Consider the following 922,746-nt stretch of genomic DNA (forward strand, 5'->3'; position numbering starts at 1 on the left):
ATCAAGCTTGGCGCTGGCGGAATTCGTGAAATCGAATTTATTATCCAGTCATTTCAGCTGATTCGCGGAGGCCGTGAACCCACGCTTCGTCGCCGGGGATTAGCCGAAACTTTGGATGCGATTGAATCTCTTGGTTTACTCAGTTCTCATGAAGCAGAACATTTAAGGAATGCGTATCAGTTTCTCCGCCGGCTGGAAAATTTACTTCAGGCAATTGCAGATAAACAAACACAGACACTGCCCGACGACCTGCTTTCACAAATTCGTTTGGTGACAGCAATGAACCTTGATTCATGGGAAGATTTGCTACAAAAAACAGAGCAGCATATGTCGCGTGTGAATCAGGTTTTCATTCATCTTATTGGCGAAGATGAACATGCTCCGGATTGCCCGGTTGCCGGTGTTTATTGTGAGTTGTGGAATATGGCTGGCCGCCCTGAAGTGATTGATGAAATTGTTGCTCAGGAGTTTGATGGTGCTGAACAAGCTGAAATCAAAGAGACTATTTGTGGATTTAAATCGGATCTGGCCAGAAAAACATTAGGTCCCAGAGGCAGGGAAGTACTGACTCACCTGATGCCCAAAGTATTTCAGGCGATTTTTTCTCATCCTGATTCACGATTTGGGTTACCCCGGGTTTTATCGTTTTTACAAAAAATCGTTACCCGGACAACGTATCTTGAACTCCTTGATGAGTATCCGGGGGCTCTGATGCAACTGGTGAAATTATGTACCGCCAGCCCGATGATTTCACAGCAGCTTAGCCGTTATCCGGTCCTGCTGGATGAGTTGCTTGATCCGCAACATTTGTATAATCCGGTTCCTCTGGCGCATTACAGGCATGAGTTACGCGATTTTCTGGCCCGTATTCCTGAAGATGATATGGAACAGCAAATGGAAGCGTTGCGACAGTTTAAGCAAATCTGTTTGCTCCGGATTGCGGCCGCTGATATTGCGGGTGTCCTTCCCGTCATGAAAGTAAGTGATCACTTAACTTATCTGGCTGAAGCGATTGTTGAAGCGGTCGTTCAGCAGGCATGGAAGCAACTGACAGAAAAATATGGTGAACCCACTCATCTGCGTCAGCGTGAGGGAAATGGGTTTGCGGTGATTGGTTATGGCAAAGTCGGTGGATGGGAATTGGGGTACAACTCTGATCTTGACCTTGTTTTCATGCATGATTGTCCTTCCGACGTATATACTGACGGGCAAAAGGAAATCGATGGACGCCAGTTTTATTTGCGTCTTGCTCAGAGAATTATTCACATATTTTCTGTCCGGACTGCTTCCGGAATTCTATATGAGGTAGACACCCGTCTCCGGCCATCCGGAGCTTCTGGTCTGTTGGTCACCACAGTCGATGCATTCAGAGAATATCAGAATCAGGAGGCCTGGACCTGGGAGCATCAGGCTCTGGTCCGTACCCGGGTGATTTATGGTGATTCAGAACTGAAAGCTGCTTTCTCTGGAGTACGCCATCAGGTATTGAGTATGACGAGAGATGAATCTGAGCTGAAAAAAGAAGTGGTCAATATGAGAGATAAAATGCGACAGCATTTATCTGCTAAAAAATCCGGGCGCTTTATGATTAAACAAGATCCGGGCGGAATTACTGATATTGAATTTCTGGCTCAGTATCTTGTATTGCGCTATAGCGCGGAGTATCCCTCACTGACAGACTGGTCGGATAATGTCCGGATTTTTGAGTCACTGATGACGGTGAATCTTATAGATCAGACACAGGCTCAGAGGTTGACTGAAGCCTACACCACTTTACGGGATCAAATTCACCGGCGTAATTTGTTAAATCTCGATGCGGATGTCAAAGAAGATAAACTGCTGCCGGAAAGAGAGTCTGTGATTCATGCATGGAAACAGTGGTTTGAAGAACCCAGGTCAACAACCCCTGACGATAGCCTGGATAATTGACGTATATCAGATGTTAAACTAATTGAATTACAAAGATTTTTAACTGAAAGTTCAGAACGACAGACTGTAGTGACACAGTTTAGCCGGGAATCCGGCTGTGATAGACTGTGCAACATAGATGACAATGGAGAGAATTGATGAAGCCCATTCTACCTGATTACAGCCAGGCCGGAGTATTAATTGTTGGTGATGTGATGTTGGATCGCTATTGGTATGGGCCAACCGGGCGGATTTCACCAGAGGCACCGGTGCCGGTTGTGAAAGTAGAGAATAATGAAGAGCGTCCCGGTGGTGCTGCGAATGTTGCGATGAATATCGCATCTCTGGGTGGACATGCGAACATTATCGGATTAACCGGCGATGATGAACCCGCATCTGTGTTAAGTGAAAAGCTGACATCACTCAATGTGAATTGTGATTTTGTGGCTTTAAAAGATTACCCGACAATCACTAAATTACGGGTTTTAAGCCGCGGACAGCAACTCATCCGGCTTGATTTTGAAGATAAGTTCCAAAATACCGATCCTGAACTGATTCTTTCCCGGATGGAGAAAAAACTGCCAGATGTCAAATCGGTCGTTTTGTCTGATTATGCGAAAGGGGCATTAGAACATGTGCAGCACTTCATTCAAAAAGCCCGTCAGGCCGGTGTGCCGGTATTTATCGATCCCAAAGGGGCTGATTTTGAACGATATCGTGGCGCAACACTTTTAACGCCCAATATGACAGAGTTTGAACTGGTTGTTGGTAAAGTCGCCTCTGAGGAAGAGTTGGTTGAAAAGGGCCTTGAGCTGATCAAAACCTATGATTTTGAAGCATTGCTGGTCACCCGCAGTGAACATGGGATGACACTGTTGAGACGTGATGAAGCCCCTTTTCATTTGCCGACGCAGGCGAAGGAAGTCTACGATGTAACAGGTGCCGGAGATACAGTTATCTCTGTTCTGGCTGCATCTGTCGCTGCCGGAAAACCACTCGATGAGGCATGTGCTCTGGCAAATGCAGCGGCTGGTGTTGTGGTTGGAAAACTGGGAACCTCAACGGTTTCTACCATTGAACTCGCTGAGGCTGTTAACGGCAGTCAGGATACTGATTTTGGTGTGATTAATGAGAAATCACTGATTGAGGTCGTGAAAAAAGCTCAGGCCTGTGGTGAAACCGTTGTGATGACCAATGGTTGTTTTGATATTCTTCACGCCGGACATGTCTCTTACCTGAATCATGCTGCCAGCCTGGGTGATCGTTTGATTGTCGCCGTCAATACGGATGACTCCGTAAAACGTTTGAAAGGTCCGGGACGTCCGGTGAACACGACTGAACGCCGCATGGCTGTGCTGGCAGGTTTAGGTGCGGTCGACTGGGTTGTTCCATTCAGTGAAGATACACCACAGCGGTTGATTGCATCAGTACTGCCGGATTTATTAGTGAAAGGTGGCGATTATCGTCCTGAAGAAATAGCAGGCGGAAAAGAAGTGATTCAGGCGGGGGGAGAAGTCCGGGTACTTAATTTTGAAGATGGATGTTCAACGACTGAGATTATCAATGCCATCAAAGGTGAGGTCAGTTAGTCGCCGTTTTACCTGAAACAAGTTTGTTGTGCTTCAGCACTTGCTGTGCAGTTTGTTTGCTCCACCAGACACATCCAGATGATCCGTTTATTTTCCAGATTGGTATAAGCGGAATTAGTATCAATTGTTTTCTGTTTTCGTCAATAAAAAGCCAGTCTTTCGACTGGCTTTTTAGTTTAAAATCAGGAAAGTTATTTATTTCTTCAGTCCTGCATTGATATCAACGATATCCTGTTCGTTCAGTGTACCGACAGACTGTCTCAGTTGTAATACACTGATAATATAATCATAACGTGCATCAGAAAGGTTTTTCTTCGCATTATAAAGTCTGCGGGTTGAATCCAGAACATCAACGATAGTCCGGGTTCCCACTTCAAACCCTGCTTCGGTTGCCTGCAAAGCTGATTTTGCAGATATCAGTGCCTGGTTATAAGCACGTATTGCGCCAATCGATGCATTAATATTGTTATAATTTGCCCTGACACTTTTCACAACACTCCGGTAAGTCGCTTCAAGTTGTTCACTTGCCTGAACCAAACCGTATTCTGCCTGTTTAGTCTCTGATGTAATTCTTCCACCTGTATACAAAGGCACAGATAAATCTAATCCCAGACTTAAATTATTAGCAGGATCATAAACATCATAATAAGTGTTTTTATCGTTGTACTCTTTCAGCAAATTGTAGTTTGCATTAAGTGACAACGTTGGCAGATTACCGGAATCAGCCAGTTTTATTTTATCCCGTGCAATATCCTGGCTGATACGTGCAGTCAGCAACGATAAATTTTTCGTTTGTGCATCTTTGAGCAGTTTTTCGACGGTTTCACTAATTTTTTTGGCTGAGAAGCGGTTTGTATCAAGAGAGCTTAAATCTTTGTGCTCTTCGCCGGTAATTTCCCGTATAGCTTCGTAGCTGTTGATCAGACTGTTTTCAGCCAGTACTTCATCTGCTAATACACTATCAAATTGTGCCTGAGCATCGTGAACATCTGTAATGGCGGATAAACCCACCTCAAAACGCTGTTTGGTCTGCTCCAGCTGTCTGGATACTGCGGCTTTTTCTGCCCGGACAAATGCAAGGTTATCTTTGGCTCTTAAAACTTCGAAGTATGCATTCGCGACCCGTAAAATCAGGTTTTGTTGTGTCGATGCATATTGAGAATCAACCTGTCTGGCATTCTTTTCTGCGGTATCAAGGTTGATCCAGCTCGAACGGTTATAGAGCGTTTGGGATAGTGCGACGCTTCCGGTAAACCGGGAACTGTCACCGGCGGTGATATTACTGTTAGTGATGTTGTAACCGGCAGACAGATTAATTTGAGGGAGCAGGTCTCCACGGGTTGACTGAATAGCCTCGTAGGCAGCGTCTCTTTCTGCAGCAGCGCGAAGCACTTGTGTATCATTGTGTTTCGCTAATTCATAAATATCAGCAAGAGTATCTGCCCAAACAGAGGTCACTATACTACTCAGGGCAATACCGATGCATAGATGGAGCCGTTTCTTCATTGTTCATTCCTATTTTTACAATAGTATCTGAGGTTGCGTACGACAGTTTAACTTAAATTAAAAAAAATTAGTTCGTTAGTTTGCTATTTTTCCAGTTAATTATCCAGCTGTATAGTAAATGATTTATTTTATTTTAAAAAAAATTATAAAAATTATACAAAAAGTTGAGCTGTATCCTTGGTTTGGTGTGGTATATGGTTAAACTAATGCACTTCGTCGGAGAAAATGGCATATGCAATCACCTAAAAATATTCCTGGGCAGTTTTCTGCTAAAGATTTGGATGTGGTCAAAAAAGAGACACTCTTTCACGGCTTTTTCAAAATGGTGAAGTATTATTTCAAATATAGAAAGTTTGAGGGTGGATGGAGCAGGGTTGTCGAGCGGGAATTGTTTCTGAGAAAAAGAGCGGCAGCAGTTCTTCCCTATGATCCCCGGACCGATCAGGTTGTATTAATCGAACAAATCCGGGTAGGGGCTTTAGAGCACGATCATCCATGGCAGCTTGAGATTGTTGCCGGTATTGTTGAAGAGAATGAGTCGCCGGAAGCATTAGTCAGACGTGAGGCTGTTGAAGAAGCAGGAATGGATATTCAGCGCCTCGAGAAAATAACGTCTTATTATCCGTCATCCGGAGGTTGCAACGAAATACTGGATGTCTTCATCGGCGAAATTGATGCCTCTTTGGCAAATGGTATTCACGGGCTTGATGATGAAGATGAGGATATTCAGGTCCATGTGGTCAGCCGGGAAGAGGCTTACGACTGGGTTAGAAATGGCAGAATTGAAAACGGGGCTTCGATTATTGCCCTGCAATGGCTGGAATTAAACCGGAGAGAGATCAGGGAGCAATGGCAGGAATAGTCACACAAAGAGCTTATCATGTTGATTTGCCTGAGTTGATGCGGGTCTATGAAACAAACTATGCAAAGCTGAATGCATTGTTACTATCAGATCCTGAAGTTGATGACATCCGTTGTTATCAGGCTCAATGTGTCAGGTATCAACTTGAAGTGATAGAAATCACAAAATTCACGACTCTGGTTAAAATTTGTCAAAGTGATGAAGTGACAGTATTTCCATTGCCCACAATGTCTGTCAGGCTGTACCACGATGCCCGTGTTGCAGAAGTGTGCCAGACTGAGCAGATGTATCAGTTTAAATCCCGTTATGATTACCCAAACAAGAACATGGCTCAGAAAGATGAAAAAGCCCAGATCAATCGTTTTTTAGGGGACTGGCTGACATTTTGTCTTAAATTTGGAATAAGCCGGGCACCCATCACATTGGGAAACAGCCGGTCTTAAATGAAGGCCGTCTTAAACGAAGTCCGTTTAAATAAAGATAGAAACAGGTGCGTAGATTTGGATATATCGCTTTATTCTGAACCAGGTGAAACTGTCAAGCTCATTCAGATTACCGACACTCATCTTTTTTCGTCAGATGAAGGGTGCTTATTGAGTGTCAACACAGCGGATAGCTTCAAAACTGTTGTCGAAGAAATTATCGGCAGAAATGTTGAGTTTCAGGCAATTCTCGCAACTGGTGATATTTCTCAGGATCATACGGATGCTTCGTATCAGCGTTTTGCTGATGGGATTAAAGACCTGAAGAAGCCTTGCTTATGGCTTCCGGGTAACCATGACGAAAAATCTTTAATGAGTCATGTTCTGCCCAGTCCGCAAATTTTCCAGCCTCAGCATGTTGAAATTGGTGCGCACTGGCAAATCGTACTACTTGATTCGCAGGTGACAGGCGTCCCTCACGGGCGTGTTTCCGATGAACAACTGGCTTATCTGGATGAGGTGTTATCCCGGACCTCTGACAAACATACTTTGGTTCTGTTACATCATCATCCTCTGCTGGTCGGGAGTGCATGGCTTGACCAGCATTCTTTGAAAGACCGGGATAAATTCTGGCAAATCATTCATCGCTACCCTCACGTCAAAGCGATTTTGTGCGGTCATGTTCATCAGGTCATGGAACGCGATTATTATGGGGTCAAAGTCATGTCAACCCCTTCGACATGTGTCCAGTTCAAACCTGGTTCTGATGAATTTTCTTTAGATCCTGTGTCTCCTGGCTGGCGTGAGCTTGAGTTACATCCTGACGGCCAGCTGACGACTTGTGTCAGCCGTCTGGAAAACGGGTTGTTTTTACCAGATTTCAGTGCGAACGGTTATTAATATCGATGAAGCAAAAATCTTCAATGCTGTTGTATATTCATGGCTTCAACAGTTCTCCCAAATCTCAGAAAGCAACGATACTGACGCAATATTGCCGGACACACTACCCACACATTAAAGTGGTGACGCCAAAGTTACCGGTTTTTCCTCTTGAAGCCGTCAACTATCTTTCTGCTTTGATCGGGCAATATCAGCATGAGTATCATATTGGTTTGGTTGGCAGCTCGTTAGGTGGATATATGTCCATTTGGCTTAACTCTCTGTTTCAGCTGAAAACTGTTTTGGTCAACCCTGCGGTTCGTCCCTATGAGTTGCTGGTGGACTATCTTGGAGAACAGGTCAATCCATATACTCATGAACATTATTTTCTGGCCCCCCATCATATTGACGAGTTACGCTCGCTTGATGTGAGTGATATTCAGTCTCCTGACCAGTTTTTATTGCTGCAGCAAACCGGTGATGAGGTATTGGACTATCGGCAGGCTGTCGCAAAAATGTCTCACTCAAAACAAATTGTGGAAGAGGGCGGAGACCATAGTTTTGTTGGTTTTGAACGTCATTGCGGCACTATTTTGCAATTTCTGGCGCTGTAGCTTTTAATTTTGTTTTTGCATGAGGGGTGCTTTTTGAGCCGAAGCACATTTCAGTTTACATTCACCATAAACATGAGGGAAATGTCATAAATTGTTACAGGAGTTAACCTCACTCCTTGACAGATGGTATTCTCTTCCAGACTATGCTTGTGTTTTTCTCCGGCTGTTTCGGTGGTCCGGAAAAAGATTCATTGGGATATTTGACCTGAAAAGGTATATCCTGACAGCAAAATTTTAAATCATTGAGTATAAGCATTCCGAAATATGACTGAACAATATAATGCTGGGGCCATTGAAGTTCTTAATGGTTTAGAGCCAGTACGTCGTCGGCCGGGCATGTATACGGATACGGTACGACCCAATCACTTAGGCCAGGAAGTCATCGATAACAGTGTCGATGAAGCGTTAGGCGGATTCGCGACTAAAGTCCAGGTGATCCTTCATGCAGATCAGTCTCTGGAAGTGATTGATGACGGGCGGGGTATGCCTGTTGATATTCACCCGGAAGAGAAGGTGTCCGGCGTTGAGCTGATCCTGTGTAAATTACATGCCGGCGGAAAATTCTCGAATAAGAATTACCAGTTTTCCGGTGGGCTGCATGGTGTTGGTATTTCGGTCGTTAACGCTTTATCCAAACGCGTTGAAGTCAGTGTGAAGCGGGATGGTCAAGTCTACGAAATTGCTTTTGAACACGGTGATAAAGTGTCTGACCTGACGGTAACCGGAACATGTGGTCGCCGGGCCAGAGGAACCCGGGTGCATTTCTGGCCGGATGCAACTTATTTTGATTCTGCGAATTTTTCAGTGACCCGTCTGGTCAATAATTTGCGGGCAAAAGCCGTGTTATGTCCGGGGCTTGAGATTACTTTTGAAGATAAAGTGAATCAGGAGAGCTACCGCTGGTTTTACGAAGATGGTTTGAAAGATTACCTTGCTGATGGTGTCAAAGGGTATCCATTATTGCCTGAAGATCCTTTTACCGGAGAGTTTTCCGGAGACTCAGAAACCGCAACCTGGGCGGTGATCTGGCAGCCTGAAGGCGGTGAATTGATCACGGAAAGCTATGTCAACCTGATTCCGACCCCTTCCGGCGGAACCCACGTGAATGGTTTACGTCAGGGATTGCTGGATGCCATGCGTGAGTTTTGTGAATACCGGAATTTGCTACCCCGTGGTGTCAAACTGACGGGGGATGATATCTTCGAGCGTTGTTCTTATGTGCTCTCCGTGAAAATGCAGGATCCTCAATTTGCCGGACAAACAAAAGAAAGATTGTCGTCACGGCAGTCAGCTGCATTTGTTTCTGGCGTGGTGAAAGATGCGTTTAGTTTGTGGCTGAATGAGAAGCCTCAGGTTGCTGAGTTACTTGCTGAGTCCTGTATTGCCAACGCACACCGCAGAATGCGTGCCAGCAAAAAAGTAGTCCGGAAAAAAGTTGCTTCCGGACCAGCTTTACCCGGCAAACTGACGGATTGTACGGTACAGGATCTCAGCAGAACAGAACTCTTCCTGGTGGAAGGGGACTCTGCGGGCGGAAGTGCCAAACAGGCTCGGGATCGTGAGTTTCAGGCGATTATGCCGCTTCGTGGAAAAATTCTGAATACGTGGGAAGTTTCTGTTGACCAGGTGCTTGCCTCGCAGGAAGTACATGATATTTCTGTTGCGCTTGGAATTGACCCGGATAGTGATGATCTTGAAAAGCTACGGTACGGAAAAATCTGTATTCTGGCTGATGCAGATTCCGATGGACTGCATATCGCCACGCTCTTGTGTGCGTTATTTACCCGCCATTTCAGCGCATTGGTGCGTGAAGGTCATGTTTATGTGGCAATGCCGCCACTCTACCGGATTGATTGTGGCAAAGAAGTTTTTTATGCACTGGATGACCAGGAAAAAGATGGCATTCTTGAGCGTTTAAGCAAGAAAAAAGCAAAAATAAATGTACAGCGCTTTAAAGGTCTGGGCGAAATGAATCCGCTTCAGTTGCGTGAGACAACGATGGATCCGAATACCCGGCGTCTGGTCCAGCTGACTATTGATGATTCAGAAGCAACCAATGAAATGATGGATATGCTGCTGGGTAAAAAGCGGGCTGATGATCGTCGCTCATGGTTACAAAATAATGGCGATCTGGCTGAGGTATAGAAATTATGGCGACAGAAATCAGTTATGACGGCGTAGAGCAGCTGCCGTTACGAAAGTTTACCGAAGATGCTTACCTTAATTATTCTATGTATGTCATCATGGATCGGGCTTTGCCATACATTGGCGATGGTCTTAAGCCGGTTCAGCGGCGAATCATTTATGCGATGTCGGAGCTGGGTTTATCCGCTTCGTCAAAGTATAAAAAATCTGCCCGTACTGTGGGTGATGTTTTAGGTAAATATCACCCACACGGTGATTCTGCATGTTATGAAGCCATGGTTCTGATGGCTCAGCCGTTCTCGTATCGTTATCCGTTGGTTGATGGTCAGGGAAACTGGGGGGCACCGGATGATCCGAAATCATTCGCAGCCATGCGTTATACCGAAGCCAAATTATCTAAGTTTGCTGAACTGTTGCTGGGTGAACTTGGACAGGGAACGGTTGAATGGCAGCCTAACTTTGATGGCACCATGCGTGAACCTCAGATGCTACCGGCACGACTGCCCCACATTCTCTTGAATGGGGTCACCGGTATTGCGGTCGGGATGGCGACAGATATTCCTCCGCACAATGTCAGGGAAATCGCAGATGCGACCATTCATCTGATTGATCAGCCGAAAGCTGAACTGCCGGATATCATGCAGTTTGTGCAGGGGCCTGATTATCCGACTGAAGCAGAGATCATCACGCCACAGAATGATATTGAAAAAATTTACCGCACGGGCCGGGGCAGTATCAAAATGCGGGCCGTCTGGCATAAAGAAGGCGGTGATATTGTGATTACATCGCTGCCACATCAGGTTTCCGGCGCTAAATTGCTGGAGCAGATTGCCAACCTGATGCGGGCAAAAAAATTACCAATGGTTGAAGATCTGCGTGATGAATCGGATCATGAAAACCCGACCAGGATTGTTATCGTACCGGCGAAAAAACGGGAAAACTGTGATGTTTTGATGGATCATCTGTTTGTTTCTACAGATCTGGAGAAAAGCTTTCGGGTGAATCTCAACATGATTGGTCTGGATAAGCGCCCGCAGGTAAAAGGGTTGGTTCAGATTTTATCTGAATGGATTGAATACCGCCGGACGACTGTCAGAAAACGTTTGCAACATCGTCTCGATAATGTGCTGAAGAGACTGCATATTCTCGAAGGTTTACTGGTTGCTTACCTGAATCTGGATGAGGTGATTGAGATCATCCGGACTGAAGATGAACCAAAAGCCGTTCTGATGTCCCGTTTTGGTATCACAGAGATTCAGGCTGATGCTATTCTGGATACCCGCTTACGCCATCTGGCGAAGCTGGAAGAGATGAAGATTCGCGGTGAGCAGGATGAACTGGAAAAAGAGCGGCAAAAACTGGAACAGTTGCTCGGTTCTGAAAGACGCCTGAATACGTTGTTGAAGAAAGAAATCAAAGCGGATGCTGAGAAATATGGCGATGATCGTCGTTCTCCGCTGGTTGAGCGTTCTGAAGCGAAGGCGCTGACAGAAAGAGATCTGGTCCCGAGTGAGCCGGTAACCGTGGTGCTTTCTGATAAAGGTTGGATCAGACATGCAAAAGGTCATGATGTCGATTGTGAAGGACTGAATTATAAATCAGGTGACAGCTATCTGGCACATGCGTGTGGTAAAAGTAACCAGCAAGCGGTCTTCTTTGGCAGTGACGGCCGGTCTTATTCGCTGGAAGCTCATACTTTGCCTTCAGCCCGATCACAGGGCGAGCCAATTACCGGGCGGTTAAATATCGCTCAGGGGACGACGATCCGGCAGGTCATCATGGGTGAGGATGATCAATTATGGCTTGTTGGTTCCGATGCAGGGTATGGATTTGTGTGTAAAGGTTCAGACTTGTTGTCGAAAAACCGCAGTGGAAAGGCCTTGGTCAATTTACCTGCGAATGCAGAAGTCATGACACCCCATGTAGTTGAATCCCTTGATACAGATGAAATTGTAGCGATTACCAATCAGGGCCGGATGTTGATTTTCCCGATTAAAGACTTACCGCAATTGAGTAAAGGAAAAGGGAATAAGATCATCAATATTCCGGCGGCGAAAGCGAAAGAGCGGGAAGAGTTTGTCTCTCACCTGATTGCTTTGCCGCAAGGTGCCTCGATGACGATGTATGCCGGAAAACGTAAACTGGGTCTGAAACCGGAAGATCTGGACAATTTCCGTGGAGAACGAGGCCGGCGTGGTGCTCTGTTGCCAAGGGGATTACAGCGGGTAAGCCGGATCGATGTTGAGCCGGTGGACACAGCGTCTGAATAATCCGGAGTAAAACATATAAAGCCGTGCTTCGTTTTACGTCGCACGGCTTTTTTGTTGGTTATACTGGTATCAGGTATCAGGTATCAGGTATCAGGGGATTCTGCGCGAAGGAAATAAATAATCCAGCGCAAATTGTCCGCCTCCCCGAATCATCAGGATTAAGCTGAGGGCAAGCCATGTTGCGTGAGTTGCATACGCATCCGGGTAGACAAATATCTGAATGACCAGCGTCATCACGAAAATACCCAGCGCTGCAAATTGTGTCATCAATCCCATCAGTAATAATACCGGAAGTACATGCTCGGCAAGAGTCGCCATTTGCGCCGCCAGTGTGAAAGGGATAAACGGCAGATTATATTCATGCTCGAACAAATATAAGGTACTGTCTTTTAAAACCGGCCAGCCAAGCTGGATATTTCCGGGGATCATCAGATTCAGGGAAAATCCGTCAACTTTGGTTTGGCCTGAAAGCCAGAATACTGAAGCGAGTGCAAATCGCCCGGTAAACAGCGCTACTGACTCTATCCATTGCGAGCTCAGAATGGTTCTGAATGGATTGATTAGCATGGTAAATCTCCCTGAAGGTAATGGATCGCCTTGATGATCGGCTTTTGAATGATGTTGGCGAACATGCCGGATAAGCTTTCCTCATCGAGATGAGCACATGCTTGCGAAAATGAACGCCCAAGCAGGAACTGTGACAGCATATGCCACTCTTCTGCAGAAACCTGATAGAAATGGCCATATAAATTATTTTTTGTCAGTAATAAATATTCAGGTTCCTGCCAGTGAATGGTTGCTAAACTTTTGTCGGTTTCTGAATTATGGGCGTGATAAATTTCACCTACAGCATAAGTTGTTTTCCACAGGAGAATATTAGTTGTCAGTTCCCATTGCGTCTGAGTCGGATCATTGAAGCTCATGATCTTTTGCTGAATATCTTCCGGTGACATGGTTTTGTCTTCAGCGGCATGGGTGAATTGCAGCAGTTGATATTCCAGCCGGGCAAGCTCATTCAGATAAGGTACTGTGGCTAATTCAGAAAATTGCGAGATAAAATTTGCAAACCCTTCTCCATATTGACTTAATACCGGACTGGATGGTGGATTCTTTTGAATATATTGATAGGCCAGTGCATCAAAACATTGTGAACCAACCAGCATTTTACAAACCGGATATATCTCTCCCAGTGCTTCTGTCAGCGAACTGAAAACATTATTACGATAGATGGATAAACGAATCTTTTTTTCACGGCTCGAATGCGCTTCCATGTACTTCAGCATATCGTCCTGATTAAGGAGAATTGACTGACTAAAGTGATGTTGCATGGTGACCTCCGTGTTGTTTGATCTGGATATCCCGGCGGATTTGATCTGCCTGACATGCCTGAAGTCGCAGTGTTTCAAACTCAGGCAGCTGCCCATCCCACTCTATCAGTGTGGGCCGATCTCCGGATAATTCCAGGGTGTATTGATAGAGTTGCCAGACATCGTCGGATACCTCACGATCATGGGCATCAATTTTGAGCGGCACCGCTTCATTCTGGTCTAATGCGTAACCTGCCAGATGAATTTGAGAGACATCCCGGAGTGGAAAATGACGGATATAGTCATAAGGGTCCTGTCTGTGATTAAAGCACGACACTTCAACATTATTGACGTCGAGTAAAAGCTGGCAGCCAGTTCGCTGAACGATTTGATGAATAAATGTATTTTCATCCATGGTGCACTCAGTGAACCTGAAATAGGTGGAAGGGTTTTCAAGTAGTATGGCCCGCTGCAGTCGTTCCTGAATCTGATCAATATGATCACAAACCTGTTGTAGTGTTTCTTGTGTATAAGGCACCGGAAGTAAGTCATTCAGGAAATGGTCCGAGTGAGTCGACCAGGCCAGGTGTTCTGAAAAAACCACAGGATTAATCCATTCCACAAGCTTTGCCACCCGCTCTAAATGTGCTTGATCTAACGGAGCTTTCCCGCCGATTGATAGCCCGACACCATGAACCGTGATTGGGTAGTGTTCCCGGATTTTTTCAAGGTAATGAATTGCAGGTCCGCCCGGAGACAGATAGTTCTCTGCATGTATTTCGAAAAAACCGACCTGAGGCCGGTTTTCCAGAATGGTCTGAAAATAGCAGGGTTTCAGACTCACGCCGGATCGTGCCGGGAACACCGGAGACACTGTTCTGCCTCCGGCGTTGATGAAAACAGGCTGACTCATAGGTCACCTTAAAATGCTTTGAGCTGACCGTGACCAGTCGGAGAGGTCGGGGATTTCATGTCCATGCAGGTTCCTTCAGGAACCAGCTTCCATGCATTGCCCTGATAATCTGTTTTTGAAGTCCCCGCGCAAGATGTACCCGGACCGGCTGCACAATCATTTTGTCCTGCAAGCGCAACGCCATAACATTTTTCTTTGCCGCCTGCATGTGCAGGTAATGTTGCAGCAGAAAGGGAAACCGCAGTTGTTAAAGCAAGTGCCAGAGATGCTGTAGATTTATTCATGGTGTATTCCTCACTAGATTGTTTGTTTATTCCATTATTCGACGGGCGACTCTATGAAAGTATTACACCTGAAACCAAATTTTTTTATTTTTCTGAGTTATTATTTTTTTCTTTTACATAACTTATTGAAATATTTCTGAGATCTTTCATTTGTCTGCCAAAGCGGTTGCAACCCGCACACATTGCAGTATGGACCCGAAGTGCAATTTTTTCTCTGGCTGATAACGAGCGTTCCATTTGTTCAGAAAGCAGTCGGGTTGCTTGTTTACAGTTCATGATGATTTCTCCTGCAGGTACCAGTTATTTTCCAGACACTCTCTGAGTCTCAGGCGTGCCCGGTATAAAGTAACGTTCAGATGATTGGCCGAAATGGTTTCATTATGACAAATCTCTGATGACTCAAGTTCGAGAAATTCCCGCATCATAAACAGACGGCTGTAGCGTTCCGGAAGTGCGTTCAGGCAGGTTTCAAATACCCGCCAGAAATGTTCGCTTTCGATACCGGAATCGGGTTGCTGCCATTTCACCGGACGTTCATGCTTATGCCAGTGGCCGTTTTTAGTAAAGAGTTGCTCCATGAGATCTTCTTCGTGGCCACAATAGCCATCAGAACAATGACCGGACTCAAGCTGGCTGGCTGCTGTCGTGCGTTTTTCCTTTCTCAGTAAATCAATTAATTTGTTTTTCAATATGGCAAAAATCCATGTTTTTAAGGCAGCCTGACGTTCAAATTTATCGATGTGTTGGTAAGCGGCGATGATGGCTTCCTGAACTGCATCTTCGGCCAGATGCTCATCCTGGATTTGTAAAATGGCAAATTTCACCATTTGCCTTCTCAGGGATTCAATAAAACCGGCATCATGAAAAATAGCTTTCCCTGATATATCTGATGACTGAATACTTGCATTAATTTGTGTCATGACTCATCTCTTAGGGCGTGACATGTATTGGGTAAGTGTATAGTAAGTCACCGTAATAAACGAAGCTCAGGTCGATTATAATATGCGCAAACTACAACAAGTGCAGGACGCAGAGCCGTCGTATTGTGATGATTTTTTGAGTTTGAATGTTCAGACGAAAGAAGTGGATAAATTATTACAGTTCGAAAGAAAAAAATCAGGTGAATGACAGAGAATCAACAACCCCAAGTGACCTGTTGCATGATGGGAGATCATTTGGGGCTATTGCAGGGATCATTTATACGGACGTATGGTCCTCTGTCCAGCCGTCCACATCTGACATATCCGGCGCGCCGGGAATCGAGTTTTCTTCATTAGCCCATGTGCCAAAATCGATCATTTGGCATTTCTTACTGCAAAAAGGACGAAAGGGGCTTGCCTCACTCCATTCTACAGCTTTGCTACAGTGAGGACATTTTACAAGGGTGACTTTTTTACTCATAAACTTTAATGGTTCCGTTAACTACAAACAGCCAGTTCAAAATGAACATCCCGGGTGCAGGCCTGAGTGGATTCGAATTCGATAAATTTTATCGCAAAACGATTTTTATGTCCCGATATCATTGGATAGACACCGTATTCAAGGGGAATATTCAGCCGGAGTATATTGGCCTCTTCAGCATCACTTTGGAAGAAGCCTTCATAAGCGGTATGGGCATTAAAATGCCCGGTTTCTCTTGCCAGTTTCAGCCAGAGATGTAATGCAGCCGCGAGTGGGTGCAATGATTTCATCCAGACTTGTGCATCCCTCTGTTTATCATCCGCTGGCAGGCGAAGCCAGTAGTGCAATGCAGGTAAGTCAAAGCAGCATGAACCACCGGGTAAATTAAAGCGTTGACGGATTGTGGTCAGGAACCGTTCATCTTTCAGCTCGATGCCAAATCTGTCGGCATTGATCAGATTGGTGTGGATTTCATCAATTTCTGTCAGCAACGTCTGAAGGACTTGCTGATCAACGCCATCCACATTCATCCAGTTACGGTAAATGTTTTTCTGTTTTTCGACATCCTTTGCCAATTCATTGCGTAGCTGAATTTGCTCAAAAATGTCCAGAAGATCAAAAAGTGCCCGGAAAAATAGCTGATGTTGGTATTGATTACTAAATTGAGACGCCGCATGGAGCTGTGCCAGCAAAGCCTCAACTCTCAGATAAATACGAGTTTTCTCGTTTAAAGGATGTTCAAAGTAATGCGTAGTCATTTAGCTAGCCTTAATTACCGATATATCTATTCTCACAAATTTTTACTGATAATTGCCAGATACTTTTGGTGCAATTCTGTGACACGGGACAAAAGTTCATTGTTTTTTGTATCATTTTTAATCACATCATTGGCGATAGCAAGACGTTCAGCGCGTGTTGCCTGTGATGATAAAATATTCAGAGCCTGTTGCCGGCTGACTCCATCGCGTAACATCACCCGATCGATCTGTGTTGATTCACTCACATCAACAACGAGTATTCGTTGCGCCAGATATTGCAGCTGATTTTCAACCAATAACGGAACGACCAGTAATGCATAAGGGGATGAGACCTGACTGAGTGACAACTGCATTTTTTCCCGGATCATGGGGTGAAGTAGTTGATCCAGCCATTGTTTCTCTTCAGGATAAGTAAAGATGATTTCACGGAGTTTTGCCCGGTTCAGTGACCCGTCATCGAGAATTATTTCATGACCAAACCGGTTTTTGATGGCGTCCAGCCCCGGAGTATCTCTGGCAACAACTTCTCTTGCAATGATATCTGCATCGACAATATCTATTCCGAAATTGCGGGAAAACAGTTCCGCAACCGTAGTTTTTCCGCTGGCTATCCCGCCAGTGAGTCCAACAACAAAAGTCATTTATCCTCCGGCTCCGGTGAGAATGACTGAATACCAGCGCAGAATATCTGCACCCCAAATCAGGCCAAGCCAACCGGCAATGGCTAACGAGGGGCCAAAAGGGAATCCCTGACTGATATCATTTTTCTTCATGAGTAAAAAAACTAATCCAAACATAATGCCGATGATCGAGGCAATAAAAATGATAATCGGTAACATTTGCCAGCCCATCCAGGCTCCGAGTGCAGCAAATAGCTTGAAGTCCCCGTATCCCATGCCTTCTTTTCTGGTTAATAGTTTGAATAACCAGTACACAGACCAAAGGGATAAATACCCGGCTATTGCGCCGGTGACTGCTGAGCTCAAAGAAACCGGGGAGATGTCCAGTAGGGCAGACAAAATGCCTCCCCACATCAATGGCATTGTGATGGAATCGGGTAATAACATGGTATCCAGGTCGATCATCGCGGCTGCAATGAGCGAGAAAGTTACCATGAGCAGAGCTGCTGTATATAAAGTCATACCTGAGTGAAGGGCAATCATACAGCTGGCGATGGCTGAAACCAGTTCAATCAGAGGATACCGGACAGAAATTTTTGCCTGACAATCAGCGCATTTTCCCCGCAGCAGCAGCCAGCTTAATACCGGGATATTATGCCATGGCCGGATGGGATGATGGCAGTGAGGACAAAACGAATGAGGCCGGCTCAAACTGACAGGTCTTTCTGAAATCTGAATATCATATTCAGGAAATGTTTCCGCAAAATCCTGTTTCCAGGTCAGAGTCATCATTTGTGGTAAGCGATAGATAACGACATTCAGAAAACTACCAATAATCAGTCCGAATATGGTAACAAACAGAGGAAATAGCCAGGGATAAAAATAGAAAGCGTCCATTAAATGTTCTCAGTATGATGATTTTTTCTTTATTAAGAGCTTCAGTCTCTTCTGTTACACCCAGCCAATAAGCACCTCAGACTGTGTGATACCAAACGAAGTCATTTTCTGATCTGGATATGTCTGGCAGAGCAAACACATCCGGATGATCAGTTAATTTTCCAGATTGGCATGAGTAAATTTCAGGCTAAATCAGGCTGTTTTTAAAACAGTCAGTTCATTTGCCCCAAGTATACTATCCCACGATGGTCATTAAGTTAAATAAAGGTAAATACATCGCGATTATCAATCCGCCAACGATCACACCCAGAAGTATGATGATGAATGGCTCAATGAGCTGACCTAAATGATCGACCATTTGATCGATTCTGCATTCATAATGTTCGGCAACCCGGGAGAGCATATCATCCAGATTGTCAGATTCTTCCCCGACCATCACCATCTGAATCATAAATTCAGGAAAGCACTGGGTTTGCCTGAGTGCCGTATAAAGGGGTGTTCCGCCAGAGACTTGCTGTATGACTCGTGTAAATGCATGCTCATAATACATGAGGCCCGCGACGTGCTGTGCGTTTTGTATACTTTCCAGAATGGGAATTCCACAATGGTAGCAGCTTGCAAGCGTTCGGCAACAGCGAATCAAGGCGGTTTCTGTGAATAATTTTCCAAACACCGGTAAATACACAATGAATTTTTCGGTGATTAACCGGCAGGTGGAAATATGGCGGTAGAGTAGCCTGAGGAGGGTGATTGTCAGCAATGACAGAAAGAGGAACAACAGTGTGTGCCGTTGCATTTGGTGGGATAAAGACAAAACCTGTCGGGTGAACCATGGCAATGATGCATCGAACTGGCGGAACATCAGTTCAAACTTTGGCATGATGGTCGTCAGCATCAGCCAGGCGAGAAGAGTCGCACTGATGATAACGACACAGGGATAAATTGCTGCTTTTACTGTTTTTGCCCGGATGTGTTCTTTTCGCTCCTGATAATGGGCCAGTTGTTCAAATGTTTTATCCAGCTGTCCCGCTGCTTCTCCTGCCCTTATCAGGCTGATATAAACAGGATTGAAAATGGCTGAGGTGTTTTCGAAGCTTTCAGCCACCGACATACCTTGAGCAACCTGACCATGCAGACTTCGCAGCAGCCGCTGCATGACCGGTTTTTGGGATTGTGCAGCAAGTAAACTCAGTGCATCCGGAAGGGGGAACTCAGCGGACAACATGGTCGCAATCTGCCGGGTCAGATAAGTGATATCCTGTGGTGTGATTCTGCTGCGGATCCTTTCCAAAGGATTCATAGGGGCCAGATATAAATGAGTGATGACAAGCTTTTGTTGCTGGATCAGAGAAAATGCCTCTTCCTCTGTGGCAGCCCAGAGGTAGCCCTGGTGTTTGCCGTGTGTTGGATTAAGATTGACCCAGCGCCAGCGTTTCATCGCCGGAGTTTTCGGTTCTGTCATCTCTTATCCTTTTGATATGATTCGGGAGATTCTAAAACCCGGCAGAGCTCTTCCAGAGAAGTCAGCCCCTGTTCAACTTTATGTATACCATCCTGCCATAAGGTGTAGCTGGTTTCCGGGAGTGAAACGGCCTGATTGTTATGATTGGGATATGGGTGATAGCCGGGATATAAGCGATGTCTGGTATTTAAGTTATCCTGGGAATATAAGTTATCCCTGGTATGTGAGTTGTCGCTTTCATGGATATGATTTTCGTGAAAGGGTACGAGCATTTCAAAGATGCCGATACGCCCCTGATATCCACCGATACAGGCATGACATCCTTTCGGATTTGCCTTAAACAGAACGGTGTCTGTGTTGAACTGGCTGGGCATCGCTGGTGGTTCGGTTGCAGGCTGTTTACATAAAGGGCAGAGTCGCCGGACAAGACGTTGTGCCACAATCAGTCTGATTGCAGCGTTGAGCAGATATGATTCAAATCCCATTTGCTGCAGTCTGACAAATGTTGCCTGAGCAGAGTTTGTATGAAGCGTTGAAAAAACCAGATGACCAGTCTGAGCCGCCCGCATCGCAATGGTTGCAGTTTCTTTATCCCGGATTTCACCGACCATCATGATATCAGGATCCTGACGGAGCATTGCTCTGAGCACCTGACTGAAATTCAGCCCGATCTTTTCATTCACTTGTATCTGATTAATACCGGACAGGGATATTTCAACCGGATCTTCTACCGTGGATATATTTTTTTCATCGTTGTTAAGTTCATTAAGTGCTGAATACAGAGTCACTGTTTTGCCACTGCCGGTTGGACCGGTAATGAGGATAATTCCCTGTGGTTGATGAATCGATTGCTGAAAGAGATCGATCTGGTACGGTGTAAAACCCAGCTGTTCAATGTCCAGCATTTGCTCTTTGATATTGAGCAACCGAATCACTATCTTTTCTCCCCAGTGTGCCGGGAGTACCGAGACCCGCAGATCAATGTCGGTTTTATCTTCGGTGGTGAATTTAATCCTTCCATCCTGTGGCAGACGGCGTTCGGCTATATTCAGCTCTGCCAATACTTTGATGCGTGACGCGAGTCGGCGGCTGATGTTGTGTGGTGGCGCATGTGTTGTGATCAGGATGCCGTTAAGCCGCATTCTTATTCTGTAAGTAAATTCATAGGGTTCAAAGTGAATGTCAGAGGCTTTTTGTTGCCAGGCTTCATGCAGAATCTGGTTTAAATACTGGCTGACAGGATGGCTGTCATTTCGGGACAATGATGATTCATAAGTACTTTCTTCTTCACGAATTTGCGATTCAAGCTGTTGTTTTGAGTTGTCTTTCTTCGTGTGTTGGTGGCGTAGTGATCGCAAAGCAATTTGTAATTCGTCTGCATGACACAATACCAGTTCGATATGTAGTCCGGTCGCAAACTGAAAATCTTCTCTGAGCTGCGGGACGGAAGGATCACCGGCAGCAAGTACCAGCCATTCATCTTTGACTTCAACCGGAACCGCCTGATATCTCAGTGCTAAGTTAGTGATATTGAGCTGGCGGCAAAATTTCTCATACGGATGATTTTCCAGCCGGATCCGGCGAACTTTGAGTTGATTGGACAGAAAATCCGCCAGGGTTTCTGCAGAGATAACGCCTGAAGCGATTACCGCTGTATATGCGCTGACTGATTGCGCCTGCACCTGAGTCCCGAGTTCCTCTGCCTGTGCCTGAGATATATATCCGCCAGCGTACAATAATTTTAATAATGGAGCTGTCATCATTTATCCTGCGGTTAGTTCCGGACAATTTTTCACGTTTTCCAGTGCGTTCTGTGCACATGCCCAGCCCGCATCCTGTTTCAGCCACTGGACTTTTTTGCCATCGAGTGAGCTGTTGTGATTGAATTCAAAGATTAAAGTACCCAAGGCTGAATTCTGACTGTCTGGTGTCAGACTCAGGGTGCCGAGAGTGCTCATTGTGGCGGTTGCCCCTAAGTCACTCATGTCTGTATCTGCAGGAAACTGTCCGTTTTCCTGAATAAATAAGTCAATATTGGTCGTCAGGGCACTTGCAGTGCTGATACCAACAGTCAGTTCCGATTTGCGGATATAGTGCTGGTAAGCGGGGATAGCGATAGCAGATAGAATACCGATGATCGCGACGACGATCATCAGCTCAACCAGCGTAAAGCCCTGCCATGGAAGAAAACAGTACTTCTTCATAGTCATTAGTCCTTCGAATTATCGGGAGGAGGAATGACAATAGCGGGCAACGGGGAAAAGCACCAAAGCAGAAGATGAATGATCCGGAAAGAAAAACGAACTGCCATTCATCATTGACAGTTCGTATACAGAAAATCGCGATCAGATTAACGCTTTTAAGCGATTAAAAGGTCTTTATTCCTGAAAGCGCATGGATAAATCGAGCGCCTGAATATGCTTGGTTAATGCGCCGACGGAGATGTAATCAACACCAGTCGATGCAAAATGATAGAGTGTATCCAGCGTCACATTTCCTGATACCTCTAAGGCAGCACGGCCCGCATTAATTTTGACGGCTTCAATCATCATTTCCCGGGTAAAATTATCCAGCATGATGATATCCGCTCCCGCTTCAACCGCAGTGCTCATCTCATCCAGAGATTCAGTTTCTATCTCGACCGGTTTATCCGGATTTAACCGTTTTGCCGTTTCAATCGCCCCGGCAATACCGTGACAGGCAATAATATGATTTTCTTTAATCAGATAGGCATCAAACACGCCGATCCGATGGTTATAGCCACCACCGCAAGCCACCGCATATTTCAGCGCATTGCGCAGGCCAGGAATTGTTTTTCGGGTATCGAGTAATTTACAGCCGGTTTCTTTGATACAGGCGACATAGGTCGCGGTTTGTGTCGCACAACCTGATAACGTCTGAATGAAATTCATCGCATTTCGCTCTCCGGTCAGCAGCAACCTTGCCGGGCCTGTGAGTTGACAGATCTTCTGGTTGGCCTGAACCGGATCACCATCTTGTACAAACCATTCAATTGTCACTTGTCCGCCAAGTTGCCGGAACACTTCTTCAGCCCATGCCTGTCCACAAAAGACACCATCTTCACGGGTGATCAAGATCGCTGTATTTTGTTGCTCCGCAGGAATCAAAGATGCGGTAACGTCGCGGTCCGGATCCAGGATGCCACCGAGATCTTCGAGCAGCGTTTCTCTGACTGAGCGGGCAATATCATCCGGGAGTTGTTTGCGCAGATATTCAAGGCGCGCCTGACTGTTATGACTGTTTTTCATTGCAATAAGTGACTGACTCTGATTTAAACAAAGTGGCATAATACGCTGACTGAATCTGAAATTCAGCTGCTTATTTACTTATTTCTGTATATACCTGACCAGCCTCTTGAGGTTGCATAGCGATAGACTGAAAAAGCTGAATTTTTGCGTAAAAATAACTATTGATCCCGGATAGAAGCCGCAACTGATCCCGGACAGAAGGTGTAACATGATCGATCAAAATGGCTGGTATACACAGGCTAAACATATTCCGTCTCCCTTCTTTGATGCCCGTCAGCCCGGTGATGAGATTTCGCTGTTGGTCATTCATTGCATCAGCCTGCCACCGGGTCAGTTTGGTGGCCCGTATATTGAGCAGTTTTTTACCGGTAAGCTTCATGCGTCTGTGCATCCTTTTTTTCAGGTGATTGAAAATATGCAGGTATCGGCGCATTGTGTCATTCAAAGAGATGGCACGGTAGTTCAGTTTGTTTCATTTCTGGACAGGGCATGGCATGCCGGGGTGTCATCGTTTGCCGGGCGTGAGCGCTGTAATGATTATTCCATTGGTATTGAGCTGGAAGGGACAGAGTTCACCGCTTATACCGACGCACAATATCAGTCTTTGATGTCATTAACCCGCTCACTCCGGCACCACTTTCCGCTGATAACCCGTCAGCGTATTACCGGGCATCAGTTTATTGCTCCCGGCAGAAAAACGGATCCCGGCCTGAGTTTTGACTGGCGGCGTTACCTGAGTTGTTTGTCAGATAGTGATTTTCGGAATTAGATATTTTCCGCAGGACTTTTAAAACCTGAGCAGGAATAATCCTGCTGACAAAATCTGACATCACCGATAGTTAGACTTGACATTTCGGGTCAATATTTTTGAATGAAAGGTCAGAATGCAATGAAAACAACAGGTTATATTCTTCAGGATGGTGGGAAGATTTACTATGAAATGTCAGGGAACCCCGATGGTCAGCCGTTACTGATGATGCATGGTGGGTTAGGGTGTAGTGATGACATGGAAGTGATGATGCCCTGGTTATCTGCCGCATATCTGATGCTCCGGATTGATTTTCGCGGCCATGGACATTCCACGCTGGGGGATGTCCCTTTGAGCTATGCTCAGTATCAGAAAGACGTGGAAGCGGTTCTGGCGCATTTAAATATTCACCAATATGTGGTTTTTGGGTTCAGTGATGGCGGGACCGTCGGTTATCGACTGGCTATTGTACATCCGGAACAGGTTCAGCGCCTGATCACATTGGGGGCACAGTGGCGTCTGGAAAAAGATGACTCATCGATAGAAATGCTGAAAGGCCTGACAGCAGAGATGTGGTTGCAGCGTTATCCGGATGATGTGGACAAATACAATATTTACAATCCTGATCCTGATTTTAAGCGCCTGGTTTCACAGGTGAAAGCTCTATGGCTCGACCGTTCAGCGGCCGGGTATCCTTATCAGTCAGTCGAATATATTCAGTGTCCGACGTTGGTCATGCATGGAGAAAATGATTTTTTGTTTTCACTGGATGAGGCCGTTGAGCTCTATCACCATATTCCGGACTGTCATTTTGCCAATATCCCGCTGACGGCGCATGCTGCACATCAGGAAGCTCCGGGACTTGTTGGCACGATGTTGAATGACTTTCTGTTGGCTGATCTCTCCGGTACAGACAGATTTTGCGATTGATAAAATTGAAACTGCGTTTTAAAAATGAGAAGATCGCAACTCTTTTTCTGATACTATCAACAGGATGACATGATGCTCAACGATCTTTGCAATAAACGGGTGATTATCACCGGTTCCACCGGTGGCATTGGTCTGGCGACCGCTCAATATCTGGCTAAAGCTGGTGCGCACGTCACACTGACTTCTTACCGTCAGCATGATGATATAGAGGCTACATTAGCTGAGCTGAATCGCCTTGATGGCTCTGCAAGTTTCCATCAGGTCGATTTTGCTGATGATGCGGCATGTGAACGCTTTGTGGGTGAGTTTGTTGCGTTGCATGGCGGGATAGATATTTTGATCAACAATGTCGGTGGCTTGGTTGATCGTAAAAATACGGATGAGATTGATGCCGGATTTTTTGATGATGTGGCTTATCTGAATATGCGCTCTGCGCAGACGATGGTCCGGTTAGCGCTCCCTTATCTGAAACAGTCTGCTCTTCAGGAAAACTGGTCAGCATCTGTGATTAATGTTGGTTCAATTGCCGCCGATTCCGGTGGTGGTCCTGGCGCTTCTTTATATGCGGCTTCAAAAGGGTGGTTGCACAGCATTAACCGCGCATGGGCCAAAACTTACGCGAAGGATCATATCCGTTTTAATGTGGTTTCTCCGGGGACGGTCGATACCGCGTTTCATGCTGACAAAGATGAAGCGGCCAAAGCGCGTATCAGCAAAGGTATTCCGATGGGACGGCTGGGCACGGCAGAAGAAATGGCACCTACATTTGCCTATCTTGCCTCACATGAAATGTCCGGTTATATCACAGGTCAGGTCATTCATATTAATGGTGGTCAATACATGGCTTAAACGCTGTGACGGGTCAGGTCAATCAAACTGGCGGTCTTTATCGCTTTTGAAGAACCTGACCTTTTTTCCATGGGGCAACAATTGCGTGATTTGACTGGGTGCACCCTTGTCATCAAGCGTAACCAGACCCACCCCGGCACCATTGAGCAACCGCTCTCCCTTGCTTCTCTTTTCCGGTTTATAAGGTGCAACCCACATGCCGCGCCGTTTGGTCAGCAGGTTTAACGGTGACCATGGGGCATACAGCCAGCGGTTGAACCGATCAAACCAGCTCAGCAACTTGTCCGGAAATTCATTGCGAAAACCACTGCTGGTGATCTGCCAGATATCCGGACTGCTTTTTAAGCCTTTGACTTCGATATGGTAAGCAAAAGAGTAGTGTACATCACCGGAGAGGATAACAAAGTTTGCCGGAGTTTTCGGGTGTTTAAACAGGTTCATCAAAGCATATGCCGAGCCGGGATGCGCCATCCAGTTTTCTGCATCCACCATCAAAGGTTGACCAAACCATGTAAACACCTTTTGCACCGCTTCAATCAGCTTCACGCCAAAAATAGGCGCCGGAGACACCAACAATACACTTTCACGATCAATCAGCTCACGCTGTAATTCGGTTAACGCTTCCCAATCCATCAATCCTGAAGGCTGATGTAAACTGCGTTCTGAACGCCAGCGGCGGGTCCGGGTGTCTAAAACGACCAGCGCCGGATTGGTTTCCCAGACATAGTGCCACTGATCGTAGCGAAACAGCTCATCCAGAAAGTGATCATGAGCGGACTCACCCGGATGCCTGATAGCCTGATTAAACCGGGTTATGAAAGCTGCATCAAACTGCTTCGGGTTGTTGCCCCAGCCCTGAAACAAAAAATAACCCATCAGGGCATTGCCGATAATTCGTTTTGAGATCGGATGTCCATAAGCTGATTTTTCCCATCCGGCGGTCAGGTTCCAGTCATCCGTGACATCATGATCATCGAACATCATGGCACAGGGCAGGTGAGCCATGACTCTTCGGGCCTTTTTCAGATGGGTTTGAAAGCAGACAATGCTTTCCAGTTCATGTTGGTAGGTCTGTTGTTGGTCTGCACTCAGGCCTTCTGGCACCGTGAGATCGACAAATGCCCATAATTCCGGTGACCAGACCAGTAAATACATGGCGGCGATTTCACTGAATGTCATCAAATGATTATGAGCGGTATCACTGGTAAATATTGGTTTTCTTGCACCAGCGAAGAACTGGTCTCTGACCGACTTCGCCAGAGGGGTCCGTGGCAGGATGGTTTCACGGGTGTAATACAGTGGATCTTTGTGATGTAACCTGGAAAAATTATCCGGATGATCCGCCGCGATTGATTCATCCTGTAAACCAAGTAAACGAATGATCTGATGGATCGCATATAGCATCGGACCGGCAACATCATCGGCATAGATTTGATCGCCCGACATGACCAACAGGGCCGGCCATTGTTTCCTCTCTGTGTGAGCTAATAAGTCGTCCGCAACCGCAAGACCATCACCGCAATCCACTGTATCCGGATCAATCTCACTACGGTGATGGGGTTTACGGCAAGATCCATGGATGAGTGAACGTATCCGGGGCTGATAAACAAAGCCCGGCGATGATGCATTGTGATAGCTGACAGAGCGATGCCATTCATCCAGTGGCACAGATTGCCCGTTTGAGTCAGCCAGTGAGAGTGAGTAATCGATGTAATCCCCTTCATGAAGGGAAGATTCAAATTCTATCGTGACCAGGCTGACCCAAAGGTTCGTGCCGATGCTGATTGTTTGGACCTGCTGCGTGGCGGGTAAAATGTCGCCATTGCGTTGACAGTGAATGTGAATCTGAAAATCATCTGAACAAGCCAGCCAGAAACAAGCAGATACAGCATCGGATTTGCGCAGGATAGGACCGGCAACGACTGGTGGTAAGGTATCTGATGTGTTTTTGACATGTCTGCTATGATGATCTTCGGTATCGTTCATCGTCATTTTGCCCCTGACGTTTGTTTTTATTCACCTTTTAAGGCTAACACTGGTCACACCGGAGTGCCAAAGTAAAAAAATTGAAAATAGCAGAATCATATTTATGGAATAAGTATCACAAAGTAAGATTGAATAAAAAACCGATAGCATTTTATATGTCATGATTCGGTTATTTTATATTCACTTCATACATAAGAGATTTTCAATGAATTTCCGGGCTTACTCCTTCATTTCTGTTGGCGCGGTTTTATCCGCCGTTTATACCTGTCATGCATATGCTGCAGACTCCATTCGTCCTTATAAAACAGAGCAACAAAAGGTGGTTTACCAGCGATATAGCAATCACCCTGCAAAGACCTTATCTGGCGCAAAAGCCGAAGATTTTGAACTGCTTTATAAAGGTGACTTTGCCGTCGGTGCTTCTTCGGGGAATTACTACTGTAATGCTGAAAAGCTGCCTTCAGGACTCGATACCCAATCTGCACGCATTCTGGATAATTTTCTCGTTACAAATGTCGGTTCGTTTGCGTCATGTAAGCGAACGGTCGATATTGATCTGGAGAATTTTCAGGCTTTAAATCATCCATTTTTCCGAAATGGCGATACCATTTTGCTGGTCACCGGTGAAGTTTTAAAAGGTGCTGATGGCAAAACCTTTAAAAGTGCTTTCGGTCAGGGATATGATGCAAAACATTATTTTTATGTCGCGAAAGATACGGTCACTATTCCTTATCAGAAGCAGGTTAAACTGTATGATGAGTGTAGTGGCTGGGCCGCCGTCGATAATAAAAGCTACTATTCAGGCGAGGCGCGTGGTGATGTCGATGCAGCCAGTTTTAAATGTCTGACGTTTAATGCTTCAGCGGATAAAAAGGGATTTCTGATTGCAGGAAAACGAAGCCTGAAATTTCCTTCGGATGTGAATATGAAAGCGCTCAAAGTGCTTCAGGATAACTTTATTACCGATGGTCATTATGTCTGGTTTGCCGGCATTTCACCTTATTTCTTCAAGGGGATTCAGGCGAAAACAGCTCAGGTCAAAGGGATGACGATCTCCGATGGGCAGCAGCGCTGGCGCTGTGAAAACTCACAAACGGATGATCAGCCCATGTGTGAAAAACAGTAATCAGGTACGATAAATTCATTTTTTCAGAATCAGGTGGTGATGCACCTGATTCATGCCTCATCGTTTATCATTTCCTGCTTTTCATAATCAGGTTTCTGAAGTCAATTCAACTGCCCCGGTGATTGAATTCAACAACATATCAGGACAATGATAAAAACAGCAATTAAAGCAGTAACCGCGAGGTTCTCCGTTGGATATTGCTCTCGCGGATCGAACAGTTCAGGGAAATAATAAGCGACATATGCGAACATCGGGATGCCCGCAACAAGACCGCCGATTCTGGGACCCGGTGGAATATCTGAAATCCACGTCACCATTACACAATAAGTGAGATATAAAATATTAATCAGAATATCTTTTTGGCAGAAGTGGGAACGGTAGAGAAAAGGAATAATCAGCGGCAAAAAGATTGGATCTATCATATGTTACAGGCGAAATATTTAGTTAATTCAGACAGTAATATATCTGTATACCTAAGTGACCTCAAGATGCATGTTCAGCGGGAATTGATTGGTTTCTGAGCAAGGCACTGATTTGTAGACATAGTCATTCTACGTTGAAAATCAGTATATTGATGACTGAATGGTACATTTTGGGGTTATCTTCAGTGTATGGATTCGGATTTTTGTACGAGAGACACAGAACAAAAATAGATACTTATGAATGATTGAAGGGAGAGCTTTGGCAAATCACGGAATTGAGCTGTCAGTCAATTCCGTGATGACCGTTTCATTGTTAACGATTTGCCTGTGCGTCCTGCTGTTTCAGCACTTTATGGCCATCCTCCGTGACGCCGTTTTTCCAGTAGCTGCTGATATAAATACAGTCTCTTTCAACTTCCCGTTCATTTCTGAAATATTGACGCAGGTTTCGCATCGTCTCAAATTCGCAGGCACACCACACAGATACCCGGCCTTGTGGCCATGGTTTTGCCCGAACCGCCTGAGCCAGTGGTTCTTGCTCGCTGGCAATCACCCAGTCAATTTCAATCTGTGCCGGTGCAGACAAAGACTGGATATCTTCCCGGCTGTTTACTTCCACCACCGCGTAACCAGCTGCATCATCGGGCAGCTGCTTCAGCTTCACGGACATCGCCGGTAATGCTGTCATATCTGCAACAAAGAAGAAAAAATCGCTATCCTGATTCAGGCCGGAAATCTGACCGGGCCCGACGATTGAAATCTGACCGCCAGGTTGTGCGGTTTCCCCCCAATGCGCCCCAAAACCACCGGCACTGCCGTGTGTGTCTGAATTATGGAGCACAAAATCGACTTCGATGGTGTGATGCTCCGGGTCGAATGACCTGATGGTATAGGTTCGCAGCGCTGGTTTTTCATCTGAATCTAATCCGGAAAGATCCGTGTCTCCGGTTTGAGTAAACAGCAGCTTGATATAGCCGCCTTCACAATCCGCAGGATAATTGGTGAACGCTTCACTTTCCAGCACAATCCGGTTCATATTCGGGGAGAGCGGGGTAACGGAATGAACGGTTGCGGTGACAGGCTGAGGTTTTTTCATGAGATACTCACTTTTTGATTCAGATCAATTGTTAAAATATGCCAGCCCGGAATGGTGCCTGTCAATCAACTTGCGCTTTCTGTTTCTTACGCATCAGGGTGTTAATATGTTGTCCTGCCTTTAAATAGAAATTGACAACAACATCTGGCTGTCACTTAATGAGTATAGTGTTGCTATTGACACTGTTGTTTACTCTCAGGGAGAATCATTGTGGCAAAAGTTGTTTCAGTCAGTAAAAGTGAAAAACATACGTTCTCAAAATCAACTGTGAATTCAATTATGCTGATCGAAGGCGAAGGTGTTGAAGGCGATGCGCACAGAGGTAAAACAGTCAAGCATCGTTCCCGGGTGAAGGCGGACCCAACGCAGCCAAATCTCAGGCAGGTTCATCTGATCCATCAGGAGCTATTTGATGAACTCAAAGACAAGGGATTTGAGGTCGGGCCTTCTGAACTGGGTGAAAATATAACCACACGCGGTATCGATTTATTATCACTGCCGAAAGGGACATTGTTACGGTTCCCGCAAGGTGCAGAGATATTGATTACCGGTTTACGCAATCCCTGTCCGCAGATAGAAGCCTTTCAGAAAGGGCTGCTCTCTCAGGTTCTGGACAGAGACAGTTCAGGGAATGTGGTTCGTAAAGCAGGTGTGATGGGGATCATCACGGCAGGTGGTTTGGTGAATCCTGATGATCATATTGAAATCATTTTACCCGATGAACCTTTTGAAAAACTGGAAAGAGTCTGAGCAGACATGAATGTGATTTAAGCCGGTACCATTTATTCAACCGGTATTTTAGCGTCTATAGTTAATTGTATTCAATTTAGTGAGTTTAGTTCGCGTATTCAGTCGTTGCCGTGCTTAACACTTTGACGCAAGTGAAGTGGCACAATGAAAGCATTCATTTTATTTTTTGTCGTATTATTACTCAGTTCTCCTGCTGTCCTGGCTAAAGAAAAGATGTCCGATGCTCAAGTCAGGCAGCAAATCATCCATGAGTCGATTCTTCGTTATCCGGGAAATTGTCCCTGCCCGTATAGCAGGGCTTCAAACGGTTATAAATGTGGGAAGCGAAGCGCATGGAGCAAACCCGGAGGTTATACTCCCATTTGTTATCCCAATGAAATATCAGATAAGGAAGTGAAAGCGTGGCGGCAGTCGCATGCTTTATAGGGTTCTGATTTGAAAGTTGATATCAGATCTCCGGTAAGCTGGTGATGATGGGTATGGATGTGAGCGAGTGACCTGCTCAGTTACTTGTTTAACCGCTTGGATCTTGAATTCTCAGGGTCATGATCGACGTAACAGGAAGAAATACCCAAGCAGTTGTTCATCGTCCGGTTCAAGAGTATATTTCCCGAACCGAACGATATTGCGCTACTCTTCGTCAATACCCCCGTTCAATTGATTCATCATTTTATAGAATAAGCGCAAAATTGATACTTTAAGCAAAGGCACTGAAATGCGGATACGCACATTTAATTCAATAGACACAGAGATTATCTCCTTATTTTGTAAACTCAAATATCACTGTACTATTAAGGTTTTTAATCCAGTATAAAGTGTAATTAGATCAGGGAAATTCATTTTAAATCAATTTGTTATATATATTCGTGGTGATTTTTAGTACATTAAAATGCACTTTCGGTAGCGTGCTTTACCTTTGCCTGAAAAAATAAAAATATCCTGTTTAAAGTGTCTGTCCTTACAGGATGATTCAAATCCGGTGATATCAATCCCAAATGGCAGGGATTCACTCCGCTGGATGGGCAAGCCTATCTCAATAACTTATGGCAGTTAATCCGGGCGAAACTCAGCCGCCTGAATATCCGCTTCTATGGCTTCCGGGTGGCAGAGCCACAGCATGATGGCACACCGCACTGGCATTTATTGCTGTTTGTTGAAAAACATCTTTATCTGCCTATGGTGGAAGTGATGCGTGATTACGCCATGCGCGAAGACAGCGACGAATCCGGGGCAGATAAGCATCGTTTCACGGAAGTCAAAATCGACCCGGCTAAAGGCTCCGCCACTGGCTACATTGCCAAATACATATCCAAGAATATCGACGGCAGTGATTTAGACACCGGAATTTACGGCGAAGACCCGCAGGAAGCCGCCGCCAGAGTGGACGCATGGGCGGCCTGTTGGGGTATTCGTCAGTTTCAGCAGTTAGGCGGATGCTCCGTGACCGTCTGGCGGGAACTGCGACGCTTAAAAGACATCACCGGGTTGTCTGACAAACCGAAAGCAATTATTGAGGCAGCCGATAAAGGCGACTGGAAAACCTTTACCGTGCAGATGGGCGGGGTGTTCTGTGAGCGCAAGGCTCAGGTTTTTAAGCCTTACTATGAATTTTCTGTTGACCAATCCACTGGTGAAATAAAAAGCAGTCTATACTGTGAAAATGAGCTCATAAGAGCGTTAAAAGGTGTGGTGACTGCCGGGCGTGAATTGATTACCCGTATTTTTGAGTGGCGGATTGAGTTACAGCAGGCGACATCTTTTCACTTGGAGTTCTGTGAATAAGTGTATTTTATGACGATAGCGGTAACAAGGATATGCCCCATTGTGTGTTTAAGTTCTTTGTATATAGATAGTTAACTGTGCGCATTTTGACTGGTCCAATAAGGTAAATGCGCATGCGCACTAATAAAATGTTAGCAACTCGGTGGGAAAATGAAGTACAACAAAAGATTGGAGTCGCAAGATGCTGGTGTTGTTGATAATGATCTTTTCCAATTCACGTGGCGTCAGCACTTTCTAACGTATGCAGCAATGAAAAAATTTTGCGGGCAAAATGAAAAAATCTATACTGTGAACAAAGCCAATAATAAGGTCTCATATGCTAAATTAAAAAGATTTGAGCCTGGTGCTGTTTCAGTTAGAGGGTGGACTCAGCATATAGAAAAAGAATTTTCGCATCCAATAGAAAGTAATTATCTTAGTGTAATTAATAAGTTGATTGACTCAAAACCGAGGGCGTTATTTTCAACAGAAAACCTTCCTGTTATTAAATATTTAGCGCTCTGGTCTGCAAGGTTTTCGTTTAAAGATAGTGATAGCTCTATAAATGTTTATGGTAATTTCGAAACTATGGAATTAACCCCTTTTGAAAGACAATGTCTTGAGCAAAGGAATACACAGCAAGCTGGCGTAATACAAAAGCATGAATCGAATTCTCAACAAATAAAATCGTTATATGAGTCAATAGTAAATGACTTGAGCGGTATCCAATTCATCTTGCATAAGGTTCAATGCGATATGAATTTGGTTTTACCCGATAAAACTAACTTACTCTGTTTACCTATCTCAAGTAATTCGATTCTTATACCTGATAGTATTTCATTTGATGGTCAATCTGTTGCGTCAGTATCAAGTTTGAACATGCAGATGCTGAATCAAAGCGATGAATATTATTGGGTAGAGGACATAAATAAAGTAGTACGTTGCTAAGTTGCTAACAAGGCCGTGAAGCGTAGCCTGCAAGCGGGCTGGACCTCGCTACGCTCAGCCGCTTACGGCAAACGTTAACCCATAGAAATTTTAATCCGAAACTGACGAGTTAGAGTTAAGGCTTTAACTCAGAAATGACACAACTGATACATTTTTAATGCTCTGATATTCAAAACCATATACAACAATTGACACCCAATCACACCAAGATTATCCTACCTGCTCACCGGCAAAATCCGGTGACTGGGTTTGGTACCCCAGATTACTACCGTACGACATATAAATGTCAGCTTCGTGCTGATTTTTTTATATGCGGCTTTTTACACCTGAATTTTGTGGTTTTGTCTATGATTCAGACAGAATCATGCCAAATAATGGTGGGCTGGATGAGGCTGACTTCGGTCAGGCCGTTTCCGTACGGGCGGTGTACCAACCTTGTTCAGTTCACCACCCATTCTTGGTACCTCTGAGTGGTGAAATATCTTTTCATCTATCCGTACGGAGGCACTTATGCCTGCAACAATCGCTTACGACCCAAGCCTTTCACAGAAAGCCCGTGAATATTTGATTCAGCTTGAGGATTATCTGAATGAGATGAACCAGAAGAGTCCGGATGTTCGTGAGGTGCTACTTCAGAGCCACTTAGTTTTGTGGCTCTTTTCATCGACGATATCAGGCTCCCCAGCCGCCTTGATCCCAGTTATCATATCCCATCGTACCGGATACATTATGTTTCCATATAATTTCTTTGTAGCTGAATGCAATGACTTCGTGCATTTCAGTGAAATTCTTCTCAACACTGTTGGTTAGAATATTTGGCAGCGTCGAACTTAAACCCGAGATAAGCGCCTTTTTTAATTCGATAGAATAAAACTTTTCGTTATATCCCTGCTCATTCGTCCGGTAAAAATGCAGTGTGCAATCAAGATGTTCCTGCTTAGCAAAAGCAGTCGCAAGCAGAGGACTGCTTTTGTCAATGTATTTGGTGATGTGCAAGGGGCTATGTGTTTTTTTATGCTGACCACCGCTTTTAGAACCATGATGTTCATAAGCAATCACTGAAATCTCATCCCGGTGGGCATCCTGAAATTTTCCACCCATTGAATCAATGCTGTTACATCCTTCAGAAATAACGCCTTGTGTTTCACCTGTAATGGTTATATACGCCATGTAAGCCATAAAATACCTGCTTGAATATTCGTTGAAATCAGAATTTCTTATCCCAAATCGTATTTAAAAATTGTTTTATTCAATAAATAGATCACCAACTGTGATAATAAAATTAATGTGGCAATAGAAATGCCTCTTTCCAGCCAAGTGTCAAAATGAAAGAAACAATATAACGTTCCCCAAACCTGCAAACCTCCCAGAGACCAGATAAGGAATACCAGAAAATGGTAATAAAACTTTTTAGTAGACTTGCTGTTGTTCTCTTCTTTGTATTTCGTCATAAATTATTCTGAGTATTTGGTTGAATGCGGGCTGCCCTTCGTGGTGATAAACATTCAGCGCTTCGACAAACGGAGATAGCGATGCTTCAAGCATAAAATATAATAAATCATAATAGTGTGGATACAATGCATAATAGACCTCCGGGTTTTCATCCCGCAGTTCTCTGGCTTTGTATAAACACCTTTCCGCCATGCCTCCGATCAACAGAACAGCACCTAACCGGCCACCACGAGCACTAAAGAAGGTTTCACCTTGTATTGCCAGCCGTTGGGAAAAGTTTCTAAAGATGAGATGGTTGGTGATAACACGCCCTGATATGGCTCCGACGATATGGCTGGATGTTTGTGTCTGGATTTTTTCCGGGACATATTGATTGAAGATCTCAAAAATAATTTCAACTGTTCTGACGATGTGGCGGGGCTGTAAAATACCATTGGATATGGCTCTGATGATTCTCTCTTTTCCTACACTGCGTTCGTGGTATGAATCCGTATCAAAATAGCCATAAGCCAGATATCCTAAATCCACAGGAACCGATAACATGCCATCCCAGAAACCGGCATCAAGTGAATGATCGAAAAGAACGTCAATCATTCTTTTTGCTATATCCGTGACGTTATATTCCATATCAGGCAAATACCAATAATTAATCAATGGGTAGCATTGTAACTATAATCATATAATTCGGCCAGATTTATGTATGATGTCTGTCAGAAATAACAACAGGAGTCAGAAGAGGATTTATTGTGTATGGATACCATATTATTCCTAATCCAAGCCACTTAGATATGGAATCCGGATATACAATCAAACGGTATCAGAATCCCCAATCCAACCCATATCAAGTGCCATATTGCGAATCGCGATACCCTATGATTCACAATCCAAGCCGTTCAGATATGGAATCCGGATATACAATCAAACGGTATCAGAATCCCCACACTAACCCATATCAAGTGCATTATTGCGAATCGCGATACTCTATGATTCACAATCCGAGCCATTCGGATATGGAATCCGGAGGATAATCAGATTACCCATCTGCTACACAGAAGTGCTTTTGTAGACCCCTCTTCAATGAGCTTATCTGTTTCGGTGGTTTGGATTCATATCAATCTGGAAAATAAACTCATTATCCGGATCAGCAAATGAGCCAGTTTATAAATACAGGTTTTTTGTCATTGAATTGCGGGATAGCGTAGGGGAGCTTTTCAGGATTCTGGCGGGCTGTTGCTATAAATAATTTTGCTATAAATATGCTATAAATAAAAATCCAAAGAAAAAGGAGCTAGGTAAAAACTCACCTAACTCCTTGAAATATATGGTGGGCCTTCCGGGACTTGAACCCAGGACCTGCCGATTATGAGTCGGATGCTCTAACCAACTGAGCTAAAGGCCCCCACAGAGGTGCACGATTATATGGGATTGGCTTTGTGCTGTCTAGCCTCAATGTATGTTAAATCTGCTTGTATTTTATTCACTTAAAACTGTTTTCCTGAAATTTGATTTGTTTTGATGATTTTATGCTCAATATCAGGTGTAACAAGCGCTGCCTGATGTTTATCCGGCCAAAGATTCTGCACTTTTTGTGTATTGGGTGATGATATTTTCCAGAACCGGAATCAGCTGTTCTGCTCTATCTTCCCGCCACTTGAATGGTGGCTTTTCTTCCATATAGTTACATTGTGCCAGCTCGAGCTGAATCGCGTGCCAGTGCTGTTCCGGCTGGCCATACGCACGGGTAATGTATCCCCCTTTAAACCGGCCATTGATAACCCAGCTGAATTTGTCCTGACTCCGGCATACTTTTTCCACAGTCTGCTGCAGGTTTGGTGCGCAGCTTTGTTCTTGATTGGTGCCGATGTTGAGATCGGGGAGCTGTCCTTCAAATAACCGGGGAATATTGGATGCAATCGAGTGAGCATCAAACAACAGCGCATAGCCAAATTTTTCTTTGATGCTGGTCAGCGTGTCCTGAATTTTTTGATGATAAGGCTGCCAGATATTGGTCAGACAAGCTGCTCGTTCATCGTCGGATGGTGATTTTCCGGCGCTAAATACCGGGGTGCCATCAAACAGCGTTTGAGGAAATAATCCGGTTGTCGCGGTTGTATACAGCGGTTGATCATCTGCAGGACGATTGAGATCAATCACAAAACGGGAATAATTTGCGATCAACAGATGTGCTCCGGTTTGACGGGCGAACTCATAGAGCTGTGGAACGTGCCAGTCTGTATCAGGCAGGGATTTTGCTGCTTCAGAAAGCCCGGCCTGAACGACTGGCGTTAATTGGGTGCCTGCATGTGGGATGCTGATGAGCAGTGGGCTGGTTCCCGGATAGTATTGAAATGCTTCCATACTTGATTTCCTCTGTTGCGTTCAGGTTTACGCTGGTTTAATACTGTGGTATGTATATGTATATACAATCTATCAGGGAAGAGTCAACAATGAAACGTTTTTTGTGTACACAGGCCTTATTGCATGATGGCTGGCAGTCTGATGTTTTGATCGAAGTCGACATGCAGGGCGTGATCACGTCAGTTCAACAGGGTGTGCGTGATGTACCAGAGCAGACTGAGCGGCTTTCAGGGCTGGTGATTCCTTCGATGGTTAATCTGCATTCACATGCTTTTCAGCGGGCGATGGCCGGGCTGGCTGAAGTGGCCGGGGACCCGCAGGATAGTTTCTGGACCTGGCGGGAACAGATGTATCATTTGGTGAGTCATCTTTCTCCTGAACAGGTGGGGGTGATCGCAGCATATTTGTATATTGATATGCTCAAAGGCGGGTATACACAGGTCGCTGAGTTTAATTATTTACATCATGATAAAGATGGCAAACCATATCAACAGGATGAGATGGCACTTCAGCTGATCAATGCCGCTGGTGAAGCCGGGATTGGTCAGACACTTTTACCGGTTTTGTATACTTATAGTGGTTTTGGCGGCCAGGCGGCCCAGCCTCTGCAAAAACGGTTTATTCAGGATACAGAGGCTTATCTGTCGCGGTTTGCGGAATTACAAAAGCAAATTAAAGAGAAAGCGTTGCATCATGCGGGGATCTGCTTTCATTCACTGCGGGCGGTGAGTCCGGTTCAAATGAATCAGGTTTTATCGCATGCTCCGGTTGATTTGCCGGTTCATATTCACATTGCGGAGCAGATGAAAGAGGTCAATGACTGCATCGCATGGAGTGGGCAGCGACCGGTAGAATGGCTGTATGATCATGCTGAAGTTGATTCCCGTTGGTGTCTGGTGCATGCAACACATTTGACCGGGCAGGAAGTGACTTCAATTGCTGACAGCCGGGCGGTTGTGGGTATCTGTACCACGACAGAAGCAAACCTTGGTGACGGGATTTTCCCGGCGGCTGATTATATACAGCAGGGAGGACGCTGGGGCGTCGGGTCCGACAGCCATGTCTCTCTCAGTGCTGTGGAAGAGCTGCGTTGGCTTGAGTATGGTCAAAGGCTGCGGGATCAGCGTCGTAACCGGTTGGTGGATCCTGTGACAGGCTCTGTCGGCGATATGCTTTGGCAACAGGCTGCAGCCGGTGGTTCACAGGCGTGTGGTGTGAATCTTGGGACACTGGCAGTAGGGAAACGGGCCGACTGGCTGGTTCTGGAAAACAATGAGTGGCTGGAAAACCTGCCTTCATCACTATGGTTGAACCGCTGGTTGTTTGGCGGGCAAAGCCAGATGATCCGTGACGTGTATGTTGCAGGAAAACGGGTCATTGAACAGGGACATCACCCGCTTGAATTTGCTGTCAGACAGCAATTTTCTCAGGTGATGAAAGCGTTAAAAATTTCATGAAAAACTTATGTTAAAAATTACCGAGCAGCTTATAGCGGGAGCCAGGGTAGAGTAATTTGGCGTAAGTCACTACTTGTTTATCGCTCCATGTCTGGCGGCGAATCAGCAGGCAGGGTTCATAATCGTCAATATCGAGATAATTTCTTTGTCGCGGATCAGCCATGACGGCTTCAACGATATGCTCACCGGAAGTCAATGGCGCAATATTCATCAGATAAGTATATGGTGTTTGATGCTGATAATCCTGATGGAGGTAATCTGGTGCCATTGACGGGTTTACCCAGCGCTCTTCGAGCTGTACCGGCGTGTCATTCTCATAATGGATGATATGAGAGTAGTAGAGTTCATGACCGGTTTTCAGATTGAAGATGGCTGCCTGTTCCGGATCCGCTTTGATACTGGATAAATTGATGATTTTACAGGTATGACTATGGCCGCGCTGGGTGATTTCATCAGCAATATTATGCACTTCCAGCATCGGGGTCGCCCCTTTTTGCTTCGCAACAAATGTACCGACGCCCTGCATCCGGAACAAATAGCCTTCGGTGGTTAATTCCCTGAGTGCCCGGTTGATCGTCATTCTGCTGGCACCTAAGGCTTTCACCAGTTCACTTTCTGATGGCACCCGATCATTTTCCTGCCAGTGACCGGCAGAGATCTGTGCGATGATTGCTTGTTTTACGCGTTGATAGATTGGTGCTGGTGTATCAGGAAGTGCTTGCGAAAGCTTCGATGCTGCAGATTGTTCAACCATCCATTTGATCCTGTGAATTGATAGTATATAAATTGTTAATCCCGGCCAGTGTAGCCGGGATTGAGTTTGTTGTATATATATCCAGCCGGAAGTTTCTCCGGATATCACAGACTGGGAAGCAGGTGCTCCGGCATCAGGCTGTGATGTTTTGCTGAGGCAAGCAATTCATCTGCTGCTGCAATGTCGGGAGCAAAGTAACGGTCCTTGTCATAGAAGGGAACTTTCGCCCGTAACATGGCTTTTGCCTGCTCAAGTTTGTCGGATGTTTTTAGTGGTGTTCTGAAGTCCAGACCCTGAACCGATGCAAGGTATTCAACTGCCAGAATACCACGGGTGTTTTCAGACATATCTTTCAGGCGGCGTGCTGCAAAAGTTGCCATAGAGACATGATCTTCCTGATTGGCAGACGTTGGCAGGCTGTCCACAGAACCGGGATGTGCCAGTGTTTTATTCTCGCTGGCCAGTGCAGCTGAGGTGACCTGAGCAATCATAAAGCCAGAGTTTACGCCGCCGTTATCAACCAGAAACGGTGGCAGCTTGCTCAGGGCGCTGTCAATCAGCAGCGCCATGCGTCTTTCTGATAAGCTGCCGATTTCGGCAATTGCCAGAGCCAGATTGTCTGCGGCCATTGCGACGGGTTCTGCATGGAAGTTACCGCCGGAGATAATGTCATCTTCTGCTGCGAAGACCAGCGGATTATCTGAAACCGCGTTACTTTCGGTCAACAAGGTATCAGCTGAGTTACGGATTTGTTGCAGGCAGGCGCCCATCACCTGTGGCTGGCAGCGAAGCGAGTAAGGATCCTGCACTTTTTCACAGTTCACGTGTGACTGGCTGATATCACTTGAGTCACCCAGAAGATGACGATACGCAGCTGCAGCATCAATTTGCGTCTGGTGGCCGCGAACCTGATGAATCTTCGGATCAAATGGACGACGGCTGCCTAATGCGGCTTCAACTGACAGCGCACCACAGACCGTTGCTGAAGCAAACAAATCTTCCGCATAGAACAGGCCTTCCAGAGCAAGAGCTGTTGAAGCTTGTGTGCCATTCAGCAGAGCCAGCCCTTCTTTGGGAGCCAGTGTGACCGGAGACAAACCAGCGATCGCCAGTGCCTGTTTACCGGAAATAACTTCCCCCTGATGGCGCGCCTGACCTTCACCCAGTAAGACAGTGCTCATGTGTGCCAGCGGTGCGAGATCGCCAGATGCACCAACGGATCCTTTTTCCGGAATACAAGGGTAGATCCCATGGTTAAGCAGCGTGATTAAAGCTTCAATCACCTCAAGCCGGATACCGGAGAATCCACGAGCCAGGCTGTTAATTTTCAGCACCATGATCAGACGAACGGTGTCATCCTGCATAAATTTGCCAATGCCGGCAGCGTGTGACAATACGATACTCCGCTGAAGGGTTTCCAGATCTTCCGGCGCTATTTTGGTGTTAGCAAGCAGACCAAACCCAGTGTTGATACCATAAACTGTGCGTTCTTCAGCAATGATTTTTTCAACGACCTGTGTACTGGCATTAATGGCCTGATGGGCATCTTCAGCCAGTTTTACTTTGATATCAGAGCGGCTGACCAGACGAAGTTCTTTCAACGTCATCCGGCCTGGGTTAATCGTAAGTACATCCATGAAATTTTTCCTTATCTTAGTTTTGCCAGTTCTGCATTCAGCATCGGTAAATCAAGTTTTTGTTCTGCAGCACACTGTTTGGCAATGTCATATCCTGCATCTGCGTGACGCATCACACCTGTGGCCGGATCATTATGCAGCACCCGGTTAATTCTTTCGCTGGCGTCATCGCTACCGTCACAGCAAATCACCATGCCGGAATGTTGAGAGAATCCCATACCCACGCCACCACCGTGGTGAAGTGATACCCAGGTTGCTCCACCTGCGGTATTCAACAGCGCATTCAGTAATGGCCAGTCGGATACTGCGTCAGAGCCATCCTGCATACTTTCTGTTTCGCGGTTCGGACTGGCGACGGAGCCTGAATCGAGATGGTCACGGCCAATGACTACGGGGGCTTTCAGCTCACCATTTTTGACCATTTCATTGAATGCAAGACCAAGGCGTTTACGATCTTTCAGGCCAACCCAGCAGATACGGGAAGGAAGCCCCTGAAAATGAATGCGTTCACGGGCCATGTCCAGCCAGTTATGCAGGTGCGGATCATCCGGGATCAGTTCTTTGACTTTCTGATCGGTTTTATAAATATCTTCCGGATCGCCAGACAGTGCTGCCCAGCGGAAAGGTCCAATGCCTTCGCAGAACAGGGGACGAATATAAGCCGGTACAAATCCGGGGAAGTCGAAAGCATTTTTTACGCCTTCTTCCAAAGCCATCTGACGAATATTATTACCATAATCCAGCGTTGCCGCGCCACGCTCCTGAAGTGTCAGCATTGCCTGAACATGAAGCGCCATCGATGCTTTGGCAGCTTTGACCACCTGCTCTTCATCTTGCTGACGCATATCAGCCGCTTTTTCCATGCTCCAGCCCAAAGGCAGATAACCGTTTAACGGGTCATGGGCTGATGTCTGGTCGGTAACAACATCCGGAGTGATGTTTCGTTTGACCAGTTCAGGGAAAATATCAGCTGCGTTCCCCAGCAGACCAACAGAAATGGGCTGATCGGTTTCCTGAATCATTGCCAGTGCTTCATCGAGTGATGTCGCTTTTTTATCAACATAGCCGGTTCTCAGACGATAGTCGATCCGGGACTCGTCACATTCGACTGCCAGCATTGAAAATCCTGCCATAGTCGCAGCCAGTGGCTGTGCGCCCCCCATACCGCCAAGACCGCCCGTGAGAATCCAGCGACCTTTGGTTTGTCCTTCATAGTGTTTCTTCGCGACAGCAACAAAGGTTTCATAAGTGCCCTGAACGATCCCCTGAGAACCGATATAGATCCATGAGCCAGCAGTCATCTGGCCGTACATCATCAAACCTTTTTTATCCAGCTCGTTAAAGTGTTCCCAGTTGGCCCAGTGAGGCACCAGGTTTGAGTTCGCAATTAATACCCGTGGTGCATTTTTGTGGGTCTGAAAGACACCCACAGGTTTACCGGACTGAACCAGTAAGGTCTGGTCTTCTTCCAGCCGCGTCAATACTTCTACAATTTTATCAAAGCATTCCCAGTTACGGGCTGCGCGGCCAATACCACCGTAGACAACCAGCTCATGAGGATGCTCTGCGACATCAGGGTCAAGATTGTTCATTAACATTCGCAGCGGGGCTTCGGTCAGCCATGATTTGGCTGTCAGCTCTGTACCGTGCGGTGCACGGATCGTTCTTGAAGTGTCGAGGCGGGTTCCCGCTTTAGATGTTTGTGACATGTGTGAACTCCTTGTTTATTTTCCATCACTTGAGGTTGTGCTGAATTTTGATAATGACGGCGATGCATTTCCTGTGGTGAATTTACCATTGACCACCCGGCCGGCAACCCGTGGTATGCCAGCTTCGTAGCTGAGTTCGGCTGGATGAGAGATATTCCACAGTGTGATATCCGCATCCATACCTGTTTGAATCTGTCCTTTTTGGTGTTGCAACCCAAGAGCCTGCGCAGCGTGGCTGGTGACACCACGAAGGGCTTCTTCCGGCGTCAGGCCAAATTGAGTACAGGCCATATTCATCATCAGCGTCAGGTCACTGAAAGGAGATGTACCGGGATTACAGTCTGTGGCGATGGCCATCGATACCTGATGCTCTCTGAGGAGCTCCACCGGAGGATGTTGCGTTTCTTTCAGGAAGTAGAAAGCGCCGGGTAAAAGAGTTGCGACGGTATTTGATTTCGCCATTGCCTGAACACCTGCCTGATCGAGATACTCAATGTGGTCGGCTGAAAGCCCCTGATAGCGGGCAGTGAGCGCCGTTCCCCCAAGATTCGATAGCTGTTCTGTATGCCCTTTGACTGCCAGGCCATGGGTCTGAGCGCACTGAAATACTTTTTCGGTTTGCTCCAGCGAAAAGCCGATAGATTCACAAAATACATCGACGGCTGAGGCGAGCTGCTGTCTGGCAACGGCTGGAATGATGGTCGTACAGATATAGTCGATATAGTCGTCCGGACGATCTTTATATTCCGGTGGTACGGCATGAGCAGCTAACAGGGTGGTTTCGATATGGATTGACCGCTCCTGAGCCAGCATTCTAGCGGCCCGGAGCATTTTCAGTTCGTCGTTCAGCGTCAGTCCGTAGCCGGATTTGATTTCAACAGTGGTTACGCCACTATGGATCAGGCCATCCAGACGGGGCAGCGCCAAACGGACTAATTCTTCTTCAGTCGCTTCGCGGGTTGCATTGACCGTGGATAAAATGCCACCCCCTTGGCGGGCTATTTCCTGATAAGTGGCCCCTTGCTGGCGCATTTCAAACTCATGGCTTCTGTTACCGGCATATATCAGGTGGGTATGACAATCGATCAGTCCTGGAGTCAGTAAAACGCCAGAGCAGTCGATTTCATGCAGCCCAAATGAAACATGCAGTGGGTGATTTGAAATGGCCTCAATTTTCCCGTTTTTGATACCAATAAATTTAGGTTCACTGACCTGATAGCCAGTTTCGCCGGGTACCATCGTGACTATTTTTGCATTTGAAAGGATCAGATCCATAATCCAGTAAAACTTGTGTTAAATATACATGTATATACAAATACGATAAAACGAACGCTTTGACAAGTTTTTTGTATTGCGCAGTCATAAAAAAGGTGAGCACTATGCTCACCTTTTAAAGTTAAATGTGATGAATGTTACGATCAAACATTCAGGAATCGTTCATCAAAACTATTGATTAAAACTATTCACCAAAACTACTCATCAAGGAAACTACTCATCAAGGAAACTACGCAGCGTTTCAGATCGGCTTGGGTGACGTAATTTTCGCAGTGCTTTCGCCTCAATCTGACGAATACGCTCACGGGTAACGTCAAACTGTTTACCGACTTCTTCCAGCGTATGGTCCGTATTCATGTCAATACCAAAACGCATCCGTAAGACTTTTGCTTCACGCGGTGTCAAACCGGCAAGAACATCGCGGGTGGCGACTTTCAGGCTGGTTGATGTTGCGGACTCAATCGGTAGATCCAGCGTTGTATCTTCAATAAAATCACCCAGATGCGAATCTTCATCATCACCAATTGGGGTTTCCATTGAGATGGGCTCTTTAGCGATTTTGAGTACTTTACGGATTTTGTCTTCAGGCATCATCATTCGTTCTGCCAGCTCTTCCGGAAGGGGTTCACGGCCCATTTCCTGTAGCATTTGACGGGAGATACGATTCAGTTTGTTAATCGTTTCAATCATATGTACAGGAATACGGATTGTCCGTGCCTGATCGGCGATAGAACGGGTGATTGCCTGACGAATCCACCATGTTGCATAAGTTGAGAACTTATAACCACGGCGGTATTCAAATTTATCAACAGCTTTCATCAAGCCAATGTTTCCTTCCTGAATCAGATCCAGGAATTGTAATCCGCGATTGGTATATTTCTTCGCAATCGAAATAACCAAACGCAGGTTGGCTTCAACCATTTCTTTCTTCGCACGACGTGCTTTGGCTTCACCAATCGACATTCTGCGGCTGATATCTTTGATTCGGTTGACGGTCAGGGAAGTTTCTTCTTCAATCGCTTTCAGCTTTTGAATTGAGCGACGAATATCTTCTTCGCTATTCCGTATTTTATCCACATAGGGCTTATCAGAAGCCAGTGCTTCATCGAGCCAGGCTTCATTTGATTCATTGCCGGTAAATAATGTGATAAACGTTTTCTTCGGCATTTTGCCGTATTCGACCACATGCTTCATGATCAGCCGTTCCTGTGTACGGACACGATCCATTGAACCACGAAGTGTATCGACCAGATGATCAAATTGTTTGGGTGTCAGACGGAATTCACGGAAGACGTCCAGAACCAACTCAGAGGCATCAGAGGCTTTTTGATTCGCATTACCAAACTCGTTGACAGCCAGTTGGTAATCCTGAAACTTGTTACGCAGCTCGCTGAATTTTTCAAGAGCAAGTTCCGGATCAATACCTGACTCATCCTCTTCTTCTTCATCATCAGATGAGCCTTCGCCTTCTTCATCCTCTTCTTCGTCTTCATCGCTGTCTTTGGCACTGGAATCGATGGGAATGTCTTCATCATCGAGATCTGCACCTGTCAGTTCTGAGCCGATATGTGTAGCGGTAGGAGCCGTAGTTTCATCTGCATCCGGGTCAACAAAGCCTGTGATCAGGTCGGTCAGGCGAAGTTCTTCTGCCTGAACTTTGTCAAATTGTTCCAGGATGTAAGGAATCGTTCCCGGATATTCAGCAACAGCACTTTGAACCTGGTTAATCCCTTCTTCAATGCGCTTTGCAATATCGATTTCCCCTTCACGGGTAAGAAGCTCAACTGTTCCCATTTCCCGCATATACATACGAACAGGATCAGTTGTACGACCAATTTCATTTTCTACACTTGATAAGGCTGCTGCGGCTGCTTCTGCGACATCTTCATCAGTGATATTAGTGTCGTCATTCAGAGCGAGATCATCGGCATCCGGTGCTGTTTCAACAACTTTGATACCCATGTCATTAATCATCTGAATAATGTCTTCTACCTGCTCCGAATCAACGATTTCTGCAGGTAGGTGGTCATTAACTTCAGCGTAGGTCAGATAACCTTGTTCTTTGCCTTTAAGAACAAGTTGTTTAAGCTGTGACTGCGGATTTTGATCCATAAACGGTATCCAACTTCATTTCTGGTGACGGAATTAGTATGCGAAATGCAAACCATGTATTATAACAAATTAATCATTTGTTGGCTAATAAAATAGGGTTACGCTTTTAAATCTAGCATCAGTGCCAGCAGCTCCCTTTTCTCATCGGTTGATAAACCGACACTTCTTTCTTTTGCCTGCAGATTTTCAATTTGTTTTTCAACGCACTGGGTAATGATTTTGTCCAGTGAGTCTAAAAAAATTTCTTCTTGGTTGTCTTCAACGAGAGGTATGTCCCAACTGGCAAGGCGTGAAAACATTGCTTCGTTTTGACTGCCCCGCCAATCTTCGAGTAATTGGCCTGTTGTTATATGAGGATAATTTCGGCATTTTTCAAGTACCTCCACTAATAAACTTAATCCCGGAACATCGAGTGTTTCTATGCTTGAAAGATCTGGTACTCTTTGAGCATAGACCGGATTTTGAAGAAGCAAAGCAATAACTTCCCTCATTGGTGTTCGCTTCATTTCTTTGTGTGGCCTGAGTTGCTGTTTTTGTTCGCTTGAAGACTGTTTATTCAGGTGGCTTTGAATGGCTGCACTGCTGAGTCCTGTACGGAGAGAGAGCTCCTCCCACAGGTATAATTTTAAGGAGTTGTCGCGGACTGAATTAATCAGAGGTTCGGCCATATGTACAACCCGGAAACGTCCTTCCCGGCTACTGTTATCGACAATCCGCTCCATCAGGCCGTGAAACAGAAAGTCAGAAAATGGGGTCGCCTGCTGTAATTGCTGCTCAAAAGAAGCGGTCCCATGCTGGCGAATATATGAGTCTGGATCTTCCTGATCAGGTAAGAACATGAATTTGAGTGTTTTGTTCCCGTTCAGATAAGGAAGAGCATTTTCCAGTGCCCGCCACGCGGCTTGCCGGCCAGCGTTATCACCATCGTAACAGCAGATGACGACATTCGTTTGTCTGAATAATATTTGCAGATGTTCGCCGGTTGTTGAGGTCCCTAAAGATGCGACAGAATAATCGATGCCATATTGTGCCAGTGCCACAACATCCATATAGCCTTCTGCGACCAGTATTTGTGGTGGTTCTCTGTGACTTTGTAAAACTTCGTAGAGTCCGTAGAGTTCTTTACCTTTATGAAATACAGGTGTTTCTGGTGAGTTCAGATATTTAGGTGTGCCATCGCCAATGACCCGGCCGCCAAAGCCGATAACTCGTCCCCGCCGATCTCTGATAGGAAACATAACCCGGCCACGGAAGCGATCATATCGGCGACCATTATCGTTTTCGATGAGCATTCCTGTTTCCGTCAGCATTTTTTCGCTGTCTTGTGACTTTGCAAAATGCTTTCTGACCAGATCCCACTCATCGGCAACATAACCGATACCAAACTTTTGAATGATCTCTTTAGAGAGTCCCCGATCTTTTAAATACTCGATGGCAATTTTGCCTGAACTTTTCTTGAGTTGCTGAAAATAGAAGACCGCGATTTGTTCGAGTAACTCATACTGGCTGCGTTTCTGTTGTTGATTGGCTTGCGGGCGTTGCTGTCCCTGAGATGCTGGCGTTTGCTCTCTGGGAACATCGATCCCCAGTAGTGAGGCAAGCTCTTCTATTGCTTCAACAAACTCAAGCCGCTCGTATTCCATCATAAAGTCGATGGCATTGCCGTGAGCACCACAGCCAAAACAATGGTAGAACTGTTTTTCCTGACTTACGCTGAATGATGGCGTTTTTTCATTGTGGAAAGGACAGCAGGCAGTATAATTTTTTCCCTTTTTTTTGAGTTTGACGCGCGCATCAATCACGTCGACTATATCCAGTCGTGCGAGAAGGTCATTAATAAAATTGCGGGGAATCAATCCAGCCATAGAACCTGGTTAAGTCTGTATGTCTATACAAAAAGCCGTGTATTCTGGGAATAACACGGCTTGAAATCGCAGGAGAGTGGGTTAAGCCAATTGACCTTTGACCAGACCGCTGACTTTACCCATATCTGCACGACCCTGAATCTGTGGTTTCAGAATTGCCATCACTTGACCCATATCCTGCATGCCTGAAGCACCGGATTCGGCAATTGCGTGACTAACAAGCTGAGCCACTTCGTCATCAGTCAGAGGCTGAGGCATAAACTCTTCAAGAACAGTAATCTCGTAGTTCTCTGCATCTGCTAAATCCTGACGACCAGCTGATTCATACTGCGCGGCAGAATCGCGACGTTGTTTAACCATTTTTGTCAGCACAGCAACAATGTCTTCATCACCTAATGTGATATGTTCGTCGACTTCCCGTTGCTTGATTGCTGACAGAGCTAAACGAATTGTGCCAAGGCGCGGTTTGTCCTTGGCTTTCATCGCGAGTTTTTGCTCTTCTTTGAGTTGATCAATCAGAGCCATAACTCATTCCTTCTTAATAAGGAGTGATTAGTACAAACGAACGCGACGTGCGTTTTCACGAGCCAGCTTCTTAGCGTGACGCTTTTGAGCTGCTGCTTTAGCACGTTTGCGAACAGTTGTTGGTTTTTCATAGTGCTCGCGACGACGCACTTCAGAAAGAATACCTGCTTTTTCGCAAGAGCGCTTAAAACGACGCAGAGCTACGTCAAATGGTTCGTTTTCACGTACTTTAACTACTGGCATATGCCTTTCACCTCGGGGGTTATTCGTTAAGGCTGGTGCTTCATTGACCGGAGTATCCCGGCTATTTACCAGCGCGATCAAAAATGGTGCGGAATTTTAATCCGAATGAAGTGAGTTTGTAAAGTACTTTATGGGTGAAAGGATGAACAAAATTTGTCTGTCCGGACAAGGCAAGGTAACATGGCGCCACTTTTGATGTCGGATTATAAAGCGTTCATTCAATTATGCGTGTACTAGGTATAGAAACTTCATGTGATGAGACGGGTGTTGCTATTTACGATGATGAGCAGGGATTACTTGCTCATCAATTGTATAGCCAGATAAAACTTCATGCCGATTATGGTGGCGTCGTGCCTGAACTGGCCTCGCGCGATCATGTAAAAAAAACGATTCCGCTCATTCAAAAGGCGATGTCTGACGCAAACTGCCGCCCGGAAGATTTTGATGGCGTCGCTTACACCGCGGGGCCCGGACTTGTCGGGGCCTTGCTTGTTGGAGCGACGATTGGTCGAAGCCTTGCTTACGCATGGGGGGTGCCGGCAGTCCCTGTTCACCATATGGAGGGGCATCTTTTGGCACCAATGCTTGAAGATACTCCCCCGGCTTTCCCGTTTATTGCTGTTCTTGTTTCGGGGGGGCATACCATGATGGTTGAAGTCCATAGTATCGGTGATTACCGGATTCTGGGTGAATCGATTGATGATGCAGCCGGAGAAGCCTTCGATAAAACAGCGAAACTGATGGGGCTGGATTATCCGGGAGGGCCTTTACTGGCAAAACTGGCTGAAAAAGGAACTCCCGGGCGTTTTCGCTTTCCCAGGCCGATGACAGATCGTCCGGGGCTCGATATGAGCTTCTCCGGGTTAAAGACATTTGCTGCCAATACGATTGCAGCGAATGGTAATGATGAACAGACTCAGGCTGATATTGCGTATGCGTTTCAGGAAGCCGTTTGCGATACTTTGGTGATCAAGTGCAAACGGGCGCTACAGCAAAGCGGTCTGAAAAGAATTGTGATTGCTGGTGGTGTGAGTGCAAATCAGAGATTAAGACAGGATTTGGCTGAGCTTGCCCGTAAGGTCGGTGGCGATGTGTACTATCCCCGGACTGAGTTTTGTACCGATAATGGTGCGATGATTGCGTATGCTGGCATGCAACGTCTTAAAAATAAGGAATTTTCAGATTTGAGTGTTCAGGCGACACCTCGCTGGCCCATTGATCAGTTGAACCCCGTTGGTCTCTGATAAAACATCTGTAAATGAGGTATTTCCCGGAGCTGTCTATTTCAGGATAGCTCTTTTTTTTCACCAACTTTTGGTTCAGTACCACTGAACAAGCGTTTAATGTTGTGTTGGTGACGAAAAATAATCAGGCAGCACAGCATGGCAACCGGTAAGGTGTATTGAGGTTTAAACCACCATGTATACATAGGAGCGAGCAATGCTGCTGTTAATGCGGCCAGAGATGAATATCTGAAGAGAGCAATCGTGACCAGCCAGGTTCCCATAATGCAGCCAGTCAGATCTAATCCGATAGGTGCAATTGCGCCTATGGCTGTTGCAACGCCTTTTCCGCCCTGAAAATGAAAGAATATCGGATAAATGTGTCCGAGACAGGCTGCAATAGCGATCACACCCAGAAAAAAAGGTTCGATACCCAGAAAGTAACTCCCCCAGACAGGAATTGTGCCTTTGAGCATGTCACATAGTAAGACAATACAAGCCGCTTTCTTTCCGCCAATCCTCAGCACATTGGTTGCACCAGGATTATTGGATCCCGAATTTCTTGGATCAGGAATTTGGAATATACGGCATACAAGCACTGCACTCGATATTGAGCCCAGTAAATAAGCCATCATAATAATTAGCAGCGTTATTGGTGTCATATGTCCTTTTAGTCAGTCGAATTCTGATGGATGAAACCATGGGCCTGAAAAGCCAATGCGGTGATGAAGAGAAATTTATATTAATTTCACATTTTAAAACAGATTAAGTATATGATATCTGACCTTGTAACACATGGTACGATGTTTTGTGCCATTTATATATCCAATATGTCAAAAAGGTAGTCAGAAACTAATGGATAAAGTGTTTATCGAGCAGCTGGAAGTTGTAACAACGATTGGTGTTTACGACTGGGAGCAAACCATCAAACAGAAACTGGTTTTCGATATTGAAATGGGACATGACAATATGGTCGCGGGCTTGAGTGATAATGTCCGGGATACGTTGGATTATGCTCAGATCAGTGAATCGGTTATCGATTATGTTGAGCGGGGGAAGTTCCAGTTAGTTGAGCGGGTTGCAGAAGAAGTTGCGGCATTGATTATGTCTCGCTTTGCTGTCCCCTGGATTCGGATTCGTCTTGCAAAACCTGGTGCTGTTCCGGCTGCGAAGAGTGTGGGTGTCGTGATTGAGAGAGGGCATCAATGACCTCAGTTTATGTTGGCATTGGATCTAATATAGATAAGCATAAACATATTGAAGTCGCTGTTGGTGAGCTGTCTGGCCTTGGAGATTTGGTCAGGCAATCTACAATTTATGAATCTCCTTCCCTTGGATTTCAGGGGGCTGAGTTTTTTAATTTAATTGTGGAAATCCAAACATCATTGACACTGGAAGTATTCACAAAATTTCTCAGGGATATTGAGATTCGCTGGGGAAGAGCCGTTGATGCCAAAAAGTATCAGGATCGGACATTAGATCTGGATATTATACTCTTTGGCGACATGATTCGGGACGCTTCTCCTCAGTTACCCAGAAAAGATATTTATCATTATCCATTTGTGATTCAGCCTTTGTACGAACTCTCACCGGAACTGATTATCCCAGGAGATGGGCGTACAGTCAGAGAAATCTGGCTTCAGGCTGAAAATTTGGATGTATTAAGGGCGGTTCGTCCCTGGTTTTCAGTGAGTGAGTAATTTTTGATGAGTTATACAGAATCATTCTGGTTAGCCTTGATTCAGGGGCTAACAGAATTCTTACCAATTTCGAGTTCTGCCCATTTAATACTTCCGTCAGCATTGTTAGGTTGGGCCGATCAGGGGCTGGTTTTTGATGTTGCCGTTCATCTTGGAACATTAGCTGCTGTTGTGATTTATTTCCGTCACGAAGTCAGGCAATTGTTGTCAGCCTTTTTCCGTTCAGTTTTACAAAAGGATCGCAGTAAAGAAGCTAAACTAGCCTGGATGATTTTGATTGCCACCATTCCGGCCTGTTTCTTTGGTTTTTTCATGAAAGATTTTGTTGAGGTGTATTTGAGAAGTACGCTGGTGATCGCAACAACAACACTGGTCTTCGGTGGTCTGCTTTGGATTGTTGATAAGTATGCAACCTTAAAGGACGATGAATATCAGATGACCTGGAAAAAATCATTGTTTGTCGGCCTTGCTCAGGCTCTTGCAATTATCCCGGGAACATCCCGTTCCGGGGCTACGATTACTGCTGCATTGTATCTGGGCTTTTCCCGTGAAGCAGCGGCACGTTTTTCTTTTTTGATGTCGATTCCTATCATATCGCTCGCCGCAGGGTATCTGGGCTGGGGAGTTATCACCGGAAATCACGAGATTCACTTTGAATTTTTAATGACAGGGTTGCTGGTTTCTTTTGTGAGTGCATATTTTTGTATTCATTTTTTTCTTAAACTTATCTCCCGGATGGGAATGACACCGTTTGTCATTTACAGACTATTATTGGGTTGTTTACTGATGGCTCATGTGTATTCAGGATAATCCTGAGTGAAGGCATTCATGTGTGATATCACCAAGTGACCTCAAGATGCGCCCTGAATCCTGCATTTTGAGGTCACTTGAGTATATAAGTGATTATGTATTCCTTATGATACAGTGATATATTCTGAGTCTGATTCATCTGGTTAGAGTGTCATGCGAATTTTTTCTTTAACATTACTTATATTATTGGCTTGGTTGCAGTATGCACTGTGGTCGGGAAAGAACGGAATATTCGATCTGCAGGAAATTTCCGGAGAAATTAAGACACAGGAAGCGGTGAATCAGCGCCTTCAGGTCAGAAATAAGCAGATGTATGCCGAGATTAATGACTTGCGTCAGGGACTGGACGCGATAGAAGAGCGTGCAAGACATGAATTAGGCATGATTAAAGAAGGTGAAACATTTTACCGGATTGTTAATGAGGATACAGAGTAAATGATAGCAGACCTCATTCCGGTTATTATTCCGGCAGCAGGAACCGGACGCCGGATGAAAGCAGATATACCCAAACAATATCTGAAAATTCATGGAAAAACAGTGTTAGAGCACACTGTCAGTCAATTGTTATCTCATCCGGCGACAGGGCAAATCATTGTTGCTGTCAGTGATGATGATCCATATTTTGAGCGCCTTACTGTGGCAGGACATCCTGAAGTTAAACGGGTTTCTGGTGGAAAAGAACGTTCAGATACTGTGCTGAATGCCTTGGCTGCGTTACCAGAAAAATTACAGTCTGGCTGGGTTATGGTTCATGATGCAGCACGGCCTTGTGTCAGGCATGAGGATATATCCAGATTGGTTGACGGGATTTCTGAACAGGATTGTGGCGGCATTCTTGCTGTTCCGGTCCGGGATACAATGAAACGTTCGGTTCAGACCTGTCTTATTGAACATACTGTGGATCGTGTCGGGTTATGGCACGCTTTGACGCCTCAGTTATTTCAGGTTCCGGCTCTATATGAAGCTCTTTCTCTGGCTAAAGCCAATGGCATTGTGGTAACAGATGAATCATCAGCAATGGAATGGAAAGGGTATCACCCTAAATTGATTACCGGACACGCGGATAATATAAAAATTACTCAGCCAGAAGATTTGGCGTTAGCTGCCTTTTATCTCAATCGTGATGAGGAATAAATATGCTAAGAATTGGTCATGGTTTTGATGTTCATAAATTTGGAAGTGATTCACCTCTGATTATAGGTGGCGTTGTTATACCTTATGAGTCAGGATTTATTGCGCATTCAGACGGCGACGTGGCGTTACATGCTTTAAGTGATGCCTTGCTTGGTGCAATTGGTGCCGGAGATATTGGGCGCCATTTCCCTGACACAGATGAGGCCTGGAAAGATATTGATAGCCGCATTTTGCTGAGAGAAGTCTATCAACAGGTGAAATCATCAGGTTACCGGCTTGGTAATGCCGATATTACGATTATTGCACAGGCCCCGAAGATGGCTCCTTATGTCGGGATGATGCAAAAAATCATCGCTGAAGATCTGGAATCGGCAGTCAGTCATATCAATGTAAAAGCAACAACCACTGAGAAACTGGGATTTACCGGAAGAAAAGAAGGTATAGCGTGCGAAGCTGTCGTGTTGTTATATCAAAATTCCTGATTGTACATTTGCAGAGGTGTATTCATGTCAAATGATATTCTGGCTGATTTAGCTTACTTATATGGACAACCAACGGTAAAGGCAAAGTTTAAAGAAAAACCAGAGCACTTTATTGTCAAAGAAAATTTGGGTTTTTCTCCCGATGGAGATGGGGAACATCTTTTTGTTCGTATCCGTAAGACCGGGGAAAATACACGCTTTGTTGCAAATGAATTAGCAAAAGCTTGTGGCGTGAAATCAAAAGATGTCAGCTGGGCTGGTTTGAAAGACCGGCATGCGATTACTGAGCAATGGCTGAGTGTCTGTTTACCCAAACAGGATAACCCTGACTTTTCATCATTTCTTTCCCAATATCCTCAAATTGAGATCCTTGATATAAGCCGTCACCGCAAAAAATTAAGGCCGGGAGAACTCAAAGAGAATCACTTTCAAATTACACTGACATCGGTTTCTGATATGGGTGATGTTTTGCGCCGGCTGGAATATATTCAGCGAGATGGTGTTCCGAATTATTTCGGCACTCAGCGCTTTGGACATGACGGAAATAATGTCCGGGAAGCAAGGCGTTGGGGGCGGGATAATGTACGTACGCGAAATCAGTCTCAGCGAAGTTTATATTTGTCAGCAGCACGTTCCTGGATTTTTAATCACATTGTCTCTGAAAGGATTCAGCAAGGGCTGTTTGATCAGTTAATCTGTGGTGATATCGCTTTAGTTCAGGGAGAGTTTGTTCTGGTGACAGAGGATAATCTTGTGGCACTGAATCAGACATTGTCTGAAGGGCTGTCGCATATTTCCGGCGCGTTGGCTGGTGATAATGAGTTACCAACAGTCGGCAAAGTCTCAGATCTTGAGCAAGGATGTCTGGATGCCGAACCGGATTTGATGAAGCTTATCCGGGGAAATCGTATGCAGCACGATCGCCGGAAATTATCTCTTAAACCTAACCAATTGAATTGGAAGGTGAAAGAGAATGAGGTTATATTAGATTTTTCTCTGGATGCCGGATGTTTTGCAACATCAGTGCTGAGAGAACTGATTGAATTTATTCCTGTGGAGAGAGTTTTCGAATGAAAATCTTGCTGAGTAATGATGACGGTGTATATGCGCGGGGAATTCGTGTTCTGGCTGATGCATTGAAAGATATCGCCGAGATTATTATCGTTGCGCCAGACCGGAACCGTTCCGGAGCTTCTAATTCTCTGACTTTAGAGCATCCTTTACGTGTGAATGAAATTGCTCCAGGCACATTCTCAGTGCAGGGGACGCCAACAGATTGCGTGCATTTTGCTCTGAATGAGCTGTTGAGAGACGATTTACCTGAGTTAGTTTTGAGTGGTATTAATCATGGGGCAAATTTAGGCGATGATGTGCTTTATTCAGGTACTGTTGCTGCCGCGATGGAAGGACATTTTTTAGGTGTTCAGTCAATTGCATTTTCTTTAGTCGGTGAAACACATTTTAATACTGCAGCGCAGATTGCCCGTGAATTAGTTTTACAGCATATTCGATCACCTATCCCGACAAATCGGCTATTAAATGTCAACATTCCTGATGTGCCCTATGAGCATGTTGCCGGTACTTTAGTCACCCGGTTGGGAGCGCGTCATCATGCTGAAACGATGATCAGACAGAAGGATCCCAGAGGACATGATATTTTTTGGTTAGGTCCACCGGGAAAAGAACAGGATGCCGGCGAAGGAACAGATTTTTATACTGTTGATCATGGATATGTTTCTTTGACTCCTCTGCAGGTTGATTTGACTGCTCATGAGTCAATTATTCGTATGACTGATTGGTTAAAAGGATAGGTGCCATGTCAAATCCACTCGCTGATAAGTTGGTTTATTTTCTTGTCAGAAGCGGTATTGATGACAAACGTATATTAGAAGCAATACGTGAATTGCCCAGAGAACATTTTGTTTCTCAGGCTATGATTCATCAGGCTTATGATAATAATGCTTTACCGATAGGTCAGGGGCAGACCATATCTCAGCCTTATATTGTTGCTAAAATGACGCAATTGTTAAATTTATCACCAAATAGTCGCGTACTTGAGGTTGGAACAGGCTCAGGCTATCAGACTGCTGTATTGGCCCGGTTAGTTGAGCATGTTTTTTCAATAGAGAGAATTAAATCGTTACAGTGGGATGCGAAACGTCGGCTGAGAAAGCTTGATATTTATAATGTGTCTATGAAACATGGCGATGGATGGCTTGGATGGGAAGCTAAGGGGCCGTTTGATGCGATTATTGTAACAGCAGCTGCAAAGAGCGTTCCTCTGGCTTTGCTGGAACAACTGGCGGAAGGGGGATGTTTAGTGATTCCTGTTGGAGAGAGTGAACAAACGTTATTGAAAATTATCCGGGAGGGAGAATCCTTTCATTCCGAAGAGATTGAGATGGTTCGCTTTGTACCACTTATTGCTGGCGATTTAGCATAGCTGATTGATTATGGCGAATAAGATCCGGTGTTTAATTATCATGTTTCTATCTGCTTATATGGCAGGTTGTACTTCGCCATTTCCGGCACCGGTTTCCGGACTGGAACGTGACTATGACAGTCTTTCTCGGGGGAGTTACCGGGGAAGTTATTATAAAGTCAGGGAAGGCGATACGCTGTACTTTATATCTTATGTCACGGATAAAGATGTGAATGATATTATTCGTTATAATCATTTGTCTCCGCCATATACTATTTATCCCGGGCAGGAGTTGCTCTTGTGGCGGCCAGTATATACGCCTCCTGTTCATGGAAAATCTTCTGATTCATCGCCATCTGTTATGACTGATACTGTTATTCCATCTGCAGCAAAAACAGTTGCCGTCGCTAAAGCTTCCACAATTCCTGCTGCAGTTACATCAACAAATATTGTTCCGAAAATAAGAATCAAGAAGAAAGTTGTCCCTAAAAAAAGCAGTATTGTAAACAAACAGACAGTGAAACATCCGGTGAATTCATCTCCGCCAGCCCATAAAACCAAAACAAATATAGTAACTAAAAGTAAAGGTGAGACACCGGTCAAGAAAAAAGGTAACGAGGTAACTAATGTCTCACTTAAAAATTCTAAATATGCGCAAAATGCTAACAAAATAAGAAATAAACATACGAAAGTTTCAAAAAAACCAGCAAAAAGTATTGAACGATCTCAGGCAAAAAGGTATGGTGAATCAGAAGGTAAAAAAAATGTTAATAAATCTATAATAAAGTCAAAATCTGGTAATTCGAAAATAGACAAATGGATTTGGCCAACGAAAGGGAGGGTTATCCGCAAGTTTTCAATTGGTGATCAGGGGAACAAAGGCATTGATATTGCCGGAAGGCGTGGACAGCCTGTGGTATCTTCTGCATCCGGAACCGTAGTTTATTCCGGAAATGCACTCAGAGGATACGGTAACCTTGTAATTATTAAACACAATGACAAGTATCTGAGCGCTTACGCGCACAATGATCAGTTGCTAGTGAAGGAAGGACAAAATGTAAAAGCTGGCCAAAAAATAGCGACAATGGGCAGTTCCGGAACTAATAAAGTTCGTTTGCATTTTGAGATTCGCTATCAGGGTAAGCCAGTCAATCCAAAACGCTACTTTATCTTCATGTTCTTTCAGCTCTGGGATGATATAGCGCTCTGCGTTTTTAAGGGTTTGCCTCCGGATATAGTGAGCCGGAACCAGATGGCTTTGACCTCGGCTGACCTGAATATAAAAACCATGAACATTGTTATAGCCAACCTTCAGGGTGTCAATATCGTGACGTTCTCTTTCCTGCTTTTCCAGCTCTTCTAAATAGGCAGTAGCACCACTTGCCAAATCACGCCATTTATCGAGTTCACTATCGTAACCATGCGCGATTACCCCCCCATCCCGGATTACAACTGGCGGATTTTCGACGATAGCGGATTCAAGAAGCTGGGCTACTGAATCCAGCGGTTGACACTCAAATGCCAGTTGCTTTAAGTAAGGATGACGGACATTCTGAATTAATTCTTGTAGTGCCGGTAATTGATACATCGCATGACGCAGTCTCGCAAGATCTCTGGGACGCGCCGAACGGATTGCCAGCCGCGCTAATATTCGTTCAATATCACCAACCTGTTTCAGGACCGGGGAAAGATCCGAAAACAGTCCTGAATCTTTGATCTCGTGAATTGCATCAAGTCTGTTATTCAGTGTTTCTGTATGACGTGTTGGTTGGTGAATCCAGCGTTTGAGCATCCGGCTCCCCATTGGAGTGGCTGAATAATCAAGAATGTCGGCCAGAGTATTATCTGTTCCGCCAGATAAATTCTGAGTCAGCTCCAGATTCCTGCGGGTTGATGCGTCCATCATGACTGATTGATCCTGCCGATCAATCGTCAGTGAGCGAATGTGTGGTAAAGCAGTACGCTGGGTATCTTTTACATACTGGATCAAACAACCTGCCGCACAAAGTCCGGTTTTTGCATCTTCAACACCAAAACCGATCAGATCTTTTGTTCCAAACTGCTGGTTTAACTGTTGTCTGGCTGTCTCCAGTTCAAATTCCCAAATCGGGCGTCTGCGGTTACCTTTTCTGTTTTCAAGCAAATTGAGCGCCTGAAAATCTTCAGGATACAGTAACTCTTTAGGTGTTGTTCGCTGAAGTTCTGCCGCCATAGCTTCCTCTGTATCTGTTTCACAGAGTTGAAAACGGCCGGAAGTGATATCCAGTGTGGCATAACCAAAGTTTTGTTCAGTTTGATAAATTGCTGCAATCAGGTTATCAGTTCTTTCTGGTAAAAGCGCTTCATCTGTCACTGTTCCTGGTGTGACAATCCGGACAATTTTTCGTTCAACCGGCCCTTTACTGGTAGCCGGATCGCCAATTTGTTCACAAATAGCAACCGATTCTCCCATTTGAACCAGTTTAGCAAGATACCCTTCTACAGCATGAAAAGGAACACCAGCCATCGGAATCGGTTCACCTGCAGAGCTGCCTCTTTTAGTCAGGGATATATCCAGTAATTGTGAAGCGCGTTTTGCATCATCATAAAAAAGCTCATAGAAATCTCCCATACGGTAGAACAGCAAGATATCCGGATTCTCTGACTTAAGCCTCAGATACTGCTGCATCATGGGTGTGTGTTTTACTTCATTTGGACTGATTTTACGGGTGCTTTTTGCCATTTTATCTTTTAAAACCGGTGAGTTATATTTTCTTGAGTTTCATTTGTTCTCGGTAAATTTACGCAATGTACATGCTTGAGTATGCCCTGCTTAACATTTAGCAGGAAAGGGCATGGCACTTGATAAGCCATAGAACGAAATCACTAACTGAAACTGGAATTATTTTCAATTCGGTGGTGTCTGAACACGAATTTCTTTAAGCACGAAGAGTAGCAAACCTATAAGCAGTAGAGCAATGGGAGACTGATACAGTCATCCTCGTGTTTTGGCGAAAAACGCAAATCAGGATGATAGTTTTACCGCTATACGGATCTTGGGATACATGATTTGTGGTTACTTTCAGTGAAGCTCTGTATGAACCAGAAGCTATTTTAATCAGGCTTGCCTTATATTATGGTCATTTATCCCAGCAGGTTAAGGGCAGAATTAGGGGCTTGTTTAGCCTGAGCTAATACAGAGGTTGAAACTTGTTGTAAGATCTGTGATTTCGTCATACTGGTCGCATCTTTCGCAAAATCAGTATCTCTGATTTGGCTTTTCGACGCGTGAACATTTTCATTAATATTTTCTAAGTTATTGATTGCATGACTTAACCTGTTTTGAAATGCGCCCAGGTCCGCTCTTTGAGAGTCAACATATTTTAATGCCGCGTCAACCATTGCAATACCCCGCTGGGCGCCGCCGACACTGGTTACATCGAGGTCATTAATGGTTTCCCATCCCTGATAAAAAGGACTTAACTCATCAACAAGAGGTCCTTTCACCTCGATTGAATGATCCATTAAATCAAGACTGGCCATGAAGACCTGTAAGCGTCCTTTTTCATCCACCGATGCTGTGACCAGATCCTGCTGTCCGTTCATACGGGTCGCAATTTCCTCAATATCATCACCTTTCTTGAGATCAAAAGTAATTTCCTGATTATTTTCAGCATCGATGGTGTCGGTGAGTGTGACGGTCATCGATGAGTCCTCTGATAAGTGCCAGTCCGGGTTTTTACCTTCTGTCGTGGTTAAAAAGGTAGATCCGCCTGTCAATAAATTATCTGAGCGCATATCTTTCAGAGACAAAATAATAGCCTCACCGCTGTCGGAACCAATCTGAAATGATTTGGGACCATAGGTTCCATTCAGTAATTTTGTTCCCCCGTAGGCGGTTGTTTCTGCAATTCTGTTGAGCTCGTCATTGAGTGCAGTGACTTCATGCTGAATCGCTGCACGGTCTTCTTTCGTATTTGATCCATTAGCCGATTGAAGTGAAAGGTCCCTGATTCTCTGAAGAATATCTGTTGCTTCTTGCATCGCACCTTCAGCTGTTTGTGCGATGGAAATACCATCATTTGCATTGCGGACTGCGACATCCAGCCCACGGTTTTCAACATGAAGCCGGTTTGATATTTGTAAACCGGCCGCATCATCCTTTGCACTATTGATTTTGAAACCAGATGACAGACGTTCCATTGAGGCACTCAAGTGACCAGATGTTTTGTTTAAGTACCGTTGGGCTGTCATTGCTGCAATGTTGGTTTTCACATTTACTGTCATACTGGCGTTCCAATTTTTGTATCGATATCGCGATAAGTGATTCTGTTGCTAATACATCAAACACTATCGACACCATATAACAAAACTTTAATTCCAGCATACTGATTTGTTATCACAGCAGATATGAATGAAACACTTTCTTCAGACTGAATGGAAGAGGTCAGATTGTTAGTTGGGATTGAGATCCGGTGATTTCATAAAAAAGGATGTCATCTTTTCATTTTTACACCGAACCTGGTTTTATTTTTCACACCATACGACTTTAGTTTTTCTCTATAGCGGCCTAGGATACATCTTTCTCTTTCGGAAAATTAAAGGAGTAGCCGTTGGATTTACATGAATCTTTGAGTCAGAAAGTCGGGGAGAAGCTGAGAGAATCAAGTCATATGCTTGTTACAGCTGAATCATGTACCGGAGGTGCGATTGCTACGTCTGTAACGGCGATCGCAGGTAGTTCATTATGGTTTGACCGCGCTTTTATTACTTATAGCAATGCAGCTAAGATGGAAATGTTGACTGTGAGTGCTGAAATATTGGAAGAATATGGTGCGGTCAGTGAGCCAACAGTTTTAGCGATGGTCGATGGTGCACTCAAGTATTCCAGAGCATCAATTGCTATATCTGTCAGTGGTATCGCGGGGCCCGGGGGTGGAACTGCAGACAAACCTGTAGGTACAGTATGTTTTGCGTGGAAAGATACCCGTGGCTGGCAAAAAGCTGAAACCGTTCACTTTACAGGTGACAGAGAGCAGATCAGAGCCCAGGCGGTTTACCATGCACTTAATGTGTTATACGACTATTTATGTCGGCAAACGATAAATTCGTAGCATTTCAAAGCAATGAAGATTTTTACGATTTATATATAGACACTGTATGAATCTACAGTATAATTAGTTCTATTCGAATTCGGGGAAACCCGCAAGATCATCTGACAGCAAGAATCGTAGTCTGGAGAGAGTAATGGACGAGAATAAGCAAAAAGCATTAGCGGCGGCACTGGGGCAAATTGAGAAACAGTTTGGTAAAGGCTCGATTATGCGGCTTGGCGATAACCGTGCTATGGATGTTGAATCAGTTTCAACCGGTTCATTATCTCTGGATATTGCTTTAGGTGCTGGCGGTCTGCCGATGGGACGTATTGTGGAAATATATGGTCCTGAATCATCAGGTAAAACGACTTTAACACTTGAAGTCATTGCTGCGGCACAGAGAGAAGGGAAAACCTGTGCTTTTATCGATGCTGAACATGCTTTGGACCCGGTTTATGCGAAAAAATTAGGCGTTGACATTGATGCCTTGCTGGTTTCTCAGCCTGATACTGGTGAGCAAGCGCTGGAAATTTGTGATGCACTTGCCCGGTCCGGTGCGATTGATGTCATGGTTGTAGACTCCGTTGCTGCATTAACCCCAAAAGCAGAAATTGAGGGTGAAATGGGCGATAGCCATATGGGCTTACAGGCCCGGATGCTATCTCAGGCAATGCGTAAATTGACCGGTAACCTCAAGCAATCAAACTGTTTGTGTATTTTCATCAACCAAATCCGGATGAAGATTGGTGTGATGTTTGGAAACCCAGAAACAACAACCGGTGGGAATGCCCTGAAATTTTATGCATCTGTCCGTCTGGATATTCGTCGTACAGGCGCAATTAAAGAAGGCGATGAGGTTGTTGGTAACGAAACAAGAATTAAAGTTGTAAAAAATAAAGTTGCAGCGCCATTTAAAGAAGCTAATACACAAATTATGTATGGCCAGGGTTTTAACCGTGAAGGCGAACTGGTTGACTTAGGTGTCAAACATAAAATGATTGAGAAAGCAGGTGCTTGGTATAGCTATAATGGTGATAAGATCGGTCAGGGTAAAGCCAATGCCTGTAAGTTCCTGAGAGAAAATGCAGAAGTAGGTAAAACGATTGAAGCCAAACTGCGTGAATTATTACTGAGTAACGAAACAATTACTGATTCAGAAGAAGAGAGTGTAGCCGAACCGGCTTCTCAGGCTGATAATCAGCAAAGTGAAGTATAATTTTCTGTTTTTGTTATGAGCCCTGCAAATGCAGGGCTTTTTTGTAATGGAGAATGAATTTGAAGCATCAGTCTTCAGGTCACATTTCATGTAAAGATGCTGCTGTTCGTTTGCTTGCCCGCAGGGATTACAGCGAATCAGAATTGTGTACCAAACTTGAGACTAAAGGGTATACAGAGCGAGAAATTTCTGAAACTTGCCGATGGTGTAAACAGGCGGGCTATCTGGATGATTTACGTTATGCAGAACTGCTGGTCAGACAATATTTGAAAAAAGGATATGGCGAGTTAAAAATTCGATATACGATGAAGCAAAAGGTATCAGAAACAATCATTCAAGCGGTCTTAGATGAAGACGATATCGACTGGTATGAGCAGGCAAGACAAACAGCTGAAAAAAAGTATGCCTCGTCCACAGTATCCGGTGAACAAAAAGAATATGCCAGACGGGTTCGTTTCCTTCAATCCCGGGGGTTTAATTTCGAACAGATTCAATATGCGCTGAAAAATATATGTTCACATATGGGTACAAAGGGATGATAGCTTTTTCTGTCAGTCTCTTTTCCTGTATTCCCAGAATATGGTGAGGAAGTTATCACAGAGATGACTTAGATATAACCTTGCTTTACAATAAGCCAAATTTTTCATTGATCCATTTTAATATTTTCAGGAACAGCGCATGTATATGAGCACTGATGAGGTTCGTCAAGCGTTCCTCTCGTTCTTTGAATCCAAAGGACACCAAATTGTTGATAGTTCGTCATTGGTCCCGGTAAATGACCCAACGCTGCTTTTTACAAATGCAGGGATGAACCAGTTTAAAGATTATTTTCTGGGTTTAGAAAAACGTGATTATTCTCGTGCGGTTACTGCACAGCGATGTGTTCGCGCTGGTGGTAAGCATAATGACCTGGAAAATGTAGGTTTTACTGCACGTCATCATACCTTTTTTGAAATGCTGGGTAATTTTAGCTTTGGCGATTATTTCAAGAAAGACGCAATCCAGTATGCATGGGACTTCCTGACACAGGTTCTTCAGCTACCTAAAGAGCGTCTTTTAGTCACTGTATATCAAACTGATGATGAAGCTTTTGATATCTGGAACAAGCAGATAGGTGTTTCTGAAGAGCGGATTATTCGGATTGGTGACAAAAAGGGTGGTAAACCCTATGAATCAGATAATTTCTGGCAAATGGGAGATACCGGACCATGTGGGCCTTGCTCTGAAATATTTTATGATCACGGTGATCATATCTGGGGCGGTCCTCCTGGCTCTCCTGAAGAAGATGGCGACCGGTTTATAGAAATCTGGAACATCGTTTTCATGCAGTTTAACCGTCAGGCTGACGGCAGCATGAATCCGTTACCAAAGCCTTCTGTTGATACTGGCATGGGAATTGAGCGTATTTCTGCCATCATGCAGAATGTTCATTCTAATTATGAAATTGATGTATTCCAGCGATTAATTAAAGAAACAGCAGATGTGATTGGATTTGAAGATCTGTCTAATCAGTCGTTAAGAGTTGTTGCTGACCATATCCGCTCATGTGCATTTTTGATTGTTGATGGTGTTATTCCGTCAAATGAAGGCCGGGGTTATGTTCTGCGGCGTATTATCCGTCGCGCTGTACGCCATGGAAATAAGCTTGGAGCTACCGATTCTTTCTTCCATAAATTAGTTGCGCCACTTATTGAAGTCATGGGAAGTGCTGGCGGAGAGCTTAAGAAACAGCAGGCAATTGTTGAGAAAGTGCTTCGTGCCGAGGAAGAAAATTTTGGCAGAACACTTGAGCGTGGAATGACCATCCTTGATGAAGCATTGAAAAACCTTGATGGTAAAGTGCTCGATGGGGAAACCGTATTTAAGTTATATGATACTTATGGATTTCCGGCAGATTTAACCAATGATGTAGCCCGTGAGCATGGTTTATCAATTGATGAGGCTGGTTTTGAGCAGGCAATGGAAGCTCAGCGTCAGAGAGCTCGTGAGTCTGGTCATTTTGGAACAGATTATAACTCTGCTATCAAAGTTGATTCATCTACAGCATTTTGTGGATACACAGATGTGGAAAAAAATGCACAGATTATTTCTGTTTATGTCGATGGGCAGGCGGTAGATAGTCTCCGGGAGGGAGATAGTGCAATTCTTGTTCTGGATGAAACTCCTTTTTATGCTGAATCTGGTGGTCAGTGTGGAGACTCTGGTGTCATCCGTAGTGCCTCAGGGAATTTTATTGTCAACGACACTCAGAAATCTGGTGATGCAATTCTTCATTATGGCGTTTTAACTTCAGGTCATTTAACAGCAGAAACCGATGTTGAAGCGGTTGTGGATGCCGGGAGACGAAAAGCAATTTCTTTGAATCACTCTGCCACTCACTTACTGCATGCTGCATTGCGTCAGGTGCTTGGCTCTCATGTTGCTCAGAAAGGCTCCTTAGTGAAAGCAGAGAACCTGCGTTTTGACTTCTCTCATCTGGAGGCTGTCACGCCTGAAGAATTGAAAAAAGTTGAACGTTTGGTGAATCAGGAAATTCGTAAGAATCATATTATTGAGACCCAGCTGATGGATCTGGAAGCCGCCAAAGCCAAAGGTGCTATGGCTCTGTTTGGTGAGAAATATGATAGCCAGGTCAGGGTTCTCTCCATGGGTGATTTTTCTACGGAACTCTGTGGTGGCATTCATGCTTCTCATACCGGTGATATTGGTTTATTCAGGATTACTTCTGAAAGTGGTATTGCCGCAGGAATTCGTCGTATTGAAGCTGTGACTGGTGAGGCGGCTCTTGATTCTCTTGAAGAGCAAAAAGACTCTTATGAGACTAAATTATCAGATATCTCAGCCAAAAATAAATTACTGGAAAAAGAAATTCAGCAACTGAAAGACAAACTGGCCTCACAGGCTGGTGCGAACTTAACTCAGCAGGTGAAAGAGATTTCCGGCGTTAAAGTATTAGTTGCGCAGTTGAATGGTGCGGACAATAAGGCTTTAAGAGGCATGGTTGATGAACTCAAAAATCAGCTGGGGAGTGGCGTTATTATGCTGGGCAATGTTTCCGGTGATAAAGTCGGTCTCATTGCCGGAGTAACGAAGGATCTGATATCCAGAGTCAAAGCCGGAGACTTGGTCAATATGGTTGCTCAACAAGTCGGCGGTAAAGGTGGTGGCCGACCTGATATGGCTCAGGCTGGCGGGAGTGATGTGCAAGCGTTGCCACAAGCGTTAAGTTCTGTCGATGAGTGGCTGGAAAGCCGATTGTAAAAAACAGATGACACTATAAAAATATCTATACGTTCATCTGACTGAATAGAAAATTGCCAAGTGGTCGACGGGAAGTTATCTTAGGCCGCTTGGTTTTATTTTCTGGTATAGCTAAGATAAATTTTATACGTTTTTAAATTTTCAAACATAGATTTGTGGTTCTGTCTTAAATCATATTTTACGGTTTTGTTTTACAAACAGAGATTGTTTTCAACCCACATCAACTTTTTCTGTATTGCCAGGTGTGTAAAGTACCTGGAGTGTGATCAAAAGTGCATTATAAAAAGTTTGAGTGTCAAAACAGGGTGTTGGCTCAATATTGATACTAGTGTTTAAAGATAGAATTCGCAGTAATATATTTCGGTAATTAATCTGAACTCATTTGGTATCTGATTAGTCATAATCAGGCATACAATGTTTAAGGATTGACTTTCTGTTCAATTTTAGAGATTGATTTTCATTAGATTGTTTACCTGAAAAGATTTTTTATAAGATAATTATTGAGAAGCAAGGTAAATCAGAGATTACTCAAGGAGCCAAGAATGCTAATTTTGACTCGCCGTGTGGGCGAAACGCTAATGATAGGTGATGAAGTCACGGTAACTGTACTCGGTGTAAAAGGTAACCAGGTGCGGATTGGTGTTAATGCTCCGAAAGAAGTATCAGTCCATCGTGAAGAAATATACATGCGTATACAGTCAGAAAAAGGAAATGGTAACTCAAGTTCACCAACCGGTTACTGAGTTTTACAGGCTAACATCATTGTTAGCCTTTTCCCCGTCAGGTACTCATAAAAATATCTTTTTGTTTCGTTTTGATTAAATAGACAACATTCAGTTTGTTTTTTGCTGATTTTTCCAAGAAAATGTTTGACATATTTTTGGTAAATCGTAATATGTGCCTCCGCAAGACGGTGAGGTGGCCGAGAGGCTGAAGGCGCTCCCCTGCTAAGGGAGTATACGGTTTGTAGCCGTATCGAGGGTTCGAATCCCTCCCTCACCGCCATTGTTATTATGTGTTAGTTCACATGAAAGCGCGCTCGTAGCTCAGCTGGATAGAGTACCTGGCTACGAACCAGGCGGTCGAAGGTTCGAATCCTTCCGAGCGCGCCATTATTGAATAGTACGCGTCCGTAGCTCAGCTGGATAGAGTACCTGGCTACGAACCAGGCGGTCGAAGGTTCGAATCCTTCCGGACGCGCCATTATTGAATAGTACGCGTCCGTAGCTCAGCTGGATAGAGTACCTGGCTACGAACCAGGCGGTCGAAGGTTCGAATCCTTCCGGACGCGCCATTCAATAGATTTCAGATATAAAAATAAAAATGCGCGCTCGTAGCTCAGCTGGATAGAGTACCTGGCTACGAACCAGGCGGTCGAAGGTTCGAATCCTTCCGAGCGCGCCATGTTGGTGAGGTGGCCGAGAGGCTGAAGGCGCTCCCCTGCTAAGGGAGTATACGGTTTGTAGCCGTATCGAGGGTTCGAATCCCTCCCTCACCGCCATATTTTATTTAAAATCAGTTTATTGCGCGCTCGTAGCTCAGCTGGATAGAGTACCTGGCTACGAACCAGGCGGTCGAAGGTTCGAATCCTTCCGAGCGCGCCATCTCTTCTTCTTTTTCATTCCTTCCTGATTCTGTTTGTAAAGCAGGATATTTGGTTTTTACTGCCCATATCTTTGAATCTCTTTCCAGTATGAATTCAAATTATTTTCTTCTATTTGTATTTAACTCATTGTCCGGGTGATTATTTCTATACCTTCCTCTCAGTATTTGTGTGTTTTTTGCTCAATACTATGGTCTGTTCATATTCTGCTGTCAGATATTTTTTGATTGATTTAAGCCAAACAAGACACATACAGAGATTGAATCGATTATTTGTTCGCTGAAGTTTTTAAAGACGGGGAGGAAGTGTGATGAATCACGTAGAAAGTTTACTGATCGAAGCTTCAACCTTAATGGTAACCGGAATGTTAGTTGTTTTTTTATTCCTTACTCTAATGGTTTTAGCCGTAACATTAATGTCCAAAATTCTTCCTGAGGAAACTCCGGATCTGTCACCAGATTCCCTGACTGCAAAAGAGAATTCCTCAATACCATCAGAAAACGGGCCCGGAGCCCCGGTTATTGCTGCTATTTCTGCTGCTGTTCATCAATACCGCTCATCGATAACTCGTTCATAGTTATAATAACAAGGAGTTTTTCATGTCTAACTCATTAGCGTTGACCGACGTGGTCCTCAGAGATGCTCACCAATCATTGTTTGCTACCCGAATGCGTATTGATGATATGCTGCCTATCGCTTCCGCTTTGGATGATGTTGGTTATTGGTCTTTAGAAACTTGGGGGGTGCGACCTTTGATGCATGCATTCGTTTTCTCGGAGAAGATCCCTGGGAGCGATTAAGAATACTGAAGAAAGCGATGCCTAAAACACCCATGCAAATGCTCTTAAGGGGGCAAAACTTATTGGGTTATCGTCATTATGCTGATGATGTTGTCGAAAAGTTTATCGAACGGGCCCATTTGAATGGCATGGATGTGTTTCGTATTTTTGATGCCATGAATGATGTCCGCAACTTCAAACAAGCCGTAAAAAGTGTAATTGATGTTGGTGCACATGCTCAGGGGACACTGTCCTACACTACGAGCCCGGTACACAATATTGATATGTGGGTTGATCTCGCCCGGCGTTTGGAAGATCTGGGGTGTCATTCTATTTGTATTAAAGACATGGCTGGCTTGCTGAAACCTTATGATGCCGAGGTGCTGATCAGACGAATTAAGTCATCCTGTGATGTTCCTTTAGCGCTGCATTGTCATGCGACAACCGGGTTATCGACTGCCACTGCTATTAAAGCCGTTGAAGCTGGTATTGATATTATGGATACAGCAATCTCTTCAATGAGCCAGACCTATGGACACACGCCGACAGAAACCATGATTGCGATGCTCGAAGGGACTGAGCGTGATACGAAACTAAATTTATCTCAGATCGAGCCCATTGCTGCATACTTTCGGGATGTCCGTAAAAAGTACGCTCAGTGGGAAGGACAGTTGAAGGGGGTTGATTCCAGAATATTAATCGCGCAGGTACCCGGAGGAATGCTGACCAATATGGAAGGGCAGCTTAAAGCTCAGGGAGCCGTTGAACGCCTGGATGAAGTGCTTGCAGAAATTCCGGGTGTACGGAAAGATCTCGGCTATATTCCTCTGGTCACACCCACCTCCCAGATTGTCGGCACTCAGGCTGTCATTAACGTGTTGATGGGAGAGCGTTATCAGTCTGTTACCAAGGAAACCGCTGGTATTCTAAGAGGAGAATATGGCGCGACACCTGCAAAAGTGAATCAGGAATTACAATCCAGAGTACTTGCAGGTGAACAACCGATATCATGCCGGCCTGCCGATTTGTTGTCCTCTGAATTAGAAATGCTGAAGCAAGACTTACTTGAAAAAGCGCGGACAGAAAATATCAAGCTTGCAGATGAACAAATCGATGATGTTTTGACATATGCCTTATTCCCACAAGTGGGCCTGAAATTCCTCAAGAACAGAAATAATCCGGATGCCTTTGAACCGGCGCCAGTTGAAGGGAATGAACAGAAACCACAGGCGCAGAATGCTCCATCATCCAGCCATAGAATTGAAACCTACAGCGTAAAAGTCGATGGTAAAATCTATGATGTTGAAGTCGGACCTCAGGGACAGTTAACTCACGTCAAACCTGCGGATGATAGTGCTGTTTCACCTGAGCGCCCGGTGAATATACCCGAAGATGAGCGCTGTACAGAAATTAAGTCACCCCTTTCCGGAACTATCTTCAAGCTGTGCACCGGGGTTGGACAGAGTGTGAATGAGGGGGATGTTTTGATGGTACTGGAAGCCATGAAAATGGAAACAGAAGTCCGGGCTGCTCAAAACTGTACGATTCGTGAAATTTTGGTAAAAGAGGGTGATTCAGTCTCAGCAGGTTCACTTTTACTCACAACAGTGTAAGGGATGATCATGGATGGATTATTGACTTTGTGGGCTGAAACCGGCATTGCAAATTTTGAGATGGGTCAGGTTTGTATGATTCTGGTTGGAGGGCTTTTGTTGTATCTGGCTGTTGCAAAAGGATTCGAACCTTTGCTTCTGATCCCTATTGGATTTGGGGCCATTTTATCTAATATACCGAATGCCGGATTTACAGAGTCTGGCGGAATACTGTATTACATATACCATGTGGGGATTGAGTCCGGCGTATTTCCTTTACTGATTTTCATGGGCGTTGGTGCTCTGACAGATTTTGGTGCGCTTATTGCTAACCCGAAAACTTTATGGCTGGGGGCTGCTGCACAGTTAGGTATTTTTGCTACTCTGTTGGGTGCTGTTTTGTTAAATTTGGTTCCGGGGATGGAATTCTCCATGGCTGATGCATCTTCAATTGCAATCATTGGTGGCGCTGACGGACCAACAGCTATATTTCTTGCCAGCCGTTTATCTCCTGATCTTCTCGGGGCCATTGCCGTTGCTGCATATAGCTATATGGCGCTGGTTCCTATCATTCAGCCGCCGATTATGCGAGCTCTGACGACACCGGCAGAACGTCAGATAAAGATGGCTCAATTACGTTATGTTGGAAAACTGGAAAAGATTTTTTTTCCGATGTTGGTTTTGATCATGACGATTCTCTTTTTACCTTCGGCAACTCCGCTGGTTGGTATGTTTTGCTTCGGGAACCTGATTAGGGAAGTTGGGGTCGTAGAGAGATTGTCAAAAACAGCTCAGAATGAACTGATTAATATTGTGACTATTTTTCTGGGTTTAGGTGTTGGTTCAAAACTTCAGGCTGATAAGTTTTTAAATCTGGAAACATTGGGTATTCTGCTTTTGGGTGCCGTGGCTTTCAGTATCGGCACTGCAGGCGGTGTTCTCATGGCTAAAGCTTTAAACAAATTGTTCAAAGAAGAGATTAACCCTTTAATCGGTGCAGCTGGCGTGTCTGCTGTTCCGATGGCTGCCAGAGTGGTGAATAAGGTCGGTCTGCAAGAAAACCCTCATAATTTTTTGCTGATGCATGCAATGGGGCCGAATGTTGCCGGTGTATTGGGATCGGCAGTTGCTGCTGGCATTTTACTGGCTTTAGTCAGGTAATTTCCTTAGATAAATACGCCCTAAGGTTTCACTGAAAATGATAAAATGATATATATTCAAAGGAATGCTTGTCATTCCTTTTTGACTTTATGACCGACGAAAAAGTAAAGGTACTTTGAAATGGAAAACAAACAAATAGCGATACCTCGCTTTGGTGATGCAGACGTGTTAACCATTCAATCAACTCAGATCCCAGAACCAAAATCGGGTGAAGTGTTAGTAAAAGTGGCCTTTGCCGGAGTGAATCCAATCGATGTAAAAACCCGTTCGGGTTCAGGTTGGGCTGCGGAACAGAATAAAGATAATCTTCCCTGGGTTCCGGGTTATGACATTTCCGGAAAAGTGGTCCGGTGTGGTCCCGGAGCCGGTGAGTTTCAGGATGGAGATTTGGTTGCCGGATTTATTGGCTTTCCTTTGAGAGGTGGTGGATATAGTCAGTATCTTTGTGTTCCTGAAAATGAACTGAGTCTCATTCCCTCTTCAGTAACGCTGGAAGCGGCGGCTGTGCTTCCTCTGGCCGGACAAACTGCTGCACAGGCTTTGAATAAAGCCGGAGTCAAAGAAGGTGACAGAGTATTGATTCTGGCTGGTGCTGGTGGTGTTGGTCATCTTGCTGTACAAATTGCTGTTGCAGCTAAAGCTGAAGTTTATACAACCTGCCGCGGCGACAATCTTGATTATCTGGCTACATTAGGCGCTCATGCCATTAATTATGAATTTGCGCCTGTATCTGAAAGACTTGAAGAAGTGGATGTGCTGATTGATTTGATCGGCGGAGATGTTGCACTTGATGCATTGAAATGTCTGAAAGATGAAGCAACCGTGGTGACTGTTCCTACTGTGACTGCAGAATTGATTTGTGAGAAAGCCAGTTTACTGGGGTTCAATGCGATGGGGATGTTAGTTGATCCTGAACCAGAACAGCTTGAGACCATGTTATATATGGTTGGTGTCGGATTACTGAAAGTTGAAATACAGCATGTTTATCCGATGACTGAAGTGAAAGAAGCGCATCAGCAACTTGAGTCAGGTCATACAAGAGGCAAAGTGTTGCTTGATATGCAATGCTAGATCTTCTTGACAGCGTTGTGTTTGGAAGTTTTTCTTCTTTTTCGGACATGTCTCTCTGGGTATTATTTTTCAGTAGTTTTTTGAGTGCTACACTGCTTCCCGGCAGCTCAGAGGCAGCATTAGTTGCAACCTTATCTTTGCAGCAGTTTTCTCCTGCCATGATCGTTTTTATTGCAACGCTTGGTAATTCGTTAGGAGGGATGACGAATTACTGCCTTGGCGTTTGGGTCCCGAACCGAACTCATATCAATAAGCATGGTCATAAATCTTTAGTCTGGTTAAAAAAATACGGATACTGGACGCTTTTATTGAGTTGGATGCCTGTCATTGGTGATGCTCTTTGTATTGCTGCTGGCTGGCTTCGTATGAAGTTTTTTGAGTCACTGATTTGTATTGTGATCGGAAAAACTGTTCGATATATCATGCTGACTGTTTTGTTTTATGGTTTTTTCTAAGAGGAATTGTGAGATGAGAAAGCTGTGGCTTTGCCTTCTCTGTCTGGTTGTTGTTTCCGGATGTACGCAAATACATCATGGTGCAGGTCATGTAAAACTCCCTGAAGGTGTTCAATGGATTGAAACGAAGTATGAGCAACCGGGGAAAGTCTCGATTCCTTACTCCAAATACCGGCTGAAAAATGGCTTAACCGTTATCCTGTCTCCGGATCATTCTGATCCACTTGTACATGTTGATGTCACATATCATGTTGGTTCTGCCCGTGAAATTCCCGGCAGAACAGGCTTTGCCCATTTTTTTGAGCATATGATGTTTCAGGGTTCGAAACATGTTGGTGATCAAGAGCACTCCAGACTCATCACTGAAGCGGGTGGTTCAATGAATGGTTCGACGAACAGAGATCGGACGAATTATTATGAGACAGTGCCAGCGAATCAACTTGAAAAGGTTCTGTGGCTTGAGTCCGATCGTATGGGTTTTTTACTTGAGGCGATATCACAGCGCAAATTTGAGATACAGCGGGATACCGTGAAAAATGAACGGGCACAAAATTATGATAACCGCCCTTATGGTCTGATATGGGAAAAAATGGGAGAAGCCATGTTTCCTGCTCAGCATCCATATTCATGGCAGACCATTGGTTATGTGAAAGATTTAGATGTTGTCGATGTGAATGATCTCAAAGCGTTTTTTCTGAGATGGTATGGTCCGAATAATGCTGTTTTGACGATTGGCGGCGATCTGAATGAAACGCAAACCCTGGCATGGATTCAAAAATATTTTGGCTCGATTCCATCCGGGCCGGCGGTAAATAAGCCGGAGAAAAAACCAGTGTCACTCCAGAGCGATCGTTTTGTCACGATGGAAGACCGGATACAGCAACCTATGGTTGTGATCGGATGGCCCACTGAATATCCCGGAGCAAAAAGTCAAACCTCTCTGGATGTCCTGGCGCAGGTGCTTGGCGATGGTTCAAACAGTCTGATGTATCAGTCTTTGGTGAAGACTCAAAAGGCAATGAGTGCTGGTGCTTTTCAAAAATGTGGTGAGCTTGCCTGTACGTTTTATATGTATGCGATTCGTGGGAGCGGGAGCGGGAATAGTCTCCGTGAGCTCCGTGATGATATGTTAAGTGTTGTCAGAAAACTGGCTGATGATGGTGTTGTTCCTGAGCGTTTAGATGAAATTAAAGGAATGTCTAAAGCTGATGCGATCTTTGCTCTGCAAAGTGTTGACGGAAAAGTACGTCAACTTGCATCAAATCAAACTTTCTATGGGCAACCCGATCGGATGCAGGAAGAGATTCGAAATATAGAAGCCGTCTCTCCTAAATCTGTTCATCATGTACTTTCCCGGTATATTTTAAACCACCCTAAAGTCACATTAAGCGTTGTTCCCCGTGGGAAGAAAAGCTTAGCTGTTCAGACTGCTAATTTTATTGCGCCGGAACACAAAAGTGCAGTCCACCATAAAATTTCGGATCAGGATCTTCAGTACCGTCAGGTGAAAGATAATTTTGACCGTTCCCTGATGCCTGCAGTTGCGTCTCCGGTTAACCCGAAACTTCCTCAGTTATACAGCAGTTATTTTGATAATGGCATTGAGGTGATGGGAACCGAAACAGAAGAAACCCCGACAGTCCTGATAACTATCAGGTTCCCGGCCGGGAACCGGTATGTCAAAACGGGTAAGGAGGGGCTGGCTGAATTAACTGCTTCTTTAATGGAAGAAGGGACTCTGAATCATTCCTCAGAGTCGATCGAATCAGCATTGGATAAGCTGGGTTCGACGCTTTCTGTTTCAGCAGGAAGTTATACAACGAGCATGACTATTTCTGCCTTATCTAAGAATCTGGAGCCAACACTTGCCATTGTTAATGATGTGCTTTTCCACCCCAAATTTTCAAAAAGTGATTTTAATCGTCTGAAGAACCAGATGATTCAGGGAACAATTTATCAGCACCAAAAGCTGAACTGGCTCGCATCACAGGCAACCCGTCAGGTATTATTTGATCATTCGGTATTCTCCCGGGTTTCTGATGGTACACAAGCTTCTATCTCGGGCTTAACTCTCGAAGATGTTCATAATTTCTATCAACACCATTACACACCTCACGGCGCACAGGTCGTGGTTGTTGGTGATATTTCTGAGCGGGAGGCGATGAAATCTCTTTCATTCTTATCTCACTGGAAAGGTGATGTTGCGCCTTTACTTGATCCTCAGTTTGTTTCGCCTGATGGCGACCAAAAGATTTACCTTGTGGATAAAGCAGGAGCATCACAAAGTATTGTCCGTTTTGTCCGACAAGGGCTACCCTTTCATGCAACAGGAGAACAGTTCCTGACGCAACTAACTAATTTTAATCTTGCAGGAAACTTCAATAGCCGGATGAATCAGAACCTGCGGGAAGATAAGGGTTATACCTACGGCATGAATGGATATGTATCCGGTAACAGGGAGACCGGAGCTATCATCTTCTCTGCACCAGTACGCAGAGACGCAACTGTTGGTGCGATTCAGGAAATCAGAAAAGAATTGGAGCAGTTTTCAAAGTCCGGTCTTTCTGAGGAAGAGATGCAATTTATGCGTCTTGCTGTAGGCCAGCAGGAGGCACTGGCTTATGAGACTCCGTCACAGAAGGCCGGATTGATTGCAGGTATTATGACTTATAGTCTTGATAAAGATTATCTCCAACAGAGAAACCGGATAATTTCTGCTGTGAAGCGAGATGTTTTAAACCAGTTAGCAAAAAAATGGTTTAATCCGGACGATTATCAGATTATTGTGGTTGGTGATATGAAGCAATTGAAGCCGCAGCTGAAAAAACTTAATCTGCCGGTGGAGGAGCTTGAAATCATCCACTAAAGTACACATAAATAGACTACAGCCCGTGAAATAGTCGCATACAAATCTGGTCAATGCCTGTTATATTCCGGTAAATGTGCGGCTTTTATCAAAGAAGTGAATATATTTTGACTAATTTTGCCAAGCGACTTGAGTTAATTGCTCAACAACCAGAAGTACTCAAGCAGTTTAACCGTGGTATTGAACGAGAAACACTTCGATATACACAAGATGGCTATATTGCTTTAACTGCACACCCCAAAGATCTCGGATCAGCGCTGACAAATCCGCTGATCACTACTGATTTTGGTGAGGCACTCCTCGAGTTTATTACGCCTGTCAGTCAGGAACTACCGGAACTTTTTTCTCAGCTGTCTGATATTCATCGGTTTGCGCAGAGTAATATGGGAAATGAGCGTCTTTGGCCAATGTCGATGCCTTGCTATATCGGTAATGAAGAAGATATTCAGATAGCTCAGTATGGCTCTTCAAATGTTGGCAGAATGAAGACGCTTTACCGTCAGGGACTGAAGCGTCGTTACGGTAGTCTGATGCAGGTGATTTCCGGAGTCCATTTTAATTTCTCATTTTCAGAACATTTTTGGGAAGCTCTTTTCGGACAGCAATCGGAAAAAGAAAGATCTGAGTCCAGAACATCGGCTTATATGGGAGTGATCCGGAATTATTATCGCTTTGGGTGGCTTATTCCGTATTTATTTGGCGCGTCTCCGGCGATTAGTTCATGTTTTATCAAAGGCCGGGAGACTCAATTACCTTTTCAGTCTGTTGGTCACACATTGTACTTACCTTATGCCACGTCTCTGCGTTTAAGTGATTTGGGTTATACAAATCATGCTCAAAGCAGTTTGAAAATTGGTTTTAACAGTCTTGAGCAATATTTAACCGGGCTGAATCAGGCAATCAGGACGCCTTCTGAAGATTTCTCCCGGATTGGTGTTAAAGTCGGTGGAAACTACCGGCAATTAAATAGCAATGTTCTACAGATAGAGAATGAACTGTACGCACCTGTGCGCCCCAAACGAGTTGCAAATAGCGGTGAGAAGCCATCGGAGGCGCTGGCCCGGGGTGGGATCGAGTATATCGAGGTTCGTTCACTGGACGTTAATCCATATAGTCCTGTTGGGGTCAGTGAAACTCAGGTTCGGTTTTTGGATTTATTTCTAACCTGGGCGGCTTTGTCAGATTCTGAATTAATGGATGGATGTGAGCTGGAATGTTGGCGGGATAACTGGCGCAAAGTTATCCTTGAGGGTCGCAAACCGGGTTTAGAATTACAAATTGGTTGTCATGGTGAAGTATTGACGCTTCAACAATGGGCTTTACGCGTATTTAAAGAATTAGAGCTGATTGCAGATTTGATGGATTCTCAGCTTGGCGGAAATGAGTATCGCTCTGTATGCCGGGAGTTATCCGGTTGGGTTGAGAATCCTGAACGCACGCTTTCAGGCCAGCTACTCAACCTCATTCAGCAATCTGGTGGGTTAGGTGAAGCTGGGCGTTATTTAGGCGAGAAATATAGCCAGTCACACCTTGAGCATCCTTATACATTTTATACCGAACAACATATGATTGATGAAGCGGTTCGTTCAGTTTTAAATCAAAAGCAGATAGAAAATGAAGACGAGAAAAGCTTTGACGATTATTTAGAAGAATATTTTTCATATTTGAAAACACATGAAATTTCAGTATAGCGTTTTATTGCAATTAGCTGTTCCATTCGTATTATTGGGATGTGCGACGTCTCCCCCTTCTCAGGTGAGTAATCTGTGTGACATTTTCCGTGAAAAACCATCCTGGTATGAAGATGCTGTTGAAATGGAAAAAAAGTGGGGGACGCCTGTTCAGGTTGCTATGGCCTTTATTAAACAGGAAAGCTCCTTCCGCCATAATGCACTTCCTCCTAAGGATTATCTGCTCGGCTTTATACCATTTGGCAGGGTAAGTAGTGCCTATGGCTATGCTCAGGCTCAGGATCCGGCATGGGAGGACTTTCAAACTGCAACACATCATGGAGGCAGCAGAACTGATTTTGCTGATTCTCTTATGTTTATTGGCTGGTATACACGGGAAACAAACAAGCAGTTGGGCTTGTCGATGTGGGATACCTATAATCAGTATCTGGCTTATCATGAAGGTCGTGGTGGGTTTTCAAGAAAGACATACAGAAAAAACCCATCTTTAATTCGTATAGCCCGTCGGGTCGAGAAGCAAGCCAAAGATTATGGCTGGCAATTGAAGCAGTGCCGCCAGGAGCTGGAAAAGAATCGAAGTTGGTTTTTCTAATCAACTATGGAGAAAAGTAATCATGCCATTATTAGATAGTTTTACAGTTGATCATACAAAAATGAACGCGCCGGCTGTCCGTGTCGCAAAGACAATGAAGACTCCCAAAGGTGATACAATTACTGTGTTTGATCTTCGTTTTACGATTCCAAATCAGGATATTTTATCAGAAAAAGGGATTCATACACTGGAGCATCTTTATGCCGGTTTTATGCGGGCTCACCTGAATGGCCCGGATATTGAGATTATTGATATTTCTCCGATGGGATGCCGGACCGGATTTTATATGAGTCTGATTGGCACGCCAGCAGAAGAGCAAATTGCTGAAGCGTGGCTGAGCTCGATGCAAGATGTACTGACTGTAGAGGATCAAAGTAAAATTCCTGAGCTGAATATTTATCAGTGTGGGACAGCAGCGATGCATTCTCTGGATGAAGCCAAAGAAATTGCCCGGAAAATTATTGATGCTGGCATCGCTGTGAACAAGAACGATGCACTTGCCTTACCTGAATCTTTGTTAAAAGATTTGAAAATCAGCTGATATAAAAAAGAGCTTGTGATTACAAGCTCTTTTTTGGTGTCATCATTATTTTTTTTGCTTTCCCGGAAAGACTTTGACAAGTTTTATTCTGTTTTCCTCTGTCTCCATAATTTCCATCGCATGCTGTGCAACCCGAATGCTTAGTTTTGTTTGTGGGATGTCTTCCAGGTGTTCCAGTATCAGGCCATTAAGTGTTCTGGGGCCATCGGTAGGTAATTTCCACTTCAGGCTTTTATTAATATCTCTGATGTTTGCACTGCCCTCGATTAAGAAACTACCATCGTGTTGAGGTGTAATTTCTTCGGCAAGGCTGGGAGAAATTGAGGTTGTAAACTCTCCAACAATTTCTTCTAAAATATCTTCTAAAGTAACCAGACCGTTTATATCGCCATACTCATCCACAATCAGTCCGATTCGTTCTTTATTTCTTTGAAATTTGAGTAACTGTACATTCAGCGGCGTCGACTCCGGAATGAAGTAGACTTCATCAGCAGCTCTGAGAAGCATTTCTTTATTGAATTCATTCTTTTCCAGCATCAGGCGGAACGGGTCACGTAGTTTCAAAATCCCTACAACTTCATCGATATTATCTCTGTAGAGAACGACACGACCATGTGGTGAGTGAGTCAGTTGCCGGACAATGGACTTCCAGTCATCATTAATATTGATCCCTGTGATTTCATTGCGTGGGACCATGATATCGTTCACAGTCACATGTTCTAAATCAAGGATTGAAAGCAGCATATCCTGGTGGCGTTTGGGAATCAGCCCTCCGGCTTCATTCACAACGGTTCTTAATTCCTCGGAACTCAGATGATCGCCACTGCTGTGCTTGGGGGAAACACCAAGCAGCCGGATAAAACCATTGGTGATCAGATTGACGAAAACGACAACTGGCGATAACACTTTCATCAGAATGGTGAGAACGATACTACTCGCATAGGATATTTTTTCAGGATACAGGGCTGCCAGCGTTTTAGGTGTGACTTCCGCGAAAACAAGAATCACGAGAGTTAAGACACCTGTACCAATTGCGACGCCCACATTTCCACCAAGCCGCATACCTAATATTGTTGCGATGGCTGAAGCCAGAATATTGACCAGATTGTTTCCTATGAGGATCAGCCCTATCAAGCGGTCCGGACGATTCAGCAACTTTTCCACTCTCTTCGCGCCGCGGTGTCCGGAATTTGCCAGATGCTTCAGACGATAACGGTTCAGAGCCATCATGCCGGTTTCTGAGCCTGAAAAGTATCCTGAGATAATGATGAGACATGCAAGTAGTGTAAATAAAACACCTGTCGATATGTCGTCCAAAATGTATTGTTTCCTTTTATGCTGCTGATAACTAATTAATGTCTGAAGATTGATATGATGTCAATTTGCAATCTTTCAACTACTTGGGCTAATTTAAGATGACTTCTCTCACAAAGCGACTGCCAAAATAAGCCAGAGTTAACAAAAATGCCCCCGTGATTGTCAGCCATGTCACTTTTCTGCCTCTCCAGCCCCTGTGGTAGTGCCCCCAGAGCAGAACTGAGTAAGTAATCCATGCTACAAACGATAATATACCTTTATGCGCTTTACCCTGAACAAACATTTCCTGCACAAAAGTGAAGCCGGTTATCAGTGTACCGGTCAGTAAAATGTTACCAATGAGAATGATCCTGAATAACTGTCTTTCGATGAGCAACAACGGCGGTAAATTAGGGTTAATTGCCTGTAGTTTTTTATTCTTCAGCTTATGATCGAGCCAGGTAAGCTGCAGCGCATAAAGTGCACCAATCGTTAACGTTGAGTAGGACAGTAAAGCCAGAGAAATATGAATGAGCAAGGGGGGCTTATCTGATAAATGAGTAATAAATGAACCCGGCAGATAAGTTGCCGCTAATATGTTAATGGCAGCAAAACTGTAGATTACAGGCAAAATAAACCACAGTCGTGTTTTACGCATTGTGACGGTCATAACGAAGCAGATGATAAAGCTAATGAGTGACGCTACGTTAAGAATACTCAGGTTTTGCCCATTGCGATGAAGGATTAAATCTACCAGCAACCAGCTGTGGAAAACCAGTGCAACAATCGCGCATAAGATAACTGCTTTTGCTTTGATCCCGGTTTGATTCACTAAACCCGGGATCGTGGTTGCAATAGCGAGAAAATAAAATGATGAGGTAACTATTGCGATTATGTGATCCATATCTTTCATCAGAGTAATTGCTAAGTTGATGAATTATACATAGGTCAATCACATTGAGCCACGATTTGAATACTGCATTTGATGATTTCTTTCATGTGAATGCTGATTAGTCTGCAGAAGTAAGCATGACAATTTTTCTGGCTAAGGTATACTCATTGCCAGCTATTATTATCTGAATTGCATTCAAGCAAAGAGACGCAAAATGTTTGAGAACTTAACGGATCGATTATCTAACACACTTAAAAATATCAGCGGTAAGGGACGCCTGACTGAAGACAACATTAAAGAGACACTCAGAGAAGTCCGGATGGCTCTTTTAGAAGCGGATGTCGCACTCCCTGTTGTCCGGGATTTTGTTGCCCGGGTCAAAGAAGGAGCCGTTGGTGTTGAAGTTTCAAAATCTCTGACGCCCGGTCAGGAGTTTATCAAAATAGTGCAATCCGAACTTGAAGCGGTGATGGGGGAGTCAAATGAAGCGATTGATTTAGCATCTCAACCTCCTGCAGTAATTTTGATGGCTGGTTTGCAAGGGGCCGGTAAAACCACCAGTGTTGGTAAATTATCTAAATTATTAAGTGAAAGAGATAAAAAGAAGGTGCTTGTTGTCTCTGCTGACGTTTATCGTCCCGCAGCAATTAAGCAACTTGAAACTCTTGCTGGTGATGTTGGTGTGGATTTTTTCCCGTCTTCTCCTGATCAAAAACCAGTCCAGATAGCAGAAGCTGCTATCGATCATGCAAAAAGAAAGTTTTATGACGTACTAATTGTTGATACCGCGGGCCGTCTGGCAATTGATGAAGAAATGATGAAAGAAATTCAGAGTCTTCATTCAATTGTAAACCCGGTTGAGACACTATTTGTTGTTGATGCGATGACCGGTCAGGATGCTGCCAATACCGCGAAGGCATTTGGTGATGCGCTGCCATTAACCGGTGTAATTCTGACCAAAGTTGACGGCGATGCCCGTGGCGGTGCTGCGTTATCTGTCCGGCATATTACCGGCAAGCCCATTAAGTTCCTTGGGGTTGGTGAGAAAACTGATGCGCTTGAGCCTTTCCATCCGGATCGGGTTGCATCCCGGATTCTCGGAATGGGCGATGTTCTGTCTCTCATAGAAGATATTCAGCGGAATGTTGATCAGGATAAAGCCCAGAAACTTGCCCGGAAGTTTAAAGAGAAGAAAGGGTTTGACCTGGAAGACTTCAGAGAACAGCTTGGCCAGATGCAAAATATGGGCGGCATGATGGGGATGCTCGATAAATTGCCTGGTATGGCCAATATGAAGGATGATATCAAAGGGAAAGTTGACGATAAAATGTTTAAGCAGATGGAAGCGATTATCAGTTCAATGACCATGAAGGAACGACAAAACCCGGATATTATCAAAGGTTCACGTAAAAAACGTATTGCATCCGGTTCCGGAACGAAAGTTCAGGATGTAAACCGCCTGCTGAAGCAGTTTACTCAAATGCAGAAAATGATGAAGAAAATGCAGAAGGGTGGCATGAAAGGCATGATGCGAAATATGCAAGGCATGATGGGAGGACTTGGTGGCGGTGGTGGCTTTAATCCATTTGGGCGCTGATGCCTGCAATCGTCATTTATGATGGCTAAAAAGTAGCTAAAAACCTTGCAATGTTGCGGAATAAGGGTAAAATTCCGTGGCTTTAAATTGGCACGAGACCCCAAACTATTTCTCGAGTAAATCACTGACAAATAGTACTTGGGGTTAATTTTATTATGTAAGAAAGCAAAGAGGACGATATGGTAACCATTCGTTTGGCACGTCACGGCGCTAAGAAGCGTCCATTCTATCAAATCGTAGTTGCGGACAGCCGTAATGCTGCGACAGGTCGTTTCATTGAAAAAGTAGGTTTCTTTAACCCTACTGCGGCTGGTCAGGAAGAAGGACTTCGTTTAGATCTGGATCGAGTAAACCATTGGGTTTCTCAGGGTGCATCTCTGTCAGATCGCGTCGCTAAGCTTATAAAAGATGCACAAAAAGCTGCTTAATCCATTGATGATGGTAAATAGTAGCGTCTATGAAAGGTAAAAACGTCATGAGCAAACACGAAAATAAGATTGTTATGGGTAAGTTTGGTTCTACTTATGGCATTCGTGGCTGGCTAAAAGTTTTTTCCTATACGGACAACCCTGAAAGTATTTTTGATTACAGCCCTTGGTATATCAACCGAAAAGGGGAATTAGCTGAATATAAAGTTGAGAGCTGGAAACGCCATAACAAAGGGATGGTTGTGAAGCTCGAAGGGTTGGATTTGCGTGAGGATGCTCACCTTCTGACTAACTTTGAAATTTTAGTTAATTCAGATTCACTACCGGAGCTGTCAGAAGATGAGTTCTACTGGCGAGAATTGTTTGGTATGCAAGTTGTAACAACTAAGGGTTATAACTTGGGTGAGGTGACCGATTTAATGGAAACCGGGTCGAACGATGTTTTAGTGGTGAAGGCTAATCTGAAAGATGCTTTTGGACAAAAGGAACGTTTAATCCCGTTTCTTGAAGAGCAAGTGATTCGAAATATCGATCGTGAAGCTCAACGGATCGAAGTTGACTGGGATCCTGGGTTTTAACTCCTGATACAGAGCGGGAAAAATTATGTGGGTTGGCGTGATTAGCCTCTTTCCTGAAATGTTTCGTTCTGTTACAGATTTTGGAGTGACAGGCCAAGCGGTATCTAAAGGGCTTTTATCAGTTGAGGTATGGAATCCAAGAGATTTCACCTGTGATAAGCACCGAACTGTAGACGATAAGCCTTATGGCGGTGGACCTGGAATGCTCATGATGGTTCAGCCATTGCGTGATGCTATCCGGGCAGCTAAAACAGCTGCGCCTGAAAAAGCTAAGGTGATTTACCTCTCTCCTCAAGGCCGTAAGTTAGATCAACGAGGCGTTGAAGAATTAGCCACAAATGAGCATTTAATACTGATTTGTGGTCGTTATGAGGGCGTTGATGAGCGTGTTATAGAATCAGAAGTTGATGAAGAGTGGTCTGTTGGTGATTTTGTTATGACGGGTGGAGAACTACCTGCGATGACACTTATTGACTCTGTCTCTCGTTTTGTTCCCGGAGTTTTAGGGGATTTTGCTTCAGCGGAAGAAGATTCTTTTGTGAATGGTTTACTTGACTGTCCACATTATACTCGGCCAGAAATTTTAGACGGAGCAAGTATCCCGTCCGTATTGAAATCTGGCAATCACCGTAATATTCGTCGATGGCGGTTGAAACAGTCCTTAGGCCGGACCTGGCTGAGAAGACCAGAGCTCCTGGAAAACCTAGCTCTGACTGACGAACAGGAACAGTTACTGGTGGAGTTTATTGAAGAACACCATGCGCAGTAACTTTTATTAATTGAGTATCAGTTTATTCTAGGAAATTTATAATGAGTAATATCATCAAGGCTCTTGAAGAAGAGCAAATGAAACAAGACCTGCCAAAGTTTGGACCAGGTGATACAGTTGTTGTTCAGGTAAAAGTTAAAGAAGGTGAGCGTGAGCGTTTACAGGCCTTTGAAGGCGTTGTAATTGGTGTGCGTAACCGTGGTCTGCATTCTGCTTTTACTGTACGTAAAATTTCTAACGGTGAAGGTGTTGAGCGTACATTCCAAACACATTCTCCAACTGTTGACAGCATTGAAGTGAAACGTCGTGGTGCAGTACGTCGTGCCAAGTTGTACTACCTGCGTGAACGTTCTGGTAAGTCTGCTCGTATTAAAGAGAAGCTTGCTAAGAAGTAATGCTATTCTGGTAAGTATAAAAAGCGGAGCCCTTGGCTCCGCTTTTTTAGTGCATATTTTGGACGAGGATAATTGCGATTACTCTCTTGTGTCTTCTGCAACAGTAACCGGAAGAGAAATACTTTTCCCTTTTCTGATGATTTCAACATTGATCGTTGTGCCTGGACGCAGATCGGTCACTATGTCCATGACACTATCCCGCCCGTTTAACTTATGTCCATCAATCTTAATAATAATGTCCTGAGCTTTGAAGCCGGCCTTATAAGCTGGTCCGTTTGGATCAACCCCCAGCACAATAATACCTCCGACATGTTCACTTCCTAACAAGCGCGATGCGACGGAGCTAACATCTTGTCCATCAATGCCGATATAACCTCTGATAACTCTGCCATCAGCAATGATCTTTTCCATAATTTTTTTGGCTAGCCTATATGGGATAGCAAAAGATATTCCATAGGTCTCCAGATCCGTAGCCTGCTGAAAAGAAGCCGTATTAATTCCTACCAGTTCGCCCTGTGTATTGACTAAAGCGCCCCCGGAGTTCCCCTCGTTGATAGCTGCATCTGTCTGTATAAAGGCTTGCCTTCCGTCTGCACTGATCGAGGATCTGCCCGTCGCGGAGATAATGCCAAAAGTTGTTGTCTGGCCAAGATTGTAAGGATTTCCTATAGCCAGCACTACATCCCCAACCTGTGGTGAGTAATCGGGTGATTGAGGAATGACCGGAAGATTGGTTCCTTCAATACGAAGTACAGCTATATCGGTACGACGATCTTTTCCAACGAGTTGAGCTGCAGCAACACGACCATCCTGCAGGGCAACGATAACCTGATCTGCCTGGGCTATCACGTGGTAGTTTGTGATGATATATCCTTTTTCGCTGACGATAACACCGGACCCTAATCCCTGAGTTGACAATTTTGTCCGGTTATCCTCTGTATATTTACGGCTGTATATATTGACAACTGCCGGAGCGGCTTTGCGAACTGCTTCATTGAATGAAAGCTGTAAGGTACCGATATCAGATGGTTCTGATTCTTGTTGGGATGGAAAGAGATGGACTCTCAGAGAGGGGACAGACAACACGACAACTGCAGCGGTCAGAATGCCGAGTCCGATTGAACGAAGTATATACGCTACCATGCTTTTTCAACTCACTCTCTTTTTAAGGGTCTGAACTTTAGTCTACAAGAAGTTTATGGCTACGATAAGTGAAGCGTTGTATATCTTAGACCGTTCATATAACGTTGATAAAGAAATACAAGTGTGGGTTGGAAGGATAGCATTGTCTGAGTTAATAAGAAACGGACCTTTCGTAATAAAAAGGTCCGTCTCATCAATTAAATATTAATGAATAACCAGATAAATGGTTCTGTCACCCCGCTGAATGTTCAAGGCCAGAATATCTGGATCTTTCTCAAGGATTTTTCTGAGTTGTGCAATGTTTTTGATTCGTTGACGGTTAACACCAATAATGATGTCTCCCTCTTGAAGCTGATAACGTTCAGCCGGAGAGTTTTTTGCAACTTTGGTCACTTTGACACCCTGGATTGGATCACTGTCTATTGTGTTCGACAGATCCGCTCCTGCCAGACCTTCATGCAAGTTTTCTGCTTTTGTTGTCGTTTCGTTTTGCTCGCCGAGTGTCACATCAAAGATTTTTGACTGACCATCCCTTAAAACCCCGATTTTTACTTGTTTTCCTGCTCCTAACGTAGCAACTTTCGCCCGAAGTTCAGAGAATGTATCAATCTTTTTGTCATTAACGGAGGTGATGATATCACCAGCCTTTAATCCGGCTTTGTCAGCGGCGCTATCAGGGACGACTTCGCTGATAAATGCCCCTTTACTGGACTCGTATCCCATTGCTTGCGCAAGTTCAGATGTGACTTCGCCGCCTTGTACACCAAGCATTCCCCGTTTAACTTCACCATATTCGAGAATTTGATCCGTCAGGTTTTTCATCATATTTGATGGGATAGCAAAGCCTATACCGATATTTCCACCGTTTGGTCCAAGGATTGCGGTGTTAATACCAATCAATTCTCCCTTCAGGTTGACCAGAGCGCCACCGGAATTACCGCTGTTAATCGCTGCATCTGTCTGGATAAAGTTTTCAAAGTTCTCAATGTTTAAGCCACTGCGGCCTAAAGCAGAAATGATCCCGGAAGTGACAGTTTGCCCCAGCCCAAACGGGTTTCCTATGGCGACAGAAAAATCACCCACCTTTATTTTGTCGGAGTCAGCAATTTTTATCTCAGTCAGATTTTTTGCTTTATTCAATTTGATTAAAGCGATGTCCGACATCTTGTCTCCGCCAACAAGTTCTGCGTTGTATTCGCGGCCATCATGTAGTTTTACACGGATTTTATCTGCACTGTTGATAACATGGTAATTTGTGACGACATAACCTTTATCTTTGTCAATGATGACACCAGAGCCTAATGCTTTAAAGGGACGTTCTTGTAGTTTTTCAGTAGGAAAATTAGGTCCAAAGAAAAAGCGGAATTGCTCAGGAAGGCGTTGGCGCGAGACCTGAGTACCTTCTACAGCGATACTGACAACTGCCGGTGTTACTTTTTCAAGCATAGGTGCGAGGCTGGGGACCTGTTCCCCGTTTACAGCCAGTGGCAAAGCGGCGCTGGCTGGTAGTGGGGTAATGACAGAGCTAATGCATAATGATAGAGCGGTTAATGCAAGTAAAGGTTTTTTCATCCTAAAACTCCTCTTCATAGAACGCCTTTTATTCACTTCTTGATATATGTTTTCAACAAAAAGTATTAAAGGGATAAGTGAGTTTTAAGACTTAAAAACCTTAACTTAGTTCACAAATTTTTTTTAGTTACTTTGTACGCCGACAATATCTTTTGAGTGAATGATCGGTTTATCTTCTGTACGTAATAACCCTGTTGCTTCTGATGCGTAATCTTTTGGTGGCTGCTCTGGTTGAGGTTGTTTATCTTTTTCTGCCTCTTTTACAGGGCTGTGCTTTGTCATCGTTTTGATGAACGGGTTATCTTGCTCCGGAAGATTTGGAATCAGTTCAGAGGAGGTTTTAGCCAGATGTTGGTATAACTTTGTATAGTCCTTGCCAATCGTATCCAGCATTTCTGCTGTTTGGGCAAAATGATCGATGAGTTCCTGACGTTGCTGTTCAATGGTGAATTTTGCACTGTCTAAGTCTTTTTGCAGGGATTTTTGATTTTTATATTGTGGTGTCGTCAAACGGGTAATGATAACACCGGCAATACATCCTGCCAGTAATCCCACAATTGCGTATATCCAAGGCATAACAGTTCCTTATAGTTATTTATACCCAAATCACCTTGAGAACCATATCCTTAAGTGATTTGGGTATAACATACCTTTTGTTTGCAACAACTCGTACTCTGGATATGGTACTATGAGTTTCATGATGGATAAAGTGAAAGAATGTCACATATCTCTTATAGTTTGTTGTGTTTAAAATAATCCTATGACTCCAAAACAACGTTATCATTATGATTTAGCAAATAATGCATTTCAGATAGACAGCGCACAATCTGATGCGATTGATATGCTCGATGAGCTCCATTTGCGGCTAACTGAGTATCAGGCCCCGCAGGTTGAGACGCGTTCTTTTTTTTCGAAACTCCTGAGAAAGAAACCTGCAGCGCCATCAGCGCCCAAGGGAATTTATTTATGGGGAGGTGTTGGCCGGGGTAAAACTTATCTGATGGATACTTTTTTCGAGTCTGTGCCGTCTGCCAGAAAGATAAGAATGCATTTTCACCGGTTTATGTATCGTGTTCACGATGAATTGAAACAGCTAAAAGATGTGGCTGATCCACTTGATATTGTGGCTCAGCGTTTTAAAGAAGAAACAGATATTATTTGTTTCGATGAATTTTTTGTGTCTGATATTACAGATGCCATGATTTTGGGAACTTTATTTCAGTCACTTTTTGCTCAGGGGATTATTCTTGTTGCGACATCAAATATTCCGCCTCATCTACTGTATCGAAATGGATTGCAGCGGGCCCGTTTTTTGCCGGCGATCGCTTTAATAGAAAAGCACTGTCAGATTATCAATGTTGATAGTGGCGTTGATTATCGTCTCAGAACGCTGGAGCAGGCTGATATTTATCATTTTCCTAATGACGAAAAATCCATGGATAACCTGAACAGGTATTATGATCAGTTGATCCATCAGCAGGAAAATGAGTTTGAAGGTTATATTGAAGTTAATCACCGACGGATGCCAATCATCAAATCCAGCCATGGCGTATTATTGATAACATTTGAGCAATTGTGTGAAACAATGAGAAGTGCCGGAGATTATATTGAAATATCCCGTTTGTACCACACGGTTTTGTTGGCTGATGTAAAACAGATGAATGAAGCCATGGACGATGCTGCCCGGCGGTTTATCGCTCTGGTTGATGAATTTTATGAACGACGTGTAAAACTGATTCTGTCTGCTGAAGTTGCCCTTGAAAAACTGTATGTGGGAAGACAACTTGAATTTGAATTTCAGCGTTGTCAGTCACGCTTAACTGAAATGCAAAGCCGGGAATATCTTGCCAGAGACCATTTGTCCTGATAGTTGTGCCATTTGTTTGTCGCTTTAAAGAAAAATATATGTTTTTAAAGAAAAGAGGTGATTTTTTCTTCTCTCTTCTCTATAATCCTGCGACCCACCGTTACTGCAGACCTTTTTTGGGGCAATTAGGCTCAAAAATATGGTCGAGAGTGCCAACCGCTCGAAGGGGTGATGAATGGGCTCTTAGACAGTGTGGGAGTATGATTTATACTCCTTGATATTTAAACTGAAAGAAACGGGTTATTATTAGCATGAAAACTTTCGTTGCTAAACCAGAAACTGTAAAACGCGACTGGTATGTTGTGGACGCTGAGGGGAAAACTCTGGGTCGTCTGGCAAGTGAAATTGCATCTCGCCTACGTGGCAAGCATAAAGCTGAATACACGCCTCACGTTGATACTGGCGATTACATCATCGTTGTCAATGCTGAGAAAGTTACTGTAACTGGTAACAAAGCGAAAAACAAAATGTATTACCGTCACTCTGAATTTCCAGGCGGTTTGAAATCAATCTCTTTTGACAAGCTGATTGATCGTAAACCGGAAATGGCAATTGAGCTGGCAGTTAAAGGTATGCTACCACGTGGTCCTCTTGGCCGTGCTATGTACCGTAAGCTGAAAGTTTACGCTGGCGCTGAGCATAACCATGTTGCTCAACAACCAAAAGTACTGGACATCTAATTGGGGATTACGAAAATGGCAGAGAATCAATACTACGGCACAGGCCGTCGCAAAAGCTCAGCTGCACGTGTTTTTATTAAACCAGGCAGCGGCAATATCGTCATTAACAAACGTAGCCTAGACGAGTATTTTGGTCGTGAGACAGCTCGCATGGTTGTTCGTCAGCCTTTAGAGCTTGTTGAAATGACTGAGAAGCTTGATCTTTACATCACTGTTAAAGGTGGTGGTATTTCAGGTCAGGCTGGTGCAATTCGTCACGGTATTACTCGTGCATTGATGGAATTCGATGAGTCACTTCGTCCAGCACTTCGTGCTGCGGGTTATGTGACTCGTGATGCTCGTCGTGTTGAACGTAAGAAAGTTGGTCTTCGTAAAGCACGTCGTCGTCCACAGTTCTCAAAACGTTAATATCGGTTTACGATTTTTATATGCAAAAACCCGGCTTTATGCCGGGTTTTTTTATGTGTTATATCTGAGCAATTTGGGGGGCATGATGGAATATCCTGGGGAGCAGTCAGATATAAGATTTTGCTGTCTTGCAAAGAGTATTGGCGTGGTATGCTGAGATTGTGTTATTATACCGTGCTGTTTTTAATCAATACTGAACTATTAATGGAGAGTTTGCTCCATTTATCTTTATATATGCTGGAGGGTCCATGGCTGTTGCTGCCAATAAGCGTTCTGTGATGACGTTATTTTCAAGTGCTTCTGATATTTATAGTCATCAGGTAAGAATTGTTCTGGCTGAAAAAGGTGTAAGTGTTGAAGTTGAGTTAGTTGATGAGTTAAACCTGCCTGCGGAACTGATTGAATTAAATCCGTATAAGTCTGTTCCGACACTTGTTGATCGTGAACTTGCGCTTTATGACTCAAAAATTATTATGGAATATCTGGATGAGCGTTTTCCCCATCCACCTTTGATGCCTGTCTATCCGGTTGCGCGTGGTAACAGCCGTTTGATGATTTATCGCATTGAGAAAAACTGGTATTCGCTGGCTGATAAAATTGAGAATGGCAAACCTGATGAAGCTGATTCAGCGCGGAATAAGTTGCAAAATGATTTGTTAACTCTGGCGCCGGTTTTTGCAGAATTTGAATATTTCATGAGTGAAGAATTTAGTTTAGTTGACTGTTACCTGGCTCCTTTATTGTGGCGTCTTCCTGTTTTGGGTATTGAGTTAACTGGTCCGGGCTCTAAAGAACTGAAAGTTTATATGAATCGTGTGTTTGAACGTGATTCGTTCCTTGCTTCTCTGACAGAAACTGAGCGTGAAATGCGTTTGTCCCGTTAATTGATTCTGGATGTTGAGACAATCATGGATAATATGACGCCGCGTCGACCTTATATGCTTCGTGCATTTTATGACTGGTTGCTGGAAAATGATTTAACCCCACATCTGGTTGTTGATGCTATGCTTCCCGGGGTTCGTGTTCCTGTTGAGTTTATCCGCGATGGGCAGATTATTTTAAATATTGCCCCCCGTGCTGTTGGTCACCTTGAGTTGGGTAATGATGCGATCACTTTTCATGCAAGGTTTGGTGGTTCACCTCATTCAGTGATTGTTCCTCTGTATGCTGTTCAGGCTATTTACGCCCGTGAAAATGGTGCCGGAACAATGTTTGAGCCTGAAGATGCTTATGTGCGTCAAATAGAAAATGCAGATGAGGAAGAGCGGAGTGGTTTAGTGCGTGTCGAGACTGATATTGAAAATGAAGCAACTTCAGTATCCGATGATGATGCCTCTCCTTCCGGTTCATCCCGGCCGAAAGGAAAGCCGAGCCTCAGAGTTATCAAATAAGAAAAAAGCAGCCACTGGGCTGCTTTTTTTGTTGTGATGGGGATTTCGCCACTCATAGATTACCGGCAAAGTAATTTATGTTCCGGATTGAGAATTTTATTCATCGCTTCCTGATAATTTTCTTCTACGTCTTTAGCTGATTGACAGCGAACACCCAGATATTCCAGTTTGCCGTCTTCAATGCCATAAACCACACCATGCAACTGAATTTTTTGTCCTCTTTCCCATGCATTTTGTAATATGGTTGAATTTCCAAGATTATAAACCTGCTCAGCCACGTTGATTTCAGCAAGCTTATCAGAACGTTCTTCAGGAGACATGCTGTCCAGATAATTCCGGTGCTTGAAATATAAGTCTCTGATATGTAGTAACCAGTTGTTAATGAGTCCCAGCTTAGGGTTATCTATTGCAGCATTGACGCCACCACAGTGATAATGTCCGCAGATCATAATATGTTTGACTTTTAATACATCGACTGCATATTGAACGACGGATAAACAGTTTAAATCGGTATGGACGACAAGGTTTGCAACGTTTCTGTGAACGAAGAGTTCCCCGGAGAAAAGGCCGGTGAGACGTTCTGCGGGAACCCGGCTGTCCGAACATCCAATCCACAGAAAATCAGGGTTTTGTCCTTCTGCCATTTTTGAAAAGTACTCAGGATTTTCTTCTTTAATCGACTGGGACCATTTGGCATTATTTTCAAATAAGTTTTTTAACTTAGGCATCTTACGTTCCCTTTGTTCATTTGTCGTAAGTTGATATAGCACAGATACGAATAGCAGGTCTGCCATCATATGGTTCCTTCATATGACGCCCGGTCAATATACACAATATCAGAGAACTCGCCTAAATGTTTCTGTCTCATCTGATGAGTTATTTTTTGCAGAGAAGTAAGCGGGGGAAATTGCCTGATTGATTCTTTGAAAGCGTCTTTTCCCCGTGAAGGGATAAGACAGTATCATGCCAGGGGTTGAAATTTTAATCGTCAGCCAACATATGTGTATCATTTAGCGAAACCCATATCTTTGATGAGGTACCAGCCTTTCATATGAATGCATTAGTAATAGAAAATTTAAGAAAAACCTATTCAGGAGGTTTTGAAGCGTTGAAAGGGATTAGTCTCTCTGTGCAGAAAGGCGACTTTTACGCTTTATTGGGCCCGAATGGTGCGGGTAAATCGACAACAATTGGAATTATTTCGTCTCTGGTTAATAAAACATCAGGGAAAGTTTCGATATTTGGGGATGACCTGGATGAACGTCTTGAGCAGGCGAAACTGAATATTGGTTTGGTACCTCAGGAATTTAATTTCAATCAGTTTGAAACGGTTGAACAAATTGTACTCCAGCAGGCCGGATATTATGGTGTATCGCGTGATGTTGCAAAACAGAGGGCGCAAAAATATTTATCGCAGCTGGATTTGTGGGAAAAGCGTAAAGAGCGGGCCAGAAATCTTTCCGGAGGTATGAAGCGCCGTCTGATGATAGCCAGGGCTCTGATGCATGATCCCCGGTTACTGATTTTAGATGAACCAACAGCTGGTGTTGATATTGAGTTAAGACGCTCAATGTGGGATTTTCTGAAGTTAATCAATGCGCAGGGCGTCACGATCATCTTAACAACGCATTATCTGGAAGAAGCAGAAATGTTGTGCCGGAACATCGGTATCATTCATCGCGGTGAGCTGATAGAAAATACTTCAATGAAATCACTGCTGAGTAAATTGCAGGTGGAGAGCTTCATCCTTGATATTGATAGCCGGCCAGAGCAGGTGCCTGAACTGTCAAATGTATTAAAGCAGAGATTTAATGGTGGTTCTCTCGAAATTGAAGTCGCGAAAGAGCAGGGGTTAAACCATATATTCAAACAGTTATCAGAACATGGTATTCATGTATTTTCTATGCGCAATAAAGCGAACCGCTTAGAAGAGCTGTTTGTCACTATTGTCAGTGAGCAGAAGTGAGAAAATAATGATGTATAAGCTTTACTGGACAGCGTTTTGTAGTTTACTAAGAAAAGAGATCATCCGGTTTGGCCGGATTTGGGTTCAGACTCTGGTGCCACCTGCAATTACCATGATGCTTTATTTTATCATTTTTGGTCAATTGATTGGCTCGCGTATCGGAGAAATGCACGGTTTTCGGTATATGGAATATATTGTGCCGGGGCTGATTATGATGTCGGTGATTACAAATTCATATTCCAATGTGGCCTCTTCGTTTTTCAGTGCCAAAATGCATCGGAATATTGAGGAGTTGTTAGTGGCACCGGTTCCTAACTATGTGATTATCTGGGGCTATGTTATGGGTGGTGTTGCCAGAGGATTATGTGTCGGGACGCTTGTGACCTGTGTTTCTCTGTTCTTTGTTCATCTGCAGGTTCACCATTGGGCCGTCGTCATTACGACCATTTGTCTGACTTCTGTGGTTTTCGCACTTGGTGGTCTGATTAACTCGATCTATGCAAAAACATTTGACGATATTTCGATTATTCCGACATTTGTATTAACGCCACTGACTTATTTAGGTGGTGTGTTTTACTCACTCTCTTTACTTCCGGAATTCTGGCAATATGTGTCAAAAATCAATCCGATTGTCTACATGGTCAACGCATTCCGTTATGGCTTTTTAGGTGTTTCTGATGTCAGTATCTATATGTCCTTCGGCGTGTTATGTGGTTTTGTCGTTATTTTGTACTCATTGGCCCATTATCTGGTTAAAAAGGGTGTTGGCTTAAGAACATAAAGCAAGTGATATTTGCAGGCAGAAAGGCGTCTCATTCGGGCGCCTTTTTATATGGGAAGATAGATTTATTATTTGGGTATATCAAATCTCACCTTATGGCTCACAAAAGTATTAATTTGATATACCAATTCTGATAATGTGGCGTACTATTCGAAGATTTACTGAATGAAACAGCCATGGAGAGAGATGATGCCTGTTATCCCTTTAGATCAAATACAAGCACGGTTTAAGCAAGCCCTTTTAAAGCGGGACATGAGCCCTGAGTCTGCGGAAAAACTTGCCGCTGGTTTTGTTGAGATGGCCAATGAGGGCGTTTACTCTCATGGGATCAACCGCTTTCCGGTATTTATTTCTCAGGTTGATCAGGGACATATTCATCTGAATTCGGTTCCTGAGTGTGTGAACAGCTTTGGTGCACTGGAACAGTGGGATTGCCATCTTGGCCCCGGTATATTAAATGGGCTGACCTGTGCTGACAGAGCTATGGAACTGGCGCGAGATTATGGGGTTGGCATGGTTGCGATGAGAAATTCTAATCACTGGATGCGGGGTGGAACGTATGCGTTGAAAATGGCTCGTGCAGGTTTTGCTGGTATTGCAGCGACCAATTCAATCGCAGTGATGCCAGCCTGGGGAGCCAGAGATTGCCGCATCGGTAATAATCCTTTGATGATGGCGATAGCAGGTGATCCGCCTGTTTTAGTGGATTGCTCAATGAGTCAGTATTCTAACGGACAGCTCCAGAATCATGCTCTGGCAGGGCAATCATTATCTGTCCATGGTGGATTTGATAATGAAGGTAACCCAACAACAGATCCTGAGATTTTGTTGGACAATAAACGCCTGATGCCAATGGGCTTCTGGAAGGGGTCATCGCTATCGATCGTACTGGATATGATGCTGACAGCGATTTCCGGAGGAAATTCAGTCCGGGCTTTAACTGAAGATGTCGGCGCTGAGTTTGGTGTTTCCCAGTTTCTGATTGCGATCGATGTCAGCAAGACGATGGATCAGACACAATTTCAGCAGGAAATGCAGCGGATCCGTGAGTACGTACTTGCATCTGAACCGGCAGAAACAGGACAGATCAGAATTGCCGGTTCAGGTATTCAGTCTTATATCGACAAGCATCAGCAGCAGGGTGGCATTGAAATCCATTCTGAAATTTGGCAGCAAATTCTTTCTCTCTGAGCAACTTTTACTGGTGGGAGGCTGTTGTCTCCTGCTGAATCTATTGATTTTTCATTGTTCCTCTTCTTTTCTCTGACTTCTGATTCTGATCTTCAGCGTTGACGGATTCTGCTGGAGTTATCTCATCATTCTGTGGTCATTTTTGTTTGACCATGGCAATCCAGGTTTTCTCTTTCAACTATTTTGATTGAGGCATAAGCATCTTTTCTCATTTCTTTTTTAAGGTAGCGTCTGATGATGTTTCGCATTGTGGAATAATATTGCCTTAAAATTTCAAATTTAATCAATTAGCTCACAAAGTGAGCTTTTTTATATTTTTGTTTTTGGAATTAGGAGTAGTATTTTTTCGTAATGTGGAATAAATTGGAGATAGACATGCCTCTTATATCTTTAAACGAGTTACAGCACCAGTTTGAAAAAGCCTTATTAAAAAGAGGAATGAAACCAGAGCCGGCAACAAAGCTTGCCGCTGGTTTTGTGGAGATGGCGAATGAAGGAACTTATTCCCATGGCATTAATCGTTTTCCGGTTTTTATTTCTCAGGTTGATCAAGGACATATTGATCTCAATGCAACCCCGGAGTGTGTGAAAAGCTTTGGTGCACTTGAACAGTGGGATTGCCACTTAGGACCCGGAGTCTTGAATGGTTTGATTTGTTCAGAGAGAGCGATCGAACTGGCCAGAGAACACGGTATCGGCATGGTGGCGATGAAAAACTCGAACCACTGGATGCGAGGTGGTGCCTACGTCCTCAAAATGGCCAGAGCTGGTCTGGCTGGTATTGCCTCAACGAATTCAATTGCGGTTATGCCGGCCTGGGGTGGAAAAGACCACCGTGTCGGAAGTAACCCGTTGATTATGGCGATGCCGGGAGATCCACCGGTTCTGGTTGATTGCTCTATGACCCAGTACTCCTACGGACAGCTTCAGAATTATGTGTTGGCAGATAAAGAGCTCCCTGTGATTGGAGGTTTCGATGATGAAGGTCATCTGACCCGTGATCCGCATGTGCTTTGGGAGAATAAGCGATTGCTTCCGATGGGGTTCTGGAAAGGCTCATCAATGGCGATTGTTCTGGATATGCTGATCACGGCGGTCAGTGGCGGACATTCCGTACCGGCTTTGACGGATGATGTGGGTGCAGAGTTTGGGGTTTCACAGTTTTTAATCGCAATCGATGTGAGCCAAACCATGAATACGCATCAACTCAGTGAGGAGATGAAACGGATTAAAGACTATGTGCTGGCTTCTGAGCCTGCAGAGAGTGGTCAGGTCATGATTGCTGGTTCTGAAATTGAACGTTTTATTGAAAAGCATAAACAACAAGGTGGTATCGAAATACACGACGAAATCTGGCAGCAGATTAGTTCTCTCTAGTTTCTGTTTCAATAGCTGGAGGTCAATATGCGTCACATATTGAAATGGATATGGAAAAGCATCGATATCATCATGGCTGCCATTTTGGTGGCGATGTTAATACTGGTCTTTACGAACGTGATTTTAAGATACGGTTTTTCTTCCGGCTTAAGGGAGTCGGTTGAATTGTCCAGAATGGGACTGGTGTGGGTTGTTTTGCTGGGTGCTGTGATTGTGTTGAAGCGCGATGAGCATCTTGCCGTCACTGAATTTACCGAAAACCTGATGCCGCGCTGGGTGCCTTTTCTCCGGCGCATTGGCTGGGCGATTATTTTACTGTCGGTGAGCATGCTGTTTTATGGCTCTTTTAATCAGATGATGGATAACTGGCAGGATATCTCTCCACTCACCGGGCTCCCTTCCGCACTGTTTTATCTGGCTGGTGCGCTTTCAGGAGGTTTAATGGCGATATTAGCTCTGGGGCGGATCATCTCTCCGTCCTGGTTAACCGAAGAAAAGCCGGAGGATAAACAATGACACTTGCTATTTTTCTGGTTGTGTTAATCGTCTCCATTGTTTTGGGCCTGCCGGTTGCGTTTGCGTTACTGCTGTCATCGATTGCACTGATGATGCATATGGAGCTGTTCAGCTCAGATATTCTGGCTCAGGCGCTCGTTAACGGTGTCGACAGCTTTACGTTGCTGGCTATTCCGTTCTTTCTGATCGCCGGAGAAGTGATGTCTGCCGGTGGCTTATCGACCCGGATTGTCCGGCTGGCAACCTGTTATGTCGGTCATATGAAAGGCGGGTTAGGTTATGTCGCCATTATGACATCGGTATTGCTGGCAGGATTATCCGGTTCGGCAGTTGCAGATGCGGCAGCTTTGGTCAGTATTCTTTATCCAATGATGAGAGCGGCTAATTATCCGGAAAGTTCTTCAATGGGCTTACTGGCTGCTGGTGGCATTATTGCACCGGTTATTCCGCCTTCCTTACCTCTGATTCTGGTCGGGGTTGCCGGTGGTATTTCAATTAAAAATCTGTTTCTTGGCGGTATTGTACCCGGTTTATTGATGGGAATGACACTAATGTTTGTCTGGGGCATGGTGGTTCGCTCTGAATCGCTTGAAGTGAATCCAAGAGCGTCGAAAGAAGAAAAACGGGCAGCCCTGAAAGATGGTATATGGGCTCTGTTATTGCCGGTCATCATCATTGGTGGTATCCGCTTCGGGATTTTCACACCAACGGAAGCTGCTGTCGTTGCTGCGGTATATGCCATTTTTGTCTCTTCTGTCATTTATAAAGAAATTAATCTGAAGAATTTTTATCAGATTTTGCTGACGGCCGGCCGGTCGACAGCGATGGTGATGTTCCTCGTTGGGTGCGCGATGGTTGCCGCGTGGCTGATTACAGTCGCACAACTTCCCCAGCAACTGGCCCAGTTACTTGGACCTCTGGTACAAAGCCCCCGTTTATTGATGGCTGTCATCATGCTGATGGTGCTGTGTGTCGGCATGGTCATGGACTTGAGTCCTTCCATTCTGATTCTCGTTCCTTTACTGATGCCAGTGATCAAACAAGCCGGGATTGATCAAACTTATTTCGGACTGATGTTTGTCATTAATTGCTCGATTGGCCTGATTACTCCACCTGTGGGGACTGTGCTGAATGTAGTTTGTGGCGTTTCGAAAGTACCGATGTCAAAAGCAGTCAAAGGCGTCTTTCCGTTTATTCTGGCTTACGTCCTGCTGCTCATTCTGTTTGTCATCTTTCCGGGCATCATAACTATACCAATGAAATTTATTATCGGATAACGGAGAAACAACATGAAATCACTCTTTAAAATTGCAGGTCTGACAGCAACGTTGCTTCTGTCTTCTGCTCCCGGTTATGCGACCACATTAAAGCTCGCACATGCGGCACCTAAATCTGATTTACAGCAGGATATGTCTCTGTTCTTTAAAAAGGAAGTCGAGGCGCGTTCACACGGCAGTATTAAAGTGAATATCTTTCCGCAGGGTCAGCTGGGTAATGATAAACAGATGATTGATGGGACGCGGGCCGGGATCATCGATATTTCAATGGTGGGGTTAAATAACTGGTCCGGACTTTTGCCTGCATCGGCTGCTTTTACACTTCCGTACATATTCCCGGATCGTCAGACTGCTTATAAGGTATTGGATGGCCCGGTTGGTAAAGAAGTACTTACATCAATGGAAAAGTTCGGTATTAAAGGGTTGGGTTATCCGGAAAATGGTTACCGGAATATGACTAATAACCGGGGACCGATCCGTAAACCTGAAGATGTGGCCGGGTTGAGAATGCGTGTCAACAGTTCAAAAGCGCTGAGTGATATGTTTAACCGGCTGGATGCAAACCCGCAGCAAATTCCGGTGGCTGAATTGTATACGGCACTGGAAACGGGTGTGGTCGATGCGCAGGATCACCCGATAGGTGTCACTCTTTCATTTAAATTTTATGAGGTGCAGAAATACCTCAGCATGACTCAACATGCTTATTCACCTTTAGTGCTGACAATGAACTTGCGTAAATTTAAAAAGTTATCGCCATCCGAACAGAAAGTGATTACTGATGTGGCAAAAGATGCTGTTGAGATGCAGCGGCAACTGAGCATCAAAAAAGAAGATGAAATGATCGCTGATCTGGAATCTCATGGTATGAAAGTCAACCGTGATGTGGATGGGGCTGCATTTCAGGCGGTTGTAAAGCCGGTCTGGAACAGTTTTATTAAAGCCAATGGCGATACCATGATTAATAAAATTCTTAGTGCAGAAAAATAATAAATAATGGCGCATACCGATGCGCCATTCCATATTTTTATTATTTTGGGGAGATGCTTATGTATTCCGAAATAAAACAGAAAGTATTCGAAGCTAATTTGAAATTGCCTGAATATGGTTTAGTCACCTTTACCTGGGGAAATGTTTCAGAAATTGATCGGGAAAAGAATATTATTGCAATTAAACCCTCCGGTGTTGAATATAAACAATTGAAAGTGGATGATATCGTCGTGCTGGATTTAGACGGAAATATTGTTGAAGGGAAATTAAATCCATCCAGTGATACTAAAACGCATCTCGAACTATATAAGGCATTTTCTGATATTGGCGGTATTGTGCATACGCATTCACGTCATGCGACCATCTGGGCTCAGGCTGGACTGGATATACCGGCTTTAGGGACCACACATGCCGACTATTTTTACGGGAATATTCCCTGTACCCGGCCTTTGACACCTGCTGAAATTGAACAGGATTACGAAAAAAATACCGGACTGGTGATTGTCGAAGAGTTTGCCCGGCGCGGGGTCGACCCTCAGGCAGTACCCAGCGCGGTGATTTCAGGCCATGCTCCATTTTGCTGGGGTAAAGATGCAAGTGATGCGGTGCATAACGCAGTCGTCCTTGAGGAAGTTGCATTCATGGCTTTGGGGACGAGGTCATTAAATTCAGGGATTGTTATCCAGAAAGAACTTTCAGATAAACATTATTATCGTAAGCACGGCAGCGATGCTTATTATGGCCAGAAATAAATAATACGTTTTTGGAACTATTAAATTTCCATGTTCTTTTTTAACCAGGTCATCTGGATAGGTTATTTATCCTTTGATGATTTTTTATAAAAGCGAATGTTGATTAATTCTTTCTGAATATTTTTCGGAGGCTGTATGAATTATTATCTGGGCATTGATTCAGGCGGAACAATGTTAAAAGCCTGCTTGTTTGATCGTCATGGTCAGCAGGTTGCATTATATCGCGAAAATACCAGCGTCATTTGTCAGCAGCCGGGTTGGGTTGAACGGGATGTTGAAGAATACTTTCACGAAACATGCCGCGCCATCAGAGGGGTAATATTACAAAGCGGGATTAATCCGGTTCAGATTAAAGGCCTGAGTATTTCCGCTCAGGGTAAAGGACTTTATCTGTTGGATGAGCAGGGCCATGCATTGAGAAATGGTATTTTATCATCTGACAGCCGTGCAACCGAGATTGTCCGGCAATGGCAGGCAAAGGGAATTCCGGAAAAAATTTATCCGCTGACGTTACAAACCCTGTGGACCGGCCATCCGGTTTCACTTCTTCGCTGGATTAAGTTACATGAGCCCGGTGTATACCGCCGGATCGGTGCCATCATGATGTCACATGATTACCTGCGTTTCCGGCTGACCGGCCGGATACAGGCAGAAATCACCAATATGTCAGAGAGTAATTTTTTCAATGCAACGGATAAAAAATATGATCCTGAGCTGCTCAAAATTTTTGAGATTGAAGAAGTACAGAATGCTTTGCCAGAGTTGATATATCCAACCGACTTATCAGGAAATATTACCCGTGATATCGCAGAAAAAACCGGATTAGTGGCTGGTACGCCTGTTTACGGCGGTTTATTTGATGTGGTCTCAACTGCCGTTTGTTCGGGAATTAATTCAGATGAAACTTCGCTGAATTTTGTGATGGGAACCTGGTCAGTGACTTCCGGTATTACAAAGTGTTCAGATCCTGAAAGTGATGAGCGATTTGTCTGTGGACAATACGCTATTCCCGGTGAGTACATTGTTCATGAAGCAAGTCCGACGTCCGCCAGTAACTATGAATGGTTTGCACCTTATCTCGGAGCCAACGGACACTTCAATCATGTAGAGAATGAAGCATTGGTCAGGGAATTGTCACCTCTTGAAGCCGATATTCTGTTTGTTCCTTTTCTTTATGGCTCGAACGCAGGTCTTGGTTTGAAAGCCTCACTTTATGGTGTCCAGGCTCACCATACCAAGGGGCATCTGATACAGGCGATCTGGAAAGGTATTCTTTTTTGCCATCTTGTTCATTTACAAAAAATGCTCAGACGTTTTCCCCGGATAAAACGGCTGCGGGTGAGTGGTGGGTCAACACAGTGCATGACCTGGATGCAGATGCTGGCTGATATGACCGGATTAACGCTGGAAATTCCGGTGCTGGAAGAAACCGGTGCAATGGGTGCCGCGCTGGTCTCGATGATCGGTGCGGGTGAATATCCGGATTTCAGCCATGCACTCACGGCATCAGGGACTGAAGTCAAAGTGATTCAGCCAAACCCTGAATTATATGCAGGCTATCAGGCACAGTTTGCCCGTTATCAGCGCTATATCAGCAGTCTTCAGCAATTTGAAACCACGGTTTAAGACAAGGAGAGAGTATGAAAAAGCCTTTATTACAGCTTGCGCTGGATTCATCGGGTTTGGAAACGGCGCTACTGCATGCCAGCCGTGTTGCGGACCATGTTGATGTCATTGAAGCCGGAACGGTACTGGCGTTTGCTCAGGGAATGAACGCAGTTCGGGAGCTGAGAGCCCGCTATCCGTCACACCGGCTGGTTTGCGATATGAAGTTACTGGATGCCGGAGAAGTGCTGGCTGCCGGTGCATTTTCTGCCGGGGCTGACTGGATCACGGTTGGTGCTGCGGCTCATATTGAAACGATCTCAGCGGCACATCGTGTGGCAACACAAATGGGAGGTGAAGTGCAGATCGAGTTATTTGGTCACTGGACTTTAGAAGATGCCCGGCTTTGGATCAGACACGGGATAAATCAGGTGATTTACCATCGTTCGAGAGATGCACAGGCCGCAGGTGTGTGTTGGGGAGAGAAAGACTTGACCCTGATGAAAGCCTTGTCTGATTTGGGAATGCGGGTTTCTGTCACCGGTGGCATTGTTCCTGACGATGTTCATCTGTTCCGGGAAATTGATGTACAGGCTTTTATCGCTGGCAGAGCGTTAACCGGGGATAACGGGGTTCAAATGGCTGAAGCTTTTCATGCAGCCATTGAACGCGACTGGCAGGAGTAAATGATGAGTGAACAGGTGAAATCACTGGTGAAGTCAATGAGGGTGCTGGAATATCTGAGCCGGCATCCGGATGGGGCACCATTGCATGAGATTACCCGGCAAACCGGGATTAATAAAACTTCCGTTTACCGGATGCTGACCACATTTGAATCGCTGGGTTACGTCACTCAGCAGGCTTCGACTAAGAATTACCGGCTGACTCTGAAGTTGTTGCACATTGGCCATTCCGCGCTCAGTTCTGATGTGTTGACGATCATTCGTCCTGAGCTGAACACGCTGATGTCGGAGCTGGATGAAACGGTCAATCTGATTTCCCGTGAAGGGGATAAGATTGTTTTCCGGGATAAGCTTGAGCCCAGATATGCTTCTTTCCGCACCCGGACCTTCGTAGGTATCTACGCTGAGATGTATTGCACCGCAGCCGGAAAAGTTTTTCTGGCATTTTCTACCTGCGAAGATCAGGAAAATTACTGGCAGCGAAATATCCGCCTGTTCCAAAAATTAACCGACAACACGATTACTGAAAAAAAACGTTTCTTTGAAGAATTAAATACCATTCGTTCTCAGGGGTATGCCGTGGATAACGAAGAAAATGAAGCGGGTATTTCCTGCACGGCGGTGCCGGTTTTTGATAATTCGGGGGCGCCAGCTTATTCGGTGAGTGTGTCAACACTGACACCACGGCTGAGAAGTCTCGGGCCGGAGAAGCTCTCTGGCATTATTCAGCGGTCAACATCCCGAATTGAGCAGGAGCTGTTCAGGAAATAGTGGATAGCCACATATAGCCAAACAACCTGAATCAGACTTCTGCAGGTTGTTTGGCTATATGAAGACAGATAAGCATGAAGACAGATAAGCGCGTCATCACAATGATGCTCAGAAGGCAACAATTACCAAAAAGACCACCAAAAGGATCACTATGATGTTTCACTCGCAAAGCAAATCCCGGCTGGGGCTCTATGAAAAAGCGATGCCTGCGAGCCTGAGCTGGGAAGAAAAACTCACCCATGCCCGGTCTCTTGGGTTTGATTTTATCGAAATCTCTGTTGATGAAACGGCAGAGCGGCGTGCCCGTCTGGACTGGGATGAGACCACGATCCGGACATTGCAGCTGCAATGTTCTGATCATCACATGCCGTTACAGAGTCTGTGTCTGAGTGCGCACCGGAAATATCCGTTCGGCTCCGAAGACCCGCAGATCCGTCAGGAAGCACACCAAATCATGGAAAAAGCCATTGCATTGGCATATCGGCTGGGAATCCGCACCATACAGCTGGCAGGATATGATGTTTATTACGAGGCGCAATCTGAGAAAACGCATCAGCGGTTTATTGAGGGAATGCAATGGGCAGCCCGTCTGGCTGAACAGGCTGGTGTGATGCTGGCCGTTGAAATTATGGATACACCCTATCTGAATTCTCTGACAAAGTTTGAAGTGCTGAAGCGTGAAGTTCCGTCCCCGTTTTTTATGGCTTATCCTGATGTCGGTAATATCAGTGGCTGGAATCATGATGTCAGCACGGAGCTTCAGCTTGCGCGGGATCACCTTGTGCAGATTCACCTGAAGGACACATTGAAGGTCAACGATAATTTTCCGGGACAATTCCGCGACTTATTGATTGGGGAAGGGGAGGTTGATTTTTTGTCCGTATTTTCGACTCTGGAGAAAATCAATTACAGCGCGCCAATGGTGATTGAGATGTGGGCTCAGGATGAACATTGGTACCAGAATATTGAAATAGCGAAACAGCGGTTGGCAACCGTGGCCCGTCAGGCTGGTTTTCTCCGTTTTCCTGATATTTGAATCGTTTCCCCCCAGGTTGCTGCCGATCTGTATACATCCGGTTGTCCGGGTGTGTTTTGGCAGCATCCTTTTTTAATCATCATGCTTGTCTTCTGCCGGGTTCAACATGCTTTCTTTTCCTGAACGAGATTTGAATCCACCTGATCACCGAATACCGGGGTGTTCGTTTTAAATGTGACTCACTTCACTCAAATGCCAAAAATTAAACATCTTCTTATCAAATGCAGATCTTGCTCACTTTTTAACCTCGACTCACTTTATATCATTATTTGGAATTAAATAAATATATATTCCATATTATGGAATTAACTCAAAAAAAACAAAGATCTGATTCTGAGTGAGGGATTATGGAATTGATTCATTATTCACAGGAGAGTCTGCTATCAATTGAGCAACTGAGTAAGTCATTTTTTAATTTTGTTGCTCTGGATTCGGTGTCCTTCCATGTCCACAAGGGGCGCTGTGTTGCCCTGCTGGGTGAAAACGGTGCCGGTAAATCGACCTTAATCAAAACACTGGCTGGTATTCATAAGAAAACATCCGGCAGGATTCTGTTCAAAGGTCAGGAAACTGAAGATGCTGCGCATCTGGTTTCTGCCGATAAAACACCGATTGCGTTTATTCATCAGGATTTGGGACTGATTGAATGGATGACCGTGGCTGAAAATATTGGGTTAACGCTGGGGTTTCCTAAAAAATGGGGATTGATTGACTGGAAAGCCACAGAGTCCAAAGCTGAAGAAGTACTGGCGATGGTCGGTCTCGATGTCAAAGCAAATGATCGGATTTTTAATTTGAGTGCAGCAGAAAAGTCCCTGCTGGCCATCGCCAGAGCTTTAGTTGCAGACGCTGAAGTTCTGGTGCTGGATGAGCCAACGGCTTCACTGGTGGCTGATGATGTCGGGCGGATGTTTGAAGTGCTGGAACGTTTAAAGGCGCAGGGCGTGGGGATGATTTATGTTTCTCACCGCTTGGATGAAATTCATGAAATCTGTGACGATGTGGTTGTTTTAAGAGATGGCCGTCTGGTGGGATCCGGAGAAGTTGCTGATTACTCCATCGATGATTTGGTGACTTTGATTGTTGGCGCAGAGCAGAGCATGAATTACCGGACACCCCTGCAACCGGAAAACGAGAATATTCTGATGGTCGATGATCTGCAAATTGGCGATCTGGATCCATTCCACATGACGTTACGGCAGGGAGAGCTGGTCGCCTTGGCCGGACTGCGGAATGCCGGACAGGAAGCGATCGGTCAGGCGCTGTTCGGGTGTCTGAATATTAAATCCGGGACGGTTTCTGTTCAGGGAAAACCAGCGGATATCCGTTCCCCGGAAAAAAGTATTCAAAGCGGCTTTGCCATGGTTGCGGCAGATCGGGTGAAGGCCAGTATTTGTGGCCCGATGTCAGCGCTGGAAAACTTTAATCTCAACCCAACCAATCAGGGAAAAAATAATCTTTCGTACCTTTCCCGTCAGGAAGAGTTTGCAACGGTTTTGACGGCGATGAAGCAATACGATGTCCGCCCCCTGGATCCTGAAATTCCGATTAGCTCATTGAGTGGCGGTAATCAGCAAAAAGTCATTCTGGCCCGCTGGTTTCATCTGAATAAACCCGTGGTGATTCTGGATAACCCAACCGCTGGTGTTGATATTGGCGCCAGAGCTGAAATCTACAAAATTATGCAGGGTTATATTCGTCAGGGGCTGTCCATTATCGTGATTTCCAGTGATTTTGAAGAAGTCGTGAATATCTCAAATCGCGCGCTGGTGTTTAACCGGGGATGTGTGGTGAAAGAATTAACTGAAGAAGAAGTAACTGTGGCGAATTTACTGAAATATGCGTCCGGTTCTAAGGCAGGAGAAGCAGAATATGGCGACATCTAATATTAAATCAACCGCGTTAGAAACAGAGATAACGATGTCTCTGGGGATGGGAAATCTGCTGACTCAGGTCGCAATGCGTTACGGATTACTGCTCCTGACCATTTTTCTGATCATTCTGTTCAGCCTGACCACCGATACCTTTTTCTCTATGTTGACGCTGCAGGCGATTTTAAGTGAAAAGAGCGTGGTAGCCATTCTGGCTCTGGCGGCAATGGTCACCATGATTACCGGTAAAATGAATCTGAATGTTGGCTTTGGTGTGACTTTTTGGCACGTTTTTGTCATTACGCTACAGCAACGCTATGGGTTTTCATGGGAAGCTGCTGCACTGATCGTCGTGTTTTGTGGATGTTTGTATGGCGCGTTCAACGGTATGCTTGTTGCGCTGGCGGATATCGATTCTTTTGTAGCGACACTGGGAACCGGGACGGTGATTTATGCCGTCTCCCTCTGGCATACGGATGGTCACCAGATTGTGGGCGCTTTACCGGAAAGTTTTTATCTGCTGAGTGGATTTGAAGTCGCGGGTATTCCTGTTGTGGTTTTTTATCTGGCGGCCATTTCCGTTTTACTCTGGCTGATCAGTGAATATACAGCACTGGGCAGAAAATTATATGCAGTTGGTGCTAACCCCAATACCGCGGTTCTGAACGGGATTAATACCAAGGCTTGTTACATCGGCTCATACATCGTCTCAGACGGTCTGATAGCCTTTGCCAGTATCCTGCTGGCTTCTCATATCGGTATTGGTTCATCGTCTGTGGGACAAGACTACATGTTGCCTGCTTTGGTTGGCGCTTTTCTTGGGTCAACCACCTTCAGAGCTGGCCGGGTCAATGTCTGGGGGACACTGATTGGTGTGTCACTGGTCAGTGTCGGTATTTCAGGTCTTCAACAGCTGGGAACGCCTTTCTTTGTCGAGCCGTTGTTTAACGGTGCGATTCTTTTAATTTCCATAACTTTGGCCGGTTTCAGCCAAAAACGTAAACAAACAGCAACCAAAAATAACGTGAAGGTGAAATGATGAATTATAAACTCAAAGCATTAACCGTACTGATTTGTGCCGGTTGTTTAACACCACCAGCGATGGCTGACGCTGCATCCGACTATGTTCAACAGGCAAAAGAGATTGTCAAAAACGCTTCATCAGACTCTTTGAGTCAGTTTTCCCTGCCCAAAGGACCGGCAGCAGCAAAAGATAAGACCGTTATCTTTGTGGCTTCTGATCTGAAAAACAGCGGTGTACTCGGCGTGGTGAAAGGTTATCAGGAAGCAGCCAAAGCGATTGGCTGGAAAGTCCGGGTGCTTGATGGTGGCGGAAGTGTTCCGGCTCAGTCATCTGCATTAAAACAGGCGCTGGCCTTGCAGCCAGACGGGATTGTTGTTGGTGGGTTTACACCCAATACCATGATACCGACCTTAAGAAAGGCCAAAAAATATGGCATTCGTATTGTGAGCTGGCATGCGACCCCGGAACCAGGCCCGATTCCAAACTTATATATAGAAGATAATATCACCAGCTCAGCGGATGATGTCGCGAAAGTCTCTGCCATGTATGCGATTGCAAAGTCAGATGGCCATGCTCATGTGGTGATTTTAACCGATGGTCTGTACAGCATTGCTGTCCGTAAAGCGGATGTGATGAAGTCTTATATTGAAAAGTGTGCTGGTTGTTCTGTTTTGACTTATGCAGATACGCCACTGGCCAATACATCAACCCGGATTCCTCAGCTGACTTATTCCATGGTGCAAAAGTATGGTGATAAATACAATTATACGTTAGCGATTAATGACCTGTACTTTGATTATATGGCCCCCGCACTGAAATCTTTAGGCAAGAAAAAAGGTCAGGGACCATTCAATATTTCTGCGGGTGATGGCAGTGAATCAGCCTTTGAACGGATCAGAAATGGTGATTTTCAGGTAGCGACCGTTGCAGAACCACTGAGTTTACATGGCTGGCAGATCATTGATGAGCTGAACCGGCTTTTCCATGATCAACCCATTAGCGGTTATGTGACTCCGGCACACTTAGTGACAGCTGACAACATTCATTCATCGGGTGGCGATCGCAACCTCTATGATCCTGAAAACGGATACCGGGATTACTACAAAGCATCGTGGAAATTGAAATAACAGGTGGTCATGTATGTCTTTTAAACAAGCAATTATTTCAGAATTAGACCGGGTGAGTGATGGTCATATCTGGTGTGAGGGTGCTGCATGGTTGCAGCACTCCCGGCAGCTGCTGTTTTCCGATGTGAAAAAAAATGCGATGTACACCTATGATCCCGAAACCAGGCTGACGACCTTAGTTGTTGAACCTTCGAATTTTGCTAACGGCAATTACGTATTATCAGACGGAAATGTCGTGACATGTGAACACGGCAGAAGGTGTATTTCTTTGCGGAACAAGGATAATTTAGCGTCTGCCCGGATTTTGGTGGAAAAATTTGATGGTAAACGATTGAATTCACCCAATGATGTGGTAGAACGTCAGTCAGATGGTACGATTTGGTTTACCGACCCGCCTTATGGAATTACCAGTGATGAAGAAGGTTATAAATCAGAGAGTCAGGTTATCGGATGTTATGTTTATTGTTATGACCCTGCTGATGATTCACTGGTGATTGCCACGACTGATGTACAACGGCCTAACGGGCTGGTTTTTTCGCCGGATGAAAAGACGCTCATTGTCGCTGATATGTCGGTGGTTGATTTTCCTTCGTGTGGCCTGAAGCATCTTAAACGGTTTGATGTGGAAGAAAAGCAACTGCTAAACGGGCGTTTGGTTTATCAGGTGGAGCAGGGAATTCCTGATGGTATGACGGTCGATCGGTTCGGCACACTTTACTGTAGTTCTGCTGAAGGTATTTTAGTCTTGAACCGGGAAATGAAACTGATTGGGAAAATTCCGGTTCCGGAAACCGTTTCAAATTGTACGTTTAATGAGGATGAAACCGTGCTTTATATCACGGCATCCACGTCCGTTTATTGTATTAAACTTGATTGCCCGATTTTGGCAAAAATGTAAGGACCCCGCATGTTTATTAGTGATTTTAATTCTTCTGATTACCAGGCATTACTTCCGGAGCAGTTTGTCGCTGCAATTAATTATGTGAAAACTCAGGATTTAGTGAACATGGCGCTGGGAAAGTATCCCATTCCGGGAATCGCAGAAGAGGATGCTTTCTTCGTCGTGATGGAATATGACACGAATGTTGAGAGTCCGGTCGGCCCTGAATTTCATAAAACCTACACGGATGTGCAGTTGATTGTGAAAGGTGAAGAACGGTTTGGCTGGGCGGAAGTCACTGATGAGCAGTATGAGCAGCTGGCTAAAGAGTTCAGCTATGACAGCGAAAAAGATATTTGCTTTACTGCGCTGGATGCGGTTGAAATGAGCTATCAGGCAATGAGATATGATGAGTTTTATCTTTTCTCTCCCAAAACAGTTCACATGCCGGGCCTGTCTGTTTCTTCACCGGGCTTAGTGCGTAAAATCGTGATTAAAATTAAGCAACCCTGTTAAATCAGCAAACTCAGTGACAGGATGATACATATTTTTGATGTATCCCTGTTCACTGAGTATTCAGCAGTCTCTCTTCTGACGACAGGGACAACGAAAGAAAATACAATGGTATTGTTGATTAATTATGCAATCTGTAAATAAAACATTTGAAGTGCTGGAACAAATTGCTGGTGCTTCTGAAGGTATTAGCCTGGATTATTTATGTAAGCTAATGGGTTATCCGAAAACAACGATTCACAGAATCTGCAAATGTCTCTGTCAGTGTGGTTATGTCAGGCAGTCGGATAGCGGTAAATATTTGCTGACAACCAAGATGGTGACGCTGGGATATTCAGTCATTAATAACGATGCACTTGTGGGTGTAGCAACCCCATTTATGGCAGAGCTGGCGAATACAACAGGCTTTACCGTGAATTTGCAACGACGTGATTTTGATAAAGTGTTGCTGCTGACGAAAGCAGAGCCAAAAAACTCAGCGTTTCATACCAATGCTCATCCGGGGCTTGCTTCCTCTTTGTTACATTCTGCTTGCGGGAAAGTTGTCCTGTCTTATTTTTCGGCGGATGAACAAAAAAAATACTGGCAAAGTCAGTGCCACAATCTGAACAACTTCAAACATTTTGGTCAACATGCGATTCATGATGAGCAGGATTTTTTCAAAGAGTTAGATCTTATCAGAAGCCGTGGCTATGCGGTTGACGGAGAAGGCAATGAGTCGGGAATTACCTGTATTGCTGTACCGTTGGAAAAAGAACTGAAAGCATCTTATGCGATCAGTGTTTCCGGCCTGACCCCCGAAATTCATCGCTTTGGGCTTGAGTCATTAACCGGACATTTAAGGCGGGTTGCCGATATTCTGGCAGAAAAGCTGCTTTAATACCATATATGGAAAATAAACTGATCATCTGGATGTGTCTGGTGGAGCAAACATACAAGGGCATGGATGCCCTTGTCTAAGCGCCTTTCTTATCAACGAAAGGGATGGCTTGAGCGGTTTGCGGAACCAGATATATCCAGATCAGAAAGTTACTTAGAATGGTATAACTCACAGGTTCATACGATGACAACAGACTCATTCAGATGATCAAGTATTGAATGGGATTGGTAAAGACACGAAAGCCGTCATCTGAATTTTTTCAGAAAACGGCTTCCTGAGCGGGTGAAGGCGGTTGTGCCGGGTTACTCTGATGCCGGTGTGTCAGCCTCTTTTGTTTCGTGGTTGATATCCAGAACCTGGTTGTCAATCAGGCGGACTTTACCAAGAAATGCGGACATCAGAATGACAGCCTGCTTACTTTCTTCAGTGACTGGCTGAAGTGTATGTGCATCACGGATGAATATTTCATCTGGCTGTAAATCCGCAGCTCTGAGCTGGTCGCTGGCATCCTCAATCACTGAATCAAAGTCATCTCTGCCACCGCGGATCGCACTGTTAATCCAGCGCATTGTTCTGGCAAGAACGGGAGCCCGCTGGCGCTCGTCAAGTGTCAGCAGATTATTCCGTGAACTCATTGCCAGTCCGTCAAGTTCTCTGACGGTAGGGACACCAGCAATTTCAATATTGAAAGACAAATCATGAACCATCTGCCGGATCACGGCCAGTTGCTGATAATCTTTTTCACCAAAACAGGCAATATCAGGTTCAACCAGGTGGAACAGTTTTGCCACAATCGTTGCAACGCCCCGAAAATGTCCTGGCCGGGAAGCCCCTTCAAGGATATGTGAAATTCCCGGGACTTCCACATAAGTTTGTTGCTCAGTTCCCCGGGGATAAATGACATCTGCAGATGGGGTAAAAACTAAATCAACACCTTCATTGTCCAGTTTTGATAAATCATCATCTAATGTCCGGGGATAACTGTTCAGATCATCAACACGATCAAACTGCATCGGATTCACAAAAATACTGACAACGACCACGTCAGCCAACTCTTTGGCTTTTCTGACCAGGCTGAGGTGACCTTCATGTAAATTCCCCATAGTCGGAACAAAACTAATCTTTCGTCCGTCAAGCTTGTACTGTTTAATCTGCTCTTTAAAAGCTGAAACTTCAGTATAAGTTTGCATGAATCACTCCTTTAGGCGATGGTATGTGCTTCGTCAGGGAAAATACCACGTTCCACATCTTCCATGTACTTAGCAATGGCTTGGCGTAAGTCGCCTGTTTCTGCTAAAAAATTCTTTGAAAATTTGGGCATATAATTCGCCGAAATACCAAACATATCGTGCATCACCAGAATCTGGCCGTCAGTATCCGGACCGGCTCCAATACCAATGACCGGCACATCCAGTGACCGGGTTATTTTTGCCGCGAGGCTGGCAGGAACACATTCGAGAAGAATAATTTGGGCGCCAGCATTCTGGAGTTCAATTGCATCCTGAAGCATTTGCTCTGCTTGTTTTTCCTGTCGTCCCTGAACTTTGTATCCACCAACAATATGAACAGATTGTGGAGTCAGCCCTAAGTGAGCACAAACAGGTACAGAACGTTCTGTCAGCATTTTTACGGTGTCTGCTAACCAGCTGCCGCCCTCTATTTTTACCATATTAGCGCCTGCCTGCATAATCAGGGCCGCATTTTTACAAGCTTCTTCCGGTGTTGCGTAAGTCATAAAAGGCATATCTGTCATGAGCAGACAATTCGGGCTGCCGTTACGGACACATTTTGTATGATAAATCATGTCATCGAGCGTCACGGGAAGCGTATCCGGCTGACCCTGAAGGACCATTCCCAGCGAGTCACCGACCAGCAGGAGCGGCATGTTCTGGCTCTCAAAAATCTGGGCAAAACTTGCATCATAAGCGGTTGATGTCGGGAATTTTTTCCCTTCCTGTTTCCATTGCATCAGGTCGTTAATTGTTATTTTTTTCATAAGACATCCTTACAAGACAGGCTATCATCCCAGACACTGAGTCCGTTTCTGTCAATTGTTAACAGAAGCTGTTTTAGCTGACTGCCATCGGGCAAAATTAAATCTGGTGCAATTTCAGCCAGCGGATAAAGGACAAACTCCCGCTCTTTCATGCCATAGTGAGGAATGGTCAGCCTTTCTGACTCAATCACTTCATGACCAAAAAGAATGATATCTAAATCAAGTGTTCGTGGCCCCCAGCGCTCTTCTTTACGAACTCTTCCCTGTTCAAGCTCAATGGCTTGTGTTTGATTAAGCAGCTCTGCCGGGGTTAAATCTGTGTTGATTGCAGCAACGGCATTGATGTAGTCAGGCTGATTTTGTGGCCCCATCGGTGTACTGCTGTATAGCGAAGAAACACATATCAGCTCCGACTCCGGAAGCTGTTCCAGACTTTTGACGGCCAGCCTGACTTGTTCAACCGGATTTCCCTGATTACTGCCAATCGCAATATAAGCAGTGATCATGATGGTGGATTGCCTTGTTTCTTTTTCTTGGGAACAGGTTTACGGCTTCGGTAGAGTTTAGCACTCCGGGTGCCGGCTCGACCCAAATTATTGATCATGCCTTGCTGCATTTTTCGTCCGGCTGACTGGAAGGTGTCCCACCATTCTGCCAGTTTCTGAGTTTCTCCGCCCTCAATCTGGCCTCTCATGACCAGAAAATCAAAACCAGCGCGGAATTTATTAATATCCAGCAGGCGGAAGGCTCTTTTTCCATGACGGCGCAGGAAGCGGAGCTGCATTTGCCAGATTTCTCTGATAGTTGTTGTATGTCGTCTTGGAATGGCAATTGTTTTAACCATTTGGTCCAGAACTCGGTTACCTGCTTCCATCACAGCATCGTGATAACAAAGATCCTCCATCTCCATCAGGGAATCGGCAAGATGAACCACCGGGTACCAAAGTATCGCCGCATACATAAATGCCGGGTTAATACGTTTTCCGCTTTCCAGACGCATATCTGTTGAATCCAGTGCCAGATCCAGCATTTGCTCGGTCGGAGAGCTGTAATCTTCAGTAAAATGCGCTGAAATCACAGGGAACATCTGCTGAAACAGATTATATTCACGCATTTGATGGTAGGTTTCCAGACCATAACCGCTTTGCAGCATTTTTAAGGATTCTTCGTAGAGTCTGGCCGCCGGGATGCTCTGAAGTAATGGTGCCAGATTTTCTATCGGTGCGGCTGTTTCTTCTTCGATATCAAAATCCAGCTTGACGGCAAAGCGAACCGCTCTGAGCATCCGGACCGGGTCTTCCCGGTAACGTTTTTCCGGATCACCGATCAGACGAATCAGGCGCTCATCTAAATCTTCGACACCACCGGCATAATCATGAATGCTGTAATCTGAGATATCGTAGTACATCGCATTGATGGTGAAGTCTCTTCTTTCTGCATCCTCATCAATTGAGCCGTAAACATTATCTCTTAAAAGCATGCCTGCTTCAGACTTAACTGAAACCTGTGTATTGCTGTCCTGATGGTGTCCCCTGAATGTGGCGACTTCGATGATATCCCGGCCAAACATCACATGAGCGAGCCGGAAACGACGCCCAATCAGGCGACAGTTTCTGAAAAGCTGACGGATTTGTTCCGGTGTCGCATTTGTTGCAATATCAAAATCTTTTGGTGTTTCACCTAACAATAGATCGCGAACACCGCCACCCACAAGGTAGGCTTCAAACCCGGCTCCCTGTAACCGGTATAGCACTTTCAGTGCATTCTCGCTAATCTGTTTGCGGGATATGCTGTGCTCTTTTCGCGTTAAAATATTTAACGTTAAATCAGGGTATACGCGATGAGTTTCTAATGTAGTTTCGTTTTTATTCATGAGCATCGGAACAAACACAGGTATTTGACTGGGTTTGTTATCTGTTATTGACAGAATCAATTTGTGAGTCAATTCAATTTGCGGCTAATGATAACTCACAGTGTGTCATTTGAGAATCACAGGATTATTTCAAATTTATCGGGAAGTTGTTGAATATGCCAGTTTCGGCACCCCCAGTCTATTATTTCAGACAGTTTAGCTGCTTCTATTTCCTGTGGTAACTGAAATCCCAGAAATTTCATAGCCCGGACTAATGTGGGGACTGGATTTTGAATATCAATTGCCTGTGCGTGATTTTGTTTTGACAGCTTATGTCCCGGACTGTCAACGGCCAGTGGTAAGTGCAGGTAGCTGACAGGAGCATGACCCAGAATATGGTACAAGCTAATTTGTCTTCCTGTGGGTTCAATTAAATCAGCACCGCGAACGACCTGAGTCACATTTTGTTCCATATCATCGATCACAACCGCTAAATTATATGCAAACAAGCCATCTCTGCGTTGGATGATGAAGTCTTCCCGGGCGAGTGGCTCAGAGATAGCAATGGCGCCGTGTTTTTCATCATCAAAAGCGTAAACCGGATGTGTCATGCAAAGCCGGACTGCAAGCCCCGGCCCCGGAGAGAGATTTTTCCCCCGGCATGTCCCTTGGTAATAACCGCCGGATGCTTTGACCTGTTGACGTGTACACCGGCAATAATAAGCCTGACCAGATGAAATCCATTCTGCTATTTGTGCCTGATATATTTCGTGCCTCTGGCTTTGATAGTAAATTTCGCGATCCCAATATAATCCATAATTTTCCAGCGCTTTGAGGATTAAAGCAGCGGCTCCGGGCATTTCCCGGGGCGGATCCAGATCTTCGATTCTGACCAGCCACTCTCCCTGTTGTGCTCTTGCCTGAAAATAACTTCCCAGTGCAGCAACTAAAGAGCCAAAGTGGAGAGGTCCCGAGGGTGATGGGGCAAACCGGCCGATATACTTCTTCCTGTCTGAGTGCATTGCATCACCTGATGAATGAATTGGAAAACCAGACTGAAATCTTATCAACAGGCTGGTTTTGGTGAAATTTGTCTGGTCCTGAGATACAGCGATATAAGAAAAAAGGAAGCCATCGTCATCAATACCGACAACATACAAAAGGGAGCCCATGGCTCCCTTTCTTCAGGGTAAAATAAGTCTCAGGTGCATCAACCCTGCATTTGCTTTTCTTTGATTTCAGCAAGTGTTTTACAGTCAATGCATAAGTCTGCTGTGGGTCGGGCTTCGAGGCGGCGAACGCCTATCTCAACACCACATGATTCACAAAAACCGAAGTCATCATCTTCAATTTTCTTCAGAGTCTTTTCAATTTTTTTGATTAAACGGCGTTCTCTGTCCCTGTTACGCAGTTCCAGGCTGAATTCCTCTTCTTGAGAGGCGCGATCAACCGGATCAGGAAAGTTGGCTGCTTCGTCCTGCATATGGTTCACAGTTCGTTCAACTTCTTCTCTCAGTTGGTTGCGCCACGCTTGTAAGATTTTTGTAAAATGAGCAATCTGTTCTGGTGACATATATTCTTCACCAGGTTTTTCCTGATATGGCTCAAGTCCTGCAATGGCTAGGATGCCTAGCGATTTCTTTTTGGATTCTGTCATACAGCATCTCCCTACGAACACCTAGTCAACTGCGAGTGCAGTTCATATTAAGGCGGCTATCTATAGCAAAAAGAGTTTGGTGTGGCAAACACTCTGGTACAAACTTGTTTATATTGTGCAGACAGTATCAATTTTTTACCAATTACTGGTTCAACTGAACTGCAGAAACGAGTTTTATCTCATGTTTGGAAAGTATAGCCTTGTAGCATATGACTTCCACGCCTTCTTCTCGTGCCTCTTGAAGTAAATCTGAATAATTTGCATCTATATGGTGTGCCGGCGAGACTTTTTCAATCCCTGAATGTAAAACAGCAAAAAGAAGTACGGCCCGGTGTCCATTTCGAGCAACATCGATCAATTCCCTGAGGTGTTTCTGCCCCCGGAGGGTTTTTGCATCAGGAAAAAATCCCTGTCCTGTGCTGCAACCTTCCCGGATATGGTTATCAAGCAGAGTCACGCTCTTGACTTCGACATAACAATCAGGTTGTGATGGCGAAGACAAGAAGATATCAATCCGGCTGTTCTCTTGTCCATATCTAACTTCGGTTTTTAATTGATCATACCCCTGAAGTTCCTCGATCACCCCGGAAAGAATCGCTTCTTTGACTAAAATATTTGCACGTTGTGTATTAACACAGATGAAATGATTATCGGTCGTCTGGGTTAACTCCCAGCTGCAAGGGTATTTTCTTTTTGGGTTGTCGGATGTGGAGTACCACACGGTACTGCCCGGTTCCGCACAACCTGTCATCGCACCGGTATTGGCACAATGTATTGTCATGACATGCCCATCCGGTCGCTGAACATCTGCCAGAAAGCGCTTGTAGCGTTTTAATAACAAGGCTGAATTTAAAGAAGGCTCATACTGCATTTGTTTACTGTTTTTATGTACAATAGTTTCCTTCATTTAAGCATAAGGGATTTATTTTGTCACAGTTGCCGGTTGAAGCCGTGATAGATGAATTATTATCTGCCATTCAAATGTCGCCGCAGGTGATTTTAAAAGCAGCGACCGGAGCGGGAAAATCGACATTTTTTCCTCTGTTTCTGCTCAAATCAGGTCTGATTAGCGGAAAGATCATTTTATTAGAGCCACGTCGGCTGGCTGCAAAGAATATCGCACAGTATGTCTCATCCCAACTGGGAGAAAATGTCGGAAAAAGTGTGGGTTACCGGATTCGTGGGGAGTCCAGAGTTTCTTCACAGACGAAGCTGGAAATCGTGACGGAAGGTGTCTTGACCCGGATGATTCAAAGTGATCCCGAACTGTCAGGTATTTCTTTAATTCTGTTTGATGAATTTCATGAAAGAAACCTTCACGCTGATGTTGCACTGACACTGTGCCTTGAAGTGCAGGATGCACTCCGGGAAGATCTGAAGTTAGTGGTGATGTCTGCAACGCTCGATCCTGATGCTTTAAAGCATGTGTTACCGGATGCCCGTTTTATTGAATCAGCAGGCAGAACATTTCCGGTTGAATACCGGTATGAACCTCCCGGACAAAATGAATTGATGGCTTGCGTTGTTTCCCGGACAATTCAACGTGTGATTCAGCACGAACACGGCTCTGTACTGGTTTTCCTGCCGGGAATACGCATGATAAAACAAGTGATACAACAGCTTGAGAATCTTCCGGAGTCCGTTGAAGTCTGTCCGTTGTATGGACAGCTGGATTTTAGTCAGCAGCAAAAAGCGATTCAACCGCCACCAGAAGGAAGGCGTAAAGTTGTTTTAGCGACCAATATTGCGGAGACCTCGCTAACCATTGAATCGATCCGGATTGTGATTGACAGTGGTTTGGAGCGGATTGCGAGATTCGATCCTGTGATAGGCGTTACCCGGCTGGAGCAGAGCCGGATATCTCAGTCTTCAGCGATTCAGCGTGCAGGCCGTGCCGGACGGGTCAGTGAAGGTATTTGTATCCGTTTGTACAGCGAATCACAATTACAGCAGCAACCTCAGTTAACTGTGCCAGAAATCATGCGAACAGATTTATCTGCGCTGGCAGTCGATTTGGCTTTGTGGGGGGTGAGAAATACACAGATATTAAAATGGATGACCCCGCCGCCACAGGCGATGTTGGCGCAGGGCCGGGGGTTATTACAACAGCTTGGTGTGATGGATGAAACCTTGATGCTGACCGGGATGGGACAGCAGGCATGGCAGTTGGGTGTTGATATCCGGCTTGCTGCGATGTTGCTGAAGGTTCAGGCGTTAAATACCGGGCCATTTTATCCTGAGTACGCTCCCGGTGTGTTTTTAAATACAGCGATCGCTGGTGCCGTATTAGCTGAAGAATCGGTTTCAGGTCCTGTCAGTCTGGAATACTTATGTTATCAATGGCAATCAGGACACCATCCGGCAAAATCCCGTTTGAATGACAGGGCTCAACAGCTGAGTTCTCGTCTCAGGCATTCTTTTTCTCTGTCTGATATCAGAGAGCCGGTTTTGGGCGTCGTACTTGGTTTGGCATTTCCGGACAGAATCGCTCAGCAGCGTCAGGGCAATGAGAATGGTCACTATTTGCTGGCTTCCGGTCACGGCGCTGTTTTACCGGAAGAGGAATCACTTGCAGGCGCAGATTATCTGGTGATGACAGACCTGATGAAATACGCAGCCGGGAACAGCCAGATAAGAAAAGCGGCCCGTTTTGATATCGGTATGTTTGCTGTGTTGTTTCCTGAAATGATATGCCAGGAAGATTATGTTGACTGGGATGATGTTAAAGGTAAGCTCATTGCCCAGTCGCGCTGGTCAGTCGGTAAGCTGATTATCAAAACCGAAGCCCTTCCTGAGCCTGATGCAAAAGAAATGACACAAGCCTTACTCAATTATGTTCGCCGCAAAGGGTTACAGGTATTACAGTGGAATGAGGAAGCCACCGCCTGGTTATCCAGAGTTCGTTGTGCTGCAGCATGGTTACCTGAGGAGGCATGGCCGGATATGGACGATGAATGCCTTTTAAGTGAAGTCCGGGACTGGTTGTCGCCATATTTGAATGGTATCAGTTCTGTGAAAGGATTAAAAAAAGTCCCCTTGCTTGATGCCCTCAAATCCCGTCTTGGTTGGGAATTGACTCAGTCTCTGGACCGATGGTTACCTGTTTACCATCAGTTACCGACCGGGCAACGTAAGAAAATTCGTTATCAGTCAGGCAAGGCGCCGGTTCTGTCGGTCCGAATTCAGGAAATGTATGGTGAGAAAGAGACGCCGGTGATAGCGAAAGGAAAAAAACGACTGGTACTGGAATTATTATCACCGGCGCAACGTCCGGTGCAGATTACTCAGGATTTAGCCGCATTTTGGCAGGGTTCATATGCTGAAGTCAGAAAAGAAATGAAAGGGCGTTATCCGAAGCATATCTGGCCTGAAGACCCTGCCAGTCATATTGCAACCACCAAGACTAAACGACAATTAAATCAATGACAAAGAAAAAAACGACTTCGACTGATAAAAAAAAATCACCGGCATCATCTGGAAAACCGAAGGGGAATAAACAATCCGGATGGATGAAGAAGTTCTGGAAATTCGGATGGAAATTCGGGCTGACTGTTGCGACGGTTGTGATTTTTTATGGCTTCTACCTCAATAGTGTGATTTCTAAACGTTTTGAAAGTCAGCCTTACGATTTACCGACAATTGTATATGCCCGGATTTTGAATTTGTCTCCGGGTGATCAGGTGAGTTTGCAGGATATCCGGCATGAGCTGGATGTGTTGAATTACCGGAAAGTGGCTCGTCCCCGGTTTGCCGGAGAATATTCGGCTTCTTCATCAAAAATTGAAGTGATTCGTCGTCCGTTTGAATTTACTGATGGAGCGGAACCTGAGCGTCATGTGATGTTGTTTTTTAACGGTGATCAGCTGAGCCGGATATATTCAATGGACATGAAGAAAGATTTGGGCTTCTTACGGATAGAGCCCAAAATGTTGGGTATGCTCGAGAAAAACACTCCGGAACAACGGCTGTTTTTGCGCCGTGAGGAATTTCCGGAGGTGATGGTGGATGCATTGTTAGCGACAGAAGACAGACACTTCTATCAGCATGATGGCATTGCACCTTTCGCGATTTTGCGGGCCTTGGTTGCCAATGTAAAAGCCGGAAGAACTGTGCAGGGGGGCAGTACTTTAACCCAACAACTGGTTAAGAACATTTTTCTTACCAATAAGCGGACTTTGTGGCGAAAGCTTCAGGAAGCTTATATGGCGCTGATTATTGATTACCGTTTCAGCAAAGACCGGATCCTGGAAGCTTATCTGAACGAGGTTTATCTGGGGCAAAATGGTGCTGAAGAGGTACATGGATTTGGTTTGGCTTCGCGGTTATATTTTGGTCAGCCTTTGCAGGAGCTGAGAATTGATCAACTGGCCTTACTGGTCGGTATGGTCAAGGGCGCATCTTATTATAATCCGGTTCGTTTTCCCAAACGGGCCCGGACCCGCCGGGATTTAGTTCTGAAGCTGATGATGCAACAAGATATTTTGACGGCGAAACAATACGCACAAGCGGTCGTCCGGCCATTAGATCTTCAGAAATATCCACATATAGCGAGAAGGCAGCCCGCTTATTTTCAGCAGCTATCGATTGAATTGAAACATAAAATTGGTGATTTATATCAGGCTGATAAAGGATTAAAAGTGTTTACGACGCTCGATCCGGTTTCTCAGCAAGAGCTGGAAAATGCAGTCCGGATTTCTCTTGCCCGGCTTGGCAATAAAAAACTGGAATCAGCTGCGATTGCGGTTGATCGTCACAGTGGGGAAATCCGGGCGATGGTTGGCGGTAAAAGAGCGGGTTATGACGGTTTTAACCGGGTTTTGAATGCCAGCCGGCAGATTGGCTCTTTGGTCAAGCCCGCTGTCTATCTGACCGCATTGTCTGATCCTCAGGAATATAATCTGACGACGGCTCTGAAAGATGAGCCCCTTTCACTCAAGTCAGCTAAAGGGGATATCTGGACACCGCAAAATTTCGATAGAAAATTCCGGGGTGAAGTGCCGCTTTACCTGGCTTTGGCAAAGTCGATTAATATTCCGACGGTTCGTTTGGGGATGAAACTGGGTATTCAGTCTGTCAGCCGGACTTTGGTTCATCTGGGCATCGATGAAAATGAAATCCGTCCTTTACCTTCTATGTTTCTGGGGGCTTTTTCCCTGTCACCGATTCAGGTGGCACAAATGTATCAGACCCTCACAAATTCAGGGAAAAAATCACCGCTGTCTGCGTTGCGCTCTGTGATTGACCTGGATGGCAATGTTTTGTATCAATCGATACCGAAAAGTAAGCAAGCCGTCAGTCAGCAAGCCGCATGGCTGACAACTTATGCGATGAAAAAAGGAGTGATGGAAGGGACAGGACGTTATCTGAATTCCAGATTTTCATGGGCTGCTCTGGCAGGGAAAACCGGTACCAGTAATGATTTACGGGATAGCTGGTTTGTCGGTATCGATGGGCGTGAGGTGACGACAGTCTGGGTTGGCCGCGATGATAATAAACCAACAGGCTTGACCGGGGCCAGTGGTGCATTAAGAGTTTATGCGGCGTATCTGGAAAGACGGGGACCAGAGAAGCTGACACTGCCATGGCCAAAGGGAATCACAATGATTGGTTTTGATAAACAACGAGACGGCACTTTAAAACTGGCATGTGAAGAACCTTTGAAGTTTCCTGTCTGGGATGTGGGTAATCGCATAAAAGAGCAGTGTAAGCGAGATAAGCCTTTACATTGGCTCAGGAAAATTTTTGAATGGTAACTGGTTTTCAACTGGCAGCCACCTGAATGAGGGTTGGATGAAGTATTTATTTGTATTCATAGTGGTGTTAACTGGTTTGATTCATCTGTCGTGGGCTGAAACAAATCTTACATCATATCAACGACCTGAAATTGCGTTGGTTCTTGCCGGAGGCGGCGCAAAAGGTGCCGCTCATATCGGGGTACTCAAAGCACTTGAGGAGCTTCAGGTTCCGGTGGATCTTGTTACAGGGACAAGTATGGGAGCCTATGTCGGCGGCCTTTATGCGACAGGCATGTCAGCCAGTCAGGTTAAAGAGATGGTCAATAGTATTAACTGGACCGATGGCTACAAGGACCGGGTTGATCGAAGTTATCGCCGGGTCCGGGACAAAGAATTTGAAGATCGGTATCACATCAATACTGACTTAGGCATTCGCTGGATTGAGGTGCGGGTGCCCAAAGGTATGGTTCAGGGGCAGAATATGCTACGGATTCTCCGGCACTCAGCCGGCGGCATTCCTCAGTTATCATCTTTCGATCAACTTGCGATACCTTACCGATCCGTTGCGACTAATATTGTAACGTTGAAACCCGTTGTACTGGATCACGGATATCTGGTGGATGCCATGATGGCCAGCATGTCGGTTCCTGGTGTGTTACCACCATATAAAATCGGAGATGAATTACTGGTTGATGGGGGAATAACTGATAATTTACCCGTTGATGTCGCCCGTCAAATGGGGGCTGATGTTGTGATCGCAATTGACATCAGTACGGATTATAAAAAAGAGAAAGACTTTACAGATTTTCTGACCGTTGCGGATCAGTTATCAAATTATCTGGTGCGTCAGAGTACCCAAAGGCAGGCGAATCAGTTATCCGGCAAAGACATTTATCTTCGGCCTGATGTTGGTGGCATGGAGACTGGCGAATTTGACCGCATGGATGAAGCTTATCAGAAAGGATATGATGCTGTGATGTCACACCGGGCTGAATTCAGGCATTTATCTTTATCTGAAGCTGACTATCAGCATTATCTGGGGAAAAAAAGGCTGCGAACCAAAGCGCTTAAGCATGAAAAACTATGGATATTTGACCAGATTCGTATAGATAATCAGACCCATTACAGTGATGATGTCCTGAAGGCATTATTGAAAATTGCTCCGGGTCAGGGAATGACAGAAGAATCGATTGAAGACAGAATCAAGAATTTATATGCCTTTGACCGGTTTGAACTGATTCATTATCAGGTTGAGAAACGTCAGGGGAAAACGTTTCTGCTTGTCTCTGTCAGAGAGAAGTCGTGGGGCCCTAACTATGTGCATTTCCATTTTGCGCTGGAAGATGACTTTAATACCAGAAGTCAATATTCGGCAGGCATATCAAGCAATTTTACTGCATTGGATTCTAAAGGGAGTGAACTCAGGCTGGATCTGGAGATGGGGACGGATCGAAAGCTTCTGGCGGAATATTATCTGCCGGTCACGGAGACGCAAAATATATTTTCGACAGTGACACTGGACTATTCAAAGGAAGTCAGAAATGTCCCTTATTTTGGATATGAAAACATTGATCTGACAGCCACGAAAAATTATCTGCCAGTGACATATCTGACTTTAGGTACAGAAGCAGCTGTTGGTTATCGTTACCGGTTGTGGGATGAGTTCAAATTTGGTATCCGGTATAAATACGGCAAAGCCCGGATGTCGACTCTGTCTTTTGCCGGTACAGTCGATTTGAAACGTCTTGGGATTTTTGGCCGCTACAGACTTGATACGCTGGATGATTTTGCGCTGCCCAGCCATGGCTTATTTATCAACTTTGATTATTATCTTAGTAATGACGAGATGGATAATCATGACGGTCCGCTGGCCAGCAGTTATGAAGATGTTGTGTATGAGTATTCATTGCGGGTACTGGGAGCGACAACATCAGGGCGGCATACGCTGGTCGGTAATTTTGAATACGGGAAAGTCCAAAGCCAGAAATCGATTGTCCCTATTGACCCAAAGACTATCGGTGGCTTGCTTCATTTGTCCGGTATTCCTAAAGACAGTCTGATTGGACAGAATAAAGCATTTGCCAGCCTCATTTACCGATATCGCTGGTTTGATAATAACTTTGGGCTGTTTACCGCGCCCGTTTATATCGGCGGCTCTTTTGAATACGGTGGCGTCTGGTCGGATCCATCTCTTGATTATCATAATGCTCCTCTGTATGCAGCTGGCTCTGTATTCGCTGGAATAGATTCTCCATTTGGGCCGGTGATGCTGGGATATGGAAGAACAGAGCATAACTTTGATTCCGTTTATTTTTCGGTAGGTCACTCTTTCTGACTGTATGAAAAAAGAGGCAAATGGAAAAATATTGTTGCAATTAAGTGTATATATTAAGAAAACTTTAGCTGTAAGTTGCTGGTTAGTTCAAATGGTGTACATTCCCATTTATGTGTAAGTTTGCTATGCTTCCTCAATAGTTTGGCCTCTGCGTCTGAGATTTTTTAAGTCTGTATCAGTCGTAGTGCGCCAGGTTTCCAAGGATGTTTACTCATATTTTTATAATAACGTGAGTGAACCGCAATGAGAGGAAAAAGTCGTGCTTGAAGCCTATCGTAAACACGTCGAAGAGCGTGCTGCTGAAGGGGTTGTTGCAAAACCACTGAACGCAGAACAAGTATCTGGTTTGATCGAATTACTGAAGTCACCACCCAAAGGTGAAGAATCTTTCATTCTGGATCTTCTTGAGAATCGTATCCCGCCAGGTGTTGATGAAGCCGCTTATGTCAAAGCCGGTTTTCTGGCCGCAGTTGCTAAAGGAGAAGTTGAATCACCTTTAATTGACCGGGTAAAAGCTGCAGAGCTGCTTGGTACAATGCAAGGTGGATATAATATTGAGCCATTGGTTTCTTTCCTTGATGACGAAGTACTGGCAACAACCGCTGTCAGTGCACTATCGCATACGTTGTTGATGTTTGATGCTTTTTATGACGTAGAAGAAAAAGCTAAAAATGGCAATGAACATGCCCGCAAGGTTTTACAGTCCTGGGCAGATGCCGAGTGGTTTTTATCGAAACCACAACTCGCAGAAAAAATCACACTGACAGTTTTTAAAGTCGTCGGTGAGACAAATACCGATGATTTATCCCCTGCGCCGGATGCTTGGTCTCGTCCTGATATTCCCGTGCACGCGCTTGCGATGCTGAAAAACCAGCGGGAAGGTATTGTACCTGATGAACCGGGTCAGATCGGTCCGATTAAGCAGATTGAAGCGCTTCAGAAAAAAGGGTTTCCGCTGGCTTATGTTGGGGATGTTGTTGGTACAGGCTCTTCCCGTAAATCTGCTACAAACTCAGTATTATGGTTCATGGGAGATGACATTCCTTGCGTGCCGAATAAGCGCGCCGGTGGTTATGTGCTTGGTGGTAAAATTGCGCCAATCTTCTTTAATACCATGGAAGATGCGGGTGCTTTACCCATTGAAGTTGATGTCTCCGGGTTGAATATGGGGGATGTGATTGATGTTTACCCTTATGAAGGTAAAGTGTGTCGTCATGACACTGATGAAGTCCTTGCTGAATTCGGTTTAAAAACGGATGTCTTAATTGATGAAGTTCGTGCCGGAGGGCGAATTCCACTGATTATAGGGCGTGGTTTGACTGATAAAGCCCGTCAATCTCTGGACCTTGAGCCATCAGACGTGTTCCGGCGCCCTGTTCCTGTTGCTGACAGTGATAAAGGTTATTCTCTGGCTCAGAAGATGGTTGGTAAAGCCTGTGGTGTTGAGGGGATTCGTCCCGGCACTTATTGTGAGCCGAAAATGACAACGGTCGGGTCGCAGGATACGACAGGGCCAATGACAAGAGATGAACTCAAAGATTTGGCATGTCTGGGCTTCTCTGCTGATTTGGTCATGCAATCATTCTGCCACACTTCTGCTTATCCAAAACCTGTAGATGTACAGACGCACCACACATTACCAGATTTCATTATGAATCGTGGCGGTGTTTCTCTGCGTCCGGGGGATGGGGTCATTCACTCATGGCTGAACCGGATGTTGTTGCCGGATACAGTCGGAACAGGCGGGGATTCTCATACCCGTTTCCCTCTGGGTATTTCTTTCCCGGCAGGTTCTGGTCTGGTCGCTTTTGCGGCGGCAACGGGGGTGATGCCTCTTGATATGCCTGAATCTGTTCTGGTCCGCTTTAAGGGAGAAATGCAACCCGGTATTACTCTGCGGGATCTGGTCCATGCGATTCCGTATTACGGAATTAAACAAGGGCTGCTGACGGTTGAAAAAGCTGGAAAGATTAATGAATTCTCTGGTCGTATTCTTGAAATTGAGGGTGTCGAACACCTGACAGTGGAGCAGGCTTTTGAATTATCTGATGCGTCTGCTGAGAGAAGTGCTGCCGGTTGTACCGTGAAGTTGTCCCGGGAATCTATAGAAGAGTATCTGAATTCAAACATCGTGATGCTGAAATGGATGCTTTCTGAGGGATATGGTGATCGACGTACCATTGAGCGCAGGATTAAAGCGATGGAAGCATGGTTGTCTGATCCTCAGTTGATGGAAGCTGACAAAGATGCTGAATACGCGCATGTCATTGAAATTGATTTGGCTGAGATTAAAGAGCCGATTTTATGTGCTCCGAATGATCCTGATGATGCCCGTTTACTTTCCGAAGTTCAGGGGACAGCTATTGATGAGGTGTTCATTGGGTCATGTATGACAAATATCGGACACTTCAGAGCTGCGGGTAAACTGCTGGATAAATTTAATGGCCAGCTGAATACACGGCTTTGGATCGCACCGCCAACGAAGATGGATAAGGATCAACTGACGGAAGAAGGGTATTACGGTATTTTCGGTCGTGCCGGAGTCAGAATTGAAACGCCGGGATGTTCGCTGTGTATGGGGAACCAGGCGCGTGTTGCTGATGAATCAACCGTCATGTCAACGTCAACCCGTAACTTCCCGAACCGGTTGGGAACAGGGGCGAACGTTTATCTGGCTTCTGCAGAGCTTTCAGCAGTTGGTGCGATTCTGGGGCGCATTCCTGCGCTGGATGAATATCTGGAGTACGCGAAACAGATTGATGCAACGGCAGCAGATACATACCGGTATCTGAATTTCCACCGCATGGAGCAATATACTCAAAAAGCCGATTCTGTCATTTTTCAGGAACCTGCTTAAATCGTATTTAAATCTGTGAGTCGCTGGTGAATATCAACCACAGCGTTCAGTAAAAATTCCCCCAATCGTTGGACATCAATGGTTGGGGGTTTTTATTTATTGCTCTGTAATTTGAAACAGAGATAATGGCCCGATTGATGTGAGTTTCCGGTACGTAGCAATGGATTATGAATTTAAGAAAAATTCACTGGATGGGCAGTATTACTGTCAGTGTTCTATGGGGCATGAGATTGTCGGGCGCTGGCTGCAAGAAGAAATTGGTGCAGAAAAAATACGGATCATGCAGGTACTTCAGGTGATAGAGCTGGCGAAGAAACACTATGATCGGGAACACTGTTTCACTGGCAAAGAAATCTCAGTCATTATTTGTGGTGATGAAGTGATAGTGCAGGATAATGTTTTGCTTAGTACAGCAGATGCGACCCTCAATGAAGAAGAGTTTCCCCTTTACGAAAGCGAAAGTTGCGGATGCTGTGGTATTGACGATTTCGAACGGCTTATCCGGCAATGGGCAGATTTTACTAATCACTGATTTGCACAAGGGTGGTGAAAACTGTTAAAAAGATGCATTATTTTTGTGAATTAAGCGCACCCATATGGTGCGCTTTGTTTTTTATTACGAATTTTAAATGATCTATATATAGATAAATCAATAAGTTAATAACTTGGCACGTACCTTGGATTTACTAGCACAAGAGTACAGCTCTAGAGGGGATGCCATGAAACTTATTAACGCAATTATTAAACCTTTTAAACTGGATGATGTCCGTGAGGCATTATCTGATGTAGGAATCGAAGGGATGACCGTATCAGAAGTAAAAGGGTTTGGTCGTCAGAAAGGTCATACTGAACTGTATCGCGGTGCGGAGTATCAGGTTGATTTCCTGCCGAAAGTAAAACTGGAAATCGCGACACAGAAAGAAAATGTTGACCGGGTAGTTGAAGCAATTATCAAAGCTGCACATACAGGAAAAATTGGTGACGGTAAAATATTTGTTTATGACCTGAGCCATGCTGTACGTATTCGTACTGGTGAAGCTGATTCTGAAGCACTTTAAAAAGATTCTAAGGATGGAGAAACTATTATGGAATTATCAGTAACAGTAACTGAGTTACGTTACGCGCTTGACACCTTTTTCTTTCTCGTTTCTGGCGCACTTGTTATGTGGATGGCTGCTGGTTTCGCGATGCTGGAATCAGGATTGGTTCGGTCAAAGAATACAACAGAGATACTGACAAAGAACTTTGTACTTTATGCGATTGCCTGCACTATGTATCTGCTTATCGGTTATAACATTATGTATGTTGATAACAGTGAAGGTGGATGGCTTCCTTCTCTGGGCGCTTTAATTGGTACACAGGCGGAAGGTGCTGATCACTCTCTGGAGTCGGATTTCTTCTTCCAGGTCGTATTTGTCGCAACATCGATGTCTGTTGTTTCCGGTGCTGTTGCTGAACGAATGAAATTGTGGGCTTTCCTTGTTTTCTCTGTAATTCTGACTGGCGTGATTTATCCTGTTGAGGGTTATTGGACCTGGGGTGGTGGATTCTTGTCAGCAGCAGGATTCAGTGACTTTGCCGGTTCTGGTATCGTTCATATGGCCGGTGCTGCGGCTGCATTAGCCGGTGTATTACTGCTTGGTGCCCGTAAAGGTAAATATGGAAAGAATGGTGAGATATATCCGATTCCTGGATCAAACATGCCTTTAGCCACTTTAGGGACTTTCATTCTGTGGTTCGGCTGGTTTGGATTCAACGGTGGTTCACAGCTGATGGTATCTGATTTTGAGAATGCCACTGCTGTTGGTAAAATCTTCCTGAATACGAATGCGGCAGCAGCTGCGGGTGCACTTGCAGCACTGATGGTGTGTAAAACGACCTGGGGTAAAGCTGATTTAACGATGGTTCTGAATGGTGCGTTAGCAGGTCTGGTTGCAATCACTGCAGATCCGTTATCACCGTCACCTGTTTATTCAGTCATTATCGGTGCAGTCGCTGGTGTATTAGTGGTCTTCTCAATTATTGCACTGGATAAAATTAAGGTTGATGATCCTGTGGGTGCTATTTCTGTTCACGGTGTTTGTGGATTATTTGGCCTGTTGGTTGTTCCTGTAAGTAATGGTGACGCGTCATTTGGTTCACAGCTGCTCGGTGCCGTTGTTATCTTCGTCTGGGTTTTTGCTACCAGTCTGATCGTATGGGGTATTCTGAAAGCAACTATGGGTATCCGTGTGACAGAAGAAGAAGAGATGGAAGGGATGGACATGCACGATTGTGGTGTTGGTGCTTATCCTGAGTTTGTTACCGTTAAATAAAATTCTCAGTACTTCCGTAATAAAAAAACCTGCGAAATGCAGGTTTTTTTATTTGATGGCGAACAGATTATACCATGCTAAGTCATTTTCTGATCTGGATATATCTGGTTCCGCAAACCGCTCAAGCCATCCCCTTTTTATTGATAAGAAAGGCGCTTAAAAAAGGCATCCCATGCTCTTGTCTATTTGCTCCATCAGACACATCAGATGATCAGTTTATTTTCCATATATGGTATTACTTCTGTTGAGCCTGATAGATAGCAAACCGGGAATTTTTCGCTAATGTTTGACATTGACCGAATGCTTGTTCGATCAATGGCGAATACTTTAAGAAACTATTGGCAACAATGACGAGTTGACCATGCTGATTTAAATATTCAGGAGCCCGGGAAAGAAGCGACTCTGCTGCATGATAGTTCGTCTCCAGACCTGAATGAAACGGTGGGTTGCTGATAATATAATCATATTTCTCATGGATATCAGAATAAACATCTGAGGGAAATACTTCACCATCCAGACCATTTGCTGCCAGCGTTGCTTTTGCAGATTCAATCGCTAATGCACTGACATCACACATAGAAAGACGGATTCCGGAGTTTTGACTGGCGGCCACAACCCCAATGACACCGGCGCCACACCCGAAATCCAGTACTTTTCCCCGAGGTTCTTTCAGCGTCTCCAGAAGTAATTTACTGCCGTCATCCAGACGGCCGTGGCTAAAGACACCAGGAAGGCTTTTGATCGTAACAGGCTGATTACCTACGTTTATCTGGTAAGTCTTGAACCACTTCTGCAGGTCAAATATTTGTGGCGTTTGGCAACATTCTCCCCAATAAAAAGAGCAGCGACGGGCTGAATCATACTTATGAATTCTGCCGTATGGCTCAAACATTTTTTCTATACTTTTTACACCAGAGCGGTTTTCACCCACAACCACAATTTCTGTGCCTGTCCCTAATTTAGACATAAGCATTGCCAGCAGGTAACCGGCTTCCTGTTTTGCTTTAGGCCAGTAAAGCAGTACGATGTCAGCTTTGATATTGTCGTCTAACTCAGCACCATAGTAAGTATTAACTTCTTTATATTTTTCTGACTGAAGGTAATACCCATAATGTGTTGTAAATACTGCGACGGATTTACATACAGATGAAAGGGCAACGGGATAGTTATCTTCGAGTTCTCCGGCGATAAGGACATGCTTATCTTTAAAATAGGCTTGCTGACGCTCAGTTATCTGGCTTGGGGCGCTGTAATTCGACATAGTTTGCTTTTGGTTATCCGTAATGAGGCGTGATTTTCTCACAATCAGCGCCTCGCTTGAAGCTGTGTTTTTACGCGAAAGATAAACAAGCTCTAGCTATTGTCCTGCTGGTCAAGGAAGGACTTGAATTCTTCTTCATAAATGTTGAAAAGAACAATAGTGATGGCAAATATCAGCGGACCATACAAAAGTCCCATCAGTCCGAATAAGTGAATACCTCCCAGCAGCGAGAAAAAGATCATCAGGGTATTCATGCCGGCACTGCCCTGCATCAGGAAAGGCCGGAGTAAATTGTCTATCGAACCGACAACGGCAATACTCCATACAGCCAGAAAAATGGCCCAGTATGTTTGACCCGTTAAAAGTAAATAAATACTTGCCGGAATCCATATCAACGCAGTGCCGACGACAGGGATGAAAGATGTAAAGCCCATCATTGTTCCCCAGAATAACCCGGGAAAACCAGCAAGCCACATACCAATGCCGCCAGCTGTGCCCTGAGCCAGTGCCGTAAGGAATGAGCCCATTACAGCTGACTTAGATACTTTTTCTACTTCGGTGAGTAACTTATCTTCCTGAGTCCGGCTCAGAGGCAGGACATGACGTAATGTTTTGATAATTTTTTCATGATCACGCAACAGAAAAAACAACACAAATAACATCAGAAAGAAATTCATAATAAAGGCGGTCGCATCACCAAGCATCTTGGCACTGATTCCGACAATCTGAGCTCCAAACTGACTGGCTAATTGCGCAATTTTTTGCGCAACCTGTGCCGGTTCAATCTTATCAAACGGCAGGTAGGAATTGACGAACTTCAGTAAACTGAGTACCCATGGATGGTTCAGTATTTCCTGAATGCCACCATGACTTCCCCACTGATAAAGGTTTTGTGAGAACTTGAGTCCCTGATCAATAATCGCGCCAAATACAAATAAAAGCGGAATAACGATAATAAAAGTCAGTGTAATGCATGAAAGTAGTGAGGCGATATTCTTGCTGGAAGTAATTTTTGACTCAATTCTTTCATGCACAGGAAAAACGAGTAAAGAGATAATAAAGGCGAGAATAATAGAGTTTATATAAGGCTCAATTAAAAAATAGCAGGCTGCAGCCGCAACCAGCAAAGCACTAATTATAACCCGGTGACTGGATGATATCTTGGTTTTATCTGACACGTGAGTAAGCTTATTTCAGGTAACTTGTTATATGTATATAATGACTGCTCTTCTTTCAGTTATCAATGGGGGCAGGTATGGGGTGTTGTAATCAGGATAAATGTTGTGATGGTGTTTCCGGAAAAGTTTCTCTGCGTAAGTGGGTTGTTCTGGGGGCATTGGTTTTATTTGCAGCAGTGATTTTTTTCAACTGGCAATAGGGTCAACAGACCCTGGGTCGTATTTTTCTGAAGGATACTCTGGTACAACGGTCAGAGTATCCTTTAGTACAGAAACCTATAGGGATCAGGACTCAGAGGCCATGATGGCAAAACAGCGTTCAACAGCTTCCAGAGTTGCTTCTATTTCTTTAGAGGAATGTGCAAGTGACACGAAGCCAGCTTCATAAGCTGAAGGCGCGAGGTAAACACCATGTTGAAGCATCAGATGGAAAAAGCGCTTGAAGCGTTCAACATCACATTTGACAACATCTTCATAGCAGGCGATTTTATCCTGATCAGTAAAGAAGAAACCAAACATGCCGCCAACCTGATGGACTAAAAGAGGAATGTGATAATCGCTGGCAAGCTGTTTCATTCCGTCAGCAAGTCTTTTGGTTTTTTTAGCCAGGCGTTGTTCATTGCCTTCTTCCATCAGTAATTTAAGGCATGTATAGCCGGCTGCCATCGCAACAGGGTTGCCTGAGAGTGTCCCCGCCTGATAAACCGGCCCTGTTGGAGCAATTGCCTGCATAATCTCTTTTCGGCCACCAAATGCACCAACAGGCATTCCTCCACCAATGATTTTACCCAATGTTGTCAGGTCTGGGGTGACATGATAGTAAGCCTGAGCCCCGCCAAGTGCGACTCTGAAACCTGTCATCACTTCATCAAAAATTAACAGCGCTTTTTCCTGATCACACAGTTCTCTTAAACCGTCAAGGAAGCCATCGACCGGGGGAATACAATTCATATTACCTGCGACAGGTTCAACAATGATACAGGCAACTTCATCTTTATTTGCTTCAAGTAAGGCCCGAACGGAGTCCAGATCGTTGAAGCGGGCTGTCAGTGTATGTTTTGCAAAATCATCAGGAACTCCCGGGGAGCTGGGCTGGCCTAATGTCAGAGCTCCGGAGCCGGCTTTGACCAGCAAACTATCTGCATGTCCGTGATAACAACCTTCAAATTTAATGATTTTGTTACGGCCCGTATACCCACGGGCAAGTCTGATAGCACTCATGGTTGCCTCTGTACCTGAGTTCACCATCCGTAATTGTTCCATCGATGGGACAAGCTGAGAGACGAGCTCTGCTATGGCTATTTCCTGAGCAGTTGGTGCACCAAAGCTGAGACCCCGCTGCACCGCATCAATCACACTTTCACGGATTGCTGCATGATTATGACCTAAAATCATTGGCCCCCATGAACCAACATAATCGATATAAGCTTTACCATCCACATCAAAAACTAAAGGGCCATCAGCCCGATCGATAAAAACGGGCGAGCCGCCAACACCGTTAAAAGCTCTGACAGGAGAGTTCACACCTCCCGGAATTTTAATTTGTGCTCTGTTGTATAAATCGGATGATTTGCTCATGAGGTAACCTTTTTTATCATTCGGCTCAATTTTGTATGCATTGTACTCTTCAATATAAGAAGGAAAACATTTTTTTATCATTTCAAAAAATTTATACATTAATGACGCAAGGATTGATTACATCTGGCAGTCGCAATGTCTTGAACTGGCCTGGTTAGATGATAAATCCGCAGAAAAAACTCAGTCCGGACCATTGACTGCAGCATATTTCTCTAACTGATGAGGAGACCTGCTCAAAGCCTGAGCGTTGCATATGTACTTTAACCCGAGGTTACCAGATAAGAATACTTGAACGCTCAGGTCAGGTATTAGATAATCAGGCCGGAAGCTTTATATCTGAATGAAAATAATTCTGTTGAGACAGAGTTGAATAAAACTGAAGTGAGGTCGTTGTGAGCGAGTTAAACGTGCCCTTGACATTTTCTGATGCTGCTGCAAAGCGAGTTAAGTCACTGATTGCCGAGGAAGAAAATCCTGCATTAATGTTACGTGTTTATATCACCGGGGGGGGATGTAGTGGTTTTCAATATGGTTTTACATTTGATGAGACTGTCAATGAAGGGGATACGACGATTGAAAATGAGGGAGTCACACTGGTCGTTGACCCCATGAGTTTACAATATCTGATTGGGGGAGAAGTTGATTATACTGAAGGACTTGAAGGTTCCCGCTTTTTTGTGAATAACCCCAATGCAACAACAACGTGTGGTTGTGGTGCCTCTTTCAGCGTTTAACCATTTTGGTCACTTCGTTGAGTCAGCCCTCTGAAGCATTGTGCCTCAGAGGCTGAAGGATAATTACCGTTTCGCAAACATTAAGTGACTGAAATGTTCGAGTTTTTGCAATCGTATTTTTGCATTAGCAATAAACGTTCTTTTTGGATTACCACTAAGAGATTTGGATTGAGGAAGTTTAACGGTCCTGGGATTCTTGTGAACTCCGTGGACAAGAAATTCATAATGTAAATGTGGCCCGGTGACACGCCCCGTTCCTCCAAGGTAACCGATGGTTTGCCCCTGTTTGACTCTTTGTCCCGTTTTTACCTTCCGGCGCTTTAAATGAAGATATTTCGTAATATAGGTATTGCTATGTTTGATAAAAACATAGTTCCCATTAAATTTGTTATAGCTGGATTTGATGACAATGCCATCACCAGCAGCCCAGATTGGTGTGCCAACCGGGGCGACATAATCGGTTCCCCGGTGAGGTCTGACTCTGCCTGTCACGGGGTGAAGTCGTCGCGGATTAAAGTTGGATGAAACCCGCCTGAAGTCAAGCGGCGAACGCAGGAATGCTTTTTTCATAGCCCGGCCGCTGGCATCATAATAATTGCCGGATTTATCGTCGAAGATCGCCTTAAAAGTATCTCCCTGATTGGTAAAAGTCGCAGCAATGATGTTTCCATGCCCAATCACCTCACCTTCAACGATTTCATCCTGGTAAAGTAATGCAAAGTGATCTCCTTTACGGATATCTAATGCAAAATCGATATCCCAGCCAAATATACCTGCAAGTTGCATGATTTGATTTGGAGTCAGCCCGGCAGAAATGGCTGCATTCCAGAAGTTTGATGTAATCTGCGCTTCTGCATAGTTGTATTGATAGTGGATTTCTTTTGTATCGAATCCGGACGTAAACCCTTTATCCTTTTTCGTAATCTCAAATGTTTTATAGGCAGTCAATGAACGTTTGAGCCGGATTAACTGATTTTTTTGATCGAAGCCAAAGTGAAGCTTATCTCCGGGTTTGAGATGTGTTAACTGATAGTGAATATCTTTATTACTACTGGTCAGTTGATACAAAAGCTTAGAAGTCAGGCCGATACGTTGAAACAATCTGGCAGCACTTTCCCCTGATTTTACCTGATAGGTTTTCCAGTGAATATGAGGCTGTAGGGAAACTTCAGACAATGAATCCAAAACTTCCGGGTTGATCGGAACCGGATAGTGACGTCCGATTTCCAGCTGATTTTCATTTTTTGTCAATGTTTTTGCATTTGGTAAAAAAACACTGACTAACGTCAGCAGAGCAAAGAATCCAATCAATATTTGATGTACCCGTGGAAGACGGGCAAAAATAGATAACATAGGATTTATTCGTTTCATTCACTAGCGATAAAAAATATAAGAATCGTAGTTTAACTGGTTTCAAAAAGCATCGCTATTCAAGTAATATGTCTGAATATTAATTTTATGCCAAATCTGTGGGAGTAATCGAGAATGGCAAGTATTGACACAGCACTCGCTGAAATTAAGCGGGGCGTTGAGGAGCTGATCCCTGAAGCGGAGCTTATAGAAAAATTAAAAGAAGGCCGTCCTTTACGTATTAAACTGGGCGCAGATCCAACGGCTCCTGATATCCACCTGGGGCATACAGTGATTTTAAATAAATTACGTACATTTCAGGAGCTTGGGCATGAGGTGACATTCCTGGTTGGTGACTTTACCGGTATGGTGGGTGATCCGACAGGTAAAAATACGACACGTCCACCTCTGACACGGGAAGATGTACTGAGAAATGCTGAAACATACAAAGAACAGATCTTTAAAATTTTAGATCCGGAAAAAACAAAAATTCAGTTTAACTCAGAGTGGTTGTCTGAATTAGGTGCTGAGGGCATGATCCGCCTGGCTTCAAGTCAGACCGTGGCCCGTATGCTCGAGCGTGATGACTTTAAGAAGCGCTATTCAAATGGTCAGCCCATTGCAATCCATGAATTCATGTATCCTTTGCTTCAGGGATACGATTCCGTGGCAATGGAAACTGATGTTGAACTGGGCGGTACGGATCAGAAATTTAATCTGCTGATGGGCCGTGAACTTCAGAAGTCTCATGGTCAAAAGCAACAGGTTGTTCTGATGATGCCTCTGCTGGTTGGTTTGGACGGTGAAAAGAAAATGTCTAAGTCAGCACATAATTACATTGGTATCTGTGAAGCTCCAGGTGAAATGTTTGGAAAAATTATGTCAATCTCTGATGATCTGATGTGGTCATACTACGATTTGCTGTCTTTCAGACCGATATCTGAGATAGAGCAATTGAAAGAAGAGGTTGCTGGTGGACGAAATCCAAGAGATGTGAAGATTTTACTGGCCAAAGAGATTATTGCTCGTTTCCATTCGGAAGATGCCGCAAATGCAGCAGAGCAGGAGTTCATTAATCGTTTCCAGAAAGGTGCGCTTCCGGATGAAATGCCAGAATTCTCTTTCGATGCCGGTATTGCTATCGGCAATTTATTGAAAGACTCCGGCCTCGTCAATTCTACTTCTGATGCAATGAGAATGATCCGTCAGGGGGCTGCAAAGGTTGATGGTGATAAGATTGAAGATACAAAATGGGTTCCGGATGCCGGGACATTTGTATTTCAGGTGGGTAAGCGTAAGTTTGCCCGGGTAACCATCAATTAGTTTTTATCTAACGTTAAAAAGGGGTATGATGTATACTTATGCCCCTGTTTTGCCTAGTGCTTACTGCTGACAATTTGGCTTTTCTGGATCACATCGTTATAAAATTGTTTTTCAAAATTTTCCAGAGAGTGATCTTTCTTATCTTGGTCCTGATTCATTTCAGGGAAATAGTCTGAAACAAACTGAACAAATAAAACGGTTGGATTGCCTTGAGCATTTAACCCGTAACCTGCCATATTATAGCTACCGTATATTGAGCCACTTTTTGCTGCAAGGTGCCCTTTAATACTGGAAAGCTGCATACTTCTTCTGTATTTCAGTGTTCCATTTTTTCCGGCAACGGGCAAGGATGATATGAGGTGTAATTCTTTATCATGCTGCCATATATAGCGGAGTACAGATGCCATTTGATTTGCTGTTAAGCGGTTATTTCTTGATAAACCAGAGCCATCAACTAACTGTGCATTCTGGATATCTAACTGTGCTTTGGATAGCAGGATTTGCTTGATAGCTTCAGTCCCGTTTGCAAAACTACCGGGTTGCAAAAAAAATTGATGTCCCAGCATTTTAGTCAGGTTATTCGCAATTAAGTTATCCGATTTTCTTAACATAACCCTGATGAGCTCAGATAAAGGTTTTGAGTCATGATATGCAATTTTACGCCATGAGGTCCGGGGAGATATCGGTTTCCCTAATCGAACCTCACCCTGAATACGAATATTCAGTTGACTAAGTATTTTGTAAACGGTTCTTTTTGTATATAAATCAGTATTTTGTAGTGCAAATTTTAACGGTAACGGCTTTGTTCTTTCCCTGATACAACCAGAAAGCTGATAGTGATTTTCCTGATCTGCATGGAGTTCCAAATCGCACAATTGTTGCCTTTGTTCTTGTGATGAAACCGCTCTGGCCTGAGTTGATATGTGTATCGGATATTGTTCCGGAATATAAACCCGGGTTTTCCCATTTGGCAGAGTGTAGATTGAGCCGGGGACACAGTTTTTATCTAATGTAATGACACTTGAAGGAGCACTATAGCATACGCCGAGAATGTCCCACGGCCACCCAATAGCACGTTCATAACCAGAAAATAAGGAGTTATCCAGCCAGAGGTTACCTTTTATAGTATTGATGCCTTGCACTTTTAGGTTGTGCAGTAACTGTTTTAAATCTGCTGTCATCAGCTGAGGATCCCCGGAAAACCGAAGAATAAAATCATCTTGAGATTGAAGCAGGTTTGTCCTGAAACGAAATTGATCACCTAATTCCAGTTTTGCTGCAAGAGCTGTAAGTAACTTCATCGTACTTGCTGGGGGGGAAAATGTATTACTGCGGATGTCAATAGCACGATTTGTATTGTTCAAAGACTCAACAATCAATGAAGCACGGGAGGTTGGTGGTAAAATGGACGCAGCATTATAGTTAGCAGCGTGAGCGAGAACGGTCTGAAAAGATCCGAAGATAAAAATGAAGAACAGCCGAATCATCTGGGGCATAAGGATATCTGAATAAAAATTATAAGGCCCTGTTAGTATAACCAGATGAAAAAACGTCTGCACGAGGCAGACGTTTAAAAAATATAATAATCAGGTCAGACCAGATTAGAAGTCGTAACGAAGACCCAGTACTGCTTCGTCTTCAGCTGCTGCATCACCAACTTCATCATCGTCCAGCATGTTGAAGTCATATGATACATAGCCACGGAAGTTAGGTTTGAAGAAGTAAGCAACTTCAACAGCTAAGTCATCAGCATCAAAGAATGCGACATGTCCATCATCTAACTCACCTTTGTTGTAAGTTACATAAAAAACAGTTTTGTCCATTGTATAAGATGCTGCTAATTCAAAGCCATCATAATCATTATCTGTGTCGTCAAGATCAGCAGCAGAGTATAATGCAGAAACATACAAGTCATTCCAAGTGTATGAAGCTGTCAACATCCATTGATTTGCTAGGTCGTTTTGGTCTGCATAACCCAAACCAATAGCTAAGCCAGTATCAGCAACTGTGTAGATTCCAGACAGAGAAAATGCATCTGCATCATTGTCATCATAATCATTACCATCAGTTGATATTGTACGATCCGCAAAGCGATAAGCTGCCTTTACGGAAAGATCGTTAAAGTCACCCTTATAAGATAGTAGGTTATCGATACGATCAGCTGACTCAAGTTTTTTAGATGCTTTTGCGCCATGATAATCCATGATATCAGTGAAATCAGTAATCACACCTAAAGCTGCATCATTTTTACCGTAAGTAATTTCACCGAAGTTACCGCCCAGACCAGCATAGGCATAACGATGTTCGATAGATGAGCTCTCGCTATTTGAATTACCGTTAGCATCCAAGTCATTTGTTGTGTACTGAGCTTCGTAGAAACCAACGCCATACAGGTCATCACTGATTTCCTGTTTGCCTGAAACATTCACACGTACACGGCTTACGTCAGAAACATCACCGTCTTTGATAGACATGCGAGCTTCAGCACGGCCACCCAGGGATAAAGTAGTGCCGTCTTGGTTGTATAGTTCACCAGCGTTCACACCAGTTGCCACTGCAGCACCTGCAACCGCAAGAGCAATCAGAGTTCTTTTCATCTTGTTAATCCTAATTTTACTGTCCATAAACGTTGAGGAACAAAAAAGTTGACTGAGATAAAGCCTGTGCATTTCAGAGCAACCCTCGTTCATCACTTATATACAAAAATAAAGCCCAATATTGGATCCTGTGAAACTGAGCCATTGAAGTCACTTCTCAAAATCCTAAAAAATATTGAACTTTTATCGTATTGCGTAACTTAGTTTTACATGCAAACCGTCTAAATTGGTTAGTAAAATGTTGTAAATCTAATGATAGAACGATGTTTTATTTAATGTAAAAAAATATCAATATCATGATTTTAAAGGTTTTTTTTGTTTTTGTTGCGCTGTTTTTTTAGGAGGTGGAAATGGTATGTTTTTATTTTTTTTTACGACTTTTGAATGGATGTTGTTGAGTTTCTGTGTGGCAGAGATCAAAAAAAAATTACATATAAGTGTGTGTGAATATACTTACAGGAAAGATTTATTGCCTGGACTTGAATTTAAGTGATTTAGTCTCCAAGTTTGTTTACACTTGTAAAATCAATTTTGTTTTAACTACCCGACCACTTTAATTCAGTTGGGTGGTTTTATTTTGTTCAAAGATTACTTTGGTTTCGAGGTAAAGAATGGAAAAAGTCCCAATGACAGCTCGCGGCGAAGCGCTGCTGCGAGAAGAGCTTGACAGACTCCTGAAGTTAAGGCCGAAAATTTCACAAGCAATTGCCGAAGCTCGAGAGCTGGGTGATCTTAAAGAAAATGCTGAATATCATGCAGCCCGAGAAGAGCAGGGTATCTGTGAAGCTCAAATTCGAGATATTGAATATAAACTATCAGTGGCTCAGATTATCGATGTTACCAAGCTTGACAATACTGGTAAGATTATTTTTGGATCAACAGTAAGTTTGGTTGATGTTGATACAGAAGAAGAGAAACGTTACCAGATTGTTGGTGATGATGAAGCGGATATTAAAGCTGGAAGGATATCTGTCAGTTCTCCGATTGCCCGGGGGTTAATCGGTAAAATGGAAGGTGATGAAGTCGTCATCACGACGCCTGGTGGAGAGAAAGTTTTTGAAGTCGATTGTGTTGACTACATCTGATTTCTGGCGCTATGCCGGTGTAATTCCCAGTGTATAGAATCGATAAAAGCCGCAAAGCGGCTTTTATTATTTTCTGGGTAATTCAATCTTTCGTTCCTCAGAAACCCGATAAAGTACTAATACTTTGCCTATGGTCTGGACTTGTTCTGCTTTTGTTTCCCGGACGATCGCGTCGATAATTAATTTCTTCGTTTCTCTGTCTTCAGAAGCAATTTTTACTTTGATAAGTTCATGGTGGTTCAAAGCAAGATCAATTTCTGCAAGCACGGCTTCTGTCAGTCCATTCGCACCCATTAAAACAACGGGTTTTAAATGATGTGCAAGGCCTTTAAGATATTGTTTCTGTTTAGTACTTAAATTCATTTTTACGGCCAAATAATTACATTTTAGGGTTGAAAAGCACTATTTTAGCGCCATCTATGGCAGAAGACTACATGTTCTCCCATAGTTTCTTATAATAGAACAAAATTAGTTTGGTAAGAAAATGAGTAAAAAAAAGCATTCGGCAAGTTCTGGCCGGTGGTTAAAAGAACATTTTAATGATAAATATGTGAATGATGCAAAGAAGAAAGGTTATCGTTCCCGTGCTATCTTCAAGTTAGATGAGATACAAAGTAAGGATAATTTGATTCAATCTGGGATGACCATTGTTGATTTAGGCGCAGCTCCAGGTGGATGGTCTCAGTATGCTGCGGGTTTGGTCGGTGAAACTGGTCAGGTGATTGCTTGTGATATTCTGCCGATGGACTCAATTGCTGGCGTTGCATTTTTACAGGGAGATTTTCGTGAAGATGCTGTGTTGAATGCGCTATTGGATAAAATCGGGCCTGCTCTCGTTGATGTTGTTTTGTCTGACATGGCTCCGAATATGGCCGGTAACCTTTCTGTCGACCAGCCAAGAGCAATGTATTTAGTTGAGCTTGCCTTAGATATGTGTCGACAAGTACTCTCTGCTAATGGTAGTTTTATCGTGAAAGTATTTCAGGGGGAAGGCTTTGATCAGTATGTCAAAGAAGTCCGTAGTTTATTCCGGACAGTAAAAGTCAGAAAACCCGACTCATCGAGGGCTCGTTCCCGGGAAGTTTATCTTGTAGCCACTGGTTACAAAGGTTAACTATTTTAACAGGGGAAGTCGTAGTTGACATTGTAGCTACGTGCTAGAATCTGTAGTACCCTACCTTTTAATTACAACTAGTTATCGCGAGGCTTACACCTTGAGTGATATGGCAAAAAATTTAATATTATGGCTTGTTATCGCTGTTGTTTTAATGTCTGTATTCCAAAGTTTCGGACCCGGAGACAATAGTGGCAGAGCGATTGATTACACAACTTTTGTGAAAGAAGTCGGACAAGGTCAGATTCAGGAAGCGCAATTTAAAGATAGTGAAATTACTTTTACCCGCCGTGGAAGTAGTGCGCGTTATGTTACTTACATGCCTGTTTATGATCAGAAACTGCTCGATGACTTGATTAACCAAAACGTGAAAGTACAGGGAACACCGCCTGAAGAACAGAGTTTATTAGGAACTATTTTTATTTCGTGGTTCCCGATGATTTTGCTTATCGGCGTTTGGATCTTCTTTATGAGACAAATGCAAGGTGGTGGTGGTAAAGGCGCAATGTCGTTTGGGAAAAGTAAAGCCCGGATGATGACTGAAGAGCAAATCAAGACGACATTTAGTGATGTTGCTGGTTGCGATGAAGCAAAAGAAGATGTCAAAGAATTAGTTGATTACTTGCGTGATCCGAGTCGCTTTCAAAAACTTGGGGGTAAAATTCCGACGGGTGTTTTGATGGTTGGACCTCCGGGTACAGGTAAGACACTTCTGGCTAAAGCGATTGCTGGCGAAGCAAAGGTACCTTTCTTTACTATCTCAGGTTCGGACTTCGTTGAAATGTTTGTCGGTGTCGGGGCCTCCCGTGTTCGTGATATGTTCGAACAGGCGAAGAAAGCTTCACCCTGTATTATCTTTATTGATGAGATTGATGCTGTAGGTCGTCAGCGTGGTGCTGGTGTTGGTGGTGGTCATGATGAACGTGAGCAAACCCTGAACCAGATGCTGGTTGAAATGGATGGTTTTGAAGGGCATGAGGGAATCATTGTTATTGCTGCAACGAACCGTCCTGATGTGCTCGATCCTGCGCTGTTGCGTCCGGGACGTTTTGACAGACAAGTTGTTGTTGGACTTCCTGATGTTCGGGGCCGGGAGCAGATTCTTAAAGTCCATATGAGAAAAGTACCGGTTGCCGGAGATGTTGATGCTTCTCTGATTGCCAGGGGAACGCCAGGCTTCTCTGGTGCAGATTTGGCTAATTTAGTCAATGAAGCTGCTTTGTTTGCAGCCCGGGGAAATAAACGAAATGTTTCAATGGTCGAATTTGAGCTGGCAAAAGACAAAATTATGATGGGTGCAGAACGCCGCTCCATGGTTATGTCTGAAGAAACTAAAGAGTCAACAGCCTATCATGAAGCTGGTCATGCTATTGTCGGTCGTTTAGTTCCTGAACATGATCCCGTTTACAAAGTATCGATCATTCCCCGTGGGCGGGCCTTAGGTGTGACGATGTATCTTCCTGAACAGGATCGTATTAGTATGTCGCGTCAGCATCTGGAGTCTATGATTTCGAGCCTTTATGGTGGACGTCTCGCTGAAGAGTTGATTTACGGTGTTGATAAAGTATCTACAGGTGCATCTAACGATATTGAACGAGCAACTGATATTGCCCGCAAAATGGTGACACAATGGGGATTTTCAGAGAAGTTAGGTCCTTTACTCTACACTGAGGAAGAAGGTGAAGTTTTCCTTGGCAGAAGTGTCACCAAAACCAAGCACATGTCTGACGATACAGCAAAGTTGATTGATGACGAGATTCGTAAAATTATTGACAGAAATTACGAACGAGCGAAAGCAATACTGGTTGAAAATATGGATATTATGCATTCAATGAAAGATGCATTGATGAAATATGAAACTATAGATGCCGGTCAGATTGATGATTTGATGGAGCGTAAAGACGATATCCGTGAGCCTGCCGGTTGGGTAGAGCAAGATCAAATTTCTCAGGATAAGAATAAATCTGCTGAGAAGTCACAATCGTCTGAAGAGCAAGAATCTGAGCCTGATTCTTCATCTGATGAACATGAGTCAGATAGTCACTCTTCACGAGACGAATAATCAATTTTATTAGTAAAGCCCCGGATGATTCCGGGGCTTTTGTCGTTATGGAAAGCTGAATGAAAATTCAAACATCAAGTGGAATGTTAGATTTGTCATATCCACATGTCATGGGGATTCTAAATACAACACCCGATTCTTTTTCTGATGGCGGTAAATATTATGACTCGACAGAAAAAGCGATGGCGCATGCAGAATCAATGATTAGGGCTGGTGCTTCTATTATTGATGTCGGAGGTGAGTCTACTCGTCCAGGAGCAGCTGATGTTTCTTTAGAGGAAGAACTGAGCCGGGTTGTGCCGGTTGTGAAGGCGCTTAAGGCTAAATATAAAATTTGTGTTTCTGTTGATACCAGCAAAGCCGGAGTGATGAAACAGGCTGTAGAGGCTGGTGCAGACCTTATTAATGATGTCAGGGCCCTGCAAGAGCCTGGAGCTATCGATATAGCTGCAGACGCAAATATTCCAGTCTGTTTGATGCATATGAGAGGTAACCCTAAAAATATGCAGTCAAACACAAGCTATGACAATATTTTTGATGAAGTGTGTATATTTCTGCGGGAACGGATTGAAGTTTGTCTTCAGAAAGGGATCAGGCAAGAGAACATTATTTTAGATCCTGGATTTGGTTTCGGTAAATCTTTAGAGCATAACTATCATTTGTTGGCAAACTTTGAAAAGTTCCACGAACTTGGGTATCCGCTTTTAGCTGGTCTGTCCAGGAAGTCTATGTTTTATAAATATCTGAATAAAGCACCTGAAGCATGTACCATTTCCAGTGTTGTTGGAGCTTCATTAGCTATTCTTAAAGGTGCCCATATCGTGAGGGTACATGATGTCGAGCAGACTGTTGAAGCAATGAAAATAATTCAAATGATTAAATGTAATCAATAATAAGCAAAGGTTTTTTATGTCCGAACAACGACAATATTTTGGAACAGATGGTGTCCGGGGAAAAGTTGGACAGTTCCCTGTTACACCTGATTTTGTAATGAAATTAGGATGGGCTGCAGGGCGGGTTCTTGCAAAACAGGGAAGTAAGAAAGTTATTATTGGTAAAGATACGAGAATATCTGGTTATATGCTTGAATCTGCTTTGGAAGCCGGGCTGGCTGCTGCCGGATTGCAAGCGACTTTTACTGGTCCAATGCCAACACCAGCGGTAGCATATTTAACCCGGACATTCAGAGCGGAAGCCGGTATTGTTATCTCTGCTTCTCACAATCCTTATGATGATAATGGTATTAAATTTTTCTCTTCAGAGGGAAAAAAACTTCCTGACAGCATTGAATTAGAAATCGAACAGGAATTGAGTAAAAATCTCGAATGTGTACCTTCGGCCCAGCTGGGAAAAGCCGCACGTTTAAATGACGCAGCAGGAAGATATATTGAGTTTTGTAAGAGCACTTTTCCCTCTGAATATAGTTTGACCGGGTTGAAAATTGTTGTTGACTGTGCACATGGAGCGACCTATCACATTGCACCGAATGTTTTCCAGGAGCTGGGTGCGGAAGTTATTGCTATTGGTGTTGAGCCTAATGGACTAAATATTAATGATAAAGTTGGAGCTACGGATATCAGACAGCTTCAGGAGCGCGTAGTCAAAGAAAAAGCTCATCTTGGGTTAGCTTTTGATGGCGACGGTGACAGAATTATCATGGTTGATGAATTTGGCTGCAAAGTTGACGGTGATCAGGTTGCCTATATAATTGCTCGTGATCTGAAGAAAAAAGGTCAGCTGCAGGGTGGTGTTGTTGGTACGCTTATGTCCAATTTGGGAATGGAACTGGGTTTAAAGGACTTAGGGGTACCTTTTATCCGGGCTGCAGTTGGCGATCGCTATGTTATGGATAAGTTATTGGAGAATGACTGGAAAATAGGTGCTGAAAATTCCGGGCATGTCATCCTGCTAGATAAAGTCACAACAGGAGATGCGATTGTTGCGTCTCTTCAGGTATTAGCAGCACTTGTTGATAGCCATATGTCTTTACATGAACTATCCGGAGGAATGAAACTATTCCCACAGGTACTCAAAAATATTTCCTTTCATGGTGATAAGAATCCGCTTGATTCATCTGATGTAAAATACATTGTCTCATTGGTAGAAAAAGAATTAGGTGAAAAAGGCAGAGTATTACTGAGAAAATCGGGTACGGAACCTTTACTTCGGGTCATGGTTGAAGGGGAAGACGAGGTGTTAGTTGAATCATCGGCTCAACGCATCGTGGATAGTATACAAAATTGTTTTTCATAGTATTGTGTATACCGACAGGGGGGATGAGTTCTATTTGTTCCCCTGCTCAAATTGATTCGATGGCGTGTATTTTTTAGCCGTTTAGGCCGGGGAACCAAAAAAAAGTGTCATCATCTCTTGCCAGTTGTAAATCCTTCCGTTAGTATTGCGTCCACTTCCAGAGGGGAGTCGCTGGCTTTATTTAATTCAGTTAAGATGCGGGTTTTGCTGGCTCAACAATTTAAAACATAGGTGGATGATATGTTTTCTGCTCTACTTGTGATTTACCTGCTGGCAGCAGTTGCTATTATTGGCTTAGTGTTGATTCAACAAGGTAAAGGCGCAGATATGGGAGCCTCATTCGGTGCTGGTGCCTCAAATACAGTATTTGGGTCCGGTGGCTCTGGTAACTTTTTGACCCGAATGACTGCTTTTTTTGCTGTTGTATTTTTAGTCGTTAGTCTGATTCTTGGGAATTTGTCGACTCATAAGGCAAAATCTCAGTGGGTAAATCCTACATCTGGTGAATCAAGTGAAGTCACTCAGGATTCTCCTAAAGCTGACGATATAAGTGAAATTCCTGCTAGTTCTGATAAATCAGATAACAGCGAAGAAATTCCACAATAATTAAAGATTAATTTGCCGAGATGGTGAAATTGGTAGACACACTAGCATGAGGTGCTAGCGCCTATGGTGTGAGGGTTCGAGTCCCTCTCTCGGCACCATTGTTTACAAACTTGTAAAAGATAAAGTCAAGCGTATAATGCTGTCTTAGTCGGACGCGGGGTGGAGCAGCTTGGTAGCTCGTCGGGCTCATAACCCGAAGGTCGTCGGTTCAAATCCGGCCCCCGCAACCAGTAATTATATAATAATGTTGGTTGCAGGTTTGAGAGTACTTGCTTTTGTAGTGCTCTTGTTGGGTTCATATCCAACATTAGGGTCCAGCATATTAGAAACCCCGGCTTTCGGGGTTTTTTAATATCTGAATTTTTGATTTAATGTATGTTTTATCATGTGTACTTAAATCAAAAAGTTAGATGATGTTTGGAATTGAAATTGGGCTGAAAGCCCTTTTTTTGTTTCTGGAGTTGTTTGAATGACTGGTTTAGAAAGACAATTGACTGAGTTGCTTCAAGCACCAGTCATTGCATCGGGTTATGAGCTGGTAGGATTGGAGTTTATTCGTGCAGGAGCGCACTCAACGCTTCGTATTTATATTGATCATGAAAACGGCATTACTGTCGATGATTGTGCAGAGGTGAGTCGTCAGGTAAGCGCGGTACTTGATGTTGAAGATCCTATTTCAGTGGCTTATAACCTTGAAGTTTCTTCTCCGGGCGTAGACAGACCATTATTTAATGCCGGACACTACGAACAATTTATTGGTCATGAAGTTAATATCGTTTTGAAAATGGCAGTTGAGAATCGCCGTAAATGGAAAGGTATTATCCACTCTGTTGATGGAGAAACCATTGTAATTACGATTGATGGGCATAATGAACAATTTGCACTTAGCAATATTTCAAAAGCTAATCTGATTCCCAAATTTTAAGTCTTAAAGAGGCTGGAAATAATGAGTAAAGAAATTTTAGCGGTCGTTGAAGCTGTTTCAAATGAGAAGGCTGTACCTCGTGAGCGTATATTTGAAGCACTCGAGATTGCATTAGCAACTTCGACCAAAAAGAAATATGAGATTGATATTGATGTTCGGGTTGCCATTGATCGCAAGTCCGGAGAATTTGAAACATTTCGTCGCTGGTTAGTTGTCGAAGATGTTCAAAGTCCAACAAAAGAGATTTCATTTGAAGCTGCCAGTTATGATAATGATTCTATCGAGTTAGGCGACTTCATGGAAGAGCAGATAGAGTCTGTCACTTTTGACAGAATTACGACTCAGACTGCTAAGCAGGTGATTGTACAAAAAGTTCGTGAAGCTGAGCGGGCACAAGTCGTGGAACAGTTTATTGATAATGAAGGTGAATTAGTCACTGGTGTTGTCAAAAAAGTGAGCAGAGATTCGATCATTTTGGATTTGGGAAATAATGCCGAAGCCGTTATCCTTCGGGAAGACCAGCTACCCAGAGAAAATTTCCGTCCGGGAGATCGTGTCAGAGGGCTACTATTTGCAGTAAGACCTGAAGCGCGGGGTTTCCAGCTATTTATAACGCGCTCCAAGCCTGAAATGTTGGCTGAACTATTTCGGGTTGAAGTCCCTGAAATAGGGGAAGAGCTAATCGAATTGAAAGGCGCATCAAGAGATCCGGGTTCAAGAGCAAAAATAGCTGTAAAAACCAATGATAAACGAATTGATCCCGTTGGTGCTTGTGTCGGTATGCGCGGTGCCCGTGTGCAAGCTGTATCCGGTGAGTTAGGTGGCGAGCGTATTGATATCGTTTTATGGGATGATAACCCAGCGCAGTTTGTCATTAATGCAATGGCTCCGGCAGATGTGGCGTCTATTATTGTCGATGAAGATGCGCATGCGATGGATATTGCTGTTGAAGCTGAAAATTTGGCTCAGGCAATTGGCCGTAGCGGACAAAATGTTCGTTTGGCTTCTCAGTTAACTGGCTGGGAACTGAACGTTATGACTGTAGAAGAACTACAGAAAAAGCATCAGGAAGAATCTTCAGAATCCATTGAGATGTTCGTTAAATATCTTGATATCGAAGAGGACTTTGCCGAGTTACTTGTTGAAGAAGGTTTTTCTACGTTAGAAGAAATTGCTTACGTGCCGGTAAATGAGTTACTTGAAATCGACGGACTGGATGAAGATTTAGTTGAAGAACTGAGAGCCCGGGCGAAAGATTCACTAACCACAATCGCATTGGCTCAGGAAGAATCTTTTGATGGAACAGAGCCGGCAGAAGATCTTTTAAGTCTGGAAGGTTTAGAACGTGAGCTGGCATTTAAACTGGCAGCCAAGGGTGTCGTGACACTTGAAGATCTGGCAGAACAAGGGATTGATGATCTTGAAAATATAGAAGGACTAACAGAAGAGCGGGCCGGAGAGTTAATTATGGCTGCACGTAATATCTGTTGGTTTGGCGAAGACGCGTAATTTCAGCAAGGGGAGGAAGCGGCATGACACAACTTACAGTCAAAGCACTGAGTGAAGAAATTGGTACACCTATTGACCGCTTATTAGAGCAACTTGCTGACGCAGGCATGGCCAAAACAAGTTCAGATCATGTGACGGAAGATGAGAAGCAACAACTTCTGACTTTTCTTCGAAAGGAGCATGGAGATGCGTCACCGAAAAATGAACCGACGCGTTTAACACTACAGAGAAAAACTCGTAGCACATTAAGCGTGAATGCCGGTGGTGGTAAGAGTAAGAATGTTCAGGTGGAAGTGCGTAAAAAACGTACGTATGTTAAACGCAGCGCCATCGAAGAAGAAAAGCGTGAAGCTGAAGCTGAAGAGAAAGCAAGGTTAGAAGCTGAGGAAAAAGCGAATCGTGAAGCTGAAGAAAAAGCGAAACGTGAAGCTGAAGAAAAAGTGAAGCGTGAGGCAGAAGAGAAAGCGAAGCGCGAAGCTGAAGAGAAAGCAAAACGTGAAGCGGAAGAAAAAGCGAAACGTGAAGCTGAAGAGAAAGTAAAACGTTCAGCTGAAGATAAAGTGAAGCGTGAACATAGTAATAGTAAGCAGAAAGCAGAGCTTTCTGATGAAGATAAATTGAAGCAAGAGGCAGCGCGAAAAGAAGCCGAAGCACTGAAGCGTCGTCAGGAAGAAGAGTTGAAGCGTAAAGCTGAGGAAGACAGTCAGCGTCAGCTTGAAGAAGCTCGTCAATTGGCTGAAAAAAATCAAGAGCGTTGGTCTGCTGCAGAAGAGAATAAAGGTGATATGGAAGAAGAATATACAGATTACCATGTAACGACTTCGCGCTACGCCCAGGAAGCCGAAGATGAAGCAGACCGCCGTGAAGAAGGACGTCGTCGTTCCAAGGCTAAAAAGAAAGCTTCTGATGAGCAAAACCAGGATAAGAGCAATAATCGTCCACGTGGTAACAGAGCAAAACGCAAAGGCAAGATATCAAAGCCTTCATCTATGCAGCAAGGTTTTGATAAAAATGCAACGGTGGCGAAGCAGGATGTTGTTATTGGTGAAACAATCGTTCTGTCTGAGTTAGCTCAGAAAATGTCAGTGAAAGCAACAGAAGTCATTAAGGTCATGATGAAGATGGGGGCAATGGCAACTATTAATCAGGTGATTGATCAAGAGACTGCCCAATTGGTTGCTGAGGAAATGGGCCATAAGGTTATTTTACGAAAAGAAAATGAACTGGAAGAAGCAGTTCTTTCTGATCGTGATAATGATGCTGAAGCCGTTTCCAGAGCTCCGGTTGTGACAATCATGGGCCACGTGGATCATGGTAAAACGTCAACACTGGATTATATTCGTCGTGCTCATGTTGCATCTGGCGAAGCTGGCGGGATTACTCAGCATATCGGTGCTTATCATGTAGAAACTGATAACGGCATGATCACTTTCCTTGATACACCTGGACACGCTGCTTTTACGGCGATGCGTGCTCGTGGTGCTCAGGCCACTGATATTGTTGTACTTGTTGTTGCTGCAGATGATGGCGTTATGCCACAAACAATTGAAGCGATTCAGCACTCAAAAGCTGCTAATGTCCCTTTGATTGTTGCGGTTAACAAAATTGATAAAGAAGAAGCGAATCCTGATAACGTGAAGAATGAGCTGGCACAGTATGACATTATCCCTGAGGAATGGGGTGGTGATAATATGTTTGTTCATATTTCTGCGAAGCAAGGTACAAATATCGATGCCCTTTTGGAAGCGATTCTTCTTCAGGCTGAGGTGCTTGAACTAAAAGCTGTTGAAGATGGCATGGGCTCTGGTGTTGTTGTTGAATCGCGTCTTGATAAAGGCCGTGGTCCGGTTGCAACGATTCTGGTTCAGGCTGGTACTTTACATAAAGGTGATATTTTACTTTGTGGTCAGGAGTATGGCCGGGTCAGAGCCATGCGTGACGAAATTGGTAATGAAGTACTTCAGGCTGGTCCATCAATCCCGGTTGAGGTATTAGGTCTCTCCGGTGTTCCGGCAGCTGGTGATGAAGCGACTGTTGTGCGTGACGAGCGAAAAGCACGTGAAGTTGCCAATTATCGTCAGGGTAAATTCCGTGAAGTGAAACTGGCCCGTCAGCAAAAAGCGAAGCTGGAAAATATGTTCTCGAACATGGCTGCCGGTGAAGTTGCTGAGTTGAATATTGTACTGAAAGCCGACGTTCAGGGTTCAGTTGAAGCGATCAGCGATGCACTTCTGAAACTGTCGACTGATGAAGTGAAAATTAATATCGTGGGTTCAGGTGTCGGTGGTATTACCGAAACTGATGCAACGTTGGCTGCTGCCTCAGAAGCAATTGTTTTAGGCTTTAATGTTCGTGCCGATGCGTCTGCCCGGAGAACAATTGAAGCTGAGAACCTTGATTTGCGTTATTACTCGATCATCTACCAATTGATTGATGAAGTGAAGCAAGCGATGAGTGGTATGCTTGCGCCTGAATTTAAACAGGAAATCATTGGTCTGGCTGAAGTTCGTGATGTATTCCGCTCACCAAAACTTGGTGCAATTGCCGGATGTATGGTGACTGAAGGGTTGATCAAGAGAAATAATCCAATTCGCGTGTTACGTGAAAATGTGGTTATTTTTGAAGGTGAGCTTGAGTCTTTACGTCGTTTTAAAGATGATGTCCAGGAAGTGAAGAGCGGATATGAATGTGGGATCGGCGTGAAAAACTACAATGATGTACGCGTTGGTGACCAGATTGAAGTATTTGAAACTGTTGAAGTTAAACGTTCAATTGATGATTAATTGAACGTCATGACTGCAAGACAGTAGTGGTTGTTGAATACACCATGGGGGGCTGGTTTTCCATCCCCCCATTCTTTCTGTATGTAAGAGAAGAAAATGTCAAAAGATTTTAGTCGTACGCAGCGCGTTTCTCAGCAGCTGCAAAAAGAATTAGCGATGATTTTACAAAGAGATGTCAGAGATTCCCGATTGGGAATGGTGACAATCTCTGAAGTGAAAGTCTCCCGGGATTTAGCTGTTGCTAAGGTTTACGTAACTTTTTTATGTACTGGTGAACAAACGCCGGAAAGTTGCCTGAAAGCTTTGAAAGAGCATGAAGCCCATGTACGAATGATGCTTGGGAAAAAAATTCGGTTACGTCTGACACCAGAGGTCCGGTTTGTTTATGATGATACGCTTGTCGAAGGGATGCGTATGTCGAACTTGGTGACCCAGGCTGTGAGTGACGATATGCGTAAAAAAGAACAGTCTCAGGGAGATGATGAATAATGGCTCGTCGTCGTAGAGGTCGCCCGGTTGATGGTGTTTTGCTTCTGGATAAACCGGAAGGCATTTCTTCAAATGATGCGTTGCAGAAAGTAAAGCGTATCTATTTTGCTGAAAAGGCAGGTCATACCGGTGCTTTGGACCCTCTTGCCACTGGTATGTTGCCGATATGTTTAGGTGAAGCAACCAAGTTTTCTCAGTTTCTTCTTGATTCAGATAAACGTTATCGTGTTGTGGCTAAGTTGGGTATCAGAACCAATACGTCCGACTCGGATGGTGAGATCATTCAACAGCGTCCGGTTGCGGTGACGCAACAACAACTGGAGCAATCGATTGAACGCTTCAGGGGAGAAACGGATCAGATTCCCTCGATGTTTTCTGCATTAAAGTATCAGGGGAAACCACTTTATGAATATGCAAGAGAAGGAATTGACGTTCCACGCGAATCAAGGAAAATCACTGTCTATGAAGCGAATTTAATTCGTTTTGAGAAAGATGAAATAGAAATGGAAATTCATTGTTCAAAAGGAACTTATATTCGTACGATTGTTGATGACCTAGGTGAGATGCTTGGATGTGGTGCGCATGTGATTCAATTACGCCGGACTGCTGTTGCACAGTATCCTGCGGAGAAAATGATTACGCTTGAGGAACTGGAGTCTTTGCTTGAGTCTGCTCAGGTGAAAGAAGAACCGCCTAAAAACAGACTTGATCCATTACTTTTGCCTGTTGATACTGCGGTACAGTCACTTCCTGAAGTGAATCTGATTCCCGAATTAGCAGAAATGGTTCTGAAGGGGCAGGCTGTTCAGGTTCTGGGAGCTCCGGATAATACTCAACTTCGGCTGACAGTTGGTGATGAAAGAATCTTCATTGGCATTGGTGAGCTAAATGATGATGGTAATATCGCACCCAAACGATTAGTCGTTTTCCGTTCGTAAGACACATATTCACTTATAAAAGGGGCAGGAATTCTTTTATTGCCTGTTCCTTTTATTTTCTCTATAATCCCGGCTTCCCGTGTTGGCTGAGTCAGAGATTGGCTGACACATCTTAAAATCTAAACTCTCAGGAGAAATATATGTCTCTGAATGCTGAAACTAAAGCAGCAATCGTTGCTGAATACGCGCGTGGTGAAGGTGATACTGGTTCACCAGAAGTTCAGGTTGCACTGTTAAGTGCTTCTATTAACCACCTTCAAGGTCACTTTAAAGAGCACAAAGGCGATCACCATAGCCGCCGTGGTCTTCTGCGCATGGTTTCTCGTCGTCGTAAGCTTTTAGATTACCTGAAAAGTAAAGATCTTGAGCGTTACCATGACCTGATCAAGCGTCTTGGTTTGCGTCGCTAAGATATGTTTGTAAAAAAAGGGGCTTAAGCCCCTTTTTTTATGTCTGAATTTAACAAAATTCTACATGAGTAGTTTATACTACCGGGCATTAAAGCTGCCAGAATAGCTTTAAAATGACAAGCTCAGAGTATTGCAGTCACCGAAGTCGGCCAACAGGTCGCGGCTATTCAAAACAGACTCAGGGAATAAGTCTTTTTTGACTAGTCGCGATTTGTAATGCTTTGAGTATTAACAGATATAATCTGGGAAAATCCCAGGGCTAAGGAATTCGAATGTTTGAAAAACCAATTGTAAAAACTTTCCAGTATGGAAATCACACAGTGACTCTTGAGACAGGTGTGATTGCCCGCCAGGCAACTGCCGCAGTCATGGTCACTATGGACGATACTTCAGTTTTTGTTTCTGTTGTTGGAAAAAAAGAAGCTGTCGAGGGGCAGGATTTCTTTCCACTGACCGTCAATTATCAGGAAAGAACCTATGCAGCAGGTAAAATTCCCGGAGGTTTCTTTAAACGTGAAGGTCGCCCTTCTGAAGGTGAAACACTGACAGCGCGTTTGATTGACCGACCAATTCGCCCTCTGTTTCCTGATGGTTTTAAGAATGAAGTTCAGGTGATTGCGACAGTCATGGCTGTGAATCCTGATGTTCAACCAGATATCCCAAGTATGATCGGTACTTCTGCTGCTTTGGCCATTTCTGGTATTCCTTTCAGCGGTCCGATTGCTGCAGCCCGTGTTGGACATATTAACGGACAATTAGTTCTTAACCCAAGTATGACTGAGTTGAATGAGTCACGTTTGGATCTGGTTGTTGCTGGTACAGAAAATGCGGTATTAATGGTTGAATCTGAAGCCGATATTCTGACAGAAGAAGAAATGTTGTCTGCAGTTGTTTTCGGTCACGAGCAACAGCAGGTTGTTATCCGTGCTATTAACGAATTTGCAGCTGAAGTGGCAACACCTGCATGGGAATGGAACGCACCTGAAGTTGATACTGATCTTAAATCAGCAGTTGCAGAACTGGCAGAAAGTCGTCTGGTTGAAGCGTATCAGGTGACCGAAAAACTGGCGCGTTATGAGCAGGTTGGTCAGATTAAAAATGACGTTGTTGAAGTTTTGTTGCAACGTGATGATGAGCTGGATGAAAACGATATCCGCAATATGCTTGGATCTCTTGAGAAGAATGTTGTCCGCAGCCGTATTATTTCCGGAGCACCAAGAATTGATGGCCGTGAAAAAGATATGGTTCGTGCGTTGGATGTCCGCACTGGTGTATTACCTCGCGTACACGGGTCTGCACTCTTTACCCGGGGTGAAACTCAGGCTGTTGTAACAGCAACACTGGGTACTCAGAGAGATGCACAAATCATTGATGAATTGACCGGAGAAAGAAAAGAGCATTTCCTTTTGCATTATAATTTCCCGCCATACTGTGTGGGTGAAACCGGCTTTGTTGGTTCACCAAAGCGTCGTGAAATTGGTCATGGCCGTCTTGCTAAGCGTGGTATTCAGGCGGTGATGCCAACTGCTGAAGAATTCCCGTATACAGTTCGTGTTGTTTCTGAAATTACAGAATCCAACGGTTCATCTTCTATGGCTTCAGTGTGTGGTTCTTCTCTGGCACTTATGGACGCAGGCGTGCCGATTAAAGCTTCTGTTGCCGGTATTGCAATGGGGCTTGTGAAAGAAGGTGAAGACTTTGTTGTTCTCTCAGATATTCTTGGTGATGAAGATCATTTGGGTGATATGGACTTTAAAGTCGCAGGTACTTCAGCGGGTGTGACTGCACTGCAAATGGATATCAAAATCGAAGGTATCACAAAAGAGATCATGCAGATCGCACTAAACCAGGCTAAAGGTGCCCGCCTGCATATTTTATCAGTGATGGATCAGGCGATTGACTCTGCCAGAGATGATATTTCTGAATTCGCTCCCCGTATTCACACCATGAAAATCAGTTCAGATAAGATCAAGGATGTGATTGGTAAAGGTGGTGCTGTTATCCGTGCATTAACGGAAGAGACCGGAACAACCATTGAAATTGAAGATGATGGTACGATTAAAATCGCTGCCACTGAAGGGACAGCGGCCAAAGAAGCAATTCGCCGGATTGAAGAGCTGACTGCTGAAGTTGAAGTGGGCAAGATTTACACAGGTCGTGTTACCCGTATCGTTGACTTCGGTGCATTTGTTGCAGTTCTGGGTGCTAAGGAAGGCCTGGTACATATTTCTCAAATTGCTGAGCAACGTGTTGAGAAGGTCACCGATTACCTGAAAGAAGGTCAGGATGTTCAGGTTAAAGTGCTTGAGATTGACAGACAAAACCGTATTCGTTTGAGTATGAAAGAAGCTGTTGAAAAAACTGAAGCACCAAAGGCAGAAGGTGATACTGAGCAGAAACCTGCTTCAAATGAAGAATAAAGTGACACCATAAGAAATGACGAGCTTTTTTATTTGAAAGCATGATGTTATAAAGGGAGCTTATATGCTCCCTTTTTTAGATCTCTACAGGAGAAGATTTTGTGAAGTGGTTTCTCGCACTGTTAGCTGGTTTTAGTCTGTTAATGACCAGTGGATGCGCAAGCATTGATTCAAAGCAGGTTCAGTGGTACTACCCGCCAATGGCAAGACCATTACAGCCCACTATTCAGCAAGAGGTAAAAATTGTCCGGCTAAGCCAGTTATTGCAGCGGGAGAAGTTATCAGATGAAGTCCGGGCAAAGCTCTTTTATGAAAGGGGCAATGCTTATGACGCGGTGGGCCTGAGAAATCTGGCCCGAATCGATTTCGAACAATCTTTACAGATGAACCCGGCTCAACCCGATGTATTTAATATTCTTGGTGTTTATTATACGGAGATTGGTCAATACGATTCCGCTTATGATGCGTTTGATTCAACGCTGGAGATGGAACCGGATAATCTTTATGCACTGAGAAATCAGGCGGTGGCTTTATATTATGGTCAGCGCCCACATCTGGCACTTGAAGTGGTTGATCAAATGGATCAGGTCGAGGTTAATGATCCTTTTAATGCATTATGGCGCTACTTTATTGAGAGTGAACTGGCACCGGCAGATGCAAAAAAAACACTGTCTGAAACTTATGAGCATCGTACTGAAAAGCAGTGGGGATGGCTGTTGGTTTCAATGGTGCTGGAGAATACACCTGATAAAGAAGTGTTTAAACAAATTCTCGCAGGAACAAAAGATAATACAGTGCTTGCCCGCCGGTTGACAGAAGCTTATTTCTATCTGGGAAAACGTTATCAGCTACAGGGAAAATATGCAGATGCGGTGTCTTTATACAAATTAGCGATTTCGTTTAATGTGTATGAATATGTCGAGCATCGTTATGCTTTTCTTGAACTGGAGAATATCTATTTGATTTTGAAGCAAGATAAGTAAATTAAAGCTTCGCTGATACGGAGTTTGACTGTGTCTTCAGTTTATACTCAGTATTTTCGCTACACAATTCCTACTGTAGCCGCGATGTTGATTAGCGGCTTATATCAGATTGTCGATGCAATTTTTGTTGGCCAGTACCTTGGAGCCGCAGGGCTGGCCGCTATTAATATTGCCTGGCCGGTTGTCGGATTTATGACTGGTGTCGGCTTACTGGTCGGGGTTGGTACGGGTGCCATCACTTCTGTATACAAGGGACAGAATGACATATTCTCGGCTCGTCAGACGATCTTAACCGGTTTTATACTTCTGATGATTCTGGCAGCTTTTCTTTCCCTGCTTATTCTTATATCGATTACACCAGTGCTCAAGTGGCAATCAGACGATCCTGAGGTATTAAATCAGGCACATCAGTATATGTCTGTTGTCATGATGACTTCTGTGTTTTCTCTTGCGGGCATTGCACTTCCTTTTCTTATCCGAAATGATGACAGCCCTGGTGTTGCAACAGTACTTATGATTTTGGGAGCAATACTTAATATATGTTTTGATTATATTTTTATTGTTCTTTTCAATTTATCTTTAGCTGGTGCGGCGATGGCCACGGCCATTTCTCAGGTTGCAGTGACTGTATGTAGTATTCGTTATTTTTATTCATCACATGCAAAGTTGCGCTTAACATGGTCTGATTTTTCGTTTCGTTGGTCAGATAGTTATCAGATTATAACTATAGGTATATCTAGCCTGTTCACCTACATATACTGGGCAGTCATGGTTGCGCTTCATAATAGTCAGTTTGCCCGGTATGGTGGCACTGAAGTATTGGGGGCTTATACCATTCTGGGATATATCGTTACTTTTTACTATCTGGTCTGTGAAGGTATTGCGCATGGCATGCAGCCTTTAGCCAGCTTTTATTATGGAGCCAAATCACCACATCTTGTTCGAAAGCTTTTATATCTCGCTCTGATTTTGGCCGTTACCTTCGGGATTTTGTTAACCACGGTGTTGAACCTTTATCCTCAAAGTATTATTTCACTTTTTAATGATGAGGATTATCAGTTAGCGCAACATGCTGTTCACGGAATCAGGATGCACCTTTTTGCTTTATGTCTGGATGGTATCCTTGTTGTGACGATTGTTTTCTATCAGTCTGTGAATCAGGGGAGGAAGGCAATGTTATTCTCTCTTGGAAACCTGTTTATCCAGATTCCATTTTTATTTTTATTACCTCTGTTCCTGAATATTAATGGTGTATGGTTGGCTTTTCCTTTGTCAAATATCGTATTAACTGTAATTATTTTTGGAATATTGGTCAAAGATCTGATTTATTCGTTTCGGTAATTGACCTTTAAATTAGCTGAATATGATTTGTGTATTTTTTGTGATTTTTATATTTTTTGTTTTACCAGTTATTTTAAGTTAAATATAAAAACTGTTAACTAATGAAATGTATCAGATACTCGTTTGATTATATGGATGATGTATTCCATTTTGATGTGATTAGTGTGAGATGGTGAATTATTTTATTGAGAATGAAGAAAGATTACTTATTATCCTTTGTCTAATGCTCATATGATTAAAATGATGCAAGTGCATGAGGAAAGTTTATGAGTGCAAAAAATAAATTATTATCTTCTATTGGTTTTCTGTTTTTATTGGTTGTGTTTATTATTGTTACTATGAGTTATCTTTCTTTTAAAAATGCATCAGTTAAAAACTATACTGAAAAATTAATGAATAATGCTCACCTGATTTCCTATGCTGTTGAACAGCGTATGGAACGATATTTTGATGTGCTGACTTTGAGTGGAAATGAGATAAATATTGATTCTCGTGGGCACATTGATGAAGAGCAGCTAAGAAAGACACTCCATAACCTGGAAAGTAATCCTCATATTTTGAATGCTTTTTTTGCTTCAACCGATGGGGTCACCTACCGCCCGGGTGGACGCATTGCTGGGTTTAATGCCAAAGATAAACAAAGAGAATGGTTTAAGAAGGCGCTTAACGGTGATCAGTATGTAATCACGGCACCATTTAAAGCGATTACAGGAGAAACCGTGATGTCATTATCTATATTGATAAAAAGACATGGAAATATCGTTGGTGTTTTAGGTGTGAATATTACGCTGGATATGATCACTAAGTTTATTCAATCATTGACCGATAATAATCAGTTGTTTGTTAGTAAAGAAGATGGATATATCGTTGCTGCAAGTGAACATCAGTATATTGGTCAGAATTTGTTTCAGATCCGGCCATCCTATTCCCGTTACAGAGATATGGATGGTGCAAGTCATTTTTATCAGTATAAAGGAAAATCTTATTATTCAGTGAATGCAATTTCTGAAAAGTTAGGGTGGTCAGTTTGGGCTTGGGATAAGAAAGATAATATTGATGCAGCCTCTGAGGCTAATTTAATGACTGATGTTTATATTACGATTATTGCAATTACTTTTTCTTTGATTGTGACTTATTTTCTGGTCGTCAGATTGATGTATATGCCTATCGGTGGTGAGCCCAAAGAAATTGAAGCCATTATCCAAAGAGTTGCTGAAGGCGATCTGACATTTCAGGTCTCTGATATCAGCAGAGAAACCGGTGTCTATGCTGCAATTATGGCAATGGTAAAAAACCTGAAATCAATTATAGAAGGTATTTACGGCGCAATTGATCAACTGAATCACGCGTCTGTTCAAATGCTGGATACGACTTCAGCGGTAAAATCCAGTGCTGAATCTCAGATGGTTCAGCTTGAACAGACAGCTACTGCCATGAATGAAATGACAGTGACAGTTGATGAGGTTGCCAGAAGTGCTTTACAGGCTTCTGGTGCTGCCAGAGAGTCTGGTGAACATTCTTCGCTGGGAATGAGCGTGGTCAGGGAAATGAATCAAAGTATTCAGGATTTGGCGACCGGAATCAAAGCAGTGGTTGATGTTAATACCGGACTTGAGAAAGAGACGCAAGGTATTGGCTCCATTCTTGAAGTGATTGACAGCATTTCTGAACAGACGAACTTGCTGGCTTTGAATGCTGCGATTGAAGCCGCACGAGCTGGTGAATATGGGCGGGGATTTTCTGTGGTGGCTGATGAAGTCCGTCACCTGGCGAACAGAACGAAGCAAAGTACGAATGAAATTCAGGATATGATCGTCAGGCTTCAACGGGAGGCACAGCACTCGGTTCAACTCATGCAAGACAACATGCTTGATGCTCAGACGACAGCAAAAAAATCAGAAATGGCCAATCAGGCACTTCAGGAAATTCAGAATGCCGTCTCTTTGATACAGGATATGAACAGTCAGATTGCTACTGCCGCTGAAGAACAAACCCATGTGGCCGGAGAAATTAATGCCAGTGTTGTTCAAATAAATGAACTGGCCCGGAACACCTTTGATGATGCATCAGGCAATAGCGGCCGGGCAGGTAAACTGGCAGAAGTTGCATCACAGCTTCATGAGTCTGTTAAAATTTTTAAAATCTGAATCCATCGTTTGAGATTCAGGGGTGATCATGGAACTCCGGCAACCAGAGATTTCCGGTCGCCGGGGTATTACGCTGAAGGAAGGACTTTGGATAAACCGGCGATATTGTGCCAGTATCCATTACAGTAATGATCGTCCTGATGCAGACTGGCGGTGCGGTTTGTCTGGCTCATGGCTTTGAACTCATCCAGCCGCGTCAGAGTTTCTGTGCCCAAAGGACTTAGCCGGACAACATCGACTAAACCGGTCATGCCTGCCAGATCATTGATCAGGTTATAGCACTGCCCGGATTGAGTTTGAATACCATTGAGGTTAAAAACGGTCTGTCCTTCCTGACTTTGAGTCTGAATACCTGTCGGATAGGTAATACAACAGGTTTTACACTCGTCTTTGGGACGGTTTTCTGCACGGGCAGTAAAGCATCTGGCAGAGTAGGCCAGTGGCAGATATCCGTAGCTGAATACTTCAGTTTCAAATTGATTGCGTATTTTCAGTTCATCGCATTGGGTGAGCGTGTTTCTTAACCAGTCACGTGAAAGTTCGACGGGCATGCACCATCTTTTCATCCCTTTCTTAAGTAAAAAATGAATCGTGTTTGCATTGTAGCAATTGATTGCGGGACCAGCGGTAAACGGGACACCTGATTCACTGGCCAGTTGCACAGCGGAAACATCATTCGCTTCGACAGTGAACTCACCGTTATCAATGTATTGCTTCATGACCGATAACTCGCTTCTTGATTCAAGTAAGGCCATAGTTGACAACACAATTTCTTTGCCGGATTTCGATAGTTCTCTGGCAATTTCAAGCCAGTGTTGGGGCTTGAGTTCCCGTCGTTTTGAACAGACTGTTTCACCAAGATAAATGATATCAGCCGCTGATTCCTTAGCGGATTGGTAGAATGCTTCAACATCCTGACGCGGCCAGTAATAAAGCACCGGACCAAGAGAATATTTCATAATTGTTCCTCTTTCACTGCCATTTTCTGTGATAAGCACCGAGTGTGGTTTGTGACCCTTCAGATATTTCTGCAAGTGCCTGGTTCCACGATTCTTTCACCTGATAGTTTTCGGGATGTTGAAGATAGTGATCAATGGCTGCACGCCAGGTTTTGGTCACCAGCTCCACATAAGCAGGGCTGCGTTGGCGTCCTTCAATTTTGACTGATGCAACATTAGCAGCGAATAAGTCAGGCAGCAGTGATAGGGTGTTCAGACTGGTCGGTTCTTCCAACGTGTGATAGCACTTGCGTTGCTCATCTATGTCGGCGATGAACCTGCCTTTACATAATGTCGGATAACCTGCATTTTCTCCCGGAAGGTATCGATCGATCAGAATATTATTTAATCTTGACTCCATGCCCTGTGAGGTTTCCTGCCAGCGGACAAACTTTGCAGGAGAACAGGCGCCAACCGTATTCGGAGATTCACCGGTCATATAAGACGAAAGGTAACATCGTCCTTCAGACATGATGCAAAGACTGCCGAAGGCAAATACTTCCAGCTCGACATCAGATAAAGATTGTGAAAGCTGTTTAACCTGATGTACTGAAAGCACGCGCGGCAGCACAACCCGTTTGATATTGAAGTTCTGCCGGTAGAATTCAATCGCGGCAGTGTTTGTTGCTGATGCCTGTACGGAAAGGTGGAGATCCAGGTCCGGGTAATGAACAGATGCATATTCCAGAATCGCAATATCGGCCACAATTAATGTATCCACACCAAGATCGGCCGCCTGATCGACGGCATTCGTCCAGCGATTGAAATGATTTGGATGCGCGAAAGTATTCAGAGCGACATGTATTTTTTTCTTATGATCGTGTACGTATTGAACTGCTTTTTCTATTTTCTTTCCTGAAAAGTTGAGGCCGGCAAAATGGCGTGCATTAGTGTCATCTTTAAATCCGACATAAACAGCATCAGCGCCATAATTAATAGCTGCTTTCAGGGCGGGGAAATTTCCCGCAGGACAGAGAAGTTCCATGTTGAGCAATGAAATAAGTGATTCAGAATCTGTGGTACTTTATGGAAAAATAAGAGTGAATGATTTGATATTGGGCAGGTTTAATGAAATCAGTCAGCGCTATAGCTCTTGTTTTGAATAAATATCTTTTCTACCTCTTGTCTCGGCAGTGGACGATAAAAATGAAACCCCTGAATCGAGTGACATTGAAGGTTTGACAGTAAAATGGCCTGTTGTTGAGTTTCGACGCCTTCTGCGACCACATTGAGCTTCAGGGATTTTCCCAGATTGATGATATTTTCAATCACAGTAATTTGTTTGGGCAGCAGATCAATTTCAGTAATGAATGCCCGGTCAATTTTCAATTCATCGATCGGGAAACGGGCAAGATAAGAGAGTGACGAATAACCCGTACCAAAGTCATCAATGGAGAGAGTAAAGCCCAGTTTTTTTATCGCATTCAGCATCTCAATGGTGTAATCACTGTCACTCATCACTGCACTTTCGGTTAGCTCAAAGGTAATACAGGATGGGTCCAGTTGCGTTGAACGAAGCAGCTTTTCCATGAAGTTAATTAACTGAGGATTACCAAACTGCTCCGGTGACAGATTGATAGCAACCGGCCCTGGAAGAATTCCCTTCTGTTTCCAGCGTTTAACGGTTGAAAACACATCCCGCATGACAACCCGGCCAAGATGTTCGATTAACCCTGCTTTTTCTGCAACGGGGATAAAAGAGCCGGGACTGATATATCCTTCCACCGGGTGCTTCCAGCGAACGAGTGCTTCTGCGCCATTAATACTATAGTTCCGGGCATTGACTTTAGGCTGATACCAGACTTCCAGACTACTCTGCTGCAGTGCTTTTTGTAGTTCAATTTCCAGCCACAACCGGGTTCTTGCTTCTTTATTCATTTGCGAGCTGAAGCGAATCATCCGGTTTCTTCCCCTGGCTTTTGCTTCATACATCGCGGTATCTGCATTTTGCAGTAAGATTCTTGCGTCGCAGCCATCTCCCGGATAGTTCACACTTCCGATCGAGCAGGCAAGCCTTTTGCTGAAATAGTTCAGATCAAATGGCTGATTAATCAGAGATATAATCCGTTCTGACAGCATTTCAGCGGTTCGTGACTTATCAGGCTCCGGAAGAATTAAACCAAATTCATCTGCTCCCAGATGACCCAGAATGGCATCCGGGGGTAAAAGCCGCTTCAGACGAAATGCGACCTCTCTGATGACTTTGTCACCAATGTGGTGTCCAAGAGAGTCATTGATATTTTTAAAGTTATCAATATCAAGATACAGCATCACCAATGGTCTTTTGTCGGCGATTAGCATGTCCAGCCGTTTGGCAAAACCGGAGCGGTTATATAAACCAGTGAGTTGATCGATATGTGCATCGATACTCCCTGAATCAGATTTATTCTCCTCTTGAGGAGACAACATGACAAAAAAAGCCGTATTCCCGAACAGTAATGTTTTCTCAACCCGGAGAGAGAGCTTCGGTGCTAATTCCGGTAGTGACTTTGCTGTGCAGATGACCGAATGGCAACTGGTCCGAAAATTTGTTTCATTGATAGTGAAGGGTTTTTGATTTGATGAATTGATGAACAGATCAGAGATCATTTCACCATATAAGTCAGATGGTGATTTATACCCCAGAAGATTTGCAGCAATTTGATTACATGAAATAATTTCATTGTTTTCGATAAAGAGCACGCCTTCATTCAGAATATTCAGTAACTGAGAGAATTTTGTCTCGGATTCTTCAGCATGATGAACCAAAGCATGGGATTCTGAAATATCAAGCGCCTGAAAAACAACCTGACTGATACCTTGTTCAGAAATAACTGGTGTCAGAGAAATATAAAGTGTTATTTCAGTCGCGGCATGATGAAGAGAAAGCGTGGTTTCAATGACCTCTCCCTTAAAAGCTTTTTGATAGTAGCTCCGGAGTTGCTGATAATAAGATTCACCAAAGACCTGAGTGTCATTCTTACCAATAAGTGCTTCCGGAGAGAGCCTGGCAATCCGGCTGTAACGGTCATTCACCATCACATAGTTGTGCTGTTCATCGAGGACGGCAAAAAAAATGGACTACGTGACGTTAATTCTGTAAACCACTGTTTAAACTTTTGTGAAACCATGCCAATTAATTTTGCTCCAACATGTGGCCTGCTCTGCTCTATATACAGAATGCTCAACTATAACTATGTTTGTCTCATTAGTGAAGCATATACCGTATTTATTGATTCATAACAGCAACCAGGAAGATCTGTTTCGTTATGATTGATTCTATTTCATCAACGTTAACGGATAAAGCTAGTGCTTAACAAGATTCATACATACATTGTGCAAAATGCAGCATCATTTTTGCGATCTCCGATTCATTTAATCCCTAATTTCTTGCAACGTCAGTTACTTTTAGATGGATTGAACATGGTTTTTAAAGAAGCACTGGAAGACGGCGATTTTGAATTTCTGGAAAATAAGTGGCTGAAAGTTGAAGTGAAAGATCTGGATGTTTTCTGGATGATTAGTTTTGATGGCACTCGTTTTGTTGTCTCTGATCAGCCCATCTCTGAGGGAATTGCTGCTGACGCAAACTTCCGGGGAAATCTGAATGACTTTATTTTAATTGCCGGGCGTAAAGAAGACCCGGATACCCTATTTTTTCAGAGAAGACTGGTGATTGAAGGTGATACTGAGTTTGGGCTGGAAGTGAAAAACGTCATTGATGGTGTTGATTTGGATACCCTTCCGGCAATTTTAAAAACTTTATTGGGGCAATTATCTGATTTCGTGTATAAAGGGGTCCGATCAGGTCAACAGCACAGTGAAGGAATTGATCATGTTAATACGTACAGAGGCTCCGGCGGACATCTTACCAATTGATCGTTTGCTGCGTTCATTGCCCGGGAAAGCGCAGGATGCAGATATCGTATCTGCTGCAAGAGAGCAGGGGTTGATTACACTCTCTCTTGTTGCCTGTCAGGATGATGGTGAAATTATAGGTTATGCACTGTTTACCCCGCTTCAGGAGAACGGGCATTATCAGAACTGGCAATATCTGGCTTTACTGGTTGTTCATCCGGAATTTGTTCAGGCTGAAAAAATCCTGATAGAGGATGGTCTGAATATGTTATTAGAGCTGGGTTATCCTGCCTGTACCGCATATGGTGATTCTGAGCTCTACCGTACTTTTGGTTTTGTTCCCGCCTCTCATTTTGATTTAAATACATCCGGTTCGATTGAGCCAGATAATCTGCTGATTTTTGAACTGGCAGAGGGAGTGGCTCAACAGAGTGATGAACTGATCGAGATGCAGAACCCGGTGACATTGCGTCATATTCTGAACTGAGCACTTCTTCTTGTCTGTGAATTTTGTTAGGATTTGCCCTGAATAATGTCAGGAATATCAATATGAGCTTTCGTCAGCAGGATTACCTTCAGGAAATGGGGATCCAGCGGTGGATATTACACCGGCCACAACTTGTTCATGGTGTGTCATCACAGACAGTCGATCTGGAAGATTCATGTCAGTTGCTGATAGTCAGCCCTGTATTACCTGAAGGAAAGTTTGCCACTTTATTTGAGAAAGTATTGAAAAGTTTCTCTGTTGCGGCAGATGAATCTATGTATATCCATCCCGAAAATTTACATCGTCTTGGTAAACATGCTCTGAAATGGGTATGGTTTGCCGGGTGTCAGCCTGTTGAAGGCATCGCGCCCAGACAGTTAGTTTCCCCGTTACTCAGCCTGATTGAAGGGAACCCGCTTCACCGGAGAGAGTTATGGCGTCAGATCTGTGCTTATCAGGAATCCGATGTATGAAGACTCAGATTGTTCCGGTTGAGTCCCGGCACCTTGCTCGTATCATCGCCATTGAATCCCGTGCTCATCAATTTCCCTGGAAAGATGCCATGCTGCAAAACCTTGAAGGCCGCGGAGCCTTTAATTTTGCGCTGTTGGTCAATGATGAGGTGATTGGTTATTTTTATGCGCAGAATATTGTTGGGGAAGTCACATTACTCAATATTGCAGTCGATCCTGATTATCAGGGAAAAAGATACGGCGAGCGTTTGATGCGCTATTTTCTTGACTATTGTGAAGTGCAGAAGGCCGAGAGTGTCTGGCTTGAAGTCCGGGAAAGCAATTTATCTGCTTATGCGCTCTATCTTAAATTTGATTTCCATGAGGTCGATCGACGGGTTGGCTATTATCCGGCCCGTCAGGGCCGGGAAGATGCGCTGATCATGAGTTATTTTTTCTGAAGCACACTCAGTTATCTGAGTGTTCTGATTCTTCCGGAGCACTTCCGGTATTTTTCTTTTTGGTCAATCTTTCTTTTTGAGCAATCAGGGACACGTTTTTTCATCCCCGTCAGGATATAAGTTGTATACCCCATCAACTCTCGCTGAACATGCGTCATGCGATCACCTGGGGATATTAAATATTGTTTCTGAGATGAAAAGGTCTGATGTGAAAAGATCCGGCAGGAAAAAACAAAAACGTTTGCCAATCATTGTTGCCACTCTGTTTTTTATGGTCATTGTTGGCTTGATTATGATTTTGGCAGCTCAAAGTCATGCGCCCCTTCAGCCAGTGAAACCTGGGTATCAGCCGGTGACTGTGTTTGAAGCAACAGCCCGCAGTTATCGTCCCGTGCTGACTTTGTTTGGTACAACTTTTCCCCGCTGGCAGTCTGAGGTGAAAGCTCAGACGACCGGTCAGGTGACATGGCTGGATGTTGATGCTGAACCCGGCGTACTGGTACCTGAATCACAGACTCTCGTCCGGCTTGAGACGACAGCACTGCAAGCTGGTGTTGCCAGTGCCCATAGTGCGGTGAAACAGGCCGAACTGGCTCTGGAGCGTGAGCAACATGAACAGACCGTGGCTGTAAAAATGCTTTCATCAGACAAAGCGCCTGCATATGCCCGGCGGATCCCCCAGCTGGCAGCTGCAAAAGCCGGTTTGTTGCAGGCAGAAAAATTGTACACCAATGCCAGAAAGCAGTTGAATGATGCTGTGATCAAAGCGCCGTTCGATGCCATTATTTTGTCCCGGCAGGTGAATCCGTCTCAGTATGTTGAGCGTGGACAAACTGTGTTTGAAATTGCCGCCAGTCATGTGCTGGATATCAAAGTACCTGTGCCGGAGCGAGACTGGCGGCGGCTGCAACAAGTTTTACCACTGGCGAAAATTGAAATCGCCAGTCAGCATCATCGCTGGCCGGCAAGTTTCCGCTATCTTTCTCCGCAACTGGATCGTGTAACCCGGCAACGGCAACTGATTCTGACTGTATCAAAGCCTTTTGATAAAAGCCCGCAACTTCTGTTGCATCAACAGGTGCGGGTTTATGTTCAACTGGCTGTTTCTCCGGTTGCGATGAGAATTCCGGCGACTGCACTGACCCGTGATGGTCAGGTATGGACAGTCAATACGGATAACCGCCTGGTCCGGGAAGATGTCACATTGCTGGAGGAACAAAAACGCTGGGTTTGGGTTGTCTTTTCCGGTGAGCCACAACGTATCAGGCATGTTGTCGTCTATCCCCTGATTTCTATGTTGCCCGGACAAGAAGTCATGCCTGAAACTTCTCAGGTGGAGGATGTCCAATGAAAACATTGACCCGGTGGTTCATTGATAATCCGGTGGCAGCCAACCTGATCATGGTCGCAGTGATTGCTGCTGGAATATTGTCATTCTATCAGCTCAGGGTGGAATCTTTTCCCCAGATAGCGCCTTCAGGACTCACTATTGAAGTGGTTTATCCCGGCGGAACGGCCAGACAAATCGATCAGGTAGTGACGCAGCGGATTGAAGAAGCCATCAGTGATATCGCGGGTATTAAACGGATTGTCAGTCAGTCGAAGGAAGGGATTTCGCTTGTCAGGGTCAGAAAAACAACCACGACTGATTTAAATCAGCTGATTGAAGAGGTTCGGAACCGGGTGAATGCAATGACAAACCTGCCGTTGATGGCTGAACGTCCGTTGGTCAGCCGGGATGAATTTACCAATCTTGCTGCATTTGTGGTGGTTTCCGGCCCTGAGTCTGATACAGCATTACAACCTGTTGCCCGAAGTATTGAGCAGGCGTTAAAAAAGAATCCCAAAATATCTGAGGTTGAAAACTGGGGCAGACGCCAGCCTCTGCTGGTCATTGAGCCAGATACAGAAAAGCTGCGGGAAACCGGCCTGAGTCCGGGTGAGCTTGCCGGGAAAATACAACGGATGTCACTGGAGTCCCGAAGTGGCTTTTTAAAAAGCAACCGGGGCAAAATGATCCTGAAGGGAGATGGGTATGCCGATGACTTGATCAAACTGAAGCACCTGGTGATTTCGTCTTCTCCTGAAGGACAGCTTACATTGAGTGATGTGGCTTCGGTTAAGCGTGATTATGCGGTGACGGATTCCATTGTCAGAAATAATGGGCAGAATGCGATTGCTTTGCTGGTGAGTACCAGCCAGCGGGATAATCTGCTGGAGGTCAGTCAGGCAATTCATCATACCTTAGCGCTCGAACAGCGGCGGCTGCCTGATCAGGTTCAGGTATCAGTGATGGCAGATATGGCGCCCTATATCCAGGATCAGTTGCATCGGTTAGGGAGTAATGCATTTCAGGGATTACTGATTGTGCTGGTGTTACTTGGACTATTTTTAAATCTGAGAATGGCTTTTTGGGTCGGGGCCGGGATTCCATTTGCGTTATGTGGCACGCTCGCGGCGATGAACTGGCTGGATAACAGTATAAACGATATCACTCTGTTTGGTTTCATTCTTGTACTCGGTATTCTTGTGGATGATGCGGTGGTTGTTGGTGAAGGTATTTATTCTGCCCGGCGGCGTTATTCCAATCCGGCAAAGGCTGCATTACATGGTGTTCATTCTGTTTCTGTTGCCACGATTTTTGGTGTTTTGACGACTATCGCTGCATTTTCTCCGATGTTGTGGATCAAAAATGATCTGGCCCGGCTACTGGCTGGTTTTTCCTCCGTGGTTATTTTTGCACTGTTATTCTCACTCATCGAAAGTAAGTTTATTTTACCTTCCCATCTGGGCAATGAGCGGCATCGGTTGCCGGAGATGAAATGGCTGGTCAGGATACAAAACTATTGTCAGCAAGGTTTGGTGGTTTTTAATCAGAAGATTTACCGCCCGTGTCTGATCAAAGCACTCAAGTATCCGGTGACGACGCTGCTCGGATTATTTGCTCTGGTGGTTCTGGCTTATGGATTGTGGGCAACGAATGTTATTCGCAGTGGCGTATTTCCTGAAATTCCTGGTCGGTATATCTCTGCTAAAGTGGCTTTGCAGGAAGGTGCATCTTTGCCATTACAAAAAAAAGTGATGTCATATCTTGAGCAGACAGCACTGACCCTGAATCAGACGTTGCAGACACAATACTCGCTTGAAGCGAAGCCAATCACCAACCTGCTCGCATGGTCGGATGGAGAGGGATATGTTGAGGTAACAGCTGAACTGACACAAGAAGCTTTGACGACGCTGCCCGCTAACCGTATTTTGGATCAATGGCGGCGCGAATCCGGCCGGATTGAGGGGGCTTATTCAGTGCGTTTCTCTGCTGCTGATGAGCCCGCAGGCGGAACGTCTGTTGCCGTCATATCACAAGATCGGGAACTGGCCATACAGGCAGTACAGGCATTGAAACCTGTATTAGCCGGTTTGCCGGGCGTCTCTGATATCTATGATGATGGCAATGGCGGGCAATTTCAGGCGCGTCTGAAACTGAATGAATCCGGTTATCTGGCAGGGATGACTCAAGCTGATCTGGCTCGTCTGGCCGGGGAGGATTTTGGTCAGAAGGAACTCTACCGCTTATTGGATCATGGTCAGGAAATTAAGGTGGTGATGCATTATCCAGAGCGCCTGAAACAGACCACCAAACAGCTGCTGAGTTCAGCGGTGATTTTACCTGATGGTCAGTCTGTTGCCCTCGGAGATATTGCCACGTTGTCTTTTGAGCGGACGCCGGAAACAATCTACCGGCGTCATCGTGAGCAGGTGGTGAATTTACACTGGAAACAGAACCGGGATATTCAGTCGCCGGAACAAACAATTCAGCAGTTGTCTGTGGTGATCAGGCACACAGAGGAACGTTATCCGGGGGTGACGATTCAGGCTTCTGGTGAGTTTGAAGAAATCGGCGAGGTACAGTCGGGTTTTCGTTCTGCATTGATGATTACAGTGCTGCTTATTTACATACTGCTGGCTGTTCCCCTGAAATCCTACTGGCAGCCGTTACTGATCATGTCTGTGATTCCGTTTGGTTTTGCCGGGGCAATCTTCGGACATTTCCTGATGGATATACAAATCAGTGTGTTATCGATGTTTGGTATGTTGGCTATGGCGGGGATTGTCATCAATGATTCTCTTGTACTGATGACCCGGTTTAATCAGTATTATCGTGCGGGCATGCCGTTGGCCCGCTCGTTGATTGTGACGGGAACCAGCCGTTTCCGGGCGGTATTTCTGACCACAGTTACAACGGTTTGTGGTTTGCTGCCGTTATTCAATGAACAGGCAGAACAGGCTCAGTATCTTAAACCCGCAGCTGTTTCTTTAGTCTTTGGGGAATTGTTTGCTACAGGCGTAACATTGATACTGATTCCTGTGCTTTTAGGCATATTTACCCCCAGGATAAAGTGATTTGCCTGAGCCCGGATTGTCTTTTTAAAAAGGTTGTCCGGGTTAAAGGTGGTGTGTCATTGATTTTATTCAGTCTGGCTTGCATAGTTAACGGATAATCTGAGATCATTTTTCGCTGGTGGGTATGTCTGAGTTCTCTGGTCATCCTTATATTCTGGTCCCTGAATTTGCTTTATTGTCGTCTTTACCGGCGCATCAGGTAAAGCGTTTTGAGACAGCTCTTGCCCTGATGCACAGCGAGTCTGGTCAGCAGCTTTGCTGGGAGCAAATTGCTGAACAGAGCGCGATTTCCCCTTATCATTTTCATCGTCAGTTTACTCAGGTGTTTCACGAAACTCCCGGTCAGTATCTGAGCCGGGTGCGATTGCAGCGTGCGGTGTCTTTGTTATTAAGTTCTCCCGGACAAAAAATTACTGAAGTTGCTTTTGCCACCGGATATTCATCATCTCAGGCTTTGGCGAAAGTCATCAAAAGAGAGTTGGGTTTAACCGCCAGAGCTGTGCGACAACTGGCAAAGACCGGGACACCGGATGAAACGGCAGCGTTATTATCAAGGTTATCTCATCCTGCCGGGTCGGATTCCTCCGAATATCAGATGGCGTACGACTTACCTTGTGAGCGGATCTGGTATCCGGCCAGACATATCAGGAAACAGCACAGACCCGACTTTGACTGGGATGAGATTATACAAAACTGGCAGCCATCCTGTCGGAAACTGTGTTGTGTTACACCCATCGCTGATTTGGAGCGTCCATGGCAGGAAATGCGCTATACCGCCGGAGTGATTCAGGAATCCGGGATTTCTTCTGATATCACTTTGCCTGAAGGCGATTATTTTTGTGCTTTGGTTTGCCTGACTTCAGATGTTGCTTATATTGCCGCGATTGAAAGCTTGTTTGAGCAGGCTGCCTCATATGGATACAAAATCGATGAGGGTGGCTGCTTGATTGAACAGGTTATTGAAGTCGAACCCGGAGAACTGGGTCGCGTGACCTTCATGTTTCAGTGTTTGTTGAAATAGTACATGCTCAGATATTCAGCAGGATGAATCGTCAGATGATTCGGTTTTTTACTTTTGGCAGGAGAAACGACAGACACAGAATCACCGGGCACAATCGATTGTTTCTTGAGTCAAGATCAGCGAGAATAGCGGCCAGTTAAGATGACGGTAACGGATTTGTCAGGCAAAAATCGAGCAGAAGCTTGAAGCTGAGTGTGAATGCATACATACATTCAGCGTAATCCGTCTACCAAAACAATCCGTTCAGCAAAGATAAGATGTTTCAATGGCAGACCAAAATTTCCTCAATGAAGTGAATAAGCGACGTACGTTCGCGATTATTTCCCACCCGGATGCGGGTAAAACAACCATTACTGAAAAAGTGCTTTTATTTGGACAGGCGATTCAGCAGGCCGGTACAGTCAAGGGTCGTGGCTCAAATCAGCATGCTAAATCTGACTGGATGGATATGGAAAAAGAGCGGGGGATTTCAATTACGACGTCCGTGATGCAGTTTCCGTATCATGAATGCCTGGTAAATTTACTGGACACGCCGGGACACGAAGACTTTTCTGAGGATACTTACCGGACATTAACTGCTGTGGACTCTTGTCTGATGGTGATAGATGCCGCCAAAGGGGTAGAAGACCGGACCCGTAAATTAATGGAAGTCACCCGTCTGCGTGATACGCCTATTTTGACGTTCATGAACAAACTTGACCGGGATATCAGAGATCCGATGGAATTACTGGATGAAGTCGAAAGTGAACTGAATATTCTTTGTGCGCCGGTGACCTGGCCGATCGGATGTGGTAAAGAGTTTAAAGGGGTTTATCATCTTCATCGCGATGAAACCATTCTCTACAGCACCGGGCAGGGACATATGATTCAGGATGTCCGGATCATTAAGGGACTTGACAATTCAGAGCTGGATGAAGCTGTAGGTGAATCTCTGGCACTGCAGTTGAGAGAGGAGCTGGAGCTGGTCGTTGGTGCATCCAATGAGTTTGATGAAGAGTTATTTCTGCAAGGCGAACTGACGCCGGTATTCTTCGGCACGGCTTTGGGTAACTTTGGTGTCGATCATATGCTGGATGGTTTAACCGAGTGGGCGCCGTCACCGATGCCACGTCAGGCAAACGAGCGAAACGTTGAAGCGCAGGAAGAGAAATTCTCTGGTTTCGTTTTTAAGATTCAGGCGAATATGGATCCGAAACACCGTGACCGGATTGCCTTTATGCGGGTTGTATCCGGTACTTACAGCCAGGGAATGAAGATGAATCATGTCCGCATTGGCAAACAGGTCAGTATCTCTGATGCCGTGACTTTTATGGCGGGAGATCGTGCCCGTGCCGAGCATGCATATGCCGGGGATATTATCGGGCTGCATAATCACGGTACGATCCAGATTGGCGATACATTTACTCAGGGCGAAACGTTAAAGTTTGCGGGCATTCCGAACTTCGCACCGGAGTTGTTCCGCCGGATACGTCTGAAGGATCCGCTGAAACAAAAGCAATTGCTGAAAGGATTAGTTCAGCTTTCTGAAGAAGGTGCTGTGCAGGTATTCCGTCCACTGCAAAATAACGATCTGATTGTTGGCGCGGTGGGTGTGCTTCAGTTTGATGTTGTCGTGGCCCGGCTGAAATCTGAATATAACGTTGAAGCGATCTATGAAAGTGTCAATGTTGCGACTGCAAGATGGGTTGAATGTGATGATGTGAAGATGTTTGATGAGTTCCAGCGTAAGAATCAGTCACATCTGGCCCTCGATGGCGGGGATAATCTGACCTATATTGCGCCAACCATGGTGAATCTGAATCTGGCTCAGGAACGTTTTCCGGATGTTGATTTCCGGGCAACCAGAGAGCATTAAGTAAAACGGGATTGACCTGTTTCAGTCTGATGAAAAAATCCCACGCAGTGTCGTGGGATTTTTTATGATGACTATTTTTTTCTTTTGGTGCTTTTTTTCCCCGTTTTCTTCGCGGGACTGGCTTTTGTCTTCTTTTTCTTTTTAAACACCGGTTTTTTATGCTGAGGACGTAGTCCGTCGACAAAACGCTCTTTAATCTCTTCTTTTTGATAACGGCAGATCCGGTCCATCATCGGCTGATCGTGAGCTTCAACCAGCGAAATTGCGGTCCCTTTCTTTCCGGCCCGTGCAGTTCTGCCAATTCGGTGAACAAAAACATCAGCCGATCTGGGTAAATCATAATTAATCACATGGCTGATATCCGGGATATCAATACCTCTGGCTGCAACATCTGTTGCCAGCAGGACATTGACACTTCCGTCTCTGAAACGTGTAATGGCATTGTTACGTCTGTCCTGAGGCATTTCACCCTGCAGCCATGCACACTCGATGGATGCTTTTTCCAGCATACCTCTCAGCTCAGCCAGGCGTTCGCGGGTTTTGATAAAGACAATCGCTTTTTGCGATTGTTCAGCAAGGATATGTTTGAGCAGCTCCACTTTATGTGGCAGATCATCCGCTCTGTAATACCATTGAGTAATCTTTTTTCTTTCCCGGCGGGAAGGGTCGCTTTGCACAATCTGTGGATCTTTTAACAACCGGGCTGAAAAGTTTTCTACGCCGTGGCCTTCCAATGTGGCTGAAAAGAGAAGAGATTGCTTTCTCCAGCGACATTCTGCTGAAAGGCGTTCAACAACCGGACCGAATCCCATATCCAGCATTCGGTCAGCCTCATCAAGTATCAGCCATTCAATAGCCCGGCAGTCAAATGTTTCTGACTCGATGTATTCCATCAGTCGCCCGGGAGTAGCAACCACAATATCCTGCGTTGCAGCCAGTAAGTCAGCATGTTCCTGATACTGAACGCCACCTGTGATGCTGAATATTTGTAACCGGGTATATTTTGCCAGTGATTTCACCTGTTCCGTGACCTGCATTGCCAGTTCACGTGTTGGGGTGAGAATCAGAATACGTGCCGGTCCTGGCTTCTTACGGGGAAAATCCAGTAAATACTGAATGGCAGGCAGTGCAAAAGCAGCTGTTTTACCGGTGCCGGTTGGTGCTGATGCCAGTACATCGTTACCATCTAAGGCAACTGGTATTGCAGAAGCCTGTATTTGCGTCGGTTTGGAAAAACCCATTTCTTCAAGAGACTGAAGAAGTACCGGGTCCAGATCTAAATCTGCAAAATCTCTGATCACTGCTATGTCTCCACTGATCGCCATTGGGGCAAAATAAGGGGCGGTATTATACCCAAATTCTGTCAGGATGCGAGTTTGAAAGTTTTTGCCTACTCACTATATATCCGGGGGCATCTGGATATATCAGGTGATTTATTATATCTGAATCTCTTTCATCCCAATATAAACAAACAGGCTCTGGAGATGATAACCTCTTATCCGGGAGTTTCTCTGAGGATTGATGACAGAGTAATACAATCACAGGTAGTCTGAAACGCTACATTTTCAGATAAAAGTCTTTGGTCAGAAGAACAAAATCATCACTGTAGTGCTGATTATCGCGGATGATCAGTGTTGTTTTTTCACATGAGCTGACAGGTGCCGGACTGAATTCCATTAAAAGGCGGTGACAGGGTTTATGAATCGTGGGTTGAACGGCACAATACCGGGACAGAGACCACCCGCAATTCAGCGCAGTTTGAATGAATAATTCCCCTTCATTTACCGGCAGAATAAAACTGGCCTTTCCGGATGAAGTCAGCAGAGTATGGCAGACCTGCAGTAATTGCTGATGAGATAAGTCTATCGTGTGGCGGGCTGTTGCTCTTGAGGAAACCGAAGCCGTTTGCCCGCTGTTAAAGTAAGGTGGATTGCAGATGATGGCATCAAATTTGTGGCTTGTCTGGCAGGTCAGTACATCCTGATGTTTGATCTGAATCCTTGCTTGCCAGGGTGACTGCTGAAAGTTCATCGTGGCAGATTGTATTGCCTCGCTGTCAATATCGATCGCGGTTATTTCTGCCTCAGAAAATCGCTGAGCACACATCAATGCCAGTATGCCCGTCCCTGTTCCTATATCCAGAATTTGTGGCGGAATCGCGGGGTTCAGAGATGAAGGCTTCCGGCTCCATGCGCCAAGAATGACACTATCTGTACTGACCGGCATTCCGCAATTTCCTGTGGTGAGTGAAAATTGTTTGAAAGAGAAAGTCTTCAGTTTGTTTTGTTTATTCATAACAACCATGCCCTGTTCAACCGGGGCAGATTGAACCATATGATCTCGTCAGAGTAAAAGAAAAACAGGTAAAAAAAACGTGTATAAAGTGATAGTTGTGTTTGTTTATTTTTGATCTTATGTTGGTTTTTTGTTCTAGTAAAAATGATTTTACATAATCTTTTTGACTATTTTTGCTTGGTTTATTGATTATTTTATGCTGTTTCTTCATGATCGTCCTCTTCACCGGGAGATTATCTTCCGGGAACAAACACAACATGCAAAATAATGATTAAGGGCGTTCTGTGAAACAGACATTAAAACTATCCGATATTATTGCGGTCGGCTTCATGCTGTTCGCTTTCTTTCTGGGTGCCGGGAATATTATTTTTCCACCTTTGGCCGGACAACTTGCCGGAGAGCATGTTCTTCCGGCGATGGGCGGTTTTCTCCTGACTGCTGTCGGGCTTCCTCTGGTTTCAATTATCGCGGTTGCTTTGGCGGGTGGAACATGGGAACACCTGACAAAAGATTTACCCGCTAAACTGGCAACATTGATGGCGACACTGATCTTTATTGTGATCGGTCCTATGTTTGCAACTCCCAGAACCGGGCTGGTTGCATTCGAGATGGCTGTAAAGCCTTTGTTAGAACAACCGGGGGCATGGTCTCTGGGTTTGTTTTCTGTTTTATTTTTTATTGTTGCTGCACTTTTTTCCTGGTTTCAGGGGCGTTTAATTGACTATATTGGCAAGTTCCTTACCCCTATTTTGTTTCTCGGGTTAATTATTGTGGCAATTGGTGTTTTTGTGAATCCTCAGGGAGAGATTCTTGCAGCAAAAGATGCGTACGTATCTCAGCCAATGATTAAAGGTTTTCTCGAAGGTTACAACACGATGGATACCTTTGCGGCATTAATGTTCGGCATGTTAATGGTCGATGCTTTGAAGGGAAAAGGCATTACAGAAGCCAAAGCCACGACAAGATATTTAATTCTTGCAGCCTGTATTGCAGCGGCTGGTCTGGCATTTGTTTACATTTCGCTTTTTTATCTGGGAGCAACCAGCCTGACTATTGCGGAAAGCGCAAATAATGGTGGTGTTATTCTGAGTCTGTACGTTCAGGCACTGTTTGGTCCTTCAGGTCAGACTGTGCTGTCTGTGATTGTCCTGCTGGCTTGTCTGACCACAGCGATTGGATTAATTTCTTCCTGCTCTGATTATTTCAGCTCACTGACGCGTTTCAGCTACAGGACCTGGGTTGTGATTAATGGTGTGACCTGTGCGGTCATTGCGAATGTCGGGCTGAAACAGCTAATCGCATTATCTATACCTGTTTTATATGCGTTATATCCGGTTGCTATTGCGCTGGTCATGTTGACATTCCTGCGTTCCCGTTTACCTAATACCCGTGTTGCTTTTCGGGTTGTTTTAGCTGTTTCGTTTTTATTTGCTCTGATTGATGCTGTAAAAGCGACGGGTATGGACGTCTCGGCATTTAATATTCTGCCACTTTTTGACATGGGGATGGGATGGTTAGCCCCGACGGGTGCCGCTCTGCTGATGATGTTTTTTCTGCCGAAAACCCGGCAGGAGGTTACTTTGCGTGAGGTGACAGGAAACTCGTGATTTTCTGATTTGCTATAGTCCGGCTCCCTGTTGTTTTATTTTCAGGCAGGGAGCTGATATCAAAGTGAAGTTGTTTCTATTTTTTCCTGTATATTCCTTATCTTTTTCAGTAGAATTCTGCGGTTAAATTCTAAGCGATAAAATTATTGAGCAATCATGTTTGAAATCAATCCTATAAAAAATCGTCTTCAGGATGTGTCTGAGCGCACAGATATCCTGAGGGGGTATCTTTGACTATGATGCTAAGAAAGAGCGTCTTGAAGAAGTCAATGCAGAGTTAGAACAACCTGATGTCTGGAATGAGCCTGAACGCGCTCAGGCATTGGGACGTGAAAGAGCTTCTCTGGAAGCTGTCGTAGAAACAATTCAGCAGCTTGATCAGGGTGTTGATGATGTTGAAGGTTTGCTGGAACTGGCTGTTGAAGCTGAAGATCAGGAAACATTTGACGAGATTTCACCTGAACTGGATGAGCTGGAAGCAAAACTGGAAAAACTTGAGTTCCGGCGAATGTTTTCGGGTGACCATGATGGATCAGACTGCTATATTGATTTGCAGGCAGGCTCCGGAGGAACAGAAGCTCAGGACTGGACTTCAATGCTGCTGCGTATGTATTTACGCTGGGCGGAGTCAAAAGGTTTTAAAACCGAAGTTATTGAAGTTTCTGAAGGTGAAGTCGCAGGCTTAAAGTCCGTGACCGTAAGGGTTTCGGGTGAATATGCATATGGATGGTTGCGTACTGAAACGGGTGTTCACCGCCTTGTCCGTAAATCTCCTTTTGACTCAGGTGGCCGGCGTCATACATCATTTGCATCCGCATTTATTTACCCTGAAGTGGATGAAAATATTGCGATCGATGTCAACCCCGCAGATTTAAGAATCGATGTATACCGGGCGTCCGGAGCTGGTGGCCAGCACGTGAACACAACTGAATCTGCTGTCCGGATTACGCACTTACCTACCAATACAGTTGTTCAGTGTCAGACAGATCGTTCTCAGCATAAGAATAAAGATCAGGCAATGAAACAGCTGCGTGCAAAATTATTTGAGCTTGAACTGCAGAAACAAAATGCAGAAAAGCAAGCGAATGAAGATGCCAAATCTGATATTGGCTGGGGCAGTCAAATCCGTTCCTATGTGCTGGATGACTCTCGAATTAAGGATTTAAGAACCGGAATTGAAAACCGGAATACTCAGGCAGTCCTTGATGGTGATTTGGATAAATTTATAGAAGCTAGTCTGAAATCGGGTCTTTAGCTTTTTACCGAAATATACAGGATTAAACCCACATGACTGATGTGATTCAAAACGACAACATTCAAGAAGAAAATAAGCTTGTTGCGGAACGTCGTAGTAAGCTGGAACATATTCGGAAAAGTTGTAAATCGAACGGACACCCAAATGATTTTCGCCGGGACAGCCTGGCTGGAGATTTGCAGAAAGACTTCGGTGAAAAGACAAAAGAAGAGCTGGAAGAACTCAACCATATTGTTGCTGTTGCTGGCCGGGTAATGGCAAAACGTGGTCCTTTTTTAGTGATTCAGGAAACCTCAGGGCGTATACAGGCGTATGCGACTAAAGATGTCCAAAAAGAGCTGAAAGCCAAATATCAGGGGCTGGATATTGGTGACATCATTGGCGTGAAAGGTGCATTGCACAAATCGGGTAAGGGTGATCTTTACGTTAACATGGAATCGTATGAGTTGTTGACGAAAGCATTACGTCCGCTACCGGAAAAATTCCATGGGTTAACGGATCAGGAACTGCGTTATCGTCAGCGTTATGTTGATCTGATTGTGAACGAAGATTCGCGTCAGGCATTTATTATCCGCTCGAAACTGATTACTGCGATTCGTGGTTTTATGGCTTCCAAAAACTATCTTGAAGTTGAAACCCCAATGATGCAAACCATCCCTGGTGGTGCGGCTGCCCGTCCGTTCATCACCCATCATAACGCTTTAGATATTGATATGTATCTGCGTATTGCACCAGAGTTATATCTGAAACGTTTGGTCGTTGGTGGTTTTGAACGGGTATTTGAAATTAACCGTAACTTCCGCAATGAAGGGTTGTCTTTACGGCATAACCCTGAATTTACGATGATGGAATTTTATCAGGCTTACTCTGACTATCATGATCTGATGGACTTGACTGAGGAAATGTTAAGTCAGGTTGCTCAGGAAGTGATGGGAGCCACGACGGTTCCTTATGGCGATGAGACCGTTGATTTTGGCGGTCGATATGCCCGAATGACCATGTTGGAAGCAATCCAGCACTATAATCCGGATCATCAGGATATTCAGAGTCTGGATAATGATAAAATTCAGGATCGTGAATTGATGATTTCTATTGCTAAGTCTCTTCATATTGAAGTTGAATCATTCTGGACTTGTGGCCAGTTACTGGAAGAGATCTTTGGTGAAACCGCAGAGCCTCAGTTGATTCAGCCAACATTTATAACAGGTTATCCTGCTGATATTTCTCCACTGGCCCGACGCAATGATGATAATCCATTTATTACTGACCGGTTTGAATTCTTTATTGGTGGCCGGGAAGTTGCGAATGGCTTCTCTGAGCTGAATGATGCTGAAGATCAGGAGTCTCGTTTTAAAGCGCAAGTGGCAGCAAAAGATGCCGGTGACGATGAAGCAATGTTTTATGACGGGGATTATATCCGGGCTCTGGAGCACGGACTGCCACCGACAGCAGGGCAGGGTATTGGAATCGATCGTCTGGCGATGTTATTTACCAATGCGCATTCAATACGCGATGTGATTCTTTTCCCGGCGATGAGACCTCAGCAATAATTGATTCTTGTCGACCATATTTGTAAAAAGCCTTTCCTTTCGGGAAAGGCTTTTTTTATGGATGATACTTTATGGGCAAAACTGACAATCAGCAAAGAATGACTTGTGATATTCGGTATATTTGGGATTTAAATGATTTTCCTGATACCAATGCTATCCTCTTTATAGCAATGTATTTGAGGGTCTCATTAATAAGACTATTGCTTTTTAATGAATGATTTAGCTAGCACAACGCTTAATAATCAATAATATAGAAGCAAAATCATTAAATAATGACACGAATTTAGTCAATGATAAGGAATATTCATGGGTAATCAGTTCCGGATGGACTCTGTTCCGGGTTCTCTTATCGTAGTTGGTGGTACTTATGAACCATGGCTATCAGTTTTAGAACAAGTTGGATGGTGCTGCTCTCAGGTCGGTGATTTAAGAAAAGCTGATATGTTATTCAGAGAAACAGGGCCGTGTATTGGTATTGTTGATTTAAGTCATGATGAATTCAGTTTGAATGGCATTGCTAATCTGGTGAGTTCCCATCGCCAGGTTCGCTGGCTGGCATTTATCAGAGAGTCTCAACTGGGCTCTGATACAATTTGCCAGTTTATTGTTAATTTCTGCATTGATTTTTTTACTTCGCCAATACCCGATACTCAGTTGCTTAGTACGATTGGTCATCAGCTGGGTATGTTAAAGCTGGAGAAAAAAGTTTGGCCTCAATACGGTAATTATGGTGATTTAGGATTATCCGGTGAATCTCTGGTAATGAAGCGCCTCAGAGATCAAATAAAGCGTATTGCACCAACAGATGTCAATATATTTATTTGTGGTGAAAGTGGTTCCGGAAAAGAACAGGTAGCCAAAGCTATTCATTATGTCTCCTCCCGTTCTCAAAAACCTTTTATCACAGTGAATTGTAGTGCGATGTCTGAGAAACGGTTTGAAATGGAAGTTTTCGGAATTGGGGTTGAGAAGCCAGAGACCCTGACATTGCTGGAGCAAGCTGAGGGCGGCACTGTTTTTTTAAGGAGATATTATCCATTCCTGAAAGGCAGCAGCTGAATTTATTACGCTTTTTTCAGGAAGGAACGATTGAGACTGTAAAAGGGGTCATTAAGCTTGATATCCGTATTGTGACTTCAAATACGACAGATATAGACAGGGCAACTGCAGAAAATAATTTCAGCGAGGACTTATATCATAATATCAATGTATTAAGAGTAAATGTCCCCAGTCTGAGAGAAAGAAGTACAGATATTCCCTTGATTGCCCGTTATTACTTGCAGCAGTTTTCCAAAGAATATAATGCTCAGGCCAGAGGATTTACCGATGAAGCCCTGGATAAGCTATCCCAGTATCGTTGGCCCGGGAACATTCGTGAATTAATCAATCAGATTAAACGGATGGTATTAATGTCGGATGATGTGATGTTGACCGGGAATGATTTAGATTTGCCTGAATATTGTGATGAAAAGTTAAGCTTGAAGGTAATAAGGGAGCGTTCTGAAAAGGATGCGTTAGTTGCTGCGCTGGATTCTAATCAGGGGCAGATTACGTTGGCAGCAAAAGAACTGGAAATATCAAGAGCGACAATTTATCGTTTATTAAATAAATATCATTTAATTTCTGATGAAGAAGTGAATTCCTGAGCTTGAATAAGCCAGATTTGATGAGTAGAAGTCACTCATCCTGAATGTTCATTCGGGAATGTTGGGCTGCTATTTTTACCAATAAATTTTTTATATGCTTCGATGGAATGATATTTTTCAATGTCTGAAAATATAGATTGAATGTTTTAATGTTGATATAAAAATCAAGATTAGTAAGTATGAAATATTGTTTTTCACAGGAGTTATTGTTTTTAGTTGATTTTTTATCTGTCCTTTATAGAATAACGTCGTGGCTCAGGTCACAATTCTTTTCTAACCCAATTAATAGATCGATTCAGGAGGCGCATAGATGAATAATTTCGTATTTTCAGTGTATGCGTATGCCGGAATGGGACATGGTGTCCCCACTCAGGATAAATCTGTCTTGAATTGATCTGCGTCTGTTTATTAGGCTGCAGAGCATGGCAGCTTAATAAAAAGTGACTTTCTATTCATTCTGATATTAAGTATTGCCATGTTCTCTCTGTTTGAAATTATCAGGAGAAACATATGAGTAATTCTGTCTATCTATCAATCGCTATTTTATTTATCCGTGCTGACTTACGTCGTGAAAAGCGCTTAATCAAGAAGAAGCAACATCAGGTGTTACAGGATATTCCCTGGAATAATACTCACTTATTACGTGATATAGGTATGGACCAGCCTGTGACAGAGTCAGGTAAATCCCGCACTTTTGATGAAATTGTATCATTGCGTATGCGTAGTATTTGCCGGCTTATTGCCTTGAAAATACCGACGTAATCCTGAGGAAGTCAGTGATGTAATATGACTGACTTCCTTATAAAAATCAGGAGTTTTTACTCCTGATTTTTCAGCTTTTCTATTTGTAACGTTTAAATTTTTGCAAAGAAGCAGCTTATGGACATGGGTTTGAGAAAGCTGCTGAAATGGCATCTATCTTATTTAACAATGACTCTGACAATTCAATGTTGATACTATCGATATTTGTTTTTAATTGTTCCATTGTTGTTGCGCCTATAATTGTTGAAGCAACAAAAGGACGCTGATTGACAAAAGCAAGTGCCATTTGCGCGGGATCCAGCCCGTGCTCTCTGGCCAGATCTGTGTAGGCTCTTGTCGCTTTAATCCCCTGAGGCGTAAAGTAACGTTTATTAAATCGTTCAAATATCGTGCATCTTGCATTCTTTGGATGACCATCAAGATACTTGCCACTCAATACACCAAAGGCCATTGGCGAGTACGCCAGCAGCTTAACCCCTTCGTAGTGGGTTATTTCTGAAAGTCCAACTTCAAAACTTCGGTTCAGTAAGCTGTACGGATTTTGGATTGTGACTATTCGGGGAAGATCATGTTTTTCTGCCAGGCGTAAATAAGTCATTAATCCCCATGGTGTTTCATTTGAAACGCCAATATAACGAACCTTTCCTGCTTTAACCAGGTCACTCATTGCTTCCAGTGACTCAATCAAAGTGACCGCTTCTTTTTCATCCGGGTAAGGATAGTTCAGTTTTCCGAAACAATTGGTTTGTCTTTGTGGCCAGTGGAGCTGATAGAGATCGACATAATCGGTTTTCAACCGGCTCAGACTGTCATCAATTGCCTGGTGTATATTCCTGTGATCCAGAGCCATCTTATCCCGGATTTCAGCACCTCGGGGACCTGCAACTTTTGTCGCCAGAATCACTTTTTCTCTTTTTCCTGATTTTTCCAGCCATTGACCGATATAAGACTCAGTCAATCCCTGAGTATCAGGTCTGGGGGGAACCGGGTATACTTCGGCAGTGTCAATAAAATTCACTCCCTGCTCTAAAGCATAATCCAGCTGATTACATGTGTCAGAGAGCGTGTTTTGCTCTCCGAAAGTCATTGTTCCCAGACAAATTTTGCTGATTTCTAATGTCGAGTGAGGCAGTTTTGTATATTGCATGTCACTTCCTTGATGTTGAACAAAGCTGAAAATAATTCATGAATTTGTATTTATACCTAAAACTTCAGATGCTCTGGGTATACAACATGACGGCTTCGAAATTCATAAAAGTTGAAAACGGAATCTTCAAATAACCCGGGCATCATATTTGTGGTTATTTAAAAGATACAAAGAATCTATCTTTAAATGAAAAATAGATCTACATCTGAATGAAATGAAACGAAGTATTTTTTGAACAAGGCGATGAAAGATAAACGCTCTAAGCTAATCAAATAATTAATTTTGCAGATGCAAGAAGTGTCGTTCAAGAATCTGAGCGGTAAATTGTGTACGCAGATAAAAGCCTCTGGGCTTGGTTTTAATCATTTTTCCGCTGGCGCCATAAGCATCAGTTTTTACCCGGCTGTTTGCTGCTTTAGGTCGTAACTGAAGTACCTGACCATGTTTGGCTGTAATCTGTTCAACCTGGCCAAGAACGATTAGCTCCATGAGTTCTTCCCAATCATTTTTTAATAATTGTTCTTCTTTCTGAGAAGGTGTCCAGAGGAGAGGTGTCCCGACTCTTCTGTCACGAAGCGGAATTTCTCTTTCTCCTTCAACCGGAACCCATAAAACACAAGATAGTTTGTGTCTGACATGACTTGTTTCCCAGGATAGCCCATGAACACCAGTAAGAGGAGCAACACATACAAACGTTGTTTCAAGTGGCTGACCAGTATAACTTACGGGAATGCTTTTCAGTTCTATCCCTAAATGTTCAAAATCTTGCTGAGGTTTACTTCCGGAAGTTGCACCTAAGTGCCATTCCAGTAGTTGTCCTACCCAGCCTTTGTCTTTTTTCAGATTTTCAGGCACAGGAACATTTGCTATATCTGCAAGTTCAGCAAAACTCAGCCCGGCGATACGGTGGGCACTTTGCAATAGTTCTTCTTTAGTCTCGGGTTCTGTTCTCACAGGGATTCATCGTTTCTTAAAAAAGACAGTTTATCAAATAAGTCGTATGAATCTTAAGTTTCTTTTCCTCCGTGTCTCTGGAGCGTGTTTATCTTCAATTTACTATCAACTTATACACATCTGCTTGTGAATAAGTCATTATTTCAGTAAGTCTGTACATTTATACAGTTTTTTTATATCTGAATTTGATGGTTTTTTAGCAGATTTAGCGAGGCTTATTCAGAGAAAGGCAAGGCTGATGGATCTTTGTTCGATGAAGATCTTTATTGATCTTCTTTTGTTGTTCAGGCATGTGTTGGTGTGTGTAACTTAATGATTTATATGGATAGATGGTATGGATCAGTAATGTTTATGTTTTATTTTTTATGTCTCGGCTCTGGATTATTGTGAGTAATATATTATTTTTTCACATGGTTATTCACAGAAAAGGTGAATAACCATAGAAATATGAACAATTGTGGGAAAAAATCGTGCTGGTTGTCTGTTTTGGGTTTCAGAGCGGAAATTTGGTGTTTGTTTTGACCTGAAATTTGCTCCTGCTGAAGATCTGTGGAAAAATCAAAGGAATTAAAATTTTATTAGAGGTTTGCCAGTGATCGATGGCGATGGTTACCGGCTTAATGTTGGTATTGTAATTTGTAACAACCATGGTCAGGTATTCTGGGCGAAACGATACGGACAACATTCCTGGCAATTTCCTCAAGGTGGAATTGATGAAGGTGAGACTCCTGAACAGGCAATGTTTCGAGAGCTTTATGAAGAGGTTGGTTTAACAAAAAGAGATGTAAAAATTGTAGCAACCAGCCGGCACTGGTTAAAGTATAAGTTGCCAAAACGGTTGGTACGATGGGACTCTCAACCTGTTTGTATCGGACAAAAACAGAAATGGTTTCTTTTACGTTTGGAATGTCATGAATCAAAGATTAACATGCAACGTGGAGTAACACCTGAGTTTGATGGTTGGCGCTGGGTGAGCTATTGGTATCCTGTAAGGCAAGTCGTTTCATTTAAACGTGACGTGTATCGTCGTGTAATGAAAGAATTTGCATCAGTTGCGATGCCATTCAAAACCCGTAAACCAAAAGGTAAACGAAAACCTAAAAGAGGGTAAATATGCTGTCTCAGCTCAGGGAAATTGTTGAGCAAGTATCCAGAATTGAAGATATTCATCAGGCTCTGAACCATCTGGTGAAAGAAACCTGTAAGGCAATGGATACGGAATGTTGCACGATTTACCTTGCGAATGAGGAAAAGCAGAGCCTTGAGTTAATGGCGACTCAGGGCTTGAAATTTAAACGAAAAAAAATATCTATCGGGTTCGATGAAGGACTTGTCGGACTCGTTAAACGAACGGCAGAACCCATCAATCTGGCTGAGGCTTCCAAGCATCCGGACTTTAAATATTTTAAACAATTGGGAGAGCGGGTCTATCACAGTTTTTTAGGCACACCTATCATTTACCGTAAGCAGGTACTTGGTGTGTTGGTTGTTCAGCAACGTGTCCCGCGTCAGTTCAGTGAAATTGAAGAGTCTTTCATTGTCACGCTTGCCGCCCAACTGGCCATTCTCATCGCACACTCTTTATCTCAGGGGTTATGGTCACTTTCTCATAAGCAGATTTCAGTCATTAAAGGTATTGCTGCATCTCCCGGCGTCGCAATCGGAGAATTCTGGTGTGATAATTCGCAACCTGAGTTGGAAAGTGTTTTACCTGCATCCACACTGGACATAAAAAAAGAACAGGAGATGTTGCTGCAGGCTGTCGAAAATGCTTTGAGCGACTTTCGGCGTATGCGAAAAAAATTTGATGGCGATATCCATAAAGATACATTAGCTATTTTTGATTTATTTACGCATTTGCTGAATGATCCGATGCTGCGAAATGATCTGAAGGATAAGATACAGCAAGGTGATCGTGCTGACTGGGCTTTGCGCCAGGTTGTGGAAAGATATGTCTCCCGGTTTTCTGCAATGACTGACAATTATATGCGCGAAAGAGCTCAGGATATGAAAGAGCTGGGGCAGCGGCTGTTGTTCTTTTTATATAATATGGAAAATGAAGAACTGGAGTTTGAAAAGCCTATCATTCTGGTTGTCCGTGAGCTGACCGCATCACTATTGGCGAGTATTCCAAAAGATAAATTATTGGCAGTTGTTTCTATTGAGGGTGCTGCAAATTCCCATGCTGCAATTTTGTCCCGGGCTCTGGGCATTCCTGCTGTGATGGGGGTGACGCTGAATATGAATCATGTGAATTCAGTGCTTGGAATTGTGGATGGCTATAGTGGTTTTGTGCACATCTCTCCAGACTCTAAAGTGCTTGCCGAGTACCGGGCATTAGTCGAAGAAGAAAGTGAACTTTCTGAAATGGTTAATGAAAGCCTTTCGGCTTTAGCCTTAACTCAGGATGGTCATCAGATCAAAGTGCTGTTGAATACCGGTTTAAATACAGATACGAATCCGGTGGTTAATCAGGGCATTGATGGCGTAGGTTTATATCGGACTGAAGTGTCATTTTTGCTGCAGAATCGTTTTCCTTCTGAAGAAGAGCAAACGCTGCGATATCAGCAGATGCTGGAAATGTACGCAGATAAGACTGTTGTGATGAGAACGCTGGATATCGGTGGCGATAAGCCGTTACCTTATTTGCCCATAGAAGAAGATAATCCTTTTCTCGGATGGCGGGGAATTCGTTTTTCTCTTGATCATCCAGATATCTTCCTGATTCAGCTCAGAGCGATGATGAAAGCCAGTGCCGGGACAAACAATCTGCGTATTTTATTACCAATGGTTTCAGGAATGAAAGAGCTGGATGAGGCTCGCGGATTGATTCAGCGGGCATATGAAGAAGTTTCATCTGACGTTCCATCAATTGTTATGCCACCGGTTGGGGTGATGATTGAAGTACCTTCGATGATTTATCTTTTACCCCTGATTGCTGACCGGATTGACTTTGTTTCCGTTGGTACAAATGATTTAACGCAATACCTGCTGGCAGTTGACCGGAACAATGCCCGTGTGGCTGATGTCTATGAGTCTATGCATCCTTCAGTACTCAGCGCTTTAAAACATATTTATGATACGTGTACACAATTCAAAATCGATGTTTGTATTTGCGGAGAGTTAGCCGGAGACCCGATAGGCGCTTTGTTACTGATAGGAATGGGATATCGTTCATTGAGTATGAACACATCAAACGTTGCAAAAGTAAAATACCTGATTCGTAATGCAAAGGTTAAGACGCTTCAAGATTTAGCCCAAAAAGCATTGATGCAACCATATGGTCACGATATTTATAGTATGATGCAAACCTATTTTGAAGAGTATGGTTTCGCTGGCTTTATACGTGCAGGTAAGTACTGAATATCGTTAGGATGAATAGATTTGAATATTGAGTTTATCTCTGAACTGATGCTTCTTGGTAGCGTCGTAGGTGTTTTAGCAGGTCTGCTGGGAATCGGTGGCGGGCTAATTGTTGTCCCGGCACTGCTTTATCTGTTACCAAATGCCGGAATTCCGGCTGGCCTTGCCATGCAAATTGCATTAGCTACTTCTCTTTCTACTATAGTCCTTACTTCCGGATCCTCAGCACTAAATCATCTCAGGTTTGGTAATATTGATGTTTTTGCTATTAAGTGGTTGATTCCGGGTGTCGTTTGTGGTGGATTTATTGGTGCGACGCTGGCTGAGATGATTCCTGCTGAGTATCTGCCCAGAATTTTTGGCGTGATTGTATTTATACTGGCTGTGCAGATGTTTCGTTCTATCCGGGTTCAGGCTTTTAAACCGATGCCCGGACCGGGCGTAACATCGCTGAGTGGTATATTTATTGGCATCATCGCCAGTCTTGCCGGTATTGGTGGTGGCGCATTATCTGTTCCTTTTCTGAATCGTCATGGTGTCGAAATGCGGAAGGCGGTTGGGTCATCATCTGTATGTGGTTGCGTTATTGCGATTTCCGGAATGCTTGGATTTATCTGGCATGGTGTCACAGTGGATAATCTGCCTGAATATAGTCTGGGGTATGTCTATTTACCTGCACTATTATTTATTTCATGTACATCGATAGTTTTGACTAAGTTTGGTGCCAGGCTGGCGACGGAGTTACCAACTTCAATTCTCAAAAAAATATTTTCTGTATTTTTAATGTTTGTTTCTGTTCATATGCTAATGCGTTAAATATGGCTGTTATTTAAATCAAAAAGAGTAATAACTTATGTCTCATGGGTTCCTCCAGTTTCCTAATATTGATCCTGTGCTATTTTCGATTGGGCCGTTGTCGGTTCGGTGGTATGGCCTTATGTACCTGTTTGGTTTTCTGTTTGCGACATGGCTTGCAAACAGAAGAGCTGAGAGACCTGGAAGTGGCTGGACAAAGGATCAGGTGTCCGATTTGTTATTTGCCGGTTTCATTGGTGTCATTGTTGGCGGGCGTCTTGGATATGTGATTTTTTATGGTTTCGACTTCTGGCTTCAGGACCCGCTCTATTTGTTTAAAGTCTGGACGGGTGGTATGTCTTTCCATGGTGGGTTATTGGGCGTGATGACTGCTATGTTATGGTACGGGAGAAAGAATAACCGTCAGTTCTTCGCAGTAGCCGATTTTATTGCTCCTCTTGTCCCATTTGGGCTGGCTTTAGGCCGTCTTGGGAACTTCATGAATGGTGAATTATGGGGACGAAAAACAGATGTTCCCTGGGGAATGGTCTTCCCCGGAGCCGGCCCCGACCCTCGCCATCCTTCACAGATCTATGAGTTTCTTTTGGAAGGTGTTGTGCTGTTTATTATTCTTAATGTATTCATTCGTAAAAAAAGGCCTGTTGGTTCAGTTGCCGGCCTCTTTTTGATAGGCTACGGTCTGGCCCGGATTTTTGTTGAACATTTCAGAGAGCCGGATGCACAACTGGGGCTGTTTATTGGTGGTATTTCTATGGGACAGATCCTGTCATTGCCTATGCTTTTAGGGGGAGTATTACTGATGGCCTGGGCATATAAGTCTAACCGACAGTCAATTCAATAAGCTTATCGGGGTTAATAAATTGAAGCAGTATCTTGAACTTTGTCAACGAATTATTGATGAGGGTGTGTGGGTTGAAAATCAGAGGACAGGTAAACGTTGTCTGACAGTTATTAATGCAGATCTGACATATGATGCAACAACTCATGAATTTCCGTTAGTGACTACCCGTAAGAGTTTTTGGAAGGCTGCAGTAGCCGAATTGCTTGGTTACATCAGAGGTTATGATAACGCTGCCGACTTTCGTCGCCTGGGAACCAAAACCTGGGATGCCAATGCGAATCAGAATGATGTATGGCTAAACAATCCATATCGTCGGGGTGAAGACGACATGGGACGTGTATATGGTGTTCAGGGAAGAACATGGGCAAAACCCGATGGCGGACATATTGATCAACTGAGAAAAATTGTTGATGACTTGAGCAAAGGCACAGACGATCGGGGAGAAATATTAAATTTCTATAATCCGGGAGAGTTTCATATGGGGTGTTTGAGGCCTTGTATGTACAGCCATCATTTCTCATTATTGGGAGATACTTTGTTTCTCAACAGCACACAACGTTCATGTGATGTTCCGCTTGGGCTGAACTTTAATATGGTTCAGGTTTATGTATTGCTGGTATTAATGGCTCAGATTACCGGGAAGAAGCCCGGTAAGGCTTATCATAAAATTGTTAATGCACATATTTACGACGATCAACTTGAGTTAATGCGTGATGTCCAGTTACGTAGGTCGCCTTTTCCATCACCTCGCCTGAGTGTCAATCCGGATATTCGTTCTCTCGAAGACCTTGAAACCTGGGTAACTCTGGATGATTTTCAGGTTGATGGTTATGAGTGCCACGAACCGATTCAGTACCCTTTCTCTGTCTGACTCGGGTTTTCCATTGCATTATTGTTATAAACAGCATTATTGCTATAAACAATAAGAATAATAGGCTTGAAAAAAGAGGTTTTTTGTTTTGAATCTTAAAGCACTGGAAGAAAATTCGGCAAAAGCTGTCGTCTTACTAAAAGCGATGGCAAATGAAAGGCGGCTTCAGATCTTGTGTTTGTTACTTGAACAGGAGCTATCAGTTAGTGAATTAAGTGAGAATCTTTCCCTGAGTCAATCAGCTTTGTCCCAGCATTTGGCTTGGTTGAGAAGAGATAAACTTGTGTCGACACGAAAAGAAGCGCAAACAGTTTATTACTCGTTAAGTAGCGAGAATGTAAAAGCAGTGATGGAAGTACTCCATCAGCTTTATTGTGCTTAGGGTCAACAAACTTAAGGTATGACCGAACACAACAAATAAAAAAACCGGCTTTCAGCCGGTTTTTTTATTTTCTTAATAAATCAAAACAAATTAAAAATTAAAGTGCTTTGATTGCTGCCGCGAAACGGGACTTATGACGGGCTGCTTTATTCTTATGAATAAGGCCTTTAGTTGCCATACGATCCAGAATCGGTGTTACTGCAGCAAGTGCCGCTGTAGCAGCTTCTTTGTCGCCAGCTTCAATAGCTGCAACAGTTTTTTTCATGTAAGTGCGCATCATTGAACGACGACTAGCATTATGCTGACGACGTTTCTCGGCCTGGATAGCGCGCTTCTTAGCAGATTTACTATTTGCCAAGGGTCTACTCCCAAAAACTTTAATTCGGTGACATTTTAAGGGCCGGAACTATCCCTTATTTATCAATAAATGTCAAATGATTTGTGCAAAAACCAATCTTAGCCAAACATTTTTTGGTATACAACGGTCTTCACGGTTAAGATGGCGGGAATTCTAACAGTATTCTTTTAGCAATACCAGCTCGGGGTTGTTCTGGGTGGTTCTTTCAAATCAAGCTTGAAGTTTACCTTTAATTTTTCTGGTGTTAATCGAGGTTGCAGTGAGTAAACGTCTTCTCAAATCTGGTCTTATTGTCAGTATGATGACTTTGATATCCCGGGTTCTTGGACTGGTCAGGGATATTGTTGTGGCAAATCTGATGGGAGCGGGTGTCAGTGCTGATGTATTCTTCTTTGCCAACAGAATTCCCAATTTCTTAAGGCGTTTATTTGCTGAAGGTGCCTTCTCCCAGGCTTTTGTTCCGGTTTTAACAGAATATCATGCCAAAGATGATATGAATGAAACACGGATGTTGATTGCAAAAGCCTCCGGTACACTTGGGGTACTGGTTACTATTGTTACGCTGGCAGGTGTTCTGGGATCGGGTGTTGTCACCGCAGTGTTTGGTGCAGGATGGTATCTTGACTGGTTAAATGATGGCCCTTCAGCGGCTAAATTTGAGCTGGCAAGTTTATTATTAAAAATCACTTTCCCATACTTATGGTTCATCACATTTGTTGCCCTATCCGGTGCGATATTGAATACGCTGGGGAAATTTGCCGTTTCTTCATTTACTCCGGTTTTCTTAAATATCATGATTATTGGGGCGGCCTTATTTATATCACCTCATATCAGGCAACCAGAGATTGGTTTAGCCATCGGTGTTTTTCTGGGGGGAATGATCCAGTTTTTATTTCAGATTCCTTTTTTAATCAAGGCAGGTGTTTTTGTTCGCCCCCGTTGGGGATGGCGTGATCCTGGCGTTGTGAAAATCAGAACACTCATGATTCCGGCATTGTTTGGGGTCTCGGTCAGTCAAATCAATCTGTTGTTTGATACTTTAATAGCCAGTTTCCTTCAGACTGGGTCAATCAGCTGGTTATATTATTCAGATCGTTTGCTCGAATTTCCTCTGGGGCTGTTTGGTATTGCAATTGCGACGGTCATTTTACCTGCATTATCCCGTAATTATGTAAACGATCAGAATGACGGCTTTGCCAGAACAATGGATTGGGGCGTTCGGATGGTTTGCTTTTTGGGGATGCCAGCAATGCTTGGACTGGCTGCACTGTCAAAACCAATGCTGATGGTTTTATTTATGAGAGGGGAGTTTTCTGTGTCTGATGTTGAGCATGCCTCTTTATCGTTAATGGCATATGCTTCCGGGTTGCTCAGCTTTATGCTGATAAAAATACTGGCCCCAGGATATTATTCTCGTCAGGATACAAAAACTCCCGTCAAATATGGTATCGTTGCGATGATATCTAACATGTTTTTTAATGCAGTTTTTGCATACTTTTTTGGCTACGTTGGCCTTGCCATGGCAACGGCCTTATCCGCGTTGATTAACATGGCTTTGCTATACCGGGGATTACATATTGCGGGTGTATATCAGCTGCATATGAATACAGTTGTTTTCATTATGAAGCTCGCCATATCCGGTATCATGATGAGTGTCTTTTTGTATGTGATGCTGGATGAAATCATATACTGGTTAAACTGGGGAATATGGAGAAGGGGCCTGACTCTGGCTGGTCTGATTGTCTCCGGAGCTTTAGTTTATGTTATTTCCTGCTGGATTTCCGGCATTCGTTTCAGGCATATCATTCCCAGAGAATCAGGTGTTCGGGATGTTGGTGAAATAAAGGATGACAGATGATAAAAGCAGCGACAGACGGATAACGATTAGTATATAATTCTCCGGCTTCATTACCCTGAACAGACTGGAACATATAGGTTTTAAACATTTTCCATGGAATTGATCCGCGGTATCCATAATTTGAGAACACAGCCATATGGCTGTGTTTTGACAATTGGTAATTTTGATGGTGTCCATTTGGGACATCAACATGTGCTTCGTCTGGTGACAGAGAAAGCAAAGTCGCTGAAGATATCTTCTGTTGTCATGACATTTGAGCCTCAGCCATTAGAAGTCTTTGCAAAAGAAAACGCACCCGCCCGTTTAACACGCTTACGGGATAAGTATGTTCAGCTGAGTAAGCTGGCTATTGATCGCTTATTGTGTGTTAATTTTAACGAACAATTCGCACAAATTGAGCCTGAGTCTTTTATTCATGACTTGTTGGTGAAGCGTTTGGGTGTTAAGTTTCTGGTCGTTGGAGATGACTTTTGTTTTGGAAAGGCCCGGCGTGGCGACTTTGACATGCTGAAACAAGCCGGGAAGAAGTTTGGTTTTGATGTGGTCAGCTCGCATAGCTTTTGCCTTGATGAACTACGTGTCAGCAGCACTGCAATTCGCGATGCACTGGCTCAGAACAATCTTCAGGCAGCAAGAGAAATGTTGGGCAGAAACTATAGTATTAGTGGCCGGGTTTCTCATGGAAGAAAATTAGGTCGCACAATTGGCTTCCCTACGGCAAACATACCGCTTAAACGTTGTGTTTCTCCAGTCAGCGGTGTCTATGTTGTACAGGTTAAGGGCGTGTCCGGGAAAGTTGTTTCCGGGATCGCTAATATTGGCCAGCGTCCGACTGTTAATGGTGTCAGACAGCAGCTTGAGGTGCATTTATTTGACTATCAAGGTGATTTATATGGCAAGCAGTTGGAAGTGGCACTTTTACATAAGATTCGTGACGAGTTTAAATTCGCTTCATTTGAAGCGTTAAAGCAACAAATTGAATCAGATGCAGAAGCAGCAAGGGTGTGGCTGCTTCAATATGCAGGTTAACCAGTCTGAACTGGTTAATGTCGTGTCTAACTTTGCCCAGAATAACGGAATTAAGAATCGATGAGTGAATATAAAGATACCCTGAATTTACCTGAAACAGGGTTTCCAATGCGTGGCAATCTGGCTAAACGCGAGCCGGAAATGCTGAAGCGCTGGTACGAAAAAGATTTATACGGTGAGATCCGTAAAGCGAAAAAAGGCAAGAAATCTTTTGTATTACATGATGGTCCTCCATATGCCAATGGAGATATTCATATTGGTCACGCATTAAATAAGATTCTTAAAGACATTATTATTAAATCCAAAACACTTTCTGGGTTTGACGCACCTTATGTCCCCGGATGGGACTGTCACGGGCTTCCTATTGAACTTATGGTTGAAAAAAAAGTAGGCAAACCTGGTCAAAAAGTGACAGCAGCAGAGTTTCGTGAAAAATGTCGCGAATACGCCGCGGGTCAGGTAGAAGGGCAGAAAGAGAGCTTTAAGCGCCTTGGCATTCTTGGTGAATGGGATAAACCTTATCGCACAATGGATTTTGCGACTGAAGCAAACATTATTCGTGCATTGGGAAAAATTGCCGATAAAGGGCACTTACTCAAAGGGTTTAAGCCTGTCCACTGGTGTACCGACTGTGGTTCTGCATTAGCTGAAGCGGAAGTTGAATATAAAGATAAGGTATCTCCCTCTATCGACGTTCGTTTCAAAGCAGCAGATGAAGCGGCGTTGCTGGCTAAGTTTGCCTTGAATGAAGGTCATGAAGGTGAAGGTGAACTTTCCATTGTCATCTGGACTACGACCCCATGGACGTTACCTGCAAACCGGGCAGTATGTTTACGTGATGACCTTGAATATGTGTTGATTCAGGTTGAAGCTAATTCTGAAACAGACCAGATTGCTGAAAGAATCATTGTGGCTTCAGAGCTGGCTAAAGATGTAATGGATCGGGCTGGAATTGCTCATTTCCACAATCTTGGTTTTGCGAAAGGTTCTGATTTGGAGTTAAGCCGCTTCAGGCATCCTTTTTATGATTTTACTGTGCCAGCTATTCTGGGTGAACATGTAACGACTGATTCAGGGACCGGGGTTGTTCATACTGCACCGGGCCATGGTCAGGAAGATTTTGTCGTTGGGCAGAAGTATGACCTTGAAGTTGCAAACCCCGTTGGTTCGAATGGTGTCTTTCTTCCTGATACTGAGTTATTTGCAGGGCAACACGTCTTCAAAGCAAATGATGCGGTTATTTCTGTATTAGAAGAAAAAGGCGCACTTTTACATCATCATGCATATGAACATAGTTATCCTCATTGCTGGCGTCATAAAACACCAATTATTTTCAGAGCCACTCCGCAGTGGTTTGTTTCAATGGATCAGTCTGGATTGAGGAACAAAGCTTTAGGTGCAATTCAGGATGTTCAGTGGATTCCTGACTGGGGACAAAACCGGATCGAAGCGATGATCGAAGGGCGTCCAGAGTGGTGTATTTCCAGACAGCGTACCTGGGGAACGCCGATTGCGTTATTTGTTCATAAAGAAACGGCTGAACTGCATCCCGATACTGTGGCTCTGATTGAAAAAGTGGCGTTGTTAGTTGAAGAAAAAGGGATCCAGGCATGGTGGGATTTGGAACCTGCGACTTTGCTTAGCCCTGAAGATGCAGAACAATATGAAAAAGTACTGGATACACTGGATGTGTGGTTTGATTCCGGTGTGACCCACTATGCGGTTGTTGATAGCCGTGAAGAGTTCAATGGTCAACCCGCAGATATGTATCTCGAAGGTTCGGATCAGCACCGCGGCTGGTTCCAGTCGTCTTTGATTTCATCGATTGCGATGAAAGATAAAGCACCATACAAGCAAGTCTTGACGCATGGTTTTACCGTTGACGGACAAGGGCGGAAAATGTCCAAGTCTATCGGTAACACGGTTGCACCAAAAGATGTTGTGAACAAGCTGGGTGCTGATATTCTGCGCCTTTGGGTTGCATCGACAGATTATACCGGTGAAGTTGCTGTGTCTGATGAGATACTGAAGCGTAGTGCTGATGCATACCGGAGAATCCGTAATACAGCACGTTTCCTGCTGTCTAATCTGAACGGTTTTAACCCTGAAACGGATTTGGTTCCGGTACAGGATATGATTGCATTAGACAAATGGGCTGTGAGCCAGGCATTAGCTGCTCAGGAAGAGATCATTCAATCATATGATACGTATAATACACATGCGGTTGTACAGCGATTGATGCATTTCTGCTCAATTGAAATGGGTTCTTTCTATCTTGATGTCATTAAGGATCGTCAGTATACAGCCAAGCGTGGTGGTCACGCTCAGCGGAGCTGTCAGACGGCACTGTTTTACATTGTTGAAGCTTTAGTTCGCTGGATGGCGCCGGTTATGTCATTTACTGCGGATGAAATCTGGTCTGAGATGCCAGAGAAACAAGCTGATGGTGAATCACGGGATACCTTTGTTTTTACTGCTGAATGGTACAATGGACTGGTTGGTCTTGAAGATGGTGAAGCATTTGATAATGCTTTCTGGTCTGAGATTCAACATGTTCGTGGTGCTGTGAATAAGTTACTTGAGTCTGCGCGTAGTGAAAAAACTATTGGTGGCTCTTTGCAGGCCGAAGTTATCCTGTTCGCGGACGATAAGCTGGCAGAACAACTGGAACAACTTGAGGATGAGCTGCGTTTTGTTCTGTTGACCTCAAAAGCGACAGTGAAGCCACTTGCCGAAAAATCTTCAGGTGCACATGAAACAGAAGTGGATGGGTTATTTGTTGAGGTGATGGCAACTGAATATGAAAAATGTGAGCGTTGCTGGCATCATACGTCAGATGTGGGCTCGGTTGAAGGCCATGAACATATCTGTGGACGTTGTGTATCGAACGTTGAAGGTGATGGCGAAATCAGAAAATTTGCGTAAAAAACTGGCAGATGAAAATGACTGAACTTACATTGAAAAACTCAGGTCTACGCTGGCTGTGGCTGGCAGCCTTGGTTTTTGTACTGGATATTTCTGTAAAATATCTGGTCATGAGCAATATGGGATATGGCCTGACACATCGTGTCGAGGTGCTTCCGTTTTTCAACCTGTTATATGTTCATAACCATGGTGCCGCATTCAGTTTTTTGAGTGATCAATCCGGATGGCAGCGATGGCTCTTTGCCGGGATCGCATTTGGCGTTGTATTCCTTCTGCTTTATTGGATGAGAAAACAACCAGCTTCAGAAAAGTGGAGTAACATAGCATATGCTATGATCATTGGCGGTGCTGTCGGAAATGTTTTTGATCGGATAGTTCATGGATATGTTGTCGACTATCTTGATTTTTATTGGAAAGATTATCATTGGCCAGCATTTAATTTAGCAGATAGCTCGATTTGTATTGGTGCTGCTATGCTGATTTTAGATGGTTTCCGGAAAAAGTAGACTTATTACTCTGCTAAAAACAGGTGAATAAGCATTAAATTTGTTCAATAACCCTAAGCGCTGTCTGTTGATTCGGAGAGCGCTTTTTGTCATAAAGGGGCTGTCCCCCGGAGAAGAAGCGAAGGTCATGACAATTACAATCCAAAAAGATAGTTCGGTAGCGCTGCATTTTACGATTAAGCTGGAGGATGGCTCTGTTGCTGATAGTACATATCAGGCCAATAAACCAGCACGGCTGGTCGTCGGTGACGGAAGTCTGAGTGACAATTTTGAAAAATGTCTGTTGGGATTAAAAGCCGGTGATAAAAAGTCGATTGCTCTTGAAGCTCAGGATGCATTCGGACTTCCAAATCCGGATAATATCCACCACATGGAGCGGAGCCGCTTTGTTGGGCAGGAACTGGAAGTCGGTATCATCATGGCATTCAGTGGACCTGATGGTGCAGAAATTCCGGGAATTATTTCAGAAATAAACGGGGATTCTGTCACTGTTGATTTTAATCACCCTTTATCCGGACAGAATGTTGTGTTTGATGTTGAAATTTTGTCGGTTGATTAAATAGGTATTACTGGTGTCTGTCAAATTATTCTGTGAGCTTTAACATGAAAATATTATTAGCAAACCCACGGGGGTTCTGTGCCGGTGTTGATCGGGCGATTAGTATCGTTGAACGGGCATTATCTATCTATCAGCCACCGATTTATGTTCGCCATGAAGTGGTTCATAATCGGTTTGTTGTTGAAGACCTGAAACAGAGAGGCGCTGTTTTTGTTGAAGAGCTCCATGAAGTGCCTGACAATAATATTGTTATTTTTTCTGCCCACGGAGTTTCTCAGGCTGTCAGAAATGAAGCAAAAAGCCGGGATTTAACGGTTTTCGACGCCACTTGTCCTTTGGTGACTAAGGTTCATATGGAGGTTGCCCGTGCCAGCCGGAAGAGCATGGAAGTTGTTTTGATCGGACATGCAGGTCATCCTGAAGTAGAAGGCACTATGGGACAGTATTCCAGTGAAACTGGCGGTATGTATCTGGTTGAAAATACAGAAGATGTTATGAAACTGAAATCTGTGGTTAAGCAGCCTGATAATCTTCATTATGTCAGTCAGACTACACTATCTGTCGATGAAACGGCTGATGTCATTGAAAAGCTCAGGGAAGTTTTTCCTGAGATACAAGGGCCAAGAAAAGATGATATCTGTTACGCAACGCAAAACCGCCAGGATGCGGTGAGAATGCTTGCCCGACAGGTTGATATTATGATCGTTGTCGGTTCTCGTAATTCATCTAACTCGACCCGGTTGAAAGAACTGGCTGAAAAGCTGGGAACCCAAGGGTATTTAACCGATCGTCCCGAAGATATTGATGCTTCATGGTTCCGGGATGTGAAGACGATAGGTGTGACAGCTGGTGCATCAGCACCTGAAGAACTGGTCAATCAAATTTTAGAGCGGATTCAGTCTTTGGGAGCGACATCAGTTGAAGAAATTTCCGGAAGGGAAGAGAATATGTTTTTTGAAGTTCCCAAAGAACTGCAGGTCAGGCAGGTTATATAATCAGAAAAGAGTTCTTCATTGATGAAGAACTCTTCCGGTTTTTCTCTTATCTATTTCAGGAATGAGCTAAGTGATTCTGGTCAGATTGTCCGTTGCTTTGTCTGAATGACTCAGGTTTTTGTGTTTTCCTGCAACTTTGATCACATATGCCAATACAGCGACAGAGCCGATAAAGCCAAGAATCGTTGATATTTGCATAGGTAGTCCAAACCCTAAAGTCTGACTGCTCAGGATAAAACTGATACAAACTGTCGTCATAAAGAGCGCTGGAATGGATGTAATCCAATGCAATTTTTGATGTCGAATCAGATATGCAGAAGCTGTCCATAGCATAATGACTGCAGTGCTTTGATTCGCAAAACCGAAGTATCTCCAGATAATACCAAAGTCAACTTGAGTGAGTATTCCGCCAATAACAAAGAGTGGCATGGCCATCATCAGGCGGCTCTTCAATGTTTTTTGCTCAAGGTTAAAGTACTCAGCAAGAATAAGGCGGCTTGAACGGAATGCTGTATCTCCTGAAGTAATCGGCAGAATAACGACACCCAGGAAGGCAAGGATACCGCCAAATACCCCTAGCAATCCAAACGATGAGGTATAAACTACGTTTCCCGGACCTCCGTGGCTGACGGCATCGGCGAGCCCATCGACTGAGTCAAAGAACGAAAGAGAAATAGTACACCAGATGAGTGCGATAATCCCTTCACCAATCATGGCACCATAAAAGACAAACCGTCCGTTCTTTTCATTCTCCATACATCTTGCCATCAATGGCGATTGTGTTGCGTGAAAGCCCGAAATTGCACCACATGCAATGGTAATAAACAACGCTGGCCAGAGCGGCATGTCATGAGGGTTCAAATTACTGAACATATCACCAAACTGAAATCCGGGCATGATCGTATGTTCACCGGAGAACGATATGGCGGTCATCAGGCCGACAGACATGAAAATTAACAATGCGCCAAATACCGGATATAGTCTTCCGATAATTTTATCGACCGGAACAATCGTTGCGAGAATGTAGTAGGCAAAAATGATGACAACCATGGCCCCGGTTCCAAGGTGAAGCGAAGTCTGCTCATTGATTAGGTTTGTCAGCATACCCGCAGGTGCAGAAACAAATACGACACCGACCAGAACCAACAGGATAATCGCGAAGACATTCATGAAGTGCCTCGGACTATTCCCCAGATACTTTCCTGTTATGCTGGGTACAGACGCTCCGTTATTTCTGATTGATAGCATGCCTGAGAAGTAATCATGAACAGCGCCGGCAAAGATACTGCCAATGACAATCCACAGTAAGGCGGCAGGACCATATAAGGCACCCATGATGGGGCCAAAAATAGGGCCGACTCCCGCAATGTTAAGAAGTTGAACTAAATAGACTTTTGAGGTTGGAAGTGGAACATAATCAACACCATCCTGCTGTGTATATGCTGGTGTCGCCCGCTTTTCATTAATACCAAAGATTCTTTCAATAAAGGATCCGTAAATGAAATAACCGCCGATTAATGCGGCAAGACATATCAAAAACCACCACATAGTTATCTTCCTTTGGTTACGCATAAAAAGAATGCATGGTTCAGATTAAACGCACAAACAGGTCAGTGCATTTAAAACTCCATTCAATGGTTGTATATGAATTTTAATGGCAGATGTAGCGATTAAGTGGTTGTTGGCGGCAGCTTCAGGTATGGTGCTGTTATGTCTTCGAATCTCAGACATATCTCTGGCCTATAATGTATTGACTTGCACGCTGCCCCGGTGAGACATATATTCAGCTGGTTTCTGTCTCAGTTTCCAGGTTCCGGTATTGCAGGTGTGATTTCGCTGTCATGACAGCCACTTGAGTGACTATCATAATGGTGGCATAGTTATGAAAAAGCATGGAGTTGATATGAAAAACCCAGTTTGGTTCATTGTCATTGTATTGTTTATCTCGGGGTGTTCGGCTTCTGATCCAGATGGAGCACAAGGGAAAAACTGGTATCAGGCTGGATATCGTGATGGTGTTGCCGGCCATCATCAGAGGACTTATAAAGTATTATCTGCTTTGGATGTGACCCAACAATCGGATTACGACAAAGGTTATACAGATGGGGTGAAGGTTTTCTGTAATCCTGATTTTGCATACCAGATTGGACTTTCAGGGCAGTATTATGACGGAATTTGTGACGGGACTGCAAATGGCAACCGCTTCCGGCTCGAATGGCGTCGCGGCTGGCAGCAGTTCACTCAGTAATCAGGCTGGCTTATTCATCAGACGAACGTTGAATTGCTTTTCTCAGGAAACCTTGCGATTGGGATAAAGTTTCAACAGCTTCCTGATAATTCATACTGGTGAGCTGCATCAGTATGGCTATCTTTGCATTGTTCTGACTGATAGCGAGTAGCTTTTCTGCTGTTGATTTATCACAGTCAGTTGCCTGCATTACAATTCTTATTGCTCTGGCTTCCAGCTTTTTGTTGGTGGCCTGTACATCAACCATCAGGTTTTGATAGCTCTTGCCCAGACGAATCATACTGGCGGTCGTGAGCATGTTGAGAACCAGTTTTTGTGCTGTGCCGGATTTTAAGCGGGTTGACCCGGATAATGCTTCCGGTCCGACAACCGGAGATATGGCTATTTCTGCCGTTGCGGCAGCTGGTGAGTCTGGATTACAGGAAATTGCGATTGTATGAGCGCCAGTGTGATTGCCATAATCCAGTGCGCCTAATACATAGGGCGTTCTGCCACTTGCTGCAATTCCAATGAGAATATCTTTCTGATTAAAATTTATTTTTTTCAGATCATTGGCAGCAGCTGCGAATGAATCTTCTGCTCCCTCTTGCGCCTTAAACATCGCTTCTTTTCCACCGGCGATTAATCCAATGACCATATTATCTGATACGCCAAATGTTGGTGGGCACTCGGCTGCATCCAGTACACCCAGACGACCACTTGTACCTGCACCAGTGTAGATAAGCCGGCCTCCTTGTCTGAATGCTTCAGTGATTAAATCCACAGCGGCTGCAATCTGAGGAATTTCTTTTTCAACTGCAAAGGGAACCAGTTTATCCTGTTGATTCAGTCTTTTCAGAATGGCTGATGTAGACAGCAGATCGATATCCATTGTTTCCGGATTACGTTCTTCAGAAATCAGCTGTGAAAGCGCTGAGAGTAATGCATCATTTGTCATAAATATCCTTTCAGGTTGCGCTATAGATGATTCCGAGAGACACTGCCTTTGAGGCTCCGGTTACTTCCGGAATATTACCGGGAAGGCCATGAATCCGCTGTCTGGCCAGCCAGGCAAAAGCAATGGCTTCCATCAAGTCACTACTAATACCATATTCTGTTGTAGTTGTGATATGCCACTGCGTTAATTTCTTTGCTAATTCATCCATGATAAGTGGATTATGGGCTCCGCCGCCACATACATAGACATATGGATTTTCACCGGTTTTGTACTGAGAAATCTGGGAACTGATAGTATTGGCGGTCAATTGGCATAGCGTCCTTTGTACATCTTCGATCTTCAGTCGGCTATGAATCCCTTTTAAATGGCGGTGAACCCAATCCAGATTGAAATACTCCCGGCCTGTACTCTTGGGTGCCGGAGCTGAAAAGTATGGATCACTTTCAAGTATTGCCAGTAATTCAGGTTGAACCTGACCTGAAAATGCCAGACTGGCATCTTGATCAAAAGCCATACCTGTATGGTTATGGCACCAGCTGTCAATTAATACGTTCCCTGGTCCCGTATCATACCCCAATACCGGATGGCCGGCTCTGAGTACAGAAATATTTGCCATGCCGCCTATATTGAGCACAACGACTGTCGAATGGCTCCGGGACTGAAATATTGCCTGGTGAAATGCCGGAACAAGAGGAGCTCCCTGACCACCGAGTGCCATATCTTTTCGGCGGAAATCTGCAACAGTATCTATACCGGTTTCTATCGCAATAATATTCGCATCACCCAACTGAATGGTGAAAGGTGTGCATTGATCCGGATGGTGGTAGACGGTTTGTCCGTGACAGCCAATCGCCCGGATGTCCCCGGCCTGATAAGATGTTTGTGAGAGTAGCTGATTGACTGCCTGCGCAAATAAATGGCCCAGTTGATGATCCAGGATCCCGATAGATTTTAAACTGGTTAATTGCCCGGTGCAGATGTCTAATATCTTCTGACGTATGCCCGCCGGAATAGGATGACAGTAACCGGCATATATCTGAACCTTACCATTTTGAAATCCTGTTAAAACGACATCAATACCGTCCAGACTGGTCCCGGACATCACGCCAATATAAAGTTCTTCAGACTGCATGTTGGTCTCTTCAGGTTTAGGCTATCAAACATTGCCATTGTAATTTAAACTGCATAGTCTCACCAGATAAATGCAATACTGAACAGAATCAGGAGCTTGACATGGGGCCGCTGTGGCTGGACATCAAAACATATGAGCTGGACTCAGAAGAGAAAGAAATGCTGGCACATCCGGCAATTGGTGGTGTGATATTGTTTTCACGCAATTATCATGATCCCCGGCAGCTTGAGGCTTTAAACGACTCTTTGCGTCAGGCTGCAGGCGCACCTGTGCTGATTGGTGTTGACCAGGAAGGGGGACGGGTCCAGCGTTTTAAAGATGGATTTACCCGTTTACCGGCAGCCAGCCAGTACGCGACACAAAAGAACGGGACAGAACTTGCTGCTTTAGGCGGCTGGTTAATGGCTGCGGAATTGATTGCCACAGGTGTTGATCTGAGTTTCGCTCCGGTACTGGATGTCGGGTTCGGTTGTCAGGCAATTCATGACAGAGCATTTGGTGAAGATATTGAGACAGTTCAGCGTTTCAGCCGGGCTTTTTTACAGGGAATGAAAAGCTCAGGAATGGCAACAACGGGAAAGCATTTTCCCGGTCACGGTCATGTGCTTGCTGATTCTCATCTTGAGACACCTTATGATGAACGAAAAACCGTTATATCAGAAGATATGTCGGTTTTTCGTTCGCATATTGAGGAGAATTTGCTGGATGCTGTGATGCCCGCTCATGTCGTTTATCCGCATTATGATGATAAACCGGCCAGTGGTTCTCCGTTTTGGCTGAAAGAAGTGCTTCGTCAAAAGCTCGGGTTTCATGGCATTATTTTTTCTGATGACCTGAGTATGAGCGGGGCATCGGTTATGGGCGATATTGTATCAAGGGCAAATCAGGCCTTAGATGCAGGTTGTGATATGCTCCTTGTTTGTAATGATCGCGCTGCAACCGTCCGGCTGTTGGATAACTTAGTTGTTTCCGGAATTCCTCAGGCAGCCTGTTTACAAAGAAAGCGCCCCCTTTCCCGGAAAGCATTAGTCAATATGCCTGAATGGCGAAAGGCCCGGGAAGCAATACGACCTCTGTGTGATATTGAATGATGTACACGCTCTAAAATCCAAGGCTTTCCTTGAGATTTTTCAGATGTCTTCTGCTGACAGGGACAATATGCCGTGATTGGGTGATGATTTCTGCCAGGCCGTTATCGAGTAGTTTGATTTCCTGAATCGATTTGGGATGAATCAGGTACTGGCGATGGCAGCGTAGTAATGGTGTTTTTTCTTCCAGATGTTTTAAAGTCAGTTGTGTTGTCGCCTGACGTTGGTGTGTTTGGACATGAACGCCGCTGATATCACTGTAAGCCAGCTCAATTTCATTGACTGGGATGATCACGATACGGTTGAGTCCGACGCATGGAATCTGTTCCAGTGATTTCGGTATGATTGAAGAGACATCTTGTTTTCTGGTTATATCGCGCCGGAGCCGCTCAATCGTTTTATGCAGCCTTTTTTCTTCGACCGGTTTCAAAAGATAATCGAACGCATTATTCTCAAAGGCCTGAATCGCGTATTGTTCATAGGCTGTAATAAATACAATTCGCGGAATAGTTTCCGGGTCAAGCATACTCAATAGCTCAATGCCTGAAATCTGAGGCATCTGAATATCCAGAAATACAACATCTGGTTTATGTTGATGCAGTTGTTTAAATCCTTCAATGGCATTGGCGGCTTCACCTAAAATTTCTATCTGCTCCGTTTCTCTGAGTAGCTGAATCAGTTCTGATCGGGCATGGATTTCATCATCAATTATAATCGCCGTGATCATACAGTCCTCTTAATATTCACGTGGCAATAAGAATTGTATTTTGGTAAATACATCTGGTTCAACAGAGGTTTGGAGCTGGGACTGGTGTCCAAAATAATTAATCAGACGTTTATTCACCATTTTGATCCCCAATCCGTCGGAAGAGGCATGATGCTCAAACCGGCCTGCATTATCTTCAACAATGATGAGATCACCGCCTTGTACTGGTTGGTTATAGATGTGAACTTTTCCTCCGGTAAGCAGATTTGAAGTGCCATGCTTAATTGCATTTTCCACCAGCGGTTGCAGAGTGAATGTTGGCAGCTGTTTTTCGAATAATTCACTGTCAATGTTAATCCCGACTTCCAGTCGGTCACTAAACCGGGCTTGTTCAATCATCAGATATGATTTGATGTGAGATAACTCTTCACTGAGTGTGATTGTTTCAACATTCTGTTTCAGATTACTGCGGAAAAACCGGGATAGGTGTTGGATTAATATTCTTGCTTTCTCCGGGTCAGTCCTTGTGATAGCACTAATCGTATTCAGGGCATTGAATAAAAAGTGTGGGTTGATTTGTGCCTGTAACAGTTTCATTTCCAAACGGGAAAGCAGCATTTTCTTTTGCTGATATTCCCCATGTAATATTTGACTTGATAGTAATTGTGCGATGCCTTCTGCCATTGACATATTAATTGAAGAAAACAGCTTACTTTTGCACTCATATAATTTAATCGTGCCAATCACCCTGTCATCAACCCGGAGTGGGATGATTAGTGCCGAGCCCAGTTTACATGTTTTTGAAAGCGAGCATTGATATGGTTTTTCGATGCCATCAAGATAGATGATTTCATTTTTTTCAATCGCTTCTATGGTTTTATCTGAGGAAATCGGTGTATCAGGGCGGTGGTGATCATCGCCAACCCCAATGAAAGCAAGAATCTTATTTCTGTCTGTGATCGAGACTGCGCCAACATTAGTTTCTTCATATATGACCCGCGCTACTTTTTGTGCATGATGGCGGTTGAATTCATGAAACTGTATGCCAACCGACCGTTCAGTAATCCTGAGTGCTTTGCGGGAAAAGGCGGCAGAGTATGATTCATAGATAGATTTTTTGTCCTGCAGGATACTCATAAAAAGCGCAGCACCTACGGAATTGGCAATCATCATTGGCGCGGCAATGGTTCTGACTAATTCAATGGCCTGTGTTTGCGGTTGAGCGACAAAAGCAATAATCAGCATTTGAATAACTTCGGCACAGAAAGTGACACTGAATACAACGGGGGTGCTGAAAAGTAGTTCTTTTTTATAATGTTTCAACAGAAATAAATGCAGTATCCCCCCGATTAAACCTTCGGTTGTTGTTGAGATAGCACAGGCAAGATCGGTAAATCCTCCAAGTGTATACCGATGGATGCCGCCAGTGAGCCCGACAGCGACCCCGACAACCGGGCCACCCAGCAACCCGCCCATCACTGCACCGATTGCCCGTGTATTCGCGATGGCATCATTAATTTGCTGGCCAAAGTACGTTCCCAGAATGCAGAAAAGAGAAAAGAGTACATAAATAGACAATTTATGCTCTAATCTGGATGAGATATTGAGTATGGGCAGAAACAGAGGGGTTTTGCTGAGCATATAAGCCAAAACCAGATAGACACACATCTGTTGTAGCAAAGAGAGGATTAAGTCCATAATTATTAAAGTCTCAATGAGCATCTGTCCTTGTAAGTCTTTATTTTATATGAACCTTTTTCAGTAAGACATCTCTCATTGTTAATTCTGTGAACAAAATGTTGTGTAAAAATAAGTTTACAATAAATGTTTTTTAATTTTTACACTTGAAAACTTTATTGTCGCTGTTAATTTATGGGAATGAGCTGTCGCTGTATATAAAGTGACATTTATTTTTGTATATATTTTTTTACGGTAAGAGATAATGAGCGAATTGAATGATGTAAATATTATTGAACAGCAAGTGCTGATAACACCTGAACAACTCAAAGCTAAGTTACCTTTAAGTTCAGATGCACAAGCATTTATTCACCACTCACGTCAGGCGATCTCTGATATTATCCATAAGCGTGACCATCGCTTGTTAGTGGTTTGCGGGCCTTGTTCTATCCATGATCTGGATGCAGCAAAAGATTATGCCCGTCGTTTTAAGGCTTTGGCTGAAGAGGTGAGTGATCAGCTACTTCTCGTCATGCGTGTTTACTTCGAAAAACCCAGAACGACCGTTGGCTGGAAAGGCTTGATTAATGATCCATATTTAAATGGAACGTTTGATATTGAGCATGGCCTTCATGTGGGTCGACAGCTTTTAGTCGAGCTGGCTGAAATGGGTATTCCACTGGCAACAGAGGCGCTTGATCCTATCAGCCCTCAATACTTATCTGATACATTCAGCTGGGCTGCGATTGGTGCCCGGACAACGGAATCGCAGACGCACAGAGAGATGGCTAGCGGATTATCAATGCCTATAGGCTTCAAAAATGGAACCGATGGCAGCCTGATGACAGCAATTAATGCAATGCAGGCTGCGTCTTCAAGCCACCGGTTTATGGGAATTAACGCTAAGGGACAGGTTGCACTGTTAACGACTCAGGGGAATCCCAATGGTCATGTTATTTTGCGTGGCGGCAAACAGACCAATTATGATTCGGTTTCTGTTGCTGAATGCGAAGAAGAAATGCGTCAGTCAAACCTTGAGCCATCTTTGATGATTGATTGCAGCCATGCTAATTCGAGAAAAGATTTCCGGCGTCAGCCATTAGTTGCGGAAGATGCATTTCGTCAGATTCGGGAAGGAAACCGTTCCATTGTTGGACTGATGATTGAAAGTCATATAAATGAAGGTAATCAATCGGCTGACCTGCCACTTGATCAAATGGAATATGGCGTCTCCATTACGGACGCATGTATTAGCTGGGAGACGACAGAGGTCTTGTTACGTAAGGCTTGTGATGCACTTTCTCCGGTATTAGAAAAAAGACTGAAAGATTAATTGAAAGAGGTTGTTCATGCCCGTTGAACTCAATGAATTACGCGATCAAATCGATGAAGTTGATCAACAAATGATAGACTTACTGGCTCGCCGGCTGGGTTTGGTTGAGAAAGTCGGAGAAGTTAAAAGTCAGTATGGTTTGCCGATTTATGTGCCCGAACGTGAGGCGGCAATGCTGGCTTCCCGGAGAGAAGAAGCGGAGACGAAAGGTGTGCCCGCACAGCTGATAGAAGATATTCTCCGCCGGACAATGCGTGAATCATATACCAGTGAAAAAGATGCCGGATTTAAGTGTTTAAAACCGGATTTAAGAACGGTTGTTATCATTGGTGGCCATGGGCAGCTGGGTAGTTTGTTTACCCGAATGTTTAAACTTTCAGGTTATCAGGTCGAAGTGATTGGGCGTCATGACTGGGATAAAGCTGATGATTTGCTGGCACAGGCCGGTATGGTTGTTGTAACCGTTCCGATTCACCTGACTGTAGAGGTGATTGGCAAGCTGGACCAGTTACCGGAAGATTGTATTTTGTGTGATTTGACCTCGGTTAAAACCAAACCGTTGCAGGCGATGCTCAAGGCACACGAGGGCCCCGTTGTTGGTTTGCATCCTATGTTTGGGCCTGATATTCCCAGTCTGGCGAAGCAGGTCATTGTATATTGTGATGGCCGGGGAAAAGATCAGTATCAGTGGTTGATTGATCAGTTAGGGATCTGGGGGGCCAGTTTGTGTGCAGTTGATGCAGAGTCGCATGACCATGGTATGACTATGATACAGGCGCTTCGTCATTTTACCACTTATGTCTACGGTCTCCATTTATCGAAAGAGAATCCTCAACTGGCGAAGTTGTTGCAGCTGAGTTCACCGATATATCGTCTGGAGTTAATCATGGTTGGCCGGTTGTTTGGCCAGGATCCGAATCTTTACGGGGATATCATTTTTTCCTCTGAAGAAAATACAGAGATGATTAAGCGGTTCTATCAGTGTTTTTCTGATGCTATGCAGGTGATTGAGAATCAGGATAAAAAGCATTTCATCGAGAGTTTTTCCGGGGTCAGTCAATGGTTTGGTGAGTACTCTCAGCAGTTTATGTCTGAGAGTCAGAACCTGTTGAAACATACAAGTGATACTATTCCCCGTCGCTGAGTCGGGCAACTGATAATCTTCTCTGTGAATTAATCTGTCTGGTTTGTTTCATCACCAAGATCAGACAGATATTCCAGCTCCCGGTGCAGTAAGTCGTCGTTTCCGACATTCAGTTCAACTAAGCGCCGAAGATGACTGATACTCTCCAAATCAATATGCTCGATACTTGCCCGGAGTACATAATCATCCATAGAGATGATCTTTGCACTCATTCTGATTGATATTTCGCTATCCGGAATTGGGAATTCGATCTCCACTTCTTTTTGTGGATTAAAACGGGGCTCATCGGTTACGGCCAGCAGGATACCATGCAGCGACAAATCCCTTACTGTGGCTGCAATGCGAATTTGATTTTGAGTTACAAGAGCAGGGGTCCTGTAAACAATTCGTGAAAATCGACGTTTTTCAGCCATAGATATTCCCTTTTGCTGTGTTCAGGTATTGAATCTCTGGTATTAAAAAGGCTGCATTTCCATTATGCAGCCTTTATGAACGAATCGGGTGTCAGAACTTATTTCGAGATACGCTTGTATTTGATTCGATGAGGTTCTGCAGCCTGTGCCCCGAGAGTTTGCTTCAGCCACTCCATATAGTCAGTATAGTTACCTTCGTAGAAGTTGACCTGACCTTCATCACGGTAATCAATAATGTGTGTAGCAATCCGATCAAGGAACCAGCGGTCATGGGAAATCACCATGGCACATCCGGGGAACTCAAGTAAAGCTTCTTCAAGAGCCCGGAGGGTTTCTACATCCAGGTCATTGGTGGGTTCGTCCAGTAGTAAGACATTCCCGCCTGCTTTCAGGAGTTTTGCCAGATGGACCCGGTTGCGTTCACCACCGGAAAGTTCACCAATTACTTTTTGTTGATCAACACCCTTAAAGTTGAACCGGGAACAATAAGCCCGGGCCGGGATCTCAAAGTTATTTATCTTGATAATATCTGCGCCTTCAGAAATTTCCTGGAAGACAGTTTTTTTGTCATCCATGCTATCCCGGAACTGATCAACTGAAGCCAGTTTGACTGTATCTCCAAGTTCAATCGTCCCTGAGTCCGGCTGCTCTGTGCCTGAAAGCATTTTGAAAAGTGTTGACTTACCTGCACCATTCGCACCAATAATGCCAACGATAGCACCTTTAGGCATACTGAAGGATAAATCATCAATCAGTACCCGGCCATCAAAAGATTTCGTCAGGTTTTTTACGTCGATAACTTTGTCACCCAAGCGTTCACCTGGTGGGATAAATAGCTCATTAGTTTCATTGCGTTTTTGATGGTCGCTGCTTTGAAGTTCTTCAAAACGAGCCATACGGGCTTTGGATTTCGCCTGACGTCCTTTAGGATTTTGCCGAACCCATTCAAGCTCTTGCTCAATTGTTTTCTGACGGGCTTTTTCCTGTGAGGCTTCCTGTTTCAGACGGGCATCCTTTTGTTCAAGCCATGACGTATAATTCCCCTGCCATGGAATCCCTTCACCACGGTCAAGTTCCAGAATCCATCCGGCGGCATTATCAAGAAAGTACCGGTCGTGCGTAATCGCAACGACGGTGCCGTTATAGTCACATAAGAATTTTTCCAGCCAGCCGACGGATTCAGCATCAAGGTGGTTGGTTGGTTCGTCAAGCAATAACATGTCCGGCTTTTCAAGCAGCAGACGACAAATGGCGACACGTCGGCGCTCCCCACCAGATAACACTTTGATCTTTGCATCCCATTCCGGAAGCCGAAGTGCATCTGCAGCACGCTCGAGTGCATTATCTAAGTTGTGTCCGTCTTTCGCCTGAATTAATGCTTCTAACTCGCCCTGTTCTTTTGCAAGCGCATCAAAGTCAGCATCCGGAAGGGCATATTCTGCGTAGACTTCATCAAGACGCTTCAGAGCGTTGGCAACATCCGATACAGCTTCTTCAACAACTTTCCGGACTGTTTTATTTTCATCGAGAACAGGTTCCTGTGGAAGGTAACCAACTTTCAGACCCGGTTGAGGGCGGGCTTCACCATCAAAATCCTTATCAATGCCAGCCATGACGCGAAGTAACGTTGATTTACCTGCACCGTTCAGGCCTAAAACACCAATTTTTGCACCCGGGAAAAAACTGAGTGAGATATCTTTGAGAATCTGTCTCTTTGGCGGAACAATTTTGCTCACCCGGGACATTGTATACACGTATTCAGCCATTGCCGATTTGTCCTAATTCATTGCTATAGATCAAAGCGTCTATTTTATACTAAATTACATGAAGTTGTTAACTGAAGTCCTCCATTTATGGTGACCTTATGAAGTGCACCTTTGAGTGTGCATAGAAAAGAGATTTTTAATTTTCTGTTAATCTATGTATTTTCATATGAAATAATTTTAGTTTTGTTAGTAAAATATAACTATGGTTTTCATTGTTTATAGTGACATGATGTCAAATTGGTTAGTGCGTTATCTGGTTGTATTTTATTTTACTTTGGCAGCGGTTTTTCCCGCCATGGCTGGTGAAAAAATGGGCCTGCAAGAGCAAAGGCATTTGTATGATCAGGCTCAGCAATGGCTGGATAACAAGCAGGTAAAGAAATACTATCGCATTAAATCCAGGCTTGAATCGTATCCATTAACACCCTATCTCGACTATCGTTCTATTTTGATCGATATGGCCCAAAAGCCACCCATTGTGATTCGTAATTTTATCAACACCCACGCTGAGTTTCCCTTTTCCAGCCGGATTACAGCACCTTATCTGGATGCGCTTGCCAGAGATAAAAAATGGGCGGTACTGCTTCAGTTTCAGAAGACGGAGCCAAGACAAGAAAAATATCGTTGCTATTACTACACAGCAAAGCTGAAAACGGGAAGCAAACGGGAAGCTTATCTGGGAGCTCAATCCTTATGGTTGTCAGGACAGAGTGTTTCTGATGCGTGTAACGAACTTTTTTCATCCTGGGAGAAATCAGAAGGTATTTCTGAGCCACTGATACTGGAGCGACTATTTCTTGCTTTTGAGCAGAGACAATATCGCTTGATGAAGTTTTTAAAGAAAAAAATCACATCGAAAGAAAACCAACGCATCGCTCATATGCTGTTGACGACCTATCGTCATCCTGAAAATGTTGATCAATTTTTAAGCCATGGTCCTTTAAATGATCAAATGCTCAGGTTGGTTAGTTTCGGTTTAAAGAAACTGGCTTATCAAAAGCCTTCTCAGGCATACCGGTTTGTACAGCAGGGAAAGTTGAAATATCTCGATTCCAAAGCAAGAAACACTTTCTTTGAATATCTTGCCGGGGTTTTGCTCAATGAAGATGATATCAGTCTGACAGAGTCAATGAAGGTATGGCGGGATAAGATCATCGCTTCTAGTCAGAATTACCTGTTGCTTGAACGACGGGTACGTGAAGAAATCAGATATGGTGACTGGCAGGGAATTTATGATTGGGTGAATAAACTGTCACCATCTTTACTGAATACAGCACGATGGCAGTTTTGGCTGGGATTCAGTGAAATCAAATTAGGCCAGAAAAAATCTGGTCTGGATACGCTTGAGCAGTTATCCGGAAAACGAAATTTTTACAGTGTGGCGGCGGCCAGTTATCTGAATCGGTCTTATGTTTATTCAGAGCAGCCGCTGAACTATGATCCTGAATTAATCCAGCGTTACCGGAAAAGTTTAGACCGGATTCACGAATTGATTGACAGGGATAAAATTGAAGCATCAAAAAGTGAATGGCGGTGGTTACTGGGGCGGGCATCTCTTGAAGAGCAAACAATGCTGGCACAATATGCAGCGGATTCCCACTGGTATCACCTGACGGTGTTAGCAACAATTGAAGCCCGGTTATGGGAGCATCTGGAGTTAAGGTTTCCAAAAGCTTATTTACAGTTTTTCGAATTTTTTGCAGAGAAGTACAAGATAGATCCGATCACACTAATTTCTCTGGCAAGGCAGGAAAGTGCAATGGATGTTCGTGCATACTCTCCGGTTGGTGCAAAAGGATTAATGCAGCTTTTACCATCCACAGCCCGGTATATGGCAAAAAAATATCAATTGAGTTACAGAAATTCCCATGACTTATTTAATGCAAAGAAAAATATTGAGTTGGGAAGCCAATATTTAACTGAGTTATTAGAACGATATGATGGCAACCGGGTTCTGGCATTTGCAGCCTATAATGCGGGTCCTTCAAGAGTTGATTTGTGGCTGGAACGTTCATCAGGGAATCTGGATGTGTACCGCTTTATTGAAGCCATTCCGTTCCGGGAAACCCGTGGATATGTACAAAATGTTTTAATGTTTGAAACATATTACCGTTACTTATTTGATATAAAAGGAAGTTTTTTACATCCATCTGAGTTGGAACTGAAATACTGATTCCATTATGTGAAAATATCACTACAATGTCCCTGTGTATCACTAAACGAGTACATATATGTCTACCCAACCACAATTTACGGACTGGCAATCATTTTTGCAATTAGTGAAAGAAGCATCCACACAGGGACAACTGGAAATGTTACTGGCTATGCTGATGACAACTGATGAGAGAGATACACTGGTTTCCAGAATGAACATCGTTTATGAGCTGTTGAATGGGGAGATGTCCCAACGTCAGATTAGCCAAATGCTTGGTGTCGGTGTGGCGACGATTACCCGCGGCTCAAATGGGTTGAAAGAATGTAGCAATGATGAGAAAAATATCCTGTTGTCATTATTGTCCGGTCTAAAATCAGATCCTGATGAATGAAAAATTCAGGAGGATAGGAGAACTATCTTCCTGAATTCCATATTTTGACAGGTGTTAGCTTTTTGTCTCAAAGTGCAGGTTCTGATTTATAAACGGGACCAGAGCCAGAATTAGTGCCTGAGAATAAACAGAGCTTCTGGTTAGTCTTTGGTTAGTGAATAAGCCTATCGCACCACCTTTTTGTTTAATATTGTTCTCATGAAACAGAGAATCCATCACATCACCAAGTTCATGATCGGCTTTCAGTCTCGCTGTCACTTCTTTGGGAAGCATCAGGCTGGATGAACGGGATTCTCCCCGATGCTCTTTTGATTCAATGATCATCCATGCGAACGTCATTTCCTGTTCAATGCCAGCTTCAACACCGACATAATATTGAGCCCCCGGAGATGCCAGCCTGGCATTTTTGACCCGGTTTAGTGCTCCCAGGCGGGTTTCAGCATCCGACATCGGTTGATCTGAGACTTCACTGGCAACACTGACTCCTTTGAATTCAAAAGGTGTCTCCGGAAACACTTCACGGAATGCATCTTTTACTGCATTAATCTTTGCCGGATTTAGTGTTGCAATAACAACATTTACCATATTTACTCAACGCTTGTTGGTTTAATATTTTCAATCGGATAACACCCAAGAACCTTAAGATAGTTCGTTAACTTTTGAAGTTCCTGTAATGCCTGTTGCATAGGCTCTGAGTTCAGATGAACTTCAAGGTCAACGTAGAACATCTCTTCCCATGGGTTCCCCATGATAGGTCTTGATTCCAGCTTGGTTATATTGATACCTAATTTTTGTAATACCAGTAAAGCCGAAACAAGAGAGCCTGCTTTTTGCGGCGTAGACATGATCAGCGTTGTTTTAGCAGGAATCTGGTGTGACACTTCAACCGCTTGCCGTGCAACGATAATGAAACGGGTATAATTCTCCGTTTGATTTGCAATATTACTTTTGATGGACTGGAGCCCGTATAGTTTTCCACTGGATGCATTACCGATAGCAGCGATACTGTCACTGTTCATTTCTGCGACTCTTTGCATTGCATTGGCAGTACTGATGCAAGACTCAAGTGTTACATCCTTCATGTGGCTGATGAATTCGCTACATTGTTTCAGTGGTTGCGGGTGAGAATAAAGGACTTTGATATCTTCAATCGCAATTTCCTGTGTTGACAGCAGGCAGTGCTCGACTGTGAGTGTCAGTTCGCCAACAATGTGAAGTTTTGTATTTTGCAGCAGATCATAAACTTCATTGATTGAACCAGAACTTGTGTTTTCAATGGGCAACACGCCATAATCAGCATGTCCGGATTCAACCGTTTCGGTAATATCTTTGAAATGATCTGAGTTTAACTCGACCAAATTCAGGTTTTTACGGCTGAAATATTCCCGGGTAGCCAGATGCGAATAAGAGCCTTTTGCTCCCAGAAATGCAACACGACATTTAGGGTTTTGATCTGATGGTGGGTTTTCTAAGCTCTGCAGGTAACTTTGCTGAAGCAGGACAGAGTCTTCAATAATGGTATGAAAGATTTTGGTGATATAAGGGGCATCAAGCTGATAATGTTCGTTCCCGTTATGGATTAATTTTGTCAGCAACTGTTGTTCTCTGACTGCATCCCGTACAGGCTTAGATGTTTCAACTTTGTTTTTTACGACTTCAATACTTAACTTTCTGCGTTCTGAAAGGAGCTGTAAAAGCTGATCATCTAATTCATTGAGTCGCAGGCGAATATCTTCTAAAGAATACTTCTGGGCGGCCATTGATACCTTATTCCTCTGTAAGAAACATTTCATACTATCTGTCAGGGACATGTTACGCAGTAGTTTGTCAGACGTTATGCTGATGAGTGATAGTTATGTCATGAATCAATGCTAATACTTATTGGCTACTGGTCCGTGACACAATAAGCAAGGAGGCGTATGGCGTCAAGAAAAATAGCGCCAGCTCTGGCGCTATTAAAAACAGATGGGAAATCATATTATTCTGAAGTTTCTTCAGTACTTATTTTTTCACCCCGCTTTGCTTCAGGTTTGTGTCTTAACTTATTGATTTGTCTTTCTAATTTTTGCTCAACTTCATTGACAGCGGCATATAAATCTTCATGCACGGCGGAGGCAATTAGCTGTCCTTTGGGTATCGAGATAACTGCTTCAAACTTTTTCTTCTTATTCGGTTCTTCCTGAAAACTGGTTTGACATCCAATGATATCAACCTGCCACTTTTCAAGCTTTTTCATTTTCCCTTCAATGTGTTCGCGGATAGCAGAGGTGACTTCAATGTTTTTACCGGTAATGTTTACTTTCATATTGTTTTCCTCTGTGATTTCTCCCTATGGATTAGTTTCAGATTAACGTTTCAGATAGAAATAAATGTGATCTGCTTCACTGAAATTACCGTTCAATTCAGGGAGATATTTAAACGTGATCCTGACCAAAGACTGAGAAAATTAACACCTGAAATAGTTGAGAATATTTTTGATATCGATACTTTAGGGAAAGGTTGGGCTGAAAAATTTGTGTTTTTTAGGGATGTTTTTCGACCAGAAAAAGTAATAGCCGGGTATTGGTGATGATGTTACCAGCGATAACTTTTATGCTCCCTTTAGCGTTTCTCAGGGAGCATCGGTAAAATCAGTGATTAAGCCGGATTTAATCCGATTAAATGACGGGTTCTTTTCTCTGCGTCTTCCAGGCCCAGCTGTTTATATGCCTCTGCCTGAATTTCCAATGACTCTCTCGCCGCTTCTGTGCCGGGAAATTTATTCTGCAATTCCTGACATCGTTTGATGGCTGCTATCCATGCTTCTCTTCTTAAATAAAAATCAGCGGTTGCGAGTTCGTATTTTGCCAGTCTTTTTTTCAGGGAGAACATCCGTTGGCGGGCGTCATTCGCATAAAGGCTGTCCGGATATCGTTTCACCAGTTTTTTGAAGTCACCAAATGCCTCTTCGACAGGTTCAGGATCCCGGTCTGAACGATCTGTATTAAACAGCTCATGCATATAATTGGTGTCTTGCGCAGAATTCGTTAATCCTCTCATATACAGAACCCAATCCATTTTTTTATGTGTTGGGTTGAGTCTGATGAATCGATCTATGGTTGCTAATGCCATCGAAAGATCACCATTTTTATAATAAACATAAATCAGATCGAGCTGTACCTGATTTGAATAAGGACCGAAAGGATATCTGGAATCCATTGCTTCCAGTTTCTCTATTGCCCGGTTCCACTTCCCTTCTTGCAAAGAAGTTTGTGCATCTGAATAAAGTTGCGATGGGGGCATGTCTGGAACAATCGTTTTCTTGCTTGAACAGCCAGTCATAAATAAAGTCAGAGCAAGAAGACTTAATAACGCTTGATGTTTCATGTCCGAAATGGCTTCCTTGATAGTCGAATAGTTCAGAAATACAACAGTACCCAGATTATTGCCAAAATAATAATCTGTTGGCGACTGAGTATTATGGTCACTAAAATGGTTACGTTACTTTCTGTGTGGTAACAGATACAATATAAGTATTATTTTACTCATACCAGAGACTGTTAGTCTCTTAGTTTTTTTAAAAGTTCGATATGGCTCAGCAGATAGAATTAAAGAGTACAGTAAAGGTAACACAGTTGGGGCAACGTTTAGATCAGGCGATTGCTGAATTATTTACTGATTTTTCCCGTTCGCGGCTAAAAGAGTGGCTTTTGGCCGGAAAAGTTGTGGTTGATGATGAAGTCATCATGAAACCACGCCATAAAGTGATGGGGGGTGAGGAAATCACACTTCATGCCGAACTTGAAGATGAAGACCGTTGGGAACCTCAGGATCTGCCTTTGGATATCGTTTATGAAGATGATGATATTCTGGTGATTAATAAGCCAAGAGATTTTGTGGTTCATCCGGGGGCTGGTACACCGGATGGTACGGTACTGAATGCATTATTATTCTATTATCCGGATATCGCAGAAGTGCCAAGGGCAGGGATTGTTCACCGTCTTGATAAAGATACAACAGGACTGATGGTTGTGGCAAAAACAGTACCAGCTCAAACCCGGTTAGTCAGGGCGCTTCAAAAGCGGCAGATTACCCGTGAGTACGAAGCCATTGCAACAGGCACAATGACGGCTGGTGGTTTGGTTGATAAGCCTATTGGCAGGCATTCGACCAAAAGAACTCTGATGGCAGTTTCTCCAATGGGTAAACCGGCGGTTACGCACTACCGGGTTGCTGAACATTTTCGTGAGCATACGCGAATTCGTTTAAGGCTGGAAACCGGCAGAACTCACCAGATTCGTGTTCATATGTCTTCTGTTCAACATCCACTGCTTGGTGATGTTGCCTATGGTGGTCGTGTCCGGATCCCCAAAGGTGCTTCTGAGCATTTAGTTAGTTTACTGCGTTCGTTTGACCGGCAGGCGCTCCATGCGGTGATGCTGAAGTTTGAACATCCTGTAACTGGAGAACCAATGGAATTTCATGCACCGGTACCGGATGATATGGTTGAAATTACCGAAGCACTAAGAGAAGACACCATGTTATATGGCTCAGAAGAGAACAACTAATGATTCTGCCTGAATGGAATGCCCCCGCCAGGGTTCGTGCGCTCTCCTCGGTCAGAGAGGGGGGCGTTTCGACAGGTTGTTATGAGAGCCTTAATCTTGGCATGCATGTCGGAGATTCACCTGAAGATGTGTTGTTTAACCGCCAGATTATCAGAACGAAAGCATCAATGCCCGGTGAACCACTCTGGTTGAATCAAACGCATTCTAACAGAGTGGTTCATGTGGATCGTCACCCTGGTGCAATCATTGATGCGGATGGTGTTTTCACCGAAACGCCCGGGGTTGTATGTGCGGTGATGACTGCAGATTGTCTGCCTGTTTTGATGACGAATGCTGTCGGAAATCAGGTCGCTGCAGTTCATGCAGGTTGGCGCGGATTAGCGGATGGTATTTTGGAAAATAGCTGCCGCTTTTTTTCTGGTGAAATTATAGCGTGGATGGGGCCTGCGATTGGCAAAGATGCTTTCGAAGTCGGGGAAGATGTTGTCGAAGCATTTACTTCGTTTGACGGAGAAGCAATCAAAGCATTTAAGCCACATACTCATCATCAGGGAAAATGGCTGGCAGATTTAGCATTGTTAGCCACACAGCGATTCAACCGTCAGGGGGTTACTGCGGTATTTCATTCGAATCAATGTACTTTTAGTCATTCAGGCAGGTATTTTTCTTACAGAAGAGATGGTGTGACTGGTCGTCAGGCATCTTTTATTTGGTTCATATAACGTTTTTCTTCCAAAGTTCCCGTTTCCCCTCTTGAAAAAAACCAAAGACGTAGCCATTTTTCTAATCAGTAAAAGATTAGATTGCCCAGCGGGAGGTTGGTATGCGTCTTGACCGGTTCACTAGCAAATTTCAGCTTGCTATCTCTGATGCTCAGTCATTGGCATTAGGGCGAGATCATCAATATATAGAGCCTGTTCATTTGATGGTTGCTTTATTAGATCAAACAGGCAGCCCTGTTCGTCCCTTATTTACGATGCTTGATGTGGATGTCATGCAACTTCGCTCTAAGTTAGGAGAGATACTGGATCGTTTGCCCAAAGTCACTGGCATCGGAGGTGATGTGCAGCTTTCCGGCTCTATGGGAACTTTGTTTAACCTGTGCGATAAGATTGCTCAAAAGCGTCAGGATACTTATATATCTTCTGAAATATTTCTGTTAGCTGTTCTTGAAGATAAGGGGCCGCTCGGACAATTGCTGAAAGAGTTAGGCTTAACCGAAAGCAAAGTGTCTAAGGCGATTGAAAAAATCAGAGGCGGGCAGAAAGTCAATGACCCTAACGCAGAAGAATTACGACAGGCCTTAGAAAAATTTACGATTGATCTGACGGAGCGGGCTGAACAAGGAAAGCTGGATCCTGTGATTGGCCGGGATGATGAAATCCGGCGGACGATTCAGGTATTACAGCGCAGAACAAAAAACAATCCGGTAATTATCGGTGAGCCCGGTGTAGGTAAAACAGCGATTGTTGAAGGTTTGGCTCAACGAATCGTCAATAATGAAGTACCGGAAGGATTGCGTAGTCGTCGGGTTCTTTCTTTAGATATGGGGGCTTTAGTCGCCGGCGCAAAATACCGGGGAGAATTTGAAGAAAGACTGAAGTCAGTATTGAATGAGTTAGCCAAAGAAGAAGGCAACATTATCCTCTTTATTGATGAATTGCATACAATGGTTGGAGCCGGCAAAGGAGAAGGCTCTATGGATGCCGGAAATATGCTCAAACCAGCATTAGCAAGAGGTGAATTACATTGTGTTGGTGCGACGACACTTGACGAATACCGTCAATATATTGAGAAAGATGCAGCGCTTGAACGGCGTTTTCAAAAAGTTCTGGTCGATGAGCCGTCTGTCGAAGATACAATTGCTATACTACGTGGTTTGAAAGAACGTTATGAACTTCACCATCATGTAGAAATTACAGACCCTGCGATTGTTTCAGCAGCCAGTTTATCGCATCGTTATGTGTCTGATCGTCAGTTGCCCGACAAAGCAATCGATTTGATTGATGAAGCAGCTTCCAGTATTCGTTTACAAATGGATTCGAAACCTGAAGCCCTGGATAAGCTTGAGCGTAAAATTATACAGTTCAAGATAGAGCAACAGGCTTTGATGAATGAACAGGATGATGCCAGCGAAAAGCGTCTGAATATTCTAAATGCTGAATTGCAGGATAAAGAGAAAGAATATGTAGAGCTGGAAGAAGTATGGAAAGCGGAAAAAGCAGCCTTATCCGGAGCCCAGCATATAAAAACTGAATTAGAACAGGCAAGACTGGATATGGACGTCGCGAGAAGAGCGGGTGATTTAAGCCGGATGTCTGAATTGCAGTATGGGCGCATACCTGAATTAGAAAAACAATTAGATCTGGCGGCTCAGGCTGAGATGCAGGATATGACTTTATTAAAAAATAAAGTCACTGATAGTGAGATCGCTGAAGTGTTGTCCAGACAAACAGGTATTCCTGTCTCAAAAATGCTGGAAGCTGAAAAAGCAAAACTATTAAGAATGGAAGATGTTCTGCACAAACGGGTGGTGGGGCAAACTGAAGCGGTGGAGGTTATCTCGAATGCAATTCGCAGAAGCCGGGCGGGACTATCGGATCCAAATCGTCCGATAGGTTCTTTCTTGTTTTTAGGCCCTACTGGCGTTGGTAAAACTGAATTATGTAAAGCTTTAGCCGGTTTTATGTTTGATAGCGATGATGCGATGGTTCGTATTGACATGTCAGAATTCATGGAGAAACACTCTGTAGCCCGTTTAGTTGGTGCACCTCCCGGTTACGTTGGGTATGAAGAAGGCGGATATCTGACAGAAGCTGTCCGAAGAAAACCTTATTCTGTAATTCTGCTGGATGAAGTAGAAAAGGCACATGCTGATGTATTTAACATCTTGCTGCAGGTATTAGATGATGGAAGGCTGACCGATGGGCAAGGGCGCACGGTTGATTTTCGTAATACAGTCGTAATTATGACATCCAATTTGGGATCGGCTCAGATTCAGGAACATTTCCGGGAACTGGACTATCAGGCAATGAAAGAACAGGTGATGGATGTTGTCAGCCGACATTTCCGGCCTGAGTTCTTAAACAGAGTTGATGAAAGTATTGTGTTCCACCCACTTGGCAAGGCGCACATTAAGTCGATTGCTGCAATTCAGCTGGAGCGTTTGAGTCAGAGAATGCAAGAAAAAGATTATCTGTTAAATGTGAACGATAAGGCATTAGAACTGATTGCCCGGGTCGGATATGACCCGGTTTATGGTGCAAGGCCGCTGAAGCGTGCAATTCAGCAAACAGTTGAGAATCCTTTAGCTAAATCTATTTTGAATGGCAGTATTGAATCAGGAAAGCCCATTTCTCTATCCGTACAGAATGGTGAAATACTGATAACACAATAAGTGCCAAGTATCGTTCGATTTACCAGGGAGGGCAGCACTATGGTGTCTCCCTCTCTTTTTTATACTAAAAAGGTAATATCCAGAGTTAATTGGACAGAAAAGTATCAAAAAATAGCGCTTTCGGTGATGTTTTAGCCTTTTGAATGAAAAAATGAAAATTTCGTGAATTTTCTATTGCCAAGAATTTATTTCTCCCTATAATGCGACCCCACTGAGTCAGGGGATGCCTGATAAAGTAAAACGGTTTATCGTGTTTCTTAAATGCTTAAGAAAATAACAAGAAAAAGTGGTTGACACTGAATCTTATATCGATAAAATAGCCGTCCTCTTGAAGCTAAGGCTGAAAGTTGAATTTTGCTCTTTAACAATATAAACCAATCAATCTGTGTGGGTGCTCGTTAACAGATATCTTATAAAAAGATTTATCAGTGAATGAGTGACCAAATCGATATCTCTGATGAGATATTGGCACAGTCAATTCGATATTACGATGTAATATCACAGTATTCATTGAGCAGAAGCTTAGGCTTCAGAAAAAACTTTAATTGAAGAGTTTGATCATGGCTCAGATTGAACGCTGGCGGCAGGCTTAACACATGCAAGTCGGGCGGAAACGAAAGAAAGCTTGCTTTCTTGGCGTCGAGCGGCGGACGGGTGAGTAATGCCTGGGAAATTGCCCTGATGTGGGGGATAACCATTGGAAACGATGGCTAATACCGCATAACGTCTACGGACCAAAGAGGGGGACCTTCGGGCCTCTCGCGTCGGGATATGCCCAGGTGGGATTAGCTTGTTGGTGAGGTAAGGGCTCACCAAGGCGACGATCCCTAGCTGGTCTGAGAGGATGATCAGCCACACTGGAACTGAGACACGGTCCAGACTCCTACGGGAGGCAGCAGTGGGGAATATTGCACAATGGGCGCAAGCCTGATGCAGCCATGCCGCGTGTATGAAGAAGGCCTTCGGGTTGTAAAGTACTTTCAGCAGTGAGGAAGGTGGTGTATTTAATACGTGCATCATTTGACGTTAGCTGCAGAAGAAGCACCGGCTAACTCCGTGCCAGCAGCCGCGGTAATACGGAGGGTGCGAGCGTTAATCGGAATTACTGGGCGTAAAGCGCATGCAGGTGGATGATTAAGTCAGATGTGAAAGCCCGGGGCTTAACCCCGGAACAGCATTTGAAACTGGTCATCTAGAGTACTGTAGAGGGGGGTAGAATTTCAGGTGTAGCGGTGAAATGCGTAGAGATCTGAAGGAATACCGGTGGCGAAGGCGGCCCCCTGGACAGATACTGACACTCAGATGCGAAAGCGTGGGGAGCAAACAGGATTAGATACCCTGGTAGTCCACGCCGTAAACGATGTCTACTTGGAGGTTGTGGCCTTGAGCCGTGGCTTTCGGAGCTAACGCGTTAAGTAGACCGCCTGGGGAGTACGGTCGCAAGATTAAAACTCAAATGAATTGACGGGGGCCCGCACAAGCGGTGGAGCATGTGGTTTAATTCGATGCAACGCGAAGAACCTTACCTACTCTTGACATCCAGAGAATTTTCCAGAGATGGATTAGTGCCTTCGGGAGCTCTGAGACAGGTGCTGCATGGCTGTCGTCAGCTCGTGTTGTGAAATGTTGGGTTAAGTCCCGCAACGAGCGCAACCCTTATCCTTGATTGCCAGCACTTCGGGTGGGAACTTCAGGGAGACTGCCGGTGATAAACCGGAGGAAGGTGGGGACGACGTCAAGTCATCATGGCCCTTACGAGTAGGGCTACACACGTGCTACAATGGCGGATACAGAGGGCAGCTAACTTGCGAAAGTGTGCGAATCCCAAAAAGTCCGTCGTAGTCCGGATTGGAGTCTGCAACTCGACTCCATGAAGTCGGAATCGCTAGTAATCGTAGATCAGAATGCTACGGTGAATACGTTCCCGGGCCTTGTACACACCGCCCGTCACACCATGGGAGTGGGCTGCAAAAGAAGCAGGTAGTTTAACCTTCGGGAGGACGCTTGCCACTTTGTGGTTCATGACTGGGGTGAAGTCGTAACAAGGTAGCGCTAGGGGAACCTGGCGCTGGATCACCTCCTTAACGATAAAGATACGTTGATGAGTGCTCACACAGATTGATTTGGTTTAAGTTTGTTAAAACACAGAGGGGCTATAGCTCAGCTGGGAGAGCGCTTGCATGGCATGCAAGAGGTCTGCGGTTCGATCCCGCATAGCTCCACCATTTTAAAGCATATTTGGTGAAGTGTGTTTTAAAATGGTTTGTATTAACAAATCAAGCTCTTTAACAATTTGGAAAGCTGACAAAGCAGTTCTTGTTTATTTGAAATAAGAATTGTTTGTAAAAGTTCTCAAAGTATTCATATATGAATACACCAAACACATTCAAGTGTTCTTGGCTTCTGCTTTAAGCAGAAGAAAAAATTTGAGTCCGGCAAAATCAAAGTCTGCATCATGTTTAAATAATTGCAGACACCTTGGTTGTTTGACTGTAAGACCCTTTGGGGTTGTATGGTTAAGTGACTAAGCGTATACGGTGGATGCCTTGGCAGTCAGAGGCGATGAAGGACGTACTAACTTGCGATAAGCCCGGATGAGGGAGTAAGACCCACATGAGTCCGGGATTTCCGAATGGGGAAACCCACCTGCAGCAGCAGGTATCTTTACCTGAATCCATAGGGTAAAGAGGCGAACCGGGGGAACTGAAACATCTAAGTACCCCGAGGAAAAGAAATCAACAGAGATTCCGGCAGTAGCGGCGAGCGACCCCGGATTAGCCCTTAAGTTTTATATGTGTCAGGTGAAGGCTCTGGAAAGTGCCGCGATACAGGGTGACAGCCCCGTAACCGAAGATGCATATAAGGTGAAAACGAGTAGGACGGGACACGTGATATCCTGTCTGAACATGGGGGGACCATCCTCCAAGGCTAAATACTCCTGACTGACCGATAGTGAACCAGTACCGTGAGGGAAAGGCGAAAAGAACCCCTGTGAGGGGAGTGAAACAGAACCTGAAACCGTATACGTACAAGCAGTAGGAGCCTCTTTTATGGGGTGACTGCGTACCTTTTGTATAATGGGTCAGCGACTTATATTCAGTGGCAAGGTTAACCGGATAGGGAAGCCGTAGCGAAAGCGAGTCTTAACTGGGCGTTCAGTCTCTGGATATAGACCCGAAACCGGGTGATCTAGCCATGGGCAGGTTGAAGGTTGAGTAACATCAACTGGAGGACCGAACCGACTAATGTTGAAAAATTAGCGGATGACTTGTGGCTAGGGGTGAAAGGCCAATCAAACCCGGAGATAGCTGGTTCTCCCCGAAAGCTATTTAGGTAGCGCCTCGGACGAATACTACTGGGGGTAGAGCACTGTTAAGGCTAGGGGGTCATCCCGACTTACCAACCCTTTGCAAACTCCGAATACCAGTAAGTACTATCCGGGAGACACACGGCGGGTGCTAACGTCCGTCGTGGAGAGGGAAACAACCCAGACCGCCAGCTAAGGTCCCAAATTATTGCTAAGTGGGAAACGATGTGGGAAGGCTCAGACAGCTAGGATGTTGGCTTAGAAGCAGCCATCATTTAAAGAAAGCGTAATAGCTCACTAGTCGAGTCGGCCTGCGCGGAAGATGTAACGGGGCTAAGCAATAAACCGAAGCTGCGGCAATACGATTTATCGTATTGGGTAGGGGAGCGTTCTGTAAGCGGCTGAAGGTGTGCTGTAAGGCATGCTGGACGTATCAGAAGTGCGAATGCTGACATGAGTAACGATAATGGGGGTGAAAAACCCCCACGCCGGAAGACCAAGGGTTCCTGTCCAACGTTAATCGGGGCAGGGTAAGTCGACCCCTAAGGCGAGGCTGAAAAGCGTAGTCGATGGGAAACGGGTTAATATTCCCGTACTTCTTACAATTGCGATGGGGGGACGGAGAAGGCTAGGTGGGCCAGGCGACGGTTGTCCTGGTTCAAGTGCGTAGGCTGTGGGATTAGGCAAATCCGGTTCCACGATAAGGCTGAGACACGATGTCGGGCTACTAAGGTAGTGAAGTCATTGATGCCATGCTTCCGGGAAAAGCCTCTAAGCTTCAGATTGTAAGGAATCGTACCCCAAACCGACACAGGTGGTCGGGTAGAGAATACCAAGGCGCTTGAGAGAACTCGGGTGAAGGAACTAGGCAAAATGGTACCGTAACTTCGGGAGAAGGTACGCTCTTGACGGTGAAGAGACTTGCTCTTGGAGCTGATGAGAGTCGCAGATACCAGGTGGCTGCAACTGTTTATTAAAAACACAGCACTGTGCAAAATCGTAAGATGACGTATACGGTGTGACGCCTGCCCGGTGCCGGAAGGTTAATTGATGGGGTTAGCTTAGGCGAAGCTCTTGATCGAAGCCCCGGTAAACGGCGGCCGTAACTATAACGGTCCTAAGGTAGCGAAATTCCTTGTCGGGTAAGTTCCGACCTGCACGAATGGCGTAATGATGGCCACGCTGTCTCCACCCGAGACTCAGTGAAATTGAAATCGCTGTGAAGATGCAGTGTACCCGCGGCTAGACGGAAAGACCCCGTGAACCTTTACTACAGCTTGGCACTGAACATTGAGCCTACATGTGTAGGATAGGTGGGAGGCTTTGAAGTGTGTACGCCAGTATGCATGGAGCCATCCTTGAAATACCACCCTTGTATGTTTGATGTTCTAACTTAGTCCCGTTATCCGGGACAAGGACAGTGTCTGGTGGGTAGTTTGACTGGGGCGGTCTCCTCCCAAAGAGTAACGGAGGAGCACGAAGGTGGGCTAATCACGGTTGGACATCGTGAGGTTAGTGCAATGGCATAAGCCCGCTTAACTGCGAGAGTGACGGCTCGAGCAGGTGCGAAAGCAGGTCATAGTGATCCGGTGGTTCTGAATGGAAGGGCCATCGCTCAACGGATAAAAGGTACTCCGGGGATAACAGGCTGATACCGCCCAAGAGTTCATATCGACGGCGGTGTTTGGCACCTCGATGTCGGCTCATCACATCCTGGGGCTGAAGTCGGTCCCAAGGGTATGGCTGTTCGCCATTTAAAGTGGTACGCGAGCTGGGTTTAGAACGTCGTGAGACAGTTCGGTCCCTATCTGCCGTGGGCGTTGGAGAATTGAAGGGGGCTGCTCCTAGTACGAGAGGACCGGAGTGGACGAACCTCTGGTGTTCGGGTTGTGTCGCCAGACGCATTGCCCGGTAGCTAAGTTCGGAATCGATAACCGCTGAAAGCATCTAAGCGGGAAGCGAGCCCTGAGATGAGTTCTCCCTGGCACTTTAAGTGCTCTGAAGGGTTGTCCGAGACCAGGACGTTGATAGGCAGGGTGTGTAAGCGTTGTGAGGCGTTGAGCTAACCTGTACTAATTGCCCGTGAGGCTTAACCATACAACACCCAAGGGGTTTTGTGGACTCAAGATTAAAGACAATTGGATGTGTAGAGAGTCAGTCAGTTTTCCAGAATTTTTGTTTTCACTTTTTTAAAAAGTGGAGATAAGAAACAGAATTTGCCTGGCGGCCATAGCGTTGTGGACCCACCTGAATCCATGCCGAACTCAGAAGTGAAACGCAATTGCGCCGATGGTAGTGTGGGGTTTCCCCATGTGAGAGTAGGTCACTGCCAGGCTTTATTTTCGCTTCTTTTCAGTTGATGAAAAGAAGTCACCATAAAGTTTTCAAAAGAATGAGAATTTTATGTTGACTTTCAGTCAGGAAAGCGTAATATACGCGTCCTGTCAGGTGCTAAGGCACTGAAAGCAAAGCTCTTTAACAATATAAACCAATCAATCTGTGTGGGTACTCGTTAACAGATATCTTATAAAAAGATTTATCAGTGAATGAGTGACCAAATCGATATCTCTGATGAGATATTGGCACAGTCAATTCGATATTACGATGTAATATCACAGTATTCATTGAGCAGAAGCTCCGGCTTCAGAAAAAACTTTAATTGAAGAGTTTGATCATGGCTCAGATTGAACGCTGGCGGCAGGCTTAACACATGCAAGTCGGGCGGAAACGAAAGAAAGCTTGCTTTCTTGGCGTCGAGCGGCGGACGGGTGAGTAATGCCTGGGAAATTGCCCTGATGTGGGGGATAACCATTGGAAACGATGGCTAATACCGCATAACGTCTACGGACCAAAGAGGGGGACCTTCGGGCCTCTCGCGTCGGGATATGCCCAGGTGGGATTAGCTTGTTGGTGAGGTAAGGGCTCACCAAGGCGACGATCCCTAGCTGGTCTGAGAGGATGATCAGCCACACTGGAACTGAGACACGGTCCAGACTCCTACGGGAGGCAGCAGTGGGGAATATTGCACAATGGGCGCAAGCCTGATGCAGCCATGCCGCGTGTATGAAGAAGGCCTTCGGGTTGTAAAGTACTTTCAGCAGTGAGGAAGGTGGTGTATTTAATACGTGCATCATTTGACGTTAGCTGCAGAAGAAGCACCGGCTAACTCCGTGCCAGCAGCCGCGGTAATACGGAGGGTGCGAGCGTTAATCGGAATTACTGGGCGTAAAGCGCATGCAGGTGGATGATTAAGTCAGATGTGAAAGCCCGGGGCTTAACCCCGGAACAGCATTTGAAACTGGTCATCTAGAGTACTGTAGAGGGGGGTAGAATTTCAGGTGTAGCGGTGAAATGCGTAGAGATCTGAAGGAATACCGGTGGCGAAGGCGGCCCCCTGGACAGATACTGACACTCAGATGCGAAAGCGTGGGGAGCAAACAGGATTAGATACCCTGGTAGTCCACGCCGTAAACGATGTCTACTTGGAGGTTGTGGCCTTGAGCCGTGGCTTTCGGAGCTAACGCGTTAAGTAGACCGCCTGGGGAGTACGGTCGCAAGATTAAAACTCAAATGAATTGACGGGGGCCCGCACAAGCGGTGGAGCATGTGGTTTAATTCGATGCAACGCGAAGAACCTTACCTACTCTTGACATCCAGAGAATTTTCCAGAGATGGATTAGTGCCTTCGGGAGCTCTGAGACAGGTGCTGCATGGCTGTCGTCAGCTCGTGTTGTGAAATGTTGGGTTAAGTCCCGCAACGAGCGCAACCCTTATCCTTGATTGCCAGCACTTCGGGTGGGAACTTCAGGGAGACTGCCGGTGATAAACCGGAGGAAGGTGGGGACGACGTCAAGTCATCATGGCCCTTACGAGTAGGGCTACACACGTGCTACAATGGCGGATACAGAGGGCAGCTAACTTGCGAAAGTGTGCGAATCCCAAAAAGTCCGTCGTAGTCCGGATTGGAGTCTGCAACTCGACTCCATGAAGTCGGAATCGCTAGTAATCGTAGATCAGAATGCTACGGTGAATACGTTCCCGGGCCTTGTACACACCGCCCGTCACACCATGGGAGTGGGCTGCAAAAGAAGCAGGTAGTTTAACCTTCGGGAGGACGCTTGCCACTTTGTGGTTCATGACTGGGGTGAAGTCGTAACAAGGTAGCGCTAGGGGAACCTGGCGCTGGATCACCTCCTTAACGATAAAGATACGTTGATGAGTGCTCACACAGATTGATTTGGTTTAGAAAGAGTCGTTGGGTCTGTAGCTCAGGTGGTTAGAGCGTTCGCCTGATAAGCGAGAGGTCGGTGGTTCAAGTCCACTCAGACCCACCAACGTTTGTATTTTTAAATGTTTTTTTTAAGAATATTTAAAAATAGCCTGTTTCTGACAGGCTTAGCTCTTTAACAATTTGGAAAGCTGACAAAGCAGTTCTTGTTTATTTCAAATAAGAATTGTTTGTAAAAGTTCTCAAAGTATTCATATATGAATACACCAAACACATTCAAGTGTTCTTGGCTTCTGCTTTGGCAGAAGAAAAAATTTGAGTCCGGCAAAATCAAAGTCTGCATCATGTTTAAATAATTGCAGACACCTTGGTTGTTTGACTGTAAGACCCTTTGGGGTTGTATGGTTAAGTGACTAAGCGTATACGGTGGATGCCTTGGCAGTCAGAGGCGATGAAGGACGTACTAACTTGCGATAAGCCCGGATGAGGGAGTAAGACCCACATGAGTCCGGGATTTCCGAATGGGGAAACCCACCTGCAGCAGCAGGTATCTTTACCTGAATCCATAGGGTAAAGAGGCGAACCGGGGGAACTGAAACATCTAAGTACCCCGAGGAAAAGAAATCAACAGAGATTCCGGCAGTAGCGGCGAGCGACCCCGGATTAGCCCTTAAGTTTTATATGTGTCAGGTGAAGGCTCTGGAAAGTGCCGCGATACAGGGTGACAGCCCCGTAACCGAAGATGCATATAAGGTGAAAACGAGTAGGACGGGACACGTGATATCCTGTCTGAACATGGGGGGACCATCCTCCAAGGCTAAATACTCCTGACTGACCGATAGTGAACCAGTACCGTGAGGGAAAGGCGAAAAGAACCCCTGTGAGGGGAGTGAAACAGAACCTGAAACCGTATACGTACAAGCAGTAGGAGCCTCTTTTATGGGGTGACTGCGTACCTTTTGTATAATGGGTCAGCGACTTATATTCAGTGGCAAGGTTAACCGGATAGGGAAGCCGTAGCGAAAGCGAGTCTTAACTGGGCGTTCAGTCTCTGGATATAGACCCGAAACCGGGTGATCTAGCCATGGGCAGGTTGAAGGTTGAGTAACATCAACTGGAGGACCGAACCGACTAATGTTGAAAAATTAGCGGATGACTTGTGGCTAGGGGTGAAAGGCCAATCAAACCCGGAGATAGCTGGTTCTCCCCGAAAGCTATTTAGGTAGCGCCTCGGACGAATACTACTGGGGGTAGAGCACTGTTAAGGCTAGGGGGTCATCCCGACTTACCAACCCTTTGCAAACTCCGAATACCAGTAAGTACTATCCGGGAGACACACGGCGGGTGCTAACGTCCGTCGTGGAGAGGGAAACAACCCAGACCGCCAGCTAAGGTCCCAAATTATTGCTAAGTGGGAAACGATGTGGGAAGGCTCAGACAGCTAGGATGTTGGCTTAGAAGCAGCCATCATTTAAAGAAAGCGTAATAGCTCACTAGTCGAGTCGGCCTGCGCGGAAGATGTAACGGGGCTAAGCAATAAACCGAAGCTGCGGCAATACGATTTATCGTATTGGGTAGGGGAGCGTTCTGTAAGCGGCTGAAGGTGTGCTGTAAGGCATGCTGGACGTATCAGAAGTGCGAATGCTGACATGAGTAACGATAATGGGGGTGAAAAACCCCCACGCCGGAAGACCAAGGGTTCCTGTCCAACGTTAATCGGGGCAGGGTAAGTCGACCCCTAAGGCGAGGCTGAAAAGCGTAGTCGATGGGAAACGGGTTAATATTCCCGTACTTCTTACAATTGCGATGGGGGGACGGAGAAGGCTAGGTGGGCCAGGCGACGGTTGTCCTGGTTCAAGTGCGTAGGCTGTGGGATTAGGCAAATCCGGTTCCACGATAAGGCTGAGACACGATGTCGGGCTACTAAGGTAGTGAAGTCATTGATGCCATGCTTCCGGGAAAAGCCTCTAAGCTTCAGATTGTAAGGAATCGTACCCCAAACCGACACAGGTGGTCGGGTAGAGAATACCAAGGCGCTTGAGAGAACTCGGGTGAAGGAACTAGGCAAAATGGTACCGTAACTTCGGGAGAAGGTACGCTCTTGACGGTGAAGAGACTTGCTCTTGGAGCTGATGAGAGTCGCAGATACCAGGTGGCTGCAACTGTTTATTAAAAACACAGCACTGTGCAAAATCGTAAGATGACGTATACGGTGTGACGCCTGCCCGGTGCCGGAAGGTTAATTGATGGGGTTAGCTTAGGCGAAGCTCTTGATCGAAGCCCCGGTAAACGGCGGCCGTAACTATAACGGTCCTAAGGTAGCGAAATTCCTTGTCGGGTAAGTTCCGACCTGCACGAATGGCGTAATGATGGCCACGCTGTCTCCACCCGAGACTCAGTGAAATTGAAATCGCTGTGAAGATGCAGTGTACCCGCGGCTAGACGGAAAGACCCCGTGAACCTTTACTACAGCTTGGCACTGAACATTGAGCCTACATGTGTAGGATAGGTGGGAGGCTTTGAAGTGTGTACGCCAGTATGCATGGAGCCATCCTTGAAATACCACCCTTGTATGTTTGATGTTCTAACTTAGTCCCGTTATCCGGGACAAGGACAGTGTCTGGTGGGTAGTTTGACTGGGGCGGTCTCCTCCCAAAGAGTAACGGAGGAGCACGAAGGTGGGCTAATCACGGTTGGACATCGTGAGGTTAGTGCAATGGCATAAGCCCGCTTAACTGCGAGAGTGACGGCTCGAGCAGGTGCGAAAGCAGGTCATAGTGATCCGGTGGTTCTGAATGGAAGGGCCATCGCTCAACGGATAAAAGGTACTCCGGGGATAACAGGCTGATACCGCCCAAGAGTTCATATCGACGGCGGTGTTTGGCACCTCGATGTCGGCTCATCACATCCTGGGGCTGAAGTCGGTCCCAAGGGTATGGCTGTTCGCCATTTAAAGTGGTACGCGAGCTGGGTTTAGAACGTCGTGAGACAGTTCGGTCCCTATCTGCCGTGGGCGTTGGAGAATTGAAGGGGGCTGCTCCTAGTACGAGAGGACCGGAGTGGACGAACCTCTGGTGTTCGGGTTGTGTCGCCAGACGCATTGCCCGGTAGCTAAGTTCGGAATCGATAACCGCTGAAAGCATCTAAGCGGGAAGCGAGCCCTGAGATGAGTTCTCCCTGGCACTTTAAGTGCTCTGAAGGGTTGTCCGAGACCAGGACGTTGATAGGCAGGGTGTGTAAGCGTTGTGAGGCGTTGAGCTAACCTGTACTAATTACCCGTGAGGCTTAACCATACAACACCCAAGGGGTTTTGTGGACTCAGATTAAGACAATTGGATGTGTAGAGAATCAGTCAGTTTTCCAGAATTTTTGTTTTCACTTTTTTTAAAAAGTGGAGATAAGAAACAGAATTTGCCTGGCGGCCATAGCGTTGTGGACCCACCTGAATCCATGCCGAACTCAGAAGTGAAACGCAATTGCGCCGATGGTAGTGTGGGGTTTCCCCATGTGAGAGTAGGTCACTGCCAGGCTTTATATACCGGACAGATGAAGCGGATTAAAGTAGGACTTCATATGTCAGACAATCTGAAGTGGAGCGGTAGTTCAGTTGGTTAGAATACCGGCCTGTCACGCCGGGGGTCGCGGGTTCGAGTCCCGTCCGCTCCGCCATTATTTGGATTGAATTGTAAGCCCTTGCTGAAAAGCAGGGGCTTTTTTATGCCTGTTTTTTGTTCCTTTCTTCGTTTGCTCGATTGGATTCAGTTCAGGAGAATATGGTGGGAGTTTCATGATACTGACGTTCTCAAATTCACAGGCAATGTCTTCTGTATGCCACCCTGCGCCATCCATAACTACCACTGAATAACGACCTTTTTCGGTGATTGCTGATATTTGCCTTAAATGTTCTATCATGATGTCTTTATTGACCCAAGGTACAACCATAGCCTCACCAATTCCTCTGCTGGGACAGACTGAACCAAACTGATAGGCATATTCAAATTGTTGTTGCTTTACCGCTCTTGGGCGTGTTCCTCTTTCAGCCCATATGCATATTCCGGCGATTCCGGACACCTGTTCCGGTTTAATCCGGACACGATGATCCCTCTCTTTTCTCTAACCCTATTTTTACCCTACCTGTCCGGATTGCGCCAGTTTTCTCATTGATTCCCCTGCCAGTTCTATACGATGACTGTTGTGGATTAACCTGTCCAGTAAAGCATCTGCGACCGTGGCATTTCCTATCATGTTGTACCATTCCTTCACCGGTAATTGGCTTATCATGATTGTGCTGTTGGTTTGGTAGCGATCTTCCAGAAGTTCCAGTCAATGACCTGCATGATCTGGGCTGAGCTTTTCCATACCCCAGTCATCCAGGATCAGAAGGTGTTTTCGAGACAGAGCAAGGAGTTGTTTCTGATAAGTACCGTCAAGTCGCCCCGAACTCAGATCATCAAGTAAGCGACTGAGCCTGTGGTAACGAACGCTATACAGTTGCTCACAAGCCTGCGCAGCCAATGCACAGGCAACATAAGTTTTCCCGGCACCCGTCGCTCCGGTAATAAGAACGTTTTGTTTTTTCTGTAAATATCCTCCTGTGAAGAGTTCACTCATTTGAGTTCGTTTTAACCCCCGACCTTCTCTGTAAATAATCTGACTTGGCAGTGCATCCACTCGTAGTTTGGCTTGCCTCTTTAGTCTCTGGATTTTGGTCTGATTTCGTCCCAGCAGTTCACTTTCAAGCAACAGACTTAACCGCTCTTCGAAGTGAAGTTCTGCATAGGTAGATAGCTGCTCTCGTTGTTGTTCAAGAGCAGTGGCAGCATGACTCAGGTGTAGTGATTTAAGTTGTTCGTTTATCTGGTTCATTATTTTCTCCTAGTGATAACAGTTTGGTCCGCGCACATTGCTGTGCTGGATATCCGGGGTGGATTCCGGTGAGGAAGACAGCAGTCCTTCCCGATGATTTTCAAGAAGATTTCTGATGAACCTGAGATAGGGCTTATTCACCATCAGGGCATCCTTACATGCCTGCTCTAAACGAGTGTCACCGTATTTTTTAGCCAGGTTGAGAAGTCCGAGACAGCTACGATTCGCTTGTGCCGGATGTTCTTTTGACATGAGTTGGCGATTAACGACTTCCTGTGTGGCGGCGCCCACTCTGCCGCCCCAGTTCAGCAACCGCTCTGGAGACCATTTCTGATATTGATGATTGCCGGGCATGTGCTCTGGACAGGTACTAAGACCGTACTCTTTTTTACTCGCTGGGTGCTGTGAGACCAGATTTCCCTGATGGTATATCTGTACCAGTCTGGAGGTGGCTTCAAGCTCAACATGCTGACCAACTAACTGATGCGGTACTGAGTAATAATGTTTCTTGTATTCGATGTGGTAATCCGGTCCGACTTTAGCGCGTTTCATTTCCATGTAGAGATAACGCTGTACGGGAAGTGGTTTCAGGGCTGGTTTATCCAGGGTTTCGAACAACGCTTTCCGGCTCGCTCCCAGTTGTTTCATTTGTCTTTGGTTCAGCGAGTCCATTAATTCACGGATAGAGAGATTAAGCTCTTTGAAGGTGTGGAAGGTCTGGTGACGAAGCCGCATCATGATCCAGCGTTCAACGATAAGCACCGCATTTTCTGCTTTTGCTTTGTCTTTCGGTTTATAGGGACGAGCTGGCATCACGGCAGTTCGGTAATGGGATGCCAGTTTCCGGTAACTCTCGTTGAGTTTAGGCGCGTAACGATCCGTTTTGGTTACTGCTGCTTTTAGGTTGTCAGGTACCAGAAGGGCCGGAACACCACCGAAGTGTTCGAAGGCATTGGCATGAGCCTCCAGCCAGTGTTCAAGTCGTTGACTTTCACTGGCTTCAACATAGGTGTAGTTGGAAGCGCCCAATGTTGCCACGAAGATCTGAGCATTGCGGATTTCTCCGGTGTCAGGATTCACAACCGGGATAGTCGGGCCACAGTAATCAATGAACAGTTTGTCACCCGCCAGATGAGTCTGGCGCATACTGCGTTTTTGGGTCGATAACCAGCGGGTGTAATGTTCGCAGAACTGGCTGTAACGATAAGCTCTTTCCTGATATTCCGCCAGGTACTCCTCCCACAGAAGATGTTTGCTTATGCCTTTACGTTTAAGTTCAACAAAACACTGAGCGAAGTCCGGCATGACTTTAATGTTGCTGGTTGTTTTGTCTCGGTAAATAGCCAGACCCAGTTCGGTATCTGAGCAGTTCTCGGGAAGTGGCCAACTCATTGTGCTTTGCTCAAATCGGGTCAGTATTTCTGAGACCGTCGAGCGACTGACTTTCGAGCAGGAAGCGATCTTTCTGGTCGACAGATTGCACTCATATTTAAGGCGTAATACCTCTTTGATGTTTGTCATAGATGTTCTCTTTTTCGGCATTATCACTTCCTTGCTACGTTAAGATGCATAACAAGAATAGTGAGTGATTGATTTAAAAGAGAAAAGGGAGAGATTCCGGAGTAACCGGACAGGGTTTCCGCTCAACCGGACAGTGATTCCGGAGTGAGTGGAAAAATGGCTGGTTTATCCCGGAAATGGTGTCCGGTTTAAAACGGAACAAGTTGGAACCAAACATCGATATGTTCCAAAGGCATATGACCAGGGATCTTAAGGATCGTTTCGATTTTGAATTTTTTTAAAATCGTCTGAATTTCTTGAGTCTGCTTAGGGTGTCTTGAACGAGAAGTTATCCACGAGAATCCCATATGGTCGAGCAGGTAATAGATAGAGTCAGGATGATAGTATTTACCAAATTCTTTCACAATATAAGCATGGATATCGGGGCCAGTAAGTCGTCCATCTTGCGCATCATGGGCTTTGCTTTTGATGTATTGACTTAATTGCTCTCTTTGCTCAGGAGTCAAGAATGGCGGTCTACCGGTTCTTGGTTTTTCCTGTAGACCTTCTAACCCTTCTTCGAGAAAAGTCTGAACCCATTTATAAACACTGGTCCTGCTTACCTTGAAAAACTTGGCTATTTGAGTACGAGAATGTCCGTCTTTGAAGTGTGCGAGAGCCAGCAATCTCATTTTCATCTGGATGGATTTTTGCTGGCTTGCGAGCTTTTTGAAGTCGATGTCGTTGAGGCTATCCATAGCGAATTAATGCAAGTAATGAATAGTCTCAATTAGATCATATTTTTACTCAGATTGGTATGATGTGACCACGTTGTGACGTTTTTCACGGTGTCTTGAAGCTTGGCTTTACGGTTATCTGAGTATCCAGCCCGAAGCCGTCCAAGTTTTTCGAAATATACTTAGCAAGGTAGGCCACGGCACCGCCTTCTGTACCATCCAGCAACTTAGCATCAAACCGGACTTTCATTGCTTTGTTTTTCGGCTTACAAGACGCATTATAAAGTTCTGTGCTCTCCTGTTGATACTGGTAGTTTTGAAGCGCTTTGATAAACGTACCGGCTTGTTCCAGTGGCATGAAAAATACACCGTGCCAGTGCGGTGTACCGTCCTGATACGGTTCAACCACTCTTAAACCACTCTTAAACCGTAATAATCCAGTCCGTGACGGTCTGCCCAACTGCGAAAGCGAGACCAGTTCAGGCTCAGCCATGCATGGGCATCACGCGGACAACTGCCATCAAAAGCCGGGTTCTCAATCCAGTAATGACCGCGCTTTTTCAGGCGGTGAAAGCGGCTTGCTGTGGTCATGGTGATAAACACCGCGGCATGGTTATTTGCATCGGCGTATTCCTGACAACCGGCGATCCGGGTCATCAGTTCATGGCGGCGGTTTTCCGGGTTGGCCTGTGATGAAGCGTGGACTTCCGACATATCGACACAATCACCGTGCTCTGATTCAATGACCATATCCGGCTGAGAAAATTACTTTACCGGATGTCTGAGCGGTTAGGGAATCCGATTGCTTCAGACCTGACCAACGAGCATTTCGCCAAATACCGGGAGCAGCGGACGCAGGAAGTCAGCACGACAACGGCTAACCGTGAACATGCTTATCTACGGGCGATGTTTAACGAACTCAAGCGCCTTGGGGTGATTGAGTATGATAACCCGGTGCAGCATATTCGGCAGTTTAAAGAGCGTGACGGTGAGCTACGTTTTCTGACTCATGATGAAATTGATAAGCTTCTTCATGCTTGCCAGCTTTCCAGCAATGAACCTTTGATTTATGTGGTCAAAGTCTGCCTTGCCACCGGGGCGCGGTGGAGTGAGGCAGAATCACTGAAAGCATCGCAGGTGGCCGGAGGGAAGATCACTTTCCTGAATACTAAGTCAGGCAAAAACAGAGCTGTACCAATCAATGATTCGCTGTTTGCTGAACTGATTAGTATTGGCAAAACAGGTGATGAGAAATTGTTTCTCTCCAGTTTAAGCGCTTTTCGCAAATCTGTAGTTAGAGCACAAATTCAGTTACCCAGAGGGCAGATGTCCCACGTTCTGCGCCATACGTTCGCCAGTCATTTTGTCATGCAGGGTGGTAATATCGTTGTATTGAAAGATATTCTTGGGCATAGCGAGATCACGACAACAATGCGGTATTCACACCTTGCACCTAGTCATTTGAGTGATGCGGTGAGGTTGAATCCGTTGAATATGCATCAATCTTTGTAAGTTATACCAAGAACAATTCTCTTCACCTTTCTATACTCAATAAAGATTCACAGTGTCTTAAGCTGTACGTCTTTTGATTCAAGTGATTTTAGTTTGATCACGTTCACTGGTGGCTTAATAACAGCCGGATCAGGTGTTAATGGGTCATTGTCCGTTTATTGGGTTGTTATAAGGCAATGAATGGAAGCCTATAACAATGAATAAAATCCAATTTGATAAAGGTTGAAATATGCATGCACAAATAGAGAAGCCAAAGAACATAAAAGAAAGGCGGTTGGTTGCGGATGCTGTTGTTCAGAAGAAAAGTAATAGGAAACAAGGTTTTGGTTTTGTGGATAATCGTTCTGAAGCTATACAATTCAGTTTTGGAAAAAAAGTAGACCATAGTGAAGTGAGCGCAGGCAGGATACTACAAAGAAAAGCTGAAGTTGTAGTTGATCGTGAGGGACTTAAGGTTAATCGAGATGGAGATCTAAAAATAAAAGAAATCATGGCGATTGAAGATAATACGTTAGATAAAGCAAAAGACACAAAAAAGACTTACAGGCATATGTCTCCTAAAAGCCTCAGGTTAAAGATTGCGGAGAATGAATTTCAACATGACTTCAATCAAAAAACAGAAGTGCAATACGTGGCTAATCAACTTAATACATTGCAAAATGCTTTAACATCTTGGGAAAAACAAACTGAAGAATTAGGTGATCAATTCTTTGGGGGGGCGGAACAGAATGCACTAATTAGCGATAAAGCCGTAGATTTCATAAGTCTTGCATATATCGGATATAATAACAGCGCAGCTATCACTGACGAAATACTAAAAAAAGATTGGGGAGCATACGCGAATCATTTGGTATATGAGCTTTTGGCAGAGTACAAAGTAAAAAAAGTTAAAGAAGAAGCGAACAAAATCTCCAATTTTAAGGATAATCCTGGTGATAAGCTTGTCGAAACATGGGGGGAGATATTTTATAAAAAACTAGTAGAAGAAATAGACCAAACAGCGAGCCAAATGAAAATAGAAGTCACACATGCGGCCGATATAAAGAAATTAAAAGAAGCAATGTGGACCATAAACAATGACAATATAAAAGTGTTTTTGAACAGTGTTGTAGATCTAGCAACACTAGCCAACACAACTCTTAACGATAAAAAGTATGCAGGCCCCTTCAATAAAAATGGTTTACCTAATAGAACTTATTACAAAGAGCCTTTCTTTAAATGATTTTCATGTAGTAATATAAAGAATAATAGGCAGTAAGTGAGGTGCAGAACAGTGTACCCACTTTGTGTGAATTGAAGACCGTGAGAATATGTGCGTCCACATAACGTAAGCCCATAACAAAACCTAAAAGCCATTAAAAACGTCTTTTAGCCCGATTGTGAGACTGTTCATCACGCCACTTCACCCCAAAAAACCGCATCCCCGTGTGGTTTTTTTATGCTGAAAATTCAATAACCATTCATTTGAGCTATTTATTCAAGATCACGACCACTGATATTGACGAGCTTATTTTTGTTTCGCTGCGACCCCATACGACCCCATACGCCCAATGTGAAATTTCCCCTTTTTGTAACTTATTGATTTTATATTAGTGTTATGGGTTTTCCAAATCCGCGTGTTGGGGGTTCGAATCCCTCCACCCCTGCCATTACAATTTGCATAATTATGCAAAATAGAAACCCGCTCATTGAGCGGGTTTTTTGTGTTTGTAGTTAAGAACTATTCATTGGTTTCCAGATTTTATACCGATACTAAATACACATGATCCATTTCCTGCCGATAATTCGATTCAGACAGTCACTGTTTCGTAATGAGAATGATTCTTTTAAAACTTCCACTTTCTGAACTGAATGCGCTAATCTGGAAAGATGTTCAACCTCAATTCAGAAAGAGAGTGCTTTATGTCTGAAAATCATCCGGTGTCGACAGCCAATTCTCCTGAGAGTGTTATTCCTCAGGAAGCATTTGATTGGTATGACGAGTATGCGCATGGTCTGATTGACCGGCGGGAGTTTATGCAGCGGTTATCTGGTCTGGCTGTGTTGGGTTGGAGTATGACAGCTCTGACAGCCGTTCTGATGCCTGATTATGCGCAGGCTGAACAGGTTTCATTTAATGACCAGAGAATTAAAGCAGAGTATATGGAGTTTGATTCTCCAAATGGACATGGGAAAGGACGTGGTTATCTGGTCATGCCACGAAATATCGATAAAAAACGACCAACAATATTAGTGATCCATGAAAACCGTGGACTGAATCCTTATATTAAAGATGTAGCAAGGCGTTTAGCGGTGAAAGGGTATATTGCTTTTGCACCTGATGCGTTGTTTCCGCTTGGTGGTTATCCCGGCAATGATGATGAAGGCCGGGCGATGCAGAAAAGTCTGGATAAAGGAAAAATTGAGCAGGACTTTATCGCCGCCGCCAGAGTCATGAAAGCTCTGCCTCAGGGGAATGGTCAGTTAGGTGCTGTTGGTTTTTGCTTTGGTGGTTATATTGTCAATATGCTGGCAGCAACCATGCCAAAAGTTCTCAACGCTGCGGTTCCTTTTTATGGAACACCGGCTGCCAGTTCTCTGAGAACCGCAGTAAAAGGACCATTACTGATTCATTTTGCTGAGCTTGATAAACGGGTCAATGCGACCTGGCCGGATTATGAGCAACAGCTGAAAAGTAATCAGGCGGACTATGTCGCTCACATTTATAAACAGGTCAATCACGGCTTTCATAACGATTCCACCGGCCGATATAATGAACCAGCAGCAGAACTTGCCTGGCAAAGAACACTGGATTTTTTCGATAGTCATCTTTCCGGATAGTTCCTGATGTTTTGAAAACATTTTTGTTCTGAAAAGAAAAATGCAGGCTATGTCGCCGTGAAGTATTTATGTTGTTATGATGCTTAAAAATTTCACAGGAAGTAAGACATGCCTCATTTTCGTTTCCGTGCCGTTGAGCCGCGACTTGTTCAGTCACTCTCCAAGACGCTGATTGATGACTTTCAGCAACCCATGCAATCCCCGCGGGAAGATTTTACTTTTGAATCCATTCATACGACCTTCTATACCGAGGGTGAGCCAGCATCGATGTATCCTTTTGTTGAAGTGTTATGGTTTGACCGGGGACAGATGATTCAGGATCAGGTGGCGGTTACGATCACAAAGCGGATCAGAGATGCGATGTCAGATCCTGAACTGGACGTTGCTGTGGTGTTTATACCGCTTCAGCCACATCAGTATTATGATAATGGCAGTCATTACTAAGGAGATAATATGAACGACGTCATAGAGACCATTTTATCCCATCGTTCGATAAGAGCTTTTAAAGATACGGAGATATCTTCAGAGCAGCTTGATTGTGTTCTTCAGGCGGGTATTGCCGCCTCTTCATCCAGTTTGATGCAGGTTGTGTCTGTGATCCGGGTGACAGATAAAAATAAGCGCACAGAACTGGCCCGTTTGGCGGGGAATCAGGCCTATGTTGAAACAGCAGCCGAGTTTTTGGTGTTCTGTATCGATTATCAGCGTCATTACACATTGAATCCTGAAGTTCGTCCCGAGTTTACTGAGCTGACATTGATTGGGGCAATCGATGCCGGAATTATGGCGCAGAATTGCTTACTGGCTGCGGAATCGATGGGGTTGGGAGGCGTCTATATCGGTGGATTAAGAAACTCACCGAACGAAGTCGATGCGTTACTCGGACTACCTCAGCATACTGCGGTCATGTTTGGTCTGTGTCTGGGGGTACCGGATCAACACCCGGAACTGAAACCCCGATTGTCGCCGGAAGTGATTGTGCATGAAAATCAGTATCAGCCGTTGGATGTCGATAAAGTGAAAGCATATGATGAGGTGATGCAGGCATACTATCAGGCTCGCTCAGAAAATGTGAAGCAGCAGGGCTGGTCAGATCAGGTGACCAAAAAGCTCAGTCAGGAGTCTCGTCCTTTTATTCTGGATTACCTCAACCGGAAAGGATTAGCCCGCCAATAGCTCAATGGCTATTTGTATAAAAGTAATACCATTCTAAGTCATTTTCTGATCTGGATATATCTGGTTACGCAAACCGCTCAAGCCATCCATGGGCGCTTAAACAAGGGCATCCATGCCCTTGTATGTTTGCTCCACCAGACACATCCAGATCATCAGTTTATTTTCCAGATTGGTATAAAACTCGTATAAAAGTAAAATTCACATCAAACGTAAAAAAGTCCGCGATCAGTGGCTGATAGCGGACTCTTTCTCACAAGACGATTTTGTATTGCTGGTTAAGCCAGTCCCTGAATAATGACAAACTTTTCCAGCAGCTGTTCATCTGTTTCGATATGTTCAGGATCTGTGATGATACAATTGTTGATTGGACATACAGATTCGCATGTCGGCTTTTCATAATGCCCTTTACACTCAGTGCAAAGCGACGGGTTAATTTCATAGATTGAATCACCCATCGAAATGGCATTGTTAGGGCACTCGGGTTCACACATATCGCAATTGGTGCATTTGTTGGTAATCAAAAGCGCCATATTATTTGCCTGTTGGATTCCGGGTATCCTGACCTTCGCCCAAATTACGCATCAGCAGCGCAAATTCGAGATCGACATCTTCCGGTACCGGAATATAAACAAAATGTCCGTTGCCTTTGGCATCATCAATGGCTTCTGCTTTACGGTTTTCCATCACTTCAAGGTTGAAATGAACGTTACCGCCTGGTGTCATCAGTTCCAGACTGTCACCAAGACAGAATTTATTTTTGACCTGAACCTCAACTAAATCGCCACGTCGTTTTCCGGTGAATTCCCCTACAAACTGCTGAGCTTCTGAAATCGAGTAGCCATAGTCATAATTTTGGTAAGCATCGTGAGTATGACGACGCAAAAAACCTTCGGTATAGCCGCGGTGAGCCAGACTTTCCAGTGTTGACATGAGTGTGGGATCAAAAGGCTTGCCTGCAACCGCATCATCAATAGCTTTGCGATAAACCTGAGCGGTCCGGGCACAGTAGTAGAAGGACTTGGTCCGGCCTTCGATTTTTAATGAATGCACACCCATCCGGGTCAGACGCTCAACATGCTGGATCGCCCGCAGATCTTTCGAGTTCATGATATAAGTACCATGCTCGTCTTCGAACGCTGCCATTTTCTCTTCCGGACGGTGGCTTTCTGACAGCAGCACCACCTCGTCGGTTGGCTTGCCCAGACCAATTGTATTTTCCGGACGTTCTTCCTTCACATCGATGGTCTGAGTTGTGTCTGGCGTGAATTGTTCAACGATCTGTCCGGCATCATCTTCTTTGCCCTGTTCGACTTTATATTCCCAGCGACAGGCATTGGTGCAGGTTCCCTGATTTGGATCCCGTTTATTCATGTAACCTGAAAGCAGGCAGCGACCGGAATATGCCATACACAGTGCGCCGTGAACAAAGACTTCAAGCTCTGTTTCCGGACATTCCTGACGAATTTCTTCAATTTCTTCCAGAGAAAGTTCACGGGAAACGATAACCCGTTCAACCCCGTTTTTAGCCCAGAATTTTACCGTTGCCCAGTTGACTGCATTCGCTTGTACTGATAGGTGAATACTCATGTCAGGGAAGGCTTCCCGGACCATCATGATCAGGCCAGGATCGGACATAATCAGCGCATCCGGTCCCATATCTACCACAGGCTTTAAATCCCGGATAAAGGTTTTCAGCTTAGAGTTATGCGGCTGGATATTACACACCACATAAAACTTTTTCCCCTGTGCATGGGCTTCATCAATGCCGATCTTCAGGTTCTCGTGATTGAATTCGTTGTTACGGACCCGAAGGCTGTAACGAGGCTGGCCAGCGTATACTGCATCTGCGCCATAGGCGAATGCATAACGCATGTTCTTCAGGCTTCCTGCTGGTGAGAGAAGCTCAGGAACAAATACATTGTCTGTTGTCATTGCTCTTTCCAAATCTGATTTCAAGTCAGGCTGACACCACCAGATGGTGTCAGAGGGCGGAGATTTTACGTGAAAACGGGCTGGGATCCCAGCTTTGATTGTGGAAAAGAACAATAAAATTCAGAGGAAAAAACGATGCAAGATGAGGTGCGGATGCACCTCTGATTTGTGGCGTTCATTGCTCAGGAAGAAGCAGCTTCAGGTAATCCGCCGAATGCTTCGTGGAGGAAAGGCAAAAGCAGTGCGAATTCTCCACACATCAGGGAAAAATCTGCATCAAACCGGGCTGCGAAGTCTTCTCTGGGAATGTCCTCATTTTGATCAGTCAGATCATCACTGTATTGAACCCGTTTAAGGATGGCGTCATCGGAGAGCATAAATGACACACGATCGCACCAGGAAAGGCCAAGTTGAGTCACCACTTTATTGGCCTGAATATGATTGAGGATTTCATCACTGGTTAAATCCTGCTTTTTACAGCGGATGGTCGCGCCATCATCCAGAACAGATTTTAATTCGGCTTCATCCAGTAATTGCAATCCTTCCGGCAGATTTCCATCCTGTACCCAGCTTGTCATCACTGTTTCCAGTGTTGCTTCAGGGATTGCCGGAATAACCGGCAGGCTACCCATGGTTTTTCTGAGCAGCGCAATCAGATCTTCAGCTTTTTTATAGCTGCTGGTGTCGACCACTAATAAACCCAGGGAAGGCATAATCAGCAAATAAGTTAACTGGCTTTTGGAGAATGCTCTGGGCAACAGATCGATAATAATATCGTCTTTGAGGTTGTCTTTTTCTTTTTTCTTTAATGGCCGGCCTTCTTCAGCTTCAAGCGCGGAGACTTTACTCGACAGAGAATCTTTGATGACCGATGCTGGCAGTATTTTCTCTTCTTTTTTAGCGCAGATGAGAATACGGTCTTCAGATACATGTGTCATCATTTCACTTCCTGATCCTATGACACTGGTCCATCCCGTTTTTTGTTTATCCTGACTGCCACAGGGAGTGAAACGAAATTCAGCCAGTTGCTTTTCCAGCTGGTCGGCGTTGAATTCAATGTCACGATTGAAGCGATAAATTACACAATTTTTAAACCACATAAGTATTCTCTTATCCTGCTTTCAAACCGAATATCATAGGGGAAACAGATGGGAAATGCATAGCCTGTTTTCAAAAAAGCCACATGAACCGAATACGAAAGTTATATGAAAATTTGTTTTCAAAGGTCACAAAAGTGTCATAATTATTTTTAATAATGCAGAACGTTGATAAAAGATAAAGGCTAATCTGTTATGTCAAGAAGGATTCTCGTGGTCGAAGATGAAGCGCCTATCAGAGAGATGTTGTGCTTTGTTCTCGAGCAGAAAGGTTACCAGGCTGTTGAAGCAGAAGATTATGATACTGCCGTGACGAAACTGGCTGAACCTTTCCCTGATTTAGTGCTCCTTGATTGGATGCTTCCCGGAGGAAGCGGCATCAACTTCATCAAACATATGAAGCGTGAAGAGCTGACCAGAAACATTCCGGTTGTGATGTTAACCGCCCGCGGTGAAGAAGAAGATAAGGTCCGGGGCTTGGAAGTTGGTGCTGACGATTACATTACAAAACCATTTTCACCCAAAGAACTGATCGCGCGTTTAAAAGCCGTGATTCGCCGGGTGACACCAACTGCATTAGAAGATGTGATTGATGTTCAGGGGCTGAAATTAGATCCGGTTTCCCACCGGGTGACGGCGAATGAAAAAGCGCTGGAAATGGGGCCAACGGAATTCAAGTTGCTGCACTTTTTCATGACACATCAGGAGCGGGTCTATAGCCGTGAACAGTTATTGAATAATGTCTGGGGCACGAATGTTTATGTGGAAGACCGGACTGTCGATGTTCATATCAGACGACTGCGTAAAGCATTGGAAGATGCCGGACATGATAAGTTGATTCAGACTGTACGTGGTGCCGGATATCGCTTTTCTGTTAAATCTTAAGGCCAGAATAAAGGAATACAATGGTTGAACGTTTAACCTGGAAAAGGCTGGCTTGGGGGCTGGCTTTTTTTTACTCTCCCTGGCTGGTGATTGGCTGGATTTTCGGTTTTATGCCCTGGCTGTTGCTGTTTGCGACGGCGATTCAGCTGATCTGGCATCTGAATAATCAGATGAAGTTGTCTGTGTGGTTGTGGGATGATAAACGTTTGACACCGCCATCAGGAAAAGGCAACTGGGAATCCCTGTTTAACGGAATTTACCGTTTGCAGCAACGACAGCGTAAGAAGCGTAAAGAGCTGACGAATCTGATTCGCCGTTTTCGTAATGGTGCTGAGTCTTTGCCTGATGCTGTTGTCGTTTTTCGTGATGAAGGGAATATCGTTTGGTGTAACAAGCTTGCACAACATTTGCTTGGCTTTCGCTGGCCTGAAGATGAAGGCCAGCCGGTTTCAAATCTGCTTCGTGCACCAGATTTTATTAAATACCTCAATAAACGGGATTTCTCAGAACCTCTGGAAATTCATTCTCCGCTGAATGTGGAAAGAATGCTGGAATTACGTATCGTACCTTACACTGAAGGTGAGCACTTACTTGTTGTTCGTGATGTCACTCAGCTGAAACAACTGGAAGGTATGCGGCGAAACTTTTTTGCCAATGTCTCGCATGAACTACGTACGCCAATGACAGTGCTGCAGGGTTATCTGGAAATGACCGAGGATCCGGACATGATGACCGGGCCGGTTTGGGTGAAGGCTCATGGTGTCATGACCGAACAGCTGAACCGGATGAATAGTTTGGTCAATCAGTTACTGACGCTTTCCAAGATTGAAGCGGCGCCGATGCATGAACTGGAAGATGTGGTGGATGTACCGGAAATGTTGACCGTTCTGGAAAAAGAAGCCAGTAGTCTCAGTGGCGATGCGAATCATCAGTTGCACTTTGAAATTGATCCGGCCCTGAAAGTGTTAGGTGATGAAGATCAACTGAGAAGTGCGATTTCAAATCTGGTTTACAATGCGGTGAAGTATACGCCGCCGGGTGCGGAAATATTTGTACGCTGGTATGACTCCTATCAGGGGGCTTGCCTTGAAGTTGAGGATAAAGGGGATGGGATTGCACCACAGCATTTACATCGTCTAACCGAACGTTTTTACCGGGTGGATAAAGCCCGTTCCCGTGATACGGGAGGCAGCGGTTTAGGGCTGGCGATTGTGAAGCATGCACTGTCTCATCATGATTCTCATTTAAATATTCAGAGTGAAGTGGGTGCCGGGAGTGTATTCTCTTTTGTCTTACCAAAACGATTAGTTGTCGCCGAATGAAGCAGAGCGTGTTGTACTGTGTTGTCTTGATGGCCTGTGTTTGTAGTTTCCGGGCGTTTGCAAATGATTTGCTGGCTGATGACAGATTGCCAGTGTATCAAAAAGGAGAAAGTGTCTCCGGAAATCTGCTTTCTGTCGGTTCTGATACTTTAGCCGGTGTGATGTCGCTCTGGGTTGAAGCCTTCCATAATTATTATCCCAATGTGAATGCTCAGGTTCAGGCATCCGGTTCATCTACGGCACCCCCTGCTTTAATTCAGGGAACGGCTCAGTTCGGCCCAATGAGTCGGCCGATGCGTAAGAGCGAGATAGAAGCTTTCGAGCAGGCCTATGGTTACAAGCCGACGGAACTCAGGGTCGCAATTGATGCGATTGGGTTGTTTGTGCAGAAAGATAATCCGGTTCAGGGGCTCAACTTCGAGCAAATTGATGCCATTTTTTCTGCAACTCTGCGTTGTGGGGCCGTCCACAAGATTGAATCCTGGTCACAACTGGGAATTCAGTCCCGTTGGGCCAGAAGATCGATTCAGCTGTTTGGCAGAAATGCGGTGTCCGGAACATATGGTTATTTTAAGAGCCATGCTTTATGCGGCGGTGACTTTAATGCGCAGGTCAATGAACAGCCGGGTTCAGCATCCGTGGTTCAGTCAGTGGCTTCTTCCATTAATGCGATTGGCTATTCCGGTGCCGGATACTCTGTTTCCGGTGTGAAACGCATTCCGGTTGCGCGGACCGGGAATCACTATATCTATCCGACCCGGCAAAATATACTTTCCGGCCAATATCCGCTTTCCCGCTTTTTATATCTGTATGTGAATAAGAACCCGGCCAGATCTTTATCACCGGTTGAACAAGCGTTTATCCGGTTTATTTTTTCAAATCAGGGCCAGTTACTGGTTGCCAGAGACGGATATATTCCCGTCTCAGCCGGGATAGCAAGAAAGGAACTGGCGAAAGTCGGGCTTTAGCAGCCGGCTTTCATCCATCCGGCTGCTGAGCTTTAATTTTTCATTAAGTATTAAGTATTAAGTATTAAGTATAATGCAGTGACCATCCGGCACTTTGCCAGTACTGTTGTTCTGTTTCGAGATCGGTGTGAAGCAGTTTATTGTTCTCCAGCCAGTCTTTTTCTTTACTGTTTAACGTCCAGTTATCGTGGTCGTTGACAGTCAGTTTCAGTGCCGGAAGCGGGTCATCACTCCGCTGTCCGTTCAGCACGACAGCCAGCCGGAGTATCCGGATAATTTCGATCACGTGTTTCCTCTTGTACAGAGTCAGTTCTGGCATTTCATTCAGCTTGAGTGCCTTTCGGTGGAAACGTACCAGAGTCGATAATAGTTCCTGTTGCTCTGTATTAAATCCAGGCATATTGGTATGACGTAAAATATAGGCTGAATGGCGGTGGACTCCCTGAAGGCTGATACTTAATCCGACTTCATGGAGCAGGGCACTCCACTCTAATAAATCAAGCAACTCGGTATTTTTGGCCGGGATATCCAGCTCTGGTGCGAGTTGCTCAAAAAACTGTACGGCCAGTTTTTTTACGTTCCGGGCATGCTCTATATCGACCTGATGTTTCAGCGCCAGACTTTCTGCGGTTCTTAAGCGAATATCGGCATATTTTAACCGATCTTCCATTTCATAGAGCAGACCTTCTCTTAATGCACCCTGTGAAAAATGCATTTCTTTGATTTTCAGATCCTTGATAACCGCATAAAGGATGGCAACCCCGGCCACAAACACAGGCTTTCTTTCCTCACTCAAACCTTTCAGAGACAGATCCTGAATACTTCCGGCGTCAACGATCTTATCCAGGAGTTTTTCCAGCCGGGAAGGGGTGATTGAACTATCCTGATGACCCGATTCCGCCAGCACATCGCGGACAGCTTTAATGGTCCCGGATGAACCGAATGCTGTCTCCCAGCCTTTTTTTCTGTACTGCCTGACAATTGATTCCAGTTTCTGTTCCGCAGCAAGAATCGCCTGGTTTAAACGCTTTCGGGTGATTTTTCCATCCGGGAAAAAGCGATTGGTATAGCTGACACAGCCAATCTGCAGACTATTGACCAGCTCAGGGGTAAATTCATGGCCGATGATCAGTTCGGTACTGCCGCCACCAATATCGATCACCAAAATAGATTTGGACTGAGGCTGTGTATGTGCGACTCCCAGATAAATTAAGCGGGCTTCTTCTGTGCCGGGAATCACTTCGACCGGGTAGGGAATGATACGCCGGGCCTGTTCAATAAATTCCGCCGTATTTTTTGCCTGCCGCAGGGTATGTGTGGCTGTAATGCGGACATTCTCCGGAGAAAAGCCCTGAATTCGTTCGGCGAACATTTCCAGGCATTCAATGCCTCTTTGAATCGCACTTTGGTCCAGTCTTTTGTGTTCATCAAGTCCGGTTGCTAAGCGGACCCGTTGTTTATGACGGCTGACGAGTTGTAAATCCTGGTTAACAACCTTTGCCACCACCATATGAAAGCTGTTCGACCCTAAGTCGATGGCTGCAATATGTCTGATTTCATCAACATCTTTCATTTGCTTTTACTTCTTGTGTATTTTTCCGTTTCCGGGTCATTTTTTCTGTATTTTTTAAATAATCATATATCGCGACCTGAGACCGGATTTTTTTCCTGTTACCACGGCTGACATAAGTATTACTCATTTCTTTATCTATCCAGCGGGCTTTCACTGTATCGGTAAAGTGAATATTAATTATATCTATAATTCGCTGTTTTAACCGCTCATCATGAATGGGGGTTGCCACCTCAATCCGGTGATCGATATTCCTTGTCATCCAGTCAGCCGATGAAATATATACCAGTGGATCACCGTTGTTATGAATAATCATCACTCTGGGATGCTCAAGGAAGCGATCGACGATGCTGATGATTGTAATGTTTTCACTGATTCCTTCAATCCCCGGAATCAATGAGCACATTCCCCGGATAATCATTTTTATTTCAACGCCGGCACTACTGGCTTCATAAAGTTTATTCACCAGTCCGCGATCAACCAGATTATTTATCTTGAGTATAATCTGCGCTTTTTTCCCGGCCCTGGCATTTTCAATCTCAGCATCAATTAATTCATACAATCTTAAGCGTGAATTTCTGGGAGACACAATCAATTGCCGGAATTTGACCGGCTGGTACGGATTCTCAATATATCCGAATACATTCCGCACTTCATTGGTGATTTCCGGGTTCGCAGTCAGGAGTGCAAAATCAGTATAAATTCTGGCTGTTTTTTCATGAAAGTTGCCGGTACCGATGTGGGCATACCGGGCAATCTCGCCATTTTCTTTGCGGTTAATGAGCAGCAGTTTTGAGTGTATTTTCAGACCTGGCGCACCAAATATAACGTGCACGCCCGCTTCAGTCAGCACGCGGGACCACTCAATGTTTGCCTCTTCATCGAAACGGGCCTGCAGCTCGACAACAACCGTCACTTTTTTGCCGTTATGTACTGCATGAATCAAAGAGTGCATCAGTTTCGAGTCTTTCGCGACCCGGTAAATATTGATTTTTATACTGATTACTTTGGGATCAAATGAAGCCTGACGAACCAGTTCTGTCATATGGCCAAAGGTATGATACGGGTAATAGAGCAGTATATCCTGCGCTTTGATGGCATCAAATTTGTTCGCATAGCCCTCGAAATCTGCGGACTTCATCGGCGGAAGCGGCTTGTTTTCAAGGTATTCCCGGCCCACATTCGGGAAAGAAATAAAATCTTTGAAGTTATGATATCTGCCCCCCGGTAATAAGCTGTCGTAGTTAGAAATTTCCAGCTTCTCACACAAGAAGTTTAGCATGCTGGCCGGCATCTCCTGCTCATAGACAAAACGCACAGGCATTGCTGTTAAACGCTGTCCGAGCCCTTCGGACATTTGTTCCAGCAAACTGTGTTCCACCTCATGGCTCAGATCATATTCGGCATCCCGGGTCATTTTAATCGCGTAGCCATTGAGTTCATCGTAATCAAAAAAACCATAAAAAATGTCGTTGAGGCAGTAACGGATAATATTATCCAGCAAGATAATTGTTTTGCGCCGTTTACCTTTCTGTTCAGGCAACATGATAAAGCGGGGCAGGTAATCGGTCGGGATTTCGATGAGCGCGTAGCGGGAAACATCCTCTTTTTTCATCTCGACCGTGATATAAGCATATTCATCTTTCAGGTATTGCAGGACATTGGCATCTTTGTTGATGAGCCAGGGAGTGATGTGTGGCAAAACTTCTTTTCTGAAGTATTTTTGTATCCACTTTTCCTGAAACTCGTCCAGCTGGAACTCATTGACCAGAAAGATGCGTCTTCGTGCCATCTCTTTAATCAGCTCATTGTATAAGGTTTCAAAATCCTGATTCAGCTTAAAAACCTTATTCTGCATCTTTGTTAGTAAGTGTTTGAAACTGCTGCTGTTCCCATGTTCCTGGTCGATCAGAATCCGGCGTTTCACATCAGCAAAGCGAACCTTATAAAATTCGTCAAGGTTGTTAGAGAAAATCCCCAGGAACCGGATCCGTTCAATTAACGGAACTGATTTATCGGCAGCTTCCTGAAGGACCCGCTCATTAAAAGAGAGCCAGCTTAATTCCTTCTCTATATACAACTTTTCTGTGTGCATTCCTGTACCTTTTGACTTACTTAAGATGAATGGTATGACTTCTGATAAGATGACTTTTTTGCTGTATTTAATCATGGCTGTTTGGAGCAAATTAGGACTTTTGTGTTACATTTTTATTTCAGTCATTGCATCTTTGTTTGTTTAGTATGCTGAAAAAAAAGGAAATATTAATGAATGAAAGCAAGTTAGATTATTATGTAACGTGTTTCATTTTGTTTGAAATGAATGAAAACAAATTGTTTCATTTTCAGTAGATTATTTGAAGGTTGTCATATAAATGTCATGTCACTGACATATGCTGACACCATCTCAGAGGTTTAAAAAGCGTCATGTCACAGATACATTTCTCGTTAAAAGCAGCAGACAAAAAACGTCTTATCAAGGATCGTTTGATGCGTTATGCAATTACTGCGGGAGGCGGAAGTGTCTTTGGGGCATTAATCCTGATTTTCTTTTACCTTGCGTGGGTCGGGTTACCGCTGTTTTCTGCTGCGCAAATCAAGGTTGATCCTGAGCATATCAATCTGAGTCGCGTATCCCATCCGGTTTTTATGTCTGTTGATAAACATGGCCAGCATGTTTTTACCCTGGGAAGTCTTGGCGAGATGAGTTTTGTTTCCCGGACTTCTTCGCCGCCGGACCGGGTTTTCCGGCAGGCTGATTTTGTTCCGCAGTTATTCGCAGCATCCTCTTCAAAAGAGTGGTTTGCCATGCTTGGGAATCATCAGCAGTTGATTATCGGCAAACCGAAATTTGCATATCAGTATGATGCCGGCGGAGAGCATTTTACGCCGGGGATCGAAATGCTGGATATTTCTCCGGCGTTTCTGAATATGATTCCTGATCAGGTCCGGAAGTTTTCGTTTTCAGCCGATGATCATCAGGTGGTTGCTGGTTTTTTAAATCAGGCCGGTGAACTGAGTATTTTGCGTTATCATTTGTCTGATCCGGAGCATGTGTCACTGAGTCGCTTTCATCATCTGGAAGCTGTTGATGAGATGATGATGTCACCCGATGGTCATACGGTGTATTTGCGGGAAGCATCCGCATTGATTGTGATTAAGTACCGTCCGGATGGATATCAGGTCCGGGAAGTCGTTGATCTGAGTGAAGGAGATCCCTCCCGGCAGGTACGCCAGTCTGTGCTTCTGGCTGGTGGTGAATCATTGATGGTATTGCATTCTCAGGGCATGATTTCTCAGTGGTTTGATGTTGTCAGTCATGATGAAAGACATCTGACTCACATTCGTAATTTTACGGTGGGCAAAAAAACACAGTACTTACTGCCGGATTCTTTTCATAAAGGCTTTTTCATATTTGATACCGATGGCAGAGTCAGAAATTATTATGCCGCGACGAAAAAACGGGTGTTCTCCGGCAAACTTTATGCGCAGGTGCCGGAGCTGGCTGCATTTTCAGGGAATGAAAAACATCTGGTGACCTACAGTCAGGGAAAAATTCAGTTTGCCACAGTGGATTTAAAATATCCTGAAATTTCATTTTCGGCGCTGTGGCAGAAAATCTGGTACGAAAACTATCCTGAACCTGATTATGTCTGGCAGTCGACCTCTGTATCGGATGTGTTTGAGCCAAAATTCAGTCTGGTGCCGATTGTTTTTGGTACGGTAAAAGCGGCTTTTTATGCCATGTTACTGGCTGTGCCTGTTGCTGTGTTGGCGGCAATTTATACGGCTTATTTTATGTCGCCAGGGATGCGCAGAAAGGTGAAGCCGTCAATTGAGTTGATGGAGGCACTGCCGACGGTGATTATCGGATTTCTTGCCGGTTTATGGCTGGCTCCGATAGTTGAAAGGCATTTGGTCTCTGTGTTGATGATGGTGGTATTTTTACCGCTGATTGCACTTCTTTTCGGTGTGTTCTGGTTTTTTTTCCCGGAAAAATGGCGCCGAAATATGGATAAAGGCTGGCACGCCGTCTTGTTAATTCCCATACTCATGATTGGTGCCGGGCTGATTTATTACTTTAGTTTTTATCTGGAAGCGTGGTTTTTTCAGGGAGATGTCCGTTATTTTCTGGTTCAGTATGGGATCGATTTTGATCAGAGAAATGCATTAGTTGTCGGGCTGGCCATGGGATTTGCGGTGATTCCGACAATTTTTACCATTGCTGAAGATGCGGTATTTTCTGTGCCGAAGCATTTATCTGATGGTTCTTCAGCGCTTGGAGCAACCCGCTGGCAAACTTTAACTCATGTTGTCTTGCTGACAGCAAGTCCGGGCATTTTCTCTGCCATAATGATTGGGATTGGCCGGGCAGTCGGTGAAACTATGATAGTGTTGATGGCGACCGGAAATACGCCGATTAAAGACTGGAACATATTTGAGGGGATGCGGACACTTGCTGCGACAATTGCCGTCGAATTACCTGAATCAGAAGTGGGCAGCAGTCAGTATCGTTTATTGTTTTTGGCAGCGCTGATTTTATTTGTTTTTACTTTTTTCGTGAATTCTCTGGCTGAGTGGGTTCGTTTGAGATTAAGAGAGAAATACCGGGCGTTATAAGAGATGCAGGAAAAGAGAGCAAATGTTTAAGTGGATTAAGTCCGGTGAGCCCTGGGTTTGGTTAACAGGTGGAGCTGTCAGCCTCAGTCTTTTGGCTGCGCTGGGACTTTTATTATTAATCGGCTGGAAAGGATTAACTTATTTCTGGCCTTCGGCATTGTGGGAATGGCACAGCATTGCCGGAGAGCGGATCATCGGTCAGCTATATGATAAAGATGTTGTGCTGGCTTCCCGCTTGCCTGCGCTACAGAAAAAAGACCGTCAAACGATGGGTGAAGAGCCAGCCCATACTTTGACCAGGCTGCATATTAAAGTGGCAAACCGGGATATCTATCCGTCTGATTTTATTTCTCTGACGGAAAATGAAATCGCTTCGGTTTCTCTGGCGTACGGCTGGGCCGTGATTGATCGCGAATATTACGGCCAGTTTTTTGGCCGTCCTGAAGGATATCTGAAAGCGGATGGCACGCTTGCTTCTGATATGAATCAGGCGCTTGAATCTGCGTTGGCAAAGAATATTACGATCAAGAAAAAAATAGCGCTGATGACAGAAGGCGAGGTTCAGCGACTCAACCGCGGGATTGAAGCGCTACGTCTTGAAAAGCGCAAACAAGAACTTGAACACCAGTTAACGCCAGAATTTTTACAGCAATATCAGCAGAAAAAAAACGCATTGCATCAGGCGCTGATGCAGGCGGAAAGTCAGATTGATGACTACCGTGATCAACTCAAAGCACCTGTTTTACTGGTCCGGGATATGAAAGACAACACCATCCGGATTCCGGTGAGCCAGATTTCATCTCTCTGGTATCCGGATGACATGAGTTTCTTTGCGAAAGTTCAGCACTGGGGTGTGCAGGTCTGGCATTTTCTGTCGGAAGATCCCAGAGAATCTAATTCAGAAGGCGGCGTCTTTCCGGCAATTTTTGGTACGATTCTGCTGGTGATCATTATGGCTGTGATTGTCATGCCCCTTGGGGTTGTCGCTGCGGTTTATCTGCATGAATATGCGAAAAATAACTTCCTGACCCGGTTGATCCGGGTTTCTGTAATGAATCTCGCAGGTGTCCCCTCAATTGTTTATGGTGTATTCGGGCTGGGCTTTTTTGTGTATACCATCGGTGGATCGGTTGATCAGCTGTTTTATCCTGAACGTTTGCCGGCACCGACATTCGGAACGCCTGGCTTGCTTTGGTCAGCGCTAACTCTCGCGGTGTTAACTTTACCTGTGGTGATTGTTGCCACTGAGGAAGGATTAAGCCGGGTACCGGTATCTGTTCGTCATGGTTCTCTGGCATTGGGGGCGACTCAGTTTGAAACGATCTGGAAGATTGTTATTCCAATGGCAAGCCCGGCGATGATTACCGGCTTGATCCTGGCGATTGCGCGTGCGGCGGGGGAAGTTGCACCCTTAATGCTGGTGGGGGTGGTGAAATTTGTTTCCCGTCTCCCGGTTGATGATCAGTTCCCGTATTTACATCTGGAACGTAAGTTCATGCATCTGGGATTTCATATTTATGATGTCGGGTTTCAGACCAGTAATATTGAGGCAGCCAGACCACTGGTTTTTGCCACATCATTTTTGTTAGTTGCCGTGATTATCATGCTGAATATGACAGCAATTAGTATCCGGAATAATTTACGTGAAAAATACAGGACAATGGGACAGGATTAATCATGGAACCATTTAACTCTCCGGTTGGTTTTCAGTTGCCGGTAGATGTTGATCATTTGACCAGCCAGCAAACTGCTATCGACATTGAACATTTAAGTTTGTGCTATCAGGGCAAGCAGGCGTTACATGATATTTCAATGCGTATCCCTAAAGGGTTAGTGACTGCTTTTATCGGACCTTCCGGGTGTGGTAAATCAACGTTATTACGCTGCCTGAACCGGATGAATGATCTGGTTGAAAACTGTCAGGTGAGCGGAGAAGTCAGGTTACACGGTCAGGATATTTATGCGCCATCTGTGGATGTTGCAACATTACGCCGCCGGGTTGGGATGGTATTTCAGCGGCCCAACCCTTTTCCTAAATCGATTTATGAAAATGTCGTTTATGGGTTGAGGTTACAGGGGATTAAAGAGACCCGGGTACTGGATGATGCGGTTGAACGTTCATTAAGAGCGGCTGCATTATGGGATGAAGTCAAAGACAGGCTGCATGAAAATGCATTCGGCCTCTCGGGTGGACAGCAGCAGCGCCTGGTGATTGCCCGTGCGATTGCTATCGAGCCAGAAATTCTTTTGCTGGATGAGCCGACTTCGGCGCTTGATCCTATCTCTACCCTGACTATTGAAGAGTTAATGACTGAACTGAAGAAGAAATATACGGTTGTTATTGTGACTCACAACATGCAACAAGCAGCAAGAGTGAGTGATTACACTGCGTTTATTCATATGGGAAAATTGATCGAGTACGCAGATACTGATTCTATTTTTACTTCTCCGGTGAAAAAGCAGACAGAAGATTATATAACAGGACGTTATGGATAGTTTTGAATAAAACACATAGCGTGTTTTACACAAGGTGCAATCAGGATTTTTTATGCAATTGGGTCGTCATATTTCAGGGCAGTTTAATGCTGAGCTGGAATCTATCAGAACGAATGTACTGACTATGGGAGGTCTGGTTGAGCAGCAATTGTCATTTGCTATGCAGGCATTACATAAGCAGGATATTGAATTAGCCCGTCAGGTCATTCGGGATGATCATAAAGTGAATGCTATGGAAGTATCAATTGATGAATCCTGTACCCGGATTATTGCCAAACGGCAGCCGGCTGCAAAGGATTTGCGCCTGGTCATTGCGATTATTAAGACGATTACTGATCTGGAACGTATCGGTGATGTAGCCGCCAAGATGGCTTATGTGGCGATTGAAACGCCGGATCTGAAAGATCGTAAGTTTCATGTATCTCTTGAACCGCTTTGCCGTCAGGCTATCGCTATGCTGCATCAGGTCCTTGATGCTTTTGCACGGATGGACATCGAAGCTGCCGCTGAAGTTCACAAGCTGGATGATCGTCTGGATTCTGAATATGAAGCCGTGATCCGTCAGTTAATGACTTACATGATGGAAGATACGAAAAATATACCGCATATTCTTCAGGTCATGTGGTCTGCACGGGCCATTGAGCGGGTTGGAGACCGGTGTCAGAATATCTGTGAATACATTATTTATTTCGTGAAGGGAAAAGATGTCCGCCATCTGGATGACCAGTCAATTGAAGAGGTCTTGCGCAAGGAATAAAGCTTTGGGTGAGATTGAGGGTTTAATCATCTCATCCAGATGAACAGTTTATTTTCCAGATTAGTATAAAAAACAGAAGGTGAAAAACCTGAAGATAAAAAAAACCGGAGCTGATGCTCCGGTTTTGAGAAGGGCTTTACTTTTATACTAATTTTTCAGGGTATTGCTTTATTATTATCCAACCAGAGCCTGTGTTGAGTCAGACTCGTTTTGGTGATTATTTTTTATCAAGATCATCCGTATGTTCAGACAGATAAGCTGCAACGCCTTCAGGAGAGGCTTTCATGCCTTCTTTACCTTTTTCCCATTGAGCCGGACATACTTCGCCGTGCTCCTGGTGGAAGCTTAATGCATCAACCATACGAAGCATTTCATCAATATTACGTCCCAGAGGACCATCATTGATCACCTGATGACGGACAAGACCTGCTTCATCAATCAGGAAAGAGCCGCGTAGTGCGATTCCGGGGCCATTTGGATCCACAACATCATAGGCGTTAACAATTTCATGAGTCGTGTCAGCAACTAAAGGATATTTAACCTGACCGATACCGCCGTTATCAATTGCAGTGTTACGCCATGCATTGTGAGAGAATACTGAATCGATAGAAACACCAATAACTTCACAGCCTTTTTCCTGGAAATCAGCCAGACGCTTATCAAATGCGATGATTTCTGACGGGCATACAAAAGTGAAATCCAGAGGGTAGAAAAACAGAACAGCTTTTTTACCTTTGATGAAATCTTTCAGATTAAAGTTATCAACGATTTCACCGTTACCAAGAACTGCTCCGGCAGTAAAGTCAGGGGCTTGACGACCAACTAGTACCATTTTTATTGCTCCTAAGAGTTATATTGATTTCCAAACAATTTAACCGGTCATTCCCGGTTCCCGTTTGCATGAGTCAACTATAGACCATATTTCAGGATAGAAAAAAGCGAAATAAATAGATTGAGTTTATCGAAAAAAACGATGAGTCAGAGTATGCTGGAGGTCTGTCTTTCCCTAAGTAATTATTATCATTTTTATGAATAAATGGCCAAGCCTGAAACAAATTCATTACCTGATCACATTATATGAGACACGTCATTTCAGTGATGCTGCTGAACGGTGTTTTGTCAGCCAGTCAACCCTGAGTAAAGGGATACAAAATCTTGAAGAGTTGATTGGATGCCCGCTCTATGAAAAAAAGGACAAAAAGAGTCCGTTGGTTTTTACGCATATCGGAGAGCTGGTTGTCAATCAGGGGCGTGAATTACTGGCAAAAGGACAGGATCTGGTCGAGCTGGGCCGTCTATGCCAGGACAATATGATGGAAGGGCAACTGAGAGTTGGCTGTATTCCGACGATTGCCCCTTTTCTGCTGGGTGATTTAGTTCAGGAGGTCAATGTACGTTATCCTGAATTGCACCTTTTACTCAAAGAAGATACGACAGCAAATCTGCTTCAGGAATTACACCGGGGTGAATTGGATGTCCTTGTTTTAGCATTACCCGTAGATATAGGAAAAATGGAAAGCCGGATCGTAGGAAAAGATCCTTTCCGGATGATTATCAGCCAGAATCAGGTGAATCATATTCCGGTTCCGGTTCGTTATGATGATCTACCGGATGAATCCGTGTTTTTACTGGAGAATGAACACTGTTTGACGGATCATGCGGTTTCTGCCTGTAAGCTGACTGATAAAACAAAGATAAATCCTTTCTCAGCAACAAGTTTGCACACCCTGGTTCAGATGGTCGCCAATGGTTTAGGGACAACGTTTATTCCGCAAATGGCGATTAATCACGGATTGCTGGAAAATCAGAAGCTTGTGACTGTTGAGCCTCCGGGTCAAAATGCATATCGCTTAATTGGGTTGGTCTGGCGTCCCAGCTCATCGAGGCGGCCGGTTTTTGAGCACCTGGCTGATTTAGTCTCAGAACTTCTTTAGAATTTGAAATTTAGTGCTGTAAAATGAAATTAATTCAGAATTTAGCTCTTTTTGTGCTTTTTTATCTGTAAAATTTTACAGCAGTAAATGATTGAAGTTTTCATAAAATAATGAATCTTCACAATGTCAATTTAACAACATTTTCCCAAACCATTCCTGAAGTGTCCTTTTTTATTTAAATAAAATCAGATAGTAAGTCATTTGCATAGTCATTTTGTTCTTCTGTTTTTGTTTTTTTATTACGTAATTAAGTTTCATTTTTTGTTTTTATATAGAGAGTATGATCTGTCGAAATCATTTTTTTGTTATCCCCGCACTTTAAAAAATTCAACTTATTTCCTAGTCTTTTTATGACCGGGCAATATTGTTTGTCTGGGTTTTTGCGGTAATAAATAATTTACAAACAGCATGTTGTTTTTCTATGTGTCTGAGTTTTCGGGGAATTATGTTTAATTAAATATATGTTGTTTGAAATTTACAAATGAAAAGCCTGCATGAAGGAATTAATATTATGATGGAACCATTGTCTGAAGAAAAAACACTGTCTTCCGGCCGGAAATTATTAGATGAACGTTTTCAAATTCACGGAAATATATCCGATGGGCAGCAACATATCATTTCACCTGATGCTCAGGCCTTTTTAGCTGAATTATGTGAACGTTTTGCGGCTCGTGTCGGAGATTTATTAGAACAGCGGGAAGTACGTCAGGCCAAAATAGATCAAGGTCAGTTACCAGACTTTTTGCCTGAGACCAGTGATATCCGGGAAGGAAGCTGGAAGATCCTCGGTATTCCTGAAGATATTCAGGACCGCCGGGTTGAGATCACCGGACCGACTGATCGTAAGATGGTGATTAATGCGCTGAATGCAAATGTCAAAGTGTTTATGGCTGACTTTGAAGATTCGATGTGTCCGGAGTGGTCCAAGCTGCTTGACGGACAGGTCAATCTATACGATGCGGTCAATGAAACGATAGAGTACCAGAATCCAGAGACAGGAAAACACTATCAGCTTGAGGGTGATCCGGCCGTGCTGATATGCCGGGTGCGTGGATTACACCTGCGGGAAAAGCATGTCACTTTTGACGGACAACAAATTCCCGGCGCACTGTTTGATTTCGCACTGTATTTCTTCAACAACTATCGTGCACTGCTGAAAAAAGGCAGTGGTCCTTATTTTTATCTGCCAAAGCTGCAAGCCTATCAGGAAGCGAAATGGTGGAGTGATGTTTTTCACTTTACAGAATCATATTTTGGACTGGATACCGGAACAATCAAAGCCACTGTTCTGATTGAAACATTACCGGCTGTGTTTGAAATGGATGAAATTCTTTTTTCCCTTAAAGAACACATTGTCGGCCTGAACTGCGGACGCTGGGATTATATTTTCAGTTATATCAAAACCCTGAAAAATTATCCGGATCGTATTCTGCCTGACCGGCAGGTTGTCACCATGGATAAGCCCTTCCTGAATGCATATTCCCGGTTATTGATCCGGACCTGTCACCGCCGTGGTGCGTTTGCCATGGGAGGCATGGCTGCTTTCATTCCTGCGAAAGACCCGGAACAAAACAAGCTTGTTCAGGAGAAAATCCGCCATGATAAATCACTGGAAGGTTCCAATGGTCACGATGGGACATGGGTCGCTCACCCAGGCCTGGCCGATACCGCGATGTCAGTGATGAGCGAATTTTTAGGGGAACGCTCAAATCAGCTCGATGTGAGCCGGGAGTCCGATGCGCCGATTCGTGCCGAAGAGCTCCTGATGCCTTGCGAAGGTGAAAGGACTGAAGCAGGGATGCGACACAATATCAGAGTTGCTCTGCAATATATCGAAGCCTGGATCTCCGGAAATGGCTGTGTCCCGATTTATGGCTTGATGGAAGATGCCGCGACCGCTGAAATTTCCAGAACGTCTATCTGGCAATGGATCAAGCATGGTAAATCGCTGGATAACGGTGAGATCGTGACAAAGGCGTTGTTTGAGCATTATTTGCAGGAAGAAATTGATGTGGTCAGAAATGAGATCGGAGAAACCCGTTTTCAGTCCGGCCAGTTTGAGCAGGCTGCCCAGCTGATGAAGTCACTGACGATAAGTGATGAGCTGACAGACTTTTTGACCGTACCGGGATACGAGTATTTATCCTGATTGAATCAGTCAAACCGGTTGAATCATGGCGTTTCAGCTCGTTTGGCCATCAGAAATGAAACGTGAAACAGGATTTCTGTGTCTGTAGCGCCCGCTTTGCGGGCAGGCAGAGAGAGTAAGGTAAGACTGCCGGAGACTCCGGCACTGATAAAGGAAGGACAAAACTATGACATTGACTCGTCGTCAGCAAATTGAAGCACTGGAAAAAGACTGGGAAACCAATCCGCGCTGGAAGCATGTAAAGAGAACGTATTCTGCTGAAGAAGTGGTTGCTTTGCGGGGATCGGTGATGCCTGAATATACATTGGCACAAATGGGCGCCGATAAACTGTGGTCTCTGGTCAATGGCAGTGCTAAAAAAGGCTATGTGAACTGTTTAGGTGCGTTGATCGGCGGTCAGGCCGTTCAGCAGGCTAAAGCTGGGATTGAAGCGATTTATTTATCCGGCTGGCAGGTTGCCGCTGATAATAATACAGCATCGACGATGTATCCGGATCAGTCGCTATACCCGGTCGATTCTGTTCCTGCGGTTGTGGAAAGAATTAATAATGCTTTTCGCCGGGCTGATCAAATCCAGTGGTCCAATGGTTTGTCGCCGGATTCAGAAGACGGAACGGACTACTTCTTACCTATTGTTGCAGACGCAGAAGCCGGATTCGGTGGTGTTTTGAATGCTTATGAACTGATGAAAAATATGATTGAGTCAGGAGCTGCTGGCGTTCACTTCGAAGATCAACTCGCATCCGTGAAAAAATGTGGGCATATGGGCGGAAAAGTGTTGGTTCCGACTCAGGAAGCGGTCCAAAAGTTAATTGCTGCCCGCCTTGCAGCAGATGTGGCAGGAACCACGACACTGGTGATTGCCAGAACCGATGCAAATGCCGCAGACCTGCTGACATCGGATTGTGACCCTTACGATAAAGACTTCATTATTGGTGAGCGTACCGCCGAAGGATTTTATCGGGTGAAAGCCGGGATTGAACAGGCGATTTCCCGCGGACTTGCTTATGCGCCTTATGCTGATTTGGTCTGGTGTGAAACCGCTAAACCTGATTTGGAGGAGGCCAGACAATTTGCAGAAGCCATACATGAGCAATATCCTGATCAATTGCTGGCGTATAATTGTTCTCCTTCATTTAACTGGGAAAAGAACCTGGATGCTGAGACGATCGCAAAATTCCAGCAGGCACTCGCTGATATGGGATACCGTTATCAGTTCATCACGCTGGCTGGTATTCATAACATGTGGTTTAACATGTTTGACCTGGCACATGCTTATGCGCAGGGCGAAGGAATGCGTCACTATGTTGAAAAGGTTCAGCGTCCGGAATTTGAAGCGGCTGAAAAAGGCTATAGTTTTGTCGCTCACCAGCAGGAAGTTGGTACGGGTTACTTTGATAAGATGACCAATACGATTCAGGGCGGACAATCCTCTGTGACAGCACTGACCGGTTCAACTGAAGAAGATCAGTTCTGAGCAGATACCCCCAATATGTTGACGACTGCCGGAGGTGCTTTTTCTCCGGCTTTCTTTTTCCAGACTCTGTTCTGTCAGGAATAAGTCAGGCCATTTATCCGGCAGACAGAAAGAAGTTATTCAGTTACTGCCGGGAATCACAGCTATATTTTTCCGTTGATTTCACCCGGCCCGATTTCGTCTGATTCTGTCTCGTCTTCCGGATCGATTTCATCAGGTTCGACCTCTTCCTGAAGTTCCAGTAAATTGATTGCAATCGATACAAAGTCACTGTCAGTAATAATACCGACTAATTTGTCATGATCGATAATAGGCAGGCAGCCTACTTTATGTTTTTGCATGAAAATTGCGCTTTCTTTTAGTCCGGCTACGGGTGAGACCGTCATGATATTTTTATTCATTATCTCTGAAAGCGGGTAAACATAGGGGCGGTGGTTACTGACCGTGTCCTGATCCAGACAGGAATCCTGTGCTTTCAGGATATCCCGTTGAGATATAATGCCGAGTAAGTGATAACTTTCATTGACGATAGGGACATGTCTGATGTCGTGTGCAGTCATCAGTGACAATGCGTCTTCTATTGTATGTGATGGCTGTAATGTGTGTGGGTGACGGGTCATCATGTCTTCAATTTTTATCATGGTAAACTCCTTAACACACGGAACCGGAATCTCTTAATCAACCAGCCTTTGCCGGATAAGCTCTCCCGCAGTTCATCATGTGGCTGTGACAACAACAGTGCCTCATTTGAATATAGTTGCTTCTGCTCCGGTGGTGTGAGATGTGTTCGTCGGTTTCTCTTTTTTTCCTGAAAAATCGTCACCCATTACTGATGAATTTACTAAATCTTCTGCCGTTGAGAAAAATTTCCGTATATACTACCGCGCTGCAAATGAGCCAATCAAATTCAATGAAGACAAGAACCATGCAAGTTTCAGATTTTTATTTTGACTTACCGGATGAGCTGATTGCCCGGTATCCTAAACCAGAGCGAAGTGCCAGCCGCCTTTTACAGCTCAACGGAAATACCGGAGAGGTTGTTGATCGTACATTTAAAGATGTTCTGGATCTTGTTTCTCCCGGGGATTTACTGGTTTTTAATAATACCAGAGTGATTCCGGCCCGTATGTTTGGGCGGAAATCATCCGGTGGTAAAATTGAGGTTCTGGTTGAGAGAATTCTGGATGAGCAGCATATTCTGGCTCATGTTCGTTCGTCCAAAGCACCTAAGCCTGGCGCCGCTCTGTTTTTGGGGGAGCATGATGAATTTCAGGCGACGATGGTTTCCCGTCAGGATGCATTATTTGAAATCCGTTTTGAAAGTGAACTGCCGGTGCTTGATATTCTGGATAGCATTGGTCACATGCCATTGCCGCCCTATATTGACCGGCCGGATGAAGAAGCCGATAAAGAGCGTTATCAAACGGTTTATAACGAAAAACCAGGCGCTGTTGCGGCACCAACTGCCGGACTTCATTTTGATGATGAATTACTTGAACAAATTTCGGCAAAGGGTGTCGAAATGGCTTATGTCACGCTTCATGTCGGGGCTGGAACCTTTCAGCCGGTTCGGGTTGACAACATCAGTGAGCATCACATGCATTCTGAATATGTTGAAGTTTCTCAGGACGTTGTCGATGCAATTCAGGCGACAAAAGCGCGTGGCGGAAGCGTCATTGCTGTCGGCACCACATCGGTCCGCTCGCTGGAAAGTGCAGCTCAGAATGCTTTGAAAAATAGTGAAGCACTCGCTTCTTTTTTTGGTGACACCAGTATATTTATTTATCCGGGGTATGAATATCAGGTTGTTGATTGCCTGATTACCAACTTCCATTTGCCTGAATCCACGTTAATCATGTTGGTCAGTGCATTTGCCGGATACACGCATGTGATGGAAGCGTATCAGCATGCCGTCAAAGAGAAATATCGCTTTTTCAGCTACGGAGATGCGATGTTTATAAATAAAAGAACAGATAAAAGCTAATCCTGTTCTTGCAGACCGTCAGATTGTTTCTCTGGCATTTTGGAGGCGTTGTGAAATTAAAATTTGAGCTGAAGAAAAAGAATGGAAATGCCCGTCGCGGGCAAATTCAGTTTGAACGGGGTACTGTTCAGACACCTGTGTTTATGCCTGTTGGTACATATGGTACAGTCAAAGGCATGACACCTGAAGAAGTAAAAGAGACCGGAGCAGAAATTCTGCTGGGGAACACATTTCATTTGTGGCTGCGTCCGGGACAGGAAATCATGAAAATGCATGGTGATCTGCATGATTTCATGAACTGGCAGGGACCTATTTTAACTGACTCTGGCGGCTTTCAGGTCTTTAGTCTGGGCGATATCCGTAAAATTACAGAGGAAGGTGTGCATTTCCGGAATCCGGTTAACGGTGAAAAGATTTTCATGGATGCGGAAAAATCGATGGAGATTCAGCGGGACTTAGGTTCCGATATTGTGATGATTTTCGATGAATGTACGCCATACCCGGCAAGCCATGATGAAGCCAAAAGCTCAATGGAGATGTCGCTGCGATGGGCCAAACGTTCCCGGGATCACTTTGATCAACTGGAAAATCCCAATTCTCTGTTTGGCATTGTTCAGGGAAGCGTTTATGAAGATCTGCGTGATATTTCTGCGAAAGGGCTGACAGACATCGGTTTTGATGGCTATGCTGTTGGAGGGCTGGCTGTTGGTGAGCCTAAAGAAGATATGCATCGGATTCTGGAACATACTTGTCCTTTATTACCCGAAGATAAACCCCGCTACCTGATGGGTGTTGGTAAGCCGGAAGATCTGGTTGAAGGGGTTCGTCGCGGCATTGATATGTTCGATTGTGTGATGCCGACGCGGAATGCAAGAAATGGTCATTTGTTTGTGACGGGGGGTGTGGTAAAAATCCGCAATGCCAAACACAAAACAGATACGACCCCTCTGGATCCCGAGTGTGATTGCTATACCTGCAAGAACTACTCTAAGTCCTACTTGCATCATCTTGATCGCTGTAACGAGATTTTGGGCGCGCGACTCAATACCATCCATAATCTGCGTTATTATCAACGATTAATGGCAAGTATTCGTCAGGCGATAGAAGCGGATCGTTTTGAAGAGTTTGTCACAGAATTTTATGCAAGACGAGACAGAGATGTACCACCTGTGGGTCAGGTATAAACTGGTTAAGTGATACGCGATTATCTGCCATAAGGTTGAATTTCGTGTCAGTTAACCCAACTAAGATGAATACATTTTATATTTTACAACAATAAAATCAGAGGACGTTCTCAATGAGTTTAATTTCGGTTGCCCATGCTGCGGGCGCAGGTGCTCCAGCGGGCGGTGGTTTTGAAATGCTGATCATGCTGGCAGTTTTTGCTGTGATTTTTTATTTCATGATTTACCGGCCACAATCAAAGCGTGTGAAAGAGCACAAAAATCTGATGGCATCCATGTCAAAAGGTGATGAAGTTCTGACCAGTGGTGGTCTTGTTGGTAAGATTACAAAAATCGCTGAAGATAATGATTTTATTTCGATTGAATTAAATCAGAATAATGAAGTTGTCATTAAAAAAGATTTTGTGACTGCAGTGCTGCCTAAAGGTACGCTTAAATCTCTATAAACGGCCAGAGGATCCTCGCTGTGCTTAACCGTTATCCATTATGGAAGTACTTGATGGTGGTATTTATTATCGCCATCTCTGCATTGTACGCACTTCCAAACATTTACGGTGAAGATCCGGCAGTTCAGGTCACAGGAGCGCGTGGCGCTTCTGTTGAGTTGTCAATGCTGGATACTGTTACCAATGCGCTGGATAAAGCGCATCTTTCTTATAAATCTGCTGTGTTAGAGAAAGGTTCTATCCTTGTTCGTTTTAAAGACACAGACACACAAATCAGTGCCCGTGATATCATCAGTGGTGCACTTGGCAAAAACGTCATTGTTGCTTTAAACCTGGCGGCGTCTACACCAAACTGGCTTGAATCGATTGGTGGTTCGCCAATGAAGCTGGGTCTTGATTTACGTGGTGGGGTTCACTTCCTGATGGAAGTTGATATGAACGCGGCCATGGAAAAATTACTTTCTCAGGAAGAAGACGCGTTCCGGACTGAGTTACGTGAAGCGAAAATTCGTTATCGTTCAATTAAAACGGCGGAAAATCAGTCTGTTAATATTATTCTGCGCAATGAAGAGCAGGCAAATCAGGCGTTAAAACTACTTCAGCCTAAACACCCTGATATGACGTTGACTGCCAGTGATAATAATGGCCGTTTTGTGCTGAATGCCAAATATACAGAAGCCCGCCTTTTAGCGATTCGTAAAGATTCTGTTGAACAAAATATTAAAATTCTGAGAAACCGGGTGAACGAACTCGGTGTTGCTGAACCGTTAGTTCAGCGCCAGGGAGCGAGCCGCATTGTGGTCGAACTTCCGGGGGTTCAGGACACTGCCCGTGCGAAAGAAATTCTGGGTGCGACGGCAACGCTTGAGTTCCGCCAGGTCGATACCAGTGTTGATTTGTCAGCAGCAGCTGCTGGCCGTGTACCTGCCGGCACTGAAGTGAAAAAGGACCGTCAGGGACGCCCTGTCGTGCTGAAAAAACGAGTTATTCTGAGTGGTTCAAGTATCACTGATGCCAGTTCAAGTACAGATGAATACGGTCGGCCTCAGGTTAATATTTCTTTGGATAGTGAAGGTGGCAGTAAGATGTCAGCTTTCTCTGAGAAGAATATCGGCAAGCTGATGGCAACTGTTTTTGCTGAATATAAAGACAGTGGCCGCAAAACACCTGAAGGCAAAGTGATTCTGAGTAAGCATGAAGAAGTGATTAATCAGGCAACAATTCAGTCTGCTTTGGGAAGAAGCTTCAGAATTACCGGTATTGATTCACCTGCTGAAGCGCATAACTTAGCGTTGCTGCTTCGTGCGGGGGCGTTGATTGCTCCGATATCGATTGTTGAAGAACGAACCATTGGTCCTTCTATGGGACAACAGAATATCGATATGGGGATTCAGGCTTGTCTGTGGGGTATGTTGGCGGTGATGTTGTTTACTGCACTTTACTACCGCAAATTTGGTTTGATTGCGAATCTGGCTCTGTTTGCCAACCTGGTTTTAATTGTTGGTGTGATGTCCATGATTCCGGGTGCAACGATGACTTTACCGGGCATTGCCGGGATCGTACTGACTGTCGGGATGGCTGTTGATGCCAACGTGCTGATATTTGAACGGATCCGGGAAGAGTTACGTGATGGTAAAAACCCGCAGCAGGCAATTCATCAGGGATATGCGAATGCGTTTAGTACCATTGCTGATGCGAATATCACCACATTGATTACAGCAATTATTTTATTTGCGGTCGGAACGGGTGCAATTAAAGGTTTTGCTGTGACATTGTCGATTGGTATTTTAACTTCCATGTTTACTGCGATCATCGGCACCCGGTGTGTTGTGAATCTGCTTTATGGCGGTAAACGTATTAAGAAATTGTCGATCTGATAAAGGCTGGGAATAGATATGTTTCAAATTCTTAAAGCAAAACAAGCGATCGACTTTATGCGTTGGTCGAAGTTTGCATTCGTACTGTCATTGATGATGATTGCTGGTTCAATATTTACCCTGTCTACACAGTGGTTGAACTGGGGATTAGATTTTACCGGCGGTACATTGATTGAAGTTGGTTTTGAACAACCTGCAAATCTGGAAGCGGTTCGTACTTCACTTGAAGGAAAAGGATTTTCCGATGCGACTGTGCAAAACTTTGGTTCGGCGCGGGAAGTGATGGTCCGTTTGCGTCCTCGTGAGGGCGTAAAAGGTGAAACGCTGGGTAACCAGATCATTAATGCGATTAAAGAAGGGACCGGTGAAAATGTTGAAATGCGCCGGATTGAGTTTGTTGGACCTAATGTTGGTGATGAATTAACCGAAGCTGGTGGTCTGGCAATTCTGGTTTCTTTGATTTGTATTCTGCTTTATGTTTCTATGCGATTTGAGTGGCGTTTAGCTGCTGGTGCGGTATTAGCGCTTGCGCACGACATTATTATCACATTAGGTGTTTTTTCACTGTTACAAATCGAGGTTGATTTAACCATCGTTGCTGCATTGTTGACGGTTGTGGGTTACTCCCTGAACGATACCATTGTTGTATTTGACCGTATCCGGGAGAACTTCCGTAAGATGCGGAAAGGTGAACCACCTGAAGTCATGAATAACTCGATTACACAAACATTGAGCCGAACGTTGATTACTTCAGCAACAACTTTATTTGTGGTAATTGCATTGTTCCTGAAAGGTGGTGCGATGATTCACGGTTTTGCACTGGCACTCTTGCTGGGTATTACTGTGGGTACATACTCTTCTATTTATGTGGCCTCTGCGCTGGCGTTGAAACTGGGTATTACCCGTGAGCATTTAATGCCGCCTCAGGTTGAAAAAGAAGGCGCTGAATTCGAAGAATATCCTTAGGATGAAAGCTAAAAAAAAACCGCTGATGATTCAGCGGTTTTTTTATGAATGCTTATTTTAAGATAGCGCTGTTGCCGTTTTCCCGAATGTGTCTGAGCAGTGCCTGAGTGCCTTTAGGGCTTGATGCCACGATATTACCTGACTTCATATATTCGGTACCGCCCGAAAAATCAGTCAGAATGGCGCCTGCTTCTCTGGCAATCAAATCACCCGCTGCCATATCCCAGGGCTTCAGGCCCAATTCAAAATACCCATCTACCCGATTTGCTGCAACATAACAAAGATCAAGCGCTGCGGAGCCAGTTCTGCGGAAATCTGCACACTCAGTGAAAAGAGAAGTCACGATTTTCAGATAAGATTCTGAATGTTGCTTACTTTTGAAAGGAAAACCAGTGGCAAGAACAGTGCCTTTCAGATCTTTGAGAGGATTCACCCTGATACGGGAGTTATTTAACTGGGCTCCTTGCCCACGTTGCGCTGTAAATAATTCATTCAGCATTGGATCGTAAATACAGGCGACTTCGGTTCTTCCTTTCATCCGGACTGCGATAGATACCGCAAAATGAGGAAGCCCTTTCATAAAGTTTGTTGTGCCATCCAGTGGGTCTATGATCCATTGTACGTCTTTGTCTTTCCCTTCTGTCAGGCCACTTTCTTCTGCGACAATCGCATGATCAGGGTATGAAGTTTTAATCACATCAATAATAATGGACTCTGCTTCTTGATCGACATTGGTGACAAAGTCGTTAACGCCTTTTTGAGTGGTTTGAATTTTATCAGCGTTTTCTAGTGATTTAGCAATATGGTTACCAGCTTTTCGCGCTGCGCGAATAGCAATATTTAGCATTGGATGCATAGAATTTTCCCAGCAGATGTTAAAGAACAAAAAAAGCGGACGGCAGTATATCAAAATTTATAAAAAAAGGAAGTGGCTAAATTATGTTCTATTGAGTGTTTTATGTGTGAAAGACCAGTTCTTTCAGTCAGGTTTATGCTAATATCTGGCGCACTGAAAAAGATGGTGGTGATATGTTAGAACAGATAAAAATTGTTTTAGTTGGAACATCGCATTCAGGAAATATAGGTTCTGCGGCCCGGGCTATGAAAGTGATGGGATTAAAGCAAATGGTACTTGTATCTCCTGAATGTGAAGTCGATGCACAGGCCATTGCTCTTGCAGCAGGTGCCAGTGATATTGCGCTTAATGCGTTGAAAGTATCAAATCTGGAGCAGGCTATTGATGATTGCAGCCTGGTTGTCGGAACAAGTGCCCGTTCACGGACTCTGTCCTGGCCAATGTTGGATCCACGGGAGTGTGGTGAATTATTTGCAGTTGAAAGTGAGCAATCACAGGTTGCTCTGGTTTTCGGCAGAGAACGAACCGGACTCACCAATGAAGAGCTGCAAAAATGTGATTATCATGTGGCAATACCTGCCAACCCTGAATATAGCTCTTTAAACCTTGCAATGGCCGTACAGACATTGTGTTATGAGCTGCGTGTGGCTTCACTGGCAAGGAAGCAGTCAGAATATCCGTTGCAAGAGAATACTGAGTATCCACGCCATCATGAACTGGAAATGTTCTACGGGCACCTTGAAAAAGTACTGTGTAAGACACACTTTATCAATGAGGCCCAGCCCAGCCAGGTGATGAATAAACTAAGACGGCTATTCAGCCGTGCCAGACCCGAAACTCAGGAATTGAACATTTTAAGAGGGATACTGACTTCCGTAGAGAAATTGTCATCTCCGGATAAGTGAAATTCAGGCGATAAAATACCTGACTAATTTAGTTGGTTAAAATACTTGACTAATTTAGTCGGTTATGTGACACTCAGATCCACATAAACGGTGTGGGTACAACATTATGAGATTAACTTCAAAAGGAAGATATGCAGTCACAGCAATGCTTGATGTGGCGTTGCATTCGCAGCAAAACCCAGTACCTCTGGCTGATATTTCTGAACGTCAGGGAATCTCGTTATCTTATCTGGAGCAATTGTTTGCAAAGCTCCGCAAAGCTGGATTAGTTGCAAGTGTCCGTGGACCTGGTGGTGGGTATCGCCTCGGTAATGATGCTGGTTGTATTTCTGTAGGGAATGTGATTGGTGCTGTCGATGAATCTGTCGATGCGACCAAGTGTGCAGGAAAAGGTGATTGCCAGGGGGGAACCCGTTGTCTGACCCATACATTATGGTGCGATCTCAGCTCTCGTATTAGTGACTTTCTCGATAACATCACTCTCGGTGATCTGATGAATGATAACGAGATACTGGCGGTATCTGACCGTCAGAATATTGATCTAGCGGTGAGCCAGGGGCATTCTCAGAATAATTCAAGTTCCATCACGCATAGTCCCGCGACTATGCAGTCTGGAATTCGGTCTTAAGCCGTCAATTTTACGTTGGAGTAAAAAAATGAAACTGCCTATATATTTTGATTATTCAGCAACGTGTCCGGTTGATCCACGTGTTGCTGAAAAAATGGTTCAGTACATGACAATGGATGGAATTTTTGGTAACCCGGCATCTCGCTCCCATCGTTATGGCTGGCAGGCAGAAGAGGCTGTAGATACAGCCCGTGAACAAATAGCAGATGTCTTGAATGCTGATTCCCGCGAGATTATTTTTACATCTGGCGCCACAGAATCTGACAATCTGGCGATTAAAGGCGCTGCTCATTTTTACAGCAAAAAAGGTAAGCATGTGATTACCTGTAAAACTGAGCATAAAGCCGTATTGGATCCTTGTCGTCAGCTTGAGCGTGAAGGATATGAGGTCACTTATCTTGAGCCGGAAGCGAATGGCTTAATTGACCTGAAAAAGCTTGAAGCCGCGATGAGAGATGACACCGTTTTAGTTTCTATCATGCATGTGAATAATGAAATTGGTGTGGTTCAGGATATCGCTGCTATTGGTGAAATGTGTCGTGCCCGCAAAATTGTTTTTCATGTTGATGCCGCTCAATCAGCAGGTAAGCTGCCAATTGATGTGCAGGAAATGAAAGTTGATCTCATTTCAATCTCCGGACATAAAATTTATGGTCCTAAAGGGATTGGTGCATTGTATGTTCGCCGCAAGCCACGTATTCGTCTGGAAGCTCAGATGCATGGTGGTGGTCATGAGCGTGGTTTCCGCTCGGGAACATTACCGACCCATCAGATTGTTGGTCTGGGTGAAGCATTCAGAATTGCCAAAGAAGACATGCAAAAAGACTATGATCACGCCAAGCATTTGCGTGATCGCATGCTGGCTGGGTTGAAAGATATGGAAGCTCTGACAATCAATGGGGATTTAGAGCAGCGTATTCCTAACAATCTGAACATCAGTTTTGCCTTTGTTGAAGGTGAATCATTGCTGATGTCTTTAAAAGACTTAGCGGTGTCTTCCGGTAGTGCATGTACATCTGCCAGCCTTGAGCCATCGTATGTATTACGCGCTCTGGGACTGGATGACGAGCTGGCCCATAGTTCAGTACGTTTTTCCTTTGGTCGTTTCACGACTGAAGAAGAGATTGACTACGCGGTCGAGAAAATTCGTGTAGCAGTTGATAAATTACGTGACATGTCTCCTCTATGGGATATGTATAAAGAAGGTGTTGATTTGAGCACGGTTGAATGGGCTCATCATTAATCAATCTTAATCATTCCTGACAGGACAGAGGATGAGAGGTAAAAGTCATGGCATATAGTGATAAAGTTATTGATCATTACGAAAACCCGCGTAATGTTGGGTCTTTCGACAAAGAAGATCCATCGGTAGGTAGTGGTATGGTTGGTGCGCCAGCCTGTGGTGATGTGATGAAATTGCAAATTAAAGTCTCTGAGCAAGGTATCATTGAAGATGCTAAATTCAAGACTTATGGTTGTGGTAGTGCAATTGCGTCCAGCTCACTGGTAACTGAATGGGTAAAAGGCAAGTCAATTGATGAAGCAGCAGCAATTAAAAATGCTGAAATTGCTGAAGAACTGGAACTACCACCAGTGAAAGTTCATTGCTCTATTTTGGCAGAAGATGCGATCAAAGCAGCTGTTGCTGATTATAAAAAAAAGCATGAACAATAATTTTCTGAGGGAGCTGCTGCTCCCTCCTTATTACTTTTAATCTGGGTTGGAGTCGTATGTCCATCACTTTAACTGAAACTGCAGCAGATCGGATAAAAGCTTTTCTGGATAACCGTGGAAAAGGAATAGGTCTGAGGTTAGGGGTGAAAACAACAGGCTGTTCCGGTATGGCTTATGTACTGGAGTTTGTTGACGAATTAAATGAAGAAGATCAGGTGTTTGAAGCCGAAGGCGTCAAGGTGATTGTCGATCCTAAAAGTCTTGTTTATCTGGATGGCACGCAACTTGACTACGTAAAGCAAGGCCTGAATGAAGGCTTCGAATTTAATAATCCCAATGTGAAAAATGAATGTGGCTGCGGTGAAAGTTTTACTGTGTAGAACATTCTGATGGTCGGGTGTCTGTCATATTTGGCCATCTGTTTTTGATTGCCGGAAAATCAGGACTAATATCAGCATGAACTATTTTGAATTATTCGGGCTACCAACTCAGTACGAACTGGATGGTAGCCTTCTTGCTTCTCAGTTTCGCGAACTACAAAAGAAATTTCATCCCGATAACTTCGCTGCCGCTTCAGAAAGAGAACAATTGGTAGCGGTTCAAAAAGCTTCAGAAATCAACGATGCTTATCAAACTTTGAAAAATGAAATTTCACGAGCCGAGTATATTTTGTTAATTCATGGCACAGATATTCGTGATGAGCAAAGAACAATGCAGGATCCTGAGTTTCTCATGGAACAAATGATGTTGCGGGAGGAGCTGGAATCGATCGATCAGCGTGCAGACGATCAGGCACTTTCTGCTTTTGAAGCTAAAGTTGATGCCATGTACAAAGAAAAATTAGCTGATTTCCGGAAACAATTCGGGCTTTCTTCATGGGAACCGGCCGCTGATACGGTTCGTAAGCTCAAGTTTATCTCTAAATTAAAATATGAAATTGAGCAAACCGAAGACAAAATGTTCGGTTAGTTCAATAAAGGAAGTTATCCATGCCATTACTTCAAATTGCAGAACCTGGACAAAGTGCAGCACCTCACCAGCATAAACTGGCTGCCGGGATCGACTTAGGCACAACTAACTCACTGGTCGCTTCTGTCCGGAGTGGCTCTGCAACGACGCTTGCGGATGATAGCGGTCAAAAAATTGTGCCGTCAGTCGTTCATTATGCTCAGGAAGAAACAACCGTTGGTGCTGCAGCATATCTTAAAGCACAGCAAGATCCTGTGAATACCATCATTTCAGTGAAGCGTTTGATCGGACGTTCGTTAGATGATGTTCAATCCCGTTATCCTAAGTTGCCCTACAAACTGAAACCCAGTGACAATCGTTTACCTGTTTTTCAGACATCCCAGGGCGATAAAAACCCGATTCAGGTTTCTTCTGACATACTCCGGGTTTTAGCGCAAAGAGCCGAAAGCACTCTGGGCGGAGAGCTGGCGGGCGTCGTGATCACTGTTCCTGCTTATTTTGATGATGCCCAGAGAACCGGGACGAAAGAAGCTGCCCGCCTGGCTGGCATACATGTTTTGCGATTGTTGAATGAACCCACAGCGGCTGCGATTGCCTATGGTCTGGATTCCGGTCAGGAAGGCGTTATTGCTGTTTATGACCTGGGTGGCGGAACATTTGATATTTCGGTGCTCCGGCTGTCAAAGGGTGTTTTTGAAGTTCTGGCAACCGGTGGCGATTCTGCATTAGGTGGTGATGATTTTGACCATTTGCTTGCTGATTATCTTCATTCTCTTATGGAGAGAACTTCTCCTCTCTCAGCAGAAGAATACCGGGCTTTGCTGGATGCGGCGACACAAGCAAAAATCGCATTGTCAGAAAGTGACTGTACCAATGTTTCCGTGCTTGGCTGGCAGGGACAGGTTGACAGAGAAACACTGAACGAATTAATTCGTCCTCTGATCAGAAAAACACTGATGTCCTGTAAAAGAGCGATGAAAGATGCCGGAGTCGATGCTGGTGAAGTGAATGAAGTTGTTATGGTTGGCGGTTCCACCCGAACGCCGTATGTCAGAGACATGGTTGGCGACTTCTTTGGCCGCAAGCCTTTGACATCAATCAACCCGGATGAGGTTGTTGCGATTGGTGCCGCAATTCAGGCTGATATTCTGGCAGGTAATAAGCCGGATTCAGAGATGCTTTTGCTTGATGTGATTCCTCTGTCTCTTGGTATCGAAACCATGGGCGGATTAGTCGAGAAAATTATTCCCCGGAATACGACCATTCCTGTCGCCAGAGCTCAGGAATTTACAACCTTTAAAGATGGCCAGACGGCAATGATCATCCATACTGTTCAGGGAGAGCGTGAAATGGTTGATGATTGCCGTTCACTTGCCCGGTTTTCACTGAAGGGGATTCCGCCGATGGCTGCTGGTGCGGCGCATATCAGGGTCACCTATCAGGTCGATGCTGATGGTCTGTTGTCAGTCACCGCAATGGAAAAAAGTACCGGGGTCCAGGCTGAGATTCAGGTCAAACCATCCTATGGGTTGAGTGAAAATGAAATTGCAGAGATGCTTAAAGACTCAATGAACCATGCGGAAGATGATATGAAAGTCCGGACGCTGATGGAACAGCGGGTTGAAGCTGACCGGGTCATTGAAGGTTTAATTTCAGCGATGCAGGCTGATGGTGATGAATTACTGGATGAGCAAGAGCGCCGCGAGCTGTTAATTGCGATAGAAACATTAATTGAATTAAGAAACAGTGATGATGCACCTGCCATTGAGCAAGGTATCAAAGATGTGGATTCAGTGAGTCAGGCATTTGCCTCCCGGAGAATGGATAAGTCTATCCGGGAAGCATTAGCCGGACAATCAGTGAACGACATAGATTAAACAGAGAAATAAAGTCATGCCTAAAATTATTGTTTTACCTCATGAAGAATTATGTCCGGATGGTGCAGTTTTATCAGCTGAAGCTGGTGAAACAGTGCTTGATGTTGCTCTGAAAAATGGGATTGAAATTGAGCATGCGTGTGAAAAATCCTGCGCGTGTACCACTTGCCATGTCATTATCCGGGAAGGCTTCGATTCACTGGATGAAAGTGATGAACTGGAAGATGATATGCTGGATAAAGCGTGGGGGCTGGAGCCAGAATCCCGGCTTGGTTGTCAGGCGAAGGTGACTGATGAAGATTTGGTCGTTGAGATACCTAAATATACATTGAATCACGCAGCTGAAGACCACTAAACTTCTTTTTGCTGTTTGAGCTGCGAGATAAACTTACCGTAAAAGAAAAGGTTAGCATAATGAAATGGACTGATTCCAGAGATATTGCAATTGAACTATGTGAACTATATCCGGATACGGACCCAAAGACTGTCAGGTTTACAGATTTGCATCAGTGGATTACTCAATTAGATGATTTTGATGATGATCCAAATCGTTCGAATGAGAAAATACTTGAAGCGATCCTCCTGTGCTGGATGGATGAAACTGACTAAGTATTTCTTTCAATATCAGACTTACTGATAAAAATGGGCCTTGAGGGCCCGTTTTTATCTGATTGACATCTTTGAAGTGCATTATATATCGTTATACCCGGATTACCGCAAGATGCAGGATGCTGTATGTCGACAAAAGATGTAGTTCCCGGACAGGGAATTCAGTCAGGAATGTACCCACCTTTCTCATCTCACTGTCGCATGTATCTTGCTGTATTCCGGACATAAAAAATATCAGTTTCATTTTTTAAATTGATTTACATCACCGATTCCCGGTCAACAGCGAAGACCGGGATATTTTATAAAGAATAAATGGCTGATATGCCATGAAGACAAGGAGATATCATGTCTGTAACTATGTCAGTTTATATTAGTCGCGACCCGGCACCCGAACAGTGGGGCGAAAAAGCACTTCTTTCTTATACTGAATCAGGCGTCACCATTCATATCGATGCTGAAGAACCTATGTTACCTTTAATTCAAAAAGCAGCCCGTAAAATCGATGGTCAGGGGCTTCATCATGTTGAATTGAGCGGCGAAGAGTGGGGGCTTGAGAATATCTGGGCATTCTATCAGGGCTACAGAGACCCTAAAAAAGTAAATAATGTTTCATGGAATCTGCTGAATCAGCCCGAACAATCTGAGCTTGAGGCCAGAATTAAAGCAACAGACTGGATCCGGCATGTCGTTAACAAAAGTGCAGAGGAAGTGGCGCCGCGCCAATTGGCAACAATGGCTGCTGAATTTGTTAAGTCTCTGGCGCCAGAGCATGTTTCATACCGGATTGTCAAAGATAAAGACTTACTGGCAGATGGCTGGGAGGGGATTTTTGCAGTCGGTCGTGGTTCCGAAAGAACATCTGCGATGCTGCAGCTTGATTTTAACCCAACGGGTGATGAGAATGCACCGGTCTATGCGTGCCTGGTTGGTAAAGGCATTACTTTTGATTCTGGTGGTTACAGCCTGAAACCATCGAATTTTATGTCTGCAATGAAAGCTGATATGGGTGGTGCAGCTATGGTGACCGGCGGACTCGGATTAGCCATGATGAGAGGGTTGAACAAACGGGTTAAATTGGTGCTGTGTTGTGCTGAAAATATGGTATCGGGCAGAGCGTTAAAGCTGGGAGATATCATTACATATAAAAACGGTAAAACGGTTGAAGTGATGAACACTGATGCTGAGGGCCGCCTGGTTTTAGCCGATGGCTTAATCTATGCCAGTGAACAACAGCCTGAAATGATCATTGATTGTGCAACACTGACTGGCGCAGCTAAAAATGCTCTGGGAAATGATTATCACGCTTTACTCAGCTTTGATGAGCAGCTAAGTCATAAGGCTTTATCTGTCGCCAAAGAAGAAGGAGAAGGATTATGGCCACTACCTCTGGAATCATTCCACCGTCAGATGCTGCCTTCTAATTTTGCTGATTTATCAAATATCAGTTCCGGTGATTATGCCCCGGGTGCAAGTACAGCGGCTGCATTTTTATCTTATTTTGTCGATAATTTTCAAAAAGGCTGGCTACATATTGATTGCGCTGCTACTTTCCGTAAAAGTGCGAGTGATAAATGGGCTGTAGGCGCAACCGGTGTTGGTGCAAGAACCTTAGCTGGCCTGCTTGCTGATTAATCAGACTTTTATCATGATTACTATCTGTACCTGAAATATAAGAAGTACTCAGATGAGTACCACAAAAAACAAAAGGAAGAATTTATGGCATTAGAGAGAACATTTTCTATCATCAAGCCTGATGCGGTCAAACGGGATATTATCGGTGAAATATATCAGCGTATTGAAAAAGCCGGACTGAAGATTATCGCTGCAAAAATGGTTCATCTGAATGAAGAACAGGCTTCAGGTTTTTATGCAGAGCATGAAGGAAAGGACTTCTTCCCAAAATTGAAAGAATTTATGACCTCTGGCCCAATTATGGTTCAGGTACTTGAAGGCGAAGATGCAATAGTCCGCTATCGTGAGCTCATGGGAAAAACCAACCCTGAAGAAGCAGCTTGCGGTACATTGCGTTCTGATTATGCCCTGAGCATGAGTTACAATTCTGTTCATGGAAGTGATAGCCCGGCTTCGGCAGAAAGAGAGATTGCGTTTTTCTTTCCTGAATCAGAAATCTGTCCGCGCTGATAACGACTATTTTTTTCTCGTGAACAATTTGTTTCTCGTGAACATGCGCATTCCGATGTATTGACTGTTCACGTTTATGACCTCCGGAATATATTTAAATGATATGATTCCGGAGCTTTCTGAGCAGCTTATGTCTGCCATGTAGCTTCAGGTTTTTCAGGTATATCTGAGACCTGCTTTTCTGAAGTGACTCACCTTGTCAGGGCTTGTTGTTATTGCTTAAAGGCTGTACAATGCGCGCCCTGATTTTATCTGTTCGTCTTTCCGGAGAGCCTCTATGACCACGAAATTCAATTTGCTTGATTTTGACAGAAAAGCAATGCGCCAGCTGTTTACCGAAGAATTGAATGAGAAGGCATTTCGGGCTGAACAGGTAATGAAGTGGATTTATCACTTTGGCTGTGATGACTTTTCCCAAATGACAAACATCAATAAAAAGCTGATAAGCAAACTTCAGCAACGATGTGAAATAAAAGCACCCTATGTGTCTGAAGCGCAGCACTCATCAGATGGTACGATTAAATGGGCAATGCGTGTCGGCGATCAAGATGTTGAAACTGTGTATATTCCGGAAGATGACCGGGCAACTCTTTGTGTTTCTTCACAGGTTGGATGCGCACTTGAGTGTAAGTTTTGTTCGACGGCTCAACAAGGATTTAACCGGAATCTTCGTGTCTCTGAGATTATTGGTCAGGTTTGGCGGGCTGCCCGTGAAATCGGTCTTGAAAAAGAAACGGGCCGCAGACCGATTACCAATGTCGTCATGATGGGAATGGGCGAGCCTTTGCTGAATATGAAAAACCTCATCCCTTCATTAAATATTATGCTGGATGACTTTGGTTTTGGCTTATCCAAGCGACGGGTCACCGTTTCTACTTCGGGTGTTGTCTCTGGCCTCGAGCAAATGATCGATAAAGTTGATGTTGCTTTAGCCATTTCACTACATGCTCCCAATGATAAGCTGAGAAGCGAAATTATGCCGATTAATGACCGGTGGGATATTGATGATTTCCTGTCAACCGTCCGGCGTTATATCGCTTCTTCAAATGCCAACCGGGGTAAAGTTACAGTCGAGTACATTCTTCTGGACCATGTCAATGACGGGACAGAACATGCTCATGAGCTGGCTAAACTGATGAAGAACACACCGTGTAAGATTAATCTGATTCCATTTAATCCTTATCCGGGGTCTCCTTATAAAAAGCCCAGTAATTCCCGTATTGATCGGTTTATGAAAGTCCTGATGTCTTACGATTATACGGTTACTGTACGTAAAACCCGTGGGGACGATATTGATGCCGCATGTGGTCAGTTGGTCGGAGATGTGATTGACAGAACGAAACGAACAAAAATTAATTCAGATGAATACGGTGCTATTCCTGTCCGTGCTGTTTAATTTTCCTGTCCGGTGATATTTATTTTTTTAGGTGAGTTTTTCAGCGGAATTACCGCAGGCAGGTCAGGCTGTACAAATATCCGGGTCTGCTGGCTTAAATTAGTTGATGTTATGTCAATTTATCGAAAAACATTGAGATAACTTAGTCGTTGCGCCTAATTCCTTGTTGTTTCACATCTAATATCCATTAGAATGATTACCCATATTTGTCAAAAATGTTTGAGTTATTAATAATTCTAACGTTAATATGAACTTTATTTTGTGCTGTAGTATGGCTTAGGTATTGAATAAGAATAAAAATGATGAAGATAAAGCTATGCTTACTGTGAGACTACAGCGATGCAAATGAGATAGATACTGCAGATGATGACAGAGACCGAAACAGAAACAACGAAAGATGAAACCCCGCAAAAACCAGGGACACTTTTAAAACAGAAAAGAGAGTCCCTTGGTTTAACGCAAAAACAGGTCGCGGATAAGCTGCGGTTGCGGGTTACTGTGATAGAGTCATTAGAAGATAATAATTTTAATATTGATAAAGTTTCTACCTTTGTTCGTGGATATATCCGTTCCTATGCCAGAATTGTCGGGCTTGATGAGCAGTCAGTTGTTGCTGCGTATGATCAATATTGCGGAAGCGAGAAGCAAGAAGTCTCCATGACGAGCTTCTCCAGAAAAACAGCACGTCAGCAACATAACAGCCGGATCAATCTGATAACCTTTGGTATTATTGTGATTGTTATTGGTATCTCTTCCCTGTGGTGGTACCAGAATCAGAAAGATGACACCTTACTTCCTCAAAGCATTTCTCCACAATCGGATTCTCAAACTGAAACCTCCACCTCTGAACCTTCTGAAGCTTCGACACTTGTGACCGAAAAGCCGGCTGAAGATGAATTTAATACGGTGAAAGCTTTATCTTCTCAGGATTCAAAAGAAGAGAATGCCTTAAGTGTTGACTCAGCTGAGGTTGATCATCCGGTTGCCGGTTCGAAAGAGCCACCGCATGAATCGCCTTCAGCCGTGGTTGAAAAAACAGCACCTGCTGAAGCTGGTGTTGCATCTTCTCGTGACACTGAGAAAAAGCTTGCTGATACAAAAAAAGCAGAGAAGAAAGAGAATAATAAGCCAGTCAATCACCTGACTCAGCTATCTATGGAATTTAAAGATGACTGTTGGGTCCGGGTCAAAGATTCTAATGATAAAACGCTGATTGTCGGGTTAAAGAAGGCAGGGCGTTCAATCCAGCTTCAGGGAAATGCACCATTCAGTTTTATTCTCGGTGCACCTGAAAGTGTTTCTATCACATTTGCAGGTGAACCTGTTGACCTTTCTCGGTATACTTCGGGTAAAGTAGCAAGATTTACCTTACCTTAGATAATAGTATGCAACCGAAATCTCCTATTCAGCGCCGCCGTTCAACCCGGATTTATGTTGGTGATGTTCCTGTTGGTGATGGCGCTCCAATTGCTGTCCAGTCAATGACAAATACGAAAACCACAGATGTTGAGGCAACTGTGGCTCAGATACGTTCTCTGGAAAAAGTTGGCGCGGATATTGTCCGTGTTTCTGTTCCTACCATGGATGCCGCTGAAGCATTCAAAGAAATTAAAAGTCAGGTTACAGTTCCCTTAGTTGCCGATATTCATTTTGATTATCGTATTGCACTGAAGGTGGCTGATTATGGTGTTGACTGCCTGAGAATTAATCCGGGAAATATCGGGCGGGAAGAACGGATTCGCAGTGTGGTTGATTGTGCAAAGGATAAAGGCATTCCGATCCGGATTGGTGTGAATGGTGGGTCACTGGAAAAAGATATCCAGCAAAAGTATACAGAACCGACAGCAGAAGCTTTGGTTGAATCAGCAATGCGGCATGTTGATATTCTGGACCGGATGAATTTTGACCAGTTTAAAGTGAGTGTTAAAGCATCTGATGTATTTCTTGCCGTTGATTCTTACCGGCTGTTGGCCCGGAAAATTGATCAGCCGCTTCATCTTGGCATTACAGAAGCTGGCGGGATTCGTGCCGGCGCTGTTAAATCCTCTGTTGGTTTAGGGATGTTGCTTGCTGAAGGTATTGGAGATACGCTGAGAATCTCTCTGGCTGCAGATCCGGTTGAAGAGATTAAAGTCGGTTTTGACATTCTTAAGTCGTTACGTATTCGTTCCCGGGGCATTAACTTTATTGCTTGCCCGAGCTGCTCCAGACAAGAATTTGATGTCATTAGCACAGTCAATGCATTAGAAGAGCGGTTAGAAGACGTATTGACGCCGATGGATGTATCTATTATTGGTTGTGTGGTCAATGGGCCTGGTGAAGCTGAAGCTTCTCAGCTTGGATTAGCTGGCGGTAATCGTAAAAGTGCGTTTTATGAAGATGGAATCCGTCAAAAAGAACGCTTTGATAATGAAAATCTGGTCGATCAGCTGGAAGCGAAAATCAGAGCGAAAGCTGCAATGATGGAAGAAAAAAATCAAATCCAGGTCACCCGGATAGAAGAAAATTAACAGATTAAACTGACGGTAATTATTTGTGGCAAAGACAATAGAATCAATACGAGGCATGAACGATTGCCTTCCAACAGAATCCCCTCTCTGGCAGAAAGTTGAGGGAGTGGTCAAAGATGTTATCAGTGCGTATGGCTGTAGTGAAATCCGTATGCCGATTGTTGAGATGACGCATCTTTTCTGCCGGGCCATTGGTGAAGTCACCGATGTTGTTGAAAAAGAGATGTATACGTTTGACGACCGGAATGGTGATAGCCTGACTTTACGTCCGGAAGGGACTGCGGGTTGTGTTCGGGCTGGTATTGAAAAGGGATTGCTATATAACCAGGAACAGCGTTTGTGGTATATGGGGCCAATGTTTCGGCATGAGCGTCCTCAGAAAGGGCGCTATCGTCAATTCCATCAGTGTGGTGTTGAAATGTTCGGCCTGAATGGTCCGGATGTTGACGCTGAACTGATCCTGATGACCGCCCGGATGTGGCGTGAGCTGGGAATTGATCAGCATGTTCGTCTGGAGCTGAACTCTATTGGTTCTCTGGAAGCCAGAGCCGAATACCGCTCTGCACTGGTTGCTTTCCTTGAGCAACATGAATCGGTGTTGGATGACGATTGTAAACGTCGGATGCATACGAATCCGCTTCGTGTGCTGGATACAAAAAATCCGGATATTCAGGCGATATTAGTGGATGCGCCAGAGCTGACAGATTACCTGGATGATGATTCAAAAGAACATTTTGCCGGCTTATGTGAACTTCTCAATGCATCAGGTATCGAATATACGGTGAACCCTTGTTTAGTCCGGGGACTGGATTATTATAACAAGACCGTTTTTGAGTGGGTGACGGAAAGCCTTGGTGCTCAGGGGACCGTGTGTGCCGGTGGTCGTTATGATGGTTTGGTTGAGCAACTGGGCGGCAAGGCAACGCCAGCGGTTGGTTTTGCTATGGGACTTGAACGTTTGGTTCTGATGGTGACATCTTTGGAAACAACAGAGATCAGAAATCCTGTTGATGTCTATGTCGTCACTGCGGGTGAAGGTACAATGGTTACCGGAATGAAACTTGCCGAGCATGTTCGTTCTGCTGTTCCCGGAGTGCGTGTCATGAATAATTTTGGTGGTGGCAACTTTAAGAAACAATTTAAAAGAGCGGATAAAGTCGGCGCTGCCATTGCTTTAGTGTTAGGTGAAAATGAAGTTTCGGAGCAAACAGTGGTCTTAAAAGATCTGGCTGGCGGAACTCAGGAAACAATTAATCAGTCTGATATTTCAGACAGGCTGACTCATTTCTTCAAAAGCTGATTTTTGAGAAGTGGCATAAAGAGGATATACAGTGGAACTTTACGATACTGAAGAACAACAGGTTGAAGCAATCAAGAGCTGGTGGCAAGAGAACGGAAAAGCCGTTTTGATTGGTACAGCAATCAGTATAGCCGGCATTTTAGGCTGGAACTATTATCAGGAATCAGTGAAATCATCTCAGGAAGAAGCTTCTCTGCAATATACAGATACAATTTCCGCGTTGTCTGACAAAGGTATTGAAGCCGGAAAAGTCGTTCAGCAGTTTATCGATTCTCATTCTGATAGTGACTATTCGGTTCTGGCTGCGATGCAGCTGGCTAAGGTACAGGTTGATGCTAAACAGTTAGATCAAGCCTTAACCCAGCTTGAATGGGCAAAAACGCATACAGATGATGTCGCATTGAAAATGCTGCTCAATTATCGCATTGCACGAATTTACGCAGATCAGGGTAAATATGATCAGGCCCAGAGTGCTTTAAATAATGTGTCAGACAAAAGCTGGGCTGGCCGTGTTGCAGAGCTGAAAGGTGATATCGCACTGAAACAGGGAAATAAAGATGCCGCTTATGCTGCATACTCTGAAGCTCAGCAGGCTCAGGATCAGAGCAGACTGCTACAAATGAAATTAGACGATCTTGCCAGATAATATAAGAGTATTGAGCTATATGAAGAAGTGGTTTGGCAGTTTATTATTCGCAACGATGATTGCAGGTGGTCTGAGTGGCTGTTCCAGTGAGGAAGATTCAGTGGTCATGGCGCCTGTACCAGATGTTCAAAGTCAGTTTCAGCCAGAAACAGACTGGAGTGCTTCTGTAGGCCATGGTGTTGAACATTATTTTTCCAGGCTGCGACCGCACTCCGCATATGGAAAAATTTTTGTTGCAAGTCGTGATGGTATCGTCAAAGCGCTTGATCCTACTACCGGTAAAACATTATGGGAAAAAGATCTCGGTGATGAAGAGCAGACTTTTTTGTCTGGGGGCATCAGTACCGGATTGAACCAGCTCTATATTGGTAGCGAAACCGGCATCTTATACGCTATGGATGCTGAAACTGGTGAATTGAAATGGAAACAGGACGTCAGTGGCGAGATTTTGGCTGCGCCTGTCACAGAAAGTGATCTTGTCATTATTCACACCAGTGAAGGCAACCTTATTGCTCTGGAGCAGAAGACCGGGAAGCAACAGTGGACAATCAGTACCGAAGTGCCCAATTTGACCCTGCGGGGAGATAGTACTCCGGTCACAGTTTCCGGAGGTATCTTCTGGGGAACTGCAAATGGCCGGCTTGCCGCAGCAATTGCATCATCGGGGCAGATGATCTGGCAACAATCTATCGGAACGCCTAAAGGAGCAACTGAAATTGATCGGTTAATTGATGTTGATTCCTCGCCGTTAGTTATAGGCAGTACACTTTATACGGTTGGTTATAACGGCAAACTGGTCGCGATTGACCTTCGGTCCGGAAAGCCGTTGTGGAAACGCAATTATTCATCTGCGACGAACATAGCGACTGATGGCGGTAAAATCTTTGTTGTTACTGATCAGGATTATCTGACTGCAGTTGATGCCCGGAGTGGAACAGAAATCTGGACGAATCGTCAGTTAGAGAATCGTTTGGTCACTGAACCTGTGATCATCCATAACTATGTTGTTGTGGGTGACAGCGAAGGTTATCTGTATTGGATTGACCGGAATACCGGAGAATTTGTCTCTGAGCAACATGTGAGCAGTAGTGGTTTTGCCGTTGCACCGATCGTTTTGTCGGATGGTGGTTACTTAGTAATGACCAGAGATGGTGATGTGAAGAAACTAACGATCAATCAGTGATCGTGATACAATCCCGCATCGGCTCCTGGCTGGAAACAGTCGGGAGCCGTTTTATTGATATACACTTGATAGTGAGTTTACCTGAAAGTACTGCCTCCAGTTTTTTCAGGTAATCGATAAGTCTGAATTTTTATTTTTCACCGATACCTGTGATTTTAGAGGTTGCTATATATGATCCCTGTAGTTGCGCTTGTTGGGCGTCCAAATGTAGGAAAATCGACACTGTTTAACCGACTGACCCGGACAAGAGATGCGCTGGTTGCTGATTTTCCGGGGCTGACCCGTGATCGGAAATATGGTCATGCAAAAGTAGGTGAACAAGAATTTATTGTTATCGATACCGGCGGTATTGATGGTAGTGAAGATGGTGTTGAGACCAAAATGGCTGAACAGTCTCTTGCTGCAATTGATGAAGCGGATGTTGTTTTGTTTATGGTTGACGGGCGCGCTGGCCTGACGCCTTCCGATCAAGCGATTGCTTTACACTTACGTAAAACAGAAAAGGCATCACTGCTGGTTGTGAATAAAGTCGATGGAATCGATGCAGATAGTGCAAGTGCCGAGTTCTGGCAACTGGGCATCGATCAGGTCTACCATATTGCTGCTGCACATGGGCGCGGTGTCAGTTCTCTGATTGAAAAAGCCCTCAATCCACTGTTTGAAACTTTTGTTCAGGAATCAGAAGATGATTTCGGTGATATGTCCGAAGATTCGTTCGCCGAAGAGACACAGCTTGATTACACCGAAGAAGAGGCCGAAGCTGAGTATCAGCGCCTGCAGGAAAAGCCGATTAAGCTGGCTATAATCGGGCGGCCAAATGTGGGCAAATCAACGTTAACTAACCGGATTCTCGGGGAAGAGCGGGTGGTGGTTTATGATATGCCCGGAACAACCAGAGATTCTATTTATATTCCTATGCAGCGTCATGAGCGGGAATATATCCTGATCGATACTGCAGGAGTTCGTCGCAGAAAGCGTATTCATGAGACCGTAGAAAAATTCTCAGTTGTAAAAACCCTGAAGGCCATTGAAGATGCAAATGTTGTATTGCTGGTCATTGACGCCCGTGAAAATATATCCGATCAGGACTTAAGTCTGTTGGGCTTTACACTCAATGCCGGACGTTCCGTGGTTCTTGCCGTGAATAAGTGGGATGGACTTGATCAAAGTGTGAAAGAAGACGTGAAAAAAGAGTTGGACAGACGTTTAGGGTTTATCGACTTTGCCAGGATTCACTTTATTTCTGCACTTCATGGAACCGGAGTTGGGCATCTGTTTGAATCGGTTGAAGAAGCTTATAACTCAGCAACAACCCGTGTTGGTACATCCGTATTGACGAGAGTTTTGAAGATGGCAACTGAAGATCACCAGCCGCCGCTGGTACGTGGTCGTCGTGTGAAACTAAAATATGCGCATGCCGGAGGATATAATCCACCGATTATTGTGATACACGGGAATATGGTCAAAGAATTGCCGGATTCTTATAAACGTTATCTGATGAACTATTATCGTAAGTCTCTGGAGATTATGGGGACGCCTATCCGGATACAATTCCAGAATAGTGAGAATCCTTTCGAAGGCAAAACCAACAAGCTGACTCTGTCGCAGGAACGGCAGAAGAAGCGGTTAATGTCGATGATGAAGCATCGCAAAAAATAATCATGACTGTTGATGAAACCCGGCATTTTGCCGGGTTTTTTCTGGATTAAAGATAAATGATCTTTTTATGAAACACTTATCCGGGTGATTTTTAAGTTTTTATAAAGTACAAAATATCGTTAATAATTCATATACAGAATATGTAACTTATGCTTTCGGGGTGTGGTTATATAATTGTTCTTTTGAAGGTTGATCGCTGATCAATACAAATAAAGCCGGTGATCAGGTAAGGATCTCTGAGGGATCTTTTACAGCAGCAGATATTTCATTCTGAGAGATGGTTCGTTCTTTGTCATCAAATATAGTTTTTTCCGGCTCAGGTCTATATTTTGGGTAACAAACCAAATTGAGTCACAAAATAAATTATAGGGTTGTAGTGGTACAGTTATCACCAGATCATAAAGGAGCTGAAATGTCTGAAAACAGATGTCCGGAATGTCAACAGGAGCTCAGCTGGGACGGCAACTATTGTTGCTCCCGCTGCAATGCACACTATCATAAAATAGCTTACTGTCCGGATTGCAAAGCTGAACTTGAAAAGCTGGCGGCATGTGGTGCTGTCAGCTATTTTTGTCATTCATGCAATGAGCTGAAATCTAAATCAAATCCGGCAACCCGGTTTGAATTTAAACGGATAGATTAATCGTTATTCAGGACCAGCTATGACAGTCGAGTAAATTTTGCCGTCAGCTAACTGAGTGACGAGTGTCTCTCCGTCGTGGACCTCATCAGAGGTGTGAATAACCTTGCCGGCACGATTGGTTGTTACAGAATAACCTCTTTTGAGCGTAGATAAGGGACTCACAGCGTCTAAGGTTTCAGCGGAAAGAGCGAGCTGATGCTGACAAGTGAGAATCTTTTTATCAATCGCTTCAGCCAGTCTTCTCTCAGTTTGTACCATATTGTCCTGCATTTTCCGGATCCATGGCTGAGGTGAATGCAACTGAAGCGTATAGCTGAGACGATCCGTTCTTTGCTGCTCTCTGATCAGATATCCCTGTACGGACTGTTGCAGTCGCCCGGAAAGATCATCAAGTTGCCGGGCTTGTTTATCCAGCTGGTTACTGGGATGCTGCTTTTCCAATGCATGCATCAGGGATTGATGATGCTGATTTTTTTCAGCCAGATAAAAACGGATACTGTCTGCCAGTCTGCGCCGGAAATTTTCGAAACCGGAAACTTTGTAACTGCTATCCTGACTTACCAGTTCAGCCGCTGCTGAAGGGGTTGGCGCCCGAACATCGGCAACAAAGTCAGCAATTGTGACATCAACTTCATGGCCGACGGCACTGACAACCGGAATCTGACTTGCCGCAATTGTCCGGGCAACGATTTCCTGATTGAAGCTCCAGAGATCTTCCAGAGAGCCGCCACCACGACCGACGATCAAAACATCACATTCCTGTCTCTCATTTGCTCTGCCAATCGCTTGAGCGATTTGAATGGCAGCATGTTCTCCCTGAACCATGGTTGGATAGATCACCACAGGCAATGTCGGGTCTCTTCGCTTGAGTACATCCAGGATATCGAATAAAGCTGCGCCGGTTTTGGAGGTAATAATTCCGACACATTGTGGGTGCTCAGGTAAGGGTTGCTTATTGGTTTGTGCAAAGAGTCCTTCCGCAGTCAGTTTGTTCTTTAATTGCTCAAACTCCTGCTGAAGGCGGCCATCGCCTTCAGGCTGCATTGATTCAATAATGAGCTGATAGTCTCCGCGGGGTTCATAGAGAGACAGTCGTGCTTTGACCAGAACCTGCTGCCCGTTTTGGGGCTTAAATGTCACGAAGCGGTTACTGCCTTTAAACATCGCACATCTGACCTGAGCACGGGTATCTTTTAATGTCAGATACCAGTGGCCGGACACAGGTGAAGAGAAGTTAGAAATCTCGCCAATCAGCCAGACAATTCCCATCTCATTTTCGAGTAACAGACGAACGTCGGCATTCAATCGGGAGACAGTGTAGATATTGCGGTTACCGGAAACAAACACGATAAGATAAGAGGCCATAAGGATGGAAATTAGCGCCAATATAATACATATCAAGGGGGATTATGCAAATTAAAAATAAAAAAATGTGTAGTAAAACTCAATTTTGCTCGGTATAATCCGTCCGCAATATCAAATCCAACCCAACAATTTAGCAAACGGTTGGTTTTTCTTTTAACGCCCTGTTGTGAGATATTGCAAATGTTACGAATCGCCAAAGAAGCTCTGACTTTCGACGATGTACTACTCGTCCCAGCCCATTCTACAGTTCTTCCCAATACTGCTGATCTTCGTACCCGGCTCACGAAGAATATCACCCTGAATATTCCAATGCTTTCTGCATCGATGGATACTGTCACGGAAGCTCGTCTGGCTATTGCGCTGGCTCAGGAAGGCGGGATTGGTTTTATCCATAAAAACATGTCAGTCGAACAGCAGGCTGCTCAGGTTCGTCAGGTTAAGATCTATGAAGCCGGTGTGGTGACATCTCCGGTAACCGTTCAGCCTGAGCAGACGATTGCTGAAGTGATGGCCTTAACCGAAGAACACGGCTTTGCGGGCTTTCCTGTCGTGACACGAAATAATGAACTGGTTGGGATTATTACCGGCCGTGATGTGCGTTTTGTCACTGATCTGAATAAACAGGTTTCAGCAGTCATGACGCCAAAAGAGCGTCTTGCAACAGTGAAAGAAGGCGCTTCTCACGCTGAAGTGCAGGAAAAAATGCACCAGGCCCGCGTTGAAAAAATCCTGGTTGTGAATGATGAATTCCAGCTGACCGGTATGATCACAGCAAAAGACTTCCATAAAGCAGAAAAAGCCCCACATGCCTGTAAAGATGAACAGGGCAGGCTACGTGTTGGCGCGGCAATCGGCGCTGCGCCCGGCAATGAAGAGCGGGTAAAAGCGCTGGTTGAAGCCGGTGTCGATGTGTTGTTGATTGACTCCTCTCATGGTCATTCTGAAGGTGTACTACAGCGTATTCGCGAAACACGTGAAGCTTATCCTGATTTGGATATTATTGGCGGAAACGTAGCAACGGCTCAGGGTGCCAAAGCATTGATTGAAGCCGGAGTGAGCGCAGTTAAGGTTGGTATTGGCCCCGGTTCGATCTGTACGACCCGTATCGTCACTGGTGTTGGTGTGCCACAGGTTTCTGCAATTGCTGATGCTGCGGCTGTTGCTGATGAGTATGGTATTCCTGTGATTGGTGATGGCGGGATTCGTTTCTCTGGTGATATCTGTAAGGCAATTGCTGCGGGGGCATCGTGTGTGATGGTTGGCTCTATGTTTGCCGGGACAGAAGAAGCACCGGGAGAAGTCATTCTTTATCAGGGACGTTCTTATAAAGCTTATCGTGGTATGGGGTCTCTGGGAGCAATGTCAAAAGGCTCTTCCGATCGTTATTTCCAGTCGGATAATGCTGCTGACAAACTCGTTCCTGAAGGCATTGAAGGCCGGATTGCTTATAAAGGTTTGCTCAGAGAAATCGTGCACCAGCAAATGGGTGGGCTTCGTTCTTGTATGGGTTTAACCGGTTCTGCAACGATTGAAGATTTAAGAACAAAAGCTGAATTCGTGAAAATCTCTGGTGCTGGTATCCAAGAATCTCACGTTCACGATGTTCAAATCACCAAAGAAGCACCAAATTATCGTTTAGGATCTTAATACAAACGGTTAAGATCGAAAAACAAGTGTTTAGGCTGAAAGACCCGAACAACTGGCGAAAACGTTTGCTTTTTGCTTGATGACAACAATGGAGGCGGGTAAACTCGTCTCCGTTTCTTATTTTTAATCTATCAACTAGCTTATTAAAGACGGCTCAAAATGACGAAAAACATTCATGACCAAAGGATCCTGATCCTTGATTTTGGCTCTCAATATACCCAACTGGTTGCGCGTCGTGTACGTGAGATTGGTGTTTATTGTGAACTGTGGAGTTGGGACGTTGATGAAGCGGACATCCGTGAATTCCACCCTGACGGCATCATCTTATCTGGCGGTCCTGAAAGCGTTGCGGCAGAGAACTCTCCGCGGGCGCCTCAGTATGTTTATGATTGTGGTGTGCCTGTCTTGGGCATCTGTTATGGCATGCAAACCATGGCTGAGCAGCTGGGTGGTAAAGTTTCCTGCTCGGATAAACGTGAATTTGGTTATGCTCAGGTTGAGGTGACTCAGACATCAAAACTGTTTGAAGGGCTTCAGGATAGCGTGACAGCCGATGGTGCTGCGCTGCTGGATGTCTGGATGAGTCATGGCGATAAAGTCGTTGAAATTCCATCTGATTTTGTTCAGGTCGCGCAAACCGATACCTGTCCTTATGCGGCAATGGCGAATGAAGAGAAACGCTTTTATGGTGTTCAGTTCCATCCAGAAGTCACCCATACCAAACAGGGCACGCAAATCCTGGAAAACTTCGTGCTGGGCGCGTGTGGCTGTGAGCGTTTATGGACTTCGGCTTCAATTATTGAAGATGCTGTCGCCCGGATTAAGGCTCAGGTAGGGGATGATGAAGTCATTCTTGCTCTGTCTGGCGGCGTTGATTCTTCTGTTGTTGCGATGCTGGTTCAGCGCGCCATTGGAGATAAGCTGACCTGTGTTTTTGTTGATAACGGTCTGTTGCGCCTGAATGAAGGCCAGCAGGTGATGGAAATGTTTGGTGATCACTTCGGGCTGAATATCATTAAAGTCGAAGCGGAAGAGCGTTTCCTGAAAGCGCTGGAAGGCAAAAGCGATCCGGAAGAGAAACGGAAAGTCATTGGGCATGAGTTTATCGAGGTCTTTGATGAGGAAGCCGGAAAGCTTAAAAATGCCAAGTGGCTGGCTCAGGGCACAATCTACCCGGATGTGATTGAATCTGCGGCATCAAAAACCGGTAAAGCTCATGTGATTAAGTCGCACCATAACGTGGGCGGTCTGCCTGAAGATATGGAAATGGGGCTGGTTGAACCACTGCGTGAATTGTTTAAAGATGAAGTTCGCAAAATCGGTTTAGAGCTGGGTCTGCCATACGATATGCTCTATCGCCATCCTTTCCCCGGACCTGGCCTTGGCGTCCGTGTTCTGGGTGAAATTAAGAAAGAATATTGTGATTTGCTGCGCCGTGCAGATGCGATTTTTATTGAAGAATTACATGCCGCGGGTTTGTATCACAAAGTGTCTCAGGCATTCACTGTCTTCCTGCCGGTTCGTTCTGTCGGCGTGATGGGAGATGGCCGTAAGTACGACTGGGTTGTCTCACTGCGGGCTGTGGAAACGATCGACTTCATGACCGCGCACTGGGCGCACTTGCCCTATGATTTTCTGGGTAAAGTCTCTAACCGGATTATTAATGAAGTAGACGGAATTTCCCGTGTCGTTTACGATATTTCGGGTAAGCCACCAGCGACAATTGAGTGGGAATAATTTCCTGATTGCCAAGTGCCCCTAAGTGAATATAAAGAAAACCTCTGACAAAATGTGAGAGGTTTTTTTATTCTTGAACAGCCTCTAATGAAAATGATCGGTTTATTTTCTTTTCGGGCGGATTAAACAGCAGCATTCACTCCAAATAAAAAAAGAGCCATTGTTATATTGGCTCTTTTTTCATGCACTTCGGTAACCCGTCAGAGTTAGCTTCTCACATCTACCGGATTTTCAGTATCGATATAATCACCAGTATCAGAGGTTGATTTTGATTTTTGTGATTGACGGGCATAGCGTTTTTCCCAGTAATCAGCACCCGTAATTCCTAATGCCACCGGATTAAACGTATATTCTTCAACGCCTTGTTTTTGCTGTTCTTCATAATCTTTCAGAACTTTCATTGCTGGTTTGTTGAGCAAGAAGATCGTCAGAATACCAACAATATTCAGCCATGCCATTAAACCAACACCGACGTCACCCATTGCCCATGCAAGACCCGCGGTTTTGACTGTACCGTAGAATGTCGCACACAGAATCACAAGTTTCAGACCAAACATCAGAATATCAGAGTTAAATTTACGGCGGATATAAGCAATGTTTGTTTCTGCAATATAGTAGTAAGCCAGAATGGTTGTGAAGGCAAAGAAGAGCAGGGCAAACGCAACAAATGTTTTACCGATACCCGGCAGGGCACTTTCGATCGCTGCCTGAGTAAATCCCGGACCATTTGGTGTAATTTCAGCCGCCAGATTCTGAACAAGGAATGCACCTTCACCCACCCCCTGAACATTGTATGCTCCGGTAATTAAAATCATAAATGCAGTGGCAGAACAAACCAGCAGGGTATCAATATAAATTGAGAATGACTGAACCAACCCCTGTTGTGCCGGGTGCTGAACGTGTGCTGCAGCTGCTGCGTGTGGTCCGGTTCCTTGTCCTGCTTCGTTGGAATAAACACCTCGTTTTACACCCCATCCGATAGCTGCACCCAGTCCGGCCATTGGTGTAAATGCATCACCAATGATCATCGCAAAGATATGTGGCACCTGATGGATATTCAACAAGATAATGACGAAAGCCGTGATGATATAAGCCAGCGCCATAAATGGTACGATGACCTGAGTAAAGCTTGCAATCCGTTTAACGCCACCAAAAATGATGAATGCAAGCAGAATAGAAATGCCTGTCCCCGTTAAAATTTTGGCAAAGCTGAATGTACCGATAGCTGTTTGAACCATCTCACCAGAGCCGAAAGCTGTTTCGACAGCATTACCGATACTATTGGACTGAACACCTGGCAGCAGTACGCCACATGCCAATACAGTTGCAATTGCAAATATCCATGCATACCATTTTTGGCCCAGTGCTTTCTCTATGTAGTAGGCCGGACCACCACGGAACTGGCCATCTTCTTCTTCTTTATATATTTGAGCCAGAGTTGATTCCGCATATGCCGTTGCTGCGCCCAGAAAGGCTACAACCCACATCCAGAAAATAGCTCCGGGGCCGCCAAATCCTATGGCTGCGGCCACGCCCGCAATATTACCTGTACCGACCCGGCCAGAAAGAGAGACAGCAAGTGCCTGAAAAGAGGAAATACCTTTGGTCGATGATTTGCTGGTAAATAGCAGGCGACACATTTCAGAGAAGTGCCTTACCTGAACAAAACGGGTCAGAATTGAGTAAAACAAACCGGCACCAAGACATAAATAAATGAGTGCCGGACTCCATATAATTCCATTTAAAAAGTCTACAACTGATTGCATTTGTAATTTCCTGTATTAAATGTGTTGCTTAAATTTGTGTATTTTTTATCGTATATGTTGCTTTGCAATATTTTTATCTTTATGTGAAGCAAATGTTAATATATTTATCCTTTGATTGCTATAGCTAATTTTTTTGAAGTTATATTCTTATTTTTGTTATATTTTTGGTGTTTTTATCTGGATTTTTGTTAAATTTGTGGTTTATTAGTTTGGTTAAAAACATATAAATGAAATAATATTGAAGTGTGAATGTGATCTTGTTTTGAGCTATTAAATGTACAAAAGTGGCATTATATGGTGTTTTATTCTACAGTCTTTTCGGGTGGAGTACGGTATCTTTAACTTTTCTTTGGTGAATAGTTCGGGGAAGAGATGACGGCTTTGGGGAAGTTGAGAGTGAAGCAGGTTCCTTCACCCGGTTGGCTTTCCATCAGAATTTCACCCTGATGTTCTTTCATGATGTTGTAGCTGATCGCCAGTCCTAGCCCGGTGCCTTTTCCGACTTTTTTGGTGGTAAAAAATGGGTCAAAGATTTTTTTGTGTAAGGCGGGCGGAATACCGCTTCCGTTATCCCGGACAGAAATACACACTCTGTTATTTTCAGCCCAGCTGCGAATTTCGATACGTCCCTCAGCTTCTATCGCATGTGAAGCGTTGATAATCAGATTCAGTAAAACCTGCTGAATCTGGCTGGTATTACAATTGACTAAAGGCAGGTCAGATAATTCAACAACGGTTTCTGCTTTATACTTGAGTTCATTCTCCGTCACCCGCAAAGTTTTTTCTATCGCTTCATTCAGGTTTGCCGGTTTATATGACTTATCCTGATCGACATGTGAGAAATCTTTCAGTCCTGAAACAATATGATTAATCCGCTCGTTTCCTTCATGGATATCAGTAATAATCTCAGCCATATCTTCCAGAATGAATTCGATATCTTTTTGCTTCAGCCATGCTTTCAGCGAACGGACTGCCTGCCGGAGTTCTTCTTCACTTTGTTGCTCATCCAGCTGTTGTAATTGACTGATAATTTCATTGTACGTGGCTGTATAAGTGGATAATGTCCTGATATTACTCATGATAAATCCGACCGGATTATTAATCTCATGGGCAACACCGGCAGCCAGTGTGCCGATGGAAGCCATTTTTTCGGAATGGATTAATTGCTCATTGGTTTTTTCCAGCGCACGGGTTCTGTGTTCAATCTGGTTTTCGAGCGTTTTATTCAGTGATTCGAGTTGCTTTTCATACATCTCCCGGCTTTGTGAAACATTCTTCAAACGTTCAGACATTGCATTAAACGCCTCGCTGACTTCAGCAATTTCATCTGTGCCTTTGCTCTGGACAAAAACATCCATATAACCTTTTGAAATCCGGTAAGCGGCATAGCGCAGCCGGGTCAGGCCACTGACAAGATAAGAACCCAGAAAATATGAAAACAGGGCGACCAGTCCCATTTCTCCAATTGCAATAGACAAACTCCAGTGCCAGACTTCGTTGATTTGTCTGCTTAAACTGCTGGTATCAATCCCCAGCTCAATGATGCCATACAGCGTCCCCGCTTCACGAATTTCAGCCCGGGTATCGAATACACCATCAGAGACATGATCGATCTGCTGATCTTCATGAAAAGGATCATTGAGCCAGGTTTTATTGCCTGCCTGAGCGAAAATCTGTCCCGAAGGGGATTTGATTCTTACATAAACCAAATCCGGATTTTCCATCAGTTCAGCACTCAGAGCGTCTAATGAAGCCAAATCATAAGAGAGAACAGCATCTTTGGTCGTTGTGGCAAACAGGGTTGCGGTGGTGATAGCCCGTTTATACAATCCCTCGTAGTTGGTTGACTTCAGATAATTCAGGGTCACTGTAATCAGCAGACCAAGCAGGAGTGCTTCTATGATAGCCACGCCCAGGATTGTTTTTAGTTTCAATGACATGTTATCTATCCTGCATCTTGAGAATGCCTGGGTATAAGCAAAGCCTGCTGTTTTTTACTCCAGAAAATTATCTAACAGGTGAATATTTAACTGCCGGACATCATCCCATTGTTCATCTGATGCAGCTTCCAGACCTTTGAAATTCAGATTTTTGAGCAGCGCCAAACCCTGTTTATCTGCTGTCATTGCCTGCATTGCCCGCACCAGTTTGTCTTTGGTTTCCTGAGAAATCCGGGGATGTACTGCGATCGCATGAGATGTATATGGCGGGGTTGTCCACAGTATTTTTAATTCAGACCTGACTTCCGGAGCCATATTATTCAGTGTTCTGAGCACACCACCGCCCGCCGGGAAAAATTGGCGCGATACATTCATATATACCGAATCGTGTGAAGAAACATATTTAGGAGTAAAGCGAATCTTCTGGCGGGTCAGCTGAGCCCGGGTCAGAATACTGGCTGCAAAGGCGGCCGGAGACGGAAACACAATGGTGGCATCTTTCAGATCGGACAGGGTTTTAGCCGTGCTGTTTTTATGGACCACGATGATACCTTTAATCTGTTTGTCTTTCTGTTTGGCAATGGCTCTGTAACCGGGTTTCTGGCTGAAAACGGTATAGTGATAAGGGTTCATGTAAGCAATATCATAGTCTCCGTGACTGAGTCGTCGTTCAAACTCCGGGATATCTTTGGCTGTCGTAAACTGAATCTTCACGCCGCTTGACTCACTCAGATAGCTGAGTACCGGCGACCAAAGCGCCGCCAGTTTTTTCGCAGACTGTTGCGGAACAACACCAAATGAAAGGGTTTCTGCCTGGCTCTGAAATGTAAGTAACCCGAGCAGTAAAATGAGAATAAAACGCATAGAGTTCCTTTAGTTAGATAGCAAAGGTTATGATAAAAAGCATAGTTGCTTATTGATCAGACTGAGAAACTTAAAATAATAAGAATGAGAATAAATTCTTAATCAGGCACTTCGGGCTGTTGTGCATTGAGTTTTGACAGAGGGATTTTAAATGACAGGGGTGACATTCAAAGCTGCAGCGATTCAGATGAACAGTGGTGATCATCTGGACCAGAATCTTCAACAAGCCGCTTCTCTGATTGCAGAAGCGGCCTCTCAGGGCGCAGAGCTGGTGGTGCTCCCTGAATATTTTTACTGGATGGGTGAAGATGAAACTACCCGGATCCGGCTGGGAGAGCCGTTTGGAGACGGCCCGCTTCAGCGTTTTCTTTCCCGGCAGGCTCAGCAGTATCAGGTGTGGTTATCAGGCGGAACCATTCCTCTGCAAAGCACTCACCCGCAAAAAGTTTTCAACAGCAATTTATTATTCAGCCCGTCCGGTGCATGTGCCGGACGTTACGACAAGATCCATCTGTTCGGATTTGATAACGGCAATGAGTGTTATCAGGAGTCTGAAATTCTGGAAGCAGGTCACGACATTCAGACATTTACCACGCCTTTTGGCCTCATCCGGCCATCGGTCTGTTATGATCTGCGCTTCCCGGAAATGTTTCGTGACCATTCTGGTTATTCTCTCATCACCGCGCCTGCAGCATTTACAGCCATAACCGGTCTGGCGCACTGGGAAATTTTATTACGGGCAAGAGCGGTTGAAAATCAGTGTTTTGTGATTGCCGCTGCCCAGACGGGCGAACATCCCGGTGGTAAGTCTACCTTTGGCCATAGCATGATCATTGATCCCTGGGGAAAGGTTCTTGCCTGTTTGGAAGAGGGTTATGGTATTGTGTGCGCCCAAACCGATATGGATTATATGCAGCAGGTCAGGGGTAACTTACCTGCGCTCAGGCATCAAAGATTAAATACGCTGTGATCAGGCCACCTGAATCAAATGTGGTCAGGCGATTATTCTTTGCATTGAAAAGGATCTGACGGATGAGAAAAATTATCTTGCTGTGCGTTTTGGCTGGTTTATTTTCAGCAGCAAATGTGTGGGCAGGCAATACACTTCGCTTTGGTATCGAGGCTGAATATCCCCCGTTTGAAAGTAAAAATGCACAGGGAGAACTGGTGGGGTTTGACATTGAGCTGGGCAAGGCTGTCTGTCAGGCTGCACAAATGCAATGCAGCTGGTTTGAAGCCAGTTTTGACGCTCTGATACCCGCGCTCAGGGCAAAACAATTTGATGTGATCAATTCAGCCATGAATATCACTCAGGAAAGAAAAGAGCGGATTGATTTCACTCAGCCGGTTTACCGGATTCCAACCCGGCTCATCGCCCGCGAAGGCAGTGGTCTGACGCCGGATATTCTATCGTTGCGTGGTAAAAAGATCGGTGTGCTGCAAGGATCAATTCAGGAAGTTTACGCGAAAAAACACTGGGCGACACAAGGCATTCGTGTCATGACTTATCAGGATCAGAGTATGGTCTATTCTGATATGGTCCTTGGCCGGATTGATGCGACGCTGGTGATGGCAGCAGCCGGTCAGTCCGGATTTCTGAGCCGCCCGGAAGGCGACGGATTTGCTTTTGCCGGCGAGCCGGTGGAAGACCCGGCCATACTTGGCAGCGGCATCGGCTTCGGCGTGCGTCAGGGGGGTTCGGCACTGAAAGCGGTGCTCAATCAGGCCATTGCACAAGTAAAAACCGATGGCACCATACAGCGATTAGGAAAAAAATACTTTCCAGGATTCGATATTTCGGTTGAGTAATCGTGTCCAAATAAAGTGACCGCCGGGCGATGATTGTTTATTTATTTTCCCTGCGTTTACAGGCTGTCAATGACACTGAACGCCCGGTACTCATCAAAGGCATATTGATCGGTCATGCCACTGATATAGTCCTGAATCAGCCTGACCCGGTAGTAATATTCCCAGACTTGTGCAGAAAACTCATACCCGCCCGGATAGTTTCCGGCCTCAATGTCCTTCATGGCATTATCGTACGCCCGCAAATGTTTGCCCGGCAGCTTTGAGAATAACCGTGAAGGCAGCAGCTGTGTTCTGTCCCCTTCTTTTACCTGCAGAAAATCGTCCCTCTCCAGTTCCAGCAGCGGTTTATAGTAATCAAGTAATCCGGTAATGATTTTGTATCCCTGTAATTCCCTTGCTTCCACATCCCGGTCACAAAAGGCATGCTTTTTCGCCACGTTTTTCAGGGTTTCGACCAGCGCATGCTCTGTACTGAAGTTCTCAATCAGTGGCCGGTTAAAGCGCCCGGTATAAATGGTTTCAATATTTTCAATGAATTGTGTCGCCGCATGGCGGGGAAGCAGCTGGCTGATTTCGACCCGTAAGGTGATAAAAAAGTGGCTGACGGCGCAGTTTTTGGCACTGGTTGCCCGGCTTTGTGCCTCATGGACAATCTGTGCCATTTTTTCCGGATCGGCCCCGGCGTAACGCGGATCCATCAGCAGATTCTGATATTCCTGACACAAGGCTTCACTGGTTCGTTTCCGGTCCAGAATGCCTTTCTCGACCGCATCTTCAATATCGGCTATCCCATAAGAGATATCATCGGCGGCCTCCATAATATAAGTGAACGGTGCCCGGGTGCCTTTCTCCAGTGCCAGCGTTTGATACAGATTACCGATGAACTCATCTTCACTGAGATAAAATCCGACTTTCTTTTTCAGATAGGGCAGTTCCGCTTCCGTCATTGGCGTGCCACGTTGCTTCAATGTTTTCGGGCTGAGTTCATCCCCCCGGCGGGTATATTTTAAGATCGCGGAAACCTGCGTATAAGTCAGGTTCAGACTCAGAATCGAATGGACCAGCCGTATCGCCTGTGCATTGCCCTCAAATTCAGTTAAATCCTTATACAGCGCCGGTGGCAACGCTTTGATGCCTTCATAGCTGCAAAACCAGTCATTGATGGCCTGCTCTCCGAAGTGACCAAAAGGCGGATTGCCGACATCATGCATCAGGCAGCCCATTTCGACGACCGATTCAAAATGACGTTCGAGTTCTTCCAGCCCATATTGTTTTGCATCTTCGCCCAGCTGATGGTAAATCCGCTGCACAATATGACGCCCGACCTGCTGCACTTCCAGTGAGTGCGTCAGCCTGCTTCTGACTGACGAATTGCGCTCCAGCGGAAACACCTGGGTTTTCTGTTGCAACCGCCGGATGGCGGCTGAGTTGATGATCCGCCCCCGATCGCTTTCAAACTGCGACAGGCGGGGGATTTGTCCGGTCCGGTAAGGTTCAATCCGGGATGTATTGTCACTACCGGACGTGTAAGGCCGGTTATATCTGAATCGGGCTCTGAAATCGATCTGCATAGTCTGGTCTGGCATCTTCAGGTCTTTCACTATTTAAAACACATCCTGGTCTGAACTCAAGCTTGTGTCACGGGTTCTTCGTTCCGGTTCATAAAATCGCCATCTGCGGGTTCAGGCCATCAGGTATCATGGTGATCGGAATGAAATTAAACTGAACAAATTTTAATCATTACAATGTATTAACAATTGTGGGTCGTCATGATGAAAATTGCAAAATCAACAATAAAAATGAGAGACCAGTTCAGGAAAAACGGAAATCTAATCAACATCAAACGAATAACTGCTGAACTCAATAACATAATTTGCATATAATACCGCAGGGCTGTTGACCGGATACCCAAGCAACCTGAACACTGTTTTTTCAGATTGTTTGGGTATCAAAGGTGAATGGCCTTTTTACTCCGCCTTGAGGCCGGTTCAGGACATTTTTTGACTGATACCCTGCATAAGCAAAAGCCGGTGAAGTGCTTCGCGGAGTTTTGTAGCCACCGTTTCCGATAAAAAATTCAATGCTGCCGGCAGAAAAGTGCAGCAGTTCGTATGAAAAAAACGACCGGAAATGGCTTGGTTGATGATTCAGTTTGAAGACAACGGCAGTTTATTCTTATGAACAGTTTAAATTTTCGACTCACCGTCGATGGGGTCGATGATGAGACGCTGGTAGTGCGGGACTATCAGGGCGTCGAATCAGTTTCGGATTCCGTCGATTCTCAGGGTAACCCGGTTTACGGTTACCGGTATCAGATTGCACTTGCCAGCCGCAGCAGCGGCCACACCGCCAAAAAATTCGTGGACAGCAAAGCCCTGCTGGAAGTGATCCGCCGTGGTGAAGTGGTGCAGAAAGTTCACGGCATCATCCGCAGTTTCGGCAAAGGTGACACCGGCCATCAGCACACGTTTTATGATGTGGTGCTGGTGCCTTCGCTGGAGCGGCTCTCTCTGCGCCAGAACAGCCGCATTTTTCAGCAGCAAAGCGTGCCGGATATGCTTTCCATCCTGCTTCAGGAAATGAGTATTTCCGATTACGCTTTTTCCGTCAAACGCACCTGTGCGCCGCGCGAGTTTTGCGTTCAGTACCGGGAAACGGATCTGGAATTCTTCCACCGTCTGATGGCAGAAGAAGGGCTGACGTACACCTTCGAGCACGAAGACAGCAAACACACCATCGTGATTGCCGATAACCCGAAAGGCTTCCGCCCGATTGGCGCGGTGCCGTATAACGTGATTTCCGGTGGTGTGAGTGACACGCCTTATATTGCTTCGCTGACTGAAACCCGCCAGTCACAAGTCAATAAAGTGCAGATGCAGGACTACAGTTTCAAAAAGCCGGCTTACAGTTTTATGCAGACCCAGGAAAAAACCGGTTTGCAATATCAGCTCGAAACTTACGAGCATTATGATTATCCGGGCCGCTATAAAGATGACGGCAACGGCGTGGCATTCAGCAAAATCCGCCTCGACTGGCTGCGCCGCAATGAGCTGACCGTCACCGGCCACAGTGATGAAGCCAAAATTCAGGGCGGGGTGCGCTTTGATGTGACCGACCACACCGACGGCAGTATGAACAAAACCTGGCTGGCGGTGAAGGTGGTGCATACCGGCAGTCAGCCACAGGCTCTGGAAGAGAATGGCAGTGGCGGTGAAACCAGTTATCACAATGAATTCTTCCTTATTCCCGGAGAGAAAGTCTGGCAGACGCCACCACGTCTCAAGCCGGTGATTGACGGCCCGAATGTTGCTCTCGTTGTCGGTCCGCCGGGGGAAGAGATTTTCTGTGATGAGCATGGCCGGGTGAAACTGCATTTCCCGTGGGATCGTTACAGCAACGCGGATGATAAAAGCTCCTGTTGGGTGCGGGTTTCCCACGAATGGGCCGGTGCCGAATATGGGATGGTGATGTTGCCGCGTATCGGCCACGAAGTGATTGTGTCCTTCCTCAATGGCGATCCGGATCAGCCGATTGTCACTGGCAGAACCTACAACGCCAACAACAAAGCGCCGTATCCGTTGCCGGATGCGATGACCAAAACCGTGCTGCGCACCGAGTCTCATCAGGGCAGCGGCTTTAATGAGCTGAGTTTTGAAGATCAGTCCGGCAGTGAAAAGATTTACCTCCATGGTCAGAAAGATTATGTCGCGGTGATTGAAAATGACGTCACCGGCATGGTCGGTAACGATCAGCATCTCACGGTGGAAAATAACCGCTTCAGCCATATCAAAGTCAACGATCACCTGACCATTGACGGCGAGCAGCGCACCAAAGTCACCAAGATGATCAGCAGTGAGCTGGCCGCCGATCTGCATCAGAAAGTCGGCTCACTGACGGCGGTGGAATCCGGCAAGGTACTGAGCCTGAAATCCGGCACCAAAATTGTCATCGAAGCGGGTTCACAAATTACCCTTAAAGCCGGAGGCAGCTTCCTGACGGTCGCCAGTGGCGGCGTGGATATGTCCGGCCCGGCGATTAACCTCAACAAAGGCGGCAGCGCCGGCAGTGTGACCGCTTACGGCGGACAGGCCGCTGAGCTGCCGGGTGTGCCTGAAGTGCCCGATCCACCGGCACCGATTCTGACACCGGCTCAGGTCGCAACGATGAAATCCGCCGCACCATTCTGTGAAGAGTGTGAGAAATGTAAGGGTGGTGTATGTTCAGTTTAAAAACGCAGGTAACGGAAGATTTAAACTGGTTTGTGGTGCTCAGCGGTACCAGCAGCGCCCGGCCGCTGGAGACGTTTTATCAGCATGGCGGCGAAGAAGCGCGCGGTATCTGGCTTGGCACCGATTACGAAGGCTGGGAAGAAGTGATGCCTTACATCGCGCAGGTTCAGCCGGATCACCCGTTTATCGACTGGATTGACGGGGAAACCAGCGAAGCGCCGGACTGGGGCATTCTGGTGGGCTCACAAGCGCCGTTTGCACAGGTGCTGGCGCACATGCGCAGCCTGACGCAAATCTGGCTGCCGGCAGGCGATCACGCTTTTTTCCGTTTCTACGATCCGCGTTTCAGCCTGAAAGTGGCGTCGCTGTGTGATGATGAGCAACGTCCGGTGCTGATGGGGCCGGCCAGTTGCTGGATGAGCCACGCTGACCGGGTGGATAACCCGGAGCCGGTGCTGAATCAGAAAGAGAAACCGTTTCCGTGGTGGGAAGTGCCCGCGCCGGTGATGGATGCGCTGACCGGAGAAGATAAATCGACGCTGGTGATTAACGCCCTCAAATGGGTGAAAGAAACCTGTGCCGATCTGTATTTCTATTTTCCCGAGCCCATTCTGTTTGCCAAAGTCACCCGTCTGGTTGAGCGGTTTGATCCGCAGGGGCCGGTGACACTGAACCGTTATTTACATGATGCGCTGTCGCAGGAGGTTTACCGGTGAGCGATAAAGTGACGCAATTACTGGATGAAAAATTCGATGCCATCAAAACCGATTTTATGGGGTCGATTACCGAGTATAAAAAACAATCTGAAAACTGGCTGTATGGCTGGCTGCTGGAAATGGACCAGAAAGTGATGGTCAACGGCCATGAAAAGTCAGCCGATGTGGATGATTCCAGCATCCGGGCGGATTTAGTCAACTGCCCGCTGGATGGCAAAATCACCCTGGTGCACTGCTTTGAATCCGAAGCCTATGTGCCGATTGGCGGCACGCCGTTCAAAATTCAGCCGGTGAAACTGGTGAAGAGTGGTCAGTCAAAGCGTTATGTCGATGATGGTGACCCGTTCGAAGGCACGATTGGTGAAGACGGCACGGCCATTGTCCAGCTGGATAAAAACAAATACAAAGGCAAGCTGTTGCGGGTGTATTTCTATCCGGATGTGACCGAAAGTGATATCAAAGCGCTGCTGGCTTCTTATGACGGCACCCAGCAGAAGCTGATGGACTGGTTGGCTGCCGAGTGGGAAGAGCAGAAGAGCGAGTGGGATGATTATCTGCGTAATCCAATTGATGTCGGTCATGAAGTCGAAAAGTTTATCGAGAATATGGGCATTGCCCTGCTGACCGCCTGGGATGAAATCTCCGACCTGTTTAACGTGCTGGCGCACCCGACGCAACTGATAGAAACCCTCAAACGTTTTGTTGATTCTGAAAAACTGGCCAGTGTGCTGGAAGAAACCAAGAAAAAAGCGGCGGAGATGCTCAATTTGCTGAAAGATGAAGCGCGCTGTTTTCTGCTGGTGAAAGCGGCTTACTGCTGGCTGCGGATGCTCAGTCCGGTGCAGATCATGAATATCGTATCGATGTGTCTGGCGTCGTTGTTGGTGGAAGTGCTGATGATGATGATCATCCCCGGCGGAAAAGCGGTGATGAAAACAATCGAACAATTACGCAATGCAGGTAGTTTCGCAGGAGCCGTCTCATGAAGAAGCCAAAGAAATGGAAACATGGCAAGCATGTGGATGTGCTGGCCAAACTGGAAGAAATTGTTGATCTGGTCAAGGCGGATGCAGAGTCCAATCTGCCGAAGCTGAAAAAACTGACCCAGCACGGTGAAGGGCGTTTCAGCCGCGACCGGATCAAAGATCAGACCTTTAACAAAGCCAAACATGAAAAAGCGACCATGATGGAGCGCAAGGTCACCAGCAGCACCGAGGCGAAGATGGAGAAGGATAAGCCCCATACAGCCAATGATTCACCGGAAACGCCAGCGAAGAAAAAGCATGAAAAGAAAGAAAACACCGAGTGTGTTGATGATCCAATTTCGTTGGTGACGGGGGAAGAGTTACTTACAATTCCGGATATGGTTTTGCCTGGAGCATTACCATTTGTTTTTCAGCGCACATACCGTACCAGTGCTTGTGAGCTGAATGCCGGTTTAGGGTTTGGCTGGGGCCACACACTGGCGCACCGGCTGGAATTTAAAGATGGCAAAGCGCTCTGGCATAACGATGAATATCTCAGCACGGCGTTTCCCGAGCCGACGGCACAGTGCCCGCAAATCCTCAATAATCTGGGCGAAGCCTGTATTTATCTTGGGGCTGAGCCAAACCAGTATATTCTGGCCGCGCCGGAGCAACCGTTTTATCACTTTGAGCGCCGCGGCGATGTGGCGCGTTTAGTGCGCCTGACGGATAAATACGACAATACCCTGCATCTTCAGTATGACAATGACGACCGGGTGCAGGCGGTGCTGAATCCGCACGGGATTGCCCTATGGGTGAACTATAACGAAGCGAACCTGATTAGCAGCCTCGAACTGCGCACTTTCAGTGATACTGAAAATGGCCGCGAATGGTCGACACAGCGGCTGCTGCACCAATATCAGTACAATGAACACGGCCAGCTGATTGCTGAGCGTAATGAAGCCGGAGAAGGCGAGCATTACAGCTATGATGCGCGCAATGTCATCACCGAACGGGTGATGGCCGGTGGCATGGCATTTGGCTGGGAATGGGAAGGTGAAGGCAAGCAGGTTCGCTGTATCAAACACTGGAGTAATACAGGTAACCATACTGAATTAAGCTGGGATGAAGAAGCTCGCAGTGTGACTGTCACCTATTCTGACGGCAGTGAGTCCATCTATCAGCACGATGAAAATGCCAAACTCATCAGCACCACTGACCCGGATGGCGCGGTCACGACGAACACCTACAACGAAGACGGTAAGCTGACCAGCACGACCGATGCGCTGGGCCATGAAACCCAGTATATCTATGACGAGAACGGTGATTTGGAGTGGGTGATTGCCCCGGACGGCACCGCGACCGAAATGGATTATATGGCCGGGCGGCTGTTTAAGGTCACCCGCGGCGAGGCGAGCTGGCGGTATTACTACAACGACAACGGTGATATCTGCGAGAAGCGCGATCCACTGCGGCGAAGTACTTACTATCACTATAACCCACAGGGCAACCTGAACCGGATTGTCTACCCGGACGGCAGTGAGCATCAGCTCAGCTGGAACCGGCTGGGGATGCTGATTGAAGAAAAATATCCGGACGGCACCACCAGTCAGTACCGCCACGATATCAGTGGCCGGGTGATTTACCAGAAATCTTCGATTGGCGGCGTGACGCAATACCAGTGGGATGAAGCCGACCGTCTGGTGAAACTGATTCAGCCCAACGGCAAGTCAAAAACCTTCTGTTACAACGCCTACGGTAAAGTGACCGAAGTGATGGACGAGACCGGGCGTAAAACGGCGTATGAGTACGAAGAAAACAGCCACCTGCTGAGCCGGGTGACGAATCCGGACGGCACCAGCCTGAGCTACCTGTACGACAACCCGAAACGCTTTGTCAGCCAAATCACCAATGAGCGCGGTGAAGCTTACAACATTGATTACTTCACCAATGGTCTGGTGAAAACGGAAACCACCTTCGACGGGCGGCAGATGCATTATGAATATGATTTGCTTGGCCAGCTGACCCAAAAAACCGAAGTGGGACTTGAGGGCACCGAGCTGGTGACCGGATTTGTCCGCGATGAAATGGGCCGCCTGCGTGAGAAAGTGCTGCCGGACGGCACCAAAGTCGCTTACGACTATGATGACAACGGCAACCTGATTTCAGTGGATGACGGTGAAACGCCGCTGGGCTGGAAATACGACCTGCTCAGCCGGGTGACCGAAGAGCATCAGAACTGGGCCTCGAACTATTTTGAATATGATGCGGTGGGGCAGGTGACCAAATGGCAGTTGCCGGATGCCAAAGTGCTGCAATACCAGCGCGGGCAGGGCGGACTGCTGAATCAAATCAGCCTGGATGACCATGTGCTGACGCAGCATTTATACCAGAACGGGATGGAAAGCCGCCGGACTCAGGGCGCGGTGACCAGCAGTTTTGAATATGACGCGCAGGGGCGGCTGACGCACCAGAGCCAGTCTGTCTCCGGCAGACAAACCCGCACGCGGGATTATGGTTACGACGCACTGGGCAATCTGTCGCAAATTGCTGACAGCCGCTTTGGTGACAGTTATTTTGATTACGACCCGCTGTCACGCCTGAAAGCGGTGCGCGGGAATCTGGAAGAGCATTTTGTCCATGATGCGACCGGGAATGTCTTGTCCCAGCATCTGGGAAGACGTCAGGATGAACTGAATCTGGCGGAAGCCGGTGGCAACCAGCTCACTTTCCACGGGGACAGCCATTATGAATACGATGAGTTCGGGCGTCTCATTACTGAGAAACGCGGTAAGAATCAGTCGCTCATCACCCGTTATGAGTATGACTGCCAGCACCGTCTGACTCAGGCCAGCATGCCGGACGGCACTATAGCCACATACACCTATGATGCCTTTGGCCGCAGAACCAAAAAAGTCGTCACGGACAAAGCGCAAACCACCACAACCACCGAGTTTATGTGGCAGGGTGACACCCTGATTGGTGAAGTCACCAATAGTGATTACAAAACCTACGTTTACGAGCCCGGCACCTTCCGCCCGCTGGCCCAAATCAGCGGTGAAGGCAGAAACAACGGGGAAGTCTATTACTACCATCTGGACCAAATCGGTACGCCCATCGAGCTGACGGATGTGCAGGGTCAAAGTGTCTGGTCGGTGCAATACCGCGCCTACGGGAACGTGCTGACCCAGCATGTGGAAGAAATACAAAGTGCACTACGCTTTCAGGGGCAGTATTATGACAGCGAAACCGGGCTTCATTACAACCGGCACCGTTATTACAGCCCCGGCACAGGCAGGTTCACGACGATTGACCCGATCGGTTTAGCCGGTGGCTTGAATAACTACCAGTATGTGCCGAACCCGACGGGATGGGTGGATCCGTTGGGGTTGAGTAATGTACCGGGAGATGGGTGTTCAGATAATAATCAGCCAGAGATTGTGACTGATATTGATGAACAGCCTGATAATGCGCCATTTAAAAAAGATGCGAATGGTCGATGGCATGATAAAAAAGGTCGTTATGTTGCACAGAGTTGGCCTCCGAATGATGGGTTTGCTACAAAAAATGGTTCTGTGTTAAGAGAGCACATAACGTTACAACCGGGACATATGTTGGATCGTTTTGGTGGATGGTACGAAGATGGTGTGTTTAGAGATCTGGGAAGCTATTTCGCAGATATGGGAGTTCCATTTAAAAATAGAGCCCTACCTCCTGAAACTTTATCATCACCGTATCGTACATACAAAGTTGTTAAGCCGTTTGAGGTTGAAGCTGGTCCAATTGCTCCTTGGTTCGGTGATCCGGGTGGGGCAAGGCAGTATTTAGTACTCAAGTCTGAAGGTGGAGTCGAAGGATTAATTAAATCCGGAAAAATAGAGCCTGTGGAGTAGTGTTATGAATGAAGATAAATTAATTAAAATTGACTTTGAAGTATCAAGTGGATATCCGGCAGGAAAAAAAATTTATTATAAGTGTACAGTTTGTGGAGATGTTATTTTTTCACTACCAGAGCATTTTGCTGAATGTTCTTGTCAGAATATAACAGTGGATAGAGCTGGCGGTAGGTTATCTGTAGAGAAAAAAGATTGCTTGGAAGTATATAAAAAACGTTAGTCTATTGATTGAAAAACATCCCGGCTCCTGCCGGGATATAACTATCTGGTTCTCAGTAATTCTTTCCGGGCAACCTCTTTCATCCTGGCTATTGAAGCCGGTGCTTACCCGAAAGAGTCGGTGCCTGGCGGTGAAACTAAAGGTGGTGCAAAGGAAATTGCTGTGAAAGGAACTGAGAAAATATCACACGATAATGATATTAATGTTCTGAAATCTCAGTTTGACGATTCGGAGTATATTCAATGTGTAAAGATTATGTTTCCTGTTTTTTTGAAGAGGGTGAGATCATTTCCTTTTTCAAAGGTGAAGGTGGATATTTTTATCGTGATCCCAACTGGGGAGAACACTTGTATTATCCATCTCTTAGAATTGCATTAAGGGAAATAAATGGAGATACGGTAACATCTACAGATTTTATTAATGCCTTTGATCTTTTTGTTAGAAGTTTAGGTGATAATGAAGCTGATTCTGAGCACTTCTGGCAAAATATATACGCTTTCTATCTATGTCTGAAAAATAAAGATATTGATACAATAAGCGACTTTTTTGAACCAGGTTATCCATGTATCACCGATGTGAGTAATTACTTCAATAGAGTCAAGAATAAATATGATTCCACATTTTATTTAGATGAAATAAAGAAAAAATTTCCTACGGCTGGCATCTTAAAGTTGTAAGAACTGACAAGTTTACATTCGAATCCCTTAAGAAAACAGCCGGGTTGATCCAATCACTCCGGCTATTTTTTAACTCACTCCACCGCCGCTTTTAACTGAGCCAGTTGTTCCCGTAATGCCTGCTTCTGCGGGTTGTCTGGGATCTGCACAATACAATCCTCTGTGATATTCACGGTGACTGGCGTACCAGTCCCAAACCCAGTCCCGGCCTCGCGCAGCCACTTGCCTTTAAGATGAAAATCCGGGGTGCTGGTATCGCCCCGGTTGGGGATTCACCGATATTATTTGGAGGTGATCCTCTCCAAACAAACCTCTTCCGTCAGCATTTTCAACTTTTCCACTTCCTCAGACAGATACGTCAACTCTTCCACGGTAATTTCATAATGCTCAGAGTAACGGGCGTCCACATAAGCACGCCGCAAGCGGTGAAAACTACGGCGGTGGAATTGATTCTCTTTCGGGAATAGTTGAAGAAAGCGTTCATCCTGTTGGGCGCAGAAATGACAAAGTTTTTCGATATCGTGGGTTTTGGGAAGATAATTGGTGCAAACTAACAACGTACAGGCGAAAAATCGCTCCGAAGCTTGATGTAATTGAAAAGCAGCATTATTCAACCAGCCTTTATTTAATGCTGTTTCGTAAACAAAGAAAAACTCGTTTGCATTCTGAAAACATTTTTGGAAATGCTTCTGAGCAATTTCCCGTCTTTCTTCATCCGTCAGGTTTCCCGGCACAGACAGCTCACGGCTATCGATGCTGTATAATTCTATGCCTTCTTCCCGGATATCCTGAAAGAAATACTGACCTTCCCTGAGCCATTGATTGACTTCTTTCAGCGTATGTACAATCACACCGACCGGAATTTTCTCAATTCGTCGTTTAATCCGGTCATCCGCCAGTTTCCACAGTTTGAGGTTTTCGACCAGTTCCATACGGTTGACGATCACCAGAATGTCGTAATCACTGATATAACCATGTGCAGGGTCATACACCCAGCCGGGTTTTCCTTCGGCTGACGGCGGGCGGGCATAACTGCCAAACAGGATAATTTTCTGGATCTTAAAGCCGGATTGTTTACCGCTTTTCCCAGCGACAAATTCATCCACAGTATCACGCAGAATATCGGCAATGGCCTGAATATCCTGTTGTTTATGTTCGGGAAGGTGTTCGAGCGTCTTTTTCATGCAAGGTATCGTACTACGGGGTGCTGATTGGGTAAATGGTGGTTTTGGTCGGAATCCGGGTTTTGCGGCGGATCACGGTTTTTGGTGAAAAGATTGTGTTTATCAAGGATGAGAATTCTTGAGTGGTTTCATTGATATGGAAGATTTTGGCAGGGGTGATGTCAGAAAATCCAGATGGTGTATTTGGCAGAAAACTGATAAGTTCTTTTTATACAGATAGTTAACCGTACGCGTTTTTACTGGTCCAACGAGGTAAAAGCGCGTGCGCACGTATAAAATGTGATGTGCCCGGAGGAAAAATGATAGATACGGCAAGGACTCGAATTGAAGTGATGTCCAGTAAGCATGCCTCAGATATGCTTGCATACGAACTCGAAAATCGTGAGCATTTAGCGCCATGGTCCCCACTTCGTACAGATGAATTTTATACTATAGACAACTGGCTATCTCTGTGTAAAAACAGTGAGTCTGCGTTTGAGAAAGGTAGTGAAGTTAAGTTTGTAGCATTGGATAAAGATGCAGGCGAAATTGTTGGTGTCTGCAATTTTACGGGTATAGTTCGCGGTGTTTTTCAAGCTTGCTTTTTAGGTTACTCCATTTCCAGAAAGTTTGAAGGTCAAGGTTATATGACCGAGATACTCGAAGCATCGATAGGTTACATGTTTGATATCGTTGGTCTTAACAGAATAATGGCGAATTACATTCCACATAATGTAGCGAGTGAAAGAGTGCTGTTTAAACTAGGTTTCGAGAAAGAAGGTGTTGCCAGGAAGTACTTAAAAATTGCAGGACAATGGGAAGACCATATCCTTACGTCCAAACTTAACGAACGTACATAACAAACGACTATGGCGTCAATAACTAAGTTTTAGCTATTTTCTTATAACCCAAAATGTAAGTTTCCGGCGACAAATCCATCCACAGTATCACGCAGAATATCGGCAATGGTCAGAATATCCTGTTGTTTATGTTCGGGAAGGTGTTCGAGCGTCTTTTTCATGCAAGGTATCGTACTACGGGGTGCTGATTGGGTAAATGGTCGGTTTTGTTGGAATTTGGGTTTTGCGGCGGATCACGGTTTTTTGGTGAAAAGATTGTGTTTATCAAGGATGAGAATTCTTGAGTGGTTTCATTGATGAAGATTCTGGCTGGGGTGATGTCAGAAAATCCTTCTGGTGATCGCTGGTCGGAACAGTTTTGTAAGTGCATCCTGCGCATGATTTTTATAAAGGAAAGCTGACAAATTTTTCGTGAATTTGCCTCCTCATCTGTAGGGATATTTGATTGTTGTGCTACCTTTTGTTTATGAGGTGTTGAAGCCTGAGTAGTGGCATGTGAGCTGGTTGATTTAACTTATTTTTGCCCCAAAATAATTTAGCCTTAATTTCTCGAGATATGCTGTTTTCTCACAAATAACTGAGCACTATCAGTACGTGCTACAAAAATATAACAATTTAAGCAAGTAGGACGCCTCAAGCGGCGCCACTTCTTGGGGCGTTTATTAGTTCATAGTCACTTTATTCTATTCGCTAGCTTCGCCACTTTATTCAACCAAGCTTGCCTGGTATCACTATTAGAATTAATAACCGGACCAAAGTAAGTCGAAGAAATATTTTTAATACCAGAAAAGCCCAAAATGGAGTGCTTTAACTGTTTATATATTGCATTCCCTGTGACGTACTTGTACCAAAAAGGTGGACTATCAAGTGTAACAATTAGTTCAGAAGTTCGTCCTTTCAGCAGCTTCTCAGGAATTGTTTTACCACCTACATATTTGAATGAAAAGCCAGGTAAAAAGGCTCTATCAATAGCACCTTTAAATTTTGCTGGTATCGTTCCCCACCAAACGGGGCTGACAATGACAACATGCTCTGCCCATTGAACCTTCTTTTGAAAATCCACTAGATCAGGTTCCAAGTCGGTAATTTTATCATATCCTTCGTCTAAACTTATTTCGAAATTCAAGTCACCTATATTTATTTGCTCAACTTTATGCTGTTCTTTCGCAACCGATATATACTGTTCAGCTAAAGATTTGCACAAGCTAGTAGGTTTGGGGTTCGCATTGATAACTAAAACTTTTTTCATAAACTTACATATCCGCATTAGGTAGAAAGTGTAGTGGTCAAGAAAATTGGCCACGGTCTTAGAGCTTTCCCAATATAACCGCTCCGATTTATTGGGAGTGAGTTCTCCATTTAAGCTCACGATGGGGATTGAGCCGGTTGCCTCATACTGTGTTCTTTCTCTTGGGTCTGAACGGGCTTGCGTAAGAGGATGAAGCTCAACACAAAGATGGCGGCGCAGACGTAGAGCATCAGTGAAAAGCTCTTTTCACTCAGCAAACCAGAGGCGATCAGCGGGCCGCTCGCTAAGCCGATTGATGAAACGACGGCCGCAATGGTAGAGAGCTTGCCACTTGGGTCCTGTTCAGCCGCGGCCGCCAATAAATAGGATTGAATGGCTGGCCAGGAGAAAAACAGCAGAGACATCGCGATGACATAAAACAGCGGTGTTAGTTGGGATGCGCTGAGTATGATAGCGGATGTCACCGACATGGCTACACCAGCAATGATCCAATACAAGCGCCCATAACGATTGCCGTTGATCACAGGTAACATGGCGCCGAGCAGCCCTAACAATCCAGTCGTCGCAATGTACACGCTGACATCGTCATTGCTGATGTTTGCACCAAGGCCTATCAACCCGACATAAGCCCAAATGGCACTGGCCGCGATTTGGTAGGTTATGATCGCGAGCATCAGCAATAAGGCATTGTGTGATGTGCTAGGCACCGATGCAGTGCGGCCACTTATTGGTTGATTTGACGTTGAGTGTTTAAGAGAAAGCGCCGGTAAAAAAGGCAAAAACGCTAGGCTCAAGACTACGAACGCTGCCATCACATAAAACACCGCATAGGCGTTTAATTGCGCTTCTAGTTCGGGTAAGAAATACATGACGATGGAGCCGATGCTGAACTGTATGAAGAGCAGGGTGCCAAAGGCGCGATCCGGGTTATTCAATCTGGCAAGAACAGCAAAGCCAATACCAAGACTCAGACCACCGAACGTGCCTGCTAAGAAGCGCCAGCCCAGCATCAGCGTGTAATTACTAACCCCTGATGTACTTGCCGATAGCTTACTTACCCATACTGTTGAGAGGTCAATCGCTGCCAATAACACTAAGAACAAGAACATGGCCGGTTGCCATTGAATACGTCGCACCAAAAAGATGGCAATTGTGCTGCCAATCAAACCACCATAGCCGTTGAGTGCAACGATTTGTCCGGCTTCTGCTTCATTGAGTCCGATGTTGCCGGCCAGTGCGTTAACCAGTCCCGGCATGAAGTTAATGTAGGAAAGCCCTGCCATAGTAATAAACGCCAGGAATAAATAGGTCAGAGGGTGACCTGCGGGTAGTTTGTTTGAAATGAAGTGCTTCAACATAAATTCTCAATCTCATTGATCTGTAAACGTCTATAGGTGAGGATTTTATTAGCAGGGATGTGTTGGAAAAATAGGTCGATATCCCAATTAGTCATGAATACTATTCATGAATCTTTCTTGGTATAGTCAATCACCAAATACGCGACTTTTGTGTGTAGATGATGGATACACTTAGCTTACGGATACTCTCAATTTATGGATAAACTTAGATCATTAGAAATCTTCTTAGCCACTTGTTATGGTGGCAGTTTTGCGGCAGCAGCAAGGCTGTGTAACAGCGATCCTTCCACTGTAAGTAAGGCCATTAGCCGGTTGGAGGCACAGCTGGGATTGACATTATTTCAGCGCTCGACCCGACAGTTGCGAATCACCACTGCGGGTCAACGTTATGCCGATACTGTCCGTAAAATGTTTCAGGATCTCACCACCTGTGAGGATGAGTTGAAACATCTGAATAACTCCCCTTGTGGCACGTTAAAAATCAATTCGGCGGTTTGTTACGGGCATATCTATCTTCGCCCGTTATTGAAAGCGTTTTGTGAACAATACCCAGATATAAAGCTGGAACTTGATATCAACGACTTCCATGTGGACATCATCGAAAACGAGATTGATATTGCTTTACGCACAGGGTACGTCAAAGACAGTCGGCTGGTGGCACGGTGCTTGAGCCCGATGGATTTCCTGATATGTGCTTCGCCGGACTATTTGAAAACGCATGGCACGCCAAACTGCCCAGAAGACTTCCATCAACACCGTTGGATTGGTTTTCGAATCAAAGAAACCCAACAGCTTCAGCCGATCTTTTTACCTGATGAAACAGGCGAATATATGCCTTACGAATTAGAGCGCAGCCATATCACTGATGATGGTGAAGCGATGGCATATATGTGTGCTGACGGCTTGGGCTTTGCTCAACTTCCGCACTTCCTTGCCAGGAAGGGCTTGGAACGTGGCGAACTGGTTTCCCTGTATCCCTATTTCAGACCACCGCAACCAGACAGTGGCGTGTTCGCGATTTACCCGAAGCGTGAATATTTGCCTGTTAAAGTGAGAGTGTTTGTGGATTTTCTGACTCGATCCTTGGCTGATATGGGCGAAGGTTCCACCTATACATGCGCGGAAAACTGGAAGCCGATGATTGATTTTGGTGAGTAGGACTTATCAACTTCCCTATTTAAATTTTCTTAACTAGTCAGAAGTTGAAGCCGCGTCAGCTTCCGGCTCGTGCAATTTTCTTTTTCCATTCAGAGTTATCACGATCCAAACTAATGTAACGACAGCCAGTAGAGCGATTCCATTCAACATAACAGGGCTGAGAACGAATAATGTTCCTAACCAAGCCCCTCCAAGAAAAGAAGGAAGCACTAACTGAGCAACGAAAGATTTTAGAGCAAAGATAAGAGCAAAACTGAGGCAACCCGACAGTATAATCGATGCTAGCCACATAACATCTTTATCACGTCTGTAAGTTGGAGCTAGTGTGTCTTCAACTTTAATTTTTAGGCCCAATAGCATTCTGCGTTCCATTAAGTAGTGAAATGCAATGGCTAATTGATGTTTGAACTTAGTGAACAGCTCACCGCTTGCTAACTCCTGTGTTCTGATGACCACTCGTGTGGTGTCGTCATCCACAGATCTGAGTAAGAAGCTTCCCCAATTTTCAAGTACAAATGTTTCTTCAGGCTCGACGAGAAGCACTTTGAAGTTATACGGAATAGCGGCTTTGTCCTCGTTGATTGTGCCCCTAACGATATCATTGGTCGTTAGATCTTTGAATTGGGGCGTGTTCATATCGGTGTGTTTAGTGTTGTAGCCCAACGCTTCTTCAATAAAGTCATAGCTAAAAAAGCCAGCGCGATCTGCGCCAAGCTGCATCAGCCAACGCCAAACTTCTGGTTTGGATGCATCGATTTCAATGGCTCGGGTCGACGCAATAAACATGTTATCGCCATCACCAGCGAGGTCCATGTTATATTCAAAGTCGGTTGCTCCCCAGTGGCGAATATAGGGTTTAACAAGTAGGGAATAAACAATTAGCTCGAGAATAAGGACGAGGACAATCGCTATAGTGGTTTGGGTGATACGATTCAACATGTTAACTCGCTTTTTTGATTTATAGATTATAAGTTCGTCTAGAATAGGGCTTTGTTGCTTAATTCAGAGAGAGGACATGCCTGTCTCATAGTGCTTAATTCTTAAATGATATACTGAGTTTCAGGCATGCCTAACCCTGTGAGCTTATTCAGCGCCTTGATCATCGCGTAAGTCTCGTCAACTTGGGCGTTATAGTTTCTCAGGCTTAATTTTCCACCTAACAACGGTTTAACTCGATACATTGCTGCCATGCGGTGTATCTCCTGTTGGTTGTTGATCTGGCGAGATCAATCAACAGGCTACACCGCAATCCCTTCAACACATATACCAAAAATCACTATACCTCTGAACTTATTGCAGACTTCTGTAAAAAACACAAAGTTGTTGGTTTTCATGTTTTTGAGCTTTATAAACCAGAAAATATGCTTACAGCAAGCTGCCGTAATTTTGCACCATTGCTTGGTATATCAGAAGAATCGGCTACTGGTAGCGCTAGCGGTGCTTTAGCGTGTTATCTTACAGAACATCTGGGAATAGATCGTGATTATGTCTTTGAACAAGGTAGGGCTATGAATTGTACTTCAATAATTACAGCATCTGTTGAGTCAGAGAATTCAAAAATAATCAGTGTGAAAGTTGGTGGCTTTGCAAGTCATATTGGTACGATGGAGATCCCCGTCTAACAAGAAAATTAAATCGGACTAAAAACGCTTGGCTTGGTTCGTAGTGGCTCCGCTATTTTATACAAAAATATTTCACTACAATTTACCGCTGTTGCGGGCGTTAAGCCATAGATAAATTAATTCGAAACTCGCCGGGTAGAGTTAAAAATCTAACACGTTTCTGTCCATCTTTGATTGCGCAATTTTCAGGCGACTACAGGTTCGGCTATAAAAGATAAACACGCCCTGGTAATCAATATCCCGAAGCGGATAAAACGATGTCATTAAATATGATCATCTGTTCACATGATTGATATTCATCTTCGTAAGAATTTATTTAATTGTATTATCAATAGAGAATTTATCAGGTAGTATGAGTGTGCAACTGATTAAAAACGATACAGGTATGTCAGTCGGATAACAGGGATTTAACCGGCTTATTATCGAATATAAATCAACAATCACATGATGTTTCCGGCGCCGTATTTGGGAGCCCGGTTCAGAAATAAAGCGTGATGAATTATTTTAATATAAGGAAGTATCGTGGAAGTGAAGTACCAGAAAGCACAATATTTTGATGGGGAGTTACTTGCCGGAATACGCGTCAAGGCGATGAGAGAAAGTCTGGAAGCGATCGGCAGATTTGATCCAAAGCGGGCCCGTGATCGTTTTTTGGATCATTTTTGTCCGGAAGAAACTTCGATGATTTTGGTCGAAAATCGTATTGTCGGCTTTTATTCCTTATCAACAAAAGACAGCTACCTATATCTGTCTCATCTTTATATTTTGCCTGAGTATCAGGGAAAAGGGATTGGCTATTACACTTTAAACCGGATAAAAGAGATGGCATCAGGTTTGAATTATCCGCTCCGGCTGGGCGCGTTAAGAGGCAGTCCTTCCAATGATTTTTACAAGGCGAATGGTTTTCGCTTCAGTCATGAGCAAGACTGGGATCTGTATTATGTGTGGGAACAGAGCGGGCAAGCGCGTCATGCTTCTGCTTTGGTTTCAGCGCACGTTGGATAATGTCGGCTGCAATAATATCATGTTAAACTGCGGCTTTCTTTTATTCAGAAGTGAAAAGGTAATATGATGAATCCGATTCTTGCCATGTTGAAAGAGAATAACATCAGCGATGAAAAAATCAGTGAACTGTTTGAGGCACTGACACAAAACCCGCTGGCTGCCATGGGAACACTGGGTCAGCTGAACTTGCCTCAGGAACAGGTTCAGTTGTTAATGGGGCAGGTGATGCAGAACCCATCTTTAATCAAAGAAGCCGTTGAAGAGCTGGGCCTTGATTTCGCAAAAGTAGAAGCAGCGAAAACGAAGCTTCAACAGCCGTAAACCAGCAGCCGTTTCCGGTTATTTCCTGTAAAAGGCCGCAGAACAGACTGACATCAGTGTGTTCTGCGGCCTTTTTGTCAGATAAATTTAAAAGAAGGATACATGCCTGCATTTTAAGATTGCTTATGTCGATTCATCTCATTTGAACTAATATCTAATGAGATGACTTGATCAAGGGAATTGTATTGGTAAAAAAGTATAAATTTAACCGATGGATATTTATTTTATTAAGTATCATTTATGGTTTTTTTGCATATACAACCATTAACCTGTTGACCGAGCGGTTTGTAGACAAACAAATTCAACAGGCAAAAGAGTCGATCCAACATGAATTGGCTTTAGTTCGGTATAGTATCGAAGCATATATATATCGCGATGCATATCTGGCAGACAGTTTTGCTACAGTTGTGGCCCTGAATCCACAGTTCGCAATGAAAAACTGGAAGCAGGTGTCTGAACCATTTGTGTCTAAAGCGACGCTTGTAAGAAACATCGGCTTAGCGCCAGATGACGTCATATCCTATGTGTATCCCCTGAAAGGCAATGAAAAAGCCGTGGGTCTGGATTTCCGGACTGTGCCGGCACAGTACAAAACCGTCCAGATGGCCAGAGAAACCAAACAAGTGGTGATTGCCGGGCCGTTAGAATTGGTGCAGGGTGGGCGGGGGTTGATTGCCCGATATCCTATCTTTACCGATTTGCCCTATAACAACAATTACTGGGGGGGCTTAAGTGTTGTGATCAATTATGACAGGCTGATCGAAACCTCCGGGCTTCATCAATTGCAGGGCGTTGAAGTCGCTATCGTTGCCGATACTCATGACGGCATGGGAGAAAGAGTGATTGAAGGCGATGCAAGTGTTTTAACACAATTTGATATGAGTTATCCGATATATTTACCGAATGACGCGTGGACATTATTTGCCCGTTATCAAAACCTCAGTGACATTGAAAGTATCAGCCGGTTCAGGCATGTTTTTGTGAGTCTTGGCATTGTAACGTTTGTTGCTGGCTATATATTAATGATGTTTTTTATCAGTAACTATCTGCGGGCTCATAATCTCTCTTTACACGATGAACTGACTCAGTTACCAAACCGACGTTATCTGTTTAGTGAATTGAACTTGCTCATGGCAAGAAAAGGAGCCTGGGTAGAATTCACGGTATTAAACATTGATTTAAACAAGTTTAAAGAAATTAATGATTCGCTGGGACATGAAGCCGGTGATCAGGTATTGAAACATATGGCCTTGTCATTGCAAAAATGTTTAAGAACGACGGATTTTATTTCAAGAGTTGGGGGCGATGAGTTCATTATCGTTCTCAGACGTACGTCCAAAAAGGAAGATGTGGAACTCATTATCCGGAAAATACATCTTTTTTTAGAGTCCAGACCTCTTCATTGGAATAATGATAAAATATGGTTGTCACTGAGTATTGGATTCCATATTTTCAAGGGTAAAGCGGATCCGAAACTGATTCAGGAAATTTTATCGATAGCAGATAAAAAAATGTACGAAGATAAAACGCTCAAGCACACTGAACTATGATTGAAGAGAAAATGATTGAAGCGGGAAAATGAATGGAGAGTCGCAGATCATATGGGTATGAATGGTGATCGTCTGATGAATCCATCCCCCCGGATTTGATGTCGCTTTATATTTTAGGCTTTCCTGGTTTTATCGCGGTTTTCTCTTGCCCTGTTTTTTTCATATGCGTGATTTTTCTCAAAAAGTATCCTTATATATGATAATGTTTATGAGAATGAATCGTATTTAACTGTGGGTCACGGTATATTCAGGTGAATATATCTAAATACCTGTTCCTAAATATGCTCCACTTTTGGTAACGAGGCAGATATCGATAAGCAGACCTTCCGCGCCAGGGAAGGCGCGGCAGAGCCCCAAGGATGGGTTTATGCGTGTCTGTGTTCGATATCTGCCTGAGTGACCTACAATTAGGAACTGGTATTTAGGGTCAGCAGACCCTGGTGGATTAAATCGTACCCGCAAGCGAAATGAGCGCTTAATTGAATGAATAAGAAAGAATTAAATCAGGCAGAGATCTGCTGGACAGAGAATGATGTTCCCCATATCAAAGCAGATAATTATGAAGCTCTGGGGTTTGGCTATGGCTGTGTCCATGCCCGTGACCGTTTATTAGAACTGGCAGGGCAGGCGATTGCGCTGCGGGGAGATCGCTCGAAATACTATGGCGCTGACGGATTTTCAACGGTTGGTTTTTTGAAAACGACCAATCTGAATTCCGATTTGATCTTCCGGATGAGATTGCCGGAAACGTGGGTTGCAGAAGCACTGGCAAAACTGAGTGGACAGATCCGTGATTATATCCGGGGTTATGTGAATGGTCTGAACCACCATGTAGCGCAGATGACGGACGACGAGCGCCAGCGGCTTGGTCCGGATGAACATCTGGTGACGTTTGAAGCGGCGGATGTGGTGCGCTCCGCGATGCGCTTTGGCATTATGAAAGAGCTGGTGGAAATTGGTCCTTATATTGTGTCTTCTTCTGAAGCATGGAAAAGCCTTTCGCTGCCGGATGGTCAGGTCAATGATGATAGTCAGTTCAACAATGATAGTCTGGCCGATGATGATAGTCTGGCCAATGATGGTGAAACAGATTCTCCTCATGCAAAAGCGGTCGAAACAGAGGGCGGTTTTGGCAGTAATGCCTGGGCTTTTGGCGGGGATGTGGTCGAAGGTGGCGGGGCGATATTGCTGGGTAATCCGCATTCAGCCTGGAAACGTACCCCGCACCAACAACGAATTTACATGCATCAGTATCATCTGACGATTCCGGGAGAACTGGATGTCGCCGGAACGTCTTTTCTCGGCTTTCCTCTGCCGATGACCGGATATAATACCGATGTGTCCTGGAGCATTTTAGATGCGGCGACGGTGACGCCTTATGTCATGCAGAAAATGGATGTCTCGCCTGTTAATGGTCAACTGACTTACCGGATGGATGATGTAAGAAAACCGGTCACAATCAGAACCGTTGCGGTTGAGGTCCTTGAAAAGCCGGGTGAGCTGCAAACCCGGCGTTACCAGTTTATCGAATCTGAATTGGGTCTCCTCTATCATCTGCCTCAGCGGCCGGGAAAACCACAGGGGTGGTATGCGATCACCAATCCGGGAGAGAGAAATGCCAGAGGGCTGGACCAGTTTCTTGCGGCAGCGAAAGCCACTTCAACACGTGAATTTGTCTCTGCAATAGAAAATAACCGCGGTATTTTGTGTCAGCTGGTTGTGGCGGATCGCCACGGTGAGGCGGCGTATGTGGTGGCGGGTAATGTGCCGCCGGTGAGCGATGAAGAAATGGCACAATGTCATATCGGTGATGCATCGGCAGCATTTCATGTGCTGGATGGTACCCGCAGCCGGTGTGCCTTTCGTGATGCGGATAACCGGCCTTTATTACCTGCGGCTTCTTTCTATCCCAATGTTTTCACGCGGGGTGTGATTCAAAATACCAATAACAGCTATAAATTCACCGAGTACGGTCAGGTACAGCCCGACTATCCATCGGTGTTTGGTCAGCATAAGGCCGATCACCAAATCGGGAAGCATATTGCTGCCGGATTAAGATATGACCCAAGGTTGATCATGTCTTCACGAAGAATCAGGGAGCTGCTGGCTGAAGGGAAAATGACGCCCGAAAGCGTTTTACAGATCATATTTGATAACCGTAATTATGCAGCTGAAACATTTTTAGATAGCATTCTGGCACTTTCTGATGTGGCTCATTCAGAGGCCGCCCGGCAAGGGTTCAGTGTCTTACAGCAGTGGGACCGGAAGAATAACGCAGAGAGCAAAGGCGCGCTGTTGTTCCATCTGTTCTGGAATCAAATTGTCCAGACTGACCTGCTCAAAGTCCCGGCCAGTGGCGATCCTGAACTGGGGTCTCAGCTTGAAATCACGCCGCACAGTGCGCCCGTGCTCATTGAAGCGCTGGAAAAGTCAGTCAATGCGCTGGTTGCGTTTGGATTCAGTCCGGACGAACCCTGGGGCAATGCGTTGTATCAAACCGCAGAAGGCACTCACATCCCTTTGCACGGTGGCTCCTATCAGGAAGGAATTCTCAATGGTGAGATGCCGGCACCACTGACGGAACAAGGATTCCCTTACATTCTGTTTGGTACCGCGTATGTTCAGCGGGTGAGATGGGAAAATGAACAAATTGTTGTGGATGCGCTGCTCAGTCACGGTCAGCGGGATGGCGTCGAATCAGCCGGGCGCACGGCGCAGCTGAAGATGTTCTCTGGCAAAAAATTGTACCGGATTCCTTTTTTACCCCATGAACTGGCAGACTAAACCGGGGTGACCCGGTTGTTCCGGCATGTCTGCTGCAAAAACAGTGTCATGATTATTTCGCAAAAAAATAATATGACACTAAGTTTTATTTAACTTCTTTCGTATTTAATGCGATATGTTTATTATTGCGACGCTTACACATACTTATACAGGAAATATGTTAAATGAAACTAAAAACTCTGTTGGCTGTTTTTTCTGCCCTGACACTGTTTTTCGGTGTTGTCGGGCAGTGTTCCGCGGTAGCTTTCTCTGGTACTTTTTATGCCAGTCAGGCATGTCCCGCTTATCAATCAAAAAATAAGAAGACCAATCCCGGGAATATTTATCTGGTTTCCGGTCAGTCTTATCAGATTCAGGAAGCAAATAAAAGCAATGCCACCTGGTACCGGGTGGTGGTTGAGAATGCCAACCCGCAGTTGCGTTGGGTCTCTGTCAGTTGTGGTGAGGTAAAAGATGGTGATTCTTCTTCATCTGGCAGCTCAGATTCATCGGGCAGTTCGGGTTCTGGCAGCTGTTCAACCGCGGGTCAGGAAGACAGTTATGTTTTTGCCCTTAGCTGGCAGCCTGCTTTCTGTGAAACACATACGTCAAAGCCTGAATGTAAGGTCACTGATTCCAGCGCTTATCAGGCCGGAAACTTTACCCTGCATGGTTTGTGGCCGAATAAAGCCTCTTGTGGCACAAGCTACGGATTCTGTGGCAGCTATTCTCACTCGGTGAGTCCTTTCTGCAGTTATGATGCGGTTCCGATGTCATCATCGACGCTGGCATTACTGGGACAATATATGCCAAGTGCAGCCTATGGTTCTTGCTTGCAACGCCATGAATGGTACAAGCACGGTACCTGCCAGACGCAAAGAAACGCGGATGAATATTTTAAAACGGCGATTCGCCTGCAAAAAGAATTTAACCAGAATGTCGCTTATTTCATGCGGGATCACCTCGGTGAATCTGTCTCCACGCAAGACTTTTTTGATGTCGTGGATCAGGCGTTTTTTGATGGTGCGCACAAACGGTTACAGATTTCATGTAAGAACAGCAAATTAGTGGATGTCTATATTAATTTGCCGAAGCAACTGGATGAAAATGCTTCCCTTGAAAGCTTAATGATGGATGCCGATCCGAAGTTTTCTAACAAATGTGGCAGCAGCTTCACTGTGGATGAAATCGGCTTTTAATCCCTCCGCCCTGACGGATAAAAAAGAAGGCGGTTTTTCCGCCTTCTTTTTGTGAATATATCGGTGAAACCCTAGAGCGTGCTCTAGTTCAATCCGGGTTTTATTTATTTCCCAGTGCTTTTCTTAAGGTATTGACCAGATGATCGGCCTGCCGGGTTGTTTCGGGCAGACGATATTTTGGTGCAGCTTTCAGGACCCATTTACAGGCGGTTTCCAGAGAGATTTTGTGCCCGACAGAGACATAAACAGGATTGATATTTGTCTGGGTTCTCAGCACACAGCCGATGACTTCATTCTGATCAATCAGCGGTGCAGAAGCGCCTCTCTCCGGCGCTGGCTGTTCATGCTCTCCTGTCAGGCGGGTTTTACCGCAACCAATGGTAGGAACATCAAACAGCATACCCAGATGGCACGCCAGTCCGAATCGTCTTGGATGAGCAAGGCCCTGACCATCGCAGAGTATCAGATCCGGTGTTTGTTGTACTTTTTCAAAGGCTTTGAGTAGTGGCGGGAGTTCCCTGAATGAGAATAAACCCGGAATATACGGAAAATGAACTTCATCCTCCGCCGTTTGGGTTTCGATGACTTCAAGGGTGTCTGCATCAAGGATCACCACCGCAGCCACAAGCCGATCACCAGAATCAGGATAAGCTACATCAACCCCGGCAATATAGTTTACCGTACGGAGCTGGTCGGTTTTGATCACCTGTGCTGCCAGCTGTTGCTGTAATGTCAGGGCTTCTGTTTCAGATAAATTCCACGGATGTTTGAGGATGGGTTTCATGATTTATTCCCCGGCCACAAGATGATTGACAATCGCTGTTGAACCCTGGCAGCTTTCAATGGTGTACTGGCTGGGTATCCCTTGTTTGGACTGGCGGTAAACATGCTTCAGTAAGTGAATATACTCGTCAACGGAGACAGAGAGTAACGCAGGGCTGATTGCAATATGATTTGAATGACAGCGGTTGTATGTATCCAATGTGATTTTATTGACCGGAACCAGCTGTTTTTTCTCTCCGTAGATGATCGAACCCCGTTCAGGCGTTCCATTTATCAGAGCTTTAAATGTATTGGCAGTGCTGGTTTTTAGTTCTGTGTTCAGGAGTGTTTTTAATGCGTTGCCTTCGTATCTGTGTCTTCCGTAAGCAAAAAATTTCAAATGTGGCATTTTTTTGATAACAGCAAGGGGCAGGGGTTGTTTTTTAGTCACACTGAGTTGCTCCAGATCGAGCTTCAGTAAAGGAGAGTAATCCGTTGCCTGTTCATGCTCGAAGTACACTTTTTTGAGTCCTTTCATCGTACCTATATTTGAAATATCACGAATATAGCGTTCACTGAAGGGGCCAAATTCTTTGCGATAATATAAAGCCAGCGTTGCAATATGACGGTTATGAATCTCAGGTAATTGATCCGACCCCATTTGCCGGATAGAGAGCGTTTTCAGTGAGGTCAGTTGATCGAGTGCTGTCACATCCGAAAGTGCTGGTGTTGTCAGGTCCAAATACTCAAGATGGTGAAAATTTTCCAGTCCTTTCAATGTGGTCTGCACTTCAGAATCAATCGTCAGTTTTTTTATCTGAGCGTTCTGATTGATTTTGCTGAAATCCAGGCTTTCTTCTGAGCCACTCAGTTTTAATGTGTGAATGGCGTGATGCTGACCGAGTCCGGCTAAATCAATTTTTTCAGCATAAACAGAAACTTCTTTGATTCCCGGGCTGAGTTTTATGTGCCGGAAAGAAAATTGATTCATTCTGAGACGCAGATATTTCAGCTGTTCGGTTCCCTGAATGTTGATGTCTTTGAGTGGATACCTTGAAGCAATTCGTAACGATGTTAATTTTTTATACTTTTTTAGCGCAGAAATTGTCTGGTAGAAATGAAGCGGATTTTTGTTCAACAGCACAAGCTCCATTGACTCGACCGTATCATTTCCGGCATCAAGAGTGAGATCAATATCCCCGGCAGTGATCTCCAGATAGGACAGTGATTTGAATTCATTGACTGTTTTCAAATCAGCAGTGCTGTTTTCTTTCATTTTGATATCGATACTGTCACTGTCGGTATTGTATTTAAATCCGGATAATTCTTTCTGAGCGGTTTCTGCCTGAGCAAATGGCATCACAGCGAAAGATAAAAAAAGCAGGGAAACCAGCCTGAAATGACGCATATTCAATTCCTTTATTATTCAAATTAGTGATATGACGCAGGATGATATATGTATCCCCGGATGACCTCAAGATGCAAGTTTCAGTCAGATTTATCCGGTCGGTATGTCAATCGTGGATGGCTCACCGGAAGATGTAAAAGAGTTGCTGATTTTACTGTGATATTTACCGTGATAGGGGGGAAAGCGTCAGACAGATTCAGAAACCGGTCTGACGGCTATGGCGAGTTAAGACTTCAGCACACGGGCTCTGAACTGGCGGCCTTTGATCTTGTCTTGTTCGAGTTTTTTGGCAGCTTTTTTGGCGACATTTTTTTCAACTGCCACGTACGCCCGCATATCAAACAGATTAATTTTTCCGACCTGTTTACCCAAAATACCCTGTTTTCCGGTCAGTGCGCCGAGAATATCCCCCGCGCGCAGTTTTTGTTTCTTACCGCCGGAAATTTCAATGGTCGCCATCGGCGCAGTATATGCGGTTTCCGGTAATCCATCGCTTGAGGGCAACTGTGCAGGTTCGATGGGCAAGTTCATGTATTCATCGATTTGCGACACGCGAATCATTTCTTTGTCGCTGAACAGACTACAGGCAACGCCTTTGCTGCCTGCGCGCCCGGTCCGGCCAATCCGGTGCACGTGGACTTCCGGATCGCGCGAGAGCTGGAAATTGATCACCATATCCAGATCGGCGACATCCAGCCCGCGGGCTGCCACATCGGTCGCGACCAGAATAGAAATACTTTTATTGGCGAACTGAACCAGCGTTTGGGTGCGATCGCGTTGCTCAAGATCGCCGTGAATATCAATCACATCAAAACCGGCATTCCAGAGCAAATCCGCGACTGACTTGACCTCTCGTTTGGTGTTACAGAAAATCACCGCTGACTCAGGTTGATGATGAAGCAGCAGGGTTTTAGTGGCATCCAGCCGGGACTGTTCATCGGTGACCTTGTAGAAATATTGCCGGATTGAAGAGGATTCATGGGTTGATTCAACTTTCACCATCTCCGGATTGCGCATGATCCGCTGAGTGGTGGACTGAATTTGTGGCGGGAATGTCGCGCTGAACAGCAGCGTCTGACGTGCTGTCGGCGCAGCGTCGATAATGGCATCCAGCGCATCCTGAAAGCCCATTTCCAGCATCCGGTCGGCTTCATCCAGTACCAGTGTATTGAGCTCTTCGAGATGAATCCGGCCTTTGTTGAGGTGATCTAACACGCGTCCGGGAGTACCCACCAGAATATGCGCGCCATGCTCCAGGGAACCAATCTGTGGTCCCATTGGCATGCCGCCACACAAGGTCAGCACCTTGATATTGTGAATGGTCCGGGCCAGCGTACGGATTTCTTTTGCAACCTGATCAGCCAGTTCCCGCGTCGGGCAAAGTACTAAAGACTGAACCCGGAAACGCTTTACATTCAGGTTGTTCAGGACCGTCAGGCCAAATGCCACGGTTTTACCTGAACCGGTTTTTCCCTGTCCAATGACATCTTTGCCCTGCAACATCAGTGGCAGACTTTGCGCCTGAATCGGGGTCATGGCGGTATATCCCAGTGAGTCGATGTTCTGAAGTAACGCCGGGGACAGAGGAAGTGATGAAAATGGTTGCTGGCTCAAAAGAAAGTCCTGAGTGAAAGTCATGGGATTGATGGGGTGCACAATAGTCATTTCATGAACAGAATACAAGCCCGGTCTTTTCTTATCTATCTTAAGCCGGTCTTAAGCTTCTTTTTTTACACTATGCCGGATAAGAAGTGAATGGCATGGCAATAACCCGAGAGTAGATAGAGTAGATAAAGCTGAGTAATGTGATGCAAGTGAAATATATTTTATCCCTGCTGATGGCGGTGGTGCTTTTTGCGGGTACATTTTTTGTCTGGCAGTATGAGGCCGATCTGCATTATTTAAACCAGCAGATGGCATGGAAGGTCACTCATTTTTATCCCTTCAACAGTCAGATGCAGATTGCAAGAACGCATGATACCAACCAACTGGTATTAAGAAAGGTTGACCGAAAAAACCACATGGCTGTTTTTGTCAGCACCACAATTAATAACCGGTTTGATATTTTATTTCTGATAGAACAGGCCTGCACCAGTGGTCAGGCTTATCCGGCGATTATGAATACCCCCCAAAGTGAGCGGGTCAGTTTTCAGTGTGATCCGGAGCGTGGCGTGTTGTCATTCCGGCGGGTCTGGAAAAAGCCGGTATCGTTTCGCATGATAGTTAATCATCAGATTGTGAACTTTCAGCCGTCAGAGTGGGATTTTCCTTTGCTGAAAAAAGATCAGTTCATGCAGCTGCATGCCGGGTTTTATCAGCGGCAGAATGTGGCTAATGTGTATGAATGGCGGAGAGATTAAGCTCAGCGTTTAACTGAGTCACCGGTCAAGAGGTTCTGTCAGTGATGCCGGGTGTGGGATCATCACAATCACACTGAAGTTCATATCGTTGTCCTGCCTGACAAACAATGAATAGCCATGCTTTTCGCATAATCTTTTAACAATGGTTAAGCCCAGTCCGTAGTGTTTGTCATTCTTTCTTGAAGTATCAAATTTGAACAGGGGATTGGTCAGATTATCAAGTGTTGCCTGATTATATTGATGCTGACTTTTGTTGCTGACGATCAGATACGTACCATGAGGGTAGCTGCGGATATCGACGCAGGGCCGGGTGTGCTGCTGTCTGTAATACAGTGCGTTGTCGAGCAGGTTTCTGAGTATCACTGAAAGTGCCGTTTTATCTGTAAAGAGGCTGGCGTTTTGTTTGCCTTCAAAAGACATCTTAATACGCAGATCATCACGGGTGATATTTTGTTTTTGCATCAGCATTGTCAGCAGCGGCCTGAGAGCAACATCCGTGTTGTCTGAGCTGGTTTGAGAATCAATTTGCTGGAGTGATAGCAGTCCGTTGACCAGGCTTTTCATTTCACTCGAGATAGTCAGGATGTCCCGGCTGTAAGTCGCGGCAATCCGCGGGTCGTCCGGAAATTTTTCATACACCTCCGTGAGTGTGATGAGCTCTGATATCGGTGTTTTCAGCTCATGGGCAATATCACTGGTGATCCTTTTTTCATTATTCATTAAATCACGGTTATGTGAAATGTAGCGATTAACAGACTGATATATCGGGGATATTTCTTCAACATCATGTTCTGAAAGAGACAGGAGCCGGGATGGTTCTGCGGTGGTTCTGATGATCTCATCATTGAGCGCCGATAGGGGTGCAAGGCCTTTGACAACTATATGTCTGGCCACGATTCTGGTCAGGAATAGTGTGAGAATAAAACTCACAATTAAAGCGGTATCGATGGTGTAAAGCACGCGGTTGAGTTTGGCTTCTGAGTTATACACCGTCAGATAATATTCAGTATGCGCCCTGCCGGGGACCGTGAATCTGGAAAAAATCGCGACGCCCCGTTCTCCATCCGGCAGGTCAACATGATCCATGGCCGAGGTATTGAGCCCGATTTTTTGTCGGATCAGGTTGATATCCGGCAGATGACGCATATTCGGCGACTTTTCGACGACACGCCCATTGACCCACACCTGATAATAGATATTGTTGATTTGCTCTGCGTTGAGGATGTCATTTCCGGTAATCAACATTTTTTCAGGGTGGTTGACTGAAATGATGGATTTTAAAATATAGGACTGACTCTGAATTTCGTTGGTGAACTGATTTTCTGCCCAATCATCCATGTTGACATCAATCAGAATAAAAAGAATCGACAGAATGACAGCCAGTGACAGCGAAATCAGATTCATTAATCTGGACTGAATCGATTTTTTTCTGCCAGTCATGATGCATTCTCCAAAATATACCCATGACCTCTTTTGTGGATCAGCGGTAATTCACCGCCAAATTGTTTAATCTTTTTTCTGATCGAAGAGATGTGGACGTGAATGGTATTTTTGGAGACGTAATCAAAATTTCCGGCTAAAGCCGACGTGAGTGTTTCGAGGCTGACAATTGTATTGTTTCTTCTGAACAGCAGTTCAATGATTTTATATTCGGATAAGGTCAGTTTAATTTCCTGTTGCCGATATCTGAATTCACGGGTGACCAGATCCAGGCTGAAATCCTGCAAGGTGATACAATCCTGATACCGGAGGTCGCCTTCCCGGCGGAGTAAGGCCAGCACCCGTGCATGGAGTTCATCAAACACAAAAGGCTTGGCAAGATAATCATCGGCACCGGAGAGTAATCCCCTGACCTTATCATCCGTTTCATTTTTTGCCGATAAGATAATGATTTTTACATTGTTATTTTGCTTTCTTAATGTTTCTAAGATATTGAGTCCGTCAATGCCGGGCAGCATGATATCCAGAATGATCAAATCATATTGGTTATGCATGGCAATATTGAGGCCGGTGCAGCCGTCGGCAGCCTCTTCGACGGTAAACCCAAGGTGGCTTAGTCCGACCGAGATGCTTCTTCTGAGAGTGTCAGAGTCTTCAATCAGTAAAATATTCATCCGGGACATTTCACGCTTTAATTTGATGGGATTAAGCTGATTTTGATTGAAACCCGCCTGTGTTTCAATAGGTGCCTGGTATCGGTATCGTTATCCTGTATTCCTTTGTGTGGATATATGACTCATCAGGCATCTCGGGTATATTGCGTTATCATCATATACAGTATGATGATAACGCAATGTTGCATGCATAAAAAATGAACAGGGAGACGTCACACGAATGAGTCATTCAGGACATTTATATTATATTTTGACCCACAATAACGACCGGTACCGTGACTTATTGAAGTCTTACCCGCTGGATGGTTTCACCGAAACGCAGGATCGCAGTCAGGCCACAGTTTTACTTGCTTCCCCGCCAATGGCAGCCAAATGTCTGGATGATTTTCCCAAACTGGAGTGGCTGCAATCCATCTATGCCGGGGTGGACGCATTAATAGCACCGGAATTACGCAAAGGCTATCAGCTGACCAATATTAAAGGGATTTTTGGTCAGCTGATTTCTGAATATGTGCTGGGATTTTTGACCAGCCATCACCGTCATTTGGTTTACTATAAATATCAACAGCGCAAGCAACAGTGGAAGCCGTGCCGGTATCGCTCTCTGGCCGGGCAGACGATGGTGATTCTTGGCACCGGATCGATTGGCAGCCACCTGAGTCAGGTTGCCTCTGCATTTGGTATTCATACCATTGGCATCAACCGCAGCGGGATTCCGCCAAAGCAAAGTCCCTTTGAGCAGATTTTTCATGTCAATGAAGTCAGGATGGCGCTGTCGAAAGCTCAGATTGTGGTGAATACACTGCCTGCCACTGCAGAAACAGAGAAACTGCTGAACCGGGAATTGCTGAGTTATTGTAATCAGGCGATTTTGTTTAATGTTGGCCGGGGTCAGACGCTTGATGAAGATGCCCTGATTCCGGCTATCGAAGCGAACTATATTCAGCATGCGTATCTGGATGTCTTCTGTAAAGAACCGTTAGCGGACGGCCACCCATTCTGGCAGCATCCGGGAATCACGGTGACGCCGCATATCGCAGCCGTCAGCTTTCCGGAGCAGGTCGCAGAGGAATTTGTTGCCAATTGTCAGCGCTGGCAGGATGGTTTTTCATTATTCAACCGGGTGGATTTTGAAAAAGGGTATTAAAGGCGTTTTTTGGCGCTGTGCAGCACACAAGCGCCGTTCCTGATGACCCGGCAATATCTCTGGTGCGGACTCATTGTGATTTGTGGCGCTGAAGCAGGACTCTGAGTCGATATCGCTATTGAATGCCGGTACGTGGAATGTCGAAACGTAAGATGTCGAAATGTAAGCATCATCCTGTTCAGTGGCGGAAAAACGTATCTCTGAGCGGAAAAAGTGCAGCACCGAATAAACAGGGATCGTTGCTGATTTCGCTGACAAATATTTCCGGACGAACCGAAATATCATGCTGGCGGGTTGTATCGTGCCGCTCAACCGAGGCCAGTAACAATTCTCCCAGTGCTGGGGGAAGTTCCCCTCCCAAAACTATGGCGCCGGGGTCAATGACACCGCGCAGCGTATTGATGGCCCGGAACAAATAAGGTGTGACGTCTTCAACCCACGAGGCCACACCCGGCCAGCCGGGGGAAAAATGCTGGCGGAGTTCCGAAAGAGAATGGATCATGATGTCGTGTTGCGCCAGTCGCTTGATGAGTTCATTCAGGGCCGGGCGCATGGGCATCTCTTCCCGGGTATAAATACGCCCGATTTCACCCGCGTTACCAAAGGTGCCAAAGAAAGGTTCCCCGTGAATCACAATCCCGGCGCCAAAACCATAATTGAATGATAAATAACCAAAGGTGTCATGCCTTAATCCGGCACCAAATAACGATTCGCCAATCGCGCCGGTGGTGGCGTTATTGAGGATCCATGCCGGATAATTCAGGATGGTTTCCAGTTCCTGTAACAGATCGGTTTCCTGCCAGTCGGAGAGTGGCGGGGAAGGCTTCATAAAGCCTTTTTTCCCGGTGAAATATCCGGGAACCGATAAGCCGATGCCGACAATTTTTCCCTGTATCCGGGGATAAATTTCTCTCCATTGAGCGAGTTGATCTTTAAGCCAGTTGAGTGTTTGAGTCCGGTCTGCCGGGGGAAAAGGCGCGCTGGTTTTTGTCAGCGGTGTGCCGCAAAAATCAAGCAGCATGATCTGAATCGTATCCGTATTTAAGGAAACGCCGACACTGAAACAGGCATCCGGATTCAGGCAGATGCCGGGGCTGGGTTTCCCGCGGCCCTGACTGACCAGTTCACCCAGCACAATAAAATCTGACTGAATTAATCCCTCCAGAAGCCGGTGGACCGACTGCTGGGTTAGGTTCGTTTTTGCAGCAATGGCAGAACGGGCAATTCCCGGTGCACACCGGACAATATTCAGCAGCATTCTTTCATTAGCGGAGAGTTTGAGTTTTTCTGACGTGGCTTGATTCATCTTTTTACGGCTATCCGTTCGCGACAGCATTTCAGCTTATTTGTTTTGATAAGTGCCAGTTTACAAGCTGAAATTCATTATTACAAATCAAGTGTAATAATGTTGAAATATTATTATTACACACTAAGTGTATTAATAAGGCGTACAGCAAATGCAAAGACGCGGATTGATACAGAAAGAGGAATGAAATGACAGAGGTAGTCATTGATAAACTGGGCGTCAGCTTCGGAGACTTTACTGCATTGCAGGAGATTTCTCTGGATATTCGCAGTGGTGAATTTATCACGCTGCTGGGGCCTTCAGGTTGCGGTAAAACGACGCTGTTAAAAACGATTGCCGGATTTGTGCCGGTCACATCCGGTGATATCCGGATGAATGGTCAGTGTGTTCACCGGTTGCCACCCGAGAAGCGGGATACAGCAATGTGTTTTCAGTCTTATGCTTTGTTTCCTCACCTGACTGTTGCAGAGAATCTGTTATTCGGACTCCGGCAGGCGAAAGTGTCTGTCGCTGAGCAAAAACAGCGTTTACAGGAGATTGCCGGGCAAATGTCTCTTGAAAGTCAGCTGAATAAACTGCCGGCTGAATTGTCCGGCGGGCAGCAGCAGCGTGTGGCGCTTGGCCGGGCACTGGCGAACCGGCCCGGCGTGATGCTGTTTGATGAGCCGTTGTCTAATCTGGATGCAAAGTTACGCGATTCTGTCCGGCTGGAGATTAGGAAATTACAGAAATCTCTGGGTTTTACGGCGATCTATGTCACCCATGATCAATCGGAAGCACTGGCAATGTCCGACCGGATGGTGGTGATGAATCAGGGAAGGATTCAGCAAACGGGCGCGCCGGAGTCGGTGTACCACCGCCCGGTCAATCCGTTTGTCGCTGATTTTGTGGGCGGTGCGAATATCTTACCGGGTGAAGTGCTTGAACAGCAGGAAAATTATCGTTATCGGGTGCGGACTGCTTTGGGAGAGTTATGGGTACATTCTGAGCAGCCACCGGTCAGCCGGCATGCTCAAATCTGTTGGCGGCCCGAAAATATGCAGTTTGGCCATGCGGCTGAGAATCACCTGCAACTTCAGGTGACGACCAAAACGTTTCTGGGGAACCTGACGGATTTTATGCTCACGTCCGGCAAAGATGACCTGTCGGTTCGTATTCAGGTTCAGGGAACGCGTCAGGTGCAGGAAGGGCAGTCATACGCATTTCATATTCCTGCAACCGCCATCCACTTTTTGCAGGAGGACGCATGAAACTTTCTCCGAAGCTGTCCGGCCAAACCGCTCTGGCTTATTTGATGCTTCTGCCGGGACTGGGACTGATACTGGTTTTTATGGTTGTTATTGTCTCTTTGACGGTGGCGCAGTCACTGGGGTATTACAACTTTTCCGGGGAAAGCGGGCTGACGTTTCGTTACTGGCACCATTTGACTGAGAATGCTCAGCTGCACAACGCGCTGTTTTATTCGATGAAAATTGCGATGACCAGTGCATTGCTTTCTGTCGGGCTGGCCTATCCGCTGGCGCTTTGGCTGAGAAAGCCATTCTCTGGTTCATCATTCATTGCCGGTATTTTGAAAGCGCCGTTATTAGTGCATGGATTAGTCGCGGCATTTCTGTATGTGAATTTCATCTCTTTTAACGGGTTTTTAAACCTGAGTCTGGTTCATCTTGGTATCACGGAACGTCCGCTGCGGATGCAGAATGATGCAATGGGGATCGGGGTTATTATTCTTCAGGTCTGGAAACAGATGCCATTTGCTTTGTTGCTGCTTTCTGATGCGGTTAAAACCATTGGTGAAGACATTATCGATGCGGCGCGGGATTTAGGGGCGGGTCCGTGGCGGCGGTTCCGGTGCGTCATTTTACCGCTGACAGTGAGAGCATTACAGGCGGCGATGATCATCATCTTTATCGGCGCGGCCGGGGATTATTCTTTTCAGGTGATTGCCGGTCCAACACGGGTGAATTCTCTGGCTCAGCTCATGTACCGGTTGCAATCGGAGGCGGCGGATGGCTGGAATCAGGCTGCGACTGTGGCGGTGGTTCTGATGGCAGCTTCTCTGGCGGGTGCTTTATTGCTTGCTTTGCTGTCTCAGCAACTGATTCACAGAGGAGCGAGAAAATGAATCATCCATGGCTGAACCGGTGTGTGATGTGGGTTCTGATTGTGCTCTGTTTTCTCTGGCTGGTCATTCCGTTTGCGATGGCGGTGTTGTGGTCACTGGTTGACCCGCATCACGCATGGGCTTATCCCGATATGTTACCGCCTGTGTTGTCGTTTGAACGCTGGAAAATGGTCTGGACATCGACCTCCCTGCCGGACGCACTGATCAATAGCTATACGCTGGCACCGCTGGTGGCATGTCTGTGCATGACGCTGGCTTTCCCGACGGCTTGGGCTTTCGGACGATTTAATTTTCCCGGTAAGCAGGCTGCACAGTTGTTGACGCTGATTCCGCTGGTAATTCCGGGATTTGTGATTGGCATCTTTTTCTCTTCACTACTGTTGCAGCTGGGGTTGCACTCCCGGTTTACCGGTATTCTGGTCGGCCATACGGTTTTATTCATGCCCTATGCAATCCGGATTCTCTCGGTTTCGTTTGCTTTGGTCCGGCAGGATTTGATTGATGCCGCCCGCGATTTGGGTGCTTCGCCGCTGACCATGTTCCGCACGGCTTATCTGCCGGTGCTTAAGCCCGGATTTGTCGCCAGTTTTATCATCATTTTTATTATGAGTATCGAGGAGTTTGCACTGGCATTTATTATTGGTTCACCGGATTTTACAACGGTGCCAACCATTCTCTATTCCTATCTCGGATACAACTTTGTCCGGCCTAACGCTGCGGTTGTCTCCCTGATTCTTGTGATTCCGAATGTCCTTTTAATGCTCGTTGTTGAAAGGCTTCAGAAGAACAGAAATACAGTCGCCATTACCGGAAAAGGCTAATGGCACGATGAACAGCATCATTTTAAGGAGTAAACGATGAAAAAGTTAATCTGGTTGCTTGCTGCATCTGCTTTAAGCTGGTCAGTGGCATCTTCAGCCAAAGATCTGTCCGGCATGCGCTGGGATGAAGTTTTGACGCAGGCAAAAGCTGAAAAAACGGTAGTCTGGTATCAGTGGTATTTTCAGGATCGTTTCAGAGAGACGGTGAAATCATTTGAAAAACAGTATGGGATTAAAGTCCGGATCACTGAAGGCGGGCATCAGAGTAATCTGCAGAAACTGATTGTTGAAAAGAACCGCAAACAAGGGGATATCGATGTCATTTCTTTATCGGGTTCTGATCTGGCAAAGATAAAAGCCAAAGAGGTGCTGACCGGGCCGCTGAAAAACCGGCTGCCTGACGGACAGGTGCTGCGTTACAAGATTGAAGGGGTCGATAACCATGGGATGGCCCCTGCGTTTTGGGGCAATCAGACCGGTATTGCCTATAATCCGTTATTGATTGCAGAAAAAGATTTGCCGCAAACCACAGAGGACTTTTCTGCTTATATCAAAGCGCATCCGGGAAGTTTTGGCCTGAATGCCGAAAATGGTGGATCCGGTCCGGGATTTATTCAGTCCATCGCCCGGAATATGTTACCGGAGATTGATTTTAAAACCGCAGAGCCATCTCAGCAAGTGATGCAGGCATTTCAGCCGGTGTGGGACTGGTTTAACCACAGAAAATCAGATTATGTCATTACGGCATCAAATATTGACAGTCTGAACCGGGTGAATGGTGGTGAGCTGGCATTAGCTCCGGCCTGGGAAGATCAGCTGGCGGGGTTACAAAAGAAAGGGGAGTTGTCCGGGAAACTGAAATTTTACATTCCTGCCATCAAAATGCCGGGGGGCGGTAATGTGGTTGCGATTCCGCGCAATGCTGCGCATCCGGCTGCTGCGCTGGTGTTTATTCACTGGCTGACCAGCAGCCAGACACAATCTGAGCTGAACCGGGTTTATGGGTCTGCACCGCAGCACCCGCAGGCCAGCGATGCGTTCTCTTTGCTGAGCGCCAAAGAACGACAGAAGAGTACGGACTGGGCGAACAAGAAGCTATCTGATGCCATCAAAGCCGGCTTTATTAATGAAGTCAGTTTGCATGACTGACATATCGCGCGCCTGATGATGGCGCGCTTATCCGCTTGTTTTTTTGGATCAACATTTTTGGATCAGCAATTTTGAATCAATATTTTTGAATGAACGTGTTTGCATTCATTCGTCTTTTGTATATTTAAACCGGAAATAATTTATGGAATTAACAACCAAAACACTGGATTTTTCCCGCAATAATCCTGACGTATTGATTATCGCCCACCGTGGCATCTGGCATCAGGCGCCAGAGAATTCTCTGGCCGCCGTTGAAGCGTCGATTCAGGCTGGGGCTCAGATCGTTGAAATTGACACCCAGCTCTGCGCAACCGGAGAGTTTGTGGTCATTCACGATGCCACACTTGACCGGACCACCACCGGCAGCGGTCTGGTGGCTGAAACTTCACTCGAAGAGATTCAGCAATTGTATCTGTATGAAAGTGATGGTGCTTCTCAGGTGGTTTCACAGCAGCGGGTGTCTTTGTTATCCGAAGTCCTTGAGCTGGCCCGCGGGCGCATTATTGTGAATGTGGATGCTAAGTTTCCGGCGCAGCTACCGGCGATTGTCGATGCGATAGAGCAACTTGAAATGCTGGATCAGGTGATCGTCAAATCAAAATTTATCCCGGATGAACAAGCGGTGACGCCGGAACTGGCTCAGTTATGCCGTAAAGTCATGCATATTCCGCTGGTGCATGCACCGAAGGGAAAAATTGAGCCGTTGATGCGTGCTTTATCTGCCCTGCAACCAAAAATGATTGAGTTTTCCTTTGAAGATTTAGAGGAGTTTCGTGCCGCAAAACCTTTATTACAGCAGCTGGATTACCGGATTTGGCTGAATACACTGGATCCGGTGAATGTACTGGGATTCGCCGACGGGAAAGCACTCCGCGATCCGGAGGCCATCTGGGGCACTTTAATTGATGCCGGGGTCGGGGCTTTGCAAACCGATTATCCGGAGCAATTGGGTCAGTGGTTGTCAGAAAGGCCCCGTCAGGACACGTCACTGAGTCATCCGGAATAGCCGGATAGTGCGGATAAACAACGGGCCGTTCGCGGTGGTGCACTTCATTCATGACCTGAGATCGATTACACTGATTTCGTTTTTCCGTAATGGACTGTTTTATTGTGGAAGGATGGATGTAGTCATATGAGAATCAGGCCCGCAGTGAAAGAAGATGCCGCAACAATACTGGGTTTTATCAATGAGCTTGCTGTATTTGAAAAGGAACCAGATGCCGTGCTGAATACGGTTGACTCGATCGAAGCCCGTTTATTTGGGGATGAAGTACATGCGCAGGCGATTATCTGTGAAGAAAACGATCAGCCCGTTGGTTTTGCCGTCTATTTCTTCAATTATTCCACATGGCTTGGGCAGTACGGACTTTATCTGGAAGACTTGTATGTGTCTGAAGATCAGCGGGGCACTGGAGCCGGTAAAGCTATCATGAAATATCTGGCGCAAACTGCGGTGAATAAAGAATGTGGCCGGTTTGAATGGGTGGTGCTCCACTGGAATCAAAAAGCGATCGATTTTTACCAGAGTATTGGCGCCGAGCCGCAGGATGAGTGGATTATCTACCGGCTGACAGGTCAGGCCTTGCAGGATTTTGCGGCTGAAGACTGACATTTGCTTAGAGCGTGTTTATCTTTCATCGCCATTCCTGCTGGAGGCTATGAAAGATAAACACGCTCTAGTGGTGAATCGCCCGGAAAATCAGGTGGTTATGTTTACTCAGAAAAATTGATTAATTATCATTGTTGAAATTAGTTTCATATTAAGCATAATTTTTGGCTTCTTTCCTGCTGAATTCTGTCGTATCAGTGTTTTTATGTCATATCACTGGCCTGTATCGGGCCGATGAGGAAAATATGAAACTGAAAAAATTGGTTTCCGGATTCATTTGTTTCACCGGACTTTTTGCTGTACCTGCACTTGCTTCAATTTCTGTCAATAATGTGAGTGTTGATAAACGTGTCGATTATCCATCTGAAAGTACTTTTAATATTGAGTTTGGTTTGTTTGGCTCTGAAATTTTTGTGCCGCCATCTGCTGTCGGTCTTTATCTGACTCAGGATGATGGAAAAAGTGTCATCAGCCTGGGCTCGGCAGCGGCAAAAATCAATTGTGGGAAAAGTGGTCTTGGAACCACACTCTGTAAACCTCAAAGCGGAACCCGAAAATTTACCGCGGATGTGAATATGCTGAGTGCACAAAATAAAAATGTGCTGGGTCATACCTGTACCCCGCTTGAATTTAAGGTATTAGCAAAATACAGCATTTCATCATCTTTAAGTTCTGGTGTAGTGAAAATTGGTCCGTCTAATCCTGTTGACTGGCTGGTTTCATCCGGAAGTCTGGTGCCGAATAAGGTGTCTGTTGGCGATAAAATGAAACTGAAAGTCACGGTCAGTACCGGTTGTTCACAAACCAGTGGCAGTGCGCCCAAACTGGCGTTGTATATGACAGATAAAAATTATAATGGGTTGTATTATTATGGTCAGTTTGCCGGTCAGCTCCCTAATCAAGCCAGCTACACCTTTACTGTGCCTGTCCCTCAGCTTGCTGACGGGACTTATTATATGGTCATGATTGTTGACCCGGATGGTATTGTGGATGAACTGAATGAAAAAAATAACGCGGTTGGATTTAAGTTTACGGTGAGCAGCAGTACCAGTCTGTCCAAAGAGAAAGCAACCGCAAGTGAAGTTGTGAATCTTGAAGATAATGCTTCATTCTCTGAAAACTTTGTCGAACCACAATTGCCTGTTACCCCGGCTCTGAAAGTGATTGATCCTGATGCACTTGAAACTGAAAGTCTGACGGAACAGGAATAAGTCAATATTCTGTATTTCATTTGTGCAAAGGCTGCCTTCCGGTGGCCTTTGTTGTTTCTGAAAGTTTGTGTTTGTGGACCGGACCGGGATGTATGTTGAGTAGGGCGTTTTGTCACCGGAAACAGATCTATTCAGGAAAGGTCCTCTGATATGCTGAGGGAAGGGTTTTAAATTTACGAATAGACGATAGGTTCGCTTCATGAAATAGTGAGGGAAATGATTCAGATAAGGTTTCTGTATGTCTCTCTCATCTTCTTTGAAGCCCGGATTGACGCGATGGTTTACCCGGAAATTATCCGGTCACCCCGGAGTACAGGTTTTACTGCTTTGTGGCCTGACAGCACTGGGCGGTTTTTTTCTGGCTCAGTTTATTCCGGCTCCGATGGCCTGGGCCGCCGGGCTGACTTTGTTTTGTCTGGTGTGCTGGGGAACAGGCCTGGTCCCTGAGTACTGGCCGGTTCTGGTGTTTTTTCTGATAGCCATTGTCTTTCACGTCGCAACTCCTGCTGTTGTACTGTCCGGATTCACATCATCTGTGTTCTGGTTGTTTTTTGGTGGCATGATTCTGGGCGCATCGATTCGTTATACCGGTCTGGATAAACGGGCAGCCGCGCTGATAAGCCGGGTGATTGGTCGCTCTTATGCCGGTATGATTGCGATGACGGTCGTATGTGGTTTTCTGCTGGCGTTTATCATTCCTTCGGCAATGGGCCGGGTGGTTTTGCTGCTGCCGATTGTGACCGGTCTGGCTGAACATCTGGGTTATTCGCGGGGCAGAAACGGTTGGCTGGGCTTTTTGCTGGCCGCTTTTTTTGGCACCATCTTACCGGGTTTTACTATCTTACCGGCCAATGCGCCCAATATGGTGTTAGCGGGCACGACTGAAACGCTCTATCACTATCATTTATCCTACTGGGATTATCTGAGAATTAACTTACCGGTTCTGGGGATCCTGAAATCGGCTGTGTTGATAGCCCTGATTTTATGGATGTTTCCTGATAAGGCGCCTGTTTTCAGCTCCCTGAAACAGACCCCACAGCAACCCTTGAGCAGCCCGGAAAAAAAACTGATAGTGATTATCAGCCTCTGCTTGCTGGGCTGGCTGAGTGATAGCCTGCACCATGTGTCTCCCGGCTGGATTGCACTGGCGGCGGCGGTGATTTGTCTGATGCCGGGGACGGCGCTGACTTCCCCGCGCTGTTTAAGTGAGGAGGTAAACTATGGTTCGCTGTTCTTTATTGCCGGGGTTCTCGGGCTGGGCGCGGTGATTTCTGCTTCCGGGCTTGGGCATGCGCTGGTGGAGAAGCTCAGTGATCTGATTGGCTTTTCTCCTGACCATGATCTCTATAATCTGGGGGCTTTGACCGGCGTGTCTACACTGATTGCGTTTGTTGCCAGCCCGCCGGGCGTTCCCATTGTGATGACGCCGGTTGCGGAAGGTTTCTCCGGGATGACCGGACTTTCATTGACTGCTGTGTTGATGACTCAGGTGATGGCCTTTTCCAATATCTTTTTGCCTTATCAGTCTCCGCCGATGCTGAGTGCTGTGCAGATGGCTAAAATACCATTAGGTGCTGCCAGTAAATTGTGTTTCACCCTCTTTGCTGTGACTCTGTTCATTTTGATTCCGCTGAATCTTGTCTGGTGGCACGTATCTGGCGTGATACATTAACGGTCTGCTCGATAACTGTCGGTGCGATTGTGATAAAGGAGACGACGATGGAAATTCATCAGCTGAAAACTTTCCTTGCTGTGGCACGGGAAGGCAGTATTACCCGTGCATCTGACCAGCTCTGCCTCAGCCAGCCTGCGGTGAGTGCTCATATTAAGGCAATTGAGGAGACGCTGGGGCTCACATTATTTGACAGGACGCCACAGGGCATGTGTCTGACTTCTGATGGTCGTATGATTCTGCCGCAGGTTGAGATGACGTTAAATGCACACCGGGAAATTTTTGAACAGGCAACCCGGATAAAAGGTCAGCTGAGTGGCAACTTCCGGTTGGGTATTGGATGTCAGACGGCACCGGAAATGCTGGGTGAATTACTGACCCGGCTGGCAGATCGTCATCCTGATATCACGGTTTCTCTGACTCACAGTAGTAGCGCTGATGTGATTCAGGCGGTACGCAATGAAACACTCGATGCCGGATTTTACAGTGAAGCCGGAGAATCCGATCCGGTCTTTGATACCACTGAAGTGGAGCGATTTGGTATCTATCTGACGGCCGCTCCGGGGATGGTTGATCTGTCGCAACCGGCAGACTGGCAACAACTCGCTGCACTGCCATGGATTTGCCCGGCATCGAGTACCTGTTGCGGGCGTGCTGCTGAGGCATTATTTGATAAGTATCAGATTCGCCCGGCAAAAATGATCAGTGTTGACCGTGAGGCGGTGACAAAAAATTTGATCGCAGGTGGCGTGGGGATTGGTCTGCTACATACAGATACGGTGAGGCAGGCACAGTTATCCGGTGAGATCGAAGTGATTTGCGAAGCACATAAAGCTGCCCGGGTGCTGTTTTTCACCCTGAAAAACCGGGCTGGTCATCCTTTATTGAAAGCCATGAATACCCTGCTGTGTGAAATGATAGCGCATCATTAACTCATAATGCTCAAAGAATCCGGGAATGACACCCGACCGCCAACGGTGAAACGGCGTTGTACCGGTGACGATCGGGGCAGATGGCCTGAGATCAGACCTTAAAGCGATTGACCTGACCAACCAGTGACCCGGCACTCTCTAAAGCTTGATCGACGGATTGTTTCATCTGGAAAGATAATGTTTTAGCCTCTTTTGACATCCCGGACATCTGTACCAGACTGGTATTAATTTCCTGAGCAACCTGACTTTGTTGATCGGTTGCACTGGCCGTTTGCAGTGTCAGATTCTGAATTTGATCAGAGGAGACTTTAATATCAATGAGGAGTGCTCTGGTGGCTTCATTCAGACTTTCTGTGGATGCGGCAATCTGAACACTTTCATTGATAGAGGTTACCGCTTCAGAGACTTCTCCCTGAAGTGTTTGTATCATCTTGCGGATATCTTCGGTTGACAGTTGTGTTTTACCGGCCAGCTGGCGTACTTCATCAGCCACGACGGCAAAGCCCCGGCCCTGTTCACCGGCACGGGCTGCTTCAATAGCAGCATTCAGTGCCAGCAGGTTGGTTTGTTCTGAGATATTCATAATGACATCCAGGACTGATGAGATGCCGTCTGAACTCTGGGATAACTTTTCAATGACCTGTGAGGCCTGCGTAATCTGGTCTGTCAGATCGTGCAGGCGGTCCGTTGCTGCCTGAATCGAACGCTCTCCTTCATCAGACAGATCTGACAACGCCGCCACATGACTCGCTGTATCAGCGGCGTTTCCGGCCACTTCTCTGGTGGTTGTACTCATTTCTTCGATGGCTGTGACCACGGTATCCAGTGCCGTATCATTTTGATCACTGAGCGTTGCTGACTGAGTTGCCGCCTGATGAATCGACGACATTTCATCCCGGATGGTGTCTGCACCCTGACGAATCTGTTGGATCATCCCGCCCAGCTTTTCGACAAAGCCATCCAGCTCGCGGCTGAGCTCCCCGGTTTCATCTGGTTTCGGGTTATTCATTCTGCGGGTGAGATCGCCATCACCCTGACTGATTTCATGTAAATCATGGGTGACTTTACGGATTGATTCTGAAATATTTTTTGGGGCAAACCATGCCAGAAACACACTGATGACCAGTACAAAAGCAGACAAAATCAGAACAATAAGCTTGAAGTTATCAATATGCGCGTGGATGACTTTTTCTTCAATCACAGCATATTTGTTGACCAGTTCTTCTGAACCATCATAGAGGGTCCGGAGTGTTAAGAATACATCTTTGTGTTCGCGGGTAAAACGACGTTTTGCACTGGCATGATCATGATGCTCAACTGCGTTTATCACGGCGTTAAATTCACGTTGCCAGTCTTGATATCTTTGCTCAAAAGGAGAGACATACCGGACGATTTCTGCGACATCCCGGGTTTGAGTGATAAAGGCTTCCATTCTGTCTTTGGCTTGTCTGGCATTGGATAATACCGTTTGTTTTAATTCGTCTTGCTGTGCGGGTGGCAGTGAATCAGAAAAAGCTAAGGTGGAAAGGGCCAGTGCTGACTGATAGAGATCACGATCGGCATTTTGAATCAGCGTGGCTGATTCCTGATATTTGCCGGTATTATCCTGAATATAAATCACCAGATTATAGGCTAAGACAACAACAGCTAGAAAAACAGCAGTCAATAATGAAAAACTAAAAGTATATCTGGAACGTATTGTCTGCATCAGTGGCATGTATTTTTTTCTCCCGAAATGTAATCAACTTGTGGCGATGGTGTTAAATCTCATGATTTGGAATGAAATCGGATGTATGAGATAAAGGATGAATATAATGATTTTTATTATTTAATTATCACCATCTATAATGGAGGCTAATAAGTAAATTATATTATGTTAATTGTCAATTATTGAAATACCATTTCAAATATAATTGATGCCGTAAGAATCAGTGCAAGACAATGTCGGGATCAATATCAATGGGGAAAGTATGGCCAAAGTTACTGCTATTGATTTTACCTTTAATTTTCTGGAGGTGGAGTTATTCGGAATCCGGATTATGGTGGGCTGAAAGCTGGTCGTCTGTACCGGGGGTAATGGCTTCCCTTTACCTCCTTTATTGTGGCGTGTTCATCTATTGCCGCCTGTTTTTTTTCGCATCTGTGGCTTTGATTATATGTCTGCTTTTTTCTATCAGAATTTTGCCTGATATACGGACTCAGGCCCAGGCGTGTGGTAAGACGTTTAAAATTCTCCAGTACAATATTTTGTTTGAAAACAAGAAAATTGATAATTTGATTCAGTTTGTCAAAAAAGAACGGCCGGATTTAATTGTTTTGCAGGAAATGACGCCCCGTCACGGTGCTGCTCTGCAAGGACTCCATGAATTATATCCTTATCGCTATGGTGGTCAGCCCAAGGTCGGTTATCCGTCGAATCAGTTTATATTAAGCCGGCAACCATTATATGGTATGTCTGTGTTCCGCACCGATGATGACCAGAGTCTGATTCGGGGATTCTGGCAACCGACGCCAGATGTGGATATCGCTTTATTTACCGCGCATCCGCCCTCGCCACGGGGTCAGCAGCTTTGGCACCGGAGAAATCTGATGTTTCAGACGGTGACATTTTTGACCGGATTCGTGCCGGTTGAGAATACGCTGGTGATCGGTGATTTTAACTTATCCTCAGATTCAGCACGGTATCAGCAGCTTTTTCCGGGGTTTTCTTCCCTGCCGGTGTCATCCTGGCCGGCCATCTCATTTTTTCCTGCGGTGGGAATCGATCACTTGTGGATACGGGGAAGTGCCCGGCTCTGCGCCCGTGAAGCGGTGACACAGGTGGAGGGTTCTGATCACTGGCCGGTGCTGACTCATCTGGGTATATGATGGTGTTTAGGGTGATTTGTGGTTAGGACGATTTGTATTTAGGGTGATTTGTGTTTAGGACAAATTGCGTTTAGGACAATCAGCACATAAGCTGCCTTGTTCTGTTTTAAACACCAGACAACAGCTTCGGCGGATAAAGCGGGTTGTGCCTGAATCGCCCGGACGAAGCGTACTGAGGGCCGATGAGGGAAGTTGCATCGCTTCGGTCCATAACCCAGCCTGATGTAAAATTTTCTGATGATGCCAGCGGGGATCAATGTGTTGTAGTTTCATCAGGCAGCCAAATAACGCATCGGTAAATAGCTGGTTTGTCATTCCCGGCCGGCAACGATACAGAGTATCAAGTTGTGTCTGGTAGTGATTCAGTAATGGTTGAAGCTGGTTTGCTGCCCGCTCAATCAGCATCTCAATTTCTCCGCGCTCAAACTGTGATGATGAAAGAAAAAAACCAGCCACGGAACCATGATGATACCGTTGCCTGAAGCCGGTGAAGTCGGGGAGTTGCTGCATGCCGTAAATGGCTGTCATGACAATATATAAAGGTTGCCATGTCAGTAAGGTCCAGCAGCGAATCAGCCAATAGCCATGTCCTGCCTCCGGACTGCTGTTTTTGACTGCCTGATAAAGGTTTTGCAGCACGGGTAAGTCTTCTGTCGTTCCTGACAAAATATATTCATCCGGCCGGGGACGGGGGGATGGTGTTAATTCGCCCTTTAAATAAGGCGTGATGGATTGACAGAGTTGATTCAGCGTTTCAAACGGTTGAGATTGGGTTGATTGCATCGTTGGTTTCCTGAAAGAACCGATGGGGTTTGGATGAAAAAAATCTGATGAAAAACAGCCTCTGAAATCAAGGCTGCTTTTTTATTTGTATCCACGCTCCGGGTCAACTGGCCCCTGATGTTCATTTTAACCGGAACATCAGTAAGAGCGGGATCAGAACTGGTATTTCACATTCACTTCAACCGTTCGTTCGGCCCCGTACCAGCAGTTTGCTGACGAATAACAGGAGTAATATTCTTTATCGAACAGGTTGGTTGCGATCAGGTTGACTTCAGCGCCATCGAGCGAAGGTGACAGATGTTTCAGATCATAGCCCGCTGAGAGATCAACCAGGGTATAATCCGGTACCTTACCTGTATTGGCGGCATCAATTTCCATTTCACCCACATAGCGTACACCGCCACTGAGACGTACTCCGGCCAGAGCACCTGTCTGAACGTGGTAATTGGCAGACAAATTGGCCCGGTGCCGGGGGATCCAGATCGGGGTTTTGCCTTCCATATTGTGTTGGGTATCATGCGTCACTTCCATATCCATGTAAGTGTAGTTGGCCTCAATATCCCATTGTTCACTCCAGTCCCATTTGCCCTGCAATTCAAGACCCTGAGACGTGACTTCGCCTAACTGCACCTGAAAGGCTGAGTTATCCGGGTCGGTCGTGAGGATGTCGTTTTTCACGATATGGAACCATGCAGCAGAACCCGTGAAATCACCATAGTCATATTTCAGTCCCAGCTCAGCCTGCTTACCGGTTTGTGGATCAAAGGTATGTCCGTTTGCATCTGTCCCGGCAGCCGGTTCAAAACTGGTCGCGTAGCTGATATAAGGCGCGATACCGTTTTCAAACTCATACAAAGCACCGATCCGGTATGAGAAAGCATGGTGACTGGCCCGGCTGTGGCTGTCTGTCCCGCTGATGGTGACTTTGGTATCTGATTTATAATAGTCAAAGCGTCCGCCCGCAATCAGGACAAGTTGATCCCATTGCAGCTGATCCTGCAGATAAACACCGGTCTGACGGACGGAAATATCACTGCTTTGGCGGTAAATCGTGCTCAGTGTGCTGGTATCCAGTAAGCTGTTATCCGGGTGGAACAGGTTAAACTGATAAAAAGCACTGTCAGAAGAGGCATATTCCTGATAGAGAGAATGACCATCCAGTTTTTGATAGTCGATCCCCAGTAACAGGCTGTGAATAGTATTGTCTGTGGTGATCATGCCGGACAGCTGGTTATCCGCCGTCAGCCCGTAGGAAGACTCATCGGTTGAGTAAATATTCCGGCCCAGTGTTCCGGTTGCTTCATCGAAAGATGATGCCAGATGGTAGGTGTTTCTCTGGTTCAGTGAGGCGTCCATATAACGGACATTTTGCAGAAAAGACCAGTTCTGATTGAATGCATGATTGATTTTATAACCCGCTAACCAGAATTCACGCTCCAGATGGTTCCAGTGGGTATCGCCGACAAAAGTTGACGGGCTGGTGGAGCCATTCGGGTTACTGTGGAACATGCCGGATGACGGGATCGCAGAGTTGACGCCCATGTCCGGGTCATGCTGATAGTAAAGGTTCAGATTCAACAGGGTATTATCCGTGATCTGCCAGTCCAGAGAAGGTGCAATGACCTGACGTTCTTCTTCAGAATAATCAACCTGACTGTCCTGTTTCCGGGATAAAGCGATGATTCGGTAAGCGACATTACTGTCACTGATCTGCCCGGTTGAATCAACGGAGACCTCGGATAAATTTCTGGATCCGGTGGCTACCTGTACTTCGGTTGATGGTGTCTGGCGGGGTGATTTGGCAATCATGTTGACCATGCCACCCGGAGGCATGGTGCCGTAAAGTACGGAGGTCGGGCCTTTGAATACTTCGACCTGCTGAAGTGCGACCGGATCGATTTGAGGTTGCAGGTTCCAGCCTTTCAGGAGCTGAAGCATCAGTCCGTCATAATAACTCTGCGGGGCATCGAATCCGCGGATATTAAAAGTATCAAATAAAGTGACTGCACCCCCACGTACTTCTGTGACGACTCCGGGTGTGTAACGCAGCGCCTGATTCAGGGATTTTACGCCCTGGTTTTCGAGCGTTGTACTGTCAATGACGGAGATCGCCTGGGGCGTTTCTTCCGGGGCAAGGGAGGTTTTTGTCGCTGTATTCCGGTAAGTTTGCCCGAATACCTGGATCACATTGTCTTGATCGCCTGATTTTTCTGAAGGCTGGTTTTCCGCTGCTGTGGCACCCATTGTCAGCAATGACAGGCTGATTGCTGTGACAACAGGCGTTGGTTTAAATTTTATTGTTTGTTTGATTGTCATGATTCTGTCCGTCTCTGAAAATATCCTTGAATTGCTCATGCCTCAGAGTTTTTATTGATAATAATTATCGTTTACAGAATCATATCTATTTCACTATAAATAAAATTAACAATTTGGTGCATGTATGTATAAATGATCAAAAAGTTGATTAAACTGAGACCGGCAACCAGTATTCAGCATTCACTGCGTCAGTGTCCTGATCGAATGGCGGGTAATAAAATTCCAGAGAGGGCGCGTCATCGACACCGGAGTAGCCGGATTCGGGCAGCCAGACTGACAGCAGCCACAATACGGCCTGATGAAACTCAGAGACCTTGCCCTGATAGCGCATGACTGCACAGGTTTGTGTGGGGAGTGGCAGAGAAGACATCGCTCTGGCTTTTTCCGGCATGTCAGGTGTTTGTCTGATGCCTGCCCGATAGGTGAGTTCTCCGGAAGTATCACTTTGATGTTCGATCACACCTATATGTGGGACCTGCCAGAGTGACTCGTCCTTCACTGCATGGAAAAAGGCATGCCAGAGCTCCGGGACTTTGCTCATAAAATCAGGAGAAGGGGAGTAGAGTCCTTTGATCTGAGTGGATAAGCCGTGAAGTACGCAAGGTTCAGACTGATCGATGCGGACCTGATAAAACACCTGTTCAGGAAAGAGCAGTTGTCCGGATTGATTCGGGTTAGTCAGCGGGGCTTTGATCCCGAGGGTTAATCCCCGGGTTTGATAAGCTTTTGGTGCGATACCGAAATACTGCTTAAACGCGCGGCTGAATGCAACCTCAGAGTTAAACCCGAATTCATAGGCAATATCTGACATTCTGTATTGATTGGTCAGTACCATTTCTGCCGCCCGGCTGAGTTTCATCTCCCGGACATACTGGGCAACCGAGTAACCCGTATATGCCTGAAAAACCCGCTGTAACTGCCACCGGGACCAGCAGCTGGTACCCGAGAGCATGTCCAGCGTCAGCGGCATACGGATATTATCATGAATATAATCCAGCACTCTTTCAATGCGGGAAAAGTGGCCGCTTGGGTGAGCTGAGAGGTTAGCAGGAAGCTCCGGAGTCATAGGACCTGAATAAATCATGAAACAGTTGCAGGATTATATACCGAAGTCGCCTCAAGATGCATGTTCAGCGAGAACGGATTGTTTTCTGAACTGAATGTGAGAGCGGAAACAACGTCAATTATTTCCGCAATCTCACTCATTCACCGGTTTTTGATTTGACCCATCTATGAAATTTTCCCGGATAAAGGTTTATTTTGTTGCCTGCAATGCATCACTAAGCAAAAGCTTCCGGTTCAGATCGGCCAGTTGTTCCTGTTCTTCCTTTGTCAGCCCCGATAATAAATGCGCCATATTAGACAGGTGGTCCTGCAATGCGGCATCCACCTGCGCTTTACCGGCATCAGTCAGTTGCACCTGATTGCTGCGGCGATCGTCCTCGCTCGCTATTCTTTCAATCAGCCCCCGTTGAACCAGCTTTTCCAGCCGGGTACTCATGGCACCGGAAGACAGCATCAGGGTTTGGTACAGGGCTGTTGGGGTTAAAGGTGCGTCTGTTCTGCGCAGCGTTGCCAGAATATCAAACTCTATATTACTCAGCATATGCTGACGAAATACCTCTTTGAGTGATTCGTCAAACAGCCGGCTGACACGGCGTATCCGGCCAATAATTCCCATCGCTGAACAGTCCAGCTCCGGATGAACACTGCGCCATTGCGCCAGAATACGATCGACATGGTCCTGATTCATTTTTATCTCTCATGTATAAATCTTTTTAAAAAGATACTTGATTAAAAGTAAAAAAGCGATTATTTTGATGACATATCTTTTCAAAAAGATACTTTTATAAAAATCATTAAGCTGTCAAAGGAAGAAATAATGAGAAGTATAAATCAGTGGTCAGCGTTACTGATCACAGCCATCACCCCGTTGGTTTGGGGCAGCACTTATATCGTGACCAGCAAATTGCTGCCACCCGATATGCCTTTGTTGGCATCTGCAATCAGAGCATTACCAGCCGGGCTGATTTTGGTGGCTTTTTCTCACACGCTGCCCGCAAAGCACTGGTGGCTCAAACTGGCTGTCTTGGGCTGTTTAAATATCGGATTGTTTTTCTATTGTTTATTTTATGCCGCTTATGCTTTGCCGGGAGGTATGGCGGCACTGGTGATGTCTTCGCAGCCACTGGTGGTGATGTTTATGAGTTACCTTCTGCTTCGCAGTCCGCTTAACAGCAGACATTTTTTGGCGGCGGGAGCAGGTATCAGCGGTATTGCTATGCTGGTACTGAATTCACAGGTCGCTTTAAACGGTGCCGGGCTGCTGATGGGATTATTGGGGACGCTCTGTATGGCGACCGGTTTGGTACTGACCAAACTTTGGGGTCGCCCGGCCGGGATGAGCCTGATGGGATTCACCGGCTGGCAGCTGGTATTTGGTGGGTTGATACTTGCGCCAGTTGCACTTTGGCAGGAAGGATTACCGGCAACACTGACCACAGAGAATCTCTTTGGATACAGCTATCTGTGTCTGGCCGGGTCAGTGTTTGCTTATGCTATCTGGTTCTGGGGGATCGAAAAACTACCTGCGGTCACGCTCTCTTTCCTTGGATTTCTCAGTCCGTTGTCTGCCTGTGTACTGGGATATCTGATTCTTGGCGAGACCCTGACCGGATTACAGCTTTTCGGTGCACTGGCGATTCTTTTCTCAATCCTGTGTATCACGCAGGCGCGTGACCGGGACCGGCCAGAAAATGGTGCGCCAGAAAATGGTACGCCAGAAAATGGTACGAAAGAGACCTTCGGTCATAAACCGGTGTAATTCTATGAACTTATTGAAAAAATAATTAATTTTAAATATTAACTCTGCTCAACACAGGATAAAAAAATGAAACTTATGATTATTTCCGGTAGCCAACGCGCGAATTCAAAAAGCCTGTTAACAGGACAATATCTGTCTTCTCTGGCTGGTGAAAGTGGATTTACCGACAGTGAAGTTCTGGATTTACACGCATTGAACCTGCCTTTATGGAATGAAGATTTTTGGCAGAAAGGAAGCCATAGCCAGGCGGTCTGGCAGCCGGTGAAGCAGGCTCTGAAAGAAGCGGATGCTTTTATTTTCATCACCCCGGAATGGCATGGTATGGCGACGCCCGCGCTGAAAAATTTTCTCCTGTTAACGACAGATCAGGAGATGGCGCATAAACCAGCCTTACTTGCCAGTGTCTCTGCCAGTGTGAATGGTGTTTATCCCATTAGTGAGCTGAGAATGACCGGCAGTAAAAATAATCATGTGTGTTTTTTGCCGGATCATCTGATTTTCCGTGATATAGACACTTTGCTCGATGAGTCTTTGAACTGCCATGATGCCCGGTTTGACCAGCGGGTTCGTTATACGATGACATTACTTTCTGCCTATGCACAGGCGTTAGGACCTGTTCATCATGACATGCTGGAAGAAGGTGCAGCATTTCGTTACGGTATGTAGGACTGAGCATACCAACCACATGAAATACCTGATCAGAAAATAACTTCTGTTGAGAAAACCGGTTCTGGTGAGAAAATAAGTAGCAAGAGTATAGAAGCAGGATAAAGAATGACAGGGGCCGGCGGATATCATCCGGCCCCTGTCTTCAGCCTGCCAGAGGCAGTGGAACTGACCGGCTGAATTCGTTGCAAGTCATCAGTGTGCTGTTAGCTGGCCATGTTTTCCTGGCTGGTAATCTGCTCTTAGCTGGTTTGAGCGATTTCTTCCTGGTGATGTGTGGTGTGGTTTCTGTGCTTTTTGGTCAGCCAGAGCTCACAGGAAACCGCAGATATCGCAATCATGGCGTAGCACAAGAGTTCGATGCCTTCTTCAATGGCATTTTTTACGACTCTGACATAACCATCCTGCATGATGGCTTTCCAGAAACTGGCTTCCCCCATCAGGCGGGAAAAAACCAGTAAGACCATCAAAGATGCAACCAGCAAGCGCATATTGGGTGCATGACAAATACTCCCGAGTGAATACCAGGCTTGCTTCTTCCCGGAACAGGCATAGACAATGGCAGCGAATGTGACTAAAAGGGCTGGATAAATCCAGAAGCCATGGGTGATGGCATCAAACAAAAAGTCCAGTTCGCGAATGAACAAGACCATGAAAAATCCGGCGATCAGGATTGCACCATGGCGTAATTCAGGGCGAAACAGTTTGACCCGGTAAAAAGCGACGATGGTTATTCCCAAAAGAATCTGCTGAACGCACTCCGTCATGGAAACTTCCCCGATCAAATGGTCACCATAAATGATATCGAATCTCAGGCATAGATTAACCAACAGTCCGGCACCCACAGTCATCAGTGCAATTAATAGTAATTTGAGAATGATAAACCGGGTCCGCTCATGCTGATAGGACGCGTCCAGAGAGGGGGATGTTTGTGTGTGTTGTAAGTCTTTCATTTTGCTACCTTTTGCGTATTTGTACGGCGACATCTCTTCAAATACAAAGAGGCTGTTGAACTATTCTCGGAAAGTAAATCGGACCAATGTCACAATTTTATCGCAGGGGATGGTTAAGAAATGGTAAACATGTATAACAATCTGATGCTGTGCTCCGGATTTAATTTAAAATCAGCAGCTTAATTTGCAGACAAATGGTTCTGATTTGCAGAAAATCTGAGCACTTATTTGTCTCTGAGTTAAAGTTGTGCGGTTTTCTGCCGACAGTTACTTCATATCAGTGTCTGGTTGAACGGCTTCATGAGACAAATAAAATCAACAGGGTATACAGGGGTTTCTGATGCAGGCTGAACTGGTCCTTCTAAATTTTCAGTGGACTGTGTTAGACTACGCACGAGTCTCTTAGGCTGTGTGCTATGATCATGAGATGTCGGGAGAGAGATTGCATTGAATCATCAAGAGTCAGGCCGTTGTAGCCCGGTTGCCGGCTGTTTTGACTGTGGTCATCGTTACCGGCCGCGCGTCAGAGAGTGGTATCGCGACAGAGCTGTCTGAGAAACATAACTTTCTCATGAGCATTCAGAAATGATTAATTATTTAAATAAGCAGAAATCAGATAGTAAGTAAAATGCAGTCTAAGCCAAAACCATTAAATGTGATGATAATCGAAGAAGATCATATGCTGTCTTCTTCGATAAAAAACATGCTGAAAAAAATGGGTTTTGAGGATTCCCGGATTCACAAAGCTCCGAATCTGGCTGTATTCCGGACGCTTGTCAGTAAGTATACGTTTTATCTGATCATTTGCCGCTATTCGATCAAAGATAAGCCGATTGGCCGCAAATACCTGTATCTCTACCGTGAGTGTGAACGTTTTTCATACGATTGCTCGTTTGTCTTTCTGTCGGATAAAGCCATTGGTGGTTCACGACGTGAAATTGAAGAGCTTTTCCCCGACAGCATTCTGGAAATTCCTTTCAACTATAATGAATTTAAGCCATTAATTAATGAAAGCCTGATGAAACGAAAAATTCTGTCTGCCGTATACCGGGAGATAGATAAGGGTCATTTCAAGCGTGCGATTGAAATATGTGAGCAGCTTTCAAAGAAAAATAATATATGGTGGATTGATTTATATAAGGTCATTATTGAGTGTTATATCTCCCAGAAAAAATATAAGCTGGCAGTTAAAACGCTGAACGATTTAAGAACAAAGGACACCAGTGAATGGCCTTTAATTAAGTTGATTGAGTTGAATTCCGTACTGGGAAATGAAGAAGAAGTATTGGCTCTGGCACACGAATTTGAGGTGCTGGGTTATCCTGAGCACCCGATTGTCTCAGAGGTTACTGCGCACCAGTCTATTTTAGACAGTGATATTAAAACAGCACTTGAGTTGATTAAAAAGATAGTCTTGCGTTATCCGCACCTGATTGATGCGACAGTCAATCTTGCTTACCTGTATATTGCTTTTGATGATTACCGTAAAGCTTATGCATTTATGTCGAAGGTCGATTATGATCTGATCCTGAACGAACAGCAATTCTTCGCGGTCGAAGAAGTAAAAACATTTTTAGAAATTATGTTGGATTCCAAGCGCGGCAACCCTTACGACAGTCGTGCTCTCGGCCCTAAACTGACTAAAATAATGAATCTAGATGGTAAGCAGGTTGACGATCTCAAGTTAACGAAAAGGCTTTATCAGATCATCCGGGACATAACGACCCGCAATCCGGTATGTGCAGCGAAAAGAATCCAGGAAATGTATAGTAAGACACAGCTGCCACACAGAAAACTGCTGTTAATGGCTATTGCTTACCATCTTGGTTTTACCGATGAACTGACCGAATGGCTGGATTCAGAAACAGAGCGTTTGTCCGAAGTCCGGCACATCAATGCCGCAGTGACGATCACTTTGTGTAAAAAAATGTATGAACTGAAAGATCAGAAACTGGAAAAAATAGGTAAGGCGTCTGAGCTGGAAGAACAGGGCCGGGTGCTTGAATCTTTGGCAATATTATCAAAAGAAATTCCCAGCCTGATTACGCATCATTCTAATTTTGTGAATGCGATGATTAAATATAAGTTGTCGATTGATGATGATATTAATATGCTGACATCGCAATTTAAATCCAGTATTGCAGTGGTATTCAGAAACCTGCAGCGACAAGATCCCAACCATCCGAAACTTTCTAATATTAAGAAAGTTCAGGGAATGGTTTTATCAAAACTTGAAGTAGAAAAGAGAAAAACCCAGAGCCAGCAAAGAGCGAGAGGTTAATTTCCGGGGGAGTCTATTTAACCTTGGTTTGAATAAACTTACTATAGGTTGTGACTTGCCCGTTAATGTATTCAATACCGCTGTGAATGTTATATTCGGTGATGCCTGAGATCTGATATTCAACAATAAACTCACCACTGATAACCTTGATAAATAAAAATCCATCAATCACTTTCCACAAACCATTTAATGTCCGGCTGCCAAAAAGATCCTGCTCTGTTAATGTGCCATCCGGAGAAAAGGTTAATATCGATGAGGCGCCATCGACATTTGTTTTTACCCAGACCTGCTGATGGACTTCATATTTTAATAGCTTCCTGCGTGTTTTCACCCATTCCTGAAATATCTTCATCTGGGCTGGCGTTAATACAGGTAAGTCTTCCATTTCTAACAGAGTATGATGATATTCATACCAGAAAAGCTGTAAATGAAGTAATTTCATGATCGATCGGTGATATCAAAAAGAGGGCATCACTTTGCGGGATGAAAAGCATGATGTCAACTTTCCTGTCTCTTTATCAACATCATGCTCCGTTCAGGCCGATAAACGCTTCACCTGTTTCAGCCCGTTTGGGTTTATATTGCAAACAAGGCGGGCAGGTTTGCTTGCTCACAGGCTTGATTGAGTCGCCTTTGTGCCGTGAGTATATGGTCTTTCCAGTGCTTGTCCTGAGCCCACATCTCTATGACTAAAGGCACGACACAATCCAGTTTCTTTAAGGTATGAAAGATGGCATTGAAGTCAACTTCCCCTTCACCAATCACCAAATCTCTGAATTGTCCGGGAGCGTTTTCCGTCACTTTCAGTGTGTCTTTCAGGTGAATCTGAGTGATATGTGGCATGCTGAGCGCCAGTTCCGTACACACATCATAGTTCCAGCCGGAGATATTGCCGATATCCGGGTAAGCGCTAAAGTAAGGCGAGTTAATCTCCCTGTTTAACACTTCGAATTTACTCAGCGAGTTCAGGTAATCCGTATCCATGATTTCGACAGCCAGCATGACTCCGGCACGTTCAGCCGTTTTCGCTGCCTGTTTCATACCATGGATGAAATTTGCATGCGTTGTCTGATTTGCCGGTTCGTAATAGACATCATACCCGGCCAGCTGTATGGTTCTGATCCCCAGTTTATAAGCCAGTGTGATCGCTTTCTCCATATGAATTCTGGCCTGTTCCCGTGTGAGCGGGTCTGATGAACCAAACGGATACTTTCGGTGTGCGCTGAGGCACATAGACTGAAGCGGAATCTGGTACTGTTCGCACAATCGCCGGAGCTGGTAGATGGTTTCATCATCCCAGTCCAGACGTTGCCTTCTTTGATCGGATTCATCGACAGACATTTCCAGAAAATCAAAGCCGAGTGAGCGGGTTGCTTGTAGCTTTTCTTCCCAGCTCATTTCTGCCGGCAGCGCTTTTTCATACAGTCCGGTTCGATGGCGTTTCAGGTGTTGGTACATATCATCACCCCCAAAAGCGGTTGATCTCGGTTTTCAGTGCTTCCGCTGTTTCCTGACCTGTTTCACCGGCAAGCGCCCGGCCGGCAATAAATGCCTTGGCTTTGATACCTTCAAACAAGTGAATGTCCTGGGGAACAATGCCACCGGTAATCGACAGGGCCAGTCCCAGTTCAGAAAGCTGACGCATTTTCTCTATATCAGCTTCTGTCCAGCCAACACCGGCCAGTTCTGCATCCCGCGAGCGGTGATAAATCGCCTGAGTAATGCCCAAATCAACCCATGCTTTGGCATCTTCCATGGTCCAGTTACCGTAAATTTCAATCTGGATTTCTCCGTTGAATTCATCGGCCACTTTTTTACAGGCACCAATCGTGGCAATGTGCGCAGCAGCAGAGACAGTCATCCAGTCAGCACCTGCTTCATAAGCCATCCGGGCCAGAATGGCACCGCCATCGGTGGTTTTCATATCACACACCAAAATATGATCCGGGTGTAACTGACGCAATGTACTGACCGCGTTCATCCCGTCAGCGAAGGCCAGAATGGTACCGACTTCAATGATATCAACAAAGTTTTCAACCCGTCTGGCGACTTCAAGGGCTGAAGGAAGGCTGGTTTGATCCAGTGCAATTTGAATGAGTGGTTTGGTCATAATTGTTTATCCTTTAATTTTTTGCAGGATGAGCTCAGCAAGCCCGGTCCCGTTATTATCTGTAGGGCATATCAGGCGGGCATGTTGACGTACGGCGTTGTCAGCATTTTGCATGGCAACACCGAGCCCGGCGTATTGGATCATAGAGATATCATTATGGTTATCACCGGCGGCCAATACATGCTCTGAGGAGTAACCCAGTTCAGCAACATATTCAGCCAGCCGTTTACCTTTGCTATTTCCAAGTGCGGCAAAGTCAATCCGGTTAGACCATGAACGCTCTCCGTTAAAATGTTGTTTTATCCACGGATTTTCCATAAAACGCTCGATGGAGCTTGGCAGACCTTCAACGACAAATTTCCAGATATAGTCAGCCTGTCTGGCCTCATCACGGAAGGAATCGATGCGCTCGATGCGTGGCCGGGATTCAGCCGGATATTGTGCCGCCCACTTTTCCAGCGCTTCCATATAAGCAATCGGGTTGTGCCGGGAATAAGTCATAGCGTGGGTGATATACATGACGATTTTCATCTGAAACTGACCGGCAAGCTCAATAAACTTCAGGGCTTGTGGTCTGGCAATCGCGTTTTGTTTCAATACGGTGCCAGACTGATAGTCATAGACATAAGTGCCGTTACAACAGATAGCCGGTGTCGTCAGGCCCAGTGCCTGATAATAGGGTTTTGCGGCGGTATGATGCCGTCCGGTGACGATGACCACGTGACAATGTTTTTGTACTTCCCTGATAGCATGGATTGTTTCCGGTAAAATGGCATGATCATCCGTGAGAACCGTACCGTCTAAATCTAATGCGAGCACTTTATACATCTGTATTTCCCTGAATCTGATGGCCTGAGCCTGATAGCCCGTGACTTAATATTAATGTTGGCCGTAGTAAGCGTTTGCACCGTGTTTACGTAAGTAATGTTTGTCTGACAGCGCTTGCTGAATTTTGATCCCGCTGTTCAGTGAACGGGTGGCGATAGCCATCGCCGCAACTTCTTCCAGAACGACGGCGTTATGAACCGCATCTGTGGCATCTTTTCCCCAGGAAAAAGGTGCATGACCTGAGACAATCACACTGGGGACGCTCATCGGATCGAGCTGGCGCAGAGCAAATTCCTCCACAATCACCAGTCCGGTATTTTTTTCATAGTTCTGGCTGATTTCATCTTTTGTCAGACAGCGGGTACAGGGAATATCGCCATAAAAATAGTCGGCGTGGGTGGTGCCCAGTGCCGGAATGTCCAGCCCGGCCTGTGCCCAGATTGTTGCGTTGCGGGAATGGGTGTGAACCACGCCTCCCACATCCGGGAATGCTTTATAAATCTCGATATGTGTTGCTGTATCACTGGAAGGATTCAGTTGTCCTTCCACCACAATGCCGTCCAAATCAACAATCACAATATCATCGGTTGTCATTTGGCTGTATTCCACACCCGAGGGCTTAATGGCGAGAATGCCTGATGCCCGGTCAATTTCTGATACATTGCCCCAGGTAAACGTGACCAGCCCATGCCGGGGGAGTTGTAAATTGGCTTCGAGAACTTTTTCTTTCAGTTCACTATACATGACATTGCTCCTGTTTTTATGCGTTAGCCAATGCCTGATCTATCACGCTGTAAACCTCTTCTTTGGTCCTGCAGCGGCGGAGTTTATCCAGGTCAACACCGGTTTCGCTGTCTTCATCGTCCAGCACCTGAGTCACCTCCATCAGCCCTTCCATATGCTCATCGGAAGAGCTGCCGGCCAGTGTAATTAAGACATCTACCGGTTCATCTTCACCGTCAAACTGAACCGGGTTCTCAAGGGTAACTAATGCAAATGCCGTATGGATGACACCATTTTCCGGTCTGGCATGTGGCAGAGCCAGCTGAGGCGCAATCACGATATAAGGTCCCAGCGCCTCGACACTTTGAATGATCGCCTCGTGATATTCAGATTTGATGGCGCCCGATGTAATCAGCATATCGGTACCAATTTTGACTGCTTCACGCCAGTTGGCCGCTGAAGCTTGTAGTTTAATTGAGTTGTTATCAATCAGAGATTGTTTCAGTCCCATGGTTTTGTTTCTCCGGAATGAGTGCCGGCAGAATCAGCAGCCGGCACGATCGTAGGTCGTTTCAGATTTGTTATTTATCAGCAAAGTTTTTATGAATGATGTCCAGCAGCTCATCGCCAAATGAATTCGGGTTCAGCATGTTTTGTACACCGAGTACAAATTTGCCATCCCCCGGCTCCATTTCTGAAGACAAGTGCTTTGAAGAGACGATGATGTCAGTCGTTGCCAGTTTGGATTTGTAATCGGAGACAGCACAGGAATCCATCACATGAGGAATGCCTTTTTTATCCAGATACTTACCGATTTTCATCTTCATCATCATAGAAGATCCCTGTCCGTTCCCACAGACAGCCAGAATACTGACCGGGCGGGCATCGTCATGACTGGCGATGGCCTGACCGACGGCTGCAACAATTTCAGGTTCTTCTGAGATCTCAATGGTGCCCTGGGCATCTTCTTCTGCCCGTAGCTTTTTAGAGGCAAAGAACATGTAAACACCTGCCAGTGCAATCAGTACAAAAAAGAACACTTTCGAGAATGACAGCCCCTGCATGATTGGCGGGAAAACCAATGCCCAGTCAGCCATGCCCATCCAGCCGTTGAATTCGACGCCGTACTGACCAAACAGATGAATTGCCCATGCAGAACCGACCACTTCAATGATGCCCATGACAAAACAAATTTTCATCACAGCGCGCCAGCCGCCAAAGTGGTTGGCAAAGACACCGATGGTTGCATTGGAGAAAAACATCGGAATGAAGCCGGGAATAATCATGATCGGTGCATTGAAAGCCAGCATAGCCAGAACTGCGGAGAACTGACCGATTGCCCCCCACATGAAACCAAAGACCATCGCATTCGGGGAAAATGCATAAATAGCCGCACAGTCAATCGCCAGCACGGCATTGGGAATGACCCGCTCGGAGATGCCTTTGAAGGCTTCAGAAAGTTCAGCAACAAACATCCTTACCCCGGCAACAATGACCTGAATGGCAACCGCAAATTTCAGACCTGTTTCCAGAATATAAATTGTCCAGTGGGTTTTTCCGGCCATTGCCTGAAGGTTGTCCAAACCAAAAGACAGCAGAATGATGCCGAAGAACACGGTCATTACGATAGCTGTGGCTGCGATACTGTCGTGGAAAATGTGCAGCCATTTAGGCAGTTTCAGGTGATCGACACTATCGTTTTTATCACCTAATTTGGGTGTGACTTTGGTGGCAATCCACGACGCGACCTGTTGTTGGTGACCAATCGAGAAGCCTGCACCCCCGGTGACTTCTTCAGTTGGTTTGAACATGATGTTTGAGGAAATTCCCCAGTACAGTGCCATCAACACAGCAGAACAGACGATGGTCTCCCACATGCCGGCACCGGTGATCAGGTAGAACACCGCAATTAATCCAGCCTGCTGGAACATGATATGCCCGGTTAACATGATGGTCCGGATACCGGTAAAACGGCGGAAAAGAACCAAAAGAATATTGATACCCAGCGCCAGAAGAACAGCATATCCGACCCAGGAATAACGGTCTCCCATGGTTTCCATGGTTGCCATCATCGTTGTGTAAGGGTCAATCACAGAACCGGTTAAACCATGATATTCAGATAATTTTGAGATGACGGGTTTAAAGCCTGCCACCAGTGTACCGGCACCCACCTGAACCAGCATAAAACCGACGATGGTTTTTATTGATCCTTTCAGAATAGTGGTGGCATCGCGCTTGAGAAGCCAATACCCGATTAAGGTGACCAGACCGAGTAGTAAAGGTGCTTTGGTCATCACCTGACTGTAAAAAATGTAGAAGATATCGTACAGGAACTCCATATCTTTACCCCTGATATTTGTAATTGTCATTGAATGTAGGTCAGAGTCAGTTGCTTCGGTTTGCGATGAAACAGACTCAGTTTGCTCACGAAATATAATTTAACAATCACATCTAATCATTCAATGATTGTTTTTGATTACTTTGATTTTTATCAATTTCCGGTATGGAAAATTGATATAAATGATAGTTGGATCACCTTGAAATAATTAAAATTGAATAAAAACAGTTACTTATGTTTTATTATGAGATGGCGCAAAGTTTTATTGAGAGAGAAATTGACATTGAATGTGATGATTATTAGAATCAAAAAAAATCAAAATTAATCACCAAGTGGTCACGTGATGAAAAAATAAGGTGATAAGTATGAATGAAGTTCAACGGCATCATGGTATTTTGTCGCTGCTGGAAGAGAAGCAGGCAATCAATGTCTCTCATATTATTGATGCTTTTAATGTGTCACCGGCAACTGCCCGTCGTGACATTTCCAAGTTGGATGAGTTGGGAAAGTTAAGAAAAGTCCGTAACGGTGCTGAGCGGATAGAGACAAAGAAAAGAAAGTGGACACCCCTGAATATCAACAGTACCGAGCATTATGAAGAGAAATCTTTAATTGCATTACATGCTGCTGAGTTGTGTCAGCCGGGGGACAGCGTGGTGATTAACTGTGGTTCGACAGCATTTCTTTTAGGGCAGCAGCTATGCGGAGAAGATGTTCAGATCGTCACTAATTATTTTCCTCTGGCCAGTTATCTGATTAACGAAGATCATGATGATGTCATTATCATCGGTGGGCAGTACAACAAAACCCAGCATATATTTCTGAATCCGGCGCCGGATGCCTTAAGTGGTTATGCGGGCCACTGGATGTTTACCAGCGGTAAAGGAATCACTGAAGCCGGACTGTACAAAGCAGATATGCTGACCGCCGTTTCAGAGCAGCAGATGCTGGAGCAGATCGACCAGCTGGTTGTGGTTGTTGATAGTTCCAAAGTCGGACAGCGCACCGGGATGCTGTTTTGTCCGGCAGAGAAAATCGATATTTTAATTACAGGTAAAGCGGCCGATCCTGAAGTGATTCAGGGGCTTCAAGCGCAGGGAACCAGGGTGATTCTTGTCTAGAAGCCCAGGTCAACAGACTCAGGCAGCCGTTTACCGCGCTCAATCAAAGTGATGTGAATAAAAATAATATGAATATCAGGTGTTTTCATCTTTGTCATGATGAAAACGCCCGGTTCCCTACACACAAAATTTATCTGATGAATATGAAATAAAAGGTGCAGTTTATGAGTAAGGTGAATGAGATTACACGTGAATCCTGGATTTTAAGTACATTTCCCGAATGGGGGACCTGGCTGAATGAGGAAATTGAAAAAACAGTCGTTGCACCCAATACATTTTCAATGTGGTGGCTTGGCTGCACTGGTATCTGGTTGAAAACAGAAGGAAATACCAATTTATCGATTGATTTTTGGTGTGGTACCGGCAAGAAAACCCAGCAAAATGCCTGGATGAAGCATCAACACCAGATGATGAGAATGGGTGGGGTGCGTGAACTGCAACCAAATTTACGGACTTCTCCTTTTGTTTTAGATCCATTTGGAATTAAAGAAATTGATGCAGTGCTGGCAACGCATGATCACGCGGATCATATTGATGTGAATGTCGCGGCGGCGGTACTGCAAAACTGCGGTGATCATGTGAAGTTTATTGGCCCGCAGGCTTGTGTCAATTTATGGCGTGGTTGGGGGGTTCCTGAAGCGCGCTGCGTTGTGGCGAAGGTCGGTGACGTGATTGAAGTCGGTGACGTCAAAATCAAAGTACTGGACTCATTTGATCGGACGGCATTAGTCACCTTGCCGGAAGGTACTTCCTCTTATGATAAAGAGATCCTGAACGGGATGGATGACCGGGCGGTGAATTATCTGATTGAAACCACGGGTGGTTCTGTTTATCACTCCGGCGATTCACACTATTCAAACTACTATGCCAAACACGGAAATGAATATGATATCGACGTCGCGCTCCTTTCTTATGGTGAAAATCCACGTGGCGTGACAGATAAAATGACGGCATCGGATATTTTGCGGGCAGGTGAGTCGCTTGACTGTGAAGTTGTGGTGCCTTTCCACCATGATATCTGGGCCAACTTCCAGAATGATCCGCGTGAAATTGAAGTGTTATGGCAAATGAAGAAAGAGCGTCTGCAATATGCCTTTGCGCCTTTCTTCTGGCAGGTTGGCGGAAAGTATACTTATCCAACAGATAAAGGCCGGATGCATTATCAGCATTTTCGGGGTTTCCGGGATATCTTTACCGATGAGCCGGAATTACCTTATAAAGCATTCCTGTAAAACGGGTTGATTTATCTCTTTCTTTGAGCTGTGTATGTCGCCTTTTATGGCGACATTTTTGTAGGGTCAACAGCCCTTAAATCGTTCCTGAACAGGCGCCACTTTGGGTCACGAGCCAGATATCGATAAGCAGGCTTTTCGCGCCTCGGAAGATGAGGCAGAGCCCTTGGGATGGGGTTCTGCATCTTCAGGTTGTTTGGGTATATCAGTGTTCGAAAAGAGTGACTCCGTAAATAAGTGGGCGGGATAATTATACCGTACAGATTAATAATTAATCTCAACTTCTGTCATTTAAGGCCGATATAATAGGGCGTGTTTATCTTTCATCGTCGCAGGAACAGCGATGAAAGATAAACACGCCCTGGTACATATCAATGTATATATGAGTCGTAAATGGAAGTAATAATATGAAACAGTTTGGTTTAAAGCAGCTATTAATCATTTCTGTGATGATACTTGTTGGTGCAGCAGTCTCCGTAAGCAGTTATGTTTCTTATGTCAACGAAGAAGCAGCCATGACAGATCTGATTATCAGCAATAGCCGGGAGAATGTCGCAAGTAAAGCTCAACTGGTTGAAATTTATCTTAAAGAAAAAATAGACGGGGTCCGGGAGCTGGGCAAAATTTTTCGTGATCAACCTTTTACCGGGAGCTCTGCTGACGATTATATTGCTTTAACCAAGGTATTTGCCGGTGCATTAAATACCGGAAGCTCATTTATCGGTTTTGAAGAAAATGGGGATGCTTACTGGAATCAAACCAGTGATGCTTGGCCCGATCACAAGTTTAATGATGACATCCGAAAAATGAGTTATTACCAGGATGGCAGGAAGGCAATCGAACCGTCTGTCACGGATCCTTATCCTGATGAAGCCGACCCGAATGTCTACTGGCTCAGTATTGTCCAGAAAACATACAGTGGCGTGATTGGTGCGGATATGAAGCTGGGCTTTTTAAATCAGATTGTTGAAAAAGCAACGAGTTCTGCGGGTGCAGAAGCTTTTATCATGAATCATGATTCAACTGTTCTGGCTTCAACTTCGCCGGCCATTCCGCCGGGTAAAAGCGGACAAAAGCTACCTGACCTGAAAGATGTTGTTTCAAAAGTGATTGGCAGCAACGTTTACTGGACCGATTATACAGCCAACGGTCAGGAACGGTTATTGTTCTCTCATCAGATCTCTTTGGGGGATAAACAGTGGTTCTTTGTGATATCTCTGGATAAAAATATTGCTTATGCCGCGTTAAAATCGGCCCGTAATACCGCGATTGTCAGTGCTTTGATTGCAACAATTCTGAGTGTCGTGATTGCCTTTTTTGTGATTAGCGTCCTTTACCGGCCAATTCTTGCACTGAAAAAAACCATTATGGGCTTATCACGTGGTGACGGCGATCTGACACAGCGTTTGAACGTTGAATCTGAAGATGATCTGGGGCAAATGGCGGATGGTATCAACCGCTTTATTGCCAGCTTGCAACAAATGATGCTGGAGATTCAGGATGTATCGACCGGATTAAAAGGTAATATGGCCCGGTTGAAAGGGGAGGCGGAAGAAAACTCAGATATACTGACCCGTCACGTCTCGGAAACAGAACAGATTGCGACTGCAATTGAAGAGATGAACCTGACCGCGACATCGATGGCTTCTGATGCGGCTAACACCGCGGAGCTGATTCATCAGGCCGATGAAACCAGTGATCAGTCGCGGGATATTCTTGAAAGCTCCAATACGACGATTGCTGCTTTAATTGATGATGTTGATAGCGCTTCTCACAACGTACAGGAAATGAATGATAAAACCCAGGGAATTAATACGATTTTGACCGTGATTGGCGGCATTGCTGAGCAGACGAACCTGTTAGCTTTAAATGCTGCAATTGAGGCGGCTCGCGCCGGAGAACAGGGACGTGGTTTTGCGGTCGTTGCTGATGAGGTCAGAAATCTTGCCAGCCGGACCAAAGAGAGTACGGAAGAAATTGAAGAGGCTTTAACGGAACTGGTGAAAGGTACTGATATGGTTGTCAGCTCAATGGATGATACCCGACAGCGGTGTCAGGAAACTGCCGATGGTTCAGGTCATGTTGCTGAAAGTCTGGATACACTGATGAATTATGTCGGGGAAATCAGCGGGCTCAGTACACAAATAGCGACAGCAGCTGAAGAGCAAAGCAGTGTGACGAAGGAGCTGAGCAGTAATATGACGGCATTGCATGATATGGTTACCGTGCTCAACGGCAATGGACAGAAAACGCTGGTCAATGTTGAGGAAATTAACCGGATGAATGGTCAGTTAACTGATATTGTCGGACGGTTTAAACTATAAACACGCCCCAGAGTCAGTACACCATGAATGAGCATTAATTTATGAAATTTAAAGGTTTTTTGAAATGTAAAGGTTTTCTGAAATTCTGACGGTTTTCTGAAATCTGACTTTTTGCCTGCAAGGCGTCAAACGTCACCAGTGCGATTCAGAGGAAAAGTGAGTTGAAAATGAAAAGGCTGCATTGTTGCAGCCTTTTTTATGTGACAGCCATTTTTAATGGGCCTGTATTTTCGGGGAATGACTTCTCGTCACTTGTGTCGACAAAAGCTGTCGAACGCTGTGAATATCGTCTGATATTTTTTTGATATTCTGTTTTATTTTGTCCTTTTATCGTTGTAACTCTATGTTTTAAATGAATAAAGTTGGTGTTATTTCTGTTGGCTTAATAGTTGCTTATAAGAGGATTATTTAACTGACAGGGTATGCTATGAAAAGCTTTGTAGTTGCTGATCCTCAGAAGTGTATCGGATGCCAAACCTGTATGGCCGCCTGTTCCGAAGTACACAAAAAAGAGGGAATGCAAAGTCATCCGCGTTTGACCGTTATCAAACACGATGATGCAACGGCTCCCGTGATGTGCCGGCATTGTGAAGACGCGCCATGCGCTGCTGTATGTCCGGTTCAGGCGATTGTAAAAGAGAACGACCGCATTCTGCTGAAAGAAACAGCTTGTGTGGGTTGTACCCTCTGTGCCGTCGCCTGTCCTTTTGGGGCCATTGCATTTGATGGAAGCCGTCCGGTCGCACTGGCGAATAGTTACGACACTTATATTCCTTCGACACCTCGTTCTTCAAACCCTTCTACCTCCGTCCCCGGACTGTTTGGACACGATATTTTAGCCTGGGAGCCGGGTGTCAAAAGTATTGCTGTGAAATGTGACTTATGCGGTTTTCGTGAACAGGGGCCGGCATGTGCAGAAGTTTGTCCGACCGGTGCAATTGTTTTGGTTGATGAGTCATCTGCGCTGGAGGCTCAGTCATCGAAACGCATCGATGCTGCGGCTGTTTCACAAACCGTGAACATGGATATGGAGAAGTAGCTTTATGAATGCTTTAGAGCTGTTAGCTTTATCAATAGGCTGTTATCTCATTTCCAGTCTGGTCGCCTTACTGGGAAGCGGAGATAAAGAAAAAACCATGGTGCGCCTATCCGGAGTGATTTCTGCATTGGGTGGCTGCCTTGGGGTATTGAGTGCCGGTTCTGCTTTGATCAGTGCTCAAATACTGAAAACGGAATTGTTCAGCCCTTTCCCGTTTGCCCAATTGATCGTCAACATGGATGCTTTGGGTGCATTTATGGTGATGGTGATTTCACTGATCGTCATTGCGGCATCTGTTTATTCTTTGCATTACATGGAAGAGTATGAAGGAAAAGGCGGGTGGGGAATTTGTTTCTTCCTGAACCTGTTTATTGCTTCGATGATTGCATTAGTGGTCGTGGACAATGCTTTCTACTTCATTGTGTTCTTCGAAATGATGTCTTTGGCATCTTACTTTCTGGTTCTGGTTGAACAAAATGAAAAGAGCGTCAAGGCAGGTTTGCAATACTTTTTTATTGCTCATGCCGGTTCAGTGCTGATTATGATCGCCTTTTTCATGCTTTACCGCGCCTCCGGTTCTCTCAACTTTTCTGACTTCATGCATTTGAATTTGCCTGCCTGGGAAGCTTCCGTGATTTTCCTGCTGGCATTTTTTGGCTTTGGTGCCAAAGCCGGGATGATTACTTTGCATGGCTGGTTGCCGCTGGCTCACCCGGCAGCACCATCTCATGCTTCTGCACTGATGTCCGGTGTGATGGTAAAAATCGGTGTTTTCGGAATCATCAAAGTGGGACTTGTTTTCCTCGGTGGCGCTGAAGCCTGGTGGGGCTATGTTGTGCTGGCTTTTGGTGCGGTTTCTTCTGTACTGGGGGTGATGTATGCGCTGGCAGAGCACGATATCAAACGATTGCTGGCTTATCATACGGTCGAAAATGTCGGCATTATTTTGATGGGTGTCGGTGTCGCGATGATAGGCGTCGCAACCGGCCATCCGACTTTTGCGGCACTTGGCTTGCTGGGGGGTTTGTATCACTTGCTGAATCATGCGGTATTCAAAGGATTACTTTTCCTTGGCGCTGGTTCGGTGATTTTCCGCACTCATACCAAAGATATGGAAAAGATGGGCGGTTTAGGAAAATTAATGCCATACACAGCACTGGCTTTTTTGATTGGTACAATGGCCATTTCTGCTCTGCCGCCACTCAATGGCTTTGTCAGTGAATGGTTTATTTACCAGTCTTTATTCAGTCTGAGTCAGCAAAGTGATATCGCGATGTTGATTGCCGGTCCCGTCGCTGTTGTGATGCTGGCGATTACCGGTGCTTTAGCCTGTATGTGTTTTGTCAAGGTCTATGGCATCTGCTTTAGCGGGGCTCCCCGGACGGAAAAAGCAGGACAGGCCAAAGAAGTTGGCTGGTCGATGGTTGCTGGTGCCGGATTTCTTGCTGTGATGTGTGTGATTCTGGGAATTGGTTCGCCATGGATTTCACCTTATATCTCAGATATAGCCAGCTCGACTCTCAGTCAATCGCCGATTGTTGTCAGTCAGGGCATGTCACTACATCCTGTTTCAACCACACAGGCAATTCTTTCCACGCCTGTTATCGCTATTGGTTTACTGGTTTTACTGGTTGTTCCTGCCGCCGTGTTGTCTTTCTTTAAAGGTCAGCGTTTAAAACAGCGTCAACAGGGTGACCCGTGGGCATGTGGTTATGCCTATGAACACCGGATGACCGTCTCTGCTGAGGGCTTTACCCAGCCATTACGTTTCATGTTTGCACCTGTCTATCGTTTGAGGCATCAGCTGGATCCTGGCGGCTGGATGAAGCGCTCACTTTCTGCTGTGACTTCATCTGCTGCAACGGTAGAACCTATGTTTGACCGGTATCTGGTTCAGCCGGTTTGTCGTTTGGCTTTCAACGTCAGCCGCTGGGTTGGAAAGTTACAGAATGGTGATTTCAGAATTTACTGTGTTTACATCGTGGTGACTCTGATTGTGCTGCTTTTCTTCCCGTTTGATACAGGAGTGAAATAATGCCTGAATTACATATGCCTGGTGCTGGCTGGATAACGCTTGCTGTCGCACAAGCTTTGCTTATGCTGTTTTTAGCACCACTTGCGACCGGTTTTTCCCGGATGATCCGGGCCAGAATTCACTCCCGACGCGGTCCGGGGTTGCTGCAAGACTACCGTGATATTGTCAAATTATTACGTCGTCAGTCTGTTGCTCCGGCAAATGCCGGGATGATTTTCTGGATGATGCCATGGGTGTTGATTGTGACCATGCTGTTGGTTGCAATGGCATTACCCACGTTAACACAGACTTCTCCATTCCCTATTTCCGGTGATGTGATTACCGATATTTATCTGCTGGCTATTTTCCGCTTTTTCTTTGCATTAGCCGGGATTGACTCCAACAGCATGTTTGGTGGTATCGGAAGCAGCCGTGAACTGACTCTGGGTGTGTTGGTTGAACCGATTCTGATGTTGTCCATTTTTGTGATGGCATTGGTTGTTGGCTCGACGGATCTTGGGTACATCAGCCAGGGGATGCTGTCGGAAGTCGCTCATCAACCGATCACGGTTATTCTTGCTGCAATTGCCTGCGCGTTTGCTGTGTTTGTTGAAATGGGCAAATTGCCTTTCGATGCAGCCGAAGCGGAGCAAGAGCTTCAGGAAGGGCCTGTGACTGAGTATTCGGGTTCTGGTCTGGCGATGGTGAAACTTGGCCTCGGGCTGAAACAACTGGTTGTGGCTCAGTTATTTCTTGCGATTTTCCTGCCTTGGGGAAAAGCAGCTGAACTGACACTCACAGGACTTGTACTGGCGGCCGTCATTTTGTTTATCAAAATGGTTGTGGTCTTTTTCCTCGCCGGTCTGGTTGAGAATGGCATGGCCCGGGTCCGTTTTATGAATTCAAATCGTCTAACCTGGTCAGCATTTGCTTTTGCTGTTTTAGCGTTAGCCTTTTACATCATTGGATTGTGAGGCATTGAAACGATGGAGATGATAGGTTTATTTACGATTATCGTTCCTTTTATTGGCGCGCTTGTGATTCTGTTTTCACCGAAAACATCGGCGAAATGGATTTGTCAGATATTTGCAGCACTGGCGACCTTAGGAACCTGGTTTCTTGCCTCGCGATTTTTCGCATCAGGTGCGGAAACCCAAGCGATTCCACTCATGCAAATCGATCACATTTTAATTTTCGGATTAGTGGTTGATAAGGTCAGTACATTGATTGCAGCGGCGGTTGTCGGGCTGGGATTAATTGTTACTGTTTATTCTTTAGGTTATATGAGCCGGGGAAATAAGGAACATCCTCATGAGGGCGATCCGCGTTACTATATTTTCCTGCTGATATTTATCGGTGCGATGGCTGGTTTAGTTCTGTCATCAACAATCCTTGGTCAGTTGCTGTTCTTTGAAATTACCGGTGCATGTTCATGGTCTCTGATTGGTTATTATCAAACTCCCATTGCTTTTCGTTCCGCACTGAAAGCGCTGATTGTGACGCATATTGCATCATTAGGGTTGTTTTTAGCTGCTGCTCTGCTGTTTGTGAATACCGGAACATTTGAACTGACAGCCATTGCAGCACTGGATCCAACCACAAAAATGTTGGTGATGTTTGGCATTATGTTTGCTGCCTGGGGTAAATCGGCACAATTGCCTATGCATATGTGGTTACCGGATGCGATGAATGCACCGACACCAGTCAGTGCTTATTTACACGCGGCATCGATGGTGAAAGTCGGTGTGTATATTTTTGCCCGTGGCATTCTGTCTTCTGGCGGAAATATTCCGGAAGTGGTCGGGATAGTCGGTATTATTGGTGCGATGGTTACCATGATTTACGGTTTCCTGATGTATTTACCACAAAAAGATATGAAGCGCTTGCTTGCCTATTCCACAATTACTCAACTGGCTTATATCTTTCTGGCTTTATCCATGGCTGCGCTGGGCTCCTCTCTGGCGATGGACGGCGGGATTACATATATCTTTAACCATGCCTTTGCCAAAAGCTTATTCTTCTTAGTTGCCGGTTCGCTGAGTTATGCCTGTGGTACACGCATGTTACCTCAGATTCAGGGCCTGATTCGCCGTTCTCCACTGCTTGGCGTCGGTTTCTGTGTGGCTGCGATGGCGATTGCCGGTGTGCCGCCTTTTAATGGTTTCTTCAGTAAATTCCCATTGATTGAAGCCGGGTTCGGGCTGTCCTCTCAATACAGTTGGTTAACACCGGTATTGATCCTGGCGCTGGTTGAATCTGTCGCTACTTTTGGCTGGTTGCTGTACTGGTTTGGAAAAGCGGTCATCGGCGAGCCATCTGAGGTGGTTGAAGAAATTTCTCCGCTCCCTGTTTACATGAAAGTCACACTGATCGTGTTGATAGCCATGTCTGTTTTCTCGAGCGTGATTGCATCAGCATGGCTGAGTTAGGAGTGAAATAAATGGATAATCTAATGATTAACAACTTGGCGGGGCTGTTACTGGTGACTTCGTTTCTGGTCGTTATTGCCCGCAAGACTACAACAACTGCTTGTTTGTACTCTCTTCAGTCTCTTGTGCTGGTATTGCTCTTCTGGGCGATAGCACATGAATATGATGCGCATGCATTATATGACTGGTCAATTACTGCCTTTGTTACCAAAGTCGTTCTTTTGCCTGTGATTTTGTATGTACAGCTGGGAAAAATGCGTGATGAAAAAGCAGAGCGGGTTTTGATTCATCCGGTCTGGATCGGCAGTATTGTTGCTGCTATCAGTGTGATCTGTATGTATATCATTGAACCGGTCCACTTACCGATGGTTGCTGAGCTGAAACCGGTACTGGCAGTTTCTCTGGCTCATTTCTTTATTGGGTTGCTGTGTATTATCTCCCAGCGCAATATTCTGAAGCAGATTTTTGGGTATTGCCTGATGGAAAACGGTTCATCATTGATGTTAGCTCTGGTCGCACACAGGGCACCTCATTTGCTGGAAATAGGTATAACGATTGATGCGATTTTTGCGGTGATCTTTATGGTCGTTCTGGCCCGGTTGATTTTCCGTAAGCTACATACCTTAGATGGCAACCAACTGACTGTATTAAAGGGGTAGCGACATGATGTCATTAAATACTTATCTCCCGTATTTATTTGGGATTCCTTTTGCGGCAGCGGTCGTTGGATTGGTTTGTGCCTGTATTCAATCAGCATCACATCGCATTGCATCTTTCGCGCATGTGGTTAGTGTCGTGGCAACCTGGATGATTTCATGGACGCTGGCACTTCAGGTCTTTGAACACGGTGCGATGCATTCTGCCGGAGAATGGTTGCTTCTCGATGGACTTTCCGCTCTGTTCCTGGGGGTTTTGGGATTGGTTGCTCTGATGACCGGGATTCATTCTCTGGGCTATATTGGTCATGAATACCAGCATGGTGAGCTCAGTAGCCGGCAGGTTTCGGTTTATTATGGGCTGTTCAGTTTATTCCTCGGTTGCATGCTGGTTGCTTTGACTGCAAACAATATCATTATGATGTGGGTTGCGATTGAGGCTACAACGGTCAGTTCGGTATTTCTGGTTGGTATTTATGATCAGAGAACCTCTCTGGAAGCCGCATGGAAATATATCATGCAGTGTAGCGTTGTTGTTGCATTTGGCTTATTTGGTACGGTCATTACTTACGGAAATGCAGTCGCTGTTTTTGATAATCCGGAGCAGGCGCTGTTGTGGACGCAGATCAGAGATCATGCGCATTTATTAGATCCCCGGTTGATTCAAATCAGCTTCATTTTTATTGTGATTGGGTTCGGAACGAAAACGGGCCTGTTCCCAATGCATTCATGGTTGCCTGATGCGCACTCCGAAGCTCCCAGTCCGGTCTCCGGTTTGTTATCAGCCGGCCTGCTGAATTGTGCTTTGCTTGTGATTATCCGTCACTTTGTGATCACTTCTGATGTATTGGGGAGTGATTTTGCACGATTTATTTTGATCGGATTCGGATTTGCTTCTGTCGCCGTCGCTGTGCTGATGATATTGATCCAAAAAGATATAAAGCGGTTACTGGCATATTCCAGTGTTGAACATATGGGGTTGATCACTTTTGCTGTCGGTCTGGGGCCTTTGGGGATTTTTGCCGCGATGCTGCATGTGGTGAATCACAGTATAGGTAAGACGCTGATGTTCTGCGGCGCAGGGAATATCATGCTAAAGTACGGTACGCGTGATATGAATATTGTCAAAGGCGTCGTTCGGGTTTCTCCCTGGACAGGGATTTTATTTGGTGCTGGTGCACTCGCTCTGGCCGGTGTTCCGCCATTTAATCTCTTTATCAGTGAGTTTTTAATTATCTGTTCTGGTATTTATACCCAACATCCTTATCTGACCATTCTGTTGTTGTTGGTCCTCACACTGGCATTGGCTGGTTTTGCCCGGTTAGTTGCCGGGTGTGTTCTGGGCAAAGCACCTGATGGTGTGGAATCCGGTGAAGTTAATTATCTTACGGTGGCGCCTTTGGTCGTTCTTCTGATACTGATGGTATTGATGGGCACACATATTCCCGGTGTTTTATTACATGGGATTGATCAGGCAGTTCAGGTTGTCATTAACCAGCCACAGGGATCAATATTGCCATCACTTCATTTACCCTGGCAGGATGTTATCGGTGCAGGTACCGAATCGGCCATGCTTACACCTCAAAGTCACTAAGTTAGAGAGAATGTTGAATGGAAACTGTACAAACAAATCAATCGCAACGTCAAATTGGTAAGCAGTATGTCGAAGGCGTGCGTCATCTGTTCCCATCTGCAATCCTGGACGAGGCGTGGCAAACAGAGAATCAGGTCACAATCACCGTTAAAATGACCGCTTTGGTTGAGGTGATGAAATGGCTTTACTACGATCAGGGCGGCTGGCTGACGGTCTCATTTGGTAATGATGAACGTAGCCTGAACGGATGTTTCGGGGTTTATCATGCTTTATCAATGGAAGGTGAAGTGAAAAGCTGGGTGACGGTCAAAGTCCTGGTTGATGCGAATAGTCAGGAATTTATTTCTTTAACGCCACACATTCCGGCTGCGGTTTGGGGGGAGCGTGAAATTCGCGATATGTTCGGCTTGCACCCCGTTGGGTTGCCGGATGAGCGGCGTCTGGTTTTACCGGATGACTGGCCAGAAGACCTGCATCCATTGCGTAAAGATGCCATGGATTATCGCCAGCGTCCTGAACCAACCACAAGCACAGAGACTTACCCGTTTGTCAATGAACTCGGGAATGATTCAAACCGTATTGTGCCTGTTGGTCCGCTGCATATCACCAGTGATGAACCCGGACACTTCCGTTTATTTGTCGATGGTGAAGATATCGTGGATGCGGATTACCGGATGTTCTATGTGCATCGTGGTATGGAAAAGCTCGCTGAAACCCGGATGGGATACAATGAAGTTGGTTTTCTGGCCGACCGGGTATGTGGGATTTGCGGATTTACCCACAGTGTCGGTTATATCAATACCGTCGAAAACTCATTGGGCATTGAAGTGCCGGTCCGGGCGAAGATGATTCGTACCGTATTACTGGAGGTTGAGCGACTACACAGTCATTTGTTGAATATTGGTTTGTCCAGCCACTTTGTCGGATTTGACTCCGGGTTTATGCAGTTCTTCCGTATCCGGGAGAAAACAATGGAGCTGGCAGAGTTGCTGACCGGCGCGCGTAAAACTTATGGCATGAACCTGATTGGCGGGATTCGCCGTGACTTCCTCAAGGAGCAGCGGGTGAAAGGCCTGGCAGTTGTCAGAGAAGTCCGTAAGTCTTTTTCTGAACTGGTCGACATGCTGCTGGCTACGCCAAACATCGACAGCCGGATCTCCGGTGTTGGTATTCTGGCAAAAGATATTGCACGGGATTTCAGTCCGGTTGGTCCTTTGATTCGTGGTGCCGGTTTTGAACGGGACGTCCGGATTGTACATGGTCAGTCTCTGGAATCTTATGCCGATGTACCTATTGAGCTGCAACATATCGATACTGGTGATGTTCAGGCTCGGGTACTGGTCAGAATCCGGGAAGTATTTGATTCTTTGAATATTGTTGAGTTTGGTTTGGACCATCTGCCGGAAGGTGCCATCTTAACGGAAGATTTTGAGTATGTGCCGAATAAATTTGCACTGGGATTCACCGAGGCCCCGCGGGGAGAAAACATTCACTGGAGTATGACCGGTGATAATCAGAAACTGTTCCGCTGGCGTTGCCGGGCTGCTACTTATGCAAACTGGCCGGTCCTGCGTTATATGTTGCGAGGCAATACTGTTGCTGATGCGCCGTTAATTATTGGTAGTCTTGATCCATGTTATTCATGTACAGATCGTGTCACGATTGTGGATACAAAGAAAAAGCGGAGTCAGACCGTCCCATATAAAGCAATCGAGCAATACAGTGTGAATCGTAAGAATTCCCCACTGAAATCAATGTAGTTGAGGTGTCGCTATGTTTAAATTATTTAAAACCGTCTTAAAAACCGGTAACGCGACAGAAAAATATCCGTTTGCACCCTTTGAAGTGCAAACAGACTTTCGCGGAAAACCTGAACTGGATGCCAGTCAGTGTATTTCTTGTGGCGCCTGTACCCGGGCGTGTCCGGCAAATGCGTTGATTATGGAAACAGACGCAAATAAAGGCGTTCGTCGTTGGGAACTGTCTCTTGCCCGGTGTATTTACTGTGGACGTTGTGAAGAAGTCTGCCCGACACATGCTATTGAGCTGTCTGAAAAGTTTGAGCTTGCTGTGACCAATAAAGCTGATTTATATGAATCAGCAGAGTTTGAGCTGGCGGAGTGTTCATTGTGCGAGCGACCATTTGTGGCGAAAAAGCTATTGAATTATGTCGTTGACTCACTGGAGAATTCAGGCTTGACCGGAGAAGCTCTGATAATGCGCCGCCGTCAGCTGGAAACATGTCCGGAGTGTCGCCGGAAGGCTAATATGCTTGATGGGATTAATCTTACACCTGGCCGTCATTTTGCCGGAGAGAATGAAGTTCGTGTTGAGGAGGATGTGTGAAAGGTTTTAAGCAGTTAGCCGGGGCTAAGCATACGGAATCCGTCCCTGTTGAAGTTTCCCCCGATCATGAAAAATTAAAGCAGGTCTTACTCAAAGACATCAAACGCTCGGCATATGTGTACCGGGTTGATTGTGGGGGCTGTAACGCTTGTGAGATTGAAATCTTTGCCGCGACAACCCCTGTCTATGATACTGAGCGTTTTGGGATTAAAGTCGTCGCTTCTCCACGGCATGCTGATATTTTACTCTTTACAGGTGCTGTAACCCGCGCGATGCGGGCACCGGCTCTGCGGGCTTATGAAGCGGCACCGGATCCGAAGGTCGTCGTGTCTTATGGTGCTTGTGGTTGCGATGGTGGAATTTTCCATGATCTGTACTGTGTCTGGAGTGGTACAGATAAAATCGTACCGGTTGATGTTTATATTCCGGGATGTCCTCCAACACCAGCGGCAACACTTTATGGTTTTGCCGTTGCTTTAGGTCTTTTAGAGCAAAAAATGCATGCGAAAGATCATCAGGCCGATGCAGAACCTGCATCGCTGCGCCATACCGGTATTCCGCAAAATATCAGAGTGATGATTGAGCAGGAAGCCCGTTTACTGGCGGGTTATCGTCAGGGCAAACGCATTTCTGGTGAGCTGATGGACATTCTGGAACAGTGTGACGCGATGAATGTCGATGAAAAAATACAGGCCTATCTCCATGCACATGATGATCCCCGTTTGACGGAGATAGTTAATACGTTGATGCGCAAGGTCATGAAACAGCTTACCGGAGAGCAGGGAGGTTGCCATGGATGTAGCTGAGTCAAGACATTTGAACGGACAGGTCAGTTTTTATCGTCTGAGCCGTAAGTTTGTTGATGAAAGCGAGATGCCACAAGAAGCGAAACAGGTCATGTACTACAGTCTGGCGATTGGGCATCATTTAGGTATTGTTGATTGTCTGAAGTCAGAAATGGATTGTACCGGTCAGGAATATCTGGAGTGGATTCGTGCTCTGCCTGAAGACGGTGAAGCCTATCGTAAAATGAAAGGCTTTCTGATGTTTGGCGAAATTACCGTTTATCCGGAACACATAGATATGCTGGCTCTTGCTTTTGATCAGATTGATACTGAAAGACAATCAGAAAAATCCCGGGAACTGACCCGGGGTCTGTTGAACATTCTGACAGCCATCCATCATGAACCAACAATGTATTTAATGGTTCGGGGGGGGTGATGATGGCTCGTCAGATCCTTTTAACAGTCGGAAATTCAATGATGGGAGATGATGGTGCCGGGCCTTATCTGGCTAAGCTGTTTCATCAGAATCCTGTTGATGGCTGGGAAATCATGGAAGGCGGTACCATGCCCGAAGATACGCTGCATTTGATTCGCAAGATTAAGCCAGAGCACGTTCTGGTTGTTGATGCCGCTGATTTTGGTGAAAAAGCCGGAGAAATCCGGATTATTGATCCGGATACCATTGCGGATATGTTTATGGTATCGACGCATAGCCTGCCACTGAATTTTATGATTGATGAACTAAAGACTTTTGTGCCGACAGTCACTTTCATCGGAATTCAGCCTGCTGCGGTTGCTTTCGCATTTCCGATGACGGATATGGTCAAGTCGGCGGTCGAAACTATCTTCGAGCGTTTACCCGTATGGCAGGACGAAGCTGAGTTTGAACATTGCTGAGGTTGCAGCAAGACGTAAAAAAGGAAGGCTTGCCTTCCTTTTTTATTGCTTAATGAACTAATTGTATTGCTTAATGAACAAATGAGTTCGCTGTGGTTGATGTTGTTATGCAGGACTTTCCTGATTTTTCACCGGATAAAATACAATGATAAAGACCATGACAGTGAAAAAAATACCGAATGGTAAAGTCAGCATATGATCGGATAACTCGCCTTTCGCCATATATACAGCTGCGCGGGAATCATCAATAATTGATCCGGCAGCACACAGCATAAAGACAACAAATGATAAATAACGTTTCAACATGGGCCACTCCCCCGAATTTCCCTGAATTGAAGATAAGGTTCTGTGTTTCAGAAATGACACTTTCATTTTAAAAATTAAAACACCGGTTCATATTCTTCATTTGTGACGATGAAGTAAAGACACAAAATCAGTAAATATATTTGATGAAATGAATCTGATAAATTAATGATTTATTGATATAAATCATCCTGAACCGGTACGATGAGTCAAAGAAAACGTTGATACCCAAATCTCACTGAACACCGCATCCTGGGGATAATCAGAGCCCGCTGATGTCGGTGAATGTTGAGATCAGCCATTCTCCATAAGAATGATATTTCATCAGAATGGCTGTGTTATCGGGAAGTGTGACTTAACAGATGACCTTAATGGCTAAACCACCCTGAGATGTTTCGCGGTATTTTTTATTCATATCTTTACCGGTTTCAAACATGGTTTCGATCACCTTATCCAGAGAAACTCTTGGGTCGGATGAGCGTCTCAACGCCATCCGTGCAGAGTTAATCGATTTTACAGCGGCAATACCATTGCGCTCAATGCATGGAATCTGAACCTGACCAGCAATGGGGTCGCAAGTCAGTCCCAGATTATGTTCCATTGCGATTTCTGCTGCAATACACACCTGTTCCGGACTTCCGCCCATCAGGGCTGTCAGGCCAGCAGCAGCCATTGAACAAGCCACGCCAACTTCTCCCTGACACCCGACCTCAGCACCTGAAATCGAAGCGTTTCGTTTATAAAGTCCGCCAATCGCACCTGATGCTGCGAAGTAGCGAATATAATCTTTTTCGGTGACAGTCTGGATGAATTTGTTGTAGTAAGCTAAAACCGCCGGGATGATGCCGCAGGCACCGTTGGTTGGTGCTGTGACAACCCGTCCTCCGGCTGCGTTTTCTTCGTTGACCGCAAAAGCAAACATATTCACCCAGTCAATCACTGACATGGGATCACTGGATGTCGACTCTGCCGTTAACAGTTGCTGACGAAGTGCCGCTGCACGGCGTGGCACACGCATTGGGCCGGGTAAAATACCTTCCGTATGCATGCCCCGTTCCATACATTCACACATAGTTTTCCAGATTTGGGCATAGTAAGTGTGAATTTCTTCATCAGAATGTAATGCTCTTTCATTTTCCATGACCAGGGCACTGATAGAATAACCGGTATCTTTGCACTGTTTGATCAGTTCATCCGCGCTCTTAAATGGATAAGGGACCTGAACTCCTGACTCTGTTTCCCTGCCGAAGTTTTCTTCATCGACAATAAAGCCACCACCAATGGAGTAATAGGTTTTAGAGTAGACGTTTTCGTCTTCAACCCAGGCATGCAGCTTCATGCCATTTTCATGTAATTCAAGATTGGTTTTATGGAATGTAATCCCGGTCTCTTTAGGAAAAGAAACCGTATGACAATGCATGCCAACCGGCAGACGTTCTGTTTCTTCAACTCTGGCAATAAAGCCGGGAATACTATCGATATCAACTTTTTCCGGGGTGTTACCGGCAAGTCCCATGATGATGGCTATATCCGTATGGTGACCTTTGCCTGTCAGTGATAATGATCCATAAATATCAACAGTAATTTTGGTGATTTGACGAAGTTTACCCATTTCACGCAGATCGTCGATGAACTCTTTTCCTGCTTTCATCGGGCCAACAGTATGCGAACTGGATGGGCCAACGCCTATTTTATAGATATCAAATACACTAATCATTCAGATTTCCTCGGACAGCCCCGAAAAGCGGGGCTGGTTAATACTTAATTAATTAAAGCGCGCCATAGATGACAGATGAAATTGCTGCCAGGCCACAAATTGTTGTAAAAATTTGAACAGGGAACGATGTTCTGTATTTTGCCATGGCAGGCACTTTGAACATGGCATAGATTGGCAGCAGGAACAGAATTGCGGCAATCATTGGGGCGCCCATGGTTTCAATCATGCCCAGAATACTTGGGTTGATAATGGCAACGATCCAGGTCGTCAGAACAATAAAGATCAAAGACACTTTTTCAATTTTACTGACCGGAATGTCTGAACGGCTTTTCACTAAACCAACCAATCCTTCATGGGCTCCCAGAAAGTGACCAAAGTAGCTTGATGTAATGGCCGCAAAGGCAACGATTGGACCCATGTACGAAATCACCGGTGAATCCTGTACATTTGCCAGATATGAAAGAACCGATATGTTTTGTGCTTTTGCCTGTGCAAGCTGTTCAGGTGAAAGAGACAGAACCACAGAGAAAACGAAGAACATGACAAATCCCATCAGCATCATGGCTGCACCGCCAGTGATTGAATCTGTTTTTTGTACGGCATTGTCACCGTGTTCTAGACGTTGCTCTTTTGTGAACTGGCTGATCACCGGACTGTGATTGAAAGAGAATACGATGATTGGAATCGCCAGCCAGATGACGGAAGGCATTGCGCTCCAGTCCGGTGCGACATCGATCATGGACGTATTCCATTCAGGAATCAGATAGAAGGATAATGCCAGCAGGATGAATACCAGTGGGTAAACAACGGCAGAAGTTGCTTTGAGCATCAGTTGCTTACCAAAGACAACACCGGCTGTCATGGTCAGAATTAATCCGCCGGACAGAAGCCAGCGGGGCAGTGATTCCATGCCCAGCTGATTGACCAGAAAGGAATCGACGGTGTTGGTGATGCCGACACCGTAAATCAGAACAATTGGATAAATTGCGAAGAAGTATGCAAAAGTGATGAGGTTCGCACCGGTTTTTCCGAAATGTTCTTCAACTGTGTCTGTGATATCTGCATTTTTGTTCTTTGCAGACAACACAAAACGTGCCAGTGATTTATGTGAAAACCAGGTCATTGGCGCCGCCAGTAAAGCCAGAAATACTAATGGCCAGAAACCGCCGGATCCTGCTTTGATTGGTAAGAACAGGACACCAGCACCGACTGCAGTACCAAACAGTGAAAGACACCAGGTAAAGTCTTTGTATGTAAATTTGTTTCCCGTTTGGCTTGGTGAGGGTAACGTGGATGAAATAGTAGAGTTCATATCAGGCTCGCTCGTTTTTGTCAGGAGTTATGTACCCCGGTGGGGCATCAATTTGTATCGGTTATCTCAGTATTGTTATTGTCTTACCTTCACCTTTTCGGGTTCAGTAAGGATACAGTTGTTCCGGAAATGTCCGGAGGCATTCATGAGTACTTCCCTGATATGTCCTGATTATTTTTTTCCATCCTGGTGATATGTCCTTATCTTTACTGCTGTTAAGATCTGAACTCACGAATATATTTGTAAATCGCATGACGGGTGATACCCAGCTGGCTGGCAACCTGTGTTGTTGCTTCTTTCAATTCAAAAATACCGTTTTTGAATAAAACCCGGGTAATCGCTTTGTTTTTTCCTTTCGATGTCACGCTATTGTCGTTTTCAACGTCTGCAATTGCATGATTTAGTGCATTCTCAATGACTTCTTTTGGCGAAGCACTGAATGTTTCATGTGCTTCTGATTGCATTTTTGTCATATCCGGAACCAGTGTTTTCAGAATTTCTGCCATTGGAAACGACAAATTGACATTGATACAAAACAGTCCGACCGGCTTTTCGTTTTCGCCAGTCAGAACACAAGTTGTCGACTTCAGTACTGAACCGTCTTTTGCTGTAGTGAAGTAGCTTTCGGGCGTCATATTGCCCGTTTTTTCAAACTGATTAAGCATTTTCAGCCCCATATCCGTGATCGGAGAACCAACTTTCCGCCCGGTATGGTGCCCATTGACGATTTTTACGACTGAATGTTCAAAACTTTCGAAAGAATGAACAACCACCTCACAATGTGGCCCGATGAGTTCCGCGATGGTCTCTGCTAACCGGAAGTTAGAAGTCAGACAAGCCCGATCCTGTTCGGTGAATCTTGTATTGAATGACTTATATTTTGATACAACCATCTTGAGACTCCTTGAGTTAACTTTGTGTAACTTTCATGCGGTGCATACCATTGCGCATCTCGATAATATGTTCAATTCCTTCGCTGGTATAAAACAATATTTGATAGTTATGGTCAATGTTAAAGTTATAGATAGTGAACTATATGTGACGTAAAGCATCATTTTAGTATTTTATTTCTGTTTTTCGGTTCACTTTGTGTAACTGAGAGGCAGTGTTGAATCCGGTGGCGCTCTGTCATTTTTATGGCTGATTTTTGAGTTAATTAAAGTTAACTTTTATGCGTATTGGCATGGGTTTGTCAGTTTCACAGATGAAAAATCCGCGGAAACAGATACCGCTTATACGGAAATATTATGATTGCATCCTGAGTGTGCTTTCAGGCAGCCTCCCGGAGAAAAAGAGATGGATAAACCCAAAGCGATGACGTTGTTTATGACAACATGAATGTGATTGAGTGAAATAATTCAGGATGAATATTCAAAATAATTGAATCAGCGTTGCAAACAGGCTGTTCAGTAAAGCAGATGAACTTGATGAAATAGATTGCATTGTAAAATAAATGAAAGGGTTGGGGGCGGATTGTAGGGCATCGCAAAAAATAACAGAGAAATGGTGGCAGTTCATCAATAACAAACTGGTTTTTTTTTAGACATCTCCCAAACGGTTAAATTCTGTCATTGCTGCAATATCTTCATTCTGATGAAGTGATTATGATAAAAATCGTTATTCAACTTGTTTTACATTCTTACCCTCAAAAAAAAACAGAGTAATTTGACTGAGAAATATAAATCATTAGCGTTTACTCAAGGAGACCATATGAAGAAGAAAATACAATGTCAGTGGCCCGGTCTGAAAGTTTCGGGAGAGACCAATCATCGGGCTGCAGGGTCGATAATGGCGGCTTTTGCTTTGCTGGGATTACCGCTTGGAAGTGCTGTGGCAGACACCAGTGGCGTCAGCCATCAGGTGACAATTTCGAATGACTGGAGTAGTGGTTACTGTGCAGCTCTGACGGTGACCAATAATAACAGTGCTGCTGTGTCCGGCTGGCAGATCGACATGGATGTGGATGGAACCATCAGTTCTCTCTGGAATGCCGGCTGGACTCAGGATGGTGATGTTGTTCATGTCACTGGTAGCGGACAGTATGAAACGTTGAAAGCCGGGGAAAGTACCTCACAGATTGGCTTTTGCGTGAACCGTTCATCCGGATCGGATAATTCCGGCGGAAGCTCTTCAGATGATAACTCCTCTGGCAGCAGCTCATCCGGTGGACTGGCCGTGAATGGTGATGTGGAAGATGGCCTGACGAACTGGTCATCGACTTCCGGTGATGTGAAACGAACCACTCAGGACAGCCATCATGGTGCAGCAAGTGTTCTGATTTCGAACCGGAGTGCTTCCTGGCATGGGATTACCTTCCAGCCGGAAACTTTAAGTTCAGGTAAAAAATATGATGTCTCTGTTTGGGTAAAACTGGCTCCGGGAGAATCTGATACAACACTGATTCTGACTGGTAAGCGGACCGACGATTCCGATACATCCACAACCAATGAATATACCCGGATCACCACGGCAACTGTTTCAGACTATGAATGGACGGAGCTGAAAGGGACTTATTCACAGTCCGGTACGCCATTCCAGCACTTTATTATTGAATCGGACAGCGACAGTGTCAGCTACTATGCAGATGATTTTACCGTTGAAGCTGCCGGAGATGCTGATGGCTCAGGTAGCAGCACTTCCGGTGATACAAACAAATTCGTTGGTAATATCACAACTTCCGGGAGTGTCAGATCAGATTTCTCCAGCTACTGGAATCAGATTACGCCGGAAAATGAAGGAAAATGGGGTTCAGTGGAAAAAACACGCGATGTGTATAACTGGAGCGGTATAGATGCTGTTTATCAGTATGCGAAGTCACATCATATTCCATTTAAACAACATACCTTTGTGTGGGGAAGTCAGTATCCCAGCTGGATTACGTCTTTAAGTGCTTCAGAACAGGCGGCAGAAATTGAGGAGTGGATTCAGGATTTCTGTACCCGTTATCCGGATGTCGACATCATTGATGTAGTGAATGAAGCGACACCAGGCCACGCTCCTGCATCATTCGCGAAAAGTGCATTCGGCGATGACTGGATTATTAAATCATTTAAACTGGCCCGAAAATATTGTCCGAAAGCAACCCTGGTGCTCAATGACTACAATGTGCTGAGCTGGCATACCGATAAATTCATTGAGATGGCGAAACCCGCGGTGCAAGCCGGCGTGGTGGATGCGATTGGTTTACAGGCACATGGCCTTGAAGACATTTCAACATCAACACTCAAAACAAACCTGGAGAAAGTCGCGGCACTCGGATTGCCAATTTATATTTCTGAGTATGATGTGGCGGAAACAGATGATCAGACCCAGCTGGATGTCTTCAAAGCGCAGTTCCCGCTGTTCTATAACTCGGATGCGGTGGCCGGAATTACTTTATGGGGATATGTGGATGGTAAAACATGGAGAGATGGTACCGGGCTAATCTATGATGATGGTACGCAACGTCCGGCCATGAAGTGGCTGATGAATTATCTGGGTAAATAGCCGCCTCTGAACCACTGTAACAATCAAACCGAAGCCGTCATGAAGACGGCTTTTTTTAACTCATCTGGCGATTTTTTTCTTTCAGTCAGAAACATCAATAATAATTTCCTGTTTTTAAATACATATTCCAAATCATTAAATCCTGACAGACAACTAATATTCTTTTTCCGGACGTTAATGATAATAAGAGTTGACTTCGCTGGTTTTCGGTATTTTCCGCAGAAACAGTATGAACTTCTCCGTATTTTTGCCGGAATAACCAGAGATGAGCGAAGATTTTCATCAGATAGCAGAACATCTGTCTGTATCGATAACATATTTCATTGACCGGCAAAAAGAAAAGGTCATGAAGATAAACTCAACGAAAGGTTGGTCTGGTTTTATGAGAAAAAATACAAAACACCTTCAATTATCGGCAATACATAAGTCTTGTATGGTCGTCATGGCTGCGACGTTTGCTGCCTGGAATCCTTTTGCAGCGCTGGCGGCATCTGCTGACGCAAATGTCGAATATTCTGTTTCGGTCACCAGTGACTGGGGCGCAGGATATTGTGCTGCTGTGACAGTGACGAATCAAAGTGCTCAGGCTTTGGACTGGCATTTTAATATGACGGTTGACGGTAAAATTGATAATTTATGGAACGCGACCTGGAGTCAGGATGGTTCATTGGTTTCTATGTCCGGGGCCGGATGGAATAACACGCTGGCAGCAGGGCAGAGCAACAGCTCGATCGGCTATTGTGTTACCCGTAGCAGTGATGCAAGCGATGATTCGTCGGCAGGAAATGATAACAGTGATAGTGGCAATACCGGCACGGATACAGAGACTGATACCGGCTCCGACAGCAGCTATCAGGTGCCAGAGAATAATTTCGCTAAAAATGGTGGCGTGGAATATGATCTTGAAAACTGGTCGGTGACTGCGGGAAAATTAACACGCAGTACAGCTGCGAGTCATGGTGGTTCCGCCAGTGCTCTGATTACGGAACGGACCAGCGGATGGCATGGGATTACTTTTGATACCGGTTCATTAACCAATGGCAATGATTACGATGTCGCAGTCTGGGTCAAACTGGCACCGGGATCCGTCAATACCGCTGAAATTTATCTGACAGCCAAACGTGCTGATGATAGTGATAGTTCAACCACGAAAGAATATGAGCGTGTTGCGACAGCGGTTGCATCTACAGATAAATGGACACTGGTCCACGGGACATATACACAAAGCGGCACACCGTTTGAACACTTCATTATTGAATCAGATGATGCAGAAGTGAGCTTCTACGCTGATGATTTTTCGATTGGTGGTGATGTTGCCACGGATAATAATTCCGGCGGTTCTGATGCAAAATCAACGGATAAATTTGTCGGTAATATTACGACTTCAGGGAGTGTGCGTTCGGACTTCCTGCAATACTGGAATCAGCTGACACCCGAAAATGAAGGTAAATGGGGCAGCATTGAGAAAACCCGTGATGTATATAACTGGAATGGTGTCGATGCGGCTTACAAATATGCAAAAGAGCACGGCATTCCATTCAAGCAACATACATTTGTCTGGGGAAGCCAGTATCCAAACTGGATTACATCACTCAGCCCGGCAGAGCAGGCATCTGAGATTGAAGAATGGATTCAGGACTTCTGTACCCGTTATCCTGATGCTGATCTGATTGATGTGGTGAATGAGGCCACCCCTGGCCATGCACCGGCATCATTTGCGAAAAGTGCATTCGGCGATGACTGGATTATCAAATCATTTAAACTGGCCCGTAAGTATTGTCCGAACTCAAAACTGGTCCTCAATGATTATAATGTGTTGATCTGGAATACCGATGAGTTTATCAAGATGGCAAAACCAGCAGTTGACGCAGGTGTGGTTGATGCCATTGGTTTGCAGTCCCACGGCCTGGAAAGCCTCTCGGCTTCCCAGTTAAAAACCAATCTGGATAAAGTCGCTGCACTTGGATTACCGATTTACATTTCTGAATACGATATTGCGAAAACCAATGATCAGGAACAGTTAAATATCATGAAAGAACAGTTCCCTGTTTTCTATAAAGATGATGCTGTTGCCGGGATTACCTTGTGGGGTTATATCGCAGGTAAAACCTGGAAAGAAGGCACAGGCCTGATCAATGCTGACGGGACTCAGAGACCCGCAATGAAGTGGTTAATGAACTACCTGAAAGAACAGAGAGATGCTGACTCAAAAAAGTAGAAACGCCCCAGGAATCATGTGATTTACCCTCAACTTTTGGCTGGACATCGACTGATCCGGTGATCTCGCCAATTGATGACAACCTGGTGTCCGTAAAAGATCCATCGATTGTAAAATATGATGGGAAGTACCATGTATTTGCCAGTGTCGTGGATAAAGATGGAAAATATAGTAGTGTCTATCTGAATTTCAAAAACTGGGCAGATGCTGGTCAGGCAACGCAGTTGAGTATGAAGCAGACAAAAGCCGGCAGCACTGTTGCGCCACAGGTTTTTTACTTCGAACCTCATCACAAGTGGTATCTGATTTATCAGTGGGGAGCAAGATACTCGACAAATACTGATATTAACGATCCTTCAGGCTGGAGTGCACCCAAAACACTGCTGACCAATGAACCTGAAGGGGCGTTGGATTACTGGGTGATCTGTGATGATGACAATTGCTACCTGTTCTTCTCCAGAGATGACGGCAAGTTATATCGTTCTAAGGTGTCTGTTGATGATTTCCCGAATTTCAAAGATTATGAGGTTGTCATGTCTGAGGATTCGGCCGGTAAATTATTCGAGGCATCGAATGTCTATAAGGTTGCGGGGAAAGATCAGTATTTGCTGTTGGTTGAAGCTTATGCGCCCCGTTATTTCCGCTCATGGACAGCAAACAGCCTTGATGGTCCGTGGACGCCTTTAGCGGATACTCAGTCTAATCCGTTTGCCGGAGAAGCGAATGTCAGCTTCAGCGGAGAAAAATGGACCAAAGATATCAGCCATGGTGAAATGGTTCGTGCTGGATATGATCAGACACTGACAATCGATCCTTGTCATTTGCAGTATCTGTATCAGGGGCGTGATCCCGAATCTGATGGTGTTGGATATGATGCCCGTCCATATCAGTTAGGATTACTGACGGCTAAATAATTTTGTTTTATTGACTTTGAAAACCCCGGACTGACAGGTTGTCAGACGGGGTTTTTTTATCCTCAAACCCCCTCAAAATGCGTCATTATCACCCAGGTGACCTCAGGATACATGTTCAGCGAGAGTTGATTGTCTTCTGACCAAGGCACGCCTTCTATATAAGAAAAGAGGGAGCACATAGCGATTCTGCGTTAAAAATCAGTGACACAGAGCAGGTATCAATCAATCTTGCCCTTCGGGAGCGTATCAACAGGTCCATTTCTGCGTTAAATCACTTCGAAAGGCGGGGCATTCCTTCAGTTCTTTTCCCTGAACAGGGCCCGTTGATGACGCTCTGTATCTTGAAGTGATTGGTGAATCAATGCTTTATCTGACGATAGTCTGGGTGTGAATTTACTTTTATTTGTTATTTTATTTTTTTTGATTTGCTTGTCTGTTTTGTTGATTTTTCCTTAATTTTACATCGATGTGACAATTTTAATTATATGGTGGATGTAAAATAGAGCATGAGTTGTTATCGATGAATCTTCCATAATGAAAATGTGGGTGTTTATCTCTGAGTCGCTTTTTATATAGAATGTAAATTGAAGAGTATAGTCTGCTTCAGTAGATTGAACTCTTCAACCAGAGTATTTCTTTAACTTGTTATTATTTTATTTAATTTGTTCATTTTTTTGTTTAGCCGGCTTTAAGCCGGTTTTTTTTATGTATCTGAAATATCCATTATATGGAAAATAATAATGTGTAATTAAAATCATTCTTTATATTTATGAGTTAAATATTGACATTAAATTTGCTTGTATATGTAAAATAGGTCAGAAATTATGTGTTTATCAGCCAGGATTTGGTCTGAAGTTGTTTGCTATTGTTTGCGTGTTAAACTTAATGAAATAACCTAATTTATTGTTTTTGTTGGTTTTTATTTTTTTATTGTGAATGTGAGTAGGCTATTTTTAATAGATTGTTAATTATTTAAAAGAGCATACGGTTGCGTGTGTTTTATATTAATAATTAAATATTAATTTATGAGACTTGTCCCATAAAAATAAAAAGGCAATATATTTTGTTTTTTTTCATGTATATTAGGTGGCGAATGAGGTTGGCAATGTCTCTTTTGTTGCGTTGTTTAATTTCATTCAGAGTATTTCTTTAACTTGTTATTTTGTTTATTTATTATGTTTTTTATTTCACATAAATTTATGGGCCGGCATTATGCCGGCTTTTTTTATGATGTGAATATTTTTCATGATCTGGTTATGTTCTGTTTTTTTAATTGACTTAAATATTTTATGATATCCTTGAAGTGTTTTTGGATTGTTTGGTGATGGTTTTTCTATGGTGATGTGATTTATTTTAAATTGTTTGTTATTTTTTGTTTTAATATTTTTTGTTATTCGAGTTTTAAACAAAAAGTATCATTATTTGCAGGTTTTGGTGTGAATCTGATACTTTCTGTTTAACATAGCGTTCCCGGAATTGGTTAATATATACCCGGTATTCTCTTTCTCTGAACTGCTTTTGTCGGTGACAGGCTGCACAGAGGTCACTCAGAAACAGAGATGCAATACAGAGTGAACCATTTACAACAGATGGGGCCGGTGTTGTTAAAGTATACTCACCGTTGTTCCCGGGAGTTTTGAGATGAAATTTAAGATATCTTTGTTATTCACCGGATTGTTGACAGTCAGCGCGGGTATACATGCGCTAGAACTGTCCAGTCCGGATATTCAGGAAGGTGAGCATTTATCTTCATCGTTGTTCTTTAACGGGTTTGGCTGCTCAGGAAAAAATATCTCTCCCCGTTTAAGCTGGCGTGACATTCCTGCAGAGACAAAAAGTTTTGCCGTGACTGTTTATGATCCGGATGCGCCAACAGAAAGTGGCTGGTGGCACTGGAGTGTGATAAATATCCCGGCAGGTGTTCATACTTTAAAAAGCGGACAGTCGATCGCGGCTGTTGGCGGCAAAGAGATCAGAAACGATTTTGGACAAACAGCTTTTGGAGGCGCATGTCCTCCTCCCGGTCATGGGATGCACCGCTACCAGTTTACTGTCTGGGCGCTTCCGTATAAAAAAATGCCGGTGCCGGATTCAGCTTCCGCGGCATTGGTCGGATACATGCTGAATCAGGATGCAATTGCCCAATCCCGTATTACGGCAACAGCGATGAGAAAACAAAAATGAGTCAGCAGAGTGTGACAGATGAGCCTTTATTCACAATCAACCATATTTTGAGTGTCAGGCCACAAAAACTGAGTAATATGACGATTCTGTCTCCCTCTGTTATCTGGATCCGGGCTGGTTATAAAAAGCTTCTCAACCATCAGAGATCTCAGGCGCTGGATGAGCAGTCTTTGCTGCTGGTGCGCAGTCATGAGCGATTAACTTTTGAAAATCAGCCCGGACAGTCAGCGTTTCGCTCCTGCCAGATCTGTTTTCACCATTACCCTGATGCCGGACTGCTGGCCTACAGCCAGACACAGAGTACAGGCGAGCGGGCTATTTTTAAGCTGACACCAGATCTGCGTCAGGCGCTTGAGGTTTTATCGGTTCTTGATCACCGCCTGATGACGCATGCGGTACAACGTCACTGGCTGGATGGTTTCTATCAGCTGCTGGCAGAAAGAGGCATGCTGCATCATTTATTCGGTCCAACAGGAAAATCGTTACGTGAGAAGTTGAGTGACTATTTTACACCGGCACCGGGGAAGTCTTATAAGCTGGATTACGTCTGTACGGAGCTGGGAATGAGTCGCTCAACACTCATCCGCCGTTTACACCAGGAAAACACCAGTTTCAGGGAAGTACTGCATGATGTGAGAATGAATCACGCCATTGATCTGATTCAGCAAGGTCAACATCATGCTCCGGAAGTTGCGCTGGCTTGTGGTTATCAGTCACCTCAGCGGTTCCGGCAGCGTTTCAAAGCACAGTTTGATGTGAGTTTCCGCCAATATGTGAAAACGTTGTCGGTTACTCCCTGAAGCCTGAGATCATTCATGCAGTGACGACGCAGCATACTGTGAGATATTGTATCGGACGTCTGGATCATCAGACTCAGCTGCTTCTGGCTGTGAGTAAACAGGCTGAACGCATTGCATATAACCCAATGCCAATCCAGATCAAAATAAAGAGAAAAGCAGGGAATCCGGTGAGCCGGCTTAAAGTGATGTGATCCCCCGAGCTATGAACAGACCATAGATACGAAGGTGAATAGATCGCATTCAGCATGACGTAAATTCCCAGAAAACGCAGCAGATAGGTCCCCGGTTTTCCGAGAAACCAGCATGAGACAAAAACGCCGATAATATAGAGCAGAACAATTGCCGTTGCCGGACCGTCCACATACAAAAAGAAAAAGACACAAAACAGAATCAGCACAAGTTTGCTTATCTTAGCAGCATAAAGACTGCTGGCGTAAAGCAGATAACCAAACAAAGATGCGCCGGGATAACCGGCAAATGCAATCAAAAATCGCTCTGATTTATACCCGCTTCCCATTGAGACTGATGACAGCACATATCCTTCGCGCCATTCGAGATGCAGACTACTGAGCCGGTTCCCGGTCAACAGGGTCACCAACCCGTGAGAGGCTTCATGAAAAAACACTTCAACCGACTTAAACAGGTAGATCAGAAATGCAGAATGACTCAGGTAATGGATCCACAGAGCCAGACCCGTAAAAATCAGGAAAATCCACAGATTACTACCTGCACGGGAGATTAAATTATTAAAGGCCATGATCCCCTCAAATAGCCGTTGTCTGTACTCATATATGGGTATATTTCATTTAAGAACTGAATCATAACAAAATAAAATCCGGATTTGCATTCCCTCTGAAAGTCGCCTGTCAGCAGACGTTCAATTATCTTCATTGTCAGTATTTGTCAGTATTTGTCAGTATTTGTCAGTATTTGTCAGTGTTTTTGCGGGAACTATTTGAAAAGCTGAATTTTATTTTGAACTGACTGTATCCTGTTTCTGATTCTCTCCTGGGTTTTCACAAAGGCAAGTAAAGAAATCTAATCACAGGCGTGAAAATATGAAATCCAGACATTTGTCATGGTTGACACAGAGATGTATGAATGGAAACCGGTGAGAACGACAGCGTTAAAATTGTCATGAATATAATGTTATTTATATCAAAATGCTGTTTCATTTTCAATCAGCGCGCTCCTGCCTTGTTAACTGTTACGATAAAATTACTGTAAAGTTATGAAAATAAAGCTGTTTTATTGAGTTCATGAATTATATCAATTAGCGTAATCTCTGTCTGAATTCCCATAGGTATATCCTGCAACGAACGATTGCCGTCATACCATTTGTTTTGTATTCAGACGCCTCCCTTCGTCTTCCGGAAGTTTAAGGACGCCACTGTGAATACGCGAAAAATGTTTAATAATCCTTTACAAGTTCTCTCCCGGCCTGATTTCAGGTATTACTGGATTGGATTTTGTATTTCAGTTATCGGGACATGGATGCAAAGAATCGCCCAGCCCTGGCTGGCATATGAAATGACCGATTCGCCTTTTTTACTCAGTATCGTGGGTGTGGCTCAAACGGCACCCGTCTTTGTTTTATGCCTGTTTTCCGGCGTGATTGTGGATCGTTTTCCCAAGAAACTGATCTTATTGATCACTCAGTCCGTCGCCTTTGTTGTGACATTAGTTATGGCGGTTTTAATTTGGGCTGATGTCATCCAGTACTGGCATATTGTTGCGGGTGCTTTGATTCTGGGAATCACAAATAGTATCGACATGCCGGCAAGACAATCTTTTTATATTGAACTGGTCGAAAAAGAACTACTGGTCAATGCGATTGCGTTGTGTTCTTCCGCATTTAATATTGCCCGCATTATTGGCCCTTTGATTGCCGGCCTGATCATGGTTTATACGACAACCGGAATTTGTTTTTTCGCGAATGCCCTCAGTTATGCGCTGATGTTTATTTGTCTGCTGATGATTCATCCCCGCCCGGTTCACCGGAAAAAAAATAAACAGCGGGAAACCATGTTTAGTCAGATATATGCCGGCTTGCAGCATATCCGTGAAAATCAGATCCTGTCTGTCACGATGCTTGGTGTCGGGATTGTGGGGATCTTTGCTTTTAATTTTACAGTGTTACTCCCGGTTCTGGTTAAAACGATATTCCATGCGGATGCAAGAAACTTTAGTTATCTGATGTCTTTCATGGGCGTTGGTTCGTTTTGTGGTGCGTTGATAGTGGCTTCGACCGGGAAAGATGGCCCTAAAGCTTACACGCAAACCGTGATTCCGTTTTTACTGGGATGCACTCTTTTTTTCACCGGGATGCTGAATCACATGTATCTGCTGTGTGGCATCATGATGATCAGTGGTTTACTCACGGTATTGTTCTCATCCAGTGCGAATTCGATGGTACAGCTTCATTTATCTGAAGAGTTCCGGGGGCGGGTAATGAGTATCTATATTCTGGTTTTCAATGGTGCTTCGGCCATTGGCAACTTTGTTGCAGGTGTAGTGATGGCGCATTATGACGCTCAGGTGGCTTATATGATTTGCGGTGGCGCTGTTGTTGTTTTAATGGCAGGTGTTCAGTTATTGAGAAGAAGGATATTCAGCCCGGTGCAATGGATAAAAACCGGACAGAAATGACTCTGTCCGGAGAATGCTGATTGATCAGAAATTCATTCTTAAGCCAATGTTATAGACGTCTGTTTCTTCATCAAAGGCTTCATACCTGACTTCAGTTGATATCCTGTCTGTGAGTTTAAATCCAAGTCCGGCACCAAATGTAAAGTCAGAACCGTCAGCTGAGGCTTCAAAGGTTCCACTACCGTAATTGACACTTCCTTTCAGATCCAGGTAAGAAATTGCTGGTGTTGCAAAGATGTAAAACTGGTTAGTGAGATCCATTTCTGTTCTCAAAGCAAACGAGCTGAAGCTTGAAACTTCGAAATCCATCGATGTGCCGGCAGCGTTATATTCATCTGAACCGATTCCCTGACCAAAGCGGACTTCAGGGGTAAGACGAAACACTTTTCCATAGTACATTGGGTATCCGACTGTTAAAGCCGCCACATTCATACTGATTGTTTGACCGTCTCCGTCGCCGATCTGGATGTTCAAATAATCTGCTCCGGCAACCAGATGACCGGAAGAGGCAGCTGATGCCATCAATGGTGCTGCTGTCAGCAGTGCGGCCGTTATTATTTTTTTTACCATTATTATTTTTCCTTTGTTGTTTACAGTGATGTACTTGTTCCTCATACAGGCTCTGGGCCGGTTTTATCACTGATATTTATACATACCTAGAGAAACAGAAAATATTATGAACAATGTTTTCTATTCTCGTGTATGTTAAAAAACATTATTCAAAATATCAATATACAATTGACTGATTTGTGAAATATCTTCTGCATTTTTAGGTAGTTAAGGAAGCAGGGCAGCGCTGAAAAAGAGTACGCAGCTGACAACTTGTCATGAAAGGCGGGGAATAAGGATAAATTATCCAGAGAAAAAACGCCGGAGCCCATTTTTATACTATGAGATCCGGCGGAAGGATGTTATAAGACGCAACTGACTACAATGATTTTCATGAACTTTAGTTATTGTTGTTGTCATGCGCTTTATAGTGATAGCTGACTTCAACAGTCGCACGGTATTTTACCTGTTCGGGTGCAACGGCGACGGTTTTCAGAGCGACATCTGACTTATCAATAATAATATTTCTGACCTGACTCTCCGGAGTTGCTGCCAGCTTCATTTTCAGTTTTGACTGAGACATATGGTGAAGCTGATTAATGTAGCTGAATCCGGCCTGTAGCGCTTCCTGCTGAGACTGATAGTCACCCACGTGTTTGTGTGTCACATCATGATAAGTTTGTGTACTGGCGAAGGCACTGGTGCTGATTATCAATGAAGCTGCAATAATTGATATATTTTTCATAACTTTACTCTCTCTTTTATTCTTCTCGTTCATTGCTGTCCGGTTTCCCCGATACATATGAGGATCCCTTACAGAGGAAATGTTGCCGGGCCATTGCTGTGATGTTTGGTGACCCTGTGAGAATTAATATATGCCTGACAGCGTTGAAGATAAATTGCAGTTTCGTTTATGAATAATAAATGTATTGTTGTTAATCATATCAAAACCGGGGCAACACTCATTGTGTTGCCCCGGTTATTCAGTCAGATCATATTGTCGGAGTGGGTTCAGCCATTCGTATCTGTTTCTGTCAGTCTGGCTGTAAAGTGGCGGAGTACATCAGGCTCGTAGGTAAAAGTCAGTCCTTTGATTTTCGGAGCATTTTCTTTCACGTGACTAAAAGCTTCAATGATGAAATCCATATGTGTTTGCGTGTAGGTTGCACGGGGAATTGTCAGGCGGAGTAATTCAGCCGGACAAGGTAGTTGCTGTCCTGTTTGTGGATCGCGTCCTAACAGCAGGGAGCCGATTTCAACCGCCCGGATACCGGCCACTTTGTAGAGTTCACAAGCCAGCGCATGCGCAGGAAACTGACTTGCCGGGATGTGCGGTAATAACTTCCCGGCGTCGACAAATGCAGCATGCCCTCCTGCTTGTTGGCAACAGACACCGATTTGTTCCAGACCTTCCACCAGATACCGAACCTGACTAATCCGGTAGGCCAGCCAGTCCTGACGCATTCCATCATATAACCCGACGGCAAGGCGCTCCATGGCTCCGCCTTCCAGTCCACCGTAGGTCGGGAAACCTTCCTGAACCACGCACAAAGTCCGGCATTCCTGATAGACATCAGCCATCGACTCATCCTTAAAACAGAGCAGGCCGCCCATTTGTACCATCGCGTCTTTTTTGGCTGACATCGCCAGTCCGTCTGCATACTGATACATTTCACGGGTGATAGATTCAATACTCTGATCCTGATAGCCGGATTCCCGCTGTTGAATGAAGTAAGCATTTTCGGCAAAACGGGCCGAATCCATAATGACCGGAATCTCGTATTTACGGGCGATGTTATACACCGCCTTCATATTTGCGATAGAAACCGGCTGGCCTCCAGCTGAATTACAAGTAATCGTGTTGACGATATACGGGACGTTTTCCGCTCCGGCAGCAATGATGGCTGTTTCCAGTTTATCGGTATCGAAGTTTCCTTTGAAATCACTATCTACTGAGGTATTGAAGGCATCGTTGCTGTGCACATTTTGGATCCGGCAACCATTAATTTGAGTATGGCCCTGAGTAGTATCGAAAAAGTAGTTGGAAAGGGCTACCATTTTTGAGCGATCCAATCCCTTTTCTTTTTCGCGCTTTTTAATCAGAACCGGAATGTAGAGCTGTTCTGCGCCGCGTCCCTGATGTGTCGGAATCGTCAGTGCATATCCGAAGATATCTTTCACGGCATCAGCCAGCGCATAAAAGCTGCGGCTGCCACTGTAGGCTTCATCTCCCCGGAACATGGCAGCCTGCATATTTTGTGTGATTGAGCCGGTACCACTGTCTGTCAGCAGATCAATAAACACATCGTCACTATCGAGAAGAAAAGGGTTCATTCCGGCTTTGATTATCGCCTGTTCCCGGTATTGCCGGGTGGTTCGTTTGACGGGCTCCACGACCCGGATACGAAATGGTTCTGGCAGGTGTTTAAAGTTTTCCATGGTATTTTCCTGAATTTCTTTATCTGTTCGGTCATCGGTTGAAACAGACCCTGGAATCATTGCTGCACGAGGAAGACACACAAGTGGTGCCGGGGGTCTGGCAGAATGACTGAAATCAGTACGCAAAAGACAGCAAAAATCGGTTTGAAACCGGATAAGAACAGCGTGGTGCGTACCGATAAGCCCGAAAAGGGCAGAAAGACAGGGTTATTGAGCAGGAAAGAAGAAGGCGATTTTATAGTCGAGCGTAATCCAGTGCCGGGATATATTGAGCAGTGCCATATTTTTCCCCCTGAGTGAGTTTAAACATCAAAAGTGTGATGGGATGAACAGTTCAGATAATCAACCATACTCTGTTGACAGAGTCATTCTGGTTTTCTGAAAATTGTGACTCATTTAACATTTTATTAACCTTTCATCATGATGGATTCGTCAAATGAAAAGGATACCATTCTAAGTCATTTTCTGATCTGGATATATCTGGTTCCGCAAACCGCTCAAGCCATCCATGGGCGCTTAAACAAGGGCATCCATGCCCTTGTATGTTTGCTCTGAGAATCAGGGATTAACTGTTTTCATAAAGATGGCAGGCGACCCAGTGATCATAACCAGCATGCTGGTGGTTATGGGTTTGTGGGGCTTCCTTGCTGCAACGCTCTGTCGCATGTTTACAACGGGTCCGGAACGTACAGCCGCTAGGTGGATTGAGCGGGGAAGGCACATCACCTTCCAGTGGAATTTTACTGGACTTAATTGTCGGGTCCGGAACCGGAATGGCAGAAAGCAGTGCCTGTGTATAAGGATGTTTCGGGTTTCGGTACAGTTCTTCTGCCGGTGCCCGTTCGACCATCCGGCCCAGATACATCACACCAACTTCATCACAAATATGCTGGACCACTGCCAAATCATGGGCGATGAACAGGAATGAAATCCCGCGGGTTTCCTGCAGTTCTGCAATCAGATTGAGCACCTGAGCCTGAACGGACACATCCAGTGCCGAAACCGGTTCATCGGCAACAATCAGCTTCGGCTCCAGCACCAGTGCCCGTGCAATTCCGACCCGTTGCCGCTGGCCGCCGGAAAATTCGTGCGGATACCTGTTCAGTGCCTGAGGACGCAAGCCCACGATATTCATGACTTCAGCGATTTTAGCTTCGCGCTCTTTCACCGTCCCGATATTGTGAGTATCAAGTGGCTCACGCAAAATATCATGAATTGTCATTCGCGGACTCAGGGAAGCAAACGGATCCTGAAAAATAATTTGCATATGTTGACGCATTTCTTTCAGGCGTTTGCTGTCCATCCGGACCACATCTTCCCCTTCAATCAACACTTCGCCTTCTGTTGGTTCAATTAACCGCAGAATGCAGCGTCCGAGAGTCGATTTGCCACAACCGGATTCACCAACAAGTCCCAGAGTTTTCCCTTTATGGATTTTAAAACTGACATCATCAACCGCTTTACAGACAGGTTGGCGACGTTTAAGGAAGCTTTTCCCCGCCTGAAAATGCTTTTTCAGGCCGTTGACTTCCAGTAACAATTCGTCAGATTGTTTGATATCAGCTGAAATTGTCTCACTCATTATGCCACCTCCGATGCTTTAAAACAGGCTACTTTGTGACCTGGAATCAGCTGGCCATTTTTTTGTACATCACGCAGAACCGGAGAACTCTGATGGCAATCTGAGCTGGCGATGCCACAACGATCCGCAAAACGGCAACCTTTCGGCAAACTGAACAGATCCGGAACCATGCCTTCAATTGTTGGCAGACGGGGGACTTTTTTATCCCGCACGACGGGGATAGATTCAAGCAAACCTTTAGTATAAGGATGTTTCGGATTGGCAAATATCTCTTCAACTGTTCCCTGCTCGATCACTTCTCCGCAATACATTACGACGACACGCTGACAGGATTCTGCGACGACGCCAAGATCATGCGTGACCAGCACGACGGCCATATCCAGTTCCTGTTTGAGACGCAACATCTCATGCATGACCTGCGCCTGAATGGTTACATCCAGTGCTGTGGTTGGTTCATCGGCCAGCAACAGGGCAGGATGGCATGACAATGCCATTGCAATCATGACCCGCTGACGCATGCCGCCAGATAGTTGATGCGGATATTCATCCACCCGTTTTTCCGGGGATGGAATTCCTACCATGCGCAGCATTTCAACCGCCCGGTTTTTTGCTTCTTTTTTCGAGACCTGATTATGGTTACGAATCACATCGATCATCTGGGTACTGATCTTCAGCACCGGATTGAGTGCTGTCATAGGCTCCTGAAAGATCATCGAAATATCATTACCGCGAATTTTACGGTATTCCTTTTCACTCATACCAATCAGCTCACGGCCCTGAAACTGAATACTGCCATCAACGATTTTTCCCGGTGGTGAAGGCACCAGTCCCATCACTGCGAGCGAACTGACTGATTTACCACAGCCGGATTCACCCACAATTGCGACGGTTTCGCCGGGCATCACTTCAAAGCTGACGCCATTAATTGCCCGTGCAATGCCTTTATCGGTATTAAACTCAACCGTCAGATTATCTACTTTCAGCAGAGGTTGTTGCGATACAGAATCTTGACTGGACATTACGACACCTTCCTTGGATCAAGCGCATCCTGAAGTGAATCAGAGAACGTATTAAATGCCAGCACCAGGACGAACAGCATGCCTGATGCGGCAAAGAAGTTGCAGAAGTGGCCGGCAGTGACTTCTGAGCTGGCTTCAGCAATCATTAATCCCCAACTGATACTGTCTTTCACACCCAGACCAAGGAAACTGAGAATAACCTCACTCTTAATCGCTGTGATAAATAACAGTGTCATATCCACTAAAATGATATGCGACGTATTCGGCATTAAGTGCTTGAAAATAATCTTATAAGTAGGAACACCCAAAGAGTGTGCAGCTTCTGTAAACTCCATGTTTTTGAGTTTGATCACTTCCCCCCGGATAACCCTTGCGGTACTGGTCCAGAACGCCATGGTCATTGCAATATGCATGGCGTAAGGGTTGTCTTCCAGAGCGACAGCTATGGCTGCAACGAGAAGAAAATAGGGGATACAATCGATACTGTTCATCAGCCACAGTAAGAACTCATCCAGCACCGAGCCGGAATAGTATCCCATGAGTGAACCGGTGACTGCACCGATAAATGTAGAAAAAATTGCAACAATTAATCCGACTTCAAAAGCGGTTTTTGTGCTGTACATGGCCCGGTCAAAAATATCCTGACCATTGATGGTGGTGCCGAACCAATAAGTGGCCGTTGGCCCCATTTGACCTGAAGCCTGTAGCTCATCCCAGTTCTGAGCGATGACGCCAGACCAGGCCAGAATTGCAATCAGTAAATAAACCCCGACGATAAACAGGCTGAACATCCCGGTTTTATCACGGGTGAATTTAACAAAAGCTTTGGTCCACAGAGACTCCCGCTTCAAAGGTTTACCGACCAGTTGCTCGTTCATTATATCTGTCATTTCAACTGTCTCTATTTTAATGAAATCCGCGGATCAACCATTTTGTAGATCACATCGACGATGCTGACGACGCCGATAAATAAAAGGGTGACTAATACAATCACGGCTTTCAGGACCGGCAGGTCTCCGGTAGTAATGGCATCATAAGTGGTGAGTCCGACGCCGGGAATACCGAAGTAGCTTTCCAGCAGTAAAGAACCACCAACCAATACAAACGGAATGGAGAAGATGATCCGGGTAATAATCGGAATCAAGGCGTTTTTCAGCACATGCTTAAAGAGAATTCTCAGCGAAGAATGCCCGAAAGCTCTGGCTGTCCTGATATGATCCCGCGTCATTTCTTCGACAAGAATTGCCCGGTAAAAACGGGTACTGTAACCGACAGAAACGAAGACTGCGCAGAGGGTAGGGACGGTGACGTAATACAGATAGTCAGACAGAGAATGAACTTCCCAGCCATAGACCGGGAAGAGGTTCAAACCATAACTGGAACAAAAGATCAATTGCAGGGCGATGATGACGATCAGATAGGAAATACTCATGCCAACAACAGAGGAAGACATTACAGCCTTGTCAATCCATTTTCCCCGGTGATGCGCTGCAAACAGCCCCAGGCCGATGCTGATGATATGGCCGAGAAAAAAGCCGGGCAAGCCCAGTGCCAAAGACACAGGAATCGTATCAGCCAGAATTTTAGTGACTTCTTCACCGCTGGAATCTGAATAGCCAAAATCAAACGTCGCTATCTGACGCAGATAATCGATGTAGCGCACCATAAACGGCTGATCGTAACCCAGCTGATGACGGATGTTCTGAATATCCTGAATGGTCGGGTTACGCCCCAGTAAATCGTAGGTTTTATCCGGACCAAAGTAGACCATCAATACAAAACTAATCAGCGTTACCCCCAGTAACAGGGGTAAGCTATAGATCAGTTTACGGATACAATATCTCAATGTTTCCATGTCGTAACAACCTTATTTCACATCGACATATTTTAAGTAATTACCCAGAATATCCCGTTGTGGCCACATGATGACATTTTTATGCCACATACGAACGCGGGTGCGGGAGAAGCTTCCCATACCGACACAGTCATCAACCAGCATCTGGTTTAGCTGCTTGTAAATAGCTGTTCTTTCAGGGCTTGGCTGCATCACAGATGCCTTCTTGAACAGTTTGTCATATTCAGGGTTATTGTAGTTGGCACTGTTGGCACCAGGTGAACGGTTTGGTCCGTAGAACAGTTGCAGGGTATTTTCCGCATCCGGATAATCTAAGCCCCAACCCATCGGAACCAGCATGGTTTTACTCTGTTTCAGATCTTTATTGAAATCGCCGAAGTTGGCATAAGTTTTGAGCTTGATTTTTTTCTTCGGATAACCGATTTTCAGCAGGTTGCCACGGAATTGTTCATAGAATTGTTTATTCAGGACACTCGAACTACTGGCCGGGTAGATCATAACCGGCAGATTTTTGGCATTCCAGCCATTGTCTTTCAGCAGTTTTTTGGCACCGGCAATGTCTTGTGTAATTGAAGACTTATCCATATCCGGATCAAAGCCGTCAGTTCCGGGAACGATAAAGCCGGGATAAGCTTCTCCCAGACCCAGATAGAAACGGGAAACCCGTTCTGGCCAGTTGAATGATTTGATAATGGCACACCGCAGCGCTTTATTCTGCGCATTGATTTTCGGATCGCTGGAGCGGGCAAAATATTCATTATCAAAATTGAACATGTTAAAGACCATGCCGGATTCTCTTGCGACACGGAAATTATCTTTTTCAGCATATTCTGGTTTCAGTTTCACCGGATTTTTGGATGCCAGTACCGTTTCTAATTGCTCATTTTGCAGCGTGGTGTTAACAATTTCATTGCCTTTGCTGAACGAATTCCAGCGGGCTGAAGCCTGCTTAACCCAGTTGGCTTCGACCCGGTCTACGATGGGCAGCGTTTTGCCTTCCAGTGCAGCAATACCGGTATAAGCTTGTGTTTTTGGATCGTAACCCGCCTCTTTCAGGTGGAAGACTTCATGACGATAGCCCGGATTTTTGTCAAGAATGGTTTTGGTACTGTTATGTGAGGTGAGTTTAAATGGACCACTACCCACTGGATGCGTGCCGAATTTACGACCATATTTATCAACCGCTTCTCTTGGCACAAGCGCAGAATAGCCCATCGCCAGTGTATAAGTCATTTGCGGGAATTTCTGGGTCAGCTTGAGTTGAATCGTATATTTATCCAGCGCTTTTAAACCTTCCACCGGTTTACTGTAGTCTGCGCCATCTTTGCCCCACTGATCCAGGCCGACAATTTTATTGGTCCATAACCAGGCACCCTGAGACATATTTTTCGGGTCGAAGTGACGTTTGATTGAGTAAACAAAATCTTGCGCGGTCACTTCACGGCCTTTGCCGTCTTTAAATGCCGGATCGTCAATGAAGTGAACGCCGGGTTTGATTTTGATGGTGTAGGTCAGGCCATCTTCGGAGACCGTTGGCATATCAACTGCCAGACTTGGCTTCAGTTCATAAGGGACTTTCAGGTAGCGGTATTCATAAAGCGTATCATAAACCGCGGTGACAATCGTATTACTGTAGGTTGTACCGGACTGGACGGGATCGAATGTCGTTGGTGTGCCATCTTCAGAAAATTTGAGCACCTTGTCTGCTGCATTCGCCGTAAAAGCGAGAGACATCATGACAGCAAGCGGTAACAGCTTTGCTTTATTATTGATTTTCATCATACAAATTCCCTTTTGTGTTTTTGCAAAATATGGAAAATATTTAAAGATTGAAAAAGAATGTTATCGTACATTTATTTTGATTTATAAAACAATAACGGTTTAATTAAGACATTCCGCAAAGGATTGATCAAATCAGAATTAAAATCAAATTTTATACTAATGATGAAAATAATTATTTGATTTCAGTACTGAGTATGAAACTCAATGTTTTTTTTATTAGTTTTCAGGCTTAGGTTTGCAAGCATGAAATGAAATTGTTCTCATTATCTTTAATAATATATTTATGAATGACAGAGTCATGGAATTATATTGATGTAATCGTTTACTTAGGGTAATGCCATCAACGCCTGATGTTCTCGCGGTGTACTGTACGGATGAAGTATTTACAGAAATCTGACGATTATTCTCTCTACGCATGGTCTTAAAAAATTAAATATACTGTTTAAATATACAGTTTTTTATTCTGTGCGAATTGCCAGAAAGCCACTCTGTTTTCAAAATGGTTATTGAGTGAACAGTTGTATGAATTATATTTCTTAATTTTTGATTAATCATTCATTATAATTTATCGCAATGCAGACTGGTGAATAATCAGATAAGTTAAGTCAGATTGCTATATTCTGGTTTGATATTGTCATTATTTTGGCTTTTTTTTAATCAAACGGGCTCACTGTTATCCGTAAGCAACAGGAATCTATATTTTCTGATCTGGTTCAGGGTTTTGAATCACTCTGACTTTATCTATCCGGTTACCGTCCAGCGTCATCACTTCGAATTGCCATCCCTGCCAGTGGATTTGATCTCCCGCTTCCGGCAGATTGTTAAACAGCCACATCAACATGCCTCCGAGTGTATGATAAGCCCCTTTTTCTTCATCTTCACCAGGCAGGCTTTTGATTTTCAGGATATCCTGAACCACAACAATTGGAATCAGTCCATCCAGCATCCAGCTGCCATCTTCATTTTGAACAGACCATGAATCTTCCGGATGACGGTTTTTAAATTCTCCGGTCAGTGCTTCCAGCAGATCAAGTGCAGTGACAATTCCTTGTAAATCGCCATATTCATCCACGATGAATACCATTGGATCTCCGGTATCCCTGAAGTGTTCCAGTAACTGGGTTCCGTTCCAGTTTTCCGGAATATAAACCGCAGGTAACAGGGCATCAGCGATTCGGTTGTGATTCAGTTCTCCTTTGAGCTGTTGGCGGAGCAAATGTTTGGACGATGTAATTCCCTGTATATGCTCAAACCCACCCTTACAAACCGGAAACCAGGCATGTTCTGAGTTCAGCAAGGTTTGAAGATTTGTTGAGACCGGGTGAGAAGCATCCAGAAAGATGGTCTCACTTCGGGGGGTCATCAGAGAGGTGACTTTACGTTCATCAAGTCTTAATGCATTGCGAACCATTTCATGCTCATGCGGATCAATCAGACCGGTCTGAGAACCTTCGTCTAACACAGCTTCAATATCTTCTTCCGTCAGCTCTGTTCTTTTTTGTGCCCGTTCACCACAGAGAAACAGAATAAAATCCGTTGAGCGGGCGAGTAAAAAAACAAAGGGTCTGGCACTGGTGGCTAAGATCGAAACCGGAAATGCCATCATCCGGGCAATCTTCTCCGCATGTGTCTGGGCCAGGCGTTTAGGCACCAGTTCCCCGATCACGATGGTGATGTAAGTGATGCCGATGACCACAATCGTGGTTGCAACGCCGGTACTGGCCTGAACGCCGAACCCCGAATGTTGTAACAGCGTCGCTAAAGGTCCGGCCAGCGCTGATTCACCGAAGATCCCGTTCAGCAGACCAATCGCGGTAATGCCGATTTGAACGGTAGAAAGAAATTGTGTGGGCTCTTCCCCCAGCCGGATTGCATGTGCTGCCGCTTTATCGCCTTCTTCTGCCTGCTTTTGCAGACGATTTTTTTTGGCTGTGACAAGGGCAATTTCAGACATGGCTAAGATCCCGTTCAGTAAGATCAGTGCCATCAGGATGATTATTTCCAAACAGAACTCCTTAGGGACAACAGACTCTCGTTGTTCGTCCCTGCATTTATGTATCCGGTTATCTTCATTATACCTATGTATTTGAGGGCTGTTTGAGTGATACAGCGATACGGTGAATCCAGGTTTTTGAAGCAGCAAAGGGACAAACAGTAAGCGGTTTTCATCAAGAAAAATGTTAACTGTGCATAAGAATAAGTGTTTGTTTATCGTGTTTGTTTATAAAAAAGAAAAACATCAGGCGGGATATCACGCCGCCTGATGAAGTTCCCGGAGATTATTTTTTGACCGTCACAAAAGAGGCAGCGGTGATGCCTTTGGGTAACGCCAAAGCCCCCGGTGTCGTTTGACTGACCACCAGTTCCCGGCGCACAGAAAAACTGACAGGCTGAATGCCGGTCATATCAGATGAGCTGCTGATATATGCCTGATAAGTTCCCGGTTCGACAATCCACTGGTTCTTCGCTGAATCAAAGCTTGCCAGCGTTTGAGCCGGAATTTCAAATTGAATATCCTGAGACTGGCCCGGTGCCAGAGTCAGTGTTTTCGCAAACGCTTTCAGTTCAGTTGCTGGTTTTTTCAGTTTGACTTCAGGCGCGGCAATGTAGACCTGTGCAACTTCTTTACCTTTCCTGCCCCCCGTATTTGTGACGGTAGCCTGCAAACGAATGAATGGTGCATTGTGTTCGCTGCTCAGCGCATTGGTATTGACCGTGGCATTGTGGATATCAAAGGTGGTGTACGATAAGCCATAGCCAAACGGGTAGGCGACTGGTTTTTTGAATGTCTGGTAATAACGATATCCGACATAGATATCTTCATTATAATATTCACTGTCCAGTACGGCATCACCGTTTTCATCAATACCGGGGAAGTTTCGGGCACTGGCGGCAGACGGGACATCTTTATAATGAAGCGGGAAGCTCTGCGCCAGTTTACCGCTTGGGTTGACATCACCGGATAAAATATCAGCCACAGCGTTGCCGGTTTCCTGCCCCGGCATGTAGGCCAGTACAATACCGTCAACCTGATCGCGCCATTCGCTGACATCGGTCACCCCCGTGACATTCAGTACCACAATGACTTTTTTATGTTGCGCATGAAATGCTTTGGATACCCGTTGAATTAACCGGAGTTCATCTTTGGAAAGCAGGTAATCTCCGCGCACGGCTTGCCGGTCAGCATCTTCACCGGCATTCCGGCCGAGCGTAATGACAGCCGCATCACTGGTTTGAGCTGATTTGTGAATCAGTGATTTCAGCTGACCGACTGGCTCCGGGCAGGAAACAATGTCAGAAATACCCAGAATTCCTTTTTTGACCGTTTTATTCGCTGCAAAATATTGGTCATAGAATTTTTGCAGCGATGGATTCAGGGTAAACCGTTTGTCCAGACCTTGTGCAATATTGATCACATAAGGTGAATGCACATCGCCGCTACCGGTTCCGCCCTTATATGTATTGAGTTGTGTTATACCAAACGAGGCAACTTTGGCTGATGGACTCAGTGGTAAGGCGTGGCCGGTATTTTTCAGCAGAATAATCCCTTCATCTGCTGCCTGTCTGGAGAGTTTTGCATGTGATTGCAAATCCGGGTGGCTGGAAAAGCGGTAATGCGCGGCTGAAGGGGTTTGCAGCATCTGACTAACCAGATGTTGTACATTGCGGTCCAGTGTTGCCTGGCTGATCTTTCCTGACTGATATCCGGCTTTGACCACATCAGCCCAGTCACCTAAATCCTGTCCGATACGTTGGTTGACGACATTGCTGCCGCCGGGCTGAATGACGTCTGTCCCGGCATTGACCAGATCAACCGGGTTTTGACCGGCAAACCAGTCACTCATCACCAGACCGTCATATCCCCATTCATTGCGCAGCACTCCGGTGATCAGGTCTTGACGTTCACCAGCGTTTTGACCATTGATTGAGTTATATGAGGTCATCAGCGCCTGCGGATGTGATTCCTGTACAGCATAACGGAAACCACGCAGATAAATTTCCCGTAATGCCCGCGGTGTGACAACGGCATTCACCCAGTAGCGATTGGTTTCGGAATTATTGGCTGCGAAGTGTTTGATGGTTGTGGCAACGCCCTCACTTTGCGCACCATTCACAATGGCGGAAGCCATCATGCCGGCCACCAGCGGATCTTCTGAAAAGTATTCAAAATTACGTCCCAACAATGGGTTACGCTGAATATTCATGCCCGGAGCCAGCCAGAAGTCCACGCCGTACTCTCTGGCTTCGTTGCCGATGGCCTTACCGACCTGACGGATTAAATCCGTATTCCAGGTGGATGCCAGCAGCGTGCCGGTCGGGAAAGCAGTCGTATAGTAGGTTTGCTGATCATTGTTTCTGGCCGGGTCAATTCTGACGCCAGCCGGGCCATCGGCCAGCCGGACAGCGGGTAAATCAATACCAGCGTCGGGATCAGAAACGCCATGGATATATCCTGCAACTCCCGGTACGACAGAGCCAAGATTCACAACGTCACTTTGCGCGGGGGTCATACCGGCACCAACCAACATTTTCAGTTTTTCATCATTCGTCATTTTGGCAACGATTTTTTCTGCCTGATGCTGAGCCTTTTTATTCTGTGTGACCTGTTCTGTATCTGAATCTGAATTCAGATAGGTACATGCATTCAGTGAGAAAAGTGATGAGATAACCCCGGCCACAATCGTGGTCTTAAACAGGGGATGGGTTTTAACGGACATAAATAGCCTCTTCATAATCAATACAACAAGAGATTTCCGGTGAAAAATGAAATACAACATCCCGGGTCAACAAAACCCGGTGATGGAACTGATACCGGAAAGGATAGCGGCCTATCATAAGACCAGAACGTCTTTATGAAAATGATTGATTATCAGGTTATGGTGAATCAGTCCACTGACATGTATGATTTGGGAAAGAAGTCACATTTGCCAGTTAAATCAGAGGATTACCCTCAGACAAGTTGCGGGTTATCCTGATCGGACAGGGCGGCATCAGTGATGTCGCCCTGTCTTCACCGGGCCGGGAAGGCAACGCATTCAGACAGAATGCGCGGATTGCAGTGTCTGTGAACGCCGCCATCTGATGGCATCAAACACCACAAATATCAGCAGGCTGATCCCCATCACCGGCATGGCAAAGCCCAGCAGCGCAGCAATGATAATGATGATCCATCGCTGCGGAGCAGTCAGCACGATCCAGGCGTGCATCAGGGTCTGAGCCGGGGAGCCGGGCTGGGGCCGGCGTTGCCACCACATCCGGTATCCCCAGATGACCATGGCACACAAGGTCAGTCCGAAAGCCGCCAGAATCAGCTGATTAGGCAGACCAAACAAAACCCCCATGTGAGCATCAATACCCCAGCGGATCAGCTTTGCCACCAGCGGAAAATCTTTAAAATCAGCCCGGCTGGTGACCGTCATGGTCCGGGCGTCAACGGCAACACTGTCCACTTGTGTTGGCCATGAGCGGTCGATTTCCCTGACTTTCCAGGCTTTGTCCGGGGAAGCAGCGGGGCGAATCTCAAGTTTGGCTGCATCGATACCGGCATCTCTGGCTGCCTGCAATACCCCATCAAATAAAGCATCTGCCGGATGAACCGTTAATTGGGTGTTGTCTGCCGTTATCTGGTGATCTACATGCGGGTTTATATGCTCTGCATGCGGGGTATTTTGTGTTACCGCAGCGGGTTTGGTTGCGGCAGAGGGAATATCATTTAACCGGAGAGAGACAGATGGTGTGACCCAGCCAATGCTGTGACGCCACTGGGCAATGTTGCTTCCGGCCCATTTGGACCAGGTCAGTCCGGTTGCAGAGATAAAAAATAACCCCAGCATAATGATCAGTCCGGCCTTTGTATGGTTTTTCCGGTGCCGGATGTAGGCGTTCCGGGAATTTGCTTTGGCGTAGCGGCGACGGGAGGTCCACCACAGAATCAGTCCGCCGGATGCGGCTATCCACATCCATGATGCAGCCAGTTCGCTGTAATAGCGTCCCACCGGACCTAACAGCAGGTTTTGATGCAGATAATCGAGTTTAATTCTCAGCGGCAGAATACCGCTGGTGCCGTAACTGGCGAGTGTCCCGCGAATTTCCAGTGTGACTGGATCAACGAAAACGGTTTGCAGCTCCCAGCCATATAAGCCGGGGTCTTTAAACATGACCCGGGTGGTCATGCCAGCGCCGGTTGCAGGCCGGACAGCCCTGAGCGGTAAGTCTTCCGGCAGGCTGTTGCGGGCTGACTGAATTTGTGCCAGCAGGGGCTGAGGTGTACCGCGGCTGTCTGTAATCAGTTCATGGTGGTAAATCATCCGCTCAAGCTGAGGCGTCATCACATAAAGTGTGCCGGTCAGTGCAGCAATGAAAATAAATGGCCCGACAAACAGCCCGATGTAAAAATGGAGCCGTGTCAGGAAAGCCAGTAACAATTGACCGGCTGACTTCTGAGATGTTGTATTTGCCATAACTTTACTTGGTTGATTGATATGTTTTTATTTCCCGTTTGAGTATGACAGTCCGGTTGAGACGGGCTCTGTCAGACGGGAATTTTCTATAATAACATGATTATCATTAATAAGACCCGGACAAACGACCTGCTGGCTTGCATTTGCTTCTGTTTGTCCGGATGATTCATGGTCTGACATATTTACAGGTCACAGGTCACAGGTCACAGGTCACAGGTCACAGGTCACAGGTCACTGGTTAAGTCATCACTGGCTGAATCATCAACGGTCATATCGTGATTGGTTCGTGTGGATTCGGGGCCCTCTCTGTAAAATTACCGGCCAGTGACCAGTGCTGCATCAGGAATTGATTTCCCAGCTGATAGATTTTATCCGCCGTATCCAGTGCCAAAGCCTGATCCAGTAAAGCCTCACACTGCTGAACGGAAACCTCCCGGATTAAACTTTTGATGAGCGGAATTTTGGAAGCACTCATACTGAGTTTCCTGATGCCCATGCCTGTTAACAGAACGACGGCAATCGGATCCGCGGCCATTTCCCCGCAAATACTGACCGGAATATCCCGCTCTTTTGAGAGTCTGCCAATTCGCATCAACTCATGCAATATGGCCGGGTGGAGCGTGTGATACCATTTACTGACCAGTGGATTGTTGCGATCAACCGCAAGCAGATACTGGCTCAGATCGTTGGTTCCGACAGAAATAAAGTCAATCTTATCAGCCCAGAACGGCAGCAGCGGAATACAACCGGGAACTTCGACCATGATTCCCGTGGGCGGGCGCGAGACCTGATAGCCTTCTTCTCTGAGTTCGTCGACAAGCTTATCAATCAGATTCAGGCACATATCCAGCTGTTCCGTGGTACTGATCATGGGCAGCAGCAGACGCAGTTGCGGGTGTTCTGCCGTTGTCCGCAGCAGGGCGCGTAACTGAGTGGTAAACAGTGACAGATTATCCAGTGTATACCGGATACCGCGCAGCCCGAGTGCCGGGTTGTCTTCCGGGATCAGCGGCAAATAGGGGAGTGGCTTATCCGAGCCTACATCCAGTGTCCGGATACAAACTGGTTGATCGCGGTATTGCGACAATACATGGTTGTACAGGAAGACCTGATCTTCTTCAGATGGCAGCGCCTGACTGGCCATAAACGGAATTTCCGTTCTGAACAGGCCAATCCCTTCTGCACCGTATTGCAGGCCCGGTTCGATATCAGCCTGCAGGCCGGTATTGGCCAGCAGCAGCACCGGTTCATTATCTTTGGTTCGTGTCGGTTGGTCAGAAAGTGCCAGTAATTGATCAGACAGCTGTTGCCGCTCGGTGGCAAGGGACTGATATTCTGCCAGCAGGGTTTCTCCGGGGGAAACAATCACTTCCCCCCGGTCCCCGTCCACAATAATCATATCGCCGTCTTTGAGTGCCAGTTCGCCGGTCCCCATCACTGCCGGAATGCCCAGTGCATTTGCCAGAATGGCAATGTGCGACAGAGAGGCACCACAGGAGCAGACGATGCCGGTGAGGTTTCTGGTCGACAAACCTGCCATGGTGGAAACACTGATGCGCTCACCGATCAGAATCAAAGGTTCGCCGGTGTCGTTTGCGATCAGGTTATCGCTGCCAAGCCAGATTTGATAAAGCTTATCTCCTAAATGTTCCACATCTTCATGCCGGGCCTGAAGATAAGGATTGTGCATCGCCATGAATTTTTCACAAAAATGACTGACGGCATGCTTCACCCCCCAGGGAATATGAAATCCTTTGGCAATTTCATTGGTGACTATCCGTTCAAAAGCCGGATCCTGAAGCATCATTTTTCCGACATCGGTAACGGATGCTAACCCTTTTGAAGCCGCCTGCTGGAGGAGTGTTTTTTCACGGGCAAACTCAGTCAGTGCTGTATTTTTGATTTCCTGCCAGCGGTTCAGCTCAGCCATGGTGTCTTGAATCTGTATCGGCGTGACTGCGGAGAGTTCAGGGTGACGGGCAATGATGACTTTTCCGATTGTCAGACCTGGTGCACCAGACACACCGCGATGGAGGTGATTCTCTGGCGTGATTAAATGCTCGTGGCTGGAAAAGGAATCCAGCAGCAGGGCAAGGTGGATGGCGATTGTTGACAAAACCGCTTCCTGCTCCGGTGTCAGTGCGACCGGCTGGCGGCTCTGAACGACCAGCACACCATTGACCTGCCCCCGGTAGACGAGAGGAACACCACAGAAACTGCGGAATTTTTCTTCTTTGGAATGACGGACATAAAAATAACCGGGATGTTGGGACGGCTCGATAATATTCAGCGGCAGCTCATTTTTCAGAATGATGCCAACCAGTCCTTCCCCTTCTGGCAGGATGACCGGATGGGTTTGGATCAGCCCGTGCGTTGCCAGCATTTTCAGGCTGTTATCCGGTTGCCGGCGATAGAGTGTACAGACATCAACCTGAAGTGTTTCACTGAGTTTTTCCAGAATATGATAAACCTGCTCTTTGACCGAATCTTCCCTGGCTGCAGATAAAATAATCTGAGTGAGTGATGCAAGCGCGTCGGCATTTATCATGTCCCGCATGGTGTGATTACTCCCTTGAATGTGAGAACTGAGGTGTTTGCCGTACATGCGATATCAAGGCAGAGACAGGATTGTCAGAAGTCAGGAATGAAGGGCCGTGAGCCAGCCTTCATATTTCACCGTACAGCGGTTTTATATAACGCGCTATTGGCGGATTTGGCAAGTAGTTTTATGCAAGGAGGGGAAAAGAGTTTTTCCCCTCTCGCTTTCAGCTGAAATCAGGCTGATTTTATGCGTTCTGAATCAGCGGAATGACTATTTTCCCGACCATGAATTCAGCACATCAATTTTTTTCTGACGACGCTGAGTGGTGGACAGTTGATAGTTATGACCAAAGGCAGAACTTTCAAAAGAGCCGTAAGCCGGGTTTGGCAGCATAAACCAGTCGGTTCCCCAATGTTTCATATTTTCGCGGTATGCTGCTTCTCTTTGTTTCAGATCTCCGGACGCTTTGTCTGTGAAGTCGCCAAAGTTATCCCCAAGCATCAGCAGCACACGGTAACTTTTCGCGATCAGAGCATCACGGTTTCCTTTTGCTGATCCCCAGTCTGGTTGTTCACCTTTGGTCAGCAGCGTATCGGTTTGACCATTTCCCATCGGGAAGCCCAGAGCCTTCATATTTTCATACGTGGCCTGTTCACTGACTTTTTTACGGTTGGTGACATAAAAGACGGTCACACCTCTGGAAGCTGCGTAACGGGTGAATTCAACGGCACCAGGCATCGCTTTCGCGGTTTGACTCTGAACGTATTTTTTCCATGTGGTTGAGCTGTAACCCTGACCGGTTTTGATCAGATAGGCTTCATACGGACTGTTATCCAGAATGGTTTCATCACAATCAAGAATGATCGCTGGCGGTAATTTTGAATAGCCTGATTTTTGCATTTCAGGCAGCGCAGTCCGGCGGGTATTTTTCAGTGCGTGATCAAGCTGTATTTTTGCCAGATGGAAAATGTTACGCACATTGGCTTTATATTCGACTGAATTTTGCATCCATAAGGTTGCGTTTAAAAGATCGTTTGGTTTAGGGGATTCAACTTTGGTTGGCACTGTGGTGTTCACACAGCCTGAAACCAGCATGGCAGCTGCAAGGCATAAGCCGTATTTTTTAGCCGCAGAGTTTAACTTCATTCATTATTCCTCTTCTTTGACGTTGTCATTATTTTTTCTGTCTGTGACAGAATTTACACCCGCCTTACCTGATAATGCAAATTGATTGATATGTCAATATATTGTTAAATATAAACACGGTTCACATCGGTGCAGTGCGCTAAAATCCCACGAATGATACAGATTTTGGTTTTTGTACAGGTCAAATGTTTTTATATAAATCAGTCTCTTGCTCAGAACCCTCCTCAATTCTTGCTGAACATGCATCTTGGGGTTATCTGGGTATACAATACTTCACTGGTTGAATTGAACAACGGAAGAAATAAGAATGATTCATTTTGCTGTCATCGGTACCGGCTGGATTTCTGAAGCTTTTGTTAAAGCTGCCCATCAGACCGGAAAAATGCAATTAACGGCAGTTTATTCAAGATCACTCGAATCCGCGCTGACATTTGGTCAGGCATTTGATGTGAGTCTGTATTATACCGATCTCAAAGAACTGGCTGAAGAGACAACGATTGATGCGGTCTATATCGCTTCGCCGAATGTGATGCACTGTGAGCAAGCCATACTGATGATGGAACATGGCAAGCATGTCATTTGTGAGAAGCCTGTTGCCTCAAATTACCGCGAAGCTCAGCGGATGGATGATGTCGCCCGACGTCAGCAGGTCGTCTGTATGGAAGCCTATCGCTCCCGGTATCTGCCTAATTTTGCGCAAATCCGTGCGGCAATGGAAAAAACCGGCCCGGCGACGAGAGCCTTCTTCAGTTATTGCCAGTATTCCTCGCGGTATGACAAATACCTTGCAGGAGAGAATCCGAATACATTTAACCCGGCTTTTTCAAATGGTTCTGTCATGGATATCGGTTTTTACCCGTTGGCAGCGGCAGTCGCATTATTTGGCCGTCCTGAGTCAGTCAAAGCCGAAGGCCGGTTGCTGGACTCCGGAGTGGATGGTGAAGGCTCACTGATATTAGGTTATCCGGACCTGACGGTCATGATTCAGCATTCGAAAGTTTCAGACTCGGTGATTCCGAGTGAGATTCAGGGCAAATATGGCGCGATTGTGATTGATCATATTGCGGACATTCAGTCGGTCACCGTCCATTACAGAGATGGAAATACCGAAGAGATGACGGTCTCACAACAGGAACAGGGGATGTTTTATGAAGCCGATTTTTTTGCTGAAGCGATCATCAATCATCAGTTCCCGGACAGAAAAGAAACCTTGCTGACTGCGGAATTACTCACAGAAATTCGCCGTCAGATTGGTGTGATTTATCCGGCAGATCAGGCCAATATGGATTGAGCGTTGACCCGAATCCTCTTTCTCTCCTCTCTTTTTTTCCGGCGGGCAACGCCCGCTATTCATCGCTTGCAGACCGTTGAACTAAAAAAATATGTAATTTTATACATTAATTTGAACAACACCGGATTATGCACAATACTTAATAAAATTATATGCTTCTCTCTCCATATCTCTTCCGGTGCCCGGAACCCGTACGGAGAGTGAGTTAATTTATCCGTGCGGTCAGTTAAGTGGTATGAGTGAACGGTGTATCGAGAACCGGTTTATTGAATAAGATTGATGTTTATAGCAATGAATCAATATCCATAAACCAATACCCATAAATCAATGCCCATAAAATGAATACCTGGAGATGAACGTATGTTGGCTCAGTTATGTCTTGCAGCAAAGCGTGCTGTTGTTCGGTTTAAAAATGATATTCGTGGTGTTACCGCGATCGAATATGCAATTATTGGTGTGGCCGTATCCGCCATTGTGCTGGCTGTTTTTGTCACGGATACCGGTGGCCTTAAAGGGGCTTTAAGTGATGCTGTGACGACGATTTCCGACAATATATCTGCTGCTGATGATAGCAGCAGTAGTAGCAGTAGCAGTAGCAGTGGAAATAACGGCAATGGAAACGGTAATAACTGATGGTAGATTAAACTAAACGGTTGATTATTGCCTGATGTTCATTCTGAACTGGCCTCTGGCTGGATGGTTAAGTCTGGCTGGCCTTTCACTCATCGTCTGCTTTTATGATCTGCGTGAGCGGATCATTCCTAACTCTGTCTGTCTCATAATTTTTACGATTGCGCTGATGATCTCTCCTGTTTCTGTGACTGTGGTGTGGGCCGCGCAGGTCACGGGGGTTGTCTGCCTGCTGCTGGTGTTTTACCGGTATCAGGTCTGGGGTGGCGGAGATATTAAATTATTGCTGGCATTTCTGCCCGCAATCAGTGAGAAGTTTCTGTTGTTAACGATGACACTGATCGGTCTGACCGGGGGTGTCTTGTGTGCGTTTTATCTGGTTTACGGGGCTTGGACTGATATGGAACAGGTCCGCAAGAAAGGGTTGCCTTTCGGTATTCCGGTTTGTTTCGCATGTCTGTTTGGTATTACTGCTTCGCTGAAAGGTTAACGGATGCGCTCAAAGCTATTGATGATTATGGCAATTATTGCTATTGGAGCCGGACTCGCCGGAATTTTCTTCTCCGGTGAGAAAACACCGGAACCGAAGGTCTCCGTTGTTAAAACACCACCGCATGAATCTGTGTTTTATAAAGTTTTCCGGGCGGGAAGTTTGATTAAGCGGGGCGCTCATGTGCACCGGGAAGATCTGGAAATTGTCCGTTTATCTGAATCTGAAGCCCGCCAGCATGGGATTGATGGTGACAGCTTGTTTCAGCTGAACCCGCAGGCTGTGTACCGGGCCAACCAGAATCCGGGAGATTTTGTGTTGCGGCAGGACATTGTGCTGCCGGATGAGCCGGAATTCATCGGGTTAACCATCGCACCTGACTGTGTACCTTATCCGGTGGCGGTTGATCCGGATGCTGTCGTGGGCGGGATTATCCGCTCCGGTTCTTATGTGGATGTGCTGGCTCTGACCGGCGTCAGCAATCGCACATCAGAACTGAGGCATCTGCCGGCAAAAAATATCACCATTAATCCGGTGCTTACACATATCCGGGTGCTGAAAATCGAGCCGGGAGAACACAAGATCGGCGACAGAGAAAAAGTTCAGGATCATCTGATTCTTGAAGTGACGCGCAAGCAGGTTGCCAAACTTATGGTCGCCAGACAAATTGCCAGACTGGAGGTTTATCAGTCTGCCGGGGTGGCTTCAGCAAAAGAGCTAAGGGCCAATGCCGGAGATGTGCTGCCGGATTTTAAAGCGGTGAAAGAATTGCGGGCAAATGAAATTGTTGTCAAATAATGTGAAGGAGTACGATTTGATACCACGTTATTCAGGGTTTCTGATCAAAATGCTGACCGGTTTACTGATGTCATGGCCGGTTATTGCCGCTTCTGTGATTTCTTTGCAGGAAGGGGAGGCGATCCCTGTTTCCAGCGGGCAGGAAATTGATACCGTGTTTATTGCCAATCCTGACGTGGCTGACTATCAGGTCATCGATCGCCATAAAATTGTGGTGTACGGCAAAGCGACGGGCAAAACCTCACTGATCGCCTTTAATGAAAATCATCAGGCCGTGATCAACCGGAAACTGGTGGTGAACCGTGACTTCTCTGAAGTGATACAGCAGATTCAGCGGCGCTTTCCCCGGAGCAGCGTTGAACTGTCAAATATCGGCAAACAGATCGTGCTTTCCGGGACGGTTTCCAGCCACGCTGAGAAAGATGGCATTTATGAGCTTGCCGGACAACTGCTGGGCAGAGATGCCAGTACACAAACATTTCAGCTGACCAGTGAAGAGGGAGAGCAGCAGAGTTCGGCTGCTTTTATGACCCGGCGGGTGTATCAGGGCATCATCAACCAGATCGAAGTGGCGCAAACCAAACAGGTGAATGTCAAACTTTCGGTTGCTGAAGTCTCCCAACAGTTTATGGAAAATTTTGGCATTCAGTTTGGCGACTCCGGCCAGACGGCCGGGGTCTTCGCCAATCCGATTCTCAATTTCAGTGCGGATGATCTGCTGACAACCATCACAGCGATCAATGATGACTCCGTCGGGCAGGTGCTGGCTGAGCCCAATTTGTCGGTCATTTCCGGAGAGAGTGCCTCGTTTCTGGTCGGAGGGGAAATTCCGGTCGTGACGGTGATTGATGGCAGTGTGAGCGTCCAGTACAAAGAGTATGGGGTGCGTCTGGAAATGCTGGCGAAGGTCCTGCGGGATGACAAAATCAAACTCTCCCTTCAGCCGGAAGTCAGCTCACTCGATACCCAGTACTCGAACGAAAATTATGATCTGCCGGCGCTGAAAACCCGCCGGGTCAAAACATCGATTGAACTGCGCAACGGTCAGAGCTTTGTTCTGGGCGGGCTGCTGAGTACTGAAGATGTCGAATCCCTGAAAAAAATACCCTATGTCGGGGATATTCCTCTGCTGGGCGCTTTGTTCCGGCATACAGAAACCTCCCGCAATAAGACCGAGCTGATTATCGTGGCAACGGTGAATCTGGTGCAGCCGGTTTCTCCCTATCAGATTCAGCTGCCTGCAATGCAAAGAACCAGCAATCTGTCGCGCTTTTTTGGCTTTCGCGACAAATATACCCCGGCAGTGACGAATGAAACCCGGCGGATACTGGCGACAGGAGGGTTCCGAAAATGATACGGACTATAGGGATGATGCTCATGATGATGGCTTGCTTTGGCTGTCAGCCACTGGTTGACAGTCACCAGGGCATTGATGTTGAGGTTTATCCGGTGATTTATCTGCTGTCTGTCCGCGCTGATTTTAAGCAGAACGACAGTGACATCCGGCAGGTGTGGCAACAGTTTCTGGCCCGGCATCAACGGGAGCTTTTCAATGGTTATCTGGACTTTCGCTATGCCGGAAAATCCGGAGAGAAAACAGCCCGGCGCTGGCGGGATGAACTGATTGCTTTGGGGGCCGATGCCACAAAACTTCAGCTTCTGCCGGACGCTGAGCCGGATGGGGTGGATTTGCAGGTCCGGTTGGTGGTGTATCAAACCGCCGTGCCGCTTTGTGATTCGCCAGGCGTGGGTGACTCAGAGCGATATCCAATGGGGTGTTTTGTCGACAGTGCCGGATGGTTATCGCTGGCACATCCGGAAGAGGCGTTACCCGGCTCTGTGCCATGGCATAAAAAAGCACAACAACGGAGACAGGGGCAATAAAAGATGCTGGATATTTTAGACTCTCTGAATAAGTTTGAGAAAAAAAACAAAGACGTGATTCATGTCTCCTGTGTCGCATTCGTTCAGAGTGACGAATGTCACCAGTTGATTGAAGAGGCTTTTCGCTTTGAAGGGATTGCGTTGCCGGGGTTTGTTGCCAATACCGACAATGAAATCCGGCGGCACGCCAGAGAGAAAAAGATTGATATCGCTCTGGTGGAGCTGAATCAGTCTCCCTGTGTGACCGAAGATATGAAACGGATTAGCCACTTACTGCCCAATGATGCCTCGGTGATTGTGATCGGGCAGGAAGATGCGATTTCAACCATTCGTAACCTGAAAGCGATGGGGTTTTATTATCTCTTCTGGCCGGTCACTAAACAGGAACTGATCGATTTTGTGAAAAATGTCCGGGATAACCGTATCCGGGAGGCCGGGCTGGGTAAAAAAAGAACCGCGAAGCGGATCGCCATCTGGGGATGTAAAGGCGGTGTAGGCGCTTCACTGCTGACCAGTGAAATTGCTTACAGCCTGTCTGATGAGCACCAGTCGAAATGTCTGGTGGTTGACCATAGTTACGACGACAGTAATTTAGATATTTATCTCAAACTGGAAGGGTTTGAGAGAAAAATGGCGGTGGTTGAAGGGTTTGGCAGTGAGCTGGATGATACCTACGCGATCAGTATGACCCGGAAAGTCAATCACATGCTTTCTTTATTATCGATAACCTCAGAGCAGCACCCGGAGCATGAAATGAAAGAATATACCCGGTTGCTGGAAGGGTTACTGTCAGAACATTACAACTTTTTGATTGAAGATTTATCCAGAGGCAATCAGAGCCGGCTGGATTTTCCTTACCTCAACAGTCATGCCGATACGGTCGTGATTGTACTGACACCACTGGTGTCTGCGGTGCGTCAGGCGAAAAAGGTGATGACGTTATTATCCGGTGAGAGTCAGACCCGCCATATTCTGGTTCTGAATCATTTGCATCAGTCCCGTCTCAGTGTCTTAAACCGGGCTGAAATTGAAGATTATCTGGGCGCAAAAATTGATGTTGAAATCCCGTTTGACCCTAAAATCGTCCGGCATATTCTCGATGGGGACTTTCTGACCAGTCTTCGTCTGGATATTTCAGCACCACTGCATCAGCTGACCAGTATGATTCTCGGAGAAAATGTACAGACAGCTTCATCAGGGCTGACAACCCGTTTATTCAATAACGGCCTGATGAAAAAACTGATCGGACGGAGTGTTGAAGATGGTTGAACATCATGCCCGTGGTCTGTTTATCTCACTGCGCCAGCAAATTTACGAAGCACTCGAAGCCGATGTGGTCAATACCCTGACCCGCGAGCAGCTCACGCAGCAGTTATCCAGTGCCATCGATGTGCTGATTGACCGGCAGGATTATTCCGTGGCAGCGGTTGTCCGGCGGGATTATGTCAAAAGTCTGGTGGATGAACTGCTGGGCCTTGGCCCTCTGCAACCGCTGATGGATGACGAATCCATTACTGACATCATGATCAATGGACATCAGCATGTGTTTATTGAGCGCAACGGACTGGTCGAGCAGTCGACCGCAAAATTTATCGATGAAGAGCAATTGCTGCAAATTGCAAAACGGATTGCCTCGCGCATTGGCCGCCGGGTCGATGATTCTTCCCCGACCTGTGATGCCCGGCTGGAAGATGGCAGCCGGGTGAATATTGTCATTCCGCCCATTGCGATTGACGGCACCTCGATTTCAATCCGGAAGTTTAAAAAACAGAGTATTGATCTGGAACAACTGGTGAGTTTCGGGGCAATGAGCCCCGAAATGGCGAAGTTGCTGATGATAGCTTCCCGGTGCCGGTTGAATATTCTGATTTCCGGCGGAACAGGATCCGGAAAAACCACCATGCTCAATGCGTTATCTCAGTTTATTTCAGAGAAAGAGCGCATTGTGACCATTGAAGACGCTGCTGAACTGCGTTTGCTGCAACCTCACGTCGTGCGGCTGGAAACCCGGACATCAGGCATTGAGGGCACGGGAGCGGTGAATCAGCGTGATTTGGTGATCAACTCGCTGCGGATGCGGCCGGACCGGATTATCGTCGGGGAATGCCGGGGCGGGGAAGCCTTTGAAATGTTACAGGCGATGAATACCGGCCATGATGGTTCGATGTCAACGCTCCATGCCAACACACCGCGGGATGCATTGGCGCGGGTAGAAGCCATGGTCATGATGGCGACTAATAACCTGCCGCTGGAAGCGATTCGCAGAATGATCATCAGTGCGGTTGATCTGGTGGTGCAAATCAGCCGTTTACATGACGGCAGCCGGAAGGTCATGAATATTTCCGAAGTCATCGGGCTGGAAGGAAACAATGTGGTACTGGAAGAAATTTTCCGGTTTGAACCCCTGCCGGGAGAGCCCGGTGCAGAAAAAGTGCATGGTGAGTTTGTTTCTGCCGGTTTGATGAAGCGTTCTGTACTGGTTGAAAAGGCCCGTTTCTTTGGTCTGGAAGGCAATCTGGATGCAATTTTTGGCTTTATGAGGGGGTCCTGATGACATCCCTGATGGCATGGCTCAGTTTGGTCTTTGGTGGCGTGTTGTTGCTGATTTTATCCCGTCCGGCCAAACATAAAAAGAAAACCAGCCGTTACCTTCAGGACTCAAAGTCCGTCAATGTGGATTCGATAGAATACAGCGCCAGTGTGGTGAATCTCAATGTCTTATCCGACGAAACCCTGTGGCAGAAGACAGAGCGGGTGGCGCGTAATCTTAAGAGACAGATTGGCAGTGGTGCGCCAGTCAAAATTATATTGTATATGGCTGTGTTGGTTGTCTTATCCGTGTATATCAATGATAACTTTTTACAACTCAGTCTGCTGCCGGTGTTACTGATATTTTTTACTGCCGGGTTCTGGTTTGCTGTTCAGTGGCTGCAAAAACGGGAGAAAGCTCAGTTTGATCAGGCGTTTCCTGACGCCCTGAATATGCTGGCCAGCTCTGTGAGTTCCGGTGAGAGTTTGATGCATGCGATTATCTTTGTCGGTCAGTCTCTGGATGGTGAAGTTGGCCGGGAGTTCCGGATCATGGGGGAACGGCTTCAGGTCGGGGAAAGCCCGGATCTGGTTTTCAGGAAAGCTTGTAAGCGTTTCCCTTATCCGGCGTTTCACTTTTTTGTGATTACCCTGCGGGCCAACATGCAGCGGGGCGGGCAGCTGCGGGAAATTATCACCCGGCTGAACCGGCTGATGTTTGAAGCCAGAGCGATCGAAAAAAAGAAATATGCATTAACTGCGGAGGCCCGGACTTCTGCCAAAATTGTTGGCGCAATTCCGTTCTTTTTCCTGTTCATGCTGCGCTATCTCAGCCCTGAAAACTATCAGTTTGTCATGTTCAATCCGGATGGCCGGTATATTTTGTATTACGTCCTGATCAGTGAAGTGATTGGTATTGGCATCGTCTGGAAACTGATGCGGGGGGTGGAATCATGAATCATCTTTATCCGGCGCTTTTTCTGGCCCTGATCGTCCTGGGCGCGATCATCTTACTGATTGTGTCCTGGCGGGAGAAAAAGCGGCAAATGGTGGATAAATACCTGCTTGAGCAAAAAGAAAAGGGCAAAGCGACCGAGAGTTTAATGGCATGGCTTGATCACGTCGTGCCGGCTTCTCTGGCACAAAATGAAGCAGAAATTAACCAGAAAATGATCAATGCCGGTGTCTATTCATTTGCTTATTCACACCTTTATTTGCCACTCAAGCTCAGTGTGATGCTGATTGGGTGCGGTGTACTTTTCTTCCTGTTTTACGTCAGGATGGAAACACACCTGATTGTCACCGTCAGTCTGCTGTCCTGCTGGGTGATTATCATTCTCATTGTACCGGATGCGGTACTGGATGCACGGGTTCAGGCTTATCGCCTGACGATTTCCCGTCGTTTACCTTATCTGATTGATTTAATTGCCGTCTGTGTGCAAACAGGGATGACCATTGAAGCTTCCATGAGTTATCTGGCAAAAGAGATGTCCGGGTTTGATCCCAAGCTGGCAAAGCTGGTCAGCCGGACCAATGAAAGGGCCCGTATTATTGGGCTGGATAAAGCGCTGGATGAATTATATGCACATATTCCGACCAGCGAGATGCGAAGTTTTGTGATGACCCTGAAACAGAGCCTGCAATACGGCTCATCGATTTATGAAACGCTGGTGACCCTTTCATCCGATATCCGGCAGGTGTCGATGCTGACGGTGGAAGAGAAAATCGGCAAACTGGCGGCGAAAATGTCCGTGCCGCTGATTCTGTTTATCATGTTACCGATCGTGATTCTGATCGCGGTCCCCGGCGTAATGAGGTTAATGTCTGGTGCCTGATTGTTGCAACACCTCGACTGTGAAATGCAGACTGGTGAAGCCGCGGCTGACGAGAGCTGGCTTGCGGAAAAAACTCACGCTCCTGAGCTGTGCCGTTTTACTGGCAGGATGTGCATCCGGCAGCCGCCCGTTGCCTGACCGGCAGCTTTCGGATGTAAACCGGCAGGAAAAAGTACTGATTGCGGCGAAAAACTATCCGGCGCTGATCGATTTTTATCAGGCCCGGTTACGGCAGGAAGAATCGGCGGTCTGGCGGGAAAAACTGGCAAAAACGTATCTTGACAGCCGCGATCCGGAATCGGCGTTGTTCACTCTGCGGCCCTTATTCATACAAGGGCTGAATGGCCAGTTCACTGATGGAAAACCAGCGGATGGCGAACGGACGAATGGCAAACGGACGCATGAACCTCAGTCTGATAGTGCGTATTGGAAAAATACCGCCAGACGTGAAAGCGGAAGCGGCCCCTGCTTCTTCGGTGAACTCTCTTCTTCCGGCCAGTCAGACGCTGAGCCGCTCCATGTTCAGACAAGGTTTCAAACCGGGCTTCAAAACAAATCTCAAAAAAGCTTTCAGAAAAGGCTGCAAACGCTGTCTGCCCGCTCACGGCTGATTGCCGCAAGTGCCTGCATGGATTTAGGCCAGGCAGCACCGGCGAAACAGTGGTTGATCAGTATTCTCCGGGATCCGGCAAATCAGGCGCATCCCGTGCCCGAAAGCGGAGAAACGGCCAATTTGCTGGGCATTATTGAAGCGCAGGCGGGCAACTACACACAGGCCAGAGACTGGTTTGTTCTGGCGCGGCGATATTTTTATGCGGATGCCAAGGTGAAAAATAATCTGGCGTTAATCGATATGCTGGAAGGACAGGACCAACAGGCCCTTCAGCGGCTGATGACCATCCCGGAACCGGATCAGGAAGACCCGCAGTTTCTGGCCAATTTGTTACTGGCCATGGCGAAAAATGGCCGGCTGGATTATCTCAAAAAGCATCTCAATCCGTCGCTGACGCAGCCCCAGATCAACATGGTTTATCAGGCGCTGCAACAGGCTGAAGTGATGCGCCCTTCAGCCGCAACGACCCCAACCAAATCTTTGCAGCCGGATACAGGAGGGACAGATGCAGCAGCGGTCTCAGTGGCGCATTAAGCGTCAGGCTTGCGGTATCGCCACGATTGAATTTGTGCTTGGTTTTATGGCTTTTTGGTGGGTGTGCATGGCATGGGTGGAAATGAGCTATATGTCGTATGTATCCGCTTTGTCGGATTATGCCGTCAGCGAAGCCGCCCGGATTGCCAAACTGGATGACTCGAATGACTGTCAGTCGGAAGGGTGTCAGACAGCTTACCTTCAGCTGTTTCAAAGTGCCTTGCAGGACCAGCAGTCATTATGGGCCCGGTTTATCGATACGTCAGATTTCACCTTTTCAATTCAGTATGTGAAAGATCAACAGGCGCTGGCACAGCTCGGAGACAATGATTGCACGGTGAATACCGGTGAATCTATCAAAGAATGTGGTACGGCGCATCACAGCACAATTGCGGTTTACCGGGTGAATTACCGCTATCAGCCGATGTTTAATTACTTCCTTGATTCGGCGCAGCTTTTTACCCGCGAAGCGATTGTGATACAGGAATATGAGCGTGACCAGTTTGAGTATGAATAATTTGAGTATGAATAAGATACAGCGGGGTAATTTCACCGTTGAATTTGCCATTATCGGGGTGGTGCTCAGCCTGCTGCTGACCTTCAGTGCCGATGTGATCGTCAAGCTGTCCGGTAAAGGGAAACTGGATCGGCTGTCTTATGCCATGGTGAATTTACTTAAAGAAAGAACTCAGCTCTATGAAGAGAATTATGTGCCGGATCAGGACAGTGTTGATCTGATTGTGACCATTGCGACTGGTTCCCTGCAACGCACGATGGGCCGGTTTAATCCGCTCAACTTTGGCTATCTGATTGAGTCGGTGACCTTTGATGCGCAACAGAATGCCACCTATACCACTTTTCCGTCGGGCACGGCGTCATTGAGCGGTATTCAGTGTGTCCTGCGGGAGCCGCTGAGTCAGATGACTTATCTGTCAAAGATGACGACATGGGGGCGGCGGTCCGCTTTGTACCGGGTGACGCTGTGTTACAACACAGACAACTGGATCGGGCAGTTACTCCATGTGGACTTTATCCGGATTCAGTCGGATGCCGTGAGTATCGGGAGGTAGCAATGCACAGCCGGATGATGACGCAGCGGGGACATGCCGCAATGCTGTTTGCCATGATGGTTCCTGTGTTGTCCGGGATCTTTATTCTGGGAACAGACGGGGCACGGGCACTGCAATACAAAGCGCGCATGATGGATGCCTCTGAGGCGGCTATTCTTGCAATTTCTGCGCATGCCGCATCCAATTCAGGGGAGCAGGGCAGTGATGAAAACCGGCAGATAGCAGCAGATTTTTACGCCGCATATTTTCCGGATCTCGGAATTGAAACCCCCGCCGATATGGCGCGCTTACAGGTTGTACGCCTCAACTGTGAGCAGATTGATGCTTGCCGGAATAGTGACGGACCCCGTTTCTTTCAGTATCAGCTGTCTGCCCGGCTGTCATTTCCCAGCTGGTTTCCCGGCAATGATGCCATTGTCGGGTTTGGTGAAACCATTGATGTATCCGGTGACAGCACTTCGCGCAAGTATCAGAGTAATGCCATCGATGTGATGCTGGCAGCAGATTTTTCCGGCTCAATGGACGATTACTGGGATGGGGGAACAAAGAGAAAATATCAGGATTTGATTGATATCGTCCTCGATGTGGCTGATGAACTGGATGCATTTAACTCGCTGAATATACCCGGTAAAACCAATACGCTCGGTATTGCGCCTTACAGTCATTATGTGCGTCGAAGAGCTGGAAGTGAGCGGTGTAATAACAAAAGACGCACTATATCGCAGGGATTAGGACATGTTGAGCATTTGAGGTTTCAACGGAACAGACAGGTCGATTATCCAGACACCATCTCCAAAATGCAGACTTTGCCTTATACTGAGGATGATATATGTGCAGTTAATTACTCTACTGTAGGTTATTTTCATAGTATTCCGCTAACCCACTATATCAATTCTGGTCACAATAATGCCGAATCATTTATCACTCAAATAAGACGTTTCTGGCCAAAAGGTGGAACAGCATCTTATCTTGGATTGATTGAGTCATACAAGTTACTGCAATCAGGAACGAACAGTAAAAAATTACTGATTATTTTATCTGATGGTGTGGACACCGGAAATTATACTCCAATAGGTAGAACCGGCCCCAGATGGACCAGAGAGTGGAGAAATACTTATGCTGGTATTGGTAACCATTTAGTGATCGACTACGGTTTGTGCGAAAAAATTAAGAGCAACCTGTCAGTTGACGGGGATACAGCTGAAATTTACATGATCGGTTTTGATTATCAGCAGGGAAAGACGAATACAGCTTTAGATGAATGTGTTGGTGAAGATAACATCTTCTATGCCAGGAATAAAACGGAAATACTGAACCGGATTTTGTCACTGGTTGCTGAAGAAATTGGTCATTTAAAACAGGAGTAAAACATGTTGAATTTGTTCCGGCTGCTGATGATGGCAGGATGCCTGTTTGTCACGGTTTCGTCTGTTGCCGGGGAACAGGACAATCACCTGGTCCGGTTTTGTGACAAACCGGGATTGACCGTGAAAGAAGAAATTTACGACGGTGACGCCGTCCGGGTTTCTTTACACCGGGGGACCCGAATGCGCATGGTTGCCGGGGGGCATTCTTCTGTCCGGGAGCAGCTGGCGGATGAACTGAAACATCTCGGGGTGACTCAAACATGTGCGTCATATTTTCTCGCTCAAGGCCGCTCGTCAGAGGGGGTCTCACCTGAAAAGCCATTACCAGAGAAGCTATCACCAAAGGCGCTATCACCAAAGACGCTATCCCTTCAAAAAGAGAAGGGAAACACGGCGGGCCGGGTGTATTTTCATTTTGACAGCCATATGCTCACGCCTGCTTCTGTGGCGGTGCTTGACCGTTTGCTGGCGAAGATTCAGGCAGACAGCCGGATTGTACTGGCAGGGAATACGGATGCAACTGGTCCGGATGGCTATAATTTTTCACTGGGACTCAAACGGGCTGCATCGGTCCGGCGTTACCTGACGCAACATCATATTGACAAGAAACAGACGCAGGTTATCAGTTATGGTGAAAATCATCCGGTTGCGGGGAATTCATCTTCGCAGGGACGTCAGCAGAACCGGCGGGTTGATATTGTTGTTTATGAACAGTGACCTGCGGTAAGAATGGATGGTTAAATCTCAACAAAACCATGTGTTTATTATGGATAAATGGGTTAAAAATGAATGCGTTGCGTCATAGTTTTTACTCGTCGTATTTGCTGTTTGGTAAGCGGTTTTTCATACTTGTATTGAATGAAAATCAATCACCTTATGTGGGTAAGGTCTGAAGTTCCGGGGGATATTCTGAACAAACGCAGCCTGATTATCCTGTTTTTGATGCTTTGCCAGTATGCCTTTGGTGCGCCTGCTTTTGCGTCAGCCATCTCTGAGGCAACTTCTGAGCCGGTCATTGTTTCGACAGTGAATTACCCGCCTTATATCTATCCGGAACAGTTGCTCCCCCTTGGCTATGGTCTGGGCAGAGATATTGTGAGTGAATCTTTTGCGCTGGTGAATCTTCCGGCTGAGTTTCAGGTTTTGCCCATGTCGAGAAATGTCTGGTCGCTGAGGGAGGGGCGGGTGAATGCGAATCTCGGTGTCTCCGGCTGGTTTCAGGCGGATGGGATGTCAGCGCAGATTGACAATGTTGACATTCTGAACATGAATTTCGTTTTATTCTATAAACGTCAGCGCTTTCCGGATGGTTTCTCCTTCAGTCAGTTATCCGGCTTATCGCCCTATACAATTGGCAATGTCCGTGGCAGTGCCACGACCCGGATTGTGGAACGGGCGGGTCTGAATGTCTCGTATGCCAGCCGGATTGTTCAGAATCTGAGAAAACTGGAAGCAGGACGAATCGACTTTGCGATTGCCGTTGATCTGGCAGGATGGCAGATTATTCATGAGCATTTTCCGGATAAAATGCATGAGTTTGCCACGATTAAACAGCCGATTCTGACCGTGCCGCTGGCCGTGATTTTCAGAAAAGAAGATCAGGTGTTGAAAGACAAATTCATCCACGGATTTCAGCAGCTCATCGCCAGTAAACGTTACATTCAGATTCTGCAAAAGTATTATCATCATGTCCGTATTGACAGACAGGATATTCCCCGATCCGTTTATGCTCAGTTTGATGATTCCTGTCCTGAACTGACCGATCTCCTTGACGGAGAAGATTCACTGACACGGCAGTAAATATTTCCTTTCATCGTTTTTGTACCCCGGCAACCTGAAAAGACAACCTGGCTGGTATTTCATACAAATGTGAATGGTGCTGGTTGCATGGTCTTATTTACAGTCTGAACTGTTATCCATCTCTGCGTATCTTTATTCAACGACATTTATAATCAAAATGAAATCACGTTTTAAAAAGGTAATGATATGAAATGGAAAGGTTTACTCTGTGCCGCCTGTCTGCTCGCTGGTGTATCCGGGATTCAGGCTGCACCAGAGAGTGATTATCAGCATCAGGCGCTGACGAAGGATATGTTGCCGGTCTTTTATCCGGCTTTGAAGCAGCAGATGACTTACCCGATGTCATGGCTCAGCGGGCATTTCAGAAATTTTGACCAGTGGCGGCATGAAGCCCGCAAACAGCTGCGTCAGGCTTTGCTGACGCCGGATTCCCATGTCGATTTTCAGCCTGAAGTGCTCGATACCATCGACCGGGGCAGCTATGTCGGTTATCAGCTGGCATTCAATCTGACCGATGAAAGCCGGGTTTCTGCGCTAATGCTGGTACCGAAGACGAAAGGCCGGCATGCTGCTGCGATTTTGTTACATGACCACGGCGCAAAATTTGATATCGGTAAAGAAAAAATGATCAAACCCTGGGGCGATGAACAGAAACTGGCCTCCGCGCAGGCGTGGTCAGATAAATTCTTCACCGGACGGTTTGTCGGTGACGAAATGGCCAAACTCGGATATGTGGTGATTGCGGTCGATGCGCTGGGCTGGGGAGATCGTGGTCCGATGGCTTATGAAAAGCAGCAGGCACTGGCCAGTAACTTCTTTAATCTGGGACGTTCACTGGCGGGGAATATGGCTTATGAGGACATGCGGGCGTTTGATTTTCTGGCATCCCGGCCGGAAGTCGACCCGGAGCGGGTTGCGATCGTCGGTTTCTCGATGGGCTCATACCGTGCATGGCAACTGGCGGCATTACGTCCGCAGGCCGCTGCAACGGTTGCGGATTCATGGATGGGGACTTATGAAGGGCTGATGACACCGGGAAATAATGTATTGCGGGGACAGTCCGCGTATTACATGATGCATCCGGGATTGCCGCAGCTGATGGACTTTCCGGATATTGCCGGGATAGCGGCACCCAAGCCGATGCTGGTGTTTAATGGCGGTCAGGACAAACTTTTCCCGCATGCTGCTGTAGAACAGGCGTATCAGAAGCTGCATCAGATCTGGCGCAGTCAGCATGCGGAAAACCATCTGGTGACCAAAGTCTGGCCGAAGCTCGGGCATGTATTTTATAAAGCGCAACAGCTCGAAGCATTTGACTGGCTCAAACAGTGGGTTCATCCGGAGCTGGTTCAGCAGCAGGTTAGTTCTGAACATTGATAATCACGCGTTTGTAGCGGGTCAGTCTGGGGCTGCCGTGATCGGTGACTGCAAGAATGATAGGCATGGTGCCGGTGCCCGGTTGATTGACCCGTTTGGCTTTGACGGTCAGCCAGGCTTTGGCCTGATCGGCATTGTTGATGTTGAGTTTGACGCCACTGTCAGAACACATCAATCCTGAGTTGGGGGATGACCGGTGACCACCGGTCTGTGATCAATCCGTTATTTGGGTCCGGCACAACGACGCATACTGGCAGCAAAGTCTTCGAGAAATTCATGCCGCCACCTACTGACGGTTTTGGCTCCCTGATGTTCTCCTTCAGCCAGCTGTGGATCCGGATTATCAGTCCACCAGTCAGGGTAGCGGGGCGAAGGTTCAGTGCTCCGTTCTGCTGGCGGCTGGAATGAAGTAAAACTGCCGGTTTGACCATTGAGTTCCGGAATCTCACTTTCAACCGAATAGTGATTCAGCGTGGCTTTTTTCGGGCAACACCGGAAGCACATCGCTTCACCATTCCAGTAACCGGGCAACCGCTGATTCTCAAACTTCAGATAAGATGCCATTTCACGGTTGCCGGGATTGGCAGTCAGCCTGAATTCAACCACACTGAAACGCTCGACCCGGTCAGCTGCGGTCGTCAGATGATCAAACACGACGTGAGGCCGTGCCCATGCCCGGACAAACTGTCCGCCCCAGCCGGGAGATGATGGATCTGAAGTGTCATTATTTAATACCCAGGCGACAGAAGGCGTGTCTCCCATCTTTATTTTTCCACCCAGCTTGGTTGCGAAGTATTGTCCCAGCATCCCATAGGGGGCGACATGCTGTGTGACGAAGCCGGTGTTGCCGAGATCATCACTTTGGTCGCCGCCGGTAAACCAGCCGCGATAGGTTGAGTTGGCTTCAATCATATTCAGGGCCGGGAAATGGTCGGCAATGTATTGATAGGCATCGGCGGACCACTTCTTATTGGGACCGCCGATGTAATAAACCCTGAGTCCGGGCAGAATATCCGGTGCATCATGCAGCGCCTGCGCTAAATCATCGATGCCTCCCCAGACCAGGACATGCAAAGGGCGTGGATCCGGCTTGCGGGCACATTGCACGATCAGCTCAGAACCTTCCGTGCTTTGACCAAATCCGGCATAGCCCTGGGAGGGCACTGAACCTTGCTTCGTGATTTGTCGCAATGCGGCCGGGGCCGGATAGTTTGAAGACCACGTTTTCAGGTTCGGATAGTCCTGTGCATAGATGTCGATCACATCCAGAATATCCTGTTTTCTTCCCGGCCCAAACGGGGACGAAATCAGCCCTTCAATGTCAATTCTGTCAGCACTGACCAGCAGGTGAACCATGGATTGAAAATCATCCGGATCGGTTCCCCCGACATCGGTTGAAACGATCACTCGTCGTCTGGAAGTCATCGCCGGGATGCTTTGAGACAGGCCGGATGCCAGAGAGTATCGTGGCATCATGGCTGAAATCACTGTTGAAAAAGACAGCGCCATCCCACCGGCTATCAGGTGACGGCGTGTCATATTTGTTCCTGATGAGTTTTGTTGCAGTTGATTGATATCTCTCTTTTTCATGGTTTGGTTCTCTGTCGGTGCCGGAAATGGCAGACACCTTCATCAGCGGGTCATCATCCGGTATTTGTTATCGATAGGGATATAGCATATTGATTTAAAATATATTATCTTAAAAATAATTGTTGCATATAAAAAACGCATCTAATGTGACTTGATGCATAAAATATTTTATTTGTATCATCTGACTGATATTCATTCACTCAATAAACGCTGTTGCTAACGAATTTATTTATAAGTTGAATCAATAGGAAAGGGGCAATCACATAACAATAGTTAGATATGCATTATAGTGCTCATGGTTGATTATTATCCACTTGGAATAATCAATCCGATCAGAATAAATATTCGAATCTGAATTCAATAACGGAAAGAGACGGGTTTTGATCCTCAGAGATTGCACAGGCGCCAGACTCTTTCAATCAATTTGTTGATGACAAATTGATACACAGCAAAATGGTGAATTATGAAACAACTAACACGTTTATTGATGATACCGGCTACGGTGGTTTGTGGTGGTTTACTCAGCACTTCTTATACATACGCAGCCTCATGTTCAACCGATATCGAAAGCTGGTCTAACGGCTATCAAATGGAAATTAAGGTGAACAGCGAAAGCAGCAATTTATCTGCATGGAAAGTTCAGCTGGACTTTAAACAGTCACCGGAAATTACCAATAAGTGGAATGCAAATTTCTCCGTGTCCGGCAAAAAAGTGATTGCCTCGAATCTGGACTGGAATGGTTCCGTTCAGGCCGGTGACAGTACGTCATTCTTTATTCAGGGCAGCCACTCCGGAACTGCACCAACGGCTTCCTGTAAAGTACTCAGCACCAGCTCTGATTCTTCAGGCGGAAATGATGACAATGGTGATAATGGTGACACGGGGGGGAATGATGATAACTCAGGTTCTTCAACCTGCCCGGTCAAACTCTACGGCTGGGGAAATAATACCACCGGAGGTGGCAACGCAACACCACAGGTCGTGACTTCTTTATCTGAGCTGAGAACACTGGCAAAAGACAGTACACCGCGTGTTCTGAAACTTTCCGGGACCTTTACTACCGGCGACTCCCCGATTGAAATCGGCAGCAACAAAACCCTGATTGGCGTGGATAAGAACGCGACGATTAAAGGGGGCATCAACATCAAAAATAAATCCAACATTATTGTCCGGAATCTGAATATTCTTGGTGCAGGCAAAAACAATAAGCCGGTTGATACCATTGCATCCCGTGGTTCGGAAAATCTGTGGTTTGATCACCTGAATCTGACTGATGCAGCGGATGGCCTGCTGGATTTAACCCGCGGCACCGATAAAGTCACTGTTTCCTGGAACAAATTCTCTTATACCGATTCCGGCAATGGTCACCGGTTGGCTTTCCTGATTGGTGGTGGCTCAACTCATGGTGATACGGACACCGGTAAAAACAATGTCACTGTTCACCACAACTGGTTCGGTAATCTGGTTGATCAAAGAATGCCTCGTCTCTTGTTTGGTAAAGGCCATGTCTATAACAACTACTATTCTGCCACAGGCAACTCCTACGCGGTTGGCACAGGGTCATGGGCTTCTGCGCTGATTCAGAATAACTATTTCGATGGCGTGAAGAATCCGCACCGCTTCCAGGATAGTAATCCGTCTTATATCAAAGCCAGTGGTAACACTTATCACAACACTTCCGGTAAAAAAGAAACCGGACACGGCGGCAGTGGCAGTAATCCACCTTCTGAATGGACACCGTCTTACAGCTACTCGCTGGATAACGCATCCAAAGTTCCTGAGTTAGTGAAAGGTTGCGCAGGACCACAATAATCTGATCTGAAAGGATCACTGATCCGGCCCCGCATCGTTTTTCTGTGCGGGGTTTTTTGATGCAGGAATATGACAACCGGTTGGACAGGATTGTCATCAATATGACAATCCTGCTGACAATCAAGCCCGTGCGAACAAAAACAATAAAATTATGCTATTTAATTCAGTGGCTTATTATCAGGAACATAAATTGCTGTCACTTGTTTTTCTTATTTTTTGTTGAGGAAGCAATGACAGCACCGGAGACTGATCGCTATATCTCATTTTGTAATATTGATTGCGATAAAAATGCGGACCAACTCATTCAGATGTTGAATGAACACCTGCAGGCCAGCCATGGCGGAGAAAAATGGCTGCAATATTTCCATCACAAGCTTGAGGAGCAGCAACAAAGAGCGCACGATAATCTGCACTTTATCGGTAATCAGCTGAATATGCTGTATAAATACTTCGAAGAATGCCGGGATGAACAGGCGTCTGCACTACTTTATCAGATAGAACAGGAGTGTTGTTGAGGCATGGGGCTGAGGCAGGGAATATCCCTGCACGGCGGCGCCATACAGGGTATCTTTTCGCTCACGTTTTATACCGGAAGGAAATCACCTGTTATTTGAAGGAAATCGCATCCGGCCGGATGGCCTGATCTTTCCCTGAGAAATAAATCCGCAGATTCGCCATGCCAGCAGGCAGCTTCACGCCGGTGACCAGTGTGAGGGTGCTCCACTTGCCGTGGGTTGCCGGCAGTGAAACCTGACCGGTCAGATCCTGCTTGCCCAGCATGATTTTTATCTTGCTGCCCGAAGCCAGTCCCTGATAAGTCAGGTTGATGGTATAGGTACCGGCTGATGTCACCTCAACGGTGTATCCCAGCCATTCACCGGCGTTCACCTGTCCGACGTAAGTTCGACCTTGCACCTGATAGAGATCAACCCCTTCATCCGGACGATAGGCACCACCATGATTTTGCGGATCGCTGTCATGATAAGTATGCCCTTCACCCCCGGTTGCAAACTGATCGAAATCTTCAGCTTCGATGGTGCCGGGAATGAGATGCGTCTGATAAACCAGCTGATTGTTCTGTTGATTGAGCTGCACCGGATCTCCGGGACTCATGGGGGCACGGCGTTCTGTCAGTCCGCCCCAGCCCGGATGATCGACCTGCGTACCCGCGCGTTCGTAATAACCGGTTTTATCGATAGAAAGCTGCCATGCCCGTTCGGTCCAGAGGTATTTGTCTTGATCAAGGCCCAGCCGATCACGATAGTGACCCAGTGCCATCTCTCCTATCGGTGCTTTTTCTGCGTAGACCATGGTGCCGCGGGATGTTTTGGCCGTTGAGTTTTCAAAATACGGGTTGATTTCTTTGGAATACCAGCGGCCGCTGCGGTCCTTTTTCTGTAAAAATTCACCGTTTTGCGCCGTCGGCTCCCAGGGGATTGGCTGGTCATCATACTTGTGAACATAGGAAAGATTGTATTTGTAGAAATACTCAAGTCCGGACAGAATCCGGTGATTGAGAAAACCGTACAGATCATCTCCCTGATTCCAGGCCATTTCTGCCATGGTGACTAAAATACTGACACCTAACAGCGCGTGTCCCTGATCGCGGGAACTTTCCTGTCCCTGACCATTTGGCCAGATATAGTGGCTGATTTGTTCATTAAAGCCATAGTCATCTGCTGCGGAATCGGGCGTTCTGATTTTATATTCATCAAAAAACTCAGTGGTTTTATCGGGTTTGTCTGAGACCTTAAAAGGGCCCGCCTGATAAGGCAGATCATCATCCGGATGAGATTCGCCTTTCAGATAACGCAGTGCCCGCTGATACATGGTGTGATTATCAAGAAAAATCCCCATCGCCATTATCCCCCGGAAACCGAATAATCCCTGATTGCCATGACGCCCCGGATCACCGTTATACATATTCCAGTAAAAGGTGACCTGCTGCTGTTTGATGGCTTTTTCCGGCACGGTTGTTGTTGAATAACCGGGATAAACCAACATGTCCGAAAATGCCTGAATATCGGCTGGTTTCCAGCCGCTGTAAGTGGCTTTGATGATTTCCGCGCCTTCCAGCATCTTCCAGATCACCCGCCCGGCATCCAGCGAACGGGTACCGCCGGACTTCAGCCCGGTCAGGTGGCTCCAGCTGTTAAAAATCTCAACCGCTTTCTCTGCATGGCAGGTTTCCCCGGTAATCGCCCAGAGCAGCGCATTATGGTAGGCCGCCATCCCATCATATTTAAATTTGTCATAATTATTGCGGTTGGTGGCATCAAGCGTGGTGATACTTTGACTTCCCCTGACCTTGTAGTCACACCGGCCAAAACTGTTCACATTGTTCAGCCGTGTGAAGCTTGAAATCCAGGGTTCTTTTTTCTGTTTCACCATGTATTTCATCCGCTCCAGATCGGATAATTTATGAGAAAGACCGGGGTGGACAAACCCTTCTTTGAGAGATTGACTGACGTTTTGAGCCTGTGCGGGCAGTAAACTGCTGCATACCAGAGGAATCAAAACCTGACTGACTAATTTCATACATCTACGACCTTTTGTTGTGATATACCCAGTTGATCCACATCATCTGAAGAGATTGCTCATCAATTGATTGCAAATATATTGATTTGCACCGGAAAAGATGGCGATCAGATGATCTGGATTGGTAAGACATTGGATAACATTTGTACAAAATGTTTCAGACGAATGATGATTTTCTGGAGATATATTCAGAATCAGGCGATGAATCGCCTGATTCTGCTGTACGCTTCAGGGGGATGGAAGACCGGGTTTACGCAAGACCAGATTTACGGACAGGCCACCATATTCTGCCCGTCAAGCGTATAGTCCGGTTTCCACAGACCGGTAATGCCGGTTTGCCGGAAATAAGGACAGGCGGTATTACGGAACTCATAGCGGCTGATTTCTCCGTCTGAGCCATCCTGATAATATTCAAGGTTAAACACCGCCTTTTCATCACTGAGAAAAGTATTTTCATACACGCTGCACTCATTGTAAGCGAAGCACTGCTCATTGACGGCAAAGTCAAAATGAGTCACCAAAGTGTCCAGCTGGTTGAGATCGTTTTTCAGGCCGATACTTAAATCCCGTTTGTGGGCCTCTTGAGCCAGCCAGATATTATAAGACAGCTGATCGGCATAGCTGATCAGGCCATGGGTTTCATCTGTATTGGTGTATGCGTCGATATTGTCCGGGTCGACAGCATCACATCCTGCATCCCGGGCGAGATCCAGCCGGGCGATTATCACGGGCTGGATGATGTTTTCCAGCGCGGTTTGATCCCCTATATTCAGCCAGGTTTCACCCGGCCGGTCCTGCAGCGCGCCATCGGGAATCAGTGCATCATCTGTCAGCTGGCTGGCATCGTCCCGCCAGTCCTCTTTGGTTCCGGCGCTGAAATAACAAATCACTTTCTTATTTTGCTGCTTCAGCCGGTCAATTACACTGTTGCTGCCTGCTGCACCATCAAATAAGTCCACTTCATAAACCGGTATAGCCGCATCAATACTGAGCTGATCAAGATTTTGCAGCTGAATATGCCAGCTGGTGCCGGGGGTGGGTGTCCAGTATGCCGGCAAAGTGGTGTCTGTGTCATCGTCATCCGAATCGCCGATATTGATGTTCAGATAACAGGCCGACAGGCTTGGTAATACCACCAGCCACATTGCCACGGTTTTCAGGCGTCTGCGGCTGGCAGCGTCCTTTAAAAGTTGATACAGCATAAATCTTCCCTGCATGATTGCTCAGATCTCTGGTGTTGAGTATGGCCTGAGTTGTATTTACGGACCGGGTTATATGTACGGACCGGTTTGTAAGTACGGACTAAGTTGTATGTACGGACTAAGTTGTACGGACTGAATTGTAAGTGTGGCGCGGAGGATAACGCAATAGTGTCAGCGTCGTATCGGCTTGTTGTCAGCACTATCATAGGTATATGGGCTGGTATCGGTGAGTGATGACAGATATTTGTAGGGTGACGCGGGTTTTAAAAGAGTTTTTCGCTACATCTTAGATGTAATTGTAATAATGTTTACATATTAATGTGCTTGTGGTCACAAAATGAATCGGTTAAGTTAGAGTGATAAATATGTAAATAATTATCACTATCCCGGATAGATGATGTGTAAAAGGATGAATGATGAAACATAAACTGACACGGCTGGCGATCAGCCTGATGCTGGGACTGAGTCTCTCAGCACCTTCACTGGCAAAAACGCCTGACAATACCCTGGTTGTTGCTCAATCTCTGGATGATGTAACCAGCCTTGATCCGGCACAGGGATTTGAACTCTCTTCTGTTCAAAGCTTTAACAACCTGTATCAGCGATTGGTGCAGTCAAATCCGGATAATCCAACCGAATTGACTCCCACACTGGTTGAATCGTGGCAGGCAGAGCAGCACAGCCTGACATTTACCCTCAAAAAAGGAGCCACCTTTGCCAGTGGTAACCCGGTTCGTCCGGAAGATGTCATTTTCAGCCTGGGTCGTGTCGTCAAACTCAATCTGGCACCTTCCTTTATCCTGACGCAACTGGGCTGGACCAAAGAAAACGTAGATTCACTGATCACGAAAGTGTCTGAAAATCAGGTCAAAGTGGCCTGGAATATCGATGTCGGTCCTTCATTTGTCTTAAGTCTGCTGTCTGCGCCGGCAGCATCGATTGTTGATGCTAAAACCGTGACGTCTCACGCAAAAGGCGGCGATCTGGGACATGCATGGCTGAATGCTCATTCCGCGGGAAGTGGTCCGTTTAAGATTAAGAAGTACGTTCCGCATCAGGTTCTGATGATGGAAGCGAATACCACATCTCCGGGCGGTGCACCGAAACTGAAATATGTACTGATGAAGAATGTTCCTGATGCGGCAACCCGGCAGTTACTGCTGGAGCAGGGCGATGCCGATCTGGTGCGTAACCTGGGCACGGATCAGTATTTTTCGCTGCAAGGCAAAAAAGGTGTGGAAACCCTGAATTTGCCTTACGCTTCACTGTATTATCTGATGTTCAATGTTGCAAACAAGGCCAATCCCGACATCGGTAAGGCTGCGTTCTGGAAAGCGGCCCGGTATGCATTCGACTACAAAGGGATTGCAGAGGATTTGATGCACGGCCAGTTCCGGGTTCAGCAGAACTTTCTGCCGGTGGGCTTCAATGGTGCACTGACCGATCAGCCCTATCAGTATAACCCGGAAAAAGCGGCACAGATTCTCAAAGATGCCGGTATTCAACATCCGCACTTTAAGCTGGTGGTTTCTAACCAGCCCCCTTATCTTGATATTGCGCAGGCGCTTCAGGCCAGCTTTGCCAAAGCAGGTATTGATGTGGAACTGATTCCGGGGGTCAGCAGCCAGGTGGCGACCAATGTCAAAGCCCACAAATATGAAGCTACCCTGACGTCATGGGGGCCGGATTATTTTGATCCGCATACCAATGCCTCTGCATTTGCTTATAACCCGGAAAATGGCAGTAAAACACTGGCATGGCGGGCGAACTGGCATACACCGGCACTGAACAAGCTGACGATACAGGCGCGCGCAGAAACCGATAGTGCAAAACGGACGGCAACTTACCAGCAACTGCAACGTCAGGTGCGTGAGTCATCTCCGTTTGTGGTCGGCTTACAGAACAAGAAACTGGTCGCGTTACGTGATAACATCAAAGGTTATGTCCAGGGGATTACACCGGAAATGGTGTTCTACAAAAACGTATATAAATCTGAATAATGACTCAACACATCCAATCTTCCGGTGCTGAGCGCCGGCTTTGGACAAACCGCTTTCAGCACTGGCTGGGCGGTTTTTTGTCCTTTTTACTGACACTGCTGGGGTTGCTGGTTTTTACCTTTATTCTTTCCCGCTCAGCACCGATTGACCCGGCGCTGCAACTGGTGGGTGACCATGCCAGTGAAGCGACTTATCAGCAGGCCCGTCATCAGTTAGGGCTTGACCAGCCCCTGCCGGTGCAGTTTTTCAGTTACTTCCGGCAGGTATTACAGGGGGATTTAGGTGTTTCACAGATCACGCAACAACCGGTACTCGATGATCTGATGCGCACATTTCCTGCGACCGTTGAACTGGCTACGGTTGCGATGTTCTTTGGCGCACTGTCCGGTATTCTGCTGGCTTCGCTGGCGGTATATAAGCCGGGGAGTGTGCTGGATCATGTCGCCCGGCTGATTTCTCTGCTTGGCTATTCTGTGCCGGTCTTCTGGCTGGGGCTGCTGGGATTACTGCTGTTCTACGCTACATTGCACTGGTCTGCCGGGCCGGGACGGCTGGATGATATTTACACCTACACGATGGAATACGACAGCGGTTTTGTGCTGTTGGATGCGTTTCGCAGTGGCGACCCGGAGATTATCCTTAACGCTTTGGGCCATCTCTGGCTGCCCGTGGCGGTGCTGGCACTGTTGTCGATGGCTTCGATTACCCGCCTGCTGCGGGTGGTGATGCTGGAAGAGAGCAATAAAGAATACGTCACACTCGCGCTGGCAAAAGGGGCCACCCGCGGGCGGATTTTGTTCTCCCATATTTTTCCCAATGTGCTGGGAACGCTGATCACCATTCTGGCACTCTCTTATACCAGCCTGCTCGAAGGTGCCGTCCTGACTGAAACCGTATTCGCCTGGCCGGGACTGGGCCGCTATCTGACCAGCGCTCTGTTTGCTTCAGACACTCCTGCGGTACTGGGTTCAACACTCCTGATCGGCATTTGTTTTGTGACGCTGAATGCTTTGGCTGATGCACTGACCCGCTGGGTTGATCCGAGGACACGCTGATGAAGACATATTTAAACTTAGGCTGGCTGAGATGGTTCAATACCTTCAATTTCGGGGTGCTGCTGGTCGTCATACTGGTCCTGACGGCTCTGTTTGCTCCGTTGCTGACCCACTATGATCCCAACGTACAAAATATTGCCCAGCGGCTGGCGGCACCCGGCGCTGAACACTGGTTTGGCACCGACCGTTTTGGCCGGGATTTGTATGCCCGTGTCCTGTACGGTGCGCGGCCAACGTTGTTACTGGTCTCTCTGGTGGTGATAATTACGGTGCCGGTTGGTCTGATGATTGGCATATGCGCCGGATATCTTGGTGGCTGGACTGAACGTGGTTTGATGCGTTTAACCGATATCGTCATGTCGCTGCCCAGTCTGGTGATTGCGCTGGCACTGGTCTCGGTGCTGGGTCCGGGGCTGATGAATGGTGCGTTGGCGCTGGCTTTTACCAGCTGGCCCGCATTCGCCCGGCAGGCCAGAACAGAAACGCTGGCGCTGCGGCGCAGTGATTATCTGGCGGCTGCCAAAATGCAGGGGATTACCGGCTGGCGGTTGATCGCCGGACATATTCTGCCTTTATGTCTGCCGGGCGCGATTGTCCGGGCGGCACTCAATCTGGGCGGGATTATTCTTTCTGCCGCCGGGCTGGGGTTTCTCGGCATGGGCATTCAGCCGCCAGCGGCGGAATGGGGATCGATGGTTGCCAGCGGCAGCCGGGTGATCTTCGATCAATGGTGGGTGGCAGCCGTTCCGGGTTTTGCCATCCTGTTTGCGAGTCTGGCATTTAACCTGCTGGGCGATGGTTTACGGGATAAGATGGACCCGCGTCATGGCCGATAATAACAATCAACACGCTTTAATCGATATCAGACATTTAAATATCCGTCTGGCGAATGGTCAGACACTGGTTGAAAACCTCAGTTTCCGGATGGGCCGTGAGCGGGTGGCGCTGGTCGGTGAATCCGGCTCGGGTAAATCCCTGACCGCAAAGACCCTGATGGGACTGCTCCCTCCGGCCTGTATACCGCAGGCCGACCGGCTGGAGCTACTCGGACAACCGGTCTTATCCCTGTCGCAAAATCAGTGGTGTCGCTTGCGCGGCCAAAAAGTGGCGATGGTACTGCAAGATCCGAAGTACGCACTGAATCCGGCCCGGACCATTGGGATGCAGGTGGAAGAACCCCTCAAACTTCACCAGAAAATGAGCCGCAAAGCGCGGATTGAGAAAGTCGAATATATGCTGGATGCAGTCGGTCTGCCGGAGCCTGCAAGGTTGCGCCGTCAATATCCGCATCAGCTCTCCGGCGGAATGGGGCAGCGGGTGATGCTGGCGATTGCACTGATTAACGACCCGGAATTGCTGATTGCTGATGAACCGACATCCGCGCTCGATCATGCCGTGCGCGATCAGGTTCTGGCGCTGATTCACTCACTGGTGGAAGCACGGGATATGGGCCTGTTACTGATTAGTCATGATTTGCAGCAGGTCGCACAATACAGCGAGCGGGTGCTGGTCATGTATCAGGGGCAACTGCTCGATCAACTCCCCGCAGCAGAACTTTCGCAGGCGACACATCCTTACACCCAAACACTCTGGTCTTGTCAGCCACACCTCGACAAGCGGGGTTCGCCACTGCCGACGTTGGATCGGTTTTCACTCGACCGAATCGTACAGGAGCAACGTTATGGTCATTGATCGATCAGAAAAGGATCAATCAGGCAAGCCCTCAGCGATTCTTGAGCTGAATCAGGTCAGTGTCACGCATGTGCAGGGCCATCAGCGCAATACGGTCGTCCACGGGGTTGATCTGCATGTGGAAGAAGGAGCATGCTTCGGACTGGTTGGTCCCTCCGGTTGCGGCAAGTCATCGCTGCTGTGGGTACTGGCCGGATTGAATCCGCACTGGCAAGGTCACATCCGTATGCTGGGTCAGGCCCTCAAGCCCGGACAGATATTTCAAGGGGATTTACGTCGGGAAGTTCAAATGGTATTTCAGGATCCATACGCCTCGCTGCACCCGAAACACCGTCTGCGCCGGACACTGGCCGAGCCACTGAAACGGCTCGGGATGCGTGATATTGATGATCGTATTGAGACGGGTTTCAAACAGGTCGGTTTAAGCAGTGCGATGATTGATCGCTATCCGCACCAGCTTTCCGGCGGTCAGCGTCAGCGGGTGGCAATTGTCCGCGCTTTGCTGCCACAGCCCAAATTACTGCTGCTTGATGAGCCGACTTCTGCGCTGGATATGTCCGTGCAGGCTGAAATTCTCAATTTGCTCAATGAACTGAAAGCACAACATCAGCTGACGATGGTTTTGGTCAGCCATGATCCAAATACAATTGATTATATGTGTGATGCTGCGATGATGATGAAAGCTGGCCGGATTGCTGAATACCGGATTTATTGATTTTTCATAGTGTTACCAGGTTTTGACCATCAGTGAGCTTTTTGATCACCGGTGGTCAAAAAGTCAGAGCAGTGTTTGTCCGGCCTGCTGAAAAAACAGCACAAATGAGGAAGATAAGATGATTCAACAGCAACAAAAAACATACACTGATGGTGATATCACCATGCACGGACAATTCATCCGCGATGATCAACAAACAGCACCGTTACCGGGCGTTTTGATTGCCCCTTCATTCCGTGGACTCAGTGATTTTGAAATTGAGCAGGGAAAGGCGCTGGCAGCACTGGGTTACGCGGTCCTTGTGGTTGATTATTATGGGGACGGGCGCTTGACGACTTCTCCGGAAGAAGCGACGGCATGGAAAAATGAACTCGATAACAATCGGCCGGTTTTTTGCCGGCGGATGCTGGCAGCACTTAACGCATTACGTGCCATGGATGGTGTCGATGCACAGCGCACCGGGGCGATGGGTTACTGCTTTGGCGGGAAAGGCGTGCTTGATCTGGCGCGTAGCGGTGAGTCTTTTTCTGCTGCTGTATCGCTTCATGGCGTGTATGATGCCCCGAGCGATGCGAAACCAGAAGATTTACCCCGTATTCAGCCTGCGGTGTTGATTCTTCATGGATACGACGATCCGTTGTCACCACCCGAGTCTGTAGAGAGGCTCAGTCAGGAGCTGACCGCGCGTTGTTCAGACTGGCAAATTCTGACCTTTGGTCATACCGGTCATTCTTACACCAACCCCAAAGCTCAAAATCCGGGTTTTACTTATCAGCCGGTTTCAAACCAGCGCTCATGGCGTGTATTGACGGAGTTTTTTGCGGACGTTTTTTAAGACGAGCGATTTTAAGGCGAGTGAGCTTCTGATATCGGTGGGTTCTTTGGGTAGAGAACGTGGGCCGTCAAAATTTTAAAACATCATCCCTTGCAGAGGCGTTTAATCTTGTGCAAGCCCTTTTTCTGTCAGACGGTATTTCTGCAAAGGGGTGTTTGGTTTATCAGGAAAGGTCATTTCGATCAGGCCATTTTCCAGTGCGGATTTCAAATAACGTTCACGGAATGATTTGCGATCTTTAAGTGAAAGTGCCTGCTGTAATTCATCCCGGTTGTAGTTTTTTCCCGGTTGATTCATCGCTTTCAGTAAGGCATTCACTTGGGGGGTAACTTGAGGGGTATCTTGGGGGGGGTGATGTGAGGATGCAACTTCGATCGTTTCTAAAATGATCTTGAGCACCAGTTCAATCAATGGTGCAGAATCATCCTGGATGTATGAGTGAGTGGTATTTTGCCAGGAGCGGACAAAACCAGATCCAGATTCAAACCAGAATCCTTCAATTTACAGCCTCTATACTGGCAGTGACCAGAGATTACGGATCCTGACGGTTATGCAGAACACGTATCACTTCAACCCGGTCATTGAAAGCCCGATAGAAAATCGTGTGACTTTTGATGGAATGACTGCGTAAATCTGGCAATAAATCATGTCGCAGCTGCCCGGTTGAGGGATATTCCATCAGAATAGAAAGGACGATTTGATGGTGTCGATATATTTGCTGGATTTTATTGTCCCCCAGCGATTCACACCAAATTGCCAGATGTGCTTCAGGTCTGATTGTGCAATCGGTGAAATGAATAACTTCATTACTGATATCAATTAACTTTTGATATTGTTAAACAGAGCATCGAGTGATGCTTTGGAATCAATCTCGACGCCTTCACCACGGTTAAGTTGTTCCAGTCCGGTATTTAATTGCTGACGAAGCTGGGCAACTTTCAGTTCCCGAACCCAGTCTTCATGCGTTTCCATAAAACGCAGTGCTTCGCGGATCACTTCACTGGCATTATTGTACAGACCACTTTCAACTTTAGCTTTCACGCGAGCCTCCAGTTCGGGAGTTAATGAAATATGCATAATGACGGATCTCCACTGAACAAAACTATTGAGATCATAGTTGGACTGACAATGATTATCAATCTTTGGATCTGTCAGCCGACAAAGGCTGATCATGTTCAGGAAGTGTATAAGAAGCATCTTATGACAGGAAGTACACCTGGTAAACCGTGGTTTTGACTGGATATTATCCTTTGCGGAGGATCACTGTTTTTGGTGAAAAATTTATGTTTGCAGAGTATGAGAGCTTTTGAGTCTGTTCAACAGACATCGGATCATGTGTGGTTAAATCTACACCCGGATGGCGATTGAAGCACGCTGGTTAACCCAGACACTGAATGAACGGATTGGTTCGATGCAGAACCATCCTGGATGTCTGAGTGAGTGGTATTTTGCCTGGAGCGGACAAAACCAGATTCGAACTCAAAATCTGACCGTCCACATGTTCAAAATGCCTGCCCCGACAGAGACTTCAACCTCTCCATGACTGCCGGGATTTCAGCCGCTAACCGGAGCAGTTTATCCATTGCGTCTGATTGCATCACATCATCCGCTTCATATTTGGAGAAAGCGACCGGGCCACCACCGAATACACGGGCGGCTTCTCTCTGATTTAATTGCCATTGCTTACGTAACTTGCGGACTTCAGCGCCGGTCAGTAATCCCTGAACCTGTTTTTTAAAGGCGATCATAGCGCGTTTATTTTGCCGGGCATCGGTCGCATTTGCCTGTTCACACCCACAGCCATCACATACCGAATAATAGCTTTTTATGGTGCCTTTTATTCCCTGATGTTCAACTTCTGTCAGTTCATATTCAGAATGAAGGAAGCCTGATTCACAGATGGGGCATAATTGTTTTTTCATATTTGTTCCTCTACTGCGATGGGTGACAGGAAACCAGTAACAGGATTTTCTCGTTCCGGGTGACTGCAAACTTGACATAGTATTCAAAGCGTATTGTTTTTCTTGCATATTCAGCCCATTCATTCCGATATAACCGGTATCCGTCACAGGCCGCACAAGGGCCATTGGGTTTCTGTACACACCATTCTGAACTGATGTAAGTGCCCAATATGATCGCTTGCCTTATTAAGAGTCGTACTTCGTCCATTTCAAGAGCTAAGTTTGCAACGTCCCGGATACATTTGCGTGTCCACAACCGGGTGTGATGGTCACCTGCGTCCAGTATCTCCAGAACTTTTTCTTTCGGGTAAAGCGGTCCGTTGAGATAAAGACGGCTTTCACCAACATCTGCTGGTGGTTGCTGCTTAAAAGCACTGATATTGATTTTATTATTTACCATTATGGTAACTTATTCCAGTTGTTTTTATGTGAATGAGTCGTGTTTGTTGCGGCACAGTTCTCCCTGATTTCTGGAAGGGAATGGTTTTATAGAAACGGAAGAACCTTGGATATCCCCATGTTTTTCAGGCTGAAAGCTTTGGTTTAGGTGCCATTGAAAATATCGTACTCAGGATGAATAAGTGAATAAATATCAATTGGTTGGGAAGTTATTGTTGTGCGTGAGGGTTTGGTTTTTGGTGAAAAATTTATGTTTGCAGAGTATGAGAGCCTTTGAGTCTGTTCAACAGGCACCAGATCTGGTGTAGTTTTCACCCACCTTCACTGATTCCATCAGCATCCTCACATGAGACCCAATTCCTTTTGTTTGATGACATCATTTACCCGAACCATTTACAAATCAAAGTATTTTTTAAATGCTGCCTGGCCAGATTTGGTAATACGAACCTCACGGTATCCGGGGACCCGTTCTATCCATTTATTCTCTTCAAAACACTGAAAAAGAGCCGCGCCAGCATAGCCGCCAAGGTGAAACTTTCGTTCGCTCCAGTCTAAACATGCGCTGCACTTTTTACGTTTAGTTTTGTTGTCGGTCGGGATGCCTAACCGGGCAAATTGTGCTTTACCCTTGCTGGTTAACGCGTCACCAAGGCTTGTAATCCATTTATGTTTCAATAAGTAGTCGTATATTTTTACCGCCACTTCGCCAGCAAGATGATCGTAACATGTTCGTGCCTGTTGGAGTTCAGCAGGAACCCGGGATTTGGGCGCTTGAATGGCTCCAAAAGAAATCCCCATCATGGTCTCAAGTAATGCCGCGATACTCGCGCTATAGAGACGAAAATAACGATGACGCCCTTGTGAGAGACAAGTAATGAGTTTTTCTTTTTGCAGACGGGATAAATGGCCGCTGGTCGTCGAGGGTGCGATATCTGCAACTGCACTGAGTTCAGTCGCCGTCCATGCCCGGCCATCCATCAGTGCACAAAGAATTTTCATCCGTGAAATATCAGACATGGCTGCTGCCAGCGCAGCCATGGATGTCTCTTGTTGATAGTGATCTTCTGTTTGCGGCATTGGTTGATTTTTCATGTCAGGGAGCCCGGTTCAGCGTAACTTTTTTGCGACTGTATCATTATCTGTGATCGGGTTCAGCTGATTCGAATGCGTATTCTCTGATCAGGTTGAGCACCCGGATATGGTAACCAGAGAAAATAGTGTCTCTTCCTTCATGCTGCGCAGCCTGATGTAATACGTTTTGTTTCCATTGCATGATTGAGGCTTCACTTTCCCACCATGAGAGCGATAAGAACTTGTGTGGATCGGTCACGCTGTGAAAGCGTTCAACAGAAATAAAACCATCGACATCGCTGAGCAGTGGTTTGAGCTGTGCGGCAAGATCAAAATACCGGGCCTGTTTTTCCGGTACGGCTTTGGCTTCAAAAAGAACGGCTATCATCTTTTTTCCCTCATTGAGTGATTCACTCCGGATGATAGTGTTTTGAAAAACAGGTTACTTCGGTGATGAGCGAAATATACAGGGAGAGCTGGAGAAATAAAGCCGAAAAATAAAGTGCCTGTCCCCACAGGAATCTCTTTGCTGGTTGCCACTGCTCGAAATGTTCATATGCCTTGTTCTTTGCTGTAACTGATATGTCGGTAAAGGATGAAATAGAGTGGTTTTCTGCTTATTGAGCTCTTTTCCATGTTGCGGAGAAGCGATTGCAGATTCAATATCCGGCCTTATTTTTTGTTGATTCAGAGTATTGTCATGGATAATCCTATATCTCAATCTCCATCATCAAGTCTTTTGTTGAGCAGGGCATTTGGTAAAAATATACATTGTAGTCTATATAGATTCAGGTCTATAATAAACCCGAACATAAAATAATAAGAAGAACAAATTATGTGGAACGTCGTATTAAGACCTATGTTTTTGGCGTGGTTTCAATCACTGTCCAGCGAGGATAAAGTAAACGTCAGGGCTTCGCTGGAACTCTTAAAAGAAAAGGGGCCGAATTTACCACGCCCTCATGTTGACACACTCAGCAATACAAAACTTAAGAAGCTTAAAGAGCTGAGAGTACAAAGTCATGGTAAACCTCTTCGGGTGTTTTTTGCGTTCGATCCCGAGCGTCGGTGCGTCGTGCTTTGCGCAGGGGACAAAACAGGGGATAAGAGGTTTTATAAAAAGATGATTCCGATAGCAGAAGATGAGTTTAAGGAACATCTACAGGAGATAGACAATGAAAAGTCAAACACTTGATGCGTTAGACGCTTTGATGACAGATGATGAGCTGGCTCAGGCAAAAGCGAAAGCTGAATCAATGCTTTTCGAGTTAAATTTGGCTGAGTTTCGCCGTATTGTCCAGAAATCGCAGACAGAAGTTGCTGATATTATGGGGGTTAAACAGCCTACAGTGGCTAACCTTGAAAAGAATGGCAAAGATGTCAAATTACTGTCCTTGAAACGTTATATTGAAGCATTGGGTGGCAAATTAAGACTGGATGTTGAATTGCCTGATGGTACGCATCGGGGCTTAGATATTTAGATTAACGTTATCATTGCCTTGCAGTAAGCTCCATGTCTGGGCATAGTCCTGAATAACACTCAGTACGGTTTGACTTTGTTCATTGATTAACTGTTGATTGTTTAGTGTTTGGGAGAGTAAATTAATGACTTGTTCGAATTCAACACCTTGCTCTGTTAGTCGTTGTTGATTCAAGGTGTAACTTTGGGTCTGTTCAACAGGCACCGGATCAGATTTTACGGGCGTCCTGCCCGGAAAATCCTGAAACCCTCGTCCTTAGGGTTTCTCCCTCATACAGCGTTCAAATCACCACAGAGTCCAAACTTTGTTTTTCAAACAGCGACTACCAAATTCAAATAAACAAATAACCAAAGGACAAACCGTCAGGACGACGGTTTGAAGCTTTTCAGGACAGGAAGTCCTTAAAAGCTGATCCTGACCCGCGCACTGAGAAGCTAAATAAAAAAGGAATTTTTGGTCCGTTTTTGTTCCTTCAAAAATGGACTTGGCCGCGTTCGAAAAAGGTAAAGGAATCGATAAAGGCAGGCGCGGACGAAACCCGATCCGGACTTAAATTGACCCCGTTCGATGAAGCCAGAGAAATCGACAAAGGCAGGCGCGTACCAAACCTGATCCGAACCCCGAATCAACCCTTGATCCGCGCTAAACAAATCTCCTCAACTAACCCCCGCAACTTCTCCACCTCCCCGGAAAGATAAACCAGCTCGTCTTCCGTAATCTGATAATGCTCCGAATACCGGCCTTCCACATAAGCACGCCTCAGCCGCTGCATACTGCGACGGTGAAACTTGGTATCCATCGGGAAAATATCGCCAAAGCGTTTATCCAGCTGCATGCAGTAGTTTTTCAGCTTGATTGGATTATGCATTTTGGGCAAATAGTTTTTGCAGGTGAGCAGAGCGCAGGCAAGCAAAGCTTCAGTGGCTTGATGAAGGTCGAATGCACTACTTGCAAGGCTGAATTCTGGATTATTAAAAGTTAGTTTGAATTTCATCAGGCCTTCATTGCCTTTTTGAAACCATAAATCAAAATACTTCTTGGAAATGGCTTGTTTCTCTTCCTCTGATAAATTCCCCGGCCGCGCCAGCTCCCGCGTGCCTTCACTGAAGATTTCAATCCCTTGCTCACGAATGTCTTTAAAGAAGTAACGGCCTTCATGAAGCCAATCGTTCACCTCTTGCAGTGTATGAACAATCACACCCACCGGAATATCCGCAATGCGCCGGGCAATCCGGTCATCCACCAGATGCCAGAGTTTATGGTCATCCACTAAATCCATTTGATTCACGATCACCAGAATATCGTAATCGCTGACATATCCGTTCTCCGGGTCATACACCCACGGCGTGCGCCCCTGAGCATCCGGCTGGCGGGCATAGCTGCCAAACAGAATGATTTTATAAATCTTAAACCCTTGCTTGCCTTTATACGCGGCAGCGGCTTCATCCACGGCATCACGGATCAGCGACGCCACCGCATGGATCTGCTGTTGGTTGGATTCAGGAAGATGGTCAAGGCTTTGATTCATAGGATCTGATTTCAATGGGTATGTGCAAGGATTTGAAAAGGATACCGTAGATGCGGGGGAAAAGGGAGGGGTGGGTACGAAGTTGGAGAATGATTTCAATAAAATATACATAGACTAAAATGTTGTATTTGCTTTAAAAGTCTCAGTTTTGATGTAATTGATATGTTGCCGAACAATTAGAAGATGTGAGCTATTTTGTATATCTGTCTCAGACTTTTGTTGGATAAATCAATGTAATGTGACTTTTATTCGGTACAATATCGCCAATTTATCTTGGATAACCTGTATTTTTGAGAAATCAATGGCTAAGAAACCATCAATAAACAAGAAAGAAAAATCATTTGAAGAAACACTCTGGGATGCAGCAAACAAGCTGCGTGGTAGTGTTGAATCGTCAGAATACAAACACATCGTATTAAGCCTGATATTCCTCAAGTTCATCAGTGATACGTTCGAGAAGCATCGCCAAAAGCTGATTGATGATGGCTATGAAGCTCGAATTGATATGGTTCCTGCCTACACCAAAGATAACGTTTTTTACCTACCAGAAGAGAGCCGTTGGAGCTTTGTTCAGCAAAACGCTAAACAAGAAGATATTGCTCTAAAGATCGATACAGCATTAAGCACCATCGAAAAAACCAACAAAGCACTGCAAGGTGCATTGCCTGATAACTATTTCTCTCGTCTTGGTTTGGATGTCAGCAAACTATCTGCACTGATCGATGTCATTAACAACATCGACACCCTAGCGAATCCGCACGAAGATGTGGTGGGCCGAGTCTACGAATATTTCTTATCTAAATTTGCGATTGCAGAAGGTAAGGGGAAAGGCGAGTTCTATACGCCAAAGAGTATCGTAAACCTGATCGCAGAATTGATTGAGCCATACAAAGGTAAAATTTATGACCCTTGTTGTGGTTCGGGCGGTATGTTTGTTCAGTCAATGAAGTTCATTGAGAACCACAAAGGCAACAAAAAAGACGTTTCTGTGTATGGTCAAGAGTACACAGGTGCAACCTACAAACTAGCAAAAATGAACCTCGCTATTCGTGGTATCTCTGCCAACCTTGGCGCAGCCGCCAAAGATACCTTTGCCAATGATCAGCACGAAACTCTTAAAGCTGATTTTATTATGGCAAACCCGCCATTTAACCAAAAAGACTGGCGAGCTTCCGATGAGCTGGTTGATGATTATCGTTGGGATGGCTACGAAACACCACAAACAGGTAATGCCAACTATGGTTGGATTTTGCATATGGTTTCCAAGCTGTCTGAGAACGGAGTGGCAGGATTCATTCTAGCTAACGGCGCATTGTCTGGTGATGGTACAGAAAAGGCTATTCGTCAGAAACTTGTCGAGAATGGCTTAGTGGAAGCGATCATCATTCTGCCGATGAAGATGTTCTATACCACCGATATCAGTGTGACACTTTGGGTTATTAATAAGAACAAGAAAGAGCGAACGGTTCCACACGAAGATCTGATTCGTCATTACCGTAACCGTGAAGACAAAGTTCTGTTTATGGACTTACGTAAACACGGTGAACCATTCGAGAAAAAGTACGTTCAATTCTCTCCAGAAAAAATCTCTGAAATTGCTGAAACACTTCACACTTGGCAGGAAGTACGAGCCGAAACCGAATACAAAGATATTGCTGAATATTGTTACTCTGCGACTAAAGAAGAGATCGCAGCAAAAGACTACTCATTAGTGCCAAGTAAATACATCGAATTTAAGAATCACGATGAAGATGTCGATTTTGACCAGAAAATGAGTCAAATGCGAGATGACTTTACAACGCTATTGAAGCAAGAAGAGAAGTCTAAATCCGAACTTTTATCTGTATTTGAAGAGTTGGGCTATGAGATCACACTATAAGCGTATTGGTGATTACGTCACCCAAATCAAATTAAAAAATACGGATGACTCCATCTCTTCGCTTAAAGGGATAAACATCAATAAGCACTTTATGCCTTCGGTTGCTAACATCAATGGTACAGATCTAAGCAAGTACCGAGTAGTTAAGAAAAATCAATTTGCATTTAACCCAATGCACGTTGGCCGAGATGAAGTGTTGCCCATTTCAATGCTTGAAGATGATGAACCAATCATTGTATCGCCAGCATATGTAGTTTTTGAGGTAAAGGATGAAGAAGAGCTTTTACCTGCATATCTAATGATGTGGTGCAGACGTTCGGAGTTCGACCGAAACGCTTGGTTTATGACTGATAATAGTGTCCGTGGTGGTTTCAGTTGGGCTGATTTCTGCGATATGGAATTACCAGTCCCATCTATCGAAAAGCAGCGTGAAATCGTGCGTGAATACAATGTGCTGAATGACCGTATTGCACTCAACCAACAACTTACTCAAAAGCTAGAAGATACAGCTCAAGCTATTTACAAACAGTGGTTTGTAGATTTTGAGTTCCCGATATCAAAAGAGTATGCAGAGTCCATCGGTAAGCCTGAACTAGAAGGGAATCCTTACAAGTCTTCAGGTGGTGAGATGGAGTATAGTGAACAGCTTGAGGGTGAAATTCCGCTCAACTGGGAATGTGGAAAAATCCAAGACTATATAGTGATTAATTATGGTAAATCATTGCCTGAATCTAAACGCATTGCAGGTGAGTATGGGGTTTATAGTTCGGCTGGTCTGACAGGTTCACACAATACTTATCTAACTGATGAGTCAACGATAATAATAGGTCGAAAAGGGACTATTGGTAAACTGTACTATGTGCAAAATCCGAGCTTTTGTATTGATACAGCATACTACATCAGAGAGTCGGACTCTCAATTTCCTTTGTCATTTACGTATCGCATATTGTTAGGTTTGAATCTACCAGAATTAAATGAAGATTCCGCTGTGCCAGGTCTGAATCGAAATACAGTTTATGACTTGCCAGTGGTAAAACCCATCTCAAATGTTCTAGATGAATACAATGAGGTTTCTGGAAAGATAACCACTCATAAAAACAATTTACAGGCAGAGATAAGCTCACTTTCGCAACTAAAAAGATTTATTAATACAAAAATGTCAAAGGCTTAATCTATGAAATTCACAGAAGAACGGCTAGAACAAGCCATTATTGAACTGCTAGGGAAAGAAGGCTATCCACATACTCGTGGTGAGATGATTAAGCGAGCACCTGAAGATGTGCTGATTAAGTCCGATCTTCGTGAATTTCTAGCCAAACGTTACCAAGCGGAAGGTATTACAGCTTATGAGATAGAGCAAATCATCCATAAGCTTGAGTATCTTCCTGCTTCAGATCTCTACGATACCAACAAAGCCATCATGAAGTTTGTCTCTGATGGCTTTTTGCTCAAGCGTGAAGATGCAAGCCAGAAAGATTTATACATTCAGCTTATCGACTATTCATCGGTCGCTGGCGCTTCCCTTAGCGCTGAAGGCTCTGTCTCACAAGATAACAATATCTATCGCATCGTTAATCAAATGGAGATACAAGGCTATGAGCAGCGTATCCCTGACGGGATTCTTTACATCAATGGTTTGCCATTGGTGGTATTTGAATTTAAGAGTGCTATTCGTGAAGATGCGACTATCTATGATGCGTATAAACAGCTTACCACTCGTTATGATCGAGATATCCCTGAACTATTCAAATACAACACTCTGTGTGTGATTAGTGATGGTGTGAACAGCAAAATGGGGTCGTACTTTGCCCCATACGAGTTCTTTTACTCTTGGCGTAAAATTACGGGTGAAGAGAAGCTAGACAAAGACGGTATTGATTCACTGTTTACGATGATCAGCGGCTTGTTTAACAAGAAACGACTCACTGATGTTATACGTCACTTTATCTACTTTCCTGATACTTCAAGCAAACAAGAAAAGATTGTTTGTCGTTATCCTCAGTATTACGCAGCAACAAAGCTTTTTGCCAATATCAAACAACATATGAAGTGCTTTGATGAGCACGGTAAGTTGGTGAGTGATGACCCTCTTCGTGATGGGAAGGGTGGTACGTATTTTGGTGCGACTGGTTGTGGTAAGAGCTACACCATGTTGTTCTTATCTCGTCTACTGATGAAAGATGTCGAATTGGGTAGCCCAACCATCATTCTCATCACTGACCGTACCGATTTGGATGATCAACTTTCAGGTCAATTCACCAATGCAAAAAGTTACGTGGGTGATCAAAACATCATTAGCGTAGAGAGCCGTGCTGAACTTCGAGAACACCTGAAAGGGCGTAAAAGTGGCGGTGTATTCTTAACTACCATCCATAAATTTACGGAAGATTTGGAATTGCTGACGGAGCGAACCAACGTCATTTGTATCTCGGATGAAGCGCATCGCAGCCAAACCAATTTAGAACAGAAAATTACCGTTACTGAAGACGGCGTGAAAAAGACTTACGGCTTTGCTAAGTATCTTCACGACTCTTTACCAAACGCTACCTATGTCGGTTTTACTGGTACACCGATTGACGCAACGTTGGATGTATTTGGTGCGGTTGTCGATAGCTACACAATGACAGAATCGGTTTACGATGAAATTACTGTTCGTATTGTATATGAAGGCCGAGCTGCAAAAGTGCTACTTGATGGTCGCCAGCTTGATGAAGTCGAAAAATACTATAAAGCCTGTGAAGACGCTGGAACAAACGAATATCAAATAGATAAAAGCAAAACGGCTATGGCGAGTATGTCTACCATACTAGGCGATCCAGATCGTATCAAAGCCATAGCGAAAGACTTTGTTGAGCATTATGAGAATCGTGTTGAAGAAGGGACGACTCAAAAAGGCAAAGCAATGTTCGTTTGTAGCAGTCGTGAAATCGCCTATCAATTGTATAAAGAACTGCTTGAGCTTCGCCCTGAGTGGGATGAAGTAAAAGTCTGTGAAGACGGTACAACTCTATCAGAAAGTGAATCGAGACAAGTGAAGCCGATGGAACGAGTCAAGATGATTATGACTCGTAACAAAGATGATGATAAAGCTCTGTGGAACAAACTCGGTAACAAAGAGTATCGCAAAGAGCTGGATCGTCAGTTTAAAAATGGTAAATCGAACTTCAAAATCGCTATTGTGGTTGATATGTGGTTAACGGGCTTTGATGTGCCGTTCCTCGATACCATCTACATTGATAAGCCTTTGCAAAAGCATAATCTGATCCAAACCATTTCGAGAGTAAACCGTAAATTTGAAGGTAAAGAGAATGGTCTGGTAGTCGATTACATCGGCATAAAAAAACAGATGAACCTTGCACTTTCCCAATACACAGCAGGGCAAGATCAGAACCTGGAAGACATTAAACAGTCGGTCATTATCGTTAAGGATCACCTGAGCCTGTTGGATGGGCTGTTCCATCAGTTCGATTCTAAGCCCTACTTCAATGGTACGCCATTAGAGCAGTTACATTGCTTAAATGCCTCGGCTGATTTTGCACTTAGAACCAAGAAGTTTGAAAAGACGTTTATGGATCTGACCAAACGTCTTAAATCTGCTTATGACATTTGTGTAGGTAGTAGTGAACTGACCAAAGAGCACAAGGACAAGATTCACTATTATCTAGCGGTTCGAACCATCGTATTTAAAATAACTACGGGTGGTGCGCCAGATGTAGAGCAAATGAACCGCAGAGTAAGAGATTTGGTTAAAGATGCTCTGATCAGTGATGGAGTCGAAGAGATCTTTAAGCTGGGCGAGAAAGACGGTGGTGAGATTGATATTTTTGATGATGATTATCTTGCCAAGCTGGAGATGGTCAAACAGCCAAATACAAAACTGCAACTGCTTCAGCAAATGCTTGCTAAAGCGATTGGGGAATTTAAAAAGACCAATAAAGTGAAAGGTGTCGATTTCACCAAGAAAATGAATATGTTGGTGGAAAAGTACAATGAGCGTGACGAGAAGGATGTACTTCGCTCGGAAGTTATTAATGATTTCTCTGATGAAATTATTAATCTTTACAATCAACTCCGTGAAGAAATGGCTTCATTTAGCGAGTTAGGGATAGACTTTGAAGAGAAAGCCTTCTACGACATTTTACTCTCTCTGGCCCATAAATATGACTTCACTTATCCGGAAGACAAGCTGTTGGAGCTTGCGAAACAAGTGAAAGTTGTCATTGATGACAAGGCTAAATATACCGATTGGAATAAGCGGGATGATATTCGGGCTGAATTACATTTTGATTTAATCATCTTGCTTGATGAGTGGGGTTATCCTCCGATTGACCGGGATGAAGTATACAAAGAGATTTTTGAGCAGGCTGAAAATTTTAAAGCTCATCGTTCTGTTTCGTAAACTTTGAAAAGATCAGAAACATCCGGGAAAAACAAATATAACTCGGGGTTAATTCTGAGAAAATGTAGAAATAAGCTGTACATAAAGTATTTAATTTAAATTAGTTAGGTCAGTGGCTGGGGATATTATTGTGATAAGTATAAATCAGGTTCAGGCATTGCTCAGAGCTCAAATCAATTTAAACAATCTGACTTTGAGTGAAAGTGAAATTATTGAAAGCGCCCAGAGAATACGGGACGTTATTGCCGGGGAAATGGAGTATCCCGATTGGGATACAAGAGATGAGATCATCGCAACTATTCAATTTGAAATCGCGAAAACAAGCAATAATGAATCCTTTATTGCATCAATGACTGATGAATTAATCTCATTGGCAAAAAAAGCTGAACGTTGTGGATGGTTTGTTGGTGCTATGTATGGAAAAGATGATCAGCTTCCCCGGTTTCTTGATGAAGGGATTTGGCAGAATGGTTATGAGGATAAGTATCTCGATTTAGTGCGCTCTATGGCCGTTGGAGACCGGATAGCCATAAAGTCTGCTTATACGAAAAAACGTAATTTACCTTTTGATAATCAAGGGCATTTTGTTTCTGTGATGGCGATTAAAGCTATTGGAACGATTGTCAGAAATATGAATGATGGGCAGACGGTTGAAGTTGAATGGGACAAAGCTTTCTCAGAACCACGTGAATGGTATTTTTACACGGGTAGAAGCACCATCTGGAAAGTCGATGATCATCATTGGATGAGCGAAGCGCTACTTGATTTTACTTTTGACAATAGGCCTCAGGATTATAAACGGTTTTGTGAAGCACCCTATTGGAAAGAGCGTTTTAGTCAGAATATTAAACAAGATACCCGCTTTAAATGGACTCGTTTTTATGAGGCCTTTGCATCAGCTTTACGCCAACATCAGGATAATCGTACGAAACTGACTCAATTTGTGACTAAACTTGCTGAAGAATTTGAACTGTCTTATATCCATGGAAAAAATCTAAAGGATATTTGTCCGTTTACCGTGATGGGAATTTTTAACCGGGGGATGACTGAGCAAAACCGGAAGGCAATTGCGGAAACGTTGGCCTTGTTTCTCGGGGTTGATGAATCATTGCCAGAATCCTTTGAGGGGATTCCTGTGCTGAATAATCAGAAATCATGGTTCTTTGCTGGTGAGCATGAGCGGCAAGATACTGATATTGATCATTTATGGTCTTTGTTTTCGGTTGCTCAGGACTTTTCAGATGAGCCCAATGATGAGAAGCAGCAATTATTTATCGACTTTTACAATAATGTCTCTGCTCAAAAAGGGGTTGGCTGGAACCTGTCGATGGGGCTTTACTGGATCCGGCCATGGCATTATTTACCTTTAGATGCGCAATCACGATCTTACTTTGCGTCGCTTGGTTTGAAGCTTGACAGAAATGGAGCAAAAGGAAGGTGTTCCGGTGCCGATTATCTGAAAGCCATGGAAGACTTAGACGCCAGATTTAATGAAGAAAAATTCCCAGTAAACAGTTTTCCTGAATTTTCTTTGAAAGCATGGCAAATACCTGTGAAACCAGAGGTGAAACCAGATAGCTGGAAGGCTTTGATTCTGGAGCGCATTAAAGCGTTATGTTGTGAACAGAACTCAGAAACATTTACCCGTGAACAATTTCATCACCGTTACCTTCCTGAATTAAAATCGCTTTTTCCTGAGAATAATTCACCAGATATGACGATAGATCGGCAGATGCAAATTCTGCGTGATGAACATATCGTTGGCTTTCTTGAAAGAGGGCAATATGAATGGTATGGATTTGAAGAAGAATCTGAACCATCAGCTAAACCAGAAGCTTTTGATAAATATTCCGTGGATGAAGTGATTCAGGATGGATGTTTTCTGGGTAAAAGAGAGATTACCGCACTTGTAAAACGTCTCAGGGATAAAAAGAATCTGATTTTGCAAGGAGCGCCGGGAACGGGTAAGACTTGGCTGGCGAAAAGACTTGCTTTCGCATTAATCGGTGAAAAACGAGAGAATCATGTAACAGCGGTGCAGTTTCATCCGAATTTATCATATGAAGATTTCATTCGCGGTTGGCGTCCGACAGGTGATGGTCAGTTATCTTTATGTGATGGGCCGTTTCTTGACGTTGTAAAACAAGCGAAAGAAGAGCCTCAGCAGACTTTTGTCATTGTGATTGAAGAGATTAACCGAGGAAATCCAGCTCAAATCTTTGGTGAAATGCTGACATTGCTCGAAGCCGATAAACGAACACCGAATGAGGCTCTGTCACTGAGTTATTCCAAAGATGGCGAAGAAAAGATTTTTATTCCCGGAAATCTTTATGTGATTGGCACCATGAATATTGCTGATCGCTCTCTGGCATTGGTGGATTTAGCTTTGCGGCGACGGTTTGCATTTATCAATCTGACACCTGCTCTGGGTGATACCTGGCGGCGCTGGGTGATGAAAGAAAATAATATTGATGAGAGTTTCCTCAGACAAATTGAATCCAGACTGATTGCTTTAAATCAGCAGATATCTGACGATCCGAAGTTAGGGAAACAGTTCCAGATTGGTCACAGTTATGTCACCCCTTCTTTTCACAATACGATCGAAGACCCAAACCAATGGTTTAAAGATGTAGTTGAGACTGAGATTTATCCACTCCTGGAAGAATATTGGTTTGATTCAATGACAGATGCGAAAAATGCAAGAAAAGCATTGTTAGAGGGTTTATGAGCCAAACCAGCAATGATCTCCGGGGCTATGTTGGAAAAATACCAGTGAGAAATCTGTGGCTGTTGATGCTTTATGCATCTGAGACGAGATTTCTTATTCCTCAGTTATCCAGTGATGAAATATCTGTTGATAATCCTGCAAATCTTATTGCAGAAGTATTGTGTGATTTGGTTAAACATCGGCTTAAGAAGAATTTATCCTCTGCTTTTGTCACTTCGGAACGGGAAGTTAACCGGGTTCGGGGCCGGATTCATTTGTTGAAGTCCGAACGCCGGATGTCATTGGCGAAAGGGAAAATTGTTTGTTCGTTTGATGAGTTGACTCTGGATTCAGAGCGTAATCGTTATATTCGTTCTGCATTAGATCGTTTGGTTTTGATGGCAGATAATAAACAGCTTTCCATGAAATGCCACTATCTTTCCCGTAGGTTTCAGGATATGGGAGTTAATGGTGTTGTTTCTCATGGTTATCGACCCAGTCGACAGGGATTTGCCAGACATGAGAGTGATGATCGTGAGGTGTTGGAAGTCGCAGAACTTGCTCACGATATGCATTTGTTAAGTGAATCCTTGGGAACCCAATTTCTCCCTTCACCTGATAAGCAGAGAAATTGGGTATATCGGATTTTTGAGAAAGCAGTTGGTGGATTTTATAAACTGAGATTATCCGAGAATGGATGGAACGTAAGAACAGGAACGAAATTAGATTGGAATATCTCCGCAGGAACAACTCCGGGAATAGAATTGATGCCAGCCATGAAGCTGGACATATTATTGGAAAATAAATCCCTTCAGAGACGTATAATCATTGATACCAAGTTTACAAATATCCTAAATAAAAATCAGTTTGGGAGCCAAAAGTTCAAAAGTTTGAATATTTATCAACTCTATAGCTATTTACTTTCTCAAGAGAAAAAAGAAGATAACTTATCATTATCTTCGTCCGGAATGTTGCTGTACCCATCAATTGGGGAATCATACGATGAGTTTGTAACAATGCAAGGGCATGATATCCGTTTTTGTACTGTTGATTTAAGTGAGAAAAGCGAGCTGATTATTGAGCGTCTATTACAGTTAGTACCTAACAGTACAAAACAAATTCCCCCTCCGAACCACCCATGACCCTCACCCACTACACCGATAAATTCAGTAACCTGAATATGAACACCAAAGACGGCCATAAAAGTCCGCATAAAGTATGTATGCTGCTGGCCGTGATGGAGTTGATCGAGTTTGGGGTGATCACAACCAACCGGATTGAGTTTGATGCACAACTCAAATCGGCTTTTACGTCTTATTTCAATCAGCGGCGGCGTGACAAAGACAGAGATACACCCGAGAATCCGTTTTATCATCTGAAAAGCGAAGGTTTCTGGCATCTGGCTTATCAACCCGGTGTGGACCCGGCAGCGGTCACTGGCTATTCGAAGAAGAATGTCTCTCATGCCTTTCTTGATGATGAGCTGTTTGCTTTTATGCAAAGCCCGATTACCCGCAATGATCTGAAAGATGCCCTGAATCAGAACTTGTCCGGTTTAGCCTTCTTGTATCGACAGTGGCTGGTGGATACGGGCCACCTGCCCGAAACCGTTGAGCAGTATGGCCGGGTGGTTGAACATGATTTGCCTCTGTGGTTACAACAACAGGAATTAACCGATGTGCCGGTGCTGGAAATCAAGTCTTTCCGGGCTTTTCATGAACTGGCGATGAAAATCAATCAGACACAGAAATCTCAGGTGAATGACTCCCATTCGTACGGCGTGTTTTCGGCAGTGATTCACTCTTATCTCGGTTTCTTGAAAGACTTCACACAGGTAGAGCTTCAGCAGGATGTCAGTCAGATTATGGGGGATCAGCATCTGAATGAAACAGAAAAAGAAATTCTGGTTAACACCCGCATGGGGCAGGGGACTTACCGCAGGCAATTGATCGACCTGTGGCAGGGGTGTGCTGTTACCGGCTATCGTAATACACAAATGCTGGTGGCTTCCCACATCAAACCCTGGCGGAAATCAACCCCGGATGAAAAACTTGATAAGTACAACGGCCTGTTGCTGTTAGCCAATCTCGACAAAGCCTTTGACCGCGGTTTTATCACCTTCGATTTACACGGCAAAATCATGATTGCCGGTTGTCTGGCATCTCCGCAAGTGTTGGGTATTCATGAAGAGATGTCCGTGGCTCTACTGCCGGAGCACCAGAAGTATCTTGGTTTTCACCGCGGGGAGTTGTTTAAAGGGCGTTGAGACATCAAAAAGGGACGTTTCATTTCGCCCCTTTGACATCATATCTATTAGAATCACGTTTGTTCTATGGACGGATAATCTCCGTGATATAGGCTTTTTCGCCGACGGGCTTGGTGATGTAAACCATCGCAGGTTCATTCTGAGCACCAGGATAGACGACTTTAGAATTACAGAAAAACTGGTAATTCATTCCTGCAATGACCTGAGAGGCAACAGCGACAGGCGAATAGACAACGCCCCGCAATCCACTGAGTGCTTCAACAAATGAAAGTTGCGCCATCTCATCGATTTCAGATGTGAATTCTGACCATCCGCCAACAACCGTAGTTGCTTGTTCTAGTGTTTCTGACATTGTGAGTTCTCCTTGGTTTTCGGGGCCGGAAATGACCAGCGCCGTGTTGTTTCAGAAACTTTAGCGGGCCGGGATGAGAGTGTCAGTATCAGTTCGGTATCAGTTCAGTCTCAGCATCTATTCACAGGCCCGGTCCGGACTGATTTCACTTTGTCATATTCTCAGGCTGGGAAAACTAAACAAATCCGCTATGATATTTCCCCTGACTTCCGAACAAAAAGAGTTTCCACGATGGTAAAGAAAGGAACGTCAAAAAAAAACCTTGAGATTGATATGGAAACCCTGCGGGCGATGAGTGACGGTGAGCCGAAAATGTATGAAAACGGCGTTGAACTACACCAACATGCGCCGCAAACGCTGGAAAGCTTTTATCAGCGGGTTAAAACACTGGCACAGGAAAACAAGTGCAAACGTAATATGTACCAGTTATTCAAGACCTGTTATGAGGCATATCTTTAGAGCTTTTGACCACCTGTGAGCTTTTTGAATATGGGTGGTCAAAAGGTGTTTGTAGCGCCTGTTCCAATAGCAATTGGATCAGGTGTGGTTCGCACCAGCCTTCACTGATTCCCTGAGCAATCTCACAGCTAGTGATGAAAATCAGGTGTTGCTCAGGTATGAAATAGTCAGACATAGTTCTCATTGATTGTTTTTCCTGAATGCGCTGGTGAAATCGCAGCTTTAATATCCGGCATTATTTATCGCAAATTCAGAGTGTTATTATGAAACCTGATGATTTCCGTATGCCAGTCTTCTGTTTTATTTTTCACGGAACCCGAAATGTGTTATGCTTGGGTCATAACTTGGTTTGGAGAAGCCGGTGAAGGGTTTAGATGTCTTGCTAAGTATGCATGGCATACACGTTCACCGGGATGATGGTTACTGGTGGAAAATCGAGGTATGGACGGTTCCGCCAACGAAAGAGCGGCCTCATGGCATTCGTTACAATATGACTCTGCACAATCAATTTAATAAAAGAGTGTTTGGTCTCGATAATGCACATGCGGTGAAAGCGCCTAAGCGTCATCAATCTCGTGGCAAAGGATATGAGTATGACCATTTACATCAGTCTGCAATTGATCAGGGAACACGTTATGAGTTTTCGGATTGTTATGCTTTATTGCAAGACTTTTTCTCCGGAATTGATGCAACGATAGAAGCAATTGAGAGGAAATAGCATGAAAGCAAAAATCGGTATTATGTCGGAATCACTGATTCGTTTCCGGTTACTGGCCATTGCACAGGGTAAATATGTTCCGGAGCCGGATGAGCCAAAAATTTGGTATACATCAGTGAATGCTGTTTCTCAGGTTTTAAGACCTGAGAATATAGAATTGCTCCGGTTGATTGATGCAGAAAAACCAGCCAGCTTAACTCAATTAGCCACACTGTCCGGGCGGGAAAAATCCAATTTATCCAATACCCTGAAAGCGTTGAGTGAGAAAGGGTTTGTCCGGATGGAGCAGTCAACAGGGCGTACATTAAAGCCCGTCGCACTGTTTACTGATTTTGAGATTATGACGGATTCAGCACTTGAACAGAAATTACGGCAGCTGATGACAGATAAGCCCGCAGCTTAAACATTCCTCCCTGAATGTTTCCCCTTTTCTTTTCAGAAAGCGAATACCCGATTCAAATAAACAAAGAAACAAAGGGCTAACCATCGCGACGACTTGAAGCTTTTCAGGACTGGAATCCTTAAAGCTTATCCTGACCTGCGCACTTTGAAGCTCACTGAAAGGAATTTTTGGTCTGTTTTAAAGTGGCTGTCCCCACAGCAACGTGGTGGTTCAGCGCTAATCAACGGCTGTGAATCGTTGCTCATTACCGGACAGCTCTGCTTTATGTTCTGTCATCCATCGGGCAAGAGAATCCAGGGTCGGTTTTAATGTCTTTCCCAATTTTGTGATCTGATATTCGACTCTTGGCGGCATCTCGGGGTAGACAGTTCTTGTGACCAGCCCCAGAGCCTCAAATGATCGTAGCTGTTTGGTTAACTCTTTCTGAGTGATGGAGCCGATGGCTCTTTGCAAAGCGCCAAAACGAATCACATCATCAGTCACAATGAGCCGGTACAAGATTGGAATTGCCCATTTACCTGAAATGATACTGACAAAATCAACCATTGGGCAGCCAGAGCCGGATTTTACAGAAATATCTGTACTTTTCTCTTTAGTATCCATTTGGTACCTACTTTATTATTGATACTTTTGTGTTTGATAATGAGTGTTTTCCAGTTAAATCACAAGAGAGGAAATACGAATGTCACAAAGAATGTTCAATAAATATGCATTGATTACCGGTGGAACTGGTGGAATTGGGCTGGAGACAGCACATCAGTTTCAGGAAGAGGGAGCAAAAGTCATTGTCACCGGACGAAGTTCAAAGGGTATAGAACATGCCAGACAGCGATTAACAGACGCTGCTGTATTTATCAAAAATGATGCCTCTGATTTGGCTCAGCAAAGAGAGCTGGCTGCCAGTCTTATTTGCCGGATACCCCGGTTAGATGTGTTATATATCAATGCCGGAGATGTGACACATCAACCACTTGAAGCCTGGGATGAGGCGGGCTTTGATCAAGTGATGGCAACCAACTTAAAAGGTCCGTTTTTCTTGATTCAGTCTTTATTGCCTCTGCTGTCGGACTCAGCATCAATTATTTTATGTGGTACGGTTTCTGCTCATATTGGTTTAGCCCAGAGTAGTGTGTATGCAGCCAGTAAAGCGGGTTTAATTTCTTTAGCGCGAACATTATCCGGAGAACTCAAACACCGGGGCATTCGGGTAAACGCATTGAGTCCGGGGCCGACACAGACCGATGCATTTGATAAATTTGGTTTACCGGAAGCTGAAAAAAATGAATTAATAGAACAGGTGAAAGATCTTGTTCCGTTAAACCGGATGGGGAAACCAACGGAACTGGCAAAAGCCGCTGTATTTATGGCTTCAGATGAGTCCTCATATATGTTGGGTTCTGAGTTGTTGATTGATGGTGGCGTCGGAAATCTGTAATTAAATTTAGCTGTGCACTTTAATGAATTTACTGTTTATGCATTTACCGGATTCGATGAGGGTTGTTCCGTCCATTATCGCCATGGACGGCGATAAAAAGCGTTCTGGAACCCCTCGTTCCCACGGTCTCCGTGGGAATGCATACCAAGCAGCGCAGGGATGCGCTGCTTGGATCAACAAGATTTGATGCCACATCAAGTGCCATACTTCAAATCCGATCCGTAAGACTGAGCAACGTGTCCTCCACTGCCTGTGCCAGCGGTGTATGCGGTTCTGTGCCTAATAACTCAATCAGTCGCCGGTTACGCATTTGTGCGCTATGGCGCCACAAATACCGAACTTCGCTGATTTCCCGCATGGTCTGACTGAAAGGGGACAGTAACCGGAATAACCACCAGGGAAAGGGTTTAATGCCGGGTTGATTACCGCTGTGTTTTGCCATCAGTTTACCAATGAGATGCACCATGTCTGTCCCGCTGATATCCTGATGGCCTGCCATATGAATATTTTCAAACGGTTTTAACTGAGTGCGGATTTCCAGCAAGCGAACGATCGTTTCTGCCACATCCGGCAGATAAGACCACTGATGACTGATACCGGGCATTGCCGGATTCAGCAGCGTTTTAGCCGGGTTGCGGCTGGCAAGCAGTCCCTGAGAAAACCAGTTATTGCCCGCATCCGGGCCAAAAAAATCCCCGGCCCGGACGACGATGACCGGGTTGCCTTGTTTTGCGCAGGTTTTTAAGCGTTGCTCCATTTGCACCCTGAGCTGCCCTTTACGGGTATTTGGGTGTTGTGGGGTATCTTCGTCAATCACCGGGAAGGCATCCGGACCATAGTTATACAATGTGCCGGGTAAGACAATCGTTGCCCCGGCCTGCTTTGCGGCCTGAATGGTATTTTCAAGCATTGGCAGCACCAGTCTGTCCCAGTTTTTGTAACCGGGTGGGTTGACGGCGTGAATGATAGCGGAACATCCCCTCGCAGCCTTGCAGACATCCCCGCATTTCATTGCATCGCCGGTGATGGGGTGAATATTGTCTGAAGGGATTGATGGTTGATTTTCCCGGCGGGCGAAGGCGTTGACCTGCCAACCTGATTCAAGCATTTGCCGGGTGACAGCCTGTCCGATGCCGCCATTTGCGCCCACGACTAGTGCGGTTTTCTGTGTCATGGTCATTTCCTCCGTTTGTGTGAAACACGCTCTAGTCTAAGCACGGCGTCAGTAAAATAAAATTGACTAAAATAATGGTTCTGCTATACAAAAATGTATGACTAATGAAATTAACTGGGAACTCTATCGTTCCTTTCTTTGGGTGATACAGGAAGGATCTTTATCCGCTGCTGCCCGAGCCTCGGGGGTGACTCAGCCGACGATTGGCCGGCATATTGCTGCACTGGAAAAAGCATTCAACCGCACGCTGTTTATCCGTTCGCAGGGCGGGCTGGTTCCGACCCGTGAGGCGTTGGTATTGCGACCGCATGCTGAAGCGATGGCGAACTCGGCCGCCGCACTGTCGCGGGCGGCCTCTGTTGACGAACAGCAGTTGAAAGGCGTGGTACGGGTGACAGCCAGCGATGTGATTGGGGTTGAGGTTTTGCCGCCGGTGCTGGCAGCTTTGCGGAAAGATTATCCGGGCGTGGTGGTTGAGCTGACTCTGTCCGATCGGGTACATGATCTGTTGTTGCATGAAGCGGATATTGCGGTGCGGATGGTTCGTCCGCAGCAGCTTCAGCTGATTTGCCGCTCGGCGGGCTGTATCGGGTTAGGCTTTTATGCCAGTCATGACTATATTGCCCGTCATGGCATGCCGGCTTCAGAAGAGGAGCTACAACAGCACAGCTTCATTGGTTATGATCAACCAACGGCATTTATCCGCAATACGCTGAAGCAGTTTCCTCAGCTTGAAGTGCCTGAATTTCATCTCAAAACAGACAGTAACGTTGCGCAACTGGCAATGATTCGGGCTGGTGCCGGGATTGGTATTTGTCAGACACCTTTAGCCCGGCAATCCCGGTTGGTGGCTATCCTGCCAGAGCATTTTTCTATGCACATGGAGGCCTGGATTACCATGCATGAAAACCTGCGACAGAATCAGATCTGCCGGGTGGTCTTTGATGCGCTGGCTGAAGGCGTCGGGGCTTATTGCCGGCAGGGCATCGTTACAGAGTGATACCCATATATGGGTATCAACCCGTTCCGGACTTTAATCCATTCCGGCACCGATTGTTGCCCGGACCGGAATACCGGTGGGGTCAAAGTTATCGAGACAATATACATTGATTCCGTAAAAGTCCGGCGTAACCCGCTTGCGGTGAAACGGATAAATACCGCAGGTCCTGCAAAAGTAATGATGGGCGGTATGGGTGTGAAACTGATATTCAGTCAGTTGCTCTTGTCCGGAGATGAGTTTGAATTTTGATTCATGAACCTTCACCATCAGTGCGTTCTTTTTGCGACAAATGGAACAGTCACAAGTTGTGAGTTCAGGAAAATCAGTGGTGATATGAAAAGTAATTTGGCCGCAGTGACATGAACCTGTATAAGTTTTTTCTTCCATAGTCATCATCCCTTTATTCCAGCTCGGTTTTCTGCTGAGATGGTAACTATAAACATATAGATATAAGTCAACAAAATATTTTTCAATGCTCAGTCAATCAAAGGAAAGCAACAGTGAAAATCAGTTTTAATATGGAAGATGCCGGACAAATATTTGTCGGTGCGTTCGCGCTGGCAGTACCGGTCGCATTTTCAGAAGAAGCATGGCAACTGGGGAAAGTGTTGCCTTTACCTAATTTATTGATGTTACTGGGTTTATCAATACTGTTTCTTGGGATTTACACATACCAGAGTGTTTTTCAAAGAGATATTGCCGGACGACTGACGATGTTTATTGCCCGGATTGTGATTGCTTATCTGATGACGGCTCTGGTGGTCGCGCTGGTGTTGATTTGTCTGGATAAATTCCCAATCTGGACAGAGACGGCGACGTCATTGCACCGGGTGATTGTGATTTCCATGCCAGCGTCGATGGGGGCGATCGTTGTGGACAGTTTTGATAAAGAATAAGTGACCGGGGACAAGTCAGCAGTGTATCCGGCAGGCTGTAGCTTTTTATTGACAGTGGGCTTGAACTGCATCCGAAACGTAGCCTGCCGCCGAAGCTATGCCGTAAAAACCATACAATGACGCACTATCATTCCCTTCATTCAAATAAAGTGGTCCGAATATACTCAGGCAACCTGCATCTTCAGGTTGTTTAGGTATATTAATAATTATTAAGTTTAATGATGATACGTATCAATCTCATTTACTCCCTGAAAAGGGGTCAATATGATCAGCCAAAATTCACGAGAATCATCTGTTGAGATTCTCAGATTAAATAGTGTGGTTGATATGATAAATATTGATTTTGATGATGAAACGCTGACCGGAACCCATTCGTCAGACCCATTGCGACATGCATTTTCACGTAAGAAAAGCGCTCATGCCGGTATGGCTGGTGCGCCGGTGCCGTTTCCGGATATTCAGCGAACCGTGACTGAAGCACTTTCAATCCGGGCTCCGGAAAATAAGAACCGATGCCTCTACATTCATATTCCCTTCTGCCGGGTGAGATGTACTTATTGTAATTTTTTCCAGAATGCGTCCAGCCAGCAACTGGTCGACAGTTACTTTGCTGCACTGTTGCAGGAGCTGGAATGGAAGGCCTCGTTTGCGTGGTCTCAGTCAGCACCTTTTCAGGCGGTATACATCGGCGGCGGTACGCCGAGTGATTTAAGCCCGCAGCAAATCAGACAGCTGGCGCAGCATATCAAGCGTTTATATCCGCTGGCACCTGATTGCGAAATCACCCTCGAAGGGCGGTTGAACCGCTTTGATAATGAGAAATTTGAACATGCCCTTGAAGGAGGCATTAACCGCTTTTCATTTGGGGTACAAAGTTTTGATACCACGGTGCGCAAAGCGGCCCGCAGACTTGACTCACGGGATTACCTGTTGGCACGGATCTCAGCACTGACCGGTTACAATGCTGCACCCATTGTGCTCGATTTGTTATACGGCCTGCCGATGCAGACGCTCGACATTTGGCATGATGACCTGCGTGATTACCTGGCGTCCGGTGCCGATGGTGTTGACTTGTACCAGCTGATTGAAATGCCAGGCATACCGCTTGAAAAGAAGGTAGCTCAGGGCAAACTGCCACCGGCAGGGTCAACGCAGCTGAAAGCCACCATGTATGAAACCGGCAGCATTTTTATGGCCCGTCATCATCAGAAAAAGCTCAGTATCAATCACTGGGCATCCACCAACCGGGAAAGAAGTCTGTATAACTCGCTGGCGAAAACCAGTGCAGATGTTTTACCGGTTGGCGCCGGTGCCGGCGGTCATCTGGCCGGGTTACAGCTGATGCAGTTCAGAAAACTGGAAGATTATATGCAGGCGATCGGTAACCGGCAGTTCCCGATGGGCATGATCTTTCGTGAAACACCGGCAGCCGGGATTTTCGCTGAGATAAAATCCGGGATGGATCAGGGTGTACTGTCCCGGTTACGGCTGGATGAGGCTGCCGGTCGCGATTTATTTGCCCGGCTGATGCCGCTGTTTCAGGTCTGGCAGGAGAATGGCCTGGTCAGTATTGAGGGCGATTATCTGACGTTAACCTTAGCCGGGCAGTTCTGGGCGGTGAATCTGGCTCAGGGCATGATTGATGTCATGAGTTCAGGAGCCCGGCCACAGCATGCGCCGGGTGGGATGAAAGTCCCGGTTTCCGGCTGATGTCATCTCAGACAACCTGAATCATTTGTCTTCAGATTGCCTGGGTATATTAACAAATATTAATAAATTCGGAGGCCAGATAATATTGTGAATCATTCTCATCTTTATTACTCTCGCTTTTTCCGGGTTGAACCGGAAAGACCAGCTTCAGGTGCTGGCGGATGTAAAACAGGGAAAACAAGATGAATACACTGAATGAACAGGTTGTGCAGATACTAACGCAGGAACCACAGACGCTTCCCGCTGACATAGCAACAAAGCTGAATGTCAGCGAACTCGAGGTATTACAGGCATTTCCGTCGCAGTCTGCCGTGGTGATCTCCGGCGATCATGCCCGGGATTTGCTGCACGAAATTGCAGGCTGGAAAACGGATGTGACTGTGATTGTTCAGTCCGGCGGCTCAATTTTTGAAGTGAAAGCGCCACTGCCGGAAGGGAAGTTTGCCCGCGGTTATTACAACTTAATGGGGCAAACCGGGCAGTTGCACGGGCATTTAAACCTGGACAATATTGCGCATATTGCATTGGTCAGTAAGCCCTTTATGGGCAAAGAGAGCCATTACTTTGGTTTTCTGGATGCGCAGGGTGACAACATTTTTAAAATTTATCTGGGCCGGGATGCGCAGCGCAATCTGTTGCCCGGTCAGGTTGAAACGTTTCAGGCACTGAAACACAGCTTTGTCTCAGAGCCGGATCAATCTTACTAAACCCTGCACCTTCAGGTTGTTTGGGTAAATCAGGTCCGGAAAACTGATGTATGCGGTGAAAACAACATAGGGTCAAAGAAGCCCGTCCCGCTGACAATAAATCCTTACAGGAGAAAGTAACGCCATGGATACACAAGAAAAACAGCACAGGCTGCAACAGCGGCTGGTGCCGGAAATTCAGGAATTTCGCAGCCGGTGTCAGACTTTACAACTGGCAACAACCGATGAGCAACATGATCCTCATGTCAGTTATGCGCCATTTGTCTATAACGAAGCAGGTTATTTTGTGCTGATTTCACTGGTTGCCCGTCATGCCCGGAATTTGCAGGTGAACCCGCAGTTATCGATGATGATGATTGAAGATGAAACCAGCTCGAAGCTGCTTTATGCCCGCAAGCGTCTGACTTTCAGCGCAACCGCCAGTCTGGTTGAGCGTGACAGCCCGCTGTGGGAACGGGTGATCAGCCAGTTAAACGAACGCTTTGGCAACATCATTGAGAATCTGAGCCAGATGAAAGACTTTAAGCTGTACCAGTTAACGACGGCACAAGGTTTATATGTGAAGGGATTTGGTCAGGCTTATCAGGTCTCGGATGATGATTTGATTGATCTGGTTCATCTTGATCAGGGACACCAGCCCATGAAAGCGCTGAAAGATTTTCCGGAGCTGTCAAAACCGGAATAATCCCGCTGATATTATTTATGGGCTCAAATGAGTCCGTCACCTTTTTGCTCCCGTTTTTGTATTTTCACGGTAAATATTAACGAATATTAATAAATCAAATCTATCAATCTTATTGAGAATGCTTATCATCATCATTAGTGACTATGGAGTGATGTGGTTGAACAACCCGATATGAAGTGTGATGTTATTTGTGTGTTTTAATTCAATGATGAAACGGGCTTGTGCCAGGCTCTGTCAGCGTAAACGGTTCTGTCAGAGTAAACGGTTGTGGCAACGGTTTGGTTGTGATCAGTCCGGGTCAGTCATGCCATTTACGGTGCTGGTTTTTGCCGGCGTATTAGCTGCGATTGCATATAGCCTGGATACCACGCGAACCGTCCATAGTCTGTCGCAGGTTAAGCGGGCAACAGACTCAGCAGCAATGGCCATTGGCTATAAAGAGGCAGCCAACAGTAATGAAAGTGATTCCGGTGAGCTGCGTGAGCTCGCCAGCCACTATATTCAGTTTAATCTTGGGCTGGACAGTGCGCTGAAGCAACAGGTGGATCAGGAATCGGTGCAGGTGCTCAAATCCGTGAAGAAATCGGGTGCGGTGACTTATCAGGTCTCGGTGAATGTTGTGGCCGAAGCGCCGGTACTGGGCGCAGAATCTCAGGATAAAACGATCTCATCGACGGTGGAGGTGATGTCCCGCCCGACGGAAGTTTCGCTGCTCCTGCCAAATACTGTCAGTGAAAGCGAGAGCGATATCTCGGCTCTGCGCCGGTTAGGTTATCAGTTTGCGCAGCAACTGATTGAGCCGGATGACGATGAAAGTTCCGGCCGTGAGGATGAGAAGAAACGCTGGCTTTCTCTGGTTCCGTATAGTCAGTCGGTGAATGTATATGATGCAGAAGACCCGCAAAGAATTGACCGCTGGGCTTCATTTGGCAGCCTGATGCCACCAGAGCTGAGTAGTTTATTCAGCAGCGGCCAGATCAGCAGCCTTGCTGATCCCCACTTTCCGGACCGGATTGCTCATTTACTGTGTATGTACCGCGGACTGGACCAGGGAGAGAACTATTTCTGGGATCGTCCGCCAACCGGACAATTTGGGGTGTATTACCGCCATGACCTGCCGGAAAACGGCAGTCCCGGTGCGGATCCGGTTTCATGGGTTGGCCCCAATCCGGATCTGTGGCCGGATGCCGCTTCTGCCATTGATACGCGCTATATTGTTGCCGATAAGGGGTGTCCGAATGCGGCACTGCTTCCGCTGACAAATGACCTGGATAAAATTGATCAACGGCTCGATGAAATGTCGTCCCGGTTTAATACCAATTATGCCATAGCCATGGGGTGGGCGGCTGCCAGTTTGTCGCCGCAGATGCAGGGATCCGCCGGATGGGGTGATGCTGAACTGCCGCTGTCATTCCGTTCTGATGATCAACACTATAAAGCGATTGTGATGCTCGCCAATACCACCGGAACCTGGTTTGACACCGATAGTTATAACTTCAGCCGGGATGCGCAGGCCGGGCTTTCCGGCACTGCTGATGCGAGAAACCGGGCCAGACAGCGCTTTGTCGATTTATGCCGGAGCTTCCGCCATCGTTATCTTCATTTTTATTTTATTGGTGTGCGTCCGGGAGATCCGGATGACTATGGCCGCGTCCTGTTTGATCAGGTGGCTGGCCCCGGTTTGCAGATATGCACACAGGGAAAAGACAATATGCATTTTGTTGACGCGACGGGCTTCAGTTCAGGAGAGCCGTACGTCAAAAAAGCACTGAAAGCGATCGCTGAGGATATCCGGCGTAATGACTACGTCCGCCTCATCAGATAGCCTCACTCAAAATATCAGGAATGGATATGCAAGGGTTTACTTCAGATTCAACGCTGCATGCATTTATGCTGGAACCCCGGATTGTATTTGATGCCGATGTTGCTGTAACCGCAGATACGGTCAGTGATATCAGCCATGCCAGTGATGTTCAGGCAGGAACACAACCCGCTTCTGAGAGCGTGCAGGCGCATCGTCAGGCCACGGATGACCCGGTGAGCTCCGGACCGGATATGGTAAACACCCGTGATGACCGTGATGCTGACGGCAATCCGGCGGCTTTCGGTGTAACCACCAGTGATGACAGCGGGAACGCATCTTTGCCGGAAGGGATCGCGCTGAATGAGAGCGATGTCAATCATGCGCCGGTTATTCATTCCACCGCCGTTCACACCAGTTATACCGCGGGTGATGATTATATTCCGCTGTTTTCAGACACCAGTATCGATACGGTCGAAAGCGGGCAGCAGATATGGAAAGTTGAGCTGACCGTGGAAGGTGCAACAGAAAATGATGTGCTCAATGTGGACGGCAATATTATCAGCCTGGAAACGACCGGCTCGCCGCGGACGACCGTTAATGGTTTTCAGTATCAGATCCTCGAAAGTGATGATGGGGTGAAAACCGTGGTGCTTTTTGTCACCAAACCGGCCGATCAGGCTGAGCAGCTGATTGACGGGATTCAATACCGCAATACCTCAGCGGATGCTTCCGGCGAGAGAAGCTTTGAATTGACGGTCACTGAATATGGTGTCAGTGAGAATCAGGAAAGTGATGTCGGTGCGACCAGCGTTGTGCGGGTCAGTGCGCAGAGTGAGGACAACGCAGTCAGTGTCATTAGCGGGGAAAACAGCCCGGTAAGCTATGAAGAAAACAGTGGTCAGCAGTCGTTTCTGGAACATATTTTTGTCAGTGATGCGGAAATGGACGGCAGAAATGACGGGCAGGGTAACTATGATGGTGCCACATTGACCATCACCACAGATGGTCAGGACGGCGATCAACTGGTGTTCGCTGACGGGGATGGTTATACCTGGTCAGATGGCCAGATTCAGAAAGACGGCGTGGTGATCGCCACGACAGAAGTGAACGGTTCTGAAATCAAAATCACCTTCACCGAAGCCTATCAGCAGATCCCGGTCACGCAGGATGTGAATGCTGTGATAGGCCATATTATGTATGCCAATGATAGTGAGTCATTACCGGAGACGAATCATCTGACCATCACCCTGACGGACAGCGACGGGCAAAGTTCAGATGTATTTGTGGTGACAATCCATCATGAGAATGTGAATGATGACCCATCACTGACCTTCAGCCAGTTGTATGAACAGGGTGTGCTGACGGCTGTGACATCGACGGAAGATCTTTCACAGATAAGCAGTGTGGCAGATACGTTCATCAGTGATAACGGTGAACGTTTGTTTGTGGTCGATGATGCCGGCAATATTGCGGTTTATCAGGTCAGTTCATCCACCGGGGAGCTGAGTTTCCTGACGCTGAACTCTGTTGCAAGCGATAATACTGATACTGATACTGATACTGATACTGATACTGATACTGATACTGATACTGATACTGATACTGATACAAGTGTCATTTCTCTGGAAGCGAACAGTGACGGGAGTGTGTTATATGCGCTCGGCAAAGACGGAGATTATAGTCAGATTACGGTGTATTCGGTGAACAGTCAGGGTGAGCTGATGCAGTCACAGGTCATTAGCCTGACGCCGGATGCCACCGATTTTGCAATTTTCAGCCTGATCTCAGATATCACCTTATCTGATGATGGCAGTTACCTGTTTTTTATGACTGACACCAAGCTGTTTGCCATTTCAACCGATACCACGACCGGCAATATAGCGGATTTAGATGGCCTGCTGAGTTTCAGCAGCCCCTGGAGTGAACCTTATATCCGCAATCCGACCGCATTGACGGTGTCCGGTGATTATCTGTTTGTGACCACCAAATTTGTACAGGCAACCATCATTGCTTATCAGATCACTGATTCAGGTGTCGACTGGGTCGGTTATATCCGTGACGGCGATACGGATGCGAACGGCCAGAATTTCTCCCTGAGTGATCAGGCGACGGATATCGAAGTCTCCGGAGACGGAAAGTATATTTATGTTGCAACCGACAGCAATCTCTCTGTCTATCAGTTCGATACCGGGTCACATACATTTACGGCAATGTCATCACTGGATGTGAACAATATTCAGGATACCGCCATTTCAGAGGACGGGCAGACGGTGTATGTGACCACCGGTTCTCAGGAATTGCTTCGCTATGTACTGGACGACAATGGCACATTGACCCTGATCCAGCAAACCGGCCTGGACTCGGCCGATGCAACGGTCAGTGTCACCGAACAGGGCACGGTCTGGGTTGGCGGCAGTGATACGACGTTATACAAAAATGAAGATGCGACACTGAGTGTGCATCCGGGAGAGTCTGTCCTGCTGATCTCAGGGCTCACTCTGTCAGATCCTGAAAGTGAATTTTCAGGTAGTTATGCAGGTATGACCCTGACCCTGGAGAGGGCCGGGGAAGCCAACAGCCAGGACAGCTTTTCCATTGACTCTGATGCCGGCTTTACGGTTGACAACGGATCAATCATGTATCAGGGAGAGGCAGTGGCTACCCTGACGATGGTTAACGGCTCTCTATCCGTTGCCGTGACCGGAGATTTATCTGGTACACAAATGAATCTGCTGCTGCAAAGTATTCGCTACATCAGCAGTGCACAAAGTGACACCGTCCCTATCTCCTTTAGTCTGACTACCACTGATCAAGACGGCGGCAGTGCTTCGCAAACCATTGAACTCAATGTTCGGGAACCGGCACTACCGCCGGTTGCTCATCCGGAGGGGTTTTCCCTGAGTCAGGGGACGGCTGGAACGGCGTATGCGCAGACGTTACCGGAAACACTGGTCGATGATCCGAATGACCTTCCGCTTTCATGGGATGTCAGCGGATTACCTGACGGAATGACTTTTGATGCTGCCCGTTTATCCTTATCCGGGACGCCTGCCGAACCGGGTGATTATTCCCTGACGTTTCAGGTCACAAACAGCGAAGGCAAGCAGGTTTCACTGACGATGATACTTCATGTGCGTGCTCCCGGCGCAATGGCTGAGCCTGTGTTACTGACACAGACGGACAACCCGTGGGCGGAATATTCCGGCACCGGGTCTCATCCGGATCAGGCATTCCGCTCTTCTGTGGATGAGGGGCCGGACCATGTCATCCTGACGGAGAACACTGACGGTGTCAGTGATTCGCCGGCCTGGCTGAACGAAACATCATCTTTTTTTGAACAGCTGGATCAATGGCTTGATGAACTCAGCCAGGATCAGCATTCACTCTCGCTGACCGGGACTTCATCCGGTCATGGCCGGGTTGAATTTGATTTATCTGCGCTGGCTGGTTCTTCTCATCATGTGATCGGAATTTCCATCTCCGGGGCATTATCAGACGGTTTATCCGGCAGGTTACCAGACGGGGTGGTTTATCATCCGGAAAACGGGCATCTGACGGTGAGCTGCAGTCTGTTCAGCCATTCCGGCCCGGTTGCGCTTACAGTGACTCTTCAGGATGTGTCAGGAAATCTGCATCACACCGATGTGTATTTATATGATGATGCGGCGCATGATCGGCCGTTATCCGGCCCAGAAGGCACAAATTTAGTACAACAGGCTCAACAGGCGGGGATGCAGGCAATTTCTCTGCAAAGTCAGGCCATTCTGGATGAATTGAGCCAGGAATAAGCGAATGTATATCAGAGTTGATGAATGCTTTCAGCATGTATCTCTGTCCGATTCACTCAACAGAACCCTCCCGTGTGCTGTTGAATCACAAAAAGTGGTTAATTGTTGTGAAAAAACCAATTTATAAATCTAAAAAAGCAGTGGTAAACCTTTCTGTATCTGGTTTGTTAGGGGTATTGATGGCGGGATGTTCAATTCAGCCGCAGCACATTGGTCAGGATGAAAAAGCAGCGCTGATGCTGAAAGATCAGCAAACGATATTCAGCCATCAGGCACCGGTTGAGCACCCCATTACGCTTGAAGAAGCGATGGCAAGAGCCGTGAAATATAATCTGCAAAAGCGGCTGGCGATGATGCAATATGCCTATGAGAATCGGCTGCTTGACAGTAAAAGCTATGATTTACTGCCGTCGGTGGCTGCCAGTAGTGGCTGGCGGACCCGTGATCAGGTTGCGGCTTCTTCCAGCGAGTCGGTTAAATCCGGTATCGAATCACTGGAAGCATCAACCAGTCAGGATAAAGAATTAAGCAATGCTGATTTGTCACTGTCGTGGAATATTCTTGATTTCGGTATTGGTTATTTCGGTGCGAAAATTCAGGCCAACAATGTGTTGGTTGCCGAAGAACAACGGCGGGTTGTGACGGCAGATATTATCCAGCAGGTCCGGCGTGCTTATTGGGTGGCAGCAACGGCTCAGCGGCTGGAACCTGAGGTCAATACGGTGTTGCAACAGGCGAAAAAGGCACTGGCAAAGGCCCGGCAGACGGAGAAAGCGCGTCTGGTTGCGCCGGTGGTGGCAATGAAATACCAGAAAAGTCTGCTGAAGATGATCAGCCAGCTGGAAAACCTCTCGAGTGAACTGGTCATCGCCAAAACCCGTTTAGCCAGCCTGATGAATCTTTCACCTGCCACACCTTACCGGTTAGCCGCAGTTTCAGAACCGATGAGTCAGATACCAGAAGTCAGTTACAGCCTGGGCAATCTTGAGGCGCTGGCGTTGGTGAACCGCCCGGAAATCAATGAAGAAATTTATAAAGCGCGTAATGCTGTACTGGAAACCCGTTCCCGGTTGATGCACTTACTGCCGGGGGCTTCGCTGTTTGTCGGCGGGCACTATGACAGTAACAGCTATTTAGTCAATCATAGCTGGGCAGATGCAGGTGTTCAGGTCAGCTGGAATTTAATGAATGTATTCTCTTACTCCTCAATCAATAAAGCAGGTCAGGCGAAACAGAACATTGCAGAAATACGCCGGCAGGCCCTGCGTATGGCCGTGTTAACGCAGGTTCATGTCGCCTGGCAGCAGTATCGCCAGTCTCAGAATCAGTATCAGCGGGCCTCGGAATTGCTGCGTTTGCAGAAAGGCATTGCGACCCAGACCCAAAGTGCTTACCAAAGCCGGATGGAATCGAAACTGGAACAGATTCGCATGCAAACAGAGACGGTTCTGATGACCCGTCACCGGGACCAGCAACTGGCGCAGGCTCATGCGGCTTACGGGGCGATTTATCAGGCCGCCGGATTGGATCCATTGCCGGAAAAAATTGATGGCCGCAGCGTGCAGGCGTTGTCACAGGCGATTGCCCGGCAGCGGACGAAACTGAGCCGGGGCGAACTGAATCAGCAGCAGCGTCAGCTATTGGCTCAGGTGACACCTGCCGTCGCGCATCCCCGCCAGACTCCGCTGGTGTCAGAGATGCAGCCAAAGACAGAACAGATATCGACATGGGACAGCCTTCACTCACTGCGCAGTGCGCCGGTCCGCGATTTTACCGGGGCCGGGAACACCGCCGGGAGCGATGAATAATGTTTGCCGGGGACCGGGTGTTACCGGCCGGAATAACAGTGCCGGGTATGCTGACACTCCTGAGCATGTCAGCCGTTCTGAGAATGGCCGCAGTGTTGGGTATAGCTGCATTGGGTATAGCAGCCCCGGCTCTGGCTCAGACGACAGTCAGTCATGAACCTGAAGTGATCCGGGTTCAGCTCAGGCCCAAAGCCGATTTGATTGTTTCAGGTGAAATCGCCGGACGGTTGGCTCAGCTCCCGTTCAAAGCGGGTGATGCTTTTCATCAGGGAGATGTGCTTGCCGGTGTGAACTGTGAGATATATCAGGCCAGACTGGGTCACGCCAAGGCGGGTGAAAAGCTGTCAGAGCAGAAATTTCAGGTTGCCAAAAAGCTGAATCGTCTGGAATCGATCAGTGTGATGGAAGTCGGGCAGGCCGAAGCCGATCTGGACATGGCCCGTTCGGAACGCAGGGTTGCTCAACTGATGGTCAAACGCTGCCGGATGACCGCGCCTTTTGATGGCCGGGTGTCACAACGTTTTGTTCAGCCCGGAGAATTTGTCACGGAGGGAAAAAAGCTGCTGGAAATTTATAACACCAGCGCTTATGAAGTGGAATTCATTGTGCCGTCCCGCTGGGTGTCCCTGATTCAAACCGGGCAGACATTTCAGGTGACGCTGGATGAAACCGGTGATACGTATCCGGCGACCATTATTCGTCTGGGCAGTGTGATTGATTCACTCAGTCAGTCTTATACCGTGTACGGAGAAATTCAGTCCCGGCCCGGCTTGGTATTGATGCCCGGAATGAGCGGTAATGCGCATTTACATGTTTCTGAACAAACGGCTGAGTCAAAATAATGGTGCATGCCGGTACAGCGGTCGCTGATAACACAACAGAAACACGATTACTGTCGCTGCTTCAGCTGGAGCAAAAGGCCAGGCAAGCGACCACTTTGCAACAGTTACAGTTTGTGATGCTGAATCAAACCCGGATTATCGCTGAGTATGAACAGGCGGTTTTGTGGGATGTGCAGCATCAGGCCGTGTGTGGCGCTTCCGGTGTGCTGAGTATTGACCGGCAGGCACCACTGGCGCAATGGCTGAACCGGCGCTGCCGTTCTCTGATCAAACAGGATGTTGCTTCCGGGATTCACCGGGTGCAGGTTGATGACTGGCCGCAGGCTGACCAGCAGATGTTCTCTCAGCATTTTGCTGACGTGATGATCTGGCTGCCGGTGACAGACCCTGAAGATCGGGTGATTGCGGTTTTGTTGTTATCCCGCACGCAGCCACTGAGTATCCGGGAAAAACGGTTACTCACTTTTCTTCAACAGGCATACGGACATGCGTGGCAGGCGATAAACCGGCAAAATGTCCGGTTATCGAAAAATATCCGGCTGCCGCAGAAAAAGCGTCTCTGGGTCTGCGGTGGGCTGATTGCCGCCGCTGTGATGCTGATTCCGGTGCATCAGTCGGTCCTTGCGCCTGCCGAAATTATCTCTTCAGCATCATCGATGGTGCGCCTGCCGGTCAGTGGGGTCGTGAAGTCGTTACATCTCACCCCCAACAGTCCGGTGAAGCAGGGCGATCACCTGCTGACACTGGATGCGCAACGTTTGAATGAGCAGCTGGCTCAGGCAAGACAACAACTGGCTATCAGCCGGGCAGAGCTCCGGGTGGCCCGTCAGCAATCATTTTATGATGCCAGCAGGAAAGCCAGCATTGCGGTGCTGGAAGGGCGGATGAATCTGGCGCGACTGAATGCGGATTATCTGCAACAACAGGTCAGCCAGACTGAAATTTTTGCCCAACAGGATGGGATCGCTTTATTTGATGATCAGGGTGACTGGATCGGGCGGCCTCTGAATCTGGGAGAGCCGGTGATGTTAATTGCAGATCCATCCCGTACACAGCTTGAAGTCAGATTGGCCGTTGATGACATGATGCCTCTGGAAGCGGGGGATCAGGTCCGTTTTTTCCCGAACAGCCGTCCGGCAGAGCCCATTCAGGCCCGTCTGACAACCATGGCTTATCATTCGACGCTACAGGATAACGGCCGCTATGCCTTTGTACTGAAAGCAGCGTTTCAGTCAGTGGCTGATTCGGGCCGGCCGTCGCAGGATGTACCGCAAATGGGGCTGAAAGGAGTGGCGAAAGTTTATGGCCGTAAAACCACCCTGTTTTTTTATCTTTTCCGTCGTCCGTTGTCTCAGCTGCGGTTATGGTGGGGGGCATTATGATGGGGGACGGGCAGATACCGCTTCCGCCACTGAGGCAGGAGTTACGGTTACATCCGGCACCGGATGATGTCTATGGTGCGCCACGCCGGACACTGGAAGACCCAATCCGCGGGCGCTTTTACCAGCTGGGCTGGCTGGAAACTGAATTTCTGGCAAACTGGTCTGACTCTCCGGAAAAAGTATTACGGGATGTCAGAAACACCACCACACTGCGTCCGGATGAAGCCGCTTTGACCTCTTTTTCCCGGTTCCTCAGCCAGAATCATCTGGTTCATCTGGATGTGACGACACTGGAACATCAGCTGGCACAACAGCAGCGGCAGGAACACTGGTTTTTCTGGTTAATGAAACGTCATCTTGCCTTCCGGATCCCGCTTTGTCAGCCTGATCCCTGGCTCAGTCGCTGCCTGCCCCTGTTACTCCCCCTGATGAGCCGGGCATTTGTGATACTCAGTTTGATAGCTGCTTTACTCGGTTTATGGCTGGCTTCCCGGCAGTGGGAACATTTCACTCATGGGTTTTCCTACCTGTTTTCGGTTCAGGGCGCGGTGATTTCGGTTGTCACGATCATTGGGGTGAAAGCTGTGCATGAGCTGGGTCATGCGTTTACCTGTAAGAAATATCAGGTACCGGTTTCCACCATGGGTATGACCTTTATTTTATTCTGGCCGGTTCTTTATACGGATGTGACCGGTGCCTGGCGAATCAAAGAGAAACACCGGCGCATCATGATTAGTGCTGCCGGTATGCTGACCGAAGCCCTGATCGCTGCCTGGGCGCTCTTATGGTGGAATTTTGTGGATGACAGTATTTTGAGAAGTGTGCTGTTTACGCTGGCAACCACCTCGTTATTTCTTTCTCTGTCGGTCAATCTGAGTCCGCTGATGCGTTTTGACGGCTACTTTATTTTTTCTGACTGGCTGGACATGCCGAATTTGCAGTCCAGAGCTTTTGCGATGGCCCGGTGGGCGATCAGAAAAGCGCTGTTTGGCTGGCAGATCAAACCCCCTGAATCGTTGCCTTTATCACGACAGCGCACTGTGATTGTCTATGCATTCGCTACCTGGATTTACCGGTGTATGCTTTATTTCGGGATCGCTTTAGCTGTGTATCATCTGGTTTTTAAGGCGTTGGGACTACTGCTCTTTCTGGCCGAAATTGTTTATTTACTGGGGATTCCTCTGGCAAAAGAAATCCATAATCTGATAAAAAACCGGGACAAACTGACCATGAATGGCAACATGTGGCGGACTTTAGGCGTCAGCGGCGTATTGATCACCGCGCTGCTGGTGCCATGGCATCATACGATAAGCGCACCGGCGGTATTAATGGCTGAAAAACAGCAACAGTTATTTGTAAAACAGAGTGCGCGGCTGGTGAAACGCGCGGTTGTTTCCGGCACGGTTGTATCACAGGGACAGCTGCTTTTTCAGTTCACTTCACCGGAACTTGATCAGAAAATTCAAACACTGGATATCCGGCGGATCAGCCTGGAAAAACAGATTCGTTCTTATCCGTTTGACCGGCAGGCATCGGCAGATTTAACGGTGATCCGGGATGAATTACTCTCGGTCAAAGCGCAAATCAAACAGTGCACCCGGCTGATACAGCAGCTCACGATTCGTGCACCCTTTTCCGGGCATATTGCCGGTGTACCGGAAACATTGACGGCGGGGAGCCTGATACCCGCAGGCGAAGTTCTGGCAACGCTCACCGGGGACAAAGGGGTGCGTGCCCAAGCGTATATCAGTGAACATGATCTCAGCCGGGTCAGAGGCATGCGCCAGGGCGTTTTTATTGCTGATGAAATTCAGACATCCGTCATGACGTTATCTTTGGAGCGTCTGGCACAGGGGGGTGTTTCTGACTTACGTGCTCATCCCGGATTAAGCTCGCCCTATGGCGGACCTGTTGCAGCACACATTGATCACCGGAAACAGGCCCCCATACCACAGCAGGCGCTTTACGCCGCGTCTTTTACTGACCCGGAAGCCGCAGCACCGAAAACTCAGCTGCGTGGTGAAGTGGTGATTGAAGGGCAGGCCCAAAGTTTATTTTCCCGGATGTGGAATGCGCTGGTCAGCGTGGTGATCAGAGAATCGGTGATGTAGCCGGCACAACATCCCGGCAACTGATGGAGACTCTGAGCCCCGGATGACTGTTCGCCAGTGACAACGATCCCTGATGACGTTCAGCCACAGCCTGAACGAAAGGAAGCCCCAGGCCAAAACCTTTGACGCTGGTATCGTGCGTATTTATCCGCTGAAAACGTTCGATGACTGTCGGGATTTTATCCGGCGGAATCCCCGGTCCCTGATCAATGACATGAATGCAGGTTGTATCCTGATATTGCTCAACCCGCATTTCAATCACAGAACTTTCAGGCGCGTATTTGATGGCATTATCCAGTAAGTTCGCCACTGCCTGGAAAATCAGAGCATAATCAGCATGGAAAGTCTGTCGTTTTTGCGCAGAGAGCTTTAATTCAATCTGATTCTGCTCCAGCAGCGGTTCATAGTATTCACTGACCTCTTCAAGCAGACGGACTGCACAGACGGGTTCCCGACGCAGGGATAACAAGCCATTTTCCACTTCAGTGAGCTGCATAATTGCCCTGAACAGATACAGAATCCGGTCAATTTCTGAGGCGGCTTCATCCAGTTCATGCAGTGCTTCATCATTGTCAATATATGTTGCTGTATTGATTAAACGGTGTTTCACCCGGGTCAGCGGGGTTTTTAATTCATGGGCAATGTGGCTGTTCACGGTTCTGACCTGTTCCATCAACATGTGAGTCCGGGCCAGTAACGTATTGGTTTCATGGCTCAGGCGGCCGAATTCATCGTTATATCCGTTATCGACAACCCGCGCCAGATGGTGTCCGTCGGCATATTCTCTCATGACCTGTGAAATCCGGTTGACCCGGGTCATATTTTTGATACTGAACGGTAAACTGACCAGTAAAATCGACAGTAAAACAGCGAACAGGACGGCACCTGTCATCAGCGGGATAATCCGGGTGCTGTTCAGCATCGGCTGAATATCATATGACGCATAATAGTAACCACCGTCAGCCAGAGGGACGGCCATGCCGAATAATTCACGGTCAGATTGATGGAACATGATTTCCGTCAGGTGATGGGACGGGGAATGAAAGATTGGGGCCAGTTCTTTCTCGCTCAGAATTGAGATATCTCCCTGTAAAAGGCGTCTTTGATGATCGAAAGTATACGAAATCAGCTCATCGTGTTGATTGGCCTGTTTCTGTGTCTTGAGATATACCGCCAGCTGTGAACTGTCATCGAATAAATTGAGTGCACTCTTGTTTTTGATATCATCTAAAATCATATCTTTCAGATGAGTATGCATAATTTCTTTCAGAAAATAGTCACTGAGAAAAATGGAGGCTGAAGAAAGTATTAAACAAAAAAATGCGACATAGGTCGCCTGACGGAAACTACTGCTGTGAATGATTAAGCGGACTGACATTCGGAGTACCCCAGCGCATAACCGACCGAACGTATTGTCCTGATGATGGGAGGCTCATCTTTGCTGCCGTTCAGTTTATTTCTCAGTTTCGACAGGTGGACATCCAGGATGTTCGTTTGCGGATCGAAATGATATCCCCAGACTTTTTCCAGCAGCATATTGCGGGTGACGGTTTTTCCCCGGTATTCCGCCAGAACCTGTAAGATTTTAAACTCTTTTCCGGTCAGCAGCACTTTTTTGCCATGTCGGCAGACTTCTTGTTTATCGAGGTTGATGGTGACATAGCCGATACTGATTTTCTGATGCGTTGGTACTTTCAGTGTCCGGTCATGCAGCCTTTCAAGGCGCAGCAACAGTTCGATAAAATCAAATGGTTTGCCCAGATAGTCGTCAGCCCCGGCTTTAAGCCCCCGGATTCGGTCAGAAATTTGATCATTGGCTGACAAAATCAGCACAGGCGGGTGAGGTGTACCGGCCAGATGCGTTAAGACGTCGATACCGTTCATTTCTGGCAGCATATTATCCAGCAGAATCACATCAAAGACTTCATCCCTGATTAATTGCAGTGCCTGTTTACCGTTGTCTGAGAGTTTGCAGTGGTGACCGTGAGAATGTAATTTACTGCCTATCCAGTGGCTGACCGGCAATTCATCTTCTACGACAAGAACACGCATGATTTTTCCTTCATTGACAAAAATTTACACACATACTAACTGATAATGATTATCAATATCAAATTATGCTAATGGCAGAAAATCAGCAGAGATCCATCTGCCAGCGAGAAAAAATATTTGTAACTCATTCATTTATCACATGTTTAATGTATTGAGAAAAAGCAGATAAGCAAAGTAGTAAAAGGCTTTATTAAGCATTCTTAATATTTACATGATTGCAATGTAAATGCGAATGACTCTTAATACGGTTCTGAAGTTGATATTTAATCCGATTTTAAAGATGGAAAGGAAGTAATCATGAAAGCGAAAATAAAGCAGTTTATTCAGGATGAAAGTGGTGTCACCGCAATTGAATACGGCATTCTTGCAGCAGCAATGGCTGCGGCGATCGGCGTTATTTTTGGTTCAGATGGGGTATTTGTGACGGCACTGAAAGAGCGCTTCTCTTCGATTGCCGATCAGATCACCAATACTGCAACACCTGATTCCGGTGAATAACATCCTGTGGAGTGTTGGCTATGAATAATCAGTGGATTTTGTATGGGCTGACATGTCCGCTGGCTTATGTTGTTTTCAGCGATTTGTTTTACCGGAAAATATATAACCACCTGATTGTGTTTCTGTTGATGATGGTACTTGCCAACGTCATGCTGTTTTTTGTTGATATGGGAAGTTATGCCGGAATGAATCCAGAGCAGGCAGGAGTTCAGCTGGGATTATCTCTGGCGGGGGCGGCAGGTGTGCTTATGGTTGGCATGGGTCTGTTTCTCATCGATCAGATGGGAGCCGGTGACGTGAAGTTAATGGCTGTACTCTGTTTACTGGTCGGGGGTGACAATCAGGTCGCTTTTCTGTTGCTGACTGCGCTGGCGGGTGGTTGTCTGGTCTTTATGATGCCGCTTGTCCGCCTGATTGAAGTCAAAGGAGCCCGGCATATTTTACAGATCGCCATGAGTTTTCCGTCACTGAATATTCCGGTGCCTGATTCAGCTTACACAAAACCAGCGGCCGCAGGGCTGCCATATGGTATTGCAATTAGTGTGGGCGCGGTTCTTTCGCTGATGACTCCTTTCACTCACTAGACATTGGTTTTTCTATGAAAATTTCTTCCGTCTTATTTATATCCGGCGCATTTGTGATTGCTTTGGGAGGCGCATTTGTCGTCCGGGGGCTGATGATTCCGCCCGTTAAACCGGTCCCGAAACCCCAACCTGTGGTTCAGGTAAAGGCGGCACCGGTCTATACACCGGTTCTGGCTGCTAATCGTGATCTTCAGCCGGGAGAGTTTATTGATGGTGGTGCGATTCGCTGGCAAGCCGTTGATAAAGATTATCCGGCAGAGTTGTACATAAAAAAAGACTCGACAGATTTGGCATATAACTATGGTGCAACGGTGCGCAGGTTTGTCAGAAAAGGTGAGTTGCTGACTTATGCGCTGGTGGTGAAATCCGGAGAACCGGGATTTTTGGCTTCAGTCCTGGCAAAAGGCATGCGTGCGGTTGCGATTCCGACCAATGCTGTGGCAAGTAATGCCGGGCTGGTATCGGCCGGAGACCGGGTGGATGTCATTCTCGGGTTAAGCCGTAAAGACAGCTCTGATGCGCGTCAGGCTTCAAAAAAAAGCGGGAAGGTCCCGGCCATTCAGGCACCGGTACTGGCGTCTCAAACGCTGGTGACCAATGTGCGTGTGCTTGCTCTGAATAATGTGGCAGAAAGTGAACTCCGGGTACGTCCGGATGAGAAAGATAAAGCAGAGGATAGCCGCAGCCAGTATTTCGAAACAGTCACACTGGAAGTGACTCCCAAGCAGGCTGAGCAACTGGCCGTTGCCAGAGAAATTGGTACGTTACAGCTGGCTTTACGGTCTGTAGATGATGATGAGCCGGGGAATGAACAGAGCACCACACCGTTGTCTGCGGGAAATCAGCTGGCAGAGGTCACGACTCTGGAACAGGTGACAGAAATTTATCAAAAGCTGAATGATGTGCCTTCAACACCTGCGGTTGTCGTTTATATGGGAAGCCAGAAGCCTTTGGTGACGCATGTTACAAATTAATCTTAGCCTTCATGAATGACGGGTTTGTGGTTATCAGGATATGATCTCAATGAAGACTTCTTACGATATAAAAAACAAAACTACAGAAAACAGAACGATAAAAAACCGGATTCTTTTCATGCTGGTCCTGTTGACAGGCGTTTTAACCGGATCGGTCAGCGCCGGACAACCGGCGTCCGTCAGCATCAGCCAGCCATCCGGGGTGAGTTTCTCACAGATTCCGGTGAAAGGCATGGTTCACCTGACAGTGAATCAGGGCAAGCTGCTTTCTTTGCCCGCAAGCGCATCGAAAGTGTTGATTGCTAACCCTGATATTGTCAGTTTTCAGTTGCCTTCCTCGAAAAATATTTTTGTATTCGCGAAAAAACCGGGGATGACCACACTGTACGCCTTAGACAGTAAGGATAAGGTCATTCTGGCAACACAACTGAAATCAGGATTTGACCTGGCAGCACTGACACAACGAATCCATAAGGAAATCACCGGTTCACAGGTCAGGCTGCTGAATTCGACGGAAAACGGCATCATTGTGCGTGGCTCCGTCCGGACGCCGCAACAGGCGAAACAGGTCATTGATGCGATTGCAGCTTATACCAAAGGGGATAGCGATGACAGCAAAGGCCGGCCGGGGCAGGATGATACGGTACGGATTGTCAATCAGCTGAAAATTGAGCTGTCAGCGCAAATTAATATCAGCGTCCGTATTGTGGAAGTTGCCCGGAGTCTGAGCAGTAAGTTCGGTTTCAGCTGGGAAGCACTGCTGGATAATGGCAGTTATTTCATCCGTAATACCAGCACGGCCTTATTCGATGCAACCACGGGTGTTTTTTCAGGCCGTGATATCGCTGACTCACTGATTGGTGGTGCTTCAGGTGATTTAGGGGGTGTTTTATCTGCCCTGTCTTCTAACGGGATGGCGAGCATTTTAGCCGAGCCCAACCTGACGGCTATGTCAGGAGAAACCGCCGGATTTGCAGCCGGGGGAGAAGTGCCGATTCTGATTATTAATAACAATAACACCACCGTGGATTACAAACAGTATGGGGTGATTATGCGGATGACGCCGACACTGTTGTCTCCGAACCGGATCAGTTTGCATATTGCACCGGAAGTCAGCGATTTGTCTGATGAGGGCTCTGTGGTTCTGGATCGCACGGTGATACCGGCGTTCAAAGTCCGCCGTGCCGATACAACCGTTGAGCTTGCCAGTGGTCAGAGTTTTGCGCTGGCCGGCATGCTGCGTACCGGTGTGAATCAGACGATCGATGGGGTACCGGGGTTACGCCAGCTGCCTGTGCTCGGGCATCTGTTCGAATCAGAAAGCAATCAGAAAGAGGAAACAGAACTGGTGATTATTGCCACGGCTTATGTGGTGACGCCAACACAGGCCGGCGAGCTGCAAACACCGGGGAAAGGCATTAAGCCACTCGATAATACGATGCCGGAGCAGGCATCAGCCGGATATCTATTTTAACTGTCAGGGAATGTAACAATGCGTATAACACTGATCTTTATATTTGTGAGTTTGTTGCTGACCGGATGTGAACAGACGGTCAATCACTGGCGGGAAGGCGATGAGCAGGTGCCGTCCGGGAAGGATTTTACGGTCTCGGTTGCCCCGTCAGTTTCTGCTGTGTCATTGAAGCTGACGTCACATCAGGGACTGAATGATGCGTCGCTCCGTGATCTGAATGCTTTGCTGAACAATCAGGGAAGAATCGGCAGTCAGTCCATTCTGGTTCAGCCCTATACAAAAAACGGGGAACGGTTCGCTGCCCGGTTAAGGTCCAGCCTTATGAATGCGGGTGCAGAGCAGGTCCGGATTCAGTCGCGGACTTTTTCAGCGGAAAAACCGGCGTGGGATCTGAAAGTTCAGTCACAGGCTCTGGTTGTCAGCGTCCCTGACTGCCGGATTAAGACCCCCGGTCAGTGGATGACCAAGCCGTATGAAGCCATCGGCCCGCTGGGATGTGCTAACCGGGCTAATCTTGCCCGGATGGTGGCTGACCCGCAGGACTTAATCAGAGCCAAACCGCTGGATCCCGGTGACGGCGTCGCCGCGGTGAATGCGGTCAAACGTTATCAGGAAGATGATTTGAAAGCGCTTCTCGATATTGACTTCAATGATGATTAACCATTGAGATAAAAAACATGAGCGAAGAAAAATATCAATATAATACAGATGCTTCAGAAACAGTCGCTTTGTTCACTCCGGATAAAAACGAAATTGCCCTTTATTGTGATGATTTCCGGCGGTTAGATCTGAATACTGATCATGTGATTGCCGGAGATATCACCCAGGCTATCGGGTGGGTTAAAGCGCATCCGGTTCCTTCAGCCATGATTGTTGATATTGATGGTGAAGCGTTTCCGATGGAAATGCTGTCGGATCTGTATGCCGTCTGCGGCCCGACCTGCAAAATTATCACCCTGGGTTCGGCTGTGAATCTGGATCTTTACCGAAGCATGCTGGCGCTGGGCATTTTTGATTATCTGTTAAAACCAGTCACACTGGACCGGCTGGCCAGTACATTTGCCAGTGTCAAAAAAGGGCGGATTGAAGAAATGCCTGCGGGCAGAACCATTGCTGTGACCGGCGTAAAAGGCGGCATTGGCACTTCGACCATTGCTTTTGGTATGGCACAGGTACTGGCCGGTGATCGCCGGATTGCAACCGGGCTGGTGGATTTCGACCGTACCAACGGTTGCCTCGGATTACTGGCCGGTTTGCAGGAAGAAGCCGGTCTGGATGGGGTGCTGAAATCAGAGCATATTGATATCCGGTTTTTACGTCGTTCAATGAACCGGATTTCTGACAAGCTGGCGATTTTAAATCAGCCGCCGGGTTATCAGAGCGAACAGGAACGGGTGGAACAGACGCAGATATTCACACTGGGAGCCACTTTGTGTCAGATGTTCAATCAAGTCATCTGGGATTTGCCATCCAGTCAGCCGGAAGGCACCATCGATGTCTTGTCCTGTGCACAGATACGGATTCTGGTGGCTGATTTTACTGTGGTTTCAGCGCGTAATACCCGTCGTTTACTGCAGGAAATCGGGGATGAAACCGATGGGCAGCGGGTGATTATTGCCTGTAATACACACCGCGAGAACAGTCAGGCGATTCCCCGTGAAGAATTTGAACAGTTTATTCACCGCAAGGTCGATGTCGTGCTGCCGTATGCCGGAAAAGTCATCGATCAGATATTACTCAAAGGTGCGCTGGATATCAGCCAGCTTCCTGCCTTTCAATCATCGGTTGCAGCACTGGTTGATTTAGCCTGTGGTGGTCGTACCGCAGTCAGACCGAAGCACCGGCTGTTGTCGCGTTTGAAGGCCTCTCTGGTAAGGAAAGCCTCATGATCATTAAAACGTCGCGTCAGCATAAACATCAGCCTGTTCAGCAGGTCACATCCACTGAACAGCCATCAGACACGCCCGTCAGGCCGGGCCGCGAAGTACCGCATGCCGCGGCAGAAGCCGGACTGGCAAACCAAAACCTGCGGGTGATTCGCGATCATCTCTACGAACAGATTGATCCGCTGAAAGTCACCACCATGGCACCGGAGCAGTTGCATCAGCAAATCAATGAGATGATTCGTATGATTTGTGACGAGCACCGGATTCAGTTTTCTACCGATGAAGAACGTCAGTTCGGTGAAACCATGTTTAATGAAATGGTGGGGATCGGCCCGATCCAGCCATTTCTGGCGGACGATAGTGTGAATGATATTCTGGTCAACGGAGCCGGGCAGGTGTTTGTTGAACGGTTTGGTAAGCTGGAACTGACACCGGTTCATTTCATTGATGAAGAACATGTGTTTAATATTGCACAGCGGATTGCCGCCCGTGTCGGCAGGCGTATCGATGAGACGCATCCCATGGTGGATGCCCGTCTGGAAGATGGCAGCCGGGTGAATATTATTACTCATCCGCTGGCGCTGGACGGTACCACCATATCCATCCGGAAATTTATGCGCCGGAATATGTCTTTAGAACTGCTGGCTGAGCGTGATGCCATTTCTCCGGATATGCTCGAAGTCCTGAAACGGGCGATGGCTGCCCGTATGAATGTGATTATTTCAGGCGGAACCGGTGCGGGTAAAACCACGTTACTGAATGCGTTGTCACAAAATATCAGCAATGATGACCGGATTATCACCATTGAAGATGCCGCGGAACTCCAGCTTCAGCAAATCCATGTGGTCCGTCTTGAAACCCGTCCGGTCAGTGCGGAAGGGGCGGGTAAAGTCGATCAGCGGGATTTGGTCCGCAATGCGCTGCGGATGCGCCCGGACCGGATTATTCTGGGGGAAGTTCGTGGTGGTGAAAGTTTTGACATGTTGCAGGCGATGAATACCGGCCATGATGGTTCTTTGTGTACTGTTCACGCCAACACGCCGCGGGATGCCATCATGCGGCTTGAGAATATGGTCATGATGGCAAATATGCAGCTACCGCTTGAAGCGATTCGCCGCCAGATTGCCAGTGCCGTCGATATCATTGTTCAGGTTGAACGGATGAGTGACGGTGGGCGCCGGGTGGTGTCGGTGACCGAAGTGTGCGGGATGGAAAATGATGTGATTCAGACGCAGGAGCTATACGCTTTTGCCATTGATGAAATTGATGATCAGGGCAAAATTCGTGGTCACTTTGCTTCCACAGGACAGCGCCCCGGTTTCTACAGCACGCATGAGCATTATTTCAGGGAGCATGCATGATGTTGTGGGATGGGATGACAGGGTCAGTCTTTGTGCTGTTGTTTTGCCTGATGCTTGGCGGACGTTATGCCTGGCGCATCCATGCCTGGCGCAAAGCAAGGGCTCAGTATCTGTCGCAGTTAGAGCAGATGATGGCAGACGGGCAGCGCGTCTCTGAAGAGAGCAGTCTGCAACGTTTAGCCGATGATATGCGATTTGCTTCGTTGCCGGTGATTGGCGGCATGATGCAACGTTTCTGGACAGATATCGGATTACTGGGGTGGCAGGCACACTGGCTCCGGCGGGCAGCCATGTTGCTGATTCCTTCTGCTATTGTATCTGTTGCTGTCAGTAAAGATGCCACCGCGCCGGTTGGGTTATCACTCGGCCTGACACTGGTCTTGTTTTCGGTTGCTTTGCTGACGATTTACCTCAGGGCGATGAGCCGCCATCTTGATGAATTCAGGCAAAACCTGCCGCAGGCGATTGATGCGATTGTCCGGGCTGTCAGAGCGGGTGTGCCTGCCAGCAATACTTTTCTGATGGTGGCTGAAAATCTGCCCGGACCTTTGGCTGCTGAATTTATGCTGATCGATAACTGGCTGAAAGTTGGTATCCCGCTGCGGGATGCGATGCGTGATTCTGCCGCGCGAATTCCCCTGAATGAATACCGTTTTTTCGTGGTGATTCTGATCATTAATCAGGATACCGGCGGAAAGCTGGGTGAAACCCTGGAGCGGCTCAGTGATACTTTGCGGGCGCGGCAGGAACTGGCCCTGAAAATTAAGGCGAAGACGTCAGAAGTCCGGGCATCAGCCGTCATTGTTGCTTTGCTGGCACCCTTGTCACTCACTTATATGTATTTCAATTCACCGGCAGATTTTGGCTTTTTGCTCAACGACCCGACCGGCAATCGTGTGTTGATTTATGCGGTTTGCAGCGTATGTCTGGGGTTGGCGGTGACACATTATATGATCAGGAGGGTCATACGATGAATCGATCACCACTGATTGATTTAGGGGCGGGATGTCTGTTGTTTGCGCTGGGGCTGATTTTACTGGGTCTGTATTTCAGGAACCGCCGCACCGGGCTTGCCTGCCGTCTGAATACGCGGGATGACAAGGTGAATTCTGAAGAAGACATATTGCTCAGACATCAGACTGAATCGGTTTTTAACCGGTTTCCGGTGCTGGTTGCACTGGCCGCTTTCGGCGACAAACTGGCCGGAACACAATCTGATCGCCGGAAGACGCAGCGTTTGTTAGCCATGGCCGGTTTTCATGACCGGCGATACACCGGGCTGTTCACTTTGAGTAAATATGCCTGTGGTCTCATCTGTATCACCGGGTATTTCATGTTGGGTACTGAACCGGGACAACGGTTGAGTATGATGAGTTTAGCTGCGGGGCTGATGCTGTTGTTTCTCAGCTCATTGACTGTGGAGCTATGGGTCAAAGTTCGGGCTTCCGGACGGGGGAAACGCCTGTCGGATCAGCTTCCGGATGCGCTTGATCTGATGGTGATTTGTGCCGGGGCCGGTTTACCACTGGCGCGGATTTTAGATGTGGTTTCAACCGAACTGGCATTTTCGGCTCCGGAAGTGGCGCAGGAGCTGGGATATACCTTTACAGAGATGCAGATTCTCAGTGACAGGCGACGGGCATTGATGAATCTTTCTGATCGGTGCGCTGTGGATAATGTCAGTGCGATGGTCTCAACCCTGATTCAGGCTGAGCGTTACGGCACACCGTTGTCTCAGGCGCTGAAAACAATCTCAGAAGAGAGCCGTAAAGCACTGGTGCTCGGACTGGAAGAGAAAACCGGTAAACTGCCGGCTCAGCTGAGCGTTCCCCTGATGACCCTGATTCTGCCGCCGGTGATTGCCATGATGGGCGCACCGGCCATGGTGCGGATTATCCGCATGCTGGCTGACTAATTTTGTATCGGAGGCAGAACATGCCAAAACTGACTTTATTGATTTGTATGACACTGACACTGACACTGCTTTCTGGTTGTGCCGGGCATCCGGATTTGTCCGGTAAGACGGCGGCACAGGCCGCACAAAAAACGGAACAGGCTGCATTGAAAGCGACGAAAGAAGCATTAAATCTGGCGCATATGTTACGGGATAACGGACGTTACAAAGCCGCATTTGAGGTTTACCGGAAAATGGATGAACAACAGACGCTCAAAGACGCTTTTTTACTCGAATATGCCACCGTCGCTTCATTTGTCGTCAAGCCAGAGGGGGTGATTCCGCTTTACCAGCAGGCTGATAAAGCGCTGGCAGAGCATCAGACTGATGAACAACGGGAAGCAATTTGTATGGGGCTGGGACGTGCCTATTTGCAAATGGCCCAAAGGAAAAAAGCAACCGGGTATCTCGACTGCGTACTGGCTGTGAATCCGCACAATGTGACCGCACTCAATGGTGCGGCGGTGCTTGCCGGCTTTCGGGGACAGACCGGACAAGCCCGCACCTACCTTGAAACGGCACTGGACATTGATCCGGACAATACCATGGTACTGAATAATCTGGCGATGACTTACCTTGCCGGTGCAGATTATGGTCAGGCGATCGATTTGCTTCGGGTACAGCAACAACGGCTGAATATGTCCGGGCGGTTAAATTTAGCACTGGCTTATATCCTCCATGAGCGGACAGATCAGGCCAGGGTGCTGTTGAATACGTATCTGACAAAGAATAAAACGGAACAGATCATCACACAGTTTGAAGCCGTTCGTGACCGAATCAGTCAGGGGCATCCGGTAGCGACAGAAATTGCTGCATTAACTCAGGCACCGATCCGGTTAGTTGAGGGAGAGTAATGCAACCGATTCTCAGACGATCTCATGATCGCCAGGCTGGTATTGTTTCTGTTGAGACTGCGCTGATTTTCCCGGTATTGCTGTTCATTCTGACGATGTTTTTTGAACTGGCCCGGATTATGTTAGTGATTACGATCATCAATTTTTCGCTGGAACGGGCGGTACAGAATTTCCGCCAGGATGATGATTTTTATGCGCTGAACGAATCGCGGATTGCTGCTGTGATCAAGCAACGTGTGATTGAATCTTCTTTTAACTTTGTCTCGGCAGAAAATATCGATCTGGAACTGCATTCTTTTGCTGATCTTGGGGAGTTATCTGCTGGTCGTGGTCAAAAAGATGATGATTCTTCACAAACAGATAACGAACAGATACACAGTTATACGACGGCCCCTGTTCTGAATATGCACCTGATTTTAAAGCAGAATTTTATTACGCCGTTACCTGAACTATTTGATCTGGGGACATCGTATCAACATGAATTTCAGCAAACTCTGGGTGATTTGGTCATGGATGAGAATGAGTCATGAATAAGGGCTTCAAGAAAAAACGGGGTTTGGCGGTGCTGGAATTTACTCTCTTTTGCGGCATGTTACTGACGACGGCAGCCATCGTTGCTGACCTGTACTTCGTCAATCAGCTCCGTGGTCAGTATGACCGGATTTCACATAATCTGGCATCTGTACTATCGGTACAACGCTATATTGCCGCAAAGGATTTAGCTGCTTTACTGAATATAGTGGTCTCTGAAGCGGATACTGATTCTTATGAGCTGAATATATATAAAGTCAATACAGACAGGCGTATGGATTGGTTACCATTAAAGCGTGGTACCCTGAAAGGGGTATGCTCTCCCCTGAGTGAAGGACGCTATTTCACCGGCGGAATGCCGGAAGAAGATAAAAAAGATGATTCTGTTTCCCTGATTGTGGTTCAGCTTTGTCGCCAGTCTGCCGGGCTGACACCATTGACGGCATTGATCAGTTCGAAAGCCATTGAAGTCGTCGCGTATAACAGGATGCGTTATCATGACATTGAAATCGATGATGAACTGGCGGATGAATTATCTGTCCCGGACGATGGCGAGTGAGGAGTATGGAGATTGATATGAAACGCTGGGTGTATAAGTTGATCGCGCTTGTCAGTTTGGGGATGGCAGTTTTAGGTATTTTATTACCCGGTTTACCCGCCACCGAATTTATTGTTTTGGCAGCCTGGGCGGCAGCCAAAGGATCACCACGAATTTATGCGTGGATTATGTCATGGTCCTATTGCCGGAATATGATCGAAAACTGGCAAAACGGTAAAGTGATCTCACGCAAGAATAAGATACATTCAGCGATATCGATGCTTGCCTGTCTGATTATCTTACTGGTGGCTGATGTTTCTGCACTGGTGGTCATGATCGCCGTGGGTGGGATGCTGACTGGCAGTTATTTTATCTGGAAGCGTCCGGAACAGCGGCAGCCCTGCCCGGATTAACTTTGTGATGACACGCTTATCTCCAAACAACCTGCATCTTGAGGTTATTTGGGGATAGCTCTGATTTGCCATCCCTGGCAAATCAGTTTTGAAATATTGTACCGCGAACCTGAGCACTCAAATTGATTTGTCATTTTTACAGCGATTTGCTGGTTTGATGCCGGTCTTCCCGGCACAGCATCAGCGCGCCAGCCAGCCACCATCGACTGCGACGGTGTAACCATTAATATAAGATGAAGCCTCTGATGCCAGAAAAACGACCGGCCCAGCCAGATCGGTTGGTTCGCCCCAGCGCTCTGCCGGAATCCGATCCAAAATTTCCTGATTACGGACTTTATCCGCGCGGAGCGGGGCGGTGTTGTCAGTCGCCATATAGCCCGGCGCGATAGCATTAACGTTAATTCCCTGAGCCGCCCATTCGTTGGCGAGGGCTTTGGTCAGGCCGTGAATCCCGCTTTTCGACGCCGTGTAAGAAGGCACCCGGATACCGCCCTGAAATGAGAGCATGGAAGCGATATTAATGATCTTTCCGCCTTGCCCGCGGGCGATAAAATGCTTCGCAGCTTGCTGGCACAGGAAGAACACGGTTTTGATATTGGTGTTCATGACGTCATCCCAGTCTTGCTCGGTAAAATCAATCGCTTCATTGCGGCGGATGATACCAGCATTGTTGACCAGAATATCGACTTGACCAGCAGCTGCGACGGCTTCTTCAAAAGCCCGTGGCACAACGCTGCTGTCACTTAAATCCGCAGAAACCGGATAATATTGACGACCAAGTGCCTGAATTTGTGACGCCGTATCGCCCCGGTTGCTCCGGTTGACACCCACAACATCGCAACCTGCTTGTGCCAGTGCAATTGCGATCATTTGGCCTAAGCCGCTGTTACACCCGGTCACCAGGGCAACTTTTCCTTCCAGACTGAAACTCTTTAAAACCATCACTTTGCTCCTTACCTTCAAACATTGTCGTTGTTGTACCGTCACAAATTAATTTGTGAAACTAAATTCTACTTTAATTGAAACGTCGTTTCAATTATTTTAAATCCCTGAAATCAACAGATCCTGGGGTGTGAACACTTCTGTCTTTATCTGGAAGGTCCCTGATATTTAAAATCTTGCGGGCTGAGCTCTGTTTTTCTGAACAAGTAGCTGATTATTATTGATTGTTTTGTTTTTTACCGGAATATCAATCACAACTTTGTCTTTGCGTGTTGCCTGTCCCGGCTGGCTATTTCTCAGGGAAAGGCCATTATTAATAATATAATTAATAGTGGTTCCTGTTTATGCCGGTTTCTCTGCCTGTTTTCTCTCAATCAATGGCTATCAGTATGTGTTTGTTATTGATGTCATTCTTATCATTTGCACAAGTGCCGGTTAAGATCTCTTCGGCGAATGCGCCGCCATTTATTTATCAGGAAGAGATTCCCGGTTACGGATGTGGCCTGGGATGTGACATTGTCAAAGCGGCTTTTCAGTCTGTTTCATACAAGGCGGAGTTTCAGATAAAGCCGATGACACGGATGGTCTGGTCACTGATTGAAAAAAAGAGCGCTGCCAACATGGGTGTCTTCAGATGGTATCAGGCACAAGGCGTTGAATCACAAGTTGAAAAAGTCGATATTCTGATGATGAATTTCGTTTTCTTTTACCGGAAAAGCCGTTTCCCGGATGGTGTAACGTATCGTCAGCTTTCAGATTTATCACCTTATACGATCAGTGCCGTGCGGGGAACTTTTCTGGCGCGGGCGTTTGAAGAGGCCGGGCTCAAAATCTCATACAACACACGCGTTGAGCAGGGTATTCTGAAACTGGAGGCCGGGCGGGTGGATTTAACCGTTATCTCCCTGCTGTCTGGCTGGCAGGTTATCCGGGAGCGGTATCCTGATGACATTGATCAGTTTGCAACGATTGAAAAACCGTTGTTGAAGGAACCTGTGTCGCTGATGTTCAGAAAAGAAGATCATCAGTTGAGCGCTGATTTTTTGCGGGGCATGAAAAAGATTGTCTCCAACGGCATATATGAAATGACGTTGGTGAAATACTTCCGGCGTGCAGGTATTGATACCGGATTGATCACCGAAAATGTTCCGTTATATCTGCAAACACCAGACATGGAAGACAAATCCACTCAGTGGTCAAATATGCCTGATTCCGGGCATTTGTTCCGGCAGGCTATGCCGGCGGACTAACCCTTCATCTTGAGGTTAACCGGGTATCTGTGTATTTTTATACGATACGTTGGGTCAACATATTTCCTCTGTCAGGACACTTGCATGGTCAGACAATCTCATTCATCTGCTGTTCCCTGTTTATCCCGGACATGGCATTTATCGGAGTCCGTACTCTTTCACTGGTTACTCCGGCTGTGTGGTGATCAGGATTTAGCTTTTGATCTGTTGCAGGAAACCTTTCTGCGTGCGCTCAGTCAAGACAAAGACTTCTGTACGATAAAAAACCAGCAAGCGTGGTTGTTTCGGGTGGCCCGTAATCTTCTGACAGACGAGCAGCGGAAAAAGCATCAGTTTACGACTGACGCCGACATCACATTCGATATCCTGCCGGATGTCCCGCAAGAGCTGCCGCCGGTAGACAGCCTCGCACAGTGCCTGCCAAAAGCGCTGGGCAAAATGAGCGCGGAAGATCGCGCGATTATTGAAGCCTGTGATTTACAGGGCATGGGCCAGCAACAGTACGCGGCATCGCATAACTTAACCCTGCCTGCAGCCAAATCGCGCATTCAGCGCGCACGCCTCCGGCTGAGAGAGATTCTCAAAACCCAGTGCCGGATTCGCTTTGATGAGCATCAGAAAGTGTGTTGTTTTTTCCCTGAAGAAAGCTGAATTCCTGCATCGCCTTAAATATCCGGAGCAGCCAATAACAAAAATAATCTGCATCCTTTTTACGGGTCGTTCGTCTTATTTGCAGAGAACGATCATGATTGCCGGTGACGATTGAAGCACCGGTGATTTGCGTACTAAAAAGGAGCCGTCATGTTTATTGTCTTTACCCTGTTGGCAGACTGGCTGACATTTCAGGTTTTTTCACTGTCGCCCGGCAGTAAAACCGCAGATGCAGTACATTTTTTTATTGAAGATACCAGCAAGATTATGGTGTTGCTGGTGGTGATGATCTACGTGATTGCTCTGTTCCGTGCATCTTTGAATGTTGAACGGGTGCGGGATTATCTGGCCGGGAAAAAACGAGTGTTTGGCTATGTCTCCGGCAGTTTTTTCGGCACGATTACACCATTTTGTTCCTGTTCCAGCATTCCTGTCTTTCTTGGATTTACATCCGCCGGCATTCCGCTGGGAATCACCATGGCTTTTTTAATTACCTCGCCGCTGATTAATGAAATTGCGGTATTACTGCTATTCAGCTTGCTGGGCTGGAAATTTACCATTTTATATATCATCACCGGTATGACGATTGGCATCTTAAGTGGTTGGTTTCTCGATGCGATTGGCGCGCAGCGCTGGCTGCAGCCACTGGCCGTGAAAATGATGCACAACAGACCCGGTGCAAAAATGAATGTTCCAGCAGAAAAAACCAAGGATTCAGCAGCATCTCCGGAGCAGGGAACGGAGCAGGGAATGATGTCGTTTTCCGATCGGCATCAGTTTGCAAGACAAGAGATGCAAACCATTGTCGGCCGGGTGTGGAAATGGGTGTTGATGGGTGTCGGTATTGGTTCCGGGTTGCATGGCTTTGTACCGGATGGCTGGATTGAAGCGCATTTAGGGGCTGGTCAGTGGTGGTCCGTACCCGTTTCAGTGGTGATTGGCATTCCTTTGTATTCCAACGCAACTGGTGTGATTCCGGTGATGGAAAGCTTACTCAGAAACGGGTTGCCGGTTGGGACGACTCTGGCATTTTGTATGAGTACTGTCGCGGCCAGTGTGCCTGAATTTGTGATGCTGAAACAGGTGATGCAGTGGCGCTTGCTGGCGCTGTTATTTGCCATATTACTGGCCGCATTTACCGTGATTGGCTGGGTGTTTAACGTTGTGATTTAGGGACGGCTGAGCCATAAGCAGCTGAGTCATAATACAGCTGAGGCTCCACCAGACATACCCAGATGATCAGTTTATTTTTCAGATTAGTATTACTCATGAACCGATGGTTTTTTTGAACAGAGAATATACCCATATATGGGTATAAAGAGGACGAATGATGAAAGTGATGAAGGTATTAGGTTCAGGTTGTGCAAACTGTGTGAATACAGCCAGGCTGATTGAGCAGGTCGCAAAAGCACAGGGGGTTGAGGTTTCGGTGGAGAAGGTGACCGATATGGAAACCATCATGAGTTACGGTGTTATGTCGACACCGGGCGTTGTGATGGATGAACAGGTGGTTCACTCCGGTGGTGTTCCGCGGGCTGAAGAGATAGCGATATGGCTGAAAAAGGAAGTATGACCGTTTTTTAGTCTGCGTGACCTTGATTGATCTTTTGGGATGAAATTGTTATGTTATAACATATCTAGTTTATGTGTTTCTCCATGATGTCGCCGGTACCTGTTCCGGCACCGGGAGAATCATCACCAAAGAGGAGTAGATCAATGAAGCCAGGTATCCATCCTGAGTACCGGACGGTTGTTTTTCATGACACCAGTATCGATGAATATTTTCTGATAGGGTCAACCCTGAATACCGACAGAACCATCGCGTGGGAAGATGGCAAGACGTATCCATATTTTACGATTGAAGTCTCTTCCAAATCTCATCCGTTTTACACCGGCAAGCAGCGGGTTGTACATCAGGAAGGCCGGGTGGCTAACTTCAACCGGCGTTTTGGTCGTCAGTTAGGTTCGAAGCGGACAGGAGATCAGTCATGAAAGTGTTGAGTTCATTAAAAAGTGCGAAACAGCGTCACCGGGATTGTCAGATTGTGAAACGTCGTGGCCGGGTCTATGTGATTTGTAAATCTAACCCGCGTTTCAAAGCCGTTCAGGGCAAAACCAAGAAGAAATAGTCTGTCAGATGGCCGGGAAAGGGAACAGACCCGGCCGCTCCCCCCAGCATGCCAGGCCTGTTTTGATTCAGTTGTTGAGTCAATCACAATTGTTGTATTTAGTCACAATTGCTGTATTCAATCAGATTGTGTTCAATCAGGCTATGTTAAATCAATTTGTGTTCAGGCAACTTGTTTTAAACCAATTTATTTTAAAGTAATTCGTTTGAAAGCCATTCATTTTAAAGTGATTCATTTTAAAGCCATTCTTTTCAACCAACCTGCATCATATCCGGATGTGATGCGGGTTGTTTCGTTGTGTTTAATATCAATATAGTAGCAGATGAAAAAATGAGCGGTATCAGTTTGGTATCATTTGTCAGTTTTTTCTGAAAAAGAAAGTGAAAGTTGTGATACCGGGCATTTATCGTGACCGAATGCCGGGATATGTCGTCCATGTCATGTTCTCTGGTGTTTTTGGTGATAAAAAAAACAGATTTGCTGGTGCCGGTTGAGCCCGGTCTTGTCACCCTGTTCAGGTTGTCTGGAGATAAAACAAAAAAAAAATAAATTTTTTTTCGGGTGAAACAGCGATTTAATGATAAATGAAACATTAAAAATAATGCCTGAGCCATCAGTGAAATGAATTAATAAAATTAAAAGATCATTATCATGATGATATGAAAAGTGTTTTTTTATATAAAATATATTTTGAGCTAATATGTTTATTTTTAGCTATTATTTCTTCTGATTATTATTAATTTAAATAAAAGTTCCTTGCAGATAAATGAAATCTTAAGTTTGTATATTTGGAAATGAACTAATAAAAGTACCGTGTGGTCCTAATATTACCTTAATTGTGTCAGCTGGATATGTGGTTGAAGATGGATTACTTACAGTATAGAAAACCTATATTTAATGTTATTTCTGACAGGGTATTAAATAACCCGGATAAAATAGCTGTTGAATTGAATGGTCAGACGCTCACTTACAGAAAACTTGAAGAATTATCAGATCGACTGGCATCTTATATTATTGCGCATTATCCTCAGTCTCAGGGAGGACGCGTCGCTGTATATCTTCAGGCCGATGTGATGTTACCTGTGGTGCTACTTGGTATTATGAAGTCCGGATGTGCTTATGTGCCTTTGTCATATTTTCATCCGCCGGAAAGAATTAAATCGATTATTAATGACTCGGCTGCTTTTTTAATGATATCAACACAAGAATTAATTAAAGAAAAGCATCTCGGTAAATATAATATTCAGCATTTAGATATAACGAATCGTCAAATATTTAATTCTGATTATTCTGTAAAGTTTCCTGAATTAAACGGAAACGAACTGGCTTATATTTTATATACGTCTGGTTCGACCGGAATACCGAAAGGTGTGGCAATCGAACATGCGTGTCTGAATTATTATGTACACTGGTTTAATCAGGAACTATGGGAAAAGACTCGTCCGGTTTTACCATTGACGTCTTCACTCAGTTTTGCCGCGGCCGTGGCACAATTATATGCGCCATTACTAAGAGGTGATACGCTGCATATGTTACCGGATCAGATTCTCCATCAGCCGGATATGCTGTGTCGCTGGTTTGCACAGGTGCCCGGTGCCGCTTTGTATTGCGTGCCAACGGTTTGGGATGAAATCTTACGTTATTATCAGTCTGCCGGGGATCAGGGATCACTGGCGCTGCCCAAAACGCTTTATCTCTCTGGTGAGCCTGTTCCGGCAGAACTCAAAGCGCGGACGTTTGCTCAGTCACCCGGTATGCGCGTATTCAATCTGTATGGACCGACAGAGACAACGGCGAACGGGTCGTATGCTGAGCTGAAAGCGTTAGCACCTGTGACCATAGGTCAGGCGATTGCCGGTTCAGAGATCATGATTCTGGATGAAGATGGCCAGCCTGTCGCTGATGGTGAAACCGGTGAAATCTGCATTATTGGTCCCGGTGTTGCACGCGGATACTGGCACCGGAAAGATTTAACCCGGCAGCGTTTCTTTGAGGCCGGACATTTCAGAGGCCACCGTACCGGCGATCTGGGTCAGATTGTCGACGGGCAACTGATCTGTTTGGGCCGGAAAGATCACCAGATTAAGATTGGAGGGGTGCGGATTGAACCCGGAGAAACGGAAGCCGTTTTACTCAATTATCCGGGGGTGACACAGGCCGTTGTGAAAACAACCGGGGGACCGGGAGGGCAAACACAGTTAGTCGCTTATCTGGTACAGCCGGAAACGCAGGCCACGGTCAGAGAGCTGCGCAACTTTTTGCGGGCGTATCTGCCGGATGTGATGATTCCTGCCCACTTTATTTACATCAGCCAGCTTCCCAAACTGCCGAACGGCAAACTGGACAGTAAACGCTTACCTGCCCCCTGTCCGTTGCGACCACAGCTTGGTTACGATTGTGAAGTTGCGCAGAATGATCTGGAAAGAGAGCTGATTGATATCTGGGAAGAGGTATTGCAGTTCTCGGGGCTGGGCAGTAAAGATAACTTTTTCGACCTCGGTGGTTCTTCGCTGCAGGCGATGAAAATCCGCCAGCTGATCCGTTTACGTTTGTATTGCAATATTGACTACGGGCTGTTTGCTGAGCATCCGACGCCGCGTGAGCTGGCAACAATTGTGCCTTATTACAGTTGCGATGATGAAGATGAACCGGCTGAGGACGGGCAAGGTGAAAGCCGTGATCATCCCGCGCTTTCTGCCGGTGCCGGGTCATCCGAACGTGGTGCTCTGTTGTCCTCACAGCAACGATACTTCATCACGCTGGATCAAATCAGTGCTGAACCTGCCACTTATCAGATTCCTTTCAAAATGAGTGTCAAAGGCGAAGCGGATATCGATGGCCTGATCGACAGCCTGCAACAGGTACTGAGGGCAAATCCGGTGCTGAGAAGCCGTTTTGATCTGGATGAGGAATTATGTTTTGAAGGGGCATACCGGGTTGAAGAGATTGCAGTTCGGCGCCACAGCGCGTCGATGGTTCCCGGCCCGTTATCCGGGCTGAGTGATCATGATTTGCTGGCGCTGCTGCCACCGTGTCAGATGGATTTGGAAGAAACACCCCTGATACAGATTGATCTGATTTCAGATGAGTGCTCAGACCATGTATTTGTGATTCGGGTGCATCATGCCGTGTTTGACCATGACTCAATTGCGTTGTTTTATCAGCAGTTTATCCGGCAGTATCGCCGTATTCTGGCCGGAGATGCCAGCACGTTACCGGCTGAATCCGTAACCTATGCAGATTACAGCCACTGGCAGCAGATGCATCAGCCCGGTGATGAAGCGCAGGAGAAAGCATTCTGGCGGCATACTTTGCAGGACTATGTACGTCATGGTGCGGACGCATCCGGTTTTCAGGTGTACGGCGATCAGGAAGGGCCCTACACGGAACAGGTGCTGACTTCAGCGGTGACAGCACATATTCATCAGGCGGCGAGAGCGCAGCAAACCTCACCATTTGTACTGATGCTGACGGCATTCAATCGCCTGCTTGAGCAGGAAACACCTTACCGGCAGGTGCCTGTTGGTATTCCTGTCTCGACCCGGATGCAGTATGAACCATCGTCATTAACGGGTTGTTTTGTCAATCTCATTACTTATTTTGATCCGGCAGATGCAACAGAACCGCTGATGACAAGGCTGACAAAAAACAAGCGCCGGATTTATGCACTGATGGATCATTTGTCGCTGCCTTATGACGCTGTGATCCAGGAAAGCCGTCAGGCAGAGATTGAATCGCAGGTCAGGGTGCCGGTGGGCTTTAACTTCTTATCGGCGATGCCGGCTGCAGAAAACGTGGGTGAATGTCAGTTCACGGTGAAAGCGATGAACGCGGATTATGTCCGGTTTGACTTAGCCTTAACGGTCAATGACGGAAAAGAGATGTCACTCACTTTGCATTATCGCCCCGGATTATTCAGCCGGCAGCAGATTGATGTATTACTGGATAAATATCAAATGATGTTAGTCCGGCTCTGATGTTCAGAACTGGTCCTTTGATTTAAATCCGGATAAAGACGCACTGTATTTTTTGCTTCTGCCAGTCAATACAGCGTCATAAATATAAATCATTTATTAAAGACAGACAGAATAAAAAGGCAAGCCTGAAAATTAATTTTTCAGGCTCAGGAGGAGCTATGTGCCCGAAGAAATTAATTCATCATGAATTTATGAAGCAATATAAAAGGACCCCCGGAAATATTGCACTGAAGTCTGATTATGAAGAGATGACTTATGAACAATTAGAATGCCGGTCCAATGATCTCGCATATGAATTAATTCACCGGGGTGTTCAGCCGGGAGATATTATCGGTGTTTCTCTGAATCGTGGTATTCAGTTAATTATCACCTTAATGGGAATTTTAAAAGCAGGTGCCTGTTATCTGCCGCTGGATCCCTATTATCCGCGGGAACGGCTGACTTATATGATTCGTCACTCCCGTACCCGGCTGCTGGTCACGGACGATATTACATCGGTTGCGGGTATCCGCTGTACGTGTGAGGTGATGAATGTCCGTCAGGTCATTCCCGGTCAGGTGACGACTGCCACACTGCCGGAAATTGATGACAGCACACTGTGCTATGTGATGTACACCTCGGGCTCGACCGGTGTGCCGAAGGGCGTGATGATTAGTCACCGCACCGTTGTGAACTATCTGCACTGGATGAAAAGTACTTTTCAGCCGGATGCGCAGGACTGTGTGCTCAGTCAGTCGACATTCAGTTTTGATATTTCGGTATGGGAGATTTTTCTGCCGCTGATTTCGGGGGCCAGTTGTGCGTTGATTCCCGAAGAAATGAAATACGATCCGGCCCTGATTTCAGCGTTTATTCAGCGGCATGAAGTCACGGTTGCGCAGTTTGTACCGACGGCGTTACGGGTGATCGCAGATGCGAAGGTGCTGATTGAGTGCTTGTCATTAAGGTGTCTTATTTCTGGCGGCGAAGCGCTGAATCAGGCATTGGTGGATGATTTAGCCGCTCAGTTTTCCGGGCAGATTTATAACCTGTATGGTCCGACAGAAGCCACGATTTATGCTTGCTGGTATCGATGTGAACAGGGAGAAGATGAAACGATTGTTCCCATCGGGCAACCGCTGACTCATGCCAGTGTGTATGTGTTGGACGAGCAGATGAACCTGGTCCGTGAGGGGGAATGCGGGGAGTTGTATCTGAGCGGTGATTTGCTGGCCAGAGGATACCTGTATCAGCCTGAGCTGACAGAGACGCGCTTTATACCGAACCGCACTGTGCCCGAAGACGGCCCGGTGATGTACCGGACAGGTGACCGGGTGAGACAGCGCCCGGACGGTGTGCTGGAATTTCATGGCCGGGTGGATAATCAGGTGAAAATCCGCGGGCACCGGATTGAGCTGGATGAAATCAGCAACACGCTGCAAAGTCTGCCGCAAGTGAGGCATGCAGCGGTCATTCTCTCGACACACGAAGCCAGTCAGAACCCTTATCTGAGCGCTTATTACGTGCCTGCTGAGGGCGAGGCTGTGACGGTACAGGCGCTGAAGCTGGCGTTGTCCGGACGACTCCCCTTTTTTATGGTGCCATCGGTTTTTATTGCGTTGGAAACCATGCCAACACTGCCGAATGGAAAAATCGATCAAACCGCTCTATTAACCCAAAAACAGGAAGATGACCAACCTATGGCAAACAACAACACTGAATTACGTGAAAATACAGAAGAACAGGTGATGAATATCTGGCGTCAGGTATTGAATGTAAAACAAATTGCATCAGATGAGAATTTTTTTGATGCCGGTGGTAATTCACTATTAATGTCTAAAGTTCACCGGCGATTAAAAAAGGATCTGGATATTCCTATTTCGATTATGGATTTATTTCAATATCCAACAGTTCAGCTGATTAGTCAGGTAATTAACGACAAGTTTAAAACACAGTCATAATTAATTTTATTCAATTCAACAAATTATTCATTTTCTTTTTTATAAAGAAGGTGGTGCAGGTTTTTAATTTTTTAAATACAAACTGGTTCTTTTAATAAAAACTAATTGTATTAAATAAAAACTAATTGTATTAAAAACAATGAGGCAGGTTATGAAAAACCAAACAGAATTTCGTGAGCAGGATATTGCGATTATTGGTATGTCAGGACGTTTTCCTGGTGCAGATGATATTGATACCTTCTGGAATAATTTATTAGAAGGGCTGGAAACAATCAGCACTTTTACAGATGAAGAATTACGCGCTTCAGGAATTACTGAAGAACAGATCGCCTCTCCGAATTATATTCGTCGCCGTGGCATATTAGGCACAGCTCAGGATTTTGATGCGCATTTCTTCGATATCACGCCGCGCGATGCAGAAATTATGGATCCGCAACACCGGCTGTTTTTAGAAAGTAGCTGGCATGCGTTTGAAGACGCCGGTTATATCCCCGGCCAGTATCAGGGACGTGTGGGTGTGTTTGGCGGCACCGGCACCGCCTGGCACCTGAATAAAGCCAATACCCATCCGGATGTGCAGCAGTATGCCAGCGGTGCATCGATTGTGACCAACAATGATAAAGACTATGTGACGACCCGCGTTTCTTACAAGCTGAATCTCAACGGTCCCAGTGTGAATGTACAAAGTGCCTGTTCGACCGCAATGGTGGCAACGGTGCTTGGGATCAACAGCCTGCTGAGTGGCGAGAGTGACATGGTGGTTGCCGGTGGTGTGTCTGTTGATACTCCTGAACGTAAGGGATATCAATATATGCAGGGGGGGGATGGAGTCTGCGGATGGCCGCTGTTATGCATTTGATTCACGCGCAAACGGAACGGTCTTCAGCCGTGGTGTGGGGGTGGTGCTGCTGAAGCGTCTGAAAGATGCCATTCGTGACGGAGACCACATCCATGCGGTGATTAAAGGCGGTGCAATCAACAATGACGGAAATTTGAAGGCAGGTTATACCGCACCGAGTATTGAAGGGCAGATTGCCGTGGCAAAACGTGCGATTGAAAATGCCGGTATCAATGCTGAGGATATCCGTTTCGTCGAAGCGCATGGAACGGCGACCGCACTGGGCGATCCGATTGAATTCACGTCGCTGACACAAACGTTCCAGAGCTTTACGGACAAAAAACAGTTCTGCCGGTTAGGATCAGTCAAAACCAATATCGGCCATACCGATGCGGCTTCTGCGATGGCCAGTATGATCAAAGCAGCGAAAGCACTGAAAACCGGGCAGTTACCCGCTTCTTTGCACTATCTGTCACCGAACCCCAATATTGAGTTTGAAAGCAGTCCGTTTTATATGAATACGGCACTGAGCCCGCTGGAGAATGACGGTAAACCTGTCAATGCACTGGTGAATTCATTTGGTGTGGGCGGAACAAACGGGTGTGTGATTCTGGAAACTCCGCCGGTTCAGGCAGAAAGTGACCCGCACCATGCACCGCTGGTGTTGCCGTTTTCGGCCAAAAGCCGCAGCGCAGTTGAAGCGATGAAAAAACGCCTGCACAGCTATCTGGAAAATCATGACGATGTCTCACTGGCTGATGTAGCGTATACGTTACAGACCGGTCGTCAGCAGTTTGATTTTTCATCGGTGGTGATTGGCAGTAACCGCGAAGCGCTGCTGGAAAAACTGATGCAGCCATCGGCGATTCTGACCCGTGACGGGAAACAGAAAAAATCGCTGGTATTTATGTTCCCCGGTCAGGGTAACCAGTATCCGGATATGGCTAAAGATCTGTACAACACTTATCCGGTCTTCCGTGAGGCGATGGATCAGTGCTGTGACATTCTCCGGCCGATTCTGGCGTGTGACATTAAACCGGTGATTTTCTCTGCCGGGACAGACAATGCACCGAGACTGAACGAAACTCAGTTTACTCAGCCTGCGCTGTTTGTGATTGAGTATTGTCTGGCACAGTTATGGATGTCCTGGGGCATCAAACCCGACATCATGATTGGTCATAGTGTGGGTGAGTATGTTGCTGCCTGTATTGCTGAAGTTTTCTCGCTGGATGATGCCCTGCGGGCTGTGGCAGTGCGTGGCAAACTGGTGCAGTCATTACCATCCGGTTCCATGCTGGCCGTCATGATGGATGAAGCACAATTGAAAGCCCGTCTGAAAGACACCCGGATTGAGATTGCAGCCGTCAATTATCCTGAATTATGCGTTGTGGCGGGCAATGATGAAGAAATCGCAGCCTTCCAGCGTGAAATTGAGGACGATGCGATTTTCTGTAAACACCTTGATACCTCACATGGTTTCCACTCGTACATGATGGAACCCGTGCTGCCTGAATTTAAACAGTTCATCGATGGGGTTGAATTACACCATCCGAAAATTCCGTTCGTGTCTTCCGTCACCGGTGACTGGATCACGGATGAACTGGCGACCGACGCAGATTACTGGGTACAACACGTCCGCAAACCCGTGCTGTTCTCTCATGCATTCAGGACGCTGATGCAGGATTCTCCGGCCCGGTATATTTGTCTGGAAGTCGGCCCAGGCCGCTCTCTGGAATCTGCCGGAAAACAGCATTTCCGTGCCGATGACGGAGAAATGCCGGTGATCTACTCTTCTTTGCCGACAGCCAAAGATGCAGATATTTCCGGTACGTATTTGCTCAATACCTTTGGGTCACTGTGGGCCAGTGGTCTGGCGGTGCCGTGGGAAAAACTCTATACAGGCGAAGTGCGTCATCGTCTGCCTTTACCGGGTTATCCGTTTGAACGGAAAACATTTGCGCTGCCGCCTGTTCGCTCCAGTGGTGTCAGTGGCAGTGATGCCGAGGCGCTGAATCTGCGTAAACAGAAGAAAGCTGATATTGGTGACTGGTTCTATATGCCTGCATGGCGGCGGACCGTACCGGCTCAGTTTATTCCTGAAAAACAGCGGGCTGCGAAAGAGGAAGCCAGTGAAACGTGCTGGGTTGTCTTTGCTGATGAGCACGGCATTGCTGCGGAAGTGAAACATCAGCTGACGGAATCCGGTCAGACGGTCTTCGCGGTGATGAAAGGGGACAGTTTTCATGTTGATGATTCTCAGAACTGTATCATCATCAATCCGTCTGAGCGGGAAGATTATGTCCGGATGCTCAAAGCAATCAAAGACACTGGCCTGCTGCCCACCCGCATTCTGCATCTGTGGAATACCGGGACGAAGACGATTGATTTTGACGGAACACAGTCAAGAGATGAGTTACAACAGGATGGCTTCTATGGTCCGTTGTATCTGCAACAGGCGCTGATCGGCCAGAATCTGCTGGAAGGTTTGCATCTGGTCTTTGTTGCCAGCAATGTGGTCAGTGTGGCCGGAGAACCGATTCTGTCACCGGAAAAAGCGTTGCTGATGGGGCCATCACGGGTGTTTTATCATGAATACGGTGATGTTCAGAGCCATCTGGTCGATGTGGATCTCTCCGGTTCGTTCAACCCGAAAGCCATTGCAACCCATCTGATTGCCGAAGCCCATATTCACTCAGACAGTGAACATATTGCTTACCGGGGTGGTTTCCGCTGGGAAGAAGACTATCAGGCGGTTCATCTGGAAAGCGGTCAACAAGGCATGCCAGCCAGCTTCAGTGATGACTGCACCTATTTGATCACCGGGGGATTAGGCGGTCTGGGCATGCTGGTCGCCAAGCATATTGCCGGGCGCAGTAAAGCCGGGTTGATTCTGCTTTACCGCTCACCCTTACCACAACGTGATGCATGGCAATCCTGGCTGGAAACGCATCCGGTTGATGATCCGATCAGCGAAAAACTGGCGGGGATTCTGCAACTGGAAGAGAACGGCAATACAGTTCATCTGGTGGAAGCAGATGTCTGTGATTATGAAGCAATGAGTCAGGCGTTATCCGGCTTCTCCCGGATTGATGGCATATTCCACACGGCGGGGATTGCCGGTGGCGGTATCATTCCGTTCAAAAAAGATGAAGAGTGTGCCATGGTGCTGGATCCGAAAGTTCAGGGTGCATTAATTCTCGATGCGCTGACCAAAAAACATGCACCGGAATTCTTTATCCTGTTCTCCTCAATTTCAGCGATTGTGTCTGATGAAGCGCGGATCGACTACTGTGCAGGCAATGCCTTTATGGATACTTTCGCTCAGTACCGCAATCAGCACAGACCGGGCCGTACCGTGTCGCTGAACTGGGGTAAATGGGGTGATGTGGGCATGGCGGTTCGCTGGACCAAAATCATGGTCGAAAAAGATAAAGAAAAAGAGAAACAAAATGGTGTGGCTGCCCCCGAAGGCGATTTGCTGACCCTGATGGATCGCAAAGGGATGCAGGAAATGTATCAGGTGAATCTCGATCCGCATCAGGATTGGGTACTGAGCGAGCACCGTTTGATTGAGCAGCCGACACTGGTCGGAACATCGATTCTCTCAATCCTGAATGAATACATGACGGTCTTTAAACCGGATGCATCACTCCAGGTGAAAAACCTGTTGTTAGCATCACCGGTGATTTACCACAAATCCTGGCCGCGTTTACTGTGTCTGTTTGTTGAACCGGATGGTCAGGGCTATTCATTCAGCCTCAGAAGCCGGGGTGTTCTTGAAATGACATGGCAGGATCATGCGATGGGATCGATGAAAACAGCGGGTGAAACCAGTGTGGTGATTGAATCTCTGTCCACTCTTCAGGATCGCTGTACACAGCCGGTTGAAGTGACCTCGATGGCGAAGGATTTTGCCAACCAGATTACCGGTGAAGTCTTCCTGACGCTCGGTGAACGCTGGAACAGCCACAGTGATGTGTATCAGGGAAATCATGAATGGTTGATGCGGGTTGGATTGCCGGAGCAATTCCGGGATGATTTTCAGCGCTTCCCGCTGCATCCGGCCATGATGGATGCGGTTTCCATCCGCTGTATTTTCAAAACCTCTGAAGATAATTTCCTGCCTCTGAGTTACGGCACTATTTCCGTGCTGGGGTCACTGGAAGAGGCGACTCACGTCCACGTGAAATACAAGCAGCCTTATCAGCAGACAGACAATACCGTCGTGATGGATATTGTGTTCTTTGCCGCTGAAAATGGCGGGGCAGAAAGTCGTCCGATCGTGATTGTGGAAAATTACACCATGGTCAAAATGCGGGCTGACAATCAGGTCGATGAATCGTCTGCTCCGGCCCGTCCGCAGGCTGTGAAGGTTGATTTATCGGATAAAGATATTCTGTTCTTTGAAGGCACTGATGCACTGAAACGTCAGCTCTCTCATCTGGAATTCAGCCAGCTGGTGGTGGTGACCAGTGATTTACATCAGTTGATTGAAGAGGCGATTCCGGAGCAGGAAGAGGATGTCAGCGTCGCAGATGAGGCAGCAATGTCCGGCTATGAACGGCCTGAATTATCGGTGGCTTATGTGGCACCCGACAATGATATCGAAAAAGAGATCGCCAAAGTCTGGCAGTCCACGCTGGGGATTAACGGCATCGGCGTGAACGATAACTTTGTTGAGCTGGGCGGGAACTCTCTGCTTGCGGTGCAGGTCGTATCGAAAGTCTCTGCGATTTTTGAAGTCGATATCCGGGTTGACCTGTTCTATCAGGATCAAACGGTCAAAGGCCTGGCCAATCTGATCATGGCTGAATTTGAATCTCTGCTGGCTGATTAGCAGCAAAAGCAATAAGCCCGTGCCTGTCTGGCTGATTCTGGCGATATGTCCGGCTTGTCATCTGCCGGACAGGCACATCCCGTTTATGAATGATTCTCATCAGAATGATTCTCACAATAATTATTTTCATAATAATTATGCTCATCATTAATAAAAGAGGGGGGAACAATTGTGTCCCAGAATCTTCAGGATATTCTTAAATCAGGTGGCCTGGAAGCACTGAAAAAAATGGCCCGCAAGCGAAAAGAACGCGATGGCTCAGCCAGTGCTGAACACAGCCCGCTGCGTTCGGTAACCCGTTGTCCGGACCCGCAGCGGGTTTCCTTCCCGCTTTCGAATGCGCAGCAAAGCCTCTGGATTCTTGATCAGTATCTCGATGATCGCAGAGCGTATAACAATCCGGTGGCAATTCGCTGTGAAATGAAACAACCGCTTGATGCCGCAGTCATGAAGCGTGCATTTCAGTTTCTGATACAGCGCTATGATATTTTGCGTACAACATTTCACTTACAGGATGGCGAGATACGTCAGCAGGTGTCGGCAGCCATCGGGACGCCATTTCAGTATGAAGATATTTCTCACTTGTCCGGCCCGGCGCTCGATGCCTATATCCGCGCGCAGGCGAAAGCGTCCTGCCATCAGACCTTTGATCTGGAGAAAGGCCCGCTACTGGATTACAAATTACTCGGGGCCGGTGAGAAAACCTATATCATTCTGCTGACCTTCCACCACATTATTTCCGATGGCTGGACGGTGCATGTGTTCTTCCAGCGATTGATGGAAAGTTATTTTCAGCTGCTGGGCGGCATGACTCCGGCCGTCTCTCCCGATGAATTACAGTTTACCGATTATGCGCTGGCAGAAGCGCAGTGGATCAACGACGGCGCTTATCAAAAAGAGCTGGATTTCTGGCAGCAAAGACTGGCCGGAGCCAGTGGACGCTCTGCGCTGGTCACAGACCACCCCCGCCCGCAGACGATGACCACAACAGGCGGTCAGCGCAGTATTTTACTGGATCATGCTTTTTGTCAGCGGATGCAGTCTTTTGCTGCACACCATCAGGCGACCGTTTTTCATCTGATTCTGGCGGCCTATCAGGTGATGTTGCACAAATACAGCGGGCAGAATGAAGTGATTGTCGGAGTGCCGTTTGCCAACCGGAATCATCCGGCAACCAAAGAGATGCCGGGATTGTTTATGAATACGCTGCCGTTGCGCTTTGATGTCAAAAGCAGGGATACCCTGCTGCATGTGCTGGAAGCGGCGAAGAAAGAAAGTGAAGCCACGGCCGCGCACCAGGATATTCCGCTGAATATGATTCTTGATGCGATTCATTATCAGCGTGAACCACAGGTCAACCCGCTGTATCAGGCGGTGCTGAGTTATCAGGTGTATCCGCAGGCCAGAGCCAACCCATGGTTTACCTTCCGGCCACTGAAAGTGGATTATGGTTTTGCCAAGGTCGATCTCAATCTGTGGGTGGAAGAAGTCGATGATGACCTGTTGTTGACGATGAATTACAACAAGGCGCTGTTTGAGGCCCACACGATTGAGCGGATGCTGACGCATTTGCAGATGATTTTACAGGCCATGACAGATGAACCGGACTGTACCATTGCCGGATTATCGCTGCTCAGTGAGGCAGAAAAGCAACGGTATCTTGAAAAGCGTCCCTCAGAACAAACACCACAGTTGCCGGTTCACCAGCAGTTTGAGCAACAGGTGCAGCAGATGCCTGAAGCAACCGCTGTCCGCTGTGAATCCCGGACGCTCAGTTATCAGGCTTTGAACCACCGGGCGAACAGCGTGGCACACCGGTTGCTGGCGCACGGGCTGCAGGGCGGCGATCGGGTGGCGATTGTTATGGACAAAAGTGAGCATTACCTGGTGGCAGTTCTGGCGGTGCTCAAAGCCGGTGGCTGCTTTGTGCCTGTCGACCTCAAACTGCCGGTGCAGCGGCAGCAGCAAATGTTGGCACAGGCGGAAGTGACTGTGATACTGACTGACGGCTCTGCCCCGGAAACCGACATCGCTCAGATCAATTGCCGTGAATGCGAAGACGGGCATTTACAGCAATCATTACCAAATCCGCAGGTGGCGATTGCACCGGATGCACTGGCGTACATCATGTTCACCTCCGGCAGTACCGGCACACCGAAAGGGGTGTGCATTGGCCACGCACAGTTAAGCCATTATTGTCAGGCGATTGCCCCGGTTCTGAATCAGGACGCGGGTGCCCGCTATGGCATGTTCTCCGCGTTTACCACCGATCTGGCCTATACCATGGTCTTCCCGGCACTGACACAACAGGGCGTGCTGGAAATTATTACCCCGGCGCAACTGGAAGACCCGCAGGCGTTGCAGGCCTGTCTGGCCTCTGAGCCACTTGATTGTATGAAGATCACGCCCGGACATTTAGGCGCGTTTCTGGCCGCTTCCGGGGCGGAGGATTTCCTGCCCCGCAAGCTGCTTGTGCTGGGCGGAGAGCGGCTTCGCCGCTCATTGATTGAGACGGTTCGCTCGCTGAATCCGGCGTGCCGGATTGTCAATCATTATGGTCCGACCGAATCTGCCGTTGGCGTCTGTGCCTGTGAAGTGCCGTCTTCATTGCCTGAGCTTTGGGGAGATGTCTTGCCAGTGGGGCAGCCATTGAACGGCAGTGAAATCTTACTGCTGGATGAAGCAATGCAGCCGGTGGCTGACGGAATTCCCGGAGAAATTTATATTGGCGGCCCTCAGCTGGCCCAGGGTTATGCCGGGCTGACAGCACAAACAGCCGAAAGGTTTGTGCCGCATCCATGGGCTGAACAGGCGCGACTGTACCGCAGTGGCGATAAGGGACGGCGGTTATCTGATGGCAGCATTGCATTTTTAGGGCGGCTGGATCGTCAGTGTAAAGTCCGCGGATTCCGGGTGGAGCTGGCTGAGATTGAGTCTGCCATGCATCAGATACCCGGCATCGCGCAGGCAGCGGTCTGTCAGTGGCCTTCTCCGGTTGACGCAACAGAATCTGTACTGGTTGCCTACTGGTGTGGTGATGAGACTGTGCAGCCCATGCTTGAGATGAAGTTACAGTCGGTTTTGCCTCATTACATGCAACCCGATCAGCTGATTCGTTTACCGGCACTGCCTTTGGGAGCCAGCGGTAAAGTGGACTACCGCCAACTACCGGCACCTGAACGGGCAGAAGAGAACAATACCCCGGCGAAGGTTGATTTAACCAGTGAAACTGCACAAACCGTTTCAGCACTGTATGCGCAGGCGCTGAACCGGTCAGCCGTGGACCCGCTGGCAAGTTTTATGGCGCTGGGTGGTAACTCGATTATCGCTCTGAAGCTGGTGATAGAAATCAACAAAGCGTTTGGTTGTTCACTGTCTCTTGGCGTTTTCGTTCAGCACAGCAGTGTGACTGCCATGTCAGCGTGGCTGGATCAACAGGATCAGGATAAACCTGAACAGCCCGCATCACTGGTTCAGCTCCGGGAAGGGCCGGCGGGTGGTCCGGTCTTTTTGCTGGTTCATCCGGCAGGCGGAAACGTGATGTGTTACAACAAACTGGCAGAGGCGCTGGGTGCGGAATGTTCGGTGTACGGTATTCAGGTGGCTGAGTTTGCCACAACACAGGACTATAACCATGATATTGCGCAGCTGGCTGCCCATTATCTGAAGGACGCTGAAAGTGTGATGCATTCCCCGCGTCTGGTGATCGGCGGCTGGTCGCTCGGGGCGACGATTGCGTTTGAAATGGCGGCGCAGTTTGCGGAGCGAACCGGCAAATCACCGGATATTCTGGTGCTGGATCAGCCCGCGCCACAGGCCCGGCTTGATGATGCACTGGCTATGACAGAAAGTGAACGGCTGGCTTATTTTGCTTATAAAGTTGGTTTGTTTACCGGCCGGAAAAGTCATCTGTCCGGTGATGCGCTGGCTGCGATGACGGAATTGCAACAGGCGGCGTGCTTTCTGGAGGAATTCCGGCAGGCCGGGCTGGTGCCGGATAATATTACCGCAGAACATTTCCGTTATTTTCTGAGAATTCTCCGGGCACATATTGCAGCAACTGACCGCTATCCGGGGCGTCCTTATCCGGGGCGGGTGGTGATTGCCGAAGCGGAAAGCCTGCTTGAGGGCAGAATACGCCATGCTGAACCGGGACTGGGCTGGCATACATTTACCCCGCAACCGGTGACCGTGTTACCGGCACAAGGCAATCATATTTCGATGATGACATCGCCTTATATAGAGCAGCTGGCGGCCACCTTAAGGAATGTCTGGCTATGAGCAGTGACGCAACACAGGTGGTTGCAGCCCGGCCGGAAGAGACACCACCGGTAACGGCCAGAGACTGGTGCATTATTGCCGGTGGCCTGATGGGGGGCTTTATGGCGATTCTGGATATTCAGATCACCAATGTGTCGATGAAAGTGATTCAGGGGGCGTTGTCTGCCACCCTGAATGACAGCTCCTGGCTGATTACGTCCTATTTTACGGCTGAAATTGTGGCGATTCCCTTGTGTGGCTGGCTGTCGAAAGCCTTCGGAACCGGCCGGTATGCCTTATGGTGTATCGGTGGTTTCATGCTGACGTCACTGCTGTGTTCTATGGCCTGGAGCCTGAACTCTATGATTATTTTCCGTGCCTTGCAGGGGTTTTGCGGCGGGGCACTGATACCGATGTCGTTCCGGTTGATCATTGAGATTCTGCCACAGGAAAAAAGACCGGTGGGCATGTCGATGTTCAGTGTGATTGCCACCTTTGCACCGGCGCTCGGTCCGGCATTAGGCGGCTGGCTGACGGACCATTTTTCATGGCACTTTATTTTTTACATCAATCTGGTGCCCGGCCTGATTTCTATGGGACTGATCGCCGGTTCCGTCACGCACCCGAAGGTGCAGTGGCAGGTCATCCGGCAGGGAGATTTTCTGGGGATTGCAACGGCGTCTCTGTGTCTGGGCTGTCTGGAGGTGGTGCTGGAAAAAGGGCGCGAGGAATACTGGTTTGATTCCACCATGATCTGTGTGCTGACTTTTATTTCTGCGGTGACCTTCCTGATTTTTATTTATGACCAGCTGGTGTATGAGCAGCCGTTGGTCAATATCCGGCTGCTGAAGGATTATCACTTCTCTTACGGACTGGTGTTCTTTGCCATTCTGGGAGCCGCCGTGTATGGCACACTCTTTCTGGTTCCGTATTATCTGACCATGGTGCATGACTACAATGCGTCAGAAATCGGGCGTGTGATTATCTGGCTCGGGTTTCCCCAGCTGGTGATCCTGCCGTTTATCCCGATTCTGGTGCGCCGGGTGAACGTGAAATACCTGATTCTGATCGGTTTTACCGGGCTGGCGGCCAGTGCCTTGATGAACAGTGCCATGGATGCCGGTTTTGCCGGGCCACAGATGAAGTGGTCAATGCTGGTCCGGGCCATTGGGCAGCCGTTTATTATGGTCCCGCTGTCTTTGCTGGCAACGAAGAATATCCGCCGGGAAGACGGCACCTCCTCGGCGGTGCTGGTCAATGTGGTGCGCAGTATCGGCGGCTCGTGTGGGACGGCGATTCTCAGTTCACATTTTGTGACCCGGATTCATGTTCATCTGGCCGAAGTCAAGACACGGCTGGCCGAAGGTGAACAGGCTTATTACGCCTATCTCCATCATGTGACGGAGTTGCTTTACCGGCATGGTGTCGCGGTGAACGCCGCTGAAGTGCAGGGGACAGCCGCCGGTATTTTAGGCAACCGAATGGCCCGGCAGTCTGAGATTCTGGCGTTTAACGATATGTTTTTCATCATGGGGATGCTGATGGCGAGCGCCGCGGTGCTGGTGCTGGTCTCTGACCGGAATTTCCGGTTATTCAGTCGTCCGGCGCCTGTGGCCCGGAAAGAACAACATGACGGCAGCCCGGTTCAGACACCGAATACATAAACAGAAGGAATCGTTGTGAAAGAAAAGAAGAACTATACCGTCCGGGATTATCTGAATTCCGGTGAAGCCCGGATGATGATCATTGTACCGCTGATTTTATATTATGTCGCTTTTGCTGTATGGGGGGCGGGCATGGCGCTGCTGGTGACTGCCGTCTATTCGGGCGGCGCAGAGCTGTGGCGCCGGCGACAGGGCGGAGATCGTCAGGGCTCGCTTTCCATTATTGCCCTGATTCTTGTCTCAGGTCTGAGCCATTACCTGTATCTGGAAGGTTACCGGGTACCTGGCATGGCCCGGGAAGGCGTGTTTCTTTCCGTAAGCGGGGCGCTGTCTGTGGTGGTCGTGTTCAGTTTTTATTCCCTTGCCGGACGTCCGGTGATTCGCTCGCTGGCTGAGCAGGCGATGCCGCGGATGAAGACACTGCCTCACTATGGTTCGCCAAAGTATGTCCGGGTATGGCAGGAAGTGTCACTGGTATGGATTGTCATCTATTGCATCAAAGCATGTGTGGTGTGGGGACTTTCAAGAGAAGGCAGTATACCCATGTCGCCGGTGATTCTGATCGCTGGCTGGCCGCTGACGATTGCCATGATTGCATTCAGCATCCGCTGGCCGAAATATCGCTGGATATCCCGGTCATCAAAGCCTGTTCAACCAGAAGACATGCAACCAGAAAAGAGGCAGCCAGAAGATGCATGATTCAGGTCGCATGGGTATCAGCTGTTGTCATGATCTGAACGATTGTGCCGGCAGGACAAAATTAAGCAGAAGAGGTTGTTATGAGTCAGTTGAAAAATAAAGAAATTGTATTGGATTCCTATCCGGAAGGAAAAATCGGACTGGAACATTTCAGATTAGAAGAACGTGAATTGCCGCCGCTGAAAGATGGCGAGTATCTGGTTGAAAATCAGTGGTTATCTCTCGACCCTTATGTGCGTCCGCGACTCAATGCAGAAGCCCCTTCTTATGTGGAAGCGATCAAGCTGGGGGAGATGGTGCAGGGAGAAACGGTCGGTGTGGTGCTTGAATCGAGAAATCCGCGCTTTAAAGCCGGTGATCAGGTGTTTGCGGTGTCCGGATGGGCCCGTTACTGGATAGGCACCGATCAGATGTTTATTACCTCTGTTTTGCCGGAGACCGACCTCGAACCTTCGGTATTTCTCGGCGTTGCCGGTACGCCGGGACGGGCGGCTTATTTCGGGCTGGATCGCATTGGCAAGCCGAAAGCCGGTGAAACTCTGGTGATTTCAGCCGCTTCCGGTGCCGTTGGTTCTGTGGCCGGGCAGCTTGGTAAACAGGCCGGGTGCCGCGTGGTCGGTCTGGCCGGGAGTGATGAGAAGTGTCGTTATGTGGTAGAAGAGCTGGGGTTTGACGCTTGTATTAACTATAAAACAGATGATTTAGGTCAGGCGCTGCGGGAAAGCTGCCCGCAGGGCATTGATATTTATTTTGAGAATGTTGGTGGCCGGGTATCGGCATTTGTTGCGCGATTTTTAAATGAAGGCGCCCGCGTACCGGTGTGCGGGGTTGCGGCCAACTATGACAAGCGTGACTGTATTGATGTGTCCAGCCAGTCTTCGTTTTTTGCCAGCCTGCCTGAGCCCCCGGAAAGCCGTTTTTTCTTTGTGACTGACTGGTTCAAAGACTATCCGCAGGCCACGATGGTATTGCTTGATGCTGCGCAGAAAGGTGCGATTAAATTCCGGGAAACAATTGCCGAAGGGCTGGAGAGCACACCACAGGCATTTATCGATATGCTGCATGGTAAACACTTTGGTAAGCAACTGGTCAGGCTGTAACCTGAGTCAGGTCATTGTGTGAGTCAGGGCATCGTGTTGGTGTGATCCGGTCACCGGGTTTGTGTGCCGTCACAGCGATGACCTGCCTGTTCAGCAGCAGATTTAATTTCTGAGTTTAGGGATTCAGCAGCGGGCTTCAAGGTATGAAATTGTTTGTAAAAGTTATCATTCTGTTTGTTATTGTCACGCTGGCCGGTCTGGGATACTGGCTGGCTTACGGACATTATTTTCAGTCAACGGATAATGCGTATACACATACGGATATTATCAGTGTCAGTGCCCGGATGAACGGTCAGATTGTTCAGTCTCTGGTTCAGGATAATCAGCGGGTTCATCAGGGCGATGTTCTGGCCCGGCTCGATGATCGCGCGTACCGGATCAATGTGCAGCAGGCTCAGGCAACGTTAGCCCAGAGGAAAGCAGAGCTGGCGAATGCGCGGGCAACGCTGGCGATGCAGAAGAGCACCATTCTGGAACACCGCAATGATGTGGCGTCGGCGAAAGCGCGTTACGACAATGCGGAACATGAGCTGAAACGAACCGGGCAGTTATCGAAGCAAAAATATGTTTCCGGTGGTGATATGGACCATGCCACACTCTCTTATAAAGTGACTCATTCTGAATATAAACAAGCGAAAGCGTCGCTGAAAACGCAAGAGGATAAGCTGGTTTTACTGACAAGCGAAATAGCCAGCGCAGAAGCGGGTGTGAAGCAGGCGGAGGCGGCGTTGTCACATGCTCAGCTGATGCTGAGTTACACGCAGATCACGGCACCGGCAGATGGTGTGGTGAGTAACCGTCATATCCAGGTTGGCATGATGATTCAGGCCGGGCAGTCTGTGCTCAGTCTTGTTTCAGAGCATCCGCCATGGATTGAGGCAAATTTTAAAGAAACCCAGATTACACATATGCACAAGGGACAGCCGGTTGAGGTTGCCGTTGACGCTTATCCGGAAAAAACCTTCAAAGCGACCGTCGACAGTATTGCGCCGGCAACCGGAGCGACATTTGCGCTGCTGCCACCGGATAATACCACCGGAAATTTCACCAAAGTGGTCCAGCGGGTTCCGGTGAAAATCGTATTTAATGATCCCGTTCATCTTGATAGTGGTTTATCTGTGGTTGTTTCGGTCGATACCCGGCCGTAATAATAAACTCATCCTCGGGTTAGTTTATTATATTTTATGTTTGTATTATGATTTTTAGTTAATTTAAATGATTTAAACATGGTTTTTTGATGATATAAATGTGCCAATAATAATTATCATAAAATGAATCTTAAGTGTTTATTTTATTGATTTTATGAGATTATTTTTTTGTGTCTCTATTCAACACTGTCACCGGGAAAAGTAAATAATGTAAAATTATTTAAACAATTGTTTTGTTTTATTTTTATCATAAGCTGGATTGTTGCTTATAACTCATGAATTGTTGTTATTGCGATGTGTACCCATGCATCTTCAGGTCGCTTGGGGATGTCGCTTTGGTGTTATTTTTCTGAATCGTCAGAGATTAATAAAATAAGAATTCATGGAATTAATATATGGATACAAAACAATATCACGTCCATTGGTGGGTTGCCGCAATGGGCATCGGTTTTTTACTGCCTGTCTCGGCAGCGGAGATGGTCAAAGCAGAAGACAGTGCGATATCTGAGCAGGCTTTGAACGCGCAGGCTCTGGCCCCGAAGGTCATGCGCCTTTCACCGGCAGAAACCGGCTTCACCGAAGTCAGTGCTGTAACCTTACCCAACGGGAAAAAGAAAGTCCGCTATCAGCAGACTTATCACGGCCTGCCTGTGTTTAATACCGCTGTGGTTGCCACCGCTCAGGACAACCGCAGGCGTGAAGTCTCTGGGATGATGGCCAAAGGGATTGCGGCAGATATTTCTTCTGTCAGACCCGCTGTGACACGTCAGGAGGCGTTGTCGGTTGCCCTGAATGATTATCAGCTCAGAAACGGGTATTTTTCAGCCCCGCATCCGCAGAGACAATCTGCGAAACTGATGGTCCGTCTGAATGAAAACGGACAGGCACAACTGGTGTATATGGTGGACTTTTTGGTAACCCGCGGGGAAACGAAACGTCCGTTTTATTTCATCGATGCGGATGCCGGTACGATACTGAAACACTGGGAAGGACTGACTCACATTGAGGCGAAAGGCAGCGGACCCGGCGGGAATGAGAAAACCGGGCGATATGTGTATGGCGAGGATAAGTCTTCATTTGGGATTACCAAACAGGGGTCAACCTGTATGATGGAGACCAGCGAAGTAAAATCCGTCAACCTCAATGGTGCCTCTTCCGGGTCAGATGCATTCCGCTACAGCTGTGATGACAGCAGAAATTATAATGACTACAAGCAGATCAATGGTGGTTATTCTCCAATCAATGATGCTCAGTATTATGGCCAGAAGATTGTAGAAATGTATCGGGACTGGGTGAATACTTCGCCACTGTCCTTTAAGCTGGTGATGCGGGTTCATTACGGTCGCAATTATGAGAATGCATTTTGGGATGGCCGGACCATGAACTTTGGCGATGGGGGCAGTTCGCTCTATCCGTTGGTGGATATCAACGTCAGTGCTCATGAGGTCAGTCACGGATTTACCGAGCAAAACTCCAATCTGGTGTACAGCGGACAGTCAGGTGGTATCAACGAAGCTTTTTCTGATATTGCCGGGGAGGCGATGGAGTATTATATCCGCCATAAAGTCGACTGGTATATTGGCTCCGATATTATGAAATCAGGCAATGCCATGCGCTATTTCGATCAGCCGTCGCGGGATGGATATTCCATTGATAACGCATCTGACTATTATCAGGGACTGGATGTTCACTATTCCAGCGGTGTTTACAACCGGGCTTATTATCTTTTATCTAACCGATCCGGCTGGAACCCTCAGAAAGGTTTTCAGGCCTTTGCCGTGGCTAACCAGCTTTACTGGACGTCGGATGCTACCTATGAGTCAGCAGCCTGCGGGGTGACGAAAGCAGCGAAAGATCTGAATTATGCCACCAGCGATGTAGTTGCAGCCTTTAAGACGGTCGGAGTCGATGCTTCCTGTGATGGTCAATTCCCTGAGTCAGGCAGTGGTTCAACCGGGTCATCGGACAGCTCATCAGATTCATCACCGGACAGTTCGTCTGATTCTTCTTCGGATCACTCATCCGATGGTCCGGCGGACTCTTCCGGTGACACTGCTGGTGGACGGATGCTGACCCGTGGACAATCAGTGACAGATTTATTCGGGCCATTTTCTTCCCAGCTTTACTATGGATTCAAAGGGGATGGATCAACCATGACAGTCAAAATTTCTGGTGGCACCGGCGATGCGGATCTGTATGTCAATGTGGATGAAGCACCCACACCACAATCGAATATCTGCAGTCCGCAGAAATCCGGCAATGAGGAGTCCTGCCAGATCAAGACAAATGCAGGGAAAACCTATTATATCATGATCTTCGGATACAAATATTATTCTGATTTAACGCTCAGTCTGGAATAGTCAATCCGTCATCTGATCCTGAATGGTTCATGATAAAAGAAGGTGCTGCTCAGCGCCTTCTTTTGACTGATTTGATTTTAAAATGAAATCGATTGCATTCAAGTTCCTGATGATGATTTTGTTTAAATCATTGAAAATAAATCTGAAAAAGAAATAATTGTATTCTGTTTTTTGTCGTATACAAGCAAGCAGGCCCCCCGGATTCCGGTGCGCCTGCTTGCTTGTATATTCATATAAATACATATTGTATGCATATGGACTGGATTTTTTATTATGGATGATAAAAACAAATATGAGTATTTGTCTGATAAATGAGTCGATTCTTCTGAGAACGGCCTTTCCTTCTGAATATGAAGTCTTATATCAACTGATGACCCGGGATGAGTCCTGGACGAAATTTAACGGGCCGTATTTCGGTTATAGCCGTCCGTCGTTATCAAGCTTCAAAACCGGGACATTTCAGCGGCTTCTGCAGGGAGAAGATATGCTGTTGATTGAGGTACAGGGACAAGCTGTCGGAGCAGTCAGCTACTATTGGGAATGTGAGGTAACCCGTTGGCTGGAGGCCGGAATTGTGATTTATGACTCTGTGTACTGGAATCAGGGCATTGGTTGTAAAGCACTGGTGCCGTGGATTTCTTATCTGTTTGATACGCTTGAAATAGAGCGGGTCGGGCTGACAACATGGTCAGGCAATGTGCGGATGATGGCCTGTGCTGAAAGGCTGGGATTAAAGCAGGAAGCACGGCTGCGAAAAGTACGTTTCTATCAGGGGACTTACTACGATTCAGTGAAGTATGGTGTACTCAGAGAGGAGTGGGTAGCCTTGCATCCGCCGGAATCTTATCTGAAAGTGACGGCCTGAGATGTGGCATTGTGCTAAGTGTTAAGTGTTGAACGCTGAGCGCTGAGCGCTCAGCTGAGTCAACCTTCACTATATTTTTTTCGCTTGCCCGGCGGGAGCGCTGATCAGGCGATCGAGCATTTTTTTGATTGCGACCATTTGAGGGGCACTTTTGAGGTAGTAATTCAATGGCGGTAAAAAGTTGGTACTGTAACCCCAGAAATCCCAGCAGCCTTTGGGATTAACGGGGTTGGTTTTGCTGGCCCTGATTTGTGGAAAAAGCACAATGGTCTCATTGGTCTCTGCAATCTCCAGATAACCTGTTTCCCGGATATAAGTCGTCCCGATTTCACTGATGCCCTGTGTACAGCCGTGCAGGGCAATATGGACCCGGCATGGGTGGGAGCGACAACCTTTCGGGATGTAGACATAGCCATGCTTGTCCATGCTGGTCAGGGGATCACTGAAGAAAGCGGCCTGATTAAATTCAAGCAGTTCTCCGGCTGGCTGACTTGTGGCGGGCTGCACTTTGCCATAAATCTGTTGAAAAATCCGTTGTGCCAAAGGGAAACCTTTGCAGTAGTTGATATATGGGGGAGCTGTGTCTGAGCACTGACTGTCCGTCGGATCTGTCGTAATAAATGCGTGACCGGCGTTGACGTTGTGCTCATACAAGATGTGATCATCGCTGACACCCAGCTGATGATAGAACTCGACCGTTTTATCTGTGACACCGGTTAATACGATCTTGTCGTTTTCTCCTGAAAAAATATACAGCCGGTCACTCTTCAGGTTCTCTACCGGGTCAATCTCTCCGCTTTGTGCTTTGAGTTTCGCCAGTTCAGCCAGATATCCGGCATCCGGGAAAAGAGTTTCAGAGCATTCTGTCTGGCTTTTTTTACAGGGATCCATGCAGGCAGAAACCGCATTGATTGCTGGTGGAACTTCAGGATGACTGCCGGCACAGTTCCAGGGGCCGCCGGCGATGATCCCCGCACCAATTAAATCGTTTGAATAAGCAACATGAAATTGTGCGGCCATAAATCCGCCGGAAGATAAGCCGGAAATTGCGCTTTGTTCCGGCAGGGCATTCAATGCTGGTAACTTTGTTTCATCTGCAGTGACTTTCGCAGAAAACAGCCATGTCAGTGCCAGCACAAACGACACGGTCGTCAATGTATTTTTCATGGTCACCTCCCACGGATAAACATGCCCTGAGCCACTTGGATATAAAGCCATTTGGATACAAATATACAAAACAACAAGCATATTAAAGAATAGGTACATAATTTTTGATACAGCAAAAATAAAATGAAATATCACCGATTGAACTCATAATGCTGAGGGCTTGTGAAACCTGCGGTATGAGATGATCTGCTTCATCTGCAGTAACCGGGAGCACCGGGTGACTTTCTGATTTTGCTGAATAAACGCGGAGTTGCCATTCATTAGCTATATTTTGAGAGTCACTTCATTTTGTGGGTCTCTTCTGTTCGGGTGATCCGGAAATGGACGCATGCTTCATTTGCAATTTTACTGATAAGCACTGGTCTTGCTGATGTATGACACGCCGCACCGTCTTTGCTACCGGACCGGTTGAATGGATCCGATCTCTCATGTTTACAGACTCAATTTCCACCACACTGACAATACAGCTTAAAAAGCTCAGGCATGCCATGTTCAGTATCAAAATGACGGTGATGTTCCTGTTTATCGTCTTATCGTTGCTGATCATTCTGGTGTCTGTATCGTTGCAGTATTATTTCAGTCAGCATCTGGCGAAAGAAACGGCCCGGATTCTTTTCAGCAATGCTGCAGAGCGGGTGAGTGAAAGAATTTATTCGCTTGATACCGAAAGCAGCGATCTGGTGCTGCTGCTCTCCCGCTATCCGGAAATTTCACAGAAAGATACAAAGGAAACATTGCGTCCCATCACCAGTGTCATGATCCAGGCGATGGAACAGAAACCTTATTTGTATGCCATCTACATTGGCTATGAGGATGGTAATTTTTATGAGCTGATCAATTTAGACAGCAGTGACAATCTGCGGGAGACGCTTCAGGCGAGGCCATCTGACCGCTGGCTGGTGGTGCATATTCATGAATCGCAAGCGGGACGGTTCCGGGATTTTATTTTTTTCGACACGCAGCTGAATCTGACGCATCAGCGTCGTGAATCCAGTAAGTATTTTGCCAATATCCGTCCCTGGTACAGGGATGCCATGTCCAGTGATACGATGATCAAAACCGACCCCTATATGTTTCATAACACCCAGTCACCAGGGACCACTTTCGCAAAACGGATACCCGGCAGTCAAAATGTGATTGCGGTTGATATTTCACTCGATACCCTGTCGGCCTATTTAAGGAAGAATAATCCGATCGCGCAGGGGCATACCTTTATATTTGACCAGAGCGGGAAAGTCTATGCGCATTCGTTTGCTGAAAATGTGTTCAGAGCAGCACCAGAGGTCACACCGATTCCCCTGATGGACAGTCAGAAACAGTTTATTGCTCAGGCCGGGACGATTCGTGTTTCTAATGAAGAAAACTGGCCCCCGTTTGACTTTTCTTACAGCGGCCATCCTCAGGGTTTTTCGGTGGATTTGATGAATTTGATTGCCGGCAAAATCGGGATGAAAATCGAATATGTGAACGGGTATTCGTGGAATGAGCTGGTTGAATTGTTCAAACAGGGAAAGCTGGATGTGCTGCATAGTCTGTTTTATACCCCGGCACGGGAAAACTGGGGATTATTTTCAGTGCCTTATCTGAAGCTTTCTCCGGTGCTGGTGACCCGGACAGACCAGCTTCCGCTGGATCGTTTGTCACAGCTCGGACCGGGACAGGTGATTGCGATTCCGCGGGGATGGGCTTTTGCTGCGCTGGTCAAAGCTCATTATCCTGATGTCAAGGTTCTGGAAGTTAAAGACACGCTTGCAGCATTAAGGGCGGTGCAGGACGGGCAGGCGACGGCAGCCTTCGATAATGATCGGGTTGTGCGGTATTTTATTGATCGTTATACGCTTACCGGGCTCCATCTGGAGCCTGATTTAAGCCCGCAAACGCAGCAACTGGACCAGCAGTTGCGTTTTCTGGTTCATGAGGATCAGACTGAGTTACAGCATTTACTCAATCTGGCGATTCATTCACTGACGCCACAGGAACTGGAACAGATTGAAAACCGCTGGCTGGGTCATCATGCCTCTGCGAAGCTGCAAAGAGCGATCAGCTCAGGAGTTGTGCCTGATCCGGCTTTTATCCGTCTGGCAACAACCAGCAAAAAGCTCAATGCAATAGCGCATGATATGCAGATTGGTGATCGATCCTATACGATATTTGTTCACCGGATACAGTCTGATCAGGGTGCGGTCAGCTTTGTCGGGATGATGGTGCCCACAGCGGTGATGCTCCAGCCTTATATGGACAAAGTTTATTACTCCGTGGTGATTACTTTGGGGTTGCTGATGATTGTCACGCCGGTGCTTGTTTCATTTGCCAATATGATAGTGAAACCCGTGAATATGCTGGCAGAAGAAAATCAGAAAATTAAGCAGCGCAAGTTTAAAGCGGTGAAGCATGTCCCCAGTCATATCCGTGAGATCAATGACCTGTCTTTGTCTATCTTATCAATGGCTGACTCGATTGAAGATTATCAGCGGAACCAGCAGGAACTGGTCGATGCCTTTATCGAATTAATCGCCCAGGCAATCGATGAGAAATCTCCTTATACCGGCGGGCATTGCGCGCGTGTCCCCGAGCTGGCCATCATGCTTGCCAAAGCGGCTGATCAGAGTGATTCACCGGCTTTCCGGCACTTTAATTTTGCCACTCAGGAGCAGTGGCGGGAGTTTCGGGTTGCAGCCTGGCTGCATGATTGCGGCAAAGTGACCACCCCTGAATATATTATCGACAAAGGCAGTAAACTGGAGACGATTTATAACCGGATTCATGAAATCCGGATGCGCTTTGAAGTGCTGTGGCGGGATGCAGAAATTGAACACCTGCAGCGGATTGCCGCCGGACAGGCGCATGACGTTTCTGAAGCGATGTTATCTGCACGGCACCAGCAAATTCAGGATGATTTTGCGTTTATCGCACAATGTAATATCGGCTCGGATGATATGGGGGACGACGCGGTGCGCCGGATTCAGCAGATTTCACGCCAGGTATGGATGCGCCACCTGAATTCCCGGCTTGGTCTGTCACCGGAAGAAGTGAAGCAGTTTGCCGGTATTGATGAAAAGCCGCTTCCCACGGCTGAGTATCTTTTAGCAGACAAGCAGGAACATATCATTGCGTGGGAGGCGTCTCATCTGGAAAAGATTGGCGACGATATCCGGATGGCGGTGCCTGAATATCAGGCTAATCTCGGTGAGATTTATAATCTGTGTATCCGTAAAGGCACATTAACCACTGAAGACCGTTTTCGCATCAATGAACATATTATAGCGACCATTCATATGCTGGAGGCTTTGCCCCTGCCAGAGGAGCTGGCCCGGATTCCTGAAATTGCCGGCGGACACCATGAAAAACTGGATGGGACCGGTTATCCGAAACGGTTGTCAGCCGGTGAATTATCCACTGAGGCCCGTATTCTGGCGATTGCGGATGTGTTTGAAGCCTTAACTGCCTCTGACCGGCCCTACAAAGAGATGAAAACCCTCAGTCAGGCGCTTGAGATCATGACGCAAATGGTGCAGGACCATCACCTTGACGCAGAGCTGTTTAAACTGTTTTTATCTGGCCGGGTGTATGCGGAATATGCGGCGCGTTTTCTGGATGAATCACAGATTGACGACGTCGATATTTATCAGTACCTCGGGGCAGTTGACTAGTTTTGAGTACGAATTTTGTTCAATCTAAAAGGTCAACAGCCTCAGGACTATCACTGATTCGTTTTCCGGATACGGGTAAAACAAGTGAAGTGACAAACTGGATAATAAGGAAATAAAGACTAGAGTAATATTATAATAACCTGCATCTGAAGGTGGATTGAATCTGTCGCTTCTCAGGCTGTTCTGAGGTGCCTGTTTTTGTGTCGGTGGGCCGTAAATCATCCTGAGAAGTCTGTGGCCGGAATCGCCATCAAAGGATTTTATATGTGTCAAAAGTATCTGTCTGGTTGGCTTCAGACAATTACACAGTATGCTTTGTTTTTGGTCGCCTTACTGATGCTTTCTGCGCTGTCAGACACAGCAGCAGCACCCTCTGATGAAATTCGTATCAGCCAGCTGACCGCCACGAACGGTTTGCCATCGAATGTGGTTCATGACGGGTTGCAGGACAGCCGGGGTTTTATCTGGATTTCAGGGGCTTCAGGATTAATCCGCTACAGTCCGCATGAAATCAGAGTCTTCTCCCGCGATCCGGATGATAAGCACAGCCTGATCAGTAACAGTATTAATGTCATTTTTGAAGATTCTCAGGGAAACCTCTGGGTTGGTACCAAAAGCGGGCTGGCCCGTTTTGACCGTGATTCGGAGACATTTGAAAATTTTACCCACCATCCGGCTCAACCGGCCTCTCTTTCTGACAATCATATTCGCGCTGTTTATGAAGACCATTCGGGGGTGATCTGGATTGGTAGTGAAGGCGGACTGGATCGCCTGGTGCCTGCCGGAAATAAAACGTGGCGGATCGAAAGAACGGACTATTTTCCTGCCCGGCCCCAAATCACGATCAATGCAATTGTTCAGGATCGGACGATGCGCTACTGGCTGGGAACCGATCATGGGCTGTACTGCTGGAATCCAAAGACGGAACAGTTACGGCATTTTATGCATGAGCCGGACGAAGCGGATTCCCTGAGTGATAACTATGTTCAGGTGCTTGAATATACCGCTTCCGGTCAGTTATGGATTGGCACACTGAATGGCGGGCTGAATCTGCTGGAAGAAGGGAAGGAAACCTTTGTGCATTTTCGTCATGACCCCGGCGACCCGGACAGCCTGAGGAGCAATGATGTCCGGGATATCACCGGGGACAAACAGGGCTGGATATGGGTTGCAACAACCGGTGGTGTGAACCGGATACATGACGGACAGATAACCCGGTATCTGTTCCGGCCGGGGCAGATTTTTCATGGTGCACATGATATTCACAGTACGGAGATTGCTTTTGTGACCAGCCTTTGGCAAGACAGCCACGGACGGATATGGTTTGGAACGCTGGGTGCCGGGATTTATATCCGGGATCCGAATTTAAAATTGTTTGACAATTATCTCTATGGTCATGATGGGTATGGTCTGTCAGCCCGGCATATCCGTGGGATGGCTGAAGATGCGTCCGGTCATATCTGGTTTGGCACTCACGCAGATGGTTTATATCAGTTCGATCCGATGATGGAGAAGCTGACCGTTTATCAATCCGTGGACTCACGTGATGACAGTCTGTCCACGAACCGGGTTGCTGCTGTCATTGAGGGTGATCAAGGGGTGATGTGGATTGGGACCGGCGGTGGCGGGCTCAATAAATATGACCCGAAAACCCGGCGTTTTAAACACTATGTTTATTCAGCTGATGAGTCCGGGAAGCCAGATGCGGCTGATGGTCTGCCGCATAATTTTATTCCCTGGCTGGTGAAAGATGATGAGGGTCTTTTATGGCTGGCTCACTTTGGTGGCGGGTTGACCCGGTTTGATCCGCAAACGGAAAAGTTCACCAACTACCGGCATGATCCCAACGACCGGAAATCAATTGGTTTTGACATTCTGACGAGTGTGACGCCACTGCACAACGGGGAAATCTGGGTCGGAACTTATGGGAAGGGGATTAGTGTGTTAGACCCGCAAACAAAGCAGTTCCGGCATTACCGGCATCACCCCGGAGAGCCGGGTTCTCTCTCTGATGATACGGTGCGTCATATCTTTGAAGACAGCCGGGGCCGGATTTGGGTGACGACGAATCTCGGATTGAATCAGTATTTTCCCGATCAGGATATCTTCAGGACATACACGACGAAAAATGGTTTCCCGGATAATAATCTGCTGGCTGTGGTGGAAGATAATCAGGGATTGCTCTGGATCAGCAGCCCGAAAGCATTGACCCGGTTTAATCCGGATACCGAAGCGGTCAGAGTTTACTCTCAGGCTGATGGGTTGGGGGTGAACTCCTTTTTTTTCTATGCCTTTGGCCGGACGCGGGACGGACGGCTGATGTTTGGCGGGGATAACGGTTTTTCCATGTTTGATCCCATGCAGATTAAGGACAACCTGAACCCGCCGGATGTTGTCTTAACCCGGCTGGAGATTTTTCATCGTCCGGCAGAGATAGGCCCGGATAAACCACTGACGCGAAGTATTACTGAAACCCGCTCTCTGGTCCTGCCACATGATCAAAACAGTCTCAGTATTCATTTTGCCGGGCTGAATTATACGGTGCCGTCCAAAAATCTTTATCTGCATAAGCTGGAAGGGGTGGATAAGCACTGGGTGAAAACCGGCAGTGACAGACCATTCGCTGTTTATAACAACCTTGCGCCGGGTCAATACACTTTCCTTGTCCGGGCGGCCAATAACGATGGTATCTGGAGTAATCAGGTGGTGAGATTGCAACTGAAGATTATGCCGCCCTGGTGGCAGACATGGTGGTTTGGACTCTTGCTCCTGATGATGGCCGTTTTTTTGCTCAGGACGATTGTGTTGTGGCGTATCCGGCTGATTGCGCAGCAGAACCGGTATCTGGAATCTCAGGTGAAGTTCAGAACTGAAGCGCTGGAAGTCAGTGAAGCCCGGTTCAGGGGATTGTCCGAAGCGACTTTTGAAGGAATTTTTATTCATGAGCAGCTCAAAATTCTGGAAGTCAATCAGTATGCCTGTGATTTATTTGGATATGAGCGGGAAGAATTACTTGGTCAGTCAAGCCGGATGCTGCTGGCGGATGAAACTTTTGAAACCGTCAGGAATAACGTCCTTCAGGGCGTTGAATGCTCTTATGAGGCGCTGGGCAGACGTAAAGATGGTTCAGTATTTCCGCTGGAAATTCATGCGAAACAGATTCCGTTCCGAAATGATTTTGTCCGGGTTGCAGCTGTCAGGGATATCACGGAACGTAAGCGGTTCGAGGCTGAGTTAATCCGCCTGACGTTAACCGATCAACTGACCGGGATTGCCAACCGGAAGCATCTGGATACCCAGATGCAGCAAGAAATTGAACGCGCCCGGCGTCACCGGGTCCCGTTCGTGATTATCTTTGTCGATATTGATAGCTTTAAACGGGTGAATGATGTTCACGGCCATCTGGTGGGAGATGCGGTATTACAGGAGGTGGCTTTGAGGCTGAAACAACGTTTACGCTCAACCGATCTTCCCGGACGCTGGGGAGGCGAAGAATTTATGATTATCTGCCCTGAAACACAGGCAGAAGCCGGACGGGAACTGGCAGAAGAACTCAGGGCCATCGTCAGTCAGTCTGAGTTTCCCGGTGCAGGCAGGGTCACGGCCAGCTTCGGCGTCACTCAGTACCAGCCGGATGAATCGGGTGATGCGATGATTCAGCGGGCTGATGATGCTTTGTATCACTCAAAGAAACTGGGCCGGAATTGCGTCACTCTGAGGTAAATGAGGTCAATGAGATCAATGAGGTCAATGGGCGGGGATAAACACATGAATTCCCTTTGACATCACCCTGACGGCAACCCGATCGCCAACAGCCAGCGGTTCTCCGGAAACCGCCACCAGCCGGTTTCCTTCAACGTCGATGATATAGCGGCAGTGATCGCCCATAAACTGCTGTTCAAGCACCTGAATCTCACTGTGGGCATCGGCCTGAAGCATCACATGTTGTGGCCGGAGCAACAGCTCATATGTTTGATCCGGGCTGTCACTTTGTGCCGGTACCGTGTCGGGCGAATCTATCTGAATGTCTCCCAGCACAGTATGAAAATGCCGGGGACTGATTTTCTTCGCGGACAGGTAGCTGCCGCCGCCGAGAAAATCTGCCACAAACCGGCTCGAAGGATGATGGTAGAGTTCACTGGCCGGGCCAAACTGTTCAATCACTCCCCGGTTCATGACGGCCATTTTATCGGCAAAAGCAAAAGCTTCTTCCCGGCTGTGGGTGACAAAGATGGCCGTCACCCCCTGCTGTTTGAACAGGCTGCGGATTTCCCGGATCAATTCATGACGGACCTGAGTATCAATATTCGAGAAGGGCTCATCCAGCAGTAACAGTTCAGGCTGACAGGCAAGAGAGCGGGCGATGGCGACACGCTGTTGCTGGCCTCCGGAGAGCTGATGCGGATAACGGTGCTGATAGCCATCTAACCGGACCAGTGACAACATCTCTTCTGTCCGGCGCTGTTTTTCATGGCGGGATAACCGGTGATGAGAAAGAGACGATAAACCAAACGCGACATTTTCCGCGACAGTTAAATGAGGAAACAATGCATAGTCCTGAAAAATCATCCCGATGTGACGTTTTTCCGGTGCGACCTGACGGCTGCCGTCATCGAGTATCCTGCCATTCAGGCACAGCTTTCCCGCGTGTAATGGCAATAATCCGGCGATGGCCTTGAGCAGGGTGGTTTTGCCGCAGCCGCTGGCACCGAGAAGACAGATAATCTCGCCTTTTCTGACCGATAAAGACAAAGACTCCAGAATGGTTTGTTCACCATACCTGCATGTGAGCTGAGAAATGGACAGGGTATTTTCCATCAGTGAGCCTGCTCCAGTGAACGGTTGACAATGATTAAAGGAATGAGCCCCGCCAGCACCAGCAGAATCGCCGGTAAGGCTGCCAGCTCAAGCTGTTCATCCGATGCGTAGTTAAACACATACGTCGCCAGCGTTTCAAAGTTAAACGGACGCAGCAGCAGTGCTGCGTTCAGTTCTTTCATTGATTCAATAAACACCAGTAAACCCGCTATCAGAATGCCTCTTCTGACCAGAGGGAGGTGGATCCGCCACAGCATGTGACGGACGCTGCAGCCCATGACCCGCCCGGCCATGTCCATTGAAGGCGGCACTTTACTCAGGTTGCTTTCAATACTACCGGTTGCGACGGCTGTAAAGCGGACGACCATGGCAAATATCAGGGCAAAGGCCGAACCGGATAAAACCAGTCCCGGTGGTTGCCATGCCATAAGTTTTGCTATGTCATTGATCCAGTGATCCAGGGTCAGTACCGGAGCCAGCACCCCGATTGCCAGAACCGTGCCCGGCACCGCATAGCCCAGAGAGGACAGACGCATAAAAATCATTGTTTTTGCCGGGGTGACCCGGCAGGCAAAGTTGGTCACCAGAGCAACGATCGTGGCAATGCATGCTGCTGTCAGAGAGACTTTCAGGCTATTGAAGGTGTAAGTCTGAAAGGCGGGTGTCCAGCTGGTGGCAAAATAATCCCATGCATACATTGCCAGCTGTAGCAGTGGCAGTAAAAATGCCAGCGAAAGAATCCCCCAGCACCAGAGCAGCGCAAGCCCTTTTTTCCAGCCCCGTAAAGGATAGCGGATATCTTCATGGCAGGAATAACTGGCCTGAAATTGTTTTTGCCTGCGGCGGCTGAAGCGTTCTGCACTGAGCAACAGCATCACTACGATTAACATGATCGCTGAAATCTTCGCTGCAGCACTCAGACTGGCGTATCCGAGCCAGGTGTCATAAACCGCGGTGGTTAATGTATTGACTGCAAAATAGCTGACGGTGCCGAAATCTCCCAGCGCTTCCATGGCAGCAAGTGACAGCCCGACGGCAATCGCTGGTCTGGCTAAAGGCAAAGAGATACGCAGGCAGCTTTTCACCGGCGGGCAGCCGAGTAATCTGGCTGACTGAAGTAAACTGACACTTTGTTCCATAAAAGCGGCCCGCGCCATCAGATAAACATACGGATACAGGACAAGGCTGAGGATACATACCGCACCTGGCAGGGTTCTGATATCCGGAAACCAGTACCCGGAACCCTGCCAGCCCGTCATGTCTCTCAGCAGTCGCTGCACAGGTCCGGCATAGTCCAGCCAGTCGGTATAGACATACCCGACAATATAACCGGGCATCGCCAGCGGCAGAACAAGGGCCCATTGCAGAATCCTTTCTCCGGGCAGACGGCACATGGCCATCAGCCATGCACAGGGCACTCCCAGCACTAAGGACAGGCACATCACCCCTGTCACCAGCAGGCATGTATTCAGGCTGTAAACGGGCAGTACCGTCTCATACAAATGGGTGAACAGATCACCGGTCTGGCCCGTCGCTAACCAGAAAACAGAGAGGACAGGCAAAACCAGTAATCCTGCCAGAAGTGCTGCACTGGTGGTCCACAGGTGATGTTTATTCATGGTTAGTCTGTGCGTCCGCGCGGCACCGGAGCTGGCAGTTAAAGATCAAATCTGACTTCATCAACCAGTTTAACCGCCGTGCTGTGGTGTGTGGCAATTTCTTCAAGCCGGATATCATCTGCGATAAAATCTCCCCATGATGCAACAAGATCGGACCGTTTTACCCCGGCTTTGACCGGATACTCATAGTTGACTTCTGCGTACATTTTCTGCGCTTTGTCTTCGGTCAGAAATTCCATCAGTTTTTGCGCATTTTGTTGGTTTGGTGCATATTTCGCCATAGCCATGCCGCTGATGTTGATGTGTGTTCCGGTGGTTTTCTGGTTCGGAAAGTTGATATAAACCGCTTCGGCCCAGGCTTTTTGCTTCTCATCGTTGAGCATCTTCCCTAAATAATAGCTGTTGCCGAGAGAGACATCACACAGGCCTTCTTTAATGGCCTTCACCTGTGCCCGATCATTCCCCTGGGGCTTGCGGGCGAGATTGGATTTCACCCCTTTGAGCCAGGCTTTAGTCGCTGGTTCTCCCTGATGGGCAATCATGGAAGCAATCAGTGAAATATTATAGGGGTGTTTGCCTGAGCGGGTACACACTTTGCCTTTAAACGCCGGAGAAGCAAGGTCAGCATAACGGAAGTTTTCCCCCAGTTGCCCTGTCCGGGTTTTTGAGGAGTAGACGTTGCGGGTCCGCAGAGTCAGCGCAAACCATTGATTGTGGCTGTCTCTGTATTGGGCCGGAATATTTGCAGTGATCACATCACTGTTGAGCGGCTGCACCACTTGTTTGTCGACCAGTTCCGTTAACAGGCTGATATCGGTCGCCAGTATCACATCGGCAGGGCTGTATTCACCTTCCTGAACCAGCTTTTCTGCCAGCCCTTTTTTGGCAAATTTAACATGAACCTGAATCCCGGTTTGTCTGGTGAATTCTTTAAACATGGGCGCGGTCAGAAATGGCTGGCGGTAAGAGTAGACGTTCACTTCTTTTGTGGCTGCAATGGTTGTCCCTGTGCTGAGCAGGCCAATCATCAGCAGACCACATGTCAGATTTTTTTTCATGGATGATCGATTCCTTTTGCAGGTCATCTGATATCAAAACAACCTGAAGCATTTCTCTCCAGATTATCCGGGTAATAATAATTGTTATCATTCACACTAAGCGTAATTGCAAGTTGTTATATAATCAAAATCAATTATTGTTATATTTTGTATCTGTGATGGTGATGCTCTGAATCCTGCATCTTGCAATGCTTTGATACCAATCTGGAAAATAAACAGGTCAGAAAATTACTTAGAATGGTATGAGTATGAATGTGCCTGATTGACGGTCATATCGTTCACCGTTATGTATCTGAGATTCTGCGCGCCTCCCCGGCCTGCTGCTTCGCTGTGAGATGACACCTCTGCACCCGATCCTGAGCCTGTTTGGGTATATATTTTTTTTGAATAGCCATCATGAAAATTATTATATATATGATGCAATTATGTGAGGTTTAAATATTTTTACTAACAGTATGGAAAAGTTTTTTTGTGATTTATTGCTCACGATGAAAATAAAAAACAACGTTCCATATTTGGGGTGTTTATTTATTATCATTGTTGAAACATGATAAGCCGACTGGAATTATTATTAACCTCAGTCATCTCTATGAACGTATTATACCCAAACGATCTCAGTTTCAGATTTCATTCCGGACAGCCGTTACAGTGTATCTTCAGGTCACTTGGATATAAATATAATGTATAAACCAATGAGGGCCGGTACGCCCTGGCAAATCATTAAAAAATAATATGAAAAAACTAGGATTAAAAAAATCACTGATTATTTCAGTGATGGTTTTGGTGAGCCTTTCTGCATCTCTTCTGTGTGGTGTGCTTTATTTTCAGGAAAAGAAAGCCCTGACAGAAAGTATTTTAAAAGAAAGCGAGACTTATATTACGTCACAGGCAAAAAGTATTGGTGACAGAATTCAGGGTAAAATTGCCGGCCTTGACAATATCGCAGAACAATTCCGGCAAACCCCGATCACCGGCAGTGATAGTGAACGACTGCAGAAAGTAAAGATGCTGGCACATGCAGCAGATAATCAAAGTGCAGTCTTTGCGTTTGATAACGGGGAGGCTTTCTGGACATTAGGCACACAGCTGGCACCAGAAACATGGCCGGGGAATAAACTGAACGGGGATGGCAGAAGCCTCAACTGGTATGCGATGGCACAACAGCAATCCGGGGTTGTGGTCACTGAACCTTATATTTATCCGGTGACAAATACCTACTGGATCACCTTAGCAAAACGCATTGCTAATGGCGCTGTGGCACTCAATATCCAGCTTGATTTCATGGATGGTCTGGTCAGAAAGACTGCCAGTGATTCAGAAGGTACCATCGCTTTTATCCTCAATAGTGACTCCACCGTTATTGCCTCTTCTGATTCAAGAATCCCTTCCGGACAACCGGCGTTTAAAATGCGGGAGTTGCAGCGGATAGCAAAACAAGCGATCGGGGTGCAATCGAGTCAGAGTGACGCACCGTATTTTCAGTCAGACAAGATGTTTTTCTCCCATCAAATATCGATTGGTGACAAGCACTGGTATTACGTGATTGGCCTGGATCATGATCGGGTGTTTTCCAAACTGTTTACGGCAAGAAATACGGCGATCATCTTGTCAATGATTGCTGTCTTGATTTCGGCGCTCGTCAGCTACGGCCTGATTCAGAATCTGTATACCCCCATTCTTGCTTTAAAAGCGACCATTGGCGAACTCTGCAAAGGAGAAGCCGATCTGACGCAGCGGCTGGAAGTGACCTCCGGGGATGACCTTGGGCAAATCGCAGCCAGTGTGAACCAGTTTATTGACAACCTGCACCACATGATGTGTGAGATTCAGGATGCGGTCACGACGCTGGAAAGCAGTGTGGAGAACATGAATCAGCAATCAGCGCGTAACAGCAATATTTTGCAGGAACATGTGTCACAGACAGAGCAGGTGGTCGCTTCGATTGAAGAGATGAGTGCCACAGCCCGGTCAATGGCTGAAGATGCTGCCAATACTGCTGGTTTGACCCGGCAGGCGGCGAAAGCCGGAACCGATTCCGGTGAGGCGGTGCGGAGTTCTCAGGCTACGGTCAACTCGCTGGTGCAGGATGCTGATCGTTCTGCTGCTGATGTTGAGATGATGGTCGGTGAGACTCAGAAAATCACCCAAATCCTGACAGAAATTGGCGGGATAGCGGAGCAAACTAATTTACTGGCACTCAATGCAGCGATTGAAGCGGCAAGGGCCGGGGAACAAGGACGCGGGTTTGCCGTGGTTGCTGATGAAGTCAGAGGGCTTGCGGCGCGGACGAAACAAAGTACCACGGAAGTCGAAGAGGCGCTGACCGGTATGATGCAGGGAACGGAAGCGGTCGTCGGGTCAATGGACAGAACCAAATCGCGGTGCCGGGAAACGAGCCATGCTTCTGAAGTGTTATTTGGTCGTCTGGGAATCATTAATACCCATGTGGAAGATATCAACGCATTAAGTATGCAGATTGCGACAGCCGCTGAAGAGCAGAGTCAGGTCACCAGTGAATTAAGCGAGAATATGGCGATGATTAACCGGATTGTTCTCGAACTGGGGGATAACGGCAGGCAGGCAGTTGCAGACGCGGATGAAATCCGGCAAATCAATCAGCAGTTAACTGTGATTGTCAACCGGTTTAAACTTTAATCATCCCTCTGATTTTTATGGGATTAGTGGTACTAATATGATTTGCATTTGAATGATTTTAACTTGTTCAAAAATTTTGAATGTCCGTATCAAATGGTGTGGGTTTGATCTTCGCTCATTTCCGCCTAATCTTATGGTTAGGATATGAAGGATAAGCCATCCTGAATACATCAGAGATATTAAAAATTATTGAAGGAATTGATCATGAAAGCTCTTATTCAAAAACTTACTGCATCTCAGGCGGGTTATAGCACACTGGCGTTGCGGCTGCCCGTTGGTATCATTCTGATGGCGCATGGTTCACAAAAGCTGTTTGGTGCCTTTGGCGGCTACGGATTAGAAGGCACAGGTCAGTGGATGGCTTCGATTGGCCTTGGACCAGGATTATTGATGGCGTTGCTGGCCGGCAGTGCTGAGTTTTTTGGTGGTCTGGCGATTTTAGCGGGTCTGCTGGTTCGTCCGGCAGCGGCGGTTGTGGCATTCACTATGGTGGTAGCCATTGTTTCAGTTCACCTGCCTCATGGTTTGTTTTTGGCGCAAAACGGTTATGAGTACGCATTGTCATTACTCGCTGTCTGTGTTTCATTGCTGCTGTCCGGTGCGGGTAAAGTCAGCCTTGATGCCGTCATTTCCGAAAAACTATCCTGATTGAACAGAATCCGGAGGTACAGCCCATGATTACTGTACGACATGCACAAGATCGCGGTCAGGCCAGCTTTGGCTGGCTTGACAGTCAGCATACGTTCTCTTTTGGTCATTACTATGATCCGCAGCAGATGGGATTTTCTGCACTACGGGTGATCAATGAAGACAAGGTTCAGCCCGGTGCCGGGTTTGAGACTCACGGCCATCGCGATATGGAAATTATCAGCTATGTTCTTTCCGGGCAGATTGCGCATAAAGACAGTGAAGGTCATATACAGGTGCTGCCTGCCGGAGAGTTTCAGCTGATGTCGGCTGGTTCGGGGATTTTTCATAGTGAATACAATGCCTCGGATTCGGAGACATTACATTTTCTGCAGATCTGGATTGAACCGGATACGTTGGGTATTCAGCCCGGCTATCAGCAGAAAGATTTTGGTCAGTCTGCCGGACTGACACCGGTAGCAACGCCCGGCGGAGACAACGGCACGTTACGTATCCGTCAGGATGCGACTTTGTCTCAGCTGATACTTGAGCCTGATTCAGAGTTACAGGTTGATATATCAGCCGGGCGGAAGCTTTACATTCATCAGATCGAAGGACAGTTGCTGTCCGGTTCAACGACGCTGTATCCCGGTGATGGAGCCAAAGTGGAGAATCAGCAACAGCTGATGCTGCGCAATCAGGGATCTGAACCGGTGAAGGCGCTGGTGTTCGATCTGCCCTGACGCTTTTGATTGAGTCCCGGACCGGGAAATGCAGGCATGGTAAAGTGAATGCCTGCAAAGCGGGGAGCTGTCAACGTATGTTCATGCAACGAATCGTACCGCAAAACAAGAGGCCTTTCAGTCACCGGTATGATGCCGGTGTGCCGGCGTTTCCTGATCAGCGATGTGTCGTGTTTGTTGATGGAATGTGTGGCGCCTGTTCCCGGATGGCCCGGTGGATTGCAGCCCATGATCGCAGGCAGGAGTTTTTGATTTGCCCTGTACAGTCTGGCCTGGGAAACCGGGTTCTGAATCACTATGGCATTGATGCAAAAGCACCTGACAGCTGGTTATATCTCGAAGAAGGGAACGCCTATACCGGGTTGGATGCGGTGATTAAAATCACCGCCAGAACCGGTGGGGTGTTGCGGCTCTTGTCTCTGCTCAGTCTGCTTCCGGCCTCTTCACGCCACCAAATTTATCAGTGGATTGCCCGCAACCGGTATCGGTTTTTTGGCCACAGGGATATTTGTACAATACCTGATGAGGCGCTGCGAAGCCGTTTACTGGATGATGATTCTCTTCCCGGTTCGCGGTCTGACTGCCCCGGTTCCTCTCTTTAAGGACAGGACTGATGGTGACGGGGCTGATGGTCATCGCGGAATATCGGTTGTTTCAACATCAGTTCAGCGTTTGATGCAAAACGGCATTTTCTCCGGCCCTGACTGTTGCGGTGGCACCGTTGATTAACGTCAGATTAGGCGGCTGGTGACCGATATCCATGTCAATGATGACCGGAATCCCCAAATCAGTCAGATACTGGCTGAGTACTTCATGGTAATGCAGGCTCTGCTCGCTCAGTGGCTTTGCAGCAGCGCTGCGGCCGAGTAACAACCCGTTAATCACTGAAAATACTCCCCGGAATTTCATGTTATGAATCGCACGAACCAGTGCCGGCGGTGACATTTCAGCATTTTCAAGATAAAGAAGCAGGCCTTCCGGATAGGCTTTTGCCAGCATTTTGAGATCGAGAAAGGGCGTATCAAACAGGTGAATCATGGTGTCCCAGCAGCCGCCAATCAGCCTGCCCTGTATTGATGTTCCTGTGTGCGGTTTCACCAGCCACTGCCAGCGGGTGGGCTGATCGGTCCGGAATCCGGCTGTCGGATCAGTGACAAAATCAGGCCAGTCTGTTGCGTATGATGTGGTGGCTGTCTGGGTAAAAGATTCACCGGTTGCGGTTGCCAGATGTTTCAGGGTGTGGCTGGTGAGTGGATCGGTCGCTTTTGGCGTCAGGTCCATCAGGTTGGAACAGTGTACCGTCGCCCATCCCAGCTTTGCAGTCAGAACCGCTGTCATTGTACTGATGTCTGAGAATCCCAGAATCCATTTGGGCCTGACTTTCTGCAGCTGTTCAAAATCAAGTAAAGGCAGCAACTCAATGGCAATTTCTCCGCCCCATGGTGGGTAGATGGCGTCAATGTTGTCATCCAGTAAAAATGACATCAATTCATCTGCCCGTTGTCTGGCCGGAGCACTGACATGCTTTGTCTGTCCATACAGACATTCGCCGGCAATCACATTAAATCCGGCAGAGAGCAGATTTTCCCGGACAACCTGAAAACGGGCCAGATGCTGTTTCGCGATGCCGGCCGAAAATGCAGTAATTGCAATGGTACTTCCGTGTTGCAATGGTCTGGGGTATTTCATCGGTTTACTCCGTCAGGTGAGCGGGTCAGGGATTGGCCAGTCTCAAATGAAGATATCATATAATAAACTTTATGTGATTGTTTTATTTCTGAAAAACAGCAACCGCGATGCTTGTCTCTGACGATTCAATTGTTCAGGTTCCTTTTGTTTTGATGTCATGCCGTTGTCACTTTCATATCAGACAATTGCTCATTCAAGCATAAAAATAAAGACAAGGAATATTTGATGAGCAATGCAATTTCTCGTCGCCGTTTCCTGGAGTTGTCAGCGAAAGGATTTGGTGCGGCTGTGATTTCTTATGGATTGATGGGATGTAACAGCCAGAGTAATAACGATACGGTGTCTGCCACTTTTCAGCACGGGATAGCCAGTGGTGATCCGCTCACGGATGCGGTGATTTTATGGACACGGGTCACCCCGGAAAAGGATGGTCAGGTGCAGGTTGCCTGGGAAGTGGCAACCGATCCGACATTTACCCGAATCGTCACCAATGGTAATACATTAACCGATGCGTCACGTGATTATACTGTGAAAGTCGATGCCATTGGACTGGATGCCGGGACAAACTACTATTATCGCTTCTTCGCCGGTGATGTTCAGTCTGTGACCGGTGTGACGAAAACCCTGCCTGAAGGCGATATCAGCGCTGTAAAACTGGCGGTTGTTTCCTGTTCTAACTTCCCTGCCGGGTACTTCAATGTCTTTGATTTGGCTGCACAGCGTGATGATCTCGATGCCTTATTGCATCTGGGAGATTATATCTACGAATATCCACGTGGCGGTTATGCCAGTGAAAATGCAGCATCACTGGGACGCGAAGTGTTGCCCGCGACGGAATTGCTGAGTTTAAGTGATTACCGGACCCGGTACGCGCAGTATCGTACAGACAGCAGCCTGCAAAAAATTCATGCCAAAGTGCCGTTTATTACGGTTTGGGATGATCATGAAGTCGCCAATGATGCCTGGCGCGATGGGGCTGAAAACCATAATGATGGGGAAGGCGATTACGATACCCGTAAAAATGTTGCGACGCAGGCTTATTTTGAATGGCTGCCAATCCGCCCGTGGCGGGAGGGAGATCACGAAGATATTTACCGTAGCTTCAGCTTCGGTAATCTGGTGGATTTACACATGCTCGATACCCGTCTGCTGGCGCGGGATAAACAGTTAAGTTACAGCGACTATACCGATGACAGCGGTAATTTTGACCAGGCCGGATTAACGGCGGCATTGAGTGACTCAACCCGGACGATGCTGGGAGCGACACAGCTGGCATGGTTGCAGCAGCAACTAACGGCTTCAACGGCAACCTGGCAGGTACTGGGGCAGCAGGTTTTAATGGGGACCATGACGCTGCCTGCCGCGATTGTAACCGGACAGATGTCGGTGACAGATTACGCGACATTAGGTCAGCTTGCGCAGCTGGCAGCCAGACAAACAGCCGGTGATACCACGCTCACCGATGAAGAACTGGCTTATCTGGCGGCCAATCAGGATCAACTGACCGATGAAGTGCTGACTTTGCTTGGCCTGCCGGATATTCCATATAACCTGGATGCATGGGATGGTTATGGCTATGAGCGCGAAGTGTTGCTGCAAACGTTGAAATCGCTGAATAAAAATACCGTGGTGATTGCCGGTGATACCCATAATGCCTGGGCGAACAATCTGACTGATGCCAGTGGGGATAAAGTCGCGGTTGAGTTTGCGACCAGTTCGGTCAGTTCTCCCGGTATGGAAACTTACTTAGGGTTTGGAGCGTCAGAAGCGCAAACTTATGAAAGTGCCATTACAGGCATGGTGGACGGATTACAGTACACAAATTTGCTGGAACGAGGCTATCTGCTGCTGGAATTAACGCCGGAACGGGCCAGTGCAACCTGGTATTTTGTGGATACGATTTTATCAACCACATACAGTGAGCAAACAACCCGTCGCCGCCAGGCTTATATGATGGCGGGTGATCCACAGCTGGTGATGGATGTGTAGTTATTTTTAAATATCTGCACCTTGCAGTGGTATCGGCAATACCGGATGTGTGGTGCAGATTATTTTGTGATGAATGACTTTCGGGCGAGATTGATTGGCTCCTGTCCTGCGTTACTGATTTTCAACGTAGAATGACTATGTTTGCCCCCTTTTCTTATAAAGGAGGTGTGCCTTGCTCAGAAACCAATCAATGCTCGCTGAATATGCATCTTGAGGTCACTTGGGTATATACGGGTATATATTGTCATAATGCGGCCTTTATCAAACTATCTGATATATTGACATGGTTAATTTATCCGGCTTCTCATTTCTGTAATTGATTAATTACAATTTTACTTCTATATAAAAATAACTATTTATATAGAAGTTTTTAATATAAATAAAAAATATGTTTCCCACCCAATTTATTAAAATCAGCATCCATTTTTTTGAGTGTCGATATTTCACATTATTCCATGTCCGGCGTGACTAAATATAAAACTTCATCTATATCTGAAACCTATGTTTTGGATGATCAGTATATTGTCCGGTAATAATCATTCATCAGAATCACGCATGAATCATTGATGAAAAGAGACCGGGAAATGACTCATCTGCCTGAAATTGTGAGCATTCAAACATCCGGAGCATAGATAAGCACCAGTTCTGAACCATTTCAGAGTCGTATAACTGGTTTGATATTCACAAAAATAATAACGAAAAAACAGGATAGAACATGAAAATAAAACAACGTACAGTCAGAGTGATGATACTTGCATCATTCGCCGCGCCCATGGCTTTCGCAAGTCCGGTTATCTATGCCGGATCACTCTCGAATCAACTGTCACCGGCACCACACAGTACCCATGTCTACGAAGATACGACATTCACGCTCACCTTTGACAGCACACCGGCAAAAGGCAGTGGCTCCATCCGTATTTATAACGCAGATAATGATCAGTTAGTCGACACCATCAATGTCGGGACCGACACCGATAACATTGGTTACAAAAATGTCAGAACCCTGAAAACTTATTCTGTAAGGGTTCGCGGCAGGCAGGTCCATATCACGCCTCATGCTAAAAAGCTGCAACGTGGTCAGTCCTATTATGTGACTGTTCCGGCCTCCGCTTTTACCGGGGCAAAAATCGCCGGTCAAACATTCAATGGCATCGACCGCAACACTGACTGGGTCGTCAGTACACGCGCCAGTCTGCCGGATGTGAACAAAACAACGATTGTTGTTGATGATAACGGCTCACAGGCTGATTTCCGGACCGTACAGGGAGCCATTAATTTTGTACGCCAGTATCACAGCAATAATCAAATGGAAATATTGGTAAAAGCAGGCACTTATGAAGAGCCGCTGTATATCTATAAGCAAAACAATCTCACCATCCGGGGGGAAGGAAAAAATAACACCATTATCACCTATAAGAATAACAATAATCTTAACTCTGGCACATCCGGCCGGGCGTTACTGCTTGCTTACGGTTGTGACATGTTAAGGTTAAAAGACCTGACGATAAAAAACAGCACGTTAGTTGCCGAAGGGGGACAGGCTGAAACCATTTATTTCAACAGTTCAAATGGTCGTCTGATTGCTATGAACAGTAACTTCATCAGCGAGCAGGATACGTTGCTGCTCAAAGGCTGGACCTGGTTCTATAACACCATGGTGGCAGGTAATGTTGACTTTATCTGGGGCTATCCGCATGTGTCCTTATTTGAGAACAGTGAAATCCGCACCGTCGGCGATTCCCGTGGCAAAAATCATGGTGGATATATTTTACAGGCCCGGGTGCCGGATAAATCAGACAAAGGGTTTGTCTTTCTCAATTCAAAACTCACCCGCGGTAAAAGTGTCAATGGCTACTCTGTTCCGGATAACAAAACGTATTTAGCCCGGAGTGGCGGAAAATCCTCCTACTATGATAACGTCGCTTTTATTAATACCCGGATGGATAAACATATCAACACTGCCGGATGGAATGGGTCACGGACGCCGAACCCATCTCAGGCCGATAAGCATGCAGGATGGCGTGAATACAACAGTCAAGATCTCTCGGGCAATCGTCTGAATGTCTCATCGCGGTTATCAAATGCTTACCAAATGACCAGCAATGATGTGAATAACGGATATAAAAACCGTCAGCAAATCTTTGAAGATTACAATAACGGTTCGGGCTGGAATCCACAGAATTAGCTTTTTACCGGCATGATGACAGAACAGTTTACGGGCCGAAGTATGGCCCGTTTTTCGTGACGCTTCTCACTCTGAGCAGCTTTACTGATGCGAAAAATAATGCGTGGGTGTAGTGCCCAGCACTTGCCTGAATACACTGATAAAAGCGCTGACACTGTCATAGCCCAGCTCAAATGCAACCACAGTCACCTGCCGCCCTTCTGCCAGCAATTCAAGTGCCCGGATTAAACGCGCTCTTTGCCGCCAAGCCGTAAAGGTGTAGCCGGTTTCGGCGACAAATTTCCGGCTCAGGGAGCGATTAGAAATACCACTCCAGTCAGCCCATTGTTGCAGACTTTGTTTATTACCCGGATCCCGGAGCAGTGCCCTGGCAACACGTATCAGCCTGGGATCTTTGGGCATCGTCAAACCAAAAGGCTCAACCGGGGCGACACATAATTCATCGAGAATCACCATGGCTATCCGTAACTCGCGCTCACTGAGTGTTTCACCCTGCCAGTCTGATGCCCGCATCACGGCTTCCCGCAGTAAACGGGTGATTTTGACTAAACAAGGTTGCCGGGGTAAATCTGTGCAGGCAGGACCGGAGACATAGCAGCTCCAGCTTTCAACCGCACCATGGCTGTAACCAAAGTGGGGAACGCCGGGGGGCATCCATATCGCGTGCTCAGCCGGAACGATCCAGGTTCCGGTTTCGGTTCCCAGAGTGAATACCCCCTTTCTCAGACCTGAGAGTTGCCCTCTGGCATGTTTGTGTAACCCGGAGCTTCTCTCGACGGGTTTTTCATCACAGATGACAAGAATGAAGGGTTCAGTGGTATCAGACTGAGCCTGGCGCAGTTTTTCTTCGGACATGGCGTCATCCAGCAATTGATTGGCATGAATAACTTAGTCATGCCGGATTGAAAAAATTATACTCAATTTTTTAGCGTGACAGAAGACAGGAGAACGCTGATGGAACAAGATCATACGACGCTTAACGATGCAGATCTGGACTTACTCTATGATCCGCCCCCGGAACATATTCAGCAGGGCGTGATGTCTGAACTGATTTCCTTCCATATTGACTACCTTGCCAGGGCGACATTTTTTTGTCTCGCAACCGGACGGGAAAACGGGTTGGATGCCTCTCCCCGCGGTGGTCCGCCGGGTTTTGTAAAAGTGTTGGATAACAAGACTATCGCCTTCGCTGACTGGCCGGGAAACAACCGGATTGAGTCGATGCGTAATCTGGTCCATGACAACAGGGTCGGCATGTTGTTTCTGTTCCCCGGTCTGATGGTGTTTATGCGCATTAACGGCCATGCCCGTTGTACCAGCGATGAGACCATTTGCCGTCAGTGTGCTGAAGGTCATCAGGTGCCTAAAACGGTCACTATTATTGATGTGCGGGAGGTATTTTTCCATTGCGGCAGAGCAGTGAGCCGTGCCCGGTTATGGCAAACCTCATCTCATATTGAACGCAGCAGTGTACCCAGTCCGGGCCAAATGCGTGCGGCCATGACTCAGCAGGGGCCTGAAGTCGCAGAGAAAATTGACGAGACATATCATCAGCAAATGAACCAACAACTATACTGACCTCAGGATGCAGGGTGAACTGTTGTATCAGGATGACCGTTTTGTTGAAAGGCGCATTACTGTTGTTGAATGACATGTTAGTATAGCGCCTTTCAACTGCCCCACATTATACGAGTCACATGAGTCAAAAAACAAAACCGGCTAAATCTGCAGCACCTGCGATATCGACTTCAGAGACGAAGGTTGTCAAGCTCTGCTCCAAAGGATTGCATCCGCGCAACAAACATCAGGGACGTTATGATTTTCCGGCGTTGGTGAAAGCTCTGCCCGAACTGAAAAAGCATGTGACTGTGAATCCGAAAGGTGAACAGACCGTAAACTTTTCTGATCCTCTGGCGGTGAAGTTACTGAATAAAGCGCTGCTGAGCTGCCATTATCAGGTCACGATGTGGGATATTCCTCAGGGATATCTTTGCCCGCCGATTCCGGGCCGGGCGGATTATATTCACCGGGCGGCTGAATTACTGAAAAAAGACCAGCCGGGTCTGGACATGGGTCAGATCAGGGCGCTGGATATTGGTGTCGGTGCGAACTGTATTTATCCAATCATTGGTGTGTGTGACTATGGCTGGCACTATGTTGCCAGTGATGTTGATCCGGTCTCGGTAAAAAATGCCCGTCGAATTGCTGAAAGTAATCCGGTGCTGAAGGGGAAGATTGCATGTCGGTTACAGAAAAACAGCCGGAATCTGTTCAAAGAGATCATCCAGCCGGGTGAGTGCTATCATATGACGACCTGTAATCCGCCGTTTCACAAGTCATTGCAGGAAGCTATGCAGGGAACCCGGCGAAAACTGAATAACCTGAAACAGAACCGGACAAAACGGGGTCAGACCGGGGAGAAGAAGCACCATCAATACCCCGCTCAGTCCTCACTTAATTTTGGTGGTCAGAAAGCAGAGCTTTGGTGTCCGGGCGGTGAAGCTGCTTTTATTAAAAATATGGCGCTGGAAAGCCGTGAGTTTGCGTCACAGGTTCTGTGGTTTACCACATTGATTTCGAAAAAAGAGAATGTACGCTGGATGCAAAAACAACTGACAAAGGCGGGCGCGCAGGAGATACAGATCGTCGGGATGAGCCAGGGGCAGAAGACCAGCCGGTTTATGGCCTGGACGTTTCAGACCGCAGCGCAACGTCAACAATGGCGCACGCGCAAACAATAGTCAGGCGGATTCACAGGTCAGCACCAGTTTGCAGCGCGCTGGTATTTACCGGATGTTTATCGTGTATATCCTGACTATTTTTCCTCACGACTTTACCGGTTGCTTTGATCTTTATTGTCCGGCTAAAACCTGATTCATTTTCAGTTGTTGTTCAATTTGAGTGACTACACGCTCCGACTTGTGTGGCAAAATTTCCGGCCTTAATCCAATCATCTGAATGTGGCATTGATAACTGTCACAGTAAAACATATCGGGAGATCCGCCCAGCGGATAACCACCAATCTTGCGGAACAGGGCAGCACAGCCTTTTTCTGTCCGGGCAAATGTTATCCCTTCCGCCTGATGAAGAATCCGGGACAGTGCATTAATTCCCAGGCTTAACCGGGCGCCACAGCCGAGTTTACGTCCGGTATTTTTGACAGACATTCCGCCGATATAAGCCAGTGGTTTTTTTCTGTGACGGAGGGTTTGAAGATGTGAGTGAATAGTGTGTAAGTGACTGAGATAAAGTTGCTGATGAGGGAAGGTCACTCCACCAAACTCAATCATACGCTCTGCCGATGGAAACGCTTCTGCCTGTTGGAAGAAAAACATTCGCACACAGCCGAGCATCTCGCCTGAACTCTTCTTTCTGCCAATTAAGTGCCAGGCTTCTTTGTCTTTTTGCAGATAATCCGCTTTGTTTTCTGACTGAGATATCATGCCTTCTTCAGTGTAAACCTGTTGTCGTAACTGGCGGACCGCTGTGATCAACTGCTCATAGGCTGTGGTGTTGACCTGGGTGTGCGTAAAAAATTCTGCTGCCTGGTGTGCGGAAGGGGCTAAAAGTTGTAATTCAAAATCCCGTTGACTCATCATTCATACCTGCTTTCGGATCTTATTCAAGAAAGAAACCAGTATGAATATGCCATTGATTTAATGCAATTATATTAATATGTTCGAATCACCCACTGCTGAGAGCGTGGTACATTTGACCAGCAAAATGGCATTGCAGCCCACAGCAAAGCTATTACAGTTGCCCGGAATCATGTTCTGTATTGGATATCAGGTGTGGCTGCACGGGCCGGGGTGGCATCTATACATGACTCAGAAATGCTACACAAGATGTATCAGAAGGTTGAATAGATTCACCAAAAGCCTGTTAAAATAGACGATGTCGATAAAGCGACTCACTGACATTATTCAGAAGCTCGTCATGATGAAGGTGAAACAGGACGAATTGATATCTGCCAGTCATGGTAATGTTTGATTCGGTATGTATTCCCACAGAGGACTGTGGGAACAAGGGTTACGCGACGAGGTCAGAGGCTGACCGCAGCAAATCACACGGTGTATTCAATGATAAGAGAGTATAGATATGGCAATGTCTAAAGCTGAACTGGAGACCAGACAATGGTTAAACGATGTTGTTATTGGCCTGAACCTGTGTCCTTTTGCTCATAAACCAAATAAAAACAACCAAATCAAGGTGGCTGTTTCTGCAGCGACATCGGAAGAGCAATTGCTGGAGTTTATATTACTCGAACTCAGGGAGCTGGACAGCAAAATGCCTGAAGAGCTGGAAACCACTCTGGTCGTTGTGACCGGTATGCTGGCAGATTTTATGGATTATAACTTCTTTTTAGACTGGGTCGATGCCTTGCTCAAGCAGGAAGACTATGAAGGTATTTACCAGATCGCGAGTTTTCATCCAGACTACTGCTTTGGTGGCACTGAACCGGAAGATGCCGGGAACTTAACCAATCGTTCACCCTATCCGACAATCCACTTGATACGCGAAGCGTCGATGGAAAAAGTGCTGAAACATTACCCGAATCCGGAAGCCATTCCCGATAACAACGTAGCCAGAGTAGAAGCTTTGACAGACAAGGAAAAAACCAGGCTGTTTCCTTATCTTATTCTCTGAACTTATTCTCTGAACTCAGGTGATTCCTGTCATTGTTTGTGTATGACATCGGGTGTGGCATCCGTATGACGTTTTGAGTTTTGGGTTAGGATGCATGTCCTCGTTGGTCATGCGGCACTTGGTATCAACGGATTTATGCAGTTAATCATGAATTCAGGCTGTATTATCCGCTATCTGGAATTCGATCAGTCTCCGGAATGAAATGCTGATATGGTTGCGGAGAAATCGTAGGGATTTATGAATATGTAACTAATTGAATTAAAATGCAATCATATTGAAGGTTGACAAAAGTATCCTGCCTGGCAACCAGATTCTCTGAAATGAAAGTTTAGTTAAAAATTTTACCCGTGCGGACGACATGTCTGGTTCGCGTTATTTTAATGCGGTGACGTCCAGGTTGATGATTTCTTTAGCGTCTGTTTTTGTTCCGCGAAATATGGCGCTGTTGATACGCTGAATTGTGACCCATTCATCCCGAAGGCCCGTTTTACATATCTCACACTATTGACCAAACTATCTATAAGGCCCGAAAACAGATGGGAGACTGGGTATGCGTCAAGTTAAGTATCTTATGCTGCAATGGAAAATGATATTGCAATGGAAGCATTGGCTGTGGATTTTGCTTCTTCCCCTGGCAACAAATGCACTCGCTCATAAACATAAGAATGAGGTAACAGAGCTTCGCCCCGGAACGGTGATCTACCAAATTGATGCGAATGCTTCTCCGGATGATCTTAAAGGGCTCAATGCGCTGTTAAAAAGCCAGGGGCTTGTTTCAGAGCGGACACTGGAAGGGAGCCAGATAGTCATCGCAACTTTTGAGCACCATGGCCGGGAAAAAGCCATTGCTAAGATTATCGATAAGAGTGGCTACGTTGCCTTTGCTGAGCCTGACTATATTGTGCAGCCCACATTACAGCCAAACGACACTTTTTTTTCTTACCAATGGCACCACAATAATGTGAACAGTCCGCAGGCGTGGGACATCACAACCGGAAGTAACGCTGTATTAGTGGGGGTGTGTGATACAGGCTTTGATGTGAATCATCCGGATTTAGGGCCTAACCTGAGGACAGATCTGGCTTATAACGCCAATGATGGTTCCGACTATATTTATGACGCCAACGGTCATGGAACAGGGAGTGCAGGGACATTAGGTGCTGTTGGGAATAACGGTATCGGTGTTGCTGGTGCGAACTGGAACGTGGATATTATTCCTGTCCGGATTGCGATTAGTGATCAGAACAGCTCTGCCTACATTTCGACCATGGCTGCATGTATCGAGTATGCTGCTGACAATGGTGCCCGGGTGGTCAATCTCAGTTACGGTGGTATCCAGTATGAAACCATAGATGCAGCTGCTCAGTACTTACGTTCAAAAAATGGTTTGTTGTTTATGTCAGCGGGTAACAGCGGAGAGGAACATGATACCTATCCGGATTTTACCAGCTTTATTGGTGTCGGGGCGACCGATCGTAATGACAACCGGGCCAGTTTCTCAAGCTGGGGGACTTATGTTGATATCACCGCGCCTGGTGTGGATATCGCGACCACCTATCCGGACAATCAGTATGTTTACTACAGCGGAACCTCATTTTCTTCTCCATTAACTGCTGGGATTGCGGCGTTAATGGTTGCAGCCAACCCAGCCATTACACCGGCAGAAATTGAGACCGGGCTATTCGCGACTGCGGCAGATATCGGTGCACCAGGTGATGATAATGTGTATGGCCATGGCCTCGTCGATGCCTACGCTGCCGTGATGTATGCGACGAACCTGAATCAGTTAGTTGCACCTGTGGCTGATATTGTGGTCAGCAGCAACTCTGTGCCATTTGGTAGCTCTGTTAACTTTGACGCTTCCGGTTCAACAGACGGCGATGGTTCGATTGTCTCATACCTGTGGAATTTTGGTGATGGCACAACGTCAGCCAGCGTGATGGCAACGCATACTTATGCTCAGGCTGGCAGCTATCAGGTGAGCTTAACCGTGACCGATAACGATGGTTTAACTGATGCGGCCGTGACCACTATTCAGGTGACGAACGCGCTCCCCACGCCAGTACTTCAGATTAACAACCCGGCTGACAGCTATAACATAGGTGAAAGCATCTTCTTTGTGGGTTCAAACTCAACGGATTCAGATGGCACCATCGTGAGCTACTTATGGGAGTTTGGTAATGGTGATACCAGTTCTTTATCCGATCCAGAGTACGCTTTCGCATCGGCAGGGACTTACACCGTGACGTTGACAGTGACGGATAATGCCGGTTCACCCAATAGTACCGATGTGATGGTGACTGTGGTTGATCCGTCTGCCCTGAATGTACCCGGTGGATTAGCGGCGAGTGTTGACGGGCTGGCGGTGACATTAACGTGGCAGGACAACAACACCAATGAGGCAGAGTATGTGGTTGAGCGGGGCGTGAAATATCGTGGCAGAATTCGTTTTGAAACTGTTGCGGAGCTGCCGGCCGATTCCACAAGCTATGTTGATACGGTGCCGGACACCGGAGATTTCAGGTATCGGGTGATTGCAAGAAACTCTGGCGACGAAGCCATATCTGAGACCATTACTGTCACAGTCGATTCAAATACGAATCCAGAGCCTGAACCTGGCGGTTTAGCGGCACCAGATAATCTTGCTGTTACCCCAAGTGGTGTGAATATCAGTCTGAGCTGGTCGGATAATTCTGATGATGAGCTGGGTTTCTATATTGAACGCGGTTTGAAGGTCAAAGGGCAAATAGAATTTGCACTCATCGGGCAGGTTGGCGCGAATGATACCAGTTTTACAGATAGCGGGTTTAGCGCATTACCAGGTGGTAACTACTCATATCGTGTTCAGGCCTATAAATCAGGAGAGGTATCCGGCTACAGTAATACCGTAGAAATTCGCAAGAAATAGTGATTAATAAGCAGAGAGAAAACAAAAAGGGCCAACCCGTGAGGGTCGGCCCTTTCCAAACGTTTGGTGGGCTGGCGTCATCTGAAGTTTGATTCTAATGCTTTGATTTTTAAAGATAAAGGTGTGATGAAAAATAGTTTTGGGTAACTGATTGGGTACTAAAATTTATTATCGAAAAGTGTGACGCCAATCTGATTTGATGACGATTTTAAAGAGCATCACTTCACATGGGTAAGTATCCCCAGTCTTCGTAGCTTTTTCGCTTAGTTCTCTTCACAGACGTTCCTTTATTCTTTCTTTTGATAACTCTTTTCATTTTTCGGCAAAGAAGTTGAAATTGCTTCTCTACATACTCCTCATCTCTCAGTTTAGCCACTGAAGCTACTGACCAGCCTTTTAGAGTGAATTTTCTTACACGCTTAACACCGTTCTGCTCATAAAGCTCGGCTGACATTGGTGGCTCATATCCCCAATATTCTAGGAATCTCATTGTCGATTTGTCGGAATATCCTTCATTCTCACGATATTTAACTATTCTATGTACTTGTTTGAGATAGAGTGCGTGTTTGGTTGCCCTACGCTTTTCAAGTGAATTTTCAAAGTAACGTTCTATACAGTCATCGATGATGGCGGATAAATTCTCGTTTTTCCCGAGTTCATTTTCATTGAATCCCATTCTAAGTCCTATAGTACGGAGCTTATTTATAGATTCTTGATTAAGGTGGTACTTCTTTGTAACCAATCCAGACTCTTTCCTCCTATTGGTTACATAACGCTGTCTAACTGCATCATCTGAATCACTCATTATTTCCTACTCTGTTAGCTCAGTTTCCTTGTCAGAAAATTATAGATAAACGTCAATTATAAATATGTGAGGCTCACTAAAAAATCAATTCAAGTTCATGAATTTATTGTACTAAATTTCATTTTATACATTGTGAGGCTCACGGTTTTTTGTGAGCCTCACTTAGTGAAAAAATGAGTGTTAAGCTTATACACGTCCCAAAGGTAATGAGTGAAAGAGGTAGAAGATGCTGAGTGAAAGGTATTTAAAAATAGAGGAAGTTGTGAAAGTAACTTCTTATAGTCGTGCTCAGATATATCGACTAATGAAATCAGGAGAGTTTCCGAGTTCGTATAGATTATCGAAGAATCGAGTTGCATGGAAAGAAACAGAAATACGCAATTGGTCAGAAAACAGAAAGAGCACAACTCTAATGGTTGAGTTAGACCGCTCTCAGAAACTATTGAAAGAGGTTTGGGGATAATGGTAAGTGTGATTGATCTTCCTAGCTACAGTCTTGATGAATGTAGCTGGCTATCCAGTGAACATGATGCGTATGAAGAGAATGATTATCGGATCGCATTGTTACGCGAGTTGGCTGATGAAGTGTATCTAAACAGAGGAAGACGTTATTCGACCGGAGATTTACATGAGTTGGCGGACAAACTAGAAGCGTGTAACGAGGAGATCATTGCGTGCAAAAGCTTGGCATGTAAGAAGTGCAATCGAAAATTCAAGATCGAAAGAGTGAACGATATCGTCTCTGCGATGAAGCTAGAACAGGAGCATGGGTTAGAATTTGAGTACGGTATCTACACCATATTGCAATACTCTCGCTCTGTGAGTGCATATGCTTTTATTGATTATGATGTACCTAAAGATAAAGACCGTATCCGAAAAATTCTCTCAAGATGTGGAGTGATTGGTCCTGTAGTTGGGTCTTTTGAACTTGATTTTCATGAAAAACCTCAAAGATGGTTGACGCATTACCATCTCCTAATACGCCAAACAGGGAATGAAGACGCTATCAGTGAACTCAAGAGTCGTGTACAGAAATTACATCCTATAAACATAAAGAAAAATAGGTGTGCTAGACCATTTATGGAGCAAAAGTTAAGTGATGCACACGAGCAACTCAGTTACATCCATAAATTAACAAGTTTTGAAGTTAGAGACTACAAGACTCTTTTTGGTAAGAAAAGAACTCATAAGCACCGACTTAATAAATTGATGTTTTGTGAGTCTCTTTGCTGGCTAGATGGGCTAGATAGAAGAACCTTGCCTTTTCAATGGCATGCAAGAGCGTGGCTAAAGCAGTCCAAAGTGTAATTAATACAAACGGCAGATTAGCCCAAGTTATCTAAATGGATAACTTAAATTAGCACTTTTAAGGAACATCCACTTCAACACTAGTCATCTTTTCATGACGAGTAAGTGAAGAAGAATTCAGGACACTCTCTTAAAATCATCTTCCACTAGCACAAATCGGCTTAACCACGAATATCATTATATAATCGAGAGGCAGCACTTAACTGACACCAAATATCTTATTACGCTCTTATGGCTAATTGCTATAGTTGAAACCTCGTAAGACAGAACCAATCATTGTCCGATAAACATTGATATAACCCAGTCTGCCAAGAGTTTTTATTATTAGCTCTATGACTTACTGCCGTTTCCCTCAAGAAGCTACGTAATTCTTCTCCACCACTGACTTCGTATACTCGACGCATCATAAACTCCATTCCAGCAAGCTCTTCTGCTGCGTGAGAAGCATATAGTTTTGCGAGCTTAAATGTTTCAAAATGATGCTCAATTCTGGTTTGAGTTAGGGGCTCACAAGCGTTTTCTGGATCAATAAAAAACTCGATATTGACGGGAATCCTTGTGTCCACGGTGTTTTTCAAGATAGTTGTCATCATCTGCTTAATATTTAAGCTGCTTTTTCTTCGTCAATTTCTGGTGTTTTGTCCGGGTTTAATTCAACCTTACCAACTGGCTCACAGTTCCTGATATTTCCTGACCAGCGCGCTGGATTCGCCTCTCGGTGTAACATCAAGACCTGTTTGCGGTTTTCTAAAATCTGTTTGTCTTTTCCATGATGACGCTCATCTGGCGTCACGTAATTGAGCGCACTGTGTTTGTGCTCCGTGTTATACCACTGAACGAATCGCTCTACCCATTCTCTGGCATCGTTCAGACTTCTAAATCCATTTGATGGCCATTGCGGGATATATTTCAACGTCCGGAACAGCGATTCCACATAAGGGTTATCATTACTCACCCGCGGACGGCTGTAAGAAGAGAGCACGCCAAGCTCTTCCATTTTTGCTTTCAGTGTCAGGGACTTCATCGGGCTGCCGTTATCTGAGTGCAGGACCAACGCCTGTTGAAAACATTTTTCCCGGAACACTGTCCGTTGCAATAATTCTGACGCCAACTCACCACATTCGGTTTCATGCACCTCATAACCCACGATTTTCCGGCTGTAAATATCTTCAATCAGATACAGGTAGTAAAACTGACCACGTACCGTTGAAGGCAGATAGGTGATATCCCAGGTGTGGACCTGATTTGGCTGTGTCGCAGTATAACTCGTTGGTTTTACAACTTTTTGTCGGCTCTTCTGGCGACCTCTCCCGGTCAGCTGTCCTGCTGCTTTTAAGACCCGGTAAAAACTCGATTCACTGGCAATATATTCTCCTTTATCCAACAAGGCCGGAACAATCTGCGCGGGCGGCAGACTGGCATATTCTGCAGTATTACAGATGTCGATAATCGCCCTTCGTTCCTGCTCTGAAAGCTTGTTGACCGGCGCCGGTCTCAATGCCTGTGGTCTTTGATCGGCCTGAACCTTTCCACCCTGATACCAGCGGCGGTAAGTCCGTAAATCAATCTGCGCTTCATCACAGGCTCTGATTAACCGGCAACCACTCTGGCAGGCTTCATGGATCAGTGCTATGAGACTTTTCCTGTCTTCGGTTGAGGTCAGTCGTCCCCGGGATCTTCCCCGTAAAAGGCTCTGAGCTTTTTTCTCAGCACCAGTAAAGCTGCAGTTTCAGCGAGTGCTTTTTCTTTATGTCGCAGCTCTTTTTTCAGGGCTTTGATTTCCTGTTTATCGGCCTTTGCCTGTTTTTTCGCTTCCGCTTCCCTTTCTTTAGCCGACATAAAGCCCTGCATACATTCACTGCGCCACTGATGAACCTGCTCAGGGTACAGGCCTTTTTCACGGCAGTACTGACTGAGCTCTGCTTCAGTCATAGAAAGGGTGTCGGCAACAACGGCCAGTTTGGTTTGTGCGGACCATTGTGAAGATGAAGTATGACTGTCTGGCAAAACGACTCCTGATTCTCTGAATGCTTTTCGCCAATTGTACAGGGTTGCTTCACAAATCCCTTCTTCTTTTGCCAGTTGAGCGACAGAAAGTGAATGTGGGGGTAACATTTTTTTCAGGATCGCTTCTTTTCTTTCTGGTGAATAGCGGGTCATCATTCCTCTTTAACCTCCCCTATGACTGGTTAATTTTTAACAGTGGCAACTATTCTGACAGAGGGGGTCCACAAGCTTAGCTTTCAACCAAGAAAATCCTTCCACATCATCATAATATGGATGAAGAGTCTCTTCATGCGCATACCTTGGAATACCTTCGCTTTTTGTTTTATTGCAATCCTGACAAGCGGGTATTAGGTTTAGTGGGGAAACAACAAGAGTCGGATAATGTGCTTTCGGTAAATGGTGATCCAAAGTAGAAACGGTTCTTTGTGAACAAAGAGGGCACTTACCAAAGAGGGGTAACGACATTAGTTTGTCATAGTATTCACGGCCAGGAGCTAGCTTTTTGGCCATCCTGTTTGTATATACTTTTTTCATCTCATCGGTAGTGACTCCGTTGGACATATTACTTGGTTGCATTGTGTGAAGCATCGCTTCGCCAACTTTGCTATCAAACTCACGTGAGGCATCATGTATTTCTTGTTTACATGCTTCAAGACGTTGTTTTAAGCCTTGATCCTTAATTCGCTCAATACACTTTTCAAATACGGCAATAGTGTCATCTAAAGGTTTCTCAAGCCTCCTCATCTTTAATCTCTCTTAGTTAAATCGTGTTCTTAGAATTCCCTTTGCTTCCACGCCAAGCTGGCCTCCGAAACTATCTAGAGCTTCTTCGTAGCTGCCGTATTGTTCAGCAGCTTCATTGAGAAGACTGTGGAAACCTGACGCTGTATGTTCTAAGCCAAATACTTCCCTTGTTAATGTCCCAACATTTTCACCGAATGATTCCATTTCCAGTCTTTCAGCTTTAGCAATTCTGCCATTTCTCCACAGTCTCCAAGCACAACTCCACGGAACTTCTTGAAGGACTACTGGAGAATGTGTAGCAATTATTGAAACTGCATTTCGGTTGACAAGTAGATCGGACAATGAGCGGATAAACGCAGAGAGCAAAGGTGGATGAAGATGGGCCTCTGGTTCATCTAAAAAAACTAAGCTCTTTTCTTCGATCGTTTCTACCAATCGAGTTATTGTTAACAATACTATCTTGTGGCCAGAGCTTAAGTTTTTAAAAACTCTACCAGCTATGTCTTTAAACTCATCTTCGTTTTGAAATCTAAGAATTGCAGAGACATCTATGCTCATAAACACAGGATCTGACTCGAGCTTTTTTATGGCACTTTTCCAGCGTTCAATTTTGTTTCCTGCTTTACACGCTAGAACACTCTTCAAAAATTCATTTTTCAGAATTATTGGACTCTTAGGGGGAGGAGGACTTTCGTTAGCTTTACGCACGCGTTTTAGTCCTACATAAGAAAACTGGATTCCGGATGATTTATCTTTTCGTTCCGGTAGTGGTTCCGTTTCATCAAAAGCACTAAAAGTTACAGAAACAACGTTTGAAAACAGTTCACCATTTAAAAATTCATCTAAGGATGAAAATGTCCCAACTTTGTTGGTTTTAGCATTTTCATCAATAATGGAGCTGATCATGTTATTGATTAAGTGAGTTTTACCGACGCCATTTCGACCTATCAATACATGTATATTTGTAGGAGGGTTGCTTTCTGGTTTTACATCAAAGGTCAACTCTAACGCTTCTGTATTATCAGACTTTTGTTTGGGAGCATTGTATTTAAAAGAGTATGCTGAGAGCCTTGCTCCACCGTTTGCCAACCTTCGAAATTGCCCTTTGATCGAGGTCACACTAACAGAGCGTAGAAGAGAAACACTAGTTACTCTTTCTTTCATTGCTATTTCAAAACTATCTTCACTTAATGCAATGTCATTCAATGCGTTGAGTATTATTGAGCGTTTTTCTTCACCTAGTTTGTTCAGTTCGTCATAATAGCTATCATCTTGGCCCAAAGAAAAAAAACTGTTATCCAGGTCGCTAAATTTGTTTGGAAGATCTGGTCGACGTTGATCTTTAACCATGTCAACTTGGCCAACTTTAGTGGAGCCTATTTTATGATGCTCTAGATTGTTGTCTACATAAGCTATTGCATAAACAGTAGAAAACTCAAACCAATCATCCCAGTTATCCTCATAAAGATATACAGTATCACGTTGTAGAGCAGGTAAAGAGCTCGAACTGGGTACTATGATAAAGTCCATTGTTTTGTCCTATGCGCTTTTTTCTTGTAGATCTGTTACGAGATCTTCGGTACTTTCCTGCGACAAGTCATCTAATTTGATGTTGAGGCGATCTAAAAGATAATTATTTGACAAATCGAACTCGTCAAAAATAGTGTACCAATCCTTGACATAACATTTAATTTTGTCGTCGTAAGTAACAAGGCCAAATTCAGCTTTATCTTTTAAGTTGTTCATTCTTTGTTTAATTTGAAAGTCATCCTTTGATATTTTTCTTCCAATTAGTATGATTTCAAAAAACATTTTTGAACTTGCAAAAGAAGGGTGCTTCGCAATTATTTCACAATAGTCATCTACTTGCTGGAGGTGCTTTTTATTTAATGATACGCCAGGTCTCTTTATTTCAACGATTACGCATTTGTATACATGCTCTCCTTTGCCGTTGAAAGCAGGGACTTTTCTTGCTAAAAATAAATCTACTTGACGGTTTACTCCTTCAACAACTAGACCATTTTCGATATCGGTATCAGAGATTATATCTATGTCTTTGACTTTATCTCTTAGATTTTTGGCAATTGAAGTAAAAGAATCTTCTTCTGCTCCTAAAGTCGTATATTGGGGACCAAATAACCATGTATTGCTTTCGATAATCTTTTGCAAGTCAGGGGTTTCAAGCACTTCTGAGAATCTACAATCCATTACCTCTCTAAGTTGATGGATTGCTTGTTGTCTTCTTTGTAGTATTTCAATAGTACTGACAATATTCTCAAACGTAGTTTTTTTAAGCTGTTGTGCTAATTTGTTAATACTCTGTGTGTTTAAGTCTAATACACCATCAAGAACTTCTAGTATTGTGTCGTTTTCATTTGATACCAATACTTTATCTAACAGTCTAATAAGAACCTTAGCAGGTTTTGCACTTAGTCTGTTAAATACTTGAGGATCGGCAAGATATATATCTTTGATTACTTTCTTAGTGTTTGATTTTCGCCACTCAGCGTATTCTTCATCTACACCAGAATATATAGGGAAATAGCCTTTGTTATCGAATCGTTCGATTTCTTCATCAACAAATTTTCTTAAATAATCGCTATATATTTCTCTCTGAAATGCAGTCATTTTCTCTAAGAGAGATCTGATGATTTTATTGTTTTTCTGAGCCTCAGGATCTAAATCTAGTAATTCAGGTTCATAACTTTCAAACCATGGTGAAAACGCATAAGCACTCGTATAAAAGGAAACTTTATTATTTGACTTGCTTAGGTATTTTGAAACTATCCGGTTACCATCTTCAACTAGGTAGTTGTGAGATTTTTCAGAGCTTGGTTTATCATCCCAACGCAAAACAGATATGTTGAAGTCCACACTGTTGATGGAAACAGTTTTACGATGTAGTTCATGTTTTGGTATTTCGATGGTTCTACCATTCAGTAAGATTTTACGATCTGTATTGAGAGCTAAGTACCAACCGAATTCCTTACTTAACTTTGAAGACAGTTCCTGTTCTAAAGGTATTTTTTTGTTAAATTGTGAAAGAACGACACATGTTCCTGAGACATAGTTAGTTAAAGCTGGGTGCTGATCATTTTTGTCTAGATAGGTACCATCATAATCTCTGATAGAGTCAGCTTTAATACTAATCTTTGCATCATAGTTGTTTTTTTTGGTGTACCAACATGCAGAGCCACACATCACATGGAAAGCTAAGCGTCCTTTCCCTTGTGATCCATGCTTATCGTCATTGTTCTTTTTTGTAGATTCATTGAATTTTTCGAAACTACTCTCAAGACTTTCTAGATCAATACCATCTCCATCATCTTGTATCTCGATGAAATCCAATCCATCCATATCGTTGTAATGGGTGTTTACTTCTAATGTGCGAGCATTGGCATCAAAACCATTCCAAACTAGCTCGAAAATGGCGTTGACTGGTTCAAAATTTTTGAAGTGTTTTTTGACACCAATATCTGTAATAGCAGCAGTACCATGAAAAGATTGCACCGACGTTTCCTCTGATTGTACTTATTATCTTTGTATCATATGTAACAGAGTTATTTTGTCACTTATCTGTAGACGATGGAAACAAAATTACCTTACAGAATCTTGATTTAGATCTCATTTTTGGAATGTTCACATTTTGTGAAATGTTGTTTGAGATTTATATAAAAACCTTGTGTTTTTTAGTTGGATAGGCTTTTAATATTGTTATTAAAGTAGGGAGGCGTTAATCAAAAATTTAACAAAGGTTTTCAGTAACTAAAAGCCGTTGTGTTCATATTGGAGTAACGCTGTTTAACGGTAGTCTTAAGATAAACGAAAGAGCTAAAACTACTAAGCTATTCGGCGGCTATATCACTTCGCACAACAACTTTCCCTTACAAGTAAGCTAAAAATATTGTGCTAGCTTGTGTTTGTGGCTACATGGAACTCAGTTAATTTAATTCATTTTTCGTTAGAATTTGCGTAGTTCTTTCATGAGTTCTCATATTAAATGCTTTGTTGAAATGTCCAATAATTATCGGTACTACTGTAAGAGTTACTTAAGTATAACTTTAAGCTTGGTAGAGGTCTCACTACCTACTTTGGTACATTTCACTTAAGAGACAATGTGAGACATTGAAAATTGCAAACTTCATTTAGCTCTTTGATTCTGGTTGTTATTGTTCATCAAGGCGTATGTTGAGGTTTAATGTCTGTTTATTTGTTACATTTAGGTGAACTATTACTCATGCCACAATTGCCAATGGCACCTTTGTGCTCGATGCGTTAACAATATGCGTACTCCACCAATCCATTAGCTCTCTTCTGCGTTCAAGGTAGTCTGTGCGGCTATATGCGCGATGTGTATCGCTACCGATAAGGTGAGCAAGAGAAGCTTCAATTAAAAAGTAGTCGTGTCCAGCTTCATTTAGCGTTGAGCTAGCGATGGATCGAAGCCCATGAGAAACCAATCGACCACCAAACCCCATACGCTTGAGAGCCATATTAGCTGTTTGGCTATGCATTGGTTTTTTAGGATCTTTTATTGATGGAAAAACATATTCACTATTTACTTTCATTGAATCCATTATGCTTAACAGGCGGATAACCTCTTCTGTCAAAGGCACTCGGTGTTCTTTGCGTTTTTTCATTCTTTCTGAAGGTATTGTCCAAACTCGATTATCTAAATCGAATTCTGACCATTTAGCTCCAGCTGCTTCATTGGGTCTGGTCATGGTGTGTAGTTGAAACTTGATTAGGCATCGTGTAGAACGCTTAATACTCGCTTCAGCTAGTGTAGTCATTAATTCCGGTAATTCTTGTGGTTCTAGTGCTTTCATGTGCTGTTTCTGAGGCTTTTTAAAAGCAGCTAAGATGTTGCTTATTGGATTTGCCTCAATTAGTCCGCTGTGCATAGCGTAAATCATGACTTCATTTAGTCGTTGAGATAATCGTTTCAGGGTTTCTAAAGAGCCTTTAGCCTCTACCACCTTTAGTGTTTTGATCACAGACTGAGCCGTAATCATAGAGATAGGTTGTGAGCTCAAAGATGGAAAAACATGCAACTCAAATGAGCGCCAGATATCCTTTGCGTAATCTTCAGTTACTTCTGATTTCTTTTGTTCCATCCACTGCTGTGACACATTGAAAAGCGTGTGCTGATGTATAGCCTCGGTTTTTTCCTTCTCTGCTTGTTTGTGGAGCTTTGGGTCAATGTCTAGTGCTACTAGCTCACGGTGGCCTTCTGCTATTTTTCGCGCATTAGCTATCGATAGTTCTGGGTATTTGCCTAAGGTCATATTGCTGCGTTTTCCCGTAGCAGGACTCTTGTATACGAAACGCCAAGACTTAGTTCCATTTGGCATTATTCTAAGCTGAAGTCCTTTCCCATCACTGGCGATTGTCTCTTTGCCTGCGGGTTTAAGGCTTTTTACTTTTTTGTCTGTCAGTGGAACTACACGTCTTCCCATTATTTCACCTATTTAGTACCCAAAGTATCTTGGGTGAGAGTATAGGGTAAATGGTTGGGTACTAAAAATGTGAGCAGATATGAGATGGAGTGAGACAGTATAAGACACTATTTCATTCTAAGTGTCTGAATTTTATTTGTTTTGGATACAAAAAAGGCCACCCGAAGGTGGCCTTTCCCAAACGTTTGGTGGAGCTGGCGGGAGTTGAACCCGCGTCCGAAAACCATCCATCTTTGGCGCTACATGCTTAGTCGATCTTTAATTTCGCTACCCACCTGCGAACCGACACGCGAATGAATAACTAACCTGAATTAGATCTCACGCTTCATCTCTCAGGTGGGAGAATCCACGCCAGCTTGATTGGGTTTGACCTTCCTGATTCCCCGTCCTACAAGCGGAGGCTAGGGAGGAAGGGCTCTGAGCAGGTTATTAAGCTGCTAGTGCGTAGTTTTCGTCGTTTGCGACTATTTTTTTGCGGTTTGTTAACGAGGCCTACCGCACCTCGGCATGCTCCTCAGACTGCAGTATTCCCGTCGAATCCTGAATCAGCCCCAGAGTTGAAGACGCATAGTACCAGAATTGTGATTGCTGTCCAGTGTTGGTGTGTTAACTGGTTAAGTTTAATTCGTTTTTCTGCTGTATCAGTCAGATTAATTGCTTTTGCACCCGCCAGGCAAGCTCCTAAACTTAATTTGTACCTATCGTATCCGGCGTTGCGGATATTGGGGGGGAAAGGAGAGGGTTTTATGAAATCATCTGATTGTATATGTTGTTATCAATCTCCTGATGGATGGGAGTGCGATCAGGAAGCCGGTGAGTCAGGTTTGTGCTACTGGCATGATCCAAATATTAATAAAAGCAAAGATAACGTGAAAGAGAAAGTGGAGGCCTGGGCAGCATCAGGCCGGCCTTTAGATGGATTTCAGTTGGCAAGAACAAAACTTCGTGACATTAATTTAGTCAATCATGGCAGTAAGGACGGGTTTAAGTGCCGGGATGCCGATTTCTATCGTGCAGACCTGAGTGAAGCGCACTGTTTCGGGCTCGATTTACGTGGGTCTTCATTAATGAAATCGAAGCTGATGGACGCAAACCTTCATTGTGCCAAAATTGAAAACTGCAACTTGCTTGGCGCGGATTTAACCCGTGCAAAACTTGAGAATGTGGACTGGGGACGTTATCTGAAACAGGAAAAGGCGGCGTTCGAGAGCATGAAACAGAAGGACAGAAGCCGAACGGCCAGCTTGCTTCAGGAAGCTGAAGAAGTTTGCCGGAATATCCGCAAGCAGTGTGAAAAACAGGGGTTGTTTGAAAAAGCCGGGCTGTTTTTTAAGAAAGAGATGCGTTTGCGACGGTATCAAATGCCTTGTCTGAGCCTGAAGCGGTTCATTTCAAAGATTGTTGATTTGTTTTGTGGTTACGGTGAGGAACCATTGCGGGTGGTGTTTTTCTCTATCTTTATGATTCTTAGTTGCGCGGTGATTTACTTCGTGTTGGATACTACTTCTGACAGCCCGTTATATGCCGGGACAGAAGGGTGGTTGTTTTATCTGTTAGAGTTTATGAATGCCATCTATTTTAGTGTGGTGACTTTTACGACTTTGGGCTATGGAGATATCTCTCCGGTTGGGGTTGCCCGTTTTGTTGCCGCAGGTGAAGCCTTTATCGGCAGCTTTATGATGGCGTTGTTTGTGGTGGTTTTTGTGAAGAAAATGACCCGCTAATTTCTGGATTTCAGACAAAACAATACACCAGAATCAGAAACTGACACTGGTGTATTGATAAGAACCAATTGACGGGTGATAAAAGCGGGTTAACGTAGTCCGCTTTTCATCACACGTGACTTTTCGCGCTGCCAGTCGCGTTCTTTCACATCAGCCCGCTTATCATGGAGCTTTTTACCTTTCGCAACGCCAATTTTCAGCTTTGCCCATGAACGGGACCAATACAGTGACAGTGCTGTCAGCGTCATGCCTTCACGGTTCACCCGGCCAAACAGATTGTCCAGTTCCCGGCGTGACATCAGTAATTTTCTGACGCGTGTCGGGTCAGCGACAACATGTGTTGAAGCCTGTTGCAGTGGGGTGATAGACATGCCGGAAATATACGCTTCTCCGTCACGCAAAAAGACATAACTCTCTGCAATGTTTGCTTTTCCCTGGCGAAGTGCTTTCACTTCCCAGCCCTGTAGAGCCAGACCTGCTTCAATTTCATCTTCGATGAAATATTCATGTCTTGCTCTTTTATTCAGAGCAATCGTGTTGCTCCCTGATTTTGTGTTTGATTTTTTCTTAGCCATAGTGGGCGTATTATACGGATTGGTTTTTACTTAGGAAATCCTTTTATTTGCGTTAGACCGGAATAAAAGTAAAATTAACCCCAATCAATTCAATAGCTGGCATGTCATGTCCGCAGATTGAGCACAGGAGCTTCAATGAAACAAGTAAGTCGCTCAGCTTTAGTCTCTTTCAGTGCTGAGCAGATGTTTAATTTAGTCAATGATGTCACACGTTATCCGGAGTTTTTGCCCGGTTGTTCTGGTGCGAAAGTGATAGAAGCGACCGAAGAATCAATGGTGGCTTCAGTCGATGTTGCAAAAGCGGGTATCCGTAAAACTTTTACGACATCCAATCAAATGAGATATGGCGAGTTTATTTTGCTGGATTTAGTCGAAGGTCCGTTTAAAACGTTACGGGGTGCGTGGCATTTTACACCATTAGATGAGTTGGCCTGTAAAGTTGAGCTGAAACTTGAGTTCGAATTTTCCAGCAAGATGATTGAAATGGCTTTTGGCCGTATTTTTCATGAATTAACCAATAATATGGTGAATGCATTCACGCATCGGGCAAAGCAGGTGTATGTATGACAGAAGCAGCACCGGGAATGATTCATGTTGAGGTTGTTTATGCGCTGCCACATAAGCAATGGGTGATTGCTCTTGTTGTCGATCAGACAACAACGGTTGAAGAGATTATTCGTCAGTCAGGTATTTTGGCAGCCTGTCCTGAAATTGATTTAGGCAAAAATAAAGTGGGTGTGTTCAGCAGAAATGTGAAACTGGATGCGACGGTCCGTGATCAGGACCGAATCGAGATTTATCGCCCGCTCATCGCTGATCCGAAAGAAATACGCCGCAAACGTGCTGAACAGGCAAAAGCATCGGGACATGCTGACCCCGTGACTGGTGGTAAACCAAACCAGCTCAGAAAGCGCTAATACGAATCATATTCAATTCTTAAGGCGTGTTTGTCTTTCATCGCTGTTCCTGCAGGAGGCTATGGAAGATAAACATGCCCTGTGGTCTTGGTATAACAATTTGTATTGAAACAGTCACAGATAAAAAAGTCCGTATAGACGGACTTTTTGCAGGTTGTTTAAATTGAAGTCAGGCCCGGAGAATCAGTGCAGCCCTTCAAAGAAATTATCACCATTTGAAAAATCGCCCGCAATTTTTATTAAGCCGCCATCTTTATCAAAATCGACAATCAGGTTTTTCTGAACGGGATCCTGATGACCTGTGACATGGTGATAAATGTAATACCATGTATCCGGATAACCACTTTCAACCAGCATCGGTGAACCGAGAACATAACGAACCTGTTCTTTCGTCATACCAAACTTCAGACGGTTGACAGCTTGCTGTTCGACATAATTTCCCTGATTAATATCAATCCGGTAAACAAGCATATCGGAGATGGATGAACAACCGGCTAATAATGAAACTGCCAGCGGTAAAGTCAAAAGGCTCTTTTTAAAATGCATAGGTTGCTAACTTATAAACTTATCTATATTTCAACAGGAGTGATAATAACAAGCTCAGGGCAGAAGTAAAAGAATCTCTGCGGTCTGAGCTTATTGTGACTGCGATTTTTAAGTTTGGTTGCACTTATCTCAAAAGATGTCTTTGTTTATGTGCGCCAGCTAACGAATTTCTCTGTTTATGACTATCTGTCCGTAATAACCTATCTATCCGTAATACGTAATCATTATCTATCCGTAACACGTAATCACTATCTGTTCACAAAAAATAGCTGGCGGGTAAGTTCAGGCTGCAATCAGAAGTTCTTTTGCATTGGCCAGCGTGGTTTCTGTAATCTGGCTGCCGCCGAGCAAACGGGCAAGTTCTTCGATACGCTGATGATGGTCGAGCGTCATCATCTGTGTTTCTGTCTTCCCGGCTTTACTCTGTTTGGCAACGAATAGCTGCTGATGACCACATCCGGCGACTTGTGGCAGGTGAGTCACACAAAGTACCTGGGTGGATTGCCCTAACTGGCGCAGCATTTTGCCGACAACAGCTGCCGTTGGTCCGCTGATACCTACATCGACTTCATCAAAAATCAGGCTCGGTGTTTCTACTTTTTGAGCCGTGATGACCTGAATTGCGAGTGAGATCCGGGAAAGTTCACCACCTGATGCAACTTTTGATATCGGCTGAAGTGGCTGGCCGGGGTTGGTGGAAACTTCAAATGTCACATGATCAAAACCAAGTGGTGATGGATGGTTTTCATCATAGCTGACCTCAATATGAAAACGGGCTTTTTCCATACTGAGTTCATGCATACTTTGGCTGATAAGTTTATCCAGCTCTTTTGCATACCGGCTGCGTGACTGATGAAGCTTTTCTGCCTGAGCAGCAAACAATTGGTATTGCTGACTGACGGCTGTTTCAATTTCCTGAAGCCTTTCATCAGAGCAGTCAAGCTGCTCGCGTTGCTGCAACAGTTCCTGATGATGCAGATAAAGCGCTTCCGGAGAGACATGATGTTTCCGCGCCAGTGACATGACTTTGGAGTAACGTTCTTCTATGTAAGCAAGTTGGGCTGGATCTACATCTATATTGTCCAGGTATTGCCGGAGCTCACTGTTCATCTCTTCCAGCTGAATCATCGCTTCTGCCAGCATTGCGGGAAGCTGTGTCAGCTTTTCATCCAGCTCTGAGAGCTGGATTAAATTGTGGTTGACACTTTGCAGCAGACTGACAGCGTTAGCTTCATCGCTCTCATACAAACAATCTATTGCCTGCTGGCAGTGTGTCACGAGTTCGCCGCTGTTGGTTAAACGTTTGTGCTCCAGTTCCAGCTCTGTAAATTCTTCTTCACCCAGCGCCAGCTCATCCAGTTCTTTGATTTGATAATCGAGCAGTTGTAACTGAGCCTGGTTCTGCTGTGTATTTGCTTTTAACTGCTCCAGCTCATTTTTAGCCTGACGCCAGTTCTGATACGTTGTCCGGGTCTTTTTCAGACGGTCATGATGCCCGGCGTACTGGTCCAGCATCATCAGTTGGTGTTCATTTTTCATCAGGTGCTGATGGGCGTGTTGACCGTGGATGTTGATGAGATACTGACCCAGAGTTTTCAGCTGGGACACAGGCACCGGGTTGCCGTTAATAAAAGCGCGGGAGCGACCTTCTTTAGTGACAGTCCGCCGGAGAATACATTCGTTGTTGTCCAGCAGGTCATTATCTTCCAGCCAGCGGGTTGCATGAATATTGTTATCGAGAATGAAAGCCGCACTGACATCAGCTTTATCTTCTCCGGGACGGACCATCCCGGCTTCTGCACGGCCACCAAGACATAATCCAAGCGCATCGATTGCGATCGATTTACCAGCGCCTGTTTCACCGGTGATGGTCGTCATCCCCTGAGACAGTTCCAGTTGTAACGATTTAACAATAGCAAAGTTATTTACACTTAAATGAGCCAGCATCTTCACACCTGTATATTTTACCAATACTGTATAAAGAGACAGTATATACTGTTTCTTTATACAGTAAAGTGATGTGGTGTATTAATTTTAATCAATGCAGTGGCTATTGTTCAGAACAGCTTACTGGACCAGCCGAGTTTTTTACGTAATACATGGTAATAATTATAGTTTTCCGGATGGATCAGATGCAGTGTCTGTGGGCTTCTGAATATATGGACTTCATCGCCGGGAGAGACCGGCAAAGAGACCTGACCATCACAGCTGATTTCCTGTGTTCCCCGGTTATCCGGAGACACCTGAAGTTTGATATGGCTGTGACTGTCTACAACCAAAGGTCTTGCTGACAAAGTATGCGGGAACATAGGAACCAGTGAAATTGCACTCAGGCCGGGAGACATAATCGGTCCGCCGCCAGACAATGAATAAGCCGTTGAGCCGGTTGGCGTTGAGACGATCAGGCCGTCTGAGCGTTGAGAGAAAGCCAGCAAGTTATCGATATGAACTTCGAATTCAATCATGTGTGCAATCTTGCCGGGATGAAGGACTGCTTCATTCAGGGCTGAATTTCTGCTTTTTACCTGTCCGTGGCGGTGAATTTCAGTTTCAAGTAAAAAGCGATGTTCTTCGATATATTTTCCTTCTAACACTTCGAGCAGCCGGTCATGAAAATCATCCGGGCTGAGGTCGGTCAGGAATCCGAGATTGCCCCGGTTCACACCAATGACCCTGATATCGAACCTCGATAAAACGCGGGCTGCGCCCAGCATATTTCCATCGCCGCCGACCACGATGGCCAGATCGGCCTGTTCGCCGAGTTTGACCAGCGGCCTGAAACAAGGTTGCGGAATATCGGCGAGAATTGACTGAAGTCGATCGTCAATGAAAACTGAATATCCCAGCTCTGTCAGCCACTGATACAGCTCGCGGTGTGTCTGAATTGCAACCTGATCACGGGGTTTACCAACGATAGCAATCACATTGAACGATTTTTTCATAATGTTTCCATACGAATTAGGCTTGAATCGGAAATCTTCATCCCCATAATAAAGGCAAGTTATACTTTTGTACGAATTTTTAATGTATTGAATGTGTATGCATCAATACAGGATCATGAAACTCTGGAGATATCATGAGCAACGAAGAGAATAAAGTCAAAGAAGAAGATTTGCAGCAGGAGTCGGTAGCGCAGGATCAGACCGAGGCTGAAGTCGTCGGTGGTGAAGCTGATATCGAGTGGAACGAGAGCGAAGCACCAGAGGCTGAAGAGCAGGAATCTAAAATCGCTCAGCTTGAAGCCGCGCTTCTTGCCAGTGAAACGAAAGTCAAAGAGCAACAGGATGCGGTTCTGCGTTCAAAAGCAGAAGTTGAAAACATGCGTCGCCGCACTGAGCAGGAAATTGACAAAGCACGTAAATATGCATTGGGTCGTTTCGCTGAAGAGTTGTTACCGGTGGTTGATAATCTGGAGCGTGCAATTCAGGCTGCAGATGCTGAGCATGAAGTGGTCAAACCACTGCTTGAGGGGATTGAGCTGACTTACAAGACTTTTGTGGACACAATTGGGAAATTTGGGCTGAAGCCGATTAATCCGGAAGGCGAACAGTTTAACCCTGAACTGCATCAGGCGATGTCTATTCAGGAAAGTGCCGACCACGAACCAAACACTGTCATGTTTGTGATGCAAAAAGGCTATGAGTTGAATGGCCGGGTGATTCGTCCGGCGATGGTGATGGTTTCCAAGTAGCACGGTTTTCAGGCAGCTATTGTTTTCAGGCAGACATAGTTTTCAGGTAGACATGGCTTCAAGGTAAACATAGTTTTCAGGTAAACATAGTTTCAAGGTAAACATAGTTTCAAGGTAAACATAGCTTCTGAGTCGTGTGACCAGACTGCATTTATTGATAAAAAGCCTCAGCTCATGATGAACTGAGGCTTTTTTGTCTGTCATTGTTTTAATCCAACGAATTACGGTTTTAAGCCGACTGTTTTAAGCCATGACCGCTTTAAACCATGACCGCAGTGCGGTTCTTTCGCCATTCGTAAATGACCCAGCACAGAATCACACCCATACTGATAATTCTGTATGGATTGGCGAGCAGCAAGGTTGCGACTGCCAGCGCCAGAAAGAATAATTGCTGAATTTTTGACAGTCGGTTGAACAGGTAGCCTTCGATACCTCCGGCAAAAGCAACAATTAACGCGATACAGGCGAGGATCGATTCAATGAAGGCAAACACAGATTCCTGCTGCGTCCAGATTAATCCTGAAAAAGCCATCATGGCCGGAATTAAAAAGAACCCCTGAGCCAGTTTAAATGCCTGAACCGCTGAGCGCATCGGAGAAGCATTGGCAATACCAGCTCCTGCAAAGGCTGCCAGTGCAATCGGTGGGGTAACATTTGAAGTCTGGGACAGCCAGAAGACAATCATATGTGCGGTTAGCATCGGTATGCCCAAGTCCATCAGTGCGGGCACAGCCATCACAGATAAGACAATATAAGCAGCGGTCACGGGCAGTCCCATGCCAAGAATGACAGCAGCAATGGCAATAAACAGAAGTGCTGACCACAGATGACCACCGGAGAGCGAGGTCAGGAACTGGGTAAATTGCAGGCCGATGCCAGTTTGACCAACAACACCGACAACAATACCAGCCGTGGCACAGGCGATCGAAATTGGCAGCGCCAGAATGGCACCTTCCCGCATTCCCTCAATAACCTGACTGAACTGAATACGGGAGTTTTTTCCCGCCATGGCAGCTATCAGAACGGCCACACACCCGGCAATACCGACGAGAATCGGGGAATAGCTCATAATCAGCAGGATAGTGATCAACACCAGAGGTAACAGGAAGTGCCAGCCTTGCCTGATGATTTTACCGATTTTTTCTGTTTCGCTCATTCCCTGCAGGTTGAGCTTGCAGGCCATCAGGTGGACATATAAGAGTGTACAGCCGAAGTACAGAATTGCCGGGGCAATCGACACCAGAATAATTTCGCTGTATGGAATACCGGTGAACTGAGCCATTACAAAGGCACCGGCTCCCATCACGGGTGGCATGATTTGCCCGCCTGTCGAGGCGGCGGCTTCAATCCCGGCTGCCTGTTCAGCCCGGTAGCCGAGTTTTTTCATCATTGGGATGGTCAGGGAACCCGTCGTGACTGTGTTGGCAATTGCGGAGCCAGAAATCGACCCCAGAGCTGCGGAAGCCAGCACACTGGCTTTCGCCGGACCACCTCTGGATTTGCCTGCAATTGCAAACGCACTGTCGATAAAGAACTGTCCTGCTCCGGTGACCTGTAAAAAAGCCCCGAAAAGCACAAAGATAAAAACGACACCAGCGGCAATTGCCAAAGGTGCGCCAAAGACACCATTGGTGGAATAGATATGGAAACGCACCATTTCTTCCAGCGAAAAGCCTTTACTGGCGATTGAGCCCGGCAAGGCATCACCAAACAGGGCATAAGCCAGAAAAATCACCGCCACAGCCACCATCACCATGCCGACACAGCGCCGGGTTGCTTCAAGCAGCAGTACCATCATCAATACACCAGCAATTTGATCGGGTATTTGCAGCCCGTCAAGCAGGAAGCTGATGTCGTCGTAATCGAACGTGATAATCTGGCTGGCAGCCCAGCAGGTGGCGCAGACCAGTAAAATATCAATCCCTCTGGCAATAAAATACCTGAGTGGCGGATGACCGGGTCTTGCCAGCGGGAAAGCCAGAAAAATCAGTACCAGTACCCAGCTCAGATGGGCCGGACGGAATAGGGTGGCGGAGAGACTGGCAGTAATACCCTGCCAGATCTGAAAAATGGTCAGCATTACAGCAATCGTACTCACAATGTATGTGAGCAGGTTTGCCATTTTCTCCTGAGCTGAAGTGATTTGAGTCATAAGAAGTATTCTCTCTTCATTGAAAAACGGAGCAACTCACGGCAACACCTGATTGGGTATTGCCGCAGTTGTCGATTGTATGAATCTCCAAAGGGGAGAGATGAACGCTTACTGGTGATGTTCTTTGTAGTATTGTTGTGCGCCGGGATGAAGCGGAACGCCGCTGAGACGGGTCATATTGTCAATGGTCATAAACTTAGCGACGCCAATAGCCTGACGAATTTTATCGATATTTTCGAAGGCAATTTTGGTGAGTTGATAAGCCAGTTTTTTATCCATGGCTTTATTCACAACCAGCACGTTCCAGACTGCCGGTGCAGTAAATGCCGGTACATTTTTATAGCTGTCCTGAGGCGCTTTTAATGGCTGGTAGGATGGGTTTGCTGCCTGAATTTTTTTCAGATCCTGATCAGAGAAAGATAAAATCCGGATATTGCGGGTGAGTGCCAGCTCGGTGATAGCACCGACTCCCAGACTACCGACAATCACACCCGCATCAATCTGGCCATTCGCAATTGCGCTGGTGGTGGCAGTGTAGTTCAGTGATTGTGAACGGATATCGCTTTCTGAAATACCCAGTGCATTGAGAATATTGACTGAACTGACCCGGGTACCGGATCCCGGGGCACCTAAAGAAACTTTCTTTCCTTTTAAGTCTTCAATGGTGTGGATGTCCGAATCAGCCGGAACAATAAACTGAACCACATTCGGATAAAGTGCAAACAGAACTTCTGTTGGCATTTGACGCGGGAAAGGCTTATTGCCGTCCCAGGCTTTTTGCGCCACATTCCCCATGGCAATGCCCACAAGTTGTTTTTTTGTGGCAACCTTGATGATGTTTTCGACAGAAGCGGCGGTAACCTCTGCCCGCATATTGAAATCCGGAATGTTGTCACTCCAGATTTTTGCCAGTGTGCCGCCCAGCGGGTAATAAGTACCACTCTGGCTTCCTGTGCCAATGGTATAATTGGCTGCAACTGCCGGGATTGCCATACCCAGCCCCAGTATGAAAAATATTTTTTTTACGGCCTTGTACATAAGATACTCCCTGGTTCCTTGATGATCATTCACCGCTCTGAGATGACCCGGTCTGTGCGTGTATTCACACCACTGAATGAAACGATTTCCGGAGGTGTGGAGCAGGTTACCCTGTGTTTCAGTCGTTTGGTTACCGGGTTGAACAGTGAATGAGTTAAGTTTTAACTCTATGATTTATATGGTTTATTTTTGTGAGGAGATTCATTATAGTCGCTGTAGCCGTAAATGACCAGCATTAGAAAGTTTCGAAAAGATGTGAATTGACAATATGAGATCTGGTTAAAAAACATGCGCGAAAAATGACAGAGATTCATTGAATAACGATTTTTTTTATTTTTTCCCTTGAAAAGGTTTTTTCCGCCCTTATCTATGGGGCATAGAGAAAGCAACTTCGCTTTTAGTAGCAGAACAGGTTGAAATCCTGTTCTTTGTCCCCATATTTCGGGATATTGCAAAACGACAACAGAATTTATTCGGAGATAGCCTGATGGGTAAAATCATTGGTATTGACTTAGGTACTACAAACTCTTGTGTTGCTGTACTGGATGGTGATGCACCGCGCGTTATTGAAAACGCTGAAGGTGAACGTACAACGCCTTCTGTAATTGCGTATACAGACGGTGAAACACTGGTTGGACAACCTGCAAAACGTCAAGCGGTCACCAACCCTGAAAATACGCTATTTGCAATTAAGCGTCTTATTGGTCGTCGTTTTGAGGACGAAGAAGTTCAGCGTGATATTTCAATCATGCCTTACAAAATTACGAAAGCCGATAACGGTGATGCGTGGGTTGAAGTCAGAGGTGACAAGCTGGCTGCACCGCAGGTTTCTGCTGAAGTTCTTAAGAAAATGAAGAAGACAGCAGAAGACTTTTTAGGTGAAGAAGTAACAGGTGCCGTGATTACTGTTCCTGCTTATTTCAACGACGCACAACGTCAGGCAACAAAAGATGCTGGCCGAATTGCAGGCCTTGAAGTTAAACGTATCATCAACGAACCAACAGCAGCAGCTCTGGCTTACGGTCTGGACAAAAACGGCGGTGACCGTGTGATTGCTGTTTATGACCTTGGTGGTGGTACATTCGATATCTCAATCATCGAAATTGATGATGTAGACGGTGAAAAAACGTTCGAGGTACTGGCAACTAATGGTGATACGCACTTAGGTGGTGAGGACTTCGATAACCGGATGATCAATTATCTGGTAGATGAGTTTAATAAAGAACAGGGCATTAACCTGAAAAATGACCCGCTTGCGATGCAGCGTCTGAAAGAAGCAGCAGAGAAAGCGAAAATTGAACTCTCTTCTGCGCAGCAGACTGACGTCAATCTGCCATATATTACGGCCGATGCGACTGGTCCTAAGCACATGAACATTAAAGTGACCCGTGCAAAACTGGAATCATTGGTAGAAGATCTGGTTCAGCGTTCACTGGAGCCAATGAAAGTGGCACTGGCTGATTCGGATTTGTCGATCAACGATGTGACTGATGTCATTCTGGTTGGTGGTCAGACACGTATGCCAATGGTTCAGCAAAAAGTGGCTGAGTTCTTTGGTAAAGAAGCACGTAAAGACGTGAACCCTGATGAAGCTGTTGCTGTTGGTGCTGCGGTTCAGGGTGGTGTTCTTGCTGGTGATGTGAAAGACGTACTGCTGTTAGACGTTACACCACTGTCTCTTGGTATTGAAACCATGGGTGGTGTGATGACCAAACTGATTGAGAAAAACACAACGATTCCAACCAAAGCGAATCAGGTTTTCTCAACTGCTGAAGATAATCAGAATGCGGTCACGATTCACGTACTGCAGGGTGAACGTAAACAAGCGACTTATAACAAGTCTCTGGGTCAGTTCAACCTTGAAGGTATTCAGCCAGCACCACGTGGCATGCCGCAAATTGAAGTCACATTTGACCTTGATGCTGATGGTATTCTGCATGTTTCTGCAAAAGATAAGCAGACAGGCAAAGAACAGAACATCACAATTCAGGCTTCTGGTGGTCTGAGTGATGAAGACATCGAAAAAATGGTTCAGGAAGCGGAAGCAAACAAAGAAGCGGATAAGAAGTTTGAAGAATTAGCTTCTGCCCGTAACCAGGCTGACCAGATGGTTCACGCGACGCGTAAACAAGTCGAAGAAGCTGGTGATGCACTTCCTGCGGATGAAAAAGAGAAAATTGAAGCGGCAATCAGTGAAGTTGAAACTGCGAAGCGCGGTGAAGACAAAGCAGAAATTGATGCAAAAATTCAGGCGTTGATGACAGCTTCTCAAAAACTGATGGAAATTGCACAGCAAAAAGCTCAGGCACAACAGGCTGCTGCAGGTGGCGAAGAACAGCCACAATCTGCTGATGATGACGTCGTTGATGCTGAGTTTGAAGAAGTGAACGATGAGAAAAAATAATCGGTGAACCCATAGTTCACGGATAATTTTCAGACCTTTTTCTGGGATGATGCGGGCGTTTGGGGGGACTCTGACGCCCGTATGTTTGTAACTTATTTGTCGATTTAGGTCATGTTTTATCGGGTTGGTTCAAGATAGCAACTGATGTGGAATATGAGCTATATCGATACATCCTTCAGACGGCAGATAAGTCGTTTGTTGTAATAATTGGTGACAAAGAGCATGTCAAAACGTGATTTTTACGAAGTGTTGGGCGTGAGCCGTGATGCTTCAGAGCGCGATGTAAAAAAAGCCTACAAGCGTCTGGCGATGAAGTACCATCCGGATCGGAATCCGGACGATGATAGTGCAGCCGAAAAGTTCAAAGAAGTAAAAGAAGCGTATGAGGTGTTAACTGATCCTCAGAAAAAAGCAGCTTATGACCAGTACGGCCACGCAGCGTTCGAACAGGGCGGTGGCGGTGGCGGCTTTGGTGGTGGCAGCGCCGACTTTGGCGATATTTTTGGTGATGTGTTTGGTGATATCTTTGGTGGTGGCCGTCGTGGTGGCGGACAGGCCAGAGCACAGCGCGGTGCCGATCTTCGTTACAACATGGAACTGACACTGGAAGAAGCGGTGCGTGGCTGCTCGCGGGAAATCGAAGTCCCGACTCTGGTTCATTGTGATAGCTGTAACGGAACCGGAGCGAGGAAAGGCACATCTGCTGAAACCTGTTCAACCTGTCATGGACATGGTCAGGTTCAGATGCGTCAGGGCTTCTTTGCGGTACAGCAAACCTGCCCGACCTGTCATGGTAAAGGTAAAATCATCAAAGACCCTTGTCGTGAATGTCATGGTCAGGGACGGAAGCAGAAGAGTAAAACCCTCAATGTGAAGATCCCGGCTGGTGTGGATACCGGTGATCGTATTCGCTTGTCTGGAGAAGGTGAAGCCGGAGAAATGGGCGCACCAGCAGGTGATTTATACGTTCAGGTTCATGTGAAAGAACACCATATCTTCGAACGGGAAGGTAATAATCTTTATTGTGAAGTACCGGTTAGCTTTAGTATGGCTGCTCTGGGCGGTGAAGTGGAAGTCCCGACGCTGGACGGTCGGGTGAATCTTAAAGTTCCTGAAGAAACCCAAACTGGCAGAATGTTCCGGATGCGCGGAAAAGGCGTGAAAGGTGTCCGGGGTGGTGGTATCGGTGACTTGATTGTCAGACTGGTTGTGGAAACTCCTGTGAATCTGAGCGCTCATCAGAAAGAGTTGTTACGTGAATTTGAAGATTCCTGTGGTGGCGAAGCCGCAAGTAAACACAAGCCGAAGTCTGAAGGCTTTTTCAGCGGTGTGAAGAAATTCTTCGATGATTTAACCAGTTAGACGACACAGTTTATTCCATAAGACACTGTTTATTCCATAAAATGACCAGAAAGATCTGCTCCGGCAGATCTTTTTTTATGCTTGTCTCATTTTTACCGGCAGGAAACGCCGGTAAATTCTGGTGTCTGTTTTAAGAGCCTCGCACAATCTCATACTTTCTTCATTCTTTTTTGAATTCACACCACTTTACAATACTCCCGGATAAGCAAGGAGTATGTTATGAACAAGACATCGGTATCATGTGGCTTTTCTTTGCTGGAAGTCATGCTGACGATCATATTATTCAGTGTGCTGCTTGCGATTGCGGTGCCACAGTATCATATCCGGATCATGACAGAAGAGATAAAGAATGCAGCCAGTGAAACAGAAGGGATTATTTTACATGCGAAATCTTTAGCACTCTCTGCCGGCGAACCGCTATGGCTGGATATTCTCAGGACAGAAACAGCTGATCAATCCCCCCGGTGGCGTGTGATTCTGCATCATAACCGGCATTTTTTACCACAGGATGTTATTCAGGAAGTGTCCGGGGACTTTTATCCGGATGTTGTGTTAAGTTCCGGGTTAATCACACCACAAATCAGAATTGATCATTTGACAGGCCGGCCTGAGGCCAATGGTTCTCTTCAGCTTTTTCTGCGTCGGTCCCCGGAAAAAATAGTGAAAATATTGATTTCATATGGTGCTGGCCGGGTGCGGACTTGTAGTGCCGGGGAGGCTTATTATGGTTTTCCTGCGTGTTAAACCCCACACCGGAATGACATTACCTGAAATGATTGTGACTCTTTTTCTCAGTAGTCTGCTGATTTTATCACTGGCTCAAATTGTATCGACTCAGCTGGTGAATACGCAGCGTTTGAACCGGCGGATTTATCTGCAGCGCCAGTTGCTGACCGTGATTCAGATGATCCGCAATGATATGCGGCGGGCCGGATACAACATGAATACTGGCCACAGTGCTGTATTTCGGCAGGGAAACCATGTGATTTCACTCTCTTTAAGCGCTGATCAGATGGGGTATGTGTACCGGCTTTCCCCGGCTGGGCCGGGACAATTCAGGCAAGTCGTATTTAAGTTATCTGAATCAGAGCATGTTGCGCGGCTGTTGCTATGCGAGAAGTCTGCTGCAATCCCCCTGACAATGGCTGAAGCTGCACAGTCTGACCGGCAGTCTCCCTGCTTCTCTGTTTTTGACTCTGAGCAGATCCGGGTTGATGAATTCCATGTTTCAACAACGCAGACGGTACGCGGGAAAACAACTTCCCGGCAGGTTTCTGTGGTGCTGGGAGTCTCCTTAATCGATATGCCATCAATGCATGAATCAGTGCATTTTTCGCTGACAGAGAGGAACGCATTGTGAAAGAAACGATGATTCACGGGACAGTGCCGGTGAAAGCGGCTGGTTTTGTGACCTTACTGGTTGTGATAGCAATGATGACAATAGCTGTGGCGCTGATCCGGCAGCCTTATCTGCGGATTCAGCAGCAGAGTGCGGAGGTGAGTCATGAAATTCACCGCGCTCAGTCTTTCTGGCGAGCTGAAGGTGTTCTGGAATGCTTATGGTGGCAGGTAGTCAAATATCATGGATTGATCACTGATCGTCAATCATGCCTTGAAACCGGAGAAACTTTGACAATATCAGGTCAGCGTGTCCGTTCAATCCGGGTACAGAATCAGGACGTGACACTTGAGCAACAATACCGGCTGCCACTGCCCACATCTGTTGGTGTCATGAAAACATCGGCCAGGCTGATACTGACACAGCCAGCGCGGTTTATGCCGGATCCCGGAGAAAAAGTAACAGACAATCTCTGGTCGTGTGTGGTCCTGCGCTACAGGCTGAGTTTTCAGGCGCCTTCTGTGACAACCTATCACCCCAGTTCACTGGCACAAAAACCTTACCGTGATTTTCCTGACTCAGGCGGGCAGCTTTGTCAGGAAAGTCACCGGACTCTGGCTATGAATGCTTCAAATACCCGGCTGGATTTTCTGCATGATCCGGCCATCGCGCCTTTCCGGGATTTATTTGGTCTGCCGCGGACCGAATGGCGCAAGGTTGCACAGAAGAGCCATCATCTCCCTGTAGCGTATCCGGCTGTCTGGTATGCTCACTGTGCCCGGCAGATAATACATGAGATTCAGCAGGGACATTTGATTGTCTGGGTTGAAGGCGGATGCATCTTATCAGACGAAGATATCTTTCTGATCAATCAGGCTATCCGGATGAAGTTTGCTGAAGATGGCATTATTCTGGTTGTCCGTGACGGGGCTATCGGGGTGAGTAGTGACCGGAGTTTTCGCGGCGCAGTCATTCAGCTGCTGACGCCATCTCATCAGTCTGAGAAGTTCTCAGGATGGACGGTCAGTCCGCTATATCAAGCGTTGTTGCCGGTGATATCCCGATATGATATTCCGATTGATCAACTCAGTTATTTTCAATCCGGTCGTTTTTTCCCGTTGGGAGGTCTGTATCTGGCAACACCGGGCCGGTATGCAGTGATCAATGGTGCGCTGGATACCCGTTATGATCGTGATTTGATTCTCAGGGCCTCAGATCTTATCAAACCCGTCGCCTGGGTACCAGGGAGCTGGTATGTGGAATAAGCGGTTCGGGTTCGGAGTGATTGAGGTTATGGTGGCTTTGTTGATCACCAGTGTTGGTATTATCGGTATTTTTCAGGTTCAGCAACTGATTATTTTTCAGGAAGAGGAAATCAGCCACATGACCGAAGCTCTGACGCTCGCCCGGACACGCCTGGCGGAAATTTATGCAGCCCGGTCACCAACCAGAATGGATCACAATGAAATACAGAATCACCTGTATCAGGTCACTGTCTCCGAACAACAGGTTGAGCATATGGATGGTCTCTGGCTGGTGCTTGTCACCGTTTCTTGGGATGATCTGCGTGGGGGTACACATCAACTGAGTCTTTCAAGCCAGATTGTGCATTGACCTTTCGTGTGTATTTTTGCCGCAATTCGTACCCGAAAGATCAACACGCTCTGGTGAGTGCAGGATCAGCAATCAGAAAATAAATATTTTGCGTGAAATTCAATATGCTGGTCAATAAAGCTCTGAATAAAGTAATAGCTGTGATCGTAACCGGGATGACTCCGGTAGTTAAAATCAGTGTGCTGTTTATTGATAACGGCCAGTAAATCCTGAGGTCTGAGCTGCTCTTCAAGGAAGGGATCGGCTTCGCCCTGATCAATCAGTACCGGGAGCGTACAGGTTCGGGTTTTGAATAATTCAACCGTATCATACTCTTGCCACAGGCCCCGGTTTTCACCGAGATAAGCACGAAATGCTTTTTGTCCCCACGGGCACGCCCCCGGATGACATATCGGGCTGAATGCAGAAATTGAACGATAGCTGTCACTGTGTTTTATGCCGATGGTCATTGCACCATGTCCGCCCATACTATGGCCTGAGATTGAACGGACAGATGTGACCGGGAAATGAGTTTCTATGAGTTCAGGGAGCTCTTTTACAACATAGGAATACATCGAATAGTGTTGATCCCACGGCAGGCGAATCGCATCCAGATAAAATCCGGCACCCAGTCCCAAATCATATCCGCCTTCCGGATCATCAGGGACACTTTCACCCCGTGGGCTGGTGTCTGGTGCAACGATCGCAATGCCACACTCTGCCGCTTTTTTAAATGCACCGGCTTTTTGCATAAAATTTTCATCGCTGCAGGTCAGGCCGGAAAGCCAGTACAATACCGGGACCGGGTTTTGCTCTGATGCACCGGGTGGTAAAAAAATCGCAAAACGCATCGTACAGTTCAGCGTTGTGGATACGTGGGTATATTGTTTATGCCATCCGCCAAAAACCTTTGACTGGCTGACTTGTTCTAACATTGTCACTCCTTGTGTCCTGCTGCCTGTTGAGGCAACAGAACAAACTAAACGCATAAAAAGTTTCTGGTGTGAGAAACCCGGACTGTTATTGATTCACTTCAAAATGAATGACAGAACGAATACTTTCGCCTGCATGCATTAAATCGAAAGCGTCGTTGATCTTATCCAGTGGCATTGTGTGGGTGATGAACTCCTGAAGACCGAATTCTCCCGCCAGATATTGTTCAACAATTCCGGGAAGCTGGGAGCGTCCCTTCACGCCGCCAAACGCACTGCCGCGCCATACACGTCCGGTGACCAGTTGGAACGGACGGGTCGAGATTTCCTGCCCGGCACCGGCGACACCGATGATGACTGATTCTCCCCAGCCTTTATGGCAACATTCCAGCGCTGAACGCATGACATTGACGTTACCAATACATTCAAAGGAGAAGTCCACGCCACCATCTGTCATCTCAACAATCACATCCTGAATCGGTTTATCGTAATGCTGAGGATTGATACATTCGGTCGCACCCAGTTGTTTCGCCAAATCAAATTTACTCTCATTGATATCAATCCCGATGATCCGGCTGGCACCCACCATACGTGCACCGATGATGGCTGAAAGTCCGATACCGCCAAGTCCGAAAATGGCGACAGTGTCTCCTTTCTGAACTTTTGCCGTATTCATAACCGCGCCCATTCCCGTTGTAACACCGCAGCCCAGCAGACAAACTTCTTCCAGAGGCGCAGCCGGGTTGACTTTAGCCAGTGATATTTCCGGCAGTACCGTGTATTCAGAAAATGTTGAGCATCCCATGTAGTGAAAAATGGGTTGGCCATCTTTATAGAAGCGGGTTGTACCATCCGGCATCAATCCTTTACCTTGTGTCTCGCGAACAGCCTGGCACAAGTTCGTTTTTCCGGATTTACAGAATTTGCACTCTCCGCATTCAGCGGTATAAAGCGGAATGACATGATCACCAACAGCAACACTGGTGACGCCTTCACCGACCATTTCAACGATCCCCCCGCCTTCGTGTCCCAGAATTGAAGGGAATACACCTTCCGGATCTTCTCCGGACAGGGTAAATGCATCGGTATGGCAAACGCCTGATGCAACAATTTTAACCAGAACTTCTCCGGCTTTAGGCAGCATCACATCCACTTCTTCAATTGAAAGTGGCTGTTTTGGCCCCCATGCAACGGCTGCACGGGATTTAATGAATTCAGGCTCAGACATTGTAGCTTCCTCAGTTTATTTTTTTACAGCGTAGAAATGAGTATAGTTCTTTTCTTATATTTGATAATGGCGTAAAAAAGATAATAACTTTTACAATTTGGTAATAATGACAATGGCAAACTGGGAAGGTGTCGCTGAGTTTATTGCAGTGGCTGAAGCTGAAAGTTTTACGTTGGCAGCGACAAGACTGTCAACATCGGTGGCGAATATCAGCCGCAGAGTGGCTGCGCTGGAATCTCGGCTGGCTGTCAGGTTGCTGTTACGAACCACCCGGCAGGTATCGCTGACAGAAGCGGGGCAACTGTACTATCAGCAGTGTAAGCCATTGCTGGAGGGGCTGGAGCAGGCCGAAATGAATGTGACAAGTATGCAGCAAAACCCGGCAGGACGTCTTCGGGTGACAGTGCCGGTCACTTATGGCGAAAGAATCATTGCTCCGATCATGCAGGATTTTCTGGAACAATATCCGCAGCTTGAACTTGAACTGAATCTGACCAATCAACGGCTGGATTTGATTGAGCAGGGGATTGATCTGGCGATCAGGCTGGGGGTTTTAGCTGATTCCAGCCTGAAAGCCCGGAAATTATGTTCCCGGAAGCTCTATGTCTGTGCCAGCCCGGTCTATCTGGAAAAGTATGGTGCGCCCCACACTCTCAAAGAGCTGTCAGGGCATCAGTGTCTGCTTGGTACCAATGATTACTGGCGGTTTAAAGAGAATCATACAATCAGGTCGCCGGGGATTCACGGGACTTTACGTTGTAACAGTGGGGTCGTATTGCTGAGTGCAGCACTTCGGGGAATGGGACTGATCCAGTTGCCGGATTATTATGTATCATCTGCTTTGGCATCTGGTGAGCTGATTGAAGTGTTAAGCCGTTACCGGGATGATCGTGAAGGGGTTTGGGCACTTTATCCGCAGAATCGCTTTTTATCACCGAAAGTCCGGTTGTTGATTGATTACTTATATCGTTGTTTATCCCCGGGTGACCTCAAGATGCATGTTCAGGTTGATTGAGTATAATGGTGACTGGATCACGAAGAGGAAGAGTCTCAGTTTTGGAACAGGAACACGCTGTATTTTCTGCACAGGACGAACACTATATGCGTCGTGCAATTGAGCTGGCTGCTTTGGCTGAAAAAGAAGGGGAAGTACCGGTTGGTGCCGTGTTGGTCAAACAAGGCCAGATCATCGCAGAAGGCTGGAATCAGTCTGTGGGATCTCACGATGCGACTGCTCATGCTGAAATTCAGGTGTTGAGAAAAGCAGGTACAGTGCTGGAAAACTACCGTCTCACGGGAACAACATTGTATGTCACTCTGGAGCCCTGTCCGATGTGTGCCGGCGCTTTATTGCACAGCCGTGTACAGCGCATTGTGTATGGTGCTTCAGACCTGAAGACCGGTGCAGCCGGCACCGTGATGAATTTATTTGAAGGTCAGGGCGTCTATCATTACGCCGTGATTGAAAAAGGGTTACTTGAATCAGACTGCCGACAACAATTACAGCAGTTTTTTAAGCGCCGGCGAAAAGAGATTAAAGCCAGTAAGAAACATCACGGCGGATAAAGGCCGGATAACGAACGATATTTCTGAAAGCCGGTATTTTTTGTTGTTGTCAGGAGCTGAGATGAAAACCCCGTTAAGTACATCACTCAGGATGAAAGATGGCTAATGTATGTCCGGTGCCGGGTGAAAATTTTCGCTTTGTTATTCGCCAGCTTACGTTTACGTCGCACTGTGGATGTGATTCTCCACAGATGTTTTGATTGTACCCTTCTTTTTAGCATAAACAGAATCCTCCTGTGTTCCTTTATCTCAATAAGACAGAAACATTTTTATCTGGGTTTATTGTTAACATGTTTTATGACCGGAAGATGAATCCGGAATGCCGGACTCATCTCTTATTTATGGCCTTTCAGGGAAGAAATCAAGAGCCAGTTGGTGACACTTTTCTGTTATTCTGTCTTTGCCGGATTTTACGGCTTCACCGGAAGTGATTCCGGTGTCTCTGACTCAGGTTGTTTTTTTTCAGTGATCTGTGGCGCTTGTTGGTTTGACGGAGCTGAATCTGCCCGTGCTTCAGCGCTGATTTTCTGTGTGGTTGCTGATGTGTCTGAGATCGTTTTTTCTGTATCAGAATGCGTTGTCTCCGGTGACGCTTGTTCAACGATCGTTTCTTTTTTCACACCATCATCCACCTGCTGTTCATCCACAGGACGAGCCTGTACAGGCGATCCGGGAATCACCACCAAATCATCCATTTCTGTTTCTGTCCCATTCTCATGCGCTGTGACGCCATTTGAATCCAAATGACCGATGAGGCTCTGGTAGTAACGGCGGATGTTTTCGACATAGGTCAACGCTTCATTGCCGCGGGCATAGCCGTAGCGTGTCTGGCTGAAATATTTTCTTTTTCTCAGCAGAGGCAGTCTGTCTTTGACATCTCCCCATGCATCCGGGTCACCGCCCTGAGAGCGTGTCAGGCGCCGGGCATCCATCACGTGTCCGAATCCCATATTATATGAAGCCAGTGCAAACCATATTTTCTCATGCGCAGGAATCGAATCCGGAATCCGGCTGACGAGTTTTCGCAAATATTTTACGCCCCCTTTAATGGATTGTTCAGCGTTGAGACGGTTCTTAATACCGACGGCTTTGGCTGTTGGCAGCGTCAGCATCATCATGCCACGTACTCCCGTTGGAGATTTTGCCTTCGGATTCCAGTGAGATTCCTGATAAGCCAGTGCAGCGACCAGACGCCAGTCAAACTCTTCCGCGTATTGTTTAAACAGCGGAGACCATTTGGGCAGACGGTCATCAATGGCCCTGAGAAATGCCCGTGTATCCACATAATCAAAAGTGCCAACATGACCGATGTATTTTTCTTCCAGTGAAGAAATCAGTCCGGCCTGTTTTTGTTGACCGAAAAATTCGATCATCAGTGCATACAGACTTTCATCGTCCGAGCGACGGATAAACCATGAAACGGGCTGGTCGTCAGTAATTTCAAATGCGGTGGCCAGTTCAGGATAAATCCGTTGTGCAAGAGATATTTCGATCGAATCGGCGATGGTAAATGCCAGCGAACCTTCCGAAACCTGTTTTAATAAATCATGAATATCTGAGTTTGTTTCAACCTGATAACGCAAATCCGGGTATTTATTCTTCAGATGAATCAGGGTTTGCTCAAAGTGGGAATCTTCGACCACACTCAGCAGGTATTTTTGTGGTTCAGAGGATTGTGGATCATTCTGCTTGCGGATGATTTGTTTGATATTGCGTGGTTTCCACTGTCCCTGACGATAAACGACCTGCTGGCTGACATAATAATAAACCGGACCTGGTCTGAATTGACTGATCCGTTCTTTAGTCTGGCTCTGGCCTGCGGCAATGATATCAATTTCACCCCGTTTCAGAGCCGGAAACAGTGATGAAATCCGGTAAACGGGCTTCACCTCGAGTTTGACCCCCAGTTCACTGGCAAACTCCCGTACCAGCTCGTAATCGAGTCCCGAAGGGCCGTCTGGACCGATAAAATAGGACAAACCATTATTGACGGTTCCAACGCGAAGCACGCCTCTTTGTTTGATTTGATCCAATTCACTTTTGGGTTTTGAATCGATCTGACAGCCACTCAACAGGGCAACACAGGAAAACCACAGAATGAGTAACTGAGTTGTATGGCGGAAAAAACGGGTCATGTACGGCTTGTCTTTTTTCATGAAATATATCTTTAAGCATTTAGTCCTTTATATCAGAGCTCCGGTGAATGGCAACTTTTGATTGTCCGAAACTCAGGTTAAACCGGCTGAGTCACAAAATAACCTTGATTTGTGTGCAGACAATCCGCAAACGGCGGCCTGAATACGCCAACTGTAAAAAAATGGCGCAAACGGTTGCGTTGGTTGTTACATCACAGAACTAATTCATTTATAATGCGCTCGCATCACAGAGGTGAAATTGGTGTAAATTGAGTGAGATTTGATTCAACTTTCTGAATTTATTCCAATTTTATACTCAACCAACTGCAACGAGACTTAAGCATATGAGAATTTTCCGCGGTTCCCCGGCACTTTCTGAATTTCGGGTAAATAAGCTTCTTGAACAATGTCGTGAACATGATTTACCTGTCACCGGTATTTATGCTGAATTTATGCACTTTGCTGATCTGACGGCTGAACCGGATGCTCAGGATGTTGAAAAGTTAGAAAAACTGTTGACCTATGGTCCGACGATTGAAGAACATCAGCCTGAAGGGCTGCTGCTTCTTGTCACGCCCCGTCCCGGAACAATTTCTCCCTGGTCTTCCAAGTCGACTGATATTGCGCATAACTGTGGACTGAACAAAGTGAAGCGTCTTGAACGCGGCACCGCCTATTATGTCGAATCTTCATCTGAGCTGAGCGAGGCCCAGGTGAATCTGGTGAAAGGATTGATTCATGACCGGATGATGGAAATAGTCTGTTTCGAGATGAATCAGGCCGCTTCACTGTTTACTGTCGCCGATCCTGCACCGATGACACCGGTCGATATTCTGGGCGGTGGCCGTCAGGCGCTGGAAGCTGCAAATACAGCACTGGGGCTGGCTTTGGCAGAAGATGAGATAGATTATCTGGTTGAGAGTTTTACCCGCCTGGGCCGGAATCCGAATGATATCGAACTGATGATGTTTGCACAGGCAAACTCGGAGCACTGCCGTCATAAAATATTCAATGCGGACTGGACAATCGACGGTGTTCGTCAGGATAAATCATTGTTTAAGATGATTAAAAATACCTTTGAAACCACCCCTGATTATGTCCTGTCAGCTTACAAAGATAATGCGGCTGTCATGACAGGCTCTCCGGCGGGTCGTTTCTTCCCTGACGCGACAGATAAGCAATATCGCTATCATGTCGAAGATGCCCATATTCTGATGAAAGTGGAAACACACAATCACCCAACCGCGATTTCTCCGTGGCCGGGGGCATCAACCGGAAGCGGTGGTGAAATCCGTGATGAAGGTGCTACGGGGATTGGGGGAAAACCCAAAGCCGGGCTGGTTGGTTTTACCGTATCGAACCTGCGCATTCCTCATTTTGAACAGCCATGGGAAACCGACTTTGGTAAACCGGGCCGGATTGTCAATGCGCTGGATATTATGCTGGAAGGCCCGTTAGGCGGCGCAGCATTTAACAATGAATTCGGTCGTCCGAATCTGCTGGGTTATTTCCGGACTTATGAAGAGAAAGTTCATTCTCATGCCGGTGAAGAGGTGCGTGGTTATCACAAGCCGATCATGATTGCCGGGGGAATGGGAAATATCCGGGAAGAGCATATCCAGAAAGGCGAGATTCCTGTGGGTGCCAAACTGATCGTGCTGGGTGGTCCGGCGATGAATATCGGTTTGGGCGGTGGTGCGGCATCTTCTATGGCTTCCGGACAATCTGCAGAAGATTTGGACTTCGCATCTGTACAGCGTGAGAACCCTGAAATGGAACGTCGTTGTCAGGAAGTGATTGACCGCTGCTGGCAGCTCGGTGAAGACAATCCGATTGCGTTTATTCACGATGTCGGTGCGGGTGGTATTTCGAATGCCTTGCCTGAACTGGTAAACGATGGAGACCGCGGTGGTCGTTTTCAGCTGCGTGATGTTCCCAATGATGAGCCGGGCATGAGTCCGCTTGAAATCTGGTGTAATGAATCGCAGGAGCGTTACGTTCTGGCCGTTGCTGAGGAAAATATGGCAACGTTTGATGCCATCTGTCAGCGTGAGCGGGCGCCTTATGCGGTTGTTGGTGAAGCAACGCAGGAACATCACCTGACGCTGGATGACTCGCATTTTGACAATACGCCAATTGATATGCCAATGGATATTCTGCTCGGTAAGCCGCCGAAAATGCACCGGGACGCAACCACGCTGAAAGTGAATGGCGTTGAACTTGATCGCCGTGGCATTGAATTGAATGAAGCAGTTGACCGCGTGCTGCGTTTGCCAGCGGTTGCAGAAAAAACATTCTTGATCACCATTGGTGACCGGACGGTGACGGGACTGGTTGCCCGTGACCAGATGGTTGGTCCCTGGCAGGTGCCGGTGGCAAACTGTGCTGTGACCGCTGCCAGTTTTGATACCTATCACGGTGAAGCGATGTCAATGGGTGAAAGAACACCTGTCGCATTGCTTGATTTTGCTGCTTCTGCCCGGTTAGCGGTGGCAGAATCGATTACCAATATTGCAGCCACGGATATCGGTGATCTGAAACGGATTAAGCTATCGGCAAACTGGATGTCACCGGCAGGTCATCCGGGTGAAGATGCGGGTTTGTATGAAGCAGTGAAAGCTGTGGGCGAAGAACTATGTCCGGCACTTGGCCTGACAATTCCTGTGGGTAAAGACTCCATGTCGATGAAGACCCGTTGGGACGATCAGGGCGAACAAAAAGAAGTGACTTCACCATTGTCACTGGTGATTACGGCATTTGCGCGTGTTGATGATATCCGCAAAACAGTGACACCTCAGCTCCGGACAGATATGGGTGAAACCAGCCTGATTGTCATTGACCTTGGTCAGGGGCAGAATCGTCTTGGTGCGACGGCGCTGGCACAGGTTTATAAACAATTAGGTGATAAACCGGCCGATGTAGACAGTGCTGAACAGCTGAAAGGTTTCTTTAATGCAATCCAGATGCTGGTGCGTGAGGATCGTTTGGTTGCCTATCATGATAAAGGCGATGGCGGCTTGTTTGTCACGCTGGCTGAAATGGCATTTGCCGGACATTGTGGTTTGGATGTTGATATTGCCGCTTTGGGTGAAGATTCACTGGCTGCGTTATTTAATGAAGAGCTGGGTGCAGTGATTCAGGTTCGCGATGAGGACATGGATTCGGTACTCGTTGCACTGGCTGCCAATGGTCTGGGGGATTGCGCACATGTGATCGGGCAGGTGGAAGCTTCAGACCAACTGGTCATTCGTCAGGGTGAAACGACGTTGTTGTCGCGGTCACGAACTGAATTACGGACGATCTGGGCTGAAACAACCTATCAGATGCAGGCACTGAGAGATAATCCTGAATGTGCCGGACAGGAATTTGAAGCGAAGAAAAATGATGCCGATCCGGGACTGAATGTCAGCCTGAGTTTTGATGTTCACGAAGATATTGCAGCGCCTTACATTGCCAAAGGCGCTCAACCGCAGGTTGCTGTATTGCGCGAACAGGGTGTGAACTCGCATGTTGAAATGGCTGCCGCTTTTGATCGGGCTGGATTTGACGCCGTTGACGTGCATATGAGTGATATCTTATCCGGCCGGACTGTGCTGGATGGTTTCGATGGTTTGGTTGCCTGTGGCGGATTCTCATACGGGGATGTACTGGGAGCGGGTGAAGGCTGGGCCAAATCTATTCTGTTTAATGAAGAGGCCAGAGCGCAGTTTGCCGCTTTCTTCCAGCGGCAGAGCACATTTTCTCTCGGGGTTTGTAACGGCTGTCAGATGTTATCAAATCTGAAAGAGATGATACCGGGCGCTGATTTGTGGCCACGTTTTGTGCGAAACGAATCAGAGCGTTTTGAAGCGCGTTTCAGTCTGGTTGAAGTTCAGCCGTCTGATTCCGTCTTCTTCAGCGGAATGGCTGGCTCCCGTATGCCGATTGCTGTTTCTCATGGAGAAGGCCGGGTGGAAGTCAGAGATACAGCGCATTTAGATGCGATTGAACAATCAGGAATTGTAGCGGTGCGTTATGTTGATAATCTTGGCAAGCCGACACAACAATATCCGAATAACCCGAATGGCTCACCAAATGCGGTGACAGGTCTGACGACGACAGATGGCAGAGTGACGATTATGATGCCTCACCCGGAACGTGTTTTCCGTACGGTCGCTAACTCGTGGCATCCGGATGACTGGGGTGAAAATAGTGGCTGGATGCGAATGTTCCGTAATGCCCGCAAGCACATTGGTTAATCCGAACGGTTGATTCATCTCTGTGACATCGGCAAATCCCCCGCCACAGAAGGTGGGGGATTTTTTGTGTCCCTTCTTTTTTTGAAACGTCTTTTTGAAAATTTTGACAGAAAGAATTGTAGCCGGTATATTTATATGCAATTTATTGATTATTTGTTAATCAAGTTGAATATCTGATATCTGTTCGCTGCAACATACACCTGATTTATACCTGAGTTTCATTTTTCTTCTGGTTGTTGAGGGAGCAGATCTCTTCTCTCCGAAACAAAGGTTATTCTTCCATGTATAAAACAAAAGCGTTTGTATTTCTTCCCGGACTGCTGGCTGCTTCGGTTCTTTTGGCTGTCAGCCCTTATTCCGTAGCAGCTGAATCATACTTTGGTGTTTCACCTGATGGGACAACAATGGGTGATATCACGCCGCAGGTGCCGGTTCTGGCATATGATGACCAGCATGTTGTGCTGAGCTGGCACAAACCGGCTGATTATGAAAAGATTGTCGATTATAAAGTATATAAGAATGGCAAGATGATTGGCTTAGCCAGTCAGAACAATCAGGATCATTCGCCTGCCGTTGAGTATATCAATGCCTTTTTCAAAGCAGACAAAGAGAAGTTTCATCAACGACCGGTCTATCTGAACTTTAAAGTGGAAAACCTGACGCCGGAGACGCGCTATCAGTTCCGTATTCGTGCGGTTTATGCGGATGGTTCTGAATCTTCATTCAGTAAAGCTCTGAGTTTTACGACAGCCCCGGCTTTTGGTAAGGTCGTTAACGTCATGGATTATGGTGCGGTGGGTGATGGTTCAACTGTCAATACACAAGCGATTCAGAAAGCCATTGATGACTGCGCTCAGGGCTCTGCCAGTGCTTACGGTTGTAAAGTGGTGATTCCTGCTTCCGGCGCCAATAACAGTCATCCGGTTTTTGTTTCCGGTGCACTTTTCCTCAAAAGTAATATGACGCTGGAAATTCAGGACGGGGCGACCTTAAAAGGTTCAGCCCGTGCCGAAGATTATCCGTTGAGTCAGGGATATCAGTTATACAGCTACCGGACCAACCCAACGGATTCGCGTCGTCCGCCTTCTTTACTCAATACGTTAACCAAAGATCACCGCAATGGTTCTGTGAATGAGCAGAAAGGATATGATGCCCGCAGACATCAGTTTGAAAATATCCGGATAACCGGTGGTGGTGTTTTGGACGGCAATGGCTGGCAGCATTCCGCGAAAGGAACGGCTGATGAAGCAGGCAATACGTTGACTTATTATCAGGAGGGCAGCCGTAAGAAAGTCTTTTCCTACGGCATTCTGGCAGATAACCAGATGCTTTCTGCATGGCATGAGCGTGATTCTGGCTGGAAAACCAGAAAAGATCTCTACAAGCTGGTGGAAAAATCTTATGGTGGCTTTAACGGCCAGACCAGTAAAGATTTATATGCAAACCGCCGCTCTAGTCTGGCAACACTCCGCGGAGTCACCCGTGTTTATGTGGGTGATCTGAAAATTCTGAATCCTGCTTACCACACGATTATGTTCCTGGAGAGCGAGGATATTACATTCGCCTATAATCACGTTGAAACCTATGACATCAACAATGCCGATGGGGTTGAGTTTGGCAATAGTGCCAATGCGTTCGTCTTCAGTAACTTTATGAATACCGGGGATGATGTGGTGAACTTTGCCGCAGGTCAGGGGGCTGATTATGAGGAAGGTTATTCAGACGCCAAACCGGTCGAGAAAATCTGGATATATAATAACTATCTGCGTGAAGGCCATGGTGCGATTGCGATTGGCAGCCATACCGGTGCATGGATTCAGGACTTGCTGGCTGAAGATAATGTTCTGTTCCTGACCAATTATGGGCTGAGAATGAAAAGCACCACCGCGACGGGTGGTGGCGCACGCCGGATTGTTTTCCGGGATAATGCCATGAAAGATATTGGCACACACAACCACTACACAATGAATGGGGTGAGTATAAAAAATCATGGTCAGATTGGTAGTCCGTTCGTCATGACACTGAAGTATGCCATGGGGGATAATGTATTTAAGGACGCCCGTCAGCCTGCGCAGTTCAAACATATCCGGATTAGCAATAATACGCTGGATAATGTGTCTGCAAAAAGTGGTGCGCCTTTGATTCTGGTGGACGGATTCGATGGTTCAAAGCAGGATGCGGCTTATCCCGGGAGTTTTCATGAAGACGTGATAGTTTCAAATCTCAAAGCGAAACATGTGGTCGCGACTCAAATTGATCATCTCAGGGATGCAACATTTAAAGATGTGACCGTGACCGACTGGGATAGTAAGCATAAATATCTGTGGAATATCAGTCATTCTCAGAATCTTCATTTTAAAAACGTCAAGCCAACCCATAAAGATGTCGAGTAACTGACAGGTTCAGAAAAGCTGCTGAATATTCAACAGCTTTTCTGTTTTATTTTTACATTATCCGTATGCATATTCACCAGGTTCAACATTACCAGAGTCAACAGACCCTGCAGGCGTTAGCGGAATTGCCCTGCTTCAGGTAAAAAATCAAATCCGGCAGAAGCAAGACGTGCGATGAGTGCTTCTTTATCGACTTCGTAGAAAGCGGCCAGCTGGTCAAGATCACCATTAAAATCGTCACGTAACTTTGTATTCACCAGGCTGAACAGCAGCACCGGATCCATCGTCGCGAATTTGGTCAGGTTCATTATTTATCCTCATGATCTGAGATGAGCAGGTTAGCGGCAGCAAATGCGGCTTTTTCTTTCACACTTTCAGGCAGTGCGTCATCGGAAGCGATATCGTTCAGCGTGCGGACAGCACAGCTGATTGCCTGAGGAACATAAGCCTGATCACCACTACCAATTTGTGCGTACAACCCTTTAATCAGGTCACAACATTCGTAAACTTTCATTGCTCATACCTTTGAAATGATAACTGCTCTCAATAGTACATGCCCGGACAGGTAAACTCAAAAGTTCAGCGCAGCACAGTTGTGAAAGCACAAATTATTTTGCGGATGACATTTCCGCCGGACATGATATTTTATTATTTTGGTTGCATAAAAGAACAACCTTGAGCCGGATAAAAGGAATCATCATGGCAGCGAGAGGAATAAAAAAGATCGGTTATGATTGTGTATGTGCTTACATCCTGTTTTTTTTATTCGCCTGTACATCCGTTTCGCCTGAATCACACCGGTCTGACAAGGTCACGCTCAATCCCTCTGAAAACCATCAGGTGTCTTATCAGGTGTCTCATCAGGTATCGTTAAGCAGTCAGGATAGGCAGCTGGCAGCGAATAAGCGTCTGGTGTATGACATGTGGCGGACACTGGTGGATGCGCATGATGCCCGGACGGCAAGACAGTACCTGAACCGGGATTTTATCCAGCATAATCCGGTCATTGACACAGGGCGCAGAGCCACACTGTCTTTTTTTTCGGCTTTAGGCCAGCCCCGGCCCGTATTACCCAGAGTGAAAGCAGAGCTGATTGCCATTGTTGCTGAAAAAGATTTAGTTGCATTGGTGCAGGCAGACCGGCAGCTATATCCACACCCATATACGACCACCTGGTTTGATTTATACCGGATAAAAAATAACCGGATTGTTGAGCATTGGGACCATGGAAAATTGCCTATGGGGATGATGCCGGCAGCTTATACTCCGGTGAAAGAAAATTTGGAACCTGAAAAAGTTTTAGAGAGTGAAGACCGGCAGCTGGCTGCCAATAAGCAGCGGATCTTTGCACAGTGGGGTCACGGGAATAATCCGGCATACTTTGCGAAAAACTGCATCCGCCACACGCCGGTACCGTTGCATCATACTGCTGTGTCGGAGACAACATTCAGACCATTCGTCAACATGATTGCGGAAGGCAATTTGGTGGTGATGGCGACAAAAGCCACTTATGAAGACGGGAAAGATAACCCTTACACCACAACCTGGTTTGAAATGTTTCGTCTCTCTGAAGGGAAGGTGACCGAATATTGGAATACAGCCAGACTGCCGGTGTTGCCGGTAGCGAACAGGCCCTGATTCCGTGAGCAGTATAGCGAATTCACGCTGAAAGCCGAACGCATACAAAAAAGGGGATGGTGATTACCATCCCCTGAGCATTGAGCTGCAAACAGAAATACCGGTTATGCCTGACTCAGTTGCTGTTGAATAAACGCAACAACATCGTCGATAGCCACAGGTGATTTTTCTCCGCTACGGCGGTTTTTATATTCGAAGTTGCCTTCGTCCATGCTGCGATCACCAATGATAATCGTATGAGGAACACCAATCAGCTCCATATCAGAGAACATCACGCCCGGACGTTCTTTACGATCATCAAACAATACATCAACACCCAGTGCTTTCAGTTCGCTGTAAAGCTTTTCAGCAGCCTGCTGAACCCGTTCAGATTTGTGCATGTTCATTGGTACGATGGCCACTTCAAATGGTGCAATCGCATCGGGCCAGATAATACCGTACTTGTCGTTGTTCTGTTCAATGGCTGCGGCAACCACACGGGTACAACCAATACCATAACAGCCCATTTCCATCACAACGCTTTTACCGTCCGGCCCAAGTACCGTGGCTTTCATGGATTCAGAATAATTTTTGCCCAGCTGGAAGATATGGCCAACTTCAATACCGCGTTTGAGCAGCAGCGTGCCTTTTCCACATGGGCTTGGATCACCTTCAGTCACATTACGCAGATCTTCAGTCTGACCCAGCGCAACATCCCGGCCCCAGTTGATCCCGAAGTAATGCTTACCATCAATATTGGCACCGGCACCGAAGTCACTCATGACAGCAACGCTACGGTCAACAATGAACGGCACTTTGAGGTTGACGGGTCCTAAAGAGCCCGGACCTGCGCCAATCAGTGCACGAATTTCTTCTTCACCGGCAAATTCCAGCGGCGCAGCGACTTGAGGCAGATTTTCTGCTTTCACTTCGTTGAGTTCATGATCACCACGGATAATTAAAGCAATCAGCGGAGATTCAGATTCATCAGAAGCTTTGACAAACAGTGTTTTCACGGTTTTCTCAATCGCCAGATCAAACTGTTCAACCAGTTCGGCAATGGTTTTGGCATCCGGTGTATCAACCAGTGTCATTTCCTGCGTTGGTGCAGCCCGGTCTGTCGCAGGCGCCAGTGCTTCTGCTTTTTCGATATTGGCTGCGTAATCGGATTCTGTTGAGAAGGCGATCAGGTCTTCGCCGCTTTCGGCCAGTACATGGAACTCCTGAGAACCACTGCCACCAATGGCTCCGGAGTCAGCCAGTACCGGACGGAAATCCAGCCCCATCCGGGAGAAAATATTACAGTAAGCAGTATGCATGTCCTGATAAGTTGCTTCGAGGCTTTCCCGGTCAATATGGAAAGAGTAAGCATCTTTCATGATGAATTCACGGGAACGCATCACACCAAAACGCGGACGAACTTCATCACGGAATTTGGTTTGAATCTGGTACAGGTTCAGCGGTAGCTGCTTATAGGATTTGACCTCATTGCGTACCATGTCTGTGATAACTTCTTCATGCGTCGGTCCCAGTACAAACGGTCGATCATGGCGGTCAGCAATCCGTAGCAGTTCCGGGCCGAATTTGTCCCAGCGACCGGTTTCGTGCCACAGTTCAGAGGGTTGAACCACGGGCATCAGTGTTTCAACTGCGCCGGCATTGTTCATTTCTTCCCGGACAATATTTTCGACTTTTTGCAACACACGCAGGCCGGTTGGCAGCCAGGTATACAGCCCTGAAGCCAGTTTACGAATCATACCGGCCCGTAACATGAGCTGGTGACTAACGATTTCTGCGTCGTTTGGCGTCTCCTTCAGCGTTGAAAGAAGGTATTTACTGGTACGCATTTATGGTATCCGTTCATCAGGTTAGACATGGTTTACCCGTTGAGATAACGGGATAAACGTTCAAATAAGCCGTCAATAATAGCAGCCATTGTGCTTTGTCAAAAGTACTCTGTGGTGAAATAGTTCAGGGATGATTTTGTGATGGGGTCACCGGCGTTATGGATGTGACGGTGATGACATTCTGCTGCACGGTAAACCGGACGTTCATTTCAAACAGATGAACCGCATATTCTTTCTCATCTGTTTTGCCTTTTTTGTAGGCCGGGCGCGGGTCTTGCGCCAGCACTTCCTGAATGACAGACCGCAGATGTTGCCCGTCAGGATGTGAGGAAAGACAGCGGCGGGCCGGTTCAGAAAAACAGACTTCTGACAGCTGTGGTGCTTCGTTTGCGTAGCCGCCAGCAGCGGATGGTATCGCATCTGAGTACGGCAGGTAAGGTTTGATATCAATCACGGGCGTGCCATGCACGATATCGACATTCCCCAGCTCGATGAAGATCTGCTGTCCTTGTTGTGTGATGCCTTTGAATTCAACCGCTGACATGCCGATACTGTTCGGGCGGAACGTTGACCGGGAAGCAAACACACCGATTCTTTCGTTGCCGCCGAGGCGGGGGGGACGAACCGTTGGTTTCCATCCGGCAGACTGATTCTGGTCGAACAAAAACAGTACCCACAGGTGGCTGAACTGTGCCAGACCGCGGACAGCCTCCGGGCAGTTTGCTTCTCCCAGCAGTTCGATCCGGGCTGTCGCAGAGGGCACCAGTTTCGGTTGTCTGGGAACGGCAAATTTTTCTTTATACGGACTGTGAATACGGCCGATGATTTCAGGCGAGCCACTCATATTTCAGTCCCGGTTGGTTGGTTGACGGGCAGCGTGACGTGCCAGAATCCGGTCAAAATGGCTGGCAAATTCGCGGCGGTCAGTCTGAGATAACGCTGCCGGTCCACCGGTTTGTACGCCGCTGGCACGCATGGTTTCCATAAAATCGCGGATATTGAGCCGGGACCTGATATTGTCCTGAGTAAACAGCTCACCACGGGGGCTCAGTGCCATCGCCTGTTTTTCCAGTACTTCACTGGCCAGCGGAATATCTGATGTAATCACCAGATCACCGGCCTCAACCCGACGGACGATTTCATTATCCGCAATATCAAATCCTGCCTGTACCTGCATAAAGTGCAGATTATTCCGCCGGGGCAGGGGAATGACATGGTTTGCCACAAAGGTAAAGGTTAAACCGGTTCGTTCTGCGGCCCGGACAATCACTTCACGAATGACTTTCGGACAGGCATCGGCATCAATCCAGATATTCAATCGTCTGTCTCCTGCGTGGTTGCTTTGGTTTCTAATATGGCTAAACGGTGGGCCAGTTCAGCAACCTGTTTTTCCAGTTGCTCAATTCGTTCTTTATCTGACAGGGTTTTGACCTGAACTTTGGGAACCCGCTGGGTTGATTTCCAGCTTTTGATTGTGGCAATAATGGCCGGAATCGGTACTTTGGTTGTCAACCGGCTTTTGACCAGCGCAACCGTTGGCTCTTTACCTTCTTTGATCAGCGCTTCAATCACAGCTGTCAGTTCTTGTGAGATATCTTTCGTTTGCATTTATACCAATTCCATTAATTGTATAATCTGGTACCAGTCCGGGTAATTTTCTGATCTGGACATATCTGGTTCAGCAAACCGCTCAAGCCCTCCCTGGGCGCTTAAACAAGGGCATCCATGCCCTTGTATGTTTGCTCCACCAGACACATCCAGATAATCAGTGAATTAGTGTGATTAATGGTATTATTCATCCCCGTTGAGATCTTTTCTGATCAGATATTTCTGTCATTCTCCATTCCGGGCAGAATGGCTATTGTATGCGCTGAAGCTGGCAAACAATAGCCCTGACAGGAGTTTTAACTGTTTTTGGTGCTGTGCTGCAGAGCTGTGATTGCAGCTTCCAGCTCAGCAGAAGCCGTGGAATGAAGCAGTGGCAGCAGAATAATCCGCAGCTCAGGCAGCATGACTAAATCAGCAAACAGCTGATTAAACAGTGACTGTTCACCTGTCTGCGCCAGACGGATCAAAAACTGTTCTGCCAGCTTTTCACCGGCTAATACTGACCAACAGCGCCCTGCGATTGCAATCAATATTTCCCGGTGACATAGATCAGCTTTAGCCAGTACAGTGTGAATGATTCCGGACAGCTGATTCTCCGGAGAACCGGCCAAAGCACGGATATAAGCAGAAAGCAGGAATATGTCTGGCTCCGGTTGACGGGCTTCTTCTTCTGCCTGTGCCAGCAGACGGTCAGCTAACCGGGATTGCAGCGGCGTATGTTCCAGTGCGCCCAGTAAGGCGTAACGGGGTTGTGCCGGTAAATGATTCAGTGATTTGATCAGATGCACCGCATTTTGCTCTTTGCCCAACCGGGCACAGATATCGGTGATTCCCTGAAGTCCCACGCTTTGCCATTGATCCCATTCCTGTTCACCCTTGAAATAGCTCTGGGCATGTTCGTAGTACTGGCTGGCTGGCAGATCCAGCATTGCCCGAACCTGACTGTGGAAGAGTGCCATTTTGTCTTCCGGTGGCTTAAAAGTGTATGGGTTGTTCGCCAGTTTTTCCTGTTGCGCCTCAGTCAGCGACTGATTGAGCCGGGTCCCCATTGCTTCAAGAATATAGCGGATGAACTGACCCACATCGGCTGGTTTCATCAGTCCACGTTCATCGAGTTCGAAGTTCAGAAACCAGATCCACGGTTGTTTCAGTTCATTCCAGTAAGTGATGGCAAATCTGGCCTGGCGTTGCAGCGGGTAAGGCCAGGGGCGTTGTCCGCGTTCGATTTGTTCGAATTCAGATTGAGGAATGGGCTGGATACGGCGGCCAAGTTCAGTGATTTGAAATTCACACTGGCTCTGTTTCAGTAAATCAGTCAGGGTCTGTATTGTGTCCATGATTGCGTTGAATATTGACGAATGCTCCTCAATAAATGGTATCCTGTGCGCCGTTTTCAAGTCCGGACAGAGAATATTGTTTTATGCACATGCAATCTTCGATCGTATCATTACTTGTTGAGCTGGAAGCGCTGCTCAAACAACAAGCGCTGTGGCAGTCTCAGGTCCCTTCTGCGCAGGCATTATCAAGTACGCAGCCATTTGCGCTTGATACATTAGCGCCGCATGAGTGGTTGCAGTGGATTTTTCTGCCAGAGATGCAACGGCGCATGAGCGATGGTATAGCCTTGCCGCAAGGGTTTGAGATGTCGCCTTATTTTTCTCAGGCATGGCAGGAAGAACCACAGCGGCAGGCGTTGATTAACCTGATCCAACGGATTGAACAGGAGTGCAACCATGCTTGAGATTCTGTATCAGGATGATTATCTGGTCGCTGTGAATAAACCCGCCGGGATGCTGGTGCACCGCTCGTGGCTGGATAAGCATGAAACGCTGTTTGTGATGCAGACCCTGCGCGATCAGATTGGTCAGCATGTTTTTCCGCTGCACCGGCTGGATCGCCCGACATCCGGCGTATTGTTGTTTGGTTTATCCAGTGAAGTCGCCGCGAAAGCAGCGCCGCTGTTTGCCGGACATGAGATTGAAAAAACTTACCATGCCATTGTGCGGGGCTGGATAGAACAACCGGACGTGCTGGATTACCCGCTCAAAGAAGAACAGGACAAAATTGCAGATAAATTTGCCAGTAAAGATAAAGAGGCTCAGCCAGCCGTGACGGCTTATCGTCCTGTGGCAAAAGTGGAAGTGCCGTATTCCACCGGGCGTTTCCCAACCAGCCGTTACTGCCTGCTGGAAATGAAACCTAAAACCGGGCGCAAACATCAGCTCCGTCGTCATATGCATCATTTGAGTCATCCGATGATTGGTGATACCACGCATGGTGATGGCCGTCATAATCGTTTGTTCAGGGAGCACTACGATTGTCACCGGCTGCTGCTGCATGCTTCGTCACTTCAGTTTGTTCATCCTTTAACGGGGGAAGATTTATGTATCCATGCGCCGTTAGATGATGTCTGGCTGCGTTTGATGCAGACATTTGGCTGGGATACCGTGCTGAATTCTGATGATTCAGCCTCCTCAGAAAAGAAACGCTGTTCTTAATTGTACAACTGATATTTTTATTTCTGAATACCGTCTTACCCCGGAGCATGTTTCTGAAATGAATATGCTCTCTGCCCGCCTGTAACTCATTCATTAACAAAGAGATCTGTGCCACAAGTTTGCCGGGCAAGATCTTGCTCAGCGGGCAACTTCTTGCTCGCGCCTGAGCAAGATCTTGCCTGTATTTATAGTCCTGTCAGTTCAATGGGTTGATATTAATGTATATGCATTCGTGGCATGAATAATGCCTTGGGATTTTATAGATTTATCTGTTTGGTAGATATTCTGATGGTGGGAAGAAGGTCTTGGGTGACATGTCTTTTTTGCCTGAATGCAGGATTGGCATCGTGATTTCCAGAGAGGATATCGCTTGGTTTTCTTTCACAGAATCTCTGTCTGAATTCAGATGTTTTCCGGATTTTTCTGTTAAAAAATAATAAAGCAGGTACAGAACATGAGAACGTTGAACTTTCGGCTGGCTATTGATGGGGTGAATGATGAAACGCTGGTCGTGCGCGAATTTCAGGGGAATGAATTTATCTCTGATGGGATGGATGAAAACGGTCAAACCGTTTTTGGCTACCGGTATCAAATCGCACTGGCAAGCAGAAACAGCGGGTTATCCGCAGAGCAAATCGTTGACAGTAAGGCGCTGTTGGAAGTTATCCGCAATGGGCAGGTTGTGAGTCAGGTGCACGGGATTATCCGTAATCTGACCAAAGGTGATACCGGGTTTAACCATACGTTTTATACCGTCACACTTGTCCCTTCACTTGAACGTCTTTCATTGCGTCATAACAGCCGGATTTTCCAGCAGCAAGATGCACAGGTGATTTTGACCACACTGCTCGACGAAATGGGGATTACGGATTATGCCTTTTCTGTCCGGCGCACATTAGCGCAGCGGGAGTTCTGTGTGCAATACCGGGAGACGGATGCCGCTTTTTTCCATCGTCTGGCCGCCGAAGAAGGACTGATGTATTTCTTTGTGCATGAAGACACCAAACACACGCTGGTGATCACCGATAACCCGGAAGGTTTTGTCAAGCCAGGGTTGAGCGTGCCATACAATGTGGTCTCTGGTGGTGCCGGTGAAATACCGTATATTTCCGGGATGAATGCGTGCCGGCAAACAGAAGTCAGTGCCATCGTTCATCAGGATTACAGTTTTAAAAAACCAGATTACAGTTTTGTTCAGCAGCTGGATGGCAAAGAGATGGACTACCAGCTGCAAACTTATGAGCACTTTGATTATCCCGGACGCTACAAAGATGATACCAACGGCAAAGCATTTACGCAGATTCGGCTGGAATTTTTAAGGCGGGAAGCGAATACGGTGACTGGCACCAGTGATGAAAGCCGAATTCAGTCTGGCTGCCGGTTTGAGGTGAAAGAGCATCTTGATGAGGTGATGAACCGTCTGTGGCTGACGGTTGCTGTGACTCATCAGGGTAGTCAGCCGCAGGCACTGGAAGAGGAGGGCAGCAGTGGTGCGACGACATACAGTAATCAGTTCAAACTGATTCCCGGTGATTTGGTCTGGCGGGCCAGGCCGCAGCCAAAGCCTCAGGTGGATGGCCCCTGTATGGCGAAAGTGGTTGGGCCGGCCGGTGAAGAAATTTACTGCGATGAACATGGCCGGGTGAAACTGCATTTCCCGTGGGATAGGGAAAGCAATATGGATGATAAAAGCTCCTGCTGGGTGCGGGTGTCTCAAGGCTGGGCCGGCGGACAATACGGCATGATGGCTATTCCGCGCATTGGTCATGAGGTGATTGTCTCATTCCTCAACGGGGATCCGGATCAGCCGATTGTCACCGGGAGAACTTATCACGCATCGAATACGCCGCCTTATACCTTGCCGGAAGCCAAAACCAAAACCGTGTGGCGGAGTGATAGTCATCAGGGAGAGGGGTTCAACGAATTCAGTTTTGAAGATCAGGCCAATCAGGAACTGGTTTACCTGCATGCACAGAAAGACCAGAAAATCAAAGTCTTGCATGATAAAAATCAGGAAGTTGATCACGATGAAACGCATCAGATTGGTCATGATCATCAGCTGACGATTGGCAATGACCGGACCAAGAATGTCGGCAATAACGAATCATCCACGATTAAAGTCAATCAGACGCATCAGGTCGGGCAGGATCGTCAGGTCAATGTCGGGCAGGATGAAACGCATTATGTAAAAAGAAATCAGGTCTGGACGGTGGATGGCAAACAAGATGTTACCGTCAGTAAAGAACAGACGATTACCGTGAAAGAAAATCAGACCGAGACTTTCCAGAAAAATCAGACGGTTTCTGTGACAAAAGATCAAATGCAAATCGTCAGCGGTACATTGACTCATCAAACCACCGGCGCTGTGATTCATACCTCGGATACAAGCATTACGCTGCAATGCGGGAATAGTAGTGTTGAAATGACGCCCGACTGTATCACGCTGCAAACCGGCGCATCGTCAATCAAACTGGACAGCACCGGGATTTATCAGAACGGCACCAAAATCAAACTGAATTAGAGAGGTGCCGGATGTCTCAGTTAGTACAACAAAAAATCAGTGAGCTGGATCGGGCACTGACTGAATTCACAATGCACCCTGGTGCGCGAATTTTATTGCTCCATGCGACGGATAACGATTTTAAGGTGGCGTATCACTTTTTATCGATGCGGGCGGAATACAAAATCGAGTCGGCTGATGTGATTGTCTTGGCAGATGCACCGTTTACCACTGCACACCAATTTGCTGATCAGGCGGTGGTTGCTTTATGCCAGGCTTATGATCGCCTCAAGCCGCTGTTACCCATCAAGGACCCTGAAGCTGATTTACCGGACTGGCAGCCTGAGTTTATTGCAGATGAGTCTGAAACCGGTGTCCAGCGTCTGGAAAGGCTGACGCAGGAAATGGTTCGCCTGTATGGGGATTACTTCGATAAACTGGTGTTATTTCTGATACCGCCGACAGTGATGAATACACAAGAATGGCGCTCGTTCATCACTCAGATAAGCGGGATGACAGACAATAAAATCCGTTTCGGTGTGATTGAGAACCTCACCCCGTTTGAGCCGGTGCAACAAGCGTTGCAGCTACCCGAAACTCAGATTGTCCTTTACAGCTTTCAGGGGCAAAGCTTCGACATGATGCTGGGTGTGTTAGATGAGCTGGAACATCAGGATGAGCTGGTGGATTACCGCCGTTATCTGACCCAAACCTTTCAGTACCAGTCTGAGCAGGCACCGGAAAAAGCACTGAATGCGGCACAGTCCGCATTACAAATTGCGCAGCAACAGCAACTCAAAGAAGCACAGGTGGTTGCCCTGACGGCGATGTATGCCACGTCTGTCAGCCTGAAAGATTATCAGCAGGCACAACATCTGACCCGACAGGCATTAGCCGTGGCCCAAACCGTGACCACAGAAGAACTTCCGGCCCGGAATCAGCTGGAAGCGATGGCTTATACCAATCTGGCAACGGCTGAGTTTCTCGGGCGTCGTTATGATTTGGCCGCCGACAGTTATCAGGCCGCTGCATGTTTATTTCAGCATCAGGAAAACTGGATGATGACGTATGAAAACCTGCGGATGCGGGTACTTTGTCTGACCCGGCTGGAACATTTTGACAAGGCCTGGGCATCCGGTGGTGACGCACTGGTTGCGGTTTATCAGACACCGGAAGCATTGTGGCAGAACGGAACACTTGCCTATTTCGGCAAGAACATGCTGCATCTCTGCCCATGGCAGGAAAAAGCGGAACAGACTGTATTTGAAGCACATATGGCAGACCTGCTGGGAGAGCCATGGCAACAACTGACCGATGCCGTTGAGATGCCGGACCTGCCACCACAACAAGAAGGGAGTATCGCCTGATGGAAACCCTCAATCACCTCACGCCGGAACAACTTGAGTCGCAGGCAAAGCAATTTTTAAATGAACAGCTGAAGCAGCAGTTACAAAACAAGAGCCAACCGGTACATGAAGCGTTATTTAATCCTGTCTATCATCAGGCATTTGCTCAGGCTTTTGTCAGTGCCAGTCTGAAAAAAGCGGGAGAGCAGATCGTCTCAGAACCTTTGCAGCGTTATCTTTCCCGGAGTGTATTAGCGCCGCAGGTACAGCAATTTAACGCAAAAGTGGCTGCAGATTTGGCGGCTGAGGCACAAACGCCGGTACAACTGGCGCAACAACTTCTGGCACCGGATGTGCTGGCAATTGATGAAGATGACCCGAAACTGGCGGCCCCTGAAGCGTCAGGGGCTGATGTTGCTGAAGCTGCGTCGTCTGCGGTGACGGAAGACAATCAAACTGTCTCTGCCGCAGAATCACAAAATCAAACGACGGCTGAATCTGGTTCACCGGCAGGTGAGTCGTCGTCTGACACTCCATCTGCCGAAGCTTCATCTGCTGAAATAAGGCAAAAGGAAGCGGCTTCTGCATCTGATACGACATCTGTTTCGTCGAAAACGACATCTGTGGCTGATGAGTCTGCTCAAACAGAAAAGACGGCTCAGACGCAACATCAGGCTCAGTCGCAAAATACAACGGGGAGTACGGCGACACAGACAAGCAGTGCAACGACGGTTGAAGAGACCACAGCCCCGGTATCAGCCCCGGAAAGCATACCATTGACTGAAGCTTCGGCTGTGCCGGAGAACCGTGGTCAGATGATCAATCAGATTAAATCGGGAGAAGCAGAGACCGGCAGCCCGTTGGCCAATCAGGCGCTTGCGGCGCTTGGTGGTGCAATGCAGGGACTGGAAAACGCTGGCTCTGCATTGGGGAAAGTGACCGGTGCGCTCGGGCTGGCTTCGGCGGGCAGCCCCAGTGTCAAACACTTTGACCCGGTGATAGGCGTGGATGTTCATCTGCTCGACTGCCCGCAACCGACACCAATTCCGGCACCTTATATTGCCATGGTGTTTGATACCGCGGAGTATATGGCGGAGGCGGCGCAAGTGTGTACTGCGGTTGGAATGGATGGCCTTGGCAAAGTTGCCGGGATGCTGGGGGGCTCTGTTTATGTGAATCAGTTTCACAAGGGTATGGCATCAAGTGAAATGAAGAACATGCCGCATGCCCCGTGGCACAACCCAGGAACCTTTAATGAAGGGGAAATTTTTATGGGTTCTTCTTCGGTGCTGACCGAAGGTGAACCGTTCAGCTACAAGGCGTTGCCGGGATTGGATTGCAGTATGGTTGGCATTCCGACACCGGGACGGGGAGATAAACCCAAGAAAACGCTCGCGATGGTGCTGCCAACCAGTATGCAATTACCATTACCCCAACCTGCGCCGGTGATTGTGGGTGGCGCACCGACGATCTCTATGACGGCACTGGCGATGAAAGGGGTGATGAAAGGTGCCGGGGCGATTGGTAAAAAAGTCGCCAAAAAAGCCAGTGGCGCAGGAGAAAAACTGGGCTCAGCGATTAAAAAATGGCAGACAGACAGCGGGGTCTGGAAACGCATCAGTAAAAAATGTCATAACGCCGCAGATAAAGTCTTCGATCAAAAACTGCTGAAGAAATGTGACAATTTCCGCGAAGGCGTACACAACGCGATTTGCACCCTGACGGGTCACCCCATTGATGTGATTGCCGGTTATGTGACAACGGAACAGCAAACGGATATTTCACTGCCTGGCCCGTTGCCATTGGTCTGGCAACGCTGCTATTACTCTGACAGCAGCTATCAGGGGCAGTTGGGTTACGGTTGGCACCACAGTTATGATTATGCATTACTGGATAAAGATGACTCCGACTACCTGTTTGTGCAGATGCCGGATGGCCGGGCCAGCGGCACGCTGCGGCCAAAACCCGGTCAACCCAGCCTGATGCCGGATATCCGGATGCATTTATGTGTTGATAAGCAAGGGATGCATTACCTTCAGGATTATGACGGCACGCAATATCACTTTGGTCATGGTTCATTCCGCCACGAAGCGTTTCCTCACGAAAAAGCATATCCTCACGAAAAAGTAACGGGTCGCCGTTATCCTCTATCCTGTATTCGGGATAGTCACGACAATCAGATTCGCTTTTGTTACGACGAGCATCAGGGACATCTGTACGCGATCTTCGACAGTGCTGGCCGGCGGCTGAATGTTTCCACCGATCAATATGGCCGGATTACCGGGATTGGTCTGGATGATGGCCGCAACTCACATCCACTGGTCAGTTATGTATATCAGGATCTGGACTTGGTTCAGGTCCTGGACGCGAAACATCAGCCGTTCAGTTATCAGTATCAGAATCACCTGCTGGTCAAAGAAACTAACCGGGTTGGTACTTCGTATCATTTCCGCTGGGATGATGTCAGTAAGGGCGTGAAAGCCCGCGCGACCGCCACATGGGGACGAAGTGAATCTTACCCGGAACCCTTTTATGTGCGCGAGTTACACTACGATGATGCGCAGCGTATTACCACGGTGACTGATGGCCGGGAAACTAACATTGTTTATCATTGGCACCCGACTCTGCCGGTGGTGAGTCAGGAAGTGGATCCGCTGGGTCACAGCGTCAGCTATACCTTTGATGATTACCATAATCTGGTCTGCACCACTGATGCAATGGGTTATCGCAACGAATCTGAATATGATATTGCGAACCGTTTGATGGCTGAAACGGATGCCAAAGGCAATAAGACAGAATATATCTATCCGGAGCCGGGAGATGATGCGTTGATTGATGGGCGGGTCAATGAAATCCGGCAGGGAGAGCATGTCACCTTTTTCAGTTATAACGACAAGGGAGACCTCATCTGCCGAAAAAGTGACAGTGAATGGATTGAACTGGCATACCATCCAACCGGGCAATTGCAGTCAGCAGTGAATAAAATGGCGGATGTGCAGTTATTGCATTATGTCTATAACGAACATGGCTTACTGCACACTGAATATGACAGCGATAACCAGCCCACTCATTATGAATATAACCTCAATGGACTGGTGACAAAAGTCAGCAGTGTTTGTTTTGGTGAAACGCAGCTGGAATATGATGCCTGTGGCAATCTGACTGAGCGCCGGCACCAGAGCATGGCTGCAGAGCTGTTTACCTATAATGCCGAAGGGCAGGTGACGGGGTATCAGGATGCCAGTGGTGCAGTAACGCAACTCGATTATCAGGGGTTACCATTTCTCTGCCTTCGCACTCATGCCGATGGCCATGAACTGCGTTATGAATACGACAGTGAGCTGAACCTGACGGCGCTGGTGAATGAAAACCGCGAGCGTTACGAGCTGGATTATGATGAGAAAGAGCGGCTGATTCAGGAAAGGGCGTTCGATGGCAGTACCGTCAGTTATCAGTATGCGCCGAATGATTTTCTGACCCGGCGTCAGGAAGGTGAACTGGGCTGGCAGCAGCACATCCGTGACCCGCTGGGCCGGCTGGAAAAAATACTCTATCAGGACGGCGACAGCAGTCAGTTCAGTTACGATAAACAGGGAAGATTGACAGAAGCCAGTAATAGCCAGCATACCACTCAGTTTGAGTATAACGACCAGCATCAGCTTACAGCCCAGATTCAGGATGGTCAGCGGATAGCGTATGACACTCAGCCAACCCATCACCGCCTGACGCTGCCAAATGGTCAGAACCTGACTTATCACATTGGTGCAGGACATAAACTCAGCCATATCAGTGTTGATGAAAAAGTGCTGTCCCGCTATGAATATGATGCGAAAGGGTTTGAAGTAAAACAAAACCTTGGGGCGATGACACTGTTGCAGTCATACGATCCTTATGGTCGTTTGATTGAACAGCGGGGCGAAGTGGCGCATCAGCCACAGGCGATTACCCGGCGTGGTTATGCTTACGATAAAGCGGGGCGGGTGGCGCAGATCCAGCGCCAGTTCGGTGGATTGCAAACCTTTACGTATGACAACCGGGGGCGGTTGCAGAAAACGATCACCGGCGGACAGCATCAGAACTACCGGTTTGATGCGGCGGGTAACTTGCTACATGATGATCTGACTGGGGCAGAAAAGGGCCGTCAACCGGTTTATACATTACATTTCAACAGCGGCAAAACCGATGGTGCGGAGTTGTCGCATGTCCGTCATAATCAGCTCCGCCGTAACGGAGAGCGTCGCTGTAAATATGATGAATACGGCAACCGGATTCTCGAATCCTATGGTAACGGCACGTCGCAGACCCACTATTTTTACAATACGCAAAATCAACTGACCGTGTTGCAGAAAACCGTCGCGACGCACACTACGTTGGTGATGAATTTCACCTATGATGCGCTGGGACGGCGCTGTGCGAAATTCGTCACTGAGTATCACAAGAATCAGCCCGTCCGGCAAACCCGAACCAGTTTCTTGTGGGACGGCGATGTATTGCTGGCTGAGCAGCAGACACAAGTCAATCTGTTACAGGGTGAAGAACTTCCGCCGGTTTCATTTAAGCAACCGGATGTGGTGTATATCCACCGACCCAACAGCTTTGAACCCCTGATGCAGCTCCGTCCACCCGCAGCAGAGGATATCCCTGAGGATGATATTCTTCCGCCGCCACAGTTCAGTGTCTATTATTATCTCAACGACCATCTGGGGACACCGCAGGAGTTGCTGGATAAACGGGGCAATATTGTCTGGCAGGCACTCACCAGCCCGTACGGTACTCTGGTGAAGCTGAAGGAAAATAAGATCTCCAACCCAATTCGTCTGCCCGGTCAGTATGCCGATGAAGAGTCCGGGTTGCACTACAACCGGTTCCGATATTATCATCCACAGGACGGTTGTTATCTGAACAGAGACCCGATTGGTTTGTTGGGTGGATTGAATCTGTATGATTACCCACGGGACCCGGTGAACTGGGGGGACCCGCTGGGGTTGAGTAGTAATACATGCAGTGGTGTTAAAGGAGCTTTAGAACCCGAAGTTCAAGAATTTATTGAAGAATTTAAGAAGCGTTATCCTGATCGAGCGTATCAGTCCGGTCATTATCGCACTCATTCCGACGGCCGTGAGTTAGAAATAGATTTTGAAACAGATAACGCTATAGTTGAGATTAAAGCTGGTAAAGGAAAGGGGCTTACAAGACAGACGAAAGATAGACTTGATTCCGCAGTAAATCCTAGTGGTAAAGTTGTCATAGGACTTGCGTTTAGCAAAAAAGGAATTTCACCACATGCTGTTGAGAGTATAGAAAAAGTTGGTGGTTTGGGTAGCGGTAGTATGTCGGATGTTTTAGATTTAATTGCACCATAGAAGGAATGCTGATGAAAGATGTATTTTATTTTTCTAAACAACCAATTGAGTTATTGAGTATTAAACAAAATTTACAAGATTATTATAATGACATATTGCTAAATGAGGATCAGGATGCTCTTCAGATTAAGATTAATAAAGAAGAAATGATACAAATTGTATCTCTTAATGTTACAACTGAATTTGGCGATCCTGAAGATTGCGATGTTATAGAAGCTACAGGTGTGAAATCGTGCATCTGTATAAGTCATCATAGTTTTTCAATTGATTGTGTGAAGGACATACTGAAGATAATACTTAAAAACTACGGTGGTTGGGTTGGCAATGACTCTGACTATTTTGAACCAAGATTTGTTTTGGATGACATAGATAGTTTCAGATATTCTGATTAGCGGGAATGAGTGTCGGGAGAATCGGACTGCTGATCTCGAGACTGTTCATCATTCTGTGTCACGCTCATTTTCACTAATCCAGATGCTTATTCAGCCGGGCTGGAAAATGGATGCTCAATTGCGACAGGGATGAATCCGGGTTTTGCACTGGATGTGTCCATTTTTCGCTGGCATTCAACATTCCGGCATACAGCAGTTTTTCGGGGAGGGTTACATATTTCAGAGACCCCGATAATGATCAGTTCGAAGTCTCTGAATTCTTAAAGGATGAGAAATAATAAATCCGTTTATTTCTCCAGATAATCCTGAATTGAACGCTCAATTCCCGCAGCATCGAGCCCTAGTTCGGTGTGCAGTTCTTCCTGTGTGCCCTGCGCGACAAACTGATCCGGCAGGCCGAGGTTGAGGACCGGCAGGATACATTTTTCCTGCATCAGAAACTCAACCACACCGGCACCGGCACCACCGGCAATCACGTTTTCTTCAACAGTGACCAGGACATCATGTGTTGTGGCCAGTTCGCGAATCAAATCTTCATCGAGTGGTTTGACGAACCGCATATCGGCAACCGTTGCATGAAGTGCTTCTGCTGCTTTAAGCACGTTGGGCAACAGCGTACCGAAGCTGAGAATTGCAACTTTTTCGCCGGTGCGAACCTGCCGCCCCCGGCCGATTTCCAGTGCAGTAAACTCAGCCTGAACATCTGCGCCGCAACCTTTCCCCCGTGGATAACGAACCGCACAAGGTCCCTGATACTGATGACCGGTATACAACATTTGCCGACACTCATTTTCATCGCTGGGTGCCATAATCATCATGTTCGGAACACAGCGCATAAAGCTCAGATCAAATGCGCCCTGATGGGTTTGCCCGTCAGCGCCGACCAGGCCCGCCCGGTCAATGGCAAACATCACCGGCAGATTCATAATCGCCACATCGTGAATCAGTTGATCATAACCGCGCTGCAAAAATGTCGAGTAAATGGCAACGATCGGATGCTGGCCACCAATCGCCATGCCGGTTGCCAGTGTGACGGCGTGTTGCTCTGCAATGGCGACGTCGAAGTATTGCTCTGGGTATTCTTTAGAAAAACGCACCATACCCGAGCCTTCGCGCATGGCCGGGGTGATTGCCATCAGTTTCGGGTCTTCTGCGGCCATATCACACAGGAAATCCCCGAAGATTTTTGAAAACGTTGGCTCTGGCGAACTGGCTTTCGGCAGGGTGGTCTCATCCGGGTTGAATTTTGGCACGCCATGATAACCAATCGGGTCTTTTTCCGCTGGTTCGTAACCTTTGCCCTTTTTGGTCATGATGTGCAGGAATTGTGGGCCTTTGAGCTCCCGCATATTCTTCAGGGTTTTGGTCAGTTCAACCACATCATGGCCATCCACCGGGCCGATGTAATTGAAACCAAGTTCTTCAAATAAAGTACCTGGCACCACCATCCCTTTTAAGTGTTCTTCGGTTTTTTTCGCCAGTCGCTGAATTGGCGGAATACCGGACAATACTTTTTTGCCACTTTCGCGAATTGAAGCGTAAAAATGGCCGGAGAGTAACTGGGCTAAATGGTTATTCAGGGCACCGACATTTTCAGAAATCGACATCTCGTTATCATTGAGAATCACCAGCATATCCGGATGCAGATCACCCGCGTGGTTCATGGCTTCGAAAGCCATGCCAGCTGTGATGGCGCCATCACCAATCACACTGACCACTTTTCTGGATTTATTTTCCCGCTGTGCACTGATGGCCATGCCTAAACCAGCACTGATGGACGTCGAAGAGTGCCCGACAGACAAGGTGTCATATTCACTTTCTTCCCGCCAGGGAAAAGGGTGAAGGCCGTCTTTTTGCCGGATTGTCGACATCTGATCCCGTCGTCCGGTCAGAATTTTATGCGGATAGGCCTGATGGCCGACATCCCAGATCAACTGATCAAATGGCGTATGATAAACATAGTGCAGGGCGATGGTCAGTTCGACAGTTCCCAACCCCGAAGCCAGATGTCCGCTCGACTGGCTGACTGAATTGAGCAGATAAGTTCTGAGTTCCTCACACAGCTTGGGTAACATATCTTTCGGGAGCGAACGTAGCTCATCCGGGGTATTTGCTAATGCCAGTGTCGGATATTTTGAAATATCAAGAGTCATAGTGACGCGCTTATCGTGTAATTAATTTTTGCGCTCGATGACATATCGGGCGAATTTTTCAAGTAAATCAGTGTTGTAAGGTATTTCTGTCAACGCCTGAAGCGCCTCGTCAAGTAATGCAAAGGCCTTTTGTTGAGCACCTGCCAGTCCCAGCAGCGCCGGGTAGGTACTTTTGTTAAGTTTATCATCAGAGCCTTGTGGTTTTCCAAGAGTTTGTGTGTCGCCAATGATATCGAGAATGTCATCCTGCACCTGAAATGCCAGACCAACCGCACTGGCATACTGATTCAGCATCGGCAGGATATCATTGCCTGCCGGGCCTGCTGCCAATGCACCAAGCCGGACCGCACAACTAATCAGAGCGCCGGTTTTATGCCGGTGAATCGTTTCGAGTTCATCCAGACTGACAGTTTTATTTTCAGCACTGAGGTCCAGTGCCTGACCGATACACATACCGGACGCGCCGGACGCCTGAGCCAGTATCTGAATCATACGAACGCGGTTCGGTTCTGCGATCGGTGACAAATCACCTTCCGACATAATCGAAAAAGCGAGTGTTTGCAATGCATCTCCGGTTAATATCGCAGTGGCTTCATCAAATTTGACATGACAGGTTGGGTGACCACGCCGCAGACTGTCATTATCCATTGCCGGTAAATCGTCGTGAATCAGGGAGTAAGCATGAATACACTCGATTGCAGCAGCGGGTGTGTCCAACTGCTCAAGCGTACAGCCCAACATTTCACCTGTCGCATAGACGAGAAAAGGCCGGGCTCGCTTTCCGCCAAGTAATAACCCGTAATGCATCGCCTGAATCAGCGGCTGACTTTGATGTGGTAAATGTTCAAGCCACTGATTTAATTGTTGATTACTTCTTTTCTGGTATGTATTTAAGGTGTCTATCATAAATCTGTTTGTCACCGATCTGGTTATCACCGATCTAGCTGTCGGCGTTGTCGCCTGTACCGGAAAAATCATCTAACGGCGCAGTATCACTATCACTGAGTAAGATTTTTACGCGCTGTTCTGCTTCACTTAATTTAGCTTGTCCTGCACGGGTCAGCGTAATGCCTCTTTCAAATGTTTTTAAAGCATCTTCCAGTGGCAGATCGCCGTTTTCAAGCTGACTGACAAGTGTTTGCAGCTCTTCAATGGTAGCTTCATAGGACATATTTTCAGGTTTCTTATTCGCCATGTTCTTTCCGGTCTTTGTCGCGATGGGTGGAACGTTACCTCAGGGGACCTGTATGGTCAAACAGAACCCGTGTGAAATTAAATCTGTCAGGACAAAAATTTCTGACTGCTGATGTTTGATATTTCATATCCATTCTGTCGGATTCATTCATGAAATCCTTGTTTACCCCTGCTACGCTCTAAGAAACAAATTTATAATCAAGCAACCTGAACATCGTCTCTGCAGGTTGTCCGGGGGGACATGAGATATTTTTTCAGTTGTATTTTTAACAGTCGTTTCAGTATAAACTGATGCAGGTTCTTCAATAATTTTATTAAAGATTTGATGAGATTGCCGATATGTGAGTCAGAGAACTCTCAAAAAGTGAATGGTAGCATGAGGAGTGCTTCGTGGATTTAGCAACACTGATTGGCCTGGTTGGCGGCTTGGGTTTTGTCGTCATGGCGATGATTTTGGGTGGCGGACTGATGATGTTTGTCGATGTCACCTCCGTTTTGATTGTTATCGGCGGCTCGTTTTGCGTCGTGATGATGAAGTTTACGCTGGGGCAGTTTTTTGGTGCCGCTAAAATTGCGGTGAAGGCGTTCATGTTTAAAGTGGATGAGCCTGAAGAGTTGATTGCCAGAATTGTTGAAATGGCTGATGCAGCACGTAAAGGTGGTTTCCTTGCTTTGGAAGAGATGGAAATTACTAACAGTTTCATGCAAAAAGGCATTGATTTACTGGTTGATGGTCACGATGCCGATGTGGTTCGTGCTGCATTGCAAAAAGATATCATTCTGACAGAAGAACGGCATGAAGCAGGCGCCAGTGTATTTAAGGCTTTTGCTGATGTTTCCCCGGCGATGGGGATGATCGGAACGCTGGTGGGGTTGGTTGCGATGTTGTCCAACATGGATGACCCGAAATCAATTGGTCCGGCAATGGCGGTGGCTTTGTTGACGACTTTGTATGGTGCTGTTCTGGCGAATATGGTGTTTTTCCCGATTGCGGATAAGCTCTCTTTGCGCCGTGGACAGGAGACGCTGAACCGGCGTTTGATCATGGATGGTGTGCTGGCAATTCAGGATGGGCAAAATCCCCGGGTTATTGACAGTTATCTGAAAAATTACCTGGGTGAAGGTAAGCGGATGATTGATGTCGACAATGAATAATTCCGGAGAGTGAAGTAATGGATGATGAAGATAATTGTAAATGTCCGCCTCCCGGTGCGCCTGCCTGGATGACGACATTTTCAGATTTGATGTCGCTGCTGATGTGTTTTTTCGTGTTGCTGCTTTCATTTTCCGAAATGGACGTGCTGAAGTTTAAACAGATCGCAGGTTCGATGAAGTTTGCATTCGGTGTTCAAAACCGGCTGGAAGTCAAAGATATTCCGAAAGGGACCAGCGTAATTGCTCAGGAATTTCGTCCGGGCAGACCCGAGCCGACACCGATTGACGTTATTATGCAGCAAACGATTGATATTACTCAGCAAACGCTGGAGTTTCAGGAAGGTGATGAAGATCAGGCTGGCGGGACACAACGGGAAGCGGGTGATTTAACTGGTGGGCAATCCCCGGAAGATTCCACCAAAGACAACCAGAATGAAGAATCGGTTGAAGATCGTCAGCAAGAGTCTGTTTCAACGGTTGATGAAATGGAAGTTGTGTCTGAAAACATCAAACAGGCACTATCCCGTGAGATTGAGCAGGGGGCAATTGAAGTTGAGAATCTGGGTCAGGAAATTGTTATCCGGATTCGTGAAAAAGGCGCATTCCCGAAAGATTCAGCATTTCTGCAACCTAAGTTCAGACCACTGGTCAGACAGATTGCAGAGCTGGTGAAAGATGTTCCGGGCGTTGTCAGAATATCAGGTCATACGGACAATCAGCCACTTGATTCTGAATTGTACCGTTCAAACTGGGATCTTTCAGCACAGCGCGCAGTCTCTGTTGCTCAGGAAATGGAGAAAGTGCCGGGATTTGATCATGAAAGACTTGAAGTGAGAGGGATGGCGGATACTCAGCCTGTTGATTCAAATGATACTGCGCTAGGCCGTTCAAAGAACCGCCGTGTGGAAATCAGTATTTTGCAGGGTAAACCATTGTATAGTGATGAAGTGAAAGCCGTCGGGCCGGATCAAAGCAATCAGTAATCTCATCTCGGATTGATGTTGAAGGCAGGCGGTCACAGCCTGCCTTTTGTTTTTCCGGTCAGGGTTTCCTCATGTCCTCTATCTCATGTATAATCTTGCGCCTTCATCAACGAGTGTTTGCTGTACTTCAGATGAAAGTACCCAGACGTCTATGTAAGTTTTTATCCGGATTGCGAAGTATCTTATGAAATTTATTGTTAAACCTCATCCTGAAATCTTTGTGAAAAGTGAGTCCGTCCGTAAACGTTTTACGAAAATTCTTGAGTGTAATATTCGCAATATCGTGAAAAGCAGGACAGAGTCTGTTGCTGTGTATAATCGTCGTGATCATATTGAAGTGACTGCGGCTTCTGATCAGTATTATCAGGAAGTGGTGGAAATTCTGACACATACACCGGGTATTCATCATGTTCTGGAAGTGAAGCAATCGGAATTTGCGGATTTACATGATATTTATCAGCAGGTTTTAGCACACCATCGCCACAATATCGAAAATAAGACATTTGTTGTCCGTGCAAAACGGCGTGGGAAGCACGATTTTACTTCAATAGAGCTGGAGCGTTATGTTGGTGGCGGTTTGAATCAGGCTGTTGAAAGCGCCAAAGTTAAGCTGAATCATCCTGATATTACCATTAAGGTTGAAATTACTGACGATAAACTGAATCTGATTATTGCCCGGCACAAAGGCCTTGGTGGTTTTCCTCTGGGCACCCAGGAAGATGTTCTGAGCCTGATCTCTGGTGGTTTTGATTCTGGTGTTTCCAGTTATCTGCATATCAAGCGTGGCTCTAAAGTTCATTATTGTTTCTTTAATCTGGGTGGTCCGGCGCATGAAATCGGCGTCAAACAGGTGGCTTCATATCTGTGGAATAAATATGGTTCTTCTGCGAAAGTCCGGTTTATTGCGGTTGACTTTGAGCCGGTTGTGGCTGAAATTCTGGAAAAAGTCGATGATGGCCAGATGGGGGTCGTGCTTAAGCGGATGTTTATGCGTGCTGCCGGAATGATAGCGGAGAAATTTGGTATTCAGGCGTTAGTCACCGGGGAAGCGCTGGGTCAGGTTTCCAGTCAGACATTAACTAATTTACGCCATATTGATGGGGTGACAGATCGTCTGATTCTTCGTCCGCTGATCAACTGGGACAAAGAAGACATCATCAATCTTGCCAGAGATATTGGGACAGAAGATTTCGCGAAAACGATGCCTGAATACTGTGGTGTGATTTCCAGAAAACCCACAGTGAAAGCAGTCAAAGAAAAACTGGAAGCGGAAGAAGGAAATTTTGATTTCTCTGTTCTGGACAGTGTGGTGCGTCAGGCACGTCAGATGGATATTCGTGACATCGAAAAAGAAAGCCTGCAGCAGGTACCGGATATTGAGCTGGTTGATGCGGTTCAGGAACATGCAGTCGTGCTGGATATTCGTAGTCCTGATGAAGAAGACGATCACCCACTGGAGATCGACGGTGTTAATGTGCACCATTTACCTTTCTATAAACTGGCAACTCAGTTTGGTGATTTAGATCAGTCCAAAACATATTTGCTTTACTGTGAGCGCGGTGTGATGAGTCGTTTACAGGCGCTATATCTGAAAGAACAGGGATTTGATAACGTAAAAGTTTACCGTCCATTGGCGTAACGCCGGATTCGGTTCTTATTCCGTTGAGTCAAAGTTCGCCGATAGCAGCCGAAAGGCTGCTTTTTTGTGTCTGCAGAGTAATTTTTGCATGGATATCTGTAAAATAATTTTGTCTGACTGTGGATACAGGAGAGAAGCGGGAGTTGAGACAATTTTTTATGACTTTACATAAAAACGCACCGCCATAAAGGCGGTGCAAACATTTGACAGACAGGTCAAAATTTAATACAGGAAGTATGTTTTCATAACATATTTATTACAAAAACTGTGGTAAATACCACCAGACTCGAAATACGAGCTTGCAAACACAACATCGCAACACAAAGTCTAATGATTCACAAGGGAATCAAGTCGTTAAGACTTGTTTGCGAGGCAGAATATAGAATTTTTCTGGAGGTCTCACAACGGACAAATTATAATGCTTCGCATAAAAAAAACTAATCCGATTTTTTAAGGTGAAAGATTGAACAAGAAATTACCGCCACTCAATTCTTTGCGTGTTTTCGAATCTGCGGCAAGACACTTAAGCTTTACCAAAGCTGCTGAAGAATTATATGTGACTCAGGCGGCGGTGAGTCATCAGATTAAATCACTAGAAGAGTTTCTTGGAATTAAGCTTTTTCTCAGAAGAAATCGCTCTTTGTTGCTTACAGATGAAGGACAAAATTATTTTTTTGATATTAAAGATGTGTTTACTTTTATTCAGGATGCAACAAATAAATTGCTGGAGCGGAGTGAAAAAGGTGCTTTAACTATTAGTTTACCGCCCAGTTTTGCGATTCAGTGGCTGGTTCCCCGTCTGACAGACTTTCATTTACAGCAACCTGATATAGATGTTCGGATAAAAGCAGTTGATAAGTACGAAGGGTCGCTGCTGGATGATGTTGATGTCGCGATTTATTACGGAAAAGGGCTTTGGCCAGGACTCAGGGCTGATAAACTGTATCAGGAATTTTTAATACCGCTGTGTGCGCCTTCTTTAATTCATAACGGGCATGCATTCCAGTCGCTGGATGATCTGCAACAACATACGTTGTTACATGATGAATCCCGTAAAGATTGGCAGAAATTTGCGAAAGAGTATGAATTAGAGCTTGAGAATGTCAATTATGGTCCGATTTTCAGCCATTCGACGATGGTCTTACAGGCGGCTGCACTGGGGCAGGGAATTGCTTTGGGAAACAATGTTCTGGCTCAGCCCGAAGTTGATGCCGGTCGTTTGGTGGCCCCCTTTGATAAAGTATTAATGACGGATAATGCGTTTTATCTGGTTTGTCATGAAACACAGGCGCATACAGGACGGATTGCAACATTTCGTCACTGGATGCTCAACCGCGCAAGACAGGAACAAGAGGTGATTTTAGATGAAGGAATCGCAGTTGATTAGTGGTCATGATGGACCGGTTTTTATATTTGCACATGGTGCGGGTGCCGGTATGATGCATCCGTTTATGGAGTCAATGACCCGCTATCTGGTACAGCATGGGATCCGCGTGGTCAGATTTAACTTTCCTTATATGATTCGTCAGCAGCAGGAAGGGAAAAAGTATCCGCCTGATCGAGCGCCAAAGCTGCTTGAAGCGTTTGAGCAGATCATAGCGGCTCATGGCCAGCAAGGGGTTGTGATTGGCGGAAAGTCAATGGGTGGACGCATGGCAAGCTTGCTGACAAGTCATCCTTCAGTCAAAGGGGTCGCGTGTCTTGGTTTTCCCTTCCATCCACCGGGTAAACCGGAAAAAATGAAAGGAGAGCATCTGGCCGATTGTCCGGTGCCATGTTTAATTTTGCAGGGTGAGCGGGATACATTTGGTAAGCGGGAAGAAGTAGAACTGATGAATTTCAGTCAGCAGGTTCAGCTTCAGTTTATTCCTGATGGCGATCATAGTTTTAAGCCCCGCAAGCGTTCCGGTTATTCGGAGGAAGAAAATCTGGAACTTGCAGCTGAGTTATTAAGCCGGTTTATCCGGGAGGTGGCAGATGAAAAGTAGAGGTTTATTGATTTTTGGTGCAGGATCCGGCGTTTTTAGTGTGATATTCGGAGCATTTGCTTCTCATGGGCTGAAATCTGTTTTGTCACCGTATTTACTGGGTGTGTTTGAAACCGGTGTTCATTATCAGTTTATTCATACTTTGTCGGTTTTGTGTTGCGCCATTATGCTTTGTCTCCTGAAGAACAGTGATGAAAATAAAGCATCGAAATATTTTTCCCGTGCTGCAATTTGCTTTATGATCGGCATCTTTTGCTTTAGTGGCAGTCTATATCTTTTGGCGTTAACTGGTGTGAAATGGTTTGGCCCGGTCACGCCCTTTGGCGGATTGTGCTTTATTGTTGGCTGGATCATGATGATGGTAGCCGCATGGAATATGAAAGAGGTGAGTTCGTGAAGCAGGTTATGCTCTATTGCCGTGCTGGTTTTGAAAAAGAGTGTGCGGGAGAAGTTCAGGAGAAAGCAACAAATATTGAGGTATTTGGTTTTCCGCGTTTAGTTAAAAATTCCGGCTATGTTCTGTTTGAGTGCTATCAGGACGGTGATGCAGAGCGTTTGATTCGTGAACTGGACTTTCGCAATCTGATTTTTACCCGGCAGTTTTTTGCGGTTGCCTGTAGCTTTGAAGACTTGCCTGAGCAAGATCGTGTGACGCCATTGCTGAGTGAGTTGGGTGAGATTGAAGCCTTTCCCCGTTGTGGTGATTTGCGTGTTGAAACACCAGATACCAATGAAGCGAAATCTCTGCTGAAATTCTGCCGGAAATTTACGGTGCCGCTGCGTCAGGCTTTGCGTGGTAAGGGCTTATTATTTCACAAAGAAAATACGAAGAAACCTGTCTTGCATGTTTGTTTTGTGAAACCGGGGCATTGTTATGTCGGGTATTCATACAGCGATAATAATTCTGCATTTTTTATGGGGATTCCCCGGCTTAAATTTCCTTCAGATGCACCCAGCCGCTCAACACTAAAGCTTGAAGAGGCGTTCCATGTCTTTATTCCCCGTCCTGAATGGGACGAGCGCCTGGCTTCCGGAATGTGGGCTGTTGATTTAGGCGCATGCCCCGGTGGCTGGACTTATCAGCTGGTTAAACGCTCTATGTTTGTGCATGCGGTAGATAATGGCATGATGGCTGATAGTTTGATGGATACCGGACAGGTCAAACACCATATGGAAGATGGCTTTAAGTTTGAACCTTTGAAGAAAAATGTGACCTGGCTGGTATGCGATATGATAGAAAAACCATCCAGAGTGGCACAGTTAATGGGAGAATGGTTAATTCGGGGATGGGCGAAGGAAGCGATCTTTAATCTGAAATTGCCGATGAAAGGACGTTACGAAGAGGTCTCAGAAGATATCGAAAACCTGAAACTGTTTTTTAAGGAGAATCAGGTTCAGTTTAAGCTTCAGGCTAAACATCTTTATCATGATCGGGAAGAAATCACAGTACATGTTCAGATACTCTCCCGTATATCACCTTATTAATTCCATAAAATGCACTCAACAGGTCAACAGACCCTAAATACCTTCCTCATTGCAGGTCACGAGGCAGATATCGAACACAGACACGCATGAACCCATCCCTGGGGCTGAATTCAGTCCCAGGGAAAAGTTAAACCCCTCGTTCCGGCTGACTGAAACGGATATCCTGAAGGTTAAAACCCAGCTGAATATCTGTTTTCAGTGTTGCGACGGCTTTACATGCAATCGCCAGTTCCCGGTGTTCTGTAAGCTTCTTTTGATATTTTTCTGCCAGTGTCATGCAACTGAAAGCTTCTTCCAGATTGTTACATTGTGTCAGAATCTCTTTCGCTGCTTTCGGTCCGACTCCCGGTATACCGGAAACCTGACTGGAACTGATGCCAGCCAATCCCCAGAAGTCTGTCAGCTGGGTTGGGCGGACGCCAAATTCACGTTCTATAAATGGTGTATCAAGCCAACGGTGCTGAAAGTAATCGCGGATCCTGAGTGTCGGTGATAAGAGCTGGCAGTAGCCTTTATCGGTAGAAATAATCGTGACCTGCTCTTGTCTGGCCGCGACTTTAATGGCGAGAGTTGCAACCAAATCATCTGCCTCATCCCCTTCGGACAGCAAAGAATCGAGGCCCAGCTCCCACCAGGATTGCTGGATCGCATCCAGATTTTGTTTTAGAGGTTCTGGCATCGGTTTACGTTTTTCTTTGTATCCGGGCAACAGTTTTCCACGCCAGCCTTTGTCGTCAGATTCATGATCGAAAACGGCAACCATATGTGTGGGGTGTGTTTCCTGAATAATTTTTGACAGGGTTTTCGTCGTCGTATGAATCGTTCGTTGGATATCTTCAGGATCAGGTTGTGCGGAATGCACACGCCGGATGAGATTCAGTGCATCAATGATGACCAGATGTAATGACATGAGCTTAAAATAATAAGGGCCGGGGCCCTTATTGTAATCAAATCATTTTGTTTTTCAAAGGCAGGTCTTTTTCAGACCCTGGGATTGTCAGGTCGAAATCTTGTAGCAGGGAGCATAGGCGTGTCCCCCTGGAAGCTTCATGCGATCCTGTGCGACAAAGTCCTTGAGCAGTTTGTCCATTTTGCGCATCAGTTCAGGCAGTCCATCAATGATGAATGGACCAAATTCTTCGATTTCCCGGATACCTTCCGCTTTAACATTCCCGGCGACGATCCCGGAGAAGGCTTTACGTAAATTCGCTGCCAGAGATTCAGGCGCCTGCTCAAGGTGCAGATCCAGATCAGCCATGGATTCATGAGTCGGGATAAATGGCAACTGAAACTCCGGGGTGATTTTCAGTGACCAGTTGAAACTGTATGCATCTCCCTGTTCTTTGCGATACTGGCGGACTTCCGGCATCTTCTGGCTCATGACTCTGGCTGCTTGCGCCGGATCATCGATAATAATCTGATAATGTTTCCGGGCGTCTTCACCCAGTGTGTCTTTAATAAATTCATCCAGAGAACGGAAATAATCTTCGCTTTCTTTCGGGCCGGTAAGAACAATCGGGAGAGGTTGACTGGCATTATCGGGGTGCATCATGATACCCAGAATATAGAGCAGTTCTTCGGCAGTGCCCGGTCCCCCCGGAAAAATAATAATACCGTGGGCCATGCGTACAAAGGCTTCAAGCCGTTTTTCAATATCCGGCATGATAATGAGTTCATTGACGATGGGGTTTGGTGGCTCGGCAGCGATGATCGATGGCTCTGTCAGCCCAATATAACGTGCATTGGCGTAGCGTTGTTTGGCATGACCGATGGCTGCTCCCTTCATTGGCCCTTCCATTGCTCCCGGACCGCAGCCGGTACATATATTCATTTCCCGCAGTCCCAGCTCATTCCCGACTTCGCGTGTATATTGATATTCCGTCGGATTAATAGAATGGCCTCCCCAACACACGACCATATTAGGAACGACGCCCGGAATCAGGGTGCCGGCATTACGCAGGATGCTGAAAACCAGATTGGTGATATGAATGGAGTTGGTCAGATTCAGACGCTGGCTTTCAGCCACATGCATATTGACGTAGACAATATCCCGTAACACAGAAGAGAGGTGTTCCTGAATACCTTTGATAATTTCACCATCTACAAAAGCATCAGCAGGCGGGTTTGTCAGTTCCAGTTTGATGCCCCGTTCTCTGCGCAGAACATTGACATCGAAATCCTGATATTTATCCAGCAGTTCCTTCGAGTTGTCAGTATGACTGCCTGAGTTAAGCACAGCCAGCGTGCAGTTACGGTATAATTGATACAGATCGCCGCTTGACGCGGTTTTTTTTAAGCGCTCAACTTCAAGTTGAGACAATAAATTCATACTTCCTGTCGGACTAATATGTGTAATCATGAAGGTCTCCTGTCCCCCGGCAACTGGATCAGTTTTCTTAGTGTGATTATTTCATTTGTCCCGGCTATTCCTGATACAGTTTTGTATATGGCCGATGCCCAAATATCCAGAAGGTGCTATGTATAACGCTATGATTTTTATTACCAATCTAGTTGGGTGTCAGTTTATCCGGAAACTTGTTTACATCAATTATGAGAGACACTTCACATGATTGACCTGTTTGTGGCTAAAAAATGAACGCCTATTGCCATACGGTTTTATCCGGTCCCTGGTCTTTGAGCTTATATAATTGCTGATAAAGACGCTCCAGAGTTTCGTCTGGTGATTCATTGTCCAGAAAAGGGACACTGATACTGCTGACAGTTATCTTCAGCTCTTTATCTTTAAACTTAAAAGGGATGCTTCTGATATTATGTTGAATATTCTGGATTAATGAATAACATTCCTGTTCTTTTCTCTCCGGAAGAATCATTAAGAATTCTTCTCCCGATATCCGGGCTACAGTATCAGTTGCACTCGTTTCTTTCATAATGGCCCGGGCTATGATTTTGAGCGCCTTATCTCCGGCCGGATAGCCAAAGTGTCTGTTAATTGATTTAAAGTTATCAATGTCAAATAAAGCCAGTCTTAAAGGATGTTTGTTACGAATCCAGCGGTGATATTCAAGTTCCAGACGATGATGAAGTGCGGTCCGGTTATAAACTTTTGTCAGGGGATCCTTTAGTGCCCGTTCTGCCTGATCGGATAGCCGGTGGCGAAAATTTTGGGTAATTTCATAGCTTGTTTCTATCCGGTTTTGTGTGACTTCCAGAGTTTCAAGGTATGTTTGGTCATCACTTTCAGAGGCTTTGTACTGTTTAGATAATTCATTGAACTGATTAATTAAAGAGGCTATTTCATTTTTCAGCTCATTCGTATCCTGAGTTTCTTTCAGTACGGTACGGCTTTGTTGCACCAGCTGGGAAAACTCCTGATGCATTGAGTGACGGTTCTGGCAGATCTGCGAGTGATATTCAATATTTCTGTTGGTTGAACTCAGACAATTTGCCAGTGAGTTATTGATTTGTTTGAGATATTGTTCTGAATGGCTGCGTTCATATGCAGTCCCCTGAATCAGTAACCGGAATACTTCCAGTGTCAGTTCCAGCAACTGCTCAGGTTTGACACCCGTCAGGAGTCTGGCGCGAATATCAAGCAGAACATCTCCGGCTTCTCCGCCAAAGTCCAGCTCTGAAATCAACGTTTGGAGTTCATCAGATAACCGGTTGAATAAGCCTTGACCCACGGACAACTGAATATTTTTTTCTTTTAATTCAGGATTGACTGCAAAGATCTTAATCGCACGTTCATAAAGATTCAGCAGGTGAAAAGCCTGCCTGGTTTTTGTTTCATGATGAATCTCACTGAAATTCAGTAAATCTCTGAGCTCTCTCTTTATCTTGGGCGGAAGTCCGGGAATCTTCAGTAATGTATTACCGCTCTGGTGTATCAAATGTTCAGAATTATTGATTTGTTTTTCCATAACTTTTAGCTAACTGTTTTGAAAATGTCCGATCACCCTTTGTCAGGGTGTCTCATTAACATTTAATAAGTTTTGTATGCTTTCTTCGTTGTTATATGAAGAATGTACTTTGACCAGTCCCTGGCTAATTGCCTGCTGGCAGGCTTCTCTGATATTGTCGGAAGCAAAACTTGCTGCCGGCGTATTATCAATGGCCTTTAAATAAACCCAGTGGCTTGATTTTTCTTTGATACTTAAATCTCTGGATGCACTGGTTGCCATCAATAAAATATCCAGCAATTCTTTTTCATTGATAGCCGTATGTGCTTTAGGCGGAAAAGGATAATCGGCAATCCCGATCCGGATAATCCGGTTTAACGGAACAGATGACTGAAATTCATTGACCCAGGTTTGAATCCGGTCAAATAATGCCTGAGGCTGTGTGTCCTGTTCCTGATTATTTTCTATATATAACAAATTTGCATCTGTGAAATGAAATATCCGGGCATTTGATGATAACTTTTCTTTCAGAAATTTACCAAAAGCCAGCTCTAATTTCAGGCCTTCAGAATAACCGTGCTGCAGATACATATTTCTGAGAAAAGGCACATCAATCATCGCAAACCGGAGTTTATCATTCAGTGGCTTATGAATCAGCTCTCCCATATACCATTGTTCATAGACCTGATTGCGTTTTTGCATCAACGTTGAGGAAAGATTGACATTCAGCATCCTCAAGTTATTCAGCTGAGAGCGGGAATGAGTAAATAAGTGGTTGTTCAACTCTTCAATTTCTTCATTTTGGTGACGAATAATGTACCCGCGTCTTAAGATGACGAGGAAGAAAACAAAGCTGATAATAGCGATGCTGTATGAAATATTTTTTAAAGAACTGTAACGGTTTTTCTGGCGTTTCAGTTCTCTGTCCAGCCCTTCCAGATGAAGGGTTTGTTCAACAAATGCTTTTTGCTGTTTAAAGTCATCCTCACTCAGCTGATTGAGCTTCTGTTGCCGGGATTCATTTTGCTGGTAGTGTCGGTGTGCGTAATACAACGCCTTTTTGTAGTTGCCCTGCTGCTCATAGGCATTTGAAAGCAGTTTTAAAGCCTGAAGGTTTGTATGATGATCGTGAGTTATTTCGGTGAGCTGTTCAGATTTTAATCCCAGCTGTATTGCCAGAGAGGGTTGCTTTTGTACATAAGCGATCACGGCTTTCAGCAAAGCTGCTTTGCCCTGAAGTCCGGGAAAATCATTTTGTTTTAACAGTGGGTCAATGGCTTCAAGATAGTCTTCTGCGAGTGGATAATTATAAAGTTGCAGATAGGTAGCTGCCAGATTGATTCTGACAGAAATAAATTGTGCCTTGCTATGCTGGGTGACGGGGTGGTCCAGCACATTGAGGTAAGAAACCAGTGCCAGATTATATTTCCCCTGGCGAAAGTAAATATCTCCCATTCGCTGCATGATGTTGACCCAAACCGGTGAACGTTCATAGTTGTCATAAAAATCCGCAGCCTGAGACAGGTACAGGAGGGCTTTGTCAAGTACACGCCGTTCGAAAAAAAGCCGGGCCAGCAGTGAATTGGTGGCAGCAAGCTGAGCGCCATCATCTGCTTCAAGTGCACTCCAGTATGCTGTCAGTAACTCTGAAAGGGCTTTATTATATTGCCCGTGAGAGAGGAAGTGTTTACCGAATTCAATATGATATTTGATCTGTGTGGTCACGGCCTGAATTGAAGAGAAATAATCTTTTGCATGTTTGTATAGCTTCTCAGCCAGCTGATTTTCGTCTGACCGGGAGGCGATTTCTGCCTGTAGCATCAAGATTTTATATCGGATCCGCTGAATCAGTTGTGAGGTGTTTTTCATCTGATCCAGGCGGGTCTCAATACGGGCAATTTGCTGGCGTGCCCGTGATTTATTGCGATCAAACAACCAGTTGAGTTTGATCTCCAGCAGCCGGACATCGATATCCAGATAAATCAGTTGATATTTATTGGCCAGAACTTTGGCCTGACGAATGTAATCCATCGCCTGTGTCTGGTGGCCCAGATGTGATTGAGCCTGTGCGAGAATGCCAAGTGCTTCAACACTGGCGCCCGGTGTGCGGATTTTATGCTCCGTTTCATCTCTTGTGATCGTTGACGGGGTTTTTTCCGTTGTATCTATCAGTCTTCTCTGGGTCAGAAAAGCAGTCACAAGGGATTGTGCTTCTCTGGGATCAATATCCAGTAACAGGCTTGCTTCGTTGAGTGTCGGGGATGAATAACCACTGGCACTTGTGCTGTAGCACAGTAAAGTACTCAGCAACAGAAAAAGTGTTTTCCAGCTTCTGTTTGTCATGTTTTTGCCCTGCGTTACTGGCGTGCCATCCGGCCAGTATTGATTGGTGCTTTATTTTCTGAAGAACGGTATGGATTGATATCCAGTCCGCCTCTGCGGGTATATCTTGCATAGACGGTCAGCTTTTTCGGAGCGCAATACTTTTTAATATCGGTAAAAATTCTTTCAACACACTGTTCATGAAATTCATTGTGTTCACGGAATGATATCAGATAGCGGAGCAGTGCTTCCCGGTTGATTTTATGTCCCTGATAATGAATTTCAATACTACCCCAGTCCGGTTGGCTGGTAATCAGGCAATTTGATTTCAGTAAGTGACTGTGAAGTGTTTCTTCGACCCATTCATGACCGGTTGCATTGTCCAGCAGAGATGGATTGAAATCGTAGCAATCAATGAGGATATCAGTATCGTCAATACATTCACCTTGCATCGGGGTGATAGCCTCGCCGGTGAAATCGGTGACTTTGCTTAATATAACAGAAACCGGCGCACCGGCGCATGCAGATAAATCGTTTTCCAGTTGCTTTTGTACCGCCTGAATACTGTCAAACCGGCTTTGGTTATAACTGTTCAGGTACAGTTTAAAGGATTTTGATTCGATTAAGGCAGGGCTTTCAGCCGGAACAGAAACGTGTCCGATCGCAATTTGAGGCAGGCCATTGTGATTCAGCCATGAAAGTTCATAAAGTGTCCACAGATCACAGCCGGTAAAAGGGAGTGAAGAGTTGAGTTGTAAATCATCCCGGTTGAGCGATCTGGGCACAGGTTGTAACAGGGATGGGTCGTAATGTGCCTTATAGTGTGTGGTTTTACCTAAAGTCAGACCAGCCAGCGCTTTGTCATCAGAATATTTGCTCATACTTAGTGCTAAATTTGTTTAGAATATCAGAATTCTACGAAATCCGTGGCCCTGTGTCATTACAGGTCTGCTTATTGGACGAAATCCAGAGGAGTCTCCCTACATATGGTTTCAGATGCTTTAACCCGGTTCAGCCAGCGCTATCAGGATGATTATTATCAGGTTTATGGCCAGTCACCGGATAATCCGGATTTATATGACTGGCCTTCTGAATGTATAACTGCTTGTCATGATGAGACGGTTTTCTGGCAGCCTGTCAGTCGTGAGCCGGCTGATTTTTCTAAGGTTGAACAGTCGATAGAACTGTTATTGCACTCAGATATCAAAGATTTTTACGGCACTCAGTATTGTGCCGATATGGACGCGGTCTGGGAAGGCATGGATCTGACGTTGCTTCAGGTATGGAATGATGATGATTTTATCCGTTTACAGGAAAATATTTTAGGTCATCTGGTGACTCAGCGACGGTTGAAGCTGAAGCCAACCGTTTTTATTGCTTCGACACCTGCTGAGTTTGATGTGATTTCGGTGTGTAACCTGACCGGGCAGGTTTTATCCGAAAGGGTGGGGACAAAGCAACGGGATGTGCTGGCACCCTCATTAGATGTATTTCTGGATCAACTGACACCAAGGGTATGATGGATGTACGTCGTTGAATTGCAATTTGAGTGTTTTGATAACACAACCGTTTCTGCCGTGGAACAGGCCATTTATGGCCTGATTGAGGCATTTCGCTTCAATGGTCAGCTGTTAGGGCGTGAATTCCCGGTGGTGATGGGAGAAGAGGGGATTTTTTCAGTCCGTGCGATGTGTCCTGAGAAGCAAAGCTTACATCCTGACTACCATTCTGATTTTGTTAAAGTCTGTTTGTCGCGCCTGACTGATGCCGGATTGTTGGCTCCGAAAGTGAAAATTATTGGTCTGGATATTCATTCCGAGCAAACGGATACGTCTGAAACCAGAGAGTGGCAGATACTTTACACAACTTATGTGCATACCTGTTCACCGTTGAGAAATGGCGATAATTTGCTGCCTGTTCCCCTGTATCGTATTCCGCCGACTTTCAATGGTGATCACAAAGCTGTGATTAAATGGCAGACGGAGTGGCAGGCTTGTGATGAGCTGCAAATGGCCGGAGGCTGTCGTGCGGAACATGCGGCATTAAAAGAGTTAAATCATCCTGAAAGTGATCTGTTCAGGCGGGGTTGGGATTTGCGGGGCCGAATCGAATATTTAACGGGGATTCCGACTTATTATTACCAGTATCAGGTCGGTGGCGTCAGTCTTGAGGCTGAGCAACAACGCTTGTGTCCGGTTTGTGGCGGGGAGTGGCGTTTGCATGAGCCTGTTCATGATATCTTTCACTTCAGGTGTGAGAAGTGCAGGATTATTTCTAACTTATCCTGGGATTATCTCAAGTAATCGTACCGGTTTAAAAACGTGAATGAAAAAGCCGATCTTTTGATCGGCTTGTTTAACTGGCTTAAAAGAGGGATTACCAACCTTTGACGACACTGTCTTTAAATGTCTTCATTGCAGCCTGATAGACTTCTTCTGTCTGATAAGCCTTAACAAAGTTTTTCACATTGTCGTTATTGACGTTATCTTCACGGGCAACGATCAGGTTCACGTATGGAGAATCTTTATCTTCGACAAAAATACCATCTTTGTTTGGTGATAAATCAATCTGACTGGCGAAGCTATTGTTAATGATAGCAACAGTGACGTCATCGAGTGAGCGTGGCAGTTGCGCGGCATCCAGTTCAACAACTTCGATATTTTTCGGGTTTTCCACGATGTCCTGAACCGTTGCTTTCAGACCAACGTTATCACGGAGCTTAATTAAGCCCTGTTTTTGCAGCAGCAGTAATGAACGTCCCAGATTGGTTGGATCATTTGGCACAGCAATCCGCGAGCCTTCTTTGATCTCATCAACAGATTTGACTTCTTTTGAGTATCCGGCAATTGGATAAACAAAGGTATTACCGGCAATAGCCAGTTTATAACCACGGTCAGCGATTTGCTGATCCAGATAAGGTTTGTGCTGGAAAGCATTCACATCAACCGAGCCATCATCCAAAGCTGCATTTGGTGTCACGTAGTCTGTAAATGTGACAAGTTCAACATCCAGATTGTACTTATCTTTCGCGACTTTTTTGGCAACTTCAGCAACCTGAGCCTCTGCACCTGCCATGACACCAACTTTAATTTTTTGAGTGTCAGCTGTTTTTTCACCGCAGCCCGACAGCACCAGTGCTGAAGCAGCTGTAATAATCGCCAGCAGACCTTTCAGGTTAAATTTCATGTATTTCTCCTTGATAAACTCTTATAAATTTTAAATTATGTTATTGATTGTTATCTGTGATCAACCCGACGGACAATGCTGTCACCGATGGATTGAATGATTTGAACCAAAATGATCAACATGATGACAGTGACAACCATGATCACCAGATCATATCGGTAGAATCCATACCGGATTGCAACATCACCCAGACCGCCGCCGCCAACTGTGCCAGCCATTGCTGAATAACTTACCAGTGTGACCAGAGTAATGGTGACTGCGTTTAAAATGGTCGGCAGTGCTTCCGGTAACAGGACTTTTGTAATGATTTGGAAGGGTTTTGCGCCCATCGCCTGAGCCGCTTCAACCAAGCCTGACGGGACTTCCAGCAGGGCATTTTCAATTAACCGGGCGACAAACGGAATCGCACCGATCGTCAATGGAACGATTGCTGCGGTGGTACCGATAAATGTACCAACCAACAACTTTGTCAGCGGAATAATGGCAACCATCAGGACTAAAAATGGTACAGAACGGCCAATGTTGACAATGGCGCCCAGAATCTGATTCAGCCTGACATTTTCAAGTAAACCACCTTTTTTACTGGTGTGGAGTATCACGCCCAGCGGGATACCGATTAAAAAACCAATCAGGCCGGAGACGGCAACCATATAAACAGTTTGACCTGTAGCCCCCAGTAAAAGCGAGGCATTTTGACTGACCCAGTCGGTAAGTGTATTAATTGACATAGCCTAAAACCTCAACTTTTACATGATGTTCGCTCAGGAAGCTGATCGCTGCATTTTCATCTGTTTCATTGCCGGACAGCTCAGCCATCATCATGCCGAATTTAACCCCGCCAGCATAATCAATATCCGAGCTGAGAATGTTCACGTCAATGTTAAAATCCCGTGAGATCTGAGACACCAAAGGTGCATCAACGGTTGCTCCGGTAAATTCCATCCGGATGAGTGGATGTGTATTTGCCTTGCGGCGGTCAAACAATCTTGACTGGTAATCGTCAGGGACTGATAAATCAAGTGTAGATCTGATGAATTGATGTGCCAGCTCTGTTTTGGGATGCGCAAAAATATCACTCACTGTGCCTTTCTCAACCAGTTCACCCTGACCGATGATTGCCACTTCATGACAGATATTTTTCACGACATCCATCTCATGCGTGATGATTAAGATAGTAATATTAAGCCGTTGATTAATTTCTTTCAGCAAATTCAGAATTGACTGAGTTGTGGCCGGGTCCAAAGCACTGGTTGCTTCATCGCACAACAGAACTTTTGGATCGGAAGCCAGTGCCCGGGCAATTGCCACCCGCTGCTTTTGTCCGCCACTGAGATTTGCCGGGTAAACATGCGCTTTGTCAGACAGGCCGACCAGATTCAGCAATTGACTGACCTTGGGTTCAATCTGTTCTTTTGCGCTACCGGCAAACTCTAACGGCAGGGCAACATTTTCAAACACCGTCCGGGAAGACAGTAAGTTAAAATGCTGGAAGATCATCCCGATATTTCTCCGGGCCTGACACAAATCTGCCGGGCTGAGTTTCGTCAGGTTGATGCCATTGACAATGACGTCCCCGTCAGTCGGTGCTTCTAACATATTAACGCAGCGAATTAATGTACTTTTTCCGGCACCTGAAGCACCGATCACACCAAAAATAGTCCCTTGTTTGATATGGAGATTAATGTCTTTCAAGGCATATATCTGCTTTGTTCCTTGCTGAAACACCTTGTTGACGTGATTTATTTCAATCATGAGATAACCTGCGCAGGCTCTGATTGTCAGAGATCATTTGGTTGATAATAGTTTTGTTAGGGATGCTAGGGCTTCATAAGGTTGAAGTCAATAGATATTTTTACGTCTAGACGTCCAAAATGAAATCTTCATCGTTTAGTATAATAAAAAGAATAAATTGTTCTCGTCACGAACTCAGAGGCAGAATTCATTTTCGGTGATTTTATCTGCTTATGATAAACTGCCAGACAAATCTCACTGAAACCTGCATCTTGAGGTATCAGTTTTTTATCATCTGTTATGAGAGTCGGATTTTGGCAAAACCAGCAGTGTTTTTAGATCGGGATGGTGTGATTAATGTCGATCAGGGATATGTTCATGATGAGCATGATTTCCACTTTATAGAAGGTGTATTTGAGGCAACAAAACAGTTGCAGGAGATGGGATACCTTCTTGTATTAGTGACCAACCAGTCCGGGATTGCCCGCGGGATGTTTAGTGAAGATCGCTTTTTGTCGCTGACACAATGGATGGACTGGAATTTTGTTGATAACGGTGTTGAGCTGGACGGTATTTACTACTGCCCCCATCATCCGGAACATGGTATCGGTGATTACAAACAGGACTGTGATTGCCGGAAGCCTAAGCCGGGGATGTTTATTTCCGCACGGGACTTTCTCAAAATCGATATGGAAAAGTCGGTCATGGTGGGGGATAAGCCTGCGGATATGATGGCAGCAAAATCAGCCGGTGTTGGCACGAAAGTTCTGGTCAGAACTGGAAAAGCTGTCACACCGGAAGGGGAAGCGCTGGCTGATGTAGTTTTGGGCAGTCTTCGTGATGTGCCCGGATTTTTAAAAAGCCGCTAAGATTTAAAAAATCAGATTCAGAAAAGAAAGTGAGCGTTAGCTTCTTTCTTTTTTCTCTATGTTTTTATTGCCGTAAAAAGAAAAAGCCAGCAATTTGCTGGCTTTTCTGTATGGTGGAGGGGGACGGATTCGAACCATCGAAGGCGGAGCCGGCAGATTTACAGTCTGCTCCCTTTGGCCACTCGGGAACCCCTCCGGAATTTTTCTTAATGTCTTGAAACCGTTTGATCTCACTATCAAACAACTTCGGAATATGGTGGAGGGGGACGGATTCGAACCATCGAAGGCGGAGCCGGCAGATTTACAGTCTGCTCCCTTTGGCCACTCGGGAACCCCTCCAGATTTTCTTCCTCAACGATGATTCCCGCATCAATCGTGAGTGCGGGGCGAATCTTAACAAACTCATTTAGTCTGTAAAGACTTTTCTGAAAAAATTGAGTTGAATGGTGCCTTTTTGGACAAACTAACTAAAATACAGGCAATTTCAATGCAATATTAGTGGTAAGTGACAATATATCTTGAAGGTTTATGATTCATGGCCAGTACTATATTTAAGACGACAGCACTCAGAACCGAAACACCGACAACATAGGCTGACAGATAAAACAGAGATGTCATGACGATGACTGCATCAATGCAGAGTTGGACTTTTCCTGCGGCAATCCCGAAATTATCCTGAACATACAGGCAAAATACATTGAACCCACCGAGGCTTGAATGATGGCGGAACAAGACCAGCATACCAATCCCCATGAGTAAACCACCGACAACTGCGCAATAAACATCATTGAGACTGTTGAGTTTCATAAACATCGCAATATGATCCGACAATACAGAAACCGCTAATCCACACAGGATGCTGTTACCGGCAAAGCGCAAGCCAAATTTCTTCCAGGCAAGCAGATAAAACGGGGTATTGCACAGAAAGTACAGCGTGCCGAAAGATAATGGCATAAATTGATCGAGTAATAATGCCAACCCGGCAGTTCCGCCGGTAATCATCTGCGCTGACTGAAGAAAGTTGATCCCCAGTGCAACCAGAAAGCAGCCGGTTATCATTGCAATGATATCTTCTTTATACGAATGTTTTTCCATGACTGAGCCATTGGTATGTTCTTATCTCTGTCCGAATCATAAGTAAAAGGTGAAAATTCCGGTAGCTAGAAAAGGAAATTTAGGGTAAACCTATGTCTCTAATCTTTTACAACCTGTAAATGGAATTATTGACACTTTGGTGAGGTTTATAAGAAAACTTCAACTGATTATGAAAAAACTGCATGATCATTTATTCAATTTGGGCTTTATGACATAGTTCAATTTAGGTAGAATGCGCCTCAAATTGAGTAGCGAAAACGTTTGCTTTTGCATTTAGAGCAGTTTTTCGACCTTTATATGATGAGTCAGGAGATACAGATGCTAACGCGAGATATGAATATCGCTGATTATGATGCGGAGCTCTTCGCAGCAATTCAGGAAGAAACCCTCCGTCAGGAAGAACACATTGAATTAATTGCTTCCGAAAACTATACCAGTCCACGGGTCATGGAAGCTCAGGGTTCTCAGCTAACAAATAAATATGCAGAAGGTTATCCTGGCAAGCGTTATTACGGTGGTTGTGAGTACGTGGACAAAGCAGAGGCTTTGGCAATTGATCGGGCATGTAAATTATTCAACTGTGAATATGCAAATGTTCAGCCTCATTCAGGTTCTCAGGCGAACAGTGCAGTTTATATGGCTTTGCTGAATCCGGGTGATACTGTGCTGGGGATGAGCCTTGCCCATGGTGGTCACCTGACTCATGGTTCTCCGGTTAACTTTTCTGGTAAGCACTATAATGTGATTCCTTATGGCATTGATGAAAGTGGCCAAATCAATTACGACGAAATGGAAGCGCTCGCGCTTGAGCATAAGCCTAAGATGATTATCGGTGGCTTCTCGGCTTATTCTCAGATTGTTGACTGGGCAAGAATGCGTGAAATCGCTGACAAGGCAGGTGCTTATCTGTTTGTTGATATGGCGCACGTTGCGGGTTTGATCGCTGCGGGTGTTTATCCGACGCCAATTCCTCATGCGCATATCGTGACGACGACAACACATAAAACACTGGCTGGTCCGCGTGGTGGTCTGATTCTTTCCAACGCGGGTGAAGAGATGTATAAGAAGCTGAATTCAGCTGTTTTCCCTGGCGGCCAGGGCGGCCCTCTGATGCACGTAATTGCTGCAAAGGCGGTTGCGTTCAAAGAAGCAATGGAACCTGAATTTAAAGAATATCAGGCACGTGTTGTGAAAAATGCCAAAGCGATGGTTGCCCAGTTCCAGGAACGTGGCTACAAGATCGTTTCAAATGGTACTGAAAATCACCTGTTCCTTGTTGATTTGATTGATAAGGGTATTACAGGGAAAGAAGCGGATGCCGCCTTGGGCGCAGCAAATATAACCGTCAACAAAAATTCCGTGCCTAACGATCCGCGGAGTCCTTTCGTCACTTCAGGTATCCGTGTTGGTACGCCTGCGATCACCCGTCGTGGTTTCACGGTGGAAGATGCAGAAAATCTGGCAAACTGGATGTGTGATGTGCTTGATAATGCTGATGACCAGTCTGTCATTGAAGCAACAAAAGCAAAAGTACTTGAGATTTGTAAGCGTTTACCTGTTTACGCTTAATCTGAAGATGATTCATGCAAAAAACCCGCAATTTGCGGGTTTTTTTATGCTTGTTTTCAGGAGATATTATTTAATTTCAACACCCTGAGCCTGAAGATCAGCATGATAAGAAGAACGGACGAAAGGACCACATGCGGCGTGCGTGAAGCCAAGGTCCAGAGCAATCTCTTTCAGCTCTTCAAATTCAGAAGGCGGGACATAGCGTTCAACCGGTAAATGGTGCCGGCTTGGTGCCAGATACTGACCCAATGTCAGCATGGTCACCCCATGAGCCCTTAAATCTTTTAATACCCCGATAATCTCTTCTTTTGTTTCACCAAGTCCCATCATCAAACCAGATTTAGTCGGGATGTCCGGGTGGTTATCTTTGAATTTTTTCAATAGCTCGAGAGACCATTTATAGTTAGCACCAGGACGAGCTTTACGGTACAAACGTGGGGCGGTTTCAAGGTTATGGTTAAATACGTCCGGGGGACTGGTTTGTAAAATTTCCAGCGCTTTATCCATACGTCCCCTGAAATCAGGAACCAGTGTTTCAATTCTTATTTCAGGATTCAGCGCCCTGATTTCCCTGTTACAATCAGCAAAGTGTTGCGCACCACCATCACGTAAGTCATCACGATCGACTGAAGTGATCACCACATATTTCAGTCCCATATCTTTGATCGTTTGTGCCAGTTTTTCCGGCTCACCGGCATCAGGTGTTAATGGGCGACCGTGTGCAACATCGCAGAATGGGCAACGACGGGTACAGATAGCACCCAGAATCATAAAAGTAGCCGTGCCGTGGTTAAAACATTCCGCAAGGTTAGGGCAGGACGCTTCCTCACAGACAGAATGCAGATTATTTTTACGCATCGCAGATTTGATATCCTGAATGCGCTGACTGTCCGAAGGCAGTTTGATCTTCATCCATTCCGGTTTGCGTAACACTTCTTTTTGTTCGGACGGCATATTTTTTACCGGTATCAGTGCCATTTTATCCGCATCCCGGTATTTGACGCCTTTCTCCATTTGAATTGGTTTAGTCATGATATTACTTCTGTGCTGTATTGAGTGTGCCCGTATCCCAGTGTGGTCACGAGTTCTTTAATTAACTGTTCTTCTACGGTGCGGAGGGTTGAGGGCCCGCCAAGGTCACTGACCTGAACCATCTCCATGCCTTGATAACCACATGGATTGATCCTTAAAAACGGTGATAAATCCATGTTCACATTGAGTGCCAGCCCATGAAATGAACAGCCACGACGAATCCTTAAGCCAAGAGAACAAATCTTTTTATCTCCGACGTAGACACCAGGTGCATCTGGCTTCGCCTTTGATTCAATGCCAAAAGCCTTGAGAGTCTTGACGACGATATTTTCAATATGTGTGACCAGTTCACGGACGCCCAGCTGCTTTCTTCTCAGGTCAAGTAAGAAGTATACAACAAGCTGACCGGGGCCATGATAGGTGACCTGTCCGCCACGGTCTGACTGAACAACCGGAATGTCCCCGGTATTGAGCAAATGCTCGGCTTTCCCGGCCTGACCCTGAGTGAAGACCGGTGGGTGTTCGACAAGCCATATTTCATCCCGGGTTTCACTGGTCCGGCTGTCAGTAAACTCATGCATAGCCTGCCAGACTGTCTGATAATCTTGCTGGCCAAGTTGTTTAATGATGAGACGCTGGTTATCCATGTGCAGACTTATTACTTTTGGAAGAGAATTATCAGCGGATTATAAACTTCTTTGGGACGCTGAACTACTCATAGATGCTATAAAATTAACCATAATCTTCGTGTATGATTGTTTAACCATCTGATATATATAGAAAAAGCAGCCAGAGCTGCTTTCAAAAAAAATTGAAAAAATCAATAAAAACCGCATTCAGTGAATCGGATGTCTGATTTACAGCACCATACGGACGATATCAATCTCACCCAGTTCTTTATAGAGCGTTTCTACCTGCTCAATTGACGTTGCCGTGATATTAATTGAAACAGAATGATAGTTTCCTTTCGCACTTGGTTTCACCTTTGGGCTGTAATCACCCGGTGCGTGGCGCTGAATCACCTCAAGGACACGTTCCGGTAATTCCGGCTTTGCATATCCCATCACTTTGTATGTAAATGAACAAGGAAATTCAAGGAGATCCTTTAACTTAGCGTCGGAATTAATAGTCAACATATCGGGTGTTCCTGATGAAATATACGGATTCTGGAGGGGAATGTTACTGTTTTACCGGGATGAACTCAAGATATTGCAGCCTGTGCCAAAGCCGGAAAAAGTCAGTTAATTCATTTTATTCAGCTTTTTTATTCTGAATGAACAATTTTATTTTGAATAAACAATACCCAATTCACTTTGGGGGTGACCCGGAAGTGAATGGGTATCTGTTTTCCGGCAGGTGGCGCATATTCATTCAGGAAAGCTATTTAACTGAAATCACCAGAGATATAGTTGCGGGTGCGTTCTTTGCCCGGATCATTAAAAATTTGTCTGGTTTTGCCAAATTCTTCCAGCTCGCCAAGGTACATGAATCCCGTATAGTCAGAAATACGCATGGCTTGCTGCATATTATGTGTCACAACCACAATGGTATATTTGGTGCGCAATTCCGTGATCAGCATTTCGATAGCTGAGGTTGCAATCGGGTCAAGTGCTGAGGTTGGTTCATCCATTAAAATAACATCGGGTTCCAGTGCAATTGTTCTGGCAATACACAACCGTTGCTGTTGGCCTCCGGATAAACCATTGGCATCCGAATTGAGTTTATCTTTCACTTCATCCCAAAGATGAGAACGTTTCAAAGCGGACTCGACCCGCTCTCTGATTTCTTCTTTGGAGAATTTTCCCTGTATCTTCAGTCCAAATGTCATATTCTCATAAATTGTCATCGGGAAAGGCGTCGGTTTTTGGAAAACCATCCCGACTTTAGAGCGTAATTCATTAATGTCCGTATTCGCAAAGATACTTTGCCCTTCAAGTTGTATATCACCTTCAGCGTACTGCTGACCGTAAAGGTTGTAAATCCGGTTTAATGTTCTTAACAGGGTCGACTTCCCACATCCGGATGGTCCGATGAGTGCAGTGACGCGATTTTTGTAAATCGGCATGGAAACATTTTTCAGTGCGGGTGCAGCACCTTTGGCATAGAAGAAGTTCAGGTTCTGTATTTCCATGCTTTGCATCAGGTTCTCTTCTTCATAAAAGGCTTGTCCGTTGATGTCTGCGTCTGATGTGCTGTGAAGTATGCTGTTAATTGCCGTACTCATGCTCTTCCTGCCTTAATTATTTTCGGCAACACAGTTGCCAGTACGTTTATGCCTAAGATAAAGGTCGTTACAATCAGTGCACCGGCCCATGCAAGATTTTGCCACGATGTATATGGGCTCATCGCAAATTGATAGATAGTTACGGGTAAATTTGCCATCGGTTTACTCATGTCTGTCGTCATGAAGTTACTGTTCAGAGAGGTAAATAACAGAGGGGCTGTTTCTCCTGAAATACGGGCAATTGAAAGTAACACCGCCGTGATAATACCAGGTGCTGCAGCCCGGTAGCTTAACTGAGTGATGACCCGCCATTTGGGTGATCCCAAACCGCTGCCGGCTTCTTTGAGGGTTGGTGGAACCAGACGCAGCATTTCTTCTGTTGAAGAGATAATCATAGGTAACGCGAGAACGGCCAGTGCAATCGCACCAGCCCAGCCGGAATAGCCTCCGGTAGGAACCACAATAATGGCATAAATGAACAAACCGACGAGAATGGAAGGGGCACTCATCAACATCCCGTTTAAGAAGCGTAATGATTCTGCAATTTTGTTGTCTTTCTCTGTTTCTGCCAGCCAGGTACCCGCAAGAATACCGATAGGCGCCGCAATAAGAATGCCTGCTAATGTCAGCATAAAGCTACCAATCAGGGCATTTTTCAGGCCGCCTTCGCTCCCCGGTCCGGGGGTCAGCATGGTAAATGTATTCAGGTTCAATCCTTTTATACCATCACCAATGAGGGTATAAAAAATACTGGCGAGCATAAACACGCCTGAAGCGGCAGACAGCGTGCAAAATGCCAGAAAGATAAAATTTTTTATTTTTCTTTTATTCATACTTTTTTTTCCTCAACAGACGACGGGCAAAACTCATCACAAAAAAAGTAATGATGAACAACACAACGCCAAGGGCGATGAGAGAAGCCAGTTGCATTGGATCGGTTGCTTCATTAAATTGCTGCGCGATGGTTGCGGAGATAGAACTGGCGGGCATAAAAAGCGATGTCTCAATCCGGTTTGCGCCACCAATGACAAAAGCAACGGCCATGGTTTCACCTAACGCCCGGCCTAACCCCAGAATTGCAGCACTGACAGTGGCTTCTTTGACCTGAGGAATCAGAACCCGGGTGATCACTTCAAATGGTGTGGCGCCTGTCCCATACGCGGCTTCTCTGAGTACATCCGGAATGGACTTCAGTGCATCTCTGGTTAATGAGGTCATGATCGGCAAAATCATAATCGACAGAATGATCCCTGCACTCAGCAAACCGATACCAATGGGCGGTCCGTCAAACCAGGGGCCTATCAGGGGAATATCGACGATATGCTCTGCTGCCCACATCTGAAAATTATCTGAAAACCACGGGGCGAAGACAAATAATCCCCACATTCCGTAGATGATACTTGGTATTGCAGCCAGTAGTTCAACGGCTTTACCGACAGGTTCACTGAGCCAGCCCGGGGTGAGTTCTGCTAAAAAAATGGCGGTGCCGAGAGCAATTGGCGCGGAGATAAGAATCGCAATAAGAGATGATACCAGTGTCCCGTAAATTGCTGCAGCTGCGCCAAACTCGCCTTGAATCGGGTCCCATATATCGCGGAAAATAAAGTGAATTCCGAATTTTTGAAATGCAGGCCAGCCACCTTCAATCAGGGATAAGATAATGCCTGTTAAAGTGATAAATATAAGAAGTGCACTGGCAAAACTCAATTTATTAAAAACAGAGTCGCCATTGATTTTATTTTTTAAACTGATAATTGTCATCATAATATTTACAGGCCTTTATATTTGTCATGTGAATGTGGATATATTCTCTGACATGAATAAAGGCCTGAATTCTGTTATTTAATAATTGATTTTCCGTTATGGACCAGACTGTGTTTCCACGTGCTGTTTACCATATCGACAACTTTTTCAGGCATTGGCACATAATCCAGTTTTTCAGCATACTTGCCGTGTTTGTAGCTCCACTTAAAGAAGTCGACCATCGCTTGTGCTTTCTTTGTATTCACCTGATCTTTATGCAGAAGAATAAAGGTTGCTGCAGTCAGCGGCCATGAGTCATCACCTGGCTGATTATTCAGTAAAAGGTGATACCCCGGGGCATTTTTCCAGTCTGCATTTGCTGCAGCTGCCTGGAATGTTTTCATGGTCGGCATCAGGAATTTTCCTGAGCTGTTTCTCATTTGTGTATAAGCCAGGTTGTTTTGCTTCGCATAAGCATATTCAACATAGCCGATAGAGCCTTTCGTGCGGTTGACGAAGTTGGCGACACCTGCATTGCCTTTACCACCAATACCCGTTGCTGCTTTTGGCCAGCTGATATCTTTTGCAAAACCCACCTGAGTCCGCCAGTCATAACTGATTTGATTCAGGTATTGGGTGAAGTTATAAGTGGTGCCTGAACCGTCTGAACGGTGAACGACATAAATGGATTGATGAGGTAGTTTGACATCCCGGTTGAGTGCAACAATTGCGGGGTCATCCCATTTTTTAATTTTGCCAAGGAAGATATCAGCAACAACGTTCCCTGTTAATTTTAATTCACCAGCCTTAATGCCCGGAATATTCACAACCGGAACAATCGCACCCATCACCATTGGGAACTGGATCATGCCCTTTTTGTCCAGCTGCTTCATCGTTAAAGGTGCATCAGAAGCGCCGAAATCAACAGTTTTTGCTGTGATTTGTCTGATACCACCGCCAGAACCAATACCCTGATAGTTGATTTGAACCCCGGTTTCTTTTTGGTATTGCTCTGCCCATTTAGCGTAAACAGGTAGCGGGAAAGTTGCACCAGCACCATTAATGGTTGTTTGCGCTGCGACACCAAATGAAGCAGCAACCATCAATGAAGACACAAGAGCTGATTTAATGAATTTCACAATATATCTCCGATATCATTTAACAAATGAAGCGGGCTATTTAAATCAAAAAGAAAAACTTAAATAGCCCCTGTTAGTTTTAGCGTTGAAATAAAACTAAAAGAATTGAAATGAATTCAATCTGCCAATCGGTGCAACCCAATCGACGTGATTGAGATTAGGAATCTAATGTGACGTTTTTATGAAGAAAATTGGAAAAGAGTGCATTTGATAACTAGATTTATCATAATTAAATTAAATCTGATAAAAATATTTCACAAGATGAAAAATAATTTGATGTGATTACTGTTAATTATAATTTCTTATTTTGAGGGACATGCCTTGTCATTTATTATTTTCATTATTATATATCGGGTGAATTATTAATAACATGGATATGTTGATTATATTTAAAGTGTATCTGATTTATGGATTAGCGTGTTTTTCTATATTCTCTTCTGTTTTTTTCAGAAATCTCAGCAAAAGTCGCATTCATATTGCCGGAGTATTGCCGGTTTTGGCTGCATTTGGGCTGGTACACGGCATTCATGAATGGTCAGCGCTCTATCTGGAGATATTCAGAAGTGAATCTGGAGTATTCAGATACATTGAAGCATTTAAAGTGGTTAAGTTATGGTTATCTTTTGCCTTTTTAAGCCTCTTTGCCTGGAAAATGCTGAATCTGACTTCCTGGCGCTATCTCCGCTGGATTAAGGGATGCATGATGACCCTATTGTTGATTTTTATCGCCGGATTGGTTCTCCGCTATGACATGGACGCCTCTCAGGCTTACATTGTTTCACTCCGTGAACAGATCCGGTGGATTTTTGCATTGGGTGGCGGCGTATTATCTGGTCTGGCAGTCTACAGTTATGCCAATATTCTTGAAGAAGAAGGGTATGGGGCATCTCTGCCTTTTAAACTCATGGGACTGGCATTGATAGGGTATGGTTGTTTTGCCGGTTTATTTTCAGTTGAGAGTGGCTTATGGGTTTTAGTCTGTCAAACGTTTTGGGCGATTTGTATTACAGTGACACTTTGGTATGCACTCCGGGTGTTTGACCGGGAACGTGACAGTCAGACTGAGGCCGCATTACATCAATCGCTTCAGGATGCCAAACTAAAAGAGCTGGGAGAGCTGATTTCTGCGGTTGCCCATGAAATTAAAACACCGGTGAGCAGTGCGATGGTGAGTTGTGACTTGCTATTACGACAATTACCGGATGATGAGGCGCACCGGCGGCAAATTAACCGGATTATGAATAGTTTGACCCGGGCTGCGGAAATCAGCCATGAAGTATTGAACTATGCGCATCATAAGCCCGTAAAACATGAACGCGTCCGGTTGTGCGATATCATTCATGCCGCGGTTCATCTGAATCAGTATCGTTTAGCCGGATTTGATTGCATGATGGAACTGGATGAGCAATTGGTGGTTTACGGTGATGCGGGGCTTCTGGAGGAAGTGATCAGTAACTTTATCTCTAATGCCATTGATGCCAGTCAAGACGATGACCGGCGTATCAAAATTAGTTGCTTCCGGGACAAGCTGAATGTTGTGGTTCAGGTGCTTGATTATGGCGATGGAATGCCACAGGATATGATTGGTAAGGCAACTCAGCCATTTTTTACGACGAAACCAAGAGGCGAGGGAACGGGCATGGGGCTGTCATTGTGTAAACAGATTATCTTAAGGCATGGCGGCACACTTTTACTGCGGAACCATCCAGAAGGATTTGTTGCTGAAATGCGTTTACCGGGAGGAAATCAATGACACTCAGACTGTTACTGGCCGAAGATGATCAACAGCTCAGAGAAGTATTGGTTGAAGCTTTGACGTTGGAGTCTTTTGACGTGATTGCCTTTGATAATGCAGAAGATGCATTAGATTACGCCGCCACTCAGCATATTGACCTGGCCCTGATGGATGTCGTTATGCGTGGTATCACCGGGATTGAGGCGTTGGCTTCATTACGGCGCATGCACCCGAATATTGGTATTGTGATTACCACTGCCTTTGCAACGGTCGATATGGCCGTCGACGCCATGAAGAAAGGAGCGGATGAGTTTTTGACCAAGCCGTTTAATCTGACATCTTTATCCGTCACATTAAAAAGAGTCTATGCACAGCACTCACCAAAGTCGCCGGTGGATGAGCGACATAATGATATGATTTTTTCTGCATTATCTAATCCAATCCGGAGAATGGTTGTGAAGCAGCTTAAAATTCACCGTAAGCTGAAATTTATGGATTTGTGCCGGGTTGTCGGTGTTGAGGATCATACAAAATTTAATTTTCATCTCAGACAGTTGGTGAACTGTGGGCTGGTTGAAAAAGAAGAAGGAAGGACTTACTCACTGACAGAGCGAGGTATCCAGGTTTATATCAGTATGTTGCAATCCTGATTTTGCTCTCATACCATTCTGAGTAACTTTCTGATCTGGATATATCTTGTTCCGTAAACCGCTCAAGCCATCCCTTTTCGTTGATAAGAAAGGCGCTTAAACAAGGACACCCATGCCCTTGTCTGTTTGCGCCACCAAACACATCCAGATGATTAGTTTATTTTCCAGATTAATGGAATCAGAGTGCATTTGTTTCTGTCATGAAATGGTTCAGGGCAATGTTGTCAGCCAATAAAAAACGGCCTGTCAGATGGCCGTTTTCGATTCAATAATCATGTGTGAATGTTGATTAGAACAGTCCTTTAAACAATAAGACGATGTAATCCCACAGGCGGCTGAAAATACTGCCTTTCTCTACATCTTCAAGTGCCATCAGCGGGTATTGGGCAACATCTTTACCTTCCAGCTGGTAGTAAAGCTTACCGACAACATCTCCCTTATGAATAGGAGCCTGCAGTTCTTTTTCAAGCACAAAACTGGCTTTCAGATTTTTTGCCTGACCACGGGGCAGAGTCACATAAGTATCTTTATCGACACCCAAAGCAACCGTGCTTTTGTCTCCCATCCAGATTCTTTCCTGAACGAAGGTTTGTCCCGCTTTGTGTGGTGCAACTGTTTCAAAGAAGCGGAAACCATAACTCAGCAGTTTTTTGCTTTCAGATTTACGTGCATTTGCACTCTTGGTACCCATCACAACAGAAATTAAACGCATGTTTCCTTCTGTTGCTGAACTGACCAGGCTATAACCTGCATGGCTGGTATGACCGGTTTTGATCCCGTCCACATGCATACTCTTATCCCACAATAGCCCGTTACGGTTATATTGTGTGATGCCGTTATAAGTGAATTTTTTCTGAGCGTAGATTTTATACTCGTCCGGAACATCTCTGATCAGAGCTTGTCCCAGCAGTGCCATATCATAAGGTGTGGAGTAATGGTTTCCATGGTCAAGCCCATGGACATTGGCAAAATGTGTGTTTTTCATGCCAATGGTGCCCGCCCAGGCATTCATCAGGTCAACAAATGCATCTTCTGAACCGGCAACATGTTCCGCCATTGCGACACAGGCATCATTACCTGACTGGACAATAATCCCTTTGTTCAGCTCTTTGACTTTAACGGTCGTGCCGACTTCAATGAACATTTTTGAAGAGTCAGGAAAATTCTTCGCCCATGCATTTTTACTGATGACGACATCATCTTCAGGAGAAATATTGCCTCTTGCCAGCTCTTGTCCAATCACATAGCTGGTCATCATTTTTGTCAGGCTTGCCGGAGCCAGTTTGGTATTCATCTCTTTTTCTGCAAGGATTTTACCTGAATGATAGTCCATCAGGACATAGCCTTTGGCGGCAATTTGAGGTGCATCGGGAACGACAATCGGAGAAGCTAGTGCGTTAGATAATGTGGCTGATAAAGCAATAGCAGACACAAAAATTGACTTAGAAATAATTTTTTTATTCATGGTAAATGCAGACTTTTACAAGTAGTTGTGTATATCTTAACAGAAAATATATTTCTCTCTAACCTGAATTCAATCAGATTTTGAGAGATCACTTTTCTCCTGAGTCTCGGGAGGTTTTCTGATAAAGGCGGTATTGTAGCCAAGCCGCTTTACCTCCTCCAGTATGTGTTGTGTTCGGGCAAAGTTATCAAATGGTCCTAAAAATACACGATATTTATTATCTAAACTATTAATAAAACTGGTTACAGACAAAGTTTGACTTAATTTTGTTGATAAAGTTCGCGTACTGTCTAACAGTTTTGATGACGAAACTTGTATGACATAGTGAGCTGCACCCGATGTTTTGGCTTGCTCTGATATCTTCTTTTTTCCGGGAATAAATTCGATCTGTACAGGGGCAGTACCTGTTTGCAATATCCCCAGTTTATAGGCAGCGGCATAGCTCAAGTCAATGATTCTGTCCGGGTGAAAAGGACCGCGATCATTGACTCTGACAATTGCTGACTTGTCATTCTTTGTATTTGTGACTTTGACGTAACTCGGAATTGGTAATGTTTTATGGGCAGCCGTCATCGAATACATATCATAGATTTCACCATTTGAGGTGAGATGACCATGAAACTTTTTTCCATACCAGGATGCAATGCCTTTCGCTTTATAGCCATCAGGGTCACGAATAATGCTGTAACTTTTTCCATTGACAGTATAGTTCTTGTTTCCACCTAAACTATAGGGTTCAAATTTAGGCTGAGCATCTTCTACATGTTCAACGGAAATGGGTTTTTCTGGCTTGGTATCATGGTCGATCGTATACCGCCCGGAAGAGCTGCACCCGGCAAGTATACACACCAATAACCAGAAAAATGGCTTATCTGTCTTTATTTGCATTAGTTTGCCTTTGAAAATGCTTTTTTATGGGTATGAATTGACATCAAAATGCCAAATCCGGCCATCAGTGTGACCATGGATGTTCCACCATAACTGATTAATGGCAAAGGAACGCCAACAACAGGTAAAATCCCGCTGACCATGCCAATATTGACAAAAACATAAACAAAGAAACTTAAAACAATACTGCCTGCCATCATTTTTCCAAAAGCATTTTGAGCATTACTGGCCAGATACAGCCCCCGGCCGATGATAAACAAATAGACAGCAAGTAAAACAATAATGCCGATTAATCCCCATTCTTCAGCAATGACAGCAAAAATGAAGTCTGTGTGCCGTTCAGGAAGAAATTCCAGCTGAGACTGAGTCCCGTGCAGCCAGCCTTTCCCCATAATACCGCCTGACCCAATCGCAATTTTACTTTGAATGATATGGTAACCGGCACCCAATGGATCCGACTCTGGGTTAAACAAGGTTCTGACCCGGACTTTTTGATATTCACGCATCAGGAAAAACCACAGGACAGGAACGAATGCGCTGAGAGCCATTAAAGCTGCAAAGATAATCCGCCAGCTGATTCCCGCCAGAAAAATCACAAAGATTCCGGAAGCCGCAATCAAAATTGAAGTGCCCAAATCGGGCTGCTTGGCAATTAAAATGGTCGGCACGAAAACCATGATCAGGGAGACGAGCAAGGTTTTAAATGAAGGGGGTAATGGATGTTTGCCGATGTATCTGGCGATCATCAGCGGGACGGCCAGTTTGAGCAGCTCTGAAGGCTGAAACCGAATAATACCAATATCGAGCCATCGCTGTGCCCCCTTGGACGCTTCTCCGGCGAACAGAACACCGACGAGCAGCAGGATACCACAGAAAAAAAGCAGGGGAGCCATGGTTTCATAGCTTCGCGGTGACAACTGAGCTAAAACCACCATCACAACCAGTGAAAGCACCATGCGCATTGCTTGTCTGTCCATCATTGCCAGATTTTGTCCGCTGGCACTGTACATCACAACCAGACCAAACCCCATGACTAACAGAATGCCCAGCAGGAGAGGAAGGTCAATATGTAACCTGTCGAAAAATGTCCGGCGCTGACCTGAGGATGAATTGAGTTCCATGATTATTTCGCCTCTTCTTGCTCTTCATCAAGGATGATGTGATCAAACACTTTTCTGACAACAGGTGCACCATGACTGGAACCGCCCCCGGCATTTTCAAGCACGATGGTGACGATGGCTTCCGGGTCATCGAGTGGGGCAAACCCGGTAAACAGTGCGTGATCCCGCAGGTGCTCCGCCAGTTCATCGGCATTATATTCTTCATTTTCACCAAGACTGAAGACCTGAGCGGTTCCCGACTTACCGGCACTTTTATATTTCAGGCCATGAAATGCTCTTCTTGCGGTTCCTCTGGAGCCATGATTCACGAGATACATCCCGTTGATGGCAATATTCCAGTATTTTTCCGGTACGCCGGTAATTGGCGGATAGGTTTCAACTTCTGCCAGTTTCTGCTTATCAAATTGTTCCCCATTTTCAATCGTGGCTCGAAGTAAGTGGGGTGCCAGGACTTTCCCGTGATGAACGAGCACTGATGTTGCCTTGGCGATTTGCATGGGTGTTGCGGTCCAGTAGCCTTGTCCGATACCAACCGGAATCGTATCCCCCTGATACCAAGGGGTGCGGTGGCGGCTCATTTTCCATTCCCGTGTCGGCATATTGGCTTTACTCTCTTCAAAGATGTCAATGCCGGTATACTCACCGTAGCCAAATTTCCGCATCCATTCGGAAAGCCGGTCAATGCCCATATCATAAGCAACCTGATAGAAGAAAGTATCCACAGACTCTTCAATTGCCTTTGTAATATTGACCCGTCCATGCCCCCATTTCAGCCAGTCTCTGAATGGTCTGGTTTTTGAGTTTGGGATCCGCCAGTATCCGGGGTCATTCCGGGTTGTGTTCGGTGTAATAACACCTTCTTCTAATGCAGATACCGCAATCATAGGCTTCACTGTTGATCCGGGTGGATAAATCCCCAGTGTCGCCCGGTTGACCAGTGGCCTGTCTTTGTCATTCAGCAGTGTCCGGTATGCTTTGCCGGAAATGCCGTGAACAAATGCATTGGGATCGTAACTCGGACTGGATACCATCGCTAGTACGCCGTTGTCTTTCGGATCCAGTACAACAGCAGAGCCTCTGCGGCCTTCAAACAGCTGATAAAGATATTTTTGCAGGCCGACATCGATGTTGAGCACAACGTCTTTTCCGGGAACAGGAGGGACATATTTCAGGGTGCGGATAATCCGGCCGCGGCTGTTCACTTCGACTTCCTGATAACCGGGCATTCCGTGGAGAATATCTTCATAGTATCTTTCGATGCCCAGCTTTCCTATATCGCGTGTGGCCTGATAATTTGCTTCTTTGGCTTCCCGTTTAAGCCGCTGGATATCTTTATCGTTAATGCGTGAGACATAGCCAATCACATGGGTCAGAATTTTTCCGTATGGATAGTAACGTTTCAGCGTTGCGGTCACTGATACGCCCGGGAACTTGTGTTGGTTGACAGAAAATTTTGCAACCTGTTGCTGCGTTAACTGTGTCAGTAGTGGGATTGAGTTGAAACGACGTGTTTGACGCAGTTCTTTTTTGAAGGCGTCAATTCGCTCCTGAGGAATATCAATCACCGTTTTCAGATGCTCTATCGTTTCCCAGATATTTTTGACTTGTTCCGGGGTAATCTCAAGGTTGAAAATGGGGCGGTTTTCGGCCAGTAAAATACCATTACGGTCATAAATTAAGCCGCGATTGGGTGCGATAGGAACAATTTTGATCCGGTTGTCGTTGGAACGAGTTTTATAATCCTGAAACTGAACGACCTGAAGTGTATATAAATTCATGATTAATACACACATCAGAATCACAATGCCTAAGAATGCAATAATTGCCCGGTTCCGGAATAACTGATCTTCTGACTTGTAATCGCGAATCTGACTGCGTCTGCGTAACATATCAACATTATTCCCGGTGATAAGGGTGATTTGTCGTAATACTCCAGGCCCGGTACAAACTTTCTGCCATGATTACACGTACCAGTGGGTGAGGAAGTGTTAATGGTGAAAGTGACCAGCTCTGTGTTGCAGCCTGTTTACAGGCAGGGGCGAGACCTTCCGGTCCGCCAATCAGGATAGAAACATCTCTGCCATCGAGTTTCCATCCTTCCAGTTGCTGAGACAGTTGATTTGTGTCCCAGGACTTGCCGGGAATATCGAGTGTGACAATCCGGTTTCCTTTGGGAACAGCAGCGAGCATCGCTTCACCTTCCTTTTCAAGAATCCGGGAAATATCTGCATTTTTACCCCGTTTCCCTGCCGGGATCTCCGTGAGAGCAAGTGGCATATCGTGTGGGAATCTGCGCTGGTATTCATTAAATCCGGTTTCAACCCATGCGGGCATTTTCGTACCGACAGCGATCAGTTGAATCTTCACACTTTAGCTCCAGAGCTTTTCAAGTTGATACAGATCGCGTTGTTCTTCTTGCATGACATGCAGCATTGAAGTGCCCATGTCGACAACAACCCATTCTCCTTCAGCTTCTCCTTCGATGCCATAGGGTGGAACTCCGGCTTTTTTTGCTTCACCTGCAACATGACTGGCAATTGATGAAACATGTCTTTTTGAGGTCCCGGTACAGATGACCATATAATCAGTGATGCTTGATTTACCGGTAACATCCAGCGTTAAAATATTCTCAGCCTTCATATCATCGGCTTTGTCGATTAAAAAATCTTTTAAGTCTTCCCGCAGCAAAAAATTGTCTCCTCTGCACTATTTATATTATCTGCCTTGATGGCAAAAGCCTGTTATATTATATCATGTTTCACTGGTGATACAGTGTTGGTGTGTCTGACCTGTGTGAAATCAATACTGAAATGTTGCAACAAGGGCCAGAGGTCTTCGTTGTATTGTAGCTTAGCCATTAACTCTATGTGACTGAGCTGGTGAATCAGGGCATGTAATGCCGACAAATTCAGGCGTTCTAAAGCATGAATGTAGAAAGGGCGCTTATTCTTCCAGATACGGTACTGATTCATCAGGCTGTAAATATCCTCATGCTCTTTTTTAGCCTGAAGTTCCAGCAGAAGCCGGAGTTCCTTTTGTATGCTTCTCAGTAAAATCACTGGTTCAGTTCCTTCTGCTTTCAACTGGCGTAAAATTCTCTGACAACGCTTCGGCTTGCCATCCAGTAAGGCATCAACCCAGTGAAATACTGAAAAGTGATTATGTCTCGAAAGCGATTCTTCAACTCTGACAATGGTTAACTGGCCATCCGGATATAAAAGTGCCAGTTTCTCAAGGCTTTGGACTAAAGCCAATAAGTTTCCCTCATGCCATTGAGCAAGCATTTGTATCGTTTCTTTATCCGGAGAGAGCCCCAAAGCTTTACAGCGTTGCAATACGAATTGTGGCAGCCGGTTTAAGTCCGGGGAAAGACAATTGACATGGCAGCCACTTGAGAGCAAAGCCTTAAACCATTTTGTATTCTCTTGTGCCTTCGTCAGTTTTGGTCCGTGAATGACTAAAGTTGTATCCTGATTAAGCATGCTGCTGAGTATCAGTAGCTTTGAAGTGACTGCTGCAGTAAAAGAGTCAGGCAGCGTTAGCTCAACCAGCTGGCGGCTTGAAAACAGGCTCAATGTCTGAAAATGTTCAAAAACATTATCCCAGTTGAGTGATGAATCAACCTGATAGCGACAAAACGTATCCACGCCCTGACTTTTAGCTGCTTCTTTGACCGCAGTTTTTGATTCCTGAATCAGAAGGGGTTCATTACCAAATATCAGGTACACCGGCAGCAATTGCTGGCGAAGCTGACTGGCTAAATTTTCTGCATAAATACGCATCATAATCACCCGGATATCTGACTATTAGTGTATTGATGTCTGAGGAACTAATTCATTCGTCGTTATCTTGATTGTAGGAATATTTTGCTGCGTCTCCGGCTGATTTTGTTCAATATTTTTTATATTCGATTTCAGTCGGGCCATTTGCCGGATAATTTGCGATGTGGCAAGTTGACGCATTTCCTCTTCTATCATGGTTCTTTCTACAGATTTTGCCAGTGCAGTCAACGGGTTATCGAGATAGCTCCGGGTGACGCTGGTAACAAATTGACGTGCGCCTATCTCAGGGATTGTTACCTGATATGTGACTTTAAGCGTCAATTCTTCTTCTGCGGCACGGGTATTTTGGTAAACAGACAAGGTGCGGGAACTGATAGCTTCACTCATCAGGTGAAGGTTTGGTGTGTTTTCTGCCGGTGGTACAATTCTAACCTCGTTCATATGGAGCTGGTTCTTTATCATCCGGGTCAGCTGACTGTATTGGTCATAGCTGGTCATTGATAAACGGTTTAATGATTCAGGAATATCATAATCGCCTCTCAGGTGAAAACCACAAGCAGTTAACAGCATTGAAAGACATACGATCAGGTGATACTGAAAACGATATTTTTTAATGAATTGCATTCGAATCCTGTTTGTTAATTTCACAATATAAACGGAGCGTATTTGTGTTAAGTGGTTTGGTCTGCACAGTAAATTTTACTGTGCAGACTTCAACCTGGCGACTAACTCATTAGTTAGCGACGATATTAAGCAGCTTCCCGGGAACATAAATCACTTTACGGATGGTCAGGCCATCGGTGAATTTTTTTACGTTCTCATCTTCAAGACCAAGGTTTTCAACCTCTTCCTTGGTTGCATCTGCGGCAACGGTTAACTTACCACGTAACTTGCCGTTCACCTGCAGTACAATTAGTTTCTCATCTTCTACCAGTGCTTTTTGATCGAAAGCGGGCCAGCTGCTGTGATCGATATCCGACTCACCTAAAGCCTGCCACATTTCAAAACAAATATGTGGTGTAATAGGCGACAACATGACAACGACCGCTCTTAATGCTTCATCAAGAATTGCCCGATCCTGTTCTTCGGTCTGAGGTGCTTTAGTCAGCTTGTTCATCAGTTCCATGATCGCTGCAATGGCCGTATTGAACGTCTGACGTCTGTCAATATCATCTGTGACTTTCGCAATCGTTTTATGAACATCGCGGCGTAACGCTTTTTGGTCAGCGTTTAAGGTCTGCGGTGAGACTGAAGTTGCAGCGCCTTTAAGCGTGTGCTCCCGGACGGCTTTCCATACCCGCTTCAGGAAGCGGTTGGCACCTTCAACACCGGACTCCTGCCATTCAAGGGTCATATCAGCTGGTGAAGCAAACATCATAAATAAACGGACCGTATCAGCACCGTATTTGTTGACCATTTCCTGCGGGTCTATACCGTTATTTTTCGACTTGGACATTTTGATCATGCCAGCGTGTTCCAGCTCGTGTCCCTGAGGGTCTGTCGCTGTAGTGATTCTGCCTTTGCCGTCACGGGTTATGGTGACATCCGTTGGTGCGATCCATTCTTTACCACCTTTTTCATTGGTGTAGCTGAAAGCATCGGCCAGAACCATTCCCTGACATAACAGCTTTTTGAATGGTTCATTTGATGTGACATAACCTGCGTCCCGTAACAGTTTATGGAAGAAACGAGAGTAGAGCAGGTGCATACATGCGTGTTCAATACCACCGATATACTGGTCAGCAGGCAGCCAGTAATTGGCTTTCTCTGGATCGATAATTTGATCCGCCTGCGGAGAGCAGTAACGGGCGTAATACCAGGAAGATTCCATAAAGGTATCAAACGTATCGGTTTCGCGCAGGGCAGGCTGACCATTCCAGGTGGTTTCTGCCCAGGATTTATCTGCTTTGATGGGGCTGGTAACACCATCCATCACGACATCTTCCGGTAAGATAACCGGGAGCTGATCTGCTGGTACCGGGTGGACTTCACCATCTTCTGTGGTCACCATTGGGATAGGGGCACCCCAGTAACGCTGGCGGGAAACGCCCCAGTCGCGCAGACGGAAGTTCACCGTTTTACGGCCTTTATCTTCCGATTCCAGCTTTGCTGCAATGGCATCCAGCGCTTGCTGGAAGTCCATGCCATCAAATTCACCGGAATTAAATAAAAGGCCCTTTTCTGTATATGCTGCTTCAGAGATATCCAGTCCGGAACCGTCAGCAGGCTGAATCACAGGTAAGATATCCAGACCATATTTGGTCGCGAACTCAAAGTCACGCTGATCATGTGCCGGCACAGCCATGACTGCACCAGTACCGTAATCCATGAGTACAAAGTTTGCCACGTAAACCGGTACTTCACGCCCGTTCAGCGGATGAACAGCTTTCAGGCCGGTATCCATACCTTTCTTTTCCATCGTTGCCAGTTCGGCTTCTGCAACTTTGGTGTTTCTGCATTCATCAATGAAACTTGCCAGCTCAGCATTGTTTTTTGCGGCGGCGGCTGCAAGCGGGTGTCCGGCCGCAATCCCAACGTATGTCACACCCATTAATGTATCAGGGCGGGTTGTGTACACTTCAAGGTCACCATGTTCCTGTACATGGAATTTCAGCTCGACGCCTTCAGAACGGCCAATCCAGTTTCGTTGCATAGTTTTGACCATTTCCGGCCAGCCATCCAGATTATCCAGATCATCGAGTAATTCCTGCGCATAATCCGTAATCTTAATAAACCACTGAGGAATCTCTTTCTGTTCGACTGGCGTGTCACAACGCCAGCAACAGCCATTTTCAACCTGCTCGTTTGCTAATACCGTTTGATCGTTCGGACACCAGTTGACTGACGAAGTCTTCTTGTAGACCAGACCTTTTTCATAAAGTTTGGTAAAGAACTCTTGTTCCCAGCGATAATATTCAGGACGACAAGTGGCAAATTCACGATTCCAGTCATAACCAAACCCCAGCAATTTGAGCTGGTTCTTCATATATTCAATGTTTTCGTAAGTCCAGGGCGCGGGCGCAGTTTTGTTTTTTACTGCGGCATTTTCTGCAGGTAGGCCAAAAGCATCCCAGCCGATAGGCTGCATCACATTTTTTCCCTGCAGGCGTTGGAAACGAGAGACAACATCACCGATAGTATAGTTACGGACATGTCCCATGTGCAGTCGTCCACTTGGATATGGGAACATAGATAAACAGTAAAATTTTTCCTGATTTGGGTTTTCAGTAACAACAAAAGTTTTGTTTTTTTCCCAATGTGCCTGAACCTTAGGTTCGATATCTTGAGGGTTATATTGTTCTTGCATCGATGATATCCGTTATCCTGGAATTTGTGAGTTCAATTAGAACAGATTTTTGTAGATCGCCATAGAATACCTAAAGCGGGGATGCACAACAATAGTCAATCTGGTTCGAAGGAGGTCTGAGATGCCAAAACATCGCACAGGATATGAATCATTACTGAAAGAGATTGTTGATACCGTTAAAAATAGTCAGGAATCGCTGAGTCATGCAATTGAGACATCAGAGAAAGTTGCTGAAGCCGCCTCAGATATGACCAAAGATGAGCTTGCCATTATTTCAGCTTATATCCGGGCTGATTTGCAAGAGTTTGCGACGAATTATCATGAAAGTCAGAGTGGTCACTTTGCAGTCATGATCATGAACTCTGTTTGGGAAGGTTTAGCTTCAATTACTGATCGTTCTGCCCTTGAATGGGCTGAACTCGCTCAGGAACTTGAGCATCAGGGGATTTATCAGGCCGGTGAAATGATTGGGTTGGGTGAATTGCAGTGTGAAAAATGTGGTCATAAAGCCGAATATAACCATCCAACAGAAATTATTCCCTGTATCGCCTGCGGGCATAAAGTTTTCCACCGGGTGACCCCTAAAAGTCACCCGGAGTAAATCAGGGCAGATCAACAGTGATTAATCACTGATACCGGTGATCTTTTTATTGTCATCTGGCAAGGCGTTTTTTTGTCTCAGGCACAGGCTGGTCAGAAATGAGAGAACAACCAGAACGTAAACAGGCCATGATCCCCAACGGTGATAAGGTGTCATTCCCTGTGTTGGCGTTAATGTTGTCTTCAGCACCCCCGTCTCAAACTGTGGAAGCTGTTTTACAACATGGCCCCGATAATCCGTGACGGCTGTTATGCCATTATTGGTCGCACGGATAAGTGGTTTACCCAGTTCCAGTGCCCGCATTCTGGCAATTTCCATATGCTGTAGTGGTCCGATTGAGTGACCAAACCAGGCATCATTCGACAGCGTCAGGATGAAATCTGTTTTTTCTGTGGTATTCACCCGGACCTGCTCATTAAAAATGATTTCGTAGCACAGAGCCGGTACAAGAAAACGGTTTTTTGCCTGCAGATTGGGCTGGATATAGGCGCCATCCGTAAAGGATGACATCGGCAGATTAAATATAGGGGCTAATGGCCGGAGCAACGATTCAAACGGGACAAACTCGCCGAACGGCAGCAGATGATGCTTATGATATCTCTGTGATATGTTCAGCGAATAATCCGGAACACCAGTACCGGAACCAAGCGTTAAAATGCTGTTGTAATAGGTCGAACCGGCCTGATTGAGAACACCCGTGATAATGGCCGTATCATGCGCTTTTGCAGAGGAATCCAATGCCCCAAAGTAATCAACCAGCTGGTGTTCAAATGCAGGAACAGCAGCTTCGGGCCAGATAATGATATCAGCATCCCAGTTTTCACGGGTCAAATCTGTGTATTTCACAATCGTGGGCCAGCGTTGACTGGGTAACCATTTGAGGGCTTGATCAATATTTCCCTGAATGAGTGCAACTTTAGTTTGTCTGTCTGGCTGTGGTGTTACCCATTGTATCTGGTTCAGTCCCCATGCAGATAAGAGAATAACTCCGGGAATAATGCTCCATCTCCAGCGTTTGCTTACACCGATATAAGCGAGTGTGCCAGCGATCAGCATAATAGCCAATGTGATGAGTTCGACGCCACCGACAGGCGCAAAACCTGACAGCCATGTGTCAGCCTGGCTATATCCCAGCCATAGCCATGGAAAACCAGTAAAAATCCACCCCCGTAACCATTCAGTGATCAACCATAATACCGGTGTGGCCAATAAGAACCGGTTCGTATTCCTCAATGGGAATAAACGATTCAGTGTCCAACAAAACAAGGCCGGATAAAGCGACAAATAGGCTGACAGAAGCCCGACCAGCAGAAAGCTTACACTGGGGGGAACACCGCCAAACGTATCAATACTGACATGAACCCAGTTGATTCCATGACCAAAAAATCCTAATCCCCAAATTAACCCTATGATAAAGGCATGACGGGGCGTCTGTTGATCGATCAATATCAGCAACAGACAGGGACTCAGAAATGCAATCGCCCAGATGTCGTAAGGGGCAAATGCCAGAGGGGTGAGAATACCAAGAAAAGCGGCCATAAATGACCGCTTGATCAGAGCTTTTTTTGTTGACTGTATTGACAGTCGTGATGCCGGATTGTCGATACCGGACTGGACGTATTTATTCATGAAGTTCTTCAGAAAGAGCAACCATATCCGGGATGGTCACCTGCAGCTGAATGACCCGGCGGTTATCTGCACTGGTCACTTTAAACTGATAGTCATCAATTTGTACCACTTCCCCTCGTTCAGGTAAGTGGCCGAATGCTGTCATCACCAGACCGCCAACGGTATCCACTTCTTCATCGCTGAATTGTGTTCCGAATGTATCATTGAAGTCTTCAATGGTTGTTAAGGCATTGACAGAATATGTATGTTTGCTGAGCTGACGAATTTCTTCCTGTTCTTCGTCATCGGTTTCATCTTCAATATCACCGACAATTTCTTCCAGAATATCTTCAATAGTCACCAGGCCAGAAACACCACCAAATTCATCAACGACGATAGCCATGTGGTATCGTTCTTCACGAAATTCTTTTAATAACCGATCGACCCGCTTACTTTCAGGAACAACCACAGCGGTACGAATGACTTCATCTATATCAAAAGGGGTGCTTTCTGAGCCAAGGTACTTCAGTAAATCCTTGGCAAGTAACATGCCTTCAACATGATCCTTATCTTCGCTGATAATTGGATATCTGGAGTGCTGGGCATCGATAATGAGTGCAATTAATTCGTCCAGTGTTGCACTTTTATCAACAGTGACCATTTGGGAGCGCGGGATCATGATATCCCGGATCCGCATTTCTGAGATTTGAATCACACCTTCGAGCATATCTTTGGTATCGTGATCAATCAGTTCATTAGTTTCTGAATCCCTGATTACTTCTACGAGTTCCTGTCTGTCCTTAGGGTCACCCTGAAATAGTTGCCCCAAACGTTCAAAAAAAGATTTTCGACTGGGACCTTCAGAATTCTGCGAATTGTCTTCGTTCATTGTTTCTCTATTCAGCCACGCTATCAAAGTGTGATAGCACACATTGCTAAACCGACGTTGTTGATAAAAGGTCGTTTAGCTACTTTTCTGCCAGATAAGGATCTTCAAACCCCATATCCTGCATAATTTTTGTTTCAAGTGACTCCATCTCAATCGCTTCGTCATCCTGAATATGATCATAACCTAGCAGATGAAGGCACCCATGTACAACCATATGCGCCCAATGAGCGATTTGACGTTTGTCCTGTTCCTTTGATTCCTGCTCAACAATAGCTTTGCATATGACTAAATCACCTAATAGATCAATTTCAATCTCCGGTGGCGCTTCAAATGGAAACGAAAGCACATTGGTTGGCTTATTTTTATCTCTGTACTGATAGTTTAGTTGTTGACTCTCAGCCGGGTCAACAATACGAATCGTCAGCTCCCCATGGGGACGAAAAGGTGCAATTGATTTTGTTACCCAAAACGAAAAGTTTTCAAAAGAGGGGAGTCCCTCCTCATTTTCGACTGCAATCTGCAGATCAAGTTCAAAGGTCATTAACTGTCTGACTCCTGCATTGATTCAGAAGATGTTGGTGCTTCTTCCTGTCTGGCTTGTTGCTGTGCTTCCCGGCGTTTTTTCTCATAGGCTTTCCGTTCTTTTTGATCTTCAGCCTCCCACTTCTCATATGCATTGATGATACGGGCGACAACCGGGTGTCTGACGACATCATCAGACTGGAAAAAGTTGAAGCTGATTTCATCGACTTCGCTAAGGACTTCAATGGCATGTCTCAGGCCGGATTTTGCGCCCCGGGGGAGGTCAATTTGTGTTACATCCCCGGTAATCACTGCACAGGAATTGAAACCAATCCGGGTCAGGAACATCTTCATTTGTTCAACAGTCGTATTTTGGCTTTCATCAAGTATGATGAAAGCATCGTTCAGTGTGCGTCCACGCATATAAGCCAGCGGTGCCACTTCAATCACGTTACGCTCAATGAGCTTTTCAACCTTTTCAAATCCAAGCATTTCAAATAATGCATCGTAAAGCGGCCGCAAATAAGGATCGACTTTCTGGCTTAAATCACCCGGTAAAAAACCTAATTTTTCACCAGCTTCTACTGCCGGCCGGGTTAAAAGAATCCGGCGGATTTCCTGACGCTCCAGCGCATCAACCGCTGCTGCAACAGCCAGGTATGTTTTTCCTGTTCCCGCAGGGCCGACACCAAATGTAATATCGTGTGTCACCATATTTACCAGATACTGTGCCTGATTTGGTGTCCGGGGTTTGATCATTCCTTTTTTGGTTTTAATGAAAACTTCTTTACCGTGAGGAATGGACGATTCACTCGTCTGCTCGAGAATTCCGGATTCTTTTATTGCCAGATGAATGGCTTCAGGTTCAATATCCGGAATGTCACCCCTGACTGGTGCTGTGCTGACATACAGATGTTTAAGGATATCGAGGGCAGCATTTGCTGTGTGAGGTTTACCTACAATTGTAAATTGTTGATTTCGGTAGTTTATCTCGACCCCGAGACGACGCTCTAATTGCTTGATGTTATCATCAAACGGCCCACATAAACTGGCTAATCTGCGATTATGTGCCGGCTCTAGATTAACTTCTAACGTAACGATTTTATTACTCAATGTGGCCTCTCATTCAGTCAGTTATATGTGCCCGATTGTGACCGGGCACACCTCGACTAATTGGTTAGAGATTCAGGTGTAAATGAAATGACACCCAGTTCATCTTCCCGGCGTGTTTTCTTCATCATCTCAGCAGGAGATGTGACAACACGCAGGTTCATTTCTGCTTCAGTGCGAACAAGTTCTCCGCGTAACGAGTTCGGATAAACATCGACAATATTGACATCGACAAATTGTCCGATGAGTTCAGGTGCGCCTTCAAAATTGACGACACGGTTGTTTTCTGTACGGGCTCTGAGTTCCATCAGATTTTTCTTTGATGGTCCCTCAACCAGCACGCGCTGTTCTGTCCCGAGCATCTGACGCGAGTAACGCATTGCCTGAGCATTCACGGTTTTTTGCAGTTCATACAAGCGTGCCTTTTTCTCATCGTCTGTCAGGTCACATGGATAATCTGCCGCTGGTGTACCCGGACGGGGAGAGAAAATAAAACTGAAACTCATATCAAAGTCAACATCCTTAATCAGTTTCATCGTGTCCTGAAAATCTTTGTCGGATTCTCCGGGGAAACCAACAATAAAGTCAGAACTGATTTGAATGTCTGGCCGGGCCTTACGCAGTTTACGAATAATAGATTTATATTCAATGGCTGTATGCGGACGTTTCATCATGGTTAAAATCCTGTCTGAACCGCTCTGAACCGGTAAATGCAGGAAGCTGACTAACTCTGGTGTGTCTTCATAAACAGCGATAATATCATCCGTAAACTCAAGTGGGTGACTGGTGGTAAAGCGAATCCTGTCGATCCCGTCGATTGAGGCGACGAGGCGCAGTAACTCTGCAAATGAGCAGATACCACCGTCAAACGTTGCACCACGATAGGCATTCACGTTTTGTCCGAGCAGGTTGACTTCACGAACCCCTTGTTCTGCCAGCTGGGCGATTTCATAAAGCACATCATCCATCGGACGGCTGACTTCTTCGCCACGGGTATAGGGTACAACACAATAAGTACAATACTTCGAACATCCTTCCATTATGGAAACAAACGCTGTAGGGCCTTCTGCTTTAGGCTCTGGCAGGCAGTCAAACTTTTCTATTTCAGGAAAAGAGATATCCATGACGGGCGCTTCACTGCTTTGTGACTGTCTGATCATTTCAGGAAGTCTGTGGAGTGTCTGAGGGCCGAAAATGACATCGACAAATGGTGCTCTTTCCCGGATATGATCACCTTCCTGTGTCGCGACACAGCCACCAACCCCAATCACAACGCCGGGTTTGGCATCTTTCAGATTTTTCCAGCGTCCCAGCTGATGGAACACTTTCTCCTGGGCTTTTTCCCGGATAGAACAGGTATTTAATAGTAGAACGTCTGCTTCTTCTGGTTCTTCCGTCAACTCATAGCCATTTGCTGCATTGAGCAGGTCAGCCATTTTGGATGAATCATATTCATTCATCTGGCAGCCCCAGGTTTTTATTAGCAGTTTCTTACTCATTTTACTTCCGCTCGTATAATCAATTGAAATACTCAAGAGCCTCTGCTCTTATCATTATATACCTAAGTGACCTCGAACCGGATTAAAATCAAAAACTGAAAGTGTCTTTGATGAGGTTGTAAAGTGGCTTAGGTATCTATTACTGCTCACAGTAAGCGGCGTATTGTACTGTTTTAGAATCCAGCTGACCAGAGGAGGTTGACTTTTCTCCTCACCTCTGTTTTATAACCCGGAAATGTATACGGTTTTGTCTGATACGGGTTCTCAAATTCCGGATGAATCCGTACAATCATTATTTCTGAAATAACAGCTGACAGGATGGACATGAAAACATATCAGGTGGCAATTGTCGGGGGAGGCATGGTTGGTGCTGCGATAGCACTGGGGTTAGCGCAACAGGGACGGGAAATTGTCCTGATCGAGAATCAGATGCCGGAGCTCTGGGATGCATCACAACCTGTTGACTTGCGCGTTTCTGCAATTTCCATGGCTTCGGTCCGGCTTTTAGAGAAACTTGGGGCATGGCAGATCATTGAGCAAATGCGAACGTGTCCTTACCGGCGTTTGGAAACCTGGGAAGATCCAACATACAAAACCAGTTTTGATGCGGATTTGCTGGGACTGGATCAATTAGGTTTTATGGTTGAGAACCGGCTTATTCAGCTCGGCTTATGGCAACGGTTTCAAGATTATCCAAATTTAACCCTGATGTGTCCTCAAAGTATTGATTGTATTCGATTTGATGCAGACAGAAATACACTGGTGCTGGCTGATCAGCAGGAAATCGGTGCACAATGGGTGATTGGTGCTGACGGTGCAAATTCTAAAGTCAGAGACATGGCGGGCATTGGTATCACAGCCTGGGACTATCGTCAGCGTTGTATGTTAATCCATGTCAGAACGGAATTGCCTCATCAGGATGTAACCTGGCAACAATTTTTTCCATCCGGGCCTCGCTCGTTTTTACCGTTAACAGGTAATGAAGCATCATTGGTTTGGTATGATTCTCCGAAGCGAATCAAACAGTTAAGTCACCTGTCAAATGAACAGTTGGAACAGGAAATACAGGCTCATTTTCCTTCGCATTTAGGAAGAGTGAAAGTGATCCGGCATGGTTCTTTTGCCTTAACGCGCAGACACGCTCAAAAATATATGAATCGGCGTTGTATTCTGGTTGGTGACTCTGCACATACGATTCATCCTTTAGCGGGGCAAGGTGTCAACCTTGGTTTTAAAGATGTGAATGTATTACTTGGGTTGATGGAAGATGCCTTACACTTAGATGAGAAATTATTCAGGCAGTACGGGTTGATTCGCCGTCCGGATAATTTACTGATGCAAACCGGGATGGATATTTTCTATAAGTCTTTTCGGTATCGTCATGAGCCTGTGCGTCAGTTCAGAAATATGTTCCTGAAACTTGCAAATCATGCAGGACCGTTGAAAAAGCAAGTCTTGAAATATGCCATTGGCCTGTAAGACGAAAAAACGCTGCCAGGGCAGCGTTTTTTAAGAAGAGTTACATGAATTATTTTGTTACACGGAGTACCGGAGTTTCACCAACAACAACAGAACCAGATAATTTGTTCAGTTCTTTAATCTCATCCATGTTTGAAATAACAACAGGTGTCAGCGTTGATTTTGCTTTTTCCTGAAGCAGGCCCAGATCAAACTCAATGATAGTATCACCAGCTTTTACTGCCTGACCTTCTTCCGCTATACGGGAAAAACCTTCACCTTTGAGTTCAACAGTATCGATACCAAAGTGGACAAATAACTCAATACCATCTTCAGACTCGATAGAAAATGCGTGGTTTGTTTCGAAGATTTTTCCAATTGTGCCATTAACAGGAGCAACCATCTTATCTCCGGATGGTTTAATGGCAATGCCATCACCAACGATTTTTTCAGCGAATACAACATCAGGCACATCTTCGATGTTTATGATTTCACCAGATAGTGGTGCGATAATATCTACTGCGCCTGTGTCAGCACTGTCGTCAGATACTAACTTCTTAAGTTTGTCAAACAGCCCCATTGTGTCATGCTCCTAAGGTTTTAACTATTTTACCGAATCATATTACACCAAGGATATGCAATAGACGAACACTTTGTTCATCTATTGCGGTTGGTCATACATAATTAGTGCGAATTATCTGCGATGAACTTCTCTACACATGCTTCAATTTCTTTCGCAGTTGCCAAAGAAAGTGCTTCATCTGCCATTGCTTTTACATCTTTATAAGTCGTGTTTCTGATGACTTTTTTCACTTTAGGAATAGAAATTCCACTCATTGAAAATTCATCCAGCCCCATACCTAAAAGAAGTAATGTTGCGCGATCATCACCTGCAAGTTCGCCGCACATGCCGGTCCATTTACCTTCTGCATGAGATGCATCAATGACTTGTTTGATAACATTAAGTACAGCAGGAGACAGTGGGTTGTATAAATGAGAAATCATTTCGTTGCCACGATCAACCGCTAATGTATATTGCGTCAGGTCGTTTGTACCAATTGAGAAAAATGACACTTCTTTTGCCAGGTGGTGAGCAACAGCTGCAGCAGCTGGTGTTTCAACCATGACACCAATTTCAATATTCTCATCGAAAGGAAGACCTTCTGAACGAAGTTCTTCTTTATACATTTCTATGGCGTTTTTCAGTTCGCGTATTTCTTCGACAGAAATAATCATCGGGAACATAATACGAAGTTTTCCATGCGCGGATGCCCGTAAAATACCACGCAGTTGATCGCGTAAGATTTCACGGCGATCCAGACTGATACGTACTGCACGCCAGCCGAGGAATGGATTCATCTCTTTGGGTAAATCCATATATGGCAAGTCTTTGTCACCGCCGATATCCATAGTCCGGATGATAACTGCTTTGTCAGTCATTGACTCAGCGACTTCTTTATACGCTTCGTATTGTTCCTGTTCGGTCGGCAGTGATGTTCTGTCCATAAACAGGAACTCAGTACGATAAAGACCCACACCTTCGCCACCATTACGAAGTACACCATCACAATCTTTAATTGTTCCGATATTGCCGCACACTTCGACGCGATGACCATCGATGGTTTCAGCAGGCAGATCTTTCAGCTTGGCCAGTTCAGCTTTTTCAGCCAGGAATTTTTCTTTTACCTGGGTGGCTTCAGCCAGTTCAGCCTCGGACGGATTAACGATAATCTTATTATTGATGGCATCAACAATAATCGTGTCTCCGTTTTTTACCTGTGCTGTAATGTTGTTTGTTCCAACGATAGCTGGCAGTTCAAGAGAGCGTGCCATAATTGAAGTGTGAGAAGTCCGTCCACCAATATCGGTCACAAAACCCAGAACATAGTCAAGGTTGATTTGTGCAGTTTCGGAAGGCGTCAGATCATATGCTGCCAGGATTACTTCTTCATTAATTGCACTTAAATTAACGATATTAATGTTGAGTGCATTCTTGACGAAACGAGAGCCTATATCACGGATATCCGTTGCTCTTTCTTTCAGATATTCATCATCAAGTGATTCAAGCGCTGTCGCCTGCTCTTCGATGACTGTGTGAATTGCATTGTCAGCATGCAGCTTTTCATCTTTGATGAGAGTCAGAATTTCTTCTTCCAGCTCTTCATCTTCCAGCAGCATAATGTGACCTTCAAAGATCGCTTCTTTTTCTTCACCAAACGTTTCACGAGCTTTTTGTTTGATTACTTCAAGTTGTGCTTTTGACTGCTCGCGAGCGGTATAGAAGCATTGAATTTCTGATTCTACCTGATTGTCTGCAATCGTACTTGTATTAAGAACGATTTCGTCTTCTTGAAGTAGTAATACTTTACCGATAGCAATACCAGGAGATGCCAGGATGCCTGAAATCATAGCCATACCTTAAAAAAATGGTCAGTTGTACAGGGATGATTAAACCGGATGTTAACTATGATATTACAGCGAACATCCGGAGCGCTAAAAGCCATTTTACAAATATAGCAAAGTGGCAGATATACGCGTGAATTATTCTAAGTGATCCATTAAAGCAACCAGATGGTCGACTGCTTCTTTTTCCTGAGAACCTTCAGCGGAAATTTTTACGACTGTACCTTTTACCAGTCCCAGGGTTTGTAACTTAAACAGGCTCTTGGCACTGGCGCTTTTACCGTTTGAAGTTACAGTAATTTCTGCATTGAATGTTTTTGCTTCTTTAACGAACTGTGCTGCAGGACGAGTGTGAAGACCGTTTTCAGCTGTAATTTCTACTTGCTTCTCGTACATTTTATATACCCCAATTATTTATTTTTGTTAATTCAGAATCAAACGAAACCAATTCATTATTTATATGGTTATTCATATAAAACTAAGGTGATATGCGAATTTCGCGTGTTCTTTATTTCGAACCTAAAAATAAAGTAAGCCCGATATTACCAAAGGCTGGGCTGGGATCAACAAAAAAGCCCCTGTTCGGGGCTTTTTTCATCGAAAAGTTGATTTGGTACATATTACTGCTGATTCTCTTTTTCAGTAAATAATCCGGCAAAAAGGGCAGTGCTCAAGTATCTTTCACCAGAGCTTGGCAGAATCGTTACAATGTTTTTTCCTTTAAATTCAGGCAGTTCTGAAATTCTGTTTGCGGCGACAACAGCAGCGCCAGATGATATACCGGCAAGAATACCTTCTTCTTCCATCAGGCGTCTTGCCATGTTGATTGCATCTTCTGAGGTCACCCGTTCAACTCTGTCGATTAAAGATAAATCAAGGTTACCCGGAATAAAGCCCGCACCAATACCCTGGATTTTATGTGGTGCTGGCTGAATTTCTTCGCCAGCTAAAGCTTGTGTGATGACTGGAGATTCATCGGGTTCGACAGCAACTGTAATGATACTTTTGCCTTTTTGTTGCTTAATGTAACGACTGGTGCCTGTCAGTGTTCCACCTGTACCCACACCAGAAACAAACACATCAACTTCACCGTCTGTGGCATCCCAGATTTCCGGTCCGGTTGTTTTTTCATGGATCTGTGGGTTGGCTGGGTTATCAAACTGTTGAAGCAACAAATATTTCTCAGGATTACCCGCGACAATTTCTTCAGCTTTTGTAATCGCACCTTTCATGCCTTTTGCTGCTTCAGTCAGCTCCAGGTTTGCTCCCAAAGCTTTCAGCAGTTTGCGACGTTCAAGACTCATGGACTCAGGCATTGTCAGTGTGAGCTTATAGCCACGTGCTGCGGCAACAAACGCAAGTGCAATCCCGGTATTGCCACTTGTTGGTTCTACAAGCTCAACTCCTGCTTTTAACTGACCTGATTTTTCAGCTTCCCAGATCATGTTTGCACCGATCCGGCACTTAACACTAAAGCTTGGGTTACGCGCTTCAACTTTAGCCAGTACATTACCATTGCTGACTTTGTTAAGGCGAACTAAAGGGGTATTACCAATGGTCAGAGAGTTGTCTTCGTAGATTTTACTCATTGTGATATTCCTTCATTGCACGTATGTGGTATTGGAGATGAGATACATCCAGTCAATTTTATAGAAGCATAGGGTGTTGAACAAAATGAGAAAAGGATTAAAAAGTTATATCTTATTAGTTGACCTTTTATGTACACTTTTCGGTCATTGCTCATGTTTCACTCCGAATGTTTTCAGGTTCGACCCGAAGGGCTGGGGCCATTTTTTACCCTGACTTGATTGTATTTGGTTTGAATTCTGTAACCCACATGGCGGTTGCACCGCAAACGGCAGCAGGCATGATGAGCAAATTGAATAATGGAATTGTTGTAAAAATTGCAACCATCATTCCAAAAGTATAGGCACACCCCTGGCGCTGTTTTAGCTGTAGTCTCATCTGGTTAAAATTGACTTTGTGGTTATCAAAAGAGTAATCGCAGTACTGAATGGCCAGCATCCATGATGTAAAAAGGAACCATGCAACAGGCCCTATTGTCTGCCCGACTCCGGGGATTAACAGTAAAATAAATAAGCCAATGGTTTTGGGAGTGGTATAGCAAATTTTTTTCCACTCCCGGGCAAAAGCCCGTGGGATATCTTTCATAAAAGCAAGAAATCCCTCATCCTGAACGGATTCTCCGTCGAGGAGCTTTTCAACTTTTTCAGCGAGTAATCCATTGAAGGGCGATGCGATAATATTTGCCAGTGAACTGAAAAAGTACATCGATACGAACAGGACAGACAAGGAGAGCAGGGGCCAGAGAATATAGCTAAGCCACGACAAAAAATCAGGTATGTATGACATCAACCCTTCAATCCACTGATTCATGTGAGAAAACACATAGTACAGAGCGGTGCCAATTAAAAGTATGTTAGTAAATAGCGGGAGGATAACAAATCTGCGCACTCCCGGCGTGACCGCTAATTTGACACCGAATAAAAAGTAACCGAATCCTGAACGTTTTGTTAACGCCATCTTAATTTCCTGCTAATAATGTAAGGGTGATCTGATTCAGTGAGCTATTTTACTGCGCTTTGAAAAGAAAGAAAGGTTGAGGAAGAAAGTCAGAAAAATAAACATTTTCCTCCACTTCTCACATTAATCTGTTCAAATACAGGGGGATTATTTGTTAAAGTGTCAGGAATCAGCAGAAGAGGTCATTCGGTAGGCGATGTCAGAATGATTTTTCGGAAGTGAGTTATCGGGGAAACTGAGAGTTAAAAATGCAAGAATTGCGATTCGTACTCATTATTGTTGGCGCGCTTGCGATAGCTGCGTTGCTTTTTCATGGATTGTGGACCAGCAAAAAAGAAGCTAAATCAAAATTTGGTGATAAGCCGCTGGATAGTATTGGTAAACATAAAGAAGAGGAAGCAGCTGCAGTTCCCTCCCGTGGTTTTCAAAGCCATGAGGATGTCAAACATGAAAGAAAAGAGCCGGGATTTTTATCTGGTGAAGAGATTGACCCGTTGATTGATGGTTATGATCCACTGGAGAGCGACGATGAAGCTGACATCTCTGAGCCCATTCCCCCATTTTCAGAAGAGCCGGTTATTTCATCAGATATGTTGTCTGGTGTGGATGGGACTGTTCGGGCTCAGACTGAGGTCGTTGCTGAAACTCATGTAGCTGCTGGCGATGATGACCGTGAAGCTGAACCTGATTATGAAGTGATTGTTTTGAATGTTCACTGCGCCGGCGACGAAGCATTTACCGGAACGAAGCTGTTTGACAGTATGCAGCAGAATGGGCTGTTATATGGTGAAATGGAAATCTATCACCGGCATGCAGATTTGTCCGGTACCGGCAAGGTTTTATTCAGTGTAGCAAATATCATGCAGCCCGGTAGTCTCAGGCATGATGCTCCTGAAGCTTTTTCAACTAAGGGGATTTCTTTCTTCATGACGTTACCTTGCTATGGTGATCCGGAACAAAATTTCAAACTGATGTTAAAAACGGCACAGCAGATTGCGGATGATTTGGGCGGTAATGTACTGGATGACCGGAGAAACCTGATGACGCCAGACAGACTGGGTGAGTATCGTCGTCAGATACAGGCGTTTAAGTCCAGAACTTCATAGAATAAAGCCATATTCAGTGTAAAATAAAGGGCCCGGAATCGGGCCCTTTTCCATGATTAGAGCAGAAAATAATGCAAACTGTAGAACAAAGAATTCAAGAACTCAGAGAAATATTACATCGTTACTCGATTTTGTATTATGTCGAAGATAACCCTTCCGTTCCGGACGCGGAATATGATCGCTTAATGCGTGAACTCAATAGCCTGGAAGAACAAAATCCACACCTGATCACCTCTGATTCCCCAACTCGCCGGGTTGGTGGTGAAGCGCTCGATAGCTTTGAATCTGTTCGCCATGAAATGCCGATGCTTTCTTTAGATAATGCTTTTGATGATGATGAGCTTGACAGCTTTGCCCGGAGAATGACTGATCGCCTGCTGGATCAGCAAGTCACTTCGTTTTGCTGTGAGCCTAAACTGGATGGCCTTGCGGTCAGTTTACTATATGAAAATGGTGTGTTAGTCCGGGCTGCTACCCGTGGGGATGGTACAACCGGAGAAAATATTACTGAGAATGTTAAGACTATTCGCTGTATTCCGTTACGGTTAACCGGGGAGCACTGGCCTGAAAGGCTTGAAGTCCGTGGTGAAGTCTTCATGCCCAAAGCCGGTTTTGAGGCGTTGAATGCTGCGGCGATCAAAAAAGGGGAGAAGACGTTTGTGAATCCAAGGAATGCCGCTGCGGGCAGTTTACGCCAGCTGGATTCAAAAGTGACAGCTCAGCGCCCGTTAAGTTTTTATGCATACGGTATTGGTGTCATTCAGGGTGCAGAACTCGCAGACTCGCATTATGAACGTCTGAAACAACTCAGGCACTGGGGATTACCAATGTGTCCGGAAATCCGGTGTGTCTCCGATCTGTCTCAGGTAAAAGCCTGTTATCAGGATATTCTGGCGCGTCGTGAAGCGCTGAGTTATGAGATAGATGGTATGGTGATTAAGGTTGATGATATTGCTTTTCAGGAACAACTGGGTTTTATCTCAAAAGCACCCCGCTGGGCGATCGCATATAAATTTCCTGCTCAGGAAGAAATGACCCGGTTAAATGATGTTGAGTTTCAGGTTGGAAGAACGGGTGCCATTACACCGGTAGCAAAGCTTGAACCGGTTTTTGTTGGTGGTGTAACGGTAAGTAATGCGACACTTCATAATGCGGATGAAATTGAGCGGCTGGGGGTTCACATTGGTGATACAGTGATTATCCGCAGAGCCGGGGACGTTATTCCGCAAATTGTATCGGTTGTTCTTGAAAAAAGAGATGAGAATGCCCGGAAGATTGTTTTTCCTGAGCATTGTCCTGTTTGTGAGTCAGATGTAGAGAGAACTGAAGGTGAAGCGGTAACCCGGTGTACCGGAGGGTTGGTTTGTCAGGCACAAAGAAAAGAAGCACTGAAACATTTTGTTTCCCGCAAAGCGATGGATGTTGATGGTTTAGGTGACAAAGTTATTGAGCAGCTGGTGGATAAAGAGATGATAAAGTCTCCGGCTGATTTATATCGTTTAACTGCCGGGCAAATCACAGTGTTGGAGCGTATGGGGCCAAAGTCCGCACAAAATGTCATTAAGGCTTTGGAAAAGTCAAAGTTGACAACTTTACCGCGTTTTCTGTTTGCGTTAGGGATTCGTGAAGTTGGAGAGGCGACTGCGGCTAACTTAGCTCAATACTTTCTGACACTGGAAAAAATCAGCGAAGCGACACAGGAAGCGTTAGTTAAAGTACAGGATATTGGTGAGATTGTTGCGAGCCATATTGTTGCTTTTTTTGCGGAAGAGAATAACCGGAGAGTTGTCGATGACTTAATTGACCAGGGTATTCACTGGCCGGAAATGACGGTTGTGACTGATACAGCATCTCTGGCATTGGCCGGTAAAACGGTTGTACTGACCGGAACGCTGGTACAAATGTCCCGAAATGAAGCGAAAGCAGCATTACAGTCTTTAGGGGCAAAAGTGACAGGAAGTGTGTCTAAAAACACGGATATGCTATTTGCCGGAGAGAATGCGGGTTCTAAACTGACCAAAGCTCAGGCGCTGGGGATTGAGATCAAATCGGAGGAAGACTTAATCACACTTGTTTCATCAATATCATAGATAAGACTATTTTACACGGGAGGTTTTTGTGAATATCAGCGAAGTGGCGAAACTGACAGGTTTAACCCCAAAATCAATTCGTCTATATGAAGATAAAGGCATTTTCACACCTCCCGGCCGTGGCATTAACGGATATCGAATATATAATCAATCACATATCGAAGATTTGCGCTTAATTGCAAGGGCAAAACGAGCTGGTTTCAGTCTCGACGAGTGTAAACTATTGCTTTCTTTTGCACATGATCCACACAGGAAAAGTGCATTGGTGAAAGATGAAGCAAGAAAGAAACTTGCCCAGGTGAAAGCAAAAATAGAGGAGCTTCGTCTGATTGAGGTGCATCTGGAGCAATGGATAGCCGAGTGTCCCGGAGATGAACACAGCCAGTGTCCGATTATTGATGAGTTACAGGGAAATGACAGTGAGTGAGCTGTCATTTCCCTTTGTACATGTATGAGATAAATTAGTAAAACAGCAGTTAGTACAAGAGCAGTTAGTACAAGAGCAATTAGTACAACAAAGAGTACAATTGGCGACGATACTGACTGGCTAATGGATGGCTTTGTCCCAGTGAGCTCAGTATGTCCATAAATATTTTTTTCATTTCTCCATCGAGCGTGTTGAGATCAGACTTCAGAAATGACCAGAGTATTTCCAGTGCTTCTGCGTCCCGGTTTACTTCGTGGTATTGCGCGGCTAGTTCGATAGCTGTTTTAGGGTCGTCCTGTTTATCACGGAATGCGGCTTCCAGAGCCATTAGCTCCGGGCTGTTTGCAGCCTGTTGATGGAGTTCCAGTTTCGCAATTAAGCTTTTGTAATAGTTGTCCTGATATTCCAGAGGAATATGTTGCAGCGCTGTTTCAGCCTGATCAAACTGTTTTGTTTCCAGCAGGCAATGTGCCAGTGCCAGTTTGGTTTCGGGCTTATTCTGAAAATCTTCGGCTAAGGTTTGAAGCAGTGTTAAAGCTTGTGAAAATTCTTCCTGATGAATCAGATCTAAAGCCTGATTCAGGCTCAGTTCATCCTGACTTGGCAAATGTTTGGCCAGCATTGTTTTGATCGCTTCAACAGTTTGTGGTCCGCTCAGGCCGTCTACTGGTTGTCCCTGTGAAAATAAGGCAAAAGTCGGGATAGTCTGTACGCCAAACTGCATCGCAATATTTTGTTCCTGCTGACAATTGAGTAAAGCCAGAGTAAATGCCCCCTGATATTGCCGGGCTAACTCCTGAACTGACTGAACAAAGGCAGCACTCGCTTCGTCCATCGGTGCCCAGAAGTAAAATAGAACAGGATGTTGTAGCGATTTTTCCAGGATTTCTCTTATGTTCTGCTGGGTTACTTCGACGCTGTTTGATGGCGTTTGCATATTTGACCTTCCTGATTTCAACACGATTTGGGTTAGCGGATGGATTCCGCATTTATCCTGAACAGTTTGCTGTAGCTGAATCAGAATTGTCTGGCTACAGCACTGAGAAAGGATATAACAACGTAGATATGGGCATATGTCGTAAATATCAAGCAGGCAGAAAGCCATTTTCGAATGGCTTTCTCTGATATATCAGAAACTCAGGTCGTGATTAAGATGATGAGTACAATGAAGATACTAAGCCAGTTTAATTGATTTAAACTCATTTCATCGTTCCGGGTCGTTCAGTCTGTGGTTCAAATATATGATTCTGATCTCTTATTGTGACGAAGTGATGACACGGCAACGGATTGATAGCGAAACTTACATGGTTCTAATCGTTTCAGACGGCTTTGTTCAATATAAAGTCAAGCCAGCGACCGGGAAGTAGTCGTTTCAGTACGGCAAAAACCTGTGTGGGTTTTGTGATTCGGTATCTGAGCTTCGGAGATGTATGTTCCAGACAATGGTATATCGCTGGAAGACAGGCTTCAGGCGGCAGAGAATATGGGTTAGCAGATTTCTCTTTACTTAGTCTTTCAATCTGTTGTGCATAACGGGCCGCGTGGATACTTTGTTCCGGTTCAACCCAGCGAAGAAAAGCAGCCAGAGCATTATCCCTGAAACGCGTCTCAATCGGGCCGGGTTCCAGCAGACTGATACTGATTCCGCTGCCCTGAAGTTCAAGGCGCAGTGTATCTGTCCAGCCTTCTAAAGCGAATTTTGATGCATTATAAGCCCCTCTGTATTTCATTGCGGCAAACCCCAGAACAGAGCTGTTTTGGATGATTCTGCCAGTACCTCTTTGCCTGAAATGCGGGATAAGTTTTGTGGTTAAATCGTGCCAGCCAAAGAAATTCGTTTCAAACTGTGCTTTCATTGCATCAGTCGGCAGATCTTCAAGGGCACCAGGCTGGCCATAGGCACCGTTATTAAACACAGCATAAAGATTATTATCCGTCATCTCCAGTACTTGTCTGATAGCATTGTCTACCTGATCCGGCCGGGTTACATCCAGCTGAATACATTCAATGCCTTCAGAGCGGATTCGTTCAACATCTTCTTCTTTCCGGCATGATGCAATCACAAAATACCCGCGCTCGTGAAGCGCGTGGGCGGCTGTGTAACCGATGCCTGAAGAACAACCCGTAATAAGAATACTTTTTGTCATTATCTTTCCTGAAAGAGCGGTTTATGTGTTTAAAATTTGCTTGAGTGCTGATTCTATATGCGGAAAATGAAACTCAAATCCCATTTCCGTTAATTTTTTAGGTTTTGCCCGGATGCTGTCGAGAAGCAGTGCCGATGCCTCGCCCATCAATAACTGAATGACCCATTTAGGAACGAAGAGAAAGTGAGGTCTGTGCAATGTACTGGCCAGTGCCTGGCTGAACTTTTTACCGGAGACCGGGTGAGGCGCACACAAATTAAACGGTCCCTGCGCATAATTGGTTTCAAGCAGAAAGAGAATGCCCCGAATCATATCACTCATATGAATCCAGGGCATATATTGATGACCGTTGCCAATTGGTCCGCCAAGGCCCAAACGATATGGCGGAAGCATTTTTTGTAGTGCCCCCCCATTTTTAGACAGAACAACGCCTGTTCTCAGCAGGCAAACCCGGGTTAAGTCAGACTCCGCTCTCATCGCTATTTCTTCCCATTTTGCACACACCTGATGAGAAAATTCTCCGTGATAGACATTGAGTTCTTCATCAATTGGATGGCTTTGTTGATCACCATAAAATCCAACGGCTGAGGCGCTGATGAAAATACCGGGTGGCGATGCACTGGCATGAAACAATGAGACAATCTTTTCAGTGATGTCCCAGCGACTGTGACAAATTATATCCTTCTGTTTTTTTGTCCATCGCTTGTCCGCGATGGGTTCACCAGCAAGGTTAATGACAGCATCAAACGGATTGAGATCGTGGTAGTCATCCAGTGATTCGATACATTCGATCATATAATTACTTAAGTGACTTAACTTTTGGCTGGTTTTTTCTCTGGAACGGGTCAGTACGACAATATCGTGATCTCTGGTCGCCATTTGTTTGACTAATTCAGAACCTATCAGCCCGGATCCTCCGGTTATTAATACTCTCATCTTCGTCTCACCTGCATGCTTTGGATGGGGTATTGCTCTTTAATAAGAATAAATGACGTATGGTGATGATCCAATACCCGTTTTTTGTGATTAGTCTTGGGTTTTTATTGTTTGCTTGTACAAAATAGCACTGAATATAAGTTTCGTCTGTCATGATGAAAGTTATATTTTCTATCGAGGGGTGAGATGAAAGCAATAATTGCATTACTGAAAGTGATGTCAGGGAGTTTCAGAGACTTACTTCCGATTATACTTGTGATTGCATTTTTTCAGCTGGTGATTCTGCAAAGGCCTTTACCGGATATGATGTCTGTATTTGCCGGGCTGATTCTGGTTGTTCTCGGATTAACTTTTTTTATTTTCGGGCTTGAAATGGGGCTGTTTCCAATCGGAGAAAGTATGGCCCAGGCATTTGCCCGTAAAGGGAATGTCTGGTGGCTGCTGACTTTTGCATTTTGTCTGGGATTTGGAACAACAATTGCTGAACCTGCTTTAACCGCGGTTGCTTCTGAAGCCGCCCATGTTGCTGCAAATGGTGGTGTCATTAGTATGTCGAAAGATGCAATGGCACATTACGCAATCAGTTTAAGAATTACAGTCGCACTCTCAGTCGGTTTAGCTATCGTATTAGGGGTATTCCGGATTCTGAAAGGATGGCCGATTCACTTAATGATCATTGCCGGATATCTTGGTGTTGTCACCTTAACACTGTTTGCCCCTGATACTATTATTGGCATCGCTTATGATTCTGGTGGTGTGACAACTTCAACGATTACTGTTCCCCTGGTGACTGCGCTTGGTGTTGGATTAGCATCTTCAATCAAGGGAAGAAATCCTATGCTGGATGGTTTCGGTCTGATTGCCTTCGCCTCTTTACTCCCTATGATGTTTGTCATGATTTTTGGGATGGTGATGGCATGAATGAAATTTATCATTTATTACAGGTGATTTTTTCGACTATCAAAGACGTCTTGCCTATTGCAAGTATTCTGTTTGTTTTTCAGTACGTCATATTGCGTAAGCCGGTGAGCCGTCTATCACATGTGTTACTTGGTTTTGGGTATGTGATTCTGGGACTGGCTCTTTTCCTGATGGGGCTGGATTTAGCGTTATTTCCTTTAGGTGAAATGATGGCGAAGCAACTGACGGACCCTTCATTTTTATCCTCTGTACAGATTGTCGGTGAGTCATATCACTGGCTCAATTATTATTGGGTCTACCTGTTTGCTTTTTGTATTGGGTTCAGTACCACGATCGCTGAACCTTCCTTGCTGGCTGTTGCAATCAAAGCCAATCAGGTTTCAGCAGGGGCGATTGGGGTCACAGGGTTGCGTGTTGCAGTGGCATTAGGCGTGGCCATTGGAATTACATTGGGCTGTTACCGGATTGTCGTGGGAGATCCGATTCATTACTATATTATTGTCGGTTATATCATTGTGGTGATTCAGACATTTTTTGCACCTAAGTTAGTCGTGCCTTTAGCGTATGATTCTGGTGGGGTGACCACATCGACGGTCACTGTGCCTGTTGTTGCCGCACTTGGGTTGGGTCTGGCATCAACAGTGCCGGGAAGAAGTCCCTTGATTGATGGTTTTGGGCTCATTGCTTTTGCGAGCCTGTTTCCGATGATATCTGTGATGGGATATGCTCAGATAACGCAATGGCTGAGCCGTAGAAATGCTTGTATGGAGAAAGACGATGCGCTTTAAATTGATTATTGCCTTTGTTGAAGATAGTAAAACAGAAAAGGTCGTTGATGCTGCCAGGCAAGCAGGAGCAACAGGTGTGACTGTTATCAATAACGCCAGAGGGGAAGGGCTGAATCAGAAAAAAACTTTCTTTGGTCTCACTCTGGATGTTCAAAAAGATGTTGCGATTTTTGTTGTAGAAGAGCACTTATCGAGACATATACTGGAAACAATTAACGATGTCGGGGAGTTTGAGACTGAATCAGGTCAGGGGATAGCAATCCAGATTGATATTGAAGATGCGGTTGGCGTGTCTCATCAGGTTGAAAAACTAACGAAGTATGTTGAGGATGAATTATGAGTCAATATGATGACGTTAAAGTCCGGGATGTTATGGCAAATACTTACGAGATTGTGGATGGTTTGACCACAGTTTATGAAGCGATTCAGATAGCGAAAGAAAAAAAATAAAAGCGCTGATTATTGCGAAAAGACACGATGATGATGAGTTTGGCATTGTATTAATGAATGATATTGCCAAGAAAGTATTGGCAAATAATCGTTCCTTAGAAAGAACAAATATTTATGAAATTATGACCAAGCCCGCGTTAGGTGTTGAGCCGGGTATGAAGGTGAAAAACTGTGCCCGTCTTTTTGAACGCTTTGGCATCAGCAGGGCTCCTGTGATAGAGAATGGTCAGGTGATTGGTATGGTCAGTTATAACAATATGGTTGTGAATGGCTTATTGAGTAGTACAGAGTGACAGTGCATATCGGGAGAGATTGATGAAGCTGATGATTGCATCAGATATACATGGTTCATTATCTGCAGCGGAGAGAGTGATTGAGTTATATCAGTCTTCCGGGGCAACAGGACTGATTTTACTGGGTGATTTACTGAATCATGGCCCCAGAAACCCTGTTCCGGACAGCTACCTTCCGGTGCAGGTTGCTAAACTTTTAAATCCTTATGCGAAAGAGATTATTGCAGTCCGGGGGAATTGTGATAGCGAAGTGGATCAGATGCTTCTGGACTTTCCGATGATGGAAGATTTTTCATGGGTGATGCTTGAAAGCGGTCAGCGTTTCTTTTTGACTCACGGGCATCTCTATAATCAGGATAATCTGCCGCCACTTGCTAAAAATGATGTGTTAATACACGGACACACTCATGTGCCTGTGGCACGTTCGTGCAGTGAATATTACTGGTTTAATCCGGGGTCAGTGACTTTTCCGCGTGGAGACTTACCTCCAAGTTATGGCCTTTTTGAATCTGGTTGTCTGAAAGTGCTTAGCCTCTTGAACGGGGAAGAAATTGAGGCAATTTGCTTCTGAAGCATACCGCATTTTGAGGAAATATTTGTCTTTTTATCAGCCTGTCACAGGAAATACAATGAAGACACTCAGCAGTGTCTTCATTTAGTAAATTGTCATTGACTAATTGGTAAATAATATAGTTGAGTCGTGATTCAGGTTGGCCAGTAACAGCGTATTTTTATTGATAACATCAATACGTTTACTCTGTTGAGCATCCATCTTGAAAAACTGTTTAATCAAATTGAGTTGTTCCGGTGTAAAGTCTTTACTTTGGCTATCTGAGACATCTTTAAATTCAGTTGGAGAAAGTAGCAGATAGTTTTCACTTAGCTTCCATTCCCCGGACTCTGATATGTCAATGGTACTTTCCGGCTGACTTTTATTCGCATAAAGCTGGACAACAGAAACACGGATGTAAGTACCATTGGGTAAATATTTTACATTCGAGGTGACATCGACACGTCTTAATGGCCCGACGGCAGATTCTTTATTGGCATGTTCAATCAGCCGGACAATTTTAGATTGCCACTCCCTTGAAATCAGGAGCTGCTTGAGTTTCAAATCGCTTCCCCAATAAAGCCAGATGCTGAATATTGAGGAAACGAGCAGAATCATCGCAGCAACTTTCAGGTTGATTTTATTTAACGACATATCTGGGTTGAGTCCTCTTGATCTGTACCTATCGTCAATGTGATGTTGTGATCACTATACTCGACAGGGTAAATGTAATTGAGAACGAGTTTGTTTCCTTGTCCACCCGTTGCGATAATCTGACTTGGCTGAATTTGCTGCTGGTGCGCTTTCTGATATTTCCTGACACACTGCTCGATTGACGGAATCCATGCAGATAAGTCCGGATGATTTTTTGGCATATTCACAGAGACACCATTCACATCAGCAAGGTGACGGAAAGTTGAATATCTCGGGCCATTATAGAAAACAGCAATAACCGGGATGATAAATGCGAAAAAAAGGACCAGCTTAGTGACCAGGGCCATTCCTTTGGGCTGGTTCTCTTCTTGTTTATCTGAGACTTCAGGTGACCCCGCTATACCCATGTTTTTGTATTCAGGGTTATCAAGGATGGCAACGCCATCCTGAATATTAAAAGACTCAGCAGTGCCAGCTTCCATAGCCATAAGCGGCTGATCTTCTTCTGTTACCTGAGATTCGTTAAGTGATGATCTAATCTCAGGGATCAGCTGGACATCAGCAATAAGCTGATAGCCTCGTTTGGGAACTGTTTTTATATAACGAGGCGACTTTGTTGAGTCTTTTAGCATCTTTCTCAGCGTTGAAATTGCCTGAGTAAGGCTGGAATCATCTACCTCAAAGCCTTGTTTTCTCCACACGAAATCGTGAAGCTCATTTCGCTGAATCACTTCGTTTGGATGTTGAGCCAACATGAGCAGGATTCTGCTTTCATTCGTGCCTAATCGGATAACTTCATCTTCATTCTCTTGATCTATCAACGAATTATTATTAGGGACGAAAGTGAATCTTTCCGCCAGGATGAATTTTGCGCTTATTGGATTCATCAATATCTTCTTTGTTTGTTACATTGAATGCTGATGGTTTTTGATATTCTCTTAGATGTTATGTTAAGAACTGGTTAATAAAACCTATATTTTGAGAATCTTTGACATTTATGCGGTTCAGCATAATAAATTTTTAGTGAAAAAAAAAACTGTTTTTATCATTTTAACCTTGAAATCAATTGCTCCACCCTCATTTTACTAGCAAGTTATGCTATTTGTACACCTTATGCATTGGTGTGAATTAATAAATAATTCATCATGGAGCTAATAATGAGTGAAACTGCAACGAAAAATAAAGAAACACGTGGTTTTCAATCTGAAGTCAAGCAATTACTTCATTTAATGATTCATTCTCTTTACTCGAATAAAGAGATTTTTTTACGTGAATTGATTTCGAATGCATCTGATGCTGCGGACAAACTCCGCTTTCAAGCATTGTCAAACTCAGACCTGTATCAGGGCGATGCGGATTTAGCCGTTAAGTTATCTTTTGATGCGGAAGCGAATACCCTGACCATATCAGATAATGGTATCGGGATGACCCGTGAAGCGGTTATTGAGAATCTGGGAACAATTGCCAAATCAGGAACGAAGGAATTTTTTGCTAATTTATCTGATGATCAAATGAAAGATTCTCAGTTAATTGGTCAGTTCGGTGTTGGTTTTTATTCGGCGTTTATTGTTGCTGACTCAGTTACCGTCCGTACGCGCAGTGTTGATGTGTCAGCTGATGAGGGCGTACAGTGGCAGTCTCACGGAGAAGGCGACTATACCCTAGAGTCGGTTCATAAAGAAACCCGTGGGACTGATATCGTGCTTCATATGAAGGACGACGGGAAGGAGTTCCTTTCTGAGTGGCGTTTAAAAGAACTGGTTTCTAAATATTCAGATCATATTGGTATTCCTGTGTACATTCTTGTCAAAAAGAAAGACGAGGAAGGTAAGGAGACCGGTGAGACTGAATGGGAAAAAATCAATAAGGCTGAAGCACTGTGGACCCGCTCAAAATCTGATATTTCAGAGGACGAGTATCAGGAGTTTTATAAGCATGTCTCGCATGACTTTGCCGACCCACTGGCATGGAGTCACAACAAAGTAGAAGGTAAAAATGATTATACAAGTTTGTTGTATATTCCTTCTAAAGCGCCGTGGGATATGATGAACCGTGACCATAAACGGGGCTTAAAACTCTATGTTCAGCGTGTATTTATTATGGATGATGCTGAGCAATTCATGCCCTCTTATCTCCGGTTTGTGAAAGGGCTGATTGATTCCAATGATTTACCTCTGAATGTATCACGTGAGATCCTCCAGGATAATAAAGTGACGCAATCGCTGCGTAATGCCTGTACTAAACGGGTTCTGACCATGCTGGAACGTATGGCAAACAGTGATGAAGAAAAATATCACAGTTTTTGGAAAGAATTTGGGTTGGTGATGAAAGAAGGCCCGGCTGAAGATTTCTCTAATAAAGAAAAGGTGGCCGGATTATTACGTTTTGCATCGACCCATACCGACAGTTCAGAGCAGAATGTCAGCCTGAAATCCTACATTGAACGGATGAAAGAGGGTCAGGACAAGATTTATTACCTGACGGCAGATAGTTACGCTGCTGCGAAGAATAGTCCGCATTTAGAGCAGTTCAAGTCGAAGGGAATCGAAGTTGTTCTGATGTATGACCGTATTGATGAATGGTTAATGAATTATCTGACTGAATTTGATGGTAAATCATTCCAGTCGATCACAAAGGCCGGTCTCGATTTAGGTCAGTTTGAAGATGATGCTGAAAAAGAAAAGCACAAGGAAGCTGAAGAAGCCTTCAAATCTGTTGTTGAGAGAACAAAATCTTATCTCGGTGACCGGGTGAAAGAAGTCCGGACAACGTTTAAACTGGCTTCAACGCCTGCAGTTGTTGTGACCGATGATCATGAAATTGGTACGCAGATGGCTAAGTTGCTTGAAGCAGCAGGGCAGGCTGCTCCGGATGTCAAATATATTCTGGAGTTAAACCCTGATCATCAGTTAGTACAAAAAATGGCGGATGAACCCGATGAAGAAGTTTTTGGACGTTGGGTTGAAATGTTACTGGGTCAGGCTATGCTGGCTGAACGTGGTGCAATGGAAGATCCGGCTCAGTTCCTGAAAGCAATTAACCAGCTTTTGGCTAAAAACTAAAATGAATATCCGTAAAAGAACCCGCATTTGCGGGTTCTTTTATAGATTGATTTCAAAGTGTTTTTCTGAATATTTTCGATTCATGGTCCAGTGATGAAATAGCTGTTTGAGCAAGTTTTATCACATAAGATATTCGTTTTTATGTTATTCTTCCGGGCTTGAATCTTCATCAGAAGGCGTGTATTTTGCTCGCCTGCCGTATAACTGATAAAAATATACGGTTCGATTTCGATATATTTAAAAATTATTATACCGAAACTTATCGTGTGAACAGACTGTGAGCTTCGGTATAAATCGTTCTATTCTTAAGAGGATTAATCATGCGCATCATTCTTTTGGGTGCTCCAGGGGCAGGAAAAGGAACACAAGCACAATTCATCATGGAAAAGTATGGCATTCCACAAATTTCTACTGGTGATATGCTGCGTGCCGCAATTAAGGCAGGTACTGAACTTGGTAAGCAGGCTAAAGCAGTTATCGATGCTGGTCAGCTGGTTTCAGATGATATTATTTTAGGCTTAATCAAAGAAAGAATTGCTCAGTCAGATTGTGAGAAAGGCTTTTTACTTGACGGATTCCCCAGAACAATTCCTCAGGCTGATGGATTGAAGGAAATGGGTGTTGAGATTGATTACGTGATCGAATTTGATGTTGCTGATGATGTGATTGTTGAACGTATGGCAGGTCGCCGTGCTCACCTTGCATCAGGGCGGACATATCATGTGGTTTACAATCCACCAAAAACAGAAGGTAAAGATGATATTACGGGTGAAGATCTTGTCATTCGTGATGATGATAAAGAAGAGACAGTTCGTTCTCGTCTGAAGGTTTATCATGAGCAAACTGCGCCATTAATTGATTATTATGGTCAAGAGGCTTCAGCCGGAAGAACAACGTATCTTAAATTTGATGGAACCAAACAGGTTGCTGAAGTCAGTTCAGATATTGAAGCAGCCTTAAGCCGTTAATTGATTGGCAGTGGTTTTGGTTTTATGAGAAAGCGGCTCTTACGAGGCGCTTTTTTTCTTTCCGGTTCAGGGCATGATGGCGTTGCTTTCTGTGGGTGGATATAAAGAGGATTGAGAACTGCAATGAAAAATAATAGCAAGCAAGGAATTTTATTAGTCAATCTGGGAACGCCTGACGCGCCAACAGCATCAGCGGTAAAGCGCTTCTTAAGTGAATTTTTGCATGATCGCCGGGTTGTTGATCTGACCCGATGGATATGGTGTCCGGTTTTGCATTGGATTATTCTGCCGCGCCGTTCGCCCAAGGTTGCGAAGCTTTATCAATCCATATGGATGGAAGATGGCTCTCCTTTAATGGTTTTTTCCCGGTCACAGGCAGAAAAATTACAGGAAAAAACAGGTATTCCTGTTACTTTTGGGATGAGCTATGGCTCACCTTCAATCCAGGATGGTATCAGTTCACTTATTCATCAGGGCGTGACTGAGATTGCCGTACTGCCTTTATACCCACAATATTCAGGTACGACCACCGGTAGTGTGTTCGATCGGGTTAGCCAAAGTATACGTGCGGTATCTGTTATCCCGAAGCTGCACTTTTTCAGCCATTACTATGATTCCCCTGCCTACATTCAAGCGTTGGCCTCAAAAGTCAGGGAGTCGTGGAAACAGCATGGTAAAGGCGATTATTTATTGTGCTCATATCATGGCATTCCTCAGCGATATGCCGATAATGGTGATGTCTATCCGCAGCATTGTCAATCGACAACCCGTTTGTTAGCCGATGCATTGGGTCTGAATGAACAACAGATTGGTATGAGCTATCAATCACGTTTTGGCCGGGAAGAATGGTTGCAGCCTTATACTGATGAGACGCTGAAAAAATTGCCCGGAAAAGGGATCAGGAATATTGATATTATTGCACCGGCATTTTCTGTGGATTGTCTGGAAACACTGGAAGAAATTTCAGAAGAATGCCGACAGATTTTTGAAGAAGCCGGTGGAGAGGTGTTTACCTACATTCCCTGTCTGAACGATGATGATGAACATATTGAAATGATGTGTCAGGTGCTCGGCACAGAACAAGTGTAGGGGCGAAAATTGAAAAGGCATCTCAGATGTTTGCAGATGCCTTTCATCGTATTACGTGTTATGCAGGTACTTCTTCGGGAGTTGCATGTTTCAGGTACGCAGGTTGTTCTGCGCCGTGCATCCACTGAATCAGTTGGGATGAAAATAGTAAGAGGATGAGGCCACATACGGTTGCTGTTACGGCGATACCACCAAAAATAGCGAGTGCACCCAACTCACCTACATGCGCACCAATCAGGCCGGCAACGTAGTTTGCTATCGCATTAAATCCAAACCAGACCCCCATCATCAGTGAAGCCAGCCGGAGAGGTGCTAGTTTCGTTACCATAGATAAACCGATAGGGGATAAGCATAGTTCGCCGATTGTATGGAAGAAAAAGGCCCCAACTAACCAAAACATTGATGTTTTGACGGTTAAGTCACCCCCTTGTTCCAGTACTGCCCCCACCATACAAAGAAACCCTATTGCCAGAAAGAATAAACCAAAGGCAAATTTAACCGGAGAGTTGGGTTCCCGTTTTCCTAATTTTATCCAAAGTGCAGCTAATACCGGCGCGAGTGTGATAATAAAGAATGGGTTAAGCGACTGGAACCATGCTGCTGGTATTTCAAAATTACCCAGCATGCGATCAGTATATTTTTGAGTATAGATATTCATCAGTCCACCAGCCTGTTCAAATCCAGCCCAGAAAACTACAACAAATAACCCCATAATCAGAATGACTTTCAACCGGTCAATTTCCTGCTTACTTAAAGGCTGTTTGCTGGATGAATGTTTTTTATTCATGTCTCTCGCAGCCGCAGGGATCATGCCTATATTTCCCAGCAGCGATTTAGCAAAAATAATCTGAATGATAATGCTGATGACCATGCCTGTACCTGCTGCCGCAAAGCCCGCTTTCCAGCCATAACTTTCAGTCACAGATCCGGAGATGACTCCGGCAATTAGCGCGCCAAGATTGATTCCCATATAAAAAATGGTAAATGCACCATCACGGCGATGATCTCCTTCTTCATAAAGGTCACCAACCATTGTTGAAATATTCGGTTTAAACAGGCCGTTACCAGCAATTAAAAGTGCAAGTCCGAGATAAAAAGTCTGAGTTGTACCTAACCCCAGAGATTCATGAGGAAGAGCCAGTGTAAATTGCCCCGCAGCCATTAAAGCGCCACCGGCAAGAATCGACTTTCTCTGACCAAAATAGTTATCGGCCAGCCAGCCGCCAATCAGCGGAGTAATGTATACAAGACCGGTATATATGCCATACAAATCTAATGCTTCTTTTGTTGTCCAGCCCAGACCGCCATGCAAGGTTGTATCAGTGAGATATAAAACGAGAATGGCACGCATTGCATAATAAGAAAATCGTTCCCATAGCTCTGTACCGAAGAGCAGGAACAAACCTTTGGGATGACCCCAAAGCTGATGTTGGTTTGTCATATATTCTGTCTGTGATTTGTGTATAAGATGTTTATTTTACTTTAATAACATGTGTTAGGTAAATATTTTGACTTATGATCAAAGTCAAGAGTATTGTGTTTTTGGTTAATATTTGTCTGGTGACTTGGCCTGTTTTATCTTGAATTATTTTGTTGGCAGGGTGTTTTTTTGAGGAATATATTTTCTCCCGTTGGTTTCTGTTCCCGTCGGTTTCTATGGGTATGGATAAAAAAAAAGAGACACAATTATTTGTGTCTCTGCATTGCTTGCTTTGTGGTTTTCCGGTTTCATTTGACAGATACCGGAACAAACCCGTTTTAATAAGCGTCGTTGTGAACCATTTGAACTGCGCGACCTGATGGGTCAATACAGTTTTTAAATGATTCATCCCACTCAATAGCCTTTGCTGAAGAGCATGCAACTGATGGTCCTCCCGGTACACATTTCACTGCAGACTCCAGTGGGAACAGTTCTTCAAAAATTTCCCGGTAGACATAGCCTTCTTTTGTTGTCGGTGTGTTGTAAGGGAAACGGTATTGTGCTGTTTCCATCTGCTGATCCGTCACTTTTTCTTCTGCGACAGACTTGAGTGTATCGATCCAGCCATAACCGACACCATCAGAGAATTGTTCTTTTTGGCGCCAGGCAATTGAATCTGGTAAATAATGTTCAAAACATTCCCGTAAAATGTGTTTCTCCATTTTACCGTTTCCACACATTTTGTCAGCGGGATTCAGGCGCATAGCTACATCAATAAACTCTTTATCAAGGAATGGAACCCGACCTTCCACGCCCCAGGCTGCAAGAGATTTATTGGCACGTGCACAATCAAACATATTTAGTGCAAGCAGCTTGCGGACAGTTTCTTCATGAAACTCCTGCGCATTTGGCGCTTTGTGGAAATACAGATATCCACCAAAAATCTCATCAGCGCCTTCGCCGGAAAGCACCATTTTAATGCCCATCGCCTTGATTTTTCGCCCCATCAAAAACATCGGTGTTGATGCCCGAATTGTCGTTACATCATATGTTTCAATATGGTAGATAACGTCTCTGATCGCATCCAGTCCTTCCTGGACGGTATATGTCATCTCGTGATGTACGGTGCCGATTTTCTCAGCAACTTCTTTAGCTGCTTTGAGATCAGGAGCACCTTCAAGACCGATAGCAAATGAGTGTAACTGTGGCCACCATGCGGTTGATTGATCATCGTCCTCAACCCGAAGTGCTGCGTATTTTTTTGCAACAGCCGAAGTAATCGAAGAGTCCAGACCGCCTGAGAGTAAAACGCCATAAGGTACGTCTGTCATTAATTGTCGTTTTACAGCTGCTTCAAGAGCCTGAGTTAGTTCTTCTTTCGATGTTGTATTACCTTTAACGGCGTTATATTCATTCCAGTCACGGACGTAATATCTGACAGGCGTTTCGTCTGATGAGCTGTAGTGACAGCCCGGAGGAAATTCACTGATTGTTTTGCAAACAGGTACCAATGCCTTCATTTCAGAAGCAACATAGTAATTCCCATGCTCATCCAGTCCCTGATAGAGCGGAATGATGCCAATGTGATCCCGGCCGACCAGGTAGAGGTCTTTCTCTTCATCGTAAAGAACAAATGCAAAAATGCCGTTGAGTTCTTCAAGCAGTTCCACGCCAAGATCCTGATAGAGAGCCAGAATGACTTCACAGTCAGAATCTGTTTGAAAATCGTATTTATCTTCGTAACGGGCACGGAGTTCTTTGTGGTTATATATTTCTCCGTTCACAGCCAGTATGTGTTTTTTATCCGGACTAAAGAGGGGTTGAGCACCACTGTTAAGACCAACAATAGCCAATCTTTCGTGAGCCAGTATCGCTTTATCAGATGCATAAATTCCTGACCAGTCGGGGCCCCGGTGGCGAAGTTTTTTAGACATTTCAAGTGCAACCGGACGTAGTTTCGATGCATCGCTTTTAATATCCAGAATACCGAAAATAGAACACATACTCATTCCTTAATAAATTTTTTATTTGTAGTTAATTTGCCAGTATTCCTTAAAAAAACAACCCATTTTTAATTGTTCTGATAAAAACAACCCTTGGCTGGTGGATTTAATTTAAAATAAATGCCAATAAGTTGAATAAAATTCATTTCCTGGTGTGTTTTTATTCGGGTTATGGCTGACTGCACATAGTTTACATAGCATGTATATACTCTGTATATGAAGAGACAGTGACTTGCTAACACGATAAAAGATATGATCTTTTATCGTGTTTGGTTTATTTTTCGAGTAACTTCTGAAGCAGAACACCATTAAGCATGGCTCGTTTAATCATCGCGAAAGCAGCTATTGTCGGTTGCTTATAGACTTGAGAAGCAACAATCGGTAGCTTCTGATGGAATGCTTTTAAGGATTGGTTTTGAACGTTTCTTTCAATGGCAGGAAAAATCAGTTCCTGAGCTGTTGTCACATGTCCTGCAATCACAATCTTTTGTGGATTAAACAGGTTGACAGTGATCGCTACTGCCTTGCCCAGGTAGTTGCCTACTTTGATCAGTGTCTGTCGTGCGAGCTCATCTCCCTGGTTGGCATGGGTACAAATATCTTCAATAGTCATATTCTGTAACTCATTCAATGTCGACTGATAGCCCTGACTTAATAAGTGGTTGACACGTTTTACAATGGCCGGGTTAGAAGCAACAGTTTCAAGACATCCGAAGTTGCCGCATTGACACTGAGAACCCAGTGGATCAATCTGAATATGACCAATTTCACCCACGTTGCGGTTATAGCCAAGAAAAATTCGTCCGTTGACTATCATACCCGCACCGGTTCCGCGTCCGACACTAATCAATATTGAATCCTGGCAGTCCTGACTGGCCCCCAGATAATGTTCAGCAAGGGCTAAACCCCGAATATCGTTGCCGATAAAGCATTCAACACCAAAATGTTCTTTAATGATGTCCCCAAGTGCGAGTGCGTCTACATCAACGTTGTGCATGTACTCAACAACGCCTGTTTCCGGATTAACCAGTCCCGGGAGCACAATACCAATCGCTATGAACTGCTCAATCAGCTGTTTTTTATCGTCAATAAACTGCTGAATATAACGAATCAGACCATCAAGAAGTTCGCTTTGATGCTGATAATCAAACTCATGGTATTCAGAAGTCAGTTCTTTACCACTTAAATCATATAAACTAATCTGGATATAGTCCCGGCCTAAACGTACTGAAACCGAATGAAAAGGAACGACTTCTGTTTCAAGAGAAATTGCTCTGCGGCCACCAGTTGAGGCTTGCTGCGCGACTTCTTTAATTAAGCCTTTTTCCAATAGCTGGCGCGTTATTTTCGTCACGCTGGCGGGAGCCAGCTGACTGATTTCTGCAACCTGAATACGGGAAATAGGACCTTGCTGGTCAATGAGTCGATACACGGCTGCACTATTGAGTTGTTTGACTAAATCTACATTACCTTTTTGCGTATCATTCATGACTAATTATGTCCGTGTTTTTTCAATATTAATGTCAGTCTTTGTATTAAAGAGAATGTACCACAAAACAGAGAATCGGGTCATTCAACGTTTTACAGGTAATAACCTGAAGGGGCAGCTTTGAGTTCTGAGCCGGAAACAATCGAGCAAAAAGAAGGGGCAAACAAAACTGTGCTGGTTGTATCTTTATGTGACACATGCCGGTAATATACTGTGATGTTGGTAAAAATAAAGCGATCCCTGTTTCCGTCACCTGTAGCTGTGGTTCTGGTCACTAATTATATGGAAATTATAGTTTAATCCGCTTTGCAGCATGTTTGTTTCGATAAAAATGATCAATCGCATGAAATAATCGCAAGAAAAATAGTCTTTGTATTGTTTCTTTTATGAGAATTGTGGATGATTAGTCACTGCATGTAAGGATTATGATTGGATTTGCTGTGTTTTTGACCGGCAAGACAAGGCATTAAGAATACTAAATAATTTTGTTGAGGTGTTATAGATGAGTGAAGCTGAGGCTCGTCCATCGAATTTTATCCGCCAAATCATTGAGAAAGATTTAGCTGAAGGTAAACATACCAGTGTACAGACTCGTTTTCCCCCGGAACCAAATGGTTATCTTCACATTGGGCACGCGAAGTCAATTTGTCTGAATTTTGGTGTTGCTCAAGATTATCAGGGGCAGTGCAATTTGCGTTTTGATGATACTAATCCGGAAAAAGAAGATCTTGAGTATGTTGATTCAATAAAAACTGATGTTCAGTGGTTGGGTTTTCAGTGGGCCGGAGATGTGCATTACTCTTCTGACTACTTCGATGAATTATATGGTTATGCAGTTGAATTGATCGAAAAAGGATTAGCTTACGTTGAAGAGTTAACGCCTGAGCAAATCCGGGAATACCGTGGGACTCTGACACAGCCGGGAAAAGAAAGTCCCTATCGTGACCGTAGCATCGAGGAAAACCTTGCTCTGTTCGAGAAAATGCGCAATGGGGAATTTAAAGAAGGCGAAGCCTGCCTGCGTGCTAAGATTGATATGGCATCCTCATTTATGGTCCTGCGCGATCCTGTGTTATATCGGGTACGCTTTGCTCATCACCATCAGACAGGTGATAAGTGGTGTATTTATCCAATGTACGATTTTACCCATTGTATATCGGATGCTCTGGAAAATATTACGCACTCTTTGTGTACTCTTGAATTTCAGGACAACCGGCGTTTGTACGATTGGGTGTTAGACAACATCAGTATACCGTGCCATCCCCGGCAATATGAATTCAGCCGTTTGAACCTTGAATATACGGTGATGTCGAAACGGAAACTCAATCAACTGGTGACAGAAAAGTTAGTTGAAGGGTGGAATGACCCACGTATGCCAACAATTTCAGGGCTACGTCGCAGAGGGTTTACGGCTGCGTCAATTCGGGAATTTTGTAAAAGAATCGGTGTAACCAAGCAAGAAAATATGATTGAGTTCGGGTCTTTGGAGTCTTGTATTCGTGACGATCTGAATGAAAATGCACCAAGAGCCATGGCTGTCATCGATCCGGTTAAAGTGATTATTGAGAACTTTGAGGCATCGCAGACAGAAGTTCTGAATCTTGCAAATCATCCTAATAAGCCAGAAATGGGAACCCGGGAAGTACCTTTCACCCGTGAAATATGGATTGAACGTGAGGACTTCCGTGAAGAAGCGAATAAAAAATACAAGCGTTTGGTTCTTGGAAAAGAGGTTCGGCTCAGAGGTGCTTATGTGATTAAAGCTGAGCGGATTGAAAAAGATGAACAAGGTCAGATTTCAACGATTTATTGTTCCTATGATCCTGAAACTTTGGGTAAAAACCCTGCTGATGGACGGAAAGTTAAGGGAGTGATTCACTGGGTATCTGTAGATAAAGGATTACCCGCTGAAATCAGGTTATATGATCGGTTGTTTTCTGTGCCAAACCCGGCAGCTTCTGATGACTTTCTCAGTACAATAAATTCCGAATCTTTGGTATGCAAAAAAGGGTTTGTTGAAGCCAGCCTTGCAGAAGCTCAGCCAGAAACTGGTTATCAGTTTGAGCGTATGGGGTATTTTTGTGCGGATAATCAGGACTCTTCATCGGATGCTCTGGTCTTCAATCGAACTGTTGGATTGAGAGATACATGGGCAAAAATTGAAGCCTCTTAGCAAGTTAGGGTAAAAAGCCAGCAAAATGCTGGCTTTTTTATACACTATATCTGTATGTGATTGCATTTTATATTGATATTTCACATAAAAAATGTGTGAGGTTGAGGCAATTATTGTGGGCTAAACGTTTTTTTTGTCTATCTCCTATAGTTTTGCTGGTGTAATCCGATATAGTTAACAGATTATTAAATTCATTATTACCTGAGCACGTAGCTGAGCTTTATATGCGTCAATTTTTTAACCCTCTGTTGTTATCTGTATTAATAACAGTTGTGACTCACATTTCTTTCGTTAGTGCAGAGAGTATTCGTCTGGTTGGACCTACAGGCGAAGTTCGTTCTTCACCACAACTTAGTGGTATCGTCAAAGCTGATTCACTTCCTGAGTCATCGACTGGCGAGCCTTCATCTCTTTATGGCCCAACTTCAGGAAAGGAAACGCTTTGGTCGATAGCTTCGAAGCTCAGACCTTCGAATCAAGTCACTGTCCAGCAGACATTACTTGCAATTTATCAGCTGAATCCGCAATCATTTGAATTGCAGAATATTCATAAGTTAATCCCGGGAAGTATGCTTAGGGTACCCTCGCTTGCACAAGTCAGTCGTTTAAAGAAAGATGAAGCGATGAGAGTAATGGCGGAGCATCAGCGTCGACTTAATGGCGTTGTTGGACAACCTCAAAGTCCTGTCAGAACCGTGTCGGCTCCTGCTGATTCAGCAGAATCATCCCCACGCTCATCCCGAATTAATATTCAGCGGCAACCAGAAGCACAAAAACCAACGTCTGATCCGAAGATCGACAAGCAGGTAGTATCTGTTCCTGAGGCTGTGAGTAAAATTACAGAAGCGCCCAAAGCTGATCAATCACCTGAAGAAAAATTGCCTGTTCTTTCCCTTGCTCAAACAGAGACGGCATCATCTGGCTCTGAACTCCAGGCTTTGGAAGAGAAAAATCATCACTTAACAATGATGTTATCTAAAGTTCAGACTGAAGTGACTGATCTGAAAAGTGAATTGGGAGACAAAGATAAGATTCGTTCAGAAGTAGAAAAACTTCTTGCTGCAGAACGGAAAAAAAGGGATGAGAAGCTGCGTTTAGATCCGACACCATTGGATTTACTGCTTGCGAATGGTTGGCTGGTTGCGGCATTGACCCTGATTCCGGGAGGATTAATTGCTTTTGCACTGGCGATGTTCCTTGGCCGGCGTTCATCTGCAGCAGAAGATGAATCCACAAACCTTTCTCCGGCTACTGCTGAAGTAGATGATGAAGCTGTCAGTATTGGTGAAGCCAATATGGAAGATAGTGGAGAAGAGCTTGATGAACTGATGTTGGATGATGATCTGTTCAGTGGAGGCGCAGATAAAGATGAAGATGATGAATCCGAGATAGATGAAAATGACGTTTTCGCCGAGCTGGAAGATGTTGATCTTGACTTAGACGATGATTCTGAAGAAGACCTGTTTGCGGGTATCGATGATGATGGTGATCTGGTTGATACTGATTTGGATGATTTATCGTCCGGTTCCAGTGATATTAGTGTCAACGGCGAAGATAAGGCAGTTGGTCTTGAAGAGATGGAAAAAGCGTTGGATGACGCTTCATTATCTTCAGATTTAGATGATGATTTTGATCTGTCAGATTCTGGTGACGCAATTTCTCAGGATGAAATTGAGACGTTACTGGATGAAGACGGCCCATCTGAAGAGTTGGGTGCAGATTCAGTTGATCAGGGCATGCTGGATGATTTGTTATCCGATACTGAAATGGATGACTTCCTTGATGAAGAGCCCTCCTCTGAACATGATGATCTTGATAACGACTTAGATCTTTTACTAAATGAAGATTCTGACGATCAGTCAGCGATTGATTTTCTTGACTCTGAAGAAGAAAGTACAGAGCTTTTGGATGAACTTCTTGAGGAAGAGGACGTCGTCACAGATCTCTCTGATGAAAGTACAGAATTGCTTGATGAGTTGATTGATGAAAACTCAGAGGTCGCTCAGAAATCAGAACCGATGGATTGGGATCAAGAGCTTGATGAACTGACAGGCGACGACACTCCTGATGAGGACATAGATTTCTCCGGAGCTGATACCTTAGATGAATTATTAGAAGAAAGTGAGTTGCCTGCTGGCAGCGATTTCGAAGAAGACAGCGCTGATTTACTTGATGAATTTATTGATGCTGATGATTCTTCGGCGACTGACGATATTGTCGATTTTGATACCCAAGATGATGTTGATGATTTATTAGAAGAATCTCCGATTGATGACGGTACAGAGCTGTTTGATGAGTTGTTAGAGATTGAGCGTGATACGGAAAACTCAAACCTCGATGATGAAGATTTCAATCGCGAAGATTTTATTGATGATTTGATTAGTTCCGCACCAGACGCTGATCCTCTGTTGGATGAGACCGGACCGGAGGATGAAAAAGCTGAATCCGGGGATAATCTGAAACAGCGCGAAAGCGTTGTTGAAAACGAATTTGGCATACCACAAGACTCTGACTGGTTAGTTGATGAGGATGAGGAAGAATCTGGTGATGATAGTGGATTTGAATTACCAGATTTTGATGAAGCCGAAGCGTTGGCTGAAGTAGAAGATTTATCTGATTTTCTTGATGAAACAGTTCATCCGGAATCAGACATTGAGCAGGAACCCACTCAGGCAAAGTCACATACAGCTAATGATGATCTTGATTTATCCGACTCTGATAAATCAACAGACACATTAGCTGGTGAAACAGAAAATTTAGATTTACCGACAGAGTCTGCTGCAGATGAGTGGTCTGATGAACTATCTGATGATGAATTTGAGTCAAAGATAACGGAAAGCGATGCCGATCTGTTGGATGAATTGGATGATCTGGATGTTTCGGACTTAGACGATTTGACGACTGAGCTGGAAGATGAATCTGTCACTGAACCGGAATCAGCGCAGGCTGAAGCTGAGTTAACGGAAACCGAAGCTGAAGAAGAGATTGCGCAAGAAAGCGATGCCGATCTGTTTGATGAGTTGGATGATCTGGATGTTTCGGACTTAGACGATCTGACGACTGAGCTGGAAGATGAATCTGTCATTGAACCGGAATCAGAGCAGGCTGAAGCTGAGTTAACGGAAACCGAAGCTGAAGAAGAGATTGCGCAAGAAAGCGATGCCGATCTGTTTGATGAGTTGGATGATCTGGATGTTTCGGACTTAGACGATTTGACGACTGAGCCGGAAGATGAATCTGTCATTGAACCGGAATCAGAGCAGGCTGAAGCTGAGTTGACAGAAACCGCAGCTGGAGAAGAGATTGCACAAGAAAGCGATGCCGATCTGTTTGATGAGTTGGATGATCTGGATGTTTCGGACTTAGACGATCTGACGACTGAGCTGGAAGACGAACCTGCCATTGAGCCGGCATCAGAGCAGGCTGAAGCTGAGTTGACAGAAACCGCAGCTGAAGAAGAGATTGCACAAGAAAGCGATGCCGATCTGTTTGATGAGTTGGATGATCTGGATGTTTCGGACTTAGACGATCTGACGACCGAGCTGGAAGATGAATCTGTCATTGAACCGGAATCAGAGCAGGCTGAAGCTGAGTTGACAGAAACCGCAGCTGAAGAAGAGATTGGACAAGAAAGCGATGTCGATCTGTTGGATGATCTGGATGTTTCTGATTTAGACGATCTGACAACCGAGCTGGAAGATGAATCTGTCATTGAACCGGAATCAGAGCAGGCTGAAGCTGAGTTGACAGAAACCGCAGCTGAAGAAGAGATTGCACAAGAAAGCGATGCCGATCTGTTTGATGAGTTGGATGATCTGGATGTTTCGGACTTAGACGATCTGACGACCGAGCTGGAAGACGAACCTGCCATTGAACCGGAATCAGAGCAGGCTGAAGCAGAATTGACAGAAACCGCAGCTGAAGAAGAGATTGGACAAGAAGAAAGCGATGCCGATCTGTTTGATGAGCTGGATGAAGTTGACTTTGACGTGCAGCCTGCAGAGGAAGCAGAGGAAGATGCTCCGGCAGAGATGACGGAAGCACCGGCTGATGAGATTGAGTCAGAGCCGGAAGTGCCGGACGAAGCGCTGGCTGATATCCCGGAAATCGAAGATGAAGCGACTCTGTTTGATGAGCTGGATGAAGTTGACTTTGACGTGCAGCCTGCAGAGGAAGCAGAGGAAGATGTTCCGGCAGAGATGACGGAAGCACCGGCTGATGAGATTGAGTCAGAAACGGAAGTGCCGGATGAAGCGCTGGCCGATATCCCGGAAATCGAAGATGAAGCGACTCTGTTTGATGAGCTGGATGAAGTTGACTTTGACGTGCAGCCTGCAGAGGAAGCAGAAGAAGATGTTCCGGCAGAGTTGATGGAAGCACCGGCTGATGAGATTGAGTCAGAGCCGGAAGTGCCGGATGAAGCGCTGGCTGATATCCCGGAAATCGAAGATGACGAGGCTCTGTTTGATGAGCTGGATGAAGTTGACTTTGACGCGCAGCCTGCAGAGGAAGATGTTCCGGCAGAGATGACGGAAGCACCGGCTGATGAGATTGAGTCAGAGCCGGAAGTGCCGGATGAAGCGCTGGCTGAGATCCCGGAAATCGAAGATGAAGCGGCTCTGTTTGATGAGCTGGATGAAGTTGACTTTGACGTGCAGCCTGCAGAGGAAGATGTTCCGGCAGAGATGACGGAAACACAGGCTGATGAGATTGAGTCAGAGCCGGAAGAGCCGGACGAAGCGCTGGCTGATATCCCGGAAATCGAAGATGAAGCGGCTCTGTTTGATGAGCTGGATGAAGTTGACTTTGACGCACCGTCTGCAGAGGAAGATGTTCCGGCAGAGATGACGGAAGCACCGGCTGATGAGATTGAGTCAGAGCCGGAAGTGCCGGATGAAGCGCTGGCTGAGATCCCGGAAATCGAAGATGAAGCGGCTCTGTTTGATGAGCTGGATGAAGTTGACTTTGACGTGCAGCCTGCAGAGGAAGCAGAGGAAGATGTTCCGGCAGAGATGACAGAAGCACTGGCTGATGAGATTGAGTCAGAGCCGGAAGAGCCGGACGAAGCGCTGGCTGATATCCCGGAAATCGAAGATGAAGCGACTCTGTTTGATGAAGAAGATCAAGAGAACGTTATTTTATCTGATGATGAATTGCCTGATTTTGGTGAAGAAGAAGCATTGGAAGCCTTCTCTTCACAGGATGAATCTGAGCCTGTTGCTTTTGAAGAAAACTCATTTATTGATGATGTTGATTTACCTGAATTTGACGAAAAAGATGCGCTGTCTCTTTTGTCTGAAGATGAAGGCGGGCCAGATCTTCCGGAGAAAGAAAGTCAATTGCCTGAAAGTGATGGGGCAGATTTTGTTTCTTCGGTGCAGCCCGGAACTTCGGATACAGCGTATCAATCTCAGGCCGCTGTAGATGTTGAAACTGCTGAACAGGATATTCCGGCTGCAGATTTTGATGAGGAGACGCTTCATCAGCTCTTGACGGAAGATGACACGGGAACTTCTGGCTCGTTTACATTTGATCCAAACATGGACGAGGATACGATGTTTAGTGCCGGTATGGATATTGAGTCCATGCTGGACATGGGAGGAGAAGACTGGAAAGGATTTAAGCTCTCTCCGGAACAGCAGGCTTCTATATCCGAAGATGTTCCTGAAGACCAGAAAGATATCTGGAGAGATGATCTTCAGGTTCATGAACCTCAGGCAGACCTGGAAAACTGGGCTGTTCAGGATGACTTAGCAGAAGATGGTTCAGAAAGGCATTTATCCATTGATGAACTGATGGCTCAGGTCGATGCAGAAGGCGGAGAATTTGACGACGCTGATTTCAAACTGGATGTTGGATTGAATGAATTTCCTGATGTGATTGGTGAAGTGGAAAATATTGATGTGGATAATAACTCTGAAGCTGCCGGTAAATTAGATTTAGCAAAAATTTACATCGAAATGAATGATAACAAAGGAGCAATTAAACTGCTCGAACAGGCGATTGTTGATGGAAATGATGATATTCGCCGCGCCGCTAAGCAATTAATTGATGGGTTGAACGGTAAGCGTTAAGCATTAGAAATTACTGAAATATCGTATTATACTTCCGGGCCTGTTTACTATAGAGATTAAGATGATGAGAATCGCTTTAGGTGTGGAGTATGACGGAGCTCATTATTTTGGTTGGCAGCGACAAAAAGAAGTGCAGAGTATTCAGCAAAAACTGGAGGCTGCACTCTCTCAGGTAGCTAACCATCCGGTTGAAGTTCAGTGTGCAGGCCGCACTGATGCCGGTGTTCACGGAACCGGGCAGGTTGTTCATTTTGATACAGATTCGAGGCGTCATCAGGCTGCATGGACAATGGGTGTAAATGCGAACTTACCCCGGGATATTGCTGTATTATGGGCGAAAGAAGTTTCAGATGATTTTCATGCCCGTTTTTCTGCAACAGCAAGGCGCTATCGTTACATTATATATAATCATAATTTACGGCCGGGTATATATGCTTCAGGTGTCAGCCATTATCATGGTGATATTTGTGCTGAAAGGATGCATCTGGCCGGGCAATATTTATTGGGTGAAAATGATTTCACTTCTTTTCGGGCTGCACATTGTCAATCCAAGAGTCCATGGCGAAATGTGATGCATTTAAATGTGAGCCGCTTTCAACGCTATATTGTGATTGATATTAAAGCGAATGCTTTTGTTCATCATATGGTAAGAAATATCGCTGGTAGCCTGATCACGGTCGGAAAAGGTGATCAGGAACCTGAGTGGATCGAGTGGTTGTTGCAGGCTAAAGACCGGAAACTTGCCTCTGCGACAGCAAAGCCTGATGGTTTGTACCTGGTTGAGGTCGATTATCCGGATGAGTATCATTTACCTCCTCATCCTGTTGGACCTTTGTTTTTGTCTGATGAATTATGATGGCTCCTGTTTCTGTCATGTTCAGATAGGTACAACCAGTTTTTTATCTACATGCGAAGGTTTATGTGGTTTAATTCTTTGCGTTTTGTTTTCGAATGATTTTCTTTTGCTGCGTTGCAAGAGAAAGAGGAAAAAGGTCTTCCATGAGTTGGCTCGAAAAGATTTTAGAAAAAAGTAACATAGTAAGCTCACGTAAAGCGTCTATTCCTGAAGGTGTATGGACGAAATGTACATCATGTGAACAGGTTCTCTATTACGCTGAATTAGAGCGGAATTTAGAAGTTTGTCCAAAATGTAATCACCACATGCGGATGAAAGCGCGGCGACGGATTGAAACGTTTTTGGATGCTGATAACCGGGTGGAAATCGGAGATGATTTAGAACCTCAGGACAAGCTGAAGTTTAAAGATTCCAAGCGTTATAAAGAGCGCATTGCGGCCGCACAGAAGAATAGTGGGGAAAAAGATGCGCTGATTGTCATGAAGGGTGAATTATTGGGAATGCCTTTAGTTGCCTGTGCGTTTGAGTTTTCTTTTATGGGCGGTTCCATGGGCTCAGTTGTTGGTGCCCGCTTTGTTAAAGCCGTTGAAGCAGCAATTGAAAACCAATGTGGTCTGGTTTGTTTTTCTGCCAGTGGCGGCGCTCGTATGCAAGAAGCCCTGATGTCTCTGATGCAAATGGCAAAAACAAGCGCTGCATTAGAGCGACTTTCTCAGAAAGGATTACCGTTTATTTCCGTGATGACAGATCCAACAATGGGCGGTGTATCTGCAAGTCTGGCGATGCTCGGAGACATTAATATTGGTGAACCTAAAGCATTAATTGGTTTCGCTGGCCGCCGGGTGATAGAGCAAACTGTTCGTGAAGATTTACCAGACGGGTTCCAGCGTAGTGAATTTTTGCTTGAACATGGCGCTATTGATATGATCGTTGACCGTCGTGAGATGCGTGAACGGATTGCGGGGCTGATTGCCAAGCTGACTAACACCTCAGTTCAGATCAGTGAGTCAGTACTTCCAGAGCCAGCTTATTCAGTTCCCGAAGCCGAAAATGAAGAGTAAGAACTCTGTTAACAGAGTTATTTTAGCCTCATGAATCAAAACATTGTCCCACAAGCCACATCTTCGCTACCGGTGTGGCTTGATTATTTATCCAATATTCATTCCTCTGCAATTGATCTTGGTCTTGAACGCGTCCAGATCGTTGCCGGGCGTGCAGATTTATGCAAGCCTGCTCCTTTAGTGATTACTGTTGCCGGAACAAATGGTAAGGGTTCTACTTGTGCATTGATTGAGTCTATCCTGCTTGAAGCAGGGTATACGGTTGGTGTTTACAGTTCGCCACACCTGATTCGTTATACAGAACGAGTGCGGGTGAATGGTAAAGAGTTAACTGAAGAAGACCATTGCCGTGCTTTTGATTTTATAGAAAAGCATCGTCAGGACGTGAGCCTTAGCTATTTTGAATTCGGTACACTAGCTGCCTTAGCTCTGTTGAAACAAGCCAGACTGGATGTTGTGGTCCTGGAAGTTGGTCTGGGGGGGCGTCTGGATGCAACTAACGTTGTTGACCATGATATTTCTGTGATTACCAGTCTTGCCATAGATCATACCGACTGGCTTGGTGATGATATTGAACAAATAGGTTATGAGAAAGCTGGTATTTTCCGCGCCGGAAGACCGGCAATTTGTGGTCAATATCAACCACCATCAAGTGTTGCCGGTTACGCCGATGAAATCGGTGCAACACTGTATCAGGCCGGTATCCAGTATGATCATTCGGTCAGTGATGGTGTATGGTCCTGGAAAAATGGTGCTTTTGAGTTAGATCAGCTACCGTTACCTGGTTTACCGTTGCCGAATGCGGCCACGGCGTTGATGACTCTTCAGTGCTCAGGGCTCGAAATTACTGATGTACAGGTTGTTCAGGGGCTGAAAAAAGCTGCGTTACCCGGAAGAATGCAGGAAATAAATGATTCTCCGTTAATTATTCTGGATGTTGCACACAACCCGCATTCTGCATCTTACCTCGCCGGTCAGATATCCCGAAAGTATCCGGAACGGCATATTCATATCGTCATTGGTATGTTGCATGATAAAGATATTGCCGGGACTGTATCGGCATTAATGCCAATTGCTGGTCACTGGTATCCGGCGTCACTTCAGGGGCCGAGAGCTGCGTCAGCAGCAGAAATCAAACGGCACTTACCTGAATTGTCAGCCAGCGAGACTTACTCATCGCCTGCAGAAGCTTTTGAAGCTGCAATGACACATGTTTTCGGGGATGATGTCATACTTGTGGTTGGATCGTTTTTTACGATTGGAGAAGTCTTGGATTGTTGGCAAAAACGGGAGGAGTCTTAGGAATGGCAAGCCGGTTTCAAAGTCGTCTGGTCGGAACAATTGTTCTGGTTGCTTTAGGTGTCATCATTCTTCCGGATATTCTGGATGGCCATAAGACACGCTATAAAGAAGATATCGCAAGTATCCCGCTTAAGCCTGAAGTGGGAGAAGATTCCGGACAATATGAAATATTGTCCCCGGAAGAGAGTCAGACTGAGCTTCCTGAGTCACCGGTAGAGCCGAAAGAAACGGTGGCAGAATCGCAGAGACCAAATCCAGCGGCTGAGATGACTGATACTGTAGCGACTACACCTAAAGAAGTGCCTGAAGTTAATGAATATAAGGATAGTGGGTGGATTATTCAGTTGATGGCTTTAAAGAACAGCGAGAATGCGAAGAAGCTTGTGGCTGATTTGCAAAAGCGTGGCTTTATCGCTCATACAAAATCAGAGCATGGATATACCCGGGTGATCATTGGTCCTGATGTCTCAAAAGAAAAACTGGAGCAACAGATCATCGAGTTACAAAAAATAACGGGATCTAAAGGTCAATTGCTTAAATTTAAGCCGCTAAATCCGTAAGAAAACGTTTGCGTCGCTATTTTTTCTGTTAAAATGCGCGCCATCTTAGAATGAGTGAACATATGAATTGGTTAGATATTGTCATTTTAAGTGTGATTGGCCTGTCGGCTTTTATCAGTTTAATCCGGGGGTTTACTAAGGAAGCCTTATCACTGGTGACCTGGTTAGGTGCTTTTTTCGTAGCAAGTCATTATTATCAGAAATTAGCTATTTATTTAACCAGTATTCAGGATGAGATGTTTCGCAGTGGCGCCGCGATTGCTGCGTTGTTTATTGCAACGTTAATTGTCGGTGCAGTTGTCAATTATGTTGTTGCACAACTTGTACAAAAAACAGGCCTTTCTGGTACTGATCGGGTCCTCGGAGTGGTATTTGGTGGTTTCCGTGGAGTGTTGATTGTTGCCGCAGTATTGTTTTTTATGGATGCGTTTACCGCATTCCCTAGCGCTGAGTGGTGGAAAAACTCACAGTTGGTTCCGCAGTTTAGCTGGATTATTGTGCAGTTTTTTGAGCACTTGCAGACATCATCAAGTTTTCTTTCCGGCACAGTTTAGGCTTGAGCCGGAAAATGTCGTAAATCGAGGATTAAGACATGTGTGGTATTGTTGGAATCGTTGGTACAACGCTGGTAAATCAGTCTATTTATGATGCGTTGACCGTATTACAACATCGTGGCCAGGATGCAGCTGGTATTTGTACCATAGATAGCAATCGTTTTCGTCTGAGGAAGGCGAATGGACTGGTTAAGGACGTGTTTGCTGCAAAGCATATGCAGCGTCTTCAGGGGTCTGTAGGAATAGGGCATGTCCGCTATCCGACTGCCGGTAGCTCCAGTGCATCAGAGGCGCAGCCTTTTTATGTCAACTCTCCATTTGGTATTACGCTGGCACATAATGGCAACCTGACAAATGCTCAGGAAATCAGGGACAAATTATCTGACAAAGATCGACGTCATATTAATACGACTTCCGACTCTGAAGTTCTTTTAAATGTCCTTGCACATGAGATTGATACGGTCAGGGGAAATGTGAATGCTGATGATGTTTTCCGGGCGATCACCAATGTACACCGATGTGTGAAAGGTGCCTATGCTGTGGTTGCGATGATTATCGGGCATGGCTTAATTGCATTCAGGGATCCCCATGGCATTCGCCCTCTTTGTCTTGGTAAGCGGGATGTCAACGGAAAAACAGAGTATATGGTGGCCTCTGAGTCTGTTGCACTTGATGCGGTTGGATTTGATTTTATTCGGGATGTTGCGCCGGGTGAAGCAATCTATGTGACCTTTGAAGGTGAACTCCATACACATCAGTGTGCGGATAACCCTGTGCTGAATCCATGTATTTTTGAATTTGTCTATTTTGCCCGTCCGGACTCATTTATCGATAAAATCTCGGTTTATAGTGCCCGGGTGGAAATGGGGAAAAAACTGGGTGAGCGTATCCGGCATGATTATGCAGAGCTGGACATTGATGTGGTGATTCCTATTCCGGAGACATCGTGTGATATTGCGCTTCAGATAGCGCAGGCGATTGATAAACCCTATCGACAGGGTTTTGTGAAAAACCGCTATGTCGGACGTACTTTTATCATGCCCGGTCAGCAACAACGTCGTAAATCGGTACGCCGTAAACTGAATGCAATTCGCTCTGAATTTAAAGATAAGAATGTTCTGTTGGTTGATGACTCTATTGTTCGTGGCACAACGTCTGAGCAAATTATCGAAATGGCCCGGGATTCTGGTGCAAATAAAGTTTATATGGTTTCTGCCGCACCGGAGATTCGCTTCCCGAATGTTTACGGGATTGATATGCCGAGTGCAAATGAGTTGATTGCGCATGGCCGGGACAATGATGCTATTTGTCGGCAAATTGGTGCAGATCAGCTGATTTTTCAGACGATTGAAGACCTGGTCGATGCGGTCAGAAGCGGAAATCCTGATATCCAGCGTTTTGAAACCTCAGTATTTAACGGTGAGTATGTTGCCGGTGATATTGATCAAGCGTATCTGGAATACCTTGAATCTGTGCGCAACGATGATGCAAAATTGCAAAAAGAGATACAACAGGAGCTGGCGAATCTGGAATTATATAACGAAGAAGGTTAATTATTTCAGGTACGTATGTTGTACGAAACATAAAATATGTATGAATCAATAAAAAGGCTTCCTGGTGGAAGCCTTTTTATTGTGATAACCAAAGGATGCCCTTGTTTAAGCGTACATGGATGCCTTGAGCGGTTTTCGGAACCAGACTGATTCTGATCAGAAAATAAGTGTCATTGGTATAATTTGATTACTTTGGGGTGAAACCAAAAACTAAATTACAGTATCATCGCTGCAATCCAGCCGAAAATGATGAGTGGAATATTGTAATGGATAAACGTCGGTACCACCGTTTCCCAGATATGCTCATGCTGACCGTCAGCATTGAGGCCGGATGTTGGTCCCAGTGTGGAATCTGAAGCCGGTGATCCTGCATCCCCCAAAGCAGCAGCTGTCCCTACCAATGCAATGGTTGCCATCGGAGAGAAACCAAAAGTGATGGCTAACGGGACATAAATGGTTGCAATAATTGGAATGGTTGAAAATGAAGAGCCTATTCCCATAGTAACCAGCAGGCCGACCACCAACATTAATAATGCAGCTAAAGGTCTGTTATCACCGATTGCATGAGCAATGGAAGACACCAGCGTCTCAACGCCTCCGGTTTGTTTCATCACGGCCGCAAATCCGGCAGCTGAAATCATAATGAAGCCAATCATCGCCATCATATGAACGCCTTTTGTGAAGACATCATGCGTTTCTTTCCATGCAATAATGCCACCAAAAGTAAACACCATAAATCCGGTCAGAGCACCAATAATCATCGAGTCAGTCACCAGTTGAATACTCAAGGCTGCTGCAATACCCGCGACGGCTGTAATCATATGCTTTTTACGCGCAGGAGTAATTTCGACATTATCCCGGATGGTCGTTAAATCGGTTTTCTGGTACTGCCTTGGTTTTCGGTATGTAACAAAAATCGCGGTGAGTAAACCAAATATCATACCGGCGCCAGGTAACAGCATTGCTGTCGGAACCTGGCTGGCAGTAACATGGGCCAATCCGTTCTCATGCAGATTTTTCAGTAGAATATCATTGAGAAAAATACCGCCAAACCCAACCGGTAAAATCATATAAGGCGTGATGAGGCCGAATGTTAAGATACAGGCGACCATCCGGCGGTCGATGTTCAGTTTTGCAAATACCCCCAGTAATGGCGGAATTAAAATAGGGATAAATGCAATGTGTACCGGAATTATATTCTGTGAAGACATGGTGACCAGTATCAGCGCAATCAGAATAGAATACTTTAGCCCGGTTTGGGCCTGATGATGTTCTTTGCCGTGAATTCTCAGGATAACCCGGTTGGCAACCCAGTCGGTGATACCTGACTTCGATATTGCCACTGCAAATGCGCCAAGCATGGCATAACTCATTGCGATTGTTGCACCGCCACCAAGTCCACTCTGAAATGCAGAAACTGTTTCATTCAAACTCATTCCTGCAACTAAACCACCCATAATTGCACTAAATGTGAGTGCAACAACCACATTAACTCGCATTAAAGCCAGTACCAGCATAATGCAAACTGATATAACAACAGGATTCATACTATTCTCATGTTTTAAGGGTTACAGACCCAAAGTGGTGTGTTTCAATGTTTTGTTATACCTGATAGTTTTATTTCACCAGTAGTTGATTCAATGGCTGTTTGGTATGACATCACCAGACTATCAGGGTATTTTTAAGGCGTCAGCATTGTCTTTGCTACTGTTTACTCACCGTCAGGCAAAGGCCAGCCACCAAGTGCTTTCCATTTGTTGACAATGCCACAGAATAACTCAGCTGTTTTCTGAGTATCGTATAGTGCTGAGTGAGCTTCTTTATTATCAAATGCCATTCCGGCTGTCAGACAGGCTTTGGCTAAAACTGTCTGACCATACGCAAGTCCGCTTAATGTTGCGGTATCAAATGTTGCAAAAGGATGGAATGGTACCCGTTTCAGCTTGCACCGCTCACTGGCTGCCATCACAAAGCTGTGATCGAATGTTGCGTTATGTGCAACAATAATCGCTCTGTGACATTCAGTTTCTTTCTGCTCTTTACGTACCTGTTTATAGATTTCTTTGAGTGCTTCCATTTCAGTCACTGCGCCGCGCAGCGGACTGAATGGATCATAGATACCGTTGAATTCAAGTGCTTCTTTTTCAATATTTGCACCTTCAAATGGTTCAATGTGAAAATGGAGGGTCGTTGCAGGATGGAGCTGGCCTGTTTCATCCATTTTTAACGTGATTGCACATATTTCCAGTAATGCATCTGTTTTGGCGTTGAAACCGGCCGTTTCAACATCAATGACGACAGGGAAATATCCGCGAAATCGATCTTTTAACAGATTTTTAGGGTTAGTTTCGGTCATTTTTGCCTTCACTCAAAGTACAAGGCCGGCATTATTACAGATTATCGGACCGATCAAAACCAAATAAATGAGAAAAGGATAGACTCAATGTATAAATGGCTGTACCCGAATAAAATAAGATAAATATGGCAAGATTTTTGCTTTTTTATCCTTAATCGAACGTGAGTGTGGCAAAATCATGCCGTCTTAGTTGTATGTTGAAGAGTAATCATGCCGATGAATAAAAGGTTTTTCACCGTTTTTGGAATGTTATTGACTGTTGTCTCTGGTAGTAGTCAGGCTTATGCAATGCAGAAACGCTATATAGCAACGCCACTACAATCAAAGTGGGAAATCACTCAGGACACACCGCTTGAATGCCGGCTGGTTCATTCCATTCCTCATTATGGTGAGGCTGAGTTTATCTCGCGTGCCAGTAAAAAGGTGAATCTTGACTTTGAGTTGAAAATGTTACGTCCAATGGGAGAAACCCGTGATGTAAAACTGGTCTCAATGCCGCCATCATGGCGCCCCGGAGACAGTGCAGAACTTGTCACTCAGATGAAGTTTTTTAAGCAGTTTGATGGTTATATTGGTGGCAGAACGGCGTGGTCAATTCTGAGTGAACTAGAAAAAGGCCGGTATCCGACGTTCAGCTACCGGGAGTGGCAGGATAGAGATAAATTGATCGAAGTTGGTTTGTCTTCTGTCCTGTTTCAGGATAAATATACGGCATTCAGCCAGTGTCTGAGTCATCTGTTGCCATATAGTTTTGAGGATATCTCGTTCACTATTCTTCATTATAACCGTGATAGTGTTCAGGTAAATAAAGCCTCTCTGAAAAGACTGGCTCAAATTGCGCAATATATCCGGTACAACAAGGATATCGATTTAGTGTTGGTTTCGACTTACACCGATGGATCCCGTACTAAAAATGAGAGTCAGAATTTGTCAGAACGCAGAGCAAAAGTGTTGCGGGAATATTTCCAGTCGCTGGGGCTTTCTGAAAACAGAATTCAGGTCGAGGGATATGGCAAGCGTCGTCCGATTGCTGACGACGCCTCTCCGATCGGTAAAGAAAAAAACCGTCGTGTTGTTATCTCTCTCGGCAGGACGCATATTTAATGCAGCTTGAATGTTGCAATCAAATTACAGTTTGACATGCTGTCGAGATCTTTGACCCGATGTGCAATGCGTGGGTCAGGGTGACGCTTCAAAAACTCGATGAATGCTTTTTTACAGCATCCTAACGAGTCAATAAATGCATGGCACTCTTTTCGCTGGCACTGGGGAACCAGTGTCAGGATCCTTTCTGACGCAAGCTCAAGATATTTCAATTCATAATCGCTGTTACCGACATGACGCCAGAAAGCGGCAAGGTTGTGGCACGAAATGACCGAAATAATCAGTTTATCTTCCAGTGTAATTTCTCTGCTGTCAGTCAACTGTTCACTCATTGCCAGGGCTTTCTGGTAGTGGAGAATGCTTCTTTGGTGGTCTGAATTTCTCATGGCACTATCAGCAAGCAGAGTGTGTTTTTCCCATTCAGATACGGTCATTTTGTCAAGCCTTCACTTTATATAATTAAGTGAAGATTAAATGATAATTATTATCAAGTAAAGCATAAGTGCCGGGTGACGTTTTTGTCACCCGGTATTTTATCCTTCAAGACCTGCCGAAGCTTGTTTATTCTGGATGAGTTCAACCATATAGCCATCCGGATCTTTGATAAAAGCAATATGGGTCGTTCCGCCTTTCACAGGGCCGGGTTCTCTGGTGACATTTCCTCCGGATGCTTTGATCGCCTCACAGGTTGCGTAAATGTCATTCACACCAATTGCAATATGTCCGAAGGCGTTGCCCTGATCATACTCCGAGACTCCCCAGTTGTAGGTCAGCTCAATGACGGCGCCTTCTGATTCATCACCGTAGCCAAGAAATGCCAGTGTATATTTATATTCTGCATTCTCGCTTTTACGTAGCAGCTCCATCCCCATGACTTGTGTGTAAAATTCAATAGAACGGTCTAAATCACCCACACGTAGCATGGTATGAAGAATTCGGTTGTTTGACATATTTCACTCCTGATTATCGGACATTTTTTGAAAATTTATGCGGTCCTCTTTGAATGGAGATTATGTGATCATCCTGATGTGAAAATCAATTCTGTTCATCAGATGAAGGTCTGTGATAAATCAAACGATATCCCTGGTTGTCAAAAAGTCAGGCGCTCCCGGAGATAAGGCAAGAGAATGAGCGGGTAGTTTGTGGTATAAAATGCAGAGAAAAATTCAATACAGCTCAGGATAACAGATGCATGGAAACCGTCGCAATTTTTGTTGATGTCCAGAATGTTTATTATACAGCCCGTCAGGCCTATCAACGTAATTTTGATTACAACAAGTTTTGGGCCCGGGTGACGAAAGACAGAGAAGTCGTTAAAGCGATTGCTTATGCGATCGACCGGGGTGACCAAAAGCAACATGAGTTTCAGAATATCCTCAGAGCGATTGGTTTTGATGTCCGGCTGAAACCTTTTATCCAGCGAGCCGATGGCTCAGCAAAGGGTGACTGGGATGTGGGGCTGACAATCGATGCACTTGAATATGCAGCGCAGGCCGATGTGATAGTTTTGGTCTCAGGGGATGGCGATTTTGACCTGCTGGCAAATAAACTGCGGATAAAATATGGCAGGCATGTTGAGGTGTATGGGGTCCCGGGTCTGACAGCCGTTTCCTTACTCAGAGAAGCCAGCGAGTTTATCCCTGTTGATGATTCATTACTGATGGGAGGCCGGGGAAGCTGAGTCATCTATCCCGGTTTTTTATATTGATCATTGTGAGAGTATCTAAGCTGCCAGAATAAGAAAGAGGAAAGAACATGTATCAGGAAATTGATTTTCAGTTACAGCCAGATAATTTCTGTTTCAGAAAGGATGTATATCCTTTAGCCAGAATTCATGACATACGGGTAAAAAAACTGGGCTTTTTCGATAATATTGTCCAGTTGTTATTTTGGATTTTTATCTTTTCCGGTGCGGTCTGGCTGGCGACACCATTATTGGAGCAGGTGCCTTTATGGTGGCAAATCCTGGTGGCATGTCTGACGATCATTGGTTTCGTATTTGCTGTGTTCAGGCTTGCCCGTTATGCGCTGCAAATTGAGTTTATGCATGTGGATGAAACGGGTTTGCAGTGGGTCAATATTGCCCGATCATATTCGCGACAAGATAGTGCATTATTTGAACAACAGGTTTTGAAGCTAAAAGCGGTGCTTTCATCAAATGCTTGATGGTTGCTCAAGCGACATCTGAGCTGGCATGATTCCCCTGTCAGCTTTTCATTCAACAACAAAGCAGCACTTCGGGCTGCTTTGTTTGTCTTTGTCATTTTTATCACTATTTCATCTTTCAGACATGCATTTTATGTAAACGAAAGCGTTTATATGATGACGAGAAGTCGGTGGCTGCTGATGTGGCTGTCGCTGTCGCATAATCCCTTATATCCATACCTACCGAAACAACAGACCCTAACCACAAAAGGCTCGGCAGAATGATATTTTTTTGTGATGAAGCGCAATAAATATTTACTTAGCCTGCTAAGTAAGTTAAATTGCTTAGCAGGCTAAGTAAAAGGCGAATTGATTGTGGACGATACAAAAAATCTGAAAAACATCTCACCTGTTGAGCAACTGCGGAGAACGACCCTTTTATGGCGTGCAGTTGCCGACCGGGATCTCTCCTCTTCAGAACTGACTTATAGCCGTTGGACCGCATTGTGGAAGCTGATGCAGCTTGGGGATAACGTGAGTCAGAAAACACTGGCCCAATCTTTGGGGATTGAGTTGGGTTCACTGATGAGAACGTTAAATCAACTGGAAAATCAGGGATTGATTGAACGCCACTGTAATGAGGAAGATAAGCGGGCCCGGATTATTTCCCTGACAGATCAGGGGAAAGAGGTCATGAAAACGATTGAGGCAAAAGTCTTGCGAATCCGGCGTCACCTTTTGGCTGACATTGATGAAGAAGCACTGCACCAGCTGAGAGTGACACTGGAAAAAATAGAACACAATGCACTTGTTTATTTAGGTAAAGAAGAAGGAAAGAGTGAATGACACCCGACCAGAAGTTTGCGCGCTGGGTGAAGTATACCTGTGCGGTTTTTGCGATTTTATTTGTTTATTTCATTTTTGCAGATATGGCAGTTCCATTAACGCCGCAATCGATGGCCACACGGATTGTCACCAAAGTTGCACCGAGACTTGATGGCCAGATTATACAGGTGAATGTCCGGAATAATCAGACTGTACATCAGGGGGATATCTTATTTGAACTTGACCCGGCCCAATATCAGCTTGCGGTTGAGCAGGCGCAACTGAATCTGGACAAAGCCATTCAGGATTTTCAGCAGCTGAATGTCCAGATTGAAGCCTCAGAGTCGGATGTGAAAGCATTGCTGGCTTCAGCCCGGCAAAAACAGCGGGAAGCGAAGCGAATGAAAAGACTGTTTGCGCATAAGAGTGTGTCGCAGAAAGAGCAGGATGATGCGGTTAGTGCCGCGACGGTTGCTCAGGCAAATCTGGAAGCAGCACAAGCCCGGCTGAAGGAACTGGTTGTCCGCCGGGGAGAAGATAAGACGGAAAATATTCAAATCCGCGTGGCAAAAAATCGCCTGCAACAGGCCCGGCTGAATCTGTCTTATACCCGGGTCAGGGCAAAACATGATGGTGTCGTGACCAATCTGCAGCTGAAGAATGGCTCAATGGCAAAAGCAGGTAGTCCGGTGATTGCTCTGGTGGATACTCATTTTGATGTGATCGCTGATTTCAGGGAAAAGAGCTTGCGAAACTTCCCGGCCAACAGCAAAGCACTGGTAACTTTTGATGGTGAGCCGGGGAAGGTTTATCCGGGGGTCATTGGTGATGTTGATGCAGGCGTGAGCAGTGGTCAGTTTGATGCAAATGGTTCTCTGGCAACACCGACAACGTCAAACCGATGGGTTCGGGATGCACAACGTTTGCGGGTTCATATCCGGCTTGATAATCCTTTGGTTCAACATCTTGCTGCTGGTTCCCGCGCTACCGTTCAGCTGGTTCCGGATAATCAGTTATTGACATGGCTTGCCAGAGGGCAGATCTATTTTCTCAGCTTGTTGCACTATATCTATTAGTGAACCACAGGAGAGTTTGGTATGCGTCTGTGGGATCATCCGTTCAGTGAAAATGACTTGCGCCAGTGCCTGCGTGTTGCTGCGGGGGCGACGCTGGGTTTTATTTTTTGTAAATTTTTTAATTTCAGCTTCGGTGTGTTCTTTGTCATCATGCCTGTGATGTTGCTCGGTCTGGTGCCTGTTTTAAGTGGGCATGCCGTCAGGCAATTATTGGCATCGGGTGTGGTCACCGGGCTTGAAATCGGGCTGGTTGGAGGCTTATTGGGCGGCCATCCGGGGGCTATGACAATTGTTGTTTTCATTTTGTTCATGAGTAAATTTTATTGTATGGCAAAAGGCCCGCTATTCTTCTTCGGTGTCAACTGTATGCTGTCGTTAAATATTATGCTGAATTTTGCCAGCTATCAGGTGACGGATGTTTCTGGTTATATTGTGACGAATTTTACAGCAAATCTTGTCGGGGTTGCGATTGCATATCTGATGTACTGGCTTATACCGGATGCTGAACCCAGAGCGCCTTTACCCAGAACGGCAGAACCAAAAGGAACACACCGGGTTCGTCATGAAGTGTTACTTGGTAGTCTGGTGGCGACGGTTTCATTTGTTGTTTTTCAGGTGTTCAATCTCAGTGATTCGATGTCTGCTCAGTCAACAACCGTCCTGTTGTTATTCAGAATGAACTGGAATGGTGCGCTGGGATATGCGCAAAAACGTGCGATGGGCGTTTTACTGGGGGTGGGTTATGGTTTGCTTGCTCAATTTATTTTGTATGATCGTTCCGGGGATTTTGTCCTGATTATTTTGGTTTTATTTATTGGCGCGATGTTGTTTTCATATCTTCACATCAAGGAAGGCGCAGGTTCGGGGGTTGGATTCGGCGGGTTGACTACAATGGGGATTTTATTTGGTCAGTATCTGACACCGAATTCAGATCTGATGTTCAGTGCGTTATACCGGATAAGCAGTATTCTGTTCGCTATAGTTGCCTCTCTGGCCGTTATTTTTGTTGTGCACCGTCTGCTGAATTCATTTGAGGTGACGCACTACGGGGAGTAACTGTGCCTTAAACCCATAAGGCATACATGACCCCTGAAATCCGGGCGTATGTATGCCATTTTTCATTGGGATGTTCTGTTCAGTCTCAATCAGTTATGATCATAAAAAATAGCGACAGCTCTGACAAATCCGGCAGATGCTTTTTCAATTTTGTACGGAAAACACGACACCATAAAACCGTAAGAGGGCAGGCTATCGAGGTTAGACAGTTTCTCCATCTGCCCATAAGGTATATCGCGGCCAGCTTTATGTCCTTCCCAGACAATATCCGGGTTTTTGTCTTTGGAAAATCTTTTCCTGGTATAGCTGAAAGGTGCATCCCAGCTCCAGGCATCTGTACCGACAATCCTGATGCCTTGTTCCAGCAAAAAGAGGGTACCCTCTCTGCCAATACCGACGCCTGAATCGAGATATCCCGGTTGACCATATAAAGCGCCGGCACTGGTATTGACCAGCACTATGTCCAGCGGTTTCAGCTGGTAGCGGATTCTGTCCAGTTCATTCTGAATATCTTGTGCTGTCACAACATATCCATCCGGCAGGTGCCGGAAATCAAGTTTGACGCCATCCTGAAAACACCAATCCAAAGGCATTTCGTCGATACCCCAGGCTGGTTCTCCTCCGGATGTTGAAGCATAATGCCACGGTGCATCCATATGTGTGCCGCTATGTGTTGTCAGCTGCATATCTTCTGCCGCCCAGCCTTCCTGACCGGGCAGATCATCAGCCTCCAGCCCGGGAAATATGCTTAACAGACCCGATAAGCCCTGTTGGTGATCGGAGTATTTGATTTTTGGTAAGAGTGGTGGGGGATCGGTATAAGGGTTGTTGCTTAAGCTTACCGATAAATCGACAATTCTTCGCTTGGGTGACGGAATTGTCTCAACAGGCTTACTCATGGTTCGGTCCTCCCTGTTGAATGGTTTGATTAATTGCACCAAAAAGACTTTCACCGCTCTGATTGAATGCTTCCATCCTGATGTGATCGCCGAAACGCATAAATCCGGTTTTAATTTCACCAAATTCCAGCATATCGAGTGCTCTTCGTTCTGCGATGCAGGAAGAACCTTTCAGTGAGTCAATATTTGAAACAGTACCTGAACCGATAATGGTTCCCGCACTGAGTGTCCGGTTAAATGCTGCGTGCGCAATCAACCTGCCAAAGTTAAAGTCCATTTCCGAGCCGTTTGCATCACCAAACCATTGCTTGTTCCATTCAATATGAAGTGGCAGGCAGACTTTACCATCTTTCCATGCATCTCCCAGCTCATCAGGGGTAACGACCACCGGAGCGAAACTGGAGGAAGGCTTTGCATGCATAAAACCAAAACCACTTTGCATCTCCTGCCCGATGTACTTTCTCAGACTGACATCATTCACAAGGCCGATTAAACGGATCGCTGATAAGGCTTTTTCAGCATCACAACCCATCGGGACTTCATCAAGGAACACCGCAAACTCTCCCTCAAAGTCAATATCATGACTTTCACCGGGCAGATAAACAGGTTCTTCAGGTCCTATAAATGCGTCTGAGGCACCCTGATACATGAGCGGAACCGTATAGTAGTTCTCCTGGGGTGGCAGGTTGAATGCTTTTTGCAGTAAAACACCATGATTGAGAAAAGCTGAGCCATCGCACCACTGATAAGCCCTTGGCAGTGGAGCCATCGCTTTTGCCGGTTCAAATACGGAAGATGTTTCAATCTCTTTTCTGCAGAGCTGTTGATATAGAATTTCCAGTTCCGGTGCTATGTCTGACCAGTTTTCCAGCAGATATTGCATCGTTGGTGCGACATGATCGAGCCTGGTTTGTTGGGTCAGATCTCTGGAAACTAACACTAACTGGCCATCTCGTGCCCCATTATTTAATGTTGCGAATTTCATCTTTTTCTCCTGTCAACAGTTCAGAGACCGGCATTGACTGGAGGAGGTGTGTCAATCCGGTGATCTGACTGTATTCAAACGGGTATCATGTGTGATAATAAGCAGCTGCTACAGAGATAAAAAATCGAGATTGACGATATGAGGTATCATCCTTTTCTGATACCTCTGATTAAAGGTAGGTTATGCGCTTTCATCATTTAGATTTGAATCTGCTGGTGGCTCTGGATGCGATACTGACAGAAAAAAATGTCACCAGAGCAGCCGGGAGACTGAATGTCAGCCAGTCTGCTGCCAGCGGCCTGCTGGCAAGACTGCGCAATTATTTTGAGGATGATCTGCTGGTGCAAAGCGGGCGTAAAATGAGATTGACGCCTATGGCTCACGCTTTGGAAATTCCTCTCAAACGGATCTTGCTGGATATCCAGTCGAATATCGTGAATGTCGGCGAATTTGAACCCGCGACATCAACCCGGCATTTTAAAATCATGGCATCAGACTATGCTGTTTCGGTTTTAGTTGGCCCGTTACTGCGTAAAGTGCATGCTTTGGCGCCGAACATGACATTTGACCTGCTACCGTCTGTCAAACTTTATCAGGATGTATTAACCCGGAGTGATATCGATTTTCTGATTCAGCCAGATATTTTTATGTCAGGTCATCATCCCCGCCAGTGGTTGTTTAATGATTCTTATTGTTGTGTTGTATGGCGGGATAATCCGTTAGTCAAAGATACAATGGATATGGAAACCTACATGAAGTTAGGGCATTTATCTGTAAATCTGGGGGAAGAAAGGGCACCGAGCTTTGATGAAACATTTATTCAACAGATCTCTTCCCATCGCCGGGTTGAAGTCTCCACCAGTCATTTTAATGCTTTACCCTACCTCCTGATTGGCACAAACCGGGTTGCTGTGATGCCCCGGCGTTTAGCCAATCTGTATGTACAGGCAATGCCGCTGAAGTTATTGGAAGTGCCGAAGAAGATTCCTGAGTTGAGTGAATACATACAGTGGAATCATGTTCTCGACGTTGATCCGGCACATCACTGGTTCCGGCGGATTTGCATTGCGGAATCCGGGGCTGCTCATCACCAGCCAGAACCGGGACCGGGTTCAATATCCGCCGATGTTGATGGATTATCCTGAAGGGCTGAAAAGGCCGGATATTTAACTTGATTTTGTTCTGAACTTTACATTGCCTTGTTATCCTCCTGAGTTCATAGAAAGTGAGGGTGTGATGGTGAAAAAAATATCAATTGTGATTCCTTGTTTTAATGAAAGTGAAGTCATTGATTACACAGTAAAGGAACTCATGTCGTTTTGCCGCAGGGTCAGTCAGTATTCATATGAGCTGATTTTTGTAAATGATGGCAGCAGTGACGATACTGAGGAAAAACTGAATAAATATAGTCATCAGTACCAAGCTGTCCGCATCCTTTCTTTTTCACGTAATTTTGGACATCAGCAGGCTGTGACTGCTGGTATTGATGCCAGCACCGGAGATGCAATTGTTTTAATCGATGCAGATTTGCAGGACCCGCCTGAAGTGATCGAGCAGATGCTTGAAAAATGGGAATCCGGATATGATGTTGTGTACGGTACAAGAATTCAGCGTGCAGGGGAGTCCTTATTTAAGCGTATATCTGCCCGCTGGTTTTACCGGTTGCTGAACCGGATGTCGGAGGTGCCGATTCCGCTGGATACAGGTGACTTTCGCCTGATGGACCGACAAGTGGTCGATCAGTTAATTGCAATGCCTGAGAAAGCGCGGTTTATCCGCGGGATGGTAAGCTGGATTGGCTTTAATCAGACGTCCGTCTTATATGAACGTTCTCCCAGACTTGCCGGTGAATCGAAATACCCTCTGGTTAAAATGCTCAGGTTTGCACTGGATGGTATTTTGTCTTTTTCGGTTAAACCACTCAAACTTTCTATTGCACTGGGCTTTCTCAGTTCAGGGGTTGCTTTTTTAATGCTGATGTATTCTGTCTACATCCGCTTGTTTACTAATCAGTGGGTTTCAGGCTGGACTTCTGTGGTGGTGTCTGTGTTATTTATGGGGGGCATTCAGCTGATTTCCGTCGGTATTTTAGGCGAGTACGTGGCCCGGATTTATAATGAATCGAAAGGACGGCCTCTGTATATTCTTAAGAAGAGTAAAGCCAGTGAATCAACAGAACATGTTGTCTCAGCTGAATCAGCTGACTGAATTCATCTCCGGACGGAAGGTACGTTTTTTGATTGCGGGCGTCATGAATACATTATTTTCGTATCTGGTGTTTATTCTGTTGTACTGGCTGTTCCCGAACTATATTTCAGCTTCTGTCATCTCATATCTGGCAGGCATGATGATGAGTTTCTTTCTGAACAGAAACTTTGTGTTTCAGGCCACCGCTCAGAGAGGGCAACTACCGGGATTTATTTTAGTCAATATGGCAGCACTTGGCTGCTCCGTCGTGGCATTACATCTGCAGGTTCAGCTGCTTTATTTGCCGGTGTATGTTGCTCAGGTGATTGCAACAGGTGTATCAATGTTGATCAATTTTGGGGGATACAAGATGGTTTTTACCCGTCAAATGTCATTCATGCACTGGTGGCATACATGGAAACATGATGATAAACCGGTCAGCGGTCCTTTCATTATTCAACTCTTGGTCATGTGCGCTGTTTTTGTGGTCACGGTGCTTAATATCCGTGAGTCTATGCTCGAAAATGTCGCACATGATGCATTACCTTATATGGAACATTATGTCGGTAAATTCACTTCGGAAGGCCGGTGGATCAACTTCTTATTGTTCGATGGATTACGTCAGGTTCCCCAAGTCATCGCTGTTTCACTTTGTTCAGCTTTTGTGGGTATTTTTGGTTATCAGATAGCCGCCGGAATGAAGCAGCCTCCCTGGCTGGCATTTTGTTTTTGTCTGGCAATGGTTAACATTCCTTACTTTACCATGTTATTTAAGTGGCCGATGACGCTCTTGCCCGGGACTTTTCTGTTGGCTGTATTTGCATGTCTGAAAGATAAATACAGCCGGTCTGTATTATTTATTGTCTCCGGGATCCTGTTTTTCGCTTCTTATCCTGCATTCTATTTTTTGATGCCGTTATTATTTATTCACCAGCTGAGTCAGGAGAGCTACCGGAGTCTGACGAAATTTCTGATTGTCTGGATTCTTGGTTATGTGCTGGGATACCTTGTGGCTCAGGGGAGTGTATATCTTTATACACTCATCGCTCATGGTGACCCCCGGTGGATCGAATTTGCCCGGTGGCGTAAATCAACACCAACCACAGATTTGAACTCATTACTGGCAAATATGATAAAAAGTGCCGGTAATTTTGAGCGCAATGCACTTTATCTGGCCAGGTTAAGCCCATTATTTTTTATTCCGGTTGCCTTTGTTTTTTGCCGGGCATTGATAAAACAGACCAGATATACCCTGATAGTTTTATTGGTTATTTTTTCGCTGTATGCCAGTGTGATTGCATTAGGCGTGAAAGTTCCGCTCCGCTCAGGTGTCACATTGCCCGCGGGGATGCTGATGATGACACTGCTTGTCTCTCATCAATGGGAAAGACTCTGCCTGATTCTGTTACTTTTTATACCGTTTTCCTGGCAGATGCACATTTATAACACGGGTTATAATGATAAACGTATTCTGGTTGCCGGTATGTTGGAAGCCGGAGACCCACAGGGATATCTGAAGCAGTCAGACCGGTTTCACCAGGTCGTTTTAAGCCTGGATGAGACTGCAAGTAGTCAGTATTTTTATGATTTGACACAGTCGAAAGCGTTTAAAAATATTTCTTATCTTCGCTCTCATTACATTCAGCCTTATCTTTATCAGTATGGCTGGCAAAAAGCTGATATTGTTGTGAATAAAGTAAAACATACCGTAATCCGGGGAGAAGCTGATATCCGGATTAAAGATCAGACCATTTATCTGTCCATCAGGTAAATCATTATGGTATGCAAACCGCTCAGGAATTAGTGGCGTGAATGTTGTTGATACTGGTGTCGCCGGGATGCCATATCAATGACATTTGAACTGCCTTCTTTTTCTTCAAACACGGCATCATAAACCGGTTCTTCCTCTGACTCCGGGAACGCAGAGGTTTCCCGGTAAACCGGCAAATGAAATTTAAGGACTGACCGGCCAGCCATATCCAGATAGCCCTGATAGCAGTCATCACCCTGTGATGAAAACTCAAAGTAATAACGCTTATAAATGAGCCAGCGTTTTTTACCGGAATGAATTTTGTGTTGAAAAGAGACACTGACTAACTGTAAGTTCAGCTGACTGCATTTTTTCTCAATCGCTGATCGGGCAAATTCAACCTGTTGCCTGTGCCGCCAAAACAGAAAGCATCCGAATGCAGTGACCAGAATCATAATTAAATTGACAAACATAACTTTCCTTTCTGACTGATATCAGGATGACAGTAGAGCGCCCATCCTTCTCGTGGAAGTCCTGAAACTAAAGAATGATAGCAGGATCACATTGTTTTCTTCATGCGTTCTGGTTGATATGGAATGAAGGTCAACAGATATGAAAACCAGCATCCTGCCGTTGCCAGAGTATATTGTCTTATTCATATCCGTTTTTATTCCTTTGTTCCCGTGAGCTGTAATATTGGTGACGCTCAATTGCTGCTTCAATATTTTCAACGGCTAAATCAAATGCGGTTTGTGGATCCAGCCCTTGCAGAATATCACTGATGGCTTTTTTATAACTGGATGAAATAACCGGATAAGCAGGCGTAGCCGGGCGATATTTAGATAATTTGTCTGATACGCTGAATAAAAAGTGCCATTGTCCTGACGCGGAGTAATTTTTTGTTAAAGCCGCTGCTGCTGCAGATGTCGGTATCATTGAGGTCGCCTCAGAAATTGCCGCGATTTCTTTGTCGGACAATAAAAAATTGATAAATGCCTTTGCAGCGTCAGGATACGGGCATGATGTCGTAATTCCCCATTGCCATGAACCTGCACCAATCATGGGGCCGGCACCAAAGTCAGGTACCGGCAAAATTGCCAGATCTTTACCCAGCGCTTTACTGTATTCGTTCAATGCCCATGAACCATTATACTGAATAGCAACACGCCCGTAGAGAAACCCATGTTTGTCATTGGGTTTTGGATTGATGTATTTTTCCCGGACCAATGAATGAATCCACTGACCAAATTCAACTGCTTTTTCTGAATTGAGAATGCCATCCACTTCGTAATAATTATTTCTGTTAATCAGGTCGGCTCCCCAGGATAGCATCCACGGAGCCCAGGCGTATGGAATCCACTCTGTCAGGTCATTGGCCTTGATATCCAGTGGGTAATCATACCTGCCGGTGGCTTTGATTTTATCCATCACCTGCATGAATTCATCTTTGTCCCAGGGGTGCTCAATCGTGGGGAAACGGGCTTTGATTGCTTTCAGTAATGACTTTCTGGTAAATAAAGACAGGACCGCTTCAAACTGGCCGGCTGAATAGAGTCTGCCACGATAATATCCTTTACCTGATGGCGTAATCTTATCCAGAACATCACTCTCTATAAACTGATCTAAAGGTTGTAAAAAACCTTGCCAGGCAAAGTTCGGAATCAGCGGCTGATCCACATCGATAATACAGGGCAAAATTTTTGCTTTGGCAGCGGCATTGATCGATTGAGTGTATGCAGCTTCATAGATATAGTCAGAGACAATTTTCCATTGGTTCTGGGACTGGTTAAACCGTTCAATCGCAGCCTCATACGCCATCATTTCGGCTTCTCCTGCCAGATGGCGCCACAAGGTGATTTCTGTTGGATTTTTACCGAAAACCTGTGCAGGAAGGTAACTCAAAAGGATAAGTATTGTGTGTCCGAACCAGCGTTTTTCTGAATGTGATGATAACATGTCTGCTTCTCCGTAATCTGAATGTTAACCGAGCTGAGTATCCGGAGATATATCGTATTGAATGAGTAACTGATCAATGTCTATTGCAGGGCTGAAGTAAAACCCCTGAACTAAGTCGCAATGATGTGCGGCCAGTTTGTTGAACTGAGCTTCAGTTTCGACACCTTCAGCGACGACAGACATATTGCAGAATTTACCGATGCGAATGATCATCTTTACCAACATTTCACTCTGTGAACTTTCCAGTAAATTATGAATGAATGACCGATCGATTTTTATTTCGGTCAACGGCAGATGATGAAGATAATTCAGAGAGGAATAACCGGTTCCGAAATCGTCGAGTGAAATCCCAAATCCCAGTTCTCTGAGTTGACCGAGTTGAGGCATGACTTCATCAAGCCTGTCTATCAGCACATTCTCTGTGATTTCCAAAATGATACGTTGGGGCGCCATTGCTGTTTCAGAGCAAATAGTAAGCAGATGATTAGGTAATTTAGGGTTGATGAGCTGTTTTGGCGAAATATTTACAGAAAGTTTGATAGCCTCGTCCTGAATTGAAAGATGGCAGAGGTCTTGACACGCTTGTTTAAATACAAACAGTCCAAGCTCATATATCAGTCCTGTTTTTTCTGCAGTGGCAATAAATTTTGCTGGTGGAACCGGACCTAAAGTTTCATGATTCCAGCGGGCAAGGGCTTCAACACCAACGATTTGCCCCGTCGTTGTATTGATTTGAGGCTGATAGAGAATATAAACTTGTTGTTTTTTCAGGGCATGCTGAAGGTCATTTTCTATCGTTAAATCAAACTGGATTTGCTCACTGATAGACTGATCATAAAATGAAGCTTCTCCTTTCTTATGAGACTTGGATTTATATAAGGCCGCATCTGCTTTGGAGATTAAAGTTTCGGCATCAGCACTATCTGAGGGGTACATGGTAATTCCGATGCTACAGCCAACAGAGAGTGTTTTCCCTTCAATATTTACTGGTGTTTCAAGCGTTTGCCGGATTATTTTTATCTTAGCTTTTGCTTCCGTCTTGTTGTTCAGGTCCGGGAAACAAAAGATGAACTCATCACCTCCAAAGCGGGACACAAAGCCTTTTTCATCCATGATAGCCTTAAATTTATGGCCCAGCACCTTAAGCAGTTGATCACCTAAAGTGTGTCCGTAGAGATCATTAACATTTTTAAAATTGTCCAGATCAACAAACATCACAGCGACATGTCGATGATGTTTTCTGGCTAATCTGATGCTTTGGTTGATTTTTTTGATCATCAGTATACGGTTAGGTAACCCGGTCAGAGCATCGTGATGTGCCATATATTCCATCTGATTTTTGGTCTGCTCCAGATGATTTACATCGTCGATAATGCGTTGTTGAAACTGGTTAAAACGTCTGGCAATCAGGTGGCTGACATAAGCTGAAAGCAAAATTAACAAGATTGTCGAAATGATAGCAATCAGCGATAGTTTCAATAATCCCTGATGATTGTAGCGGATAAGTTGCGCTTCTTTTTCAGACAAATCATTTTCAAAGCGTTTTGAATAGAAACCCGTGCCTATAATCCAGTCCCATCCTTTCACTTCTTTGACATAAATGATTTGTTCTAAGGTTGTTTTGCCACTGATTGTCAGTGGTTTTTGATAGCGGACGTATCCTCCGCCATGGCTGGTTTGTTTGAGTATCCCGGAGAGCAGCGTCTGCCCAATATGATTGCCGACCTTTAAATCCAGACCAAAAAAATCATTGTAATGGTGTGCGAGCAATGTACCTGACTGACTCAACACAAAGAAGTATCCGCCTTCGCCATACTCATAATTAGAAAACCATTCAAGCATTTCGGACTTCATCTGCTCAAATGCATTCGTTTTGTATTTTGTGATCCCGAGTGTCCAGTGAAATGCCGGAAAATCCATGGTATAAGTGACGGTTTTATCCGTGTTTTGCCAAAGGTGTTCCTGCGGTTTTTCCAATGACTGGCTGACTGTATCAGGCAAGGAAACCTGATGTGCTTTAAGCCACCGGTCTGATGATGCGGAGGGAAGGTTGGATTTGATCAGGTTATTTCCCTGTTGATCTAAAATGAATAGTTGCTCTTGTGAGTGGAAGAAAAACAAGGGATTTAGTGCATTTAAAATAATTTTCTTTATTTCTGCTTCGGGCTTTTCTGCATGTTGAGCATAAAGATTCCGGATGAAGTGATAGACGTTATTGACCTGTTTTCTGACTTCTTCATTGAAATGATTGTCTGTTTTGGAGCGGATAATTCTGAGTTGCTTTGAAACCTGATAGACCTGCTCACGAATGATATCCTGCTGCTGAGTAAGCAGTGATTCTTTGAGAGTTTTAAGAGTAAAAGCTGCTTTATCCCGGTTGTCCTGAATCAGGACAATGTGAGTGATAGCAATGAACAGACATACAACGACCACGGGTGTATATCGGATGAGATTAATAAGTTTTTGATTATTAAGTTTGAACATCGTCCCTGAGCATACTCCAGTCGCCTTGATATTTAATATAGGCGATGTGAATGCATCTTATCTTTATTGATGACAAAATTTATGATGTGAACGACTTTTCTTCTTGATTATTGAGTATTTTTTGAAAAAAAACCTCAGCCTGTCTGGCTGAGGTTGACTCATCAAAGCGGATATTTTACGAGCGCAATGCTTCAGGTACATCAGCAATATAAAGTGCCGGAACCCCTTCAAAGTCACTGGTAAACAATACACCGGTATCATTGGGTGTGAATGATGGGTGAGGGTGAGTGATTTGTCTGTCACCATCTAATACTTCCCATGAAGTATTATGTTTTGCCAGTTTTGCCGCAGTTTTTGTTTTTGTGTTGAGAATATACAGGAACGGATCATTCTCGATGCTGTAACCAGAGTCATCAGCGACGTCAACCGGACTGTCACAGCCATCACCTACCATCAGGCTACCGTCATGGTTACTCATCAGGTGAGAACAAGGTGGCATAGACATGACTTTTTCATTTTCAAGGGTGACTGGATCTGCCTTGTAAATCACACGTTCTGACTGGCCTTTAAAGTAAGACACATAAGCCATTCCGCTGCCATCCGGAATCCAGAATTCGTGTGTGCATGATTCACCCGGCGCATGTTCCTTGATTTTCCGTACATTCGAACCGTCTTCATTGACCAGCCACATTCTGGCATCAACCAAATCGTGTGGGCCTTCATGACAGAATCCAATGGTTGAATCATCAAACGGACGATAGATCGGGTGGCCCAGCCATTCATCTTTTTGATGGACAACTTCCAGCTCACCTGTTTGGATGTCCACTTTAATTAAACGACAGGTTGGGTTGGTATGATAGAAATCGTGGAATTTTTGCCAGTCTGTTAATGGCTTCCAGCAGCTTTTCAGAATTTCGATCCCAACAAGTTTGGTACATTCTGTGTTTGCTACCCAGGTACCATAACCTTTCCACTCGTCATCAACGGTGTAAATCACATTTTCTTCCAGCGTGTTCAGGTCGACTTTCATCAGGTTGAGTTCATTTTTAACGTAGAAAAATGACTGATCATCATTTGAAATAAAGCCACCGAATGTGTTGTCACCAGCACCTTCAGTTAACTGAACTGCTTTTTGTGTCTCCAGATCAACAAGGTAGTAGTTACGGTTGCCATCAAAGTCACCCGCGAACAATAATTTCTTACCATCATTAGTGAAGCACTTTTGATAGAAGTAGTTACGGTGACAGATAACATCAGTTGGCGTTAAACGTGTTACTTTTACCTGAGTGTCGCTGTCAATGAACGTTTCAAAAGCTAACTGAACTGAATCACCTTTAGCCATAAGTAAGTCTCCTTTAAGCTGACTGCCAGTAATAATTACCGGCAGTCATATAAGTCAATCTATCGTATGTGATGTACTAGCGGGATGCATGAGCCGTTGTTGCATTGATCTCACCTGTACCAGCACTGCGTTTGAGTGCAAATCCAACCAGGAATACTGCAGCAGCACAACAGAAGAACAAAATCCGGCCCCATAATGGGTTTGGAATCAATACCATCAGTAGCATACCAAATGACATATAGGTTACCAGAGTACCCAGTTTATTACGTTGCATCCGGTCAACAACATCCTGACCATCGTCCGCAATACACTCAGTATCCACATCTTTAAAGAACTCACGGGTTTGTTCGATATATGGGTCGTTTTCTTCTTTGTAGAACAGTGTTGTCAGACAGAAGAATCCAGCCGTCAGAATCAGGTGAGCACCGATTGTTGTCATGATTTTCAGATCCCCGGCTTCACGACCAGTCAGGTTTTCCATACCAAACCATCCGCCAACAACATCAGGTGTGAATACTTTCACTACAAGCAGGGAAACAAACAGACCGAATACAACTGTTGCCCATGGTGCCCATTTTGGTGTTTTGCGGATCAGAATCGCAAGGAACAGAGGGACCAGAATTGGAGACTGAAGTAATGTTGCAACCTGCATCATCAGGTCAAACAAGCTCAGACCTTTCAGTGAAACGTAGAATTGTGCACAAAGGATAACCAGAATACCGTTGATGATACTGGCGATCATACCCATGCGAAGCTGTTCTTTGTCTGTTGCTTTACCTTTACGCATGATTGGTGCGTAGAAACTACGGACAAAGATACCGGAGTTACGGTTCAGTGCTGAGTCCATAGATGACATTGTTGCAGCAAACAGACCTGCCATCAGCAGACCGACTGTACCGACAGGCATGTAATCACGGGCAAACACAAGATAAACGGCATCGCCTGCTTTTTTACCCAGATCGGCATAGGCATGTGCTGCATCCGGGTCCATGATGCGGATTGCCCATGGCGGGATAAACCAAATCATTGCACCAACAAACATCATACCTAAAGCAAGCAGTGCTGCTTTTGAAGCATTTTTTGAATCTTTTGCATTCAGGAAGCGATAAGATTCCTGCATGTTATTGATACTTTGCAGCTGTTTTACAATGAAGAACAGGAATGAACCGACAATCAGAATAGGGTAGTTCATATCCGGACCAACGATAAATCCACCAGGGAACTTCGTCAGGATTTCTCCCGGACCACCGACAGCAACTAAAGCAACAATGGCACATGCTACAGAAATAACAGCAACAATGAGTGACTGGATGAAGTCAGATGCAACCACACCCCATGCACCACTGATTAAAGAGACAAGCAATACTGCGGCACCAGTGATATAGATAGTCATGTTGATGTCAGCTTTAAACACCGCTGAAGCAAATACACCCAGACCGTTTAACCAGACACCGGCATTCAACACACTTAAAGGAATAATGACCCAAGTGAAAAACTGCTCGTTTGTGTGTCCAAAACGACGTTTTACCGCTTCTGTCGGTGTATCTACACGCATTTGGCGGAAACGACGAGAGAAGTAGAAGAATGCAAATCCATAAGCAACCATGTTACCGACGAATACGCCCAGAATTTCAAAGCCAGAACTGAAGGCTTTACCGGCAGCCCCTGTAAATGTCCATGCTGAGAACTGGGTCATAAATGCTGTGGCACCGACCATCCACCAAAGCATTTTACCTCCGCCACGGAAATAGTCACTTGTACTTGAACTCGCCATTTTTTTAAACAACAAGCTGATTGCCACCATCAGGATAAAGTACCCTGCAATGACAAGATAGTCATATGTCATATTGAACCTCGAAACGATGTTTTAATTTAAGTGAATTATAAATTTATATTTGCATTTTGATCGAGATAAAAATCAAAACATCGGTTCATTTTTATTACTTTACTCAATATTTGTGATATGAGTCACTTTAAAAAGCGGGTGCCGGAAATTCAGGAGAGCGGAATGAACAGGATTGGATAGTACAGGTCTGACTATACAGTTTAATATATAATATATTCAATACCTTACAATCAAAAAAAGTCCATGGATCAGAATTGATACATGGACTAAATGGACAATCTAACGGGACTAACATAGCCATATCAATGGCCAAAAGATTAAACGAAATCTTGTCATTTAATTAAGAAATAACGGAAGCCACTTCCCGGACAAGCTGAGCCAGTTCTTCCCAGTTACCATCTTCAATAAGCTGGTTGGGTACCATCCATGTTCCGCCACAGGCAAGTACGGAAGGAATAGCAAGATAGTCTTTGACATTTTTAGGGTTAACACCACCAGTTGGCATAAACTTAACCGGATAGACAGCCGTCATTGCTTTCAGCATGGCTGCACCACCAGATGGCTCAGCAGGGAAAAATTTCAGTGTTCTGAGTCCCATCTCCATTGCCTGTTCTACCAGACTGGGGCTGTTGACACCCGGAACAATGGTTACTTTACGCTGCTGACAATATTTGACTGTGGTTGGATTAAAACCTGGACTGACGATGAAATCCACACCAGCGTCGATTGCTTCGTCAACCTGCTCTGTGGTCAGAACTGTACCCGCACCAATTAACATATCCGGATATGCTTCACGCATATTTTTAATTGCAAGAGCAGCATGCTCTGTACGGAATGTGACTTCAGCGCAAGGCAGTCCATTTTCAGATAATACTTCTGCCAGCTTCACAGCTTTAGCTGGATCGCTAATGGCGATCACCGGCACAACTTTAATTTCACTCAGTCTCTCGTTAATACTTTTCATGGTTTCCCTCAGTTAAATATTTGGCATAGCCTGATGCGGAATCACTGCACCAGGATACTGAATTACCGTTCCGGCAAGTGTATGTCCTGCAGATGCAGACTCTGACATAGTACCACCCAGTAACCGTTTTGCCAGATAGCCGGCACTGAATGAATCACCTGCAGCTGTGGTATCGACGACATTGGATACCAACGTTGCCGGGACACTGACAAAATCATCCCGGGTGACAATAAAGCATTCATCAGCACCACGCTTGATGACGACTTCTCTGACACCGAAATCCAGAGTTCTCTGAATGGCTTCCTGCTCTGTTGAATCGCCATACAATGCCTGTTCATCATCAAACGTCAGAAAAGCCGTGTCTGTCAGACGGAGAACCTTTTCATACAGTTGACGTGCGGACTCAGGAGACTCCCACAGGGTTGGGCGATAGTTGTTATCAAACGCAATCTTGACGCCATCTTCATGGCATTGTGTCAGAATATTGAGCAAAATTTCACGGCAGTCTTCAGGCAGAATCGCTAAACTAATACCACTTAGATAAACCAGATTGAATTGTTTTAACTGAGTGACCAGATCTGCTTCGGGACATTCACGAAGCCAGTATCTTGCAGCTGAATCATTACGCCAGTAGTTGAAACTACGCTCTCCATCGGGAGTCGTGGAAATTGTGTAAATGCCCGGTAATTTAGAGTCAGACAGTTTGACCATGTCTGTACTGATCCCTTCTTCTTGCCAGGCTGCCAGCATTTCACTGCTGAATGGGTCTTTTCCTAATCCTGTAACATAGGCTGTGGTGATTCCATGTGATTGAGTCAGGCGAGATAAGTAAAGCGCGGTATTTAAAGTATCGCCACCAAAATTTTGTCGATATAAATCGCCATCTTTCTTCAATTCAACCATACACTCGCCAATAACAGCGACTCGATTCATTTTCATGAAAAATCTCCTACATTGATATGCGGGTATTATCTTCAAAAGAAGACAATAAATCAATAAAAATAAAACAATGGTTCAATTAAAATGGTAAGTCTGTGAATGTAAACACAATCATGGGTTATACCGGCGTGTCTGGTACCTGCTGAATCCAGCCGTGCAACAGCTCTGGCCACATATGCGTTGAGGTGCCTGGTGTCGTTCTCAGACAAAACCCATGTTCCCCGGATTCAAACAGATGAACTTCCACCGGAACCTGATATGACTTTAATGCCTGTAAAAGAATCATGCTATTTTCAACAATGACCGATGAATCATCGATGGCATGTGCAATAAAACAAGGTGGGGTTTTGCCGGAAACCAGATTTTCAACCGAGTATTTTTCTTTCAGGGTTTCTTGTGCCGGATTTCCCAGTAAAGCATCCCGGCTGCCTGTGTGGGCAATGTCTGGTTCCATACTGATAACTGGGTACATCAAGGCGGTAAAGTTCAGGTGAATGGTGTGTAAATCGATTTGATCCTGCGGTGGAAAATGTGTCTGATTGGTTTGTGTCGCCAGTCTTGCTGCGATATGTCCCCCGGCAGAAAAGCCAAGGACACCCCAGTGCATGATGTGTTGCCATTGAGGTTGCGCCTGAATAACGCGCATTGCGCGTTGTGCATCAATAAAAGACACATCGGCACCTTGTGGATGGTTATCACCCGGCATTCTGTAACTGATGACAAAAACAGTGTAGCCCCACTGTTTGAATCGTTCGGCGATTTCAAGGCCTTCTTTATCTACAGCTATTCTCTGATATCCGCCACCTGGAATAACCAGAATTCCGGTGTGATTACTCTGCTCTGGTTCAACGATCAGGACTTCTGGCTCCGATATCTGGTAAAGCGCTCTGTCAAAGACTCCGGGTTGTGTGCTTCTCTCGGTACATACCGGAGAAAGCGCAGCGTTAGTCTGCAGGCTCTCTTTCCATAGCTTGAATACGTTTTTGTTTTCTGACAGCTGAGAAAGCGATTCGAATGGCTTAGACATGATTGATTTCATAGACGGCTCTTTTGTCGGATCAATTCAGATATATATCGATTTGCAAGGCGATTTTCTGCATTTCAGGACGAAGAAAGAAAAAAAGCCAACCCCGGAAGGTTGGCTCATCAGCATAAATGATAGTCTGATAAATAGTGCGTAATGGATACTAATCCAGAGCTCAGCCAACCAGTGACTTCACATATTCTGCAATTTCTGGCACCTGACAGTTAGAGAAGAATGCTTCCTGGAAGCGAGGACCAGAAACAGCTGTTTTAACCAGTTCTTGATCGATAGCACGTAAAGTGTCCAGATAGTCATCTTTTACAACAGCTGCTTTGACGGAATTCAGAATACCAGCATTGCGTTGTTGTGGTTCAGCACGCTCAAGTGGATAACCCTGACCACGTTCGCCAGTTGTAAATGCTTTTTCAAAGATATAACGAACATTCAGCTCTGCTCCCCAGCCATAACCTTTGGCGAATGCAAGAGAAAGTGCATTACCATTATTGATTTGGTTGAACAGGAATGCGTCAGAAGGATCTAAACAGTATCCGCAAACAACACCTGGGTGGATGTTTAAAGACATCATTGCGCCCTGACCAGTACCACAACCAGCAACAATAAAATCAACAGCTTTAGAGTTCAGTAGTAAGCTGGCCATGATACCCAGATGGATATAAGTCAGGTGATGATCATTTTCATCACTCATACCAACGTTGTATACATCGTGGCCAAGAGGTTGAACTACAGTGTTAAGCTCGTTAAGAACAACCGCATTTTTTGCTGCTTGGCTGTTTTCCATCATTAGTGCGATTTTCATTGTCAGTACTCCGGCGGCTCAGCCGCATTAATAAATAAAGAAATAAATTATGATTGAATAAAGTCTTTACGCATTGGGGTAAAGTTATCAAGTAGTACGCCTTTCTTCAGACATACACAGCCATGCATGACATTTGGCTCTTTGTAAAGCACGTCACCCGCTTTGACGATTTTCGTTTCTTCACCAATCGTGAACTCAAACTCACCAGATAATACGTAAGTCAGTTGTTCGTGTGGATGGTTATGCATTGCGCCAACAGCACCATCTTCAAAGTACACTTCCACACTCATAATATTGTCACTGTACGCCATGATCTTACGTGATACGCCACCACCCAGATCTTCCAGCTGTACGTCGTTGTTATAAACAAACATGTTAACCTCTCACATTACTTAACTTATGTAGCCTGACTTGCCATATTTTGTTTTGAATCACGCAGTAAACGATATATGGTCAAACTATTCACACAAATCAAAGTCGCCTCTAAAAGTGTGCCACCAATAGAGCCGACCAGAATATTATTGGTTAGCCAACATATTGCTCCTGTCAAAAAAGCAATTCGCATGGGAATACCCTGAAGACAAAATACAGCAAAAGTGCCGATCATGGTCCCCATTACTGGCCACAAGTCCCACCAGTGTTCGGCAAGATAAACACCGAAACCGAATCCCACAGCCATGAAAAAAAATGCAATATATTTTGAAGAAGTGAATATGGAGCTGCCTGTACGTATCGCGCTAAGTGCAGCACTAAGTGCAGACACAGCAGAACCAAGTAATAAATAATGAAGAAGATGGTTTAGATTAAAAATCAGCATCACAATTTTCAGACGACGATCATTCTTCTGATAAAACGTGGATATGCCTAGCCCGTAACTAACGAAACCTAAGGCCTGAGCAACTGATATATCTAAATCCATCTTCTCTAATTCGTTTATTAATAATTAACGAGCTAACCATCCGCCGTCTACAGCAATGGTGTAACCGCTAATATAGTCTGATGCAGACGAAGATAAGAACACACATGGACCCGCCAGGTCTTCAGGTGTACCCCAACGTGCTGCAGGAATACGATCCAGGATTTCTTTGTTACGAACTTCATCAGCACGAAGTGCCTGAGTGTTGTTTGTTGCCATGTAACCTGGTGCAATTGCATTCACGTTGATACCATGTTTTGCCCATTCGTTAGCCATCAAACGCGTTACACCCATGACGCCACTTTTTGACGCAGTGTATGAAGGAACACGAATACCACCCTGATATGACAACATGGATGCGATATTAACGATCTTACCACCAGTTCCCTGAGCCATAAATTGTTTCGCAACAGCCTGAGACATAAAGAATACTGATTTGATGTTAATGTTCATAACATCATCCCAGTCTTGTTCGCTAAAATCAATTGCATCATTACGTCTGATAATACCAGCATTGTTTACCAGAATGTCTACATGACCAAATTCAGTTACAGCACGATCAACAATATTAGGGATGTCATCCAGTTTCATCAGGTTTGCTCTGATGTCGATGAATTTACGCCCGATTTGTTTCATTTGTTCGATTGTTTCTGTTGGCTCGACTATGTTGACACCGACAACATCACATCCGGCTTTTGCCAAACCTAATGCCATACCTTGACCAAGGCCAGTATCACAACCAGTTACAATAGCGACTTTGCCTTCAAGATTGAATGAATCAAGAATCATAAAATTTTCCTTAGTGGTTGCTGATATCGTGATGAGGCCAATGAAAGCCATATCACTGAAGTGGAAATATATTGGATCAAAAAGAAACCATTTGCAATTTTTTTTGAAACGCTATTTTAAAAATAATGATGAAGATCTGCTTTTTTAACGCTTTCTTTGTCCGGTTTCATATTTTTGAAAAGCCTTTTTAAAAATACTGGTACATAATCTGGTAATCACTATAATAAGAGGCAAAGTAATAATGAGAGATATAAAAATCTGTTTATAAATTAAGGGGCAAACGATAATGGAAAAACCAACTCAACCGGAAGCGGTCTCATCGGTTTTAAAAGTCTTTAGCATATTACAGGCTCTTGGCGACCAAAGAGAAATTGGCGTATCCGAGTTATCTCAGCGTTTGATGATGTCAAAAGCGACGACCTATCGTTTCCTGCAAACGATGAAATCACTTGGCTATGTTTCCCAGGAGGGAGAAGCCGATAAGTATTCGCTGACATTAAAGCTTTTCGAGCTGGGTGCTAAATCACTGGAGTATGTAGACTTAATTGAGTTGGCAGACAGAGAAATGCGTCATATTTCTGAGCAGACAAATGAAGCGCTGCACCTTGGAGCATTAGATGATAATGCAATCATCTATATTCATAAGATTGATTCAGGGTATAATTTGCGGATGCAATCCCGGATTGGCCGCAGAAATCCGCTTTATAGTACAGCTATTGGAAAAGTATTGCTGGCTGAGCGTGATGAAGACTACATTCGGGAAGTGCTGACTGATGTTGAATTTATCAGTCATACAGAGCGCACTCATAAGAATGTGGAACAATTGCTTGCAGAGCTTGACCAGGTGAAAAAGCAACATTATGCCGAAGATAATGAAGAGCAGGAACCCGGTTTAAGATGTATTGCTGCGCCGGTTTATGATCGGTTTGGTAATGTGATTGCTGGTGTTTCTATCTCACTCCCAACGATTCGGTTCGATGAAAAACGCCTGAACTATTATGTTGATCTGTTACAACAAGCCGGACGGAATATTTCTGAGAATCTTGGGTTCAATGCGTATCCGATTTGACATGATTGATTCTGTATGAGCAGCCATATGGCTGCTTTTTTAGACTAAAACAAATGAAGTAAAACGATGTTTCATTTTTGGAGGCGGTATGGGTTCATCTCTGACACCGAATATTTATGATTTTCTGATTAAAATCGATCCCTTTGATAAGTTACCTGACGAGATCGTCAGTTATCTTTCCGGACAGGTGAAAGTTCGGTATTTAAGTCAGGGAGAGCGCATTGAGTTCAGCGCTTTATGTGAAGATCGTTATCTTTATATCATTCGTACAGGTGCCATTGAGCAGAAAAGATCAGATGGTCAGCTTCGGTCCCGGCTGGGAGAAGAAGATCAATTTGGTTTTACGTTTCTTGAACCACTAAAAGGCATGGAAGATGGCTATTATGCTGAGGCCATCAGTGACTCGCTCTTGTATCTTGTTCCACATGAAGTGGTGAAAGAGATATGTGTGAAACATCCGGAATTTGTTGACTATTTTGCAGCACAGGCGCAGGTTCGCCTGAGTTCTGCAATCTCTTCGATTAACCGGGATGCAAACCGGGAAGATGAAGGCTTTTTTTACCGCCGGGTTGGTGAAATTGCCAGTGAAAATATAGCGATTGTTGAGTTTGATTCACCCATCCGCAAAGTTGCACAGATCATGTGTGGTGAGAAGAAGAACCGAAGCTCTTGTGCCGTGGTCAAACAAAATGATGAAATTGTCGGTATTGTGACCGATCGGGACATGACCCGGGGGGTCGCAGCCGGAATCGATACCGGAGAGCCGATTCATTTAGTCATGACGCACAATCCTCAGCTGATTCAGGCAGATGATAAAGTGGTTCAGGCGATATCTGTCATGATGCAGCACAATATCCGTTGTATGCCGGTTTTAAGAGGTAAAGAGGTTGTTGGTCTGCTGACGACATCACATCTGGTGCACAATCACCGGACGCAGGCTCTGTTTTTGATTGAAAAGATCAAATATGCCAGCTCAGTGAATTCTCTGGCTGCATTGAAGAATGAGCGGGAATCTATTTTTGAATCACTGGTCGAGAGTGGTATCGGTGCTGCTTTGCAAGGTCAGGTGATGGCGATGATTATGGATGCTTTCACCCGCCGTCTGATAGAGATTGCTGAAGAATTATTAGGGCCACCGCCTTGTGATTATGTGTGGATGGTTGCTGGTTCTCATGCACGTAATGAAGTTCATATGTTGTCAGATCAGGATAGCGCGATTGTCCTGGCCGATGATGTGAAGCCGGAAGATATTGTTTATTTCAGACATTTGGCCATGCGTGTCTGTAATGGCTTATTCGCCTGTGGCTATCCGCTGTGTGATGGAAAATATATGGCGGCGACACCGAAGTGGTGTCAGCCACTCGATACATGGAAAGCTTATTACAGTAAGTGGGTTGCGAGTCCGGAGTACAATAAACTGTTAAGTATCAGTGTGTTTCTTGAAGTCCGTCCTGTTTATGGGAACCGGACGTTTGTTGAAGAACTGCAACAGCATCTGCATCATTGTATTCAGGAAAGCTCTAACTTTTTACCTTCGCTGGTTCGTGACGCGATTGATACTCAGCCGCCACTCGGAATATTTAACAACCTGGTGCTTGAAAAGGGCGGAGATAACAGTAATACCCTGAATATTAAGAAATATGCATTGAATCTGATTATTGATCTGGCCCGGATTTTCAGTTTGTCTGCCGGTGGGTCACTGACGGGGACGGAAGAAAGATTTCAATATGCAGCAGCTCACGGTGCCTTGTCTGAAGACAGTTGTGAAAACATTATTGGTGCTTTCCGTTTTATCCGCAAAGTCCGTTTTAAGCATCAGATGCAGTCATTACGGGATGGGCGTAATCCGGATAATCATATTTCACCAGACTCTTTCAGCAGTTTCGAAAGAAAGCACCTGAAAGAAGCCTTTAAGATTATTAGTGAGTTGCAGGATGTAGCAAAGCTACGCTTTATTAAAGGATAGTTATGTTTGAAATTATTAGACGGCATATTTCCGGGTGGCGAAAACTCAGCCAGCAGCATAAAGCATATGCAGAAAGTGACATCGAGTGGACGCCGGGTTTGGCAAACTACTTCAGTACACCCTTACCCGAGCCGGATGCTTTGGTGCTTCAGCAGGATATGATTGCACTGGATTTTGAAACTTCCGGGGTTGATGCGGGGAAAGACCAGATTCTGAGTATTGGTTGGGTGCCGATGAATATGAGTCAGATTGATTTGGATGCCAGTCAGGAAATTTTTATCAAACATCCGGAATATGTGAATGCCGGTTCGGCAACCATTAACCAGATCGTCCCGGATGCGCTGAAAAATGGTCTGGAACTGGATGATGCAATGTCACAATTGTTTGACGTTCTGGCTGGTAAAATTCCTGTGGTTCATGGCGCATGTATTGAAAAACAATTTATTGAAGCTTATCTGAAGAAGCGTTTCGGCATCACCCATTTTCCCTGCTTCTGGATTGATACTCTCCGGGTTGAGAAGTCGATGACTTATTCAGGAAAAACAACGCTTGGGCGTAGTTTGCAGCTTCAGGATGTCCGTAGTGCTTATGGTTTACCTGCTTACAATGCACACTCAGCTGCAATTGATGCACTTTCAGCTGCGGAACTTCTGATTGCACAGGTTAAATCCATTTTCAGAAATCACCCGCCACGATTATCCAAGATTGCCATGTTTTAAGTGATGTTTTCTACAGAGCCTCTGGTTGAGAAATCTCAGCCAGAGGCTCTTTTTACATGATAAACACGCTCTAATCACTATGATGAATATGAGCTGGTGATTTGCGCCATGGCTTATGAAAGAATACAAGAAAACGCTTCCATAAATCCCTCAGGACCAGTCCGGCAAGTATCAGAGCAGCTGACCAGACCATCCAGGCAGGCATGAAGGCATGGCTGTGACCTAATTCGCTGCCAATATCGATTTGCCAGAATCCGACCAGAAAATTCGTCAGATAACCAAATCCAATTGCGACACCAATGACTCCAGTCAGGTAGCCAATCAGCGTCCGGGTGCCCATCTCCTTGCGGACAATACCGAGTGTTGCGACATTCGTTGCCGGACCAGCAAGAAGAAAGACTAATGTTGCGCCGGGAGAAACACCAGCCAGCATTAATCCTGCGGCTAAAGGTGTGGAGGCGGATGCACAGATATACATGGGGACACCTATCAGCGCCATAATCACCATTGCCCAGCCACCCTGACTGATTTCTGCCAGGGTATTTTCAGGGACAAAAGCAATGACGCAGGCAGAAGCGATTAACCCAACGATCAGCCATAAAGATAAATCTCCAAGTAGCTCCGTGAACGCATAAACTTGTCCCTGCCAGATACGACCGCCCAAAGAAGATGGTGTTTTTTTACTGTGACAGCAGTGGCATGAAGGGGCTGGCTGATGCGCCTGTTGTATCTGAGGGGAAGGGGAGAAAGACGCTTTTGTTGCAAGGGGGGCAGCCATTGAATACTGTACCGCCGTTTTAATTGTGATGGCCTGAGCTGTTTTTTTTCTCTCACCGAGGTTGACGAATACCGCAGCGGCGATGGCTGAACAGATTGCCGCAACCGGGCGAATGACGGTCATAAAAGGACCGAGTAAAGCGTAGGAGACAGCTATCGAGTCAACGCCTGTTTCCGGGGTTGAAATCAGAAATGCAGTTGTTGCGCCTTTCGATGCGCCGGCTCTGCGAAGCCCAACAGCGGCAGGGATGACGCCACAGGAACACAGCGGCAGAGGAATACCGAGAACTGCAGCTTTCACCGCAGGGAGAAGTCCCTGACCTTTTAAATGACGACCCAGGTAGTCGCTTTTGACGAAGGTTTGCAGCAGACCGGCGACACCCAATCCGAGTATCAGCCAAAATGCAGCATCCAGCCATAAATCCAGAAAAGCCTGACTAATGAGAGTGAGCGTGTTCATAGAACGATTCCCCCTGAGACTCGGTATCGGCCAGTGCCGTAAGAATCGTGCAGTGTTCCGCAGAATGATTGCCGCCGCAACAACGGTTATTCATCAGTGCCAGGGCTTCATACATGCGTTGAAGTTCCTGAATTTTTTGTCTTATTTCTGATTGTTTAGCTTCAGTGATTGCTTTTACTTCTTCACAGGTGTGTTGATCCCGGGCAATCTCCAGTGTCAGTAATTCCGCAATTTCTTTTAAGCTGAAACCAATATTTTGTGCCCGCTGAATGAATCTCAGACGCTCGACACTGTGTGCATCAAACAGCCGGTAGCCATTTTTATCTCTTTCAGCCTGCAATAAACCTTGTTTTTCATAGTATCTAATAGTCTCAGAGGTCACACCGGTTCTTTTTGCCAGCTCTCCTCTTTTTAATGTCGCCATATCCGGTTCCCTTGAACGTTGCTTTCACTATTACTATAAACCTTGGTCTTAACTACAGGGTCAAGTTTTTTATTGATGAACACTGAAGCCGGGAGAGCATCACTTTTTGCTGGAATATCATCGACAGAAAAATTATTTTATGGCCAGGACAGAAAGCCAACTGGTTATCTAAATGATAAAAGCAGACAGCGTGACAAGGTGTTGCTGTCTGCTTTTCAGAACGAAGGGAAATCCCTGAATGAGTTGAATGAATTGGCGAAAAGATGACTATTTTGCAGATAATGCCCGTACCGTTTCTTTTGCTCCCTTTTCAATCAGTGACTGATAAGCTGCAGAAACGGCCTCTATGACTTGAGAGTTCTGACCAATATCGGGGGTGAATATGGCTTCAACTCCCAGCAGTGCCGGAACGACTGAAGTATTGAACCCATGTTGATCGCAGATCGCCCGAAGGGCATCTGCCATCGGATCTTTCACTTCAATTGGGTTATTTTGCTCATCAACACCTGCAACATATCGCATCCACCCTGCAATACCGGTTGCGATCCATGTAAAATCAGTTCCCTGTGACAGGTGATAGCGTAAACTTCCCCCGAGTCGTTGAGGAATTTTCTGGCTGCCATCCATCGCAATCTGCCATGTTTTATGTTTCAGGGCCGGGTTGCTGTAACGTTCAATCAATAGTGCGGCATAGCTTTCCAGATTGGTCCCTGCCGGCATATTCAGAGATGGGGCCTGAGCTTTGAGCATCATATCCAGAGCGGCTTTGCGGTATCCTTCGTCAGTCATCGTGTCTGCAATATGTTCAAAGCCACCCAGATAGCCGAGATAGGCCAGAAATGAGTGGCTTCCGTTCAGCATGCGAAGCTTCATTTCCTCATAGGGGACAACATCGGTGACAAAGGTTGCACCTGCCAGATCCCAGTCCGGTCTGCCTGCAACAAAGTTATCTTCAATGACCCATTGGCTGAAAGGTTCGCAGGCAATACTGCAGGGATCATCGACGCCAAGTAGCTGACTGATTTCATTCAGTGTTTCTGGCGTCGCTGCCGGCACAATTCTGTCGACCATCGTACAGGGAAAAGTGACATGAGCTTCAATCCATTGCGCCAGCGTTTCATCCAGCTGACGGGCAAATGCCAGGATTGCAGTTTTAGCCACGTGACCATTCTCCTGAATATTGTCACAAGGCATGACCGTGAATGGCGCAAGTCCGCGTTCACGGCGTTTTTTCAAAGCTTGTACGATATATCCAAGTGCAGACTGAGGCTGTTCAGGGGTCGCCAAATCAGCAATCACCAGCGGGTTGCCCGTGTCCAGTGTTCCAGTTGCGGGATCGATACAGTAGCCCTTTTCGGTAATTGTCATAGAGACAATCGCAACCTGAGGCTCTGCCATTTTTTCGATAATTGTATTCATCCCATCCAGACCAGGATGTAATGCCTGTATGACTGACCCAACCACTTTTATCTCTGTGGCCTGCGCACCTTTTTCGACAACCGTATACAGGTAATCCTGCTCACGCAATGACTGAATGAGAGGCCCTCCGCTAAACAGATTGATACCGCAAATCCCCCAGTCACTGTCTGACTTTTTTGCCAGTTCATCCGTATATAAAGCCTGATGAGCGCGGTGAAATGCACCAAAACCAAGGTGAACGATTTTGGTTTTCAGTTTTTGCCGGTCATAGTCAGGGACTTTTGCAGATAAAGGAAGCTGAGTATTGCTGATGTTTTTCATAATGTTGTTCCTGTAAATATGCCTGAACCAAAAACCAAAGCCTTTGATAATCATGGGTTTTGGTTAATCCTTTTTTAGGGTCAACAGACCCTGGGATGTCTGTGATCAGTCCGGATTATGGCTCAGGTGTGTGATATTGGTCAACCAATACTGTGCTGTTCTTGTGATGGTGATTCATTTTCGGGGTGATATCGTTTATTTCAGTGTTTATTTCAGTGCTTATTTCCTCTTTCCTCTAACCAAAATTGTGAGATTAATTAAATTGGTTGACCAATTTAATGGCGGTGATAGTATACGACAATAATGACTGGCTGTGATGACTTTGCGCTCATCCGGCTTTGGATAACACTAGAGATATTACGATGATCACACCGAAGCGCCTGTATCAGGAAATAGGCATGACATTACAGCAGCGTATCTTTTCCGGAGAGTTTTGTGCAGGTGAACGTCTGCCGCCGGAACGTGAGATTGCCGAAGCGATGCAGGTCAGCCGCTCTGTTGTTAGAGAAGCCATTATTATGCTTGAACTTCACGGCTTGGTCGAAGTGCGCAAAGGCTCCGGGGTGTATGTGATATCTCAGGAAGAAAATCATCAAATACCGGAGAGTCAGGTAAAAAATGAGCCTGATTTCGGTCCGTTTGAATTTTTGCAGGCCCGGCAGGTGATTGAGAGCCAAATCGCCAGTTTCGCTGCAGATAATGTGACCAAGAGTGATATTTTTAAACTGCGGGATGCTTTGGATACGGAGCATCAACAGCTGGAAACAGGGTATGGTGATTACGATGGTGATGAGATGTTTCACCTGACGATAGCTGATGCATCCCAAAACAGTGTACTCAGCAACATTGTCAAAGACTTATGGCTGCAACGCGACCAAAGTCCGATGTGGCGGCAACTTCATGCCCGGATTACGGATGTGACTTACCGGGCTGCGTGGCTTGCAGATCATGAAAAGATTTTACATGCATTGCAGCGCAAAGATCCCGAAGCTGCAAGAGAAGCGATGTGGCAGCATCTTGAGAACGTCAAGCAGACATTGTTTGAGTTATCTGATGTGGATGATCCTCAGTTTGATGGTTTTTTGTTCAGATAATCTCAGGGCTGCTAACCCCTGAAAGTCTGCTCAGTCGATAATAAAGGTATTCAATTATGGAACAGACATGGCGCTGGTATGGGCCTGAAGATCCGGTCTCGCTGGATGATATTAAACAAGCCGGAGCAACAGGTATTGTCAATGCACTACACCACATTCCAAATGGGGAAGTGTGGCATAAAGATGAAATTCTGCAGCGAAAAGCATTGATTGAGGCGAAAGGATTCACATGGTCTGTTGTAGAAAGTGTTCCTGTGCACGAAGAGATCAAAACCCGTTCAGGAAATTATGAACAGTGGATTGAAAACTATAAACAATCGTTAAAAAATCTGGCTGAATGCGGGATTGATACAGTGTGTTATAACTTCATGCCCGTCCTTGACTGGACCCGGACCGATCTTGAATATGAGCTGGCCGATGGCTCAAAAGCGCTGCGGTTTGATCAGATTGAATTTGCTGCTTTTGAGTTGTTTATTTTGCAGCGTCCCGGAGCGCAAGCAGATTACACTGCTCAGGAGCAGGCAGAAGCGAAGGCTCGCTTTGATTGTATGAGTCAGGCTGAGATTGAAAAGCTTACCTCAAATATTATCGCTGGTCTTCCCGGCGCTGAAGAAGGCTATACGCTGGCGGAGTTTCAGGCTCGTCTGGATACCTATAAAGACATCGATAAAGAAAAGCTACGTGAACATATGGTTCTTTTTCTGAAAGAGCTGATACCTGTTTGTGAGCAGTATGGACTGAAACTTGCTGTTCATCCGGATGATCCGCCGCGTCCTATTCTGGGGCTGCCAAGGATTGTTTCAACCATCGAAGATATTGAAGCGCTGACAACGGCGGTTCCGAGTCCGGCGAACGGTATTACTATGTGTACGGGCTCTTATGGTGTCAGGGGGGATAACGATCTGGTCCGGATGATAGAGTCTTACGGTGAGCGGATTTATTTCACCCATCTGCGTTCAACGCAACGGGAAGAAAACCAGAAAAGCTTTCATGAAGCGGCACATCTGGAAGGTGACGTGGATATGTACAACGTGGTGATGGCGTTATTGAAAGAAGAAGATCGCCGAAGCCGCACCGGGGATAGCCGCATGATTCCGATGCGTCCTGATCATGGCCATCAGATGATTGATGATCTGCGTAAACAAACCAATCCGGGTTATTCATGTATCGGGCGTTTGAAAGGACTGGCGGAAATTCGTGGTATGGAGCTGGCATTGAAAAAGGCATTTTTTCAATCCAAATGATCCTCCCCTGTTTTCCTGACAATTTCCCGGTGTCGCCGGGAAATTGTCACTGGTATCTGTTACACAGTTTTTACCGGGTCTGCTTTTTCCCTGTCGACCATTTGGTAGAGAATGACCCAAAGCATACATAAGACTAATGCTATCCGGGTACAGCCAATAATCCCCTGCCATCCCCAGACCTGATAAAAAGGCTCCAGTGCAAAGACGCCGAGACTGGCTCCGGCATAATAAAACAGACTGTAAAGGGCCATCGCACTTCCTTTTGCTGCGTTAACGCTGCGCCCCACCAGTGTACTTGCCTGTGCATGGCAAAAGAAGAAGCCGACAGAGGTAAGAATCAGACCTGTGATGATCATCGGCATCTGGCTGAAGCTCAGACATATGTTGGCCAAAAGCATCATAAACAAGCCTGTGATGACTCCGGAAATTAAACGATGTTTCTTTGAAAAGCGGCCCGCCAGCGAAGCACTGGCTGTACCGCCAAGCAGTGTCAGAAACAGCAGGCTGCGCAGATCACTGGGAATGTAGTAGGGCGCTTTACTCAGTGTGAGCATTAAATAGTTGAACTGATTGACATAGGTTCCGAACGCCAGCCCGATGAGCAGGTAAATCAAAAGTAACTGTGGGCGTTTCATGTGTGACATATAACCATGCACGCAGGAGCGGAGACAAAATTTTTCCCGCCGGAAATGGTGTTGCTCCGGTAGTAGCATATAAATCACAACAAAAAAGAGCAGACTGATTCCTCCCAGAATATATCCGGCAGCGTTCCAGTTGCCAAAATAAGTGGCTCCGGCTCCGCCAAGAATCCGGCTGCATAGTCCGCCCAGTGTGTTAGCCGAAATATAGAGCCCGACAGCAGAAGCAAGCCAGCTTTTCCTGAGCTCTTCCCTTAAAAGTGGTACCGCGACTGCCGGGCATACGGCAAGAAATACACCCTGAAAAAAACGGAGTATCAAAAATATCGAATAATTTTCTGCGAAAGGTAAAAGTATCGACACACCAATACCCAGACCTGTGCCAGCTAACAGGATTTTGCTTCGTCCGGCAGCATCTGACCAGCTGGCAAACAATATTAAACCAACCCCGATCCCCAGCAATGGTAAAGACATGGCTAAATTTGTGTCCAGGGAATTGAGGTGAAAGCTTTCCTGAATCAGAGGAAGTAAAGGCTGTATCCAGTAGATATTGGCAAATGTCACCACTGAACAAAGGCAGACAGCTAACACTAAACGGCTGTATCGGGTCAGATTTTTCACTTGATTTGATATCTCCACTGCTTAAAGGCCAGATATCCCAAATCTGGGTATATACGGATCAACTGAATCTTTTAGCAGCATACCGCTTCAGTCTGAATAAATAAAATATGTTGTTTTTATACTATCCATAAATATAATTTATAGTGGTGGGTTTAATTTCAGGGGTGGGGTATAGATGGAACTGAAACAGTTACAGTACTTTGTTTGCGTCGTGGAGCAGGGATCGATTTCAGGTGCGGCACGACGTCTTGATTTAGCTCAACCTGCCATTAGTGCCAGTATGAAAAAACTTGAATCTGAGCTGAAACTCCCACTATTTCATCGCCGGGAGCGGGGGGTTAGTTTGACTCATGAGGGACAGGCTTTTCTTCAGCATGCGCGACAGATATTGACTCAGGCCAATGATGCAAAGTTACTGATGCAGGCATTTGAAGGATTAGATCATGGTGAGGTTCAGGTCGGTGTACCGAGTATGCTGGGGTCTTATTTTTTACCGCCCATCCTGATGGCATTTAAACATCAGTATCCGGGCTTATCTGTGAATGTCGTTGACTCGGGAACCCGGAGTATTCGTCAGGCCTTAATGGACGGTGATCTGGAGCTGGGGGTTGTTGCCAGTAATGATGTGTTACCTGAGCTGGCAAGTGAAAGACTACTCGAAGAAGAAATGGTTGTTTGTATGGCCGAAGATCATCCGCTTGCCGGGAAAGAAACGATTGATCATACAGACTTTCTTTCCTGCGAACTGGTTTTATTCCGAAAGGGATATTATCACTACTCTTTGATTGAGAAGATCAGCCAGCAGGAAAAAATACAACCTACAATTGCCTTTACAACGAATTTGTTACCTTTAACTAAAGCCATTATCCGCCAGGGATATGCTATTTGTCCTATGTGGAAAATAGCCGTTCAACAGGAAGACCACATCGTTACCCGGCCGTTTACAGAACCATTTGTGATTGAACTCAGTCTTGCGTGGCGCAAGGACACTTATCTGTCACGGGCAAACCAGACATTCAGGGACTTTGTTTTGAATGCAGTCCGCCACGATCATGTTTGATCTGAAAAAGCATGTCTGATTTGAAAAGTTCTGAAGAGTAAGAGGAACAAAGCCACCGGGGGGAGCGGTGGCTCTGCTATCGTATGCAAACGGATAACTTTTATGATATCCGAGCACAGATTCAGAATCATATTCAGAAAGTGGTTTCAGGAATCAGAAAGGTAAAGAATTGAAACGGCGTTTCCAAATATTTTTAACTTGTTTTAATTTTATATTAAAAAATAGTTTTATGTTTGTAATTTTTGTCATGGTTGTTTTTTATGTGATTTAACTCACGTTGTGCGCGGGTATCGATAAAAAGTACGGGTTTGCCAGTTTCGTTTTTCTGTTTTCGCTCAGCCATATGTGTTTTTTTACGAAATAACATCATTATCTACGGCAGACGAAAAATCTGTATTCAATATCATTCTGGCATTGTCAGCATCAGACTCATGAACCAGCAATCGTATGCTGCCGGGAATGTCATTAAAAAGCCATTGCATATTAATCATTGAGTGTTCATCAGCAATAATGCTGATGATGCCTGCAGCTTCCAGACTTGCTTTTGCAATATGTGCTTCGTGGGGCAAAGAAAATCGGGCAATGATAACCATATGAGCATCTCCGGTACAAATCTGACTGAATCCTGAAGGCGTTTATGGGGTCCATAGCCCCTGAGTATATCTGACTTATTCTGACTTCTTTGTCAGATAATAGACGTTTACTGATTATTTTGTAAACGAATCTGATGTTAAAGAATGCGGGTGTCCACGATGAATCTGTTGTATCTTAAGCCCTCTTGACGGTTTTCCGGACGGGTCTGTATGATAGCCAGAACATTTGTTGAATCCCGGTAAGTCAATCATTTCTGCACTCAGGTTTTGTCCGGATTGCAATGTAAACAGATGAGGTTTTTGTGAATATCAGGGAAATGAATGAACTTGATTTCCGCCGGTTCTGGCCGGTTTTTGAGGAAATTATAAAAGCACAGGAGACGTATGCATTTGATCCTGATATGAGCTATATGCAAGGTTATGCATTGTGGTGTGAAGTTCCCCGGAAGACATTTATTTGTGAAGAAAATGGCCAGCTTTTAGGATCATACTACATTAAACCAAACGCGATGGGGCCGGGAAAACACATTTGTAATTGTGGATTTATGGTCGCACCACAGGCAAGAGGGAAAGGCGTTGCCAGAGCGATGTGCCAACATGCTCAGCTCCGGGCTGTGAAGATGGGATTCAGGGCGATGCAATTCAACTCCGTGGTTTCAACCAATGAAATTGCTATCCGTTTGTGGCAGGAAGAGGGATTCAGTATTATCGGCACCATTCCGGAAGCATACAAACACAGAACTCTGGGTTATGTAGACAGTTTTATCATGCATAAAAAACTGGCTGAGTCTGATAGACTTCCGGAACTGGCCTGAAGGATCTGTGTGAGGTTTCAGATATAAAATTGTCTGATTAACCGTTGCAGACTTTCCATTTGTGTGACGAGCATATCTGTCCGTTCTACAGATGAATCTGACAGGCGTTGTGTTTCGGATATTGTATGTTTCATCCGGTGAACATGTTCACTGATACCCTGAGTGACCTGAACCTGCTCAACGATAGCATGAGATGTGTTAGTACTTTGCTCACTGATTGCTTTTAAATCATTGACGATAGCCTGGAATGCTTCATTACTCTTATAAGACATATTCACACAGTTTTCAGAAGTTGTCTGGCCAGACTGCATGTGACGGCTTGCTTCCTGTACTGTAGTCTGCAGTATCTCTATTTTATGACGGATTTCATCAACTGAATTACGGGTTTTTTCCGATAATCCCCGGACTTCATCTGCGACCACTGCAAACCCACGGCCTGATTCTCCTGCACGGGCGGCTTCAATTGCGGCATTCAGTGCCAGCAGGTTGGTTTGCTCTGCGACTTCCTGAATTAAGCCAAGAATAGCCTGAATTCCGTCAACATCGGCGTGAAGCTTTTCCAGCGATTGGTGTGAGGCGTTCAGTATATGACTCAGATTCTCGGTTGTTTTGACCGTTTCCTGAATCGTATTGATGCCAATAGCAGCCATTTGTTCGGCATCTCTGGCAAAAGATGAACTTTGTTTCGCCTGATCAGAGACATCGTCAATTGAGTGCAGCATTTGGTCTGCTGAAACTGACATTGCTTCTGTTGCTGAGGTTTGTTCAGTCAGTTTTTGTGCCATCACCTGTCGGTTTGCCCGTTCTTCTTCAGCAGAGATTAACAGGCTTTCAGACGTTTCACCGGCCCTGGCTGTGACGGCTCTTAACTCTGCTTTTTTCATGATCAGGGCAAGTTCTACGGGAGATAAATCATCACAATGTCCCGTATATGGTTGTTCCATCAATTGATTGTCGTAATTGGATTTTGCCTGTTGTTGTACCTGATTCAGCCGAGACCTCAGTTTGAACAGAGAGAGTGCCAGCAGTAACATAACGACACAGCCGGAACCCAGTATTAATGAGGAAGGAGCCAGATTGAGAAAGCCTGTGAGCAGGACGATCAACTGAAGGATAACAAGAGCTGATGCACAGTTCAGCCAGCTGAAGCGTTTCACGGTGGCTTTATTTCGCTGCATTTTTGCATAAAGAGATGTTGCCCGGTTGATTTGCTCATCTGATGGCTGTGTTCTGACGGATTGGTATTCGTAGACTTCTCCATTTTCATTTTTGATAGGGGTGACAAATGCGGAGACCCAGTAGTAATTTCCTTTTTCTTTACACTTGTTTTTTACCATTCCCATCCAGCTCTTTCCGGACTGAATATAATCCCAGAGCTGAGCAAAAGCGGCTTTTGGCATATCCGGATGCCGGATAACATTATGGGGTTCATCTAAGAGCTCTTCTTCTGTAAATCCGGAGATCTGGCAAAAATCTTCATTACAATAAGTGATATGACTCGAAGGGGTTGTTGTTGAAATCAGACTATCCTTGTCTGAATAGCGAACACGTTCGTCACTCATAATTTGAATCCTGTATTTTTTAAAAAAGCGAATGAATAGGCTCCATCCCGACGCATTGATTAAAATTATTTCAGGGATGACAATATCGATTTGATTAGAATGGGAAATAGCAAATCGTGAACAATATATTTCATATATAATCCAAAGTTTGATTATACGAACTAACACAATGAGTTTTTTGACATTTTACAACTTTGAGTGATCTTTGTTCAGAATCAGGTTTGAAAACCGGACTGGCAAGCTATTTTACGGTAGGTCGTCCGGACTTTTAGCATAATGCCTGATGCAGATGTTCGAACACTCATCATATGTTGGTTTGTTGTATTTCATCATTAAGGCCAACAGACCTAATGCATGTCACATAATAATACTCATTAAATTATATGAATATCAATAAAAATAAAAACAGAAGGATGTCTGATGAATGAACCAGAATATGTCGTCGCATTAGATCAGGGGACAACAAGCTCCCGTGCGGTTGTATTTGATAAAAATGCAAATATTGTGAGTGTATCTCAGCGTGAATTTCAGCAAATTTATCCTGAAGCAGGCTGGGTTGAACACGACCCGATGGAGATTTATGCAACCCAGAGTGCAACATTAATTGAATCGCTTGGGAAGTCAGGCATCAGAAGCGATCAAATTGCAGCAATTGGGCTGACGAATCAGCGTGAGACGACGATTGTCTGGAACAAAGAAACCGGCAAACCTGTGTATAATGCCATTGTTTGGCAGTGCCGACGTACCACGGGGATTTGTGAAGCCCTGAAGCAGCAGGGACTGGATAAATATATCCGGGAGAATACAGGTTTGCTGCTGGATCCTTACTTTTCCGGTACAAAAATTAAATGGATTCTGGATAACGTTCAGGGTGCCAGAGAAGATGCAGAAGCGGGGCGTCTGTTGTTTGGTACCGTGGATTCCTGGTTGGTATGGAATATGACACAAGGCCGGATTCATGTGACGGATTTTACCAACGCATCGCGCACCATGCTGTTTAATATCAATACGTTGAGCTGGGACACCAGACTACTTGATGCGCTGGATATTCCTCTTTCTATGATGCCAGAAGTCAAATCTTCCTCTGAAATTTACGGTCAAACTAATATTGGCGGGAAAGGGGGAACCCGAATTCCAATCGCGGGTATTGCCGGCGATCAACAGGCGGCACTGTTTGGTCAGATGTGTGTTCATGCCGGAGAAGCGAAAAATACTTATGGTACCGGATGCTTTCTCCTGATGAATACCGGTAAAGAAAAAGTGAATTCTTCTCACGGGTTATTAACGACGATTGCTTGCGGACCTTCAGGTGAGCCGGTTTATGCGCTGGAAGGATCTGTCTTTATGGGAGGCGCGTCTGTTCAGTGGTTACGGGATGAAATGAAGTTACTGGATGACGCGAAAGATTCAGAATATTTTGCAACTCAGGTTGATTCTTCCGGCGGTGTTTATGTTGTGCCTGCATTTACCGGGTTAGGCGCGCCATACTGGGATGCTTACGCCCGGGGCTCGATTGTTGGTTTAACCCGGGGAAGCAATGCAAATCATATCATTCGTGCCACTTTAGAAAGTATTGCTTATCAAACCAGAGATGTGCTTGATGCGATGCAGGCTGATTCAAAAATCCGGCTGTGTGCACTACGGGTTGACGGGGGAGCGGTAGCGAATAATTTCCTGATGCAGTTTCAGGCTGATGTGCTGGATACTGAAGTTCATCGCCCTAAAATGACGGAAGTCACGGCTCTGGGCGCTGCTTATCTTGCAGGTTTGGGGGTTGGCTTCTGGCAGAGTCTGGATGAATTGAAGGGGAAAGCTGAACTCGACCGGACATTTATGCCACACCATGACGAGGAGAAGAGAAACCGTCGTTATCAAGGCTGGAAGCGTGCCGTTCACAGTGTTCAGGCATGGGCAAAATTCAGCGATGATGTATAACCAGTTATCTGAATCAACAGATTCTGGTCTGGCAGAGTAAACAAGGCGCAGTGGCGCCTTGTTTGTGTTAGAAAAAGAAAAGACCGGTCACGGATAATTCTCTGACCATCAGTTTAAATTTAATATTTTTTGCAGGTGAACAGAAAGATAGCTGGCGGGTTGTATGTCGTGCTGGTTTCATTAAAGTTATTTATCTTTCGTGATGATTTTGCAAGCATAGTCGTTTTGAACACCCGGGAGAGTAGCGTGAAACAAATTCCAAGGCACCAGAAGATTACAGAATTAGTGAAAAAGCAAGGTTATGTCAGTACCGATGAACTTGTTGAACATTTTCAGGTGAGTCCGCAGACCATTCGCCGGGATCTGAATGAGTTGGCGGAGATGAATCAGATTCGCCGTTATCATGGTGGTGCAACCATGCCTCTCAGTTCGGAAAATACCTCTTACTCTTTGAGAAAGTCACAAAATTTTTCAGAAAAAGATCATATTGCTGAAGCACTTGTCAGGCATATTCCAGATCAGGCAACACTCTTTATTGATATCGGAACGACTCCGGAGGCCGTCGCAAGGGCATTGATCAAAAATCATAAGCAGCTGCGGGTTGTGACTAATAATCTGAATGTTGCCTCATTGTTGTTATCAAAAACCGATTTTAAAGTGATCCTGGCGGGTGGAGAGGTCCGTAACCGGGATGGGGGTATTATCGGAGAAGCCACATTGGATTTTATCCAGCAATTCCGGCTTGACTTTGGCATTTTAGGTATCAGCGGAATTGATTTTGATGGCTCTCTTCTGGACTTTGATTACCATGAAGTGCGCGTGAAACAGGCGATTATAGAGAATAGCCGGCATGTATTTCTCGCAGTTGATCATTCAAAGTTTGGCCGCAATGCGATGGTCAAATTAGGCAGTATCTCTCAGATCGACACTTTATTTACGGATGTGGCTCCGCCGGAGGAAATTCAGGCTATTCTTGATAATTATCAGGTTGCTTTAGAAGTGACTGGTGAGTTATGAAGTCATACCATTCTAAATAATTTTCTGATCTGGATATATCTGGTTCCGCAAACCGCTCAAGCCATCCCCCTTTTCGTTGATAAAAAAGGGCTTAAACAAGGACATCCATGCCCTTGTCTATTTGCTCCACCAGACACATCCAGATGATCAGTTTATTTTCCAGATTGGTATCAGCCAGTGGCTAACCGGATCATTTCTGAATACTGTTCACAGATAGTTAGATGTTCGAATGAGCGTTTTTGAGTGAATTAGAAAATATTTGGTGTATTTTTTGATCGATTTTGCTAAGGTTGATCCTGTTTTTTTGTTCGTTTGCTCATTGTGAAAGGGTTGGTGTTATGAATGCGGTGGTTCAGGTCAGTCCGGTTCTGGATTTAATCATTGTCGGCGGCGGTATTAACGGGGCGGGCATTGCCGCTGATGCGGCTGGCAGAGGATTATCTGTTGGTTTATTTGAGGCAAAGGATTATGCGTCGGCAACTTCTTCGGTCAGCTCAAAATTAATTCATGGCGGACTCAGATACCTCGAACATTATGAATTTCGTCTGGTTTCTGAGGCATTAGCGGAAAGAGAAGTGCTCTTGAAAAAAGCACCACATATTGCTTTTCCGATGCGCTTTCGTCTGCCACATCGCCCATTTCTCCGGCCGGCATGGATGATTCGTTGTGGTTTATTTTTGTATGATCATTTGGGTCACAGAACGTCATTACCTGCAAGTCATAAGGTTGATCTCAGTCAGTCCGGTTTTTTAAAAGCAGAAATGAAAACAGGTTTTGAATATTCAGACTGTTGGGTTGATGATGCGCGTCTGGTGCTGCTGAATGTTCTTTCTGCAAAAGAAAATGGTGCAGAGACCCGCAATTATTGCCATGTAAAGCAGGCTGTCAGAGAGAATGGCCTTTGGCGGGTGACCATTGAGGATCATCTGACCGGAGAAATTTTTGAAAGAAACGCTAAAGCACTGGTGAATGCTGCAGGCCCCTGGGTTCAGGAATTTTTTGTGCAGAATCTGCAATTACCCTCACCAAAGAATATTCGCCTGATTAAAGGCTCTCATCTGGTCGTGCCAAAAATTCATGATGAAGATCAGGCTTATATATTGCAGAACCGGGACGGCAGAATCGTCTTTGTAATTCCATATATGGATCAGTTTTCAATCATTGGGACGACAGATGTTGAATATCATGAGAATCCGCGTGAAGTTGCGATTTCTGATGAAGAGACCATTTATTTACTCGATATCGTGAACGAGCATTTTTGTCATCAGCTGAGCCGGGAGGATGTTATCTGGACGTTCAGTGGCGTCAGACCGCTGTGTGATGATGAATCAAACTCACCACAGGCTATTACAAGAGACTATACCCTGACACTTGACGATGATAATGGTCAGGCTCCTCTTTTGTCTGTTTTTGGCGGTAAGTTGACCACATACAGAAAACTGGGTGAAGCGGCGCTGGATAAATTGACGCCATTTTTTCAGTCAGCAGGAAAACCCTGGACATCCTCAGCCAGACTACCGGGTGGAAACTTTAGCTGCTCAAGGCAACAACTGAGTCAGACGATACATCAGAAATATCCGTGGCTGGATGAACAGGTGATTTACCGTTATGTCACTCAGTTTGGTACCAATACATGGCAGTTAATGGCTGATAAAAGTAAACTGGCTCATATGGGAAAATGCTTTTCGGCCGGTGTGTATCAGTCTGAAATTGATTATATGGTGAAGCATGAGCAAGTCAAAAAAGGGGAAGACTTTCTGTGGCGGCGAACTAAGCTTGGCCTGAGCCTGACAGCGCAGGAGCAGCAACAGATTACGACATATATTGAGCGTTTCTGTCCGGACAGAACACAGAAATCTGAACTTAAACTGGCAGAATAATCGCGGGTTGAGTCATGTGCCGGCGTTTTCCGGCACCGATCTGTGGTCTGGTTATTCGATCATTTGATACAGGCGTCTGGGTCGTCCGCCAGTGTTGTAGTTTAACACTAACCGGAGAATCCCTTCTGATTCCAGATATTCCAGATAACGTCTTGCGGTCACCCGGCTGAAATTCATTTTTTCCCCAATATCTTCAGCTGAAAAATTATGGAGTTTCTCGTTATAAAGCAGCTTCTTGAGTGCTTCAAGTGTGGTTGAGTCGATACCTTTCGGAGTTCTTCGCTCTGTTTTAACCGGTGAACGCCGAAGCAGCTGGTCAATATCATCCTGATCCACGGTTGAGGCGCTGACCAGCTTCTGTTTGTAGCGGGCATAATCGTCCAGTGCCTGACTGATTCGCGACATACGAATCGGTTTTACCAGATAATCAATCACACCAAGCTGAACGGCTTTTTCCACCGTGGTTGTTTCTCTTTCTGCCGTGGTCATAATGAAGTGACAGTCCGTATCCTGATCCCGGAGCTGACGTATAATGTCCAGCCCGTTACCATCGGGCAATGTGATATCAACAAAAACGAGTTGAGGCTGAAATGCCTGAAACTGCATCAGCGCATCAGTACAGGTCTCGCTGACTGCAACGACCTCAAAACGGGAATCCTGATTGATGGTGGATTCAAGGGTATAACTGGCACGAATGTCATCTTCAATGAGCATGACTCGGGTTTTCGCTGTCATCTGAAGTTTCTTTTTTATCTAAATAAATGCTGAATAATGTTGTGTCATTTTCTGTCCGTTCCCAGTCAAGGCTGCCATGAAAGAAGTCAACCAACTGTTTAACAAGATATAAACCTATACCACTTTGTTCATCACTTTGTTTTGAACTGACGCCAAATTCAAGAATACGGTTGGCTATCTGTTCGGGAACACCGGTCCCATTATCCTGAATTTCAATCATAATATAGTGCCCGCGGTCACTAATGTATACCCAGACTTCGGGGGTGACACCATAGCGGTTTTGCCATGCGGCCAGCAAGGCGTTGTCTGTCAGGTTACCAATAATCGTGACCAGTTTTTCAGAAATCTGTTTATGATAACTGGAGAGGGTTGTGTCCGGGTCGATGGTAAATTTCACCCCCATATCTGATGCTTTATTAAATTTAGCCAAAAGTAATCCGGCGACAGCACTGTCGTTGACAGACTGAACGATGTTATTAATCACTGTTTGATAGCGATCCGTTTCCTGTTGGATAAATTCAACCGACTCCTGATAACGACCAATTTGCAGCATTCCGGAGAGTACATTCAGTTTATTTGAATACTCGTGTGTTTTACTGCGCAACAACTCGGAATAGTTTTTCAGATAAGTCAGTTCTTTCTCAAGTTCATTCGGTGTCAGGTTAGCGAAGAAGACAATGACATGGCCGATTAATCCTTTGGCGGTTTTGATTGGATAAATATTGGCTTTATATTTGAGTTTTCCGATATTGAAATCGGCCTGATGATACCGGCCCTGATTTTCTAACAGGAGATGGCTGAGAGAAGCAGAATAGTCTGACAAGGGATGGCTCTTATAGTCATACCGGTTCAAAACCCCCATCGACAGCAGTTTGATGGCACTGTTGTTAATCATGGTGATATTCATCTCCTGATTCACAGCAATGATGGCATCGCGGATACTGTCAAAGACCATTTCATGTTCCCGGAATTTGTTGACAATGAACTCCGGCTCGAAATCCAGAAAAGTCCGTTTCATTTTCCACAGAAAAGCAACCGTGGTACACAAACCGAGCAGATAGACCAGTCCTATCAGCAGACCAATATGAATATGCTGCTGAAAAATAATATTTGATATTTTTGAAGAAAGATAACCAATGCAGACAGCGCCGATCAAATGACCATTCATATAAACCGGTGTGAAGTTGCGGATTGCCATGCCCAGAGAACCCAGGGCTTTGGTACTGTACTCTTCACCATTTTTTAAAACCGGCAGGATATCATCTCCGACAAAATGCTGGCCGACTTTTCGTTCATCCGGATGGCTTAAGCGAATTGCATTTTTATCAACCACAACGATAAATGAGGCATCTGTGCGTGACCGGATTGATTCAATATAACGGCTGAACTGCGGTGTTGGCAGCTGATTGTTTTTCTGGTCGATTGCCTGAATGACTTTCGGGTCATGCGCGATAACTCTTGCCAGTTCACGCCCCCGCTCTTCGAGTGCAGTTTGATACGAGTCTTGCAGCAGGTAGAGAATGGCTATCGTGACAAGAATCACAATGGAAGATGTGGTGGCAATAGTTGTCAGTGTCAGATAGCTTTTGAGTTTCATAGCCTGATTGTTGTTCATTGATATATCAACAAGTTCAGAGGATTGTATCACGGGCATATTGAATCTGTATGCAGTCAGGTTATTGGAGCGTGTGTTGTGTGAGTTACATCAACCAGCGTACAACTCATACGCTGGTTGCTTGTGATGATTGAATCGGTTGCCTGGTGAAGGCAATGATTGTTATCAAAACGTTTGGTGAACAGCCATTGAAATAAAGTAGCCGACCACAGTTGCTGTGATGACACCGATGAATCCCGGAATGATAAAGCTGTGATTTAATACGTACTTCCCGATTCGGGTTGTTCCCGTGCGGTCAAAGGTAATCGCAGCCAGGTCGCTGGGGTAGAACGGGAAGAAGAAGTAAGCGTAGCAAGCCGGTAATACGCCAATCAGCACCTTCGGCGGAATTCCCAGGGAGAAACCCAAAGGTAACATGATGGTTAACACCGCTGCCTGACTTTTCAGGAAGATGGAGACGACAAACATTGCGATTGCAAATGCCCATGGATGGGAATGTACAATGTCACGCACCATATCAATCAGATAAGCTTTGTGGAAGCTGATGATCGTATCACTCATCCAGGCAATTCCGAAGATGATGATAACTGCGGTCATCCCGGCAATAAACACATTACTGTGAACAATACGCTTAGGCTGAATATTGGTGGTAATCAGAATGATTGCACCGACAGCCAGCATCAGGAACTGAATACCCACAGACATTTTCACGCCTTTTGGCAGTAAGCCCAGATCTTTACCAAACATTGCAACAAAGACCACTGTTGCAATGCCAAGAATAAAGATAGTTAAGCCTTTCTTCGCATTTTTATCAATGCCGTCATCACTGCCATCAGCCGGACCTTCGTCTTCAAGCTCTTTGACGAATTCAGGATCTTTACAACGCTCTTTAAACTCAGGATCTTTGTCCAGGTCTTTACCGCGTTTCAGACTCCAGGTACAAGCAGCCATTAAACCACAGAAAGTTGCAGGAATGGTGACCATCAGAACATCAACCAAACCGATGTCCAGATGATTATCCACGGCTGTCGCCATGACCACGGCTGCGGCTGCAGCGATTGGACTTGCCGTAATGCCCATCTGTGATGCCACGGATGAAATTGCCATTGGTCTTTCCGGCCGGATACCTCTCTTATAAGCGACGTCGTAAATAACCGGTAAAAGTGGGTAAACAGAATGACCGGTGCCGACAAGAACGGTGAGTGAATAGGTACATAAAGGACCAAGAAATACAATCTGGTTTGGATGTTTTCGCATTAATTTTTCTGCAAACCTGACCAGAAGTTTCAAACCACCGGTCGCTTCCAGGGTTGCGGATGCTGCGACAACAGACAATATAATGAGCATCACACTGATAGGTGGATGTCCGGGAGTGATACCAAAAACAAATGCCAGGATAGTAACACCTAATCCTCCCAGCAAACCAAATGCGATGCCACCATGCCGGATACCAACAAAAATGATGATAAGCAGCAACATCATATGCACATAAAACATGTTTTCTCCTCGTAGTCACGACTTACTTAACTCATCATTATGTAAGCCGTGTTTTCGGGTTATTTCAATCTCGAATGTGTGCTTTCGTGAACCTTCATCCAACCATCAACACAAATACGACAGCGAGTGCAGATACTAAAAAAGCAAATGCATAGCACGCCACTTTACCGGCAGTACCCGTATGGAATTTCAGATCATGCATACCATGGTGAACACGGTGCATGGCATGCCAGATTGGTAACGCCAGTGTGCCGATAGTAAATAAGGCACCGAAGATATTTGCCATGAAATGGGTCATGTTTTCATAACTGAATGCATCCGGATTGATGATTCCGAGAGGTAACAACAGTCCGACAACCAGAATGGTTACGGGAGATATCATGGCAAACCATGTTCCGCCTGCACCAAACAGTCCCCACCAGATAGGTTCATCTGAACGTTTAGGATTTTGATTTATCATGAGATCTCCTTAAACAAGCGCCAGAATGACGAGTGAAATAACAAGGGTTGCTGCCCATTGTCCCAGAACAATAATTTTCTTATTTAAAAGTTTGCCTTTGATCCGGACAGGAACCACCTGAGGCAGCATGCTGAAGAAAGTTTGCGCATGGAACAAGCTGCCGAGCAGGGCAATCATATTCAGGATAATGACGATTGGGCTGGACATGAAGTTCAGCCAGTGCTGCCACGATTCAGGTCCTTTTACCAGACTGATTAATCCGAATAACAGGCACAGGGTAAAGAAAATCAGCGGAAGTACAGTCGCTTCACGAAGCATATAAAAACGGTAGAAAGAAAGACTCTTCCACCACGTTCTTTTGACTTCGCGGATATAAGGTTTACGGTGACTCATTTTATGCTTCCTCCTGAGGTTTCAGCATGGCAATCACAAAATCGACCGACGATTCGACTTTTCCCTGGTTCACTGCCGCTGCCGGGTCAACATTTTTAGGGCAAACCTCAGAACAGAAGCCAACAAATGTACATCCCCAGGCGCCATTTTCACCGTTAATAATCTTCATACGTTCGGCTTTACCGTGATCACGGCTATCCAGATTATAGCGATGTGCCAAAGTCAGGGCCGCAGGTCCGATGAACTCTGGGTTCAAACCAAACTGCGGACAAGCCGCATAGCAAAGTCCACAGTTGATACAGGCAGCGAACTGCTTGTATTTAGCCAACTGTGCTGGCGTTTGCAGGTTCGCACCATCTTCCGGCTTCCGGTCATTACCGAGAATGTAAGGTTTAATCGCTTCTAAACGCTCGATAAATGGCGTCATATCGACGATTAAATCTTTCTCGATAGGGAAGTTGGCTAAAGGCTCAATTTTCAGGCCATCCGGATACTCCCGCAGAAATGTTTTACAGGCAAGTTTAGGAATGCCATTGACCATCATGCCGCAGGAGCCACAGATAGCCATTCGGCATGACCAGCGGTAAGACAGGTTTTTATCCAGATGATCTTTGATATACGTGAGTGCATCCAGTACTGACATCGTTTCATCATAGGGCACACTGAATTTTTGCAAATAAGGTTCCTGATCCTTCTCAGGATCGTAACGAAGAATCTCAACTGATTGAATTCGGTTCGCTGACATTATTGTTGTTCCTCCCCGTTAGCCTTTTCTGCTGCGGCAGCTTTCTCGGCTGCTTCACCATAGAGTCGGGCTTTTGGTGGTGACTTGGTGATTGTGACATCACTGTAATCAATCGATGGTGCGGCATCCTGTTGATAAAATGCCAGAGAGTGTTTGAGGAAGTTGACGTCATCCCGTTCTGTGCATCCCTCATCAAGACGTTGGTGAGCACCGCGGGACTCGCGTCGAAGGATTGCGGAGTGAACCATTGCTTCAGCGACTTCGAGCCCGTACCCGACTTCAAGTGCATACAAAAGGTCGGTATTAAAGACTTTTCCTTTATCTTTAATCTTAATATTTTTATAACGGGCTTTTAGCTCAGTAATCTTTTCGACGGTCTGTTGCATCAGATCTTCCTGACGATAAATGCCACATCCGGCTTCCATGGTGTGACCCATTTCCGTACGGATATCAGCCCAGTTTTCATCGCCTTCCTGATTCAGCAGACTTTCAATCCGGGCTTCAATCGCTTTGACCTGCTGTTCAATCGATGCATCATTCCAGCCAGAGAATGATTGCGCTCTTTGTGCGGCATGTTCACCGGCAACACGACCGAAAACGACAAATTCAGCCAGAGAGTTTGAGCCGAGGCGGTTTGCACCATGAAGGCCGACAGAAGCACATTCACCAACAGCAAACAAGCCCTGAATACGGGTTTCACAGTCGCTGTTGGTCTCAATACCACCCATGGTGTAGTGAACGGTCGGACGAATTGGAATCGGTTCTTTGACCGGGTCGACGTTGACATAAGCTTTTGCCAGTTCGCAGATGAATGGCAGACGCTCATGCAGATAGTCAGCGCCCAAATGGCGAAGATCAAGGTGAACAACGTCACCGAGCGGGTGTTGAATTGTGTTGCCTTTTTGTTGCTCGTGCCAGAATGCCTGAGAGACTTTATCCCGTGGTCCGAGTTCCATATATTTATTTTTTGGCTGACCCACCGGAGTTTCAGGCCCTAAACCGTAGTCCTGAAGATAACGGTAGCCATTTTTATTGAGGATAATTCCCCCTTCGCCACGGCATCCTTCAGTCATCAGAATTCCGGTACCCGGTAAGCCTGTGGGGTGATACTGAACAAATTCCATGTCCCGCAGGGGAACGCCGTGACGGTACGCCATTGCCATGCCGTCACCCGTTACAATGCCGCCATTGGTGTTACAGTGATAAACCCGTCCGGCACCACCTGTTGCCAGAATGACAGATTTGGCTTTGATGATCACCAGATCGCCTTCAGACATATGGATGGCAACCAGCCCCTGAACTTCACCATCAACCACCAGCAGGTCAACGACAAAGTATTCATCAAAGCGTTTGATTTGTGTGTATTTAATGGAAGTCTGGAAGAGGGTATGGAGCATGTGGAAGCCAGTTTTATCGGCTGCGAACCAGGTTCTTTCCACTTTCATGCCACCAAATCGACGGACGTTGACTTCGCCGTTTTCTTTCCTGCTCCACGGGCATCCCCATTGTTCCATCTGGATCATTTCCCGGGTTGCATTGGAGACGAAGTATTCAACGACATTCTGCTCACATAACCAGTCACCACCACCGACCGTATCATTAAAATGATTGTCCAGACTATCTTCTTCTTTAATAACAGCAGCGGAACCGCCTTCTGCTGCAACGGAGTGAGAACGCATTGGATAGACTTTAGAAATCAGAGCGATATCTAAATCCGGGTTTGCTTCCGCGGCTGCGATAGCAGAACGAAGTCCGGCGCCACCAGCTCCGATAACAGCGATATCTGTGGTAATTATTTTCACAGTTATCCTCCAGTGTATATGTTTTTGTCATTAAACTTACTGATGAATCATTGGCATGATTTCTTCAGTAAAAGAGATGTCCGGGCCCGTTGAGCCTCAGGGCCCGGACATTGCTGATGCATTCTTATATTTTTGATTTTGAATGCATTTCCTTTGGGCTGACTGTTAATTTTTTCGCAGTAAATGATTGATTGTTTACCGTGAATTTTATGTGGTTATTTTAACAATCCACTCAGATGAAAATATTGATTTTGAAGCAAATGTAACTATTTATAGCTTTTGTAACTTTTTAAACTGTTAATAGAGACCGGGATCAACACGCCCTGGTAATGACAGCATCGATAAAAGCAGAGCCTGATCACAATGGACTATGGGAATCGTGGATGACCGGTACCAGCTCTGTGTGATGATTTCTCAGCGAATAGCGATGTTCACTGATTCATACTTTGCCCAGAAACCAGTCAGTGTCTGCTGAATATTTCGCTTGAGAACGACAGGGAATAAAAACAGGCAGGAAATATTAGCTTTGGAAGATTGGCTTAACGAAATAAAAGATATTCGGCTTGGCCGGGAATATAAAATTATCAGGAACAGTTTGATGATTATAACCGGAGAATAGCACCTGTACTGATTTAGATGACAGGCATATAAAATGAATCGTTCAATCATTAATAGGTTGGCGTAGTTAACTGGTATTCATAACGACAAGTTGAATTATATATTCAAATTTATTTGATAATTTGTTTTATTTTTTTAATGAGTTGGCTATTTGATCCATTGTGAATAAAAAAAGCCACAACATGTGTGGCTTTTTTTATTTGTTTTTGACGTAGTCTTTTATTTTAAAATTGACAGAATCACCGTTGCCAGAATAAGCATAAACGCACCACCGATTCTTGAGGAGATCTGTGCAAAGGGCATCAGTGACATTCTTTTGGATGCAGCAAGCACCGCGACATCTCCGGTACCGCCCATATTTGCCATACACAGACCGGCTGTAATTGCTGCTTCTATTGCATAGAACCCCATCAGGTGTCCAATGATGGCAGCGCCAAGGATAGCGCCAAGCACCGTCGCAAAGACCATCAGGAAGTAGCTCACACTCAGCGAAGCGATGATTTGATTCAAGTCGGTATAAGCGACACCGATACCAACCAATAACGCCGGCGTTAAGTTGTTCACAACAAATTTATACCAGGCATGTGCCGCCTGTTCCATTTCACGTGGAATCACACCTATTACTTTGACAAAAGCGACAAACAGAATCATTAAAGCGTAAGTATGCATGTTGATCACAGAACTTAACATGCTGCCCACGTAGTACATGGTGATAGCCAGCAGCGCACCAATTCCCAGTACATCAATGGTGAGTTTACTTTCCGACTCCTGACTGTCGGATGAATCATTATCATGAGATGAACGAATCAGTTTTCCGTTTCCGGTCAGGGCTGGGTAGATATCACCTAATTTGCTTAAAAGCCCTGCCATAACAATTGCCATCGCATTGCCGATAGCCAGTGCCGGTACCATTTTTGACATCAGTATTTCTGCTGACATATTGGTATTACCTGACATGATTTCTACCAGTGGCACGGCACCTGCGCCCATACCACCACCCATAATCGGTAAGGCGATTAACATGACAGAATCAAAGAAACCTTCGCCAAGTAAGCTGCCAATCACGCCTGCCAGCAGAAACGACATAGCAACACCACCGAAAATAACAGGAATGTATTTCAACGCTGCCTTTTTCAGGACATCTGTTTCCATACCTAAAATGGAGCCGGTGACTAAGCTGGCAATAAAAAATGAGAGGAAACCGCCACTCTTGACAAAAGTCGTAATCGAAGTGGCGATTTCATGGGGGAGCAGGTTACTGTGGAACAGATAAGAGGAGCCGAAGATGATAACAATCGCACCACCACCAAAAAATTGATTGATAATGGGGGTTTTGTCTCCGATAACATTTAATATGTATCCGACGACGGCCATCACGCCTATCGCTCCGATGATGCCTGAAGGCATCTTATTCTCGATTGTTGCAAGTAAAATAATAATGGCTGACAACGCAAAAATAATATGCGCCATACGTTTTTCATTTGTATTTATTGTTGGGCTGGTCAACATATGTTCACCTTCTCTCTATTAGAATATAGGATGTTATGATTTTTATGACGCTAGTCTAGCAATATGTTTCCGGGAATAGCGCGACAATGCCTCTAATGTAAGTATCTTTTGCTTTTGTAACTTTTAAATATGGATAATATTTATCGGAGGAGAAACTTATATATGGACGATGGTGTATATGTCGGGTTTTCGGTGTGAAATAACAAAATCATGATTTTATTTAGTATTGAATAATTATTGTAATTGAATGATGAAGATGACCGAAATATTTTTAATATTTATTGGATATATATTTTGTAATCAAATATTCAGGTCAACTCATTTTTATCTAAATACCTTCCTCGTAACCAAAAGTGGCGCATATTTAGCAAGTTATTTAGTCAGCGCTCGCTGAACATGCATCTTGAGGTGATCGGGGGATCTATATTAATCTGGTGGTTTATCGCTCAGAGATGTGGTGTTCAGGCGTTGAGGTAGCAGATGTATATCAAAAAGGCAGAAGTGGAAGATATAGAAAAAATCATTGAGCTGGTCGTTGAGGTTGCCCGCCATGATATCTTCCCCGGTTTAACAGAAGAAGGGCAGGCATACTTCTTATCTGTCGTTGCCAATGAAGTCCGCGTTTCTGTTCTGGGTGCAGACTATCAGTCTGTCAAACTGGTGATTGATGGGCAGTTACTTGGATTTGCAGCCATTAAAAAAGGCCACTACATTACAAAGCTTTTTGTAGCCGGTTGTATACAAGGGTGCGGCATAGGCCGTAAATTACTGGATCATTTGATCTCAGAGTTTGTGACTTCTGAGACGTTGGCTCTGAAAGCTTCACCCAATGCTGTGGCTTTTTATCAGGCAAACGGATTCAGTATCGAAGGTCAGGAAGAAGAGATAAATGGTATCCGTTATATCCCGATGAAGCGGGTGCTCTCCGAAATGACTCAGAGAGCAGGATGAGACTATTTATCCTGATCATAGGCTTTGATCAGGACTGATGTATCCATCCGTCCTAAACCTCGCTGTTGCAGGCTGGCATAGAGCTGGTCAACGTGTTTCGTCATTGGAAGTTCAAGCTGATTCTTTTCCGCTTCATTGATGCAGAAACCTAAATCTTTACGCATCCAGTCGATAGCAAAACCAAAATCAAACTGTCCTGCAGACATCGTTTCGGCGCGGTTTTCCATCTGCCATGAACCAGCTGCACCATGTTTTAAAACATCAACAACCTGCCCAATATCAAGGTGGGCATGCTGTGCCAGTGTCAGTGCTTCACTCAGGCCCTGCAATATACCCGCGATGCAGATTTGATTGACCATCTTACAGCGTTGCCCCTGACCATGCCCGCCAAGCAGAACTGCCTGTTTTGAATAGGATGAAATCACTGGGCGGATTTGTTCAAATATTTCAGTATTCCCCCCACACATCACAGTGAGTGTGCCACTTTCTGCACCAGCCTGTCCGCCAGAAACCGGAGCATCAATAAAATGAAGCTGTTGCTGTTCACAAGCTTTTGCCAGTTCAAGTGCAAGTTCTGCGGATGTTGTTGTGTGATCGACAATAATTGTCCCAGATTCTGCCCCCGCTAATATGCCATCCTTACCGTACATGACACTTCTGACATCATCATCATTTCCGACACAGATAAAGATGATCTGGCTGCCAGCTGCTGCATCCGCTGGTTTTTCACAAGCGATGCCATGGTATTGTTTTTCCCATGCAGCAGACTTTTGCCGGGTGCGGTTAAAGACTTTAGTTTGATATCCGGCCTCAGAAAGGTGCCGGGCCATTGGATACCCCATAACACCTAATCCAATGAAAGCAACATTATTCTTATCCATGAGAGGTTCCTTTTTGCTGATGGCGGGTCTGACAGGAAAATGCCAGCACTGAAGTTTATATTATACTTAAACGCTCTGAACCCTATCCTGAGATAGCTTTGGGAGCGATGGCGCCTTTTTTCTAAACACGATTGATTTAAGAATAATGCGGTATTGGATGACATATGTCAATTAGAGTTTTTTGACATATTTTAATCGGTGGTTTTGGTTTAAATCAGCAAAGGCAGCATCTTCGCTGCCTGAACATTCAGATTATTTGGGTATAAATGTTCGCGTGACACGTTTCGTTAACTGAATGACCAGTTCATAAGGTATCGTGCCAATATGCCGGGCAATTTCTTCAACCGGAAGATGCTTACCCCAGAACTCAACGAGGTCACCTACTTTGTCTGTCGCATCCGGGCCTAAATCGACAGTGATCATATCCATGGATATTCTGCCAACGACAGGAACAACTCTTCCGTTAATATAAACCGGTGTTCCCGCAGGTGTTGAGCGCGGATAGCCATCACCATATCCCAGGGCAATCACGCCAATATGCGTTGCCTGTTTTGATTCCCAGAGCGCACCGTAACCAACGGGTTGGTGGGCCTGGTGTTTTCTGACCGCGATAAGCCTTGAATTCAGGGTCATTACAGGTGTCAGGTCGTGATCATAGCCTTGTTTATCCGGAATGGGTGAAATCCCATATAACGCAATACCGGCTCTGGATACATTAAAATGTGAGTCCTTCCAGTAAAAGATGCCTGCAGAATTCGCCAGTGTTTTCGGACCGGGGTAAGGGGCAGTGTATGCTTTGAATAATTCCATCTGGGCAAGCGTTGCAGGCGAGGAAAGGTCATCTGCACAGCTAAAATGACTAATGAAACCAATATCTCCCCGGACTTGATTCGTGTTCTGTATCTGGGCGACATAGTGTGCCAGTTCATCCGGTTGGACACCTAAACGGTGCATCCCGGTATCCAGCTTTAACCATACGGTGATTTTGTTTTCCAGTTGAGTTTGTTTCAGATCTTCCAGCTGCTCTGCGCAATGAATCGTGGTTTGCAGGTTCATGGAAGCCGCTGCTTTAAGCTCATCACTGCAAAAGCAACCTTCAAGGAGTAAAATGGGTTGATCGATACCCGCTTCCCTGAGTTCTGCCGCCTCTTCTGTTCTGGAGACAGCAAACATGTCAGCTTCAGATAATGCCTGTGCAACTTTGACTGCATTGTGTCCGTATGCATCACCTTTGATGACTGCGACCAGCTTTTCGCTGTTGCATTGTGCTTTGAGTTTGTTGTAGTTATTCCTGAGCGCCTGTAGATCAATGACGGCTTCTGCTGTGATCATAATCGTTCCTGATATTGATAAATCGATTGAATTGTCTGTCTGTCCTGATTCAAATGGGCCACGGCAGTAAGGTATTGAAGCACAATCTTAAGCTTGTTTGTGGGTTCTCTCAACAGCTTCTGACCTGGTGGTATAACCAACCCTGATCCATTTCACGATTAATTTTAGCAAGTTACAGACCAGCTACAGATGGGGTGTTTGTGCCGGAAGTATGCGTGTTTCGCCCCGGATAATTAAAAATGTTGTGAATATTTCAGATAATCCAAAGGGATTTTATTTAGTTTCTTATATTGTAATTTTTTTAGTTGAATATTCTGTTTTTGTTTTCATCACTGTCAGACGCACATTTTATGATAAACAGCGCTGAATGTCTGATAATTTCCCGGGCAAAGCTAAAAAAAGCATCTTAAATGCACTATATTGGTGATAAATGAACCATAATGGTGCGTTTCATGTAAATGATTCACTTATCTGTTTAGCGTGAACTGTGATTTGGATGGAGTTTTTAAATTTTACATTAATTTTTTTTGTTAGTGTTAATCTCTATTTTTTTGGATAAATGGCAAAATTATATAAATTCAAAATTATCTGTTTGGTGAAGTTTTTTTCTGACTTCCCCCTTCCACCCGGAATATGACTCTGAGAAAGAGCACCTGTCCGGATTTTTCTGTTAAATTTCAATTTAAATTTGATGTGATTTTATATTCATTAAAATTGAATTTAAATTCATATAATAAGTGTTGTTCCGATATTGTATTCACTCTGGGATGATTCCCTTCAGAATAATTGTCATGTATTTTGCTTAGCGTTTAGTGAGATGTTCAAAAAAGAATTGAAAGTGTAACGGATTCATCCATAAATTTTAGCGACGGAGTAGATGAAAAGATGGAACTGAAAAAGCCTTATTTATTGTTTTTAGGTGATGCAGCAGATGCGTTAGCTGCAAAAGTTGCTCAGGGAATTAAAACATGGCGTCCTGAGTATTGTGTGGGTCAGTTTCGTTTAGACAGTTGCAAAGCTGATTGTGGACTGACTGACATGTCCATTACTGAGGCCGTCAATGCTGGTGCCAAGACGCTGGTCATTGGGGTGGCGAACCGAGGCGGTATCATTTCAGATGAATGGGTGGGTGTGTTAGTTGAAGCTCTGGAAGCAGGGATGGATATTGCGGCCGGACTACATAACAAACTGAATGATATTCCTGCTTTAGTTGAATGTGCGCAGAAGCATGGTCGTTCATTGTTTGATGTTCGTTATCCTTCTCAGGCGTATCCTGTCGCCAATGGTAAACCGCGTTCTGGTAAGCGTTTATTAACCGTTGGTACTGATTGCTCTGTCGGCAAAATGTATACCTCGCTGGCCATCGAAAAAGAGATGAAAGATCGCGGCATGGACGCAGATTTCAGAGCCACAGGCCAAACCGGTATTTTGATTACTGGTGGCGGTGTCAGTGCTGATTGTGTTGTGGCTGACTTTATCGCCGGTGCCATTGAAACCATCACACCGGCAAATGATGAAGCGCACTGGGATGTCATTGAAGGTCAGGGTTCATTATTCCATGCTTCTTTTGCGGGCGTAACAACAGGATTGATTCATGGTTCCCAGGCTGATGTACTCGTGCTTTGCCATGAACCGACACGTGAACACATGCGTGGACTGCCGGAATATAAGCTCCCTGAAATTGATGCCTGCATGGAAGCAAACCTTGCAACGGCACGTCTGACCAATCCGGATGTTCGTTTTGCTGGTGTTTCGGTGAATACTTCCGCGCTTGACGAAGATGCAGCACTGACCTACATGAGTCAGCTGGAAGAAAAAGTTGGTTTACCGGTTGTTGATCCTTTCCGGCAAGGGGTTGGCCGAATTGTAGATAATCTTTCGGAGTCGTAATGAATATCAGTCTGTACACAAAAAGCTGGCCGATTCGTGGAAGCTTTACTATCTCCCGGGGCAGTAAAACTTCAGCAGACACCATCATTGTTGAAATTGAAAAAGATGGTGTCACCGGGCGTGGAGAATGTGTGCCTTATGCCCGCTATCACGAATCCATTGAAAGTGTGATGGCACAAATTCGTGGCATTATTCCGGAAATCAAATGCGGTATTGACCGGACCCAGTTGCAGTCTTTATTGCCTTCTGGCGCAGCGCGTAATGCGGTTGATTGTGCAATGTGGGATCTGGAATGTAAGCATCAGGGTAAAAGTATCTGGTCGTTGCTGGAAGCAGATCCGGAGCCGTTGACAACGGCTTATACCTTATCACTGGATAAGCCGCGAAAAATGGAACAGGCTGCTGTTGATAATTCATTTCGTCCGTTACTGAAATTAAAACTTGGCGGTGCGGAAGATTTAGAGCGTGTGATAGCTGTACGCCGTGGTGCACCTGATGCAACCATTATTCTGGATGCGAATGAAGCATGGGATCTTGACACCTATCAGGCACTGATTCCGGAACTGGAAAAGCTGAATGTCGCGATGATTGAGCAACCATTTCCCGCCGATCAGGATGCAGTGCTGGATAACTTAGAACGTCCGATACCGATTTGTGCGGATGAATCCTGTCATGACAGAAAGAGTCTGAAAAATATTGTTGGTCGTTATGACATGATTAATATAAAAACAGATAAAACCGGTGGTCTGACAGAAGCTCTGGCGCTGAAGCAAGATGCGGAAGCGGCCGGATTGAGAGTCATGGTGGGGTGTATGTTGTCTTCTTCATTAAGTATGGCACCGGCTTACGTTGTTGCACAGGGTGCAGAAGTTGTCGATCTGGATGGCCCTTTATTGTTGAGCAAAGATATTGAACGTGGCTTCAGATTTGAAGAGAATCAGATGATGCCCTTTGACTCAGCGTTATGGGGATGAGGAATATATGATGGAACGAATTGTTTATGTGAATGGTGCTTACGTCGCTGAATCTGAGGCGAAAGTATCTGTTTTTGACCGGGGCTTCCTGTTTGCGGATGCCGTTTATGAAGTCACATCTGTGCTTGACGGAAAGCTGGTTGATAATGCGGGACATATGGCGCGTCTTGAGCGCTCATGTCATGAGCTTGGCATTAAGATTCCGGTCAGTGCAGCAGAATTGATTGAAATTCAGAGAACTCTGATTGATAAAAACGGGGTTGAAGAAGGCGGTGTTTATCTGCAATTGACCCGTGGTGCTGAAAGTGATCGGGACTTCTCTTACAGCGAAGATATTGAGCCGACTTTGGTTTTGTTCACACAGGCAAAACAGTTAATTAACAGCGCAGTGGCTCAAAAAGGGATTAAGGTTATCTCTTTTGACGATATTCGCTGGAGACGCCGTGATATTAAAACGACCAGCCTTTTACCTGCCTGCCTTGCCAAACACGCTGCGCATGCTGCGGGTGCTTCGGATGTCTGGCTGATTGAAGATGGTTATGTGACTGAAGGTGGCTCAAGTAACGCATATATTGTCACACAGGATGGTACATTGGTTACCCGTCCACTGAGTAATGATATTTTGCACGGGATTACCCGTGCAGCGCTGATGAAGCTGGCTGAAGACGCTGAACTGAAAATTGAAGAGCGTTTATTCACAATTGAAGAAGCCTATGCAGCGAAAGAAGCCTTTATCAGCTCGGCAACGACATTTGTCTGGCCGGTGATTGCAATCGATGATCGTGAGATCGGAGATGGCAAGCCTGGGCCGGTTTCGATGAAGCTCCGTGATGTATATATCCGGACCGCAAGAGAAATGGCTGAATAATTGCCTTGAAAGCAGTAGAAACCAACCGCTTCTGGTTGGTTTTTTTATATCTGAATGAGGGCATGTTGTTCCGGTTATCCGGCGATCGTCCGGCAATACAGATAGGGTGGATTTTTATACGTAAGTATGATTTATTAAATGTCTTTGCTGATTGTTAACAGGATGTTTTATGCAAATTCACCAATGGCTTATGTTTCTTTTCGTCATTTCTGCACTGATTGCTTTTCCCGGACCTTCTGCCATTTTGTGCCTGACTCACGGTGCAAAGTATGGGGCAAGGAAAGCTTTGGGAACGATTTTTGGTGGTGGATTTGCTGCCCTGACATTAATGAGTCTGTCTGCATTTGGCGTTGGTGCGGTACTGCAATCGTCAGCGTCTTTGTTCCTGTTTCTGAAAATTGCAGGTGGCATCTATTTAATCTATCTGGGAATTCAGACATGGCGCTCCGAATCTGTCCGGCTTGAACAGCCATCCGCGTCTGTGAATCTTCCTGCTAAGCAAGTGCCTTTTTCACATTGTTTCAAACGGGGATATATTGTCGGGGCCGGTAATCCCAAAGATTTATTGTTTTTCGGTGCTTTATTCCCCCAGTTTATTGATCCTGGCTCCCCGTTTTTACCCCAACTGCTTATTCTGGCGGTGACCTGGTTTGTCATGGATTGTTCCATCATGTTCTTTTACGCCGCTGCCGGAAAAAAAGTTGCGGTATTTTTATCCGGATTCGGTTCAGGGAAGTTGTTTAACCGGGTTTCCGGCAGTGCTTTCATTGTTGCGGGCGGTGTGCTGGCTGCAACGAGCCGCTGACTGATTTGTATTCCTGAACCGGACAAATGCAATCTGTTTGAAGTTTGATTTGAAACCCTGGTGACTATTAACCATATTTTAACCTGTTTAAGGATTACTATACCGGAACTGCAGGTATATCGGGGCCGGGTGAGACACGTGGCATGAGGTTGCTCAGGCCCGGTTTATTATCTGTTTCGTTTAAGTCCTAATTATTTGTTTTTAAGTGTAATGAATCATTCTCTGATATGAACACTATCAGAGCTATTTATCTATGACGGCTGTTTAAGAGTCCTGACAGCTGTATTCAGGAGAGTAATGCATGACGAAATATTTACCCCTTTGTCGTCAGTCAATCCTTGCTGTAAGTCTTGCTGTGGCAATGACCGGGTGTCAGCCTGATGCGACAAAATCAGCACAAAATCACGCCCCGCAAGCTGTGGCTGTTGATGCTGTCACGATTCAGTCCCGTCCTCTGGAACTGACCACTCGCTTGCCCGGACGGACCAGTGCATATCGTATTGCCGAAGTTCGCCCACAGGTTGCGGGCATTATTGTAAAACGGCTGTTTGTTGAAGGCAGTCTGGTAAAACAAGGTGATGTTCTTTATCAGATTGATCCTTCGACCTATGAAGCAGCACTGGATAGTGCCAATGCCGATCTGGCTTCTGCTGAGGCAACTCTGGAAAAAGCAAAACTACAGGCGCAGCGTTATCAGAATCTTATTCAGAAAAGAGCGATTAGTGAGCAGGATTATGAAGACTCACAGGCCAATTACCGGGCCGGAATCGCATCGGTGATGGCGGCAAAAGCCAATGTGAAATCGGCTCAGATTAATCTTGACTATACGAAAATTAAGGCACCAATTTCTGGCCGGATTGGTAAATCTTCTGTGACAGAGGGTGCGCTTGTCACGACGAATCAAACGGCTTATCTTGCGAAAATTCAGCAATTGAACCCACTTTATGTTGATTTATCCCAGTCTGGCAATGAGTTGCTGAAACTCAGACAGAAACATACCCAAAAAGGTGAACAGAAATTAAATGGTATTCACCTCAGCCTGGATGACGGAACCCAAATATCTCAGGAAGCGACATTACAGTTTACAGATGTCACCGTGGATGAAAAAACAGGGACTGTCAGCCTGCGTGCATTATTACCGAATCCCGACCGGATGTTATTACCGGGTCTGTATGTTCGGGCGGATGTACCGGTTGAACAACGATCAAGTGCGATTTTGGTACCACAGGCTGCTGTCAGCCGTGATGTTCGGGGCAACGCGCATGTCATGGTGGTGAGCCAGGGCAATAAAGCAGAAAACCGTGAGATTGTTGCGAATCGCGTCGTCGGGACAAGCTGGCTGGTTGAGTCTGGCCTGAAAGCTGGTGATAAAGTGATTGTCAGTGGACTGCAGAAGATTCAGGCCGGCAGTGCTGTAACAGTTAATCTGACAGAGATGACACAGGAGCATTAACTTATGGCCCGCTTTTTTATAGACAGACCAATTTTTGCATGGGTCATTGCAATCATTATCATGCTTGCGGGTGTACTGGCAATTAAAGTGCTTCCCATTGAGCAGTATCCTCAGATTGCACCCCCGGCAGTCAGTATCTCCGGTACTTATACAGGCGCTTCTGCCAAAACGGTAGAAAACAGCGTGACCCAGATTATTGAACAAAATATGACGGGCATTGATAACCTGCTGTATATGTCTTCCACCAGTGATTCTTCCGGGCGGTTTACGACGCAGTTAACTTTTGCGACCGGTACAGACCCGGATATCGCTCAGGTTCAGGTGCAGAATAAACTCAATGCGGTTGAGTCTAATTTGCCTGATGCCGTCGTGAATCAGGGAATTACGGTCGCGAAGTCAACCAGCAGCTTTTTGATGGTGGTTGGTTTTATTTCGACTGATGGCTCGATGAATAACACTGAACTGTCTGACTATGTGATTTCAAATGTGAAAGAGTCCGTGAGTCGTGTTCAGGGGGTTGGTGAAGTCGATGTGTTTGGGTCTCAGCACTCCATGCGTATCTGGCTTGATCCCCATAAGCTGAATAAATACAGTCTGACAACCAGTGATGTGAACAGTGCTATCCGTGCGCAGAATACACAGGTGTCTGTGGGTGATATCGGCGGAACACCTGCTGTGAAGGGACAACAACTTAACGCAACGATTACTTCTCAGGGGCGTTTAAGTACCGTTGAAGACTTTCAGAATATCCTTTTAAGTGTGGATACTGACGGGGCGCAGATTCGATTGAAAGATGTTGCCCGGGTTGAAATGGGAGGTGAGAGCTATAAGGCTGTCGGACAATACAATGGTATGTACGCAACCGGTATTGCGGTGAAGCTGGCAACAGGTGCGAATGCTCTGGACACGGCGGATGCAGTGCGGTCTAAAATGAATGAACTCTCTCAGTTCTTTCCGGATAGCGTCAAAGTTGTGTATCCGTTTGACACCACGCCATTTGTTAAAATCTCTATTGAAGAAGTTGTTCATACACTGATTGAAGCGGTGATTCTGGTCTTCCTCGTGATGTATCTCTTCCTGCAGAATATTCGTGCCACATTGATTCCGACCATTGCAGTACCAGTGGTTTTACTTGGAACATTTGGCATTATGTCTGCTTTTGATTTTTCGATTAACACACTGACCATGTTTGGCCTTGTGCTGGCGATCGGGTTACTGGTGGATGACGCCATCGTTGTGGTCGAAAACGTCGAGCGGGTGATGGCTGAAGATGGTTTATCCCCGGTTGAAGCCACGCGGAAATCGATGGGACAGATTACCGGTGCACTGGTCGGGATCGCACTGGTTCTGAGTGCGGTGTTTGTTCCGATGGCATTCTTTGGCGGCGCGCCGGGTTCGATTTATCGTCAGTTCTCGATCACCATAGTGTCATCGATGGTGCTGTCTGTACTGGTTGCAATGATTCTGACGCCGGCACTGTGTGCGACGATATTACGTCCGCTTACAGAAGGAAGCCATCAGGCGCAACGGGGACCGATCGCACTGTTTAACAAGCTGTTCAATCAGGGCACGATCCGGTACCGGAATACTGTAGAGAAAGGGCTGACACATAAGCTGCGTTACGGGCTGGTATACCTTTTGATTGTCGGTGGGCTGATCTTTATGTGGACAAGACTGCCTACATCATTTCTGCCAGAGGAAGATCAGGGCGTTGTGATGGTGATGATTAAACTGCCCAGTGGTGCAACTCAGGAGCGGACGCTGAACGTGGTGGATAAAGTTAAGCGCCACTTTTTAGAGGATGAAAAAGACAGTGTTGCTTCAATATTCAGCGTAGCCGGGTTCAGTTTCGCTGGTGGCGGGCAGAACATGGCGATGGCATTTGTGAAGCTGAAAGACTGGAGTGAACGTCCCAGTCCGGCTCAGGCTGCGAATGCTATTATTGGCCGGGCATGGGGTGCTTTTTCTCAGGTGAAGGAAGCGCAGATCTTTACCTTTAACATTCCGGTTGTTCCGGCGTTGGGTACATCCAGTGGGTTTGATGCTTATCTGGTTGACCGGGGTAACCTCGGACATGACAAGTTGATTCAGGCCCGGAACCAGTTGCTTGGTATGGCAGCACAAAATCCGGAACTGGCTTCGGTACGTCCGAACGGTATGGAAGACACGTCGCAATTACGGATTGATATTGATTACGAGAAAGCCATGGCGATGGGGGTTTCGGTTAGTGATATTAATTCAACACTGTCAACCGCCTGGGGTTCTTCCTATGTGAATGATTTTGTTGATAATGGCAGAATCAAGAAAGTGTACGTTCAGTCGGATGCTCAGTACCGGATGAATCCGGAGGATTTCAGCCTCTGGCATGTCAGAAATAGTGATGGCGATATGGTGCCTTTTGATTCATTTGCTAAAACTTACTGGACATTTGGTTCACCAAGACTGGAACGTTTCAATGGTTTCCCGTCTGTGAATATTCAGGGTGCGGCAGCACCGGGCAAAAGTACGGGTGATGCGATGAAAGCGATTGAAGATATTGTCAGTCAGCTGCCTGATGGTATTGGTGTTGAATGGGGTGGTATTTCTTATCAGGAAAAACAATCCGGTTCTCAGGCCAGCCTGCTGTATGCAATTTCATTGCTTATCGTCTTCTTGTGTCTTGCAGCACTTTATGAGAGCTGGAGTGTGCCGTTTTCGGTCATTCTGGTCGTGCCTTTGGGGATTTTCGGGGCGGTTGCAGCAACTATGCTGAAAGGATTATCAAACGATATCTATTTTCAGGTCGGCTTATTAACCACGATAGGGCTGTCAGCTAAAAATGCCATCCTGATCGTTGAGTTTGCCAAGTCATTGTATGATCAGGGAATGCCGTTGCTCAAAGCTACGGTGGATGCGTGCCGGATGCGTTTACGTCCGATCCTGATGACATCTTTCGCCTTTATTTTGGGGGTTTTACCGCTTGCATTGAGTTCCGGTGCGGGTGCAGCAAGCCGTCATGCCATTGGATGGGGTGTTGTCGGCGGGATGATTTCTGCAACTGTGTTGTCGATTTTCTTCGTGCCGGTATTCTTCGTCATTGTGATGCGGCTTTTCAGAACCAAGCCAAGACAGATTGGTAAAGAGATTCAGCCTGCCGGGGAGGTGTCTGATGCGAATTAAAATATTATCCCTGTTGATCGTGGCAGGTTTGAGCGGGTGTAGCCTTGCACCCGATTATCAACGTCCTGTGTCTTCTTCGTCAGATGGGTGGCAGGGCATGTCTCAAGAGATGAAAAATGAGGCTGCGTTGCCTGACTGGCGGACATTTATGTCAGATCAACAGCTGCAGTCTCTGATTGAGTCTGCATTGAAAAACAATAAAGACCTGAAGCAGACCTTGCTGAATGTTGCCTCGCTGCAGGCACAATACCGCATTCAGGACAGCGCACGTTTTCCGGCACTGAATGTTGATGGTTCGGGCACCCGGCAGCGTACTTCCGATGCGGTGACCGGCAACGGCACGGTTTACAGTTCTCAGTATTCAGCGACCGTGGGTGTTACCAGTTATGAACTGGACCTGTTTGGCCGGGTTAAAAACTTGTCTGATCAGGCGCTGGAATCTTATATCGCTGAGGATGAAAATCGCCGGAGCGCGGTAATTTCACTGGTTTCTGAGGTCGCTTCAGCTTACATCCGCCTGTTAGCTGAACAGGAATTGCTGAATCTGACCAAAGACACGGTGAAAGCCTATAAGGAGACTCTGGCGTTGGTACAAACGCGTTACGACTCCGGTTATAGCAGTGCTTTAACATTAGCTCAAAGTAAAACGGCTCTTCATAGTGCGGAAGCGACTCTGGCGACGTATAAGTTGTCGGTTTCACAGCAGTACAATACGTTGAGACAACTGATAGGGGCGCCGTTGAAGCTGAAAATTGAGTCGCGGCTGCCGGAGGAAGACGGGCGAATGCTGACTGCGCTGGCAGTCGGTGCGCCTTCAGAATTGCTTCTGTCCCGACCTGATATTCTTTCTGCCGAGCATTCATTAAAGGCGGCGAATGCCAATGTCGGTGCGGCCAGAGCTGCATTTTTCCCGCGAATCAGTTTAACCGCAAATGCCGGTAGTATGAGTAGTTCTCTGGACGATTTGTTCGGTTCAGGTTCGGGAATGTGGCAGTTTATACCGTCAATTTCAGTTCCGGTTTTTGACTGGGGGAATAATCAGGCTTCACTGGATGTTGCAAAGATTTCCAAACAAAAATCTGTGATTGCTTACCAACAAGCCATTGAAACCGGGTTTAAAGAAGTGTCTGATGCGTTGCTGGGCCAGCAATATTATATGGAAGAATGGCATGCGCAACAGTCAAACCTTGCTGCCAACAAAGACTATTATGATCTGGCGAAAATGCGTTATGAACAGGGGAATGATAGTTATATGGATTTACTCGATGCGCAGCGTTCTCTGTTCAGTGCAAGAGAGAGTGAACTGTCGGCACATTTGAACCTGCTGGTCAGCCGGGTGAGTTTGTATAAAGCACTGGGAGGTGGCTGGAGGGCTGCTGATCAGGAGGAAGCAACTCAGGTACCATTGGCTGTGACGGATTAAATTATCACGCCCCAGGTGATTGACGTACCAACTATCTGATGCCACTCATGTTGATTGCGTGGCATTTTTTATATCCAAATGACCTGAATCATACATCTTCATACCATTCTAAGCCCTTTTCTGATCTGGATATATCTGGTTCCGCAAACCGCTCAAGCCATCCCTTTTCGCTGATAAAAAAGGGCTTAAACAAGGGCATTAATGCCCTAATGCCCTTGTCTGTTTGCGCCACCAGACACATCCAGATGAGCAGTTTATTTTTCAGATTAATGGTACCAGTTTGTTTGAGCATATATCAGTGTATTGGGGAGGGGGAGAAAACATTGTTTACCGTATTCTGTTTATTGATGCAGAAATCGCCAGTTTTGTTAACGAACGCATCGTTTTCCACATCTCTCTTTCTGAAGATCAGCTACACTTATCAAGAGTGTGAGACAAGACCTTGTTTATCGGTGAATTTTACTCTTTAGAGTCCGGATTGAGGATGGCATATGGTTGAAATTAAGTCTTTCAAGCCTGGTCGGGTGGCTGAAATGGTCGGTGAAGAAAATGTTGAAGAAATTCTGAAAGGTTATTTGATCTCTGTCTCTGATGTTCTGAAAGACTTGAGAACCTGTTGGCTGGAAAAAAATGTTGAACAGGTCAGGGTGTATTCTCATCGCATTAAATCATCGACGAGATTGATCGGAGCCGATGATTTAGCTGATGATTTTCAGCAAATTGAATCAGATACAGAGTCAGCCAACATAAATATCTGTGATGATATGGCACGGTTAACCGGTATCGAGGTGAAATGTAATGATCTGAAAGCAGAAATTGAATCGTACCTTAACTCAACAACACATTGAGAAGGAATAAATATGAAACTGGAAGTGATATGTGTTGATGATGATGAATTTATGCTGAAGGCGATAGGCCGGGTTTTCCGGTGCCTTCGCCCTGAGTGGCAAGTTCTTTTAATTCCGGAACCTCTTCAGTGGAAAACTCAATGGAAATCATCCGGCTTTGGCGAGCCGGCTATTTTTATTTCTGATTTACTGATGCCAAAGAAGAAAGGGGATGAACTGCTGGGAGAGGTGAAAAAATATTTCCCTGAGGCTGTTCGTGTTTTACTGACCGGTGATACTTCGGCAGACATCCCCAAAAGAGCGCATGATTTTGCCCATTTTGTTTTGCCAAAACCCTTTACGCAGTATGATTTTGAGCGACTATTCGTCAGTGCGGAACGGTTGCATAAAATGCCTTTTAACGGAGCCTGCCGGAAAAAATTAGGACTGCTTGCCGGGTTGCCGATTTTGCCAAATGCAGTCCGGGAGCTGCAACAGGTCATTGCTTCCCCGGACTGTGATGTACGTCTGATGGCGGAAGTGATTAGTCATGAACCTGCTTTAACGGCCCGGGTTTTTCAGATTGCAAACTCTTCATATTTTGGTTTCCGCCGTGTCACTGATTCATTGCCTGAAGCCATCGGACGTCTGGGAGCAACACTGCTTGAAACGATTGCTTTGTCATTGCTGGCGCATATCCCGTATAAAAGAGTTTCCCCCTCTCAGCAAAAAAGGATTTCGGAAAAGGCTTTAAAAACGGCTTCTGTTGCCCGGATGTTTGCTAAAAATCTTCAATTCAGCCGACGGGATCAGGATAAAGTCTTTATCGCGACAATTCTGACCGCAATTGGCCGCTTACTGGTGATTGAAGAGGGCGCTGCTGAAGACCAGGTCCGGGATTTTCTGGGGCTGCAGGAGACATTCGAAGATCACCATGTTGTTGCTGCCTATCTGCTGATTTTGTGGGGATATGAAATTGAAACCGGGGAACTGATTTTAAATCAGAATAAGGTGCATTTTTCCAGCGAGAATGAAGCAGAAAGGCTTGGGAGTACGATTGCGCTGGCCACGCTCACCGAGCCTCTGGAGACAGAAGAACAGTTTGAGCAGCTTGCTCTGCAATTGCCGGAACAGATTAGTGCGATGCTGATGGATTTAATGCCACAGCTTCTTGAAGCCGGTCCCAATTTTTTTGAATGATAAGGAGAAACGGTATGGCGGTCAATGTCACTATCGCTGATGATTCAAGAATGTCCAGAAAGTCTGTGATACGGGCACTCCCGGAAGAGTGGGATATTGAAATTCATGAAGCGCAGAATGGCAAAGAGGCGATAGATAACTATTCTCAGGGTCTGGCCGATGTATTGTTTCTGGATTTAACCATGCCGGAAATGGATGGTTTTGAGGTGTTAGAACATTTGCATGATATCGATGCCAAATCTATAGTCATTGTGATTAGTGCGGACATTCAGCCCTATTCACAGAAAAGAGTGAAACAGCTGGGTGCTGCTTCATTTATCAAGAAACCACTGGAGCCTTCTCATCTGCATGAGGTATTACATGAGGTAGGACTATTATGAGCACGCTATTGACAGAAGATCACAAGGATGCCCTGCAGGAATTTATGAACATTTCAATGGGCCAGGCTGCCAGCAAACTGGCGAGTTTGCTTGATCTGCATGTCACGATTTCTGTACCAAATGTCCATATAGCAACTGATGAAGATTTAGAGCGGATTCAGTCCCGCGAGGATGCTTATTTCTATACCCGGCAATCATTTTTCGGGGAGATGGATGGAGAGCTGATTACAATTATCAGTCGTCAGGGGTGTAAGACCGTTGTCAACGATCTGAACCGGGCGAAAGGATATGAAACAGGAGCGATTGAACTTGAAGAAAGTATCCTGGACATTTCCAATATATTGTCTGGTGCAAGCCTGAAAGGGCTGTGTCAGCAGATTGATGTGAAAACCAGAATTCAGCCGCCGGTTTTGTTTGAACCTTCCAAACAAGCGTTACCTGTTTCAGACTGGAAGCTGTCTCTGGTGATGGAAATTATGTTTCTGATTGAAAAAGATTCATTTTCTGCCAATACAATTATCTGCTTTGCTGACAAAGAACTGGACAAAGTGTTCAAACGTTTGGATAAGTTAATGTAGGAATTGCAATGGGCAAAAGTCGGTTATTGTTATCAGATTTACTGGATCAGCTCAGTTTTGCTTTATGCATCGTACGGAATGATTATGTCATTGTGAAAGCAAATGATTATTTTCAGTCCCGTATACTTTTTGAAGGCGAAACAATGCAAGGGAAAAACATTCTTGAACTTTTTCCTGATTCTGCCGGCTATCTGAAACGTAAGATTGATACTGCACTTGTGATTGAATCTTCGAGCTTCTCTTCCTGGGAACAAAAACCCCATGTATTACCTTTTAAAAGTTCCCGGCCGGTTTCAGGGGAAGAGTATCAGATGTATCAGGATATTGAAGTCATTCCCATTCACAGTGATGATGGCGCAATTGAACATGTTTGTTTGTGTGTATACGACGTGACCATTCAGGCGAGTCAGCAAAACCAGCTGAAAGATGTGTCCCGCCAGCTCGAACAGGAACACAGCGAACAAAGTATCCTGATTAAAAAACTTGAAGAAGCTCAGGGGCAACTGATTCAGTCTGAGAAAATGGCATCCATCGGGCAGCTGTCTGCCGGTATTGCACATGAAATCAACAACCCTATTGGTTTTATCACTTCGAATATTCAAACGCTGAATGATTATTTTAACCGGCTGGCATCGGTGATTGAGTCAATGAAGCAGATGATTATGAAGTCAGAAGATGAATCCCTGATCGCTCAGTGTCATGAGCTGCTGTCCCATCATCATATGGATTTTATTTTAGAAGACACATCTGAACTGATTGATGAGTCGCTGGAAGGTTCTTCGCGCGTTATGTCGATTATTAAAAACCTGAAGGAGTTCTCTCATGTGGACGGTTCAGAATGGTCCTATGCCTGTCTGGCAAACTGCATCGAGTCAACATTAAAGATTATTAATAATGAAATTAAATACAATATCAGTGTTGAGAAGGATTTTTCTGAGAATATTCCCGATGTGTTTTGCCAGCCTATGCAAATTAATCAGGTTCTGCTCAATCTTCTGGTCAATGCCAGTCAGGCGATTGAGGGAGAAGGTACAATTTATATATCTTTACATGAATTGGATGACAATCAGGTTGAGATCAGGGTTCGTGATACCGGATCTGGTATTCCTGATACGATTAAAGACCGGATATTTGAACCTTTCTTCACAACGAAAGCGGTGGGATCCGGTACCGGGCTGGGATTATCTGTTTCTTATGGAATCATTAAGAATCATCAGGGAGAAATAAAGGTTGAGAGTACCGAAGGTCAGGGCTCTGAGTTCATTATATGTCTCCCGGTTGACAGAAATGTGTTAGTTGATGAAGAAGCTGCAGAACAGGCCGGGAGTTGAAACGACAGGGGGTGAATCATGTCAGATTCACAGTTAAATCAGCATCAGATACGGGTGTTGTCAGCAAACAGATATGACCATCATCCGGATCAGAAATTTGCTGCAACTCTGATGAGGATTCTGCTCTCTTCCGGCTCCAGGCTGAGATGTATTGAGCGTTTTATGGACATGATGTCCCACAACTTTCCTGAGCTGCAGATGTGTTTGTTTTCTGCACACAGTGAATCCCGGTTATCTCTGCTTTGTGCCAGACCTGAACTGACAGAACTAGCGTCTGAGCGGTTTTTCCCGGTGTTAAGCACCGAATCCTGTTGCATCATCAGCCATCTGAATGATTTTGATACCTGGAACAACAGCTATGCTGAATTGTTTCCCGCGGCCGCACAATGCCTGCTTTTTTCAGCCAGTATCAATACGCGTCATTACACGCTGATGGTCATGAGCTCTGCCGAAGATATTGAACTGGAGCCATGGTTTCAGAAATTTTGTTATACATGTGATCTCATCCGTATCATTTCAGAGTACATGACTTTTGTTGAATCTCATTTTGAACAGGTTGAATACATTCAGCAAAGAGAAAAATTTGCTTCTCTAGGGCAGCTTGCTGCCGGTGTTGCTCATGAAATCAACAATCCTCTGGCTTTTATTATGAGTAATTTCAATACATTGAATACGTATTTCAGCCAGTTAAAATCAATGATTGGACAATCGGGCATGGTGCTGGATGAGGCGGCGGAATTTTTACTTGAAGACAGTGACGCGATTTTGTCAGAAACCTACGAAGGACTGACCCGGATTCAAAGTATTGTTACCAGTCTGAATGTTTATGAGCATGAATCATCAGGGGCACCACGTCAAATTGATTTAAGGGATGTGATTAGTACGGCACTGAGTATGATTAGTGGTGAAATCAGACTGAAAGCTGAAGTGAATTATCAGATACCGGATGAACCTTTTTATGTCAGTGGGTACCCGGCCCGTCTTCAGCAGGTCATCATTCATTTGATTGTCAATGCACTTCAGTCTGTTCAGCATGATCATGGCAAAATCGGTTTGGTCTTGAGTGTCGATAACGCTGAAAAAAATCCGGCAAAAAAAATTGTCTCGCTGACGATTGAAGACAATGGTAGAGGGATTCCGCAAGAGAATTTAAAACGTATTTTTGACCCGTTTTTTACCACGAAAAGAGTGGGGGATGGGGTTGGTTTAGGGTTGTCTGTTGCGAAAGAAATAATCGAAGAACACCATGGCCATATCTCTGTTGAGTCTGAAGAGATGCGGGGAACAAAAGTGCTGATCCAGCTTCCGGGTCAGGTTTGTTTTACGGATAAATATGATGCGTTTTAAAGAAATTCTGCTGGTTGATGATGAACAAAAAGTATTGAAGGCACTAAAACGTGAGCTGAGAGGCCGGGTTGGTGTGATTCATTGTGCATCTTCCGCAGATGAAGCGTTACAGATTCTGGCTGAAAATCCGGTCGAGCTGGTGATTTCAGATTACAAAATGCCGGGAAGAGACGGAGCCGAACTGGTGATTGATATTCGCAGACAATATCCCTATGTCATGACAATTATCTTATCCGGGCAGGCTGATTTATCCGGGATTTCAAGAGCTTTGAATGAAGGCCAGCTGTATCGTTTTATTAAAAAACCCTGGAAAATCCAGCAATTGCTTGAAGCAATTAAAGACAGCTTCAGAGAAGCGGAAACAAGGCATGGCCTGGATTGTATGACCGGTTTGAAAAACTTACTCAGGCTGAACCAGTATGTTGATCAGCTTCGTCAGCAGATGGAACAGTTACCGATTGTTGTTATCGTCCATATCTCCGGTGTGAAAGCCGTGAATGAAAACTATGGTTTTCAGACCGGCAACCGGCTTTTGTGTGATATCGCCCGTCATTTATATCAGGATGATGATGCACAGGATTTGTATCGTCAGGGTAATAATTATCTCTTTTTACTGCCTGTGGACAAGCATCTCTATGACAGAGTTCAACAGTTAAATCAGCATATCCGGTCCCGTCACACCTTTGACCGTGAGATTGAATTCTGTTCATCGGTGCATTTGATGGAGCTGCCGGTTCAGGAGGAAATGACTGCAGGTTATTTATCAGAGCGTATCCATTCTCATTCATTTCCGTTTGAAGGGGATTCGTCACTCAACATTATTTGTGAGGATCCCCTTACTTCGGATATTTATCAGTTATTTGCTATTCAGAAAGGGCTTCAGAATGATGAGTTTCTGGCATTTTATCAGCCGCAGTGGAATATCCGGCAGCAGCGACTGGAAGGTATGGAAGCTCTGGCCCGCTGGCAGAATACCAAAGGCAACGTTTTTTCACCGGTTAATTTTTTCTCAGTTCTGGATAAATATAATATAATTGAATTACTTACTGAAAAAATTTTGCAATGTGTTGTGGTATTTATCGAAGAAAACAATGCGTTGCTGGAAAATCTGCACATCAGTATTAATGTTCCCGGACGCATGCTGATTGACGGTGAATTTTTTGAATTACTTGAAAAGTGTACGAAGTTAGATAAACAGCTTATTTCAAAGTTATCGGTAGAAATTACTGAACAAGACTGTATCGATAATTTCGCCAGAGCGAAAAGTGAGCTAAAACGGCTGAAGTCACTGGGAATCTCTTGTGCGCTGGATGATTTCGGTACGGGGTATGCCGGATATGAATACCTTTACGAAATGCCATTTGATGTGCTGAAAATTGATGGCCGGTTTGTTCAGTCGATTGGTGAACATCAGGCTACGAATGTTGTTTTACAGTCTATGATTGATAGTGCCCGGACACTAAATATGAAGGTGATTGCTGAGTGGGTGGAAACTCAGGAGCAGGTCGACTTGCTCAGAAAGCTGGGATGTTCTGTGATCCAGGGGCATTTGGTTGGTGAAGCATTATCACCTGAAGCGTTAGTTGAATATTTATCGAAGTAGCGATTAAACAGGAGAGGCGCCATGGAAAAAACAGCCGGAACAGTGTCTCAGACAACCGATAAGCTGACCATATTATTATTAGATGATGAAAGTGACATCCTGAAAGCACTGAACCGTGTGTTACGGATGAGTTATCAGGTTGCTGCATTTACTGAAGGGAAAGAAGCGCTTGAGTATATGGCCACGCATGAAGTGTCGATTATCATTTCGGATATGCGAATGCCGGAAATGGATGGCGCCGAATTTCTTGAAAAAGCAAAAGCACTTCAGCCAGAAACCATCCGGATACTATTAACTGGCTACAGTGACATTCAGTCGACAATTAAAGCGATTAATTCCGGTGGTATTCACACATACATCAGCAAGCCCTGGGATAATGAAAACCTGAAACTGACGGTTGAGAAAGCTGCAGAGTTTTTTCATCTGAAGCATGAAAAAGAACGCCTGTCGAAGGAGCTGGAAGAGCGGAATTTACAACTGGAGCAGATGAATGAAGCGTTGGAAGATTCCAATGCCAAACTGACAGATTTTAACCTGAAACTGGAACAGAAAGTTGAAGAAAGAACCCAGGCATTAAAAGGGTCGAATCTGCGCCTTGAAGCTTTACTGAAAAGCCGCAACAAAACCTTCCGGGATATTCTCAGTATGGTCACTGCAATTATTGAGCACCGGACAGGCTTTCCGGCAGATCATGCCGAACGGATTGCCAATCAGGCGAAAGCCGTTGCGCAGCGCATGCACCTGTCTGAGTCGGATGTCGGACATGTTTATTTATGTGGGCTGATGCATCAAATTGGGCTGATTGGTGCAAAAGATTCGGAAATTGAAATGACCAGAGTCGATCCTGAGAGTCAGATTCCGATTTCTCCGAGTGCGAACCCGGTCGTTGGCGCGAAAGTTGTTGCAAATATCAAACGGTTTGAGCCACTTGTTGATATTATTTACCATCAGGATGAACATTATGACGGGAGTGGCCGGCCAGACCATTTAAGAGAAGAAGAAATACCAGTCGGTGCCCGTATTATCAAAGTGGTGAAGGATTACGACTTTTATGTGGCCTCTCCCTATAACCCCCGACGGATGACAACAAAAAGTGCGCAGGGTTATCTGAAGGAGCAGGGGGGACATATGTATGATCCCGAAGTGGTGAATATTTATCTGGCCATGATTCAGCAACCGGGACAGCTGGAAGATGGTTTAGAGTTATGCATTGGCCTGAGTGAAGTCCGTCCGGGCATGATTATCAAGAAAGACTTGTATCTGCCGAACGGGAATTTGATGCTGACGGCGGGTAATTCTATCAGTTCTGCCTTGTTATCACGGCTGAAATCCATTGAAAGACAAACCAACATGCCAATTGCTGTCTATATCGGTTAATTCCGGCGCAAACGGTCATATGATACCAAACCCATCCGGATGATCAGGTATTTCATCCGATTGGTATGTTTCATTTCCCTTATTCGTCTCAGTTTTTGTATACAACTGTATCATTTTTAATATGATTTATATCTTATTCTTATTAAAAATGAGAGTGACTATTATTTGCATTTATATATAATGAGCCGCATTGTCAGTTTTTGATGAAAAACACAATAAAGCAATCTGCCTGAACAGCCTGAATACCGCATCTTCAGGTTGCCTGGGTAAACACATCTTTTTGAGGGTGATAACACATCTGAAAAGCAACTGACAGTCATTTATCTCAGGCGACCCGAATCATGCTGCTTCAGGTTGTTTGGGAATAACCATTTGGTGCAGATAAAAATAAATTGGGAAAACGATGAAAGTAAAGCAATTACTGATGACTGTTCTGATGACAGTGATAATGAGTGCGATGCCGCTCGTGAGTCAGGCGAAAGTCACAACGATAGAAGATGTTGCGGGCAGACAGGTTGAGGTTGATCTTCCTGCAAAACGTGTCGTGCTGGGGTTTTATGCTGAGGATTATCTGGCGATTGGCGGAGAAAAATCGTTTCAGCATGTTGTCGGTATTTCCCGGGATACCTGGAAAGCATGGCGGCCGGCGAGCTGGGCGCTATATACCAAACATAATCCGGCACTGACAAAAATTCCTGATGTCGGTGAGGTTGAAGCACAAACATTTTCAATTGAAAAAGTTCTGAGTCTGCGCCCCGACGTACTGTTACTGGCGGACTGGCAGTACAAAGGATTGGGTGCAGATGTGAAGAGAATTGAGGATGCTGGTGTTCCTGTGGTTGTGGTCGACTACAATGCGCAGACATTAAACAAACATCTTAAGAGCACCAGGATTATTGGCAAGATTACCGGACAGCAGAGCCGGGCTGAGAAAATTGCCGGAGAATATAAGCAAGCCATCGATCTGATTCATGAACGCCTGAAAGCACGGCATCTGAAAAAGCCTGAAGCATATGTTGAATTCGGTAATAAAGGACCGGGTGAATATAGCTTTACTTATGGTAAAAATATGTGGGGTGCGATGCTCACCATCGCGGGTGGCAACAATATAGCAGCACCTTATGTTGAATGGTGGGGACCGATGAATCCTGAGCAGGTTTTATCGTCTGCACCAGAAGTGATTTTTCTGGCCGGAACGGAATCGGGCAAGGCGGAAGGTGCGATGCTGATGGGGCAGGGGATCTCCCGCAAAACGGCAGTGAACCGGCTGAAAGGTTTTACATCACGCCCTGGCTGGTCTGGCTTGCCTGCGGTGAAACAGAAGCGTGTTTATGGGATTTATCAGGGTGCATCCCGTTCAATTCTCGATGCCAGTATGATTCAATATCTGGCGAAAGCACTTTATCCTTCAGTGTTCAGCGATCTAAATCCTGAGCAGTTCTATCTCGATTTTTATCGTCATTATTTGCCGGTAGTTCCTGAAGGAACATTTGCAGTCCGGATAACTGAGTAAGTTCAGATAAATGAATGGCAGATATATATCTGCCATCTTTATGAATGAAGGTTTTTACTGATGTCTTCTGATTTAATTGCTGGTGCAATACTGGCACAGAGAAAGGCTGAGAAGCGACGCTGGATCGTTCTTTGTCTTTTTCTGATTCTGATTCTGGCTTCATTTGTTCTTGATGTCATGACCGGTCCTTCAATGCTGAATGTCAGCCGGGTTGGTCATGCTTTGCTCAACTGGGTTGGTTTTCCGGTTCCGGTTGACGACATGACCCGGGTGATCGTGACTGACCTGCGCTTACCCATTGCATTAATGGCTGTGATTGTCGGTGGTTCACTGGGGATTGGCGGCGCTGAAATGCAGACGTTGCTGAACAACCCGATGGCCAGTCCGTATACATTAGGGATGGCTGCCGCAGCCGGGTTCGGCGCCGCTTTAATGTTGTATCTTGGGGTTGCGGAAGTTTCTGTCCATTTTGCAGTGCCAATCGGTGCTTTTGTCTGTTGTATGTTCTCAGCGTGCTTTTTGTTTGCGATGGCAATGATGAGGCACATTACTTCCGGGCAACTGGTGCTGGCAGGGATTGCCTTGCTGTTTTTGTTTCAGTCCTTGTTGTCTTTGGTTCAGTTTATTGCATCTCCTGAGCTGAGTCAGCAAATCCTGTTTTGGTTATTTGGCAGTTTGTCGAAAGCGACATGGGATAATCTGTTTTTGACCGGGGGCGTGACTCTGTTTTGTTTCGTGGTTTTAATCAGGGATGCATGGAAGCTGACAGCGCTTCGCTTGGGTGAAGAGCGGGCTAAAAGTGTCGGTATTGATATTAAGAGATTACGTCTGAAAACCTTATTTATCGTTGCGCTGATGACTGCAACCGTGACCAGTTTCGTTGGTATTATCGGATTTGTGGGCATTGTGGCACCAAATATCGCCCGGATTCTGGTCGGTGAAGATCAGCGATTCTTTTTACCGCTGTCGTTTTTAACCGGTGCATTTTTACTGTCAACTGCGTCTGTATTATCCAAAGTGATTGTGCCGGGAGCATTATTTCCGATAGGGATTGTCACGGCTATTATTGGTGTGCCTTTTTTCTTCTGGCTGATTATCCGGGGAAGACGATCAATATGTTAACAGTGAAGCATTTGAATATTCAGCTTGATCAGCTGACGCTGGCTGATGATATGAATTTTGCCGTGCAGCAAGGGCAGGTGAATGTCATTATCGGTCCGAATGGTACCGGCAAGAGTACCTTACTGAAAGCACTGTTTGGCGATATGGTGCTGCAGTCAGGTGAATTTCAGTTCAGGGATACATCAGCACGGTCTGTTTCTGTTGCAACATGGCGTCAGCTGTTCGGATATATGCCGCAGGATATCCGGCTGGATATCGGACTGAAAGTGATTGAAGTGGTGTTACTGGGACGTCTGGATGCCCTGAGTTTACGTATTGATGATCTGATGTTGCAGGAAGCCATGCAAATATTAGATCAGTTAGGTTTGACACATCTTGCCGACCGGGACGTACGGACTTTAAGTGGCGGGCAGTGCCAAATGATATTATTTGCACAGGCTTTGATGCGCTGTCCGGATATCCTGATGCTGGATGAACCTGTCAGTGCACTGGACCTTCATTATCAGCATGTATTGCTGGAACATTTGGCACAACAAACCCTGAAGCACAACTATGTCACATTGATGGTTTTACATGATTTGAATCTGGCTGCGCAGTATGCTGATCACCTGATTGTCCTGAGCCAGGGGAAAATTGTAGTGCAGGGGGCGCCTGCTGATGTGATTTCTGCTGCCTTGATTGATGATGTTTATGGCGTAAAAGCCGAAGTATCCTATGATAGTCAGAATATTCCATTTGTGAGAACCTTACGGACTCCGGCGGAGCTTTCGCAGCGATAATCATCCGGTTGAGATTTTCTGTCATCCGAATGAAATCGTTCAATCATATGAAACCAGATTCAATCATTAACCAGATCTTAACCAAAATACAATTATGCTCTTTTCCGGAGATACTCCCGGACATACTCACCTGAATAGCTGTTCCTGAACCGCGGTTTTCAGCGATATGCTGATTTCTGTATCCTGAGTGTGGTTTGGGGATATCTCTTCAGTGGTATAAGATTGTCGTATAACTAACTGATAATCTTGAGTCAGGTTGTTTGGATTGATTAGGGTTCCGCATGCTTAAAGTTTTACTGGTCGAAGATGATTTAGATTTGGCAACTGCAATTATTGATTATATGGAGTTAGAGGAGATTGAATCTGACTATGCTGCAGATGGTCAGATAGGTTATAACCTGATTACTCACAATCCGTATGATGTTGTCATTCTTGATCTGAATTTACCGAAAATTGAGGGGTTGGTTGTTTGTGAGCGGATTCGTTCGCAGGGCATTGAAACACCGGTACTCATGCTGACTGCCCGTGATACGCTCGACGATAAGCTGAGAGGCTTTTCAAAAGGTGCTGATGATTATCTGGTCAAACCGTTTGATATGGAAGAATTGCTGGCCAGGATCCGGGTTTTATCTAAACGTAAAAGTGGCCAAATTACCCGGCTCAAAGTTCACGATCTGGAATTTAACCTGTCTGGTAGCGAAGTTCACCGCAATGGTGAATTGTTAAAACTTTCTCCTATTGCAAAAAAAATTCTGGAAGTTCTCATGCGGGAATCTCCCGGAGCCGTCTCGCGGGAAAAAATTATTCAGGCCGTGTGGGGCAGTGATCAACCTGACAGTAACAGTCTGAAAGTTCATATGTTTAATCTGCGTAAACAAGTGGATAAAGCCGGTTTGCCACCGTTAATTCACACGGTCTCAGGGGTAGGTTTTGTGATTCGTCAGCCGGAGAGGTGATCAATGAAAATCCGCCGTAGCCTGAAAATATATTTTCTTCTGGGAGTGAGTTCGATTGGGATGTTAATTGTACTTGGGTTATCGACACTGAGTGCTGTGTATCTGACCAAAGGGGCTGACATTGCCATGAGGTACAACATGCTTGAGGTTGTCAAAAATGTTGAACTCGTCGGGGATAAACCGAAGACCATGCTGGGATTTACGATTACCCGCCATTGGAAAGATGTTCCTGAAATTGTCCGGAAATATGTCCCTGAGCTGAAGTCTCATCTTGATTATGGCCGTCATTTTGAGAAAGTCAGCTTTTTTGATGTGCCTGATTTCGCTGTATTTGCGCTGAGATATGACCGAAGTCCGGATGATGTGATTTATATTTGCAGGATCGCAAAGGAAATTGAACCGCTTGATTACAACAGAAACATGCCTATTCCGATGCCCTATCTTAAGTTATTTGCCTTTGCGGTTGTGGCCATCATGACTTTTGTCGTCATGACACTATTACTCTTCCGGCATATTGCTGTTCCGGTAGAGAAGCTGATTACCTGGGCAAGAAATCTTCATTCAGACGACCTGCATCAGCCGATGCCTGATTTTCAATATAACGAGTTAAATAATCTGGCCAACATTATCCGGACGAGCTTACAGTCTGTTCAGTCTTCTCTGGAACGTGAGAAAGCATTTCTCTCCCATGCAAGCCACGAGCTGAGAACCCCGATTTCTGTTGTTCGCAGCAATAGTGAACTGATGAGAAAGCTGATTGAACGCGGAGATAAAACCCAGGAAAAACAACAGGAAGTTTTGTGCAGAATTTTACGTGCCAGCCACACCATGACGGAGCTGTGTGAAACTTTACTCTGGCTGAACCGGGGGGAACTGGGAAATCTGGTTAAAGAAGATGTTGAACTCGGCCCAATGTTGAAGCAATTGATTCATGAGCTGAATGATTTGGTTCGTGATAAAGAAATTGAAATCAGCGTAGAAACGGATACCGAAGTATTAATGCTTCCTGCGACCTTAGTCAGGATTGTATTGGGTAATTTGATCCGCAATGCCTTTCAGCATACATATCACGGTAAAGTTGAAATTATTCAAAGTGGCTATCGCGTGAAAATTAAGAACTTTAACTACACTGATGGCAATGAAACCAACCTTGGCTTTGGGTTAGGATTAAAACTGACCCGGCAGGTGATTGAACATTATCAATGGCCATATCTGACCAATAAACTTGAAACGGGCAGAGAAGTTTTAATCGAATTCAGAACATGTAGTGATAAAAAAGCCCATGCCTGATGGCATGGGCAAATAAAAGATGTGAAAGCAGGGGTTAAGCAGATGCTGTTGCTGCTTGTTTTGATTTTTCTCTCACATCAAGAGCAATGGTTACACCGAACGCGACTGTGAAAGAAATTGCCATACCGATAATGTAGTAAACCAGTTTTGTCGGGTCGATAGAGATAATACCAGGCAAGCCAGCTGCACCTAATGCCAGTGCTTTTACATGGAATAGTGTAATAAATGCACTTGAGGCTGCAGCACCAATGATGGCAGCAATAAACGGATAGCGCAGTTTCAGGTTGACACCAAACATGGCTGGCTCGGTAATACCAAGAAGTGCTGTAATACCTGATGGCATTGCAATCCCTTTGAGTTTGACATCATGCGTTCTGACCGCAACAGCCAGAGATGCAGCGCCCTGCGCAATATTTGACATTGCTGCGATAGGGAAGATGAATGTTCCTCCGGTGGTCGCAATGTCTGCCAGCAGTTGTGTTTCGATGGCAATAAAGCTGTGGTGCATGCCCGTAATAACAAAAGGAGCGTAGATCAAACCAAAGATTGCACCACCAACGAAGCCAGCAGATTCATAAAGCCAGTTCAGACCATCGCCGAGAATGAAGCCAAGATCGCGGGTGAAAGGGCCCACCAGTGTGAATGTCAGGAAACCCGTGATGAAAATCGCCAGCATTGGTGTCAGCAGGTTATCCAGGACAGAAGGGATGATTCTGCGCAGACCATTTTCGACTTTCGCCAGAATAAACGCACAGACCAGTACCGGCAGTACAGATCCCTGATAGCCGACTTTTTGAATTTCAAACCCAAAGATATTCCATACCGGAATGTTTCCTGAGACTGAGGCGCCACCGAACCCCCAGCCGTTCAGCAGGTCCGGGTGAACCATCAACATCCCAAGTGCAGCACCGAGGAAGGGGTTACCACCAAATTTTTTCGTTGCAGAAAATGCCAGAAGGACAGGTAAGAAAACAAAAGGTGCATTGGCAAAAGTGTTAATCATACTGGCCAGATCAGCCATTCCCGGATAAGCATCAATCAGAGATTGTCCGTCAATGAATAACCCTTTTGCTGTCAGTACATTAAATAGCCCCATCAACAGACCGCCGGCAACAATTGCAGGGATGATTGGGACAAAAATGTCAGACAAGCCTTTCACGGCACGCTGGAAAATATTCTGTTTCTGGGCGCCGGCAGAGGCAACATCTCTGGTTGACATTTCGGCCATACCCGTTTGCTCTGCCATTGCCGCGTAAACATTGTTCACAATGCCTGAACCAAAAATAATCTGATACTGGCCTGCAACTTTAAACTGGCCTTTAACGCCTTCAAGCTGGCCAATTGCATCTTCATCGATGATGGTTTCGTCTTTCAGTGCTAATCTTAAACGAGTGGCACAATGAGCTAATGCTTCTATGTTATTTTTACCACCCAAGAGCTCTAGCAGCTGTTTAGCAATGACTGGATAGTCCATAATTAACTCCGGTTTGTTACTGGATTTTGTAAGAATTCATTGTATTTTGGGAACGTTTGCAAAAGAGATTTTTGTCATTATTTTACCAATGGTCAAAACGAAGAAACTTATAATGTGAATTAGATCTCCAATCGATCGAAGAATTGTTACGAAAACAAGGGTAGAATCACGTTATTTCCTGCAGTAATTATCGGGACAGGCAGCATTATTATGGCCTGTTCCGACGTAAAAAGGTATGTTCAATCTATGGCGAGTTTACATGATGTAGCCCGGCTGGCAGGGGTTTCTAAGTCGACTGTCTCACGTGTGATTAACGATGAGTATGGCGTCAAAGAATCCACTAAAATTAAAGTGCTTGAAGCTGTTCAAGAGTGTGGCTATGTATTGAATCAGGTCGCTAAAGATCTTAAATCTCAAAAGACCAATCTTATCGGTGTCGTGGTCCCGAGGGTCTCATCACATGCAACATCTCAGGGCGTCGATGGCCTGACGGCTGTATTTGAAGAAGCAGGGAAGCAGGTTCTTTTAGCGAATTCCCATCAGAACCATGCGAAAGAACTGGAATTTATCCGGATTTTTAATCAGAAACGTGTTGAAGGGATCATCTTCTACGCAACACATCTGGATTCTGCCCTGGTCCAGACGATTCAGAATTCTTCTGTTCCGGTTGTTCTCGTCGGACAGGATGGCTCTAAATTTGATATTCCAAGTATTGTGCATGATGATTTGCGTGTTGGTTTTGAGGCCGGAAAACGTTTGATCGGGAAAGGCTGTCGGCATATCGGATTTATTGGTGTTCAAAGTGATGATCTTGCGGTTGATAAACTTCGTTCCCGCGGACTGGCACAGGCACTGGAAGAGCATGATCTGAAAACGCTGTTTCATGCTCATGGCCGTTTTTCAATTGATTCGGGCTATCAGCTTGCCAGAACATGGCTGCAAAATTACCCGGAAACAGATGGCATTTTTTGTGCGACCGACCGGATTGCGGTGGGAGCCATTAAGGCGATGCGTGAAATGGGCATTCGTGCCGGTCATGACATTAAAGTCCTGGGTGTTGGAAATGATGAACTGGCGTTGATTAGTCATCCGTCACTCTCAACATTTAACTATGCTTTCGATAAAGCCGGAGAGAATGCTGCAAGAATGTTGTTAGAAAGAATCAGTGGGAAAGGGCAGGAAATGTGTAAAGTTGTATTAACCTTTCAGCAGGTCAACCGGGAGACCTGCTGATGAACCGCTTGAAATAAATTTTGATGCATATCACATAATGATAAATTCGTTCTGGTTTATATAAACCTACTATTTGTGGTGATTTGCCTTCTTTGTCTTCATTTGCAGGGCGTCCTCCCCTGAATATTCTGCTGACGCCAGTATCACTTCCATGGTTTCAGGCTTGCCATTTTTGGCAGAATTTTATATTTTGAAATCGTTCCCAAAGAATAGGATTATCCAGAATGCATATCGAAGATCTCGTAAAACTGGCAGGAGGTATAAATAATGTATACCGTGTCTTGTTACCCGAAGGCCACCTTTCTCTTGCCGTCAGAGACCCTGACCTTGTTGATGAATTACCGGCTGGTACTGTTTTAAGACAAGTCATTGATGAATGGCATCTGCTGGATTTATCAGATGATTCTGTCGCTGAGGAATCTTTATTCCGGATCGGACGGGAAATTGAAGCCAGCCAGCGGGAAAATATCAGACAGTTTTCTCATCCAACTTCATGTCAATACCGGCCCGCCTGGCATATTGCCGGACCTCAGGGTTTGATCAACGACCCAAACGGATTTATTTATCATCAGGGCGAATACCATCTTTATTATCAGTGGTCGCCTGTTGGGTGTTCACATACTGATAAATACTGGGTACATACGACCAGTAAAGATTTACTGAACTGGGAATGGGATGATGTTGCCCTGACGCCATCTGACTGGTTCGACAGTCATGGTGCTTATTCTGGGCATGCGGTGAGTCTTGATCATGAACTGATGGTTTTTTATACCGGTAATACCCGTCTCGGAGAGGAACGTCACCGCCAGACCATGCAATGTGCTGCGGTGTCCGAAGATGGAAAAAATCTGCGTAAACTGGGGCCACTTATCCGGGATTTGCCGCCAGGTGTGACTGAGCATATCCGGGATCCGAAGATCATTCATCGTGATGGTCGCTGGTTGATGTTTTTAGGTGCACAGACAACGGAGATGAAAGGGCGGCTGGCCGTTTATCATTCTGAAGATTTACATCACTGGGAATTTGATCGCCTGTATGGCGATGAACTGGGTGACTATGGCTACATGTGGGAATGTCCGGATATTTTTGAAATCGATGGACAGTATTATCTGGTTTTTTCACCCCAGGGTGTAGACTCTGGCAGCCCGTTAAATACCGTGCCGCATCAAAACAGAATCGCCCACCTCACTTTTGGTGAAAATGATGAAGTGATCCTGTCACATCTTCAGCCGCTCGATTATGGTTTTGATTTTTATGCGCCGCAAAGTCTGCAGACTGAAGACGGGCGACGTGTGATGTGTGGCTGGATGGGGTTACCTGATGAATGGACACACCCTTCGTGCCGCTCTGGTCATTGGGTGCACCAGCTCACTGCATTGCGTGAGCTGAGTGTAAAAAATGGGAAATTAATTCAAAAGCCGCAAAAAGAATTGGAAAAGCTGTATTCAGAGGTCAGGGAATATCTGTTGGAAGATAGTCGTGTTGATCTGAAGACCAAGACTTTTGAACTGAGGACTCAGCTGGCATGGGGCAGCCGTCTGCGGTTATTTGAAGATACATCTTTTTTTGCTGAGTTATATTTAGATGCAGAAAAGCGTTGTCTGCTTTTTGACCGCTCCCATACGCAGCTGGAAGAAGGAGACACAGCCAGAGAGATTCAGCTGGATTCCGGTGTCGTTGATCTGCAGATTCTTGCGGACAACTCATCTCTGGAAGTGTTTATCAATGGCGGAGAAGCCGTGATGACTGCCCGTATCTTTACACCGGAAGGGGCTACCCAGGTTTCAGTAAAAGGAAAAGCGACGTTGCAGGTCTGTGAACTCAAAGTACCAGAGATGCCTTATTTGCGTTAAATCAGGTTACCGATATATTCAGATGATCCGTTTATTTTCCAGAATGGTTTGACTCAACCATCATTGAATCATCTGATTTACAAAAGGGTGAAATCAACATGGATTTCACCCTGCATTCATCTTCGTTGAACTGCACCCCGGCTGGCGCTTAATCATGTATTTCAGGTGAGTTGTTAACCAGTTGCGTTAATGCTTCTCTGGTGGGTAATGCGGTCATTGCTCCTTTTTGAGTCGTTGCCAGCCCTCCGCAACAGTTTCCCCATGTCACCGCGTCCAGAATTGCTGCCTCGTTCTGCCATGCATCAGATTCAGCCAGACGGCAGAGTAATCCGCCGACGAATGCATCACCGGCGCCGGTTGTATCGACCACCTGAACTGAACGACTCGGCACTTTGACTGTGTGGGTTTGAGTCACAACCCGCGTACCTTCAGCACCAAGCGTGATGACAATCAGAGGAATTGCATATTGTTGTAAAAATTGTAATGCGTCATCCATGGTGTTTTTGCCGGTAAGTTGTGTTAACTCTTCTTCAGAAAATTTTACCACATCGGCCTGGCGAACAACTTCCATAACGGTTGGGATCATTTCTTCCGGTTCCGCCCAGACTTCTTCACGTAAATTGGGGTCGAAGCTGAAAAATCCGCCTTGCTGTTTAATCTGTCGGATCGCTTCTTTTGTTGCACTTCTGCTGGGTTCATTTGCTAAGGCAATTGAGCAGACATGCAGCCATTCTCCAGCCTGGAATTCAGGAATATCCCGGACAGATAAAAACTGGTCTGCACTGGGTTTCACCATAAAAGTAAAACTTCTTTCGCCCTGATCATCCAGATCAACAACAACCGTTGAAGTTCGGTGTTCCGGATCGGATATTAAATGTTGTATGTTAACTTTTTCATGGGCTAAAGTTTGTTGCATAAATTTACCCATTGGGTCTTGTCCGACTCTGCCAAAAAATGCACAGTTTCCGCCTAATCGGGAAATACCGACGGCAACATTTGCGGGTGCACCACCCGGACATTTCAAATAATGTGCTGTTCCATCAGGAATTAGATCAACGACTGCGTCTCCGGTTAACCAAATCTTATTCACGGTTCTTCTCCTTTTTGATGTATCTCTATATTTTACCTGACTTGTTTCAGGTTATCACTGTGGATTTAATATATATTTATACAAATTTAATTAAATTTGATTGATATCCGAATTCTTTGAATTTTCTTGTTTCATCACAAACTATAAAAGTTGATTTTCACAGAAATAACATGGGCTTGATGTCATCATTGGTGTCTTGGAAGCATTCGTATTATTGGGCTTCCGGAATGATATGAAGCACATAGATGATTCAATTTTTCAGATGGCATATGTTTGCGGAAATGGTCTGATAAAATTAGTGAATGATATGTGATGATGTTTTTTTAAAAGTAAAATTATTCATTTTTATTAGATTGAATATAAAGTAACAATATATTTAATTTAGTGGGTTATATATTTTTTTGTATTTCATTGGATTGGTTTATTTCTGTTTTTATTTGATAAAGATATATTGTTTTATTTTTTTAATTTTTTGTGATGAATATCATTCAAAATATTTGAATATGAACGACAGCTTTAATGAATGTTATATTTTTCTCTTTTTTCTACAATAAAATATAAAATAGTTATTGATAAAAAAGGGTGCAGCATGGGAAAGCTGATTGAAGGTGTATGGCATGATGTCTGGTACGATACAAAAAGTAATGGTGGTAAATTTATCCGTGAAAATGCTGTATTTCGCCAATGGATATCAGAAGAGGATGGCGCTTTATTTACTCCGGAACCAGACCGGTATCATCTGTACATTTCACTGGCTTGTCCATGGGCACACCGGACACTGATTTTCCGTCATCTGAAGCAACTTCAACCCTATGTGGATGTCACCATCGTCTGCCCGGATATGTTATCCGAAGGATGGACTTTTGGTATTCCGGAGCCACTTTTTGGCTACACTCATCTGCATCAGTTGTATACCCGGGCTCAGTCTGATTATACCGGCAGAGTCACTGTACCCATCTTGTGGGATAAGAAAAGAAATACCATAGTCAGCAATGAGTCCTCAGATATTATCCGAATGTTTAACAGTGCGTTTGATTCGTTAACAGGTCATCAAGATGATTATTATCCACAGGAGCTGCGGCAAGAAATTGATCGATGGAATGATTATATCTACCCCCGAATTAATAATGGTGTCTACCGGTGTGGTTTTGCGACAAGCCAGGAAGCTTATGAAGAAGCATGTCACTCATTGTTTCAGGCTTTGGATAAGGTAGACAGTCATTTGGCGATCCATCGTTATCTGGCAGGCAACCGAATCACAGAAGCTGACTGGCGGTTATTTACGACATTAATCCGGTTCGATGCGGTTTATGTCGGTCACTTTAAGTGTAATAAGAAGAGAATTGCAGATTATCCGAATCTGAACGGTTATCTGAAAGAGCTCTATCAGATACCGGGAATCAAAGAGACAGTCGATTTTTATCATATTAAGCGTCATTATTATTTCAGCCATACCGGGATTAACCCGACTCAGATTGTTCCGTCCGGGCCAGATGTGGATCTTGAATCATCACACGGACGAGATCATCTTTAGATAGTCGCTCAACGCTCAATAAGTAACCCCCTGAAACCGGATTGTTTCAGGGGGTTTTGTGTTACATCATACTCAGATTAAGACAGGCGATATTATGCCTGACCAGCCTGAATTGCAGTCAGTGCGACGGTATAAACGATGTCATCAACCAGTGCACCACGTGACAAGTCGTTGACAGGTTTACGCATGCCCTGCAGCATTGGACCAATTGAGACCAAATCCGCAGAACGTTGTACTGCTTTGTATGTGGTATTACCGGTATTCAGATCCGGGAATACAAAGACTGTCGCTTTACCTGCAACCGGAGAGTTTGGTGCTTTAGACGCAGCCACGTTCTCCATAATCGCAGCATCATATTGAAGCGGACCATCAATGACCAAATCAGGACGTTTCTCCTGAGCAATACGGGTTGCTTCGCGAACTTTCTCAACATCTGCACCTTGTCCGGACGTACCTGTTGAGTAAGAAATCATCGCAACACGAGGATCAATACCAAATGCCTTGGCTGAATCTGCTGACTGGATTGCAATCTCAGCCAGTTGCTCTGCGTTTGGATCCGGGTTGATTGCACAGTCTCCATATACCAGTACCTGATCAGGTAATAGCATAAAGAAGATAGAAGAAACCAGTGAAGCACTTGGCGCAGTTTTAATTAACTGAAGCGGTGGACGAATCGTGTTGGCCGTCGTGTGAACGGCACCGGAAACCAGACCATCAACCTCACTTTTCTCGAGCATCATGGTGCCAAGCACAACAGTATCCTGCAGCTGTTCACGGGCAACAACTTCAGTCATACCTTTGTTCTTACGAAGCTCAACCAGACGAGCGACGTATTGCTCACGCACTTCTTCCGGGTTGATAATGGTAATGCCGGTTCCCAAAACAACACCTTGCTGATCGGCAACGCGTTTAATGTCTTCAGGGTTACCTAAAAGCACACATTCAGCAATACCACGTTCGGCACAGATCGAAGCTGCTTTCACCGTACGGGGCTCATCACCTTCAGGTAACACGATACGTTTGTTTGCGCGACGGGCATATTCAGTCAGCTGATAACGGAACGCTGGCGGGCTCAGACGTCGGACACCTGTTGTGGTTTCTGTCAGTGTATCAACCCACGGACCATCGATATGACTTGCGATGTGTTCGTTAACAAATTCAATACGCTCTTTATCATCCGCAGGCACTTCCAGACTAAAGCTTTGCAGGTTCAGAGAAGTCTGCCATGTATTACCCTGAGCTTTGAAGATTGGGAGTCCAGACTCAAATGCTGGTTTACACAATCCGACAATTTCTTTCGGAATGTCGTATCCGCCAGTGAGTAAAACAGCACCAATTTCCACACCATTCATTGCTGCCAGCGCTGCAGCAACAATCACATCCGGCCGGTCTGCTGAAGTTACAAGCAGTGATCCCGGACGGAAGTGTTCAATCATATTTGGCAGTGAACGTGCACAGAAAGTAATGCTCTTAATTCTGCGTGTATTGATGTCACCTGTGTTGACGACTTCAGCATTCAGGTGTTTTGCCATATCAATGGCACGGGTTGCGATCAGATCGACGCGCCATGGAATACAGCCCAGCACACGAATTGGGCTTGAATTGAAGATCTGCATGACTTCAAGGTTTGTCTGAAGTGCACTGTCAGCATCATCAAAGATTTCTGACAGGTCAGGGCGTGTACGGCCAGCTTCATCAACCGGTGCATTCAGCTTATTGATGATAACACCTGAAATGTGTTGGTTTTTTGTGCCGCCGAAATTAGAACAAGCCACTTCAATTCGCTCTTTCAATTGAGATGGGTTGTCAGTACCTGGTGTGGCAACAAAAACGATTTCAGCGCCCAGCGTTTTCGCAACTTCAGCGTTGACCTGGTTCGCAAACGGATGTTTACGTGTGGGAACAAGACCTTCAATCAGGGTGACATCTGAACCTGTGTTGATCGAGTTGTAGCGCTCAACGATGGTTTCCAGCAGAGCATCCATCTGCTCACTACCCATCAAGGCTTCCACTTTTGACATGGCCAGTGATTCAGCCGTTTTAATGTCACTGTTTGAGCTAAGGATGGTGGTGGTTAGATCAGGTTGGTCACCGCCGTGTCTTGGCTGTGCAATTGGCTTGTAAAAAGAAACTTTTACGCCTTTGCGCTCCATTGCACGGATTACCCCTAAACTTACACTGGTTAAACCAACACCAGCACTGATAGGGATCAGCATAATAGTACGAGACATGAATTGAGTACCTTCAGCTATAGATTGCAATATTTACGAAAGTGATATTGCAGAAAGGAATAAAGCCTAATAAACAATACGCGATGTTATATCAGACCCCGGAAAAAAAACTGGCTAACGTCAGGTTAGCCAGTTTTCATAATATTTAAATGCCTGTTAGTCGTGCAGTATCCTCTGCGATAACTAACTCTTCATTGGTTGAAATGACCATGGCCGGAATCCGGCTTGATTCCGTAGTAATCACACCTTCACCACCGAAACGGGCTTTCAGGTTCGCTTCACTGTCAGCTTCAACACCAAGAATGCCCAGACGGTTCAGCACCATTTCACGGATTGGTGCAGAATTCTCACCAATACCGCCAGTGAATACAATCGCGTCCAGACGTCCATCAAGACTTGCCGTGTAGCCGGCAACATATTTAGCCAGACGATGACAGAAAACATCCATTGCACGATTTGCATCTTCTTTTTTACCGTAGTTGTCTTCAACATAACGGCAATCAGAAGTGACCTCTGTTAAACCTTGTAAGCCTGATTCTTTCGTCAGCATGGTGTTAATTTGTTCAACAGAATAACCTAAAGTATCGTGCAGATGGAAAATGATAGCGGGATCAATATCACCACAACGTGTACCCATGACCAGACCTTCCAAAGGTGTCAGACCCATTGATGTATCAACTGACTGGCCATTTTTGATCGCACAGACAGAAGCGCCATTACCTAAGTGGCAGTTGATGATATTCAGTTCATTTTCAGGTTTACCCAGACGTTCAGCTGTTTCACGTGTGATAAACAGGTGAGATGTGCCGTGCATACCGTAACGGCGAATGCCATGTTCCTTATACAATTTATAAGGCAGCGCATAAAGATACGCTTCTTCAGGCATTGTTTGATGGAATGCAGTGTCGAATACAGCAACATTCTTTAATTGAGGAAATGCTTTTTGGGCCGCTTTAATCCCGATAACATGTGCCGGGTTGTGAAGCGGTGCAAATGTCGCTGAATCTTCAATACCTTTCAGAACAGCTTCATCAATCAGTGCAGATTGAGTGAACTGTTCGCCACCATGAACAATACGGTGACCAATAGCAGCCAGATTTTCTGCGAGTTCAGGTTTAGAGGCTAAAATTGTTTCAACAATAAATGCCAGTGCTTCTTCGTGAGCGGCACCATCACCAAGCTGGGCTTCATGTTTTCCATCCAGCTTCCATTTAATACGGGCTTCAGGCAGATGAAGACATTCTGCAAGGCCTGTAAGAGATTCATTACCGTTTTCAGCATCTACGATTGCAAATTTAAGTGAAGAACTACCGCAGTTTAATACTAAAACTAGCTTCGACATGACTAACTACCTGTATAATCGGTTTACATACAACAATGACCAAGCATAACCCAGTTAAATACTGCGTATACTAACTTTGGTCAAAAAACATCAGGGTGTATACCTAATCGTGATTCACTTAAAGGTTATACACTTTAATTATGGCCAATATTTATTTCAAAGTTGCTTAAATGACGAATCAAGGCAACAATGTCAGTAAAAGGGCACGCCAAGGATAGCGGCAATGTGGCCCGATAACAAAAACTTTTGTATAAATATGAACGTCAGGTAATATTTTGCAGAATTATTTTATTTTTTCAACTAATATTATAATCACTATGCAGGTGAGTGAGATGAGCTTATGAGTAATCATGCAGGAATAGTGCATAGCCTCAGGGATGGACAAAAGTACATGGACATCTGGCCGGTGCGGAAAGAATTATCACCTTTGTTCCCGGAACAACGTATTATCAAAGCGACTCGTTTTGGCATCAAAGTCATGCCGCCTGTTGCTGCTATCAGTGTCCTGACTCAGATGGCTTTCGATAATGCAGAAGCAATGCCTCAGTCTATTGTCATCGCATTATTCGCGCTCAGTTTGCCACTACAGGGGATGTGGTGGTTAGGTCACAGGGCGAACACACTGCTTCCGCCTGCCTTAGCTGGCTGGTACCGTGAGCTTCACCAGAAAATTCTGGACTCGGGGTTCGCGCTTGAGCCAATCAAAGCGAATCCGCGTTATAAAGAACTGGCGTTTATCCTGAATCGTGCATTTCGCCAGTTAGACCGCTCTGTACTTGAGCGCTGGTTCTGAAGATTCCCCTTTTTCATTTCTTTGCTGGTTGCCGGCTTTTCAGGCTGGCAGCTACGTCTGGTTTCATACGGTTTTTTGTCCGCTTAACGATAACCAAAAATCCCGCTTCCCTTTGGTGTAACTTGCTGGTAATAATGTCAAACACTGTATGACAAAAATTGAAGCAGAATAAAAAATTATTCATATTCTATCATAAGAAGATGAGGTTCAGTTTTCCGGTAAGTTTGCTCTGTAACGAAGTACCGGCTTGGTTGACTGAACGAATATACAGAATAACTATGATGATAAAAATAAAGGTTCAGATTCTTTTGGCCGGATAACCCGTAAAGATGAATGGCCTGAATTACACAACATCCGCATCCATCGTTAAAATTCAAGGAGTTAAGATGAAAGCAGGAAAAATATTTGCGACTGCTGTACTGGCAGGCGCTTCTTTAATTTCCTCCACTGGCCTGATGGCCAAAACCGCTAAGGTTGCGGTTTCTCAGATTGTTGAACACCCGGCACTTAATGCCACCCGTCAGGGGCTGCTGGATGGTTTGAAAGCGAAAGGCTTTGAACCGGGTAAAAATTTAGAATTTGAATATAAAACAGCACAGGGAAATCCAGCGATTGCGGTACAGATTGCCCGTCAGTTTGTCGGAGAAAATCCGGATGTTCTGGTTGGTATTGCGACGCCAACGGCTCAGGCACTGGTCTCTGCGACACGCTCGATCCCGGTTGTTTTCACTGCTGTGACAGATCCTGTCGGTGCAAAACTGGTGAAGAAGCTTGAAAAACCGGGTAAGAATGTGACCGGACTTTCGGATTTATCTCCGGTCAAACAGCATGTTGCATTGATTAAAGAGTTAATGCCAAACGTCAAGTCTATTGGTGTGGTTTATAATCCGGGGGAAGCAAATGCTGTCAGTCTGATGAATTTGCTGAAAAAAACCGCGAAAGAACAAGGCCTGAAAGTTGTTGAAGCGACGGCACTCAAAAGTGCAGATGTTCAGTCGGCCACACAAACTATTGCGGCCCGCTCAGATATTATCTATGCCTTGATCGACAATACCGTCGCCAGTGCTATTGAGGGCATGATTGTGGCAGCGAATCAGGCTAAAACACCTGTTTTTGGCGCGGCAACCTCTTATGTTCAACGGGGGGCAATTGCCAGCCTTGGATTTGATTACTATCAGATAGGGATCCAGACGGCTGATTATGTTGCCGATATTCTCAATGGTAAAGCACCAGGATCTTTAGATGTAAAAGTTGCCAAAGGGTCTGATTTGGTTGTGAATAAAACCGCAGCCGCTAAGTTAGGCTTTACAATCCCTCAGTCTGTTCTCGACAGAGCAACAAGTATTAAGTAAAACTTTGTCAGGGTTGGGTTGACCAATCCTGAATTTAAGCAGAAAGGGAGTAATTATGTCTGCTTTTGCTTTTTTTGGTGCACTGGAAATCGGGCTGATTTATGGTCTGGTCGCTTTGGGTGTGTATTTAACTTTCCGTGTCCTTGATTTTCCTGATTTAAGTGTGGATGGCAGTTTTCCGATGGGCGCTGCTGTGGCTGCAACGGCAATCGTTGCCGGTATTAATCCGTGGGTTGCGACGCTTTTAGCAATGGTGGCCGGCGCAATGACTGGCTGGGTAACAGCGTTTCTGACTGTGCGTTGTGGTATTTTGAATCTTTTGGCTTCAATATTAACCATGATCGCTGCATTTTCTATTAATATTCGCATCATGGGCAGACCCAATATAGCCCTGATTGGTGAAGACACGATCCTGACCCCTTTTGAATCTTTAGGCGATTCAATGTATATCCGTCCTCTGGTTGTGGGTGTACTTGTGCTGCTTTCTGCTCTGTTTGTCATTCGCTTACTGAACAGTGACTTCGGACTTGGTTTACGTGCGACTGGTGTCAATGCCCGAATGGTTGCCGCTCAGGGAGGCAGTACCGCATTTTATACGTATTTTGGTCTGGCACTTTCGAATGGGTTTGTTGGTTTCGCAGGCGCATTGTTTGCGCAGACAAACAGTTTTGCCGATGTCACTTCCGGTGTCGGAACGATTGTTGTGGGACTGGCTGCGGTTATTTTGGGTCAAACCCTGATCCCGGGCCGGAAAATATGGGTCGCGGTTGTCGCGGTGATTCTTGGGTCAGTACTCTATCGTCTTGCAGTTGCATTTGCCCTGAGCTCCGGCATGTTCGGGCTGCAGGCTTCCGATTTGAACCTTGTTACTGCGGTTTTGGTTGCGATTGCGTTGATTATGCCGCGTATGAAAAAAAATATGAAAAAGAAACATTCGCAGCCGGCTAAAACTGCTGAGAGTGATAACAGTAAATCCGGAGGTAAAGCATGATTCAGCTGGACAATATTCAGGTGACTTTTAACCCCGGAACAATTCTGGAAAACCGTGCGTTGCGTGGTGTATCGTTGCGGGTGCCGGAACATCAGTTTCTGACTGTAATTGGCTCGAATGGCGCCGGAAAATCGACACTTTTAGGTGCGGTGACCGGTGAAACGCCCATGGTTGGCGGGCAAGTTGTGATTGACGATACGGATGTGACCCGCCGGACGGTGGATGAGCGCGCAAATTTTTGTGCCCGGGTGTTTCAGGATCCGCTTGCCGGGACTTGTGGTGCACTCACCATTGAAGAAAATATGGCGCTGGCGTATATGCGTGGCAGAAGACGTGGCTGGGCACATGCCCTGTCATCTAAACGGCGCCAATTGTTTCAGGAACGTATCAGTATTCTGGGACTGGGTCTGGAAGATCGTCTGGGAGACAGTATCGGCTTGTTATCCGGCGGACAGCGTCAGGCTGTCAGCTTGGTCATGGCAACATTATCAGACAGTAAGCTGTTATTACTGGATGAACATACCGCAGCGCTCGACCCCCGGATGGCAGCATTTATTATCGATCTGACCAAACGGATTGTGAAAGAGTTCAATCTGACAGTGATGATGGTGACTCACTCAATGAAGGATGCACTGGCGTGTGGTGACCGGACGGTGATGTTGCATCAGGGTAAGATCGTGCTTGATGTTTCAGGTGAACAAAGACAAAACATGGATGTGCCTGACTTACTGGATATGTTTACTAAAGTCCGCGGCGAAGCGTTGTCGGATGATAGTTTATTATTAAGTTAAACAGTAACACTGAGTGAGATCCCCGGTTCTGTCTGATGAGACAGCCGGGGATCTTTGTATTTGAACCATTTATCAACGGTGGGTTCTTCAGAACGGTGCGTCAATCAGTTTGTTCCTGAACCCGTGCGATGACATCAACAATTGGTCCGACTTCGGTCAGTGTTCTGATTTGTCTGAACAGGTCACTGGCTTCGGGATAGGCTTGTTTCAGAAAGCAAAACCATTGCTTAATCCGGTTCGGGAAGTATTTGCCTTTGTCGCCTCTGACTTCACAGTCAGAATATTTAATTAATAACCCCAGCACCTCTTTCCAGGGCATGGGTGGGTGATTGTACTTAATCATATTTCCCAGATTAGGCGTATTCAGTGCGCCCCGGCAGATCATCAGATCATTGACGCCGGTTGTCTGCCGGCAGCGTTGTGCATCGTGAAAACTCCAGATCTCACCATTGGCGATGATTGGTATATCCGACCGGTGACGAATTTTCTCAATGTATTCCCATTTGATTTCACTGGCCTTGTATCCGCCGGTTTTTGTCCTGGCGTGAATTGTCAGTTCATCTGCACCAGCCTGTTCAACAGCATCGACGATCGAGAAACAATCATCCGGGTTTTCCAGCCCCAGTCTGATTTTTGCCGAAACAGGAATGTCAGCCGGAACAGCCTCCCGGCAGGCTTTTACGATTCGGTAAATTTCTTCCGGGAAGGCAAGCAGTGCGGCACCACCTTTACTTTTGTTAACCAGTTTAGCCGGGCAGCCGAAATTCAGGTCAATGCCATGTGCGCCCATTTCAGCTGCACGGTGAGCATTTTCAGCCATCCATTGTGGGTGCTGGCCTAAAAGCTGCACATTCACCGGAACACCTGAACGTGTTTTTGAACCATGGTGAAGTTCAGGGCAAAGGCGGTAAAAAACGTGTTTCGGCAAGAGTTGCTCAACGACACGGACAAATTCTGTCACACACAGATCATAATCGTTGATTTCGGTCAGGAGATCCCGCATTAAATAATCCAGTACGCCCTCCATCGGGCCAAGTACAACTCGCATATCATTCATATTCTCAATTTCAGGACGCGAGATTGTAGTCCGGGTTGATTAAAATGTCACTCTAATGCTTCAGGGAAGTGTTATCCTGCATTGGTTCTGAGGTATAATAACCGGCTGAATGAATCTTGAATATTACGGCATGAGTTATCAATTATTAGACACGGCTGATTTGCCGTCTTCTGAATCCGCTTTTTTTATTGAAGGGGCAATGCTGGCAGCCAATATGACATGTCAGCCTTTGTCACCGGCCACATGGCAATCTCTCCTGTTCAATACACTGGATGATGAGGCTGAGAAGCAGGTTATGTCGCACTATCAGCATCAATATGATGTTCTGGCTCAGCCAGAGCATGGCTTTTATGCTTTATTGGAAAGACTTACCGCTGAAGACATGGCCGATTTTGCGGAAGGTTTTATGACCATCTGGCCTGTTGTGGAAGCTGGCTGGCTTGAGACGGATGTATCCGATGGCACGCAGCGAATGTTGCAGGGATTGCTGACAACATGGATGCTGGCAATTGATGAAACGCAGACACATCAGGAGATGCTGCAGGCCGGGTTGACTGAATTACCTTCATATAAAGAAATGGCGCCGAATTTACCATGGATGATTCAGGAAGTTTTTGCCTCAGCTGATGCGGCGTTAACGGGCCATCAGGGAAGCCGTCTGAATCCTTATAAAAGCGTCAGCAGAAATGATACCTGCCCGTGCGGGAGCGGGAAAAAATTTAAGCATTGTTGCCTGAACTGAGCGTTAGCAATGCAGTCTACAGGATATGTCATCTCAATAAGAGACAGAAAGAACAGTCCGGGAGAAAACTGATTGAGTTTTCAGACATGATTCTGACAAAGAAACCAGCAGATTGGTTATATCTGAGTGATTGAAATTTTATAGAATGTGAGTCGTACTAAAGCGACAGCCGGGGTTTAGATTATTTATGAAAAAGTGTTTTGCATTGCTCATGTGCAGTTTTATGGTTTATGCCACTCCTGAAGATGTATTGAGCACCAGACTGGCATTGACTGATGGTTTTTCAGCTCATTTTTCTCAGAAAGTGCTGGGACCCGAAGGGGATTTGGTTTCACAAGGTAAAGGCACGGTTGATATTGCCCGTCCAAGCCTGTTTCGCTGGGAAACAACCTCCCCGGATGAAAATCTCTTAGTGTCAGACGGAAAAACCGTTTGGTACTACACGCCATTCGTGGAACAGGTCACGATTTACAATCAGGCTCAGGCGACTGAACAGACGCCATTTGTTCTGCTGACCCGGAATCAGAAAACGGACTGGGCACAATATCAAATCACACAAAAAGGTGATGAATTCACCCTGATTCCTGTTTCACATAATCAGCAGGGAACATTTCATATCCGGATTGATGCCAAAGGTGTTGTCAAAGGGTTTGACGTGATAGAGCAGGATGGCCAGCGTAGTCTGTTTACATTTGAACAAATACAGTTGCAACGGCCGTCAAAGACTAAATTTAAGTTTAGTATCCCTGATGGTGTTGAAATTGATGATCAACGACAATAAAGCAAACTCACGTGGATAACTATCGTTTAGATTTTTCAGGAGACGAAGATTTTCGTCCTTTGGCCGCCAGAATGCGGCCGAAAAAAATAGAACATTACATTGGTCAGCAGCATATTCTCGGACCAGGAAAGCCCTTGCGCCGTGCTGTAGAAAGCGGGCACCTGCACTCGATGATTTTATGGGGACCGCCCGGCACGGGAAAAACCACGCTGGCTGAACTGGCTGCTGGTTACGCCAGTGCCAAGGTTGAGCGGGTCTCTGCGGTGACTTCGGGGGTGAAAGATATCCGTGCTGCGATTGAACGGGCCAGAGAAAACAAGATGACAGGTTTCAGAACCATCCTGTTTGTGGATGAGGTTCACCGGTTTAACAAGTCTCAGCAGGATGCTTTTCTGCCACATATTGAAGATGGCACCGTTACATTTATTGGTGCGACCACTGAAAATCCTTCTTTTGAATTAAATAATGCATTGCTATCCCGGGCGAGGGTATACAAGCTGAGTGCGCTGACGGCGACTGATATTGCTAATGCTCTGACTCAGGCAATTGAGGATAAATCCTGCGGGATGGGAAATATCCCTGCTGATTTCAGAGAAGACACTTTATTGCGGCTGGCAGAACTGGTGCAGGGTGATGCCCGGATGGCGTTGAATTATCTTGAACTGCTGTATGATATGGCTGAAGAAGATGATGAAGGTGCAAAAGTTATCAACCTTGCACTGCTTGCTGAGGTGGCCGGGGAGAAAGTGGCCCGCTTTGATAACCGGGGTGATGTCTGGTATGACCTGATTTCTGCGGTTCATAAGTCAATTCGGGGTTCAAATCCCGATGGTGCCCTTTACTGGTCAGCAAGAATGATCAATGCCGGGTGTGATCCTTTGTATATCGCACGGCGTTTGCTGGCCATTGCTTCAGAAGATATTGGTAATGCAGACCCCCGGGCGATGCAGGTTGCGTTATCTGCGTGGGATTGCTTTACCCGGGTTGGCCCGGCAGAAGGTGAGCGGGCGATTGCTCAGGCCATTGTTTATCTGGCCTGTGCGCCAAAGAGCAATGCGGTCTATACCGCCTGGAAGCAGGCCCTGCATGATGCGGCTTCGACGCCGGAATATGAAGTGCCTCACCATTTGAGAAATGCGCCGACAAAACTGATGAAAGAGATGGGGTATGGTCAGGGCTATCGTTATGCACATGATGAGCCGGGAGCTTATGCCGCCGGGGAAGCTTATTTTTCTCCTGAAATGGCAGGTACCCGCTATTACTACCCAACCGAAAGGGGCCTTGAAGCTAAAATTAAGGATAAGTTGAATTATCTGTCAGATTTAGATGCAAAAAGCTCACAAAAGCGCTATGAAAAGTAATGAGTTTTCGTTATCTTCTGTAGTCTGGCTTTGACTGGCCGGGGCTCACAGATTGAGCCATGGTTCAGATTCTCAGATTAGAAAGAATAAAATCGTCTGTTTTTCTTTGAAAATGTCTTAGAAAAATTTTTTTACAACAAAACAAGCATAGGATTAGCAATGCTGGATTCTAAATTACTTCGTGCCGAACTGGAAGAAACAGCGGCAAAACTGGCGCGTCGGGGATTTAACCTCGATGTAGATACGATTCGTCAACTTGAAGAGCAACGTAAGTCGATTCAGGTAGAAGTTGAAAATTTACAATCCACTCGCAACTCCATCTCCAAGCAAATTGGCCAGAAAATGGCGGCCGGTGACAAAGAAGGTGCAGAAGCCATTAAGCTGCAAATCGGTTCTCTTGGTAGTGATCTGGATAAGAAAAAAGTTGAACTGGCTGAAGTGCTGGAGAAACTTGAAACGATCGCTATGTCCGTACCGAATCTTCCGGATGATTCAGTGCCAGACGGCAAAGATGAAAATGATAATGTTGAAATCTCCCGTTGGGGAGAGCCTGCGACTTACGACTTTGAAATTAAAGATCATGTTGATTTAGGTGAGTTGAGTGGCGGGCTGGATTTTGCTTCTGCAACCAAGCTGACGGGCGCACGTTTTATCGTGATGAAAGGCCAGTTTGCCAGACTGCATCGTGCCATTGCACAGTTTATGCTGGACTTGCATACACAACAGCATGGTTACACGGAAATGTATGTGCCTTATCTGGTGAATGCCGATAGTTTGTATGGTACAGGGCAATTACCAAAGTTTGGTCAGGATCTGTTTCATACTGAACCGCTGACAGAGAAAGTGAACGATGAGGAACCACGTAAGTTGTCACTGATTCCGACAGCGGAAGTTCCGCTGACGAATATTGTCCGCGATACGATTGTGGATGAGGCAGATTTGCCGTTGAAAATGACGGCACATACGCCATGTTTTCGCTCAGAAGCTGGTTCCTATGGCCGGGATACCCGTGGGTTGATTCGTATGCACCAGTTTGACAAGGTGGAGCTGGTTCATATCTCCCGCCCTGAAGATTCAATGGATGCACTGGAAGCGTTAACCGGACACGCAGAAAAAGTCTTGCAGATGCTGGAATTGCCTTATCGCAAAGTCGTGTTGTGTACCGGAGATATGGGTTTTGGTTCACGCAAAACTTATGATTTGGAAGTGTGGGTACCTGCTCAGGAAACTTACCGTGAAATTTCTTCTTGTTCTAATATGTGGGACTTTCAGGCGCGCCGGATGCAAGCACGTTTCCGTCGTAAAGGGGAGAAGAAACCAGAGCTGGTCCATACACTCAATGGTTCTGGTCTTGCTGTTGGACGGACGATGGTTGCGATTATGGAAAACTTCCAGCAGGCGGATGGCCGGATTGCTATCCCTTATGTACTACAAAAATACATGGGTGGTTTGACACATATCGGTTAAGTTGCCGGGATGTACAAGAGAAAAAACCAGATGTGGTGACGCATCTGGTTTTTTATTGTCTGATGTGTTTGTTATGAGCGGATTTTTTTCCAGAGGGGTGTTTGTGAGATAAAAATGAACACAATCACACCAAACAACAGACAGGAAACCGGACTGGCAATAATACTGCTGAACAGGTTTGTTAGACTGTCCTGTTCGATGAGCATCGCCCGGCGCCAGTTTTGGTCCATCAGATCGCTGAGAATCACACCGAGAATGACTGGTGCGACCGGGTACTGATACATACGCATGAAGTAACCCACGATACCGAATCCCAGCATCCACCATACATCCGCCAGTGCATTGTTTATCGCGTATGCGCCGACTACGGATAAAATCATAATCAGTGGCACCAGAATGCCTTTGGGACAGGTGACCAGTTTACTGAAGACCTTAATGCCAGTCAGACCAAAAATGAGTACAAAAATATTAGCCAGCGTCAGGTTGCCGACAGTAAACCAGAACATATCCGGATTATCTGTCAACAGTAATGGTCCGGGATTTAATCCGTGAATAAATAGCGCACCAATAAAAACAGCAGTGACAGCATCACCGGGAATACCAAGTGTCAACATCGGGATATAAGCGCCGCCAACCGCAGCATTATTTGCCGATTCCGGCGCTATCAGGCCTTCTTTGGCACCCTGACCAAACGGAACGTCCGGCTTTTTGGTGCTGCGTTTGGCATAGTCATAAGCCATCAGGGAAGCGATATCACCACCGGTGCCGGGCAGTGCGCCAACAATCACCCCCAAAACGGAAGATTTGAGACTGAGTGGCAGATATTTCCTGATTTCACTCAGATCAGGAATGATTTTGTCCAGAATCTGCTTCATAGCCGGTTTATCCATAAAATGTAGCTGGATCAGAACTTCAGATAAACCAAACATGCCGATCATGACCGCCACCGGATTGATGCCATCCCATAATTCAACAATTCCAAAAGTCAGACGTTCTTCTGCGGTCATCGGATCCATCCCGACTGTACCCAGCAGAATACCCAGTGCGCCGGTGAATAATCCTTTTGAAAATTGTCCCTGAGACATCGAACTAATCAGCATAATGCCGAGAATACCAATCATAAAATAGTCACGGGGCTGGAGTTTAATCGCGATTTGGCTGATGAATGGTGCAGCAAAAGAGAGAATGATAATCCCGACAAATCCGCCAATGACTGACATGACAGTGGACAGGCCAATTGCCCGCCCGGCTTCGCCTTTTTGTGCCAGTGGAAAGCCGTCAAATGCTGTGGCAATCGCAGAGGGGGCGCCGGGAATATTGAGTAATATTGCAGTTCTTGAACCGCCGTAAACACCACCCATGTAAACGCCTACCATCAGGCACAGCGCATGATCCAGCTCCCAGGAGAAGGTGAAAGAAATCAAAATAGAGACGGCCATCGTAACGGATAACCCCGGAATGGCACCGATATAAATACCGAGAAAGGTGCCCAGTGCTGTGAGTGCAAGTTGTTCTGGTGAGAACCATGAGGTGAAAAACAGATGTAGTGCTTCCATGATGAGCTTATACCTCAAAGCCGGTGAGTTGGGTCAGCCATTCGCTCTCCGGCAGGATGACCTGAAAGACGCCCCTGAAAATCAGGTAGATAACAGCCAGTGACACCACGCTGATTAAGAGTGTTTTTACCCCGTTTGTACCGTGAAATATTTTGATCGTCACAAACAGAAAAACCAAACTTGCCGGCAAAAAACCAACGAGACTAAGCGCAAAGGCAAAAGCAATCACCGAGATCATCATGATGATGATCTGCCGGGGAAGCACGCGTCTCCAGAAAGATATCATGGGCAGTGTTGGTGGGCTGATCCGACAGCTCCGGACAAAAGAAAAAACAGAAGCAACCAGCATGATCAATGATGCAAGTACCGGGAAAAATCCGGGAGCGCTCCATGCTGTAAAGCCGGAAATTTGCGATGACTGGACAACTAAAAAAAAACTGAGAATGACAGTGAGCCCGTTGAATACCAGTTCACCCGGTTTTCTGGTTCTGGTCGTCATGAGTGATATTTCCTTGTGAATGAACAGATAAAATACATCTGACATGGAGATGATAACGCATCCCCATGTCAGTCAGGATGACTATAAAAATAGTCTCTGTGGTCATCCGGTGCTGTGATTGATGACCGCAGATCCTGAAGAAGCAGCGCCGTTTTCTACTCTGATATCTTCGGGATGTTGAACGCTTCAGGAGAAAACTTCGCACCACCCGCATTATAGATTGTCCACGAACCGACAGAACGGAATCTGTCTAAATACTTGACGGCTTCCTGACCGCTGAGCCCCAGATATTCATAACCTTTACTGTCAAGCATCTGGCGGAAATTATCCTGTCTGGCTGCGCTGTTAAACGCATCGGATAATTTTGCAACGACATCCTCCGGTGTGTCTTTTTTGACAAATACACCGAAGAAAGCGCTGTAAGGCAGCTGTTTGGCAAGCTCAGGAAAATAAGTGGTCGCCGGCTGAATGCCCGGAAGCTGCGCATTGGGCTTTTTATCCATTAAACCAATCACTTTCATCTGTCCGGCGCGGATATATTCTCTGGCAGGGCCATAGGTTGTCGGCATGACATCGATGGCGTGACTCAAGAGTGCTGTCAGTGCCTGACCATCTCCGTTGTAAGGCACAGAGGTCACTTCAAAATTCTCTGTTGTTTTCAGGATTGAAAGTAAGATAGAGGGCAGTCCGGCCGGACCGGTTGAGCCTGCTTTAACCGTTTTCGGATGTGCCCTGGCATACGCAACAAATTCTTTCAGATTGTTATAAGGCGCATCGGTTCTGGCAACAAATACGGAAATGCCCTGAGCCAGTAGCGAAACCGGAATCATGTCACTGTAATCTGTTTTGGATAACCCGAGCACTTTATAAATCTGTGGATTTTCTGCGCCCATCAGCAATGTATACCCGTCGGCTCTTTTGGCGTTCACATACTTTGTGGCTAAAGCGCCGCCAGCGCCGGGACGGTTGATCATGATAATGTCGGTGTTGAGTTTTTTTTCTGCTGCCGGTGTAACGGTTCTCATCACGCTGTCTGTAGAGCCTCCGGCACCCCACATGATGATTCCCTGAATATTTTTGGCCGGAAAATCTCCGGCAAAGGCGATATGAGAGATTGCCATGGATAAAATGGCAATCAGACTTTTTAAAGGTTTCCCGTACATAAACTCGTCCTGATTTGATGGTTTGAAAGGCTGACACCTGTCTGTGAGGTGCTGACTTACTATTATGTAAATAAATGTACCAGCGAACTAGTACGTTTTCTACTGTTAATTTCTGCATGTCATCACAAGGATTTATTCTGAGTGAAAAGAATTATCCCCGGTGGCAGTTTTGAACCGGTGGATCATCAGGACAGGATGGTTGCATTGAGTCAGATCATGTCTTGATTTCTAAGTGATAAAATGTTTAAACATATGGTCATTCTTTGATATACCGTCATCAGTTCAGCGCCTGCAGTGCTGATTCAATTGACAACGCAGGCGTTGCTGAATCGTCGGTGCTGAATTGGGATTGCCCGGAGTACAAAAATATCGTCAGAAGGTCTGCTCATTCTGAATACGAAAACTCCGGCATACTGGTCATATCGTTCAACATGAATTCCGGGAGAAAATAATAATGCAATGGAAATGTTACTGGTTCATTTTACTGGCAGGGATAAGCATCAGCGCATCCGCCTATTCGGGGCCTTCCCATACCGGCTATTACCGGCAACCAGCCTTACACGGAGATCAACTGATTTTTGTTGCTGAGGGTGATCTCTGGACGGCTCAGACGAATCAGAAAATGGCACACCGTTTAACATCCCGGCGAGGGATGGAAGATGATGCCATTATTTCTCCGGACGGCAGACAGGTTGCATTTGTCGCAAATTATGATGGTGCCAGAGAAGCTTATGTGATGCCGATCGATGGTGGCATTCCGGCGCGCGTCACCTTTGAACAGATGAATGTCCGGTTGCAACAATGGACAAAGCAGGGCGGCATTCTCTATGCGACGAATCATGTCACAGGTCCGCTGGGTACCTGGCAGTTAAAAGAAGTGAATCCGGATACACTTAAAACCCATGTCTTGCCGCTGTATAACGCGAATCAGGGTGTGATTGATGAAGCGGGAAATACGCTTTTCTTTGCCCGGTTCGGCACTCAGGTCAGTGGTGATAAACTCCGGGCTTACCGTGGTGGAGCTCAGGGCCAGATTTGGCGGTTTCAGCCAGGCAGTCAACAGGAAGCGCAGCTGTTAACCCCTGCCGGGAGTGGTTCGGCCAGCGATCCGATGTTCTATCAGGGGAAGGTCTATTACCTGTCGGATAAAAGCGGTAATCCAAATTTGTGGTCGATGAATCCGGATGGATCAGACAAAACACAGTTGACGTTTTATACCCGCTTTCCGGTCAGAACCCCGGATTTGAGTGAAGGCAGAATCGTGTTTCAGCTGGGAGCGGATCTGATGATCTATACGATCACTCCCCCGCAAGCACAGACTACCGGCAAGCCGGCAGACCCAAGAGATAGTTCGGCTCAGGCGCAGTTATTGCCGCTGCAACTGGTGTCGGACCAGCCATACCGGCAGCCTCGCTGGATTAAAAATCCGCTTGATTACGAAAGCAGTACGACCATCACTCCCGATGGCAACCGGGTTGTGATTACAGCACGGGGAAAAGTTGCGGTCGCGACGACGGACGGAACCCGTTTGACTGAAATTCAGACCCCGGCACACAGCCGGGTAAAATTGGCCCGTATGAGCCAGGACAAAAAGTGGATTTACGCCATTTGTGATGCTTCAGGCGAAGAACAGATTTGGCAGTTTGCGGCTGACGGAACTGACAAAATGAAGCAGATGACTCACGAAGGTCACTCAATTCGCTGGAGTTTGAGTGAGTCTCCGGATGGTAAGCATTTGCTGACCGATGATAAAGACGGTCATCTGTGGCTGGTCGATGTACAAACGGGAAAAATGAAGCAGATTCTTGATCATGGTCCGGTCAATGATGCCTTCGGGACTTATCAGTGGTCGGATGATAGCCGGTATCTTGCGATTGGCACGATGCCGGACAATGCGGATCGTTCAACGATAGTGTTATATGATTTGGCAACGGGTTATTCTCAGCAGCTGACGTCGGGTAAGTACAATTCATTTTCTCCCGGCTTCAGTGCCGATGGTCAGTGGCTCTACTTTTTATCTGATCGCCACTTTGAAGCGATTTCATCTTCACCGTGGCAAGACCGAATTTCTGACCCGGTGTTTGCCGGCCAGACCGGTATTTTTGCTTTTGCGTTGGATCCGCAGGCAGAATTTCCGTTCCGGCCGGTCAGTGAATTGACAAACAAGCCAGACGCTGAGCCACAATCACAACCGGATGACAGCGTGCCAAAAGAAGCGTTACCGGCGGAAGATGAGCAGCCTGATTCGTCTTCGAAAGTCACATCTTCGCAAGCAGAACAGACTCGTGCTGAGCCATTAAAAACTGAGTCTGTAAAAGCGGAGCCTGAACAGGCAGCAGGTCAGGCTCAGCCAGAGAAGACGGATGATTCACTGAAGTCTGAACAGCCTGTTGATGCCGGCAGTATGGCGCAGAAAAATAAACAGGAGATTCTGCCTGAACCTGAATCAGCACCGGGGTGGAAGACGATTCAAAAACGGCTCTGGCAGGTGCCGGTTAAGGCAGGCAAATATGCTCAGCTTCGGGTGGGGAAAAACGGCCTGTATTTACTTCGTGAAGGGCAGTCAGGAAACAACCAGCTGAAATTTGTACGTTATGCCGATCGTCAGGTGAGTCTGAATACCGTCTCCGGTGGTATCAGTCGTTATGAACTTTCCCAGGATCGGGAACATTTATTCGTCGTTTATGACAGCGATGGCTATGTGGTTCCGGCGGGTTCATCATTGCCGGGAAGGATGGGCCGTTACCGGGTCAATGTAAATCAGTGGCATATGCAGGTCAATCCGGTTGATGAGTGGTTACAGATGTTCCACAGTGCATGGCTGATGCATCGGGATATGTTTTATGATCCATCGATGCGGGGCGTTGACTGGAATCAGGTCAAAACACAGTTAGAACCGTTGGTTTCACGGGTTTCAGATCGTGATGAGCTTGCGGATTTACTTGGGCAGATGACCAGCCGGTTAAATTCGCTTCACTCACAGATTAATGCCGGTGAAGATTTGCCTGAAGCAGTTGAAACCGCTGATGCTGCCAGTCTGGGAGCTGTACTCGTTCAAACCGGAAAAGGCGTACAGATTGAGCACATTTATCAGGCTGATCCCGAAGTTCCGGAAATGGCCTCTCCACTGGCGAAGCCGGGAGTCGATGCTGAAAACGGTGATTTGATTGTTGAAATCAATAAGCGCCCGGTTGCTTCACTGGCAGATGTGAGCCAGTTATTAAGAAATCAGTTTGATCAGCAGGTGTTGCTGACGCTCAGCCGATCCGGAAAAACACATCAGGTCATTGTTTATCCTGTTGATGCAAAGAAAAGCCGCAATTATGCATGGCAGGACTGGGCAGAACAGAATCAGCAGCAGGTGAGAGAGCAAAGTGATCATCAGATCGGCTATATCTATCTGCATGCGATGGTCAGCAAAGATGCCGGAACTTTTGTCCGGGAATTTTATGCCAATATTGACAAGCAGGGGCTGATTATTGATGTACGGAATAATCAGGGCGGAAATATTGATTCCTGGGTTCTGGATAAACTGATGCGCCGGACCTGGATGTACTGGAAGTCGCGGCATGGTGGCGCTTACCCGAATATGCAACAGGCATTCCGCGGGCATATTGCTGTTTTGGCGAATCAGATGACTTATTCTGACGGCGAGACCTTTACTGCCGGCGTTAAAGCGCTGAATCTCGGGCCGGTCATTGGTATGAGAACCTTTGGTGCCGGTGTCTGGCTGGATAACAGTAATAATTTGACGGATTGGGGAAGAGCCCGGGTTGCACAATATCCTCAGTATTCAGTTGATGGCCAGTGGTTGATTGAACAACATGGCGTCGCCCCCACGATCGAGGTCGATAACCTGCCATATGAAACCTTTATGGGGCATGATGCGCAGTTACAAAAAGCGATTGATTATCTGAATGATAAAATCAAAACCTCGCCTCTGAAACCATTAGAGCCGGTGGTCGAAGCCGGAACAACGGTTCAGGCTGCGGATATCCCGGCTTCCGGCTTATGAGCGCAGGATTTAAAATCCGGGTGTTATCCATACAGGGTTGATAAAAACAGGTTTTTGTCAATACAGGCTTTATCAATACAAAAAATCGCTCAGTCATGAAAACCACCGGCGCATGGGTTCCGGTGGTTTTCATCAGAAATATCGGTTACGAGAGTTTAAATGATTCGACCAGCTGAATGAGTGATTTGTTCAGCTGACTCAGTTTATCTGTACCGCTTGAGATGATTTCACCGTTGTCATTTAAGGTGTTGACCACATCATGGATGGCATTCATATTTTTGCTCATCTCTTCGGAAACAGTACTTTGTTCCTGAGCTGAAGTTGCAATATGAGTGGATAAATCGCTGATCGCTTCAATTGAACCAATCATCCCTCCAATCGAAGTACCCACTTCAGACGCACTTTCTGAAGTTTTACTTCCGTTGGCTTGTGTTGATTTGACTTTGGCCGCAACTTCATTACTGGCGGTATTCAGTGAAGAGAGCATTTCTGAGATTTCTTCGGTGCTCTGGCGTGTTCTGGATGCCAGTGTGCGCACTTCATCTGCCACCACCGCAAATCCACGTCCCATTTCGCCGGCCCTTGCAGCTTCAATCGCCGCATTGAGCGCCAACAGGTTGGTTTGCTCAGCGATATCTTCAATCACACTCAGTACGTTGGTAATCTGTAAAGTCACCTGTTCCATTTTTTCGGTAGAACGGAAGGTGTTATCCAGTTCTTCGACAAGTTGATTGACACTATCAACCGCCTGCTGGACAAGGGCCCGGGAACGATAAGCTTCTTCCGTTGTTCCCTGCACCTGCTTTGCCGTGTCTGAGGCATTACTTGCCACCAGTTCCGAGCTTGAGCTCATCTCAGTCATTGCCGTCACAATCAGGTCCGTTTCTGATTTATGTGAACTTAATAATTGCTCATTGGAGTGAATTTTCCCCCGGACACCTTTGACTTCATGATCAATATCTTTTGTGATATCCGAGACCAGAATCATTTGTGACTGAAGCTGTTCGATAAAGGTATTAATGCTTTGGGCAATGATACCCAGATCATCTTTGGTTTTGACGGTCAGACGTTGAGTCAGGTCGCCATTCCCGCTTGCCAGCTCCTGAACCAGCTGACGTAAAGAGACAATCGGGGCAAACGATAAATTCAGTAAAACAATCGTGACCGGGATAATAATGAGTGCACTGACCAGCAGAGCAATGGTAATCGATTTGTTCAGCTGATTTGTATTGCGGTCAATCACAGCCTGATCGATATATCCATTCATGTGCCATTCTTTCCCGGAGACATTAAACGTTTTTTTTATGGTGGAGACTTCTGCCTGTGGTGGCAGACCGGAAAAAATCATGGTACCGGCACTGTCAGTCAGGCTGAAATAAATCCCTTCTTCCTGATTCTCTTCTAAAAGAGACTGAACCTGGGTCAAATCAATAAAAAACAGGTTGCCCTGATTGTTCCCTTTTGGCACCACGATGGTCAGGACCGCTGTACCTTTTTCAAGCCGGACATCACTGACAGTGATATTCCCTCCGGCAGCTGACAACATATCCAAATATTTTTTTGCCTGTACCGGGTCATTGACTGCACCATTTGCACCAATAACCAGTTCATAGGCAATTTTTACAATCCGGTAAAACCCGGTTTGTTCCATCGTCTGTTTCACCTGAGTCAGGGAAAAATTAGTCGATCTGGCGATGGAGAGTTTGGCGCTGATTTCCTGGCTGATAATTTTTTGCACCAGTCCAATCTGGTTGTCGATTTGAGCAGAATAGGCCGCCTGAACATAACGGCTGATAAAATAGTTTGCACTGATTGTGGCTGTGACAATTGTAGCAATAATGATGAGCAGTACCATGGAGAGCAGCTTGAACTTAAACGACAGTGACTTCATTGGTATGGCCCTCGTTTTTTTAAGGCTTAAACGAATCATTTAAATATAGAAATGTTGTTATGCCTTTACATTTAAATGTTATTTTTTGTGACATTCGGGTGCTGTTCCCCGCAAAAAAGAGATTCTTGAGCTTAAGGTCAACAGACCCTGGTTGGCAGGTTTTTCTGAATCCAAAAACCTGCCACTTAGTGCTCAACTGTTCGCTGACTGTCTATTGCTGCTGGATTTCATTGAGAAGTCCAATCAGTCCGGGGTTCTCTTTTTTGAACTTGTCATAAACAGGCTGAACCGCTTTTTGAAATGCAGGAATATCACTGTCAGTAAAAGTGACGCCAGCCTGTTTCAGTTTTCCGATGGCCTGGTCCACATAATTTTTCCAGTTCTGTTCCTGCACTTTGACGGTTTCTGCTGCAACCTGAGTTAATACCTGCCGCTCCTGATCGGTAAAACGGTTCCATGCAGAGGTCGAAACAACCAAAACATCCGGCACCATGGTGTGTCTGTCGTAGGAGTAATGTTTTTTCACTTCATAATGTTTGGATGAGAAAAACGATGGAATATTATTTTCAGCACCATTAACCAAGCCGATTTGCAGCGCAGAATATAATTCACTGTAGGCGATGGGCACGGGAATCGCGCCGAGGGCATTCATCATATCCATGGGAAGTGACGAGTTTTGTACCCGAATTTTCAAACCTTTCAAATCTGCCGGGGTTTTTATGGGTTTATCCGTGTAAAAGCTGCGGGAGCCGGCATCAAGAAAAGCAAGCCCGACAAATCCGACACTCTTGGTGGATTCAAGGATTTTAGTCCCGATGCTTCCCTGCAGTACTTTGTCATACTGAGCGCGGTCTTTAAACAAATATGGCAGTGCCAGCACTTTGTAGTCGTCGGAATAGTTGGTTAAAAGCGATGCGCCGACTTTTGTGATCGCGACATCACCCTGCTGAACCATTTTCAACAGAGCCGTTTCATTGCCGAGTTCTCCGCCCGGATACATTTTTACATCCATCCCCGCACGTTTTTTTACCTCAGCAGCAAACCAGTCCAGAGATGCACTGACGGGATGTTCCTGTGGTAATTCGTGCGCAACAATCATGTTGCTCGCGCTGGCTTTGAAAACACTGAACATCAGTGTCAAAGTAAGGCTGAATATGACTAATAATCGCATGTGTTCACCTGTTTGTTTGAAAGTAAGGCTGTCAGTTTTAATGTTGCTGTAAGTGAAAGCTCTGCAGGCTCAGGACGACCTGTTGTGATGACCTGATATATCAGGTGAGCTTTCACTTAATTCTGGAATACTTGATGACATTGTTTTTAATAGTTTTTAACTATTACTGATGATTGTGATGAAGATTAAAAGATGGCTGAAATACAGATGGATATGATTTTATTGATATTTTTTATTGCTCTGTTTTGAAAGTGCAACGTATTCAACAAGTTAGTTGAGGGTATCAACAAATCATTGATGAAATTTATGAATGATGATTTTGTGATGCTCTTCATTTTTTTTGTGTACTGACCATGAGAATTTTTTCTGATGGCGACCACTGATGTGGGATAAATTACTGTATCCGGTCTGTTTTACTGTTAGACTTTGCTCCCGTTCCGGTCAGCAAAAAGGTTGCTCTGTCATGATGAAAATAATCAATAACAGCTGGAAACCGCGATGGTTTGCAGTTTTGGTTTCTACTCTGTCTTTATTTCTCAGTGGTTGTTCTCAGCCACCGGAAATTCAGAGGGTTTCCGGTTACGCTCAGGGGACGACATATCATATCAGCTGGTGGTCTGAAAAACCTGTTGCGACGGAGACGATTAGTGGTCAGTTTGATCAGATGCTGGCGGTGATTGATAAAGAACTTTCAACATACCGGCCGGATTCTTTTATCTCTCTCTGGAATAAAAACCCTTCAACAGACTGGCAGCCGGCATCGGCAGATTTTATTCATCTGCTGTCTGTAGCGAAGACGATTCATCATCAAACACAGGGATGTTACGATCCGACGATCGGGCCTTTGTTTGCTCTGTGGGGATTTAAAAAAGATGTACTTCAGGTTCCGGACCCACAAAAAATAGCGGCGGTTCAGGCTGAAATCGGGATCGATAAGATAGAAGTCAGTACAGATGGATTACGTATCCGTAAAACGTTACCGGGTCTGCAACTGGATTTTTCTTCCATGGGTGAAGGATACACCATCAGTAAACTGAGTCAGATACTGGAAACGAATGGCATTACAAATTATCTGGTCGAATTTGGTGGTGACATGAAAATCAGAGGCCATAAACCAGAAGGGCAGAAATGGCGGATTGCGATTGAACGTCCCGTGCCTTCGAAAGATAAGCGGATACCTTATCAAATTGTTGTGATTGAGGACGAAAACGGGGTGACACTCGATACGTCAGGGACTTATCATCACTCTTTTGATGCTGACGGAAAAGCATATTCACATATTTTGGATCCGCGGACCGGTTCGCCAGTGATGCATGATTTGGTTTCAGCATCGGTATTTGGCCAGGATTCAGTGGTGAGTGATGCATGGGCGACAGCGATGCTGTGCCTTGGGCCAAAAGCCGGACAGGAAATTGCTGATGCAGAACATTTGCCGGTATTTTTCATTCAGTCCCGGCAGGAAAAACTGATCGCATCTCAGAGCCAGGCGCTGAAAACTTCGAAACAGGTGAAGCTGGTTCAGCAATAACCGCCGGCAGGCAGATTAGGTCGTTAGACTTAATCTGCCTTAGCAGGTTGCATTTGCTTATGACCTTTGTTGCGTGATTTGTCTTTCAGCAGCCAGTAAATATTGACACCGGTAATAAAGCCGTTGGTCAGCATGACCGGCCATGACTCAATCATGGCGCCGTATCCGACAAACAGTAAACAACCAACACAGTTAATGATGCGTAATCTGACCATCTCTTTCATTGTGAACGAAAGTGCAACCAGAGCGGATGCAGCATAACCAATAAATTCAATAAAGTTCATATCAGGTGTATTTTCCTCTTGTTCTCCAAAGGAATATAGCAACATAAAATCTGTGACGAAATCCTCAGTTTTCTGTTTAGTGAAGGGTAACGATAACGCAAACGATTTGTCTGAGGTGGAAATTCACCGGTTATGGCTGTGCTATCATATCCTGATTTGTGTCATCATTTGCATCATCTGTTTCATACCGATCAATCTCAGATGTGCCTTTGCCCCTGTGGTGACAGGTTAAAATTTCATGTCAGGAATCAGATATGTCATCAACTATTCCGGAATTTACCGATGCGATCCTTGAAAGTATCTCGGACGGTGTTTTTACCGTTGACCATCAATGGCGTATCAGCTTTTTTAACCGGGCTGCAGAAAAAATCACCGGTATTCGGCGGGAAGAAGCTTTAGGGAAACTTTGTTCCGAGGTGTTTAAATCCAGCATGTGTGAGCGTGACTGTGCACTCAGAAAGACACTGCAGAATGAAACACCGATTGTCAATAAATCCTGCTTTATTATTGATGCAGACGGAGATCGCATCCCGGTTTCTGTATCGACTGCGGTATTGAAAAATGCCAGTGGACAAATGATTGGTGGTGCAGAAACTTTCAGGGATCTCAGCGAAGTTGAAGCATTGCGAAATGCATTAAAAGGTAAATTTCAGGCCGGTGAGATGATCAGCTGTAGCCCGTTGATGCGGCGTCTGTTTGAGTTGTTACCGGCGATTGCTGCCAGTGACAGTACGGTTGCTTTGTATGGGGAGACCGGAACAGGTAAAGAGCTGCTGGCGAAAGCCATTCATGAGATGGGGCACCGAAAAAATAAGCCCTTTGTGGCAATCAACTGTGGTGCTTTGCCGGATAACTTACTGGAGTCAGAATTATTCGGATATAAGAAAGGAGCATTTACCGGGGCTTCGCATGATAAACCGGGGCGTTTTGCTCTGGCGAAAGACGGGACCTTATTTCTGGATGAAATCGGTGAAATCAGTCCGGCACTTCAGGTCAGGTTACTCAGAGTATTACAGGAACATGAATATGAACCTCTGGGGTCTGTCCACCCGGAGAAAAACCGGGCCAGAATTATCGTCGCGACCCACCGGAATTTATCTCAGATGGTTGCTGATGGTGAATTCAGGCAAGACTTGTTTTACCGGATTCAGGTCATTGATCTGCAGTTGCCGGCATTACGTGAGCGACAAGAAGATATTCCGTTGCTGACAGAGCAGTTCATTCATCATTTCAATTGTATTCAAAAACGTTCGGTTCAGGGGATAAGTGCTGAAGCTGCTTCAGTGATCATGGCGCACGACTGGCCGGGCAATGTGCGTGAGCTTGAGAATGTGATTGAACGGGCTTTCGTCTTGTGCCGGGGGAAGCAAATTGAGCTGGCTCATCTGCCTGATGAGCTTCGTGACAAAAAAATGCGGATGGCAGTACCGGAAGAGGCAGTACCGGAAGAGGTGTCCGTGATTCGTCAATCCGCAGAGAAAAAAGCAATAGAATCAGCGCTCAGGCACAATCATGACAACCGTGCGGCGACTGCAAGGGAACTGGGAATCCATACCACGACCCTTTACCGCAAGATGAAAGCCCTGAAGATTCCTTTTCCTGCCCGCAACGGAAGACACCGTCATATCGATGAAGCTTAAAATTTATCTGCCGGATGCTGCTTTTTGTTGTAAAGCCACGATTGTTGTAAAAACGAAATTGTTGTAAAACCGAAATTATTGTAAAACCGCAACTGTTGTAAAACCGCAATCATTTGCATCGATTATCGCTGCATTATTGCAATGATACGACAACATCATCTGTTCCCCTTCATAAAATATATTCAATAAAAACAATTCATTAAGTTAAGTATTGTCTCCCCTGATAAACTGGAACACTGATTGCAATATCTCTGTATCAGCATTGGAGTTTCTTATGAAAGCAGCATTTACGATATGGAATGATCGCATCTCTCCGGTTTTTGATGTCGCCGGACATATACTTCTGGTGGATGTGAATCACCCAAAAGGTATGACGGCCGGAGAAGTCCTTTCTCTGCCGCAGAAAACCGCGGATAAACTGACATTTCTATGCAATCAGGAAGTGAATGTGCTGGTATGTGGTGCGATTTCCCAACCTTTATTACATGCTGTTAAATCATGTCGAATTCAGGTTTTTCCGTTCTGTGCCGGTGATATCAGTGAGCTGGTCTCAGCATGGAAGAGCGGAGAGCTGGTGCAGGCACGGTTTGCGATGCCTGGTTGTCAAAGGCAGCAGCGAAACAGGCGGGGAAATGGCTGGAAATGTTCAGATCTTCTGCAAAGAAGGTGTAATCAGAAAAACAGGAGTAAATGATGTCTGGATGTGAAGAGAATAAATCGATCAGGCATGCATCTGATCCCGAATGCCACCATGTGTTAAACGAAGCAGAAATCTCAAACGGGATGGGCAAAGGTCATGGAAAAGGCAGACGCTGTGGTCATGGACACCGGTGGGGACACGGACTTCAAAATAAAATGGCCCTCAAACCGGATCATCGTGGTTGTCATCATGGTCAGGGTTTGAGAGGAGGAAGGCGTTGTTGTCACCAGACTGAGCAACAGAGCTAAACGGCTGTCGGGAAAACAGAGATGAGAAGGCCGGAGATGATCTCCGCCTTCTTTTTCGCTGAAACCTGATTTGGCGGGTGAGCCGCACAGAGAAAAAGTAGTCATGCATCTGTAGCAATATGCATGACACATGATGTGAGTCACTCTGTTTGAGAGTAGGGGGTAAAAATTGGAGCGTGAACAAGCCGTCAGGCAGGTACATACACATTGTATGGTGTGTGGTCCTACGGCACACAACCCGGATAGCTTAAGACTGAAATTTATAGAAGATACTGCAGGTGATGCTGTGACATGGTTTAACGTGACACCCCGTCATCAGGGATACGATGGCATGTTGCACGGAGGAATGGTCAGTACATTACTTGATGCTGCAATGACTCACAGGCTGTTTCTGCAGAATGTGCATGCATTAACGGCTGAGTTAGTGGTTCGTTTTGTCTCACCTGTGTTGGTCGGGTGGCGGGTAAAGGTGTCAGCAAGCCTGATGAAACAAAAGCGGGGAGTTTACTGGCTGGAAGGTATCATCAGTTATGAGGGGAAAATCATAGCCAAAGCTGATGCTAAGTTTATTGTGCCGCGGGCCGGGCAACACTTATCGTCTGGCAGCACAGCTTTTCATGGATGAGCCGAATGTTGCACTGAACAAAAAACTGCCTCTGATGTTTCAGGGGCAGTCGTTTGATATTTAATAGCCTTTAAAGAAACCGCCATCAAGCAGCATATTCTGGCCCGTCATATGATTTGCCAGAGGTCCCAGTAAAGCCGTTACCGCCTCAACTACATCGTCAACGGACGCATATTTCTGCAGCGGGATATTTGCAACTTCATTTTTCATCAGTTCGTCGTAACTGATGCCCTGTGTTTGTGCTTTATCCTGCATTTTTCCGATGTAAGCATCGGTCATGACGCCGCCCAGAGATAATGTATTGACGGAAATCTTCTGGCCTGCCAGAGATAAAGCCATGGTTTTTGCCTGTCCCAGCCATGCGTGACGGATACAGTTGTTCGTGGCGTAGTTTGTCAGCGCTGATTTTGAGCTCAGGCCTGAAATCATGACAATTTTACAGCCCTGACGGAGCAGGTTGTTTTCAGTCAGCTGCCTGAGCAATCTCAGCGGTGTGATGAAATATTTCCGGTATAGTTCATGCCACTCGTCATCATCGGGGAAGACATTTCCTGAAGGCGGTATTCTGGGCAGTATAAAGACAATTCCGTCCAGAGAGTGGTTATTTTTCTGTATCTGTTCGCTGCAAAGGTCTACAGAGTGCGGATCGAAAAAATCGAGTGCCTGAGTCAGCACCGGATGTTCCTGTTCAATCTCCCGCTTGATGCTTGTCAGTTTCTCTGTGTTCCTGCCGGTCAGAATCAGTTCGTGAGTTGATGCCAGTTGTGCGGCGACTGCAGACCCCATATGACTTGTTGCGCATGTAATAAGTATTCGTTTCAAAGCTGTTTTTTTCAAAGTATGACCTCATGAGAAGACCTGAACCAATTGTTCTTCATAATTTTTACCGACTTCCAGTTCAACCGGTTTATTTTTAATTTGAATAATCAGCGTGCTCTTTTTATCGGATTTATACTCAATCCCCCGTTCCCGGATTGCCTGACTATTGACCACGCAGGAGCGGTTGATCCGGATCCACCGGATAGGAAATGAGTTTTCCAGAATAGCCAGAGAACATCTGACTTTCAGGTACTTACCGGAAGCATAATAAAGATTTGTATAAGGATGACTGTATTGTGCATACAGTAAATCCCCGTTGATGGCGAAATGTCGTTTGTTGTGCTCTGTAATCTTTGTGATGTTTGAAAGCTGTAACTGTAATTGGGCAATATGCTCTGCCAGCAGGTTATTTTCAGTGATAATTTCTTCTTTTTCCTGATGGAGTTGTGTCATCGCTGTTTGATTCTGGTGAGTATCTTCATCGGGTGAGGTTTTGAAAATATAAGTGCGGATGATTCTGCTCAGGAGAAGAAAAAACAGAATTTCGATGCAGGCATAAATGAATGGAATGGAATAATCACCACTGTTTTTCCGGAAGAGAGGGCGGACTTTGGAGGGCGCCAGAAACCATGAAACATGGCCAAGCTCCTTTTGTCCAATTCTGATTCTTTCTTCACCGGATACAAGGTCATTTCTCCGGTTTTCTGACATCAGCGCAATCATTGACTCATTTTGTGAACAATATGTATTGGTGACTTTATCATCGGAGTTAAAGCTACGGATTTCAGCAGTGACGCAAATACCAAGAGAAGAATTATTTTTCTCGAACATGGTAATAAGATCCTGAATATTTCTGCCGATATGCTCCACCCTGAAAGTGTACACATCATCCATAAACGTACTCGATGTGGCCATGGAACGCATGATGCCTGTAAATACGCCTTTGGATACAGTGATCTCATTGTGGGTTGCGCTGACGCTGTAGATCACAATATTAATGATTGCGACAAAGACGGCAACTGAGACCGATATCCAGATATGGTTCTTATAAACCGGCATAATTCAGCGCCTGCAATAATTCGGTGTGGTTGTCTTTTATCCGGTACAAATACAGGTTCTTCTGATTGTAACCCGGCGCAGTAAACTTCATTTTTTTTCCGTCCATGACAGTGATATAGGGACTTTGCCGTAAAATATTGATGGTGTCAGAAGGGGACTCAGCCCGGCGCAGTTGTGGCAGCTGAGCAAGGACCAGATGAATCAAATCATAAGAATATACAGTGAGGAATGTTGGTTTTTTGTCATTACAGAATGCTTTTAAATAGGCATTGAAATCATCGGCATGTGGCCCTTTCACCCTGTGATCCCAGTTACTCAGATATTGCATCTGAACCTGTTCCCGGGCTTTGCCTGCAATGGCAAAAAACTCCTTACGCGCCCCAATGGAATCCGGCCCGATAATCGTTGTTTCCCGTTTCTTATCAGCGGTCAGCGCAGTGTACAGAATTGCAATATCAGGATTATACAGCGCAGCAAAAACAATCTCATTGCCGGTTACGGATTTAGCTATCCGGGAGGCCCGCTGCGGAGAAAATTCCTGCTCTGTAATTTTTGTTTCCGGGCTATGCAGGATTACTTCTTGGGTAAACAGCCGGGCAACTGAAACCGAGTACTCTTTGGCCGGATTGATCACAACATGAATCCGTCTTCCCCGAAAATTATTCATATAATATATCGCCAGTGCCCTGGCCTGCTCACGGCTCGAAGGCATGGTTGATAAGCCATGGAAGGCCGGCTTCAAAACGGACAGAGACGTTGCTGTGGTAATGAATGGAATATGGGCATCAGATAATATTTGAGCAGCAGGGCCTGCCTCGTGAGAAATTAATGGCAGCAGCACTAAGTCGGCATGTTGTTTTACCAGTGTGAAGGCGGCATTCATACTCCCTACAGCAGAGCGATCATTTTCAGCAAAGATAAAGTTGATATCCGGATTTTTCTTGGCAGCGTTATTTGCGACATGTCTTAGTATGCACATCTTTTCATGATTGGAGGTGCTGGTTCGTGTTTTATCTTTACCAACGATGATACCGATCGTATAGGCTCGAGCAGAGAGAGAATAAAAACAGTTCAATGAGAATAAAAATAGCATTAAAGTTATTGAAAAATAATGTATTTTACTCTTTTTTGTTGGTCTTGAAATGTGAACAAATTTCATTGTTGCCTCAACCAGATTGTTCATATAAAAGTTTAGCCCGAATCTATATAACTCATTGAACAGAAATATAATTCATTAAAATCAGATTATCAAAAACTGATTTCATTAACTGTATTTCATTTTTATGTTGATGTCTTCTTTTTTATGGATACAGTTGCATTTTAATGAGAGTAGAAAAACAGAAGAATAATCTATGCATCAATCAGAGTAAGACTGATTGTCTCTCAACTGGAAACGTCGTCGGTAATTCCCTTTCAGGAACTATATTCGTATACGGTATCGGGCGGAAAAACAGAGTGCTTGTTTCGTGTTTTGTCTGCTGCTCTTTCAAGCGCATTTTTTCTGTGTATAGCATTCAGGTGACCGAAAGTTTTTGAACGGAATGAATACAAAGTTGGATATTAGCAATGAATCATAAAGTTGTTCATCACAGCGCTGCGTTGGATCTGAATTGTCCCGGCAGCGTTATTTATGCAGAAAACGGACAAGCCGAAAACAAACCGGAAAATACCTCCTGTGTGAAGGCTTGTCAGGTTAAAGAAGAAGATAACATCATTATTTTAAGTGAGCATCCCTATGAGATCTTAAAATCCGGGTTGATGACAGCATACGAAAATCAACAGGAAATGTTACAGGCTGAGGTGAAAAAAGCATTGCAACGTTTGCTTGAATACAAAGAGTTACTCCTCCATAAAGAGGTGCTGGACAGCCAGGTATTGAAGGATTTTTACTTCAGTATGACACCAGCAGAGCAGGCTGTTGCCGACCGGGGTATTGAAGAGATTTCTTCCGCTATTTTTGCGCTTGATGCCTTACTCATATAGCTTTGATGTTTGGCGGGTATGAAGATCTGGTTTGATAAAGATCGCAAGGAGAAAAAGGACAGTGTGGTTAACTGCAATCATTTCCGGCAGTTGATTAACTTTTAATCTTGTTACTGAGACAAATTTTTATGGCATAATTAATATTTATGTACATAACGCAGGTTAAGCTGGTTTGTATGTACTCTTTTTGCTTATCAGACGTTATTTATAGTGATGCATATAAAACGGATTTTGCCAGAGAACAACAGTTATACTCCTTCGATTAAATTGCACACATTTCGGTGGTTGTTAGGTTTTGCAATTTTTTGTTTTGCACTGATTTGGACAATCGATGAGCTGAGTGGCCTGATTTCTCCTTTTGATGAAGTGTCTTATCCTTTTTGTATTTTCTTCTTTATCCTGATTTATTTTGTCAGTTTGAAAAGAAGTATCAACCGGGAATATCTCTTTCTTTTTACTTATTTTATTGTTGCCGGGTATCTGACCTCATCCAGTATTTACCACCACATCACCTTACACGGTACATTCTCTAACGCTTCGCAATGGCTGGGACTGAACTATGTTATGGCCTATTTGTTTCTTGATGTAAGAAAAGCTGCATTTACAAGTATTGTTGTTTTTATCATGACGATGGTCGGACACTATGTGGTTTTAATGGCTCAGTTTAATGTCAGCGATGCATTGGGAGTATTACTGAATATCGGCGTTTCTCATCTGGTTTATATGGTATTGCTCTGGACGGTGCTCAGGATGCGGATTCAATCGGCCAAAATTCAGGAAAGGCTGGAAATGCTTGAGCATTATGCGCTGTTGGATCCTTTAACTCAGGTTTTTAACCGCAGGGGGCTGGAAGATGAATTGTTTCAGGCGGAGCTGGCTTATCAGCAACAGAGTCAATCCTATGCGATTTTACTGGTTGATATCGATCATTTTAAGTTAATCAATGACCGTCACGGACATCTTATTGGTGACTGGGTGCTGACAGAGTTTATCGCTGTGTTAAATAAAACGACCAGCCCGGAAGATAAACTTGGCCGGTGGGGAGGAGAGGAGTTTGTGATTCTGAAACAGGACGCGTCCCATCAGGAAACTTTCGACTGCGCCGAGAGGATAAGGATTGCTGTTAGTGAGCGGATTCAGGTTGTTGAAGGGGAAATGTTATCGGTCAGTATCGGGATTGGTTATTCCGGAGAAGCCGAAGACAGCCGGGGTGTTTTGGGCATTGCGGACAGGAATCTCTATACTGCGAAAAATACCGGCCGAAATTGTGTCATGGATACCGCAAGTGCTGCAACAGTTAAGGCCACCAAAATAAGCTGATGATTCTATACACTCAGCGCCATGCTTAGATCCACATCTTTACACCCACAGACATCCCGCACTACTGATTTGCGTCTTTTGACGCCTTGTTATTGTTCATTCAGAACTTCTTCTGGCCCCGCACACCTGGTTTGGTGATCAGACCATCAAATTTGCTGGTTGTTTGCTGGTTGAGTCTTTGAGATGAAGACGACAGGGACGTTTCAGTCAAAATCGGGGCTAATTTCTGAATGATCAATTCGCAAAAACAGGCTGTGTTTCTTTGCATATTGCAATTGTTGTGCTGAATACTTTTTATTATGCAATGAGTGTTATTCCCGGAAAACAGGCTTTCTCTGTAACATGTTGATTTTTTGTTATGTAAAAGTTGGCACGGGACTTGATTACATATGAGTAGCCCTTTAAGCCGAGGGTTAACTAGCCAACAGACGTTGTTAGTGGAGTTTTTTTTGTTCACATGTTAAGCCAATTACACGCTTGTAATTGGCTTTTTTTTGCCTGTGGGTCCTGCTATTTTTTTTATCTCACTTTTATCGCCCGGCAGATGTGTCTGTTCATGTTCCAGTAGCCAGCGTTTTCTTTCTAATCCGCCAGCATAGCCAACCAGCTTACCGTTTTTACCAATGACCCGGTGACAGGGAATGATAATCGCAATGCGGTTGTGTCCGTTGGCAGAAGCAACTGCCCGGACGGCTTTTGGGTTGCCTATCCGTTCTGCTTGTTGCTGATAAGACGCGGTCGAACCATAGTCAATATCTTGCAGGGCTTGCCAGACTTGCTGCTGGAAGGCTGTTCCCGGTGTGTGAAGTGTCACCTCAAACCGGGTTCTGGTCCCTGCAAAATATTCTGCGATCTCTTGTTTAGCTTGTCTGATATGATGATTCTCCCCGGCGATAATCGACGCTTTCAGCCGGTGTTGCAGGTCGCTGAACTCTGTTTCCAGCATCCGGCGTTCAACAAATTCCAGTAAGCAAACGCCTTCATCTGTTGCGCAGACAAACATCGGCCCTAAAGGTGTGGTAAACCGGTGAATCAATATCACCTGATTTTCATTTTTCATACCGGGTGTCTTCCCTGTCAGTTTTTTAAAGGTATAGCCAAAGCCACTCAGTGATTCATAACCGGTTTCGTAGGCGGTATCCAGTAATTTCCTGCCGTCTTTAAGCTCTTCCAGTGCATAGTTGATACGATACATCCGCTGGAAGGTGTGAAACGTCATCCCGTAGTTCTTTTTAAACCACCGGCGAATCATCTCCGGCCGGATTTGATGCGCTGTCAGCACGGTATCTGAAATCTTTTCTTTCGGATTATTCCGGACAAGCTCAATGGCCTGAGTGACCTGTAAAGGGGATTCACTGGCATTTTCTGTCGGACGACAGATTTTACAGGGCCGGAACCCAGCGGCCAGCGCATCTTTAAAATGGGTATAAAAAACAACATTTTGCTTTTTAGGCTTTCTTGCCCGGCAGGTAGAAATACAAAACACCGAGGTTGTTTTTACGCCAACAAAAAAAGTCCCGGCATATTCTGCATTTCTGTCCAGAAGTGCCTGATAAAAGCGATCAATGGTTGTTTGATCGGTAATCGCAGTTGAATGACACATAAATATCCCGGGGTCAACAGACCCTTATGTCCGTGAATCTCATATACGGCACCTTACCGGGATTTTATCTGCTACAGCAACCGATAAATTGACAACTATTTTTAAACTTATAGCCAAGTGATCCCAAGATGCGCTCTGAATCCTGGATCTGGGGTATATTTGTCTGTGTTTCTTCGCTATGCTGTGGATTCTTCCTGCTGTCTGAAAAAGCTGTTAAACCGGATAAAATAATCAATCTGTTCTGCAACTTCCGCACTGAAAATCAGGCTGGTATGGGTATGATTGATTTCAAGATGGTCCGTCATACCGGTGATTTTGGTTTCTTCAAGCGTGACGGTTCCGTCAGAAGGGTGTGTATTACCAATCAGCAGCGGACGAAAGCCAATTGCCATTGTGCCTGCGATACAACCGAGTTTCTGCGGAAAACACCAGTCGCTGTTATGATTTTCCAGGCCATAGTCAGTTGAATTACCTAATATCTGCCCCAGGCCAAGTGCCTGAATCGCATCAACAATGGAAGCCCCCTGAAGCGGGGAGCCAATTGCAATCACGTGAGAGACTTGTTCTGCGGTCACCTGTCTGGCGGTCAGATAATGTTTGATCATCAGTCCGCCGAGGCTATGACCAACTAGAATGTTGTTTCCCGATGGATCAATCAGCTTATCAATTGACCTGAAGACGTCATCTTCTTCGATGGAGACAGAATTGTAGCTGATGACATCTGTTGTGTAGCCTTTTCCTGCTAAAAGCTGGCTGAGTGGCTGCATGACCACACCATGCATGTACAAACCATGAATCAGAATAATTTTCATCCGGTAATTACCTCTGTCGATTATCGGAACGGCGAACCACAATTATTTTTTATTTCATCCGGTCTGTGAATGCTTTTGACACTCATGGACTGATTGAATTTATTTGTCGGTCTGTTCTTAACCTTTTCATCATATACCGCTCTGAATCCTGCATCTTGAGGTCATACCATTCTATGTCATTTTCTGATCTGGATATATCTGGTTCCGCAAACCGCTCAAGCCGTCCATGGGCGCTTACACAAGGGCATCCATGCCCTTGTATGTTTGCTCCACCAGACACATCCAGATGATCAGTTTATTTTCCAGATTGGTATCACATGGGTATAAAACTATTTTTAGTGGACTCTATCATTCTGGCTGAGCCGCCCGGTTTTCGCCAGTGATAAGTTTAAGACTTCAGGACAGGTTAACGTTTCATGAGATGACTCATTTTTTGTTGTTTGGAGATTTGCTCTGTTTTAAAGGTCAACACTATGTTTAATATTTGCCCTGACAGTGGTACATATTCAGGGTCTCGATTGAGTGCATCCGCTGTTGACAATCAACCTGGATTAGTTCAATTTTAAGCAGATTTCCTCTCATTACTTTTTGCTGAAAGCTATGTCTGATTTCCCTGACAACATCACGCAACATTTTTATACCATGGACGATCAGGTTCCTTTGACACTGAGAAGTACGTGCCGTAGTGTGCGGCCTTATAAAGCACACCGGCACGCGGAGTTGTCTGTCGGGGCGATTGTTGACGGGCAAACCTGTGTTCACTTCAATGATCGGTATGAAATACTGAATCCGGGTGATGTGGTGATTATTCCGCCGGAGGTCGTTCATGCCTGCAATCCGGTGGAAGGGAAACCCCGCAGTTATCATATGTTATATATCGATCCGGACTGGCTCTGTGCCCTGAATCATCTCTCCTCGCTTCATTTCGGTACTTCACTGACGGTGCTCAAATCTGCCGGGTTGTTCCGGCAATACCTGACGATTGTTGATACCATCACGCATCCGTCATTGACCGGGAAGATGCCTGAACGGGTACGGTCATTCTGTCAGTCAATGATTGCTTCGCTTTGCGACGATTCCGCGTCACCGGAAATGCAAGTCTCCGGGGAGGAGCCTGCACCGGAGACAAATGCATTTATCCGGCAGGTATTGATGACACAGATCTCTTCACCGCCGTCTCTGGATGAACTTTCAGGGAAGTTTCAATTGTGCCCCGAAACGATTATCCGCCGTTTTTCCCGTGACTACGGGATGACACCGAAAGCGTTCATCAATAACCTGCGGGTCGAAGAAGGAAAAAAATTACTGCGGGCGGGTTATTCCATCGCCGATACCGCATTAACACTCGGATTCAGTGATCAAAGCCATTTTCATAAAGCGTTTGTCCAGTATGCAGCAGCCACGCCGAATCAATATCGACAGATGATGTCAATTTTTGACAATAAATCATGATGTCCGCCGGGTATGCTCTTTGTTTTCATATTGAAGATAAGAGAGACGGTTATGTTGTCATCCCTGATTCCGCCGGCATTCCTGATGCTGGCGCTTGCCCATTTTATGGCGCTGCTTTCTCCCGGTCCGGATTTCTTTTTAATTACCGGTTATGCGGTTCGTTACCGGCTGGCGGGTAGTGCGTTGATCTGTTTTGGGATTGCCAGTGGTAATGCGGTTTATATTGCGCTGGTGATTGGCGGGTGGCAGGTTCTGAAGGAGAGTCATGTCCTGTTTTCGGCGATTCAGTGGGGTGGGGCGGCTTATCTGCTTTATATTGGATACCATTTACTGAAAAGCCGGGAGAGAGCGCTCAACTGGCACACGGCCAGTGAGGTTCGTGTTTCAAAAGGAAAGCAATTTTTTCTCGGTCTTGCCTCGGCGATACTGAACCCGAAGAATGCGTTGTTTTATATGAGTTTAATGACGGTGATTCTCGGCAGGCAGGTATCGGTTGAACAGCAGGTTTTTTGTGGGGTCTGGATGGTTTGTGTTGTGCTTGTCTGGGATTTGGCGGTGGCGTCTTTTCTTGGTCATTCACGGGTTCAGCATCTGCTCAGCCGGAAGATTCACCGGATTGAACAGATGGCAGGCGGTGTACTGTGTCTGATGGCCGTGTTCCTTTTCATCAGTGTCTGAACCGGTTATTGGTTTTGCATGATATGCCGGAGTAAGTCACTGTCGTGTAAAGCCCGCTTAATCAGTGCATAGCCGCCGATGGTATCCTGATGCTGGAATGTTGCGCGGTCGAGTGTCAGGTTGCCGGAGAAACTCGGTAGTGTCTGACGTTTGATCTGCTGCATCAATAAGGGAAACAGAACCGGACTGCTTTGGGCAATTTCACCGGAGAGCAGGATTTTTTCCGGATTAAACACATTGACCAGCATCCCGAGCACTTGTCCGAGATACTTCGCGGCTTGTTCCATCACGTGGTTTGCAACGGCATCACCTTGCGTTGCTGCATGGCAGATCGACTCAATCGTCAGATTTTGTGCCGTTAAACAGCTTGGGTGACCCCGTTCCAGTAATTCCCGGGTTTGTTCAATAATTGCCGGATTGGACACGACCGTTTCAAGGCAGCCAAAACTGCCACAGTGACACTGCTTGCCAAATGGATCGATTTGTACATGTCCAATTTCCCCGACCGGCCGGTGTTTTCCGAGCAGCAGTTGTCCGTCGGAGATAATCCCCGCGCCGACACCATTGTGTATACTGACCAGAATAAAGTCATCACACTGCTGTGCTGAACCCAGATAAAATTCCGACAGTGCCCGTGCTCTGATGTCGTTTCCTATATAGACCGGGAGTGAAAAATCCTTCAAAACTTCAGACAATTTCAGACCCGAGATACTGTGATTGGGAGAGTAATGAATAATGCCGGAAGCGGGATCAACCAGTCCGGCCATTGTGACCGCTATGGCTACAAAACGCTGTTGGGGGAAACGGTTTGTGATTTGCTGAATCTGATCGAGCAGGGTGTGAACAATCCCTTGTTTGTCGTGTTCTTCCAGTCTGGTTTGTTGTTCAAAATGGGTTTGGCCTGACAAATCCATCGCAGCACACTGAATCACGTCCCGTCCCAGCCGGCAGGACACAAAATAAAAACCAGTCTGGCGGGTTGTCAGTGAAATGGCCGGACGTCCGCCGGTAGAAGCTTGCTGGGCAACTTCACTAATTAAGTTGTGATCAAGCAGCTGACGGGTAATGTTGGTGACGCTGGCCGGGGCCAGTGCCGTTTGCTGTGCAATGCTGACCCGGGAAACCGGGCCATATAAATCAATCAACTGGTAGACCCGTGCGGCATTCACCAGTTTTAACTGTTCATGATTGGTGACCCGATCTTTGTGTTGTGTCATTCGCTTACATATGATGGTTTGTCCACTGGCCGTTAACGATCGTGTTAATGACCTGATAGTGTGGATCAGTGATGGTCAGATTAGCTACCATACCCGGCTGTATCGCCCCAATCAAGTGATCCATACCAATCGCGCGAGCCGGGTAAAGTGTTGCCATCCGGAATGCTTCTTCTTGTGGGATACCCGCCTGCTCAACCAGAAGTTTGATCCCTTCATTCATGGTGAGCGCTGAACCGCCAAGTGTCCCTTTTTCATCAATACATTTACCGTTTTCAAGGAATACCGGTGTGCCACAAAAATCAAACTGTGTCATCCCGCGGGGGGGCGTCGCTGCTGCTGTTGCATCCGTGACCAGACATAGCCTGTCAGCCATCAGTTTTTTTGCCATTTTGATGTTTGACCAGTGAACGTGATAACCATCGGCAATGATACCGGCGTATATATTGTTCCGGTCAAATACGGCGCCGACTACACCAGGGCTGCGTCCGTTTTCGATCGACGTCATGGCATTGAACAGGTGGGTTGCAAAAGTGATCCCTTGATCAAACCCGCTCATCGCCTCTTCATATGTGGCTGCCGAGTGCCCGAGACTGACGATAATCCCTGCTTCTGCTAACTTGCGGATATGCAGAGATTGATTGACTTCCGGTGCCAGTGTGACTTTTTTGACCCATTTTTCCTGTTGTACCAGCCATTCAATCATTTGATCACTGGGATGTCTGAGTTGATCTTCCGGATGGATGCCTTTACGGACCGGGTTAGTAAACGGACCTTCAAGATGCATCCCCAGCACCTGATACTGATGTTGAGTCATATAAGTCCGGGTTGCTCCGACAGCCTCATGAATGACTTCATCCGTATCGCTGATTAAGGTTGGCAGAAAGCTGGTTGTACCGGTTTGAAGATTGGTTTGATGCATATGTGCCAGCGTGTCTGCTGTGGGTGATGTATTGAACATGACGCCACCACAACCATTCAGCTGCAGGTCAATAAATCCAGCGGTCAGCCTGTTGCCTTTTAAATCAAATCGTTGAATATCATCCGGAAGTCCGGATTCTTTGATGAGTGCATGGATTTTTCCGTCATCAATGATGACGGCGGTATCTGTGAATTTCTGATAGCCGGTCAGAAGCTCACAATGATAAAGCGCGTACATTATTCTATTCCTTCAAATTGATGAATTTCTCCGGCCTCAAGCTGCTGAAAGTAACGGAGTGTTTTGACTTTCAGTTCCAGTGTTGCAGATTCATCACAAATCATAATGCTGCGGGGGTGAAGCTGCAGTGCAGAAACCGTCCATAAGTGATTCACACAACCCTCGACCCCCGCCTGAACTGCATTTGCTTTGTTGACGCCGGTGGCGAGAATTAAAATCTCTTTTGCATCCAGTAAAGTGCCCACACCAACAGTCAGGGCGAGCTCAGGAACTAAGCTGATGTCATTGTCAAAAAAGCGGGCATTCGCGATTCTGGTTTCTTGTGTCAGTGTTTTGATCCGTGTCCGTGAAGAAAGTGAAGAGGCCGGTTCATTAAAAGCAATATGACCATCACTGCCCACACCGCCGAGAAACAGATGAATGCCCCCGGATGTTTTGATTTTCTCTTCATAGGCAGCACATTCCGCTTCCAGATCTGCCGCTGTGCCATCAAGTATATTGATGTTTTTTGCAGGAATATCAACGTGTCTGAAGAAATTTTCAAACATGAAGAAATGGTAGCTTTGCGGATGAGTCGCCGGGATACCGACATATTCATCCATATTAAACGTGATGACATGTTGGAAACTGACCTTTCCCTGCTGATACAGCTCAATCAGGGCATGGTAGGTGGGCAGGGGAGTACTTCCGGTTGGAAGTCCTAAAACGAAAGGCCGTTCAGCGGTTGGCTGAAAATTGTTGATTTTGTTTGCAATGTAATGAGCGGCCCACAACCCGGTTTGTCTGGGGTTTTTCAGCGGTAATAATCTCATTCTCATTCTCCATGTAAAAAATATAACGAACCACTTATTTTATATTTTGAATAAACATAGGGATTACTGCAATGGGATTGTTCATTTTTTTTGCATTAAAGTTGTTTTTGTGACATAAATAATAACTCTTAGTTTAATGGATGAATTAAGATAACAACGAACGTACGAGTAATGTGACGGAGGATACAATGAACGTACTGGGATATCTGCAAAAGCTCGGTAAAGCGATCATGCTGCCGATTGCGATTTTGCCGGTTGCCGCGATTTTATTAAGATTAGGGCAGCCGGATATGTTGAATATTGCTTTTATGGCGCAGGCCGGGGGGGCGATATTTGGTCAGCTCCCCCTTCTGTTTGCCATAGGGATAGCGGTTGGTTTGTCAGAGGATGATGCGGGAGCTGCCGGTCTTGCCGGTGCCATTGGTTATCTGGTTCTTACAGAAGCCGCCAAAACGATTAATGCTGAGATTAATATGTCTTTCTTTGGCGGAATTATCGCCGGGGTTGTTGCCGGGCATATCTATAACCGCTTCCATCAAACCGCTTTGCCTGCTTATCTGGCTTTCTTTGGGGGTAAGCGGCTGGTGCCGATTATGACCGGTTTATCTACGCTGGTGCTTGCCGGGATTGCCGGTGTTGTCTGGCCGCCGGTTCAGAATGCAATTGATGCATTCGGTCATGCGGTTGCTAACGCGGGCGCTCTGGGGCAATTTGCTTATGGTACACTCAACCGGGCACTTATCCCGGTCGGACTCCATCACATTTTAAATTCAATTTTCTGGTTTGGTCTGGGTGATTGTACCAAGGTGACGTATGAAGTCGCGAATGCACTCAATAACGTCTGTCTGGCACCTGATGTGGCGAAATCGCTGATCGTTGGGGGCAGTGTCCCCGGTATTGATGGGTCAGTCATTCAGGAAGTTGCCGCTGAGGTGACACGGGGTGATCTGCACCGCTTCTTTGCAGGTGATCCGAATGCCGGGGTGTTCATGACCGGATTTTTCCCGATTATGATGTTTGGCCTGCCCGGTGCTGCGCTTGCGATGTATCTGGCCGCGCCAAAAGACCGCAGGGCTCAGGTGGGCGGCATTTTGTTTTCCGTTGCTTTAACTGCATTTCTGACCGGAGTGACAGAACCGCTGGAATTTATGTTCATGTTTCTGGCTCCCGTACTGTACATCATTCACGCTGTTTTGACCGGTATCTCTCTGGTGGTCACCAACGCTTTGGGTATTCTCGATGGATTTGGTTTCTCTGCCGGGTTGTTTGACTTTGTCATTAACTGGGGGCTGGCAACCAAACCCGGGCTGCTGATTGTGGTGGGCTTATGCTTCAGTGTGGTCTATTTCTGCATCTTCTATTTTGCAATTAAATGGTTTGATATTCCGACACCGGGCAGAGAAAGAGATGTACAAAATATGGGGCATCAGAAGGCAGCGGAAGATATGCAGTCACTGGCTGCTGAATACACCAAAGCTTTAGGTGGCCTTGAAAATCTGGCGCAAATTGATGCCTGTATTACCCGTCTCCGTCTGAAAGTACAGGACATGACGAAAGTGGATGAGTTACAGATTAAAGCGCTGGGTGCCAGTGGTATCGTGAAACTCAATCAACAGGATTTACAGGTGGTGCTGGGGCCTCAGGCTGAAGTTATTGCCGGTGTGATGAAAAAACAATCTGATTAACGCGATATCTGTACCATGTTGTTGGCTTCAGGGCGCCTTTTCAGGCGCCCTGATTCATTTGTGGTCACGGTAAAAATATAACCTAGTAAAAGTGTCGGGTATTTGTTACGGTGAGACAAAATATATCAGATATGGAAGTGGTTTATGTCTTTCTGGCAACAACTGAAAATCAGCCATCGTTATGCGCAATTCCCTCCATCTTTTTATACAAAAATTCAGCCGGAACCTTTAGAGCAGTGCCGTTGGGGGAGCTGGAATACATCGCTGGCCCGTTCACTGGGGCTTCCGGAAACCCCTGACGATACTTTGCTTGATGCGTTTTCCGGTGCCGATATTCCGCCTCAGTTTGATCCCCTGGCAATGAAGTATGCCGGACATCAGTTTGGTGTCTATAATCCGGATTTGGGAGATGGCAGAGGTTTATTACTCGGGGAAATCACTGATCAACAGGGCCGGTGTTTTGATATACATATCAAAGGCTCCGGCCGGACACCTTATTCAAGGATGGGTGATGGCCGGGCTGTATTACGGTCAACGATTCGTGAGTATCTGTGCAGCGAAGCGATTCATGCGCTTGGCGGGCCAACAACCCGTGCTTTGGGTCTGATCACCAGTGATTCACCGGTTTTCAGGGAACGGGCAGAAACCGGTGCGATGTTAATCCGGCTGACGGAAACCCATATTCGGTTTGGTCATTTCGAACACTTTTTTTACACCGGGCAATTGAGTGAGTTGCGTTTGCTGGCGGACAAAGTGATTGCGTGGCATTTTCCACAGGTCTCTGATCATGAAAATGCTTATCTGGGTATGTTTGAACAAATCATTGCTAAAACCGCAGAGATGATTGCTTTCTGGCAGGCTTATGGTTTTGCCCATGGTGTGATGAATACAGACAACATGTCTGTTCTTGGTCAAACATTTGATTATGGACCGTTTAGTTTTCTGGATGATTATGATCCGCATTTTATCTGTAATCACTCTGACTATCAGGGGCGTTACGCATTTGATATGCAACCGGGAATTGGGTTGTGGAATCTGACGGCTCTGGCGCACGCCTTGACGCCCCTTGTTGACAAGGCGGCATTAGAGCAGGCATTGGATCAATATGAAGCTCTGTTGAATCAGGCATACAGCCGGTTGATCCGCCGCAGACTCGGTTTGTATGGTCAGCTGGAGGATGACAGCGAATTGTGTCATGACATTCTGGGCTTATTGGCGGCAGAAAAAATTGATTATACGGTGTTTTTCCGTCATTTGTCCTCTCTGGACATCTCTTCTTCGGATACGGTGACCGGATTGTTTTCTGATCAGCTGGCGATTACTTCTTGGCTGACGAACTATCTGCGGCGTTGTGAAATGAATGCTGAAGACACCGGCAGTATCATTTCGGCTGCATCCCGGTGTGAGCAGATGAGGCAGGTGAATCCAAAGTTCATTTTACGGACTTATCTTGCTCAACAGGTGATTGATGCGGCTGAACAAGGCGATTTTTCTGCATTTCACCAACTGGCCGAAGTTTTAAAGTCACCTTTTGATGAGCACGCTGAGTTTGAAGATTATGCCAAACCACCACCGGATTGGGGAAAAGGCATGGTTTTAACTTGTTCTTCATAGTTTTTTAACATGTGAGTCATTATTGACTCATTTGTCAGATATTCATGGGTGGATATCCACCCATAATTTCCGGATTGGTTGATTTATGTTCAGTTCGTTTTCTCAACGATTTGTCGCTAAGTGATTGTTGTTGCTTTAATGTTATAAGTTTATTAATAGTCTGGCTTGTTTATTGCCTTATTCAAAGTCTGAAGTTCTTGGGTTTCGCGTTGTGGAACCGAAGTTCGTCAGACCTGACACGAATGCAAAGAATGTATTCTGTAAGAATAATAAGGAGAAAATAAAATGATTAAGCCTTTGACTCTGCTCACAACCTCCGTACTGGCGCTTACCGCGCTGAACGCGAATGCATCAAACGCCTGTGATCCGGGTGAGATCGTGATTAAATTCAGTCACGTCACCAATACCGATAAACATCCGAAAGGTATTGCAGCTTCATTGCTGGAAAAACGGGTCAATGCTGAAATGGATGGTAAAGCCTGTATGCAGGTTTTCCCGAATTCAACATTGTATGATGATAATAAAGTGCTTGAGGCACTCTTGAATGGTGATGTTCAGCTCGCTGCCCCTTCTTTGTCAAAATTTGAGAAATTCACCAAGAAATATCGTCTGTTTGATTTCCCTTTCCTGTTTGAAGACATTGCTGCTGTTGATCGTTTCCAGAACTCAGCTTCAGGCGAAAAGCTGAAGAATGCGATGAAGCGTCGCGGACTTCAGGGGCTGGCATTCTGGCACAATGGGATGAAACAACTGTCTGCCAACAAACCACTGCTGGAACCAAAAGATGCAAAAGGACTGAAATTCCGGGTCCAGGCTTCAGATGTGCTGGTCGCTCAGTTTGAGCAGCTGGGTGCGAATCCGCAGAAGATGTCATTCAAAGAAGTGTACGGCGGGCTGCAAACCAAAGTTATCGACGGACAGGAAAACACCTGGTCGAATATCTATGGCAAGAAGTTTTTCGAAGTTCAGGACGGGATTACTGAAACCAATCACGGTGTGCTGGATTATCTGGTCGTCACATCGACAAAATTCTGGAAAGGACTTCCCGACGATGTCCGGACTCAGTTTGCTCAGATCCTGAAAGAAGTGACACAGTTGCGTAATGCGGAATCAACGAAAGTCAATCTGGCGAACAAGCAGAACATTATTGATGCGGGTGGTGTGGTCCGTACTTTAACGCCTGAACAGCGTCAGGAGTGGGTTGATGCACTTCAGCCGGTCTGGAAGAAGTTTGAGAAAAATGTCGGCACAGACTTAATCGAAGCCGCCCTGAAATCCAATCAGTAATGATGTCGTTTTAACCGATGAATATAAGCACCCGTTTGCGGGTGCTTCCTGTTCAGCTTGATAAGAGTAACCAATGATGGGATGGACTTCTTTTGTGACAAAGGCCGGTAAATTCACTGATTTCATTGAAGAATTTCTGATTGCCTTCTTTCTTGGTGCAATGACGTTACTGACATTTGCTAACGTTATATTTCGCTATGTATTTAATGACAACATTCTCTGGGCACTGGAGCTGACAGTGTTTATGTTTGCCTGGATGGTGTTGGTTGGTGCCTCATATGGTGTGAAAAAGCATTTTCATATCGGGGTGGATGTCGTGATCAATCTGGCGCCACAGGGCATGAGAAAACTGTTCGCACTGATTGCAGTTTCCGGCTGTCTGGCATTTGCTGTCCTGCTTCTGATCGGTTCATGGAACTATTGGTATCCGTTTATTACAGAACGCGCCTGGTACGAAACGGATGATATTCCGATGCCTGACATGTTGCAGTTTTTATCCGTTTGGTTCAATGAAGGTGAAGCTTATGAAAAGCTGCCGCGTTTTATTCCGTATATGGCTCTGCCTTTGGGGATGGGACTACTAACGATTCGCTTTACACAGGCGGCATATCAGGTCGTCACCGGCAAGATGGATCGCTTAATTTCCGGTCATGAAGCGGAAGAAGATTTAGATGCTTTAAAAGCAGAGGTCATGCAGGAAGAGCAGGGACCGGCATCAAATAACCAGACTTCAGGCCGGAAGGAGTAATCATTATGGCAGTATTTTTTCTATTCTTAATGGTCATCGGTATGATGTTGTTTGGGGTACCGATCGCTGTTTCACTGGGTTTATCCAGTATTATCTTCTTGCTGTTGCATTCCGATGCTTCGCTTGCATCGGTAGCACAGACTTTATTCAATGCTTTTGCCGGTCATTACACATTATTAGCCATTCCGTTTTTTATTCTGGCTTCCAGTTTTATGTCAACCGGCGGTGTGGCGAAAAGAATTATCCGTTTTGCAATTGCTGTTGTTGGGTGGTTCCGAGGCGGTTTGGCAATGGCTTCTGTGATGGCCTGTATGATGTTTGCAGCGTTATCCGGTTCCTCTCCGGCGACAGTGGTCGCGATTGGCGGAATTGTGATTGCCGGTATGGTGAAAAATGGCTACTCGAGAGAGTTTGCCGCCGGGGTCATTTGTAATGCGGGTACACTGGGGATATTAATTCCACCTTCTATCGTGATGGTTGTTTATGCCGCAGCGACAGATGTCTCCGTCGGGCGTATGTTCCTGGGTGGTGTGATTCCCGGCATTCTGGCGGGTGTGATGTTGATGGTTGCGATTTATATTGCTGCACGGGTGAAAAAACTCCCCAAACAACCATTTGTTGGCTGGGGCGAGCTGCTTGCATCCGGGCGTGATGCCATCTGGGGATTATTCCTGATAGTGATTATTCTGGGTGGGATTTACGGTGGTATTTTCACGCCCACAGAAGCGGCCGCTGTGGCGGCGGTATACTCCTTCTTTATCGCTAATTTTATTTACAAAGACATGGGGCCGTTTGCAGATAAACAGAATCGTTTGCCTGCTGTCGTGAAAGTGTTCCAGACTTTTGTCCACCCGGATACCAAGAAAACATTGTGTGAAGCCGGCAAGCTGACAATTATGCTCCTGTTTATCATTGCCAATGCGCTGATTCTCAAGCATGTGCTTACCGAAGAACGCGTGCCACAGATGATTGCTGAGTCGATGTTATCTGCCGGACTCGGGCCGATTGCTTTTCTGATCGTGGTCAACCTGTTGTTACTGATTGGCGGGCAGTTTATGGAACCATCCGGATTGTTGATTATTGTCGCACCTCTGGTTTTCCCGATTGCAATTCAGCTTGGTATTGACCCGATTCATTTAGGTATCATGATGGTGGTGAACATGGAAATTGGAATGATTACACCACCGGTCGGACTCAATCTGTTTGTGACTGCCGGAGTTGCGCAGATGTCGATGATTCAGGTGGTCAAAGCTGCCTTGCCGTGGGTCGCCGTGATGTTCCTGTTCTTACTGATTGTCACTTATGTGCCAGCGGTTTCTACAGCGCTGCCAAACTGGCTGATGGGGCCGGAGATTATCACCAAATAATGATTTCAGGTGAGAGTGAGAGGCTGTGGCCTCTCACCGCTGTGCCTGAGGTTCATTATATTCTTTCATGTTCCTGGTGTACTGGCGGGTGGGTCTGCCGATACTACCATGATTGATATTGGCTTCCAGGAAACCCATTGTGACAGCGTATTCCAGATAGCGTCTGGCGGTTGTTTTACTGACACCAATTTGTTTACCCACAGAATCAGAAGTTTGGGGCTGATTATTCTCAAACTCACCCATCACACGCTGAAGGGTAATAGGATCGATGTTTTTCGGTAACTCATCAATGACTTTAGGGTCACGTCTGACGCCATAAACCCGGTTAATTTCTGACTGCTTAAACTTGGTTTTGGAAGAAATAGTCCGGTGGTAATCTCTGAAGCGATGCAACACATCATTAAATGAAGTCAGGGCCAGAGGTTTGATCAAATAATCAAAAGCACCAAGACGAATCCCTGAGGTGACAGTTTGTGCATCTGCGGCGGCTGTCATCATGATGACGTCAACATTTTGTGACTGCTCTGAACGCAATCGTCTCAGCCAGTCAATTCCTGAACCGTCAGGCAGATAATTGTCGAGGATAATCAGCTCTGGTCGCAGCGTGTTATGCATAAACCGGGCATCGGCTAAATTTGAGGCGATGCCAACCAGCTCATAGCAGGCATTTTTTTCTATGTATGCGCCAACCATTTGAGCAAGTTCTAATTTGTCTTCAACAACGAGTGTTCTGATTTTATTGCTCATGTTCTTCTCCTGACTTAGGGTCAACAGACCCTGGGTATAAACAGACTAAACACCGTACCGTGTGGGTCATTATCCTCGACCACTATTTCTCCCTGGGCTTTTTCGGTCAGGCTGTAAATCAAGGCGAGGCCAACGCCATGCATTGATCGGTTGATGTTCTTACTGGTGAATCCACTGACAAAAATGGAGTCCTTGTCCTCATCAGCGATACCGATGCCATTGTCGGAAACTTCAATGATTAATTCTTTACCTGCATCGGTGGCAAACAGCTCAATATTGCCTTTTCTGTCAGTTTTTGAGATGGCTTCGAAGGCATTATCCAGTAAGTTGCCAATGACTGCTGCAACTTCGTCAGCAGTGAGTAAGATTTTTTTTAAAGACAGGGCTGAACCATCCATAATGGTTAAGCTATATCCCAGTTCGTTTGCTTTACGTTTTTTACCCAAAATCAGAGCGGCTAACGTTGGGTGGAAGTCATTGGCCAGTCTGGAGATTTCTGTCTGTAGTCCGCTGTTTTCTTTATGGATGAATTCTCTGGCTTTCTGATAGAAGCCCATTTCCAGCATGCCGGAAACAACAGCCATATTGTTGGCATATTCATGAGTGACGACCCGGAGTGCATCACGTTCTTTTTCAGCTTGTCTGGCCATCAGTTGCAACATTGCTGAGGTATCCCGGCGGCGAAAACTAATAACATAACCGATCAGTTTATCTTCATCCTTCATCATGGTTCTGGACGCCAGAAAGGTTTCACCATTCACATTAATCGTGGTTTCCCCCAAGGGCTCCTCGGTCTGAGGCATGAAGAAATCATAGGGATAGCAGGTCTGGCTGATATGGGTGCCAAATAATTTATGATTCGGCCACTCAATACCCAGCAGATCAACGGCCTGACGATTAATAATCATGATGATACCGTGAGGATCAACGGCAATCATGCCCTCAGCGACACTGTTCAGAATGCCTTTTCTCAGCTGATAAGCCCGGGCGATTTGTTCCGGTGTCATCCCTGACAACTGTCGTTGAATGTAATTGCTGAAAATACTGGAGCCATAAAGCATGAGTATCAGCATCACCAGTGTCGCCACAATCGCCTGCTCAATATAATGAGTGACCATGATCTGGACATGGGATTCCCAGAAACCAACAGTCACGACACCAATGACCTCACCGGCGGCATAAACCGGAACCCGGCTTTTAATGGCTAAGCCGGTCAGACCCCGTTGTATTTCGGTGATGGTTTCACCATGCAGTGCTTTCTGAAATCCGGGATTGTGAGTAAAGCCACCTTCATTGTCTTCTTCGGTGTGAAACAGGCGCTTTCCGGTTGTGGATGCAATAACAATCAGATCAACATCGAAATTTTTCTGGCCACGTAAAACTTGATCAAACGCCTGTGTATCCTGATTTTTAACTGCCTTTTGAATCGTTGGGTTATTGGCGATGAAAGAAGCCAGATTACGCGTTTCATGAAATTTATCGTTTGTGATGACTTTTTCAATGGCTAGAATTGTGGTCACAATAAAAAAGAGTGCGATGATGAATGCAATAACCGACTGAATTAAAAAAATACGTCCTCTGAACTCCATCTTCTCTCTTGACTGCCTTTTTTGTTGAAACCTGCATTAAAAACATTTCGATGACTACCGAGCATATCAAACAGAAATAATGAGGCAATAGATTTTGAGTTTAAAACATTAATTTTATTCAAAACATTGAACCTCTATCATAAATTGATATATATCAATTTATATTTTTTCCTGTAGCTTTTTGGGTATTTTTTTGTTTATAAATAAAACCTAATTAATATTTATTTTGTGACAGGTTGCATGTTTTTATTAATCTCAATCAGATAAATGCTCACGACTTAAAAATTAAATTTTCTTACTTTATTACTTAAATGAAATTAATGTTCTAAAGATTACTTTATTTATCGTTTATACAGATAATAACTACTATACCCAAGCAACCTGAATCATCCATCTTCAGATTGCTTGGTATAGTTACAGGCGTGTTGGCCGCCAGGAAAGAATAAAGATATGTTGAATAGCTGACGCTGAAATATATGAATGATGTATATCATAGAGAGAAGATACCTAAATACACTATTCAATATGAGTTTAATCTTAATGATTAATATATTTCATTTTTCTGCTTATTAATCTTTGTTCTTTTGATAGAAGATATATTTATGTTGGCCGAATACCCAAAGATTAAAAATAAATATTTTTTATTTATTACCTTTAGCTGAAACAATAATTGAGAGTAAATACAATGAAGTTTGAGATTTTGAAGTTTCTTTCAAATCCCTATACCTTGATATTTTTGGTGCTGACAATTGGCTCCCGTATTGAAAATATTAAAATAGGGAAATTTAAACTGGGTATTTCGGGCAACCTGTTTACCGGTTTGTTTTTTGGTTGGGCTGTGCTGAATTTACTGGAAGGTGTCAGTCCGGATGGTCAGTATTATGCCGGTGTTCAGAAAATCCTTCATCACGGGTTGGTTCCGCATAACGTGGCTCATTTCTTCCTTTACCTTTTCATTGCTGCTGTAGGTCTTGCATCTGCAAAGGACCTTGGAAAAGTATTGAAGAAATATGGAGCAAAATTTGTTTTGTTGTCCGTTATTCTGACGGCCACGGGTGGCTTGTCAGTTTATGTGCTGCGGGACAATATCGGTGATGGTCTGTATGAAATGTCAGGGGTTTATACGGCTGCTCTGACCAGTTCTCCGGGTGTCGCTGCGGCACTGGAAACGACTGAAGATTCATCTTATGCCGTGGTCGATGATTTTGCGAATTTGTCAAATGAAACCAAAGATAAAATTCTGAAGGTGATTGATCCATCTCATCAGTTGACTCACTTCAACACGACAGAGCTGACCAAAGCCCAGAAAGATATCTTTGTGCATGAAGCGGTTGCAAGTACCGGTGCTGCAAACGCAATTGGTTTTCCGTTTGGCGTCATTATGGTGATTTTGGCCATGAGCTTCCTGCCGAAGTTATTCCGGATTGACTTAGAAAAAGAGCAGGCTGCGTTTAAGGTTGAGCTTGAATCCATGAAAGAGGACGAAGCCACGCAGAAACCGATTGGAAAATTCAATTTAATTGCTTATGCATTCTGTATTTTCTCTGGCTTAATGCTCGGTTCTGTTCAGGTTTACTTAGGGCCCATTGGGTATTTCAGCCTTGGCTCAACCGGTGGCATTTTGGTTACCTCTCTTATTTTAGGTCATATCGGACAAATTGCCGGTCAGAACTTCCGGATGGATCCGGCGACACTGAACGTCTTCAAAAAGTTTGGACTGGGTGCATTCGTGGGCATTATTGGCCTGACTTACGGTAACAAAGTGATTGCCGCCTTGTTCAGCAGCACGGGTCTTTATATTGCGATGTTGTCTGTACTGGTTGCATTTATTTGCATGGTTGTTGGTTTCATTGTCGGTAAATACGTCTTCAAAATTAACTGGGTCATGCTGTCTGGTGCTATTTGTGGCGGTATGACTTCCACACCAGGTCTGGGTGCTGCAATTGAGGCGGTCGAATCTGAAGAAGCCGGTGCCGGATACGCTGCGACTTATCCTTTCGCGTTGGTTTGTATGGTGCTCTTCACCATTGTTATGAATCACTTACCTATTTAATCCCTTCTCCAGGAACTCTCAGGCTACCCCAGTAGCCTGTTTGGCTCGCTTCTGAATAACGAGGTCATCATGAAAACAAATTCTGTTTCAAAAACAAACTGCATGATTCTGCGTGCAGGTACAAGTAAAGGTGTTTTCTTCTCAGAAAAAAATATGCCATCGAACCGGGATGACTGGACGCCTTTTCTGCTTGAAGTGATGGGTAGTCCTGATAAGCGACAGATTGACGGTCTGGGTGGTGCAAATTCGCTCACCAGTAAAGTGGCCATTGTTGGTCCGTCCGGGCAGGATGGGATTGATGTGAACTATACCTTCGCTCAGGTCAGTATTGATACCAATACTGTCGCGTTTGACAGTAACTGCGGCAATATATCTTCCGGTGTCGGGCCTTTTGCGATTGCGACAGGGATGGTGGAAGCTCAGGAGCCGGTCACAAGAGTGATGATTAACAACACAAACAGCAACAGACTGATTGAAGCTGAAGTTCAGGTGGAAGATGGTGAGTTGGTTGTTGATGGTGATTGTGAGATTCCGGGCGTTCCGGGAACGGGTGCCAAACTGGATTTAAGCTTCTATGAGTCTCAGGGCGCTTCTACCGGGAAATTATTACCCACCGGTGAAGCGAGACAGACAATTCAAACCTCTGCCGGAGAGATAGAAATCTCAATTGTTGATTCTGCAGCGCCTCTGGTTTACATGCGGGCAAAAGATCTGGGACTCACCGGCAAAGAGCTTCATACCGATTTCACAGAAAAAGATCTGACTTTAATCGAAGAAATTCGCTCGATTGCCTGTGAATTGTGCGGTTTTGCCTCCCGCGAGGATGCAACACGTTTATCGCCTGCTGTACCAAAAGCGACTGTAATTGCTGCACCTCAGGACTATACCGATATGTCCGGCCGGGTTCAGCCAGCAGAGAAGATGGATTTATTGATCCGGATGATGTCGATGCAAAAACCACATCAGGCACTGGCGATTACCGGGGCAGTTTGTACGGCGAATGCAGCCAGAGTACCAGGAAGCCTGGTGAGTGAGATTGTCACCTCTGAGAGTGATGAAGTTTTCCTCGGGCATCCGGGAGGTGTGATGCGGGCTGCTATTAAAGCGGATGGAGAGCATATCAGTGCGATCACCGTGGAGCGGACTGCACGGATTCTGATCGCTGGACAAGTCTTTACTAAAACCCGGTTTGCATAAATATCCGGATGCATGCTGAGGCCATCTGGATGTAACACTTCCGGCAATTGTACTGAAAACCGGTCATTGCCGGAACCATAAGAAAGTGAGAGCAATATGAATGAATTCATTGCCGAATATGAAAAACAGGCACAAGAAAGATCGGACATAGGGGTGAACCCACAGGCGATGACGGCGGCCCAGACTCAGGCTGCGTTTGAACTCTTGTTGAATGAACATTTGTTGAGTAAAACAAATGCCGATGAGAGTCGCTTGTTAACACTGATTACTTATTTCACGCCTGCGGGTGTAGATGATGCAGCGAAGGTAAAGTCTGATTACTTAACGAAAATCGCCAATGGTGAACAGACATGTCACGCAATCAGTCCGGAAAAGGCCGTTGAACTGCTTGGTACAATGCAGGGTGGCTATAATGTGATGAGCCTGATCGATTTGCTGGAACATCCACAGCTGGCTGAAGCGGCTGCCAGTGCCCTGAAAATGACGATTATGGTTTATGATGCATTTGATGCGGTCAAAGAGAAAGCAGATGCCGGAAATACCCGTGCGGCAGCGGTTTTACAATCGTGGGCTGATGCTGAATGGTTTTTGTCCCGTCCGGCGGTGGCAGAGTCTATTCCGCTGACAGTTTTTAAAGTGACTGGTGAAACAAATACCGATGACCTGTCTCCTGCACAGGATGCATGGTCCCGTCCGGATATTCCGTTGCATGCTCAGGCGATGCTGAAAATGCCCCGTGATGGTATTGAACCTGATGAGCCAGGAAAAAAAGGTCCGGTTCAGTTGATCGAATCCCTTAAAGCCAAAGGACTGCCGTTAGCTTATGTTGGCGATGTTGTCGGTACTGGATCATCCCGGAAGTCGGCAACAAACTCCGTATTATGGTATATGGGACAGGACATTCCATTTGTACCGAATAAGCGTTTTGGTGGCCTCTGTCTGGCTGGAAAAATTGCGCCTATCTTCTTTAATACCATGGAAGATTCAGGTGCATTACCGATAGAAAATATAGATGTGACAGCGATGAATATGGGCGACGAGATCGAAGTTCGTCCTTATGAAGGCGTTATCCGGAATCTGAATACCGGAGAAGTCCTCAGTCAGTTTTCACTGAAAACAGAAGTGTTGCTGGATGAAGTCCGTGCTGGTGGCCGGATTCCATTCATCATTGGCCGTAAACTGACGGCGAAAGCACGTCAGGCGTTGAATTTACCTGAATCAGAAGTCTTCCGTGCGAATGCGGTGACCGAAGCGAAAACCGGTGGTTTTACGCTGGCTCAGAAAATTGTGGGTAAAGCCTGTGGTACGGATGGTATCCGTCCGGGGCAGTACTGTGAGCCGAAAATTTCAACGGTTGGTTCTCAGGATACAACGGGTGCCATGACCCGGGATGAAATTAAAGATCTGGCTTGTCTGAAATACAGCGCCGGGCTGGTGATGCAGTCTTTCTGTCATACTTCGGCTTATCCGCGCAAAATTGACAGTCTTTTACATGCCACTCTGCCTGAATTTTATGAGAGCCGGGAAGGGATTGCACTCCGTCCGGGTGATGGTGTGATTCATTCCTGGTTAAACCGGATGTTGGTTCCTGACACTGTGGGGACCGGTGGTGACAGTCATACCCGTTTTCCGGTCGGTATTTCATTCCCCGCTGGCTCTGGCCTGGTTGCTTTCTCGGCAGCGACCGGCACCATGCCACTGGATATGCCAGAGTCTGTTCTGGTTCGCTTTAAAGGGGAGATGAATCCGGGGATTACACTGCGTGATTTAGTGCATGCGATTCCGTATTACGCGATTCAGCAAGGGTTACTAACCGTTGAGAAGCAAGGGAAGAAAAATATCTTCTCTGGCCGGATTCTGGAAATTCAGGGACTGCAAGGGCTGAGTGTTGATCAGGCATTTGAGCTGGCTGATGCGTCAGCGGAACGTTCTGCGGCTGCCTGTACGATTGCACTGGCTCAGGATACAGTCATTCAGCATACTCAATCGAATGTGACTTTACTCCAGTGGATGATTTCTCAGGGCTATGGTCATGCTGAGACATTACAACGCCGGGTTGATACGATGAACTCATGGCTGGCAAATCCTGAATTGCTGGTGGCTGATGACGACGCTGAATATGCTGCTGTCATTGAGATCGATCTGGCAGAAATTCACGAGCCTATCTTATGTTGTCCAAATGATCCGGATGATGTCCGGTTATTGTCTGAAGAGGCGAATACACCGGTTGATGAGTGTTTCATCGGTTCTTGTATGACGAATATTGGTCACTTCCGGGCTTCTGCAGAATTATTGAAAGCCTGTGATGGTCCGACACAATCAAAATTGTGGATCGCACCGCCAACCCGGATGGATCAAGCTCAGCTGAAAGAGGAAGGTGTATATAACCGGTTTGCACTTACGGGAGCCCGGACTGAGCAACCCGGATGCTCTTTGTGTATGGGAAATCAGGCCCGGGTGACTGAGAATTGTACGGCAGTGTCGACATCAACCCGTAATTTCCCGAACCGCTTGGGTCAGGGCGCAAAAGTTTATCTGGCTTCTGCGGAACTGGCAACGATCACTGCCATCAAAGGTGCTTTACCGACGAAAGATGAGTATCTGCAAGCGATGCAGGCCTTGTCAGACGGAGCCGGTGATATCTATTCATATTTACAGTTTGACCAGATGGAAGCTTATGAAAAACCACTTTACCGGGTGATTCATCAGCAAGCTGTTTAGTCGCTGCTTTCTTATATTCAGGTGGCCGGCAATTTGTCTGGTTGCCTGAATTTATTTTTTATACGCCATGTTGTACTTTTTCATTCTTGGGATGAAACAGCGCCGGGAGTTCCGGTGCTGTCTTTTTTCATTCATTGCTTTCGATCAGGCCATCATTCCGTCATTCATGTTTGTAATTGTCTTTATCCAGCTGATATTTTTGCATCTTATCGTATAAAGTTTTGCGGGGAATTTTGAGAGTATCCATCGTGTCTTTGATGCTGCCGCCACATTCAATCAATGCCTGTTCAATGACTGATTTCTCAAACTCTGCGACCTGTTCAGATAATCCTGATGGCACGACAGAACCAGGAGTGGTATCCAGTCCTGGCTGAATCAGCTTACCCAGTAATACATATCTTTCGGCTGAGTTTCTTAATTCCCGGACATTTCCCGGCCAGTCATGGCTGAGTAATTGCTGCAAATCCTGCTTGGAAATAGAGTTAGCTGCTTTCCCGTAGCGTGCAGCCGCGACCAGCAGAAAATGGTGAAACAGAGCCGGAACATCTTCTTTACGTTCCCTGAGTGGCGGAATATCCAGAGTGACAATATTGAGCCGGTAGTAAAGATCCTGCCGGAAGGTCCCCTGAAGAGAGGCTTCATTCAGATCCGTTTTCGTTGCCGCAATCACCCGGATATCAAGTGGAATTAACTCATTCGAGCCGACCCGTTCGATGACGCGCTCCTGCAGGACGCGTAACAGCCGAATCTGTGCCGGCATCGGCATTGATTCAATTTCATCAAGGAATAAGGTGCCGCCCTGCGCATGTTCAAACTTACCAATACGCTGACTTTCAGCTCCGGTAAAAGCGCCTTTTTCATGGCCATACAGTTCACTTTCAATCAGGTGCTCCGGGACTGCACCACAGTTAACTGCAACAAAATTATGTTCCCTGCGTGAACTGAGTTCATGAAGTGAGCGGGCAATGAGTTCTTTTCCAGTGCCGGTTTCACCAAACAGCAGAATATCTGCACTGGTATCTGCCACCTGGCCGATCGTCTCTTTCAGGTTCTTCATCCCCTGAGTTTCACCAATGATTCGGGGACCAAGGACCTGACTGGTTTTCAGGGTTCTTTTCAGTTGCTGGTTTTCCAGTGTCAGGCGACGTTTATCGATGGCCCGGAAAACAGTTTCTGTCAGTCTTTCCGGCGAAAAAGGTTTTTCAATAAAATCATAGGCGCCATCGTGCATCGCCTGAACTGCCATGGAAATATCACCATGACCGGTGATCAGGATGACGGGAATATCCGGGTCATGCCGGCGGATAGAATGGAGCAGGTTTTGTCCGCTGAGTCCGGGAAGACAGATATCGGTGACAATGACCAAAGGATATTCATCTTCTTTAGCAGCAAGCAAAGCACTTTCTGCACAATCGAAAAAACGAGCCTTGATATCAGCCAGTTCAAAGCTTTGTTCAATGGCAATGCGGATATCCGGCTCATCATCAATAAAAAAAACATCACACATACGATTTCCTACGGGGTTGCTTCTGTCACCGGAGCGGGGACTGTCGGTAAAATAACCGTAAAGCGCGCTCCGCCAAAAGGCGACTGCGCCGCTTCAATATGACCATTCATATTCTGAATAATTTGCTGGGAAATTGACAGCCCCAGTCCAAGCCCGTTTTTTCTGGTGGTATAAAAAGGATCAAATAACCGGTTCAAGTTCAGTTCATCCAGACCATCGCCATTATCATCAATATGAAGATAGAGTTGCTCATGGTAAGTCGCAACAGCAATATGGATCTGTTTCTCTGCCTGATTCTCCAGCGCCTGTATCGCATTAGTCAATAAATTCAGCAGCACCTGTTCCAGCTGAATCGGATTCACATTGAGCCATATAGGTGTTTCCGGTAAATTTAATTCCAGATGGATCTGATGAGCTTTCAGCTGCGATTGGATCAGCTCTTTCGTGGAGAGAATGATCGGGAAAATTTGTGCAACGACCAATTCATCATTATCCGTTTTTTTGGCAAAAGAGCGCAGCTGGGTGCTGATTTTGGCCATTCTTTCGGTCAGAGAAGCAATTCTGGCGAGATTTTCGTCTGCACGTTCAGTTTTTCCGCTGGAGATAAATCGTCGTCCATTGTCTGCAAAGCTGCGGATGGCCGCCAGAGGATTATTCAGTTCATGGCTGATACTTGCGGACATTTGACCCAATACGGCTAATTTTGCTGCCTGAATCAATTCGTTCTGTGTCTGAATTAACTGTTGCTCTGTTTTTTTTCTCTCTTCAATTTCGGTATTGAGCTTCGCGGTTCTTTCCATGACCTGAAACTCAAGTTTTTGTTTTGCTTCATACTGAATCTGATCAAACTGTTTTTGTCTGGATTTTCGGTGCAGAATCAGTAGTCCGGACAAATAAAGAATAGTAAAAAGCATGATGGTGATCACAATAAACCCGAAACTGTTCCAGAAAATTGAGATTTTCGGTGAAATAACCCGGATTGTCAGGGGAATATTATCCAGATGACGGCTGGTGACCAGATAATCTCCGCTTATCCATATGCGGGATGGATCAAACCATTCGGTTGTTGTTGCTTTAAAGTCACCGGTAAGATTTAACGATTTGATAGGCTTATCCAGATACTGCTTTGATTGATGCAGCTTTAGCTGGGCACGCAGTGTTAGTGGTGTGACACTTTTAAACAGCCACTCTGATTTGCTGGACATAAAAATAATTTGATTCGGGTCTGTCGCAATGAAATAGCTGGTTTTATCTTCCCAGTGCTCTTCAATGGCCGAAAGATCCATTTTCACTACAACAACACCAAGAATATCAGCTGCATATACAATCGGATAAGAATAATAATAGCCGCGCTTTCCGGAAGTTGACCCCAGTGCGTAATAGTGGCTTTCATTTCCCTGTATGGCCTGTTGAAAGTAAGGACGCCAGCCGAAATTTCTGCCGACAAAAGAAAGCTCCTGATTCCAGTTACTTGCAGCGATGGTGTTACCCTTTCTATCCAATAAGTATGTATCTGATGCCCGGATCAGTTTGCTGACTTCTTCCAGATAACGGTTGGTTAAATCTTTCTGGGCAGGATTATCCGCGTTCTGTAATGCCTTGATGAGCCGTTGATCTTTAGAAAGTAAGCGGGGGATATGAGCGAATTTATCCAGTTTCGTCAAAATATAGCTGGCATATTGTTCAATTTGAGAACGTTGCTCAGTCAGCTGGTTTTGATAGCCAGTCTTCCAGACCCAGTGAGCCCCAAAACTTGTGAGCACAACAAACAGGGTAAACAACGGCAGATGAATTCGGAGGAAATTTGACGACATGATACTCATTTTCAGATGGAACCGGACGATGACTTCAATTTTATGGTGCAAATCACTGTAACAATAAGGCACGTTGTGTGAAATTCAGAGCAAGATCTCTTTTTGGATACTTAACATAAAAAAAGTCATTATAACCTTGAAATTTATTATTTAGCCCCAATTCACTTTTGCTATGGAAGAATGAGTCCGGATAATTTTGTTATCTTTGCTAGAAAAATGTGCAGCAAGGCACTTCAGCGTCCAGATAAACTCGACAGTTGTATTTCTGATCGTTAGAATGTCGCGTCTGAAAAAATTGTCCTGAGTTTGACGGGAGCATATCCGATAAGTGGTTCTGTCGTGGTGTTGGGGTTAGTCAATGACATCACCGCTCACAAGTTAAGTTATGATGTACCTGCTACAGGTATGGCAAATGAATGCAATCCGGATCAAGTTTTTTGATACAGATTCATAATGCTCAGGATTTCTGAGCTATTTTTGAGGTTTATAATACAATGCAAGTTACTGTTGAAACGCTAGAAGGCCTGGAGCGCCGTCTGAATATTACTGTTCCTGCTGCTAACATCGAAGACGCTGTTACTGCGGAACTACGCAACATCGCTAAAAACCGTCGTTTCGATGGTTTCCGTAAAGGTAAAGTACCTTTGAAAATGGTTGCAAAGATGTACGGCCAGGCAGTTCGTCAGGATGTGCTGGGTGAAGTCATGCACCGTCATTTCATTGAAGCGATTGTTCAGGAAAAAATTAATCCGGCTGGCGCACCAACATTTGCTCCTGTTGAAAATGAAGAAAAACAGGATCTTGTATTCAATGCGACTTTTGAAGTTTACCCTGAAGTTGAGCTGAAAGGCCTTGATAACATTGAGGTAGAAAAGCCGAATGTTGAAGTGAAAGACGAAGATGTTGCTGAAATGCTGGAAACTTTGCGTAAGCAGCAGGCAACATGGAAAGAAGTTGATGCAGCGGCTGAAGAAGGCAAGCGTGTCACAATTGATTTTGTTGGTTCCGTTGATGGGGAAGAGTTTGAAGGTGGTAAAGCTGAAAGCTTCCCGCTGGAAATGGGCGCTGGCCGCATGATCCCAGGTTTTGAAGATGGTATCGCAGGTAAAACTGCTGGTATGGAATTTGATTTCGATGTGACTTTCCCGGAAGATTACCATGCTGAAAACCTGAAAGGAAAGGCAGCTAAATTTGCGATTAAAGTCATTAAAGTTGAAGAACAGGAACTGCCTGAGCTCAACGACGAATTCGTAGAAAAATTTGGTGTTGGTGAAGGTGGCGTTGAAGGCCTGAAAGTTGAAGTTCGCAAGAATATGGAACGTGAACTGAAACAGGCTGTGAAACAGCGCATCAAGCAGCAAGTACTGGATGGTCTGGTCAAAGAAAATGATATCGATGTGCCAAGTGCTTTGATTGATCAGGAAATTCAGACGCTGCGTCAACAGGCAGCACAGCGCTTTGGCGGTAACCCTGAAGCAGCGGCTCAGCTACCACGTGAACTATTTGAAGAACAGGCAAAACGTCGTGTTGTCGTCGGTCTTCTTCTTGGTGAAGTGATCAAGTCTGAAGCGCTGGAAGCAGATGACGAGAAAGTGAAAGCATTGATTGAAGATGTGGCCACTGCTTACGAAGATCCTGCTGAAGTTGTTGAATATTATCAGCAGAATGAAGAAATGATGAACAACATGCGTAATGTTGCGCTTGAAGAACAGGCGATTGATGCGCTGGTTGCGAAGGCAAAAATTTCAGAAAAAGAATTTGGCTTTACGGAGCTGATGAATTCTCAGTCTGCAGCGTAATAAGCAATATCTATCATAGAAGGTTGACTTCCAGTTAACTATTCTGCTAACAATGGTCCGTATGATATCCGTCATTCGGACCATTATTTTAGGGACATAAGAATATGAGCTACCAAGAAAAAAACGTAATGTCGCCAATTGTTGATGCACTTGTACCAATGGTGGTCGAACAGACCTCTCGTGGCGAACGTTCCTACGATATCTATTCCCGGCTATTGAAAGAGCGCATCATTTTTTGACGGGGCAGGTTGAAGATCAAATGGCTAATCTCGTTGCTGCTCAGTTACTTTTTCTGGAGTCGGAAAATCCTGATAAAGATATTTTTCTATATATCAACTCTCCTGGGGGCAGTGTCTCAGCAGGGATGTCCATCTACGATACAATGCAGTTTATTAAACCCGATGTCAGCACAGTTTGTATGGGGCAGGCATGTTCTATGGGATCATTTTTGTTAGCAGGTGGGACCGCAGGAAAGCGCTTTGCTTTACCAAACTCCAGAGTGATGATTCACCAGCCTTTAGGTGGATTTCAGGGGCAGGCGTCTGATATTCAAATTCATGCTCAGGAAATTTTATCTATCAAGAAAAAGTTGAATAAGCTGCTCTCTGAGCATACAGGACAACCGATTGAAGTGATTGAACAGGATACTGACAGAGATAATTTCATGTCAGCACAGCAGGCTGTTGATTATGGATTGGTTGATGCTGTTCTCACACATCGTAATGATTAATCCGTGTTAAACTAACAACTCATATTTGAAAGTGTAGCTATGTTTATGAATTTGCCCGAAAGCGTTGGACAGAGTTATGGTTCTTTACAGGTTGTGATGCTGCAATTTCAATAATGTGGGCTATACACAGATAGAATGACGCAATTTTTACCAAATTGTTATACACTCACTCATAACGAGTAAAGGCTAAGAGGTTAGCGAATGACAGATACAAGCAAAGAGAGCGGAAAGTTGTTGTACTGCTCTTTCTGTGGCAAGAGCCAACACGAAGTTCGCAAACTGATCGCAGGTCCTTCTGTTTATATATGTGATGAATGTGTTGACTTATGTAACGATATCATCCGGGAAGAAATTAAAGATGCTTTGCCAAAGAAAGAGTCAACTGCGTTACCAACGCCCAGACAAATTCGTGAGCATCTTGACGACTATGTGATTGGTCAGGAACATGCGAAAAAGGTTTTAGCTGTTGCAGTTTACAACCATTACAAGCGCCTGAGAAATGGTGATAAAACCAGTGACGGTGTTGAGCTGGGTAAAAGTAATATTTTGCTGATTGGTCCGACAGGAAGTGGTAAAACATTACTTGCAGAGACATTAGCTCGCTTTTTAGATGTTCCGTTTACAATGGCAGATGCGACTACACTGACAGAAGCAGGTTATGTCGGTGAAGACGTCGAAAATATCATACAGAAACTTCTGCAGAAATGTGATTATGATGTAGCGAAAGCTGAACGCGGTATCGTATATATTGATGAAATAGATAAGATTTCCCGTAAATCAGAGAACCCTTCGATTACGCGTGACGTCTCTGGCGAAGGTGTTCAGCAGGCGTTGCTCAAGTTAATCGAAGGAACTGTGGCTTCAGTTCCTCCCCAGGGTGGAAGAAAGCATCCTCAGCAAGAGTTTTTACAGGTTGATACCTCTAAAATCCTGTTTATTTGCGGCGGGGCATTTGCCGGACTGGACAAAGTTATTGATCAGCGTGTTGCTACCGGTACTGGTATTGGATTTGGTGCTGAGGTGCGTTCGAAAGATGAAAGTACTGCTGTTGGCGAGTTATTTAAAAAAGTTGAACCAGAAGATTTGGTTAAGTATGGGTTGATCCCTGAGTTCATTGGTCGTTTACCAGTCACAGCGACTTTAACTGAATTAGATGAAGATGCTTTAGTCAAAATCCTTTGTGAACCGAAAAATGCATTGACGAAGCAATATGGTGCGCTTTTCGAACTGGAAGATGTTGAACTTGAATTGCGGGAAGATGCTTTACGGGCAATTGCCAACAAAGCGATGAACCGGAAAACGGGGGCACGTGGCCTGCGTTCGATTCTTGAAGCTGTTTTGCTTGAAACGATGTATGAGCTTCCTTCCATGGAAAGTGTGACTAAAGTGGTCATTGATGAATCAGTTATTAAAGGTGAGTCTGAGCCGTTGCTCATCTACTCCAGCAGTGAGAATCAAGCTGCCGGTGCTGAATAATTCAGCAAAAGATAAAAAAGGAGGTAATCATTACCTCCTTTTTTCTATTATATGATTGAATCCAGTGATTTAACCCCCATATACTGCCATAACAGACTGAAGCGGAAGAGAGAAGAATATGAACTTGGAACATTCCGAGCGTATAGAAATTCCCGTGCTGCCACTCAGAGACGTAGTGGTATACCCTCATATGGTTATTCCTTTATTTGTTGGTCGTGAGAAGTCTATCCAGTGTTTAGAAGCGGCAATGGATAACAACAAACAAGTCCTTCTTGTCGCTCAGAAGGAAGCGGAGACCGATGAGCCAGCTATCGATGATTTATTCGATGTGGGTACGGTTGCAACTATCTTACAACTATTAAAATTACCAGACGGAACAGTAAAAGTTTTAGTTGAAGGACAACAACGGGCAAGGATTGAATCTTTTATCGAGGGAGACTTTTTCTCTGCTCAGGCTCAGTATCTTGAAACTCCCGAAATGGACGAAAGAGAGCAGGAAGTTGTTGTTCGTAGTGCAATCAATCAATTTGAAGGTTTCATTAAATTAAATAAAAAGATTCCACCTGAAGTATTAACGGCTTTGAATGGAATTGATGAAGCTGCACGTCTTGCCGATACAATCGCTGCTCATATGCCACTGAAGTTAGTGGATAAACAGCATGTGCTTGAAATTCTGGATGTGACTGAACGTCTGGAATTTTTAATGGGTCAGATGGAATCAGAAATTGATTTGCTTCAGGTTGAAAAACGCATCCGGAATCGGGTGAAGAAGCAGATGGAAAAATCTCAGCGTGAATATTATTTGAATGAGCAAATGAAAGCGATTCAAAAAGAGCTGGGAGAAATGGACGATGCGCCAGATGAGTTTGAAGCTCTGAAGCAAAAAATTGATGCATCCAAAATGCCGAAAGAGGCCAAAGAAAAAACAGAACAAGAGTTGCAGAAGTTAAAGATGATGTCACCGATGTCAGCTGAAGCAACTGTTGTCCGAAGCTATATAGACTGGATGGTCAATGTTCCATGGAGTAAACGGTCTAAAGTTAAGAAAGATCTGTCTAAAGCAGAAGATGTACTCAATGAAGACCATTATGGTCTTGAAAGAGTTAAAGAGCGTATTCTGGAATATTTAGCTGTCCAGAATCGTATTCAGAAGCTGAAAGGGCCTATCTTGTGTTTGGTTGGTCCTCCAGGCGTAGGAAAAACTTCTCTTGGCCGTTCAATTGCTGCAGCCACTGGCCGTAAATATACCCGAATGGCTTTAGGCGGAGTGCGCGATGAAGCTGAAATCAGAGGACATCGCCGGACTTATATTGGTTCGTTGCCTGGTAAGCTTATCCAGAAGATGGCAAAAGTGGGTGTGAAGAATCCACTATTTTTGTTGGATGAAATCGATAAAATGTCTTCGGATATGCGGGGTGATCCAGCATCAGCTCTGTTAGAAGTTTTGGATCCGGAACAGAATAACTCCTTCAACGATCATTATTTAGAAGTTGATTACGACTTGTCTGATGTGATGTTTGTTGCAACTTCGAACTCAATGAATATCCCGGGTCCTTTGTTGGATCGTATGGAAGTGATTAGGCTATCTGGCTATACAGAAGATGAAAAACTGAATATAGCTAAGCGTCACCTTGTGTCTAAACAAATTGAGCGTAATGGTTTAAAAGCATCTGAAATTGAACTCGATGACTCTGCAATTATAGGTATTATCCGTTATTATACCCGTGAAGCCGGAGTTCGGGGGTTGGAGCGGGAAATTTCGAAGATTTGTCGCAAAGCTGTGAAGAAGATTTTACTGGATAAAGGCGTCAGTAAAGTCACGATTAATCAAGACAACCTGAAAGAATTTTTAGGGGTACAACGGTTTGATTATGGTAAAGCTGAAGACAACAACCGAATTGGTCAGGTCACTGGTTTAGCATGGACTGAAGTTGGCGGGGACTTGCTGACTATAGAGACTCAGTCGATGGTGGGTAAAGGTAAGCTGATTCAAACCGGTTCACTTGGTGATGTGATGCAAGAGTCCATTCAGGCTGCAATGACAGTCGTCAGGTCGCGGGCGAAAAAACTGGGTATTAATGAAGATTTTCATGAGAAAAGAGATCTTCACGTCCATGTTCCTGAAGGTGCGACTCCGAAAGATGGTCCAAGTGCTGGTATTGCAATGTGTACAGCTCTGGTTTCCAGTTTGACTGGTAATCCGGTAAAAGCTGAAGTTGCAATGACTGGGGAAATTACTTTGCGCGGTGAAGTTTTACCAATTGGTGGGCTGAAGGAAAAACTGCTTGCGGCACATCGTGGCGGGATCAAGACCGTAGTCATCCCAAAAGATAATGAGCGCGATTTGGAAGAGATCCCGGAAAATGTTATCGCCGATCTGAAAGTGATACCTGTGCAATGGATTGATGATGTTTTGACAATTGCACTAGAGAAAGAGCCTTCCGGAGTTGAGTTTGATGCTCAAAAATAGTGATATATAGCAAAAATAACTAATTGTTTACGCTGATTAGCAAAAAAAAGGCTTGTCAGCGTTTTTTTTGAACGTTAACTTTACTTAATATGGCTTAAGCCCTGTACTGATAAGGCTTGAGGCATTTATAACTCATGGAATATATACACCGTAATTAATAATGATATAGGTGGCAAAGGGGAATCACAGTGAATAAAACTCAGTTAGTAGAACAAATTGCATCAAATGCAGATATCTCTAAAGCAGCTGCAGGGCGTGCGCTTGATGCATTTATTGAAGCGGTTGGCACAGCATTACAGTCTGATGATCAAGTTGCCCTTGTGGGTTTTGGTACTTTTAGTGTGCGTACCCGTGCCGCTCGTACTGGCCGTAATCCCAAAACGGGTGAAGAAATCCAGATTGCTGAAGCTAAAGTACCTTCTTTTAAAGCAGGTAAAGCATTAAAAGATGCGTGTAATTAATCTGGTTTGGAATTTTGTGATTTTGAAACAAAATTAAATAGAAGTTTATGAAATTATGCGCATCATAGTGATGCGCATTTCTTTTTTTTTGGTATCATCATCGCCAGAACCAATAAGTTTATTTTAGTTTATTCAATTTAAAACTGATGAAGCGTGAGGCTTTTAAGCCTGGAGAACAATTAGATTATGATGGATCGGTTACGCGAAGGTGTGAATAGCATCGCGATCAAGATTATCCTTGGAGTTATTATTCTTTCATTTGTATTTGCCGGGGTAAGTAGTTACCTCGTTAGCGGGAAGAACAACTCTGCTGCAAAAGTTGGCGATACACAAATTAGCCGGATTGCTTTTGATAAAGCTTATCAAGGTGAACGCAACCGGATGCAGTCACAGTTAGGAGATTATTTTTCAAACATGATCTCAGATCCTGGCTATGTGGCTTCATTTAAGCGTTCTGTTTTAGACAAAATGGTTAATGATGTTCTGATTAAGCAATATGCTCAGTCTTTGGGATTAAGAATTAGTGACAGTCAAATCCGGCAGGCTATTCTTGATATTCCCCAGTTTAAATCCAATGGCAAGTTTAATCAGGAAACATACCAGTCATTGTTGCGTGCAAATGGGTTTACGCCAGATTCTTTTGCTGAACAGATGCGTAGTGATATGCTGAAAAGTCAGATTATTGATGCAATACAGACCAGTGGTTTTTCTTTAGAAAGTGAAGTCCAGGCACAGGCTGCCCTTTTTTCCCAAAAGAGAGATATCAGGACTGCTTTGATGCATGTCGATGATTACGCTAAGAAAGTCAAATTAAGTGACGATGAAGTGAATCAGTATTATAAGAGTCATCAGAGTGATTTCATGCGTCCAGAGCAGTTTAAAGTTTCCTACATTGAACTATCGGCGAAAAAACTCAAAGAAAAAATTAGTATTTCTGATGAAGAAGCAAAGAAATATTATCAAGACCATCAGAGTCAATACTCAACCAAAGAACAGCGTAAAGTCAGTCATATTCTGGTCAAGGATAAGAGTGAAGCTGATGCCATTCTCAAGCAATTAAACGCCGGGGAAGATTTTGCTGAACTCGCTAAGGAGAAGTCACAAGATCCCGGAAGTGCGAACCATGGTGGACAGTTAGATTGGTTTGAACATGGCGTTATGGATCCTGAGTTTGAAAAAGCCGCTTTTGCTCTGAAGAAAGCAGGTGATTTATCTCAGGTGGTTAAATCAACATTTGGCTATCACATTATTCGGTTAGATGATGTCAAGCCTTCAGTTGTTAAACCTTTTAAGGATGTCCAATCTGATATCGTATCTACTTTGAGTGATGAAAAAGCCGCTGATCGTTTCTATAAACTGCAAAGTGAATTAGAAAAAGTTGCCTTTGAAAGTCCAGATTCATTGGATGATGCAGCGAAAGTCATTGATGCGAAAATCCGGACAACTGATTTTGTTTCCGCGAATGAATTGCCGGAAGTGATCAGTTCTTCTAAAGTGAAAGATGCCCTGATGAATAATCCGGAAGTGAAGGAAGAAGGTCTCAACTCTTCAGTCATCGAAATAGCGCCAGAGGATGTCGTTGTTGTCCGGGTTGAAGAAGTTCGTCCCGAAATGGTACTTGCATTGGATAAAGTACGTGACAAGGTTGTATCAAAACTATCCCGGATGAAAGGCGAGCAGGAAGCGTCATCTGTGGCTCAGAAGGTGTTAGCCGCCTTGCAAAATGGTGATCAGTCACCTTTAAAAGAGAATCAGCTTTCTTTTGGTGAATTATCTTCAATAGACAGAAGTTCTCCGTTATCTCATGCTGTGTTTGCGATGAAAAAGCCAGAAGATGGCGGTGTTGTCTATGGACAGACAAAAGATCAGAATGGTGACATCGTTTTTGTTGAATTAACAAAAGTGACGACTGATGTTGATGAACAGTTAAGTAAAAGTTTAGGCGCTCAAATGGTTCGGTCCGGAAGTCAGCAAGATATTGCCGATTTGCTGGAAGTTTTACGCTCCAATACTGAGATAGAGTACTATCTTACTTCTCAGTAGGATTTTTTATGTAACTGATATGTTTGTTTATACGGGTTGCCCATGCAGCCCGTAGTATCCTTCAGGGGATATCGTCGCTTTTTTTCTCCGGTTGAATAGGATGAATCTATTCTTTAACCTGGAGAAATACATATGCTAAGAAATCTATTCATCATCTTTTTTGTTTTGTCCCTGTCATATCATGTCTCGTATGCTCAATCTACAGATGGTTCTGAAGTCGCAATACAAACAAAAGTACTTGCCGTTGATGTCAATTCAGCATCTGCTGAAGAAATGGCAGCAATATTTAAGGGAATTGGATTAAAAAAAGCACAGGCGATCGTCGACTATCGAAATGAACATGGCGTTTTTAAGTCAGTGGAAGATCTGACCTTAGTCAAAGGTATTGGGCCGTCTTTACTTGAAAGAAATAATGTGTTTATTCGCTTGCAGTAATTCGTTGTAAATGTGAATGATTACCACAGGACTTATGAATTCATAAGTCCTGTTTTACTATGTCTCCGAAGAATGATGGCTTTTGGAAATCTTTAGTGGCCCGATAAAAATATACACATTATAATCGTCAGCCAAAGGTGAGCAGTCCCCTGAAAAATACCGATTATTTTAAATTGTGAACATAGCAGTCTCGTATAATGGAGAAAACCATGTCTTCTGATGCACCAGTGATAACTGTAGATGGTCCCAGTGGCGCCGGAAAAGGCACGTTGTGTATGATGTTGGCTAAAAAGCTGGGTTTTGAGCTTCTGGATTCAGGGGCTTTGTATCGTGTTCTTGCTCTGGCTGCAATTCATCATGGTGTTGATACCGGGTCAGAAAATGCGCTTGTCCCTTTAGCAACTCATCTTGATGTTGAATTTATTGCGGATGGTGAGTTGGTAAAAGTCTTCCTGGAAGGGGAAGATGTTTCCGGTGAATTACGTAAAGAAGAGACGGGGATGGCTGCGTCAAAAATTGCAGCTTTGCCCAGGGTAAGGGAAGCCTTGCTCAGACGTCAGCGCTCTTTTGTTAGCAACAAAGGTTTAGTGGCTGATGGCAGGGATATGGGAACAATTGTTTTTCCCGAAGCCAAAGTGAAAATCTTTTTAGATGCAAGTGCAGAAGAACGTGCAAAAAGGCGTTTTAATCAGTTGCAAAATAAAGGTCTGGATGTTAAATTCGATGATCTTTTAAGCGAAATAAAAGTGCGGGATGAAAGAGACAGAAACAGACTCGTCGCACCACTGAAACCAGCAGATGATGCATTGATTGTTGATTCAACATCGATGGATATAATGCAGGTTTTTTGTATTTCGCTGGATTATATTAAATCTGAATTAGTTATTGATATCGATTGATAATCGATTGTTTCAGATTAACGTTGATCGCAAGGATGATGATTAGCGAAGTTAATAACCCCATGTGGTAGGATGCCCGTGGACGTTTAAATTATTGAAGATTAAATAAATGACTGAATCTTTTGCTCAACTCTTTGAAGAGTTTCTGAATGAGACTGAATTCCAAGCTGGTACTATTGTTAAAGGTACTGTAGTTGCTATTGAAAATGGCTTTGTTCTTGTAGATGCTGGCTTGAAATCTGAGTCCGCTATTCCTGCTGAACAGTTTAAAAATGCATCTGGCGAGCTTGAAGTTGAAGTTGGCTCTGAAGTTGATGTTGCACTTGATGCTGTAGAAGATGGCTTCGGTGAAACTCAGCTTTCGCGTGAGAAAGCAAAACGCCATGAAGCTTGGATCGTTCTGGAGAAAGCTTACGAAGAAGCAGAAACTGTTGTTGGTGTTATCAATGGAAAAGTTAAAGGTGGCTTTACTGTTGAACTGAATGGTATTCGTGCTTTCCTTCCTGGTTCTCTGGTTGATGTACGCCCAATTCGTGATACTGCTCATTTAGAAAACAAAGAGCTCGAGTTTAAAGTAATTAAACTTGATCAAAAGCGTAACAATGTTGTTGTATCCCGTCGTGCTGTTATCGAGTCTGAAAACAGTGTTGAACGTGATGAGCTTCTTGAAACATTACAAGAAGGTACAGAAGTTAAAGGTATCGTGAAGAACCTGACTGACTACGGTGCATTCGTTGATTTAGGTGGTGTTGACGGTTTGCTTCATATCACTGATATGGCGTGGAAACGTGTTAAGCATCCATCTGAAATTGTAAATGTCGGTGACGAAATTTTAGTAAAAGTACTGAAATTTGATCGTGATCGCACTCGTGTCTCTCTGGGCTTGAAGCAACTTGGTGAAGATCCATGGGTTGCAATTGCTAAACGTTATCCTGAAGGTCACAAGCTGTCAGGTCGCGTCACTAATCTGACTGATTACGGCTGTTTCGTAGAAATTGAAGAAGGCGTAGAAGGTCTGGTTCACGTTTCAGAAATGGATTGGACAAACAAAAACATTCATCCATCGAAAGTCGTTAATGTCGGTGATGAAGTTGAAGTTATGGTTCTTGACATTGATGAAGAGCGCCGCCGTATTTCTCTGGGTCTGAAGCAATGTAAAGCGAACCCATGGCAAGAATTTGCTGAAGGTCAGACTAAAGGTGATAAAGTTACTGGTAAGATCAAGTCTATCACTGACTTCGGTATCTTCATCGGCCTGGAAGGTGGCATTGATGGTCTTGTCCACTTGTCTGATATTTCCTGGAATGTTCCTGGAGAAGAAGCTGTTCGTGAATACAAGAAGGGTGATGAGATCTCAGCTGTTGTTCTTGCAGTTGATGCAGAACGTGAACGCATCTCTCTTGGTGTGAAGCAGATGGAAAGTGATCCATTTAACGCATATGTATCTGAAAACAAAAAAGGTGCATTAGTCAATGGTACTGTAACTGCAGTTGATGCGAAAGGTGCTACAATTGAACTAGAAGATGGCGTTGAAGGTTACATTCGTGCTTCTGAAGTATCTCGTGACCGTATAGAAGACGCGTCTCTTGTTTTGAATGTAGGTGATAGTGTTGAAGCGAAATTTACTGGTGTTGATCGTAAAAATCGTGTAATTAACCTTTCAGTCAAAGCGAAAGATGAAGCAGAAGAGCAAGAAGCAATGGCTTCACTGAACAAGCAAGATGAATCTTCGTTTGGTAGTGCAATGGCTGATGCATTTAAGGCTGCTAAAGGCGAATAATCAGACTCGCCGAAAAAGGAGCCGTTTGGCTCCTTTTTCTGTAACTAAGTTCTGATATTCCTAGAGTAAAAAGAGGGACACTATGACAAAGTCTGAATTGATTGAAAGATTATGTGCAGAGCAAACTCACTTGTCCGCAAAAGAGATTGAAGATGCAGTAAAGGATATTCTGGAACACATGGCTTCTTCGTTAGAACGAGGCGATAGAATAGAAATTCGTGGCTTTGGCAGTTTCTCTTTACACTATCGTGAACCACGTATCGGACGAAATCCAAAAACAGGAGATAAGGTAGAACTTGAAGGCAAGCATGTACCTCATTTTAAACCTGGTAAGGAACTTCGAGAACGTGTAAATAGCAACCTGTAAATTGTTTTGCTTCTTACAGATCTGCGGCATATCTATTGATATGCCGTTTTTTTTAGGTTTGACGATACTAAATATTCATGGTGTAGGCGGTGATTTTCTTGCATAATCAGGGCTGCTGATAACTGATGTAGGTTTTTCTATTATGAGAATTATAAAAATATTATCTATCATTGCCCTTTTCATTATAGCCCTTGCTCTGGGAGCCCAAAATCAGGAAACTGTTACCTTTAATTATTTAATTGCTAAAGGAAGCTTTCATCTGTCCTGGCTGATGGGAATGATTTTTGTGATTGGTTTTATCATCGCATGGTTGATTTTTGGAAGTTTGCATCTTAAATCCAGATTGCAGATCAGGAAGTTGAACAAGCAGTTAAAGCAGTATGAGAATAAGAGCCAAGGCACAAAAGATAATATTGGATAGTCCCGGTTAATGTTAGAAATACTCTTCTTGCTATTGCCTATAGCTGCTGCATATGGATGGTATATGGGTCATCGCAGTGCTCAGCAGGACAAGCAGAAACAGTCACATCAGATTTCTCGCCAATATGTCGCGGGTTTAAATTTACTGCTTTCAGATCAATCTGACAAAGCCGTTGATCATTTCATTGAATTACTCCAGGTCGATGATGAAACGATTGACACTCATCTGGCGCTGGGAAATTTGTTTCGTTCCAGAGGGGAAGTTGATCGAGCCATTCGTATTCACCAAAACCTGATATCCCGCTCCGGACTTACTATTGAGCAGAAGAATCTCGCTCTTCAGCAGTTGGCAAAAGACTACATGGTCGCTGGCTTTTTAGATCGTGCCGAGCGTATTTTTGAACAGTTGCTTGATGAACCTGAACACCGTGAGTCTGCTTTACTCCAGTTGACTTCTATCTACCAACAAACCAGAGAGTGGATGAAAGCCATTGAGTGCGCTCACGCCTTAGTCAGGCTTGGCAGAAAAAAAATGCGAAGTAGTATTGCTCATTTTTGGTGCGAATTGGCGTCTGATGCCTACGCGCTAAGAGATGAAGTTAAGGCAGTTCAGTTATACCGGAAAGCCTTGTCAGAGGACGCTCAGTGTGTTCGGGCAAGTATTGAACTTGGTAAGTTATACCTCGAAAATGAAGATTATAAGCAGACAATCCATTATATGGAGATGGTTCTTGAACAAGATGCTGATTTTGTCGGTGAAGTTTTATCCACTTTGGCAGATTGCTACCATCATCTTGGACAAGAACAGGAGCTGATACAATTCTTAAAGCGATGCATCAATGCTCATGCTGGTGCTTCCTCTGAGCTTATGCTGGCTCAATTAGTCGCTCAACATGAAGGTACCGGAGCCGCACTCGATTTATTGACGAAGCAGTTGGCTAAGAACCCGACAATGAAAGGGTTTTATCGCCTGATGGATTATCATTTGGCTGAGGCTGAAGAGGGGCGGGCAAAAGAAAGTTTATCAGCATTACAGAGCATGGTTGGTGAACAAATGAGAATCAAACCAGACTATCGTTGCAGAAAGTGTGGGTTTTCTTCTCACTCTCTATATTGGTATTGTCCTTCCTGTAAAAGTTGGGGAAAGGTGAAGCCTATTCGTGGTTTAGATGGGGAATAATCCCATCTCGAAAACTGTTTGTTATTATACTTTCTATTAGGTCAGAGGAGTCAAAATGAACGACCCAAAAGTTATTGTGGCATTAGATTATGATAATCAGTCTGAGGCACTTCGTTTTGTCGATATGATTGAGCCAACAAGTTGTCGCTTAAAAGTTGGTAAGGAAATGTTTACGCTGTTTGGGCCTGATTTTGTTCGTCAATTGCACCAACGTGATTTTTCAGTATTTTTAGATTTAAAGTTTCATGATATTCCGAATACCTGTTCTAAAGCAGTTAAAGCTGCAGCTGATCTTGGCGTGTGGATGGTTAATGTCCATGCAAGTGGTGGGCAGGAAATGATGAGCGCTGCCCGCGAAGCAATTGCCCCTTATGGGGATGACAGACCATTACTGATTGGTGTGACAGTGCTGACAAGTATGTCTCAATCTGATATGAAAAGCATAGGGCTGGACATCCTTCCACAGGAGCATGTTTTAAGATTAGCGGAATTAGCTAAAGGTTCAGGTTTAGATGGTATTGTATGCTCTGCACAGGAAGCTCACTATCTCAAATCTGAACTGGGACAAGACTTTAAGCTTGTTACTCCCGGAATCAGGCCTGCAGGAGCTGAGAAGGGGGATCAAAAGCGAGTGATGACACCCTATGATGCAATTCAGGCCGGTTCTGACTATCTTGTCATCGGGCGTCCCATCACTCAGGCGAAAGATCCGGCTGCCGTCCTTACCGAGATAAATCAATCAATTCTTTAATCTCTGAATTTGCTTCTGCATGTTCCAAAAGGTTGTATTTTTATACAACCTTTATTGTGCCGGTATGCCACTATGAAATTTGAAATCCTTATCCGGACTTGAGATTAACTCTGCTTCGATTCTGCCGAATTCTTGTATCCGGGGCAAAATATCCTTTGATGAGATCGATTGTGCCAGGTTGAGATAATCCTGAAAATGCCTTGCCTCAGAGCGAAGAAGTGAAAAATAGAAACCAGCAATATCGTTGTCCATATATGGTGCCAGTCTGGCAAATCTTTCGCAGGAACGTGCTTCAATATAAGCACCTATGATGAGTTTATCGATTAACGTATCTGGTTCATATGTCTTTACGTGTGAAAACATGCCTTTTGCATACCTGCTGGCAGGAATACTTTGGTATACAATTCCCTTTTTATCCATAATTTCAAGCACTTGACAAAAGTGATGTAATTCCTCTTTGATCAGTAATACCATTTTATCAATAAGCTGTTGACTATAGGGGGAATCTGATTTGACGATAATATTTTTTGAGAAGTTATTCTGTTCTTTCAGCATTTTCAGATCGCCGATATTTTTATAGGCGAACGCTTCGTATGGCCGAAGCCAATGATGCAAGTCAACCGCACTATTTTGATCGACTGCATATTTTTTGATGAGAAGCATTGCCGACTGGCCTGCTTTTAATTCGCAAAGGAGATGATCAGTGAGTATGGTGGCCAGATTTTCTGGTTTTTGGGCTTCAACCAGCCACTCTTCAGGTGTGTCACACTGGAGGAATGTTTCTATTGGTTGGAGTAGGGAGGATATAGCTGAGTAACTTTCCATGAGATACGGTACCAAAAATAAAAAAGCCGCTTTATGCGGCCTGAAAGAATAACTGAAAAGGTTCAAGCCTGAAAGCTACCATTTTTTCTTTTCACCAAACAATGCATCAATATCGTTATCCCGTTCATTTTCATTTTGCATTTGTTGCTCTGCTGCACGGGTTTTCTGGCGCTTGCTTTCAAGTTCATCAAGCATATCTTGTAATTTACCTTTTGCTTGCACAGAGTATGCGTCATTTCTGGTGCTGAGAACATCAATACCCTTTTTAATCAATTGAGTTGCTGTCCCTGCTTGCCCTCTGTTAATCGAATCTTTCGCTCGTTTGATCACATTTTCGATATTGATGCGAATTTGCATTGTTTCCAGACGGGCATTCTCATTCACATATGCTTGTGTATCAAACCGGCCTTTATTATGTTCTGTACGTATCGTATCCCTTAAACGTTTGACCAGCTTAAGCATCACAATTGCCTGTTTGTCGCTGCTTGGTACTTTAAATGCCGTGCTATCTTTATCGGGATGATTTTCTTTCAGGTGTTTTACCTGACGTTGCATATCCTGAACTCTCTGAGACAAGGGTTTATTCTTGGGATCCAGTTCATGCATACTTTGAAGGGCGTCCAATATTCTGTTGTTCAGACACACCAAAAGAGCTTTACTAAATGGAATATGATGTGCATTGCCTATCAATTCTTCAGTTGCATCAATAATTGCTATATAACGGGCTGATTCGTGTTTTTTTGCTGCATCAACTTTAATTTTGTACTGCAGCATCATGTTATAGCCAAGTACTAAAAAAAGTAATAATCCGACCAATGTGATGATTAATCCAATACTCATATATCTTGTATTCAACCGTAATTCGCTAAAACACAGTCAAGAATATAGCACTCCTGACAATAACTTCATAACAACATGACAGAATTTGACATGTCTTGCTAGTGAATGATTACACATTCCCGGACAAAAGTGAAAAATCTGGGCTGAAAAACACTAATTCCAGAGTAACTCTCAATTATTTTCTGGAAGTTGTTACTTCAGGGGTATTAATTCACATCATTAACCATTATAACTAATGATTATATAAAATGATATATACTGTCGCATTGCTCGAAGGATAGCGGGGTTCTATATGAAATTGCAGCAATTAAAATATATTGTTGAGGTCGTTAATCATAGCCTGAACGTATCTGCAACTGCTGAGAGTTTGTATACATCTCAACCAGGGATCAGTAAACAGGTTCGTTTGCTTGAGGATGAGTTAGGTATTCAAATTTTTGAGCGAAGTGGGAAACATCTGACTCAGTTAACCGGAGCTGGACAAGAAATTGTAAAGATTGCTCAGGAAATATTATCCAGGGTCGAGAGTATTAAAGCTGTCGCCGGAGAGCATACAAACCCTGAAATGGGTACATTAAATATATCCACGACACACACACAGGCACGATATGCGCTCCCTGACGTCATTAAGGGGTTTACCGCTCGTTATCCAAAGGTATCATTGCACATGCATCAGGGAACACCCAGCCAGATGTCTGAAGCTGTATCAAAAGGAATTGCTAACTTTGCCATCGCTACGGAAGCTCTTCATCTGTATCAGGATGCAATTATGCTCCCCTGTTATCACTGGAATCGGTCTATTGTTGTACCAAAAGGTCATCCTCTTGCTTCAAAAGGGACAATTACCATTGAAGAGCTATCAACATATCCTCTTGTCACTTATGTGTTCGGTTTTACCGGGCGTTCTGAACTGGATATGGCATTTAATCAGGTTGGACGGGTGCCCCGGGTCGTATTCACTGCGACAGATGCCGATGTTATCAAAACATACGTCCGTATAGGTGTTGGTGTCGGGGTGATTGCAAGTATGGCTTTTGACGAAGAGCAGGATACTGATTTAGTGGCGATAGATGCAAGTCATCTGTTTGGTTCAAGTACCACAAGCATAGGATTTCGCAGAGGAACTTTCCTGAGATCTTATATGTATGATTTTATGGAAAGGTTTGCCTCTCATTTGACTCGTCCGGTCGTTGAGCAAGCTATAGCGCTCAAGTCGAATCAGGAAATTGAAGAAATGTTTAAAGATATTAATCTGCCAGTCCGGTAATCCGGACCATGGTTTAGTGAATTTCTGTCAGGCCGTCATTCATCCGTATTGTGCTGGGTAACTTTAAATGGATATTAAAATGTAAATGAGAAGTTTTTTGTTTTTTATTTAATGTGTAAAGTGGATAACTGACTGTTTTTATGATGATTTGACATCAAACATGATCTTCTGAAATCCGTTCAAAACAGCAGAAAAATCTGTTGAAATGATTTGATATCGATTATAGTCAGCCTATTTAGTTGTATTCACTGGGTGCTTGTGTAATATAACGAATTAATGGCTGATATAGTTCTTATCTAGAAAGCTAAGATTTTTTATATTTTTTTAGTGTAATTGCAAGGAAGTAATAAAGGTGGAATAGGGTATGGCAGACAACTATAAAAAGCCATCTAAGGATTTAGATCGTATTGATCGCAATATTTTGAATGAACTGCAGCGAGATGGGCGCATTTCGAACGTCGAGTTATCTAAGAGGGTGGGTTTATCGCCTACGCCGTGTCTTGAGCGGGTTAGGCGTCTTGAACGCCAAAACTACATTATGGGTTATACTGCATTGTTAAACCCGCAATATCTCGATGCATCATTGTTGGTTTTTGTTGAGATAACTTTGAATCGTGGTGCTCCGGATGTTTTTGAACAGTTCAATAATGCTGTTCAGAAGTTAGATGATATTCAGGAATGTCATCTGGTATCTGGAGATTTTGACTATTTGCTTAAGACCCGTGTTTCCGATATGGGGGCATACCGGAAGTTACTGGGGGACACATTGCTTCGTTTACCGGGGGTAAATGATACCCGGACTTATGTTGTGATGGAAGAAGTGAAACAAACGAATCAACTGGTGATTAAAACAAGATAATATAGCGTTATGACCCGGAATTTTCTATATTCTGACTGAAGTTTATTGGGTTTTAAGCGTCGGTATGATTAAATGATGGTAATACACCGGGCGGCATTTAGCCGCTCGGATTCTTTTATACTCACGGTAATTTGTGAGTGGATGTAGTTGTTTACTGTTGTTACTAAGTTCTGGTTAAAGATAATCTATGTTTAAAGAGAGTAAGAGTACAGTTCAGACTCTGATTAAAACTAAAGCGGATGTCTCCCGGTCATCTCGTTTGAATGGTGTTCAGCGGTTGAGAGAATGTGCTTTGATTTTGGCAGTGCTCTTATCCGTTTTTTTTTCTGTTGCTCTTTTTACTTTTAACCCAGCGGACCCATCCTGGTCACAAACATCCTGGGGTGGTGAATTACACAATGCTGGTGGTTATATTGGTGCCTGGATTGCTGATACACTTTTTTTTACCTTTGGCTCAATTGCTTATCCACTTCCTGTCTTTATCACTGTTATTGCCTGGATTCTGTTTAGAAAGCCGCGGGAAGAGCCGACTTTACCCATTGATTTTATGCTTTGGGGAACCCGTTTACTTGGGTTTGTGATTCTTTTACTGACCAGCTGTGGTTTGGCTAACATCAATTTCGATGATCTATGGTATTTTTCATCAGGAGGCGTTGTTGGTGATGTATTAAGTAATCTGGCAATACCAACATTCAATATTCTGGGTAGTACATTAATTTTTCTGTTTTTATGGGGAGCCGGTTTTACACTGTTGACCGGAATATCCTGGCTTACCATTGTCGAGTGGCTTGGTGATGTATGTATTTCCTGCTCAACGCGAATACTGGCAAAAATTCGTAAAGATTCATCTGAGATTGTGCTTCAGTCACCAGTGCAAGTCCCTGATTTTTCTGTTGATATGGTTTCTGAAGTTAAAAGTGAAAAAAATTCTCACATTGTTTCTGAGCCTGATATACCTGATATACCTGATATTTCTGAATCTGTTACAAGTGACACAAGAGATTATCATATTCACTTACCTCAATCATTCAGTCTGAACGAGCAAGCGCATCAGGCTGATAGTGAGATAAGTCATGAGGCAGATGATTCTGGAACAGATGAAAGTGATTGCATCCGGGATGTTAAAAACAGTCCTCAGGAAGAAATACTTGTGTCAGAGCAACCGTCCATTGCTTCTGTCCAAATTCCGGAAGAAGATGTAATCCTGCCTGAAAAGCAATCAGACGACTCTGAAATTCAGTCTGGCAGGTTGTCGATTGATTCTGTAGAGATTGATCCTCAGTCAGAACCATTAATATCTGATCTGGATGTCCTTGATGATGATGAAAGTATAAGTCATGCTCAGGTGGAAAGTGATGTACCTGATGAATCAGAGGACATTATACGGGCAACAGATGGCAATATTGATGAGGATGTTGTGGCATTTCAGAATATTATTGCTGAGGCAAAAGAAGTTGAACTGTCTAAACAGAATCCTTTCTTGGTGCAGAAAGACGTTGATTTGCCTGAACCGGAAGAACCGCTTCCGACGCTCGAGCTGTTATATCATCCTGAAAAGCGTGATGATTTTATTGATCAGGATATGTTGGAGCACATTGCCCGGTTGGTAGAATCAAAACTGGCAGATTACAAGATTAAAGCGAGTGTTGTAGGAATTTATCCTGGCCCGGTTATTACGCGCTTTGAACTGGACCTGGCTCCGGGCGTGAAAGTTAGTCGCATCTCTGGTTTGTCCACTGATTTAGCCCGATCTTTATCTGCTTCCGCTGTTCGCGTGGTTGAAGTGATACCGGGAAAACCATATGTCGGACTCGAATTACCAAATCTGACGCGTCAAACTGTCTATCTCTCTGATGTCATTAGCAGTGATAAGTTTCAACGTTCCACTTCTCCGACAACTGTTGTTTTAGGGCAGGATATTGCCGGGGAAGCGGTAGTCGCTGATTTAGCAAAAATGCCTCATGTCCTCGTTGCCGGAACAACTGGCTCAGGTAAATCTGTTGGTGTGAATGTGATGATTCTGAGCATGTTATATAAATCAACTCCGGATGAAGTCAGATTTATCATGATTGATCCCAAAATGCTTGAACTTTCAATTTATGAAGGTATACCACATTTACTTACCGAAGTTGTCACTGATATGAAAGATGCATCCAATGCGCTTCGCTGGTGTGTTGCTGAGATGGAACGCCGGTATAAATTGATGTCAGTTCTGGGTGTCAGAAATATTAAAGGTTTTAATGAGAAACTGGACCTTGCTGAGCAGGCTGGGCATCCGATACATGACCCGTTATGGAAAGAAGGGGATAGTATGGATGCTGAACCGCCACGGCTGGAGAAACTTCCATTTATTGTCGTCATTGTCGATGAATTTGCTGACTTGATGATGGTTGTCGGCAAAAAAGTTGAAGAGCTCATTGCGAGACTTGCCCAAAAAGCCCGGGCGGCCGGTATTCACCTTGTTCTTGCGACTCAGAGACCTTCTGTTGATGTTATCACCGGATTGATTAAGGCTAACATACCGACAAGAGTTGCATTTACTGTCTCAACGAAAACTGATTCAAGAACTATTTTGGATCAGGGTGGCGCAGAGTCATTGTTAGGGATGGGGGACATGCTTTATTTACCTCCGGGTTCCAGTCATACGACCCGTGTGCATGGTGCATTTGCATCCGACGATGACGTCCATGCAGTGGTTAACAACTGGAAAGCCAGAGGTAAACCGGACTATATTCCGGATATTACACACGGAGAGCAAGGACCTGAAGCTTTACTTCCTGGGGAGCAGATTGATTCTGATGAAGATGTTGATCCTCTGTTTGATCAGGTTGTTGCTCATGTTGTTGAAACCCGGCGAGGCTCTGTTTCCGGAGTTCAGCGGAGATTTAAAATTGGTTATAACCGTGCAGCAAGGATTGTTGAACAGCTTGAAGCTCAAGGGATTGTGAGCGCTCCCGGACATAATGGAAACCGGGAGGTATTAGCTCCTGCACCGGTTAAAGAATAAAACGCTTGAGCAGCCAGCAGAGAAAACTCAGCTGGTTGCTCTTGTCGTTGTTTCAGTGAATTTTTCTTAATTGTACGAGAATAAATATTGAGGCAACGAACATGTTTGCTGCAAAAATGATGACCAACCACTGTGGCATAGAAAGGCTTAAAAATTGCCAGGATATTTCGCTACAGTCACCATAAGCCTTGAACATCCATGGCATCCACTGATCCAGCGGAGCCCAATGCGGGAGCTGAACGAAGGCATCACAGGTTGCAAATGGTGATGGATGTAGCTGATATTCTACATGCTGCCTTGCAAGGTTAAAGCCTCTGAGTGCCGTGTACCCCCAACCAAGCAGACCTGCAATTCTGAAGATAATATTTTCTGGCGCTATTAATCCGACCAATGCAGAGACGGCAATCCCCAACATTGCAATTCTTTCATAAATGCACATCACACATGGCGCCAGTTTCATTCCATGCTGAAAGAAAAGTGCACATAACTCAAAAAATATAACGAATAAAAATAAAATAAGCCAAGCGATCCGGCGCCGGGAGAATTGATTTAATTTAGTTATCAGTGTCACTGTTTAATATCCTGTAAAAATAAAAAAGCTCTGTAATACAGAGCCTTTTAATGCGAAATAGTTCCGGACTCAAGGTGGAATTAATGCCCTCCTGATGTGGCTGGGGACAGCACTTCAGGGACATGGTGTGAGATCCAGTGTAGATCATAATAAGCTGCGGTTAGAGGCTCTACAAGGAACATAATACCAAGCAGGCCAATAATCGCCAGAACAATAGTATAAGGCAGAGCCATGATAACCATACGGCCATAAGATAGCCTGATAAGTGGTGCTAAAGCTGAAGTCAGTAAGAACAGGAATGCTGCTTGTCCGTTCGGTGTTGCAACCGATGGAAGATTGGTCCCTGTATTAATCGCAACAGCAAGTAAATCAAACTGATCACGGGTGATAATGCCTTCAGTCAGCGCTGTTTTTACTTCATTGATATAAACGGTCCCAACAAACACATTGTCTGAAACCATGGATAGCAGTCCGTTAGCAACATAAAACATTGCCAGCTGAAGATCAGCATTTTCCAGATGTAATACGGCTTCAATGACTGGTTTGAAAAGATGCTGGTCAATAATGACCGCAACAACAGAGAAGAAAACGGCAAGTAAGGCTGTAAATGGCAAAGCTTCTTCAAATGCTTTACCAATGGCATGTTCGTCAATGATACCGGTAAAGGTTGTTGCAAGGATAATCACAGACAATCCGATAAGTCCGACAGCCGCGATGTGTACCGCTAAGCCTACAATCAGCCAAACCGCTATCAATCCCTGTATCCAGAGTTTGGCTACGTCAAGGTTTGTGCGGTGTTTCTTTTGCTCTGTTTCATAGTCGACCAAAATCTTACGCACATTTTCAGGAAGCTCAGCACCATAGCCGAAAATTTTCATTTTTTCGACGAGGATACAAGTGAAGATACCAAAAATAAAAACAGGAAATGTTACCGGGGACATTCGAAGCAGAAACTCTCCAAAATGCCAGTGTGCCTGATCAGCAATAATAAGGTTTTGGGGCTCTCCCACCATGGTCATTACACCGCCTAATGCAGTACCAACACCCGAATGCATTAACAGTGATCTCAGGAAAGAACGATAATTTTCCAGATCATCCCGGGTGAGGTCGGAGATATGTTCATCCTGAGTATGATCATGAGAATTATGTTCACCCCGACCGGATGCAACCTTATGATATATTGCATAAAATCCAACAGCCACACTAATAATAACTGCAATAACTGTCAGTGCATCGAGAAAAGCGGATAAAAATGCGGCAGCAACACAAAAAGCAAGTGATAACTTCACTTTTGAGCGTACGCCTAAAAGAATCTTCGTAAAAATAAAGAGGAGAAGCTGTTTCATGAAGTAGATGCCTGCGACCATAAAGATCAAGAGAAGCAGAACCTCTATATTTGCAACCAGTTCATGTTTAACCTGCTCCGGGCTGGTCATACCTATTGCAACTGCTTCAATGGCAAGAAGTCCTCCGGGTTGGAGAGGATAACATTTCAGAGCCATTGCAAGGGTAAAAATAAATTCAGCAACCAGACACCATCCGGCAACAAATGGGCTTACATAGAAAAAGACAATAGGATTAACAATGAGAAACGCGATAATTGCCAGTTTATACCAGTCTGGCGCCTTTCCAAGGAAATTTTTAATAAAAGCATTTCTTAATGAAATAGGCATGATGATTACTCTTATTATTTGCTATGAATAGATGACATATAACCACTGATATTGAACGCAAAATATACGATTTTATCTATTCAAAAATTAAACATTTTACAGTAACAGGCTTCTTTTTGAACAATCAACTTGCTACTCCCAAATACAAATAGTTATGGTTTTCATTCTGAAAACCATATTCCTATATTAGGCTATGACTCATACTTAAAAAATAATGCGTAGTTACCGGAGATTCTCACATATAAAACGCATCAAATATAATTGTTTTATTATAAAAAGTGTAACAACTTCACACCTGGTACGTGATAAGGACCTCAATAGTTATCTTTAGCAATTTTGAACAGGTGAATGCATTTGTAATAAATTTACTAATTTGTAATTTAATGAACCATTTCAATGCTATTCATTGTATAAAAACTCAATTGATGACGATTTCATTGTAGTTGAATTTCAAAATGGTAATCTTAAGCTAAATCAAATCAGCAATAAGTTATTCGTTTTATCAATGATCGCCAAGAGTAATACCAGAAAAATAACTAATTGTGAAATTTCCGCATTACAGCAACTGGTGTTATCATGTGGGCCACTTGTCTTACAAAAACTAAACTGGAAAAGTACTGAATGGTCATTAAGGCAAAAAGCCCGGCGGGTTTTGCAGAAAAATACATTATAGAAAGTATCTGGAATGGACGTTTTCCTCCAGGTTCGATTCTTCCTGCCGAAAGAGAACTGTCAGAACTGATTGGTGTTACGAGAACGACTTTACGGGAAGTTTTACAGCGTTTAGCCCGTGATGGCTGGCTAACGATTCAACATGGAAAGCCGACTAAGGTAAATCAGTTCATGGAGACATCAGGACTGCATATACTAGATACACTGATGACGCTGGATGCAGATAATGCAACGAGTATTGTTGAAGATTTACTTGCGGTACGAACGAACATTAGTCCTATTTTTATGCGTTATGCTTTTAAAGTGAATCAAACACAATCACAGAAAACGATCCAAAGAGTGATTGAGTCCTGTGAGTCCCTGCTGCGCGCTGAATCCTGGGATGTTTTTATTGAAAACTCATCATATGCCGGAAAAATTCTTCAGCATGTCAAAGCCGAAGAAGAAGACCAGGAAGAAAGAGAGCAGAAATTAATCGCTAAGACTTTCAATTTTTATGATTATATGTTGTTCCAGCGTCTGGCTTTTCATTCTGGGAATCAGATATACGGTCTTATTTTTAACGGATTGAAAAAGCTTTATGATCGTGTTGGATCCTATTATTTTTCGAATTCAGAAGCCAGAATCCTGGCGCTTACTTTTTATAAAGATTTATTGGTTCTGTGTCATTCTGAAAATCATGAGCAACTGCCGGCTCTGATTCGTCAGTATGGCATAGAGAGTGGTCAGATCTGGAATGAGATGAAGCGCTCTTTGCCTACAAGTTTCACCGAAGATGATAGCTGATTAGAAGGGCAACTGGCCCTTCTTACTGTTTTAAAGATTCTCATGGCCGCCAGCTTTTTTGAACCAGCATGTTAAATGGTGTTTCAGAGTTTTTAATTCATCAGGACCTATTAATGCCAGTCCTAAATCTTGTGCTCTTGTGACATCATTTTGTCTGAGAGGCCTGAAGCTGATCAGCATCGCTCTGGCTTGTAACCCTCCTAAAAGGTCGCGAAGAGACTCCAGTTTATAGAGCGTATCATCTCCATCATCTCTCATCCCTTTCGTTTTACACTCGATGATATGCAGTTTATTGTTTACTACAGTTGCAATGTCGAGCTCATTTTTAACTTCTTTATCACCTAACTGCCGGTAAACCTGGACATTGAGTGACCGGTCCTGAATGGTCGGCATATCATCCTGTATCTGTCGGACAACATTGTTAACCAGTGTTTCTAACCATTCACCATTTGCAAACCGCCTCGCATCTTCAGTCGCAAATGTCAGTATGCCTTTGTCGTATGAAGCCAGTTCTGCTCCAACCAGATCATTGATGAGTATACTGAGCTCTTTATATCCTTGCTGTTTTTCAGTTAAGGCAACGGATAGTTTTTGTTCTTTTCGACATGTTGTTGCAAGGTAATTGAGGGTTGCCAGTCCGGGACCGAGCTCGAGTGCATTGCCTGCCCAGTATTCCCCCAGCTTACAAAGTTTAATATCCATGGATGGGGTAAGCTTTTGCTCTGAAAACTCACCTCTGGCACCAAAAATAGTTAAATAATCAGAAATCGTAATTCGGTCTTGCACCTGAGTATCCTGAAAATTATCAGGATACAGCCAGCAAAGGCAATCTGAATCAGGTTCCACTACAAAAATTGGCCACTGAAAACTCCGGAATACCTCATAGACAGATAAGAGCCTGTGCCGCAAACCACAGCTGGCATTCAGCTGAATATGCTGACCTTTCTGCTTCAATTCGCTGGCTAGTTTATATATTGCGCTTTTGATTGAGATAATGTTACTTCCGGAAGGAATTTCATAAAACTCACTTGTAATTTGATGTTGTTCCAGAACAGCCTCAATACGGTGATATATTGGTTTTTGAGTAAGATCGCCCAGTAAGATGATATGTGAACTCACATTTCTGTGATCCAGTAGTGGAGTAACAAGACGAACAGGATCCTGGTCAATGATGCCAACATGAATAATCATAGATTTTCCTCATGCTTACCTGCAAAAGTTGAAAGGAAAGTGGTGCAGGTTGCTTTTAACATATATATGATGAAACAGGCAAAAAACAAGAGGAGCGGAGTAATAAGTCACAAAATATGACCTGCTTTTTACACAAGATAATCAGAGATTACGTGAATGATATTGTGGTTGGTGCATATATTGCAGTACTTTGTTCTGTTCACAAGGTCTGATGTTCATTTTTTAAGAAGAGTTTTGATTGAGCTTCATTTTTAAAAAGAGCATACTTTATCCGGGCTTTCATTTGTGGTTTTCTTTGTTTGTTTTTGAGGTTTTCGTCTGACGGATGAAGACGTCTTTTACCCCGGAAGTTCATGTTTAAAAAGCAATATATAACTGTCCCCAGGATAACAACATCTAAAAATATTAGGAGCAATTATGGCTGAAGAAACTATATTCAGTAAGATTATTCGTAAAGAAATACCGGCTGACATCCTTTATCAGGATGACCTGGTCACTGCATTCAGGGATATCACTCCGAGAGCACCAAGCCATATTTTGATCATCCCAAACAAATTGATTCCAACGATTAACGATGTTGAAGAAAGTGATGAACTTGCTTTAGGACGAATGTTCACAGTCGCTAAGAAGCTGGCAGAACAGGAAAAAATTGCTGAAGACGGGTATCGGTTGATTGTAAATTGTAATTCTCATGGCGGACAAGAGGTCTATCATATCCATATGCATCTGTTAGGTGGTAAACCATTAGGTCCATTGCTCATGGATTAGGTTTCTTGAGTGCTGTTTATGCCATCCACCGGATATTTTTTGGGGTAGTGAACCGTGAGTGAGACAATAAAATCAGGCGAAATTGAATGAAGTTTTTTCGGTGCTTTTTTATTTTTCTTATGGCTTTTTTAGTCAATGCCTGTGCAAATTTTTCGGCTGAAAATTTGTTCAGTGATTATGCTACCCGAAATAGCGAACTTCATCAGAGAATAAAGCAGGGTGATTATTCACATGTTCTGGATATGCTCGATAGTGACTCTGCAACAGATGATATTTTAACACCCATGGAAAAGGGGCGGATCGCGCTGCTTAATCGTGATTATCAAAAAAGTCTGCTGTTTTTTGATCAGAGTAACAAGGCAATTGAGCGTCAGCAGGAGCTTGCAACAATTTCTCTTTCAAGAGAAACGGCGAATCTGGGGTCACTGTTCGTTAATGATAACATTAATGATTATATACCTGCTGATTATGAAGTCGGCTTTCTCCATCTTTATTCTGCATTGTCATATGTGCATGAAAATGAACTTCAGGATGCCCTGGTAGAGCTGAGACGGGCAAATCAGGTTCAGGAACAGGCCAAAAAGACAAGAGAAGATGTTTTAGAACGAGAAGAGGAACAGTTAAAAAATCAGGGAATTCAGCCTGATATAGGGAGTATTCTGTCTGGTTATCCTGATGCAGGTAAAGGTCTTCAGGCAGTTCAGAATGGTTATCTCTTTTATCTTTCAGCGCTCCTTTATGAAGCATCAGGCGCGCTGAATGATGCTTATGTTGATTATCGTCGCGCACTTGCAGTCGCCCCAGATAATCATGCTGTGATTCAGGGAACGATGAGGTGTGCAGAAAAGTTAGGGATGAAAGATGATTTGTCTCTGTTGCGCAAACGTTATGGAAATTTATCTCTGGCTTTGTCTTCTAATCATAGTCGTGTAATTATTATTCAGGAACAGGGTATTGTGGATATGCTGAGAGGATGGCAGCAATCCGTTCCTGTTTTTCATGATAATAACAGGCACTATGGGCTGTATTCTCTGGCATTACCTTATTATCAATCATACAATCGTTTACAGGTGATGCCCGTTAATCTTAACCGAAAAGCTATTTACGGCGCTTTACTGGCAGATACAAACTTAATGGCCAGATATCAATTAAAAGAACAGCTTCCGTCTGTGATACTTCGTCAAATATTGCGACTGGCCGCAAAAAATAGTCTGCGGCATGGACTGAGTCACAGAAATAGTGATGGTGTTGTCAACTTGATGATGAATGTCTGGAATGTTGCGACAGAACAGCCAGATACACGGAGCTGGATAACATTACCTGGCTCTGTTTTTAGTGCAACAGAAGTGGTTGAATCAGGTAAACAGCAAATCATTGCCGGTCACCGGACATATGCATTCGATGCGCCAGAAAAGGAAACAGTTTTGGTTTGGTTGTCCCGGCAGGGAAACAATACGGTTATCTGGCATAAAGTTTTGGGAAAACTATGAACTGGATTATCGTTTAGTGGTTAGTACAGTCATATATGTACAGTGTTCTAAATTTGTTTGTCTGAATAGTGATTAGAATTTAAACTTTATCGGTCGGCATTTTCAAAAGTCAGGAAGAGCAGACGAATCAGTTAATGAACGTGGGTTGAGGTGGACCTTTATGAAAAAGAGTATGATTTTAGTGTTGGGGCTGGCGGCAATCATGAGCGGCTGTTCCAATAAGGTATATTATGGTGATGCTCAGGCAGTGGAAACGAAGACAGTTGATTTTGGTTCCACAGATTTGCAAACGATCGCTTCTGACATGGTTGATAGTATGCTGACGTCAGGATCTGTTGCTGTCATTACCCATAATGTCAGACCTGTTGTTTTTGTCGAAAGAATTAAAAACAAAACAAGTGAACATATTGATACTGAGTCAATTACCGATACTATTAGTACTAAACTATTGAATTCCGGCAGGTTTCGTTTTGTTGATATGGACAGAGTGGAAGCTGTCAGGGAACAGCTGAATTTTCAAAATAATGATCAGCTGGTAGATAAAAGCAGTTCTGTCCAGTTTGGCAAGATGCTGGGTGCTCAATATATGCTTTATGGCAACTTATCCAGTATTGTAAAAAACGCTGGTAGTGATAAAGATGTCTACTACAAAATGACAATGCGTTTAATGGATTTGAAAACGGGTTTAATTGAGTGGGCAGATGAAACTGAAATCAGAAAAGAGCAGACAAAATCTTTTCTTGGCTTATAAGAGCACAGAAATGTTGAACAGTCTCTGAAGCAAAGCCGGAAAGGAGGTAGTAATGGCAAGAATGTCATGGCGGGAAGCTTGTTTGCTTGAACCTTCTTTAGCCTCAGTTTCCGGCGCTTTTAAGGCATCTCCCTTGATTGCCGAGATGTTATCAGGTGGATTGACGAATCGTTGCTGGAAAGTTGAATTTAATGAACATGTTCCGGTTGTGTGGCGGCCTTCAACATTAGTCACCCAATACTTTTCTATTTCCAGACATCAGGAATACAGGATTTTATCAGCACTTGATACAGCCGGTTTCTCTTTATCTCCCAAACCTTACTCGCTGAAAGACGAAGGACTTATTGTTGAATGGATTGATGGTGAACCGCCTGATCAGGATGACGAAAAGCTATTAGTCGGACTCTTTGTTCAAATTCACCAGTTTCCGGTCAAGCATTTGCCTGTTATTCCGTTTTCATATATTGCCCGCTTGGATCATTACTGGTTTCAGCTGCAATCTCTCGGATTTCCGACAGATACTGTTCAGGCACTTTATGAACAGTGGCGTGTCATGCCGAACATTAAAGAGACATCTGATACTTTATGCCATTTTGATCTCGGTATGCATAATATTATTAAAACGGCTTCGGGATTCAAAGTTATCGATTGGGAGTATGCGGCGCTTGCCGATCCAAGGCTTGATTTAGCAATGAGTTTTGGAACAGAAGAGGCGCTCGCAAAAATCGTTACTGACTATTGTTACCAGAGACATATCAGTGATACAGATGACTGGATCGATGGTGTAAAACAATGGATACCCCGTGCCCGTATGCTTGCTATGCTATGGTATTTTATTGCTGAAATAGTGTGGGATAGTAAGATTATGGGAGAGGAAGCGAAAAAAATTAAACGGTCGCTATCTGATTTGTAGTCATACCAGAGCACTCGCTTTGGTAAGCTTGGGTATATTTTGATGTAGTTCCTTTAGTCTATGCATTGGAGAGGTCGAGATGATCATTTATTTACATGGTTTTGATTCTACAAGTCCGGGTAATCATGAGAAGGTTTTACAGTTGAAATTCATTGATGATGATGTTCGGTTTATTAATTACAGTACATTGCATCCCAAACATGATATGCAACATCTGTTAAAAGAAGTTGATAAGGCGATCCAATTGAGTGAAGATTCATCCCCGGTGATTTGTGGTGTTGGTCTGGGTGGATACTGGTCGGAACGGATTGGTTTTTTATGTGGAATAAAGCAGGTTATTTTTAATCCGAACCTTCACCCGGAAGAAAATATGCTTGGTAAGATTGATCGTCCTGAAGAGTATGAAGATATAGCAACTAAATGTGTCAGTCAGTTCAGAACGAAGAATAAAGGTCGTTGTTTGGTGATTTTGTCCAGAAATGATGAAGTACTTGATCATCGCCGGACTATGACTGAATTATCTGACTATTACGATATTATCTGGGATGATGAACAAAGCCATAAATTTAAGAAAATTTCTCATCATTTAAAAGCTGTGGATACATTTAAAGGTAAAACTGAGGCTTGATTCATGTGAACGCAGGGCTTTTCTTTGTAAGAAATCATAGGTTGCATGGACAGAATAGCCCCTTATAATATCGATAATTATAAAATTTAGTCGTCTGTAAAATGGCTTGAAAACATGATTTTCAGGTGAATCGTGCAGGCTCAAAAAGTAAAGTATCAGCTTATTCTCCACCACTTTCGGGTGCTCGTGTTTTTATTGTTCAATTCATGATGTGGATTTTGCTGTTGATATCCGTCTGTTTTCTGAAACTTTGACTTGGGTAAACCAGGTAAGTGCGTATTGGGGATTTATTTCGTGACTCGAATTATAGTTGTAGGTGGCGGTGCTGGTGGTTTGGAACTTGTAACTAAACTTGGCAGAACCTTGGGAAGAAAAAAACGTGCTCATGTTACTTTGGTTGATAAAAATGCCAGCCATTTGTGGAAGCCTTTATTGCATGAAGTGGCTACCGGTTCTCTTGATGAAGGGGTTGATGCCCTGAGTTACAGGGCTCATGCGAAAAATCATCATTTTGATTTTCAAATGGGTAGTCTCGAGAATATTGACCGGGAGCGCAAGGTCATTCATCTTGCAGAGCTAAGAGATGAACATGGTGAGTTGCTTCTTCCAAGAAGAGAAATTGAATATGATCTGCTTGTATTAGCAATTGGTTCGACATCGAATGACTTTAATACACCAGGCGTCAGGGAGCACTGTATTTTTCTCGATAGTCCGGGGCAGGCACATCGTTTCAGAACTGAAATGAATAATGAGTTTTTAAAACTCCATGCACACAATGGACAGGGAACTGTTGACATTGCTATCGTTGGCGGTGGTGCAACAGGTGTTGAACTTTCTGCAGAGTTACACAATGCAGTGAAAGAATTACAGAATTATGGGTTTGGGGATCTGGATTCAAGTAAGCTGAATGTTAACCTTGTCGAGGCTGGTGAGAGAATTTTGCCGGCATTACCTCCCCGGATTTCAGGGGCTGCACATCATGAATTGACCAAACTCGGTGTTACTGTCCGGACTGCTACCAGGATTACTCAGGCTGATGCGGATGGACTGGTGACTCAAGAAGGCGAAAAAATTCCGGCACAGATCATGGTTTGGGCGGCAGGAATTAAAGCGCCTGATTTTATGAAAGAAATTGCCGGGTTGGAAACAAACCGAATTAATCAGCTTGTTGTGACCAGTACACTGCAGACAACACGTGATGAAAATATTTTTGTCATTGGTGATTTAGCACAGTGTACTCAACCGGATGGCTCATTTGTTCCCCCGAGAGCACAAGCTGCACATCAGATGTCAACCCAGACTTTTAAAAACATTGTTGCAAAATTGAATGGCAGGGAGTTAAAGCCATATATTTACAAGGATCATGGCTCTTTGGTCTCATTGAGCCGGTTTTCTACTGTCGGTAGTTTGATGGGGAACCTGACAAAAGGTTCAATGATGGTTGAAGGACGGATTGCACGGGTTGTGTATATTTCATTATACCGGATGCATCAAATGGCTTTACATGGAATGTTTAAAACTTCTTTAATGCTTTTGGTTGGCAGAATTAACCGTGTTTTACGACCAAATCTGAAGCTTCATTAGATATAATTAAGAAAAGACCCGGCATCTTGATGCCGGGTCTTTTCTTTTGTCTGTATATTACTGAGTGACTTTTCTGACTTGCAGGATAATACCCATTAGCGGATGATCAAAATAGATGGTTTCTCCGCTACGCATCCTTCTCTTCTGATTTAGCCGGTATGGTTGTAAAAACTTTTCTTCAGTAACGACCGAATTGATGGACTGAAGGTGGCCAAGCTGTATATTTGTATCATGATTACTTTCAGCATCTGAGCTGGTATCAACAGGGATATCCTGAACGGATATTTCTTTGATTCCAGGTATTTTCAGGTCAAAAACTGCGTCAGCATACAAATAGTGCTGAACATAAACCTGAAGCTTTCCATCCAGTTCATAAAGCGCTTTAGGGATGGATGTTTCAATCACACCTTCGACTGGAGAGTGGCTTAAAGAGGATGCCAGTTCTCTGCCATCGGGCCGATAGACAGACGCGAAATTCTTACCTGCTTGAATATGAAAAGCAGGTGCATACGCTTGCCCCTGATCTCCCTGTCGCCACGCTGTGTGCAAGAGCACATGAAAGCCTGCGTGCCGGTTCAGCCTTTGCTCCTGCGCATTTAATTTATATTCACTACGGGGGAGAAGAGCCACTCCTTTTTTTGCCCGATAACTTTGAGAATTCAGGCTGCCAGTTTTATTAAATGCAATGGCAGGAAGACGAGCCGGCCAGGATTCATTTGTATTTTCAGTATCTGCGACACGTTTAAAAATGATCACTTCGATGTCAAATTGTCTCTTAGCCCAACCAGGCATTGCGATGAAGAGCATCAATAGTGGGATCAGCTTTTTCATTATCACTCCCTTACGATGATTAGAGATTTTGGCCGTTGTCAGGCATTATACTTTGGGTAACAGATTTTGTTGAAAATATGTCAGTATATCCTGAATAAACCGGAGTCTCTCCGGGCGTTGTTCCAGTGACACGGTAAATTTCAGTTTTGTCGGCCCGTCCATAGCAAATACCTGGGGCTGGGACTGCAAAAGCTGGACTAAACAGGTTGGGTCAATATTAGCATTAAGATGAAAATCTATATAACCACCTTTTTGATGGGCCTCTATTTTCCTGATATTCAGTTTCGCTGCTTTCAGCTTAAATTGAGTAATTTCCAATAAATTTAACGCGGCATCCGGCAGTTTTCCAAACCGGTCTATGAGCTCAACTTTGAGTTCATTCAGTTCATTTTCATCAGCGACGCTGGCAATCTGTTTATACATCGATAACCGTGTATTAATATCCGGAATATAGTCATCAGGTAACAGAGCAGGTAGTCTGAATTCAACTTCAGTCTGTTCTTTGAGTAAGTCTTCAAGCGCGGGCTCTTTGCCAGACTTTAATGCTTCAACAGCTTGTTCAAGCATTTCCATATACAGCGTAAATCCTACGGATTGTATCTGACCACTTTGCTCATCACCCAGCAACTCTCCCGCGCCTCTGATTTCAAGATCATGTGTTGCCAGTGTAAAACCAGCTCCAAGATCTTCCAGAGATGCCAGCGCCTCTAAACGTTTTACGGCATCTTTGGTTAAAGCCTTCGGAGGCGGCGTCATCAGATAAGCATAAGCTTGGTGGTGTGAACGTCCGACCCTGCCTCTGAGCTGGTGTAATTGAGCCAGACCCAGAGTATCTGCTCTGTGAATGATGATTGTATTTGCTGTCGGAACATCAATACCAGTTTCAATAATTGTGGTACAAACTAACAAATTAAAACGTTGGTGGTAGAAGTCGTTCATAATTTGTTCAAGTTCACGCTCCCGCATTTGTCCATGAGCGACAGTAATACGGGCTTCCGGGATCAGCTTTTCTAAATCTGCAGCGACTTTATCAATCGTTTCTACCTGATTATGAAGATAGTAAACCTGTCCCCCCCGCATGATTTCACGTAAAACTGCTTCACGAATCACACTGTTTTCATCTTGACGGATGAACGTTTTAACCGCAAGCCGTCTTGCTGGCGGGGTCGCAATAATAGAAAGATCCCGCATGCCACTCATCGCCATATTGAGTGTCCGGGGAATCGGTGTCGCTGTGAGTGTCAGAATATCCACATCTGCCCGCATCGCTTTGACTTTTTCTTTTTGGCGGACCCCAAAACGATGTTCTTCGTCAACAATTAACAGGCCCAGATCATTAAACTGAAGTTCACTGGACAGTAACTTATGAGTACCAACCAGAATATCTACTTTTCCTTCTTTTACATCGCTGATGATCTGTTTTTGTTCTTTTGCTGTTTTGAATCGGGAAAGCACCTCAACACGAATTGGATGATTGGCAAATCGATCCCGGAAGTTTTCAAAATGTTGCTGTGCTAATAAGGTGGTCGGAACAAGTACAGCAACCTGTTTACCATTATCAGTACTGACAAATGCAGCACGCATGGCGACTTCGGTTTTGCCGAAACCAACGTCGCCACACACAAGGCGGTCCATGGCTTTATTTTGACACATATCAGAAAGAACGGCGTTAATCGCCATTGCCTGATCATCGGTTTCTTCAAAAGGAAATCCTGATTTGAAAGTAGCGTATTGTTCCCGGTCAAGAGCAAACCGGTAACCCGGTTTAATTTCGCGTTTGGCATACACATCGAGGAGTTCCGCAGCGACATCCCGGACTTTTTCAGCGGCTCTGCGCCGGGCTTTTGACCAGGCTTCTCCGCCCAGCTTATGAATCGGAGCATGGTCTTCAGCATCGCCTGAATAACGACTGATTAAGTTGAGTGAAGCAACCGGGACATAGAGCTTCGCCTCATTTTGATACTCCAGAGTCATATATTCAGTTTTGATGCCGCCAACTTCTAATGTCTGTAACCCAAGATAGCGTCCGATGCCATGATCAATATGTACAACGGGTTGTCCGGGTTTTAACTCCGCAAGATTGCGAATGATAGCGTCACCGTTTGTCTGGCGTTTATCTTTCTTACGCCGGTGAATGACCCGATCACCCAGTAAGTCACTTTCACAGATAAGTGCAACGGGGGGGTGCTGCAAAATAAAACCGTGCTCAGCAGCCCCGACAATAAGAGATAAAGAAGCATCATCATGGCAAGCCTGATAAAAATCAGCTTGTTCAGCCGGCCTGAATTTTATGGGGTGTAGCAGTTCGAGAAGCGCTTCCCGACGACCTTCTGATTCAACTGAAAAAATAATTTTACCAGCAAAATTTTCAGCAAACTGACGCAAAGAACCGAGAGGTTCTTTCTGTTGATGCTGCAGTTTGATGTCTGGCAGTAAACTTATCGGGGCGTTTGTTCTGCCAGATTTACTCTCTATTGCTGTCTGATGCAACTGAACTGATGGATATTGTTTCAGGTAGCCGAACAGATGATCTTTTTGCAGCCATAGTTCTCCGGGAGGAAGCAGCGGACGTAATGGATCGACTTTTCGTTGTTCATATCGTTCACTGACATCCGTGAGAAAACGATCAATCGCCGGTTCGGGATCGCCAATGATAATGATCTGACTTTCATCCGGAAGGTAATCAAATAATGTCTCAGTCTGTTCAAAAAACAGAGGCTGCCAGTACTCAATACCGGCAGGCCAGGTGCCTTTTGAGACTTGCATATATACAGATTCAGGTTCTCTTCGGGCCTCAAACTGTTGACGCCAGCGGTTCCGGAACGCTTCAATGGCATCTGCTGATGTCGGAAACTCATGAGCAGGTAATAAACAGATCTCATCTATGGTTTCCAGAGAGCGTTGGGTCTCGGTATCAAATGTACGGATTGTTTCGATTTCATCATCGAAAAAGTCAAAGCGATACGGATGCTCACATCCCATTGGAAACAAATCAAGTATAGCTCCCCGGCTTGCATATTCCCCTGGCCCAAAAACCTGGTCGACATGCCTGTAGCCAGATTGTTCAAGCTGATGACGGAGTTTTTCTAATGAAAACTGGTCACCCTGTCTGACCATCAGCGTGTGTTGCAGGAGGAATGATCTGGGCGACTGTTTTTGGAGCAGGGTAGAAACGGGTGCGATCGTTATCCCGGCCTTTTTGTTTGGCAGCTGGTACAGTCTGGATATGCGTTCAGAAATGATTTCCTGATGAGGAGAGAAATTGTCGTAAGGAAGTGTTTCCCAATCAGGAAAAAGTGCAATTTCCTGTGAGAAAAAAGCTTCGGTCTCTTGCTGTAATTTTAATGCGGTTTGCGTATCAGCGGTGACCAGTAATGTATGGTGATTATGCTGCAGTGCTAATTCTGCAGCTGCAAGAGCAAGGCTGGAACCGGACAGGTTTCCGATTTGTTTTTTGTCCCCTGAGCCTTGGGGGACACTGACAGATAATATGGATGGCGTGGTCATTTCAATTGGTTTAATCGTTATCCCGTTCAACGGAACGTTGACGAAGTAATTTTTGTTGTTGGTAAAGTGCAGCTTTAATCAGTAAGTCCTGATCGCTGTCTCTGAGACGGACATACCGGGCTTTCACCGAATAATAACTGCCTTCCTGCTGGCACGATTCAACCTCTGCGTAGCAATAAATGGCAGAGGGTGGATAATCAAGGAATAATTTCACTCTGAGTCTGGTCCCGGTTGCCACTGGTGTGTCGCTTGTATAAGTAAACTGACTTGCCCCGAAAGACACTGTTTGATGGCAAAGCGAAGGTTCGTTTTGCTGTGACAGCATAAAATTCAGTAGCAGATTTAACTTTCGGTTTTGGCTGTCGAGCAGGTTCACCAGACTTTTCAGGTCCCGGCTTTTTAATTCTTGTTTTGCAGTATCTGCCAGTTGCTCCAGCTGGCTGAATTCACTGGCAACCACAAACGGTACAGGAATTTCAGCGATGAAATCTTCATCGTCAGGCAGCAAAAAACTTTCATCTAATGGTTCGATGTTACTTGTCAGTGAGTGAACGACTGTAAAAAACTCTTGTTCGATCATAATGAATTCCTTCATACCAGAACATTGATTATCACCATACAGATGAAGTAATCAAGGGATATGCGGTCATTCATGCGAATTAACAAGGATTTGGCAAATTAATGCTACAACCTCAAGCTGATAATCGTTAAAGTACCGGGCAATACTTTCGATGGATTTATTGTATGTTTCATCCTGTTTCTGTTTTTATTGGCCTCAGGTATCTGAGGGGACAATCAGGTGATCGCTTCAGCCGCTTTGTGTCGAGAATATCCACAGCTGGTATTACGATTGGTGTTTTGTCGCTGGTGGTCGTGTTATCGGTGATGAATGGATTTGAATCACAGCTCAAAGGCCGGATTTTAGGTGTCTTACCTCAGGCTATGGTATATCAACAGAAAGAAAAAACACCATGGAGCAAGACATCTCCGGCTTTCATTTCCGGGTTATCAGTCAGCCATCAGGCCGAGCCTCTGGTTCGAAGCGAAGCTGTGATTCAAAGTACCACAGAGCTCTCTGCGGGAATCCTGCTGGGAATATTACCTGAAACGGGTGATCCGGTTTCAGATTATTTAATTGCCGGAGATATGAAAAATATATATCCGGGTGCTTATTCTGTATTTCTTGGCAGCCAGCTGGCAAGGCGGCTGAATGTTACTCTTGGGGATAAAGTCCGTTTAATGGTCACACAGGCCAGTCTTTTTACACCTCTGGGGCGGATTCCCAGTCAGCGAAATTTCATCGTGGCAGGAATATTTAATACGGGGTCTGACATTGATGGCCAGTTGATGATTACACATATCCGGGATGCTCAACGATTATTGCGTTTACAGGAAAATGTTATTTCCGGCTGGCGGCTGTTTTTTAATGATCCGTTTGTTGTTTCTGATATTGATCGTAATGCCTTACCTGAAGGATGGCACTGGAGTGACTGGCGGGAACAGCGTGGTGAGCTTTTTCAGGCAGTAAAAATGGAAAAAAACATGATGGGGTTGATGTTGGGCCTGATTGTGGCAATTGCAGCATTTAATATTATTTCTGCGCTGATTATGGTGGTGATGGAGAAGCAGTCGGAGGTGGCTATTTTGAAGACCCAGGGAATGAATAAATTACAGGTGCTGTTTATTTTCATTGTTCAGGGAGCAAGTAGTGGTATTGTCGGGGCTGTATCCGGCGGTATTTTGGGTATTTTGCTGGCATCATACCTGAATGAGATTTTGTCTGTACTCGGTGTGGATTTGAGAACTTTAGGTGGGTCTTTACCGGTTGATATTCATCTGGTTCAGGTATTTGTGGTTGAACTTTTTACTATCGGATTAAGTATATTGGCGACGTTTTATCCTTCTTTACGGGCATCATCCGTCCATCCTGCTGAGGCGCTGAGATATGAATAACCTGCTTCATTGTCATTGTATTAAAAAAACTTACCAGGAAGGCAGTTTATCTACGCAAGTCTTAAATGGTGTGAGCTTCTCAATGTCCCGGGGAGAACTGGTTTCTATTGTCGGAGCATCCGGTTCCGGAAAAAGTACATTACTGCATATATTGGGGGCTTTAGATACACCAACCAGCGGGGATGTGAACTTTTTAGGGCAGCCGTTATCTGATCTGAAAGATAAGCAACAAGCCAGAATCCGGAACCGGCATATCGGGTTTATCTATCAGTTTCATCATTTGTTATCTGATTTCAGTGCGTTAGAGAATGTTGCTATGCCTTTGCTCATCGGGGGAGAAAAACCTTCTCTGGCCCGTCGTCATGCTGAAGAGTGGTTGAAGAAAGTCGGTTTGTCTCACCGTGTCGGACACAGACCCGGTGAATTATCCGGAGGAGAAAGACAACGGGTTGCCATCGCCAGAGCTTTGGTGAATCAACCCGAACTGGTTTTGGCTGATGAGCCAACAGGAAATCTGGATTATAAAACGGCGCATGCAATTTATGATTTGATGCGGGAGCTGAATGAATTGTCACAGACTGCCTTTTTAGTTGTGACTCATGATCAGGAGCTGGCCGATAAAATGGATCGTAAGCTGTTCATGAAAGATGGGCTGTTGGTTCAGGTGGAGGTTTAAGCTTAATGTTATCTTCTTTGTCTCTGTTGATTGGCTATCGTTTCAGCCGCTCCAGAAAACGAAATCAATTAGTTTCTTTCATATCGATATCATCCATGATTGGTATTGCTTTTGGTGTTTCAGTCATTATCGTTGGATTGTCGGCTATGAATGGTTTTGAACGAGAACTGAATCACCGGGTACTTTCTGTCATTCCTCACGGTGAGTTTGAAGGTGTCAGAGGGCCAATCCAGGACTGGCCGAAAATGATTGAAAAAGTGGATCAGTTTCAGGATGTTCTGGCAGCTGCGCCCTATGTCCGGTTTGTGGCACTTGCAGAAAATGGTCAGCAATTGAAGGCAGTCGAAGTGCGTGGTGTTGAACCTGTAAGTGAAGATGGCGTATCTGATTTATCAAAATATATTTCAGGTGAAAGCTGGAAAAATTTTGTACCGGGGAAGAAGCAAATCATTTTAGGGCAGGGGGTTGCTCAGAAGTTAGCGATCAAAACTGGTGATTTTCTTACCTTAATGGTTCCGGAAAAAAAATCCGGATCCGGATTATTGAAATCTCCACAGAGAATCCGGCTTCAGGTCAGTGGATTATTGAAATTACATGGGCAAATTGACCATAATTTGGTGCTTATTCCTCTGGCCGATGCACAGCAATATACCGGGATAGGCAGCGCAGTCTCCGGTATTTCTGTCAAAGTATCTGATGTCTTTCGTGCCAGTGAAATAGTGAGAGAGGTTGGTCGTCAGTTGGAGCAGTATGTCTATCTGACAAGCTGGCAACGTAAGTACGGTTACCTTTACCGGGATATTCAGCTTGTCAGAACCATTCTGTATTTGGTGATGTTCCTCGTGATCGGTGTGGCGAGCTTTAACCTTGTCTCTACTCTAACAATGGCCGTCAAAGATCGGGCTTCAGAAATTGCGATTCTCAGGACGATGGGGGCATCAGATCACCTGATTCGTCTCATTTTTATGTGGCAGGGTGTATTTTCCGGTGTATTCGGGAGTCTGGCGGGTAGTGCTGCCGGGATTGCGATTTCATTCAATCTTACTCATATTATTCAATGGATGGAGCGCTTGTTTCATCATCACTTTTTGTCTGGTGATATCTATTTTGTTGACTTTTTACCATCTCAGGTCAGAACTGAAGATGTACTCATGGTATCCGTAACCGCGATTGTCCTCAGTTTAGTCGCAACTTTGTATCCGGCATCCCGCGCTAACCGGTTGAATCCTGCCTCTGTCCTTTCTTCAAAATAATGTAATCATATTTTATGACAACGATATTTTCGATCAGGAAAACACGTTGTCATTCTATCCTGTCATATTTTGCATTTGGTTTTGGGATGTGCGATGTGATTCGGTTTTCTGTGCAGGACAGCCTGCCATAAACCAGTTACTTTAACTGTCGCTTCTGCCAGCTTCGGACGACAGAGTATCGCCAGAGCCCGTGAATACCAAAGTATCCGATAACAGCGCAGACGATACCGCAAATCGTACATCCGACCAGAAGTGGCGGAGCAATTGAAGACATTTGATTGGCAATAAAATCCCATGACAATTCAAAATGAAAATGTTGTGGGGGCTCACTCAGCACCCATGCGCCAAGTTTATATGCAAAATAAAATAACACTGGCATGGTGATTGGATTGCTGACCCAGACCAAAGCAATTGATAGCGGAAGATTGACACCGCATAAAATGGCCAGACCAGCAGACATGATCATCTGACTGGGGAGTGGGACAAAAGCCATAAAAAGGCCAATAGCAAAGGCACCGGCTGCAGAGCGGCGATTTAGACACCATAAATTAGGGTTATAAAGAACATTCCCAAAAATTTTCAGTGCTTTTTGGCGTTTGATTAATTCTCTGTCTGGCAAAAAACGTTTAATAAGTTTTTTAGGCATAAAAAACAATGACTCTTATAAGAAATGGCAGATTTTTTTTCCCTTATATCTTCACATTGTGCTCGTCACCTTATTGGCCTGTTATGCCTGATGTGAAGTGGTGCTGCTTACCTGCCTTGTTACTACTAATTGTTATTCATATTCGCAGTTGTGTATGGGTCTCTGCGATCTGTCTTGCTGCAATTGTTGTGCTGGTTTACGGGAATCTGATGAAACAGCAAGCCAGTATGATCCATCACTCCGGGCATGATATTACCATAAACGCAGAAGTTGACAGCTTTTTTAAACCAAATAGTTTCGGATATAGCGGAAATATTCATATCTTATCGATTGACCAGATAAAAATGAGCGCATTAATTCAGCCGGCAGTGAAATTATATTCACCTGTCCAGTTATTTCCGGGTGATCAGGTTAATTTTCATGTGAGAGTGAAGCCAGTGATCGGTTTGCTCAATGAAGCGGGTTTTGACAGTGAAAAATATTATTTCGGAAAACATATCGTTGCCCGGTTAATTGTAAAAGAACACTCAGACTTTATTGTTATTACACCGGTATCTTTCCGGATGAAACTATACAGGGCAGTCGCACAATTAATTGAATATAATCTCAATCGTCCTTTGTTACTTGCTTTGTCTTTTGCAAACAGAAATGAAATTAACAGCCAGTTTTGGCAACAGTTACAAGAGACTGGTCTGGCACATTTGATAGCTATCTCCGGGCTTCATATTGGTGTTGCATATCTTTTAGGCTTTTATCTGGGGGCGTTTTTTTCCAGAGCTCAGGCTCGCCTGCTTTGGTTTCCTGTGATTACCGGAGTCGCTGTCTCGATAGGTTATGCGTGGCTGGCTGGTTTTTCGCTGCCGACACAAAGAGCTTTATGTATGATAGGAATCCACCTTCTGTTTCAGCTCCGGCAAGCTCAGGTAAGTTATGGTCAAAGGTATTTGATATCCTTATCTATTCTATTAACGTTGGATCCTTTTAGCTGCGTTTTAAATAGCTTTTGGTTGTCATTTCTTTCCGTGTTTTTTGTCCTGTATTTTGTAAATCAGTCCAGAGAAGAACCTGCGGGAATATATCAAGGGATTAAAAGCCATTTCAAATTAACAATATGTATGATGCCCGTCGGTTCATTCTTTTTTGGTGGAATCAGTTTGTTAGCTCCACTTTATAACCTGCTGTGGATTCCATGGTTTAGCTTTGTCATTGTTCCGGTGTTATTTCTGGCTATCATTTGTAGTATTGTTGTTCCGTCAGTAGCCGTCTGGTTGTGGCAGCTGACTGAATATTTATTAAAGCCGGTGATTTATTCGTTTAATTTTTCTCACCATAGCTGGGTATATACTTCAGATCATTTGACGATATGTATGTTAATGTTTGTCTTGGTTTTTTTGACACGACACATTTTTACCCGGCGTCTTTTTCAACTGATCGTTTTACTCATCGGTGGGAGATTTGTTTGTGGTATTTCAAATCGTGACTGGCAGGTTGATATTTTAGATGTGGGCCATGGACTCGCTGTATTGATCGAAAAAAACAAGCACTATGTACTTTATGATACAGGCAAAGGGTGGGGGACAGGGAGTATTGCTCAATCTGTCATTGACCCTGTATTACATCACAGAGGTGTAGACCAGCTTGATGGGCTTATCCTTAGTCATATGGACAATGATCATGCCGGAGGCAGAAAGTGGATTGAGAATAACTGGCATCCGTTATGGAAGCGCTCAAGTCAGTTATTAAAGAATTATTTACCCTGTATCCAGGGGGAGAGCTGGGATTGGCAAGGACTACAGTTTGATGTTCTCTGGCCGCCATCGCAGGTCAAACGGGCCTACAATGAACATTCATGTGTCATCCGGGTTTTCGATAAAGTTCACCATTACTCTGTCATGTTGACCGGGGATATGACGGCTGAGAATGAACGGCAGATCCGCAGACATTTTCCCGACTTAAAGAGTGATATTCTGATGGTTCCTCATCATGGTAGTCAGACATCTTCAACACGACAATTCATCATACAGGTGCATCCACAGGTTGCTATAGCATCAACCGGAAAAAGTAATCCGTGGCATTTACCGAACGCAAGGGTGAGACAACGATATGATTCATTGGATATCCCATGGATTGACACGGGGGAAGCGGGGCAGATTCGTTTGACTTTCCGCGATGGTGCGCCTGAGGCTGAGATCAAGACCTGGCGTTCAGGGGGCTTCTCCCCATGGTATAGGCAGATGCTGCGTAAACAGGTAGAATAGCGCGGTTATTAATTGATAGAAGAATATAATTGATTTATGTCAAATATAAGTGATGAGACAACGTGGGTAACCTTTAAACGTCTTTGGGGTTATATTCGGTTATACAAAGCTGGTTTGGTTGTTGCAGTAATAGCGTTAATATTGAACGCGTTTGCTGATACATATATGGTCTCTTTACTCAAACCTTTACTGGATGAAGGATTTGGTTCTGCAAAATCAGATTTTCTGAAGGTTTTACCATTCATTATTCTTGGAATGATGTTTTTACGCGGGGTGACCAGCTTTGTTTCTGCCTATTGCCTGAGTTGGGTGTCTGGTCAGGTCGTTATGATGATGCGGAGAAATATATTTAATCATTTCATGCATATGCCTGTCAGTTTCTTTGATAAGGAGTCTACCGGTGGTCTCCTGTCCAGAATTACTTATGATTCAGAGCAGGTTGCAGGTGCAACCAGCAGAGCTTTAGTCAGCATTGTTCGTGAAGGTGCAAGTATCATTGGACTGCTGGGGCTAATGTTTTGGAATAGTTGGCAGCTTTCTTTGGTATTGATTATTGTTGCTCCGGTTGTTGCTTTTGGGATCAGTCTTGTATCGAAAAGATTTCGTAAAATCTCAAAGAATATGCAAAATGCTATGGGTCAGGTCACTTCTTCTGCTGAACAAATGTTGAAAGGGCATAAAGTGGTTTTAAGTTATGGCGGGCATGATGTAGAGCGAAAACGGTTTGAAAAGGTAAGTAATTACATGCGCCAGCAGTCAATGAAGCTGGTATCTGCTCAATCTGTTGCTGATCCTGTTATTCAGATGATCGCCTCTCTGGCTCTGGTGACAGTTTTGTTTCTTGCCAGTGTTGACTCGATTCGTGCTGAGCTTACTCCGGGAACTTTTACCGTTATCTTTTCAGCCATGTTTGGTCTGATGCGTCCGTTAAAAGCTCTGACGGGTGTAACATCACAATTTCAAAGAGGCATGGCAGCGAGTCAGACTTTGTTTGCTTTTATGGACCTTCAGTTGGAAAAAGACACCGGTACGTATAGTGTCGAATCGGTTCGTGGTGATGTGCAGGTAAAAAATGTTTCGTTTACTTATCAGGGGAAAGAAAAGCCGGCTTTGTCGAATATCTCCTTTTCTGTCGGTCAGGGAAAAACGGTCGCTCTTGTAGGACGTTCCGGATCAGGGAAAAGTACGATAGCTAATTTATTTACCCGTTTTTATGATATTGATTCAGGAGAAATTTTTCTGGATGGACATGATATATACGACTACAAGTTATCCAACCTGAGACAGCACTTTGCTCTGGTTTCTCAAAATGTTCATCTGTTTAATGATACGATTGCCAACAATATTGCTTATGCCGCCACTGAGAAATATTCCCGTGAGCAAATTGAAGAAGCTGCGCGTTTGGCATATGCCATGGAATTTATTCAGGATATGCCGGATGGATTAGACACCATTATCGGTGAAAATGGTGCAAGTTTGTCTGGGGGACAGCGGCAGAGAATTGCAATTGCACGGGCCTTGCTAAGAGATGCACCTGTTTTGATTCTGGATGAAGCGACTTCAGCGCTGGATACTGAATCAGAACGCGCAATTCAGCTTGCCCTGAACGAACTTCAAAAAAATAAGACGGTTCTTGTGATTGCTCACCGCCTTTCGACGATAGAGGATGCGGATGAAATTCTGGTCATTGAGGAAGGTGAAATTATTGAGCGGGGCCATCATCAGGAATTATTATCACGTTCTGGTGCGTATGCCCAGTTACACCAAATTCAATTTAGTGGGTAGGGCTGCCAGTGGTGGATAAGCTATGGTTTTCTGACCATTGGGTAAGATGGTTGCTTGCACCGGTTTTGTGGCCATTAAGTATCGTGTATAAGTATGTAAGTGAAGCCAGAAAACAAGCTTATCATTCGGGGAACAAACCCGTGTACAGAGCGCCGGTGCCTGTCGTGGTTGTTGGTAATATTACGGCTGGAGGTAACGGAAAAACACCGGTCGTTGTATGGCTTGTGGAAAAACTGCTGCAGTATGGCATGAAGCCTGGTGTTGTTTCCCGTGGTTATGGTGGAAAATCGTCCGTCTATCCGTTACTGCTTTCTGAGAAAACGTCTGTTGAGGCGTGTGGTGATGAACCGATGCTTATTTATCAGCGCACCGGTGTGCCAGTCGCTGTCGACCCGGTGAGAGCTTCGGCTGTACAGGCGTTATTGAACGAGGGCGTCGATATCATCATTACTGATGATGGTCTGCAGCACTATGCACTGGCCAGAGATATAGAAATAGTCGTCGTGGATGGTCAGCGGCGTTTTGGAAATGGCAGGTATATTCCATATGGCCCGATGCGGGAATCCCTGTCACGTTTGAAAACGGTTGATTTTGTAATTAATAATGGTGGGCAAATCAGCGATAATGAAATCGGGATGACTCTCACACCTCAAATGGCTGTCAATCTGGCTGACAACCGGACAATATCAGTGGATCATCTGACAAAGCCTGTTGCCTTTGCCGGTATCGGAAATCCATCCCGTTTTTTTGAGACTCTCGGGCGGCTGGGTGTGAGTTTAGTCGACTCAAAATCATTTTCTGATCATCAGGAGTTTGATTTTGAAGATCTGGAAGCTTTTTGTTCCTCTGGTGATCACGTCATTATGACGGAAAAAGATGCGGTAAAATGCAGAGCATTTGCCCGGGGCAACTGGTGGTATTTACCGGTTTCTGCAACATTTCAATCAGCAGATGAGCAGAAAGTTATTGAATTAATTAAGAAAGTGGCGGAAAAGTATGGATCATCGTTTGCTTGAAATTGTGGCTTGTCCTGTCTGTAAAGGCAAGCTGACCTATGACAAAGTTCATCAGGAACTTATTTGTAAATTTGATCGACTGGCATATCCCATTCAGGATGGCATCCCGGTGTTACTTGAACCTGAAGCCCGCTCAATGGCGATGGATGAGGGACGATAAATGTCATTTACCGTCGTGATTCCTGCACGTTACCAATCGTCCCGTCTTCCGGGAAAGCCATTAGCGGATATATGCGGGCGCACTATGATTCAGCGGGTCTATGATCAGGCCATGCAGTCTGGTGCTCAGCGTGTGATTGTTGCCACGGATGACCCCCGCATTGAGCAGGTTGTGACTTCATTCGGGGGGCAGGTATGCATGACAAGTCCGGATCATGAGTCTGGTACAGAACGTCTGGCTGAGGTGGTAGCAACGCTGTCTTTACCCGAAGAGCATGTTGTGGTGAACGTACAGGGAGATGAGCCATTAATTCCTCCGGGCATTATCTCACAGGTTGCTGAAAACCTGCAGTCTCATCCTGTGCCAATGGCTACGCTGGCTGTACAGACTCAGGAAGCAGAAGATATTTTTAATCCAAATATCGTCAAAGTCGTGACTGATCAGAATGGTTATGCGCTCTATTTCAGCCGAGCTGCAATCCCATGGGACAGAGACTGCTATCCTCACGATGCAAGGTCTGTACAGCATCCGGTATTACGTCATATAGGTATTTATGCTTACAGAGCGGGTTTTATTCAAACTTATGTTGACTGGAATTCAAGCCAATTAGAAAAAATTGAGTGCCTCGAACAGCTTAGAGTACTTTGGCATGGTGAAAAAATTCATGTTGATATCGCGCATGAAGCACCTCATATCGGGATTGATACACCCGAGGATCTTGAACAGGTACGTCATATTATTGCAAAACAAAACAGACCGTAAGGTCTGTTTTGTTTTACTGCTAAAATGACTTTCAGGTTTCATGCTTATCCGGGCAGATGGCAAGCCTTTCTCTTCTGCCCGAATCTTTCAGCTCTTCCAGTATGACATCAAATCCCCACAGCCTGTGAAGATGTCTGAGAACTTCCTCAAAACTTGAGTCGAGAGGAATCCGATCATGAGGCGCATATTGCAACGTTAAGGATCGGTCTCCCCGGATATCGACATCAAATATCTGTATATTCGGTTCTATATTGCTGAGATTATATTGAGCTGCAAGCTTTTCTCTGATCTGCTTATAACCAGATTCATCATGAATTGCACTGACTTCAATGAAATTTTTACGATCATCATCAGTGATTGAAAAAAGTTTAAAGTCCCGAATGATTTTAGGAGACAGATACTGACTGATGAAGCTTTCATCTTTAAAGTTTTGCATTGCAAAATGCACAGCATCAAGCCAGTTACTGCCCGCCAGTTCAGGGAACCAATGACGATCTTCTTCTGTTGGGTGCTGACAGATCCGTTGTATATCCCGGAACATTGCAAACCCAAGAGCATAGGGATTGATACCGCTATAGTACGGGCTGTTATAGGGTGGTTGTGCAACGACACTGGTGTGGCTGTGAAGAAATTCAAGGATGAATCTTTCCGATACCGTCCCTTCATCATAGAGGTGATTCAGGATCGTGTAGTGCCAGAAGGTTGCCCATCCTTCATTCATGACCTGTGTTTGTTTTTGCGGATAGAAGTATTGGCTTATTTTCCGCACAATCCGTACGATTTCCCGTTGCCATGGCTCCAGTAACGGCGCATGTTTCTCGATAAAATAAAGAATGTTTTCCTGAGGCTCACTCGGGAAATTTTCTTTGATGATGTCTTCTTTTTCTTCCGATTTCGGCAGCGTTCGCCATAACTCATTCACCTGAGACTGAAGATAAGCCTCTCTTTGTTCTTGTCTGGCTTTCTCTTCAGTGATGGATATTTTTTCTGGCCGTTTATATCGGTCAACACCGAAGTTCATCAAGGCATGGCAAGAATCCAGAATTTCTTCAACTTCGGCAACACCATACTTTTCTTCACAGGTGGTGATATATTTTTTGGCAAACAGTAAATAATCAATAATCGAACTCGCATCTGTCCATGTCTGAAACAGATAATTACCTTTAAAAAATGAATTATGTCCATAGCACGCATGAGCCATAACTAATGCTTGCATTGTGATGGTGTTTTCTTCCATCAGGTAGGCGATACAGGGATCAGAATTTATTACAATTTCATATGCAAGGCCCATTTGTCCGTGTTTGTAACCTTGTTCTGTCTGTATAAATTTTTTACCAAAGGACCAGTGGTTGTAATTAATGGGCATCCCGATGCTTGAATATGCATCCATCATTTGTTCTGATGTGATAATTTCAATCTGATTTGGATAAGTATCTAAACGGTAATGTTCTGCGACCCTTTTTATTTCAGTGTGATAACGTTCCAGCAGATCAAATGTCCAGTCAGGGCCGTCAGGTAGTAATTTATCTTGTCTTTTTGAACCTGATTTTATCTCTGTTGTCATTCAGGATTCCTCCCTAAGCCGTCTCTTTGTGAAATAATTCTCTGAATACAGGGAATATATCGTCTACTGACTGAATATTTTTCATTGCAAAGTTTTCACTCTCAGGCAGTAATTTTTCATATTCATGCCATAGTGTCTGATGGGAACGGCGTGTGATTTCTATGTATGCATAATATTGACAATAAGGTAATAAATTTTTCGACAGGATTGAGTGGCATTTCGGTGAATCATCAGCCCAGTTATCGCCGTCTGAAGCCTGGGCAGCATATATGTTCCATTGATTTATCGGATATCTTTTTTCTATGATTTCATGCATGAGTTTGAGGGCACTGGATACAATCGTTCCTCCGGTTTCCTGAGAGTAGAAAAACTCATGCTCATCTACTTCTTTCGCCTGGGTATGGTGGCGGATAAAAATGACTTCAACATTTTTATAAGTCCGTGTCAGGAACAGGTACAGCAGAACATAAAAGCGTTTTGCAATATCTTTGGTTGCCTGATCCATTGAGCCGGATACATCCATCAGGCAAAACATCACAGCCTGACTGGATGGAATCGGGCGCTTTTCGTAGTTCTTGTAACGTAAATCAAATGTATCGATAAATGGAACATTCTTAATTTTCTTTTTCAACTCCCCAATGTCATGTTCCAGGCGGTTTTCTTCAAGTGGCTGAGCCGGTTCTTCTTGTTTAATCCTCAACAGCTCTGCTTCCAGCTCATGAAGTAAGCGTTTTTTACCAGCTGTCATAGCGGTTCTGCGGGCAAGGGATTGCTGCAACGACCGCACAACAGAGATATTTGCCGGGACGCCTGCGGTCTGAAAACCTGCCCGATGTGTTTTCCACTCTGTAATTTTGTTGACTTGACGTTTTTTTAAATTGGGTAATGCCAGGTCGTCGAACAGAATATCAAGATATTCGTCTTTAGAAATCTGAAAAACAAAATCGTCACTTCCTTCTCCGTCAGCACTTGCATCTCCCTGACCTGCACCACCGCCTGAGCCGCCTCCCTGGGGACGATCTATTTTGTCTCCGGTGATGAATTGGTCATTTCCGGGATGAACCCGTTCTTTCAAGCCGCCTTTGCCCTGATGAAAAACAGGCTCTTTAATATCTCTGCTGGGGATAGATATGTCTTCCCCGGATTCTGTATTCGTGATTGAACGACGGTTGACGGCATCTGCGATTGATTCTTTAATTTGTTGTTTATGCCGACGCAGAAAGCGCTGACGGTTGACAGCACTTTTATTCTTGCCGTTTAATCTTCTGTCAATAAATTGCGCCATACTTAACCCCTTTCCTTTTGTTTCACCCGGCGGTAAAAATTTCAGCCGTGGCTAGGCTATTCCCGGAATGGAATACAGAGGAGGATGATATATTTCATCCTTCTCCTGTCTGTGTTCCATAAAGCACCGGTTGTGGTGGTGCAGATTATTTATGAAGATTTACGAACACGTAAATACCACTCAGATAGCAGTCTGACTTGTTTCTCTGTATACCCTTTCTCCATCATCCTTGCCACAAAGTCATCATGCTTTTTCTGTTCTTCAGAAGATGTTTTTGTGTTAAATGAGATCACAGGAAGCAGTTCTTCTGTATTCGAGAACATCTTTTTCTCAATGACTGTCCGGAGTTTTTCATAACTTGTCCATACAGGATTGCGGCCACTGTTATTAGCCCGCGCTCTCAGTACAAAGTTTACTATTTCATTTCGGAAATCTTTGGGGTTACTGATACCGGCAGTTTTTTCGATTTTTTCCAGTTCGCTATTGAGTGCTGAGCGATCAAATAATTGTCCGGTTTCCGGATCCCGGTATTCCTGATCCTGAATCCAAAAGTCAGCATAGGTGACATAACGATCAAAAATGTTTTGTCCATATTCTGAGTATGATTCCAGATAAGCTGTCTGAATTTCTTTGCCGATGAATTCGACATATCTCGGGACCAGATAGCCTTTTAAAAATTCCAGATAACGTTCAGCGGTTTCCTGAGGGAATTGTTCTCTTTCGATTTGCTGTTCAATGACATAAAACAGATGAACCGGGTTAGCAGCAACTTCAGTTTGATCGAAATTGAATACCCGCGATAATATTTTAAATGCAAACCGGGTTGACAGGCCAGACATCCCTTCATCAACACCGGAGTAATCCCGGTATTCCTGATAGCTTTTTGCTTTTGGGTCAGTATCTTTCAGAGTCTCGCCATCATAAACCCGCATTTTAGAGAATACGGATGAATTTTCAGGGACTTTTAAGCGGGATAAAACACTAAATTGCGCCAGTGTTTCCAGCGTGCTCGGAGAGCAGGGTGCTAGTGATAATTCACTGTGATCCAGAAGTTTCTGATAGATTTTGACTTCTTCTGAAACACGAAGGCAGTATGGCACTTTGACAATATAGACCCGATCTAAAAAGGCCTCATTATTTTTATTGTTTCTGAATGCCTGCCATTCCGATTCATTAGAGTGGGCAAGTATCATACCTTCAAAAGGCAATGCAGACAGGCCTTCTGTACCGTTATAATTTCCTTCCTGAGTTGCTGTCAGCAAAGGGTGTAAAACTTTTATCGGTGCTTTGAACATCTCAACGAACTCCATCAGCCCCTGATTAGAGCGGCATAAAGCACCAGAATAACTATATGCATCCGGATCGTCTTGTGAGTAGTGTTCCAGCTTACGAATATCAACTTTACCAACCAGTGAAGAGATATCCTGATTATTTTCATCTCCTGGCTCTGTCTTGGCGACTGCGATTTGATCCAGGACTGAAGGCCGAAGTTTAATCACTTTGAATTTTGTAATATCACCGCCAAATTCATGAAGCCTTTTTGCAGCCCAGGGCGACATGATAGTACGGAGGTATCGTTGATCAATGCCATATTCATTTTTCAGCAAATCACCATCTTCTCCGACATCAAACAGACAAAAAGGATGATCATTTACCGGGCTGCGTTCCCCATTTGCAGTCAGTATGTAAATCGGCATTTGTTGCATCAGTGCTTTAAGTTTCTCTGCGAGAGATGACTTACCGCCACCGACAGGGCCAAGTAAATATAAGATTTGCTTTCTTTCTTCAAGTCCCTGAGCAGCGTGCTTGAGGTAAGAAACGATTTGCTCGATAGAATCTTCCATCCCATAGAAGTCTTTAAAAGTATCGTATCTTGCAATGACCCGGTTTGAAAAGATACGACTCAGACGGGGATCTTTTGAGGTATCGATTAATTTGGGCTCACCGATTGCCATTAACAATCGTTCTGCTGCATTGGCATAAGCACTTTTGTCTTCCTTACACAGCATTAAAAATTCTTGCAGTGATAGCTCTTCTTCTTTAGAGGCTTCATAACGAGATTGGAAATGGTCAAATATACTCATAGTTAATTCTCCCTGAATGTCCAGATGACACAGAATCGCATCAACGCATATCGCACACTCTTTAAGACTAGTCGCTAATTAGCAATTTTGCTTAAAAAATATGTGCTTAATCAAAAAATGATGAGAGAGAACTGACTAAGTCAGCACATTATAAATCTGGTAAATTGTTTGATATTTTATCTATAGATAATAGCAATTTATGGGGACATGTAATTTGGGAGGAATTTACCTCCCAAACAGAATGGATACTTATGCACTTAAAATCTTCAGAAATTCTGCTGTTGAAAGGTGGTATTGGCGGGGGCAGCTCTTCCAGGAAGCCAGCATGCGCCGGTATTTATCAAGCATTGTTACCTGACTGTTGAAATGATGATCACCTTTGTCAAATTGTGTATACAGACCTTCTGAATCGACCAGAAAACGGACATAATGAACCAGCTGTGGTTCAGTTGATAAATCAAATCCTAAAAACTGCAAGCGTCGATCATCGATTTCACTCTGATCTTGTCCGGACAGAAGCTTATATGATTCCTGCATGGCATGATACATTTCCATAATATCAATAATTTCTCGGCATGCATCTTCAGACATACAGCCAAATTCTTTGTTCAGCTCACGCATATGCAGTGCATAGCCCCGTTCTACAATTGTCTGAAACCTTTTATATTTTTCAGCATTAGCGGGGTCTAACTGAGTCATCAGACGATACTGATTTGATAAGATGAGGCGTTGAGCGTTAGTCATTTCCATAACAAAATCCTACTCTTTATTTGAAGATTAATATGATTTCAGAATAACGTCTTTTTCGTGCCTGAAACATGATCTCAACACAGATTTAATTCATTTATCATCTGGGTAACTTTGTCTTTTTCTTAAAAGGAAACGCTCCCGGGCTGTTGGCCTGAGAGCGTTAAAAATAAAGTTGAAATGATAAAATACTCAGAGAATAAGACAGTGTTTTGCAAATAAGCCCGCTTTTAATATTTAACCTGACTGTGATACTGACTTAACACGGATACGATTTTATCCATCGTCTCTGCCGTAGGTGGTTCAACGCCTTCCAGAGGATATGTTTCACCCATGGCTTCCCATTTATGTGCACCTAATTTGTGATATGGCAACAATTCTATCTTCTCAATATTATCCATATCCTGAATAAACTGCCCAAGCAGATGTGCTGATTCTTCGTCATCGGTATATCCGGGCACAACGACGTAACGTATCCACGTTGTTTGTCCTTTGGTATGCAGGTAGCGGGCAAAATCGAGCGTCCGTTTATTGGAAACACCAATAAACTTCTGATGGATCTCATCTTTCATATGCTTGATATCAAGCATGACCAGATCAGTCACATCCAACACCTCATCAATCACAGGGGTGTACTTACGGATGTATCCATTGGTATCGAGACAAGTATGTATTCCTTCGCTTTTTGCCGCTGTGAAAAAGTCGCGGACAAATTCCGGCTGAAGCATCGCCTCACCACCAGAACAAGTGATACCACCACCTGAAGCATTCATGAAATGACGGTATGTTTTTACTTCTTTAATGATTTCTTCAACTGTGACTATCTTTCCCGTATGTGTATCCCAGGTATCTCTGTTATGGCAATACATACAGCGCATTAAGCATCCCTGCATAAAAACAATAAAACGGATACCCGGGCCATCGACAGTGCCACATGACTCAAAAGAATGAATACGACCAGTAGTTGACATATTGAAATCTCATTAGCTGAATTATCCGTTATTTTATTACATTTTCATAAGATTACATAGGGGCTGCTGTACTTGTGACGACTTATTCAAGAGAAGAATATTGGCTGATGTTTGTGACCTGTTCAAACTCTGGGCAACTTCTGTGGAAATTAACCATGGATGCATTGATGGCACAGACGCTACCGGATTATCTCTGTGTCGATCCGCGCTTTTGTAAGTCAGCAGAATCGACCAGAGTCCCCATGTAAATATGTAAATATGTAAATATGTAAATATTTTTGTGATATTTGTTAAATAAATGTATCTTAATGTCAGGCTGAGTCGGGGGAATCGACACCTACAGGATGTACTGTGGTTTAGAGGGATATAAGGGAATCACTTATCATGGATGTACTGAAGTTATCACAGAAACAGAAGAATACGGTTTTCATTATTATTTTATGCTGTGGCTTTGTGCTTATGGGGCTTTTTATTGCACAAAAGTTATCGAGTATGTCCGCTTATTATGAGCAGAGTGGAAAAGTAGCGCATGAAGAAGTAACACTTTTTGCCACACATACCAAGCTATTGTCTCTTGCCGCAGGTAGAAATGAAGTGCTGGCAAAAGACATCAGTCATGTTTCAAAAGACTTAGACGCTTTAGTGAAAGATGTGTCTTTAGATGCACAATTTCTGCAGACGATATCCCTGCATCGTGAGAGTGAACAAATTCGTGATGCGATTATGCAGTTTGAAAGCAGTATGAAGCCATGGCTCAAAATAAAGTCAGAGCTGGGGTTTAGTGTTAAAGAAGGACAACTGGCTATTTTGTCCGAATTATCTCATACGATTGAAGAAAAGATCGAAGAAACAGGTATGGTGACAATTCGTTCTGATTTCAGGGCAATGATTAAAGCACAGCAAAATTATTTACTGGCACCTGGTGAGCAGCATATGAAGCTGTTTAATCGTGCAATGGCCATGTTTGTCAATACATCAAAATCTTATGCAACATATGGGATTTACAAGCAGGAGATAGAGCAGTACAAGCAGGTCTTTGTCAGAATCGGTGAGCTTTCACAACAATTGCAGGCAATAGAAGCGAAATTATCTAAAGCAGAAAAGGTTGCCCAGTCAGTGATTCACGAAGTGTCTCAAAAAATGATGTCAGTGAGTCAGGAATATAAGGTTCAGGCACAAGCGGAGGCATCCCAGACGATGTGGTCAGTTTTGGTTGCCTGTGCTGCTTTAGCTACCATGACGATAACAATTTTCTGGGCACAAAATATTTCTTTTACACGCGTTTTGGATCAGATTAAAAACGTTCTTGAAAATCTCTCCAAAGGTGACTTATCGCAACGACTGGATATTTCGACGAACAGTAAAGATGAATTCAATCAGTTGGCCGCTGCAATTAATCGTAGCTGTATCAATTTGGGGGTGTTGGTGAAAAAAGTAAAAAAAAGCAGTCAGTACTTGTCTGGTGATGCTGCTGATTTGAATCAGAGTTTGGATCGTCTGGTGGACTCTCAACTGGATATTGTTAATCAAACAGAAATGCTTGCTTCTGCGACAGAGCAGGTGAGTGTCACAGCAAAAGAAGTAAGCCAGTCCTTATCATTTGTTGCTGAGATTAGTCAGGATTCTACAAATGCTGCCCAAGAAGGTAGTCAGGTGATTAAAAGTGCCATTCATTCACTTGAAGAAGTTAATCAGATTCTGACATCGGCGGCTGCTCATATTAAACAGCTTGAGCAAGCTTCTGATAAGGTTGATTCTGTGATGGATATTATCAATTCTATTGCAGAGCAAACGAATCTGTTGGCTTTAAATGCCGCTATTGAAGCTGCCCGTGCGGGAGAGCAGGGCAGAGGTTTCGCTGTTGTGGCTGATGAAGTCAGGAGTCTGGCAGTACGAACAGTTGATGCTGTCTCGGATATTTCTGTAACCATTGAGACGATGAAGCGCGAAAGCACAGAAGTGATCCAGTTTATTGGTCAGTCAGAGCATTCAATTCAATCGGGTCAGGAGAAAGGGAATGAAGCCATGCAAGCTCTGTCTCATATCACGGACAAGGCGACTGAAACGGCCAGCCAAACTGAAAATATATTTCTGTCAATGAAAGAGTTGGCGACAACCAGTCAGTCTATGGCAAATAATATGGCTCAAATATCTGATTCGATGAAAAATCTGGAAGAGGATAATGAGAAGCTAAGAAATACCAGCAGGCTTGTTGAGCAACGATCTTCTGATTTATCCAAAGATTGTCAGCAGTTTTTGTTATAGACATTTTTCAGAAGAGAAGATGTATAAAAAAGCTCCCATATCGGGAGCTTTTATAATGATGCACTGAATTTTCTGATTACATAGTTTCAGTAAATGTACGGGCAATTACATCTGCTTGCTGTTCAGCAGTCAGAGAGTTGAAGCGTACAGCATATCCTGAAACACGAATGGTTAATTGTGGATATTTTTCAGGGTGTTTCACTGCATCTTCCAGTGTTTCACGATTCAATACGTTCACGTTCAGGTGTTGGCCACCTTCGACACTTGATTCGTGGTGGAAGTAACCATCCATCAAGCCTGCAAGGTTAGAACGTTGTGAATCCATATCTTTACCTAAAGCATTAGGTACGATAGAGAACGTATAAGAAATCCCGTCTTTTGCGTGAGCAAATGGTAATTTACCGACTGAAGTCAGGGATGCAACTGCACCTTTTTCATCACGGCCGTGCATTGGGTTTGCACCAGGACCGAATGGAGCGCCTGCACGACGGCCATCAGGTGTATTACCTGTTTTCTTACCATAAACCACGTTTGAAGTGATTGTCAGGATAGACTGAGTTGGAATCGCATCACGGTAAGTTTTCAGTGAACGGATTTTGGTCATGAATGTTTCAACTAACTGACATGCGATGTCATCAACACGTGAGTCGTTGTTACCGAATTTTGGATAATCGCCTTCGATCTTGAAGTCAACAGCAACGCCATCTTCATCACGAATCGGTGTTACTTTTGCGTATTTAATCGCAGACAGAGAGTCAGCTGCAACAGAAAGACCCGCGATACCACATGCCATTGTGCGTTTTACATTGAGATCATGCAGTGCCATCAGTGATGCTTCGTAGCTGTATTTATCATGCATGAAGTGAATCGCATTCAGAGCTGTGACATATTGTTTTGCCAACCAGTCCATGAAGTGATCCATTTTCTCCCAAAGCTCATCATAATCCAGAACTTCAGCAGTGATTTTTGGCATTTCAGGACCAACCTGCATTTTCGATTTTTCGTCTACACCGCCGTTGATGGTGTAAAGCATCGTTTTGGCAAGGTTTGCACGAGCACCGAAGAACTGCATTTGCTTACCAACAACCATTGGAGATACACAACAAGCAATTGCATAGTCATCAGAATCAAAGTCCGGACGCATCAAGTCATCGTTTTCATATTGAATTGATGAAGTATCGATAGAAACTTTTGCACAGAATTTTTTGAAGCCTTCTGGCAGTTGCTCAGACCAAAGAACAGTAATGTTTGGCTCAGGAGATGGCCCCATTGTGTACAAGCTGTTCAGGAAGCGGAAGTTTGTACGTGAAACCAAAGTGCGTCCGTCAAGACCCATACCACCGACAGATTCTGTTGCCCAGATTGGGTCGCCAGAGAACAAATCATCATATTCTGGTGTACGCAGGAAGCGAACCATACGCAGTTTCATCACGAAATGGTCGATCATTTCCTGAGCTTGTTCTTCTGTAATTTTTCCGGCCGCGATATCGCGCTCAATGAAAATATCCAGGAATGTAGAAGTACGGCCCAGAGACATTGCTGCACCATTTTGAGATTTAACAGCAGCCAGATAACCGAAGTAAGTCCATTGGATTGCTTCTTGTGCAGTTTGAGCAGGACGTGAAATGTCACAACCGTATTTTGCAGCCATCTCTTTAATTTGACCCAGAGCACGGTGTTGCTCAGCAACTTCTTCACGCAGTTGAATCGTTGCTTGCAGGTCTTCGCCATTTTCCATTTTCTCTTGCAGAGAAGTGAATTGAGCGAATTTATCTTTCATCAGGTAATCAATACCGTAAAGTGCAATACGACGATAGTCACCGATGATACGGCCACGGCCATATGCATCTGGCAAACCAGTCAGAACACCGGATTTACGACATTTCAGAATAGATGGTGTATAGACATCGAAAACACCTTGGTTATGTGTTTTACGATATTCAGAATAGATTTTACTGACTTGAGGATCCAGCTCACGACCATATGTATGGCATGAGCCTTCGATCATACGGATGCCGCCGTTAGGGATAATCGCACGTTTCAGCGGTGCATCAGTCTGAAGACCTACGATTTTTTCCAGATCTTTGTTAATGTATCCGGCATCGTGCGAAGTAATGGTAGAAATAACGGAAGTATCGAAATCAACAGGAGCGTGAGTAGAGTTTTCCTGTTTGATGCCTTCCATTACCTGAGCCCAAAGCTTTTGTGTTGCTTCAGTACCCTCAGAAACCAGGAAAGATTCATCACCTTCATATGGAGTGTAATTTTTTTGAATAAAATCACGAACGTTAACTTCGTTTTGCCAGTCTCCAGCAGCAAAACCTTCCCAAGCTGTAGCAAATTGCTCTGCCATGATATACCTACCTTTAATGAGTAGAGAAAAACACGTACTGACCATAGCCGTTGAGCCAGCTAACCTTTAACAACAGGAAGTCAGTACACTCTTCGAATAAAAATATGAATAAACAATTCAATATGAATCTGACTGTTTATTGATATTATCACTCTTAAGTCCTGTTCACCGTGACGAAGTCAGCTTAGATTAAAAAAAAAGACAAACCTTAAACTAAATCAATAAAACTTAAAAAATTGAAATAAATAGTGAATGATAATTCATCAGTCCCGGTATTAAGCACGCTTAAATCAGGAATATTCCCTTAAGTTTAGACATTACTCCCATACCCGGTTGTTCTATGTTAAGAAAGTGATATAAATTTATTGATTTTTTGTTGCGTGAGCTGTGAGGGCACAAGACCCGGAAAGGGACTTATATGAGACAGAATATCTCATATAAGTAATTACTTTCAAAGATAAACACGCTCTAAGGTCAACAGAACCTAAATATATTGAAAAATTATCAGGATAGATAATATTTATACATTAAATGTTGCCCATATCGGAGCATGGTCTGATGGTTTCTCTAGTCCCCGGAGTTCATAATCAATATCAGACTCGACACAACTTACCGTCAGGCTTTTTGTTGCAAGAATTGCATCAATGCGCAATCCCCTGTTGTCATCAAAACCACGGGAACGGTAATCAAACCATGAGTATCTGTCTTCGGTGTCTGGATGAATATGGCGATATGTATCCGTTAAACCCCAGTCTAATAATGTGGAGAGCCACTCCCTTTCTTCCGGCTGGAAAGAGCATTTCCCGGTTTTCAACCATCTTTTCCGGTTCACTTCACCGATACCTATATCAATATCAGCAGGGCTGATATTGATATCTCCCATGATAATCATCTTTTCTTCCGGATTGTGTGCCTTCAGATAAGACATCAGATCCTTAAAAAATTGCCTTTTATAAGGAAACTTTGTTTCATGAGCGATGTTTTCTCCCTGAGGGAAATAGCCATTCAGGATTTTTACGGTACTCCCATCCTGCATTTGAAAAGTACCGATGATCATTCTTTTCTGATGTTCGTCTGTGTCTGATGGAAAGCCATATTCCACTTTCACTGGTGATTGTCTGGACAGCAATGCAACACCATAATGTGCTTTTTGCCCATGATAAAAAACTTCATATCCCATGGCTTTGAGTTGTGCTTCAGGAAAAGCATCATTATGAACTTTGATCTCCTGTAATCCGATAATATCGGGTTGATGTTTATCTATGAGTGCCTGAAGTTGAGGAATGCGGGCCCGCAGGCCATTAATATTGAAGCTGACGACTTTCATGGTAATTGTCCTTATAAACGATAGCTCAACCAGCTATTGTTTTATTGTTTTTTCGGGAGCTGCAGCGGTGATTTTTCTTTCGAGATCATGCCTGACAATCTGTAGTGCCTCAAGTGCTGTTACAGGATCCACTTCATTTGCTTCCAATAAATAAATCAAATCAACCGCCAGTTGAATCGCTTTAGGCGCTTCTTCAATTGGTTGAACCGGGTGAGCCATCATTCTTCTCCTTTCACGTCAGGATCAATAGATCTGAATATGTTGTGTATCTGAAACTATAAGGTATCAAACCAGGCATGATATGCGAGCCGTATAGCAAGGATGCTGACAACAATAATGAAAACAGGTCTGATAAATGGAGAGCCAAAACGAATGGCGGAATGCGCACCGACATAAGCGCCTATCATCAGGCAAAATCCCATCACCAAACCAAGCACCCAGTTGATATGGCCAAGTATGGCAAAGGTAATCAGGGAAGTCATATTGCTTGTAAAGTTCATTGCTTTTGCAAGTCCGGAAGAGAATAAGATGTTCAGACGGTATAAAGCCATTGAGGAGACGACCCAGAAGGCGCCGGTTCCTGGTCCGGCTATTCCATCATAGAATCCCAGCGTGAGCCCCTGAATGATTTGTTTTATTTTCAGACAGGGCACATTCACTTTATCCGGATGATGCTTTCCATGTTTGGGATGATAAAAAATGGTATAAAGAGCGGCCAGTAAAATAATCAGTGGCAAAAACTTTTCCAGCCAGGCCTTACTGATCAAATCAACGATGAGTGTACCAGTGATTGCCCCGGCTAACGTTGAAAAAAAGACATGTTTCCATTGCCGGGGTTTAAACATCTGCTTTTTATAATAAGTGATAGCTGCAGTTGACGTTGCAAAGGTGGCCGCAACTTTATTTGTACCAAGGGCAATATGAGGCGGTAGCCCAAGGGATAGTAGTGCAGGGACCGTGAGCAGTCCGCCCCCGCCAGCAACACCATCTATAAAACCGGCAATAAACGCAACTAATGCCAGCATAAGCAGTGTGACTGGCTCAAGATATTCCATTCAATATCAACCTTTGTTTATTCGTTGGTACCAATAATACGCTGAAACGGAGGCAGGGCATCAAGTAATGCTTTTCCATACCATTTTGTGATGATGCGGCGGTCAAGAATGACTACTCTACCAGAATCATTTTCATTGCGCAGTAACCGGCCTACAGCCTGAATCAGTTTTCTGCTGGCTTCCGGAACGGTGATTTGCATAAATGGATTACCACCTCTGGACTCGATATATTCGGCATGAGCTTGTTCAACGGGAGATGTTGGAACTGAAAACGGAATTTTGGTAATAACCACATTCTTTAACAGATTTCCGGGTAAATCCAAACCTTCAGAAAAGCTGTTTGTACCAAACAATATGGATGTTTTTTGCTTAGAAATGGCCTGAGAGTGCATTTGAAGAATTTTTGTCCGGGGCTTTTCCCCCTGTACCTGGCATAACCAACCATTTTTCTTGAATAAGATCTGAAGCTTTTCAGCCACCTGATTCATTTGCCAGTAGGATGAAAATAATATCAGATTCGCTTTTCTCTCCTCTATATACTGGGGTAAATGTTTTATCAGTTCCTGAGTATATTCTGGTGACTGAGGCTCTGCCGGAAAATGAGGAATAAATAGCTGACCTTTTTTTGCAAAATCAAAAGGGGAGGATAGGGCCAGAAAACGGGTGCCTTCCTTATCATTCAGACTAATACCTGACTGGTGGCAGAAAAAGGAGAAAGAGTTTAGTGCCCGGAGAGTTGCAGAAACGGCAATTGCGCCTGAACACCGGCTCCACAATTGCTGGTCAAGTTTCCAGCCAATTTCTATCGGGGAGACATTCACGACATAATCACCAGGATGTTCCTCATTAATGCTCAGCCAGCGGGCTAAAGGTGCACCATTTTCTCTGTCCGGTTCTGCCATCATCGTCCAGACTCTTGCCAGATTATCAAGTCTTTGAAGAAAAAAGCTGAGCTCAGCCAGAACAGGAGCACTCTGATGTGAAGAGAGTTCTCCTTCCTTTATACGTTCGCTAATTAAGTCAGCTATTTTCCCTGTTGCCTGATAAGTTTGATTCGCTGCTTTTTTTAAGTGCACAGCTTCATCTGCAAGCCAGGCAGGAAGCTCTCCGTGTTCAAAACGGATACTGCCATCTTCAAATTGTTCCGGGATAATTTGCTGGCTAATCTGATTCAGAGACGGAATTAAGACCTGAATATTTTTTGAAATTTCGTCTTTAAACCTGAAAGCTCTTTGTTCATCGGTTAATTGTATCCATTTTCCGGCAGACTGATTGAGGGTTTCCAGCCAGCCAGCAGCACCTTTCAGTGACGCTGATGCAGCAGCATGCTCTCTGGCAACATGGTATAAATGATGCGCTTCATCAAAGACATAGATTGACTGTTCAGGCTCCGGGAGAATCACACCTCCGCCCAGATCTGCATCTGCCATTACCAGACTATGATTGGCAATAATAATATCTGCACTGCTTAATTCTGCCCGTGCCTGATGAAAAGGACATTTTCTGTGAGCTGAAAATGCGGCGTTACAGCTTTGTTTATCACTAACAATCAATTGCCATTGTTTGGTATCGACAGGTTTTTCCCAGTTGTCAATATCACCGTCCCATTTTCCTGCTGACAGCTTGTCATACATGTGCTGGAATAAATCCATATTGGAATCAGATTGAGTGCCAATAAATAAAGAAGCCTGAGAAGAGTCCTGACTGCACACCGATGCTAATTTTTCCAGACAACAGTACCGTTGTCTGCCTTTTGCAATCCGGAATTGGAACTCTAAATCGCTTAATCGACGGTATAGTGGTAAATCTTTATTCACAAGCTGTTCTTGTAACGCAACCGTCGCTGTAGAAATAATTAAAGATTTATTGTTGAGGATAGCTACCGGAACTGCACCCATCAGGTATGAGAGAGATTTGCCAATGCCGGTTCCAGCCTCAGCAACCAGCATTCTGTTTTTTTCATGGTAACTGCCACAAAGCGTTTTTGCGATTTCTGCGATCAGGTAATTTTGCCCGCGGCGGGGGATGAATTTATCCATTTGTATCTGCAGGTTTTGATAGCTCTTACGTATCGATTCCTGAATCTGCCTGGTTAGCATAATTACCTCAGTCTTTCTCGGGAGCACATCTTAGCACACATCAGCAAATGATCAGAAGTTCCCTCAAATCGGTTTTTTTTGTTTTGAAGCATGATCTTCTTCACAAAAAGCATCTATTCATGAGGCAACTGATATTGTTTTGCTATGTAAAAAATATAAAACCATAAATTAATCATATGTTTTTTATAAAATTCTTAAATTTATAAAAAATACACTTAAATTTGGTTTTTAATTCTGTTTTTCTGTTCATTCACAGAGTGTGATGATATTCGCAAAGATGATTGCATCCTATACAGCACTGGTATGAACCCGTAATAAATGCTTGTTTAATCATGATTTATTCTGTTTTGTTTGGTTTTTTTAGAATATTTGACACTTAAGATATTATTTAGCAATCTAATAAATGAAACAAATGATGGTTACTGACGTGATAAACAGTGGCCGCAAAATAAAAAGAGAATCTAAATAAAAATAAAGTTCTCTTAAACTAAGAAAAGGCAGTGGATTAATATGAAAAAGACTCTAGTAGCTCTTGCTGTGTTAGCAGCAGGTTCAGCTCAGGCAGCTGAAGTGTATAACAATGATGGTGTGAGTGTCAGCATCTCCGGTTCTGCAGAAGTTCAGTATATTCAGGATTTCGAGCAAGATGGCACTAATGTTGACGCAACAACCCGTCTTGATGACGGCGATGTGACTATCACAACTTCGATCGAAATGACTGATGATTGGGCAACGGTTGCAGGTCTGAGCTATGACTTAGCTACAGATGATCGTGATGCAGAAACTGATAAGCTCTATGTTGGTTTTGAAAGCTCAGAATACGGTACAATCACTTTTGGTCGTCAAACTCTGATTGCTGATGATGATGGTATTGGAAAAGATTTTGAACTGGGTGATCTTCAGTACTTTGGTACTCAGATTGAATCTGCAGATGATGTTGTTAAGTATGTATATGACAATGGTCAGTTCTACTTTGGTTTGAGCCATGATTTAGATGCTGCAAATGGTGACTCAACAAGTGGTGTAGAAGTCCTTGATGGGCGTATTGGTGTACGTTTTGATGACTTTGACGTTCGCCTGTATGTATATACTGATGATTATGCATCTGGGTTTGAAACAACAGCATATAATCTGGAAGCTGAATATACATTTGATGCATTCAACATTGCTGCGTCATATGGTGAAGCTGAGATTGAAACTAGCTCCGGTGCAACTTTCTTTGATGCTACGTATATTGAGCTGAACGGTTCTTATACTGTTGATAAATTTACATATGCGATTGGCTATGCATTTGTTTCTGAAGATGAAACAGACACTGACGGTGATAACATTTACGCGAACGTTGTTTATCAACTTCATGCCAATGTCCGCACTTACGCCGAAATTGGTTATAAAGATATCGACAACACAGCAGACTACGATCTAGGCTATCTGGTTGGTATGGAAGTGAAATTCTAATTGAATTTAATTTCTGTGATGATTTTGAAACCGCCTCAATGAGGCGGTTTTTATTATCTCTGTTTTCTCGGTTTACTCTATAATTCATCTTGGATTTCAGTTCATTGACAACAGGATCATGATCTATGAGACGTATTCAAATTATCACAATAGTCTTATTGGGGCTTTTGGCTGCTTCAGGAGTCAATGCCGCTACAATTTCCAGCGAAAAAGCAGTCGAGATTCTGGCTCTGGATGGTCAGGCGCTCGACAGTGGTCGTTATGTGAATGATAAAACGCTTGAGGTCGCTGCCGGGCAGCATCAATTGGTGATTCGCTATTATGGTGATGTCCGAAAAGGCTCGAAAAGCGCAATTTATTCAACACCACCTTATATTTTCACTGTGGATCTTAAGCAGAATGATCAGGTCACCATTCTTGCTCCATCACTCAAATCATATTCTCAGGCAAAAGCGTATTTTCGTCGTGGTGCAGAATGGACACTTCGCTATCAGGATGGCACCGAGAAAAAAATCCAATATGAGAAGCTGACCGGAAAGGGGCTGATGCCATTCACGGATATAGAAAAAGCGATTGCAGCCTACAATAAAAAGCACCGTCAGCAACAGTTTCTTCCGGCGACGCAAGTTGGCACACCGATAGCTGCTCAAGTGTTACAAAAAACACCAGCGGGTCAGAATGATACACTGATTCAGACCATTCAGTTGTTGTATAATAATGCAACGCCGGAACAAAAAAGCACAATCAAACAATGGATGAGTAACCAGCCCTGAACGAGTCGGGTGACAGAGCCGGACACAAGACACTATTCTGAAATCATGCCATCAATATAGAACCAGATCCCGTTTTCCCGGATAAAACGGGATCGTTCCTGCAAGCAAAAGCTTTGCCCGTTTCGCTGAAAGTAGGCTTTGAAATGGACAAACCCTTCATCCCCTGAATTTCCTGGAGCCGAGTCCAGAATCACCAGTTTGTCCCAGTGATTTAATATCCCGTCTTCTATCCCCTGACGATCTTGTCCTGCTTCATTACTTATATGGTAGGTTTGCTGGATAAAGTCCGTCACTCCTATCGCATAGGCTGTGTAACGTGCCCGCATTAACTGCTCTGGTGTTTCGGCATTGCTGTGATTCATATGGATAGGCTGACAGCAATTTTTATAGTGGCGTTTGCTGCCACAAGGACATTTTTTCATACGATTGAACCTTATTGATCTGAATATTCAGTAATTAACTGACGGTCTAAATGATACTGTCCCAGATGATCGTATGTCAGTACGGATATCTCTTTTCCCCAGTCACCTAAAACGATACGAACTTTTTTAGAGTCAGATGAATGATACGTATGGATATCAGGCCGGTGGGTATGACCGTGAATCAACAAATTGACATTTTGGTCGTTCATAACCCGCTGCACTTCACTTTGATTGACATCCATAATTTCAAATGATTTGTTTTGTTTATCCTGACGGACGTTCGTCTGTATTTTACTGACAATTTTTTGTTTTATCCGGAAAGGCAGAAGCCGGAAGAGGGCTTGCCTCCAGGGTTGATGTACTTTTTCACGAAACTGAAGATAACGCACGTCATCAAGGCATAAAGTATCACCGTGCATGATGAGCGCGCGCTGTCCATACAATGAAATCACGGTATGTTCCTCAAGTAATGTGACTCCTGTTTCCGTGGCAAAGCGTTTTCCGACCAGAAAATCTCTGTTGCCGTGAATAAAGTAGCAAGGCGTACCACCAGAGGTAACGTCTTTCAGGGCTGCTTTAATTTCTCTGGCAAAATCAGTTGGATCTTTATCATCGATCCAGAAATCAAATAAATCGCCAAGAATATAAAGTGCATCGGCATGTATTGCTTGATGGCGAAGAAATTGTCTGAAAGCTGCCGTCAGTTCTGGATGCGCAGGGCTCAAATGTAAATCAGAGATAAAAAGTGTGTGCATCTTATGTTATTTCAATTGAAGAAAAGAGCGCCTGACAGACGCTCTTTAATTAGGATTGGCGTGGCGTTATTCTTCGATCGTTGTACCAGTAATGACAACCTCTTCAAGAGGAACGTCCTGATGCATACCGTAAGAACCGGTACTCACACCTTTGATTTTATTGACAATGTCCATACCTTCGACAACTTCACCGAAAACACAGTAGCCCCAGCCATCCATTGATTCTGAACGGAAATCAAGGAAAGTATTATCATTCACGTTAATAAAAAACTGAGAACTGGCAGAATGTGGTTCCATGGTCCGTGCCATAGCAAGCGTACCTGTTTTGTTACTCAGGCCATTATTGGCTTCGTTTTTAATCGGAGCCCGGCTGGTTTTTTCCTGAAGGCCGGATGTCATACCACCGCCCTGGATCATGAAGCCATCAATCACGCGGTGGAACAGGGTATCGTCATAAAAATTCTCACGGCAGTACTGGAGGAAGTTCGCAGACGTTTCCGGTGCTTTTTCTTCGTTAAGCTGAATTTTTATGTCGCCAAAATTGGTATGAAGGGTGATCATATGACTACCTTTTATGTTTTCTAACAGTAAAACACGATTCTAGCTTAGTTTTTTCAACAATTGAATGATTCAACGGAAGAAGTCGAAGAATAAGGTGACCTGACGGGCTGAGGATTGTTATAATCGGCAATCATTTGGTAACCCATTGTAAATATAGATAGAGATCATGCTGAAAATATATAACACACTGACACGACAAAAAGAGGAATTTAAACCAATCAACGCCGGAAAAGTTGGCATGTATGTTTGTGGTGTCACCATATACGATCTCTGTCATATTGGTCATGGGCGAACTTTTGTATCTTTTGACATGGTAGCCCGTTATTTGCGTTACCTGGGCTATGAGCTGACTCTGGTACGGAATATCACGGATATCGACGATAAAATCATCAAACGTGCGGCAGAAAATCAGGAGCCTTGCGATGTATTAACTCATCGGCTCATCGATGAAATGCATGCCGATTTTGATGCATTAAATATCATGCGTCCTGACATCGAACCTCGTGCGACAGACTACATCTCTGAAATTGTCGCTTTAGTCCAAAAGCTGATTGATAAAGGGTTTGCTTATGTCGCTGATAATGGCGATGTGATGTTTGAAGTCAGTCGTTTTGAGGATTACGGGAAATTGTCTGGTCAGGATCTGGAGCAATTACAAGCCGGAGCCAGAGTGGATGTTGAGACGGCTAAAAAAAGTCCGTTAGATTTTGTTTTATGGAAAATGGCCAAGCCCGGAGAACCAGAATGGGATTCTCCATGGGGGAAAGGGCGCCCGGGATGGCATATTGAGTGCTCGGCAATGAACTCCGCAATTTTGGGCGATCATTT

General features: G+C 45.3%; 766 protein-coding genes, 15 tRNA genes, 6 rRNA genes, 1 other RNA gene and 18 pseudogenes (2 of these 806 running past the window's edge). 490 read left to right on the forward strand and 316 right to left on the reverse strand.

Translation table 11 applies throughout. From position 1 onward, the window contains the following. Positions 1 to 1,929 carry the 3' portion of a bifunctional [glutamate--ammonia ligase]-adenylyl-L-tyrosine phosphorylase/[glutamate--ammonia-ligase] adenylyltransferase gene (glnE, locus tag OCV29_RS03200; RefSeq protein WP_073603432.1) on the forward strand. 957 nt of this gene lie to the left of the window's left edge, so the window shows 1,929 of its 2,886 coding nt (coding positions 958–2,886); its start codon lies beyond the left edge, outside the window; it ends in the stop codon at positions 1,927 to 1,929. Positions 1,930 to 2,066: 137 nt separating this feature from the next. After that, the gene (gene hldE / locus OCV29_RS03205) at positions 2,067 to 3,497 is read left to right on the forward strand and encodes a bifunctional D-glycero-beta-D-manno-heptose-7-phosphate kinase/D-glycero-beta-D-manno-heptose 1-phosphate adenylyltransferase HldE (RefSeq protein WP_073603431.1); all 1,431 of its coding nucleotides are present in this window, start codon (positions 2,067 to 2,069) and stop codon (positions 3,495 to 3,497) included. A gap of 195 nt (positions 3,498 to 3,692) precedes the next feature. On the opposite strand, the gene tolC is transcribed toward hldE, so the two are convergent. After that, the gene (gene tolC, locus OCV29_RS03210) at positions 3,693 to 5,003 is read right to left on the reverse strand and encodes an outer membrane channel protein TolC (RefSeq protein WP_073603430.1); all 1,311 of its coding nucleotides are present in this window, start codon (positions 5,001 to 5,003) and stop codon (positions 3,693 to 3,695) included. 232 nt (positions 5,004 to 5,235) lie between these two features. Here tolC and nudF point away from each other — a divergent pair, with 232 nt between their 5' ends. The 6 genes from nudF (at position 5,236) to parC (ending at position 12,195) form a co-directional block, all read left to right on the forward strand. Then, complete coding sequence (gene nudF, locus OCV29_RS03215; protein WP_073603429.1) at positions 5,236 to 5,865, forward strand: ADP-ribose diphosphatase; 630 nt, start codon at positions 5,236 to 5,238, stop codon at positions 5,863 to 5,865. Next, positions 5,853 to 6,308 carry a DUF1249 family protein gene (locus tag OCV29_RS03220; RefSeq protein ID WP_073603428.1) on the forward strand — a complete coding sequence of 152 codons (456 nt, stop codon included), beginning with the start codon at positions 5,853 to 5,855 and terminating at the stop codon, positions 6,306 to 6,308. The genes nudF and OCV29_RS03220 overlap by 13 nt, the downstream gene beginning before the upstream one ends. Positions 6,309 to 6,365: 57 nt before the next feature. After that, positions 6,366 to 7,187 carry a 3',5'-cyclic-AMP phosphodiesterase gene (gene cpdA / locus OCV29_RS03225; RefSeq protein WP_073603427.1) on the forward strand — a complete coding sequence of 274 codons (822 nt, stop codon included), beginning with the start codon at positions 6,366 to 6,368 and terminating at the stop codon, positions 7,185 to 7,187. 5 nt (positions 7,188 to 7,192) lie between these two features. Further along, entirely contained in the window at positions 7,193 to 7,780 is a 588-nt protein-coding gene (yqiA, locus tag OCV29_RS03230) for an esterase YqiA (RefSeq protein ID WP_073603426.1), read from the forward strand. 264 nt (positions 7,781 to 8,044) lie between these two features. Then, entirely contained in the window at positions 8,045 to 9,925 is a 1,881-nt protein-coding gene (gene parE, locus OCV29_RS03235) for a DNA topoisomerase IV subunit B (protein WP_073603425.1), read from the forward strand. 5 nt (positions 9,926 to 9,930) lie between these two features. Next, positions 9,931 to 12,195 carry a DNA topoisomerase IV subunit A gene (gene parC / locus OCV29_RS03240; protein WP_073603424.1) on the forward strand — a complete coding sequence of 755 codons (2,265 nt, stop codon included), beginning with the start codon at positions 9,931 to 9,933 and terminating at the stop codon, positions 12,193 to 12,195. Between the two features lie 90 nt (positions 12,196 to 12,285). Here the strand turns inward: parC and OCV29_RS03245 are convergent, their stop codons facing one another. The 14 genes from OCV29_RS03245 to nadC all read right to left on the reverse strand — a co-directional run bounded on the left by OCV29_RS03245 (position 12,286) and on the right by nadC (position 23,106). Beyond that, positions 12,286 to 12,762 carry a DoxX family protein gene (locus tag OCV29_RS03245; protein ID WP_073603423.1) on the reverse strand — a complete coding sequence of 159 codons (477 nt, stop codon included), beginning with the start codon at positions 12,760 to 12,762 and terminating at the stop codon, positions 12,286 to 12,288. Next, the gene (locus OCV29_RS03250) at positions 12,756 to 13,523 is read right to left on the reverse strand and encodes an HvfC/BufC N-terminal domain-containing protein (RefSeq protein ID WP_073603422.1); all 768 of its coding nucleotides are present in this window, start codon (positions 13,521 to 13,523) and stop codon (positions 12,756 to 12,758) included. Before OCV29_RS03250 ends, OCV29_RS03245 begins: the two co-directional genes overlap by 7 nt. Continuing rightward, positions 13,507 to 14,415 (reverse strand): MNIO family bufferin maturase, encoded by a 909-nt coding sequence (gene bufB, locus OCV29_RS03255; RefSeq protein WP_261887365.1) that lies wholly within the window; start codon positions 14,413 to 14,415, stop codon positions 13,507 to 13,509. Before bufB ends, OCV29_RS03250 begins: the two co-directional genes overlap by 17 nt. A gap of 8 nt (positions 14,416 to 14,423) precedes the next feature. Beyond that, positions 14,424 to 14,699, reverse strand: a complete 276-nt coding sequence (locus OCV29_RS03260; protein ID WP_073603420.1) for a BufA1 family periplasmic bufferin-type metallophore — start codon at positions 14,697 to 14,699, stop codon at positions 14,424 to 14,426. 84 nt (positions 14,700 to 14,783) lie between these two features. After that, positions 14,784 to 14,975, reverse strand: a complete 192-nt coding sequence (locus OCV29_RS03265; protein WP_073603419.1) for a zf-HC2 domain-containing protein — start codon at positions 14,973 to 14,975, stop codon at positions 14,784 to 14,786. Then, entirely contained in the window at positions 14,972 to 15,619 is a 648-nt protein-coding gene (locus OCV29_RS03270; protein WP_073603418.1) for an RNA polymerase factor sigma-70, read from the reverse strand. Before OCV29_RS03270 ends, OCV29_RS03265 begins: the two co-directional genes overlap by 4 nt. Before the next feature lie 277 nt (positions 15,620 to 15,896). Beyond that, positions 15,897 to 16,100 (reverse strand): DNA gyrase inhibitor YacG, encoded by a 204-nt coding sequence (yacG, locus tag OCV29_RS03275; RefSeq protein WP_073603417.1) that lies wholly within the window; start codon positions 16,098 to 16,100, stop codon positions 15,897 to 15,899. A 17-nt stretch (positions 16,101 to 16,117) separates the two neighbouring features. Next, complete coding sequence (gene zapD, locus OCV29_RS03280) at positions 16,118 to 16,858, reverse strand: cell division protein ZapD (RefSeq protein ID WP_073603416.1); 741 nt, start codon at positions 16,856 to 16,858, stop codon at positions 16,118 to 16,120. A 32-nt stretch (positions 16,859 to 16,890) separates the two neighbouring features. After that, positions 16,891 to 17,499: a dephospho-CoA kinase gene (gene coaE, locus OCV29_RS03285; RefSeq protein WP_073603415.1), complete on the reverse strand. Its 609-nt coding sequence runs from the start codon at positions 17,497 to 17,499 to the stop codon at positions 16,891 to 16,893. Beyond that, on the reverse strand, positions 17,500 to 18,375 hold the full coding sequence (locus OCV29_RS03290; protein WP_261887366.1) for a prepilin peptidase: 876 nt from the start codon (positions 18,373 to 18,375) through the stop codon (positions 17,500 to 17,502). A gap of 235 nt (positions 18,376 to 18,610) precedes the next feature. Then, positions 18,611 to 19,837, reverse strand: a complete 1,227-nt coding sequence (locus tag OCV29_RS03295) for a type II secretion system F family protein (protein ID WP_073603413.1) — start codon at positions 19,835 to 19,837, stop codon at positions 18,611 to 18,613. Then, the gene (locus tag OCV29_RS03300; RefSeq protein WP_084193295.1) at positions 19,834 to 21,600 is read right to left on the reverse strand and encodes a GspE/PulE family protein; all 1,767 of its coding nucleotides are present in this window, start codon (positions 21,598 to 21,600) and stop codon (positions 19,834 to 19,836) included. The genes OCV29_RS03295 and OCV29_RS03300 overlap by 4 nt, the downstream gene beginning before the upstream one ends. Then, positions 21,601 to 22,041: a pilin gene (locus OCV29_RS03305; protein ID WP_073603412.1), complete on the reverse strand. Its 441-nt coding sequence runs from the start codon at positions 22,039 to 22,041 to the stop codon at positions 21,601 to 21,603. Positions 22,042 to 22,215: 174 nt separating this feature from the next. After that, on the reverse strand, positions 22,216 to 23,106 hold the full coding sequence (gene nadC / locus OCV29_RS03315) for a carboxylating nicotinate-nucleotide diphosphorylase (protein ID WP_073603586.1): 891 nt from the start codon (positions 23,104 to 23,106) through the stop codon (positions 22,216 to 22,218). Positions 23,107 to 23,314: 208 nt separating this feature from the next. Here nadC and ampD point away from each other — a divergent pair, with 208 nt between their 5' ends. From ampD to OCV29_RS03330, 3 genes are all read left to right on the forward strand, one after another. Then, a complete protein-coding gene (gene ampD / locus OCV29_RS03320; protein ID WP_073603411.1) occupies positions 23,315 to 23,875 on the forward strand; it encodes a 1,6-anhydro-N-acetylmuramyl-L-alanine amidase AmpD in 561 nt (186 codons plus the stop codon). Positions 23,876 to 23,977: 102 nt separating this feature from the next. Beyond that, entirely contained in the window at positions 23,978 to 24,784 is an 807-nt protein-coding gene (locus tag OCV29_RS03325; protein WP_073603410.1) for an alpha/beta fold hydrolase, read from the forward strand. A gap of 69 nt (positions 24,785 to 24,853) precedes the next feature. Further along, on the forward strand, positions 24,854 to 25,633 hold the full coding sequence (locus tag OCV29_RS03330) for an SDR family NAD(P)-dependent oxidoreductase (RefSeq protein WP_245796810.1): 780 nt from the start codon (positions 24,854 to 24,856) through the stop codon (positions 25,631 to 25,633). A gap of 18 nt (positions 25,634 to 25,651) precedes the next feature. Here OCV29_RS03330 and OCV29_RS03335 read toward each other — a convergent pair whose 3' ends face one another. Beyond that, positions 25,652 to 27,619 carry a metallophosphoesterase family protein gene (locus tag OCV29_RS03335; RefSeq protein ID WP_139281559.1) on the reverse strand — a complete coding sequence of 656 codons (1,968 nt, stop codon included), beginning with the start codon at positions 27,617 to 27,619 and terminating at the stop codon, positions 25,652 to 25,654. Between the two features lie 205 nt (positions 27,620 to 27,824). Here OCV29_RS03335 and OCV29_RS03340 point away from each other — a divergent pair, with 205 nt between their 5' ends. Beyond that, entirely contained in the window at positions 27,825 to 28,745 is a 921-nt protein-coding gene (locus OCV29_RS03340) for a hypothetical protein (protein ID WP_084193293.1), read from the forward strand. Between the two features lie 735 nt (positions 28,746 to 29,480). Here the strand turns inward: OCV29_RS03340 and OCV29_RS03345 are convergent. Further along, positions 29,481 to 30,263 (reverse strand): siderophore-interacting protein, encoded by a 783-nt coding sequence (locus OCV29_RS03345; RefSeq protein WP_073603406.1) that lies wholly within the window; start codon positions 30,261 to 30,263, stop codon positions 29,481 to 29,483. Between the two features lie 210 nt (positions 30,264 to 30,473). On the opposite strand from OCV29_RS03345, the gene OCV29_RS03350 reads away from it, so the two are divergent. The 4 genes from OCV29_RS03350 to OCV29_RS03365 all read left to right on the forward strand — a co-directional run bounded on the left by OCV29_RS03350 (position 30,474) and on the right by OCV29_RS03365 (position 33,722). Continuing rightward, a complete protein-coding gene (locus tag OCV29_RS03350) occupies positions 30,474 to 31,013 on the forward strand; it encodes an MOSC domain-containing protein (protein WP_073603405.1) in 540 nt (179 codons plus the stop codon). A gap of 144 nt (positions 31,014 to 31,157) precedes the next feature. Continuing rightward, on the forward strand, positions 31,158 to 31,439 hold the full coding sequence (locus OCV29_RS03355; RefSeq protein ID WP_073603404.1) for a hypothetical protein: 282 nt from the start codon (positions 31,158 to 31,160) through the stop codon (positions 31,437 to 31,439). Between the two features lie 558 nt (positions 31,440 to 31,997). Continuing rightward, positions 31,998 to 32,795, forward strand: a complete 798-nt coding sequence (locus tag OCV29_RS03360) for a replication endonuclease (RefSeq protein ID WP_084193292.1) — start codon at positions 31,998 to 32,000, stop codon at positions 32,793 to 32,795. A 150-nt stretch (positions 32,796 to 32,945) separates the two neighbouring features. Continuing rightward, the gene (locus OCV29_RS03365; protein ID WP_073603403.1) at positions 32,946 to 33,722 is read left to right on the forward strand and encodes a hypothetical protein; all 777 of its coding nucleotides are present in this window, start codon (positions 32,946 to 32,948) and stop codon (positions 33,720 to 33,722) included. Between the two features lie 508 nt (positions 33,723 to 34,230). Here the strand turns inward: OCV29_RS03365 and OCV29_RS03370 are convergent. The 5 genes from OCV29_RS03370 to hutG all read right to left on the reverse strand — a co-directional run bounded on the left by OCV29_RS03370 (position 34,231) and on the right by hutG (position 37,532). Beyond that, positions 34,231 to 34,386: a hypothetical protein gene (locus OCV29_RS03370; protein ID WP_175561528.1), complete on the reverse strand. Its 156-nt coding sequence runs from the start codon at positions 34,384 to 34,386 to the stop codon at positions 34,231 to 34,233. A gap of 8 nt (positions 34,387 to 34,394) precedes the next feature. Next, on the reverse strand, positions 34,395 to 34,892 hold the full coding sequence (gene tssD / locus OCV29_RS03375; RefSeq protein WP_245796808.1) for a type VI secretion system tube protein TssD: 498 nt from the start codon (positions 34,890 to 34,892) through the stop codon (positions 34,395 to 34,397). Positions 34,893 to 35,132: 240 nt separating this feature from the next. Next, complete coding sequence (locus OCV29_RS03380) at positions 35,133 to 35,768, reverse strand: hypothetical protein (RefSeq protein WP_084193291.1); 636 nt, start codon at positions 35,766 to 35,768, stop codon at positions 35,133 to 35,135. 728 nt (positions 35,769 to 36,496) lie between these two features. Next, positions 36,497 to 36,573: transfer RNA gene (locus tag OCV29_RS03385), tRNA-Ile, on the reverse strand. A gap of 161 nt (positions 36,574 to 36,734) precedes the next feature. Then, positions 36,735 to 37,532 carry an N-formylglutamate deformylase gene (hutG, locus tag OCV29_RS03390; protein WP_073603400.1) on the reverse strand — a complete coding sequence of 266 codons (798 nt, stop codon included), beginning with the start codon at positions 37,530 to 37,532 and terminating at the stop codon, positions 36,735 to 36,737. Positions 37,533 to 37,621: 89 nt separating this feature from the next. On the opposite strand from hutG, the gene OCV29_RS03395 reads away from it, so the two are divergent. Continuing rightward, positions 37,622 to 38,989, forward strand: a complete 1,368-nt coding sequence (locus tag OCV29_RS03395) for a formimidoylglutamate deiminase (RefSeq protein ID WP_073603399.1) — start codon at positions 37,622 to 37,624, stop codon at positions 38,987 to 38,989. A 10-nt stretch (positions 38,990 to 38,999) separates the two neighbouring features. On the opposite strand, the gene hutC is transcribed toward OCV29_RS03395, so the two are convergent. The 9 genes and pseudogenes from hutC to rpsU form a co-directional block, all read right to left on the reverse strand. Further along, entirely contained in the window at positions 39,000 to 39,743 is a 744-nt protein-coding gene (gene hutC / locus OCV29_RS03400) for a histidine utilization repressor (protein ID WP_073603398.1), read from the reverse strand. Positions 39,744 to 39,847: 104 nt separating this feature from the next. Continuing rightward, positions 39,848 to 41,380 (reverse strand): histidine ammonia-lyase, encoded by a 1,533-nt coding sequence (hutH, locus tag OCV29_RS03405; protein WP_073603397.1) that lies wholly within the window; start codon positions 41,378 to 41,380, stop codon positions 39,848 to 39,850. Positions 41,381 to 41,391: 11 nt separating this feature from the next. Then, positions 41,392 to 43,089 (reverse strand): urocanate hydratase, encoded by a 1,698-nt coding sequence (hutU, locus tag OCV29_RS03410; RefSeq protein ID WP_073603396.1) that lies wholly within the window; start codon positions 43,087 to 43,089, stop codon positions 41,392 to 41,394. Positions 43,090 to 43,104: 15 nt separating this feature from the next. Beyond that, a complete protein-coding gene (hutI, locus tag OCV29_RS03415) occupies positions 43,105 to 44,364 on the reverse strand; it encodes an imidazolonepropionase (protein ID WP_073603395.1) in 1,260 nt (419 codons plus the stop codon). 213 nt (positions 44,365 to 44,577) lie between these two features. Next, entirely contained in the window at positions 44,578 to 46,476 is a 1,899-nt protein-coding gene (gene rpoD / locus OCV29_RS03420; protein ID WP_073603394.1) for an RNA polymerase sigma factor RpoD, read from the reverse strand. A gap of 98 nt (positions 46,477 to 46,574) precedes the next feature. Further along, a pseudogene (gene dnaG / locus OCV29_RS23635) lies at positions 46,575 to 46,994 on the reverse strand (DNA primase); the annotation flags it as partial. 101 nt (positions 46,995 to 47,095) lie between these two features. Then, positions 47,096 to 48,341: pseudogene (dnaG, locus tag OCV29_RS03425) on the reverse strand (DNA primase); the annotation flags it as partial. An 81-nt stretch (positions 48,342 to 48,422) separates the two neighbouring features. Continuing rightward, entirely contained in the window at positions 48,423 to 48,866 is a 444-nt protein-coding gene (locus OCV29_RS03430) for a GatB/YqeY domain-containing protein (RefSeq protein WP_073603392.1), read from the reverse strand. A gap of 27 nt (positions 48,867 to 48,893) precedes the next feature. After that, complete coding sequence (gene rpsU / locus OCV29_RS03435; RefSeq protein ID WP_001145625.1) at positions 48,894 to 49,109, reverse strand: 30S ribosomal protein S21; 216 nt, start codon at positions 49,107 to 49,109, stop codon at positions 48,894 to 48,896. Between the two features lie 224 nt (positions 49,110 to 49,333). Between rpsU and tsaD the strand changes: the two genes are divergently transcribed. Then, positions 49,334 to 50,353, forward strand: coding sequence for a tRNA (adenosine(37)-N6)-threonylcarbamoyltransferase complex transferase subunit TsaD (tsaD, locus tag OCV29_RS03440; RefSeq protein ID WP_073603391.1), 1,020 nt, complete (start codon positions 49,334 to 49,336; stop codon positions 50,351 to 50,353). Between the two features lie 41 nt (positions 50,354 to 50,394). Here tsaD and plsY read toward each other — a convergent pair whose 3' ends face one another. Further along, a complete protein-coding gene (gene plsY, locus OCV29_RS03445; protein ID WP_073603390.1) occupies positions 50,395 to 50,994 on the reverse strand; it encodes a glycerol-3-phosphate 1-O-acyltransferase PlsY in 600 nt (199 codons plus the stop codon). A 193-nt stretch (positions 50,995 to 51,187) separates the two neighbouring features. Between plsY and folB the strand changes: the two genes are divergently transcribed. The 9 genes from folB (at position 51,188) to OCV29_RS03490 (ending at position 56,901) form a co-directional block, all read left to right on the forward strand. Then, entirely contained in the window at positions 51,188 to 51,541 is a 354-nt protein-coding gene (gene folB, locus OCV29_RS03450) for a bifunctional dihydroneopterin aldolase/7,8-dihydroneopterin epimerase (RefSeq protein WP_073603389.1), read from the forward strand. Beyond that, positions 51,538 to 52,032 (forward strand): 2-amino-4-hydroxy-6-hydroxymethyldihydropteridine diphosphokinase, encoded by a 495-nt coding sequence (folK, locus tag OCV29_RS03455; protein WP_073603388.1) that lies wholly within the window; start codon positions 51,538 to 51,540, stop codon positions 52,030 to 52,032. Before folB ends, folK (OCV29_RS03455) begins: the two co-directional genes overlap by 4 nt. Positions 52,033 to 52,038: 6 nt before the next feature. Beyond that, the gene (locus OCV29_RS03460) at positions 52,039 to 52,842 is read left to right on the forward strand and encodes an undecaprenyl-diphosphate phosphatase (RefSeq protein ID WP_073603387.1); all 804 of its coding nucleotides are present in this window, start codon (positions 52,039 to 52,041) and stop codon (positions 52,840 to 52,842) included. 153 nt (positions 52,843 to 52,995) lie between these two features. Beyond that, the gene (gene ftsB / locus OCV29_RS03465) at positions 52,996 to 53,277 is read left to right on the forward strand and encodes a cell division protein FtsB (protein ID WP_073603386.1); all 282 of its coding nucleotides are present in this window, start codon (positions 52,996 to 52,998) and stop codon (positions 53,275 to 53,277) included. Then, complete coding sequence (ispD, locus tag OCV29_RS03470) at positions 53,278 to 53,976, forward strand: 2-C-methyl-D-erythritol 4-phosphate cytidylyltransferase (RefSeq protein ID WP_073603385.1); 699 nt, start codon at positions 53,278 to 53,280, stop codon at positions 53,974 to 53,976. Between the two features lie 2 nt (positions 53,977 to 53,978). Then, positions 53,979 to 54,458, forward strand: a complete 480-nt coding sequence (ispF, locus tag OCV29_RS03475) for a 2-C-methyl-D-erythritol 2,4-cyclodiphosphate synthase (protein ID WP_073603384.1) — start codon at positions 53,979 to 53,981, stop codon at positions 54,456 to 54,458. 24 nt (positions 54,459 to 54,482) lie between these two features. Further along, on the forward strand, positions 54,483 to 55,532 hold the full coding sequence (gene truD, locus OCV29_RS03480; RefSeq protein WP_073603383.1) for a tRNA pseudouridine(13) synthase TruD: 1,050 nt from the start codon (positions 54,483 to 54,485) through the stop codon (positions 55,530 to 55,532). Further along, positions 55,529 to 56,269 (forward strand): 5'/3'-nucleotidase SurE, encoded by a 741-nt coding sequence (gene surE, locus OCV29_RS03485; RefSeq protein ID WP_073603382.1) that lies wholly within the window; start codon positions 55,529 to 55,531, stop codon positions 56,267 to 56,269. The genes truD and surE overlap by 4 nt, the downstream gene beginning before the upstream one ends. A gap of 5 nt (positions 56,270 to 56,274) precedes the next feature. Continuing rightward, the gene (locus OCV29_RS03490) at positions 56,275 to 56,901 is read left to right on the forward strand and encodes a protein-L-isoaspartate(D-aspartate) O-methyltransferase (RefSeq protein WP_073603381.1); all 627 of its coding nucleotides are present in this window, start codon (positions 56,275 to 56,277) and stop codon (positions 56,899 to 56,901) included. 306 nt (positions 56,902 to 57,207) lie between these two features. Here OCV29_RS03490 and OCV29_RS23695 read toward each other — a convergent pair whose 3' ends face one another. After that, positions 57,208 to 57,549, reverse strand: coding sequence for a hypothetical protein (locus OCV29_RS23695; RefSeq protein WP_245796828.1), 342 nt, complete (start codon positions 57,547 to 57,549; stop codon positions 57,208 to 57,210). On the opposite strand from OCV29_RS23695, the pseudogene OCV29_RS23700 reads away from it, so the two are divergent. After that, positions 57,521 to 58,045, forward strand: a pseudogene (locus OCV29_RS23700) (peptidoglycan DD-metalloendopeptidase family protein); the annotation flags it as partial. The gene OCV29_RS23695 and the pseudogene OCV29_RS23700 sit on opposite strands and share 29 nt — an antisense overlap. Here the strand turns inward: OCV29_RS23700 and mutS are convergent. Next, positions 58,043 to 59,602, reverse strand: a pseudogene (gene mutS / locus OCV29_RS03510) (DNA mismatch repair protein MutS); the annotation flags it as partial. The pseudogenes OCV29_RS23700 and mutS overlap by 3 nt on opposite strands. A gap of 401 nt (positions 59,603 to 60,003) precedes the next feature. Further along, a complete protein-coding gene (locus OCV29_RS03515) occupies positions 60,004 to 61,146 on the reverse strand; it encodes a flagellin (protein WP_073603380.1) in 1,143 nt (380 codons plus the stop codon). A 326-nt stretch (positions 61,147 to 61,472) separates the two neighbouring features. Here OCV29_RS03515 and OCV29_RS03520 point away from each other — a divergent pair, with 326 nt between their 5' ends. The 21 genes and pseudogenes from OCV29_RS03520 to luxS all read left to right on the forward strand — a co-directional run bounded on the left by OCV29_RS03520 (position 61,473) and on the right by luxS (position 78,783). Beyond that, positions 61,473 to 61,973: a CinA family protein gene (locus OCV29_RS03520; RefSeq protein ID WP_073603379.1), complete on the forward strand. Its 501-nt coding sequence runs from the start codon at positions 61,473 to 61,475 to the stop codon at positions 61,971 to 61,973. A 133-nt stretch (positions 61,974 to 62,106) separates the two neighbouring features. Then, on the forward strand, positions 62,107 to 63,171 hold the full coding sequence (gene recA / locus OCV29_RS03525) for a recombinase RecA (RefSeq protein WP_073603378.1): 1,065 nt from the start codon (positions 62,107 to 62,109) through the stop codon (positions 63,169 to 63,171). Between the two features lie 59 nt (positions 63,172 to 63,230). Beyond that, positions 63,231 to 63,710 (forward strand): regulatory protein RecX, encoded by a 480-nt coding sequence (locus tag OCV29_RS03530; protein ID WP_245796806.1) that lies wholly within the window; start codon positions 63,231 to 63,233, stop codon positions 63,708 to 63,710. Positions 63,711 to 63,849: 139 nt separating this feature from the next. Further along, positions 63,850 to 66,432 carry an alanine--tRNA ligase gene (gene alaS / locus OCV29_RS03535; RefSeq protein ID WP_073603376.1) on the forward strand — a complete coding sequence of 861 codons (2,583 nt, stop codon included), beginning with the start codon at positions 63,850 to 63,852 and terminating at the stop codon, positions 66,430 to 66,432. 542 nt (positions 66,433 to 66,974) lie between these two features. Next, positions 66,975 to 67,175 carry a carbon storage regulator CsrA gene (gene csrA, locus OCV29_RS03540; protein WP_073603375.1) on the forward strand — a complete coding sequence of 67 codons (201 nt, stop codon included), beginning with the start codon at positions 66,975 to 66,977 and terminating at the stop codon, positions 67,173 to 67,175. 169 nt (positions 67,176 to 67,344) lie between these two features. Then, positions 67,345 to 67,437: transfer RNA gene (locus OCV29_RS03545), tRNA-Ser, on the forward strand. A gap of 30 nt (positions 67,438 to 67,467) precedes the next feature. After that, positions 67,468 to 67,544: transfer RNA gene (locus OCV29_RS03550), tRNA-Arg, on the forward strand. Between the two features lie 14 nt (positions 67,545 to 67,558). Beyond that, positions 67,559 to 67,635, forward strand: a tRNA-Arg gene (locus OCV29_RS03555). A 14-nt stretch (positions 67,636 to 67,649) separates the two neighbouring features. After that, a tRNA-Arg gene (locus OCV29_RS03560) sits at positions 67,650 to 67,726 on the forward strand. Positions 67,727 to 67,759: 33 nt separating this feature from the next. Beyond that, a tRNA-Arg gene (locus tag OCV29_RS03565) sits at positions 67,760 to 67,836 on the forward strand. A 4-nt stretch (positions 67,837 to 67,840) separates the two neighbouring features. Further along, positions 67,841 to 67,933 (forward strand) — tRNA-Ser (locus OCV29_RS03570). A gap of 26 nt (positions 67,934 to 67,959) precedes the next feature. Beyond that, positions 67,960 to 68,036, forward strand: a tRNA-Arg gene (locus tag OCV29_RS03575). A 309-nt stretch (positions 68,037 to 68,345) separates the two neighbouring features. Then, on the forward strand, positions 68,346 to 68,612 hold the full coding sequence (locus tag OCV29_RS03580) for an oxaloacetate decarboxylase subunit gamma (protein WP_073603374.1): 267 nt from the start codon (positions 68,346 to 68,348) through the stop codon (positions 68,610 to 68,612). 22 nt (positions 68,613 to 68,634) lie between these two features. Beyond that, positions 68,635 to 70,427: pseudogene (gene oadA / locus OCV29_RS03585) on the forward strand (sodium-extruding oxaloacetate decarboxylase subunit alpha). A 9-nt stretch (positions 70,428 to 70,436) separates the two neighbouring features. After that, positions 70,437 to 71,567 carry a sodium ion-translocating decarboxylase subunit beta gene (locus OCV29_RS03590; RefSeq protein WP_073603373.1) on the forward strand — a complete coding sequence of 377 codons (1,131 nt, stop codon included), beginning with the start codon at positions 70,437 to 70,439 and terminating at the stop codon, positions 71,565 to 71,567. Between the two features lie 120 nt (positions 71,568 to 71,687). Continuing rightward, positions 71,688 to 72,638: an NADP-dependent oxidoreductase gene (locus tag OCV29_RS03595; protein WP_073603372.1), complete on the forward strand. Its 951-nt coding sequence runs from the start codon at positions 71,688 to 71,690 to the stop codon at positions 72,636 to 72,638. Then, on the forward strand, positions 72,632 to 73,093 hold the full coding sequence (locus OCV29_RS03600; protein ID WP_073603371.1) for a YqaA family protein: 462 nt from the start codon (positions 72,632 to 72,634) through the stop codon (positions 73,091 to 73,093). Before OCV29_RS03595 ends, OCV29_RS03600 begins: the two co-directional genes overlap by 7 nt. A gap of 13 nt (positions 73,094 to 73,106) precedes the next feature. Continuing rightward, positions 73,107 to 75,959 carry a M16 family metallopeptidase gene (locus OCV29_RS03605; RefSeq protein ID WP_073603370.1) on the forward strand — a complete coding sequence of 951 codons (2,853 nt, stop codon included), beginning with the start codon at positions 73,107 to 73,109 and terminating at the stop codon, positions 75,957 to 75,959. 107 nt (positions 75,960 to 76,066) lie between these two features. Next, positions 76,067 to 77,650: a glutamate--cysteine ligase gene (gshA, locus tag OCV29_RS03610; protein WP_073603584.1), complete on the forward strand. Its 1,584-nt coding sequence runs from the start codon at positions 76,067 to 76,069 to the stop codon at positions 77,648 to 77,650. Continuing rightward, positions 77,634 to 78,242 carry a transglycosylase SLT domain-containing protein gene (locus OCV29_RS03615; protein ID WP_073603369.1) on the forward strand — a complete coding sequence of 203 codons (609 nt, stop codon included), beginning with the start codon at positions 77,634 to 77,636 and terminating at the stop codon, positions 78,240 to 78,242. The genes gshA and OCV29_RS03615 overlap by 17 nt, the downstream gene beginning before the upstream one ends. 22 nt (positions 78,243 to 78,264) lie before the next feature. Beyond that, positions 78,265 to 78,783, forward strand: coding sequence for an S-ribosylhomocysteine lyase (gene luxS / locus OCV29_RS03620; protein ID WP_073603368.1), 519 nt, complete (start codon positions 78,265 to 78,267; stop codon positions 78,781 to 78,783). A 45-nt stretch (positions 78,784 to 78,828) separates the two neighbouring features. On the opposite strand, the gene OCV29_RS03625 is transcribed toward luxS, so the two are convergent. Both OCV29_RS03625 and OCV29_RS03630 read right to left on the reverse strand, forming a co-directional pair. Next, positions 78,829 to 80,100, reverse strand: a complete 1,272-nt coding sequence (locus OCV29_RS03625; protein ID WP_073603367.1) for an HlyC/CorC family transporter — start codon at positions 80,098 to 80,100, stop codon at positions 78,829 to 78,831. An 88-nt stretch (positions 80,101 to 80,188) separates the two neighbouring features. Continuing rightward, positions 80,189 to 80,983, reverse strand: a complete 795-nt coding sequence (locus tag OCV29_RS03630; protein WP_073603366.1) for a cytochrome C assembly family protein — start codon at positions 80,981 to 80,983, stop codon at positions 80,189 to 80,191. A gap of 202 nt (positions 80,984 to 81,185) precedes the next feature. Between OCV29_RS03630 and ffh the strand changes: the two genes are divergently transcribed. The 5 genes from ffh to rplS all read left to right on the forward strand — a co-directional run bounded on the left by ffh (position 81,186) and on the right by rplS (position 84,738). Beyond that, positions 81,186 to 82,568, forward strand: coding sequence for a signal recognition particle protein (gene ffh / locus OCV29_RS03635; protein ID WP_073603365.1), 1,383 nt, complete (start codon positions 81,186 to 81,188; stop codon positions 82,566 to 82,568). 179 nt (positions 82,569 to 82,747) lie between these two features. Beyond that, positions 82,748 to 82,996 carry a 30S ribosomal protein S16 gene (gene rpsP / locus OCV29_RS03640; protein WP_073603364.1) on the forward strand — a complete coding sequence of 83 codons (249 nt, stop codon included), beginning with the start codon at positions 82,748 to 82,750 and terminating at the stop codon, positions 82,994 to 82,996. Positions 82,997 to 83,025: 29 nt separating this feature from the next. Next, the gene (gene rimM, locus OCV29_RS03645) at positions 83,026 to 83,574 is read left to right on the forward strand and encodes a ribosome maturation factor RimM (RefSeq protein WP_139281557.1); all 549 of its coding nucleotides are present in this window, start codon (positions 83,026 to 83,028) and stop codon (positions 83,572 to 83,574) included. A 25-nt stretch (positions 83,575 to 83,599) separates the two neighbouring features. Beyond that, positions 83,600 to 84,343, forward strand: a complete 744-nt coding sequence (gene trmD, locus OCV29_RS03650; RefSeq protein WP_073603362.1) for a tRNA (guanosine(37)-N1)-methyltransferase TrmD — start codon at positions 83,600 to 83,602, stop codon at positions 84,341 to 84,343. Between the two features lie 41 nt (positions 84,344 to 84,384). Further along, positions 84,385 to 84,738, forward strand: a complete 354-nt coding sequence (gene rplS, locus OCV29_RS03655; protein WP_073580238.1) for a 50S ribosomal protein L19 — start codon at positions 84,385 to 84,387, stop codon at positions 84,736 to 84,738. Between the two features lie 78 nt (positions 84,739 to 84,816). On the opposite strand, the gene degS is transcribed toward rplS, so the two are convergent. The 3 genes from degS to zapG form a co-directional block, all read right to left on the reverse strand. After that, positions 84,817 to 85,881 carry an outer membrane-stress sensor serine endopeptidase DegS gene (gene degS, locus OCV29_RS03660; protein WP_073603361.1) on the reverse strand — a complete coding sequence of 355 codons (1,065 nt, stop codon included), beginning with the start codon at positions 85,879 to 85,881 and terminating at the stop codon, positions 84,817 to 84,819. Between the two features lie 204 nt (positions 85,882 to 86,085). Continuing rightward, positions 86,086 to 87,453 (reverse strand): Do family serine endopeptidase, encoded by a 1,368-nt coding sequence (locus OCV29_RS03665; protein ID WP_073603360.1) that lies wholly within the window; start codon positions 87,451 to 87,453, stop codon positions 86,086 to 86,088. Between the two features lie 123 nt (positions 87,454 to 87,576). After that, positions 87,577 to 88,029 (reverse strand): Z-ring associated protein ZapG, encoded by a 453-nt coding sequence (gene zapG / locus OCV29_RS03670; RefSeq protein WP_073603359.1) that lies wholly within the window; start codon positions 88,027 to 88,029, stop codon positions 87,577 to 87,579. Positions 88,030 to 88,213: 184 nt separating this feature from the next. On the opposite strand from zapG, the gene zapE reads away from it, so the two are divergent. From zapE to sspB, 5 genes are all read left to right on the forward strand, one after another. After that, on the forward strand, positions 88,214 to 89,320 hold the full coding sequence (zapE, locus tag OCV29_RS03675) for a cell division protein ZapE (RefSeq protein ID WP_073603358.1): 1,107 nt from the start codon (positions 88,214 to 88,216) through the stop codon (positions 89,318 to 89,320). A gap of 251 nt (positions 89,321 to 89,571) precedes the next feature. After that, positions 89,572 to 90,000 (forward strand): 50S ribosomal protein L13, encoded by a 429-nt coding sequence (gene rplM / locus OCV29_RS03680; RefSeq protein ID WP_073580234.1) that lies wholly within the window; start codon positions 89,572 to 89,574, stop codon positions 89,998 to 90,000. Positions 90,001 to 90,015: 15 nt separating this feature from the next. Beyond that, positions 90,016 to 90,408, forward strand: coding sequence for a 30S ribosomal protein S9 (gene rpsI / locus OCV29_RS03685; protein WP_073580345.1), 393 nt, complete (start codon positions 90,016 to 90,018; stop codon positions 90,406 to 90,408). A 248-nt stretch (positions 90,409 to 90,656) separates the two neighbouring features. After that, a complete protein-coding gene (gene sspA / locus OCV29_RS03690; RefSeq protein WP_073603357.1) occupies positions 90,657 to 91,292 on the forward strand; it encodes a stringent starvation protein SspA in 636 nt (211 codons plus the stop codon). A 33-nt stretch (positions 91,293 to 91,325) separates the two neighbouring features. After that, on the forward strand, positions 91,326 to 91,799 hold the full coding sequence (sspB, locus tag OCV29_RS03695; protein ID WP_139281568.1) for a ClpXP protease specificity-enhancing factor: 474 nt from the start codon (positions 91,326 to 91,328) through the stop codon (positions 91,797 to 91,799). 59 nt (positions 91,800 to 91,858) lie between these two features. On the opposite strand, the gene can is transcribed toward sspB, so the two are convergent. Beyond that, entirely contained in the window at positions 91,859 to 92,527 is a 669-nt protein-coding gene (gene can / locus OCV29_RS03700; protein ID WP_073603356.1) for a carbonate dehydratase, read from the reverse strand. 323 nt (positions 92,528 to 92,850) lie between these two features. Between can and OCV29_RS03705 the strand changes: the two genes are divergently transcribed. The 18 genes from OCV29_RS03705 to OCV29_RS03790 all read left to right on the forward strand — a co-directional run bounded on the left by OCV29_RS03705 (position 92,851) and on the right by OCV29_RS03790 (position 111,036). Further along, positions 92,851 to 93,765 (forward strand): ABC transporter ATP-binding protein, encoded by a 915-nt coding sequence (locus tag OCV29_RS03705; RefSeq protein ID WP_073603355.1) that lies wholly within the window; start codon positions 92,851 to 92,853, stop codon positions 93,763 to 93,765. Between the two features lie 10 nt (positions 93,766 to 93,775). After that, complete coding sequence (locus tag OCV29_RS03710) at positions 93,776 to 94,546, forward strand: ABC transporter permease (RefSeq protein ID WP_073603354.1); 771 nt, start codon at positions 93,776 to 93,778, stop codon at positions 94,544 to 94,546. 165 nt (positions 94,547 to 94,711) lie between these two features. Beyond that, positions 94,712 to 95,737 carry a 3-dehydro-L-gulonate 2-dehydrogenase gene (yiaK, locus tag OCV29_RS03715; protein WP_245796805.1) on the forward strand — a complete coding sequence of 342 codons (1,026 nt, stop codon included), beginning with the start codon at positions 94,712 to 94,714 and terminating at the stop codon, positions 95,735 to 95,737. A gap of 375 nt (positions 95,738 to 96,112) precedes the next feature. Continuing rightward, positions 96,113 to 97,114: a 3-dehydro-L-gulonate 2-dehydrogenase gene (gene yiaK / locus OCV29_RS03720; protein ID WP_073603352.1), complete on the forward strand. Its 1,002-nt coding sequence runs from the start codon at positions 96,113 to 96,115 to the stop codon at positions 97,112 to 97,114. Between the two features lie 27 nt (positions 97,115 to 97,141). Then, positions 97,142 to 97,630: a TRAP transporter small permease gene (locus OCV29_RS03725; RefSeq protein WP_073603351.1), complete on the forward strand. Its 489-nt coding sequence runs from the start codon at positions 97,142 to 97,144 to the stop codon at positions 97,628 to 97,630. Continuing rightward, positions 97,627 to 98,907 (forward strand): TRAP transporter large permease subunit, encoded by a 1,281-nt coding sequence (locus tag OCV29_RS03730; RefSeq protein WP_073603350.1) that lies wholly within the window; start codon positions 97,627 to 97,629, stop codon positions 98,905 to 98,907. The genes OCV29_RS03725 and OCV29_RS03730 overlap by 4 nt, the downstream gene beginning before the upstream one ends. A gap of 12 nt (positions 98,908 to 98,919) precedes the next feature. Continuing rightward, entirely contained in the window at positions 98,920 to 99,894 is a 975-nt protein-coding gene (locus tag OCV29_RS03735) for a TRAP transporter substrate-binding protein (RefSeq protein ID WP_073603349.1), read from the forward strand. A gap of 59 nt (positions 99,895 to 99,953) precedes the next feature. Further along, positions 99,954 to 100,646, forward strand: a complete 693-nt coding sequence (locus tag OCV29_RS03740) for an L-ribulose-5-phosphate 4-epimerase (RefSeq protein ID WP_073603348.1) — start codon at positions 99,954 to 99,956, stop codon at positions 100,644 to 100,646. A gap of 135 nt (positions 100,647 to 100,781) precedes the next feature. Beyond that, positions 100,782 to 102,272 (forward strand): FGGY-family carbohydrate kinase, encoded by a 1,491-nt coding sequence (locus OCV29_RS03745; protein ID WP_073603347.1) that lies wholly within the window; start codon positions 100,782 to 100,784, stop codon positions 102,270 to 102,272. Positions 102,273 to 102,286: 14 nt separating this feature from the next. Beyond that, a complete protein-coding gene (locus OCV29_RS03750) occupies positions 102,287 to 102,937 on the forward strand; it encodes a 3-keto-L-gulonate-6-phosphate decarboxylase UlaD (RefSeq protein ID WP_073603346.1) in 651 nt (216 codons plus the stop codon). Beyond that, positions 102,938 to 103,705 (forward strand): IclR family transcriptional regulator, encoded by a 768-nt coding sequence (locus OCV29_RS03755; RefSeq protein WP_245796803.1) that lies wholly within the window; start codon positions 102,938 to 102,940, stop codon positions 103,703 to 103,705. 154 nt (positions 103,706 to 103,859) lie between these two features. Further along, positions 103,860 to 104,741, forward strand: a complete 882-nt coding sequence (locus OCV29_RS03760) for an L-ribulose-5-phosphate 3-epimerase (RefSeq protein ID WP_073603345.1) — start codon at positions 103,860 to 103,862, stop codon at positions 104,739 to 104,741. A 347-nt stretch (positions 104,742 to 105,088) separates the two neighbouring features. After that, positions 105,089 to 106,627, forward strand: a complete 1,539-nt coding sequence (locus OCV29_RS03765) for a sugar ABC transporter ATP-binding protein (protein ID WP_073603344.1) — start codon at positions 105,089 to 105,091, stop codon at positions 106,625 to 106,627. Then, positions 106,614 to 107,651 (forward strand): ABC transporter permease, encoded by a 1,038-nt coding sequence (locus OCV29_RS03770; RefSeq protein ID WP_073603343.1) that lies wholly within the window; start codon positions 106,614 to 106,616, stop codon positions 107,649 to 107,651. The genes OCV29_RS03765 and OCV29_RS03770 overlap by 14 nt, the downstream gene beginning before the upstream one ends. Beyond that, positions 107,648 to 108,763 carry a substrate-binding domain-containing protein gene (locus tag OCV29_RS03775; protein WP_073603342.1) on the forward strand — a complete coding sequence of 372 codons (1,116 nt, stop codon included), beginning with the start codon at positions 107,648 to 107,650 and terminating at the stop codon, positions 108,761 to 108,763. The genes OCV29_RS03770 and OCV29_RS03775 overlap by 4 nt, the downstream gene beginning before the upstream one ends. 13 nt (positions 108,764 to 108,776) lie before the next feature. Further along, a complete protein-coding gene (locus OCV29_RS03780; protein ID WP_073603341.1) occupies positions 108,777 to 109,661 on the forward strand; it encodes an SMP-30/gluconolactonase/LRE family protein in 885 nt (294 codons plus the stop codon). A gap of 9 nt (positions 109,662 to 109,670) precedes the next feature. Continuing rightward, positions 109,671 to 110,159, forward strand: a complete 489-nt coding sequence (locus tag OCV29_RS03785; protein WP_073603340.1) for a YhcH/YjgK/YiaL family protein — start codon at positions 109,671 to 109,673, stop codon at positions 110,157 to 110,159. Positions 110,160 to 110,283: 124 nt separating this feature from the next. Continuing rightward, entirely contained in the window at positions 110,284 to 111,036 is a 753-nt protein-coding gene (locus OCV29_RS03790; RefSeq protein WP_073603339.1) for an IclR family transcriptional regulator, read from the forward strand. A gap of 302 nt (positions 111,037 to 111,338) precedes the next feature. Here OCV29_RS03790 and panC read toward each other — a convergent pair whose 3' ends face one another. The 7 genes from panC to sfsA form a co-directional block, all read right to left on the reverse strand. Next, on the reverse strand, positions 111,339 to 112,226 hold the full coding sequence (gene panC / locus OCV29_RS03795; protein ID WP_073603338.1) for a pantoate--beta-alanine ligase: 888 nt from the start codon (positions 112,224 to 112,226) through the stop codon (positions 111,339 to 111,341). Between the two features lie 11 nt (positions 112,227 to 112,237). Beyond that, positions 112,238 to 113,032: a 3-methyl-2-oxobutanoate hydroxymethyltransferase gene (panB, locus tag OCV29_RS03800; protein WP_073603337.1), complete on the reverse strand. Its 795-nt coding sequence runs from the start codon at positions 113,030 to 113,032 to the stop codon at positions 112,238 to 112,240. Then, positions 113,029 to 113,538 carry a 2-amino-4-hydroxy-6-hydroxymethyldihydropteridine diphosphokinase gene (gene folK / locus OCV29_RS03805; protein WP_073603336.1) on the reverse strand — a complete coding sequence of 170 codons (510 nt, stop codon included), beginning with the start codon at positions 113,536 to 113,538 and terminating at the stop codon, positions 113,029 to 113,031. Before folK (OCV29_RS03805) ends, panB begins: the two co-directional genes overlap by 4 nt. Then, on the reverse strand, positions 113,535 to 114,911 hold the full coding sequence (gene pcnB, locus OCV29_RS03810; RefSeq protein ID WP_073603335.1) for a polynucleotide adenylyltransferase PcnB: 1,377 nt from the start codon (positions 114,909 to 114,911) through the stop codon (positions 113,535 to 113,537). The genes folK (OCV29_RS03805) and pcnB overlap by 4 nt, the downstream gene beginning before the upstream one ends. Positions 114,912 to 115,021: 110 nt before the next feature. Further along, the gene (gene gluQRS / locus OCV29_RS03815) at positions 115,022 to 115,906 is read right to left on the reverse strand and encodes a tRNA glutamyl-Q(34) synthetase GluQRS (protein ID WP_073603581.1); all 885 of its coding nucleotides are present in this window, start codon (positions 115,904 to 115,906) and stop codon (positions 115,022 to 115,024) included. A gap of 188 nt (positions 115,907 to 116,094) precedes the next feature. Beyond that, positions 116,095 to 116,541: an RNA polymerase-binding protein DksA gene (gene dksA / locus OCV29_RS03820; RefSeq protein WP_073603334.1), complete on the reverse strand. Its 447-nt coding sequence runs from the start codon at positions 116,539 to 116,541 to the stop codon at positions 116,095 to 116,097. A gap of 142 nt (positions 116,542 to 116,683) precedes the next feature. Beyond that, positions 116,684 to 117,412 (reverse strand): DNA/RNA nuclease SfsA, encoded by a 729-nt coding sequence (gene sfsA, locus OCV29_RS03825; protein ID WP_073603333.1) that lies wholly within the window; start codon positions 117,410 to 117,412, stop codon positions 116,684 to 116,686. A gap of 56 nt (positions 117,413 to 117,468) precedes the next feature. On the opposite strand from sfsA, the gene hrpB reads away from it, so the two are divergent. From hrpB to OCV29_RS03860, 7 genes are all read left to right on the forward strand, one after another. Further along, on the forward strand, positions 117,469 to 119,967 hold the full coding sequence (gene hrpB / locus OCV29_RS03830) for an ATP-dependent helicase HrpB (RefSeq protein WP_073603332.1): 2,499 nt from the start codon (positions 117,469 to 117,471) through the stop codon (positions 119,965 to 119,967). Next, positions 119,964 to 122,294 carry a penicillin-binding protein 1B gene (gene mrcB, locus OCV29_RS03835; RefSeq protein ID WP_073603331.1) on the forward strand — a complete coding sequence of 777 codons (2,331 nt, stop codon included), beginning with the start codon at positions 119,964 to 119,966 and terminating at the stop codon, positions 122,292 to 122,294. Before hrpB ends, mrcB begins: the two co-directional genes overlap by 4 nt. Positions 122,295 to 122,331: 37 nt before the next feature. Then, a complete protein-coding gene (locus OCV29_RS03840; protein WP_073603580.1) occupies positions 122,332 to 124,611 on the forward strand; it encodes a patatin-like phospholipase family protein in 2,280 nt (759 codons plus the stop codon). Between the two features lie 259 nt (positions 124,612 to 124,870). Continuing rightward, complete coding sequence (gene acnB, locus OCV29_RS03845; RefSeq protein ID WP_073603330.1) at positions 124,871 to 127,468, forward strand: bifunctional aconitate hydratase 2/2-methylisocitrate dehydratase; 2,598 nt, start codon at positions 124,871 to 124,873, stop codon at positions 127,466 to 127,468. Positions 127,469 to 127,628: 160 nt separating this feature from the next. Continuing rightward, entirely contained in the window at positions 127,629 to 128,000 is a 372-nt protein-coding gene (locus OCV29_RS03850) for a YacL family protein (RefSeq protein WP_073603329.1), read from the forward strand. A 187-nt stretch (positions 128,001 to 128,187) separates the two neighbouring features. Next, positions 128,188 to 128,526, forward strand: coding sequence for a P-II family nitrogen regulator (gene glnK / locus OCV29_RS03855; protein ID WP_073603328.1), 339 nt, complete (start codon positions 128,188 to 128,190; stop codon positions 128,524 to 128,526). A gap of 27 nt (positions 128,527 to 128,553) precedes the next feature. Then, positions 128,554 to 129,783 (forward strand): ammonium transporter, encoded by a 1,230-nt coding sequence (locus OCV29_RS03860; RefSeq protein WP_073603327.1) that lies wholly within the window; start codon positions 128,554 to 128,556, stop codon positions 129,781 to 129,783. 235 nt (positions 129,784 to 130,018) lie between these two features. On the opposite strand, the gene rsmC is transcribed toward OCV29_RS03860, so the two are convergent. Beyond that, entirely contained in the window at positions 130,019 to 131,044 is a 1,026-nt protein-coding gene (gene rsmC / locus OCV29_RS03865) for a 16S rRNA (guanine(1207)-N(2))-methyltransferase RsmC (RefSeq protein ID WP_073603326.1), read from the reverse strand. Between the two features lie 92 nt (positions 131,045 to 131,136). Beyond that, positions 131,137 to 132,222 carry an AI-2E family transporter gene (locus OCV29_RS03870; protein ID WP_073603325.1) on the reverse strand — a complete coding sequence of 362 codons (1,086 nt, stop codon included), beginning with the start codon at positions 132,220 to 132,222 and terminating at the stop codon, positions 131,137 to 131,139. A 77-nt stretch (positions 132,223 to 132,299) separates the two neighbouring features. Between OCV29_RS03870 and OCV29_RS03875 the strand changes: the two genes are divergently transcribed. Beyond that, positions 132,300 to 132,422: a hypothetical protein gene (locus tag OCV29_RS03875; protein ID WP_261887367.1), complete on the forward strand. Its 123-nt coding sequence runs from the start codon at positions 132,300 to 132,302 to the stop codon at positions 132,420 to 132,422. 85 nt (positions 132,423 to 132,507) lie between these two features. Here the strand turns inward: OCV29_RS03875 and hemL are convergent, their stop codons facing one another. Then, the gene (gene hemL, locus OCV29_RS03880) at positions 132,508 to 133,800 is read right to left on the reverse strand and encodes a glutamate-1-semialdehyde 2,1-aminomutase (RefSeq protein WP_073603579.1); all 1,293 of its coding nucleotides are present in this window, start codon (positions 133,798 to 133,800) and stop codon (positions 132,508 to 132,510) included. Between the two features lie 392 nt (positions 133,801 to 134,192). Here hemL and erpA point away from each other — a divergent pair, with 392 nt between their 5' ends. Further along, positions 134,193 to 134,534, forward strand: coding sequence for an iron-sulfur cluster insertion protein ErpA (erpA, locus tag OCV29_RS03885; RefSeq protein ID WP_073603324.1), 342 nt, complete (start codon positions 134,193 to 134,195; stop codon positions 134,532 to 134,534). 63 nt (positions 134,535 to 134,597) lie between these two features. On the opposite strand, the gene OCV29_RS03890 is transcribed toward erpA, so the two are convergent. After that, on the reverse strand, positions 134,598 to 135,887 hold the full coding sequence (locus tag OCV29_RS03890; protein ID WP_073603323.1) for a peptidoglycan DD-metalloendopeptidase family protein: 1,290 nt from the start codon (positions 135,885 to 135,887) through the stop codon (positions 134,598 to 134,600). A gap of 132 nt (positions 135,888 to 136,019) precedes the next feature. Here OCV29_RS03890 and tyrS point away from each other — a divergent pair, with 132 nt between their 5' ends. Further along, on the forward strand, positions 136,020 to 137,207 hold the full coding sequence (gene tyrS, locus OCV29_RS03895) for a tyrosine--tRNA ligase (protein ID WP_073603322.1): 1,188 nt from the start codon (positions 136,020 to 136,022) through the stop codon (positions 137,205 to 137,207). 53 nt (positions 137,208 to 137,260) lie between these two features. Here tyrS and dacB read toward each other — a convergent pair whose 3' ends face one another. Further along, positions 137,261 to 138,703 (reverse strand): serine-type D-Ala-D-Ala carboxypeptidase, encoded by a 1,443-nt coding sequence (gene dacB, locus OCV29_RS03900; protein WP_084193289.1) that lies wholly within the window; start codon positions 138,701 to 138,703, stop codon positions 137,261 to 137,263. A 105-nt stretch (positions 138,704 to 138,808) separates the two neighbouring features. Beyond that, positions 138,809 to 139,804, reverse strand: coding sequence for a porin (locus tag OCV29_RS03905; RefSeq protein ID WP_073603321.1), 996 nt, complete (start codon positions 139,802 to 139,804; stop codon positions 138,809 to 138,811). A 611-nt stretch (positions 139,805 to 140,415) separates the two neighbouring features. Here OCV29_RS03905 and greA point away from each other — a divergent pair. After that, positions 140,416 to 140,889: a transcription elongation factor GreA gene (greA, locus tag OCV29_RS03910; protein ID WP_073603320.1), complete on the forward strand. Its 474-nt coding sequence runs from the start codon at positions 140,416 to 140,418 to the stop codon at positions 140,887 to 140,889. A gap of 66 nt (positions 140,890 to 140,955) precedes the next feature. On the opposite strand, the gene yhbY is transcribed toward greA, so the two are convergent. Beyond that, a complete protein-coding gene (yhbY, locus tag OCV29_RS03915) occupies positions 140,956 to 141,252 on the reverse strand; it encodes a ribosome assembly RNA-binding protein YhbY (protein WP_073603319.1) in 297 nt (98 codons plus the stop codon). A 121-nt stretch (positions 141,253 to 141,373) separates the two neighbouring features. Between yhbY and rlmE the strand changes: the two genes are divergently transcribed. The 17 genes from rlmE (at position 141,374) to OCV29_RS04000 (ending at position 160,869) form a co-directional block, all read left to right on the forward strand. Continuing rightward, positions 141,374 to 142,003 (forward strand): 23S rRNA (uridine(2552)-2'-O)-methyltransferase RlmE, encoded by a 630-nt coding sequence (rlmE, locus tag OCV29_RS03920; protein ID WP_073603318.1) that lies wholly within the window; start codon positions 141,374 to 141,376, stop codon positions 142,001 to 142,003. A 109-nt stretch (positions 142,004 to 142,112) separates the two neighbouring features. Then, complete coding sequence (gene ftsH / locus OCV29_RS03925; protein ID WP_245796801.1) at positions 142,113 to 144,065, forward strand: ATP-dependent zinc metalloprotease FtsH; 1,953 nt, start codon at positions 142,113 to 142,115, stop codon at positions 144,063 to 144,065. Positions 144,066 to 144,124: 59 nt separating this feature from the next. Beyond that, positions 144,125 to 144,958, forward strand: a complete 834-nt coding sequence (gene folP, locus OCV29_RS03930) for a dihydropteroate synthase (RefSeq protein WP_073603316.1) — start codon at positions 144,125 to 144,127, stop codon at positions 144,956 to 144,958. 16 nt (positions 144,959 to 144,974) lie between these two features. Beyond that, a complete protein-coding gene (glmM, locus tag OCV29_RS03935; RefSeq protein ID WP_073603315.1) occupies positions 144,975 to 146,318 on the forward strand; it encodes a phosphoglucosamine mutase in 1,344 nt (447 codons plus the stop codon). Between the two features lie 240 nt (positions 146,319 to 146,558). Continuing rightward, complete coding sequence (secG, locus tag OCV29_RS03940) at positions 146,559 to 146,924, forward strand: preprotein translocase subunit SecG (protein WP_073603314.1); 366 nt, start codon at positions 146,559 to 146,561, stop codon at positions 146,922 to 146,924. A gap of 14 nt (positions 146,925 to 146,938) precedes the next feature. Beyond that, positions 146,939 to 147,022 (forward strand) — tRNA-Leu (locus OCV29_RS03945). Between the two features lie 55 nt (positions 147,023 to 147,077). Next, positions 147,078 to 147,154: transfer RNA gene (locus OCV29_RS03950), tRNA-Met, on the forward strand. 239 nt (positions 147,155 to 147,393) lie between these two features. Further along, positions 147,394 to 147,849, forward strand: coding sequence for a ribosome maturation factor RimP (gene rimP, locus OCV29_RS03955; RefSeq protein ID WP_073603313.1), 456 nt, complete (start codon positions 147,394 to 147,396; stop codon positions 147,847 to 147,849). Between the two features lie 21 nt (positions 147,850 to 147,870). Continuing rightward, positions 147,871 to 149,358: a transcription termination factor NusA gene (gene nusA / locus OCV29_RS03960; protein WP_073603312.1), complete on the forward strand. Its 1,488-nt coding sequence runs from the start codon at positions 147,871 to 147,873 to the stop codon at positions 149,356 to 149,358. 23 nt (positions 149,359 to 149,381) lie between these two features. Beyond that, a complete protein-coding gene (gene infB, locus OCV29_RS03965) occupies positions 149,382 to 152,141 on the forward strand; it encodes a translation initiation factor IF-2 (RefSeq protein WP_073603311.1) in 2,760 nt (919 codons plus the stop codon). Positions 152,142 to 152,237: 96 nt separating this feature from the next. Next, positions 152,238 to 152,630: a 30S ribosome-binding factor RbfA gene (rbfA, locus tag OCV29_RS03970; protein ID WP_073603310.1), complete on the forward strand. Its 393-nt coding sequence runs from the start codon at positions 152,238 to 152,240 to the stop codon at positions 152,628 to 152,630. Further along, entirely contained in the window at positions 152,630 to 153,568 is a 939-nt protein-coding gene (gene truB, locus OCV29_RS03975) for a tRNA pseudouridine(55) synthase TruB (RefSeq protein WP_073603309.1), read from the forward strand. The genes rbfA and truB overlap by 1 nt, the downstream gene beginning before the upstream one ends. 140 nt (positions 153,569 to 153,708) lie before the next feature. Then, a complete protein-coding gene (gene rpsO, locus OCV29_RS03980; RefSeq protein ID WP_073603308.1) occupies positions 153,709 to 153,978 on the forward strand; it encodes a 30S ribosomal protein S15 in 270 nt (89 codons plus the stop codon). Between the two features lie 272 nt (positions 153,979 to 154,250). Continuing rightward, complete coding sequence (gene pnp / locus OCV29_RS03985; RefSeq protein ID WP_073603307.1) at positions 154,251 to 156,398, forward strand: polyribonucleotide nucleotidyltransferase; 2,148 nt, start codon at positions 154,251 to 154,253, stop codon at positions 156,396 to 156,398. Positions 156,399 to 156,499: 101 nt separating this feature from the next. Continuing rightward, a complete protein-coding gene (gene nlpI, locus OCV29_RS03990) occupies positions 156,500 to 157,381 on the forward strand; it encodes a lipoprotein NlpI (RefSeq protein ID WP_073603306.1) in 882 nt (293 codons plus the stop codon). 30 nt (positions 157,382 to 157,411) lie between these two features. Then, positions 157,412 to 158,722 (forward strand): MATE family efflux transporter, encoded by a 1,311-nt coding sequence (locus OCV29_RS03995; protein WP_139281555.1) that lies wholly within the window; start codon positions 157,412 to 157,414, stop codon positions 158,720 to 158,722. A gap of 266 nt (positions 158,723 to 158,988) precedes the next feature. Next, positions 158,989 to 160,869 carry a methyl-accepting chemotaxis protein gene (locus OCV29_RS04000; RefSeq protein WP_073603304.1) on the forward strand — a complete coding sequence of 627 codons (1,881 nt, stop codon included), beginning with the start codon at positions 158,989 to 158,991 and terminating at the stop codon, positions 160,867 to 160,869. A gap of 68 nt (positions 160,870 to 160,937) precedes the next feature. Here OCV29_RS04000 and OCV29_RS04005 read toward each other — a convergent pair whose 3' ends face one another. From OCV29_RS04005 to OCV29_RS04015, 3 genes and pseudogenes are all read right to left on the reverse strand, one after another. Continuing rightward, positions 160,938 to 161,828 (reverse strand): U32 family peptidase, encoded by an 891-nt coding sequence (locus OCV29_RS04005; protein ID WP_073603303.1) that lies wholly within the window; start codon positions 161,826 to 161,828, stop codon positions 160,938 to 160,940. Positions 161,829 to 161,841: 13 nt separating this feature from the next. After that, positions 161,842 to 162,852 carry a ubiquinone anaerobic biosynthesis protein UbiU gene (gene ubiU / locus OCV29_RS04010; protein ID WP_073603302.1) on the reverse strand — a complete coding sequence of 337 codons (1,011 nt, stop codon included), beginning with the start codon at positions 162,850 to 162,852 and terminating at the stop codon, positions 161,842 to 161,844. Positions 162,853 to 162,941: 89 nt separating this feature from the next. Next, positions 162,942 to 164,977, reverse strand: a pseudogene (locus OCV29_RS04015) (sensor domain-containing protein). 178 nt (positions 164,978 to 165,155) lie between these two features. Here OCV29_RS04015 and ubiT point away from each other — a divergent pair. From ubiT to prfC, 8 genes are all read left to right on the forward strand, one after another. Next, the gene (gene ubiT, locus OCV29_RS04020; RefSeq protein WP_073603301.1) at positions 165,156 to 165,725 is read left to right on the forward strand and encodes a ubiquinone anaerobic biosynthesis accessory factor UbiT; all 570 of its coding nucleotides are present in this window, start codon (positions 165,156 to 165,158) and stop codon (positions 165,723 to 165,725) included. Further along, positions 165,682 to 166,191 (forward strand): GNAT family N-acetyltransferase, encoded by a 510-nt coding sequence (locus OCV29_RS04025; protein ID WP_073603300.1) that lies wholly within the window; start codon positions 165,682 to 165,684, stop codon positions 166,189 to 166,191. Before ubiT ends, OCV29_RS04025 begins: the two co-directional genes overlap by 44 nt. 62 nt (positions 166,192 to 166,253) lie before the next feature. Next, positions 166,254 to 166,664 (forward strand): DNA polymerase III subunit psi, encoded by a 411-nt coding sequence (locus tag OCV29_RS04030; protein ID WP_073603299.1) that lies wholly within the window; start codon positions 166,254 to 166,256, stop codon positions 166,662 to 166,664. After that, complete coding sequence (gene rimI, locus OCV29_RS04035; protein WP_073603298.1) at positions 166,661 to 167,104, forward strand: ribosomal protein S18-alanine N-acetyltransferase; 444 nt, start codon at positions 166,661 to 166,663, stop codon at positions 167,102 to 167,104. Before OCV29_RS04030 ends, rimI begins: the two co-directional genes overlap by 4 nt. Positions 167,105 to 167,225: 121 nt before the next feature. Continuing rightward, positions 167,226 to 168,455 carry an efflux RND transporter periplasmic adaptor subunit gene (locus OCV29_RS04040; RefSeq protein WP_084193287.1) on the forward strand — a complete coding sequence of 410 codons (1,230 nt, stop codon included), beginning with the start codon at positions 167,226 to 167,228 and terminating at the stop codon, positions 168,453 to 168,455. After that, positions 168,452 to 171,505, forward strand: coding sequence for an efflux RND transporter permease subunit (locus tag OCV29_RS04045; protein WP_073603297.1), 3,054 nt, complete (start codon positions 168,452 to 168,454; stop codon positions 171,503 to 171,505). Before OCV29_RS04040 ends, OCV29_RS04045 begins: the two co-directional genes overlap by 4 nt. A 124-nt stretch (positions 171,506 to 171,629) precedes the next feature. After that, positions 171,630 to 172,526 carry a helix-turn-helix transcriptional regulator gene (locus OCV29_RS04050; RefSeq protein WP_073603296.1) on the forward strand — a complete coding sequence of 299 codons (897 nt, stop codon included), beginning with the start codon at positions 171,630 to 171,632 and terminating at the stop codon, positions 172,524 to 172,526. A 265-nt stretch (positions 172,527 to 172,791) separates the two neighbouring features. Beyond that, complete coding sequence (prfC, locus tag OCV29_RS04055) at positions 172,792 to 174,381, forward strand: peptide chain release factor 3 (protein ID WP_073603295.1); 1,590 nt, start codon at positions 172,792 to 172,794, stop codon at positions 174,379 to 174,381. A gap of 71 nt (positions 174,382 to 174,452) precedes the next feature. Here prfC and srmB read toward each other — a convergent pair whose 3' ends face one another. Together srmB and OCV29_RS04065 are read right to left on the reverse strand one after the other, a co-directional pair. After that, complete coding sequence (gene srmB, locus OCV29_RS04060; RefSeq protein WP_073603576.1) at positions 174,453 to 175,682, reverse strand: ATP-dependent RNA helicase SrmB; 1,230 nt, start codon at positions 175,680 to 175,682, stop codon at positions 174,453 to 174,455. Between the two features lie 256 nt (positions 175,683 to 175,938). Next, complete coding sequence (locus tag OCV29_RS04065) at positions 175,939 to 176,715, reverse strand: tRNA1(Val) (adenine(37)-N6)-methyltransferase (RefSeq protein WP_245796799.1); 777 nt, start codon at positions 176,713 to 176,715, stop codon at positions 175,939 to 175,941. A 245-nt stretch (positions 176,716 to 176,960) separates the two neighbouring features. Here OCV29_RS04065 and brnQ point away from each other — a divergent pair, with 245 nt between their 5' ends. From brnQ to OCV29_RS04090, 5 genes and pseudogenes are all read left to right on the forward strand, one after another. Continuing rightward, positions 176,961 to 178,283 carry a branched-chain amino acid transport system II carrier protein gene (brnQ, locus tag OCV29_RS04070; RefSeq protein WP_073603294.1) on the forward strand — a complete coding sequence of 441 codons (1,323 nt, stop codon included), beginning with the start codon at positions 176,961 to 176,963 and terminating at the stop codon, positions 178,281 to 178,283. A 156-nt stretch (positions 178,284 to 178,439) separates the two neighbouring features. After that, a protein-coding gene (gene prfB, locus OCV29_RS04075) for a peptide chain release factor 2 (RefSeq protein ID WP_139281554.1) occupies positions 178,440 to 179,538 on the forward strand; the annotation gives its coding sequence in 2 pieces (ribosomal slippage) (positions 178,440 to 178,514 and positions 178,516 to 179,538; 1,098 coding nt in all). Positions 179,539 to 179,570: 32 nt separating this feature from the next. Beyond that, the gene (lysS, locus tag OCV29_RS04080) at positions 179,571 to 181,088 is read left to right on the forward strand and encodes a lysine--tRNA ligase (RefSeq protein WP_073603293.1); all 1,518 of its coding nucleotides are present in this window, start codon (positions 179,571 to 179,573) and stop codon (positions 181,086 to 181,088) included. Positions 181,089 to 181,394: 306 nt separating this feature from the next. Continuing rightward, positions 181,395 to 182,734, forward strand: a pseudogene (locus OCV29_RS04085) (sigma-54-dependent transcriptional regulator). Between the two features lie 510 nt (positions 182,735 to 183,244). Beyond that, the gene (locus OCV29_RS04090; RefSeq protein ID WP_073603292.1) at positions 183,245 to 183,496 is read left to right on the forward strand and encodes a hypothetical protein; all 252 of its coding nucleotides are present in this window, start codon (positions 183,245 to 183,247) and stop codon (positions 183,494 to 183,496) included. 115 nt (positions 183,497 to 183,611) lie between these two features. Here the strand turns inward: OCV29_RS04090 and OCV29_RS04095 are convergent, their stop codons facing one another. Then, on the reverse strand, positions 183,612 to 184,643 hold the full coding sequence (locus OCV29_RS04095) for an NADP(H)-dependent aldo-keto reductase (RefSeq protein WP_073603291.1): 1,032 nt from the start codon (positions 184,641 to 184,643) through the stop codon (positions 183,612 to 183,614). 276 nt (positions 184,644 to 184,919) lie between these two features. Next, positions 184,920 to 185,597: a DNA mismatch repair endonuclease MutH gene (gene mutH / locus OCV29_RS04100; protein ID WP_073603290.1), complete on the reverse strand. Its 678-nt coding sequence runs from the start codon at positions 185,595 to 185,597 to the stop codon at positions 184,920 to 184,922. A 592-nt stretch (positions 185,598 to 186,189) separates the two neighbouring features. Between mutH and rppH the strand changes: the two genes are divergently transcribed. The 6 genes from rppH (at position 186,190) to OCV29_RS04130 (ending at position 191,870) form a co-directional block, all read left to right on the forward strand. After that, complete coding sequence (rppH, locus tag OCV29_RS04105; RefSeq protein WP_073603289.1) at positions 186,190 to 186,708, forward strand: RNA pyrophosphohydrolase; 519 nt, start codon at positions 186,190 to 186,192, stop codon at positions 186,706 to 186,708. A gap of 2 nt (positions 186,709 to 186,710) precedes the next feature. Then, positions 186,711 to 188,960 (forward strand): phosphoenolpyruvate--protein phosphotransferase, encoded by a 2,250-nt coding sequence (ptsP, locus tag OCV29_RS04110; protein ID WP_073603288.1) that lies wholly within the window; start codon positions 186,711 to 186,713, stop codon positions 188,958 to 188,960. Between the two features lie 21 nt (positions 188,961 to 188,981). Further along, positions 188,982 to 189,776 (forward strand): sulfite exporter TauE/SafE family protein, encoded by a 795-nt coding sequence (locus OCV29_RS04115; protein ID WP_073603287.1) that lies wholly within the window; start codon positions 188,982 to 188,984, stop codon positions 189,774 to 189,776. Positions 189,777 to 189,813: 37 nt separating this feature from the next. Then, on the forward strand, positions 189,814 to 190,617 hold the full coding sequence (gene lgt, locus OCV29_RS04120; protein ID WP_073603286.1) for a prolipoprotein diacylglyceryl transferase: 804 nt from the start codon (positions 189,814 to 189,816) through the stop codon (positions 190,615 to 190,617). Positions 190,618 to 190,636: 19 nt separating this feature from the next. Next, positions 190,637 to 191,488, forward strand: coding sequence for a thymidylate synthase (locus tag OCV29_RS04125; RefSeq protein WP_073603285.1), 852 nt, complete (start codon positions 190,637 to 190,639; stop codon positions 191,486 to 191,488). An 88-nt stretch (positions 191,489 to 191,576) separates the two neighbouring features. Then, positions 191,577 to 191,870: an ArsR/SmtB family transcription factor gene (locus OCV29_RS04130; protein WP_073603284.1), complete on the forward strand. Its 294-nt coding sequence runs from the start codon at positions 191,577 to 191,579 to the stop codon at positions 191,868 to 191,870. A 97-nt stretch (positions 191,871 to 191,967) separates the two neighbouring features. Here the strand turns inward: OCV29_RS04130 and rpsT are convergent, their stop codons facing one another. After that, on the reverse strand, positions 191,968 to 192,228 hold the full coding sequence (rpsT, locus tag OCV29_RS04135) for a 30S ribosomal protein S20 (protein ID WP_073603283.1): 261 nt from the start codon (positions 192,226 to 192,228) through the stop codon (positions 191,968 to 191,970). 301 nt (positions 192,229 to 192,529) lie between these two features. Here rpsT and murJ point away from each other — a divergent pair, with 301 nt between their 5' ends. The 6 genes from murJ to ispH all read left to right on the forward strand — a co-directional run bounded on the left by murJ (position 192,530) and on the right by ispH (position 200,100). Next, entirely contained in the window at positions 192,530 to 194,086 is a 1,557-nt protein-coding gene (murJ, locus tag OCV29_RS04140) for a murein biosynthesis integral membrane protein MurJ (protein WP_390903470.1), read from the forward strand. 93 nt (positions 194,087 to 194,179) lie between these two features. Further along, positions 194,180 to 195,115 carry a bifunctional riboflavin kinase/FAD synthetase gene (gene ribF, locus OCV29_RS04145; protein ID WP_073603282.1) on the forward strand — a complete coding sequence of 312 codons (936 nt, stop codon included), beginning with the start codon at positions 194,180 to 194,182 and terminating at the stop codon, positions 195,113 to 195,115. A gap of 60 nt (positions 195,116 to 195,175) precedes the next feature. Further along, positions 195,176 to 198,040, forward strand: a complete 2,865-nt coding sequence (gene ileS, locus OCV29_RS04150) for an isoleucine--tRNA ligase (protein ID WP_073603281.1) — start codon at positions 195,176 to 195,178, stop codon at positions 198,038 to 198,040. 11 nt (positions 198,041 to 198,051) lie between these two features. Continuing rightward, complete coding sequence (gene lspA / locus OCV29_RS04155; protein WP_073603280.1) at positions 198,052 to 198,546, forward strand: signal peptidase II; 495 nt, start codon at positions 198,052 to 198,054, stop codon at positions 198,544 to 198,546. Positions 198,547 to 198,673: 127 nt separating this feature from the next. Continuing rightward, positions 198,674 to 199,105, forward strand: coding sequence for an FKBP-type peptidyl-prolyl cis-trans isomerase (gene fkpB, locus OCV29_RS04160; RefSeq protein ID WP_073603279.1), 432 nt, complete (start codon positions 198,674 to 198,676; stop codon positions 199,103 to 199,105). 44 nt (positions 199,106 to 199,149) lie between these two features. Further along, the gene (gene ispH / locus OCV29_RS04165) at positions 199,150 to 200,100 is read left to right on the forward strand and encodes a 4-hydroxy-3-methylbut-2-enyl diphosphate reductase (RefSeq protein WP_073603278.1); all 951 of its coding nucleotides are present in this window, start codon (positions 199,150 to 199,152) and stop codon (positions 200,098 to 200,100) included. A 66-nt stretch (positions 200,101 to 200,166) separates the two neighbouring features. Here the strand turns inward: ispH and OCV29_RS04170 are convergent, their stop codons facing one another. Continuing rightward, positions 200,167 to 201,648, reverse strand: coding sequence for a carbon starvation CstA family protein (locus tag OCV29_RS04170; RefSeq protein ID WP_073603277.1), 1,482 nt, complete (start codon positions 201,646 to 201,648; stop codon positions 200,167 to 200,169). Between the two features lie 355 nt (positions 201,649 to 202,003). Between OCV29_RS04170 and OCV29_RS04175 the strand changes: the two genes are divergently transcribed. Beyond that, positions 202,004 to 202,348 carry a DUF2799 domain-containing protein gene (locus OCV29_RS04175; protein WP_073603573.1) on the forward strand — a complete coding sequence of 115 codons (345 nt, stop codon included), beginning with the start codon at positions 202,004 to 202,006 and terminating at the stop codon, positions 202,346 to 202,348. 10 nt (positions 202,349 to 202,358) lie between these two features. Here the strand turns inward: OCV29_RS04175 and murQ are convergent, their stop codons facing one another. After that, positions 202,359 to 203,285 (reverse strand): N-acetylmuramic acid 6-phosphate etherase, encoded by a 927-nt coding sequence (murQ, locus tag OCV29_RS04180; protein ID WP_073603276.1) that lies wholly within the window; start codon positions 203,283 to 203,285, stop codon positions 202,359 to 202,361. A gap of 10 nt (positions 203,286 to 203,295) precedes the next feature. After that, complete coding sequence (locus tag OCV29_RS04185) at positions 203,296 to 204,417, reverse strand: anhydro-N-acetylmuramic acid kinase (RefSeq protein ID WP_073603275.1); 1,122 nt, start codon at positions 204,415 to 204,417, stop codon at positions 203,296 to 203,298. Positions 204,418 to 204,518: 101 nt separating this feature from the next. Here OCV29_RS04185 and nagZ point away from each other — a divergent pair, with 101 nt between their 5' ends. Continuing rightward, complete coding sequence (nagZ, locus tag OCV29_RS04190) at positions 204,519 to 205,508, forward strand: beta-N-acetylhexosaminidase (RefSeq protein WP_073603274.1); 990 nt, start codon at positions 204,519 to 204,521, stop codon at positions 205,506 to 205,508. 10 nt (positions 205,509 to 205,518) lie between these two features. On the opposite strand, the gene btsR is transcribed toward nagZ, so the two are convergent. Further along, positions 205,519 to 206,232, reverse strand: a complete 714-nt coding sequence (gene btsR / locus OCV29_RS04195) for a two-component system response regulator BtsR (RefSeq protein ID WP_073603273.1) — start codon at positions 206,230 to 206,232, stop codon at positions 205,519 to 205,521. Between the two features lie 9 nt (positions 206,233 to 206,241). Continuing rightward, positions 206,242 to 207,909: a sensor histidine kinase gene (locus tag OCV29_RS04200; RefSeq protein WP_073603272.1), complete on the reverse strand. Its 1,668-nt coding sequence runs from the start codon at positions 207,907 to 207,909 to the stop codon at positions 206,242 to 206,244. A gap of 244 nt (positions 207,910 to 208,153) precedes the next feature. Between OCV29_RS04200 and OCV29_RS04205 the strand changes: the two genes are divergently transcribed. Beyond that, the gene (locus OCV29_RS04205) at positions 208,154 to 209,221 is read left to right on the forward strand and encodes a 3-deoxy-7-phosphoheptulonate synthase (RefSeq protein WP_073603271.1); all 1,068 of its coding nucleotides are present in this window, start codon (positions 208,154 to 208,156) and stop codon (positions 209,219 to 209,221) included. Between the two features lie 16 nt (positions 209,222 to 209,237). Beyond that, positions 209,238 to 210,365 (forward strand): bifunctional chorismate mutase/prephenate dehydrogenase, encoded by a 1,128-nt coding sequence (tyrA, locus tag OCV29_RS04210; protein ID WP_073603270.1) that lies wholly within the window; start codon positions 209,238 to 209,240, stop codon positions 210,363 to 210,365. 29 nt (positions 210,366 to 210,394) lie between these two features. Here tyrA and OCV29_RS04215 read toward each other — a convergent pair whose 3' ends face one another. Together OCV29_RS04215 and ettA are read right to left on the reverse strand one after the other, a co-directional pair. After that, entirely contained in the window at positions 210,395 to 210,778 is a 384-nt protein-coding gene (locus OCV29_RS04215; RefSeq protein ID WP_073603269.1) for a PilZ domain-containing protein, read from the reverse strand. 98 nt (positions 210,779 to 210,876) lie between these two features. Beyond that, the gene (ettA, locus tag OCV29_RS04220; RefSeq protein ID WP_073603268.1) at positions 210,877 to 212,544 is read right to left on the reverse strand and encodes an energy-dependent translational throttle protein EttA; all 1,668 of its coding nucleotides are present in this window, start codon (positions 212,542 to 212,544) and stop codon (positions 210,877 to 210,879) included. Positions 212,545 to 212,773: 229 nt separating this feature from the next. Here ettA and OCV29_RS04225 point away from each other — a divergent pair, with 229 nt between their 5' ends. Next, the gene (locus OCV29_RS04225; protein WP_084193303.1) at positions 212,774 to 214,717 is read left to right on the forward strand and encodes a transglycosylase SLT domain-containing protein; all 1,944 of its coding nucleotides are present in this window, start codon (positions 212,774 to 212,776) and stop codon (positions 214,715 to 214,717) included. Between the two features lie 58 nt (positions 214,718 to 214,775). Beyond that, the gene (gene trpR / locus OCV29_RS04230; protein WP_073603266.1) at positions 214,776 to 215,090 is read left to right on the forward strand and encodes a trp operon repressor; all 315 of its coding nucleotides are present in this window, start codon (positions 214,776 to 214,778) and stop codon (positions 215,088 to 215,090) included. 54 nt (positions 215,091 to 215,144) lie between these two features. Here trpR and yjjX read toward each other — a convergent pair whose 3' ends face one another. From yjjX to OCV29_RS04250, 4 genes are all read right to left on the reverse strand, one after another. Then, on the reverse strand, positions 215,145 to 215,675 hold the full coding sequence (gene yjjX, locus OCV29_RS04235; protein ID WP_073603265.1) for an inosine/xanthosine triphosphatase: 531 nt from the start codon (positions 215,673 to 215,675) through the stop codon (positions 215,145 to 215,147). Between the two features lie 2 nt (positions 215,676 to 215,677). Further along, on the reverse strand, positions 215,678 to 216,850 hold the full coding sequence (gene pheA, locus OCV29_RS04240) for a prephenate dehydratase (RefSeq protein ID WP_073603264.1): 1,173 nt from the start codon (positions 216,848 to 216,850) through the stop codon (positions 215,678 to 215,680). Between the two features lie 218 nt (positions 216,851 to 217,068). Further along, complete coding sequence (hpf, locus tag OCV29_RS04245) at positions 217,069 to 217,395, reverse strand: ribosome hibernation-promoting factor, HPF/YfiA family (RefSeq protein ID WP_073603263.1); 327 nt, start codon at positions 217,393 to 217,395, stop codon at positions 217,069 to 217,071. A gap of 332 nt (positions 217,396 to 217,727) precedes the next feature. Continuing rightward, positions 217,728 to 218,456, reverse strand: coding sequence for an outer membrane protein assembly factor BamD (locus OCV29_RS04250; protein WP_073603261.1), 729 nt, complete (start codon positions 218,454 to 218,456; stop codon positions 217,728 to 217,730). A gap of 203 nt (positions 218,457 to 218,659) precedes the next feature. Between OCV29_RS04250 and rluD the strand changes: the two genes are divergently transcribed. The 12 genes from rluD to OCV29_RS04310 all read left to right on the forward strand — a co-directional run bounded on the left by rluD (position 218,660) and on the right by OCV29_RS04310 (position 234,238). After that, positions 218,660 to 219,637 (forward strand): 23S rRNA pseudouridine(1911/1915/1917) synthase RluD, encoded by a 978-nt coding sequence (gene rluD, locus OCV29_RS04255; RefSeq protein ID WP_073603260.1) that lies wholly within the window; start codon positions 218,660 to 218,662, stop codon positions 219,635 to 219,637. Continuing rightward, positions 219,637 to 220,359, forward strand: a complete 723-nt coding sequence (gene pgeF, locus OCV29_RS04260) for a peptidoglycan editing factor PgeF (RefSeq protein ID WP_073603259.1) — start codon at positions 219,637 to 219,639, stop codon at positions 220,357 to 220,359. The genes rluD and pgeF overlap by 1 nt, the downstream gene beginning before the upstream one ends. A 101-nt stretch (positions 220,360 to 220,460) precedes the next feature. After that, a complete protein-coding gene (gene clpB / locus OCV29_RS04265; RefSeq protein WP_073603258.1) occupies positions 220,461 to 223,034 on the forward strand; it encodes an ATP-dependent chaperone ClpB in 2,574 nt (857 codons plus the stop codon). A gap of 542 nt (positions 223,035 to 223,576) precedes the next feature. Then, positions 223,577 to 225,118: ribosomal RNA gene (locus OCV29_RS04270) — 16S ribosomal RNA — on the forward strand. Between the two features lie 65 nt (positions 225,119 to 225,183). Further along, a tRNA-Ala gene (locus OCV29_RS04275) sits at positions 225,184 to 225,259 on the forward strand. A 289-nt stretch (positions 225,260 to 225,548) separates the two neighbouring features. Then, a 23S ribosomal RNA gene (locus OCV29_RS04280) occupies positions 225,549 to 228,438 on the forward strand. A gap of 122 nt (positions 228,439 to 228,560) precedes the next feature. Then, positions 228,561 to 228,676 (forward strand): 5S ribosomal RNA (rrf, locus tag OCV29_RS04285). 321 nt (positions 228,677 to 228,997) lie between these two features. Continuing rightward, positions 228,998 to 230,539, forward strand: a 16S ribosomal RNA gene (locus tag OCV29_RS04290). A gap of 59 nt (positions 230,540 to 230,598) precedes the next feature. Continuing rightward, positions 230,599 to 230,675 (forward strand) — tRNA-Ile (locus OCV29_RS04295). A gap of 297 nt (positions 230,676 to 230,972) precedes the next feature. Further along, positions 230,973 to 233,862, forward strand: a 23S ribosomal RNA gene (locus OCV29_RS04300). Between the two features lie 121 nt (positions 233,863 to 233,983). Continuing rightward, positions 233,984 to 234,099: ribosomal RNA gene (rrf, locus tag OCV29_RS04305) — 5S ribosomal RNA — on the forward strand. The 16S, 23S and 5S rRNA genes sit together here with 3 tRNA genes alongside, the layout of an rRNA operon. 62 nt (positions 234,100 to 234,161) lie before the next feature. After that, a tRNA-Asp gene (locus OCV29_RS04310) sits at positions 234,162 to 234,238 on the forward strand. Here OCV29_RS04310 and OCV29_RS04315 read toward each other — a convergent pair. The 5 genes and pseudogenes from OCV29_RS04315 to OCV29_RS04335 form a co-directional block, all read right to left on the reverse strand. Further along, positions 234,239 to 234,616: pseudogene (locus OCV29_RS04315) on the reverse strand (transposase); the annotation flags it as partial. Positions 234,617 to 234,694: 78 nt separating this feature from the next. After that, positions 234,695 to 235,435: pseudogene (gene istB, locus OCV29_RS04320) on the reverse strand (IS21-like element helper ATPase IstB). A gap of 9 nt (positions 235,436 to 235,444) precedes the next feature. After that, on the reverse strand, positions 235,445 to 236,977 hold the full coding sequence (istA, locus tag OCV29_RS04325; RefSeq protein WP_073603802.1) for an IS21 family transposase: 1,533 nt from the start codon (positions 236,975 to 236,977) through the stop codon (positions 235,445 to 235,447). A 167-nt stretch (positions 236,978 to 237,144) separates the two neighbouring features. Further along, complete coding sequence (locus OCV29_RS04330) at positions 237,145 to 237,693, reverse strand: IS630 family transposase (RefSeq protein WP_084193312.1); 549 nt, start codon at positions 237,691 to 237,693, stop codon at positions 237,145 to 237,147. A 65-nt stretch (positions 237,694 to 237,758) separates the two neighbouring features. Further along, positions 237,759 to 238,422, reverse strand: a pseudogene (locus OCV29_RS04335) (replication endonuclease); the annotation flags it as partial. Between the two features lie 27 nt (positions 238,423 to 238,449). Here OCV29_RS04335 and OCV29_RS04340 point away from each other — a divergent pair. The 5 genes from OCV29_RS04340 (at position 238,450) to nfsA (ending at position 243,180) form a co-directional block, all read left to right on the forward strand. Further along, positions 238,450 to 239,184 carry a phage integrase gene (locus OCV29_RS04340; RefSeq protein WP_245796843.1) on the forward strand — a complete coding sequence of 245 codons (735 nt, stop codon included), beginning with the start codon at positions 238,450 to 238,452 and terminating at the stop codon, positions 239,182 to 239,184. Between the two features lie 229 nt (positions 239,185 to 239,413). Beyond that, positions 239,414 to 240,406 (forward strand): hypothetical protein, encoded by a 993-nt coding sequence (locus OCV29_RS04345; RefSeq protein WP_073603801.1) that lies wholly within the window; start codon positions 239,414 to 239,416, stop codon positions 240,404 to 240,406. Positions 240,407 to 241,086: 680 nt separating this feature from the next. After that, positions 241,087 to 242,004 carry a dienelactone hydrolase family protein gene (locus tag OCV29_RS04350; protein WP_073603800.1) on the forward strand — a complete coding sequence of 306 codons (918 nt, stop codon included), beginning with the start codon at positions 241,087 to 241,089 and terminating at the stop codon, positions 242,002 to 242,004. Between the two features lie 108 nt (positions 242,005 to 242,112). Then, a complete protein-coding gene (locus tag OCV29_RS04355; RefSeq protein WP_073603799.1) occupies positions 242,113 to 242,448 on the forward strand; it encodes a DUF1904 domain-containing protein in 336 nt (111 codons plus the stop codon). 9 nt (positions 242,449 to 242,457) lie between these two features. Then, positions 242,458 to 243,180, forward strand: coding sequence for an oxygen-insensitive NADPH nitroreductase (nfsA, locus tag OCV29_RS04360; RefSeq protein WP_073603798.1), 723 nt, complete (start codon positions 242,458 to 242,460; stop codon positions 243,178 to 243,180). 275 nt (positions 243,181 to 243,455) lie between these two features. Here the strand turns inward: nfsA and OCV29_RS04365 are convergent, their stop codons facing one another. The 3 genes from OCV29_RS04365 to rdgC form a co-directional block, all read right to left on the reverse strand. Beyond that, positions 243,456 to 243,710 carry a YfhL family 4Fe-4S dicluster ferredoxin gene (locus OCV29_RS04365; RefSeq protein WP_073603797.1) on the reverse strand — a complete coding sequence of 85 codons (255 nt, stop codon included), beginning with the start codon at positions 243,708 to 243,710 and terminating at the stop codon, positions 243,456 to 243,458. 1 nt (position 243,711) lies between these two features. Next, the gene (gene trhP, locus OCV29_RS04370) at positions 243,712 to 245,112 is read right to left on the reverse strand and encodes a prephenate-dependent tRNA uridine(34) hydroxylase TrhP (RefSeq protein WP_073603796.1); all 1,401 of its coding nucleotides are present in this window, start codon (positions 245,110 to 245,112) and stop codon (positions 243,712 to 243,714) included. Between the two features lie 182 nt (positions 245,113 to 245,294). Beyond that, the gene (gene rdgC, locus OCV29_RS04375; RefSeq protein WP_073603795.1) at positions 245,295 to 246,212 is read right to left on the reverse strand and encodes a recombination-associated protein RdgC; all 918 of its coding nucleotides are present in this window, start codon (positions 246,210 to 246,212) and stop codon (positions 245,295 to 245,297) included. 192 nt (positions 246,213 to 246,404) lie between these two features. On the opposite strand from rdgC, the gene phoB reads away from it, so the two are divergent. From phoB to OCV29_RS04390, 3 genes are read left to right on the forward strand one after another with little or no spacing between them, the layout of a single operon-like run. Continuing rightward, positions 246,405 to 247,094, forward strand: coding sequence for a phosphate regulon transcriptional regulator PhoB (gene phoB, locus OCV29_RS04380; RefSeq protein WP_073603794.1), 690 nt, complete (start codon positions 246,405 to 246,407; stop codon positions 247,092 to 247,094). A 20-nt stretch (positions 247,095 to 247,114) separates the two neighbouring features. Next, complete coding sequence (gene phoR / locus OCV29_RS04385; protein WP_073603793.1) at positions 247,115 to 248,416, forward strand: phosphate regulon sensor histidine kinase PhoR; 1,302 nt, start codon at positions 247,115 to 247,117, stop codon at positions 248,414 to 248,416. A gap of 29 nt (positions 248,417 to 248,445) precedes the next feature. Beyond that, complete coding sequence (locus tag OCV29_RS04390; RefSeq protein ID WP_073603792.1) at positions 248,446 to 249,384, forward strand: PstS family phosphate ABC transporter substrate-binding protein; 939 nt, start codon at positions 248,446 to 248,448, stop codon at positions 249,382 to 249,384. Between the two features lie 64 nt (positions 249,385 to 249,448). On the opposite strand, the gene ppx is transcribed toward OCV29_RS04390, so the two are convergent. Together ppx and ppk1 are read right to left on the reverse strand one after the other, a co-directional pair. Then, on the reverse strand, positions 249,449 to 250,957 hold the full coding sequence (gene ppx / locus OCV29_RS04395) for an exopolyphosphatase (protein ID WP_073603791.1): 1,509 nt from the start codon (positions 250,955 to 250,957) through the stop codon (positions 249,449 to 249,451). Then, positions 250,944 to 253,049, reverse strand: coding sequence for a polyphosphate kinase 1 (ppk1, locus tag OCV29_RS04400; protein WP_073603790.1), 2,106 nt, complete (start codon positions 253,047 to 253,049; stop codon positions 250,944 to 250,946). Before ppk1 ends, ppx begins: the two co-directional genes overlap by 14 nt. Before the next feature lie 329 nt (positions 253,050 to 253,378). Here ppk1 and OCV29_RS04405 point away from each other — a divergent pair, with 329 nt between their 5' ends. Genes OCV29_RS04405 through phoU form a run of 4 tightly spaced genes read left to right on the forward strand, consistent with a single transcriptional unit; the run spans position 253,379 to position 258,824 of the window. Further along, entirely contained in the window at positions 253,379 to 255,571 is a 2,193-nt protein-coding gene (locus OCV29_RS04405; protein WP_073603789.1) for an ABC transporter permease subunit, read from the forward strand. A 22-nt stretch (positions 255,572 to 255,593) separates the two neighbouring features. Next, a complete protein-coding gene (gene pstA / locus OCV29_RS04410; RefSeq protein ID WP_073603788.1) occupies positions 255,594 to 257,246 on the forward strand; it encodes a phosphate ABC transporter permease PstA in 1,653 nt (550 codons plus the stop codon). Between the two features lie 2 nt (positions 257,247 to 257,248). Continuing rightward, a complete protein-coding gene (pstB, locus tag OCV29_RS04415; RefSeq protein WP_073603787.1) occupies positions 257,249 to 258,067 on the forward strand; it encodes a phosphate ABC transporter ATP-binding protein PstB in 819 nt (272 codons plus the stop codon). Positions 258,068 to 258,119: 52 nt separating this feature from the next. Beyond that, a complete protein-coding gene (gene phoU, locus OCV29_RS04420; RefSeq protein ID WP_073603786.1) occupies positions 258,120 to 258,824 on the forward strand; it encodes a phosphate signaling complex protein PhoU in 705 nt (234 codons plus the stop codon). A gap of 217 nt (positions 258,825 to 259,041) precedes the next feature. Here the strand turns inward: phoU and OCV29_RS04425 are convergent, their stop codons facing one another. Then, complete coding sequence (locus OCV29_RS04425) at positions 259,042 to 259,656, reverse strand: peroxiredoxin (protein WP_073603785.1); 615 nt, start codon at positions 259,654 to 259,656, stop codon at positions 259,042 to 259,044. Between the two features lie 196 nt (positions 259,657 to 259,852). Here OCV29_RS04425 and OCV29_RS04430 point away from each other — a divergent pair, with 196 nt between their 5' ends. From OCV29_RS04430 to aceA, 3 genes are all read left to right on the forward strand, one after another. After that, positions 259,853 to 260,758, forward strand: coding sequence for a hydrogen peroxide-inducible genes activator (locus OCV29_RS04430; RefSeq protein ID WP_073603784.1), 906 nt, complete (start codon positions 259,853 to 259,855; stop codon positions 260,756 to 260,758). A 511-nt stretch (positions 260,759 to 261,269) separates the two neighbouring features. Continuing rightward, positions 261,270 to 262,907: a malate synthase A gene (gene aceB, locus OCV29_RS04435; RefSeq protein WP_245796841.1), complete on the forward strand. Its 1,638-nt coding sequence runs from the start codon at positions 261,270 to 261,272 to the stop codon at positions 262,905 to 262,907. Positions 262,908 to 263,073: 166 nt separating this feature from the next. After that, positions 263,074 to 264,384: an isocitrate lyase gene (gene aceA, locus OCV29_RS04440; RefSeq protein ID WP_073603783.1), complete on the forward strand. Its 1,311-nt coding sequence runs from the start codon at positions 263,074 to 263,076 to the stop codon at positions 264,382 to 264,384. Positions 264,385 to 264,527: 143 nt separating this feature from the next. On the opposite strand, the gene OCV29_RS04445 is transcribed toward aceA, so the two are convergent. Next, entirely contained in the window at positions 264,528 to 265,025 is a 498-nt protein-coding gene (locus OCV29_RS04445) for a CBS domain-containing protein (protein WP_073603782.1), read from the reverse strand. A 284-nt stretch (positions 265,026 to 265,309) separates the two neighbouring features. On the opposite strand from OCV29_RS04445, the gene queA reads away from it, so the two are divergent. From queA to secF, 5 genes are all read left to right on the forward strand, one after another. Continuing rightward, a complete protein-coding gene (queA, locus tag OCV29_RS04450; protein ID WP_073603805.1) occupies positions 265,310 to 266,368 on the forward strand; it encodes a tRNA preQ1(34) S-adenosylmethionine ribosyltransferase-isomerase QueA in 1,059 nt (352 codons plus the stop codon). A 50-nt stretch (positions 266,369 to 266,418) separates the two neighbouring features. Continuing rightward, the gene (gene tgt / locus OCV29_RS04455; protein WP_073603804.1) at positions 266,419 to 267,552 is read left to right on the forward strand and encodes a tRNA guanosine(34) transglycosylase Tgt; all 1,134 of its coding nucleotides are present in this window, start codon (positions 266,419 to 266,421) and stop codon (positions 267,550 to 267,552) included. 113 nt (positions 267,553 to 267,665) lie between these two features. Beyond that, complete coding sequence (yajC, locus tag OCV29_RS04460) at positions 267,666 to 267,998, forward strand: preprotein translocase subunit YajC (RefSeq protein WP_073603781.1); 333 nt, start codon at positions 267,666 to 267,668, stop codon at positions 267,996 to 267,998. Between the two features lie 20 nt (positions 267,999 to 268,018). Continuing rightward, positions 268,019 to 269,875, forward strand: a complete 1,857-nt coding sequence (gene secD / locus OCV29_RS04465) for a protein translocase subunit SecD (protein WP_073603780.1) — start codon at positions 268,019 to 268,021, stop codon at positions 269,873 to 269,875. Positions 269,876 to 269,893: 18 nt separating this feature from the next. After that, the gene (gene secF, locus OCV29_RS04470) at positions 269,894 to 270,841 is read left to right on the forward strand and encodes a protein translocase subunit SecF (protein ID WP_073603779.1); all 948 of its coding nucleotides are present in this window, start codon (positions 269,894 to 269,896) and stop codon (positions 270,839 to 270,841) included. A gap of 52 nt (positions 270,842 to 270,893) precedes the next feature. On the opposite strand, the gene suhB is transcribed toward secF, so the two are convergent. Then, on the reverse strand, positions 270,894 to 271,697 hold the full coding sequence (gene suhB, locus OCV29_RS04475; protein WP_073603778.1) for an inositol-1-monophosphatase: 804 nt from the start codon (positions 271,695 to 271,697) through the stop codon (positions 270,894 to 270,896). Between the two features lie 173 nt (positions 271,698 to 271,870). Between suhB and trmJ the strand changes: the two genes are divergently transcribed. The 19 genes from trmJ to OCV29_RS04570 all read left to right on the forward strand — a co-directional run bounded on the left by trmJ (position 271,871) and on the right by OCV29_RS04570 (position 289,838). Continuing rightward, a complete protein-coding gene (gene trmJ, locus OCV29_RS04480) occupies positions 271,871 to 272,602 on the forward strand; it encodes a tRNA (cytosine(32)/uridine(32)-2'-O)-methyltransferase TrmJ (protein ID WP_073603777.1) in 732 nt (243 codons plus the stop codon). A gap of 106 nt (positions 272,603 to 272,708) precedes the next feature. Further along, complete coding sequence (iscR, locus tag OCV29_RS04485; RefSeq protein WP_073603776.1) at positions 272,709 to 273,230, forward strand: Fe-S cluster assembly transcriptional regulator IscR; 522 nt, start codon at positions 272,709 to 272,711, stop codon at positions 273,228 to 273,230. A gap of 28 nt (positions 273,231 to 273,258) precedes the next feature. After that, a complete protein-coding gene (locus OCV29_RS04490; RefSeq protein WP_073603775.1) occupies positions 273,259 to 274,473 on the forward strand; it encodes an IscS subfamily cysteine desulfurase in 1,215 nt (404 codons plus the stop codon). Positions 274,474 to 274,520: 47 nt separating this feature from the next. Then, positions 274,521 to 274,904, forward strand: a complete 384-nt coding sequence (iscU, locus tag OCV29_RS04495; protein ID WP_073603774.1) for a Fe-S cluster assembly scaffold IscU — start codon at positions 274,521 to 274,523, stop codon at positions 274,902 to 274,904. A gap of 56 nt (positions 274,905 to 274,960) precedes the next feature. Beyond that, positions 274,961 to 275,284: an iron-sulfur cluster assembly protein IscA gene (iscA, locus tag OCV29_RS04500; RefSeq protein WP_073603773.1), complete on the forward strand. Its 324-nt coding sequence runs from the start codon at positions 274,961 to 274,963 to the stop codon at positions 275,282 to 275,284. A 76-nt stretch (positions 275,285 to 275,360) separates the two neighbouring features. Further along, positions 275,361 to 275,873 (forward strand): co-chaperone HscB, encoded by a 513-nt coding sequence (hscB, locus tag OCV29_RS04505; protein WP_073603772.1) that lies wholly within the window; start codon positions 275,361 to 275,363, stop codon positions 275,871 to 275,873. Positions 275,874 to 275,893: 20 nt separating this feature from the next. Continuing rightward, positions 275,894 to 277,750: a Fe-S protein assembly chaperone HscA gene (hscA, locus tag OCV29_RS04510; RefSeq protein WP_073603771.1), complete on the forward strand. Its 1,857-nt coding sequence runs from the start codon at positions 275,894 to 275,896 to the stop codon at positions 277,748 to 277,750. Between the two features lie 16 nt (positions 277,751 to 277,766). Continuing rightward, positions 277,767 to 278,105, forward strand: coding sequence for an ISC system 2Fe-2S type ferredoxin (gene fdx / locus OCV29_RS04515; RefSeq protein WP_073603770.1), 339 nt, complete (start codon positions 277,767 to 277,769; stop codon positions 278,103 to 278,105). 59 nt (positions 278,106 to 278,164) lie between these two features. Next, on the forward strand, positions 278,165 to 278,359 hold the full coding sequence (gene iscX / locus OCV29_RS04520; protein WP_073603769.1) for a Fe-S cluster assembly protein IscX: 195 nt from the start codon (positions 278,165 to 278,167) through the stop codon (positions 278,357 to 278,359). Between the two features lie 345 nt (positions 278,360 to 278,704). Further along, positions 278,705 to 279,991 carry an aminopeptidase PepB gene (gene pepB, locus OCV29_RS04525; RefSeq protein ID WP_073603768.1) on the forward strand — a complete coding sequence of 429 codons (1,287 nt, stop codon included), beginning with the start codon at positions 278,705 to 278,707 and terminating at the stop codon, positions 279,989 to 279,991. An 84-nt stretch (positions 279,992 to 280,075) separates the two neighbouring features. Then, complete coding sequence (gene ndk, locus OCV29_RS04530) at positions 280,076 to 280,501, forward strand: nucleoside-diphosphate kinase (RefSeq protein WP_073603767.1); 426 nt, start codon at positions 280,076 to 280,078, stop codon at positions 280,499 to 280,501. A 277-nt stretch (positions 280,502 to 280,778) separates the two neighbouring features. Next, positions 280,779 to 281,897 carry a bifunctional tRNA (adenosine(37)-C2)-methyltransferase TrmG/ribosomal RNA large subunit methyltransferase RlmN gene (locus tag OCV29_RS04535; protein ID WP_073603766.1) on the forward strand — a complete coding sequence of 373 codons (1,119 nt, stop codon included), beginning with the start codon at positions 280,779 to 280,781 and terminating at the stop codon, positions 281,895 to 281,897. 363 nt (positions 281,898 to 282,260) lie between these two features. Beyond that, positions 282,261 to 283,274, forward strand: a complete 1,014-nt coding sequence (rodZ, locus tag OCV29_RS04540) for a cytoskeleton protein RodZ (protein WP_073603765.1) — start codon at positions 282,261 to 282,263, stop codon at positions 283,272 to 283,274. 8 nt (positions 283,275 to 283,282) lie between these two features. Beyond that, positions 283,283 to 284,407 carry a flavodoxin-dependent (E)-4-hydroxy-3-methylbut-2-enyl-diphosphate synthase gene (gene ispG / locus OCV29_RS04545; RefSeq protein WP_073603764.1) on the forward strand — a complete coding sequence of 375 codons (1,125 nt, stop codon included), beginning with the start codon at positions 283,283 to 283,285 and terminating at the stop codon, positions 284,405 to 284,407. A 25-nt stretch (positions 284,408 to 284,432) separates the two neighbouring features. After that, positions 284,433 to 285,707 carry a histidine--tRNA ligase gene (gene hisS, locus OCV29_RS04550; RefSeq protein WP_261887368.1) on the forward strand — a complete coding sequence of 425 codons (1,275 nt, stop codon included), beginning with the start codon at positions 284,433 to 284,435 and terminating at the stop codon, positions 285,705 to 285,707. Positions 285,708 to 285,738: 31 nt separating this feature from the next. Beyond that, a complete protein-coding gene (locus tag OCV29_RS04555; RefSeq protein WP_073603762.1) occupies positions 285,739 to 286,353 on the forward strand; it encodes a YfgM family protein in 615 nt (204 codons plus the stop codon). 19 nt (positions 286,354 to 286,372) lie between these two features. Next, entirely contained in the window at positions 286,373 to 287,536 is a 1,164-nt protein-coding gene (bamB, locus tag OCV29_RS04560) for an outer membrane protein assembly factor BamB (protein WP_073603761.1), read from the forward strand. A 171-nt stretch (positions 287,537 to 287,707) separates the two neighbouring features. Further along, positions 287,708 to 289,195 carry a ribosome biogenesis GTPase Der gene (gene der / locus OCV29_RS04565; RefSeq protein WP_073603760.1) on the forward strand — a complete coding sequence of 496 codons (1,488 nt, stop codon included), beginning with the start codon at positions 287,708 to 287,710 and terminating at the stop codon, positions 289,193 to 289,195. Between the two features lie 412 nt (positions 289,196 to 289,607). Next, on the forward strand, positions 289,608 to 289,838 hold the full coding sequence (locus tag OCV29_RS04570; protein WP_073603759.1) for a zinc ribbon domain-containing protein: 231 nt from the start codon (positions 289,608 to 289,610) through the stop codon (positions 289,836 to 289,838). 3 nt (positions 289,839 to 289,841) lie between these two features. Here the strand turns inward: OCV29_RS04570 and xseA are convergent, their stop codons facing one another. Next, a complete protein-coding gene (gene xseA, locus OCV29_RS04575) occupies positions 289,842 to 291,203 on the reverse strand; it encodes an exodeoxyribonuclease VII large subunit (protein WP_073603758.1) in 1,362 nt (453 codons plus the stop codon). A 180-nt stretch (positions 291,204 to 291,383) separates the two neighbouring features. Here xseA and guaB point away from each other — a divergent pair, with 180 nt between their 5' ends. Together guaB and guaA are read left to right on the forward strand one after the other, a co-directional pair. Further along, positions 291,384 to 292,850, forward strand: coding sequence for an IMP dehydrogenase (gene guaB, locus OCV29_RS04580; RefSeq protein WP_073603757.1), 1,467 nt, complete (start codon positions 291,384 to 291,386; stop codon positions 292,848 to 292,850). 159 nt (positions 292,851 to 293,009) lie between these two features. Further along, entirely contained in the window at positions 293,010 to 294,587 is a 1,578-nt protein-coding gene (gene guaA, locus OCV29_RS04585) for a glutamine-hydrolyzing GMP synthase (RefSeq protein ID WP_073603756.1), read from the forward strand. Between the two features lie 206 nt (positions 294,588 to 294,793). Here the strand turns inward: guaA and OCV29_RS04590 are convergent, their stop codons facing one another. From OCV29_RS04590 to OCV29_RS04600, 3 genes are all read right to left on the reverse strand, one after another. After that, positions 294,794 to 296,353 carry an alanine/glycine:cation symporter family protein gene (locus tag OCV29_RS04590; RefSeq protein ID WP_073603755.1) on the reverse strand — a complete coding sequence of 520 codons (1,560 nt, stop codon included), beginning with the start codon at positions 296,351 to 296,353 and terminating at the stop codon, positions 294,794 to 294,796. A 338-nt stretch (positions 296,354 to 296,691) separates the two neighbouring features. Further along, complete coding sequence (locus tag OCV29_RS04595) at positions 296,692 to 298,293, reverse strand: sensor histidine kinase (RefSeq protein ID WP_073603754.1); 1,602 nt, start codon at positions 298,291 to 298,293, stop codon at positions 296,692 to 296,694. 54 nt (positions 298,294 to 298,347) lie between these two features. Then, positions 298,348 to 299,157 carry a phosphate/phosphite/phosphonate ABC transporter substrate-binding protein gene (locus tag OCV29_RS04600; RefSeq protein ID WP_073603753.1) on the reverse strand — a complete coding sequence of 270 codons (810 nt, stop codon included), beginning with the start codon at positions 299,155 to 299,157 and terminating at the stop codon, positions 298,348 to 298,350. Between the two features lie 151 nt (positions 299,158 to 299,308). Between OCV29_RS04600 and OCV29_RS04605 the strand changes: the two genes are divergently transcribed. Continuing rightward, positions 299,309 to 300,127 (forward strand): carbon-nitrogen hydrolase family protein, encoded by an 819-nt coding sequence (locus OCV29_RS04605; protein WP_073603752.1) that lies wholly within the window; start codon positions 299,309 to 299,311, stop codon positions 300,125 to 300,127. A 62-nt stretch (positions 300,128 to 300,189) separates the two neighbouring features. Continuing rightward, a complete protein-coding gene (locus OCV29_RS04610) occupies positions 300,190 to 300,966 on the forward strand; it encodes an ABC transporter substrate-binding protein (protein ID WP_073603751.1) in 777 nt (258 codons plus the stop codon). A 56-nt stretch (positions 300,967 to 301,022) separates the two neighbouring features. Here OCV29_RS04610 and OCV29_RS04615 read toward each other — a convergent pair whose 3' ends face one another. Beyond that, a complete protein-coding gene (locus tag OCV29_RS04615) occupies positions 301,023 to 302,552 on the reverse strand; it encodes a deoxyguanosinetriphosphate triphosphohydrolase (protein ID WP_245796837.1) in 1,530 nt (509 codons plus the stop codon). 591 nt (positions 302,553 to 303,143) lie between these two features. Here OCV29_RS04615 and OCV29_RS04620 point away from each other — a divergent pair. The 6 genes from OCV29_RS04620 to OCV29_RS04645 all read left to right on the forward strand — a co-directional run bounded on the left by OCV29_RS04620 (position 303,144) and on the right by OCV29_RS04645 (position 311,669). Further along, positions 303,144 to 305,195: a type VI secretion system Vgr family protein gene (locus OCV29_RS04620; RefSeq protein ID WP_073603750.1), complete on the forward strand. Its 2,052-nt coding sequence runs from the start codon at positions 303,144 to 303,146 to the stop codon at positions 305,193 to 305,195. Continuing rightward, positions 305,183 to 305,911: a DUF4123 domain-containing protein gene (locus OCV29_RS04625; protein WP_073603749.1), complete on the forward strand. Its 729-nt coding sequence runs from the start codon at positions 305,183 to 305,185 to the stop codon at positions 305,909 to 305,911. The genes OCV29_RS04620 and OCV29_RS04625 overlap by 13 nt, the downstream gene beginning before the upstream one ends. Continuing rightward, positions 305,908 to 306,897, forward strand: a complete 990-nt coding sequence (locus OCV29_RS04630) for a Rhs family protein (protein WP_073603748.1) — start codon at positions 305,908 to 305,910, stop codon at positions 306,895 to 306,897. The genes OCV29_RS04625 and OCV29_RS04630 overlap by 4 nt, the downstream gene beginning before the upstream one ends. Further along, positions 306,894 to 310,769 carry an RHS repeat-associated core domain-containing protein gene (locus OCV29_RS04635; protein WP_073603747.1) on the forward strand — a complete coding sequence of 1,292 codons (3,876 nt, stop codon included), beginning with the start codon at positions 306,894 to 306,896 and terminating at the stop codon, positions 310,767 to 310,769. Before OCV29_RS04630 ends, OCV29_RS04635 begins: the two co-directional genes overlap by 4 nt. A gap of 4 nt (positions 310,770 to 310,773) precedes the next feature. Then, a complete protein-coding gene (locus OCV29_RS04640) occupies positions 310,774 to 310,992 on the forward strand; it encodes a hypothetical protein (RefSeq protein WP_073603746.1) in 219 nt (72 codons plus the stop codon). Between the two features lie 242 nt (positions 310,993 to 311,234). Next, on the forward strand, positions 311,235 to 311,669 hold the full coding sequence (locus OCV29_RS04645) for a hypothetical protein (RefSeq protein WP_073603745.1): 435 nt from the start codon (positions 311,235 to 311,237) through the stop codon (positions 311,667 to 311,669). Positions 311,670 to 311,743: 74 nt separating this feature from the next. On the opposite strand, the gene OCV29_RS23645 is transcribed toward OCV29_RS04645, so the two are convergent. Both OCV29_RS23645 and OCV29_RS04650 read right to left on the reverse strand, forming a co-directional pair. Next, the gene (locus OCV29_RS23645) at positions 311,744 to 311,941 is read right to left on the reverse strand and encodes a SymE family type I addiction module toxin (RefSeq protein ID WP_073603744.1); all 198 of its coding nucleotides are present in this window, start codon (positions 311,939 to 311,941) and stop codon (positions 311,744 to 311,746) included. Between the two features lie 9 nt (positions 311,942 to 311,950). Beyond that, a complete protein-coding gene (locus OCV29_RS04650; RefSeq protein ID WP_073603743.1) occupies positions 311,951 to 312,853 on the reverse strand; it encodes a HEPN domain-containing protein in 903 nt (300 codons plus the stop codon). A gap of 299 nt (positions 312,854 to 313,152) precedes the next feature. Here OCV29_RS04650 and OCV29_RS04655 point away from each other — a divergent pair, with 299 nt between their 5' ends. Continuing rightward, positions 313,153 to 313,692: a GNAT family N-acetyltransferase gene (locus tag OCV29_RS04655; protein ID WP_073603742.1), complete on the forward strand. Its 540-nt coding sequence runs from the start codon at positions 313,153 to 313,155 to the stop codon at positions 313,690 to 313,692. 673 nt (positions 313,693 to 314,365) lie between these two features. Here OCV29_RS04655 and OCV29_RS04660 read toward each other — a convergent pair. Together OCV29_RS04660 and OCV29_RS04665 are read right to left on the reverse strand one after the other, a co-directional pair. Further along, positions 314,366 to 314,941 carry an NAD(P)H-dependent oxidoreductase gene (locus OCV29_RS04660; RefSeq protein ID WP_073603741.1) on the reverse strand — a complete coding sequence of 192 codons (576 nt, stop codon included), beginning with the start codon at positions 314,939 to 314,941 and terminating at the stop codon, positions 314,366 to 314,368. Positions 314,942 to 315,057: 116 nt separating this feature from the next. Then, positions 315,058 to 316,299 (reverse strand): MFS transporter, encoded by a 1,242-nt coding sequence (locus OCV29_RS04665; RefSeq protein WP_073603740.1) that lies wholly within the window; start codon positions 316,297 to 316,299, stop codon positions 315,058 to 315,060. Positions 316,300 to 316,494: 195 nt separating this feature from the next. Here OCV29_RS04665 and OCV29_RS04670 point away from each other — a divergent pair, with 195 nt between their 5' ends. Beyond that, the gene (locus tag OCV29_RS04670; RefSeq protein WP_261887369.1) at positions 316,495 to 317,457 is read left to right on the forward strand and encodes a LysR family transcriptional regulator; all 963 of its coding nucleotides are present in this window, start codon (positions 316,495 to 316,497) and stop codon (positions 317,455 to 317,457) included. A gap of 33 nt (positions 317,458 to 317,490) precedes the next feature. On the opposite strand, the gene OCV29_RS04675 is transcribed toward OCV29_RS04670, so the two are convergent. Both OCV29_RS04675 and OCV29_RS04680 read right to left on the reverse strand, forming a co-directional pair. Next, positions 317,491 to 318,396, reverse strand: a complete 906-nt coding sequence (locus OCV29_RS04675; RefSeq protein WP_073604286.1) for a hypothetical protein — start codon at positions 318,394 to 318,396, stop codon at positions 317,491 to 317,493. Positions 318,397 to 318,497: 101 nt separating this feature from the next. Then, positions 318,498 to 318,641: pseudogene (locus tag OCV29_RS04680) on the reverse strand (IS5/IS1182 family transposase); the annotation flags it as partial. 21 nt (positions 318,642 to 318,662) lie between these two features. On the opposite strand from OCV29_RS04680, the gene OCV29_RS04685 reads away from it, so the two are divergent. From OCV29_RS04685 to OCV29_RS04710, 6 genes are all read left to right on the forward strand, one after another. Beyond that, the gene (locus OCV29_RS04685; protein WP_073604287.1) at positions 318,663 to 319,079 is read left to right on the forward strand and encodes a PhzF family phenazine biosynthesis protein; all 417 of its coding nucleotides are present in this window, start codon (positions 318,663 to 318,665) and stop codon (positions 319,077 to 319,079) included. A 522-nt stretch (positions 319,080 to 319,601) separates the two neighbouring features. Next, on the forward strand, positions 319,602 to 320,084 hold the full coding sequence (locus tag OCV29_RS04690) for a GNAT family N-acetyltransferase (RefSeq protein ID WP_217653302.1): 483 nt from the start codon (positions 319,602 to 319,604) through the stop codon (positions 320,082 to 320,084). A 66-nt stretch (positions 320,085 to 320,150) separates the two neighbouring features. Then, positions 320,151 to 320,405: a DUF2999 family protein gene (locus OCV29_RS04695; RefSeq protein ID WP_073604288.1), complete on the forward strand. Its 255-nt coding sequence runs from the start codon at positions 320,151 to 320,153 to the stop codon at positions 320,403 to 320,405. Positions 320,406 to 320,590: 185 nt separating this feature from the next. Continuing rightward, positions 320,591 to 321,955 carry a sensor domain-containing diguanylate cyclase gene (locus tag OCV29_RS04700; RefSeq protein WP_261887370.1) on the forward strand — a complete coding sequence of 455 codons (1,365 nt, stop codon included), beginning with the start codon at positions 320,591 to 320,593 and terminating at the stop codon, positions 321,953 to 321,955. A gap of 483 nt (positions 321,956 to 322,438) precedes the next feature. Then, positions 322,439 to 324,739, forward strand: a complete 2,301-nt coding sequence (locus OCV29_RS04705; protein WP_073604645.1) for a penicillin acylase family protein — start codon at positions 322,439 to 322,441, stop codon at positions 324,737 to 324,739. 164 nt (positions 324,740 to 324,903) lie between these two features. Continuing rightward, positions 324,904 to 325,917: a ribonuclease T2 family protein gene (locus tag OCV29_RS04710; protein ID WP_084193399.1), complete on the forward strand. Its 1,014-nt coding sequence runs from the start codon at positions 324,904 to 324,906 to the stop codon at positions 325,915 to 325,917. A 100-nt stretch (positions 325,918 to 326,017) separates the two neighbouring features. Here OCV29_RS04710 and nfi read toward each other — a convergent pair whose 3' ends face one another. The 3 genes from nfi to dbpA form a co-directional block, all read right to left on the reverse strand. After that, the gene (gene nfi, locus OCV29_RS04715; protein WP_073604646.1) at positions 326,018 to 326,701 is read right to left on the reverse strand and encodes a deoxyribonuclease V; all 684 of its coding nucleotides are present in this window, start codon (positions 326,699 to 326,701) and stop codon (positions 326,018 to 326,020) included. Between the two features lie 3 nt (positions 326,702 to 326,704). Next, the gene (locus OCV29_RS04720) at positions 326,705 to 328,087 is read right to left on the reverse strand and encodes a hypothetical protein (protein ID WP_073604647.1); all 1,383 of its coding nucleotides are present in this window, start codon (positions 328,085 to 328,087) and stop codon (positions 326,705 to 326,707) included. 225 nt (positions 328,088 to 328,312) lie between these two features. Further along, positions 328,313 to 329,701 (reverse strand): ATP-dependent RNA helicase DbpA, encoded by a 1,389-nt coding sequence (gene dbpA, locus OCV29_RS04725; protein ID WP_073604734.1) that lies wholly within the window; start codon positions 329,699 to 329,701, stop codon positions 328,313 to 328,315. Between the two features lie 194 nt (positions 329,702 to 329,895). Between dbpA and OCV29_RS04730 the strand changes: the two genes are divergently transcribed. Then, positions 329,896 to 330,447 (forward strand): hypothetical protein, encoded by a 552-nt coding sequence (locus tag OCV29_RS04730; RefSeq protein ID WP_073604648.1) that lies wholly within the window; start codon positions 329,896 to 329,898, stop codon positions 330,445 to 330,447. A gap of 18 nt (positions 330,448 to 330,465) precedes the next feature. Here the strand turns inward: OCV29_RS04730 and OCV29_RS04735 are convergent, their stop codons facing one another. Both OCV29_RS04735 and OCV29_RS04740 read right to left on the reverse strand, forming a co-directional pair. Then, positions 330,466 to 331,887 (reverse strand): sensor histidine kinase, encoded by a 1,422-nt coding sequence (locus tag OCV29_RS04735; RefSeq protein ID WP_073604649.1) that lies wholly within the window; start codon positions 331,885 to 331,887, stop codon positions 330,466 to 330,468. After that, positions 331,884 to 332,561: a response regulator transcription factor gene (locus OCV29_RS04740; RefSeq protein WP_073604735.1), complete on the reverse strand. Its 678-nt coding sequence runs from the start codon at positions 332,559 to 332,561 to the stop codon at positions 331,884 to 331,886. The genes OCV29_RS04735 and OCV29_RS04740 overlap by 4 nt, the downstream gene beginning before the upstream one ends. Before the next feature lie 220 nt (positions 332,562 to 332,781). Between OCV29_RS04740 and OCV29_RS04745 the strand changes: the two genes are divergently transcribed. Continuing rightward, entirely contained in the window at positions 332,782 to 333,708 is a 927-nt protein-coding gene (locus OCV29_RS04745) for a D-2-hydroxyacid dehydrogenase (RefSeq protein ID WP_073604650.1), read from the forward strand. A gap of 178 nt (positions 333,709 to 333,886) precedes the next feature. Here OCV29_RS04745 and OCV29_RS04750 read toward each other — a convergent pair whose 3' ends face one another. Next, positions 333,887 to 335,014 (reverse strand): ROK family transcriptional regulator, encoded by a 1,128-nt coding sequence (locus OCV29_RS04750; protein WP_073604651.1) that lies wholly within the window; start codon positions 335,012 to 335,014, stop codon positions 333,887 to 333,889. A 188-nt stretch (positions 335,015 to 335,202) separates the two neighbouring features. Between OCV29_RS04750 and OCV29_RS04755 the strand changes: the two genes are divergently transcribed. The 9 genes from OCV29_RS04755 (at position 335,203) to OCV29_RS04795 (ending at position 344,533) form a co-directional block, all read left to right on the forward strand. Then, entirely contained in the window at positions 335,203 to 336,264 is a 1,062-nt protein-coding gene (locus OCV29_RS04755; RefSeq protein ID WP_261887371.1) for an ABC transporter ATP-binding protein, read from the forward strand. Continuing rightward, positions 336,261 to 337,139, forward strand: coding sequence for an ABC transporter permease (locus tag OCV29_RS04760; protein WP_073604653.1), 879 nt, complete (start codon positions 336,261 to 336,263; stop codon positions 337,137 to 337,139). Before OCV29_RS04755 ends, OCV29_RS04760 begins: the two co-directional genes overlap by 4 nt. Then, entirely contained in the window at positions 337,136 to 337,960 is an 825-nt protein-coding gene (locus OCV29_RS04765) for an ABC transporter permease (RefSeq protein ID WP_073604654.1), read from the forward strand. The genes OCV29_RS04760 and OCV29_RS04765 overlap by 4 nt, the downstream gene beginning before the upstream one ends. Positions 337,961 to 337,996: 36 nt before the next feature. After that, on the forward strand, positions 337,997 to 339,109 hold the full coding sequence (locus OCV29_RS04770; RefSeq protein WP_073604655.1) for an extracellular solute-binding protein: 1,113 nt from the start codon (positions 337,997 to 337,999) through the stop codon (positions 339,107 to 339,109). 142 nt (positions 339,110 to 339,251) lie between these two features. Next, positions 339,252 to 340,115, forward strand: coding sequence for a glycerophosphodiester phosphodiesterase family protein (locus tag OCV29_RS04775; protein WP_073604656.1), 864 nt, complete (start codon positions 339,252 to 339,254; stop codon positions 340,113 to 340,115). 126 nt (positions 340,116 to 340,241) lie between these two features. Beyond that, positions 340,242 to 340,718 carry a GNAT family N-acetyltransferase gene (locus OCV29_RS04780; protein WP_073604657.1) on the forward strand — a complete coding sequence of 159 codons (477 nt, stop codon included), beginning with the start codon at positions 340,242 to 340,244 and terminating at the stop codon, positions 340,716 to 340,718. Between the two features lie 245 nt (positions 340,719 to 340,963). Next, a complete protein-coding gene (locus tag OCV29_RS04785; protein WP_139281626.1) occupies positions 340,964 to 341,929 on the forward strand; it encodes a CARDB domain-containing protein in 966 nt (321 codons plus the stop codon). Between the two features lie 238 nt (positions 341,930 to 342,167). Next, positions 342,168 to 343,601 (forward strand): SLC13 family permease, encoded by a 1,434-nt coding sequence (locus tag OCV29_RS04790; RefSeq protein ID WP_073604659.1) that lies wholly within the window; start codon positions 342,168 to 342,170, stop codon positions 343,599 to 343,601. Positions 343,602 to 343,648: 47 nt separating this feature from the next. Then, positions 343,649 to 344,533 carry a LysR family transcriptional regulator gene (locus OCV29_RS04795; protein WP_073604660.1) on the forward strand — a complete coding sequence of 295 codons (885 nt, stop codon included), beginning with the start codon at positions 343,649 to 343,651 and terminating at the stop codon, positions 344,531 to 344,533. 91 nt (positions 344,534 to 344,624) lie between these two features. On the opposite strand, the gene OCV29_RS04800 is transcribed toward OCV29_RS04795, so the two are convergent. Beyond that, the gene (locus tag OCV29_RS04800) at positions 344,625 to 346,250 is read right to left on the reverse strand and encodes a methyl-accepting chemotaxis protein (RefSeq protein ID WP_073604661.1); all 1,626 of its coding nucleotides are present in this window, start codon (positions 346,248 to 346,250) and stop codon (positions 344,625 to 344,627) included. Positions 346,251 to 346,609: 359 nt separating this feature from the next. Here OCV29_RS04800 and OCV29_RS04805 point away from each other — a divergent pair, with 359 nt between their 5' ends. Continuing rightward, entirely contained in the window at positions 346,610 to 347,401 is a 792-nt protein-coding gene (locus OCV29_RS04805) for an endonuclease/exonuclease/phosphatase family protein (RefSeq protein WP_261887392.1), read from the forward strand. A gap of 54 nt (positions 347,402 to 347,455) precedes the next feature. Here the strand turns inward: OCV29_RS04805 and OCV29_RS04810 are convergent, their stop codons facing one another. The 4 genes from OCV29_RS04810 to OCV29_RS04825 form a co-directional block, all read right to left on the reverse strand. After that, positions 347,456 to 348,184 (reverse strand): siderophore ferric iron reductase, encoded by a 729-nt coding sequence (locus OCV29_RS04810; protein ID WP_073604663.1) that lies wholly within the window; start codon positions 348,182 to 348,184, stop codon positions 347,456 to 347,458. A gap of 153 nt (positions 348,185 to 348,337) precedes the next feature. Continuing rightward, positions 348,338 to 350,500, reverse strand: a complete 2,163-nt coding sequence (locus OCV29_RS04815; protein WP_073604664.1) for a TonB-dependent siderophore receptor — start codon at positions 350,498 to 350,500, stop codon at positions 348,338 to 348,340. A 148-nt stretch (positions 350,501 to 350,648) separates the two neighbouring features. Further along, positions 350,649 to 351,584 (reverse strand): AraC family transcriptional regulator, encoded by a 936-nt coding sequence (locus OCV29_RS04820; protein ID WP_084193400.1) that lies wholly within the window; start codon positions 351,582 to 351,584, stop codon positions 350,649 to 350,651. A gap of 171 nt (positions 351,585 to 351,755) precedes the next feature. Further along, positions 351,756 to 352,253, reverse strand: coding sequence for a MarR family winged helix-turn-helix transcriptional regulator (locus OCV29_RS04825; protein WP_073604665.1), 498 nt, complete (start codon positions 352,251 to 352,253; stop codon positions 351,756 to 351,758). A gap of 129 nt (positions 352,254 to 352,382) precedes the next feature. Here OCV29_RS04825 and OCV29_RS04830 point away from each other — a divergent pair, with 129 nt between their 5' ends. Both OCV29_RS04830 and OCV29_RS04835 read left to right on the forward strand, forming a co-directional pair. Next, positions 352,383 to 353,324: an EamA family transporter gene (locus tag OCV29_RS04830; RefSeq protein WP_073604666.1), complete on the forward strand. Its 942-nt coding sequence runs from the start codon at positions 352,383 to 352,385 to the stop codon at positions 353,322 to 353,324. Between the two features lie 66 nt (positions 353,325 to 353,390). Next, complete coding sequence (locus OCV29_RS04835) at positions 353,391 to 353,990, forward strand: NADPH-dependent FMN reductase (RefSeq protein WP_073604667.1); 600 nt, start codon at positions 353,391 to 353,393, stop codon at positions 353,988 to 353,990. Between the two features lie 242 nt (positions 353,991 to 354,232). Here the strand turns inward: OCV29_RS04835 and OCV29_RS04840 are convergent, their stop codons facing one another. Beyond that, the gene (locus OCV29_RS04840) at positions 354,233 to 354,943 is read right to left on the reverse strand and encodes a hypothetical protein (RefSeq protein WP_073604668.1); all 711 of its coding nucleotides are present in this window, start codon (positions 354,941 to 354,943) and stop codon (positions 354,233 to 354,235) included. A gap of 628 nt (positions 354,944 to 355,571) precedes the next feature. Between OCV29_RS04840 and OCV29_RS04845 the strand changes: the two genes are divergently transcribed. Continuing rightward, entirely contained in the window at positions 355,572 to 357,224 is a 1,653-nt protein-coding gene (locus OCV29_RS04845; RefSeq protein ID WP_073604669.1) for a tetratricopeptide repeat protein, read from the forward strand. 13 nt (positions 357,225 to 357,237) lie between these two features. Here the strand turns inward: OCV29_RS04845 and OCV29_RS04850 are convergent, their stop codons facing one another. The 7 genes from OCV29_RS04850 to OCV29_RS04880 form a co-directional block, all read right to left on the reverse strand. Beyond that, the gene (locus OCV29_RS04850; RefSeq protein WP_073604670.1) at positions 357,238 to 357,666 is read right to left on the reverse strand and encodes a hypothetical protein; all 429 of its coding nucleotides are present in this window, start codon (positions 357,664 to 357,666) and stop codon (positions 357,238 to 357,240) included. Positions 357,667 to 357,800: 134 nt separating this feature from the next. Further along, positions 357,801 to 358,682 (reverse strand): L-ribulose-5-phosphate 3-epimerase, encoded by an 882-nt coding sequence (locus OCV29_RS04855; RefSeq protein WP_073604671.1) that lies wholly within the window; start codon positions 358,680 to 358,682, stop codon positions 357,801 to 357,803. Between the two features lie 4 nt (positions 358,683 to 358,686). Next, a complete protein-coding gene (locus tag OCV29_RS04860) occupies positions 358,687 to 359,334 on the reverse strand; it encodes a 3-keto-L-gulonate-6-phosphate decarboxylase UlaD (RefSeq protein WP_073604672.1) in 648 nt (215 codons plus the stop codon). A 6-nt stretch (positions 359,335 to 359,340) separates the two neighbouring features. Further along, positions 359,341 to 360,162: a Cof-type HAD-IIB family hydrolase gene (locus OCV29_RS04865; RefSeq protein WP_073604673.1), complete on the reverse strand. Its 822-nt coding sequence runs from the start codon at positions 360,160 to 360,162 to the stop codon at positions 359,341 to 359,343. A 51-nt stretch (positions 360,163 to 360,213) separates the two neighbouring features. Further along, positions 360,214 to 360,906: an L-ribulose-5-phosphate 4-epimerase gene (locus OCV29_RS04870; protein WP_073604674.1), complete on the reverse strand. Its 693-nt coding sequence runs from the start codon at positions 360,904 to 360,906 to the stop codon at positions 360,214 to 360,216. 16 nt (positions 360,907 to 360,922) lie between these two features. Then, a complete protein-coding gene (locus tag OCV29_RS04875; RefSeq protein WP_073604675.1) occupies positions 360,923 to 361,396 on the reverse strand; it encodes a PTS sugar transporter subunit IIA in 474 nt (157 codons plus the stop codon). Between the two features lie 70 nt (positions 361,397 to 361,466). Next, on the reverse strand, positions 361,467 to 363,224 hold the full coding sequence (locus tag OCV29_RS04880; RefSeq protein ID WP_073604676.1) for a PTS ascorbate-specific subunit IIBC: 1,758 nt from the start codon (positions 363,222 to 363,224) through the stop codon (positions 361,467 to 361,469). A 364-nt stretch (positions 363,225 to 363,588) separates the two neighbouring features. On the opposite strand from OCV29_RS04880, the gene ulaR reads away from it, so the two are divergent. The 14 genes from ulaR (at position 363,589) to hycI (ending at position 379,660) form a co-directional block, all read left to right on the forward strand. After that, complete coding sequence (gene ulaR, locus OCV29_RS04885) at positions 363,589 to 364,344, forward strand: HTH-type transcriptional regulator UlaR (RefSeq protein ID WP_073604677.1); 756 nt, start codon at positions 363,589 to 363,591, stop codon at positions 364,342 to 364,344. 164 nt (positions 364,345 to 364,508) lie between these two features. Then, on the forward strand, positions 364,509 to 365,576 hold the full coding sequence (gene ulaG / locus OCV29_RS04890) for an L-ascorbate 6-phosphate lactonase (RefSeq protein ID WP_073604678.1): 1,068 nt from the start codon (positions 364,509 to 364,511) through the stop codon (positions 365,574 to 365,576). A 407-nt stretch (positions 365,577 to 365,983) separates the two neighbouring features. After that, positions 365,984 to 367,900 (forward strand): methyl-accepting chemotaxis protein, encoded by a 1,917-nt coding sequence (locus tag OCV29_RS04895; RefSeq protein WP_073604679.1) that lies wholly within the window; start codon positions 365,984 to 365,986, stop codon positions 367,898 to 367,900. 427 nt (positions 367,901 to 368,327) lie between these two features. Continuing rightward, complete coding sequence (locus OCV29_RS04900) at positions 368,328 to 368,939, forward strand: 4Fe-4S dicluster domain-containing protein (RefSeq protein ID WP_073604680.1); 612 nt, start codon at positions 368,328 to 368,330, stop codon at positions 368,937 to 368,939. Between the two features lie 4 nt (positions 368,940 to 368,943). Further along, a complete protein-coding gene (gene hyfB / locus OCV29_RS04905; RefSeq protein WP_073604681.1) occupies positions 368,944 to 370,974 on the forward strand; it encodes a hydrogenase 4 subunit B in 2,031 nt (676 codons plus the stop codon). Then, positions 370,974 to 371,927 (forward strand): respiratory chain complex I subunit 1 family protein, encoded by a 954-nt coding sequence (locus OCV29_RS04910; RefSeq protein ID WP_073604682.1) that lies wholly within the window; start codon positions 370,974 to 370,976, stop codon positions 371,925 to 371,927. Before hyfB ends, OCV29_RS04910 begins: the two co-directional genes overlap by 1 nt. Positions 371,928 to 371,939: 12 nt before the next feature. Next, positions 371,940 to 373,382, forward strand: a complete 1,443-nt coding sequence (locus OCV29_RS04915; protein ID WP_073604683.1) for a hydrogenase 4 subunit D — start codon at positions 371,940 to 371,942, stop codon at positions 373,380 to 373,382. Between the two features lie 11 nt (positions 373,383 to 373,393). Then, positions 373,394 to 374,041: a hydrogenase 4 membrane subunit gene (gene hyfE, locus OCV29_RS04920; RefSeq protein ID WP_073604684.1), complete on the forward strand. Its 648-nt coding sequence runs from the start codon at positions 373,394 to 373,396 to the stop codon at positions 374,039 to 374,041. A 4-nt stretch (positions 374,042 to 374,045) separates the two neighbouring features. Then, on the forward strand, positions 374,046 to 375,632 hold the full coding sequence (locus OCV29_RS04925; RefSeq protein WP_245796923.1) for a hydrogenase 4 subunit F: 1,587 nt from the start codon (positions 374,046 to 374,048) through the stop codon (positions 375,630 to 375,632). Between the two features lie 17 nt (positions 375,633 to 375,649). After that, positions 375,650 to 377,392, forward strand: coding sequence for a hydrogenase large subunit (locus OCV29_RS04930; RefSeq protein WP_073604685.1), 1,743 nt, complete (start codon positions 375,650 to 375,652; stop codon positions 377,390 to 377,392). A 13-nt stretch (positions 377,393 to 377,405) separates the two neighbouring features. Then, on the forward strand, positions 377,406 to 377,978 hold the full coding sequence (locus tag OCV29_RS04935; protein ID WP_073604686.1) for a formate hydrogenlyase complex iron-sulfur subunit: 573 nt from the start codon (positions 377,406 to 377,408) through the stop codon (positions 377,976 to 377,978). Continuing rightward, complete coding sequence (locus tag OCV29_RS04940) at positions 377,975 to 378,784, forward strand: NADH-quinone oxidoreductase subunit B family protein (protein WP_073604687.1); 810 nt, start codon at positions 377,975 to 377,977, stop codon at positions 378,782 to 378,784. The genes OCV29_RS04935 and OCV29_RS04940 overlap by 4 nt, the downstream gene beginning before the upstream one ends. Further along, the gene (locus OCV29_RS04945; protein WP_073604688.1) at positions 378,771 to 379,199 is read left to right on the forward strand and encodes a formate hydrogenlyase maturation HycH family protein; all 429 of its coding nucleotides are present in this window, start codon (positions 378,771 to 378,773) and stop codon (positions 379,197 to 379,199) included. The genes OCV29_RS04940 and OCV29_RS04945 overlap by 14 nt, the downstream gene beginning before the upstream one ends. Before the next feature lie 2 nt (positions 379,200 to 379,201). Beyond that, the gene (gene hycI, locus OCV29_RS04950) at positions 379,202 to 379,660 is read left to right on the forward strand and encodes a hydrogenase maturation peptidase HycI (RefSeq protein ID WP_073604738.1); all 459 of its coding nucleotides are present in this window, start codon (positions 379,202 to 379,204) and stop codon (positions 379,658 to 379,660) included. A 105-nt stretch (positions 379,661 to 379,765) separates the two neighbouring features. On the opposite strand, the gene OCV29_RS04955 is transcribed toward hycI, so the two are convergent. From OCV29_RS04955 to OCV29_RS04970, 4 genes are all read right to left on the reverse strand, one after another. Beyond that, positions 379,766 to 379,966, reverse strand: coding sequence for a hypothetical protein (locus OCV29_RS04955; RefSeq protein ID WP_139281628.1), 201 nt, complete (start codon positions 379,964 to 379,966; stop codon positions 379,766 to 379,768). A 352-nt stretch (positions 379,967 to 380,318) separates the two neighbouring features. Then, entirely contained in the window at positions 380,319 to 381,680 is a 1,362-nt protein-coding gene (locus tag OCV29_RS04960) for an L-serine ammonia-lyase (RefSeq protein ID WP_073604690.1), read from the reverse strand. Positions 381,681 to 381,732: 52 nt separating this feature from the next. Continuing rightward, a complete protein-coding gene (locus OCV29_RS04965; RefSeq protein WP_073604691.1) occupies positions 381,733 to 382,992 on the reverse strand; it encodes an aromatic amino acid transport family protein in 1,260 nt (419 codons plus the stop codon). A 215-nt stretch (positions 382,993 to 383,207) separates the two neighbouring features. After that, positions 383,208 to 383,885, reverse strand: a complete 678-nt coding sequence (locus tag OCV29_RS04970; RefSeq protein WP_073604692.1) for a helix-turn-helix transcriptional regulator — start codon at positions 383,883 to 383,885, stop codon at positions 383,208 to 383,210. Between the two features lie 817 nt (positions 383,886 to 384,702). On the opposite strand from OCV29_RS04970, the gene OCV29_RS04975 reads away from it, so the two are divergent. From OCV29_RS04975 to OCV29_RS04995, 5 genes and pseudogenes are all read left to right on the forward strand, one after another. Then, the gene (locus tag OCV29_RS04975) at positions 384,703 to 386,478 is read left to right on the forward strand and encodes an endo-1,4-beta-xylanase (RefSeq protein WP_073604693.1); all 1,776 of its coding nucleotides are present in this window, start codon (positions 384,703 to 384,705) and stop codon (positions 386,476 to 386,478) included. A gap of 265 nt (positions 386,479 to 386,743) precedes the next feature. Further along, positions 386,744 to 388,696, forward strand: coding sequence for an endo-1,4-beta-xylanase (locus tag OCV29_RS04980; RefSeq protein WP_073604694.1), 1,953 nt, complete (start codon positions 386,744 to 386,746; stop codon positions 388,694 to 388,696). Positions 388,697 to 388,725: 29 nt separating this feature from the next. Then, a pseudogene (locus OCV29_RS04985) lies at positions 388,726 to 389,610 on the forward strand (non-reducing end alpha-L-arabinofuranosidase family hydrolase); the annotation flags it as partial. A 1,641-nt stretch (positions 389,611 to 391,251) separates the two neighbouring features. Continuing rightward, complete coding sequence (locus OCV29_RS04990) at positions 391,252 to 391,794, forward strand: YbhB/YbcL family Raf kinase inhibitor-like protein (RefSeq protein ID WP_073604696.1); 543 nt, start codon at positions 391,252 to 391,254, stop codon at positions 391,792 to 391,794. Continuing rightward, on the forward strand, positions 391,791 to 392,594 hold the full coding sequence (locus OCV29_RS04995) for a helix-turn-helix domain-containing protein (protein ID WP_261887372.1): 804 nt from the start codon (positions 391,791 to 391,793) through the stop codon (positions 392,592 to 392,594). Before OCV29_RS04990 ends, OCV29_RS04995 begins: the two co-directional genes overlap by 4 nt. Before the next feature lie 73 nt (positions 392,595 to 392,667). On the opposite strand, the gene OCV29_RS05000 is transcribed toward OCV29_RS04995, so the two are convergent. After that, positions 392,668 to 393,351: a M50 family metallopeptidase gene (locus OCV29_RS05000; protein WP_073604698.1), complete on the reverse strand. Its 684-nt coding sequence runs from the start codon at positions 393,349 to 393,351 to the stop codon at positions 392,668 to 392,670. A 635-nt stretch (positions 393,352 to 393,986) separates the two neighbouring features. Between OCV29_RS05000 and OCV29_RS05005 the strand changes: the two genes are divergently transcribed. Further along, positions 393,987 to 395,243, forward strand: coding sequence for an MFS transporter (locus OCV29_RS05005; RefSeq protein ID WP_139281629.1), 1,257 nt, complete (start codon positions 393,987 to 393,989; stop codon positions 395,241 to 395,243). Positions 395,244 to 395,267: 24 nt separating this feature from the next. Here OCV29_RS05005 and OCV29_RS05010 read toward each other — a convergent pair whose 3' ends face one another. From OCV29_RS05010 to OCV29_RS05075, 14 genes are all read right to left on the reverse strand, one after another. Next, complete coding sequence (locus tag OCV29_RS05010) at positions 395,268 to 395,813, reverse strand: outer membrane beta-barrel protein (RefSeq protein ID WP_073604700.1); 546 nt, start codon at positions 395,811 to 395,813, stop codon at positions 395,268 to 395,270. A 379-nt stretch (positions 395,814 to 396,192) separates the two neighbouring features. Next, on the reverse strand, positions 396,193 to 396,537 hold the full coding sequence (locus tag OCV29_RS05015; protein WP_175561568.1) for a DUF3316 domain-containing protein: 345 nt from the start codon (positions 396,535 to 396,537) through the stop codon (positions 396,193 to 396,195). A 266-nt stretch (positions 396,538 to 396,803) separates the two neighbouring features. Then, positions 396,804 to 398,231 carry a tryptophanase gene (gene tnaA / locus OCV29_RS05020; RefSeq protein WP_073604739.1) on the reverse strand — a complete coding sequence of 476 codons (1,428 nt, stop codon included), beginning with the start codon at positions 398,229 to 398,231 and terminating at the stop codon, positions 396,804 to 396,806. A gap of 207 nt (positions 398,232 to 398,438) precedes the next feature. Further along, the gene (gene tnaC / locus OCV29_RS23650) at positions 398,439 to 398,513 is read right to left on the reverse strand and encodes a tryptophanase leader peptide (protein ID WP_073604740.1); all 75 of its coding nucleotides are present in this window, start codon (positions 398,511 to 398,513) and stop codon (positions 398,439 to 398,441) included. Between the two features lie 283 nt (positions 398,514 to 398,796). Continuing rightward, positions 398,797 to 399,813, reverse strand: a complete 1,017-nt coding sequence (locus OCV29_RS05030) for an ABC transporter ATP-binding protein (protein ID WP_073604702.1) — start codon at positions 399,811 to 399,813, stop codon at positions 398,797 to 398,799. Next, a complete protein-coding gene (locus OCV29_RS05035; RefSeq protein WP_073604703.1) occupies positions 399,813 to 400,832 on the reverse strand; it encodes an ABC transporter ATP-binding protein in 1,020 nt (339 codons plus the stop codon). Before OCV29_RS05035 ends, OCV29_RS05030 begins: the two co-directional genes overlap by 1 nt. Further along, positions 400,832 to 401,722 carry an ABC transporter permease gene (locus OCV29_RS05040; protein WP_073604704.1) on the reverse strand — a complete coding sequence of 297 codons (891 nt, stop codon included), beginning with the start codon at positions 401,720 to 401,722 and terminating at the stop codon, positions 400,832 to 400,834. Before OCV29_RS05040 ends, OCV29_RS05035 begins: the two co-directional genes overlap by 1 nt. Positions 401,723 to 401,733: 11 nt before the next feature. Next, a complete protein-coding gene (locus OCV29_RS05045; RefSeq protein WP_073604705.1) occupies positions 401,734 to 402,687 on the reverse strand; it encodes an ABC transporter permease in 954 nt (317 codons plus the stop codon). Positions 402,688 to 402,699: 12 nt separating this feature from the next. Next, positions 402,700 to 404,469, reverse strand: coding sequence for an ABC transporter substrate-binding protein (locus OCV29_RS05050; protein WP_073604706.1), 1,770 nt, complete (start codon positions 404,467 to 404,469; stop codon positions 402,700 to 402,702). 694 nt (positions 404,470 to 405,163) lie between these two features. Further along, positions 405,164 to 406,474 (reverse strand): hemolysin family protein, encoded by a 1,311-nt coding sequence (locus tag OCV29_RS05055; protein ID WP_073604707.1) that lies wholly within the window; start codon positions 406,472 to 406,474, stop codon positions 405,164 to 405,166. Positions 406,475 to 406,748: 274 nt separating this feature from the next. After that, positions 406,749 to 409,187 carry a beta-glucosidase gene (locus OCV29_RS05060; protein ID WP_073604708.1) on the reverse strand — a complete coding sequence of 813 codons (2,439 nt, stop codon included), beginning with the start codon at positions 409,185 to 409,187 and terminating at the stop codon, positions 406,749 to 406,751. Between the two features lie 318 nt (positions 409,188 to 409,505). Beyond that, complete coding sequence (locus tag OCV29_RS05065; RefSeq protein ID WP_073604709.1) at positions 409,506 to 410,930, reverse strand: PepSY-associated TM helix domain-containing protein; 1,425 nt, start codon at positions 410,928 to 410,930, stop codon at positions 409,506 to 409,508. Between the two features lie 268 nt (positions 410,931 to 411,198). Next, positions 411,199 to 413,487, reverse strand: a complete 2,289-nt coding sequence (gene ptsP / locus OCV29_RS05070) for a phosphoenolpyruvate--protein phosphotransferase (protein ID WP_073604710.1) — start codon at positions 413,485 to 413,487, stop codon at positions 411,199 to 411,201. A gap of 255 nt (positions 413,488 to 413,742) precedes the next feature. After that, a complete protein-coding gene (locus OCV29_RS05075; RefSeq protein ID WP_073604711.1) occupies positions 413,743 to 414,618 on the reverse strand; it encodes a 5'-nucleotidase, lipoprotein e(P4) family in 876 nt (291 codons plus the stop codon). Between the two features lie 307 nt (positions 414,619 to 414,925). Here OCV29_RS05075 and OCV29_RS05080 point away from each other — a divergent pair, with 307 nt between their 5' ends. From OCV29_RS05080 to OCV29_RS05160, 17 genes are all read left to right on the forward strand, one after another. Continuing rightward, entirely contained in the window at positions 414,926 to 415,909 is a 984-nt protein-coding gene (locus OCV29_RS05080) for a Gfo/Idh/MocA family protein (protein ID WP_073604712.1), read from the forward strand. A 360-nt stretch (positions 415,910 to 416,269) separates the two neighbouring features. Continuing rightward, entirely contained in the window at positions 416,270 to 416,542 is a 273-nt protein-coding gene (locus OCV29_RS05085) for a Flp family type IVb pilin (RefSeq protein ID WP_073604713.1), read from the forward strand. 34 nt (positions 416,543 to 416,576) lie between these two features. Then, positions 416,577 to 417,029 carry a prepilin peptidase gene (locus tag OCV29_RS05090; RefSeq protein WP_073604714.1) on the forward strand — a complete coding sequence of 151 codons (453 nt, stop codon included), beginning with the start codon at positions 416,577 to 416,579 and terminating at the stop codon, positions 417,027 to 417,029. A gap of 3 nt (positions 417,030 to 417,032) precedes the next feature. Further along, positions 417,033 to 417,827: a Flp pilus assembly protein CpaB gene (gene cpaB / locus OCV29_RS05095; RefSeq protein WP_073604715.1), complete on the forward strand. Its 795-nt coding sequence runs from the start codon at positions 417,033 to 417,035 to the stop codon at positions 417,825 to 417,827. A 19-nt stretch (positions 417,828 to 417,846) separates the two neighbouring features. Further along, positions 417,847 to 419,181, forward strand: coding sequence for a type II and III secretion system protein family protein (locus tag OCV29_RS05100; protein ID WP_073604741.1), 1,335 nt, complete (start codon positions 417,847 to 417,849; stop codon positions 419,179 to 419,181). Next, positions 419,178 to 419,711, forward strand: a complete 534-nt coding sequence (locus OCV29_RS05105; protein WP_139281631.1) for a hypothetical protein — start codon at positions 419,178 to 419,180, stop codon at positions 419,709 to 419,711. The genes OCV29_RS05100 and OCV29_RS05105 overlap by 4 nt, the downstream gene beginning before the upstream one ends. Before the next feature lie 3 nt (positions 419,712 to 419,714). Further along, positions 419,715 to 420,980 (forward strand): chromosome partitioning protein ParA, encoded by a 1,266-nt coding sequence (locus OCV29_RS05110; protein ID WP_073604717.1) that lies wholly within the window; start codon positions 419,715 to 419,717, stop codon positions 420,978 to 420,980. After that, positions 420,973 to 422,262 carry a CpaF family protein gene (locus tag OCV29_RS05115; RefSeq protein ID WP_073604718.1) on the forward strand — a complete coding sequence of 430 codons (1,290 nt, stop codon included), beginning with the start codon at positions 420,973 to 420,975 and terminating at the stop codon, positions 422,260 to 422,262. Before OCV29_RS05110 ends, OCV29_RS05115 begins: the two co-directional genes overlap by 8 nt. Positions 422,263 to 422,270: 8 nt before the next feature. Next, positions 422,271 to 423,197 (forward strand): type II secretion system F family protein, encoded by a 927-nt coding sequence (locus tag OCV29_RS05120; protein ID WP_073604742.1) that lies wholly within the window; start codon positions 422,271 to 422,273, stop codon positions 423,195 to 423,197. Continuing rightward, positions 423,194 to 424,075, forward strand: a complete 882-nt coding sequence (locus tag OCV29_RS05125) for a type II secretion system F family protein (protein WP_073604719.1) — start codon at positions 423,194 to 423,196, stop codon at positions 424,073 to 424,075. The genes OCV29_RS05120 and OCV29_RS05125 overlap by 4 nt, the downstream gene beginning before the upstream one ends. Before the next feature lie 61 nt (positions 424,076 to 424,136). Continuing rightward, complete coding sequence (locus OCV29_RS05130) at positions 424,137 to 425,222, forward strand: tetratricopeptide repeat protein (RefSeq protein ID WP_139281632.1); 1,086 nt, start codon at positions 424,137 to 424,139, stop codon at positions 425,220 to 425,222. After that, the gene (locus OCV29_RS05135; protein ID WP_073604721.1) at positions 425,194 to 425,739 is read left to right on the forward strand and encodes a TadE/TadG family type IV pilus assembly protein; all 546 of its coding nucleotides are present in this window, start codon (positions 425,194 to 425,196) and stop codon (positions 425,737 to 425,739) included. Before OCV29_RS05130 ends, OCV29_RS05135 begins: the two co-directional genes overlap by 29 nt. Then, positions 425,717 to 426,292 carry a tight adherence pilus pseudopilin TadF gene (gene tadF / locus OCV29_RS05140; RefSeq protein ID WP_306345607.1) on the forward strand — a complete coding sequence of 192 codons (576 nt, stop codon included), beginning with the start codon at positions 425,717 to 425,719 and terminating at the stop codon, positions 426,290 to 426,292. The genes OCV29_RS05135 and tadF overlap by 23 nt, the downstream gene beginning before the upstream one ends. A 2-nt stretch (positions 426,293 to 426,294) precedes the next feature. Then, positions 426,295 to 427,659, forward strand: a complete 1,365-nt coding sequence (locus tag OCV29_RS05145; protein ID WP_084193403.1) for a TadE/TadG family type IV pilus assembly protein — start codon at positions 426,295 to 426,297, stop codon at positions 427,657 to 427,659. Between the two features lie 3 nt (positions 427,660 to 427,662). Beyond that, positions 427,663 to 428,376, forward strand: a complete 714-nt coding sequence (locus tag OCV29_RS05150) for an OmpA family protein (RefSeq protein ID WP_073604723.1) — start codon at positions 427,663 to 427,665, stop codon at positions 428,374 to 428,376. Between the two features lie 159 nt (positions 428,377 to 428,535). After that, positions 428,536 to 429,459, forward strand: coding sequence for a substrate-binding periplasmic protein (locus OCV29_RS05155; protein WP_073604724.1), 924 nt, complete (start codon positions 428,536 to 428,538; stop codon positions 429,457 to 429,459). Between the two features lie 186 nt (positions 429,460 to 429,645). Continuing rightward, positions 429,646 to 430,836 carry a dienelactone hydrolase family protein gene (locus OCV29_RS05160; RefSeq protein WP_084193405.1) on the forward strand — a complete coding sequence of 397 codons (1,191 nt, stop codon included), beginning with the start codon at positions 429,646 to 429,648 and terminating at the stop codon, positions 430,834 to 430,836. On the opposite strand, the gene OCV29_RS05165 is transcribed toward OCV29_RS05160, so the two are convergent. After that, positions 430,820 to 431,008, reverse strand: a complete 189-nt coding sequence (locus tag OCV29_RS05165) for a hypothetical protein (RefSeq protein ID WP_073604725.1) — start codon at positions 431,006 to 431,008, stop codon at positions 430,820 to 430,822. The two genes, OCV29_RS05160 and OCV29_RS05165, sit on opposite strands and share 17 nt — an antisense overlap. Positions 431,009 to 431,058: 50 nt before the next feature. Continuing rightward, a complete protein-coding gene (locus tag OCV29_RS05170) occupies positions 431,059 to 432,375 on the reverse strand; it encodes a DUF1593 domain-containing protein (RefSeq protein WP_084193406.1) in 1,317 nt (438 codons plus the stop codon). A gap of 514 nt (positions 432,376 to 432,889) precedes the next feature. Between OCV29_RS05170 and OCV29_RS05175 the strand changes: the two genes are divergently transcribed. Then, positions 432,890 to 434,239: a pectate lyase family protein gene (locus OCV29_RS05175; protein WP_073604726.1), complete on the forward strand. Its 1,350-nt coding sequence runs from the start codon at positions 432,890 to 432,892 to the stop codon at positions 434,237 to 434,239. 230 nt (positions 434,240 to 434,469) lie between these two features. Next, on the forward strand, positions 434,470 to 434,754 hold the full coding sequence (gene cowN, locus OCV29_RS05180; RefSeq protein ID WP_073604746.1) for a N(2)-fixation sustaining protein CowN: 285 nt from the start codon (positions 434,470 to 434,472) through the stop codon (positions 434,752 to 434,754). Between the two features lie 91 nt (positions 434,755 to 434,845). Here the strand turns inward: cowN and OCV29_RS05185 are convergent, their stop codons facing one another. Together OCV29_RS05185 and OCV29_RS05190 are read right to left on the reverse strand one after the other, a co-directional pair. Next, the gene (locus OCV29_RS05185) at positions 434,846 to 436,777 is read right to left on the reverse strand and encodes a carbohydrate-binding protein (RefSeq protein ID WP_084193407.1); all 1,932 of its coding nucleotides are present in this window, start codon (positions 436,775 to 436,777) and stop codon (positions 434,846 to 434,848) included. A gap of 266 nt (positions 436,778 to 437,043) precedes the next feature. After that, a complete protein-coding gene (locus OCV29_RS05190) occupies positions 437,044 to 437,979 on the reverse strand; it encodes an endo alpha-1,4 polygalactosaminidase (protein WP_217653311.1) in 936 nt (311 codons plus the stop codon). A gap of 413 nt (positions 437,980 to 438,392) precedes the next feature. On the opposite strand from OCV29_RS05190, the gene OCV29_RS05195 reads away from it, so the two are divergent. The 6 genes from OCV29_RS05195 to OCV29_RS05220 all read left to right on the forward strand — a co-directional run bounded on the left by OCV29_RS05195 (position 438,393) and on the right by OCV29_RS05220 (position 444,276). After that, positions 438,393 to 439,979, forward strand: coding sequence for an ABC transporter substrate-binding protein (locus tag OCV29_RS05195; protein ID WP_073604727.1), 1,587 nt, complete (start codon positions 438,393 to 438,395; stop codon positions 439,977 to 439,979). Beyond that, a complete protein-coding gene (locus OCV29_RS05200; protein ID WP_073604728.1) occupies positions 439,979 to 441,034 on the forward strand; it encodes an ABC transporter permease in 1,056 nt (351 codons plus the stop codon). The genes OCV29_RS05195 and OCV29_RS05200 overlap by 1 nt, the downstream gene beginning before the upstream one ends. Then, positions 441,034 to 441,870: an ABC transporter permease gene (locus OCV29_RS05205; RefSeq protein WP_073604729.1), complete on the forward strand. Its 837-nt coding sequence runs from the start codon at positions 441,034 to 441,036 to the stop codon at positions 441,868 to 441,870. The genes OCV29_RS05200 and OCV29_RS05205 overlap by 1 nt, the downstream gene beginning before the upstream one ends. Beyond that, complete coding sequence (locus OCV29_RS05210; RefSeq protein ID WP_073604730.1) at positions 441,860 to 442,726, forward strand: ABC transporter ATP-binding protein; 867 nt, start codon at positions 441,860 to 441,862, stop codon at positions 442,724 to 442,726. The genes OCV29_RS05205 and OCV29_RS05210 overlap by 11 nt, the downstream gene beginning before the upstream one ends. Next, a complete protein-coding gene (locus OCV29_RS05215; RefSeq protein ID WP_217653312.1) occupies positions 442,716 to 443,441 on the forward strand; it encodes an ABC transporter ATP-binding protein in 726 nt (241 codons plus the stop codon). The genes OCV29_RS05210 and OCV29_RS05215 overlap by 11 nt, the downstream gene beginning before the upstream one ends. A gap of 118 nt (positions 443,442 to 443,559) precedes the next feature. After that, the gene (locus tag OCV29_RS05220) at positions 443,560 to 444,276 is read left to right on the forward strand and encodes a dienelactone hydrolase family protein (protein ID WP_073604731.1); all 717 of its coding nucleotides are present in this window, start codon (positions 443,560 to 443,562) and stop codon (positions 444,274 to 444,276) included. A 102-nt stretch (positions 444,277 to 444,378) separates the two neighbouring features. Here the strand turns inward: OCV29_RS05220 and OCV29_RS05225 are convergent, their stop codons facing one another. From OCV29_RS05225 to OCV29_RS05250, 7 genes are all read right to left on the reverse strand, one after another. Next, the gene (locus tag OCV29_RS05225; protein WP_073604732.1) at positions 444,379 to 444,687 is read right to left on the reverse strand and encodes a Fic family protein; all 309 of its coding nucleotides are present in this window, start codon (positions 444,685 to 444,687) and stop codon (positions 444,379 to 444,381) included. 121 nt (positions 444,688 to 444,808) lie between these two features. Then, positions 444,809 to 444,955, reverse strand: a complete 147-nt coding sequence (locus OCV29_RS23655; protein WP_084193410.1) for a type II toxin-antitoxin system RelE/ParE family toxin — start codon at positions 444,953 to 444,955, stop codon at positions 444,809 to 444,811. Positions 444,956 to 445,095: 140 nt separating this feature from the next. After that, the gene (locus OCV29_RS05230; RefSeq protein WP_073604751.1) at positions 445,096 to 445,353 is read right to left on the reverse strand and encodes a type II toxin-antitoxin system ParD family antitoxin; all 258 of its coding nucleotides are present in this window, start codon (positions 445,351 to 445,353) and stop codon (positions 445,096 to 445,098) included. 425 nt (positions 445,354 to 445,778) lie between these two features. After that, positions 445,779 to 446,198 carry a type II toxin-antitoxin system MqsA family antitoxin gene (locus OCV29_RS05235; protein ID WP_073604752.1) on the reverse strand — a complete coding sequence of 140 codons (420 nt, stop codon included), beginning with the start codon at positions 446,196 to 446,198 and terminating at the stop codon, positions 445,779 to 445,781. A 10-nt stretch (positions 446,199 to 446,208) separates the two neighbouring features. Beyond that, positions 446,209 to 446,637 (reverse strand): hypothetical protein, encoded by a 429-nt coding sequence (locus tag OCV29_RS05240; RefSeq protein WP_073604753.1) that lies wholly within the window; start codon positions 446,635 to 446,637, stop codon positions 446,209 to 446,211. Between the two features lie 392 nt (positions 446,638 to 447,029). Then, positions 447,030 to 447,728 (reverse strand): ArsR/SmtB family transcription factor, encoded by a 699-nt coding sequence (locus OCV29_RS05245; protein WP_245796930.1) that lies wholly within the window; start codon positions 447,726 to 447,728, stop codon positions 447,030 to 447,032. Positions 447,729 to 447,771: 43 nt separating this feature from the next. Continuing rightward, the gene (locus OCV29_RS05250) at positions 447,772 to 448,095 is read right to left on the reverse strand and encodes an antibiotic biosynthesis monooxygenase family protein (RefSeq protein ID WP_073604755.1); all 324 of its coding nucleotides are present in this window, start codon (positions 448,093 to 448,095) and stop codon (positions 447,772 to 447,774) included. A 447-nt stretch (positions 448,096 to 448,542) separates the two neighbouring features. Between OCV29_RS05250 and OCV29_RS05255 the strand changes: the two genes are divergently transcribed. Together OCV29_RS05255 and OCV29_RS05260 are read left to right on the forward strand one after the other, a co-directional pair. Then, the gene (locus tag OCV29_RS05255; protein WP_073604756.1) at positions 448,543 to 448,902 is read left to right on the forward strand and encodes a type II toxin-antitoxin system RelE/ParE family toxin; all 360 of its coding nucleotides are present in this window, start codon (positions 448,543 to 448,545) and stop codon (positions 448,900 to 448,902) included. Continuing rightward, the gene (locus tag OCV29_RS05260; protein WP_073604757.1) at positions 448,883 to 449,188 is read left to right on the forward strand and encodes a helix-turn-helix domain-containing protein; all 306 of its coding nucleotides are present in this window, start codon (positions 448,883 to 448,885) and stop codon (positions 449,186 to 449,188) included. Before OCV29_RS05255 ends, OCV29_RS05260 begins: the two co-directional genes overlap by 20 nt. A 625-nt stretch (positions 449,189 to 449,813) precedes the next feature. On the opposite strand, the gene OCV29_RS05265 is transcribed toward OCV29_RS05260, so the two are convergent. Then, positions 449,814 to 450,716 (reverse strand): HEPN domain-containing protein, encoded by a 903-nt coding sequence (locus OCV29_RS05265; protein WP_073604759.1) that lies wholly within the window; start codon positions 450,714 to 450,716, stop codon positions 449,814 to 449,816. Between the two features lie 301 nt (positions 450,717 to 451,017). Between OCV29_RS05265 and OCV29_RS05270 the strand changes: the two genes are divergently transcribed. The 6 genes from OCV29_RS05270 (at position 451,018) to OCV29_RS05295 (ending at position 461,967) form a co-directional block, all read left to right on the forward strand. Continuing rightward, positions 451,018 to 452,595, forward strand: a complete 1,578-nt coding sequence (locus OCV29_RS05270) for a type I restriction-modification system subunit M (RefSeq protein WP_073604760.1) — start codon at positions 451,018 to 451,020, stop codon at positions 452,593 to 452,595. After that, on the forward strand, positions 452,579 to 453,766 hold the full coding sequence (locus tag OCV29_RS05275; RefSeq protein ID WP_073604761.1) for a restriction endonuclease subunit S: 1,188 nt from the start codon (positions 452,579 to 452,581) through the stop codon (positions 453,764 to 453,766). The genes OCV29_RS05270 and OCV29_RS05275 overlap by 17 nt, the downstream gene beginning before the upstream one ends. 3 nt (positions 453,767 to 453,769) lie before the next feature. Then, positions 453,770 to 456,994 carry a type I restriction endonuclease subunit R gene (locus tag OCV29_RS05280; RefSeq protein ID WP_073604762.1) on the forward strand — a complete coding sequence of 1,075 codons (3,225 nt, stop codon included), beginning with the start codon at positions 453,770 to 453,772 and terminating at the stop codon, positions 456,992 to 456,994. 130 nt (positions 456,995 to 457,124) lie between these two features. Next, on the forward strand, positions 457,125 to 459,722 hold the full coding sequence (locus OCV29_RS05285; protein ID WP_245796931.1) for an AAA family ATPase: 2,598 nt from the start codon (positions 457,125 to 457,127) through the stop codon (positions 459,720 to 459,722). Then, positions 459,719 to 460,843 carry a 5-methylcytosine restriction system specificity protein McrC gene (locus OCV29_RS05290; RefSeq protein WP_073604763.1) on the forward strand — a complete coding sequence of 375 codons (1,125 nt, stop codon included), beginning with the start codon at positions 459,719 to 459,721 and terminating at the stop codon, positions 460,841 to 460,843. Before OCV29_RS05285 ends, OCV29_RS05290 begins: the two co-directional genes overlap by 4 nt. Beyond that, positions 460,840 to 461,967, forward strand: coding sequence for an HNH endonuclease (locus tag OCV29_RS05295; protein ID WP_073604764.1), 1,128 nt, complete (start codon positions 460,840 to 460,842; stop codon positions 461,965 to 461,967). The genes OCV29_RS05290 and OCV29_RS05295 overlap by 4 nt, the downstream gene beginning before the upstream one ends. A 64-nt stretch (positions 461,968 to 462,031) precedes the next feature. Here OCV29_RS05295 and OCV29_RS05300 read toward each other — a convergent pair whose 3' ends face one another. Then, positions 462,032 to 462,319, reverse strand: coding sequence for a hypothetical protein (locus tag OCV29_RS05300; RefSeq protein ID WP_073604765.1), 288 nt, complete (start codon positions 462,317 to 462,319; stop codon positions 462,032 to 462,034). A gap of 231 nt (positions 462,320 to 462,550) precedes the next feature. Here OCV29_RS05300 and OCV29_RS05305 point away from each other — a divergent pair, with 231 nt between their 5' ends. The 3 genes from OCV29_RS05305 to OCV29_RS05315 all read left to right on the forward strand — a co-directional run bounded on the left by OCV29_RS05305 (position 462,551) and on the right by OCV29_RS05315 (position 463,899). Continuing rightward, a complete protein-coding gene (locus OCV29_RS05305) occupies positions 462,551 to 462,778 on the forward strand; it encodes a hypothetical protein (protein ID WP_139281637.1) in 228 nt (75 codons plus the stop codon). Positions 462,779 to 463,139: 361 nt separating this feature from the next. Beyond that, positions 463,140 to 463,496 (forward strand): DUF6516 family protein, encoded by a 357-nt coding sequence (locus tag OCV29_RS05310; RefSeq protein WP_217653314.1) that lies wholly within the window; start codon positions 463,140 to 463,142, stop codon positions 463,494 to 463,496. A 1-nt stretch (position 463,497) separates the two neighbouring features. Further along, entirely contained in the window at positions 463,498 to 463,899 is a 402-nt protein-coding gene (locus OCV29_RS05315; protein ID WP_073604768.1) for an HVO_A0114 family putative DNA-binding protein, read from the forward strand. 216 nt (positions 463,900 to 464,115) lie between these two features. Here the strand turns inward: OCV29_RS05315 and OCV29_RS05320 are convergent, their stop codons facing one another. Next, positions 464,116 to 464,502, reverse strand: a complete 387-nt coding sequence (locus OCV29_RS05320) for a winged helix-turn-helix transcriptional regulator (protein WP_073604769.1) — start codon at positions 464,500 to 464,502, stop codon at positions 464,116 to 464,118. 79 nt (positions 464,503 to 464,581) lie between these two features. Between OCV29_RS05320 and OCV29_RS05325 the strand changes: the two genes are divergently transcribed. Further along, entirely contained in the window at positions 464,582 to 465,334 is a 753-nt protein-coding gene (locus tag OCV29_RS05325; RefSeq protein ID WP_073604770.1) for an SDR family oxidoreductase, read from the forward strand. 208 nt (positions 465,335 to 465,542) lie between these two features. Here OCV29_RS05325 and OCV29_RS05330 read toward each other — a convergent pair whose 3' ends face one another. Further along, positions 465,543 to 466,508 carry an NAD(P)H-binding protein gene (locus OCV29_RS05330; RefSeq protein ID WP_073604771.1) on the reverse strand — a complete coding sequence of 322 codons (966 nt, stop codon included), beginning with the start codon at positions 466,506 to 466,508 and terminating at the stop codon, positions 465,543 to 465,545. Positions 466,509 to 466,605: 97 nt separating this feature from the next. Between OCV29_RS05330 and OCV29_RS05335 the strand changes: the two genes are divergently transcribed. Next, positions 466,606 to 467,508 (forward strand): LysR family transcriptional regulator, encoded by a 903-nt coding sequence (locus tag OCV29_RS05335; protein WP_073604772.1) that lies wholly within the window; start codon positions 466,606 to 466,608, stop codon positions 467,506 to 467,508. A 33-nt stretch (positions 467,509 to 467,541) separates the two neighbouring features. Here OCV29_RS05335 and OCV29_RS23580 read toward each other — a convergent pair whose 3' ends face one another. Further along, on the reverse strand, positions 467,542 to 467,904 hold the full coding sequence (locus OCV29_RS23580; protein ID WP_306345608.1) for a GFA family protein: 363 nt from the start codon (positions 467,902 to 467,904) through the stop codon (positions 467,542 to 467,544). A 104-nt stretch (positions 467,905 to 468,008) separates the two neighbouring features. Between OCV29_RS23580 and OCV29_RS05345 the strand changes: the two genes are divergently transcribed. The 10 genes from OCV29_RS05345 (at position 468,009) to OCV29_RS05390 (ending at position 483,241) form a co-directional block, all read left to right on the forward strand. Beyond that, a complete protein-coding gene (locus tag OCV29_RS05345; RefSeq protein WP_073604774.1) occupies positions 468,009 to 468,404 on the forward strand; it encodes a DUF2391 family protein in 396 nt (131 codons plus the stop codon). Between the two features lie 327 nt (positions 468,405 to 468,731). Then, positions 468,732 to 470,114, forward strand: a complete 1,383-nt coding sequence (hutW, locus tag OCV29_RS05350; protein WP_073604833.1) for a heme anaerobic degradation radical SAM methyltransferase ChuW/HutW — start codon at positions 468,732 to 468,734, stop codon at positions 470,112 to 470,114. A 182-nt stretch (positions 470,115 to 470,296) separates the two neighbouring features. After that, positions 470,297 to 470,821, forward strand: coding sequence for a heme utilization cystosolic carrier protein HutX (gene hutX / locus OCV29_RS05355; RefSeq protein ID WP_073604775.1), 525 nt, complete (start codon positions 470,297 to 470,299; stop codon positions 470,819 to 470,821). Positions 470,822 to 470,945: 124 nt separating this feature from the next. Then, positions 470,946 to 471,506: a heme utilization protein HutZ gene (gene hutZ, locus OCV29_RS05360; protein ID WP_073604776.1), complete on the forward strand. Its 561-nt coding sequence runs from the start codon at positions 470,946 to 470,948 to the stop codon at positions 471,504 to 471,506. A gap of 181 nt (positions 471,507 to 471,687) precedes the next feature. Beyond that, complete coding sequence (locus OCV29_RS05365) at positions 471,688 to 473,331, forward strand: TadE/TadG family type IV pilus assembly protein (RefSeq protein ID WP_139281638.1); 1,644 nt, start codon at positions 471,688 to 471,690, stop codon at positions 473,329 to 473,331. Between the two features lie 26 nt (positions 473,332 to 473,357). Further along, positions 473,358 to 477,098: a putative Ig domain-containing protein gene (locus tag OCV29_RS05370; protein WP_261887373.1), complete on the forward strand. Its 3,741-nt coding sequence runs from the start codon at positions 473,358 to 473,360 to the stop codon at positions 477,096 to 477,098. Between the two features lie 107 nt (positions 477,099 to 477,205). Further along, positions 477,206 to 478,906, forward strand: coding sequence for a TolC family protein (locus tag OCV29_RS05375; protein ID WP_217653315.1), 1,701 nt, complete (start codon positions 477,206 to 477,208; stop codon positions 478,904 to 478,906). After that, complete coding sequence (locus tag OCV29_RS05380; protein ID WP_084193412.1) at positions 478,906 to 479,748, forward strand: efflux RND transporter periplasmic adaptor subunit; 843 nt, start codon at positions 478,906 to 478,908, stop codon at positions 479,746 to 479,748. The genes OCV29_RS05375 and OCV29_RS05380 overlap by 1 nt, the downstream gene beginning before the upstream one ends. Then, complete coding sequence (locus OCV29_RS05385) at positions 479,748 to 481,130, forward strand: efflux RND transporter periplasmic adaptor subunit (protein ID WP_073604778.1); 1,383 nt, start codon at positions 479,748 to 479,750, stop codon at positions 481,128 to 481,130. Before OCV29_RS05380 ends, OCV29_RS05385 begins: the two co-directional genes overlap by 1 nt. Then, positions 481,127 to 483,241, forward strand: coding sequence for an HlyD family efflux transporter periplasmic adaptor subunit (locus tag OCV29_RS05390; RefSeq protein ID WP_175561570.1), 2,115 nt, complete (start codon positions 481,127 to 481,129; stop codon positions 483,239 to 483,241). The genes OCV29_RS05385 and OCV29_RS05390 overlap by 4 nt, the downstream gene beginning before the upstream one ends. Here OCV29_RS05390 and OCV29_RS05395 read toward each other — a convergent pair. Further along, entirely contained in the window at positions 483,222 to 484,619 is a 1,398-nt protein-coding gene (locus OCV29_RS05395) for a HAMP domain-containing sensor histidine kinase (RefSeq protein ID WP_073604780.1), read from the reverse strand. The genes OCV29_RS05390 and OCV29_RS05395 overlap by 20 nt on opposite strands. Next, entirely contained in the window at positions 484,604 to 485,293 is a 690-nt protein-coding gene (locus OCV29_RS05400) for a response regulator transcription factor (RefSeq protein ID WP_073604781.1), read from the reverse strand. The genes OCV29_RS05395 and OCV29_RS05400 overlap by 16 nt, the downstream gene beginning before the upstream one ends. 297 nt (positions 485,294 to 485,590) lie before the next feature. On the opposite strand from OCV29_RS05400, the gene OCV29_RS05405 reads away from it, so the two are divergent. Genes OCV29_RS05405 through OCV29_RS05465 form a run of 13 tightly spaced genes read left to right on the forward strand, consistent with a single transcriptional unit; the run spans position 485,591 to position 496,360 of the window. Further along, positions 485,591 to 485,791: a Flp family type IVb pilin gene (locus OCV29_RS05405; RefSeq protein WP_073604782.1), complete on the forward strand. Its 201-nt coding sequence runs from the start codon at positions 485,591 to 485,593 to the stop codon at positions 485,789 to 485,791. Between the two features lie 20 nt (positions 485,792 to 485,811). Then, positions 485,812 to 486,375, forward strand: a complete 564-nt coding sequence (locus tag OCV29_RS05410) for an A24 family peptidase (RefSeq protein ID WP_073604783.1) — start codon at positions 485,812 to 485,814, stop codon at positions 486,373 to 486,375. 14 nt (positions 486,376 to 486,389) lie between these two features. Next, positions 486,390 to 487,349, forward strand: coding sequence for a Flp pilus assembly protein CpaB (cpaB, locus tag OCV29_RS05415; RefSeq protein ID WP_073604784.1), 960 nt, complete (start codon positions 486,390 to 486,392; stop codon positions 487,347 to 487,349). A gap of 49 nt (positions 487,350 to 487,398) precedes the next feature. Further along, positions 487,399 to 488,823 carry a type II and III secretion system protein family protein gene (locus OCV29_RS05420; protein ID WP_073604785.1) on the forward strand — a complete coding sequence of 475 codons (1,425 nt, stop codon included), beginning with the start codon at positions 487,399 to 487,401 and terminating at the stop codon, positions 488,821 to 488,823. 18 nt (positions 488,824 to 488,841) lie between these two features. Continuing rightward, positions 488,842 to 489,483, forward strand: a complete 642-nt coding sequence (locus tag OCV29_RS05425; RefSeq protein ID WP_073604786.1) for a CpaD family pilus assembly lipoprotein — start codon at positions 488,842 to 488,844, stop codon at positions 489,481 to 489,483. A gap of 17 nt (positions 489,484 to 489,500) precedes the next feature. Next, complete coding sequence (locus OCV29_RS05430) at positions 489,501 to 490,712, forward strand: AAA family ATPase (protein WP_073604787.1); 1,212 nt, start codon at positions 489,501 to 489,503, stop codon at positions 490,710 to 490,712. Then, complete coding sequence (locus tag OCV29_RS05435; protein WP_073604788.1) at positions 490,709 to 492,070, forward strand: CpaF family protein; 1,362 nt, start codon at positions 490,709 to 490,711, stop codon at positions 492,068 to 492,070. The genes OCV29_RS05430 and OCV29_RS05435 overlap by 4 nt, the downstream gene beginning before the upstream one ends. Beyond that, the gene (locus OCV29_RS05440; protein WP_084193413.1) at positions 492,067 to 493,044 is read left to right on the forward strand and encodes a type II secretion system F family protein; all 978 of its coding nucleotides are present in this window, start codon (positions 492,067 to 492,069) and stop codon (positions 493,042 to 493,044) included. Before OCV29_RS05435 ends, OCV29_RS05440 begins: the two co-directional genes overlap by 4 nt. Beyond that, positions 493,041 to 493,985, forward strand: coding sequence for a type II secretion system F family protein (locus tag OCV29_RS05445; protein WP_073604789.1), 945 nt, complete (start codon positions 493,041 to 493,043; stop codon positions 493,983 to 493,985). Before OCV29_RS05440 ends, OCV29_RS05445 begins: the two co-directional genes overlap by 4 nt. A 20-nt stretch (positions 493,986 to 494,005) precedes the next feature. After that, a complete protein-coding gene (locus tag OCV29_RS05450) occupies positions 494,006 to 494,878 on the forward strand; it encodes a tetratricopeptide repeat protein (RefSeq protein ID WP_073604790.1) in 873 nt (290 codons plus the stop codon). After that, entirely contained in the window at positions 494,878 to 495,408 is a 531-nt protein-coding gene (locus tag OCV29_RS05455; protein ID WP_073604791.1) for a TadE/TadG family type IV pilus assembly protein, read from the forward strand. The genes OCV29_RS05450 and OCV29_RS05455 overlap by 1 nt, the downstream gene beginning before the upstream one ends. Beyond that, positions 495,405 to 495,968, forward strand: a complete 564-nt coding sequence (locus tag OCV29_RS05460; protein WP_073604792.1) for a hypothetical protein — start codon at positions 495,405 to 495,407, stop codon at positions 495,966 to 495,968. Before OCV29_RS05455 ends, OCV29_RS05460 begins: the two co-directional genes overlap by 4 nt. A 17-nt stretch (positions 495,969 to 495,985) precedes the next feature. Beyond that, positions 495,986 to 496,360, forward strand: a complete 375-nt coding sequence (locus OCV29_RS05465; protein ID WP_175561571.1) for a YbaN family protein — start codon at positions 495,986 to 495,988, stop codon at positions 496,358 to 496,360. A gap of 180 nt (positions 496,361 to 496,540) precedes the next feature. Here the strand turns inward: OCV29_RS05465 and kduD (OCV29_RS05470) are convergent, their stop codons facing one another. Continuing rightward, positions 496,541 to 497,302 carry a 2-dehydro-3-deoxy-D-gluconate 5-dehydrogenase KduD gene (gene kduD / locus OCV29_RS05470; RefSeq protein ID WP_073604794.1) on the reverse strand — a complete coding sequence of 254 codons (762 nt, stop codon included), beginning with the start codon at positions 497,300 to 497,302 and terminating at the stop codon, positions 496,541 to 496,543. A gap of 404 nt (positions 497,303 to 497,706) precedes the next feature. On the opposite strand from kduD (OCV29_RS05470), the gene OCV29_RS05475 reads away from it, so the two are divergent. From OCV29_RS05475 to OCV29_RS05520, 10 genes are all read left to right on the forward strand, one after another. Continuing rightward, complete coding sequence (locus OCV29_RS05475) at positions 497,707 to 498,552, forward strand: substrate-binding periplasmic protein (RefSeq protein WP_175561572.1); 846 nt, start codon at positions 497,707 to 497,709, stop codon at positions 498,550 to 498,552. 84 nt (positions 498,553 to 498,636) lie between these two features. Further along, positions 498,637 to 499,203 (forward strand): sigma-70 family RNA polymerase sigma factor, encoded by a 567-nt coding sequence (locus OCV29_RS05480; RefSeq protein ID WP_073604796.1) that lies wholly within the window; start codon positions 498,637 to 498,639, stop codon positions 499,201 to 499,203. A gap of 150 nt (positions 499,204 to 499,353) precedes the next feature. Then, positions 499,354 to 500,376: a permease gene (locus OCV29_RS05485; protein ID WP_073604797.1), complete on the forward strand. Its 1,023-nt coding sequence runs from the start codon at positions 499,354 to 499,356 to the stop codon at positions 500,374 to 500,376. A gap of 154 nt (positions 500,377 to 500,530) precedes the next feature. Then, positions 500,531 to 500,776, forward strand: coding sequence for a thioredoxin family protein (locus OCV29_RS05490; RefSeq protein ID WP_245796932.1), 246 nt, complete (start codon positions 500,531 to 500,533; stop codon positions 500,774 to 500,776). Between the two features lie 143 nt (positions 500,777 to 500,919). After that, positions 500,920 to 501,195 (forward strand): type B 50S ribosomal protein L31, encoded by a 276-nt coding sequence (locus OCV29_RS05495; protein WP_073604798.1) that lies wholly within the window; start codon positions 500,920 to 500,922, stop codon positions 501,193 to 501,195. Continuing rightward, entirely contained in the window at positions 501,192 to 501,332 is a 141-nt protein-coding gene (gene ykgO / locus OCV29_RS05500) for a type B 50S ribosomal protein L36 (RefSeq protein ID WP_073604799.1), read from the forward strand. Before OCV29_RS05495 ends, ykgO begins: the two co-directional genes overlap by 4 nt. Before the next feature lie 863 nt (positions 501,333 to 502,195). Then, a complete protein-coding gene (locus tag OCV29_RS05505; protein WP_073604802.1) occupies positions 502,196 to 505,309 on the forward strand; it encodes a non-ribosomal peptide synthetase in 3,114 nt (1,037 codons plus the stop codon). A 158-nt stretch (positions 505,310 to 505,467) separates the two neighbouring features. Beyond that, positions 505,468 to 507,249 (forward strand): non-ribosomal peptide synthetase, encoded by a 1,782-nt coding sequence (locus OCV29_RS05510; protein ID WP_073604803.1) that lies wholly within the window; start codon positions 505,468 to 505,470, stop codon positions 507,247 to 507,249. 151 nt (positions 507,250 to 507,400) lie between these two features. Beyond that, on the forward strand, positions 507,401 to 508,108 hold the full coding sequence (locus OCV29_RS05515) for a polyketide synthase (protein ID WP_261887374.1): 708 nt from the start codon (positions 507,401 to 507,403) through the stop codon (positions 508,106 to 508,108). After that, a complete protein-coding gene (locus tag OCV29_RS05520; RefSeq protein WP_261887375.1) occupies positions 508,074 to 512,924 on the forward strand; it encodes a type I polyketide synthase in 4,851 nt (1,616 codons plus the stop codon). The genes OCV29_RS05515 and OCV29_RS05520 overlap by 35 nt, the downstream gene beginning before the upstream one ends. Here OCV29_RS05520 and OCV29_RS05525 read toward each other — a convergent pair. Continuing rightward, positions 512,890 to 513,054, reverse strand: a complete 165-nt coding sequence (locus OCV29_RS05525; RefSeq protein ID WP_175561573.1) for a hypothetical protein — start codon at positions 513,052 to 513,054, stop codon at positions 512,890 to 512,892. The two genes, OCV29_RS05520 and OCV29_RS05525, sit on opposite strands and share 35 nt — an antisense overlap. Before the next feature lie 41 nt (positions 513,055 to 513,095). Between OCV29_RS05525 and OCV29_RS05530 the strand changes: the two genes are divergently transcribed. The 7 genes from OCV29_RS05530 (at position 513,096) to OCV29_RS05560 (ending at position 525,020) form a co-directional block, all read left to right on the forward strand. Further along, complete coding sequence (locus OCV29_RS05530; RefSeq protein ID WP_217653316.1) at positions 513,096 to 517,205, forward strand: non-ribosomal peptide synthetase; 4,110 nt, start codon at positions 513,096 to 513,098, stop codon at positions 517,203 to 517,205. Further along, complete coding sequence (locus OCV29_RS05535; protein WP_073604805.1) at positions 517,202 to 518,848, forward strand: MDR family MFS transporter; 1,647 nt, start codon at positions 517,202 to 517,204, stop codon at positions 518,846 to 518,848. The genes OCV29_RS05530 and OCV29_RS05535 overlap by 4 nt, the downstream gene beginning before the upstream one ends. 15 nt (positions 518,849 to 518,863) lie before the next feature. Next, positions 518,864 to 519,547: a hypothetical protein gene (locus tag OCV29_RS05540; RefSeq protein WP_073604806.1), complete on the forward strand. Its 684-nt coding sequence runs from the start codon at positions 518,864 to 518,866 to the stop codon at positions 519,545 to 519,547. A gap of 80 nt (positions 519,548 to 519,627) precedes the next feature. Beyond that, positions 519,628 to 520,647 (forward strand): NADP-dependent oxidoreductase, encoded by a 1,020-nt coding sequence (locus tag OCV29_RS05545; protein WP_073604807.1) that lies wholly within the window; start codon positions 519,628 to 519,630, stop codon positions 520,645 to 520,647. Between the two features lie 143 nt (positions 520,648 to 520,790). Continuing rightward, entirely contained in the window at positions 520,791 to 521,795 is a 1,005-nt protein-coding gene (locus OCV29_RS05550; RefSeq protein WP_073604808.1) for an HlyD family secretion protein, read from the forward strand. A 395-nt stretch (positions 521,796 to 522,190) separates the two neighbouring features. Further along, the gene (locus tag OCV29_RS05555) at positions 522,191 to 524,155 is read left to right on the forward strand and encodes a M4 family metallopeptidase (protein WP_073604809.1); all 1,965 of its coding nucleotides are present in this window, start codon (positions 522,191 to 522,193) and stop codon (positions 524,153 to 524,155) included. A gap of 277 nt (positions 524,156 to 524,432) precedes the next feature. Then, a complete protein-coding gene (locus OCV29_RS05560; protein WP_245796933.1) occupies positions 524,433 to 525,020 on the forward strand; it encodes a GNAT family N-acetyltransferase in 588 nt (195 codons plus the stop codon). A gap of 69 nt (positions 525,021 to 525,089) precedes the next feature. Here the strand turns inward: OCV29_RS05560 and OCV29_RS05565 are convergent, their stop codons facing one another. Next, entirely contained in the window at positions 525,090 to 526,187 is a 1,098-nt protein-coding gene (locus OCV29_RS05565) for an extracellular catalytic domain type 2 short-chain-length polyhydroxyalkanoate depolymerase (protein ID WP_084193422.1), read from the reverse strand. 428 nt (positions 526,188 to 526,615) lie between these two features. Between OCV29_RS05565 and OCV29_RS05570 the strand changes: the two genes are divergently transcribed. Together OCV29_RS05570 and OCV29_RS05575 are read left to right on the forward strand one after the other, a co-directional pair. Continuing rightward, on the forward strand, positions 526,616 to 529,837 hold the full coding sequence (locus OCV29_RS05570) for an HD domain-containing phosphohydrolase (protein WP_175561574.1): 3,222 nt from the start codon (positions 526,616 to 526,618) through the stop codon (positions 529,835 to 529,837). Positions 529,838 to 530,101: 264 nt separating this feature from the next. Then, positions 530,102 to 533,560 carry a two-component regulator propeller domain-containing protein gene (locus OCV29_RS05575; protein ID WP_139281639.1) on the forward strand — a complete coding sequence of 1,153 codons (3,459 nt, stop codon included), beginning with the start codon at positions 530,102 to 530,104 and terminating at the stop codon, positions 533,558 to 533,560. Between the two features lie 24 nt (positions 533,561 to 533,584). Here OCV29_RS05575 and OCV29_RS05580 read toward each other — a convergent pair whose 3' ends face one another. The 3 genes from OCV29_RS05580 to OCV29_RS05590 are packed head-to-tail and all read right to left on the reverse strand — an operon-like array spanning position 533,585 to position 537,332. Beyond that, a complete protein-coding gene (locus tag OCV29_RS05580) occupies positions 533,585 to 534,655 on the reverse strand; it encodes an ABC transporter ATP-binding protein (RefSeq protein ID WP_073604814.1) in 1,071 nt (356 codons plus the stop codon). Then, on the reverse strand, positions 534,655 to 536,274 hold the full coding sequence (locus OCV29_RS05585; protein ID WP_073604815.1) for an ABC transporter permease: 1,620 nt from the start codon (positions 536,272 to 536,274) through the stop codon (positions 534,655 to 534,657). Before OCV29_RS05585 ends, OCV29_RS05580 begins: the two co-directional genes overlap by 1 nt. Positions 536,275 to 536,312: 38 nt before the next feature. Continuing rightward, positions 536,313 to 537,332 carry a Fe(3+) ABC transporter substrate-binding protein gene (locus OCV29_RS05590; protein WP_073604816.1) on the reverse strand — a complete coding sequence of 340 codons (1,020 nt, stop codon included), beginning with the start codon at positions 537,330 to 537,332 and terminating at the stop codon, positions 536,313 to 536,315. Positions 537,333 to 538,064: 732 nt separating this feature from the next. Here OCV29_RS05590 and OCV29_RS05595 point away from each other — a divergent pair. The 4 genes from OCV29_RS05595 to OCV29_RS05610 all read left to right on the forward strand — a co-directional run bounded on the left by OCV29_RS05595 (position 538,065) and on the right by OCV29_RS05610 (position 541,959). Next, the gene (locus OCV29_RS05595) at positions 538,065 to 539,987 is read left to right on the forward strand and encodes a methyl-accepting chemotaxis protein (RefSeq protein WP_073604817.1); all 1,923 of its coding nucleotides are present in this window, start codon (positions 538,065 to 538,067) and stop codon (positions 539,985 to 539,987) included. A gap of 204 nt (positions 539,988 to 540,191) precedes the next feature. Next, a complete protein-coding gene (locus OCV29_RS05600) occupies positions 540,192 to 540,635 on the forward strand; it encodes a DoxX family protein (protein WP_073604818.1) in 444 nt (147 codons plus the stop codon). Positions 540,636 to 540,661: 26 nt separating this feature from the next. Further along, positions 540,662 to 541,357: a pirin family protein gene (locus OCV29_RS05605; RefSeq protein WP_073604819.1), complete on the forward strand. Its 696-nt coding sequence runs from the start codon at positions 540,662 to 540,664 to the stop codon at positions 541,355 to 541,357. A gap of 77 nt (positions 541,358 to 541,434) precedes the next feature. Beyond that, complete coding sequence (locus OCV29_RS05610) at positions 541,435 to 541,959, forward strand: thiol-disulfide oxidoreductase DCC family protein (RefSeq protein WP_217653317.1); 525 nt, start codon at positions 541,435 to 541,437, stop codon at positions 541,957 to 541,959. A 58-nt stretch (positions 541,960 to 542,017) separates the two neighbouring features. Here the strand turns inward: OCV29_RS05610 and OCV29_RS05615 are convergent, their stop codons facing one another. Beyond that, positions 542,018 to 543,046, reverse strand: coding sequence for a S66 family peptidase (locus OCV29_RS05615; protein ID WP_073604820.1), 1,029 nt, complete (start codon positions 543,044 to 543,046; stop codon positions 542,018 to 542,020). Positions 543,047 to 543,271: 225 nt separating this feature from the next. Here OCV29_RS05615 and OCV29_RS05620 point away from each other — a divergent pair, with 225 nt between their 5' ends. Together OCV29_RS05620 and OCV29_RS05625 are read left to right on the forward strand one after the other, a co-directional pair. Continuing rightward, the gene (locus OCV29_RS05620) at positions 543,272 to 545,035 is read left to right on the forward strand and encodes an alkaline phosphatase D family protein (RefSeq protein WP_073604821.1); all 1,764 of its coding nucleotides are present in this window, start codon (positions 543,272 to 543,274) and stop codon (positions 545,033 to 545,035) included. A 715-nt stretch (positions 545,036 to 545,750) separates the two neighbouring features. Beyond that, positions 545,751 to 547,220 (forward strand): pectinesterase family protein, encoded by a 1,470-nt coding sequence (locus tag OCV29_RS05625; RefSeq protein ID WP_073604822.1) that lies wholly within the window; start codon positions 545,751 to 545,753, stop codon positions 547,218 to 547,220. Positions 547,221 to 547,301: 81 nt separating this feature from the next. Here the strand turns inward: OCV29_RS05625 and OCV29_RS05630 are convergent, their stop codons facing one another. Continuing rightward, on the reverse strand, positions 547,302 to 548,075 hold the full coding sequence (locus OCV29_RS05630) for an AraC family transcriptional regulator (RefSeq protein ID WP_073604823.1): 774 nt from the start codon (positions 548,073 to 548,075) through the stop codon (positions 547,302 to 547,304). Between the two features lie 99 nt (positions 548,076 to 548,174). Between OCV29_RS05630 and OCV29_RS05635 the strand changes: the two genes are divergently transcribed. Beyond that, the gene (locus OCV29_RS05635) at positions 548,175 to 548,798 is read left to right on the forward strand and encodes an MSMEG_1061 family FMN-dependent PPOX-type flavoprotein (protein WP_073604824.1); all 624 of its coding nucleotides are present in this window, start codon (positions 548,175 to 548,177) and stop codon (positions 548,796 to 548,798) included. Positions 548,799 to 548,917: 119 nt separating this feature from the next. Further along, positions 548,918 to 549,961: a 23S rRNA (adenine(1618)-N(6))-methyltransferase RlmF gene (rlmF, locus tag OCV29_RS05640; RefSeq protein WP_073604825.1), complete on the forward strand. Its 1,044-nt coding sequence runs from the start codon at positions 548,918 to 548,920 to the stop codon at positions 549,959 to 549,961. Positions 549,962 to 550,072: 111 nt separating this feature from the next. Here the strand turns inward: rlmF and OCV29_RS05645 are convergent, their stop codons facing one another. Further along, positions 550,073 to 550,819, reverse strand: coding sequence for a GNAT family N-acyltransferase (locus OCV29_RS05645; protein ID WP_139281640.1), 747 nt, complete (start codon positions 550,817 to 550,819; stop codon positions 550,073 to 550,075). 499 nt (positions 550,820 to 551,318) lie between these two features. On the opposite strand from OCV29_RS05645, the gene OCV29_RS05650 reads away from it, so the two are divergent. Then, positions 551,319 to 551,867 carry a DUF1415 domain-containing protein gene (locus OCV29_RS05650; protein ID WP_073604827.1) on the forward strand — a complete coding sequence of 183 codons (549 nt, stop codon included), beginning with the start codon at positions 551,319 to 551,321 and terminating at the stop codon, positions 551,865 to 551,867. A gap of 550 nt (positions 551,868 to 552,417) precedes the next feature. Next, complete coding sequence (locus OCV29_RS05655; RefSeq protein ID WP_073604828.1) at positions 552,418 to 554,775, forward strand: S8 family serine peptidase; 2,358 nt, start codon at positions 552,418 to 552,420, stop codon at positions 554,773 to 554,775. Between the two features lie 223 nt (positions 554,776 to 554,998). Here OCV29_RS05655 and OCV29_RS05660 read toward each other — a convergent pair whose 3' ends face one another. After that, on the reverse strand, positions 554,999 to 555,580 hold the full coding sequence (locus OCV29_RS05660) for a hypothetical protein (protein ID WP_073604829.1): 582 nt from the start codon (positions 555,578 to 555,580) through the stop codon (positions 554,999 to 555,001). Between the two features lie 226 nt (positions 555,581 to 555,806). Between OCV29_RS05660 and OCV29_RS05665 the strand changes: the two genes are divergently transcribed. Further along, on the forward strand, positions 555,807 to 556,043 hold the full coding sequence (locus tag OCV29_RS05665; RefSeq protein ID WP_073604830.1) for a helix-turn-helix transcriptional regulator: 237 nt from the start codon (positions 555,807 to 555,809) through the stop codon (positions 556,041 to 556,043). Beyond that, entirely contained in the window at positions 556,043 to 556,888 is an 846-nt protein-coding gene (locus OCV29_RS05670; protein ID WP_073604831.1) for a hypothetical protein, read from the forward strand. The genes OCV29_RS05665 and OCV29_RS05670 overlap by 1 nt, the downstream gene beginning before the upstream one ends. A 604-nt stretch (positions 556,889 to 557,492) precedes the next feature. Here OCV29_RS05670 and OCV29_RS05675 read toward each other — a convergent pair. From OCV29_RS05675 to ssrA, 6 genes are all read right to left on the reverse strand, one after another. Then, positions 557,493 to 559,048, reverse strand: a protein-coding gene (locus OCV29_RS05675) for an IS3 family transposase (RefSeq protein WP_370737238.1) whose coding sequence is annotated in 2 segments (ribosomal slippage) — positions 557,493 to 558,595 and positions 558,595 to 559,048 — 1,557 coding nt in all. Because the reading frame shifts where the segments join, the coding sequence is not laid out codon by codon here. Between the two features lie 36 nt (positions 559,049 to 559,084). Then, a complete protein-coding gene (locus OCV29_RS05680; RefSeq protein ID WP_175561541.1) occupies positions 559,085 to 559,639 on the reverse strand; it encodes an HNH endonuclease in 555 nt (184 codons plus the stop codon). A 12-nt stretch (positions 559,640 to 559,651) separates the two neighbouring features. Beyond that, on the reverse strand, positions 559,652 to 561,169 hold the full coding sequence (locus OCV29_RS05685) for an AAA family ATPase (RefSeq protein WP_073603908.1): 1,518 nt from the start codon (positions 561,167 to 561,169) through the stop codon (positions 559,652 to 559,654). 9 nt (positions 561,170 to 561,178) lie between these two features. After that, entirely contained in the window at positions 561,179 to 563,149 is a 1,971-nt protein-coding gene (locus tag OCV29_RS05690) for an ATP-binding protein (RefSeq protein WP_073603907.1), read from the reverse strand. Positions 563,150 to 563,874: 725 nt separating this feature from the next. Then, positions 563,875 to 565,098, reverse strand: a complete 1,224-nt coding sequence (locus OCV29_RS05695) for an integrase domain-containing protein (RefSeq protein WP_073603906.1) — start codon at positions 565,096 to 565,098, stop codon at positions 563,875 to 563,877. Positions 565,099 to 565,284: 186 nt separating this feature from the next. Then, positions 565,285 to 565,651, reverse strand: a transfer-messenger RNA (tmRNA) gene (gene ssrA / locus OCV29_RS05700). A 193-nt stretch (positions 565,652 to 565,844) separates the two neighbouring features. On the opposite strand from ssrA, the gene OCV29_RS05705 reads away from it, so the two are divergent. Next, entirely contained in the window at positions 565,845 to 566,822 is a 978-nt protein-coding gene (locus tag OCV29_RS05705) for an ion channel (protein WP_073603905.1), read from the forward strand. Positions 566,823 to 566,911: 89 nt separating this feature from the next. Here OCV29_RS05705 and smpB read toward each other — a convergent pair whose 3' ends face one another. Then, on the reverse strand, positions 566,912 to 567,397 hold the full coding sequence (smpB, locus tag OCV29_RS05710; protein ID WP_073603904.1) for an SsrA-binding protein SmpB: 486 nt from the start codon (positions 567,395 to 567,397) through the stop codon (positions 566,912 to 566,914). Between the two features lie 135 nt (positions 567,398 to 567,532). Here smpB and OCV29_RS05715 point away from each other — a divergent pair, with 135 nt between their 5' ends. Continuing rightward, entirely contained in the window at positions 567,533 to 567,964 is a 432-nt protein-coding gene (locus OCV29_RS05715) for an SRPBCC family protein (RefSeq protein WP_073603903.1), read from the forward strand. Next, positions 567,961 to 568,314: an RnfH family protein gene (locus OCV29_RS05720; protein ID WP_245796846.1), complete on the forward strand. Its 354-nt coding sequence runs from the start codon at positions 567,961 to 567,963 to the stop codon at positions 568,312 to 568,314. Before OCV29_RS05715 ends, OCV29_RS05720 begins: the two co-directional genes overlap by 4 nt. Positions 568,315 to 568,497: 183 nt before the next feature. Here OCV29_RS05720 and bamE read toward each other — a convergent pair whose 3' ends face one another. The 3 genes from bamE to nadK all read right to left on the reverse strand — a co-directional run bounded on the left by bamE (position 568,498) and on the right by nadK (position 571,802). Then, a complete protein-coding gene (gene bamE / locus OCV29_RS05725) occupies positions 568,498 to 568,860 on the reverse strand; it encodes an outer membrane protein assembly factor BamE (RefSeq protein ID WP_073603902.1) in 363 nt (120 codons plus the stop codon). Positions 568,861 to 569,142: 282 nt separating this feature from the next. Beyond that, positions 569,143 to 570,807 (reverse strand): DNA repair protein RecN, encoded by a 1,665-nt coding sequence (gene recN / locus OCV29_RS05730; protein WP_073603901.1) that lies wholly within the window; start codon positions 570,805 to 570,807, stop codon positions 569,143 to 569,145. A gap of 110 nt (positions 570,808 to 570,917) precedes the next feature. Beyond that, positions 570,918 to 571,802 (reverse strand): NAD(+) kinase, encoded by an 885-nt coding sequence (gene nadK, locus OCV29_RS05735; RefSeq protein WP_073603900.1) that lies wholly within the window; start codon positions 571,800 to 571,802, stop codon positions 570,918 to 570,920. A gap of 134 nt (positions 571,803 to 571,936) precedes the next feature. On the opposite strand from nadK, the gene grpE reads away from it, so the two are divergent. Continuing rightward, a complete protein-coding gene (grpE, locus tag OCV29_RS05740; protein WP_073603899.1) occupies positions 571,937 to 572,551 on the forward strand; it encodes a nucleotide exchange factor GrpE in 615 nt (204 codons plus the stop codon). 259 nt (positions 572,552 to 572,810) lie between these two features. On the opposite strand, the gene OCV29_RS05745 is transcribed toward grpE, so the two are convergent. Next, positions 572,811 to 574,703: a TRAP transporter permease gene (locus OCV29_RS05745; protein ID WP_073603898.1), complete on the reverse strand. Its 1,893-nt coding sequence runs from the start codon at positions 574,701 to 574,703 to the stop codon at positions 572,811 to 572,813. Positions 574,704 to 574,811: 108 nt separating this feature from the next. Then, positions 574,812 to 575,741, reverse strand: coding sequence for a TAXI family TRAP transporter solute-binding subunit (locus OCV29_RS05750; protein ID WP_073603897.1), 930 nt, complete (start codon positions 575,739 to 575,741; stop codon positions 574,812 to 574,814). Between the two features lie 487 nt (positions 575,742 to 576,228). On the opposite strand from OCV29_RS05750, the gene dnaK reads away from it, so the two are divergent. The 6 genes from dnaK to OCV29_RS05780 all read left to right on the forward strand — a co-directional run bounded on the left by dnaK (position 576,229) and on the right by OCV29_RS05780 (position 582,460). Further along, the gene (gene dnaK / locus OCV29_RS05755; RefSeq protein ID WP_073603896.1) at positions 576,229 to 578,145 is read left to right on the forward strand and encodes a molecular chaperone DnaK; all 1,917 of its coding nucleotides are present in this window, start codon (positions 576,229 to 576,231) and stop codon (positions 578,143 to 578,145) included. A 222-nt stretch (positions 578,146 to 578,367) separates the two neighbouring features. Then, a complete protein-coding gene (gene dnaJ / locus OCV29_RS05760; RefSeq protein ID WP_073603895.1) occupies positions 578,368 to 579,507 on the forward strand; it encodes a molecular chaperone DnaJ in 1,140 nt (379 codons plus the stop codon). Positions 579,508 to 579,726: 219 nt separating this feature from the next. Next, positions 579,727 to 580,251 (forward strand): pilus assembly FimT family protein, encoded by a 525-nt coding sequence (locus tag OCV29_RS05765; protein ID WP_073603894.1) that lies wholly within the window; start codon positions 579,727 to 579,729, stop codon positions 580,249 to 580,251. Next, positions 580,232 to 580,867 (forward strand): prepilin-type N-terminal cleavage/methylation domain-containing protein, encoded by a 636-nt coding sequence (locus OCV29_RS05770; protein ID WP_073603893.1) that lies wholly within the window; start codon positions 580,232 to 580,234, stop codon positions 580,865 to 580,867. Before OCV29_RS05765 ends, OCV29_RS05770 begins: the two co-directional genes overlap by 20 nt. Further along, a complete protein-coding gene (locus OCV29_RS05775; RefSeq protein WP_073603892.1) occupies positions 580,864 to 582,111 on the forward strand; it encodes a hypothetical protein in 1,248 nt (415 codons plus the stop codon). The genes OCV29_RS05770 and OCV29_RS05775 overlap by 4 nt, the downstream gene beginning before the upstream one ends. Continuing rightward, positions 582,101 to 582,460 (forward strand): type IV pilus modification PilV family protein, encoded by a 360-nt coding sequence (locus OCV29_RS05780; protein ID WP_073603891.1) that lies wholly within the window; start codon positions 582,101 to 582,103, stop codon positions 582,458 to 582,460. The genes OCV29_RS05775 and OCV29_RS05780 overlap by 11 nt, the downstream gene beginning before the upstream one ends. A gap of 65 nt (positions 582,461 to 582,525) precedes the next feature. Here OCV29_RS05780 and fghA read toward each other — a convergent pair whose 3' ends face one another. Together fghA and OCV29_RS05790 are read right to left on the reverse strand one after the other, a co-directional pair. After that, positions 582,526 to 583,374, reverse strand: coding sequence for an S-formylglutathione hydrolase (fghA, locus tag OCV29_RS05785; RefSeq protein ID WP_073603890.1), 849 nt, complete (start codon positions 583,372 to 583,374; stop codon positions 582,526 to 582,528). A gap of 85 nt (positions 583,375 to 583,459) precedes the next feature. After that, complete coding sequence (locus OCV29_RS05790; RefSeq protein WP_073603889.1) at positions 583,460 to 584,599, reverse strand: S-(hydroxymethyl)glutathione dehydrogenase/class III alcohol dehydrogenase; 1,140 nt, start codon at positions 584,597 to 584,599, stop codon at positions 583,460 to 583,462. A 112-nt stretch (positions 584,600 to 584,711) separates the two neighbouring features. Between OCV29_RS05790 and OCV29_RS05795 the strand changes: the two genes are divergently transcribed. Both OCV29_RS05795 and tadA read left to right on the forward strand, forming a co-directional pair. After that, positions 584,712 to 585,614 carry a LysR family transcriptional regulator gene (locus tag OCV29_RS05795; RefSeq protein ID WP_073603917.1) on the forward strand — a complete coding sequence of 301 codons (903 nt, stop codon included), beginning with the start codon at positions 584,712 to 584,714 and terminating at the stop codon, positions 585,612 to 585,614. A gap of 41 nt (positions 585,615 to 585,655) precedes the next feature. Then, entirely contained in the window at positions 585,656 to 586,165 is a 510-nt protein-coding gene (gene tadA, locus OCV29_RS05800; RefSeq protein ID WP_261887376.1) for a tRNA adenosine(34) deaminase TadA, read from the forward strand. Between the two features lie 506 nt (positions 586,166 to 586,671). Here the strand turns inward: tadA and mltF are convergent. Then, positions 586,672 to 588,300: pseudogene (gene mltF / locus OCV29_RS05805) on the reverse strand (membrane-bound lytic murein transglycosylase MltF); the annotation flags it as partial. A gap of 344 nt (positions 588,301 to 588,644) precedes the next feature. On the opposite strand from mltF, the gene purL reads away from it, so the two are divergent. Both purL and OCV29_RS05815 read left to right on the forward strand, forming a co-directional pair. Continuing rightward, a complete protein-coding gene (gene purL, locus OCV29_RS05810; protein ID WP_073603887.1) occupies positions 588,645 to 592,538 on the forward strand; it encodes a phosphoribosylformylglycinamidine synthase in 3,894 nt (1,297 codons plus the stop codon). 281 nt (positions 592,539 to 592,819) lie between these two features. Further along, positions 592,820 to 594,931, forward strand: a complete 2,112-nt coding sequence (locus OCV29_RS05815) for a glycosyl hydrolase family 28 protein (protein ID WP_139281581.1) — start codon at positions 592,820 to 592,822, stop codon at positions 594,929 to 594,931. Between the two features lie 116 nt (positions 594,932 to 595,047). Here the strand turns inward: OCV29_RS05815 and OCV29_RS05820 are convergent, their stop codons facing one another. Together OCV29_RS05820 and OCV29_RS05825 are read right to left on the reverse strand one after the other, a co-directional pair. Further along, the gene (locus OCV29_RS05820) at positions 595,048 to 595,239 is read right to left on the reverse strand and encodes a DUF4250 domain-containing protein (protein ID WP_073603886.1); all 192 of its coding nucleotides are present in this window, start codon (positions 595,237 to 595,239) and stop codon (positions 595,048 to 595,050) included. Further along, a complete protein-coding gene (locus tag OCV29_RS05825; protein ID WP_073603885.1) occupies positions 595,239 to 595,445 on the reverse strand; it encodes a YaeP family protein in 207 nt (68 codons plus the stop codon). Before OCV29_RS05825 ends, OCV29_RS05820 begins: the two co-directional genes overlap by 1 nt. Positions 595,446 to 595,630: 185 nt before the next feature. Here OCV29_RS05825 and OCV29_RS05830 point away from each other — a divergent pair, with 185 nt between their 5' ends. Beyond that, the gene (locus OCV29_RS05830; RefSeq protein WP_073603884.1) at positions 595,631 to 596,569 is read left to right on the forward strand and encodes a nuclear transport factor 2 family protein; all 939 of its coding nucleotides are present in this window, start codon (positions 595,631 to 595,633) and stop codon (positions 596,567 to 596,569) included. A gap of 104 nt (positions 596,570 to 596,673) precedes the next feature. Here the strand turns inward: OCV29_RS05830 and proS are convergent, their stop codons facing one another. The 5 genes from proS to OCV29_RS05855 all read right to left on the reverse strand — a co-directional run bounded on the left by proS (position 596,674) and on the right by OCV29_RS05855 (position 601,340). Further along, positions 596,674 to 598,395 (reverse strand): proline--tRNA ligase, encoded by a 1,722-nt coding sequence (gene proS, locus OCV29_RS05835; RefSeq protein WP_073603883.1) that lies wholly within the window; start codon positions 598,393 to 598,395, stop codon positions 596,674 to 596,676. Positions 598,396 to 598,519: 124 nt separating this feature from the next. Next, positions 598,520 to 599,239 carry a tRNA (N6-threonylcarbamoyladenosine(37)-N6)-methyltransferase TrmO gene (tsaA, locus tag OCV29_RS05840; RefSeq protein ID WP_073603882.1) on the reverse strand — a complete coding sequence of 240 codons (720 nt, stop codon included), beginning with the start codon at positions 599,237 to 599,239 and terminating at the stop codon, positions 598,520 to 598,522. Between the two features lie 3 nt (positions 599,240 to 599,242). Then, positions 599,243 to 599,713: a YaiI/YqxD family protein gene (locus OCV29_RS05845; protein WP_073603881.1), complete on the reverse strand. Its 471-nt coding sequence runs from the start codon at positions 599,711 to 599,713 to the stop codon at positions 599,243 to 599,245. Next, entirely contained in the window at positions 599,710 to 600,003 is a 294-nt protein-coding gene (locus tag OCV29_RS05850) for a hypothetical protein (RefSeq protein ID WP_073603880.1), read from the reverse strand. The genes OCV29_RS05845 and OCV29_RS05850 overlap by 4 nt, the downstream gene beginning before the upstream one ends. A gap of 296 nt (positions 600,004 to 600,299) precedes the next feature. Then, complete coding sequence (locus OCV29_RS05855; RefSeq protein ID WP_073603879.1) at positions 600,300 to 601,340, reverse strand: DUF3549 family protein; 1,041 nt, start codon at positions 601,338 to 601,340, stop codon at positions 600,300 to 600,302. Between the two features lie 83 nt (positions 601,341 to 601,423). Here OCV29_RS05855 and OCV29_RS05860 point away from each other — a divergent pair, with 83 nt between their 5' ends. The 6 genes from OCV29_RS05860 to OCV29_RS05885 all read left to right on the forward strand — a co-directional run bounded on the left by OCV29_RS05860 (position 601,424) and on the right by OCV29_RS05885 (position 612,102). Continuing rightward, entirely contained in the window at positions 601,424 to 601,744 is a 321-nt protein-coding gene (locus OCV29_RS05860; RefSeq protein ID WP_073603915.1) for a YqcC family protein, read from the forward strand. Then, the gene (gene truC, locus OCV29_RS05865; protein WP_073603878.1) at positions 601,737 to 602,501 is read left to right on the forward strand and encodes a tRNA pseudouridine(65) synthase TruC; all 765 of its coding nucleotides are present in this window, start codon (positions 601,737 to 601,739) and stop codon (positions 602,499 to 602,501) included. The genes OCV29_RS05860 and truC overlap by 8 nt, the downstream gene beginning before the upstream one ends. Positions 602,502 to 602,955: 454 nt before the next feature. Beyond that, complete coding sequence (tssI, locus tag OCV29_RS05870) at positions 602,956 to 605,022, forward strand: type VI secretion system tip protein TssI/VgrG (protein WP_073603877.1); 2,067 nt, start codon at positions 602,956 to 602,958, stop codon at positions 605,020 to 605,022. 11 nt (positions 605,023 to 605,033) lie between these two features. Then, positions 605,034 to 606,368 carry a hypothetical protein gene (locus OCV29_RS05875; protein ID WP_073603876.1) on the forward strand — a complete coding sequence of 445 codons (1,335 nt, stop codon included), beginning with the start codon at positions 605,034 to 605,036 and terminating at the stop codon, positions 606,366 to 606,368. After that, on the forward strand, positions 606,368 to 611,710 hold the full coding sequence (locus OCV29_RS05880) for an RHS repeat-associated core domain-containing protein (protein ID WP_073603875.1): 5,343 nt from the start codon (positions 606,368 to 606,370) through the stop codon (positions 611,708 to 611,710). The genes OCV29_RS05875 and OCV29_RS05880 overlap by 1 nt, the downstream gene beginning before the upstream one ends. 11 nt (positions 611,711 to 611,721) lie before the next feature. Beyond that, a complete protein-coding gene (locus OCV29_RS05885) occupies positions 611,722 to 612,102 on the forward strand; it encodes a hypothetical protein (protein ID WP_073603874.1) in 381 nt (126 codons plus the stop codon). A gap of 73 nt (positions 612,103 to 612,175) precedes the next feature. Here the strand turns inward: OCV29_RS05885 and OCV29_RS05890 are convergent. The 4 genes and pseudogenes from OCV29_RS05890 to xseB form a co-directional block, all read right to left on the reverse strand. Continuing rightward, a pseudogene (locus OCV29_RS05890) lies at positions 612,176 to 612,301 on the reverse strand (IS256 family transposase); the annotation flags it as partial. A gap of 88 nt (positions 612,302 to 612,389) precedes the next feature. Beyond that, a complete protein-coding gene (gene dxs, locus OCV29_RS05895) occupies positions 612,390 to 614,255 on the reverse strand; it encodes a 1-deoxy-D-xylulose-5-phosphate synthase (RefSeq protein WP_073603873.1) in 1,866 nt (621 codons plus the stop codon). A 21-nt stretch (positions 614,256 to 614,276) separates the two neighbouring features. After that, positions 614,277 to 615,161, reverse strand: coding sequence for a (2E,6E)-farnesyl diphosphate synthase (ispA, locus tag OCV29_RS05900; protein ID WP_073603914.1), 885 nt, complete (start codon positions 615,159 to 615,161; stop codon positions 614,277 to 614,279). 34 nt (positions 615,162 to 615,195) lie between these two features. Beyond that, positions 615,196 to 615,450, reverse strand: coding sequence for an exodeoxyribonuclease VII small subunit (gene xseB / locus OCV29_RS05905; RefSeq protein WP_073603872.1), 255 nt, complete (start codon positions 615,448 to 615,450; stop codon positions 615,196 to 615,198). Positions 615,451 to 615,839: 389 nt separating this feature from the next. Between xseB and pomA the strand changes: the two genes are divergently transcribed. The 7 genes from pomA to rlmM all read left to right on the forward strand — a co-directional run bounded on the left by pomA (position 615,840) and on the right by rlmM (position 622,699). Continuing rightward, complete coding sequence (gene pomA, locus OCV29_RS05910; protein ID WP_073603871.1) at positions 615,840 to 616,604, forward strand: flagellar motor protein PomA; 765 nt, start codon at positions 615,840 to 615,842, stop codon at positions 616,602 to 616,604. A 17-nt stretch (positions 616,605 to 616,621) separates the two neighbouring features. Next, positions 616,622 to 617,587, forward strand: coding sequence for a flagellar motor protein MotB (locus OCV29_RS05915; RefSeq protein ID WP_073603870.1), 966 nt, complete (start codon positions 616,622 to 616,624; stop codon positions 617,585 to 617,587). Positions 617,588 to 617,771: 184 nt separating this feature from the next. Then, positions 617,772 to 619,226, forward strand: coding sequence for a tRNA uracil 4-sulfurtransferase ThiI (thiI, locus tag OCV29_RS05920; protein ID WP_073603869.1), 1,455 nt, complete (start codon positions 617,772 to 617,774; stop codon positions 619,224 to 619,226). Positions 619,227 to 619,689: 463 nt separating this feature from the next. Then, complete coding sequence (locus tag OCV29_RS05925; RefSeq protein WP_073603868.1) at positions 619,690 to 620,613, forward strand: transcriptional regulator GcvA; 924 nt, start codon at positions 619,690 to 619,692, stop codon at positions 620,611 to 620,613. Further along, positions 620,591 to 621,214, forward strand: coding sequence for an alpha/beta fold hydrolase (locus tag OCV29_RS05930; RefSeq protein WP_073603867.1), 624 nt, complete (start codon positions 620,591 to 620,593; stop codon positions 621,212 to 621,214). The genes OCV29_RS05925 and OCV29_RS05930 overlap by 23 nt, the downstream gene beginning before the upstream one ends. Further along, on the forward strand, positions 621,204 to 621,611 hold the full coding sequence (locus tag OCV29_RS05935) for a DUF423 domain-containing protein (RefSeq protein ID WP_073603866.1): 408 nt from the start codon (positions 621,204 to 621,206) through the stop codon (positions 621,609 to 621,611). The genes OCV29_RS05930 and OCV29_RS05935 overlap by 11 nt, the downstream gene beginning before the upstream one ends. Then, the gene (gene rlmM / locus OCV29_RS05940; RefSeq protein ID WP_073603913.1) at positions 621,608 to 622,699 is read left to right on the forward strand and encodes a 23S rRNA (cytidine(2498)-2'-O)-methyltransferase RlmM; all 1,092 of its coding nucleotides are present in this window, start codon (positions 621,608 to 621,610) and stop codon (positions 622,697 to 622,699) included. Before OCV29_RS05935 ends, rlmM begins: the two co-directional genes overlap by 4 nt. Before the next feature lie 127 nt (positions 622,700 to 622,826). Here rlmM and xni read toward each other — a convergent pair whose 3' ends face one another. The 5 genes from xni to queF all read right to left on the reverse strand — a co-directional run bounded on the left by xni (position 622,827) and on the right by queF (position 629,762). Continuing rightward, entirely contained in the window at positions 622,827 to 623,609 is a 783-nt protein-coding gene (gene xni, locus OCV29_RS05945) for a flap endonuclease Xni (protein WP_073603865.1), read from the reverse strand. Between the two features lie 87 nt (positions 623,610 to 623,696). Beyond that, positions 623,697 to 625,058 carry a nucleotide 5'-monophosphate nucleosidase PpnN gene (gene ppnN / locus OCV29_RS05950; protein WP_073603864.1) on the reverse strand — a complete coding sequence of 454 codons (1,362 nt, stop codon included), beginning with the start codon at positions 625,056 to 625,058 and terminating at the stop codon, positions 623,697 to 623,699. Between the two features lie 241 nt (positions 625,059 to 625,299). Continuing rightward, on the reverse strand, positions 625,300 to 626,580 hold the full coding sequence (locus OCV29_RS05955) for a sensor domain-containing diguanylate cyclase (protein ID WP_073603863.1): 1,281 nt from the start codon (positions 626,578 to 626,580) through the stop codon (positions 625,300 to 625,302). 42 nt (positions 626,581 to 626,622) lie between these two features. Further along, positions 626,623 to 628,902, reverse strand: a complete 2,280-nt coding sequence (locus OCV29_RS05960; RefSeq protein ID WP_073603862.1) for a tetratricopeptide repeat protein — start codon at positions 628,900 to 628,902, stop codon at positions 626,623 to 626,625. A 14-nt stretch (positions 628,903 to 628,916) separates the two neighbouring features. Further along, positions 628,917 to 629,762: an NADPH-dependent 7-cyano-7-deazaguanine reductase QueF gene (gene queF, locus OCV29_RS05965; protein ID WP_073603861.1), complete on the reverse strand. Its 846-nt coding sequence runs from the start codon at positions 629,760 to 629,762 to the stop codon at positions 628,917 to 628,919. 105 nt (positions 629,763 to 629,867) lie between these two features. Here queF and syd point away from each other — a divergent pair, with 105 nt between their 5' ends. Beyond that, on the forward strand, positions 629,868 to 630,401 hold the full coding sequence (gene syd / locus OCV29_RS05970) for a SecY-interacting protein (RefSeq protein ID WP_073603860.1): 534 nt from the start codon (positions 629,868 to 629,870) through the stop codon (positions 630,399 to 630,401). A 3-nt stretch (positions 630,402 to 630,404) separates the two neighbouring features. Then, positions 630,405 to 631,184: a Zn-ribbon-containing protein gene (locus tag OCV29_RS05975; protein WP_073603859.1), complete on the forward strand. Its 780-nt coding sequence runs from the start codon at positions 630,405 to 630,407 to the stop codon at positions 631,182 to 631,184. Positions 631,185 to 631,257: 73 nt separating this feature from the next. Here OCV29_RS05975 and OCV29_RS05980 read toward each other — a convergent pair whose 3' ends face one another. From OCV29_RS05980 to metN, 3 genes are read right to left on the reverse strand one after another with little or no spacing between them, the layout of a single operon-like run. Further along, positions 631,258 to 632,067: a MetQ/NlpA family lipoprotein gene (locus tag OCV29_RS05980; protein ID WP_073603858.1), complete on the reverse strand. Its 810-nt coding sequence runs from the start codon at positions 632,065 to 632,067 to the stop codon at positions 631,258 to 631,260. A gap of 50 nt (positions 632,068 to 632,117) precedes the next feature. Next, on the reverse strand, positions 632,118 to 632,795 hold the full coding sequence (locus OCV29_RS05985) for a methionine ABC transporter permease (protein WP_073603857.1): 678 nt from the start codon (positions 632,793 to 632,795) through the stop codon (positions 632,118 to 632,120). Beyond that, on the reverse strand, positions 632,785 to 633,819 hold the full coding sequence (metN, locus tag OCV29_RS05990; RefSeq protein ID WP_073603856.1) for a methionine ABC transporter ATP-binding protein MetN: 1,035 nt from the start codon (positions 633,817 to 633,819) through the stop codon (positions 632,785 to 632,787). Before metN ends, OCV29_RS05985 begins: the two co-directional genes overlap by 11 nt. A gap of 293 nt (positions 633,820 to 634,112) precedes the next feature. On the opposite strand from metN, the gene gmhB reads away from it, so the two are divergent. Beyond that, the gene (gene gmhB / locus OCV29_RS05995; RefSeq protein ID WP_073603912.1) at positions 634,113 to 634,667 is read left to right on the forward strand and encodes a D-glycero-beta-D-manno-heptose 1,7-bisphosphate 7-phosphatase; all 555 of its coding nucleotides are present in this window, start codon (positions 634,113 to 634,115) and stop codon (positions 634,665 to 634,667) included. A 111-nt stretch (positions 634,668 to 634,778) separates the two neighbouring features. Here the strand turns inward: gmhB and OCV29_RS06000 are convergent. The 3 genes from OCV29_RS06000 to OCV29_RS06010 form a co-directional block, all read right to left on the reverse strand. After that, positions 634,779 to 634,863: transfer RNA gene (locus tag OCV29_RS06000), tRNA-Tyr, on the reverse strand. Positions 634,864 to 634,921: 58 nt separating this feature from the next. Continuing rightward, positions 634,922 to 635,006, reverse strand: a tRNA-Tyr gene (locus OCV29_RS06005). Between the two features lie 156 nt (positions 635,007 to 635,162). Further along, positions 635,163 to 635,762, reverse strand: coding sequence for a YitT family protein (locus tag OCV29_RS06010; RefSeq protein ID WP_073603855.1), 600 nt, complete (start codon positions 635,760 to 635,762; stop codon positions 635,163 to 635,165). 318 nt (positions 635,763 to 636,080) lie between these two features. On the opposite strand from OCV29_RS06010, the gene glyA reads away from it, so the two are divergent. Beyond that, positions 636,081 to 637,331, forward strand: a complete 1,251-nt coding sequence (gene glyA / locus OCV29_RS06015; protein ID WP_073603854.1) for a serine hydroxymethyltransferase — start codon at positions 636,081 to 636,083, stop codon at positions 637,329 to 637,331. A 66-nt stretch (positions 637,332 to 637,397) separates the two neighbouring features. Here glyA and lipA read toward each other — a convergent pair whose 3' ends face one another. From lipA to pstS, 7 genes are all read right to left on the reverse strand, one after another. Next, entirely contained in the window at positions 637,398 to 638,363 is a 966-nt protein-coding gene (gene lipA / locus OCV29_RS06020; RefSeq protein ID WP_073603853.1) for a lipoyl synthase, read from the reverse strand. Further along, positions 638,360 to 639,010: a lipoyl(octanoyl) transferase LipB gene (gene lipB, locus OCV29_RS06025; RefSeq protein WP_073603852.1), complete on the reverse strand. Its 651-nt coding sequence runs from the start codon at positions 639,008 to 639,010 to the stop codon at positions 638,360 to 638,362. Before lipB ends, lipA begins: the two co-directional genes overlap by 4 nt. 210 nt (positions 639,011 to 639,220) lie before the next feature. Beyond that, the gene (ybeD, locus tag OCV29_RS06030; protein WP_073603851.1) at positions 639,221 to 639,499 is read right to left on the reverse strand and encodes a DUF493 family protein YbeD; all 279 of its coding nucleotides are present in this window, start codon (positions 639,497 to 639,499) and stop codon (positions 639,221 to 639,223) included. A gap of 248 nt (positions 639,500 to 639,747) precedes the next feature. After that, on the reverse strand, positions 639,748 to 640,587 hold the full coding sequence (gene pstB, locus OCV29_RS06035) for a phosphate ABC transporter ATP-binding protein PstB (RefSeq protein WP_084193316.1): 840 nt from the start codon (positions 640,585 to 640,587) through the stop codon (positions 639,748 to 639,750). Continuing rightward, entirely contained in the window at positions 640,584 to 641,420 is an 837-nt protein-coding gene (pstA, locus tag OCV29_RS06040) for a phosphate ABC transporter permease PstA (RefSeq protein ID WP_073603850.1), read from the reverse strand. The genes pstB (OCV29_RS06035) and pstA (OCV29_RS06040) overlap by 4 nt, the downstream gene beginning before the upstream one ends. After that, complete coding sequence (gene pstC / locus OCV29_RS06045; RefSeq protein ID WP_073603910.1) at positions 641,413 to 642,348, reverse strand: phosphate ABC transporter permease subunit PstC; 936 nt, start codon at positions 642,346 to 642,348, stop codon at positions 641,413 to 641,415. The genes pstA (OCV29_RS06040) and pstC overlap by 8 nt, the downstream gene beginning before the upstream one ends. 77 nt (positions 642,349 to 642,425) lie before the next feature. After that, the gene (pstS, locus tag OCV29_RS06050) at positions 642,426 to 643,469 is read right to left on the reverse strand and encodes a phosphate ABC transporter substrate-binding protein PstS (RefSeq protein ID WP_073603849.1); all 1,044 of its coding nucleotides are present in this window, start codon (positions 643,467 to 643,469) and stop codon (positions 642,426 to 642,428) included. A 370-nt stretch (positions 643,470 to 643,839) separates the two neighbouring features. Here pstS and OCV29_RS06055 point away from each other — a divergent pair, with 370 nt between their 5' ends. After that, a complete protein-coding gene (locus tag OCV29_RS06055) occupies positions 643,840 to 645,222 on the forward strand; it encodes a sensor histidine kinase (protein WP_073603848.1) in 1,383 nt (460 codons plus the stop codon). Continuing rightward, positions 645,219 to 645,854, forward strand: a complete 636-nt coding sequence (locus tag OCV29_RS06060) for a response regulator (RefSeq protein WP_073603847.1) — start codon at positions 645,219 to 645,221, stop codon at positions 645,852 to 645,854. Before OCV29_RS06055 ends, OCV29_RS06060 begins: the two co-directional genes overlap by 4 nt. Before the next feature lie 289 nt (positions 645,855 to 646,143). On the opposite strand, the gene OCV29_RS06065 is transcribed toward OCV29_RS06060, so the two are convergent. The 9 genes from OCV29_RS06065 to leuS all read right to left on the reverse strand — a co-directional run bounded on the left by OCV29_RS06065 (position 646,144) and on the right by leuS (position 656,417). Next, entirely contained in the window at positions 646,144 to 647,319 is a 1,176-nt protein-coding gene (locus OCV29_RS06065; protein ID WP_073603846.1) for a serine hydrolase, read from the reverse strand. 69 nt (positions 647,320 to 647,388) lie between these two features. After that, positions 647,389 to 648,207, reverse strand: a complete 819-nt coding sequence (locus OCV29_RS06070; protein WP_073603845.1) for a septal ring lytic transglycosylase RlpA family protein — start codon at positions 648,205 to 648,207, stop codon at positions 647,389 to 647,391. After that, entirely contained in the window at positions 648,207 to 649,328 is a 1,122-nt protein-coding gene (gene rodA, locus OCV29_RS06075) for a rod shape-determining protein RodA (RefSeq protein ID WP_073603844.1), read from the reverse strand. The genes OCV29_RS06070 and rodA overlap by 1 nt, the downstream gene beginning before the upstream one ends. Positions 649,329 to 649,330: 2 nt before the next feature. Beyond that, complete coding sequence (gene mrdA, locus OCV29_RS06080) at positions 649,331 to 651,217, reverse strand: penicillin-binding protein 2 (RefSeq protein ID WP_073603843.1); 1,887 nt, start codon at positions 651,215 to 651,217, stop codon at positions 649,331 to 649,333. 7 nt (positions 651,218 to 651,224) lie between these two features. Continuing rightward, positions 651,225 to 651,695, reverse strand: a complete 471-nt coding sequence (gene rlmH, locus OCV29_RS06085) for a 23S rRNA (pseudouridine(1915)-N(3))-methyltransferase RlmH (protein WP_073603842.1) — start codon at positions 651,693 to 651,695, stop codon at positions 651,225 to 651,227. Positions 651,696 to 651,698: 3 nt separating this feature from the next. Next, positions 651,699 to 652,016 carry a ribosome silencing factor gene (gene rsfS, locus OCV29_RS06090; RefSeq protein WP_073603841.1) on the reverse strand — a complete coding sequence of 106 codons (318 nt, stop codon included), beginning with the start codon at positions 652,014 to 652,016 and terminating at the stop codon, positions 651,699 to 651,701. Between the two features lie 53 nt (positions 652,017 to 652,069). After that, complete coding sequence (gene holA / locus OCV29_RS06095; RefSeq protein WP_073603840.1) at positions 652,070 to 653,110, reverse strand: DNA polymerase III subunit delta; 1,041 nt, start codon at positions 653,108 to 653,110, stop codon at positions 652,070 to 652,072. A gap of 24 nt (positions 653,111 to 653,134) precedes the next feature. Beyond that, positions 653,135 to 653,734 carry an LPS-assembly lipoprotein LptE gene (locus OCV29_RS06100; protein WP_073603839.1) on the reverse strand — a complete coding sequence of 200 codons (600 nt, stop codon included), beginning with the start codon at positions 653,732 to 653,734 and terminating at the stop codon, positions 653,135 to 653,137. Positions 653,735 to 653,843: 109 nt separating this feature from the next. Then, positions 653,844 to 656,417, reverse strand: coding sequence for a leucine--tRNA ligase (leuS, locus tag OCV29_RS06105; protein ID WP_073603838.1), 2,574 nt, complete (start codon positions 656,415 to 656,417; stop codon positions 653,844 to 653,846). Positions 656,418 to 656,538: 121 nt separating this feature from the next. On the opposite strand from leuS, the gene OCV29_RS06110 reads away from it, so the two are divergent. Then, the gene (locus tag OCV29_RS06110; RefSeq protein WP_073603837.1) at positions 656,539 to 657,018 is read left to right on the forward strand and encodes a zinc ribbon-containing protein; all 480 of its coding nucleotides are present in this window, start codon (positions 656,539 to 656,541) and stop codon (positions 657,016 to 657,018) included. A 21-nt stretch (positions 657,019 to 657,039) separates the two neighbouring features. On the opposite strand, the gene lnt is transcribed toward OCV29_RS06110, so the two are convergent. The 5 genes from lnt to miaB form a co-directional block, all read right to left on the reverse strand. Continuing rightward, positions 657,040 to 658,596 carry an apolipoprotein N-acyltransferase gene (gene lnt / locus OCV29_RS06115; protein WP_370737196.1) on the reverse strand — a complete coding sequence of 519 codons (1,557 nt, stop codon included), beginning with the start codon at positions 658,594 to 658,596 and terminating at the stop codon, positions 657,040 to 657,042. Positions 658,597 to 658,639: 43 nt separating this feature from the next. Further along, positions 658,640 to 659,515: a CNNM family magnesium/cobalt transport protein CorC gene (gene corC, locus OCV29_RS06120; RefSeq protein ID WP_073603836.1), complete on the reverse strand. Its 876-nt coding sequence runs from the start codon at positions 659,513 to 659,515 to the stop codon at positions 658,640 to 658,642. A gap of 79 nt (positions 659,516 to 659,594) precedes the next feature. After that, the gene (gene ybeY / locus OCV29_RS06125) at positions 659,595 to 660,056 is read right to left on the reverse strand and encodes an rRNA maturation RNase YbeY (RefSeq protein WP_073603835.1); all 462 of its coding nucleotides are present in this window, start codon (positions 660,054 to 660,056) and stop codon (positions 659,595 to 659,597) included. Further along, a complete protein-coding gene (locus OCV29_RS06130) occupies positions 660,056 to 661,150 on the reverse strand; it encodes a PhoH family protein (protein WP_073603834.1) in 1,095 nt (364 codons plus the stop codon). Before OCV29_RS06130 ends, ybeY begins: the two co-directional genes overlap by 1 nt. 56 nt (positions 661,151 to 661,206) lie before the next feature. Continuing rightward, positions 661,207 to 662,646 carry a tRNA (N6-isopentenyl adenosine(37)-C2)-methylthiotransferase MiaB gene (gene miaB / locus OCV29_RS06135; protein WP_073603833.1) on the reverse strand — a complete coding sequence of 480 codons (1,440 nt, stop codon included), beginning with the start codon at positions 662,644 to 662,646 and terminating at the stop codon, positions 661,207 to 661,209. Positions 662,647 to 662,970: 324 nt separating this feature from the next. Here miaB and OCV29_RS06140 point away from each other — a divergent pair, with 324 nt between their 5' ends. After that, the gene (locus OCV29_RS06140; protein ID WP_073603832.1) at positions 662,971 to 664,125 is read left to right on the forward strand and encodes a 2-octaprenyl-3-methyl-6-methoxy-1,4-benzoquinol hydroxylase; all 1,155 of its coding nucleotides are present in this window, start codon (positions 662,971 to 662,973) and stop codon (positions 664,123 to 664,125) included. Between the two features lie 49 nt (positions 664,126 to 664,174). On the opposite strand, the gene crr is transcribed toward OCV29_RS06140, so the two are convergent. The 5 genes from crr to cysZ form a co-directional block, all read right to left on the reverse strand. Further along, a complete protein-coding gene (gene crr / locus OCV29_RS06145; protein WP_073585439.1) occupies positions 664,175 to 664,684 on the reverse strand; it encodes a PTS glucose transporter subunit IIA in 510 nt (169 codons plus the stop codon). A 104-nt stretch (positions 664,685 to 664,788) separates the two neighbouring features. Then, positions 664,789 to 666,513 (reverse strand): phosphoenolpyruvate-protein phosphotransferase PtsI, encoded by a 1,725-nt coding sequence (ptsI, locus tag OCV29_RS06150; RefSeq protein ID WP_073603831.1) that lies wholly within the window; start codon positions 666,511 to 666,513, stop codon positions 664,789 to 664,791. A 132-nt stretch (positions 666,514 to 666,645) separates the two neighbouring features. After that, on the reverse strand, positions 666,646 to 666,903 hold the full coding sequence (locus tag OCV29_RS06155) for an HPr family phosphocarrier protein (protein WP_073603830.1): 258 nt from the start codon (positions 666,901 to 666,903) through the stop codon (positions 666,646 to 666,648). 224 nt (positions 666,904 to 667,127) lie between these two features. Continuing rightward, positions 667,128 to 668,096 carry a cysteine synthase A gene (gene cysK, locus OCV29_RS06160; protein ID WP_073603829.1) on the reverse strand — a complete coding sequence of 323 codons (969 nt, stop codon included), beginning with the start codon at positions 668,094 to 668,096 and terminating at the stop codon, positions 667,128 to 667,130. Between the two features lie 205 nt (positions 668,097 to 668,301). Then, the gene (cysZ, locus tag OCV29_RS06165) at positions 668,302 to 669,051 is read right to left on the reverse strand and encodes a sulfate transporter CysZ (protein WP_073603828.1); all 750 of its coding nucleotides are present in this window, start codon (positions 669,049 to 669,051) and stop codon (positions 668,302 to 668,304) included. Positions 669,052 to 669,299: 248 nt separating this feature from the next. On the opposite strand from cysZ, the gene zipA reads away from it, so the two are divergent. The 3 genes from zipA to cueR all read left to right on the forward strand — a co-directional run bounded on the left by zipA (position 669,300) and on the right by cueR (position 672,674). Continuing rightward, positions 669,300 to 670,157 carry a cell division protein ZipA gene (zipA, locus tag OCV29_RS06170; protein ID WP_073603827.1) on the forward strand — a complete coding sequence of 286 codons (858 nt, stop codon included), beginning with the start codon at positions 669,300 to 669,302 and terminating at the stop codon, positions 670,155 to 670,157. A gap of 71 nt (positions 670,158 to 670,228) precedes the next feature. Next, positions 670,229 to 672,247, forward strand: a complete 2,019-nt coding sequence (ligA, locus tag OCV29_RS06175; protein ID WP_073603826.1) for an NAD-dependent DNA ligase LigA — start codon at positions 670,229 to 670,231, stop codon at positions 672,245 to 672,247. A gap of 28 nt (positions 672,248 to 672,275) precedes the next feature. Then, complete coding sequence (gene cueR / locus OCV29_RS06180) at positions 672,276 to 672,674, forward strand: Cu(I)-responsive transcriptional regulator (protein WP_073603825.1); 399 nt, start codon at positions 672,276 to 672,278, stop codon at positions 672,672 to 672,674. Positions 672,675 to 672,753: 79 nt separating this feature from the next. On the opposite strand, the gene OCV29_RS06185 is transcribed toward cueR, so the two are convergent. The 3 genes from OCV29_RS06185 to OCV29_RS06195 form a co-directional block, all read right to left on the reverse strand. Continuing rightward, positions 672,754 to 673,611 (reverse strand): co-chaperone YbbN, encoded by an 858-nt coding sequence (locus OCV29_RS06185; RefSeq protein ID WP_073603824.1) that lies wholly within the window; start codon positions 673,609 to 673,611, stop codon positions 672,754 to 672,756. A 382-nt stretch (positions 673,612 to 673,993) separates the two neighbouring features. Next, entirely contained in the window at positions 673,994 to 674,821 is an 828-nt protein-coding gene (locus tag OCV29_RS06190) for an SDR family oxidoreductase (RefSeq protein WP_073603823.1), read from the reverse strand. A 21-nt stretch (positions 674,822 to 674,842) separates the two neighbouring features. Next, positions 674,843 to 675,757 (reverse strand): TIGR01777 family oxidoreductase, encoded by a 915-nt coding sequence (locus tag OCV29_RS06195; RefSeq protein ID WP_073603822.1) that lies wholly within the window; start codon positions 675,755 to 675,757, stop codon positions 674,843 to 674,845. Positions 675,758 to 675,943: 186 nt separating this feature from the next. Here OCV29_RS06195 and OCV29_RS06200 point away from each other — a divergent pair, with 186 nt between their 5' ends. From OCV29_RS06200 to yfcE, 5 genes and pseudogenes are all read left to right on the forward strand, one after another. After that, positions 675,944 to 676,678: a DUF1538 domain-containing protein gene (locus OCV29_RS06200; RefSeq protein ID WP_073603821.1), complete on the forward strand. Its 735-nt coding sequence runs from the start codon at positions 675,944 to 675,946 to the stop codon at positions 676,676 to 676,678. Further along, positions 676,675 to 677,466 (forward strand): DUF1538 domain-containing protein, encoded by a 792-nt coding sequence (locus tag OCV29_RS06205; protein ID WP_073603820.1) that lies wholly within the window; start codon positions 676,675 to 676,677, stop codon positions 677,464 to 677,466. Before OCV29_RS06200 ends, OCV29_RS06205 begins: the two co-directional genes overlap by 4 nt. Beyond that, positions 677,456 to 677,806 carry a P-II family nitrogen regulator gene (locus OCV29_RS06210; protein ID WP_073603819.1) on the forward strand — a complete coding sequence of 117 codons (351 nt, stop codon included), beginning with the start codon at positions 677,456 to 677,458 and terminating at the stop codon, positions 677,804 to 677,806. Before OCV29_RS06205 ends, OCV29_RS06210 begins: the two co-directional genes overlap by 11 nt. Further along, positions 677,803 to 678,209 (forward strand): annotated as a pseudogene (locus OCV29_RS06215) (CBS domain-containing protein). Before OCV29_RS06210 ends, OCV29_RS06215 begins: the two are co-directional and overlap by 4 nt. A 22-nt stretch (positions 678,210 to 678,231) precedes the next feature. Beyond that, positions 678,232 to 678,780, forward strand: coding sequence for a phosphodiesterase (gene yfcE / locus OCV29_RS06220; RefSeq protein ID WP_073603818.1), 549 nt, complete (start codon positions 678,232 to 678,234; stop codon positions 678,778 to 678,780). A 102-nt stretch (positions 678,781 to 678,882) separates the two neighbouring features. Here yfcE and OCV29_RS06225 read toward each other — a convergent pair whose 3' ends face one another. Both OCV29_RS06225 and OCV29_RS06230 read right to left on the reverse strand, forming a co-directional pair. Then, positions 678,883 to 679,413: a regulatory protein ToxS gene (locus tag OCV29_RS06225; RefSeq protein WP_073603817.1), complete on the reverse strand. Its 531-nt coding sequence runs from the start codon at positions 679,411 to 679,413 to the stop codon at positions 678,883 to 678,885. Further along, positions 679,404 to 680,300, reverse strand: a complete 897-nt coding sequence (locus tag OCV29_RS06230; protein ID WP_073603816.1) for a transcriptional regulator — start codon at positions 680,298 to 680,300, stop codon at positions 679,404 to 679,406. The genes OCV29_RS06225 and OCV29_RS06230 overlap by 10 nt, the downstream gene beginning before the upstream one ends. A 270-nt stretch (positions 680,301 to 680,570) precedes the next feature. Here OCV29_RS06230 and htpG point away from each other — a divergent pair, with 270 nt between their 5' ends. The 3 genes from htpG to hemH all read left to right on the forward strand — a co-directional run bounded on the left by htpG (position 680,571) and on the right by hemH (position 684,532). Next, positions 680,571 to 682,475: a molecular chaperone HtpG gene (gene htpG, locus OCV29_RS06235; protein ID WP_073603815.1), complete on the forward strand. Its 1,905-nt coding sequence runs from the start codon at positions 680,571 to 680,573 to the stop codon at positions 682,473 to 682,475. 320 nt (positions 682,476 to 682,795) lie between these two features. Further along, positions 682,796 to 683,443, forward strand: coding sequence for an adenylate kinase (gene adk / locus OCV29_RS06240; RefSeq protein ID WP_073603814.1), 648 nt, complete (start codon positions 682,796 to 682,798; stop codon positions 683,441 to 683,443). Between the two features lie 123 nt (positions 683,444 to 683,566). Beyond that, the gene (gene hemH / locus OCV29_RS06245; protein ID WP_073603813.1) at positions 683,567 to 684,532 is read left to right on the forward strand and encodes a ferrochelatase; all 966 of its coding nucleotides are present in this window, start codon (positions 683,567 to 683,569) and stop codon (positions 684,530 to 684,532) included. A 58-nt stretch (positions 684,533 to 684,590) separates the two neighbouring features. Here hemH and OCV29_RS06250 read toward each other — a convergent pair whose 3' ends face one another. The 3 genes from OCV29_RS06250 to nagC form a co-directional block, all read right to left on the reverse strand. Then, positions 684,591 to 685,973 carry a peptide MFS transporter gene (locus tag OCV29_RS06250; RefSeq protein ID WP_073603812.1) on the reverse strand — a complete coding sequence of 461 codons (1,383 nt, stop codon included), beginning with the start codon at positions 685,971 to 685,973 and terminating at the stop codon, positions 684,591 to 684,593. Between the two features lie 317 nt (positions 685,974 to 686,290). Next, entirely contained in the window at positions 686,291 to 687,955 is a 1,665-nt protein-coding gene (asnB, locus tag OCV29_RS06255; RefSeq protein ID WP_073603811.1) for an asparagine synthase B, read from the reverse strand. A 274-nt stretch (positions 687,956 to 688,229) separates the two neighbouring features. Beyond that, complete coding sequence (gene nagC, locus OCV29_RS06260) at positions 688,230 to 689,444, reverse strand: DNA-binding transcriptional regulator NagC (RefSeq protein WP_073603810.1); 1,215 nt, start codon at positions 689,442 to 689,444, stop codon at positions 688,230 to 688,232. 502 nt (positions 689,445 to 689,946) lie between these two features. Between nagC and glnS the strand changes: the two genes are divergently transcribed. The 8 genes from glnS (at position 689,947) to purF (ending at position 703,577) form a co-directional block, all read left to right on the forward strand. Then, complete coding sequence (gene glnS, locus OCV29_RS06265) at positions 689,947 to 691,617, forward strand: glutamine--tRNA ligase (protein WP_073603808.1); 1,671 nt, start codon at positions 689,947 to 689,949, stop codon at positions 691,615 to 691,617. Between the two features lie 224 nt (positions 691,618 to 691,841). Then, positions 691,842 to 697,691, forward strand: a complete 5,850-nt coding sequence (locus OCV29_RS06270) for a FimV/HubP family polar landmark protein (RefSeq protein WP_261887377.1) — start codon at positions 691,842 to 691,844, stop codon at positions 697,689 to 697,691. A gap of 64 nt (positions 697,692 to 697,755) precedes the next feature. Then, complete coding sequence (gene truA, locus OCV29_RS06275) at positions 697,756 to 698,547, forward strand: tRNA pseudouridine(38-40) synthase TruA (RefSeq protein WP_073605661.1); 792 nt, start codon at positions 697,756 to 697,758, stop codon at positions 698,545 to 698,547. Positions 698,548 to 698,690: 143 nt separating this feature from the next. Next, positions 698,691 to 699,608 (forward strand): acetyl-CoA carboxylase, carboxyltransferase subunit beta, encoded by a 918-nt coding sequence (gene accD / locus OCV29_RS06280; protein ID WP_073605650.1) that lies wholly within the window; start codon positions 698,691 to 698,693, stop codon positions 699,606 to 699,608. Between the two features lie 30 nt (positions 699,609 to 699,638). Next, the gene (gene folC / locus OCV29_RS06285; RefSeq protein ID WP_073605649.1) at positions 699,639 to 700,910 is read left to right on the forward strand and encodes a bifunctional tetrahydrofolate synthase/dihydrofolate synthase; all 1,272 of its coding nucleotides are present in this window, start codon (positions 699,639 to 699,641) and stop codon (positions 700,908 to 700,910) included. A gap of 2 nt (positions 700,911 to 700,912) precedes the next feature. After that, entirely contained in the window at positions 700,913 to 701,470 is a 558-nt protein-coding gene (locus tag OCV29_RS06290; protein ID WP_073605648.1) for an SPOR domain-containing protein, read from the forward strand. 62 nt (positions 701,471 to 701,532) lie between these two features. Beyond that, positions 701,533 to 702,024, forward strand: a complete 492-nt coding sequence (locus OCV29_RS06295) for a CvpA family protein (RefSeq protein WP_073605647.1) — start codon at positions 701,533 to 701,535, stop codon at positions 702,022 to 702,024. A gap of 38 nt (positions 702,025 to 702,062) precedes the next feature. Next, positions 702,063 to 703,577, forward strand: coding sequence for an amidophosphoribosyltransferase (purF, locus tag OCV29_RS06300; RefSeq protein WP_073605646.1), 1,515 nt, complete (start codon positions 702,063 to 702,065; stop codon positions 703,575 to 703,577). Between the two features lie 215 nt (positions 703,578 to 703,792). On the opposite strand, the gene OCV29_RS06305 is transcribed toward purF, so the two are convergent. Next, positions 703,793 to 705,124 carry a Na+/H+ antiporter family protein gene (locus OCV29_RS06305; RefSeq protein ID WP_073605645.1) on the reverse strand — a complete coding sequence of 444 codons (1,332 nt, stop codon included), beginning with the start codon at positions 705,122 to 705,124 and terminating at the stop codon, positions 703,793 to 703,795. Between the two features lie 164 nt (positions 705,125 to 705,288). Beyond that, positions 705,289 to 705,933: a ribonuclease T gene (gene rnt, locus OCV29_RS06310; protein WP_073605644.1), complete on the reverse strand. Its 645-nt coding sequence runs from the start codon at positions 705,931 to 705,933 to the stop codon at positions 705,289 to 705,291. A 216-nt stretch (positions 705,934 to 706,149) separates the two neighbouring features. Between rnt and motY the strand changes: the two genes are divergently transcribed. After that, complete coding sequence (motY, locus tag OCV29_RS06315) at positions 706,150 to 707,037, forward strand: flagellar protein MotY (RefSeq protein ID WP_073605660.1); 888 nt, start codon at positions 706,150 to 706,152, stop codon at positions 707,035 to 707,037. Here motY and OCV29_RS06320 read toward each other — a convergent pair. Together OCV29_RS06320 and gloA are read right to left on the reverse strand one after the other, a co-directional pair. Continuing rightward, positions 707,034 to 707,471: a DUF2753 family protein gene (locus tag OCV29_RS06320; RefSeq protein ID WP_073605643.1), complete on the reverse strand. Its 438-nt coding sequence runs from the start codon at positions 707,469 to 707,471 to the stop codon at positions 707,034 to 707,036. The genes motY and OCV29_RS06320 overlap by 4 nt on opposite strands. Positions 707,472 to 707,570: 99 nt before the next feature. Beyond that, positions 707,571 to 707,987, reverse strand: coding sequence for a lactoylglutathione lyase (gene gloA, locus OCV29_RS06325; protein ID WP_073605642.1), 417 nt, complete (start codon positions 707,985 to 707,987; stop codon positions 707,571 to 707,573). A gap of 242 nt (positions 707,988 to 708,229) precedes the next feature. Between gloA and OCV29_RS06330 the strand changes: the two genes are divergently transcribed. The 5 genes from OCV29_RS06330 to OCV29_RS06350 all read left to right on the forward strand — a co-directional run bounded on the left by OCV29_RS06330 (position 708,230) and on the right by OCV29_RS06350 (position 712,139). After that, positions 708,230 to 708,718: a LabA-like NYN domain-containing protein gene (locus tag OCV29_RS06330; RefSeq protein WP_073605641.1), complete on the forward strand. Its 489-nt coding sequence runs from the start codon at positions 708,230 to 708,232 to the stop codon at positions 708,716 to 708,718. A gap of 74 nt (positions 708,719 to 708,792) precedes the next feature. After that, complete coding sequence (locus OCV29_RS06335) at positions 708,793 to 709,203, forward strand: hypothetical protein (RefSeq protein ID WP_073605640.1); 411 nt, start codon at positions 708,793 to 708,795, stop codon at positions 709,201 to 709,203. A gap of 351 nt (positions 709,204 to 709,554) precedes the next feature. Then, positions 709,555 to 710,028, forward strand: coding sequence for a MarR family transcriptional regulator (locus OCV29_RS06340; RefSeq protein WP_073605659.1), 474 nt, complete (start codon positions 709,555 to 709,557; stop codon positions 710,026 to 710,028). Beyond that, positions 710,025 to 711,083 carry an HlyD family secretion protein gene (locus OCV29_RS06345; protein ID WP_073605639.1) on the forward strand — a complete coding sequence of 353 codons (1,059 nt, stop codon included), beginning with the start codon at positions 710,025 to 710,027 and terminating at the stop codon, positions 711,081 to 711,083. Before OCV29_RS06340 ends, OCV29_RS06345 begins: the two co-directional genes overlap by 4 nt. Before the next feature lie 21 nt (positions 711,084 to 711,104). Continuing rightward, positions 711,105 to 712,139, forward strand: a complete 1,035-nt coding sequence (locus OCV29_RS06350) for a DUF2955 domain-containing protein (RefSeq protein ID WP_073605638.1) — start codon at positions 711,105 to 711,107, stop codon at positions 712,137 to 712,139. 89 nt (positions 712,140 to 712,228) lie between these two features. Here OCV29_RS06350 and OCV29_RS06355 read toward each other — a convergent pair whose 3' ends face one another. Both OCV29_RS06355 and OCV29_RS06360 read right to left on the reverse strand, forming a co-directional pair. Continuing rightward, the gene (locus tag OCV29_RS06355; RefSeq protein WP_073605637.1) at positions 712,229 to 713,038 is read right to left on the reverse strand and encodes a cyclase family protein; all 810 of its coding nucleotides are present in this window, start codon (positions 713,036 to 713,038) and stop codon (positions 712,229 to 712,231) included. Next, positions 713,031 to 714,023: a fumarylacetoacetate hydrolase family protein gene (locus OCV29_RS06360; protein WP_073605636.1), complete on the reverse strand. Its 993-nt coding sequence runs from the start codon at positions 714,021 to 714,023 to the stop codon at positions 713,031 to 713,033. Before OCV29_RS06360 ends, OCV29_RS06355 begins: the two co-directional genes overlap by 8 nt. Positions 714,024 to 714,205: 182 nt before the next feature. Between OCV29_RS06360 and OCV29_RS06365 the strand changes: the two genes are divergently transcribed. From OCV29_RS06365 to OCV29_RS06375, 3 genes are all read left to right on the forward strand, one after another. Further along, positions 714,206 to 715,168 carry a LysR family transcriptional regulator gene (locus OCV29_RS06365; protein WP_073605635.1) on the forward strand — a complete coding sequence of 321 codons (963 nt, stop codon included), beginning with the start codon at positions 714,206 to 714,208 and terminating at the stop codon, positions 715,166 to 715,168. A 91-nt stretch (positions 715,169 to 715,259) separates the two neighbouring features. Beyond that, the gene (locus OCV29_RS06370; RefSeq protein ID WP_073605634.1) at positions 715,260 to 716,231 is read left to right on the forward strand and encodes a glycosyltransferase family 2 protein; all 972 of its coding nucleotides are present in this window, start codon (positions 715,260 to 715,262) and stop codon (positions 716,229 to 716,231) included. Next, positions 716,188 to 717,981 (forward strand): GtrA family protein, encoded by a 1,794-nt coding sequence (locus OCV29_RS06375; RefSeq protein ID WP_245796975.1) that lies wholly within the window; start codon positions 716,188 to 716,190, stop codon positions 717,979 to 717,981. Before OCV29_RS06370 ends, OCV29_RS06375 begins: the two co-directional genes overlap by 44 nt. Before the next feature lie 29 nt (positions 717,982 to 718,010). Here the strand turns inward: OCV29_RS06375 and OCV29_RS06380 are convergent, their stop codons facing one another. The 12 genes from OCV29_RS06380 to kduD (OCV29_RS06435) all read right to left on the reverse strand — a co-directional run bounded on the left by OCV29_RS06380 (position 718,011) and on the right by kduD (OCV29_RS06435) (position 731,037). Further along, on the reverse strand, positions 718,011 to 718,433 hold the full coding sequence (locus tag OCV29_RS06380) for a DUF3301 domain-containing protein (protein ID WP_073605632.1): 423 nt from the start codon (positions 718,431 to 718,433) through the stop codon (positions 718,011 to 718,013). 178 nt (positions 718,434 to 718,611) lie between these two features. Then, entirely contained in the window at positions 718,612 to 719,916 is a 1,305-nt protein-coding gene (locus tag OCV29_RS06385; RefSeq protein ID WP_073605631.1) for a sugar ABC transporter substrate-binding protein, read from the reverse strand. Between the two features lie 24 nt (positions 719,917 to 719,940). Beyond that, a complete protein-coding gene (locus OCV29_RS06390) occupies positions 719,941 to 722,400 on the reverse strand; it encodes a bifunctional diguanylate cyclase/phosphodiesterase (protein ID WP_073605630.1) in 2,460 nt (819 codons plus the stop codon). Between the two features lie 175 nt (positions 722,401 to 722,575). Next, positions 722,576 to 723,742 (reverse strand): oligogalacturonate lyase family protein, encoded by a 1,167-nt coding sequence (locus OCV29_RS06395; RefSeq protein WP_073605629.1) that lies wholly within the window; start codon positions 723,740 to 723,742, stop codon positions 722,576 to 722,578. Positions 723,743 to 723,818: 76 nt separating this feature from the next. Continuing rightward, a complete protein-coding gene (locus tag OCV29_RS06400) occupies positions 723,819 to 725,588 on the reverse strand; it encodes a sodium:solute symporter family protein (protein ID WP_073605628.1) in 1,770 nt (589 codons plus the stop codon). 340 nt (positions 725,589 to 725,928) lie between these two features. Continuing rightward, positions 725,929 to 726,552, reverse strand: a complete 624-nt coding sequence (locus OCV29_RS06405; RefSeq protein WP_073605627.1) for a bifunctional 4-hydroxy-2-oxoglutarate aldolase/2-dehydro-3-deoxy-phosphogluconate aldolase — start codon at positions 726,550 to 726,552, stop codon at positions 725,929 to 725,931. A gap of 12 nt (positions 726,553 to 726,564) precedes the next feature. Then, positions 726,565 to 727,491, reverse strand: a complete 927-nt coding sequence (locus OCV29_RS06410; RefSeq protein ID WP_073605626.1) for a 2-dehydro-3-deoxygluconokinase — start codon at positions 727,489 to 727,491, stop codon at positions 726,565 to 726,567. Positions 727,492 to 727,609: 118 nt separating this feature from the next. Continuing rightward, positions 727,610 to 728,530 (reverse strand): alpha/beta hydrolase, encoded by a 921-nt coding sequence (locus OCV29_RS06415; RefSeq protein ID WP_073605625.1) that lies wholly within the window; start codon positions 728,528 to 728,530, stop codon positions 727,610 to 727,612. Positions 728,531 to 728,690: 160 nt separating this feature from the next. Beyond that, positions 728,691 to 729,332, reverse strand: a complete 642-nt coding sequence (locus tag OCV29_RS06420; RefSeq protein ID WP_073605624.1) for an RpiB/LacA/LacB family sugar-phosphate isomerase — start codon at positions 729,330 to 729,332, stop codon at positions 728,691 to 728,693. 47 nt (positions 729,333 to 729,379) lie between these two features. Then, positions 729,380 to 729,706, reverse strand: coding sequence for a cupin domain-containing protein (locus OCV29_RS06425; RefSeq protein WP_073605623.1), 327 nt, complete (start codon positions 729,704 to 729,706; stop codon positions 729,380 to 729,382). A gap of 23 nt (positions 729,707 to 729,729) precedes the next feature. Next, positions 729,730 to 730,251: a YgjV family protein gene (locus OCV29_RS06430; RefSeq protein ID WP_073605622.1), complete on the reverse strand. Its 522-nt coding sequence runs from the start codon at positions 730,249 to 730,251 to the stop codon at positions 729,730 to 729,732. A 24-nt stretch (positions 730,252 to 730,275) separates the two neighbouring features. Then, positions 730,276 to 731,037: a 2-dehydro-3-deoxy-D-gluconate 5-dehydrogenase KduD gene (gene kduD / locus OCV29_RS06435; protein WP_073605621.1), complete on the reverse strand. Its 762-nt coding sequence runs from the start codon at positions 731,035 to 731,037 to the stop codon at positions 730,276 to 730,278. A gap of 286 nt (positions 731,038 to 731,323) precedes the next feature. Between kduD (OCV29_RS06435) and kdgR the strand changes: the two genes are divergently transcribed. From kdgR to OCV29_RS06450, 3 genes are all read left to right on the forward strand, one after another. Continuing rightward, positions 731,324 to 732,106: a DNA-binding transcriptional regulator KdgR gene (kdgR, locus tag OCV29_RS06440; RefSeq protein ID WP_073605620.1), complete on the forward strand. Its 783-nt coding sequence runs from the start codon at positions 731,324 to 731,326 to the stop codon at positions 732,104 to 732,106. Between the two features lie 88 nt (positions 732,107 to 732,194). After that, a complete protein-coding gene (locus tag OCV29_RS06445; RefSeq protein WP_073605619.1) occupies positions 732,195 to 734,072 on the forward strand; it encodes a DUF294 nucleotidyltransferase-like domain-containing protein in 1,878 nt (625 codons plus the stop codon). Positions 734,073 to 734,074: 2 nt separating this feature from the next. Next, a complete protein-coding gene (locus OCV29_RS06450) occupies positions 734,075 to 734,791 on the forward strand; it encodes an exonuclease domain-containing protein (RefSeq protein WP_073605618.1) in 717 nt (238 codons plus the stop codon). A gap of 70 nt (positions 734,792 to 734,861) precedes the next feature. Here the strand turns inward: OCV29_RS06450 and OCV29_RS06455 are convergent, their stop codons facing one another. The 3 genes from OCV29_RS06455 to OCV29_RS06465 form a co-directional block, all read right to left on the reverse strand. Next, on the reverse strand, positions 734,862 to 736,028 hold the full coding sequence (locus tag OCV29_RS06455) for an SO_0444 family Cu/Zn efflux transporter (RefSeq protein ID WP_073605617.1): 1,167 nt from the start codon (positions 736,026 to 736,028) through the stop codon (positions 734,862 to 734,864). Continuing rightward, positions 736,006 to 736,452 (reverse strand): Zn(2+)-responsive transcriptional regulator, encoded by a 447-nt coding sequence (zntR, locus tag OCV29_RS06460; RefSeq protein ID WP_073605616.1) that lies wholly within the window; start codon positions 736,450 to 736,452, stop codon positions 736,006 to 736,008. Before zntR ends, OCV29_RS06455 begins: the two co-directional genes overlap by 23 nt. Before the next feature lie 267 nt (positions 736,453 to 736,719). Next, positions 736,720 to 738,192, reverse strand: coding sequence for a mannitol dehydrogenase family protein (locus OCV29_RS06465; RefSeq protein ID WP_073605614.1), 1,473 nt, complete (start codon positions 738,190 to 738,192; stop codon positions 736,720 to 736,722). A gap of 362 nt (positions 738,193 to 738,554) precedes the next feature. Here OCV29_RS06465 and OCV29_RS06470 point away from each other — a divergent pair, with 362 nt between their 5' ends. Then, positions 738,555 to 739,286, forward strand: a complete 732-nt coding sequence (locus OCV29_RS06470) for an FCD domain-containing protein (RefSeq protein ID WP_139281685.1) — start codon at positions 738,555 to 738,557, stop codon at positions 739,284 to 739,286. A 56-nt stretch (positions 739,287 to 739,342) separates the two neighbouring features. Further along, positions 739,343 to 740,530: a mannonate dehydratase gene (gene uxuA / locus OCV29_RS06475; RefSeq protein ID WP_073605612.1), complete on the forward strand. Its 1,188-nt coding sequence runs from the start codon at positions 739,343 to 739,345 to the stop codon at positions 740,528 to 740,530. Positions 740,531 to 740,589: 59 nt separating this feature from the next. Here the strand turns inward: uxuA and OCV29_RS06480 are convergent, their stop codons facing one another. Continuing rightward, positions 740,590 to 741,789 (reverse strand): MFS transporter, encoded by a 1,200-nt coding sequence (locus OCV29_RS06480; protein ID WP_073605611.1) that lies wholly within the window; start codon positions 741,787 to 741,789, stop codon positions 740,590 to 740,592. A 175-nt stretch (positions 741,790 to 741,964) separates the two neighbouring features. Between OCV29_RS06480 and OCV29_RS06485 the strand changes: the two genes are divergently transcribed. Continuing rightward, complete coding sequence (locus tag OCV29_RS06485) at positions 741,965 to 742,849, forward strand: LysR family transcriptional regulator (RefSeq protein ID WP_073605610.1); 885 nt, start codon at positions 741,965 to 741,967, stop codon at positions 742,847 to 742,849. 353 nt (positions 742,850 to 743,202) lie between these two features. Here OCV29_RS06485 and OCV29_RS06490 read toward each other — a convergent pair whose 3' ends face one another. Then, positions 743,203 to 743,442, reverse strand: a complete 240-nt coding sequence (locus OCV29_RS06490) for a putative signal transducing protein (protein WP_073605609.1) — start codon at positions 743,440 to 743,442, stop codon at positions 743,203 to 743,205. Positions 743,443 to 743,759: 317 nt separating this feature from the next. Here OCV29_RS06490 and OCV29_RS06495 point away from each other — a divergent pair, with 317 nt between their 5' ends. Then, positions 743,760 to 744,257 carry a GNAT family N-acetyltransferase gene (locus OCV29_RS06495; protein WP_073605608.1) on the forward strand — a complete coding sequence of 166 codons (498 nt, stop codon included), beginning with the start codon at positions 743,760 to 743,762 and terminating at the stop codon, positions 744,255 to 744,257. Between the two features lie 17 nt (positions 744,258 to 744,274). Here the strand turns inward: OCV29_RS06495 and OCV29_RS06500 are convergent, their stop codons facing one another. After that, the gene (locus OCV29_RS06500) at positions 744,275 to 745,819 is read right to left on the reverse strand and encodes a methyl-accepting chemotaxis protein (RefSeq protein WP_073605607.1); all 1,545 of its coding nucleotides are present in this window, start codon (positions 745,817 to 745,819) and stop codon (positions 744,275 to 744,277) included. A gap of 420 nt (positions 745,820 to 746,239) precedes the next feature. On the opposite strand from OCV29_RS06500, the gene glpK reads away from it, so the two are divergent. The 3 genes from glpK to glpD all read left to right on the forward strand — a co-directional run bounded on the left by glpK (position 746,240) and on the right by glpD (position 750,651). Continuing rightward, a complete protein-coding gene (gene glpK / locus OCV29_RS06505; protein WP_073605606.1) occupies positions 746,240 to 747,754 on the forward strand; it encodes a glycerol kinase GlpK in 1,515 nt (504 codons plus the stop codon). Between the two features lie 246 nt (positions 747,755 to 748,000). Then, on the forward strand, positions 748,001 to 748,771 hold the full coding sequence (locus OCV29_RS06510; protein ID WP_073605658.1) for a DeoR/GlpR family transcriptional regulator: 771 nt from the start codon (positions 748,001 to 748,003) through the stop codon (positions 748,769 to 748,771). A 338-nt stretch (positions 748,772 to 749,109) separates the two neighbouring features. Beyond that, entirely contained in the window at positions 749,110 to 750,651 is a 1,542-nt protein-coding gene (gene glpD / locus OCV29_RS06515; protein ID WP_073605605.1) for a glycerol-3-phosphate dehydrogenase, read from the forward strand. Between the two features lie 51 nt (positions 750,652 to 750,702). Here the strand turns inward: glpD and OCV29_RS06520 are convergent, their stop codons facing one another. The 8 genes from OCV29_RS06520 to OCV29_RS06555 all read right to left on the reverse strand — a co-directional run bounded on the left by OCV29_RS06520 (position 750,703) and on the right by OCV29_RS06555 (position 759,986). Continuing rightward, positions 750,703 to 751,386 (reverse strand): response regulator, encoded by a 684-nt coding sequence (locus tag OCV29_RS06520; RefSeq protein WP_073605604.1) that lies wholly within the window; start codon positions 751,384 to 751,386, stop codon positions 750,703 to 750,705. After that, the gene (locus tag OCV29_RS06525) at positions 751,355 to 753,001 is read right to left on the reverse strand and encodes an ATP-binding protein (RefSeq protein WP_245796974.1); all 1,647 of its coding nucleotides are present in this window, start codon (positions 752,999 to 753,001) and stop codon (positions 751,355 to 751,357) included. The genes OCV29_RS06520 and OCV29_RS06525 overlap by 32 nt, the downstream gene beginning before the upstream one ends. 165 nt (positions 753,002 to 753,166) lie before the next feature. Continuing rightward, complete coding sequence (locus OCV29_RS06530; protein WP_073605603.1) at positions 753,167 to 754,498, reverse strand: anaerobic C4-dicarboxylate transporter; 1,332 nt, start codon at positions 754,496 to 754,498, stop codon at positions 753,167 to 753,169. 94 nt (positions 754,499 to 754,592) lie between these two features. Next, positions 754,593 to 754,958: a fumarate reductase subunit FrdD gene (gene frdD, locus OCV29_RS06535; RefSeq protein ID WP_073605602.1), complete on the reverse strand. Its 366-nt coding sequence runs from the start codon at positions 754,956 to 754,958 to the stop codon at positions 754,593 to 754,595. Positions 754,959 to 754,967: 9 nt separating this feature from the next. Next, positions 754,968 to 755,351 (reverse strand): fumarate reductase subunit FrdC, encoded by a 384-nt coding sequence (gene frdC, locus OCV29_RS06540; RefSeq protein WP_073605601.1) that lies wholly within the window; start codon positions 755,349 to 755,351, stop codon positions 754,968 to 754,970. 1 nt (position 755,352) lies between these two features. Then, on the reverse strand, positions 755,353 to 756,096 hold the full coding sequence (locus tag OCV29_RS06545) for a succinate dehydrogenase/fumarate reductase iron-sulfur subunit (RefSeq protein WP_073605600.1): 744 nt from the start codon (positions 756,094 to 756,096) through the stop codon (positions 755,353 to 755,355). Further along, the gene (gene frdA, locus OCV29_RS06550) at positions 756,096 to 757,898 is read right to left on the reverse strand and encodes a fumarate reductase (quinol) flavoprotein subunit (protein ID WP_073605599.1); all 1,803 of its coding nucleotides are present in this window, start codon (positions 757,896 to 757,898) and stop codon (positions 756,096 to 756,098) included. Before frdA ends, OCV29_RS06545 begins: the two co-directional genes overlap by 1 nt. An 837-nt stretch (positions 757,899 to 758,735) precedes the next feature. After that, positions 758,736 to 759,986 carry a 2-hydroxycarboxylate transporter family protein gene (locus tag OCV29_RS06555; RefSeq protein ID WP_245796973.1) on the reverse strand — a complete coding sequence of 417 codons (1,251 nt, stop codon included), beginning with the start codon at positions 759,984 to 759,986 and terminating at the stop codon, positions 758,736 to 758,738. 519 nt (positions 759,987 to 760,505) lie between these two features. On the opposite strand from OCV29_RS06555, the gene OCV29_RS06560 reads away from it, so the two are divergent. Then, positions 760,506 to 760,976 (forward strand): GNAT family N-acetyltransferase, encoded by a 471-nt coding sequence (locus tag OCV29_RS06560; RefSeq protein ID WP_073605597.1) that lies wholly within the window; start codon positions 760,506 to 760,508, stop codon positions 760,974 to 760,976. 2 nt (positions 760,977 to 760,978) lie between these two features. Here the strand turns inward: OCV29_RS06560 and OCV29_RS06565 are convergent, their stop codons facing one another. Both OCV29_RS06565 and alr read right to left on the reverse strand, forming a co-directional pair. Further along, the gene (locus OCV29_RS06565) at positions 760,979 to 761,857 is read right to left on the reverse strand and encodes an NAD(P)-dependent oxidoreductase (RefSeq protein ID WP_073605596.1); all 879 of its coding nucleotides are present in this window, start codon (positions 761,855 to 761,857) and stop codon (positions 760,979 to 760,981) included. A gap of 252 nt (positions 761,858 to 762,109) precedes the next feature. Continuing rightward, a complete protein-coding gene (gene alr / locus OCV29_RS06570) occupies positions 762,110 to 763,189 on the reverse strand; it encodes an alanine racemase (protein WP_073605595.1) in 1,080 nt (359 codons plus the stop codon). 885 nt (positions 763,190 to 764,074) lie between these two features. Between alr and dgcN the strand changes: the two genes are divergently transcribed. The 20 genes from dgcN to OCV29_RS06670 all read left to right on the forward strand — a co-directional run bounded on the left by dgcN (position 764,075) and on the right by OCV29_RS06670 (position 788,064). Then, positions 764,075 to 765,079, forward strand: coding sequence for an N-acetyltransferase DgcN (dgcN, locus tag OCV29_RS06575; RefSeq protein ID WP_073605594.1), 1,005 nt, complete (start codon positions 764,075 to 764,077; stop codon positions 765,077 to 765,079). Next, positions 765,079 to 766,053, forward strand: a complete 975-nt coding sequence (gene dgcA / locus OCV29_RS06580) for an N-acetyl-D-Glu racemase DgcA (RefSeq protein ID WP_073605593.1) — start codon at positions 765,079 to 765,081, stop codon at positions 766,051 to 766,053. The genes dgcN and dgcA overlap by 1 nt, the downstream gene beginning before the upstream one ends. 7 nt (positions 766,054 to 766,060) lie before the next feature. Then, entirely contained in the window at positions 766,061 to 766,921 is an 861-nt protein-coding gene (locus tag OCV29_RS06585) for a D-amino-acid transaminase (RefSeq protein ID WP_245796972.1), read from the forward strand. Between the two features lie 169 nt (positions 766,922 to 767,090). Next, on the forward strand, positions 767,091 to 767,726 hold the full coding sequence (locus OCV29_RS06590; RefSeq protein ID WP_073605591.1) for a LysE family translocator: 636 nt from the start codon (positions 767,091 to 767,093) through the stop codon (positions 767,724 to 767,726). A 301-nt stretch (positions 767,727 to 768,027) separates the two neighbouring features. After that, positions 768,028 to 769,179, forward strand: coding sequence for an efflux RND transporter periplasmic adaptor subunit (locus tag OCV29_RS06595; RefSeq protein WP_073605590.1), 1,152 nt, complete (start codon positions 768,028 to 768,030; stop codon positions 769,177 to 769,179). A 3-nt stretch (positions 769,180 to 769,182) separates the two neighbouring features. Next, positions 769,183 to 772,338 carry an efflux RND transporter permease subunit gene (locus OCV29_RS06600; protein ID WP_261887378.1) on the forward strand — a complete coding sequence of 1,052 codons (3,156 nt, stop codon included), beginning with the start codon at positions 769,183 to 769,185 and terminating at the stop codon, positions 772,336 to 772,338. Continuing rightward, positions 772,328 to 773,761 carry an efflux transporter outer membrane subunit gene (locus tag OCV29_RS06605; RefSeq protein ID WP_073605588.1) on the forward strand — a complete coding sequence of 478 codons (1,434 nt, stop codon included), beginning with the start codon at positions 772,328 to 772,330 and terminating at the stop codon, positions 773,759 to 773,761. Before OCV29_RS06600 ends, OCV29_RS06605 begins: the two co-directional genes overlap by 11 nt. A gap of 491 nt (positions 773,762 to 774,252) precedes the next feature. Continuing rightward, positions 774,253 to 774,609 carry an Hpt domain-containing protein gene (locus OCV29_RS06610; protein ID WP_073605586.1) on the forward strand — a complete coding sequence of 119 codons (357 nt, stop codon included), beginning with the start codon at positions 774,253 to 774,255 and terminating at the stop codon, positions 774,607 to 774,609. Positions 774,610 to 774,621: 12 nt separating this feature from the next. Continuing rightward, positions 774,622 to 775,788 carry an HDOD domain-containing protein gene (locus OCV29_RS06615; RefSeq protein ID WP_073605585.1) on the forward strand — a complete coding sequence of 389 codons (1,167 nt, stop codon included), beginning with the start codon at positions 774,622 to 774,624 and terminating at the stop codon, positions 775,786 to 775,788. A 14-nt stretch (positions 775,789 to 775,802) separates the two neighbouring features. Continuing rightward, positions 775,803 to 776,168, forward strand: coding sequence for a response regulator (locus OCV29_RS06620; RefSeq protein WP_073605584.1), 366 nt, complete (start codon positions 775,803 to 775,805; stop codon positions 776,166 to 776,168). Then, positions 776,165 to 776,746: a chemotaxis protein CheC gene (locus OCV29_RS06625; protein ID WP_073605583.1), complete on the forward strand. Its 582-nt coding sequence runs from the start codon at positions 776,165 to 776,167 to the stop codon at positions 776,744 to 776,746. Before OCV29_RS06620 ends, OCV29_RS06625 begins: the two co-directional genes overlap by 4 nt. 8 nt (positions 776,747 to 776,754) lie before the next feature. Beyond that, complete coding sequence (locus tag OCV29_RS06630) at positions 776,755 to 778,077, forward strand: ATP-binding protein (RefSeq protein WP_073605582.1); 1,323 nt, start codon at positions 776,755 to 776,757, stop codon at positions 778,075 to 778,077. An 18-nt stretch (positions 778,078 to 778,095) separates the two neighbouring features. Then, positions 778,096 to 779,424, forward strand: coding sequence for a sensor histidine kinase (locus OCV29_RS06635; protein WP_073605581.1), 1,329 nt, complete (start codon positions 778,096 to 778,098; stop codon positions 779,422 to 779,424). Beyond that, the gene (locus OCV29_RS06640; RefSeq protein ID WP_073605580.1) at positions 779,411 to 781,027 is read left to right on the forward strand and encodes an EAL domain-containing protein; all 1,617 of its coding nucleotides are present in this window, start codon (positions 779,411 to 779,413) and stop codon (positions 781,025 to 781,027) included. Before OCV29_RS06635 ends, OCV29_RS06640 begins: the two co-directional genes overlap by 14 nt. A gap of 21 nt (positions 781,028 to 781,048) precedes the next feature. Further along, positions 781,049 to 782,404: an HD domain-containing phosphohydrolase gene (locus tag OCV29_RS06645; RefSeq protein WP_073605579.1), complete on the forward strand. Its 1,356-nt coding sequence runs from the start codon at positions 781,049 to 781,051 to the stop codon at positions 782,402 to 782,404. A 403-nt stretch (positions 782,405 to 782,807) separates the two neighbouring features. After that, positions 782,808 to 783,917 (forward strand): ABC transporter substrate-binding protein, encoded by a 1,110-nt coding sequence (locus tag OCV29_RS06650; protein ID WP_073605578.1) that lies wholly within the window; start codon positions 782,808 to 782,810, stop codon positions 783,915 to 783,917. 60 nt (positions 783,918 to 783,977) lie between these two features. Further along, positions 783,978 to 785,039 carry a FecCD family ABC transporter permease gene (locus tag OCV29_RS06655; RefSeq protein ID WP_073605577.1) on the forward strand — a complete coding sequence of 354 codons (1,062 nt, stop codon included), beginning with the start codon at positions 783,978 to 783,980 and terminating at the stop codon, positions 785,037 to 785,039. After that, on the forward strand, positions 785,033 to 785,818 hold the full coding sequence (locus OCV29_RS06660) for an ABC transporter ATP-binding protein (protein WP_073605576.1): 786 nt from the start codon (positions 785,033 to 785,035) through the stop codon (positions 785,816 to 785,818). The genes OCV29_RS06655 and OCV29_RS06660 overlap by 7 nt, the downstream gene beginning before the upstream one ends. Positions 785,819 to 786,099: 281 nt before the next feature. Next, complete coding sequence (locus tag OCV29_RS06665; RefSeq protein WP_073605575.1) at positions 786,100 to 786,774, forward strand: response regulator transcription factor; 675 nt, start codon at positions 786,100 to 786,102, stop codon at positions 786,772 to 786,774. Between the two features lie 3 nt (positions 786,775 to 786,777). Continuing rightward, positions 786,778 to 788,064, forward strand: a complete 1,287-nt coding sequence (locus OCV29_RS06670; protein ID WP_073605574.1) for a sensor histidine kinase — start codon at positions 786,778 to 786,780, stop codon at positions 788,062 to 788,064. Positions 788,065 to 788,098: 34 nt separating this feature from the next. On the opposite strand, the gene OCV29_RS06675 is transcribed toward OCV29_RS06670, so the two are convergent. Beyond that, on the reverse strand, positions 788,099 to 789,538 hold the full coding sequence (locus OCV29_RS06675; RefSeq protein ID WP_073605573.1) for a sucrose-specific PTS transporter subunit IIBC: 1,440 nt from the start codon (positions 789,536 to 789,538) through the stop codon (positions 788,099 to 788,101). 246 nt (positions 789,539 to 789,784) lie between these two features. Between OCV29_RS06675 and OCV29_RS06680 the strand changes: the two genes are divergently transcribed. Both OCV29_RS06680 and OCV29_RS06685 read left to right on the forward strand, forming a co-directional pair. After that, entirely contained in the window at positions 789,785 to 790,771 is a 987-nt protein-coding gene (locus OCV29_RS06680) for a LacI family DNA-binding transcriptional regulator (RefSeq protein WP_073605572.1), read from the forward strand. Between the two features lie 224 nt (positions 790,772 to 790,995). Next, positions 790,996 to 792,624 (forward strand): glycoside hydrolase family 32 protein, encoded by a 1,629-nt coding sequence (locus tag OCV29_RS06685; RefSeq protein WP_073605571.1) that lies wholly within the window; start codon positions 790,996 to 790,998, stop codon positions 792,622 to 792,624. Between the two features lie 148 nt (positions 792,625 to 792,772). Here the strand turns inward: OCV29_RS06685 and OCV29_RS06690 are convergent, their stop codons facing one another. Next, positions 792,773 to 793,714 carry an aminoimidazole riboside kinase gene (locus OCV29_RS06690; protein ID WP_073605570.1) on the reverse strand — a complete coding sequence of 314 codons (942 nt, stop codon included), beginning with the start codon at positions 793,712 to 793,714 and terminating at the stop codon, positions 792,773 to 792,775. Between the two features lie 589 nt (positions 793,715 to 794,303). Between OCV29_RS06690 and OCV29_RS06695 the strand changes: the two genes are divergently transcribed. After that, positions 794,304 to 795,248, forward strand: a complete 945-nt coding sequence (locus OCV29_RS06695; RefSeq protein ID WP_073605569.1) for a glutathione S-transferase family protein — start codon at positions 794,304 to 794,306, stop codon at positions 795,246 to 795,248. Between the two features lie 92 nt (positions 795,249 to 795,340). Here the strand turns inward: OCV29_RS06695 and pta are convergent, their stop codons facing one another. Both pta and OCV29_RS06705 read right to left on the reverse strand, forming a co-directional pair. Next, a complete protein-coding gene (gene pta / locus OCV29_RS06700; protein ID WP_073605568.1) occupies positions 795,341 to 797,479 on the reverse strand; it encodes a phosphate acetyltransferase in 2,139 nt (712 codons plus the stop codon). Positions 797,480 to 797,624: 145 nt separating this feature from the next. Further along, on the reverse strand, positions 797,625 to 798,821 hold the full coding sequence (locus OCV29_RS06705; RefSeq protein ID WP_073605567.1) for an acetate kinase: 1,197 nt from the start codon (positions 798,819 to 798,821) through the stop codon (positions 797,625 to 797,627). A gap of 340 nt (positions 798,822 to 799,161) precedes the next feature. Here OCV29_RS06705 and yfbV point away from each other — a divergent pair, with 340 nt between their 5' ends. The 4 genes from yfbV (at position 799,162) to OCV29_RS06725 (ending at position 802,748) form a co-directional block, all read left to right on the forward strand. Beyond that, positions 799,162 to 799,614 (forward strand): terminus macrodomain insulation protein YfbV, encoded by a 453-nt coding sequence (yfbV, locus tag OCV29_RS06710; RefSeq protein WP_073605566.1) that lies wholly within the window; start codon positions 799,162 to 799,164, stop codon positions 799,612 to 799,614. A gap of 386 nt (positions 799,615 to 800,000) precedes the next feature. Further along, complete coding sequence (locus tag OCV29_RS06715) at positions 800,001 to 800,966, forward strand: ABC transporter substrate-binding protein (protein ID WP_073605565.1); 966 nt, start codon at positions 800,001 to 800,003, stop codon at positions 800,964 to 800,966. 55 nt (positions 800,967 to 801,021) lie between these two features. Then, positions 801,022 to 801,957: an ABC transporter permease gene (locus OCV29_RS06720; protein ID WP_073605564.1), complete on the forward strand. Its 936-nt coding sequence runs from the start codon at positions 801,022 to 801,024 to the stop codon at positions 801,955 to 801,957. After that, entirely contained in the window at positions 801,954 to 802,748 is a 795-nt protein-coding gene (locus OCV29_RS06725; protein ID WP_073605563.1) for an ABC transporter ATP-binding protein, read from the forward strand. The genes OCV29_RS06720 and OCV29_RS06725 overlap by 4 nt, the downstream gene beginning before the upstream one ends. A 100-nt stretch (positions 802,749 to 802,848) precedes the next feature. On the opposite strand, the gene dusC is transcribed toward OCV29_RS06725, so the two are convergent. Continuing rightward, a complete protein-coding gene (gene dusC / locus OCV29_RS06730) occupies positions 802,849 to 803,796 on the reverse strand; it encodes a tRNA dihydrouridine(16) synthase DusC (RefSeq protein ID WP_073605656.1) in 948 nt (315 codons plus the stop codon). A gap of 139 nt (positions 803,797 to 803,935) precedes the next feature. On the opposite strand from dusC, the gene OCV29_RS06735 reads away from it, so the two are divergent. The 4 genes from OCV29_RS06735 (at position 803,936) to serS (ending at position 808,156) form a co-directional block, all read left to right on the forward strand. After that, positions 803,936 to 804,547 (forward strand): SEC-C metal-binding domain-containing protein, encoded by a 612-nt coding sequence (locus tag OCV29_RS06735; protein ID WP_073605655.1) that lies wholly within the window; start codon positions 803,936 to 803,938, stop codon positions 804,545 to 804,547. Positions 804,548 to 804,734: 187 nt separating this feature from the next. Beyond that, positions 804,735 to 805,328 (forward strand): outer membrane lipoprotein chaperone LolA, encoded by a 594-nt coding sequence (gene lolA / locus OCV29_RS06740; protein ID WP_073605562.1) that lies wholly within the window; start codon positions 804,735 to 804,737, stop codon positions 805,326 to 805,328. A gap of 11 nt (positions 805,329 to 805,339) precedes the next feature. Then, a complete protein-coding gene (locus OCV29_RS06745; RefSeq protein WP_073605561.1) occupies positions 805,340 to 806,689 on the forward strand; it encodes a replication-associated recombination protein A in 1,350 nt (449 codons plus the stop codon). Between the two features lie 159 nt (positions 806,690 to 806,848). Next, a complete protein-coding gene (gene serS / locus OCV29_RS06750) occupies positions 806,849 to 808,156 on the forward strand; it encodes a serine--tRNA ligase (RefSeq protein ID WP_073605560.1) in 1,308 nt (435 codons plus the stop codon). 71 nt (positions 808,157 to 808,227) lie between these two features. On the opposite strand, the gene OCV29_RS06755 is transcribed toward serS, so the two are convergent. The 3 genes from OCV29_RS06755 to OCV29_RS06765 form a co-directional block, all read right to left on the reverse strand. Continuing rightward, a complete protein-coding gene (locus OCV29_RS06755; protein ID WP_073605559.1) occupies positions 808,228 to 809,712 on the reverse strand; it encodes a tripartite tricarboxylate transporter permease in 1,485 nt (494 codons plus the stop codon). Between the two features lie 7 nt (positions 809,713 to 809,719). After that, a complete protein-coding gene (locus OCV29_RS06760) occupies positions 809,720 to 810,211 on the reverse strand; it encodes a tripartite tricarboxylate transporter TctB family protein (RefSeq protein ID WP_073605558.1) in 492 nt (163 codons plus the stop codon). A 155-nt stretch (positions 810,212 to 810,366) separates the two neighbouring features. Further along, the gene (locus tag OCV29_RS06765) at positions 810,367 to 811,374 is read right to left on the reverse strand and encodes a tripartite tricarboxylate transporter substrate binding protein (RefSeq protein ID WP_073605557.1); all 1,008 of its coding nucleotides are present in this window, start codon (positions 811,372 to 811,374) and stop codon (positions 810,367 to 810,369) included. Between the two features lie 454 nt (positions 811,375 to 811,828). Between OCV29_RS06765 and OCV29_RS06770 the strand changes: the two genes are divergently transcribed. Continuing rightward, positions 811,829 to 815,389, forward strand: a complete 3,561-nt coding sequence (locus OCV29_RS06770; RefSeq protein WP_073605556.1) for a S41 family peptidase — start codon at positions 811,829 to 811,831, stop codon at positions 815,387 to 815,389. A 145-nt stretch (positions 815,390 to 815,534) separates the two neighbouring features. Here the strand turns inward: OCV29_RS06770 and OCV29_RS06775 are convergent, their stop codons facing one another. Further along, positions 815,535 to 817,280 (reverse strand): methyl-accepting chemotaxis protein, encoded by a 1,746-nt coding sequence (locus tag OCV29_RS06775; RefSeq protein ID WP_175561604.1) that lies wholly within the window; start codon positions 817,278 to 817,280, stop codon positions 815,535 to 815,537. Between the two features lie 211 nt (positions 817,281 to 817,491). After that, entirely contained in the window at positions 817,492 to 818,451 is a 960-nt protein-coding gene (locus OCV29_RS06780) for a TRAP transporter substrate-binding protein (protein ID WP_073605555.1), read from the reverse strand. Positions 818,452 to 818,914: 463 nt separating this feature from the next. Between OCV29_RS06780 and OCV29_RS06785 the strand changes: the two genes are divergently transcribed. Next, entirely contained in the window at positions 818,915 to 819,979 is a 1,065-nt protein-coding gene (locus OCV29_RS06785) for an FAD:protein FMN transferase (RefSeq protein WP_073605653.1), read from the forward strand. Between the two features lie 29 nt (positions 819,980 to 820,008). On the opposite strand, the gene OCV29_RS06790 is transcribed toward OCV29_RS06785, so the two are convergent. After that, positions 820,009 to 820,263: a YgjV family protein gene (locus OCV29_RS06790; protein WP_084193491.1), complete on the reverse strand. Its 255-nt coding sequence runs from the start codon at positions 820,261 to 820,263 to the stop codon at positions 820,009 to 820,011. 254 nt (positions 820,264 to 820,517) lie between these two features. Here OCV29_RS06790 and OCV29_RS06795 point away from each other — a divergent pair, with 254 nt between their 5' ends. Next, the gene (locus OCV29_RS06795; protein ID WP_073605553.1) at positions 820,518 to 821,903 is read left to right on the forward strand and encodes a sigma-54 interaction domain-containing protein; all 1,386 of its coding nucleotides are present in this window, start codon (positions 820,518 to 820,520) and stop codon (positions 821,901 to 821,903) included. Positions 821,904 to 822,177: 274 nt separating this feature from the next. Beyond that, a complete protein-coding gene (locus OCV29_RS06800) occupies positions 822,178 to 822,597 on the forward strand; it encodes a NifB/NifX family molybdenum-iron cluster-binding protein (RefSeq protein ID WP_073605552.1) in 420 nt (139 codons plus the stop codon). A gap of 80 nt (positions 822,598 to 822,677) precedes the next feature. On the opposite strand, the gene OCV29_RS06805 is transcribed toward OCV29_RS06800, so the two are convergent. Beyond that, a complete protein-coding gene (locus tag OCV29_RS06805) occupies positions 822,678 to 822,956 on the reverse strand; it encodes a hypothetical protein (protein ID WP_073605551.1) in 279 nt (92 codons plus the stop codon). Between the two features lie 64 nt (positions 822,957 to 823,020). Here OCV29_RS06805 and OCV29_RS06810 point away from each other — a divergent pair, with 64 nt between their 5' ends. Further along, the gene (locus tag OCV29_RS06810) at positions 823,021 to 823,476 is read left to right on the forward strand and encodes a PaaI family thioesterase (protein ID WP_245796971.1); all 456 of its coding nucleotides are present in this window, start codon (positions 823,021 to 823,023) and stop codon (positions 823,474 to 823,476) included. Positions 823,477 to 823,536: 60 nt separating this feature from the next. Here the strand turns inward: OCV29_RS06810 and OCV29_RS06815 are convergent, their stop codons facing one another. From OCV29_RS06815 to OCV29_RS06825, 3 genes are read right to left on the reverse strand one after another with little or no spacing between them, the layout of a single operon-like run. Continuing rightward, positions 823,537 to 824,313: an SDR family oxidoreductase gene (locus OCV29_RS06815; protein WP_315972724.1), complete on the reverse strand. Its 777-nt coding sequence runs from the start codon at positions 824,311 to 824,313 to the stop codon at positions 823,537 to 823,539. Positions 824,314 to 824,322: 9 nt separating this feature from the next. Continuing rightward, on the reverse strand, positions 824,323 to 825,354 hold the full coding sequence (locus tag OCV29_RS06820) for a LytTR family DNA-binding domain-containing protein (RefSeq protein WP_073605549.1): 1,032 nt from the start codon (positions 825,352 to 825,354) through the stop codon (positions 824,323 to 824,325). Continuing rightward, positions 825,341 to 826,333 carry an ABC transporter substrate-binding protein gene (locus OCV29_RS06825; RefSeq protein ID WP_175561603.1) on the reverse strand — a complete coding sequence of 331 codons (993 nt, stop codon included), beginning with the start codon at positions 826,331 to 826,333 and terminating at the stop codon, positions 825,341 to 825,343. The genes OCV29_RS06820 and OCV29_RS06825 overlap by 14 nt, the downstream gene beginning before the upstream one ends. A gap of 587 nt (positions 826,334 to 826,920) precedes the next feature. On the opposite strand from OCV29_RS06825, the gene OCV29_RS06830 reads away from it, so the two are divergent. After that, positions 826,921 to 827,337, forward strand: coding sequence for a hypothetical protein (locus OCV29_RS06830; RefSeq protein ID WP_073605548.1), 417 nt, complete (start codon positions 826,921 to 826,923; stop codon positions 827,335 to 827,337). A 213-nt stretch (positions 827,338 to 827,550) separates the two neighbouring features. After that, positions 827,551 to 828,657, forward strand: coding sequence for a GGDEF domain-containing protein (locus OCV29_RS06835; protein WP_073605547.1), 1,107 nt, complete (start codon positions 827,551 to 827,553; stop codon positions 828,655 to 828,657). Between the two features lie 550 nt (positions 828,658 to 829,207). Here the strand turns inward: OCV29_RS06835 and OCV29_RS06840 are convergent. The 3 genes and pseudogenes from OCV29_RS06840 to OCV29_RS06850 form a co-directional block, all read right to left on the reverse strand. Further along, positions 829,208 to 829,717, reverse strand: a pseudogene (locus OCV29_RS06840) (methylated-DNA--[protein]-cysteine S-methyltransferase); the annotation flags it as partial. Between the two features lie 12 nt (positions 829,718 to 829,729). After that, a pseudogene (locus OCV29_RS06845) lies at positions 829,730 to 830,260 on the reverse strand (bifunctional transcriptional activator/DNA repair enzyme AdaA); the annotation flags it as partial. 176 nt (positions 830,261 to 830,436) lie between these two features. After that, positions 830,437 to 831,072 carry an esterase/lipase family protein gene (locus OCV29_RS06850; protein WP_073605545.1) on the reverse strand — a complete coding sequence of 212 codons (636 nt, stop codon included), beginning with the start codon at positions 831,070 to 831,072 and terminating at the stop codon, positions 830,437 to 830,439. Between the two features lie 600 nt (positions 831,073 to 831,672). Between OCV29_RS06850 and OCV29_RS06855 the strand changes: the two genes are divergently transcribed. Together OCV29_RS06855 and OCV29_RS06860 are read left to right on the forward strand one after the other, a co-directional pair. Then, on the forward strand, positions 831,673 to 832,524 hold the full coding sequence (locus OCV29_RS06855) for an AraC family transcriptional regulator (RefSeq protein ID WP_073605544.1): 852 nt from the start codon (positions 831,673 to 831,675) through the stop codon (positions 832,522 to 832,524). 51 nt (positions 832,525 to 832,575) lie between these two features. After that, a complete protein-coding gene (locus OCV29_RS06860) occupies positions 832,576 to 833,202 on the forward strand; it encodes a LysE family translocator (RefSeq protein WP_073605543.1) in 627 nt (208 codons plus the stop codon). A gap of 5 nt (positions 833,203 to 833,207) precedes the next feature. Here the strand turns inward: OCV29_RS06860 and OCV29_RS06865 are convergent, their stop codons facing one another. Genes OCV29_RS06865 through nagB form a run of 3 tightly spaced genes read right to left on the reverse strand, consistent with a single transcriptional unit; the run spans position 833,208 to position 836,387 of the window. After that, complete coding sequence (locus OCV29_RS06865) at positions 833,208 to 834,419, reverse strand: ROK family protein (protein ID WP_073602723.1); 1,212 nt, start codon at positions 834,417 to 834,419, stop codon at positions 833,208 to 833,210. A gap of 4 nt (positions 834,420 to 834,423) precedes the next feature. After that, positions 834,424 to 835,575, reverse strand: coding sequence for an N-acetylglucosamine-6-phosphate deacetylase (gene nagA, locus OCV29_RS06870; protein ID WP_073602724.1), 1,152 nt, complete (start codon positions 835,573 to 835,575; stop codon positions 834,424 to 834,426). Next, positions 835,575 to 836,387 (reverse strand): glucosamine-6-phosphate deaminase, encoded by an 813-nt coding sequence (gene nagB, locus OCV29_RS06875; protein WP_073602725.1) that lies wholly within the window; start codon positions 836,385 to 836,387, stop codon positions 835,575 to 835,577. Before nagB ends, nagA begins: the two co-directional genes overlap by 1 nt. 188 nt (positions 836,388 to 836,575) lie before the next feature. Between nagB and nagE the strand changes: the two genes are divergently transcribed. The 5 genes from nagE to OCV29_RS06900 all read left to right on the forward strand — a co-directional run bounded on the left by nagE (position 836,576) and on the right by OCV29_RS06900 (position 843,088). Further along, positions 836,576 to 838,072, forward strand: coding sequence for an N-acetylglucosamine-specific PTS transporter subunit IIBC (gene nagE, locus OCV29_RS06880; protein ID WP_073602726.1), 1,497 nt, complete (start codon positions 836,576 to 836,578; stop codon positions 838,070 to 838,072). A 144-nt stretch (positions 838,073 to 838,216) separates the two neighbouring features. Next, complete coding sequence (locus tag OCV29_RS06885; RefSeq protein WP_073602727.1) at positions 838,217 to 839,686, forward strand: protein adenylyltransferase SelO; 1,470 nt, start codon at positions 838,217 to 838,219, stop codon at positions 839,684 to 839,686. Positions 839,687 to 839,971: 285 nt separating this feature from the next. After that, the gene (locus OCV29_RS06890) at positions 839,972 to 840,973 is read left to right on the forward strand and encodes a TRAP transporter substrate-binding protein (RefSeq protein ID WP_073602728.1); all 1,002 of its coding nucleotides are present in this window, start codon (positions 839,972 to 839,974) and stop codon (positions 840,971 to 840,973) included. A gap of 73 nt (positions 840,974 to 841,046) precedes the next feature. Further along, positions 841,047 to 841,721 carry a TRAP transporter small permease gene (locus OCV29_RS06895; protein ID WP_139281525.1) on the forward strand — a complete coding sequence of 225 codons (675 nt, stop codon included), beginning with the start codon at positions 841,047 to 841,049 and terminating at the stop codon, positions 841,719 to 841,721. Positions 841,722 to 841,726: 5 nt separating this feature from the next. After that, positions 841,727 to 843,088, forward strand: a complete 1,362-nt coding sequence (locus tag OCV29_RS06900) for a TRAP transporter large permease (RefSeq protein ID WP_073602729.1) — start codon at positions 841,727 to 841,729, stop codon at positions 843,086 to 843,088. A 33-nt stretch (positions 843,089 to 843,121) separates the two neighbouring features. On the opposite strand, the gene OCV29_RS06905 is transcribed toward OCV29_RS06900, so the two are convergent. Beyond that, a complete protein-coding gene (locus tag OCV29_RS06905; protein WP_073602730.1) occupies positions 843,122 to 843,835 on the reverse strand; it encodes a response regulator in 714 nt (237 codons plus the stop codon). 20 nt (positions 843,836 to 843,855) lie between these two features. Further along, positions 843,856 to 845,424: an ATP-binding protein gene (locus OCV29_RS06910; RefSeq protein ID WP_073602731.1), complete on the reverse strand. Its 1,569-nt coding sequence runs from the start codon at positions 845,422 to 845,424 to the stop codon at positions 843,856 to 843,858. A 685-nt stretch (positions 845,425 to 846,109) separates the two neighbouring features. Here OCV29_RS06910 and OCV29_RS06915 point away from each other — a divergent pair. From OCV29_RS06915 to OCV29_RS06925, 3 genes are all read left to right on the forward strand, one after another. Further along, positions 846,110 to 847,477 carry an aspartate-alanine antiporter-like transporter gene (locus OCV29_RS06915; RefSeq protein ID WP_073602732.1) on the forward strand — a complete coding sequence of 456 codons (1,368 nt, stop codon included), beginning with the start codon at positions 846,110 to 846,112 and terminating at the stop codon, positions 847,475 to 847,477. Positions 847,478 to 847,546: 69 nt separating this feature from the next. Further along, positions 847,547 to 848,674, forward strand: a complete 1,128-nt coding sequence (locus OCV29_RS06920) for a 2-methylaconitate cis-trans isomerase PrpF family protein (RefSeq protein WP_073602733.1) — start codon at positions 847,547 to 847,549, stop codon at positions 848,672 to 848,674. 96 nt (positions 848,675 to 848,770) lie between these two features. Then, complete coding sequence (locus OCV29_RS06925; protein WP_073602734.1) at positions 848,771 to 851,395, forward strand: bifunctional aconitate hydratase 2/2-methylisocitrate dehydratase; 2,625 nt, start codon at positions 848,771 to 848,773, stop codon at positions 851,393 to 851,395. A gap of 160 nt (positions 851,396 to 851,555) precedes the next feature. On the opposite strand, the gene OCV29_RS06930 is transcribed toward OCV29_RS06925, so the two are convergent. Together OCV29_RS06930 and OCV29_RS06935 are read right to left on the reverse strand one after the other, a co-directional pair. Continuing rightward, complete coding sequence (locus tag OCV29_RS06930) at positions 851,556 to 852,902, reverse strand: sigma-54-dependent transcriptional regulator (protein WP_261887379.1); 1,347 nt, start codon at positions 852,900 to 852,902, stop codon at positions 851,556 to 851,558. 8 nt (positions 852,903 to 852,910) lie between these two features. Continuing rightward, a complete protein-coding gene (locus OCV29_RS06935) occupies positions 852,911 to 854,716 on the reverse strand; it encodes a sensor histidine kinase (RefSeq protein ID WP_073602736.1) in 1,806 nt (601 codons plus the stop codon). A 494-nt stretch (positions 854,717 to 855,210) separates the two neighbouring features. Here OCV29_RS06935 and tig point away from each other — a divergent pair, with 494 nt between their 5' ends. From tig to pyrF, 13 genes and pseudogenes are all read left to right on the forward strand, one after another. Then, the gene (gene tig / locus OCV29_RS06940; RefSeq protein ID WP_073602737.1) at positions 855,211 to 856,515 is read left to right on the forward strand and encodes a trigger factor; all 1,305 of its coding nucleotides are present in this window, start codon (positions 855,211 to 855,213) and stop codon (positions 856,513 to 856,515) included. Between the two features lie 104 nt (positions 856,516 to 856,619). Next, positions 856,620 to 857,245: pseudogene (gene clpP, locus OCV29_RS06945) on the forward strand (ATP-dependent Clp endopeptidase proteolytic subunit ClpP). 201 nt (positions 857,246 to 857,446) lie between these two features. Then, on the forward strand, positions 857,447 to 858,721 hold the full coding sequence (gene clpX, locus OCV29_RS06950; protein ID WP_073579813.1) for an ATP-dependent protease ATP-binding subunit ClpX: 1,275 nt from the start codon (positions 857,447 to 857,449) through the stop codon (positions 858,719 to 858,721). Positions 858,722 to 858,839: 118 nt separating this feature from the next. Further along, positions 858,840 to 861,191, forward strand: coding sequence for an endopeptidase La (gene lon / locus OCV29_RS06955; RefSeq protein ID WP_073602738.1), 2,352 nt, complete (start codon positions 858,840 to 858,842; stop codon positions 861,189 to 861,191). A 188-nt stretch (positions 861,192 to 861,379) separates the two neighbouring features. Next, positions 861,380 to 861,652, forward strand: a complete 273-nt coding sequence (locus tag OCV29_RS06960; protein ID WP_073579811.1) for an HU family DNA-binding protein — start codon at positions 861,380 to 861,382, stop codon at positions 861,650 to 861,652. Between the two features lie 186 nt (positions 861,653 to 861,838). Beyond that, a complete protein-coding gene (gene ppiD, locus OCV29_RS06965; protein ID WP_073602739.1) occupies positions 861,839 to 863,695 on the forward strand; it encodes a peptidylprolyl isomerase in 1,857 nt (618 codons plus the stop codon). A 132-nt stretch (positions 863,696 to 863,827) separates the two neighbouring features. Next, complete coding sequence (locus tag OCV29_RS06970; protein ID WP_073602740.1) at positions 863,828 to 864,130, forward strand: ComEA family DNA-binding protein; 303 nt, start codon at positions 863,828 to 863,830, stop codon at positions 864,128 to 864,130. Between the two features lie 209 nt (positions 864,131 to 864,339). Then, on the forward strand, positions 864,340 to 865,029 hold the full coding sequence (gene cmk, locus OCV29_RS06975) for a (d)CMP kinase (protein WP_073602741.1): 690 nt from the start codon (positions 864,340 to 864,342) through the stop codon (positions 865,027 to 865,029). A 109-nt stretch (positions 865,030 to 865,138) separates the two neighbouring features. After that, positions 865,139 to 866,809 (forward strand): 30S ribosomal protein S1, encoded by a 1,671-nt coding sequence (rpsA, locus tag OCV29_RS06980; protein ID WP_073602742.1) that lies wholly within the window; start codon positions 865,139 to 865,141, stop codon positions 866,807 to 866,809. 82 nt (positions 866,810 to 866,891) lie between these two features. Then, on the forward strand, positions 866,892 to 867,176 hold the full coding sequence (gene ihfB, locus OCV29_RS06985) for an integration host factor subunit beta (protein WP_073602743.1): 285 nt from the start codon (positions 866,892 to 866,894) through the stop codon (positions 867,174 to 867,176). Positions 867,177 to 867,318: 142 nt separating this feature from the next. Further along, positions 867,319 to 867,597, forward strand: a complete 279-nt coding sequence (locus OCV29_RS06990) for a LapA family protein (protein ID WP_073602744.1) — start codon at positions 867,319 to 867,321, stop codon at positions 867,595 to 867,597. Positions 867,598 to 867,606: 9 nt separating this feature from the next. Next, positions 867,607 to 868,776: a lipopolysaccharide assembly protein LapB gene (lapB, locus tag OCV29_RS06995; protein WP_073602745.1), complete on the forward strand. Its 1,170-nt coding sequence runs from the start codon at positions 867,607 to 867,609 to the stop codon at positions 868,774 to 868,776. A gap of 55 nt (positions 868,777 to 868,831) precedes the next feature. Then, a complete protein-coding gene (gene pyrF, locus OCV29_RS07000) occupies positions 868,832 to 869,527 on the forward strand; it encodes an orotidine-5'-phosphate decarboxylase (RefSeq protein WP_073602746.1) in 696 nt (231 codons plus the stop codon). A 51-nt stretch (positions 869,528 to 869,578) separates the two neighbouring features. Here pyrF and miaE read toward each other — a convergent pair whose 3' ends face one another. After that, entirely contained in the window at positions 869,579 to 870,352 is a 774-nt protein-coding gene (gene miaE, locus OCV29_RS07005) for a tRNA isopentenyl-2-thiomethyl-A-37 hydroxylase MiaE (RefSeq protein WP_073602817.1), read from the reverse strand. Between the two features lie 75 nt (positions 870,353 to 870,427). After that, complete coding sequence (locus OCV29_RS07010) at positions 870,428 to 871,192, reverse strand: DNA repair protein (protein ID WP_073602747.1); 765 nt, start codon at positions 871,190 to 871,192, stop codon at positions 870,428 to 870,430. 292 nt (positions 871,193 to 871,484) lie between these two features. Here OCV29_RS07010 and cysB point away from each other — a divergent pair, with 292 nt between their 5' ends. The 3 genes from cysB (at position 871,485) to OCV29_RS07025 (ending at position 876,325) form a co-directional block, all read left to right on the forward strand. Beyond that, positions 871,485 to 872,459, forward strand: coding sequence for an HTH-type transcriptional regulator CysB (gene cysB, locus OCV29_RS07015; protein WP_073602748.1), 975 nt, complete (start codon positions 871,485 to 871,487; stop codon positions 872,457 to 872,459). 364 nt (positions 872,460 to 872,823) lie between these two features. After that, positions 872,824 to 873,318, forward strand: coding sequence for a leucine-responsive transcriptional regulator Lrp (gene lrp / locus OCV29_RS07020; RefSeq protein WP_073586297.1), 495 nt, complete (start codon positions 872,824 to 872,826; stop codon positions 873,316 to 873,318). A 187-nt stretch (positions 873,319 to 873,505) separates the two neighbouring features. Next, a complete protein-coding gene (locus OCV29_RS07025) occupies positions 873,506 to 876,325 on the forward strand; it encodes a DNA translocase FtsK (protein WP_073602749.1) in 2,820 nt (939 codons plus the stop codon). Positions 876,326 to 876,377: 52 nt separating this feature from the next. Here the strand turns inward: OCV29_RS07025 and dsbB are convergent, their stop codons facing one another. Then, complete coding sequence (gene dsbB, locus OCV29_RS07030) at positions 876,378 to 876,896, reverse strand: disulfide bond formation protein DsbB (RefSeq protein WP_073602750.1); 519 nt, start codon at positions 876,894 to 876,896, stop codon at positions 876,378 to 876,380. An 80-nt stretch (positions 876,897 to 876,976) separates the two neighbouring features. After that, on the reverse strand, positions 876,977 to 878,569 hold the full coding sequence (gene nhaB / locus OCV29_RS07035) for a Na(+)/H(+) antiporter NhaB (protein WP_073602751.1): 1,593 nt from the start codon (positions 878,567 to 878,569) through the stop codon (positions 876,977 to 876,979). Between the two features lie 621 nt (positions 878,570 to 879,190). Between nhaB and fadR the strand changes: the two genes are divergently transcribed. After that, positions 879,191 to 880,027 carry a fatty acid metabolism transcriptional regulator FadR gene (gene fadR / locus OCV29_RS07040; protein WP_073602752.1) on the forward strand — a complete coding sequence of 279 codons (837 nt, stop codon included), beginning with the start codon at positions 879,191 to 879,193 and terminating at the stop codon, positions 880,025 to 880,027. 30 nt (positions 880,028 to 880,057) lie between these two features. On the opposite strand, the gene OCV29_RS07045 is transcribed toward fadR, so the two are convergent. Further along, a complete protein-coding gene (locus tag OCV29_RS07045; protein ID WP_073602753.1) occupies positions 880,058 to 881,218 on the reverse strand; it encodes a Card1-like endonuclease domain-containing protein in 1,161 nt (386 codons plus the stop codon). 417 nt (positions 881,219 to 881,635) lie between these two features. Here OCV29_RS07045 and hinT point away from each other — a divergent pair, with 417 nt between their 5' ends. The 6 genes from hinT (at position 881,636) to OCV29_RS07075 (ending at position 887,352) form a co-directional block, all read left to right on the forward strand. Continuing rightward, positions 881,636 to 881,986 (forward strand): purine nucleoside phosphoramidase, encoded by a 351-nt coding sequence (gene hinT / locus OCV29_RS07050; RefSeq protein ID WP_073602755.1) that lies wholly within the window; start codon positions 881,636 to 881,638, stop codon positions 881,984 to 881,986. Positions 881,987 to 882,072: 86 nt separating this feature from the next. Next, entirely contained in the window at positions 882,073 to 883,476 is a 1,404-nt protein-coding gene (locus tag OCV29_RS07055; RefSeq protein ID WP_261887380.1) for a COG3014 family protein, read from the forward strand. 160 nt (positions 883,477 to 883,636) lie between these two features. After that, a complete protein-coding gene (lpoB, locus tag OCV29_RS07060; RefSeq protein WP_073602757.1) occupies positions 883,637 to 884,227 on the forward strand; it encodes a penicillin-binding protein activator LpoB in 591 nt (196 codons plus the stop codon). Between the two features lie 52 nt (positions 884,228 to 884,279). Beyond that, positions 884,280 to 885,140, forward strand: a complete 861-nt coding sequence (locus OCV29_RS07065) for a phosphotransferase (protein ID WP_073602758.1) — start codon at positions 884,280 to 884,282, stop codon at positions 885,138 to 885,140. Between the two features lie 79 nt (positions 885,141 to 885,219). Beyond that, positions 885,220 to 885,768, forward strand: a complete 549-nt coding sequence (gene ycfP / locus OCV29_RS07070; protein WP_073602759.1) for an alpha/beta hydrolase YcfP — start codon at positions 885,220 to 885,222, stop codon at positions 885,766 to 885,768. Positions 885,769 to 886,062: 294 nt separating this feature from the next. Next, on the forward strand, positions 886,063 to 887,352 hold the full coding sequence (locus OCV29_RS07075) for an NAD(P)/FAD-dependent oxidoreductase (RefSeq protein WP_073602818.1): 1,290 nt from the start codon (positions 886,063 to 886,065) through the stop codon (positions 887,350 to 887,352). A gap of 57 nt (positions 887,353 to 887,409) precedes the next feature. Here OCV29_RS07075 and OCV29_RS07080 read toward each other — a convergent pair whose 3' ends face one another. The 3 genes from OCV29_RS07080 to OCV29_RS07090 are packed head-to-tail and all read right to left on the reverse strand — an operon-like array spanning position 887,410 to position 892,270. After that, on the reverse strand, positions 887,410 to 888,183 hold the full coding sequence (locus tag OCV29_RS07080; RefSeq protein WP_073602760.1) for a peptidoglycan binding protein CsiV: 774 nt from the start codon (positions 888,181 to 888,183) through the stop codon (positions 887,410 to 887,412). A 45-nt stretch (positions 888,184 to 888,228) separates the two neighbouring features. Beyond that, the gene (gene mfd, locus OCV29_RS07085; protein ID WP_073602761.1) at positions 888,229 to 891,690 is read right to left on the reverse strand and encodes a transcription-repair coupling factor; all 3,462 of its coding nucleotides are present in this window, start codon (positions 891,688 to 891,690) and stop codon (positions 888,229 to 888,231) included. Positions 891,691 to 891,700: 10 nt separating this feature from the next. Continuing rightward, positions 891,701 to 892,270, reverse strand: coding sequence for a PilZ domain-containing protein (locus OCV29_RS07090; RefSeq protein WP_073602762.1), 570 nt, complete (start codon positions 892,268 to 892,270; stop codon positions 891,701 to 891,703). Positions 892,271 to 892,434: 164 nt separating this feature from the next. On the opposite strand from OCV29_RS07090, the gene lolC reads away from it, so the two are divergent. Genes lolC through lolE form a run of 3 tightly spaced genes read left to right on the forward strand, consistent with a single transcriptional unit; the run spans position 892,435 to position 895,572 of the window. Continuing rightward, positions 892,435 to 893,643 (forward strand): lipoprotein-releasing ABC transporter permease subunit LolC, encoded by a 1,209-nt coding sequence (lolC, locus tag OCV29_RS07095; RefSeq protein ID WP_073602763.1) that lies wholly within the window; start codon positions 892,435 to 892,437, stop codon positions 893,641 to 893,643. Next, on the forward strand, positions 893,636 to 894,319 hold the full coding sequence (gene lolD, locus OCV29_RS07100; RefSeq protein WP_073602764.1) for a lipoprotein-releasing ABC transporter ATP-binding protein LolD: 684 nt from the start codon (positions 893,636 to 893,638) through the stop codon (positions 894,317 to 894,319). The genes lolC and lolD overlap by 8 nt, the downstream gene beginning before the upstream one ends. Before the next feature lie 5 nt (positions 894,320 to 894,324). Then, a complete protein-coding gene (gene lolE / locus OCV29_RS07105; protein ID WP_073602765.1) occupies positions 894,325 to 895,572 on the forward strand; it encodes a lipoprotein-releasing ABC transporter permease subunit LolE in 1,248 nt (415 codons plus the stop codon). A 136-nt stretch (positions 895,573 to 895,708) separates the two neighbouring features. Here lolE and OCV29_RS07110 read toward each other — a convergent pair whose 3' ends face one another. After that, entirely contained in the window at positions 895,709 to 896,218 is a 510-nt protein-coding gene (locus OCV29_RS07110) for a DUF2062 domain-containing protein (RefSeq protein WP_073602819.1), read from the reverse strand. Positions 896,219 to 896,334: 116 nt separating this feature from the next. Between OCV29_RS07110 and OCV29_RS07115 the strand changes: the two genes are divergently transcribed. The 5 genes from OCV29_RS07115 to kdsB are packed head-to-tail and all read left to right on the forward strand — an operon-like array spanning position 896,335 to position 902,199. Continuing rightward, on the forward strand, positions 896,335 to 898,476 hold the full coding sequence (locus tag OCV29_RS07115; protein ID WP_175561514.1) for a DNA internalization-related competence protein ComEC/Rec2: 2,142 nt from the start codon (positions 896,335 to 896,337) through the stop codon (positions 898,474 to 898,476). A 36-nt stretch (positions 898,477 to 898,512) separates the two neighbouring features. Beyond that, positions 898,513 to 900,261 (forward strand): lipid A ABC transporter ATP-binding protein/permease MsbA, encoded by a 1,749-nt coding sequence (gene msbA, locus OCV29_RS07120; protein ID WP_073602767.1) that lies wholly within the window; start codon positions 898,513 to 898,515, stop codon positions 900,259 to 900,261. Positions 900,262 to 900,269: 8 nt separating this feature from the next. Beyond that, on the forward strand, positions 900,270 to 901,277 hold the full coding sequence (lpxK, locus tag OCV29_RS07125; RefSeq protein ID WP_073602768.1) for a tetraacyldisaccharide 4'-kinase: 1,008 nt from the start codon (positions 900,270 to 900,272) through the stop codon (positions 901,275 to 901,277). After that, positions 901,258 to 901,437, forward strand: coding sequence for a Trm112 family protein (locus OCV29_RS07130; protein ID WP_073602769.1), 180 nt, complete (start codon positions 901,258 to 901,260; stop codon positions 901,435 to 901,437). The genes lpxK and OCV29_RS07130 overlap by 20 nt, the downstream gene beginning before the upstream one ends. Then, positions 901,438 to 902,199, forward strand: a complete 762-nt coding sequence (gene kdsB, locus OCV29_RS07135; RefSeq protein ID WP_073602770.1) for a 3-deoxy-manno-octulosonate cytidylyltransferase — start codon at positions 901,438 to 901,440, stop codon at positions 902,197 to 902,199. 31 nt (positions 902,200 to 902,230) lie between these two features. Here the strand turns inward: kdsB and OCV29_RS07140 are convergent, their stop codons facing one another. From OCV29_RS07140 to pflA, 5 genes are all read right to left on the reverse strand, one after another. Next, on the reverse strand, positions 902,231 to 903,763 hold the full coding sequence (locus OCV29_RS07140) for a SpoVR family protein (protein ID WP_073602771.1): 1,533 nt from the start codon (positions 903,761 to 903,763) through the stop codon (positions 902,231 to 902,233). A gap of 13 nt (positions 903,764 to 903,776) precedes the next feature. Next, the gene (locus OCV29_RS07145) at positions 903,777 to 905,048 is read right to left on the reverse strand and encodes a YeaH/YhbH family protein (RefSeq protein WP_073602772.1); all 1,272 of its coding nucleotides are present in this window, start codon (positions 905,046 to 905,048) and stop codon (positions 903,777 to 903,779) included. A 149-nt stretch (positions 905,049 to 905,197) separates the two neighbouring features. Next, positions 905,198 to 907,132 carry a PrkA family serine protein kinase gene (locus OCV29_RS07150; RefSeq protein WP_073602773.1) on the reverse strand — a complete coding sequence of 645 codons (1,935 nt, stop codon included), beginning with the start codon at positions 907,130 to 907,132 and terminating at the stop codon, positions 905,198 to 905,200. Positions 907,133 to 907,381: 249 nt separating this feature from the next. Further along, positions 907,382 to 907,882 (reverse strand): YfbU family protein, encoded by a 501-nt coding sequence (locus OCV29_RS07155; protein ID WP_073602774.1) that lies wholly within the window; start codon positions 907,880 to 907,882, stop codon positions 907,382 to 907,384. Between the two features lie 227 nt (positions 907,883 to 908,109). After that, a complete protein-coding gene (gene pflA / locus OCV29_RS07160; RefSeq protein WP_073602775.1) occupies positions 908,110 to 908,850 on the reverse strand; it encodes a pyruvate formate lyase 1-activating protein in 741 nt (246 codons plus the stop codon). Positions 908,851 to 909,234: 384 nt separating this feature from the next. Here pflA and OCV29_RS07165 point away from each other — a divergent pair, with 384 nt between their 5' ends. Next, entirely contained in the window at positions 909,235 to 911,115 is a 1,881-nt protein-coding gene (locus OCV29_RS07165; protein WP_073602776.1) for a methyl-accepting chemotaxis protein, read from the forward strand. Positions 911,116 to 911,191: 76 nt separating this feature from the next. Here the strand turns inward: OCV29_RS07165 and pflB are convergent, their stop codons facing one another. From pflB to dinG, 5 genes are all read right to left on the reverse strand, one after another. Beyond that, a complete protein-coding gene (gene pflB, locus OCV29_RS07170) occupies positions 911,192 to 913,468 on the reverse strand; it encodes a formate C-acetyltransferase (protein WP_073602777.1) in 2,277 nt (758 codons plus the stop codon). Positions 913,469 to 913,988: 520 nt separating this feature from the next. Further along, positions 913,989 to 914,795 carry an exodeoxyribonuclease III gene (xthA, locus tag OCV29_RS07175; protein WP_073602778.1) on the reverse strand — a complete coding sequence of 269 codons (807 nt, stop codon included), beginning with the start codon at positions 914,793 to 914,795 and terminating at the stop codon, positions 913,989 to 913,991. Positions 914,796 to 914,828: 33 nt separating this feature from the next. Then, positions 914,829 to 915,017, reverse strand: a complete 189-nt coding sequence (gene rsmS, locus OCV29_RS07180) for a pleiotropic regulatory protein RsmS (RefSeq protein ID WP_073602779.1) — start codon at positions 915,015 to 915,017, stop codon at positions 914,829 to 914,831. A gap of 53 nt (positions 915,018 to 915,070) precedes the next feature. After that, positions 915,071 to 915,850: a sulfite exporter TauE/SafE family protein gene (locus tag OCV29_RS07185; protein WP_073602780.1), complete on the reverse strand. Its 780-nt coding sequence runs from the start codon at positions 915,848 to 915,850 to the stop codon at positions 915,071 to 915,073. Positions 915,851 to 915,867: 17 nt separating this feature from the next. Then, on the reverse strand, positions 915,868 to 917,949 hold the full coding sequence (gene dinG / locus OCV29_RS07190; RefSeq protein ID WP_073602781.1) for an ATP-dependent DNA helicase DinG: 2,082 nt from the start codon (positions 917,947 to 917,949) through the stop codon (positions 915,868 to 915,870). Positions 917,950 to 918,459: 510 nt separating this feature from the next. Between dinG and OCV29_RS07195 the strand changes: the two genes are divergently transcribed. Together OCV29_RS07195 and OCV29_RS07200 are read left to right on the forward strand one after the other, a co-directional pair. Then, positions 918,460 to 919,407, forward strand: coding sequence for a porin (locus OCV29_RS07195; RefSeq protein WP_073602782.1), 948 nt, complete (start codon positions 918,460 to 918,462; stop codon positions 919,405 to 919,407). A gap of 125 nt (positions 919,408 to 919,532) precedes the next feature. After that, positions 919,533 to 920,180 (forward strand): YccT family protein, encoded by a 648-nt coding sequence (locus OCV29_RS07200; RefSeq protein ID WP_073602783.1) that lies wholly within the window; start codon positions 919,533 to 919,535, stop codon positions 920,178 to 920,180. Positions 920,181 to 920,212: 32 nt separating this feature from the next. Here OCV29_RS07200 and OCV29_RS07205 read toward each other — a convergent pair whose 3' ends face one another. From OCV29_RS07205 to OCV29_RS07215, 3 genes are all read right to left on the reverse strand, one after another. Next, the gene (locus OCV29_RS07205; RefSeq protein ID WP_073602784.1) at positions 920,213 to 920,602 is read right to left on the reverse strand and encodes a YchJ family metal-binding protein; all 390 of its coding nucleotides are present in this window, start codon (positions 920,600 to 920,602) and stop codon (positions 920,213 to 920,215) included. An 11-nt stretch (positions 920,603 to 920,613) separates the two neighbouring features. Next, positions 920,614 to 921,357 carry a UDP-2,3-diacylglucosamine diphosphatase gene (lpxH, locus tag OCV29_RS07210; RefSeq protein ID WP_073602785.1) on the reverse strand — a complete coding sequence of 248 codons (744 nt, stop codon included), beginning with the start codon at positions 921,355 to 921,357 and terminating at the stop codon, positions 920,614 to 920,616. 66 nt (positions 921,358 to 921,423) lie between these two features. Continuing rightward, positions 921,424 to 921,918, reverse strand: a complete 495-nt coding sequence (locus OCV29_RS07215) for a peptidylprolyl isomerase (RefSeq protein ID WP_073602786.1) — start codon at positions 921,916 to 921,918, stop codon at positions 921,424 to 921,426. Between the two features lie 166 nt (positions 921,919 to 922,084). On the opposite strand from OCV29_RS07215, the gene cysS reads away from it, so the two are divergent. Then, on the forward strand, positions 922,085 to 922,746 hold the 5' portion of the coding sequence (gene cysS, locus OCV29_RS07220) for a cysteine--tRNA ligase (RefSeq protein ID WP_073602787.1). 721 nt of this gene lie beyond the right edge of the window; 662 of the gene's 1,383 nt are visible here — the first part of the coding sequence; it begins with the start codon at positions 922,085 to 922,087; its stop codon lies beyond the right edge, outside the window.

The organism is Vibrio aerogenes (genome assembly GCF_024346755.1).
Classification (GTDB): Bacteria; Pseudomonadota; Gammaproteobacteria; order Enterobacterales; family Vibrionaceae; genus Vibrio; species Vibrio aerogenes.

Excerpts from the sequence above, each read along its gene's own strand:
- hldE (WP_073603431.1), top strand. The coding sequence starts at position 2,067 with ATGAAGCCCATTCTACCTGATTACAGCCAGGCCGGAGTATTAATTGTT.
- tolC (WP_073603430.1), bottom strand. The coding sequence starts at position 5,003 with ATGAAGAAACGGCTCCATCTATGCATCGGTATTGCCCTGAGTAGTATA.
- nudF (WP_073603429.1), top strand. The coding sequence starts at position 5,236 with ATGCAATCACCTAAAAATATTCCTGGGCAGTTTTCTGCTAAAGATTTG.
- OCV29_RS03220 (WP_073603428.1), top strand. The coding sequence starts at position 5,853 with ATGGCAGGAATAGTCACACAAAGAGCTTATCATGTTGATTTGCCTGAG.
- yqiA (WP_073603426.1), top strand. The coding sequence starts at position 7,193 with ATGAAGCAAAAATCTTCAATGCTGTTGTATATTCATGGCTTCAACAGT.
- parE (WP_073603425.1), top strand. The coding sequence starts at position 8,045 with ATGACTGAACAATATAATGCTGGGGCCATTGAAGTTCTTAATGGTTTA.
- parC (WP_073603424.1), top strand. The coding sequence starts at position 9,931 with ATGGCGACAGAAATCAGTTATGACGGCGTAGAGCAGCTGCCGTTACGA.
- OCV29_RS03245 (WP_073603423.1), bottom strand. The coding sequence starts at position 12,762 with ATGCTAATCAATCCATTCAGAACCATTCTGAGCTCGCAATGGATAGAG.
- OCV29_RS03250 (WP_073603422.1), bottom strand. The coding sequence starts at position 13,523 with ATGCAACATCACTTTAGTCAGTCAATTCTCCTTAATCAGGACGATATG.
- bufB (WP_261887365.1), bottom strand. The coding sequence starts at position 14,415 with ATGAGTCAGCCTGTTTTCATCAACGCCGGAGGCAGAACAGTGTCTCCG.
- OCV29_RS03260 (WP_073603420.1), bottom strand. The coding sequence starts at position 14,699 with ATGAATAAATCTACAGCATCTCTGGCACTTGCTTTAACAACTGCGGTT.
- OCV29_RS03265 (WP_073603419.1), bottom strand. The coding sequence starts at position 14,975 with ATGAACTGTAAACAAGCAACCCGACTGCTTTCTGAACAAATGGAACGC.
- OCV29_RS03270 (WP_073603418.1), bottom strand. The coding sequence starts at position 15,619 with ATGACACAAATTAATGCAAGTATTCAGTCATCAGATATATCAGGGAAA.
- yacG (WP_073603417.1), bottom strand. The coding sequence starts at position 16,100 with ATGAGTAAAAAAGTCACCCTTGTAAAATGTCCTCACTGTAGCAAAGCT.
- zapD (WP_073603416.1), bottom strand. The coding sequence starts at position 16,858 with ATGACTACGCATTACTTTGAACATCCTTTAAACGAGAAAACTCGTATT.
- coaE (WP_073603415.1), bottom strand. The coding sequence starts at position 17,499 with ATGACTTTTGTTGTTGGACTCACTGGCGGGATAGCCAGCGGAAAAACT.
- OCV29_RS03290 (WP_261887366.1), bottom strand. The coding sequence starts at position 18,375 with ATGGACGCTTTCTATTTTTATCCCTGGCTATTTCCTCTGTTTGTTACC.
- OCV29_RS03295 (WP_073603413.1), bottom strand. The coding sequence starts at position 19,837 with ATGACAGAACCGAAAACTCCGGCGATGAAACGCTGGCGCTGGGTCAAT.
- OCV29_RS03300 (WP_084193295.1), bottom strand. The coding sequence starts at position 21,600 with ATGATGACAGCTCCATTATTAAAATTATTGTACGCTGGCGGATATATA.
- OCV29_RS03305 (WP_073603412.1), bottom strand. The coding sequence starts at position 22,041 with ATGAAGAAGTACTGTTTTCTTCCATGGCAGGGCTTTACGCTGGTTGAG.
- nadC (WP_073603586.1), bottom strand. The coding sequence starts at position 23,106 with ATGAAAAACAGTCATAACAGTCAGGCGCGCCTTGAATATCTGCGCAAA.
- ampD (WP_073603411.1), top strand. The coding sequence starts at position 23,315 with ATGATCGATCAAAATGGCTGGTATACACAGGCTAAACATATTCCGTCT.
- OCV29_RS03325 (WP_073603410.1), top strand. The coding sequence starts at position 23,978 with ATGAAAGGTCAGAATGCAATGAAAACAACAGGTTATATTCTTCAGGAT.
- OCV29_RS03330 (WP_245796810.1), top strand. The coding sequence starts at position 24,854 with ATGATGCTCAACGATCTTTGCAATAAACGGGTGATTATCACCGGTTCC.
- OCV29_RS03335 (WP_139281559.1), bottom strand. The coding sequence starts at position 27,619 with ATGAACGATACCGAAGATCATCATAGCAGACATGTCAAAAACACATCA.
- OCV29_RS03340 (WP_084193293.1), top strand. The coding sequence starts at position 27,825 with ATGAATTTCCGGGCTTACTCCTTCATTTCTGTTGGCGCGGTTTTATCC.
- OCV29_RS03345 (WP_073603406.1), bottom strand. The coding sequence starts at position 30,263 with ATGAAAAAACCTCAGCCTGTCACCGCAACCGTTCATTCCGTTACCCCG.
- OCV29_RS03355 (WP_073603404.1), top strand. The coding sequence starts at position 31,158 with ATGAAAGCATTCATTTTATTTTTTGTCGTATTATTACTCAGTTCTCCT.
- OCV29_RS03365 (WP_073603403.1), top strand. The coding sequence starts at position 32,946 with ATGAAGTACAACAAAAGATTGGAGTCGCAAGATGCTGGTGTTGTTGAT.
- OCV29_RS03370 (WP_175561528.1), bottom strand. The coding sequence starts at position 34,386 with ATGAAAAGAGCCACAAAACTAAGTGGCTCTGAAGTAGCACCTCACGAA.
- tssD (WP_245796808.1), bottom strand. The coding sequence starts at position 34,892 with ATGGCGTATATAACCATTACAGGTGAAACACAAGGCGTTATTTCTGAA.
- OCV29_RS03380 (WP_084193291.1), bottom strand. The coding sequence starts at position 35,768 with ATGATTGACGTTCTTTTCGATCATTCACTTGATGCCGGTTTCTGGGAT.
- hutG (WP_073603400.1), bottom strand. The coding sequence starts at position 37,532 with ATGGAAGCATTTCAATACTATCCGGGAACCAGCCCACTGCTCATCAGC.
- OCV29_RS03395 (WP_073603399.1), top strand. The coding sequence starts at position 37,622 with ATGAAACGTTTTTTGTGTACACAGGCCTTATTGCATGATGGCTGGCAG.
- hutC (WP_073603398.1), bottom strand. The coding sequence starts at position 39,743 with ATGGTTGAACAATCTGCAGCATCGAAGCTTTCGCAAGCACTTCCTGAT.
- hutH (WP_073603397.1), bottom strand. The coding sequence starts at position 41,380 with ATGGATGTACTTACGATTAACCCAGGCCGGATGACGTTGAAAGAACTT.
- hutU (WP_073603396.1), bottom strand. The coding sequence starts at position 43,089 with ATGTCACAAACATCTAAAGCGGGAACCCGCCTCGACACTTCAAGAACG.
- hutI (WP_073603395.1), bottom strand. The coding sequence starts at position 44,364 with ATGGATCTGATCCTTTCAAATGCAAAAATAGTCACGATGGTACCCGGC.
- rpoD (WP_073603394.1), bottom strand. The coding sequence starts at position 46,476 with ATGGATCAAAATCCGCAGTCACAGCTTAAACAACTTGTTCTTAAAGGC.
- OCV29_RS03430 (WP_073603392.1), bottom strand. The coding sequence starts at position 48,866 with ATGGCTCTGATTGATCAACTCAAAGAAGAGCAAAAACTCGCGATGAAA.
- rpsU (WP_001145625.1), bottom strand. The coding sequence starts at position 49,109 with ATGCCAGTAGTTAAAGTACGTGAAAACGAACCATTTGACGTAGCTCTG.
- tsaD (WP_073603391.1), top strand. The coding sequence starts at position 49,334 with ATGCGTGTACTAGGTATAGAAACTTCATGTGATGAGACGGGTGTTGCT.
- plsY (WP_073603390.1), bottom strand. The coding sequence starts at position 50,994 with ATGACACCAATAACGCTGCTAATTATTATGATGGCTTATTTACTGGGC.
- folB (WP_073603389.1), top strand. The coding sequence starts at position 51,188 with ATGGATAAAGTGTTTATCGAGCAGCTGGAAGTTGTAACAACGATTGGT.
- folK (WP_073603388.1), top strand. The coding sequence starts at position 51,538 with ATGACCTCAGTTTATGTTGGCATTGGATCTAATATAGATAAGCATAAA.
- OCV29_RS03460 (WP_073603387.1), top strand. The coding sequence starts at position 52,039 with ATGAGTTATACAGAATCATTCTGGTTAGCCTTGATTCAGGGGCTAACA.
- ftsB (WP_073603386.1), top strand. The coding sequence starts at position 52,996 with ATGCGAATTTTTTCTTTAACATTACTTATATTATTGGCTTGGTTGCAG.
- ispD (WP_073603385.1), top strand. The coding sequence starts at position 53,278 with ATGATAGCAGACCTCATTCCGGTTATTATTCCGGCAGCAGGAACCGGA.
- ispF (WP_073603384.1), top strand. The coding sequence starts at position 53,979 with ATGCTAAGAATTGGTCATGGTTTTGATGTTCATAAATTTGGAAGTGAT.
- truD (WP_073603383.1), top strand. The coding sequence starts at position 54,483 with ATGTCAAATGATATTCTGGCTGATTTAGCTTACTTATATGGACAACCA.
- surE (WP_073603382.1), top strand. The coding sequence starts at position 55,529 with ATGAAAATCTTGCTGAGTAATGATGACGGTGTATATGCGCGGGGAATT.
- OCV29_RS03490 (WP_073603381.1), top strand. The coding sequence starts at position 56,275 with ATGTCAAATCCACTCGCTGATAAGTTGGTTTATTTTCTTGTCAGAAGC.
- OCV29_RS03515 (WP_073603380.1), bottom strand. The coding sequence starts at position 61,146 with ATGACAGTAAATGTGAAAACCAACATTGCAGCAATGACAGCCCAACGG.
- recA (WP_073603378.1), top strand. The coding sequence starts at position 62,107 with ATGGACGAGAATAAGCAAAAAGCATTAGCGGCGGCACTGGGGCAAATT.
- alaS (WP_073603376.1), top strand. The coding sequence starts at position 63,850 with ATGTATATGAGCACTGATGAGGTTCGTCAAGCGTTCCTCTCGTTCTTT.
- csrA (WP_073603375.1), top strand. The coding sequence starts at position 66,975 with ATGCTAATTTTGACTCGCCGTGTGGGCGAAACGCTAATGATAGGTGAT.
- OCV29_RS03580 (WP_073603374.1), top strand. The coding sequence starts at position 68,346 with ATGAATCACGTAGAAAGTTTACTGATCGAAGCTTCAACCTTAATGGTA.
- OCV29_RS03590 (WP_073603373.1), top strand. The coding sequence starts at position 70,437 with ATGGATGGATTATTGACTTTGTGGGCTGAAACCGGCATTGCAAATTTT.
- OCV29_RS03595 (WP_073603372.1), top strand. The coding sequence starts at position 71,688 with ATGGAAAACAAACAAATAGCGATACCTCGCTTTGGTGATGCAGACGTG.
- OCV29_RS03600 (WP_073603371.1), top strand. The coding sequence starts at position 72,632 with ATGCTAGATCTTCTTGACAGCGTTGTGTTTGGAAGTTTTTCTTCTTTT.
- OCV29_RS03605 (WP_073603370.1), top strand. The coding sequence starts at position 73,107 with ATGAGAAAGCTGTGGCTTTGCCTTCTCTGTCTGGTTGTTGTTTCCGGA.
- OCV29_RS03615 (WP_073603369.1), top strand. The coding sequence starts at position 77,634 with ATGAAATTTCAGTATAGCGTTTTATTGCAATTAGCTGTTCCATTCGTA.
- luxS (WP_073603368.1), top strand. The coding sequence starts at position 78,265 with ATGCCATTATTAGATAGTTTTACAGTTGATCATACAAAAATGAACGCG.
- OCV29_RS03630 (WP_073603366.1), bottom strand. The coding sequence starts at position 80,983 with ATGGATCACATAATCGCAATAGTTACCTCATCATTTTATTTTCTCGCT.
- ffh (WP_073603365.1), top strand. The coding sequence starts at position 81,186 with ATGTTTGAGAACTTAACGGATCGATTATCTAACACACTTAAAAATATC.
- rpsP (WP_073603364.1), top strand. The coding sequence starts at position 82,748 with ATGGTAACCATTCGTTTGGCACGTCACGGCGCTAAGAAGCGTCCATTC.
- rimM (WP_139281557.1), top strand. The coding sequence starts at position 83,026 with ATGAAAGGTAAAAACGTCATGAGCAAACACGAAAATAAGATTGTTATG.
- trmD (WP_073603362.1), top strand. The coding sequence starts at position 83,600 with ATGTGGGTTGGCGTGATTAGCCTCTTTCCTGAAATGTTTCGTTCTGTT.
- rplS (WP_073580238.1), top strand. The coding sequence starts at position 84,385 with ATGAGTAATATCATCAAGGCTCTTGAAGAAGAGCAAATGAAACAAGAC.
- degS (WP_073603361.1), bottom strand. The coding sequence starts at position 85,881 with ATGGTAGCGTATATACTTCGTTCAATCGGACTCGGCATTCTGACCGCT.
- OCV29_RS03665 (WP_073603360.1), bottom strand. The coding sequence starts at position 87,453 with ATGAAAAAACCTTTACTTGCATTAACCGCTCTATCATTATGCATTAGC.
- zapG (WP_073603359.1), bottom strand. The coding sequence starts at position 88,029 with ATGCCTTGGATATACGCAATTGTGGGATTACTGGCAGGATGTATTGCC.
- zapE (WP_073603358.1), top strand. The coding sequence starts at position 88,214 with ATGACTCCAAAACAACGTTATCATTATGATTTAGCAAATAATGCATTT.
- rplM (WP_073580234.1), top strand. The coding sequence starts at position 89,572 with ATGAAAACTTTCGTTGCTAAACCAGAAACTGTAAAACGCGACTGGTAT.
- rpsI (WP_073580345.1), top strand. The coding sequence starts at position 90,016 with ATGGCAGAGAATCAATACTACGGCACAGGCCGTCGCAAAAGCTCAGCT.
- sspA (WP_073603357.1), top strand. The coding sequence starts at position 90,657 with ATGGCTGTTGCTGCCAATAAGCGTTCTGTGATGACGTTATTTTCAAGT.
- sspB (WP_139281568.1), top strand. The coding sequence starts at position 91,326 with ATGACGCCGCGTCGACCTTATATGCTTCGTGCATTTTATGACTGGTTG.
- can (WP_073603356.1), bottom strand. The coding sequence starts at position 92,527 with ATGCCTAAGTTAAAAAACTTATTTGAAAATAATGCCAAATGGTCCCAG.
- OCV29_RS03705 (WP_073603355.1), top strand. The coding sequence starts at position 92,851 with ATGAATGCATTAGTAATAGAAAATTTAAGAAAAACCTATTCAGGAGGT.
- OCV29_RS03710 (WP_073603354.1), top strand. The coding sequence starts at position 93,776 with ATGTATAAGCTTTACTGGACAGCGTTTTGTAGTTTACTAAGAAAAGAG.
- yiaK (WP_245796805.1), top strand. The coding sequence starts at position 94,712 with ATGAAACAGCCATGGAGAGAGATGATGCCTGTTATCCCTTTAGATCAA.
- yiaK (WP_073603352.1), top strand. The coding sequence starts at position 96,113 with ATGCCTCTTATATCTTTAAACGAGTTACAGCACCAGTTTGAAAAAGCC.
- OCV29_RS03725 (WP_073603351.1), top strand. The coding sequence starts at position 97,142 with ATGCGTCACATATTGAAATGGATATGGAAAAGCATCGATATCATCATG.
- OCV29_RS03730 (WP_073603350.1), top strand. The coding sequence starts at position 97,627 with ATGACACTTGCTATTTTTCTGGTTGTGTTAATCGTCTCCATTGTTTTG.
- OCV29_RS03735 (WP_073603349.1), top strand. The coding sequence starts at position 98,920 with ATGAAATCACTCTTTAAAATTGCAGGTCTGACAGCAACGTTGCTTCTG.
- OCV29_RS03740 (WP_073603348.1), top strand. The coding sequence starts at position 99,954 with ATGTATTCCGAAATAAAACAGAAAGTATTCGAAGCTAATTTGAAATTG.
- OCV29_RS03745 (WP_073603347.1), top strand. The coding sequence starts at position 100,782 with ATGAATTATTATCTGGGCATTGATTCAGGCGGAACAATGTTAAAAGCC.
- OCV29_RS03750 (WP_073603346.1), top strand. The coding sequence starts at position 102,287 with ATGAAAAAGCCTTTATTACAGCTTGCGCTGGATTCATCGGGTTTGGAA.
- OCV29_RS03755 (WP_245796803.1), top strand. The coding sequence starts at position 102,938 with ATGATGAGTGAACAGGTGAAATCACTGGTGAAGTCAATGAGGGTGCTG.
- OCV29_RS03760 (WP_073603345.1), top strand. The coding sequence starts at position 103,860 with ATGTTTCACTCGCAAAGCAAATCCCGGCTGGGGCTCTATGAAAAAGCG.
- OCV29_RS03765 (WP_073603344.1), top strand. The coding sequence starts at position 105,089 with ATGGAATTGATTCATTATTCACAGGAGAGTCTGCTATCAATTGAGCAA.
- OCV29_RS03770 (WP_073603343.1), top strand. The coding sequence starts at position 106,614 with ATGGCGACATCTAATATTAAATCAACCGCGTTAGAAACAGAGATAACG.
- OCV29_RS03775 (WP_073603342.1), top strand. The coding sequence starts at position 107,648 with ATGATGAATTATAAACTCAAAGCATTAACCGTACTGATTTGTGCCGGT.
- OCV29_RS03780 (WP_073603341.1), top strand. The coding sequence starts at position 108,777 with ATGTCTTTTAAACAAGCAATTATTTCAGAATTAGACCGGGTGAGTGAT.
- OCV29_RS03785 (WP_073603340.1), top strand. The coding sequence starts at position 109,671 with ATGTTTATTAGTGATTTTAATTCTTCTGATTACCAGGCATTACTTCCG.
- OCV29_RS03790 (WP_073603339.1), top strand. The coding sequence starts at position 110,284 with ATGCAATCTGTAAATAAAACATTTGAAGTGCTGGAACAAATTGCTGGT.
- panC (WP_073603338.1), bottom strand. The coding sequence starts at position 112,226 with ATGCAAACTTATACTGAAGTTTCAGCTTTTAAAGAGCAGATTAAACAG.
- panB (WP_073603337.1), bottom strand. The coding sequence starts at position 113,032 with ATGAAAAAAATAACAATTAACGACCTGATGCAATGGAAACAGGAAGGG.
- folK (WP_073603336.1), bottom strand. The coding sequence starts at position 113,538 with ATGATCACTGCTTATATTGCGATTGGCAGTAATCAGGGAAATCCGGTT.
- pcnB (WP_073603335.1), bottom strand. The coding sequence starts at position 114,911 with ATGCTCATGAATAAAAACGAAACTACATTAGAAACTCATCGCGTATAC.
- gluQRS (WP_073603581.1), bottom strand. The coding sequence starts at position 115,906 with ATGCACTCAGACAGGAAGAAGTATATCGGCCGGTTTGCCCCATCACCC.
- dksA (WP_073603334.1), bottom strand. The coding sequence starts at position 116,541 with ATGACAGAATCCAAAAAGAAATCGCTAGGCATCCTAGCCATTGCAGGA.
- sfsA (WP_073603333.1), bottom strand. The coding sequence starts at position 117,412 with ATGCAGTATGAGCCTTCTTTAAATTCAGCCTTGTTATTAAAACGCTAC.
- mrcB (WP_073603331.1), top strand. The coding sequence starts at position 119,964 with ATGACAAAGAAAAAAACGACTTCGACTGATAAAAAAAAATCACCGGCA.
- OCV29_RS03840 (WP_073603580.1), top strand. The coding sequence starts at position 122,332 with ATGAAGTATTTATTTGTATTCATAGTGGTGTTAACTGGTTTGATTCAT.
- OCV29_RS03850 (WP_073603329.1), top strand. The coding sequence starts at position 127,629 with ATGGATTATGAATTTAAGAAAAATTCACTGGATGGGCAGTATTACTGT.
- glnK (WP_073603328.1), top strand. The coding sequence starts at position 128,188 with ATGAAACTTATTAACGCAATTATTAAACCTTTTAAACTGGATGATGTC.
- OCV29_RS03860 (WP_073603327.1), top strand. The coding sequence starts at position 128,554 with ATGGAATTATCAGTAACAGTAACTGAGTTACGTTACGCGCTTGACACC.
- rsmC (WP_073603326.1), bottom strand. The coding sequence starts at position 131,044 with ATGTCGAATTACAGCGCCCCAAGCCAGATAACTGAGCGTCAGCAAGCC.
- OCV29_RS03875 (WP_261887367.1), top strand. The coding sequence starts at position 132,300 with ATGGGGTGTTGTAATCAGGATAAATGTTGTGATGGTGTTTCCGGAAAA.
- hemL (WP_073603579.1), bottom strand. The coding sequence starts at position 133,800 with ATGAGCAAATCATCCGATTTATACAACAGAGCACAAATTAAAATTCCG.
- OCV29_RS03890 (WP_073603323.1), bottom strand. The coding sequence starts at position 135,887 with ATGTTATCTATTTTTGCCCGTCTTCCACGGGTACATCAAATATTGATT.
- tyrS (WP_073603322.1), top strand. The coding sequence starts at position 136,020 with ATGGCAAGTATTGACACAGCACTCGCTGAAATTAAGCGGGGCGTTGAG.
- dacB (WP_084193289.1), bottom strand. The coding sequence starts at position 138,703 with ATGCCCCAGATGATTCGGCTGTTCTTCATTTTTATCTTCGGATCTTTT.
- OCV29_RS03905 (WP_073603321.1), bottom strand. The coding sequence starts at position 139,804 with ATGAAAAGAACTCTGATTGCTCTTGCGGTTGCAGGTGCTGCAGTGGCA.
- greA (WP_073603320.1), top strand. The coding sequence starts at position 140,416 with ATGGAAAAAGTCCCAATGACAGCTCGCGGCGAAGCGCTGCTGCGAGAA.
- yhbY (WP_073603319.1), bottom strand. The coding sequence starts at position 141,252 with ATGAATTTAAGTACTAAACAGAAACAATATCTTAAAGGCCTTGCACAT.
- rlmE (WP_073603318.1), top strand. The coding sequence starts at position 141,374 with ATGAGTAAAAAAAAGCATTCGGCAAGTTCTGGCCGGTGGTTAAAAGAA.
- ftsH (WP_245796801.1), top strand. The coding sequence starts at position 142,113 with ATGGCAAAAAATTTAATATTATGGCTTGTTATCGCTGTTGTTTTAATG.
- folP (WP_073603316.1), top strand. The coding sequence starts at position 144,125 with ATGAAAATTCAAACATCAAGTGGAATGTTAGATTTGTCATATCCACAT.
- glmM (WP_073603315.1), top strand. The coding sequence starts at position 144,975 with ATGTCCGAACAACGACAATATTTTGGAACAGATGGTGTCCGGGGAAAA.
- secG (WP_073603314.1), top strand. The coding sequence starts at position 146,559 with ATGTTTTCTGCTCTACTTGTGATTTACCTGCTGGCAGCAGTTGCTATT.
- rimP (WP_073603313.1), top strand. The coding sequence starts at position 147,394 with ATGACTGGTTTAGAAAGACAATTGACTGAGTTGCTTCAAGCACCAGTC.
- nusA (WP_073603312.1), top strand. The coding sequence starts at position 147,871 with ATGAGTAAAGAAATTTTAGCGGTCGTTGAAGCTGTTTCAAATGAGAAG.
- infB (WP_073603311.1), top strand. The coding sequence starts at position 149,382 with ATGACACAACTTACAGTCAAAGCACTGAGTGAAGAAATTGGTACACCT.
- rbfA (WP_073603310.1), top strand. The coding sequence starts at position 152,238 with ATGTCAAAAGATTTTAGTCGTACGCAGCGCGTTTCTCAGCAGCTGCAA.
- truB (WP_073603309.1), top strand. The coding sequence starts at position 152,630 with ATGGCTCGTCGTCGTAGAGGTCGCCCGGTTGATGGTGTTTTGCTTCTG.
- rpsO (WP_073603308.1), top strand. The coding sequence starts at position 153,709 with ATGTCTCTGAATGCTGAAACTAAAGCAGCAATCGTTGCTGAATACGCG.
- pnp (WP_073603307.1), top strand. The coding sequence starts at position 154,251 with ATGTTTGAAAAACCAATTGTAAAAACTTTCCAGTATGGAAATCACACA.
- OCV29_RS04000 (WP_073603304.1), top strand. The coding sequence starts at position 158,989 with ATGAGTGCAAAAAATAAATTATTATCTTCTATTGGTTTTCTGTTTTTA.
- OCV29_RS04005 (WP_073603303.1), bottom strand. The coding sequence starts at position 161,828 with ATGAAATATTCTCTTGGTCCGGTGCTTTATTACTGGCCGCGTCAGGAT.
- ubiU (WP_073603302.1), bottom strand. The coding sequence starts at position 162,852 with ATGGAACTTCTCTGTCCTGCGGGAAATTTCCCCGCCCTGAAAGCAGCT.
- OCV29_RS04025 (WP_073603300.1), top strand. The coding sequence starts at position 165,682 with ATGTTAATACGTACAGAGGCTCCGGCGGACATCTTACCAATTGATCGT.
- OCV29_RS04030 (WP_073603299.1), top strand. The coding sequence starts at position 166,254 with ATGAGCTTTCGTCAGCAGGATTACCTTCAGGAAATGGGGATCCAGCGG.
- rimI (WP_073603298.1), top strand. The coding sequence starts at position 166,661 with ATGAAGACTCAGATTGTTCCGGTTGAGTCCCGGCACCTTGCTCGTATC.
- OCV29_RS04045 (WP_073603297.1), top strand. The coding sequence starts at position 168,452 with ATGAAAACATTGACCCGGTGGTTCATTGATAATCCGGTGGCAGCCAAC.
- OCV29_RS04050 (WP_073603296.1), top strand. The coding sequence starts at position 171,630 with ATGTCTGAGTTCTCTGGTCATCCTTATATTCTGGTCCCTGAATTTGCT.
- prfC (WP_073603295.1), top strand. The coding sequence starts at position 172,792 with ATGGCAGACCAAAATTTCCTCAATGAAGTGAATAAGCGACGTACGTTC.
- OCV29_RS04065 (WP_245796799.1), bottom strand. The coding sequence starts at position 176,715 with ATGGTTCAATCTGCCCCGGTTGAACAGGGCATGGTTGTTATGAATAAA.
- lysS (WP_073603293.1), top strand. The coding sequence starts at position 179,571 with ATGACTGATGTGATTCAAAACGACAACATTCAAGAAGAAAATAAGCTT.
- OCV29_RS04090 (WP_073603292.1), top strand. The coding sequence starts at position 183,245 with ATGAGTAATTCTGTCTATCTATCAATCGCTATTTTATTTATCCGTGCT.
- OCV29_RS04095 (WP_073603291.1), bottom strand. The coding sequence starts at position 184,643 with ATGCAATATACAAAACTGCCTCACTCGACATTAGAAATCAGCAAAATT.
- ptsP (WP_073603288.1), top strand. The coding sequence starts at position 186,711 with ATGCTGTCTCAGCTCAGGGAAATTGTTGAGCAAGTATCCAGAATTGAA.
- lgt (WP_073603286.1), top strand. The coding sequence starts at position 189,814 with ATGTCTCATGGGTTCCTCCAGTTTCCTAATATTGATCCTGTGCTATTT.
- murJ (WP_390903470.1), top strand. The coding sequence starts at position 192,530 with ATGACTTTGATATCCCGGGTTCTTGGACTGGTCAGGGATATTGTTGTG.
- ribF (WP_073603282.1), top strand. The coding sequence starts at position 194,180 with ATGGAATTGATCCGCGGTATCCATAATTTGAGAACACAGCCATATGGC.
- ileS (WP_073603281.1), top strand. The coding sequence starts at position 195,176 with ATGAGTGAATATAAAGATACCCTGAATTTACCTGAAACAGGGTTTCCA.
- lspA (WP_073603280.1), top strand. The coding sequence starts at position 198,052 with ATGAAAATGACTGAACTTACATTGAAAAACTCAGGTCTACGCTGGCTG.
- fkpB (WP_073603279.1), top strand. The coding sequence starts at position 198,674 with ATGACAATTACAATCCAAAAAGATAGTTCGGTAGCGCTGCATTTTACG.
- ispH (WP_073603278.1), top strand. The coding sequence starts at position 199,150 with ATGAAAATATTATTAGCAAACCCACGGGGGTTCTGTGCCGGTGTTGAT.
- OCV29_RS04170 (WP_073603277.1), bottom strand. The coding sequence starts at position 201,648 with ATGTGGTGGTTTTTGATATGTCTTGCCGCATTAATCGGCGGTTATTTC.
- OCV29_RS04175 (WP_073603573.1), top strand. The coding sequence starts at position 202,004 with ATGAAAAACCCAGTTTGGTTCATTGTCATTGTATTGTTTATCTCGGGG.
- murQ (WP_073603276.1), bottom strand. The coding sequence starts at position 203,285 with ATGACAAATGATGCATTACTCTCAGCGCTTTCACAGCTGATTTCTGAA.
- OCV29_RS04185 (WP_073603275.1), bottom strand. The coding sequence starts at position 204,417 with ATGCAGTCTGAAGAACTTTATATTGGCGTGATGTCCGGGACCAGTCTG.
- nagZ (WP_073603274.1), top strand. The coding sequence starts at position 204,519 with ATGGGGCCGCTGTGGCTGGACATCAAAACATATGAGCTGGACTCAGAA.
- btsR (WP_073603273.1), bottom strand. The coding sequence starts at position 206,232 with ATGATCACGGCGATTATAATTGATGATGAAATCCATGCCCGATCAGAA.
- OCV29_RS04200 (WP_073603272.1), bottom strand. The coding sequence starts at position 207,909 with ATGGACTTAATCCTCTCTTTGCTACAACAGATGTGTGTCTATCTGGTT.
- OCV29_RS04205 (WP_073603271.1), top strand. The coding sequence starts at position 208,154 with ATGAGCGAATTGAATGATGTAAATATTATTGAACAGCAAGTGCTGATA.
- tyrA (WP_073603270.1), top strand. The coding sequence starts at position 209,238 with ATGCCCGTTGAACTCAATGAATTACGCGATCAAATCGATGAAGTTGAT.
- OCV29_RS04215 (WP_073603269.1), bottom strand. The coding sequence starts at position 210,778 with ATGGCTGAAAAACGTCGATTTTCACGAATTGTTTACAGGACCCCTGCT.
- ettA (WP_073603268.1), bottom strand. The coding sequence starts at position 212,544 with ATGGCTGAATACGTGTATACAATGTCCCGGGTGAGCAAAATTGTTCCG.
- OCV29_RS04225 (WP_084193303.1), top strand. The coding sequence starts at position 212,774 with ATGTCAAATTGGTTAGTGCGTTATCTGGTTGTATTTTATTTTACTTTG.
- trpR (WP_073603266.1), top strand. The coding sequence starts at position 214,776 with ATGTCTACCCAACCACAATTTACGGACTGGCAATCATTTTTGCAATTA.
- yjjX (WP_073603265.1), bottom strand. The coding sequence starts at position 215,675 with ATGGTAAATGTTGTTATTGCAACACTAAATCCGGCAAAGATTAATGCA.
- pheA (WP_073603264.1), bottom strand. The coding sequence starts at position 216,850 with ATGGCCGCCCAGAAGTATTCTTTAGAAGATATTCGCCTGCGACTCAAT.
- hpf (WP_073603263.1), bottom strand. The coding sequence starts at position 217,395 with ATGAAAGTAAACATTACCGGTAAAAACATTGAAGTCACCTCTGCTATC.
- OCV29_RS04250 (WP_073603261.1), bottom strand. The coding sequence starts at position 218,456 with ATGAAACATCAAGCGTTATTAAGTCTTCTTGCTCTGACTTTATTTATG.
- rluD (WP_073603260.1), top strand. The coding sequence starts at position 218,660 with ATGGCTCAGCAGATAGAATTAAAGAGTACAGTAAAGGTAACACAGTTG.
- pgeF (WP_073603259.1), top strand. The coding sequence starts at position 219,637 with ATGATTCTGCCTGAATGGAATGCCCCCGCCAGGGTTCGTGCGCTCTCC.
- clpB (WP_073603258.1), top strand. The coding sequence starts at position 220,461 with ATGCGTCTTGACCGGTTCACTAGCAAATTTCAGCTTGCTATCTCTGAT.
- istA (WP_073603802.1), bottom strand. The coding sequence starts at position 236,977 with ATGCCGAAAAAGAGAACATCTATGACAAACATCAAAGAGGTATTACGC.
- OCV29_RS04330 (WP_084193312.1), bottom strand. The coding sequence starts at position 237,693 with ATGGATAGCCTCAACGACATCGACTTCAAAAAGCTCGCAAGCCAGCAA.
- OCV29_RS04340 (WP_245796843.1), top strand. The coding sequence starts at position 238,450 with ATGTCTGAGCGGTTAGGGAATCCGATTGCTTCAGACCTGACCAACGAG.
- OCV29_RS04345 (WP_073603801.1), top strand. The coding sequence starts at position 239,414 with ATGCATGCACAAATAGAGAAGCCAAAGAACATAAAAGAAAGGCGGTTG.
- OCV29_RS04350 (WP_073603800.1), top strand. The coding sequence starts at position 241,087 with ATGTCTGAAAATCATCCGGTGTCGACAGCCAATTCTCCTGAGAGTGTT.
- OCV29_RS04355 (WP_073603799.1), top strand. The coding sequence starts at position 242,113 with ATGCCTCATTTTCGTTTCCGTGCCGTTGAGCCGCGACTTGTTCAGTCA.
- nfsA (WP_073603798.1), top strand. The coding sequence starts at position 242,458 with ATGAACGACGTCATAGAGACCATTTTATCCCATCGTTCGATAAGAGCT.
- OCV29_RS04365 (WP_073603797.1), bottom strand. The coding sequence starts at position 243,710 with ATGGCGCTTTTGATTACCAACAAATGCACCAATTGCGATATGTGTGAA.
- trhP (WP_073603796.1), bottom strand. The coding sequence starts at position 245,112 with ATGACAACAGACAATGTATTTGTTCCTGAGCTTCTCTCACCAGCAGGA.
- rdgC (WP_073603795.1), bottom strand. The coding sequence starts at position 246,212 with ATGTGGTTTAAAAATTGTGTAATTTATCGCTTCAATCGTGACATTGAA.
- phoB (WP_073603794.1), top strand. The coding sequence starts at position 246,405 with ATGTCAAGAAGGATTCTCGTGGTCGAAGATGAAGCGCCTATCAGAGAG.
- phoR (WP_073603793.1), top strand. The coding sequence starts at position 247,115 with ATGGTTGAACGTTTAACCTGGAAAAGGCTGGCTTGGGGGCTGGCTTTT.
- OCV29_RS04390 (WP_073603792.1), top strand. The coding sequence starts at position 248,446 with ATGGCCTGTGTTTGTAGTTTCCGGGCGTTTGCAAATGATTTGCTGGCT.
- ppx (WP_073603791.1), bottom strand. The coding sequence starts at position 250,957 with ATGAAAGATGTTGATGAAATCAGACATATTGCAGCCATCGACTTAGGG.
- ppk1 (WP_073603790.1), bottom strand. The coding sequence starts at position 253,049 with ATGCACACAGAAAAGTTGTATATAGAGAAGGAATTAAGCTGGCTCTCT.
- OCV29_RS04405 (WP_073603789.1), top strand. The coding sequence starts at position 253,379 with ATGTCACAGATACATTTCTCGTTAAAAGCAGCAGACAAAAAACGTCTT.
- pstA (WP_073603788.1), top strand. The coding sequence starts at position 255,594 with ATGTTTAAGTGGATTAAGTCCGGTGAGCCCTGGGTTTGGTTAACAGGT.
- pstB (WP_073603787.1), top strand. The coding sequence starts at position 257,249 with ATGGAACCATTTAACTCTCCGGTTGGTTTTCAGTTGCCGGTAGATGTT.
- phoU (WP_073603786.1), top strand. The coding sequence starts at position 258,120 with ATGCAATTGGGTCGTCATATTTCAGGGCAGTTTAATGCTGAGCTGGAA.
- OCV29_RS04425 (WP_073603785.1), bottom strand. The coding sequence starts at position 259,656 with ATGGTACTAGTTGGTCGTCAAGCCCCTGACTTTACTGCCGGAGCAGTT.
- OCV29_RS04430 (WP_073603784.1), top strand. The coding sequence starts at position 259,853 with ATGAATAAATGGCCAAGCCTGAAACAAATTCATTACCTGATCACATTA.
- aceB (WP_245796841.1), top strand. The coding sequence starts at position 261,270 with ATGATGGAACCATTGTCTGAAGAAAAAACACTGTCTTCCGGCCGGAAA.
- aceA (WP_073603783.1), top strand. The coding sequence starts at position 263,074 with ATGACATTGACTCGTCGTCAGCAAATTGAAGCACTGGAAAAAGACTGG.
- OCV29_RS04445 (WP_073603782.1), bottom strand. The coding sequence starts at position 265,025 with ATGATAAAAATTGAAGACATGATGACCCGTCACCCACACACATTACAG.
- queA (WP_073603805.1), top strand. The coding sequence starts at position 265,310 with ATGCAAGTTTCAGATTTTTATTTTGACTTACCGGATGAGCTGATTGCC.
- yajC (WP_073603781.1), top strand. The coding sequence starts at position 267,666 with ATGAGTTTAATTTCGGTTGCCCATGCTGCGGGCGCAGGTGCTCCAGCG.
- secF (WP_073603779.1), top strand. The coding sequence starts at position 269,894 with ATGTTTCAAATTCTTAAAGCAAAACAAGCGATCGACTTTATGCGTTGG.
- suhB (WP_073603778.1), bottom strand. The coding sequence starts at position 271,697 with ATGCATCCAATGCTAAATATTGCTATTCGCGCAGCGCGAAAAGCTGGT.
- trmJ (WP_073603777.1), top strand. The coding sequence starts at position 271,871 with ATGTTAGAACAGATAAAAATTGTTTTAGTTGGAACATCGCATTCAGGA.
- iscR (WP_073603776.1), top strand. The coding sequence starts at position 272,709 with ATGAGATTAACTTCAAAAGGAAGATATGCAGTCACAGCAATGCTTGAT.
- OCV29_RS04490 (WP_073603775.1), top strand. The coding sequence starts at position 273,259 with ATGAAACTGCCTATATATTTTGATTATTCAGCAACGTGTCCGGTTGAT.
- iscU (WP_073603774.1), top strand. The coding sequence starts at position 274,521 with ATGGCATATAGTGATAAAGTTATTGATCATTACGAAAACCCGCGTAAT.
- iscA (WP_073603773.1), top strand. The coding sequence starts at position 274,961 with ATGTCCATCACTTTAACTGAAACTGCAGCAGATCGGATAAAAGCTTTT.
- hscB (WP_073603772.1), top strand. The coding sequence starts at position 275,361 with ATGAACTATTTTGAATTATTCGGGCTACCAACTCAGTACGAACTGGAT.
- hscA (WP_073603771.1), top strand. The coding sequence starts at position 275,894 with ATGCCATTACTTCAAATTGCAGAACCTGGACAAAGTGCAGCACCTCAC.
- fdx (WP_073603770.1), top strand. The coding sequence starts at position 277,767 with ATGCCTAAAATTATTGTTTTACCTCATGAAGAATTATGTCCGGATGGT.
- iscX (WP_073603769.1), top strand. The coding sequence starts at position 278,165 with ATGAAATGGACTGATTCCAGAGATATTGCAATTGAACTATGTGAACTA.
- pepB (WP_073603768.1), top strand. The coding sequence starts at position 278,705 with ATGTCTGTAACTATGTCAGTTTATATTAGTCGCGACCCGGCACCCGAA.
- ndk (WP_073603767.1), top strand. The coding sequence starts at position 280,076 with ATGGCATTAGAGAGAACATTTTCTATCATCAAGCCTGATGCGGTCAAA.
- OCV29_RS04535 (WP_073603766.1), top strand. The coding sequence starts at position 280,779 with ATGACCACGAAATTCAATTTGCTTGATTTTGACAGAAAAGCAATGCGC.
- rodZ (WP_073603765.1), top strand. The coding sequence starts at position 282,261 with ATGATGACAGAGACCGAAACAGAAACAACGAAAGATGAAACCCCGCAA.
- ispG (WP_073603764.1), top strand. The coding sequence starts at position 283,283 with ATGCAACCGAAATCTCCTATTCAGCGCCGCCGTTCAACCCGGATTTAT.
- bamB (WP_073603761.1), top strand. The coding sequence starts at position 286,373 with ATGAAGAAGTGGTTTGGCAGTTTATTATTCGCAACGATGATTGCAGGT.
- der (WP_073603760.1), top strand. The coding sequence starts at position 287,708 with ATGATCCCTGTAGTTGCGCTTGTTGGGCGTCCAAATGTAGGAAAATCG.
- OCV29_RS04570 (WP_073603759.1), top strand. The coding sequence starts at position 289,608 with ATGTCTGAAAACAGATGTCCGGAATGTCAACAGGAGCTCAGCTGGGAC.
- xseA (WP_073603758.1), bottom strand. The coding sequence starts at position 291,203 with ATGGCCTCTTATCTTATCGTGTTTGTTTCCGGTAACCGCAATATCTAC.
- guaB (WP_073603757.1), top strand. The coding sequence starts at position 291,384 with ATGTTACGAATCGCCAAAGAAGCTCTGACTTTCGACGATGTACTACTC.
- guaA (WP_073603756.1), top strand. The coding sequence starts at position 293,010 with ATGACGAAAAACATTCATGACCAAAGGATCCTGATCCTTGATTTTGGC.
- OCV29_RS04590 (WP_073603755.1), bottom strand. The coding sequence starts at position 296,353 with ATGCAATCAGTTGTAGACTTTTTAAATGGAATTATATGGAGTCCGGCA.
- OCV29_RS04595 (WP_073603754.1), bottom strand. The coding sequence starts at position 298,293 with ATGTCATTGAAACTAAAAACAATCCTGGGCGTGGCTATCATAGAAGCA.
- OCV29_RS04600 (WP_073603753.1), bottom strand. The coding sequence starts at position 299,157 with ATGCGTTTTATTCTCATTTTACTGCTCGGGTTACTTACATTTCAGAGC.
- OCV29_RS04605 (WP_073603752.1), top strand. The coding sequence starts at position 299,309 with ATGACAGGGGTGACATTCAAAGCTGCAGCGATTCAGATGAACAGTGGT.
- OCV29_RS04610 (WP_073603751.1), top strand. The coding sequence starts at position 300,190 with ATGAGAAAAATTATCTTGCTGTGCGTTTTGGCTGGTTTATTTTCAGCA.
- OCV29_RS04615 (WP_245796837.1), bottom strand. The coding sequence starts at position 302,552 with ATGCCAGACCAGACTATGCAGATCGATTTCAGAGCCCGATTCAGATAT.
- OCV29_RS04620 (WP_073603750.1), top strand. The coding sequence starts at position 303,144 with ATGAACAGTTTAAATTTTCGACTCACCGTCGATGGGGTCGATGATGAG.
- OCV29_RS04625 (WP_073603749.1), top strand. The coding sequence starts at position 305,183 with ATGTTCAGTTTAAAAACGCAGGTAACGGAAGATTTAAACTGGTTTGTG.
- OCV29_RS04635 (WP_073603747.1), top strand. The coding sequence starts at position 306,894 with ATGAAGAAGCCAAAGAAATGGAAACATGGCAAGCATGTGGATGTGCTG.
- OCV29_RS04640 (WP_073603746.1), top strand. The coding sequence starts at position 310,774 with ATGAATGAAGATAAATTAATTAAAATTGACTTTGAAGTATCAAGTGGA.
- OCV29_RS04645 (WP_073603745.1), top strand. The coding sequence starts at position 311,235 with ATGTGTAAAGATTATGTTTCCTGTTTTTTTGAAGAGGGTGAGATCATT.
- OCV29_RS04650 (WP_073603743.1), bottom strand. The coding sequence starts at position 312,853 with ATGAAAAAGACGCTCGAACACCTTCCCGAACATAAACAACAGGATATT.
- OCV29_RS04655 (WP_073603742.1), top strand. The coding sequence starts at position 313,153 with ATGATAGATACGGCAAGGACTCGAATTGAAGTGATGTCCAGTAAGCAT.
- OCV29_RS04660 (WP_073603741.1), bottom strand. The coding sequence starts at position 314,941 with ATGAAAAAAGTTTTAGTTATCAATGCGAACCCCAAACCTACTAGCTTG.
- OCV29_RS04665 (WP_073603740.1), bottom strand. The coding sequence starts at position 316,299 with ATGTTGAAGCACTTCATTTCAAACAAACTACCCGCAGGTCACCCTCTG.
- OCV29_RS04670 (WP_261887369.1), top strand. The coding sequence starts at position 316,495 with ATGGATAAACTTAGATCATTAGAAATCTTCTTAGCCACTTGTTATGGT.
- OCV29_RS04675 (WP_073604286.1), bottom strand. The coding sequence starts at position 318,396 with ATGTTGAATCGTATCACCCAAACCACTATAGCGATTGTCCTCGTCCTT.
- OCV29_RS04695 (WP_073604288.1), top strand. The coding sequence starts at position 320,151 with ATGAATCCGATTCTTGCCATGTTGAAAGAGAATAACATCAGCGATGAA.
- OCV29_RS04705 (WP_073604645.1), top strand. The coding sequence starts at position 322,439 with ATGAATAAGAAAGAATTAAATCAGGCAGAGATCTGCTGGACAGAGAAT.
- OCV29_RS04710 (WP_084193399.1), top strand. The coding sequence starts at position 324,904 with ATGAAACTAAAAACTCTGTTGGCTGTTTTTTCTGCCCTGACACTGTTT.
- nfi (WP_073604646.1), bottom strand. The coding sequence starts at position 326,701 with ATGAAACCCATCCTCAAACATCCGTGGAATTTATCTGAAACAGAAGCC.
- OCV29_RS04720 (WP_073604647.1), bottom strand. The coding sequence starts at position 328,087 with ATGCGTCATTTCAGGCTGGTTTCCCTGCTTTTTTTATCTTTCGCTGTG.
- OCV29_RS04730 (WP_073604648.1), top strand. The coding sequence starts at position 329,896 with ATGCAAGTGAAATATATTTTATCCCTGCTGATGGCGGTGGTGCTTTTT.
- OCV29_RS04735 (WP_073604649.1), bottom strand. The coding sequence starts at position 331,887 with ATGACTGGCAGAAAAAAATCGATTCAGTCCAGATTAATGAATCTGATT.
- OCV29_RS04740 (WP_073604735.1), bottom strand. The coding sequence starts at position 332,561 with ATGAATATTTTACTGATTGAAGACTCTGACACTCTCAGAAGAAGCATC.
- OCV29_RS04745 (WP_073604650.1), top strand. The coding sequence starts at position 332,782 with ATGAGTCATTCAGGACATTTATATTATATTTTGACCCACAATAACGAC.
- OCV29_RS04750 (WP_073604651.1), bottom strand. The coding sequence starts at position 335,014 with ATGAATCAAGCCACGTCAGAAAAACTCAAACTCTCCGCTAATGAAAGA.
- OCV29_RS04755 (WP_261887371.1), top strand. The coding sequence starts at position 335,203 with ATGACAGAGGTAGTCATTGATAAACTGGGCGTCAGCTTCGGAGACTTT.
- OCV29_RS04760 (WP_073604653.1), top strand. The coding sequence starts at position 336,261 with ATGAAACTTTCTCCGAAGCTGTCCGGCCAAACCGCTCTGGCTTATTTG.
- OCV29_RS04765 (WP_073604654.1), top strand. The coding sequence starts at position 337,136 with ATGAATCATCCATGGCTGAACCGGTGTGTGATGTGGGTTCTGATTGTG.
- OCV29_RS04770 (WP_073604655.1), top strand. The coding sequence starts at position 337,997 with ATGAAAAAGTTAATCTGGTTGCTTGCTGCATCTGCTTTAAGCTGGTCA.
- OCV29_RS04775 (WP_073604656.1), top strand. The coding sequence starts at position 339,252 with ATGGAATTAACAACCAAAACACTGGATTTTTCCCGCAATAATCCTGAC.
- OCV29_RS04780 (WP_073604657.1), top strand. The coding sequence starts at position 340,242 with ATGAGAATCAGGCCCGCAGTGAAAGAAGATGCCGCAACAATACTGGGT.
- OCV29_RS04785 (WP_139281626.1), top strand. The coding sequence starts at position 340,964 with ATGAAACTGAAAAAATTGGTTTCCGGATTCATTTGTTTCACCGGACTT.
- OCV29_RS04790 (WP_073604659.1), top strand. The coding sequence starts at position 342,168 with ATGTCTCTCTCATCTTCTTTGAAGCCCGGATTGACGCGATGGTTTACC.
- OCV29_RS04795 (WP_073604660.1), top strand. The coding sequence starts at position 343,649 with ATGGAAATTCATCAGCTGAAAACTTTCCTTGCTGTGGCACGGGAAGGC.
- OCV29_RS04800 (WP_073604661.1), bottom strand. The coding sequence starts at position 346,250 with ATGCCACTGATGCAGACAATACGTTCCAGATATACTTTTAGTTTTTCA.
- OCV29_RS04805 (WP_261887392.1), top strand. The coding sequence starts at position 346,610 with ATGGCTTCCCTTTACCTCCTTTATTGTGGCGTGTTCATCTATTGCCGC.
- OCV29_RS04810 (WP_073604663.1), bottom strand. The coding sequence starts at position 348,184 with ATGCAATCAACCCAATCTCAACCGTTTGAAACGCTGAATCAACTCTGT.
- OCV29_RS04815 (WP_073604664.1), bottom strand. The coding sequence starts at position 350,500 with ATGACAATCAAACAAACAATAAAATTTAAACCAACGCCTGTTGTCACA.
- OCV29_RS04820 (WP_084193400.1), bottom strand. The coding sequence starts at position 351,584 with ATGATTTATTCAGGTCCTATGACTCCGGAGCTTCCTGCTAACCTCTCA.
- OCV29_RS04825 (WP_073604665.1), bottom strand. The coding sequence starts at position 352,253 with ATGAATCAGGACCATGTCGATCGTATTCTGGCGCAATGGCGCAGTGTT.
- OCV29_RS04830 (WP_073604666.1), top strand. The coding sequence starts at position 352,383 with ATGAGAAGTATAAATCAGTGGTCAGCGTTACTGATCACAGCCATCACC.
- OCV29_RS04835 (WP_073604667.1), top strand. The coding sequence starts at position 353,391 with ATGAAACTTATGATTATTTCCGGTAGCCAACGCGCGAATTCAAAAAGC.
- OCV29_RS04840 (WP_073604668.1), bottom strand. The coding sequence starts at position 354,943 with ATGAAAGACTTACAACACACACAAACATCCCCCTCTCTGGACGCGTCC.
- OCV29_RS04845 (WP_073604669.1), top strand. The coding sequence starts at position 355,572 with ATGCAGTCTAAGCCAAAACCATTAAATGTGATGATAATCGAAGAAGAT.
- OCV29_RS04850 (WP_073604670.1), bottom strand. The coding sequence starts at position 357,666 with ATGAAATTACTTCATTTACAGCTTTTCTGGTATGAATATCATCATACT.
- OCV29_RS04855 (WP_073604671.1), bottom strand. The coding sequence starts at position 358,682 with ATGTACCAACACCTGAAACGCCATCGAACCGGACTGTATGAAAAAGCG.
- OCV29_RS04860 (WP_073604672.1), bottom strand. The coding sequence starts at position 359,334 with ATGACCAAACCACTCATTCAAATTGCACTGGATCAAACCAGCCTTCCT.
- OCV29_RS04865 (WP_073604673.1), bottom strand. The coding sequence starts at position 360,162 with ATGTATAAAGTGCTCGCATTAGATTTAGACGGTACGGTTCTCACGGAT.
- OCV29_RS04870 (WP_073604674.1), bottom strand. The coding sequence starts at position 360,906 with ATGTATAGTGAACTGAAAGAAAAAGTTCTCGAAGCCAATTTACAACTC.
- OCV29_RS04875 (WP_073604675.1), bottom strand. The coding sequence starts at position 361,396 with ATGGGACTGAAACAATCTCTGATTGATAACAACTCAATTAAACTACAA.
- OCV29_RS04880 (WP_073604676.1), bottom strand. The coding sequence starts at position 363,224 with ATGGAGTTCCTGTACGATATCTTCTACATTTTTTACAGTCAGGTGATG.
- ulaR (WP_073604677.1), top strand. The coding sequence starts at position 363,589 with ATGAATGAAGTTCAACGGCATCATGGTATTTTGTCGCTGCTGGAAGAG.
- ulaG (WP_073604678.1), top strand. The coding sequence starts at position 364,509 with ATGAGTAAGGTGAATGAGATTACACGTGAATCCTGGATTTTAAGTACA.
- OCV29_RS04895 (WP_073604679.1), top strand. The coding sequence starts at position 365,984 with ATGAAACAGTTTGGTTTAAAGCAGCTATTAATCATTTCTGTGATGATA.
- OCV29_RS04900 (WP_073604680.1), top strand. The coding sequence starts at position 368,328 with ATGAAAAGCTTTGTAGTTGCTGATCCTCAGAAGTGTATCGGATGCCAA.
- hyfB (WP_073604681.1), top strand. The coding sequence starts at position 368,944 with ATGAATGCTTTAGAGCTGTTAGCTTTATCAATAGGCTGTTATCTCATT.
- OCV29_RS04910 (WP_073604682.1), top strand. The coding sequence starts at position 370,974 with ATGCCTGAATTACATATGCCTGGTGCTGGCTGGATAACGCTTGCTGTC.
- OCV29_RS04915 (WP_073604683.1), top strand. The coding sequence starts at position 371,940 with ATGGAGATGATAGGTTTATTTACGATTATCGTTCCTTTTATTGGCGCG.
- hyfE (WP_073604684.1), top strand. The coding sequence starts at position 373,394 with ATGGATAATCTAATGATTAACAACTTGGCGGGGCTGTTACTGGTGACT.
- OCV29_RS04925 (WP_245796923.1), top strand. The coding sequence starts at position 374,046 with ATGATGTCATTAAATACTTATCTCCCGTATTTATTTGGGATTCCTTTT.
- OCV29_RS04930 (WP_073604685.1), top strand. The coding sequence starts at position 375,650 with ATGGAAACTGTACAAACAAATCAATCGCAACGTCAAATTGGTAAGCAG.
- OCV29_RS04935 (WP_073604686.1), top strand. The coding sequence starts at position 377,406 with ATGTTTAAATTATTTAAAACCGTCTTAAAAACCGGTAACGCGACAGAA.
- OCV29_RS04945 (WP_073604688.1), top strand. The coding sequence starts at position 378,771 with ATGGATGTAGCTGAGTCAAGACATTTGAACGGACAGGTCAGTTTTTAT.
- hycI (WP_073604738.1), top strand. The coding sequence starts at position 379,202 with ATGGCTCGTCAGATCCTTTTAACAGTCGGAAATTCAATGATGGGAGAT.
- OCV29_RS04955 (WP_139281628.1), bottom strand. The coding sequence starts at position 379,966 with ATGTTGAAACGTTATTTATCATTTGTTGTCTTTATGCTGTGTGCTGCC.
- OCV29_RS04960 (WP_073604690.1), bottom strand. The coding sequence starts at position 381,680 with ATGATTAGTGTATTTGATATCTATAAAATAGGCGTTGGCCCATCCAGT.
- OCV29_RS04965 (WP_073604691.1), bottom strand. The coding sequence starts at position 382,992 with ATGAACTCTACTATTTCATCCACGTTACCCTCACCAAGCCAAACGGGA.
- OCV29_RS04970 (WP_073604692.1), bottom strand. The coding sequence starts at position 383,885 with ATGGTTGTATCAAAATATAAGTCATTCAATACAAGATTCACCGAACAG.
- OCV29_RS04975 (WP_073604693.1), top strand. The coding sequence starts at position 384,703 with ATGAAGAAGAAAATACAATGTCAGTGGCCCGGTCTGAAAGTTTCGGGA.
- OCV29_RS04980 (WP_073604694.1), top strand. The coding sequence starts at position 386,744 with ATGAGCGAAGATTTTCATCAGATAGCAGAACATCTGTCTGTATCGATA.
- OCV29_RS04990 (WP_073604696.1), top strand. The coding sequence starts at position 391,252 with ATGAAATTTAAGATATCTTTGTTATTCACCGGATTGTTGACAGTCAGC.
- OCV29_RS04995 (WP_261887372.1), top strand. The coding sequence starts at position 391,791 with ATGAGTCAGCAGAGTGTGACAGATGAGCCTTTATTCACAATCAACCAT.
- OCV29_RS05000 (WP_073604698.1), bottom strand. The coding sequence starts at position 393,351 with ATGGCCTTTAATAATTTAATCTCCCGTGCAGGTAGTAATCTGTGGATT.
- OCV29_RS05010 (WP_073604700.1), bottom strand. The coding sequence starts at position 395,813 with ATGGTAAAAAAAATAATAACGGCCGCACTGCTGACAGCAGCACCATTG.
- OCV29_RS05015 (WP_175561568.1), bottom strand. The coding sequence starts at position 396,537 with ATGAAAAATATATCAATTATTGCAGCTTCATTGATAATCAGCACCAGT.
- tnaA (WP_073604739.1), bottom strand. The coding sequence starts at position 398,231 with ATGGAAAACTTTAAACACCTGCCAGAACCATTTCGTATCCGGGTCGTG.
- OCV29_RS05030 (WP_073604702.1), bottom strand. The coding sequence starts at position 399,813 with ATGAGTGAGACAATTTCAGCTGATATCAAACAATCTGACGAATTGTTA.
- OCV29_RS05035 (WP_073604703.1), bottom strand. The coding sequence starts at position 400,832 with ATGTCCAGTCAAGATTCTGTATCGCAACAACCTCTGCTGAAAGTAGAT.
- OCV29_RS05040 (WP_073604704.1), bottom strand. The coding sequence starts at position 401,722 with ATGACAGATATAATGAACGAGCAACTGGTCGGTAAACCTTTGAAGCGG.
- OCV29_RS05045 (WP_073604705.1), bottom strand. The coding sequence starts at position 402,687 with ATGGAAACATTGAGATATTGTATCCGTAAACTGATCTATAGCTTACCC.
- OCV29_RS05050 (WP_073604706.1), bottom strand. The coding sequence starts at position 404,469 with ATGATGAAAATCAATAATAAAGCAAAGCTGTTACCGCTTGCTGTCATG.
- OCV29_RS05060 (WP_073604708.1), bottom strand. The coding sequence starts at position 409,187 with ATGTCCGTTAAAACCCATCCCCTGTTTAAGACCACGATTGTGGCCGGG.
- OCV29_RS05065 (WP_073604709.1), bottom strand. The coding sequence starts at position 410,930 with ATGGCAAATACAACATCTCAGAAGTCAGCCGGTCAATTGTTACTGGCT.
- ptsP (WP_073604710.1), bottom strand. The coding sequence starts at position 413,487 with ATGCGGGACATGATAAATGCCGACGCGCTTGCATCACTCACTCAGATT.
- OCV29_RS05075 (WP_073604711.1), bottom strand. The coding sequence starts at position 414,618 with ATGAAGTTAAACTCTGCGGCTAAAAAATACGGCTTATGCCTTGCAGCT.
- OCV29_RS05080 (WP_073604712.1), top strand. The coding sequence starts at position 414,926 with ATGATTCATTTTGCTGTCATCGGTACCGGCTGGATTTCTGAAGCTTTT.
- OCV29_RS05085 (WP_073604713.1), top strand. The coding sequence starts at position 416,270 with ATGTTGGCTCAGTTATGTCTTGCAGCAAAGCGTGCTGTTGTTCGGTTT.
- OCV29_RS05090 (WP_073604714.1), top strand. The coding sequence starts at position 416,577 with ATGTTCATTCTGAACTGGCCTCTGGCTGGATGGTTAAGTCTGGCTGGC.
- cpaB (WP_073604715.1), top strand. The coding sequence starts at position 417,033 with ATGCGCTCAAAGCTATTGATGATTATGGCAATTATTGCTATTGGAGCC.
- OCV29_RS05105 (WP_139281631.1), top strand. The coding sequence starts at position 419,178 with ATGATACGGACTATAGGGATGATGCTCATGATGATGGCTTGCTTTGGC.
- OCV29_RS05110 (WP_073604717.1), top strand. The coding sequence starts at position 419,715 with ATGCTGGATATTTTAGACTCTCTGAATAAGTTTGAGAAAAAAAACAAA.
- OCV29_RS05115 (WP_073604718.1), top strand. The coding sequence starts at position 420,973 with ATGGTTGAACATCATGCCCGTGGTCTGTTTATCTCACTGCGCCAGCAA.
- OCV29_RS05125 (WP_073604719.1), top strand. The coding sequence starts at position 423,194 with ATGAATCATCTTTATCCGGCGCTTTTTCTGGCCCTGATCGTCCTGGGC.
- OCV29_RS05135 (WP_073604721.1), top strand. The coding sequence starts at position 425,194 with ATGCAGCAGCGGTCTCAGTGGCGCATTAAGCGTCAGGCTTGCGGTATC.
- OCV29_RS05145 (WP_084193403.1), top strand. The coding sequence starts at position 426,295 with ATGCACAGCCGGATGATGACGCAGCGGGGACATGCCGCAATGCTGTTT.
- OCV29_RS05150 (WP_073604723.1), top strand. The coding sequence starts at position 427,663 with ATGTTGAATTTGTTCCGGCTGCTGATGATGGCAGGATGCCTGTTTGTC.
- OCV29_RS05155 (WP_073604724.1), top strand. The coding sequence starts at position 428,536 with ATGTGGGTAAGGTCTGAAGTTCCGGGGGATATTCTGAACAAACGCAGC.
- OCV29_RS05160 (WP_084193405.1), top strand. The coding sequence starts at position 429,646 with ATGAAATGGAAAGGTTTACTCTGTGCCGCCTGTCTGCTCGCTGGTGTA.
- OCV29_RS05165 (WP_073604725.1), bottom strand. The coding sequence starts at position 431,008 with ATGTGTTCTGACAGTGGCGTCAAACTCAACATCAACAATGCCGATCAG.
- OCV29_RS05170 (WP_084193406.1), bottom strand. The coding sequence starts at position 432,375 with ATGACACGCCGTCACCTGATAGCCGGTGGGATGGCGCTGTCTTTTTCA.
- OCV29_RS05175 (WP_073604726.1), top strand. The coding sequence starts at position 432,890 with ATGAAACAACTAACACGTTTATTGATGATACCGGCTACGGTGGTTTGT.
- cowN (WP_073604746.1), top strand. The coding sequence starts at position 434,470 with ATGACAGCACCGGAGACTGATCGCTATATCTCATTTTGTAATATTGAT.
- OCV29_RS05185 (WP_084193407.1), bottom strand. The coding sequence starts at position 436,777 with ATGAAATTAGTCAGTCAGGTTTTGATTCCTCTGGTATGCAGCAGTTTA.
- OCV29_RS05190 (WP_217653311.1), bottom strand. The coding sequence starts at position 437,979 with ATGCTGTATCAACTTTTAAAGGACGCTGCCAGCCGCAGACGCCTGAAA.
- OCV29_RS05195 (WP_073604727.1), top strand. The coding sequence starts at position 438,393 with ATGATGAAACATAAACTGACACGGCTGGCGATCAGCCTGATGCTGGGA.
- OCV29_RS05200 (WP_073604728.1), top strand. The coding sequence starts at position 439,979 with ATGACTCAACACATCCAATCTTCCGGTGCTGAGCGCCGGCTTTGGACA.
- OCV29_RS05205 (WP_073604729.1), top strand. The coding sequence starts at position 441,034 with ATGAAGACATATTTAAACTTAGGCTGGCTGAGATGGTTCAATACCTTC.
- OCV29_RS05210 (WP_073604730.1), top strand. The coding sequence starts at position 441,860 with ATGGCCGATAATAACAATCAACACGCTTTAATCGATATCAGACATTTA.
- OCV29_RS05215 (WP_217653312.1), top strand. The coding sequence starts at position 442,716 with ATGGTCATTGATCGATCAGAAAAGGATCAATCAGGCAAGCCCTCAGCG.
- OCV29_RS05220 (WP_073604731.1), top strand. The coding sequence starts at position 443,560 with ATGATTCAACAGCAACAAAAAACATACACTGATGGTGATATCACCATG.
- OCV29_RS23655 (WP_084193410.1), bottom strand. The coding sequence starts at position 444,955 with ATGGAATATCCCTCAACCGGGCAGCTGCGACATGATTTATTGCCAGAT.
- OCV29_RS05230 (WP_073604751.1), bottom strand. The coding sequence starts at position 445,353 with ATGCATATTTCATTAACTCCCGAACTGGAGGCTCGCGTGAAAGCTAAA.
- OCV29_RS05235 (WP_073604752.1), bottom strand. The coding sequence starts at position 446,198 with ATGAAAAAACAATTATGCCCCATCTGTGAATCAGGCTTCCTTCATTCT.
- OCV29_RS05240 (WP_073604753.1), bottom strand. The coding sequence starts at position 446,637 with ATGGTAAATAATAAAATCAATATCAGTGCTTTTAAGCAGCAACCACCA.
- OCV29_RS05245 (WP_245796930.1), bottom strand. The coding sequence starts at position 447,728 with ATGAAAAATCAACCAATGCCGCAAACAGAAGATCACTATCAACAAGAG.
- OCV29_RS05250 (WP_073604755.1), bottom strand. The coding sequence starts at position 448,095 with ATGATAGCCGTTCTTTTTGAAGCCAAAGCCGTACCGGAAAAACAGGCC.
- OCV29_RS05255 (WP_073604756.1), top strand. The coding sequence starts at position 448,543 with ATGTGGAACGTCGTATTAAGACCTATGTTTTTGGCGTGGTTTCAATCA.
- OCV29_RS05260 (WP_073604757.1), top strand. The coding sequence starts at position 448,883 with ATGAAAAGTCAAACACTTGATGCGTTAGACGCTTTGATGACAGATGAT.
- OCV29_RS05265 (WP_073604759.1), bottom strand. The coding sequence starts at position 450,716 with ATGAATCAAAGCCTTGACCATCTTCCTGAATCCAACCAACAGCAGATC.
- OCV29_RS05270 (WP_073604760.1), top strand. The coding sequence starts at position 451,018 with ATGGCTAAGAAACCATCAATAAACAAGAAAGAAAAATCATTTGAAGAA.
- OCV29_RS05275 (WP_073604761.1), top strand. The coding sequence starts at position 452,579 with ATGAGATCACACTATAAGCGTATTGGTGATTACGTCACCCAAATCAAA.
- OCV29_RS05280 (WP_073604762.1), top strand. The coding sequence starts at position 453,770 with ATGAAATTCACAGAAGAACGGCTAGAACAAGCCATTATTGAACTGCTA.
- OCV29_RS05290 (WP_073604763.1), top strand. The coding sequence starts at position 459,719 with ATGAGCCAAACCAGCAATGATCTCCGGGGCTATGTTGGAAAAATACCA.
- OCV29_RS05295 (WP_073604764.1), top strand. The coding sequence starts at position 460,840 with ATGACCCTCACCCACTACACCGATAAATTCAGTAACCTGAATATGAAC.
- OCV29_RS05300 (WP_073604765.1), bottom strand. The coding sequence starts at position 462,319 with ATGTCAGAAACACTAGAACAAGCAACTACGGTTGTTGGCGGATGGTCA.
- OCV29_RS05305 (WP_139281637.1), top strand. The coding sequence starts at position 462,551 with ATGGTAAAGAAAGGAACGTCAAAAAAAAACCTTGAGATTGATATGGAA.
- OCV29_RS05315 (WP_073604768.1), top strand. The coding sequence starts at position 463,498 with ATGAAAGCAAAAATCGGTATTATGTCGGAATCACTGATTCGTTTCCGG.
- OCV29_RS05320 (WP_073604769.1), bottom strand. The coding sequence starts at position 464,502 with ATGGATACTAAAGAGAAAAGTACAGATATTTCTGTAAAATCCGGCTCT.
- OCV29_RS05325 (WP_073604770.1), top strand. The coding sequence starts at position 464,582 with ATGTCACAAAGAATGTTCAATAAATATGCATTGATTACCGGTGGAACT.
- OCV29_RS05330 (WP_073604771.1), bottom strand. The coding sequence starts at position 466,508 with ATGACACAGAAAACCGCACTAGTCGTGGGCGCAAATGGCGGCATCGGA.
- OCV29_RS05335 (WP_073604772.1), top strand. The coding sequence starts at position 466,606 with ATGACTAATGAAATTAACTGGGAACTCTATCGTTCCTTTCTTTGGGTG.
- OCV29_RS23580 (WP_306345608.1), bottom strand. The coding sequence starts at position 467,904 with ATGATGACTATGGAAGAAAAAACTTATACAGGTTCATGTCACTGCGGC.
- hutW (WP_073604833.1), top strand. The coding sequence starts at position 468,732 with ATGATAAATATTGATTTTGATGATGAAACGCTGACCGGAACCCATTCG.
- hutX (WP_073604775.1), top strand. The coding sequence starts at position 470,297 with ATGAATACACTGAATGAACAGGTTGTGCAGATACTAACGCAGGAACCA.
- hutZ (WP_073604776.1), top strand. The coding sequence starts at position 470,946 with ATGGATACACAAGAAAAACAGCACAGGCTGCAACAGCGGCTGGTGCCG.
- OCV29_RS05365 (WP_139281638.1), top strand. The coding sequence starts at position 471,688 with ATGTTATTTGTGTGTTTTAATTCAATGATGAAACGGGCTTGTGCCAGG.
- OCV29_RS05370 (WP_261887373.1), top strand. The coding sequence starts at position 473,358 with ATGCAAGGGTTTACTTCAGATTCAACGCTGCATGCATTTATGCTGGAA.
- OCV29_RS05380 (WP_084193412.1), top strand. The coding sequence starts at position 478,906 with ATGTTTGCCGGGGACCGGGTGTTACCGGCCGGAATAACAGTGCCGGGT.
- OCV29_RS05385 (WP_073604778.1), top strand. The coding sequence starts at position 479,748 with ATGGTGCATGCCGGTACAGCGGTCGCTGATAACACAACAGAAACACGA.
- OCV29_RS05390 (WP_175561570.1), top strand. The coding sequence starts at position 481,127 with ATGATGGGGGACGGGCAGATACCGCTTCCGCCACTGAGGCAGGAGTTA.
- OCV29_RS05395 (WP_073604780.1), bottom strand. The coding sequence starts at position 484,619 with ATGTCAGTCCGCTTAATCATTCACAGCAGTAGTTTCCGTCAGGCGACC.
- OCV29_RS05400 (WP_073604781.1), bottom strand. The coding sequence starts at position 485,293 with ATGCGTGTTCTTGTCGTAGAAGATGAATTGCCGGTCAGCCACTGGATA.
- OCV29_RS05405 (WP_073604782.1), top strand. The coding sequence starts at position 485,591 with ATGAAAGCGAAAATAAAGCAGTTTATTCAGGATGAAAGTGGTGTCACC.
- OCV29_RS05410 (WP_073604783.1), top strand. The coding sequence starts at position 485,812 with ATGAATAATCAGTGGATTTTGTATGGGCTGACATGTCCGCTGGCTTAT.
- cpaB (WP_073604784.1), top strand. The coding sequence starts at position 486,390 with ATGAAAATTTCTTCCGTCTTATTTATATCCGGCGCATTTGTGATTGCT.
- OCV29_RS05420 (WP_073604785.1), top strand. The coding sequence starts at position 487,399 with ATGAAGACTTCTTACGATATAAAAAACAAAACTACAGAAAACAGAACG.
- OCV29_RS05425 (WP_073604786.1), top strand. The coding sequence starts at position 488,842 with ATGCGTATAACACTGATCTTTATATTTGTGAGTTTGTTGCTGACCGGA.
- OCV29_RS05430 (WP_073604787.1), top strand. The coding sequence starts at position 489,501 with ATGAGCGAAGAAAAATATCAATATAATACAGATGCTTCAGAAACAGTC.
- OCV29_RS05435 (WP_073604788.1), top strand. The coding sequence starts at position 490,709 with ATGATCATTAAAACGTCGCGTCAGCATAAACATCAGCCTGTTCAGCAG.
- OCV29_RS05440 (WP_084193413.1), top strand. The coding sequence starts at position 492,067 with ATGATGTTGTGGGATGGGATGACAGGGTCAGTCTTTGTGCTGTTGTTT.
- OCV29_RS05445 (WP_073604789.1), top strand. The coding sequence starts at position 493,041 with ATGAATCGATCACCACTGATTGATTTAGGGGCGGGATGTCTGTTGTTT.
- OCV29_RS05450 (WP_073604790.1), top strand. The coding sequence starts at position 494,006 with ATGCCAAAACTGACTTTATTGATTTGTATGACACTGACACTGACACTG.
- OCV29_RS05455 (WP_073604791.1), top strand. The coding sequence starts at position 494,878 with ATGCAACCGATTCTCAGACGATCTCATGATCGCCAGGCTGGTATTGTT.
- OCV29_RS05460 (WP_073604792.1), top strand. The coding sequence starts at position 495,405 with ATGAATAAGGGCTTCAAGAAAAAACGGGGTTTGGCGGTGCTGGAATTT.
- OCV29_RS05465 (WP_175561571.1), top strand. The coding sequence starts at position 495,986 with ATGAAACGCTGGGTGTATAAGTTGATCGCGCTTGTCAGTTTGGGGATG.
- kduD (WP_073604794.1), bottom strand. The coding sequence starts at position 497,302 with ATGGTTTTAAAGAGTTTCAGTCTGGAAGGAAAAGTTGCCCTGGTGACC.
- OCV29_RS05475 (WP_175561572.1), top strand. The coding sequence starts at position 497,707 with ATGTCATTCTTATCATTTGCACAAGTGCCGGTTAAGATCTCTTCGGCG.
- OCV29_RS05480 (WP_073604796.1), top strand. The coding sequence starts at position 498,637 with ATGGTCAGACAATCTCATTCATCTGCTGTTCCCTGTTTATCCCGGACA.
- OCV29_RS05485 (WP_073604797.1), top strand. The coding sequence starts at position 499,354 with ATGTTTATTGTCTTTACCCTGTTGGCAGACTGGCTGACATTTCAGGTT.
- OCV29_RS05490 (WP_245796932.1), top strand. The coding sequence starts at position 500,531 with ATGATGAAAGTGATGAAGGTATTAGGTTCAGGTTGTGCAAACTGTGTG.
- OCV29_RS05495 (WP_073604798.1), top strand. The coding sequence starts at position 500,920 with ATGAAGCCAGGTATCCATCCTGAGTACCGGACGGTTGTTTTTCATGAC.
- ykgO (WP_073604799.1), top strand. The coding sequence starts at position 501,192 with ATGAAAGTGTTGAGTTCATTAAAAAGTGCGAAACAGCGTCACCGGGAT.
- OCV29_RS05505 (WP_073604802.1), top strand. The coding sequence starts at position 502,196 with ATGGATTACTTACAGTATAGAAAACCTATATTTAATGTTATTTCTGAC.
- OCV29_RS05510 (WP_073604803.1), top strand. The coding sequence starts at position 505,468 with ATGTGCCCGAAGAAATTAATTCATCATGAATTTATGAAGCAATATAAA.
- OCV29_RS05515 (WP_261887374.1), top strand. The coding sequence starts at position 507,401 with ATGAAAAACCAAACAGAATTTCGTGAGCAGGATATTGCGATTATTGGT.
- OCV29_RS05520 (WP_261887375.1), top strand. The coding sequence starts at position 508,074 with ATGGAGTCTGCGGATGGCCGCTGTTATGCATTTGATTCACGCGCAAAC.
- OCV29_RS05525 (WP_175561573.1), bottom strand. The coding sequence starts at position 513,054 with ATGAAAATAATTATTGTGAGAATCATTCTGATGAGAATCATTCATAAA.
- OCV29_RS05535 (WP_073604805.1), top strand. The coding sequence starts at position 517,202 with ATGAGCAGTGACGCAACACAGGTGGTTGCAGCCCGGCCGGAAGAGACA.
- OCV29_RS05545 (WP_073604807.1), top strand. The coding sequence starts at position 519,628 with ATGAGTCAGTTGAAAAATAAAGAAATTGTATTGGATTCCTATCCGGAA.
- OCV29_RS05550 (WP_073604808.1), top strand. The coding sequence starts at position 520,791 with ATGAAATTGTTTGTAAAAGTTATCATTCTGTTTGTTATTGTCACGCTG.
- OCV29_RS05555 (WP_073604809.1), top strand. The coding sequence starts at position 522,191 with ATGGATACAAAACAATATCACGTCCATTGGTGGGTTGCCGCAATGGGC.
- OCV29_RS05560 (WP_245796933.1), top strand. The coding sequence starts at position 524,433 with ATGATAAAAACAAATATGAGTATTTGTCTGATAAATGAGTCGATTCTT.
- OCV29_RS05565 (WP_084193422.1), bottom strand. The coding sequence starts at position 526,187 with ATGAAAAATACATTGACGACCGTGTCGTTTGTGCTGGCACTGACATGG.
- OCV29_RS05570 (WP_175561574.1), top strand. The coding sequence starts at position 526,616 with ATGTTTACAGACTCAATTTCCACCACACTGACAATACAGCTTAAAAAG.
- OCV29_RS05575 (WP_139281639.1), top strand. The coding sequence starts at position 530,102 with ATGTGTCAAAAGTATCTGTCTGGTTGGCTTCAGACAATTACACAGTAT.
- OCV29_RS05580 (WP_073604814.1), bottom strand. The coding sequence starts at position 534,655 with ATGGAAAATACCCTGTCCATTTCTCAGCTCACATGCAGGTATGGTGAA.
- OCV29_RS05585 (WP_073604815.1), bottom strand. The coding sequence starts at position 536,274 with ATGAATAAACATCACCTGTGGACCACCAGTGCAGCACTTCTGGCAGGA.
- OCV29_RS05590 (WP_073604816.1), bottom strand. The coding sequence starts at position 537,332 with ATGAAAAAAAATCTGACATGTGGTCTGCTGATGATTGGCCTGCTCAGC.
- OCV29_RS05595 (WP_073604817.1), top strand. The coding sequence starts at position 538,065 with ATGAAAAAACTAGGATTAAAAAAATCACTGATTATTTCAGTGATGGTT.
- OCV29_RS05600 (WP_073604818.1), top strand. The coding sequence starts at position 540,192 with ATGAAAGCTCTTATTCAAAAACTTACTGCATCTCAGGCGGGTTATAGC.
- OCV29_RS05605 (WP_073604819.1), top strand. The coding sequence starts at position 540,662 with ATGATTACTGTACGACATGCACAAGATCGCGGTCAGGCCAGCTTTGGC.
- OCV29_RS05610 (WP_217653317.1), top strand. The coding sequence starts at position 541,435 with ATGTTCATGCAACGAATCGTACCGCAAAACAAGAGGCCTTTCAGTCAC.
- OCV29_RS05615 (WP_073604820.1), bottom strand. The coding sequence starts at position 543,046 with ATGAAATACCCCAGACCATTGCAACACGGAAGTACCATTGCAATTACT.
- OCV29_RS05620 (WP_073604821.1), top strand. The coding sequence starts at position 543,272 with ATGAGCAATGCAATTTCTCGTCGCCGTTTCCTGGAGTTGTCAGCGAAA.
- OCV29_RS05625 (WP_073604822.1), top strand. The coding sequence starts at position 545,751 with ATGAAAATAAAACAACGTACAGTCAGAGTGATGATACTTGCATCATTC.
- OCV29_RS05630 (WP_073604823.1), bottom strand. The coding sequence starts at position 548,075 with ATGTCCGAAGAAAAACTGCGCCAGGCTCAGTCTGATACCACTGAACCC.
- OCV29_RS05635 (WP_073604824.1), top strand. The coding sequence starts at position 548,175 with ATGGAACAAGATCATACGACGCTTAACGATGCAGATCTGGACTTACTC.
- rlmF (WP_073604825.1), top strand. The coding sequence starts at position 548,918 with ATGAGTCAAAAAACAAAACCGGCTAAATCTGCAGCACCTGCGATATCG.
- OCV29_RS05645 (WP_139281640.1), bottom strand. The coding sequence starts at position 550,819 with ATGATGAGTCAACGGGATTTTGAATTACAACTTTTAGCCCCTTCCGCA.
- OCV29_RS05650 (WP_073604827.1), top strand. The coding sequence starts at position 551,319 with ATGGCAATGTCTAAAGCTGAACTGGAGACCAGACAATGGTTAAACGAT.
- OCV29_RS05655 (WP_073604828.1), top strand. The coding sequence starts at position 552,418 with ATGCGTCAAGTTAAGTATCTTATGCTGCAATGGAAAATGATATTGCAA.
- OCV29_RS05660 (WP_073604829.1), bottom strand. The coding sequence starts at position 555,580 with ATGAGTGATTCAGATGATGCAGTTAGACAGCGTTATGTAACCAATAGG.
- OCV29_RS05665 (WP_073604830.1), top strand. The coding sequence starts at position 555,807 with ATGCTGAGTGAAAGGTATTTAAAAATAGAGGAAGTTGTGAAAGTAACT.
- OCV29_RS05670 (WP_073604831.1), top strand. The coding sequence starts at position 556,043 with ATGGTAAGTGTGATTGATCTTCCTAGCTACAGTCTTGATGAATGTAGC.
- OCV29_RS05680 (WP_175561541.1), bottom strand. The coding sequence starts at position 559,639 with ATGAGGAGGCTTGAGAAACCTTTAGATGACACTATTGCCGTATTTGAA.
- OCV29_RS05685 (WP_073603908.1), bottom strand. The coding sequence starts at position 561,169 with ATGGACTTTATCATAGTACCCAGTTCGAGCTCTTTACCTGCTCTACAA.
- OCV29_RS05695 (WP_073603906.1), bottom strand. The coding sequence starts at position 565,098 with ATGGGAAGACGTGTAGTTCCACTGACAGACAAAAAAGTAAAAAGCCTT.
- OCV29_RS05705 (WP_073603905.1), top strand. The coding sequence starts at position 565,845 with ATGAAATCATCTGATTGTATATGTTGTTATCAATCTCCTGATGGATGG.
- smpB (WP_073603904.1), bottom strand. The coding sequence starts at position 567,397 with ATGGCTAAGAAAAAATCAAACACAAAATCAGGGAGCAACACGATTGCT.
- OCV29_RS05715 (WP_073603903.1), top strand. The coding sequence starts at position 567,533 with ATGAAACAAGTAAGTCGCTCAGCTTTAGTCTCTTTCAGTGCTGAGCAG.
- OCV29_RS05720 (WP_245796846.1), top strand. The coding sequence starts at position 567,961 with ATGACAGAAGCAGCACCGGGAATGATTCATGTTGAGGTTGTTTATGCG.
- bamE (WP_073603902.1), bottom strand. The coding sequence starts at position 568,860 with ATGCATTTTAAAAAGAGCCTTTTGACTTTACCGCTGGCAGTTTCATTA.
- recN (WP_073603901.1), bottom strand. The coding sequence starts at position 570,807 with ATGCTGGCTCATTTAAGTGTAAATAACTTTGCTATTGTTAAATCGTTA.
- nadK (WP_073603900.1), bottom strand. The coding sequence starts at position 571,802 with ATGAAAAAATCGTTCAATGTGATTGCTATCGTTGGTAAACCCCGTGAT.
- grpE (WP_073603899.1), top strand. The coding sequence starts at position 571,937 with ATGAGCAACGAAGAGAATAAAGTCAAAGAAGAAGATTTGCAGCAGGAG.
- OCV29_RS05745 (WP_073603898.1), bottom strand. The coding sequence starts at position 574,703 with ATGACTCAAATCACTTCAGCTCAGGAGAAAATGGCAAACCTGCTCACA.
- OCV29_RS05750 (WP_073603897.1), bottom strand. The coding sequence starts at position 575,741 with ATGTACAAGGCCGTAAAAAAAATATTTTTCATACTGGGGCTGGGTATG.
- dnaK (WP_073603896.1), top strand. The coding sequence starts at position 576,229 with ATGGGTAAAATCATTGGTATTGACTTAGGTACTACAAACTCTTGTGTT.
- dnaJ (WP_073603895.1), top strand. The coding sequence starts at position 578,368 with ATGTCAAAACGTGATTTTTACGAAGTGTTGGGCGTGAGCCGTGATGCT.
- OCV29_RS05765 (WP_073603894.1), top strand. The coding sequence starts at position 579,727 with ATGAACAAGACATCGGTATCATGTGGCTTTTCTTTGCTGGAAGTCATG.
- OCV29_RS05770 (WP_073603893.1), top strand. The coding sequence starts at position 580,232 with ATGGTTTTCCTGCGTGTTAAACCCCACACCGGAATGACATTACCTGAA.
- OCV29_RS05780 (WP_073603891.1), top strand. The coding sequence starts at position 582,101 with ATGTGGAATAAGCGGTTCGGGTTCGGAGTGATTGAGGTTATGGTGGCT.
- fghA (WP_073603890.1), bottom strand. The coding sequence starts at position 583,374 with ATGTTAGAACAAGTCAGCCAGTCAAAGGTTTTTGGCGGATGGCATAAA.
- OCV29_RS05790 (WP_073603889.1), bottom strand. The coding sequence starts at position 584,599 with ATGTCTGAGCCTGAATTCATTAAATCCCGTGCAGCCGTTGCATGGGGG.
- OCV29_RS05795 (WP_073603917.1), top strand. The coding sequence starts at position 584,712 with ATGGCAAACTGGGAAGGTGTCGCTGAGTTTATTGCAGTGGCTGAAGCT.
- purL (WP_073603887.1), top strand. The coding sequence starts at position 588,645 with ATGAGAATTTTCCGCGGTTCCCCGGCACTTTCTGAATTTCGGGTAAAT.
- OCV29_RS05815 (WP_139281581.1), top strand. The coding sequence starts at position 592,820 with ATGTATAAAACAAAAGCGTTTGTATTTCTTCCCGGACTGCTGGCTGCT.
- OCV29_RS05820 (WP_073603886.1), bottom strand. The coding sequence starts at position 595,239 with ATGAACCTGACCAAATTCGCGACGATGGATCCGGTGCTGCTGTTCAGC.
- OCV29_RS05825 (WP_073603885.1), bottom strand. The coding sequence starts at position 595,445 with ATGAAAGTTTACGAATGTTGTGACCTGATTAAAGGGTTGTACGCACAA.
- OCV29_RS05830 (WP_073603884.1), top strand. The coding sequence starts at position 595,631 with ATGGCAGCGAGAGGAATAAAAAAGATCGGTTATGATTGTGTATGTGCT.
- proS (WP_073603883.1), bottom strand. The coding sequence starts at position 598,395 with ATGCGTACCAGTAAATACCTTCTTTCAACGCTGAAGGAGACGCCAAAC.
- tsaA (WP_073603882.1), bottom strand. The coding sequence starts at position 599,239 with ATGAGTGGCTCGCCTGAAATCATCGGCCGTATTCACAGTCCGTATAAA.
- OCV29_RS05850 (WP_073603880.1), bottom strand. The coding sequence starts at position 600,003 with ATGCAAACGAAAGATATCTCACAAGAACTGACAGCTGTGATTGAAGCG.
- OCV29_RS05855 (WP_073603879.1), bottom strand. The coding sequence starts at position 601,340 with ATGGACACAATACAGACCCTGACTGATTTACTGAAACAGAGCCAGTGT.
- OCV29_RS05860 (WP_073603915.1), top strand. The coding sequence starts at position 601,424 with ATGCACATGCAATCTTCGATCGTATCATTACTTGTTGAGCTGGAAGCG.
- truC (WP_073603878.1), top strand. The coding sequence starts at position 601,737 with ATGCTTGAGATTCTGTATCAGGATGATTATCTGGTCGCTGTGAATAAA.
- tssI (WP_073603877.1), top strand. The coding sequence starts at position 602,956 with ATGAGAACGTTGAACTTTCGGCTGGCTATTGATGGGGTGAATGATGAA.
- OCV29_RS05875 (WP_073603876.1), top strand. The coding sequence starts at position 605,034 with ATGTCTCAGTTAGTACAACAAAAAATCAGTGAGCTGGATCGGGCACTG.
- OCV29_RS05880 (WP_073603875.1), top strand. The coding sequence starts at position 606,368 with ATGGAAACCCTCAATCACCTCACGCCGGAACAACTTGAGTCGCAGGCA.
- OCV29_RS05885 (WP_073603874.1), top strand. The coding sequence starts at position 611,722 with ATGAAAGATGTATTTTATTTTTCTAAACAACCAATTGAGTTATTGAGT.
- dxs (WP_073603873.1), bottom strand. The coding sequence starts at position 614,255 with ATGACTCTTGATATTTCAAAATATCCGACACTGGCATTAGCAAATACC.
- ispA (WP_073603914.1), bottom strand. The coding sequence starts at position 615,161 with ATGATAGACACCTTAAATACATACCAGAAAAGAAGTAATCAACAATTA.
- xseB (WP_073603872.1), bottom strand. The coding sequence starts at position 615,450 with ATGGCGAATAAGAAACCTGAAAATATGTCCTATGAAGCTACCATTGAA.
- OCV29_RS05915 (WP_073603870.1), top strand. The coding sequence starts at position 616,622 with ATGGATGATGAAGATAATTGTAAATGTCCGCCTCCCGGTGCGCCTGCC.
- thiI (WP_073603869.1), top strand. The coding sequence starts at position 617,772 with ATGAAATTTATTGTTAAACCTCATCCTGAAATCTTTGTGAAAAGTGAG.
- OCV29_RS05930 (WP_073603867.1), top strand. The coding sequence starts at position 620,591 with ATGAAGGAATCGCAGTTGATTAGTGGTCATGATGGACCGGTTTTTATA.
- OCV29_RS05935 (WP_073603866.1), top strand. The coding sequence starts at position 621,204 with ATGAAAAGTAGAGGTTTATTGATTTTTGGTGCAGGATCCGGCGTTTTT.
- xni (WP_073603865.1), bottom strand. The coding sequence starts at position 623,609 with ATGTCATTACATCTGGTCATCATTGATGCACTGAATCTCATCCGGCGT.
- ppnN (WP_073603864.1), bottom strand. The coding sequence starts at position 625,058 with ATGATTACACATATTAGTCCGACAGGAAGTATGAATTTATTGTCTCAA.
- OCV29_RS05955 (WP_073603863.1), bottom strand. The coding sequence starts at position 626,580 with ATGGAAAAACAAATCAATAATTCTGAACATTTGATACACCAGAGCGGT.
- OCV29_RS05960 (WP_073603862.1), bottom strand. The coding sequence starts at position 628,902 with ATGACAAACAGAAGCTGGAAAACACTTTTTCTGTTGCTGAGTACTTTA.
- queF (WP_073603861.1), bottom strand. The coding sequence starts at position 629,762 with ATGAGCAAATATTCTGATGACAAAGCGCTGGCTGGTCTGACTTTAGGT.
- syd (WP_073603860.1), top strand. The coding sequence starts at position 629,868 with ATGGTTTCAGATGCTTTAACCCGGTTCAGCCAGCGCTATCAGGATGAT.
- OCV29_RS05975 (WP_073603859.1), top strand. The coding sequence starts at position 630,405 with ATGTACGTCGTTGAATTGCAATTTGAGTGTTTTGATAACACAACCGTT.
- OCV29_RS05980 (WP_073603858.1), bottom strand. The coding sequence starts at position 632,067 with ATGAAATTTAACCTGAAAGGTCTGCTGGCGATTATTACAGCTGCTTCA.
- OCV29_RS05985 (WP_073603857.1), bottom strand. The coding sequence starts at position 632,795 with ATGTCAATTAATACACTTACCGACTGGGTCAGTCAAAATGCCTCGCTT.
- metN (WP_073603856.1), bottom strand. The coding sequence starts at position 633,819 with ATGATTGAAATAAATCACGTCAACAAGGTGTTTCAGCAAGGAACAAAG.
- OCV29_RS06010 (WP_073603855.1), bottom strand. The coding sequence starts at position 635,762 with ATGGAAAAACATTCGTATAAAGAAGATATCATTGCAATGATAACCGGC.
- glyA (WP_073603854.1), top strand. The coding sequence starts at position 636,081 with ATGCTAACGCGAGATATGAATATCGCTGATTATGATGCGGAGCTCTTC.
- lipA (WP_073603853.1), bottom strand. The coding sequence starts at position 638,363 with ATGACTAAACCAATTCAAATGGAGAAAGGCGTCAAATACCGGGATGCG.
- lipB (WP_073603852.1), bottom strand. The coding sequence starts at position 639,010 with ATGGATAACCAGCGTCTCATCATTAAACAACTTGGCCAGCAAGATTAT.
- ybeD (WP_073603851.1), bottom strand. The coding sequence starts at position 639,499 with ATGTTGACTATTAATTCCGACGCTAAGTTAAAGGATCTCCTTGAATTT.
- pstB (WP_084193316.1), bottom strand. The coding sequence starts at position 640,587 with ATGAGTACGGCAATTAACAGCATACTTCACAGCACATCAGACGCAGAC.
- pstA (WP_073603850.1), bottom strand. The coding sequence starts at position 641,420 with ATGAATAAAAGAAAAATAAAAAATTTTATCTTTCTGGCATTTTGCACG.
- pstC (WP_073603910.1), bottom strand. The coding sequence starts at position 642,348 with ATGACAATTATCAGTTTAAAAAATAAAATCAATGGCGACTCTGTTTTT.
- OCV29_RS06055 (WP_073603848.1), top strand. The coding sequence starts at position 643,840 with ATGGATATGTTGATTATATTTAAAGTGTATCTGATTTATGGATTAGCG.
- OCV29_RS06060 (WP_073603847.1), top strand. The coding sequence starts at position 645,219 with ATGACACTCAGACTGTTACTGGCCGAAGATGATCAACAGCTCAGAGAA.
- OCV29_RS06065 (WP_073603846.1), bottom strand. The coding sequence starts at position 647,319 with ATGAATAAAAAAATTATTTCTAAGTCAATTTTTGTGTCTGCTATTGCT.
- OCV29_RS06070 (WP_073603845.1), bottom strand. The coding sequence starts at position 648,207 with ATGCAAATAAAGACAGATAAGCCATTTTTCTGGTTATTGGTGTGTATA.
- rodA (WP_073603844.1), bottom strand. The coding sequence starts at position 649,328 with ATGGAACTCAATTCATCCTCAGGTCAGCGCCGGACATTTTTCGACAGG.
- mrdA (WP_073603843.1), bottom strand. The coding sequence starts at position 651,217 with ATGTTACGCAGACGCAGTCAGATTCGCGATTACAAGTCAGAAGATCAG.
- holA (WP_073603840.1), bottom strand. The coding sequence starts at position 653,110 with ATGCGTATTTATGCAGAAAATTTAGCCAGTCAGCTTCGCCAGCAATTG.
- OCV29_RS06100 (WP_073603839.1), bottom strand. The coding sequence starts at position 653,734 with ATGCAATTCATTAAAAAATATCGTTTTCAGTATCACCTGATCGTATGT.
- leuS (WP_073603838.1), bottom strand. The coding sequence starts at position 656,417 with ATGCAAGAACAATATAACCCTCAAGATATCGAACCTAAGGTTCAGGCA.
- OCV29_RS06110 (WP_073603837.1), top strand. The coding sequence starts at position 656,539 with ATGCCAAAACATCGCACAGGATATGAATCATTACTGAAAGAGATTGTT.
- corC (WP_073603836.1), bottom strand. The coding sequence starts at position 659,515 with ATGAACGAAGACAATTCGCAGAATTCTGAAGGTCCCAGTCGAAAATCT.
- ybeY (WP_073603835.1), bottom strand. The coding sequence starts at position 660,056 with ATGACCTTTGAACTTGATCTGCAGATTGCAGTCGAAAATGAGGAGGGA.
- miaB (WP_073603833.1), bottom strand. The coding sequence starts at position 662,646 with ATGAGTAAGAAACTGCTAATAAAAACCTGGGGCTGCCAGATGAATGAA.
- OCV29_RS06140 (WP_073603832.1), top strand. The coding sequence starts at position 662,971 with ATGAAAACATATCAGGTGGCAATTGTCGGGGGAGGCATGGTTGGTGCT.
- crr (WP_073585439.1), bottom strand. The coding sequence starts at position 664,684 with ATGGGGCTGTTTGACAAACTTAAGAAGTTAGTATCTGACGACAGTGCT.
- ptsI (WP_073603831.1), bottom strand. The coding sequence starts at position 666,513 with ATGATTTCAGGCATCCTGGCATCTCCTGGTATTGCTATCGGTAAAGTA.
- OCV29_RS06155 (WP_073603830.1), bottom strand. The coding sequence starts at position 666,903 with ATGTACGAGAAGCAAGTAGAAATTACAGCTGAAAACGGTCTTCACACT.
- cysK (WP_073603829.1), bottom strand. The coding sequence starts at position 668,096 with ATGAGTAAAATCTACGAAGACAACTCTCTGACCATTGGTAATACCCCT.
- cysZ (WP_073603828.1), bottom strand. The coding sequence starts at position 669,051 with ATGGCGTTAACAAAACGTTCAGGATTCGGTTACTTTTTATTCGGTGTC.
- zipA (WP_073603827.1), top strand. The coding sequence starts at position 669,300 with ATGCAAGAATTGCGATTCGTACTCATTATTGTTGGCGCGCTTGCGATA.
- ligA (WP_073603826.1), top strand. The coding sequence starts at position 670,229 with ATGCAAACTGTAGAACAAAGAATTCAAGAACTCAGAGAAATATTACAT.
- OCV29_RS06185 (WP_073603824.1), bottom strand. The coding sequence starts at position 673,611 with ATGCAAACGCCATCAAACAGCGTCGAAGTAACCCAGCAGAACATAAGA.
- OCV29_RS06190 (WP_073603823.1), bottom strand. The coding sequence starts at position 674,821 with ATGACAAAAAGTATTCTTATTACGGGTTGTTCTTCAGGCATCGGTTAC.
- OCV29_RS06195 (WP_073603822.1), bottom strand. The coding sequence starts at position 675,757 with ATGAGAGTATTAATAACCGGAGGATCCGGGCTGATAGGTTCTGAATTA.
- OCV29_RS06200 (WP_073603821.1), top strand. The coding sequence starts at position 675,944 with ATGAAAGCAATAATTGCATTACTGAAAGTGATGTCAGGGAGTTTCAGA.
- OCV29_RS06205 (WP_073603820.1), top strand. The coding sequence starts at position 676,675 with ATGAATGAAATTTATCATTTATTACAGGTGATTTTTTCGACTATCAAA.
- OCV29_RS06210 (WP_073603819.1), top strand. The coding sequence starts at position 677,456 with ATGCGCTTTAAATTGATTATTGCCTTTGTTGAAGATAGTAAAACAGAA.
- yfcE (WP_073603818.1), top strand. The coding sequence starts at position 678,232 with ATGAAGCTGATGATTGCATCAGATATACATGGTTCATTATCTGCAGCG.
- OCV29_RS06225 (WP_073603817.1), bottom strand. The coding sequence starts at position 679,413 with ATGTCGTTAAATAAAATCAACCTGAAAGTTGCTGCGATGATTCTGCTC.
- OCV29_RS06230 (WP_073603816.1), bottom strand. The coding sequence starts at position 680,300 with ATGAATCCAATAAGCGCAAAATTCATCCTGGCGGAAAGATTCACTTTC.
- htpG (WP_073603815.1), top strand. The coding sequence starts at position 680,571 with ATGAGTGAAACTGCAACGAAAAATAAAGAAACACGTGGTTTTCAATCT.
- adk (WP_073603814.1), top strand. The coding sequence starts at position 682,796 with ATGCGCATCATTCTTTTGGGTGCTCCAGGGGCAGGAAAAGGAACACAA.
- hemH (WP_073603813.1), top strand. The coding sequence starts at position 683,567 with ATGAAAAATAATAGCAAGCAAGGAATTTTATTAGTCAATCTGGGAACG.
- OCV29_RS06250 (WP_073603812.1), bottom strand. The coding sequence starts at position 685,973 with ATGACAAACCAACATCAGCTTTGGGGTCATCCCAAAGGTTTGTTCCTG.
- asnB (WP_073603811.1), bottom strand. The coding sequence starts at position 687,955 with ATGTGTTCTATTTTCGGTATTCTGGATATTAAAAGCGATGCATCGAAA.
- nagC (WP_073603810.1), bottom strand. The coding sequence starts at position 689,444 with ATGAATGATACGCAAAAAGGTAATGTAGATTTAGTCAAACAACTCAAT.
- glnS (WP_073603808.1), top strand. The coding sequence starts at position 689,947 with ATGAGTGAAGCTGAGGCTCGTCCATCGAATTTTATCCGCCAAATCATT.
- OCV29_RS06270 (WP_261887377.1), top strand. The coding sequence starts at position 691,842 with ATGCGTCAATTTTTTAACCCTCTGTTGTTATCTGTATTAATAACAGTT.
- truA (WP_073605661.1), top strand. The coding sequence starts at position 697,756 with ATGAGAATCGCTTTAGGTGTGGAGTATGACGGAGCTCATTATTTTGGT.
- accD (WP_073605650.1), top strand. The coding sequence starts at position 698,691 with ATGAGTTGGCTCGAAAAGATTTTAGAAAAAAGTAACATAGTAAGCTCA.
- folC (WP_073605649.1), top strand. The coding sequence starts at position 699,639 with ATGAATCAAAACATTGTCCCACAAGCCACATCTTCGCTACCGGTGTGG.
- OCV29_RS06290 (WP_073605648.1), top strand. The coding sequence starts at position 700,913 with ATGGCAAGCCGGTTTCAAAGTCGTCTGGTCGGAACAATTGTTCTGGTT.
- OCV29_RS06295 (WP_073605647.1), top strand. The coding sequence starts at position 701,533 with ATGAATTGGTTAGATATTGTCATTTTAAGTGTGATTGGCCTGTCGGCT.
- purF (WP_073605646.1), top strand. The coding sequence starts at position 702,063 with ATGTGTGGTATTGTTGGAATCGTTGGTACAACGCTGGTAAATCAGTCT.
- OCV29_RS06305 (WP_073605645.1), bottom strand. The coding sequence starts at position 705,124 with ATGAATCCTGTTGTTATATCAGTTTGCATTATGCTGGTACTGGCTTTA.
- rnt (WP_073605644.1), bottom strand. The coding sequence starts at position 705,933 with ATGACCGAAACTAACCCTAAAAATCTGTTAAAAGATCGATTTCGCGGA.
- motY (WP_073605660.1), top strand. The coding sequence starts at position 706,150 with ATGAATAAAAGGTTTTTCACCGTTTTTGGAATGTTATTGACTGTTGTC.
- OCV29_RS06320 (WP_073605643.1), bottom strand. The coding sequence starts at position 707,471 with ATGACCGTATCTGAATGGGAAAAACACACTCTGCTTGCTGATAGTGCC.
- gloA (WP_073605642.1), bottom strand. The coding sequence starts at position 707,987 with ATGTCAAACAACCGAATTCTTCATACCATGCTACGTGTGGGTGATTTA.
- OCV29_RS06330 (WP_073605641.1), top strand. The coding sequence starts at position 708,230 with ATGGAAACCGTCGCAATTTTTGTTGATGTCCAGAATGTTTATTATACA.
- OCV29_RS06335 (WP_073605640.1), top strand. The coding sequence starts at position 708,793 with ATGTATCAGGAAATTGATTTTCAGTTACAGCCAGATAATTTCTGTTTC.
- OCV29_RS06345 (WP_073605639.1), top strand. The coding sequence starts at position 710,025 with ATGACACCCGACCAGAAGTTTGCGCGCTGGGTGAAGTATACCTGTGCG.
- OCV29_RS06350 (WP_073605638.1), top strand. The coding sequence starts at position 711,105 with ATGCGTCTGTGGGATCATCCGTTCAGTGAAAATGACTTGCGCCAGTGC.
- OCV29_RS06355 (WP_073605637.1), bottom strand. The coding sequence starts at position 713,038 with ATGAGTAAGCCTGTTGAGACAATTCCGTCACCCAAGCGAAGAATTGTC.
- OCV29_RS06360 (WP_073605636.1), bottom strand. The coding sequence starts at position 714,023 with ATGAAATTCGCAACATTAAATAATGGGGCACGAGATGGCCAGTTAGTG.
- OCV29_RS06365 (WP_073605635.1), top strand. The coding sequence starts at position 714,206 with ATGCGCTTTCATCATTTAGATTTGAATCTGCTGGTGGCTCTGGATGCG.
- OCV29_RS06370 (WP_073605634.1), top strand. The coding sequence starts at position 715,260 with ATGGTGAAAAAAATATCAATTGTGATTCCTTGTTTTAATGAAAGTGAA.
- OCV29_RS06380 (WP_073605632.1), bottom strand. The coding sequence starts at position 718,433 with ATGTTTGTCAATTTAATTATGATTCTGGTCACTGCATTCGGATGCTTT.
- OCV29_RS06385 (WP_073605631.1), bottom strand. The coding sequence starts at position 719,916 with ATGTTATCATCACATTCAGAAAAACGCTGGTTCGGACACACAATACTT.
- OCV29_RS06390 (WP_073605630.1), bottom strand. The coding sequence starts at position 722,400 with ATGTTCAAACTTAATAATCAAAAACTTATTAATCTCATCCGATATACA.
- OCV29_RS06395 (WP_073605629.1), bottom strand. The coding sequence starts at position 723,742 with ATGGCTAAAGGTGATTCAGTTCAGTTAGCTTTTGAAACGTTCATTGAC.
- OCV29_RS06400 (WP_073605628.1), bottom strand. The coding sequence starts at position 725,588 with ATGACATATGACTATCTTGTCATTGCAGGGTACTTTATCCTGATGGTG.
- OCV29_RS06405 (WP_073605627.1), bottom strand. The coding sequence starts at position 726,552 with ATGAAAAGTATTAACGAGAGACTGAGTGAAATTAAAGTTGTGCCGGTG.
- OCV29_RS06410 (WP_073605626.1), bottom strand. The coding sequence starts at position 727,491 with ATGAAAATGAATCGAGTCGCTGTTATTGGCGAGTGTATGGTTGAATTG.
- OCV29_RS06415 (WP_073605625.1), bottom strand. The coding sequence starts at position 728,530 with ATGAAATCAATCATGTCTAAGCCATTCGAATCGCTTTCTCAGCTGTCA.
- OCV29_RS06420 (WP_073605624.1), bottom strand. The coding sequence starts at position 729,332 with ATGAAAATCGCACTAATGATGGAAAACAGCCAAGCAGCAAAAAATGCG.
- OCV29_RS06425 (WP_073605623.1), bottom strand. The coding sequence starts at position 729,706 with ATGTTTGTTTATAACAACGACGTACAGCTGGAAGATCTGGGTGGTGGC.
- OCV29_RS06430 (WP_073605622.1), bottom strand. The coding sequence starts at position 730,251 with ATGGATTTAGATATATCAGTTGCTCAGGCCTTAGGTTTCGTTAGTTAC.
- kduD (WP_073605621.1), bottom strand. The coding sequence starts at position 731,037 with ATGATTCTTGATTCATTCAATCTTGAAGGCAAAGTCGCTATTGTAACT.
- kdgR (WP_073605620.1), top strand. The coding sequence starts at position 731,324 with ATGGAAAAACCAACTCAACCGGAAGCGGTCTCATCGGTTTTAAAAGTC.
- OCV29_RS06445 (WP_073605619.1), top strand. The coding sequence starts at position 732,195 with ATGGGTTCATCTCTGACACCGAATATTTATGATTTTCTGATTAAAATC.
- OCV29_RS06450 (WP_073605618.1), top strand. The coding sequence starts at position 734,075 with ATGTTTGAAATTATTAGACGGCATATTTCCGGGTGGCGAAAACTCAGC.
- OCV29_RS06455 (WP_073605617.1), bottom strand. The coding sequence starts at position 736,028 with ATGAACACGCTCACTCTCATTAGTCAGGCTTTTCTGGATTTATGGCTG.
- zntR (WP_073605616.1), bottom strand. The coding sequence starts at position 736,452 with ATGGCGACATTAAAAAGAGGAGAGCTGGCAAAAAGAACCGGTGTGACC.
- OCV29_RS06465 (WP_073605614.1), bottom strand. The coding sequence starts at position 738,192 with ATGAAAAACATCAGCAATACTCAGCTTCCTTTATCTGCAAAAGTCCCT.
- OCV29_RS06470 (WP_139281685.1), top strand. The coding sequence starts at position 738,555 with ATGATCACACCGAAGCGCCTGTATCAGGAAATAGGCATGACATTACAG.
- uxuA (WP_073605612.1), top strand. The coding sequence starts at position 739,343 with ATGGAACAGACATGGCGCTGGTATGGGCCTGAAGATCCGGTCTCGCTG.
- OCV29_RS06485 (WP_073605610.1), top strand. The coding sequence starts at position 741,965 with ATGGAACTGAAACAGTTACAGTACTTTGTTTGCGTCGTGGAGCAGGGA.
- OCV29_RS06490 (WP_073605609.1), bottom strand. The coding sequence starts at position 743,442 with ATGGTTATCATTGCCCGATTTTCTTTGCCCCACGAAGCACATATTGCA.
- OCV29_RS06495 (WP_073605608.1), top strand. The coding sequence starts at position 743,760 with ATGAATGAACTTGATTTCCGCCGGTTCTGGCCGGTTTTTGAGGAAATT.
- OCV29_RS06500 (WP_073605607.1), bottom strand. The coding sequence starts at position 745,819 with ATGAGTGACGAACGTGTTCGCTATTCAGACAAGGATAGTCTGATTTCA.
- glpK (WP_073605606.1), top strand. The coding sequence starts at position 746,240 with ATGAATGAACCAGAATATGTCGTCGCATTAGATCAGGGGACAACAAGC.
- glpD (WP_073605605.1), top strand. The coding sequence starts at position 749,110 with ATGAATGCGGTGGTTCAGGTCAGTCCGGTTCTGGATTTAATCATTGTC.
- OCV29_RS06520 (WP_073605604.1), bottom strand. The coding sequence starts at position 751,386 with ATGACAGCGAAAACCCGAGTCATGCTCATTGAAGATGACATTCGTGCC.
- OCV29_RS06525 (WP_245796974.1), bottom strand. The coding sequence starts at position 753,001 with ATGAACAACAATCAGGCTATGAAACTCAAAAGCTATCTGACACTGACA.
- OCV29_RS06530 (WP_073605603.1), bottom strand. The coding sequence starts at position 754,498 with ATGTTTTATGTGCATATGATGTTGCTGCTTATCATCATTTTTGTTGGT.
- frdD (WP_073605602.1), bottom strand. The coding sequence starts at position 754,958 with ATGATAAATCAAAATCCTAAACGTTCAGATGAACCTATCTGGTGGGGA.
- frdC (WP_073605601.1), bottom strand. The coding sequence starts at position 755,351 with ATGAGTCACCGTAAACCTTATATCCGCGAAGTCAAAAGAACGTGGTGG.
- OCV29_RS06545 (WP_073605600.1), bottom strand. The coding sequence starts at position 756,096 with ATGTCAGCGAACCGAATTCAATCAGTTGAGATTCTTCGTTACGATCCT.
- OCV29_RS06555 (WP_245796973.1), bottom strand. The coding sequence starts at position 759,986 with ATGGCGCATATTATTTTTGCGTTGTCAGCCATTATTATTTTACTTGCA.
- OCV29_RS06560 (WP_073605597.1), top strand. The coding sequence starts at position 760,506 with ATGTATATCAAAAAGGCAGAAGTGGAAGATATAGAAAAAATCATTGAG.
- OCV29_RS06565 (WP_073605596.1), bottom strand. The coding sequence starts at position 761,857 with ATGGATAAGAATAATGTTGCTTTCATTGGATTAGGTGTTATGGGGTAT.
- alr (WP_073605595.1), bottom strand. The coding sequence starts at position 763,189 with ATGATCACAGCAGAAGCCGTCATTGATCTACAGGCGCTCAGGAATAAC.
- dgcN (WP_073605594.1), top strand. The coding sequence starts at position 764,075 with ATGGAACTGAAAAAGCCTTATTTATTGTTTTTAGGTGATGCAGCAGAT.
- dgcA (WP_073605593.1), top strand. The coding sequence starts at position 765,079 with ATGAATATCAGTCTGTACACAAAAAGCTGGCCGATTCGTGGAAGCTTT.
- OCV29_RS06585 (WP_245796972.1), top strand. The coding sequence starts at position 766,061 with ATGATGGAACGAATTGTTTATGTGAATGGTGCTTACGTCGCTGAATCT.
- OCV29_RS06590 (WP_073605591.1), top strand. The coding sequence starts at position 767,091 with ATGCAAATTCACCAATGGCTTATGTTTCTTTTCGTCATTTCTGCACTG.
- OCV29_RS06595 (WP_073605590.1), top strand. The coding sequence starts at position 768,028 with ATGACGAAATATTTACCCCTTTGTCGTCAGTCAATCCTTGCTGTAAGT.
- OCV29_RS06600 (WP_261887378.1), top strand. The coding sequence starts at position 769,183 with ATGGCCCGCTTTTTTATAGACAGACCAATTTTTGCATGGGTCATTGCA.
- OCV29_RS06605 (WP_073605588.1), top strand. The coding sequence starts at position 772,328 with ATGCGAATTAAAATATTATCCCTGTTGATCGTGGCAGGTTTGAGCGGG.
- OCV29_RS06610 (WP_073605586.1), top strand. The coding sequence starts at position 774,253 with ATGGTTGAAATTAAGTCTTTCAAGCCTGGTCGGGTGGCTGAAATGGTC.
- OCV29_RS06615 (WP_073605585.1), top strand. The coding sequence starts at position 774,622 with ATGAAACTGGAAGTGATATGTGTTGATGATGATGAATTTATGCTGAAG.
- OCV29_RS06620 (WP_073605584.1), top strand. The coding sequence starts at position 775,803 with ATGGCGGTCAATGTCACTATCGCTGATGATTCAAGAATGTCCAGAAAG.
- OCV29_RS06625 (WP_073605583.1), top strand. The coding sequence starts at position 776,165 with ATGAGCACGCTATTGACAGAAGATCACAAGGATGCCCTGCAGGAATTT.
- OCV29_RS06630 (WP_073605582.1), top strand. The coding sequence starts at position 776,755 with ATGGGCAAAAGTCGGTTATTGTTATCAGATTTACTGGATCAGCTCAGT.
- OCV29_RS06635 (WP_073605581.1), top strand. The coding sequence starts at position 778,096 with ATGTCAGATTCACAGTTAAATCAGCATCAGATACGGGTGTTGTCAGCA.
- OCV29_RS06640 (WP_073605580.1), top strand. The coding sequence starts at position 779,411 with ATGATGCGTTTTAAAGAAATTCTGCTGGTTGATGATGAACAAAAAGTA.
- OCV29_RS06645 (WP_073605579.1), top strand. The coding sequence starts at position 781,049 with ATGGAAAAAACAGCCGGAACAGTGTCTCAGACAACCGATAAGCTGACC.
- OCV29_RS06650 (WP_073605578.1), top strand. The coding sequence starts at position 782,808 with ATGAAAGTAAAGCAATTACTGATGACTGTTCTGATGACAGTGATAATG.
- OCV29_RS06655 (WP_073605577.1), top strand. The coding sequence starts at position 783,978 with ATGTCTTCTGATTTAATTGCTGGTGCAATACTGGCACAGAGAAAGGCT.
- OCV29_RS06660 (WP_073605576.1), top strand. The coding sequence starts at position 785,033 with ATGTTAACAGTGAAGCATTTGAATATTCAGCTTGATCAGCTGACGCTG.
- OCV29_RS06665 (WP_073605575.1), top strand. The coding sequence starts at position 786,100 with ATGCTTAAAGTTTTACTGGTCGAAGATGATTTAGATTTGGCAACTGCA.
- OCV29_RS06670 (WP_073605574.1), top strand. The coding sequence starts at position 786,778 with ATGAAAATCCGCCGTAGCCTGAAAATATATTTTCTTCTGGGAGTGAGT.
- OCV29_RS06675 (WP_073605573.1), bottom strand. The coding sequence starts at position 789,538 with ATGGACTATCCAGTCATTGCTAAACAGCTGCTAGAGCTCTTGGGTGGT.
- OCV29_RS06680 (WP_073605572.1), top strand. The coding sequence starts at position 789,785 with ATGGCGAGTTTACATGATGTAGCCCGGCTGGCAGGGGTTTCTAAGTCG.
- OCV29_RS06685 (WP_073605571.1), top strand. The coding sequence starts at position 790,996 with ATGCATATCGAAGATCTCGTAAAACTGGCAGGAGGTATAAATAATGTA.
- OCV29_RS06695 (WP_073605569.1), top strand. The coding sequence starts at position 794,304 with ATGGGAAAGCTGATTGAAGGTGTATGGCATGATGTCTGGTACGATACA.
- pta (WP_073605568.1), bottom strand. The coding sequence starts at position 797,479 with ATGTCTCGTACTATTATGCTGATCCCTATCAGTGCTGGTGTTGGTTTA.
- OCV29_RS06705 (WP_073605567.1), bottom strand. The coding sequence starts at position 798,821 with ATGTCGAAGCTAGTTTTAGTATTAAACTGCGGTAGTTCTTCACTTAAA.
- yfbV (WP_073605566.1), top strand. The coding sequence starts at position 799,162 with ATGAGTAATCATGCAGGAATAGTGCATAGCCTCAGGGATGGACAAAAG.
- OCV29_RS06715 (WP_073605565.1), top strand. The coding sequence starts at position 800,001 with ATGAAAGCAGGAAAAATATTTGCGACTGCTGTACTGGCAGGCGCTTCT.
- OCV29_RS06720 (WP_073605564.1), top strand. The coding sequence starts at position 801,022 with ATGTCTGCTTTTGCTTTTTTTGGTGCACTGGAAATCGGGCTGATTTAT.
- OCV29_RS06725 (WP_073605563.1), top strand. The coding sequence starts at position 801,954 with ATGATTCAGCTGGACAATATTCAGGTGACTTTTAACCCCGGAACAATT.
- dusC (WP_073605656.1), bottom strand. The coding sequence starts at position 803,796 with ATGCGAGTTGTACTTGGCCCGATGGAGGGCGTACTGGATTATTTAATG.
- OCV29_RS06735 (WP_073605655.1), top strand. The coding sequence starts at position 803,936 with ATGAGTTATCAATTATTAGACACGGCTGATTTGCCGTCTTCTGAATCC.
- lolA (WP_073605562.1), top strand. The coding sequence starts at position 804,735 with ATGAAAAAGTGTTTTGCATTGCTCATGTGCAGTTTTATGGTTTATGCC.
- serS (WP_073605560.1), top strand. The coding sequence starts at position 806,849 with ATGCTGGATTCTAAATTACTTCGTGCCGAACTGGAAGAAACAGCGGCA.
- OCV29_RS06755 (WP_073605559.1), bottom strand. The coding sequence starts at position 809,712 with ATGGAAGCACTACATCTGTTTTTCACCTCATGGTTCTCACCAGAACAA.
- OCV29_RS06760 (WP_073605558.1), bottom strand. The coding sequence starts at position 810,211 with ATGACGACCAGAACCAGAAAACCGGGTGAACTGGTATTCAACGGGCTC.
- OCV29_RS06765 (WP_073605557.1), bottom strand. The coding sequence starts at position 811,374 with ATGTACGGGAAACCTTTAAAAAGTCTGATTGCCATTTTATCCATGGCA.
- OCV29_RS06770 (WP_073605556.1), top strand. The coding sequence starts at position 811,829 with ATGCAATGGAAATGTTACTGGTTCATTTTACTGGCAGGGATAAGCATC.
- OCV29_RS06775 (WP_175561604.1), bottom strand. The coding sequence starts at position 817,280 with ATGAAGTCACTGTCGTTTAAGTTCAAGCTGCTCTCCATGGTACTGCTC.
- OCV29_RS06780 (WP_073605555.1), bottom strand. The coding sequence starts at position 818,451 with ATGCGATTATTAGTCATATTCAGCCTTACTTTGACACTGATGTTCAGT.
- OCV29_RS06785 (WP_073605653.1), top strand. The coding sequence starts at position 818,915 with ATGATGAAAATAATCAATAACAGCTGGAAACCGCGATGGTTTGCAGTT.
- OCV29_RS06790 (WP_084193491.1), bottom strand. The coding sequence starts at position 820,263 with ATGAACTTTATTGAATTTATTGGTTATGCTGCATCCGCTCTGGTTGCA.
- OCV29_RS06795 (WP_073605553.1), top strand. The coding sequence starts at position 820,518 with ATGTCATCAACTATTCCGGAATTTACCGATGCGATCCTTGAAAGTATC.
- OCV29_RS06800 (WP_073605552.1), top strand. The coding sequence starts at position 822,178 with ATGAAAGCAGCATTTACGATATGGAATGATCGCATCTCTCCGGTTTTT.
- OCV29_RS06805 (WP_073605551.1), bottom strand. The coding sequence starts at position 822,956 with ATGACTACTTTTTCTCTGTGCGGCTCACCCGCCAAATCAGGTTTCAGC.
- OCV29_RS06820 (WP_073605549.1), bottom strand. The coding sequence starts at position 825,354 with ATGCCGGTTTATAAGAACCATATCTGGATATCGGTCTCAGTTGCCGTC.
- OCV29_RS06825 (WP_175561603.1), bottom strand. The coding sequence starts at position 826,333 with ATGTGCATACTAAGACATGTCGCAAATAACGCTGCCAAGAAAAATCCG.
- OCV29_RS06830 (WP_073605548.1), top strand. The coding sequence starts at position 826,921 with ATGAATCATAAAGTTGTTCATCACAGCGCTGCGTTGGATCTGAATTGT.
- OCV29_RS06835 (WP_073605547.1), top strand. The coding sequence starts at position 827,551 with ATGCATATAAAACGGATTTTGCCAGAGAACAACAGTTATACTCCTTCG.
- OCV29_RS06850 (WP_073605545.1), bottom strand. The coding sequence starts at position 831,072 with ATGAAAATTATTCTGATTCATGGTTTGTACATGCATGGTGTGGTCATG.
- OCV29_RS06855 (WP_073605544.1), top strand. The coding sequence starts at position 831,673 with ATGTCTGATTTCCCTGACAACATCACGCAACATTTTTATACCATGGAC.
- OCV29_RS06860 (WP_073605543.1), top strand. The coding sequence starts at position 832,576 with ATGTTGTCATCCCTGATTCCGCCGGCATTCCTGATGCTGGCGCTTGCC.
- OCV29_RS06865 (WP_073602723.1), bottom strand. The coding sequence starts at position 834,419 with ATGACACAACACAAAGATCGGGTCACCAATCATGAACAGTTAAAACTG.
- nagA (WP_073602724.1), bottom strand. The coding sequence starts at position 835,575 with ATGTACGCGCTTTATCATTGTGAGCTTCTGACCGGCTATCAGAAATTC.
- nagB (WP_073602725.1), bottom strand. The coding sequence starts at position 836,387 with ATGAGATTATTACCGCTGAAAAACCCCAGACAAACCGGGTTGTGGGCC.
- nagE (WP_073602726.1), top strand. The coding sequence starts at position 836,576 with ATGAACGTACTGGGATATCTGCAAAAGCTCGGTAAAGCGATCATGCTG.
- OCV29_RS06885 (WP_073602727.1), top strand. The coding sequence starts at position 838,217 with ATGTCTTTCTGGCAACAACTGAAAATCAGCCATCGTTATGCGCAATTC.
- OCV29_RS06890 (WP_073602728.1), top strand. The coding sequence starts at position 839,972 with ATGATTAAGCCTTTGACTCTGCTCACAACCTCCGTACTGGCGCTTACC.
- OCV29_RS06895 (WP_139281525.1), top strand. The coding sequence starts at position 841,047 with ATGATGGGATGGACTTCTTTTGTGACAAAGGCCGGTAAATTCACTGAT.
- OCV29_RS06900 (WP_073602729.1), top strand. The coding sequence starts at position 841,727 with ATGGCAGTATTTTTTCTATTCTTAATGGTCATCGGTATGATGTTGTTT.
- OCV29_RS06905 (WP_073602730.1), bottom strand. The coding sequence starts at position 843,835 with ATGAGCAATAAAATCAGAACACTCGTTGTTGAAGACAAATTAGAACTT.
- OCV29_RS06910 (WP_073602731.1), bottom strand. The coding sequence starts at position 845,424 with ATGGAGTTCAGAGGACGTATTTTTTTAATTCAGTCGGTTATTGCATTC.
- OCV29_RS06915 (WP_073602732.1), top strand. The coding sequence starts at position 846,110 with ATGAAGTTTGAGATTTTGAAGTTTCTTTCAAATCCCTATACCTTGATA.
- OCV29_RS06920 (WP_073602733.1), top strand. The coding sequence starts at position 847,547 with ATGAAAACAAATTCTGTTTCAAAAACAAACTGCATGATTCTGCGTGCA.
- OCV29_RS06925 (WP_073602734.1), top strand. The coding sequence starts at position 848,771 with ATGAATGAATTCATTGCCGAATATGAAAAACAGGCACAAGAAAGATCG.
- OCV29_RS06930 (WP_261887379.1), bottom strand. The coding sequence starts at position 852,902 with ATGTGTGATGTTTTTTTTATTGATGATGAGCCGGATATCCGCATTGCC.
- OCV29_RS06935 (WP_073602736.1), bottom strand. The coding sequence starts at position 854,716 with ATGTCGTCAAATTTCCTCCGAATTCATCTGCCGTTGTTTACCCTGTTT.
- tig (WP_073602737.1), top strand. The coding sequence starts at position 855,211 with ATGCAAGTTACTGTTGAAACGCTAGAAGGCCTGGAGCGCCGTCTGAAT.
- clpX (WP_073579813.1), top strand. The coding sequence starts at position 857,447 with ATGACAGATACAAGCAAAGAGAGCGGAAAGTTGTTGTACTGCTCTTTC.
- lon (WP_073602738.1), top strand. The coding sequence starts at position 858,840 with ATGAACTTGGAACATTCCGAGCGTATAGAAATTCCCGTGCTGCCACTC.
- ppiD (WP_073602739.1), top strand. The coding sequence starts at position 861,839 with ATGATGGATCGGTTACGCGAAGGTGTGAATAGCATCGCGATCAAGATT.
- OCV29_RS06970 (WP_073602740.1), top strand. The coding sequence starts at position 863,828 with ATGCTAAGAAATCTATTCATCATCTTTTTTGTTTTGTCCCTGTCATAT.
- cmk (WP_073602741.1), top strand. The coding sequence starts at position 864,340 with ATGTCTTCTGATGCACCAGTGATAACTGTAGATGGTCCCAGTGGCGCC.
- rpsA (WP_073602742.1), top strand. The coding sequence starts at position 865,139 with ATGACTGAATCTTTTGCTCAACTCTTTGAAGAGTTTCTGAATGAGACT.
- ihfB (WP_073602743.1), top strand. The coding sequence starts at position 866,892 with ATGACAAAGTCTGAATTGATTGAAAGATTATGTGCAGAGCAAACTCAC.
- OCV29_RS06990 (WP_073602744.1), top strand. The coding sequence starts at position 867,319 with ATGAGAATTATAAAAATATTATCTATCATTGCCCTTTTCATTATAGCC.
- lapB (WP_073602745.1), top strand. The coding sequence starts at position 867,607 with ATGTTAGAAATACTCTTCTTGCTATTGCCTATAGCTGCTGCATATGGA.
- pyrF (WP_073602746.1), top strand. The coding sequence starts at position 868,832 with ATGAACGACCCAAAAGTTATTGTGGCATTAGATTATGATAATCAGTCT.
- miaE (WP_073602817.1), bottom strand. The coding sequence starts at position 870,352 with ATGGAAAGTTACTCAGCTATATCCTCCCTACTCCAACCAATAGAAACA.
- OCV29_RS07010 (WP_073602747.1), bottom strand. The coding sequence starts at position 871,192 with ATGAGTATTGGATTAATCATCACATTGGTCGGATTATTACTTTTTTTA.
- cysB (WP_073602748.1), top strand. The coding sequence starts at position 871,485 with ATGAAATTGCAGCAATTAAAATATATTGTTGAGGTCGTTAATCATAGC.
- lrp (WP_073586297.1), top strand. The coding sequence starts at position 872,824 with ATGGCAGACAACTATAAAAAGCCATCTAAGGATTTAGATCGTATTGAT.
- OCV29_RS07025 (WP_073602749.1), top strand. The coding sequence starts at position 873,506 with ATGTTTAAAGAGAGTAAGAGTACAGTTCAGACTCTGATTAAAACTAAA.
- nhaB (WP_073602751.1), bottom strand. The coding sequence starts at position 878,569 with ATGCCTATTTCATTAAGAAATGCTTTTATTAAAAATTTCCTTGGAAAG.
- fadR (WP_073602752.1), top strand. The coding sequence starts at position 879,191 with ATGGTCATTAAGGCAAAAAGCCCGGCGGGTTTTGCAGAAAAATACATT.
- OCV29_RS07045 (WP_073602753.1), bottom strand. The coding sequence starts at position 881,218 with ATGATTATTCATGTTGGCATCATTGACCAGGATCCTGTTCGTCTTGTT.
- hinT (WP_073602755.1), top strand. The coding sequence starts at position 881,636 with ATGGCTGAAGAAACTATATTCAGTAAGATTATTCGTAAAGAAATACCG.
- OCV29_RS07055 (WP_261887380.1), top strand. The coding sequence starts at position 882,073 with ATGAAGTTTTTTCGGTGCTTTTTTATTTTTCTTATGGCTTTTTTAGTC.
- lpoB (WP_073602757.1), top strand. The coding sequence starts at position 883,637 with ATGAAAAAGAGTATGATTTTAGTGTTGGGGCTGGCGGCAATCATGAGC.
- OCV29_RS07065 (WP_073602758.1), top strand. The coding sequence starts at position 884,280 with ATGGCAAGAATGTCATGGCGGGAAGCTTGTTTGCTTGAACCTTCTTTA.
- ycfP (WP_073602759.1), top strand. The coding sequence starts at position 885,220 with ATGATCATTTATTTACATGGTTTTGATTCTACAAGTCCGGGTAATCAT.
- OCV29_RS07080 (WP_073602760.1), bottom strand. The coding sequence starts at position 888,183 with ATGAAAAAGCTGATCCCACTATTGATGCTCTTCATCGCAATGCCTGGT.
- mfd (WP_073602761.1), bottom strand. The coding sequence starts at position 891,690 with ATGACCACGCCATCCATATTATCTGTCAGTGTCCCCCAAGGCTCAGGG.
- OCV29_RS07090 (WP_073602762.1), bottom strand. The coding sequence starts at position 892,270 with ATGATCGAACAAGAGTTTTTTACAGTCGTTCACTCACTGACAAGTAAC.
- lolC (WP_073602763.1), top strand. The coding sequence starts at position 892,435 with ATGTTTCATCCTGTTTCTGTTTTTATTGGCCTCAGGTATCTGAGGGGA.
- lolD (WP_073602764.1), top strand. The coding sequence starts at position 893,636 with ATGAATAACCTGCTTCATTGTCATTGTATTAAAAAAACTTACCAGGAA.
- lolE (WP_073602765.1), top strand. The coding sequence starts at position 894,325 with ATGTTATCTTCTTTGTCTCTGTTGATTGGCTATCGTTTCAGCCGCTCC.
- OCV29_RS07110 (WP_073602819.1), bottom strand. The coding sequence starts at position 896,218 with ATGCCTAAAAAACTTATTAAACGTTTTTTGCCAGACAGAGAATTAATC.
- msbA (WP_073602767.1), top strand. The coding sequence starts at position 898,513 with ATGTCAAATATAAGTGATGAGACAACGTGGGTAACCTTTAAACGTCTT.
- OCV29_RS07130 (WP_073602769.1), top strand. The coding sequence starts at position 901,258 with ATGGATCATCGTTTGCTTGAAATTGTGGCTTGTCCTGTCTGTAAAGGC.
- kdsB (WP_073602770.1), top strand. The coding sequence starts at position 901,438 with ATGTCATTTACCGTCGTGATTCCTGCACGTTACCAATCGTCCCGTCTT.
- OCV29_RS07140 (WP_073602771.1), bottom strand. The coding sequence starts at position 903,763 with ATGACAACAGAGATAAAATCAGGTTCAAAAAGACAAGATAAATTACTA.
- OCV29_RS07145 (WP_073602772.1), bottom strand. The coding sequence starts at position 905,048 with ATGGCGCAATTTATTGACAGAAGATTAAACGGCAAGAATAAAAGTGCT.
- OCV29_RS07150 (WP_073602773.1), bottom strand. The coding sequence starts at position 907,132 with ATGAGTATATTTGACCATTTCCAATCTCGTTATGAAGCCTCTAAAGAA.
- OCV29_RS07155 (WP_073602774.1), bottom strand. The coding sequence starts at position 907,882 with ATGGAAATGACTAACGCTCAACGCCTCATCTTATCAAATCAGTATCGT.
- pflA (WP_073602775.1), bottom strand. The coding sequence starts at position 908,850 with ATGTCAACTACTGGTCGTATTCATTCTTTTGAGTCATGTGGCACTGTC.
- OCV29_RS07165 (WP_073602776.1), top strand. The coding sequence starts at position 909,235 with ATGGATGTACTGAAGTTATCACAGAAACAGAAGAATACGGTTTTCATT.
- pflB (WP_073602777.1), bottom strand. The coding sequence starts at position 913,468 with ATGGCAGAGCAATTTGCTACAGCTTGGGAAGGTTTTGCTGCTGGAGAC.
- xthA (WP_073602778.1), bottom strand. The coding sequence starts at position 914,795 with ATGAAAGTCGTCAGCTTCAATATTAATGGCCTGCGGGCCCGCATTCCT.
- rsmS (WP_073602779.1), bottom strand. The coding sequence starts at position 915,017 with ATGATGGCTCACCCGGTTCAACCAATTGAAGAAGCGCCTAAAGCGATT.
- OCV29_RS07185 (WP_073602780.1), bottom strand. The coding sequence starts at position 915,850 with ATGGAATATCTTGAGCCAGTCACACTGCTTATGCTGGCATTAGTTGCG.
- dinG (WP_073602781.1), bottom strand. The coding sequence starts at position 917,949 with ATGCTAACCAGGCAGATTCAGGAATCGATACGTAAGAGCTATCAAAAC.
- OCV29_RS07195 (WP_073602782.1), top strand. The coding sequence starts at position 918,460 with ATGAAAAAGACTCTAGTAGCTCTTGCTGTGTTAGCAGCAGGTTCAGCT.
- OCV29_RS07200 (WP_073602783.1), top strand. The coding sequence starts at position 919,533 with ATGAGACGTATTCAAATTATCACAATAGTCTTATTGGGGCTTTTGGCT.
- OCV29_RS07205 (WP_073602784.1), bottom strand. The coding sequence starts at position 920,602 with ATGAAAAAATGTCCTTGTGGCAGCAAACGCCACTATAAAAATTGCTGT.
- lpxH (WP_073602785.1), bottom strand. The coding sequence starts at position 921,357 with ATGCACACACTTTTTATCTCTGATTTACATTTGAGCCCTGCGCATCCA.
- OCV29_RS07215 (WP_073602786.1), bottom strand. The coding sequence starts at position 921,918 with ATGATCACCCTTCATACCAATTTTGGCGACATAAAAATTCAGCTTAAC.